This is a genomic window from Janthinobacterium sp. BJB446 (assembly GCF_002735655.1).
In the GTDB taxonomy this organism is placed as follows: domain Bacteria; phylum Pseudomonadota; class Gammaproteobacteria; order Burkholderiales; family Burkholderiaceae_D; genus Janthinobacterium; species Janthinobacterium lividum.
In genome coordinates this window covers 2,565,760-3,476,321 of the sequence record NZ_PDZK01000001.1, presented here as the reverse complement: position 1 = coordinate 3,476,321, position 910,562 = coordinate 2,565,760, and the positions used below count along the sequence as shown (strand labels likewise).

Below are 910,562 nucleotides of genomic sequence, written 5' to 3'. Positions count from 1 at the left end.
ACCAAGAGTATGTCCTCGCCCAAGCCGGCGGACTGGCGTCCTGCGCGCCATTGCGCCATGGCCACGCAGAACAGCGCTGTCCTGATGATGCTGTACCAGAATGGGCAGGGCGTGCAGAAAGACCCGTTGCTGGCGCTGAAGTACGCGTGCAGCATCGATGCGGCGCCGGCCGAGATGCAAGGGCGCATCGAACACTTGCAGAAGATCAATGCCAGCGGACGCGGCATGATCGATTTGTGCGACGACATCACCAGCGGCTACATGATGGGCGTGTGCAGCGCCATCGATGCGCGCCAGAAACAACGCGTGCGCACGCAGGCGACAGGTAAAGTCAGCGCAAGCATGCCTGCCGCGGCGCAAGCGTCGCTGCAAAAACTGCAGGCGGCAGCAAGCAAGTTTGCCGATGCGCGCGCGGCCAATGAAACGGACTTGAGCGGCACGGCCCGCGCCGCCCTGAGCATCGCCGCCCGCACGGCCGAGCTTGATCTGCTGGCGCACGATTTGCGCGAGTACGAAGCGGGCAAGCTGCCAACCAGCATGTCCAAGGAACAGGCGGCGGCGCTCGACAAGGAACTCAACGCCATCTACGGCAAGCTCATGAAGAAGCCGGCGCAAACCCATGCGGGCGCCGTGGGCAAGGATGGCATCCGCGCCACCCAGCGCCTGTGGCTGGCATACCGCGATGCGTGGATGAACTTTGGCGCCGTGCGTTACCCGTCCGTGACGAGCGAGACCTGGGCCGCCCTGCTGACGTCACGGCGCAATGTGCAACTGCACGACTTGCTGGAGAATTGAAGCATGCGTGAAGCCTATTATCACGAAGATGATTTTTGCATGATCGAACTGCTGCCGCTGGATAATTTGCAGCACTGCCTGACGCAGATGGGCGAGCAGCAGGCATTTGCCGACGCGCACCGCAGCGGCGCCGGCTGGACGCAGATGTACGTGCCCGAGGCGCCGCCATCGCCGCTGCGCGTGCTGGGCCTCACGGCGGACCAGTTGCGCCTGGCGCTGGCCGATGCCTTGCCGCCCTACGACGCCGTGTATACGGGCTACAGCAGCTACCGGGTGGAATGCAAGAATGTGCTGGCCTTTGGCGGCGAGACGACGGAGACCCTGTTTGCGGGCCTGGACGACGACGGCATCGTGTGCGACCTGTGGTGCAGCGACGCCATGCCTGAACTCATGCTGCTGCCCTTGAAAGAGCAGTTGCTGCTGGCCGACTGGGGCGCAGGGTTGGCGTGTCCGCTGTCCGATGGGGAATTGTTTGCCCGGTATCTGCAGGAATACGAACTGGGCTGATTACTCGCAGGCGATGGCGTTTGGCTGAGCCACCTTCACCACCGACGCCAGGCGCGCCATGTCGTTGCCATCGCCTTGCTCCACATACGGTTGATAGTTGTCGATGACGATGCGCGCACGCGCTTGCCAGCCGCAATTGTCGGCCTGGCGCGCAGGCACGCGCAGCAGCCGGCGCGCCTCGCCATCGTTGGAAAAGCAGAACCACGCATCGTGCGTGGCGGCAGGGCGGGGCAGGCGGCCCCACTGCGCCTTGTCGGGCGCGAAGCAGACGCGGTTGCCGATGATCTGCAGGCTCATCTCGTCCGTGCGCGCGCTGTACTGGCCGTCGAGCACGATGGGCGTTTGCGCCTGCGCAAGCAGCGGCAGTGCGCACAGCAGGAGATGGGTGGACAGCAGGGCGGCAAGTTTCACGGTGTATCTTTCCGGATCGGCATGGGATGCACCAGTATAACTGCCATGCGCGGCTATGCTTCAGCAAAAGAGCATGGCCTGACACAGCAAGCACAAGTGCAATAAACTGTGTATTTTCAAATAATAAATATCTGTATATTGAAGTGCATCAATGGCGCGCTGCGCGCCATCCTGCATAGTTTTTCCAGCAAGTGGCGTGTCGCCATGTTTGCCGGACACTAGAGGAGAGCATGCGATGCATTCCAGACGAGAGTTTGTTGGCGCGGCGGTCGCGCTGGGAGCCTTGGGCCTGCTCGCTGGCGGCAAGGTGCTGGCGCAGTCGGATGCATTCGATACCTTGCTGCGGCAGGCCATCAACGATCCGTCGCTGCTTGAAGCGACGCGCACTAGTCGCGAGGGCTTCGGCGAGCAGTACGAATCGCGGGCCATTGCGCCGCGTACTCCCTTGTCTTCGCGGGCAATCTCGGAAGCCGCCATCACGCTCATTACCACCTTCGAAGTGACCGACCGCGCGCGCTACGAGGCGAAGTTCCAGCAGCCGATCTGGCCTGCCGGCGAGTCGGGCGTCACGATAGGCATTGGCTATGATTTGGGATACGTCACGGCCGACTGGCTCAACGAAGACTGGGAAGCCCGGCTCGCTGACGGCGAACTGGCAACATTACGCAAGGTCTGTGGTTTGACGGGGGGAGAGGCCCGTGATGCCTTGGCGCAGGTACGCGACGTAGCGGTTCCCTGGGACATCGCCGATCAGCAGTTTCGTACGCGCCTGTTGCCGCGCTACGTGGCGCTGACGCTGGCGCGCCTTCCCAACACGGACAAGCTGTCCAATGACAGCCTGGGCGCGCTTGTGTCGCTGGTCTACAACCGCGGCGCCAGCTTCCGCAAGGATGGCCCGCGCTATCGCGAGATGCGCATGATCCGCCAGCACATGGTCAACGAAGCCTACGATGCCATCCCCGCCGAGTTGCGGTCCATGGCGCGGCTGTGGACCGACGTGCCGAATATGCGCGGCCTCGTGCTGCGGCGCGAGCTTGAGGCCGCGCTGTTCGAGCGCGGCCTGAAAAGCGCTTAGACCCGCCCCGGCATCCACCCTGGCCAACCGAGGAGTGATATCGTGCATCCGCTCAAACGCATCCTAGCCCTGCTCTGTATCCCCGTGTCCATGCTGCTGGCCTTTCCCTGCCAGGCACAATCCGGCCCGCCCAAGCGTGTCGCCTTATTGATCGGCAACTGGGATTACGACCAGAACGGGAAATTCGATCCCACGCCATCGGGCGATTACATTGCCGACCTCAAGAATCCCTGCAGCGATTCGGATCTGGTCAAGAGCCAGCTGGCCAAATTCGGGTTCGAGATCCATGACTATTGCAATGTGGACCAGGCGACCTTCAACGCCCGTGTCGCCGACTTTGCCAGCAGCCTGTCGGACTTGCCCAAGGGATCGATCGTCTTCCTCTTTTATTCCGGCCATGGCATGCAGTATCACGGCCACGCGTTCACGGTGCCGGTGCTGTTCCGGATGGATCATGCCGCATTCAGGAAGGACGATGACCTGGAGCAGTTCAAACTGCTGCAAAAGAATGCCAACAACGTCGCCGAGATGCTGCAGAAATTGCCGGATGATAAGAATGTGGCACTCGTCGTGGCATTGGACAAATGCCGCGACGTGCCGGTCGACGAAAAGGTCACCTACAGCGAGGCCGTGTCGATCCGCACCGGGCCGAACACGCTGATCCAGTACGCCACCACCGCCGGCGACCGCACGCCCGACAACGACGGCAAGGGCCATAGCGCCTATGCGCTGGTGTTGGCCGACGAACTGTCGAAAGGCGGCGACATAGGCGATATCATGGCCGCCGTAGGCATCCGCGTCTGGCGCCTGTACGACAGCGGCAAGCGCGACACTTATGCCGAAACCAACGTTGGCCCTGCCTTCTCCGCCCTGAAGTTCAATCCGCTCAAGGCCGGCATGTCAGCCGCGCCGCGCAACGTGGCGGCGACCGTCAGCCGCAAGCGCCTGATGGTGCGCGATCGCTACGATGGCGTCACGCTTGACATCTTCTGGTGTGAAGGCGATGGCGAGCAGGCGCGCTATGCCTTTGCCACGTCGCTGGCGCGCGACATTGCCATGCGGGCCAGAGAGTTGGGCGTGGGACGCGTGATGGTCAAGCCCCTGTCGCAAGACATGAACAATAACAATGGCTACAACGTGCATCGCAACATCATGCGCTACGACCAGGCCTATCCGCTTGAGCGGGAAATGCTCTTCAAGATCGCCAGTGCCTATCCGGTCGGTAACTTCCTTCCGCAGCGCGGCGTCGGCGTCAATGGACAGGCGACCCAAAACTATGTGTCGGCATTCGTGTGCGGGCGGCTGGCCGACGGGAGGGCTGATGTGGCTGCATTGGAGCATGCCAGCGGCAAGCGCTAAGCTGGGCAGGCGGCAAGCGCAAAAAAGGGCTACGCGCCGAAGCGGGTAGCCCTGATCTGTACTGCTGTATTCGTGGTAGGCCGTGCGGGATTCGAACCTGCGACCAACGGATTAAAAGTCCGCTGCTCTACCAGCTGAGCTAACGACCCGAAAGAGGCCGCATTATATATCAGTTGAAAAAGAATGCAAAGCATTCCTGTGAGAAAGTGCTGGCCAGCTAATGCAGGGCTGCCGTGAGCTTCAGCACTTCGTCGATGCTGGTCGTGCCATCGATGATCTTGCGGGCGCCGGCGATGCGCAGCGGCGTCATGCCGTCGAGGATGCTCTGGCGGCGCAGGGCATGCAGGTCGGCGCCTGCCTTGACCAGCTGGCCGAACGTTTCCGTCACGCCCAGCAGTTCATAGATGCCGGCGCGTCCCAGATAGCCGCTGTGCCGGCACAGGGCGCAGCCGACGGGGCGGTACGTGGCGGCCGGCCGCTCCAGCTGGCCGCCCGTCAGGCGCTGCCACGCCGCGGCACCGGGAGCCGTGTCCAGCTGCTTGCAGCCCGGACACAGGCAGCGCAGCAGGCGCTGCGCCAGCACGCCGGCCAGGCATGCTTCCAGCAGATACGCGGGCAAGCCCAGTTCCAGCAGGCGCATGACGGCCGAGGGCGCGTCGTTGGTGTGCAGGGTCGACAGCACCAGGTGCCCCGTCAGCGCCGCCTGGATGGCCATCTCGGCCGTGGCCAGGTCGCGGATTTCTCCCACCATGATGATGTCGGGGTCTTGCCGCATCAGCGCCCGCACGCCATCGGCAAACGACAGTTCGATGCCGGCCTGGGTTTGCACCTGCATCTGGTTGAATGCCGGTTCGACCATTTCGATGGGGTCTTCCACCGTGCACACATTGACTTCGCTGCCGGCCAGCGCCTTCAAGGTGCTGTACAGCGTGCTGGTCTTGCCCGAGCCGGTGGGACCCGTCACCAGCACGATGCCGTGCGTGCGCGCCGTCAGCTGGCGCCAGCGTTCGGCGTCCGCCGGCGGAAAGCCCAGCTCGGCCAGGCTCTTGACGGCCACTTCCGGGTCGAAGATGCGCATGACGAGCTTTTCGCCGAAGGCCGTGGGCAAGGTCGACAGGCGCAGCTCGATTTCCTGGCCCTGCGCATTGCGCGTCTTGATGCGCCCATCCTGGGGGCGGCGCTTCTCTACCACGTCCATACGCCCCAGCAACTTGATGCGCGCCGTCATGGCCAGCAATACCACGGGCGGCAACTGGTAGGCCTGGTGCAGGCGGCCGTCGATGCGCAGGCGCACGAGGCCCGCGTCGCGCTTCGGTTCCAGATGGATGTCGGAAGCGCGCTGGGCAAACGCGTATTGCCACAGCCAGTCAACGATGCGCACTACGTGCTGGTCGTTGGCGTCGAGGCTGCTCTTGTTGCGTCCCAGCTCCACCAGTTGTTCGAAATTGTGGCGCAGCGCCAGGTCTTGCGTGGAGGCTTGCCGGGCCACCTTGACGGAACTGGCCAGGCTGAAAAATTGCGCGATGGCGTCGGCGATGTGCAGCGGGTTGGCGATGACCAGGCTCAGCTTGCGCGGCGCCAGGTTTCCCAGCTGTGTCTGCCAAGCGAGCGCATATGGCTGGGCCGTGGCAATGACGATGCGCTCTGGCGTGCTTTCCACGGGCAGGATGTTGAAGCGGGCCGCATAGCCGGCCGTCATGACGTCGGCCACCTGGCTGAAATCGATGTGCAGGGGATCGATGCGCACATACGGCAGGCTGGAGCGTTGCGCCAGCCAGGCGCACAGGGCATCGAGCGTGAGTGCGCCGTGGGCGATGCTGCACAGCGGATGCAGGGCGGGTGCCGGCAGCAGGGCGGCCTGGGCGTCGATGGCGGCCGCTTGTGCCGCATCGAGCAAGCCGTCTTCCTGCAGCCAGGCCAGCAACTGCGGCAGTTGCAGCGGCGTGTTGGGCGACGGGGAAGGGGAAGCGGGCATGGCCGGCGCCTTTCCGGGCTGCCGGCCTTGCCTGGACTTGCCGGCGGTTACAGGGTGCTGACGATGCCCTTGACCCAGGACTTGGCGGGCAGCTTGGTCTCGGCGACGATCTGCTTGGCGCGTTCGAGCAGGGCGGCTTGCGCTTCCGTATCGAGTGCCACTTTCGTCTTGAAAGCGATCGCCACCACGTTCCCATCATGGACTTCCGGCAGGCAGATCACCTGTTCAAACGCAAACTTCATCGCCTTGATGTTCTTTGCGTAGCTGGGATGGTCGCCGAACAGGTTGACCGTGATGATGCCGTGCGGCGCAAGGCAGGCGCAGCAGGCTGAATAGAACTCGGCGCTGTCGAGCACGGGGCCGCGCGCCGTGGCGTCGTACAGGTCCACCTGCAGGGCGTCCAGGGTGCCGTGGTTGGCATCGTCGTTGACGTAGTCGAGCGCATCCATCTCGCGCACGTGCAGGCGCTCGTCGTTGGGCGGCAGCTTGAACATCGAGGCGCAGATGGTGATGACGGACGGGTTCAGTTCGATGGCCTCGACCTGCGCCTGCGGGAACTGGCGGTAGCAGAACTTGGTCAGCGCGGCCGTGCCCAGGCCCAGCTGGGCGAGGCGCTGCGGCTGTTCGATCCACAGCATCCACGCCATCATCTGCTGCGCATACTCGAGCTCCGGCCAGTCCGGCTTGCGGATGCGCATGGCGCCCTGCACCCATTCCGTGCCGAAATGCAGATAGCGTACGCCATCCATTTCCGACAGGGTGACAGGGGCATAGCGGGGCTTGCGCGCCGGGCGCGAGGATTCGACTTGTTCGATGGATTTTCGTTTGATAAGCATAAGGCGGCCTGAAAGTGTGCCGCATTATAGCCCGCGCCGGGGTGCCATAAAAAATGCCGGCCCCATGAGAACGACTGGGACCGGCATTTTAAATTGCTGTGCAACGACGCGCAGCAGCTTATGTCAGGCGTTACTGTTGAGCAGGCTCGATCGAGACGCGCAGGCGGATGCGTTCGCCCGGATCGTAGGACATGATGCTCGTGTAGTTGCGGCCGCGGTAGTCGTAGGTGACCTGGTAGCCATTGTTGCGCGACTCCCAGTGGTCGACCTGACGGCACTGCTTGACGGCTTGTTCCTGCATGCCGCCCTGGTAATTGTTCTGGTTGTCGACACGGTCGCCGACGACGGCGCCGGCAATCGCGCCAGCGGCTGCCGCAGCCGTGCGGCCATTGCCGCCACCGACCTGGCTGCCGAGCAGGGCGCCGGCGATACCGCCGACGATGGAGCCGCCAGCGCTGCGCTGTTGCGGCGGGGCCTGGACTTGCACGTATTCCGTGCGGCATTCCTGGCGTGGACGGTTGATCTGTTCCACTTGCGGCACGACGCGCACGACCTTGCCGAAATCTTCAAAGTCGGCGGCCTGGGCGAGTGGCAATGCACCGATACAAAGGGCTGACATCATCAATTTGGCTTGCAAGTTCATTTGTAACCTCGTTATGTAGAGAATCTTTCAGGGTATTTTTTACAACTTGGGACTATAGTAATCCCGCCAGACGGGGACAAGTGTTTCGCATGGCAACAAAATGTAACAGCCCAAGCCCCTTGCCCCACAGTCTGTAACATGCACTTTCAATCGATACAAGATGTTGAAATGACTTGAAACCAGCGGTTTGTAACAAATCTTGCGTTTGACATCATATTCGGGTTGATTCATGCAGGACAACACGTTACCCTAATACGCGTATGGCTTATATAAAATCGCACTGAATCGCATAAAAGTTGATACAGATCGAATCACCGCGTGCGCATTGACCCGCGTGCGGGGATGCAATAAGAAGAGCAGCTAGAAGAGATCCATACATAACAGGTCGATTTGAGGGAAAAATGAGTTTGTTACTAACCGTGCCGCCCAACCTTGTCCAGTCCATCCGTGCCTTTCGCGTGACCGAATTACAAGACGAGGCGATCCGTCTCGGGCAGCACTTTTTATATGCGCATTGCAACGCTGGACAGACCAAACAACAAGTCATCGGCATTATTGCAGAAGCATTCCTGTTTCCGAAAAACCTGGCGAAGAATTTCGATGCCCTGCGCCTGTGCCTGACGGACACCATGTCCAAGGCCGGCACGCAGACGGGTTTCCTGGTGGTGCTCGAGCAATTGCCAAATACGCAAAAATTCGACAAGGAAGCGCGCGAGATTCTGCTCGACGTATTCCGCGACGCGGCCGACTACTGGGCCGAGAAGAAAGTCCCGTTCCGCGTCTTCTATTCGTTCGAGTAAATACTTACTCTTGCCGCGGCGCCGTCACACCGGCTTCCCGCGCAGGTGAGAATCGGCCTCTTCGGGCGGCTGCGGCGCGCCGGCGCCCATGTTGCGCCGCAACAATAATGCCGGCCTTTCTAGATTCGCATCGCCATAGCGGGTACAATGCGCGCTATGAAAAATATCGTTATCCTCATTTCCGGACGCGGCAGCAACATGGAAGCGGTCGTGCGCGCGGCGCAAGCCGAGCAATGGCCAGCCCGTATTGCCGCCGTCATCAGTAACCGGGCCGATGCCCAGGGACTGGTTTTTGCCGCGGAACACGGGATAGCGACGGCAGTCGTTGCCAACAAGGATTATGCCAGCCGCGAACAGTTCGATGCGGCGCTGCAAGCCGTGATCGATGGCTTTGCCCCCGACCTGGTCGTGCTGGCCGGTTTCATGCGCATCCTGACGCCGCCCTTCGTCGAGCATTACGCGGGGCGCATGCTCAATATCCACCCGTCGCTGTTGCCGCTGTTCCCGGGCATGGCGACGCACCGCCAGGCGCTCGAGGCGGGCGTAACGGAACACGGCGCGACCGTGCATTTCGTGACTGCCGAGCTCGATCATGGCCCGGCCGTGGCGAGCGCGAAAGTCCCCGTCTTGCCAGGCGACACAGAAGAGAGCTTATCGGCGCGCGTGCTGGTAGAGGAACATCTGCTTTACCCGCGCGCCATCCGCCTGTTCATTGACGATAAACTGTCAGTCGAGCATGGCCAGGTCCGCGTGGACCCTCAATAAAATATTACAGGAAGAATAACAATGAGATTGCCACCAGCGATACTTGCCAATGCTGAAGAAGTATTGCGCGAAATTTTACGTTTCACGGCCCCGGCCGACACCACCCTGTCGCGCTATTTCCGCGACCATCCGCGCCTCGGTTCGCGCGAACGCGGCGCCATCGCCGAAGGCATTTATGCCGTGCTGCGCAACAAATCGTTCTTCACGGACTTCGCCGAAGCGGGCAGTGGCCCGACCATGCGCCGTTTGACCATCCTCGGCCTGGCCGAAGCCGTCGGCGCCGACTCCTTGGGCGGCCTGACGGAGGAAGAAGTGGAATGGCTGGAACGCATCACGCAGATCGACCGCAGCCTGATGCCGTCGAATATGCGCGCCAACATGCCGACCTGGCTGTTCGATAAATTGATCGCCCAGTTCGGCGAAGCGGAAACCATGAAGCTGGCCGATGCGCTGAACGCGCCGGCGCCGCTGGACTTGCGCGTGAACTCGCTCAAGGCCACGCGTGAGGACGTGATGCTGGCCCTGGCCGAAGCGCCTATCCTCAGCACGCCGACGCCGTATGCCCCGCTGGGCTTGCGCGTGATCAAGAAGCCATCATTGCAAAACCTGCCATTGTTCCAGAGCGGCGCCATCGAAGTGCAGGATGAAGGCAGCCAGATCCTGTCGCAAATCGTCGGCGCCAAGCGCGGCGAGATGGTCGTCGATTTCTGTGCCGGCGCGGGCGGCAAGACCCTCGCATTGGGCGCGCTGATGCGCAACACGGGCCGTTTGTACGCATTCGACGTGTCGGAAAAGCGTTTGGCCAAGCTGAAGCCGCGCATGGCCCGCAGCGGCCTGTCGAACGTGCATCCGGTGCAGATCGCGCATGAGCGCGATGCCAAGATCAAGCGTCTGGCCGGCAAGATCGACCGCGTGCTGGTCGATGCGCCATGCAGCGGCCTGGGCACCCTGCGCCGCAATCCGGACGTGAAATGGCGTCAGCAGCCGAACTCGATCGTGGAATTGCAAGCCAAGCAGGCAGCCATCCTGGCCGGCGCGGCGCGCCTGGTCAAGGGCGGCGGCCGCCTGGTGTATGCCACCTGCAGCTTCCTGAACGAAGAAAACGATTTTATCGTCGAGCAATTCCTGGCGGCCCATCCGGACTTCACCCTGGTGCCGATGAGCAAGGTGCTGGCCGAACAGAAGATCGAGCTGGAAATGGGCGACTACCTGAAATTGTTGCCGCATCTGCACCAGACCGACGGCTTCTTCGCCGCCGTCTTCGAACGCAAGGTCATGCCGAAAAAAGTCTACGCCGATGAAAAGCCGGCCGACGACGTTGACGCTGAACCAGCCGAATAAGGCTGTCACGGGCCGCCGCTGCAGCATCGCAGCGGTGGCCATGCACTTGCGCCGGCCTGTCTGGCGCAAGCTGTGGGCACCCCGCCCGGTTATTCCCCCGCACCATCTTCCAGACTCCATCCGCCATGAACGAAACCCCGCTGCTCAACCTGATCACTGACTTTGTCGACGATTTCCGTCAACCGGCCATCCTGTGGCAGGCGCTGGTCATCGTCGCCTGCCTGGCGCTGAGCTGGCTGCTGGTGCGGCAGTTGCGCGTGTTCCTGCACCAGCGGGCGGAAGCGGCCGCCACGCCGGCCACGCCGGAAACCTTGCAGCGCACCGATAGTTTTATCCGCATCCTGACGCCCGTGCTGGCGGCCATGCTGCTGGGTATTGCGCAGCATTTCCTCGCCAAGTTCCAGTCGGTCAATCTGCTCAGCATTGCCATCCCCCTATGCACCTCGATGGCGCTGGTGCGCTTCGGGTTTTATGTGCTGCGGCGCATTTTTGCCCGCCATGGCGACATCAGTCCCACCATGCTGCTGCTGGAAAAGATATTTACAGTCGTGGTGTGGGCCGGCATGGCCCTGTACATCACGGGCCTGTGGCCGGAATTGCATACCTTCCTGGAAAGCATCGTCGTGCCGCTGGGACGCAACAAGGTGTCCGTGGCTGCCATCTTGCAAGCCGCTATTTCCGTGGCCGTGCTGCTGGTGCTGGCCATGTGGGCCGGCACCTCGCTCGACGAGCGCCTGATGAAAATGCAGGGCCTGCACACTTCCTTGCGCGTGGTGATGTCGCGCATGGGCCGCGCCGTGCTGATCCTCGTTTCCGTGCTGGTCAGCCTGTCGCTGGTGGGCATCGACCTGACGGTGCTGTCCGTGTTTGGCGGCGCCTTCGGCGTGGCGCTGGGCTTTGGCTTGCAAAAGATCGCCGCGAACTTCGTGTCCGGCTTCATCATCCTGCTGGACCGCAGCCTCACCATCGGCGACATGATCACGGTAGGCCAGTTCACGGGCAAGGTCACGCAAATCAATACGCGCTATACTGTGTTATTGGGGGGCGATGGCGTTGAATCCATCGTGCCGAATGAAATGCTGATTTCCGGCGGCGTGCAGAACATGTCGCTGAGCAACCGCATGGTCTGGCTGTCGACGGCCGTGTCGGTGGGCTATGAAACGGATCTCGATATCATCTTCCCCTTGCTGGAAGCGGCGACGGCCAAGGTGCCGCGTGTGTCGCAAAGCAATCCGCCATCGGCCACCCTCGTGCGTTTCGGCGCCGACGGCCTCGATGTGCAGATCGGCTTCTGGATCGCGGACCCGGAAAACGGCACCGGCGGCGTGAAGTCGAATGTGAACCGCGCCATCTGGCGCACCTTGCAGGAACATAAGGTCACTGTACCGTTTCCGCAACGCGAATTGCGTATTGTTGGTACGCCTCCTGCCCCGCTCGCCAGCGCGGCAGAGGGTGAGTCCGCCCCATCCGGCACCCAGCCTTAACCTCGCTGCCTGCCTCCGATTTTGCCTGACCGCACCCATTAGGGCGTACAATCACGCCTAAAATTAACTCTGCCGGACCTCCAGAATCACTGGAGCGACCGTGCGCACGCCCTGTCCACTTGGAGTAGCAGTAATGACATTGAGTTCCGTTTTACACGACGTTTTGCAGTTCATGGCAACTGGCATTACCGATCTGTCCGCATGGCAAGTTTTCCTGTACACCATGGTGGTCACGCATATCACGATCGCCAGCGTCACGATTTACCTGCACCGCCATCAGGCCCACCGCGCGCTGGAATTGCACGCCATCCCCAGCCATTTCTTCCGTTTCTGGCTGTGGCTGACGACGGGCCAGGTGACCAAGGAATGGGCGGCCATCCACCGCAAGCACCACGCCAAATGCGATACGGAAGAAGATCCGCACAGCCCCGTGACGCGCGGCATCAAGAAAGTCTTCTGGGAAGGCGCCGAGCTGTACCGCGCTGAATCGAAGAACATGGAAACCATGGCCAAATACGGCCACGGCACGCCGACGGACTGGATCGAGCGCAACCTGTACACCAAATACAGCTGGCTGGGCGTGGTGTCCCTGTTCGTCATCAATTTCATCCTGTTCGGCGTGATCGGCATTTCCGTGTGGGCCGTGCAAATGATGTGGATCCCGATCACGGCAGCCGGCATCATCAACGGCATCGGCCACTACTGGGGCTACCGCAACTACGACTGCGCGGACGCGGCCACCAACATCATTCCGTTCGGTATCCTGATCGGCGGCGAAGAGTTGCACAACAATCACCATACCTATGCGACGTCGGCCAAGCTGTCGTCGAAATGGTATGAAATCGATATTGGCTGGGCGTATATCCGCGCGCTGGAAATGCTGGGTCTGGCCAAGGTGAAAAAGCTGGCGCCGGAGCCGAAGTTCTCGCACGGCAAGCTGGAAGCGGACTTCGAGACCTTGCAGTCCGTCATCGCCAACCGCTACGACGTGATGGCCAAGTATGCGAAATCGATCAAGCATGCCTGGAAGGAAGAGCTGGAACACCTGAAGCACAAGGCCGAGCTGGAAAAGCGCTTCCTGAAATCGTCGCGCAAGCTGATGCAGCGCGAGCCGGGCAAGCTGGCCGATGCGCATCACGAACAGTTGTCGGAATTGTTCCAGCACAGCAAGGCGCTGGAAACCATGCACCACATGCGCGTGGAGCTGGGCGCCATCTGGGAGCGTTCGCACTTTACGCGCGAGCAATTGCTGCAAAAGCTGCAAGACTGGTGCACGCGTGCCGAAGCGTCGGGCATCAAGTCGCTGCAAGATTTCTCCCTGCGCCTGCGCAGCTATGCCTGAGTAAGCCGTCGCGTCATATCAAGGCCCTGGTTTCCAGGGCCTTTTTTTCGTCCACGTAGAAGGGGAGAACGGCGAGATGAAAATCAGGGCGAAAAAAAACCGCTCATCGGAGCGGCTCTTTTTACAGAACACAATATCAATTACTTGATTTTGGTTTCTTTGTACGTTACGTGCTTGCGTGCTTTAGGATCAAATTTCATGATCTCCATTTTCGCAGGCGTCGTACGCTTGTTTTTGGTGGTCGTGTAGAAGTGACCCGTACCGGCGGTCGATTCTAACTTGATTTTGTCGCGGCCTGATTTTGCCATGATAGCTCCCTTATTCTGCTAATTAGACTTTTTCGCCACGAGCGCGCATATCGACCAATACGGCGTCGATGCCGACTTTATCGATGACGCGCAGACCGGCGTTGGACAAACGCAGGGAGACCCAGCGGTTTTCAGATTCAACAAAAATACGACGATTCTGCAAGTTAGGCAAAAAACGACGTTTGGTTTTGTTGTTTGCATGGGAAACATTGTTGCCGACCATCGGCTTCTTCCCAGTGACTTGGCAAACACGTGCCATGGCGCACTCCTTAAAGATATTCCAAATTGGAAAAACGAGAGTATATCCAAAATAAGCCGATTTATCAATGACTTGCGAAAAACAATTGTGTCATGTTGTATTGAAATAATTTAACAATTTGACTTTTCCCCTTCGTCATAGGGGGAAGCACTGGTAAACAGTGCTGTTTACTGTTAGATAAGCGTCTTGCTGCTGTCACGTATGTCCTTGTTTACACATGGTTAACTGCTGCCTGGCCAGCCCCGGCCTAGATCTGGCCGTGTTCCGAGAAGGAATGTACTTGCCGCCCGGCCACGACGAAATGGTCGAGGATGCGCACGTCCACCAGCGACAACGCTTGCACCAGCGCGCGCGTCAGCAACAGATCCGATTCGCTGGGCTCCGGCGTGCCGGACGGGTGGTTGTGCGCCAGCATGACGCTGGCCGCGTTGTGCAGCAGGGCCTGCTTGACCACTTCGCGCGGATACACGCTGGTGTGGGTGAGGGTGCCGCGAAACATTTCCTGGGTGGTGATCAGGCGGTTCTTGACGTCCAAAAACAACACGTGGAACGCTTCATGCGCCAGGTGGCCCAGGGTCAGGCGCAGGTAATCCTTGACGGCGTGCGGCGAATTGAGGGCTTGCCCCGCCTGCAAGTCCTCGATGATGGCGCGCCGCGCCAGTTCGAGCACGGCTTGCAACTGGGCAAACTTGGCGCTGCCCATGCCGTGCACTGCGGAAAAACTCACGAGGCTGGCGCCAAACAGGCCACGCAGCGAGCCGAAGTGCTCGACCGTGTCGCGCGCCAGTTCCACGGCGCTCTTGCCGCGCACGCCCGTGCGCAGGAAGACGGCCAGCAATTCCGCGTCCGACAGCGACTGCGCGCCATCCTCGATCAGGCGTTCGCGCGGCCGTTCGCCGGCCGGCCAATCCTTGATGCCCATCTTGCCTCCCGTTCGCGCCCGGCTCGTCGTGGCGCCTGCCAACGATTGTCGCGCCTTCCCCGGGCGGCCATGCTGCGCTAGCTCGTCTTCATGGCGAATCATATGAAAAAAACAAAAACCAAGATGCCCGGCCTGGCCATTTTCAAGCGCTATGATTTGCCTGTCGTTGCATTCCATGCAAGTTTCAACTGCGGGGAGTCAGGGCCCTGAACTCAATGTCTTCCACTTGTTTTACAGGAGTCGTCATACCGTACATCAAAGTTGTCAATGGATTCATGCAAGAGTTCAACGCCGCCGGCGTCAACACGGGCAAGGTCAGCGGCATCGGCCTCAATGCGCACGCGTATCTGGAGCGCCGTCAATGGAGCGCTACCGCACCGCTGGCGCCGGAAGTGGAACATCCTGATTACAGTACCGATTTGCCTTATCTTGCGGCCAACGGCTTCAAGTACATCCAAGTGATGGTGGCGCCATTCAACGGCAGACAGGCTGCCGGTACGAGCTATCAGGTATGGGACTACGTTGTCGGCGAGCCGAGGTTTGCCACCGACAACACGGTCGTGGACCTGAGAATTCAGGATAAATATTGGGAGGCAAGACAACCTGCATGCCTTGCTGAGCGCCATACGCCGTACGGGCGTGCAACTGGCATGCTATTGGGCCTGGAATGCGGGGAAAACCATGGAGCGCGCCGGTTTGAACCTGGTGGAGACGCCGGGGTACAGTAACAAACGCAAGGCTGTCTGGGACGCCTTGCGCGGCCAAGATGCCATGCGTCCAGCACCGCCCAAGCCTTGTTTCGGCGTGACGAAGACCTTGCAATTCAAGCCTGGCCTGCTGCTCACCGTGCCGTCGTCCGTGCGCTACGAGAGCGCGGATTTTTCGCTGTCGTATTGCATCCGGCAACAGGACTTCTCCTCGACCGTTGCTCTGGCGCAGGCTTTTATCGCGCATCAGGCGAACAAGAAAGGATGGGGGCTGCTGACGCAGGATATCAAGACGTTCCTGTATTTATTCAATGGCGTTGGCGACAATGGCCTGGGCGCCAACAGCAATGGGCATGGCTTGAAGGTGGACATTCCCAACCGCTGGTTCCGCTGTACTTATACTGTGAAGCATGATGGACGCATCAGCCTGTATGTGGATGATTTCCTCATGTATCAGAGTTTGCAAAACATGGCGCCGCCATTCTTGAATGCCGCTGGCGCCCCGCTGGTGATCGGCCGCGCCGTGCATGCGCAGGAGCAGGGCACGCCAGCCTGGCAGTTGTCGGACGTCATCCTGTACGACCGCGTGCTGACACCGAAGGAAGTGTATGACTATGGCCAGTATGGCATCGTGCACCGGCCCGTGGGACGCTGGAAGCTCGACGGCAACCTGGAGGACAGCTCCGGCTTCGGCAATCACGCCAGCACGGCGGGCGGGTTGACGTACTTCAACGTCTGATTCGCCGATCCGGCGTCGGATGTGTTGCGCGGCCATGTTTTTTGACAAAAGCATGGCCGCGCCAAGATGGCATGGGGCGCGCAGGCTCAGGGTGGCTTACAATATCGTTTTGCACCAGTTACTTGAAAACTACTATGTCCAACGAGCAACCAGCAGTCGTCACCGAAGCGGCTTACCTCACCCTGCATTATCGTCTTGCCACTGTTGACGGTACTGACATTGTCACGACCTTCAGCGGCAATCCCGCGACCTTGATGCTGGGACAGGGCCAGCTGGCGCCGTTCCTCGAGCAGCGCTTGCTGGGCTTGCCTGAAGGCACGCACCAGACGTTCGAGCTGGCGGCCGGCGAAGGCTTTGGCGAGCGTAATCCCGAGCTGGTGCAGTCCGTCTCGCGCGCTACCCTGGACGAGAACTCCGTGCCCGGTGCCGACTACAAGATCGGCGACCTGGTCGACTTCGCCGCCCCGGGCGGCGGCCGCTTTGCCGGCGTGCTGCGCGAAATGCGCGAGGACTCGGCCCTGTTCGACTTCAACCATCCGCTGGCTGGCCAGCCGCTGCGCTTTGAAGTCAAGCTCATTTCGGTCCTGTAAGGAGTAGCGATGGATAAAGAACTGTTACTGGCCCAGCCCCGCGGTTTCTGCGCTGGCGTCGACCGGGCGATCGAAATCGTCGAACGCGCCTTGCAGCAATTTGGCGCACCGATCTATGTGCGCCATGAAATCGTCCACAACGCCTATGTGGTGGCCGACTTGCGCAACAAGGGCGCCATCTTCATCGACGACCTCGACGACGTGCCTGCTGGCAATACGCTCGTGTTTTCCGCCCATGGCGTGTCGAAAGCCGTGCGCGCCGAGGCGGAATCGCGTGGCCTGAGCATTTTTGATGCGACTTGCCCGCTGGTCACCAAGGTGCACATGGAAGTGGGCAAGATGCGCCGTGAAGGCCGCGAGATCATCATGATCGGCCACGATGGCCATCCCGAGGTCGAAGGCACCATGGGCCAGGCCGATATGGGCATGCATTTGGTGGAAACGCTCGAAGATGTGGCGAAACTGCAGGTCGCCAATCCGGAGAGCCTGGCCTATGTTTCGCAAACAACGTTGTCAGTTGACGACACTAGCGACATTATTGCGGCCTTGAAAGCGAAATATCCGAATATCGCCGAGCCGAAAAAAGGCGACATTTGCTACGCCACCACGAACCGCCAGGAAGCCGTGAAATTCATGGCCCCGCAAGTGGAAGTGGTGATCGTCGTCGGCAGCCCGAACAGCTCGAATTCGAACCGCTTGCGCGAAGTGGCCGAGAAGATGGGTACGCCAGCCTATATGGTCGACAATGCCTCGCAAATCGACCCCGCCTGGCTGGAAGGCAAGCTGCGCGTGGGTGTGACGGCTGGCGCCTCGGCGCCCGAGGTACTGGTGCAGGCCGTCATCGACCGCTTGAAAGAGTGCGGCGTGCGTAGCGTGCGTCCGCTCGACGGCGTGCAGGAAGCCGTCACGTTCCCGATGCCGAAAGGCCTCGATGGCATCAAGCGCGACGTCGCCTGAGTCCGTATGGCTGTTGAGTATCGATGAAATAGTTACCTCAAAACCGAATTTAATTCGGAAATGATCGATTTATTCCAAGCTTAGTTTTTGCAAAAGATCGTTATGATTGCCTCAAGCTTGAATATGTTGTCGTTATGACTAAGCAAGGTCACGCCCGTTTTCAGTGCGTGCACCATGCTGGTGAGAACGGTCCAGGGATGGCACTGCAGGAATTCTTCCTCCGGTGCCGTTTTTGTATCAGCGACCCATGTTCTGGCGGAAGTTGTTCCCGAAAAATGCATATTTGATAGGGCAATCATGGATACATTCATCCAGCAGATCATTAACGGCTTGGTGTTGGGCAGCATGTATGCCTTAGTCGCCCTCGGTTACACAATGGTGTACGGCGTTCTGAACCTGATCAACTTCGCCCACGGCGACGTGCTCATGATCGGCGCCATGGTGGGCCTGACCATCCTCAAGCTGCTGGGCATCTATGTGCCCGACTGGCCCGGTTACCTGAAACTGGCCACCGCCATCCTCGGCGCCATTCCCATCTGTATTCTGGTCAATATCATCATCGAGCGGGTCGCCTACCGCCGCCTGCGCAACGCCCCCCGCCTCGCCCCCCTGATTACCGCCATCGGCGTCTCCATCCTGCTGCAAACCTTCGCCATGATGATCTGGACGCGCAATCCCTTGCCCTTTCCGCAATTGCTGTCGACCGATCCCATCAACATAGGCGGTGCCGTGATTTCGCAAACGCAAGTACTGCTGCTGGCCCTGGCCGCGCTGTCGATGGGAGGATTGGTGTTGCTGGTGGAAAAAACGAAAATGGGCCGCGCCATGCGCGCCACGGCGGAAAATCCCCGCGTGGCTGGACTCATGGGTGTCGATTCCGACAAGGTCATCGTTGCCACCTTCGCCATCGGCGCCGCGCTGGCGGCCGTGGCGGGCGTGATGTGGGGCGCCAACTATGCGTCCATCCAGTTCTCCATGGGCGCCATCCCCGGCTTGAAGGCCTTTTGTGCGGCCGTGCTGGGCGGCATCGGCAATATCTATGGCGCCATGCTGGGCGGTATCTTGCTGGGCATTATCGAGAGTCTGGGCGCCGGCTATATCGGCGACATCACGGGCGGTTTCCTGGGCAGCCACTACCAGGATATCTTTGCCTTCGTCGTGCTGATCATCGTGCTGACCCTGCGCCCGTCCGGCATCATGGGCGAACGCGTGGCCGACCGTGCCTGATGTGAAACTGGGAGAATAAATCATGGCACTACTCGATTTTGACGCTAAGAAAAATCCGACCAAAGCCTACGCCGGCATGCTGGGCCTGGCCGCGCTGCTGATGGTGTTCCCGTTTTTTGCCGCCCAGTTCGGCAACTCGTGGGTGCGCATCATCGACATGGCCTTGCTGTACATCATGCTGGCCCTGGGCCTGAACATCGTCGTCGGCTTTGCCGGCCTGCTTGACCTCGGCTACATCGCTTTCTATGCCGTGGGCGCCTACCTGACGGCCTTGCTGGCCTCGCCCCAGTTCGCCATCCTGCTCGAATCGGTGGTGAACCAGTATCCGGTGCTGGGCGAAACCCTGGTGCAGCTGATGGGTCCGGAAATCCGCGAAAACGGCATCCACCTGTCGATCTGGATCATCGTGCCGCTGGCCGCCTTTGTTGCCGGCCTGTTCGGCGCCCTGCTGGGTGCGCCCACATTAAAACTGCGCGGCGACTACCTGGCCATCGTGACCCTGGGCTTTGGCGAGATCATCCGCATCTTCATGAACAATTTGAACGACCCGATCAATTTCACGAATGGGCCGCAAGGCATCAATCTGATCGACCCCATCCGCATCTTCGGCGTCAACCTGGCGGGCGAGGCGGGCACCAACAGCACCGTCATGGTGGCGGGCTTTTCCATGCCGTCCGTGAATGCGTATTACTTTTTGTTCCTCTTCCTGTGCTTCGCCGTCGTGTTCGTCACCAAGCGCCTGCAGCATTCGCGCCTGGGCCGCGCCTGGGTAGCCATCCGCGAAGACGAGATCGCCGCCAAGGCCATGGGCATCAATACGCGCAACGTGAAATTGCTGGCCTTTTCCATGGGCGCTTCGTTCGGCGGCGTGGCGGGCGCCATGTTTGCCTCGTTCCAGGGTTTTGTTTCGCCGGAATCGTTCTCGCTGACGGAGTCGATCGCCGTGCTGGCCATGGTGGTGCTGGGTGGCATCGGCCACATCCCCGGCGTGATCCTCGGTGGCGTGATCCTCGCCTCGATACCGGAAGTACTGCGCCACGTGGTGGAACCGGCCCAGCAGGCGCTGTTCGGCCACGTGGTGATCGAGGCGGAAGTGCTGCGCCAGCTGCTGTATGGCCTGGCCATGGTGTTGATCATGCTCAACCGTCCTGCCGGCCTGTGGCCATCGCCGAAGCACGAAGACCGGCCCGACCACGATGTGGACCAGCCGAACAAATCCACCGGCGTCGTGTCCGCTTAAGGGAGGGATAGCATGAGCGAACAGATCATTCTCAATATTGCCGGCGTGAATAAACGTTTCGGCGGCTTGCAGGCGCTGACCGACGTGGGCATCACCATCCGGCAAGGCCAGATATACGGCTTGATCGGCCCGAACGGCGCCGGCAAGACGACGTTCTTCAACGTGATTACCGGCCTGTACCAGCCCGATACGGGCACCTTCGAACTGGCCGGCAAGCCGTATTCGCCGTCCGCGCCGCACAAGGTGGCCAAGGCGGGCATCGCGCGCACCTTCCAGAACATCCGCCTGTTTGGCGACATGACGGCGCTGGAAAACGTCATGGTGGGGCGCCATGTGCGCTCGCACCAGGGCGTGTTCGGCGCTATCTTCCGCCACAAGGCGGCGCGCGAGGAAGAGGCGTCCATCCGCAAGCGGGCCATGGAGCTGCTCGATTTCGTCGGCATCGCCCAGTTCGCCAACCGCACGGCCCGCTTCCTGTCGTATGGCGACCAGCGGCGCCTGGAAATCGCCCGCGCGCTGGCCACCGATCCGACCCTGCTGGCCCTCGACGAGCCGGCGGCGGGCATGAATGCGACGGAAAAGCTGGCCTTGCGCGAGTTGCTGGTGAAAATCAAGGCGGAAGGCAAGACCGTGCTGTTGATCGAGCACGACGTGAAACTGATGATGGGACTGTGCGACCGCATCACGGTGCTCGAGTATGGCAAGCGCATCGCCGAAGGCTTGCCGGCCGAAATACAACAAAACCAGGCCGTCATCGAGGCTTACCTGGGGGGATCGCACGCATGAGTAATATATTGAAGGTGGCGGGCCTGCACGTGGCCTACGGCGGCATCAAGGCGGTGAAAGGCATCGACCTGGAAGTGAACGAGGGCGAGCTGATCGCCCTGATCGGCGCGAACGGCGCCGGCAAGACGACGACCTTGAAAGCCATCACGGGTACTTTGCCTGCCTGCAAGATCGAGGGCACGATCAGCTACCTGGGCGAATCGCTGAAGGGCACGAAATCGTTTCATCTGGTGGAAAGGAAACTGGCCATGGTGCCGGAAGGGCGGGGCGTGTTTACCCGCATGTCGATCCGCGAAAACCTCATGATGGGCGCCTACACGCGCACGGACAAGGCGGGCGTCGAGGACGATATCGCCCGCTGGTTCGACGTGTTTCCCCGCCTGAAGGAACGGGCGGCGCAGATGGCCGGCACCCTGTCGGGCGGCGAGCAGCAGATGCTGGCCATGGCGCGTGCCCTGATGAGTCATCCGAAGCTGCTGCTGCTCGATGAGCCATCGATGGGCCTGTCGCCCATCATGGTCGAGAAAATTTTCGAGGTGATCCGCAAGGTGTCGTCCGAAGGCATCACGATTCTGCTGGTCGAACAAAATGCCCGCCTGGCCCTGCAGGCGGCGCACCGCGGCTATGTGATGGATTCCGGCCTGGTCACCATGGGCGGCAACGCGGCCGCCATGCTCGACGACCCGCGCGTGAAGGCGGCGTATCTGGGGGAGTAAGAGGGATTAGGCATAAAAAATGCCCCAGCTGGGCTGGGGCATAATGGCATCCGTCGGGGAAGTACGGGATGGATGCCTGGAGGAGCCGATAACAGCGGACCGCCGTAGCGGTCGCGCAGGAATTACTTGGCAGCGCGCGGCACGACTTTTTCAGCCGCTTGCGTGAACTGGTTCACGGCCGAGGTCAGGTTAGCTTCGATGGCTTCGACGGCTTGCTTGCTGGTTTTCGAGAATTGCTCGTAGCCTGCATTGGCGTTGCCGATGGCGCTTTTCAGGATGGCGACGGCGTTTTCCGAACCGGCTGGCGCGTTCTTGGTGACTTCTTCCACCAGCGACAGGACTTTGCGGTTGGTTTCAGCGATTTGCGATTCAGCAGCTTTGCTGAATTCGGCTTGCGTGCCGGACGTGATGGCAGCCAGGTGACGGCCGTAAGCGATGGCTTTTTCAGCGCCAGGCTGGGCTTGGGCAGCGGTCAGCGAGAAGAATTCTTGTGGATCTTTTGCCGACAGCAATTGCTTGGCGGCGGCGGTCGATTCTTCCAGCGTTGCCTTGGCAGCGGTCAGGTTCAGTTCGACGATCTTTTCGATGCCTTCGAAGGCTTTGCCCGTCAACGACGAGAACAGGGCGAATTGGGCTTCCAGGTTGGCTTTGGTAGCGGACGAAAATTGCTCAGGAATTGAAAACATATAAATCTCCAAAAAATCGAAATCTGGTTAATTTGATGCTGCGTGTACCGTTTGGGAAAGCAGGTGAATCTAAATTTTTCAAGCTGAACAAGAATTGTGCAACGCAACAAACCCTATTCTACGGCGAAAAAAAACGAAGTCAAGCGATTCTTGTGCGATGCAACAATTGAATAGATTTGCGTCAAAAGCCATTGTTTCTAAAGAGAAATATTTGATTTCTGTGTGTTAATGGTTTAGCCCTAAACCATTATTTCCCCACCTTTCAGGACGGGTGCGGCGCAGCATGCTAGACTTTGCCTCCCGCACTGGCGCAGCGCCCCGGTGCCGATCCTGTTTCCCGAGTTGATACCATGTCCAATCTTCCCGCCGCGGCTGGCGCCAGCGGCAAAGCCTCTTTCCTGACGACCCTGGCGCCGATGGCCTTGCCCGGCTTCTTCGTGTTGTTATGGAGCACAGGTTTTATCGTGGCCAAGTTCGGCTTGCCGTATGCGCCGCCGCTGACCTTTTTGCTGCTGCGCTTCCTGGGCGTGCTGGTGATCCTGCTGCCGCTGGTGCTGCTCTTGCGCGCGCCGTGGCCCGTGGGCCAGTTCCGCCAGATCGCCGTGGCCGGCATATTGATGCAGGCCGGCTACCTGGCCGGCGTCTGGTGCGCCATCAAGCTGGGCATGCCGGCCGGCCTCTCTGCGCTGATCGTCGGCATGCAGCCCGTGCTGACGGCCTGCGCCGCGCCCCTGATCGGCGAATCCGTGCGCCCGCGCCAGTGGCTGGGCCTGTTCTTTGGCTTGCTGGGCGTGGCCCTCGTCGTATATGCGAAGATCAACCTCGTGGGCCTGACGGTGGAAAGCGTGCTGCTGTGCGTGTTCGCCCTGCTGTCGATGACGGCCGGCACCATGTACCAAAAACGCCACTGCCCGCAATTCGACTTGCGCACCGGCACGGTGGTGCAGTTTGCCGCCTCCATCGTGGTGGTCTTGCCATTCGCCCTGTATTACGAAGGACTGGACTTGCATTTCAGCAATGTGCAATGGACGACGAATTTTATCGGCGCCTTGCTGTGGTCGGTGCTCGTGCTGTCCATCGGCGCCATCTTCCTGCTGTTCGCCCTGATCCGCCGCAGCGATGCGACAAAAGTGACGGGCCTGCTGTACCTGACGCCGCCCACGACGGCCGTGATGGCCTGGCTGATGTTTGGCGAAGCGTTCAATATGCTGGGTATCGCCGGCATGCTGGTGGCCGTGGTCGGCGTGGTGTTCGTGGTCAAGAAATAGAATAGATATAGCGGGAGAGCAGGGCAGTGAGCAAGCAAGCATCTGAAACACAGTCGGCGCAGCAAGCCGTGGACGCCGTCATCGCGTCGCGCCGTTCGATCCGCGCCTTTTTGCCCACGCCGGTGGCGCAGGACGATATTGCGCGCATCCTGGAAGTGGCGGCGCGCGCGCCATCGGGCGCCAACATGCAGCCGTGGAAAGTGTATGTGCTGTCGGGCGAAGCGCGCCTGCGCCTGTCGCGCCGCATCCTGGCCGCCTACGACGCGCCCAAGGCAGCCGATGCGCCCGCGCGCACGGCGTCGTACACCTATTACCCGCGCCAGTGGACGGCGCCCTTCATCGAGCGTCGCCGCAAGATCGGCCTGGACCTGTACCAGCTGCTGGGCCTGGAGCGTGGCGACACGGCAGGCATGGCGGCCCAGCATGGACGCAATTTCCAGTTTTTCGATGCGCCCGTGGGCCTGATCTTTACCATCGAACGGGTGCTGGAACAGGGTTCCTGGCTCGACTACGGCATGTTCTTGCAAAACATCATGCTGGCAGCGCGCGCGCGGGGACTCGACACGTGTCCGCAAGCGGCCTTCATCCATTACCATGACATCATCCGCGACGAGCTGGGCGTGCCGGCCAGCGAAATGGTGGTGTGCGGCATGGCCCTCGGTCATGCCGACCCGGACAAGGTCGAGAACCGGCTGAACACGGAACGCGAGCCGCTGGCCGGCTTTGTTAAATTCATGGACAAATAGACATTACTGGCGACGGACACGGTCAAACAAGCGGTTAAGGATGAGTTTGTTTGCTGATCGCCAACGATTTGTATTTCATTGCTGCAATAAATACTGTCCTAACTGTTAAATAGACTTGCGATTACTCTGCATTTCGCTACACTGCAATAAGGCAACAGCTTCACGGGGAATTATCGAATGGCTAAGTTTAAACTTGCGCTGGGTATCCTGGCTTCCCTGCTGTTTGCGCTGGCGCCGGCTGCTGCCGTGCACGCCAAGGAAGCGAACGGCAAATCCTCTGCGTCCAAGAAACAAAATACCAAGAAAGTCAAAGTCGTGCTGCGCAAGGGCGCGACGGCCGCGCCGCGCGAAAAGACCGTGCGCCGGGTCGTCATGGTGCGCGGCAAGCGCAAAGTCATCTATCAAAAAGTCAGCAGCGTGGCCGTGCCCATGGCTGCACCGATGCCGACCATGGGCGATCTGGCCGGCCTGAACCTGACGCGCGATCCGCTCGACCTCAAGTCCAGCGTGGCGCTGGTGCTGGACCAGGCCAATGCGGAGGTGCTGTTTGAAAAGAATTCCAATGTGGCCTTACCCATCGCCTCCATCACCAAGATGATGACGGGCCTGGTGGTGGTCGAAGCGCGCCAGGACATGGATGAATTGCTGACGATCACGGACGAGGACGTTGACCGCGCCAAGTTCAGCAGTTCGCGCCTGAAAGTGGGTTCGCAATTGACGCGCGCGAATATGCTGCACATCGCCTTGATGAGCTCGGAAAACCGCGCCGCCTCGGCGCTGGGCCGCAACTATCCGGGCGGCTTGCCGGCGTTTGTCGACGCCATGAACAGCAAGGCGCGCCAGCTGGGCATGATGGATACGCATTACGTCGATTCCAGCGGCCTGTCGAAAATGAACGTGGCCAGCGCGCGCGACCTGGGCAAGCTGGCCATGGCCGCTTTCCGCCATCCGCTGCTGCGCGAGTACTCGACGGACCCGAAAGCCATCGTCGAAGCCAGTGGCCAACCCATGCAGTTTGGCAATACGAATCACCTGGTGGCCAACCCGGGCTGGGAGATCGGCTTGCAAAAGACGGGGTTCATCAATGAGGCGGGACGTTGTTTGATGATGCAGGCTGTCATCGAAGGACGGGCCGTAATCATGGTCTTCCTCGATTCCAAGGGAAAACAGTCGCGTACGGCCGATGCGGGACGCATGCGCAAGTGGCTGGAAGCACTGAAGCCTGCCAACATGAGCCTGCCCGGCGGCTAAAAATATACAGGGTAGCGTAGCTGCCCTGTATATTTAGTCTTGCGGGATATAGCCCAGCGTGACGGAAATCTGGTTCGCCGTTTCCACCAGATCCACCAGCCACTCATCCTGCAGGCGGTCGGCCGGTGCCGAGATCGACAGGCCGGCGATCAGTTTGCCGGAGTCGTCGCGGATGCCGGCGGCCATGCAGCGCACGCCCAGTTCCAGCTCTTCATTGTCGCGCGCATAGCCGCGCTCGCGCACCAGGCTCAGTTCGCGCTCGAGTTTTTGCAGATCCGTGATGGAATTCTTGTTGTGTCCGGCTAATCCCGTGCGCGTGGCATACGCGCGGATGGCTTTCGGCTCGTCCACCGACAGGAACAGCTTGCCCGTCGAGGTCAGGTGCAGCGGGCCGCGGCCGCCGATGGCGCGCACCACCTGCATGCCCGAGCGCTCGGAAAAGGCGCGATCGATGTAGACGATCTCGTCGCCCTGGCGCACGGACAGGTTGATGGTTTGCTGGGTTTTCTTGTGCAGCTGGCGCATGAAGTCCAGCGCCGCTTCGCGCACGCTGAGGCGGCTTTTCACCACATTGCCCAGTTCCAGCAGGCGCATGCCCAGCCGGTACGTGCCCGGTTCGATGCGGTCGACAAAGCGCGTCAGTACCATGTCGTTGAGAATGCGGTGCGCCGTCGAGGGGTGCAGGCCGGAAACCTTCGACAATTCCTTCAGGCTGACCGGGTCCGAATATTTTGCCAGGGCATCAAGCAGGGCGACCATGCGTTCGATCACCTGTATCGTTGTCTTGGGGGCCGCGACCGGTTCAATTTTCATGATGGATTTGGTGCAATGCAGTATTCATGCTTCTTTATACCATAATGTGAAAAAATAGTGAAATGTTCCGAGATATTCAGCGAATAAATGGTCACAGTGCTATGTCGCCCCCATAATGTGCCCACTGCACTTGATTTACATATGGAAAACTATGCAACCTGTAAATGAATTCAAAAGTAAGAGTGGCTTGAAGCGGATATTTTCCGCTTTTTTCTACTCGCTCGATGGCTTGAAAGCGGCCTGGCGCCATGAACACGCGTTCCGCCAGGAGCTGGGCCTGTTCGTCGTCGGCACGGTGATCGCCTTGCTGCTGCGCATCTCCGCCTTTGAAAAGCTGGTGCTGATCGGCGTGCTGCTGCTCGTACTGATCGTCGAGCTGATCAATTCCGCGCTGGAAGCCGTGGTCGACCGCATCTCGCTGGAGCGCCATCCGCTGTCGAAGAACGCCAAGGATTTCGGCAGCGCGGCCGTGTTGCTGACCTGCATCCTCGCCTTCGCCGCCTGGGCAGTGGTCCTGTTCAACCGTTTCTATTGAACACCTGTCAAAACCTACTGCGCGTCGGTATAGGCAGCCTGCGATGCTCACTGTACTAAAGCACAGTTGCGCTTCTCGACCGCCTCTCCCTTCCGCTCGCTACGGTTTTGTCAGGTGTCCTTGGTTTTAACTGCTTTATCCCCGTTGTGTGCCATCCATATGCGAAAAACGCATATCAAACGGCGAAACGCTTCGTTCTCTTTGCGGCCATAGCGCCGTAATCTGGTGGTTCTGAAAGTTCAACCACTCGGGGATCTTAGATGCTGTCGAAAAAAATCATCATTGCCGCCGCCATCAGCGCGTTTGCCATTCTGCAAACGGCGCAGGCTGCCGATATCACCCTGCTCAACGTGTCGTATGACCCGACGCGCGAGCTGTACCAGGATGTGAACACGGCATTTGCCAAGGAGTGGAAAGGCAAGACGGGCGACAACGTCAAGATCAAGCAATCGCACGGCGGTTCCGGCAAGCAGGCGCGCGGCGTCATCGATGGCCTGGAGGCGGACGTGGTGACCTTGGCCCTGGCCTATGACATCGATGCGCTGGCCGAGCACAAGCTGCTGGCCGCCGACTGGCAGAAGCGCTTGACGCACAACAGCTCGCCGTACACCTCGACCATCGTGTTTCTGGTGCGCAAGGGCAACCCGAAAGGCATCAAGGACTGGAATGACTTGATCAAGCCGGGCGTCTCCGTCATCACGCCGAACCCGAAAACCTCGGGCGGCGCCCGCTGGAACCACCTGGCAGCGTGGGGCTACGCGCTGCGCCAGCCGGGCGGCAACGAAGCGAAGGCCAAGGATTTCCTCGGCAAACTGTATAAAAACGTGCCCGTGCTCGACTCCGGCGCGCGCGGCGCCACCACCACGTTCGTCGAGCGCGGCATCGGCGACGTGCTGATCGCCTGGGAAAACGAAGCTTACCTGGCCGTCAAGGAACTGGGCCCGACCAAGTTTGACATCATCACGCCGTCCGTCAGCATCCTGGCCGAACCGCCTGTCGCCGTCGTCGACAAGTTTGCCGACAAGCACGGCACGCGCAAGGTGGCCGAGGCTTACCTGAACTACCTGTACACGGACGAAGCGCAAGACATCATCGCGAAGAATTACTATCGTCCGGCAACGGACAAGGCGGCGAAGAAATACGCGTCGCAATTTGCCAAGGTCAACCTGTTCACCATCGAGCAAGTGGCGGGTGGCTGGACGGCGGCACAGAAGGCGCACTTTGCCGACGGCGGCATCTTCGACCAGATCTACCAGCCTAAATAATATCGGATGGCACGATTGCCAGACCGTTACTAAAAGGATCCACCATGGCGCTGCGCAGCTTTTCCGATTACCGGGTACTGATCGTGCCGGGCTTGCATAACAGCGGTCCCGAGCACTGGCAGAGCCGCTGGCAGCGCCTGTATCCGCAATTCGAACGGGTCGAGCAGGACGACTGGAACGCTCCCGACCTGGCCACCTGGTCGGCGCGCCTGGACCAGGTGCGGCGGCAGGATGCGCGCCCGACCCTGATCGTGGCCCACAGCTTTGGCTGCCTGACGACGGCGCACAGCCTGGCCCGCGATCCGCAGGGCGTGGCTGGCGTGCTGCTGGTGGGGCCGGCCGATCCCGACAAGTTTGGCGTGGCGAAGGCCTTGCCGCAAAAGCGGCTGCCTTGCCCCGGCATATTGATCGCCAGCCAGACCGACCCATGGATGACGGCCGAACACGCGGCGCAGTGGGCACGGCGCTGGAATTGCAAGTATATTGATGGCGGTGCGCTGGGTCATATCAACGCCGAGTCGCGCCTCGGTGACTGGGTCTACGGCCAGGCGCAACTGCAAACACTGTTTGATCTGGCGCAAAGCGACAAGCGCCACCGTCAGGCAGCCTGATTCGACGAACATTACGCCATATAACCTCACAAGGAGATCACGATGACTTTACGCCTGGGCGATGTCGCCCCTGATTTTGAACAAGACAGCTCGATCGGCCCGCTCAAGTTCCACGAGTGGGCGGGCAATTCCTGGGTGGTGCTGTTTTCCCACCCGGCCGACTTTACCCCCGTGTGCACGACGGAACTGGGCCTGACGGCCAAGCTCAAACCGGAATTCGACAAGCGCAACGTGAAGGCCATCGCGCTGTCCGTGGACGCGGCCGAATCGCACAAGAGCTGGATCAAGGATATCGAAGAGACGCAAAACACGGTGGTCGGCTTCCCCATCATCGCCGACGTCGACAAGAAAGTATCGGTGCTGTACGACATGATTCACCCGGAACAGTCTGTCACGGCCACCGTGCGCTCCGTCTTCATCGTCGATCCGAACAAGAAAGTGCGCCTGATCCTCACGTATCCGCTGAGCACGGGTCGCAACTTCAATGAAATCCTGCGCGTCATCGATGCCCTGCAACTGACGGACGGCTACACGGTGGCCACGCCGGGCAACTGGAAAGATGGCGACGACGTCATCATTCCATTGACCGTGCAAGACCCGGACGTGATCAAGCAGAAATATCCGAAGGGCTTTACGGCCGAGAAACCATACTTGCGCCTCACGCCGCAGCCGAACAAGTAAGAACGGGGTCAGATCCTATGGGTCTGACCTCAGCCGTCAAGGTGTTGGGTTAAGTGTGTGCCCAACCCCACCCCAAAAGCCGGGGTCGGACCCACAGGGTCCGACCCCTTTTTTTTCGCCCAGCGTTTCCATCGGCAAGTATGCAAAATCCATCTAAGCAAATGAGAAATGGTTAGTTCTTTTTATAACGATTGCATGTGATTATTGCGGCCTATAACTCAAAAATGTAATAAGAAGGAGTTTCTATGTCTGCAGCATCAGCAGCACCGCTCAAGGCGCGCGGAGCGCCGTTTCGGGTCATGCCGGGGTTTAAGCTGTCACTGGGCTTCACGCTCTTTTACCTGGCCTTGATCGTCCTCATTCCGCTGTCGTCGGTGTTCCTGAAAACTTTCACCATGACGTGGGACGCCTTCTTCAGCGCCGTCACGTCCGACCGCGTGATGGCGTCGTACCGCCTGACGTTTGGCGCTTCGCTGATCGCCGCGCTGCTGAACGTGGTGTTTGGCGGCATCCTGGCCTGGGTGCTGGTGCGCTATAAATTCCCCGGCAAGCGCATCATCGACGCGCTGGTCGACTTGCCGTTCGCCTTGCCGACGGCCGTGGCCGGCATCACCCTGACGGCTTTATATTCGTCGAACGGCTGGTTCGGCCAGTTCATCGAAGGCGTGCTGGGCATCAAGGTGGCATTCACGCCGCTGGGCGTGGTGGTGGCGCTGACCTTCATCGGCTTGCCGTTTGTCGTGCGCACCGTGCAACCGGTGCTTGAAGACGCGGAAAAGGAACTGGAAGAAGCCGCCGCCAGCCTGGGCGCCAATTCCCTGCAAACGTTTATCCGCGTCATCTTCCCCACGATCTTGCCATCCTTGCTGACGGGCTTTGCGCTGGCCTTCGCCCGCGCCACGGGCGAATACGGTTCCGTGATCTTTATCGCCGGCAATATGCCGATGGTGTCGGAAATCACGCCGCTGTTCATCATTACCAAGCTGGAGCAATACGATTACGCGGGCGCCACGGCCATCGCCGTGGTGATGCTGGTGGTCTCCTTTTTGCTGTTGTTGACGATTAACCTGCTGCAAGCATGGATGCGCGGAAAGGCGAAGAAATCATGAGTACGAATACGACTGCCATCGCTGGCGTGGACAATGCGCGCCCGACGGCGCGCCGCTTCGAGCCGAATGTCGGCCCTGTCGTGCTGGAGCCATTGTGGGTGCGCACGGTACTGATCACCATCGCCCTGCTGTTCCTGACGACCTTTTTGATCGTGCCCCTGGTGGCCGTGTTTGCGGAAGCGTTCAAGAAGGGCTGGGAAGCGTATATCGCCGCCATCATCGATCCGGATGCGATTTCTGCCATCAAGCTGACCCTGATCACGGCGGCCATCGCCGTGCCGCTGAACCTGGTGTTCGGCGTGGCCGCTTCCTGGTGCATCGCCAAGTTCGACTTCCGCGGCAAGAGCATCTTGCTGACCCTGATCGACTTGCCGTTTTCCGTCTCGCCCGTGATTTCCGGCCTGATCTATGTACTGATGTTTGGCGCCCAGGGCTGGTTCGGCCCGTGGCTGCAGGCGCACGACATCAAGATCCTGTTTGCCGTGCCCGGCATCGTGCTGGCCACCATTTTTATTACCTTCCCGTTCGTGGCGCGTGAACTGATCCCGCTGATGCAGTCGCAGGGCAGCGAAGAGGAAGAGGCCGCCATCGTGCTGGGCGCGTCGGGCTGGAATACCTTCCGCCGAGTCACCTTGCCGAACATCAAGTGGGGTCTGCTGTATGGCGTGATCCTGTGTAACGCCCGCGCCATGGGCGAGTTCGGCGCCGTGTCCGTCGTCTCCGGCCATATCCGCGGCGAAACGAACACCATGCCGCTGCAAGTGGAGATTCTGTACAACGAGTACAACTTCGCCGCGGCGTTTGCCGTCGCCTCCTTGCTGGCCCTGCTGGCCCTGGTGACCCTGGCCCTGAAAGCTTTCATTGAGTGGCGTTTGAACGAGAGCGACGCCGACGATTCCGCCTTACGTTCCACGGAGCACTGATATGACCATCGCAGTTAAAAACATCCACAAGCGTTTCGGCGATTTCGTCGCCCTCGACAATATCTCGCTGGACTTTCCCGCCGGCGAATTGACGGCCCTGCTGGGCCCGTCCGGTTGCGGCAAGACCACCTTGCTGCGCATTATTGCGGGCCTCGAACATCCGGACAGCGGCCAGGTGCTGTTGGACGCGGAAGACGCGTCGAACCGCCACGTGCGCGAGCGGCAAGTCGGTTTCGTCTTCCAGCATTACGCACTGTTCAAGCACATGACGGTGTTCGAGAACGTGGCCTTCGGCTTGCGCGTGAAGTCGCGCAGCGAGCGCCCGTCGGAAGATCAGATCCGCCGCAAGGTGAAGGATTTGCTGGAACTGGTGCAGCTGGACTGGCTGGCCGACCGCTATCCGCCGCAGCTGTCGGGTGGGCAACGCCAGCGCATCGCCCTGGCACGCGCGCTGGCTGTCGAGCCCCGCGTGCTGCTGCTCGACGAGCCGTTCGGCGCCCTGGATGCCAAGGTGCGCAAGGAATTGCGCCGCTGGCTGCGCCGCCTGCATGACGACTTGCACGTCACCAGCATTTTTGTCACGCATGACCAGGAAGAAGCGCTGGAAGTGGCGGACCAGGTGGTGCTGATGAACAAGGGCACGGTCGAGCAGCTCGGTTCCCCGGAGCAAGTCTACAACCACCCGGCTTCGCCCTTCGTGTATGGCTTCCTCGGCAACGTCAACCTGTTCCACGGCCGCGTGCATGACGGCGTGATGGCCACCGGCGACGCCAGCTTCGAGGTGCCCGATTACGCGGGCGTGAGCGACAGCAAGGGCACGGCCTATGTGCGTCCGCACGACCTGGAAATCGACCGTTACACGCAGGGCGCGGAAGGCATCGTCGTGAAACTGAGCCGCGCCCATGCGATCGGCCCGCTGGCCCAGTTGGATTTGCAGCGCGTCGATAATAGCGAGCTGATCGAAGCTGTGATGTCGAACGAGCGTTTTACCCATCTGCAGCTGAAGGAAGGCGAGACATTGGTTGTCCGCCCGAAACGCCTCCATGTATTTGTTGAACCCACCCGAACTTGATACAGGATAGCCATGAACTTTCAACAATTGCGATCGATCCGCGAAGCGGCCCGCCGCGGCTATAACCTGACGGAAGTGGCCAACGCCCTGTTCACGTCGCAGCCGGGCGTGAGCCGGCAAATCCGCGAACTCGAGGATGAGCTGGGCGTGGTGATTTTCGAGCGCAACGGCAAGCGCTTGACGGGCTTGACGGAGCCGGGCAAGGGTATCCTGAAGATCGTCGACCGCCTCTTGATCGAGGCGGAAAACCTGCAGCAGGCCAGCCTCGAATACAGCGGCCAGACCAGCGGTACGTTATCGGTGGCGGCCACGCACACGCAGGCGCGCTATGCGCTGCCGAAAGTGGTGCAAAGCTTCCGTGCCGCTTTCCCCGACGTGCGTATCGCGCTGCAGCAAAGCGCGCCCGAACACATCGCGGAATGGGTGCTGTCCGGCAAGACCGATATCGGCATCGCCACGGAAGGCTTGAGCCAGTTCCCCGACCTCGTGTCGTTCCCGTGCTACCGCTGGAGCCACTTGATCGTCGTGCCGGACGGCCACCCGCTGCTCGAGCACTCGCCCATCCGCCTGGAAGACTTGGCGAAATATCCGCTGATTACCTACGACAAGGGTTTCACGGGACGCGGCCATATCGACGACGCCTTCGCCAAGGCGGGCGTGGCGACCGATATCATCCTGACGGCCATGGATTCCGACGTCATCAAGCAATACGTGGCGCTGGGCCTGGGCGTGGGCATCGTCGCTTCGATGGCCTTCGACCATGGCCGCGACAAGGGCTTGCGGGCCGTGGAAGCGTCGCATCTGTTCGCCACCAACACGACGCGCCTGGCCGTGCGCCGCGGCGCCTACCTGCGCGCGTACGCCTATGAGTTCATCCTGCAACTGGCCCCGGACCTGACGCGCGAAGACATCGACCGTGCCATGGCGGGCGAGGACGCCCTCTAGGCGATGGCTGCCCTTTGCGCGCGCGTCAGGCTGGCCACGACGCGCGCGTAGCTATCCTGTACCAGCTCCGCCAGGTAGTCAGCCGGGAAGCGCGCCACATCCACGATCGTCACCCAGTGAAAGCGGCCCATGTAACGGGCCGGTTTCACGCCCGGCATGTCCGTCAGTTCGATAAAGCGACCGGCGCTGACCCGCAGGCTGAAGCGCCACTGCTCCGGCATGCTGGTCTTGAAATACGCAAATTTTTTCCCCGCCACTGCATACACGAGGATATTCGACGGCGCACCGTACAGCACGGCTTGCGCGCCGGGCAGGGCCGCGCAAAATTCCTTCAATTCATCTATTGTCATTCGTCAACCGCCATGAATTGTTGCGTGTTGTGGTCGAAGGCATAGGCCGCGCCGGCCGGAGCATCCAGCAGGGCAATAAAACGGTCGTCCACGCTGAGCACGGCGCCCAGCGACACGAGGGCCACATTGGCGCTGTCGTTCATGTAGTCGTCGCTTTCGTCGTTGGCCGTGAAGCGCCAGCCGCTGTCGTCGTCGTTGTCAGGCTCCTCGCGGTACAGATAACCGACGGGTGCGCCGTCTTCCAGCACTTTTTTCGTCACGAAGCACAGGCCCGCGTAGCGGTTGACGAGGTTATCGTCATCGTCGTGCTGGGTATTGATGATGTGGCGCGCATCGAAGGCGACGGGGTCTTTGGCCTGTAAATCCTGGATGTAGCCGGGCATGTTGTCGAGCTTGCCGGTGAAGTGGCCATGCGGTTCGACCGTATCCACCAGCACCCACATGCGCTCGGCGCCCGGCGCTTGCGGATCGTCGCTGTGGAAGGCGAAGATCAGCTTGACCACCTCGCCGGGGCGCACCTGGTCGATGGCCTCGGGTGGCGATTTATAGAAAGTGTAGGGATGGCGCGCCGCCAGTTCGGCGGCGTCGGCCAGGTGCCAGCTGGGCATGGTTGCTTATCCGTGATCAAAAAGAGTAAGACCCATGTTAGCCGATTGCGTGTCAGGATGACCACGCATACCTTCCGGCTTGCCATTGGAACAGGGCGATCCTGCCGCTTTACATGTGCTGAGATACAACAATCCTGTTCCCCGGGACGGCGAGCGCTCATGGCAACGATGGCGGCAAGCCCCGTGATAGCAGGCCTCGCCAATAAATTGATAAGACCAATTGAAATTTTCAATGGCCAAAGATGTTTCTTTTATTGCATTTACATTTCCTGGATGATATCTTTTGTCCAATCGCAAAAAAATATAACAAAAATATAATCAACATTGTGGTTTTTGAAATTCATCGATAGGGGAAACTATGAACATGACTAAACATGCCGTGCTGGGTCTCTGCCTTGCTGTCTCGGCTTGCCTGGCGCCATTGGCCCAGGCTGCTAGCTGGGTGGAAATCACCGACCCTGCCATGAGCGGCTTCCTGGTGGGCGGCAATACCGTCACCTATGGCAGCGTGGCAGCGGACGCGGTCTGGGTCTATGACGGCGCCAACCCGGCCGGCGCGCAAAGCGCGGCCGCCATCAAGAGCTTGGTCAGCAGCAAGTTTGGCCTGCCCTCCAGCGGCGCAGGCTCGTTGGTCTTTGCCGCCCAGGGCGACCTGGCCAGCAGCAAGTCCGGTTCGTTTACCGTCAACTCCAGCTTTGATTACCTGGCCGTGCATTATGGCCGTGGCGAACTGTTGTTCCACTGGGATACGCCGCTTGCCGCGAATACGGTCTTCAGCATTGCCAACCTGCCGCGTGGCCTGAGCAATTTCCGCGCGTACAACTCCGTCTCTGCCGTGCCTGAGCCAGCGACCTACGGCATGCTGATGCTGGGCCTGGGCCTGGTCGGTTTTGTCGCGCGCCGCCGCCGCGCCTGAGCCTGATGCGCCTGCGGGCGCAAGACATGAAAAAGCCCGGAAACGCGATGCGTTCCGGGCTTTTTGCATGGCAGAGCGCTATTTACCAGCTATAGCCAGCCTTGGCGTAGTAGTAGCGGCCGTTGAAACCGTTCGGCGCGAAGATGCTGTACGGCTGGGTGCCGTTGACGTTCAGGTTGCCCGCGCTCGTCACTTGCGCCGGGTAGCGGTTGGTGACGTTGTCGATGCCGGCCACCAGGCGCCAGTTCTTGCCCAGTTTCACGGAACCGGACACGTCCAGCACCCATTGCGGGTCATACGTCTGGTCCAGCTTGACATCGTTCTGCGGCACGGTGAAGCTGCCGTAGCGCGTCACGACGCCGTGCGCATTCCAGATGCCGAAGCCGTAGTCGGCGGCCAGGCTGAACTTGTCCTTCGGCGAGGCCACCGTGATGCGGTCGATGCTCTGGCGGTCGATCAGTTTCAGGTTGTTGGCCGTCAGGATGGCTGGATTGTCGGCGATTTTCTGTACCGTGCTCTTGTTATGGTTGTAGGCCACGGTGAGATCGAGGCGGTCCTTGTCCTGCAGGTCGATGCGGTAGGTGCTGACGATGTCCACGCCTTCCGTGCGCGTGTCGACGGCGTTGGTGAAGTAGCGCGCCGCGCCCACGCTCGAGCCTTGCGTCGCCAGCTGGGCCTTGAGCTTGTCGTTCAGCGCCAGGTTGGCCGAGAACAGGATGCGGTTGTCGATGTCGATGCGGTAGGCGTCTACCGTCGTGGTGAAGTTGCGGTTAGGCTGGAATTGCAGGCCCAGGCTGTAGTTGCGGGCTTTTTCCGGTTTCAGATCCTGTGCGCCCAAGGCGCGCGCCTGCGGCGTGTTGACGGCAAAGGTACCCGTCTCGATGGCCGTATTGTTGCCGTTGATGACCTGGAAGTTGGTGGTGGTGATGGTGTAGTACTGCTGCGCCAGCGATGGCGCGCGGAAGCCGCTCGATACGGTGCCGCGCAGGGACAGCGCGTCCGTGAAGGAGTAGCGGGCCGAGCCCTTGGCCGAGGTGGTGCTGCCGAAATCGCTGTAGCGCTCATGGCGCAGGGCCACGCCGCCCGACAGTTTCTTCGTCGCTTCCGCTTCCAGGTTCACATAGATCGACTCGTTGTGGCGCGAGTGGCTGCCTGCGTTGACAGGGCGGAAGCCGGCAAAGCCTTGCGAGCCGCCGCCTGTGTACGACGCTGCGTCGCCGGCGCCGATGCTGTATTTCTCATGCCGCGCTTCCGCGCCGACGGCTACAGTCAGCGGACCCGTAAAGTAAGAGACGGGAAACTCGCGCGCCGCGTCCAGGTTGAATACGGTCTGTTCATTCTTCAGCGAGCCGGCATAGAAATGCGTGGGGCTGTTCGCGCCCAGCGACTGGTTGACCGTGTTGTCCAGGTCCAGTTCGAACTTGTTGCTGCCGTAATTGATGCTGGCATCCCAGCGCCAGCCGGCCGCTTCACCGCGCAAGCCCGTGACGATGGACTGGTCCGTCAAGGTGCTGTTTTGCAGCGGCAGGAAGCCTTCCGGATAGATCGGCGTGCGCTGCGAGTAGACCTTGGTGACGGGGTCCTGGATCAGGGCCGTGCGCCAGGTGGCGGCGGCCGACGTGTCGCGCTTGCCATAATTGCCGAAGGCATACCAGTCGATACTGTCGCTGATGCGGTATTCGCTGTTGAGGAAAATCGTTGCCGGCTTGCTTTCCGGATCGCCATAGCGCTGGTTGACCTTGCCATAGCGCGGTTCCAGCGGATTGCGGAAGTCGGCGCCGGCGCGGTTGGTCGGGTCGCGTTCAGCCACTTCCGCCGAGACGCGCACCCAGCCGTCGTCACCCAGGGCGAAGCCGGCCGAACCCTTGATGGATTTTTGCTTGCCGTCGCGTTCCTGCGTCTGGCCATAGCCCACTTCGATATCGCCGCCGGCCGCGCCTTTTTTCAGGATGATGTTGATCACGCCGGCGATTGCATCGGAACCGTACTGGGCCGCCGCGCCATCGCGCAGCACTTCCACGTGGTCGATGGCTGCCAGCGGGATGGCGTTCAGGTCGACGGGCGCCGAGCCGCGGCCCAGGGAACCGTTGACGTTGACGACGGCCGAGGTGTAGCGGCGCTTGCCGTTCACCAGTACCAGGGTCTGGTCGGGCGACAGGCCGCGCAGCTGGGCCGGACGCACGGCGTCGCTGGCGTCGGCGCCCGTGGCGCGGGCAAAGTTCAGCGATGGCAGCAGGCGCGCCAGCACGGTGGCCAGTTCGCCCGAACCCGTGCTTTGCAGGTCGCGCGAGGTGAGGATGTCGATAGGCGATTCGGAATCGATGGTGCGGCGGTTCTTGGCGAAGGTGCCGGTGACCACCACCGATTGCAGTTCACCTTCGGCCGGCAGCTCTTGCTGCGCTTGCGCCTGCATTGGCAGGCTGAAGCAGGCGATCAGGCTGGCGGCGATAACGGTTTTCACGGGCAGGGCGGGAAGCTGGGAGCGGGCGGTGCTTGAACTCATCGACAATATCTCTTCGGTTGGTGGATGCGCGAACCATGGCGGTCCGGTGATGACATCAGAGTAACAGTGGGCCTGTGGCGTGCTTACGAATCGTTCTGTCTATCGATATGCAATAAATGTCTGATACACGTCCAAATGGCGCGGGTAGCGCATATGGCCTCGTTTCCAGCATACGACCGGGCACGGCAAGGCCGCAATGCTGCACAGCAGTAAATTGCCAGCTGTTGTATAAATACGACTATCTGCGATGAGCGTGGGGAGTCTGGCGGCGGCATGCGCCGCCAGACGGAGCGCGTCTACTGTCCCGGATTGGGCAGGCTGGCGTGGATGGCGTCGACGGCCGCCACCAATTCCGGCGACAGGGTGACTTGATGGGCGTCGATATTTTGCTGCAACTGCGCCACGCTGGTGGCGCCGATGATGGTCGAGGCCACGAACCAGCGCGAGTAGCACCAGGCCAGCGCCAGCTGCGCCGGCGTCAAGCCGTGCGCGCGGGCCAGCGCCGCATACTGGCTGGCTGCCGCGATGGTAGCGGGGCGCACGTAGCGGGGACTCCAGCCGGCCGGGAAGCGCGTCAAACGGCCCTTGGCCTGCGGATCGTCGATGTATTTCGCCGTCAGCTGGCCGAACGCCAGCGGACTGTAGGCCAGCAAGCTGACATTTTCCCGGTGGCAGGTTTCATCGAGCAGGCTCGTCTCGAAATGGCGCGCCGTCAGGTTGTACAGGTTCTGGATGGAGGCGATGCGCGGCAAGCCTTTCAGCTCGGCCTGCTTGATGTATTCGCACACGCCCCACGACGATTCGTTCGACACGCCGATATGGCCGATCTTGCCCTCGTCGACCAGCTTGCCCAGCACGGCCAGCGTGTCTTCGATGGCGACCGAGGCGTGTTCCTTGCGCGGGTTGTACACGCTGGCGCCGAAGATGGGCAGGTTGCGGCTGGGCCAGTGCAATTGATACAGGTCAATGTGCTCCGTCTGCAGCCGGCGCAGGCTGTCCTCGACGGCGGCGCGGATGTTGACCGCGTCGTGGTCCGTCTTGCCCTTGCGTATCCAGTGCATGCGCGAATTCGGCCCGGCCACTTTGCTGGCCAGCACGATCTGGCTGCGCTTGCCGCTTTTCTTCAGCCAACTGCCGATGTAGCGCTCCGTGCTGCCCTGCGTCTGCGCGCTGGCCATCACCGGATACATCTCGGCCGTGTCGACGAAGTTGATGCCCCGCTCGAGCGCGTAATCGAGCTGACTGTGCGCTTCCGCTTCGCTGTTCTGCTCGCCGAAGGTCATCGTGCCCAGGCAGATCCGGCTCACCTCCAGGCTGCTGGAACCCAGCTTGACCTTGGCTATCATTTCGCCTGTTTGCCGCGCAGCGCGCGCGCGCAATCCTTGATCAGCGCGGGACCGGCGTAAATCAGGCCGCTGTACAGCTGCACCAGCTGCGCGCCCGCCTCGAACTTGGCCACGGCGTCGCTGCCCTGCATGATGCCGCCCACGCCGATGATGGGCAGCGCGTCGCCCAGTTCGGCCTTCAGCAGGCGGATGACATTGTTCGACAGCTCGAACACGGGCGCGCCCGACAGGCCGCCCGCTTCGGCGCCGTGCGGCATGCCTTCCACGGCGCTGCGCGACAGGGTCGTGTTGGTGGCGATGACGCCATCGATACGGTGGCGCGTGAGCGACTCGGCGATGCTTTTCACCTGTTCGCCATCCATGTCCGGCGCGATTTTCAGGGCCAGCGGCACGTAGCGTTTGTGCTTGTCCGCCAGGCGCGCCTGGGCATCTTTGAGCTGCGACAACAGGGCGTCGAGTTCCGACGCGCCCTGCAGCTGGCGCAGGTTCTTGGTGTTCGGCGACGAGATGTTCACCGTCACATAGCTGGCATACGGGTAGACTTTTTCCAGGCACAGCAGATAGTCGTCGGCCGCCCGCTCGATGGGCGTGTCGGCATTCTTGCCGATGTTCAGGCCCAGCACGCCGGCGCGGTCCTGGTAGAACTTCGACGCCTGTACGTTGGCGACAAAGGCGTCCACGCCGCCATTGTTAAAGCCCATGCGGTTGATGATGCCCTGCGCCTGCGGCAGGCGGAACATGCGCGGTTTCGGATTGCCCGCCTGCGCGCGCGGCGTGACGGTACCCACTTCGATGGAGCCAAAGCCCAGGTCGGCCAGCGCGTCGATGTAGGCGCCATCCTTGTCCAGGCCGGCGGCCAGGCCCACGGGATTGGGGAAGGTGATGCCCATCACCGTGCGCGGGTCGGCTGCCGGCTTGCCGGCCAGCTTCGTCAGGCCCAGCGCGCTGGCGCGTTTCAGGGCGGGCAGGGTGAGATGGTGGGCCGCTTCGGCATCCATCGAAAACAGCAGCGGGCGGGCGAGGGAGTACAGGAATTTTTCAGACATGGGGCGCTTTGAGTAGGTGTGCGGGCTGCCGGGAAGGGCTGGCGGCGCGCGAAATAAGTGCCGTATTTTACCGTGTTCCACGCGGCTGCCGGGTGTATAGTTCTTGTTGGCCAAATGCAATATTGATCCATTGATAATCCGCATCCGGCCTTGGACTTTCCTGTTTCTTCTCTGTTCTGTTTACTTCATAAGCGAGACATCGATTGAAAAAGACACGCATCTTGACGGCCATCGCAGCCGCCAGCGCACTGCTGCTGAGCCACCCGGCCCTGGCCCTGCCCAATACGCAAGACACCCGCATGCTGAGCGAACCAGCCGTCTCCAGCCGCCACATCGCCTTCATCTATGCGGGCGACCTGTGGCTGTCGAACCTCGATGGCGGCGGCGCGCGGCGCCTCACTTCCGATCTGGGCGACAAGTCCAATCCCGTGTTCTCGCCCGACGGCAGCCTGATCGCGTATAGCGCGAATATCGACGGCAATGTCGACGTGTATGTGGTCGCGGCGGCCGGCGGCGTGCCGCGCCGCCTGACCTTCCACCCGGGCGCGGACCTGGCGCAGTCGTTCACGCCCGATGGCCAGGCAGTGATGTTCACCTCGCCCCGCGCCGCCTTCAACAACCGCTTCCAGAAGCTGTTTACGGTACCCGTGGCGGGCGGCGTGGAAACCCAGCTGGAAATCCCCAACGCCTCGCGCGCCGCCTATTCGCCCGATGGCAAGCGCATCGCCTACAACCCGCTGGCGCCGGCCTTCAAGCAGTGGAAGCGCTACCGGGGCGGCACCAATTCCTGGCTGTGGCTATTCTCGTCGGCCGACAAATCCATCGAGAAAATCCCCCAGCCGACGACGCGCTCGAACGACGTCGACCCCATGTGGCTGGGCGACACCGTGTACTTCCGCTCCGACCGCAACGGCGAATTCAACCTGTTTGCGTATGACGTCAAGACGAAAGCCGTGCGCCAGCTGACGCGGCATGCGGATTTCCCCGTGCTGAACGCGTCGGCCGCGAACGGCACCATCGTCTACGAGCAGGCCGGCTATTTGCACTCGTTCGACATCGCCAGCGGCCAGGCGCACAAGCTGAGCATCGGCGTGGCCAGCGACCTGGGGCAGACGCGCCCGCGCTGGGTCAAGAACGCGAAATATATCCGCGACGCGTCGATTTCGCCGTCGGGCGCGCGCATCGCCTTCGAGTACCGGGGCGAGATCGTCACCATCCCCGCCGACAAGGGCGATGTGCGCAACCTGACGCAGACGGCCGGCGCCCACGAGCGCACGCCGATCTGGTCGCCCGATGGCCGCTCGGTCGCGTATTTCTCGGACGAGTCGGGCGAGTATGAACTGCATGTGCGGGCGCAGGATGGCAAGGGTGCCGTACGCAAGTTCAAGCTGAATGGCAGCGGCTTCTATGACAACGCCGTCTGGTCGCCCGACAGCAGGAAGATCGCGTTTGCCGACAATGGCTGGAGCATGTATGTGATCGACGTCGGCACGGGCAAGGTGCAGAAGGTCGCCACGGAGCCGATGTATGGCGTCGACAAGAGCATGCGCGCCTCGTGGGCGCCCGATTCGCGCTGGCTGGCCTACACGCTCAATTCGCCCACCTACACGCGCAGCGCCTACATCTATTCCGTCGAGCAGAACAAGTCGATGCCCGTGACCGATGGCTTGTCCGACGTGGCCCAGCCCGTGTTCGACAAGAGCGGCAAATACCTGTATTTCTTCGCTTCGACGAACGCTGGTCCCAGCAACAACTGGTTCTCGCAGCAGAATGAAGACAACCTGGTGACGCGCACCGTGTGGATGGCCGTGCTGCGGCGTGACTTGCCATCGCCCCTGATCAAGGAGAGCGACGAGGAAAAGGCCGCCAGCGCGGAGAGTAAAAAAGACCCGGCGAAGGCGGAGCCGGAAGCGAAAAACGAACCGAAGGTCGATCCGAAGACGGGCCGCGACGACCCGAAAGTGACCGTAGCGCCAGTGGCGCCGATCAGCATCGATTTCGACGGCATCGCCACGCGCATCGTCGACTTGCCGCTGCCGGCCGCGCAGTTCTCCAGTCTGACGGCGGGTGCCGCAGGGCAGATCTTTTTGCTGCGCGAAAGCGACGGCAAGAAGGCCGTGCAGCGTTTTGACCTGAAGGAGCGCAAGGCGGAAACCGTGGTGGCGGAAGCCGATGAATTCGAAGTGTCGGCCGATGGCAAGAAGCTGCTGTACCGCCAGAAGGACAATTGGGCCATGGGTAGCGCCACGGGCAAGCTGCTGGCGCCGGGCGAAGGCAAGATCAAGGTCGACGCCATCGAAGTGAAGGCCGATCCGCGCGCCGAGTGGACGCAGATTTTCAACGAGGTGTGGCGCATCAACCGCGATTACTTCTATGACCCGGGCATGCATGGCGTGGACTGGAAGGCCATGCGCGACAAGTACGCCGTCTTCCTGCCCGAGCTGTCCAGCCGCGCGGACCTGAACCGGTTGATCCAGTGGATGTGCAGCGAGCTGGCCGTAGGCCACCACCGCGGTGGCGGCGGCGATGATTTTATCGAGGCGAAGAAGGTGCCGGGGGGCTTGCTGGGCGCCGACTATGAAGTGCGCGATGGCCATTACCGCTTCAAGAAAGTGTATGGCGGCTTGAACTGGAATCCGGCCCTGCGCGCGCCGCTGACGGAGCCGGGCCTGAACGTCAAGGCGGGCGAGTACCTGCTGGCCGTCGACAGCCGCCCGCTGGCGCCACCCACCAACTTGTACAGCGCCTTCGAGAACACGGCCGGCAAGGCGATCGACCTGACCGTGGGACCATCGGCCGACGGCAAGGGCGCGCGCACGATCACCGTGGTGCCCGTGCCCACCGAGGATGCCTTGCGCAACCGCGACTGGATCGAAGGCAATATGCGCAAGGTGAATGCGGCGACCGGCGGCAAGGTGGCGTATGTGTATGTGCCGAATACGGCGGGCCTGGGCCATACCTACTTCAAGCGCTATTTCTTCCCGCAGGCGGACAAGCAGGCCATCATCGTCGACGAGCGTTTCAATGGCGGCGGCAGCGTGGCCGATTACTACATCGAGATCCTGCAGAAGAAGGAAATCGCCTGGTGGACCATGCGCTACGGCGCCGACATGAAGACGCCGTCCGCTTCGATCCAGGGGCCGCGCGCCATGCTGATCGACGAGACGGCCGGTTCTGGCGGCGACCTGCTGCCGTGGATGTTCCGCAAAAATAACATGGGCCCGCTGATCGGCAAGGCGACGTGGGGCGGCCTGGTGGGCGTGCTGGGCTTCCCCGTGCTGATGGATGGCGGCTTCATCACGGCGCCGAACCTGGCGTTCTGGACGCGCGAGAATGGCTGGGGCGTGGAAAACGAAGGCGTGCCGCCCGATATCGAAGTCGAGCAAACGCCGGCCGACGTCATCGCCGGACGCGATCCGCAGCTGGAAAAGGCGATCGAGGTGATCCAGGCCGAACTGGCGAAGAACCCGCCCGCGCAGCCCAAGCGTCCGGCGTTTCCGGACAAGAGCAAGTAGGTCGATTAGGCGCGAAGCGCCGTAATCCGACACCATTGTTGGCATCGCAGTGTCGGATTACGCGCTTGCGCGCTAATCCGACCTGCCAAATAATCCCAGGTTCTACAGGATCACCCACTGCCCCTTGATCCGTGCTTCCAGCGGCTTGAAGTTGATTTTATAGGCCATCTTCGGGCTTTGCGCGATCCAGTAGCCCAGGTAGATGTAGGGCAGGCCCAGTTCGCGCGCCTGGGCGATTTGCCACAGCACGTTGTAGGTGCCGTACGAGGCGCCCGGCACGTCCGGATCGAAAAAGGTGTAGACGGACGACAGGCCATCGGCCAGCACGTCGATGATGCTGACCATGCGCAGGATGCCTTCGGCATCGCGGAACTCCACCAGGCGCGTGTTGACCCGGCTTTGCAGCAGGAATTGCGCATACTGGTCGCGGCTGTCCTGGTCCATGCCGCCGCCCGCGTGGCGCGTGCTCTGGTAGCGCAGGTACAGTTCGTAGTGCTCGTCGAGGAAGGACAGGGTGGCCACGCCCGCCTGCAGGTCGGCATGCCGGCTCCAGGCGCGACGCTGGTTGCGGTTCGGGGTGAACTCGCCCGTCACGACGCGCACGGGAATGCAGGCCTGGCAGCCATCGCAATACGGGCGGTAGGTGAAAATGCCGCTGCGGCGAAAGCCGTTGCGCACCAGTTCCGAATACACGTCGCTGTTGATCAGGTGCGAAGGCGTGGCCACCTGCGAGCGGGCCTGGCGGTCGTCCAGGTAGCTGCACGGGTAGGGCGCCGTCGTGTAGAACTGCAGGGTGGCAAACGGTAGTTCGTTCAGGTGCGTCATGCTGATCCTGTCTGGTCTGTCCGCGGCAATGGAAGTCTGCGTGGAGATATCATAGCTTTTTTATGCCGGTGGTGCAGCTTGCCAATCCGTGATTTGCGCTGCTTCAATGGCGACGCGCACATGGGCGAGGAAGCGCGCGCGCGAAATGGGCGCCGCGCCCAGCGAGGCCAGGTGCTTCGTTTCTTGCTGGCAGTCAATCATGGCCACGCCGCGCGCATGCAGAAAGCGCACGAGCTGCGCCAGCGCGATCTTCGAGCCATCCGTCACGCGCGCGAACATCGATTCGCCATAGAACATGCGCCCGATCGACACGCCATACGCGCCGCCCACCAGTTCTCCATCAAGCCACAGTTCCGACGAGTGCGCGTAGCCCAGCTCGTGCAAGCCCGTGTAGCCGGCGATGATTTCGTCGGAAATCCACGTGCCCGGGCCATCCTTGCGCGGCGCCGCGCAGGCGCGCATGACGGCGTCGAAATCGCCGTCGAAGCGCAGCTGCCAGCGACCGTCCGTGGCGGCGCTGCGTTCGACCTTGCGGATCGCCTTGGCCAGGCTGTCGGAGACCTTGAAGTCCTCCGTCATCAGCACCATGCGCGGATCGGTACTCCACCACAAAATAGGCTGGCCTTCGGAAAACCAGGGGAAGATGCCGCGCCGGTAGGCGTCGAGCAGGCGCGCGGGCGACAGGTCGGCGCCGGCCGCCAGCAGGCCGGGCGCCTCGTCGGTGAGGGCGCGCGAAACGTCGGGAAACGGGGTGTGGGTATCGAGCCAGGGAATCATGCGGCGTCAAAGGTGGCAGTTGGTGGAGGCTTATTCGGGGGCTTGCTCTGCATCCGTGCGCGCCATCGGGCGCGTGATGTCGCCCGTATGGAAACCATAGCTGCCGCCTTCGCGGATTTTCACGCGGTCGGCAAAGAACAGTTCCAGGGTGGCGCGGATGGTGGGGAAGGCCAGGTCATCCCAGGGGATCTGCGCTTCCGTAAACATCTGCACGTCCAGGCTTTCGATGCCCGGCGCGAAATCGAGGTCGCGCAGGCGCGCCAGGTAAAACAGGTGCACCTGGTGCACGCGCTGCACGTTCAGCAGTGAAAACAGGGGGCCCAGTTCGATATTCGCGCCCGCTTCCTCCACCGTTTCGCGTTCGGCCGCGTCGGATGTCGTTTCATCGTTTTCCATGAAGCCGGCAGGCAGGGTCCAGTAGCCCAGGCGCGGCTCGATGGCGCGCTTGCACAGCAAGACCTGCAGCTGGCCATCCTCTTCCCACACGGGGATGGAGCCGACCACCATTTTCGGGTTCTGGTAATGGATGGCGTCGCAGTTGGCGCAGACATAGCGCGGACGGTTGTCGCCTTCCGGAATGGAGAGGCTGACAGGATGGGCGCATTCGGAGCAGAATTTCATGGGCGGGCTTGGGAAAATGGAAGTCTAGTGTAACGCTTACTGTACACCGATTGCGCGCGGCGTGGCGTGTCGGGAGGACACAATGCCAATCGGCAATTGGCCGGGGTTTTTAATTAAATAGCTCTATTGCAGCCTAAGTTGAGATAGCTATTGCCTAAGCCACCCGTTTGCCCTTATAATTCTTGTGCGGGGTGGAGCAGTCTGGCAGCTCGTCGGGCTCATAACCCGAAGGTCACAGGTTCAAATCCTGTCCCCGCAACCAATACCGGAAAGCCGCTGATTCTTGCAAAAGATCAGCGGCTTTTTCCATTGCTGGCCAACGACAATATCCGGCAGACGGGGCAGGAATGACATTGTCAATTCACGCCTTTACGCCGCGCAACAATCTGGTATATAATTCGTCTGCGGGGTGGAGCAGTCTGGCAGCTCGTCGGGCTCATAACCCGAAGGTCACAGGTTCAAATCCTGTCCCCGCAACCAATTCGAAGCCGCTGATTTCTCGCAAGAGAATCAGCGGTTTTTTCGTTGTGCGCCGCAGTTCACTCCTGCGGCTGGCGTGCATACACCACCAGCCGCAGATGGCGGTCCGCATCGATGGTGAGCGAGGTGTGTTCATATGCGACCTCCCCGCCGTCGATTGTCAGGCGGCGCACGCCGGCACATGGCGCATGCACGTCGTGGCGGCGCCACCATAACTTGAATTCGGGCGAGACTTTTTCCAGTTCCTCCACCAGCGCGTGGATATCCGCTTCCTGCGTGGCGCGCGCATAGTCGCGGCGAAAGCTCGACAGCATCAGCGGCGCCTGCTCTTCCCACGCCGCGAAGCGGGATCGCAGCAGCGGGTCGGTAAACAAGAGCCACAGCAGATTGCGGCGCGAGGCGGCATGCGCACCGAAGCCAAACAGGGTGTCGGCGCCCCCGTTGAACGCCAGCACGTCCCAGCGCAAATTGAGCACATACGCCGGATGCGCCAGCTCGTGCATCAGGCGCCGCACCAGCGGCGGCACCACGCAAAACGTCTTGCCCTCTTCGGCCGGCGGACGCGCATGCGCCAGCAGGAACAGGTGGCGGCGCTCGCCCGCGTCCAGTTTCAGCACTTCGGCCAGCTTGTCGAGAAAGGCGCTCGAGACGCCGATGTCGCGCCCCTGCTCCAGCCAGGTGTACCAGGTCAGCCCCACGCCGGCCAGCGCCGCCACTTCTTCGCGGCGCAAGCCCGGCGTACGCCGCCTTCCACCGCCGGGCAAGCCCACGTCTTCCGGCGACAGGCGTGCGCGCCGCGCCTGCAGGTAGGCGGCCAGTTCGTGGCGGGTGCGGGCCAAGGTGCGCATGGTGTTGCCTTTCCGGTAAGCCTGTTGCTATCAGTAATAGCATAAACAGTTAAATTGTAATTGTTTATATTGTATTCCAGAATGCCTGCTTTCTTTCCGAAAGCTTGCCCATGTCCGACTCTTCCTCCTCCAGTGGCCTTGCGCCTGCCACCGCCGCGCTGCCTGCCACCGTCTACCTGATCGCCATGGGCGCGTTCGCGCTGGGCATGGCGTCGTATGTGACGGCGGGCTTGATGCCGATGATTGCCAGTGCCTTTTCCATCTCCCTGGCGATGGCCGCGCAACTGGTGACGGCGTTTACGCTGGCCTATGGCCTCGGCTCGCCGCTGGTGGTGGCCTTGCTGCCGGCGCGCGCGCAGCGCTCGGGCCTTCTGACCGCCCTGGCCGTGTTCGTGCTGGCGAACGGGGCCAGCGCGCTGGCGCCCGGTTTCAGCGGTTTGCTGGCATGGCGCGCCATTGCCGGCATCGGGGCGGGCGTCTACCTGGCGCTGGGCATCGCGGCGGCGGCCGGCGTGTCGGCGCCGCAGCAGCGGGGCAAGGCCATCGGCGTGATCATGGGCGGCATGGCGGGCGGCACGGTGCTGGGCGTGCCCTTGAGTTTGCTGCTGGCACAGCAGCTGGGCTGGACCGCGGCCCTGTGGCTGGTGGCGCTTCTCGGTGCGCTGGCGCTGGCGGGCTTGCTGTGGAAGCTGCCCGCGCTGCTGGCGGTGCCGGCCACGTCGCTGCGCCGCAAGCTGGCCTTGCTGGCCGATGGGCAGGTGCTGTCCATCCTGCTGGTATCGCTGCTGGCGGCCATCGCCAGCCTGGGCATGTACACGTTTATCGCGCCGTTGCTGGCGTGGTCGGCGCAGGGGGCGGCGCTGTCCGCCACGCCCTTCCTGTGGGCCTGGGGCGTGGGGGGGATCGCGGGCAGCGTGCTGGTCGGACCGTGGGCGGACAAGGTGGCGGCGCCGAAACTGACCTGGCTCATCTTGCTGCTGCTGGCGCTGGCCTTGTGCGCGCTGCCGCTGGCGGCCGGCTGGTCGGCCTGGCTGATGCTGGCGCCGATCGTGCTGTGGGGTGCGGCTGGCTGGGCCCTGCAAGTGCCGCAGAATCAGCAACTGCTGGCCGTGCGCGCGCGCCAGGGCGATGGCAACCTGGCCATCGCCCTCAACGAATCGGCGCTGTACCTGGGCAGCGCCATTGGTGCGGCCACCGGCGGGGTGCTGCTCCTGCTCGACTGGCCCATGTGGCTGCTTGCGGCCGGTGCAGCGCTGGTCGCCGCCGCAGCGTTGCTGCTGCAGTTGCCTGCCGCGCGGCGGACCTAAGCCTTTTTCGCCAGCTGCATGCCCACGGGCAGGGCGCGGATGCGCTTGCCCGTGGCCGCGAAGATGGCGTTGCACAGGGCTGGCGCGATGGGCGGCGTGGCCGGTTCGCCCACTCCGCCCAGCTCCATGTCCAGGGTGCCCGGCACCAGGTGCGTGTGGATCACGCGCGGCGCGTCGGCGGCGCGCAGCACGGCGTAGTCGTGGAAATTGCTTTGCTCGACCCTGCCATTCTTGAAACTGATTTCGCCGCTCATGGCCAGCGACAGGCCCATGATGCAGGCGCCCTCGATCTGCGAGCGCACGCGGTCCGGGTTGATTTGCGGCCCGCAATCCATGGCGATGTCGACCCTCGGCACGATGACTTCGCCGGCCGCATTGATCTCCACTTCGATCACGGCCGCCACATAGGTGACAAAGCTGTAGGACACGGCCAGGCCCAGCCCCCGTCCCTTGGGCAGCTTGCGGCCCCAGCCCGCCTTGGCTGTCGCCAGCTCGATCACGTGGCGCATGCGGCCGATGTCGACCGGATACTTCGCCGGATCTTCGCCATAGTTCCAGCCGTCCGACAGGTCGGCCGGGTTGATCTTGCGCGCGGGGCCCAGCAGCGCGAGCAGGTAGTCGCGATGATCCTTTTTTGCCGCGTGGGCCAGTTCGGCCGTGAACGACTGGATGGCAAACGCGTGCGGGATATTCGACACGGAACGGAACCAGCCGATGCGCGTGTGGGCTGGCACTTCGGGCACTTCGACGCGGATGTTCGCAATGGCGAACGGCACGTTGATGGCCGACATGCCCAGCTCGAACGGCGCCTGCTTGTTCGCGCCGGCGGCAAAGGTCGAGGTGATGGTGGGCGCGGCCGTGCGGTGCAGCCAGGCCGTCGGCATGCCTTTCGCGTCCAGCGAAGCTTCCAGCCGTTCGACGGAGACCGTGTGCAGGTAGTCGTGCTGCAGGTCGTCGTCGCGCGTCCACGTCAGTTTGACGGGCGCGCCATCCATGGCTTTCGACAGCAGCGCCGCCTCGACGGCGAAATCGGGTTTCGATTTGCGCCCGAAGCCGCCGCCGAGCAGGGTCACGTGGACGGTCACGTCGTCATATGCCAGGCCCAGGGCCTTGGCCACATTGCTGCGCGTCGCTTGCGGCGCCTGCACGCAGGCCCACACTTCGGCCTTGCCGTTGGCGATGCGCACGGTGGCGGCGGGCGGCTCCATGGTGGCGTGGGCCAGGTGGGGCAGATAGTATTCGGCACTGAATTTCCGCGCGGCGGGAGCGGCGGCCAGCGTGGCCACCGTCTTGCCCTGGTCGCGCGCCGGGCTGGCCGGCTGTCGCACGGCCGCTTCCAGGGTCTTGCGGAAGGTCTTCGAATCGTAGCTGCCGTTCGGGCCATCCTCCCATTCCAGCACCAGCGCTTCGCGGCCCTTGATGGCGGCCCAGGTGTTGCTGGCGATGACGGCCACGCCGCCCAGCGGATTGAACATGGCTGGCGGCGGACTGCCCGCCAGTTCGACGATGCGCAGCACGCCCGGCACTTTCAGGGCCGCCGTCTTGTCCACGCTTTTCAGCTTGCCGCCAAAGACGGGAGGGCGGGCGATGACGGCGTACGCCATGCCGTCGAGGCGCGTGTCGATGCCGAAGTGGGTATTGCCCGTGACGATGTCGTGCAAGTCGATGCCGCGCGTGCTGGTTTGGCCGATGTAGCGCAGCTCACCCGCCGTTTTCAGGCTGATGCGCGCGCGTGGCGGCACCGGCAATTTGGCCGCTTCTTCGGCCAGGGCGCCAAAGGACAGCGAGCGTCCGCTGGCCGCATGAACGACCGCGTGGTTGACGGCTTTGACTTCCGTCACGGGTACGTCCCAGCGCACGGCGGCCGCCGTTTCCAGCATCAGGCGCGCCGTGGCGCCCACGTGGCGCATGGCGCGGAACGAGTGGCGCATGCTGCGCGAGCCGTCCGTATCCTGGCTGCCGTAGCGCGCTTCGTCGGCGGGCGCCTGCTGCACGCGCACCTGCGCCCAGTCGGCGCCCAGTTCGTCGGCCGCCACCATGGGCAGGCTGGTGCGGATGCCCTGGCCCATTTCGGAGCGGTGCGCCACGATGGTGACGATGCCGTCGGCACCGACCGACAGGAAGACCAGGCTGTCGTCGACCACGCCGCCAGCCATCTTGTCGCCGCCGTATTTGATGGCATCGGCTGCCATCACGAGGCCGGAAGGGCCGGCCACCAGGGTCAAACCGGCCAGCGCGCCGGCGGCCTTGAGCCAGTTGCGCCGCGCAGGCGAATGTGCGGCAGGAGTGTCATGCATGCTCATTTGGCCGCTCCTTTCGCGTTGATGCTGGTCGCGGCCTGCTTGATGGCCGCGTGGATGCGAGTATAGGTGCCGCAGCGGCAGATATTGCCGCTCATCGCTTCGCGGATTTGCTGGTCGCTCGGTTTTGGGGTCTTGTGCAGCAGGGCCGTGGCCGACATGATCTGCCCGGCCTGACAATAGCCGCATTGGGGCACGCCGTGTTCCTGCCAGGCCTGCTGCAGTGCCAGGCCGACCTTGTCTTCGCCCACGGCTTCGATGGTGGTGATCTTCTTGCCGGCGGCGGCCGACATCGGCGTCACGCAGGAGCGGATGGCTTCGCCATCGAGGTGCACGGTGCAGGCGCCGCACAGGGCCATGCCGCAGCCGAATTTGGTGCCGGTCATGCCCAGTTCGTCGCGCAGGGCCCACAGCAGGGGCGTGTCTTCAGGCAGCGCAAGCTCGTGCTGCTTGCCATTGATGGTCAGGGTCGTCATGTGTATTCCTCGGTGTGGGATGGTGCGGGAAAGCGCGACGGCCATCCACCATACGGATGAGCGCATCAGTACGGGATGGTAGCACCGCCCGCCCTGCGCTGCAGGACATGGCGCCGGTGGCATACTGCGGCTTCTGATAGCGGAGTTTTCATGACATACCTCATAACGGCGCCGGGCTTGCCCGATATCCTCGCTCCCGGCTTGCAAGTGGTTTTTTGCGGCCTCAATCCGGGCGTGGACGCGGCGGCGGCCGGTCACCATTTTCTCGGCCGCGGCAACCGTTTCTGGCCGGTGCTGCACCTGGCCGGCTTCACGCCGCATCTGGTGGCGCCGCAAGACGATGCCAGCGTGCTCGGTTTCGGGCTGGGTTTGACGGCAGCCGTCGGGCGCCCGACCAGCCGCGCTGACCAGGTGGGGGCGGACGAGTTCGCGCAAGCGGCGGCGGGCCTGCAGCATAAACTGGCATTGCTGCAGCCACAGTGGATCGCCTTCCTGGGCAAGGCTGCCTACGCGGCGATGACGGGGAAGCGCCAGTTGGCGTGGGGCGAACAGCCGGAGCGCTTCGGCGGCGCGCGCGTGTGGATATTGCCCAACCCCAGTGGGCTCAATCGCGGCTATTCGAAGGAGCGGCTGGTCGACGCGTATGCGGAACTGCGGCGTGCGCTGGGCTGATACCGGGCTGGTGTTCAGCGTACTTGCGCATGGATGGCGGGGTTTAGCGGGCTTGCTCCAGCTGCGCATAGACGGCGTCGGCGATCTTGCCCAGCTCCCGTTTGGGCAGGCTCGCCGAGAGGGCGTAACCAAGCTGGCCGTCGATCCAGTAAAACACGCTCAGCTCCTTTTCCTGCGTATAGCGGAAGGCCGTTTCCTGCCTGCCGGCCCGTTCTTTCGCCACATACAGGGTCAGGCGCTTGCCGCCGCCATCTTCATACATGAATTGCGCCACGGGGCCGTCGCCATCGCCGGGCAGCAGGCGGCCGCCGATCAGGTGATAGCCGAGCGGTGACAGCGCGGGCGGTTGCAATTTGCTGCCCAGGCGTTTCGACAGCCATTGCACCAGGTGCGCCTCCTGTTCGACACCCACTTCCACGGGATGGCGCACTTCGGGCGTGTAGACGGCATGGGCGATGGCGGCGCTGCGCGCCAGCGACATCGGGCTGGCGCTGGTGGTCCGCATGTCGCCGCCATCGCCGCGCAGCATCCAGCCGCCCATGCCGCCTGCGATGAGCAGCACGATGGCCGCTGCCGCCTGCATGGCGTGGCGCTGCCAGGCGCCGTTCGCCGCCGGTGGCGATGCCGCCTGCAGCAGGTCCGGCGGCACGGCTTCGTCCAGCACGGGGTCGAACAGGGCACGCAATTGCCGGTTCTGTTCGCGCCAGGCGTGCACCCTGGCGGCATCCTCGGGGTGTGCGCGCAGGTGGGCGTCGACAGCCGCGCGCTGCGCCTGGGGCAGGACGCCGTCGGCCAGGGCGTGCAATTGCGCTTCGCTGATGGCTTGCGTTGTCATTTCACGACTTTCAGGGTAGGGGCGCCATGGCTGCCGGCCGGGCGGCCATCGAGCAGTTCGCGCAGCCGTTCGCGCCCGCGCGACAGTCGCGACATGACGGTGCCGACAGGGATGCCCAGGGTGGACGCCACCTGCTCATACGGCATCTGTTCAAGCGCGACAAGCAGGATGACTTCGCGCTGCCCCAGCGGCAAACGGGCCAGCGCCGCATCCATTTCGCCGATGGCGATGGCTTGCCCCGGCGCGTGCTCCGGGGCGGGCAGCAGGGCGTCGTCGTCGAGCTCCTGCAGCGCCAGGCCGGGGCGGCGCAATTGATCCACGTGCAGGTTGTGCATGATGGAAAACAGCCAGGGCCGCATCTCGCCACCCCGTTGCCACTGGTCGAACTTGCGCCAGGCCCGCTCCACGGTGTCCTGCACCAGATCGTCCGCGTGCACGGCGCCCACCAGCGCGCGCGCATAGCGGCGCAGGCCGGGCAGGCAGGCTTGCAGTGTGCGGCTGTCCTCTTGCGTGGTCATCGTGGCGGCGGGATGGGGGGCTTAGGGCTTGACGACGTGCCACACGTTCTTGAAATTGTCGCCGGCCACGTCGCCCGGTTTCTTGTCTTCCTTGTACAGGTACAGCGGCTTGCCCTTGTAGGTCAGCTGCATGGCGCCATTGTCTTCGCGCTTGATGCTGCCATACGGGGCGGCGGGCGCCGCTTCGGTGGCGATGACGGCGGGCCAGGCCACCAGGCAGCCGCCGCTGCAGGCGCTCTTGCCGCTGTCGGCGACATCCTTGTCGAACACATACACGGTCATGCCGCTGGCGTTGACCAGCATGCCGTTGGCCGGCATGACGTCGGCGGCAAAGGCCAGCGGGGCGGACAAGGCGGTGAAAAGGGCGGTGGCGGCAAAAGTGGTAAAGCGCATGATGGTCTCCTTGAGGTTTTGAGGGCTTGCAAGGGATAGACGCGTGCCGCCCGCCGTTTATTCCCGCGCAGGCAAAATATTTATTTCCGGCGCATGCAGGCTGGCCCACAGGTGGGCGGCCGCCATGGTGCGGTGCGGCGCGTACTGGCGCAGCCATTGTTCCGTGCGCGCCATGTCCGGCTTGCTCTCTTCGCCGAGCAGCTTTTGCAGGGCGGCGCGGATGGCCACGTCGCCGTGCAGCGAGCAGTCGGCATAGCCGTAGCCGCGCAGTAGCGCGTAATTGACGGTCCACGGGCCGATGCCCTTCACGGCCAGCAGCGCTTGCGAAATGGCCGCCACGTCGCCGGAGGGCGGCAGCTCCAGCGACAGCTCCCCATCGTTGACGAGGTGGGCCAGGCGCAGGACGGTTTCGGCCTTGGCGCGCGAGAATTTGCGGCTGGTCAAATCCTCGATTTCCAGCCTGGCCACGTCGCGCGCCTCGGGATAGCACCACAAGCCGTCGCCGTGCTGGCGTCCCGCCTGCAAGATGAAGGTGCGGCGCAGGGCGATGGCGAACGGCAGGTTGATCTGCTGGCCGATGATGGCCCAGGTCAGCGCCTCGAAGGGACTGGCCGACTGCACGATGCGCAAGCCCGGATTGCGCCGGACCAAAGGCGCCAGCAGCGTGTCGCCGGCGGCCAGTTGCGCGAATGGCTGCGGGTCGATGCGCAGGCCGAGGATATTGAGCAGGGCGCCGTGCAGCGGCGTTTGAAGACCGGCAGCGTCATCGCTGTCGATCTCAGCGCGGCAGGCGGCGGCAGCGTCCGTGAAGGCCACGTCCAGTACCACGGGCACGCCCTGCATCAGGATGCCCTTGCGCAGGCCTGTCGGCGTGACTTGTTCGGCCACGGCTTGCGCATCGCGGCTGTGGAAGGCGATGACATCGTCGCGGCGGTAGCCGGCGGGCAGGGGGAGGGTCCAGTGCAGCAGGGTCATGGTGGGCCAAAGTCAAAGACGGTATCAGGGAGGCGATGCGGACGCACCGCGTTTCTTGCTGTTTGCCTTCAGCGCGCGCAGATGTCGGTGGTGGGCGGGCTCAGGGCCGCCGCGTGCTGGATCTGCAGGGCGTCGGGCACGCCATTTTTCACGGCCGTCAGTTCCGCCAGGATGGAAATGGCGATTTCGGCCGGCGTCTTGCTGCCGATGTACAGGCCGATGGGGCCATGCAGGCGCGCCAGCTGTTCCGCGCTGACGTCGAACTGCAGCAGCCGTTCGCGGCGCTTGGCGTTGTTGGCGCGCGAGCCGATGGCGCCCACGTAGAACGCTGGGGACTTGAGCGCTTCCATCAGGGCCAGGTCATCGAGCTTGGGGTCGTGCGTGAGGGCGACGACGGCGCTGCGGCTGTCGAGCTTTAATTCCAGCACGAGATCGTCGGGCATGGCGTGCAGCAGGGGCACGCCGGGCACGTTCCAGCCGCCCCGGTATTCCTCGCGCGGGTCGCAGACGATGACGTGGTAATCCATGGCCGTGGCGATTTGCGCCACGAAGCGCGATAGCTGGCTGGCGCCGATGATCAGCAGGCGCCAGCGCGGGCCATGCTGCGTGGTGAGTACGTCATCGTCCAGTGCCAGCACGGCGCCCGGCGTGGCGCGCTGCAGGGTGACGGCGCCGCTGCGCAAGTCGAGGCGGCGCTCGACCAGTTCATGGGCTTCCAGGCGCGCCAGCAGTTCGGCGACGCGGCTGCCCGCATGCAGCGGCTCGATGGCCAGTTCGATGGTGCCGCCGCAGGGCAGGCCGAAGCGGTGCGCCTCGTCGGCGCTGATGCCGTAGCTGACGATTTCCGGCAGCGTGCGCACGATGCCGTGCACGCGCACGGTGTCGATCAAATCATCTTCGATGCAGCCGCCGGAAACGGAGCCGACCACCGTGCCATCGTCGCAGATGGCCAGGGTGGCGCCCACGGGGCGGGGGCTGGAGCCCCAGGTCTTGATGACGGTGACGAGTTCGCAGCGGCGGCCGGCGGCGAGCCAGGCGGCGCTGGTTTTCAGAACTTCAAGGTCGATGCTGTCCATGGCGCGCAGGAGGAAAGCCGCAGGTACGCGGCAAAGTATGGAAAAGTATTCAAGATTGTGGATATACTACCTGTTCCATCACCCTGCGGAGAATTTTCATGTCAAATGAAGTCAAGACGCAAGAAGAGGGTATTCCCAAGTTCGGCAAGCTGCTCATCGTCCTGTTTTTAGCCGTGGTGTTCTGCGGTGCCCTGACCTGGATCATGGGCACCTACTTCCCCAACTTCCCGGGGGCCTGAGCAAACCCTGTTTGATCAGGATGAAGAACGTCTGACAGAACCGTAGCGAGCGGCAGCGATTTGTGGCCGAGAAGCGCAACTGTGCTTGAGCACAGTGAGCATCGCAGACCGCAAAGCGCGACGCGCAGTAGGTTATGGCAGGCGTTCTAAGGCTTCAGCGGTTTCTTCGCCGCCTGTTTGGCGCGCACGTCGGTGACGGCGCGGTTGACGGCGGCCATGCGCGAGTTGGTGCCGGGATGCAGGGCCGTGTAGCCATTGGCGACCGTGGCCGGCACTTGCGTGGCCAGGCGCTGCCAGAAGCGTGCGGCGTTATCGACGTTGTAGCCGGCGCGCGCCAGCAGGTAGATGGCCAGGGTGTCGGCTTGCACGTCGAGCTCCTGCGGCATGGCCTTGATGCCGGCGGCGCCCGTCAGCATCGACACGTCGGGCTGCACGGCGCCCAGGCTGTCGATGATGCTGCCGGCCGTGCCTGCCGTGCGCTGGCTGCGCGCGTGGTCGAGGATGTTGTGCGCCATTTCGCGGGCGATGACAAAGGCGATGCCTTCGTCGTTTTGCGCCGCATTGACCATGCCGCGCGTGAGCATGATGCGCGCGCCGTCCGAGTAGGCGTTGACATTGTCCGCATTGCCCAGGGCGACGCGGAAGGCGCAGGCGCGCGTGACGGGAATTTTCAGGTCCTGCTGCTGGCCATCGCGGGCGATGGTCATGTTCAGGCTCGCGCTTTTCGAGGCCAGCGGGCCGACGATGGCGCCGAACGGGCCTTCCGCTTTCGGGCCGGCTGGCAGCGGCTTGCCTTCGGCGGCCAGCAAGCCGTCGCCCTTGCGCAAGCCGGCGCGCGCTGCGCCGCTACCCGGCAAGACGCCGGAGACCTGCATCTGTTCGCCGTAGCCGAGCGCCGCCTGGGCCGCGTCGGCATAGATGCCAGGGTAGGAATACTTGTTCTGCGCCGTGAAGCCCAGCAGGTTGCGCGCATACGTCTTGCACAGGTCCGCATTGTTAATCAGCAGGGGCGCCGAGACTTTCGACAGGCGGTCCTGCAGCGCCACCATCTTCACCAGTTCTTCCTGCGCCGCCTTTTGCTGCGCCGTCGGGGCGGGCGCATCGGGTGCCGGCACGACGTTGAACGGACCGCTGACATGCGTCGTTGGCGTGGTGCAGGCAGAGAGAAGGGCAACGCAAGCCACCAGCAGTGGCGAGGCCAGATGGCGCAGCGAAGTCGGGGCTGGGATCAGATGGCGGAAACCTGGCATGAGAAAATCCTTAATGTTTGCCGGTGCTGCCGAAACCGCCAACACCGCGTTCGCTGTCGCCGAATTCCTCGACGACGTTAAAGCCCACTTGCAGCACCGGCACGATAATCAGTTGCGCCAGGCGTTCCATGGGATTGAGCGTGAAAGCGCTCTGGCCCCGGTTCCAGGTCGATACCATCAGCTGGCCCTGGTAATCGGAGTCGATCAAGCCTACCAGATTCCCCAATACGATGCCGTTTTTGTGGCCCATGCCGCTGCGCGGCAAAATCATGGCCGCATACGACGGGTCACCGATGTGGATGGCCAGGCCCGTGGGAATGAGCACCGTCTGGCCGGCTTCGATGGTGATGGCTTCATCGATGCAGGCGCGCAGGTCCAGGCCGGCGCTGCCCGGCGTGGCGTAGGCTGGCAGCAGTTCTTTCATGCGGGCGTCGAGGATCTTGATGTCGATATTTTTCATTGAAGCTAAGTCGTCTAAAAATGGATTATTTGAGCAGTGAATTTTTTGCCAGGCGTTTCGAGATTTCCGAAATCAGCTGGCGCGCCAGGTTCAGTTTCGAGGCGCGCGGCAGCACGGTATGGCCTTCCTCGTCGAACAGGATGATGGTGTTGTCGTCCTGGCCGAACGTGTTCTGGCCGATATTGCCGACCAGGAGGGGAATTCCCTTCTTTTCTCGCTTGGTCGAGCCGAATTCCACGAGGTTTTCCGATTCGGCGGCAAAGCCCACGCAGTACGGATAGCCGGCCAGGTTGGTGCGTGCCGCCACGGTGGCAAGGATGTCGGGATTTTGCGCGAACTGCAGTTCGGGCACGGAGCCGTCGGCCTGCTTTTTCATCTTCTGGTCGCTGGCGTTGGCGACGCGCCAGTCGGCCACGGCGGCGACAGCGACGAAGACATGCTGGCCGTCGACGTGGGCCAGCACGGCATCATGCATCTGCTGCGCGCTTTGCACGTCGATGCGGCGCACGCCGAAGGGCGCGTCCAGCGCCGTGGGGCCGGAAATGAGCAGCACCTCGGCGCCCGCTTCGCGCGCCGCGCGCGCCACCGCATAGCCCATCTTGCCCGAGGACAGATTGGTGATGCCGCGCACGGGGTCGATGGCTTCGAACGTGGGGCCGGCCGTGACCAGCACGCGCTTGCCCGCCAGGACTTTCGGCTGGAAGGCGGCGATCAGCTCCGTCAGCAGCTGTTCCGGCTCCAGCATGCGGCCCAGGCCAACTTCGCCGCACGCCTGTTCGCCGGCGGCCGGGCCGAACAGCTTGATGCCGTCATCGCGCAGCTGCTGCACATTGCGTTGCGTGGCCGGGTTTTGCCACATTTCCACGTTCATGGCCGGCGCCACCAGCAGGGGCAGGTGGGAGGGACGGGCCAGGCACAGGGTCGACAGCAGGTCGTCGCACACGCCGTGCGCGAGCTTGCGCAGAAAATCGGCCGAACACGGCGCGATCAGGATGGCGTCCGCATGGCGCGTCAAATCGATATGCGCCATGTTGTTGTCGATGCGCGCATCCCACTGGCTCGTGTGCACGGGGTGGCCGGACAGGGCCTGCATCGTGACGGCCGTGATGAAGTGGCTGGCCGCATCCGTCATCACCACTTGCACCGAGGCGCCGGCCTTTGTCAGCGCGCGGCACAGTTCCGCCGCCTTGTAGCAGGCGACGCCGCCTGAAAGTCCCAGAACGATTTTTTTGCCGGACAATTCCATGCCGTTCTCCTGCGTGTCTATTTGTTTACCCGGCGCAGTTCATCGATGATGAACAGGGCCGCGCCGATGCAGATGGCGCTGTCGGCGATATTGAAAGCGGGGAAATGGCCCCAGCTTTTCCAGTGGAAGTCGAGGAAATCGACCACGTGGCCGTACATCAGACGGTCGATGGCATTGCCCAGCGCGCCGCCGAGTATCAGCGCCAGGGCCCAGCAGAACATGCGCTGGCCGGCGTGCTTTTTCAGCAGATAGATGATGTAGATGGCGGCCGCCAGGGCGATGCCGGTGAAGAAATAGCGCTGCCAGCCGCCCTGGTCGGACAGGAAGCTGAACGCGGCGCCCTTGTTATACGCGAGCACCAGGTTGAAATACGAGGTGATGACCATCTCTTGCGCATAGCGGAAGGTCTTCAGGATCGTGATCTTGGTGATCTGGTCGAACAGGATGACGATGGCGGCAATGCCAAGCCAGGGCACGAGCGACGCCGAGGATGACGATTTCGATGAAAAACGGTTTTTAGTGGCCATATTTTTCCAGGGAAGATAAAGCCGCCGCCTGGTGGCAGGCGGCGGTTGGAAGCGGGACGCAGGCAGCGCCCCAGGGTGACAGTCTATGCGAAACGGCGCGATTCGCCCTTGCCAAACAGATTGCTGACGCAGCGGCCGCACAGGGTAGCATGCGCGGCGTCCGTGCCCACGTCGCTACGGTAGTGCCAGCAGCGCTCGCATTTCGGCGCCGTCGACGCGGTTACGACCACTTCCTCTGCCGCTTCGTCGGCCACCTCGGCCACCGTGGCTTGCGAGGTGATGAAGACGAACTTCAAGTCCTCTCCCAGGGTGGTCAACAGCTTGTATTTCATCGGCGCGGCCTTGATCGTCAGTTCCGCCTGCAGCGACGAACCGATGGCGCCCGAGGTGCGCAAGTCTTCCAGCTGTTTTGTGACGTCCGTGCGCACGGCGCGCAGGGCCGTGTATTTCTCCAGCAGGCCGGCGGCGTCCGAAACTTCCGGCAGCTGCCACCAGGTTTGCGTGAAGATGGTTTCATCGCTGGCGGCATAGGCTTCGCTTCCTGCGAAGACGGCCCATGCTTCTTCGGCCGTGAACGACAGGGCAGGGGCCATCAGGCGCAGCAGGCTTTGCGTGATGTGCCACAGTGCCGTCTGCGCGGAACGGCGCGCGTGCGACGTCAGGCCGGAGGTGTACAAACGGTCTTTCAGGATGTCCAGGTAGAAGCCGCCCAGGTCTTCCGAGCAGTACGTCTGCAGCTTCGAGACCACCGGGTGGAATTCGTAGCGCGCGTAGTTGTTCTCGATCTGCGTTTGCAGCGACGCCATGTTGGCCAGCGCATAGCGGTCGATTTCGAACATTTCCGCCACCGGCACGGCGTCCGTGGCCGGATTGAAGTCCGACGTATTGGCCAGCAGGAAGCGCAGGGTGTTGCGGATGCGGCGATACGATTCCGTCACGCGTTTCAGGATTTCGTCGGAGATCGACAGCTCGCCCGTGTAGTCGGTCGACGCGATCCACAGGCGCAGGATGTCCGCGCCCAGGGTGTCCGAGATCTTTTGCGGCGCCAGGGTATTGCCCAGCGACTTGGACATCTTCTTGCCTTCGCCATCGACCGTGAAGCCATGCGTCAGCAGGGCTTTGTACGGCGGACGGCCGTTCAGCATCGACGACACGAGCAGGGACGAGTGGAACCAGCCGCGATGCTGGTCCGAGCCTTCCAGGTACAGGTCGGCCGGGAATTGCAGCTGCGTCGAGTGCGAACCATGGCCTTGCGGGCCGCCCAGCACCGTCTGGTGCGTGGCGCCGGAATCGAACCACACGTCCAGCGTGTCCTTGTTCTTGGCGTAGATGGCCGCTTCGTCGCCGATCAGGTCTTTCAAGTCCAGTGCCTGCCATGCCTCGATGCCGTCCTTTTCGATCAGCTTGGCCACTTGCTCCAGCAGTTCCGGCGTGCGTGGATGCAGGTCGCCCGTTTCCTTGTGCACGATGAAGGCCATCGGCACGCCCCACTGGCGCTGGCGCGACAGGGTCCAGTCGGGACGGTTGGCGATCATGCCGTGCAGGCGCGCCTGGCCCCAGTCCGGGAAGAACTCGGTGTCGGCGATGCCTTGCAAGGCCGTTTCGCGCAGGGTTGCGCCGCCGTCCTTCGGCGTCACGTCCATGCCGGCGAACCACTGCGAGGTGGCGCGGTAGATGATCGGCGTCTTGTGGCGCCAGCAATGCATGTAGCTGTGGTCGAACATCTTGACTTCGAACAGCGCGCCCGCTTCGCGCAAGGCGTTGCAGATCGGCTTCGACGCTTCCCAGATGGTCATGCCGCCGAACAGGGGCAGGGTCGAGGCGAACTTGCCGTCGCCCATGACGGGCTTGATGATGTCGTCGTCCTTCATGCCGTGCGCCTTGCACGAGATGAAGTCGTCCAGGCCGTAGGCTGGCGCCGAGTGCACCACGCCCGTGCCGCTTTCCGTGGTCACGTATTCGGCCAGGTACAAAGGCGACAAGCGGTCATAGAGCGCGTCGGCCGCATGCAGCGGGTGGCGGAAGCTGATGCCGGCCAGGGCCGCGCCGTCGCACGTGGCGATGGTCGTGCCATCGAGCTTGAAGCGCGCCAGGCTGGCGACGACCAGGTCTTGCGCCAGGATCAGCAGCAGCGGCTGGCCATCGCGCTCGGCTTTCACCAGCGCATATTTGACTTCCGGGTGCACGTTCAGGGCCTGGTTCGACGGGATGGTCCACGGCGTGGTGGTCCAGATGACGATGAAACCGTTATCGGTCGGCAGGGAGCGCAAGCCAAAGGCTTGCGCGATTCGTTCAAGCTCTTCAAACTTGAACCCGACGTCGATGGCGGGATCGCGTTTTTCCGCGTATTCCACTTCCGCCTCGGCCAAGGCCGACTGGCAGTCGAAGCACCAGTTGACGGGCTTCAGGCCGCGGTAGACATAACCTTTTTCCAGCAGCTTGCCCAGCGCGCGCAATTCGTCGGCTTCATTGCCGTGCGCCATCGTCAGGTAAGGGTTGTCCCACTCGCCCAGCACGCCCAGGCGGATGAAATCCTTTTTCTGGCGCTCGACCTGCACGTTGGCGTAGGCGCGGGCCTTTTCCAGCACTTCGGCCGTCGGCAGGTTCTTGCCGTGCAGTTTTTCGATCTGGATCTCGATCGGCATGCCGTGGCAATCCCAGCCCGGCACGTACGGCGCGTCGAAGCCGGCCAGCGAGCGCGACTTGACGACCATGTCCTTCAGGATCTTGTTGACGGCGTGGCCCAGGTGGATATCGCCATTCGCGTACGGCGGGCCGTCATGCAGGATGAATTTCGGGCGGCCGGCGGCAGCCTTGCGCACGCGCTCGTAAATCTTCTTGTCTTGCCATTGCTGTACCCATTGTGGCTCGCGCTTGGCCATGTCGCCGCGCATCGGGAACGGGGTTTCCGTCATGTTGACCGGGTATTTGCTTTCAGGCTTCTTGTTCTGCTTGGGCGTGGCTGGCTTGTTTTGATCGGACATAATCTTCTTTAATGGTATGGAGTATATTTTTGCAGCGGGTTGGCGGCGGCAGGTGCCGCCAGGCGGTGGAGTTGGCCGGCGTCAAATTCGGTCGGTGGCGGTAATGGCGCCGCTGCGCTGCTCAAAATACGCGCGCGCCTGATTCGAGTCGCGCTCGATGGCGGCCGTCAGGGTGGGCAAATCGTCGTACTTCTCTTCGTCGCGCAGTTTTTCCAGGAATTCCACGCGCACCAGCTTGCCGTAGCAGGACTGGGCGAAATCAAACAGATGCACTTCCAGCAAGACGCGGCCGCTGTCATCGACGGTGGGACGCACGCCGAGGCTGGCCACGGCCGGCAGCGGCACTGGTCCCAGGCCATGTACTTGCACGATGAAGATGCCGGACAGGGCGGGGCGGTGCGCCACGCGCAGGTTCAGGGTGGGAAAGCCGAGGGTACGGCCCAGCTTCTGGCCGTGGATGACGTGGCCGGAAATGGCGTACGGATGGCCCAGCAACTGCGTCGCCAGCGGGAAATCGCCGGCCGCCAGCGCCAGGCGCACGGCCGAGGACGAGATGCGCGTGCTGCCGCTCATCACGGTAGGCAATGTTTCTACATGGAAGCCATATTGGCGGCCCGCTTCCTGCAGCATGGCCACGTCGCCGGCGCGCCGGGCGCCATAGCAGAAGTCGTCGCCGACCATCAGCCATTTCACGTGCAAGCCGTCGACGAGGACTTTTTCCGTGAATTCCTGCGGCGTCAAGGCGGCGAACTGGGCGCTGAAGTGCTCGACGACGACACGGTCGATGCCGGCGTCGTCCAGCGATTGCAGCTTGTCGCGCAAGTTGGCGATGCGCTGCGGGGCTTTGGACAGGTCGCCCGCGCGCTGCGCGAAGAATTCGCGCGGGTGCGGCTCGAACGTCATCACGGCCGCTTCAATGCCGAGTTCGGTCGCGGCGCCGCGCACGCGCGCCAGCAAGGCCTGATGGCCGATGTGGACACCGTCAAAATTGCCGATGGTCAGAGCGCAAGGCGCTCGTGCCTGGGCATTGGGAAGTCCGCGGAATACCTTCATAGGAATCTGATGAAAAACTGTGCCAAAAGGGGGATTATACGGACTGTTTCAGGGATGCACACCCGGCAGGGCGGGCACAGGGCGAATTTCACTGCTGAAATAACAAAAAGCGTTGCCGGCGGGTGTGCTGGCAACGCTTTTGGGTGGCACTCGACTAGCTGCCTGCAACTCCCGGAGGATGTTGTCTTATTTATTCATCAACGTCCAGTAGCGGGCCAGGTCAGCCGCGCCATCCGTGCCCTTGACGGCTTTGAGTGCTGTCGAGGCATTGGACTTCTTGCCGGCGTGAATGTAAGCGATGCCCAGATGCAGCTTGGCTTCTTCCGCATACTTGGCGGTGCCCATTTTCACGGCATCGTTCATCAAGCCCAGGCCCTTGTCGGCCTGGCCGTCGTAGACCAGGGCGAAGCCCAGCTTGCTCAAGCTGTCGGCATCCTTGTTCTTGACGTATTCCGCTTCCGACTTGGCGGCGTTGGCTTTCAGCTCGGCCTGGGTTTTCAGGGCCAGGTCTTTCAGGCGCTGGTGACGTGGCGCATCGGCGCCGGTACCGAGTACGCCTTTTTTGTAGCCTTGCTCGATGATGCTCAGCGCTTCGCCAGGATTGCCTGCTTGCAGGGCCAGCTGGCTGATTTCCATGTATTCGGAAGGTTTGCTGAACAGGCCGTTGGCCAGGCGCAGGCGCTGGACGTCCAGGGCCAGGCGTTGCGAGAAGCCAGGCTTGCCCGAAACGCGGTTCAGCAGGTCAGCCCAGTAGCTGGTTTTCGGATAGCTCGATGCCAGTTTTTCCAGGGTGGCGACGTAGCCGCCCTTGTCGTTTTGCTTCAACTGGATGTTGGCCAGCATTTGCAGGCTTGCTTCCGAGTTGCCGCCGCGCGATTGCAGCTCTTTTGCCGCTTCGGCGTAGTTGCCGCTGACGTAGTAGGTCTGGATCAGCAGTTCGCGCATCTGGGCATCGTCGCGGTCTTTCAGCGAGCGCTTGATCCAGGTGATGGTGTTCGGCCAGTCCTTGGCGCGGTAGTACATGCCGGCCAGGGCTTGCGTGAATTTCGGGGCTTCGGCGGCGCTCAGGCGGCCGGAATTGATGACGGCTTCAAAGGCCTTGATGGCGGTGCCGTTGTCGCCGGCGGCGGCAGCGGCCGAAGCGCGCACGCGTTCGATCTGGTAGCTTTCAAAGGCGGTCTTGCCGCCGACGCTGTCAGCTTCGCGCAGCTTGGCCAGCGCTTCCTTGTTTTTGCCGCTGCTAGCGAGTTTTTGCGCTTCTTGCAGTGGCTTGCCCACTTCGGCACGCACGGTGTCCGCGGCGTATGCCAGCGAGCCCAAGCCGATTACGGGAGTTGCTGCGGTAAAACCGATAGCGGCCATGACGAGGCCGAGATGAGCGAGACGAAACTTGGACATAAGAAAGTCTTTCAGTAAAAAGCGAATAGGCAGGAAGTCCTGCCTATTCGGATGTAAAGAGAACCTGATTGCTGCAGCTTACTGGAATTGCTCGTTGCCGACCAGACCGATTTTGGTCACGCCCAGACGCTGCGCCGACGCCATCACACCGGCGACGACTTTGTACTCCACCAGCTTGTTCGGACGCAGATGCACTTCCGGCTGGTCTGCTTGCGCAGCAACGTTGCTCAGCTTGGCTTCCAGCGAAGCGCGGTCAGGAATGACCTGATTGTCCCACAAGATCGTACCGTCAAAATCGACATCGATCGTGACGACCACTGGTTCGGTTGTCGGTGGCGGCGGGGTGCCGACCGGCATGTTCAAGTTCACCGAGTGGTTTTGCTTAGGAATCGTGATGATCAACATGATAATCAGCACCAGCATCACGTCGATGAGGGGCGTCATGTTCAGTTCCATCATTGGTTCCGGATCCGCGCCTGCTGCGCTTCCCGAACCGACATTCATACTCATAGTGTTTCCTTTAAGAAGTCCAACGAAGCACCGGGCGAAACTGCCGCCCGGTCAGCTTCTGGCGGTGGCATCCCCATGTTGCCGGGACGCCGCCGCCAGTCGCTATCAGCCCTTGTCAGGTGGTTCGGTGATGAAGCCGACCTTCTGGATCCCGGCACGTTGGGTCGTGTAAATAACCCGGCCGATCGATTCGTAGCGTGTTTCTTGGTCGCCACGAACGTGTACTTCCGGCTGCGGTACTTTCACTGCTTCAACTTTAAGATAATCGAACAATTCGTTCGTGTCTTTCAGTCTGGTCTGGCCCAGGTAAATCTCACCGTCCTTGTTAACAACGATGTTGACGTTTTCTGGCTTGCTTTGAAGGGCTTGGTTGGCCTCGATCGGCAGATCGATTTTCTGCAATTTGAGGACAACCGGACTGGTGATCAAGAAAATGATCAGCAAAACCAACATGATGTCGACGAGCGGCGTCGTGTTGATTTCTGACATTACTTGATCTTCATCTCCGCTGTCGGAGCCGACGGACATCGACATGATTCTTATCCGATCTTTTTAGCGCCGGCAGCACGGCCAGCTTCGCTGGTCGACATTACGCCGGAAACCAGAACCGAGTGAACGTCGGCGCTGAACGAGCGGATGTCTTCCATTGCGGATTTGTTACGACGAACCAGCCAGTTGTAACCCAGAACGGCAGGAACGGCGACCAGCAGACCGAAAGCGGTCATGATCAGTGCTTCACCAACTGGACCTGCAACTTTGTCGATCGATGCGTTACCGGTCATGCCGATAGCGGTCAGCGCGCCGTAAATACCCCAAACGGTACCGAACAGACCGATAAACGGTGCGGTCGAACCAACGGTTGCCAGGAACGACAGGCCATCTTGCAGACGCGATTGGACTTTGTCCGAAGCGCGCTGGATCGACATCGTCACCCAGGTCGACAGGTCGATTTGTTCCAGCAGGGCGCCGTCATGGTGTGCGGTTGCCTTGGTGCCCGATTCAGCGATGAAGCGGAATGGCGAGCCTTCGCTCAGGGTTGCCGAACCAGCAGCGATCGAAGGAGCTTTCCAGAATTTGGAAGCGGCTTCTTTGGCTTGCTTGAAGATCTTCATTTGATCCAGCAGTTTGGTGATGATGATGTACCAGCTGCCGATCGACATGATGGACAGGATGATCAGGGTAGCGCGTGGCACGAAGCCGCCGTCCCATACTGCGGACAGGCCGAACGGGTTGTGCACTTCTTCGGTTTTGGCTGGAGCTGCTGCATCAGCGGCTGGAGTTGCTGCTGCGTCTGCTGCTGGAGCGGCTGCATCTGCGGCAACTGGTGCTGGTGCAGCGTCTGCCGCAGGAGCCGAAGCGGCAGCCGATGCTGGCGCGTCAGCGAATGCCGGAGCTGCTACCAGAGCGGTAGTAGCGGTAACGGACAACAGAACCGCGGCAAAAAATGCGGACAAACGGGTATTCTTAAACATGCTTCCTCCAAAATTAAAAATAACAGATCGCTGAACGTAATGACAACGAAATCATAGTGTGAGACAGGGGATAACTGTCTCGGGTTTTAATCCAGCGACCAAACGTATTGCATTTGCTGCCAGCCTTGTTCCGGCTTGCCGTCAACTGTTGCCGGCTTAAATGTACAGCGGCTAATACCTTGCACCGCGGCTTTGTCCAGGTCTCTGAAGCCGCTGGACTTCACGATCTTCGAATCAGCGACCTTGCCGTCTACACCGATCAGGAACGACAGTGTCACCACACCGGTTTCCTCATTGCGCTGCGACGACTTTGGATAAGCCGGTTTTTCGCAGACACTGAAGTCAACCACGGCCGGCGTACGCACCGATTTGGCTGGTCCAGGAGTTGGCGCAGGCTGTGCAGGCGGTGCTGGCGGTGCCAATACATTCGTGGCTGGCTTCACAGCAGTCGTATTTGCAATCACGTTCTGTTGTGGCGGCGGCTGCTGCACGTTCACCTCGACTGGCGGAATGAATGGCGGCGGTGGCGCCTTCATTTCTGGCGGCGGTGGTGGCGGTGGAAGATCCTTCGGTGGAGGCGGTTTGACTTCCTCGATAATCTTGGTTTCAACCGGTTCCATCATTTTGGTAACTAACCGCTTGCCCAAGCCCGTCGCGATCCCGTAAGCCGCGAGAACGTGCAGCAGGACAACGACAGTTATGCCTGTGTAGTTCTTGGGACTTTTCTCGTTCGAAAAATTCATGCCTGCTTTCTCCAAATACCATCTCTTGTCTTGCAACTGAACCCCAAAATGACGACACAAAGCTCCAGCCGTATCCGGGACGTCGCCGAATTATACATACGAATTCTTTATTTTACACAGATTTTTAACGCCTAAAACCGGTTAAATTTTTGGCGCTTTTGCGCCCTGAAAACGTACTTGCTTATGTCATCTTTGCACGCTTTCGGACAGAAAAAAAGGCGGTCTTATCGGTTTTTTACAGCCGTTTTGGACGACCGCTGCTAAGTTCTCCGATGTGCCTATATGGCGGAATTATATTTCGTGATATCCAATATGGAAACTGCTAAATTTGGAGAAAAATCTTTCTTTATGGAAATGTTTTGGCTCTGAACCAGACCACTTAGCCTTCGGTGCGCACCAAACGGGTGCGGAACGCACTTCACCCAGGTCAAAAAAGGCGCTCCTGGAGGCCTATTTGAGGCCGTCAGGCCATACTGAATTCCTATACGGGCATAGGAAGCGCTTATATTCTTGCTATTGATTATTATCAACAAAGCATTTCATGGCCGGACAACCGGGTCATCGCGCCGGTTGCGCTTCTCGCGCCGGCAATTCAGGGTGCCCAGGACCACGCCCTGGGGATCGACCGTATCGAGGTGCACATCGAAGCCCCACAGCCGCGCCACATGCTTGAGCACCTCGGCTGCCTGCTGGTTCAGCGGGCGGCGCTGGAATTGCGTGTGGCGCAGGGTCAAGGCGCGGTCGTCGCGCGTATTCACGGACCACACCTGGATGTTCGGCTCGCGGTTGCCCAGGTTGTACTGCTCGGCCAGCTGCTGGCGCACGTAGCGGTAGCCGGCATCGTCATGGATGGCGGAAATGGCCAGTTTTTCATTCTTGTCGTCGTCAAGCACGGCAAAGAAGTGGAATTCGCGGATCAGTCGCGGCGACAAATACTGGGCAATGAAGCTTTCATCCTTGAAATTGCGCATGGCAAAGTCCAGGCTCTTGCGCCAGTCGCTGCCGGCCATGTCGGGAAACCAGGCGCGGTCTTCGTCCGTCGGGTGCTCGCAGATGCGGCGGATGTCGCTCATCATGGCAAATCCCAGCGCATACGGGTTGATGCCGCTGTAATACGGGCTGTCGATGGGCGGCTGGTAGACCACATTGGTATGGCTTTTCAGGAATTCCATCATGAAGCCGTCACCCACCACGCCTTCGTCATACAGCTGGTTCAATATCGTGTAATGCCAGAAGGTGGCCCAGCCCTCGTTCATGACCTGGGTTTGCCGTTGCGGGTAGAAGTACTGGGAAATCTTGCGCACGATGCGCACCATCTCGCGCTGCCATGGTTCCAGCAGCGGCGCGTACTTCTCTATAAAGTACAGCAGGTTTTCCTCGGGTTCGGGCGGAAAGCGGAGGGCGGCCTTGCGCTGGTCTTCCTCGTCCTCGTCATCCTCGCGCCGGGGCAGGGTACGCCATAGCTGGTTGATCTGCGACTGCACATAGGCTTCGCGCTCTTTCTGGCGCGCATATTCCTTCGCCATCGACAGTTTCGCCGGGCGCTTGTAGCGGTCCACGCCATAGTTCTGGATGGCGTGGCACGAGTCGAGCAGCAATTCCACGGCATCGACGCCATGGCGCTGTTCGCATTCGGCGATGTAATTCTTGGCAAACACCATATAGTCGATGATGGCGTCCGCATCCGTCCATGCGCGGAACAGGTAATTGCCCTTGAAGAAGGAATTGTGGCCGTAGGCCGCATGCGCGATCACCAGCGACTGCATGGTCAGGCTGTTTTCCTCCATGAGATAGGCGATGCAGGGGTTGGAGTTGATGACGATCTCGTAGGCCAGGCCCATCTGGCCGCGCTTGTAGCTTTTCTCGGTAGACAGAAAGTGCTTGCCGAAAGACCAGTGGTTGTAGGAGACGGGCATGCCCACGGAGGTATAGGCATCCATCATCTGTTCGGCCGTGATGATTTCCAGCTGGTTCGGATAGGTGTCGAGGCCAAACTGTTTCGCTACGCGGCGGATTTCCTCGTGGATTTGCTCGATCAGCTCGAACGTCCATTCCGACTGCTCGGGCAGGGCGTTCGGGTGGCGCAGGCGCACGAACGGTTCGCCCGGGGTGTTGCTGGCGCGGTCAAAGGCTGCACTCATCATTTCACCTGTTTCTTGAACAGTTCGCGGAAGACCGGGTAGATATCGGCCGGCGTGACGATCTTTTGCATGGCGAAATGGGCGTGATGGTCGAGCACGCCTGCGTATTGCTCCCACAGGTTTTGCTGCGGGCCATCCGTGATCTCGACATAGGTGTAGTACTGCACCTTGGGCATGATGGTGTTGATCAGCAACTGGCGGCACAGCACGGAATCGTTGTCCCAGTTGTCGCCGTCGGACGCCTGCGCCACATAGCTGTTCCATTGCCCGGCGCCATAGCGCTCGTCGATGATGGTGTTGAGCAAGTGCAGGGCGGAGGATACGACGGTGCCGCCCGACTCGCGCGAATTGAAGAATTCATGCTCGTCCACTTCGGCCGCCGCCGTATGGTGACGGATGAAGACGACTTCGATCTTGTCGTAGACGCGCTTGAGGAACAGATATAACAGGATGAAGAAGCGCTTGGCCGTGTCCTTGCGCGACTCGTCCATGGAGCCGGACACGTCCATGATGCAGAACATGACGGCTTGCGTCATCGGCTTGGGCACCTTGACGCGGTTGCTGTAGCGCAAGTCGAACGGGTCGATGAAGGGAATGGCCAGCAGGCGCGTGTGCAGGTGGTGGATCAGGCGGCGCAGTTCCGTCACCAGCGGGTCGCTGTCGGGCGCGCCTTCGTGCAGCAGTTCGGCCAGGTCTTCCTCGGCCTGCGCCAGCTGCTTGCGGGCGCCGCCGCCGACGGCGATGCGCCGCCCCAGCGCGCCGCGCAAGGAACGCAGCACATGGATGTTCGATGGCGTGCCCGACATATTGTAGCCGGCGCGCTGGTTCTTGAATTCCGTGGTGGCCGTCAGCTGGGTTTTCACCATGTGCGGCAATTCCAAGTCCTCGAAGAAATAATTCATGAATTCTTCGCGCGACAATTCAAAGATGAAATCGTCTTCCGTCGTCTCGTCGCTATTGCCCGCCTTGCCCCGCCCGCCGCCACCGCCGCCTTTCGGCCGGGCGATCTGGTCGCCTTTCAGGTATTCCTTGTTGCCGGGATTGACCACTTCCCATACGCCGCCATGCGCGTGGCCGAACGATGGTTCGCCCACGTCCTTGACGGGGATGCTGACCTTCTCGCCATTCTCGACGTCCGTGATCGAGCGTCCCTTGATGGCACGCCCCACGGCATCCTTGATCTGGCCCTTGTAACGCCGCAGGAAACGCTCGCGGTTGACGGCGGATTTATTCTTGCTTTGCAAGCGCCTGTCGATGAGATATGTCAAAGGGTGCCTCCTTGCCTCTCGTCTCGCGCGCCCCGCCATCCATCGGGCGGGAGCGCGCCTTCGCTGTCCGCGCTATGACGACTTGCGTACGCGCAAGTACCATTCGCATAACAGGCGTACCTGCTTGGCCGTATAGCCTTTTTCCACCATGCGGGCCACGAAGTCGGCGTGCTTGTTGGCATCGTCGGCGCTGGCCTTGGCATTGAAGGAAATCACGGGCAGCAATTCCTCCGTATTCGAAAACATTTTCTTTTCAATCACGGTGCGGAACTTTTCATAACTGGTCCAGGCGGGATTCTTGCCGCCGTTCGAGGCCCGCGCGCGCAAGCCGAAGTTCACGATTTCATTGCGGAAATCCTTCGGATTGGAAATGCCCGCCGGCTTCTCGATCTTTTCCAGTTCATTGTTCAGCGATTCGCGGTCGAAACTTTCGCCCGTGTCCGGATCGCGGTATTCCTGGTCCTGTATCCAGAAATCGGCAAACGTCACATAGCGGTCGAAGATGTTCTGTCCGTATTCCGAATAGCTTTCCAGGTAAGCCGTCTGGATCTCCTTGCCGATGAATTCCACATAGCGCTGCGCCAGGTGCTCCTTGATATAGGAGAAGTAGCGCTGCTCGAGTTCCGGCGCGAACTGCTCGCGCTCGACTTGCTGTTCCAGTACATATAATAGATGCACGGGATTGGCGGCCACTTCGGAATTGTCAAAGTTGAACACTTTCGACAGGATCTTGAAGGCAAAGCGCGTCGACAAGCCGTTCATGCCTTCATCCACGCCCGCGTAATCGACGTATTCATGCATGGACTTGGCTTTCGGATCCGTATCCTTGAGGTTCTCGCCATCGTAGACGAGCATCTTCGAAAAGATGCTGGAGTTTTCCGGGTCCTTCAGGCGCGACAGGATGGCGAACTGCGCCATCATGCGCAGGGTGCCGGGCGCGCATGGGGCCTTGACCAGCGAGGAATTGGCCACCAGTTTGTCGTAGATCTTGATTTCATCGGAGACGCGCAGGCAATACGGCACCTTGACTATATAGATACGGTCAAGAAACGCCTCGTTGTTGCGGTTGTTCTTGAAGGTCTTCCATTCCGACTCGTTCGAGTGGGCCAGGATGATGCCGTCGAACGGAATCGCGCCGAAGCCTTCCGTGCCCTTGTAGTTGCCTTCCTGCGTGGCCGTCAGCAGCGGATGCAAGACCTTGATGGGCGCCTTGAACATTTCCACGAATTCCATCAAGCCCTGGTTGGCCAGGCACAGGCCGCCCGAATAGCTGTAGGCGTCCGGGTCGTCCTGCGCATAGTCTTCCAGCTTGCGGATGTCGACCTTGCCCACCAGCGAAGAAATATCCTGGTTGTTTTCATCGCCCGGCTCCGTCTTCGAGATGGCGATCTGTTTCAGCACGGACGGGTAGCGCTTGACGACGCGGAACTGGTTGATATCGCCATTGTATTCATGCAGGCGCTTCACGGCCCACGGGCTGGGGATGTTGCGCAGGTAGCGGCGCGGGATGCCGTAATCCTCTTCCAGGATGGTGCCGTCTTCTTCCTCGTTGAACAGGCCCAGCGGCGATTCGTTGACGGGCGAGCCTTTCAGGCAATAGAAGGGCACATGCTCCATCAGCGACTTGAGCTTTTCCGCGATGGACGATTTGCCGCCGCCGACGGGCCCCAGCAGATACAGGATCTGCTTGCGTTCTTCCAGGCCTTGCGCCGCGTGGCGGAAATACGAGACGACTTGCTCGATGACTTCCTCGGTGCCGTAGAACTCGCGGAAGGCGGGATAGATCTTGATGATCTTGTTGGCGAAGATGCGCGACAATCGCGTGTCGTTGCGCGTGTCGACCAGTTGCGGCTCGCCGATGGCGGCCAGCATGCGTTCGGGCGCGCTGGCATAGGTCAGCTTGTCCTTCTTGCACAGGGCCAGGTATTCGGTGAGCGACATTTCCTCTTCGCGGGTGCGCTCGTAGCGTGCTGCATAGTTATCAAAAATGGTCATGTCAATGTCCTTTAATGTAAACCTGTACTGCCAGTCACCATGGCCGCCCGCCTGGCACTCGCCTGGGCTTGCCGTCTGAACTTTTCCTGTACCCCGTATCGATTTTTATTGTTGTTTCAAGCCCGGCTGTCTTTGCGAGTCCGGATTGCCCGGACCAAAAAACTGGCGCTTGATGCCGTGTGCTGACGTAGCCAGCCGGCTTTTTTTTCACTGTTGATAGCGCTTGTTGCACCTACCTTTACCCCATGAAATTTATTATTGCTCTAAAGGATCAGGAAGTCAAAAGATATGTCAGCATATCCTTAATACTTGTTTGTAAATTGTTGATTTAATTGGATAAATCATCAGATTTTCCATCAATTTCAATGAACCTTTTTGTACCTTTTAAATCATCATACGACAATTCGCCAGCGCGTGCCGGAGCCGGCCATGGCGCTGCCGCGGCCTGCGCCATGGCGGCCGGGCGCCGGTGAGGCTGGCCATCTTGCGCTAAGATGCCTGCATGTCTGATGGCCCTGCGCGCCGCGCGTGCGTCTTCCGCGCCGCGCCCGGCGCGTGCGAGCCAGCATTTTTATCGTCACCCTATAAGGAACACCCATGATGAACCCCCAATTGCGCGCGATCGTCCGCGGCATGCCGAAGGCCGAACTGCATATCCATATCGAAGGCTCGCTGGAGCCAGAACTGATTTTCGCACTGGCAGAGCGCAATGGCGTGCCGCTGGGCTATGAATCGGTGGAACACTTGCGCAGCGCCTATGCTTTTACGGATTTGCAGTCTTTTCTCGACATTTATTACGCTGGCGCAAGCGTGCTCTTGAAAGAGCAGGATTTCTATGACATGACGCAAGCCTACCTGCGCCGCGCCGAAGCCGATAACGTGCTGCACACGGAAATCTTCTTCGACCCGCAAACGCACACGGCGCGCGGCGTGGCCATGGCCGACGTGATCAACGGCATCCACCGCGCCTGCCAGGACAGTCCCGTCAGCGCGGCCCTGATCCTGTGCTTCCTGCGCCACCTGAGCGAGGAAGAAGCGTTCGAGACCCTGGAAGACGCGCTGCCGCACCGCGACAAATTCATCGGCATCGGTCTCGACTCGTCGGAAGTGGGCAACCCGCCCGAGAAATTCTCGCGCGTGTTTGCCCGTTGCCGCGAGCTGGGCCTGCACCTGGTGGCCCACGCTGGCGAGGAAGGTCCGCCAGCCTACATCCGCACGGCACTCGACGACTTGCAGGTCGAACGCATCGACCATGGCGTGCGCTGCCTGGAAGACGCGGAACTGACGGCCCGCCTGGCGCGCGAACAGGTCGCCTTGACGGTCTGCCCGCTGTCGAACACCAAGCTGCGCGTGTTCGACCAGATGCATGACCACAACCTGGTGCAACTGCTCGACGCCGGCCTGCTGGTGACGGTGAACTCGGACGATCCCGCGTATTTCGGCGGCTACATGAACGACAATTTCGACGCCATCTTCGACGCCTTGCCGCTGGGCCTGTCCCACGCGCAACGCCTGGCGCGCAACGGTTTCATCGCCGCCTTCCTGCCGCAAGCGCAGAAAGACGCCTTCCTCGCTACCGTCGATGCGTATTTCGCCCAGCACGCGGCCGCCCACGGCAGCGCGCAATAACATCTTCATAAAGACCCGCCGCCCATGTTCCGCCTCTCCCTGAAAATGACCGGCCGCGACTGGCGCGCCGGGCAACTGCGTTTCCTGCTCGTCGCGCTGATCGTCGCCGTGGCGGCCCTGTCGGCCGTGGGCTTCTTCGTCGACCGCCTGCGCGCGGGCCTGAACCGCGACGCGCACCAGTTGCTGGGGGCCGACCTGGTCATCAGCGCCGACCAGCCCGTCAATGCCGCATGGCGCGCGGAAGCGCAGAAGCGCGGCTTCCTCCTGGCCGACACGGTGACGTTTCCCAGCATGGCGCAGGCGGGCGAGGGCGAACAGTCGCTGTCGCAGCTGGCGTCCATCAAGGCCGTCTCGCCCGGCTACCCGCAGCGGGGCAAGCTGAAAATCACGACCAAACCGAGCGAGGCGCAGGATGCCGTGGGACGGCCAACCGACCAGGTGCCGGCGCCCGGCACCCTGTGGGTCGACGCGGCCATCCTGTCCAGCCTGAACGCCAGGCTGGGCGACACCCTGACCCTGGGCGACAAGGCATTTACGGTCACGCAACTGATCGCCAGCGAGCCGGACCGCGGCGCCTCCTTCCTCAATTTCGCGCCGCGCGTGATGCTGCCCCTCAGTGATCTTGCCGCCACGGCGCTGGTGCAGAACGGTTCGCGCGTGTCATACCGGCTGCTGCTGTCGGCGCCGCCCGCCAAGGCGGCCGAGCTTGCGCAATATCAAACCTGGCTGGAAAGCCAGATCAAGACGCAGGCCATCAAGGGCGTGCGCATCGAGTCGCTGGAATCGGGCAGTCCGCAGATGCAGTCGACCCTGGACCGCGCCGACCGTTTCCTGTCCCTCGTCGGCTTGCTGTCGGCCATGCTGGCGGCCGTTGCCGTGGCCATGGCGGCGCGCCGCTTCATGCTGCGCCACCTGGATGCCTGCGCCATGCTGCGCTGCCTGGGCTTGACGCAAAACCAGGTCACGGCCATGTACGTGATCGAATTCCTGCTCGTTGGCCTGGCCGGCAGCGTGGTCGGCGTGATGGTGGGCTTCGGCGGCCACCTGGTATTGCTGGAGCTGTTGGGGAAACTGGTGCAGAGCGACTTGCCGCCCGTCTCGATGCTGCCCGCGCTGCAGGGCGTGGCCACCGGCATGCTGTTGTTGCTGGGCTTTGCCCTGCCGCCGATTTTGCAGTTGCGCAATGTTCCCCATAACCGCGTGATCCGCCGCGAACAGGAGCCGCCGCAGGCGCTGGCCGTGGCCACGTACGGCCTGGGCATCGCTGCCTTCGTCGTGCTGCTGTTGTGGCAGGCGGGCGACGTGAAACTGGCGCTGCTGACGGCGGCCGGCTTCCTGGGCGGCTTCGCCCTGTTCGGCCTGGCCGGCTGGCTGGGCATCAAGTCGCTGAAAACCCTGCGCGGCGCCTTCAATCACCAGGGCTGGCGTTTTGCTGTCACGTCCCTGCAGCGCCGCCCGGGCGCCACCGTCATCCAGGTGGTGTCGCTGGCGCTGGGCCTGATGGCCTTGCTGCTGCTGACGGTGGTGCGCGGCGACTTGATGGTGGCCTGGCGCAATGCCACGCCGCCGGACGCGCCGAACCGCTTCATGATCAATATCCTGCCGGAACAGAAAGACCCGATCGCCGCGCGCCTGGCCCAGGCCGGCGTGGCCAACGCGCCCTTGTATCCGATGATACGCGGGCGCCTGGTGGCCGTGAACGGCAACGCCATCACGGAAACCACCTACGAGGACGACCGGGCCAAGGGCCTGGCCGACCGCGAATTCAACCTGTCGACGATGGCCACGATGCAGGAAGAAAACAAGCTGGTCGCCGGCAAGTGGTTCGGCAATGGGCCCGGTGCGCCGGCCGAGGCATCGGTGGAGGAGGGCATCGCCAAGACATTGAAACTGAAACTGGGCGACAAGCTGCGCTTCGACATCGCCGGCCAGCCCGTGGAAGCGGCCATTACCAGCTTGCGCAAGTTGGAATGGGGCTCGATGCGCGTCAATTTCTTTGTCATCATCAATCCGGCCGCGATGGCGGACACGCCGCAGACGTGGATCACGGCCTTTCACCTGCCGCCCGCGCAGGCGGACCTGGGCAATGCCTTGCTGCGCGATTATCCGAACCTGACGGTGGTCGACGTGGGCGGCGTGCTCAAGCAGATCCAGGGCGTGCTGGACCAGGTGGTCACGGCCGTCGAATTCCTGTTTGCCTTCACGCTGGCATCGGGCTTGCTGGTGCTGTATGCGGCCCTGATGGGTTCGCAGGACGAGCGCACGCGCGAAGCGGGACTGCTGCGCGCGCTGGGCGCCACGCGGCGCCAGCTGGCGCAGGCCCAGTTGATCGAGTTTTCGCTCGTCGGCGCCCTGGCCGGCTTGCTGGCGGCATCGGGCGCGGCCGCCATGGGCTGGGCGCTGGCCACGTATCAGTTCAAGTTCGCCTGGAGCTTCGCGCCCGGCGTGTGGGCCTTTGGTTTGCTGGCTGGCGCCCTGTGCGCGATTGCCGGCGGCTGGCTGGGCTTGCGTAACGTGCTGAAACATCCGCCCCTGCAGACCTTGCGGGAAGGCTAGTCTTAAGCGCTGACGCTATCGCCTGCGCCCGCCCGCAGAAATTGCGCGTAGGACATCACCGGCTGCCCCAGCTGGTGCGCTGGCACGTCGAACAGGGCCCAGAAATACGTCATGCGGCCCAGGCAGATGGTGGGCGCGGCGCAGTAGCGGAACCAGTTTTCGCCGATCTGCGCCGCGTACATGCCGTCGCTGTCGGCGTCGGAAAAGTAGGGAATCACGCGCATTTCCAGCAGGGCCAGCAGCAGTGACTCGGGCGCGTCGCTGTCGCGCGCCATTTCGTACTGCGTATGCAGACTGCGTTCCGTCTCGATGATCATCAGCTTGGCGTGGCCTTCGCGCGTGAAGAACAGGATGCCGCTGGGATTGGGGAAAATATAGTATTCGACAAAACCATGGCGCTGGCACAGCTCGTGCACGACGGCGGCCAGCGCTTCGTCTTGCAGGAAACTGTAGTCGTGCAGCATCAGCAAGTCGCGCACGGTTTCCGATTGCTGCAGGAAGAACTCGCGCTGCAGGGCAACGATTTCCTGTTCCAGGATGTCGAGCGCATCGTCGTCGCTCTTCTTGATGTAGCGGTCGATCAAGCCCCGGTTGAAGGCCGTCACGGCCACTTTTTCATCGGCCGCGCCCGTAAATAGAATCTTCTTGCACGGCAAGTCGCGCACGGCCTGGCAAAATTCCAGACCATTCATCTGCGGCATCGAATAATCGACCACCAGCACGGAGGGCACGGCAAAGCGCTGCGCCTGGCCGCTGATGCGCCAGATGCGTTCGATGTCGAGCGCCACGTTGCATTGGTCGGGCGGCAGGTTTTGCGTGTCGAAGTTGACGTGCAGCGGCGTTTCGCCCGGCTGCGCGCTCTGGCGCAACCAGTGCAGGGCGCTGCTGGTGTCGTGGAAGGTCTTGCGCGCCAGGCCGGGATCGAGCTGGAACGCCAGGCTTTTCAGGAAGGAATCGCTGTCGTCGATCAATACGGTCAGGGTCGGATGGGTGTAGACGGGCAGTTGCATGCGTCACCTTGCGGGGGAAGAGGGTTGGAAGCGGGCAGGCACGGGCTGGGGGAATTCCAGGATGAAAATCGCATAGGCGTGCTCGCGCGACACGCAGCGGATGCGCGCCTGCCAGGCGGTGACGATCTGCCGGCACAGGGCCAGGCCGATGCCGCTGCCGTTATGGACGGGATAGGAGTAAAAACGCTCGAAGATCAGCGGCAGGCGGTTCTTCGCGATGCCGCAGCCCGTGTCGATGAACAGCAGCCTGGGCACGGGGCGGGCGCCGTCGATGATGATGCGCACGCGTCCCTTGCCTGCTCGCTGGATGGCTTTCAGCGCGTTTCTCAGCAGGTTCAGCAGGATCACCACGCACAGTTCGTCCTGGCCGGCGAACTGGAAGTCGGCGCGCACGTCCACCTTGACGCTGCTGCGCTGGCTATTGCTGGTAAATGGGTAGCGCTTGAGCACGGCGTTCACCATCTCCAGCATCGATAGCGCCTGGCTAGGCTGGAGGTTGCGGTTCACGGCACTGGCGCTCATCAGGAACAGATCGATCATGTGATGCATGTGGCGCACTTCGAACTGGATGCGCGACAGGGCTTCCTGCAACGGAGGCATGTCCTCCGCCTGGTCGGCCAGCTGCGGCAGCAGCCGGCGCATGCCTCGCACATTGGCTTCCACGCTGGTCAGCGGCGTGCGCAGCTCGTGCGCCACGGAACCGAGCCCGGCCGCCAGGCCTGCCAGCCGTTCCAGTTCCAGCACCTTGCTGCCCACTTTCACCACGGACAGCGCGGCAATGGTGAACCAGTGCACGGGCAGTTGCTGCAGCACTTCACGTTGCAGCAGGAGGCCGCCTTCCCCCTGCAGGATGACGGCGAGGCAGGCGGCGCTGGTGCCGATCAGGTAGGCGCAGCACGCCAGTTTCGTTTCGAAATGAAACAGCACGACCAGGCCGATCAGCAGCGATTCGCTCCAGATGGACGACGCATGGTTCATCAGAAACATGAAAGTAAAGAAGAAGGGCAGGATGTAGCTGAGCGCGAACAGCAGGTAACGCGACAGCCAGCGGACCGAGAAGCGGCGGGCAAACAGGCCAGCCATGCAAATGCCCACGCCCGTCAGGCGCAGGGTCAGGTTTTCATAGGCTTGCGGAAAAAAGTAATGCCACAGCAGGTAGTACAGCGGCATCGCCACCGTGCCCACGGCGGCCAGCATGGCGACTCGGCCGGCCAGGTCCTCATGCGGCACGCGCTCATGCAGCAGCGAATGGAGCAGGCGCCTGCGCCAGTGTGTCCATCGTCCTTGCAATTGCTGCGTCATGACTCTGCCTAGATTCTCTTTAGAACATTATCATCGCGTAAATTTTCCTGGTTGAACGGTTATCTCGTCGGACATTGATATACGTCAATGGATGGGTTTGCAACACGGTCAAGGCTTTAATTTGCAGCAAACCTTTCCCTAGGAGAAAAACCATGACTATCGCTACCAGCGTGCATACCCCATCTTTCGCCCGTGCCGAACACTGCCTGCCCGACTACATCGTGCGGCGCATGGATGCGCATCACATCACGCGCATCGAAAAACTGCTGGGCGGCCAGCATCCCCATGCCTGGCAACCGACCCCCGCCCATGCTATTTTCCTGGCGGGCAATGACTACCTGTCCATCGCCGCCGAGCCGACGCTGGTGGCGGCGCAGGTGGCATCCCTGCAGGCGCATGCGGGCGGCATGCTGATGTCGGCCGTGTACTTGCAGGAAGGTAGCGAACAGCACCGGCTGGAAAGCCGGCTGGCCCGCTTCATGGGCTGCGAGGATGGCATCCTGGCGCAGTCCGGCATGGCGGCCAACGTCGGCTTGCTGCAGTGTATCGCCGGCCCCGGCATTCCCGTCTACCTGGACATGCAGGCTCACGCGTCGCTGTGGGAAGGCGTGCTGTCGGCCCAGGCCCAGGCCGTGCCCTTCCTGCACAACGACATGACGCACCTGCGGCGGCAGGTGGCAAAGCATGGCCGCGGGGTGATTGTCGTCGATGCCCTGTACAGCACCAACGGCAGCCTGGCGCCGCTGCTGGAGCTGCTCGATATCGCCGAGCGCAGCGACTGCGTGGTGGTGGTCGACGAGTCGCATTCGCTGGGCACGCACGGCCCGCAGGGCGCGGGCCTGGTGGAAGCCTGGGGACTGGGCCACCGCGTGCATTTCCGCACGGCATCGCTGGCCAAGGCCTTCGCGGGCCGGGCCGGTTTCATCAGCTGTTCCAGCCGCTTCAAGGGGTATTTCTTGTCTGAATCACGCCCCGCCATCTTCAGTTCCTGCCTGCTGGCGCATGAGCTGGCGTGGCTGGGCGCGGCGCTCGATTTCATCATGGCCGCCGACGAGCGCCGCGCCACCCTGCGGCGCCACACGCTGCAGGTGCGCGACGGTTTGCGCGCGCTGGGCTACAACGTCAGCGATGGCACGGAGCAGATCGTGGCGCTGGAGGCGGGCGGCGAACCGGCCACCCTGGCCCTGCGCCAGGCGCTGGAACGGCACGGCATTTACGGCGCCATGTTTTGTGCCCCGGCTACGGCGAAGAACCGCGCCATCGTGCGCCTGACCCTGAATGCGGGCTTGCGCGAGGATGAGTGCGCAAGAGTGCTGGCCGCCTGCGCCGCCATCCGCGACGAAACGGGCGTGGAACACTGGCAGTCGACGCGGCGCCTGCGCAAGCTGGCGCTCGTGTAAGGGGGACGCGTCAGCCGTTCGCTGGCTGGCTGCCGGCGATGCCGGCCAGCAGCATGGACAGCGGTGCCAGCTGTTCCGCGCTGGCGCTGCCCAGCAATTCCTGGCCCAGTGCCTGCGCTGTCGCATCGGCGTGGAGCAGCAGGGCTTGTCCCGTTTCCGTGATGACGGCATAGCCGACGCGGGCATCGCGCGCATCGGCCTGGCGCGCCACCAGGCCGATTTTTTCCAGCGGCATCAAGGAGCGCGTGATGCCGGACGCCGTCAGCGCCAGGCGTTCGGCCAGGTCGATGCGGCGCAGGCGGCCGCCGGGCGCGCGCTGCAAGTGGTACAGCAACTGATAATCGCTGAAGCTCAGGCCATGCAGATTGCCCAGGATGCTGTCGAAGCGGCGCACCAGCACGGCCTGGGCGCGCGCCAGGCGCAGGCAGAAGTCCAGCGCGCTGGCACCGTCCGGCGGCGGGGGAGTGTGATCGATCATGACGTCCTTTCAATTCGCTGCGAAGTGCTTGAGTGCGCAAGTGTAAAGCATGGCCGCTCAATAGCGTGCCTGTCCCTGCTCCAGCAGCTGTGCCTGGTACAGCGCCAGCAGGGCGTCCAGTTCGGCATCCGCATCGAAGGCGGGATCGTCGGGCACCTTGACGGCATCGAGCAGCTCGAAACGGAAGGCCGCCGCGCCGTCGCGTTGCCAGTCCGCCTGCAGGAGGGCGTTGCGGTGCTTGCCCAGGTTCAGTTCGAAGCGATGGCGGTTCAGCGCGCCAGGGGCATTGCGGCTGCGTTCGAGCAGGGTGCGTCCGCTGGGCAAGTGGCGCAGCGCGATGATGCCCAGCGCGGGCGCTTGTTGCCGGTAGGCCGCTTTCAGGGCCGCTTGTCGTGTTTTATCCATGCTGTGACTGCCTTAAGGTTGAACTGCATAATCGCTTGCCCCGATGCGGGGAATATCCGTCCACAGGATGGCGGCCATGGCGGCGGCCAGCAGCAGGGCGCCGCCAGCGCAGAACAGCTCGCCCACGCTCAGGTGGCGCAGCAACGCACCCGTGGCCGCCGCCGACAGGGGCGCCAGTCCCAGGAAGATGCCCATGAACAGTGCCATCGCGCGGCCCAGCATGGCGGGCGCCACGCGCCGCTGTATCCACGTAAAGATGGCTACCTGCACATAGCCGCCCAGCATTCCCGTGACGGCCAGCAAGGCCGCGCCCTGCCAGGCCGTGCCGATTTGCCCCAGCGCCATCAGCAGCAGGCCCACGACCGCATCGACCAGCAGCAGGGTGGCGCCGAAGCGGCGGCGCAGCCAGGCGCCGCCCAGGCTGGACGCCAGCATGCCGGCCAGGGTGCCGGCGCCGTGCGCGCCCATCAGCACACCCAGCGCCGCGGCGCCGTGCAGGCGCTCGCTGGCCAGCACGGGCAAGGCCACTTGCAGCGGCCCCATGACGAAGAAGGCCACCACCGCCCAGTACACATAGCAGCTGCGCAAGGGAATGTCGCGCCACACCATGGCCAGGCCCGCCGCCATGTCGCGCCACATGCCCTGCGCCGCCGCCACGGCCAGTGGCCGCAGGCTGACTTGCCGCAAGGTCCAGGCCGAGAACAGGAACGTCAGCGCATCGATGGCAAAGGCGGCGGCCAGCGCCGCCATGCCGGTGTGCCGGGCGCCATCGTGCGTGCCGAGCGCGAGCGCCGCCAGCAGGGGACCGGCCAGCAAGGACAACTGGCGCGCGCCCATCTGCAGGCTGTTGGCCGCTTGCAGTGACTGCGCCGGCACGGCTTGCGGCAGGATGGCCGTGCCGGCGGGAATGCCGAAGGCGGAAGCGATGCCCAGTGCCAGCGCGGCCGCATACGCCAGCGCCAGGCTGGCCTGGTCCAGCAGCAGCAGCCCGGCCAGCGCCAGCAGGATGGCGGCATTGGCCAGTTTGCTTGCCAGCAGTACGCGCCGGGGCGAATGCCGGTCGGCGACCGTGCCACCCAACAAGATGAGCACGGCGCGGGGCGCGCCCATCAGGGCCACGGCGATGCCCAGGCTGAGGCTATCGCCCGTCAGGCTCAGCACCAGCCACGGCAGGGCCAGCATGCTGAACTGGTCGCCCAGCATGGACACGAGGCCGCCGCCCAGCAGCCAGCGGAAGTTGGTATTGCGCATCAAGTGGGATTCTGCGGTGGTCGACATGCTGTATCTTCCCGTGTTTAAAGATTGTATAGTAGTTGATACAAGCTTGAGTTGTCAAGTATATTGCTTTTTATTGTGGCAGCGACAGCTGCCGCCGCATGAGGCGCCAGCGCTTGCGCTATCATGGCGGCCATGACTGATACCACTGCCCCCACCCTGTACGAGACCATCGGCGGCGCCCCCGTGCTGCGCGAAATGGTCGACCGTTTTTATGACTTGATGGAACTCGAAGCCGAGTTCGCCGGCATCCGCGTCATGCATCCGCCATCGACGGACGGCTCGCGCGACAAGCTGTATTTCTTCCTCACGGGCTGGATGGGCGGACCGGATTTGTATATCGAGAAATTCGGCCACCCGCGCCTGCGCGCCCGTCACTTGCCCTACGCCATCGGCACCAGCGAGCGCGACCAGTGGCTGCGCGCCATGGCCTGGGCCATGGAAGACACGGGCATCGAAGAATCCTTGCGCGTACGCCTGATGGAATCGTTCTATCAGACGGCCGACTGGATGCGCAACAAGCCTGACTGACACCCATGAGCCCAATCGAGTTTTACAGCCTGCTGGGCGCCGCCATCGTCGCCATCGTCCTGTTGCTATTGATCTTGCTGCGCCCGCGTGGCGCGGCCGGCGATGGCGCCACCACCCTGGCCCTGGTGCAACAGCACCAGCAGCAAAGCCTGGATCGCATCGACCGGGTCGAGCGCGAAGTGCGGCTGCAACTGCAGGCATCGGCGCAAGCGACGCGCCAGGATCTGGCCACCGGCCTGGCGCAATTCCAGGCGGCGACCTTGCAACAGCTCGACAGCCTGCGCACGCAGATGCAGGCGCAGGGGAAAGTCGGGCGCGAAGAGCAGGCGCAAAGCCTGGCGCGCTTTGCCGAGAGTACCAATCAAACCCTGGCCCAGCTGACGGAATCGAATGCGCAGCGCATGCTGGAAGTGCGCGCCACGCTGGAGAACAAGATCCGCGACTTGCAGGCCGACAATGGCGCACGCCTGGAAGAGATGCGCAAGACGGTCGACGAGAAACTGCACGCCACCCTGGAAACGCGCCTCAGTGCGTCGTTCCAGCAAGTGTCGGAGCGGCTGGAAAAAGTCCACCAGGGTCTCGGTGAAATGCAGCAGCTGGCGCTGGGCGTGGGCGATTTGAAGCGGGTACTCACCAATGTGAAGACGCGTGGCACCTGGGGCGAAGTGCAGCTGGAAATGCTGCTGGAGCAGGTACTCACTGTCGACCAGTATGCAAAGAACGTGGAAACCGTGGCCGGCAGCGGCGCGCGCGTGGAATTCGCCTTGAAATTGCCGGGCCTCTCCGACGGCGGCCCTCCCGTGTGGATGCCGATCGACGCGAAGTTTCCCAAGGAACAGTACGAGCGCCTGGTCGAGGCGGCCGAGCGGGCCGATGCCGACGGCGTGGCCCTGGCCGGACGCGAGCTGGAACGGGCCGTGCGCGGCGAAGCGAAAACCATCGCCGAGAAATACCTGGCGCCGCCGCACACCACCGACTTTGCCATCCTGTTCCTGCCCACGGAAGGCTTGTATGCGGAAGTGTTGCGCCGCCCGGGCCTGGCCGACGAATTGCAGCGCGTGCACCGGGTCAGCATCGCCGGACCATCCACGTTGACGGCCTTGCTCAACAGCCTGCAGATGGGTTTCCGCACCCTGGCGCTGGAAAAGCGCTCGTCGGAAGTGTGGCAAGTGCTGGGCGCCGTCAAGACGGAGTTCGGCAAGTTCGGCGACGTGCTGTCGCAAACCCGGCTGACCCTGGAAAAGGCGGCGAAGAATATTGAAAGCGCGGAAGTGCGCAGCCGGCAGATGGCGCGCAAATTGAAATCCGTGGAAGCCTTGCCGGGCGAGGCGGCCGCCTTGCTGCTGGGTAAGGCGGACGCCGGCGACGGCGAGTAGCGCGCCGCCTCAGGCTGCCCGCACAGTGCAGCGGCGCAGCGCGCTGTAGCCGACCAGCGCCAGTCCCGCCAGCAGCATGGCCCAGGTTTGCGGTTCGGGCACGGCCGGCAAGACCGTCGGCACCGTGGGTGGAAAGGTGGGGATGATCACGGTGGGCGGCACGATGATGCTGCTGCCCTGGTCCGGCGGCAGACCGCCACCACCGCCGCCGCCGCCGCCCATGCCGGCCGGCGGCGTGATGCCGCCGACGGTGCGCACATAATTGTTGAAAGGCAGGAATGGAATGCTGGCCACCTCGGGCGGCATGGCGCCGCCCGTGAAAGAACCGCCGCGCAAGGCGTCGGGATTGTCGATCAGTGGCACGCCTGCCGCTTCCGGGGCGGCGGGGGCGGCCGCAACAGGCGCTGCACCGCCGGGCGCGGCGCCTGCCGCCGGCGGCGCCGACGCGGGTGCCTGCGTGATACGGCTGACGTTACGGCAAATCGTCGGCACGAGGATGCACTGGCCCTGTACGCAATACACGAGTCCCCGTTCCTGCATCTGTTCGCTCCAGCCTGCACGTGTGACATTGCGGCAAACGCGCCCAGGGCCGAAATGCATGTCGCTGATGCGCGTGTTGTAGTTGCCCTTGCCGCGGATGGCGTCGCGGCTGATCACCACGATCTCATCGTACTGGCGCGCGCGCATGCGCTCCTTCAATTGTTCGCGCACTGGCGGCGCGATATCCGTATAGCGGTCTACCGCCGCCACCACGTCACCCATGAACGGGTCGACGCCTGGACGGTTCCAGTTACAGTTATCCAGCACACCGGCGCGCGCGATGCCTTTCGCGCTGGCGGTCAAGGGCGCCAGGGACAAGGTAGCAAGCAGGCATGCCACGCCCAGCATGCTGGCTCCCGCGATCCATGAGCTGTGTCTCATTGTTAGTTTCCTCATGAAAACAATATCAAAATTGAACTTTATACAAGTTTGAATGTTATCACCGAAGAAACTTCAATATCAACTAATAAATAAAATTATTACAATTAGTGTTGTCTTTATTGATTTATTGGTCGTGGAAATGATTAATATTTTTATCTTGATAGCCGAACAGTTGCTGTGCAGGATAAATTGATTGCGAAAGGGCAATGCGAACGGCCCGCGCAGGGCGGGCCGTTGTGAAGAGGAGGGGGAGACGCAGGTGACGCAGCGTGGAATGCGGCCCGGCCAGCGCGTCAGCCTGGCCGGTGGTAGTACATCAGGTCAATCCATGGAACAGCACGATATCGACCAGGTCGCCGGCCGCCACGTGGCCTTGCGCTTCGTGCAGCACGATCATGCAATTGGCTTGCGTCATCGAGCGCAGGATGCCGGAGCCTTGCGCTCCCGTCACGCGCACGTGCTGGCGCCCGTCCGCGCCCCGTTCGACGATGCCGCGCTGGTATTCCGTGCGGCCCCGTTTCTTGCGGATGGGCGCTTGCGCCGCCACCTGCAGCAGCGGCAGGGCGGATGTGTCCGCGTCGGCGCCCATCAGGCGCAGCAGGGTCGGGCGGGCGAGGAAATAAAACGCCGCCATCACGGCCACGGGGTTGCCGGGCAGGCCCAGCAGCAAGGCCGATTCGCCCTCGCTGGCAATCCGCCCGAAGGCCATGGGGCGGCCCGGGCGCATGTTGATTTGCCAGAAGGCCACTTCACCGAGGCGCGCCAGGATGTCGCGCGTAAAATCGGCCGCGCCGCTGGACACGCCGCCCGACGTAATGATGACGTCGGCCGAGGCGCAGGCGCCGCGCAGGGCCGCTTCCAGCGCTTGCGGATTGTCCTTGACGATACCCATGTCGAGCACTTCGCAGCCGAGGCGGGTCAGCATGCCCAGCAGGGTGTAGCGGTTGCTGTCGTAGATGCAGCCCGCGTCGAGCGGCTCGCCGATCGAGCGCAACTCGTCGCCGGTGGAAAAGAAGGCCACGCGCAGGCGCCGGCGTACGGGCACCGTGGCGATGCCCAGCGAAGCCAGCAGACCCAGCTCGGCCGGTCCGAGTATCTTGCCCTGCAGCAGGGCAGGCTGGCCCTGCATCAAGTCTTCGCCCTTGAAACGGCGGTTGTCGCCGGCGCGGATGCAGTCCGGCGCGAGGGTGATCTGCTGTGCGCTGGCGTGCTGCACCAGTTCCTGCGGCACCACGCTGTCGCAGCCGTCCGGCATGACGGCGCCCGTCATGATGCGCGCGCATTGGCCGCGTCCAATGTTGACCGTGCCGGGACGCCCGGCCAGGATGGTGTCGACCACGGCCAGGGTGACAGCAGTGTCGCCACCAAGGTCGGCGCCGTGCAGGGCGTAGCCATCCATGGCGGAATTGTCGTGCGCGGGCACGCTGATGGGCGAGATGATGTCGGCCGCCAGGATGCGCTCGAACGCTTGCGGCAGCGGCAGTTCCTCGATCTCGGCGACAGGCGCGACGGTGTCGGCCAGGATGGCTTGCGCCATCGGCACGGACAGGCCCTGCGCCTGCAGGGCCGCCAGCTCGTCCGGGGTATTGATGTTGCCGAACGCGCTATTGTTCTCGAAGAGCACCTCGGCCAGTTTCAAGGGGCCATGCCAGGTTCGCATGCGGCGCTCTCCGCCGCGCAGGTACGCATCGAGCTGGGGCAGGGCGGAAGTCTTGACGAGACAGAAGACGGGGTGCGGGCGGCGCACCGTCTGACCCGTCGCGGGATCGATGTCCTCGGTGACGGCGATGGCCAGGTCCGCATTGTGCTCGGCCAGGCCGGCGGCCAGGCGCGCCGCCAGGTCGGGCGGCAGCAATGGCGAGTCGCACGGCACGGTGAGCAGATAGGGGGCGGTGGCATGCTGCATGCCGCTGTGCAAGCCTGCCAGCGGACCGAGCTGGCCGGGTAGCGCGTCCGGCCACACGGGCAGGCCGAAGCGCGCGTAATCTCCGGCATCCGCATGGACACTGATGGCCAGCTGGCCCACTTGCGGCGCCAGGCGCTGCAGCACGTGGCTGACCAGGGGCTGGCCATGCAGGGGTAGCATGCCCTTGTCGCGCTGGCCCATGCGCGTGCCGAGGCCGCCGGCCAGGATCAGGCCGGTAATGTCGTGTTGATTGATCATGAGAGGCGAAAATGTGGATGCATACGCCATGGTAGCAGCGGCAGGCGTGCGCCGCTCCCGATTCAGCCGCCGATGTACGACATTTCCACTTTCTTTTTACCGTGCTCAAGTGCGCCGCCCGTCAAATCCGTCTGGCTGGTGCGCAATTGCGAATAGCGGTCGCCGCGGCCGCGCCATAGCTGCGCCACGGCCGAGGAAATTTCCGCATCGCTGTGGCCGCCGCGCAGCAGGCTGCGCAAGTCGTGGCCGCTGCTGGCGAACAGGCACGTGTACAGCTTGCCTTCGGTCGAGAGGCGGGCGCGGCTGCAGTCGGCGCAGAACGCTTGCGTGACGCTGGAAATGAGGCCGATCTCGCCGCTGCCATCGGCATAGCGCCAGCGCGCCGCCGTTTCGCCCGTGTAGTTCGGGTTGATGGGCAGCAAGGGCATCTGCGCGCCGATACGGCGCACGACTTCTGCCGAAGGGATGACTTCCTGCAAGTTCCAGCCGTTCGAGGCGCCCACGTCCATGTATTCGATGAAGCGCAGGATATATGGCGTACCCTTGAAGTGGCGCGCCATGGGCACGATTTCCTGCTCGTTCATGCCGGCCTTGACGACCATGTTGATCTTGATGGGGCCGAGTCCTGCCTGGTGCGCCGCATCGATGCCGTGCAGCACGTCGGCCACGGCAAAGTCCACATCGTTCATGCGCTTGAAGGTGGCGTCGTCGAGCGAATCGAGCGACACGGTGACCCGGTTCAGGCCCGCATCCTTGAGCGCCAGCGCCTTTCTTGCCAGCAAGGAACCATTGGTCGTCAGGGTCAGGTCCAGCGGCTGGCCCGACGGCGTGCGCAGTTCGGCCAGCATGGCGACGAGCTTTTCGATATTCTTGCGCAGCAGCGGTTCGCCGCCCGTCAGGCGGATCTTTTCCACGCCGTGCGCGACGAACAGGCGCGCGATGCGCGTGATTTCCTCGAACGACAGCAAATCCGTGTGCGGCAGATACACGTGGTTCTTGTCGAACACGTCCTTCGGCATGCAATACACGCAACGGAAATTGCAGCGGTCGGTAATCGAGATGCGCAAGTCGTGCAGGGGCCGGCCCAGGCTGTCGGCCACGTTGCCGCTGGGGCTTTCCAGCTGCGCAGGGATCGCCGGTGCCCCGTTGCGGGCTTCGGCGAGGTAGATAATCTTGTCAGCCATGAAAGGTGATACCACTTACGTTGAGTCGTTCAAGGCAGATACGATAGCACGAGGCCGAAGATGGCACAGGCGAGCAGCAATTTGATGGTGCCCACTTGAAACCTGATCAGCGCCACGCCGGCCGCCAGCGCGATGAACATCGCCAGCCAGTCCCAGTGCGGCAGCGGGTTTTCTTGCCAGAAGACATGGCGGCCAAAGAACAGGGCCAGGCTGGCGATGACGCCCACCACGGCTGCCGAGATGGCCGTCAGGGGCGCGCTCAGGCGCAAATTGCCGCGCGATGCTTCCACCAGCGGCGCACCGGCCAGGATGAAGATGAACGAGGGCAGGAAGGTAAACCAGCTGGCGACGAGCGCGCCGCACACGCCCGCCAGCCACAGCTGCTCCCCTGTCACGGCATGGCTCCAGCCGCCGACAAAACCGATGAAGGCGACGATCATGATCAGGGGGCCGGGCGTCGTTTCGCCCAGCGCCAGGCCATTCATCATTTGCGCGCTGGTGATCCAGTGGTAGTGGTCGGCGGCGCCCTGCACCAGATACGGCAGCACGGCATACGCGCCGCCAAACGTGAGCAGGGCCGCCTTGCTGAAAAACACGCCCATCTGCGCCAGAGGCTGGTCCACGCCGCCCGCCAGGGCCAGGCCCAGCCAGGCGAGGAAGGCCAGGGCCAGGCCCAGCGCACAGGTGGCCAGCAGGCGCGGCCAGCTGAAGCGCGCGTGCTCCGGCGTGGGCGTGTCGTCATCGATGAGGGCGGCGCCGTAGCGGCCTGCGCCGACATGTTGCGTGCCGCCCAGATGAAAGTGGCCCGGCAGCCAGCGTCCGCCCGCCATGCCCAGCAGGGCGGCGGCGAGCACGATCAGCGGAAATGGCAGCTGTAGCACGGCGATGGCGACAAATGCGCCCGCCGCGATGGCGATCAGGCCGGGGCTGCGCAAGGTGCGCCGGCCCAGACGCCAGGCGGCCGCCAGCACGATGGCGACGACGGCCGGCTTGATGCCGTACAGGACGCCGGCGATGGCGCCCACATGGCCGTACGCCATGTAGAGCCAGGACAGCACGATCAGCACCAGCAGCGAGGGCAGCAAGAACAGCAGGCCCGCCACCAGGGCGCCGCGCGTGCGGTGCATCAGCCAGCCAATGTAGATGGCCAGCTGGGTCGCTTCCGGCCCCGGCAGCAGCATGCAGTAGTTGAGGGCGTGCAGGAAGCGCTGCTCGGAAATCCAGCGCCGCTTTTCCACCAGCTCCGCATGCATCATGGCGATTTGCCCGGCCGGGCCGCCAAAACTGACGCAGCCGAGCTTGAGCCAGTAGCGGAAGGCGCTGCGCAGGCTGACGGGGGCGGGAGCTTGATTGGCGTTCTCGTGCATGGCGGGCGGATGGCTGGCAAAGAAGTGGACGTAAAAAAGGGGAAGCCTGAGCTTCCCCTTTCATCATTGGCGGCTGGGCGAACCCGGCGCGCTTATGGACGTTGCGTGTTGACCTGGATCAACGGCTCATCCGATTGCGGCGGCAATGGCTTGCGTTCGCGCGGCTTGCGCACGGGAGCAACTGCCTTGGCAGCGGCTTCCTGCGCCAGGCGCAGTTTTTCCGGATCGGTGGCAGCCAGGGTCAGGCCGGCCGAACCGAGCACTGCGCTCAAGTCCAGCGGCGCGGCGACTGGCGCAGCAGGAGCCGGTGCAGGAGCAGGAGCAGTCACAGGAGCAGGAGCAGCCACAGGAGCTGGCGCCGGAGCCGGTGCAGGAACAGGGGCGGGAGCCACTTCGGCAACCACCGGGGCCGCTTCCACCACGGCCGGTGCCGCTTCGGCGACTGGCGCCTCTTCAGCCACGGCGACGGTTTCCACGACAGCAACCGTTTCCACGACTGGCGCCGCTTCGACGATGACTTCCGCTGGAACTGGCGCTTGCGCCGGTGCAGCTTCCGCTTTCTCGGCAAAGCTGTACTCGGCAGCTGGTACTGGTTCGGCAGCGGCTGGTTCAGCTTGTGCTGCAGCCGCTTCCACAGGGGCTGGCGCTACGATCGCTTCAGCGGCTGGTGCGGCTTCTTCGACCTTGGCGATGTCCGCGACCTTGGCGATTTCGACCACTTCGACCACTTCAGCCACGACGGCAGGAGCGGTTTCGGCAGCAGCTTCCACTGGCGCAGCGACGGCGACGACAGCGGCGGCAGCCACGACGGCTACTGGAGCGGCATCGGCGGCAGCATCTGGCGCCGGAGCAACCGTGAAGCTGATTACCGGTGCATCCTGGCCTTCGTTTTCACCGTTTGCCGATTCGATCAGCTCGCCCGTTTCGCGGTCGCGGCGGTTGCGGTTGCGGCCACCACGACGGCGGCGGCGGCGCGGTTCTTCGCCTTCCACGTCGTTTTCCGTCTCTTCGCCTTCAGGACCGGCATTGGCCGGCGCTTTCAGCAGGTTCGCCGGTGCGGCGTCGGATTCCGGGCCGTTGGACGGCACGATGACATTCACTGCGCTGGCGGTAGCGCCAACCAGTGCCAGCTCTTCAGCTTTCACTTCAGCAGCAACAGCCTTGTCGGCGCGCGGTTCGCGGCCTTCGCGTGGCTGGCGTGGCGGACGTTCGGCACGTTCCGGACGTTCTGCGCGTTCCGGACGCTCGGCGCGCTCAGGACGTTCGCCGCGTTCGCGTGGCACTGCCGTTGCATCGCCGCCTTCGCGGGCTTCACGCGGTTCGCGTGGCGGACGCGGCGGGCGTGGCGGACGTGCCGCTTTTTCCAGTGCTTCCGCTGCTGCATCGTCCTGGGCTGGACGGCCCTGGCCCGGTTCGCGTTCTTCGCGGCCAGGCTTGCCGTTGCGGCCACGGCCACGCGGGCCACGGCTGTTGCGGTCGCCGCGGTCGGCGCCGGCCGGCTTGGCTGGTGCGACAGGGGCGGGTGCCGGTGCCACCGGTGCCGGGGCGCCGGTGAAGAAGCTGATGATCTTGGCGATCAGGCCCTGTGGTGCGGCAGGCGCGGCCACGGGAGCCGGTTTCGCTTCGACGGGCTTGCGCTCGACCAGCGGTGCCGGCTGGTCAGGGGTGATCGTCTTGACGACGGCTTCCTGGCGCGGCTTGGCTTCTTCCTTCTGGCGCTTGCTGTAAGCCATGTCGGTTTCAGCGCTTTCAGCCAGGTTGTAGCTGGCCTGGCTGTCTTCCAGACGCGGATCGTCGTGCTTGATGCGTTCCAGCTTGTAGTGCGGCGTTTCCAGATGCTTGTTCGGAATCAGGATCACGGCGATGCGGTGGCGGTTCTCGATTTTCAGTACTTCGCCGCGCTTTTCGTTCAGCAGGAAGGCGCCCACGTCCACGGGCACCTGCACGTGGATGGTGGCCGAGTTTTCCTTCATCGCCTCTTCCTGGATGATGCGCAGCACCTGCAGGGCGGACGACTCCGTATCGCGGATGTGGCCGGTGCCGGAGCAGCGCGGGCACGTCACGTGCGAGCCTTCGGACAGCGAAGGGCGCAGGCGCTGGCGCGACAGTTCCATCAGGCCGAAGCGGGAAATCTTGCCCATTTGTACACGGGCACGGTCATGGTGCAGCGCATCTTTCAGGCGCTGTTCCACTTCGCGCTGATTCTTTGCCACTTCCATGTCGATGAAGTCGATGACGATCAGGCCGCCCAAGTCGCGCAGACGCAGCTGGCGGGCCACTTCTTCGGCCGCTTCGCAGTTGGTGTTGAAGGCGGTCGTCTCGATGTCCGAGCCGCGCGTGGCGCGGGCCGAGTTGACGTCGACGGAGACCAGTGCTTCCGTGTGGTCGATCACGATGGCGCCGCCCGATGGCAACGGCACGGTGCGGCTGTACGCCGTTTCGATCTGGTGTTCGATCTGGAAGCGCGAGAACAGCGGCACGTCGTCGCTGTAGCGTTTTACGCGGTGCACCATGTCGGGCATCACGTGGCTCATGAACTGGTGCGCCTGGTCGTAGATCTCGTCGGTGTCGATCAGGATCTCGCCGATGTCGGGCTGGAAGTAGTCGCGGATGGCGCGGATGACGAGCGACGATTCCTGGTAGATCAGGAAAGCGCCGTTGGCCGACTTGCCGGCGCCTTCGATGGCGCGCCACAGTTGCATCAGGTAATTCAAGTCCCATTGCAGTTCATCGACGTTGCGGCCGATGCCGGCGGTGCGGGCAATGACGGACATGCCAGCAGGCAAGTCCAGTTTATCCATGGTTTCGCGCAATTCCTGGCGCTCTTCACCTTCCACGCGGCGCGATACGCCACCGCCACGCGGGTTGTTCGGCATCAGGACCAGGTAACGGCCGGCCAGCGAGACGAACGAGGTCAGGGCGGCGCCTTTGTTGCCGCGCTCTTCCTTTTCCACCTGGACCATGATTTCCTGGCCTTCGCGCAGCGCTTCCTTGACGGAAGCGTTACGCACGTCCACGCCTTCACGGAAGTACGTGCGGGCAACTTCCTTGAAAGGCAGGAAGCCGTGGCGGTCTTCGCCATAGCTGACGAAGCACGCTTCGAGCGATGGCTCGATGCGCGTGATCACGCCCTTGTAGATGTTGGATTTGCGCTGTTCGCGCCCAGCTGTCTCGATATCGATGTCGATCAGTTTTTGTCCGTCGACAATCGCTACGCGCAGTTCTTCTTGCTGCGTGGCATTAAACAACATGCGTTTCATTTTTATAACTCCGCGACCCGTAGGCCATCTCAAAGCCGCTTCCGGGGAAGCGGCGAAGTACAGGGATATATGCGAGAACGGGAGTGCTGGCGGGGGAAATGCCTAGGCGTGCGGAGCAACAACGCGTACGAGGTATACGTTACGGCCGCAACAGGCGCGGTGAGGTCGATCGTCATGCCGAGTGCACAGGACACTTGCAACTCATCTGAAGCAGCCCGGATGTCGGGGGCAGAGAATGCAAGTGGTCAGCAAATTCAGAGCCAAATCGTAAGCCGGCTCATTACAGGGATCGCGATGGCGAGGCTTGGCCTCAGCCTATTCATCGACAACCCTCAGTATTGTGGCCGCATACGGGGTTTGGCGAAAACGGCAAGCGTTATCAACTTCATCAACCCGCGAGCCCGACTCGATAAGTCGCGCTAACGGGTACTTATCCTTATAATCCAATACACTCACTTCAGCATCTCCACGCGTTATCCGATTACAACTACGGTGCAACCTTGATTCGCGCAGGGATGGTGCATATACATTTTTTTCCACCGAATTTGCAATTTGGCGAGGCCGGTGGAGACGCCCCTGTGTAAAATGTGCTTTTATTCTTACACTCGCAGCAGCCAGGGCCGCAGCAAAAACAATTATATATTCAAAATGAAGGACTTAGAGAGATTTCTGGGAAGACATAGTAAATGAAGAGTCAAAATGATGTTGTTCCCCCTTCAACACCCCCGGTTCAGCCGCAAGCCCAATTCGTAACGATCGCCGAGGAAGAGGCAGGCCAGCGCATCGACAACTACTTATTAAGAGTGTGCAAGGGAGTGCCTAAAAGCCACATCTACCGGATCTTGCGATCGGGAGAAGTGCGGGTTAATAAAGGCCGTATCGATCAGCTGTACCGTCTCGCCGCTGGCGACGTGGTGCGCATTCCCCCCGTGCGCGTGGCCGAAAAGGCGCCAACGGGCGCGCCGGCCGCCGAATTCAAGATCATCTTTGAAGATGCGCAGCTGCTCGTCATCGACAAGCCGGCCGGCGTGGCCGTGCACGGCGGCTCGGGCGTGTCGTTCGGCGTGATCGAGCAATTGCGCGCTTCGCGCCCCGACGCCAAGTTCCTGGAACTGGTGCACCGCCTGGACCGCGACACGTCCGGACTGCTGTTGCTGGCAAAGAAGCGCTCGGCGTTGACGAACTTGCACGAGCAGATGCGCGATGGCGTCACGGACAAGCGCTACCTGGTGCTGGTGGCCGGCGACTGGAAGAATGCGCGCCAGCATATCAAGTTGCCGCTGCATAAATATACGACGGCCGAAGGCGAGCGCCGGGTGGCCGTGCAGGCCGATGGCCTGGCGTCGCACACGGTGTTTTCACTGTTGCATAAATATCACAACTTCGCCTTGCTGGAAGCGGAATTGAAGACGGGACGCACGCACCAGATCCGCGTGCACCTGTCTTCGTCCGGTTTCCCCATCGCCGGCGACGATAAATATGGCGACTTTGCCCTCAACCGTGCCCTGTTGAAAGCCGACAGCACGCGCGGCGCCCTGAAACGCATGTTCCTGCACGCGCACCAGATCACGTTTACGCATCCGGAAACGGGCAAGACGATGACCCTGAACGCGCCGCTGGCTGCCGAATGCGAGCGTTTCTTGGTAAGCTTGGGCAAACCATTGGCCGTTGCCGCACGATAAATAAGCACCGTGCGCGTGACACTACTCACAAGGTAGTCAGTCGCCGTCATTCACTATCAAGGAGCCGGCGGCTATGCCGTCGGGAAACATGGCAAGAAAGCAATTTGATCTGATCGTCTTCGATTGGGACGGTACGCTGATAGACAGTACCTCGACCATCGTCAAGTGCATCCAGGCTTCGGCCAAAGACTTGGGCTTGCCAATTCCCACCGAGTTGCTCGCTTCGCATGTGATCGGCCTGGGCTTGCAGGAAGCCATGCAGCTGGTGATGCCCGACGTGGAGCCGAAATACCATGCGCGCATGGCCGAGCGCTACCGCTATCACTACCTGTCGCGCGACCATGAGCTAGCCCTGTTTCCGGGCGTCTACGAAATGCTGCAGGAACTGTCGCAGCAGGCGTATTTCCTGGCGGTGGCCACGGGCAAGAGCCGTGTCGGCCTGAACCGCTCCTTGAATGCCGTCAAGCTGCTGTCCCTGTTCGATGCGACGCGTTGCGCCGACGAAACCTTTTCCAAGCCCCATCCGGCCATGCTGCAGGAACTGACGCGCGAACTGGGGCAGGATATGCGCCGCACCGTGATGATCGGCGACACCAGTCATGATTTGTTGATGGCAAGCAATGCCGGCGCGGCCAGTATTGCCGTAGAGTATGGAGCGCATCCGGTGGAGCAGTTGCAAGCTTGCCATCCCCTGTATTCGGCCGCCACGGTGGCCGACCTGCATCAATGGCTGAGCGAGCACGCATGATGAACGATGTTGTCGATGTATTCATTTGCGCCGCCGACGCCGTGGCCGATGGCGGCAAGGGCGTGCGCTTTCCCGTCTCGGCCGGTGGCGAAGCGACCACCGGTTTTGTCGTGCGCCACGGCGGCAAGGCGTATGGCTACCTGAACCGCTGCGCCCACGTGCCGATCGAACTGGACTGGGCCGAGGGCGAGTTTTTCGAGTCCAGCGGCTTGTACCTGATGTGTTCGACGCATGGCGCCATCTATGTGCCGGAAAGCGGCCTGTGCGCGGGCGGCCCCTGCAAGGGCGGGCGCTTGCGTCCGATTGCCGTGGCCGAGCGCGATGGCCAGCTGTACTGGCAACCCGACGAATATGTCCAGCCACTGCCGGCCTGAGGCCGGGACGGGCTTTCTGTAATTTAAGCAAAGTGAACCATGAGCGATAACACGAATGACAAGCTGGCCAGCAGCGCGCCAGCCGCCGGCCACGGCGCCCCTGCGGGACATTGGGAGCGCGACGTGCTGGAAAAGCTGGTATTTGCCACTTTGCAAGAGCAACGCGCACACCGCCGCTGGAGCATCTTTTTCAAGGTCTTCAGCCTGCTGATCGTGCTGTTCGCCCTGTGGGTGTTTTATGACTACAACACGGCCGACGACAGCGAAACCCTGGGCCGCCACACGGCCCTGATCGACATCAGCGGCGCCATCGAGTCCGAAGGCAGCGGCTCGGCCGCCGTCGTCATCCCCGCGCTGGACAAGGCATTTTCCGATGCCGGTTCCGTGGCCGTGGTGCTGCATATTAATAGTCCGGGCGGCAGTCCCGTGCAGGCCGGCATGATCGTCGACGAGATGCAGCGCCTGCGCAAGGGCTATCCGGACAAGCCTTTATATGTGGTGGTCGATGAAATGTGTGCCTCGGGTGGCTATTACATCGCCGCCGCCGCCGACCGCATCTACGTCAACAAGGCCAGCGTGGTCGGTTCCATCGGCGTGCTGATGGATGGCTTCGGCTTCACTGGCGTGATGGAAAAAGTCGGCGTCGAGCGCCGCTTGCTGACGGCGGGCGAGAACAAGGGCTTCATGGACCCGTTCAGCCCACTGACGGAAAAACACAAGGCGTATGCGCAGAGCATGCTCAATGAAATCCACCAGCAATTCATCGACGTCGTGCGCACGGGACGGGGCAAGCGCCTGAAGGAAACGGCCGATACCTTCTCCGGCCTGTACTGGACGGGCGCGAAAGCCGTGGAAATGGGCCTGGCCGACGATTTCGGCACGGTCGACAGCGTGGCGCGCGATATCGTCAAGGCGGAAGACATTGTCGACTACACGCAGCATGAAGGCTTGCCGGAACGGGTGCTCAAAAAGTTTGGCGCCGCCATGGGCGCGGGCGCCATGAAGGCGGCCGTGCAGCAGTCACAACCGACGTTGCGCTGAGGACATCACTCTTGGCTAGCAGGCAAGCCAATCGAGAATGATTTTCAATAAGGTGGTAAATTGGCTTGAAAACGGGGCTGCTTGGGCTATAGTGAAAGCGTAGTTCTTTTCAAGGAGGGGCGATATATCAACTATGTTGTCAGTACTAACTTGATTGGCAGGTCTTGGAACTACTCGCCGCATCGCAGATGTGGTTTTGAGTGAATTTACATTCCTCACTAAAGTCCCGATGGGGCTTGGGAACGGCGGCGCAATGCCGCCGTTTCCTTTTGTGTGTGCTGGATGGGCCGGTGTCGGCGGATGCGTCTGGGTGCGCTGGCAAGGCAGGCATGCGAGGGCAGGGCATGGCTGGTCGGACGGGCCGCGCTCAGACGGCGCAGCCGTTGCAGTGCGCTGGCAGGGGCTGCCTGGCTGCCGCAGCGCCGGCGCTGGCGTTGGTATCGGACGGGGTGTCCGCCATGGCAGGCGCGGCCACGCTGTCGGTTTCCGCATCCGCGTGCGCAAAACCACCCAGTTCCAGCCAGCACATGAAATGGCATTGCGCCTCGGCATGCCAGTGCGTCTGGCTGGCTGGCGATGGTGGCGCGTCCGCATCCTGCGGCGCAGATGTGCTGCTCCAGCGTGCCACGCCGAGTCTGACTTTGTGCATGGCCGCCTGTTCCGCAGCGATGCGCTGGCGCATGTCGGCGATGCTGCCTTGTAAGGCGATGGTATCGGTATGCTTCATACAATGTCCTTGTGGGTCGTTGCCTGGTTATTATTCCTAAAGCTCGTTAGGCGGATTCCTACCGAAGTTTCAGTCTATCAATGCGATATTCCGAGCGCTTGATATTTCTCAAAGGAATCAACCATTTCTCGCCAAATCTCACCTTGTGCTTTTTGGTATTTCTGCGTGTGCCATGGTTTCATGCTGCCTGGACCGCCGCGCGGGTGCCAGGTGCCGCCGCTTCACGCTGCCAGCCGCTTCTGGTAAAGTCACGCCCATGAGTAAATTATCCCTAGACCGCATCCTGCAATCGCAGGGTTTTGGCACCCGTAAATATTGTCGTTCCCTCATCGAGGATGGCGATGTCGTCATCGATGGCGTCACCCAGACCAATTACCGCACCACCGTCGAGACCGAAGGCCTGGTGCTGCATGTGTTCGAAGAAGAGTGGGTGTTCCGCGCGCACCTGTACCTGGCGCTGAACAAGCCTGCCAATTTCGAATGCTCGCGCAAGCCCAGTCATCACCCTGGCGTGTTGACCTTGCTGCCGGAGCAATTCACCTGGCGCGAAGTCCAGCCCGTCGGCCGGCTCGACCACGATACGACCGGTATGCTGCTGATGTCCGACGATGGCCCGTTTATCCATGCACAATCGTCGCCGAAGCGCCACGTTCCCAAGATTTACCAGGCCACTACGCAAGAACCCGTAACGGATGAACTGGTGGCCCTGCTATTGGCTGGCGTGCAATTGCACGACGAACCGGCCCCGCTGGCGGCCCTCGTCTGCGTCAAGCGGGGCGAGCACCAGCTGGAAATCGTGCTGGAACAGGGCAAGTACCACCAGGTCAAGCGCATGCTGGCCGCCGCCGGCAACCATTGCAGCGCGCTGCACCGTTCCGCCATCGGCAGCCTGACCCTGGAATCGCTGGGCATCGCCGAAGGCGAGTGGTGCTACCTGACGCCCGAGCAGATCGCGCTCCTGGCCTAGTCCCCTCCTGACCGCCAAAGCCGGGGATATCCCGGCTTTTTGGCGTCTTTAGCCTCCATTGCCTGCATTTGACGAAGTTTCCCGCCCATGAAATTAGCAACACTGAAGGATGGCACGCGCGACGGCCAGCTGGCTGTCGTCTCGCGCGACCTGAAAACGGCCCATCTGGCCGATGGCATTGCCCCGACCCTGCAAAAGGCGCTCGACGACTGGAGTTTCATCGCGCCCCAGCTCGATTTGCTGTACCAGACCATCAATAGCGGCCGCGGCCATCGCGCCTTCGAATTCGACCCCGCCAACTGCATGGCGCCCTTGCCGCGCAGCAGCCTGCGCGTGGCCGGCGCCTCCTACCTGCCGCAGATCGAGCGGGCCTGCAAGGCCGCAGGCCGCGAGGCACCGGCCAACTTGCGCGACGCACCGCGCATGTACCAGGGTGCCAGCGACGATTTCCTCGGTGCCCACGACGAGATCATCCTGGCGCACGAGCAGTGGGGCATCGATTACGAGGCAGGCATCGCCGCCATCACGGACGACGTGGCCATGGGCTCCACGCCCGACCAGGCGCACCTGAACATCAAGCTGTTGATGCTGGTCAACGACATCACCCTGCGCAACTTGGTGCCGGACGAGCAGGCGAGTGGTTATGGTTTCCTGCAAGCGAAACCGGCCATGGCCTGCTCTCCTGTCGCCATCACGCCTGACGAGCTGGGCGATGCCTGGCGCGGCGGCAAGGTGCATCACGCCCTGCGCTGCAGCCTGAATGGCAAGTTGACGGGCCAACCCCACGCGGGCGCCGACATGGCGTTCAATTACCCGCAATTGCTCGCCCATCTGTGCCAGACGCGCAACGCGCGCGCCGGCAGCGTGGTCAGCGCGGGCGGGGTCGCCAACAAGGAAGTCAAGAAGGGGTTTTCCAGTATCGTTGAGCGACGTAACCAGGAGATGATCGCCGATGGCGTCGCCAGCACGCCATTTTTGTTGTTTGGTGATGTTGTTCGATTGGAGATGCTGGGCGATGACGGCAAGTCCTTGTTTGGCGCCATCGAGCAGACCGTCAAGCAGGCCGAGGCGAGAAAAAGCCGTTAGGAGCCCCGAGAAAATGGCCATGACTGCGTTGCAACCCCTCGCCGTACTGTTCGTACTGTCTTCGGGGCTGCGCCTTGCCCTGACCATTTTTCGGTCTCCTTTGAAGTTGGCGCCTGCGGCTGTTTCATTTAGGCAAAGGAAAAGCAGGGGATTCGCCCTCCTTTTCCCTTGATGGCGTTGCGGTAATTGAACCGATAATGCCACATGCCCAGTCCGTATTGCGCCTAGCCAGGCCGCAGGACTTCACCGGAGTTGATTGATGTCGGAAGACAGCGACGCAGAAAAGACCGAAGCCGCGTCACCGAAGCGCCTCGAGCAGGCGCGTGAGGAAGGCGACGTTCCGCGATCGCGTGAAGTGGCAACGTTCACTGTGCTGATGGCGTCCGGCTGCTGCCTGTGGTTTGCCGGCGACGCCATCGTGCGGCGGCTGACGGCCGTCATGGTGTCCGGGCTGACCCTGGACCGGGAGCAGATACTCAATCCCGATGCGATGATGCTGCGCATCGGCTACGACGTGGGCTCCGTCTTGCTGACTTGCCTGCCGTACGCGCTGGCCATCATGCTCGTCGCCCTAGCCTCGCCCGTGCTGGTGGGCGGCTGGCTGTTCAGTTCCAAGGCGTTCACCCCCAATTTTGGCAAGCTCAACCCGATTCGCGGCCTGGGCAATATGTTTTCGAAGAATGCGCTGGTGGAGTTGCTCAAGGCCATCGCCAAGACCCTCGTCGTCGGCGTCGTCGCCTGGATGGTGATGCAGCATCAAAAGGATGCCGTGCTGGGCTTGTCGGTGGAATCCTTGCGCGCCGGCTCGGCTCATCTGATCAGTTTGCTGATCACGGCCTTTTTGCTGATCGTCGGCGCGCTGGGCTTGATTGCCGCCATCGACGGTCCGTACCAGATGTGGCACTACGCTAACAAGATGAAAATGTCCTTGCAGGAAGTCAAGCAAGAGTCGAAGGAATCGGACGGCAATCCGCAGATCAAGGCGAAGATACGCCAGATGCAGCATGAAATGTCGCGCCGCCGCATGATGGCCGATGTACCGACGGCCGACGTGGTGGTGACCAATCCTACCCACTACGCGGTGGCCTTGAAGTATGGCGAGAATTCGCGCGGCGCGCCGCAGGTGGTGGCCAAGGGCATCGACGAGGTGGCGGCGAAGATCCGCGAACTGGCCGGCGAACACAAGGTTGCCATCCTGGAAGCGCCGGCCCTGGCGCGAGCGCTATATAAGCACACGGATATCGGCGACGAAATTCCCGAGGCGCTGTATGGCGCCGTGGCCGAAGTGCTGGCTTACGTGTTCCAGCTGCGCAGCTATGGCAAGGGTCAGGGCGAGCGTCCCGACAAGCCGAAGAAGCTCGATGTGCCGCCCGAGCTCGACCCGCAGAACCCCGCATCGCAGACACCGCCCGCAGCAGGCGCGGCAGACAATAATAAAGGAAGTACACCATGAACGGCCTGAGAATGCCAGCCTGGCTCAGTGGAATGGGCAACAACGCCAGCAAGGGCATCGCCGCGCCGGTCATCATCATCATGCTGCTGGCGATGATGGTGCTGCCGCTGCCGGCCTTCATCCTCGACATCTTCTTCAGTTTCAATATCGCGCTGTCGATCATCGTGCTGCTGACGGCGCTGTACACGGTCAAGCCGCTCGACTTCATGGCATTCCCGACCATCCTGCTCGTGTCGACCATGCTGCGCCTGTCGCTGAACGTGGCGTCCACGCGCGTGGTGCTGACGGAGGGCCATACGGGCGCCGACGCGGCCGGTAAAGTGATCGAGGCGTTCGGTCACTTCTTGATCGGCGGCAACTACACGGTCGGTATCGTCGTGTTTATCATTTTGACGATCATCAACTTTACCGTGGTGACCAAGGGCGCGGGGCGTATCGCCGAGGTGGGCGCCCGCTTCGCGCTGGACGCCATGCCTGGTAAACAGATGGCCATCGATGCCGACCTGAACGCGGGCCTGATCGGCGAAGACGAAGCGCGCCGCCGCCGCACGGAAGTGGCGCAGGAAGCGGAATTCTATGGCGCCATGGACGGTGCCAGCAAATACGTGCGCGGCGACGCCATCGCCGGCATCATGGTCACCGTCATCAATATCGTCGGCGGCTTGCTGGTGGGTTTGCTGCAGCACGACATGGGCTTTGCCGATGCGCTCAAGAACTACACATTGCTGGCCATCGGTGACGGCCTGGTGGCGCAGATTCCTTCGCTGATCATTTCCACGGCGGCCGGTATCGTCGTCTCGCGCGTGGCCAGCGAACAGGACATCGGCACTCAGCTGGTGGGGCAATTGTTTGCGAAACCGCAGGTGCTCTATATTACCGCCGCCATCATCGGCGGCATGGGCCTCATTCCCGGCATGCCGAACATGGTCTTCATCCTGCTGGCGTCATTGCTGGCCGGCTCCGCCTATCTGATCAGCAAGAAGCGCACGCAGGAAAAGGCGGCGGCCGAAAAGCCGGCCGAAGTGCCGCAAGCGACCGTGGCGCCCGAGCAGGAAGAAGCCAGCTGGCAAGACATCATGCCCGTCGATACCCTGGGCCTGGAAGTGGGCTACCGTTTGATTCCCCTGGTCGACAAGACGCAGGGCGGGGAATTGCTCAAACGCATCAAGGGCATCCGCAAGAAATTTGCCCAGGAAGTGGGTTTCCTGGCGCCGCCCGTGCATATCCGCGACAACCTGGAATTGAAGCCGTCCGCCTATCGCATCACCCTCAAGGGCGTGGAAGTGGGCGTGGGCGAAGCGTTCAACGGCCAGTTCCTGGCGATTAATCCCGGCATGGCCAGCGGCACCTTGCCGGGCCTGGCCACGAACGACCCCGCCTTCGGCTTGCCCGCCACCTGGATCGACGCGAGCTTGCGCGACCAGGCCCAATCGATGGGCTACACGGTGGTCGACGCAGGCACCGTGGTGGCCACGCACCTGAACCACCTGATCACCTCGCACGCTTCCGAGCTGCTGGGCCGCGCGGAAGTGCAATCGCTGCTCGACCACCTGGGCAAGGAGTCGCCGCGCCTGGTGGAAGACCTGGTGCCGAAGATGCTGTCCCTGTCGACCTTGCAGAAGGTGTTGCAGAACTTGCTGGCCGAAGGCGTGCACATCCGCGACATGCGCACCATCATCGAAACCCTGGCCGAGCATACGGTCAGCACGCAAGACCCGAACGACCTGACGGCGCTGGTGCGCGTAGCCCTGGGCCGCGCCATCGTGCAGCAACTGTTCCCCGGCGCGGCCGAACTGTCCGTGATGACCCTCGACAGCCGCCTGGAACGGCTGCTGATGCAGGCGATGGGCAATGGCGGCGACGGCGCCGGCATCGAGCCGGGCCTGGCCGACACCATCGCGCATCAGGCGGGCCTGGCCGCGCAGCAGCAGGAAGCGCTGGGCCTGACGCCGGTGCTGCTGGTGCCGGCGCCGCTGCGCGCCTTGCTGTCGCGCTTCCTGCGCCGCGCCTTGCCGCAGCTTAAAGTGCTGTCGCATGCGGAAGTGCCGGAAACCAAAACGATCCGCGTCACGGCGCTGGTGGGGGCGCAGTAGTTGGCAGCATTAGTACCGGGGTCAGACCCGCCGGGTCTGGCCCCAGCCCTTGCCTTTGGTCAAATAAACATCAATTTCCTCTCGGCAAACTGAATAACGGGTACTTTCCCGCCCTGTTCCTTCGATCGTTTCCTGCAAGCATCGCTAATAATGGAAACTGTCCGGGTGATCTGTGTCCATGTGGAAGACAGCACTCAAGCAACAGGAGTCGATGATGGTCACACAGTTCAGCCAATATTGCGCCACCCCCGCCTTGGGAGGCCGGTCATGAATGTGAAGAAATTTACGGGCGCCTCGTCGCGCGATGCGCTGCGCAAGGTGCGTGAAGCGCTGGGCCCCGATGCCGTGATCTTGTCGAACCGCCAGGCCGATGGCGTGGTGGAAATCCTCGCGCTGGCCAATGACGATGCCGCTTCGCTGGCGTCGCCGCCGGCCGCTTCCGAAATGGCCCAGCCCCGTCCCCAGTTGCAGACCCAGTTCGCCACGCCGCAGCGTCCGGCCGCCCCGGCCCAGCGCCCGGCTGCGCCGCGTCCCGCCGCGCCCCGCCAGGCTGCGTCCGAGCCAGTGGACATGGCCCGCATGCAGCAGATGATGGCCAGCGCGCTGGCGCACGTCAAAGAGAACGCCGCCGCCGAGATGAGCGGCATGATGAATGAAATCCGCGCCATGCGCGGCATGATGGAAACCCAGCTGGCGGAAATCTCGTGGGGTTCGACGCAGCAGCGCGAGCCGCAAAAAGCCGTCGTGCTGCGCGAAATGCTGGCCGCCGGCTTCTCGGCCAGCCTGGCGCGCTACCTGATCGACAAGCTGCCGGCCGGCCTCGATGGCGCGCAAAGCATGCGCTGGATCAAGACCGTCCTCAGCCGCAACCTGAATACGGTGGCCAATGAAGACGCCATGCTGGAGCAGGGCGGCGTGTTTGCCCTGGTGGGCCCGACCGGCGTCGGCAAGACCACCAGCACGGCCAAGCTGGCGGCCCGCTGCGTGATGCGCCACGGCCCGGAAAAGCTGGCCCTGATCACCACCGATGCCTACCGTATCGGCGCGCACGAACAGCTGCGCATTTACGGCAAGATCCTCGGCGTGATGGTGCATTCCGTGAAGGACGAGGCGGACTTGCGCATCGCCCTGAAGGAATTGAAGAACAAGCACACGGTGCTGATCGATACGGTGGGCGTGAGCCAGCGCGACCAGATGGTCACGGAACAGGTGGCCATGCTGTCGGGCGCCGGCGCCGATGTGAAACGCCTGCTGTGCCTGAACTCCACGGCCACGCAGGAAACGTTGAACGAAGTGGTGCGCGCCTACCAGGGCAGCGGCCTGGCCGGCTGCATCATGACCAAGCTCGATGAAGCGGCCTCGATCGGCAACGTGCTCGACGTGGTGATCCGCCAGAAGCTGAACCTGTTTTATGTGTCGAACGGCCAGCGCGTGCCGGAAGACCTGTACCTGGCCGACCGCGGCTACCTGATCGACCGCGCCTTCAAGCTCAAGCGCGATGCGGCGGCCACGCAGTTTTCCGATGCCGAACTGCCGCTCCTGATGGCGCAGGCGGCCGCCCGCAATAATGAAGCGCGCGGGGTGCACCTTGGCTAATTTCGATTTCGACCAGGCCGAAGGCTTGCGCCGCATGCTGGCCGGCCCGCAGCCGCGCGTCATGACGTTCCTCTCGGCCACGCCGCAGGACGACAAGGGCGCCATGCTGGTCAATCTGGGCGCGTCGCTCGTCTATGGCGGCAATGACGTGCTGCTGCTCGACGCCAGCGGCGGCAGCGATGGCGTGGCGGCGCGCCTGGGACTGGCGCACGGCGCCAGCCTGCGCGACGTGGCGCGCCAGCAGTGCGGCTTGAACCAAGTCATCCACCAGGTGCCGCAAGGCTTTGGCGTGGCCAGCCTGGGTGCGCGCAACCATTTGATGGACAGCATGGACTATGCGGGCGAGGACGAACTGCGCCGCCTGGGCAAGACGTTCGAGGTGCTGGCGCGCCAGAGCGGCATCGTGCTGGTCGACGGCGTCGTGGCAGACGAGGGCGATTGCTTCCCCGTGCCGCTGATGGCGTCGTCCGATATCGTCGTGCAAGTCTCGACCAGCGCCACCTCGATCAAGGCGGCGTACTGCCTGATCAAGCGCCTGAGCCAGGAGCTGGGACGCCGTCCGTTCGGCATTCTCGTCACCGGCGCTTCCGAATCCGAGGCAAAAGTGGTATACGATAATATGGCGCAGGCGGCGAGCCGCTACCTGGCAGTGAAGCTGACTTCGATGGGTTCGGTGCCTGCCGACGAGTATCTGCACCGCGCGGCGCGGCTGGGCCGCAGCGTGGTCGATGCGTTTCCGCTGGCGGGCGCGTCGGTGGCGTTTCGCGGACTGGCCGAGCGGCTGGCCCGTTCGGCGGCGCCGGTGCTTGGCGGCACCTTGTACCAGACGGGGAGCCCGCACCAGTTCAGCGCCTGAATCGAACCGTAGCACCAGATAAGATGAGAAAACAATAAGCAGCCTATGTACACGGTCAAAGGGAAATCGAACAAGGACTATTTGCTGACGGAGCACATTCCGCTGGTGAAGCGTCTGGCGCACCATATGAAGGCGAAATTGCCGCCTTCGGTCGAGGTCGATGACCTGATCCAGGCCGGGATGATCGGCCTGCTCGATGCCATTAGCCGCTATGAAGAGACGCATGGCGCGCAGTTCGAGACGTATGCCGTGCTGCGCATCCGCGGCGCCATGCTCGACGAATTGCGCACCAGCGACTGGCTGCCGCGCAGCATGCGCCAGAACATGCGCAAGATCGAAGAGGCGATGAGCACCTTGCAGCAGCGCCTCGGCCATCCGCCGACGGAGTCGGAAGTGGCAAAGCTGCTGAAAATGTCGCTGGCCGACTACCAGGAAATGCTGGGCGACGGCGGCGGCCACCAGCTCGTGTACTACGAAGACTTTCATGACCCGGACGGCAATGACAGCTTCCTCGACCGCCACTGCGTGGACGAAGACAGCGACCCCTTGCGTTCCCTGCTCGATACCGATTTCCGGCAATCCGTGATCGATGCCATCGACGCGCTGCCACCACGCGAGAAAATACTCATGGGCCTGTATTACGAAGAAGAGCTGAACCTGAAGGAGATCGGCGCGGTGATGGGCGTGTCGGAATCGCGCGTCTCGCAGCTGCATACCCAGGCCGTCGCGCGCCTGCGCGCAACCTTGAGGGAGCAGGCGTGGACTGGTCCAGCGTAATCGGGCTGGCGCTGGCGCTGGCGGGCCTTTTGGTCGGCCAGGCACTGGAAGGCGGCAAGATGGCCTCCCTGCTGCAACCGGCCGCCTTTGCCATCGTTGTCATCGGCACCTTCGGCGCCGTGCTGCTGCAAACGCGGCTGCGCACCTTCGTGCGCGGCCTGGAAATGCTGCGCTGGGTCTTCCTGCCACCGGCCGACACGCGTGCCGCGCTGGCGCGCGACATCGGGCAGTGGAGCCTGACGGCGCGGCGCGACGGCCCGCTGGCGCTCGAGCGCCTGATGGAAAACACGGCCGACCGCTTCAACGCCAAGGGCTTGAGGATGATCGTCGACGGCATCGCGCCCGACAAGCTGCGCCAGCTGCTCGACGTGGAAATCTCCGCCTACGAAATGGCCGAACGCCAGGCCGTCAAGGTGTGGGAATCGGCGGCCGGTTATTCGCCCACCATCGGCATCCTGGGCGCCGTGCTGGGCCTGATCCACGTGATGGAAAACCTCACCGATCCGAGCAAGCTGGGCGGCGGCATCGCTGTGGCGTTTGTCTCTACCATCTATGGCGTCGGCCTGGCCAACCTGCTGTTCCTGCCGGTGGCGAATAAACTCAAGGCCATCGTTTCGCGCCGCGTGCTGCAATACGAAATCACGGCCGCCGTGCTGTACGACATCGCCACGGGCGACCATACGCGCATCATCGAAGAGCGCGTTTCCAGCCTCTTGCACGAGCACTGACCATGATGCGGCGCGCGCGCAGGAAGTATGACGAGGAACCGGACAACCAGGACCGCTGGCTGATCTCGTATGCCGACTTCATCACCCTGCTGTTCGCCTTCTTCGTTGTCATGTACGCGATTTCGCAAGTCAACGAAGGCAAATACCGCGTCTTCCAGAATGCCATCGGCCAGGCCTTCAGCCTGGAAAAGGGCGCGCCGCCCATCATCATGGAAGCGCCGCAGGCAATCCCATTGCCGAACCCGGCCCTGAAACGCCGCACGGAAGCCATCCGCCGCGAGCGCGAACACATGACGCGCCTGGCGCAGGACCTGACCTCCACCCTGGCGCCGCTGGTGAAGGAAGGCAAGGTGCGGGTCACGCAGACGAGCCGCGGCGTGAGCGTGGAAATCAATGCCAGCGTGCTGTTCGACCCGGGCGCGGCGCGCCTGACGGTGGAATCGGACCAGGCCCTGCGCGCCGTCGCCGTGCTGCTCAAGGACGATACGCACGACGTGCAGGTGGAAGGGCATACGGACGTGCAGCCGATCAGTAATTCCAACTTTGCCTCGAACTGGGAATTGTCGGCCGCGCGCGCCAGCGCCGTGGTGCGCCTGTTCATCGCCAGCGGCGTCAAGGCGTCGCGCCTGACGGCCGTCGGCCACGCCGACAACATCCCCGTGGCGCCGAACGAAACGGCGGAAGGGCGCGCGCGCAACCGCCGGGTCGCCGTGACGATTTTGTCGGGCATCCCCGAAACGGTGACGGAAGTGCCGACGGCGCCGGTGGCGCCTGCGCCGGCCAACTGACGCTCGTCAACTGCGGACCGCCGCTTGGTACAATCGCGCTTTCTTCCTCTTTTATCTTTCCCTCATGAAAAGCAGCTCCCAGGGCGGTCTCGTCTATTCCACCGAAACGGGCCGCATGTGTCCCGCCTGTCGCCAGCCGCTGGCGCAATGCGCATGCAAGGCGCAAGCCAAGGCGGCGCCTGCGGGCGATGGCGTGGTGCGCGTGTCGCGCCAGACCAAGGGCCGTGGCGGCAAGAGCGTCACCGTGGTCAAGGGTTTGCCGCTGGATGCCATGGCGCTGGCCCTGCTGGGCAAGCAGTTGCGCACGCAGTGCGGCTCGGGCGGCACGGTCAAGGATGGCGTGATCGAGGTGCAGGGCGACCATGTCGATACCATCCTGGCCGCGCTGACCAAGCTGGGCCACCAGCCGAAAAAGGCCGGCGGCTGAGCGTGCGGAGGCGTGCGGCCCGCTGCCGCAGGCCTGTGGTAACGTGTATTTCCTTTTATGCGTCACCTCATCATGAATAGCAAACTGACCGGCATCGCCAGCGCCGCTGCCATCGCGGCGGTACTGGCGCTCGTGTACTGGCCCGCGCCCGACGCCGGCGCGCCGCAAGCGGATGCGGCTGCCGCCAGCGCGCCGGTGGGGCGCAGCCTGGCGTCGTATCTGAATATCGACGCCGCCCCCGTCGCCGATGCCGCGCCCGTTCCCGTGACCCTGGGGCAGCAGCTTGCGCGCCTGGCCGCCAGCGGCAGGGCGGAAGACGCGTATGCGGCGTTCAGCCTGATCGACGACTGCATCGTCTTCCAGCACGAAGGGCGCTTGCCGGGCATGGAATTCGAGCTGGGCCGCGAGATGACGGTGGAAGAAAAAGCCGCCCAGCAGCAGCTGTGCGCGGGCCTGACACAGCGCCAGCGCGAGGACCGGCTCGGCTACCTGGCCACCGCCGCCAAGGCGGGCGTGCCGGGCGCGGCCACCCTGTTCCTGTCGGAAGGCCCGTTCGGCGACCGCAGCGCGCTGCGCAACCGTCCCGACGATCCGCTGGTGCAGGCATGGAAGCGGCAAGCCATCGCCCAGCTGACGGCGCAGGCGGACGAGGCGGAACTGACCAGCGTGGCCACCCTGATGATGGCGTACTTGCGCGATGGCGAGGTGGTGCAGAAGGATGCGCCGCAAGCGTATGGCTACCTGCTGGCCCTGCGCCAGGTCTACGACGATATCCTCGCGCCCGGCGTCACCAATCCGTATCAGGATGAATACTGGCACTGGCTGCAGGCGGAGCTGACGCCGGAGCAGCAAGCCGCGGCCAGCGCCAGGGCGCAAGCCATCGTGGCGAAATATCGCCAGCATGCGGGGCGTCCCGCGCACGGTTGAGCTGGCAAGGCCGCTGCGCCTTGCCGGGTTGCTGTTAACTAAGGGGGATTAGCCGATGACGACGCGCCGGCTGGCCGTGTTCGTCGTCGGTTGGCCGCTGGGGCCGTAGAAATTGCCGCTTTGGGCCGGGGGGCGCATGGCGTTCAGGGCGCCTTGCGTATGTACCATATGCTTGTTGACGAGCAGGCTGTTCAGGCGGTTTTGTTCCTTGGCTTCGCGCGTCGTCTCGAGCAGGGCTTTCCACAGGGGCGCCGCTTCCGCTTCGCCGGCGCCCACCAGCCAGTCTTCCATGCCCGCTTCTGCCGCCATGAAACCGGCCGCCGCCAGCGCCTGGTGGCGTTGCGCCGCCAACTGGCTCAATTGTCCTACGAGTGCCGTCTTGCGCACCGTGAGCTCCGTGATTGCATCGATGTCAGCCGCAACCAGATGCCGCTGTTCTTCTTTCATCAATGCCAGCAATGTGGTCATGAGCTGTTGCTCGTCGCGCAGGCTGGAAAACGGAGTCACTGATTGCATGAGGGAACCTATCTATTTCGTGAGTGCAGCAAGTCCTTGACCGTGTCGAGGAGACCGTCCGCCACTTTTTCTGAGTTGACCTGGAACTGGCCGTCGGCGATCGCCAGCTTGATGCGTTCGACTTTTTTCGTGTCGAACACGGCGCCGCTGCCGGCAGTTGCACTGGCCGCTAATGCCTGTCCTTGCGGCGACAGGCGTACATTGTCCGACGTTGTCGGTGTTGCCTGGGCTTTCTCGGCATTCCGGGCGCCCGAGGTACTCGCGGGCGCCACCGGCAGGCCGGGATTGCTTTTAATAGTGTTGTCGGTAATTTTCACAGCGTGATCCTCGTCTGGTCGAAGTCAAAAAACTCCGGGATATGTGTCATTATCGGCACCTTCTCCCGAAACTTTAGTGCGCCAGACCACAATATCGCTGTCCATCCGTGTTTAAAAGGCGACCTCCACCAAGCCGCCTGCGCGCGCCACGCCGCTGATCTGCTGGCCGCTCTGCGTGCGTACCTGCACCGTCTGGCCATCGCCGGCGCTGCCGATGGCGCGCCCTTCAGATGCCACCTGGAAACCATTGCCACTGGAAACGACGCGTACCAGCTGGCCTTGCATCACCACTGGCTTGCGGCGCAGGGTGTCGAGGCGCATCGGCGTGCCGGGTGGCAAGGAAATATTCGTGCTGGCGCCCACCACCTGGGCCATGTCCGTGGCGATGCCTGCCGGCAATGCGGCCAGGTCGCCCTGCATCGTTACCAGCTGGCTGGCGTCGATGGCTTGCCCTTGCGCCAGCGGCACGGCGCTGGCCACGTAATCGCCGACGACGGCCACGTTCGCTTGCAGATAGATGGTCCAGTTGCTTGGCGCCGTGCAGCGCACGCCGACGGTGGTCTTGCCCCAGGCGCGCGCGCCCGGCGCCATGAATGCTTGCGGCGCGGGGCAGGCGGCCAGGTTCAGGCGCGGATCGACGGCGCCGACGGTCACCGTCACCTTGCCGGGCAAGCCGTTGCTTTGCACTTGCAGGAATTGTTCCACGCTGTTGCGCAGCGCTTCCGGCGTCTGGCGGCCGGCGTTTTGCGCCTGGGCCAGCAGTGGCAGGGAGGCAAGAGCGAAGAGGAAAGCAAGCGGTGTTTTCATGGTGATAGGCCTCTGGAATAGTGCCATGATAGTGCGCGCCGCCCCGTTCGAAGCGCCGATTAAGGGGTAAAAGTACGGTCTGATCCGGCGATGGTCTTGCTGGTGGGCGCCGTACTATGTTTCCTGTCATCACTAATCCGCCATCCTTCCGCCATCTCGGGCGCCAGTGGCAGATCTTTCCGGAGCCTGACATGATAGGGAAACTCGACGATTACATGCGCTTCAACGAGACGGCGCTGAGCCTGCGCTCGACGCGCCAGGAATTGCTCGCCTCGAATATCGCCAATGCCGACACGCCCAACTACAAGGCGCGCGATGTCGATTTCGCCGCCGCGCTGAAGGGCGCGATGGCGCGCAAGGATGGCGTGCCGCCGGCCCTGAAGGGCACGGCGCCGCAGCATATGCCGGGCAAGGGCGTGGCCGCGGCTGCGGGCGCAGCCGGCGGCGGCAAGGTCGAGACCCTGGCCGACGGCACGCCGCTGCTGTACCGCGCGCCGGCCCAGGGCGCCGTCGATGGCAATACGGTCGACATGGATCTCGAACGCAATGCCTTTGCCGACAATGCCATCCGCTACGAGGCGGCCGTGACGTTCCTCAACTCGCAGATCAAGGGCATGCTGACGGCCATCCAGGGAGGACAATAATCATGTCGCTATTTAATATCTTCAATGTTTCCGGTTCGGCCATGAGCGCCCAGGCGCAGCGCCTGAACACGGTGGCCAGCAACCTGGCCAATGCCGACAGCGCCACCAGCGCCACGGGCGAAGCCTATCGTGCCAAGCAGGTGGTGTTTGAAGCCGTGCCGATGGCCAATGGCGCCACGGCCGTCAAGGTGCAGAAGGTGATCGAAGACCCGTCGCCGATGAAGCTGGTCTACGACCCGAAGAACCCGCTGGCCGACGAAAAGGGCTACGTCACCATGCCCAACGTGAATACGGTCGACGAGATGGTCAACATGCTGTCGGCTTCGCGCTCGTACCAGACCAACGTGGAAACCATGAACGCGGCCAAGTCGCTGCTCCTGAAAACCCTCACCATCGGCCAATAAGGCTGACTGATCATTATGGCAACCATCGATACCAGCACCTCCAAAGTCACCGACCTGATGGCGACGATGAATCCGAAGAAGACGACGGCCGAGCCAGGCAGCGTCGAAGCGGAAACGAACAAATTCCTCACCCTGCTGGTTACCCAGCTGAAAAACCAGGATCCGATGAATCCGCTGGACAATGCACAGCTGACCAGCCAGCTGGCCCAGCTGTCGACAGTGACGGGCGTCAACAAGCTCAATACCACCGTGGAAAGCTTGAAAGCCAGCTATCAGCAAGCCGAATCGATGCAGGCGGCCAACATCATCGGCCACGGTGTGTTGACGGCGGGCAAGGATATCAACCTGAGCAAGAGCGCCGCGCTGCTGGGCGTGGACCTGGCCACGCCAGCCGACAAGGTCAGGGTCGTCATCTACAAGGCTGGCAAGGAAGTCCATTCCATCGACCTGGGCGCACAGGCGGCGGGCACCTTGCCGCTGGGCTGGAACGGTTCCACCGCCGATCTCGACAAGGATGGCAAGCCGGTCGTGCTGGCCGACGGCGCCTATACCTTCACGGTGGAAGCGACGCGCGGCGGTACCAAGCTCACGGATGCAACGGCGCTGATGTTCGGTTCGGTCGCCAGCGTGTCGACGGGCGCGAACGGCGTGAAATTGAATGTCCCAGGCGTGGGCAGCATCACCATGGCCGACGTGAAACAGATTCTGTAAGCCGCTTCCCCTTAGCGTGACCCTCTACCCCTAATTTCTACCAGGAGAACACAATGTCTTTCCAACAAGGCCTGAGCGGCTTGAATGGCGCCGCCAAATCGCTGGACGTCATCGGCAACAACATCGCCAACTCGTCGACCGTGGGTTTCAAGCAGTCGCAGGCCCAGTTCGCCGACATTTATGCCAACTCGCTGTATGGCGTGGGCGGCAACCAGGCGGGGATCGGCGTGTCGGTCTCGCAAATCGCCCAGCAATTCAACCAGGGTAACCTGGAATCGTCGTCGAATCCCCTCGACATCGCCATCAATGGCGCCGGCTTCTTCCGTACCAGCGTCAACGGCGCCATCCAGTACTCGCGCAATGGCCAGTTCCAGGTCGACAAAAGCGGCTTCATCGTCAATGCCCAGCTGGCGCAGCTGACCGGTTATCCGGCCGACGCCAACGGCAAGATCGTTGCCGGCGCCATCGTGCCCCTGCAGATCGACCAGTCGGACATGAAACCGCAGGCAACGACCAAGATCAGCACGGAAGTCAACCTGAATTCGAATACGGCCATGCCGACCACGGTGCCATTCAAGACAACGGAAGAGACCTCGTTCCACAAGTCGTTTCCCGTCGAAGTCTTCGATTCGCTGGGCAATTCCCACATCATGTCGAATTTCTATGTCAAGACGGGCACCAACACCTGGGATGTCTACTCGGCCATGGACGGCACGGAAGTGACCAGCATGAAGGCCGCGGCCGCCCTGCAGACGGATCCTGCCTCGCTGGCCGCGCGCGCCGCCTACCAGGCCGCCGCCACGGCCGTGCCGCTGGTGCCGGCCAATGTGACGGCCGCCGCCGTCGCCTATGGCAATGCCGTCGGTGCCGCCGTCTCGGCGGCCGCCGCTGCCGCGGGCGCCACGCCGGCGCAACTGGCCGCCATCGCCGCCACCTATGGCAGCGCCGTGCCGAATGGCATCAACTCGAGCCGCACGCCCGACCAGATCGACGCTGCCATCCGCGCCGTCACCAATGTGCCAGCCGTCAAGACCGGTTCGCTGGTCTTCAACACGGTCGGCAGTCTGGACCGGGCCGCCATGCTGGCCCTGACGCCGCCGCAAACCTTGCCCGTCACCGTCAACCTGCCGATCTTCCCGGCCACGGGCGCGAATCCGACCCTGTCGGTCCAGGTCGATTTCAGCAAGTCTTCCCAGCTGGGCACCACCACGGCGGAAAAGAAAACGGAAGCGGACGGCTACAAGGCCGGCCAGCTGAGTCAATTCATCGTGGGCGACGACGGCGTCATCCAGGGCCAGTACAACAATGGCAAGACGCGCAGCCTGGGCCAAGTGGTGTTGAGCAACTTTGTCAACCCGAACGGCCTGGAACCGCTGGGCAATAACGCCTGGGTGGAAAGCTCGGCTTCGGGCAAGCCCGTCACGGCCGAGCCCAAGACGGGCAACCTGGGCAACTTGCGCGCCTCGGCGGTGGAAGTGTCGAACGTCGACCTGACGGCGGAACTGGTCAACATGATCACGGCCCAGCGCGCCTACCAGGCGAATGCGCAGACCATCAAGACGCAGGATTCTGTTTTACAGACTCTGGTGAACTTGCGCTAACGGATTGAACCCCTAACGGTGAAAGGCTGGGGTCGGACCTTAAGGTCCGACCCCGGTTTCTGCCTTGGGTTGAAGGCAACAGGAGAAATAAAAAATGGACCGTCTCATCTACACCGCCGGCTCGGGCGCCAAGCATATCCTCGACAAGCAGGCGACCACGGCGAATAACCTGGCGAATGCCACCAGCACGGGTTTCCGCGCCCAGCTCGACTCGTTCCGCGCCGTGCCCGTGGTGGCCGACGGCATGATGCCGACGCGCGCCTTTGTCGTCGATTCGACGGTCGGTTCCGACTTCACGCAAGGTCCGATGCAGCACACGGGCCGCGCGCTCGACGTGGCCGTGGAAAACGGCGGCTGGATCGCGGTGCAGTCGGCCGACGGTTCCGAAGCCTATACGCGCAACGGCGCCTTGAAACTCAATGAAAACGGCATGCTGCAAACGCAGTCGGGGCTGATGGTGCAGGGCGATACGGGCCCCATGGCCATTCCGCCCGGCGTGACGGTGGCCATCGCCAGCGATGGCACAGTGGGCACGATTTCCACCGACGTGCCGCCAGGCCCGTCGACGGTGCTGGGACGCATCAAACTGGTCAACCCGCCCGAGCAGCAACTGGTGCGCGGCGATGACGGCCTGTTCCGCCTGAAGGATGGCACGGTGGCGCAAGCCGACCAAGCCGTCAAATTGACCACGGGCGCGCTGGAAGGCAGCAATGTCAGCCCCGTCGACTCCATGGTCAGCATGATCGCCCTGGCGCGCCAGTTCGAAACGCAAATGAGCTTGTTGAAGAATGCCGAGAATAACGCGGCGAAAGCCACCCAGATCCTCGCTTTGAATTGACGGGGGCCACCGCATAATGGTCACATAGAAATAGTCTACAGGGCTGGTTAGCGCTGTTATTGGAGAAAAATCATGATTCGTTCCCTTTGGATTGCCAAGACCGGCCTGGAAGCGCAGCAGACGCAGATGGACGTGATCGCCAATAACCTGGCCAACGTCAGCACCACGGGCTTCAAGAAGTCGCGCGCCGTGTTTGAAGACTTGCTCTACCAAAATGTGCGCCAGCCGGGTGCGCAATCGTCGCAGCAAACCCAGCTGCCATCGGGCTTGCAGATCGGCACCGGCGTGCGCACCGTGGCAACCGAACGCATCCATACGCAGGGCAATCCCCAGGCATCGGGCAATTCGCGCGATGTGATGGTCAACGGCACGGGCTTTTTCCAGGTGCTGATGCCGGACGGTGCCACCGCCTACACGCGCGACGGCTCGTTCCAGACGGATGCCAATGGCCAGCTCGTCACCTCGGAAGGCTTCGTGATCCAGCCCGCCATCACCGTGCCGACCAATGCGCTGAGCCTGACCGTGGCGCGCGACGGCACCGTGTCCGTCACCTTGCCCGACACCGTTGCGCCATCGCAAATCGGCTCCCTGCAACTGACCACCTTCGTCAATCCCGCCGGCCTGGAATCGAAGGGCGAAAACCTGTACATGGAAACGGGCGCTTCCGGCGTGGCGCAAACCAACACCCCGGGCACGAACGGCGCCGGCGTGCTGATGCAAGGCTATATCGAGACGTCGAACGTCAATGTGGCCGAAGAAATGGTCAACATGATCCAGACGCAGCGCGCCTACGAGATCAATAGCAAGGCCATCACCACATCCGATCAAATGCTGCAGAAATTGTCGCAACTTTAATTTTCATAGTCGTCATGCCATCCGCCGCCGGATGGCAGCGGAGGTTCGCCATGCAATACCCCATCATCGCTTTGTTCTCTGCAGCCCTGCTGTCCGGCTGCGCCATCACGCCTACGTCCATCGTGCAATATCCGACCAGCACGCGCGCGCCGATGCCGGAACCGGTGGTCGTCAACAACGGCTCCATCTACCAGCCGTCGACCTACCGTCCCGCCTTCGAAGACCGCCGCGCGCGCCACGTGGGCGACACCATGACGATCGCCATCACCGAGCGCACGAATGCCGTCAAGGCGGGCGCCAGTTCCGGCAACAAGTCGGGCAGCGTGGGCTTCAGCACGCCGGGCATGCTGCAGGGCCGCCTGGGCGGCACCGTGGCGGCAAATGGCGCGACGAAATTTGCCGATGGCGACAACCAGTCCGCCAGCAACACGTTTTCCGGCGTGATCGGCGTGACGGTCATTGAAGTGCTGCCGAATGGCAACCTGATCGTTGCCGGCGAAAAACAGATCGCCATGAACAAAGGTACGGAATTCATCCGCTTCTCGGGCATGGTCAATCCCGACACCATAGGCACGGGCAACGTCGTGCCATCGACCCAGGTGGCCGAAGCGCGCGTCGAATACCGCACCAACAGCCAGATCGACCGCGCCGAAATGGCCTCGATGGCGTCGCGCTTCTTCCTCAGCCTGCTGCCTTTCTGATCATGGCAACGTTGACCTTTCCCCGTTTTCTCGCCATCTGCGGCCTGGCTGCCTCGCTGCTGGCGCCCGTGGCGCAAGCCGAGCGCATCAAGGACCTGGCCAGCATCGCCGGCGTGCGGCAGAATCAGCTGATGGGCTATGGCCTCGTCGTCGGTCTCGACGGCAGCGGCGACCAGACCACGCAAACCCCATTTACCATCCAGAGCGTGGCGGCGATGCTGCAGCAGCAGGGCATCAACTTGCCACAAGGCACCAGTTTGCAGCTGAAAAACGTGGCCGCCGTGATGGTGACGACGGCCTTGCCCGCGTTTGCCCAGCCGGGCCAGTTGCTCGACGTGACGGTATCGTCGATGGGCAATGCGAAAAGCTTGCGCGGCGGCACCTTGCTGATGACGCCGCTGAAGGGCGCCGATGGCCAGGTGTACGGCATGGCGCAGGGCAACGTGCTGGTGGGCGGCGTGGGCGCGCAGGCGGCCGGCAGCTCCGTCGTCATCAATCACCTGAGCGTGGGCCGCATATCGGGCGGCGCTACGGTCGAGCGCAGCGTGCCTTCGGCCTTGGGCGCCAACAACACCATCCGCCTGGAATTGAATGCCACCGATTTCGCCACCGCCAGCCGCGTGGTCGACGCCATCAACAGCCGCTACGGCGCCGGCACGGCCGCCGCGCTCGACGGCCGCGTGATCCAGGTGCAGTCGCCCAGCGGCAGCGACCAGCGCGTGTCCTTCCTGGGCCAGCTGGAAAGCATCGAAGTCAATCCGGCCCGCCTGGCGGCCAAGGTCATCATGAATGCGCGCACCGGTTCCGTCGTGATGAACCAGTCCGTGACCCTGGAAACATGCGCCATTTCGCACGGCAACCTGTCCGTCACCATCAATGTCGAGCCGCAAGTGAGCCAGCCGGCGCCCTTGTCGGGCGGGCGCACGGTGGTCACGCAGACGGCGCAGATCGATATCAAGAAGGAACCGGGCAAAGTCATGCTGGTCAAGGGCGGCGCCTCGCTGTCCGACGTGGTCAAGGCCTTGAACGCCATCGGCGCCTCGCCGCAAGACTTGCTGGCCATCCTGCAGGCGATGAAAGCGGCCGGTTCGCTGCGCGCCGAACTCGAAATCATTTGATGGGCACGCCATGATCAGTCAAACCGACCTCAGCAATACCGCCGCCTATGACGTCAAGGGCATGGATGGCTTGCGCCAGTCCGCCAAGGCGAAGGATCCCGCCGCCCTGAAAGAGGCGGCCACGCAATTCGAAGCCATGTTCATCAACATGATGATGAAAAGCATGCGCGAAGCCACGCCGCAGGACGGCATCATGGATAGCCAGCAAAGCAAGATGTACACCTCGATGCTGGACCAGCAGACGAGCCAGAACCTGGCCAAGCGGGGCACGGGCCTGGCCGACGTGCTGATCCGCCAGCTGTCGTCGTCGAACCAGGCGCTGGCCGCCGATGGCGCCGAAGCGCCGTCGCCCCGTTCCTCGAGCATGGCGCAGGCGCTGGCCGCCTTCCGCCAGCAGCAGGGCGCCCTGACGGAAGGCGCCGGCAGCGTGGCCGCCAGCGGCAAGACCCTGAGCGACAAGGCCAACGCCACGCAGGCGCCGCACGTGCGCGCCTTCCAGGAAAAGCTGGGCGTGCATGCGGAAGAAGCCAGCCGCGCCACGGGCATCCCGGCCAAGTTCATGCTGGGCCAGGCGGCGCTGGAAACGGGCTGGGGCAAGCGCGAAATCATCGCCCGCGACGGCAGCAGCAGCCATAACCTGTTCGGCATCAAGGCATCCAGCGACTGGAAGGGCAAGGTCACGGAAGCCGTCACCACGGAATACGTGAATGGCAAGGCGCAGCGCAAGGTGGAAAAATTCCGCGCCTACGACAGCTACGCGGACAGCTTCAAGGATTATGCACAGTTGATTACCAACAACAAACGCTACGAAAAAGTGCTGGCCAGCGCGGGCGACGCCAGCACGTTCGCCCATGGCTTGCAGAAAGCCGGCTATGCGACGGACCCGAATTACGCTGCCAAACTGACAAAAATTATCAAGAATTCGCTGGTCGGCTGACGCCCCGCCTTGCCCCCGTGCAAGCCGCGCGCTTCAAGTTTTCGCCGCGGCTGCCGTAAATACATTTGACGGTAACCAATAAGACACCATGACTTCGAATCTACTCAGCATCGGTAAGAGCGGTTTGCTTGCAGCGCAGGTGGGCCTGTCGACGACCGGGCATAACATCACCAATGCCAACGTGGACGGCTACAACCGCCAGGTGGTGCTGCAGCAGACGGCGCAGTTCAATAATGCCGGTTATGGCTTTGTTGGCAATGGTACCGAGGTATCGCAAGTCAAGCGTCAGTACGACGGTTTCATGGCGGCCCAGGTGAATGGCGCGCAGTCGGCCACCAGTTCGCTCGATGCGTATTACACGCAGATCAGCCAGATCGACAATATGCTGGCCGACCCCACGGCCGGGCTGTCGCCGGCGATGGCCGATTTCTTCAAGGGCGTGCAGGATTTCAGCTCGAATCCATCTTCCGTCTCGTCGCGCCAGGCATTGTTGTCGAGCGCAAATTCGCTGACGGCCCGTTTCCAGGGCCTCAGCGCGCGCCTGACGGAAATCGGCGACGGAGTCAATTCGCAGATCACCTCGAACGTCAAGGTGATCAACTCCTACGCCAAGCAGATCGCGGAACTCAATACGGCGATTACCAACCTGACCGTGAATGAAAGCAATCAGCCCAACGATTTGCTGGACCAGCGCGACCAGCTGATCACGGAGCTGAACAAATACGTCAAGGCAACTGTTCAGCCTGGCGCAGGCAACTCGATTACCGTTTCGATCGGCTCGGGCCAGCCGCTGGTGGTGGGCGACAAGAACTTTGAACTGGCCACCACGCCGTCGCCGACGGACCCGAACCGCCTGGACGTGGGCTATGTGACGGGCACTTCCGTCACCAAGCTGTCGGAAAGTTCCCTCAGCGGCGGTGCGCTGGGCGGCTTGCTGGAATTCCGCAGCGGCAGCCTGGACCGCATCCAGAATTCGCTGGGCAAGGTCGCCATCGCGCTGGCCTCCACCTTCAATGAGCAGCACAAGCTGGGCCAGGACTTGAATGGCGACATGGGGGGCGATTTCTTCAAGTTGCCCGATCCCGTCATCGGCGCCGACTACCGCAATAACGCAACCAGCACGACCGTGCTGTCGGCCAAGGTCAGCGATCCGACCAAGCTGACGGCCAGCGATTATGCCGTCAAGTATGACGGCGCCAATTATGTGGTGACGCGCCAGAGCGACGGCGCGAAAACGACCATCAACCCCTATCCGCAAACCGTGCCGCAAACCATCGACGGCGTGGATTTCTCGATCACGGGCGCGGCTGCCGAAGGCGACAACTTCATGGTCAGGCCGACCGCGCACGGCGCTTCCGACCTGGCCGTGGCGATTACCGACCGCAACAAGCTGGCCGCCGGCGCGCCGATCGCCACGGGCGCGCCCGTCAGCAACACGGGTAGCGGCAAGCTCGGCGCAGGTAGCGTGGACAAGGCGTATCTAACGCCGGGCAACGCCTTGACGGGTACCGTCACCTTGACGTATGACAAGGCGACCACTTCGCTGTCGGGTTTCCCGGCGGGCCAGGCCGTGACGGTGAAAGGCTTGAACGGCGCCACCACCACGTATCCGGCCGGCACGGCGAACATCCCGTACACGGAAGGCGACAGCTTCAGCTTTGGCGGCATCAACGTCAACATGACGGGCGCGCCTGCGCAAGGCGATAAATTCACCATCGCGCCGAACTCGGGCGGCGTGGGCGACAACCGCAATGCCTCCTTGCTGGCGGGCTTGCAGACGAAGAACATTCTCGATGGCGGCAAGGCCACGTTCCAGGGTTCGTACGCGGAAACTGTCAGCTATGTCGGCAACAAGACGCGCGAAGTACAAGTCAGCGGCCTGGCAAGTCTTGCGTTGTTGCAACAAACCAGCACGCAGCAGCAGGCCGTTTCCGGCGTCAATCTCGATGAAGAGGCGGCCAACCTGCTGCGCTACCAGCAAGCCTACCAGGCTTGCGGCAAGGTCATGCAGATCGCCAGTACCCTGTTCGACGTGGTCATCGGCCTCGGACGTTAATTATTCAAGCGGCGGCGCCTGGCGTCCGCCGCCATCAGGAAGGGCAGCATCATGCGCATCAGTACCAAAATGATCTATGACGCGGGCAGCACGCAGCTGAACAATCTGCAGGGCGCGTTGAACCGCACCCAGATGCAGCTGTCGGCGAATCGCCGCAACCTGACGCCGGCCGACGATCCGATCGCCTCGGCGCGCGCGCTGGAAGTGACGCAGTCGCAAACGATCAACACGCAATTCGTGACGAACCGCTCGAACGCCAAGAATTTCCTGTCGCAGGAAGAGCTGGCGCTGGCCAGCACCACCTCGCTGATCGCCGATGTGCAGCAACTGGTGCTGAAAGCTGGTAATCCGGCATTGAAGGATATCGACCGCCAGAGTCTGGCCACGGAGCTGAAAGGCCGCTTGACCGACCTGATGGGCATCGCCAACACGTCCGACAACGCGGGCGGCTACCTGTTTTCCGGCTACAAGTCGACCACCCAGCCGTTCAGCCAGACGCCGGGCGGCGCCACCTATGTGGGCGACCAGGGCCAGCGCGAACTGCAAGTGGGCTCGGCGCGCTACCTGGCCACCAGCGACTCGGGTGCGACCGTATTCGAGAACAATTTGACGGGCAATGGCAAGTTCACCACGGCGGCCGATCCGGGCAACTTCACGCGCGGTGGCGCCGGCATCATTTCCGGCGGCACCGTCACCGATCCCACCAAGTTGACGGGGCACAAGTACACGATCGACTTCCAGGTGACGGGCACGGGCACGGATGCCAAGACGACCTATACCGTGACGGACGTGACCCTGGGCCAGACCATCCCGAATCCCGCCGTGCCGGTGGCCTACAAGTCGGGCGACGCCATCAACTTTGACGGCCAGCAAGTCAATATCGCGGGCAAGCCGGCCGACCTGGACAAGTTCACCCTGGAGCCCAGCAGCAAGGAATCGATCTTTACCACGATTACCAACCTGATCGGCGCACTGGGCCAGCCGGCCACGGGCGACGCGGGGCAGGCGCGCCTGACGGCCAGCCTGAACGCGGCGCACGATCTGCTCGACACGGCCTACGACAACGTGCTGTCGGTGCGCGCGGAAGTCGGTTCGCGCCTGAAGGAGCTCGATACCCTCGACAGCGCCGGCGACGACCTCGACCTGCAATATGCGAGCACCCTGTCGGGCTTGCAGGATCTGGACATGGTGAAGGCGATTTCCCTGTTCAGCCAGCAGCAGATCACCCTGCAGGCGGCGCAGAAGTCATTCACTTCCATCTCGGGCTTGTCGCTGTTCAACTACATCAGCTAAGCGGCCGGCATCGCAGGATGAGCGGCAAGCCGGGGCAGGGAGGCCATCTCCCGCCCCGGCTTTTTTGCGTCCGCAAGATGGTCGTCTTGACAAGATATGCAGTCAAACTGTGCAGTCTACCTGTCTATCTGTTATAGTAGGGGCTGTTGATCCACCACACGGCTAGTATGCGCACCCCACAAGAAGACCACGAACTAGTTCTGCAACTGGCCGGCGAATTGCGCATCCTGGTCGGCAAATTGCGCCGCCGCCTGCGCGAAGAGGCGCACCTGGGCGATGTCAGCATGTCGCAGGCATCCGTGCTCAGCCGCCTCGAACGCGACGGTCCCGCCACGGCCAGCAGCCTGGCGCGCGCCGAAGGCATGCGGCCCCAGTCGATGGCCGCCACCGTGCAAGCGTTGACGGAGGCGCAGATGGTGACGGGCTCGCCCGACCCGCTGGATGGCCGGCAAACCATCTTGACGCTGACGGACAGCTGCCGCGCCTGGATCGCGGCCAGCCGCGCCGCGCGCGAAGACTGGCTGGCGCGCACCATTGAAACCCGGCTCACGCCGGACGAAGTCACCGAACTGGACAAGGCGGTGGCATTACTCAAACGCTTGGCGGAGTGATCCGCTGAATTTTTCACCACGACCCCGGCAAGGAGCCCGCACGCCCAGATGAACAACACATTCCGTTCGCTACGCATTCCCAATTACCGTATCTGGGCCGGTGGTGCCCTCGTGTCGAATATCGGCACCTGGATGCAGCGCACGGCGCAGGATTGGCTGGTGCTGAGCGAATTGACGCAGCACAATGCCAGCGCCGTCGGCATCGTCATGGCCTTGCAATTCGGCCCGCAACTGCTGTTGCTGCCGCTCACTGGCATGGCGGCCGATTTGCTTGACCGCAGGAAATTGCTGCTGTGCACGCAGGCGGCCATGGGACTGCTGGCGCTGGGACTCGGGATATTGTGCATCAGTGGACAGGTAGCACTGTGGCACGTGTATGTGTTTGCTTTCCTGCTGGGCTGCGTGACGGCCTTCGATTCGCCCGTGCGCCAGACTTTTGTTGCTGAAATCGTCGGCGAAGAAGATTTGACGAATGCCGTGGCGCTCAATTCCACCTCGTTCAATGCGGCGCGCATGCTGGGCCCGGCGGTCGCCGGCTTGCTCATCAGCAGCGTTGGCAGCGGCTGGGTCTTCATCATCAACGCCGTCTCGTTTGCCGCCGTGATCGGTTCGCTGTTGCTGCTGCGCGTGGAATTGCTGCGCCGCGCGCCGCGCCTGAAGGCCACGCGCGCCAGCCTGGGCGAGGGTTTCCGCTATGTGCGCCAGCGGCCGGACCTGATGGCTATCTTGCTGATGCTGTTCCTGATCGGCACCTTCGGACTGAACTTCCCGATTTTCCTGTCGACCATGTCGGTGACGGCCTTCCATGCGGGCGCCGGCCAGTATGGCGTGCTCAGTTCCGTGATGGCGTGCGGCTCCGTGGCCGGCGCCTTGCTGGCGGCGGGACGCGGCCAGCCCACGCTGGCCTTGCTGCTGGGGGCGGCTGCGCTGTTCGGCCTGGCCTGCGCGCTGGCCGCCGTGATGCCCAATTACTGGCTGTTCGGCATGATGCTGGTGGTCATCGGCATCGCCGCGCAAACCTTTACCACCAGCGTCAACAGCAGCGTGCAACTGTCGACGGCGCCCGCCATGCGGGGCCGCGTGATGGCGATACTGCTGGCCATCTCGGCGGGCGGCACGCCGCTGGGCGCGCCCATCGTGGGCTGGGTGGCCGACACCTTCGGCCCGCGCTGGGCGCTGGGCATAGCCGCCCTGTCGGGCCTGGCGGCGGCCCTCGTCGGCGTGCGCTACCTGGTCAGGCATCACCAGTTGCGTTTGAATGTCGACCTGCGGCGCTGGCGCGTGGCGTTGAGCACAGACCAGGCTTGATGCCTGTTCTTATGGTGCTGGCGTTGCCGGTGCTGCGGGGCGCAAGGGATTCGGTGGCGCGGGCGGCGGTGGCCGGTCGCGCGTGGCAAAGCCGCGCGGCAGCAGGCGCGCTGTTTCTATGCCGCGCAGGAACATGTTCTGGAATGGCGTGGCCAGGTAGGGCAGGACCATGCCGATCACCAGCAAGCCCACGCCCAGGGTGACGGGGAAGCCGATACCAAAGATGTTCAGCTGCGGCGCGGCCCGTGTCAAGATGCCCAGCGCCACGTTGGTCAGCAGCAAGGCAGCGATGATGGGCAGCGAAATTTGCAGGCCGGAACGGAAGATTTCCCCGCCCCAGGCCGCCAATTGCTGGAAACCGCCGCCGCTGATGGGACTCGACGAAATCGGCAGGCTGACAAAGCTTTCCGCCAGCGCCGCCAGCAAGACCAGGTGGCCGTTGACGGTCAAAAACATCAATGTGGCCAGCATGACGAGGAACTGGCTGATAGCCGAAGACCTGCCCTTGGTTTGCGGATCGAAGAACGAGGCGAAGCCCAGGCCCATGGTGAGACTGCTGATCTCGCCGGCCATTTCGATGGCAGAAAACACGATGCGGATGGAAAAGCCCATGGCCAGGCCCACCAGCATCTCCTGTGTGAGGATCAGCAAGCCGGGCAAGGACATCGGGTTGACGGCAGGCAAGGCCGGCACGGTGGGGGCGATGATCATGGCCAGCAGCGCGCCCAGGGTCACTTTCACTGTGGCGGGCACGGCCGCGTTGCCGAACAGGGGAGCGGCCGCGATCAGGCCGAGGATGCGGCTAAGCGGCCACAGCAGTGCTGCGATCCAGGTATTGAGTTCGATGCTGGACAGGGTCAGCATAGGAGGATCAGCGATGGCTGCACTAACCCACCAGGTTCGGGATGCCCGTGAAGACCTGGCGCATGTAGTCGAGCATGACGGACAGCATCCAGGGGCCCGCCACGACGATGGCGACGAAAATGCCGACCAGCTTGGGGATGAAGGACAGGGTCGCCTCGTTGATCTGCGTGGCCGCCTGGAAGATACTCACGATCAAGCCGATGATGAGGGCGACCAGCAGCATGGGCGCCGCCACCATCAGGGTGATTTCCATCGCATGGCGGCCCAGGGTCATGACGCTTTCGGGTGTCATCGTATTTCCCCTAGTAAAAACTCTGTGACAGCGAGCCCAGCAGCAACTGCCAGCCATCGACCAGCACGAACAGCATCAGCTTGAACGGCAACGAGATCGTGGCCGGCGACATCATCATCATACCCATCGACATCAGCACGCTGGCGACCACCATGTCGATGATCAGGAACGGGATGAAGATGGCAAAGCCGATCTGGAACGCCGTCTTCAGTTCGCTGGTGACGAAGGCCGGCACGAGGATGCGCAGCGGCACGTCTTCCGGACCTTGCAGGGCCGGCGAGCGCGACATCTTGGCGAACAGGGCCAGGTCGGCCTGGCGCGTCTGCTTGAGCATGAAGGTTTTCAGGGGATCGACGCCCTTGTCCATCGCCTGCTGCATGGTGATCTTGTTTTCCTGATAGGGCTGGTACGCATCTGTATAAATCTTGTCGAACACGGGACCCATGACGAACAGGGTCAAAAACAGGGCCAGGCCCACCAGCACCTGGTTCGGCGGCGCCGATTGCGTGCCGATGGCCTGGCGCAGCAGGGACAGCACGATGATGATGCGCGTAAAGCAGGTCATCATCAGCAAGGCTGCGGGCAGGAAGGTGAGCGACGTCATCAGGATGAGCGTCTGCACCGGCAGCGAGTAATTCTGGCCGCCGCCCGGCGCCGGCGTGCTGTTGAAGGCCGGGATGCCCGGCTGGGCCATGGCCCATAGCGGCAAGGCCAGGGCGGCTGCCGCCAGCAGCCAGGTCAGGGGAGTCTTCAAGGTGGACCACGCCATCTGCTGCTTATTTCCCATTGCGTTTTTCGATGGTCTGTTTCAGCCACTCGGAAAAATTGGCGGCCGCGGGGCCGTTTTGCGCCGTGGCCAGTTGCGGCAGATCGCCTTCCTGGCGCGGCATGGTGGCCAGCGCGTTGATCCTGCCGGGCGAGGCGCCGACGACGATCCACTGGTCGGCCACTTCGACGAGGACGATGCGTTCGCGTCCGCCCAGGTTGAGCGAACTGACGACGCGCATCTTGTTGTTGCCGCCCATGACCTTGGGGCCATAGCGCTTCATGAACCAGGCCAGACCGATCAGGAGGGCCAGCACGAACATCAGCGCCAGGATGGTTTGCAGCAGGCTGCCGGCCGAGCTGGTCGGCGCCATCGTCATCGGCGCGCCGGGCGGCATGGCGGGCAGGACGGCGGCAGGCGCGGAGGCCGGCACCGCTGCGGCGGCTGGCACCGTCGCGGCTGGCGGCGTCTCGCTTGCCACCGCCACGGAAGCGCTGGCGGTGCTGGCCGCAGGTGCCGAGGCCGCTGCCGGTTCAGCTTGGGCAATGCTGCATGCCGCCAGGAGCGGCAGCACGGTGGAAATCAACAGGCCAGGCTTCATTTATTGAGTTTTCGGATACGTTCGGAAGGCGTGATGATGTCGGTCAGGCGGATGCCGAACTTGTCATTCACCACCACCACTTCGCCCTGGGCGATCAGGCAGCCGTTCACCAGCACGTCCATCGGTTCGCCGGCCAGGCCGTCGAGCTCGACCACGGAACCCTGTGCCAGCTGCAGCAGGTTCTTGATGGCGATCTTGGTACGGCCCAGTTCGACCGTCAGTTGCACGGGGATATCGAGGATGAAATCGATATCGTTGTGCGTTTCCGACTTTGATGCCTGCTTGGAAAAGTCCTTGAACACGGCGGCGCTGGCCGCGCTGGCCGTATTGGCGGCCTGGTTCTGCAGCGCTTCGGCTTCCGCCTTGGCCTGCTCGGCAATGGCCGCGCCCCAATCGTCTTCCGCGCTTTGGTCGTCTTGGTTGTCAGACATGTGTTTCTCCTGTTGTACTGATACGGACCGCAGCGGCCCGGGTATTTTATTTAGTGGTTATTCATGTTATCGGCATTGGCGAGGAGTTTCTCCACCTTCAATGCATATTGTCCGTTCAACACGCCGTAGGTGCAATCCATCACGGGCACGCCGTCGACGGTGGCGGCGATCAGTTCGGGAATATTCAGGGGGATGATGTCGCCCACCTTCATGTTCAGGATTTCATCGAACGACACGCGCGCCGTGCCCAGCGAGGCCACCAGCTCGACTTCGGCGATCTGGATCTGCTGCGTCATCAGGCGGATCCAGCGCTTGTCCACCTCCAGCGCCTCGCCCTGCAGGCTCGAGGTCAGCGAATCGCGGATCGGCTCGATCATCGAATACGGCATGCAGAAGTGGATTTGTCCGGAAACGGAGCCCAATTCCACCGTAAACGTGGACGCCACCACCACCTCGTTCGGCGTGGCGATGTTGGCGAACTGCGTGTTCATTTCTGAACGGATATATTCGAACTCGACGGGGAAGACCGGCTCCCACGACTTGGTATAGGCTTCGAAGACGATGTCGAGGATGCGCAGGATGATGCGCTGCTCCGTCTGCGTAAAGTCGCGCCCTTCGACGCGCGTATGGAAACGTCCGTCGCCGCCGAACAGGTTGTCGACCAGCAGGAAGACCAGGCCCGGATCGAAGACCATCAGGGCCGTGCCGCGCAGCGGCTTCATGTGCACCAAATTCAGATTGGTCGGCACTACCAGATTACGGATGAACTCACTGTATTTCGAGACGCGCACGGAACCGACCGACACTTCGGCGCTGCGGCGCAGGAAGTTGAACAGGCCCACGCGCAGCAGCCGGGCGAAACGCTCGTTGATAATTTCCAACGTTGGCATCCGGCCGCGCACGATGCGCTCCTGGGTTGCCAGGTTGTAGGTACGAACTCCCGTGACATCTTCCGGCGCCTGCGCGTCGTCCTGGTCTCCGTTGACGCCCTTCAGAAGGGCATCGACTTCTTCCTGGGAGAGGAAATTATCGGCCATGGCTGCTTATTGAATGATGAATGCGGTAAATAATACGTCCGTCACGTCCTGCTCCGGCCCTTTGTCCTCGAACGGCTGGTTCACCTGATTGATGATTTCGGCCGCCAACTGCTGCTTGCCTTCCACGGTATTGAGTTCGGATGCCTTCTTGCCGGACAGCAGTAGCAGCAGGCGGCTGCGCACCTTCGGCATGTTTAGCTTGATGGAATCCATCTCTTCCGGACTGCTCACCTGCAGGGTAAACGCGATCTGCAGGTATTGTTCGCCATTTTCCGGCTGCAAGTTGACGGTGAAGGCATCGACGGGCACGAAGACGGGCGGACCTGCCTTGGACGCGGCATGTTTTTTCTTGCTGGGCGCCGATTCTTCTTTATCGGCCTTGCCATGCAGGAAGTACCAGGCGGCACCGCCACCGATACCGCCAGCCACCAGCACCGAGGCCAGCACGATGATCAGAAGCTTCTTTTTCGAGGCGCCGGCGGGAGCCAGGCCTGCATCTGCTTTCGGATCTGCTTTCATTTTTGGATTTGCTTTCAATGGTACTCGAGTGCATGGAAGTGGATCACGACGCCATTATGTCATTATCGGCAAATTCTGCGCAGAAGGATGCAGTGAAAAGAGGGCGGAAGCGCCCTCAACTCGCTGTTTTTAGACGAAAAGTTACGCTGTGGGGCACGCCTGTGGCCCGAGGACGACGAATTATCCTCAGGCAAAGGTATCCACGGCACTCAGGCTGGGCCGGCTGCGTGTGCCGGTGGCCGGCGCGATGGCGATCTCGCCACCGGAGACGCCGCCACCCTGGCCATTGCCGCGGCGTCCGCCAGATGCTTCCCGGTTACCCTGGTCCTGCTGTTCCGGCGTGCCGGCCGAGACCGTGGCGCTGCCAAAGGCGATGCCCGCTTCGCTCATCATTTCGCGCAGGCGCGGCATGGCCGCTTCGAGCGCCTGGCGCACTTCCGGCTGGGCCGACATGAAGGCGGCATCGGCCTGGTCATTGGTGACCGTCAGTACCACTTGCACGGGTCCCAGGTCGGGCGGATTCAGGGTCAGCGTGGCGCTCTGGTCGCCGCCGGCCGCCATCCACACGACTTTCTGTCCCAGTTGCTGGTCCCAGGCCGGCGTGCCGACCCGGCCCGCCAGCTTGTCGCTCGGCACGGCCACAGCGGCCGCGGCCTGCTGCAGCGCGCCCGGCTGCAACTGGGCCGCCAGGCGGCTCAGGTCGGCAGGTGTTTCCTTGATGATCGGCTCGGCCATGGCGGCGCCAGCCTTGGCGGTGGCTGCCAGTTGCGCGTCGATGGCCAGCTTGCCAGGTTCGGCCTTGCCGGCCGGCACGCTGGCGCCTGGCGCGGCGGCTGTCTTGCCCTGGGCCTGGAGCAGGCTGTCGGCAAAGTCGCCGCTGTCGGCTTGCGCGATGACGGTGGCGGCGGCCTTGCCGCTGCCCTGGCCGGCTGCCAGCAAGGGCCCTGTTGCCAGGTTCTTGCCCTCGGCCTTGACGCTGGCGCGGGCCGGCAGTTCCGGCACGGCCTTGGCCGCTGGCGGCTGGATGGCCAGCTGGATGCTGCCCACCAGGGCCAGCATCTCGGCGGCCGGATCGGCTGGCGGCGTGACTGTTGCGGCGGGGGCGGCGGGCACGCTGGCCTCGGCCGTGGCGCTGTCGGGTGTCGCCGCCTCGCTCGATTGCACGGGCGGCTGTTCGCTGCTGGCCGCCTGTTCCGTGTCTGCCTGCGCCGGCTTCGCTTCGGTCGCTGGCGATTGGGCGGGTGCTGGCGTGGCAGCAGGGCGGGCCGTCGGCGCAGGTGCTTGTACTTGCGCTTGCGCCATATTGCGGCTGGCCTGGCGCTGCTCGATCTGGCGGTTCAGGGTGCGCTGGAAGTCGCCCGCCGTGCCGCTGGCGGACGGCTGGCTGCGGTTGGCGGCGCCCGGCGTGGCGTTCGGCGAGACTATCTGGGAAATCGGGGTTGGCTGGGTTTGCATGATGCTGCCTCAGTGTTGCTTAGCGTTTGTAATAGGCTTGTCGCGCCGCGTGCTCATCCATTGCTTTCTGGTCGCGCTTGTTTTCCAGCTTCAGCGCCTGTTCCTGCGCCCGGTTGTTCAGGGTGGTGTACGACATGCGCTTGCGTTCGGCCAGCTGCCAGCGCATCTTTTCATTGTCGCTGCGCGCCTGTGCATGCTCGACTACTTGCTGCTGGCCCAGGATGGCGCTGTCGAGCTTGACCATGAAGGCCTGGAAGTTACGGTAAGCCATGGGCGTGATCCCGCTGCTCATGCTGGCCTCGAAGCGCTTGGCATAGTCGTCGCGGTAGCCGGACAGCATGTCGAGCTTTTCGCGGCAATCGTCGAGCGCTTTCAGGGCCGCGCCCAGGCGCTTGGCACAGTCGTCCGTTTCGCGCTGGGCAAGGTCGATCAGGGTTGCAAGTTGGGAAGGAGAAGCCATGACTGATTATATTCCCGCTATGCAAGCCCTAATCACTCGAATAGAGCGGTAAGTTGCCCCAAGCTCTCGTCCATGCTGACCCGCTCCGTGATTTGCTGTTGTAAAAACGCTTCAATCTTTTCATGCAGGGCGATGGCCTGGTCCAGCACGGGATCGGTGCCGGCGCTGTAGGCACCCACGCTGATCAGGTCGCGGCTGCGTTCATAGCGCGAATACAGCTGTTTCAGCTTGCGCGCCTGCTGCTGGTGCTCGTGCGTGGTGATCGAATGGGCCGCACGCGAAATCGATTGCTCGATGTCGATGGCCGGATAGTGTCCCGCTTCGGCCAGGCGGCGGTTCAGCACGATGTGGCCATCGAGAATCGCGCGCGCCGAGTCGGCGATCGGGTCCTGCTGGTCGTCGCCCTCGGTCAGCACGGTGTAGAAGGCCGTGATCGAGCCGCCGCCTTCCTCGCCATTGCCGGCCCGCTCCACCAGCACGGGCAGCTTGGCGAAGACGGACGGCGGATAGCCCTTGGTGGCAGGCGGCTCGCCGATGGCCAGGGCGATTTCGCGCTGCGCCATGGCGTAGCGGGTCAGCGAATCCATGATCAGCAGCACGTTTTGCCCCTGATCGCGGAAGTGTTCGGCAATCGCCGTCGCATATGCGGCCCCTTGCAGGCGCATCAGCGGCGGCGTGTCGGCCGGCGCGGCCACGACGACGGAGCGGGCCAGGCCTTCGGCGCCGAGAATCTGCTCGATGAATTCCTTGACTTCGCGTCCCCGTTCGCCGATCAGGCCGACGACGATCACGTCCGCTTCCGTGTAGCGGGCCATCATGCCCAGCAGCACGCTTTTACCCACGCCGGAACCGGCAAACAGGCCCATGCGCTGGCCGCGGCCCACGGTCAGCATGGCATTGATCGAGCGCACGCCCACGTCGAGCGTGTCGACGATGGGCGCGCGGCCCAGGGGATTGGCGGGGCGCACGTTGATGGGGGCGCTGTCGGTCGTGTGCAGCGGGCCCAGCTGGTCGAGCGGACGGCCCGCGCCATCGAGCACGCGGCCCAGCAGTTGCGGACCCACGGGCAGGTGGCGCGCGCGGTCGCTGGGGCGGCGGCGCGGGTGCGCCACGCTGCCGGGGCGGGGAATGGCCGGTTCGACGGAAAACACGCGCGTGCCGGGCACGATGCCTTCGACGTCGCTTTGCGGCATCAAGAACAGGCGTTCGCCTTCAAACCCCACCACTTCCGCCTCGACCCGGCCGCCATTCGGCAGCGGCACGGTGCAGGCGGCGCCGACGGCCAGGCGCAGGCCCACGGCTTCCATCACCAGGCCGGCCACGCGCGTCACCCGGCCTGAAATCTGCATCGGTTCGACAAAACCGACCACGGCCGAACAGTCGCTCAGGTAGGCGCGCCAGCGCGCCGCATGGGCTGTGGGGCCTTTGACGGGCTCGCTCACGGCGCCAGCCAGTCCAGGTCTTTGCCCAGCGCATGCGTCAGGCGGTGCCAGCGGGTGGACGTCTGCGCGTCGATCTGGTTGCTGGCCGTGTCGATCTTGCAACCGCCGCGTTCCACGCTGGGGTCTTCGATGACACGCCAGCCACCCTTGTCGAGCTCGTCTCCGATGCCGTCGCGCACGACTTGCGCGTCTTCCGGGTTGAGCATCAGCAAGGCAGGTTGTTGTAGTACAGGCAAGTATTCGATGGCTTCGCGCACCACGGGCAGCATCAGTTCGGGACGCACGGGCAAGGCCGTCTTCAGCATGCCCTTGGCCAGCTGCAGGGCCAGTTCCATCACGTCATTGGCGATCAGTTCGTCGGCCTGGTGCACGGCCGTGCCGAAGTCGACGGCGATGGTTTGCAGATGCGCCAGCTCGATGGCGGAAGCCGCCTTGCCTTCCGCATACGATTGCGCGTGGCCATCGGCATGTCCGGCCGCATGGCCTTCCGCATAGCCGGCCGCGCGGCCTTCGTCGAAGGCCGTGGCGCGCGCCTCCTCGCGGATGGCGTCGAGTTCTTCCTGCGTCGGATATTCGAGCGGCGGAGCCGGTTCTTCCTCGTGCAGCTCGGCAAATGGGTCGAACTCGGGCTCGGGGTCCGGTTCGAGCAGCTTGCGCGCCGCCACCACGCTGGGACGCTCGTCGCCAAACGAGGTCATTTCCCAGCGCTGGTAGGCGGTTTGCTGCTCTTTGGGAATCAAATTAGACAAACGAATCCTCGCCTTTTCCGCCTAAGACAATCTGCCCCTCGTCCGCCAGGCGGCGCACGATCTGCAGGATCTGTTTCTGCTGCGATTCCACTTCCGACAGGCGCACGGGGCCTTTCGACTCCAGGTCTTCGCGCATCATCTCGCCGGCGCGCTGCGACATGTTCTTGAAGATCTTGTCGCGCAGCTCTTGCGAGGCGCCTTTCAGGGCGATGATCAGCATTTCCGACTGCACTTCGCGCAACAGCAGCTGGATGCCGCGGTCGTCGATATCGATCACGTTGTCGAACACGAACATTTCGTCCATGATCTTTTGCGCCATGTCGTTGTCGTAGTTCTTGATATTGTCCATGACGGAGCCTTCCTGCTCGCCGCTCATGAAGTTCAGGATCTCGGCCGCCGCGCGCACGCCGCCCAGCGACGATTTCTTGATGTTTTCGTTACCGGACAACAGTTTCGTCAGCACGTCGTTGAGTTCGCGCAAGGCGGCCGGCTGTACGCCGTCCAGGGTGGCGATGCGCAAGACCACGTCGTTGCGCAGACGGTCCGTGAAGTGGCCGAGGATTTCGCAAGCCTGGTCGCGTTCCAGGTGGACGAGAATGGTGGCGATGATCTGCGGGTGTTCGTTGCGGATCAGCTCGGACACGGATTGCGAATCCATCCACTTCAGCGATTCGATGCCGGACGCATCCTTGCCGCCCAGGATGCGCGACAGCAGCACGGACGCCTTGTCGTCGCCCAGCGCCTTGGTGAGGACTTGGCGGATGTATTCGTCCGAATCGAGGCCGACGGTGGAATTGAGTTCCGTCTGCGCGCGGAAGTCGTCGAGCACCTCGACCACCTGCTCGTGCGCGATGCCCTTCATGGTGGCCATGGCGGCGCCCAGTTTCAGCACTTCGCGCGGGCCGAGGAATTTCATGACCTCGGCCGCTTCGCTTTCGCCCAGTGCCAGCATCAGGATCGATGCTTTTTGCAGTCCCGTTGTCTCAGTCATTATTGCCTATCCATGCTTTGATTACGTTGGCCACCACGCGCGGGTCTTCCTGCGCCAGTTTCCTGGCCATCGCCAGGTTTTCGCGATAACCGCGGGCCGTATCTTCTTCCAGTTCTTCCAGCTCCGCTTCGCTGAGCAGGACTTCGTTTTCTTCGCCGTCCTTGGCCAGTTCCGGCTCGATGACGGGCGGCGGCGCGCCGAAATCGTCGATCTTGCGCATCACGGGGCGCAGCATCGGACGCACGATCTTGATGAAGATGTACAGCAGGATCAGGGCGGTGATGAGGAATTTCGCCAGTTCCTTGGCCAGCGGCAAGTTGGCCGGGTCGCGCCACCACTCCAGCTTGCCTTCCGGCGCGCGGTCGATGCCGTCGAAGGGCGAGTTGGCCACGCTGAAACTGTCGCCGCGTTCCTTGTTGTAGCCCATCGCTTCCTTCACCAGATTATTGATCTGGACCATTTCGGCAGGGGAAATCGGCTTGACCGTGACCTTGCCATCCTTGTCGAAAGTGCGGCGGTAATTGACGACGACGGCGACCGACAGGCGGCGCAGGCCGCCCATGGATTTCTGTTCGTAGCGCACGGTCTTGTCAACTTCGTAATTCGTCGTCGATTCCTTCTGTGTCGGCGCCGTCGGCGCGCCACCCGGGGCGCCAGGCGCCTCGGCCGTCAGCGGCGCCGTTGCCACGCCTGGCGGCTGGTTCGACAGCGCGCCCGGCACGCCGGACGGGTTGGCATTGCCGGCGCCCGTCGATTCGCTCGTCTGCTGGCTGCGGATGGTGGATGCTTCCGGCGGCGAATTCGGCTTGTAGGTTTCGGCCGCCTGCTCGCTTTGCGAGAAATCCACGTCGGCCGTCGCTTCGGCGCGCACATTGCCTTCGCCGACGATGGGCAGCAGGATCGATTCGACTTGCTTGATCACGCTTTGCTGCAACTGCTGCACGTACTTTAATTGGTTCGGGTCCAGGCTCTTGATGCCGTTGGCGCGGTCCTTGTCCTTTTCCTGGTTCGACAGCAGGGTGCCGGCCTGGTCGACCACGGTGACATTGATTGGCAGCAATTCCGGCACGCTGGATGCCACCAGGTGCACGATGGCGCTCACCTGCAACTGGTCGAGGCCGCGGCCCGGGTGCAGGTTCAGCAGCACGGAAGCCGTCGGTTTTTGCTGTTCGCGCACGAAGACGGACGGTTTCGGCAGGGCCAGGTGGACGCGCGCCGTATCGACGGCGGACACCGATTCGATCGATTTCGCCAGTTCGCCTTCCAGCGCGCGCTGGAAATTGACCTGTTCCAGGAACTGCGACACGCCCAGCTTCTGGTTCTCCATCAGCTCGAAGCCCACGTTGCCGCCTTTCGGCAAGCCTTGCGCGGCCAGTTTCAGGCGCGCATCGTGGACTTGTTCGGATGGCACAAGAATGGCGCCGCCGCCTTCGGAAAACTTGTGCTTGATGCCCAGCTGGTCCAGCGATGCGGTGATGGCGCCGCCGTCGCGGTCCGTGTAGTTGGAGAACAGGACTTTGTATTCGGGCGGCTGGTTCCACATGTACAGGGCCACGCCGATGGCGATCAGTGCCGCCACGCCCAGGCCGCGCAGGAAATTCTTGCCCATCGGCGTCTTGGCGAAGGCTTGCACGGATTCCACGGGCGAGCGGGCAGGCGCCGGTTCAGGCGGTATGCGGTTTACATCGATTTCTTCGGCTACAGCCATGATTGCCTTCCAGGGCGTGTGGTTTGACGGGTATTCGGTGCTGCGTGGGGCCGCTTCCTCGGGAGGAGGGGGCGATATGCAGAATTATCCGCCACTGTCACGCGCTTCAATCGTCCAAATAGAAGGCGCTTTTGCCGCCTGCTCGGCCGAGCGGCTGGCGTTGGCGCTGGTATTGTGGAACCCTGGCAACATGTGACGGAAGTTATTGTACCCGTCGTTGCCAGGCAAGCCAGGGTTTTGTTCTCTGGGTGCAACAGGCAAGGAACAGTTATGCAGCAGACCAGAATCGGGAGGCAAAGTGAAAACAGGCGGTATCGATAGCAGCAGGATCGAGGCGATGATCGCGCAACTGAAGTCGGCGGCCACGCGGCCGGAGGCGAAAATACCGGCGATCCAGACCGAGATGCCGGCAGCGAAGGTGAATTTTGCCGATGCCTTCAAGAGCGCGCTGGACTCCGTGAGCGGCGCGCAAAAGGCCTCGTCGGCGCTGGGCCAGCGCTTTACCATGGGCGATGAAAAGGTCAGCCTGTCGGACGTGATGGTGTCGATGCAAAAGTCGAGCATCGAATTCCAGGCGACGGTGCAGGTGCGCAATAAGTTAGTTTCTGCATATCATGAGATCATGAACATGCAGGTTTAACTGTTGATGACCCAAAACGAAGACTGGGGTCGGACCCTCAGGGTCCGACCCCAGCCCTTGCGTTCTGGGTCAACTGACGCTTAGCCCAGCCCAGCCATGCGCGCATTCCGTTCTCGTTCGAGACGCGTGATATAGCGCTGCACGTGCGCGAGCATGCTGCGCGGCAGGTCGACGAACTGGCAGCCGAGGCGGCGGTTCAGCTTGTTGTTCAGCAGGGTCATGTCCAGCGAATTGCGAATTTGTAAAGTCGCGGTGACGATGCCGACATCGGGCAAATCGATGCGGCAACCGGGATAGTCCCTGCCGATGGTTTCGCCCAGCATCAGTTTATTGTCGAGGATGGCGATGCCGCCGCAGCTGATGTCGGCCAGCGGGAACAGGGTGTCGGCGCCGCCCAGCGAGGGCGGCAGGGGAATTGCCACGCGCACGGGATTGCTCACGGGCGTCGTCATGCGGTAATACTCGCGCCGCTGCAAGCGGATCAGTGTTTCTGGAATAGCAATTTTCAAGGCGGGCGTGCCGCCATAATTGCACTCTTCCACCAGGGCGCTGGCAAACAGGATGCGGATCTTGTCGAGCGAGGTTTCAAACGAGATGCCTGTGGCGGCCACCATGCGCCGGTTCTGGTCGGCGTTCACGGAACGGTCGAGGATGACGGTATCGCGTTCGGCATCGACTTCCAGGATGGAGGTGACGCACACATCGGATTCACCGTGGATCAGCATGCGGATCAGCTGGTTCTTTTCGCTGATGCTGCGCAGCAAGGCGATGATTTCCCGCCGCGATTCCACTTCAAAATCATGCCAGTTTTCGAGGCCGGAATCCATAATATGTGCTTGCATTGATGCCTGTCTATGTATCGGTGAGGTTGACGCTGGTGTCGGGCGGCGGCGGGATCGGCCCGCCATTCGCAGATTCAATATGATATAACCAGGCCAGCAGTTCCGCAATCGCCCGATACAGGCCGGGCGGAATCTGGCGGTCCAGGTCGACATCCATCAACAGCGCCACCAATTCCTTCGATTCATGCACGAAGACGCCGTGTTCGCGCGCCGTGCTGATGATCTGGTCCGCGATCAGGCCGCTGCCCTTGGCCACCACCTTGGGCGCCGGCGTGCCGCTCTGGTAGGCCAGCGCGACGGCCGTCTGCGGCACCTTGCGCCTGGTGTCGTCAAGCATCATCTGCTTCCGCTGGCTCGGCAGCGTCCGGCTTGCCGGCGATCGTCAGCGACGATAGTGGCCATCCCGCCGCGTCGAGCGACGCTTCCAGCCGCGCCGCATGCTGGCGCAAGGTGTCGGCGCTGCCTTCGCTGCCCGCCTGCAGCTGGATGGCCACGCGGCCGCCCTGCAAGACCACGTGCGCGGCCAGATCGCCCAGCAGGGGAAACTGGAAGCGCACATTGCTGCGCCAGGCCGTCGCTTCCTCGTCGCCATCGCGGCCATCGTGCTGCTGTCCTTCCGGCGCATCCTTGCTGATATCCCACTGCATCTTCTGGCCGGGCCAGGCTTCGCCCTGCCACTGCACGCGCGCCTGTTCGTGCGTATGCAGCTGTAAATTGATCAGTTGCGCCGAGGCCAGGTCGGTACCCGTTCTGGCCATGTCGCCCTGTGCCGCCTTCTGCATTTGCGGCTCCAGCAGCAGCGACGCCAGCGGCCGCTTGCCTTCGGCCCATTCGGCCACATGCGATTCATAGAACAGGCCGCTGCTGCCGACCGCATCGCGCAGGTTCTGGGCTACCTGGGCCGGGGCGGCCCCCGGCGTGGCCATCAGCGGCGTCTTGCCGACCAGCGACAGGGGCGCGCCGGGCACGCTTTCGGCCTGGCTGAGCACGCTGCTGATGGCGCGCGCGGTGGTGCTCAGCTCGGGCGCAGGCGAGTCGCCTGCGAGAGCGGGCAGCAGATTGGCTGGCGTCAGGGGGGCACGGCTGAGCAGGGTGGCGGCCGTGCTGCTGGCGCGCGTGCCCGCCTGGGCGGCGCCGGCCTGGGGACCACGCGTTTCGGCCGCGTCCGGTTCTGCGTCCGCGTCCGCATACGTCAGCAGGGCGCTGGCGGGCTGGTCGCGGTTATTGCCGATCTGAAAAGAGGGGCGGGGATTGATGCCGATCAAGGTCAGGGGGATTTCCGTACCCGGCTGGGCGCCGGCGGGCAGCTGCATGCGGGCGGGGGTGCCGGCCACGCGCACGAGGAAGCTGCCGTCGCCCATGCGGGCCAGTACTTGTCCCTGCATGGATTTGCCGATGAGTCCCTGCAGCGAGCGCTGGAACTCGGCCTGGCGCGGGTCGGCGACGGCATCGGCCGCCCGCGTGGCCTTGACCGGGGTCAAGGGCGTCATGCCGATCGCATCCATCTTCGGCAACATGGCGCCCCCGTGTGCGCTTACGCGCCGTAGGCGTTGGCCAGGCGCCGTTCAGTGCCGGTGCTGTTGATCAGCTTGGACAATTGCGCCATCCATGGCATGGTCAGGTCACGGATCTTGCGGTCGTCTTCCAGGATCTGCTTGATCAGGGCAACCTTGCGCTGGCGGCCAGCACTTTCCAGCACGACTTTTTCTTCATTCGCCTTCAGCGTGGCCACATGCGCGCTGATGCGCTGTTCCAGCGCTTCGAGCTCGTCCCAGTCGGCGTTGGTGGCGGCGGTTACCATCTGGCCCGTCAGGGTCTGCATGGCTTCGTAGGTGGTCAGGACTTCTTGATTCGTCATCATGGGTCAGGCGCTCGCAAGGCTGGGCATACGTTTCAAATCGGCACCGGGAATGGCGGCGGGGGTGGCGCCGATGGCGTTCCAGGTTTCGCGCAGGTCGGTCAGCAGGCGCTGTACTTCTTCCAGCAGGGTAACATCGTTGTTCAGATTGGCCGTCAGCAGGCGCGCGCTCATGTATTCATACAGGGCGTCGAGGCCTTCGGCGATCTGGCCGCCCGCTTCCTTGTCCAGGCTGGCGCGCAAGCCATTGTCGATGATCTGGATGGCTTTCGAGATGGACTTGCCTTTTTCCGGCACATTGCCCGATTTCATGTGCATCTGCGCGCTGAGCACAGCCACCAGGGCGCCGTCGTACAGCATCACGATCAGCTTATGCGGCGAGGCCGAAACGATGCCCGTCTCCAGGCCGACCTTGGCATAGGCGTTGACGCCGCGTTGTTGGGTTCCAAACATATGTTCTCCTGATGGTTGGGCTTAGCGGTTGGCGGCGATGGAGGCCAGCTGCTGGGTCAAATAAGTTTGCGTGGACGTCAATTTGCTCAGCGTCACGTCCAGGCGCGAATACTGGGCGCGGTAGCGCGCCTCGATGGTATTGAGCTTGTCGGCAAAGCGCTGGCGCTGGTCGGCCACATCCTTGATGCTGTTATTGATGCCCGCGGTGCGGCCCGTGATGAGGCCGTCCGTGCCAAGGAAGGAGGCGGCCATGTTGTTCAGCTGGTAGGCATAGCCTTGCGAAAAGCTCACCGTGCCCCGGTCGCCCAGGCCACCGCCCGTCACTTCGACCTTCAGGCCGTCGGCCGGCGAACCGGGCGCGCCTGTCAGGGTCTGGCCCGAACCGATGACGGGCTGGCCGCCGATGGTGCCGGCCACGTCCGTGCCCTTGGTGGGGGTGATGCCGGCGCCGATCAGCGACTCGACGCCCGTACCGGTCACGCTGGCCACGGCCAGGTTGGAGACGGAACCATACCGGGCCGACGCTACCACCAGGCGGCCGCTGCCATCGATCGAAGCCGTCACCGATCCGCCGTTTTCACTGAAGGTCTTCACCCCGTTGATCGACGACTGGATCATGCCGGCCAGCTGGGCGGGCGTATAGTTACCGGCAGGAATGGTCACGGTGGCCGTATTCTTGGCCGCCGCAGGGTCCGTGTCGTTCAGGGTGACGCTCCAGGTGGTGTCGCTGGCGATCGTCGTCGATGCTGGCAAGGTCAGGGCGCCCTTCAGAGTGCCCTGGCTGGCCATGTTGGTGATGTTCAGCGCGTACGTGCCAGGCTTGGTGGCGGCCGTCGAACTGGTGAAGCTGACGTTGCTGTCCGTGGTTTTCCCCAGCGCGGAGAAGAGGCCGGCCACGTCCGAGAAGTTGGCGCTGATGGCCTTGTCCAGCACGGCCGAGTCCAGCACCAGGCTGCCGTCTTTCTGGAAGGTAATGCCGACCTGGTCCAGGGTCTTCAGGTTGCCGGCCAAGCCACTGATCGAGGTGCTCAGCTGCTTGCGCAGCTGGGACTGGATCGATTGCGTGGTCGAATCGCCCAGCATGACGCCGGCCTGCTTGGTTTCCGCATTGTAGGACGTCATCTTGGCGATCGACGCGTTCAAGTCGTTGTAAGCCTTGACAAAGGCGGTGACGCTGGTCTTCACCGTCGACGTATCCTTGGAAACGGACAAGGAGCTGCTGCCCACCTTCAGCACGTTCAAGGTGACGCCTTCGATGGCGCTGTCGATGCTGTTCGAAGTGTTCGTGATGGGAATGCCATTGACGCTGAGCATGGTGTTCTGCGCGGCGCTGTTCTGTTTCAGGTTTTGCGTGCCCGACGCGTCGTACGACAGCAAGTCGCTCAGCGCGCTGTCGGCTGGCTGGCCATCGCTGCCGCTGAGTGAAATCTTCATGCTTGAATTGGCGCCCGACTTTGCCGAGCTCAGCACCAGATGGTGGGGCTTGTCCGAACCATCGGAAACGATGCTGGCGGTCACGCCCAGACCCGCATTGTTGATGGCGTCGCGGATGCCTTGCAGCGAGTTGTTCGTGGAATCGATGACCACCGTGCCGGTCGCCTGCGTCGCATCCTGGGTAAAGCCGCTACCGATATAGGCGCCGCCCGTGCCGGCCGTCAGTCCGGCGGCGGCCGGATTGCTGCCGGCAACCGTGATGGGGCTGCCGTTGGTCGAACTGAGCGTGATGGAACTGGCGACGGTGACGTTGAAGCCCGTGTTGGTGGCCGTGGACGCATGGCCGATGCCGCCCTTGACGTCGCCCGTCACCACTTCCTCGATCTGGATGTTCGTGCCGTCGGCGCGCGTAAATTGCAAGGTGCCGTCGGCCGCCTTGCCGGTGACGGTGATATTGGCATCGGCCAGCGCATTCGAGATGGCGTTGGGGCCGGCCAGGGTGGTGTCGAGCGAGGCGCCAGTGATGCCGGCGCCCGCAGCTACGCCATTGCCTTGCGTAACGATATTGATGCCGCCGACGGACAGCGCATAGGTGCCATCGGCACCGGTGGCAACATTGCCATAGCCGGCGAACAGGGTGGCGCTGCTGGCGGCCGGCTGTGCCGTGGCCGTCACGCCCGTGGTACTGCTCTTGGCATTGATGGCTTCGGCCAGCGCGCGCGCGCTCTTGATCGTGCTATCCGTGGGAATGGCCGTGCCATTCAGTGTCAGGGAGCCGTTGCTGATGCCATTTTGTAAAGTCGCGCCGCTGAGCGCCGTGCCGTTCATGCCGAAGGTGCCGCCGGCAACTTTACCGAGCTGGAAGGAAATGGTCGTCTTGGCGCCCGAGCCGATGGTGGAAATCTTGCTGGCGTAGCCGGCCGAGGTCAAGGTTTGCGATTGCGCCAGCTGGCTGACATTGATATTGTAGTTGCCGGCCACGGCCTTGGCGCCGGCCGTGGCCGTAAATACCAGCGGGTCGCCAGGCATTGCCGAGACGGCGCGGAAATTGTTACTGTTGCTCAGGCCGGAGAGCGACGTTTGGAAGGCGCCCACGGCGCCGCTCAGGGTGCCCAGCGCACTCAGCTTGGCCTGGTAGGAAGCGGTTTTCTTGTCATAGCCTGCCAGGGGCGCCGATTCGGCGGTCATCAGCTTTTCGATGATGGAGTTCACGTCCAGGATGCTGTTGCCGATACCCGGGGAGGATAAGGTTGGTGCGATGGCCACTGTCTGCTCCTAGGAAAACACTAATATAAGCTGTTATCGGCAGAATTAATCAGGACTTGAGAGGGGCTTTTATGGCCCTGTTTCCTATTTGCGGAAAAGTCAGGCGGGAAATGCGGAGGAATGTTGCATGAGTGGCATGATAAAAGGCAGGGCCAGACCGGAGGTTATTTGGCTGGCCCTGGCTCGCGCTTCCCTTGCTATGTTGCGATACTGCATTGGTTCTGCGCTTGCTGTAGGCATGGGCCTAGACGCTCTGGCTGATCAGCTGGCCTTTTGCCGAGGCAAATGACTTGGCGATTTCCAGCGCTTCCCGGGTGGGGATCTGGCGCAGGACTTCCTGCGTTTCCTGATCAATCACTTTGACCACGGTGCGCTGGCTGTCTTCGTCGATGGAAAATTGCAAACCCTGGGTTTTGACCTGTGGCGACTGGTTCAGTTCCGAAACGGCCTGGTCCAACTCTTCGCGGCTCGGTTCCTTGGCTTTGTTGGCCGTCGCGTCGATGCCGGTGTTCGCGCTGCGTGCCGTCTGCGGGCGTGCGATAGCCGCTTCCGCGGATGGATAGTTCTTGTCGATGCGCGCTGCGGAGGCGGCAGCTATGGTGTCGATAGTCATGTTGCTCCCCTAGTGAAAATTCCCCTGCCGAAGAAATCCGGCAGGGGAACCTGAGTCCAGCGATGTAGCGTTGCTAATCGGAGATTAGCCGCGCAGCAGGCTCAGCACGCCGTTTGGCAGCGAGTTCGCTTGTGCCAGCATGGCGGTACCAGCTTGTTGCAGGATCTGGCCACGGGTCAGGCTGGCCGTTTCTGCAGCAAAGTCGGTATCGACGATACGGCTGCGCGAGGCGGACAGATTTTCCGTCGTCGATTGCAGGTTGCTGATCGCCGAGGAGAAGCGCGATTGCAAAGCACCGTACTGTGCGCGTTGGCTGTTGACCGTGGACAAGGCTGCATCCGTGATCTTCAGTGCCAGCTGAGCGCCATCAAAGGTCGTCACATCCAGGGTGGACACTGCTTTCAGGGTCGAGCCCTTGTTCACGCCTGCAGCTGCACCCGACAGGCCCAAGCCAGTTGCGGTTGTTTCGCTGACCGAGAAGCTGCTGTCGCCGTCGAAGGTGACGCGGCCGTTGGCAACTGCCGATGCAGTCGATGCTGCAACGGTTTGCGGCGAAGCCAGCTTGACACCTTTTTCATCATAGGTGCCCACGCTCAATACCGTATTGGTTTGCGTGTTGGTGATCTGGATGTCTGCGCCACTTGCGTTGCTCAGTTTGATGCCGCCTTGCGAAGCATCGTACTGGGCAGTCACGCCGGTTTTGGCCGTTTGCGCATTGATTGCGTTGATGCCAGCGGCGAAGTCGGCAGCTGTACCGGCAGTGCCAGTGACGGCGAACGATACGGTGACGGCGTCCGCTGCGGCTGAGTTATCCGAATTGATCTTGAAGGAATATGCTTCCACGCCCAACGTCAGGTTGGCGTCGGTACGCGCGTCAGCCGTTACGCCGGTATTGGCAGTCTTGGCATTCACGGCGGCAGCGATCGACTTGGCCGACGAAGTGGTTGCGGTGGCAACGGTTGCGGCGCCAAACTTGCCCGAAATTGCCAGGGCACCAGCGGCGGCTTTGCTGACCGTGCCAGCTTGGACTGCGGCATTTTCCACGCGGTTGTTACCGTAGGTGCTGGTCAGGAAGTTCGCGCCATTGGCCGAAATCAGTTGGTTGGCATCGGCGCCGACCTGGAAGTTGGCCGTACCCATCGTGCCGTCCAGCAAAGCCTGGCCGTTGAACGAGGTGGTGGTAGCGATACGGTTCAGTTCCGAATTCAGCTGGCCGACTTCAGTTTGCAGCGCTTGACGGTCGCTGGCCGAGTTGGTGGCGTTCGACGATTGCACGGCCAGTTGGCGGATGCGTTGCAGGATGTCGCCCGAGCTCGACAGTGCGCCCTCAGCCGTTTGCGCCAGCGATACGCCGTCGTTGGCGTTGCGGGTCGCTTGGGTCATGCCGTTGATTTGCGACGTCATGCGGTCGGAAATCGACAGGCCGGCGGCATCGTCTTTGGCGCTGTTAATACGCAGACCGGAGGACAGGCGTTGCAGCGAGGTGCTCAGGGCCGATTGCGAGGTCGACAGGTTGCGTTGCGAGTTCAGGGAAGCGATGTTGGTGTTAATTACTGCAGCCATTTTAATTCTCCAGACAGGTACTACATTGCGCTATGTGCTATTCACGTTGGTCTGCCTCTGTACTTTGAAGCAATCAAACCGTCGTTGTAATGTTTATCGGTGGCTGCCTGAAAAAGTTGATAGGGAAAAACATTCTTTATTTTATTTTTTTACCCTCATTTTTCCGTGCCGCGGCACGCTAGACGACAGGTGTGGGAAAAACTTGAGGGTGGAAAATTTTTTATTTTCAGTATGTGGGGCGGCTGCTTTACGTGCACAGGAGTGATGAGGGCCTTCATCATCATTCTGCAAAGCATCTATAAGCCCCCCCTTTCCCCTCATACTCCTCGTCTTGGCGCAAGGCGTAGCTGGTAATATTGTTACCAAATCGCACATTCCGCCTGCCGTGGCTGTCGTGGCAGCGCGATCTGGCCTAACTTCGAGCTTTTATGATAACGACTGATATGGACGCAAACAGCTCCGCCGCCGCGCCGCTGTCGCAAGAGGTAACACAGGCCATCAATGCGGCGCTGGACATGGCGCAGCAGCATTTGCGTGACAACGAGCTGGACCTTGCCGCACAACTGTTCCTGGCGGTCCTCGAACTGGCGCCGCAGGAGCCATTTGCTAATCGACAACTTGGCTTGTTGTGGATGCGGGTTGGCGACGCTGCCGCTGCCGTGCCTTGCTTTGCTGTCGTACTCGCGGCGCAACCTGATCAATCCACGAGCTGGCTCGACTATATTGAAGCGTTGATCCTGTCTGGCCAGCATGAAACGGCACAGCAAATGCTGGCGCTGGGGCGCAAGCACGGGCTCGATAGTCTGGACGCGGACCGCTTGCAACAGGCATTGCTTTTGGGTATGAATGGCATACCCGATGGGGCAGCCATGCAACCGACGCCGGCAAGCACCCCGTCCGAGTCCGATCAACAGCCGAATGCCCACATGAATGTGCTATTCGATCAGCAACGCTATGCTGAGCTGGAACGTGAGGCGCGCGCGCTGACGCGCCGCAAGGCGAATGACGGCGTGGCCTGGAAGATGCTGGGACTGGCCTTGTTGATGCAGGGGCAGCTCCGCTCCGCGTTGCCGTGCATACAAAAGGCTATCCGGCTATTGCCGCGCGATGTGGAAGTGCAGAACAATATGGGGCTGGTTCTGCAGGAATTGGGGCGGCTCGGCCCGGCGGAGCTCAGCTATCGCCGGGCGATCACCATGATGCCCGAGTTTTTCAGTGCCCATAGTAACTTGCTGATGTTGCAAAGTTACAGCGCCACGAGCGCCACAGGTCGCCACCTGGCCGAAGCCAGGCGGTACGGCAAAGCGGTGGCGTCCAGTGCCAGCAAGCCTTTCGAAAGCTGGTCTTGCCGGCGCGATGCCGTGCGCTTGCGCATCGGCATCGTCTCGGGCGACCTGCGCAAGCATCCGGTCGGATATTTCCTGGAAAGCATGCTGGCATCGCTGAACACGCGGCGAGTCGAACTGATTGCCTATCCGACCGTGATCAAGGTGGATGACTTGACGGACCGCATCGCTCCGCATTTTTCCGCCTGGCGTCCCATTGTCAACAAGACAGACGAGGAGGCCGCGAAAATGATCGAAGCCGATGGCGTGCATGTCTTGCTCGACCTGTCTGGCCATACGGCCGATAACCGGTTGCCGCTGTTTGCCTGGCGGCCCGCTCCCGTGCAGACCACCTGGCTCGGCTATTTCGCCACCACGGGCGTGCAGCAGATGGATTATCTGCTGGGCGACCGCTTTGTCGCGCCGCTGGAAGAGAGCGGCGCTTTCACGGAAACGCTGTGGCATATGCCGGACAGCTATTTGTGCTTCACTCCGCCAGACTTTGATATTTCCGTCAGCCCCTTGCCCGCCCTGGAAAACGGCTTTGTCACGTTTGCCTGCTTCAATAAACTGAACAAGATGAATGATGGCGTGGTGGCCGTGTGGGCCAGGATCTTGCATGCCGTGCCCGGTTCCCGACTGTTTCTGAGAGCGCTGCAAATGGGTGACGCCGCCGTACGCAGCCGTACTATTGCCCGGTTTTCCAGTTGTGGCATTGGCGCTGACCGCCTGCGCCTGGAGGGCGCCTTGCCGCGCGACGAACTGCTGGCAGCCTACCAGCAAGCCGATATCGTGCTCGATCCCTTCCCGTATCCGGGAGGCACGACCAGCATGGAAGCACTATGGATGGGCTTGCCCATCGTCACGCGCTGCGGCAAAAGTTTCCTGTCGCATTTAGGGGAATCGGTACTGCACAATGCGGGCTTGCCGGACTGGGTCGCCGCGGACGACGAGGAATATGTGGCCATCGCGGCCCGGAAAGCCGGAGACCTGGCGCAGCTGGCGGCCCTGCGCGCCGGCTTGCGTGCCCAGGTACTGGCCTCGCCCCTGTACGATGCGCCCCGTTTTGCGCGCCATTTCGAAGACGCCATGTGGGGCATGTGGCAGGCGCGGATGGCTGTGATTGATAACGCAGGAGAACAATGATGGCCCGTACCACCCTGATTACCGGCGGCGCCGGCTTCCTCGGCTCGCACCTGTGCGACCGCATGATCGCCGATGGCCACGATGTGTTGTGTGTGGATAATTTCTACACGGGCAGCAAGGACAATATCCGCCACCTGCTGGGCCACAAGCGCTTCGAGCTGCTGCGCCACGACGTCTGGCTGCCGCTGTACGTGGAGGTGGACCGCATCTATAACCTGGCGTGTCCGGCCAGCCCCGTGCATTACCAGAATGACCCCACCTCGACCACCAAGACCTCGGTGCTGGGCGCCATCAACATGCTGGGCCTGGCCAAGCGCAAGCGCGCGCGCATCCTGCAGGCGTCCACTTCGGAAGTGTATGGCGACCCGCAAGTGCATCCGCAACGCGAGGATTACTGGGGCCACGTCAATCCGATCGGCCCGCGCGCCTGCTACGATGAGGGCAAGCGCTGCGCCGAAACCCTGTTCTTCGATTATCACCGCCAGTCGGCCGTGGATATCCGCGTCGTGCGCATCTTTAATACCTATGGCCCGCGCATGCATCCGAACGATGGCCGCGTGGTCAGCAACTTCATCGTGCAGGCGCTGCGCGGCGATCCGATCACCCTGTATGGCGATGGCCAGCAGACGCGCTCGTTCTGCTATGTCGACGACTTGATCGAAGGCATGGTGCGCATGATGAACCAGACGCAGGAAATCGGTCCCATGAACCTGGGCAATCCCGCCGAATTCACCATCCGCGAACTGGCCGAGCTGGTGCTGCGCCTGACGGAGTCGAAAAGCGAACTGGTCTTCCGTCCCTTGCCGGCCGACGATCCCGTGCGCCGCCAGCCCGACATCGCCAGGGCGCGCGCCGCCCTGGAATGGGAGCCGACGGTGAGCCTGCATGATGGTTTGAAAGAAACTATTGCCTATTTCAAGAAAGTGATCTTCGCATGAAACAGCAATTGCTCCCGGCAGTGTGCCCGGTCTGTGCCCACACGGTGGCGGCGGCGTTTTTCGACGGCGGCCAGCAAGCCCTGGCTACCCTGGGCTGGCCGGCCAGTGCGGCCGAAGCGCAGGCAATGGCCGTGCAGCCGCACGATTTCGTGCAGTGCCCGCAGTGCACCCACGTATGGAACCGCGCGTTTTCCTATGACGCCATTCCCTATCAAAACAATCCTAACCGCATGTTCAACAAGGGCGGCATCTGGAAAGGCCACCTGGCCGACACGCGCGACGTGCTGCTGGCCCAGTTGCCGGCTTCGCCGACGGTGATCGACATCGGTTGCGGCGAAGGCCATTTCGTGCGCGCGCTGGCCGACGCGCGCAGCGAGCAGGGGCGGTTCATCGGCTTCGATCCGAACGCCACGCCGGAAACGGGCCGTGGCGTGGAGTTTCACGCGCGCTATTTCCAGCCGCTGCAGGACGTGCCCGAATTCGCGCCCGATGCGCTGGTGATCCGCCATGTGCTGGAACATCTGACCGATCCTGCTTCGCTGGTCGAGCAGATGGCGTGGGCCGCTTCTCGCTCCGACAAACCAATCTGGCTGTTTGCCGAAGTGCCGTGTATCGACCGGGTCTTCGCCACGGGCCGCCTGGCCGATTTCTTCTATGAGCACATGTCGCATTTCACGACGGAATCGTTCCGTACCCTGATGCAGCGCGCAGGCGAGGTGGTGCAACTGGCGCATGGCTATGACGGCGAAGTGGTGTATGCGCTGGTGCGCCTGCAGATTCCGAAGGCGCTGCGCGACCAGGCGCGCCACAGCAATGCGTTTGCCGTTGCCGCCCAGCGCAGCCGCAAGACCATTGCCGCCCAGCTTGACACCCTGGCCACGGGCGGCCAGCGCGTGGCCATCTGGGGCGGTACGGGCAAGGCCGCCGCCTTCATGCATCAGTTCGGCGCCGATGCGCAGCGCTTCCCGCTGGTGGTCGATTCCGATCCCGACAAGGCCGGCACCTTCGTGCCGGGCCTGGGCCAGGAAATCGTCTACCGCGACGTGCTGAAAACAGCGCCCGTCGACGTGGTCATCATCCCCACGCAATGGCGCGCGCGCGATATCGCCGCGGAAATGGCGCGCGAGGGCATTATCGCCAAGTCCATCCTGATCGAACACGAAGGTGGCTTGATCGATTTCTTTGCCGACGAGCATCCTTACCGCTGATGCTCCCCGTCAGGTGCCCAACTGGCGCCGGAATGCAAAAATGCCGCTCGACGAGCGGCATTTCTATTGGCGCGTACCGTTTGAAGTGGCTCAGTCCGCCACCACCACCCGGTTCTTGCCCGTCTGCTTGGCCTGGTACATGGCGCGGTCGGCGCGCTTGACCAGTTCGGCCTGGTCTTCGTTGGGCAGGCGCAGGGCCACGCCGGCGGAAAAGGTGATCAAGACCTTTTCGTTGTCGTGCAGGAAGAAATGCCGGGTCAGCTCGCGCTGCAGGCGCGTCATCGTCGACGAGGCCGCCTCGACCGTCGTTTCCGGCAGCAGGATGAGGAATTCCTCGCCGCCGAAGCGGGCGATGACGTCCATCGAGCGCAGCGTTTCCTTGACGATCTTTACCAGGTGTTTCAGCGCCGCATCGCCAGCCAGGTGGCCATAGGTGTCGTTCAGGCGCTTGAAATCGTCCAGGTCCAGCATGGCGATGCACAGGGGCGTGCCGCGGCGGTCGGAGCGGGCCGTCTCGCGCTCGAACACGTCGTCCAGGCCGCGTCGGTTCAGGCTGCCCGTCAGCTGGTCTTCCCGGACCAGTTCGCTCATATGCTGGAGCTTCGCTTCCAGGGTGTGGATGCGCTGTTCCGCATCCTGCACTTCCTGGCGCGCCAGCACCATCTTGTCGCGTGCGCGCAAGGCTTCGTTCTGCACCATGCGCGTTTCGCGCAAGACTTCGTCGAGAACGCTGTTCAGTTCGCTGATATTTTCCGCCTGGCTGATCTTTTCCGAATAGCCGCCGATCTTTTCATGGAAGTCGCCCGTGCTGGCCGCCACTTGCCCCAGGCGGTCGATGAAGGTCATCATCATGTTCTTGACCGTCAGCTTGACGTCGGACAGGCTGTGCTTGAGCTGGCCTTGCTTGTAGATGACTTCCTTCAGGCTGCGCGTGGCGTCTTCCAGCGCGCGCTGGTCGAGCGGGCCGGCGATCAGGTTTTGCACGGCATCGACCTGGCCGCGCAGCCAGCTGTCGTCGTCGAGCAACTGGCTGACGTTATCGAGCAGCAACTTGAACAGGCGCAGCAGCAATTCCTGCTGTTCGGCCGTGTCGCCGCTTTTCAATTCGATCTGGTAGCACAGCTGTTTCAGGCGCAGGGCCGCTTCGTTCAGCGCTTCTTCCGTGTGGGCCAGCTTGATGGCCGCGCCCAGCGATTCGGCCTCTTCCACCAGCGCGGGCGTTCCCGTCAGCAAGGTGGCGACGGCAAAGCCCAGGGTGCGGCTGAGCAATTCGCGCAGGGTGCGCGTCTGTTCGCCGTCCGGCAGGGGCGGCAATTCGATGCCGCCGCCTTTCTTGACCTGTTTTTCCGCCAGTTGTGCCAGGGTGCGCGCATAGCTGTCCCAGTCGCGCGCTTTCAGGGCGCGCTGGAAGCGCCGGCCAAAGTCGCCCAGTTCGCCCGCCGATTCGCTCATCTTGGCGGCAAACTGCGTCAGGACGTTTTCCGCGCCGCTTTCCACATTGGCGCTGGCGGCCAGCACGGCGGCGGGCGCGCCGGGCGTCTCCGCCGGTTCGCTGATACCGGCGATTTCATTGTAGATATCGCGGTAGGCGCTCGGCGTGGGGGCGATGCGGCGGGTGGCCAGGCGGCGAAACGCTTCGCGGGCGATATCGGCCGGGTTCATCGCCGCAGCGGCGGCAGTACTCGTGGCGCCAGCAGGAGCGCTTGCTGGTGAAGATGGCAATTTACTGGACATGTAGGCACAGCCTTTTTAGATATTTCTCATTATCCTCATGATATGCGAGTTGGCAAAGAACTTATTGTGCGAGAAGCAAGGATAAGTCCTGTCAATTCGCCCGATGCCAGCATGCATGCCGCTTTGCCGTCAATCCACCAGCTGGTTGCGGATGGCGTAATGTGTCAGTTCGGCACTGTTCTTGAGTTTCATCTTGACCAGCAGGCGGGCGCGGTATTCGCTGACGGTTTTCACGGACAATTTCAGCTCTTCGGCGATGGCGCCCACGGCCTTGCCCGAGGCGATCATGACCAGGGTCTGGTACTCGCGGTCCGACAGGGTATCGTGCAAGGCCGTTTCGTGGTCTTCGCCCACCGTGTTGGCCAGTTCCTGCGCCAGCGAGGCGCTGATGTATTTCAAGCCCTGCGCCACCTGGCGGATGGCCGTGACCAGTTCGCGCGGCGCGCTCTGTTTCGTCAGGTAGCCAGCCGCGCCCGCCTTGAGCGAACGGATGGCGTACTGGTCCTCGCGGTGCATGGAAAGCATCAGCACGGCCAGTTCCGGCTTTTCCTTCTTGATCTGCTTGAGCACCTCGATGCCGCTGCGGTCGGGCAGGGAGATGTCAAGCAGCAACACCTGGCATTTCGAGCCGCGGAACAGTTTGATGGCGTCGTGGCCATTTTCGGCCTCGCCGGCCACGATGATGTCCTTCGTATCGGCGAGGATTTGTTTCAAGCCCTCGCGCACGATCGCGTGATCGTCGGCGATGAATACCCGGATGGTGGCTTTTTCTTTCATGACTGCGTTGTTTCCTATCTAATTCACCCACTGGCCGCTTCTGGTGGCGGCCCGCTGTGCGCGGGCGCACTGGCTGCAGCCGCTATTATCGCCTCTCGCGGCGTGGTCAGCCGGATTTTTATGCTCAGGATGGTACCGCCGTCCGGCCCATCCATCAGGCTCAGGGTGCCGCCCAGCGCGCTGGCGCGTTCGGCCATGCCGCGGATGCCGAACGATTGCGGCTTGGCGCGATCGGACAGGCGCATGCCGACGCCGTTGTCGGCGATGGTCAGGCGCAGATGCTGGCGCTGCCTGGCCAGGCGCACGCTGACCTTGCTCGCCTGCGCATGCTTGGCGATATTCGTCAGCGCTTCCTGGGCGATGCGGAACAGGCTGGTCGCCTGGTCCAGTTCCAGTTCGATGTGCTGGCGGTTCGACATGAACTGGCATGCGATGCCGGCCTGGCGCGCGAATTCCTTCACTTGCCAGTCCAGCGCGGCGACCAGGCCCAGGTCCAGCATGGAGGGGCGCAAGTCCAGCGAAATGCGGTGCACGGCGTCGATGCTGCGGTCGACCAGAGCATCGACATAGTCGGCCTTTTCCTGCAGCAGCGGGTCGTCCGGCGGCAGGCGGCGCGCCAGCATGGCCAGCGCCATCTTGATCGCCGTCAGATTGCCGCCCAGGTCATCGTGCAGTTCGCGTGCCAGGCGCGTGCGTTCGTGTTCCTTGACCTTGTCGATATGCGCAGTCAGCTCGGCCAGGCGGGCGCGCGACTGGCGCACTTCGATCTGTTCCAGCCGGCTTTCCGTGATATTCGTCATGATGCCTTCCCACTGCACCGTGCCGTCGGCCAGCGCGCGCGGCGTGGAGCGCAGGTTGATCCATTTGACGTCTTTCCAGGCATCGATCCAGATGCGGCCTTCCCAGTTCCAGCTCCACAAGGCGTTTTTTGAGGCCTGCATCGATTCCAGATACGAGGCGCGGTCGTCGGCCAGTATCAATTGATAGAACAGTTCCGGACGCGCGTGCAGCTGTGCCGGCCCCAGGCCCAGCAGGGCCTGGCAACCGTCGCTCAGGTAGGCAAAGGATGCCCGTCCATCCGCATGCAGGCAGAACTGGTACACGAGGCCAGGCGTATTCGAGACGATGGCGTTGAAGCGCGACTGCACCTGCGCCAGGGCGGCCGCCGTCGCCTGCGGCGTGTGCAAGTCTTCGCCCTCGGCCAGGAGCAGGGCGCGTCCCTGGCGGCTGGCGCGCGACAGTTGCAGGCTGAGCGAATACAGGCTGCCATCGCGGCGGCGCTGCTGTACATGCAGCCGGGCTTGCGCGCCGATGCTGTCGTCCAGGGCCGCCAGCACGGCGGCCAAGTGCTGCGCGTCAAGCTGCGGCGCCAGCGTGAAGGGCGTCATCGCCAGCAATTCCTGGCGCGTGTACTGCAAGTTGTCGCAGGCGGCGTCATTGGCATCGAGCAATTGCAAGCTGGCAGAGTCGTACAGGTAGATTTCCGGCGCCGCCGCGCGCATGGCGGGGGCCAGCTGGAGAGTGTCGTGCATGGAGTCGTCTTTCTTCATCAGCGGCGGGCGCGCCAGAAGGCGGCGAAGCGGCGCAGCACCCTGGCTGGGCGGGAATTATGCCGGCCTGGCGTGCCCTTGCGCAAGCGTTGCCACCAAGCACGGCGGGCGCGGCCCAGCGCGGCCGACAGGCGGCTGATCCTGCGCCACGGACGCGTGGCGCGCAGGCGGGCGATCCAGCGGTCCTTGGTTTCCATGAACAGGCCATGCCAGCGCGCAAACCACGGCAAGGTCAGCAGAGTGGGGCGCGTCAGGCTGTACAGGCGGGCCACGGCGGCCGCGCCACCCAGCTTGGCGATGACGATCACGCCGATGCCGGAAAACGCATGGCCGCGCGCGATCGCCAGCAGGGCCAGCAGCTTGACGGGAAACAGCAGTACGGCCGGCAGCACGAAGATGGCCAGCGCCCAATACGGCGGCAGGCGCCTGATCCACGCTTCCAGTGCATGCAGGGGCGGAAATTGCGCCACCACCTGCATGATGCGCGCGCCCGTCGCCCACAGCCATTCCTCGATCAGCAGGAAGATGGCGGCCAGGTAGACCAGCGGCGCGAACAGCCAGCGCCTGACTCTGTAGAATTTTTTCATCCGTCTCCGTGTGCGGCGCAGGTTTGCCGCGATTGCCACGATGATACGTCAAAAAAGCCCGGCTGCCCCCGCATCCCGTGTGCCTGCGGGTCTCTGGCGGGGCTACAATAGGCAGATGAATAAAGCCTTTGTAAAAGAATCCGACAACGACGACGATGAAGAAGCGGCCGCGCTGGCGCTGGCCATTCCCGCCGGCGCCAAGAACTACATCACGCCGGCCGGTTACCAGCGCATCAAGGATGAGCTGCTGCAGCTGATCGACGTCGACCGTCCGGAAGTCGTGCGCATCGTCCATTGGGCGGCGTCGAATGGCGACCGTTCGGAAAATGGCGACTATATCTACGGCAAGCGGCGCCTGCGCGAAATCGACCGCCGCATCCGCTTCCTGACGAAACGCATGGACCTGGCCGCCATCGTCGACCCCAGCGTGCACCATGGCAACGACCAGGTGTTTTTCGGCGCCACGGTAACTTACCGCACCAGCGACGGCGAAACGCACACGATCACCATCGTCGGCATCGATGAATTCGACCCCCTGAACGGCAAGATCAGCTGGATCTCGCCCATGGCCCGCACCATCACCAAGGCGCGCGAAGGCGACGTGATCACCCTCACCACGCCGCTGGGCGAGCAGGAACTGGAGTTGCTGGAAGTGACGTATCCGGCGCCAGGGGAGGGGTAGGCTTGCGGTGGCGCAGGGCGGGCGCTGACAGGCATGTCAGGCTGGGGCTTTTCCCGATGGGAGTGTCTCATGGCCCGCATCCAGCGTTTGTTTATGCCGGGCATGCCCTTGCATGTGGTGCAGCGTGGGGCGGACAGGCAAGTTTGCTTCTTTGAGGCCGCCGATTTTCTCTGGTATTTGCAACAATTACAACGACACTCGCGTACGCAAGGCTGCGCGCTGCATGCTTATGTACTGATGACGAATCATGTGCATTTGCTGCTCTCTGCGGATAGTGTCCGGGCTGTCTCGCGCATGATGAAGGCGGTTGGGCAGGAGCATGCGCATTACATCAACTGGCGCCGCCGCCGTACCGGGCCGCTATGGGATGGGCGCTACAAGTCCTGTGTCGTGCAGGATACGACCTATCTGCTGGTATGCCAGCGTTATATTGAACTCAATCCCGTGCGTGCCGGCATGGTGCGCTATCCGGGGCATTACCGCTGGTCCAGCTATCGGTGCAATGCCGAGGGGAAGGACGATGCCTTGGTCCAGCCACATCCACTTTATATCAGCATGGGGAAAAACCAGGGGGAGCGGCGGTACGCCTATGCCGCTTTATTTCATGCCGATGAGGAAGCGGCGCTGCAGGCTTTACGTGCCGCCAGCCGTGGCAATGGGGCGGTGGGAAGTGACGAGTTTGTGAGGGAATTGCAAACCCGTAAAGCGTAAGGGCCGGGGTCGGACCCTGAGGGTCCGACCCCAGTCTTCGCTTTGGGTTTTAGTTACGTTCGCGCAGGATGCGGTTGACCCCGGCGACGCGGCGCACATTGCGCAGCAGGGCGGCCAGGTGGACCCTGTCCTTGACTTGCACGGTGAAGCGCAGCTGGTCGAGGACGTTGTCCTTGTCTTCGTCCATGCCGACATAGATGATGTTGGCGTCGGACTCGCCGATTTCGGCGGCCACGCGGGCGAGGATGCCCCGTTCGCTGTTGATCAGCACCTTGATGCGGCAGTCGAAGCGACGGTTCAGTTCGGTTCCCCAGCGCACGGCGATCCAGCGGTCCGGTTCCTTGGCGCGCTGGCGCTTCGCTTGCGAGCAGTCGCTCGTGTGTACCAGCAGCCCCTGGTCGCGGCGTAGCTGGCCGATGATCTGGTCGCCCGGGATCGGCAGGCAGCATGGCGCCAGCTGTACCGAAACGCCTTCGCTGCCGCAGATGGTGACGGGGTCGAGCTCGCTGCCGCTATTGTGTTCCACCGGCATGCTTGCCGCTTCGCCGCCGATCAGGCCGAAGATATGGCGCGCCACCAGGGTGGCCATGCGCTTGCCGATGCCGATGTCCGCGTACAGCTCGTCCATGGAATTGGCGCTCGATTCGTTGAGCAGGCGTTCGATCAATGGCGCCGGCAGGTCGGCGTCGATGTTCAGGGTGTGCAGCGCCTGCGACAGCAATTGCTGGCCCAGGGCGATCGATTCGGGCAGGTTGATCGTGCGTAAATGGTGGCGGATGGCCGAACGGGCCTTGCCTGTACGCACGAATGACAGCCAGGTCGGGCTGGGGCGCGACGAGGAATCGGTGATGATCTCGACAATGTCGCCATTGTGCAACTCGGTGCGCAGGGGCGAGGTTTCGTTGTTGATCTTGACGGCCACGGTCTGGTCGCCGATGCCCGTATGGATCGAGTAGGCGAAGTCGATGGCCGTAGCGCCGCGCGGCAGGGCGATGATCTTCGACTTCGGCGTAAATACGTAGACGGAATCGGGGAACAGGTCGACCTTGACGTGTTCGAGGAATTCGGCCGAGTCGCCCGTCTGCTGCTGGATGTCGAGCAAGGATTGCAGCCACGCATGGGTGCGCTGCTGCAGATCGGACGGGTTCGATTCGCCGCTCTTGTACAGCCAGTGCGCCGCTACGCCGGATTCGGCCGTGCGGTGCATTTCCTGGGTGCGGATCTGGAATTCGACGGGCGTGCCGTAGGGGCCGATGACGGTCGTGTGCAGCGACTGGTAGCCGTTCAGCTTGCGGATCGCGATGTAATCCTTGAACTTGCCCGGCATGGGCTTGTACAGGCTGTGCAGGGTGCCCAGGGTCACGTAACAGTCGGCAAAGCTGCCGACCACCACGCGGAAGCCGTACACGTCCAGCACTTGCGAGAACGACAAATGCTTGCTGCGCATCTTCTTATAGATGTCGTACAGGGTCTTTTCGCGGCCCGTGACGTCGGCCTCGAGCTCGGCCATGGACAAGGTGCTTTTCACCGCTTCCATGATCTTGTTGACCACTTCGCGCCGGTTGCCGCGCGCCGCCTTGACGGCTTTCGCCAGGGTGCGGTAGCGCATCGGGTACAGGTGGGAGAACGACAAGTCCTGCAGCTCGTGGTAAATATTGTTCAGACCGAGGCGGTGCGCGATCGGCACGTACACTTCCATGGTCTCGCTGGCGATGCGGCGTTTTTTTGCCGCCGTCATGAAATCCAGCGTGCGCATATTGTGCAGGCGGTCGGCCAGCTTGATGAGGATCACGCGCACGTCGGACGCCATGGCCAGCAGCATCTTGCGGAAGTTTTCCGCCTGCGCTTCGATCTGGCTCTGGAATTCGATCTTTTCCAGCTTCGACAGGCCGTCGACCAGGTGCGCCACGGGTGCGCCGAAGCGCTCGATCAATTCATCCTTCTTGACGTCCTGGTCTTCCATCACGTCATGCAGCAGGGCGGCCATGATGGCTTGCGCGTCGAGCTTCCAGTCGGCGCAGATTTCGGCGACGGCGATCGGATGCGAGATATACGGCTCGCCCGAGCGGCGCATCTGGCCCAGGTGCATTTCGTCGGAGAAGCGGTAGGCTTCCTTGACTTTTTTCAGGTCGGCAGGGGAAAGGTATTCGGCCAGCTTGTCGGCCAGGTGGCTGACGGAGGCCACGCCCAAGGCGGGCGCTGGCGGTGCTGCGGGGGTGTTGCTGCCGGACGTGCCGGTGCCGGGCGCGGAAGCGCCCTGCGATTTTGCCGCCTGGCGCGAGGCCAGGGACGGCAGTGCTGCGGAAGTCGTGTCGGCTGGGGTCAGACTCATAAAACGTCGCGTTGCTTCACAGTGTGAATAAAGGATACGGTAGAACCAGGGGTCAGCACTGTTCCGGCACGCGGCTTCCCACTACATCGGGACCTTTTTCAGCATTTCGATGCCGACTTTACCGGCAGCGATTTCACGCAGTGCGACAACGGTAGGCTTGTCCTTGGCTTCCACCTTTGGGGTGTGGCCTTGCAACAACTGACGTGCGCGATAAGTCGCAGCCAGGGTCAGCTGAAAACGGTTAGGGATCTGCTTCAGGCAATCTTCGATTGTGATACGGGCCATAGTAACTCCTAAATTTTATGCGTGGTGCGGGGCGCTGTGTGAACTGGCGTGCAGACTAATTACTCTGCGTGCAGGCCCAGCTGGGCGAATAGCGATGCGTTGCGGGCCGCTTGTTGCGCAAACCGGCAACGGGCCGCTCTCACGATCGCGCTCAGTTCGGACAAAGCGACCGTAAACTCTTCATTGATAATAACATACTCGAACTCGGGAGCGTGTGCGATTTCGCCGCCAGCCGCCAGCAGGCGGCGCGTGATCACGTGCGGCTCGTCCTGGCCGCGCTTGTTCAAGCGTTCTTCCAGCGCATCGATCGATGGCGGCAGGATGAAAATGCCGGCCGCGCGGGGGAATTGCTTGCGCACCTGGCGCGCGCCTTGCCAGTCGATTTCCAGCAGGATGTCGGTGCCGGCGGCCATTTGCTGTTCCACCATGATGCGCGAGGTACCGTAGTAATTGCCATGGACTTCCGCCCATTCCAGGAATTCGCCCTGGTCGGCGCGCGCGACAAAGTCTTCCGCCGTCGTGAAATAGTACTCGCGGCCGTGCTGCTCGCCCGGACGGGGGGCGCGCGTGGTGGTCGAGATCGACAATTTGATGCCGGGCTCTTGCGCCAGCAATGCATTGACCAGTGTCGATTTGCCGGCGCCCGATGGCGCGGCGACCACGAACAGGCTGCCGGAGAAGGCGGTAGGGTGGCTCATGCGGATCTTTCCATATGCGTGTGATGGCGGCGTTTGCGCTTGCACGGGCGCCGCCCAATCCGGTATTTTACCAAGAGGCAAGGCGGCGAGCCAGCCCCCGCTGGCGACATGGTAAAAAATCAAGCTGGCCGGGGCGTTTCAGCGGGGCAGCCGTCCCAGCGTGATTTCGCCCGTGTTCAGGATGATGGCCCGGCCATTCACATCTGTACAGTCGCGGTTGCTGATGCGCACGACCGTGCTGTCGACCGACACTTCCGCGCCCAGGCTGCTGCGCGAGCAGATGCGGTAGGAGGCGGCATCGGCGCCCGTGTAGATGGATGCACCGCGCTCCTTGAGGACAACACAGCCGGCCGTGCAGCTTTCGATCGCATATGGCGACGGCAACTGCGCCGTTTGCGCCTGCGCTCCGGCTGCCAGCAGCGCCAGGGCGCTGGCGCCGAGTATCCAGATGCGGTGTGCGCGCATAGCTTACTCCAGGTTCTGCACTTGTTCGCGCATCTGCTCGATCAGCAGCTTCAAGTCCATCGAGGCGTCGGCCAGTTCCTTGACGGACGCCTTGGCGCCCAGCGTATTGGCTTCGCGATTCAGTTCCTGCATCATGAAGTCGAGGCGCTTGCCCACTTGCCCGCCCTTGGTGAGGATGTGGCGCGTTTCGCCCAGGTGGGCCGACAGGCGTGCCAGTTCTTCCGACACGTCGATGCGGATGCCGTACAGGATGACTTCCTGGCGGATGCGTTCCATGGCGTCCTGGCGCGACAGGGCCGAATTCGAGCCCTGGCTGGCCAGGCCCAGCGCATCCTGCATGCGTTCGATGGCTTTTTGCTGGAAGGCCGCCACCACTTGCGGTATCAATGGCGTGATGCGCTTGACGATGGCTTCCATCGCTTCGATGCGCGACACCAGCACCGCTTCGAGCGCCGCGCCTTCGCGCTTGCGGCTGTCGACGAAGGCCGCCACGGTGCGCTTGGTCAGCGCGCCCACGTCCGCCTGCAGGGATTCCTGCCCCACTTGCGCTTCTTCGATGATGCCAGGCCAGCGCAACAGTTCGGCCACCGTCATGACGGGGGCGGAGACAAAATGCTGGCCTACTTCGTTTTGCAGGCGCGCCAGTTCGGCCAGCAGGGGCAGGTTCAGGGCCTGCGTGCCTGCCGTCGCGGCCTTGCGGCCAAAGCTCAGGCGTACCTCGACTTTGCCGCGCGTGATGGCGGACATGACAGCGGCGCGCAAGTCTGGCTCCAGGGCCCGCAGATCGTCGTTGATCCGGAATTGCAGGTCGAGAAAGCGCGAGTTGACGCTCTTGATTTCAATTGTCAGTGTGCCTGCAGCACCTTCGCTGGTGGCAACCGCGTAGCCTGTCATGCTTGAAATGCTCAAAGGATTCCCCGATTTGATCTTGTATACAGTCACTTATACACTTAATCAGCCAGCGCAGGCAATACCGCCCGCGCCGCAAAACAGGACCGAAGAGCACGATGGCCTGAAAATTGCTGAATAGTGTGCGTTTTACGGCATTGTAAAGAAAATTGTGTTTGGCGGGGCAGGATTGTAGGGATCATGTGTGCGCCGCCTGCCATTGCGTCTTGTGCTGTTGCATGACTGCAAATAGACGGGCGCGCGGTGGTAAAATCGCTGCCGCAACCCCAATCACACAGGACATCCCATGACATTTGAATCCCGCCCGAGCGGCCGCGCCGTCGACGCGCTGCGCGCCATCCGCATCACCCGCCAGTACACCAAGCATGCCGAAGGCTCGGTGCTGATCGAGTGCGGCGACACCAAGGTCATCTGCACCGCCAGCATCGAAGACAAGGTGCCGGGTTTCCTGAAAGGCAAGGGCCAGGGCTGGTTGACGGCCGAGTACGGCATGCTGCCACGCTCGACGCACACGCGCATGGACCGCGAAGCGGCGCGCGGCAAGCAGTCCGGCCGCACGCAGGAAATCCAGCGCCTGATCGGCCGCTCGCTGCGCGCCGCCTTCGATTTGCAGGCGTTCGGCGAGCGCACCCTGCACCTCGATTGCGACGTCATCCAGGCCGATGGCGGCACCCGCACGGCCTCGATCACGGGCGCCATGGTGGCCGCGTATGACGCGTTTTCCCAGTTGCAGGCACGCGGCGCGATTGCCGCCATTCCCGTGAAAAGCTTTGTGGCCGCCATCTCGGTCGGCGTCTACCAGGGCATGCCGGTGCTGGACCTGGACTACGTGGAAGACTCGGGCTGCGACACGGACATGAACGTGGTCATGACGGAAGCGGGCCACTTCATCGAAGTGCAGGGCACGGCCGAAGGCGCCGCGTTCGACCGCGCCGGCATGAACCGCTTGCTGGACCTGGCGCAGGGCGGCATCGCCGACCTGATCGCCCTGCAGAAGCAGGCATTGGGGATCTGATCTTTACATAGATTTACATCCTCTGGCCCGCCGCGCCGGGCAAAAAGCCCACAGCTGCCGCTTTTTGCGGCAGCGGCAGGCCAGGGTGAGGGGCGCGCAAAAGGTTTACAATGTCGGCACTTCAACCGGACTACTGACATGACCCAACGCCTCATCCTCGCCTCCAACAACGCCGGCAAGCTCAAGGAATTCAACGAGCTGCTCTCGACCATCGGTTTTTCCGTCCACGCCCAGGGCGAGTACGCCGTGCCGGAAAGCGACGAACCATTCCACACCTTCGTTGAAAACGCTCTGCAAAAGGCGCGCCACGCGTCGCGCCTGACGGGCTTGCCGGCGCTGGCCGACGATTCGGGCGTGTGCGTCAATGCGCTCGGTGGCGCGCCGGGCGTGTATTCGGCCCGCTATGCGGGCGAGCCGAAATCGGATGCGGCCAACAGCGCGAAGCTGATCGCCGACCTGGAATCGCATGCCGACAAGTCCGCGTACTACTACTGCGTGCTGGTGTATGTGCGCCATGCGGACGACCCGCAGCCGGTGATCGCCGACGGCCGCTGGAATGGCGAGATGATTGCTACGCCGCGCGGCAACGGCGGCTTCGGCTACGATCCGCATTTCTTCCTCCCCGCGCTGGGCAAGTGCGCGGCCGAATTGACATCCGATGAAAAGAACGCGCTGTCGCACCGTGGCCAGGCCCTGCGCGCGCTGGTGGAAAAGCTGCGATGATCCCGATCAAACTGGTGGGCGCCGTTGCCAAATCCGCAGCGAAACCCGGAGCCTCGCCCGCGCCGCAGGAAGGCATTTCCGGCGCGGCCGGGGCGGCCCTGAAATACCTGCAGCCGGGCGCGCTGAACCTGACGGCACTGCCGCCGCTGTCGCTGTACATCCATTTCCCGTGGTGCGTGAAAAAATGCCCGTACTGCGATTTCAATTCGCACGAGGTGCGCGGCGACTTGCCGGAAGGGGAATACCTGGCGGCCCTGCGGCTGGACCTGGAAATGGCGCTGCCGCTGATCTGGGGCCGCAAGATCCACACCATCTTCATCGGCGGCGGCACGCCCAGCCTGATGTCGGCGGCGGGCCTGGACCGGCTGATGTCGGACGTGCGCACCTTGCTGCCATTGGAGCCCGACTGCGAAATCACCATGGAAGCCAATCCGGGTACCTTTGAAGCGGAAAAATTCAAGTCCTACCGGGCCAGCGGCATCAACCGCCTGTCGATCGGCATCCAGAGCTTCAATGGCCGCCACCTGCAGGCGCTGGGGCGTATCCACGACGACAACGAGGCGCGCCGCGCGGTGGAGATCGCGCACGCCAATTTCGACAATTTCAACCTCGACCTGATGTACGCGCTGCCCACGCAAACCCTGGCCGAGGCGCAGCAGGACCTGGAAACGGCGCTGTCGTTCGCGCCGCCGCACCTGTCGCTGTACCACCTGACGCTCGAACCCAATACGCTGTTCGCCAAGTATCCGCCCGTGCTGCCGGACGACGACGAGAGCGCCGACATCGCCGACATGGTGGCCGCGCGCGCCGCGCAGGCCGGTTACGGCCGCTATGAAGTGTCGGCCTATGCGCAGCCGGGCCGCCAGGCTAAGCACAACCGCAATTACTGGGAATTCGGCGACTACCTGGGCATCGGCGCGGGCGCCCACTCGAAGATCTCGTTCCCGCACCGCGTGCTGCGCCAGGCCCGCTACAAGCAGCCGCGCGCCTACATGGACGCGGTACTGGCCGGTAAGCCGGTGCAGGAAGAGCGCGAACTGGCGCGCGAGGAGATGGGTTTCGAGTTCATGCTCAATACCCTGCGCCTGACGCAGGGCTTTACACCGAACCTGTTCGCCGAGCGCACGGGCCTGGCCATCAACGCCATCGAGCAGCCGCTGAACGCGGCCGAAGCGAAAGGCTTGCTGTACCGCGACCACCAGGTCATCCGCCCGACGGAACTGGGGTTGTGCTTCCTGAACGATCTGCAGCAGATGTTCCTGGAAGACTGACGCGGCCTAATGCGCGGTGGCGGCGCGCAGGCGCTGCAGCTTCGCCGCGTACAGCCCGTGCTCGCTGCGCGTGGTGCTGTTGTCCATCGCCAGTTCCAGCTGCCGGCCCGCCTGCGAGAGTTGTCCCATGCGCGCATATGCCTGCGCCAGCCAGAAGTGGAATTCATGGTAGTAGGGATCGCGCGCGATCTCGCGCTTGAACAGACGCGCCGCTTCCTGGTAGTCGGCGGCCTCCATGGCGCGCTGGCCCAGGTTGAAGAAGTGGAACGGAGGTTCCGGCTGCAGGGCCAGCAATTTTCTCCGTAGCAGCTGCGCTTCGTTCGTTCGTCCCAGGCCGTCGAGTGCCTGCGCCAGGTTCGACAGCAGCACGGTATTCGATGGCGAGCGTTCCAGTGCGTAAGCGAGCGTGCGCCGCGCCGGTTCTGTGTCGCCGTGGCGCAGCTGGATGATGCCCAGCGTATTGAAAGCGCCCGCAAACGTGGGGTCTTGCAGGATGGCGGCGCGCGCATACCAGTAGGCTTGATCGAGCTCGCCGCTGGCCATGGTTTCGGCGGCGCGATTGTTGAGGTACATGGCCAGGATGGTCGCCTCGCTGATTTGCAGCGTGCGCTGGCCGGCAAGGTCTTCGCCAGGCAGGAAGTCGATGAGCATGATGGCGTCGGCCTCGTAGCCGACGGTATTGCCGGCGGCACGGCGTTCCAGCGCGAGGTTGACGTGGCCGGCGACGAAATACATGCCGCCGCTGCGGCTCCAGCTCTCTTCTCCCAGAACCAGCTGGTAGTGCACATTGAGTCCCATTTCCTTGGCCAGCGCGGCCGTCATCAGCACCAGCGACAGGCAATTGCCGCTGCGCGCATCGAACGCCTGTGCCGCCGTGCGCGTCATGGCGGCATCATATTCAAGCTGCAGCCCGGCCCTGTTGCGCAAGGCATCGGCCAGCGCGCGGCGGGGATTCTTGCTGCGCCCCTCGCGCGCGATATCGACGCGCACATACTGCCGCATGGCGTCGCTCATGGCAAACGCCTGCCGCGGGTCGACCGGCACGGCCGGCGCGGCAAAGCTGGCATCGTTGAAAAGGTTGGGCGGAGGCGGGGTGGCGGGTGCCGTGGCGCAGCCGGCAAGGGCTGCACACAGCAGCAAGGGGGACAGGAGGCCCAGGCGCAGTTGTGCGCTGACGCGGCGGATACATTTCATGTTCGTGCTCCCGCAGAACGATGTCAGGCGCAACACGTATTGCTGCCGGTGGTGCGCCCTGCCACCTGAAACAAGTATCCTCGCGCGCCACGGCGCTGTCAAACCCTTTTGACTGGCCCTGTTGCCAGTCTTAAAACTCTTCCCAATCCTGCTCGCCAGCCACCTGCGCCTGGGGCTTGCGCGCAGCAGGCGCGCTCCTGGCCGCGATGGCTGGCTGCCTGGCGGCGGCGCTCCTGGCCGCCGGCTTGGCCAGCTGGGTGGGCGCCGGCCGCGCGCTGCGTACCGGCGCCTTTGTCGCCATGTGTTCGAGCTGGAAGCCGGCCGCCACCTGCGCCAGGCGCGCGGCCTGGTCCTGCATGCTTTCGGCCGCTGCCGCCGCTTCCTCCACCAGGGCCGCATTTTGCTGCGTCACCTGGTCCATCTGCGCGATGGCCTGGTTGACCTGGTCGATGCCCATGCTCTGCTCGGCGCTGGCGGCAGTGATCTCGGCCATGATGTCGGTGACGCGGCGTACGCTGTCGACCACTTCGTTCATGGTGCTGCCGGCCTGATGTACCAGCCGCGTGCCATTGTTGACCTGTTCCACCGAGTCGCCGATCAGGGTCTTGATTTCGCGCGCCGCCGCGGCCGAGCGTTGCGCCAGGCTGCGCACTTCCGTGGCGACGACGGCAAAGCCGCGCCCCTGCTCGCCGGCGCGCGCCGCTTCGACGGCTGCGTTCAAGGCCAGGATATTCGTCTGGAAGGCGATGCCGTCGATGACGCCGATGATGTCGACGATTTTCGTCGATGCCGTATCGATGGCGCCCATGGTGTCGACCACCTGGCTGACGATGCTGCCGCCCCGTTCGGCCACGCCGGAAGCGGCCACCGCCATCTGGTTGGCCTGGCGAGCATTGTCCGCATTCTGCTTGACGGTGCTGGTCAGTTCTTCCATCGACGACGCCGTCTCTTCCAGCGAACTGGCTTGCTGCTCCGTGCGCGCAGACAGATCCTGGTTGCCGGCGGCGATTTCGCCGGAGGCCGTGGCAATTGCATTGGTGCCCGTCTGCACTTCCGACACCACCTTGCGCAGCGCTTCGTTCATGCCGTGCAGCGCGCGCATCAGGTCGCCGATTTCATCGCTGGCGGGCGTGCCGAAATGCGTGCGCAAGTCGCCGTCGGCCACCGTTTCAGCCACCTTCACGGCGGCCTTCAATGGCTGCGTGATCGAGCGCGTGATCAGCCAGGCACAGACGCTGCCCAGCGCCACCACCAGTGCGCACAAGGTCAGCAGCAGGGTGAAGCTGCGCCCGTTGGCTTCCTCGATCGCTTGCGCCGTGGCGTCGATGGCCTGGCGCTGCTGCGACAGCAGGGCCTTGACGTTGTTCTGGTACTTGGCTGCGGCCGGCGCGAAGCTGTCGCGGTAGGCGCTTTCCGCCTGCGCCGCGTTGCCGGCCTTGCGCGCATTCATTACCAGGGTCTTGGCATCCTGGTACTTGACGCGTTCGGCGATGGACGACTTGAAGATGGCTTTTTCTTCATCGCTGTCGAGCAGCGTCTCGATCTTCTTCAGCAGTTCGCTGCCCTGTTTCGTGCTGTCGGCGATGGTGTCGGCAAACACGCTCGACAAGGTTTCATCCGTGCTTTTGGCGATCATCGAGGTACGCGCGATGGCCGAGTAGATCAGCACGTACCAGTCCGATACCAGGCGTTCCTTGGCCAGCGGTTTTTCCATCATTTGCCGCGTCGCTTCGGCATTCACATGGGCGCTGTACAGCGCGTACGAGGTGGAGATCACGGACAGCAGCAGCACCAGCGCGAAGCCTGCAGCCAGGCGCGTGCCGATACGAAGGTGGGAGAGGGCGTGCATGGTTGAAACTCCTGTCGCAGAGGGATTGAAGGTTGCCTGTGCGACATAGTATGCACTGATAAGTGACCAATAGGCGAGGGAAAAGCGCGCTTGTCTTTGCGCGTGTTGCAGTCTCGCCCTTGCTATAGGTCGAGCGCCTGGCGCAGGTCCGGCTGCTCGGCCCAGCGGGCGAAGGCGGCCGCCATGCGCTCGCTTTCCGCGATGGCGCGGCGCCAGTCGCGCATGCGCGCCGCGTGGTCCTGCCCGTAATGGGGGAAGTCGCGCCGGTCCGGCAGTTTGCCATTCGGCAAGCTGGCCACGAAGGCGGGCGAGGGCGAGACGAGGATCATGTTGTCGAGTGCGCTATCGCCGCTGCGCGCGCGGCGCCAGGGCATGGCCTTGTCCAGCCAGCCCGGCACGATATGGTCGGCAAAATGCGGGTACAGCACCAGGTCCGGTTCGCGCTGGTAGGGCAGGTGCAGATGGTAGTCGACCAGGCCGCCGTCCCAGTAGCGCCCGGGCGGCGCGCCGGCGATGTCCGTCACGGCGTCGAGCACCAGCGGGATGGAGCCGGAGGCCAGCAGTGCGTCGCGCAGGTTCTCTTGCGCCAGGGGCACGAAATGCGAATGAAAGGCGTCGAAGCGCGAGCGCAGCCAGCTGGCGCCGTCCGGCCCCGCATGGAACACCGCGCGTTCCAGCGAGGCGGCCAGGTGCGCCCGCGCCACGGCATTGCCGGCGGCGGCCAGCAGGAAGCCGCGCCGGTCGCGCCATTTGCCCGGCTGCGCCAGCGCGCCGATGCCGCGCACGGCCAGCACCGACAGGCTATGGCGCTCGTGCCGCAGCAGCTGCGCATCCTGGCCATCGAGGACCGCGTCGAGCAGGGCGCGGCAGGTGCGGCTGACGTGCGCCGCATCGGGCTTGTCGGGATAGCGCTGGCCCACGTATTCGCGCACCAGGCGGCGCTGCGCGGCCACCGGGTCGGGGAACACGGCGGCGGCCATGCGCCAGGCGCCGATCGAGGCGCCGACGAAATGGCGCGGGCGCGGCGCCTGGGCCAGGAAGTCGCCGAACAGCCAGCAATCGAGCTGGTGCAGGATCAAGCCTTTTGGCCCGCCTGCGGCAGCAGGGACGATGGCGACGTCAAGCGCGCGCAAGCCGTTGTCGGCGATGCGCGCCCGGGCGCGGCGGCCCAGGCGGATGGTGATGGCGGACGAAGCAGGCAGGGGGAAGGACATGCGCGTGGCGGCTGGTGGCGATTGCCTATTGTAGCGTCATGCCGCGCCAAAGGAGGGTGGCAGGCGTGCGACAGTTGAGAGGAAAAAGCAATATTATTTGAAAACTAAAGATGCTTTGCAAGCGTGCCGTCCTTGCCTTTTTTTGACTGATAAGAGATACATGAAAAAACCAATCTGCGCTTCCTTCCTTGTTCTGCCAGTCTTGCTGGCTGCCACCCTCAGTGCCTGCGGCGGCGGCTCTTCCTCCTCCGATGCCCAGGTTGCCGTGAATCCGGCCCAGCCAGTCAATCCAGCCGCCCCGGTGACGCCGGTCACCCCGCTGCCCGCCGGCAGCGACACGGGCAGCGTCAGCGCGCCGTTTGCGAAGGGACTGAGCCCGCGCTACCTGCTGCTGGCCGTTGCCAATCAGGCCTACGGTACCTTGGGCAGCGTGGCGCAAGACAGTTCCGGCGCCCTGAGCGAGATATCGGGCGCCAGCTTCAGCGGCACACCCGCCATCACGCGCGACATCAGCGGCGACGCGGCATTTGCGCAGGGGCGCTGGTTCACCGGCACCATCACGCGCAGCAGCGGCAGCACTGTCATGAGCGGCAACAATGCCAGCGCCCATTACAGCGTCTACAACACGGTGGCGGCCTTGCCCTTCACCGGCGCCTTCCAATGCGATGCGGGCAAGTTCACGGCACCCAGCTATACGGGCGGCAGCAGCGTGCAGCAGGATGGCTATTTCGGCACGGCCAGCGGCAGCGCCACCTTGTCCTTCGGCGCGGCGGGCGCCGCACTGGCCATGACGGTCGATGCCACGGCTGGCGGCAGCACCGGCAAGGCCAGCGGCACCGGCACGATCAATACGCCGGACATGACGGTCATCAGCGGTGGCTTCCTGGGCGGCAGCTCGGGCATGCTGCTGGCGCTGGGTGACGGCGGCACGGGAACCTATCTCGTCACGGGAGGCTACAAGGTGGTCATGGCGAATGGCGCCAATTACCAGGGCGTGGCCACCTTCCGCTGTTCCTGATCACGCGGGCATGAAAAAAGCGGCGCCGTGCATTGCACGGGCGCCGCTTTTTTTTATGCACGTCGTGCCTAGAGCCTATCCCGGTAGATGAATACATCCCCCGCTGGCGCGCCTCAGAAGCGGGGACTGCGTTGATCGTCGTCGCGTGGCTCGCCACGCGTCCTCCTCACGCCTTGTCCGCGCTCCTGATGTGCTGCCAGCAGAAGACGCTCCCTACCGGGATAGGCTCTTAGCGCAGTGCCGAGATCATCTGTTTCAGCTTGCCGGAATCGACGCAGAAGGCGCGGATGCCTTCTGCCAGTTTTTCCGTCGCCATCGCGTCTTCATTCATCATGAAGCGGAAGGCTTCCTCGTTCAGCGACATTTGCACGATGTTGGTCGATGGCGCCGCTTCGGCGCTCAGCTTGCGCTCCACCGGCGCATCGCTGTCGGCCAGCTTTTGCAGCAGGTCGGGGCTGATGGTGAGCAGGTCGCAGCCGGCCAGTTCGAGGATTTGCGACGTGTTGCGGAAGCTCGCGCCCATCACCTCCGTCTTGTAGCCGAACTTGCGGTAGTAGTTGTAGATGCGGCGGACCGATTGCACGCCCGGATCTTCCGCGCCCATGTAGTCGATACCCGTCGATTTCTTGTACCAGTCGTAGATGCGGCCGACGAACGGAGAAATGAGCTGCGCGCCCGCTTCGGCGCAGGCGATGGCCTGGGCCAGCGAGAACAGCAGGGTCATGTTGCAGCGGATGCCTTCCTTTTCCAGGATGGCGGCGGCGCGGATGCCTTCCCAGGTGGAAGCGATCTTGATCAGCACGCGCTCGCGTGGAATGCCGGCGTTCGAATACAGGGCGATCAGGTCGCGGCCCTTGGCGACGGTACCTTCCGTGTCGAACGACAGGCGCGCATCGACTTCGGTGGAGACGCGGCCGGGGATGGTTTGCAGGATTTCCACGCCAAACGCGATCAGCAGGCGGTCGATGATTTCGGCTGTGGAGGCGTTCGGATGGTCGCGCACGGCCTTTTCCAGCAGCGGCTTGTATTCATCCTTTTGCACGGCCTTCAGGATCAGCGACGGATTCGTCGTCGCATCGCGCGGCGTGTAAGCCTGGATCGATTGGAAGTCGCCGGTGTCGGCCACCACGGTAGTAAATTGCTTCAGTTGTTCGAGTTGGTTCATGGCTGCACGGGAAAGAGTGAATGGGCTTGCCGGAGTATTGTACCGAATCCGTTGCATCAAGCATCGACTATTGTCCTCCCCGTGCGCTACTTGCTCAATTGAATCTTGCTTTTTTGAGAACTCGCGCATAATTGCCTGGACTTGTTTATTTTGCACACTGTTCTGATAAGCAATGTGCGATGCCACACTCCAGATGAAGAGCATCTTTTGACACAAGATATCGTTAGCGCAGTGGCCGCCTTCAACGGCGCGGCCCGCCTGTATGCATTGGCTATCGGTGACGATGGCCAGGACAGCAGCTTGCTGGTCGAAGCCTTTGCCGCCGACGAAGGGCTGCAGGAGGTCGGCGCGCGCGACATCATTGCCTTGTCCACCAGCGCCCATGTTGCGCTGGCGTCCCTGCTGGGCCAGCCGGCCAGCCTGCATATCAGCCTGGCGGACGGCACGCGCACGCAGTTTTCCGGCTACATCAGCGAAGCGGCCATGCTGGGCAGCAATGGCGGCCTGGCGCGCTACCGGCTGCGCATCACGCCTTGGTTGTTTCTGCTGACGCAGGTGCGTAACAGCCGCGTCTGGCAAGATCGGAGCGTGACGGCCATCGTCGACGAGGTATTGCAGGCGTATGCGCCATATGCGCTGTGGCGCTGGAGCGACGAGGTCGCATCTTTCATGCAGGATGCAGGCGAACGCAACTATTGCTGCCAGTACCGCGAATCCGATTTCGATTTCGTGCGCCGCCTGCTGACGGAAGAGGGCATCGCCTGGCGCTTCGAGGCGCACACACTGGTCCTGTTTGCCGATAGTAGCCAGCCCTGCGCCACGCCCGAGGACGCCAGCAGCGCGCAGGCGGGCGGGCTGCGCTTTCATGGCGCGCGCGTCGGCGAGCCGGGAGACAGCGTGCAAGCCTTGAGCGCGCGGCGCAGCCTGCAGGTGGGCCTGAGCAGCGTGCTCAGCTATGACTACAAGGCGAAAAAGGCCGTGACCGCCAGCGTGCCGGCCAACATCGCGCTTGGCGGCAAGAACGCGCCGGTGCTGGAAAGCTACGACACACCGGGCCAGTACTGGTATGCCAGCGCCGCCCAGGCGCAGCGCTACGCGCAGTTGCAGATGCAAGCCCATGAAGCGCGCGCCCAGCTGTGGCAGGCGCGTTCGACCGTGCGCACCCTGCGCGCCGGCACGCGTTTTACCCTGACGCAGGGACCGTTGCAGCCAGCCGATGGGGCGGCGCCCGAGTATGTCGTGCTGCGCGTGGCCAGCATCGGCGTCAACAACCTGCCGGCGCCGGCCCTGGAGGGATTGGCGGAACTGTTCGGCCCGATACCGGAATTGCTGGAAGAAACCGTGGCGGAGTGGGGCGCAGGATTTTCCGATGTCGCTGCCGCGATCGCCCAGGCGCAAACCAGCGGTTACGCCAACTGCATCGAGATGATCACCGCAAGCACGCCGTGGCGTCCGGTGCATGACAGTAACGATGCGCGCCAGCACGCCACGCCGACCGCCCTGGGCAGCCAGAGCGCCATCGTCGTCGGCGCCGATGGCAATGACGCGGCCAGCGGCGCCGATGAAATTTACTGCGACAGGCTGGGCCGGGTGCGTATCCGCTTCCACTGGCAACAGGAAACGGGCGCGACTTGCTGGGTGCGCGTGGCGCAGCGCGCGGCCGGCGGCGGCATGGGCAGCCAGTTCCTGCCGCGCATCGGCCAGGAAGTGCTGGTGCAATTCCTGGAAAACGATATCGACCGGCCCGTCATCATCGGCGCGCTGTACAACGGGCAGGGCGAGGGCGGCACCGCAGCCACGCCGGGCGGTATTGCGCGCGATCAAAACGACGCTGGCGTTTTCCAGCCGGCACACGATCACGCGGTAGCCGGCCAGGGCAATCTGGCGGGCGGCAACAGTCCCTTGTGGCATGGCGCCGCAGGCGCCAGCGCGGCGCATCGGAATGCCAGCGCGCAATGGGGCATCCGCAGCAAGGAGTTCGGCAAGGCGGGCGGCATGGCCGGTTACAACCAGTTGCTGTTCGACGACAGCGACCAGCAGGGACGCATCCAGCTGAAAAGCAGCCATGCGGCCAGCGAACTGAGCCTGGGGCATCTGATCCACGGTGCCGACAATTACCGTGGCAGCCTGCGCGGCGCCGGCGCCGAATTGCGCACCGATGCATATGGCGCAGTGCGCGCCAGGGCGGGCTTGCTGATCACCAGTTATGTGCTCAAGCACGAGGCTGCGCAACGCGATCCGGCCGGCGACAATGCCGGCGGCATCGCGCTATTGAAGCAGGCAGTGATGCTGGGCGATACCTTCAGCGCTGCCGCCAAGACGCATGAAACGGTCGCCTACGCCAGCCATGTGGGCGTCACCGCACCGAATGCCAGCGAACTCGACGAGCAGGCGGCGCCCCTGAAAGCCATGCAGGCCAGCGTGGCGGGCATGCACGAACAATTGCCGCACACCAAGGACTCGCTGATCGCGATTGCCGCCAAGGCTGACCTGGGCCTGATCGCCGGGCAGGACTTGCAACTGGCCAATGGCGAGAGCGTCGTCCTGATGAGCGGGCAAGACACGCAATGGAGCAGCGGCGGCCAGTGGCGCCTGCACACGGGCCAGGCCATCGGCATGTTGGGCGGCGCCGTCAAGGCCGGGGAGGGGGATGCCGGGGTGCAGCTGATCGCCGCCCAGGGCATCATCGACGCACAGGCGCAAGGCGATACCTTGCGGCTCCAGGCGCGCGACGAGGTCAATGTCATCAGCGCCAACGCGCATGTCGACTGGGCGGCGGCGAAAAGCATCCGCCTGTCGACGGCGGGCGGGGCCAACATCACCATCGAGGGCGGGAATATCACCATCCAGTGTCCTGGCAAGATCACCGTGTTTGCAGGCAAGAAGAGTTTTGTCGGGCCGACACGGCTGGCTTATCCATTGCCCAGATTTTCTCGTTCCATATGCAAACGATGCAGGCTTAACGCCGCCGAATCAGGTTCTCCTTTTTCCATGGTGGAAGAGTGAATAGCCAAAACAACGTTAGAGGAGCATGACTAAGTGGGTATCAATATGTTTCCCTCTGACTGGAAGGTGTCATTGCACACGCGATTGCAGGCGTTTCGACGTCAGTTTCCCGAGGCGTATATTTATGCGCTGATCGATGGCGTTTTTGACGAGTCGTGTTATCCATTGCTTAAGCGTGCCCGGCACCTGCGATATGAGGCGTTGTTTGCAGGTACGCCATGTGCTGATGAAGAAACGTTGACAGTTTCTCCGCTGCTGGTTGAGTTTTACGATGCAGGTCGCTTTACTTGGGAACGGCTGCTTGAGAAAGCCAATGGTCATCCGGCGCTCAGCCTGATTGTCACGCCGGAGCCGTTGCAACAACTGGCAGCCCGTTTGGCGCCATGGTGCATCGTCGATGCGGCAGACTATACGGTGGCATTGTCGTTTGCCGATACCCGCATTTTGCCGCAACTTTTCAAGACCTTGACGGCGCAGCAGCTGGGCCAGTTTTGCGGGCCGGCACACCATTGGCAGTATGTCACGCGCAAAGGTGACTGGGATGATTTGATCTTGCCTGCAGAAGCGCTTCCGGCGGCAGTTGACATATCGTTAAGCGAGCAGCAATGCGCTCAACTGATGCGCGCAGCGGAAGGCGACGGTATCCTGTTCCAGGTGCGCGCGACCAGCCCTCGCTTGTTAGAGCCCCATGCTGCAGAACAGGCCCATGCCCTGGTCGAATATTGGCTGGGTTGTGCCGATCATGCGCGGCTCGAAACACCGCCAGATCGATTGGACGTATGCATATTTGGCCTCGAAAACCCAGGTCTGCAAGCGCGGCCGCAACTTGCGTCCTGGCTCGCAGAACCTGCCCGGGCACAAACGCCAGATTCATTGTTTGAACGATGGATGGCAGAGCAATCCTCTGTCGATGTGCCGACCTTATCAGTGGAGACAAAGTCATGATTATCTTGTTCAGGCAGTGGCTGTGGCGAGGTGTCTTGCTGGCCGCATGTTTACCCGGCGTCGCCATGGCCGCGAGTATTCAGGCGTTGAATTATTCTTCGCGCGAGGTCAATTATATTGCGGTTGAAAATCCGGGCAATACCAACAGCGGCGGCGGTGGCGATTCGATCCGTCCATATGGGCAGGGCGGATCGATATGCTGTTTCAGCGTGCCTGAAAAGTGGCATGCGGATTTGAAGGTGGTGGTGGTCTATCAGTTGTCCCCGGACCCGACCTTTCATCGCGAGACGGTCAGCATTCCGCCTTATCAGGATGGGAAGGGCGGTGATATCTGGCTGATCGTCTATGAAGATGGCAGCGTGGGAGCTGTGGCGTCGCATTACGGACCGAGCCGGCCGGAGTGGCCGGGGAAAATCAAGGGGTATCCGGTGCCAACGAAGGAGTATCGGGACGAGCGTCGTAAGGCAAAAATAGAATTGGAAAAAAAATGGTTAGATACAATGGAAAAAGGATTGGAGCGTAATAGTCATAAGATGACGGCTGCTGAAGTTGATGAATTAAAGGATGTAATTGAGTATAAGAAGAAACTCATCCAGAGCCTTGAGGGAATGCATCCATGACTGCATTTTTGGCCACTATTTATTCTGCTGAGAAAAATGAACCAGCAGATTCAGCTAAATTTTTTGATGATGAGACAGAACTAAAAATATTAGGTGATTTAGTCAGGAAAAGGGAATGCCCCACCCCGGGATTCCCCCCATCATGCGATGCGAATCTATTTTTCGGTTTCTTCTTCGATGGCACCAATAACAATATGAAACGGGATCTGGCTTTTCATTCGCATAGTAATGTGGCGCGCCTGTATCATGCTTTTCCAGGTGATAAAGATACGCATGGCAGCGAGGCGTGGCCGGACTTGGATGCAAAATACCACAAGAGTTACTTTCGTACCTACGTTCCCGGAGTGGGAACACGTTTCGACGAGGTTGGTGATACGGGAGAGGGATTTAGCGCTCTCACCAGCGACCGTGCGCGTGGCCTGGCCTTTGCCTACAAGGGAGAAAATCGCATCATCTGGGCATTGGTGGAAGCACTCAATAATGTGCACAGATATTATACCGATGCTCCTCTGGTGGACGATAAGTCCTTTAAAAAGGACTTCAATACGCTCAGTTTGCCCAGCAAAGTGCAGCCTTCAGAGGCGCTGGTGAACGCTTTCACGCAGGCTCTGCAAAAGTTGCACAGCAATTTGCGGCCATTTGTGCCAACCGATGCGCCGGCGAAAAGCGTCAATAAAGGCAAGGTGCTCAATATCTTCGTGTCGATGTTCGGTTTCTCGCGTGGCGCGGCCGAAGCGCGCTCGTTTGCCAACTGGTTCATCTGGTTATGCAAGCTCGATGCGCAACTGACCGCTAGCAAGGGCGTCAAGGCTCGCCAGTTAAGTATTGGCACTATCGAGGTGATCTTCGACTTTATGGGCCTGTTCGATACCGTCGCTTCGGTTGGCTTGGCGGCTTCAGTGCCCCTCCCGAACAGGATGGTGGATGGACATGGCGGCTGGGCCGACGCCGAAGTGTCGCTCAGAATACCCACATCACCGGGGCCAAGCAAGTGCCTGCATCTGGTGTCGGCGCATGAAGTACGCCGGTCTTTTCCCTTGGACTCCGTTGCTCACCTGGGCAATATTCCCCCTAATTGCACGGAAATTGTTTTTCCTGGCGTTCATTCGGATATCGGGGGCGGCTATTTGCCGCGAGAACAAGGGCGCGGCACAGATCCCAGCGGAGGCGACTTGATGTCGCGCATTACGTTGGCCACGATGTATCGGGCTGCCCGCCTGGCCGGGGTGCCGCTGAAGCTGGAAGAGGCCAGTGAAGCGACGAAGCGGGCCTTTCGCATCGATCCGCGCACAATAGCCACTTTCAATGCGTATATCGGCTTTTGCCATGCGCAGCAAGGCGCCGAGCCATCATTGCGGCTACATAGGGTCATGGAATTCCAGCACATGCTGTACATACAGTGGCGCAAGAAAATGCTAGGCAAGATGGGAGATTTACCGAATGTCAAGAATCTGGCAACAAGCTATAAAAGCGGGAAATTCGATTTTACTGATCTCACTATGGCGGACAAGGAGCTTGAAGAAGAGGTTGCGAGCTTTGAAAAATGGCGCGCCAATCAGCGCACGACCAGCAGTAGAGGGCGGCCCCGTAATCCTGAATGGGAAGCTATCGCCGAATTTTGGGACAAGCCAGTACCACCCGCGGAAGTAAACAATTTTTTTGAACAATTCGTGCATGACTCGCGCGCGTGGTTCAAGCCGTTGGGGAAAGACATTCCCGACTTGTGGTACGCGCTGGAATTGCTTGTGGCTCAGGAAGAGCGAGCCCGTGACTGGGAGAACGGACCGAATGCCGACCCTGGGAAACCCAATCCCTATAGCTTGAGCAATAAGGAAAAGGAGCAATTGCTGCGATACAAAGCTGTCAAAGGCACTGAAAATGAAATGGATGCGATCGAGCCGGACAAGGGCGGACGCGAGAACAGACTCCTGGGAGGTGGCTACTTGCGTTTCCGGTCAATTTACATGGGATCGGATACCTTCAAGCCGTCGGGCGCTCAGTATGCGGGCATGCTACCTGTTTTGCACAAGGAACAGCGCGGTATCGCGGTGGCCCATCACAGATCTGCCGATGCAGTGGAGCAAGCGAAGACGGCGTAAGTCAGGCTAAGTCATTGAGCTACCCGTGCGGCCCGGCGGAGTTTGACAAATTTCCCTAAGTGACACCGCCTTCGCCGGGGGCAGTTTTGCAGGCAAGAAATTGAAAATCCCTTCTATGGCATTCCCCGCAAGCGTCACAGGGAATGACGGATGGGCAACCGGCTGGCGCCGGCATGGAATCAGCCGATGAAGGAATCGAACTGCATGTCGAATTCCTGCAGCGCCTTCTGTGCATTCTGCATCTTCTTGCGGAACTCCGGGCCCCGTTGCAGGGCCAGGCCCACGGCCAGCACGTCGATCACCACTAGGTAGGCCAGGCGGGCGGAAATCGGTGTGTAGGGGTCGGTATTGAAGACCAGGTCGATCGGGATCAGCACGGTCGCCAGGTCGGCCAGCGGCGTGCCCGATGGGGCCAGCACGACGACGTCGGCGCCGCCGCGGCGCGCCAGTTTCACGGAGCGGACCAGGGCGGGGCTGTTGCCGCGCTGCGAGATGGCCACCAGGCAGTCGCCGCCGCGCAGCAGGGCCGCCGCGATGCTGTGGATGTTCGGGTCGCTGTAGGCCACCGTCGGCACGCCCGAGCGGAAGAACTTGTGCTGCGCGTCGGCCGCCACGATGCCCGACGTGCCCTGGCCATAGAATTCGATCTTGCTGGCGCGCGACAGGATGTCGAGCGCGCGCTGGATCGCTTCCGGGTTCAGGTTGTTGCGCAGGTCGAGCAGGGTGTTGATCGAACGGCTGCAGATTTTATTTACCAGGTCGGCCGCCAGGTCGTCCTGCGCCGGCTGTTCGTTTGCGCCCGGCATGGCCAGGGCCAGGCCCTGCGCCAGCTTCAGCTTGAATTCATGCCAGCCGTCATAGCCCAGGGTGCGGCAAAAGCGCACCACGGTCGGTTCCGACACCTGCGCGCTTTTCGCCAGCGCCGTGATGTTCTGGCTGACCGTCTGGTTGGGCTGGTCAAGCACGGCCAGCGCGACCTTTTTCTCCGACTTGGAGAGCGAATCGAGCTGGGTGCGGATGGAGTCAAGCAGCATTAAATTAGTCTTCTATCTTCTGGCAGGGGTGGAGCAGGGGTTTCGTGGAGCACTGCTCCACGCCTGCGTAACGGTCTGGCCTTGCAAGGCCAGACTCCTTGCGCTTCCAAACTAGTCTTCAGGCAGGGGTGAAGCAGGAGTTTCGTGGAGCACCGCTCCACGCCTGCGTAACGGTCTGGCCTTGCAAGGCCAGACTCCTTGCGCTTCCAAACTAGTCTTCAGGAAGCGCCTCTTCACGCCACTGCAAGCCATCGCGGCCGATCAGGGCGCTGGCGGCTGCGGGGCCCCAAGTGCCGGCCGTGTACGGAATCGGCGCGCTGTCGTTCTGTTCCCAGTTGTCGAGAATCGGCTCGACCCATTCCCAGGCCGCTTCCAGTTCGTCGCCGCGCATGAACAGGGTCAGCTGGCCGCGCAGGACGTCGAGCAGCAAACGCTCGTAGGCGTCCATGCGCGGGGTCTTGAACGATTCGCGGAAATCGAGTTCCAGTTCCGCCGGTTTCAAGCGCATGCCGTCGCCCGGGGTTTTCGCCATCAGGTTCATGCGCAAGCCTTCGTCCGGCTGCAAACGGATCACCAGGCAGTTCGGCTGGAAGCTCGACGTGGGCTGGTTGAAGATCGAGTGCGGGATCTGCTTGAAGCGCACGACGATCTCGGCCAGGCTGTCGGCCATGCGCTTGCCCGTGCGCAGGTAGAACGGCACGCCGGCCCAGCGCCAGGTATCGATTTCCGCCTTCAGCGCAACGAATGTTTCGGTGCGCGAATGTTCCGGCGCATCCGGCTCGTCGCGGTAGCTCGGCACGGTGGCGCCGTCGACGTGGCCGGCGCGGTACTGGCCGCGCACGATGTTCTGCGCCAGGGTGGTGGGCGTGAATTTTTTCAGCGAGCGCAGCACTTGCAGCTTTTCATCGCGCACGGCGTCCGGCGCGATCGAGGTCGGCGGTTCCATGGCGACGATGCACAGCAGTTGCAGCAAGTGGTTTTGCAGCATGTCGCGCAGCGCGCCCGAGGTGTCGTAGTAACCCATGCGGTTGCCCACGCCCAGTTTCTCGGCGATGGTGATCTGCACGTCGGAAATCCATTCGCGGCGCCACAGCGGTTCGAACAGGATATTGCCGAAGCGCAGGGCCAGCAAGTTCTGCACGGTTTCCTTGCCCAGGTAATGGTCGATACGGTAGATCTGCGATTCCTGGAAAACCTTGCCCACTTCGGCATTGATCTGCTTGGCGCTGGCCAGGTCGCGGCCCAGCGGCTTTTCCAGCACCACGCGCGAATTCGGCGTCACCAGGCCGTTGTCTTCCAGGTTGTCGCAGATGAGAGCGAACAGATGCGGCGGCGTCGCCAGGTAATACACGCGCGTCAGGTCGGCATCGCCGCGCAGCGCTTCGACCAGCGGCGCGTACGTGGCCGCATCGCTGGCGTTGAGCGACACATACACGATGCGCGCGCAGAATTTGCTCCAGGTGGCGGCATTCAGGGTGCTGGCCTTGATGTGGGGACGCGAGTTGCTTTCCACCATTTTCAGGAAGGCATCCTGGCCGCTATCCTGGCGGCCCACGCAGATGATGCGCGCCGTCGGCGGCAAATCGTTCGCGACGTCGCGCGCATACATTGCAGGCAACAATTTGCGCATTGCTAAATCGCCGCTGCCGCCAAACAGGACCAGGTCAAAATCGGTAAGTGCCATAAGTGAGTGTCGTCGCAAAAGTAAAAGGGCCGGAGCGGGGAGGAAGCCGACCGGAAGTGCCAGTCTGTCGCTACTATAATCGGTGGTGTAAATTTACTACGTAGAACAGGCAATTGCAAGAAATTTTACTACATTCCAGCCCCTGCCGTCGCCATTTTGCCCCGTATGCCCGCCAGCGGCGCCGGCATGGCCATTATATGCCGTTCGCCGGCGCCGGCGCGGTGTCCTGCTTTTCATAGCCTTTTCAAAGCAACCATGGTTGCCAGGGAAATTTCTAGTTCTCTCCGTCATCATTTGCGCTGTAGCAACAAGCAAATCAAGAAATGCTGTCAGGATCGCTGTTGCCAGCGTAAAGTAGCTTTGAAGAAAGTAAAAAACCGTATAATTCAAGCTCGAATCGATAGCAACTATTGGTTGTAAGAAATTGTACGATATACACTGCACCGCTAGCGCCGGCCATGCCCCGAACCCGCCATCCGACGTCCATGCGACGTGCAGTCCGCACTGTCCGCAGCATCAAAGGCAGGCGACTTAACTTTACAAGACGGCTCAAGGGGACACAATGAATTCAATGCAGCAAGATGTCGATGAACGCACGAGCCTGACAGGCAATAACAAATTCGAACTGTTCCTGTTCAAGCTGGGCACCAGTGATCACTCGACCAGCCGCGAACTATTCGGCATCAATGTGTTCAAAGTCCGTGAAATCATGGAAATGCCGGCCATTACGGCAGTGGCCGGTTCGCATCCGCACATGCTGGGCGTGGTCAATATCCGTGGCCAGATCGTGCCCGTGATCGACTTGCCGATGGCGGTCGGCTGCAAGAGCAATGGCTTGAAGATCCTGATGGTGACCGAATTTGCCCGCTCGACACAGGCGTTTGCCGTGGAAGAGGTCGATGAAATCGTGCGCCTGGAATGGAACCAGGTGCTGTCGGCCGAATCGAGTGTCGGTGGCGGCCTCGTCACCAGTATCGCGCGCCTCGATGGCGACACGGACAAGACGCGCCTGGCGCAAGTGCTGGACGTGGAGCAAATCCTGCGCAACGTGCTGCCGTCGGGCGACCCCGACGTGGACGAGAACAGCATCGGCCCGCAAGTGCGCTTGCCGGCCGGCGCCGTGATCCTCGCGGCCGACGATTCCTCGCTGGCCCGTTCGCTGATCGAAAAGGGCCTTGAAGCGATGGGCGTGCCTTTCATCATGACCAAGACGGGCAAGGAAGCATGGGAACGCCTGCAGGCCATCTCGGCCCAGGCGGCCACGGAAGGCAAGACGGCGAAAGACAAGGTGGCGCTGGTGCTGACCGACCTGGAAATGCCGGAAATGGATGGCTTTACCCTGACGCGCAACATCAAGAACGATGGCCGTTTCGCCAACATCCCCGTGGTGATCCACTCGTCGCTGACGGGCTCGACCAACGAAGACCACGTCAAGGGCGTGGGCGCCGATGGTTATGTGGCGAAATTCGTGGCGGCCGAATTGGCTGAAACCATCCGCAAGGTGCTGGCGCGGTAAGCTGAAGCAACCGTAGGTCGGATTAGCGGTGTATGCCGCGTCATCCGACGCCACCATGGCCAACACTGTTGTCGGATTACGCGGGACCTTGCCCCGCTAATCCGACCTACGTGAGCGTAAAAAAAGCGCCGGACCCTCGCAGGTGCCGGCGCTTTTTCATGTCTGGAACGATTACGCCTGGTAAGCCGTCTCCGGCTGGCCCGCCACGTCCACGCGCACGGACAGCACGTGGCCGGTCAAAGGGGAGTTGGCAATTTCCTCGGCCGAGCGGTTATGGCTGGCGCTGGTGATGTACAGGGTGCGCAGGTCGGGGCCGCCAAACGTCACCATGGTGGGGCAGCGCACGGGCACGGTAATTTCGCCCAGCAGTTGGCCATCGGGGGCGAAGCGCAAGATCTTGCCGCCTTCAAACATGGCCGACCAGTAATTGCCTTCGCTGTCGACGGCCGCGCCATCGGGGCGCCCGCCGTAGTCCGCAGCTTTCTTGTCCATGGAAAAACGCTGGAACGGCTGCGGCGCGGAAATGGCTCCGCTGGCCGCATCGAAATCGAAGCGGTCGATGCGGTGCGTGGTGGTATCCGAGTGATACATGGTGCGCTTGTCGGGGGAAAAGCCCAGGCCGTTCGAGACGGTCATGCCGCCCGACCAGGCTTTGCGCACTTGTCCCTTTTCCAGCACGAACATTTCCGCCGCATCGGCGTTGCGCGGCTCGAAAATCGTGCCGACCCAGAAACGGCCTGCCGGGTCGACCTTGCCATCGTTGAAGCGCGTGGTGGCCATGTCGAACGGCGCCGGGGCGATTTCCGCCAGGCTGCCTGTCTTCGTGTCGAGGTGGGCAAAACCGCTGCGCAAGGCCACGATCAGGCCGCCGCCCGCGTTGATCGCCAGCGCCGATGGTTCCGTCGGCATGCTCCACTGGTCATGCTTGCCGCTGGCCGGGTGCAAGCGGTGCACGGCGCGGCCATCGATGTCGACCCAGTACAGGGCCGCTTCCTTGCCATGCCATAGCGGGCATTCGCCCACTTGCATGGGTTTGTCGCTGACTACTTTAATTTCGTAAATATTCATCTATCTCTTTTAGTATGCGGCTTTTGCAGCTTTAGCCAGCGCAATCAAGCCATTGGTCGAGCTGTCGTGGTGGTCGGGACGGGCTTCGCCCGTCAGTTCGGCCTGGATTTTCTTGGCCAGTACCTTGCCCAGTTCCACGCCCCACTGGTCGAAACTGTTGACGTTCCACAAGACGCCCTGCACGAAGGTCTTGTGTTCGTACAGCGCGATCAGGGCGCCCAGGGTGGTCGGGGTCAGCTGGTCCATCAAAATGGTGTTGCTGGGGCGGTTGCCGGGGAAGGTCTTGTGTGGTACCAGCGCCTCGATCTCGCTGTCCGGCAAGCCTTGCGCCTGCAGATCAAGACGCACTTCATCGCCCGTCTTGCCCGTCATGAAGGCTTCCGACTGGGCAAAGCAGTTCGCCAGCAGGGCGTCGTGGTGGCCCGGTAAATCGTGCGTGGCGCGCAGGGCGGCGATGAAATCGATGGGCGTGATGTCCGTGCCCTGGTGCAGCAGCTGGAAGTACGCATGCTGCGCATTCGTGCCGCAGTCGCCCCAGATGACGGGGCCGGTCGGCACGTCGACGGGCACGCCATCCTTGGTGACGCGCTTGCCGTTGCTTTCCATGTCCAACTGTTGCAAGTAGGCGGCAAAGCGGCTCAAGTCCTGGTGGTAGGGCGCGATGGAAACGGAGCCGCAATCGAGGAACTGGCGGTTCCAGAAGCCCACCATGGCCAGCACCACGGGCATGTTCTGTTCCAGCGGCGCCTGGCGGAAGTGCTGGTCCATCGCATGCGCGCCGGCGAGGAAATCGCTGAAGTATTCAAAGCCGATGGACAGCGCCACGGCCAGGCCGATCGACGACCAGACGGAGTAACGGCCGCCGACCCAGTCCCAGAACGGGAACATGTTGTCCGGCGAAATGCCGAAGTCGACGATGGCTTGCGTGTTGGTCGAGACGGCCACAAAATGCTTGGCCAAGTCGGTTTCTTCGCCTTCGAGCAGGAACCAGGCGCGCGCCGTGTTGGCGTTGAGCATGGTTTCGGCCGTAACGAAGGTTTTCGAGGCGACGATGAACAGGGTCGTTTCCGGATCGACTTTCGACAGGGTCGCTTCCATGTCGTGGCCGTCGACGTTGGAAACAAAGTGCATTTCCAGGCCCGGGTTGGCATACGAGCGCAGGGCCAGGCAAGCCATTTTCGGGCCCAGGTCCGAGCCGCCGATGCCGATGTTGACGATGTCGCAAATCGGCTTGCCCGTGTAGCCGAGCCAGCTGCCATTGCGCACCTTGTCCGTAAACGCCTTGACGCGTTGCAGCACATCTTGCACGTCGGTATCGATATCCTGGCCGTCGACCACCAGCTTGGTGCCGCGTGGCGCGCGCAAGGCGGTATGCAGAACGGCCCGATGTTCGGTAAGATTGATTTTCTCGCCAGTGAACATGGCTTCGCGCTGCGCTTCCACGCCGCGCTCGCGGGCCAGGTCCATCAGCAGACGCATGGCGGTGGCGTCGACACGGTTCTTCGAGTAATCGAGCAGCAGGCCGGCCGCATCGACCGTCATCGTCGAGAAACGCGCGGGGTCGGCCGCGAACAGCTGGCGCAGATGCACGTCGCGCAGGCTGGCGCCATGCGCTTGCAGGGACTGGAAACTGGCGGTGGCGGTGATGGCAGGAGTAGGTGCTGGCTGGCGCATGGCGGTCGGCTTGGGTGCTTGTCTCGGTTGAAAGGAGCGCGGCGCGTTCGTGATGGCGAACAGCGGATCCGGCATTGGTATGAGAATAATACATCAGAAAAACGTAATTTCACTACAGTTTGTGCAGGTGCCTGGCATTTTCAGCGTTTTTTCAGCGTTTTATCCGTGCTGCAATAGATAGGCAAGCAAGACAAGTGGGCGTGGCACGCTGTTGTTTTGCCTTGAAAGGTCGTGGAAAAATGGATTATTTCTGCCACTAGCCACTGCAAGAGTGCTTCTGCACGACCATTTTGTAGTAAAATTTCACGAAATACTCATTTTTAAGGAAATCCATATGGCGCTGCATCCAGTAGTCGAATCCGTAACAGCGCGCATCATCGCGCGCAGCCGGCCATCGCGCGGCGCCTACCTGGCGCATCTGGATGCTGCCCGCATCCAGGGCGTGCAGCGCGGCGCCCTGTCGTGCACCAACCTGGCGCACGGCTTTGCCGCCTTTCCCGCCAACGACAAGCTGTCGCTGAAGGAATACAAGAAGCCTTCCGTGGCCATCGTTTCCTCGTACAACGACATGCTGTCGGCGCACCAGCCGTTTGAAGGCTTCCCGCAGATCATCAAGCAAGCCGTGCGCGAAGTAGGCGCCGTGGCCCAGTTCGCCGGCGGCGTGCCCGCCATGTGCGATGGCGTGACGCAAGGCCAGCCGGGCATGGAACTGTCGCTGTTCTCGCGCGACACCATCGCCATGTCGACGGCCGTGGCGCTGTCGCACAATATGTTCGACTCGGCCCTGTACCTGGGCGTGTGCGACAAGATCGTGCCGGGCCTGTTGATCGGCGCGCTGCACTTCGGCCATTTGCCGGCCGTTTTCGTGCCGGCCGGTCCGATGACGTCGGGCCTGTCGAACCAGGAAAAAGCCAAGGTGCGCCAGCTGTATGCGCAAGGCAAGGCCACGCGCGAAGACTTGCTCGAAGGCGAATCGAAAGCCTACCACGGCGCCGGCACCTGTACCTTCTACGGTACCGCGAACAGCAACCAGATGCTGATGGAAGTGATGGGCCTGCACTTGCCGGGTGCCGCCTTCATCACGCCGAATACCCCGCTGCGCGATGCGCTCACAAGAGCGGCCGCCCAGCGCGCCGCCGTCATCACGGCGCAAAGCGCCAGCTACTTGCCGGTCGGCCATATCGTTGACGAGAAATGTATCGTCAACGCCGTCGTGGGCTTGCTGGCCACGGGCGGTTCGACCAACCACACCTTGCACCTGGTGGCCATCGCCAAGGCGGCCGGCATCGTCATCGACTGGAACGATTTCAATGAACTGTCGGCCATCGTGCCGATGCTCACGCGCATCTACCCGAATGGCGATGCCGATGTGAACCATTTCCACGCGGCCGGCGGCACGGGCTATCTGATCCGCGAATTGCTGGACGCGGGCTTGCTGCACGACGACGTCAACACCATCCTGGGCCACGGCTTGCGCGCCCACTGCATGGAGCCGTTCCTCGGCGAAGACGGCAAGGTCTTCTGGAAAGATGCACCGGCCACCAGCGCCGACGAAAACGTGCTGCGTCCCGCCTCGAACCCGTTCGCGCCGGACGGCGGCATGGTATTGGTCGCAGGTAACCTGGGCCGCGCCGTGATGAAGGTCTCGGCCGTCAAGCCGCAGCACCGCACGGTGGAAGCGCCGGCGCTGGTGTTCAATTCGCAGGAAGATTTCATGGCCGCCTACAAGGCGGGAACGCTGGACCGCGATTTCGTTGCCGTGCTGCGCTTCCAGGGCCCGCGCGCCAACGGCATGCCGGAACTGCATGCGCTGACCCCGGCGCTGGCCAACCTGCAGGATGCGGGCCGCCACGTGGCGCTGGTCACCGATGGCCGCATGTCGGGCGCGTCGGGCAAGGTGCCGGCCGCCATCCACGTCTCGCCGGAGATTCTCGCCGGCGGCCCGCTGGGCCTGGTGCGTGACGGCGACATCATCCGTCTCGACGCCTTTACCGGCGTATTGGAAGCGCTGGTGCCGGCCGACGTCTGGCACGCCCGTTCGCTGGTCACGGCCGATTTGTCGCCGAACCACGTCGGCATGGGCCGCGAGCTGTTTTCCATGTTCCGTTCCACCGTCAGCGCGGCGGAAGAGGGTGCCACCACCTTCGGCCTGCCGTCGCCGATTCCCACCACCGTCGCCTTGCACGACGCCGACAATGTCGGTGATACCGTACCGGGTTCCGATGAAGACTTTTTGGCTAGGAAATAAGAGATGACCATGACACTACTGGAAATTATGCGCACTTCGAGCGTGATCCCCGTGATTGCGATCGACGATCCTGAACACGCCGTACCGCTGGCGCGCGCGCTGGTGGCGGGCGGCATCCGCGTGCTGGAAGTGACCCTGCGCACCAAGCACGGCCTCGAAGCGATCCGCGCCATGTCGGCAGTGCCGGGCGCCATCGTCGGCGTCGGTACCTTGACCCGTCCCGAGGAATTCGCGCAGGCGCGCGATGCGGGCGCCGTGTTCGGCGTCTCGCCGGGCCTGACTTCCGCCCTGGTGGCGGCGGCGAAAAGCAGCGGCCTGCCGTTGCTGCCAGGCGTGATGACGCCAGGCGAAGTGATGGCGGCGCGTGAAAACGGCTTCCAGCAGCTGAAACTGTTCCCGGCCGTGCCGGCGGGCGGCATCGGCATGCTCAACGCGATTTACGGCCCGCTGCCGGACATCACGTTCTGCCCGACGGGCGGCATCTCGCAAGAGACGGCGTCGCAGTTCCTGGCGTGCAAGAACGTCGCCTGCGTGGGCGGTTCGTGGCTGACGCCGAAAGACGCGATCGCGGCCGGCAACTGGGACCGCATCACGGAAATCGCGAAAGCGGCCAGCGGCCTGCGTTCAGCGTAAGCGGCTCCGGCGCGGCAGGCTTCCCGCTTGCCGCGCTTTATTTCTTTCTCTCATGCGAGTTTTGCGCCGTCCCCTCACCATCGGCGAAACCGCCATGGCCCGCAGCGTCTTCCAGGGCGCCATCGACTACGCGCGCGTGCGCGTCGTGCGCGGCTCCTTTCTTCCGTTTGGCTTGCAGGACCAGAACACGGCCATGACACCGCGCGGCAGCCTGCACTTCATGCCGGCCCAGTACCGCGACGATTTTTCCCGCGAAGGCAACAGCGGCAAGCTGTTCTTCATCCACGAGATGGTGCACGTGTGGCAGTACCAGCTCGGCTACGGTGTGCTGCTGCATGGCGTGCTGCTGGCGATGCGCGGCGGCTACATCGGGCAGCGCGCCTACCGCTACGATGCGCAGGCTGGCGGCGTCCTGTCCGACTTCAACATGGAGCAGCAGGGCGACATCATCGCCCACTACTTCGGCGCGCGCCAGCTGGGCATTCCCGCCTACGTGGCGAAACTGCCGCAGCTGCAGGATATCCTGCAAGGCTTCCTGATCAACCCTGCCGACCGCCGCCTGCTGCCACGCTGACGCCGCCGCTGATGCCACTGCTACGGCGCCGTGTTCGATGCCAGGCGCATGTCCGGCGCGCGCAGGCTGGCCGCCGCATCCTTGCCCAGCAATAAACGCAGGTCGGCGCCCGCGCCGATGCCGCTGTCGCCGGCCGCCTGCAGTTGCGGCATGCCGCCCAATGCCAGGGCCAGGGCGGCCGCTGCCTCGGCGTGGCCGGGACGGTAGACGATGCTGCTGGCCTGGATGCCGTACGGCCGCTGGTTGCCCAGCCGCAGCACGCTGATGCCCATGCCGCCCAGCATGCCGCGCATGCGCGCCGCCATTCCCGTTTCGCCATTGCCGTTGATGACTTCCAGCCGTGGCAGCGGCATCGCCGGCTTGGCCAAGGCGGCTATCGCCGCTGGCGCGGCTTGCGCCGCCACGGGCGCGTCGCGCCAGCTCAGCGCAAAGATATTCGGCTGCAATTGCGTCAGCTGCAAGCGGCTGGCCGGCGCCGCTGGCATGGGCGCCGGCGCCAGGTCGGGCGCGATGGCCTCCGCGGTGGCATCGACTGTGCCGATGCTGCGCGCCAGCGCCGCGATGGCCAGGTCCAGGTTGGCGCGCGCCGGCTGCTGGCCGTTGTCGAGCTGCAGCGACTGGCGCAGCGCGTCGGCCGCCTGGGCATACTCACCCTGCAGGTACAGCACGTAGCCGAGATTGTTGTAGGTCCTGGCCGTCGGCGCTTGCAGCGCCAGCGCCTGCAGCATGCTGCGGGCCGTTTCCAGCTGGCCCAGCTGCGCGTGCAGCACGGCGGCGCCATTGCGCGCATCGGCCGAGTCGGGCTCAAGCAGCAGGGCTTCGCGGTAGGCGGCCAGCGCCGCGCGCGGGTCGCCCAGTTCCAGCATGCGCTTGCCCAGCTTGCAGAACGCGGCGGTGCGGGTGGCGGGGCTGTCATCGATGCGCGCCTGGGGTGGCGCAACATGATTGCCCTGGCTGGCCGGGCCGGGCAGGTGGCCGCAGGCGGGCAGCAGGCCGGCGCAGGCGAGCATGAGCATCAGGGTGGTGTGCTGTGACATGGCGGTTCTCCGGTCAGCTGCCGCTGCCCATGCTGGGCAGGAGCACGCGGTAGATTTGCAGGAAGGCTGGTCCCATCAAAACGACCAGCAGCGAAGGGAAGATGAAAAAGATCAGCGGGAACAGCAGCTTGAGGGCGATCTTCGCCGCTTCTTCCTCGGCCATCTGGCGGCGCTTGGTGCGCAGCTGGTCCGACTGCACGCGCAGCGAGGCGGCGATGCTGGTGCCGAAGCGTTCGGCCTGGATCAGCATGGCCACCAGCGCGTCGACATCCTCGACGCCCGTGCGCAGGGCCAGGTTGCGCAGGGCCCGCTCCTTGGTGTTGCCGGCACGCAGTTCCAGCATCACCAGGTGCAATTCCTCGGCCAGCACGCTGCTTTTCAGGGCGATCTCCGCGGCCACCCGGGCCAGCGCGGCATCCATGGCCAGGCCCGCTTCCACGCACACCGTCATCAAGTCCAGCGCATCGGGAAAGCTTTCAAAGATATCGCGCTGGCGCCGCTTGATCATTTGTGCCAGGACAATATTGGGCAGGTAGTAGCCGATGGCGGCCACGATCAGCAGCCAGAACAGCAGTGCCTTGCCCGCCATCTGGCTGCCCGACGCGCTCAGGCCCAGGAACAGCAGCAGGGGCAGGCCGATGGCCAGCATGGTCTTGGCGGAAAAGAACAGGATGGGCGCCGATGCCTGGCGCAGGCCGGCATTCATGAAGCGTCGGCGCATCACGGAACCTTCCCAGCCCTGGTCGGGCAGCGACAGTTTGGCCAGCGGACCGCTCAGGCGCACCATGCGCGCCAGCCATGGGCTGGGCGCCGATGCTCCAGGCGCCGCCGCGCTCTTGCCGGTGGCGTTGTCCATGCGTTGGCGCAAGGGATCGGGGGCAAAGCTGCGCATGGCCACCAGCACGGTGCCGAAGACGGCAATGAAGAGCAGGGCGAGAAAGGCAAAATGGACGGGGTTCATGAGGGTTCTCCTTGCGGGCTCAGACACGGATGCGGATGATATTGCGCATGACAAGGACGCCGCACACCATCAGCAGCAGGGCGCCGACGAGCATCTTGCGTCCGCCCGGGTCGACAAACAGCATTTCCAGGAATTGCGGATTGGTCAGGTGGATCATGGCCGCCGCGCCGAAGGGCAGCAGCGACAGGATCCAGGCCGACAGCCTGCCTTCGGCCGACAGCACGCGCACCTGCCCCAGCAGCTTGATGCGCTCGCGGATGATGCGGCTGATGCTGTCGAGCAGCTCGGCCAGGTTGCCGCCCGTTTCGCGCTGGATCAGCACGGCGATGACGAAGTAGCGCAGGTCCGTGCTGGGCACGCGCGTGGCCAGGTTCATCAGGGCGTCCTGCATGGCGATGCCGAAATTGACTTCGTCGAAGGTGGCGCGAAATTCCACGGCCAGCGGCGCGTTCATCTCATCGCCGACCATTTTCAGGGCGGTGGGGAAGGCGTGGCCGGCGCGCAGGGCGCGCGCCATCAGGTCGAGCGCATCGGGCAATTGCTGTTCGATGCGCTGCAGGCGCTTGGCCTTGGCGCGCAAGACCACCAGCAGCGGCAGCAGGGCCGCGCCAGCCACCAGCGGCAGGCGCAGCATCCACGGCACGCCGAAGTAGCTGAGCAGCAAAAACGCGGCGCCGGCCGTGGCCAGCATCACGCCGGCGAAGCTGGCCACGCTCCAGGTCAGCCCCGATTGCTCCAGCAGGCGGTCTAGCGCATGCACGCGGGGCACGCTGAGCAGCAGGCGCTGCAGGGCCGGGGTGTCGCTCAGCAGGCGCTTCTTGATCATCGAGCTGCCCGTGTCGCCATGCGCGCCGGCCGACATGATGCGCAGGCGGCGCGCCACCCTTTCCGCTTCCGGGCCGCGCGAGGTGTTCCACGCCAGGTACACCCCCTCGATCAGCAGCACCACGGCGATGAAGGTGAGGATGGCGAATACGTAATAGAGATAGTCCATGATGCTCCCCTTAATGGTACTGGCGGGCGGGATCGAACAGGGTTTCCGGCAGGCTGATGCCGAAGGCGCGCAGGCGTTCCAGGAAGTGCGGCCGCACGCCGCTGGCATGGAAATGTCCCTGCACCGTGCCGTCCTCGCCGATGCCCGTCTGGCGGAAGGTGAAGATTTCCTGCATGGTGATCATCTCGCCCTCCATGCCCGTGATTTCCTGGATCGAAATGATCTTGCGCTTGCCATCCGTCAGGCGCGCCACCTGCACCACCACGCTGACGGCGGAACTGATCTGCTGGCGCATGGCCTTCACGGGCAGGCCCGCCGAGGCCATGCTGATCATGTTTTCCAGCCGCGTCAGCGCGTCGCGCGGGGTGTTCGCATGGATGGTGGCCATCGAACCTTCGTGGCCCGTGTTCATGGCGCCCAGCATGTCGAGCGCCTCGGCGCCGCGCACCTCGCCCAGGATGATGCGGTCGGGGCGCATGCGCAGCGCGTTGCGCACCAGCGCCCGCTGCGTCACTTCGCCCTTGCCCTCGATGTTCGCGGGCCGCGTTTCCAGGCGCACCACGTGCGGCTGCTGCATCTGCAGTTCGGCCGCGTCCTCGATGGTGACGATGCGTTCGGCCGTGCTGATGAAGCCGGAAATCGCATTGAGCATGGTGGTCTTGCCGCTGCCCGTGCCGCCCGAGATCAGGATGTTGACCTTGGCCTTGCCCAGCGCCTGCAGGGTGGTGCTCATTTCCTCCGTCAGGCTGTGCTTGAGCATCAGGTCGGCCAGGCGCAGCGGCTGGGCCGAGAAGCGACGGATCGACATCACGGGTCCGTCGATGGCCAGCGGCGGGATGATGGCGTTGACGCGCGAACCGTCGGGCAGGCGCGCATCGACCATGGGGCTCGATTCATCGATGCGCCGGCCCACGCGCGAGACGATCTTGTCGATGATCTTCATCAGGTGGGCGTCGTCGGTAAAGCAGATGTCGCTCAGCTCCAGGCGACCGTGGCGCTCGACATACACCTGGCGGTAGGTGTTGACGAGGATGTCGGACACGCCGGGATCGGCGAGCAGCGGTTCGAGCGGGCCGAAGCCCAGCACCTCGTCCTGGATGTCACGGATCAGCGAGCGCCGTTCCAGCTCGTTGATCACCACATTGTCTTCCGTGAGCACGTCGCTGACGAGGATTTTCAGCTCTTCGCGGATCTGCTCGCGCGACAGGCGCTGCATGCCTTCCAGGTCGACGCGGTCGAGCAGCGCCTGGTGGGTACGGTGCTTGAGTTGCTGGTAGCTCTGGCTCGATGCGCCCTGGTGCGCGGCATCGTCATTCAGGCTGGCGTCATCCTGGGCATAGCCCAGGCGGTCCCGCAGGGTGAGTTTTTCGGCAGTCATGGTCGGTCTCCGGTGAATGGGGTATCAGGCGCGCTGTAGGGGATCAAGCGCGCGCCAGCAGCCGCGAAACCCAGCCTTGCGCGGCGGGCGGGGTTTCGCCGGCCAGGCTGGCGGCCAGTTCCTGCAGGGCGCGCGAGACGGAATTGTGCGACGCCAGCTTGAGGATGGGCACGCCCTGGCTGACGGAGGCCGCCACCGCCTCGTAGTGGTTGGGGATGGATTTGTAGACGTGCTTGCCATACGCCGCTTCCAGGTCGGCCACGCGGATGCTGTCGCTGCTGGCATAGCGGTTCAGGATCAGGCGGATCTTGTCTTCGCGGTAGCCGAGGCCGCGGAATACGTCGAGCAGGCGCTTGCCGTCGCGCACATACGGCAAGGTGGCCTGCAGCACGGGGAAGATCAGGTCGGCCCGGTCCAGCGCGCGCACGCTGACGGGGTCGAGGCCGCGTCCCACGTCGAGCAGGATGTAGTCGTACTGGCTGCGCGCCAGGGTCAGCAAGCGGTCGATATGGTCCGCCTCGACGTCGGCCGCATGGGCGGGATCGTCGGCGGCGGCCAGCACGCTGTAGGCGGGCGTGATCTGGATCATGCTGGCGGTCAGCAGCGAGGCGTCGAGGCGCACGATCTGCTGCGACAGCTGCGATAGCGTGGTGGCCGGCTTGTGGTCCGAGACGAACAGGGCGGCGTCGCCGAACTGCAGGTTCAGGTCGAACAGCGCCACCTTGCGCTGTTCGCCGGCGGCCAGCGCGTAGCCGAGGTTGGCGGCGATGAAGGTGGCGCCGCTGCCGCCCTTGCACGAGACGAAGGCCAGCACCTGGCCCTTGCGCGTGACCTGCTTTTGCAGCTTGTCCTCGATGCGGCGCAGCGCGGCGCACAGGGACGCGTCGTCGTCCGGCAGCAGCACTTCGCGCACGCCGGCGCGCATCGCGCGCAGCAGGAATTGCGGACTTTGCTGCGGACATTGCACGATGATGGCCAGGTTCGGATGGCGCCCGCCCAGCAGTTCGAGCCGTTCCAGTTCCGTCTCGCCCGCCTGCTCCTGCTCCAGCAGCAGCAAGTCCGGCGTGGCGCCGTTGTCGAATACATCCGGTATGCTCGCCAGCAGCGCGACGCGGTCGGCCGCGCTGCGTTCGCGCAGCAAGCGGGTGAGCCGCTTGAGCTGGGCTTCATTCTTCGAGACGATGACGATATTCACTTGATACTCCCGGTAATGGCGTTCAGTTGATCTGGAAGCCCAGGCTTTCGGCGTGCATGACCACGACCGAGGCTGGCACGGCGATATTGAGAAAACCGAACAGGCTGACCATCGGCGTATAGCTGACGTTGTCGATCGACACGCGCACGCTGTCGATGCAGCTGGCCGTGCGCGTGATGTCGCCGCAGGCCGACAGGTTGTCGCCCGGATCGAGCGGCGGCAAGGTCACTTCGGCGCCGCTCTTGTTCAGGTAGCGGATGGTGATGTTGGCGGCCGTCAGTTCCGGCGCGGCAGGCAGGGCTGTGCCGCCGAACAGGGCCAGCGTCTTGACGGTGTCCGTCTGGTCGATCCAGCGCACTACCGCCTCGCGCGCGGCGCGGCGGCTCACTTCCTGCACCGTGTTGTACAGGTACAGCATGCGGCCAAATTCGAGGATGCCGAACAGCAGGGTGAAAAACAGCAGTGCCACCAGGGCGAATTCGACGGCGGCGGCGCCGCGCTGGCGGCCGGCTGGAGGAGACGATGAAAGGCGGTGGCGCATGGCGTTCTCCTTACAGCATGTAGCGCATGGTGGTGCGCGGCGAGAGCGGCGTGGCATAGCTGCTGGCCGCGCCGATCACGAAGGGCAGGTACTGGCCCACCGACAGCGTGTAGTTGACGACTTCGACGCGGATGCCGCCCGGCGCCGTGCCATCGGTGCAGCTGCTGTCGTTGAACGTCGCATCCAGGCAGGTGACCGTCACGTTGGCCGTGGTGAAGCCGCTGATGCCGGCGCTGGTGGCCGCATCGACGACCGTCTGCTTGGCGGCAGGCACGCCCTGCGAGGCGATGCCGGCCTTGGCCTTGACGGACATGTTGCGCGCCGCATCGCGCGTGGCCTTGGTCAGCGCGTCGTAGTACCAGAAGGCGCGGCCGAAGCCGAAGATGCCCGCCAGCAGGGTGATCAGCAGAGCCAGCACGATGCCGAATTCGACGGCGGCGCCGCCGCGCTGCCTGAGGGGGGAAAGGTGGATGCGCATGGCCGCCTCACTTGTAGAGTTTGATTTCGGAATTCGGCACGGGCTCGATCAGGCCCGCGAACTCGACGTCGAGGCGCTTGGTGCCGCCGCTGAAATCGGCCTTCATCGTCATGAAGAATTTGCCGATGCCCACCGCATTCATGACGCCGCACGAAGCCGGCCCCACGGGCGCCGTGCGGCAGTCGACCAGCACCACGTTGAGGATGCGCCGGTTGCGCTGGCCCGGATGGGCGGCCGAGGGCGCCTGGAACGTGGGGCCGCTGGTCTGGTTGTACGGCGAAGGCGGCGTACTGGCAGGAAAGCCTGCGCCTGGGCTGACGGGGTAGCTGGCCGTGTCGAAGTAATTCGCCTTGGCCGTGCTGTACATGGGGTTGGCGTTGGCGTCCGCGACGCTGTACGCCGTGCCGGCCTTGGCCGGAGTGGCGCCATTGCTTTGGTAGGCCGGGCCGTAGGACCACAGCACGCCGTAGCCGGCGAACTGGGCGAACGTGGCCGAGGGCGCGGGGACGGCGCCGGCCGACGGCAGCTGGTAATTCGGCTTGTTGCCGGACAGGCTGACGGGCTGCTGGCTTGGCAGGGTGCTGGCGCCCGGCTGCATCCAGCCGGTGGGCGGCGAGTTGGCGGCGGTGGCGGCGCAGGGCGACGCGCCGCCCACGCAGGGAAATTCCTTGATGTTGGTGTCGGGCGGCGCCGTCGCGGGGTCGCACACGGAGGGGCCGCCGTAATCGTCGAAGCGCGAATTGAGCGAGGCGGCCAGCGAGGCCGACATGCCCGTGTTCGTGTAGACCTGGCCCGTGCCGCTGGTGATGACGGCGCTGCTGCCCGTGCACATGAACGGCGCGGTGGAGGCGGCGCTCGAATGCGAGGCGCTGCAGCTGCCGGGCGGGGCGTCGACGGGATTGATCAGGTAGGGATCGGACGGGCCGCCCAGCGGATTGAGGCCGAACAGGTTGTAGGTGACGCCGCGGCGGAAACCGAATTCCAGCAGTTCCGTCAGGCCCGTGCCGGCCGGCGCGGCCGGATACGTGTATTGCGCCGTCTTGTTGGCCGGATCGACGGCGCACACGCCGATCGGCGTGACGTCGTTGACGAAGCGGCCCGCCACTGCCACGCCCGAGGTACTGGTGCTGGCGATGCCGGCGATGCCCATCAGGTAGGTGGCGAAGGTCTTGCTGCCCGTGTCGACGCGGATGAAGGTCTGGCCCTGGGGGCTGGTGCGGGCGCTGGCGCCGGAAGACCACGGCCCATCGGGGCTGGGGCCGAAACTGATGTTGGCGGCCGTCAGGGTCAGCGTGGTGGAAAAGTCGTAGCGGTTCTTTTGCGCGATGGCGATGGCCTTGGCCTGCGCGTTGTCGATGCCGGTGGCGCTTTGGTTGAGTTCCACGGCGCCGGCCAGGGCGGCGCTGTCGGCGCCGTTCTGCAGCTCCGTCTTGGCGATGTACAGGTGGCCCAGGTCCAGCACCAGGCCGCCCATGGCAAACAGCACCACCAGGGTCAGCCCCAGCACGATGGCGATCGCGCCCTGCTGCTTGTCGTGCCTGCGAAATGCGGTGTTCATGGCTGTCTCCTGGTGGCCTGGGAAAAGTGCATCGCGGGACTGGCGCCTACTGGCGTCCGCCCACGCCGATGGTGAAGACATTCGGTTGCGGTTCCGGCGCCGCAAACGATTTCTGGTAGCGCTGGTAGGCGCTGACGCCGGCCTTGCCGTCGATGCCGCTGACCGGGTTGGCATTGCGGTAGGCGTCCGGATACATGATCTGCTGCGCCTTGAGCAGGGCCACCGATTCGCCAAAGTGCGAATCGAGCACGGGCGTGGTGGTGGCGGCGCAGCCGGCCAGCAGGCAGAACAGGGCGGCGCAAGGCAGGCGATGTGCGGTTTTCATGGTGTTCTCCTATTTGAGGTCGAAGCCGGCGGCAGGCTGGGGTGCAGCCGCTTGCGGCTGCATGGGGGCCGGTGCCTGTGCCGCTGCGGGGGCGGGCGCCGGTGCGCTGCCTTCCATTTTTCCCTGCATGAACATGTCGCCGCGCGTCGGCTGGATGTAGCCGTCGGTGGGCAGCTTGTAGTCGGGCGGCAGCGGCTTGACCAGGTGCGGCGTGATGATGAAGACCAGTTCCGAACGGTCCGTCTGGAAGTCCGTGCTGCGGAACAGGGCGCCCAGCACGGGCACTTCGCCCAGGCCTGGCAGGGCCTTGATATTGCTGGTCACGTTGTTCTTGATCAGGCCGCCGATGGCGAAGCTCTGGCCGTCGAACAGCTGCACCGTGGTGGTGGCGCGCCGCGTGGTAAACGATGGCAGGATGGCCGTGGCCGAGATGCCGGTGGCGGTGATGCCGATGCCGTCCTTGTTCAGGTCCGACACTTCCGGCGCCACCCTCAGGTTGATGCGTCCCCCTTCGAGCACGGTGGGCGTGAATTTCACGGCCACGCCGAATTCCTTCTCTTCCAGGGTGATGGTCGGCACGCCGTTATTGTTGGTCTGGCTGACGGGGATGAAGATTTTGCCGCCGGCCAGGAAGCTGGCCTCCTGGCCGCTGATGGCCATGATGTTCGGTTCGGCCAGCACCTTGATCAGGCCATCGCGTTTTTGCGCGTCGAGGTTGAAGAAGTTGTTCTTGCTGGCGCCGCTCAAGCCGCTGGGATTGTTGCTGAGCAGGCTGGACAGCAGCGAGTACGACCAGCTGCCGATGGTCTTGTTGATGCCCAGGCTGGCGCCCAGCTGGTCGACCAGCACTTTCGACACTTCGGCCACCTTCACTTCCAGCATCACCTGCTGCGGCGCGGCGATCGACAGCAGGTTGATCACGCGCGGCATGCCCGCATCGGGCGCAGCGGCGGGAGCGGGCGCGGCGGCGCCTGCGGCTGGCGCGGCGCCGGAGGCTGCGTTGCCGCTGCGGGCGCTGCGCTGCACATAGGCGTTGGCCAGCGACAGGGCCTGGTCGGCCTTGACGACATCGCTGACCATGCCCGACAGGATCAGGGTGTCGCCCGCCACCGTGACGTTGATCTTTTCGTTCGGCAGCAGCTCGGCCATGCGTGCCTGCAGGCTGCTGCTGTCGATGCCGACGGCCAGGTCGATGATGGTGGCGTCATTGCTCTTGTTCCACAGGATCAGGTTGGTGGTGCCGACGGAGCGGCCCAGCAGGTACACCTCATTGGGATTGAGCAGGATGACGTCGGCGATGCGCGGGTCGCCGACGGACATGCGGCTGGCGGCGAACGGCAGGCGCATCAGGGTCGACTTGCCTTCGGCCAGACTCATTTGCGGCGCCATCTCGGTGCGACCGGCGCGCGATTCGCTTTGCGGCGGCGTGGCCTTGGGGCGGGCGGCGGCCCGGCTGGTCCGGGCGGCGCCGGTGTCGGCGGCAACGGCGGTGGCGGCAACGGGTTCGCTGCGTGCCTGGGGCGCCAGGGCGCCGATCATGGCGAGGGCAAGCGCCAGGCTGAGTACCCGGCTTCCGCTTGCTGTGCAATATGTGCTCATGGCGTGACTCCTCTGGTGCAGGTTAGAATTGTTGGGAGCTGCGTTCCAGCCCCTTGATGACATCGACGCGTGGACCGGCCTGTGGCGCGGCTGTGGTTGCAGGACGGCGGCGCGGGAGCGGCTTGGCTTGCACCATGGCGGCGGGGGCTGCCATGGCGACCTTTTCATCGAGCAAACTGGACTTGGTGGCGCCCTCCGTGTTGACGGGCTTGTCCTCGACCTGGTTGCGCAGCACCAGCGACAGGGTGCCCACGCTGCGTGCCAGGTCGAGTTTTTCCGCCTGCTCCGGCGTCAGCTCCAGGGTCACGGCGTTGACCACCTTGGGCTTGGTGTCGTCGCGGCTCGATTCCTGGGCAATGGCCAGCACGAGGATGCGTTCGAGCACGATCTTGGAAATGTTCGGGTCGCGGTCCGGCGTCTTGCGGGCACCTTCTCCCTGGGTATTGACGAGGATGTCGACGAAATTGCCGGGCAGGGCGAAGCCGGCCACGCCCACCACATCGTTGACGCGCACGGTCATGGCGCGCTTGCCCTCGGCGACGACGGCCGACAGGCCGCCTTGCGTGCCGGGAGGCGCCAGCTTGCCTTCCATGATCGGTTCGCCGTGCTGGATGCTGGTGCGCGTGACGCGCGTTTCTAGCAGTTTCGGATCGTTGACGGCGCCCGGCGGCAGCGCATTCGATGGCCAGTCCACCATGCGCACCATGTCGGGCGTGAGGCGCGCCCCCAGGCTGATGTCGACCTGGGCCACGGCCACCTTGTTGATGTTGCCCGAGGCTTGGGCATTGATCCAGCGCGCGGCCACGATGACCGCGGCGAACGCCAGGATGACCGCAATGGCCATCATCGTCAGAGCGCGTGCGTTTCTCATTTTGCTTCCCCTTTGTGCTGGACCGCTTCCGGTCCGGTGTGTGTGCTTGCAAGGTCGTCATCGCTGCCGAAATAGTTTTGCCATGCCCAGAACAGGACTTCCGGAGACAGTTGCGCCGGGTGGTCTTCATAACGTGCCTGGTCGCAGATCTGCGCGAGGATGTCGCGCGGATAGCAGGCCAGCAAGGGCCGCTTGTAGAGGCTATGCAGGTGCAGCAGGTAGGTGTAGGAGGCTTCGTCGAAATTGATGCCCAGCTGGGCGCAGGTGCTGCGGAACACGGCCAGGTAGTGGTAGGCGCTCAGGGGGCCGACATGGATCTTGTAGCCGATGCGGCGCAGGAAGGAGTCGTCGGCCAGGTGCTGCGGCGCCAGGTTCGACGAGAACACGACGATGACGTCGAAGGGCACGGGGAACTTGTAGCCCGTGTGCAGCGACATGTAATCGATGTGGCGCGCCATCGGCACGATCCAGCGGTTCATCAGTTCCACGGGCGAGCAGCGCTGGCGGCCCAGGTCGTCGATGACGAAGATGCCGTTGTTGGCCTTCAGGTGCGGCGGCGCCTGGTACAAGCGGTTGCCATGGTCGAATTGCAGGTCCAGCATGTCGAGCGTCAGCTCGCCGCCCGTCAGCACGGCGGGGCGTTCGGCACGCACCCAGCGCGGGTCGGATGGCACGAGGCCGCCGCGCGACAGGGTGTGCAGCATGGGGTCGAGGAAGGGCAGCACTTCGCCATCGACCATCACGGCATGGGGCAGGGCGATGGCGCCGCTGAGCAGGCCGTTCAGCCGCTCGGCCAGGTAGCTCTTGCCGCTGCCGGCGGGGCCGTGGAAGAACAGGGCGCGTCCGGAATTCATGGCCGCGCCCAGCTGGTCGAGCACGGCCGAACTGGCCACCACGTCGCGGAACTCGCGCTGCACGTCATCGCGGGTGACCTGCATGTCCGCCACGCTTTGCGCCAGTACCTGGTTGCTGTAGTCGGCCAGGGTGACCGGGGCGGGGCCGCTGTAGGCGTTGCGGCGCATGTACTCGGCGGCGCGCAGACGGCCCTGGTCGCCCAGCAGGTAACACAGGTCGGCGTCGGTGCCGCTGCCGCCGTTGCGGCGCGCTTCGCACAGCTTTTCGGCGCGCATGAAGGTGAGCAGCGGTTCGAGCACGCCGGCGCCCAGTTTTACGTGTGTCGACAGGGCGGGCAGGCCGATCTGGCCGCGCAGGAAGAGTATCTTGACCAGCAGTTCGACCAGGAACAGGAAGGGTAATCCCGTTTCCTCGACCGTGCGTGGCGCGCGCTTGGCCGCCGGTTCGACGCCGCCGCCGTCGCTGCGTTCTGGATAGGTGTCAGGCATGATGGGTACTCCTCGTTCGGGTGGCCGGATATCAAAAGATGAAAGGCAGCAGGCGGTACTTCACCTGGCGCATGTAGACGCGATAGCGCACGTCGGTGGACAGGAAACGCTCCTCGCGCAGCAGGCGCATCACCATCATGCTCATCGTCGCGACATAGATGACGGTATTGGCGGGCGAGGTGTTGGCCAGCAGGTAGCCGCTCAGGGAAATCAGGTAGCTGGCATACAGCGGATGGCGTATCACGCGGTAGACGCCGCCCGTCTTGATTTCGCGCTGCGCCGCCACCAGGCCGAAGCTGCGGTTCAGCGACAGCAGGCCGGCGATCTGCAGCAGGCTGCCGACGGCCAGCAGGTAGCGCGCGCCGGGCCAGATGGCCATGTCGGCGGGAGACAAAAGGAAGGGCGCGAAGGTGGCGCCGATGGCCAGCAGCCAGTCGCCCGCATCGGTGGAAACGCTGACGGGGGCCGTGCGCACGATGAAGAACAGGGCGGCCAGGGTTTCGGCGGCGCAGAACAGCAGATAGCTCCAGTCGCCGCTGTGCAGGAATCCCATCACGTGGGCACTGGCGAAGAACGTCCACAGGCAAGCCATGGCGATGCTGGTGAACAGGCTGGCGTGGCGCGAGTGGCAGAGGGTGGTGAGGGTGTGCATGGTCAGGTCCTAGGGGGCTGGTCGTCGGAGCGGCGCGTTTCAGCGCAGGCTCCACAGGTGGGTGTAGTGCAGGAAGACCTGCAGCAGGGTGCCGCTGGCAATGGCGAAGGCGTAGGCCAGCTTGCCGGTGGCAGGCGGCGGTTCGGCGATCGTGGCGGCGCCGCCGGCAAGGCTGTGCAGCAGCGCGCCCAGCATCATGTGATAGGTGTTTTTCAGTACCTGGCGCAGGCGCTGACCGGCCAGCGCGGCGGCCAAGGCCAGCACGCCGCCGCACAGGAAGGTCAGCAGGGCCGCTTCGAGCACGGCGTCGGGACCGAGGAAGGCGCCGCACATGGCCATCAGCTTGACGTCGCCGGCGCCCAGGGCGCGCAGCAGATACATGGGCAGCAGCAGGGCCAGTCCGGCGGCGGCGCCGGCCAGCGCCTGCAATAGGCCCAGGCCGCCGAAGGAGGCGTCGAACAGTCCGGCGCCGGACGGCACGAAGCTGTTGATGATCAGTCCCGCCAGGGTGCCCCACAGCACCAGCCGGTTCGGGATGCGGCGCGTGCGCAGGTCGTGCCACAGGGCGGCGGCGAGCAGGGTGGCGAGTACGGCCAGGCACAGCAGCATGGGCAGGTGGGCGTTCATGATGTCAGTCCTTCCTTGCTCATGCAGGGAGCCGTGGCCATGTGCATGGCCGGCGCCGCGGCCTGGCTGCCCAGCAGCCGTCCCACCAGGCGCCACACCAGCGCCGCGCCGGCCGCACCCACATAGCCGTCGAGCGCATAGTGCCAGCCCAGGTGGATGGAGCCGAGCAGGATCAGTACGGCAAAGGCGGTCAGCGAGATCCCGGCGGCGCGGTTGACGCGCCAGCCCATCATGGCCAGCAGCACGGCCGTGGCCACATGCATGCTGGGCATGGCGGAGATGCCCAGTTCACCGTTCGCGCCCTTGCTTTGATAGCCTTGCCACAGCATCTCCTGCACTTGCAGGGCCCAGACGGGGACGTGCTGGTTGGCGTCATGCAGGTAGACCATCAGCGGCGCATACGGGTCGCTGGCATGCAGGTGGCCGTAGTAGCAGGGGCCGACCGAGGCAAACAGCACGGCCAGGATGCTGCCCAGGGCGATCCAGGTCAGCGCAAAGCTGAGCAGGAACTGCATGCGCAGCAGGGGGCGGCGCGTGTCGAGGATGAGCCAGTACAGGATGGCGTAGAACAGGAAGAACCAGAAGTGGTAGCTGAAGTTGAGCAAGCCCGTGACGAGCGGGTGGCCCAGCAGTGGCTGCAGCCTTTCCCATGGGGCCTTGCCGCCATGCAGCGCGATGTCCCAGGCGGACAGGGTGGCATCCCAGGTGTAGGGATGCAGACGGGGGATGGCGCCCTTGATGACGGTGAAGCTGGACGCGAAGACGGGGATCAGCAGCATGGCCGGCAGCGCGTGCAGCAGGCGCTCGTTGCTCAGGTAGCTGCGCAGATCGTGGTACAGATAGTGGCACAGGCGGTGCGGGCGTTTCATCACCATGACATGGATGGTGTAGCCGCACAGGATGAAGACGGGGCCGATCAGGATGGCCATGAAGAAGCCGGCCAGCACGTTGAGGGTGTCCGATGCGCTGGGCAGGCCGCCGGCCAGCAGCATCGCCACGGCGGCGTACGGCAGCACGATCAGCAGCAGGGCGCGGTGGGTGCGCAGCGAGGCGCGCAGGGTGTTCATGACAGGGCCAGGACCACTTGGTCCTTGACGTAGACAAACAGCAGCTTGACCTGGTCGCCAAGCAGGGTGATCGTGACCACCAGCACTGCCGCGATCAGGCCGGCCAGCAGCGCGTATTCGATCGCTGTGACGGCGGACTCGTCGGATAAACGGCTGAAGAAAGATTTCACGATGGGCCTCGCTATGCGTTCGTCAAGGTGGGCGTGCCGGGAATATTGGGCGGCGTAGTCCGGGCTGGCGCTGGGCCGGCCCGGACAGCAGCGCGTCAGGCATTGGCGGTGGTCAGCTTGGTGCCGATGGTGCTGAAGGTTTTTTTCAGCTGCGTGCCGACGATGGTGACGGCGGCGATGATCACCACGGCGATCAGGGCAGCGATCAGGCCGTATTCGATTGCGGTGACGCCATCTTCTTCGCGGATAAAGTTTTTGATGAGGTTCATGACAACTCCTGGTGGTGGTTAAGGTACGACGGTGGATGAAACGGTTTTGCAGCGTTGCTTCCTGGTGCTACGACCTGGCGCGCTCATGGACTTTCGCCCAGTGCCAGCAATCCGATGATGCAGACCACCGCCATGAGGGCCGCCACTAGGGCATAGCGGTAGAACGCAGCCTTTTCCTTGCCCTGTAAATAGGTGATCAGGGCCGTCGGAAGAAACTTGTCAAGGCGCATGCTGTGCTCCGTGTCGTGGTGGGCCGCGCGGTGATTTGCACTCCGGTAAATCCACTATAGAAGTCGGCACCTTGATCTACATCAGAAGAACATCCTTTTATTGCAAGGAGGAACTGCTCGTTTTTTTCGTGACAATTGTCATGGTCGAGTCTGGCGCGCGCAGGAACGCAGGGGCGCATGCCGCGCCGCTGGTTTGCGATGGGAGGGAATGCGCGGCCGTGCAGTGGCCGTGCAGGAGGATAGTGGTATCAGGCGCCGGGCGGCAATTGGCCCAGCTGGTGCTTGGTGGCGTAGGCGTACAATTCCAGGCGGTTGTACACGCCCAGCTTGCGGTAGATCGATGTCAGGTGATTGCGCAAGGTGTGTTCGGAGATGAACAGCTGGTCCGCCAGCAGCTTGGCCGGCGTGCCGCTGCCGTGCACCAGCGCGGCGATGATCTTTCTTTCCTTGAGGGTCAGGCTGGCGATGGCGATGGCGTGCGCCGAGCCGCCGCCGGGCTGGGTCAACTGCGTCAGCATGCGTCCCAGCATCGCGTGTTCCAGCCACAGCTCGCCCTGGTACACCTTTTCGATGGCCTTCAACACCATCTCCGCCGGCGCATCCTTGCTGACGATGCCGCGCGCGCCTTTCAGTACCGTCTGGTCCAGGATGGCCTGGTCGTGGCTGGCCGTCAGCACCAGCACGCGCGTGCCGCCGCATTGGGCCAGCGCGGGCAGGATGGCCAGCGAGCTGATGCCGCCCAGGTCCAGGTCCAGCACGATCACGTCCGGTTGCAGCGCCTTCGCCTGCTCCAGCGCCTCGGTGCCGTCGGACGCCGTGGCGACCACGCGCATGCCGGAGTGCTCGCCGCCGATCAGGCGCTCCAGACCCCACAGCATGGTCTTGTGATCATCGACCAGCATGACGCTGATGACATGGCTGGCCGGTGGCATGTGGCGTACGTCATTCATATGGGGATCTCGATCTGGACGGAGGTGTTGCCCAGCATGCCATGCGTGACGCGGGCCGTGCCGCCGAGGGCGGCGGCGCGCTCGGCCAGCGAGTCGGGCAGGAAATCGGGGACGTGCGCGGCGGCGCATTCGTTGTCGATGCTGATGTGCAGCGCGCCCTGCACGCAGGTCAGCTTGACGGCGCCGTGGCGCGCCGACGTATGCTTGCGGATATTGCTCATGCCTTCATTGACGATCTGGAACACCTCGGCCGCCAGGCGGTCGTTGATGTGCAGGTCGCCTTCGATATGCAGGGCGATGTCGATGCCATAGAATTCGCGGATCTGCGTGGCCTGGCGGCGCAGCGCGACCAGCAGTTCCGGCTCGCTTTGCACCTGGCCATTCTTGAACGTGCGCGCGTAGCTGCGCAGGTCGGTGATCACCTGGCCCGACATGATGATCAGCTTTTCCAGTTCCGGCAGCAGCGGGTTGCCCGGCGTGGCTTCGTTGCGCAGGGCGGCCAGGCCGTGGCGCAAGCCGATATACGGCTGCACGGCCGTATCATGCAAGTCGCGCGCGATCTTTTCGCGCTCGCGCGAGGCCGCCTGCGACGCCAGGCGGTCGAGCAGGTTGATGTTTTCAATGACGGGAAACGCCTGCGCGCCGATATGGCTGAGAAACAGGGCGTCCGTCTTGCTCATGCTGGTGGCGGACACGATAAAGATCCGGCCTTTGCCATTGCGCAGGGGCAGCGGTGCGCTGATGAAGGCGTGCGCTTCGAGCAGTTCGGCCAGGCGGGCGCCCGCCGCGTCGTCATGCCGCAGCCAGCGTCCGCTGTTTGGCTCGAGCATGCGCGCGCCGCCTATCCATGGCAGCCAGGGGCCAGCGGGCTGGTTGTACAGCGCGATTTTATCGTGCGGGAAAGCGAGCAGGGGGCTGGCCGCGTCGTCGCTGAGGAGCGAGCTGGTATGCACGACGCCCGTGCCCGTGTGAATCACGCTGCGCAAGGACCAGACCCGCGTGCCCTTGTCCTGCATGATCAGCAGGCAACTGCGGCCGTTGAAATAACTGCGGGTTTTTTCCAGCACCGAGGTGATGGTCTGGTCGACGCCGAAGCGGGGATTGGACAGCTGGCTGACATCGCGCAGCAGCGCCAGGTGGCTGCGCTGGGTGATGGCCGAACCACCCCAGTAGGCGATCATGTAGCCGAGCGCCAGCAGGAAGGTGGTGCGCAGCAGCAGGCGCGACAGTTCCGCATCCGTTTCGCCGAACAGGGCGGTGGCGGCGAACAGGCCGGCAGAGGCCAGGGTGACGCGCGCGCCTTCCTCGAAGCCCCGCTGGAACGACGATGTCAGGATGGCAAAGAAAAAAAACAGGAAAAATAAATTGTTGTGGCTGCTGGTGGAAAATACGATCAGCGCATACCAGGCCACGTCGAGCCAGTACAGCAAGATGTCCTGGGGCAGGCTGAGGCCCAGCAGGGCCAGCACGTAGAGCAGCAGGCTGTGCATGGTGTACGCGGAAAAGATCAGCCAGGTGATCTTGGTCAGCTTGCCGGCGCTTTCGGGGTCGATGAACAGGGTCAGCAGGGTGGCGCTCGACAGCAGCAGGCGCATGCCGTTCACCATGGTCGTATCCATGCCGGCACCCGGCAAGCCTGATCTGAGGGGAGGATCGAGATTCACAAGCGCTCCTGGCCATGTCCCGCATGGTGGGGCCATGCGCAGGGATAGATACCACAGATAAATTCTTGTTATTGTTGCTGCAAGCAATGACGAGTCTACGCACACGCCGTAAAGATGTCTACTGGAATCCTTTCTCCGATGTTGCTTTTTTTACAGCGACTGCACCATCACGCGGTTGCGTCCGGCGCGCTTGGCCAGGTACAGGGCGCGGTCGGCCGCGCCGATCAGGGCGGAAATGGCCAGCGGCTGCTGCGGCTGCTGCGTGGCGATGCCTATGCTCACTGTGATGTGCTTGACGTCATTGCCTGTCTTGGCATGCGGAATGCGCAGCTCGGCCGCGTGCTGGCGGATCGCCTCGGCCATGCGCAGCGCCTGCGCCGCGTCCGTGTCGGGCAGGATGGCGGCAAACTCTTCGCCGCCATAGCGGGCCAGCAGGTCGGTGGGGCGCTGCAGCATGGCGGCCAGTTCGGCTGCCACGCGGATCAGGCAATCGTCGCCCTGCTGGTGGCCGTAATGGTCGTTGTAATCCTTGAAATGGTCGATATCGATCATCAGCAGCGACAGCGGGCTGCTGGTGCGCATGGCGCGCCGCATTTCCTTCTCGATCGCCACGTCGAAATGGCGGCGGTTGGCGATGCCCGTCAAGCCGTCGGAAAAGGTTTGCGAGCGCAAGACCATGGTCTGTTCGCGCAGCAGCTTTTCGCGCCCCACGGCGATGGTGACATCATTGATCTGGATCAGGCAATGGCGTGGCGAGCCGGGCAGGTTGATCGGCGTGACGGCGATGGCTTGCTGCATGCGTTCCTCGCCGTCGCTGCCGCCCGTGGCCGCGCCATGCGTGTACAGCGCAAACGGCGCCTTGTGCAGGGTTTGCGACAGCAGCGACTGGAAATTGTCGCGCAGTGCCTGGGTGATGGCCGAATCCATGCGCTTGTGCCGCAGTTCCGGAAAGACGGCGAAGAAATCCTGGCCCAGCACGGCGTCGGCCTGGCAGGCCGAGTGGCGCGCCATCCACTTATTCCACAGCACGATGCGGTGCTGCTCATCGAGTACGATGGCGCCCAGGTTGACGGCGCCGAGTATGCTCTCGAGCAGGGCGAGTCGATGCAAGACATCCGGCATGATCGTCACGCCTGTCCCAGCACCTTGGCCAGGTAGCGGCTGACTTGCTGTTTCAGGTCGTGCAAGGCGGACAGGTCGAGCACGAATGCCACATAACCGTGGATCTGGTGCTTGGACAGCACGAAGTCGATATGCAGCATCAGCACGACGGCTTCGTCATCCTGGCCGCCGAACGAGGAGAGGATTTCCGCGCTGGTGCCCACGTGGTACAGGGGCAGCGAGCCATGCAGTTCGCTGTCGAACAGGTTGGCCAGGGTTCCGACGCAGGAGTTGAGGATGATGTTGCCGATCTCGCTCATCGCTTCCTGTTCCATCTCCGTCAGTTCCTGCAGCGGCATGGCGTCGCCCACCATCAGGCGCACGATTTCCAGGCTCTTGTCTTCCGGGAACATCAGAATGGCTTCGGTGGCGAAAGCGCCATCGTAATGCTGGCTGACGCCGCAGATGCGTTCGCCATCCTTCTTGCTGCCGAGCAAGGCTGCCGCGTCGGCACGGTTCAGGAAGGTGATCGACGGCACCGACATGGTGACTTCTTCATTCACGATCTCGCTCATGGCCGCCGCCGCATGGCCCACCCCGATGTTGAATATCTCTACCAGGGCGTCGTTCTCGAGTTCGGAAAGATTGACCATGCTCACAGTCCCAGTGATTCGATCAACTGGTGGATGCGCGTTTCCGTGATCGGTTTTTCCATGAAGCCCACGCCCAGTTCGCTGGCGCGGTTGCGGGTGGCGTTTTGCACATTGGCCGTGACGAGAATGATGTGCGTCTGCGGGCACAGCACGCGCAATTGTTCTGCCGCCGCCATGCCGCCCATGCCGGGCATGTTGACATCCAGTAGTATCAGCACAGGGTTGACGGTCTTGACTTTTTCCAGGGCTTCCTCACCCGTCGCCGCATCAATCACTTGCCAGTCGGCATGTTTGCTGAGGATGAATTGATGCGACATCAAACGTGAAACCCGGCTGTCATCGACAACAAGTACCTGTTTACTGTGATTCATGTGCTATTCCTGAAACGTCATATCGGACTATCGTGCCATTTTCGCATATTTTAGAGGGCATAGAGTGTATTTGGGTGCGCGATTGCCCTAGGGCAAAGTTTTCCCGCTTGCCTGTTGTATTGAGTCGCATCGCCGGGCATGCTGGCCGGCTGGCCAGGCTGGCAATCCGTTAAAATAGCGCCATTCCTCACTTTAGCCTGAATGCCATGACCCAAGACGAATTGAAGCAAGCCGTAGCCCGCGCCGCCATCGACTACGTAGTAAAAGGTGAAATCATCGGCGTCGGCACCGGTTCCACCGCCAATTTTTTCATCGATGAACTGGCCAAGATCAAGGACAACATCAAGGGTACGGTCGCCTCGTCCGAAGCGACGGCCGCGCGCCTGGCTGGCCATGGCATTCCCGTCTTCGACCTGAACGATGTCGAGTCGATCGCCGTCTACATCGACGGCGCCGATGAAATCACGGCCAGCGGCGCCATGATCAAGGGTGGCGGCGCGGCATTGACGCGTGAAAAGATCGTTGCTTCCGTCGCGAAACAGTTCGTCTGCATCGCCGACGGCTCCAAGCTGGTGGAAACCCTGGGCGCCTTCCCGCTGCCGGTGGAAGTGGTGCCGATGGCGCGCGCTGCCGTATCGCGCCAGCTGGCTGCGCTGGGCGGCACGCCCCGCCTGCGCCTGAAGGCCGGCAGCACGGAAGCGTTCATTACCGACAATGGCGGCGAAATCATCGACGTGCTGGGCTTGAAAATTGCCGACCCGGTGGCGCTGGAACAGCAGATCAACCAGATCGTCGGCGTCATCGCCGTCGGCCTGTTCGCCGTGCGCGGCGCCAATGTCTGCCTGCTGGGCATGCCGGAAGGCGTGCGTACCCTGGCGTACTAAGATGATAGCCGGCGTTCGCCGGCGTGTGCATCTGTGTTACACGGCGGCCCCTTGCGGGCCGCTTGTCATTTGCGCCTGGCGGTACACGGCCACGGTGCGCAGCAAGCCGCCGAGGAAGATGCCGCTGAAGCAGCCATAGGCGAGGCAGATGGGCACCATGAAGCCGGTCGCATGGGCATAGGCCGGGGCGATGGCCAGGGTCACGGCGACCGCATATTTCATGCAGAAAATGCTCATCATCAAGATCATGGGCACCCAGCTGCCGGGACGCTGCACGCTGGCCCGTTCGGGAATGGCGGCTATCTTGCGCGCATCGGCCAGCCTCCACGCCAGCGCCGCGCCGGCCAGCGCGCCGGCGCCCCAGGCGAACGGCGCCACGCCAGCCAAGCCGAAACTGCCGTACACGCCGCTCAGGGAGAGGACCAGCATGACCAGGGGAATGATGCACAGCTTGCGCAAGCTCACTTCGCGCGCCCGGCTGGCCAGCACGCCGCGGTAGACGAGAAAGCCCAGGATGGCCCAGACGTAGAGGGGAGTGTGGCTGAAGATTTGCTGCAACATGGTGTCCGCCTTGGAATGAGGTTGTCGATGGACGTACTGTGCCAGCCGGCGGCATGGGCGGCGAGCCGTGTGCGACGAAACGGGGAAGGGCAGCCGTGAAACAGCGTCAGGCGGCGTGAAAGGGGGAGGGGAGAATCAAGGGGAAACTACCCGCGGCGCGGTGGCCACGGGCGGGAATACGGAAAAACTTACTCGGTCGGCGGAACGTAGCCCATGGCCGCATCGGCGCCATCGCCGAAGAAATGTTTTTCCATCTGCGTGGCCAGGTATTTGCGGGCGCGCGCGTCGGCCAGGTTCAGCCGGTTTTCATTGACCAGCATGGTCTGGTGCTTGAGCCAGGCAGCCCAGGCTTCTTTCGACACGGATTCGTAAATCTTCTTGCCCAGTTCGCCCGGGTACGGCGGGAAATCCAGTCCTTCGGCTTCCTTGTTGAGTTTGATGCAGTGGATCGTGCGGGCCATCTGTGCTCCTGAATCAGTGTAGAGATAAAGCGTGATTATAAGGCACTTTGCGCCAGCCCTCGCGGGGCCGTCGCGGCCTGGCGACACGCCGTTTGCCGCGCCCTTGCGCTGGATCAAATTTGATCTGCGCCGCCCTAGCTAGTAAGATGCCTTATCGCGCCAGCCGCTGGCTGCGCCCCTTCCAACCAAGTAGTAGTAATTAACCAAGATGGAATCCCTATGACCTCAGTGAAAGTCCATGGCATCGATGTCAGCAATACCGGCAGCTTCGCGCTGTTTGGCGGCATCAACGTGCTCGAATCGCGCGATCTCGCCATGCGCGCCTGCGAAGAATATGTGCGCGTGACGCAAAAACTGGGTATTCCATATGTGTTCAAGGCCAGCTTCGACAAGGCCAACCGCTCGTCGATCCATTCCTACCGCGGCCCGGGCCTGGAAGAGGGCATGCGCATCTTCCAGGACGTCAAGGCGGCGTTCGGCGTGCCCGTGATTACCGACGTGCATGAGCCATGGCAGGCGCAGCAGGTGGCCGAAGTGGTCGACGTGCTGCAATTGCCTGCTTTCCTCGCGCGCCAGACGGATCTCGTCGTGGCCCTGGCGAAAACGGGTAAAGTCATCAACATCAAGAAGCCGCAATTCCTCAGCCCTGGCCAGATGGCCAATATCGTCGAGAAATTCAAGGAAGCGGGCAACGATCAACTGATCCTGTGCGACCGCGGCACCTGCCTCGGCTACGACAACCTGGTGGTCGACATGCTGGGCTTTGGCGTGATGAAGAAAACCTGCGACGACTTGCCGATCATCTTCGACGTCACGCATGCGCTGCAGCAGCGCGATCCCGGTGGCGCCGCTTCGGGCGGCCGCCGTCAGCAAGTGGCGGACCTGGCCCGCGCCGGCCTGGCCGTCGGCATCGCCGGCCTGTTCCTGGAAGCCCACCCGGACCCCGACAATGCCCGCTGCGACGGCCCCAGCGCCTTGCCGCTGGACCAGCTGGAACCGTTCCTGGCGCAATTGAAGGCGCTGGACGACCTGGTCAAGTCGTTTGCCCCATTGAATATCAAATAACGATCTGAATGTAAAAAAAGCCCGGCATGCCGGGCTTTTTCAGTTTTACAGTGTCTTGATGAGCACTTGGGATTTACGTTGCCAGTTATACATATGCTGGCGATCCTTCGGCAAATCGTCGACGGTGGCCGGCACGAAGCCGCGTTTCTTGAACCAGTGCGAGGTGCGCGTGGTCAGCACGAACAGCTTGTTCAGGCCGGCGGCGCGCGCGCGGTTTTCCATGTGTTTCAGGATGCGCTCGCCGTCGCCCTGGGCTTGCACTTCCGGGTTGACCGTCAAACATGCCATTTCCGCCATTTTCTGCGCGGGGAACGGGTACAGGGCGGCGCAGCCGAAGATCACGCCATCATGCTCGATGACGGAGAAATAATCGATTTCGCGTTCGATCAGCTCGCGGCCCCGCTTCACTAACGTGCCGTCCGCTTCCAGCGGTTCGATCAGTTTGATGATGCCGCCCACGTCTTCGATGGTGGCCTGGCGCAGGCTTTCCAGGTTTTCATGGCTGATCATGGTGCCCACGCCATCATGGGTAAACAATTCCAGCAGGGCAGAACCATCCATCGAGAACGGCACGATGTGCGAGCGCTCGACGCCGTTATGGCATGCCTTGACACAATGTTTCAGGTAAAACGCCGTCGCGTCCGGCAGGAAGCCCGCCATCAGCACGGCTTCGGCCTGGTGCGACGACAGTTCGCGGATTTCCACGCCCGTGGCGTCTTCCATCATCGGTGTTTCCGTGATGAAAATCAGCTTGTCCGCGTGCAGGGCGATGGCGGCGCTGCACGCTACGTCTTCCATGGTGAGATTGAATGCTTCGCCCGTCGGCGAAAAGCCCAACGGCGACAGCAGCACCAGGCCGTCCGAACCGAGGATGGAATGGATGGTTTCGGCGTCGACCTTGCGCGTGATGCCCGTCAGTTCCAGGTCCACGCCATCGATCACGCCCAGCGGGCGCGCCGTGATGAAGTTGCCGGAAATGATACGGATGGCCGCATGCGACATGGGCGTGTTCGGCAAGCCCTGGCTGAACGCGGCCTCGATATCGAGGCGCAGCTCGCCGGCGGCTTCCTTCGCGCATTCCAGCGCGGCGATATCCGTGATGCGCACGCCGTTGTGGAAGCGGCCTTCGACGTTACGCAGGGCCAGTTGTTCCGCCACCTGCGGCCGCGAGCCGTAGACGACGGTGACATTGATGTCCAGCGCATGCAGCAGGGACAAATCATGGGCCAGCACCTGCAGCGCCCCGGCGCTGACGAGTTCACCGGGGAAGGCGACCACGAAGGTCTTGCCGCGAAAGGCGTGGATGTAGGGCGCGACTGAGCGCAGCCATTGGACGAATTGGGTAGGGTTTTCCATTAAGCGCATTATAATTCGCTGCGCGATGTGCGCGCTTAAAATACCTGTAAAAAACAATGTCTTCAGCCAGCAATAAGTCTTCCCCTCCTTCCAACGTTGCAAATGTGCCCGCCAGCGGGGATGTTTCCGCGCCTGCCGCCACGCCTGCGCAGGGCCGCCAGCGCCCGCCCGTGAGCCAGCAAAGGCAGCAGCCGCCGCGCGCGGAGCAGCAGAAACAGCAACAGCAGCAGCGATCGGGAGACGGCAAGCCCCAGGCCGCGCGCGCGCCGCGCGAGGGGCAGGAAAGCCGCGAAGCCCGCGATGCGGCCCGCGCAGCGCGCGAGGCGGAAAAGGCTTTCCGCAATCCGCTGCCGCCGATTACGTATCCGGAAGACTTGCCCGTCTCGGGCCGGCGCGCGGAAATCGCCAAGGCCTTGATGGAAAACCAGGTGATCATCGTCTCGGGCGAGACGGGTTCAGGCAAGACGACCCAGTTGCCGAAGATTTGCCTGGAACTGGGACGCGGCCAGAAGGGCATGATCGGCCACACGCAGCCGCGGCGTATCGCCGCTTCCTCGACGGCCAAGCGCATCGCGCAGGAGCTCGGTACGCCGCTGGGCGAAACGGTGGGTTTCAAGGTCCGCTTTACCGATACCCTGAGCCGTGGCGCGTCCGTCAAGCTGATGACGGACGGTATCTTGCTGGCCGAGACGCAGACCGATCCGTTGTTGAAAAATTACGACACCATCATCATCGATGAAGCGCACGAACGCAGCCTGAACATCGATTTCCTGCTCGGTTATCTGAAACAGCTGCTGCCGCGCAGGCCGGACCTGAAAATCATCATCACCTCGGCCACCATCGATGCGGAACGCTTCTCGCGCCATTTCGGCACGCCGGAAAAACCGGCGCCCGTGATCGAAGTGTCGGGCCGTCTGTACCAGGTCGAAGTGCGCTACCGTCCCGTGGAGCGCGAGCAGGTAGCCATGCCTGGTTCGGGCGCGAACGCCGACAAGCCGGGCCAGCGCACGGCCGCCGCGCGCGAAAAGCGCGACTTGATGGATGCCGTCGTCGATGGCGTGGAAGAACTGTGCCGCATCGGCTCGGGCGACGTGCTGGTGTTCTTGCCTGGCGAGCGCGAAATCCGCGACTGCGCCGAGGCGCTGCGCAAGCACCATCCGCCGCACGTGGAGATTTTGCCCCTGTTCGCCCGTTTGTCGGCCGAAGAGCAGGAGCGCGTCTTTAAAACCAGCAATGCGCGCCGTATCGTGCTGGCCACCAACGTGGCGGAAACCTCGCTGACGGTGCCCGGCATCCGCTATGTGGTCGATGCGGGCCTGGCGCGCGTGAAACGCTACAGCTATCGCAACAAGGTCGAGCAGCTGCAGGTCGAGCCGATCGCCCAGTCGGCCGCCAACCAGCGCGCCGGGCGTTGCGGCCGCGTGGCCGACGGCGTCTGCATCCGCCTGTACGAAGAGCAGGATTATTTGCTGCGGCCCAAATTCACGGAGCCGGAAATCCTGCGCTCCTCCTTGGCGGCCGTTATCCTGCGCATGAAATCGTTGCACCTGACGGACGTGGAAACCTTCCCCTTCATCGAGCCGCCGCTGGCGCGCGCGGTGGCTGATGGCTACCAGTTGCTGCAGGAACTCGGCGCCGTCGATGAAGTCAACAAGCTCACGCCGCTGGGCAACAAGCTGGCCAAGCTGCCGCTGGACCCGCGCGTGGGCCGCATGATCCTGGCCGCGCTCGATAACGCGTGTTTGACGGAAGTGCTGATCGTCGCCTCGGCCCTGTCCGTGCAAGACCCGCGCGACCGTCCGATGGAACACCAGCAGGCGGCCGACGAGGCGCACAAGAAATTCGCCGATGAAAAGTCGGAATTCCTCAGCTACCTGAAAATCTGGCGCTGGTTCGAGTCCGCCATCGAGCACAAGAAAACCAACCGCCAGTTGCAGGATAATTGCCGCACGAATTTCCTGTCGCAGATGCGCTTGCGCGAATGGCGCGACGTGCATTCGCAGCTGCTGACCATCGTCAAGGAGCAGGGCTGGCGATTGAATGAGGCGCCGGCCACCTATGACAACCTGCATATGGCCTTGCTGACCGGTTTGCTGGGCAATATCGGCTTCAAGGGCGAAGACGAACCGGGCGCCGGCTACCTGGGCGCGCGCGGCATCAAGTTCCATATCTGGCCCGGTTCCTCGCTGTTGAAAAAGCCGGGCAAGTGGATCATGGCGGCCGAACTGGTCGACACGACGCGTTTGTACGCGCGCTGCGTGGCGCAGATCCAGCCCGAATGGCTGGAAAAAGTCGGCGTACACTTGCTGAAGAAATCCTGGGGCGAACCGCGCTGGGAAAAACGCTCGGCGCAGGTGACGGCGTCCGAACGGGCTACTCTTTATGGCCTGGTGGTGTACAGCCAGCGGCGCATCAATTACGGCAATTTCAACTTGCCGGAAGCGCGCGAAATCTTCATCCGCGACGCCCTCGTGGGCGGCGACTTCGACACGCGCGCGCCGTTCTTTGCGCACAACCACAAGCTGATCAAGGATATCGAAAACCTGGAACACAAATCGCGCCGCCTGGACGTGCTGGTCGACGATGAACTGATCGCCGCCTTCTACGACAAGCTGCTGCCGGCGGACGTGTGCAATGGCGCCGGTTTCGAGAAATGGCACAAGGAAGCTACGCGCGAAAACCCGAAGCTGCTGTATTTGAACCGCGAAGAGCTGATGCGCCACGAGGCGGCCGGCGTGACGACGGACCTGTTCCCGAAGACCATGTCCGTGACGGGCCTGGAAATGGGCCTGACGTACCACTTCGAGCCGGGCAGCGTGCGCGATGGCGTGACCTTGAGCGTGCCGCTGTATGCCTTGAACCAGTTGCCGCGCGAGCGCTGCGAATGGCTGGTGCCGGGCATGCTGAAGGAAAAAGTGCATCTGCTGCTCAAATCCCTGCCGCAAAAGCTGCGCCGCCACTGCGTGCCGCTGCCCGATTACGCGGCCAAGTTCTGCGAGCGCGTGCATGAGGCGGGCGTGTTTGGCCGCGGCGACCTGATCGACGCCATCATCGCCGACATCCGCACGCAGATCACGATCAATGTGCTGACGACGGACTTCAAGCCGGAAACCCTGCCTGCCCATCACTTCATGAATTTCAAGGTGATTGACGAGCATGGCCGCCAGCTTGACATGGGCCGCAACCTGGCCACTTTGCAGGCGGAATTCGGCGGCCAGGCGCGCCAGAGTTTCCAGAAGCTGGCCGAAGTGTCGGGCGTATCCGGCACCGGCACGCCCGGTGCCAAGGTGGCGGGCGCGCAAGTGGCATCGCGGCTGCAGGCGCAAGCCCAAGGCGCCGCCGCCAACGCGGCGGCAGGCAAGGGCGGCGCGCCGGCCAAGGGAGTGGCTGCCGCTGCAGCGCCGGCGTCCCCGAATGCCACCGTCTCGCAGCACATGGGCTTGACGGGCTGGACCTTTGGCGAGTTGCCGGAGTTGCTCGAAATCGTGCAAGGCAAGCTGACCCTGATCGGTTTCCCCGCCCTGGTCGACAAGGGCACGCATTGCGACCTGGAAGTGTTCGATGATCCGACCGTAGCCGCCCGCACGCACAAGGTGGGTTTGCGCCGATTGTTCGCGCTGCAAATGAAGGAACAGATCAAGTACGTCGAGAAAAGCATCCCCGGTCTTCAGCAGATGGGCATGCAATTCATGGCCCTCGGTTCGCAGGAAGAGTTGCGCGAGCAAATCATCAACAAGGCGCTCGACATCGCTTGCTTGCAAGATCCGCTGCCGCTGGACGCCGCCTCGTTTGCCAAGCGCCAGGCGGAGGGCAAGTCGCGCCTCGTTTTGCTGGTCAATGAAATCGCCCGTTTGCTGTCGCAAGTGCTGACGGAGTTCCACGGCTTGCCCAAGCGCCTGCAGAATATTCCCGCAGCGGCAGCTGCCGATATCCAGTCGCAGCTGCAAGGCCTCGTGCATAAGCGCTTCCTGACGGAAAACGAGTACACGCAGCTGGCGCATTTCCCCCGCTATCTGAAGGCGATCAACGTGCGTCTGGAAAAGCTGCGCGCCGACCCCGCGCGCGACACCAAGTTGATGGCCGAGTGGCAATCGGCCGCCGCGCCGTACTTGCGTCAGGCCAAGGACCGCCAGGCTGGCAAGAATACGGACCCGAAACTGGTCGACTTCCGCTGGATGCTGGAAGAGCTGCGCGTGTCGCTGTTTGCGCAGGAGTTGCGCACGCCGATGCCTGTTTCTGCCAAGCGTTTGCAGAAAGTGTGGGAGTCGATGCAGCGGTAGGTCGGATTAGCGGGGCAAAGCCACGCGTAATCCGACAACATCGTTGGCGCTACCGGTGGTGCCGTGTCAACGGTGTTATCGGTGTCGCTGGTGGTGTCGGATTACGCGGCTAGCCGCTAATCCGACCTACCCGACCCATGTTTATCGAACTCATCGTCGCCGAGCGCCGAACGCGAGCCCAGGTCGCCCTGGCTGCTGCCCGTGCCAGCGCGGCTGCCGCTCATGGAGGTGCCGGTCAGGCTGCCTTCGCTGCCCGATTGCAGGCTGGCGCCGCTGCGCAGGCCGCTGCCGGATGGCATGCGGCTGCCTGCCATGGCGCCGCTGCCGTAGCGTATGCCGCTGCCATAGAACGCTTCCATCTGCTGGTTCCAGGCATCGCTGCCCATGTCGGGCCAGTTGTTCTTGTCGAAACCGGGAGCCTCTTTCAGCAAGTCTTTGTCCACGTTGAGCAGGAAGCGCTTGTTGACGGTGTCCAGGGTCAGGCGTTCCCAGGGCACGGCAAACAGCTTGTCGCCCATGCCCAGCATGCCGCCGAAGGACAGCACGGCATAGGCGATCTGGCCGGTGCGCATGTCGAGCATGATTTCCTTGATGTCGCCCAGTTCCTCGCCGCTGTGATTGTAGACATCGTCGCCGAGCAGGGTGTCAGCCCCCATCAGGGCCGGCCCCGGGCCGTCGTGGTTGCGGTACATGCCCAGGATGTCGCGGTCCAGATAGCTCATGGTGTTCTCTCCTCGTGAAGTGCTGATCGAACACCCAGATTACGCATGCGCACCAAGTCGCGCTTGATCTGCCTCAATGGTGCCAGCGGCACTTTTATCGGTGTGCAAGCGTACGGTGTGGTCAGCCAATTGCGGTACTCTATGCGTTCTAAAGAGGAGGCCGCACATGCTGACGATGCAACGATGCAGTGGGATGAACTTGCGGTACGCTCCACCACGACATGGGCGCCGCTTGCCATGGTAAAGCCCGCCACCAAATGGCTGCGCGGGTTATTGCGCGCCGGTAAGGCGCAGCAGCGCACGGCAACCAAGCTGGCCAAGGTGCTGTTCGGGCCCGTGCCGGCCAAGCCCACGCCTAAATCTAAACCTAAGCCCCGCAGCAAGCCCGTGGCCAAGACCAGGCCGACGCCGCGCGTCAGGCCCGCCAGCGACGCCGTGCCCTCGCTGGCGCCCTTTGCCACGCCCCTGTCGCCCCCGCGCGTGCGCAAGCGAACGCCGCCCCCGCCAGGCAAGTGGCTGGCCGCCCACTATGCGCCATTGCCGGAACTGGGACAGTTGCCGGGCCGGCGCCTGCCCTATTTCCTGTACCTGCCCGAGAAGGCGCCCAGCGCCGCCATGCGCAGCCGTGGCCGGCCGCTGCTGGTGATGCTGCACGGCTGCGAGCAGAGCGCCACGCAGTTTGCCGAAGGCACGCGCATGAACCGCCTGGCCGAGCGCAAGGGTTATGCCGTGCTGTATCCGCAGCAATCGCTGCGCTCGCATGCGCGCCGCTGCTGGAAGTGGTACGACAAGCTGACGCAGGAGGGCGGCGGCGACGTGCGCCTGATCGTCGGCGCCATCGAGCAGGTGGCGGCCCGCTATGTGATCGACCGCGCGCGCATCTATATCTGCGGCATTTCCGCCGGCGCCGGCATGGCGCATATCGTGGCCTTGAACCATCCCCATCTGTTCGCCGCGCTGGGCCTGCATTCCGGGCCCGTGTTTGGCGCCGGGCATAACCTGATCGGCGCGCTGGGCGTGATGCAGCATGGCGCTGCCGCCCGTGCCGACGCGGCCATCGATGAAGTGCTGGCGCGCCAGCCCGCGTTTCCCCGCTTGCCCACCATCCTGCTGCAAGGGCTGGCCGACAAGGTGGTGCGGCCCATCAACCAGACGCAGCTGGTCCGCCAGAGCGTGCGCGTGAACCGCTTGCCGTTTGATACCGTGGTGACGGCGCAGCGTCTGCCTGGCGGCGCGGCGGGCGGACGCAATCCGGCCCATGCGTATGCGCTGCACGACTATCAGGTGGACAAGGATGTGCTGCTGCGCGTGGCGCAGGTCGAGCACCTCGAGCACGCGTGGAGCGGCGGCGATGCCAGCCTGCCGTTCAACGACAAGGCCAAGCCCGACGCCAGCAGGATGCTGCTCGATTTCTTCGCCAGCCACCGCCGCCGGTAAGCCAGCGTGCCTGCGCGCCGCAACGGCGCGCAGGCACTGGTACGCATCGTTCTTGAATTTCCCCTCAGGGCCGCTGCCGCGCGCCGGGGCGCTGGCCGCGCCCATTTCAGCACAGATTCCACATGCCGCAGCACCATCGAGTTTATTTAATTGGTATTGCTGCGGTATTTAAAAATCACAAAAACAAGCGCTAAAAATACGAACTGGTATACAATTGGTACACGTTTTCAGTGTGAAGCGTGTCTGCCGTCCCATGCCCCGACGGCAGATATGCACTGACGGCAGCCACCCACGTTACGGAACGCGCCATGTCCATCAAGTCCAAGCAGTTGCTGTGGTTTTTTGCGTTTTTCCTCGTCTTTGAACTGAATATCTATCTGTCGAACGACATGATCATGCCAGCCATGCTGGGCATCGTCGGCGAGTTCCAGGCGGAGGAAAAATTCGTCCCCCTGTCTCTGAGCCTGTATCTGCTGGGCGGCAGTTCCCTGCAGATTTTTCTGGGGCCTTTGGCCGACATCATCGGCAAGCGCAAGCTGGTGCTGACTGGTAATACCTTATTCCTGCTGGCCACGCTGGCCGTGCCATTTGCCGCGTCGATCGAGCAATTTCTCGCCGCGCGTTTCATCCAGGGCATGGGCTGCTGCTTCATCTTCGTCGGCTATGCCATGATCCATGAACTGTTCGATGACATGGCTGCCGTCAAGCTGAGCAGCATCCTGTCGAGCACCACCATCCTCGCGCCCCTTGCCGGCCCCATCCTCGGCAGCGCCATCATCAGCCGGCTGGACTGGCGCTACGTCTTTTTCCTCTCCGGCCTGCTGGCGCTGCTGTCCTTGCTGGGCCTGTTCAAGACCATGCCGCGCGCGGCCCCCAGGGTCACGCGCCTGGACCTTGCCGCCATCGTGCGCAGCTACGCGGCTATTTTCAGCAACAAGCGCTTCATGTTCGGCATGTTCACGGCCGGGCTGGCCACCGTGCCCCTGACGGCCTGGATCGGCTTTTCGCCCATCTTCGTGCTGCAGGAAATGGGCGCCTCCTACGCCACGTATATCGCCCTGCAATGCGTGATTTTGTCGGGCTTTGTCCTCAGCAGCATCGCCATCCAGCGCCTGCGCCAGGATTTCCCCCTCGTGCATCTGCTGCGCCTGGGCGGGCTGGTCGCGGCCGCCGGCATGCTGGGCGCCGGCGCGGGCCGCCATCACGTCGACGTGTTCGCCGCTTGCATGTTTGTCTATTCCATCGGCTTCGGCCTGTTCAATGGCGCTCTGATACGCAGCGCGATCACTGCCAGCAAGGAATCGGTGACCTTGACGACGGCTGCCATGAGCTTGTTGTACTGCATTTATCTGTCCGCCTGGCTGCAGCTCTATAACGTGCTGTGCCAGCGTTTCGGCTATGCGCTGGAAACGTATGCGCTGCTGAATATCCCCGTCATCGTGGTCATCGCCGCCTGCCTGCTGCTGTTTACGCGGGGCATGGCGGGGCGCCGGGAAAGCGAGGTGCTGCTCGCCCGGCACTGATGGCGCAGCGATGCGCATGTTGTCGACCTTGTTTTACCTCCTGCGAAGTTTATTGACACTCTCCTGCGGAAAATGGTGCGCCCATGAAAATAGATGACCTGGCCTCGAAACACGATCAAGCAAAGATTTTCAACCTGGAATACGAGTTCCGCATCAACCGGCTGAAACTCGATTACATCACCCTGGCCGATGTCCGGCCGGCCGGCAGCGACCTGGAACAGCTGGCCGTGGAGCACGAGGTGGGCATCGCGGCCCTGCGCAGCTTCGTCGCCCTGAACTTCAACCATTTCAATGCAGCAAGCTGCTCGTCGCTGAGCTGCATTCCCACGCGCGCGCTCGGCGACGACGAGCGCTACCTGCACCGCATCTGGATGGGCGGACCGTTGCCGGCCATCGCAGCCGAAGCGATCCAGCAGTGGGGTGCGGCGCTGGAAGCGGTGCGGCACAACGGCGGCGCGCCGTACGTCTCCATCCTGTGGGTGTGGGATGCGCAGCAGCTGCGCAATGACGAGCGTTTCAGCCCCACGGGCGGCGCCGGGCGCTACACGATAGGCCGCTACGCCATCGGCGGCACGACCCTGCATATCAATTCGCTGCGCGCGCTGGCGCTGGATTTCGCGCCGGCCCGCTTCGGCGTACTCGATACCCTGCATATGCAGCGCTACTTCGCCACCTTGTCCGATTATTTCCGCATCCTTATCATGTGCGAATACGGCGGCATGTATATGGATGTCGATACGATCCCGCACAATCCGGCGACGATTTTCCTGATGAAGCCGGAAGTGCCCGATTATTTCCAGCGCAAGGATGGCGACAGCGAAGAGCGCCAGCATGTCAGCTGGATGAATCTGTTTCTCGATGAAACGGGCATGCTGATCGCCAAGAAGAACGATGCCGCGCTGCGTGTGATCCAGCGCAATGTGAACATCGCCTATGCGGGTATCGATGCGCGGATTCCCCGTTCCTGCCCGCAATTCGAGGCGCAGCTGTTTGGCCAGTTCTATGCCGAATGGAAGAAAAACCTGGGCGTGACCCTGCTCAGCCATGCCGAGTTCTACCAGCGCTATTGCGTGCTGTATGACGGTGCGCGGGAAGCGGTGGCGGGTGGCATCCGGGGCATGCGCTTGCTGGACGATATCATTACCGACGTGCACATTCCCCTCAGTGACGAGGAACGGCGCGCGTATGCGCGCTGCGTCGCCAGGCTCGACGAAATCGGCTGGCAGCTTGACGATCCTTTGAGCCTGCCCGACATCGTCGATGTGTTCGATATCGAGGAAGTGCCGCGCATGGCGTATGCGGCCCAGCTGCGGGCGGACATCGAGCATTTTCACTATTACTCGGTGCTGTCGGACGACCCGCAGCTCGATCGCGTGAATGGCGTCTTTTGCCGCTACCTGCTGGCCCACCGTTCGCGGCATATTGCCGCTGGCGATTTCTGGCGCCCGACCGTGGGCCGCCACGGCAGCCGCATGCCGGCCGCCAGCGATGCCGTCCCGTCCGGCGACGAGACGCAGGCGGGCCTGCTGTCGCATGCGCCGCTCAAGCTGGTGCCGGGTGAACTGCTGGGCGATGAGACGAGGAACCGCATGGCGAAACTGCTGTTTGCCACCAGCTATCTCGAATACTGCTCGTTCGGCAATAAACTCAATCTGCAGTTCGTCGAATTGCAGCGGCGGCAGAATATCGACCCGTATCTGCAGCACATCCACGGCCTGCACGACGAAGACGGGCGTTTCATCGGCTTCTTCACGGCCGCCACGATGGCAGAGTTCCAGGCCTGCGGCGCCGTCTCGTATTACCGGGACGACATGAAGGCGCTCGACGATGCGTATGACACATTCGTGCTCGCGCATGCGCGCACCGACGACTGTTTCGTCAGCAGCCTGGCCATCGACGAAAAATACCGGGGGCAGGGCCTGTTCCGGCAAATGTTCCATGAAATCCGCGACCTGGCCAGCCGCAAGGGCTGTGCGCGCATCACCTTGACGGTATGGGAAAAAAGCGAAGCGCTGCAAGTGTATCTGCACAAGGGTTTTCGCAGCGTGGGCACGTTCGACTATGCCTACAGCCTGTTCTATGACCGGCTGCATTTCCTCGTGTATGAGGGAAACTGAAGAGGGAAATTGAAGGCAGCAGGGGCGGCCGGCAGCCGCCCCGTGATGAGGCTTACAGGGCCAGGAAGGCCAGGCCCGCCACGGCCGTCGGCAGCAGGGCGCCGGCCAGCAAACCGACGGCGCCGATCGATTCATCCTTGAAGCCGCGGCGCAGCAGGGCTACGCCGGCCGGGTTCGGCGCATTGGCGATGACGGTCAGGCCGCCGCCGGCCACGGCGCCGGCCATCAGCATGTATTTCGCTTCGTCCGTCATGCCGACGATCAGCGAACCGAGGTAGGTGAGGGCCGCATTGTCGGTAATGGCCGTCAAGCCCAGCGCGCCGAAGAACAGGGCCAGCGGCTTCAGGCTCGAAACGATGGGCTGCAGCCACCATTGCTGCATGCCGCCCAGTACCACCAGGCCGCCCAGGAAGAAGCCGACCAATAAACCCTCTTTCAGGATCAGCGGGCTTTGATAGCGCTCATACGCCTGCACGAAGCCGAGGAAGAACAGGAACAGGCCGATGAATAGCACGGGATGGTGCGCCAGGGCGACGACGCCGGCCAGCACGATCATGTGCACCAGGCTGACGGCCAGCGGCACTTTCGGCGCTTCCACTTCACCGGCCTTCGGCTTGATGTCGGAGGTGTTGCTGTGCAGGTATTTGCGCAGCAAAATGCTCACGCCCGTCGCGTTGACGAGGACGGCGATGGCGGCCTTCCAGCCGAAATGGCTGGCCATGTAGGCGCTATCCCAGTTCCACGTGGTGGCCACCATCAGCACGGGCGGCGCCGCGTACGAGGTGAGCGTGCCGCCGATGGAAACGTTGACGAAGAGCACGCCCAGCGCGCCGTATTTCAGCCATTCAGGAATGCCCGGGCGGAAGATTTGCGGTGCCAGCATCAACGCAGCCAGGGTCATGGCGGCCGGTTCCGTGATCAACGAACCCGTCAGGGGCACAAGCGCCAGGCCCAGCCAGACGAGGGCCAGTTCCGTGCGCAGCGGCATCACGCGCGCCACGCCTTTCAACAGGCGCTGCACGGCGTCGAGCACGGGGCGCGAGGCAGCCACGACCATGACGACAAAGACGAACAGCGGCTCCGTGTAATGGCGCGACTCGGCATACTCGATGGCCGCATCGCCGCCCGAGACAAAGGCCATGATGATGATCAGGATGAAGGCCCAGAAGCCGAACACGACTTCCACTTCGCCCAGCAAATGCAGCAGGCCCGCATGGCGGGGGTGGCGGCGCGACAAGGTTTCAAACGACTTGGCGGCGAAGGTGTGGATGAGCGCAAGCCCGAAGACGATGGCGCTGATGATTTGGATGGTGGTCAAATGCGTTTCCTTTGGACGGAGGAAGCCGCCCGATGCATTGCCGAGCGGTAAGGAGAGTGCTTATGGTACAGCAATCGATGTGAAAAACGGTGTTTTTCGGACGTGGCGGGACGGCCCCGGGGAGCTGCGGCGCAGATAAGTCTTGCCAAAAGCGGGACTGGATAGTACTGTATATGCATACAGTATTTATCTTCATATTCAATTATGCAACATTCCGAATTGATGGCCTCGCCGGAAGCCTTGCACCCGTCCCTGTGGCGCGCATCGCAGCTGGGGCAGGGCGCCACGCGCTGCCTGGATACGGGCTTTGCCGCCCTGTCCGCGCAGTTGCCCGGCGGCGGCTGGCCCAGCGGCAGCCTCATCGATCTGCTGGTGCAGCAGCCGGGCAGCGGCGAATTGCGGCTGCTGGCGCCCGCGCTGGCGCAGCTGCCGGGCTTGCCCATCGTGCTGCTGCAACCACCCCATCCGCCGCAGGCGCTGGCCTTGGCCGCGCAGGGGCTGGCGCCGTCGCAATTGCTGTGGTTAAAGAGCGCCAGCAGCAAGGATGCCTTGTGGGCGGCGGAAAATATCTTGCGCAGCGGTAGTTGCGGCGCCTTGCTGTTCTGGCAGCCGCATGTGCGCGCCGACAGCCTGCGCCGGCTGCACCTGGCCGCGCAGTCCGGAAACACCCTGTTCTGCATGCTGCGCCCGCTGCACGGCGCGCAGGATGCGTCGCCGGCGCCGCTGCGCCTGTCCGTGCGTCCGGCCGCCGGCGGCATCGAGATCGGCTTCATCAAGCGCCGGGGACCGCAGCGCGACGCGCCCCTGTTCCTGCCCCTGCAACCTCCTTCATTACTGCTACGCCATGCGACTCTGGATCGGCCTGTGCCTGCCCCGGCTCCCGCTCGAAGTGTTTTGCCCGCGCTGGTCGGTTGACAGCCTCGGCGTGGTGCTGGAGCAGGAGCAAGTGATGGCCGTGTCGTCGCTGGCGCGGGCAGCCGGCATCCGGCCGGGCATGCGCCGCGCCGGCGCGCTGATGCTGGCACCACAGGCGCGCCTGCACGAACGCTCTCCCGAACTGGAAGCGCAAGCCTTGCAAGCGGTGGCGCTGGCGCTGCTGCAATATTCGCCGCTGGTGGCGCAGGGCGAGGAAGCGACCCTGCTCGTCGATGCGGGCGCCAGCCTGCGCCTGTTCGGCGGCGTGCGCGCCCTGTGCCGGCAAATCGCGGCCAGCTTGCGCGCGCTCGGCTACACGGCCCAGCTATCCTGCGCGCCCACGGCGCGCGGCGCCTGGCTGCTGGCGCGCGCCGCTACGCACCGGGGCCGGACATTGAGCATGGCCAGCCTGGTGCGCCGCCTCGACCGCCTGCCGTGCGCCTTGCTGCCGCCGGCGCGCCCCTACCTGGAATGGCTGGACGGCATCGGCTGCCGCACCCTGGGGCAGCTGCGCCACTTGCCCCGGCCCGGCTTGCAGCGCCGCTGCGGCGGGGCCTTGCTCGACATGCTCGACGATGCGCATGGCCACGGCACGGAACTGTACCTGTGGCTCGAAGCGCCACCCACGTTCCGCGCCAGCCTGGAATTGTTCGACCGCGTGGAGCACGCCGACGCGCTGCTGTTCGGCGCGCGCCGGCTGCTGCAGCAAATGACGGGCTGGCTGTGCGCGCGGCAATTTGCCGTCGAGCGCATTCAATTGTTGCTGGCGCACGAGCGGGGCCGGGTGGCGCGTGCGCCCACCGTCATCGACCTGGCGCTGGGCGAGGCCGTCTGGCGCGACGAGCACCTGGTGCGCCTGCTCAAGGAACGCCTGGCGCAGCTGGCGCTGGACGCACCCGTGATCGGCCTCACCCTGGAAGCGCTGCAGGTGCAGCCGATGGCGCCGCCCAGCGACACCCTGTTTCCAGAGCCGGGCGGCACGCCGCAAGAGCGCCAGCGCTTGATGGAATTGCTGGTGGCGCGCCTGGGCACGGAGAATGTCTTGCAGGCCGCGCCGCGCGCCGATTACCGTCCCGAGGCGGCCAACCAGTGGCTGCCGCTGCCTGCCAAGGCCGGCGGCAGAAACGCGGTGCCGGACTTGCCGCCCGGCTTGCCCGGCATGCCCCGTCCCGGCTGGCTGCTGGCCCAGCCCATCGCCCTCCTGATGCGCGAGCACCGGCCATTCTATGGCTCGCCCCTGAAAATGGTCTCTGTCGCCGAGCGCATCGAAGCGGGCTGGTGGGGCCAGTCGCAGGCGCGCGATTACTTCATCGCCGAAGGCCTCGACCATGCCCACTACTGGGTCTATCGTGAACGCATCGCCGGCAGCGGAGAAGATGCCGCGCCGCGCTGGTTTTTGCATGGCTTGTTTGGCTGAATGCGTTGTCCTGCTGAAACTGCCATGCTTGGCTATACTGGCTTCCCGGCGCCGCATCTTTAATTGAAATGAAGGATATCCATGACACAGCTTTCCGACTTCCCCATCACCCAAAAATGGCCTGCCCGGCATCCCGAGCGCCTGCAACTGTACTCGCTGCCGACGCCGAACGGCATCAAGGTCTCGATCCTGCTGGAAGAGCTGGGCCTGGCGTACGAGCCGCACCTGGTCAGCTTCGAGCAGAATGACCAGCTGTCGCCCGCCTTCCTGTCCCTCAATCCGAACAACAAGATTCCCGCTATCCTTGACCCGGACGGTCCCGATGGCAAGCCGCTGGCCCTGTTCGAGTCGGGCGCCATCCTGCTGTACCTGGCCGAAAAGACGGGCAAGTTCATCCCCCAGGACGCAGGCCTGCGCTATGAAACGATACAGTGGCTGATGTTCCAGATGGGCGGTATCGGCCCCATGTTTGGCCAGGTGGGCTTCTTCCATAAATTCGCCGGCAAGGATTACGAGGACAAGCGTCCGCTGGAACGCTATATCGGCGAGGCCAAGCGCCTGCTGGGCGTGCTCGAGCAGCGCCTGCAGGGCCGCGACTGGATCATGGGTAGCCAGTACACGATTGCCGACATCGCCATCTTCCCGTGGGTGCGCTGCCTGGTGGGTTTCTATGGGGCGGGCGACCTCGTCGGCTTTGGCAATTTCCCGCATGTGCAGCGCGCGCTGGACGCGTTTCTGGCCAGGCCAGCCGTTGCCAAAGGAGTCAATATTCCCAAGCGGGATTAAAGCAGGAAGTGGCCGGGCGGCGCTACAATGCGCCATCGGCCGCCCTGCGCGGCAGCTTTGATCTGAGACAATGAAATCCACCCGGCAAGATTTTCCCGGCGCGCACGGCCATGTGCTGGCGGCGCGCCTCGATGCGCCCGACGGCGCCATCCGCGCGTATGCGCTGTTCGCCCACTGTTTTACCTGCGGCAAGGATGTGCTGGCCGCGCGGCGCATCGCGCAAGGTCTCACGGAACACGGCATCGCCGTGCTGCGCTTCGACTTCACGGGACTGGGCGCCAGCGAGGGCGAGTTTGCCGCCACCAATTTCTCGTCGAACGTCGACGACCTGGTCGCCGCCGCGGATTTTCTGCGGGCAAAACATGCCGCGCCGCAATTGCTGATCGGCCATAGCCTGGGCGGCGCGGCCGTGCTGGCCGCTGCCGCGCAGGTACCGGAAGCGACCGCCATCGCCACCCTGGCCGCGCCCAGCACGCCCGCCTACGTGACGCGCATGTTCAGCGAGCACCTGGAGCAAATCGCCGCCGAAGGCGAAGCGCTGGTGCAGCTGGAAGGGCGGCCCTTCCGCATCCGCCAGCAATTCGTCGACGACGCGGGCAGCCACAGCCTCAAGACCCACATCACAGGCCTGCGCCGCGCCTTGCTGGTGATGCACGCGCCGAACGACACGACGGTGAGCCTGTCTAACGCGATGGATATCTTCACGGCCGCCAAGCACCCGAAAAGCTTCGTTTCGCTCGACGATGCCGACCACTTGCTGACGGGGCGCGATGACGCGGCCTACGTTGCCAACGTCATCGCTGCCTGGAGCGCGCGCTATATCAGCTAAGTAAGCAAGCGGTCGCCCATGAAAAACGCCGCGGCAGCAGAAGCTGGCGCGGCGCGGATACTATTGGTACTTTACAACACCTGACAAAATCGTAGCGAGCGGCAGTGATTTGTGGCCGAGAAGCGCAGCCGTGCTAAAGCACGGTGAGCATCGCCGGCCGCAAAGCGCGACGCGCAGTAGATTTGGTCAGGTGTTCTCAGTCTTCGTCAAATTCGGCGGATAGATCCTTCCAGCCCTTGCTTACGGCAAAGGCTGAAAATTCCTCGGGCGCTTCCAGAACGATCAGTTTCTTGTCTTGCAAGCCAAGGTCGCCGTGGCCGAAATCGGGGCCTACGTAGCCGAGGCTGCGAAGGCGCGCCAGGATGTGGCCGACCAGGGTCTTGTCCTTATAGGCGCCCGCTTCGAGCGGGGCGGCGAAATCGACGTAGACGTCGATGATGCCGTAGCCTTCGTCGAAGATGCGGATGGCCTTGATGTCGTGGGCACGGCCGGAGCCGTCGGTGGCCTTGAAGGGGCCGCTGAGCTGGATGTCGGTGTCATTGTTCATGCCGCCAGCATACACCAAAAGCCGGTGCCGCATGGGGGACGCCATGCAAAATCCTCTTGGGCTGGGCATGTAAAAATTTCTTACAAATTTGGCGGCGTCTGGGGCGTTTTTCGCCAATTTCAAGGCCTTGAAAGGGGCTGGAGAGGCCGTATATCGGTAACAAGCGGATGCTCATGGTGAGGTCCGCCCCTCTTATCGCTTCATTTGAAAAGGATATTTATCATGCGTACTTTTGACCTTGCTCCCCTGTACCGTTCCGCCATTGGCTTTGACCGCCTGGCACAGCTGCTCAACGAACAGCGCGCCGATGCGCAACCGAGCTATCCGCCGTACAACATCGAACTGGTGTCGGAAGATAAATACCGCATCGTGATGGCATTGGCCGGCTTCTCGCGTGAAGAGATCGACATCATCACCGAACGCGATTCCCTGCACGTCACGGGCCGCAAGCAGAAAGATGGCGTTGAGCGCACCTTCTTGCATCGCGGTATCGCTGCCCGCGATTTCGAACAGCGTTTCCAGCTGGCCAACCACGTGAAGGTCACGGGCGCCACGTTTGAAAACGGCATGCTGACCATCGACCTGGTGCGCGAAGTGCCAGAAGCGCTGAAACCGCGCAAGATCGAGATCGGCTCCGGCAGCGGCGCCACCGTCAGCGCGCTGGAACAGCGTCAGGCGGCCTGATCTGATCGTGGCGCCCTCCGGGCGCCCGGGCAGGTTCCTTTCATGCAGTAAAATACTGGCCGGTTGATCCGGCCAGTGTCACGTCCGGAGCCCGTTCGGACCCTTCATCGCCCGCCATGCGCGGTGCGCGCGGCACGCAAGATTAAACCCTGCTTAAAGGCGCAAATGCCTGTTTCCAAATAGAAAAATGTTAAGCACCGCCTAAGACTCGTGGCCCAATATTGCATACATCAAAATCTCATTGAATGAGGAGCAATTCATGGAACAGCAAACGAATACCGCATCCCTGAAAATCAAACGCACCGTAGCCGCGCTGGCCGCGATCGGTGTGCTGGGCGCCGGTGGCGCCATGGTGGTGCATCAGAACAATGCTGGCGCGAATGCCGCAGCGGCTGCGGCCGCCCCCGTGGCAGCGGCAGTCGCGCCCGCCACCGCCGCCGCGCCGCTGGTGGCCTTGCCCGACTTTAGCCAGATCGCCGCGCGCAACAGCCCGGCCGTCGTCAATATCAGCGTCACGGGCAGCACCAAGGTGGCGTATGACCCGTCGGCCCAGGCCGGCAACGACGATTTCGGCAACGACCCCTTCTTCGAGTTCTTCCGCCGTTTCCAGGGTCCGCAAGGCGGGCAGCGCGGTGGCCGCGACGTGCCCACGCATGGCCTCGGTTCCGGCTTCATCGTCAGTCCGGACGGCATCATCATGACGAATGCCCACGTGGTGCGCGATGCGCGCGAAGTGACCGTCAAGCTGAACGACCGCCGCGAATTCCGCGCCAAGGTGCTCGGTACGGATCCGAAGACCGATATCGCCGTGCTGAAGATCGACGCCAATAACCTGCCCATCGTGCCGCTCGGCCATTCCAGCGACCTGAAGGTGGGCGAGTGGGTGCTGGCCATCGGTTCGCCATACGGCTTCGACAGCACGGTGACGGCTGGCGTCGTCAGCGCCAAGGGCCGTTCCTTGCCGGACGACAGCAATGTGCCGTTCATCCAGACGGACGTGGCAGTGAATCCAGGCAACTCGGGCGGCCCGCTGTTCAATACGCGCGGCGAAGTGGTCGGCATCAATTCGCAGATCTACAGCCAGACGGGCGGTTTCCAGGGCCTGTCGTTCGCCATCCCCATCGACCTGGCTAGCCGCATCAAGGACCAGATCGTTGCAACGGGCAAGGCCAGCCATGCCAAGCTGGGCGTGACGGTGCAGGAAGTCAACCAGGGCTTTGCCGACTCGTTCAAGCTGGCCACGCCGGAAGGCGCGCTGGTCGCCAACGTGGAGCGGGGCAGCCCGGCCGACAAGGCGGGCCTGAAATCGGGCGACGTGGTGCGCAAGGTGAATGGACAGCGCATCATCGGTTCGGCCGACCTGCCGGCGCTGGTGGGCACCTCTTTGCCAGGCGACAAGATCAGCATGGATGTCTGGCGTGACGGCAAGATCGTCAGCCTGACGGCGACCTTGGGCAATGCGGCCGACAAGGTGGCCGAAGTGGCGAAGAGCGACAGCGCCGCCGGCAAGGTAAAGCTGGGCCTGGCCCTGCGTCCGTTACAATCGGATGAAAAACGCGAGGCGGGCATCAGTGCCGGCCTGCTGGTGGAAGACGCGGGCGGCGCCGCCGCGAATGCCGGAGTGCAGCCGGGCGACGTGCTATTGTCGGTGAATGGCCGTCCCGTCAACACGGTCGAGCAGGTGCGCGACGTGGTGGAAAAATCCGCCAAGTCGGTGGCCTTGCTGATACAGCGCGGCCCCGATAAGATCTTCATTCCCGTGCGTTTGGGCTGAAAACAAGAGTAACTAGAGAGAGGCAAGCCATGCGCTTATTGCTGGTAGAAGACGATACGATGATCGGCGAGGTGGTGCTCGATCTGCTGCGCGCCGAGCATTACGCGGTGGACTGGGTCAAGGATGGCGACATGGCCGATACGGCCCTGCAGACGCAGACCTATGACCTGGTGCTGCTGGACCTGGGCCTGCCCCGCAAGGATGGCCTCGACGTGCTGCGCTCGATGCGTTTGCGCAAGCTCGACACGCCGGTGCTGGTCGCCACGGCGCGCGACGCCATCGAGCAGCGCATCGCCGGCCTCGACGCGGGCGCCGACGATTACGTGCTCAAGCCGTATGACCTCGACGAATTGCTGGCGCGCATACGCGCCCTGCTGCGGCGCGCCTCGGGGCGGCCGGAACCGATCTTCGAGCACCAGGGCGTGAGTATCAATCCGCTGACGCGCGAAGTGATCGCCGAGGGCCATCCCGTCAACCTGTCGGCGCGCGAATGGGCCGTGCTGGAAGCGCTGATCGCGCGTCCCGGCATCGTGCTGTCGCGCGCGCAACTGGAAGAAAAGCTGTACAGCTGGAAGGATGAAGTCAACAGCAATGCCGTGGAAGTGTATATCCACGGCTTGCGCAAGAAGCTGGGCAGCGACTTGATCCAGAACGTGCGCGGCCTCGGTTACATGGTGCCCAAGGCATGAGGATGAAGGTCACGGTGACGCACTCGCTGCGCGGCCGCCTGCTGTGGTTTTTGCTGGCGGCCATCATCATGGCGGCCCTGGCGCAGGCGTCGATCGCCTACCGCAGCGCCCTGTACGACGCCGACCAGATTTTTGACTATCACATGCAGCAGATGGCCCTGTCGCTGCGCTCCGGCGCGCCGCTGGCCAACCATGCGCAAGCCTTGCCGGCCGACCCCGTCAACAACGACATGGTGGTGCAGGTATGGACGCCGGACGGCGTGCAGGTGTTCCGCTCGATCACGCGCGCGGAACTGCCGCAGCGCGCCGTGCTGGGCTTTTCCAACGTGAAAGCCAACGGCACGACCTATCGCATCTTCTCCGTGCAAACCAGTTCCCAGACCGTGCAGATCGCCCAGGACATGGCCGTGCGCAAGCGCATGGCCGGCAGCCTGGCCTTGCGCACGGTGGGCCCGATCGCGCTGATGGCGCCGATTCTGATGCTGGTCGTCTGGTGGGTCGTCAGCGGCTCGCTGGCACCCGTTTCGCGCGTGCGCAAGCAGGTGGCGGCGCGCCAGGCGGACGATCTGTCGCCCGTCTCGGAAGCGGGCTTGCCCGACGAAGTACGGCCCCTGGTGCATGAACTGAATTTGCTGTTCGGTCGCGTGAAGACGGCGTTCGACGCGCAGCAGCATTTCGTCGCCGACGCCGCGCATGAATTGCGCACGCCGCTGGCGGCCCTGAAGCTGCAGGTATTGAGCCTGGAGCGGGCCGAATCGGAAGAAAAGCGCAGTCTGGCCATTTCCCGCGTGAGCGCCGGCATCGAGCGGGCCACGCGCCTGGTCGAGCAGCTGCTGGTGCTGGCGCGTCAGGAGGCGAGCGCCGCCAGCGGCGACCAGCTGCAGGCGGTGGACTTGAACGATGTCGTCAAGCGCGCGCTGGGCGACATGGCCGGCATCGCGCAGGCGCGAAAGATCGACCTGGGCCTGCATCACATGGACCCGGCCAAGGTGGCGGGGCAGGCCGATGCCCTCAACATCATGCTGCGCAATCTGGTCGACAACGCCATCAAGTACACGCCGCAGGGCGGCACGGTCGACATCGACCTGCGCGCCAGCCCCGTCGGCGTGACCTTGTCGGTGGAAGACAGCGGCCCGGGCATCCCGCCCGAAGAGCGCGAGCGCGTCTTCAGCCGCTTCTACCGCGTGCCCGGCACGGATGCCAACGGCAGCGGCCTGGGGCTGGCCATCATCAAGGCCATCGCCGAGCGCCACGGCGCGCGCCTGGTGCTGGACAAGTCCGAGCGCCTGGGCGGCCTGTGCGTGCGCGTGGAATTCCCGCAAGCCGTGAAAAAATAACGTTTTGATCATGATCTTTGGCATGTTGCATTGACGCGCGCGCCGCTGGCATATATTGTCTGCGCAATAAGCATTCAAGCAAATGGAGCGCAGCATGCAGAAGATCGGCTTTTCAGGAACCCTCGACCCTATCACCAACGGCCACATGTGGGTGATCGGCGAAGCGCGCTCGCTCGCCGACGAGGTGATCGTGTTCCTGTCGCAAAACCCCGCCAAGAAGCCGCAATTTCCCGCCGAAGACCGCAAGCGCATCATCGAGCAGAGCGCGCGCGAGTGCGGCTGGGACAATGTGCAGGTCGTCATCGTCAAGGGCGACTACACGGCGCGCGCGGCGAAAAAGCATGGCTGCGACTACCTGATCCGCGGCATCCGCACGACGGCCGATTTCGACTATGAAAATCTGATCCAGCAAACCAATGTGGACGTGCTGCAGGGCGCCAAGACGATTTTCGTCATGCCGCCGCGCGACCTCGGTTCCGTCAGTTCCAGCTTCGTCAAGGCGCTGGAAGGCCCCGTCGGCTGGAACTGGACCATGAAGAAATTCGTCCCCGGCCCGGCGTACCAGGCGTGGATCCTCGATTGCCTGCGCAAGGAGTGGGAAGCGCTGTGGAATTACGCGACAGCCTCGCAAGCGGACATCGCGCTGGCGGACCACTGGTTCGCGTACCTGACGGGGCCGCAGGCGTATGGCGGCGCGGACCGCCACTATCACAACCTCGACCACCTGGTGCACGGCCTGTCCGAGATCCGCGTGTGGGCCGACAATACCTTTGCGCCCAAGCGCGACAGCGCGCTGGTCAAGAAGGCGTTCTGGTTCCACGACGCCGTTTACAGCCACGACGACGATGCCCTGTATTCGAGCGAAGAGGCGAGCGCCCAGCTGTGGCTGGCGAGCGGCCTCGATGCGGGCGACAACCTCGATGTGGCGCAATTGATACGCGTTACCGACCATTTCCAGGGCCCCGGCATCAGCCATCCGCTGAAGGACGCCATGCTCAGCGCCGACCTGGCCATCCTCGGGCAAGATGAAGAGGTGTATCAAGCCTACACGCAAGCCATCGTCCGCGAATACGCGCACGTGGACCCAGTGCGCTTCAACGAGCAGCGGGGCCTGGCCCTGCAGCACCTGTGCGGCAAGGCGCAGGCGGGCCAGCTGTTTGGCGATGCGTATTTTGCCGACCAGTACAACGAGCGGGCCATTGAAAACATGCAGAAGGAAATCGCGGCGCTGGCGGGGAGTGGGGTTTAACGGCGGCTGGCTACCGCATGCAGCAGTGCATCCTCGAGCCGATCATTGCCCCAGAATAATTCCCCAGCGCTGACGAAGCTGGGGGCGCCGAACAGGTTCAGCGCTTGTGCCTGCTCGGTCTGGCGGCGCAGCCGCAGCTTGTTGTCCGGTGTCACAGCCAGCGCCAGAACGGCGCGTGCGTCGAGGCCCAGCCCCTCCAGGGCCTCGCTGACGGCTTCGATGTGGTCGATGTCGCGGTCTTCGGCAAAATTCATCGTCATCATGCGGCGCGCAAAGGGCGCAATCCAGCCCTGGTCCGCGCCGATCAGCGCCACGCGCATGGGCAGCAGGGCTGTGCGGGGGAAGGAACTCGGTTGCTGCCATGGCAATGCGTACTTTTCGCACTGGCGCGCCATGTCGCGCCACGTGTAGTCGCCCTTGAGTTTTTGCAAAATGAAGGGCGATGTCTCCCAGCCCAGCGCCTTGAAGACGACGCCCAGCAGGAAGGGTTTCCAGATCACATGCACCTTCTTTTCACGCGCCAGCGCGTCGATGCGCATGGCGCTCAGGTAGCTGTAGTTGCTGCCGAAATCGAACCAGAATTCCAGTGTGGCCATGGTCTCTTTTCTATGCGGTCGCGCAGGGTTGATTCCTGCGCCGGGGCGCGAAGGCGCGACTGCCGCGCCGGCCCCCGCTTGTCGTCCTAGCGGGCCGCCGCCTTGGCGCGCGCCGCGTGCAATTTCTTGAAGCTGTCGATCAGGCGCTGGTGCCGGTCGAGGCCTTCCAGTTGCATGCTGGTCGGGGTCAGGCCGAAGAAGCGCACGCTGCCGTCCACCGAGCCCAGCACCGCATCCATGCGGGTGTCGCCAAACATGCGGCGGAAATTGACGACGTAATCGTCCAGCTCCAGTTCGTCATCCAGTTCCACTTCCAGCACCACGTTCAAGGCTTGATAGAACAGTTTGCGCTCGAGCGTGTTGTCGTTGTACTGCAAGAAGGTTTCCACCAGCTCCTTCGCTTCCTCGAACTGCTGCAGGGCCAGATGAATCAGCAGCTTCAATTCCAGGGTCGTCAGCTGGCCCCACACCGTGTTTTCGTCGAACTCGATGCCGATGAGGGTGGCGATGTCGCCGTACTCGTCGAGCTCGCTGTTTTCCAGGTGGTCAAGCAAGTCTTCCAGGCTGGCATCGTCCAGGCCATGCAGGTTCAGGATGTCGGCGCGGAACAGCAGCGCCTTGTTGGTGTTGTCCCAGATCAAATCCTCGACCGGATATACCTCGGAATAACCGGGCACGAGGATACGGCAGGCCTTGGCGCCCAGCTGGTCATACTCGGCCGTGTACACTTCCTTGCCCATCCCGGCGAGGATGCCGAACAGGGTCGCCGCTTCCTCTGCATTCGAGTTCTCGCCGTGGCCGGAAAAATCCCACTCGACAAAATCGTAATCGGCCTTGGCGCTGAAGAAGCGCCACGAGACGATGCCGCTGGAATCGATGAAGTGTTCGACGAAGTTATTCGGCTCGGTGACGGCTTCGCTGGCAAACGTCGGTTGCGGCAAGTCGTTCAAGCCTTCAAAACTGCGGCCCTGCAGCAATTCCGTCAGGCTGCGCTCGAGCGCCACTTCCAGGCTCGGGTGCGCGCCGAACGAGGCAAACACGCCGCCCGTGCGCGGGTTCATCAGGGTGACGCACATCACCGGGTACACGCCGCCCAGCGACGCATCTTTGACCAGCACGGGGAAACCCTGTTCTTCCAGGCCGACGATGCCGGCCAGGATGCCCGGGTATTTCGCCAGCACTTCCTGCGGCACGTCGGGCAGGGCGATTTCGCCTTCGAGGATTTCGCGCTTGACGGCCCGCTCAAAAATTTCCGACAGACATTGCACCTGTGCTTCGACGAGGGTATTGCCGGCGCTCATGCCATTGCTGACGTACAGGTTTTCGATCAGGTTGGACGGGAAATACACGACCTCGCCATCGGACTGCCGCACATACGGCAGCGAGCAGATGCCGCGCTCGGCATTGCCGGAGTTGGTGTCGATCAGGTGCGAGCCGCGCAGCTCGCCATCGGCATCATAGATGTCGCGGCAGTAGGCATCGAGAATCTCCTTCGGCAGCGCATCCTTGCGGCCCGGCTTGAACCAGCGCTCGTTCGGGTAATGGACAAACTCCGCGTTGGCGATGTCGTTACCCCAGAACGATCCCGCGTAGAAATGGTTGTTGCTGAGGCGCTCGATATACTCGCCCAGGGCCGACGCCAGCGCGCTTTCCTTGGTCGCGCCCTTGCCATTGGTGAAACACATGGGCGAATGCGCATCGCGGATATGCAGCGACCATACATTCGGAATGATGTTGCGCCACGAGGCGATTTCAATCTTGATGCCCAGGCCCGCCAGCAGGCCCGACATATTGGCGATGGTCTGTTCCAGCGGCAAATCCTTGCCGACGATATAGGTATTCGCGCCTGGGGCGGGATTCAGGGCCAGCAAGGCCTGGGCGTCGGCGTCCAGGTTCTCTACCTCTTCAATCACGAATTCGGGACCCGTTTGCACCACTTTTTTTACCGTGCAACGGTCGATCGAGCGCAGGATGCCCTGGCGGTCCTTGGCCGAGATGTCGGCGGGCAACTCAACCTGGATCTTGAAAATCTGCTGGTAACGGTTTTCTGGATCGACAATATTGTTTTGCGACAAACGGATATTTTCCGTGGAAATATTGCGCGTATCGCAATACAACTTCACGAAGTAGGCCGCGCAGAGTGCCGATGATGCCAAAAAGTAATCGAACGGGCCTGGCGCCGAGCCATCGCCCTTGTAGCGGATGGGCTGGTCGGCGATGACCGTAAAATCGTCGAACTTGGCTTCGAGACGCAGCTTGTCGAGAAAGTTGACTTTAATTTCCATGAGGTAATCCAATACTGTGCTTATGAGTTAGCCGCTATTATCCGTGCTTTCCGCCGCAGGGCAAAGATTGTTCGCGGCGGCCGGGCTGGCGGGGAGCCGCCGGGGGCCGGAAAAGCGAACGTGTGCGAAAAACATGGGGCTGATGCCTTCTCCGTGCATGCGGGCGATCGTCCATCGGCGGTCACCGGTGCTTCCGTGATAATGCAGGAGTTTTTCGGATTGATAATTGGCTATCCTCCATGGGGGCTGTCAGCAGCCACTACTGGACGGTTGACAGCATCTGAATCTCCTGCCCGTTACCACTCCGTCACTTTCGCTTTGCCTAACTTGATGCAAGGATGAGCTGATGCAATTATCCAATCAAGCTCCTGCCATCTGACCATGCATTGATGCCGATATAAAAAAACAGCGGCTGCCCAAGCTGGCGCAGCCGCTGTTTTTATGCGGACACGGTGATCAGAACTTCACCCACAGCCGGCCGAAGTACGAAGCGCCGTTCAGGCCGAACTGCACGCTGTCGTATTTGAAGCCGTTATCCGTTTCGTCCGCGTTCTGCGTGGTGGGCTTGACGTTGAAGATGTTGTTGCCGCCAAAGGTCAGCTTGGTGTTCTTGCTGATGCTGTAGGTAAAGCTCAGGTCGGCGGACGTCTTGGCCTTGTAGCGGGCGTTCGGTACGCCTTCGGCCGTGCCGCTGAAGGTGCCCAGGGTTTGCGGGCCAAAGTAGATGATGCGCAAGTCCGATTCCAGCTTGCCCGTGATGTAGTCGAAGCCCAGGGTGGCTTTCGCGCGCGGGCCGCCCTGTTCGATGAACAGGCGTTCGCGTTCGGACAGCAGGACATCCTCGAAGCCCGTCAGCGAGGCGGGCGTCTTGACTTTCGTCACTTCCGTTTTGCTCAAATTCAAGGCCAGGAAGGTGTTCAGACGGTTGCCGGCCAGCTCGCCCTTGTGCGAGGCCGTCAAGTCGAGTCCGCGCGTGCGCGTGTCGACGGAGTTGACAAAAAATTGCGCTTCCGTCACGCCCAGGAGGGCCAGGCGCGCGGCCAGGTCCGGGTAGTTGTCGGCATTGAAGCGGCCCGACAGCACGATGCGGTCCTTGATCTTGATGTTGTACAAGTCGGCCGTCACGGAAATGGCTTGCGTCGGCGTCCAGGTGGTGCCCAGCGTAAAGCTGGTGGATTTTTCCTCTTTCAACTTGGGAATGCCGGCCGCGTTGGCGACGGCGCCGCCATTCGGCGCCAGCACCACGTCGGTGGCCACGCCGCTGACGAAGTCGGTAAAGGTGGACGAGAAATACACTTGCTGCAGCGATGGCGCGCGGAAACCCGTGCTGGCCGAGCCGCGCAGCAGCACATCCGGTGCCACTTTGTAACTGGCGGCCAGCTTGCCCGTCACGGTGGAACCGAAGTCGCTGAATTTTTCATAGCGCAAAGCCGCCTGGGTTTTCAGGCGTTCCGTCCAGTCCAGTTCCACGTCGCCATACGCGGCGATACTGTGGCGTTTGGCTTTCGTCACGTCGCTGGGCTGGAAGCCGGGAAAGCCCTGGCTGCGTCCATTGCCGCCCGTGCCCACGCCGTCGGCATCGATGTAGGAGCCCGGTTCGCCGGCCATGATCTTGTATTCCTCGCTGCGGTATTCGGCGCCGAAGGCCACGTTCATGCCGCGCATCACCGTATCGTAATAGCGGCTGAAATCGGCATTGCTGGTCAGTTGCTGGAACGAGAAGCCGCCCGCATCAAAGCTGCTGGGGCTGACGCCCTTGCCGCCGTTCATCAGGTCGAGGTTGGCGATCGATGCGTTCAGCGTGTTGCTGATGTCGTAGCGCATCTTGTTGTAGCCATAGGTCTGCGAAAAGTCAGCATGCCATTCGCCGATCTGGCTGCGGTGGCCGATGGTGGCGTACTGGTCGTCGATCTTGCCATTGATGAAAGGCACGAACCCGTCCGGGTACATGGCGGCCGAATTGCGCGCAGGGATGTCGTCGCTGCCGATGCCGCCCCGGCCGAACGCGGCGCTGGACGCGTCGCGCGTCTGCGCGCCGGCAGTGAAGTACAGCTTGCCCGCGCCGCTGGTGGCGTAGTCGCCATTGATATACAGGGTTTTGTTCTTGGACTTGGTGTCGCCGATGATGCGCATGCTGTCGGAATCGGCGCGGTTCGAGCGGCCCCGGTCCAGGTATTCGCCCGTGATGGCCAGGGTGCCCTTGTCGCCCAGCGCGATGCCGCAGTAGGCCGAGGTCATGTAATTTTTGCCGTCGCCTTCGGAATACTGGCTGTAGCCCGCCACGGCTTCGCAGCCCAGGCTTTTCTTGAGTTCGATGTCGATCACGCCGGCAATGGCGTCCGAACCGTACTGGGCGGCGGCGCCGTCGCGCAGCACTTGCACGTTTTTGATCGCCAGCAAAGGAATCGCATTCATGTCCGTACCCGTGTTGCCGCGGTTGCGCGCACCGAACAGGTTGACGAGGGCCGTCGTGTGGCGCCGCTTGCCGTTCACCAGCACGAGGGTCTGGTCCGAGCCGAGGCCGCGCAGGGCGGCCGAATCGATCAGGTCGGCCCCGTCGGCGCCCGTCTGGCGCGTGGAGTTGAACGAGGGCGAGATGTATTGCAGCGATTGCGCCAGATCAAACTGGCCGCCTTGCTCGGCCACCTTGGAAATGGGAATGATATCGACCGGCACCATGGTATCGGTAGCGGAACTGGCGACCCGGCGCGAACCGACCACGCTGACCGTTTGCACGGGACCGTCCGTGGCGGCCGCTTCCGTGCTCTGGGCCATGGCGGCGGGACTGAAGGCGGCCAGGGCGGCGCTGCCGTACAGGCTGATGAGGACTGCTTTACGCAAGGTGGTGAGGGTCGGCACGCAGTATCTCCAAGTGGCTGATGAGCAAGATTCGTGACTTGATTCTAGTGCCATCATTTCAGCATTCACCAGCGATACTTTGTTTTGTTATTACAAATTTGCTGTAACTGTTGTTTCCTGGTTGATTATCTTTTGGCCGCTGCCTGGCTTGCCTTGTGCTGGTGCGGCGCGCCCCATTCAGGTGCTGCGTTGCACCATGCCGCCCACCCAGATGGCCTGCGCGCTGTATTGCACCTCGATCAAACACGGCTGCTGCGTCACGTGGCCCTGGTGCAGACGCAGCGACTGTTGCAAATGCACCGCCAGCGCCCCCGCCGCCACGCCCGTGGCGCTGTCTTCCAGCGCCGGATCGAGGTGGTTGAAGTTGCGCCCCTCATACTCGTGCTCGCCCGTGCGGCAATACGCATAGCAGCCGCTGACCTGATGCAAGGCGCTCCAGTCGGCGATCAGTTCCAGGTTCGGCCGCAGCGCGCGCAGGGTGGTGCGGTCGGCCACTTCCAGCAGCAGCTTCGGACTGCCGACGGAGGCGACCACGGGCGGCGACAGCAAGTGCATATGCTGGCCCATCAGCTCGGATGGCACATACTTTTCCACCGTGACGGCAGGCGCCGGCTGCGGCGCCAGGCCGATGAATAATCCCTCCGCGCGGCGCACCAGCTGCAAGGCTTGCCCGCGCATGGCGGTGCGTACCGTCAGGGTTGCCGGCGCGCCAGGCGCCGTCAGCAGCACATGCGCGGCCGCCAGGGTGGCATGCAGGCACAGGGGGCTGCGCGTGTGCGGATAAAAATAGTCGAGAACGAGGCATCCCTCCGCGCCGTCCGCCTGCCGGTCGAGGAAGACGCAGGCGCTCACTTGCCGCTCCTGGGCGAATTGCTGGCGAGCCGTTTCGCTGCCGTGGTCGTTTTCCACGACCAGTGCCGCATTGCCGCCACCTGGTGCGGCGCCGAAACATTTCAAGAGATGGACGATCATGGCGGTCGATGTGGAGGTAAAACACCAGCATAAACGATAAGCCCGATTCCAGATAAGTATAATATACTGTGTTTATATACAGTATTGAGGTGGATCATGTGGGGCGCAGTCTTACCCGAGTATGCTGAGTTGTACTGCCTGAGCAATTTCAGCTTCCTGCATGGGGCCTCGCATGCGGAAGAGCTGGTGGCGCGCGCCGTCCAGCTCGGTTACAAGGGGCTGGCCATTACCGACGAGTGTTCGTTGGCGGGTGTCGTACGCGCCCATGCGGTGGCCAAGCGGGCCGATTTTCCCCTGATTATCGGGGCACATTTTCACTTGACGCAGTCCGACGGCAGTCCGGCCCTGTCCTTGCTGGCGCTGGTGCAAGACATCGACGGTTACGGCAACTTGTCTGAACTGATCACCATGGCGCGCACGCGGGCGGCCAAGGGGCGCTATTTGCTGACGCCCGATGATTTCGCCGCGCCATCGCCAGAGTTTGCCCATTTGCGGGGGCTGCCCGGCTGTCTGATGATCTTGCTGCCCAGCTATCCGGCCCAGCCCGAGGCGCTGTGCGCGCAGGGGGCGTGGATGGCGGCTACCTTTGGCAGCGAGCGCAGCTGGATAGGCTTGAACCTGCTGCAGCGGGCGCAGGATGACGCGCACCGCAGCGCCGTGCAGGAGGCGGCGCAAGCGCTGGGCTTGTCCGTGGTGGCCGTCGGCCACGTGTGCATGCACGTGCGTTCGCGCAAGCCCTTGCTCGACACGCTGTGCGCGATCCGCGTGGGCAAGCCCGTGGGCGAGTGCGGCTATGCGCTGGCGCAAAACGCGGAGCAGCATCTGCGCGCGCGCTTGCGCCTGGCCAATGTGTATCCGCCGCAGGCGCTGGCGCAAACCCTGCGCATCGCGGAGCTGTGCACATTCTCGCTCGACAGCCTGTGCTATGACTATCCAATCGAGCTGGTGCCGCACGGCCACACGCCGGCGACGTATCTGCGCGAAGAAACGTATGCGGGCGCGCGTATCCGCTTTCCGCTGGGCATTCCGGCGAACGTGCAGGAGCAGGTCGAGCAGGAGCTGGAACTGATCGCGGAGCTGTCGTATGAAGCCTACTTTTTGACCGTGTACGACATCGTGCGCTTTGCCCGCTCGCAAAACATCCTGTGCCAGGGCAGGGGCTCGGCCGCCAATTCGGCCGTCTGCTATTGCTTGCACATCACGGAAGTGGACCCGGCGCGCGGCAACTCGCTGGTCGGGCGTTTCATGTCGCGCGAGCGCAACGAGCCGCCCGATATCGACGTCGATTTCGAGCACCAGCGGCGCGAAGAAGTGATTCAATATATCTATGGCAAATATGGCCGCGAGCGGGCCGCGCTGGCGGCCGTGGTGATCAGCTACCGGCCCAGGAGCGCCTTGCGCGACACCGGCCGGGCGCTGGGGATCGACCTGGCCATCGTGGAAAAAGTGGCCAAGGCGCATCGCTGGTTCGATGGCAAGCGCGATCTGCTCGAGCGCCTGGCCGAATGCGGACTCGACCCGGAAGCGGCATTGTCGCAGCAGTGGGCTGGCCTGGCGCAGCAGTTGCTGGGCTTTCCTCGTCATTTGTCGCAGCATCCGGGCGGCTTTGTCATTGCTCAGGGCAAGTTGTCGCGTCTGGTGCCGATTGAAAACGCGGCCATGGCCGAACGCAGCGTCATCGAGTGGGACAAGAATGACCTCGAGGAGCTGGGCTTGATGAAGGTCGACGTGCTGGCGCTGGGCATGCTGTCGGCCCTGCGCCGTGCGCTGGAACTGGTGGGGGCGCGGCGCGGCGAGGAATTCCGCCTGCAGGATATTCCCGCAGAAGACCCCGTCACCTATGACATGATGTGCGAGGCGGACACCATCGGCGTGTTCCAGATCGAGTCGCGCGCCCAGATGAGCATGCTGCCGCGCCTGCGTCCCCGGGAATTCTACGACCTCGTCATCGAGGTGGCGCTGGTGCGCCCCGGCCCCATCCAGGGCGGCATGGTGCATCCGTATCTGCAGCGGCGCCAGAAAAAGGAGCCAATCGATTATCCGAAGGGCCTGGAAAAGGCGCTGGGACGCACCCTGGGCATCCCGATCTTCCAGGAGCAGGTAATGCAGGTGGCCATCATCGCGGCCGATTTCACACCCGGCGAAGCGGACCAGTTGCGGCGCGCCATGGCGGCCTGGAAACGCAAGGGCGGCATGAACAATTACAAGAAACGCATCGTCGAAACGATGGTCAAAAATGATTACGATCGGACGTTTGCGGAAGCCATCTTCAGCCAGATCGAGGGCTTTGGCGAATACGGTTTTCCCGAATCGCACGCTGCCAGTTTCGCGCTGCTGACGTACGCCAGTTCCTGGCTGAAATGCCACGAACCGGCCGCCTTTCTGTGCGCCTTGCTCAACAGCCAGCCCATGGGCTTTTACAGTCCCTCGCAACTGGTGCAGGATGCGCGTCGGCATGGTGTGCAAGTGCTGCCCGTCGATGTGGCCATCAGCGGCTGGGAGGCGGAGCTGGAAGAGCAGGGGGGGCGGGGTGTCGCACCCGCCGTGCGCCTGGGCTTGAACAGCCTGTTCGGCATGCGCGCGGAAGCGGCCTGGCGCATCGAGGATGCGCGCGCCATCGCTGCCTTTCTTGATGTGGCCGACCTGGCCCTCCGTGGCGGCCTGGACCGTCATGATTTGCAGGTGCTCGCTGCCGGCAACGCGCTGCACGCGCTGGCCGGGCACCGGCGCGCGGCGCTGTGGCAGGCGGCCGGCGCCGTGCCCGACAGGGATTTGCTGCGCGCCACCTCACAAGAGGAAGACTTGCCCGTGCTGGCCGCGCCGACGGAAGGCGAGAGCATCGTCAGCGATTACCGCGCGCAAGGCCTGACCCTGGGCCGCCACCCGCTGGCGCTGCTGCGCAGGCAATTGCTGGAACAGCGTTTCCTGCCCGCGTCCACCTTGATGACTTACACGAGCGGACAGCTGGCGCGCGCCTGCGGCATCGTCACCGTGCGCCAGCGGCCGGGCACGGCCAAGGGCGTCATCTTCATGACCCTGGAAGACGAGACGGGCACGGTCAACGTCATCGTCTGGCCCGACCTGGTGGAAAGCCAGCGGCGCGAAGTGCTGAGTGCGCCGCTGCTGGGCGTGTACGGCGTGTGGCAGCGCGAAGGCATCGTGCGCAACCTGGTGGCCAAGCGCCTGGTCGACATGTCGCATTTGCTGGGACGCTTGCGGACCAGCAGCCGCGATTTCTGTTGAGAGTTGCCGGCGGGGAGGAGGCCATGGCATTATTTGAAGATGACAACCTTGCCCGAACCGACACTGCGTCCCGCCCTGGTCGCCGACGCGCCCGCCATCGTCGCCCTGATCGACGACCTGATGCCCTTTTTGACCCTGCACCCGGATGGCGCGGGGGCGGAAAAATTCATCGAACATTGCCGCCAGCCGGCCATCGAAGGCTATCTGTCGCAGACTCGCTATGCCTACCAGCTCGCGCATATCGACGGTGCACTGGCCGGTGTGGTGGCCATGCGCGACAACACGCATCTGTTCCACATGTTCGTGCCGCGCGCCTGGCACCGGCGCGGCATGGCGCGCCGCCTGTGGCAGGCAGCCCGCGATGCGTCGCTGGCCAAAGGCGATGTGACGGCGTTTACCGTCAATTCCTCCCTGTACGCCTTGCCCCTGTACACAAGCCTGGGCTTTGTCGCCACGGGGCCGAAGGTGGAGGAGGGCGGTATCGCTTTCGTGCCGATGCGCATGGCAGTATAGTTACCAGCGCACGATCTTCCCCGGATTCATGATGTTCTTCGGATCCAGCGCGTGCTTGAGGGCGCGCATGGTGTCGATCGCGCCTGCACCATGTTCTTCCACGAGGAAGGCCATCTTGTGCATGCCCACGCCGTGCTCGCCCGTGCAGGTGCCGTCCATGCCGATGGCGCGCGTGACCATGTCGCTGTTGACCTTTTCCGCGCGCGCGATGTCGGCCGGGTCATCGGGATTGACCAGCATCTGCACGTGGAAGTTGCCGTCGCCCACGTGGCCGATGATGGCGTAGACCAGGCCCTGCGCTTCGCAATCGGCCTTGGTAGCCAGGATGCATTCGGCCAGGCGCGAAATCGGCACGCAGCAATCGGTGGAAATGGCGCGGCTGCCGGGGCGCAGTTGCAGCAGGGCGAAATACGCATTGTGACGCGCGGCCCACAGGCGCGAGCGGTCTTCGGGACGGCTGGCCCACTCGAAATCGCTGGCGCCATGCTCCGCCGTAATGGCTTGCACCAGCTGCGCCTGCTCGGCCACGCTGGCTGGCGTGCCGTGAAATTCAAACAGTAATAATGGCTTTTCCGGCAGCGCCATCTTGTCGTAGGCATTGATGGCTTTCACGCCATTTTCATCGAGAAACTCGACCCGCGCCACGGGAATACCCATCTGGATGGTCTGGATCACGGCGCTGACGGCTTCGCCCGTGCCGGGGAACGAGCACACGGCGGCCGAGATGGCTTCCGGCAGCGGATACAGTTTCACGGTCACTTCCGTGATGATGCCCAGGGTGCCCTCGCTGCCGACGAACAGGCGCGTCAGGTCGTAGCCGGCCGACGATTTTTTCGCCCTGGTCCCCGTCTTGATGATGCGGCCATCGGCCGTCACCACCGTCAGGGCCAGCACGTTTTCGCGCATGGTGCCGTAGCGCACGGCGTTCGTGCCCGAGGCGCGCGTGGCGGCCATGCCGCCCAGCGACGCATTGGCGCCCGGGTCGATGGGGAAGAACAGGCCCGTGTCGCGGATTTCCTCGTTCAGCTGTTTGCGCGTCACGCCCGCCTGCACGGTGGCCGTCAAGTCTTCGCCATGCACCGCCACCATCTGGTGCATTTGCGACAGATCAATCGTCACGCCGCCATGCAGGGCCAGCACGTGGCCTTCGAGCGAAGTGCCGCTGCCGTAGGCGATGATGGGCACGTCGTGCGCGCTGCACAGCTTGACGGCAGCCGCCACTTCCTCGGTGGAATGGGCGAAGATGACGGCGTCCGGCAGCATGGGAGGATAGCTCGACTCGTCGCGGCCATGGTGTTCGCGCATGGCTTGCGTCATGGAAAAGCGGTCGGCAAAGATCAGGGAAAGTACGGCAGCAAGGGATACGGGCAGCGGTTTTTTCAGTACCGCCAACTGGTCAGTTTGATTCACGCGAGTCCTCCGTTTTTTTTATTCTACTCCGCGCCCGGGGATTTCACCGAAGCAGCATATTGGTTTTTGCCAGTAGTAAAAAAATCTGTATGGTTCGCCATGCATTGGTTGTAAATGAGAATCATTTCTATTAAAATGCCCGCCAGTAGTTATTTTGCAATGCGTGCTTAGACCCGAAAGGCCATGCCCATGAAATTCTCCCTGTCCATCGCTGCCGTCCTGCCCGCCTGCGTGCTGGCCCTGAGCGCCTGCAGCAGTGTCGCCCCCGTAACTGGTGCGGCCACCGGCGGCGCCGCGACGTCCGCCGCGCAGGATGTGCGCCAGTTGGGCGAGATCGTCGACTTGCGCAGCGGCCAGCGCGTCACTGCCGAGCAACTGCTGGCCCAGCTGGCCGCCGCGCCGAGGATCATCGTGGGCGAACAGCATGACCAGCTCAGCCATCATCAGATCGAGCAATGGCTGTTGCAGCAGTTGCAGGGCCGGCGCCCGCAAGGCAGCGTGCTGCTGGAAATGCTGAACCCGGACCAGCAAGCCAAGGTGGACAAGGTCAAGCCGTGGCTGCAGACGGATCCCGTCGTGCGCCCCGAGCACGTGGCCGAGCTGCTGGCCTGGCAGCCTAGCTGGAAGTGGGAACAGTATGGCGACCTGGTCATGACCGTGATGCGCGCGCCGTATCCCGTCTGGTCGGCCAACCTGGACCGCAGCGAGATCAAGCAAATGTTTGTCGACAAGCCGGCCGTGCAGGGCAAGCACTCGAACCTGGCCAACGATGGCAAGGTGCATGCCAAGCTGAAAGATATCATCCGCGTCATGCATGACAACCAGATCGACGAACCGCGCCTGGCCGCCATGCTGTCGGTGCAGCAGCAGCGCGACCGCCGCATGGCCGAGCGCCTGTTGGCCGCGCCCGCGCCGGCCGTGCTGATCGCCGGCGCCTACCATGCGCACAAGGACCTGGGCGTGCCGCTGCACGTGCAGGACTTGACGGGCGGACCTGCGCCGCTGGTGCTGGTCCTGGCGCAGAAGGGCGCCACGGTGCTGGCGCCGCAGGCGGATTTCGTCTGGTTCACGCCGGTTGCCGCATCCGCCATCGCCAGCGCCAAGTAAGCCGTTTCACCTCCGCCGGGCGGTCAGCCCGGCATTCTCCCCCAGCAAGCTTCCCCGCAGCAGCCAGGTAGTCCGTCCGATTTTGTTGCATGCGCGTGCGCGCCGTTGGCGCAGCCATGCCTGTTACCTGTTGAAGCTCCCATGCGTATCCCCTTGTTCCGTATCAAAGCCGCCGCTGGCGGCATGTTTCTTTCCCTGTTCCATGCCACCGCGCAAGCGTCCGCCTTGCCGCACGATATGTCGCCGTTGGGCATGTTTTTCGCCGCCGACCAGGTTGTCAAAAGCGTGCTCATCGGCTTGCTGATTGCCGCGCTGGCCACCTGGGTGGTCTTGCTGGTGAAGGGCGCCAGTTTGCTGCAAGCCCGGCGCGCGGCGGCGCAAGCCGTCGCCATGCTGAAGACGGCCACCTCGCTGCCTGACGCGGCCGCCAAAGTGGAGGGGGCAGGCAGCACTTCGCTGGCGCAGCAGTTGCTCGACGATGTGCAGCAGGAACTGAATCTGTCGCACGCCAGCGCGCCGGCGGCGGCCCTGAAAGAGCGGGCCGGCTTTCGCCAGGAACAGTTCATTGCGCAGCAGGTGCGCGCCATGACGCAAGGCATCGGCCTGCTCGCCAGCATCGGCGCCGTGGCGCCGTTTGTCGGCCTGTTCGGCACCGTGTGGGGCATCATGAACAGCTTCATCGGCATCGCCGTCAGCCAGAGCACGAATCTGGCCACCGTCGCGCCCGGCATCGCGGAAGCCTTGCTGGCGACGGCGCTGGGCCTGGTGGCGGCGATTCCCGCCGTCGTCATCTATAACGTGCTCAGCCGTGGCATCAACCAGTACAAGGCGCAGTTGCGGGCCGCTTCCGCGCAAGTGCTGCTGATGCTGAGCCGCGACCTCGACACGCGCAAGCAGGCCTGAGCCATGGCCAGCCTCTTTCCTTCCCAGGACGACGACACGGCCGACATGCCTGAGTTGAGCGAGATCAATGTCACGCCCTTCATCGATGTGATGCTGGTGCTGTTGATCATCTTCATGGTGGTCTCGCCGCTGGCCACGGTCGACCTGAAAATCGACTTGCCGGCCGCCACGGCCAAGCCGGAACCGCGCCCCGAAAAGCCCCTGTTCGTGTCCCTGAAAGCGGACCACAGCCTGTATCTGGGCGAGTCGCCCGTGGCGCGCGAGCAGCTGGGCGGTTTGCTTGACGCCCAGACGGGCGGCGACCGCCAGCGCACCCTGTTTTTCCAGGCTGACAAGCAAGCGGCGTATGAGGATGTGCTGGGCGTGATGGATGCCCTGCGCCAGGCCGGTTATCTGAAAGTGGGCCTGGTCGGCCGGGAGGGTGGGTGAATCCGCGCCCTGTATTGAACTGGGGCATCGCCACGGCGCTGGTGGTAGCGGGCATGCTGGCGTTGCTGCTGTGGGCCGGCTGGCAGCCCGTCGCCGTGGCGCCCGCCAACCCGGCGGCCAGCGTGATGGTGGTATTTGCCGCACAGGCGATGTCGCCGGAAACACAGGTCGCGCATGCCGTGGGCGCGCGCCAGTCGGCTGCCTCCAGCTCGGCCCGGCCGCCAAGGAGCGCCATCCGGCAAGAGGCGCTGCCCGTGCTGGCGCGCGCCGCCGCGCCGGAGATCGTCGCGGCGGAAAAAGAGGAAAAGGCGGCTGCCAGCCCATCGACGGAGCCGGGCAAGGATGCCGCCAAGGAAGCTGCCGTGCCCGCGCAGGCCAGCAGCAGCGCCACGCCGGCACCGGCTGCCGTGCGCGGTCCGCAGGCGGCGCCGTTCAATAGCGACACGCCGTCAAGCAGCGCGGCGCCGGCCAGCTGGCAAAGCCGTGTGCTCGGCCATCTGGCCCACTTCAAGCGCTATCCGGGCGATGCGCGTCAGCGCAAGCGGGCTGGCGCCGCCTGGGTGCGCTTCCAGGTGGACCGCGAGGGCAAGCTGCTGGCCAGCGAACTGGTCACTTCATCGGGCACGGTGCTGCTCGACCGCGAAGCGCTGCAAGTGCTTGAGCGCGCGCAACCGTTGCCGGCGCCGCCCGACAACGTCCTGCACCAGGGCACGGTGACCGTCACCTTGCCCGTCTCGTTCAAGCTGGAGCCAGGACAGGACAAGGCATGAGGATGCCATCGCTTTTCATTCAAAAATCTATCCATAACAAATCGAGGGTGTATGCATATCAAGACAATGACGCAGGCCGTGGGCATCTGCATGGCTTTGCTCGCGCAGCAGGCATGGGCACAACAACTCCAAGACAGTGGCAAGGTGGAATTTCCACCATTGAATGTATCGGGTGAAACGGTGCCGGCGGAACAGCAGGCGCTGGAAAAACCGGGCGCCGTCAGTGCGCGCGGGCCGGACACGCGCTTGCAGCCCGTGGACCAGATCGTGCGCAGCATGCCGGGCACGTTTACCCAGATCGATCCGGCGCAGGGCGCCGTCAGCGTCAACATCCGCGGCTTGTCGGGCCTGGGGCGCGTCAACATGATGGTCGATGGCGTGAGTCAGAATTACTATGGCAGCGCACCCTCGTCCGTGTCGCACGGCGGCGTGCCCAGCAGTCAGTTCGGCGCCCTGATCGATCCGAATTTCATCATTGGCGTGGACGTGTCGCGCGGCAATGTCGTCGGCGGCGACGGCGTCAATGCGCTGGCCGGCAGCGCCAATTTCCGCACCATCGGTGTCGATGACGTCGTCTTTGCCGGGGAAAAAACGGGGGCGCGTACGAAGATGTGGACCGGCAATAACGGCGTGGGGCGCAGCGCCATGCTGGCCGTGGGCATGAAAAATCCGGCCTTCGACGGCGGCAGCGTGGGTTTCATGGCAGCCACCAGCGCGAGCGTGATCGGCAACAACTACAAGAATGCGAAGGGCGTCAACAGCGAGGAATTTGGTTTTGGCTACAACCGCTATTACAAGCAAAAACCCAAGTCGCAACTACTCAAGCTGGACCTCAAGTTGAGCGACTTCCATGCGCTGGAACTGTCGGCGCGCGATTACCGCAGCACGTTTACGCGCCGCGACATCCAGAGCGATGACTACTACGTAAAATATCACTACACGCCGTTTTCCGAGTTGATCGATCTCAATGTGGTGGCCAGCAGCAGTCGCGGCAAGCAGAAATACATGCCCGAGGCGCTGACCAATTTCATCAACACGAATGCGGCCAACCGCGCCGACGCCTTCGACATCAACAACACCAGCAGCTTCAGACTGGCCGGCGGCGATGCGCTGGTGACCATTGGCGGCAAGCTGATGCGTAATAAATACAGCAAGCACGTGGAAAGCCTCGTCGACGATCCGGACAACCCGGATGCGAACAAGCAATCGATTGAAAACAATACGTTCGGCCCCGAGGGCGTGCAAAAGATCAACAGCCTGTATGCGGGCCTGCAATACAACCGCGGCATTGTTCAAGTCAATGCGGGCCTCAACTACACGCACTTTGATTTGACGGGCCACAAGCCCGCCTGCGATTTGCGCGTGCAGTGCTTCCCGCAAGGGGCAAGCAATATTGCGCTCAAGGAGCATGGCATCAATCCCTCGCTGCTCGTTTCCGCGCAGGTGACGCCGTGGTTCCAGCCGTTTGCCAGCGCCGAGCGCACCATGCGCGGCCCGAATCCGCAGGAAGTGTTTTTCTCGAATGACGGCGGGGCGTCGATGAACCCCTTTCTGAAGGGAGAGAAAGCGACGACCTATCAGCTGGGCTTTAATTCCAGCCTGCATGGTTTGCTGAGCGCCAACGATGCGCTGAACTTCAAGGCCCTGTATTTCAAGAGCAAGATCGATGGCTATATCACCAGCCAATCCTTCCTCGTGTGCGATAACGGGCGCAAGTGCAATATATCGGAAGTGATCGCCACGGATTGGGAGACCGTCGATGCGTACATGACGAATATGTATATCTACATTAACTCGGCCACACCCGTGCATACGCGCGGCTGGGAACTGGAAGCGCAGTACCAGCTGGGTCCTGCCTATGCGCGCCTGTCGTACACGCGTGAAAAGACCAGCCAGCCCACCTCGATCGCCAGCGCGTGGTTTGGCGCGGCCGACATCAGCGAGCTGCCCAGCACGTATTACAACCTCGACGTGGGCACGCGCTTGCTGGACAACAAGCTGGAAGTGGGCGCCATCATCAAGCACACGGGATCGAACCGCCGCCTGTCGCCGGATAATGAAGCCGATGAAGCGACGGGCGAAGTGCTCAAGGCCGACAATCCTAAGATACCGGCCGTGATCGACCTGTATGCGAGTTACCAGGTCAGCAAGAACCTGTTCCTGCGCCTGTCCGTGCAGAACGCCATGAACAAGAATTACTCGGAAGCGCTGAACCGCTTGAACTCGATGCCGTCGCAGTCGAACGACAATACGCCGATGAGTACGGCGCGGGGCAGGACGTATGTGGCAGGGCTGGAATACCGTTTTTAACCAAACCCAAGTGCAAATACTGGGGTCGTACCCTCAGGGTACGACCCCGGCCCTCCGCTTCGGGTTAATTAATACTCGCGCGGCGTGGTGCCGTAGTAGCTGTGAATCGAGTTCACCCATGTGGTATCGGCCATGTTCGGCCAGTTATCCGTATCGAAGCCGGGCGCGTTTTCGATGCGCTCCTTGTCGACGTTGAGGGTGAAGCGCTTGTTGACGGTGTCGAGCAGCAGCGCTTCCCACGGCACGGCGAACAGCTTTTCGCCGATGGTGAAGACGCCGCCGTGCGACATGACGGCGTAGGCGATTTTGCCGCTGCGCATGTCGATCATGATTTCCTTGATTTCGCCCAGATGTTCATCCTTGGCGTTGTGTACATGGTCGCCGATCAGGGTGTCTGCACCCATCAGTTCAGGGCCGGGGCCTTTGTGGCCGCGGTTGACATACATGCCGTAGGCGTCGCGTTCTTCGTAGCTCATGATGTACCTCCGTTGAAAAATTCCAGTCTGGACGTATGCCGTGGCAGGGTCTGTTCGGTCTCCCACACAAAATATGGAATTGGAAATATTTCAATTATTGTTATTGGGTAATTTTGTTGCGCGTAGACAGCAGGAGGGGGAGGGATAGTCGTCATTTGGCGCAAATTTCCGCGCGCGGGGAGCGACGCAGGCGGGCTTTAGTGTATAATTTCAATTTCCCGCACGTGCCGTTCGGCACCATCTGCAATGACCAAATTTGTCTTCGTCACTGGTGGCGTTGTGTCTTCCCTTGGAAAAGGGATTGCCGCCGCCTCCCTCGCCGCGATCCTCGAATCGCGCGGCCTTAAAGTCACCATGCTCAAGCTCGACCCGTATATCAACGTCGATCCTGGCACGATGAGCCCTATGCAGCACGGTGAAGTATTCGTCACCGATGACGGGGCCGAAACCGACCTCGACCTCGGTCACTACGAGCGCTTCATCTCCACCCGCATGAAAAAGGTGAATAACTTCACCACTGGCCAGATCTATGAATCGGTGATCCGCAAGGAACGCCGGGGCGAATATCTGGGCAAGACCGTGCAGGTGATTCCGCATATCACCAATGAAATCCAGGATTACATCCGCCGTGGCGCCGAAGGCTACGACGTGGCCCTGTGCGAAATCGGCGGCACCGTCGGCGATATCGAATCGCTGCCATTCCTGGAAGCGGCGCGTCAGCTGAGCCTGCGCGCCGGCCGCAAGAACACGGCTTTCGTCCACCTGACCCTGGTGCCTTACATCGCCTCGGCCGGTGAACTGAAAACCAAGCCGACCCAGCACTCGGTGCAAAAGCTGCGCGAAATCGGCATCTTGCCAAACGCGCTGCTGTGCCGCGCCGACCGCGCCATCCCGGAAGACGAGCGCGCGAAAATCTCGCTGTTCTCGAACATCGAGGAAGACGCCGTCATTTCCGTGTGGGACGTCGACACCATCTACAAAGTGCCGCAAATGCTGCACGACCAGGGCCTCGACAAGATCATCTGCGACGCGCTGGACCTCGATCCGGCACCGGCCGACCTGTCGATCTGGAGCAAGCTGATCTACACGATGGAGCACCCGAAGGCGGAAATCACCGTCGGCATGGTCGGCAAGTATGTGGAACTGACCGAGTCGTACAAGTCGCTGATCGAAGCGCTGCGCCACGCCGGCATCCACACGGAAAGCCGCGTCAACATCGAGTACATCGATTCGGAAGAAATCGAAACGACCGGTTGCGACAACCTGGGCAAGTACGATGCCATCCTGGTACCGGGCGGCTTCGGCAAGCGCGGCGTGGAAGGCAAGATCAAGGCGGCCCAGTTCGCCCGTGAAAACAAGATCCCTTACCTGGGCATCTGCCTGGGCATGCAAGTGGCCTTGATCGAATACGCGCGCAACAAGGCAGGCATGCCAAACGCGAATTCGACCGAGTTCGACCTTGATACGGATCAACCTGTCGTTGCACTGATCAATGAGTGGCAAAACCACGATGGTAAAGTCGAGTTGCGCGATGAAAACTCGGACCTGGGCGGTACCATGCGCCTGGGCGCGCAGACCTGCGCCGTCAATCCGGGCACCCTCGCCGCCGAGATCTACGGCAGCGTGGTGACCGAGCGTCACCGCCATCGCTACGAAGCCAATAATCACTACCTGGCCCGTGTCGAAGCGGCTGGCCTGATCGTGTCGGCCCGTACGCCGAGCGAAGATTTGTGCGAAATCATGGAATTGCCACGCACGGGTGAGAATGCCCACCCATGGTATATGGGCGTGCAATACCATCCTGAGTTCAAGTCGACGCCACGCACCGGCCATCCGTTGTTTACCTCGTTCATCAAGGCAGCGCTGGCGCACAAGGAAGCCAACGCCGTCGCTGAATAACGCCGGTCGATAGCGACAGTATTACCTGTAAGACAGCTCCCGGCCTGATAGTCTCCGCCGGGAGTTTCTTTGCCCACTTTGTGCAATTGCGCATCAGAACGCAGTGTGCAGCCCCTGTTACGCTTAACTTTGGAGAATGACATGAGTGCTATTGTTGATATTATCGGTCGCGAAATCCTGGACTCGCGCGGTAACCCGACCGTCGAATGCGATGTGTTGCTGGAATCGGGCGTGATGGGCCGTGCGGCCGTGCCGTCGGGTGCCTCGACCGGTTCGCGCGAAGCCGTGGAATTGCGCGATGGCGACGCCAAGCGCTACTTCGGCAAGGGCGTCCTGCAAGCATGCGAAAACATCAATACCGAAATCTCCGAAGCCATCATGGGCCTGGACGCCAATGAACAGGCTTTCCTGGACCGTACCCTGATCGACCTGGACGGCACGGAAAACAAATCGCGCCTGGGCGCCAACGCCATCCTGGCCGTCTCGATGGCTGTCGCCAAGGCTGCCGCTGAAGAAGCGGGCTTGCCGCTGTACCGCTATTTCGGCGGTTCGGGCGCCATGCAGATGCCAGTGCCGATGATGAACGTCATCAACGGCGGCGCACACGCCGACAACAACCTGGACATCCAGGAATTCATGATCATTCCCGTGGGCGCACCGTCGTTCAAGGAAGCCGTCCGCTACGGCGCGGAAGTATTCCACACGCTGAAAAAGATCCTGCACAAGAAGGGCCTGAACACCAACGTGGGCGACGAAGGCGGTTTCGCGCCATCGCTGGCCAACCATGAAGAAGCCATCAAGCTGATCATCCAGGCCATCGAAGAAGCGGGCTACGAGCCAGGCACGCAGATCGCCATCGGCCTCGATTGCGCCGCGTCCGAGTTCTACAAGAACGGCAAATATGAAATGGAAGGCGAAGGCCTGAGCCTGACGGCCACCGAATTCACCAACCTGCTGGCGACCTGGTGCGACAAGTACCCGATCATCTCGATCGAAGACGCGATGCATGAAGGCGACTGGGACGGCTGGGCGATCCTGACGGCGGAACTGGGCAAGAAAGTGCAACTGGTCGGCGACGACCTGTATGTCACCAACACCAAGATCCTGAAAGAAGGCATCTCGAAAGGTATCGCCAACTCGATCCTGATCAAGATCAACCAGATCGGCACCCTGACGGAAACCTTTGCCGCCATCGAAATGGCCAAGCGCGCCGGTTACACGGCCGTCATTTCGCACCGCTCGGGCGAAACGGAAGACTCGACCATCGCCGATATCGCCGTGGCCACCAACGCCCTGCAGATCAAGACCGGCTCGATGTCGCGTTCGGACCGCATGGCCAAGTACAACCAGCTGCTGCGTATCGAGGAAGACCTGGGCGACATCGCCAGCTACCCTGGCCGCGATGCGTTCTATAATCTGAAGTAAGCTGATGTAAAACCCACTGGCCGGCCGGAGATGTTCCGGCCGGTTTTTTAACTGAATGCCCCATGCGCCTGATTACGCTCGCCCTGGCAGCCCTGCTGCTGTTGATACAATTTCCCCTCTGGCTGGGTAAAGGCGGCTGGCTGCGTGTTGCCGACATGGAAGCCCAAGTGGCGGTGGCCAACAAGAAGAACGTGGAATTGAAGGCGCGAAACGCCAAGCTCGAATCCGAAGTGCGCGACCTGAAAGATGGCACGGGCGCCGTCGAGGAGCGTGCCCGCTATGAGCTGGGCATGGTCAAACAGAATGAGATTTTCGTGCAGATCGTGCGCAAGGGCCAGACCCCGCCACTGCTGGAAACGCCGGTGGACGCGGCTGCGCCACATTAAGACAGTACTAACTTCCCACTTGCCAGCCTGGACCGATTGCCAGGCTGACATATCACATGATTACCTTGTACTTATTACCTTGTACTGCTGCACATGCATGGCGCGGCGTGCTGCCGACTGATTAGAAACGGGCCTTGCCGGTCGTGATCAGGTAAAAATGGATGCCGGTGACCACGACGGCCACGGCGATCAATGCGGTTTCGAGAAACATCATAAAAATTCCTTGTTAATATTTAGTTAGCTTAAAAAACGTCCAGGGCCAGGCGTCAAGCCGAAGACAGTACGTCAGTACGGCGAGGCGCAGGCAACGCCGCCCTGGGAGTTTTTAGCCGCGCGACGCCAGGAAGCGCAGTTCTGCGGCCAGATTCGGCATCAGCTTTTCGTAGCGGTTCGCTTCCGAGTTCAGCAGGGCGAAATCGCGCTTGCTTGGGCGCACATAGCGCTGTTCTTCATCGGTGACGCTGCTGGCGATGACTTCCTTCTGCGCCAGTTCGCTGTATGGCTTGGAAGCGAGCAGGGCGCCCAGGAAGGCGCGCGTGGCGCGGCCCAGGTTGCTGAAGTAGTTATTGTTGTCGTTGCTGTAGGTGTTGGTAAAAGTGGACATATGCCCTCCATGAATGGTCTGTTGTTGCATTGCACAATAATGGAGTTTGCGATATGCGTCCAATTTCAAATTCCAATTTCAGAAATTCAAGAAACGCATAATAAGGGCGTAGCCATCGGCCACGCCCTGAAAATGAATTTGTTACGAAATGTTTATCCGACGGCGATGCGTCCCAGACCCGGATCGTCGCTGAAAAAGCCGTCCAGTCCCGTCTCGATATAGCGCCGCATTTCCGCCACGGAACCGGCCTCGTTGCGCGCATTCTCGCCATTGCCGTCGCGGAAGTCGGCCGCCAGGAAACGGTTTTCCGGACGGAAGGTCCACGTGTGCAGCAGCAAGCCCGCCTGGTGCGCATCGTCGACGATGGAAGAGGGCTTGGCCAGGCGCTGGTCGGCGCCCAATGGGATGACGCCCCGCGTGGGCGGCGCCACCACGTCCGCGTAGGCGGCGATGTCGCGCAGGCCGGACGGCGTGATCATTTGCCCGAAGGTCAGCTTGCCGTCCGCCTTGGCCACATCCATCGGGCGCACATCGCCGCCCACCACCAGTTGCATCAGGCGCACGTTGGCGCGCCGTCCCAGCTTTTCGCGCAGGTATTTCAGATTCGCCACTTCGAAGGACTGGATCTCGATCGGCGCGCGGCGCGTGTACTCGTGCGCCAGCATGGTCGACAGGAAACGGTCTTCCAGCGCCAGGCCCGCATCGCGGAAGTAGGTCGAGCTTTTCAGTTCCGGCACGAGGCCGATGATGCGCCCGCTGGCGGCCGATTGCGCTGCAACAAAATCGATGATTTCTTCCCACGTCGGGATCTGGAATTGTCCATCATATAAGGTGTTGCCGGTGCGTACTTTCGGCAGCCGTTCGATGGCGCGCAGGGTTTTCAGTTCGGCCAGGGTGAAGTCGTCGACGAACCAGCCTTCGTGCCATTCGCCATCGACCAGCTTCTTGCCGCGCCGGCTGGCGAACTCGGGACGGCGCGCCACATCGGTGGTGTCGACTAGGTTGCTTTCATGGCGCGCCACGAGGATGCCATCGCGCGTGGCGACCAGGTCCGGCTCCACGTAGTCGGCGCCGTCGAGGATCGCCTTGGCGTAGGACGCCAAGGTATGCTCGGGACGCAGGGCGCTGGCGCCGCGGTGGGCGAAGACCAGCGGACGGCTTGGTTTTGTTTCCAGCAGGCCGGCCGCAAAGCCGGGCGCGGCGGCCAGGGCCAGGCCGCCGACGGCCGCCTGGACGAAGCTGCGGCGCGAAAAGTGACGCCGGGGCAGAGCGGGCGGGCGCATCAGAAATCCGCCGTCAAGGTGAGGAAGCCCTGGCGCGGGGCGATCGGGAAGGTGTTGTACGTCTTGTCGGCCGCGCCGACCACCACGTTCAGCGAGCCTTCGCGGTTGGCCAGGTTGCTGACATTCACTCTCCAGCGCGGATTTTTCAGCCAGCTGGCCATGACCGGCAGCTTGCCCGACACGCCCAGGCCCATCAGGAAATAGCTGGGCACGGACAGATCGTTGGTGTACGTCGCGTAGCGCTTGCCCACATAGTCTCCCGTCAGTTGCACTTCGATATCGCCAACCGTGGCGGAAGCGACGAACTTGTTCAGCCATTCCGGCGAGCCTGGCACGTTCTTGCCCGCCGTCAGCACCAGCGCGGCGCCATTGTTGTAATTGTCCGCGTACTGCGAGCGGTTGTACGACAGGGCATTGTAGAACGAGAAATTGTTGCCAAAGTGAACGGTGCCCGCGATATCGATGCCGTCCGTGCGCACGCTGCCCACGTTGGCCAACACGGGGTTGCCACCGATGATGGAGGAAATCACGGGCGTCGGGCTGATCTGCAGCAAGCGGTTGCTGAAATCGACGTGGTAGACGTTGACCTGGCCATCGATGGCCGTGATGGCGCCCAGGTTCAAGGCGTGGCTGCCGCGCACGCCCACTTCATAGGTGAGGGCCGTTTCCGGCTTGGCATCGCGCTTGAACAAATCAAACGCGGCCTGGCTCGACAAGCTCCACGGCGAGGCGCCGCCGCCGCCGTAGGTGACGAACTGGCGCATGTTTTTCTGGATATTGAAGTACAGCTGGTCTTGCGGCGTGAAGTCCCAGCGCGCCCCCACTTGCGGCAAGAACCATTTTTTCGTGTTGATGGTGCCGACCGGCAAGGCCGTCGAGCCGCCGGAAATGGCGCCCTTGGCCGGTTGCACGGGGAACTTGCCGTCGGCAAACTGCAGGCTGGATTTGAAGCCGGCCTGCAGGGCGATATCGGGGCGGATGCGCCATTCATCCTGCAAGTGCAGCTGCACCACCTTGTTGTCGATCTCGCTGCCGTATTGCGTGATCAAGGGATTGCTTGGGCGGTCGTACGGCGAAGTCGGGTTGTTGACGTCCAGCGCATACCAGCGGCGGTAGGCGGATGAACGGTTCTGTTCCAGCCACAAGCCCGCTTCCAGCTGATGCTCGCCGATTTCCTTGCGCAGCGTGGAAAGGAAGCCGCCGCGCTTGATGTCGTATTCCGTCGTGCGCACGGCGTAGCCCGAGTTGCCGAACACCTGTTTCAGGTTCTGTTTCGGGTAATACACGCTGAACAGGCCGGGCAAGCCGGCCACGCCGATGGGGCCGGCCACCACGCCAGCGCCGTCATCCTTGTGGTAATACACCTGGTTCGACCACGTCATGCCCTCGGACAAATTGGCGTCGAACTTGGCGTAGGCCAGGTAATCGGTGCGCTGCGCATCGCTGTAGTAATTGCGGTAATTGTTGCCGTCCGCGGCAGGCGTCGCGCCCGTCGGCGACAGGTAATTGAGGGCCGCCTTGAAATCCGGATACAGGAAGGGACGCGTGTATGGCGAGCTCGTTTCGCCGGCCACGTGCACGGTGCTGTCCTCGTTCGGTTCGATCTTGTCCGAGTAATTGAAGAACAGGGTCAGCTTGCCCGCCTCGCTGCGGTTGACGTACTTGGCGTTGAACTGGTCGCCGCCCTGGCGCGCATCGAAGTCCCAGGCGCGCGCTTCATGGTGCAGGATGGAAAAATAGGCGCTGCTGCCGTCGCCAAAGGCGCCCGTGTCATAGCGGGCAAACGTGCGCGAGGTACGGTGGCTGCCCACGGTTTGCTGCACGCTGGCGCCCTGCGTGGCCAGCGGGTCGCTGGAATAGGTTTCGATGGTGCCGCCCAGGTTGCTGGTCGAGGCCGTGGCCAGGTCGCCCGCGCCCGAGGACAGCACGACGCTGCGCACGTTTTCGCTGATTACGGCGCGCTGCGGCGACAGGCCGTTGTAGTTGCCGTACTGCTGGTCGCCCAGCGGCACGCCATCCATGGTGTAGCCCAGTTGTTGGCCGGAAAAGCCATGCACGAACAGCGACAGGTTCTGCTCGTTGTTGCCCCATGGATCGGCCGTCTGGAAGCTGACGCCGGGCAAGGTTTGCAAGGCTTTCAGCGGATTCGTGCCAGGCAGGATTTTCTGGATTTCACTCTTGCTCAGGGCGACGGAAGAACGCGTCTTGCGCGAGGAAATCTCCACGGTGGTGATCGGGGCATTCTCGTCGGCAGCCGGGGCAGCAGCAGCGGCCATGTCGGTGGCGGCGGACGCCACGGCGGCGGCGACGGCCGTTTGCGCCAGTGCCGGCAGGCTCAAGCCCGCGGCGCAAGCGCCCAGCAACACGTGAAAGGAATGGCGGCGCAGGGCCAGCGTCAAGTGGGTGGTCATCATCAGCCTGTGGAAAGTGGGAAGTAATACAAGCTGCGCAGCGTAACGGCGGCGCGTGACGGGCTGATGACGAACTGATGACGGGAAGATGACAGTAGAAACAATTGCGCCGCCTGAGGGGCGGCGCGGAGATTATTACAATTAGTTAATGCTGGCGGCTGGCGGGATGAGCACTTCGGCCGGCGCATCCGTGATGAACAGTTGCGCGCAATCGACCTTGTCGAACTCGTAGTGCTGGCCGCAGAAATCGCAGTTCACGCCCACCTGGCCCACTTCTTCCAGGGTGCTGTTGACTTCTTCCTCGCCCAGCATCTTGAGCATATTGCCCACTTTTTCGCGCGTGCAAGTGCAATGGAAGCTCGGGTGCAGCGGGTCGAAGACGCGGATCGTTTCTTCCCAGAACAAGCGCTGCATCAGGGTATCGATGTCCGTCGACAGGATTTCCGCCTCTTTCAGGGTCGACGCCAGCATCACGGCGCGGTTCCACGTGTCCAGCGCATCTTCTTCCGAGACGGGCGTCGCTTCGGCCTTGCCGCCATGGTGCGGCAGCTTTTGCAGCAGCAGGCCGCGCGAGACGGTGTCGTCCGTGGCCAGCCACAGGCGCGTATCGAGCTGTTCCGAGCGCAACATGTAGTTTTCGATCACGGTGGCCATGTCGTCGCCGTCCAGCGGCACGATGCCCTGGTACGGTTGCTGGCCGGGCACCTTGTCGGCTGGGTCCAGGGTGATGATGAAGCGGCCCTTGCCCGTGGCGTTGAGCAGCTGCGGCACGGTGGCCACGTCGGGAATCGTGGCGTCCGGGTCCAGCTTGGCCGTGGCGCGCAGGCGCAGGTCGGAATCGCACTCGACCACCATCAGGCGCACGGGACCGTCACCGTGGATCTGCATGATGATGGAGCCGTTGAATTTCAGGTTGGCCGACAGCAGGGCGGCGGCGGCCACCATTTCGCCCAGCACTTTTTTCACGGCCGTCGGGTAGGCGTGGCGCGACACCACTTCCTGCCAGGTGCCGGAAACGTCGATGAACTGGCCGCGCACGGCGGCGTTGTCGAAAATAAATTTTTGCAGGGTATCCTGGCCGGTAAGGGCTGCGCTGACTGCGCCCGTGGTTTCAGTCGTCATTCTTTTATCCAATCTTCTTGAGTTGCGTATTAAATAGCTGGCCGCGTTGCACATAGTTCACGGCGTTGCCTTGTAGCCTGGTGATATCGTCTGCCGTCAGGGCCCGCACGGCTTTCGCCGGTGAGCCGAGGATCAGCATATTGTCGGGAAATTCCTTGCCTTCCGTGACCAGCGCGCCCGCGCCGACCAGGCAGTTCTTGCCAATCTTCGCGCCGTTCAGGATCACGGCCTGGATGCCGACCAGGGCGCCATCGCCGATCGTGCAGCCATGCAACATTGCCTGGTGGCCGATGGTGACGTTCCGGCCGATGTCGAGCGGGTAGCCCGGATCCGTATGCAGCACGGCGCCTTCCTGCACATTGCTGTTGGCGCCCACGGTGATGCGTTCGTTGTCGCCGCGAATCGTGGCGCCGAACCATACGGACGTATTCGCTTCCAGGGTCACCTTGCCGATCACATTGGCCGTGTCGGCAACAAAAGCGGAAGCATCAATCAGCGGCGCATCGGCGCCCAATTGGTAGAGTGTCATCGTTAGCCTGTGGCGGTGGTGGAAGCGCCGGGCACGGCCGGACGCGGAAGTTTTGCGCTATTTTACGCTGTTGCAGGGCAAGTCCGAGCGCCGGGCGTTAATCCGGTATAATTATCGAACGGTCGTACTTTTATGCGCGCCCTATCTACAGACACAGCATGTGGCGCCATCTGCGCCACTTTCAAGGCAGGCATCCGATGAAACCCATGAAACTTTCCCGTTCCGAATTCATCAACATCCGCGGCGCCCGCACGCATGTGCGCCACTGGGGCCGCGAAGGCGCGCCCATCCTGTTCATGGTGCATGGCTGGATGGACGTGGCCGCCTCGTTCCAGTTCGTCGTCGACGAGTTGCAAGGCGACTGGCATGTGATCGCGCCCGACTGGCGCGGCTTTGGCCTCAGCGACTACACGCAATCGGATACCTACTGGTTCCCCGACTATCTGGCCGACCTGGACGCCATGCTGCTGCACTATTCGCCGGACGCACCCGTCAACCTGCTGGGCCACAGCATGGGCGCCAACGTGGCCGGCCTGTACGCGGGCGTGCGGCCCGAGCGCATCAGCCGCTTCATCAACCTGGAAGGCTTCGGCATGATGGCCACCAAGCCGGAGCAGGCGCCGGGCCGCTACGCCAAGTGGCTCGACGAATTGCGCGAGCCGCCCGCCATGCGCAGCTATCCCACGCAAAAAGCGGTGGCCGAGCGCCTGCAAAAGACCAATCCGCGCCTGCCGGACGAGCGCGCGGCTTTTCTCGCCGAACACTGGTCGGCGCAGAACGAGGCGGGCGAGTGGGACATCATGGGCGACCCGCAGCACAAGCGCGTCAATCCCATCCTGTACCAGGTGGAAGAGGTGATGGCCTGCTGGCGCCGCATCACGGCGCCTGTGCTGTGGGTGGAGGCCGATGACACGAATATGTGGCAATGGATGGGGCCAAAGGAGCAGGCGCGCGTTGAGATCGACCGGCGTTTGGCCTGTATCAAGGATGTGCGCTGCGAGATGATGCTCGATGCGGGCCACATGCTGCATCATGACCAGCCGCAAGCACTGGCACGGCTGGTGGAAGCCTTTTTGGCCTGATGTGTGTCGGGAACGCTGCAGCGCTATTTGACAAGCAGCGTACAATGAAAACTTCTTCCATGCTGAGCCCGTGCAGGGTATTGTTTTCACATGCTTAAAGTCGACCTGCATTGTCATTCGAATATCTCCGACGGCGTGCTGTCCCCCGCCGCCGTGGCTGCGCACGCACGCAAGGCGGGCGTCGACGTGTGGGCGCTGACGGACCACGATGAAGTGTCCGGCATCGCCGCCGCGCGCACGGCCGCGCTGGATCTGGGCATGCGCTTCGTGGCCGGCGTGGAAATTTCCATTACGTGGGCCGGCGAAACCGTGCACATCGTCGGCTTGCAAGTCGATGAAAACAATCCGGGTCTGGTGCAGGGCTTGCACCAGACGCGTTCCGGGCGCGACGCGCGCGGCCGCGAAATCGCCCGCCAGCTGGACCTGGCCGGCATCCCCGACGCCTATGAAGGGGCCTTGAAATTCGTTGGCAACCCAGACCTGATGTCGCGCACGCACTTTGCCCGCTACATCGTGGAAATGGGCAAATGCGCGAACATTCCCGACGTGTTCAAGAAATACCTGTCGGAAGGCAAGCCGGGCTACGTCGAGCACCGCTGGGCTACCCTGGCCGAAGCGGTGGGCTGGATACGCGGCGCGGGTGGCGTGGCCGTCATCGCCCATCCGGGCCGCTACCGCTTCAGCGACATGGCGCAAGGCGTGCTGTTCGATGAATTCAAACAACTCGGCGGCGTGGCCATCGAAGTCGTCACGGGCAGCCACAGTCCGGACCAGTATCCGGAATACGCGCAACTGGCCAACGCTTACGGCTTCCTCGCCTCGCGCGGCACGGATTTCCATGCACCGGGCGAGTCGCGCGTGGATTTTGCCATGCTGCCGCCACTGCCAGCCAACGTCACCCCGATCTGGCACGACTGGTTTTAGCTGACAGCCAGGCAAATCTGCTGCGCGGCGCGCTTTGCGGCCGGCGATGCTCACCGTACTCCAGTACGGTTGCGCTTCTCGGCCACAAATCACTGCCGCTCGCGACGATTTTCCTGGCTGCCGATGCGCCGTCGTGTCGCTGCTTGAAATCTGCGGTAGCGTGCATATCTTTTTGTTATTCTTGTTATACATAGTCATCCGGAGCCATCGCCCATGAAACGTATCGTCCTGTTTATCGCAACCAACCTGGCCGTGATGCTGGTGCTGTCGCTCGTGCTCAGCTTGCTGGGCGTGGGCAATCCGGCGCGCGGCAGCACCCTGAACCTGGGCAGCCTGCTGGTGTTTTCGCTGGTGGTGGGCTTCACGGGTTCGATCTTTTCATTGTTGATCAGCAAGCCGATGGCCAAGTGGAGCACGGGCGCGCGCGTCATCGACAACCCGACTTCGTCGACGGAATTGTGGCTGGTCAATACCGTGCGCGCCTTGTCCGAGCGGGCCGGCATCCGCATGCCGGAAGTGGCCGTGTACGAGGGCGACGCGAATGCGTTCGCCACGGGCGCCTTCAAAAATTCCGCGCTGGTGGCCGTCTCCACCGGTTTGCTGCAAAGCATGAACCGCGATGAAGTCGAAGCCGTGCTGGGCCACGAGATCGCCCACGTGGCGAATGGCGACATGGTGACCCTGACCCTGATCCAGGGCGTGGTGAATACCTTCGTCGTCTTCATGGCCCGCGTGGTGGGTTTCTTTGTCGATAACGTGCTGTTGAAAAATAACAACCGCGAAGGCGGCGGACGCGGCATCGGTTACTTTGTGACCGTCATGGTGTGCGAAGTGATCTTCGGCTTGCTCGCTTCCATCATCGTGGCCTGGTTCTCGCGCCAGCGTGAATTTCGCGCCGACGCCGGTTCCGCCAAGCTGCTGGGCAGCCCCACGCCGATGATGCACGCGCTGGCCCGCCTGGGCGGCGTGCCGCCGGGCGAGCTGCCGCAATCGATGCAGGCGCTGGGCATCAGCGGCGGCAATGGCGGCTGGGGCGCGCTGTTCGCCACCCATCCGCCCCTCGAACAACGCATCGCCGCGCTGCGCGGCGTACAATAATGCTAACTTAACAAGCTGGTTCGCCAGAACGCTTACACATGAGTCAATTTTTCCAGATTCACCCTGACAATCCGCAAATGCGCCTGATCAAGCAGGCGGCGCAGATCATCCAGTCCGGCGGCGTCGTGGCCTTGCCCACGGATTCCTGCTACGCGCTGGTGTGCCAGCTCGACGACAAGGGCGCCGTCGAGCGCCTGCGCCGCATCCGTGGCGTGGATGAAAAGCATCATTTAACCTTGCTGTGCCGCGACTTGAGCGAGCTGGGCGTGTATGCCCGCGTGGACAACCGCCAGTTCCGCCTGCTCAAGGCGGCCACGCCGGGTGCTTATACTTTCATCCTGGAAGCGACGAAGGAAGTGCCGCGCCGCCTCAGCCATCCTTCGCGCAAGACCATCGGCCTGCGCGTGCCGCAGCACCGCATCGTGCAATGCCTGCTGGAGGAGCTGGGCCAGCCGCTGCTGGGCGCGACATTGACCCTGCCCGGCGATGAAGACAGCCTGACGGACGCCGACACGATCCGCGAGCGACTGGAAAAACTGGTCGACCTGATCATCGATGGCGGCGTCTGCGCGCATGGCCCCAGCACCGTGATCGACCTGACGGGAGCGGAGCCGGAAGTGGTGCGCGTGGGACGCGGCGACCCGGCCGTGCTGGGTTTGTAGGCGGCATCGCAGGCCTGTTCTGGCGCCGTTCTTCATCTGTTCTTAATGGCAACGTAAGAAAGAGCCTAGTTCGCCTCTGGTAGAATCGCGGTCATGAGCGATTTCAATACGATAGTCCAGACCGTTGCGGTGTACCTGGTGCCGGTGCTGTTTGCCATTTCCCTGCATGAGGCGGCGCATGGCTATGCCGCCCGTTATTTCGGTGATCCCACGGCCTCGAACGAGGGCCGGCTGAGCCTCAATCCCATCCGGCATATCGACCCTTTCGGCACGATCTTGCTGCCCCTGATGCTGTATTTCACGATCCAGGTGCCGTTCGGCTATGCCAAGCCGGTGCCCGTCGATTTCAGCCGCCTGCGCAATCCGAAGAAGCAGATGGCCTGGGTGGCGTTTGCCGGTCCTGGCGCCAATTTCGTCATGGGCCTGGGCTGGATGATCGCCTTTGTCGTGCTCAGCGTGATGCCGCCGACGGAAATGGGCATGTTTTTCCGCAAGATGGCGGGCGCCGGCGTCAGCGTGAATGCGGCCATGTTTGTCTTTAACCTGATTCCCGTGCCGCCCCTCGATGGCGGACGCATCATGACGGGCTTGCTGCCGATGCAGCTGGCGCGTCCTTACGCCAGCATCGAGCGCTACAGCCTGTATGTCTTCGGCGCCCTGGTGCTGCTGATGTACACGGGCGTATTGAACCGCGCCTTGCTGGCGGCGATCGAATTTGTCATTGGCATTTTTGTCACCCTGGTCACGCCCCTGACGGCCCTGTTGACTTGATGCAAGCAACTGGATGGACGCACATAATTGATGGAAGTACCGATGCAAGTAACTGAACCAATTTTAGAAACCGAAGCGATTTCCGGCTGGCTGCGCCGCTGGGCGCCCTTGATCCCCGGCGGCGAAGTGCTGGACCTGGCGTGCGGCGCGGGCCGCCACGCGCGCCACCTGGTAAGCCTGGGCCACCCCGTGATCGCGCTCGACCATGATCCGGAAATGCTGGAAAAGGCGGCCGGCGCGGGCATCACCACGTCGCTGGTGGACCTGGAAGCGCAGGGCGCCGTGTGGCCTTTCGCTCCCGGCCGTTTTGCCGGCATCGTCGTCACCAATTACCTGCACCGGCCCCTGCTGGAAGCCATGATTGCCAGCCTGGCGCCCGATGGCGTGCTGCTGTATGAAACGTTTGCTGAAGGCAATGAGCAGTTCGGCAAGCCGTCGAATCCGAAGTTCCTGTTGAAGGAAGGCGAAATGCTGACCTGGGCGGTCCAGCACGGCTTGCGTGTGGTAGCGTATGAGGATGGGCGCGTGGAACAGCCAAAAGCTGCTCTGGTGCAACGAATTTGTGCCGTCCGGCCGGATTTTCCACGGTTGGCAGCCCTGCTGCCGACGTTTTGAGCGGCCATACTATGTCAGAATGCACCACAGGCGCGGGCTATCCGCTACAATCGTTGTTTTATTTATCGGCGCTATAAACTTACTATGATCAAGGGCAGCATTGTAGCAATCGTCACCCCGATGCACGCAGACGGCAGTCTGGACTTTCCAGGTCTGCGCAAGCTGATCGACTGGCATATCGCCGAGGGTACGGACGGCATCGTCATCGTTGGCACGACGGGCGAATCGGCAACAGTCAGCGTGGAAGAACACTGCGAACTGATCCAGTTGACCGTCGAACATGCCAAGGGACGCATTCCTATCATCGCCGGCGCCGGAGGCAACTCCACGGCCGAGGCCATCAAACTGACGCGCTACGCGAAAGAAGCAGGCGCCGATGCTGTCTTGCAAGTGGTGCCGTACTACAACCGTCCTACCCAGGAAGGCATGTACCAGCACTTCAAGGCCATCGCCGAAGCCGTCGACATCCCCGTCATCCTGTACAACGTACCTGGCCGCACGGTTGCCGACATGAGCAACGAAACCATCGTGCGCCTGTCCGCCATCCCGAATATCGTTGGTGTGAAAGATGCGACCGGCAATATCGGCCGCGGCATCGACCTGCTGCGTCTCGTGCCGGCCGACTTCGCCGTGTACTCGGGCGATGATCCGACCGCCATGGCGCTGATGTTCTGCGGCGGCCACGGCAATATCTCCGTGACGGCCAACGTCGCGCCGCGCGCCATGCACGACATGTGCGTCGCGGCCATGGCGGGCGAGCGCGCCACGGCGATTGCCATCAATAACAAAGTTTTTCCTTTGCACCAGAAATTGTTTGTCGAGCCCAACCCGGTGCCCGTCAAATGGGCGCTGGCCGAAATGGGCCTGATGCCAGCTGGCATACGCTTGCCACTGGTGCCGCTGGCTGAGAATTGCCATGCCACCGTGCGCGATGCCTTGCGCGACGCTGGCATCCTGTCTTAAGCCGAACTTCAAGCCCGGACTCGACCAGTCCGGACCTTCCCTGATTCCAGCTGCTACTTAGCTTCTTATCCAGTTACGACATGACTAATTGCAAGAAAACCAAATCGGCGCCTGCCACCATCGCCGTCCGCGGCATCGTCATCGGCGCCGTCGCAGCCAGCCTCGCGGGCTGTGGCATGATCAGTTCGGTAGTCGGTGGCGACAAGGTCGACTACAAGTCGGTCAAGAAAGCCGGCACCCTGGACGTGCCGCCTGACCTGACGCAATTGCAGCAGGACAACCGTTATTCCTTGCCGGATTCGAAAAATGGCGTGGCCACGGCTTCCGGCTACAACGCGCAGCGCAACGCCACGGCCGGTACGCCCGTCGTCGTGGGCGCCGACGGCGTGGTGGGCGTCGTGCCGGTCACGGCAGGCGGCGTGAAGGTCGAGCGCGCGGGCAACCAGCGCTGGCTGGTCGTCAAGCAGTCGCCTGAAGTGCTGTGGCCGCAGCTCAAGCAATTCTGGGAAGATTCAGGCTTTACCATCGCCATCGACCAGCCGACGGCTGGCATCATGGAAACAGAGTGGAACGAAAACCGCGCCAAGATCCCGCAGGACTTTATCCGCAGCACCATCGGCAAGGCTTTCGACGGCCTGTATTCGAGCGGTGAAAAAGATAAATACCGTACCCGCGTGGAGCGCCTGGCCGATGGTTCGACCGAGATCTACATCAGCCACCGTGGCGTGGAAGAGGTTGTCACGGGCCGCGACAAGGAAACCACCACCTGGACCGCGCGTCCGAACGATCCGGGCCTGGAAGCGCAATTCCTCGCCAAGCTGATGACGCGTCTGGGCGCGGCCAGCGACGATGCGCAGGCGAAGATGGCTGTCGATGCCGCCATCGTGCAGCCGCAACACGCCAAGCTGGTGGGCGACGCCGCCACGCCGGCGCGCGCCATCGAAGTCGATGAAAGTTTCGACCGCGCCTGGCGCCGCGTCGGCCTGGCACTGGACCGCGTTGGCTTCACCGTGGAAGACCGCGACCGCACGCAAGGCACGTATTTCGTGCGTTACGTCGATCCGGATGCCGTCAAGAAAGATGGCTTCTTCTCGAAACTGTTCAGCTGGGGCTCGTCGTCCGACAAGGACAAGGGCGCGCAGCGCTATCGCGTTCTGGTCAAGGCCGGCAATGGCTCGACCAGCCTGGTCAGCATCCTCAGCAACGAAGGCCAGCCGGACGTCTCGCCAGTGGCAGAGAAGATCCTGGGTCTGCTGAACGACCAGTTGAAATAAGGTTCGCTGAGTGGCGGCTATCAAAAGCTGTCACACATCATAAAAAAGGCTGGCCCGGTAAAAACCGGGTCAGCCTTTTTATTTTGGGTGTGCAATAGGTGTTTGCGACGTCCAGCAAAACCGTGGCGAGCGACAGTGATTGGTGGCCAAGAAGCGTAACCGTACTTGAGTACGGTGAACATCGCAGGCCGCAAAGCGCGGCGCGGTAGGTTTGCTTGGGCGTTTGCCCAATAAAAAAGCCGGCCCGAAGGCCGGCTTTCTTTAGTGCAGGGTGCTAAATTACTTAGCAGCCGATGCAGCAGCCGAAGCAGCCGAAGCAGCGTCGGTAGCGGCCGAAGCGGCAGCCGAAGCAGCAGCAGCAGCGTCGGTAGCGGCCGAAGCAGCAGCGTCAGCAGCAGCAGCTGGAGCAGCTTCAACTGCTGGTGCTGGTGCTGGGGTTTCAACTACTGGTGCTGGTGCAGGAGCTTCTTCTTTTTTGCTGCAAGCAGCCAGAGCAACAACCATCAGGGAGGCGATCAGCAGGGATTTTTTCATTTGTTTTCCTTAATTATTTCAAAAAATAAATCAATATTGTTGCGATGAATAATTACCGGTAATTATCGCTCGTTAGGTCGTCTTCGAAGGCTTTTCGTACCAGGTGGTGCCTGCCAGACAACGGAAACTTCCTAACCGAATATTATAGCGATTTTTGGTGCGTCGCAATAGGAGCAAGAGGCAAATTCGCAACTATTTTGTGATATCGCAATATTTGCCGAAGCAAATTGCAAGCAAGTGTAAGCGATTTGCGAAAGCGCGACAAAACGATATAAAAATAATATGTTTTATTGCGCTAGCGCAGATGCCGATATTCCCCCTGCTGTAATACCACTTTTACTACGCTGCACCCATTCAAGCCAGTTCGATCCAGCCATCCTGATACCACGTATATAAGGCATCCATCACGTCATCGGAAGCCTGGGCTACGGCTGTGCCATCGAGGGCGCGTTCGTTGGCCAGGGTTTCCAAGGCCGTTTTATCGGCCTTGCCAATGGCAAACGATTCGCCATTGATGAAGACATTCTTGCCACGATACAGCATCAGCGTCTTGCGCGACAACACGACACCCTTTTTCTGTGCGGCGTCCGCGAAGCGGCCCACCGTCAGCGGCTTGGACAGCGGCGTGAAAAACACATTGTGCTTCGGTTCCGACAGGTGTTCACCGAGAAAAATGGTCACATCTTCTTCCGTGAAGCGCACCTTGTTCATTTCTTCCGTGATGGTGCTGAGCATTTCACGGGGGATTTCCGCCGGCTTGCCCGACGCCTTCAGGTCCGGATCGCTATAGATGCCCGGCAAGTCGATCGAGTCGGCCATGAATTGCAGGAAAGCTTCGCCCAGTTCCTGGAACGATGGCGAGCGGAATCCGATCGAATACGTCTGGCAGTCGCCGATGGCCACGCCGTCGTGCGCGTAGTGGGGCGGCAGGTACAGCATGTCGCCCGGTTCCAGCGTGAATTCCTCGTCGGGCGTGAAGTTGCTGAGGATTTTCAGCGGCAAGCCGTCGATCAGGCTCAGGTCTTTCTGCGCGCCGATGCGCCAATGGCGCTTGCCCTGGCCTTGCAGCAGGAACACGTCATACGAATCGAAATGCGGGCCCACACCGCCGCCATCGGTGGCGAAGCTGACCATCAGGTCGTCCAGGCGCGCGTCCGGCAGGAAACGGAACTGGCGCAGCAGGGCGTCGGCCTTGGCGCTGTGCAAGTTGGCGCCCTGTACCAGCAAGGTCCATTCCTTCTGTTTCAGCGAGGGCAGGCTGGTCAATGGGCCTTGCTGCATGTTCCAGTGGCCATCCGCATGGCTGACCAGGCGCGATTCGACGTGGTCCAGGGTAGCCAGCTCGGCCAGGGCCTTGAAATCGAACAGCGCCTTGAAACCAGGCACAGCTTGACGGATCAACAAGGGTTTTTTATGCCAGTAGTCGCGCAGGAATTGCGCCGGCGTGATATCGCCGAGGAGAGTTAATTTTTTCATGCACCCATTATAACAACCGGAAATGCAGGAATGCGCCTGCCGTTGGCGGCGTGAAGGTATAATTTGCCAGCTTATACAATGAAAGGAAGCATAATGAAGATTGCCAAAAATACGGTCGTGACTGTCAACTACAAACTGTCAGACGCGCAAGACAATCTGATCGAAGACGGCCGTCAGCCTATGGTCTACCTGCACGGTGATTATGAAAACACCCTGCCGAAGATCGAAGAAGAGCTCGACGGCAAGGAAGTTGGCTATTCCAACACGATCCAGATCGAACCGGATGATGCTTTCGGTGAATACGATCCAGCCCTGGTGAAGGTCGAGCCGCGCAATCGCCTGCCTGAGCCGCTGGAAGTGGGCATGCAGTTCGAAGGCATGCCGGAAAGCGACTCGCCGGACGAAGAAGCGATGATCTTCACGGTCACCGATATCGCCGACGACAAGGTCGTGCTGGACGGTAACCATCCTCTGGCCGGCATCGCGCTGCGCTTCTCGCTGACCGTCGCTGACGTGCGCGCAGCCACCGACGAAGAAATCGCCCATGGCCACGTGCATGGCGCACACGGCCATGACCATGGCGATGAAGATGATGAAGGCGAAGAGGGCGATCACTTCCGCACCCACCCTATTCATTAACACCTGACCAAACCTGCTGCGCGCAGCGGGGCGCGGCCGGCGATGCTCACCGTACTCTGGTACGGTTGCGCTTCTCGGCCACGCCGCGCAGCTGCTCGCTACGGTTTTGTCAGGCGTCGTGACGTCTGTTGGGCGTGACGCTGCTTGAATGAAAACAGGCCGGCTACATGCCGGCCTGTTGCTTATGCGCTAACGGCGCACGGTCGACGCCCTGGCCCTGGCTTGCGCCGATGGCCTGACGGCGCGTTGACGCACCTCAAAGAAGGGCGTCTTGCCGGGCCGTACGGCGATGGCGGCCCAGTCATTGTTGATGCTGACGTGGCCCAGGTTGCCTTTCCAGCTGATCTTCGGCCCGCCTGTTTTGGCTGCGGCTTTTTTGGTTTTCCCCTCCTTGCCATCCGTGTCGCCATCGCGCTGCGTATCGACCAATAACACCTTGCCGTTGAACTTTTTCGCCAAGGTGCGGATCTGCTTGCGCGGTCCGGCAAAGCCGTCCTGTTTCGAACTGAAGCTGGGCAGCAGCGAATTGTCGTCTTCATCGAGCACGCCCGCGTCGCCATCGGAAAACAGCACGATGCCGTCGAGCTGCTTGCGCTGCGCCATGGCGAACAGGCGCTGCAGCCAGGAGCGGTTGGCCACCAGACGGTCTTCGAATTCGCTGTTGCGTCCCGCTTCTGGCAAGAAATGGTTGTTGTTCGCGGGCAGGTTGACGGTAGCAAACAGCACGCCGCCGTATTCCCAGTGGGCGTTTTCCGCATAGCTGCGGAACTTCGCCGTCGATGACAGCCGCGACAGGGTCAGCTTGCGCTGGCCCAGGCTCTGGTCATCGGCAAAATACACGTCGCGCAGGCGGTTCAGGCGTTCGATGGCGTTGACCCTGCCGCGCGAATTGCGGCAGTTGGCCCAGTCGCTGGCCGACAGCGAGACGATCAGCGGCGGGCCGCTGGCGTCGAGCAAGTCCTTGCGCTGGCCATACAGCTTGTCGCTGCATGATTCGCTGGCGGCCTTGATGCCGGTGGCCACGACGAAGGAGGCATTGAAGGCGCTCGTGTCGGCGATGGCTTTTTTCAGGGGGCCATCGTCCGGCCCCGCGTTGAAGGAGTGGCCCAGTACGGCAAACTCGAAGCCGGCCTGGTCGCCTGGGGCGGCCAGCGCTTGCCATGGCAGGCTGGCAGCGAGCAAGCCGGCGGCCAGCAGGCGTATCGAGCTGCGCCGGAAGGTCATGCGGCGGCCAGCCTTTTCAATTGATACAGCTGTTCCAGCGCATCGCGCGGGGTGAGCGCATCGGGATCGAGGTCGGCGATGGCGTCGAGCAAGGCTTGCTGCGCCGCGTTCAGCGCAGCCAGCGGCGCCGCCGCTTCCTCTTCTTCCTCTTGCGCATACGGATCGGCGGAGGGCAGCGCGAACAGGTCGCGTTGCGGCGTGGCGTCGAGCGCCTGCGCTTCCAGGCGCGCCAGGTGCTTGCGCGCCGCCTTGATCACGGGCTGCGGCACGCCGGCCAGTTGCGCCACCTGCAAGCCATAGCTTTGCGAGGCGGGACCGGCTTGCACGGCGTGCAGGAAGACGATGCTGTCCTTGTGCTCGACGGCGGACAGATGCACGTTGGCGGCGCTCGGGTGGCTGTCCGGCAGTTGCGTCAGCTCAAAGTAATGCGTCGCGAACAGGGTGAAGCTGCGGCTCGTATCGATCAGATGGCGCGCGATGGCCCAGGCCAGGGCCAGGCCGTCGAAGGTCGAGGTGCCGCGGCCCACTTCATCCATCAGCACCAGCGAGTGCTCGGTGGCGCCGTTCAAAATCGCCGCCGATTCCGTCATTTCGACCATGAAGGTCGAGCGTCCGCCCGCCAGGTCGTCGGTGGCGCCGATACGCGTGAAGATGCGGTCGATAGGGCCGATGGTGGCGGAAGCGGCCGGCACGTAGCTGCCCACGTAAGCCAGCAGGGTGATCAGGGCCACCTGGCGCATGAAGGTCGATTTACCGCCCATGTTCGGGCCGGTAATCAGCAGCAAACGGCGCTCGTTGACGAAGCGGCAATCGTTGGCGATGAAGCGTTCGATCTGTTTTTCCACCACGGGGTGGCGGCCTTCGACGATGTTGATGCACGGTTCCTCGACCAGCTGCGGCGCGGCCCAGTTGTGCTGCTGCGCATGTTCCGTCAGCGCATTCAGGGTGTCGAGCTGGGCCAGGCCTTGCGAGATGGTCTGCAGGGTGCCGATGTGCGGCGCCAAGTCGGCCAGCAGCAGGTCGTACAGCAGCTTTTCGCGCACCAGTGCCTTGTCTTGCGCCGACAGGGCCTTGTCTTCGAACACCTTGAGTTCCGGCGTGATGTAGCGCTCGGCGTTTTTCAAGGTCTGGCGGCGACGGTAATCATCCGGCACCTTGTCCGTCTGGCCGTGGGTGACTTCGATATAGAAGCCGTGCACCTTGTTGTATTCGACGCGCAGGTTGGCGATGCCCGTGCGCGCCCGTTCGCGCGTTTCCAGGTCGAGCAGGAACTGGCCTGCATTTTCCGACAGCGCGCGCAATTCGTCGAGTTCCGCGTCGAAACCGGTGGCAAACACGCCGCCGTCGCGCACCATCGCGGCCGGTTCCTGCGCCACGGCGCGCACCAGCAAGTCCAGGCACGCGGTTGGTGTGGCCAGGGCCGTATGGATGGCGGCCAGCAAGCCGGTTTCGCCGCCCTGGCCAGGACCGTAGCAACGGACCACGTCGCCGCGCAGGGCCGGCAGTTGCAGCAAGCCGTCGCGCAGGGCGGCCAAGTCGCGCGGACGCGCCGACAGTAGCGCGATGCGCGTGGTGATGCGTTCGATATCGGGTACTTGCGCCAGGGTGGCGGCGAGCGGACCGGCCGCTTCGCTTTGCGCCAGCGCGGCGATGGCTTCATGGCGCGCGCGCGCCACGTTCTGGTCGCGCCGCGCATGGTGCAGCCAGTGGCGCAGCATGCGCGAACCCATGGCCGTGCGGCAATGATCCAGCAAGGAGAACAAGGTCGGCGATTCCTGGCCGCGGATCGTTTCCGTCAGTTCCAGGTTGCGGCGCGTGGCCGCGTCCAGTCCGATGAATTCGCTTTCCGTTTCCGTCGTCAGGGAGCGCACGTGCTGCAAGCCGCGTCCCTGCGTCGATTGCGCATAGCGCAGCAGCGCGCCGGCCGCGCCGAACGCGGCGCCGAGGCCGTCGGCGCCAAAGCCCGTCAGGGTCGCCACGCCCAATTGGTCGAGCAGGGCCTTGTGGCCGCCGACCACGTCGAAATGCCAGTCCGGCACGCGGTTGATGTGCGTGCCCGCGTAGTCGTCGAACAGGTTGCCATTGTCGCCGCTGAGGATTTCGGCCGGCACGATGCGTTCCAGTTCCTGCTGCAATCGCACGGCCACGGTGCCGCTGTCGCCGGAAAATTCCATCAGCTTCAAAGCGCCGCTGGCCAGCGACAGCCAGGCCAGGCCAGTGGTGACCGTCTTGCGTTGCGTGATGCTGCACATGGCCAGCAGCGGGCGCTCGGCCTTCTCTGGCAGCAAGTCCGCATCCGTCAGGGTACCGGGCGTGACGACGCGCATGACCTTGCGCTCGACGGGACCCTTGCTGGTGGCCGGATCGCCGATCTGCTCGCAAATGGCCACCGACTCGCCCAGCTTGACCAGCTTGGCCAGGTAGCCGTCCAGCGAATGAAACGGCACGCCGCACATTTTAATCGGGTTGCCACTGGCCACGCCGCGCGCCGTCAGGGTAATGCCCAGCAGGCGCGACGCTTTCTCCGCATCCTCGAAAAACAGCTCGTAGAAATCGCCCATGCGGTAGAAGACCAGCATCGTCGGGTGGTTTTCCTTGATGCCTAAATATTGTTGCATCATTGGCGTAAGCTTTTCAGCCGAATTTTTCTTTGCCGCGGCGGCGTTGATTTCTTTTGGGACGGTGGTCATGTGTTCTTTGTCGTTGGTCCGGCGGCCGGAAAATGCGTGCCTGCCGGGCTGTGGGTGGTGCTGTGTGCGTGCCAGGCCGCGCCAGGGGGCGGAGCTAGGGTTCAAGGCCGTCATTTTACCGCTTTCGGCGGGCGGGGCGGCGTATTGCGTGCGGATGTGAAAAAGCCGCGCCGGTGTGGGGGGCCTGGGAGTTGACTATGCTGTGCTCAACGGAGAGCGTGACGACACGGATCGTGTCCGGATAGCAGAACTGACCCTGGCCCCGGTGAGTGCCTGTAGGTAGCCTGTGTTTACCGATGCGTTTTTGGCTGGTGGGTCCCGCCATGCTGGCATATGGCGGGACAAGGAGTTTTACCAGTCGGTATTGCCGCCAACTGAGCTTTCCGGGTCGAAGGAAAAAACGCGTAGCTCTGGTTGAACGCCTTCGCCGCGCATGATGCGCACTGTCATGACGAAAGACAATTCCCAGCGGCCGCTTGCATATCCCACATCCAGATTGTGCTTCCATTCCTGGCGGATGCGGTGCAGGGCCGGCAGTTCCGGTTCGCCCAGTATTTGCTGGATTTCGAAGTCCAGCGGCAAGCTATAAGTGGCGCCTACGGCTTGCAGGAAGGGCGAAGGCGGCGAGTAGATGGTTGCTACTTTCGGGCCGATCTGTGTCAGTTGCGGCACGCTGATGATGCAGCAGTCGACGATCTGGAACGAGGTGAAGCCGCTTTCCTTGGAGCCGCAGCAGGTGACGTCGAGATAGACATGCTGGCCTTTCTGGAAGTGCACGCCGCCCATGTAGGGGCCGTGACGTGGATCGGCCGTACCATCGCACGAGGTGAAGCTGTAGTCGAGTTGATTGGTGATCTGATCTGCGTCAAAATGCACGGACAATTTCATCCAAGGGCTTACATAGGTCATTTTTTATCGTTTCTTTCTATATCAAGTAATTGCTGGTAGCGAGTATCTCGCCGAAGATTCAACAGATCGGGTGTGGATTCGATCAGATTGATAGGGTAGCCACGCTTGATCGCATGCGTCAGGGCGGTGAATGCTTCAGCTCGATTTCCTATGAGTTCATAGGTCAAGGCGGCGCGAAAATGGATATCGGGCGCCTCGGGCGCCAGCGTGACAGCCTGTTTCACATGAACTAGGGCTGACTGTTTGATATTTGCGTAAGCGCAATACAATGCCATCCTGGAGTTGAATGTGGGATCATGGGGCAGGCGTTTCAGCAGCGGCGTCAATAGTTCGATGGCCCGTTCGTAGGAGCGCTGCGATGCTTTCGCCTGGGCCGGCACCCAGCGCTGGGCATCGGCCAGATTTGCCCACAGCCAATAGTTACCGGGATTTCCCTTATTGTCGGAAACGGCATTCTCGAATGCCTGGACGGCACCCGAATAGTCGCCCTTGGCAAATAGCGATGTCCCCAAATTAGTGTATAGCTCCCAGTCAGGACGTACCTGCAATCCCTGTTGCAATACTTGCAATGCTTCATCGGGACGATTCTGGCGTAGCAGGACGGCGTTCAGCTGGGCATAGGAGCCGGGCGTTTGCGGATCCATTTTGATGCTTTTGCGAAAAGCCTGCTCGGCAGCCATATAGTTAGCCTGCTTGTAGTACATGGCGCCAAGCTGAGATATGAAGAGACGCTCCTGTGGATAGGTCGCAATGGCATGTTCCAACAAAGCCTGTGCTTGCTCAAATCTTTGTGCATGGATCAACAGGCGCACTTTCCCATACAGCGCCATGACATTGTTGGGTTCCAGGTTCAGGGCCGCGTTGGCCAGTTGCATGGCTTCGGCGCGTTTTCCTTGAAATTCCAGGACCCAGGCTTGCGCCACATGGGCGAGTGCAAGTTGATTGTCCGCTGCTAATGCCAATTTGGCACTGATATCTGCACGCTGCAGCCAGGTGGGATCGCGGCCATTGCCGATGTAGCGCAGGCCGGATGCCAGCGACAAACCGGCGGCCGCCGCTGAATGGTTTGGAGTATGTGTCAGAACCTTGGTAAATTCCTGGATGGCTAGTTGCTGGTTGGTGTCTCGATCAAACACCCGCAACGCCTCCATCCCCGCCGCCATGCTGGCCATTTCCGAATACGGCGCAGGCGCCTTTTCGCCTGTGACGAACGATTTGACGGCAGGAACGATATTGGGCAACTGCCATCCTGCCAGCACGGCCAGCAGTGCCACGCCCGCGCCCCATTTCAGGGTGCGCTTGCGGGGCAGGGGCAGGCGGATGGAGACGCTGGCGGGCGGCTCTTCCTTCGCCGGCGGCTCGTCGGCCAGGGGCGCAGCCAAGGTGAGCGGTTCGCCGCGCTGCGCGCCTAGCGCCTCGCGCACGGCGCGCATGGTGCGTGGCCGTTCCGCCGGGTCGTGCGCCGTCATCGCGCGCACGAGGGCGTTGATGGCGGGTGGGACGGAGTCGGGCAGGTCGGGCCACGGCTGCGTCGCCTGCATGTGGGCGGCGGCCAGGGCCAGGCCGTTCAGGTGGGCGAAGTGGCGCTGGCCGGCCAGCATTTCGTACAGCATGGCGCCCAGGGCATACACGTCGCCGCGCGTGTCGGGCAGGCGGCCCATCAGGCGCTCGGGCGCCATGTAGGCAATCGTGCCCTGCAAGTCGCACAGGGTGGTAGTTTGCGTTGCTTGCGGGTCGATGTGGCGGGCCAGGCCGAAGTCGAGGATGCGCACCTTGCCGTTTGCCTCCAGCATCAGGTTCGAGGGTTTCAGATCGCCGTGCACGAGGTCCATGGCGTGCGCCTCGTCCATGGCATCGGCGATCTGGTAAGCGATGTCGAGCGCGGCTTGCAGGTCAGCCTTGCCGCTGTGCATGAACTGGCCCAAGGTCTGGCCTTCGACCAGTTCCATGACGATGGACTGGCTCGTGCCCTGGCCTTCGATGGCGAAAATGCGCACGAAGGCGGCATGCTTGAGCGAGGCGGCCAGGCGTGCTTCATTGATGAGTTTTTCCGGATGCAGCACGTCGGCTTGCGGTTTCAGGCGTTTCAGCGCCACGCTGCGGCACAGCTTGGCATCCCAGGCTTCGAATACATGGCCGAAACCGCCTTCGCCCAGCAAGCGGCGCACTTCATAGTGCCCGCTGATCGTGTCGTCTTGCAGTGGGGGCTGACGCAGGGAGTCGAGCAGTTCCATATACCTTGGCTTCAGAGTGCATCAACGTGGGCGTCCAGCATCGAAAAGGGCAATGCGATGTTTGAATGCTCAAGATGATTGATTTTGAGTAACTTCCTGATTTAAAACGATTGTTTAAAATAAGTCAATTAATATTGGCAAGGAGTGAACAAAAGTTGCTGGTCGAGGCCCTTGCGCATTTCTGCCGCGGCTTGCGCGGCTACGCCACGCACGCATCGATGGCCGTGCCCAGCTTGTCGACGATTTCATCGACGTGGCTGGCGTCGATGATGTAGGGCGGCGCCACCAGGATGTGGTCGCCATGCAGGCCATCGATGGTGCCGCCCATGGGGTAGCACATCAGCCCGTTCTGCATGGCTTGCGCCTTGATGCGCGCATGCAGGCGGCGGGCAGGGTCGAAAGGCTGTTTGCTGGCGCGGTCCTGCACCAGTTCCAGTCCCAGGAACAGGCCGCGGCCGCGGATGTCGCCCACGTGCGCATGGCCATCGAAACGCGCAAGCAGCCGCTCTTGCAGCAAGCCGCCCATGGCGCGCACGTTGAGCAGCAAATCGCGTTCCTCGATCTGCCGCTGCACGGCAAGGGCGGCGGCGCAGGCCGTGGCGTGGCCGATATACGTGTGGCCATGCTGGAAGAATCCCGTGCCGGCGCGGATGGTGTCGCGGATGTCCTTGGAGACCATCACGGCGCCGATGGGCTGGTAGCCGGCGCCCAGGCCCTTGGCGATGCAGATCAGGTCTGCCGTGATGCCTTCCTGCTCGCAGGCGAACAGGCTGCCCGTGCGGCCCATGCCGCACATGACTTCGTCGAGGATCAGCAGGATGCCATGGCGCTGGCAAATGTCGCGCATGCGCTGGAAGTAGCCGGCGACGGCGGGCAGGGCGCCGGCCGTGGCGCCGACGACGGGTTCGGCGATGAAGGCCATGACCTTGTCCGCGCCCAGCTCGGCGATAGTGTCTTCCAGTTCCTGACCCAGGCGCGCCACGTAGTCGCCGTCCGTTTCATGGGCTGGCTGGTCGCGCCAGGCGTAGCAGGGCGACACGTGCGTCACGTCGATCAGCAGCGGTTCGAATTGCTGGCGGCGCCAGGCGTTGCCGCCCGTGGCCAGTGCGCCCAGTGTGTTGCCGTGGTAACTCTGGCGGCGCGCGATGACGTGGCGGCGCTGCGGCTGGCCCCGTTCCACGAAATACTGGCGCGCCATCTTGAGCGCGCTTTCCACCGCTTCCGAACCGCCCGAGACGAAATACACGCTGTCGATGCCGTCCGGCGCACGGGCGACGAGGAAATCGGCCAGCTGCTCCATCGGCTCGGTGGTGAAAAACGAGCTGTGCGCGTACGCCATCCTGGCAACCTGCTGCTGCACTGCCGCGATCACGGCCGCATCCGCATGGCCGAGGCAGGAGACGGCCGCGCCGCCGCAGGCGTCCAGGTAGCGCTTGCCGTCGGCATCGATCAGGTAAGGGCCATCGCCGCCCGTGGCGACGGGATAGCTGGCGGTCAAGCTGCGGTGGAAGACATGGCTCATGGCATCGCTTTCTTATCGGCAAGGGGAAGACCGATTATAGAAGGCGTTGCGCCATTTAACAACGTTTGATGTATTTGTTTTTAATTTACATCATTTGGTGTTTTTGCGTAGGCGCCCAGCGCCCGCAGCTGGCTTTCCGCCGCGCCGATGGCGGTGACGGCATCGGGCCCCGCGCGCGCCACCAGCAGTTCCACCAGGCTTTCGACGGCCGCGACGCCGGCCACGATGGAGGGGAAGAACGAGGGGCTGTCGACGGCGATGACGATGCTGGCATCGGCTTGCAGGGCCAGCGGCGACAGGGGGCTGTCGCTGATGGCGACCACCTGGCAACCAGCCCGGCGCGCCGTCTGCGCCACCAGCAGCGCTTCGCTGGAATAGGGCGCGAAGCTGACGACGACGACGGCTTCGTCTGCCTGCAGGGCGCGCAAGTCCATTTCCAGGGTGCCGCCCTGGCCGCTCAGCAGCTGCACGCTGGGGCGCAGCAATCGGTACAGGTAGTGCAGGGTGTAGGCGATGGGGTGGGCGGCGCGAAAGCCGGCCACATGCACGCGGGGTGCCACCTGCAGCAGGTTGGCGGCCGCGTCCAGGGCGGCGTGGTTGGCACTTTCCGTGGCGGCCAGGTTGCGCTGCTGCACCGTGAACACTTCGGTGACCAGGTTCCCGTCCTTGCCGGCCAGCGCATCTGCCTTTGCCGCATAGCCGGCCGGTGCGGTGCGCAGGCGCTCGACGAAGATGGCTTTCAGTTCCGGCCAGCCGGCAAAGCCCAGCTGTTGCGCCAGGCGCACGAGGGCGGCCGACTGCACCTGCGCGCGCGCGGCGATGCTGCGCATCGATGAGACGGCCACTTCGTCCGGATGGTCGGCCAGGTAGCGGGCGCCGGCCTGGAATTGCGGGCTCAGTTCCGCATGGCGGGCCTTGATCAGGTCCATCAGTGCCGCATAGGAGTCGTGGGGTGTCGCTGCCTGCATCGCCGTGCCTCATGTGATCGGTTGCGGCGATGGTACAGGATTCGTCAGCGCGCCGGTAGCGGCAAGCCTTGCGCCAGTGCGGCCGTGCGCGGGCGCAGGCGTGCAAACAGGTGCGGCCCGGCCGGTTTGCGGCGCGGTCCCGTCGTCAGCACGCGCAGGGCGGTGGGCAGCGGCACGTCGTGGCAGTGCAAAAACAGGGCGGCGGCGCCCGTGCCGGCCATTTCCTGCAAGGCCAGCGCATGCTCGACCAGCGCCGCCGTGCGCATGTCGAGCCGCACCGGGATGTCGGGTTGAAATAACTGTGTGTCGACGTGCCGTGCATTGCGCATGCTGTCCCCGCCGGGTTCGCTAGTCAAGCTGCCAGCATAAAAGCCCCCGGCGGCGCCATTTTGCGTTAAATCAATTCCACTGTCGGATAGATTCCGCAAAGCAAAAAAACGCCAACCGTTGCCGGCTGGCGCTGAAAACCCTCAAGGAAGAAAGAATATGTATTTCAATGACGTTTCGACGCCTGACAAAACCATCGCCGGCCGCAAAGCGCGCCGCGCGGCCGGTTTGGTCAGGTGTTATTGCCGGTGCTAAAAACGTCCAGGGCGAGGCGCGGCAACAACGCCCTGGGCGTTTTTAGTAGCTCCAGCGTACCGACAGGCCGACAACCTTGTCATAGCGCCGCACATCGCGCACATACTCGGGCGTGTCGTGGTAGTCGCGGTAGGTCGAGTCGAGCAGGTTGTTCGCGTCCAAAGTCACCGTGGTGTTCGGGTTGAGCTTGTACGAGACCGAAGCGTCCAGGGTCTTGGTTGGCGCGACGGTCAGGTGGATGCCCTTGCCGCGGTAGTTGTAGTCGTCGACGTACTTGTCGCGCCAGCTGTAGGCCAGGCGCGCCGACCACGGTCCCTGTTCGTACAGGCCGACGATATTGGCCGACCATTTCGACATGCCCGTGAACGGATGCGCGCTGCCATTCAATTCTTCCAGCTCGCCCGTCATGTAGGTGGCGTTCGCCTGCAGGCCGAGGCCGCTCATCCAGCCTGGCAGCTTGTCGTAGAACTGCTGGTAAGCCATTTCCACGCCTTGCAGATGGCCCTTCGAGGTGTTGCGCGGACGCGTGATGTCGTACTCGATGCCGCCATACGTTTCCTTGGCCGAACCGGACAGGATGTAATTCTTGAAGTTGTGGCGGAACACGGTGGCCGTGACGGAACCCGTTTGCGCGAAATACCATTCCAGCGCCACGTCGAGGTTCTTGCCTTCCACGGGTTTGAGGTCGGGATTGCCGCCGTTGCCCGTCGGGCGCACCATCTCCAGGCTCTGGCCCAGAGTCACGCCGGGGTTGAAGTCGGCGAAGTTCGGGCGCTGCACGGCCTTGCCTGCCGTCATGCGGGCGATCAGGTCCTGGCGCAGCATGGCTTTCAGGGTCATGCTGGGCAGCACGTCCGTATCCGAAGTCTTCACGCGTACGGGCGTGATGATGCCGTTTTGCGAGGAATTGCCTTGCAAGTCCTGCTTGGTCTGCACCACGCGCACGCCCAGGGTGCCATCGACCGGTACTTGCGCCAGGTCAAAGCCGATGCGCGCCTTGCCGTAGACGGCATTGGTTTTTTCCACATCCTTGAAGTGGGTCATCGGATCGTCCGGGCTGCGCTCGCTGCTGCCCGTAAACAGCTGGCGCAAGGTATCCGTGTTGTTGAGCATGAAGTCGCGGCATGGCGTGAGCCAGCTTTGCAGGCCGAAATTGCCCGTGTTCTTGTGCGAAGTGCAGGCCAGGCCGGGCAGGGCGTCGGCAGTCATGATCGACGTCAGTCCGCCTTGCACGTTCTTTTCGCGTATGGATTCCGCCTTGCGCTTGGCCAGGCGCACGCCGCCCGAGAATTCGCGGAAGAAGCCCGTGCTGTCCATGTCGTAGGTCACGTCGCCGCGCCAGTCGGTCGAGCTGCCTTCGTCGTGGCTGTGATTGTCGTAGAAGCCGAGCAGGGTGTAGTTCTTCGGATCCGTCATGTTGTAGCCGGGGTAGCTGATCTGCGCGCCGCCGTTGACGTTGGTGCTGCCGATCACGCTGGTCGGATGGGCGAGGAAGTCGAGGATGGGAAATTCGCGCTCGAAGTTGCTGACCGTGCGCGCCAGTTCCGTGGTGGCGCGCAGCTGCGGCGTGATGTCCCAGCGCGCGCCGATGGCGCCTTGCGAACCGATCGAGCGGTCGCGCCGCGCCTGGGTCGAGCCCAGCGTGAACGGCGACCATGGGCCGTCGATCTTGCCCACCGTGGACGCCTGATTGGTGCCGGGGATCAGGGTGATGTCCGGGTTCTGGCCCCACGGCAGTGAACCGACGAAGAACTGGCTGTCGAACGCATGCTTGATCAGGGTCGACATGCCTTCCGCATACACTTCCACCTGCGAGTTCGGGCGCCACTGGAAGGCGGCATTCGCCGCATAGCGCTTGCGGTCGCCCACGGTCGGGATCATGCCGACGGAATCGGGACCCGTGATATTGCCCGCTTCGGGGCGCTTGACGGGTTCGGCATTCCAGATCGTCTCGTCATAGTATTTGCCGCGCTGGTAGGACAGGCCGAGCAGTGCGCCGAACTCGCCGTATGGGGTCTTCCAGCGGTTCGAGACCATGCCGCTGACGTTCGGGTCCGTCGAGCCGGATTTGTCGCGGTGCTCGGCGCGCACGTTGCCCGATGCCGTAAAGCCCTTGAAGTCGAAGGGGCGGTTGGTGCGCACGTCGATCACGCCGGCCGTGCCGCCTTCGACCATGTCGGCGCCCTGCGATTTGTACACGTCCACGCGCTGCAGCATGGCCGTCGGGATGTCGGCCAGGTACAGGCTGCGGCCCACTGAGGTGAACATTTCGCGGCCATTGAGCAAGGTCACCACGCCGGGCAAGCCGCGGATGATGACGGTACCCGCTTCGCCGCCTTCGCGGCGGATCTGCACGCCCGTCACGCGGCCGAGGATTTCGGCCACGTTCTTGTCGGGGAATTTGCCGATTTCATCGGCGACGATGGAATCGACCACCTGGTCGTTGTTTTTCTTGATCGTCTGTGCGCTTTGCGCCGCGCGACGCACGCCGGTGACGGCGACGACGGCGATGCCGGCATTGTCGGCCGCCGGTGCTGCTGCCGGTGCCGTTTCCTCCACTGGCGTGTCCACGGCGGGCGCCTGTTGCGCCCAGACGGAAGCGCTGCTCAGCAGGCCGGCGCCGGCCAGGGCGGCCACCGTGGCCTTCAAGGTCAACCGTGTGTTTTGTCGGGACGTGCGGGTGCCCGTTGCCATCAATTGCTTCATCTTGTCTCCACCTGTATTTTAGTTATGTTGAGAACGCTGCGGCAGTCGCCGCCAGAGCTGGAACTTGCTCAGAAACATGGTAGGTGGGAATGACTTTGCCCCACAAATGACTTCTTTTGCGATGTCAATACCAATTCCGGTATCCCTGCTGCATTCATGCGCCCTGGCGGCCGCCGCGCGTTGTCGAAGCTGGCGCCTGCGCGTTGCGGGCGCTCCACAGGAAGTGTCAGGCGGCGCAGGGCGCGGTGGTTTGCGCCAGCCAGGCCATGAAGTGCGCCTGCGGCATGGGGCGGGCAAAGTAATACCCTTGCAATTCATCGCAGCCGGCATGACGCAGCACGTCGGCATCGGCCGCGCTTTCCACGCCTTCGGCGGTGACCGTCAGACCCAGGGTATGGCCAAGGCCGATGATGGTTTTCGTCACCGCCAGATTCTGCGGCGAACCGTGGATGTCCTGCACGAAGCTCATGTCGATTTTCAGCTTGTCGAGCGGGAAGCGGCACAGATAGTTCAGGCTCGAATAGCCGGTGCCAAAATCGTCGATCGACAGCGCAAACCCCAGTGCCTTGATGGCGTGCAGGGTGGCGATGGTGTCGTCGACGTTGTCCATCAGGATGGACTCGGTCAGCTCGAATTCGATCTGTCCCGGCGTGACGGGAAATTCGCGCAGCACTTCGCGCAAGGTGGCCACCAGGCCGCCGCTTTTCAACTGGATGGCCGACAGGTTGATCGACACGGCGATGTCGCCCGCGCCCGCTTCGCGCCAGGCCACTTGCTGGCGGCACGCCTCGCGGATGACCCACGCGCCGATGGAGACGATCAGGCCCGATTCCTCGGCGGCGGGGATGAAGCTGTCGGGCGCGATCAGGCCGTGCTGCGGATGCTGCCAGCGGATCAGGCTTTCCACGCCATTCAGGCGGCTGCTTTTCGCATCGATGCGCGGCTGGTAGTACAGCACCAGTTCCTGCCGTTCGATGGCGTGACGCAGATCGCTTTCCAGGTGCAGCTGCTGCAACTGCTGCTCCTGCATCTGCGGCGTGAACATGCGCGCGTGATCGCGTCCGCCGCTCTTGGCCTGATACATGGCCGCATCGGCGTGGCGCATCAGGGTATCCATGTCGCCGCCGTGGTCCGGATAGATGGCCACGCCCACGCTGCACGAGACATACAGCTCGTTGCCTTCCACCTGGTGCGGCTGGCGCATGGCCGGTATCAGCCGCGTGTCAAGCAGGGCGGCGATGGATGCGGCGTCGCCGATGCCATTGAGGATGACGACGAATTCATCGCCGCCCAGGCGGCTGACGGTATCGCCTTCGCGCACCAGCTGCAGCAGGCGCGCCGACACCGATTGCAGCAGCGCGTCGCCCACGTGGTGGCCCAGCGCATCGTTGACGTGCTTGAAGCGGTCCAGGTCGACGAACAGCACGCCCACCTTTTCGCCGCTGCGGCGCGCCTGCGCGATGGCTGCCGCCAGGCGCAGGTTCGACACGTGGCGGTTCGCCAGTCCCGTCAGCGCGTCGTGGTGGGCCATGTGCTCGATCTGCCGCTCGCTGGCCTTGCGTTCGCTGATATCGAGCGAACTGGCGATGAAATGCGTGGTGACGCCATCGAGGTCGCGCACGGCGTTCATCACCAGCCAGGCGGGATAGCTTTCCAGCGACTTGCGCTGCACCCGGATCTCGCCCTGCCAGTAGCCGCGCCGCGCCAGGGTCCGGCGCAGGCTGTCGAGCTGCTCGGGACTGTTGTCGGGGGCGAGCAAAAAGGCCGGGCGCTTGCCGATCAGCTCCACCATGTCGTACAGCGAATGGCGGCGGAAGGCCTGGTTGACGGTGATGATGCGCATGCCGGCGTCCATCACGATCAGGCTTTCGGCGGACGCCTCGAAGACCTTGGCCCACAGTTCCAGGCGCGACTCCATCAGCTTCATCTTGTTGATCGGCGTGAAGGTCGACAGCACGGCGCGCTGGCCCTGGTAGTCGATCAGGCGCGCGGAAATCAGGGCCCACGTTGGCGTGCCGCTGCCGCTCCAGCACACCTCGAATTCATCGACGGCGCCCAGGTCGCTCAAGCGCTGGAAGAAGCGCGAACGGGCTTGCGGACTCATGCCGCCCACCCACGGGTCCAGTTCCAGGCCGCCCTGCCACGCGTGCGCGGCCTGGTTCGCGTGCAGCACCTGGTGATGGGGGATCGAGGTGACCATCAGCGGGATGGGAATGGCGTCGACCAGCTGGCGCTGCGCATCGGCCGCGCTGGCGCTGGCCACCAGTTCCTGCTGCGCCATGCGCTGGAAATCGAGCTGCTGCAGCATGGTATTGAAGGCGCTGACCAGGCGCCCCGTTTCGTCTTCGCTGTCCCAGATGGCGCGCAGGCTATGGTCGCCCGTTTCGCGCACTTCCTGCGCCACGCGCGCCAGGCGGCGGATGGGCAGGGCGATCTGGCGCGCGACGAAAAACACCAGGCCCAATATCATTACCAGCAGCAGCACGGCCGTGCCCAGGTGCAGCCACATGCGCGTAAAGAAGCCGTCCACGCGCAGCTGGATCAGGCGGTGCAATTCGCCTTCCGCTTCGCGCCAGGCATGCAGCAGGGCCGCAGAGGCGGATGCATCGTGGCGCAGCAGCGCGGCGCTGCCAGCGGCAAGGGACGGCGCGCCGGCCAGCGCCTGGGTGCTGGCGCGAAACTGCGCCACGGCTTGCTGCATGGCCGCGCGCGAGCCGTCCAGGTGCTGGCGCAGCAGCGGCGTGCTGGCCGCGAACGCCTCCGTGTAGTCGCTGCCGATGCCGCCCATGGTGGCGTCCATGCGCCCTTCCAGGATCAGGAACTGGGTTTGCAGGCGCTGGCGCTGCGCGCCTTCGGCCGTCGCCAGTTGCAGGGCCAGGGCGCGCGTGCTGTTGATCACTTCCAGCAGTTCCGGAAAGCGCAGGATCACCAGCGACATGGTGTAGTAGCTGTCCAGGTCCGGGTCGAGGATCAGGTTCGACTGGTTGCCCACGCGCGTGAGCAGTGCGCGTCCTGCAACGAAGGCGGGCGAGGGCGCGATGCCGTCGTCCGGCGCAAAGGTCGTACTGCCGGACTGGCGCAGCAGGGCGGAAAATTCCCTGCTCAATTCCGCGCTGCGCATATCGCTGCCGAACTGGCGCTCGGCCAGTTCGATGGCAGCTGCCGATCCGGCTGCATCGGCTTGCGCGCGTGCCAGGGGCAGCAGCGCATCGCGGATCGCGGCGATGTAGTCGTTGCCCGCCATCTCCTTGCGCGAGAAATCGATGGCGATGTATTTTTCGTTGATGAGGATGCCGGAAATGAAGATGACGGCGGACAGGTCGAGCAAATAGATCAGCGCCAGTTTGCGCCCCACCGTCAATTTCCCGATCATGCGCGAGATTCTGCCCACCATGCGTGCCCCACCTTCTTGTCAGCCCATTTATGTTTTCTTATGAGCAATTTCCATGCCTGAATTTACAAGCTTGCAAGGAGGCTTTTGCACCATGCGGGTGCGCGCAGGGAGGCGGCGCGCGCGCATAAAAAAGGGCGGCCCGCAGGCCGCCCTTGTGCGCGATGATACTGCGCTTATGCTTCGGCGACGCGCTTGGCGATGTGCGCCAGCGCTTCTTCCACCTGGTCGATCAGGATCAGGCACAGATCGCCTTCGTTCAAGCGCGCCAGGGCCTTGTCGATGGCGACGAATTCGCCGTTGATTTCATCGATATGGCTGGTGCGCTTGGCGCCGTTCAAACCCTGGCGCAGCAGCGCCACGACTTCGCCGTCTGCGCGGCCGCGCTGGCATTGATCCTGGTACAGCAGCACATCGTCGAAGGCGGCGCCGAGGATTTCCGTCTGCTGGCGGATGTCTTCGTCGCGGCGGTCGCCGGCGCCGCTGATGACCACCGAGCGGCGCTTGGCCGGCATGCTTTCCACGGCTTGCACCAGCGCCAGGATGGCGTCCGGATTGTGGCCGTAGTCGGCGATCAGCGTGGCTCCACGATAATCGAAGACGTTGAAGCGGCCCGGCGCATTGTCGGCTTCATTGGCAAAGGTTTTCAGGCCCAGCGCGATGGTTTTCCAGTCCAGGCCCACGGCCCAGGCGGCGGCCAGCGACGCCATGACGTTGTCGACCTGGAACCCGATGGCGCCGTTGCGCGTGATCGGCACCTGCGACAGGGCGATTTCGTGGCGTTCCTTGCCCTGCGCCGCGACCAGCTTGCCGTCTTCCACGTACACCACGCGGTTGCCCTGTGCGCGGTGCGTGGCCATCACTGGATGCGTCTTGTCGGCGGCGAAGAAGGTCACCGTGCCGCTGCAATTCTTGGCCATGCGCGCCACGGCGGGGTCGGTGGCGTTCAAGACTGCCACGCCGCTGTCGGCCACGTTCTGCACGATCACGCGCTTCAGGACCGCCAGGTCTTCCACGGTGGTGATGTAGTTCAGGCCCAGGTGGTCGCCGGCGCCGATGTTGGTCACCACGGCGACCTGGCAACGGTCGAAGGCCAGGCCTTCGCGCAGCATGCCGCCGCGCGCCGTTTCGAACACGGCCGCGTCCACGTCCGGGTGCAGCAGCACGTTGCGCGCGCTGCGCGGGCCGCTGCAGTCGCCGCTGTCGATCTGGCGCCCTTCGATGTACACGCCATCCGTATTCGTCATGCCCGTGCGCAGGCCCGAAGCCGTCAGCAGGTGGGCGATCAGGCGCACGGTGGTGGTCTTGCCGTTGGTGCCCGTGACGGCGACCACGGGAATGCGGCCATCGTCGCCTTCGGCGAACATGGCGGCGATGATGGCTTCGCCCACGGGACGCGGCTTGCCGAACGACGGCGCCAGGTGCATGCGCAGGCCCGGTGCGGCGTTCACTTCCACGATGCCGGCGTTCTGCTCTTCCAGCGGTTTCAGAATACTTTCGGAGACGACGTCCACGCCGCAGATGTCCAGGCCCACCATGTGCGCGGCCGCGACGGCGCGCGCCGCCACTTCCGGATGCACGTCGACGGTGACGTCGGTGGCCGAGCCGCCCGTCGACAGGTTGGCGTTATTGCGCAAGATCACGCGCTGGCCTACGGGCGGCACGGATTCGGCCACATAGCCCTGCTTGGCCAGGCTGGCCAGGGCGATGTCGTCGAAGCGGATTTTCGTCAGCGAGGTGGCGTGGCCGCTGCCGCGGCGCGGATCCAGGTTGACCTGGTCGACCAGTTCGCGCACCGTGTGCTGGCCGTCGCCCACCACTTGCGGCGGGTCGCGGCGGGCGGCGGCCACCATCTTGTTGCCGATGACGAGCAAACGGAAATCATGGCCCGGCAGATAGCGCTCGACGAGGATATCGTCGCGGAATTCCTGCGCCGCGAGGAAGCCGGCCGTCAGTTGTTCGCGCGTAGTGACATTGACGGTCACGCCCTTGCCCTGGTTGCCATCCTTCGGCTTGACGACGACGGGCAGGCCGATCTCGCAGGCGGCGGCCCAGGCATCGTCCGCGTCGACGGCGACACGCCCGTGCGGCACCGGCACGCCGGCCGAGTCCAGCAGCTTCTTGGTCAGTTCCTTGTCTTGCGCGATGGCTTCGGCAATCGCGCTGGTGCCGTCCATTTCGGCGGCCTGGATCTTGCGCTGCTTGCTGCCCCAGCCGAACGTCACCAGGCTGCCTTCGGTCAGGCGGCGGAACGGGATGTTGCGGGCCACGGCGGCGTTGACGATGGCGCCTGTCGATGGGCCCAGGCGCACGTCTTCATCGAGTTCCTGCAACTGGTGCAGCGCGCCGGCCAGGTCGAACGGCGCATCGTCGAGCGCGGCCTGGCACAGCTGCTGCGCCAGTTCCAGCGCCAGGCGGCCGACGGCTTCTTCCGAGTATTCGACGACGACCTGGAAGATGCCCGTTTCCAGGGTCGGCGTAGTGCGGCTGAAGGTGACGGGGCAGCCGGCTTGCGCCTGCAGGCCCAGCGCCGCCAGTTCCAGCACCTGCGCCATCGGCGCCGCGTTGTAATTGCCCAGCGGTTGCAGCGGGCTCAGTTGCGGAAAGCGCGCGCGCAGGCGGGCTTCGAAGCCGGGCAGCTGGGCGATGTCGAGTTCCTGCGTGGTGCAGGAAACAATGGCTTCCACGGCGGTGTCGTGGCTCCAGAGGTTAGGGCCTCGCAAGGCCCGTACGCGAGATACTTCCATAATTAAACCGTAATCCTGTTGTGTTCTTGTGGGCCCGGCCGTCATGGCCGGGCTTGAGTGCTGCTTTGCCTGTGCTGTCAGTTGCCGATGCAGCCGGGGGCCGCGTCGAAGGTGCGCAGTCCGGCGCAAATCAGATCGACGGGCAGGTTCAGGGCCCAGGCGGCCGCCGCGACGGCCAGCACGCTGTCGACATTGCCGGCTGTGGCCGGTTTCAGCAGGTCCAGGCACAGCAAGACCGTTTCGATGCCGCCTTCGGCCAGCACGATGTGGTTGCCGCGCACGAATACGGCGCGCTGGCCGGCGGCCAGTTGCGCCGCGATGGCGGCCAGGCTGCCATCCTGCGCATACAGGGTCACCGTGCCGTCGCACAGCTCGGCCAGTTCCAGCACATGCGCGTTGGCGGCATTGAGCACGGCCACGCCCGTCGGCACCACCACGTCGACCTGGCTGCGCACGGCCTTGTACAGGCCCGCTTCGTCCAGCACGTCGAAATCCTTGACGCTATCGAGGCTGCCCATGTCCGTGACGACGCCGATCTGGCACTTGTCGTAAGCCAGGCCTTCGGCCAGGATCATGCGCGGATTGCTCTCGAACAGGGCCGTCTGCACGGTGCGGTTGAGCAGCAGGCGCTGGCCTGCGTCCCAGTTCACGCAATCGCTGCTGACGACTCTGCGCTGGTCCAGATACATGCCTTCGCTGCAGACGGCGCCCGTGTGCAGGCCCGACAGGTTGAGCAGCTTGCACAGCATGCGCACGATCAGGCTGGCGCCGCGCGTACCCGTCACGCCGATCAGCGGAATGCGGCCCGTTTCCTCGGGCGCGAACAGGTGGTCGACGATGGCCGCGCCGACAGGGCGGGGCTGGCCCACGCCCGGCTTGATGTGCGCCAGCAGGCCAGGGCTGGCATTGACTTCGATGATGGCGCCGCGCTGCTCTTCCAGCGGACGCGTGATGTCGGTGGTGACCAGGTCGATGCCGGCGATATCCAGGCCAACCACGCGTGCGGCCAGCAGGGCCGCATGCACGACGGACGGATGCACGTCGTCCGTGACGTCGATGGCCACGTTGCCGTTCGGCTGGATCAGCACTTTCTGGCCCGCCTGCGGCACGGACAGGGCGGTCATGCCCTGGCGCTGCAGTTCCAGCACGATTTCGCCCGATTCATGCGGCTTGACGGTACCCAGCGGGAAATCCTCGCCTTCGCCGCGGCGCGGATCGGTATTGATCTGCGTGTTGACCAGTTCCAGCACGGTGGAGACGCCGTCGCCGTCAACCCACAGGGATTCGCCCTTGGCGGCCGCGATCAGCTTGTTGCCGACCACGAGCAGACGGTGTTCATCGCCGGTGATGAAGCTTTCCACCAGCACGGCCGAGCTGTCGCCCTTGCGCGCGGCCAGGTCGTAGGCTGCCTTCACGTCCGCTTCCGTCATCAGGTTCAGGGACACGCCGCGGCCATGGTTGCCGTCATAGGGTTTGACGACGACGGGCACGCCGATGTCTTGCGCCTCTTCCCAGGCCGCTTCGGCGCTGCGTACCAGGCTGCCTTCGGGGACGCGCACGCCGCACGATTTGAGCAGGAATTTGGTGAGATCCTTGTCGCTGGCGATGCCTTCGGCGATCGCGCTGGTGCGGTCCGTTTCGGCCGTCCAGATGCGGCGCTGCGCGGCGCCGTGGCCCAGTTGCACCAGGTTGCCGTCGTTCAGGCGCAGCGAAGGGATGCCGCGTTCGGTGGCCGCATCGACGATGCTGGCCGTGCTCGGGCCCAGGCAGCGCGCGTCGACCATGTCGCGCAGGGGCGCCAGGGCCGCTTCCAGGTCGTAGGCTTCATCGTTGATGGCAGCCATCAGCAGTTCGCGCGCGGCGGCCAGGGCGGCGCGGCCCACGTGCTCTTCGCGCGTGCGGAAGGCCATCTTGTAGACGCCGCGCTGGCTGGTCGAGCGCGTCTGGCCGAAGCCCGTGCGCATGCCTGCCAGGTTTTGCAGTTCCAATACGACGTGTTCGAGGATGTGGGCCGACCACGTGCCTTCGCGCAGGCGCTCGAAAAAGCCGCCCCGTTCGCCCACGCCGCAGCGGTGCTCGATCATGCCGGGCAGCCACGCCACCAGGCGCTCGTACAGGCCGGGCAAGGTATTGGATGGGTAGTCTTCCAGTTCGCCGATGTCGACCCAGGCTTCAATCACCGGGCGGTAAGTCCAGATGTTGGGGCCGCGCAAGTGGGTGACGCGGGCAAATTCGATGTTCTTCTTCTTGATCATGTAAGTGGTTTCTTGATAACAAGCCAGGCGTCTGGGCGCCAGATACTTTATGTTGGCTCTACAGAGTCTTTTCAGGCTCGTGCTTGGTTCTTTATCCCGGGTATGCGCAGTGTGCCACTTTTAGCGGCCTCTTGTCGCGTTTGCTTCTCGTATTCTGCTGGTGTTGTCATTCTAATTGTTACTAATTGTTGCCATACTTGTTATAAAGATACCGACTCTGGGCTAAGCTGGAGCATTTGCGCAACAGCGGGCTGTTGTATACTTGCCGCTGGTCGATGGCCGCTCATTTTTTTGCTCCGTTTTGCCATCATTCCTTACCGGCAGGCATCCATTCGATACAATACAGGAAATTGCCACTGGTGCATCTGCCTCGCCATCGCGCAGTACACAAACATTGATCGGGCGTCTGCCCCATCCCCCAAATCCCGCCCTGAAGGGCTTGGCCTCGAGCCGGAGTATGCTTTACGATGACAACTGAACTGAGTGTTCCTGCAACAACTATTCCCCTCACTTCGCTGCCGGAACACTGGCTGGCGGAAGTGGAAAGCAACCTTTCTCCAGGGGAGAACGTTTTAAGTAGCGTTGAGGTTGACCTCGATGCGCGATTACGTTTCACAAAAGGCATAATTGTTGTCACAGAGAAGCGTTTACTGGCCCGTTCCCCGGGCGATACCGTCTGGAAAAGCTGGTCTTTCCGCCCCGGACTGCGCCTGACGCACCATGACCACGCCGGTGTCGGCCACCTGGAACTGTTCGACGACCACGGCCGCCTGGCGTCGTGGCGCTTCACTTTGGGCCAGAACCTGCATGCGATCCGCGTGCTGGAACAGTTCGTCGAGCGCCTCGACAGCCACCTGACGGGCCAGCCCGTGCTGGAAGCGGAGCAGGAAGTGTGCCCCAGCTGCAAGGCGCCCCTGGAACCGGAGCAGGAAGAATGCCCGATCTGCGCCAAGGTACTGCACACGCCGCCATCGACCTGGACCCTGTTCCGCCTGTGGCGTTTCGCCCACCCCTACCGTGGCCAGCTGGCCCTGGGCTTCATGCTGATGCTGCTGAGTACGGCCGCGCACATGATTCCGCCCTACCTGACGGCGCCGCTGATGGACAATGTGCTGATCCCGTATCAGAACGGCAAGCATATCGACCCCTGGCTGGTGGTGTACTACATGAGCGGCTTGCTCGGTTCGGCCCTGCTGGCCTGGCTGCTGGGCTGGGGCAAGACCTATGTGCTGGCCCTGGTATCCGAACGCATGGGCGCCGACTTGCGCTCGGCCACCTATGAACACCTGATGAAGCTGTCGCTGGAATTTTTCGGCGGCAAGCGCACGGGCGACCTGATGGCGCGCATCGGCAGCGGCAGCGACCGCATCTGCGTCTTCCTGTCGCTGCATTTGCTCGATTTCGCGTCCGACGTGCTGATGATCATCATGACAGGCGTGATCCTGTGGTCGATGAATCCGTGGCTGGCCATCATGACCCTGGCGCCGCTGCCGTTCATCGCCTGGATGATCCACCTGGTGCGGGACCGTTTGCGCACGGGCTTTGAAAAGATCGACCGCGTGTGGAGCGAAGTGACCAACGTGCTGGCCGATACCATCCCCGGCATCCGCGTCGTGAAGGCGTTTGCGCAGGAAAAACGCGAAGCGGCCCGCTTCCGCGACGCCAACGCGCACAACCTTGCCGTCAACGACAAGCTGAACAAGGTTTGGTCGCTGTTCTCGCCTACGGTTTCCTTCCTGACGGAGATGGGCTTGCTGGTCATCTGGTGCTTCGGCATCTGGCAATTGTCGCGCGGCGAAATCACCGTCGGCGTGCTGACCGCCTTCATCGCCTACAGCACGCGTTTCTATGGCCGCCTCGATTCCATGAGCCGCATCGTCTCCGTGACGCAGAAATCGGCGTCCGCCGCCAAGCGCATCTTCGACATCCTCGACCACGTGTCGAGCGTGCCGGAACCGGCGCAGCCCGTCAAACTGGACAAAATCGAAGGACGCATCGACTTGCGCGAAGTCGGTTTCCGTTATGGCAACCGCGCCGTCAACCGCGGCATCACCCTGAACATCAAGGCGGGCGAGATGATCGGCCTGGTGGGCCACAGCGGTTCGGGCAAGAGCACGCTGGTCAATCTGATTTGCCGTTTCTATGACGTGTCGGAAGGCGCGATCCTGCTCGATGGCGTCGACATCCGCTCGTTCGCCGTGTCCGACTACCGCCGCAACATCGGCCTGGTGCTGCAGGAGCCGTTCCTGTTCTTCGGCACCATTGCGGAAAATATCGCCTACGGCAAGCCGCATGCGACGCGCCAGGAGATCATCGCCGCCGCGCGCGCCGCGCATGCGCACGAATTCATCCTGCGCTTGCCGCAAGGCTACGATTCGATGGTGGGCGAGCGTGGCCAGGGCTTGTCCGGCGGCGAACGCCAGCGTATCTCGATCGCCCGCGCCCTGCTGATCGACCCGCGCATCCTGATCATGGATGAAGCAACATCGTCGGTCGACTCGGAAACGGAAAAAGAGATCCAGAAGGCGCTGGATAACCTGGTGCAGGGCCGCACGACGATCGCCATCGCGCATAGGCTGTCGACCCTGCACCGGGCCGACCGCCTGGTGGTGCTGGATCGCGGCCAGGTCGTCGAAGTGGGCAGTCACGATGAACTGATGGCGAAAGAGGGCGCCTATTTCCGCCTCTACGAAGCACAGGCGCGCAACAACGAACTCGCCCTGGATGACAAGGAATAAGCATGGCCAGTACAACTTTTACATTAAGCCGCGACACCTTCGGCAAGCTGGTGATGACGGACGCGGACGGCCAGGTCTTTGAGGGCGTGGCGCCCGTGCGCGCCTTCCCCATCCAGTCGCCCGACGAAGGCATTTCGCTGGTGCTGGGCAATGGCAAGGAAGTGGCGTGGATCGACCGCATCGACGCCTTGCCGGAGCCAGCGCGCAGCCTGCTGCAGGAAGAGCTGGAAGGGCGCGAATTCATGCCCGAGATCGCGCGCGTGAAAAGCGTCTCCAGTTTCGCCACGCCGTGCACCTGGCATGTCGATACGGACCGGGGCGAGACGCAATTCGTGCTGAAAGGCGAGGAAGACATCCGCCGCATCGGTGCCACTTCGCTGCTGATCGCCGATAACCACGGCATTCACTTTTTGATCCGTGACATGTTCAATATCGACAAGACGACACGGAAGATACTCGACCGCTTCCTGTAAGCGATTGCCTGTCTTGAAAACCGCTGCCTGCAGCGGTTTTTTTTCGTCTGCAGGGAATGAAAAAAGCCGCATGAATATGCGGCTTTTGGGAGAGTATCGGCAGCCATTTCAGGCCACCGGGGGATTGCGCTACATTACATGAACTTGTAGCCTGCGCCGATGTAGAAGTAACGGCCACGCACGTTATACAACTGGGCAAAGCCCAGGGTGCCGTACTGGTTGCCTGCGCCCATGATGCTAAACGGCGGCATCTTGTCGAACAGGTTCTTGACGCCGGCCGTGAAGGTCAGGTTTTTCATCGCCACGTACTGGCCCGTCAGATCCACTTCGGTGTGCGAAGGAATCGTGCGGGTGCCAGGCTTGATTTCGTCGCGGCGCAAGTCCGAGTCGATCATGTCGCCTGTCGTGCGGATGACCAGGGAGCCGGACATATTGTCCTTTTCCAGACTGGCCGTGAACGTGTTGCGGTACTTCGGATTCATGAACGTCTTGAGCGTGCTTTGCACCGGATCGGTTTCTGTATCCTGCGTTTCCATGCGGGTGTAGATGGTGGACGCATTGCGGATCGTGAATTTGCCGAACATCGTTTGCGGCGAGGTGTAGCGCAGGTCCGTATCGAAACCGCGCACTTCGGTGGTGGCCAGGTTCTGGTTGTTCAGCAGGATGCGGGCGTCGCCATTCTTGATTTCGACGTTGCCGCGCTCGATGGCCTTCAGTTCCGACAGGGTGCCGATTTCGTTCTTCTTGTCGATCTTGAAGTAATCGATGCTGACCGTCAGCGAGTTCACTGGCGAGAACACCATGCCCAGGTTGTAGGTCTTGCCCGTTTCCGGTTTCAAGTCCTTGTTGGAGCCGGAGACCTGGTAGTAGGAGAAGTTGGTACAGTTACCCGAGATCGAAGGGAAGGCATTGCAGACTTCCTTGTCGTTCGTCGTGTAGGCGCCGGCATCGACGCCGCCGAACATCTGTTTCAGCGATGGCGCCAGGTAGCTGCCCGCATACGAGCCGCGGAACATCAGGTTGTTCAGCGGCTGATAGCGCAAAGCCAGTTTAGGGCTGGTCTTGCTGCCGACATTCGAGATGTCGTCATAGCGCACGGCGACCTGTGCTTCGACGTTTTTCAGGAATGGAATCGACAGCTCGCCGAAGATGCCCTTGGAATTGCGGTCCGCCTTGACGGCAGCCTGCTGGATGCTGCCGAAGACCACGCCATCGATCTGGTTCTGGTCGGGCTGGTCGCTCAGCGTTTCCTTGTTGTACGACACGCCGACGGCGTAAGCCATCGCGCCGCCTGCCAGGTCCATGATCGGCGCGGAAGCCTTGGCATTGAAGAAGGTCAGTTCCGACTTGCCGGCGCGCGTAGGCGTCAGGCGGATCTTGTCGACGGCTGCCTGCGCGTTGTCGGTACGGGTCGGGTCGATCGAGCCATTCTTGATCGCTTCGTTGAACAGATCATAGTGCGCGTAGTTCGAATCGCGGTTGGTAGCCTTGCTCACGCCCTTGCCGATGGCTACATCCCAGTCGATGCCGCGCGTCGTGCCTTCCAGGCCCGTCGAGAACTGGGTCATTGTGCCCTTGCGGTTGGTCTTGCGCGGACCCATTTGCATGAAGCGGCCGGCAACAGTCTTGCCGTTGACCTGGAAATTGCCAGGTGCGGCCTGGGATTCGAAGTCATCCTTGCTTTCGGAATACGTAAATTCCGCAAACGCGCGGATGCTGTCGCTGATTTTCAGGCTGCCGATCAGCATGCCGCTGGCGCGGTCGGCGCCATTGGTCGAGGTCAGCAAGGTCTTGTTGACGTCGAAACGGCAGGAGCCGGCGCTCAGATCACCCGGTGGGCATGGCACCAGGGTGCCGCCGCCGGCGATATTGCCGCTAGGATGGAAGCCGCTGCGGCCATCGGGGCCGCCAAAACGGCGGAAGTCGGCCGAACGGGTCAGGTCGCGGTCCTTGCGGTAGATCGGATCGCGCTTGAACACGTCGACCGTGGCCAGCACGTTGAAGCCCTGGGTGTCATAGTCGCCAAAACCGTAAACGAGGTTAGCTGTCTTTTCCTTGGCGTCCGAACGCGAGCTTTGACCGTAGCTGGTTTTCGCTTCCAGGCCCTGGTAGTTCTTTTTGGTGATGAAGTTCATCACGCCGGCCACCGCATCGGCGCCATAAATGGCCGAACCGCCGTCTTTCAGGATTTCAATGCGTTCCAGCGCGCTCAGCGGGATGGCGTTGACGTCGACTGCGGCGCCCGCGCCCGAACCGTCAGCCAGCGCATTGGTCGGCAGGCGGCGGCCGTTCAACAGGATCAGCACGTTGCGCTCGCTCAAGCCGCGCATCTTGATGTTGGTAGTACCGGAGCCGGAAGGCGAGCTGGCGCTCAGTTCGCCCTGGTCATTGATGTCGATGGAGGCCAGGTTGCGTACCAGCTCGGCGACGCTGGTGGCGCCCGTGCGCTCGATATCTTTCTTGCTGTAAATTTCCACTGGCGCGGCGGTTTCCGCGTCCACGCGCTTGATGGCGGAACCGGTGACGACTACGCGTTGCAGTTTTTCCTCGCCAGCCTTGGCATCCTGCGCTTGGGCGGCCTGGTGCATGAAACCTGCGCTCATGACCAAGGTGCCGGCAAACATCATGCGCAAGGATTTGCTTAATTTCTTTTCAATCATTGTCTGTCCTCCAACTAGGAAACTTTAGTTTCCTTAGGGTTTTATTTAGCTATTTGAAATTATTTTCAAAGTTACCATGTTTACAAATTTAGTATTTTAAATTTGCAATTCATCAGACCATTTTTTGATCTTGACTGTCAAGAACTGCCGGGCATTTGTGCATGCGCATGGCACACGCCAGAATGACGAGACATGAATTGAATTTGTGATGAGCAGGAAAGTATTAAATTCCAATTGTTAAATAAATTAAATTTGCCATTAGGGTAAATGATCGTTGAAAGTTCGGTGTTTGCCTGTTGCCTGTCTAGACAGCTGTTGTTTTTTTGTGACGATATTTTCGTCGTATAAGGCAGGGGGCCGGCATTGCCGTGACTGGGGGCGTGGCAAAAAAAAAGCCGCCCGGCGAGGGCGGCTGACGTGGCGCATGGCGGGTGTTACTGGAACGCGACCTCGGCAAAACTGCGCAATTTCCGGCTGTGCAACCGGTCCACGCCCTGGCGGCGCAGCAGTTCCACGGCGCGGATGCCGATGCGCAGATGCTGGTCGACCCGCTCGCGGTAGAAGTGATTGGCCATGCCGGGCAGCTTGATTTCGCCGTGCAGCGGCTTGTCGCTCACGCATAGCAGGGTGCCGTAGGGGACGCGGAAGCGGAAGCCGTTGGCGGCGATCGTCGCGCTTTCCATGTCCAGCGCGATGGCGCGGCTCTGGCTGAAACGGCGCTCCGGCGTGCGCTGCGGCAGCAGTTCCCAGTTGCGGTTGTCCGTGCTGGCCACGGTCCCCGTGCGCATGATGTGTTTCAGATCGTGCCCCGTCAGCTGGGTGATTTCCGCCACGGCCGTTTGCAGCGCCTGCTGGATTTCCGCCAGCGGCGGGATCGGCACCCACAGCGGCAAGTCTTCGTCGAGCACATGGTCTTCGCGCACATACGCATGCGCCAGCACGTAGTCGCCCAGGCTTTGCGTGGTGCGCAAGCCCGCGCAATGACCGAGCATCAGCCAGGCGTGCGGGCGCAGCACGGCGATATGGTCGGTGATGGTCTTGGCATTGGCGGGACCGACACCGATATTGACCATGGTGATGCCGCTGCCGTCCGCGCGCAGCAGGTGGTAGGCGGGCATCTGCGGCAGGCGCGGCGGCGCGGCGCCCAGCGCATCCTCGCTTTCGACCGTCTGGCCGACCCGGCGCGTGACGACGTTGCCCGGTTCGACAAAGGCGATATAGCCATCGTCGTCCGATGGCGCGGCCGCATCGGGTGCACGGTCCATCATGGCGTGGCCCAGGCGGATGAATTCATCGATGTAGAACTGGTAATTGGTAAACAGGACGAAGTTCTGGAAATGCTGCGGCGACGTGCCGCTGTAGTGGCGCAGGCGCTGCAGCGAGTAATCCACGCGCGGCCCCGTGAACAGCGACAGCGGCTGCGCTTCGCCATGCGCCGGTTCGTGCGTGCCGTTGGCGATGCCGTCGTCCATGGCCGACAGGTCGGGCAGGTCGAACAGGTCGCGCATGGCCAGGCGGCGGCCCGCGTCCATATTGCCTTCGATATGGTCATGCTCGGCGAACGAGAAGTGCACGGGAATGGGCTGGGCGCTCACGCCCACTTCCAGGTGCACCTTCTGGCCGCTGTTATGGTTTTTCAGCAGCAGGGTGAACTGGTCGAGGTAATAATCGCCGAACAGGTCGGGGCGCGTCAGGGTGGTTTCAAATACGCCGGGGCCGGCGACAAAACCGTAGGCCAGCGGCGAGTCGGCGCGCGCCACGGTGTCCGTCTGGATGCGCACGAAGGGGTAGCAGGCGCGCACTCTTTCGTGCATGTCTTCGCCGGCGACAAAACGCTGCAGCGCATCGCGCAAGTGTTCGATGCTGCTGCGGTAGATGGCTTGCACTTGTTCCAGCGCCAGGCGTGGATCGTCGAAGCGGGAGGAGGCGATGAAGGGGGGCGTAAGCAAGCGGATTCTCCTTGTGGCGGTTCGTGCATACCATTGTAAGGCAGCGAGGCAACTCTTGTTTGTCCCGTCTTCGCCGATCGGGAGCGCTTGACGGATTCAAATAGAATCTGTATTCTATTTGAATGGTCAGACTAGCCAAATTCAACGAAAACAACTTCATCGACAGCGCGATTGCCGTCGCCGCCCAGTGCGGCGTGGGTGCCGTCTCGATGGCCGCCATCGCCGTCAAGGCCGGTGCGCCCATCGGCTCCGTGTATCACCGCTTCGATTCGCGCAACGCCATCCTGGCGCGCGCCTGGCTGCGCGTGAAGAGCGACTTCCGCGAGGAAGTAGCCAGCCGCTGGCTCGGCGGCGACACCTGGGCCGGCGTGCACGGCTTGCTGGACTGGTGCCGGCGCAAGCCCGTGTATGCGCGCTTCCTGCTGCAATGCGCGGACAGCCCCGATTTCAGCAGTGGCCTCAGCGAGGAGTTGCTGGCCGCCGTCGAAGAAGAGCAGGCCGCGCTCGACGCCTGCTTTGTCCGCTGCGCCGAAGCCATGCCCGCCACCACGGAACTGGACCTCGATCACATGCTGCTCAAATTTGTCCTGATCGACGCGCCCGTGGCCGTCGTCAAGCCTTACCTGACCCAGGAGCGGCCGATACCTGCCAGCGTCGACGCCATGCTGCGCGCCTCGCACGATGCCGTGCGCGGCTGGGCCGCCCACACCACACACTAACCAAGAAGAAAACCATGCGCTATTCCACCCAGCTTGAACACGGCAAGAAAATCCCCCTGCACGACGAAGAAGGTTTCATCGGCATGCGCGCGGCCGGCCGCATCGCCGCCGACACGCTCGACTACATCGCGCCTTTCGTCAAGCCTGGCGTGTCGACGGCCAAACTCGACGCCCTGTGCGAAGAGTTCATGCGCGCCGCCGGCGCCATCCCCGGCACCATCGACTACCACGGCTACAAGCACGCCAGCTGCATCTCCGTCAATCACGTGGTCACGCACGGCATCCCGTCCGAAACGAAGATACTCAAAGTGGGCGACATCCTCAACATCGACGTGACGCCGAAGTTCAACGGCTGGTTTGGCGACACCAGCCGCACCTTCAAGGTGGGCGCCGTCTCCATCCTGGCCAACCGCCTCGTCAACACGGCGTATGAAGCCATGATGGCCGGCATCCACACCGTGCGTCCCGGGGCTACCTTGGGCGACGTGGGCGCCGCCATTGAAGCGGTGGCCAAGGCGCAGGGATTTTCTTCCGTGCGCGATTTCTGCGGCCATGGCGTGGGCCAGGTCTTCCACGACACGCCGCAAGTGCTGCATTATGGCCGCGCCGGCACGGGCATCGTGCTGGAGCCGGGCATGATCTTTACCATTGAACCGATGCTCAACGTGGGCAGCTACCAGGTCAAGGTCTTGCCGGACAAATGGACGACGGTGACGAAAGACCGTTCGCTGTCGGCGCAGTTCGAACACTCGCTGGCCGTGACGGAAACGGGTTTCGAGATTTTCACCCTGACCGGCTCGACCGCGCCGCTGGTGTAAGCATGGATGACGCGCGCCGGCAGCAGCTCACCGATATCGTCGCCGCGAAAGCCGGCGTGGATGTCGCTTGCGCGGCGCGCCACCTGGCGCTGCATGATGGTGACGTGGCGGCCGCCCTGCGCGGCATCGACGTGGAACGCTACACGCTGACGCAGCGTCTGTTGAACAAGTACCGGCGCGATCCGGACGACGCGCTGCAGCACGTGGCGCTGGCCGTGCTGCAGCACGAAGGCATCCGCAGCGACAGCGTGCTGCGTGCCGAACGTATCGCGGCCCTGGCGCCGGAAGTGGCATGCGTTCTCACGCTGGCCGAGTGGCTGGCTTATGTGGACTGGGAAGGCTTCGACAGCGCCCTGTACGCGAATATCGACGCGGTGGCGGCGATCATCGCCGGTGCATTGGGCCTGCCCGAGGTGGCCGCCAACCTGCTGCAAACGCGCGATGCAGCCGTGTTTGAAACGCAGCGCCCCGCGCTGGCTGCCGCGGCCCTGCTGTTTATCGAGCGCCACACTACGCAGTTTCCCTGACGGCTGGCGCTTTGCCGCCGGGCGGCGCGCATCTTACAATGGCGGCAAGCACTGTTGCCCCATTTTGAAGATTTCCGCATGAGCGATTTTCCCGAAGATATCTATACCGAGCCGTCCGCCGACGTGCACACCCTGAACAACCTGGGCCCATTGACCGGCATGGCCGGCATCTGGACAGGCACGCGCGGCCTGGACGTCAAGCCGAAGGCCGATGGCCCGCGCAAGCAGGCTTTCGTCGAGCGCATCGAACTGCAACCGATCGACCCCGTCACCAACGGCCCGCAACTGTTCTACGGCTTGCGCTACTACATCCACATCACCAAGCCGGACCAGGTCAAAACGTATCATGAACAGGTCGGCTACTGGCTGTGGGAGCCGGCCACGGGCGCCGTGATCCAGACCCTGGCCATCCCGCGCGGCCAGATCGCCATGGCGTCCGGCACGACGACGGCGGACGCCACCAGTTTCGAACTGGTGGCCAAGCGCGATTCGACGGCGTACGGCATCTGCTCGAACCCTTTCCTCGAACATGCGTTCACCACCGTCGAATACCGCATCAAGGTCGATATCCACGCCGATGGCACCTGGGGCTACGACGAAGACACGGTCATGCTGATCCGTGGCAAAGATGAACCGTTCCACCATACGGACCGCAACCTGCTGACCAAAGTCGGCGAGCCGACGCCGAACCCGATGGCCCTGCAGGCGCTGGCGGCGGTGTAAAAATCAAAAAGCGGCGACTTTTTCCGCCGCTCTGCTGGAGCGCCTGAAAAATGTTCAGGGCTAGGCGCGTTGCCGCAGGCAGTACGAACGTACGGCCAGGCAACGCAACAACGCCATGGGCTTTTTCTCAGGTGCTCCTTAAGGCTGTCCCTGGGCCACGGCCTTGATCGCGCGCTCCTCGCCCATGGCGGCGGCGATCTTCCAGCGCTGCATGGCGCTGGCGCGGTCGGGGCGTTTCAAGCCCGCGCCTTCCCAGTCCATCAGCCCCAGGTTGTAGATGTCGCCCGCGCTGCCCTTGTCGGCGGCCAGGGTGAACCATTTGCGCGCTTCCTTGTGGTTGACGCGGATCTGGTAGCCGCGCACATGGTACAGCCCCAATAAGTGCATGGCTTGCGCATTGCCCTTGTTCGCGGCCTGTTTCAGCAGGTCGAGTCCGCGCGCCATGTTGCGCGGTTCCTGCCAGCCTTCGGCCAGCATCACGCCTTTCGCCGTCAGCGCATAGCTGTCGTTCTTCACGAGGCCCTTGCCGATCAGGGGCTTGGCGGCCAGCTGGCGCGCTTCGCGCTGCTGCGCCGTGGGCGCCGTGACGGGGCCGGGCTTGCCTTCGCCCATCAGCAGCATCCAGCCATACAGGCCATACGCGCCGGCGTCGCCCTTGCCGACCAGGCTTTCCAGCATGGCCAGCGCCTGCGCCTTGTCGCCATTTTCGTACAGCTTGACGGCTTTGGCGCTACTGGCGTCCGGCGGCACGGCGGCCGGCGCATGGGGCGCGACAGGCACGGACGCCATGGCCGCCTGCGGCGGCGCAGAAACCGGGCGCACGCGCACGGGCAAGCCATAGCTGGCGGCCAGCACGGCCAGGCTGGCGGGAACGAGGATCAGCACTTGCGCCAGTTGGTTGCGGCGGCCCTTGCCGGCGATGCCCATGGCGCGTTCGGCTTGCTGCTCGCCGCCCAGCGCCTCGCTGAGCACGGCCTTCACCTTGCGGTTGAACAGCCAGTAGCCGGCGCCAGTGACGAGTAAACCTGCGACGGCGGCCGCACCGCGACCGGCGAAGAACCAGGTGGCGATGGCGGCGGCCAGGGCGGCCAGCGCGCTTTTCCACCAGAATTGCTTGGCCAGCCGCGTGTAGACCTGGCGCAGGGCGCCGAGCACGCAGGTGCGCACATTCTGCGCATAGTCGGCGGAGACGACATCGACGTGCGCGTGGTCCGCGTCGCCGCTGAGGACCGATTCGATCACGTCCGCATTCAGTTCCGAGGCGGCCACGTCGCGCAGCGGCGTCAATAAACCCTGCACGTGGGCCGAGAACAGGCCGTCGTCGGCGCTGCCGGCCAGCGCATCGCTGAGCGCCTTGAGGTCGCCGCGCAGCAGCTTTTCCACGATGTCGTCCAGGGTCAGCCAGCGCAAGTCCGTGCCGTACGCCACCAGGTGGTGCTTTTCTGCGTTGCAAGATGCGTCCAGGCGCACGATGCGCAGCTTGGCCGCATACAGGGCGTCGACTTCCTGCGGCTGGTCTTCATTGTAAATGCTCACTTTTGCCAGGGCCAGGCTGCTGGCGATGGCGGCCAGTGAGTGCACGCTTTCCTTGTCTCGGATGCGGCGCGCGTCGTCGGGCGCCTGCTTGGGCAGGCTGACGCTGTAGCCGGGCGCCACGTGCACGTCGACCCAGGCCGCCTTGCCCACCTTGCCGGAGCCGTCGCAGGGGTTGCAGCGCAGGTCGCCCACGCCGCTGCAGGTGCGGCAGGTGACGCTGCCGCTGGCGCGGCAGGTGCCGCAATTGATGTTGCCGGACCCATGGCAGGTGCTGCAACTGACCTTGCCGTAGCTGCAATGGTAGCAAGAGCGGTATTCGGTGCGGTACTGGGGCCGCGTTTCGCTGTGGTAGCTGGTGTGCGAGCTGCCGTTGCTGTAGGTGGTAGTGGGCACTTGCACCGTGATGTAGTCGGTGACCTGCTCGGACACCGTGCCGCTGCCGCTGCAATACGAGCACGATACCTTGCCGCTGCCGTAGCAGCCATAGGCGTCGCAGCTGACGGTGCGCCCGCCGTGGCAGCTCCAGCAGGTTTCCGTCGTCGCGCCGTGGCAGGTGTGGCAGCTGATGCGGCCTTTGCCGATGCAGTTGCTGCAAGTGTCCAGGTGCCAGTACTTGACGGCATGCGGCAGGTAGACGCCCGCTTCGACGCCGTTGTAGGCCTGGCTCGCCTGACGCAAGGCATTGTCGAGCTTGCCCGCCGCGCGGCGCAGCCGTTCCTTTTCCTGCGCGTGAGCGAGTGCTCCCACCTCGTGCGAGCCACAGTGGCAGTCATTGCCCGCTGGCGCGAAATAGCCATTGATGACGCGCTGCTCGAAGCGCGCTTCCAGTGCGTAATTGGCTTGCAGGGAAAAATCCTGCAGCACGTCTTCTTCGCCCAGCGGCGTGATGTCGTGCGGCTCGAAACGCGTCTTGTCCTGCACCAGGCTGCGCAGCTTGCCCAGGACGGTGGGTATCTCTTCCTTGTCGAGCTTGATGGGCGCTGGCGCCGTTACGGCCGTTGCTGATGCCTGGGGCATGTCCTCGCTGCCTTGGGTATCGGTGGCCGTGTCGGTGCTGGGGTTCATGCGCGTCCTTTTGCTCTCTGGAAAGATGTTTGAATTTTAGCATCCCCATATGACAAAGCCGACAGCCCTGGTCCGCTTTTTCAGCGCAGGCCGCGGCGGAACTGGTCGGGCGTGCCGCCGCTCTGGCGCCGGAACATGGCGATGAAAGCGGAAGCCGTGCTGTAGCCCAGTTCCAGCGCGATCGCTTGCACGGTGTCTCCCTGTTCCAGCAGGGGCAGGGCGGCCAGGAAGCGCTGGCGCTGGCGCCATTCGCCGAACGGCATGCCCAGTTCGCGCTGGCAGCGCCGGGCCAGCGTGCGCTCGGTGACATGCAGTTGCGCGGCCCACTCTGCCAGTGAGCGGTTACTGCCCGGCTCCGCCTGCAGGGCCGCCAGCAGCGCCGCGATGACGGGCTCGTCACTGCCCGGCAGGTAGTTGCGGCTGCACGGCGCCAGCTGCAACTGGTCGACCAGCACTTGCGCCAGGCGCTGGTCGGCCAGGGTGGCGGGCGTGGTGACGCCGCGTTCGGCAAAGTCGCCGAGTATGGCTTTGAGCAAGGGACTCAATACCAGCGCGCACGGCTGCGCCGGCAGCTGCGCGCACAGGCTGGCATCGATATAGGCCGAGTGAAACACGACATCCTGGCGGATATAACCGTCGTGCAAGGTCTCGGGCGGTATCCACACGGCGTACTGGGGCGGCGACAGGTAGCGCTGGCCCGCCACCATGATTTCCATCACGCCCGTGGAGCAATACGTGAGTTGGCCCCACGGATGGCTCTGGTAATCGAATTGCTGGTGCGCGTGGTAATCGTCGAGGCGGAAATACACGGGATAGGGCAGGGCGTCGGAAACGGCGGGGAAATGCTGGTTGCTGGCCATGGTGTCTTTGTCCTGTTCTTCGCATCATTTGTCCGGTATTCATTATATCCATGGAATCAGACCATGCGAAAATGACGGTCTTGAATATTGGAGTTCTTTGCATGCAAACCAGGCATTACCTGTTTCCCGTGATCGCCGTGCTGATCTGGGCCATCAATACCATCGTCAGCAAGATGGCCGTGGGCGTGATCGATCCGGCCGCCATCTCGTTCTACCGCTGGCTGCTGGCCGGCGTGCTGCTGGCGCTCGTGTTTGCACGCGGCGTGTGGAAGCAGCGGACCATCGTAAAACCGTATCTGGGAAAACTGTTTGTGCTGGGCATGCTGGGCATGGTCATGTACCAGTGCCTCGCCTACATTGCCGCGCAAACGACGACGGCGACGAATATGGGCATCCTCGCCTCCCTGATGCCGCTGCTGGCCGTGGGCCTGTCCGTGCTGTTATTGAAAGAAGCGCCCACCGTGGGCGGCGTGTTTGGCGGCCTCGTGTCGCTGCTGGGACTCGGCTATCTGCTCAGCCATGGCGATCCGGCCGCCCTGATTTCCCATGGCGCGGCCGTGGGCGACGCCCTGATGCTGCTGGCGTGCCTGTCGTATGCGGGCTATGGCGTGTTGCTCAAGCGCTGGAAGATTCCCCTGAATAACTGGCACTCGCTGCTGATCCAGGTGTGGTGCGCCGTGCCCGTGCTGTTCGTGTATTACCTGAGCCAGTCCGCGCCGCCCGTGACCGGCGCCGGCTTGCCGCTGGTGCTGTTTGCCGGCATCCCCGCGTCCATCATCGCGCCGTTCTTGTGGATGCACGGCCTGGCCAAGCTGGGACCGAGCCGCGCCACGACGCTGATGAATCTGCTGCCCGTGTTTACGGTCATTATCGCCATGCTGTTCCTCGGTGAAACCTTGCACAGCTACGATGTGATCGGCGGCGGCGTGACCCTGCTGGGCGTGGTGATGGTGCAATATCTGAAGCGCCCCCTGCGCCGTGCCAAAGCCTAGTTTTCTTGCTATGCTGATGTTTTGCACAAGGAGGCGGCATGCACAGCATCGATACTCTCGATACCCTGTTAAGCGAACTGGAAGCATTCGGCAACGCCAATGACGCGGCGCATGTGGAGCGGGCCAGCCGCATGCTCAACATCACGCGCGACACGGGCGAATTGCTGGCCGTGATGGTGCACGCGCGCGGTGCGCGGCGGGTGCTGGAAATCGGCACCTCGAACGGTTATTCCACCCTGTGGCTGGCGCGCGCGGTACAGGCGCTGGGCGGTAGCGTGGTGACGGTGGAAAAGGCGCAGGACAAGTTCGACATGGCGCATGCCAACTTTGTGCGCGCACAATTGCAGGGCGTGATCGGGCAATTGCTGGCGGACGCGGGCGACGTGCTGCGCGATGCGGTGGACGGCGCCTACGATTTCATCTTCCTCGATTCCGCGCGCCAGCAATATGAGTCCTGGTGGCCGCAGCTGGATCGCGTGCTGGCTGCCGGCGGCGTGCTGGTGGTCGACAACGCCAGTTCGCACTACGCGGACATGGCCGGTTTTATCGAGGCCATCCGCGCCGACAGCCGCTACACGACGTGCCTGGCGACGGTCGGCAAGGGCGAATTCATCGCCGTCAAGGCGGGCAATTAGTTAATTATTCGGCGACGATAGCCGCTTCCAGCACGCGCACCAGCGATTCGACGCCCTGCGCGTCGACATCGTCGAAGCGGCCGGGCAAGGGGCTGTCGAGGTCGAACACGCCGATGATTTGACCCTGCGCAAACACGGGCACCACCAGTTCAGAACGGGAATTGACGTCGCAGGCGATGTGGCCGGGAAACGCGTGCACATCCTGCACGACGATGGACTTGCCTTCGACCACAGTGGTGCCGCACACGCCGCGGCCCTTCTTGATGCGAATGCAGGCCGGCTTGCCCTGGAACGGTCCCAGCACCAGTTCCTCGCCTTTCAGGAAGTAAAAGCCGGCCCAGTTGAGGCCCGGCATCGTATTGAAGACCAGCGAACTGAAGTTGGCCGTATTGGCGATGAAATCGCTCTCGCCCGACAGCAAGCCTTGCAGCTGGGAGCTCAGGTCCGCATACATGGCTTGCTTGGCTGCGGGAGTATCGGTGCCGTAGGCGGCGTCGCTGATGGTAAACGTCATGGTCGTGGTGGCGCTCGAAAATGGGGAAGGCGCCATGGTAGCGCGTCTGGCGCATCCGCGCGCGGCCTTCACTTTTTCAGATGTTCTTGCGCCAGCCGGCGCAGCAGGGGCATGGCCGCATGGCCGTGGTCTTCCGGCCAGGCCAGGCCGATGCCGGCTGCCAATTCCTCGCCCTCCACCAATGGCCGGTAGGCCACGCCAGCCAGGCGCAGCGCGCGGAACGAGTCGGCCAGCAGGGCCATGCCCTTGCCGGCCGCCACATCGCCGAGCAGCACATGGTGGTCGGGCGCTTCGCGCAGGAATATCGGCGAGAAACCATGCCGGCGGAAAACTACCTGGCAATGGTCGAAGAAGGCGGGCTGGCGCGCCCGTTCGAACCAGTAAATCGATTCTGCCGCGATGTCGGCCAGGCTGAGCTTGCGCTTTTTCGCCAGCCGGTGCCCGGCGGGCAGGGCCAGCATCATGGGCTGGCGCGCCAGCGGCTGCACGGTCAGCTCGAACGTGGCGCTGGGCAAGGCAAGCAGGGCCGCGTCCAGCTGGCCCTTGCGCACGGCCGCGACCAGGCGCGGCGACGGTGCGGCCGTCAGTTCCAGGCGAATATTGCCCAGTTGCCCCTCCAGCGCCGCCAGCAGCGGGCGGAACAGGCCGGCCGCCACGGCACTCGTCAGACCCAGGCGCAGGCGCGCTGGCGCGCTGTCACGCTGCAGCGATGCTTGCGCCATCTCCAGCAAATCGAGAATGTGCAGCGCCTGCGGCAGCAGGGTGCGGCCCGCTTGCGTCAAGGCCACGCCCTGCGTGTCGCGCTCGAACAGACGCGCGCCCAGCCGCTCTTCCAGCCCCTTGATGGCGCGCGACAATGGCGGCTGGGTCATGTGTAACTGTTCCGCCGCCTGGCGGAAGTTCAGGCAGCGGGCGACGGCGCAAAACAGGGTCAAGGCATGGGTATCGAGGGCTCTCATACCAGAAAGGTATCACGAAATCGCGCATTCCCCCGCCAGCCGGTGCGGCCTAGACTGGCTGCATTGAGTCAACGTGAGGGAGATCTACATGCAACTGCAACAACGACGGATCGGCCATAGCGGCTTGACCAGCTCGGCATTGGGCCTGGGCTGCATGGGCATGTCGGAATTCTATGGCGCGACGGACGAGGCGCAATCGCTGGCCACCCTGGAAGCGGCGCTGGCGGCGGGCGTGACCCTGTTCGACACGGCCGACGCCTACGGTTTCGGCCACAACGAGCAATTGCTGGGGCGCTTCCTGGCAGCCCATCGCGGACAGGCCCTGGTCGCGACCAAGTGCGGCCTGGCGCGCGAGGCGGGCAGTTATGCGCGCCGCGTCGACAATTCCCCCGCCTACATCCGCCAGGCATGTGTAGCGTCGCTGGCGCGCCTGGGCGTGGAGAGCATCGACCTGTTCTACCTGCACCGCCTGAACCTGGATACGCCGCTGGAAGACTCGATGGGCGCGCTGGCGCAGCTGCTGCAAGAGGGCAAGATCCGCGCCGTGGGCCTGTGCGAAGTAAGTGCCGCCACCCTGTTGCGCGCGGCGGCGCTCTGCCCGGTGGCCGCAGTGCAGAGCGAATATTCGCTTTGGACGCGCGAACCGGAGCAGGGCGTGCTGGCCGCCTGCCGCGAAGTGGGCGCCAGTTTCTTCGCCTACAGCCCGCTGGGGCGCGGTTTCCTGACGGGTGCCATTGCCGATGCGGCCAGTCTCGACGCGGGCGACTTTCGCCAGTTCAATCCCCGCTTCGCGGCCGGGAACCTGGCGCGCAACCAGGCCATCGTCGCGCAAGTCAAGGGCATCGCGCGCGCAAAAGGCTGCACGCCGGCCCAGCTGGCGCTGGCCTGGCTGCTGGCGCAAGGCGACGACATCATTCCCATTCCCGGCACCAAGCGCATCGCCTACCTGCACGACAACCTCGGCGCGCTGGCCGTGCATCTGGACGGGGCCGAACTGGCGGCGATGAACGCCGCCTTTCCCTTGGGCATGGCAGCGGGCGCGCGCTACACGGAGGAAGGGATGAAGGGCGTGGATGCCTGAAAAAGATGGCGCAGTGTACGCCAGCGTACCTAACTGATACTTTCCCTGCGGGATAGTCGCCAGTGATCTGCTAGCATTTGGCAGTGCTGCATGGTGTGCGTTGCACTGTGTTCAACGGTCTGGTATCCGATGAGGTGGATGTTGTTAGATGACGATATTTTCGATATAGAACTGAAGTTATTGCTTGAGGGAATACTGCTGCGGTATCAGCACGATTTCCGCGACTATTCCGTCGCGTCGCTGCGCCGGCGCATGCGCCAGGCCATGGAGCGCTTCGGCTGCGCCAGCCTGTCGCAATTGCAGGACCGCATCTTGCACGAGCCGGCCATGTTCGCGCAGATGCTGCAGTTTTTCACCGTGCAAGTGAGCGAGATGTTCCGCGATCCCGCGTATTTCCGCGCCTTGCGCGAAAAAGTCGTGCCCATCCTGCACACCTATCCCTCCATCAAGATCTGGGTGGCCGGCTGCAGCAGCGGGGAAGAGGTGTGGTCGCTGGCCATCTTGCTGGAAGAAGAGGGCTTGCTTGAGCGCAGCATGATTTACGCGACCGATATCAATGTGGAAGCGCTGGCTGCGGCCGAAGCGGGCATCTATCCGATCGAGCGCATCGCCCAGTTCAGCGAGAATTACCAGCTGGCGGGCGGCAAGCGCTCGCTGTCCGACTATTACACGGCCGCCTACAAGGGCGCCATCTTTGAGCGGCGCTTGCGGCGCCAGTTCGTCTTCGCCGACCACAGCTTGGCGACGGACAGCGTGTTTTCGGAGGTGCACATGGTTTCCTGCCGTAACGTCATGATTTACTTCAATAAAGACTTGCAAGACCGCAGCCTGGGCCTGTTCCACGAAGCGCTGGTGAACCGGGGCTTCCTGGGCCTGGGCATGAAGGAAAGCCTGCACTTCAGCCGCCATGCGGCCAGCTTCAACGAGCTGAGCCCGGCTGAACGCATCTTCCAGCGTGCCTGACATGCTGCCGACCAGCGACGTCGCGCCACCGCCCGCCGGCCTGCGCCTGATCGCCATCGGCGCCTCGGCCGGCGGCGTGGAAGCGCTGGGCATCGTGCTGCGCGCCTTGCCCGCCACCTGCCGCGCAAGCGTGGTGGTGGTGCTGCACCTGGCGCCGGGCCGCTCGAGCCAGTTGCCGCATCTGTATGCGGAACGTTGCCACTTGCCCTTGCGCGAGGCGCAGGACAAGGAACCTCTGGAGACGGGGGTCGTGTATTTCGCCCCACCCGATTACCACCTGCAAGTCGAACCCGATGGCAGCTTTTCCCTGTCGCAGGAAGCGCCCGTGTATTTTTCGCGCCCGTCCATCGATGTTCTGCTGGAAACAGCCGCGTACGCCTACCGGCGCGCCATGCTGGCCATCATCCTGACGGGTGCCTCGGCCGATGGCGCGGCGGGCCTGGCGCGCGTGCGGCAGCTGGGCGGCAGTGCCTGGGTGCAAGACCCGCAGCGGGCCAGCTATGGCATCATGCCGGCCGCCGCGCTCAAGCGGGCCGGCGCCGACCGCGTGCTCGATTTGCCGCAGATGGCCGCAAGCCTGGCTCTGCTGGATAAAGGGGAGGACAAGTGAATGGCGGCATGACAGTGCGTGTAATATATATGCAAAGACTGAAACAATATTAATTTCCATATCAAAACATTATGGCATTTTGCCGTGACGATGCCTGAAGACCGATCCGTGACCGCTCCTATCCATATCCTCGTCGTTGATGACATCGCGCAAAACCTGGTCGCCGCCGAAGCCGTGCTGGCACGGCCCGGTATTATCATCCTGAAGGCAAGCTCGGGCGCGCAAGCGCTGGAATTGCTGTTGACGCATGAAGTGGCGCTGGCCCTGATCGACGTGCAAATGCCGCAGATGGATGGTTTCGAGCTGGCCGAGCTGATACGCGGCAGCGAGCGCACGCGCAGCATTCCCCTGATTTTCCTCACGGCCGCGTCGCGCGAACCGAGCTACAGCTTCCGCGGCTACGAGGCGGGCGCCGTCGATTTCCTGTACAAGCCCATCGACGTGAAAGCCTTGCAAAGCAAGGTGGCCGTGCTGGTCCAGTTGTACCAGCAGAAACGCGAATTGTCGGCCCAGCTCGATGAGCTCAAGCATGCCTTGCACCTCAATGAACTGTTCACGGCCGTGCTGGGCCACGACTTGCGCACGCCCTTGTCGGTGGTGATGAACGGCGCCATGCTGTTGCCGATGATGAGCGACCATCCGAAGGTGGTCGTCACGGCGCAGCGCATCGAAAGCAGCGCCAAGCGCATGGGCCGCATGGTCGACCAGTTGCTGGACCTGGCGCGCATCCGCTCGGGCACGATGGAGTTGCGCAGCAGCACGCACGACTACCTGGCGCTGGCGCGCGCCATCGTCGACGAGTTCGAGACGGCGGGCCAGGCCCCGCAGGTCGAGATCAGCAGCGTGGGCGAGCTGCACGGGCAATGTGATGCGGGCTTGTTGTCGCAAGTCATCTCGAATCTGTTATGCAATGCCATCACGCATGGCGAGGCGGGCACGCCGGTGCAACTGGCCCTGGACGGACGCGATGCCGACAGCATTGAATTGCGCATCGCCAATCGTGGTGTTATCCCGGCCGCCTTGCTGCCAACCCTGTTCGAACCGTTCCAGCAGGCGGGCGAGAAACGCAGGACGGGGCAGGGCCTGGGGCTGGGCCTGTACACGGTGAATATGTTCGTCAAGGCCCACGGTGGCACGGTCGAGCTCAGTTCGACGGCGACGCAGGGCACGGTGGCGACGGTGCGCATCCCGCGCCAGTGCCAGGTGCGCGTGCAAGCGGGACTGTCCACATGAGCGCGCCAGCCTGGCCGCGCGGCGGCGGCAGCATGGGCGAGCTGCTGCGCCAGCGCGACTGGTCCGCCACCAGCCTGGGCGCCCTCGATGGCTGGCCCGCGAATTTGCGCACCAGCGTCGACATCGTGCTCCATTCGCCGATGGCGATGGTGCTGATGTGGGGGCCGCAACACGTGATGATTTACAACGACGACTACATCCAGATCGCCGGGGAGCGCCATCCGGCTGCGCTGGGCGGCACGGTGCCGGCCGTCTGGCCCGAGATATGGGACTGGAACGCGCGCATCCTCGAAGCGGGGCTGCGCGGCGAGACGCAGGTGCACCGCGAGTGCTGCCTGCCGCTGTTGCGTGACGGACAGCGCACGGACGTCTGTTTCGACCTGTATTACACGCCCGTGCATGGCGCCGACGGCCAGGTGGATGGCGTACTGTGCACGGCGCTGGAATTGACGGCGCGCATGGAGGAGGGGCGCCAGCTGAAGCTGGCCACGGCCGAGCTGGGCGAACTCAACACCACCTTGCAGGCCGAGGGCGAGGCCGTGCGCGAGGCCAACCGCCGCCTGGGCGAGGAGCGCGCGCTGCTGCGCGCCCTGTTCCAGCAGGCGCCCAGCTTCATGGCCATGCTGCGCGGGCCGCAGCATGTGTTCGAGCTGGCGAACGAACATTATCTGCGCCTGGTGGGGCACCGCGATTTGCTCGGCAAGACAGTCGAAATGGCCTTGCCCGAAGTCAAGGCGCAAGGTTTCATCGAGCTGCTCGACCAGGTCTACCGCACGGGCGTGCCATTCGAAGGGCGCCAGGTGAAGGTGGATTTGCAGACGGCGGACGGGCTGACGGGCCAGCGCCATATCGACTTCGTCTACCAGCCCATCAAGGATGACGAGGGCGTGGTCACGGGCATCCTCGTCGAAGGCATCGACGTCACCGAGCGCATGGAAGGCGAGGAGCGGCTGCGCCTGGCCCAGCAGGCGGGCGGCATCGGCACCTTCGAATGGTTTCCCGATACGGGCGCGATGGTGGTGTCGCCTACCTTCCGCCGCCTGTGGGGCATTGCCGACGAGGAAGTGGTGACGGAACGCCTGCTGGTGAGCCTGGTCGATGCGCGCGACCAGCAAAAGGTCGGACCCAGCAAGCTGGATCTGGCGCCCAATCCCCTCGAATACGTGGAGTACCGGATCCGCCGTCCCGCCGATGGCGCGCTGCGCTGGATCGCGCGTCAGGGCGAGGTGGTGGCCGGCCGCGTGCCGGGCCAGCGCCGCTACGTGGGCGTGTCGTTCGACGTGACGGAGCGGCGCCACATCGAAGATGAACTGAACGCCAGCCAGGAGCGCATGGCGGCCATTTTCGGCCAGGCCTCGGTGGGCTTGTCGGAGCTGGGCCTCGATGGCCGCTTCCAGCGCGTCAACGGCGCCCTGTGCCGCATGCTGGGCCGTTCCGCCGAAGAACTGCTGAGCTTGAACATGAACGACATCATGCATCCGGCAGACGTGCCTGGCAACGGCGTGCTGTTCCAGCGCCTGGTGGAAACGGGCGAGTCGTTCTCGCTGGAAAAGCGCTACCTGAAGCCCGATGGCTCGCAAGTGTGGGTGTCGAGCAATGTCAGCCGCCTGGTCGATGAGCAGGGTCATACGCGTTCCCTGATCGCCGTCAAGACGGATATCACGGACCGGCGCCGCGTGGAAAAAGCGCTGCATGAATTGAACGAAACGCTGGAACACCGGGTCGAACAGGAAGTGGGTGAGCGCACCAAGGCCGAAGACGCCTTGCGCCAGGCACAAAAGATGGAAGCCGTGGGCCAGCTGACGGGGGGGATCGCGCACGATTTCAACAATGTGCTGCAAATCATTTCCGGCAATTTGCATTTGCTGCATCACCTGGCGGGCACGGATGGCTTGATGCGCCAGCGCCTGGACACGGCGATTGCCGCCGTCGAGCGGGGCGCCAAGCTGTCGTCGCATTTGCTGGCATTTGCGCGGCGCCAGCCCTTGCAACCCGTGGTGGCCGATCTGGCGCGCGTGGTGCGCAACATGGATGCGCTGTTGCGGCGCGCCCTGGGCGAAGCGATCGACATCGTGCTCGTGGGCGGCGGCGGACTGTGGAATACCCTGATCGACCGCAGCCAGATCGAGAACGTCATCCTCAACCTGGCCATCAATGCGCGCGACGCCATGGATGGCGTGGGCAAGCTGACCATCGAGCTGGGCAACGTCGTGCTCGACGAACAGTATGTGCACAACCTGGTCGACGTGCCGGCAGGCCAGTACGTGATGCTGTCGGTGACCGATACGGGCCGCGGCATGAGCGGCCCCGTGCTGCAGCGCGCGTTCGAGCCGTTCTTCACGACCAAGCCGGAAGGCGCGGGCACGGGCCTGGGCCTGTCGATGGCGTATGGCTTTGTGACGCAAAGCCGCGGCCATATCCGCATCTACAGTGAACCTGGCGTGGGCACGGGGGTCAAAATCTATTTGCCCCGCTCGCTGATGGCGGAAGCGGACGAGGAACTGGAGCTGAGCGGCGTCGTCACGGGCGGCACGGAAACGGTGCTGGTGGTGGAAGACGACGTGGGCGTGCGCACCACCGTGGTCGACATGCTCGGGGCGCTCGGCTACAAGGTGCTCAAGGCCGAGGATGGCGAAAGCGCGCTGGCCGTGCTGCACAGCGGCGCGCAGATCGACTTGCTGTTTACGGACGTGATCATGCCCGGTCCCGTCAGCAGCACGGAGATGGCGCGCCAGGCGCGCGAGTTGCAGCCCGATATCGCCGTGCTGTTTACCTCGGGCTACGCGCAGGATGTCATCGTGCACGAAGGGCGTCTCGACGCGGGGGTGGAATTGCTCAGCAAACCGTACCGGCGCGAAGAGCTGGCGCGCAAGCTGCGCCATGTGCTGGCCAACCGCCAGCAGCAAATGCGCGCGCGCCAGTTTGAACGGTCCGGCGCGCCGGTGGCCGGCGGCACCTCGGCCAGCGTGCGGGGAGGCGGCACGCCGGGGCTGGACTTGACGGGCCATGCGCCAACACCGCAGGGTGACATGCCGACATCGATGAAAATACTCGTGGTGGAAGACAATCTCGATTCGCAGCTGATGGTGTGCGAACTGGTGGGCATGCTGGGCCACACGGTCAGCGGCGTGTCCGATGGCGAGGCGGCGTGGGATCTGCTCAACGAGCAAGACTTCGATATCCTGTTTACGGATGTCAGCCTGCCCGGCATGTCCGGCATCGCGTTGGCACGCATGGTGCTGCGCGATAAACCGGACATGCGCATCATCTTTTCCACGGGCTATGGCAAGGAATCGATGGATGAGCTGGGCTTTTCCGCCAGCGTCCTGCGCAAGCCTTATGATTTGATGGAGTTGCAAGCGGCACTCGACCAACCCTGACAGGCATGCGCCGGCACGGCTTGCCCGTCTCACCCGCAGAGGTAAAGGATGACCCCTGAATTGACGATGCTGGCCTGTACTTTGGTGCTGGCGCTGCTGCAAATCCTGCTGCCCGCGCTGTTTCGCACGCGCGAAACAGGCACGGCCTATAACGTGAGCGCGCGCGATGGCGACGGGCCGCCCGTGGGCAAGATCACGGGCCGCTTGCGGCGGGCCCAGGCGAACCTGTTCGAAACCCTGCCCCTGTTCGCCGCCGCCGTGCTGATCGCCCACGTGACGGCGCAGGAAAGCGCGCTGACCCTGTACGGCGCCGCCCTGTACCTGGCCGCGCGCGTGCTGTACTTGCCCCTGTACGCGTTTGGCGTGCCTGTCGTGCGCACGCTCGTCTGGTGCGTGTCGATTGCCGGTCTGCTGATGCTGTTCTGGGCCATCCTGTTTGCTTCCTGAATTCCTACGCCGGCTGTGGCGCCCGTCCTATGGCGGTGCGCCAGGCCCGGCCGTAAAGTAGCTGCACCTGGGCGCTGGGGCGCCGGCATCGCAGTGTTACTTTCGGGACGACAATGATGAGCAGTGCAGCGAACCAATCCGGCAAGCCAGGCAAGCCTGGCAAGCCAGGCAAGTACATCCAGCGCCTGCTGCGCTCGGTCTTTGGCGTGGCGCGGCTGCGCACGGGCCAGCAGGAAGTCATCGACAGCGTGCTGGCCGGGCGCGACACCCTGGCCATCATGCCCACCGGCAGCGGCAAGTCCCTGTGCTACCAGTTGCCCGCCGCCCTGTTGCCCGGCGCGACTTTGGTCGTGTCGCCGCTGATTTCGCTGATGAAAGACCAGCTGGAAAAGCTGCAAGAACTGGGCATCACGGCCGTGCAGCTCAACAGCAGCCTGTCGCGCGCGGAAGAGGACGAGGCCATCGCCCGCATCGGCCAGGGCGGCAGGATCATCATCTTTTGCACACCGGAACGCCTGACCAGTGCCGCCTTCCTGTCCCTGCTGGGAGCCTCGCCGCCCAGCCTGGTCGTCATCGATGAAGCCCATTGCATTTCCCAGTGGGGCCATGACTTCCGTCCCGCCTACCTGGAAATCGCGGCCGCCCTGCGCGCGCTGGGCCGTCCGCCCGTGCTGGCGCTGACGGCCACGGCCACCGGCGAAGTGGTAGACGATATCGACGCGCAACTGGAAGCGCGCAAGCTGCAGGTCATCAATACCGGCATCTACCGCGCCAATTTGCGCTACCGCGTGATCCAGGTCACGAATGCGGGAGAGAAACAGGACGAAGTCTTGCGCCTGCTGCGCGAGACGGCGGGCGTGGGCATCGTGTATGCGGCCACCGTCAAGGCCGTCGAGGACCTGGCGGCGCGGCTGGCGGAACTGGGCGAGAGCGTTACGTGCTACCACGGCAAGCTGGCGGCGCGCGAGCGCAAGCACAACCAGGATTTGTTCATGAATGGCGAACGCCGCATCATGGTGGCCACCAACGCCTTTGGCATGGGTATCGACAAACCCGACACGCGCTTCGTCATCCACTTGCAGGTGCCGGCCAACCTGGAAGCGTACTACCAGGAGTCGGGCCGGGCTGGGCGCGACGGCTTGCCCGCCGACTGCACCTTGTTGTATTTCCAGGAAGACAAGCGGGTGCAGCAGTTCTTTCTGGCGAAGCATTACCCAACGGAAGGGGAATTGGCGGCCATCGTGGCGGTGGCGCAAGAACTGCCAGCCACGTTTGCTTTCGCTGCGCTGGCGTCCAGCCTGCCCGAGTTTTCCGACGGCCACTTGAAGGTGTGCCTGAAACTGTTGAAAGACGGCAAGCTGCTGCGCCAGGACCGCAAGCTGGGCTACAGCTTGAAAGCCCCCTCGGCCGCCACGCCCTCGTTTGCGCAGCTGGCGCAAGTCTATGTCGACAAGCAGGAGCGCGACAAACAGGCGCTCGAGCAGATGGTGGCGTATGCGCAAAGTGGCCTGTGCCGCTGGAAACTGCTGCTCGATTACTTTGGCGATGCCGGCGATTTCGAGCGCTGCTGCACTTGCGATAATTGCCAGTCGCCGCCCGCACTGGCCGCGCCCATCACCCTGGACGAGTTGCCGCCGGCGCCTGCGGCTGTCCCGGCGCCGGCACCGGCGCCCCAGATCGCCGTCGGCAGCCGCGTGCGCGTGCCCCGCTACCAGATCGGCACCGTGCTGTCCGTGGCGGGCGACCAGGTCACCATTGCCTTTCCAGAAAACACCACGCGTACCTTCATGGCGGAATTCGTTGTCCCCGCATGAAGCCATGGTGCGCTGCCGAACAGTGATCTGCCGCAAGCGCGCTAGAATCAGCCCATTCCAACGCGCTTTTTTAACGCAGGGAGCAGGGCATGACAGACATGGTGGTGGTGCGCAAGGAAGGCTTGTATTGTGTGCCGGGTCAGTTCTACATCGACCCGTGGCGCCCCGTCGAGCGCGCCATCATCACGCACGCGCACGCCGACCATGCGAGAGTCGGACACCGGCATTACCTGTGCGCCGCTCCCGGCGAGCAGGTGCTGCGCGCGCGCATGGGCGCCGTTTCCATCCAGGCACTCGCGTATGGCGACACGATCGAACACCACGGCGTGCAAGTGTCGCTGCATCCTGCCGGCCACGTGCTGGGCTCGGCCCAGGTGCGCATGCAGTACGGCGGTGAAGTGTGGGTGGCGTCCGGCGACTACAAGCTGCAGCCCGACCCCACCTGCGCACCGTTCGAACCCGTGCGCTGCGACACCTTCATCACGGAATCGACCTTCGGCCTGCCCATCTACCGCTGGCAGGCGCCGCAAGAGATTTATGACGATATCAACCAGTGGTGGCGCAGGAATGCGGCCGAGGGACGCACCAGCGTGCTGTTCTGCTATGCCTTCGGCAAGGCGCAGCGCATCCTGGCGGGACTGGACGCGACCATCGGTCCCATCATCTGCCATGGCGCGGCGCAGGCATTGACGCAGGTCTACCGCGAGTGCGGCGTGGCCTTGCCCTCCACTGTCATGGTCGATGAGGTCACGGACAAGGCGGTCCTGAAGACGGCGCTGGTGATCGCGCCGCCGTCGGCCGCCGGCTCGCCGTGGATGAAGCGTTTCGGCGACTACAGCGATGCGTTTGCCAGCGGCTGGATGCTGCTGCGCGGCGCGCGCCGGCGGCGTGGCGTGGACCGGGGTTTTGTCCTGTCCGACCATGCCGACTGGCCCGGCCTGATGCAAGCCATCCAGGCTACGCAGGCTGAACGCATCATCGTCACGCATGGCTCGATTCCCGTGATGGTGCGCTGGCTGCAGCAGAACGGCTGGCAGGCGGGCGGCTTCGAGACGGAATATGGCGACGACGAGGCCGATGACAATGCGCCCGGTGCGTCCACGGCAGCGGAGGACGTCACCCATGCGTGACTTTGCCCGGCTGTACGCGGAACTCGACGAAACCACCTCCACCAGCCGCAAGCTGGCGGCGCTGCAAGCCTATTTTCGCGGCGCCTCGCCGGAAAACGCGGCCTGGGCCGTGTATTTCCTGGCCGGCGGCAAGCCGCGCCAGGCCGTGCCCACGAGGTTGTTGCGCGAGTACGCGACCGAGCGGGCGGGCCTCGATGCCTGGCTGTTCGACGAGGCCTACCACGCCGTGGGCGACCTGGCCGAAACCATCGCCCTGATCCTGCCCGCACCCGCCAGGTGCAGCGACATCGGCCTGGCCGAGTGGGTCGAGCAGCGCATCGCGCCGTTGCGCGGCGCGGCGCCCGACACCATCCGCGCCGACTTGCTGGCCTACTGGGACGAGCTGGAAACGCGCGAACGGTTTTTGTTGCTCAAACTGATAGGCGGCGGCTTTCGCGTGGGCGTGTCAAAATTGCTGGTGACGCGCGCGCTGGCATCCATCGCGGCCGTCGACAGCAAGCTGATCGCCCAGCGCCTGATGGGCTGGACCGATGGCAAGGTCAGCCCCACGGGCGCGGGCTTTCTCAAACTGATCGCCGCGCAGTCGGAGGGCGAGCATGCGCTGCGCGGCGGCCAGCCTTACCCGTTCTTCCTCGCGCACCCCTTGCAGGCGGGGCCGGAGACGCTGGGCGGCATCGGCGACTGGCTGGCCGAATGGAAATACGACGGCATGCGCGCCCAGCTGCTGCGCCGCGAGGGCGTGAACTGGCTATGGTCGCGCGGCGAGGAATTGATCACGGAGCGCTTTCCCGAACTGGCGCAGCTGGCCTTGCCCGAGGGGACCGTGCTCGATGGCGAAATCCTCATCTGGCAGCCGGGTGACGTGCCTGCGCCATTTGCCGACTTGCAACAACGCATGGGCCGCAAGACTGTGTCGCCCAAGCTGCTGGCCGAGCTGCCCGCCGTGCTGGTGGCCTACGATGTGCTGGAAATCGATGGCGTCGACGTCCGCCAGCTGCCCCAGCTGGAGCGCCGCGCGCTGCTGGAAACCGTGGTGGCCGGCGTGAATTCTCCCGCGCTGCGTCTGTCGCCGCGCATCGAGGCGGCAAGCTGGGAGGCGCTGGCGGCCATCCGCAGCGAATCGCGGGCGCGCGGCGTGGAAGGCTTGATGCTCAAGGCTGTGTCGGCTGCGTATGGCGTGGGCCGCACGAAAGATGTGGGCACCTGGTGGAAATGGAAGATCGACCCGTATGCCATCGACGCCGTGCTGATCTACGCCCAGGCGGGCCATGGCCGGCGCGCGTCGCTGTACACGGACTACACCTTTGCCGTGTGGGACAGTGACACGGATGAGGAGGGCGGTGAAGAACGCAAGCTGGTGCCGTTCGCCAAGGCGTATTCCGGCCTCACGGATGCGGAGATCGGCCAGGTCGATGCCGCCATCCGCAAGACGACGATAGAAAAATTCGGTCCCGTGCGCAGCGTGCGGCCGACGATGGTGTTCGAGATCGGTTTTGAAGGTATCGCTGCGTCGAGCCGCCACAAGGCGGGCATCGCCGTGCGCTTTCCCCGCATCCTGCGCCGGCGCGAAGACAAGGCCATCGCCGACGCGGACACGCTGGCCACCCTGAAGGCCATGCTGGCCCAGACCACATGAGCAAGCGATGAGCACGCCGGCGCAGCGCATCGATGCGTGGTTTGTCACGCGCGGCTGGACGGTGTTTCCGTTCCAGCGCGCCGTCTGGCGTGCTGGCGCGCAGGGGCGCTCCGGCCTGCTGCATGCGAGCACGGGTTCCGGCAAGACGTATGCCGTGTGGTTCGGCGCCTTGCTGCGCGCCGAGCGGCTGGCGCGCAAGGGGAGAAAGCAGGGCTTGCGCGTGCTGTGGATCACGCCCATGCGGGCACTGGCCGCCGACACCGTGCGCGCGCTGCAAGCCTCGGGTGCGGAGCTCGCTCCCGGCTGGTGCATCGAGGCGCGCACGGGCGACACGAGCGCCGCGCAGCGGGCGCGGCAGGCGAAGGCCTGGCCCGAGGTGCTCGTCACGACGCCGGAAAGCCTGTCCCTGATGCTGAGCCAGGCGGACGCCCGGGAACGTTTCAGCCTGCTGGAAACCGTGATCGTCGACGAGTGGCACGAATTGATGGGTAGCAAGCGCGGCGTGCAGGTGCAACTGGCCCTGGCCCGTTTGCGCCGCTGGCAGGAAAACCTGATGACGTGGGGTTTGTCGGCTACCCTGGGCAACTTGCAGCAGGCGCAGGACGTCTTGCTGGGCGAGGAAAACGCCGGCGTGCTGGTGGAAGGTAAAATTAGAAAGCGCATCCTTGTCGACAGCCTGATCCCCGTCAACCCCACGCGCTTTCCCTGGGGCGGCCACCTGGGCATCCAGATGCTGCAGCCCCTGATCGCCGAGATCGAGGGCAGCGCCACCACCCTGGTATTCACCAACACGCGTTCGCAGGCCGAGCTGTGGTACCAGCATTTGCTCGATGCGCGGCCCGACTGGGCGGGACTGATCGCCCTGCACCACGGTTCGCTGGACCGTGAAGTGCGCGAGTGGGTCGAACAGCACCTGAAAACGGGCGAACTGAAAGCCGTCGTGTGCACGTCCAGCCTGGACCTGGGCGTCGACTTCCTGCCCGTCGAGCGGGTCTTGCAGGTGGGCAGCGCGAAGGGCATCGCGCGCCTGGTACAGCGGGCCGGGCGCAGCGGCCACGCGCCGGGGCGCATCTCGCGCGTCACCCTGGTGCCCACCAACAGCCTGGAATTGCTGGAAGCGGCCGCTGCCCGCGCTGCCCTGGCGCAGGGCCACCTGGAAGCGCGGCCCGTGCCGGACAAGCCGCTCGACGTGCTGGTGCAGCACCTGGTGACGATCGCGCTGGGTGGCGGCTTCCAGTCGGCCCAATTGTATGAGGAAGTACGCGCCGCCTGGTCGTATCGCCACCTGACAGCGGACGAGTGGCAATGGGCGCTCGACTTCGTTGCGCGCGGCGGGCAAAGCCTGACCGTGTATCCGGAATACCGGCGAGTGCTGCCGGACGATGAGGGCGTGTACCGCGTGCCGGACGTGGCCCTGGCGCGGCGCCACCGCATGAGCATCGGCACCATCGTGTCGGAGGCGGCGATCCAGGTCAAGTTTCTCGGTGGCGCGCGCATCGGCAGCATCGAGGAATCGTTCATCGCGCGCCTGAAGCAGGGCGACCATTTTTTGTTTGGCGGGCGCATCCTTGAATTCGTGCGCGTGCACGAGATGACGGCCTACGTGCGGCGCGCAACAGGCAGCCGCGGCGCCGTGCCGCGCTGGCAGGGCGGCAAGATGCCGCTGTCGTCGGAACTCGCGCATGCCGTGCTGGACCAGTTGCAGCTGGCGCAAGAAGGGAAGGCCAGCGGGCCGGAAATGCGCGCGCTGGCGCCGCTGCTGGCCATTCAGCAGGCATGGTCGAGCCTGCCCACGCGCGCCAGCCTCTTGCTTGAAACCTTGTCCAGCCGCGAAGGCCATCACCTGTTCGTGTATCCGTTTGCCGGGCGCTCGGTGCACCTGGGCCTGGCGTCGCTGCTGGCGTACCGCATCGCGCGCGTGCAGCCGGCGACCTTGTCGATTGCCGTCAACGACTACGGCTTTGAATTGCTGGGCGCGGACGACATCGATTATGCGCCGCTGTTGACGGCCGCCAGCGGCGCCGATATTGCCCTGTTCAGCACGGACAATCTGCTGGAAGACGTGCTGGCCAGCCTGAACGCGACTGAATTGTCGCAGCGGCGCTTCCGCGAAATCGCCCGCATCGCCGGCCTCGTGTTCCAGGGCTATCCTGGCCAGCCGAAAAGCGCGCGCCAGCTGCAGGCGTCTTCCTCGCTCTTCTTTGAAGTGTTCCGCAAGCACGACGCGGCCAATTTGCTGCTCACGCAGGCGCAGCGCGAAGTGCTGGAACAGGAACTGGAATTGACGCGCTTGCGCGCCACCTTGCGCGAGCTGCACGGCCGGCAGATTTCCCTGCAAGCGCTGGAGCGGGCATCGCCGTTTGCCTTCGGCCTGATGGTCGAGCGCTTCCGCGAACAGCTGACGACGGAAAAGCTGTCGGACCGGGTGGCGCGCCTGGTCAGCGCGCTGGAAAAGGCGGCCGCATGAGCGGCCCGCAGCAAGCGCACTGCGTGGTGGAACTGGCCGGCGAGATCCTGTGGCTGCTGGCGCACAAGGCCGTGTATTGGCCCGCGCGCAGTATGCTGGTCATCGCCGACATCCATTTCGGCAAGGCAGCCGCGTTTCGCGCGCTGGGCGTGCCCGTGCCGCGCGGCACCACCACGCAAAACCTGCTGGCGCTCGACGCCTTGCTGGCCAGTTACGCTTGCGAGGAAATCGTCTTTCTCGGCGATTTTTTGCACGCGCGCGCCGCGCATGGGGCCGCCACCGTGGCCGCCATGCTGGCCTGGCGCGCGCGCCATCCGGACGTGCGATTGACGGTGGTGCGCGGCAACCACGATGCGCATGCGGGCGACCCGGCCGCCGCGCTGGGGATCAGCATGGTCGATGAGCCGCATCAGGTGGGCAATCTGTCGTTCTGCCATCACCCGGACACCGCCGCGCCCGGTTATGTGCTGGCCGGCCACGTGCATCCCGTGTTTCACTTGCGCGCTGAAAGGGGCGGCTTGCGCCTGCCATGTTTCCTGCTGGGCCAGCATCGCGCCATCCTGCCCTCGTTTGGCGCATTCACGGGCGGCCATGCGGTGCGGCCAGCCGCTGGCGAGCGCGTCTACGTGACGGCCGACGCGGCGATTTTCGCACTACACGCTAACTGCTGAGTGTCTGGTACTTTTGGTGGAAAACTGAAAGTAACTGCGTTACCGTAGGCGGGACACATCCTACATACGCTCTTGCCATCCTCCTATTTCTTGTGCCCCATGTGCGCACTAAGATGACTGTTCCCTTGCCATGCGAGGGGGAAGAATTGCATGGTTTGCACTGTTTCTGATTCCATCGATCAAGGAGATCATCATGGCCACATCGAGCGACAATAAACAGCAAGGTAGTAAAACCAGTAGCAGCGGCGGCAACAAGCAAAGCGATACCAGCAAACGTGGCTTCGCTTCCATGGACCCCGCCCAGCAGCGCGAAATCGCCAGCGAAGGGGGGCGTGCCGCGCATGAAAAAGGCACGGCGCATGAATTCACCTCGGAAGAGGCCCGCCGCGCAGGCAGCCAAAGTCACAAGAACGATGCCAGCCGGCAAAGCGCAACCAGCTCCAGCGGCTCGCGCGACAATGCCAGCATGAACCAGGAAGGCAACCGCGACAGTGGCAACAAGCAAAGCGGCGGTTCGGGATCGAGTTCAGGGTCGCGCAACAAGTAGTCGCCAGCAGTATTGAGCAGTAGCAAGGAGCAGTAGCAAGTGAGCATGGCCAGCGGCAGGCAGGCACGCCGCTGGCCATGGCCGCATCTGTCCGGCAGCCGCAAAATTTTGATGCAATGCAGCAGGCATGGACTATGATGAATGAGCTGCGCCGGCAATGTGCGATCACCTGGCAATCACCTCGCAGTCAACCGCATCGATGATCAGGGAGAAGATAATGGGCAACTCGAATACGCCGCAACCGGGCAATAGCCAGGGCGGCACGCCATCCACGGCGGGCAGCAAGCAAAGCACGGCCGACTCGGCTGAAAACTTTGTGCTGGTCGATAGCGAGCAAGGCCTCGATATCGGCGACGATCTGTTTTCCATCGGCGAAGTGCGGCGCGCCGACCGCTTGCCCCATCACCAGTCCGGTTCCGCCGGGCAGAGCAGGCAGAGTGCCGACGATGGGCCGGACACCACGGGCAGTACCGGCGTCTGAGCTTCCCTTCTTGACTGTCTGGTAATCCCCGCAGGGCCAGCCGTTGGACGTGTTCGCGCACGCCGGCTGGCCATTCCTCCGTACGGGGAGTAACGCCGGCTGCTTGCCGGCGCGGGTAACACTGGCGAGTCGGCTACAGATCGACCCTGCCGTGTTCGCCCAAGTCCTTCGGCGGCTCGCCCGTAATGGCGGCCTTGGCCATTTCATAGAATTGCATCATCTTGCTGGCGCTGCTATCCCAGTATTCGGCCGACTGGATCGTCACCTTGATCAGCGACAGCTTCGGATCGTCGAGTCCGCCCGGGAACCAGGCTTTGACCAGCGGGTTCCACAATTCCTCCGCCTTGGCGCGGTCCTTCAGCAGCTGCGCGTGGCCGCAGACGGATACATACAGGCTGTCGCCCGTGTCGACAAAGCTGACATTGACTTGTGGATTGTTCAGCAAGTCGCGCGTGTAGGCGGCCTCGTCCGAGACAAAGAACCAGATGTGCCCTTCCTTGTCGACCTGCTGCTGCGTCAGCGGCCGGCTGGTGAGGGTGCGCATGTCGTCGCTGGTGGTCAGCATGCCGAATTTGACATCCTTGATCTTGGCCGCGATGCTGGCCAGTTGTTCGCTGGAATACGCTTGCATATTGTGCTCCTGTTTGATTGTCCTGAACAACAGCATAGGCGGGCATGGCTCGCGGCTCTGTACGGCAGCTTACGTAGCGGCGCGCATCGCCCTGTCACGCCATGCATGTTTCAAAGCTGTTACAAAACGCTGGCCCGGCGGGGCGCCCCATGTATTGACTTAATAAATGATAATCATTATCATTTGTTTGAAAATGTCGGCATGAACTTTGATTGAAGGATGGGAATGAAGCACACTGACTTGTCGCGCCACCTGGCCCGCTCCTTGCCGGGAGCGCTTGATGGGTAATGCGGGCGCCGCAGACAAGGCCAAGAACAACGCCAGCCGCGCCGTCTGGCTGAAGAACTTGCATCAATGGCACTGGATCAGCTCAGCGCTTTGCCTGCTGGGCATGTTTTTGTTCGCCATCACCGGCATCACCCTGAACCACGCAGGCCAGATCGAATCCAAGCCGGCGATCACGCGCCAGAAGGCGGCGTTGCCGGCACCCCTCGTCACGGAACTGGCCGCGTATGCCGCCAAGCACGATGGTGCCAATGCGCCCATGCCGGCCGCCGCCGAAGCCTGGCTCAAGCAGCAATGGTCGCTCAATGCGGGCGGCCGTCCCGCCGAATGGTCGATCGACGAAGTGTATTTGCCGCTGCCCAAGGCGGGCGGCGATGCCTGGGTGCGCATCGGACTGGAAGACGGGGCCGCCGAATATGAATTGACGGACCGGGGCTGGGTATCCTGGCTCAACGATGTCCACAAGGGCCGCAACACGGGCGTGGCCTGGAGCTGGTTCATCGACATCTTTGCCGGCGCCTGCATCGTGTTTTGCCTGACGGGGCTATTGATTTTGAAGTTCCACGCGGCCAACCGGCCATTTACCTGGCCGATGGTTGGTCTCGGTATCTTGATACCTTGCGCGATCGCCTTGCTGTTTATTCACTGATCGTTTTTATTTTTCCTTTTTACAGGCACACCATGAAATTACGCTACTCCCTGGCGCTTGGCCTTCCCCTGATCGGCACTTCGGCGATGGCGGCCGACCTGGCCCTCAAGATTGAAATCCCGCAACTGAACGTGGCGGAGTACCACCGTCCCTACGTGGCGGCATGGCTGGAAACGGCCGATCAAAAGGTCGTCGGCAATCTGACGGTGCTGTATGACGTGAAAAAGAAGGACAAGGCCGGCGAAAAATGGCTGAAGGACATGCGTCAATGGTGGCGCAAGAGCGGCCGCGACCTGGCCATGCCCGTTGACGGCGTCAGCGGCGCCACGCGTGCGCCGGGCGAACATACCCTGACTTTCCCCGGTGCCAAGGCCTTGCTCGACAAGCTGCCGGCCGGCGAATACCAGGTGGTGGTGGAAGCGGCGCGCGAAGCGGGTGGACGCGAGCTGGTGCGCGTGCCGTTCCAGTGGCCGCTGAAGTCGGCCCAGTCCGTGCCTGCCAAAGGCAAGGAAGAACTCGGCAATGTCGTCGTCCAACTCAAACCATAAGGCGCACATCATGTTCAATCGACTCAATCAATCCCTGATGGCTCTGGCCCTGGCCGGCCTGGCCATGAACGCCCACGCCCACCGCGGCTGGATGGTGCCATCGAGCACGATGGTGGAAAGCAAGGACGCCTGGGTGACGGTGGACGCAGCCGTCTCCGACGGCCTGTTCGAGATCGACCACCAGCCGCTGCGCCTGGACGCGCTGCAAGTCACCGGTCCGGACGGCGCCAAAGTCACGCCGGCGAACACGGTCACGGGCCGTTTGCGCAGCGTCTTCGATGTGAAAATGGAAAAGCCTGGCACGTATAAAGCGGCCATCGTGTCGCAAAACGTGATGGGCAGCTACAAGCTCAATGGCGAGCAGAAGCGTTTCCGTGGCAACGAGGAAACGTTCAAGAAGGAAGTGCCGGCTGACGCGCAAGAACTGAAAATCACGCGCACGGCAGCGCGCCTGGAAACCTTCTTCAGCAATGGCGAAACCAGCACGGAAGTGTTCAAGCCGACAGGCGTGGGCCTGGAATTCGTGCCGGTGACGCACCCGAACGACTTGCGCGCCGGCGAGAAAGCCACGTGGCGCTTCCTGGTCGATGGCAAGCCGGCGGCGAACCAGGCCTTCAGCCTCGTGCCAGGCGGCGTGCGCTACCGTGGCGTGCTCGGTGAAATCCGCCAGCGCACGGATGCCAAGGGCGAGATCACGTTTACGGTCCCGGCGGCCGGCATGTACTACCTGAGCAGCACCTGGCCAGCGGCCGCACCGGCCGTGGCCGGCCAGCCGCCAGCCATGCCCGAGCGCCGCATGACGTACGCGGCCACCGTGGAAGTGTTGCCGCAGTAAGCGGCGGCATCTTCGCGAGCGAGAGCGCCGATGCGCCGGGTCCTGCTGCCGCAGCATATTTCCGATCAGGTCGCGCCGCCCGGTGCCGCGATCCGGGACTTGCGCGGCCTGTCGATGGGCACCAGCTGGTCGGTACGCTTGCTCGAGCCCGCCATGCCGGGACGCGCGGGCAGCGCCGACTTGCAGCAGGGCTTGCAGCAGCAGCTGGACCTGGTGGTGGCGCAAATGAGCCACTGGAGCGACGAGTCCGACCTGGGCCGCTTCAACCGGGCCGAGCCTGGCAGCTGGCACAGCCTGCCCGCCGCGTTTTGCGAGGTGCTGGGCTTTGCCATGCACGTGTCGCAAGCGTCCGGCGGCGCGTACGACCCGTGTGCGGGCGCGCTCGTCAACCTGTGGGGCTTCGGCCCCCGCAACCGTTATGACGAGCCTGGCTTCCTGCCGCCGAAAGACGATACCGTGGCGCTGCTGCTGGCGCAGCGCCAGCGCCGCCGCCTGGAACTCGACTTGCCGGCCCGTCGCGCGCGCCAGCCGGGCGGCTTGCAGCTCGATTTGTCCGCCGTGGCCAAGGGCTATGGCGTGGACCGCCTGGCCCGCTACCTGGACAGCCAGGGCATCCACCATTACCTGGTGGAAGTGGGCGGCGAGCTGCGCGGCGCCGGCAGCAAGCCCGATGGCCAGCCGTGGTGGGTCATGCTGGAACAGGCCGATGGCGCCGCCGATAGTGCCGATAATGCACAGCATCCGGCGGAAATGCTGCTGGCGCTGCACGGCTTGTCCGTGGCGACCTCGGGCGACTACCGGCGTTTCTTCCAGGACGGCACAGTTCGCTTCTCACACACCATCGATCCGCGCAGCGGCATGCCGATCGCCAACCAACTCGCTTCCGTCACCGTCGTGCATGCCGAATGCATGGCGGCCGATGCCTGGTCGACGGCCCTGACCGTGCTGGGGCCGGAAGCCGGCATGGCGCTGGCCGAAGAGCAGGGCCTGGCTGCGCGCTTCCTGCAGCGCGACGGCGAGGGCTACCACGAAACGCTGAGCAGCCACATGCTGGCCATGCTCGACGAATGAACGATTGATTCCATGATTTTTACGCACGATACGACGCGGCTGGCCTTGCTGGCGGCCCTGTCCCTCAGTTATGCGGGCGTGTGCCTGGCGCCCTGGCTGCGCGCGCGCGCCAAGCGCCGCGCGTCCGACGCCGCCAGGGCGGCGCTGGCCAACAGTCCCGCCTGGCTGGTGGCGTATGCGAGCCAGACGGGCAATGCCGAGGAACTGGCCACGCAAACGGCGCAGAGCCTGCAACTGGCCGGCATCCCCGTGCGCCTGTGTGCGCTGGCCGACCTCACGGCCATTGATCTGCAACAAGCCGAGCGGGCCTTGTTCCTGGTCAGCACGTATGGCGAAGGCGACGCACCCGACAATGCGGCCGCCTTCATGGGACGCTTGATGACGGGCGAGCTGGCGCTGCCGCAATTGCATTACGCCGTGCTGGCCCTGGGCGACCGCAGCTATGGCCATTATTGCGGCTTCGGCCGCGCGCTCGATGCCTGGCTGGCGGCGCAGGGCGGGTCGCGCCTGTTCGAGCGCATCGAAGTTGACCGCAGCGCCAGCGCCGCCATCGAGCAATGGTTCCAGCACCTGAGCCACCTGGCCGGCACCAGCGACGCGCCCGACTGGAGCGCCCCCGCCTTCGGCGACTGGCGTTTGACGCAGCGGCGCCACCTCAACCCTGGCAGCGCCGGCGGCGCCATCTACCACGTGGAACTGGCGCCGGTGACGGGCAGCTTGCCGGAATGGCAGTCGGGCGACCTGGTGCAGGTGGCCGCGCCCGCCGATCCGGCGCAGCCGCGCGAATATTCGATCGCCTCGATTCCGCATGATGGCAGCGTGCATTTGCTGGTGCGCCAGCATGCGCATCCCGATGGCAGCCTGGGCCTGGCCTCGGGCTGGCTCACGGCGCAAGCCAAGGTCGGCGACGTGGTGCAGTTGCGCCTGCGCCAGCACAAACGCTTCCGCCTGGAAGACAATGCCCGGCGGCCATTAATTCTGATCGGCAACGGCAGCGGCATCGCCGGCTTGCGCGGCCACCTGAAGAGCCGCGTGCTGGCGGGGCAGCGGCGCAACTGGCTGATCTTTGGCGAGCGCAACCTGGCCCACGATTTCCATTATCGCGAGGAAATTGAGCGCTGGCACGCCAGTGGCGACTTGCCGCGCCTGGACCTGGCGTTTTCGCGCGACCAGGCGGAGCGGACCTACGTGCAGGACCGCCTGCGCGGCAATGCCGACGAGGTCAAGCTGTGGCTGGAACAGGGCGCCGCCATCTACATTTGCGGCAGCCTGGCCGGCATGGCGGGCGGCGTCGACCAGGCCCTGCAAGAGATGCTGGGCCGGCCCGCGCTCGACGCGCTGGCGGCCGAAGGGCGCTACCGGCGCGACGTGTATTGAGTTTTTGACGCCGCCAGCGCGTTCGCGCACACACGGCTATCATGATTGTTTCATCCGAGGAGACACATCATGAGCGACAGCATTTACGACATTCCCTTGCGCCGCATCAATGGCGAACCCACCAGCCTGGACGCTTATCGCGGCAAGGTCGTGCTGGTGGTCAATGTGGCCTCCGCCTGCGGCTTGACGCCGCAGTACGAAGGACTGGAAAAACTCTACGCCGACAAGCAGGCCGAGGGCCTGGTGGTGGCCGGTTTTCCCGCCAATGAATTCGGTGCGCAGGAGCCGGGCACCAATGCCGAGATCGCGGACTTTTGTCGTGGCACGTTTGGCGTGCAATTTCCCATGTTTGAGAAAATCGTCGTCAAGGGCCCGGGCCAGCATCCGCTGTACCAGCGCCTGGTGCAAGAGCAGCCGCGGGCGCAGGAAAAGCCGGGCAGCGATTTCCGCGCCAAGCTGGCCGGCTACGGCATCACGCAGGAGCAGCCGAGCGACGTGCTGTGGAATTTCGAGAAGTTTTTGATCAGCAAGGACGGCAAGGTGGTGGGGCGTTTCGCGCCCGACACCACGGTCGACGATGCGCTCTTGCGCGAAGCCATCGCGCGCGAGTTGCAGGCCTAGGTTTTAGTCGGAGGCGTCCAGCGCGGCTGGCTCCATCTCGCCACTGACTTCTTGCAAGCCCCGTGCCAGGCTGGAAATGCTGGGGTTGTCGATGAAGACGCAGCGCTTGCCCGTGCGCTTGCAATAATCCTTGACGCGCCAGTAGGCGCTGTGGCTGATGCAGCCCGTCTGGCAAATCACCAGGTCGGCCGCCGCCAGACTCGAATCGAGCAGGTTGGCATTGTCTTCCAGGCCGCCGTCGTGGTGGGCGAATTGCGCGCCGACCCGCTCGATCAGGGCGCGGTAGGTGGCGACATTGCCGCTGCGCCCGCCCACGCACAGCACGCTTTGGTCGACCAGGCGGATCGGCATTTTCAGCTTGCCGCCGGTCGGCACTTCCAGCTTCGGCGCCGGTGGCGGCGCGGCAGCGGCCGGGCGTGGCTGGGCCTGTTTCAATTCCGCGATTTGCTGGCGCAATTCCTTTTCGCGCTCATCCATTTGCGCCAGGCGTTCGACCAGGCGCGTGCGCGATTCCAGCGCCGGGATTGCGGCCTGCAATTGCGCCAGTTCCGCGCGCAAGCCATCGATCACGCTATCCTTGCCGATGGCCTCGGCACGCGTGCGCAGCAGCACGGCTTCCTGGCGCTCCAGCTCGCCCGTTTTTTCCATCAGTGCGGCCTGGCTGCGCTGTTGCAGCTTGGCCAGTTCATGCGCCAGGCGCGCGTTTTCTTCCTGCAAGGCCGTAAATTTGCCCATGTCGGCGCGCACGCAGGCGCCGGCCTGGTGCTGGATCATGTGCAAGTCTCTGCACATCTGCTCTTCCAGCTCGGCATCGCAGCGCGGGTGCGTCAGGCCAGCCCAGAAGGCGCCCGACACGTCGCCGTTGGCGACGGCCGTGCGCCACAGTTGCGCTACCTGCTCCGTGGTCTTGGCGCCGCGAAAGCGCAGGATCACGGGAGCGTAGCGGCGTTCGAGTTCCTTTTGCAGCGCTTCGGACAGGCGGTTGCGCGCGCCGCATTCCGTCACGGCGCCCACGTGCACTTCATAGTCGTCTGCCAGCACGCGCCCGCCCGTCATCTTGCCCACCAGCTTGCGCAGGTAGCCCAATGGCAAGCCCACGCCGACCAGCGGACAATGGCAGGTATGCGACAGTTCCCACAGCCGGCGGCGGCGCGAAGCGAGCGCGGCCGTTTCGGCTCCGTCGCTGGAACAATTGCTGATGACGGGCAAGGACTGGTCTTTGTCACACATGGCGGTATCCTGTTGGGCGGTGGCAGTGTTGAAGAGAAATTATTGAGGCAGGGGCGAGGCAGGGCGCTTGGCGCTCAGCATGCGTGCCAGGCGCTCGAGCAATGTGGTCTTCGGCGGCGCGGGCCGGTGCAGCGCCACCAGGGCGGCCCACTGCTGCGACAGCTGCTGGCACGTCGCTTGCAGCACGGGGCCCAGGCCGGGCGAATTCGACAGCACTTGCAGATGGCGTTCGATGACACCGGCCAGTTTCTCGCAGGGACTGCCCGCATGGTAGTGCGACATCAGATGCAGCACGGCCGACAGCAGCAATTCAGGCTGTTGGCCTTGCGGGGAAGGAAACATCGTGGAAGGTCGGTCGTTCGCCATCAAACACTCCTGTGCGGTGGTTTGGCTGGCTGCGCGCACGGAGCGCGACTGGCTGGCGAGTGTGGTGACTGGCTGCCGTGCTGCTTCAGGCAGTCAGGATCAGCTTGTTCAACTGGGTGACGCGCAGGCGATAGATCTTGCCGCTGTGCTCAATCTCCACTTCGCGGCCCTGCTGCAGCAGCGCTTCGCTGGTGATGCGGCGCGCCGGCTGGGCCATGCTGACGGGAGGACGGACGTGGGCGGTAGCGGCATCCTGGATCAAGGCTGGTTTTGAGCTTTGCATGTTGGGCTTTCTTTATCTCAGTTGAGAATGATTCGTATTTGCATTATTGTTGAATGTGGCCCGAAAAGCAAGGCTTATTTGTGTGGAATCCGCGCTTTTTTGCGGCGAGATGGCAGCGTGGAAGATGCTGCTGCGCAAAGGTGGCCGCTGGCGCGGCGCGGAAGGGGAGTGGCCGCAAAAAAGACCCGGCAAGGCGTTGCGCGCCTTGGCCGGGCCAAGCCTGTGCCAAGCTTGAAGAAATCGGGATGGCGCTAAATGGTGGCCAGCAATTGCGCCGAGGCGGTGGCGGCTGCGGTGGTATCGGCCTTGAGTTTGGCGGCGGCCAGCTGCTTGGCGCGCGAGCGCGACGGCGGCAGGCGGCGCAGGGTTTTCAGGGCGTCCGGATCCTTGATGCCGATGGTGCGCTGGTCAACCGTGATGAGGCCAATTTCATTGAATGCGGACAAGGTGCGGCTGACCGTTTCCAGGGTCAGGCCCAGGTAGCTGCCGATTTCATGGCGCGTCATGCGCAGGTTGAACAGCTTGCTCGAATAGCCCATCTGCGCGAAGCGGTCGGCCAGCGAGACGAGGAAGCGCGCCACGCGGGCTTCGGCGCTGAGGGCGCCCAGCATGCCGATCATGGCTTGCTCCCGCACGAGTTCGCGGCTCATCACGCCATACATGACGTTTTCCAGTTCCAGGTGCACCCTGCCCAGCGCCGTCAGCTTCTTGAACGGCAGCAGGATCAGGTCGCAGTCGGACAGGGCCACCGCTTCCGAGGAGTAATGGCGCGAGTGGATGCCGTCGACGCCCAGCATGTCGCCCTTCATGGGGAAGCTGAGTACCTGCTCATTGCCGAATTCATCGATGAGCACGGTTTTCAGGAAGCCCGAATTGACGATGTACAGGGTGTCGAACGGTTGGCCGATGGTATGCACGCGCTGGCCCGTCTTGAATTGCACGTGCTGGAACAGCAGTTCGTCAGCGGCGATGGTGCAGGCGCTGGAGATATGCAGCAGGTCGCACACCTCCTTCAGGTTCGACCAGAGCCGGCCCTGGCGCTGGCGTCCCGCTTCCATCGGGGAGGAGGGGGCCAGCGACGGTGAGGCAGCGCGGGTGTCGGGCGTTTGCGTGGACAGCATGTTCATCTCCTGGTGACAGGTAGTTCAGAGTTGAATGACGGGGTGCTCGGGGCGGCGGGCGGGCAAGGGTCGGCGGCGCGCGTCCAGGCAGGTAATGCTCAATTCGCTGAAGACTTGCTGTGTGATGAAATAACTTTCCAGCAACTTGATGACTGGTTTCAGTATGCCAACAACCGTATGCAATTAATATCAGCAGTGGCTGAATATGGCAGTAGGAGCTGCGGTAGGTGAGGTAGGATTGTTCCTACAGTTGGCGCGCGGACGCGCGCCAGGAGGATCACGTCTTGAAGGGCGATAGCAGGCGGTGCGCGACGGCATACTGGACCATTTCCGATAGGGAACTCATGCCCATCTTTTGCATGATGCGCGTCTTGTGCGTACTCACCGTCTTCACGCTCAGATGCAGGTTGTTGGCAATTTCCGTGATCGACTTGCCGGCCACCAGCAGGGAAAAGACTTCGAATTCGCGGTCCGACAACTGTTTATGCAGCAAGCTTTCATTCGGCATCATGATGTTGAGCACGAGCTGCTCCGCCACCTCGGCGCTGATGTAGGGGCGTCCCGACGCCACCTTGTGGATGGCGCCCACGAGCTGGGTGCCCGCGCTTTCCTTGGTCAGATAGCCTTGCGCGCCGGCGCGGATGGCGCGCACCGCATATTGCTCTTCCTCATGCATGGTGAGGATCAGGATGGACAGCTTGGGCGCCTCGCTGCGGATTTGCCGGATCAGGTCGACGCCGCTGCGGCCCGGCATCGACAGGTCGAGCAGCAGCAGGTCGAAGCCGCCCTGGCGCACGTGGTTGAGGACTTCAAACCCGTCGATGGCCTCACCCACGATGTCGATATCCGGCGCGCCGTCAAGGATGCGCTTTAATCCTTCACGCATGATGGTGTGGTCGTCGGCAATCACAATACGTATCATAGGCGGGCAATCTGGTGGCGTGTAATCTGCTGTGTCCGTTACCGGACAATCAAATGTTAAGAAACGAGAAATGTTGTCATTTTAACTGAAGTGGCCGCACGTTTGCCTTTTTCTTGCTGTGCCGGCAACGGCGGCCTCCGTGGCCATGTGACCCCTTATTTTGCCGGGGGTTCCTTGATCAGCCTATGCACGAGCACGGGCAATTTCGAGTGCGACAGCACCTTGTTGGTGACGCTGCCCAGCAGCAACTGGCCCCAACCGCTGCGGCCATGCGAGCCCATGAAGATCAGGTCGCATTGCTGCAATTGCGCCACTTCCACGATTTTCAGGGCCGGGCTGTCGGAAAAGGCCGTCAAGCCCGTCGCCTGCAGGCCCCGCTTGGCAGCCGCGTCGAGGATGGGCTGCCAGTGGTCGGCGCCCGCCTTGCGCATGGCGATGCGGTATTCCTCTTCGCTGGGATAGCTTGGCGGAATGATTTCGATATACACCGGGTACTGGTACTCGGGTGCCACGTACACGGCAAGGATGTCGGCGTGCATCTGTTCGGCAAAGGCAACGCCGGCGCAGGCCGTCAAGTTGGAGACGGTGGAGCCGTCCGTGGCGATCAGAATTTTCTTATACATGGCAGGTCCTTTGGCGATGACTCAGCGCGCGCAACGCCTCTTATTGTAGACGTGGCGGCAGCATTGTATTCATGTAAAGACTTGATAATTGTCAATACTACTGCACCTTCAGTATAGACAACATTGGCAGAAAGATCGTGTTTAAGGTGCAACGATGTCCCAGCGATATCCATATGGCGCTGTTGCGCAGGCGCCCGCGGGCAGGATTTCTTGTGCGGCGCGTGGTCTTGCACGCACGCCAATGGTAGTATTTCAAAATACAACAGCAGGAACACTTATTTCCTGGCGGAAAAGCTCTTGTGGGCCAGCTTTGCACCGGGAAGCGCGTTTTGAGATTTACCAACAGGGCGGCGCCCTGCTACACTCGCACCATCGCAGCGGTATTGCCTCAAATCATCTTAATCGAGAAATTGTGGGTATCAGTCTGTAAAACGCACAGTTCAGGCGGAATTTTGACAAATTATGGAGAAGCAGGGATATGACCAACGCCGCTGATGATTTCGATGCATTATTCGATGAAGTATCCGCGCAAAGCGCGGCCGCAGCCACGCCGGCGCCTGCCGCCGCGCCCGCTCCCGCCGTGATCGCGGATGACGATTTTGACGCGCTGTTCGACTCCGTGTCGGCCAGCGCCGCCGCACCGGCAGCTGCAGCCGCAGCGGCGCCGGTGGCTGCCGCGCCAGCCGCAGCGGAAGCGACCCCCGTGGCCAGCGCCGGTGCGCCTGGCGAAGCGGCCGACCCGGTCGACCAGTCCGACAAGCCGATGTTCGAGCGCCTGGGCGGCATCGTGCGCCTGCTGCACGATTCGCTGCGCGAACTGGGCTACGACAAGGCATTGACGGAAGCGTCGTCGCAGATCGTCGACGCCCAGGACCGCCTGGAATATGTCGCCACCCTGACGGAGCAGGCCGCCAACAAGGTCCTGAATACGCTCGACGAAGGCATGCCGGCGCAAGACGTGCTGTCGAAGAAAGCCAAGGACATGGACAGCCGCTGGACAGCCTTGTTCGATGGCAAGCTGAGCCTGGAAGAATTCAAGGCCCTGGCCGGCGATTCACGCCAGTTCGCGCAAGCCGTTGCCGAAGCAACGGAAGCGGAAAAAGCACGCTTGCTGGAAATCATGATGGCCCAGGACTTCCAGGACATCACGGGCCAGCTGATCAAAAAAGTGGTCAACATCACCAAGACGGTGGAGCACGAGCTGGCTCAGCTGCTGCGCGACAACGCGCCGGCCGAGGTGCGCGAAAAGCTGGCGCAAAAGCCGGTGCCGCTGATGCAGGGCCCGTCCGTGCCGTCGGTGGCGCTGGACCAGGATAATGTAGACGACCTTCTTGCGGATTTGGGATTCTAATGGACGATATGCTCAAGGATTTCGTCGTTGAGGCGATGGATCTTGCGGTTAATGTTGAAGAGCACTTATTGCGCCTCGAGCGTGATCCTGACAACAAGGAAACACTGAATGCCGTGTTTCGTTCTTTCCACACCATCAAGGGCGGCGCCGGCTTCATGGGCTTGCCCGCGCTGGTGGCGGCCTGCCATCTGACGGAAAACCTGTTTGACGCCTTGCGCACGGGCGCAGCGCCGGTAACCCCCATCGCCATCGAGGCGGCGCTGCAAGCGTCCGGTTTCGTGGCCGACCAGCTGACGGAACTGGCGAATGGCGCCGCGCCGGAAAGCTTGCCGGCCATGCCGGAAGAGCTGGAACATATCCTGACGAACGCCATCGAAGGCAAGGGCATGGACGCGCCTGCGCCGGCCGCCGTGGTGGCGGAAGCGGCCGTGGTCGTTGCCGAGGTCGCAGAAGTTGCCGTGGCCGCGCCCGCCGCCGCCGTTTCCACCGCCGGCGCCGATGGCCTGGACTGGGAAGGCATGTATAACGCCGTCGTGCCCGAGGGCAGCCGGGTCGCTGCCGCGCCGGTGTCCGCCGTCGCCGCTGCGCCTGCCGTCGTGGCCGCCGCGCCGGCCGCTGCCGCTGCCGCCAAGCCGGCCGCCAAGAATTGGGATGGCGCCGAACGACGCGAAGAGCGTCCGGAAGTGCGCCATGCCGCGCCCGTCAAGGAAGACAGCATCCGCGTCGACGCCGTCAAGCTCGACGCCCTGCTGGAAGTGGCCGGCGAATCCGTGCAGGCCGCCAACCAGGCTGCCGTGCTGCTTGAGCGCTTGCTGCAATTCAAATTCGAAGGCCAGGCTGCCACCCTGATGGCGACTCTGGCGGAAACCCTGGAACGCGCTTCGCGCTACTCGACGGAATTGCAGCGGGCCACCCTGGCCACGCGCATGCAACCCGTGGGCCGTCTGTTCCAGAAATTCCCGCGCCTGGTGCGCGAGCTGGCGAAGGACCTGGGCAAGGATGTCGAGCTGACCATCGAGGGCGCGGAGACGGAAGTCGACCGCGTGGTGGTCGACAGCTTGTACGATCCGCTCGTGCACATGCTGCGCAACTCGCTCGACCATGGCGTCGAATCACCGGAAGCGCGCCTGGCTGCCGGCAAGCCCGCCAAGTCGTATATTTCACTGAAAGCATGGCAGGAAGCCAACAGTGTCATGATCGTGCTGCAGGATGACGGCAAGGGCATGGATCCGGCCTTCCTGCGCAGCAAGGCCCAGCAAAAGGGCTTGATCAGCGAAAACGCGCAATTGAGCAACGACGAATGCTTCCAGCTGGTGTTCCTGCCGGGCTTCTCGACCAAGGAAGTCGCGTCCAGCGTCTCCGGCCGTGGCGTGGGCATGGACGTGGTGAAAACGGCCGTGGAGAAAAACCGCGGCGCCATCCATATCGAGTCGGCGCTGGGCAAGGGCACGAAATTTGCCATCCGCCTGCCGATCGAACTGTCGATCGTGCCGACCATGCTGGTGTCGACGTCGGGTGCCGCGCTGGCGCTGCCGATGGCGGTGGTGCAACGCGTCGTCGAATTGCCGGAAACCTTCATGGAAGTGGGCGGCGCGCCCGTGCTGAAAGACCAGGGCCGTCCATTGCCCGTGCGGTCGCTGGCCGGCTCCCTGGGCTATGAATCGTGCAGCGAGCGTGTCGGCATCGTGGTCGCTGCGCCACAGCCTTACATCCTGGCCGTGGAAGCCGTCGATGGCACGGCCGACCTGGTGATCAAGCCGATGACGGCCATCACCGTGGAAGGCATCACGGGCACGGCCCGCTCGGCCGAGGGCGAGCTGGTGCTGGTTGTCGGCCTGTCGTTCCTGATGGATGGGTGCCGGGGGAGCGTGCGTTTGGCTGCATGAGAGCACCTGACCAAACCTACTGCGCGTCGGTATAGGCGGCCTGCGATGCTCACCGTACTAGAGTACGGTTGCGCTTCTTAGCCACCTCTCCCTTCCGCTCGCTACGGTTTTGTCAGGCTCCGTAAGTAAGTATTTGCTTTATTCATTGAAAGCCCACTATGCGTAGTGGGCTTTTTCATTGGGTAATCAAACGCCGCCGGGGCGTAAAGTTCCCCCTTCAAGCCAGCGCTGCACGCGCAGCACTTCCTGAGCGCGCTCCGCCTCGTCCTTCGGTGGCGGCAGGTAGATATCGGGCATGATGCCACCGAGATCCACCTGCAGCTGCGGCAAGCGGGCCGAGCGCGAGGTGGCGTATTGCAGGTGGCGCTGTCCCGATGGCAGGGCGTGCAGGCGCAGGTTGGAATAGTCGAGTGCACCGTAACTGTTGCGGCCGATCAATTCCACATGAAAACTTTGCCGCGCCGCCAGCAGGAATTCTTCGCAGGAGCTGGCGCAGTCGCGGTCGACCAGCACGGCCACGCGCGCCGGCCGGCGCGGTTCCGGCGTGTCCGCGCGCATATAGCTGATGGTGCCGCTACCGTGCTGCGGCGCGTATTGGCCCGGCTTGACGCTGCGCATCTGCGTCACGGCCTGGGCCGCAAAGGCGGCGCATGCCTGGTCGCCGGGCGCCAGCAGCGCGCAGACGTTTTCCTGGCCTTCGATATTGGCCGGCGTGGACAGCCATTCGGCGCCCATGCGGACGATCTCTCCCGAACTGATCCAGGACAGCAGCGGCGCATACGTGCTGTCGCTGCCGCCGCCGTTGCGGCGCACGTCGAGGATCCAGTTGGGGCGCGCCGCCAGTGCCGCGCGATGCGTATCGAGCAGGGCGGCCACGGCGGCGCAGTAGCTGCCGTGAAAGCTGGGCAAGGTCAGCAGTACAGTCGAGTCCGACAATATCCGCAGCGCCGGTTCCTTCGATGCTGCCGCCTGTCCCGGCGCGGCGGGCCGTGCCGGCGCCGGTTTGGCGATATCGAGCGCGCTGCCCGGCTTCACATGCAGATGGCCCTTGCGCCACATGCGCGCATAGTTTTCCAGCACCGCATCGCAGGCCTGGCCATCGGCCGCGCCGGCCGCCGCCGTGGTGGCCGTGGCCAGCGCCAGGTCGAAATACGCCTGTCCCTTTTGTTCCAGGTGCTGGCGCGCGCCCGTGTCATTTTCCAGCAGGAAGGGCGCAATGGCGCGCAAGTCCTGTACGCATGTTTCTCCCGGCGTGGCGGCCGCCGCATGGGCGCCGGCCAGGGTCAGGGCGGCCAGCGCCAACAAGTTCAGTTTCATCGAAGTCCCAGTGTGGTGGCGCGCGTGCGCCGGTCATTATTGTCGAAACACAATACACGAAAGATTGAGGAAAAAACATGCCTTTCTGCCGCCGCCGTCAGTCCTTCGGCAAGCCGCGTGCGGATGGGCTTGTGATGGCGCTGATAAGCCGATATCGGCAATTTCCAGCTCATATCGAACAATGAGGCCAAACTTTGTATCGCCAATCCCACGCTTTTGCCTGTTTCGGTTCTGTATTCCCCAATATATGGCATAATCCTTGTGGATCACCGTATGACCTGGTATCACTTGATCACTTAAACAGGCTGTGGCAACGCTGCATAAATCATGATGAAGACGCTTTACGACAAACTTTGGGAATCCCACGTTGTTCGGGCCGAAGATGATGGCACGACAATTCTGTACATCGACCGGCACCTGCTGCACGAAGTCACCAGCCCGCAAGCCTTCGATGGCCTCAGCGTGGCGGGCCGCCAGCCGTGGCGCACTTCCGCCAACCTGGCCGTGGCCGACCATAACGTGCCCACCACCAGCCGCGTCGACGGCATTGCCGACCCGGTCTCGCGCCTGCAGGTGGAAACGCTGGACAAGAACGCCAAGCACTATGGCTTGACCTACTTCAACATGAACGACAAGCGCCAGGGTATCGTGCACGTGATCGGCCCCGAGCAGGGCGCGACCCTGCCCGGCATGACGGTCGTCTGCGGCGACTCGCACACGTCCACGCACGGCGCGTTTGGCGCGCTGGCGCACGGCATCGGCACGTCCGAAGTGGAACACGTGCTGGCCACGCAAACCTTGCTGCAAAAGAAATCCAAATCCATGCTGGTGCAAGTCGACGGCGCCTTGCCGGCCGGCGTGACGGCCAAGGATATCGTGCTGGCCATCATCGGCAAGATCGGCACGGCCGGTGGCACGGGCTACTGTATCGAGTTCGGCGGCTCGGCCATCCGCGCGCTGTCGATGGAAGGTCGCATGACGGTGTGCAACATGGCCATCGAGGCGGGCGCGCGCGCCGGCATCATCGGCGTGGACGACACCACCATCAATTACGTCAAGGGCCGTCCGTTTTCCCCGGCAGGTCCGCACTGGGAGCGCGCCGTGGCCTATTGGCGCACCCTGCATTCGGACCCTGGCGCCCGCTTCGACCTCGTCGTCACGCTCAACGCGGCAGACATCGTGCCGCAAGTGACCTGGGGCACCTCGCCCGAGATGGTGATCGGCGTCGATGGCCGCGTGCCGGACCCCGACCTGGAAAAAGACAGCGTCAAGCGCGATGCGATGGAAAAGGCGCTGGTTTACATGAACCTCAAGCCCAACACGGCCATCGAAGACATCCGCATCGACAAGGTATTCATCGGTTCCTGCACCAATTCGCGCATCGAGGATTTGCGCGCGGCGGCCGCCGTGGTGCGCGGCAAGTACCGCGCCTCGAACGTCACCCTGGCGCTGGTGGTGCCCGGTTCCGGCCTCGTCAAGGATCTGGCCGAGCGCGAGGGACTGGACCGCATCTTCAAGGATGCCGGTTTCGAATGGCGCGAGCCGGGCTGCTCCATGTGCCTGGCCATGAATGCGGACCGCCTGGAGCCGGGCGAACGCTGCGCTTCCACGTCGAACCGCAACTTCGAAGGCCGGCAAGGGCAGGGCGGCCGTACCCACCTGGTGTCGCCCGCGATGGCGGCGGCGGCAGGCATCGCCGGCCACTTTGTCGACGTGCGGGGATTGCGATGACGGCAGGGACCGGCGCCGCTGGTTTACACTAGCGTTCCCGGTCCCTTACTTACTATCAAGAAATCATCATGAAAAAACTCTTCGCCCTCCTCATCGCCACCGTCATCCTGTCTGGCTGCAACACCGTCTCCGGCATCGGCCGCGATGTGCAGAAAGTCGGCCAGGTCGTCACTGGCGCCGGCGGAAAATAAACCGCGACGTGCCGGCGCCCCGTGCCGCGCGTCCTACCGAGTAGAAACAGCATGGATAAATTTACGATTTACGAAGGCCTGGTCGCCCCGCTGGACCGCGCCAACGTCGACACCGACGCGATTATCCCGAAGCAATTCCTGAAATCGATCCACCGCAGCGGCTTCGGCCCCAACCTGTTCGATGAATGGCGCTACCTCGACCATGGCGAGCCTGGCCAGGACAACAGCCGCCGTCCGCTGAATCCGGAGTTCGTGCTCAACGAGCCACGCTACCAGGGCGCTTCGATCTTGCTTACGCGCAAGAACTTCGGTTGCGGCTCCTCGCGCGAACACGCGCCGTGGGCGCTGGATCAATATGGCTTCCGCGCCATCATCGCGCCATCGTTTGCCGATATCTTCTTCAATAACTGCTACAAGAACGGCTTGCTGCCCATCGTGCTGTCGGAAAGCCAGGTCGAGCACCTGTTCAATGAAGTCAAGGCTTTCCCCGGCTTCAAGCTGGTGGTGGACCTGGAGCAGCAATGCGTGCGCACCAGCAACGGTTCCGTCTCGTATCCGTTCGAGATCGACGCCTTCCGCAAATATTGCCTGATGAATGGCCTCGACGATATCGGCCTGACCCTGCGCCACGCCGACGATATCCGCGCCTTCGAAGAACGCCATCTTTCTGCTCAGCCCTGGCTGGCCAACGTCATTTAAACGATTAAAATATGAAAATTGCAATCTTACCCGGCGACGGCATCGGTCCTGAAATCGTCGCGCAAGCTGTCAAGGTCTTGAATGTGCTGGGCGAATCGTTCGAGCTGGAAACGGCACCCGTGGGCGGCGCCGGCTATGCGGCCCATGGCCACCCTTTGCCGGAAGGCACCCTGGCCCTGGCCAAGGCGGCTGATGCCGTGCTGTTCGGCGCTGTGGGCGACTACCAGTACGACAACCTGGAGCGCCAGTTCCGTCCCGAGCAGGCGATTTTGGGCTTGCGCAAGAACCTGGGCCTGTTCGCCAACCTGCGTCCGGCCATTCTGTATCCGGAGCTGGCGGGCGCTTCGACCCTGAAGCCGGAAGTGGTGTCCGGCCTGGACATTTTGATCATCCGTGAACTGACGGGCGACATCTATTTCGGCCAGCCCCGCGGCGTGCGCGAGTGCCCGGATGGTCCGTTCAAGGGCCAGCGCGAAGGTTTTGACACCATGCGTTATGCGGAAGGGGAAATCCGCCGCATCGCCCACGTGGCTTTCCAGGCCGCGCAAAAGCGCGACAAGCGCCTCACCAGCGTGGACAAGGCGAACGTGCTGGAAACCTTCCAGTTCTGGAAAGACATCGTTACCGACGTGCACAAGGAATACCCGGATGTGGCGCTCGATCACATGTATGTCGACAACGCGGCCATGCAGCTGGTGCGGGCGCCGAAGAAATTCGACGTCATGGTGACCGGCAACATGTTCGGCGACATTCTGTCGGATGCGGCCGCCATGCTGACGGGCTCGATCGGCATGCTGCCGTCGGCTTCGCTCGACGCCAACAACAAGGGCCTGTACGAACCGTCGCACGGCTCGGCGCCCGATATCGCGGGCAAGGGCATCGCCAATCCGCTGGCGACGATCTTGTCGGCGGCCATGATGCTGCGCTATTCGCTCAACCGCGAAGAGCAGGCAAGCCGCATCGAGGCTGCTGTCAAGCAAGTGCTGGCGCAGGGCCTGCGCACGGCCGACATCCATGAAGCGGGCACGATTTTGGTCGGTACCGAGGCGATGGGTGATGCAGTTGTAAAAGCGCTGGGATAAAATAGTCTAATGACGGCAGTCGCCGTCTCATCTTGAGGAATGGTAATGAAATTAGTTGGCTTGGTAGGTTGGCGCGGTATGGTCGGTTCGGTCCTGATGCAGCGCATGCAGGAAGAGGGCGATTTCGCCCATATCGAACCGGTGTTTTTCACCACTTCGAACACGGGCGGCGCGGCGCCGGCCATGGCGAAGAATGAAACCATCCTCAAGGATGCCAACAACATCGCCGAACTGTCCAAGTGCGACATCATCATTTCCTGCCAGGGCGGCGACTACACGAGCGCTGTCTTCCCGCAGCTGCGCGCAGCGGGCTGGAATGGCTACTGGATCGATGCGGCATCGACCCTGCGCATGGAAAAAGACGCCGTCATCGTGCTCGACCCCGTCAACCTGCACGTCATCAAGGATGCGCTGGGCAAGGGCGTCAAGAATTACATCGGCGGCAACTGCACGGTATCGTGCATGATGATGGGCTTGGGCGGCCTGTTCCAGCACGATTTGATCGACTGGATGACGTCGATGACCTACCAGGCGGCATCGGGCGGCGGCGCGCAGCACATGCGCGAACTGCTGACGCAATTTGGCACCATCAACGGTTCCGTCAAGGCGCTGCTGGACAACCCGGCTTCCGCCATCCTGGAAATCGACCGCCAGGTGCTGGCCACCCAGCACGGCTATTCCCCGGATGAAATCAAGCAATTCGGTGCGCCGCTGGCCGGCAACCTGATCCCGTGGATCGACAAGGACCTGGGTAACGGCCAGTCGAAGGAAGAGTGGAAGGCGGGCGCGGAAACGAACAAGATCCTGGGCCGCGGCATCGACTTTGGCACCAAGGAAATCCCGGTGGACGGCCTGTGCGTGCGCATCGGCGCCATGCGCTGCCATTCGCAAGCCTTGACCATCAAGCTGAAAAAAGACGTGCCGCTCGATGAAATCAACGACATCATCGCCAGCAACAATGAGTGGGTGAAATTCGTGCCGAACACGCGCGAAGCGTCCGTGCGCGACCTGTCGCCGGCGGCCGTCACGGGCAGCCTGACGATTCCTGTCGGCCGCGTGCGCAAGATGAGCATGGGCGGCGAATACCTGTCCGCGTTCACCGTGGGCGACCAGTTGCTGTGGGGCGCGGCCGAGCCGCTGCGCCGCATGCTGCGCATCCTGCTGGACGCGTAATGGCAATAAATCAGTAATAAATTGCTGATCAAGATCAAGCCGGGGCTGTTTTCCCGGCTTTTTTTTCGTCCTGAGCCCCTCAAGGCTCAACCATGCGGAGCTTGCATAGCTCTGGGCATGATGATATGTTGATACCTCTGGAAAAGTAACAGTTTTCCCATGTCAACTAAGATGCCGCCAACTATGCCTGTACACACTCGTCCCCGGGTCGCCTCCCTTGCCATTAAAACACTCAGCAGCGCTGTCGCCTGTGCGGTGTTATTGTCACCGGCGGCATCCGCAGCCGAGCTGGGCAAGATCACGGTGCTGTCCGCCGCCGGCCAGCCGCTGCGCGCCGAGGTCGAATTATCGGCCGTCAAGCCAGGCGAGGCCGCGAACCTGCTGGCCAAGCTGGCGCCGCCGGACGCCTACCGCCAGGCCAACGTGGAATTCAATCCCGCCCTGAACGCGCTGACGTTTGCCGTGGAAAACCGCAATGGCAAGCCCTTCATCCGCATCAGCTCGGCGCAACCGGTGGCCGAACCCATGGTGGATCTTTTGCTGGAGCTGAGCAGCAAGAGCGGTCGCCAGGTGCGCGAATATGCGTTTGTGCTCGACACGCCCGAAGCGCGCCAGACGCGCGGCGCGCAAGTGACGGCGCCAGTCGAGCCAGGCAAGGCCAAACCGGCTGCCGCCGCGGCCGATGCTGCGCCACCGGCCGCGAAAAAGGCGGCAGGCGAATACAAGGTCAAGGCGGGCGATACCCTGAGCCGCATCGCCAGCGAGCTGAAGCCTTCGGGCGTCTCGCTCGACATGATGCTCGTCGCCCTGTACCGGGCCAATCCCGATGCCTTCAAGGGCGAGAACATGAACCGCATGCAGGCCGGACGCATCCTGGCCGTGCCGGGCGCGGACACCGTGCGCGCCACGGGCGCGGCTGAAGCGAAGGGCATCGTGACGGCGCACGCCATCGATTTCGAAGCCTACCGCAACAAGCTGGCTGGCCAGGTGTCGCAAAGCAAGCCGGCCAAGGCGGCGCAAGCGACGCAAAGCACGGCTGGCAAGATCGGCGCGACGAAGGTGCAGGAAAAGCCGACGGCCGTGAGCGAGTCGCAAGACAAGCTGAAACTGTCGAAGGCGGAGCCGGCGGCCAAGTCGGCCGGCAAGAGCGCCGTCGCCAGCGAGGAAGACAAGATCGCCAAGGCGAAGCAGGTCGATGAAGCTGCCGCGCGCGTCAAAGAGCTGGAAAAGAACGTCAGCGACCTGGAAAAGTTGATGGCGGTCAAGAGCAAGGCCATGGTGGACAAGAGCGCCCCGGCGCCCGCCAAGCCGGCCGAGACCGCTGCCAGCGCACCGGCCAGCGTTCCTGCCCCGGCCGCCGAGGCGCAGCCGCCCGTGCCGAAGGCGAAACCGGTGCCGCTGGTGAGAAAGCCGTCGCCGCTGGAACCGACCTTCGCCGACAAGATCAATGACCATATGGGTGCCATCGGCATCGGCCTGGCCGCGCTGCTGGCGGCCGTGGCCGCGCTGGTGATCGCGCGCCGCCGCAAGGAGACGCCGCCGCCCGCCGACAATGTCGCCCCCGTGTTCGAGCCGGAAGCGCCGGTGACGCCGCCGGCCGGCCTGGCGCCGGAAGACCAGCAGTCCGAAGCGAGCAACCACCTGTTCGGCACGGGTGCCGCCGCTGCCGGCGTGGCCGCCGTAGCGGGTGCCAGCATGCTCGATGCGAATGAAACGGACCCGGTCGCCGAAGCGGACGTGTATATCGCCTACGGCCGCGATGGCCAGGCGGAAGATATCCTCAAGGAAGCCTTGCGCATCCACCCGGAGCGCCATGCAGCCCGCCTGAAGCTGCTGGAAATCTATTCGGCCCGCAACGACGTGCGCGCATTTGAAGACCAGGCCAGCGAGCTGTACAGCCTGACGCGGGGCCAGGGCGAGGAGTGGCCGCAGGCGGCCGCGCTGGGCCTGGCGCTCGATCCCACCAATCCCCTGTATGGCGATACGGAAGACGACGCCGTTGTCAGCCTGAGCAAGGCTGCGGGCGACGACTTGCATGGCCAGAGCATGGACTTGTCCGACGATCTGTCTGCTCCTGAATCAGCGCCGGCAGCTGACCTGGCGCCCGCCGAGCCCGTGTCCTCCGTGATGGCCCGCGACGATACGCGCGCGCCCCTCGACTTCGACCTCGACAGCCTCGATTTCGAGCCCGTTTCTACCAGCGACCCGATCGTCATGCCGGGACCGGACAGCAAGCCGGTCTCCACCGCGCAGGATGCGCAGTATGACGCCAGCATGGATTTCGGCCTGGACCTGGAGCCGCCAGCCGGCCCCGTGAATGGCGTGGGCGCCGGCTTGACGCCATTGCCTGATCCGTTGAAGGATGTCGACCTGGCCCATTTCGACCTCGACGAACCCGTGGCGCCCGCTGCCGCGCCGGTCGCGGCGGCCGAGCCTTCCCTCGAGAGCCTGTTCGACGACGCGCAAACGCCCGCCACCTTGCCGGAAGCCATACCGCCGGCACAGGAATTCGACCTGTCCGGCATCGACCTGGACCTCAACGATGGCAAGACGGCCAGCGCTGGCGTGGACGACCCGCTGTCGGCCATCCACATGGAAATGGATACCAAGCTGGACCTGGCGATCGCTTACCAGGAAATCGGCGACAAGGAAGGCGCGCGCGAGCTGATCGATGAGGTCATCAAGGGCGGCAGCGCCGAACAGGTCGCGAAAGCGAATACGATGAGGGCTTTGCTGAGCTAGCAATACCCGCCGGTGCGGCAGGCTGCCGCGCCGGTATAATGCTTCGATGCAAAATATTACGACAGCAACGCCATTGAAGCGTATCGTCCTCGGCCTGCAGTACGACGGCACGGCCTGGCATGGATACCAGAAACAGGAAGACGGGCAAACGGTGCAGGATCAGCTGGAAAACGCGCTGGAACAGTTTGCCCGCGTGCGCCTGGCCACCACCTGCGCCGGCCGCACGGACACGGGCGTGCATGCGCTCGAGCAAGTCGTGCATTTCGATACGGAATTGAACCGCGACGTGCACTCGTGGGTGCGCGGCGTCAACGCCTTCCTGCCGAAATCCATCGCCGTGCGCTGGGCCAAGGAACTTGAAGGCGATCCGACGGTCAATGACTTCTTCCACGCCCGCTTCAGCGCCCGCGCGCGTACCTACCATTATGTGTTGTACAACAACGCCACCCGTTCGCCGCTCGTGGAAGGGCGCGCCGGCTTCTTTTTCCGTCCGCTGGACGTGGAACTGATGCGGCAAGCCGTGCAACCGCTGCTGGGCTGGCACGATTTCACGGCTTTCCGCGCCGCGCAATGCCAGGCCAAGTCGCCCGTCAAGCTGATGCATGACATCCGCATCGAGCGGCGCGGCGATTGCGTGATTTTCACCATTACGGCCAATGCCTTCCTGCACCACATGGTGCGCAACCTGGTCGGTTCGCTCGTCTACATCGGCACGGGGCGCGAAAAGCCGGACTGGCTTGGGCATTTGCTTGAAAGTAAAGACCGCCACGCGGCGGCGCCGACCTTCATGCCGGACGGCCTGTACCTGGCACAGATCGATTACGATCCGAAATGGGCATTGCCGCAAGACAGTAGTAGCGCTTTGCCCTGGTTTTGATCTGCATCAAATCAAGTAAAGGATTGCCATGCCTCGCACACGCATCAAGATCTGCGGCCTGACCCGCGCCGAAGACATCCAGGCCGTCGTGGCCGCGGGCGCCGACGCCATCGGTTTCGTGTTTTATCCGAAAAGCCCCCGTTACGTCACGCCGCAGCAGGCCGCCAGCCTGATCGCCGCCATGCCGCCCTACGTGACGACGGTGGGCCTGTTCGTCAATGCCACGCTGGACGAGGTGCGGGCCACGAGGGCCGTGGCGCCCTTGTCCCTGCTGCAATTTCATGGCGACGAGACGCCCGAACACAGCGCCGCGCTGGCTGGCGCCGTGAATACGCCCTTTACGCAAGTGTTCCGCGTCAAACCCGACACCTCCTTTGAAGATTTGCTAGAATACGAACAGCGCTATCGCGCCGCCAGTCCCTTGTTCTCCAGCCTCTTGCTCGATACCTATGTGGATGCCTACGGCGGTGCAGGAAAGGTATTTGATTGGTCCCTCATTCCAAAAGAACTCGCGCCTCGGGTCGTTTTAAGTGGTGGCTTGAGCGTACAAAACGCGACTGACGCAGTGGTGCGCGTGCGCCCTTACGCCGTCGACATCAGCAGTGGTGTCGAAGCGTCCAAGGGCATCAAGGACGCATCCCGAGTCCGCGCGTTTATCGCCGCGGTGCAGGATGCCGATGCCATCATTGCCAGAGGAAACCACCATGAATGACCACACCACCGCGCCCGGCGCAGCCGCCGCATTGTTCCACGCCACCGATTACCCTTTTCCTGACGTACGCGGCCACTTCGGCCCCTATGGCGGCTCGTTTGTTGCTGAAACGCTGACCCACGCGCTGGCCGAGCTGAAGGACGCTTACGCGCGCTACAGCGCGGACCCGGAATTCCTCGAAGAGTTCCGCTACGAGCTCAAGCACTTTGTTGGCCGTCCGTCGCCCATCTACCACGCCAAGCGCTGGTCCGAGATGGCTGGCGGCGCGCAAATCTATTTCAAGCGCGAAGACTTGAACCACACGGGCGCGCACAAGATCAATAACGTGATCGGCCAGGCCCTGCTGGCCAAGCGCATGGGCAAGCCGCGCATCATCGCCGAGACGGGCGCTGGCCAGCATGGCGTGGCCACGGCCACCATCTGCGCCCGCTTCGGCCTCGAATGCGTGGTCTACATGGGCAGCGAAGACGTCAAGCGCCAGGCGCAGAACGTGTACCGCATGAAATTGCTGGGCGCGACCGTCGTGCCCGTCGAATCCGGCTCCAAGACCCTCAAGGATGCGCTGAACGAAGCCATGCGCGACTGGGTCACGAATATCGAAAACACCTTTTATATCATCGGCACCGTGGCCGGCCCCCATCCGTATCCGATGATGGTGCGCGACTTCCAGTCCGTGATCGGCGAGGAATGCCTGGTGCAGATGCCGGAAATGACGGGCCGCCAGCCCGACTACGTGCTGGCCTGCATCGGCGGCGGCTCGAACGCCATGGGTATCTTTTACCCGTACATCGACCAGAAGGACGTGAAACTGATCGGCGTGGAAGCGGCCGGCGAAGGGCTGGACACGGGCAAGCACTCGGCTTCGCTGACGGCGGGCTTTCCGGGCGTGCTGCACGGCAACCGCACCTACCTGCTGCAGGATGAAAATGGCCAGATCATCGAGACGCACTCCGTCTCGGCCGGCCTCGACTATCCGGGCGTGGGCCCGGAACACGCGTGGCTGAAAGATTCGGGCCGCGCGCAATACGTGTCGATCACGGACGACGAGGCGCTGCAAGCGTTTCACGACTGCTGCCATATCGAAGGCATCATCCCGGCCCTGGAATCGTCGCACGCGCTGGCCTACGCGGCCAAGCTGGCGGCTACCTTGCCGAAAGATAAAATTGTATTGGCCAACCTGTCGGGCCGTGGCGACAAGGACATGCATACCGTGGCGGAGCGCATGGGACTCAATTTCAACTAGCAGCGTGTCAACGGGGTCAGACCCGCCGGGGGAGTGCGCGCCAGGGGTGCGCATTCCGATCCCGCAGGGACTGACCCCAGCCTTTGCTTTGGGTTGAAATCATTCCATCTATCCATCATTAAGAAAGCTCATCATGTCCCGTATCTCCGCCACTTTTGCCAATTTAAAATCCAACAACAAGACCGCCCTGGTCACTTTCATCACCGCCGGCGACCCCGGCCCTGACGCCACCGTGCCCCTGATGCACGCACTCGTCGAGGGCGGCGCCGACGTGCTGGAGCTGGGCGTGCCGTTTTCCGACCCCATGGCCGAAGGCCCCGTCATCCAGCGTGCCTGCGAACGGGCTTTGAAATTCAATGTGGGCATCCACGATGTGTTCGGCTATGTGCGCCAGTTCCGCGCAACGAACCAGACGACGCCCGTCGTGCTGATGGGCTATGCCAACCCCATCGAGCGCATCGGCAGCGCCGCGTTTATTGATGCAGCGCAAGCGGCCGGCGCCGATGGCGCCATCGTCGTCGACTATCCGCCGGAAGAGTGCGAGGAATTCGCCGCCGCCATGCGCGAGGCTGGGCTCGACCTGATCTTCCTGCTGGCGCCCACCTCGACTGAAGAGCGCATTGCGCAAGTGGCCAAGGTTGGCGGCGGCTTCAGCTATTATGTGTCGCTGAAAGGCGTCACGGGCGCCGGCAACATTGATACGGAACAGGTGGCAGAGCGCCTCGCGGCCATCCGCCAGCATGTAAAATTACCTGTCGGCGTGGGCTTCGGCATCCGCGATGGCGCCACGGCCAAGGCCGTTGCCAAGGTGGCCGATGCCGTCGTGATCGGCAGCCGCATCATCCAGGAGATTGAAAATGCCCCGGAAGGTGGCGCCGTCGACGCCGTGCGCAGCTTTACGGCAAGCATCCGCGCCGCACTGGACGCCTGAGCAAGCTTGTTGTTTACGCAAGCTCGGGTGGCGGCAAAGTTCGACAGCCCGGCGATAAACGGCTACACTTCGGCCACTGATTTGCCTGTTATTGTGCAATAGATAAAATTTTTGGTGGCGCCCTGCGGGGCGTCGCCGTTTACCGTCTGCCGGGGGCGTCCACCGACGCTACCCCTACAAGGGCCCAAGGAGAAAATATGAGTTGGTTGGAAAAACTGCTGCCACCGCGCATCCAGCGTTCTGATGCCGCCGCGCGCAAGACCATGCCGGAAGGCCTGTGGGTCAAGTGCCCGTCGTGCGAAGCCGTGCTGTACCGTACGGACCTGGAGTCGAATTTGCACGTGTGCCCGAAATGCGACCACCACATGCGCATCCGCGCGCGTGAACGCCTCGACAGCCTGCTCGACGCGGGCGGCCGCTATGAAATCGGCCAGGAAATCCTGCCCGTCGATACCTTGAAATTCAAGGACAGCAAGAAATACCCGGACCGCCTGAAGTCCGCCATGGAAGCGACGGGCGAGACGGATGCGATGGTCGTCATGGGCGGCGCCATCATGAGCCTGCCGGTTGTCGTGGCGTGCTTCGAATTCGAATTCATGGGCGGCTCCATGGGCTCCGTCGTGGGCGAGCGCTTCGTGCGCGGCGCGCAGATCGCGCTGGAACAGAAAGTGCCGTTCATTTGCATCACCGCCACCGGTGGCGCGCGCATGCAGGAAGGCTTGCTGTCCCTGATGCAGATGGCGAAAACCACGGCCATGCTGACCAAGCTGTCGGAAAAGAAATTGCCATTCATCAGCGTGCTGACCGACCCGACCATGGGTGGCGTGTCCGCTTCGTTCGCCTTCATGGGCGACGTGGTCATCGCTGAACCGAAAGCGCTGATCGGCTTTGCCGGTCCGCGCGTGATTGAAAACACCGTGCGTGAAAAACTGCCGGAAGGCTTCCAGCGCGCCGAGTTCCTCGTCACCAAGGGCGCCGTCGACATGATCGTCGACCGCCGCAAGATGCGCGAAGAAATCGCCCGCCTGCTGGCCTTGTTGCAAAACCAGGCTGTCGAAGTACTTGCGTAATTTGATTTACCCCAAAACCTGAACTGCCGGGGTCGGACCCTCAGGGTCCGACCCCAGTCTTCGGTTTGGGTCTCATGTCTTTTCCGCCTCGCGCACTCTTTTCAAGAAGTCTCCCATGCAAAACCTCCCCACCACCTTGCCGGACTGGCTAGCCCTGCTGGAAACCCGCCATTCGGAAACCCAGATCAACATGGGCCTGGACCGCGTGCAAGCCGTCAAGGCGCGCATGCAGCTGGCGTTTACTTGCCCCGTGATCATGGTGGCAGGCACGAATGGCAAGGGGTCCACCTGCGCCATGCTGGAATCCGTGTTGTTGCGTGCCGGCTACAAAGTGGGGCTCTACATCAAGCCGCACTTTCTTGATTTTAACGAGCGCGCCCGCGTGCTGGGCGAGATGGCCAGCGATGAACAGCTTGTCGCCAGCTTCAATGCCGTCGAAGCCGTGCGTGGCGACACGCCGCTGACGTATTTCGAATTCACCACCCTGGCGATCCTGCACCTGCTGTCGCAGGCCAAGCTGGACGTGGCCATCCTCGAAGTGGGCCTGGGCGGGCGCCTCGACGCCGTCAACGTGATCGACGCCGACGTGGCTATCGTCACCAGCGTCGATATCGACCACACGGATTACCTGGGCGACACGCGCGAAGCGATCGGCTTTGAAAAGGCGGGTATCTTCCGTCCGGGCAAGGCGGCCATTTGCAGCGACCCCGTGCCGCCGCAGTCGCTGATCGACCACGCGGAAGCCATCGGCGCGGACCTGTGGCTGATGGGCCGCGATTTCAATTATTCGGGCGACAAGCAGCAGTGGAACTATGGCGGGCGCGAGCAGCGCCGCAATTCGCTCGCTTACCCGAGCTTGCGCGGCGCCAACCAGATCCTCAATGCGACGGCCGTGCTGGCCGCGCTGGAAGTGCTGAAGCTGAAACTGCCCGTGGGCGCGCAGGAAGTGCGCACCGGCCTCGTGACGGTGGAACTGCCGGGCCGCTTCCAGGTCTTGCCTGGCCGCCCCAGCGTGATCCTCGACGTGGCGCACAACCCCCATGCAGCCTCGGCGCTGAACCAGAACCTGGGCAATATGGGTTTCCACCCGTACACGTATGCCGTGTTCGGCTCCATGCTGGACAAGGATATCGATGGCGTACTGGCCGCGATGAGCGAGCACGTCGACCACTGGTGCCTGACGGGCCTGCCTTCACCGCGCGCGGCCACGGCCTCCGAACTGGCCGCCAAGGTGCAGATCATGCTCGAAGACAAGCCCGACAGCAGCGAACATACTGTGTCTATTTTCGATGATCCGGCACAAGCTTTTGCAAATGCAATGAGCCGGGCCGGTGAGAATGATAGAATTGTGGTCTTTGGTTCTTTCCTCACCGTTGCCGGCGTGATGAAGGCCCGAAAATCCTCACTTCACTGAAACGCACTCGACTGAAAATCACGCATGGGCTTGTTCTCGAAACTGTTTAAAAACAAGCAAGAATCCTCTGGCGAAGACAGCGGCTTTTATGTCCCTGGCGAAGCACAGTCGCCGACCCGCAAGCGCGCAGCCAACACCTCCGGTGGCGGCGGATCGCGCCGTGGCGGCAAGGAAGCGCCGGATCCGGTCTTGCCTGAAAAGAAGCGCGCACGCCGCCGCCTGGTCGGGGCGATTGCCCTGGCCCTGGGCGTAGCTGTCGGCTTGCCAATGCTGCTCGATTCCGAGCCGAAGGCGCCCTTCAACGATATCGCCATCGACATTCCGTCGAAGGAAAAGGCCGCCGCACCTGCACCGGCGCCCGTGCCGGCCGTTCCGGCCCAGGCCGCAGCGAATGGCCTGGACCAGTCCGAGGAAATCGTCGATGCGCCGCTGCCGCCTGCAGCCAAGCCTACGCCCACACCGGCGCCCGTGCTGGCCGCCGTGCAGCCTGCAACGGTCAAGCCGACCTATGTGGAACCGAAACCTGAGCCCAAGCCTGAGCCCAAGCCGGTCAAGGTGGAGCCGAAACCGGAAGCGAAGCACGAACCCAAGCCTGAGCCGAAACACGAGCCCAAGCCCGAGCCCAAGCATGAGGTGAAACCGGAAGCGAAGCCCGAGACTAAGCCTGCCAAGCCGGCGCAATCGGCCGACGATGCCGCGCGCGCGCTGGCTATCCTGGAAGGCAAGCCGCAAGAGAAAGTACAAGACAAGGCGCACGACGCCGGCAGCGGCAAGTTCGTGGTGCAGGTGGCGGCCTTGGCGACGCAGGACAAGGTCGACGAATTGCAGGACAAGCTGCGCGAAGCGGGCATCAAGTCGTACACGCAAAAAGTCTCCAGCCCGGCGGGCGAGCGCATCCGCGTGCGCGTGGGCCCGTTCGGCAGCCGCGAAGACGCCGAAAAGACCCGCGCCAAGCTGCAAAAGCTGGGCCTGGGCGGCAGCCTGGTACCGGCGTGATGTTGCACTGAGCGCGCGTGACGATCTTCGATTACCTGGTGCTGTTCGTGCTGGTGACGTCCGTGCTGATCAGCATGATGCGTGGCCTGGTCAAGGAAATACTGTCATTGGTCAGCTGGATCGTGGCTTTCGTCATTGCCAACGCCTATGGCGCCACGCTGGCGAAATTCCTGCCGGAAGCCGTGCCGGGCGAAGCCATCCGTTTGTTGCTGGCTTTCGTGGTGCTGTTCATCGGCGTACGCATTTTGATGGGATTGCTGTCCATGACGGTCGACGCGCTCGTCAAGGTGACGGGCCTGAGCCTGGCCGACCGCACCCTGGGCAGCCTGTTTGGCGTGGCGCGGGGCCTTGTGATCGTGCTGACCGCCGTCATCTTGTGTGGCATGACGTCCATACCGCAGCAGCCATTCTGGAAAAACGCGCAGCTCAGCCCGCTCGCGGAGCAGGGCGCGCGCGCCATCAAGCCTTATCTGCCTGCCGCTTACGCGCAGCATGTGAAATTTTGAATTTTTTTTAAAATCAGTAGCACAGTTTAGGAGCACACCATGTGTGGCATCGTCGGCGTCGTTTCCCATCAACCTGTCAATCAATTGCTCTATGATGCATTGTTGCTCCTGCAACATCGCGGTCAGGACGCGGCAGGGATTGCGACCAATCACAGCAGTATGTTTTCCATGCACAAAGCCAATGGCCTCGTGCGTGACGTCTTCCGTACGCGCAACATGCGTTCGCTGCAAGGCACGACGGGCATCGGCCATTGCCGCTACCCGACGGCCGGTTCGTCGAGCGAAGAGGAAGCACAACCGTTCTATGTGAATGCGCCGTTCGGCATCACCCTGGCGCACAATGGCAACCTGACCAACTGGGAACAGTTGAAGCTGGAAATGTTCAAGAATGACCGCCGCCACATCAATACCGATTCCGATTCGGAAGTGCTGCTCAACGTGCTGGCGCATGAAATCCAAGAAGCGACGACGGGCCTGAACCTGGACCCGGAAGCCATCTTCAAGGCCGTTACCGTGCTGAACCGCCGCGTCAAGGGTGGTTACGCCGCCGTGGCGCAAATCGCCGGCGTGGGCTTGCTGGCCTTCCGCGATCCGCACGGCATCCGCCCGCTGTGCCTGGGCATCAATGAAACGGAGCAAGGTCCGGAATACCTGATCGCTTCCGAATCCGTGGCCCTGGAAGGCATGGGCTTCCGCTTCGTGCGCGACATCGGCCCCGGCGAAGCCGTCTTCATCGATGCTGACAAGCAATTGCACAGCGCCCAATGCGCCGACAATGCCAGCCTGAACCCGTGCGTGTTCGAATTCGTCTACCTGGCCCGTCCCGACTCCGTCATCGACGGTGCCTCCGTGTACGCCACGCGCCTGAAAATGGGCGAGTACCTGGCCGAGAAGATCCGCGCCGAATTGCCAGGCGTGCATATCGACGTGGTCATGCCGATTCCCGATTCCTCGCGTCCGGCCGCCATCCAGCTGGCCATGGCGCTGAACATCGAGTACCGCGAAGGCTTCATCAAGAACCGCTATATCGGCCGTACCTTCATCATGCCGGGCCAGGCGGCGCGCAAGAAATCCGTGCGCCAGAAGCTCAACGCGATCCCGTCCGAATTCAAGGACAAGGTCGTGCTGCTGGTCGACGATTCCATCGTGCGCGGCACCACCAGCCGTGAAATCGTGCAGATGGCGCGCGAAGCGGGCGCGACGAAAGTCATCTTCGCCTCGGCTGCGCCGCCGGTGATCTACCCGAACGTGTACGGCATCGACATGCCGACGCGCGACGAACTGATCGCCTATGGCCGCACGACGGAAGAAGTGTGCCGCGAAATCACGGCCGACTACCTAGTGTACCAGGACATCGGCGCGCTCAAGCAGGCCATCGCCGACGTCAACCCGGCCCTGACCAACTTCGAAGCGTCGTGCTTCGATGGCGTGTACGTGACGGGCGACGTGTCGCAGGAATACCTGGACCGCCTGGAATATGCGCGCCATCATCCGAAGGCGGCAGCGCCCGAAGATACGCCGCGTTCCCAGCTGAACCTGAACCTGGCGACAACAGAAGCGTAATTATCTTGCCCGGCTAGCGCCGGGCTTTTTTTGCTCCGCGATCATGAACGATAAAAAAAACTACGGCTTTACCACCACCATCCTGCATAACGACCGCCGCAAGGGCATCGAGCACGGTTCCCTGCACAAGCCCGTGCATACTTCCGTTGCCTTCGGCTACGGCGATGCGCGCCAGCTCGCTTCCGTATTCCAGGGCAAGGAGCCCGGCTTCCGCTACGGCCGCCAGGGCAATCCGACCGTTTCCGCGCTGGAAGACAAGGTCAACAAGATGGAAGACGGCGTCGCCACGCTGTGCTTCGCCACCGGCATGGGCGCCATCGGCGCCGTGGTGCAGGCGCTCTTGCGCGCGGGCGATCATGTCGTGTCGTCGGCCTTTTTGTTTGGCAACACCAACAGCCTGTGGCAAACGGTGACGGGGCAGGGCATCGGCGTGTCGTTCGTCGACGCCACGGACGTGGCCAACGTGGCCGCCGCCATCACGCCGCAAACGCGCATCGTGTTTGTGGAAACCATCGCCAATCCGCGCACGCAGATCGCCGATCTGGCGAAGATCGGCGCGTTGTGCAAGGAACGCGGCATTTTGTACATCGTCGACAATACGATGACGACGCCCTACCTGTTCCGCCCGAAAGCCGTGGGCGCGGGCCTGGTGGTCAATGCGCTGACAAAATCCATCGGCGGCCACGGCAATGCCCTGGGCGGCAGCTTGACGGACACGGGCGTGTTCGACTGGACGCAGTATCCGAACATTTTCGACAATTACAAGAAGGCGGCGCCGGCGCAGTGGGGCATCGCGCAAATCCGCGCCAAGGCCTTGCGCGATTTCGGCGCATCCCTGGGGCCGGAAGCGGCGCACCATATCGCCGTCGGCGCGGAAACCATGGCCTTGCGCATGGACCGCACCTGCTCGAACGCCCTGGCGCTGGCCACCATGCTGGCTGCCGACCCGCGGGTAGCGGCCGTGCATTACCCGGGCCTGGCCGCGCATCCGCAGCACGCGCTGGCGACGGATTTGTTCCGCAGCTATGGCTCGCTGTTCAGCTTTGAGCTGAAGGATGGCATCGATTGCTTCGATTTCCTCAATCGTCTCAATCTTGCCATTCCAGCGAGCAATCTCGGCGACACGCGCACCCTGGTCATTCCCGTCGCCCACACGATCTTTTACGAGATGGGCGCCGAGCGCCGCGCCAGCATGGGCATCGCCGAATCCCTGATCCGCGTGTCCGTCGGTATCGAGGATGAGGCGGACTTGCTCGAGGATTTCCGTAGCGCCCTGGACGCATAAAACGCCTGGGCAATAAAAAAGGGCCGCAACAGTCATGCTGTTGCGGCCCTTTTTACATGCGGAGGTTCAATGCCAGCTGCGCATCAAGCCTACCGCCAAACCTTCCAGGGCGAATTCATCTTCCGGCGATACGGTAATGACCTTGAAGTCGGGGTTTTCCGGCAGCAATTCGATGACGGAACCCGTTTTCTTGTAGCGCTTGACGGTGACTTCGTCGCCGATGCGGGCGACGACGATCTGGCCATTCTTGGCGCTATCGACCTTCTTGACGGCCAGTAAATCGCCATCCATGATGCCGGCGTCGCGCATGGACCAGCCGCGCACCTTCAGCAGGAAGTCGGGCTTGGCAGAAAACAGGGCGGGGTCCACGTTGTAGCTCGCTTCCAGGTTTTCCTGTGCCAGAATGGGCGAGCCTGCCGCCACCCGGCCGATCAGGGGCAGCGACATCAGCAGCGCTGCCGGCACTTTCGATGGCAGGGCTTCAGCGGCCGCGCCGATCAGGCGGATGCCGCGCGAGGTGCCGGGAGAAATCTCGATCGCGCCCTTGCGGGCCAGGGCCTGCAAATGCTCTTCGGCCGCATTGGCCGATTTGAAACCCAGTTCATTGGCGATTTCGGCACGGGTGGGAGGAAAGCCCGTGTTTTCAATCGCGTCCTTGATCAGGTTCAGGATTTGTTCTTGTCGTGCTGTCAGCTTGATCATGAGCGGTGGGTGCATACTAAAATGCTGTCTATATGAACAGTCTGTATTTTTGTACAGTATCGCCCACTATGCAAGGGGATTTCCGTGTTTTAGGCGAATTTCGCAAGAAATACTTGTCCAGGGGCGGAAAGCACGGTGGCGCGCGGGCTTTTCGGGCGCTGGTGGAAGGAATGATTGAAACGTTTGCAAAAGGCGGTTATAATCTTCGGCTGACCTTCCCACACCCGTCTTGACGCCGGGGTGGGCGATTATCAATCCGACCTGAAGGAGTTTGCATGCGTCATTATGAAATAGTCTTTATCGTCCATCCGGACCAAAGCGAGCAAGTGCCCGCGATGATCGAACGCTACAAAGCCAGCGTAACCACCCGCGGCGGTTCGGTTCACCGCGTGGAAGATTGGGGCCGCCGTCAAATGGCTTACTCGATCCAAAAGCTGCCTAAAGCACACTACATCTGCCTGAACATCGAATGCGACAACGAGACCCTGGTCGAGTTGGAAACAGCATTCAAATTCAATGATGCCGTGTTGCGTCACCTGACCGTTAAAATGAAGAAAGCTGAAACAGCTCCTTCGCCGATGATGAAATCGGTACAACGCGAAGACGCGGCCAAAAGCCACCGCACCGAAGCACCAGCAGCCGCTCCAGCCGCAGCAGCAGCTTAATTCTTGACCAGGATCGTGCGCTGAACCAGCTACAAGTAACCGCCATCATTGCCGAGCGCGAAATATTGCGCTATACCCCGGCAGGGCTGCCGATTGTGAATGCAGTATTGCAACACAGTTCGCAGCAGATGGAAGCAGGGATTGCCCGTTTGACCGAGTTTGATGTTGCCGCGCTAGCCGCTGGCGAAATTTCAGGCAGGTTCAGTCAGGCAAGCTTGGGCGGGGTATATCAGTTCACGGGTTTCCTGGCCAGGAAGAGCCGCAACAGCAAGAGTTTGGTGTTTCACATCATTGATTTTAGTGCAGTCAATTCTGACTAGCGCATTTTAGATACAGGAGCCTGACATGGCATTCGGTAAAAAGTTCGACAAAAATAAGCTCAAGCTTAAAGAAAAACGCAAACAGCAAAACCCGTTGTTCAAACGCAAGAAGTTCTGCCGCTTCACCGCAGCTCACGTTGAGCAAGTCGACTACAAAGACGTCGACACGCTGAAAGACTTCGTCCAAGAAAACGGCAAGATCATGCCAGCACGCCTGACCGGTACCAAAGCGCACTACCAGCGCCAAGTTGACACCGCAATCAAGCGCGCTCGCTTCCTCGCGCTGCTGCCATACACCGATCTGCACCACGCTTAATCGGTCAGATATTCCTGGAGAAGAACTATGCAAATCATTCTGTTAGAAAAAGTTGTTAACGTCGGTAACCTCGGCGAAGTCGTCAAAGTCAAAGACGGTTACGCACGTAACTTCCTGATCCCGCAACGCCTGGCACGTCGTGCTACGGCAACCGCTGTGGCTGAATTCGAAGTCAAGCGCGCCGAACTGGAAAAAGCTGCTGCCGCCAAACTGGCCGCATCGCAAGCCCAGGGCGAAAAACTGAGCGGCCTGACCGTTCAAGTTGCTCAAAAAGCTGGTGTTGATGGCCGTCTGTTCGGTTCCGTCACCAACTTCGACATCGCTGAAGCGCTGACCAAGCAAGGTTTTGCTGTTGAAAAAGCACAAATCCGCATGCCTACCGGCCCGCTGAAGATCGTTGGCGAGCACAACGTTTCGGTTGCTCTGCACACCGACGTGGTCGTGGAAGTTGTTATCGCTGTCGTACCAGACGCGAACGCGTAATCGTCTGCGGGCCTGGCCCGCAAGCGTTGCCGCACTATGAAAAGCCGGGTTCGCCCGGCTTTTTTGTGGCCTTTTTTTCGCTCAATTTCAGCCCTTTATTTTTGCCAGCACGCCGAAGCGGGTATAATTCGCGCCATGAACGCCCCCTCTGATCCGCAACTGGATTCCCTCCGTATTCCGCCGCATTCGATCGAAGCAGAACAATCCGTCATTGGTGGTCTGCTGCGCGACAATGCCGCGTATGACCGCATCGCCGACTTCATGCATGCGGAGGATTTCTATCGCTATGACCATCGCATCATCTTCGAGCAAATCGTCAAGATGGTTAACGCTTCCAAGCCAGCCGATGTCATTACTGTTTTTGAAACCCTGACCCAGCTCGGCAAGGCCGATGATGTGGGCGGACTCGCTTACCTGAACGCCATGGCGCAAAACACGCCATCGGCCGCGAACATCCGGCGCTACGCCGAGATCGTGCGCGACCGCGGCGTGCTGCGCAAGCTCATCACCGTCGCCGACGATATCTCCGGCACGGCCTTCAGCCCGCAAGGCAAGGAAGTCAAGCAGATGCTTGACGAGGCCGAATCGAAGATTTTCGCCATCGCCGAAGAAGGCGCGCGCGGCGCCCAGGGCTGGACCGCCATCCAGCCCCTGCTGACGCAAGTGGTCGAGCGCATCGACGAACTGTACAGCCGCGACAACCAGAGTGAAATCACGGGCGTGCCCACCGGTTTCATCGACCTCGACCGCATGACCTCCGGTCTGCAGCCGGGCGACCTGGTGATCGTGGCGGGCCGTCCGTCGATGGGCAAGACGGCGTTTTCCGTCAACATCGGCGAAAACGTGGCCATCGACAGCGGCTTGCCCGTGGCCGTGTTCTCGATGGAGATGGGCGGCGCCCAACTGGCCATGCGTATGCTCGGCTCCGTCGGACAGCTGGACCAGCACCGCCTGCGCACGGGCCGCCTGAACGACGAGGACTGGCCGCGCCTGACGAATGCGATCCAGAAGATGAACGACGCGCAGTTGTACATCGATGAAACGCCGGCGCTCAACTCGATCGAATTGCGCGCCCGCTCGCGCCGCCTGTCGCGTCAATGCGGCAAGCTGGGCCTGATCATCGTCGATTACTTGCAGCTGATGTCGGCCAATACGCCGGGCGACAACCGCGCCACGGAGATTTCCGAGATTTCGCGGGGCTTGAAAGGCCTGGCGAAAGAACTCGGCTGCCCCGTGATCGCGCTGTCCCAGCTGAACCGCTCGCTGGAGCAACGCCCGAACAAACGTCCTGTCATGTCCGACTTGCGCGAATCGGGCGCTATTGAGCAGGATGCCGACGTGATCCTGTTCATTTACCGCGACGAGGTGTATAACCCCGACTCGCCAGACAAGGGAACGGCCGAAATCATCATCGGTAAACAACGTAACGGTCCAATCGGCAGCATCCGCCTCACCTTCATGGGGCAGTACACCAAATTTGGCAATTACAGTGGTGGCCTGGCGCTTTACCAAGGCGACTAACACAGCAGCACTGATATTCCATTGGCCGCCCCTTCATCAAAAGGGGCGGCTTTCTGTAGTAAATAACACGACTCAATGCTTAACGGAGAATGACATGTTTGGACGCTTGATGCCCACTGAGGGCAAGTTTTTTGAATTGTTTAACCAGCACGCGGAACTGTGCGTCAAGGGCGCCAAAGAGATGCTCGGCCTGATGACCAATTTCGACGACCTGGAAAACCGCGTGCATGCGATCGAAAGCATCGAGAAACAGGCGGACAAAGTCACCTACGCCACCGTGGAAATGCTGCACAAGACCTTCATCACGCCGATCGACCGCGACGACATCCATCAGCTGATCACGCGCCAGGACGACATCCTCGACCTGCTGGAAGATGCGGCGCAAACCGTTTCGCTGTACGATCTGAAAGCCGTCACGCCGGAAGCCAAGCGCCTGGCCGAACTGGTGCTGGCCTGTACCGAAAAAGTGCGCGACGCCGTCGCCATGCTGCATAACATGGACAACTCGCGCAAGATCGTCGCCATCTGCGAAGAGATCGACCGCCTGGAATCGGACGCCGACCACGTGATGCGCGCCGCCATGTCCAAGCTGTTCCGCGATGAGCCGGACGTGCGCAACCTGATCAAGCTGAAAGCGATCTACGAAATTCTGGAAACCGTGACCGACCGTTGCGAAGATGTGTCCAATATTATCGAAGGCATCATCGTCGAAAACGCGTAAGCGTTGGGCCTGTCCTGAACCAGAATCAGAAAAGAAACTACAATGACCATACAAATCAGCATCTACGTGCTAGGCCTGTTGATCGTCCTCGCGCTGCTGTTTGACTTCATGAACGGCTTCCATGATGCCGCCAACGCGATCGCCACGGTGGTCTCGACGGGCGTATTGAAACCGCAGACCGCGGTTGCCATGGCCGCCACGTTCAACTTCGTCGCCATCTTCGTGTTCCACCAGCTGACCGTGGCCGCCACGGTGGGCAAGGGCACCATCGACCCGGCGGTGATCGACCAGTACGTGATCTTCGGCGCGCTGATGGGCGCCATCTTCTGGAATTTGTTTACCTGGTACTACGGCATTCCCTCGTCGTCCTCGCACGCGCTGATCGGCGGCCTGGTGGGCGCCGCTGTCGCCAAGTCCGGCACGGGCGCGCTGGTCGCGGCCGGCCTGTGGAAAACCGTGGCTTTCATCGTCATCGCACCCGTGCTGGGCTTTGTGTTCGGTTCGATCATGATGCTGCTCGTGTCGTGGATTTTCGTGCGTTCGACGCCGCGCAAGGTCGACAAGTGGTTCCGCCGTTTGCAGCTGGTATCGGCGGCCGCCTACAGCCTGGGCCACGGCGGCAACGATGCGCAAAAAACCATCGGCATCATCTGGATGCTGCTGATCGCCGCCGGCTACTCGAGCGCGGCCGATGCCATGCCGCCGATGTGGGTCATCATCTCGTGCTACACGGCCATCAGCTTCGGTACGCTGTTCGGCGGCTGGCGCATCGTCAAGACCATGGGCCAGAAGATTACCAAGCTCAAACCGGTGGGCGGCTTCTGCGCCGAAACCGGTGGCGCGATCACCCTGTTCGTCTCGACGGCGCTGGGCATTCCCGTGTCGACCACGCACACGATCACGGGCGCCATCGTCGGCGTCGGCTCGTCGCAAAAAATGTCGGCCGTGCGCTGGGGCGTGGCGGGCAATATCGTCTGGGCCTGGATCTTCACGATTCCGGCTTCCGCCTTCGTTGCCGCAGTCGCCTGGTGGATTGGCCACCACATCATGTAAGGCGCCCCTGCAAACCTACTGCGCAACCCCCTATCGAATCTCCGTTGCTCACTGTACTAAAGTACAGCTCCGCTACTCAATCCGATATCGGGCTTGCTCGCTACGGTTTTCAGAGGGCCTTGCACCAATTGGGCACATTCAAAAAAAGGAACCGCAAGGTTCCTTTTTTTTATGCGCCGGCCAGGTCCACCGTCAGCCCCTCGTAGGCGAGGAACACCTGCAGGCCGTCCAGGCGGCTCGCATAGCGGCCCATCACGTCGGCAAACACGGCTTCGAGCTGCTCGTCGCTGCGGGTCGGTTCGTGGTGGGTGCAGTACAGGCGCCGCGCGCCGCAGCGCAGGGCCAGGTCGAAGGCGGCGTCGAAGGTGCCGTGGCCCCAGCCCTGCTTGCCCGGATATTCCTCGCGCGTGTACGAGCAATCCATGATCAGCGCGTCGACGCCGGCGACCAGTGCGTCGATGCCGGCCTGGCGCTGTGCATTGCGCGCCGCGCAGGCCGCGTGCTCGGCATGGCCGGGCGGATGCAGGTTGTAGAACGGTTCATGGTCGCCGCTGAAAAACAGCGCGGCGCCGCCGCAGTCGATGCGGTAGCCGAGGTTGACGACGGGGTGGTTCATTTCCGCGCCGCGCACCTGCGCGCCGCCTACCTCGACGGCCTCGCCGGGCGCCAGGGTGCGGTACTCGATGCAGGCCGCCATGGCCGCTTCGCTGACGGGAAAATAGCTGTTTTGCAGTTGCACCGCCATCACGTGCTCGATGCCGCGTCCGGCGACGGCATCGTGGGCGCCGTACAGGCGCATGCGGTTGCCGGCCACGAACAGGGGCGAAAACATGGGCAGGCCGTGGATGTGGTCCCAGTGGCTGTGCGTGATGAAGACGTGCGCGTCGACAGGCTCGCCTGGCGGCAGTTGCTGCGCCAGCGAGAAGATGCCGCTGCCCGCATCGAGAATGATCAGGCCATCGCTGTCGGTGCGTACTTCGATGCACGTGGTGTTGCCGCCATAGCGCGCCGTGCGCGGGCCGGGAGAGGGGATGGAGCCGCGCACGCCCCTGAACGTGAATTTCATTCAGTACCTTGTTACGGTGTAATTATTGTTGATTCTATTCTAATTAATGAGATTGGCGGCAACATTTATGCGTGTTGCGATACGGAAAGTTATTTCATTTTGTTGTAACTAAGTAATGTACAGTGCGCAGGGTGGCCGTTACACTGGCGCTTGCCGACTTCCCTTTTTTGCTTGCCCATTACCTGATTGCCGCCAACATGCCTCAGCTGCACCCTGAGAAAATCGCCCACAGACTGGAGCAATTGACCGAACTCAGTGTCGCGCTGGGCCATGGCCTGGGCGGCGAGGGGCACGATATCGGCGCGCTGTTGCAGCGCATCGTGCTGCTGGCAAAAAGCATGAGCGGTGCCGATGGCGCCACCCTGTACCGGCCCATGGCCGAGGGCCGCCAGCTGGCGTTCGACATCAGCGTCAACGACAGCCTGGGCATCGCGCAGGGGGCGGACATGGGCTTGCCTGGCGTGCCCCTGTTCGATGCTGCCGGCCAGCCGAACCTGGCATCGGTGGCCGCGTATGCGGCGAACCTGCGCCGCAGTGTGAATATCGCCGACGTCTACCGCGACGAGGGCTTCAATTTTTCCGGCATGCGCGAGTTTGACCGCCACCACGGCTACCACACGCAATCGATCCTGACGGTGCCCATGAGCGACCACGAGGGCGACTTGATCGGCGTGCTGCAGCTGGTCAATGCCAAGGATGGGGAAACGGGGCAGGTGCGCGCCTTTTCCTCCACCGACCAGCGCTTCATCGAGGCGCTGGCCGCGCAGGCGGGCGTGGCGCTGACGAATCAACTGCTCATCTCGCAGCTGGAAGAGCTGCTTGAGTCGCTGGTTACCCTGATCAATATCGGCATCGATGAAAAGTCGCCGTACACGGGGCGCCACTGCCAGTTCGTGCCCGAGCTGACGATGCTGCTGGCGGACGCCGCGCATGCGACGGACACCGGGCCGCTGGCCGATTTTAGGCTCAGTGACAACGAGCGCAAGCAGCTGTGGCTGGCCGGCCTGCTGCACGATTGCGGCAAGATCACCACGCCCGTGCACGTGGTCGACAAGGCGACCAAGCTGGAAACCATTTTTGACCGCATCGCCCTGATCGATACGCGCTACGAAGTGCTGCTGCGCGACGCCGAGATCGCGGCCCTGCGCCAGCAGGCGGCGCAGCCGCAGCAGAAAGATGCCATTGCCCGCGCGCTGGCGCAGGAGCAGGCCGCGCTGCGCGAAGAGCGCGACTTCATCCGCACGGTGAACATCGGCGGCGAAAGCATGGCGCAGGCGGACCAGGAGCGCGTGCGGCAGATCGCCAGGCGCCGCTGGCGCGCGGCCGATGGCGAACTGCGCGATTTTCTGGACGCCGACGAGACGGAAAACCTGACCATCCGCGCCGGCACCCTGACGGCGGCCGAGCGGGCCATCGTCAACAACCATATCAGCGTGTCGATCCGCATGCTCGAAGCGCTGCCGTGGCCCAAGCACCTGCAAAAGGTGCCCGAGTATGCGGGCGGCCACCACGAGCGCATGGATGGCAAGGGCTATCCGCGCGGGCTGACGAAAGAGCAGATGTCGGTGCCGGCGCGGCTGATGGCCATCGCCGATATTTTCGAGGCCCTGACGGCGCGCGACCGGCCCTACAAGAAGGGCAAGTCGCTGTCCGAATCCCTGCGCATCCTCGGCAATTTCAGCCTGAACGGGCATATCGACCCGGAGCTGTTCGACGTCTTCATCCGCAGCAAAGTCTATCTGACCTTCGCTGAAAAGCACATGCATCCGAGCCAGATCGATGCCGTCGACGAGGCGGCCATTCCAGGCTATACCCCTTGAAGTCCTCGCTGGCCTTGCGCAAGCATGGGGCGCGCTGCTTGCTGGGCATACTGCTGACGCTGGCGGCGGCCGTGCTGTGCCTGGCCGGCAACGACAACATCGCGCGCCTGGACGCCATGCTGGGCGACTGGCGCATGCGCGCGGAAAAGCCGCAGCTCGACCGCCGCATCGTCATCGTCGACATCGACGAGCAAAGCCTGGCCCGGGTGGGCCGTTTTCCCTGGAGCCGCGATATCCAGGCGCGTCTGGTACGCCAGCTCACCGGCCATTACGGCGTGTCTGCGCTGGGCTTCGATATCGCGTTTCCCGAAGCGGACACCAGTTCCGGCTACGCCGTGCTGCAAGGCCTGGCGCATGGCGAACTGGCGGGCGTGGCCGGCTTGCCGGCGCAGCTGGAAAAACTGCGCCCCGCCATGGATTACGACGGCCTGTTTGCCGAGGCCATGCGCGGCCAGCCCGTGGTGCTCGGCTACAGCGTCTCGGAGCAGCAAAGGAAGGGCGTGCTGCCCAAGCCGGCCTTCACCGTGGCCGATTTGAACGGGCGCAGCGTCACGGCCTACGTGGCGCGCGGCTACGAAGCCAATATCGCGCCCCTGCAGGCGGCCGCGCAAGGCGCCGGCATCTTCACGGCCCTGACCGATGCCGATGGCGTGGTGCGTTCCTCGACCCTGTTGCAGCGCATCGGCGACGGCTACTATCCTTCGCTGTCGCTGGCCACCGTCGCCGTCTACCTGCAGGCGCGCGCCATCGCCCCACGCTTCACGGGCACGGCCGACACCCTGTCGGCGCGCGAGCTGGCCAACGGCGGACTCGAACACCTCATGCTGTTCACCCCGCGCGGCGCGATGGCGATCCCCGTGGGCGAAGCCTTGACGACCACGGTGCAGTACCGCGGCACGGGCGGCCCCGATGGCGGCGCCTTCCGCTACGTCTCGGCGTCCGACGTGCTGGCCGGCACGGTGCCGCCCGCGCTGCTGAAGGGCGCCATAGTGCTGGTGGGCACCACGGCGCCCGGCTTGAACGATATCCGCGCCACGCCCGTGAATGCCGAGTATCCGGGGGTGGAGGTGCACGCCAACCTGATCAAGTCCATGCTCGATGGGCGCTTCAAGGCGCGGCCCGACTATGCGCTGGCATTGGAACTGGTGCAGATCGTGCTGTGTGGCCTGCTGCTGGCGGGCGCCCTGGCAGTGCTGCCGCCGGCCGGCGTGATGCTGGCCACCGTGGGCGCGCTGGCGGCGGCCATCGGCATCAACCTGTACCTGTATGCAGCGCACGACCTGGTGCTGGGCGGCGCCGTGCTGCTGCTGCTGATCCTTGCACTGTTCATCGCCAACCTGGCGTGGGGCTATTTTTTCGAGGTGCGCAAGGGACGCGCGCTGGTGGCGCGCTTCGGCGAATATGTGGCGCCCGAGCTGGTGGCCGAGATGGCCGACGATCCGCAGCGCTACACCATGGAGGGCGAGAACCGCGAACTGACTGTGCTGTTTGCCGACGTGCGCGGTTTCACGGCCATTTCCGAGCAGCTGGCGCCGGCCGCGCTGCGCGAATACATCAATGAGTACCTGACGGCCATGTCGGAAGATATCCGCGACAGCCATGGCGGCACCCTGGACAAATACATCGGCGACGCCGTGATGGCGTTCTGGGGCGCGCCCGTCGCCTTTGGCGATCATGCCAGCCGGGCCGTGGCCAGCGCCTTGCTGATGCAGGGCAGCGCGGCGCGGCTGAACCGGCAGTTTTGTGCGCGCGGCTGGCCGGCGCTGCGCATCGGCATCGGCATCAATACGGGATCCATGCATGTGGGCGACATGGGCTCGCGCATCCGCCGCGCCTATACCGTGATGGGCGACAGCGTCAACCTGGCCGCGCGCCTGGAAGGCGCCAGCAAGCTGTATGGCGTGGGCATCGTGGTGGGCGAGGTCACGCGCGCCGCCGCCCCGGATTTCCTGTACCGCGAGCTCGATCGCATACGCGTGCTGGGCAAGCAGGAAGCGGTGGCCATCTTCGAGCCGCGCGGCCTGCTGGCCGACGCCGGCAAAGCGGAGCTGGCGCAGCTGGAACGCTGGCATGCGGTGCTGGCCAGTCTGCGCGCGCGCGACTGGGAGCAGGCTGGTGCGCAGCTGGTCCGCTTGCAGGCGGACTTTCCCGATGACGGCCTGTACCGGCTGTACGCGGCGCGCCTGGAGCAGTACCGCAACGCGCCGCCGCCTGCCGACTGGGATGGCGTGACAGCATTGCACAGCAAATAGCCCGCCATCGCGCCCGAAAATGCAAGCGATGGCGGCATTTTTCACCCTCGCCGGCGCACGGTTTGTTGCGCTGCGATAAAAATCAGGGAGAAATGTTAGAAATTTCTGACTGGAAACTAAAAGCCGTCTAAAATTTGTCTTCAATCCATTGCCGGACATGCTGGCGCCTGCGGGCCGCGCGCTTGTCCTGTTACACAAGAAATCCTTCACATGACATATCGTTTGGTGCACCTGCTTGCGGGTTCCGCGCTGCTGTTTGCCGTCGGCGCCGCCGGCGCTGCCGTTCCCATGGATGAAGTTGCTCCTGCCATGCAGGAAGACGGCGTGCCGCGCTTCGAGATCCGCCGCTTCGACGTCCAGGGCAATACCCTGCTCACGTCCGCGCAGGTGCAAGCCTTGCTGGCACCTTACACGGGCGCGCAGCGCGATTTTTCCGACATCGCCCGCGCCGTCGAGGCGCTGGAAGCGGCCTACCGCGAGCGCGGTTACAGCGCCGTGCAGGTGCAATTGCCCGAGCAGGAACTGGAACGGGGCGTGGTGCGCCTGAGCGTGCTGCAAACGCCGCTGGGCAAGCTCGCCATCAGCGGCAACGCGCATGTCGACGAGGCCAACGTGCGGCGCGCCCTGCCGTCCCTGCGCGAAGGCGAGACGCCGAACGTGCCGGCCCTGTCGCAAAGCCTGAGGCTGGCCAATGAAAACCCGGCGCGCAAGATCGAAGTGCGCCTGCAAGCGGACGAGCCGGCGGGCGCCATCGACGCCATCGTCACGGTGGCCGATGAAAAGCCCTGGAAAGCCATGCTCAACGTCGACAATACGGGCAATGCGCAAACGGGCAAGACGCACGTGGGCGTGGTGCTGCAGCATGCCAACCTGTTCGGCCGCGACCATGTCGCCAGCCTGCAATACACGAGCAGCCTGGAAAAGCCGGACAAGGTGGGCGTGTATGGCGCCGGCTACCACCTGCCGCTGTATGCGCTGGGCGACTCGATGGACTTTTTTGCCAGCTATTCGAACGTCGATTCGGGCAGCGTCTCGGCCGGCATCTTCGACCTGGCCGTCAGCGGCCAGGGCAGCATGGCCGGCATCCGCTACAACCAGAACTTTGCCCGCAGCGGCGATTTCGAACCCAAGCTCGTGTACGGCGTCGATTACAAGGCTTACCGCAACAGCGTGCAGCTGTTCGGCATGGAGCTGGGCGCCGACGTCACCGTGCATCCGCTCAGCGTCAGCTACATCGGCAACTGGACCTTGCCCACGGGCGAGACCAGCGTGGCGGTCACCTTCGCGCACAATATCCCTGGTGGCAAGCATGGCGCGCAAGCCGATTTCGACCGCGTGCGCGCGCATGCCAAGGCGGCCTACAACACCCTGCGCCTGAGCGCCAGCTCGGGGCGCGTGCTGGCCGGCGACTGGCAATGGCGCGCGCTCGTCAACGCGCAAGTCACGCCCGATGCCTTGGTGCCTGGCGAGCAGTTCGGCGCCGGTGGCGCTGCGTCCGTGCGCGGCTTTGCCGAGCGCGAGGTATCGAATGATTCGGGCGTCAACCTGAACCTGGAACTGTATACGCCGAACTGGTGCGGCCAGGCACTCGGCTACCAATGCCGCGCACTGGCGTTCTATGACACGGCATGGCTGCGCCGCAACCATGGGCTGCCCGGCGAAAGCGCGTCGCAAGGCATCAGCAGCGGCGGCCTCGGCCTGCGTTTATTGCTGAGCCGCTATGCCAATCTGCAACTCGATTACGCTCATGTCGTCAATGGCGGCGACACGGGACAGCGGGGCGCCAACCGCCTGCATTTCCGCCTCGCCTTGGCCTACTAGTATCAGGATGAACACCATGCACAACCATGTCCAGCACGCTTCCGTTTTCATCCTGACGCCATCCTTTTCGTCACCCTTTGCGCTGCCCCTGCGCCGCACGGCGCTGGCGCTGCTGCTGGCCGGCTGTTTCGGCGCGGCGCAGGCCAACCCCGCCTTGCCGCAGGTAGTCAACGGACAAGCGACGTTCAACCAGCAGGGCAACATCTTCTCGATCACGAACACGCCCAACACCATCATCAACTGGCAGAGCTTTTCCATCCATGCGGGCGAAATCACGCGTTTCATCCAGCAGAACGGCAATAGCGCCGTACTCAACCGCATCACGGGACAAGACCCCAGCAAGATCCTGGGCGCGCTCGAATCGAACGGCAAGGTCTTCCTGATCAACCCGAACGGCATCGTCTTTGGCCAGGGCGCGAAAGTGGACGTGAACGGGCTGGTGGCGTCCAGCCTGGGCATGACGAACGAGGATTTCCTGGCCGGCAAGCGCCAGTTCACGGCCGGCGGCGTGGCCGGCGGTGTCAGCAATGCGGGCCTGATCCAGGCGGGCAAGGGCGGGCAAGTGCTGCTGATCGCGCCGAACGTGGAAAACACGGGCATCATCACGGCGCCAAATGGCGAAGTGACCCTGGCAGCCGGACGCAGCGTGCAGTTGGCCGACCCCGGCAATCCGCAATTGCGCGTGCTGGTCTCGGCACCAGCGGACCAGGCCCTGAACCTGGGCCAGATCATCGCCCAGGGCGGCAGCATCGGCATGGCCGGCGCGCTGGTCAGCCAGCGCGGCGTGCTCAACGCCAACAGCGCCGTCGTCGGCGAGAATGGCCGGATCGTGCTCAAGGCCAGCGGCAAGGCGTTGCTCGAGGCGGGCAGCGTCACCAGCGCCACTGGCGCGGTGGGCAAGGGGGGAGACATCCAGGTGCTGGGCGAGCAAGTGGGTTTGCTGGGCAATGCGGCAATCGACGCCAGCGGCGCCACGGGCGGCGGCACGGTCTTGCTGGGCGGCGACTACCAGGGCAAGAACGCGGCCGTGCAGAATGCGCGGCAGGTGCTCGTCGGCAAGGACGCCAGCGTCAATGCCGATGCCATCCATGGCGGCAACGGCGGCAAGGTCATCGCCTGGGGCAATGAATCGGCCCAGGTACACGGCAGCATTTCCGCGCGCGGCGGCGCGCAGGGCGGCGACGGGGGCTTCGTGGAAACATCCGGCCATTACCTGGCCGTCGATGGCATCCGCGTCAATACCAGCGCGGCGCATGGCAAGCGCGGCAACTGGCTGCTCGATCCTTACGATATCACCGTGGTCGCCGGTTCGGGCGGCCAGTTGAGTTCCTTCGATCAATTCGCCGACTCTCCGGCCACCGGCAACGCCAGCATCGGCGCCGACCTCATTTCCGGCGCCAGCAGCAACGTCACGCTGCAGGCCCTGCACCGCATCAATTTCAACAGCGCCATCAACATCGCGCAGCAAGGCGTGGGCTTGACGGCGCAGGCGGGCGAGATCATCAATGTCAATGCGCCCATCACCACCAATGGCGGCCATATCACGCTGTCGGCCAATGATGCGGCCGCTGGCATGGCCTATGGCGCCGGCTCGAATGTGAATCTGAACGCGGCGCTCGGCAGCGGCAATGGCGACGTACGGTTGTCGGGCGCCGGCGTCACTTTCGGCGTCGGCTCCGTCAATGTCGGCAACGGCAATTTGACCTTGCGCGCGAATGTCGCCGGTGGATCCATCGACCTGACGGGCAGCGGCGATCAGCTGCTGGGCAGTGGCGTCACCGGTCAGACGGTGCTGCTGGAGGCGGACAACATCAGCATCAACGGCGCCATCAATGTTGGCGGCGCCGCCGGCAATGCCGGGGTGACCCTGCAAGCGTTCAGCGCGGGACGGCAGATCGCGCTGGGTGACAAGCCCGGTAGCGGCCTGCGCCTGACAAACGCCGAACTGAACCGCATCGCCGCCGGCAGCGTGCATATCGGCAGCGCTGCAGGCGGCGACCTGACGGTGGAGCAGGCGATCGACTTGGCAACGGTCGCGGCGGACGGCGGCGTGAAAAACCTGGTGCTCGAAAGCGGCGCCAATGTGCTCGTCTCGAACACGCTGGCGCTGCGCCAGGACGGCAGCAGTCTCACCGCCACGGCCGGCGGCTTGCTGTCGCTCGCCAGTGGCGGCGGCTTGTCCGCCGGCGCGGTCAATCTGGTTGCCGACAATATGAACCTGGGCGGCGGCGCGCAATCGATAGCGGCCACGGCGGGTGGCACCGTCAGCCTGAACCGCCGTTCCAGCGTGGGCGCCATCACCCTGGGCACGGTCGCGGCGGACAATGCCGGCAGCCTGGGTTTGAGCGAAGCGGAATTGAAGACCATCAGCGCCGGCACCGTGCAGGTGGGCGGCGACAGTTTTGGCGGGGTCGTCAATCTCGTGGGCGCGATGGACCTGGCGTCGCAAGGCGAGTTGAACCAGCTTGTGCTGCGCACGGGCGGCAATATCAACCTGAACGGCCCCCTCAGCGTGGCCAAGGGCTTGACCCTGGCTTCCGGCAATAACATCAGCGCGAGCGGCGCCGTCAGCGTGGGCGGCGACTTCCTGCTCGATGGCGGCCGCTGGGTGCAGAACAGCGCCAGCCTGCCCGCGTTTTCCGCGCGCGGTTTCAGCATCGCGCAGGGGAGCTTCCTGCGCGCGGCAGGCGGCGATGGCGGTTCGTCCTCGCCCTATCTGATCGCCGATATCCATGGCTTGCAAGGCATCGGCAGCCTCGGCCTTGGCAACAGCTATCGCCTGGCGGGCAATATCGACGCCAGCGGCACCGCGAACTGGAACGATGGCCAGGGTTTTGTGCCGATCGCCGGCAGCGGCAGCGGTTTTTCCGGCGTGTTTGATGGCGCCGGATTTACTCTCAGTAACTTGAAAATCGACCGCAGCCTGGCGTCCGGTTCGGCGGCAGGCCTGTTTGGCACCGTCCAGGGCGGCACCTTGCGCAACCTGACCCTGAGCGGCGGCAGCGTCACCGGTACGGCCAACGTGGGCGCGCTGGCGGGCGAGGTCGTCAGCGGCAACATCGATGGCGTGAACAGCAGCATGGCCGTCAGCGGCCAGCGCAATGTTGGCGGCCTGGTGGGCAGCAACGGGGGCGCCATCACGTTGTCCGCCAGCAGCGGCGCCGTCACCGGCATCAATGCCGATGGCGGCGGCGCCATCGGCGGCCTGGCGGGATTGAATGCGTCCGGCGCCAGCATCACGACCTCGTATGCCACCGGCGTGGTGACGGGCGCGCGTGAAATGATCGGTGGCCTGGTTGGCAATAACCAGGGCGCGCTGAGCCAGTCTTATGCCACCGGCAATGTCACTGGCGCGCGCAGCATCGGCGGCCTGGTGGGCCTGAACGGCGGCAGCATCGATGATGCATATGCCAGCGGTGCCGTGGGCCGGGCCGGCGTTGCCGATCCCATCCTCGCCTGGGAAAACATGGGCGGGCTGGTCGGCGAAAGCACGGGCAGCGTCAGCCATGTCTTCAGCAGTGGCGCCGTGACTGGCAGCGGCTATGCGGCAGTGGGCGCGGTAGCCGGCCGCGTGTCTTCCGGTTCCCCGTTCAGCTATGGTTTTTTTAACTATGAAACATCGCTGGTGCTGATGGATGGCGGTGGTTCCAGCGGACGCAGCACGGCGCAGATGAAGCAGCAGGGCATGTTCAACGACTACAATTTCAGCAGCGTGTGGCGCATCTACGATGGCTACACGACGCCGATGCTGAAGGCTTTCCTGAAACCGCTGCAAGTGAACCTTTCTGGCAATGCTGCGGGCAAGGTCTACGATGGCCAGCTGGCTGCCTTCCTCGGTTCGATCGGCTATGTGGGATTGATCGACGGCGACACGGGCGTAAATGGCAGCCTCGGCTACGGCAGCAACGCGCGCAATGTGGGCAGCTATGCAGCGACAGGCCTGTGGTCGACCAAGTACGACATCAGCCTGGGCGGCACGACGACTTTCGCCATCACGCCGCGCGCGCTGACGGTGAGCATCGGCGGCAATGGCAAGATCTATGACGGCACCCTGGGTTACGACGGCGCCAATTTCGTGCTGGGCAATGTGGTGGCGGGCGACAACATCAGCATCAGTGGCAGCGCCGCCTTCCTCGACAAGAATGCGGGCAACGGCAAGGCCGTGCATGCCAGCGGCCTGGCCCTGGGCGGCAATGAACTGGGCAACTACAGCCTGGCCGCGACCACGGCGGACGGCACGGCGGACATCAGCGCGCGCGTGCTGAACTATGGCGTCACTGGCGCGCAAAGCCGCGTCTACGACGGTACCTTGCAGGCTGGCCTGAACGGCTACTTCGAAGGCCTGGTGACGGGCGATCAGGTCAGCATGGCCGGCTTGCAGGGCAGCTTCCGCGACAAGCATGTGGGCACTGGCAAGGTGGTCGATTATCAGGTGGCGACGGGCCAGCTGACGGGCGCCGATGCGGGCAACTACGTGCTGAATGGAAATGCGGGTAGCACGACGGCCGACATCACGGCGCGCGTGCTGAACTATGGCGTCACGGGCGCGCAAAGCCGCGTCTATGACGGCACCTTGCAAGCGGGTCTGAACGGCTACTTCGAGGGCCTGGTGACGGGCGATCAGGTCAGCATGACCGGCTTGCAGGGCAGCTTCCGCGACAAGCATGTCGGTACTGGCAAGGTGGTCGATTACCAGGTGGCGACGGGCCAGCTGACGGGCGCTGATGCGGGCAACTACGTGCTGAATGGAAATGCGGGCAGCACGACGGCCGACATCACGGCGCGCGTGCTGAACTATGGCGTCACGGGCGCGCAAAGCCGCGTCTACGACGGCACCTTGCAGGCTGGCCTGAACGGCTACTTCGAAGGCCTGGTGACGGGCGATCAGGTCAGCATGACTGGCTTGCAGGGCAGCTTCCGCGACAAGCATGTCGGTACTGGCAAGGTGGTCGATTACCAGGTGGCGACGGGCCAGCTGACGGGCGCCGATGCGGGCAACTACGTGCTGAATGGAAATGCGGGCAGCACGACGGCCGACATCACGGCGCGCGTGCTGAACTATGGCGTCACGGGCGCGCAAAGCCGCGTCTACGACGGCACTTTGCAGGCTGGCCTGAACGGCTACTTCGAAGGCCTGGTGACGGGCGATCAGGTCAGCATGGCCGGCTTGCAGGGCAGCTTCCGCGACAAGCATGTCGGTACTGGCAAGGTGGTCGATTACCAGGTGGCGACGGGCCAGCTGACGGGCGCCGATGCGGGCAACTACGTGCTGAATGGAAATGTGGGCAGCACGACGGCCGACATCGCGGCGCGCACCCTGAACGTGAGCTTCAACGGCATCAACAAGACGTATGACGGCACGACGGGCGCGCAAGTGAATTTCGGCGACGACCGCATCCAGGGCGATGCCTTGACGGTGGCTGGCAATGCCGCGTTTGGCAACAAGAACGCGGGTACCGGCAAGGCCGTCAATGTTACGGATGTGGCCTTGAGCGGCGGTGACGCGGGCAACTATGTGCTGGGCAGCAATGCGGGCAGCACGACGGCCGACATCGCGGCGCGCACCCTGAACGTGAGCTTCAACGGCGTCAACAAGACGTATGACGGCACGACGGGCGCGCAAGTACACTTTGGCGACGACCGCATCCAGGGCGATACCCTGACGGTGGCGGGCAATGCCGCGTTTGGCAACAAGGATGCGGGTGCCGGCAAGGCCGTCAATGTCACGGATGTGGCCTTGAGCGGCGGTGACGCGGGCAACTATGTGCTGGGCAGCAATGCAGGCAGCACGACGGCCGACATCGCGGCGCGCACCCTGAACGTGAGTTTTAATGGCGTCAACAAGACGTATGACGGCACGACGGGCGCGCAGGTGCACTTTGGCGATGACCGCATCCAGGGCGATGCCTTGAGCGTGAGCGGCAGCGCCGCGTTCGGCAACAGGAATGCGGGTACCGGCAAGGCCGTCAATGTCAGCAACGTGGCGCTGAGCGGCGGCGATGCTGGCAACTATGTGCTGAGCAGCAATGCGGGCAGCACCACGGCCGATATCGCGGCGCGCGCGCTGAACCTGTCCGGCGTGGTGGGCAGCAAGGTCTACGATGGCACGACGGGTGCGCAGCTGAGTTTGGGCGATGACCGTATCGCTGGCGACAGTTTGACGGCCTCGGCGGTAGCCAGCTTTGCGGACAAGAACGTGGGCGCGGCCAAGGCCGTGCAGCTCAGCGGCGCGGCGCTGACGGGCGCCGATGCGGGCAATTACTTTATCGTCTTGCCGACGGGCTTGCTGGCCAGCATTACACCGGCCAGCCTGACCCTGGCAAGCCTGAGCGCCGCCGGCAAGGTGTATGACGGAACCACTTCCGCGGCGGTCAGCGCGTCGGCGAACGGCGTGCTGGGCCAGGATGTGGTCAGCGTGGTGGGCGGCAGCGGCAGCTTTGCCGACAAGAATGCGGGTACGGGCAAGCTGGTGACGGCCAGCGGTTTCCGCCTGGCGGGCGCCGATGCGGGCAACTACACCCTGGAAACGACGGGCGGCACGGCGCAGGCATCGATTGCGCAAAAACAATTGTCGACCTGGGTCGGCAGCGGCAGCGGCTTGTGGAGCGATGCCGCCAACTGGGACGGCGGCGTGGTGCCGGAAGGCGCGAACGTGCTGGCGGTCGACTTCAGCAACAGCAAGGGCATCGTCACCTACAGCGCGGCGGCCGGCAGCACCATCCTGAAAAACCTGAACTCGGCGACGGGCTTGCTGTTGACGGGCGGCAGCCTGACCTTGGGGGAAAGCGCGCTGGACCTCTCCGTGCTGAGCGGCCTGGCCGGCCTGGAAATCAACGGCGGCAGCCTGTTGCTGAACGGCAGCCTGTCGGCGGACCGCTACGCGCAAGGCGGCGGGCTGCTGAACGGCAAGGGCAACTTGCTTGTCGCAAACAGCTTCAGCCAGGCGGCCGGCGCCATCCGGCTGGCGGGCCAGCTGGCCATTACGCAAGCGGCTGGCGACTTGCGTTTCGCCAGCCTGGCGGCGAACGAAGTGAAATTGAGCGCCCTGAACGGCGCCATCGGCCAGGACGGCGCGCTGCTCGCCAGCAGCCTGGCTGCGCAGGCGCGCGATGGCATCGTGCTGGGCAATGCGGGCAACCAGGTGGGTAGTTTTACCGCCAGTAATAGTGCAGGTGGCGGCATTGCGCTGAACAATACCTCGGCGCCGGGCACCTTGACCCTGGGAACGCTCACCACGGGCGCGGGCAATATCGCCATCGACAACACGGGCGGTGTCGCGGCAGGCAATATCAATGCGAACGGCGGCAACGTCAGCGTGACGGCGCACAGCCCCGTCACTGTCAACGGCAAGATCGAGGGCAATGATATCGCCCTTAATGCCAGCACGGACGTGCTGCTGGGCGATGGCGCGCAGTTGGCAGCGACGCGCAATGTCAGTTTGACGGCGGGTCGCGACATCCATGTCGGCGGCAATGCGCAGATTGTTAGCGGTGGCAATTTTTCCGCCACCGCGGAAGGCCATGTGCGCTTCGCGGACACGGCAAGCGTCGCTTTGCCGGCAGCGTCCAGCATGAGCGTGCTGGCGAAAACGGGCAGCATCACGGGCGACTCGGGCGTGCGCATCAACCGCCAGCGTAGCGGCGTGATTCTGCTGGCGCCGAATGGCACGGTGAGCATGGCGGACGCCATCTTCCTGCCGGCGACGACCATCGACAAGCCCGTGATCGATGCCGCCACGAGCGCGGCCATCGACGATGCCTTGCGCATCATCAAGCAGGCTGACCGTGCCAACGATACGCTCGCGTCCACGCCGCCAGCCAAGCTGGACGACAAGAAGCCGGACAGCAAGGATGTTGCCGATGCTGCAGATAAACCTACAGGATACAAATTCGATGACCCTACTAAAAAAATGTACTGCAATTAAGGCCCTGCTGTGGCTGGCCCTGATGTGCATGGGCGCGCACGCCTGGGCTGGCCAGGTGGCCGGTACCGTCATGCAATTGAGTGGTCCGCTGATGGCCAAGAAGGCGGATGGCAAGGTGAAGATCCTGGCCATCAAGTCCGAAGTCGAGCAGGGGGACACCTTGCTGACGGAAAAGGAGACCTATGCCTTGATCAAGCTGATCGACAATAGCGAAATCACCCTGAAGCCGAATACCAGTTTCGTGATCGAGCAATTCAGCTACACGGCCGAGCAGCCTGACGGCGACCATGCCATCTTCAGTTTGCTCAAGGGCGGCTTGCGTTCCGTCACGGGATTGCTGGGCAAGCGCAACAAGGAGCGCTTCGAGATGAAGACGCCGGCCGCCACCATCGGCATCCGCGGCACGACGTTTGTTGCCAGTTACGTAGCGCCGTCGGCACCGGCGCTGCCAACGGTATCGCCGCCAGTCGGGGCGGCGAGGGCGCCGGGCTTGTATGTGCAGGTGCTCGATGGCTTGATTCATGTCACCAATCCTGCCGGGACGCAAAATTTTGCTGCCGGCCAGTTCGGTTTTACGCCCAGCTTCAAGCAGCCGCCCGTGATGCTGCCCGTCAATCCCGGCATCCCGTTTACGCCGCCGCCGGCGTTTTCGACGCCACTGTCCAGCACGGGCGCCGGCGCCAACAGCGGCAAGCCCGCCGCCATCGACTGCGTGGTGCGTTAAGCATCCGCAAACAAGCCCGCACACTTTGCAAATAGGGCTTGACCTTCCCATCGTTGGATAGCAGATCCTGACCCTATTCGTTAATCTTTCGTACAGGATCTGCCATGAACCAGAGTGCACTCGTCCCCGCCGCTTTCCCTCCCGACGCCGCGCATGCGCAGGCGCTGGCCATTGAAGGGATGAGCTGCGCCTCGTGCGTGGGCCGCGTGGAAAAGGCTCTGGCCGCCGTGCCTGGCGTGAGCCAGGCCAGTGTCAACCTGGCCACCGAAGTGGCCAAAGTCACGTCCAGCACGCCGATTCCCCTGGCCACCTTGCAGGCGGCAGTGGAAAAGGCCGGCTACACGGTGGCGCAGCGCGAGATCGACCTGAGTATCGCCGGCATGACGTGCGCCTCTTGCGTGGGCAGGGTGGAAAAAGCCTTGCTGAAAGTGCCAGGCGTGCTGGCCGCCAGCGTCAACCTGGCCACGGAAAGCGCGCGCATCAAGGTGACGGGCGGCCTGGAAGCTGGCACCCTGATCGCCGCCATCGACAAGGCCGGCTATGCCGCCAAGGCGCCCGCCGCCAGCCAGGCCAGCGCGCCCGCTGCCGCACCGAACCGCGACGGCATGAAAGTGGCGTTCGCGGCCGTGCTGGCTTTCCCCTTGATGCTGCCCATGCTGCTCGAGTGGGCCGGCATCCATTTGATGTTGCCAGGCTGGCTGCAGTTCGCGCTGGCCACGCCCGTGCAGTTTTACTTTGGCGCGCGCTTCTACAAGGCGGGCTGGAAGGCGGCCCGCGCCGGTAGCGGCAACATGGACTTGCTGGTGGCGCTGGGTACGAGCGCCGCGTATGGCTTGTCCGTCTACCAATGGCTGACGGCGGGCGAGATGCTGCCGCACCTGTATTTCGAAGCGTCGGCCGTCGTCATCACCCTGGTGCTGTTGGGCAAATGGCTGGAAAGCCGCGCCAAGCGCCAGACGGCCTCCGCCATCCGCGCGCTGCAAGTCTTGCGTCCGGAATCGGCGCGCGTGCGCCGCGACGGTGTGGAGCTGGACTTGCCCGTGGAGCAGGTGAAAGTGGGCGACCTGGTGGTCATCCGTCCCGGCGAGCGGGTAGCCGTCGATGGCGTGGTGGTGGAAGGCGCCAGCCAGATCAACGAATCGCTGATCACGGGCGAAAGCTTGCCGGTCGATAAGCATGTGGGCGACAAGGTCACGGGCGGCGCCATCAATGCGGACGGCTTGCTGCTGGTGCGCACGCAAGCCGTGGGCGGCGAGACGACCCTCTCGCGCATCATCCGCCTGGTGGAAGATGCGCAGGCGGCCAAGGCGCCGATCCAGCATCTGGTCGACAAGGTCAGCGCCATCTTCGTTCCCGTGGTGCTGCTGCTGGCGCTGCTGACCATGCTGGGCTGGTGGCTCGCTACCGGCGAGCTGGAGAACGCCATCATCAATGCCGTGGCCGTGCTGGTCATCGCCTGCCCCTGTGCGCTGGGCCTGGCCACGCCGACGGCCATCATGGCCGGCACGGGCGTGGCTGCCCGTTACGGCATCCTGATCAAGGATGCGGAAGCGCTGGAAGTGGCGCATGCCGTCAATACTGTCGTGTTCGACAAGACGGGCACCCTGACGGTGGGAAAACCTGCGCTGGCGGCCTTGCATGCGCATGGCATCGAGGATGCGCGGCTGCTGCAGCTGGCGGCCAGCATTCAGCGCGGTAGCGAGCACAGCCTGGCGACGGCCGTGCTGGATGCGGCTGCCGCGCGCCACATCGACCCCTTGCTAGCTACGGCCCTGTCGGCCTTGCCGGGCCGCGGCCTGGCGGCCCACGTCGATGGCCTGGAACTGAAGCTGGGCAGCACGCGGCTGATGCAGGAGTTGCACGTGGACATGACGCCGCTGGCCGCGCAAGCGCAGGAACTGGAAGCCACGGGCAACACGATTTCGTGGCTGGCGTCGGGATCGGAACTGCTGGGCCTGTTTGCCTTCAGCGACCAGGTCAAGCCAAACGCGCAGGCGGCCATTGCCCATCTGCACAGCCTGGGCATCCGCACGGTGATGTTGACGGGAGATAACCAGGGTAGCGCCGACGCCGTCGGCAAGCTGCTGGGCATCGACACGGTGGCGGCGAAAATGCTGCCGGCCGATAAAACCGCTAAAATTGTCGCGCTGAAAGGCGAGGGCGCGAAGGTGGCCATGGTGGGCGACGGCATCAACGATGCGCCGGCGCTGGCGGCCGCCGACGTGGGCATCGCCATGTCGACGGGGACCGATGTGGCCATGCATGCGGCCGGCATCACGCTGATGCGCGGCGATCCGGCCCTGGTGGCGGACGCCATCGATATCTCGCGCCGCACCTACAGCAAGATACGGCAGAATCTGTTCTGGGCATTCATTTATAACCTGATCGGCATTCCGCTGGCCGCCTTCGGCTTGCTCAACCCCATGGTGGCGGGCGCGGCGATGGCCTTCAGTTCGGTCAGCGTGATCAGCAATGCCCTGTTGCTGCGGCGCTGGAAAGCCCGCAGTCATGCAGCTAGCGCGCATACCAAGGAGTCATAGGATGAATATCGGCCAAGCGGCAAGCGAAACGGGCGTATCGGCAAAAATGATACGCTACTACGAGAGTATTGCATTGTTAAAACCCAGCGCGCGCAGCGACGCCGGTTACCGCATCTACACGCCGAACGACTTGCACGCCTTGCGCTTCATCAAGCGCGGGCGGGGTCTTGGCTTTTCGCTGGAACAGATCCGCGAGCTGCTGTCGCTGTGGCAAAACGACCAGCGCGCCAGCGCGGACGTGAAAGGCATCGCCCTGGCCCACGTGGCCGAGCTCAACAAGCGCATCGCCGAACTGACGGAAATGCGCGATACCCTGGCCCACCTGGCGCAATCGTGCCACGGCGACGACAAGCCCGATTGCCCTATCCTGCAAAGCCTGGGGTTGGCTGGTGACACGGACGCGAAAGCATGTTGCCATTGATGTGAATCAACGGAGGGGCTATGGCGTATGAACTGTATTACTGGCCCACGATACAGGGGCGCGGCGAATTCATCCGGCTGGCCCTGGAAGAGGCGGGCGCCGACTACCGCGATATCGCCCGTTTGCCTGAACGCAAGGGGCAAGGCGTTCCCGCCATGCTGGCCTGCCTCGATGGCGACAGCATGCCGCAGGCGGCCTACGCACCGCCCGTGCTGCGCGATGGCGACGTGCTGATCGGCCAGACCACGAATATCCTCTTGTACCTGGGCCGGCGTCTGGGGCTGGCGCCGCGTACGGAAAGCGGCCGTTTGTGGCTGAACCAGCTGCAACTGACGATGGCCGACTGGCTGGCGGAAGTGCACGACACGCATCATCCGCTGTCGATGAATCAATATTACGAAGAGCAACAGCAGGCGGCCATGCTGCGCAGCGCGGATTTTCGCACAACACGTTTGCCCAAGTTTCTTTCCTATTTCACGCAAGTGTTGTTGAATAATCGCAGCCGTGGCCAGTACCTGGTGGGTGCCAGACTCACGTATGGCGACCTGTCGCTGTTCCAGATGCTGGCCGGCCTGCGCTATGCGTTTCCGCAAGCCATGGCGCGCCTGGCGCCGCAGTATCCAGCCCTGTTTGCGCTGCACGATGCGGTGGCGGCGCGGCCGAATATCGCCCGCTACCTGAAGTCGAAGCGCAGAATCGCCTTCAATGAAGAAGGCATCTTCCGCCATTACCCCGAACTGGACGGATAAAAAAACAGCCGGCGCAAGGGCCGGCTGTCCTGGTGCTGCTCTGCTTTTATTGTGCGCTGGTGACGGGGTAGCCCGCCTCCACGATGGCGGCGCTGATGGCGCCCAGTTCGCTTGATGACTCCACCGTGACGCGCTTGCTGGCCAGGTCGATCTGCACCTGTGCCGCAGGATCGATCGCCTGCACCGCTTTCGTGACCGAGCCGACGCAATGGCCGCAACTCATGTTTTCAACTTGTAACTGATACATGACAAGCACTCCTTGAATGATTAAGTGCTTCCACTGTAATCCTTGCCCCGGTGGGAAGGTCAAGCGGAAGCGTTGTGGCGTTTTAATGGAGCAGGAAGTCGACGGCTTGCATGGGCGGCGGCACGTTTTCGTCCTGCACGGATTCGCGCAAGCTGATGTCGATGGCGCGGCACATGGCCGATAGCGGCAGATCGTTGGCATCTTCGCCGAACGGCTCCTCGATCTCGTCGCCCAGCGCATCGAGGCCAAAGAAGGTGTAGGCGACGATGGCGACGACGAAGGGCGTCATGAAACCGAGCGAATCGACCAGGCCGAAGGGCAGCAGGAAACAGTACAGATAGGCCGTGCGGTGCAGCAGCAGCGAGTACGAGAAGGGAATCGGCGTGCTGCGGATGCGTTCGCACGAGGCGCCTGCCGCTACCATGGCCGAGACCGTGTTATCGATCTGCGTGGCAAGGATGCTGTCGATGCGGCCTTGCCGGACGCAGTCGGCCAGGTCGTGGCCCATCTGCAGCATCAGGTAGTCGGACGGGTTCGCCGCCTTGCAGGCCGCTTCCCATTCGGCCGGGCGCAGCAGCGGCTGCAAGTCGGCCGGTCCGCGCGTGTCGCGCAGCTGGTGGCGCAAGGCGTGGCAAAAGGCGATGGTGCGGTAAATCATGCGCACACGCACATCGTTGAGGCCCAGCCTCGCGTGGGCCGGCGTGTCGCTGCGTATCATCGTCTGGCACTGGCGCGAGAAATTACGGCTGCGCAAGACCAGTTCGCCCCACAGCTTGCGCGCTTCCCAGTAGCGGTCATAGGCGGCCGTGTTGCGAAAACCCAGGAAGATGGCCAGTGGCAAGCCGATCAGGGTAAATGGGATGGTGGTGAGGATGACCTTGTGGTCGAACAGGGTGCCGTGGCACCAGGTGACGAGGGTGGCGATCAGGGTATTGACGATGAGCGTGGTGCGGATGCGCGGCAGGACGGAGCCGCGCACCACGAGGAACAGCCGTAGCGCCGAAGGACGCTCGCGCACGATCATGCTGTACTCCCGGTTTGGGGCTGGGCTGGCGGGGAAACGCGCACCTGGTGATCGGTAAGAGGGGAAAGAAAGAGTGGCAATTGCCGGGAACAAAAAGCCCGCGATATATGCGGGCTGAGCAGGGTGTGCATGGGAAGCAAAGTAGGGGAGACGGCATGAGTATAGGCCGCAGGCCCGCTTCCAGCCAATTCACAGTGATAATGGGTATTATTCATTTCATGAATGAATATTTCATTTGTAAGTATTCGTGTGAATTTCAGTTGTCCGGGTTCTGCCCTTGCCTGATCTTCTTGCGATGTGCCGCCTGCTGCTGTTTCAATGCCTTGCTTGTCATATAGCCATTGCGAAACCAGCATGTCTGCTTATGCTGACCCGGCCAACTGCAGTTCAGTACATTTGCCACGTCGGCGCAGTCGCAGGCGCAGTCGACCAGGGGCACATCGCAGTCGCAATACCCCGCCTGTGCCTGCCTGCGCGCACTGTGCCGTGCCGGTGGCTGCAGCGCGCCGTGCTGGCGATGGCGTTCGCCGCAGGCGCGCAGGCGGCGTTGCAACAGCGCCAGTCCCGGACGCAAGCCGTGGCGCGCGATGACCTTGTAGCCATAGGCGGAACAGCTGTCGCGGCCTGTCAGCACGCGGTGGGCGCAGGAATAGCCTTTATAGGGCGACAGGTAGCGCTGGTAAGCGCGAATGGCCAACAGGGCCAGGCGTTTGCCGCAAGTGTCGAATGAGAAAATGCCAGCTCCTTTTTCCTATGCCATCAAGTCACTGGTGCGAGCATACGATAGGTATCCCGAAAATAATAGCGTCAGCAGGCACAAACTATCATGGTGATAAATGGAGAGAATTATGCGTGACGCGTCTGCTAGGCTGGGTGGGCAAATTTGAAATATTGTCTAAAAAAATTATCCCATCCCGATAGCCGCCGCCAGGGGCATGGCCAAGCTTGTTTATCCTTCCAATGAAAGTGATCTGCATGTTTACAGTTTCCAGCATCTGCCTCGCCACGTTGATCCTGTTGCAAGCGCCAGCCGGCTGGGCTGGCCAGCCGGCTCCCCTGAGCCAGCAGCAGCAAGCGCTGGCCGCGCAAATCGACGCCAGTATCGCTCCCTATTACAAGGCCACGGAACCTGGCGCCGTCGTCATCGTCGTCAAGGATGGCCAGCCCCTGTTGCGCAAGGCGTATGGCCTGGCCAGCGTGAAGGATGGCCAGCCGCTGACGCCTGACATGTCGCTGCGCCTGGGTTCCATTTCCAAGCAATTCACGGCCGTCGCCATCCTGCTGCTGGCCGACCAGGGCAAGCTGGCCATCACCGATGACATCACGAAGTTCCTGCCCGACTATCCGACGCATGGCAAGACAATCACGATCGAACAGCTGCTCGCGCATACGTCCGGCATCCACGACTACACAAGGAAGCCGGAATTTGTGCCCAACAGCACGAAAGACTTGAGCGTGGCGCAGATGATCGATTTCTTCAAGAACGATGCGCCCGACTTTGAACCGGGCACGCAGTGGAGTTACAGCAGTTCCGGCTATTTCCTGCTGGGCGCCATCATCGAAAAGGCATCGGGCCAGCCGTATGCCACGTTTGTGGAACAGCAGATATTCGTTCCGCTGGGCATGAACGACACGGCATATGAAGGCCACGAGCGCCGGCCCGCCAAGCGCGCGGCCGGGCATATCCGCTCGGGCGAGACCTATGTGCCGAACTTGCCCCTGAGCATGACGCAGCCGTATGCGGCCGGCGCGCTCGTGTCCACCGTGGACGACCTGGCGCGCTGGGACGCGGCCATCTCCGACGGCAAGCTGCTCAAGGCTTCCACCTGGCAGCAGGCGTTCACGCAGGCCAAGCTGAACGATGGCAAGGCGACCCGTTCCGGCTTGGGCTGGAAGGTGGGCACCTGGCAAAACACGCCCGTCATCCACCATAGCGGCGGCATCAATGGTTTTGCCACGTATGCGATGCGTTTGCCGAAGGAAAAAGTCTATGTGGCCGTGCTGGAAAATTCGGACACGGGCCTGGTCAATCCCGACGTGGTGGCACGCAAGGCGGCTGCTGTCGCCGTGGGCCGGCCATATCCCGAGATCAAGGTCATCACGCTCAAGCCCGCCATCCTCGATGCGTACGCGGGCGTGTACGCCATCAACGACAAGGCTGGCTATACGATCCGCAACTTCGAGGGCAACTTGCTGCTGCAGCGCACGGGGCGTCCCGCCCAGCGCATGCTGGCGTACTCGCCAAATGGCTTTCTGATTGAAAATACGCTCACCACTGCCGAATTCGAGCGGGGACCGAAGGGCGAGGCGCAGCTGATCCTCAATGACGGCGGCGAATCGAAGACGGTGCACGAACGCGCCAGCGCCGCCAAGCCGGCGCGTACGGTGGTCGCCATGACGACGGCGCAATTCGATGCCTACGTGGGCAGGTATGCGCTGGCGCCCGAGGTCTACCTGGAAGTGACGCGCGAAGGCGATAAATTCTTCGCCCAGGTGACGGGTTTCCGCAAGCTGGCCATGCTGCCGATGAGCGAGACGGCTTTCTTCTCGAATGAAGTCGATGCGGAAGTGCGTTTCAGCAAGGATGCCGATGGCAAGACGCAACAACTGGTGCTGCGCCAGGAGGGGCAGGATATGCCGGCCAAACGCGTGAACTGATCGCCGCAATACAGCGCATGCCTGCCGGCCAGTCGATACTGCCGGCAGGCATTATTTTTTCGTGTCCAGCCTGACCGATTCGCATTCTCAAGGCACCTGCTAAGTAAGGGAATCATTTCAGCAGTCCATTTGAGAGGCTTTACACCATGTCCGTTCGTCGCAAGCAGCGCTACTATATTTCTACACCGCAAATCCTTCCCATCGCCCGTGCCGTGTCGCTGGCCGTGTGCAGCCTGGCGCTGTACGCCGCCACGCCAGCCCTGGCGCAGGCGCAAGCGGCCAATGCCCAGCAGGCTGGCGCCATGCGCCTGGCCTACGACATTCCTGCCGGTCCGCTGGCCCCCGCGCTGCGCAGCCTGGCCAGCGCGGCGAATGTCTTGCTCAGCTACACGCCAGACCAGGCCAGCGGCAAGAGCACGGCCGGCCTGCAAGGCCAGTACACGCCGCAGGCTGCCCTGGCCGTCTTGCTGGCGGGTACGGGCTTGCAGGCGGTCGAACTGGAGGCGGGCAGCTACGTGCTGCGCGCCGCGCCTGCCGTGGCCAGCACGGCGCCCGACGCCGTCATGCCATTGATTTCCGTCATGGCAGCGGCTGACGCGGGCGAGGGCACGGTGTCGCGCGGCTATGTGCCCATCAGCGTGGCCGCCACCAAGATGGGCACGCCATTGCTCGAGACGCCGCGCGCCATTTCCGTTGTCACGCGTGAACAGATCAAGACGCAGGCCCCGAAAAGCATCGAACAGGCGCTGGCCTATACGGCGGGCGTGCTGACGGACGTGACGGGTGCCGACGTGCGCATGTCGGGCGCCACCATCCGTGGCTTCAGCGATGGCAGCTCGTACTACCAGGATGGCTTGAAGCTGCTGTCGGCGGGCAGTTATGGTTCGTGGAATAGCGAAATGGCAGATCTCGACAGCGTCGAAGTCATCAAGGGGCCCGCGTCCGTCTTCTACGGCCAGGGCCGCCCGGGCGGCATGATCAATGTCACTTCCAAGCTGCCGGATGCAGACCACGTCAATAGCGTGGGGTTTTCCGCGGGACGCTATCACCGCTATCAGATCAATGCCGACCTGGGCGGCGCTGTCGCGGGCTACGATGGCTTGCTGTACCGCGTCACGCTGACGGGCCGCGATGCCGACGATCGTCCCATCGAATCGAAGAACAACCGCGTTTCCATCTCGCCCTCGCTGCGCTGGGACATCTCGGCGCGCACCAGCCTGACCGTACTGGGCACATATTCGCAAGAGCGGGGCACGCCGAAGCCATGGTGGCCCAGCCTGTTTGTGCATCCGCAGATCAAGGACTTGCCCGTCAGCCGCACGGCGGGCGACCCGTCCTTCGACTATTTCGACCGCGATACGCGCGCCCTTGGCTATATGTTCGAGCATGCAACAGGGAATGGATGGAAGCTGACGCAAAACTTGCGCTATGCCACCATCAAGGTTGATTACCAGCATATCTACGCCATGGATTTGCTGCCTGACGGGCGCACGGCCACGCGCGGCAGCCTGGCGGAAAAAGTGGACGGCAAGACCTGGACGGTCGACAGCCGCGCGCAGAAGGACTTTCGCTGGGGCGAGATCGAACACCGCTTCGTGGCGGGCATCGATTACCTGAAATACAAGGAAAACGATGGCCTGGGCTTTGGCTGGGACGTGCCGAACCTCGATATCCATGCGCCGGTCTACCATCAATCGATCGCCGCGCCCGGACTCGACTACACCGACACTGAACTCAAGCAGACGGGCATCTACACGTTGAACCAGTTCAAGCTGGGCGCATGGGTGGCGAATGCCAGCCTGCGCCACGACCGCGCGCGCAGCACGCAGCTCAATTCTGCGAGCACGCGCATCGACGACAATGCCACCACGGGCAGTGCCGGCCTGCTGTACCTGTTCGACAATGGCGTGGCGCCGTATGCCAGCTATGCCACCTCGTTCGACCCGGCCACGGGCCGCGACTTTGACGGCAAGGCTTTTCAGCCACGCAAGGGCAAGCAGGTGGAGCTGGGTATCAAGTACCAGCCTGCCGGCACATCGACCATGTTGACGGCATCGCTGTTTGATCTGACGCAAACGAATGTCACCACGCCGGATCCCCTCCACCCGCGTTCGTCACTACAGACGGGCGAGGTACGTTCGACGGGCGTGGAACTGGAAGGTACGTTCAAACCCTTGCCCGAGTTGAGCGTGCTGGCAGGCTATACCTATCTGGACCCGCGCACGACGAAGAGCAACCGCGACTACGAAATCGGCCGCCAGACCCTGCAGACGACGCGCCATGCGGCCAGTGTCTGGCTCGACTACCGGCCCATGGCCGTGCCCGGCCTGATGCTCGCTGGCGGCCTGCGCTACCGTGGCAGTTCGCCCTACAATGGCGCGGCCAATGCGCTGTACATGAATGATCCGTACACCCTGGCCGATATCGCCGTGGCCTACGAAACGGCGCGTTACCGCCTGGCTCTGAATATCGGCAATGTATTTGACAAGAAATACTTTGGCGGCATCTTCCGTGGCGCCGAACGCGAAGCCCTGCTGAGCCTGAAGATGAATTTCTAGCTGTAGCAGGGTGTAAGCAGCTGGGGCTGTGCGATTACAGCCCCAGCGCGCGCCAGCAATACACGGCCAGTACTGCCGCCCACGCCAGCAGGATCGCCAGCCCCGGCAGCAACAGCCATTTTGCTGCCGTCTCTTCCCACGTCACATACGGCTTGCCGCCGCGCGCGATGGCCAGCAGCGCCTGTCCCCCGTTCAAGCCGGCAAACGGCAACAGGTTCAAGGCGCACAGTTTCAACGAGAACAGGGCGAACGCCAGCGCAAAGCCGTGTGTGCGGGCAAACGCCTCTCCATTGCCCAGCAATTCCTGCGCCGTCGACAACGGTGCCAGCGCGCCGTGGATGATTTGCCCGAAGGCCGCGACAAAGCTGTCCCAGCCCGAGGCTCCCATGATGCCCAGCGACAATGCCAGCAGCATCCCCACGCCGCTCAATGGCAGCAGCACCTGCTTCCACAGCGGCTGGAAGTTGTAGGCATCGAGGCAGGGATCATCGTCATACAGTTCTTCTTCACGCGTATCTTTCAGCACCAAGCTGCCGGCCAGCGGCAGCAGCTTGACGTGGACTTTTCCCCAGGTCAGCACGGTCGGTCCCACGCCATAGCTGACGCTGCACACCGTGATGCCGGACAGCCTGGCGCAGGCCGCCATGACGGAAATGTGGATGAACATGAAGAGGATGAAGCAGAGCAACAACTGAAAGGCGGGATGCATCGGGCTATGTGTCCAGAAGGAAAGGAGCGGTATTAGAACATGCCGCCATGAAAAGTCGCGCACATGAAAAAAGCCCCGCCTGCATCGCTGCAGCCGGGGCTTCGAATGACTGGGCAGCTCGCGCCGCCCGCTATCACTTACAGTACTTCGCTGGCGTGGTCGGCCAGGCGCGAGCGCTCGCCGCGGGCCAGGGTGACGTGGCCGCTGTGGGTCCAGCCCTTGAAGCGGTCGACCACGTAAGTCAGGCCGCTCGAGCCTTCCGTCAGGTATGGCGTGTCGATCTGCGCGATGTTGCCCAGGCACAGGATCTTCGTGCCGGGTCCGGCGCGCGTGACGAGGGTCTTGACTTGTTTCGGCGTCAAGTTTTGCGCTTCATCGATGATGAGGAACTTGTTTACGAACGTGCGGCCGCGCATGAAGTTGAGCGACTTGATCTTGATGCGCGAGCGGATCAGGTCTTGCGTTGCCGCACGGCCCCATTCGCCGCCATCGGAGTCGGACTTGTTCAGCACTTCCAGGTTGTCGTCGAAGGCGCCCATCCATGGCGACATCTTTTCTTCTTCCGTGCCCGGCAGGAAACCGATGTCTTCGCCCACCGGTACCGTGACGCGGGTAACGATGATTTCATTGTAGAGCTTGGTTTCCAGCACTTGCGCCAGGCCGGCGGCCAGGGCCAGCAGGGTCTTGCCGGTACCGGCCTGGCCCAGCAGGGTGACGAAGTCGCATTCCGGATTCATCAGCAAGTTCAGCGCGAAATTCTGCTCGCGGTTGCGCGCCGTCACGCCCCACACATTGTTCTTCGTATGGCTGAAGTCGCGCAGGGTTTGCAGCACGGCTGTCTTGCCGTTGATCTGTTTCACCTGGCCGTAGAACGGCGTTTCGCCGTTTTTCGGTTCCAGGTAGATGAACTGGTTGACCAGCAGCGACGGGATGAACGGGCCCGTCACGCGGTAGAACGTCGAGCTGTAGCCGTTCTTGCTTTCCTGCCACGATTCCATGTCCTTGCCGTGCTTGTTCCAGAAGTCGTCCGGCAATTGCACGATGCCCGAGTACAGCAAGTCCGTGTCTTCCAGCACATGGTCGTTGAAGTAATCTTCGGCCGGCAGGCCCAGGGCGCGCGCCTTGATGCGCATGTTGATGTCTTTCGACACCAGCACGACAGGGCGGCCTTCCTGTTCCGATTCCAGCGAGCGCACGACGGCGAGGATCTGGTTGTCGGCCTTGCCCACTGGCAAGCCAGCCGGCAAGTCGGCGCTTTGCAGGCGCGTCTGGAAGAACAGGCGGCCCTTGGCATCCTTGTTGCCCAGCTTGGACAGCAGGATGCCGTGTTCGATGGCGTCGTCATCCGTGTTGCTGATCAGGGCGTCGAGCGTGCGCGAGACCTGGCGTGCATTGCGCGCCACTTCCGTCATGCCCTTTTTATGGTTGTCCAGCTCTTCCAGGGTCATCATCGGCAGGTACACATCGTGTTCCTCGAAGCGGAACAGCGAGGATGGATCGTGCATCAGCACGTTCGTGTCGAGCACGAACAGCTTGCTGATGCCGCGCTGGTCGGCGGCGCGGCTGGCGGACGACTTGAGCTGCACTTCGACAGCCTTGTGCTTGGCAGGATGTGGCTGCTCGGCTTGCTTGACGGGCTTGATCGGCGTGACCTTGCCTTTTGCCGCCGGCTTGGCTTTCGCTGCAGGCGCAGCAACAGCGGCAGGCGCGGCCGCGACCGGCGCCGGTGCAGCAACGGCTGGCGCCGGCTTGGCGACCATCAGGGCCGCCACTTGCTTGATCTTCGTGGCCGCATTGCGGACCGGCTTGGCAACTTCGGCGATCGCCGCTTCAATAATCGGTGCAGCCACTTTCTTGGCTGCCGGGGTTTTGGTGGCCGGGCGCGCTGCGCCTGCGGTTGGGTAATCTTGGGTGGCCAGGATGGTGGCTGGCTTGCTCGGTAATTTTGGCAGTGGCATCAGGATCTCAATCAAAAAATTTCTGGAATGAATCGCCCATGGGCAGCCAGCTTCTGGCGGCACTTCTCATGGGGTGGATGCGGGGGAACAACAATGCTACAGGACGAGTAACTGCCGGAAGGCCGGCAGCATGGCCGGTCATGGACGCCATCGACGGGCTGCATGCCCGCCTGGCGGAGTGGATGGAGGCGCTTCGTTGACTCAAAATGGCGATAGGTACCGTGAACTGAACTGCGGTTGAACCAGGCTCGCTGGAAGCCGACAACGCGCATTGGATCAAAAATGGACGATCAATTCAGATGCGCTACGAATTCCAGCACTTCTTCCACGTGAGTTGCGACCTTCACGCCTCTCCATTCTTTCACCAATCGGCCCTGGGCGTCAATCACAAACGTACTGCGCTCGACGCCACGGACCGTCTTGCCGTACATCTGTTTCATCTTCATGACGTTAAACAGCAGACAAACGGCTTCGTCGGGGTCGGAAATGAGCTCGAACGGCAGTTCCAGCTTGGCTTTGAAACTTTCGTGCGAGCGCAGGGAATCGCGGCTGATGCCGTAGATTTCCACGCCTGCAGCGACGAATTGCGAATACGCATCGCGGAAGGCGATGTTTTCCGTGGTGCAGCCAGGGGTGTTGTCCTTCGGATAGAAAAACAGCACCGTGGCCTTGGCCGGACGGCCCAGCAACTGAAAGGTCTTGCCGCTGGTCATGGCGGCGCTAAAGTCGGGTATGCTAACGAGGGATTGGCTATCAGCCACAGGTTCTCTCCTGAACGGTGATCATCAGCGCTGTTTTTAATCTGGCAACGCATCCAGGTGCAACAATACAGCATTCAGGCCGCTTTGCCCTGCACAATCAGGCGTCCCGAACGGCCTGGCAACTCATCCCAGGTGACGGGACAAACGGGCAAGTCCGTATTTTTTATCTTTTCATAATAATCGCCCATCGCTGCAAACTGGTAGCCCTGGGCTTTCCAGCCAGCCAGCAGTTGTTCGAAAATGGGGGCGAGTTTCTGTCCTTCAAGTTCCGCATGCAAGGTATATACGTGATCGCGGGGATTGTCCGCCGTCAGCGACAATATATGCGCGGCAACATTGCTCGTTGTGATCAGTTTGCCGTCGATTTCGCAGCCCAGCAATTCATCCAGGGTGGGCAGGGTGGTAGGCAATTGCACGCATTGCAGGATGGTGTTGCCGTTGCGCACGCGGTGTGGGCCATTACCAGGATGCACCATGGCGCCGCGTGCGTCGAGCATGGCGCGGCCATCGGAGGCAAAGCGGTAGCCGGCCGTGTCGTGTTCGACAAAGGCGCTGACATTCATTTGCCAGCCGGCCGCGCCGTGCGTGTGCGGCTTGGTGCCAAATACCTGTTCGTAGCGGTTGGCGGCCTTGCGCATCATGTTGATGGTCCAGGCGGCGTTGCGCTTGGCCACGTTGTCTTGCCACAGGGTGTGATCCCAGGTGTGGATGCCGCACTCGAAACCGGCATCGCGCACGGCGCGCAATTGCGCCGCGCACAGCTTGCCGATATCGGGTCCCGGCAGCAAGGTGCCGTACATCAATGTTTTCAAGCCGTAGTGTTCGACCACCGAGGTGCGCGACACCTTGCTGAAAAAGCCGGGCCGCAAGGCGCGCCGCAGGGCCCAACCCGTGTGGTCGGGGCCCAGCGAGAACAGAAAGGTGGCCTTGGCCTGGTGCGCGGCCAGCATGCGCACCAGATTGCCCATGCCTTCACGGGTGCCGCGATAGGTATCGACGTCGATTTTCAGGGTCAGGAACGGCTTGCTCAACATTAATCCATCAGGGCTTTGGCTTGGGCTACCTGGCTGCGGTAGGCGTCGAAAATATTGCGCAGGGAATCGGCCATGGTGGTGGTCGGCACCCAGCCCAGCTCTTCGCAGGTATTCGTGATTTTCGGCACGCGGTTTTGCACGTCCTGGTAGCCGGCGCCGTAGTAGGCGCCCGAGGTCGTTTCCACGATTTTCACGTGTTTCGCGCCTTCGGCGTATTCCGGGTATTCGGCGGCCAGGGTCAGCATCATGCCGGCCAGGTCGCGGATCGAATAGTTATTGATCGGATTGCCAATGTTGTAAATCTTGCCGCTGGCGATGCCGTTCTTGTTGGCGATGATGCGCATCAGCGCATCGATGCCGTCGTCGATGTAGGTGAACGCGCGTTTTTGCGCGCCGCCGTCGACCAGCGAGATGTTCTCGCCGCGCACGATATGGCCGAAGAATTGCGTCACCACGCGCGAAGAACCTTCTTTTGGCGTGTGGATCGAGTCCAGGCCGGCGCCGATCCAGTTGAATGGACGGAACAGGGTGAAGTTCAAGCCTTCCATGCCGTAGCCCCAGATCACGCGGTCCATCAGCTGCTTGGCGTTCGAATAGATCCAGCGCGGCTTGTTGATCGGGCCGCAGATCAGTTCCGAGTTTTCCGGATCGAATTCCTCGTCATGGCACATGCCATACACTTCCGAGGTCGACGGGAAGACCAGGTGCTTGCCGTACTTGGCGGCCGAGCGGACGATGGGCAGGTTGGCTTCGAAGTCCAGTTCGAAGACGCGCAGCGGCTGCTTGACGTAGGTCGATGGCGTGGCGATGGCCACCAGCGGCAGGATCACGTCGCACTTCTTGACGTGGTACTCGACCCATTCCTTGTTGATCGTGATGTCGCCTTCGAAGAAGTGCATGCGCGACTTGTAGTTGTCATCTTCCAGCAATTCGGTGATGCGGTCCGTGTTCATGTCCATGCCGTAGACATGCCAGTCGGTGGTTTCCAGGATGCGCTTGGACAGGTGGTGGCCGATGAAGCCGTTGACGCCTAAGATGAGGACTTTTTTCATGTGAGATTCTCTTGAGTGATATCAGTGTGTGCTGACGCGGGTGGTCAGACTTGCTTGCAATTGCTGAGCCGAAATCGGCTCCCCGGCAGCCCTCAGCGCGGAAATGGCCAGCATGCGGCCGTCTCCGCAGACGCCAAAGATGCAATTATCCACTACCGCCAAGCCCGGTGGCAAACTTCCTGCGGAATGCTTGCTCAAGCGGGCTTTTTCGATGGTGTAAATGACATCGTTGACTTCGGTGAAGGCGCCGGGATAGGGCGGCGCGACGGCCCGGTGCAGGTTGTACACCTGCTGCGCGGGTAACTTCCAGTCGATGCGCCCGTCTTCCGGCTTGCGCCCGCCAAAGTAGCCGCCCTGGCGCAAATCGTTGAGCTGGCGTGGCGCCGTGCCGTCCAGCAAGGCCGGCAGCACGTTCCACAGGGTTTGTTCCGCCGCCACGGTGACCTTGCCGAAGACTTCGAAGGCCGTGTCATCGGGCAGGATGGGCACGGCCGTTTGCGCGACGATGGCGCCGGCATCGGGCTTGACCGTCATTTCATGCAGGGTGGCGCCCGTTTGCGGGGCGCCATGCAGCACGGCCCAGTTGACGGGCGCGCGGCCGCGAAACTGCGGCAGCAGCGAGCCGTGCATATTGTAGGCGGGCGCGACTTCCAGGATGCTGGCGGGCAGCATGTGGCGGTAGTAAAAGCTGAACAGCATGTCCGGCGCTGCCGCCTGCACCTGCGCCAGCAGCTCGGGCGCGCGCGGATCGCCGGGCGTGATGTACGGGATGCCTTCGGCCTGGCACAGGCTGGCGACGGACTCGAACCACAGGTTTTCCGTGGGGCTGTCTTCGTGCGTGACGACCAGGGCGATATCGACGCCTCCGGCCAGCAGCACCTTGATGCAGCGCACGCCCACATTGTGGTAGCCGAAGACGACGGCGCGCGGGGCGCCCATCAGCGGCCCACCTGGCGCTTTTCCAGGCGCACGTACGATGGCGCCTCGGCTTCCGCCTGGGCCATGCCGTCCTGCAAGATGGTTTGCACCACGTAGCGGGGACGGGCGCGCACTTGCTGGAAGATGCGTCCCACGTATTCGCCCACGAGGCCGATGCCGAACAGGATCACGCCCATCAGGAAGAAGGCGATGGCGAACAGGGTGAACACGCCCTGCGCCTCGGCGCCGAACAGGAAGCGGCGCGCCAGCAGATAGATCACCAGCAGGGCCGAACTGAGTGACAGCAGCATGCCCAGCATCGAAAAGATTTGCAGGGGAATCAGCGAAAAGCCCGTGACCAGGTCGAAATTGAGGCGGATCAGGCTGTACAGCGAGTATTTCGACTCGCCGGCCGAGCGTTCCTCGTGCTCGACGGTAATTTCCGTGGGCTTGCGGGCAAACGTGTAGGCCAGGGCGGGAACAAAGGTGTTGACTTCGGCGCACTGGTTGACCAGGTCGATCACGTTGCGGCCATACGCGCGCAGCATGTTGCCCTGGTCCGTGATCTTGATGTTGGTGATGCGCTCGCGCAGCCGGTTCATCATCTTCGACGCCAGGGTGCGCCAGGCGGAATCTTGCCGCTTGCGCCGGATCGAGCCCACGTAATCGTAGCCTTCGCGCATCTTTGCCACCAGGTTGCCGATTTCTTCGGGCGGATTCTGCAGGTCGGCATCGAGCGTGACCATGATTTGCCCGCGCGAAGCTTCAAAGCCGGCCAGGATGGCCATGTGCTGGCCATAATTACCGTTGAACAAGACTACGCGCGTGACGTCGGGGCGCTGGCGGAACTGTTCCGCCAGGATGGCCACCGAATTGTCGCGGCTGCCATCATTGACAAAGATGATCTCGTAGCTCGTCTGCAGGGCATCGAGGGCCGGATACAGGCGGGCGAACAGGCTGGCCAGGCCATCCTGCTCGTTGTAGATTGGAATGATAATGGACAGTTCAGGTTTCATCGGCGCGCTGCTCATTTGATGAGAATGGATTTGACGGTGGCGACGGCGCGTTCCACGTCCTGTGTCGTCATGGCGTAGAACATCGGCAAGGTCACGGTCAGGCGGCCGATCTTTTCCGAAACGGGGAACATGCCTTCGGTAAAGCCGCGTTCGCGGTACATGGTAAACAGGTGGATCGGTGCGTAATGATAGCCCGTTCCCACGTTCTGCTGCGCCATTTGCTGCATGAAGGCGGCACGCGTGCCGGGGCCATTGTCGGGCAGGATGATCTGGAACAAATGCCAGTTGCTGTTTTCAAAGTCCTGCACGGGCAGCTGGGCGCCGCTCTGCGCTTCGAAATCGCTGCCGAATTGCGCGAAATAGTGGCGTGCCAGCGCGCGGCGGTGGGCCGTGATCGCGTCGATATTGGCGAACTGGCCCAGGCCGATGGCGGCCATGATGTCGCTCATGTTGTATTTGCCGCCCAGTACATCGACGTCGATGCCGTCGACGCCGCTGCGCGTGACGCCCTGCAGCCGGTATTTCTCGGCCAGCTTCGCTTCTTCCAGATTGTTGAGGACGAGGCAGCCGCCTTCACCCGTGGTGATGTTCTTGTTGGCCTGGAAGCTGAACGAGACGAAGTCGCCAAACGCGCCGATGCGCTTGCCCTTCCAGCTGGAGCCGAATGCTTGCGCCGCGTCTTCCACGACCCTTAAATTGTACTTTTCAGCAATCGCATACAGGCGGTCCATGTCGACCGGCAAGCCGGACAGGTAGACGGGGATGATGGCCTTCGTACGCGGGGTGATGGCCGCTTCCAGCTTGTCGAGGTCGATATTCCGCGTGACGGGGTCGATGTCGGCAAACACGGGCGTGGCGCCCACTTCGATGATGACGTTGGCTGTCGCTACCCACGACACGGGCGTGGTGATGACTTCGTCGCCGGGGCCGATGCCGGCGATGCGCAGCGCGATTTCCATGGTGCACGTGCCCGAATTGAAGGTGCGCACGGGACGCCCGCCGAAATACTCGGACAGCTGGGCTTCGAATGCCTGCACTTTCGGGCCGCTGGTGATCCAGCCCGAGCGCAGCACTTCGCCGACGGCGGCGATGGTCGCTTCATCGATGGTGGGTTTGGAAAATGGCAAAAAGGGCAGGGTAGAGGTCATGGGGCGCAGTTCTTGGATCTGTATTGTGTCAGGGTATCGGCGTCGCCGAGGCTGCCAGTGCGGTGAATGGCCGCTGGCAGGCATGGCTATTTTATATCGTCAGTACGGCGGCGCAGCCGGTTCAGCGGTGAAAAATCCTGCTGATGCGGGGGCGGGGCAAGCTGGCCGGGGGCGCGATCCATACTGCCTCGCGCCCCTTTAAACATTTATTTGTTGGCAATGACCATGCGGCGCGCATCCTTGGCAATGACACGCATGGGCACGCCACGCTCCTGCAATTCCTTGTAACGGTTCAGGCTGATAATGGCCATGTCGCGCACGCCGGCGTTGGCATCGTTCGTCCATTGCGTGATGAAAGTCTCGATGCTCGGGATGGACAGCTCGGGCTGCTGTTTCAGGCCAAACGTGAACTCATCCCAGTAATCGACGAGGATCACGGGCCGCTGCAGGTAGTACGTCAGCGACTGTTCATAGATGCCGACGGAGTAGAGCTTGGTATCGGCCGTCAGTTCGGCCTGGATCTGCGGCAGCATGTCGGTGCCCGCGCGGTTCTGGCCATACAGTTCGGAGCCGGCCAGGATGCAGTGCGTGGCCAGGAAGCCGGCGCCGGCGATGGTCAGCACCGTCATGTCGCGGCGCAGCTGGCGCGCATGCAGCAAGGCCAGGGCGCCACCGGCCAGGGCGAAGAAGCCGGCCGCCATCAGCCATGGCTGGTATCCCTTGAGCGCGATCAAGGCTTCCGCGTCGCGCGCGCTGGCCTTGCCAAAGGCGATCGGTCCGCCGATCAGGACGGCCGCGCCCAGCACGCACAGCAGGCCGGCGGCCAGCATGCGCTGGCGGCGCGAGGCCGATTCCAGGTACAGCGCCACCAGCAGGGCCAGCGCCGGGAAGATGGGCACGATGTAGCCAGGCAGCTTCGAGGTCGAATAGCTGAAGAAGAAGAAGATGAAGACGGCCCAGACCAGCAGCATCAAGCGGGGCTGGAAGGCGCCTTCCTGGCGCTGGAAGGCGGCGGCCAGGCTTTGCGGCAGCACGCCTATCCACGGCAGGATGCCGGGAATGAGCAGCACCAGGAAGTAATACCAGGCCCCTTCGCGTTTGTGGCCCTTCATCAGGAAGCGCTGGAAATGCTCATGGATGAAGAAGAAGTGCGGCTGTTCCGGATTGCGCAGGGCGACCAGCACGAACCACGGCGTGGCGATGGCAAAGAACACCAGCAAGCCCTTGACCAGATGCAAACGCGTCCAGATGCGCCAGTCGCGCGCGCACAGCGAATACAGCACCAGCACGGCGCCCGGCAGCACGATGCCGATCAGGCCCTTGGCCAGCACGGCCAGCGCCATGGCGGCCCAGCAGGCCAGCATCCAGTTGCGCCGTTCAAGTGCCGTGGCGTCGTCGCGCTGGGCGATCAGCAGGCTGCCCATGGTGAGGGTCATCATGCCCGACAGGCCCATGTCCAGCGAATTGATCTGGCCGGAAGCGAGCCAGAACAGGCTCGACGCCAGCACCAGGCCGGCATACAGCCCCACGCGCGGGCCGAACACTTTCTTGCCCGCGTAGGCCGTCATGCACACGCCGATGATGCCGCACAGGCCGGTCCACAAACGGGCCTGCCATTCGCCCAGGCCGAAGGCGGCGAAGGTCAGCGCATTCATCCACGTTTGCAGCGGCGGTTTTTCAAAGTACTTGATGCCGTTCAGGCGCGTGGTGATCCAGTCGCCCGTGACGAACATTTCGCGCGCCATCTCCGCGTAGCGGCCTTCGTCGGGCGGCACCAGGGTGCGCACGCCCAGCGCATACAGGGTGACGACGATGAAGATGCCCAGCAGCGACCACATCAGCACCCGCGACGAGTGCAGCTCGTTGACGTTGATTTTCATGCGGCCTTGCCTGCAGCCGGGGCCAGGATCAGTGCCAGGGTGACCTTGCGGCCTTCGCCCATGAGGATATTGTAGGTGCGGCAGGCAGCCTGGCTATCCATGCATTCGACGCCGATGCGGCGCATGGTCAGCGCGGCCGTCAGCTTCGGGTGCACGAAGCGCTGGCGCTCGCCCGTACCGAGGATGACCACGTCGGGCGCATCGGCCAGGATTTGCGCGAAATGCGCCTCGTTCAGCTGTTCGAAACTGTCCACCTCCCACGCCCGCGGGGGCATTTCCGGCATGACGATCAGACTGTAGTTATACGGCTGGGCATTGATCTCGACGCCGTTTTCGTCATAGCCGGTGACAGTCTGGTATTGTTGGGTGCTGCTGGCATGGAGTTTCATGGCGATATCGGGGGCTGGTCGTGTCGGTTGATCGGTGCGCGCGCGGCCAAATTGCGTGCCGCGGCCAAGGGCGTAAGCATGCCATAAATGACAGAAAAGAGCGACTGAAAAGCAACATCCTTTCCAAATTGCAATGTTCGGCGCCACAGTGGCGATGCCTGCTTTCGCCATGGTAATGCTGCAAGATTAAGGGAAGATGAAGATGGCGCCCGCCCGATTGTCGTCGGGAGGCGCCGGCGTGGCAGAATCGGCGTCAAATGCTGGGGTTGGCCATGTTTAATTTGATAAAATGGCCTGTTTTCGGCGAGAATGGTTGTTTTCGCCTTGCAGTCTTTCGCATTGCAGTTTCACGGGTTCATAGTTCTGGCGCGGCTATCATGCTGCAAGTTCTGGTCACCGCGCCGCATCACGACAGGGATTTATTTTGCGACCGATTCAGAAATCGAATAAATTGGCGGACGTCTGCTACGACATCCGCGGCCCGGTCCTGGAAAAATCCAGGCAAATGGAAGAAGAAGGCCACAAGATCACCAAGCTCAATATCGGCAACCTGGCCGTATTCGGCTTCGATCCGCCCGACGAGATCGTGCGCGACATGATGCTCAATCTGCAGAACGCGGCCGGCTATACGGATTCGAAAGGCATGTTCGCGCCGCGCAAGGCCGTCATGCACTACACCCAGGGCAAGAATATCGCCGGCGTGACCATCGATGACATTTATCTGGGCAATGGCGCTTCCGAACTGATCGTCATGTCGATGAACGCGCTGCTCAACAGTGGCGACGAAGTGCTGGTGCCGGCGCCCGACTACCCGCTGTGGACGGCCGCCGTCAGCCTGTCGGGCGGCAATCCCGTGCACTATGTGTGCGACGAGCAGAACGAGTGGTATCCCGACATCGAGGACATGCGCCGCAAGATCACGCCGCAAACGAAAGCCATCGTCGTCATCAACCCGAACAATCCCACGGGCGCGCTGTACCCGGTTTCCGTGCTGCTGCAGATCGTCGAACTGGCGCGCCAGCACCAGCTGATCATTTTCGCCGACGAGATCTACGACAAGGTGCTGTACGACGAAGCCGAGCACGTGTCGATCGCCTCGCTGGCAGACGACGTGCTGTTCATCACCATGAACGGCCTGTCGAAGAATTACCGCTCCTGCGGCTACCGTTCCGGCTGGATGGTGGTCTCGGGCGAAAAGCGCCACGCAAAGGATTACATCGAAGGCCTCAACATGCTGGCCTCGATGCGGCTATGCGCCAACGCGCCGGGGCAATTTGCCATCCAGACGGCGCTTGGCGGCTACCAGAGCATACAAGACCTGGTGGGGCCCGGCGGGCGCCTGTTGAAACAGCGCGATCTGGCGCACAAGCTGCTGACCGATATTCCGGGCGTCACCTGTGTCAAGCCGAAGGCCGCGCTGTACATGTTCCCGCGCCTGGACCCGGAGATCTACCCGATCGCCGACGACCAGCAGTTTGCCTATGAATTACTGGCCGAAGCCAAGGTCCTGATCGTGCAGGGCACGGGGTTCAACTGGATCGCGCCCGACCATTTTCGTGTCGTCTTCCTGCCCAACTCCGATGACCTGACCGAGGCCATGGGGCGCATTGCGCGCTTCCTCGAAGGTTACCGCAAGCGTCACGGCCGGGGCTGAATCAGCCAGCAGCAATCTCGATCAACCTGGCGCCGCCCAAGGGGGCGCCACTTATGAGCAGTCAAGCACAACTATGAAATCCATCAAGATCGGCCTGCTGGGCCTGGGCAATGTCGGTTACGGCACGTTCAGCGTCCTGAAACGCAACCAGGAAGAAATCAAGCGCCGCGCGGGCCGCGGCATTGAAGTCGTCGCCGTCGCCGTGCGCGACGTGGCGCGCGCCGAAGCGCTGGTCGCCGGCGGCTGCAAGGTCGTCAATGACCCGATGCTGATCGTCAACGATCCCGAGATCGACATCGTCGTCGAACTGATCGGCGGCTACGACCTGTCGAAAACCCTGGTCATGCAGGCGATTGCCAACGGCAAGCATGTGGTCACTGCCAACAAGGCCCTGCTGGCCGTGCACGGCAACGAAATCTTCGCCGCCGCCCAGGACAAGGGCGTGATGGTGGCCTTCGAAGCGGCCGTCGCCGGCGGCATCCCCATCATCAAGGCGTTGCGCGAAGGCTTGACGGCCAACCGCATCGAATGGATCGCCGGCATCATCAACGGCACCACCAATTTCATCCTGTCCGAGATGCGCGACAAGGGCCTCGATTTCGCCACCGTGCTGAAACAGGCGCAGGAACTGGGCTATGCGGAAGCTGATCCCACCTTCGACATCGAAGGCGTGGACGCCGCGCACAAGGCCACCATCATGTCGGCCATCGCCTTCGGCATCCCGGTGCAGTTCGACAAGGCTTACGTGGAAGGCATCAGCAACCTCAATGCCGTCGATATCCGCTACGCCGAGCAACTGGGCTACCGCATCAAGCTGCTGGGCATCACCAAGCGCGCCACCGTCAACGGCGTGGAAGGCATCGAGCTGCGCGTGCATCCGACCCTGATCCCGGCCAAGCGCCTGATCGCCAACGTGGAAGGCGCCATGAATGCGGTGCTGGTGCATGGCGACGCCGTCGGCGCCAGCCTGTACTCGGGCCGCGGCGCGGGCGCCGAGCCGACCGCCTCGTCGGTGATCGCCGACCTGGTCGACATCACCCGCCTGGCCACGGCTGACCCGGAACACCGCGTGCCGCACTTGGCGTTCCAGCCGAACGCGATGACCGATATCGCGATCTTGCCGATGTCGGAAATCACCACCAGCTACTACCTGCGCATGCACGTGGCCGACCAGCCGGGCGTGCTGGCCGACCTGACGCGCATCCTGGCCGAACGCGGCATCTCGATCGACGCCATGCTGCAAAAAGAGCCGGCCGAGGGCGAGACGCACACGGACATCATCATGCTGACGCACCAGACGCAGGAAAAGAACGTCACGGCCGCCATCGAGAAGATGGAAGCGTTGAACAGCGTGGTGGGCACGGTCACCAAGATCCGCCTGGAAAACCTGAGCTGAGCGTTTTCAGCGATCCATGCAAAACGGCGCCCGCGGGCGCCGTTTTTTCATCCGATGGCGGTCTTAATGCTGCGGCACGTCGGGCGCGCCGACGGGGCCTACATCCATGCCGTCATAGCTGGCCAGCTGGTTGTCCTGCGCAAACGCCATCAGTTCGCCATTGCGCGCGTGCAGACTGTCGACGCCATGCACTTCGGCCTTTTCCACGTGCAGCACCCACACGGGCGGTGCTGCCGGATCGTCGAGTTCCGGCTGGTACAGTTCCACCGGGCGGTAGCCCTGCAGCGCCAGCAGGGTGGCGGCCTGCTCCAGCGGTTCGGACGTCGGGTTGGTGAAGTAATAGCCCCACAGCAGCGGCTGGGACAGGTCCCATGGCGCGTTCTCGGCGATATTGGCAAACAGTTCGCTTACATCTTCTTTGGTCATCATGGCGGTGCCTTCCTTAAAATCTCAGGGCGCGATCTTAGCATCCATGCCGCCTGCTTACCATTCACCCATAAAAAAACCGGCTGCATGGCCGGTTTTTTTATCAGCCGCTAACAACGGCTTGATTCTGATTCGCGCGAGCGTGAATTAGAACTTGTAACGCAGGCCGATCGACAGCAGGTCGGCTTTCAGTTTCATGCCATCCTGGCTCATCGTTTTGCCGAAGTTTTCATATTCAGCAACGGCCGACAGGTTTTTATTGAAGTTATAAGCAGCACCGATGCCAAACAGGGCAGCGGTTTTGTTTTTCGATTCGCTGGCGCTGAAACCGATCAGGTTCAATTTGGCTTTGGTGTGGTTTTGAGTAACGCCAACTTTTGCAAACAGCGAGAATTCAGCGTTCAGTGGCAAGGTGCCGGTCGCGGCTGCGTAGATTGCGCTGGTTTCCATGCTCAGCGATTCCTTGCCTTCGCTTTCTTTCAGTTTGCCGAAATTGACGTAGCCGGCTTCTGCGCCGAAGTTAGGCGTGAAGTCGTAACCGGCATAAACTTTAAAACCGGTTTTGTTTTCTTTGCCCGAAGCGACATCGCCCGACAATTTCAATTCCGAACGGCCGGCATTCGCGCCGACATAAATGTTTTCAGCTTGTGCAAACAAAGGGAATGCCAGAGCGGCGCCGACGACTACTGCAAACAATTGCTTTTTCATATTAATCCTAGATAATTAATGCGGAGAGACTGTCTCGCCGCTTAATGGGAGCCGAATTGTATAGGGATGAATATATTTATGTAAGGCAATTATTTTAAAAATATTAGAAATAAATCATTTGTTGTTTTTAAGCAACGTAACATGTGAACTGCCTGTCTGCGCAATCCGTCATGCGGCACCGCTGAAATGCACGCTGACTTTCAGTCCATGTCCATTCGCCGCCGTCGCCAGTTCCAGCCGGGCGCCGTGCAGGGCCGCGATGTCGCGCACGATGGCCAGGCCCAGCCCGGCGCCGCCAGGATTGCTCTCGAGCGCCGCGCCGACCCGGTAGAACGGCGTCAACACGCGCTCGCGCTCGGCCGGCGGGATGCCTTTGCCGCTGTCTTCCACTTCCAGCACGGCGCCGTGTTCGTGGCCGTTCCCCGCCTGCGCCGCGCGCACGCGCAGGATCACGCTGCCGCCCTGCGGCGTGTAGCGCAGGGCGTTGTCGACCAGGTTGGCCAGCAGTTCATGCAGCAGCAGGGCCTGGCCATGCACGGGTGCCTCGTCGGGCGCTTCCAGCGACAGGTCGATATGTTTGGCGACCGCGGTCATGGCCATTTCCAGTCCCACCTGCTGCGCCACGTCGCGCAGCGCGACGGTATCCATCGCCAGATTCTCGCCGCCATGCTCGATGCGCGCCAGGGTCAGGAGGCGGTTGGCCAGCAACACGGTCGAATCGGTGGTGGCGGCGATCGAACGCACGATGTCGCGCAGGGCGGCGATGTCCGGCGGCGCGCCCGCCTGGCGGTCGCACTCGCGCATGGCCAGTTCGGCCTGGGTTTTCAGCACAGTCAACGGCGTGCGCAACTGGTGCGAGGCGTCGGCGATGAAGCGACGCTGGCTGGCGATCAGCTGCTGCAGGCGCGACATGGAGCCGTTCATGGCACTGACCAGCGGGCGCATTTCCTTGTGCACCAGCGTGGGATCGACGTCGGACAAATCGGACAGGGTGCGCGTCTCGACTTCCGTTTTCAGGCGCATCAGCGGGCGCAGCACCAGGCGCACGGCAAACCACACGAGGGCGCCCATCACCAGTATCATTGCCGCCTGCCAGATCAGGGTGTCGAACAGGATCTGGTTCGACAGGCCGCGCCGCGCGTCCAGCGTCTCGGCCACCTGGATCAGGGCGATGCCGCGCATCGAGTCGTCATACACGGGTTGCAGCAGGGCGGCGATGCGGATCGGCTTGCCGTGGTAGTCGGCGTGGTAGAAGCGCACCAGGGCCGGATAGTTCTGCGAGCGTGGCACATTTTTCGGCACGGGCGGCAAGTCGCCATAGCCTGACACCAGCTCGCCATTGATGCCCGTCACCTTGTAGTAGATGCGGCCCAGAGTGTCGGTCTCGAAGCTGTCGAGCGCCACGTAAGGCACTTCGGCGACGACCTTGCCGCCGACGATGGAGACGCGCTCGGCCAGCGCCCGCGTCGATGCCAGCAAGGAGCGGTCGTAGGCCATGTCGGCCGCGTCGAGCGCGTTGCGGTAGACAAAAACGGCATCGAGCAGCACCAGCATCACCAGCGGAATGAGCAGCCAGCGCAGCAGCTGGCTGCGCAGGCTGCCCAGCGGCCGGCTCTGCGCCCAGCGCCGGCGCAGGCGTTCGAGCAGAGGCAGGCGTGGGGCGCGCACGGTCATTTTGGCGCGGCCGGCGCCATCGCGCTGCGCGGCTGCAGCAGGTAGCCGATGCCGCGCAGGGTGGTGATGACGGCGCCGTCGGGCGAGCCGCTTTCCACGCCGTTCTCGAGTTTTTTGCGCACGCGGTGGATATACAGCTCGATGGCGTCCAGGTTGGCGTCGTCGGCCAGCGCAAAGACTTCGTCAAACAGCTTTTCCTTCGACACGGCCCGCCCCGAGCGCGTGATCAGCGCTTCGAGCACCGCGTGTTCGCGCGGCGTCAGGGCCAGCGCCGCGCCGCCATAGCTGAACATGCGCGTGACGGTGTCGAAACTGAGGGCGCCGCAGGTGTGCACGAGTGCCTCGTTGCCCTGGCTGCGGCGCAGCAGGGCTTTCACGCGCGCTTCCAGTTCGGCCAGCTCGAACGGCTTGGCCATGTAGTCGTCCGCGCCCAGGTTCAGGCCCTGCACTTTTTCATCGAGGCCGCCGCGCGCAGTGAGTATCATGACGGGAGTCTTGCCGCGCGTGCCGCCGCGCGCGCGCAGGCGGCGCAGCACGTCCAGGCCATCCATCTTCGGCAGGGTCAGGTCGAGCAGCACCAGGGAGTATTCCTGCGTATGCAGCAGGGCGTCGGCATCGGCGCCGTTGTGGGCGGTCTCCACCGTCAGGTGCGCGTCGCGCAGGGCCTTTGCCAGCCAGTGCGACAGCTCCAGATGGTCTTCCACTAATAATATGCGCATGGTCTCCGCCATTCGTTTGAATTGGTGCAGTGTAAGCCTGCCGGCGCCGCGCCGACAGGGGCGGCGATGAATATGTTTGCCCTCCTTGTGGCTGGCGGACGACACCTGTCAGTCTGAAAGCGAATTGAAAGGATCGCGCTCATATAGTGTGATCCTGATTCATGAAAATGATCAGGCATATCACTAATAACTATATCTAAGGGAGACACTCTACATGAAGAAAACTGCATTCTCGCTGGCCGCCATGGCGCTACTCGCCGCAGCCGGCAGCGCCCACGCCCAGTCGAACGTCACCCTGTACGGTCGCCTGGACGCCGGCATCAGCAACACCAGCAATGCCGGTCCGAACAAAAGCTCGATGACGCAGGTGAGCTCCGGCGGCATGAACACCTCGCGCTGGGGCATCCTGGGCAGCGAAGACCTGGGCGGCGGCCTGAAGGCCGTCTTCAATCTGGAAGGCGGCATCCTGGTCGACACGGGCGCGGCCGACGGCGCCCTGTTCAAGCGCCAGGCCAACGTGGGCCTGGAAGGCGCGTTTGGCCGCGTCGTGCTGGGACGCTCGTTCACCACCGTGTATGACTTCGTGCTGCCATTCGATCCGATGGCCTATGCGCCGTTCTACTCGTGGGCCACTTCGGCACACGCGACGGGTCCGAGCAAATACGGCATGACGACGGCCTTCGACAATATGGTCAAGTACTCTGGCAAGACGGGCGACTTCAGCTACGGCGCATCGTATGGCTTCGGCGAACAGTCGACGGGCAATTCGGACAGCGCCAAGCTGTCCACGGCCGTCACCTACAAGACGGGTCCCGTCAGTTTGCTGGCTACATATGAACAGGTGAACGGCAATGCCATCGCCGGCGGCGCGCGCGACAAGACCACCGTCTACCACCTGGGCGCCATGTATGACGACGGCCCGTGGAAAGTGCAGGCGGCGGCGCGCGACTACAAGCTCGATCCGGCTGCCGCCGGCAAGGCCGATGTGCGCGGCACCCTGTACTGGGGCGGCGTCAGCTACAAGACCACGCCGGTCGTCACCCTGACGGGCGTGATCTACTACCAGGACGTGAAGAACGTGGCCGCCAACCTCGATGCCGATCCGATCATGTACGTGGCGCGCGTGCGCTATGCCCTGTCCAAGCGCACCGACCTGTACGTGGCCGGCGCCTACGCCAAGGCCAAGCACAAGCAGCTGGTCAGCCTGTCGCGTGACGATGCCGGTTTTGGCGACACGCAGCGCGGCCTGATTGCCGGCATCCAGCACCGCTTCTAAGGGATGACCATGCTGCGCACCGCGTTCCTGTCGCTGCTGCTGTTGTCCGCGCTGCTGCCCGCGCTGGCAAATGCTGCCGCGCCTGAAGTCGACTGCGTGGTGCCGTCCAAACCTGGCGGCGCCATGGACCTGACCTGCAAGCTGGCGCAGAAAGGCTTGCTGCAGCCCGATCCCGCGGCGGCGGCACCGTTCGCGTCCTCGGTGCGCATCAGCTATCTGCCAGGCGGCATCGGCGCGGTGGCGTGGCGCTCGATGGGCTCGCAGCGCCGGCGTGCCGAAGCAAACACCCTGGTGGTGTTTTCGGGCGGCTCGCTGCTGAACCTGGCGCAAGGCAAGTTCGGCAACGCCAAGACGGGCGACGTGCGCTGGGTGGCGGCGCTGGGCGCCGACTACGGCATGATCGCCGTGCGCAGCGACTCGCCCTACAAGACCCTGGCCGACCTGATCGCCGCGCTCAAGCGCCACCCCGACAAGGTGCTGATCGGCGTGTCCGGCACCATCGGCAGCCAGGACTGGGTGAAGATGGCGCTGGTGGCGCGCCGGGCCGGCATCGACCCGAAAGTGCTGCGCTTCGTCGCGCTGGAAGGCGGCGGCGAGATCTTCACGGCGATGCAGGCCAATTACGTGCAGGTGATGTCGGGCGACACGTCGGAAGCGACCCTGAACGCGGGCGACAGCCATGCGCGCGTGCTGGCGGTGCTGTCGGAAAAGCGCCTGCCCGGCGTGCTGGCCAGCGTGCCGACGGCGCGCGAGCAGGGCATCGACGTGGTGTGGCCCATCATCCGCGGCTTGTGGATGGGGCCGCAGGTGCCGGAACAGGATTACCAGCGCTGGGTGGCCACGTTCGACCGTGCCATGGCCACGCCGCAGTTTGCCCAGTGGCGCACGCAGGCGGGCATGTATCCGTTCGCGCTGACGGGCGACAAATTGACGCAGTACGTGAACCAGGCGGTCGAACGCTACTCCAGGCAGGCGGCCGAATTGGGCCTGATGCGCTGAATCCAATAGCAAACCATACAACAATCACAGACGGAGACAAACCATGCAAACCAAGACCATTCTCGCCATCGCCCTGGCCGCCGCTTTCGCCGGTACCACCGGCGCCGCTTTCGCCCAGGTACCGGCAGGTTATCCGGCCGACTACCAGAAGATCATCGACGCGGCCAAGAAGGAAGGCAAGGTGGTGATCTACAGCGCCACCGACAGCAAGGCCGCCGCGCCGCTGATCAAGGATTTCAGCGCCCTGTATCCCGGCATCTCGGTCGAATACAACGACATGAATTCCACCGAAGTGTACAACCGCTTCATTTCCGAAGTGGCCGCCGGCGGCAACACGGCCGACGTGATGTGGTCGTCGGCGATGGACTTGCAGATGCGCCTGGCCTCGGACGGCTATGCGCTCAAGTACAAATCCGTGGAAGCGTCCAAGATCCCCGGCTGGGCCATGTGGGACGACCAGGCTTACGGCACCACGTTCGAGCCGGCCGCCATCGTCTACAACAAGCGTTTGCTCGATCCGAAGGAAGTGCCGAAGAACCACGACGACTTCGCCAAGCTGATCGCCACGCCGAAATTCAAGGACAAGGTCACCACGTACGACATTGAAAAGTCGGGCGTGGGTTTCATGTTCATGTCGCAGGACGCCAAGGAGTATCCGAAATTCCTGGCGCTGCAAAACGCGTTTGGCGTGGCCAAGGTGCGCGTGCAGTCGTCGACGGGCACCATGATGGAGCGCATTTCGTCGGGTGAAAACCTGATCGGCTATAACGTGCTGGGTTCCTACGCCCTGGTGCGCGCCAAGACCGACCCGTCGATCGGCGTGGTGCTGCCCAAGGACTACACCCTGATCCTGTCGCGCGTGCAGTTCATCAACAAGAACGCGAAGAACGTCAACGCCAGCAAGCTGTGGCTCGACTACATCCTGTCGCACCGCGGCCAGACCATCATCGCCAACGGCGCCAAGCTGTACGCGATTCGCGCCGACGTCACGGGCGAGACCACCTCGGCGGACCTGATCAAGGAAATCGGCGCGGCCAACGTCAAGCCGATTCCCGTGCATCCGATCATCCTGCAATTTTTGGGACCTGCCAAGCGCATGGCCTTCTTAAAGCAGTGGAAAGAAACAGCCGGCAAAAAATAGGAACATCCGAAAAACCTACTGCGCGTCGCGATTTGCGGCCTCCGATGCTCACTGTGCATTCGCACAGCTCCGCTTCTCAGCCACAACTCACTGCCGCTCGCTACGGTTTTATCGGAGTTCCTTGGCCAGCCGCGGGCGTTCGCCGGCGGCTGGATGCCGCACCCTTCATTCATTGGATTCATCATGCAAACTGCTATCTTGCCGCTGCCTGCACGGTCGCGCTCTCCCTTGTCGCGCCTGAACTGGTCGCGCGGCGTGGTCGTGACGATTACCCTGATCGCCATCTTCCTGCCGCTGTTCCTGATTTTTTACCAGAGCTTTTTGAACGCGCCCTTCTTCATGCCCGTGCGCGAATTCGGCTTTGACTCCTACCGTTTCATCTTCGATGATCCCGATTTCTCGATGGCCTTCAAGAATGGCCTGATGCTGGCCTGCGGCCTGACCGTGATCGCCGTGCCGCTGGGCGGCATGCTGGCCTTCCTGATGGTGCGCACGGATTTGCCGGGCCGCGGCTGGGTGGCGCCCATGCTGCTGGTGCCGATCTTTGTGTCGCCGATGGTGATGGGCTTTGGCTACGTCGTGTCGATGGGGCCCGTGGGCTTCTATTCGATCTGGGCCAAGGAGCTGTTCGGCTTCGTGCCCTGGAATATCTATTCCTTCACCAGCATCGTCATCATCGCCGGCCTGACGCACGTGCCGCACGTCTACCTGTATGCCTCGTCGGCCCTGAAAAGCCTGGGCTCGGACGTGGAAGAAGCGGCCCGCGTGGCCGGCGCTTCCCCGATCCAGGTGATGCTGAACGTGTCGCTGCCGATGATCATGCCGGCGCTGGCATATGCGGGCGTGCTGGTGTTCTTCCTCGGCTTCGAAGTGTTCGGCCTGGTGCTGGTGCTCGGCGATCCGGAAGGCCACCTGGTGCTGCCAACCTATCTGTACAAGCTGACGAACAAATTGGGCACGCCGTCGTACCACCTGATGGCCGCCGTCGCCGTCTGCCTGGTGATGGTGACCATGCCGCTGGTGATGATACAGCGCTGGCTGCTGAAATCGGCGAACAAGTATGTGTCGATCAAGGGCAAGGGCGCGCGCAGCAAGGCCATGCCGCTGGGCCGCTGGAAGTGGCTGGCGTTTGCCTTGCTGGCCGGCTGGCTGATCTTCACCATCATCCTGCCGTTGACAGGCATCGTGCTGCGCTCCTTCGTGCAGTACTGGGGCGAAGGCGTGCACCTGGCCGACGTGCTGACCCTGCAGCATTTCCGCGACATTTTTGACCAGCCATCGCTGGTGCGCGGCATCGTCAACACCATCCTGATCGGCGTCGTCGGCGGCGCGCTGGCCGTGGGCTGCTACAGCTTCATCGCGCTGGCCATGCACCGCAAGCAGGACGGCATCACGCGCCTGCTCGATTACAGCGTGCTGGTGCCGCGCGCCGTGCCGGGTCTGCTGGCCGGCCTGTCGTTCCTGTGGGTGTTCCTGTTCGTGCCGGCCTGGCTCGACGGCATATTGAAAGGCATGGACAACGGCGTGGCCTTGTGGCTGAGCGGCCATGTGATTCCCGTGCTGCGTGAAGTGCGCTCGACGATCTTCGCCCTGTGGCTCGCGTATTCGGTGGTGTGGATGGCCTACGGCATGCGCCTCATTTCCACGGCGCTGCTGCAGGTGGGACCGGAGCTGGAAGAGGCGGCGCGCGCCGTTGGCGCCAGCCGCGGCCAGGTGACGCGCGATGTGACCCTGCCGCTGATCAAATACGGCTTGCTGGGCGCCTGGCTGATGGTGTTCCTGATCTTCGAGCGCGAATATTCGACGGGCGTGTACCTGCTCTCGCCGGGCACGGAAGTGATCGGCGCCATGCTGGTATCGCTGTGGGCAGGCGGCTCGACCGACCTGGTGGCGGCGCTGTCCTTCATCAATATCACCCTGGTGGCCATCGGCCTGGGCATCGCGCTGCGCTTCGGCGTGAAGTTACACAACTGAGTTGCATAACTAAATACAAGAACTGAGACCACATCATGAATGAATTGACCGTCAATGAGCTGTACCTGGACTACGGCACCGGCGCCGCCGCCAACCAGATCCTGAAGGGTGTCTCGATGCACCTGAAAAAAGGCGAAGTGGTCGCCTTGCTGGGGCCTTCGGGCAGCGGCAAGACCACCTTGCTGCGCGCCGTCGCCGGCCTGGAAAGCCCGAAGGCGGGCACCATCCAGATCGGCGAGCGCAATGTCTTCGACGGCGCGCAGCATTTCGAAATGCCGGCCGAGCATCGCAACCTGGGACTGGTGTTCCAGTCGTATGCGCTGTGGCCGCACAAGACTGTGTTCGACAACGTCGCCTACGGCCTCAAATTGCGCAAGATGGGCAGCACGGAGATCGCCGCGCGCATCAAGGAAGTGCTGACGCAGCTGGGCCTGGGCCACCTGGGCGAGCGCTATCCGCATCAGCTGTCCGGCGGCCAGCAGCAGCGCGTGGCGATCGCCCGTGCGCTGGTGTACAACCCGCCCGTGATCCTGCTCGATGAACCGCTGTCGAACCTGGACGCCAAGCTGCGCGAGGAAGCGCGCGCCTTCCTGCGCGAACTGATCGTGCGCCTGGGCCTGTCGGCCCTGATGGTGACGCATGACCAGGGCGAGGCGATGGCCATTTCCGACCGCATCCTGCTGCTCAATAACGGCAAGATCGAGCAGCAGGGCACGCCGCAAAGCATGTATGAAACGCCGGACACCCTGTTCACGGCCGAATTCATGGGTAGTAACAACCGCCTGCCCGGCAAGGTGGTGCAGCGCGAAGGCAATCAGGTGCGCCTGCTGGTCGATGGCGCGTCCATGCAGGGCGTGGCGCGCGGCGCCAACGTGGGCACGGAAGTGACCACCATGATCCGCGTCGAGGAAGTGAAGATCAGCGCCACGCAGGTCGACAACGCCATCGAGCTGCCGCTGCTGACGTGCATGTACCTGGGCGACCGCTGGGAATGCCTGTTCGAGCGCGGTGGCGCCGAGAACATCAGCCTGCGCGCGTACTCGCGCCACAAGCTCGAGGCGGGCAAGTACTGGCTGCACATGCCGGCCGATAAGCTCTGGGTGTTTTAACGATGACGAGGTGGCCATGCTGGCCACCTCGTCCGTGCTGCCGCGTCCTTAATTCCCCCGCACGACGATTTCCTGCACCTTCGGTTCGCGCTGGCGCATGAAGCGCACGATGGAGTCGACGGTGACGACATCGATCTGGCGCGTCATGCGGCGTTCGAACGGGTGATCGTCAAAAGCGATATTGGCGCGGAACATGCGCGCGCCCAGGCGCGTGGCGGCGGGTATGCTGAGCGTTTGCGGCGCGTAGCTGGCGCTGCGCAGCCAACCTTGCGCTTCGGCGCGCGTTTCGATCTTGCCCGGCTCGTTGCTGGCGGCGGCCAGGGTTTCCAGTACCCACTGATTCGAATTCTGGTACTTGGTGGAAAACGGGTAGGCCAGCATATTGTAATGCGGCTCATGCAGACGCTTGGGCGTGTTCGACGTCAGCAGGCGCACCAGTTGCTGCTGCGTATCCTGGCCGGGAATCAGGATCAGGGTTTCATACATGAACACATCATCCATGAAGAAATTGCCCAAGCCTTCGTTGTACAGCGACGATTGCGCCGTGCCGCATTCATTGAGTTCATGCACCACCAGCCAGCGGCCCTTCGGGTGGTCGCGCCAGGCCAGCGCCATGTGCGAATAGCGCAAATTGTACTTCGACAGGTCTTGCCCGGCGCGCGCCACCAGCGCCACCTGCGCGCCCGAGCCATCGAGCGCCTGCAGGGTCTTTTGCGCCAGGTCCATCGATTTGACGAGGGTGCTCGCATCCGTTTGCTTTTCCTCGCACGAGCGTCCCGCATGGGCGGCGCCGGCCAGGGCCAGGCTGATGACAATCACTGTCAGGCGTTTCATGGGATTCACGCTTTCGAATGGTAGAGGATGGCCTGAGCGGCCGCGTTCGGCACATAGGCGATGGCCTTGCCCGACAGCACCAGCATGTGGCCCGTCGACACGGCCACCACGTTGACGACCGTGCCGGCCGCCAGCGACAGGCCTTGCGTGGCCTTCTGGCTCAGTTTGACGGAAGCCGTGGCTGCCTGCGAGGCGCCCCGGGCCGTGCTTTTCAGTACGAGGACGCTGCCGTCGGCCACGTCTTCCACCTTGTCGATGACAATTTCACCGGCGGCGGCCAGCACCGACATGGAGCCGACCAGCACGATGGCCGAGGCCATGCTGGCGTTGTCGGACGCGTTGGTGGTGTCGGAATTGGCGGCCTGGGCCAGCGGCGCCATGGCGGCGCACAGCAGGGCAGTGGCGAGCAGATGTTTCATTGGATGTCCGTTCTTCATTGGTGGTTACACTTTGGAGTGGTGCAGCAGCGCCTTGCCCAGTTCGTTCGGGATGAAGGCGATGGCCTTGCCGGAAAGAACGAGCATGTGTCCGGTGGACAGCGCCACCACGTTGACCACGGTGCCGGCGGCCAGCGACAGGCCCTTGGCCGCTTGCGTGCTCATCTGGATGGATGCGCCGCCAGCCTCAGAGGCGCCTTTCAGCACGATGACGATGCCTTCGCCCACCGTTTCCACGCTGGCGACGACCACCTGGCCGGAGGCGACCAGCATCGACATGGAACCCGCGACGACCACGGCGGAGCCCTGGCTGAGGTTTTGCGAGCCTTTCGACAGGTTCTCGGAGGCGGCGGCGTGGACCAGGCCGGGAGCGGCCACGGAGAGCGTCAACAGCGACAGGGACAGGCAGAGGGGCAGCAGGCGTTTCATGTGTTTCTCCTTCAAGTGTGCCAAGTGGCAACGCCATCATTGTAGACTGTGGGCAATTGGTCAATGAAAACGCTACTCGTAGCGGGCAGGCATACCGCAGGTAGCGTATTGCGCTACTTTTTGCCGCTGGAACCGATGCTATTTATATAAAGGAAGTGCATGCCGCAAACCCACGCCTTGATCGAAGCCCTGAAACGCCTGTTGAAAGCGCGTTCCGTCACGTATGCCGAGCTGGCCCAGCGCATCGGCGTATCCGAAGCCAGCGTCAAGCGGATGTTTTCGCAGAAGCAATTTACCCTGCAGCGGCTGGATCAGATCCTGGTGGCCATCGGCAGCGATTTCCAGCAGCTGGCGCTGGCCGTGCAGTCAGCCCAGGCCGCGCCCACCCTGATTACGGGGCTGACGTATGCGCAGGAAAAGGAAATCATCGAGGACACCCGGCTGTTCGTGGTGGCCGTGTCCGCCCTGAACCTGTTACCGCTGGAACAGATCGTTGCCATCTACGACATCAGCGAAGCGCAAGCCGTGAAATACCTGCTGCGTCTCGACAAGATCGGTTTTCTGGAACTGCTGCCGAATAACCGGGTCAAACTGCTGGTGGCGCGCACGTTTGCGTGGATACCGAACGGTCCCATCCATACGTATTTCAAAAAGGAAGCCTATGGCGACTATTTGAATTCGCAATTCGATGGCGAAACGGAATTGCTGCGCCTGGTCAACGTGATGCTGTCGAAAAAGTCCACAGCGGCCTTGCTGGAGCGCCTGAAGCAAGTCGCGGTGGAATTCTCGCAGCAGCACCAGGAAGACGCGCGCCTGCCTGGTGAGGAGCGCCTGGCCATCAGCTTCATGCTGGCGGCGCGGCCGTGGATGCCGCAGACGTTCAAGGCGCTGCTGCGGCAGTAAGGCAGCGAAATCGCGGCCAACCGGCTAATGTTGCTGCTTGTCGGTACTGCCTTGTTCCTCTTTCATCTGCGTCAGCAAACGCCAGGCAAAAAAGCCCAGCACGCCTACGCCCAGCAGCAGGGCCGCCCATAGCGCGGCCAGGCGCCATGGCGCACTGGTGCCAGCCGGTGCCGGCGCGGCATCGCTTGCGCCAGCGCGCGCCGTCAACGCACCCAATGTGGCAATCGGCAGCGCCTGCAGTTCGCCGTCGCGATAGCCTGGTGCCACCTGCGACAGCGGCTGCGCCACCGGTTGCGCGTCGGCTTTGCCGAATACCAGATGATATGGTCCCTTGCCGCCGGCCAGGAACACCAGCGTTTCCGGCGTCCAGCCAAGGCGCAACAGCGGCGCGCTGGTCGGCATCGCCGTACTTTGCGACTCGGGGCGCAGCACCCATTGCGTGGTCTGCACCACGGGCATGGCCAAGTCGCCGGAGACGCGTTCCTTGCCAGCCTCGCTGATGCGGTAAAAGCTGGTGGTCAGCAGCGGCTCAAAATATTCGCCATTTGCCGGTCGTGTTTGCCGGTGCAGGGACAGGCGGCGCTGCGGCACATAGTTATTTTGGCGATACACGCCCAGGGTGACGGGCAGCACCACGTTGCGCTCCTTGAATTGCAGCGCAATGCTGTCGGCGGGAATGGCGATCGGCGTGGCATACGCCCAATCGCCAGCCAGTTTGCCTGGCGCACCGCGCAGCACGATGCTCGCGCGTGGCGGCGCCGCCTCGGTTTCGCTGACGGCTTGCGCCGCAATCGATGCAAACACCAGCGGCTGGCCTTCCTGCCAGCTCAGGCGCGCGTAGCGGAAAGCACGCGGCGCAAAAGCGATGCTGTCGTTGGCCAGCGTTTGCGTGTCACTGTTGCTGAGCCAATTCAAGGTGGTGGTGCCGATGGCATCCCAGTGCTTCAGGTCGTCGCTCACTTCCAGCAGCACTTGCGCACTGTAATTTTGCGTGCGCTCCGGTGGCGTGAAGCGCAAGGCGGCGATGCGCCTGTCTTGCGTCTGCTTGCCCAGGTCGAGTATCAGCGCTTGCAGCGCCGCCGTGGCCGCTGCCGTGCCGGCTCGGGTGCTGACCGACAGCAAGCGGCCATCGTCCGCCGTGCGGATGTCGATGCCTTGCAAGCCATCGCCAGTTGCCGGCGCGCCCGTCACGGGGAAAATGCGGACGGGAATGGCTGTCCGCTGCGTCGCCGATTGGGCGGGCGGCGCGCCGATGGCATAGGCCAGGCGCTTGCCGTCGGCATCGAACAGACGCACGTCGGCCAGGCTGGCCGAACTGGCGTGCAGGTAGACTTCCCTGGGCAATGCCAGCTTGACGATGCCCGCGCCGAGCGGCACGGTCACCGGCATGCTCCAGCCGTAGTCCTGTGGCCTGTCCTGGCCAGGAGCGGCCAGCGCGGCGCCTGCCAGCAGCAGGCTGCAGCAGATCAATGAGTGTTTCATGCTGCTCCTTGTTGCGGTTCGGCTAGCGCTGGCGCGGCAGCCTTGGGGAAGGGCGCCAGGTAGCCGATCAAGACCATCAGCAAGCCGACACCGACAAAGGAGATGATGCGTTCGATGCCGCCCACATTCGACAGGTCGATCAGGAACAGTTTCAAGACAACCAGCCCCAACAGCACAGCGCCCATGCTCCATTGCTGGCGCCGTTGATGGCGCGCCGCGTGGCGCATCAGCAGCAGGGCCGTGATGCTCCATACCAGCGACAGCATCGCTTGCACGAATTGCGAGGCCAGCATGGCGTCAAAGGTATACGGCACGCCGACATAGTGCGATACCGTGCGCAGCAGCATCAGGTTGAACCACAGATACACGCAGCAGGCGGCCACTGCAGGCAGACGTGCTTGCCACAAGGCAGGCAGGGGCAACTGCTTCGCCGGCAGCAGGCGGTAGCTGGCAATGGCCAGCAGGATGGCAAAGCCCGTGCTCAAGTCCAGCGGATTGAGCAGCGGCAAGTAGGGCAGCGGTGCCATGGCGCCATCGTCGAAGATATTCCAGGCGGCAATCAGCAGCAACGACCAGAGTGCGCCCAGCGGTATCAAGGTGCGCTGGTACCACTCTGCAATCGGCGCCACCGGCCAGGCGCCCGCGCGGCAGCGGCGGATCAGCAAGGCCAGCACCAGCATCATGGCCCAGGCCGGCAAGTAGCGGGCCCAGGCCGGGCTGACGCGGTCTTCATGCTGTGCCAGCCAGGCGTTGACATGCATGGCGCCGACCGGCCACAGCATCAGCCATGGCGCGGCAGTGCGCAGCGTATGCAGCAGGCGCTGCGCGCGCAGGCCGAGTTGCCAGCCCGCTTGCGGCCAGGCCAGCAGCAGGTATTCGCCGGCCGCCAGGGCGCTGGCCAGCGCCAGCCAGCTCAAGCCGGTCGGCAGGTAATCGCGCAGGTACAGCGCCAGCAGCATGTTGGCGCTCCACAAGCCCAGACCGAGCCAGGTGGCGATGGTGAACCAGCGCAGCTGCGGCCAATCGAGGCGCCGCGCCAGGATGGCGAACGCGGGCGTCGTGACGCACACGGCGATCAGGTACAGCGCCAGCCAGTGCTCGCCCGCGTGCGGCTGCAGCTCCAGGTCGCCGTCGATCAGGCGCAGCAGCCAGCTGACGAGCGGCACGAGGATGGCGGCAAACCACAGCAAGCCGCTCCAGACCAGCAGGGGGCGTGCTGCCAGAGCCAGCAGTTCGTCGCCGCCGCGCGCGCGCAGCGCAAGGAAACGGGCGCTGGCGAAGGCGGCGGCGCCCAGCAGCAGCGCGCTGAGGAAGGAACCGTCGAACAGGCTGGCCGGGTGCTGGTCCCAGGCCCAGCTGGCGCGGCTGAGCATGACCATGCCGGCCAGCACCTGCACGGCCAGCAGCAGCGCGCGCGGCGCATGCCATTGTTCGCGCCGCGCCAGCACCGCCAGCAAGGCGGCCACAGCCAGCGCGCTGACGGTCAGCAGGTTCAGTTGCGTGGTGGCATCCGTGCGCAGCAGGATTTCGCTCCAGATGCCGCCCAGCAGCCAGGCTGCGGCGGCCGTCAGGAAGAGCACGGACAGGCTGCTCATGAACTCCGGATGCAAATGGCTGGCGTGGCGGCGGAAATTGTAGGCCATCACCAGCGCGGCGGCGGCCAGCAGCGCGCAGCCGAGCCAAATGTTGGCGTGCAGGGCCGCGGCCGTATCGAGTTCCTGCATGGCGATCAGGAAGGCAATCCAGGCGGCCCCCTGCACCAGCAGGCCGAAGGCCCAGGCCAGTGTCTGGCGCTGGCGCAAGCCGACCCAGACGATGCCCGCGCCTTCCAGCGCCCAGGCGGCGGAGGTCCAGCGGCCATCGAGGGCGAACGGAATGGCCAGGGTGCCGAAGACGATGCCCAGCGCGAGGAAGGCTTCGGCCAGCAGTTTGAAACCTGCGCGGCGCCACAGTGCCACGGCCAGTCCCGTGTAGCCCAGGCCGGCAATCAGCGCGGAAAAGGCCAGGCCGAAGTGAAAGTGCTGGACCAGGCCGTATTGCAAGCCCATGGCCGCCAGCGGCGTGCCAAAGACGAGGGTGCCATCCACGTAATGCTTGAGGCGCGGCGCCTGGCGCGCGCAATAGGCGATGGCGATGCCAATATAGAACAGCACGAAGAGGATCAAGAACAGCTGCGTCGACAGGTAGTGCTCGGGCGTGTAGCGCAGCAGGCCCCAGGTGGTGGCGACGACGAAGGTAAAGCCAAAGCTCAGCACATTCAGGACGCGCCAGGCGCGTTTCAGGGCGATGGCGAAGACGCCCGCATTGAGCAGCGCGTAATAGCTGAACAGGCCGATATGGTTGCCGCTGCCCGTCGACACGAGCAGGGGCACGGCAAAGCCGCCGACGATGCCGAAGACGGCCAGCCAGACGGCGTTTTGCAGCACGGCCAGCAAACACGTGAACGCCGTCAGCACGAACAGCACGGCAAACGCCAGGCCGGCCGGGATCAATTCATACAGGCGGAAGGCGCCAAACGTCACCAGCATCAATATCGCCAGCGCCGTGCCCTGCAGCGGCAGGCTGATGCCGGGACGGCTGAGGCGGATGCGCCAGGCCCAGGCCAGCAGGGCGATATCGGCCAGCGCGATGCCGGCCAGGCGCAGTTCGATGGGCAGCGTGACCTGCGCCGACACGTACTTGAGCAGGAAGCTGACGCCGAGAAAGAGGATCAGCAAGCCCAGCTTGGCAACCAGGTTGCCCGTGAATAGCCAGTTCTTTGCCTTGGCAACGAGGCCGTCCGGGTGCGCGATCCAGGAAGGGGTGTTGGGGACGGCAGGAGCGGGCCTGGCTGGAATCGGCGGGGCTGGTTTTGGCGGCACGGGCGCGGCGGGTGCGGGCTCTGCTGCCGGCGCGGCCTGCGCCACTTCGGCCACCTTGATCGCGGCCGCCTGCGGCACGGGGGCGGGCGTGGGCGGTGGCATGGGTGCCGGCACGGCCACCGGCGCCACGCTAGCGGGCTCGGCGGGTGCTACGGCAACGACGGACGTAGCCGCAGGCGCTTCGGCCTGGCCTTCCAGCGCCCGCAGGCGCTGCTGGATACTGTCGACTTCCTTGCGCAAGCGCGCCGTCAGCAACTCCAGATCCGCTACTTTCCTGCGGTGCTGCAGCACCAGCACGAAGGCGGTGACCAGCAAGGCCAGGATGGTCAATGATGTGAATCCAGACATGGAGGCAGCTTTCCGGAAGGGGCGGGCAGGGGCGCCAGCGGTATGCGCACATTACCTTATTATCAAGAAACAAGCGATTTCTGTTGTGTCAGGGTAAGTGCCAGCCAGCGCATGGAGCGGCAAGGCGAGCATGACGCGGCATGCCGTTTTCCATATTGACGCCAAGCAAGATGTCGACATTCAGATTGTCGTGCGCAAGATAGTGCTGTATTTTAGCAATTCCTTAATTGCCAGTTCCCCATGCCATGAGTCAAAGCAGCCAGTTTTCCTTATTGTCGCAGCGCCGTTTCGGGCCCTTCTTCTGGACCCAGTTCTTTGGTGCCTTCAACGACAATCTGTTCAAGACGGCCTTGATGGTGATCCTCGCCTACGATGCGCTGAGCTGGACCACGCTCGATCCGTCCACCATCACCAACCTGATTCCCGGCCTGTTCATCCTGCCCTACGTCGTGTTTTCAGCCACGGCGGGCCAGCTGGCCGACAAGTTTGAAAAGGCGGGCCTGGCCCGTTTCGTGAAATGGATGGAACTGGCCATCATGGCCGTGGCCGCCGCCGGCTGGATGACGCATACGCTGTGGCTGCTGGTGGCGGCCGTCGTGGGCATGGGCGTGCATTCGACCCTGTTCGGCCCCGTCAAGTATGCGTACCTGCCGCAGCAGCTCAAGCCTGAAGAATTGGTTGGCGGCAATGGCCTGATCGAGATGGGCACCTTTGTCGGCATTTTGCTGGGTGAAATCCTCGGTGCCGTCCTGATCGTGCACAAGCCGCTGGGCGTGGAACTGGTGGCTGGCGCCACCATCGCTGTGGCTGTGTTCGGCCTGGTCGCCAGCTACCGCGTGCCGCGCACGCCGGCACCGGCGCCGGACTTGAAGGTGAGCCTGAATTTTGTTGCCGAATCATTCCGCAACCTGAATTTTTCGCGCAAGAACCGTCCCGTCTTCCTGGCCATGCTGGGCAATTCCTGGTTCTGGTTCTATGGCGCCCTGATCCTGGCGCAGTTCCCCGTGTACTCGAAAGATTTCCTGCATGGCGACCACAGCGTGTTCGTGCTGCTGCTGACCGTGTTTTCCGTCGGCATCGGCACGGGTTCCTTGCTGTGCGAACGCCTGTCCGGCCACAAGATCGAGATCGGCCTGGTGCCGTTCGGCTCCATCGGCCTGTCGCTGTTCGGCATCGACCTGTATTTCGCCAGCAATGCGTATGCGAATACGCAAGTGGTCGACGCGCTGGCGTTCGTCAGCCAGGCGGGCGTGCCGCGCATTTTGATCGACATCGTCATGATCGGCGTCTTCGGCGGCTTCTTCATCGTGCCCTTGTTCGCCCTGATCCAGACGCGCTGCGACCCGAAACACATTTCGCGCACGATCGCCGGCATGAATATCCTCAACGCGCTGTTCATGGTGGCGGCGGCCGGCGTGGCCATCGTGCTGCTGGGACAAGGATTTACGATTCCGCAGCTGTTCCTCGTCACGGCCATCCTGAACGCGCTGGTGGCCGCCTACATCTTTTCGCTGGTGCCGGAATTCCTCATGCGTTTCCTCGCGTGGATACTCATCCAGACCGTGCACCGCGTCAAAGTGGTCGATGGCGAACGCATCCCTACGGAAGGGGCGGCCGTGCTGGTATGCAACCACGTCAGCTATGTGGACGCCATCGTCATCATGGCGGCCAGTCCGCGCCCCATCCGTTTCGTCATGGACCACCGCATCTTCAAGATGCCGCTGATGGGCTGGATCTTCCGCACGGCCAAGGCCATCCCCATCGCGCCGGCCAAGGAAGACCCGTTCCTCATGGAAAAGGCTTTCATCGATATCGCGCAAGCGCTGCACGAAGGCGAGCTGGTGTGCATCTTCCCGGAAGGCAAGCTGACGCGCACGGGCCAGATCAGCGAATTCAAGGGCGGCATCGCCAAGATCGTCGAGCGCAGCAAGGTACCCGTGATTCCGCTGGCGCTGCGCGGCTTGTGGGGGCATCTGCTGAGCCATCGCAATGGCCATTTGTTCGAGCGCGCTTTCAAGGCGGGCTTGCGCTCGCGTTTGTCGCTGGCCGTGGGCATGCCCGTGGCGCCCGAGGCTGCCACGCCGGAACTGTTGCAGCAAAGGGTGCAGGAATTGCGCGGCAAGTGGAAATAAACGCTATTTTGTCCGCGTAGCTGTCCGCTTCCGCCGCGCCAGGTGCTGTTCCAGCAGGGCGGCGATGGCGGCGAAGTCCACCGGTTTCGTCAGATGATGGTCGAAACCGGCTTGTTCCGTGCGTGAGCGCGCCTCGCCCTGGCCCCAGCCCGTCAGGGCGATCAGCAGCACTTCGCGCCCCTGCGCACGCTGGCGTATCTGGCGCGCCGCTTCATAGCCATCCATGTCCGGCATGCCCAGGTCCATCACGACCAGGTGCGGCCACGCCATATCGACGGCCTCCAGCGCCTGCGCGCCGCCGTACGCGACCTTGGCGGCATAACCTTCGAGCTGGAACAGGCTTTGCAAGGAATCGGCCGCATCGAGGTTGTCATCCACCACCAGCACTTGCACGGGCGGGTCCGCGCCGATGGGCGCCTCGCCGCTGGCCGCCGCCGGGGTGGCTGTCAGGGCGTCGCCGGCGCTGGCCGGCAAGGTGACGATGAAGCGGCTGCCGCGGCCGGGGCCGTCGCTGTACGCGTCGATGCTGCCGCCATGCATCTCGGCAAATTGGCGCGCCAGGCTCAAGCCGATGCCCAGGCCGCTGGCCATCTGGCCTTCCACCGTGCGCCCCTGTTCGAACATGGAAAAGATGCGCGGGATGGCGTCCGGCTCGATGCCGATGCCATTGTCTTCGACCGTCACCTGCAGCTGCCCCTGCGCCAGGCGCACCGTGATGTGGATACGGCCGCCCTCCGGCGTGAACTTCACGGCATTCAAAACGATATTGGCAAAGATCTGCACCACCCTGGCATAGTCGGCGTGCAGCGTGATGGCAAGCGTCGGCAACGCCTGCGTGATGCTGATGTGCCGGCTGTCGGCAGCGGGCTGGCACAGTTCGATTACATGGTCGAGTACTTGCTGTAATTCAATATTTTCGCGCTGCAACAGTACCTTGCCGCTGGTGATGCGCGCCACGTTGAGCAAGTCATCCACCAGCCGCGTCAGATGCGTCACCTGGCGCTCGATCACGCCGCTGACCTTGCTGACCTGCTCCGAGGCCGGATACAGGTGCTTGAGCAGGGCCACCGAAGTCTTGATGGGCGCCAGCGGATTGCGCAGTTCGTGCCCGAGGCTGGCAAGGAATTCGTCCTTGCGCCGCTGCGTCTCGCGCACCTGGTACTGGCGCTGGCGCGCGCGCAGCATGGCGTGGGCCGAGGTGATCAGGGTCAAGATGTGCACGGGGCGTTCCAGCAGGGTCAGGTTGCCCAGGGTGGCGACGGCTTGCCGCAAGGGCAAGGAGTCGAGTCCCGCATGCGTCAGCAGGATGATCGGCAAATCGGACCAGTCCGGCTGCTGGCGGGTGTAGGTGTCGAGCACGGCGTAGACGCCTGCATGCAAGGCCTCGTCCACCGTCAGCACGCCGCTGGCGCCCAGCGCCAGCTGCTCGGCCAGCTCGTCGGCGGAGCGGCAGGCGTGGCTGGCGATGGCTACGCTGGCGAGTACCCTGGCGGTCAGGGAGGCGTCCTGGCCGCCAGGCGCGTAGATCAGGATACGCTGCTCCATGGCATTCCTAGGGGAAGGGCGTGCCGCCGACGGTGGGCAAACCGGACAGGATGCCGTGAAAGCCGGCCAGGGCCGGGCCGATGCGGATGCCCTGCGGACTGATCTCGAAGCGGCGGATGCTGCGCTCGTGCGCGCTGCCGCGTTTCTTGAAGACGGAAATGGCCTGCCGCACCTCGCCCTCCGTTTCGTAATAGCGCAGCATGATGACGCCGTCGGCCAGGTAGCTGGCGTCGGCCGAGGTCGTCATCGCGGTGCCCAGCATGTTTTGCTGCACGCCGACGAGCAGGGTGGCCACGCCGCGCTGGCCCAGGTAATTGAGCAGTTCATGCAGGTAGGTGCTTTGGAAGCGCTCGTCGGGCACCGCGTGCATGTAGCCGTTCAGGCTATCGATGACGATGACCCGGGCGCCACGTTCTGCCGCGTCGACCACGGCCTGGGCGAATTCTCCCGGGGTCAGCTCGGCCGGATCGATCTGCTGTGCGCTCAGCAGGCCGGAGTCGAGCGCCGCCTGCAGGCGCATGCCCACGTTGTCGGCCCGGTTCAGCAGCTTGCTGCGCGCTTCCTCGAACAGGAACATGGCGCACGATTCGCCGCGCGCCGTGGCCGCGTGCACGAATTGCGCCGCCAGGGTGGACTTGCCGCTGCCGGCCGGGCCGGAAATGAGCGTGCTCATGCCTTCTTCCAGGCCGCCCCCTATCATGGTGTCGAGTTCCGGCACGCCGCTCGACAGGCGCCGATGGTCGCCATCGCGGCGCGTGTCGGCCGCCACCAGGCGGGGAAAGACGAGCAGGCCGTCATGGGCGATCTTGTAGTCGTGCGTGCCGCTGCGAAACGGCACGCCCCGGTATTTCACCACCCGCACGCGGCGCCGGTCATTGCCGTAGGCCTGGTTTTGCAGCTCCAGGGAAATGACGCAGTGGGCCACGCTACGCACTTGCAAGCCGTCGTCCAGCGCGGAACGGTCATCGATCAGCAGGGTGGTGCAGTGCCGGCTGGCCAGGTATTGTTTCAACGCGACGACCTGGCGCCGGTAGCGCAGGGGGTTTTCCGCCAGCAACTGCAGTTCGGACAGCGAATCGAGCACGAGGCGGGCAGGGCGGTGCTTTTCGATGGCGGCGAGGATGCGCTGGTTGGTCGAGGCCAGTTCGATTTCCGACGGGTGGAAGATGGTGTACTGGCGCTCGGGGTCGAGGATATCGTCGCCGGGCGCCACTTCTTCGATGGCGATGCCGGCCAGATCCCAGCCATGCGACAGGGCCGCGCCGCGCAGTTCGATCTCGGATTCCGCCAGGGCGATATACAGCACGGGCACGCCGCTGCGCGCGCCTTCGGCCAGAAATTGCAGCGCCAGGGTGGTCTTGCCCGTGCCGGGGACGCCTTCGACCAGGTACAGGCGCTCGGCCAGCAAGCCGCCCGAGAGGATGGCATCGAGGCCTTCGACGCCGGTCGACAGCAGTGGCGGCGTGTCCGGGCCGCTGGCGCCATCGTGCCGCCGTGTTTTTCGCGCCTGTGCTGTCATCGTTGCGCCCCCGCTTTGCCACGCTGTGGAGACTATACTAGCGCGTTCGCCGCGGCATGTCTTTTCGATACCATTGGTAAATATTCATGGCGGCCGGCGGCCGCGCGTGGGGCAGTGTTGCGCGCGCGATCAAGGCTTCAGCAAAAAACGCATTACCCTGCTACAGTATTCATTCAATCCAACTTTCCCGCATTGCCGTTTTGCCGCCGTCCGCCAGCTCCCTGTTCGAATTGGCTGACGTGCAGACGCTGTCGCTGTCCTCATTTTATTGCTTCATTGATAATTTAATTCGCTTGATAGTTACTATGTTTCAATTGTAACGATGCTTGACGATTTTAGAATGATCGTTCATTCTTTGATCTGCGTTAATAAATTTAGTCATTTCTAACGACACTAGCCAGCTTCTTTTTCAGAAAGTCCAAGATGCAACCAACTTTTTCCCTGACGTCGCCGCGTACGAGCGGCGCTATTGCCGTTCTGTGCGCCACTGTAATCATGGCCGGCTGCAGTAAAAAACAGGAAGCACCTCACGCGCAGCAAGCGCCACAGGTGGTCGTGTTTACTGTTAATCCGGCCGCGTTGCCGATGAGCGCCGAACTGCCCGGCCGCACGAATGCCTACCAGGTCGCCGATGTGCGCCCGCAAGTCGGTGGTTTGATCCAGAAGCGCCTGTTCGTCGAAGGCAGCGATGTGAAAGCAGGCACGGCCCTGTACCAGATCGATTCGGCCACCTACCAGGCGGCCTACAATTCGGCCAAGGCCGCCTTGTCGAAAGCCAAGGCCAACCTGCTGACGGCTGGTCCGAAAGCGTCGCGCTACAAGGAACTGGTCTCCATCGAAGGCGTGAGCCGCCAGGAATACGATGACGCCGTCGCGGCGTTCGAGCAAGCCAAGGCAGACGTCGAGTCCGCCACAGCGGCGCTGGAATCGGCGAATATCAACCTGAAATACAGCACCGTGACGGCGCCGATCAGCGGCCGCACCAGCCGCTCGACCGTGACGGCCGGCGCGCTGGTCACGGCGGGCCAGGCGGAAGCACTGACCACCGTGCAGCAACTCGATCCGATCTATGTCGACGTGACACAGTCGAGCACGGATTTGCTGCGCCTGAAGCGCCAGATGGCCGACGGTTCGCTGAAAAAAGTGGGCGAAGGCCAGGCCAAGGTCGATCTGATCTTGCCGGATGGCAGCAAGTACAGCGAACCGGGCAAGCTGCAGTTCGCTGGCGTGACGGTCGATCCGACCACCGGCAACGTGGTCTTGCGCGCGCTGTTCCCGAACCCGAAAGGCGAATTGCTGCCAGGCATGTACGTACGTGCCCAGCTGGAAACGGGCGTCGATGAAAAAGCCATCACCGTGCCGCAAGTGGGTGTGACGCGCAACCAGAAGGGCCAGGCAACGGCCCTGATCCTGAACAAGGAAAACAAGGTCGAGCAACGCGTGCTGACCACCAGCGGTACGGTCGGCAACGACTGGCTGGTGACGTCCGGCCTGGCCGCAGGCGATCGCGTGATCGTGGAAGGCTTGCAAAAAGTCAAGCCAGGCGCACCAGCCGTTGCCGTGCCGGCCAAGGCGCCTGACGCGCCTGCCGCTGCCGCCTCTGCCGCAGCATCGGCTGCCAGCGCCCACTAATTCAGGAGAATATTAATGGCCCGTTTTTTCATTGACCGCCCGATTTTTGCCTGGGTGGTCGCGATCGTCATCATGCTTGCCGGCGTGATTTCGATCCTCAGCCTGCCGATCGCGCAGTACCCGAGTATTGCTCCGCCGTCGATTTCGATCAGCGGCTCCTATCCTGGCGCCTCCGCCAAGACCGTGGAAGACGCCGTCACCCAGGTCATCGAACAAAAGATGAAGGGTATCGACGGCTTGCGCTACATGGCTTCGTCGAGCGACGCCACTGGCGGCATCAGCATTACGCTGACGTTTACCAGCGGCACCAATCCCGACATCGCCCAGGTGCAGGTACAGAACAAGCTGCAGCTGGCCACGCCACTGCTGCCGACGGCTGTCACGCAACAGGGTCTCGTCGTGTCGAAGGCCACCAAGAACTTCCTGATGGTGTTCGGCTTCATTTCCGAAAACGGCAAGATGGACCAGACCGACTTGAGCGACTATGTGGCCGCCAACGTCGTCGACCCATTGAGCCGTGTTGCCGGCGTGGGCGATGTGACGCTGTTCGGTTCGCAGTACGCCATGCGTATCTGGCTCAATCCGGCCAAGCTGCAAAGTTTTAACCTGGCCCCGGCGGACGTGATCACGGCCGTGCAGGCACAGAATGCGGAAGTGTCGGCCGGTGAACTGGGCGGCACGCCGTCCATCAAGGGCCAGCAGCTGAACGCTACCGTGTCGGCGCAAAGCCGTTTGCAAACGGTGGAGCAGTTCGGTGCTATCTTGCTGAAAACCACGACCGACGGCGCCATGGTGCACCTGAAGGACGTGGCCACCATGGAGCTGGGCCGCGAGAACTACAACACCGTGGCCCGCTATAACGGCCATGCGGCAACCGGCGTGGCGATCAAGCTGGCGACGGGCGCCAACGCGCTCGATACGGCCAATGCGGCGAAAGCCATGCTGGGCAACCTGAGCAAGCAATTCCCTGAAGGCATGAGCTACCAGGTGGCGTTCGACACGACCCCGTTCGTGAAACTGTCCATCGAAGAAGTGGTCAAAACCCTGGTCGAAGCGGTGATCCTGGTCTTCCTGGTGATGTATCTGTTCCTGCAGAACTTCCGCGCTACCCTGATCCCGACCATGGCCGTGCCGGTCGTGCTGCTGGGTACCTTCGGCATCCTGAATGCATTCGGTTACTCGATCAATACCCTCACCATGTTCGCCATGGTGCTGGCCATCGGCTTGCTGGTCGACGATGCGATCGTGGTGGTGGAAAACGTCGAGCGCGTGATGAGCGAAGAGGGCTTGTCGCCGCTGGAAGCGACGCGCAAGTCCATGACGCAAATCACGGGCGCGCTGGTCGGTATCGCCATGGTGCTGTCGGCCGTGTTCGTGCCAATGGCCTTCTTTGGCGGTTCGACGGGCGTGATTTACCGCCAGTTCTCGATCACGATCGTCTCGTCGATGGTGCTGTCCGTCGTCGTCGCGCTGGTGTTTACGCCAGCCTTGTGCGCCACCTTGCTGAAACCGGTCGAAAAGGGCCATCACGCGACCAACAAGGGTTTCTTCGGCTGGTTCAACCGCAGCTTCGATAGCAGCAGCAACAAGTACCAGGGCATGGTTGGCAGCATGATCCGCCACCGCGCCCGCTCGATGCTGCTGTATGTGCTGTTGCTGGCCGGCCTGGTATTCATCTTCATGCGCTTGCCAACGTCGTTCCTGCCGGAAGAAGACCAGGGCATCCTGTTTACGCAGATTCAATTGCCGACGGGCGCCACGCAAGAGCGCACCCTGAAAGTGATCGAGCAGGTCGAAGACCACTTCATGAACAGCGAGAAAGATAACGTCGCTTCCGTGTTTGCCGTGGCCGGTTTCAGCTTCGGCGGTAATGGCCAGAATACGGGTATCGCCTTCGTGCGCCTGAAAGACTGGTCGCTGCGCAAGGACGTGGCGCAAAAAGCGCCGGCAGTAGCGGGCCGCGCCATGGGCAAGTTGTTGCAGATCAAGGATGCGATGGTGTTTACGTTTGCACCGCCTGCCGTGCTGGAACTGGGTAATGCCACCGGTTTCGACATGCAGCTGCAGGATATCGGCGGTGTCGGCCATGACGCCCTGATGGCGGCGCGTAACCAGTTGCTGGGCATGGCGTCGCAGAATCCGGCCATGGTCGGCGTGCGCCCGAACGGCCAGGAAGATACGCCGCAGTACAAGATCGACATCGACCAGCAGAAGGCAACGGCGCTGGGCTTGCAGATCTCGGAAATCAACCGCGTGCTGAGCGTCGGCTGGGGTAGTTCGTATGTGAACGACTTCCTCGACCGTGGCCGCGTGAAGAAAGTGTTCATCCAGGGTGACGCCAGTTCGCGCATGCTGCCGGAAGACTTGAACAAGTGGTTCGTGCGCAATACCGCTGGCCAGATGGTGCCGTTCTCGGCCTTCGCTACCGGCAAGTGGATTTACGCGTCGCCACGCCTGGAACGCTACAACGGCTTGCCGTCGGTAGAGATCCTGGGTACGCCGGCGCCGGGCCAAAGCACGGGCGCCGCCATGAACGCGATGGAAGAAATGGTGGCCAAGCTGCCGCCTGGCATCGGCTTCAGCTGGACCGGCGTGTCGCTGGAAGAGCGCGAATCCGGTTCGCAGACGCCGCAGCTGTACGCGCTGTCCCTGCTGATCGTCTTCCTGTGCCTGGCCGCGCTGTATGAAAGCTGGTCGATTCCATTCTCCGTGCTGCTGGTGGTACCGCTGGGCGTTATCGGCGCCGTGCTCGGTACGTGGATGTTCGGCCTGTCGAACGACGTGTACTTCCAGGTGGGCTTGCTCACGGTGGTGGGGCTGTCGGCGAAGAATGCGATTCTGATCGTCGAATTCGCCAAGGAAATGCAGGAATCGGGCATGTCGCTGCTGGACGCGACCTTGCATGCGGTGCGTCTGCGTCTGCGTCCGATCCTGATGACCTCGATTGCCTTCGGCCTGGGCGTGTTGCCACTGGCCATTTCCAGCGGCGCCGGTTCCGGCAGCCAGAACGCCATCGGTATCGGCGTGCTGGGCGGTATGTTGACGGCCACGTTCCTCGGTATCTTCTTCGTGCCGGTGTTCTTCGTGCTGGTGCGCGGCTTCTTCTCGAAGCCGGACGCGCCAACCACGCCGGCGACGCCTGGTTCGCCAGCCGTCACGCTTTCCAAGGATGCACATTAATATGAAAAAATCGCTACTCTCCATGGCGGCACTGGCCTTGCTGGCCGGTTGCAGCCTGGCCCCTACGTATGAGCGTCCGGCAGCGCCGGCGCCCACAAGCTGGCCGACCGGTCCTTCCTACAAGGCCGACACGGCCGCCGCCGACGCCAAGCCGGTGGCGGACGTCGCCTGGCGCGAGTTCTTTGCCGATGCGCGCCTGCGCCAGGTACTGGAACTGGCGCTGGCCAACAACCGCGACCTGCGCGTCTCGATCCTCAACATCGAGAAGGCGCGCGCCACCTACGGCATCGAACGCGCCGCGCTGATCCCGACCCTGTCGGCGTCCGGCGGCCAGTCGGCCAGCCGCGTGCCGAAGAACGCCAGCGCCAACGGCGAAGCGTCCATCAACCGCCAGTACACGGCGAACCTGGGCGTGTCGGCGTACGAGCTGGACTTCTTCGGCCGCGTGCGCAGCCTGTCCGACAGCGCGCTGGAACAATACCTGGGCACGGAAGAAGCACGCCGTGCACAGCAGATCAGCCTGGTGGCCGAAGTGGCCAGCACCTATCTGAACCTGGTGGCCGACCAGCAGCGCCTGCGCGTGGCGCAAGATACCTTGAAGAGCCAGCAGTCGTCGTATGACCTGGCCGTGCGCCGCTTCAGTGCCGGTGCTACCTCCGGCCTGGACAAGTACGATGCCCAGACCAGCGTCGAGTCGGCCCGTTCCGACGTGGCTGTCTACACGAGCCAGGTAGCGCTGGATCAGAATGCGCTGGTCCTGCTGGTGGGCGGCCCCGTGCCGGCCGACCTGCTGCCGCAAGGCGAGTTCGGCGCCGTCACTGCCCTGGCGGACATTCCGTCCGGCTTGCCGTCGGACGTGCTGCAACGCCGTCCCGACGTGCTGGCGGCCGAGCGCACCTTGCGCGCTGCCAATGCCAACATCGGCGCGGCGCGCGCGGCCTTCTTCCCGCGCATTTCGCTGACGGCCACGGCCGGTTCGCTGAGCGACAACCTGTCGGGCCTGTTCAAGGCGGGCAGCGGCACGTGGAGCTTCATTCCGCAGATCAGCTTGCCGATCTTCGATGGCGGCGTGAACCGCGCCAACCTCGATATCGCCAAGGTGCAGCGTGAAATCTCCGTGGCGCAATACGAAAAGGCGATCCAGGTCGCCTTCCGTGAAGTGTCCGATGCGCTGGCCCAGCGCGGCACCATCGACGAGCGCCTGCAATCGCAGGTCTCGCTGGTCGAGGCGTCGACGAAGAGCTACACCATCCACGACGCGCGCTACAAGCAGGGCGCCGAGTCCTACCTGAACGCCCTGGTGGCCCAGCGCGCGCTGTACACGGCGCAGCAGAGCCTGATCACGGCGCGCCTGGCCAAATCGACCAACCTGGTGACCTTGTACAAGGTGCTGGGCGGCGGTTGGCAGCCTGAGCAGACAGCCGTCGCGGCGGCTGGCGGCGCCCAATAATCACGGGGACGCCGACGCCGGCCTTGCCCGCAAGGGCAGGGCCGGCGCGCTACTGGAAAATCATGAACCAAGTTGAAAAGAAGCATCCGGACCCCGAGCGCGCCAACACGCGGCGCAAGCAGGTGCTCGATGCGGCCGAAAGCTGTTTCAGCCGCCGCGGGTTCCACGGCGCCAGCATGGCCGAGATCTCGAAAGCGGCCGGCATGAGCGCGGGCCACATCTATAACTATTTTGACAGCAAGGATGCGATCATCGCCGCCTTCGTCATGCAGAATACGGAGCGGGTGTCGAACCTGATGCAGGACCTGGCGCAGCGCGAAGACCCGCTGCAGGCCGTGATCGACAATGCGGGCGAGCATGTGCTTGAAGCGCTGGACCCGAAAACGTGGATGATGCCGCTGGAAATTTTTGCGGAAGCCTCGCGCAATCCGGTGATCGCGGAAATGCTGCAATGCTCGGACCAGCGTTCGCGCCAGTTGTTTCTCTCCATCATCCGCGATGCGCGCATCAAGCGCGGCTTGCCGGCCGATGAAGAGATGCTGGAAGGCCGCCTGAATGCCCTCGTCGCCATTTACCAGGGCTTGCCCGTGCGCCTCATTCACAATCCGGACGTGAAAGTCGAGCCGTTGATCGCGGGCTTCCGCATCGTCCTGACGGCGCTGCTGCTGAACGAATAGGCCGCTTGCCAGGGCCATGCAAAAAAGTTTGCGCAGTTCGATATGAATCACGCGCAAAGCATGGCAAAAACCTAAAAGGCTCTGCTATAATTCCCACCTCGTCGGGGCGTAGCGCAGCCTGGTAGCGTACATGCATGGGGTGCATGGGGTCGGAAGTTCGAATCTTCTCGCCCCGACCATTAGATTCAAGGAGTTACAGCGCAAGCTGTATAGAAACCCAGTACTGTATATTATACGTTTGTATAATATCGGTGCTGGGTTTTTCCGTTTACGCGACGTATGGCGTATCGAATGAAGCAGTTCGGAAGGAGACACGGCATCGTGTTGCGACACATCTCTTCCCTGCCTTAGGCGCACAGCATGCATACGTGCGCGCGGTAGAGATGAGCGGCGGTTTTCACGATGCGCACAATGACGGTCCGGGGGATAGGACAAACTTCATGTGCCTTGGAATTCACGACCTGGATGCAGTCCATCTGGGAAGCGGCACATTAACCGAAGAGTTAGCAAATCTCTATGGCGTTGATGTCGGTATGGTGGATTTTGATGTCGGCGTGCCGAAAATAATACCGCGCGAGTGACTATTCCTGTTTCGTGAATTTACGCCCTAATTCGGGTGGCTGAATGAGGCGACGCAGTCATATGCAGGCTGATAGCGGCAACCGGCCAGAGGCAGACATTTGATCAACAAACGAGAGTGCGCCATGGAAGACAAAAAGATCGTGGAACAAATCACCGAGGCTCTTTTGAGTCTCGAAGAGCGAGGTGAGCTGGTTCTTACGACGACGTTTCCGGAAAGGGCGGCGGAGCTCCTCTTTAATACTGCGATAAAAGCGTGGCTAGAAGAAGCCTTGAAAGCTGATGAGCCTATTGAATGCACGATCCCCCACCTTTTAAAACTAACTGCAGGCGAGATAGCAGCGAGATTTGGCGTCGAACAGCATCATGCACGTGAGATTGCATATAGCTACTACAAGGAATGGTTGAAAACTCGCACCATGGCAGAAGTAGCGGAAATCTACTGGCATGAAACACCTTTCGAAATCGCCGGTCGCGCCTATTATCATATTGAATTAGGTAACCCCGACAATCGCGACCTCGACTATCTGGAATGGCGCAAACGTCGTCATGCTGCATAGGAGTATCCGATACAGGTGGTACGACGTCTGCTTTGGGCGAAAGCAGCCATAATGTCGACGGCCTTGCCGCTGGTTTTTTGTGTCTTGCTTGGCTTGATCCTGATCCACCCATCTTCGATCTGTGATTCTTTCAGCATGCGGATATCGATGCCGCGTGCCCACAGCAGGTAGGACATGTCGATGATGCAGGCGAACATGGGGCCGCTGGCAGTTGGCCACCGCGCACAGGTCGCCGGCCTTGTCGAAGATGCCGATTTCGCGTATCCACCCGCCGCCCACGTGGCGACAGCTGGCCCTGCGTATACACGGCGGCCCGGGCCTTGCGCCTTTCCCTTTTCTCTTGACCATCCCAGCGTTGAAGCCAAACACTCCCTATAAGAGCATGAATGTCGTGGCATGCATTGACTACCTTGATGGGGTGCATGGAGAAGAAGGTGCGCATCTTTTCGCCGCGCGCATTGGATTCAAGGGCGCAGGCCGCTCTCCGGAGTGGCCTGTTTCTTTTCTTGCGGCGAAACAAAGATGTCGGCATAGAACTCGTCTTCCGGCAGCTGGCACAACCGCACGCAATCGCGGCGCGCGCTTTCCACCATGGCGGGCGCGCCGCAGGCGTACACCTGGTGAGCGGACAGGTCGGGAAAGTCGGCGATCGCGGCACGGTCCGCATGGCCGACGCGGCCTTGCCAGCCATCCTCGGCGAGAGGCGCGGAGAGCACCGGCACATAGCGGAAATGCGGCAGCCGCGCAGCCCATTCGCGGCACAAGCCATCCATATACAAGTCATGCGGCCGCCGTCCACCCCAGTACAGCACCATCGGACGAGGCAATTCGAGCGCGATCAGCTGTTCGACCATGGCCTTGAGCGGGGCAAAGCCGGTGCCCGTCGCCAGCAGCAGCATCGGTTTGTCCGAATCCTCGTGCAGGAAAAAGCTGCCATGCGGACCTTCAAGGCGCAGGATGTCGCGTTCCTGCATTGCACGAAACACCTGTTCACTGAAGCGGCCGCCGGAGATGTGGCGGATATGCAGGGTCAGCGCGCCTGTCTGGTCGGGCGCATTGGCCACGCTGTAACTGCGCCGCGTCCCATCGCGCAACATGAAATCGACATACTGGCCCGCGCGGTATTGCAGGCCGGCCGCCAGCTGCAGCGTGAGCTGCATGACGTCCGGCGCGAGCTTTTGCATCGCGCTGACGCGGCAAGGCATTTTGCGTACCGGAAAGTCGCCATTGCCGGCCACCTCGCTGGCCTCAAGCAGCACATCGGTGCAGGCAATGGCGCAGCAGGGCAGGCAGACGCCGCGCGTGGCCTGCTCCGGCGTCAGCGCGCGTGGCGCCGCGCCCGGGTACGCTACGGTTCCGCCCGCGATAGTTGCCGCGCAGGCGCCGCAGCTGCCATTTCTGCAGCTGTAAGGCAGGCCGACCCCGGCACGCAGTGCCGCCTCCAGAATGGTTTCCTCTGCTTCGCAAGGAAAGTGCTGGCCGCTGGGCTGGAGATGTACTTGAAAATTCATACGCGCCTTGAAGTGAAAGTGTAGGGGAGCTCTTGTTAACCGTGGACCTGCCGTTCCGCTCACCGCATGGCGAGGGGGATCACGTTGCCGGCGCGCTGCGCCATGCCGGCCCGTGAGCGATGGCTCAGATCAGTCCCAGCGCCATGCCTTTGGCGATCGCCTGTTGCCGATTGACGACATTCAATTTGGCCATCACATTGCAGATGTGGAAGTAGATGGTGCGTTCCGACGTCTTCAGGATGCATGAGATTTCCCACGTCGATTTGCCAGCTGCGGCCCAGCGTATGCATTCATGCTCGCGCGGCGTGAGGGTGGGGGAGAGGACGTTGAGCTGTTTTGCGGCAATTTTTTGTACGGCTTCGTACAGGAAGCTGGCCAGCAGCTGGCTTTGGCCCAGGATCTGTTCCGTGTAGCCATCGATGCAGGCATCGTCGGAAGCCAGGCTGAGCAGGCCGAATTCGCGGCGCACGCTGCCGTGCAAAGGCACGCTGACGCCGCTGCGGATGCCAAACATGGCGGCTTCTTCAAACATGGCCGCCGCATACGCATTCGAATACTGTTCGCGTTCCCACAGTAACGGGCGGTGGCTGGTCTTACAGTGCGCGACGATGGGATCGATGCGGTCGAAATCATGCTCCTGGTAGGCTTCCCACCACCGCTCGGGGTAGCCGCTCAGCACGAAGTCTTCCGTTGGCTGTCCGACTATTTCCATGCGCAAGCCAAACAGAAAATGCTCAAATCCCAGTTCTTGCACGATACCCGAGGTTTTCTTGTGTAAATCGGCAAAGCTTTTGCATTGCAACAAATTTTCAAATTTACTCAGAGGCTGAAGCATATAGAAACTCTTTCTCAATAAATATAATATTTAATTATTAACTATCTTGACATCCATTTGCTGTATTTGATACGCAACGATATTGTTCAAAAGCGTGGCGCCGCTGTGCTTCTGATTTATCTTGCTGTAATTTATCAAATTTTAGATGTTGTTCTTTTCAAAATTCAATATTTTGTATCGGAATTTATGTTATTAAATAAAACACTGTATTTATTTCAGTTTCCACCGGAGTGGCGCATGTGGCTGTGCGCGAATATCTTTCCCTGCGGGGCTGGCAATATAATGGGCGGCATCGGCTAATACCAATTTGCGCAGCGACTGGCCGTGGCGTATATAGGGATAATATTTCCTTATTGTGATATTTCGTGTAAATTGCAATGCATGCAATGGCGGCGCATTTCCGATGGTGCGCATTCCCGCCGGGGAAATCGCCCGCATATTTCATCAGGGAGGCACGTGCATTCCGATCTGTCCTGGCTGTTATCGCAGCCCCTCGATCCCCTGGCGGCGCGTTTTGACGGCGCTGCCAGTGCTACGGTCACCATCGTGGCGGCGCATGCCTACCGCCTGCAGGCCGTGGCGTGCGACATGCCGTTGCTGCTGGTGCCGCTGCAAGGCAAAAAAGGCCTGCGCTGCGGCGATGTGCAGTTCGACTGCGGCGCCGGCGATTTCCTGCTGGTCCACCGCGCCTTGCAATTTGACGTGGAAAACACGCCGGATCGCGATGGCCCCTACCGCGCCCTGGCATTGGCGTTTCCCTGGCATGTGGTGGAACTGGCGCGCAGCCTGCTCGGTCCGCACGCCGGCGCCGGTAGCGGGCCCGCGCACGCCGCCAGCATCTCGGTCGGCGCGCTCGAAGCCATCGTGATGCCCCTGCGCGCCTATCTGGAAGCGGATGCGCAAGACCCGCTGATGACCGATTACCTGGCGCTGGGCCTGCTGGTGGCGCTGGCGCGCCTGGGCCACAGGGCTTTTCTCATGGCCCACGATCCGTCCACCGCCGCGCGCGTGCGCCTGATGATCGCCGCGGCGCCCGCGCAGGACTGGAAGTCGGCACACGTGGAACAGCAGCTGCAGATGAGCAGTGCCACCTTGCGGCGCCATTTGCACGAGGAAGGCACCTCGTTCCGCGCGCTGCTGCTCGATGTGCGCCTGCATGCGGGCCTGGCGCTGCTGCAGACCACGCGCCGGCCCGTCAAGGCAGTGGCGGGCGCCTGCGGCTATCGTTCCGTGCCCAGCTTTTCGCGCGCCTTCGCCAGGCGTTTCGGCGTCGACCCTTCCGCCGTGGCGGGCGCCTGAGCGATTGGCGATGCATATCGAGCGTTTCGGCTTGCTGGCCTGGCCTACACTTCCTGCGTTGTTTAACATAACCGGAGGTAAGATGCGCAAGCTGCTATTCATGATGTTGTTCTCCGCAGGTGTGTGTTCGGGCACGCAGGCATTCGAGTTGAAAAGCCGGGACTTGCAGGCCGGCGCACCGCTCGGCAATGCCCAGGTCTACGCCGGTTTCGGCTGCAGCGGCGGCAACCGCTCGCCGGAACTGTCCTGGGCCGACGCGCCCGCAGGCACCAAGAGCTTTGCCGTCACCGTTTTTGATCCCGATGCGCCGACCGGCAGCGGCTGGTGGCACTGGGTCATCTACGACATTCCGGCTGGCGCGACAGGCTTGCCGGCTGGCATCGGCAAGCAGGCGAGCCTGGCCGACGGCAGCAAGCAGGCCCGCAACGATTTCGGCAGCAACGATTTCGGCGGCGCCTGCCCGCCACCAGGCGACAAGCCGCACCAGTACATCTTCACGCTGCATGCCTTGAAGACGGACAAACTGGGCGTGCCCGTCGATGCGTCGCCGGCCATGATCGGTTTCATGCTTGGCGCCAATCGTCTTGGCACGGCTGTCTTACGCACCAGCTATAGCCGTTAAGGCCGCACATGGCGGTGCGCCGCACCGCCATGTCGCCGCGGCTGCCTCAGTCCAGCTGCGCCGGTGCGGCCGGACGTCCGCCAATGTAGACGGCTTTGGGCCGGATCAGGCGGTTGTCCTGCGCCTGTTCCAGCACATGCGCGCACCAGCCGGCGATGCGGGTACAGCAAAAGGTCGGCGTGTACAGGGTCTTCGGCACGCCGACGGCGCGCAGCACGGCGGCGGCCCAGAACTCCACGTTCGGGTACAGGTTGCGCCCCGGCTTGTGTTGTTCCAGCAGGGCCACGGCGGTCTTTTCCACTGCCAGGCTCAGGTCGAGCAGGGGGTCTTTGCCGTGCAGGCTGGTGGCCACTTTCTTCAGCACCGCCGCGCGCGGATCCCAGGTCTTGTAGACGCGGTGTCCGAAACCCATCAGGCGTTCGCCTCTTTCCAGCTTGCCGCTGATGACCCGCTGCGCCTGGTCCGCGCTGCCGATCTCGTCGAGCAGGTCGTCGACCTTGGACGGCGCGCCGCCATGTAGCGGGCCAATCAGCGCACCGATCGCGGCGCAGACCGCCGAGACGATATCGGCCTGGGTCGAGGCCACCACCCGCGCCGCGAACGTGGACGCGTTGGTGTCGTGGTCGATGCACAGGATCAGATAGGCGGACAGCGCGCGCGCGAAGTCCGGATCCGGTACTTTGCCGCTCAGCATGTACAAATAGTTTTCAATGTGCGACAGGCCGGCGCGCGGGGCCACCGGCGCCAGCTTCTGGCTCAGGCGGTAGCGGTGCGCGATCACCGTCGGCGCGATGGCAAAGATGGCCAGCGCCTGGTCCAGCGTCGGCGGCCAGTCGGCGCCGGCAATGGGCTGGCAGGACAGCACGGCGCGCAGGGCGGCCATGTCGCTGGCCTGCGCCGGCAGGGCCGCGATCATCGCAGACGTAGCACTGTCGAGCACGCGCAGCGCTTCGAGCCTGGCGCGCAGCTGCGCCAGCTCGGCGGCATCCGGCAGGGTACCGAACAGTATCAGGTGCAGCACTTCTTCATACGATTTATCCAGTGCCAGTTCGCCGGCCCAGTAGCCGCGGTAGATCAATTCACCCTTTTCACCGTTCGCATAGCTGATTGCGCTGTTGGCAATCGCGATGTTTTCCAATCCTATGTGCAGCTCCATATCGCTCCCTTGTTAAGAATTACCGGTCTCGCCGGCCTCGTGCGAAAGCGCTTCCTGCCGCCCGCGTTGCGCTGTTGACCTCAGTCAGCCATGCCACCTTAGCAAGCGGCAGGCGCCGACACTAGCTGTTCCTCTCAACAGCTGCGGGCGCCCACAGGTGAGGAGGCGGACAGGTTTCGCGCCTGCATGATTCCGGTAGTCTTTATCGCAAGGAAACGTTTGTGCCAGGTCAAATCCAGGCGTCGCGCTTCCCGCAGAACGGTCTTGCAAGCTCGCTGGTGTGCCGTGGCCGACAGCCAAGGCGGCGGTCCCCGAGTGGCAGCGCCACCCTTAGTGTTTTTTCATAGGACAGACGATGGACATGAATCTATTAAGGCATGTGAACATTTTCGACACCACGCTGCGCGACGGTGAACAGGCGCCGGGCTACGCCCTGGCGATCGACCAGAAGATCAAGATCGCCGAAGCGAGCGAGCACCTGGGCGTCAACACCATCGAGACGGGCTTCCCGGCCTCGTCGCCGGTCGATTTCGAAGCGACCCGCGAGATCTGCCGCATCCTGTCGCGGGCCACGCCGTGCGGCTTTGCGCGGGCCGTCAAGGAAGACATCGATGCCTGCGCCAAGTCGATGAGCGATGCCAGTCATCCGCAGATCGAGCTGGCCTCGGTCGGTTCGGATATTCATATCAAGTACAAGCGCGGCGTCACCCGCGAACAGATCATCCGTGAAGCGATCGAGGCCATCGAACATGCGAAGGCCGTCGGTTTCCGCGACATCTCGCTGGCGCTGGAAGACGCCACCCGCGGCGACATGGCCTTCATGAAGCAGCTGATCAGCGAAGGCATTGCGCACGGCATCACGGCCATCGCCGTGCCCGACACCGTCGGCTGCTGCCTGCCGGCGGAATACTATGCGCTGGTGCGCCAGCTGCGCGAATTTGTCGGTCCGGACCTGCGCATTTCATCGCATTGCCACAACGATCTGGGCCTGGCCGTCGCCAACTCCCTGGCCGGCATCGAAGCGGGCGCCGACGAGGTACAAACGACCATGTGCGGCATCGGCGAACGCGCCGGCAATGCCAGCATGGAAGAACTGGTCGCCGCGCTGACCTACAAGAGCGACCAGCTGCACTGTACCCACGATATCGTCACCCACCGCCTGCTCGACAGCTGCCTGCTGGTGGCCGACTACCTGCAGTTGAGCGTGCCGCTGCACAAGCCCATCATCGGCCGCAACGCCTTCGCCACGGAGGCCGGCATGCACCAGCAAGGCGTGATGAAGTACCGCTTCACGTATGAATTCATGCGCGCGGAGAACTTCGGCGCCGAGTCGAAGACCGTGATCGGCCGCCACAGCGGCCGCAATATCCTGCGCCAGCGCCTGATGCGCGCCGGTGTCAAGCAGGTCAGTTCGGCGGTGCTCGACGCGGTGTACACGGCCATCATGAGCGAAGACGACGTGGCCAGCTACAACGACGCCCAGCTGCTGGTGGAGAAATACCGGCTGCTGTCCGAAGTGTCCACCCGCCCGGCCACCCGTGGCGGCGAGCGCAGCGACGCCGAATCCCCGCTGGCGGTGCTGTAAGCCGGCAGTCTCCTAGCGAAATCCTCCACACCATGAATGCACATTCCATGCACTATGAAGACAGCGGCACGGCCCACACCGAGCACGACGTGCGGGCCAGCTGCGATGCCTTTGCCGCCGGCAGCCTGGTCTTGCTCAAGGGCGACATCGGCTACGGCCTGCTGGGCCACTCGGAGCGCGCCATCCGCAAGATGTACGAAGCCAAGGGCAGGGTCCACACCAATCCCTGCATCGTCATCGGCAACCTCGACATCCTGCGCGAAGTCGCCCTGGTACCCAACGATGTCATCGGCGACTGGATCGCCGCCACCGCCGCCGAGACGACGCTGGCGGTGGTGTTGCCCGTCAATCCGCACAGCAAGCTGCTGGGCAAGCTGTCGCCGTGGGTCTATGGCCAGACTGTTACCAACGGCACCATTGCCGTGTTCCTCAACGTCGGGCCCTTCCTGGAAGACGTGATTGCCCGCCTGCGCACGGCCGGCTTGCTGGTGGTGGGATCGTCGGCCAATCCCTCGTCGCAAGGCAATATCTACCAGTTCGAGGACATTCCCGCCACATTGCGCGAGGCGGCCGACTTCGCCATCGACCATGGCCGTTCCAAGTACGCCAATCCGGAGCGCAACGCCACCACCATCGTCAACTTCACCAACTGGTCGCTCAAGCGGCGCGGTGTGAACTGGGAAGCTATCGAACCCGGTTTCCTGGCCCTGCAAGCACAGTCTTAACTCCCACTCAACCCTTTGGAGCCGTACATGAGCACGATACTGAACAGTCCACATCCGCTTCCCTCCGCCGCCGCGCCAGCGCAGCAGCAATGGAAGAAATACACCTCGCCCTTCGATTTCAAGCAATTCGATTCCGATTCCCACGTGCAGGAAGTGGGTGACAGCTGGGAACTCTACCTGCCAGAGGAGTTTGCGCATCGGCGCCCGCATGTGATCGACAATCCCCATGTGTCGCTGCGCCCGAGCCGCAACAAGACCTGGTATATCGACGGGCGCCTGGTGCCGAAGAACCAGGGCAATGGCGGCGTCGTCATGAGCACACCGGCCGAGATGGACTTTGCCAAGCGCAAGCCGGTGCCCGTGCCGATCCAGGCTTGCACCGACCCGGTGGCGCGCGCGCAGCTGATGCGCGACCAGGGCCTGGACCGCACCGTGCTGTTTTCCACGCTGTTCCTGGAAACCTTGACCGACGACCTGGTCTACGAGGCGGCGCTGATGCGTGCCTGGAATGACTGGATGGCGGAAATGCGCTCGAAGGCGCCGGACATGATCGAATTCGCCGCCCTGGTGCCGATCCGCTCGCCCGAGCTGGCGGTGCAGGAAATGCGCCATGCCAAGGAGAAGGGCGCCACGGCGGTGATGATCTTGCCGACGGCCGGCGAACGCATGCTGCACGATCCGCTGTTCGACCCGTTCTGGAGCGAAGCGCAAAACATGAACATGCCGGTCTGCGTGCATATCGGCTGGCCCAATCCGCGCCAGACCTTCGAGTGCACGACGCCGTCCAGCATTTTCCTCGGCGCCTTCGACCTGTCCGTCTGGTGGGCGTATATCAGTATCTTTACGGGCGGCATCTATGACCGCTTCCCGCGCCTGAAAGTATCGTTCGTCGAACACGATGCCCGCTTTTTCAGCCTGTTTCTGGAGCGGGCGATGCACTGGTGGCCGACGGCCGCATGCAAGCCATGGCCCGGCAAGAAGTCGCCCGAGGCGGTGCTGCGCGAACATGCCGTGTATTTCGGCTTCGAGGGCGATTACGACTACATGCCGGAATTTATGAAGCTCGTCGGCGATGACCGCGTGCTCGGCGCCTTCGACTTCCCCCACACGCATTACGGCGAAGCGAGCCTGAGCCAGTCATTCGATTTCATGCGTGACCACGTGGGCCTGAGCTTGCTTCAAAAGCGCCAGGTATTGCACGACAACGCCGCCGCCTTCTATGGCCTCAAGGATTGATATGGACTTGCACGCAAACGCCGGCCACAGCGGGGTGCGCCCCCCGCTGCCGGTCGAAGATGTCATCGCGCAATGCAATCAGATCGTGCATGAAAAACGCTACAGCCGCCACCAGTTCGTCGGCAGCGTGCAGCGCGGCTTGCCGGACAGGGCGGCGCTGGCCGCCTGGGCGCTGCAGAAATACCACCAGGTCTACACGCAGAACTTGATCTTCAGCATTATTCATTCGAAGACCCAGTTCGAGGATGTGCGCCATTTCATGATCGAACAGCTGGTGGCCGAGGAAACGGGCATTAATTGCGGCAGCGACAGCCATTACAACCTGATGCGCCGCTTTGCCGAGGCTTCCGGCGTCGGCGCCGACCAGTTCGGCCCGGGCACGCAGGCCGAACCCGTGCGGCGCTACGTCGACACACTGCTCGGCATCATGCGCGACGAGCATTTCGCCGTCGGCCTGCTGGCGATCTACGCCATTGAGTCGCAGTCGGGCGAGAGCGTGGGCAAGATGCTGGCCGCGCTGCGCGAAGCATATGGCTACAGCGAAGCCGAGCTCGAATGGTTCACCGTGCACAGCGATGCCGATGACGACCATGCCGAGGAAGGCGTGCGGCTGGTGCGCAAGTATGCGCCGCAGGTAGCCGGTTTTGACCAGCGCGCGCTGGCCGTGACCGAGCGTATCTGCGATGCATGGCTGCAGCTGCATGACTACTATGCCTCGCTGCTCAACCGCAGCGCGGTCCGCTAAGCCCGTCACTGGAGACTGCCATGATCGCTCCCATCGTCAAGTCGGACGAAGACTTCCTGCCGCGCGCCATCGAAGTGCTCAAGCGCGGCGGGCTGGTGATTTCGCCAACGACGACCAACTATAACCTGATCTGCGACGCCACCAACGCCGCTGCCGTCAGTCGTATCTTCGCCGTCAAGCAGCGTGTCAAGTTCGGCCCGCTGCCGGTGAGCCTGCCGCATCCTGCCGTGGCGGGCCGCTATGTCGAATTGCCCGAGTGGTTCAACCACGCCGTGCTCGACGATTTGCTGCCGGGGGAGATCTCATTCGTCTTCAAGCAGAAGTATCCGTTTCCGGACCAGCTTACCTGTGGCTTGCACAGTGTGGCCATCAGCTGCACCACGCATCCGATCTTCCGCATGCTGACGCAGGGGATCGACGGGCCCATCGCGGCCACCTCGGCCAATCTGTCCGGGCAGGGCAATATCTTCGTGCCCCTGGCCAAGGCCATCGAGGACATCGGCCATCTGGTCGACCTGATCATCGATGCCGGGCCGACGGCCGCGGAGCTGGCCGGCAGCGGGGACCGCGTCAACACCATCATCGACCTCACGTTCGACCGCCCCTACCTGGTGCGGGCCGGCTGGGTGGGGCTCGACAAGGTGAAGCCGTACTTCCCCGACCTGGTGACGGATACCGCGCGCTACCAGCAGGTGCTGGCGCAGCGCGTGGCCGAGCGCGGGGAACGCGCCGCATGAACCGGCACAAGGAGGCATGGCGCTTTCCCGCGCTGCTGCTGCTGACGGTACTGGCCAACATCGGCATGGGCATCGTCATGCCGGTGCTGCCCATCTACTTCAAGCAGTACGACGTCAGCGTCGCCGCCCTCAGCGTGCCGTACGCCACGCTGGTGCTGGGGCGGCTGTGCTCGCGCGCCTTCAGCCCGTCGGCGATCATGCGCTGGGGGCACCGGCGCGCGGTGATGGCCGCCTTTCTGCTGTACGCGCTGGTGTTCGCCGCCTACCTGGGGGCTGGCTCGCTGGCGCAGTTCGGCGTGCTGCGCTTCATCGAGGGCCTGGTCGAGGGCGTGCTGGCGATCGCCCTGAACGACCTGGCGATAGGTTATGCGCGGGGCGTCGATTCGCAGCAGCGGGTGCGGCTGATGGGCCGCTTCGGTTCGGCCTTCGGCCTGGGTTTTCTGCTTGGGCCGCTGGCCGGCGCCGCCATCGCGCACTGGCTGGGCTTGCAGGCGATCTTCGTCGCCGGTGCGCTGGTCGGGCTGCTTGCCATGCTGCTGGCCGGCGTGGCGCTGGCGCCGGTGGCGGCACGTGCGGGCCATGCCGGGCCACGTCCGGCGCTGGGTATGCTGCTGGCCCTGTACAGCCCGCAAAGCCTGCGGCGCGTGCTGTTTTTCTCGCTGATGATTCTGCTGCCTTTGCATGTGACGGGTGCGCTGGGGATGGAAGCGTCGCGGGTCGGCATGTTTTTCGCGGTATCGGCGGTACTGACCACGCTGCTGATGCCGCTGGCCGGCCATGTCAGCCAGCGCGTCGGCCAGGCCGCGCTGATCGACGGCGGCCTGTGGTTCATGGGCGCTGCGCTTCTGCTGATGGGCCTGGTGCAAGCGCCGCTCGGCTTTGCCGCGCTGTTCGTGCTTGAAACGGTGGCTTTCGCGCTGATGCTGCCGCCAGCCATGGCCTTGTTCAGCACCGCCGTCGAGGACCATCCCGAGCGCGCCAGGGTCATGGGATCGATGGCCTTTGCCACCGAGCTGCTGTCCCTGCCGCCGGCCTTCCTGCTGCCCGCGCTGTATGCGTACCTGCCGGCACTGGGCTGGGCCGCCGTGGCCGTACTTTGCCTGGCGACGCTGTGGGCCAGCCGGCGCGCCCGCCACCACCTGGCGCCGGCCTTCAGCGCCGCCCGCCTCACCAAGGAAGAACGCATATGAGCCTGACTTTGTTCGACAAGATATGGGCGCGCCACGTGATCACCCATTTCGACGATGGCAACGACCTGCTGTTCATCGACCGCCACCTGCTGCACGAGGTGACCAGCCCGCAGGCCTTCAGCAGCCTGCTGGAGCAGCAGCGCGACATGCCGTTTCCCCAGCTGACCGTGTCGACCGAGGACCACGTGGTCTCGACGGCGCCGGAGCGCAGCGGCGCCAGCTTTGCGCAGGGCCAGCAGCTGCTCGAGCATGCGCGGACCAATACCCGCCACTTCGGCGTGCGCCATTTCCCCGTCGACCATGCGCGCCAGGGCATCGTGCATGTGATGGCGCCGGAACAGGGGCTGGTGCTGCCCGGCATGACGGCCGTGTGCGGTGATTCGCATACCTGTACCCTGGGCGCGCTCGGATGCGTCGCCTTTGGCATCGGCACGAGCGAAGTCGAGCACGTGATGGCGACACAGAGCCTGGTGCAGAAAAAGCCTGCCAATCTGCGCGTGGTGCTCGAAGGCGCGCTGGCGCCGGGGGTGTATGCGAAGGATGTGATCCTCAAGCTGTGCCAGCTGCTGACGGTCAGCGGCGCCACCGGCCACGCGATCGAATTTGCCGGCGGCTTCGTGCGGCAATTGCCGATGGATGGCCGCTTCACCCTGTGCAATATGGCCATCGAGATGGGCGCGCGCATCGGCCTGATCGCACCGGACGGCATCACCTTCGAGTATGTGCGCACGGCGCTGGGCCGGCCCGCTGGCGATGCCGCCTTGGCGGCGGCGCTGGCGCAATGGTCGGCGCTGTCCAGCGATGCGGGGGCGCATTTCGAGCGCGAGCTGCTGCTCGACGTGTCGGACCTGCAGCCGCAGATCACCTGGGGCACCAATCCGGATCAGGTGATCGACATCGGCGCGGTGATCGGCGCCGACGATTCGGCGCGCGCCGGCGTAGCCTTCGACTACATGGGCTTGCAGGCGGGCGAACGCCTGCTGGCGCGTCCGGTCGATGTGGTGTTCATCGGCTCCTGCACGAATGGCCGCCTGTCGGACCTGCGCGTGGTGGCCGAGCTGGCCAGGGGACGCCAGGTGGCAGCCGGCGTGCGCGCCTTTGTGGTGCCCGGTTCTCAGCAGGTGCGCCGTGACGCCGAGCGCGAGGGACTCGATGCGATCCTGAGCGCGGCCGGTTTTCGCTGGGGCCAGCCCGGCTGCTCGATGTGCGCCAGCGTGAACCAGGAATTCGTCGGCGCCGGACAGCGCTGCCTGTCGACCTCCAACCGCAATTTCATCGGCCGCCAGGGCGCCGGCGCACGCACGCACCTCGTGAGCCCGGCGGTTGCCGCCGCTTCGGCGCTGACGGGCAAGGTGACGGATCCGCGCCAGCTGGGGCCACTTGGCCGTGTGGCCGCCTGGGCCGTGCTGCTGCTGGCGCTGGGCGGCAACGCGCCCGATGCCACTGCCGCCGATGCCACGCCGCCATCCGTGGGACGGGTGCAGCTGGCCTACCTTGACGGCGGTGTCGCGCGCGCTTCGCAATCGCATTTCGTCGCCTGGCCGTCGCAGCTGTTCCTGCTCGAAGCGTTCGACTACAACTACAAGCTGGGCCGGCATGCGCTGGAAACGGCGCGGCTGCAGGTCTTCGTCGGCGGGCCGGTACCGCTGCGCGAGGCGCCTCAGCTGCTGGGCTGGGTGGCGCGCCTCGACTACCTGAAACTGGGCGCGCCCGCAGGCGGGGCGCATGACCACTTGGCTGACGCGCGCCTGGGCGCACAACTGACGCTGCACCGCATCGCGCCGTGGAATGCCTGGTTCAAGCGCCATCAGGCGGAATTGTTCGTGCAGGTGTTTCCCGTGCATGGCAACGAGGATTTTGGCAGCTACGACACGTTCACGCGTTTTTCCAAGCGTTTCACGCCGCAGCTGGTGGCGCGTGGCGTCGTGCGCAGCTACCACTTTTCCGGGCTGGCCGTCGTCACGGCCGAGATGGACATGATTTATGAGCTGAGCCGCCGTCAGGACATGTATGTGCGTCTGGGAAAGTCCAGCCGCGATTACGCCGGCCTGGCCGACAAGAGCGCGTTGCTGGGCATCGGCAGCCGCATCAATTTCTGAGAAAAGGAGCATCGATGAACCGCAGCTTTCTGATCGAATCCGGACATGCCGCCCTGCTGGCGGTGCCGAATATCGACACCGACATCATCATTCCGCAAACCGAACTGGTGACCACTTCCCGGCGCGGCCTGGGCCAGGGCCTGTTCGCCCGCTGGCGCTACCTGGAGGGGCGCGTGCCCGACCCTGCCTTCGTGCTGAACCAGCCGCAGCACCGCCACGCCACGTTCCTGATCGCCGCCGATAATTTCGGCTGCGGCAGCTCGCGCGAGCATGCGGCCTGGGCCCTGGCCGACTTCGGCATCCGCGCCGTCGTGGCGCCCGGGTTCGGCGAAATATTCCAGCGCAACTGCGTGCGCAACGGCATCTTGCCGGCGCGTGTCAGCGCGGACGGCTATGCGCGCCTGGCAGAGGCGGCACGGCTGGCAGGCGGCGGCTTGCGCCTGAGCATAGACCTGCACCATCAGCGCATCAACTGCGCGCAATTTTCGCTGACCTTCGACATCGAGCCGGACGATGCGGCGCGCCTGCTGCGCGGAACCGATGAAATCGCCGAAACGCTGGTGCATGCGGGCGCCATCGCCCGTTTCGCCGCCGCCGACCGGACGCGCCGGCCATGGGTGTACGAGCCGGGCTGGGAGCAGGGTGAGGCGTGCGTGGCCGACGCGCTGGCGCAGGAGGCGACATGAGCCACTTTCGCCACCACGTCTTTTTCTGCTGCAACCAGCGCGACGGCGGGCGCGATTGCTGCGCCAACCACGGTGCCGACCAACTGCGCCAGCATGCCAAGGAGCGCCTGGCCGCGCTGGGCATGCTGGGCCAGGAGCAGGTGCGCATCAACCAGGCCGGTTGCCTGGACCGCTGCGAGCTGGGCCCGGTGCTGGTGATCTATCCGGAAGCGACCTGGTACACCTATCTCGATGCCAGCGACATCGACGAGATCATCGATGAACACCTGATCCATCACCGCGTCGTCGAGCGCCTGCTGGTGTGACGCGCCGCGTCGCGCATGCATTTCCATTCACCTATCTTAGCGAGGCAATTGCAATGATATTTCCGAACTTGGCAGTAAGCCGGGCGGCGCGCCTGCGCCGCGTACTGGGCGCGGCGGCAGTGGCGCTGGCGGCATGCATGGCGTGGGCGCTGCCGGCGGTCGCGCAGGCGGCAGGGCAGCTGAACTTGTATTGCGCCTACCCGGACGCGGCCATGTGCCAGGCGCTGGCGAATGGTTTCAGCGCGCGCCACGGCGTCAAGGTGAGCGTGGTGCAAAAGCCCACCGGCGAGCTGTATGCGCAGATTAAGGGCGAGGCCGGCAATCCGAAGGGCGACCTGTGGTGGGGCGGCTCAGGCGATTCCTTCCTGCAGGCGGCGCAGGACGGCTTGCTGGAAACCTACCGCTCGCCGCAGCTCGCGCAGCTGGCCGCCTGGTCCCTGATCCAGGCGGAGCAGTCGGCCTACCGCAGCGTCGGCGTGTACCGCGCCGTGATGGTGCTGGCGTATAACACCGAATTGCTGAAGAAGAAAAAACTCGCGCCGCCGCAGTGCTGGCGGAACCTGGTCGACCCCATCTACAAGGGGGAGATCGAACTTTCCAATCCCGCCTCGTCCGGCACGGCCTACATGATGCTGGCCACGATGGCCCAACTGTTCGGCGAAGACGGCGCCTTTCGCTACCTGCAGCAGCTGCATCCTTCGGTCACCAGCTATTCGCGCAGCGGTGCCGGTCCGCTGAAGGCTGTCGCGCGCGGCGAGGCCAGCATCGGCGTGGCGATGCTGCACGGCGTCATGACGGAACGCGAAAACGGCTTTCCCGTCGCCTATACGCTGCCCTGCGAGGGCACGGGGGCCGAGGCGGGCTCTATGGCGATCCTGCGCAATGCGCGCAACCTGGCAAATGCCAGGCTGTTCTATGACTGGGCCCTGGGGGCGGAGGCGCAGGCCCTGCCATATTCGCTCAGGCAGTATCCACTGCCAGCCAACCGTGGCATCAAGCTGCCACCCGGGATGCCGGACCTGGCCAAGGCGAAGTTCCTCGACTACGACTACGCCAAATTCGGCTCCCGCGAACAGCATGCCTTGCTGCTGGGACGCTGGAATAAAGATGTTGCCAGTGCCCAATGACAGGATATCGCGCCATGGCTGTTTCTGATGTGAACACGGCGAGCGCCACGGCCGGCGGCGCCGGCCGGCACCGCATTGCGTCCTGCTGGTACTGGGTTCTGCTCGGTCTGCTCGGTGCCTGTCTGTTGCCCTGGCATGCGCAGTCCGATGGACGCTGGCTGCTACCCCCGGCCTTGCTGTTGGGCGAGCCGGTCAGCATGGCCGGCGCGGTGCTGCTGTTGCAGTCGCGTGATGGCGGCGCGCTGCCGTCGCTGCTGCTGCCATTGCTGCTGGGCTGGGCCGCGTGGCGCCGTCGTCCGACCGCCGTGGCACTGCTGTTGGCGGGCGCTGCCGGCTTGCTGTGGCTTGGCCTGTGCGCTTTTGCCGCCAGCGGGGCCAGCATGGGGCCTGGCCAGCTGGCGTGCGCGGCCAGTCTGCTGTCCTGCCTGGCGCTGGGCCTGAGCCAGCGCGGCTATTTCGGCGGCGACGCGTTCGTGGCCGGCACGGTATTGTCGATCAGCCTGCTCGTAGGGGTGTTTACGCTGGTGCCGACCGCCGCCATGCTCTCGCATGCATTCGATGATGGCCGTGGCGGGCATGCCTGGACCGCGCCGCTGCGACTGCTCTACAGCGGCTATCTGTGGAGCGGCGCCTGCCTGACCGGCGCGGGACGCTGCGGCACGGTCTGGACCACGCTGTTCATCGCCGCCGTGTCTGCACTGCTGTGTACGCTTGTCGGCTTCGCGCTGGCGCTGCAGATGGCCCGCGTGCGCGGACCGCTGGCGCGCGTGGTGCAATGGCTGTCGGTCCTGCCGCTGATCGCCCCGCCTTTCGTGGTCGGCCTGGCATTCATCCTGCTGTTTGGCCGTTCCGGGCTGTTCAACACCCTGCTGGAAAGCTGGTTCGGCATCGTGCCCGGGCGCTGGATCTATGGCGTACAGGGCATCTTGCTGGCGCAGTTGTTCACGTTCACGCCGGTTGCCTGCCTGGTCCTGCGCGGCGTGGTCGAGGGTATTTCGCCGGCGCTCGACGAGGCGGCGCAGACCTTGCGGGCGGGGCCGTATCAGCGCTTCTTCAGCATTACCTTGCCGCTGGCCAAGCCGGGTCTGACCAGCGCCTTCCTGATTTGCTTCGTCGAATCGCTGACCGATTTCGGCAATCCCATCCTGCTTGGCGGCAATACTGAAGTGTTGGCCACCGATATCTTTTTTGCCATCGTTGGCGCGCAGCAGGATGTCGGCCGCGCGGCCAGCCTGTCGGCATTGCTCCTGGGGTTGACGCTGGTGGCGCTGTGGCTGCAGCGGCGCGTGCTGGGCAAGGCTTCCTACGCCACCATCGGCGGCAAGGGCGCCGCCACGCGCCATGCGCCGCTACCGGTGAGCCTGCAACGGGCCTGCGGGAGCGCGGCCATCCTGTGGAGCGCGCTGACGCTGCTGGTTTTCATGCTGGTGCTGGTGGGCGGTTTTGTCGTCAACTGGGGGCGCGACTACCGGCCCAGCATGGTGCATTACCTGAACGCGTTCGGTGTGACCCCTGGCGCGGCCGATCCCCTGACGGGCGTGGCCTGGGAAAGCCTGCTCGGCACGCTGGGCATGGCGTTGCTGGTGGCACCGCTGGGCGCGGTGCTTGGCCTGCTGGCCGGCTGGGTCATCAGCCGCCAGCAGTTTCCCGGCAAGCGCCTGTTCGAGGCATTCAGTTTCCTGCCGCTGGCGGTGCCGGGCACGGTGATCGGCGTGGCGTATGTGCTGAGCTTTAACGGTCCGCCCCTGGAGCTGACGGGCGGCGCGGCCATCATCGTCATCTGCCTGCTGTGCCGCAACCTGCCCGTGCTGGTGCAGACCACGGTGGCGGCACTGGCGCAGGTCGAACGCAGCCTGGGCGAGGCGTCGCTGACCCTCGGCGCCAGCAATTGGCAGACCCTGCTGCGCATCGAGCTGCCCTTGCTGCGCCAGGCGCTCACCGGCAGCCTGATCTATGGCTTCGTGCGCGCCATGACCACCATCACGGCCGTCATTTTCCTGGTCTCTGCCGGCCACGAGCTGGCGACCACGTTCATCATCAATCGCGTCATCAATGGCGATTACGGACTGGCGGTGGCCTACAGCACGCTGCTGATCGGACTCAGCCTGGTGGTCGTGGCCGTGGTGCAGCGCCTGGCCGGCCGCCGCCGCGCGGGGCCGGCTGCCGGCCCCGGTGGTATCCCTATCCATGTTTCCTGAGGAGCAGCACGATGGCAGCAGCACAGATTCAATTGCAGGGCGTCTCGAAGCGCTACGGCACGGTCACCGCCGTGGATGACGTGTCGTTGACGATCGAGGCCGGATCGCTGACGACCTTGCTGGGGCCATCGGGCTGCGGCAAGACCACGATGCTGCGCATGCTGGCGGGGCTGGAACTCGCCTCGGCAGGCCGGATTCTCATCGGTGGCCGCGATGTCACGCATGTCGGCGCGGCCGGGCGCAACGTCACCATGGTGTTCCAGAGCTACGCCCTGTTCCCGCACATGAGCGTGTTCGACAACGTCGCCTACGGCTTGCGCCTGGCGGGGCGTCCCAAGGCCGAGGTGCAGGAGCGCGCCATGGCCGGCCTGGCGCTGACGGGACTCGATGCGTATGCGCGGCGCTGGCCGTCCGAGCTGTCCGGCGGCCAGCAGCAGCGCGTGGCCATCGCCCGCGCGCTGGTGCTCGAGCCGGAGGTGCTGCTGTTCGACGAACCGCTGTCGAATCTGGATACGCAGCTGCGCCGCATGTTGCGCAAGGAAATCCGCGAATTGCAGCAGCGCTTGCAGCTGACCGTGGTGTACGTCACCCACGACCAGGCCGAGGCGCTGGCCATTTCGGACCAGGTGGTGCTCATGCATCGCGGCAAGGTGGCGCAGGCCAGCACGCCGCAGGGCATCTACCGCGCGCCGCGCGACGCTTTCGTCGCCACCTTCCTGGGCGACTGCAACCTTGCGCCGGGTCGCCTGATGGCCATCGAAGGTGCGCTGGGAAGAGTCTGCATGGGCGGCCTGGAGCTGCGCCTGCCCCATTGCGGCCAGGCGCCGGGGCCGGTGCAACTGGCCATGCGGCCGCAGGCGCTGCGTCTTGCGGGCGCGGGCCAGGCGGGCGGCGTGGCTGCCGAGATCACCAGCGTCACCTTTCTCGGTGGCTTGCTGGAGATCGAATTGCGCACCGCGTTCGGCCCGTGGCTGGTGCATGCGGCGCCGCAAGCCGGCCTGGCGCCGGGCATGCCGGTCACGGTCATGCTCGACACGAGTTCCATGGCGCTGCTGGCCGCGTAGGCGGCGTCCCCCCCCAATTTCAGAGAAGGACTTTCGCATGATGAACCGACGAACTATGCTTGCCCGGCTGGGCCTGTTGGCAGGCGGTGCCGCCGCCTGGCCGGCGCGCACGGCCGCGGCGGCGCCGCTGGCCCCCGTGCTGGCCGGGCACCCCGCCTACATCGTGAACTACCTGCCGCACATGGTCGCCTTGACCCAGCAGTACATGCGCGAGGAGGGCCTCGATTTCCGCCTCATGTCGTCCGATGGCGGGACCAAGCTGCGCGACATCGTCGCCGGTGGCCAGGTCAGCTTCGGCCTGGGCGACAGCACGCATCCGATCCAGCTGGCCAACCGGGGCCGCCCGGCCAAGATACTGCTGGCGATCGACCGCCGCTGTCCGTATACCAACGTGGTGGTGCGCAGCGACCTGTACGAGAAAGGCATCACCACCTTGCAGGCGCTGGCCGACTACCGCCGGCCGGACCGCGCACGTCCCATCGTGGCCGTGGCGACCCTGGGTGGCGGCCAGTATGTGTATGCCAGCTACCTGTTCGAGCAGATCGGCGCCGCCAACAAGCTGAATCTGGTGTCCGGCGGCGTCACGCTGACCATGCTCGGCGGCCTGCGCAGCGGCCAGTTCGACGCCATCGTCGCGCCGGCCGCCTGGCAGATCGAGGCCGAGCGCGGCGGTTTTGGCAAGACCATCTTTGACGTGTCCGACGACGCCAGCTGGAACCGCTATTTCGGCGGCCCCCTGCCGGTGACATGCGCCTATGCGCTGCAATCGACGATCGACCGGTATCCGCAACTGGTGCAGGCATATGTCAATGGCATGGTGCGCGCGCTGCACTGGATACGCCGCAGCAGCAGCGCGCAGATATGGCAGGAAGTCGGCGTCAGGCAGCTGCGTGAAACGCGCGCCGATACGGCCGTGCTGGAACTCGATGCCTTCAAGCGCACGGCCAGCTACGACGGTGAAACCGATGCCGCCGCCTTTGCCAACGGCGCGCCCATCTGGTTCCGTCCAGGCACTGGCATCAAGCCGATCCGCTACGCGGACGTCACCGACCTGTCTTTCCTTCACCTGAGTAGGCGCAAATATGGCTAGCACATTACAACCCCTGCATGAAGCGCTGCCCGGACCGCAGTTGCGGCTGGTGCCCGAAACGGCGCAGCCGCGCCTGGAATTGCGCGGACTGACGCGCGACTTCACCCTCAACGCGCGGCCCGTGCGCGTCGTCGACAACCTCTCGCTATCGATCGCCAAGGGCGAGTTCGTCTCGCTGATCGGCCCGTCCGGCTCGGGCAAAAGCACCATCCTGAACATGCTGTCGGGCGTGCTCGAGCGGACGGCAGGCGACGTGCTGGTCGACGGTGTCAGCCTGTCGTCGAGCGACATGATGCGCGAGCTGGGCTATGTCTTCCAGAGCGACAACTGCTACCCCTGGCGCAGCGTCGCCGACAATATCGGCCTGGGTCTGGAGCTGGCCGGCATTCCCAAGCCGGAACGGCGCAGGCGGGTGGCCGAGGCCATCGAACGCATCGGCCTGCAGGGATTTGAACGCGCCTTTCCCAAGATGCTGTCGGGCGGCATGCGCCAGCGCGTGTCCCTGATGCGTACGCTGATCATGCGCCCCAGCATCCTCCTCATGGACGAGCCATTTGGCGCGCTCGATACGCATACCAAGTTCGAGATGCACAAGCTGCTGCTCGAACTTTGGCAAGCCGAGCAGCAGACGGTGGTTTTCATCACGCATGATCTGGGCGAGGCCATTACGCTGTCGGACCGTATCGTCGTGCTGTCGGCGCGGCCCGGCCGCATCAAGGAAATCTTCGACGTCAGGCTGCCACGCCCGCGCGACGCGCTATCGGTGCGCGAATTGCCGGAATACAGCGCCCTGTTCGCACGCATCTGGCATTCGCTGGGCGAGGAATTCAACAAGGGAGAGGCGACATGACACTGAGCCGCTATACCTGGCATTCCGTCTGGTTCTGGCGCATCGCCGTGCTGCTGATCCTGCTGACAGTGTGGCAGTGGGGCTTCAGCCTGCAGCCGAAGCTGCCGTGGCTGGTGCCCAGCTTCATCGATCCCTACTTCATTTCCACGCCCACGGGAGTGCTGGACAAGCTGAGCCACATGGCGTGCATGACGGACGAGGAAGGCCAGCTGCTGCTGGGGCGTGCCGGGGCGGTGGCGGCCTGCTTCAGCGCTACCGACAATAATCTGCTGGCCGCCATTTCCGCCACGCTGCGCAATACCTTCTGGGGCTTTGCGCTGGGCGTGAGCACGGGATTCGTCGTCGGCCTGCTGCTGGGCCGCTCGCCTTTCTGGGCCAGCGTCTTCGACCCTTACATCGTCGGCTTCAACTCGGTGCCGCGCATCGCGCTGGTGCCGCTGATCGTGCTCATTTTTGGCCTGGGCGATGCATCCAAGATCCTCACGGCCTGGCTGATCGTCTTCTTCGTGGTGTTCTTTAACACCTTCGGCGGCGCGCGGCAGGTGCAGCGCGACCTGGTCCATGTGGCGCGCGTGCTGGGCGCGACGAACTGGCAGGTGATGACCCGCACTGTCATTCCGTCCACGCTGGAATGGGTCTTCGCCTCGCTGGTGCCCAGCGTGTCGTTTGCGCTGATCGGCGTCATCGTGGGCGAATTCATCGGTTCCGAACGGGGACTGGGACGCCTGATCATCGAGGCGCAGGGACGGGGCGACGCGGCCGCCATGATGGCGACGCTGAGCGTGCTGGTACTGATCGGCGTCATGTTGTCGGGGCTGATCCACCAGGTGCAGGAGTATTTGCTGCGCTGGCGCTGAAGAGCTGCACAGGCGGTGATCTGATCGATTCATTACATAGGACTGGTAACGATTTCATGAAAAAAAAGACAGGCATCCTGCTGGCGCTGGTGGCGGCGCTGGGCTGGCACAGCGCCGCCACCAGCGGCGAACTGAAACTCTACGGCCTCATGGACATGGGCCTGAATCTGGAAAATGATGGCAGCGGGGGAGGAACCGTCACGCGCCTGAGCAGCGGCGGCCAGAGCAGCAGCCGCATCGGCATCAAGGGCAGCGAAGCGCTCGGCGGCGGCCTGGTCGCCAGCTTTGTGCTTGAGAACGGTATTCTGGCCGATACCGGCGGCATCGACCAGGGGGGGGTACTCTTCGGGCGCCAGTCCTGGGTCGCCCTGGGGAGCGATTTCGGCATGCTCAAGCTGGGCCGGAAATACACGGTCAGCGCCGAGGTGCTCGACAGTTTTGATCCCTTCCACATCAATATGGCGGGCGATGCCAGCCGTCTGTTCAATGTGAGTGGCAAGCGCGTCAACAACAATCTCAGCTACACGACGCCGGAGCTGGGTGGCATGAGCGCGCAGCTGTCGTGGGGATTCGGCGAACAGCCCGGCAGCCTGGCGGCCGGCCGCCAGCTTGGCGCCAGCGCCAGCTACGCGCGTGGCCCGTTGGCGCTGGCGCTGGCCTATGTCGACCAGGACAGCGCCAGCACGCGCGCCAGTGCCAGCACCATCATGCTGGGCGGCGTGTACGACGCGGGCGCGCTGAAGCTGCACGCGGGCGCGGCGCGCAACACCGACAGCGCCGGCCTGGACACGCGCGACCTGCTGCTCGGCGTGAGCGTGCCGTTCGGCGCCTCGCTGCTGCTGGCCGATTACATCCGCAAATGGGATAGCGGCAAGGCTGGCGGCAATGCCGGCCAGTTCGCCCTTGGCTACAGCTATGCGCTGTCGCGGCGGACCAATCTGTATACCTCGTACTCGCAGACGCACAATGGCCGCGCCGCCAAATACAACGCCGCGCGCAACGGCGACACCGACCGCCTGTTCAATGCGGGAATCCGCCACTTCTTTTGAGGCGGCGCCTGTCTACCTGACCCTTAACGCGGCCTTGCCGCCCTGGACACGATGAAAACGCTCTACGATAAATTATGGGAATCCCACGCGGTGCAAGTAGACGAGGATGGCACCGCCATGCTGTATATCGACCGGCACCTGCTGCATGAAGTCACCAGTCCGCAAGCCTTCGAGGGCTTGCGCGCGGCCGGACGCAAGCCGTGGCGCGTTGGCGCCAACCTGGCGGTGGCCGATCACAACGTGCCGACGGGTGACCGCGCCGGCGGCATCGCCGACCCGGTCGCGCGGCGCCAGGTCCAGACCCTCGATACCAACGCCCGCTTCTACGGCCTGACCTATTTCGACATGCACGACAGGCGCCAAGGCATAGCGCACGTGGTCGGGCCGGAGCAGGGGGCGACCCTGCCGGGCATGACGGTCGTCTGCGGCGATTCGCACACCTCGACGCATGGCGCCTTTGGCTGCCTGGCCTTCGGCATCGGCACTTCCGAAGTCGAGCATGTGCTGGCTACCCAGACCCTGCTGGACCGCAAATCGAAGGCCATGCTGGTGCATATCGACGGCGTGCTCGCATCCGGCGTCACGGCCAAGGATATCGCCCTGGAAGTGATCGGGCGGATCGGCACGGCCGGCGGCACTGGCTACGCCATCGAGTTTGCCGGTCCGGCCATCCGCGCGCTGTCGATGGAAGGGCGCATGACGCTCTGTAACATGGCGATCGAGGCGGGCGCGCGCGCCGGCATGATCGCGGTGGACGAGACGACGATCGCCTATGTCAAGGGGCGGCCGTATGCGCCGGCGGGCGCGCAGTGGAAAAAAGCCGTCGCGTATTGGAAGACGCTGCACACGGATGCGGGCGCCAGTTTCGACCGCGTGGTACTGCTCGATGCCGCTGGCATCAGCCCGCAAGTGACCTGGGGCACCTCGCCGGAAATGGTCGTGGCCGTCGACGGCCGCGTGCCGGATCCCGGCGCGGAGCGGGATGCGGCGCGCCGCGAGGCCATGAGCAAGGCGCTGGCCTATATGGATCTGGCGCCCGATACCCTGATCGCCGACATCCGCATCGACAAGGTGTTCATCGGCTCCTGCACCAATGCGCGCATCGAGGATCTGCGTTCAGCGGCCGAGGTCGTGCGCGGCAAGCGGCGCGCCGCCAGCGTCAAGCTGGCCATGGTGGTGCCCGGCTCTGGCCTGGTGAAGGCGCAGGCCGAGCGGGAGGGGCTGGATCGCGTCTTCAGGGAGGCCGGCTTCGAATGGCGCGAGCCTGGCTGCTCGATGTGCCTGGCCATGAATGCCGACCGCCTGGAACCGGGCGAACGCTGCGCCTCGACCTCGAACCGCAACTTCGAGGGGCGCCAGGGCGCGGGCGGACGCACGCATCTCGTCTCACCGGCGATGGCCGCCGCGGCAGCCATTGCCGGTTGCTTCGTCGATGTGCGCAAGATGAGTTAAGGCCGGCATACGCCGCTTGCATATCAACGCGGCGCCGGCTGGACATCCGGCCGGCGCGCTCTTCAGGGGAGGCTCAAAGCATGGAAAAATTCACACAGCATACCGGCCTGGTCGTACCGCTCGACCGCGCCAACGTCGACACCGACGCGATCTTGCCCAAGCAGTTTCTGACGGCGATCCACCGCACCGGTTTCGGTCCCAATCTGTTCGACCAGTGGCGCTATCTGGACACCGGCGTGCCGGGCCAGGATAACAGCCGTCGTCCGCTGAATCCCGACTTCGTGCTCAACGAGGCGCGCTACCAGGGCGCCTCGATACTGCTGGCGCGCGCCAATTTTGGCTGCGGCTCGTCGCGCGAGCATGCGCCCTGGGCGCTGGGCCAATACGGCTTTCGCGTCATCATCGCTCCATCGTTTGCCGACATTTTCTTCAATAACTGCTGCAAGAACGGCTTGCTGCCCATCGTGCTGGGTGAAGCGCAAGTCCATTATCTGTTCAAGGCGGTCGGCGCCGAACCGGGCTTCCGGCTGGAAGTCGACCTGGCGCGCCAGCGCGTTGCCGCCACCGATGGCAGCTTCGCCTGTTCCTTCTTCATCTCCGCGTTCACGAAGTATTGCCTGCTGAATGGCTTCGACGATATCAGCCTGACCTTGCGCCGTGCCGATGCCATCCGCCGCTTTGAAGAACGCCATTTGACGAAAAATCCCTGGTTGGCCAACGTAATGTAAAGATCATTCCATGAAAATTGCAATCCTGCCCGGCGACGGCATCGGTCCTGAAATCATCGCGCAAGCCGTCAAGGTCTTGAATGTGCTGGGCGAATCGTTCGAGCTGGAAACGGCGCCCGTGGGCGGCGCCGGCTATGCAGCCCATGGCCATCCCTTGCCGGAAGGCACCCTGGCCCTGGCGAAAGCGGCCGATGCCGTGCTGTTCGGCGCTGTCGGCGACTACCAGTACGACAATCTGGAGCGCCAGTTCCGTCCGGAGCAGGCGATTTTGGGCTTGCGCAAGAACCTGGGCCTGTTCGCCAACCTGCGTCCGGCCATTCTGTATCCGGAGCTGGCGGGCGCCTCGACCCTGAAGCCGGAAGTGGTGTCCGGCCTGGACATTTTGATCATCCGTGAACTGACGGGTGACATCTATTTCGGCCAGCCCCGCGGCGTGCGCGAGTGCCCGGATGGTCCGTTCAAGGGCCAGCGCGAAGGTTTTGACACCATGCGCTATGCGGAAGGGGAAATCCGCCGCATCGCCCACGTGGCTTTCCAGGCCGCGCAAAAGCGCGACAAGCGCCTCACCAGCGTGGACAAGGCGAACGTGCTGGAAACCTTCCAGTTCTGGAAAGACATCGTCACCGACGTGCACAAGGAATACCCGGATGTGGCGCTCGATCACATGTATGTCGACAACGCGGCCATGCAGCTGGTGCGGGCGCCGAAGAAATTCGACGTCATGGTGACCGGCAACATGTTCGGCGACATTCTGTCGGATGCGGCCGCCATGCTGACGGGCTCGATCGGCATGCTGCCGTCGGCTTCGCTCGACGCCAACAACAAGGGCCTGTACGAACCGTCGCACGGCTCGGCGCCCGATATCGCGGGCAAGGGCATCGCCAATCCGCTGGCGACGATCTTGTCGGCCGCCATGATGCTGCGCTATTCGCTCAACCGCGAAGAGCAGGCAAGCCGCATCGAGGCTGCTGTCAAGCAAGTGCTGGCGCAGGGCCTGCGCACGGCCGACATCCATGAAGCGGGCACGACTTTGGTCGGTACCGAGGCGATGGGTGATGCCGTGGCGCGTGCCTGCGCCGCTGCCTGAGATGGCGCCGCGTCTATTGCACTACCCGCGCCGCCTGGCTGGCGCGTGCCGGCGGTGCCACATGCTGGGCGGCAAGCAACAGGCTCGAACGTGCCGCCGCCAGTTGCGCCGTCGTGACGTCGATCGAGAACGCCACCGAGCGCTCGTGCCCGACCATCATCGGCGGGCCGAAGCGCTTGACATGCAAGCCGATCTTGCGCAGCAGTTTTTCAAAGGCGACGGTCGTGACGCCGACGTAGCACGTGATGTTGTTGTCCAGGGCGAATTCCAGTGCCTCGACCACCATGTGCGAACTGGCCAGCGAGAAGCGGTGTTCGCCGCCTTTCGACTGCTCGAAGGCGAACCGGCTGAGCTCCCAGGTATCTTCGGCGTTCGGAATGGGATTGCCTTGCAGCAATTGCGGGAAAACGGACTTGAGCATGTAGTCGCCGGTTGTCGGCAGCAGGCGCGCGCAGCCGAACAGTTTGCCGCTGATATCGCGCGCCAGCATGTACACGGGGAACAAATCATCGTATTCGTCCGATTCCATGCCGTCCGCCGTATGCACGTCCCAGTGCAGCCGTTCGCAGAACACCATGTGGCGCAGCCGGTACATGGCATGGGTGTCTTCGGGTTTCATGTTGTCGCGTGTACAGGCGCTGACAGTGATGACCATGGTTCGCTCTCCATTCAAATTTGATAATGCTTCCATATAAACATTGACTGTAGTTAACTGATACTGTAGGTTCCAACAGGTGTCTGTCCGACAATAGACGTGTCATGACACTGGCCCAGGAAGCAACGGCTGGCATCTGCGAGTAGCAACAAGGTGTTGTGGCGCCACGCCTGCTGGCGCCGTGATCAGAAAAGAGTAATGCCGATGAAATTTCCAGAAGCGATGACGGATAGAATTTCCGTTTTGAAGTCGAACGGTGTGCGTGTCGATGGCTTGCGTGCACTGGTCAAGAAAAACAGTATCTTGACCCAGCAGGATCTGGTGGTGATCGAGGCAGGCGACTTAATCGTGCGGCAACTTTGCACGGGGCGCGAAGAGACGTATGAAGTGCTAGATCCGGGATTCCACGAGAAATTTTATGATATCCGGGCGGCCTACCATATGGAGGTGCGGCGCTGCGACCGCGCCAGACGCGGCAAGCTGGCCGCGGACTGACGCGGGAAGGCTGGCGGCCGGGGGCGTGCTGCCGCCCGTGCCTGCGCTCGTCAATCTTCGTTGGGAATCAGCATCAGCAGGTCGGTGACGCCGATGTCGATGCTGCTTTGCGACAGCAGGGTGGTGGCCTGGCCCCGGTGATGCGTCTGGTGATTGAAAAAATGCATGATCAGGCTCGAATAGCGCTTGCGCGACACCATGCCTTTCATGTTGGCGTAGCCGAGCGGCTGTTCCAGGTCGTTTGGCGTCAGGTCGGCGGCCCAGCGCTGTATGGTCTGGTCCAGCGTATGGCGCAGCCTGAGCAGGCCCGTCAGGTCTTCGGCCTGCGGCTGGTTCAGTGCCGCCGGGGCGGCCGCCGCGCGGATGGCGTCGAGCGCCGGCTGGCGTGCCGGATGTCCGCAGAAACGCTTGAGCCAGATCGTATCGGCGACGACAAGGTGGTTCATCGTGCCGAAGAGGGAGCCAAAAAATGCCTTGCGGTCGGCAAAGAGCTCCTCCTGAGATAGTTGCCCAGCTGCACTATACAGTTTCTCGTTCATTACTTCATTGTAGGCGGCCATTCGGACGATATGGTCACATGTGCTCATGAGTGCTCTCTCCATGTCAGGGCTGAATTACTGCACGCAGATAGTGTATGGTTTTGCAAGAATTGGCAAGCGTGCTACGTGCGCTCGGGTCGCGCCATCGGGCCATCGCGCCAGCGTCTTGCGCTTGCTCAATTCTTGCCTCCTGCATTTCATTCCCCGCTACAGGCATTCTGTTCCCCCGTTTCCTGATTTGGTCATTGTGATCAGCCTGGCAACAGCCGTTTGGCCTATGATGGCCTGGCACATGCACGTGTGAAGTTTCCCTTCATTCATCAACCATGAGGTGTCCATGATCCGCTATGCCCTGCCTGCCCTGTTGTTTGCCGCCGTCTTGCCGGCGCACGCCCAAGCCCCTGCCAATGACACGCCGCTGATCGAGCGGGCGAAGATTTTTGGCAATCCCAGCAAGTCCGGCGGGCGCATCAGCCCGGATGGCAAGTGGCTGTCGTGGATCGCGCCGCGCGACGGCGTGCTCAATGTGTGGGTGGCGCCGGCCAGCGATCCGGCGCAAGCTCGCCCGCTGACGGAAGAAAAGGTGCGGCCCATCCGCAGCAGCTTCTGGTCGCCCGATTCGAAAACCCTGCTGTTCATCCAGGACAAGGGCGGCGATGAAAACTTCCTGCTGTACGGCGTGAACGTGGCGAGCGGCAAGCAGGTCAACTACACGCCGTTCGAGAAGACCCGCGTGCGGATAGTCCAGATCAGCAGCAAGGTGAAGGACCGCATCCTCGTCGGCATCAATAACCGCGATGCGCGCTGGCACGACGTGTACAGCCTGGACCTGGCCAGCGGCAAGCTGACCCTGGTGCAGCAGAATGATGGCTATGGCGGCTATGTCGCCGATGAACTGCTCAACTTGCGCATCGCCAGCAAGGCGCGCGCCGATGGCGGCATGACGTATTTCCGCCTGGCCGATGGCAAGGTCGAGAGCACGCCGCTGGCCGAAGTGGGCCTGGAAGATGCGCAGACCACGTCGCCGCTGGCGTTCACGGTCGATGGCAAGACCCTGTACTGGAACGATTCGCGCGGCCGCAATACTTCGGCGCTGCTGGCGCAGGACGTGGCCAGCGGCAAGAGCACGGTGGTGGCGCAAGACCCGCGCACGGATATCGCCGATGCGCTGTACGACACGCGCACGGGCCGCGTGCAGGCCTACACGGTCAATTTTCTGCAGCAGGAATATCTGCCGCTGACGAACGACCTGAAAGCCGACCTGGCCTTCCTGAAAAAAAATACCCAGGGCCAGTTCACGGTAACGTCGCGCACGGATGCCGACGATAAATGGCTGGTGGCCGTCGATGCCGTCACGGCGCCGCCATCGAGCTGGCTGTACGAACGCAAGACCAGGAAGCTCACGCGGCTGTACGTGACGCGTCCGGAACTGGAAGGCGCACCGCTGGTGCCCATGTATCCGCAGCAAATCAAGGCGCGCGACGGCCTGAACCTGGTGTCGTATCTGACCCTGCCGCAAGCATCGAAGGCGAACGCCGGCGGCACGCCATCGCAGGCGGTGCCGATGGTGTTGCTGGTGCACGGCGGCCCGTGGGCCCGCGATACGTATGGCTACAATGGCTATCACCAGTGGCTGGCCAACCGCGGCTACGCCGTGCTGTCGGTGAACTTCCGCGGCTCGACGGGCTTCGGCAAGCAATTCATCTCGGCCGGGGACCTGCAGTGGGGCCGCAAGATGCATGACGACTTGCTCGACGCGGTGCAATGGGCGGTGAAAAGCGGCGTGACCACGGCCGACAAGGTGGCCATCATGGGCGGCTCGTATGGTGGTTATGCCACCCTGGCCGGCATGGCGTTCACGCCGACGACGTTTGCCTGCGGCGTCGACATCGTCGGCCCGTCGAACCTGTTTACCTTGCTGCAAACCATACCGCCGTATTGGGAAGCGGGCAAGCAGCAGTTCTACAAGCGCATGGGCGACCCGACCACGGAAGAGGGCAAGGCGCTGCTGAAGGAACGTTCGCCGCTGAACTTTGCGCAGAATATCCAGCGCCCGCTGCTGATCGGCCAGGGCGCGAACGACCCGCGCGTCAACGTGGCTGAATCGGACCAGATCGTGGCGGCCATGGCGGCCAAGAACATCCCCGTCACGTATGTGCTGTTCCCCGACGAGGGCCATGGCTTTGCCCGGCCCGTGAACAACATCGCCTTCAATGCGGTGACGGAAAACTTCCTGGGGCAATGCCTGGCTGGCCGCGCCGAGCCCATCGGCGCCACCCTGAAGGCGTCCACCGCGCAGGTCAAGCATGGCGCGGAGTTTGCGCAGGGTTTGAAGCAAGCACTGCAGTAAAGCTGACGACAGGTGGCATGGCCTGCCGGGCAACATGCCGGCAGACCATGCTGCCCGCTGGCAAGATTTCTGCGCGGGTGGCTTGCAAGGTGACAGCCTCCGGCGTGGCGTGCGTACAACTGATGGCAGGGTACGCGAGGCCGCATTCGATGCGGTCGCTGCTGCTGCAGCGGCAGGCATGCGCCGCCAGAATTTTCCCATCCAAAGCCGTCTTTCTGTTGGCGCACCGAGCGTACTCGACAGGGAAAATGGGCGGCAAGCCCTTGCTGTTGCCTATGCAGCCTAGCCTGATGCCGCGTCCGCATGGCTTACGGCGAGCAGGTCAATAGAGCCTGCCACGCGGGTTTCTTTTCCATAATTGTTGTTGAATAAATACACTATTTTAATAACAATTGATTTTTATTAAAAAACTTCCCTATTTGATAATATTTTATAGTTGCTTTCTTTGTAAGCCGTAGTAGCATAGATTGACTTAAAGCAAGGTTTAATCATGCTGGGAAGCCACCTTGAGTCCTGTTGACGGTAGTTGTCATCGGCGTGCAGGTTTGCCTTGACCGTTATCTGCAATAGCTCCAGCGCCAAGATAAATGTATTGAGGGAAGACAAATGTTTCTAAATTTCACGAAATTTGGATGGCTATCCACGCCTGTCCGGAGTGTTGATGGCTTCATTGCCAGGGCCCATGGCGCGCCGCCTGTCCAAGGCTTGCTGCCATCGTGGCTGATGCGTTTGGCGGGAACCCTGCTGTTTGTCTTGCTATCCCTCTTTTCCAGCCAGGCTTCCGCCGCCAGTGCCTGCCCGAGTCCGCGCAACATCAGCGTGGTGGCGGGGCAAGAGTATTACGAGGATTATTCCAATTCGGCTTGTTCCCCCTTCGGCCTGACGGGCACCCTGGTGCCGCCGCAACACGGCACGCTGGAGGATTCGAACCAGACGAATGCCGTGCGCTACAGGAATACGAATCTCAGCGCGACCTCCGATACCTTCACCGTCAAGGACGATGTGGCGCAGCCCATCGTGTACAACGTCACGATCACTTCCGCCATCGTGCTGTCGCCTGCCACCGTGCCGACTGCGACGGTGGCCCAGGCTTATCCTGTGACGGCCTTGAGCGCGACGGGCGGCGCGGCGCCCTACACCTACGCGGTGACGGCTGGCAGCCTGCCTGCAGGCATGAGCCTGTCCGGCGCCGGTAGTCTGTCTGGCACGCCGACGGCGGGAGGCACGTTCAATTTCACCGTGCGGGCCACGGACTCGCTGGCTGCCAATGGCACGCGCGCTTATGCGCTGACGGTCAATGCGCCAACCATCACCGTCGCGCCGACGGTCATGCCGGCAATGACAGTCGGTCTTGCCTATAGCCAGGGCATCACTGCGGCGAACGGCACGGCCACCTATACCTATGCCATCACCGGCGGCAGCCTGCCCACGGGCTTGAGCCTGGCCGCGAACGGCACCCTGTCCGGCACGCCGACGGCGGCGGGACCGTATAACTTTACCGTCAGCGCGACCGACAGCAGCGGCGGCAGCGGCCCCTATACGGGGTCGCGCGCGTATTCCGTCACCGTGGCGGCCGGCGCGCCCGTGGCCGGCGCCGCCAGCGCCACCGTGGCCTACGGCAGCAGCACCAACCCGATCACCCTGAACCTGAGCGGCGGTGCGGCGACATCGGTGGCCGTGGCCTCCGCCGCCGGCCACGGCACGGCGACGGCCAGCGGCACCAGCATCACCTACACGCCGACGGCCGGCTACGGCGGGCCGGACAGCTTCACCTACACGGCCAGCAACGGCATCGGCACCTCGGCACCCGCCACCGTGACGATCACGGTTGGCGGCCCCACCATCACGATTGCGCCAAGCACCGTGCCCGCGGCAGCCGTGGGTAGCGCATACAGCCAGAGCGTGACGGCCGCGAACGGCACCGGGCCGTACACCTACGCCATCAGCGCCGGCGCTTTGCCGGCCGGCCTGACCTTGAATGCCTCCACCGGCACGCTGTCGGGCACCCCGACGGCGGGCGGCAGCTTCAACTTCACCGTGCGCGCCACGGACAGTTCGACTGGCAGCGGCCCATATTCTGGCGCGCGCGCCTACTCGATGACGGTGGCAGCACCAACGATCAGCATCACGCCGACGGTCATGCCGGCCATGACGGCCGGCGTCGCCTACAGCCAGTCCATCAGCGCCGCCGGCGGCACGGCCACGTATAGCTATGCCATCACCGGCGGCAGCGTCCCGACGGGCCTGAGTCTGGCGGCGGACGGCACCTTGTCCGGCACGCCGACGGCGGCGGGGCCATTCAACTTCACCGTCACCGCGACCGACAGCAGCACCGGCAGCGGCCCCTACACGGGATCGCGCGCGTATTCCGTCACCGTCGCGGCCGGCGCGCCCGTGGCCGGCAATGTCAGCACCAGCGTGGCCTATGGCAGCAGCGCCAACCCGATCACGCTGAACCTGAGCGGCGGCGTGGCGACGTCGGTGGCCGTGGCCTCCGCTGCTTCGCACGGCACGGCGACGGCCAGCGGCACCAGCATCACCTACACGCCGACGGCCGGTTACGGCGGGCCGGACAGCTTCACCTACACGGCATCCAACGGCGTGGGCACCTCGGCGCCCGCCACCGTGACGATCACGGTCGGCGGCCCTACCATCACGATTGCGCCAAGCACCGTGCCAGCAGCAAGCGTTGGGGCGGCCTACAGCCAGAACGTGACGGCCGCGAACGGTGGCGCGCCATACACCTACGCCATCAGCGCCGGCGCCTTGCCGGCCGGCCTGACCTTGAATGCCTCCACCGGCGTGCTGTCGGGTACGCCGACGGCGGGCGGCGTCTTCAACTTCACCGTGCGCGCCACGGACAGTTCGACGGGCAGCGGCCCATACTCTGGCGCGCGCGCCTACTCGATGACGGTGGCAGCACCAACGATCAGCATCACGCCGACGGTCATGCCGGCGATGACGGCCGGCGTCGCCTACAGCCAGTCCATCAGCGCCGCCGGCGGCACGGCCACGTATAGCTATGCCATCACCGGCGGCAGCGTGCCGACGGGCCTGAGCCTGGCGGCGGACGGCACCTTGTCCGGCACGCCGACGGCAGCGGGGCCATACAACTTCACCGTCACCGCGACCGACAGCAGCACCGGCAGCGGCCCCTACACGGGATCGCGCGCGTATTCCGTCACCGTAGCGGCCGGCGCGCCCGTGGCCGGCGCCGTCAGCGCCAGCCTGGCCTATGGCAGCAGCGCCACCCCGATCACGCTGAACCTGAGCGGCGGCGCGGCGACGTCGGTGGCCGTGGCCTCCGCTGCTTCGCACGGCACGGCGACGGCCAGCGGCACCAGCATCACCTACACGCCGACGGCCGGTTACGGCGGGCCGGACAGCTTCACCTACACGGCATCCAACGGCGTGGGCACCTCGGCGCCGGCCACCGTGACGATCACTGTCGGCGGTCCCACCATCACGATTGCGCCAAGCACCGTGCCTGCGGCAGCCGTGGGTAGCGCATACAGCCAGAGCGTGACGGCCGCGAACGGTGGCGCGCCATACACCTACGCCATCAGTGCCGGCACCTTGCCGGCCGGCCTGACCTTGAATGCTGCCACCGGCGTGCTGTCGGGCACGCCGACGGCGGGCGGCGTCTTCAACTTTACCGTGCGGGCCACGGACAGTTCGACGGGCAGCGGCCCGTATTCCGGCGCGCGCGCCTACTCGATGACTGTCACTGCGCCGACGATCACGGTGGCACCAACGGTGATGCCGGCGATGACAGCCGGCGTCGCCTACAGCCAGGGCATTGCCGCCGGCGGCGGCACGGCCCCGTATAGCTATGCCATCACCGGCGGCGGCGTGCCGACGGGCCTGAGCCTGGCGGCGGACGGCACCTTGTCCGGCACGCCGACGGCAGCGGGGCCATATAACTTCACCGTCACCGCCACCGACAGCAGCAGTGGCAGCGGACCTTACACGGGGTCGCGCGCCTATTCCGTCACGGTGGTGGTGGCGCCCCCGGTGGCCGGCGCCGTCAGTGCGACGGTGGCGTATGGCAGCAGCGCCAATCCGATCACCCTGAACCTGAGCGGCGGCGCGGCGACGTCGGTGGCGGTGGCTTCCGCTGCCGGCCACGGCACGGCGACGGTCAGCGGCACCAGCATTACTTACACGCCGGCGGCAGGTTATTCCGGGCCGGACAGCTTCTCCTACACGGCCAGCAATGGTGGCGGCACGTCGGCGGAAGCCATCGTGACGATCACGGTAACGCCCAGCGTGCCCGTTGCCGGCGCCGTCAGCGCGACGGTGGCGTATGGCAGCAGTGCCAATCCGATCACCCTGAACCTGAGCGGCGGCGCGGCGACGTCGGTGGCGGTAGCCTCCGCCGCGAGCCACGGCACGGCGACGGTCAGCGGCACCAGCATCACTTACACGCCGGCGGCAGGTTATTCCGGGCCGGACAGCTTCTCTTACACGGCCAGCAATGGTGGCGGCACGTCGGCGGCTGCCGTCGTGACGATCACGGTGACGCCAAGCGTGCCCATTGCCGGCGCCGTCAGCGCCAGCGTGGCATATGGCAGCAGCGCCAATCCGATCACCCTGAACCTGAGCGGCGGCGCGGCGACGTCGGTGGCGGTGGCCTCCGCCGCCGGCCACGGCACGGCGACGGTCAGCGGCACCAGCATCACCTACACGCCGACGGCAGGCTATGCCGGGCCAGACAGTTTTACCTATACGGCCAGCAATGCCGGCGGCACGTCTGCGTCAGCCACAGTGACGGTCACAGTAGGCAATCCTAGCGTCAGCCTGACACCGGCCACCTTGCCCAATCCGACGGCGGAGGCAGCCTACACTGCGACCCTGGCGGCGGCGGGCGGCACGGCGCCGTATACCTACAGCGTGACCAGCGGCACCTTGCCCGTCGGCCTGAGCCTGAATGCGGCCACCGGCGTGTTGTCCGGTACGACCAATGTGGCCGGCAGCTTCCCTGTCAGCATCAAGGTCGCGGACAGCAGCACCGGCGCGGGGGCACCGTTCAGCGCCAGCAACAGCTATACCTTGATAGTCGTTGCCCCCGTAATCTCGGTGACGCCAGGTTCGCTGGCGGCGCCGAAAGTGGCCACGGCGTATAGCCAGCAATTGTCGGCCAGCGGCGGCGTCGCTCCCTATGCCTACACGGTGTCGGCCGGCAGCCTGCCTGCGGGCCTGACGCTGAGCAGCAGTGGTCTGCTCAGCGGTACCCCAACGGCGGGCGGCAATTTCACCGTGACCGTGCAGGCGGCCGATGCGCACCAGTTCACCGGCACGCAAAGCTATACCCTGGTGGTGTCCTCGGCCACGGTCAGCCTGACGCCGGCTACCTTGCCGAATCCAATGGCGGAAGCGGTCTACACTACGACGCTGACGGCAGCGGGCGGCACGGCGCCGTACACCTTCAGCGTCAGCAGCGGTACCTTGCCCGCTGGCCTGAGCCTGAATGCGGCAACGGGCGTACTGTCCGGCACGACGAATGTGGCGGGCAGTTTCCCGTTCAGTATCAAGGTCACGGACAGCAGCACGGGCACGGGTGCGCCGTTCAGCGCCACCAACAGTTATACCGTGACCGTCGGCGCGCCGACGATCACGGTCACGCCAGCCACCTTGCCGGCGGCGACAGTGGCCACGGCGTACAGCCAGCCACTGTCGGCCAGCGGCGGCGTCGCTCCCTATGCCTACACGGTGTCGGGCGGCAGCCTGCCAGCTGGCCTCACCTTGAGCAGCAGCGGCTTGCTGAGCGGCACGCCAACGGCAGCCGGCAGTTTTACCTTGACCGTGCAGGCGGCCGATGCGCACCAGTTCACCGGCACGCAAAGCTATACCCTGGTGGTGTCTTCGGCCACGGTCAGCCTGACGCCAGCCACCTTGTCCAATCCGACGGCGGAAGCGGCCTACAGCGCGACCCTCTCGGCAGCGGGCGGCACGGCGCCGTACACCTTCAGCGTCAGCAGCGGTACCTTGCCTGCTGGCCTGAGCCTGAACGGGGCCACGGGCGTAGTGTCCGGCACGACGAATGTGGCGGGCAGCTTCCCGTTCAGCATCAAGGTCACCGATAGCAGCACGGGCGTGGGCGCGCCATTCAGCGCGACCAACAGCTATACCCTGGCAGTGGCGGCACCGGTCCTGACGCTGACGCCGGCCAGCCTGGCGCCAATCCGTGCCGGCGACGCGTACAGCCAGACATTCACGGCGGCTGGCGGCATCGCGCCGTATGCGTACTCCGTGAGCAGCGGCTCCTTGCCAACGGGCCTGGTACTCAATGCGGCGACCGGCATCGTCAGCGGCACGCCAACGGTGGCGGGCAGCTACAACTTCACCTTGCAAGCGAAGGACGCGCACCAGTTCACGGTGCAGCAAGCGTTGACCCTGCAGGTGAACCAGGCGCCGCCGCCGGTGCCGAATGAAACGGCGACCACCTCGGCCAACCAGGAAGTGAGCCTGACCATCGCTTCCACGGATGGCAGCCCGATCACCGATGTGACCATCGTCACGCCGCCGCAGCATGGGCGCGTCACGGTGGTGGCGAGCGGTGCGGCGGGGGGCGGCAGCGGCCGCTCCTTCAAGGTGACGTATGTGCCGAATGCGAACTACTTCGGTCCTGACGCCTTCAGCTACACGGCGACTGGGCCGGGCGGCACGTCCGCGCCCGCCACGATTAGTGTGACGGTGGCGCCGCAGCCGGTGCCGGTACCTGTCGCCAAGACGGTCACGGTATTGGCGGGCACGCCGGTGACCCTGCCCGTGACGCAAGGCGCCACGGGCGGGCCATTCACGGCAGTGGCCATCACGACGCAGCCGGCCAGCGGCACGGCAGTGGTGAATGGCATGGACATCGTCTACACGCCAGGCATCAATACCAGCGGCCAGATCAGCATCGGCTACACCGTGTCGAACGTGTTCGGCACCTCGGCGCCGGTGACGTCGACGATTTCCGTCAATCCGATGCCGCAGGTTGCCAGCCAGAGCGCCACGGTGGTGGCCGGCCTGACGGTCAATGTGGATCTGACGGCGGGCGCCACGGGCGGTCCGTTCACGGCGGCGAATGTACTGAGCGTGGCGCCGGCGGAGGCGGGCAAGGCGGTGGTGCGCGACGTGGGCACGGCGGGCAAGCCGTCGTACCAGCTGAGCTTTGCGGCGTCGGGCAAGTTTGCCGGCGCAGCGGTGGTCAGCTACACCCTGAGCAATGCCTTTGCCACCTCGAAGCCGGGCGTGGTCAACGTCACCGTGACGGCGCGCCGCGATCCGTCGGTCGATCCGGAAGTGATCGGCTTGCAGGCGGCGCAAGCCGATGCGGCGCGGCGTTTCGCCAGCGCGCAGCTGTCGAACTTTACGCAGCGCCTGGAAAGCCTGCATGGCGACGGCTGGGGACGTTCCAGCTTTGGCCTGAGCCTGACGCCGCCGAACGACAGCGGCAACCCGACGGCGGCGCTGGCGCGCTGGCAGGCGGACGAAGCGGACCGCGTGTTCGGCACGGCCGTGAAACCGTTCATGCGCAAGGCTTCCCTGCGCCAGCCCGATGCCGGTTTCAGCAGCGAGCGGCAACAGGTGGATGTCAGCGGTGCCACGAACGGCTTGCCGGAAATGCCGCAGCGTCCGGACACGCAGAAGCAGGCCTTGGCGCTGTGGCTCGGTGGTGCCGTGGACTTCGGCCAGCACTATGTGAATGGCCGTGACACGGGCTTCCGTTTCCGCACCAACGGCGTGAGCGTGGGTGGCGATTACCGCATCAGCGACCTGGCGACCCTGGGCGTGGGCGCCGGCTTCAGCCATGACCGCAGCGACGTGGGCCAGAACGGCAGCCGCAGCACGGCCGACAGCGCCGTGGCGGCCGTGTATGGCAGTCTGCGTCCGAGCAAGGGCGTCTTCCTTGACGGCGTGCTCGGCTACGGTACCTTGCAATACGATGCGTCGCGCTACCTTACCGATGGCAGCGGTTTCGCCACGGGTGAGCGCGACGGCAAGCAAGTGTTCGGCGCGCTGGTGGGCGGCATCGAGATGCGCCAGGAAACGTGGATGTGGTCGCCGTATGGCCGGGTGGAACTGATGTCGGCCAAGCTCGATCCGTACACGGAGAAGGCGGCGGGCATCAACGCGCTGAGCTACTTCAAGCAGACGGTGCGTTCGCGCATCGGCGCGCTGGGCGTGCGGGCCGAGGGCATCTATGTGGGTGGCCTGGGCACGTGGTTCCCGCGGGCGCGGCTCGAGTACCGGCACCAGTTCCAGGGCGCCGACGATGCGCGCCTGGCCTATGCCGACCTGGCGGCCGACGGCCCCGTGTACGTGATCCGCACGGTGCCGCAGCAGACGGGCAACTGGACGGCGGGGCTGGGCGTGAAGCTGCTGCTGTCGAACGGCATGACCATTACCCTGGACTACAACAGCAATCTGAACATGGATAGCGGGCGTAGCCAGTCGGTGATGTTCGGCATTGCCATGCCGCTCAAGTAGCGCTACGGCTCAAGGAGGTGACGCCGCGGGGCGGGAGCAGCTTGCTCCCGCCCCGCGGTGCATATGACGCCTGGTTTTTCATGTCAATGCCGTGCCAGGGCGGCAATGATTCCATTAGAATCAGGCATCGTCTTTACCACACTGCTTACGGAATGGAATACCTGGAATGATGAATGTCCTGACCCTCGAACATTTTGCCGCGCGCGTCAACGAGACGTTTATCGCGGCCGGTGACGGGAATGCCGCCTTTGTCCTGAAGGAAGTGCGCCCGTTGCCGTCAGCAACCCTGGAGGGCTTGATGCGCAAGCCGTTCAGCCTGCTGTTTCACAATAGCTCTCCCATCCTGTTCAGCCAGAAAATTTTCCAGATGCAGCATGATGCGTTTGGCGAAGTGGGTATCTTTTTGGTGCCGGTGGCGCGTGACAGCCATGGCTTTCTGTACCAGGCGGTGTTTAACTGAGGCCGGTACGGGGAGAAGGGCAGGGCGGGCGCCGCGATGGCGCCGCCTGCCTGGATGCATCAAACTTAATCAAACGACGGGAATTCCCCTTGCAGGGCGATGCAGAAATTCACCGCCAGCATCGGCTGGCGGTTTTCGTGCGGCTGGCCGCCACCGGCAGCACCGATCGCGGTCGGGGACAGCGTGACATTGGGTGGCGTCGTTGGCACGAATGCGGACGTGCCGCCAAGCGCAATCAAGGCATCGCCAGCGAGCGGCGTGTTGTGCTGCAGGGCGGCCGTGGGCTGGCGATATACATTGAGTTGATGGGTGTGGTTCGGGATCTCCGTCACGTTCAACGTGACACTGTTGCTGCCGAACGTCTCGCCCATCACGCGCGGCGTCAGGCCCGGGCCTTGGCCCTGGCTGCAGGGCGCGCGTCCCGTGAAGTTGGGCAGCTGGAAGGTGTTAACCCCATCGCCTCCATACTGCGTGCCGATCAAGGAAAACAGGGCGGTATATTGCCGGATTTGCAGGGTGGCGCCATTGCAGCTGGCCCATCCGTAGGGTGTGAAATTGAAGCCGAAGACTTGTATCTCGCCAAGGTATGGTGATGTCACGGTAGGTTCTCCTGATCGATTTTAGGGGCTGCGCTTGCGTGCCGGCTGTTATTGCTGTGATGGGAAAATGCCTGCCCATGCGATGCAAAATGAGGCGGTCAGGGTTGGCATGGTGTTCTCGTGCGGCAGGTTGCCGCCTGTTGTGCCCGTGGCGGTCGTTGCCAGTGCATAGGCGGTCAGACCGGTCAGATTGCTGGTGTACATCTTGTCGTTATTCGACGGGGCCGTCAGCAGCAGATTGTTTGCTGGCACATTCGCCGTCGCCAGGGTGCTGTTCACATTGAACGGGTGCGTATGCGAAGGAAGCTGGGTTGCCAGCAAGGTCACCGATTCGCTGCCGCTTCGTTGCCCGATGGGCCGGTTGGTCAGGCCGGGACCGGTGCCCATATGCAGGGGAACCTGGCCGCGCAGGTCGGGCACGGCGAAAGTGTTGACGCCGTCGCCGCCGTAGGTGGTGCCCAGCAGGGTGAACAGTACTTCATTATTGGCGATCGGTTTCAGGCTGCCGTCGCAGGCGAACCATCCAGTGGGAATGCGGGGAAAGGCAAACAGGCGAATTTCGCCGACATAGGGTGTGGTCATGACTATGCTCCGTAAGAAATGGCTGATTCGTTAGTTGCGCGACGGGAAGATACCGCTCAAGGCGATATTGAAGTTGATGACCGAGAACGGCTGCATATTGTTATGCGACTGGTTGCCGCCGGTCAACGCCAGGGTTTGGTTGGAGAGGGTAACTTGCGGTCCGGCCGAACCATAGATGGATTCCGCGCCGCTGCCGCCAAACAGGGTATTGGTGGGATTTTTCGACGTGCCGGGCGTCGTTACCGTATTGGCCGCATGCGTGTGCGGCGGCATCTGTGTCGATATCAAGGTGACAGCCTCGGTCCCCGCCCGCGTACCGATCGGGTAGGGGGAAGGTTGCCAGGCGCCATCGACAGAACTACCGGCACCGACAGGGGTACTGCCTTGCAAGTTAGGCAAGGCAAAGGTGGTGGTGCCATTGCCGCCGTAGTAGGTACCCAGCAGTGCAAACAGCGCCTGATTTTGCGCAACGGGCAGCAATTGGCCGTTACATGCCGCAAATCCACGCGGCGCAAAATTGAAGCCGCCCATCATGATTTGTCCTAGATACACATCAGCCATCATCGTTCTCCCACGGTTGAATGCAATTAAATTTCAAATGGGAAATATTTTCCATTTGCAACCAATATTGCGTTTTAAAAAACCCTTTTTGTTATAGTTACTTTATTGAAATCTCGGGTTAGCATACGTTGTCATATGGCAAGCGTCAACATCTGTTGGCACTGTAGAAGAGCCTGGATAGGCATCGCTTGCAGCCTGAATTCATGTGCATTTTTTGTTTAAAAAACACTGTATTGGAGAAATTATGTTGCGCACTTGCAACGATATCGGCGCCCGTCCGGCACTTTCTTTTCTGCTTTCCTTTTTTGCCGGAAACAAGGGGCGAATGCCAAACAGTGCCGCTGAAAGGTCGCCAGTATCCGGCCGTTTCGTGCAGTGGCTTGCCTCGCTGTGCCTGCTGATGCTGGCGTTCGGCATCACGCCCGCGCAGGCGGCGGGCCCGAGCCTTATCTGCCCTCCGAATCAGAGTTTTACAGTTGCCTCGGGTGCCTCGTACATCATCGACCTGTCGAGCTGCAATACTTTTGGCCTGAACGATAATGCCGCCACGGCATTGCACGGCACGATTACCGGCCTCACCAACAATCAGGACAACAAGGCGACCTATACCAATAATGGAGATGGCGCGCTGTCCGATACGTTTGTGCTGCTCGATGAGTCGCAAGGAGAGATCACTTTTATGGTGACCGTCTTGCCCGCGGCGGCTGCCTTCACCGTGGCGCCCGGCAGTTTGACGGCACCCGTGATTGGCGTGCCCTACAGCCAGGGCATGTCGGCGAGCGGCGGCGTGGCCCCCTATACCTACGCGTTTGATTCAGGCACCTTGCCACCTGGCATCACCGTGTCGTCGAGCGGCGTGATTTCCGGCACCGTGACGGCTACCGGCTCCTTTGCGTTTGGCGTCAAGGTCACCGATTCGACGGCAGGCACGCCGCAGGTGGTCATCAAGAATTATTCCGTGACGGTCGCCATCCCTACCTTGTCCATCACGCCCACCACCCTGGCGGCAGGCGGGCTGTCGGCGCCCTACAGCCAGCAGATGTCCACTTTGAATGGCACTGCGCCCTTTACCTATGTGGTGGAGTCGGGCAGTTTGCCGCCTGGCCTGAGCCTGTCCTCCAGCGGCTTGTTATCGGGTACGCCGAGCGCCCTGGGCACCTATAACTTTGTGATCAAGTCGACGGATGTCACGGGCGGCAATGGACCGTACAACACGTCCAGAAGCTATTCCCTGGTGATCAACGCCCAGCCGCCGCCGACCATCACCGGCGTGTCGCCTGCATCCGGCCCTGCGACCGGCGGCACGGCCGTCACCATTACTGGTACCGGCTTTACGGGCGTTACGGCGCTGAAGTTTGGCGCCAATAATGGCGTCTCCGTCACCGTCGTCAATGCCACGACCATAACCGCCACGTCGCCTTCCGGTAGCGCTGGCACCGTGAACGTGACCGTCACCGCGACTGGCGGCACCAGCGCCACCGGCGCTGCCAACCAGTTCACGTATATTCCTGCGCCAACGGTCACCAGCATTTCGCCCACGGCAGGTCCTGCCGCTGGTGGCACGAGCGTCACCATTACGGGCACGGGGTTTACCGGCGCTACAGCGGTGACCTTCGGCGCCACGGCAGCCACCGGCTTCACGGTCAACAGCGCCACGCAGATCACGGCCACGGCGCCTGCCGGTACCGGTACGGTGGACGTGCGCGTCACCACGACGGGCGGTACCAGCGCCACCAGCGGGGCGGACCAGTACACCTTTGTGGCGGTACCGACGGTGACGAGCATTTCGCCCACGGCCGGCCCGGCCACCGGCGGCACCACCGTCACCATCACCGGCACGGGTTTTGGCAGCACCACGGCGGTGACCTTCGGCGCCACGGCGGCCACCGGCTACACGGTCAACAGCGCCACGCAGATCACGGCCACGGCGCCAGCGGGCACGGGTACGGTCGACGTGCGCGTCACTACGGCGGGCGGCACCAGCGCCACCAGCGCCGCCGATCAATTTACCTATGTGGCACGGCCGGTGGTGAGCAGCATTTCGCCCACTTCAGGACCTACTACCGGCGGCGCCACGGTCATCATCACCGGCTCGAATTTTAGCGGCACGACAGCCGTGACGTTCGGCGCCACGGCGGCCACCGGCTACACCGTCAACAGCGCCACGCAGATCACGGCCACGGCGCCGGCCGGCAGCGCTGGCACGGTGGACGTGCGCGTCACTTCGGTGGGCGGCACCAGCGCCACCAGTGCCAACGATCAGTTTACCTACGTGACGCTGCCTGCGGTCAGCAGCATTTCGCCGACAGCGGGCCCGGCCACCGGCGGCACGAGCGTCATCATCACGGGTACGGGCTTCAGCGGCACCACGGCGGTGACGTTTGGCGCCACGGCGGCGAGCGGCTTTACGGTCAACAGCACCACGCAGATCACGGCGACGGCGCCAAGCGGCACGGGCACGGTGGACGTGCGCGTCACCACGACGGGCGGCACCAGCGCCACCAGCGCGGCCGATCAATATACCTATGTGGCGGCACCGGTGGTCAGCAGCATTTCGCCGACGGCCGGTCCGGCTACCGGCGGCACCACGGTCACCATCAGCGGTTCGAATTTCAGCGGCGCGACAGCCGTGACCTTCGGCGCCACGGCGGCCACGGGCTTTACCGTCAACAGCGCCACGCAGATCACGGCGACGGCGCCCGCAGGCACGGGTACCGTGGACGTGCGCATCACCACTGCTGGCGGCACCAGCGCCACCAGTGCAGCGGACCAGTTTACGTATGTGGCCGCACCGGCGGTGAGCAGCATTTCGCCTGCCACGGGTCCTGCTACCGGCGGCACCACGGTCACCATCACGGGCTCGAATTTGGGCGGTGCGACTGCCGTGACGTTCGGCGCCACGGCGGCCACTGGCTTCACCGTCAACAGCGCCACGCAGATCACGGCGACGGCGCCAAGCGGCACGGGCACGGTGGATGTGCGCGTGACCACGGCGGGTGGTACCAGCGCCACCGGCGCGGCGGACCAGTTCACCTATTTCGGTGCGCCAGTTGCGGGTGGTTCCAGCGCCACGGTGGCGTACGGCAGCAGCGCCACCCCGATCCCTTTGTCACTTGGCGGCGGCACGGCGACCTCGGTGGCCATCGCCTCCAGCGCTTCGCACGGCACGGCGACGGCCAGCGGCACCAGCATCACCTACACGCCGACGGCCGGCTATGGCGGCCCTGACAGCTTCACCTACACGGCCACCAATATCGTCGGTACTTCGGCGCCGGCCACCGTGACCATTACGGTGGGCGTGGCAACGGTAACTGTCGTGGAAACCAGCGTATCGGGTGCAACAGTCGGCACGGCATACAGCCAGACTCTGACGGCCGCAGGTGGCACGTCGCCTTACACCTACACGATCAGCGCAGGCGCCTTGCCGGCAGGCCTCAGCCTGTCCAGCGGCGGGATACTTTCAGGCACGCCGACGGCTGCCGGTACTTTCAATTTCACCGTGCGCGCCCAGGATAGTTCGACGGGCAGCGGCCCGTATGCCGGCACGCAGGCCTACTCGCTGACGGTGGCGGCGCCAACGATCTCGGTAGCGCCGCCTGCCTTGCCTGCAATGACGGCCGGCGTCGCTTTCAGCCAGGCCATTACCTCCACCGGCGGGACGGCAGCATATAACTATGCCGTCACTGCGGGCAGTTTGCCGACGGGTCTGAGTCTGGCGGCGGACGGCACCTTGTCCGGCACGCCGGCAGCAGCGGGCGCGTACAGCTTTACCGTCACCGCCACCGACAGCAGCACCGGCGCAGGCGCTCCCTTCTCGGGCTCACGCGCCTATTCCGGCAGCGTGGCACCGGGTGCGCCCATTGCCGGCAATGTCAGCGCCACGGTGGCCTACGGCAGCAGCGCCACCCCGATCGCCTTGAGCCTGAGCGGCGGTGTGGCGACCTCGGTAAGCGTGTCCTCCGGCGCCTCGCATGGCACGGCGACGGCCAGCGGCACCAGCATTACATATACGCCGACGGCCGGTTATGGCGGGCCAGACAGCTTTACCTACACGGCCACCAACGGCATCGGCACCTCGGCGGTGGCCACCGTGAGCATCACGGTGGCCACGCCGACCGTGACGATTGTGCAAACCAGCGTAGCTGGTGCAACAGTCGGCACGGCCTACAGCCAGACCCTGACGGCCGCGAACGGCCTGGCACCGTACGCCTACGCGATCAGCGCCGGTGTATTGCCGGCCGGCGTGAGCCTGTCGAATGCCGGTCTGCTGGCTGGCACGCCGACGGCGGGCGGCACCTTCAACTTCACCGTGCGGGCCACGGACAGTTCGACGGGCAGCGGTCCATATGCGGGCGCGCGCGCCTATTCGCTGACGGTGGCGGTACCGGCGATCAGCATCGCGCCGGCGGCCTTGCCGGCCATGACGGCCGGCGTCGCCTTCAGCCAGGGCGTCACCGCCACGGGCGGCACGGCGCCGTATGGCTATGCCGTGACAGCTGGCAGTCTGCCGACGGGCCTGAGCCTGGCGGCGGACGGTACCGTGTCCGGCACGCCGACGGTGGCGGGCGCCTACAGCTTCAGCATCACCGCCACAGACAGCAGCACCGGCAGCGGACCGTATACAGGCGTGCATGCCTATTCCGGCACGGTGGCGATCGCCGTGCCCGTGGCCAGCGCCGTCACCACGACGGTGGCCTACGGCAGCAGCGCCAACCCGGTTCCATTGAACCTGGGCGGCGGCGCGGCGGCCTCCGTGGCAGTGGCGTCGCTACCCGCTCACGGCACGGCGACGGCCAGCGGTACCGGCATCACGTATACGCCGACGACCGGCTACGGCGGCAGCGACAGCTTTACCTATACGGCCACGAATGCCAGCGGTACCTCGGCGCCGGCCACCGTGACAGTCACCGTGGGCGCGCCGACGGTCAGCTTGACGCCGGCCACCTTGCCCAATCCCGTGGCGGAAACCCCCTACAGCGTCAGCGTCATGGCGACGGGCGGGATGGCGCCGTACACCTACAGCGTGACCAGCGGCAGCCTGCCTGCCGGCTTGAGCCTGAACACTGCCACGGGTGTGCTGTCCGGCACGACGAATGTGGCCGGCAGCTTTACCTTCAGCCTGCGCGCCAGCGACAGCAGCACGGGCACGGGTGCGCCGTTCAGCGCTACCAACAGTTATACCGTGGCCGTCGGCGCGCCGACGATCACGCTCACGCCGGCCACCTTGCCGGCGGCGACAGTGGCCACGGCGTACAGCCAGCCACTGTCGGCCAGCGGCGGTGTCGCTCCCTATGCCTACACGGTGTCGGGCGGCAGCCTGCCAGCTGGCCTCACCTTGAGCAGCAGCGGTTTGCTGAGCGGCACGCCAACGGCCGCCGGCAGTTTTACCGTGACCGTGCAGGCGGCCGATGCGCACCAGTTCACCGGCACGCAAAGCTATACGCTGGTGGTGTCTTCGGCGACGGTCAGCCTGACGCCAGCGGCCTTGTCCAATCCGACGGCGGAAGCGGCCTACACTACGACGCTGACGGCAGCGGGCGGCACGGCGCCGTACACCTTCAGCGTCAGCAGCGGTACCTTGCCTGCTGGCCTGAGCCTGAACGGGGCCACGGGCGTACTGTCCGGCACGACGAATGTGGCGGGCAGCTTCCCGTTCAGCATCAAGGTCACGGACAGCAGCACGGGCGTGGGCGCGCCATTCAGCGCGACCAACAGCTATACCCTGGCAGTGGCGGCACCGGTCCTGACACTGACGCCGGCCAGCCTGGCGGCAATCCGTGCCGGCGACGCGTATAGCCAGACATTCACGGCGGCCGGCGGCATCGCGCCGTATGCGTACTCCGTGAGCAGCGGCGCCTTGCCAACGGGCCTGGTGCTCAATGCGGCGACCGGCATCGTCAGCGGCACGCCAACGGTGGCGGGCAGCTACAACTTCACCTTGCAAGCGAAGGACGCGCACCAGTTCACGGTGCAGCAAGCGTTGACCCTGCAGGTAAACCAGGCGCCGCCGCCGGTGCCGAATGAAGCGGCGACGACGTCAGCCAACCAGGAAGTGAGCCTGACCATCGCTTCCACGGATGGCAGCCCGATCACGGATGTGACCATCGTCACGCCGCCGCAGCATGGGCGCGTCACGGTGGTGGCGAGCGGCGCGGCGGGGGGCGGCAGCGGCCGCTCCTTCAAGGTGACGTATGTGCCGAATGCGAACTACTTCGGTCCTGACGCCTTCAGCTACACGGCGACCGGGCCGGGCGGCACGTCCGCGCCCGCGACGGTCAGTGTGACGGTGGCGCCGCAGCCGGTGCCGGTACCTGTCGCCAAGACGGTCACGGTATTGGCGGGCACGCCGGTGACCCTGCCCGTGACGCAAGGCGCCACGGGTGGCCCGTTCACGGCAGTGGCCATCACGACGCAGCCGGCCAGCGGCACGGCAGTGGTGAATGGCATGGACATCGTCTACACGCCAGGCATCAATACCAGCGGCCAGATCAGCATCGGCTACACCGTGTCGAACGTGTTCGGCACTTCGGCGCCGGTGACGTCGACGGTTTCCGTCAATCCGATGCCGCAGGTGGCCAGCCAGAGCGCCACGGTGGTGGCCGGCCTGACGGTCACGGTCGACCTGACGGCGGGCGCCACGGGCGGTCCGTTCACGGCGGCGAATGTGCTGAGCGTGGCGCCGGCGGAGGCGGGCAAGGCGGTGGTGCGCGACGTGGGCACGGCGGGCAAGCCGTCGTACCAGCTGAGCTTTGCGGCGTCGGGCAAGTTTGCCGGCGCCGCCGTGGTCAGCTACACCCTGAGCAATGCCTTTGCCACCTCGAAGCCGGGCGTGGTCAACGTGACGGTGACGGCGCGCCGCGATCCGTCGGTCGATCCGGAAGTGATCGGCTTGCAGGCGGCGCAAGCCGATGCGGCGCGGCGTTTCGCCAGTGCGCAGCTGTCGAACTTCACGCAGCGCCTGGAAAGCCTGCATGGCGACGGCTGGGGACGTTCCAGCTTCGGCCTGAGCCTGACGCCGCCGAACGACAGCGGCAACCCGACGGCGGCGCTGGCGCGCTGGCAGGAGCAGGAAGCGGATCGCGTGTTCGGCACGGCCGTGAAACCGTTCATGCGCAAAGCGTCCCTGCGCCAGCCCGATGCCGGTTTCAGCAGCGAGCGGCAACAGGTGGATGTCAGCGGCGCCACGAACGGCTTGCCGGACATGCCGCAGCGTCCGGACACGCAGAAGCAGGCCCTGGCGCTGTGGCTGGGCGGTGCCGTGGACTTCGGCCAGCACTATGTGAATGGCCGCGACACGGGCTTCCGTTTCCGCACCAACGGCGTGAGCGTGGGTGGCGATTACCGCCTCAGCGACCTGGCGACCCTGGGCGTGGGCGCCGGTTTCAGCCATGACCGCAGCGACGTGGGCCAGAACGGCAGCCGCAGCACGGCCGACAGCGCCGTGGCGGCCGTGTATGGCAGCCTGCGTCCGAGCAAGGGCGTCTTCCTTGACGGCGTGCTCGGCTACGGTACCCTGCAATACGATGCGTCGCGCTACCTTACCGATGGCAGCGGTTTCGCCACGGGTGAACGCGACGGCAAGCAAGTGTTCGGCGCCGTCGTCGGCGGTATCGAGATGCGCCACGACACCTGGATGTGGTCGCCATATGGCCGCGTGGAACTGATGTCGGCCAAGCTCGATCCGTACACGGAGAAGGCGACGGGCATCAACGCGCTGAGCTACTTCAAGCAGACGGTGCGTTCGCGCATCGGCGCGCTGGGCGTGCGGGCCGAGGGCATCTATGTGGGTGGCCTGGGCACGTGGTTCCCGCGTGCGCGGCTCGAGTACCGGCACCAGTTCCAGGGCGCCGACGATGCGCGCCTGGCCTATGCCGACCTGGCGGCCGACGGTCCCGTGTACGTGATCCGCACGGTGCCGCAGCAGACGGGCAACTGGACGGCGGGGCTGGGCGTCAAACTGCTGCTGTCGAACGGCATGACCATTACCCTGGACTACAACAGCAATCTGAACATGGATAGCGGGCGTAGCCAGTCGGTGATGTTCGGCATTGCCATGCCGCTCAAGTAATCAGTTAGCTTTCAGGCCAGCCCTGATCGCCGGCCCGGAGTCCATCCGGTCCGGCGATTTTTTTTTGGCTATGTCAGCGTGAGGAGCGGGGACTGTTCCATCGCCGCCACCACCTGCAGCAAGGTGTCGCCAAAGCCGCCGCGTGCCCTGGCATGGCGGCGGGCACTGGTCGTGACGCGCGGCGCGGCGCTCCAGGCGATGTGCGCACCGGATTCTTGCAGGGCTGCCACCATGGCCACGTCTTCGCTGCATGCCAATGGCGCGAAGCCGCCGGCGCGCAGGTAGGCACTGGCGCGTACGCCGAAGTTGGCACCATGGATGTGGCGGTGGCCGTCGGCGTCGGTGTAGGTGCGGGCGTAGTGTTCACGCAGCGCATCGGCGTTGGCCCCGTGCGGCGACCAGTCGTCCACGGCCACCGTGCCGCAGACGGCATCGGCGTTCAAGCCCAGCTGGGTGCTCAGCCAGGAGGGCGAGACGCGCGTGTCCGCATCCGTAAATGCCAGCCAGCGTGCGCCTTGCTGCAGCAGCAGCTGCGCGCCGGCGGCGCGTGCGGCGCCCACGTTATGGGCATTGACGGCGATGCAGTCGAGGCGCCAGCGCAGGTCTGCCTGCATGGCGTGCGCCAGCACGATGCGCTGCGACTGGTCGCTGCAGGCGTCGAGCACGATGACGATGCTGACGGCTTCGCCAGACAGCAGCGGGCAGGTGGCGGCAAAGCGCAGCGCCGCCAGGCAGTCGCCCAGGCACGCTTCCTCGTCATGTACGGGAACGACCACGCCTATCATGCGAAGCCCTCGCGTTGCGCCACCGAGCGCGCATCGTTCGACCAGATCTCCAGCAGGAAGTCGGTTTCTTCGTGGCGCAGCACCCGGTGCAGACCGTGCGCGTCCTGGAAGACAGCATGCACGCGCACGGTCGAGATGATGCGCTGCGCAAACGGCGCGCGCCAGTGGCAGGCGACGATGCTGCCGCCCGGCGCCAGGCTGGCGATGCTGTGTTCGACCACGCGCGCCAGTTCTTCCGGCGACAGGTAATAGGCGATCTCGCTGAAGACGATCAGGTCGAATTTCCCGGCGCCGGGCGGGATGCGCGGCCAGTCCTGCGGCAGCCGGTGCTGTGCCAGGGTGACATGCGCATCCTGTTCCGCGTCCTGCAGGCGCTGGCGGGCCAGGCGCAACGCTTCGGCCGAGAGATCGGCCGACAGCAGGCGCTCGCAGCGCCGTGCCAGTTCGACCGTCAATTCGCCGTTGCCGCAGCCCGGTTCATACGCGTGGCGGTAGCGCTGCTGCGGCAGGCTGGCCAGCAGCAGGGCCCGCTTGCGTTCCTCGTACCAGCGCTGGCGCACCAGCCACGGATCGGCATCCTGGCGGTACAGCTGTTCGAAATAGCTGCCGCGCTGGTCGTCTGGCATGGACGAGGCGCTCATAGAAAATACACTTCGCAGGCGTGCAGCAGGCGCTGCAAGGCATCGCCAGCCACGATGGCGGGACGGCCGGTAGACGGATCGGCATCCATCTGGCTGGCGAAGCAGCGCAGGGCGGCGCGCTTGCGCTGCAGGATCGGGTCCGGCAATGGCAGGCGATGCGCGCGGTGCCATGGTACGCGCGCATCGCCGGGCGCGGCCCAGTGCCAGCCCCAGACGGGCATTTCCACCAGGGTGGCGCCGCTGGCCGAGCATGCCGCAGCGCAGGACCAGCCACAGGCTTCATGGTCCGGGTGGCCATCCAGGCGCCAGGTGGTAAACACCGTGTCGCCGGGACGCAACTGCGCTGCCAGGGTCGTGCTCAGCTGCGGCGTCATGGTTTCTCCACTGCCGTCGGGCAGGTGCAGGCGCAGCCACGCGGGCGACGCCAGCCCCAGTACCTGCAGCGCCTGCGCGGATTCCTGCGGACGCACGCGGCGCAGGCGTTCCTGCGGCCAGAGTGGGGAGCCCGGGTGGCTGGCGTCGCCATCGGTGACAGCGACGAACAGCAGTTCGCTGCCCTGCGCCGCCAGCAGCTGCAGCAAGCCGCCGCAGGCGAGGATTTCATCGTCGGGATGGGGCGCGACGATGACGGCGCGCGATCCCGGCGGCACCAGTGTGTGGGCGCCGATGGCGGGGATGTCGTTCAGCCCCGGCCAGGATAGCCAGACGTCGTCCGGCGTGCCGCGGCCTTCGATGCGGCGCGCATGCGTATCGGGATGGGCGGGCATGTCAGAGCGCCCAGGGATGGTCTTCGGCACCGGCGACGATGCCGCCCAGCACGGCCTGATCGCGTTCCGCATGGCTTTGGCGCAGGAAGACGGGCAAGTCGGCCACCAGGCGGGCGAAGCGGGCATCGCGGCACAGGGGGCCGGCGCCGAGGGCGCGCGTGGCCAGGTGCAGGACCAGGGTGGCGGCATCTTCCACCGCCAGGCGCAGGCGCAGCGCCAGGCCCATGACGTCGCGCTGCGGCTGTGCGTCGATTTCGGCGGCGCCTTCGCGCAGCAGGGCGCCGGCGGCGCGCAGCGCGCAATCGATTTTCCCCAGTTGCGCCAGGCGGACGGGATCGGGGGCGGCGTGCTGCGCGCGCGCATGCAGGTGGCTGGCGACGGCGCAGGCCGCGCCATACCAGGCGGCCGCGATGCCGGCGCCGCCATGCCAGAAACCGGGGCGCTGCAGATACGCGCCCGGCGCACCCACGGGAAAGGCGCGCGCGGCGGAAAAGGTCACGTCGACGCTGGCGCAGGCGAGCATGCCGACGGCTTGCCAGCCTTCGTCCGTGACGTGCACACCCGGCTGCGACAGGGCCACGGAGGCCAGGCAAGCCTGGCCGTCCTCATTCCAGCAGCTGATCAAGGCGTGGCTGAGGCCATTCGCGCCGGAACACCATGCCTTGCGTCCATCGAGCACATAGCGGCCATCGGCTGCCTGCTGCAAGCGGACGCGCGCGCCCGGCATTTCCGCACACCAGACACCCCAGCTGCTGCCGGCCGGCACGCCGGGGCCATCGATTTCCGCCAGGATGGCGAGCGCATCGGTATGGCCTTCATACAGCTTGAGCAGGGAGAGGTCGATGGCGGCGATGGCGGCCAGCATTTGCCAGCGCTGCAGAGTGGCGCCGTGGCCGGGCAGGGGCAGCTGGTCCAGTCCCGCCTCGCGCAAGCGGCGCAAGCCTTCGACGGGGGAGAAAGTGCTGTCGTGTGGCCGCAGCAAGGCGGTCAGCTCGGCGTGGGATGGCAGCGTAAAGGCGGTGGGCGACATGGCAAGCTCCTGTTTTTCAACAGAATAGCTTTCTATTTTCGCAATGTATGTTCGGTTCTACACATATGTTCGCTAACGGACCCGAGGCGCTGAAGCTGCGGGGCCACGGGCTCCGCAGCAAGTTACGCGCTTATTTTTTTACATACAGCATGTCTGGTTCATAAGCGGTGCCGTTATGCGAGAAGGTGTAGAGGTTGTTGTCGCGCAAGACGATGCCACCTTTGATGGTTTGCGCCGGGCGCATGCCTTCGTCGAGCAGGCAGGTGGAGCCGCCTTCATATTCGATGCACCATTGCTGTTTGCCATCTTTCTTCACGTATTGCACGCCAGGGCCCGTGACGTTGAATGCATAGGCGGGAATGGACAGGTTCAGCTTGTCGATGCGCACGTTGCTCGCGGCACCATTTTCCGTCAGTTTGACCAAAACGTCGACCACGCCATCCGGTGTCGCGCTGATCTTTGCCGTCATGGTTTCCGTCCCCAGCAAGGTGCCGCCGCAGCCGGTCTTGAGATAGATTTCGGTGGTGGAGCTGAGTTCCATGGCGCCGCTGCCATCGGCTTTGGCTGCGACGACCATGATCTCGCGCTCGTGTCCATCGCATGGCGCTTGCCAGGTACCGACATAGGGAGCCAGCGCCGATCCCGCATTGGAATTGCCTGCATCGCCGCTGCCGCCGCCACCGCCGCAACCTGCCAGCAGTGCGGTGCTTGATGCCAATAAGACTGCCACTATTTTTTTCATGCCCCATCCTTTTATTCCGGCAAGCATGCGTGCCGTGAGCGCGGCAACAGTATAAAAGGATGGATGAGGGGCAATTCTCACCGAATGTATTCGTGACTTGATTTAAGTCAAGAGTAACTCGCTGCCGGCAGGAAAGGCCGGCTTAAAACTCTTCCCAGTCATCGCCTGCCGGCGTCTTGGCTTGCGTTCTTTCCGCTGGCGCCGGCTTGATCGAGGCGAGGCGCTTGCCTGGCGGCGGCGCCTTGACGGCTGGCGGCGTGCGCGGCGCAGCCACTGTCTTCACTGCCGGCACCGCCGCCTGTTGCTGCGCGCCCAGCTTGAACACGCTGACCACCTCGGCCAAATGGCTGGCCTGGTCTTGCAGGCTTTCGGCGGCCGCTGCCGCTTCCTCGACGAGGGCCGCGTTTTGCTGCGTCACGCCATCCATTTGCGCCAGCGCCTGGTTGACCTGCGCGATGCCGTCGCTTTGCTCGGTGGTGGCGACGCTGATGTCGGCCATGATGGCGGTCACCTTGCGTACGCTGTCGACCACCTGTTCCATGGTGGCGCCCGCCTCATCGACAAGCTTGCTGCCGACGGCCACCTTGCCCACGGAATCGTCGATCAGCAGCTTGATTTCCTTCGCTGCCGCCGCGGAGCGCTGCGCCAGGTTGCGCACTTCCGTGGCGACGACGGCGAAACCGCGCCCCTGTTCACCCGCGCGCGCCGCTTCCACTGCCGCGTTCAGGGCCAGGATATTCGTCTGGAAGGCGATGCCGTCGATGACGCTGATGATGTCGACGATCTTGTTCGACGAATCATTGATCGAGGTCATCGTTTCGATCACCTTGCCGACCACTTCGCCGCTCTTTTGCGCCACGTCCGACGCCGAGGCGGCCAGCTGATTCGCCTGGCGCGCATGGTCGGCGTTTTCCTTGACGGTGCCCGTCAGCTCTTCCACCGAGGCGGCCGTCTCTTCCAGCGAACTGGCTTGCTGTTCCGTGCGGGCCGACAGGTCGTTATTGCCTTGCGCAATTTCCGCGCTGGCACGGGCCACGTTGTCGGCGCTGGCTTGCACTTGCAGCAGCACGGCATGGATCTTTTCCACGAAGGCGTTGAAACCCTTGCCGATGACGGCCAGCTCGTCGGTGCCCTTGACTTCCAGCTTGACGCGCAGGTCGGCGTCACCGCTCGACAAATCCGTCATGGTGCGGCCCAGGGTGCGCAATGGACGCGTCAGCTGGTTGACGACGAGGATCAAAATGCCGGCCGTGGCCGCCGCGCACAGCAGGGCGACGATCAGGGTGTAGATCATCAGGTCGCGCGCCGAGGCCGTGGCCACGCTTTTCGGGAAGTTCAGTTCCACGCTCCACGGGGCGATATCGGGGTGGATCTGCAGCGGCTGCAGCAAGTGGATGTAGCCCTTGTCGTCCTCGTATTCATATGGCTGGCCCTGGCGCACCTTTTCCAGGCCGGCGGCCGGCACGTCGTCCGCCTTCTTGCCCAGGCGCTCAGGCACCGGGTGGCTCGCGTACAGGCCGCCATTCGAGATCAGGGCCAGCTTGCCGCCCTCGATCACTTTCAGGTCGGCAAGGATTTTCGCCAGGCGCGTGAGCATGAAGTCGGCACTGGCCACGCCCTTGAAGCTGCCGTCGATCATGATGGGCGCCACCAGCGAAGCCATCAGCACATTCTTGCCATCGACGGGGTAGATATACGGTTCCGTGAAAAACGTCTTGCCGGTGCGCTTGGGCACGTCGTACCAGTCGTTGGCGCCCGGTTTCGGGTCGAAGACGATGGGTTCGACTTGCAGTTTTCCGCCGGCACCGCGCGTCCAGTAGGGCATGAAGCGGCCGCTGGCGTCGTAGTACGGCTTCTGGTTGGCAAATTCCGCATCCTTGCCGTCGAGCGCGTTCGGCTCCCACGTCACGGCCGAACCGAGCAAGTCTTCCGAACTGGTCAGGGTCGCCTTGGTCAGCTCATTGATCTGTTCGCGCTGCAGGGGCAAATTTGCGCTTTTGGTGCCGCGCATGGCGCCGGCCAGGCTGGACACGCTGGACAGGTTGCTGGCGATGCGCGCCTGCAGCGCGCCGGCCACTTCGCGCGCCGAGGTGCGCGCCAGGTCCAGCGCGGCCGCTTCGGCGCTGGCGCTGCTCTTGTAGCCGATCACGGCCGCCGTGACGCCCAGGCTGAGGATGGCGAGCGCGGTGGCGGCGACGCAGATTTTACTGTTCAGTGAGAGTTGCATGAGGCTGTTCCTTGATGGGGATGGATATCGGTGTCATGGGCGTCGCGGGTAGCGCGCCTAGAAGGTCTTGCTGACGGCCAGCACGACGGTGGCCGCGGCGGGATTCGATGTGTCGAACTGGCCGGCCGCATTCGGGATGCCCAGGGTGTAATGGTCGTAGGCATCGGTGGCGCCCCAGGCGCGCGTGATGGCGGCGCTGGCGTTCCAGCCGCCGTCGAAGGCCCTGGTGACGCCGATCTTGGCGTCGCGCCAGTTCCAGATGGCATTGCCCGTGCCCGCCACCCGGCCATTGCCGGCGTGCAGGTTCAAGGTCCAGGCATTGCCCAGGTCGACATTCGCGCCCACGTCGAGGTAACCCGTGCCGCGCGCATTGCTGATGCCGAAAAAGTCGCGCGTGACCGTATGGTTGTATTTGGCGTACAGCATCTTGTAGCTGAGGCCCAGCGACAGTTCGCCATAGTCGTACTTGACACCCGTGGCGCGGTACACGGCGCCCGGATACTTGTAGTAATACGCGAGCAGGCTGTAGCCCAGTTCTCCCACCGTGCCGCTGTAGCCGCCGTACAGGTCCCATTCGATGGTCGCATCCTCGATATAGCGGTCGCTGACGGTGGAAGCCCAGGTGCCCAGCGACCAGCCGCTCGGGTGCGCGTAGTCGGCACCCGCCTGCAGGGCGGGCTTGCCCCAGGTCTGGCGAAAGCCGCGCGAAATGTATTGCGAAGTGAGGCTGGCGTTGGCGCTGAAGGTGGCGGCAGGGCTGTCCGTCGTCTGCGCCTGCACGGGCAGGGTGGCTGCCAGCAGGAGAAGGCAGCCGAGCAAGGGTGTTGCAGGAAAATGGTGGTGCGATGGCATGGCAGTCAGCTCCGTATTTGCTGGCAGCGGCCGTCCAGGCGCGTTGCCCTGATGGTTGCAATAAAAATGCGGAATGGACTTTTGTGGGGGCAAGGCGGCTTGCGGGCATGTTCGCATGAACATGCACACATTCTCACCAAACGTAACTGAAAGGATAGGGGCTGGGGCTAGTGGAAGTCAACAAAGTTGCGCTACGGAAATCGTAAGTTGTTGTTTCCTGGCACTTTTTCACGCGCTTGTCACACTCGGCCCGCCACGGCTGGCTGCCTGTCGCAGGCTGGCCAGCAGGCCGGGCAGGGCCGCATGCAAGGCTGGCATGTCGCCGGCCTGCAGTTCGGCCTGCATTTCCACCAGGCCCGATGGCTGGCCCCAGACAACCTGTGCGCCCAGCCGGGCGCCGGCGCCGAGGCCCGTGACGCTGACCAGCAGGGCGACTTCCTCGGGGGCATCGTCGGGCATGTCCTCGAGCAGGCAGGAAATGCCGAAGTGATAATCCTGGAAGGCGCTGGCCGTACCGCTGGAAAAGGCGAAGACGGAGGCGAGCGCCCGGGGCACGGCGGCCGCGAGTGGCGGCAGGGCGGCGCGGAACAGGGGCAGCAAGTCGTTTTCCAGCTGGAGCACCAGCGGGTGGGTGTGGACGAGGACGGTCATGGCAGGATGGATCAGGTGGCGGCGCGCGATAGTAGCAGTTTTTGCGGCCACTGTACTCATCTACTGGTCCTACCAGTGGCCTCAATCGTCGTCGCTGGTGACGCGCGTGCGCACGAAATCGATGTGGCTTTGCATGGCCGTGCGCGCTTCCTCGGGCTGGCTGGCGCAGATGGCCTCGCACAGGGTGCGGTGCTGCGACAGCAGGTGCAGCGACGTGGCGTCATCCTGCTGGCGCAAGCCCGTGCCATTGATGGTGATGTGTTCGCGCAGCATGCCGATGATGCTGGTGTGCAGGTGTAAAAACATGGTGTTGTGCGACGCTTGCGCGATGACTTCATGCAGCCGTGCATCGGCCTGCGCCTCGCCGTGCTTGTCGTCGCTGGCGCGCGCCTGTTCCAGCTCGGCCAGCAGCGCCATGATTTGCGCGCGCTCGTTCACGCTGGCCCGCTGCGCCGCAAAGTAGGCCGTCGCCCCTTCCAGCACGCGGCGAAATTCCAGGATGTCGTCGCGCAGGGCGGGGTGGTCGGCCACCAGCTGGCTCCACGGCGAAGCCATGCCCGTGCGCAGCTGATCCGTCACGAACACGCCCGCGCCGCGCCGGCTGCGCACCAGTCCCCGCGCCGCCAGCCGCTGCACCGCTTCGCGCACGGTATTGCGCGAGACCCCATATTGCAGCGCCAGCAGGCGTTCTGCCGGCAGCTGCGCGCCCGCCGGCAAGCTGCCGTCCAGCAGGGACGTTTCCAGCCTGCGCATCACCATCTCGACCCTGCCCCGCGTTTGCATGCCTGTCGCCATCGCTGTCTTCCGGTGTTGTTTTAAAGTGGTCCGAGCAATTTGAAGTGGCTTGCGGAAGCTGGAATTATGCGTGAACCGGTCATTCTTAACAACACACAGCGGCGCCGCAGCAACACACAGAGCGCCGGGGAGACACACTCATGCAGCCAGACCCGCGCCAGCCGCGCCACGCTCCACGCCACTACCCACATGCGCCGCTCCAGGTGTACCTGTTCGCCACCTGCCTGGTCGACCTGTTCGTGCCGCAGGCGGGGCTCGACGCGGTGCGCCTGCTGGAGCGGGAGGGCTTGCTGGTGCATTATCCGCGTGGCCAGAGCTGCTGTGGCCAGCCCGCCTACAGCAGCGGCAATCCGGAGCAGGCGCGCGCCGTGGCCCGCGCCCAGCTGGACCTGTTTGCGCAGCCGTGGCCCGTGATCGTGCCATCCGGTTCCTGCGCCGGCATGATGCGCCACCACTGGCCGCAGCTGTTCCAGGACGACCCGGTGGCCGGTCCCAAGGCTGCCGAACTGGCCGAGCGCGTGTATGAACTGAGCGAATTTCTCGTCTGCGTGCTGCAGCTCGACCTGGCCGGCTTGGCCCTGGCCGCCCCCGGGCAAGCGGAGGAAAACGTGGTGCTGCATACCTCGTGCGGGGCGCGCCGCGAAATGGGCACGCGGGTGCACGGCGTGGCCCTGCTTGACGCCTTGCCCGGCGTGACGCGCATCGAACACCAGCGTGAATCGGAATGCTGCGGCTTTGGCGGCACGTTTTCATTGAAACACCCGGATATTTCCGGCGCCATGGTCAGCGACAAGATCGCCTCGGCCTGCGCCACGGGCTGCGACCGGCTCGTCTCGGCCGATTGCGGCTGCCTGCTCAATATCGGCCACGCCGCGCAGCACCAGGGCGCGCCGCTGCCCGTCGAACATCTGGCCAGCTTCTTGTGGCGCCGCACGGGAGGCGCGGCATGAGCGCGATCTTGACGGCCCGCGAACGCATGCTGGGACGCCTGCGCGCCGCCGCGCCTTCCGCGCCCGAATCGGTGGAGACCATCGATGCCGCCATCGACAAGCACTACGCGGCGCGCCGCGCGCAAGCGCCGCTGTCGCCACGGGGCCGGATCGCCGCCCTGCAGGCAGCCTTGCGCGCCGCGCATGCGGAAGTCGACTGCGTGCGCGGCGATGCCTGGCCAGCCTTGCTGGCGCAGCGCCTCTGTGCGCACGGCGTACACCGGTTGCTGCTCGATGCCGGCAGCGCCGAAGGGCGGGCCTTGCGCGCCGCCTTGCCAACTGGCGTGGAAGCGCTGTCTTTCGAGCGTCCGCTGGCGCAGTGGAAGGGCGAATTGTTCGACACCGTCGATGCCGGTTTTACCGTCGCCCGTTCCGGCATTGCCGCCACGGGTACCCTGGTCATCGCGCCCGACGCGGCCACGCCGCGCACGGTATCGCTGGCGCCGCCCCTGCATGTCTGCCTCGTGTATGCCAGCACCCTGCACGTGGACTTGCATGCGGCGGCGCGCGCCGAGCGCTGGGCCGACGGCATGCCGGCCAACCTGGTGCTCGTGTCGGGTCCTTCGAAAACGTCCGACATCCAGCAAACCCTCGCCTATGGCGCGCACGGTCCGCGCTGGCTGTGGGTGCTGATCATCGATGACTTGCCCGCCCAGGAAGGAGGCCAGCCATGAACGCCAAGCCACTGCAATTCGTCAAGCCGGCCGACTTCCATGCGCGCGCCCGCGCCGCGCTGGACGACCCGAAGCTGCGCCAGAGCTTTCGCGGCGCCATGGATTTTTTACAGGACAAGCGCAGCGCCCAGTTCCCGGATGGCGACGAACTGGAACGCCTGCGCGACATCGGCGAAGCCGTGCGCCAGCACGCGCTGGCGCGCCTGCCCGACTTGCTGGTGCAGCTGGAAGACAAGCTGACGGCGGCCGGCGTGCAGGTGCACTGGGCCGAGGATGGCGAACAGGCCAATGCCATCATCCACGCCATCGCGGAAAGGAACCGGGCGACGCGCTTCATCAAGGGCAAGTCGATGGCCAGCGAGGAGATCGAGCTCAATCACTACCTGGAAGCGCGCGGCATGACGTGCCTGGAGTCGGACATGGGCGAGTACATCGTGCAGCTGGCCGGCGAAAAGCCGTCGCACATCGTCATGCCGGCGATTCACAAGACGAAAGCCGATATCGCCGGCCTGTTCGCCGAGCATATTCCCGACGCGCCCTACACGGAAGATGTCGACAGCCTGATCCAGACGGGGCGGCGCGCCCTGCGCCAGGCGTTTGTCGAGGCGGACATCGGCCTGTCCGGCGTGAACTTCGCGGCAGCCGACACGGGCACCCTGTGGCTGGTGGAAAACGAGGGCAATGGCCGGCTGACGACGTCCGTGCCGGAGATTCACATCGCCATCATGGGCATGGAAAAAGTGGTGGCCAAGCTGGAACATATCGTGCCGCTGGCCAGCTTGCTGACACGCTCGGCCACGGGCCAGGCCGTCACCACGTATTTCAACCTGATTTCCGGCCCGCGCCGCGCCGGTGAACAGGATGGGCCGCGCGAAGTGCACCTGGTCTTGCTCGACAACGGCCGCAGCCAGGCTTACGCGGACGAGCAGCTGCGCGCCACCCTGCAATGCATCCGCTGCGGCGCCTGCATGAACCACTGCCCCGTCTACACGCGCATCGGCGGCCACGCCTACGGCACCACGTATCCGGGGCCGATCGGCAAGATCATCTCGCCCCACTTGCTGGGACTAGCTGCGACGGCGGACCTGGCCACCGCATCGAGCCTGTGCGGCGCCTGCGGCGAAGTGTGCCCCGTGCGCATCCCGATTCCGCAGCTGCTGGTGCGCCTGCGCACGGAGGCCAATCGCAATCCCGGCGAGCAGGTGGCGCATCCGCTGCGCGGGCAGGGCGCCAAGTTCAGCCGTGGCGAAAGCCTGATCTGGCGCTTCTGGAGCGGCGCCTTTGCGCGCCCAATCAGTTATCGCCTGTTCCGCTGGGCCGCCACGCGCCTGCGCGCACTGACGCCGCGCGCGCAACTGGGCTGGACGCAGCATCGCAAGCCCTTGACGCCGGCGCCGCGCAGCCTGGCCGACCTGCTCAATGCGCGGGGCCAGGAAGAGTAGCGCCGGCTTCCACAGAAAAATACGCCGCAAAAAAATACAGCAAAGCCGTTTTTTCACTTAACCCGCATCCACCGGAGGAGACCCGACATGCAAACCTGGACCCAACTTTATACACCGCTCGGCAGCTTGTGGCTGTCGTCGCTGGCGGCAGCCGTTCCCATCATTTTCTTCTTCATCGCCCTGGCCGCGCTGCGCATCAAGGGACACGTGGCGGCCGCCGTCACCCTGGCGCTGGCGCTGGCCGTCGCCATCTTCGCGTATGGCATGCCCGTGCCGCAGGCGCTGGCGGCGGCCGGCTACGGCTTTGCGTATGGCTTGTGGCCCATCGCCTGGATCATCGTCACGGCCGTCTTCCTGTACAAGATCGTCGTCAAGACGGGACAGATCGAGATCATCCGCGCCTCCGTGCTGTCGGTGACGGACGACCAGCGCCTGCAGGTGCTGCTGATCGGCTTTGCCTTCGGCGCCTTCCTGGAAGGGGCGGCCGGTTTCGGCGCGCCCGTGGCCATCACCTCGGCGTTGCTGGTGGGCCTGGGCTTCAACCCGCTGTATGCGGCGGGCCTGTGCCTGATCGCCAATACGGCGCCCGTGGCCTTTGGCGCCATGGGCATCCCCATCATCGTGGCGGGCCAGGTGACGGGCATCGACCCCTTCCTGATCGGCGCCATGGCGGGCCGCCAGTTGCCGCTGCTGTCGCTGGCCGTGCCATTCTGGCTGGTGTTCATGATGGATGGCGCGCGCGGCGTGCGCGAGGTGTGGCCGGCCGCCCTGGTGACGGGCGCCAGCTTTGCCGTTACCCAGTACTTCACGTCCAACCATATCGGGCCGGAGCTGCCGGACATCACCTCGGCCCTCGTCAGCCTGGTGTCGCTGACCCTGTTCCTGAAAGTGTGGCAGCCGAAGAATGCCAAGGTGGTCAACGCCGTCGGCGGCGGCGCCGCTGCGCTGTCCGGTTTTGGCGGCGCAGGCAGTGCGGACTTGCGCGGCAGCGGCAGCCGCGCCGCCTCGCCCTATACCTTGGCGCAAACGGCGCGCGCCTGGGCGCCGTTCGGCCTGCTGACGGCCATCGTCACCGTCTGGAGCCTGCCCGGCTTCAAGTCCCTGTTCGCCGCCGGCGGCGCGTTATCCAGCCTGGTCGTCAAGATCCACGTGCCTTACCTGGACCAGCTGGTGATCAAGACGATGCCCATCGTGGCGGAGCCGAAAGCGTATGACGCCGTCTTCAAGCTCGACCTGTTGTCGGCCGTGGGCACGGCGATCTTGCTGACGGCCGTGCTGTCGATGTGGATGCTGCGCATGAAGCCGCGCGATGGCATCAAGGCCTTCGTGGAAACGCTCGTGGAATTGCGCCGTCCCGTGCTGTCGATCGGCCTGGTGCTGGCGTTTGCCTTCGTGGCCAACTATTCGGGCATGTCGTCCACCCTGGCCCTGCTGCTGGCTGGCAGCGGCGCCGCCTTCCCGTTCTTCTCGCCGTTCCTGGGCTGGCTGGGCGTGTTCCTGACGGGGTCCGATACGTCGTCGAATGCCTTGTTCTGCTCCCTGCAAAACACCACGGCGCACCAGATCGGCGTGTCCGATACCTTGCTGGTGGCGGCCAATACGACGGGTGGCGTGACGGGCAAGATGATTTCGCCCCAGTCGATCGCCGTCGCCTGCGCCGCCACTGGCCTGGTGGGCAAGGAATCGGACCTGTTCCGCTTTACCTTGAAGCACAGCCTGCTGTTTGCTGTGATCATCGGCATCATCACCATGCTGCAGGCGTACGTGTTCACCGGCATGATCCCGCACTGAGCGATCCGTAGAAGTACGTAGTAAAACTAGATGAAATGATAGTAAAACGTGCAGAAGGTCATGAAAATGACCTGATGCACTGCAACATATCGAGGATGGCCCGGCGCAATGCCGGGTCCGCGGCGATACCCTCCGCATCGAGACCCGACCCCAGCAGGGGCAGGCTGATACAGGCTTCGTCGATCAGCCGCGCCGACATGGTGCGTACCGTTTCGCGCAAGGCCGCCTGCGCATGCGTGGCGCGCGGCGAGGCGTTCAGCAGCACCAGCGGCTTGTCGATGAACGATTCATTTCCCACCATCCAGTCCAGCCCATTTTTCATGGGGCCGCTCACGCCGTGCGCGTACTCGGGGCTGGCCAGCATCAGCACATCGGCCGCCAGGATGGCGTCGCGCAGGGCCGTCACGGCCGGCAGGCTGTCGGCGTCGAGGTCGGGATTGAACAGGGGTAATTCACCGAGTCCGGGATAGATGCGGATCTCGAATAGCGCTGGGGCAAGCCCTGCGATGGCGTGCAGCAGGGCGGTGTTCAGCGAGGCGGCGCGCAGGCTGCCAGCGATGGCGAGGATGGTAATGGGCGTTTGCATCCCGCCTGTATAGCCCATCCTGTGCTCAAGCGCAAGGCGAGCAGGATGGCGCTATCGTTGTTGCTACAGCCGATGATGGGCTGCGTGCTGCAGTACTGATTAACGGCTCAGGCCGCTCATCCAGCTTGGCTGCGGGTTGGCGCGGGCCAGTTCGCGCATGCGGTATTCCAGGTCGTAACGGTCGGTCGATTCGGCCAGGTAGGCTTCTTCGTAAGCGCGCTCGCGGCGGTCGCTGCTTTGGTTCAGCCAGGCGCCCACGCGCTTGGCGGCGTGAACGAGGGTGGCGACGATATTGCTGTTTTGCGTGGTGTGGTAAGTAAATGCGGTAGACATGGCAGACTCCTTGTGTGGCGTGCCGCGTTGTGCTGCACTGCAATATAATTATAGCGATTCCAAGTTATAAGGCTACTTTTGATTTCAAATGTCAGCTATTCATTTTTTAAATAACAGGCGGGAAAGCTGCGCAATACGGGGCTTTAAGGCATAATGCCGGCGCAGTATCGTAGTTTTACTACAAGACGTTTTTGTCCTGGATGTTGTTTTCAGACGCAGCCCGCAGGCGTGCCGCGCCCACAAGACATCGTTCTGACGAGAAACGGTCGGCCGTGCGCCTGCCGCGCGCGAGACGTGCCATGCCTGCCCCTCTATCGTTGATGGCAGTCATGGCCCACGCTGATATCTGCGTGACGCTCGCGCGTCCTGGCGCTGCCCGGGTGGAAACGCTTCCATGCCTGGCGCGATCAACTTGGAATTGAAAAATGGAGAAGGTATGGAATACGTAAAGCAAGGCCAGGGCGTACCGTCCGCACGGGCCGGCACGCAAAACAATACAGGCGCCCTGATCATTGTCACGGTGCTGTTTTTCATGTGGGGATTGCTGACATCGCTCAATGATGTGCTGATTCCCCATCTGCGCTCGATCTACACCTTGACCTATGTCCAGGCGATGCTGGTGCAGTTCTGCTTCTTTGGCGCCTACGCCGTCGTCTCGCTGCCGGCCGGCATGCTGATCAAGAAGATCGGCTACCAGCGCGGCGTCGTCGCGGGCTTGCTGATCGCGGCCGCCGGCTGCGCCATGTTCTACCCGGCGTCCACCGGCAGCTATGCGCTGTTCCTCTTGTCCTTCTTTATCCTGGCGGCCGGCATCACCGTGCTGCAGGTGGCGGCCAATCCGTATGTGACGGAACTGGGCGACCCGCAGACGGCGTCGAGCCGCCTGACTCTGACGCAGGCGTTCAACGCGCTGGGCACCACCGTGGCGCCGGCCCTGGGCGGCATGCTGATTTTGTCGGGCACCGTGCTGACGGTGCAGCAGTTCGACCTGCTGCCGGCAGCCGAGCAACTGGCTTACCGCGCCAAGGAAGCGGCCTCCGTGCAAGGCCCGTACCTGGTGCTGGCCGCCACCCTGGTGATACTGGCCGTGCTGTTCGCGCTGGCCAAACTGCCGAAGATTTCACACGCCGATGATGCGGCTGCCGTGGCGCAGGATGGCCACAAGGTTTCGATCTGGTCGCACCGCCACCTGGTGCTGGGCGCGCTGGCCATCTTCCTGTATGTGGGCGGTGAGGTCAGCATCGGCAGCTTCCTGATCAACTTCCTCGGCGAGAGCCATATCGCTGGCCTCAGCCACGCCGATGCCGCCTATTTCGTCAGCTATTACTGGGGTGGCGCCATGCTGGGCCGTTTCGTCGGCTTTGCCGTGATGCGCTATGTCAGCCCGGGCAAGACCCTGGCCTTCAACGCCGCTGTCGTCATCGCGCTGATCCTCGTCGCCGTGTTCTCCAGCGGTCACACGGCCATGTGGGCACTGATCGCCGTCGGCCTGTTCAACTCCATCATGTTCCCGACCATCTTCAGCATGGCCCTGAACAAGCTGGGCGCGCAAACGGGTCAAGGTTCGGGCATCCTGTGCATGGCCATCGTCGGCGGCGCCATCGTGCCGTTCATCCAGGGCTTCCTGGCCGACCACATCAACCTGCAGCTGTCCTTCCTCGTGCCGGCCCTGTGCTACACCTTCATTCTGTACTTCGGCTGGAAATACGCCAGCATGTACAAGGACGACGCCGCCAAATAAGCAAGGTGGCGCGATCAATCAAAAGGGTGGCCTCGGCCACCCTTTTTTTACGTCAGTGCGCGAACGGCGTGCCCAGCACGTCCTGGCATACCTCGAGCCAGGCGCGCGCCGCGTGCGACAGATAACGTCCGCTCCAGACATGCGCCACCTGCCATGCCACTTCCGGTTCGACGATGCGCACCGCTTCCAGCCGTTCGCCGGCCAGGCGGTGGATGAACGGCTCGGGCAGCAGAGCCACCCCCAGGCCCGCCGAGGCCATCGCCACCAGCCAGTCCCACTGGCCGCTCTGCGCGGCGATGGTCGGCGTGAATCCCGCTTGCGCGAAATGCTGGCGCAGGCTGCGCGTGAGGGCGAAATCATCCTTCAATAACACCAGCGGCAGCTCGGCCAGCGCCTTGAAGGGCAGTGTCGTGCGGTTTTTCTGGAACGTGCCCGGCTCGGCCAGGGCCCAGATCGGGTAGTTGGCCACTTCCACTGCCACGAGATCGAGTTCCGGGTCGGCCGGCAGCACCGTCATGCCGATTTCCAGCTCGCCCCCCGCCACCTTGCGCTCGATCTGCTGGCCCGTGTCTTCCTGCAGGGTCAGGCTGATGTTCGGATGGCGCGCCCGAAAGGCTTTTAATACGGGCGTAAACAGCACGTTGATCATGGGCGGGATGCCGACCGCCAGGCTGCCGCGCTGCAAGGCCTGGGTGTCGCGCACTTCCAAGGTCAGCTGGCGCATATTGGCCAGCATCTCCTGGCCGTGCTGGTAGACGATGCGGCCCGTGTCCGTCAGGGTCAGCTTGCGTCCGTCGCGCACCAGCAGCTGGGCGCCCACCTCGTCTTCCAGCTGGCGCACCATCTTGCTGATGGTCGACTGAGTCAGGTGCAGCGATTCGGCCGCCTGCGTAAAGCTCGACAGGCGCACGGTTTCGACGAAATAGCGCAGGGAACGGATATCCAAGGGAGTGCTCAGCGTTGGCAGGGCATGAAAATATCGACTGGATGTGACGAAATTAATTCATGCCATGCATGTGGACGGGATTTTATACTGAAACCACTTATGGGGCTGGTGTATGACAGCCATCCAGTTTGAGAATATTAAGAATATCAGGAGCATCACGATGTACGAGGACCGTATCCGCCACCCAGGCTTGCTCAGTAAAATCATGAGCGCCGATGAGGCAGCCAAATTGTTCCACAACGGCATGCGTGTCGGCATGAGCGGCTTCACCCGTGCCGGCGATGCCAAGGCCTTGCCTCGCGCGCTGGCCGAACGCGCCCTGCAAGATCCATTGAGCCTGACCCTGATCACGGGCGCTTCGCTGGGCAATGGCAGCGATGGCCTGATGGCCGAGGCGGGCGTGCTGGCGCGCCGCATGCCGTTCCAGGTCGACCCCGTCTTGCGCGGCAAGATCAACAACGGTGAAGTCATGTTCATCGACCAGCACCTGTCGGAAACGGCCGAGCAGCTGCGTTCGGGCAACCTGGCCGCCGTCGACATCGCCGTCATCGAAGCGACGGCCATCACGGCCGCCGGCGCCATCATCCCGACCATGTCGGTGGGCAACTCCGCCGCCTTTGCCCAGCAGGCCACGCAAGTCATCATCGAAATCAACCTGTCCACGCCGCTGGCGCTGGAAGGCTTGCATGACATTTATATCCCGCAAACCTTGCCGGGCCGCGAGCCGATACCGCTCACGCGCGTCGACCAGCGCCTGGGCAGCACGGCCATCGCCATCGACCCGGCCCGCATCGCCGCCATCGTCATCACGGACAGCCCCGACAGCCCGTCGAACGCCTTGCCGCCCGACGCGGAAACGCAGGCCATCGCCGGCCACGTGATCGCTTTTCTCGAAGGCGAAGTGGCGGCCGGGCGCATGGGCCCGGAACTGCTGCCCCTGCAAGCGGGTATCGGCACCATCGCCAACGCCGTGCTGCATGGCCTGATCGGCTCGCCCTTCCAGAACATGACGATGTATTCGGAAGTGCTGCAGGACAGCGCCATCGAGCTGCTCGATTCCGGCCAGCTGGCGTTTGCCTCGGCCTCGTCGATCACCCTGTCGGCCGCCGTGCACCAGAAGCTGATGGACAATATCGACCATTACCGCTCGAAGATCGTGCTGCGCCCGCAAGAGATCAGCAACCATCCCGAGATCGTGCGCCGCCTGGGCATCATCGCCCTGAACACGGCGCTCGAGTTCGATATCTACGGCAACGTCAATTCCACGCACGTGTGCGGCACGCACATGATGAACGGCATCGGCGGCTCGGGTGACTTTGCGCGCAATGGGCAAGTGTCGATGTTCGTGTCGAAATCGGCGGCCAAGGGCGGGCGCATTTCCAGCGTCGTGCCGATGGTCTCGCATGTCGACCATACGGAGCATGACGTCGACGTGCTGGTGACGGAGTGGGGGTTTGCGGACTTGCGCGGACTGGCGCCGCGCGAACGGGCGCCGCTGATCATCGAGCGCTGCACGCATCCCGATTACCGCGCGCAACTGCGTGCTTATTATGACGCGGCATGCCAGCGCGGCGGCCATACGCCGCACATCCTGGAGCAGGCGCTGTCGTGGCATGTGCGCTACCAGGAAACGCAGAGCATGCTGGCAGCGTAGCAGGCTTCGCTAACCTCAGGACAGGCAGGGCAGGGCGGTGCTGCACCGCGCCTGCCTTTTTGTTTTTCCTCAGTAGATATGCAGCGCCTTGGCGCCCAAGCCCAGCAGGGCAAACGTGGTGGTGGCCTGTATCCCCATGAACCACAGGAAGTGGGTGTGCATGTGCTTGCGGATGTCGCCCAGTTCCGTGCGCAAGGCGTGGCAGTCGCCGCGCAAGTCGCCGCGAAACTGCGTCAGGTCGGCGCGCAGCAACTGCGATTCGTCGCGCAACGCCGTACGTACATTGTCGAGGCCGTCGCCAAGACGCTGTTCCAGGGTCTTGAACCATAGCCGGTCATGTTCCCGGTCCGTTTCCAGTTTTGTCAGGCGCGCTTCCATGCGTACAGCATTGTGCGCGCCTTGCTGTTTGTCAAGCTGGTCCGTGGCATAGGCTTCGTTCATCTCGCCCTCCTTCGCGCGAGCCGCGCTGCACCAGCGCAGGCGGCTTCACTCCACTGTCCGCCTTTTCTGTCGGGACGGTTTGCGCTGGATCAAACGTCAGGAAGCCGGTGCAAAGCGTAAACGGATGCCTGCCGTGACGACGGCCAGCAAGTCGTCGATATGCGCGTTCATTTCCGGGTGCGGCGTCCATGGGTCGCCCGCATCCATGACGATGCGCAGCGAGACGAGGCCGTGCAGCGATTGCCAGAAGATCTGCGTCATCGTGTGCAGCGCCGGCTCGCCCTGGCGCACATGGCCCGCCTGCGCCAGTTCGCCGAACAGGTGCAGCGCATAGGCGTACGGATCCTGCTCGATATTGCCGTGTTCGACTTCGACGGCGTCGAGCTCCGCATGCGGACGCAGCTCCATGAAGATCAGCGAATATTCGTCGGGATGCTGGAAGCCGTACTCGATGTAGGCGCGGCCGACCAGGCGGATGCGTTCCCACGGCTCAGTGCTGGCGGCGCAGGCCGTGCGCATGGCGCGCACCAGTTCCAGCAAGTCCTTGTCCATGGCCTGGGCGATCAGGGTGGCCTTGTCGCGGAACAGGGCGTACACGACGGTGGTGGAAAAGCCGGCCGCCTCGGCTACCTTGCGGATGGAGACGGCGCGCGCGCCTCCTTTCTTGATGAGATCTTTGACGACGTCGATGATGTGCTCGCGCCGCGCCTGAGCCTCGCGTAACTTTCTTTCCTGGATATTAGTTAACTTCTTGTCCACGACTCTTTCCTGGCGACTCTATGAAAGCAAGAATTATAGGGGGGCGATTGAGCGCCAATGTGTCAGCGGCTGTTACAAATCAGTTTTTTGTCCGGTAGATGCAACAGCTGACCGATTTTTCGCGCTTTTGCCCGTCACTTTTCCATCGATGCCCCGGATTGGTGCATAAATCGCCTGGCCAGGCTTTGCGAACGGGCCCAAAGGGCGGAAAATAGCGGGATAGCTTACACTGCGTTTTTAAGTAATCCCCGGGAAATTATTGTGAATTTATAGCGAACAGAAGCGGATGCGATGCAAGGCGCTCGCCGCGACGCAGTGCGAGCACTGCTAGCGGTGGGCAACACAGCAGCGCGCCGATTGTGGAGACTAGAAATCAGAAGAATTTATTGGGGGTTACTTAGCGCGCCGGCGCCAGCCCACGAGGCAACGCCGGAACACTTACATTCGGACGGGATCATTACATGACCATTAAAATCAGCCAGAACTTCGACTCGGGCGCCATCGACGTGGTGAGCGCCACCAGTGCCGGCGCCATCGACCTGAACTTGCGCAAGGATAGCCACGCCGACATCCACCAGTGGTTCCACTTCCGCCTGCAGGGCGCGCGTGGCCAGGCATGCACGATGCGTTTCCTGAACGCGGGCCAGGCCACCTATCCGGCCGGCTACGAAGACTACCAGGCCGTGGCCAGCTACGACAGCGAAAACTGGTTCCGCGTGCCGACCTCGTTCGACGGCCAGGTCATGACGATCTCTCACACGCCGGAACTCGACAGCGTGTATTACGCTTATTTCGAGCCGTATTCGTGGGAGCGCCATCTGCGCCTGCTGGGCGAAGTGGCCGAGCATCCGCTGGCGCGCGTGTCCGACCTGGGCAGCACGGTCGATGGCCGCGACATGAACATGGTGACCATTGGCAATCCGCAGGCGGAAAAGAAAATCTGGGTCATCGCGCGCCAGCATCCGGGCGAATCGATGGCGGAATGGTTCGTCGAAGGCTTGATCGACTCGCTGCTGGACGACGCCAACCCGATCGCGCGCAAACTGCTGCAGCGCGCCGTGTTCCACATCGTGCCGAACATGAACCCGGACGGTTCCATCCGCGGCAACCTGCGCACGAATGCGGCAGGCGCCAACCTGAACCGCGAATGGATGACGCCTTCGCTGGAATCGAGCCCGGAAGTGCTGTGCGTGAAAAACAAGATCCATGAAACGGGCGTCGACATGTTCTTCGACATCCATGGCGATGAAGCGCTGCCGTACAACTTTGTGGCCGGCAATGAAATGCTGGAAAACTTCACGCCGGCGCAAGCGGCGCACCAGAAAGCCTTCATCGAGCGCTACAAGCAGGCCAGCCCCGATTTCCAGGACAAGTTCGGCTATGCGGCCAGCAAGTACAAATCGGACATGCTGACCCTGGCGTCGAAATACATCGGCCACCACTTCGGCTGCCTGGCGCTGACGCTGGAAATGCCATTCAAGGAAAACGCCGACTTGCCGGATCCGGCCGTCGGCTGGAACGGCGCGCGCAGCGCGGCCCTGGGCGCGGCCATGCTGCAGCCTATCCTGCTGTCGCTGGATTGAACGGCGTTGTTCATGGGTATCGAGATCGAGCGTAAATTTTTGCTTGCCGGCGACGCCTGGCGCGGCCTGGGCCAGGCGGTCCTGCTGCGCCAGGGCTATCTGTCGTCCGCGCGCGAGCGCGTGGTGCGCGTGCGCATCGAAGGCGAGCAGGCGATGCTGACCATCAAGGGCGCGAACGTGGGCGCGACGCGCGGCGAGTGGGAGTATCCGATTCCGCTGGCCGATGCCGCCGAGCTGCTCGACGGCCTGTGCGAACAGCCGCTGATCGAAAAGGTCCGCCACCGCATCGAACATGCGGGCATGGTGTGGGAAGTCGACGAGTTCCTGGGCGCCAATGCGGGCCTGGTGGTGGCCGAGATCGAACTGGCCTCGGAAGACCAGCCGTTCGAGAAGCCGGAATGGATCGGCGCGGAAGTGTCCGGCGACGCGCGCTACTACAACGCGAACCTGATCCGCCACCCGTTTTCGCAGTGGTGACGAGGCGTCAAAAAGCTTGTTGAAATGAAAAAGGCGGAACCTCGGTTCCGCCTTTTTTTGCATCAGGGGTATGGTCGGATTACGCCGTACCGGCTAATCCGACCTACGGCCTATGCCAGCAGCGTAGGTCGGATTAGCGCGCAGCGCGTAATCCGACAACACCGTTACAGCATCAATGGAAGTGTTCCGTGCCTTGCGGCGTATCTTCCGGCATTTCCGCATGCGCCAGTTCGCCCACGGGATCGGCAAACAGGGGCGCGCCGCAATCGTCGCAGTATTCACCGACAAAACGTTCCGCGTGGCGCTTGATCTGCGTCACGCCGGCGGCGTTCAGGTGCTCGATGATTTCATCGACGGGCGTCTTTTGCTTGTCCAGCGCGGCGATGCCGACCTGGATCAGGCCTTCGATCGGCGTGCCATCCTCATCTTCCTGGCCATATAAAGGCCAGACGATGCCGTAGATCACGTCCGGCGCCTGGCGCAGGGTGAAGGCGATGCGGTACTCGTCCACCTGGCCATCGGCCGCTTCCTCGCCGAAACCGGCGATCACGGCGCGCAGTTCCGACGGCTCGATGGCCAGCGTGTGCGTCAGGTAGTGCACGGCGGCGCGCACGGAGACGGGACGGATCAGCTTGTCCGCTTCGCGGCAGGCCACGTAATACGCTTCCGGCAGCAGCAATTCCAGGCCGCAGCCGGGCAGCAGGCGGGCAATCGTCGGCGTGGCCTGCGTGCGCCATTGTTCCAGGGCGGCGCTGCGCTCGGCGATGAAGTCGAGCTGGCTCGACGGCGTCTGCCAGCGGAACAGCGGTGCGCCAGCAGGGGCCACCACGGCCACCAGCAGGTAGCGCGTGTCGGCCAGGAAGGGCGCCGTTTCCGCCTCTTTGGCCGACGGCTTGACAGCCGTGCCCTTCAGGGCGGCCAGTGCCAGCTTCTGCGTCTTGGCATAGGTCTCGACGTGGCTGCGCGGCAGCTGGTCGATCGAATACAGGGTGGGCGCCATGGCCATCTTCGTGCCATCGGCCAGCAGGTGGGCGGCGAAATGCGCCGACAGCACGCCGTGCGCGTCGCCGGCCATGGGGCCGGAGGCGATGGAAAAGCGCGTCCACGCGAGGATGGGCACGGCGACCAGCAGGGCGTCGTAGCGCACGTCTTCGTGCGTGATGACGGTCGATTCGCTGACGGCTTCAACGCAGTCCATCAGCACGTCGTAGGCGTTCAAGTCTTCCTTGAACAGGCTGCCCAGGGTGTTGTCGATGGTGTCCTGGTGGCCGGTTTTGAGTAATTTCTGGAGCTGCGTATCCAGGCTGTGTTCCCAGGACCGCTCTTCGAGACGGCTGGCTGCCTGTACGATCGCCTGGGCAAAGGTGACCAGGCGCTGGCTGTCGGCAGTCAGTTTATGGGATGAATCTTTGGAAGGACGACGCATGGCGGGATAAGAGTCTCGGAAAGTGAAAAAAATGGATCAGTCAAACAATGATAAACCCTTATAACCGTATTGTAGAGGATTCAGCCGCACGCAATACGTAAGCTATCCTCAGATCATGCCAATAGTCGGAATTTCAAGTCGGAACGGGGCGCAGGGACGAAAAAAAGCGCCGGTCGGAACCGGCGCTTTTATCTTACCTCACAGCTGGGCTGATTACTCGGCCAGCAGTTGACGCAACACGAATGGCAGGATACCGCCATGCTTGTAGTAATCGACTTCGATCGGCGTATCGATGCGCAGCAGCACTTTCACGTCGACGCTGGTGCCGTCGGCGCGGTGGATCACCAGGGTGGCCAGTTGCTGTGGCTTGATTTCGCCTTCGAGGCCTTTCAGGTCGAAGGTTTCATTGCCGGTGATGCCCAGGGTTTGCACGCTGTCGTCGCCGATGAATTGCAGCGGCAACACGCCCATGCCCACCAGGTTCGAGCGGTGAATACGCTCGAACGAACGGGTGATCACGGCTTTCACGCCCAGCAGTTGCGTACCTTTTGCCGCCCAGTCGCGCGACGAGCCCGTACCGTACTCTTCGCCGCCGAAGACCATGGTTGGCGTGCCTTCAGCAACATATTTCATCGCTGCGTCGTAGATCGACATCTGTTCGCCGGAAGGCTGGTGAATCGTGATGCCGCCTTCGACCGCCGAACCGTCCGCCTTGGCAGGGATCATGCGGTTTTTGATACGCACGTTGGCGAACGTGCCGCGCATCATGATTTCATGGTTGCCGCGACGCGAGCCGTAGGAGTTGAAGTCCGCTTTCAGGACGCCGTTTTCCTTCAGCCACTTGCCTGCAGGACCGTTTTCCTGGATCGAGCCGGCTGGCGAGATGTGGTCGGTGGTGATGGAATCGCCGAACACGCCCAGTGCGCGCGCGCCTTCGATGCCGGTGGCCACTGCCGCTGGCGTCATCGAGAAGTTGTCGAAGAACGGTGGTTCCGCGATGTAGGTCGATTTCGGCCAGTTGTAGACTTGACCGGACACGGTCGTGACTTTTTCCCACAGCTTGCCTGGTGCGCCCTTGACGTCGGCGTAGTTGTCCTTGAACACCTTGGCGTTCATGGCGAATTTCATCATGGCCGAGACTTCAGCCGAGGTCGGCCAGATGTCGCCCAGGTAGATATCCTTGCCGCCCTTGCCCTTGCCGACAGGTTCCGTCATCAGGTCGCGCGTCATGTTGCCGGCGATGGCGTAAGCGACGACCAGCGGTGGCGAAGCCAGGAAGTTCGAGCGGATGTTCGGGTGAATACGCGCTTCGAAGTTGCGGTTGCCCGACAGTACGGCCGACGCGACGATGTCGTGCGTGGCAATGGCGGCGTTCAGCTCAGGCGTCAGGTCGCCCGCATTGCCGATACAGGTGGTGCAGCCGTAGGCGGTCACGCCGAAGCCCAGTTTTTCCAGGTATGGCAGCAGGCCGGCAGCCGTCAGGTACTCGGTCACGACGCGCGAGCCGGGGGCCAGCGAGGTCTTGATGTGCGGAGCGACTTTCAGGCCGGCTTCCACGGCTTTCTTGGCCAGCAGGCCGGCAGCCAGCATCACGCTCGGGTTCGAGGTGTTGGTGCACGAGGTGATCGCGGCGATCAGCACGTCGCCGTTCGACACTTTCACGCCGTTCGTCGTTTCGTACACGGCAGCCAGGTCGGCCGGGTTCTTGTTGAAGCCGTTTTCCGTGGTTGGCTTGGCGAACAGCTCGGCGAAGTTCGCTTTCACGTTGCCGATTTCGATACGGTCTTGCGGGCGCTTCGGGCCGGCCAGCGACGGAGCGACCGTGGCCAGGTTCAGTTCCACCACGCGGGTGTAGTCGATCTCGCCGGCTTTTGGCACGCCGAACAGGTTTTGCGCCTTGAAGTAGCCTTCGAACGCGGCGATTTCAGCCTTGCTGCGGCCGGTGCCCTTGAAGTAATCGATGGTGGCTTCGTCGACCGGGAAGAAGCCCATGGTCGCGCCGTATTCCGGTGCCATGTTGGCGATCGTCGCGCGGTCGGTCAGGGTCAGCGATTCGGTGCCTTCGCCGAAGAATTCGACGAACTTGCCGACGACTTTTTCTTTGCGCAGCAATTCGGTGATGGTCAGTACCAGGTCGGTGGCGGTGCAGCCTTCGCGCAGCGCGCCCGACAGGTTCACGCCGATGACGTCAGGCGTCAGGAAGTAGACCGGTTGGCCCAGCATGCCGGCTTCCGCCTCGATGCCGCCCACGCCCCAGCCGACCACGCCGATGCCGTTGATCATGGTGGTGTGCGAGTCGGTGCCGACCAGGGTGTCAGGGTAGTACACGTCGCCGGCTTTCTTGCCTGCGTGGTGCACGCCGCGCGCCAGGTATTCCAGGTTGACCTGGTGGACGATGCCGAAGCCTGGTGGCACGACGCCGAAGGTGTCGAATGCCTGCATGCCCCATTTCATGAACTGGTAACGCTCGTTGTTACGCGAGAATTCCAGTTTCATGTTCAGGTCCAGCGCTTTCTTTTCGCGGTAGTGATCGATGGTCACCGAGTGGTCGACCACCAGGTCGACCGGTACCAGCGGTTCGATCTTCTTGGCGTTGATGCCCATCTTGGCGGCCACGTTGCGCATGGCTGCCAGGTCGGCCAGCAGCGGTACGCCGGTGAAGTCTTGCAGCACGACGCGCGCCACTACGAACGGGATCTCGTCGGTGCGCTCGGCGGTCGGGCCCCAGCTCGCCAATTGCTTGACGTGTTCTTCGGTGACTTTTTTGCCGTCGCAGTTGCGCAATACCGATTCAAGCACGATGCGAATCGACACTGGCAGGCGGGAGACATTGATGCCCAGGCTTTTTTCCAGTGCAGGCAGGGAGTACAGCTTGCCCTTCTTGCTATCCGAAATATTAAAGTCCTTGAGCGTGTTCAGAGTGTTGCGGGACATGACCTCTCCTTGTTGGGTATCGTCTATTTATTGATTATTCAAATTACAAAACATGACTGAGCCCCCGAAGAGGCCCTTGCTACGCACATCAGCCGCCGGTGGCCGGCAGCACGCCCAGCGATGGCGCGGCTTCCACCACTGCCGCCGGCTTGGCTTGCTCCGCATCCTTGCATTCATTGGCCAGCTGGCGGCCCTGCTTGGAATCGAGCAGCATGCCTTTGGCCGGGATGCCGATCCAGACGAGACCGTATAAACGGTTCTCGAAGCGGTTGGCGCCGGTGGTGGTGCCAACGCGGCTCAGGCGGTGCAGGCGCTTCTTCCAGCGCAGGGCGATGTGTTTGTCGTCAGTAGCATTGGTGTAGATGGTAATTTTATTACCAAGTTCACAATTGAAATCGGTGGAGGCCGAACCCGCGGTGTCCGGCTCGTCGGACTCTTCCTTGTCGACCATGGACATGGCCAGCGGATGCGCTTCCTTGGCGGCAGCCTTTGCCTTGGTGGCCTTGGCTTTCGGCTTGGCCTTGGCTTTGACCGCCTTGGCGTTTGCCGCTTCCTTGGTATCCGTGGCGGCGAAGCTGGCTGGCGCCAGCGTGAGGGTCATGGCGCCCAGCGCGACGCTGCAGGCAATTGCTAATTTGGAGAGGGACATCGTGTAATTCCTGTCAGTTTTCAGTGGTGCTGGAAGAGGGGGCGTTGAGTAATGCAGCGGCCGCCTCGGGCAGGCCGAGGCCTGCCAGTTTGGCGCGTTGCAAAACGGTCCAATAATATCGGTAGCTGGCGCGGTCGTGCAAGCGGCCATTTTGCGCAATCGGTCCCCAGTTGGCGCGCAGCGCTTCATTCAGGATGTTGCTGGCCTCGTTGACTTCGGACAGGCGCGGCGTGAAGGCCTTGATGATGGGCTTGATCTGGTCCGGGTGGATGCTCCACATGCGTGTGTAGCCGAACTCGGCTGTTGCGCGCTGGGCATCGTTGGCCACCACGGCCGAATCGCGCACGTCCGTCGTCACGTTGTGCGACGGCACCTTGCCGTGCGCATGGCAGGCGGCCGCCACTTCCAGCTTGGCGCGCACCACCAGCGGGTGCGTGAACTGGCCCGGCGTGCGCATGGCGGCGGCGGGAATGGCGCCGTAATGGGCCGAAACGAAATCCATGATGCCGAAGGACAGGCATTCGACCTGGGGCAGGGCGGCGATCGCATAGGCGTCGCGCAGCGCGCCATGCGTCTCGATCAGGATGTGCACGGGCAGGTTGTCGCGGCCGGCGCGGCGCGCGTGCAGGTTGATCAGGTCGATGGCCAGCATGGCATCCTGCACGCCGCCCACCTTGGGCACGGCGATGTAGGCCAGACGGGAGGCGGCGGTGCAGATGATTTCCACGTCGCGCGCGAAAAACGGGCTGTCGACGTCGTGCACGCGCACGCCGATGCGGTTGAACTGGTTCTCGTCGCTGGCCAGCAGGCCCGCGATCATCAGAGCGTGGGATTCTTCATTGCCGGCGCTGGCGCCGTCTTCGCAGTCGAACGTGATGTCGAACAGGGGGCCAAGCTCTTGTTGCAAAGCAATCGATTTACGCATCAGCTTTTCAGAGCCGGCGTAGTGGTCGCAAGCGGCGAGCAACAGCGGCTGGCGTTTGCCTTGGAATAAAACCTCGGAAGGGTGCATGCTTAAGGCATTTCTGCAGGTAAAAACTACTTGATAAAACAGCCGCGCCGCGAATCTCGCAGGGCGGCCTTCTTTGGCGGGCGGCGCATTGCCGCGCCGCCAAAACTGGACTTAGGCCAGCAGGTGTTTCACGCCTTCGCGCTCTTCGGTCAGTTCTTTCAGGGTCAGGTTGATGCGCTCTTGCGAGAATGCATCGATTTCCAGACCTTGAACGATGGTGTACTCACCGTTGTCGGTGGTGACCGGGAAGCCGAACACGGTGCCTTCAGGGATGCCATACGAGCCATCCGAAGGAACGCCCATGGTGGTCCACTTGCCGGCGGTGCCCAGCATCCAGTCATGGATGTGGTCGATGGCGGCGTTCGCTGCCGACGCTGCCGACGACAGGCCGCGCGCTTCGATGATGGCGGCGCCGCGCTTGCCGACGGTTGGCAGGAAGGTGTTGGCGTTCCATTCCTGGTCGTTGATCAGGTCTTTCACAGCCTTGCCGTTCACGGTGGCGAAGCGGTAGTCGGCGTACATCGTTGGCGAGTGGTTGCCCCACACGGTCAGCTTCTCGATGTCTTTCACGGCGGTGCCGGTCTTGGCAGCGACTTGCGACAGCGCGCGGTTGTGGTCCAGGCGCAGCATGGCGGTGAAGTTTTTCGCTGGCAGCGATGGCGCCGATTTCATGGCGATGTAGGCGTTGGTGTTGGCGGGGTTGCCGACCACCAGCACTTTGACATTGCGCGAAGCGACGGCGTCGAGCGCCTTGCCTTGCACCGTGAAGATCTGGGCGTTCGCTTCCAGCAGGTCCTTGCGTTCCATGCCTGGGCCGCGCGGACGCGCGCCAACCAGTACGGCCACGTCGACATCCTTGAATGCGGTCAGCGGATCGGAGTGGGCGGTCATTTCCGTCAGCAGCGGGAATGCGCAGTCGTCGATTTCCATCATCACGCCCTTGAGCGCCTTCTGGGCTTTTTCGTCCGGGATTTCAAGCAGTTGCAAGATGACAGGCTGGTCTTTGCCGAGCATGTCGCCATTGGCGATGCGGAACAACAGGGCGTAGCCGATCTGGCCGGCGGCGCCGGTCACTGCAACACGCATTGGGGTTTTAGCCATGATGAATCTCCAAAAATGGGAAAGAAAACGGGCTTGAAGCTGGGCTTACGCTTATCCGGAAAAACTATAATGATACCAAAACCGGCCCGCGCCACCGAATTGCTGGTGTACGCTGCCGTCACGCTTGTGCTGCACGAGGCCAGAGTGGCTGGCCGACAACATAAAACGCTGGCTCACAAGTTTTATCGAGGGCAGTTTAGGCCCCTGATCTGCATCTGTCAATCATATCTTATGTCTTATATAAGACAGATAACTACGAGTCTTTTACTGGACGCGGGCAGTGATTTGTGTTGAAATGTCGGACTATGAATTCCGCCTCGTCCAATCTGACCAACAATGCCACTGCTGCAAGCGGGGCGGTCAGTCCGACCGCGGGCACCCCGGCCACGCCCGTTGCCGCAACGGCCGGCACTGCCGCCACCCCTGTTGCCAGCGTGAATACCACTGCTGCCGTGGCCGCGCCTGCCGCGCCTGCCGCGACTGCATCGCCCACCTTCAGTCCCCTGTACCAGCAGATCAAGGCGCTCATCACGCAAAGCCTGCAATCGGGCGAATGGAAGCCGGGCGAGCTCATTCCCAGCGAAGTCGAGCTGGCAGGGCGCTTCAAGGTCAGCCAGGGCACGGTGCGCAAGGCCATCGATGAACTGGCCGCCGAAAACCTCGTCATGCGGCGCCAGGGCAAGGGCACCTTCGTTTCCACCCACCATGAGGCGCGCGCGCATTTCCGCTTCCTGCGCCTGGTGCCGGACGAAGGCGTACCGCATTATCCTGAAAGCAAGTTTATCGAAGTCAAGCGCGTGCGCGCGCCAGCCGACGTGGCGCGCCTGATGGACCTGAAGTCCGGCGACGCCGTCATCTTCATCAAGCGCGTGCAGTATTTCGACGGCGTGCCGACCATCGTTGAAGAGCTGTGGCTGCCCGGCCTGATCTTCAAGGGTCTGACGGCCGAACGCCTGGTGGAATACAAGGGCCCCATGTACGGTCTGTTTGAGACGGAATTTGGCACGCGCATGATACGCGCGTCGGAACAGATCCGCGCCGTGTGCGCCGACGCGGGCGCCGCGCAATTGTTAAATATCGATCTCGGCACGCCCCTGCTCAGTTCCGAGCGCGTGTCGTTTACCTACGGCGACAAGCCGGTCGAACTGCGCCGGGGCCTGTACCTGACCAGTCGCCATCATTATCAGAATGAACTCAGCTGAAGCGGCGGGGCGCCCGTGGGCGTCCAAACAAGCAGCAAGGCTGAAGTGCATCGCTTGCAAGATGCCTGCCGCAAGGCGGGCAACGGAGACAACGGAAAGCGCAGCGACAGCATGGCCCGCCCCGGCGGGCCGTGTTTTGCCGGCGATTCTGTAATTAAATTACGTGAACTACGGAAAGTAGCGCGGTATTTTGTAGTAAAAAACCATTTTGGTTATATGTAACAATAGATATTGGTATCGGTTGCGAAAATCGGCGAAAATCGCGGCTTCAATATTTAGTTGAAATTCAAAGGGGAGGTTTTTGTTATGTCTGAAGCCGTAAGAGAAGTACCAAAAAAAGAACGGCCGCAATTCCGTAACATCCATGTTACCGAATTGTCGAACTACCGCATGGCGATCGGCGCCATCGTCTCGATCCTGCATCGTATCAGCGGCATCATCATTTTCGCCCTGCTGCCGTGCATCCTGTACATGCTGGAACTGAGCCTGCGTTCCGAAATGTCCTACGCCTACTTCCAGGGCATCGCCTCGCACTGGTTCGTCAAGCTGATCACGCTGGGTCTGGTCTGGGCCTTCCTGCATCACTTCTGCGCCGGCATCCGCCACTTGCTCATGGACGTGCACGTCGCCGCCGAGAAAGAGCCCGCGCGCAATACCGCCAAGTTCGTTCTGGTGATCAGCCTGGTACTGACCGCTCTGGTCGCTTTGAAACTGTTTGGAGTATTTTAATGGCAAACAATAACATCGGACCGAAACGCCTCGTCGTCGGCGCCCATTACGGCTTGCGCGACTGGCTGGCGCAACGCGTCACCGCCCTCGTCATGGTGGCCTACGTCGCCATCCTGCTGATCGCCTTCCTGACCGGTAGCAACTTCAGCTATGAAGGCTGGGCAGGATTGTTTGCACAGCAATGGTTCAAATTATTCAGCCTGGTGACGTTTGTCGCCCTGTTCTACCACGCATGGGTCGGCGTACGCAATATCTGGATGGACTACGTGAAAAGCGTTGGCCTCCGCATGACCCTGCAAATTGCCACCATGCTGTGGTTGATCGCTTGTGCCGGCTGGACGGTACAGATACTCTGGAGTGTGTAATCGTGGCAGCATATAAATCTGCAATCCCTACCCGCCGCTTTGATGCGGTAATCGTTGGCGCCGGCGGTTCCGGCATGCGCGCGTCGTTGCAGCTGGCTGAAGCCGGTCTGAACGTCGCTGTCCTGTCGAAAGTTTTCCCGACCCGCTCGCACACCGTTGCGGCGCAGGGCGGTATCGGCGCGTCGCTCGGCAACATGGCCGAAGACAACTGGTTCTGGCATATGTTCGACACCGTCAAGGGTGGCGACTATCTGGGCGACCAGGATGCCATCGAATTCATGTGCCGCGAAGCACCGAAGGTCGTGTACGAGCTGGAACACTTCGGCATGCCATTCGACCGCAACCCTGACGGCACCATCTATCAGCGTCCTTTCGGCGGCCACACGGCCCACTTCGGTGAAAAGCCGGTGCAGCGCGCTTGCGCGGCAGCCGACCGTACCGGTCACGCCCTGTTGCACACCCTGTACCAGCGCAATGTGCGTGCGCGTACGCACTTCTTCGTCGAATGGATGGCACTCGACCTGATCCGTGACGCCGACGGCGACGTGATTGGTGTTGTTGCGCTGGAAATGGAAACCGGCGAATGCATGATCCTGGAAGCAAAAACGACGGTCATGGCAACGGGCGGCGCAGGCCGTATCTTTGCCGCGTCGACGAATGCCTTCATCAACACCGGCGACGGCATGGGCATGGCGGCACGCGCCGGCCTGCCGCTGCAGGACATGGAATTCTGGCAGTTCCACCCGACCGGCGTGGCCGGCGCGGGCGTATTGATCACCGAAGGCGTGCGCGGCGAAGGCGGCATCCTGATCAATAGCGAAGGCGAACGCTTCATGGAGCGCTATGCGCCAACCTTGAAGGATCTGGCGCCGCGCGACTTCGTTTCGCGTTCGATGGACCAGGAAATCAAGGAAGGCCGCGGCTGCGGTCCGAACAAGGACCACGTGATGCTGGACCTGCGCCATATCGGCGCCGACACCATCGCCAAGCGCCTGCCGTCGATCTTGGAAATCGGCCACAAGTTCGCCAACGTCGACGCCACCAAGGAACCGATTCCTGTCGTGCCGACGATTCACTACCAGATGGGCGGCATTCCGACGAACATCCACGGCCAGGTCGTCACCCCGACCGGTCCGGACAATTCGGCCAAGGTTGTCAACGGCCTGTACGCGATCGGCGAATGCGCCTGCGTCTCCGTGCACGGCGCCAACCGCCTGGGCACGAACTCGCTGCTCGACCTGGTGGTCTTCGGCCGCGCGGCCGGTAACCACATCGTCAACAGCGGCCTGAAAGCCAAGGAAAACAAGCCTTTGCCAGCCGACGCTGCCGATTTCGCCATGGGCCGCCTGGCGCGCCTGGAAAACTCGACCGGCACGGAAACCGTGCAGGGCGTGGCGAACGAGATTCGCGCCACCATGCAGAAGTACTGTGGCGTGTTCCGTACCGACGCGATGCTGGACCAGGGTGTGATCGAAATCATGAAGCTTGACGAGCGCCGCAAGCACGTCTCGTTCAAGGATAAATCGATGGTGTTCAACACGGCCCGCGTGGAAGCGCTGGAGCTGGACAACCTGATCGAAACGGCGAAAGCGACCATCGTCTCGGCAGCAGCCCGCAAGGAATCGCGCGGCGCCCACGCTCAGGATGATCACCCGACCCGCGACGACGACAACTGGATGAAGCACACGCTGTGGTACTCGGAAGGCAACCGCCTGGAATACAAGCCAGTCGTGACCAAACCGCTGACGGTCGATACCTTCAAGCCAAAACCACGTACTTTCTAAAGGTCAGAACATGGCACGCACTCTCAAATTCAAAATCTACCGCTACGATCCTGACCAGGATGCCAAGCCTTACATGCAAGACCTGACGGTCGAACTGAAAGACACCGACAAGATGCTGCTCGACGCACTGCAGCGCATCAAGTCGGACGTCGATGACTCGCTGGCCCTGCGCCGCTCGTGCCGCGAAGGCGTGTGCGGTTCGGACGCGATGAACATCAACGGCAAGAACGGCCTGGCATGCACCACCAACCTGAACGAACTGTCGGAGCCTATCGTGCTGCGTCCGTTGCCAGGTTTGCCAGTCATCCGCGACCTGATCGTCGACATGACGCAATTTTTCAAGCAGTACGATTCGATCAAGCCTTTCCTGATCAACGACTCGATCCCGCCTGAAAAGGAACGCCTGCAGTCGCCGGAACAGCGCGAAGAACTCGATGGCCTGTACGAGTGCATCCTGTGCGCATGCTGCTCCACGTCGTGCCCGTCGTTCTGGTGGAATCCGGACAAGTTCGTCGGCCCGGCCGGCCTGCTGCAAGCCTACCGCTTCATCGCCGATTCGCGCGACGAAGCCACCGGTGCGCGTCTGGACAACCTGGAAGACCCGTACCGCCTGTTCCGCTGCCATTCGATCATGAACTGCGTCGACGTCTGCCCGAAAGGGTTGAACCCGAACAAGGCGATTGGCAAGATCAAGGAGTTGATGGTCCGCCGCGCGATCTGATCCCCTGATCGCGTCCGCCGGGCGCCGTTTGCGGGAAGAGGGTATCCTCTCTTGCCTGCAGGCGGCGCCTGCAAAGCAGCACCGTGCCGCAAGGCACACGTAAAGTGGTAAACCAAATGACAGAATCAATTTTGTCCTCGCATCAGGCCGACCCGGCCAACCGCGCCCGCCTGCGCTGGCGTTCACGCCGTGGCCTGCTGGAAAACGACATTATCCTGACCCGTTTTCTCGATGCGTATGAAACCGAATTGACCGATGAAGAAGTTGACGCGCTGACGCGTTTGCTGGATTTATCGGACAATGCGTTAATGGATCTGGTACTGGCCCGTAAAGAGCCGGAAGGCGAAGTCGATCTGCCGCATGTGCGCGCACTGCTGCAACGACTGCGCATTGCCTAGACGCCTGGGCGATATATTGCAAACGGTGCGAGTGGCGCGCTGTAGCACTGCCGAATTGCGGTGCGAATTGCAGCCAGAATTTTTGATTTTAATTTCGACTCACTCCCGAGAAGGAAGAGCCCATGAATATCTCTGACACAAAAGCTACCCTGTCGTTCTCCGATGGCAGCCCATCGCTTGAATTTCCAATCTACAAAGGCACGGTTGGCCCGGACGTCATCGACATCCGCAAACTGTACGCCGGTAGCGGCAAGTTCACCTACGACCCAGGCTTTATGTCGACGGCCGCCTGCAACTCGTCGATCACCTACATCGACGGCGACAAGGGCGAGCTGCTGTACCGCGGTTACCCGATCGAACAGTTGGCCGTCAACGCCGACTTCATGGAATCGTGCTACCTGCTGCTGAACGGCGAACTGCCGAACGCGGCGCAAAAAGCCAAGTTTGTCGACACCGTCACCAAGCACACGATGGTGCACGAACAGATGCAATTCTTCTTCCGTGGCTTCCGCCGCGACGCGCATCCGATGTCGGTCCTGGTGGGCACCGTCGGCGCGCTGGCATCGTTCTACCATGACTCGCTGGACATCAACGACCCGCGTCACCGCGAAGTGTCGGCCATCCGCCTGATCGCCAAGATGCCAACCCTGGTCGCCATGACCTACAAGTACTCGGTCGGCCAGCCGTTCGTGTACCCACGCAACGACCTGTCGTACAGCGCCAACTTCATGCACATGATGTTCGCCAACCCGTGCGAAGAGTACAAGGTCAATGACGTGCTGGTGCGCGCCCTGGACCGCATCCTGATCCTGCACGCGGACCACGAGCAAAACGCATCGACATCGACCGTCCGTCTGGCCGGTTCGTCGGGCGCCAATCCGTTCGCCTGTATCGCTGCCGGTATCGCCTGCCTGTGGGGCCCTGCCCACGGCGGCGCCAACGAAGCGGCACTCAACATGCTGAAGGAAATCGGCACCGTCGAGAACATCCCTGCCTTCATCGAGCAAGTCAAGGACAAGAACTCCGGCGTCAAGCTGATGGGCTTTGGCCACCGCGTGTACAAGAACTTCGATCCACGCGCCAAACTGATGCGTGAAACCTGCTACGAAGTGCTGCAAGAACTGGGTCTGCAAGACGATCCGCTGTTCAAGCTGGCGATGGAACTGGAAAAGATTGCACTGAACGACGAATACTTCGTTTCGCGCAAACTGTACCCGAACGTCGACTTCTACTCGGGCATCGTGCAATCGGCGCTGGGCATCCCTGTGTCGCTGTTCACCGGTATCTTCGCTATGGCCCGTACGATCGGCTGGATCGCCCAGTGGAACGAAATGATCGCCGACCCAGAGCAAAAAATCGGCCGTCCGCGCCAGCTGTTCGTCGGTTCGACCACGCGCGAAGTACCGCCACTGGACAAGCGTTAATCCAGAGCGGTATCAAGCAAACAAAAAACGGGCTTCGGCCCGTTTTTTTATGTGCGTGTTCGATGCAAGCCAGGGCCGCCGGGCTGTTATGCTCGGGCCCTGGTTCAACAGGAAGTACAACGCGATGAATGAAGAAATCTGCGCGCCCAGCGGCGTGGCCCTGGGCGATACGGCATTTGGTTATACCTTGTCGCTGATCGGTGGCAAATACAAGATGCTGATCCTGTATGCGCTGGCGGAAAATACCGTGCTGCGGCATAACGAACTCAAGCGCCATCTCGGTGGCATCGCCTTCAAGACCCTCAGCGTCGTGCTGAAGGAGCTGGAAGCCGATGGGCTGATCGTCCGCAAGGAATATCCGCAAGTGCCGCCGAAGGTGGAATATTCGCTTTCCAGCAAGGGCGCCTCGCTGATCCCCGTGCTGCATACCTTGTGCGCGTGGGGCGAACTGCACCAGCCAGCCTGAGGCGGATACGCATGGCCAAACGTCTTTCCACGGCTTTGTAGCTTACTTTTCTTACTGTATGAGTGGTAAATGTGCGTACTTGTGAAAAGTACTCGGCATGGTTATGCTGTTTTTGCCCCTGCAGGCGCGCGGCCACATGCCGCGTGCCACGGGGCAGGGTACCGGCTTGCCTGCTTTCCTGTGCAGGCGGGCCGGTGCATCCATCCATTTTCAGGAAAGCAGCATGATGAAAACCCTCGTTATCGTCTTCCATCCCGCCATCGACACGTCGGTCGCCAACAAGCGCTGGCTTCAGGAACTGGCGCAGTATCCGGACCGCTACACCATCCACGACGTACAGCAGGCTTATCCGGATGGAAACATCGACGTGGCGCGCGAGCAGGCGCTGGTGGAGGCGCACGCCAATGTGGTCCTGCAATTCCCCATGTACTGGTTCAACTGCCCGCCCTTGCTGAAGCGGTGGCTCGACGAGGTGCTGGCATATGGCTGGGCTTACGGCACGGGCGGCGATGCCTTCCGGGGGAGAAAGGTGGCGCTGGCCGTCACGGCCGGCATCCGCGAGGAGGATTTCACGCCGGAAGGCAAGTGGAACGTCACCCTGGCGCAGCTGCTGGCGCCGTTCGATGTCACCCTCGCGTACATCGGCGCCGACAACCGCCGCTTCTTTGCCTTCTATGGCGCGGAAGACGGGCCGAAGGAAACGGGCTATGCCGAGCGGCTGGCGCGCAGCGCGCAAGAATACGAGCGCTTCCTGGGTGCGTTGTAGGGCAGGCCTGCGTCGTGTCAGTTGAAGGCCGCTTCCAGCTGGCGCAGGGCGACGTGCCGGCCTTCCAGTTGCAGGCTGTCGCCCTCATAGGGCTGGGGCATGACGATGCGGTGCGGCGCATTGTGCTTGAGGATGCCGCCCCAGTGGGCGACTCTGGCGCCGGCCTGGCGGCGGATCGCCTCGACCGTGGCGCCGCTGGCGAGGATGCGCGCTTGCGGAAAGGCTTGCTGCAGCACGCCCAGGCCGAAATAGGCTTGCGGTTCGGCCGCGCTGATATAGATGGTGGTCAGGCGCTTGCCGCTGGCGGCGATGGTGTGCGCTAACTGCGCTGCATCGCCGCGCAGGAACTGGGTGTTGACGAGGATGGCGTCCGCCATGCCGCTCAGCAGCAGCGAAGTGGACGGTGCGCGGCCCAGCACATCCAGGCGGAAGGTCTCCAGCGTGCGGGAGGGGCGGGCGGCGCGTGCAAACATATTATTCTTTCTGCATTGGATGCTCTTGTCGCATATTATCCTTTCGACCAGGCGCGAGAAATAGGGTAGATTGCAATACTTAGTTGCATGGATCGGACGAATCAAGGGAGCACCGCATGGACCGCATCACCGCCGCACAAGTATTCGTCGCTATCGCCGAGCGTGGCAGCATGGTGGCCGCCAGCGAAGCGCTCGACATGTCGCGCGCCATGGTGACGCGCTACCTGGCCGAAATGGAGCAGTGGGCGGGCGCGCGGCTGTTGCATCGCACCACGCGCCGGCTGAGCCTGACGGATGCGGGCGATGCCACCCTGGCGCGCTGCCGGCAGATGCTGGAAGTGGCTGGCGCCATGGCCGTCACTTCGCCCGAGGGCCTCGATACGCCGCACGGCTTGTTGCGCATCACCTGTTCGCAATCCCTGGCGCAGACGGCGCTGGCTGGCGCAGTAACCGCTTACCTGCGGCGCTACCCGCGCGCCGCCGTCGACCTGCAGATGGAGAACCGCGCCGTCAACCTGGTGGAGCAGCGCATCGACCTGGCGATCCGCATCACCAACGCGCTCGAGCCTAACCTGATCGCGCGCCAGCTGGCCAGCTGCGCCTCGGTGGTGTGCGCCGCACCATCGTACCTGGCGGCGCACGGCACGCCGCGCCGGGCGCAAGACCTGGCCCTGCACAACTGCCTGACGTACACGTATTTCGGCAAGAGCCTGTGGCAGTTTACGCATGACGGGGAAGCGCTCACTGTCCCCGTCAGCGGCCGCCTGTCGGCGAATGAATCGCTGGTCCTGCTGGTGGCCACGGTGGCGGGGGCGGGCATCGCCATGCAGCCGCGCTTTTCGGCCACGCCGCTGATCGCCAGCGGGCAGCTGGTGGAGCTCTTGCCCGCGTACCAGCCGCAGGACATGGGCATCTACGGCGTCTACACCTCGCGCCAGCACATGTCGCCCCTGCTGCGCACCATGCTCGACTTCCTGGTGGAGTGGTTTGCCGGCGATCCCGATTGGCTGGCGGCCATCGCGGCGGCGCCGTTGCCGGGCAGACCAGTTGGGCGCAAGCGGCACGCCGGCAGGGCCGCCGATGTGTTGTAAGCATAACAGTGACAGGCTTGCAAGCCCGGGAAAATCAACAACACAGCTTACATTTGCTTGCCAAATAAAATTCAACTAGGCGTTGTTGCGTTACAATACCGCGTGCTATTCTAAATGACGGTATGCAGAATGCTGGTGCAATAAAAAAGCCCTTCCCCACAACTTGATGTGCAATCCGCTAACCGGTCAGGCCGTGTCGCGGAAGGTTAGATTAACCCGCTAATTCCTCGCGAAGCGCGAAGAAAGGTGAGCAATATATGCAGCAATTAACGACCAACTCCTACCTGTTCGGTGGGAATGCTCCGTACGTGGAAGACCTGTACGAGGCGTATCTGAACAATCCAGGCTCGGTACCCGATAACTGGCGTTCCTACTTCGACGCAATGCAGCACGTGCCTGCCGTCGATGGCACCAACAAGCCTGACGTGGCGCATGCCTCCGTCGTCGCCTCGTTCGCCGAGCGCGCAAAAGCAGGTCCTATCCGCACAGTGACCGCTTCCTTCGATGCTGAAATGGGCCGAAAGCGCGTCGCCGCCACGCAGCTGATCGCCGCTTACCGCTACCTCGGTTCGCACTGGGCCAACCTGGATCCGCTGCAACGCCAGGAACGTCCGATGATCCCGGAACTGGAGCCGAGCTTCTACGGCTTCACCGACGCGGACATGGACACCGTGTTCAACATCAGCAATACCTATTTTGGCCCCGAGACCGCCACCCTGCGCGATCTGCTGAACTATCTGCGCGATACCTACACGCGTTCGATCGGCGCCGAATTCATGTACATCTCCGACCCGGCCGAAAAGCGCTGGCTGCAAGAGAAACTGGAAGCGATCCGCTCCACCCCGAATTTCACCCCAGAGAAAAAAATCCACATCCTCGACCGCCTGACCGCGGCTGAAGGCCTGGAACGCTATCTGCACACCCGTTACGTGGGCCAGAAGCGCTTCTCCCTGGAAGGCGGCGAAACCTTCATCGCCTCGATGGATGAAACCATCCAGCGCGCCGGCGAAAAAGGCGTGCAGGAAATCGTTATCGGCATGGCCCACCGCGGCCGCCTGAACGTGCTGGTGAACACCCTGGGCAAGGCGCCGCAGGAACTGTTCGAAGAATTCGAAGGCAAGCATGGCGACGACCTGCCTGCCGGCGACGTGAAGTACCATCAAGGCTTCTCGTCGGACATCTCCACCGCGGGCGGCCCGGTCCATCTGTCGCTGGCGTTCAATCCGTCGCACCTGGAAATCGTCAACCCTGTGGTCGAAGGTTCCGTCAAGGCCCGCATGGATCGCCGCGGCGACGCGCAGGGCGCGCAAGTGCTGCCTATCCTGGTGCACGGCGATGCCGCTTTCGCCGGCCAGGGCGTGGTCATGGAAACGCTGAATCTGGCGCAAACCCGTGGCTACCACACGGGCGGCACGGTGCATATCGTGATCAACAACCAGATCGGTTTCACCACCTCGGATCCGCGCGATGCCCGCTCGACCCTGTACTGCTCGGACGTCGTCAAGATGATCGAAGCACCGGTCCTGCACATCAACGCCGATGATCCGGAAGCCGTGGTGCTGGCGACGCAGATCGCGCTCGACTACCGCATGGAATTCAAGAAGGACATCGTCCTCGACATCATCTGCTACCGCAAGCTTGGCCACAACGAGCAGGATACTCCGGCACTGACGCAGCCACTGATGTACAAGAAGATCGGCCAGCATCCAGGCACCCGCAAGCTGTACGCGGACAAGCTGGTAGCGCAAGGCGTGATCCCTGCCGATGGCGGCGACAAGATGGTGGCCGCATTCCGCGACGCCATGGACGCCGGCAAGCATACCGTCGATCCGGTCATCTCGAACTTCAAGAACAAGTACGCCGTCGACTGGCTGCCGTTCCTGAACAAGAAATGGACCGATTCGGCCGATACCGCCGTGCCGATGACGGAACTGAAACGCCTGGCCACCCGCATCACCACCGTGCCGGAAGACTTCAAGGTCCACTCGCTGGTGGAAAAAGTACTGGGCGACCGTGGCACCATGGGCCGTGGCGAAATGAACCTGGACTGGGGCATGGGCGAACACCTGGCCTACGCATCGCTGGTATCGTCCGGCTACGCCATCCGCCTGACAGGCCAGGATGCCGGCCGCGGCACCTTCGTGCACCGCCACGCCGTCTTGCATGACCAGAACCGCGAGCGTTGGGATGCAGGTACCTACATTCCGCTGCAAAACGTGTCGGACAACCAGGCGCCGTTCACCGTCATCGACTCGGTGCTGTCCGAAGAAGCCGTACTGGCCTTCGAATACGGCTACTCGACCGCTGAACCGAACACGCTGACGATCTGGGAAGCCCAGTTCGGCGACTTCGCCAACGGCGCGCAAGTGGTGATCGACCAATTCATCAGCTCCGGCGAAGTGAAGTGGGGCCGCGCTTCGGGCCTGGTCATGATGCTGCCGCACGGTTACGAAGGCCAGGGTCCTGAGCACTCGTCCGCGCGTCCGGAACGTTTCCTGCAGCTGTGCGCAGACAACAACATGCAAGTGGTGCAGCCGACGACGGCTTCGCAGATCTTCCATTTGCTGCGCCGCCAGATGGTGCGCCAGTTCCGCAAGCCGCTGGTCATCCTGACGCCGAAGTCGCTGTTGCGCAACAAGGATGCCGGTTCGCCGCTGACCGACCTGGCCAAGGGTGGTTTCCAGACCGTCATCGGCGAAGTCGACGACAAAATCGACGCCAAGAAAGTCAAGCGCGTGGTCGCCTGCTCGGGCAAGGTCTACTACGACCTGGTCAACGCACGCAAGACACGCGGCCAGACCGACACGGCCATCGTGCGCCTGGAACAGCTGTATCCGTTCCCGCACAAGTCGTTCGCTGCCGAACTGAAGAAGTTCCCGAACCTGGTCGAAGTCGTCTGGGCGCAGGACGAGCCGCAAAACCAGGGCGCCTGGTTCCAGATCCAGCACAACATCTTCGAAGGCCTGGAATCGGGTCAGCGTCTGGCCTACGCCGGCCGTCCTGCTTCGGCGTCGCCTGCTGTCGGTTACTATGACAAGCACTACGCCCAGCAAAAAGATCTGCTGGAAACGGCATTCTCGAAGCTGAAGGGTTTTATCCTGACCAAGTAAGTGGCAGGATAGCGGGTGCCATGCGCATGCATGGCGCCTGTTCGCATACATCGTGACGGAGCGCCGCCCTTGCTACGCAGGGGCGGCGCCGCAATAACAAAATAAACGGAGTTTTACATGGCACAAATCGAAGTCAAAGTTCCCCAGTTGTCGGAATCGGTTGCAGAAGCGACCCTGCTGGCATGGCACAAGAAAGTCGGCGAACCAGTTGCGCGCGACGAAAACATGATCGATATCGAAACCGATAAAGTGGTGCTGGAACTGCCGGCGCCTGCCGCTGGCGTGATCGTGCAGATCATCAAGGATAACGGCGCCACCGTCGTCGCCGGCGAAGTCATCGCCATCATCGACACCGACGGCTCGGCCAAGGTCAGCCCGATGGAAGTGTCGGCCGTTGCCGCGCCAGCCCTGGCTGCCGCAGCGCAAGACACCGCTAACGCTACGGCGCCAGCCGCCGCGACCAAAGGCGATGTCGCCATGCCTGCCGCTGCCAAGATCCTGTCCGAAAAAGGCCTGTCCGCTGGCGACGTCGCCGGTTCCGGCAAAGACGGCCGCGTGACCAAGGGCGACGCCCTGGCCGCTTCCGCCAAGCCTGCTGTCGCGCCACTGGCGCCAGCCGCTGCCAAGCCAGCGCTGCAACAAGTTGCCACGCCGTCGGCCGCCAGCCTGGGCGACCGCCCTGAAGAGCGCGTGCCGATGAGCCGCCTGCGCGCACGTATCGCCGAGCGCCTGCTGCAATCGCAATCGACGAACGCCATCCTGACCACGTTCAATGAAGTGAACATGCAGCCGGTCATCGACCTGCGCAACAAGTACAAGGACAAGTTCGAGAAAGAGCACGGCGTCAAGCTGGGCTTCATGTCCTTCTTCGTCAAGGCCGCCGTCGCCGCCCTGAAAAAGTACCCGATCATCAATGCCTCCGTTGACGGCAACGACATCGTCTACCACGGCTACTTCGACATCGGTATCGCTGTCGGTTCGCCACGCGGCCTGGTCGTGCCTATCATCCGCAACGCGGACCAGCTGTCGATCGCCGACATCGAGAAAAAAATCGGTGAATTCGGCGCGAAAGCCAAGGAAGGCAAGCTGACCCTGGACGACCTGACGGGCGGCACGTTCTCGATCTCGAACGGCGGCACCTTCGGCTCCATGCTGTCGACCCCGATCATCAACCCGCCACAATCGGCCATCCTGGGCGTGCATGCGACCAAGGACCGCGCTGTCGTGGAAAACGGCCAGATCGTGGTACGTCCGATGAACTACCTGGCCATGTCCTACGACCACCGCATCATCGACGGCCGCGAAGCCGTCCTGGGCCTGGTGGCGATGAAAGAAGCGCTGGAAGATCCTGCACGCCTGCTGCTGGACCTGTAAGCACCGTAGTCCCCCGGCGTCGCCGCCGGGGCAATGTAGCTGATACCCCTTGCCAGAAGACGCAGCTGGCTGATCTCAATGAAAGAGGATTCCCATGAACGTCTCTGAAGAAATCAAGCGTCTGCACGAGTTGCACCTGGCGGGCGCCCTGAGCGACGCGGAATTCGCGCAAGCGAAAGCCAAGCTCCTGAGCAATATCAACCTGGACAAGCCGGACAGCAGGTCCGGCGCCGGCGCCGATGCGGCGGCCGGCCCGGCGAACGACCTGGTGCAGGAATTCAACCGCCTGCGCCGTTCGCGCAACGACCGCTGGCTTGGCGGCGTCTGCGGCGGCCTGGGCCGCGCTTCCGGCATGGAAGCGTGGATCTGGCGCCTCGTCTTCGTCCTGTTTACATTGACCTTCGGCTTCGGCGTGGTGATTTACCTTCTATTGTGGATTTTCGTACCAGACGAAGAGATTGGAATAACAAAACATGAGTACTAAACAATTTGACGTAGTTGTCATCGGTGCGGGCCCTGGCGGCTACATCGCCGCCATCCGCGCAGCGCAGCTGGGCTTTTCCGTCGCCTGCGTCGACGAGTGGTCGAACGCCAAGGGCGGCGCCGCTCCTGGCGGTACCTGCACCAACGTCGGCTGCATCCCGTCGAAAGCGCTGCTGCAATCGTCCGAGCATTTCGAACACGCGGGCCACAGCTTCGCCGAGCACGGCATCGATGTCGCCGGCCTGAAGCTGAACCTGGGCCAGATGCTCAAGCGCAAGGACACCGTCGTCAAGCAAAACAACGACGGCATCCTTTACTTGTTCAAGAAGAACAAGATCGCCTTCTTCCACGGTCGCGCCGCTTTCGCCGCCGCCGCCGCTGGCGCGTACGAGATCAGCGTGACGGGCGAAGCCAACGAAACCCTGACGGCCAAGCACGTGGTCATCGCCACGGGTTCGAATGCGCGCGAACTGCCGGGCGCACCATTCGACGAGAAACTGATCCTGTCGAACACGGGCGCACTGGCCATCGACGCCGTACCAGCCAAGCTGGGCGTCATCGGCGCCGGCGTGATCGGCCTGGAAATGGGCAGCGTCTGGCGCCGCCTGGGTTCCGACGTCACCGTGCTGGAAGGCCTGCCGGTCTTCCTGGGCGCCGTTGACGAGCAGATCGCCAAGGAAGCGTCGAAGCTGTTCACCAAGCAAGGCTTGAAGATCAACCTCGGTTGCAAGATCGGTGCTATCACGCCGGGCAAGAAAGACGTCACCGTGGAATTCGTGGACGCCAAGGGCGAAGCGCAAAAAGCCGTGTTCGACAAACTGATCATCTCGATCGGCCGCACGCCGAACACGAATGGCCTGGGTGCCGACAAGGTCGGCCTGCAGCTGGACGAGCGCGGCTTCATCGCCGTCGACGGCGACTGCAAGACCAACCTGCCGAACGTATGGGCAGTGGGCGACGTCGTGCGCGGTCCGATGCTGGCGCACAAGGCGGAAGAAGAAGGCGTTGCCGTGGCCGAGCGTATCGCCGGCCAGCATGGCCACACCAACTTCAACACGATTCCCTGGGTGATCTACACCTCGCCGGAAATCGCGTGGGTCGGCAAGACCGAGCAAACCCTGAAGGCCGAAGGCATTGCCTACAAGGCCGGCACCTTCCCGTTCATGGCCAACGGCCGTGCGCGCGCGCTGGGCGACACCTCGGGCATGGTGAAATTCCTGGCCGATGCGACCACCGATGAAATCCTCGGCGTGCACATCGTCGGCCCGATGGCGTCCGAACTGATTTCCGAAGCCGTCGTGGCGATGGAATTCAAGGCCTCGGCCGAAGACATCGCGCGCATCTGCCACGCTCACCCATCCCTGTCGGAAGCGACCAAGGAAGCGGCACTGGCGGTTGACAAGCGCACGTTGAACTTTTAATTGTAGTTAGTCCTACAGGGGCGCTCGCGGATTTTTTCCGCCGGCGCCCTTGTGCGTTAAAGCGAATCCCATGAACGTAGAAGAGTTTTACCAGCACGCGCTGCAGAAGCGTGATTTCAAGGCCGATGCCGCCCAGCGGCGCGCGGTCGACCGCCTGCAGCTGTGCTATGACGAGTGGGTGGCCTACAAGGGCCAGCGCTCGAGCACCTTCAAGCGCCTGCTGAACCGTCCTGCCGTGCCGAAAGGCGTGTACATGTGGGGTGGGGTGGGGCGCGGCAAATCGTTCCTGATGGACAGTTTTTACTCGGTCGTGCCCCTGGTGCGCAAGACGCGCCTGCACTTCCACGAATTCATGCGCGGCGTGCACCAGCAGCTCGATGAATTGAAAGGCGTGGCCGACCCGCTCGACGAGGTGGCCAAGCGCATCGCCAAGAAATACCGTTTGATCTGTTTCGATGAATTCCACGTCTCCGACATCGCCGACGCGATGATCCTGTACAACCTGCTGTCGGCCCTGTTCGCCAACGGCGTGTCCTTCATCATGACTTCGAATTACGATCCGGACCTGCTGTATCCGGACGGCCTGCACCGCGACCGCATGCTGCCGACCATCGCGCTGCTCAAGGACAAGCTCGACGTGATGAACGTGGACGCCGGCGTCGATTACCGCGGCCGCGCGCTGGAACAGGTGGAAAGCTACTACACGCCGCTCGGCGCGGACACCGACAAGGCCCTGCGCGACGCTTACACGCGCATCGCCGAGACGGCCGACGAAGACGCGCGCATCCGCATCGAGAGCCGCGAAATCCATTGCCTGCGCCGCGCCGGCGGCATCATCTGGTTCGATTTCGCCACCCTGTGCGGCGGTCCCCGCTCGCAAAATGATTACCTGGAAATCGCCAGCCGCTTCCATACGGTGATATTGTCCGGCATACCGGCCATGTCGGCGGCGCAGTCGTCCGAAGCGCGCCGCTTTACGTGGCTGATCGACGTGTTTTATGACCAGAAGGTGAAGCTGATCATGTCAGCCGAAGTGCCGCCGGATGAGCTGTACACGAACGGCATGCTGGCCAATGAGTTTCACCGCACCGTTTCGCGTATCATCGAGATGCAATCGCGCGAATACATGGAAAAAGAACAGCGCGGCGCGGCCGACGCGATCGTTTGAGGCAGGGATAAGGAACATGATGGCAAATACACTATACAAGCTGGGCGCGGCGCTGGGCCTTGCCCTGGCGTTGTCCGCCTGCGCGCATCAGGGTAGCGCAGCATTGGATGAGGTCGGCGCGCCGCAGGTGCCCGCCACCTTGTCGGTGGAAGAAGCGGACGCCAAGCTGAAGCAGTCGGCCAGCGAGCGCGAGGCGGCGGAAAATGAGTTTGCCGCGCGCGAACTCGAGTGCTACAACAAGTTTTTCGTGAATAACTGCCTGGACCAGGCCAAGGAAAAGCGCCGCCTGATCCTCGTGCGCCTGCGTGCCGTCGACGCGGAAGCGAATTACTTCAAGCGGGCCGAATCCGTGCGCCTGCGCGATATCGACCTGGCCCGGACGCAGGAAAGTGCGCGCCTGGATGCCGAGCAGCGCGCCGCGGCCGTGCCCAAGCCCGTGAAAGTGGTCGCGCCCGAGCCGGCGCCACCGAAGGCGCAAGGCAAGAGCGTGGCCGAGCGCGAAGCCGAGCACGCGGCGAAGATGGCGAAACAGGCCGCCGCCGATGCCGCCGAAGCGCCGCGCCGCGCGGCCCGTGAAGCGCAGTATGCGAAAAAACAGGCGGATGCCGTGGCGCGTCAGAAACGCGTGGCGCAACGCCTGGCCGAGCGCCAGGCCGAAGCGCAGGCCAAGGCTGCCAAGGCGGCTGCAGCCGCTGCCGGCACGCCGGCCGTGGCTGTGCCTGTGCCGCCTGCCAAATAAGACCTGCCGCGCAGGGGGCATGCCGGAAATGGCGTGCCCTAACGCGCGCGGCAGGTTAAACTACGCACTATGGCTGCCTGTGTACGCTGCGCGCGCCGGTTTCCCATTACTGTTACCAACACTGCCTGGAACGCAACACATGAGCGATGCACAGCAAATAGAGCGGCGCCTGATTGAACTCAACGTGGAACACCGCGACCTCGATGCCGTCATCGAGTTGCTGATACTCGATGGCCACCATGACGAGCTGCAGCTGCGCCGCCTGAAAAAGCGCAAATTGCAATTGAAGGATCACATCACCTTGCTGAAAATGCAGTTGGTGCCCGACGTTCCCGCCTGAGGGGCGCCAGTAGCGTCCAGTCCAGCCTTCACCTAAGTATATTTTGACCGATCACAATTTATTGCCCGCAAGTCCAGATGGCCAGCCTGCCGATCTGCCAGCCGAACCCCAGGCGGCGCCTGGCAAGCATGATGCCGACATCGAGCGCCTGTTTGGCGCCGGCGGCCCGCTCGGTCCGGCGGTGGGCAGCTACAAGCCGCGCCGTTCGCAAACGGAGATGGCGAAAGCCATCGCCAGCGCCATCGACAGCCAGACGACCCTGATCGCCGAGGCCGGCACGGGCACCGGCAAGACCTTCGCCTACCTGGTGCCGGCCCTGATGTGGGGCGGCAAGACCATTGTTTCCACCGGTACCAAGAACTTGCAGGATCAATTGTTCCTGCGCGATATACCCACCGTGCGCGCCGCGCTGCAGGCGCCCGTTTCCGTCGCCTTGCTGAAAGGCCGCTCGAACTACGTCTGCCATTACCACCTGGAACGCACCCTGCAGAACGGCCGCATGACGTCGCGCGACGACGTGGGCCATCTGCGCGAAATCTCGCGCTTCATCAAGATGACCAGCTCGGGCGACAAGGCGGAACTGACCAAGGTGCCGGAAAACGCCATGATCTGGAACCTGGTGACGTCCACGCGCGACACCTGCATGGGCGCCGAGTGCCAGTATTACCAGGATTGTTTCGTCATGAAGGCCCGCAAGGAAGCCCAGCAGGCCGACGTGGTGGTGGTCAACCACCATCTGTTCTTTGCCGACGTGGCCCTGAAGGACACGGGCGTGGCGGAATTGCTGCCATCGGCCAACACCATCATCTTCGATGAGGCGCACCAGCTGCCCGATACGGCCACTTTATTCTTTGGTAACACGGTGTCGACTTCGCAAATCCTGGAACTGTGCCGCGACGTGCTGGCCGAAGGGTTGGCGCATGCGCGCGGCATCGACTGGGCCAAGACGGTCACGGTGGTGGAAAAGGCGGCGCGCGACCTGCGTTTGACCTTCCCGCAGGATATCGTGCGCCTGTCCCTGCCGCAGATCGCCCCGTCGAGCGATTTCTTCCCCGCGCTCGACACCCTCAAGGATGAGCTTGACGGCATGGTGGCCGTGCTGGAAACCCAGGCGGAACGGGCGGAAACCCTGGAGCAGTGCAGGGTGCGCGGCGTCGAACTGGCGCAGCAGCTGAGCGGCTGGAAGTTCGATCCGAAGGCCAAGGTAGCGGCTGGCGAAGAAGCCGTGTTCTGGGTGGAAGCGTTTTCCAGTTCCTTGCAGTTGCATAAAACGCCATTGTCGATCGCGCCGATCTTCAACAACCAGCGCGAAGGCACGCCGCGCAGCTGGATTTTCACGTCCGCCACTCTGGCCGTGAAAAACGATTTCAAGCATTTTTCCGAGCAGATGGGTTTGACGGGCGAACCGTCGCATACGTGGCCGAGTCCGTTCGACTATGGTCAGCAAGGCTTGCTGTTCGTGCCGCAAAACCTGCCGCAACCGAATTCGCTGGGCTACACGGATGCCGTCATCGACTGCGCCCTGCCCATCATCGAGGCGGCGGGCGGGCGCACCTTCTTCCTGTGCACCACCTTGCGCGCCGTCAAGCGGGCCGCCGAGCGCCTGGCCGACGAATTCAAGCAGCGGGGTCTGAACTTCCCCCTGTTCGTACAGGGAGAGAAGGGCCGCACGGAATTGCTGGACCAGTTCCGCGCGGCCGGCAATGGCGTGCTGATCGGTAGCCAGAGCTTCTGGGAAGGCGTCGACGTGCGCGGCGATGCCTTATCCCTGGTGATCATCGACAAGCTGCCGTTCGCGCCGCCCGACGATCCCGTGCTGGCCGCGCGCATCGAAGTGATGGAAAAGCAGGGCAAGAATGGTTTCATGCACCACTCGCTGCCGGAGGCCATCATCAACCTGAAGCAGGGCGCGGGCCGTCTGATCCGCGACGAGGGCGACCGTGGCGTGCTGATGATCTGCGATCCGCGCCTCATTTCCAAGCCGTACGGCAAGCGCATCTGGCAAAGCCTGCCGCCGTTCAAGCGCACGCGCGACACCGCCGAAGTGGTGGAGTTCTTCCGCAGCCTGCCCGCCAAGGGCGCTTAAGCCCGGCTTGCCGGCGCCGTCCGCGCGCCGGCGTATTTCCCTTTGTTATCAAGCGAGTAGCGTTTTATGCGCGGCGCCGCCTTGGGCGCCTGGCATGCCAGAAATCGGCGCGATCACGCCAGTTCCTGGCTTTTTTCTGCATGTCCAGGACGCCAGACACATCTTTGTGCCAGCGCAAACAGGCTTGTTGCCGAGCGGTCTACAGTGAGCTCATGCCTTGCAGGATCAAGGCGCGGCGATGGCAGGCCGCACGGGGAACAGGGGGATGCCATGGAGATCCGCTACGGCTGTTTCTTGAGCTACGCGCACGGCCAGTATGCGTTCATGAACAAGTTCAAGAATGACCTCATCGAGGCGCTGGCGTGCTATCTGGAGCCGCACCTGGACCGCGAGGAAGTCCTGTTCATCGACAGCGAGCAGCTGGGTGGCGGCGACGATATCGACCTGCGCGTGGCGCGCGCCATGTGCCAGAGCGTCTGCATGATCGTGCTGTACACGCCCAAATATGAAGCGCACGGCTATACGCGGCGCGAATTTGCCGCCATGCAGCTGATCGAACAGGAGCGGCGCGCCTGGTATGAACTGCCCAGCCACTTGATCATCCCCATCATCATGACGCGCCATCCGGACGGTTTGCCGCCGCAAATCACGGAGTCGGGCCTGTACGTCGATTTTTCCGGCTACACCCTGGCCAGCGGCGACCTGAAATCGAATCCGCAATACCTGCCCGACATCGAACGCATCGTGCAGCGCATCGCCACGCATTACCACTTGCTCAAGCGGTCAACACCGCCCGGCCACGATTGCAGCCGTTTCGTGTTGCCCGATATTCCACCGGAATGGCGCGCCATTCCGCCTCCCCACTTTCCGCGTTAATCACGTAAAAGGTCCTGTCATGGAATGCCAACGCCTCTCCCTGCCGCCTTTGAGCGCCCCTGGCGAAGTCGTCACCTTCTATTCCTACAAGGGCGGTACCGGCCGCACCATGGCCCTGTCGAACATCGCCGTCCTGCTGGCGCGCCGTGAGAACGCCAGCGTGCCCGTGCTGATGCTGGACTGGGACATGGAAGCGCCGGGCCTGCACCATTATTTCGAGCAGCACGAGGAGCGGCCTGGCGTGCTCGAGTTCTTCGAGGCGTGCCGCCAGCAGCTCGAGCGCATCAGCCTGGAAACGGCGGGCGGTCGCGCCGGCGGGCAGGCCAGGGGGCGCGAAGATGGGGGGCGCGAGGACGCGGCGCTGGCCCAGCGCGTGCTCGACGCCATCGACTGGCAGCAGTACGTGGTGCGCGTCGACCAGGGCAGCCCCCTGTACCTGATGCGCGCGGGACGCTTCGACGCCAGCTACAGCGAGCGCCTGGCGCAGATGCGCTGGGATCAGCTGTTCGACACGTGCCCGGCCCTGTTCCGCTGCTTCGCCGATACCCTGGCCCAGCATTTCCGCTATGTGCTGGTCGATTCGCGCACGGGACGCACGGACAGCGCCGGCATCTGCACCACCTTGCTGCCGAAAAAGCTCGTGGTGGTCTTCACGCCGAACCGGCAAAGCCTGGAAGGCGTCGATGCGCTCGTCACGCGGGCCATCGAGTACCGCCGCAGCCATGAAGACGAACAGCGTCCGCTGCTCGTGTACCCCTTGCCCTCGCGCATAGAAATGGGCGATGGCGCGCAGCGCGCCGAGTGGCGCCGCGGCGACGCGCACAAGGGCATCGCCGGCTTCCAGCCCATGTTCGAGCGCCTGCTGCGCGCTTCCTACGGCTTGCCGCAGATCGCTCTCGACAGCTATTTCGACGAAGTCCAGCTGCAGCAGACGAAAACCTTTGCCTACGGCGAGCAGCTGGCCGTGCGCATCGACCAGGGCGGCGACCGCTTTTCCCTCACGCGCACCTTCGAAGCGTTTTTGCACTGGCTGACGGGCGGCTACTTCCCCTGGCAATCGAGCCGTGAAATCGCCTTGCTGGGCGCCATCAGCGAAGCGCGCCAGGCCTTGCTGGCCGAACCGGGCCGCGCCGTGGCCCTGCCGCTGGCGCGCGACCTGGCCCGTCTGGGCGAGCTGTACCGCAAGGATGGACGCAGCGGGCAGGCGCTCGACGCCTTCCGCCAGAGCGTCGAGATCCGCGTGCGCCTGCTGGGCGAGGAGCATCCCGACAGCCTGGCGTGCAAGAGCGGCATGGCGCGCCTGCTGCGCCAGCTGGGCAAGCTCGATGAAGCCCGCTTCCTGGAAGAGGACGTGCTCGATGTGCGCGAGCGCGTGCTGGGCAGCGAGCATCCCGACACCTTGGCTGCCCGCGCCTGCCTGGCGAAAACCCTGTTGCTGCAGGGGGAGCTGGCGGCGGCGCTGCTGCTGCAGGATGCCGTGCTGGCAAGCCATGCGCGCCAGCTGGGCGGCGAGCATCCGCTGACCCTGGAAGCGATGGATGGCCGCGCCGCCACCTTGCTGCGCATGGGCCGGCTGGCGCAGGCGCAGCAAGTGCTGTCCACGGTGGTGGCGGCGCGCGAGCGCCTGTTTGGCGCCGAGCATGGCGATACCTTGCGCAGCAAGCTGGCCCTGGCGCAGGCCTTGGGGCGCGAAGGCGACCTGGAAGGGGCGCGGCGCCTGTTCGCTGCCGTGCTGCAGGCGCAGGAGCGGCGCCTGGGCAGCGACCATGCGGCCACCCTGGCCACGCGCGATTTGCTGGCCGATATCGTGGCCGGGCAGGGTGACTGGGCCGGCGCGCGCCAGTTGCATGAAGACCAGGTGGCGGCGCGCGAGCGCACGCGCGGGCTCGACCATCCGGAAACCCTGATGAGCCAGCGCAAGCTGGCCGAGGCGCTGCTGCGGCGCGGTGAACTCGATGCGGCGCGCAGCGTGCAGGAGCAGGTGCTGGAAGTGCATGCGCGCCTGCTGGGCGAAGACCACCTCGATACCTTGCACAGCAAGACACAATTGGCCGGCACCCTGCAGCAGCAGGGTGACAGCGCGGCCGCGCGCCTGCTGGAAGACGCCGTGCTCAGCGGCAGCGACCGGCTCTTGAACGCGCCCGTCACGGGGCATGCGGACAGCGTGCTGGACGGCGCGCGGCATTTGCAGGAAACCATCCTGGCCGGCCGCGCCAACGGGCACGAAGGAGCCGAGCCGGATATCCTGGCCAGCATGATCTCGATGTTGCAAGGCATGATAGAACGCGAACAGTATGCGCAGGCGGGCGAACTGGCCGAGCATCTGAAGTCCTGCCTGCTGCGCCCGGGCGTACCGGGCAAGCTGCGCAGGCGCGGCATGGCGCAGCTGAAAAGAATGTACAAATTGCAAGGCGACCTGAATGCCTTGCTGGCCTTGCAGGAAGATGAAGTGCAGGCGCTGGAAGGGGCGTTGTCGGAAGCGCGCATCGAGCAGCGCTGATGCGGCGCGCCATGTCCGCGCGGCAGCACAAATAATGCTGTCTATCGGCGTGCGGCATGCGCAGTGTTGGCATCGCTTCGGGTAAAATCCCGTTATGAGAATTCTTATCAGTAACGACGACGGTTACCTGGCGCCAGGCCTGGCGGCCCTGGCCGACGCGCTCGCACCCATTGCCGACATCGTCGTGGTGGCGCCCGACAGCAACCGTTCGGGCGCATCCAATTCGCTGTCCCTGGACCGGCCCCTGTCCGTGCACAAGGCCGCCAACGGCTTTTACTTCGTCAACGGCACGCCCACCGATTGCGTGCACGTGGCGCTGACGGGCATGCTCATCGAGCGCCCCGACCTGGTGGTCTCCGGCATCAACAACGGCCCCAACATGGGCGACGACACCCTGTATTCGGGTACCGTGGCGGCTGCCACGGAAGGCTATCTGTTCGGTATTCCCGCCATCGCCTTTTCCCAGTCGCAGTTCGGCTGGGCCAACCTGGACGCTGCCGCCCGCGTGGCCAGGGAAATCGTCGAGCGCCAGTTTGACGCCCTGCAGAAACCGTACCTGCTGAACGTGAATATCCCCGCCATCCCTTACGAGCAAATGCAAGGCGTGGTGGCCACGCGCCTGGGCAAGCGCCATTCGGCCGAGCCCGTGATCCGCGCGCTCGACCCCCGTGGCCGTGAAATCTTCTGGATCGGTCCTGCCGGCGCGGCCAAGGAAGGCGGTCCTGGCACGGACTTCCATGCCGTTGAGCATGGACAAGTATCGATCACGCCGCTGCAGATCGACCTGACCCATACCACCCAACTCGATGCACTGGCAAAAGGCCTGGCATGACCGCTCACTATGACCGATAAGCCGCGTACCTTCCCCCTTACCCTCGATTCGCTGGCCGGCAAGCCCGCCAGGCAGGGCGGGGGACAGTCGCTGGCCCAGTCCAGGATCGCCACGCCGCAGACGGCCACGCAGAATGCGGCGCAAAACGCGGCGCGGGGCGTGGCGCAGCCGTACGGCACGCACGCGGCCATCGCGCCGTCGCGCGCCCAGGCCATCGCCAATGAGCGGGCGCAGCCTGCGGTGGTATCGCCGCCGCGACAAAACCCGCTCGTCTCGGAGGCCGTGCGCCGGGCCATGGTAGCCCGCGTGGCGAAGCAGGGCGTCAAGGACCAGGTGGTGCTCGACGCCCTGCAAGCCGTGCCGCGCCACATGTTCATGGACGAGGCGCTGGCGTCGCAGGCGTATATCGACGCCTCCTTGCCCATCGGCCACCACCAGACCATTTCGCAGCCGTACATCGTCGCGCGCATGATCGAAGTGATGCGCCAGGGCGGCAGCCTGCAGCGCGTGCTGGAAATCGGCACGGGCTGCGGCTACCAGGCGGCAGTGCTGTCGCTGGTGGCGAAAGAGGTGTATTCGATCGAGCGCATCCGGCCCCTGCACGAGCTGGCGAAGGCCAATCTGCGTCCGCTGCGCGTGTCAAATCTGCGCTTGCAGTACGGAGATGGTATGCTTGGCCTGCCGCAGGCGGCGCCCTTCGACGGGATCATCCTTGCCGCAGCCGGCCTGGAAGTCCCGCAAGCCCTGCTGGAACAGCTGGCGCCCGGCGGGCGTCTGGTTGCGCCGGTGGGGGCTAAATTGCAACACTTACAACTCATTACCCGGGTGGGGAAAATGGAATGGACTAGCCAAACCCTGGAAGATTGCCATTTCGTACCTTTGCGCCCGGGCACCATATGATCCCCGGATCAGCTAGCAAGCAGGACATACAATTACATGCGAATGATTAAGAAAAGTAACATACTTCTATGTAGCATCACCTTGGCCGCGCTGTTGAGCGGTTGCGGCACGACGGGCGTCCAGGCGCCCGTCGTGGAGCGCCAGCCATCGAGCAGCAGCGCCGCAGCCAGCGATCCGCGCGACCGTGACCCGGCTTATTACACGGTCAAGCGTGGCGACACCCTGTTGCGCATCGCCCTCGAGCACGGGCAGAATTACCGCGACCTGGTGGCCTGGAATGACTTGAGCAACCCGAACGACATCAAGGTCGACCAGGTGCTGCGCGTGTTGCCGCCAAATGGCGACACGGGCGGCGCGCAAACGTCGGCCATCGTCATGCCGCCGGTGACGGAAGTCAAGCCGGCCGCGCCTGTCGTGCCGAAGAAAACGGGCCCGCGCGGCGAGAAGCGCGCGTATTCCGACGCCACCCTGGCCGAATTGCGCGCCGATGGCGGCAGCAGCGACGTCAAGCCTGCGCCGGCCCCGGCGGCAGCCGTCGCCACCGCACCGGCCGCCGCCGCGGCAGCCCCTGCGGCATCGGCGCCCGGCGACGAGAAAATCAGCTGGATGTGGCCTTCCGAAGGCAAGGTCATCGGCACTTTCGACGAAGGCAAGAACAAGGGCGTGGATATCGCCGGCAAGGCGGGCCAGCAGGTGGTGGCCGCCGGCGCGGGAAAAGTCATGTATGCCGGGAGCGGAATCCGTGGTTATGGTAATCTTGTCATCGTGAAGCACAGTAATAGTTTATTGTCGGCGTATGCGCATAACCGCAGCATCCTGGTGAAGGAAGGGCAGAACGTCAACAAAGGCCAGGCCATCGCCGAAATGGGCGATTCCGATGCCGACCGCGTGAAGCTGCACTTTGAAATCCGCCAGCAGGGCAAGCCTGTCGACCCTTCGAAATTCCTGCCTAACCGTTAGGTAAAGCAATGACACACGCGCCGCACGATCAGCTGGACGATGACCCGGAACCCCCGGAAGACGGGGCAGACGAAGTCGTGACGGACGATGCCGGCGAACTCGACGGCATTGACGCCGTCGACGCGGGCGAGGGCGGCGAGGTGGCCAGCGTCAGCGTGCTGGTTGAAAGTGTCGATGAACTGAAAAAAGTGCTGGCGGCCGAGCTGTCGACCGATACCACGCAGCACTATCTGAACCAGATCGGCACGCGGCCCCTGCTGACGGCGGCGCAAGAAGTGCATTACGCCACCCTCGCCAAGCAGGGCAATTTCGAAGCCCGGCAAACCATGATCGAGCACAACCTGCGCCTGGTCGTGTCGATCGCCAAGCATTACATCAACCGCGGCGTGGTGTTGCTCGACATGATCGAGGAGGGCAACATCGGCCTGATGCGGGCCATCGACAAGTTCGAGCCCGAGCGCGGTTTCCGTTTTTCCACCTACGCCACCTGGTGGATACGCCAGAGCATCGAGCGCGCCATCATGAACCAGGCGCGCACGGTGCGCCTGCCAGTGCACATGGTGCGCGAACTGAATCAAATTCTGCGCGGCAAGTACCACCTGGAAGCCCAGCACCACGATGGCAAGGATGCCACCGCGGAAGACATCGCCCACCTGGTGGGCCGACCCGTGGAAGAGGTGCAGGATATCCTGGCCCTGTCCGAGCACGCCACTTCGCTTGATGCGCCGCTCGACAACGACCCGCAATCGTCGCTGATGGACATGTTGCCCGGCGCCAGCGAAGACGGTCCTGACGCGCGCGCGGAGCACCATGAAATGACGGTGCTGGTGCGCGACTGGCTGACCAAGCTGCCCGACAAGCAGCGCGTGGTCATCATGCGCCGTTTCGGCCTCGACAACGACGATCCGGCCACCCTGGAAACCCTGGCCGAGGAAATGGGCGTGACGCGCGAGCGCGTGCGCCAGATCCAGCAAGAGGCCTTGATCAAGCTCAAACGGGCTATGGCCGCACGCGGCGTCGTGCGCGACTCCCTGCTCTAAGGCGTCCGGTCCCGGTATTTCCGGGGCCGCATCTGCTATCATACGCCCCGCTCGCGGCGCCTGACCTTTCCCCATTCTTTCAAGTTCCAGCGCGGCCCTGCGTCCTGGCCCACTCTTACCTATTGATCGCTATGCAAGAAAATATCATCGAAATCAAATCGCTCGACATGGACGCCCGTGGCGTTGGCCATATTGAGAACGAAGACGGCTCGCCGGGCAAGGTCGTGTTTGTCGAAGGCGCATTGCCGGGCGAGCGCGTCAGCTTTGTGACGTTCAAGAAAAAGAAGAACTGGGAAATGGCCCGGATGACGGCGCTGCACCGCGAATCGTCGATGCGCGTGACGCCCAAGTGCAAGCATTTCGACAATTGCGGCGGTTGCTCGATGCAGCATCTGGAGCCGTCGGCGCAGGTGGCGATCAAGCAGCGCGTGCTGGAAGATAATCTGTGGCATATCGGCAAGGTGCGTCCGCAAAGCATCATGCGCCCCATGTATGGCCCGACCTGGGGCTACCGCTACCGCGCGCGCCTGTCCGTGCGCCACGTCAAGAAGAAGGACGCCGTGCTGGTGGGCTTCCATGAAAAGAAATCGGCGTTCGTCGCCGACATGGATAGCTGCGAGATCTTGCCGCCACACATCTCGGCCATGCTGCTGCCGCTGCGTGGATTGATTGCTTCGCTGTCGATCTTCGACCAGATGCCGCAGATCGAACTGGCCGTGGGCGAAGACGTGACCGCCATGGTCTTGCGCATCATGGCGCCGTTGACGGCGGACGATGAAACGAAACTGAAGGCCTTTGCCGACGAGTACGGCGTGCAATGGTGGCTGCAAGTCAAGGGCCCGGAAACGGCCGTGCCGTTCTATCCACTGGACAAGCAATTGCATTACCTGCTGCCGGAATTCGGCGTCAAGATGCCGTTCAAGCCCGTCGATTTTACGCAGGTGAACCACCACATCAACCGCGTGCTGGTATCGAAAGCCCTGCGTTTGCTGGAAGTGCAGCCGACAGACCGCGTGGCCGACCTGTTCTGCGGCCTGGGCAATTTCACCTTGCCGCTGGCCACGCAGGGCAGCGAAGTGGTCGGTATCGAAGGCAGCACCACCCTGACGGAGCGGGCGCTGGAAAACGCGCTGGCCAATGGCCTGGCGGAAAAAACCTCGTTCTCGACGCGCAACCTGTTCGAAGTGACGACGGATGACCTGATCGCGCTGGGCAAGTTCGACCGCATCCTCGTCGACCCGCCGCGCGATGGTGCCATGGCCCTGTGCCAGGCGCTGGTCGGCCTGTCGCAAGTGCGTCCGGACCTGCTGCCGAAACGCATCGTGTATGTGTCGTGCAGCCCGTCCACCCTGGCGCGCGACGCCGGCATCCTGGCGCTGGAAGCCGGCTATGTGCTGAGCAAGGCGGGCGTGGTGAACATGTTCCCGCATACTTCCCACGTGGAATCGATGGCGGTCTTTGATTTGCCTCAATAAGTAGTGCCGCGCGGCGGGTGGCCAGGCAGGCACCCGCCGCTGCCGCGTTCAGCGGCGCCGCGAGCTCCCCCAATACCACTTACAGCGTGTTATAAAACTGGTCTGTATTTTCCCGATCCAGCGTCTTTTTACATCCTTCCTCTGCCGTTTTTCCATTGTCCAGTAGGACAACACGCCATTTGCCTCCGCCGCTGCGCTTCTTGCGCAAAGTGGTATTGCCCACTTTGAGGCCACTTCAAAACCACTTGACCGCCTATTTTTTCAGCAGCATGCTGTTCTTGCAACTGCAAAAAACAAAATCACAGGGTAGCTCTTCATTGAAGCAAAGTGGTATTTCCGCAAACCTGAACAGGAGACAACGTGGAAAATTTAATACTCAAAAAAACGATCAGGAACATGATGGTATGTCTGGCCAGCGGTGGCGTGCTGGCGGCATGCGGCGGTGGCGGCGGTGACGCCGGCGCGCCGGCTGGGTCGCAATTGCTGGCGGCCAGTACGGTGGTCGCTTGCGTGCCGTGGCAAGAGGGCGGCACGTATAACGCGGGCACGGTGGTCACCTACCTGGGCGCCAACTATACGGCTCTGGTGACGCAGACGGATCACGTGGGCTCGGGTTGGAATCCCGTTTCCACGCCGAGCCTGTGGAGCGCCGGCGGCACCTGCGACGGCGGCACCACGCCGACGCCGACTCCCACCCCAACGCCGACTCCAACTCCCACGCCAACCCCGACCCCGGCGCCTACGCCGAACCCGACGCCCACTCCGACGCCAACGCCAACCGGCGGCACCTGCGCGCTGGCGTGGGTGGCCGGCACGGCTTACAGCGCGGGCGCCACCGTCAGTTATGCGGGCACGAATTACCGCGCCAACTACTGGACGCAGGGCGACAATCCGTCGACCAGCAGCGGCGCCGCCGGCACGGGCAAGCCGTGGACCAGCCTGGAAATCTGCAGTACCACGCCGACCCCGACACCTACTCCAACGCCGACGCCGACGCCGACGCCGACTCCAACACCGACGCCGACACCGACGCCAACGCCAACTCCAACTCCAACGCCAACGGGCCGCGAAGTCGGCTCCTATTTTGCGCAGTGGGGCGTGTATGGCCGCGACTATGAAGTGGCAAACGTGCACACGAGCGGCGTGGCCGACAAGCTGACTTTCATCAACTATGCCTTCGGCAACATCTATCCGAAAAACGGCGGCTATGAATGCGCCATGATCACCAAGACGGAGCCGGGTGCGACGAATCCGAATTCGCCGGACGCGGGCACGGGCGGCGATGCCGAGGCCGACTACATCCGCACGCCGAAGCGCACCGTCGATGGCCAGGCGATTCCTTGGGATGCACCGTTGTCGGGCAACTTCCTGCAGCTGAGAAAACTCAAGGCGGCGCACCCGAACCTGAAATTGTTCATCTCGCTGGGCGGCTGGAGCTGGTCGAAGAACTTCTCCGTCGGTTCGGCCACGGATGCGCTGCGCAAACAGATGGTACGTTCCTGCATCGATATCTACATCAAGGGCAACCTGCCGGTGCAGGGCGGTCGCGGTGGCGTGGGCGCGGCGGCCAACATCTTTGACGGCATCGACATCGACTGGGAATATCCGGTCGGCGGCGGCCAGCCGTACAACACGGTCAGCCCCAACGACAAGCGCAACTTCACCTTGCTGATGGCGGAATTCCGCAGCCAGCTCGATGCGCTCGGTGCAGCCAACGGCAAGCGCTACCTGTTGACGGCCGCTGTCGGTGCCGGCAAGGACAAGATCGACAACACGGAACCGGCCCTGTACTCGCAGTACATGGATTGGATCAACCTGATGACCTACGACTTCCACGGCGGCTGGGAAACGAGCACTAACTTCAACGCCCAGCTGTTTGCCGACCCTGCCGATCCGTCGACAGGCATGGCACGTGAATACGTGGGTGACAAGGCGGTGCAGTACATGATTGCCGCCGGCGTGCCGCGCGACAAGCTGCTGCTGGGCATACCGTTCTATGGCCGCGGCTGGACGGGCGTGGCGCCGGGGCCGAATGGCGATGGCCTGTACCAGGCGGCCACGGGCACGGCGCCGGGCACGTACGAGTCGGGTATCGAGGACTATAAAATCCTCGTGGCCAAGGCTGGCACGCGCTACTACCATCCCGTGACCAAGCAGCTGTACCTGTACACAGGTGCAGGTGGTCAGTGGTGGAGCTATGATGACCCGACCGTCATCGGCACCAAGGTGAAATATGTGAAGGACCAGGGCTTGCGCGGCGCGTTCTCGTGGGAACTCGATGGCGACGCGAATGGCGTGCTGGCAACCGAGGTGTGGAAGGTGCGGTAATACTGCGCTAGAGTAGGAGGCGGCCGGGCGGCATACGCTGCCCGGCCGCTTGTTCACATAAAAAACAGGAGACGGGCGATGGCGGCGGTATCGACATTCGGAGTCAAGCAGAAAGAACAGCAGCCGGAACAGGAGCTGAGCCGCGAATGGCGCAGCTGGATCGCGGAAAACCTCATGCTGGGGAGCCACCCGTCGGCGCTGATGCCGGTGCTGCAAAAGGCAGGCATTACGGAGCCCCTGGCGCGCCGCGAAGTGGAGCTGGCGCTGCAGAGTCCCTACCTGGCCGGCGCCGTGCGCCTGTCGAACCGGCTGGCCAAGCGCGACTGGGTGATCGACATCCAGCGCAAGCTGAACCAGTTGCGTCCACCCGAGATTCCCCGCCGCGAGAAACTGACGGCGCACGAGTTCCTGACGGAGTTCTATTCCACCAACCAGCCCGTGATCATCACGGGCATGATGGACGACTGGCCCGCCATGGCCAAGTGGAGCCCGGCCTATTTCCGCGAGCATTACGCGCAGCGTGAAGTGGAAGTGCAGTTCGGCCGCGAGGCGGATGCGCAGTACGAAATGAACAGCGTGGCCCACAAGCGCAAGATGGCGTTTGGCGAGTACGCCAGCCTGGTCGAGGGCAGCGGCGCGACCAACGATTTCTACATGACGGCGAATAACAATTCGCAGAACCGGCAGGCGCTGCGCGAGCTGTGGGACGATATCGGCCAGCTGCCCGAATACCTGGAGCAGAGTGGCGGCCCCACGGGGTTTTTATGGTTTGGCCCGGCCGGCACGGTGACGCCATTCCACCACGACCTGACGAACAACTTCATGGCGCAGGTGCAAGGGCGCAAGCGGCTGCGCATCATGGCCGCCTGCGAGGTGGCGCGGGTGTACAACCAGCGCCACTGTTTTACGCCCGTCGACGGGCGCGATATCGACCTGCAGCGCTATCCGCTGATGGCGGACGTGCAGGTGCGCGAATGCGTGCTGGCGCCGGGCGAGATCCTGTTCCTGCCCGTCGGTTGCTGGCATTTCGTCGAAGCGCTCGACATATCGATGACGGTGGCGTTTACCAATTTCAAATGGGATAACGATTTTTACAGCAAGTATCCGCCGAATCACGACTTTTGATCGTGGGCTAAGCTGCCGCGAACAGCCGCCGTACAGGCGGCTTTTTTCATGCTTCAGAGCGTTTCGTGCAAAAAATATTTCCATGAAAAAATTGATTCAAATCATTTCACAGCAAATATTTTGATATGAATGGCCATGATGTTTCATTATCCAGATGGCGATGGCGGGCGGATAATTTTATGGCTGGCGCGGCGCCGGGCCGCGGAGTGGACTTGCCGGCGCGCCAGCACCGACAACCATCTGGAGGCGGCAGGGCATGAACACGCAGCACACGACACAAGCATCTATGCAGTTGCAGCACACATCGAAAGTCACGCTGGACACGCGGCTGACGCGCGAAGCGGCCGAATTGCTGGCGAAGGCCGACATCCATTTGAATGGCCGCGCCGCCTGGGACATGCAGCTGCGCAAACCGGGCGTACCGGAGCGCGCCTTCGCCAGCGGCAACCTGGGCCTTGGTGAAGCGTACATGGATGGCGACTGGGATGCGAACCAGCTTGACGAATTCTTTTGCCATTTGCTGCGCGCCAGGGTGGCCGACGACGTGCGCCCCATGCGTCTGGCCTTCCATGCGCTGGCTGCGCGCCTATTCAACCTGCAGACGGAGCGCCGCGCCTGGATGGTGGGCAAGGAGCACTACGACCTGGGCAATGCCTTCTATGCGGCCATGCTCGATCCGCGCATGACATATACCTGCGGCTACTGGAAGGATGCCGGCAACCTGGCCGAGGCGCAGGAAGCCAAGCTCGATCTGATCTGCCGCAAGCTGCGCCTGGAACCGGGCATGCGCGTGCTCGATATCGGCTGCGGCTGGGGCAGCTTCATGCGCTATGCAGCGGAGAAATACCAGGTGCGGTGCGTGGGCGTGACGATCTCGAAGGAGCAGGCAGAATATGCGCGCGGCATGCCGGGCGGCGAGCACCTGGACTTCCGCCTGCAGGACTACCGCGACACGGATGAAAAATTCGACCGCATCGTCAGCATCGGCATGTTCGAGCACGTGGGGCACAAGAACCACCGCACCTTCATGGAAGTGGCGCACCGCTGCCTGGAAGACGACGGTCTGTTCCTGCTGCACACGATCGGCAAGAACAAGCGCCATTCCACGTGCGATCCGTGGATCGACAAATACATCTTCCCGAATGGCGACTTGCCGTCGCTCGGCCAGATCGGCGACGCCATCGATGATCTGTTCGTGGCCGAGGACCTGCATAACTTCGGCGCCGACTACGACAAGACCCTGATGGCCTGGCATGCGAATTTCGAACAGGCGTGGCCGCGCTTTGCCGCCCAGCTGGGCGAGCGCTTCCACCGCATGTGGTCCTACTATCTGCTGTCCTGCGCCGGCGCCTTCCGCGCGCGCGACCTGCAGCTGTGGCAATGGGTGCTGGCCAAGCAGGGCGTGCTGGGCGGCTACGAGCGTGTCAGTTGAGATGTGCGGCAACTGATATGATGGATTGATGGATATCAATCAAGCGCGTACCTTCCTGGAAGTGGCGTCCTGCGGCAGTTTCATCATGGCCGCTGAACGCATGCACGTGACGCAGACGGCCGTCAGCGCCCGCATCCGCTCGCTGGAGCAGCAACTGGGGCGCCAGCTGTTCGTGCGCAACAAGGCGGGCGCGCGCCTGACGTCGGCCGGCGAGCGCTTCATGCGCCATGCGGCCACCATGGTGCAGGTGTGGGAGCGGGCGCGCCACCAGGTGGCCTTGCCGCCGGGGCGCGACGACGCCGTCAGCATCGGCTGCGAGCTGAGCCTGTGGCAGCCGCTGCTCGGCGACTGGCTGATACGCATGAGCCGCGACTGTCCCCAGATCGCCTTGCGCGCGGAAGTCGACAGCCCCGCACGCCTGCTCGACGCCGTGCATGACGGCTCGCTGGACCTGGCCGTGCTGTACAACCCGCCGCAGCGCCCGGGCCTGGCCAGCGAATTGCTGGCCGAGGAAAAGCTGGTGATGGTGACCACGCGCGCTGATGGGCAGATGCATGCCGACACGTATGTGTATGTGGACTGGGGCCCCAGTTTCGCCGCCAATCACCAGGCGGCCTACCCGGAGCTGAGCAGCCCGCCTGTCTCGATTTCGCTGGGGCCGCTGGCCCTCGTGTATCTGCTCGACGTGGGCGGTACCAGTTACTTTCGCATCGGCAGCGCGCAACCCTATCTCGATGCGGGGCTCTTGCACCGCGTGCGCGACGCGCCCGAATTCTCGCATTCGGCCTACGCCGTCTACGCGGCCCAGCGCGACAACCCGACCCTGGACCGCGCCCGCGCCTGCCTGCTGGAGGTGGCGGAAAAGGTGAAGTGAAGCTGCAGACGTAAAAAAGCCGACCCGTGGGTCGGCTTTCATTTTTAATGCGTATAAGCGCAGCGCATAAAACGTTCAGGGCAAAGCGCGGTGCCGAAGACAGTACGACTAGTACGGCGAGGCACTGCAACGCCGCCCTGGGCGTTTTTGCGTTAGCGCTTAGTCGCGGCTGCCGCCGGCGAAGCCCAGCAGGGACAGCAGGCTGGTGAAGATGTTGTACACGTCCAGGTAGATGCGCAGGGTGGCCGAGATGTAGTTGGTCTCGCCGCCGTTGATGATTTGCTGCACGTCATACAGGATGTAGGCCGAGAAGATGGCGATGGCGACCATGGAGATCACGATCGACAGTGCCGACAGGCCCAGGAAAATGTTCGCTACCGATGCCAGGATCAGCACGATCACGCCGGCGAACAGCCATTTGCCCATGGCCGAGAAGTCGCGCTTCGAGACCGTGGCGATCGTCGCCATCACGGCCAGGATGGTGGCCGTGCCGCCGAATGCCGTCATGATCAGCATGCCGCCATTCGAGTAGCCGAGCGTGCGCGTCAGGATAGGCGTGAGCATCAGGCCCATGAAGAAGGTAAAGCCGAGCAGGACGGCGACGCCGAGGCCCGAGTTCTTGGTCTTCTCAATCGCGTACATGAAGCCGAAAGCGACGGCCATGAAGATGATGAAACCCATGCCGCCGGTCAGCATTGGCAAATGCATTTGCACGCCGATGAAGGCGCCCAGCACGGTCGGGATCATGGACAGCGCCAGCAGCCAGTAAGTGTTGCGCAAGACCTGATGGCGGACTTGCTGCATGCCCCCCGACAGGTCAAAGGTGCGTTGCATGTTCTGATTCATAGTGCCTCCGTGTTGTCAATTCAAATTACTGCTTTACCCAAGGATAGCATGAGGGCCGGAATTTGCCAAAAAAGCAGCTTAAGATTTCATTAAACGGGGGCAGGGCGGCAAGATGCCCCCTGCCTGTCTGGGTGATATGGGGTGGAGTATGGTAAAATCAAAGGTTGATTGAGTTATCAATTTACCGTTTTAAACCTTACTTTTTATTGGAGTTTTCACACATGGCAATCGAACGCACCCTGTCGATCATCAAACCAGACGCAGTTGCAAAAAACGTAATCGGTCAAATCTACTCCCGTTTTGAAAACGCTGGCCTGAAAATCGTTGCAGCACGCATGACCCAACTGTCGCGCGAACAAGCCGAAGGCTTCTACGCAGCGCACAAAGAACGCGGCTTCTTCAAGGATCTGGTCGACTTCATGGTTTCCGGTCCAGTCATGATCCAAGCCCTGGAAGGCGAAAACGCCGTTCTGGCCCACCGTGACCTGATGGGCGCGACCGATCCGAAGAAAGCAGAAAAAGGCACGATCCGCGCCGATTTCGCCGATTCGATCGACGCTAACGCCGTACACGGTTCCGACGCTGTCGAAGCTGCTAAAGTGGAAATCGCTTACTTCTTCCCAGAACTGAAGGCTTAATTGCCTTAGATAACGTTATTTCCTGGCGTTATCTGTGAAATAACTTATCACCCCCTGTTCCCGCTGCGTTGTGGAGTTTTCGCTCCGGATGCGCGCGGGGACGGATTTTTAGAATAGACAAGATCATGAATACGACGACCCTCACCAACTTGCTGGACCTCGATCCCGCGCAACTCATCGCCTACTGCGCCGAGTTGGGAGAGAAACCGTTTCGTGCGAAACAATTGCAACGTTGGATACATCAGTTCGGCGCTTCCGATTTCGACGCCATGACGGACCTGGCCAAGTCGCTGCGCGACAAGCTGGCCACGCGCGCCGAAGTGCGCGCCCCGGCCATCATCAGCGACCACACGTCGACGGATGGCACGCGCAAGTGGCTGGTCGACGTGGGCAATGGCAATGCCGTGGAAACCGTGTTCATTCCGGAAGAAAACCGCGGCACCCTGTGCATCTCGACCCAGGCCGGCTGCGCCGTGAACTGCCGTTTCTGCTCGACGGGCAAGCAAGGCTTCAACCGCAACCTGTCCGTGGGCGAAATCATCGGCCAGTTGTGGATGGCGGAATTCGAATTGCGCCGCACCAAGGGTATCGAACCGGGCCCGAAAGGCGAGCGCCAGATCACCAACGTGGTGATGATGGGCATGGGCGAGCCCCTGCTGAACTTTGAGCCGACCGTCACGGCCCTGAAATTGATGCTCGACGACAACGCCTACGGCCTGTCGCGCCGCCGCGTGACCCTGTCGACGTCGGGCGTGGTGCCGATGATGGACAAGCTGTCGCAGGAAGTGCCAGTGGCCCTGGCCGTCTCGCTGCACGCCTCGAACGACGCCTTGCGCGACGGGCTGATTCCACTGAACAAGAAATACCCGCTGAAGGAATTGATGGCGGCCTGCAAGCGCTACCTGGAATTTGCTCCGCGCGACTTCATCACCTTCGAGTATTGCATGCTGGACGGCGTCAACGACAGCGACGAGCATGCGCGCGAACTGCTGGCGCTGGTGCAAGACCGCGAGTTCGGCGTGAACTGCAAGTTCAACCTGATCCCGTTCAATCCTTTCCCCGAGTCGGGCCTGTTCCGCTCGAAAAACCCGCGCATCAAGGCGTTTGCCCAGGTGCTCATGGATGGCGGCATCATCACCACCGTGCGCAAGACGCGCGGCGACGATATCGATGCGGCTTGCGGCCAGCTGGCCGGCGAAGTCAAGGACCGCACCCGGGTGCAGGAGCGCATGGAAAAGATGACTGAGTATCAACAGAAATTTGGCGCCAATTTCGGCAAGATCGTGGAGATCCGCTCCTGATGCGGGGAAGCATGGCTTATCCTGGCGTACTTGCCGTGGCTGTTGTCAGCCTGGGCGTGCTGCTGGCCGGCTGTGCTTCTACCGCAGACAAGGAGCAGGCTGCATCTGTCGAGCAGCGCGCCGCCTTGCGCTTGCAGTTGGCCAGCGCCTATTATATGCAAGACCAGTTTGTGGTGGCGTTGGCGGAAGCGGAGCAGGCGGTGCAGCTGGTACCGGGCAACGCCCAGGTGCGCGGCATGCGCGCCCTGATTTTTGCTGCTATGCGCCAACCCGTGGCTGCTGAAAAAGATTTTCTTTACGCATTGCGCCTTGCGCCCCACAATCCCGAGTTGAGCAATAATTATGGCCTGTTTCTGTGCCAGACCGGGCGCGCGGCGCAGTCGTTGGCGTATTTTGATGCCGCATTGCAAGATGTCGCCTATGGCACGCCTGAACTGGCGCTGCATAATGCGGCGGCGTGCAGCCTAGTCATGAAAGATTACCCGCGCGCCGCCGGCTACTGGCTCAAGGCGGAGCGCATCGCACCTGGCGCGGCAATTACCTATGCCGGCCTGGTGCGCGTGTATTACCAACAGCAAGACTACCGGCAAGCGGCTCATTACCTTGAGCGGCTCGGTAAAGTAGCGACAATGGAGGGCCAGACGGCCGATGTGCTGTGGCTCGGGATCAAGGTGCAGCATAAGCTCGGGGATGCGGGTGCGGAAGCTGGCCTGGGGGCGCTGTTGCGCAACCACCATTCCGGCTCCCCCGAATATGCTGCTTATCAAAATGGGGCGTTTGATGAGTGAGACAGGGATACCAATGAATTCAGAGTGGGCAGAAACGCCTCAGCAGCAGCCCCAGGGCAATCTTGCGTTGGCAGGCGCACAGTTGAAAGCGCAGCGCGAAGCGCTGGGCTGGCCGGTGGAGCAGGTGGCCGACCAGCTCAAGCTGGCGCCGCGCCAGGTGATCGCGCTGGAAGAGGGCGACATGGCGGCTTTGCCGAATCTGGCCGTGGTGCGCGGTTTCGTGCGCGCCTACGCCAAGGTGGTGCGTCTCGACGCGGCACCGCTGGTGGCCATGATCGAAGTCCATCCGGCGCCGGCGCAGCAGGACCCGGCCGCGCCCGTGCGGCGTGAAATTTCCGCCACGTTTTCCGAATCGCGCTTCCCGTCGATGACGCAGCGCTCGTCGAACCAGACTCCCCTCTGGATCGCCGGCGCCGTGGCTGTCGTCGTGGCGGCCGCTTTTGGCGCGTATAAACTCGGTTATGTGCCGGCCGGCCTGCTGTCCTCGCAGGCCGGGAAAGAAACGGCGCATGCGGAAGTGGGCCCCGTGGAAACGACCCTGATCAAGCCGGGCCAGGACTTGACGCCCGTGCAGTCGCCGTCCGTGCCCCTGATTTCCGTGCCGCCGCCGCCAGGCAACGATACGCAGACGGGCGCACCGGCCGCCGTCGCTTCGGCGCAGGCCGCTGCCGTGGTGCCGCCAGCCGCCGTGCCCGCGCCCGCTCCAGCGGCGACGGCTGCCGTCACGCCGCCCGCGGCTGCAGCTGCCGTGGGCGCGAATGCGCTGGTGCTGAAGGTCGAGCAGGATTCCTGGGTGGAAATCCGCCGTCCTGGCAGCACGCCGCTGATTTCGCGCATGGTCAAGGCGGGCAGCACGGAAACGTTCGATATCACGGGCCCGGCCACCCTGGTGGTAGGTAAGCCTGGTGTTGTGCAGGCAACTTTGCGCGGCGCCAAGCTGGATCTGCCGACCGTTGCCGGCGGCACGATTTCCCGTGTCAGCATCAAATAATTGCAGTAATCGTTCAAGCAAACTCAGAAGATAATATTATGGCTACCTCGAAAACAGCGATCGGCTCCGGTCCATCCGGCCGTCGCGACAGCCGCAAGGTGCTGATCGCGCACGGCCAGCGCCAGATCTGGGTGGGCGGCGACGCCCCCGTGGTGGTGCAGTCGATGACGAACACGGATACGGCCGACGCCATCGGCACGGCGATCCAGATCAAGGAACTGGCGCGTGCCGGTTCGGAGCTGGTGCGCCTGACGGTGGACCGTCCTGAAGCGGCCGCGGCCGTGCCCTACATCCGCGAGCAGCTCGACAAGATGGACATCGACGTGCCGCTGGTGGGCGATTTTCACTATAACGGCCATACCCTGCTCAACGATTACCCCGATTGCGCGCGCGCGCTGTCGAAGTACCGCATCAACCCGGGCAACGTGGGCAAGGGCGCCAAGCGCGATACGCAATTCGCGCAAATGATCGAGGCGGCTTGCCGCTACGACAAGCCGGTGCGCATCGGCGTGAACTGGGGCAGCCTGGACCAGGCCTTGCTGGCGCGCATCATGGATGAAAACGCGGGCCGCGCCGAACCGTGGCCGGCGCAAGCCGTCATGTATGAAGCGCTGGTGACGTCGGCGATTGAAAACGCCGTGCGCGCCGAAGAACTGGGTCTGGCGCGCGACAAGATCATCCTGTCGTGCAAGGTTTCGGGCGTGCAGGACCTGATCGCCGTGTACCGCGAACTGGCGCAGCGCTGCGACTATCCGCTGCACCTGGGCTTGACGGAAGCGGGCATGGGCAGCAAGGGCATCGTGGCGTCCACCGCGGCCCTGGCCGTGCTGCTGCAGGAAGGCATCGGCGACACCATCCGCATTTCGCTCACGCCCGAACCGGGCGGCGACCGCACGCGCGAAGTCATCGTCGGCCAGGAAATCCTGCAAACCATGGGCTTGCGCAAGTTCGCTCCCATGGTCATCGCTTGCCCAGGCTGCGGCCGCACGACGTCGACCACCTTCCAGGAGCTGGCTGACAACATCCAGACGTATCTGCGCGAGCAGATGCCGGAGTGGAAGAAATCGTATCCGGGCGTGGAAGCGATGAACGTGGCCGTCATGGGCTGCATCGTCAACGGCCCCGGCGAATCGAAGCATGCGAATATCGGCATCAGCCTGCCCGGCACGGGCGAGTCGCCTGCCGCGCCCGTGTTTGTCGACGGCGAAAAAGTCGTCACCCTGCGCGGCGAACGCATCGTCGAGGAATTCCAGGACATCGTCTTGAATTATGTTAAAAGCCATTATGGCAAGACCGCGCCGGTTGCCGCGTAATCGGGCGGGTAGGTCGGATTAGCGGGGCCGCCGAGGCGCGAAGCGCGTCATCCGACAATCAAGTTAAAGCAAAGAAGAACACTATGTCCGAAAATAAAAAAGCAGAAAAAATTACAGGCGTGAAGGGCATGAACGATGTCCTGCCAGCCGATGCCCCGCTGTGGGAATTGTTTGAAAACACGGCGCAATCCGTGCTGCAAAGCTATGGTTTCCAGCAAATCCGCACGCCGATCGTGGAAGAAACGAAATTGTTCGCGCGCGCCATCGGCGCCGTGACCGATATCGTGGAAAAGGAAATGTATTCGTTCACCGATTCGATGAACGGCGACAACCTGACCCTGCGTCCTGAAGGCACGGCCGGCGTGGTGCGCGCCGTGGTCGAGCACAACCTCGTCTACGAAGGCCCGAAACGCCTGTGGTACAAGGGCCAGATGTTCCGCCACGAGCGTCCGCAAAAGGGCCGCTATCGCCAGTTCCACCAGTTTGGCGTGGAAGCCATCGGTTTCACGGGCCCGGATATCGACGCCGAGATCATCATGCTGTCGCGCCGCCTGTGGGATGACCTGGGCCTGGAAGGCATCCGCCTGGAACTGAACTCGATCGGCGACGCGGCCGAGCGCCTGCGCCATCGCGCCGACCTGATCGCCTACCTGGAAAGCCACAGCGAGCTGCTCGACGAAGAAGCCAAGCGCCGCCTGCACAGCAATCCGCTGCGCATCCTCGACACCAAGAACCCTGCGATGCAGGACCTGGTCAATGGCGCGCCGAAGCTGCTGGACTACCTGGGCGAGGAATCGCTGGCCCACTTCCACGGCGTGCAGAAGATATTGAACCACAACAATATCCCGTTCACCATCAATCCACGCCTGGTGCGCGGCCTCGATTACTACAACCGCACGGTGTTCGAGTGGGTCAGCGACAAGCTGGGCGCGCAAGGCACGGTCTGCGCCGGTGGCCGCTATGACGGCATGGTGGAAATGTTCGGCGGCAAATCGACGCCCGCCGTCGGTTTCGGCATGGGCGTCGAACGCCTGGTATTGCTGATGAAAGATGCGGCCGAGCCCGAGCAGCCGGCCCAGTGCGACGTCTACCTGGTGCACCAGGGCGAGCAGGCAGGCTTGCAAGCCTTCGTGCTGGCCGAGCGGATTCGCGATGCGGGCCTGGACGTTGTGCTACATTGCGCAGCGAGCAACGGCGGCGGCAGCTTCAAGACGCAGATGAAAAAGGCCGACGCCAGCGGCGCGGCGTTTGCCGTGATCATGGGCGACGATGAAATCGCCAATAACGTCGCTACGGTGAAAGCCATGCGCGAAGCCGATGCAGGCGCGCAGCAGAACACGGTGCCGTTCGACGATGTCGTCGACTACGTGGTGGACCAGATCATCGGTGACCACGATTGCGGCCATGACCACGGCCCTGGCGGCCACGTGCATCACCACCATTGATTTCAGCAAGACCGTACTACCCTCGATCAACTACTCATTAAAACTGACGACCCATGGCATACGATCACGAAGAACAAGAACAACTGGCAACCCTCAAGGCCTGGTGGCAGCGCAATGGCAATCTGACCTCCTGGGTCCTGATCGTGGCGCTGGCAGGCTACAGCGGCTGGGCTGGCTGGCAATACTACCAGCGCACGCAGGCTGCGCAAGCGGGCCAGCTGTACGACGAACTGCAAAACGCCATCGCCGCCAAGGACACCGCCAAGGTGATGCGCGCGGCTGGCGACATGCAATCGCGTTTCAGCGGCACGGCGTATGCGCAGATGAGCGCCCTGGCCGCGGCCAAGGTGGCGTTTGACGCGAATGACCTGAAAACGGCCAAGACCCAGCTGCAATGGGTTGCCGAGCACGGCACGGAAGAGTACAAGGCCATCGCCAAGCTGCGCCTGGCCGGCGTCCTGCTGGATGAAAAAGCCTACGATGAAGCGCTGAAAGTGCTGGCAACGGCTTCCGTGGCGCAATTTGCCGGCGCCGTGGCTGACCGCAAGGGCGACATCCTGGTGGCGCAAAACAAGCTGGCCGATGCGCGCACGGCTTACCAGGCCGCACTGGCCGCGACGGACAAGAACAATCCAGGCCGTCAATTGATCCAGGTCAAGCTGGAAGCGATTGGCGGTACGGTACCGGAAGACAAGGCCAAGGCTGACAAGGCTGCCGCCTGACAGGAACACTGATGGCGTGGCCGGGCGGCGTTGTGCGCCGCCTGCCTCGCCCTTACAAGTACAAGAAAAAGGTTGGATAACACTTATGCGTGTCACTGAAAAGCTGGTAGCTGCAAGTCTGTTGGCCCTGATGGCCGGTTGCTCGTCCTGGAATCCGTTCGCCTCGAAAGATCCGAAAGTCGAACCGGCCAAGCTGGTCGAGTTAAAATCGAGCATCGCCGTGCGCGACGCCTGGAAGTATTCGATCGGCAAGGCCGGCGTCTACGCCTTCACGCCTGCGCTGGCCGGCAACAGCCTGTACGTGGTCAGCGCCGATGGCGCGCTGGCGCGCCTGGACGCGGCCAGCGGCCGTGAGACGTGGCGCGTCAAGGCCGGCAGCGACATCACGTCCAGCGCCGGCAGCGATGGCACGCTGGTGGCCGTGGGCGCCGCCAAGGGCGCCGTGCTGGCGTTCGATGCCGACGGCAAGCAGCTGTGGAAGGCGCAGGCGTCCAGCGAAGTATTGACGGCGCCCGTCGTAGGGCAGGGCGTGGTGGCGGTGCGCAGCGTGGACAACCGCATCGTCGGCTTCGACGCCAAGACGGGCGAACGCAAGTGGACGGTGCAGCGCGCCACGCCGGCCTTGACCTTGCGCAATGCGCCGGGCATGGTGCTGGGCGGCGCGAACATCTACGTGGCCCAGCCAGGCGGCAAGCTGCTGGCTCTGACGGCGGCCACCGGTGTGGTACGCTGGGAGATCGTCGTCAGCGAACCGCGCGGCGCCACCGAACTGGAACGCGTTTCCGATATCGCCGGCGCACCGGTGGTATTCGAAGGCGAAGTGTGCGCCGTCACGTACCAGGGCAAGGCGGGCTGCTTCGATGCCGCCACGGGCGTGCCGCGCTGGACCAAGCCGATCTCGTCCGATGTGGGCGTGGCCGTCGACCAGCGTTTCGTGTTTGTTGCCGACGCCCAGGGCGCCGTCGTGGCGTTCAGCCGCGAAGGCGGCCAGAGCGCCTGGAAGAATGAGACGCTGGCGCGCCGCCGCCTGTCGACGCCGGCCTCCTACGGCCGCAGCGTTGCCGTCGGTGACTATCAAGGTTACATCCACTTCCTGTCACGGGAAGATGGCGCATTAATAGGTCGTGTCAGCACCGACGGTAGCCCGATTGTTTCGGCTCCCGTTGTTGCCGGTTCGAATTTGATTTTTCAAACCCAATCAGGGACAGTGACCGCTCTCGCGGTCGAGTAATACAATGAAGCCGGTAATTGCACTAGTAGGTCGACCCAATGTTGGGAAATCGACTTTATTCAATCGTCTGACCCGCTCGCGCGATGCGCTGGTGGCGGATTTGCCTGGGTTGACGCGCGATCGTCACTATGGCGAAGGCCGTGTCGGCGAACGTCCCTTCCTGGTCATCGATACGGGTGGTTTCGAACCCGTCGCCAAGGAAGGCATCATGCACCAGATGGCACTGCAGACCAAGCAGGCCGTGGCCGAGGCCGACGTGGTGGTGTTCATCGTGGACGGCCGTCAGGGCCTGACCCCGCATGACAAGACCATCGTTGACTTCCTGCGCAAGAGCGGCCGCCCGGTCTTGCTGGTGGTTAACAAAAGCGAAGGCATGCGCTACACGGCCGTCGTGTCCGAATTCTATGAATTGGGCATGGGCGATCCGTATGCGATCTCGTCGGCGCACGGCGATGGCGTCAACGACCTCGTCGAAGTGATGCTGGACCTGGCGTTCGCTCAGCGTCCGGATGAGCCTGAAGAGCTGGAAAAGACCGACCGCGGCATCAAGATCGCCCTCGTCGGCCGTCCGAACGTGGGCAAGTCGACCTTGATCAACACGCTGCTGGGCGAAGAGCGCGTGATCGCCTTCGACATGCCGGGCACGACGCGCGATTCGATCGAAATCCCGTTCGAGCGCGATGGCCAGCAATACACCTTGATCGACACGGCCGGTATCCGCCGCCGAGGCAAGGTGTTTGAAGCGATCGAGAAATTCTCGGTGGTGAAAACGCTGCAGTCGATTTCCGAAGCCAACGTGGTCGTGCTGATGCTCGACGCGCAGCAGGATATCTCGGAACAGGACGCGCATATCGCCGGCTTTATCCTGGAATCGGGCCGCGCGCTGGTGGTGGCCGTGAATAAATGGGATGGCTTGCAATCGCACGAGCGCGATGAAATCAAGATCGATATCGACCGCAAGCTCGATTTCCTGTCGTTCGCGCAGATGCATTTCATTTCGGCGCTGAAGGGCACCAATATCGGTCCGCTGATGAAGTCGCTCAACGCCGCGTATGCGGCCGCCATGTGCGACCTGTCGACACCGAAGCTGACGCGTGCCCTGATCGAGGCCGTGGAGAAGCAGGAGCCGCGCCGGAAGGGGTCGATTCGTCCGAAGTTGCGCTACGCTCACCAGGGCGGCATGAACCCGCCTGTGATCGTTATTCACGGCAATGCGCTCGACGCCGTTGGCGATCCTTACAAACGCTATCTGGAAAAACATTTCCGCGATACGTTTGCGTTGGTCGGCACGCCGCTGCGCATCGAACTGCGCACGGGTAAAAACCCGTTTGCACGCACGCCAAGCAAGTAATGATTTAAATGCTGAATTAAGTGCATATTAAGGCGCCGCAGAGATAATGCGGCGCCGACAGCCAATTCAATGGCTTTTGCACGAGAATAATAAAGTGTTAATGCGCCATGCGCGACAGCGATCGCGAAAACAGGTTACAGTAGCTATGACGCATCTTTCTTTCTTTGGAAGGTGTGAGAGCACTTGAAATCAAGCGAGTCGCCTCCAATTCTTACACAACAACATAAACAACGGAGCTGTTATGAGCAACAAAGGGCAACTGTTACAAGACCCATTCCTCAATGCATTACGCAAAGAGCATGTTCCTGTCTCGATTTACCTGGTCAATGGCATTAAATTGCAGGGCCATATCGAATCGTTCGATCAATATGTCGTATTGCTGCGCAATACGGTGACACAGATGGTGTACAAGCATGCCATCTCGACAGTGGTGCCGGCCCGTGCTGTCAATCTCAATATTGAATCTGAAGCGGAGTAAAGCGTTGAGCTTGACGGCCCAGCGCCTTTCACCCTCTATCGCCCCCGTCCGCGCCAGCGGCGCTGATGCGTTTGCATCGGCGTCGGCGTCCGCCGCAACTCATCAGATGCCATCATGCGCGCGGCACTAGTCGGGGTTGACTTCGGTCACAGCGACTTCGCCGCCAGCATGGAGGAACTCATGCTGTTGTCGCGTTCGGCTGGCGCGGACCCGATTTCCACCATCACGGCCAAGCGATCCAGTCCCGATTCCGCGTATTTCGTCGGCAGCGGCAAGGCCGATGAAATTGGCGACGTCGTCGTCAACGATGGCCTGGAAATCGTCATTTTCAACCATGCCCTCTCACCTGCCCAGCAGCGCAATCTGGAAAAGCGCCTGAATGTGCGCGTGCTCGACCGTACCAGCCTGATCCTCGACATCTTCGCGCAACGCGCCAAGAGCCACGAGGGCAAGCTGCAAGTCGAGCTGGCCCAGCTGCAGCATCTGGCCACGCGCCTGATCCGCGGCTGGACCCACCTTGAGCGGCAAAAGGGCGGTATCGGCTTGCGCGGTCCCGGCGAGACGCAGCTCGAGACCGACCGCCGGCTGATCGGCGACCGCGTCAAGGCCTTGCGCGCCCGTCTGGAAAAGCTGCACAAGCAGCGCGAAACGCAGCGCCGCGCGCGCGGCCGCAATCACACATTCTCGGTGTCCCTGGTCGGCTATACCAATGCCGGCAAGTCGACCCTGTTCAATGCCGTGACCAAGGCCGGCGTGTATGTCGCCGACCAGTTGTTCGCCACCCTCGACACCACCTCGCGCCGGGTTTACCTGGGCCAGGAAGTGGGTAACGTGGTGATCTCCGACACGGTCGGCTTCGTGCGCGAACTGCCGCACCAGCTGGTGGCGGCATTCCGCGCCACGCTTGAAGAAACCATCCATGCCGATTTGCTGCTGCATGTCGTCGACGCCGCGTCGCCGGTGCGCATGGAACAGATCGAGCAGGTCAACCTGGTCTTGAAAGAGATCGGCGCCGATCATATTCCGCAAATCCTCGTGTGGAACAAGATCGATGCGGCCGGGCTGGAGCCTTCGGTGGAGCGCGACGAATATGCTACGATCAGTCGCGTGTTCGTCAGTGCGCAGAAGGGCAGCGGGCTCGACCTGCTGCGCGATGCGATAGTCGAGATGGCCAGGAAGGCGCCCGGTTCGGCCCACCTGTACCAGAACGATGAAGCACCGCAGGAAGATCAGTTTGACGGTCAGTACGACCAGCACGATGGCGCCGCCCCGGACCAGGACGAAGAGCCTGGCGAGGACGATAGGATTTCCACCCACTCCCAAGTCGGAACACGATAGTTATGCTTGTCTCCCTACTCAAAAAAACAGGCTTGAAGTTGTCCCTGAACGATCCCCGCTGGGGCAATCGCAAGGACGACGGCAAGAAAGCCCAAGAAGGCAAAAAGCCCGGCGAAGGTCCGCCGGACCTCGATCAGTTGTGGCGCGATTTCAATCAGCGCCTGAACGCCTTTTTCGGACAGAAGAACCGTCCCGACAACGGCGGCAATAACAACGGTGGCGGCGGTGGCCCGCGTCCCGACATGAAGGGCGCCGGCATCACCGCCGGCGTGGTCGGCGTGATCGCCGTCTTCATCTGGCTCGCCAGCGGCGCCTTCATCGTGCAAGAGGGCCAGAACGGCGTCGTGCTCACGTTCGGCAAGTACAGCCACACCACGCCGGCCGGTTTCAACTGGCGCTGGCCGTACCCGTTCCAGACCGACGAAACCGTCAACGTGTCGCAGGTGCGCACGGTGGAAGTGGGTTACCGCCAGTCGCTGCGCAACAAGCAGGCCAGCGAGTCGCTGATGCTGACGGACGATGAAAACATCATCGATATCCAGTTCGCGGTGCAATACACCCTGAAAGATCCCGTGGCGTGGCTGTTCAACACGCGCGACCAGGAAGACACCCTGCGCCAGGTCGCCGAAACGGCGATCCGCGAAGTCGTCGGCCGCAGCAAGATGGACTTCGTGCTGTACGAGGGCCGCGAAAAGGTGGCGTACGATACGCAGCAGCTGATGCAGCAGATTCTCGACCGCTACAAGGTCGGCGCCGTCATCACCAACGTGACGATGCAGGCCGTGCAGCCGCCGGAGCAGGTGCAAGCCGCCTTTGACGATGCCGTCAAGGCAGGCCAGGACCGCGAGCGCCAGAAGAATGAAGGCCAGGCTTACGCCAACGACGTCATTCCAAAAGCCCGCGGCGCCGCATTCCGCCTGATGGAGGAAGCGGCCGCGTACAGCGCGATGGTGACCGAGAACGCCGCCGGTAATGCTTCGCGCTTCAAGCAGGTGCTGGTCGAGTACCAGAAGGCGCCGGTTGTCACGCGCGACCGCATGTACCTCGAAACGATGCAGCAAGTGTTCAGCAGTGCCAGCAAGGTCATGGTTGACGCGAAGACGGGCAGCAATCTGCTGTACCTGCCGCTCGACAAGCTGATCGCCCAGACGGCTGCCACCGATGCCGCCGCTGCCGCCGCCCGTGCTGCCGCGACACCCGCAGCCAACACCGTTTTGCCACAGGAAGCCATGCCGACAGTAGAAGTCAATACGCGCCGCGACAGCCGCTCTTCGCGTGAACGGGAGAGCCGCTAATGAACCGTATCGTAGCCGCCCTGATCGCGGGCTTTATCGCGATCATGCTCTTGTCCTCGACCGTGTTCGTGGTCGACCAGCGTAAGTATGCGGTCGTCTTCGCCCTCGGTGAAGTCAAGGAAGTCATCAGCACGCCGGGCCTGTATTTCAAGCTGCCGCCGCCGTTCCAGAACGTGCTGTACCTGGACAAGCGCATCCTGACCCTGGATACGCCGGAACCGGAACGCTTCATCACGGCCGAAAAGAAGAACATCCTCGTCGACGCGTATGTGAAGTGGCGCATCGCCGACCCGCGGCTGTATTTCCGCAGCTTTGGCGGCGATGAAAAGCCGGCCCGCAACCGCATGTCGCAAATCGTCAAGGCAGCGCTGAACGATGAAATCACCAAGCGCACCGTGCGCGAAGTGATCTCGGGCCAGCGCGGCAAGGTGATGGAAGCGATCCTGGCGAAGGTCTCGGCGGAAGCCAAGGCCATCGGCGTGGAAATCGTCGACGTGCGCCTGAAACGCGTCGACTACGTCGAGCAGATCAACAACTCCGTGTACGAGCGCATGAAGTCCGAGCGCGTGCGCGTGGCCAATGAGCTGCGTTCGACCGGTTCGGCCGACTCCGAGAAAATCCGCGCCGACGCCGACAAGCAGCGCACGGTGATCCTGGCCGAAGCGTATCGCGAAGCCGAGAAGATCCGCGGCGAGGGCGATGCCAAGGCATCGCAGATCTATGCGGAAGCGTTTGGCAGGAATCCGGAGTTCTACAAGTTTTACCGTAGCCTGGAAGCCTACCGCGCCACGTTCAAGGACAAGGGCGACGTGATGGTGGTCGATCCGAGTTCGGAATTCTTCAAGTACTTCAAGGGCGGCGGCGCAGCCGGTTCGGCCAAGAAGTAAGGCAGTATCCAGACTGCGCCCGGCCGCAAGGACGGGTGCGGCAGCAGCGGGGCCGGCATCAATGCCGGCCCCGTTTTTTTGTGCCCGGCACGCTGTTGCGGGAAGGCGTAAAATGCGGTGTTTTTAGGGCTGTGCGGCAGCGTTTCGGACAACTTATCCCTAAAGGCCCGTGTTTTCGCGTAAAATATCAGGTTCGGCCTCTTGCCTGGCGCGCCTGCCGCTGCCTCGCATGATGCATTTTTTCAACTTTCTTCCGTATCTCGCTCCCTCATGCCGAATTGGCTTTTGCCCGAAAATATTGCCGATGTTCTGCCGTCGGAAGCGCGCAAGATCGAAGAGCTGCGCCGCCTCATGCTGGATAATTTCCGTCTGTACGGATATGAACTGGTGATGCCGCCGCTGCTCGAGTATCTGGAATCGCTGATGACTGGCGCTGGCAAGGATACCGACCTGCGCACGTTCAAACTGGTCGACCAGCTGTCGGGCCGCATGCTCGGCCTGCGCGCCGACATGACGACGCAAGTGGCGCGCATCGACGCGCACCTGCTCAACCGTGCCACCGTCACCCGCCTGTGCTACGCCGGCAGCGTGCTGCATACCCGTCCGTCGGGCCTGCACGCCACCCGCGAGCCGCTGCAGATCGGCGCCGAAATCTATGGCCACGCCGGCCTGGAAGCGGATGCCGAGATCCAGGAACTGGCGCTCGCTTCGCTGGCACTGGCCGGATTCGACGCGGTACGCCTGGATTTGTCGCACGTCGGCCTGTTGCGCGCTATCATTGCGCAAGACGCCAATGCCGAGCGCGACGAAGCTGCGCTGTACGCCCTGCTGCGCGCGAAAGATGCGCCGGGCCTGCGCGCTCTCACGGCCGGCTATGACGCCGTGACGCGCGATGCGCTGCTGGCCTTGCCGAACCTGTACGGCGACATCGACGTGCTGGCGCGTGCGCGCGAAGTGCTGCCGCCGCTGCCGGGCGTGCTCAAGGCGCTGGCCGAACTGGCCGCGCTGGCAGGATCCGCGCTGGGCCGCGCCGAAGTGGCGATCGACCTGGCCGACCTGCGCGGCTACCAATATGAAAGTGGCGCGATGTTTGCGCTGTATGTACCTGGCTTGCCGAACGCGGTTGCGCGCGGCGGCCGTTATGACCACGTCGGCGAAGCGTTCGGCCGGGCTCGTCCCGCGACCGGCTTCTCGCTCGATTTGCGCGAACTGGCGCGCCTGTTGCCGACCGCGGAACGGAAGCATTCGATCCGCGCGCCGTGGGGCAGCGCGCCAGAATTGAAGGAAAAAATCGCCGAGTTGCGCAAGGCGGGCGAGGTCGTGATCCAGAGTATGCCGGGTCACAGTAATGAACAAGACGAGTTCGAGTGCGATCGCGTGCTGGTACTTGCCGATAATGGTAGTAGCTGGATTCTTAAAAACTTAGGTTGAGTGATGTCAAAGAAAATTATGGCAAAGAACGTTGTTGTCATCGGCACCCAATGGGGCGATGAAGGTAAAGGCAAGATCGTCGATTGGTTGACCGATCACGCCCAAGGTGTGGTGCGCTTCCAGGGCGGCCACAATGCAGGCCACACGCTGGTCATCGGTGGCGTGAAAACCGCGCTGCAGCTGATCCCGTCGGGCATCATGCGTCCAGGCGTCGCCTGCTACATCGGTAACGGCGTGGTCGTTTCCGTGCCGGACGTGCTGCGCGAAATCGACAAGCTGGAAGCCGTCGGCGTCGAAGTCGCCTCGCGCCTGAAAGTGTCGGACGCCGCACCGGTGATCCTGCCTTACCACTCAGCACTCGACCTGGCGCGTGAAGCTGCGCGCGGCGCGGCCAAGATCGGCACCACCGGCAAGGGCATCGGCCCGGCCTACGAAGACAAGGTGGCGCGCCGCGCCATCCGCGTCGCCGACCTGCTGAACGAGAGCCGTTTCGCTGAAAAACTGGCGGAAAACCTCGATTACCACAACTTCGTGCTGGAGCACTACCTGAAAGCTCCGCGCATCGATTACCAGAAGACCCTCGACGACGCGTTGGCCTATGTGCCGCGCCTGCGCCCAATGGTCACCGACGTGTCGAGCGCGCTGTACAAGGCGCACAAGGCTGGCGCGAACCTGCTGTTCGAAGGCGCACAGGGTTCCCTGCTCGACGTCGACCACGGCACCTATCCGTTCGTCACCTCGTCGAACTGCGTGGCCGGCAATGCCGCCGCCGGTTCGGGCGTCGGTCCTGGCATGCTGCACTACATCCTGGGCATCACCAAGGCGTACACGACGCGCGTCGGCTCCGGCCCGTTCCCGTCGGAACTGCCAACGGATGCGGGCGTCGGCCACCACCTGGCGCAAGTCGGCCATGAATTCGGCACCGTGACGGGCCGCGCCCGCCGCTGCGGCTGGTTCGACGCTGCCTTGCTGCGCCGCTCCGTACAGATCAACGGCGTGACGGGCATGTGCCTGACCAAGCTGGACGTACTGGATGGTATCGAAACGCTGAAACTGTGCACCGGCTACACCATCGACGGCGTGGCCACGGACATCTTCCCATCGGGCGCCGAAGAAGCCGCCCGTTGCGTACCGGTGTACGAAGAGATGCCAGGCTGGACGGAAAGCACGGTCGGCGCGAAATCGCTGGCGGCCCTGCCGGCAACGGCGCGCGCTTACATCAAGCGCATCGAAGAACTGGTCGGCGTGCCGGTGGACATGGTTTCGACCGGTCCGGATCGTGAAGAAACGATCGTGCTGCGCCACCCATTCGAGTAAGCTGCTGGACACAATCCGCCGCAAGGCGGATTTTTTTAATCACGCTAATAATAAGATTCCACTATCATGACTACCCCACAATCGAACGATCAACATCTCTGGGTCAACTGGGAAGAATACCACCGCCTGATCGAGCGCCTGGCGCTCAAGGTCTACGAATCGGGCTGGAAATTCGACCAGGTATTGTGCCTGGCGCGCGGCGGAGTGCGTCCTGGCGACGTGTTCTCGCGCATTTTTGATTTGCCGTTGGCCATCCTGTCGACCAGCTCCTACCGCGAAGACGCGGGCACGGTGCGCGGCGACCTCGATATCGCCAAGTACATGACCATGACCAAGGGCCCGCTGGCTGGCCGCATCCTGCTGGTCGACGACCTGGCCGATTCCGGCGTCACCCTGGACAAGGTCACGCGTCACCTGAAGGAAAACTTCCCTGACGTGACCGAAGTCAAATCGGCCGTGATCTGGCTGAAAGGCTGCTCCGTCGTGCGTCCTGACTACTTCCTGGACGAACTGCCGCACAATCCGTGGATCCACCAGCCGTTCGAAGACTACGACGGCCTGCGTCCGCACCAGCTGGCGGCGTGGATCAAGAAGGGCGAAGCAGGCAAGTAATCGCGTGTGCGCTTGCAAAAAAAAGACGATCGTGTATCGTCTTTTTTTTCGTCCAAGGAAATGCCATGACCATACTGACGACGGCGCGCCTGCGCCTTGAACCGATCACCGAGCAGCACTACGAGCGCATGCGCACCCTCAACACGGATCCCGAGGTGATGACCTATCTGAATGCGGGCCAGCCCGAGACGGAAGAAAATACGCGCGCGGCCGTCACGCGCATCACGGGCCGCTGGGCCGAGTGGGGCTATTCGTGGTGGGCGCTGATACGCCTCGATGATGGCGAGATGGTGGGCATGGCCTGCCTGCAGCATCTCGATGGCGACAAGACTAAACCGCATGAAATCGGCTGGCGCCTGGCGCGTACAGGCTGGGGCCAGGGCTATGCCAGCGAGGCGGCTGCCGCCATCGTCGCGCACGCGTTTGACGTCGTCGGCGCGCCCGCAGTGGTGGCCGTGGCCCACCCGGACAATGCCGCCTCGATCAAGGTCATGACGCGCCTGGGCATGCAATACGTGGGCATGGGGCGCCATTACGACCTCGATTGCGTCGTGTACCGGCTGGCGCGCCCGTGACGGCGACGCGCAAGCCCATGAAGCTGGGCTGCAGCTACGGCGTGCAGTTTTCACCCGATGGCACGCGCCTGGCCGTGCTGGGGCGCGACCTGGTGCTGTGGGACGTACCGGCACGACAGAAACTGTGGCGCGGCAAATTCATCGCGCACATGTCGGGCATGGCCTTCTCGCCCGACGGCAGCCGGCTCGCCATCAAGAGCACGACGGGCCAGCTGGCCGTGGTGGATGCCAATGCGGGACAATTGCTGTTCAATTTCCAGAACAGGAAGGATGGCGAAGGCTGCGGCCCCGCGTGGTCGCCGTGCGGCCGGTATCTGGTCGATGGCGGCTGGGATGGCCGCCTGCGGGTGCGCGACGCGCAGACGGGCGAGGCGCTTTTCACGCAAGCGCACCCGGGCGAGATGCTGCGCGGCATGTGGGCTATCGATGGCGGCCGGCGTTTGCTGCTCCTGCATGGCGTCAAATCGGTGGAAGAGGGGCAAGTGCAGCCGCCCGACTATTGCAGCGTGTGGGACTGGCCGCTGCAGGCGGGCGCCGGCCGCGTGGTGCTGTCGCTGCCGAAGCTGGCGTCGTGCGCGCCGTCGCCCGATGGCATGCTCCTGGCAGTGCTGCATTACGCTGACGGCCAAGAGTCACTGTCCGTGCATGCGCTGGACGATGGCCGCCGGCTGGCCACGGTGGCCGTGGAGGCGGGCGGCGGCACGGGCGACGCCTTGCGCTGGCTGCCCGACGGCAGTGCGCTGGGGCGCATCGGCAAGGGCAAGCTGCTGTTTTACGCCTGGCCGGGACTCGGCGTGCTTGCCGAACACGCCGTTGCCTATCCTTGCGCGCTGGACTTCTTGCCTGGCACGCCACTGGCCGCCATCGGCTCCTGGGAAGCGGGCATGCTGATGGAACTGAAGTTACAAAAGGAAGACTCATGATCACCTGCTACCTGCGCTACATCATCGATCCGTACAAACTGAAGGAATTCGAAACCTACGGCAAGCTGTGGATACCGCTGGTCGAACGTTTCGGCGGCCAGCACCACGGCTACTTTTTACCCTCCGAAGGCGCCAGCAACGTGGCGCTGGCCATGTTCTCGTTCCCCAGCCTGGCCCTGTACGAGCAGTACCGCAGCGACTCGATACAGGACGCCGAATGCCAGGCCGCCTTCCGCTACGCCGAGGAGACGCGCTGCATCGTCAGCTACGAGCGCAGTTTTTTCCGCCCCGTGTTTGCCTGAACAGGTTTACTGAACAAGCTCAGTCGCGCTGCGGTGCGCCCAGGGGGAAGAGGTGGCGGTATGGGCGCGCTTCTTCCACCGCGCGGGAGAACGATGGGCGGGCCAGCAGGCGCGCGCGGTAGGCGCGCAGCAGGGGCAGCGTTGCGGGAATCGGCTGGGTCCAATCCGCATAGAACAGCGCGGGGGCGGCGGCGCAGTCGGCCAGGCTGAAGTGGTCGCCGGCGGCCCACGTCTTGCCGGCCAGGCGCTCTTCCAGCCAGGCGTAGGCGAGGTCCAGCTTTTCGCCGGCAAACGCGCGGCCTTCCCTTGTCTTCACCGGGTCGCCGGTCAGGGCGGCGCCGACGGCATGCTGCACGGGTGTCATGACATGCAGGTCGAAATAGCGGTCGAGAAAACGCACGTCCAGCGCCTGCATCGGATCGTCCGGCAGCAGGCGCAGCGGGCCGGGATGGGCCAGTTGCAGGTATTCGATGATGATGCTGGTCTCGGCGACGTTGCGCTCGCCGTCCACCAGCAGCGGAAACTTGCGCAGCGGCCAGCGTTCCAGCCATTGCTGCAGGTGCTGCGGCATGTCCGGCGCCAGGCAGCGGAAGGAGAACGGGATGGCGTTCTCGTACAGCGCGATGAGCACCTTCTGCGTGTACGAGGAAAAGGGATGGCCGTAGAGTATCAGCGACACGGTGGGAACTCCTGTCATTGTGAAAGGTTGGCAACACGCGCGTGTGCCAACGATAGTGCAATGACAGGATCAATGCAAGCGGTCCGCGCCGTTCCCGCTTGCCTTCGTGGCGCGCCCGCCTAGCCGAGGTTCGCCAGGTAGCGCAATCCCGTGATGCTGGGGAAGAAGCAATACACGCCGCCACGCGTGATGACACTGCGCGAGAAATGCTGCAGTTCGGTATTGCCGCTTCCCTTGGCGCCCACGCCGGGCAAGGTGAAGGAACTGACGGCGGGGTCGTTGATGCCCAGGAATACGTCCTGGCCGCTGATGTTGAACGTGGCATCGCCCGCCTTGGGACCGGCCGGGCCGACGGCCGATTTGACGAAGGCATCGTCATTGTTCCATTGCTTCATCAGGAATTCGAACTGATTGCGCAAGCTGGCATTGATGAAATAGCCGACCAGGCCGCGCCGCTCTGCGATGGGCGCTGCCGGATCATATTCGCTGCCGTAGGGCATGGCGCGCCGCACGATGCGGTGGTGGCGGGCGGAGGCGCCCACGACGGCTTCGTCGCGCGGATTATTGCGCCGGATGTGCGCGCCGATCGGGCATTTCAGGCCCAGCGTGTCATCGAGGTCCGGCTGTCCATCGACATAGTGAAAGCGGTTCAGGCTGGCGTCTGGCAGCACGGGCCCGGCCTCGTCCGGCCTGAGCACGAGCGGATTGCCGTTGCGCCAGCGCCCGCACATCTTGGCGGCCACCATTTCGGTCGTGAGTCCTGAACTGGCCGCGCCCTGGCTCAGGATGCTGTCGAACAGGGGCAAGTCCTGCTCCAGGATGCGGAAGGCGGCATAACTGCCATTGGTGGATAGCTGCGGCGGCTGCACCTGGTAGGTGCCGCCGTTTTCATTCGGATAGCCGAGCAGGAATTCCCCCGTCTTCACGCTGTTGAGCGGGTCAGGGTCGTGTTCGCGCTTGCGCTGCGGGGCGCCATCGACGTCGGGCTGGGCGATGCTGTCGCGGTAGCCGAAATGCACGCGGTTGTCTGGCAGGGCCACGCCGTCATGCGCATACAGTTCGCGCCAGCCCGCGGCAAAGGCGCGGCGTAGTGTGGCCGAGGTCGCCTGTAGCACTTCCGTCGATTCGCTGACCCACAGGCTCAGCAGCGCATGCACCTGGCCATGCTGGGTAGCCGGCCCCAGGTTGCCGAGCCAGTGCTCGGGGGCGCTGTCGCCTACGTCGCCCACGGCAGTGACGCTGGCCGGATCGGCCGCGCCCCGTTGAAATGCCTGGTCAAAGGTGGTCAGGTCGGTCGCGGCAACGCCCAGCGCCGACAGGCCGGGAGCGGTAAAGCTGAGATTCAGGAAGCAGGGCGGCTTGGGGTGGATGTGCCGCGCGGTGGTAATGGACGGCAAGCCGTCGCTGCCGTCGAGCAGAGCCGCGATGGTGCGCCGTGCCTGCGCCGCATCCGTGATGCTGAAGATGAAATGGCGCGCCAGGTTGACGCGGTAGCCGCGCAGGATCGTGCCTTGCACGTCGTCGTAATCGATGGTGGAATCGGCCATGCTGTCTCCGGGGGCTGGGGTGGTGGCTGGCAGGGTGGTGGGGCCGCTTGCGCAGCCCCGGCGTGGCTTTCGGCTCAGGTTCGGAATGCGGCGATGATTTTCTGGACGGTCTGTGGATAGGCGCTATACAGGCCGTTATTGGGCACGTGCTGCGCGGCGTCGTTGGCCGTGATGAAGGCTTCAAATGCGGCCACATGGTTGGCAACAGGAATCAGCGCCTTGCCGCCCACGACAAATTGCAGCAGCGCGTCGAACACCTCGCCCAGTTTGCCCACGAAATCTTCGATGTAGTCGTTGAAGTTGCCGTCATACTCGGTGATCACGCCGATGATCAGGCTATCGGAAGTGCCTGCCGATTGAATGTTGGGCAGCAGATTGGGCTGGGAGCGGTCCAGCAGGGTGAAGCGGGCAAAGTGCACGGTACCGATCTCGGTGAGGGCGGCATTGATCTTTGCCTGGAATTCCACCAATGTTGCGGCGATGGCGGTCGGATTGGTGCCGGGTAGCGCCGGCATCATTAAGCACAGTGGATTTGCCATGGGAGGCTCCTCATTACGTGGTTGTCGGGAGGACCGACACTACGCCGCGGCGCCCACTGCGTCAAAAGCTATATTTTCGCATTTGTTGCTAAATGCGCACTATTGCAACATGATAGTCGATATGAAATCCGGTCTCATGTGGATAGTTGCCGAGGCTGGCCAGCGCAGGCGGACACTCTGCCGCCGTGCTGTTCCAGCCTGTTTCGGGAAGCGCAAGGGGCGCCGCCGGCAAGCCGGGTTCCGTCGCCATTATTTTTGCAGGATGGGACGCTGACGCTCCCGATTGCCACGCCTCAATCCTCGGCCTGGAATTCGCTGGCCGAGACGAACAGATCCCACGAGGCGATGAACAGGGCCGCCACCACGGGGCCGATGACGAAGCCGTTCAGGCCAAACAGGGCCATGCCGCCCACGGTCGACAGCAGCACCACGTAGTCGGGCATCTTGGTGTCCTTGCCGACCAGGATGGGGCGCAGCACGTTGTCGACTAGGCCGATGACGAAGACGCCGAAGGCGGCCAGGCCTGCGCCTTGCCAGATGGCGCCCGTGGCCAGGAAGTAGACGGCCACGGGCGCCCAGACGAGGGCGGCGCCGACGGCCGGCAGCAGCGACAGGAAGGCCATCAGCACGGCCCACAGCAGGGGTGCGGGCACGTCCAGGAACCAGAACGCCAGGCCGCCGAGGGCGCCCTGGGCGATCGCCACGAGGATGTTGCCTTTCACCGTGGCGCGGATCACCGTGGTGAAATTGGTGAACAGGCGCTGCTTGTATTTGCGGCTCAGCGGCACGGCGCCCTTGATACGGGCTGACAGGGCGGAGCCATCGCGCATGAGGAAAAACAGCAGGTACAGCATGATGCACAGGCTGGTGAGGAATTCAAACGTGTACAGGCCCACATTGATGGCTTTCACGGCCACCACCTGGCTCACCTGCGTGGCGCCCTCGGCCAGCTTGTCCTGCAGGCTGGCCAGGCTGGACAGGTGGAAGCGCTCGAGCAAGTTGATCAGCCATTGCGGCAGCACTGCCATGATTTTATCGAAGAACATGGCGACCGTGATTTCGCCCGAACGCACCATTTCCACGACGCTGGCCGCCTGGTTCACCAGCGACACGGAAATGAGCGACAGCGGCAGGATCACGATGACGACGATGAGCAGCAAGGTCAGCAGCGACGCCAGGCCGGCACGGCCCCTGGTTTTCCGCAGCAGCCAGCGGTACACGGGCGCGAACAGGATCGCCAGGATGACGCCCCAGAAGATGGCGCCCGCATACGGCGCCAGTATCCAGCCGAAGCCGATGGTGACGATGCTCAGGAGGAGCAAGAACACTTTCTGGTGCAGCGTGAGTGTATGCATGGGCGGTAGCGGAATGATAATGGTTGAGTTGTGCCATCATAAGCGAGGCCAAGGGCCGTGTGCTACACAATTGTGGTGCTGCGTGCGCGAGCGCACCTGGCGGCGGGCTGGCAACACGGTAGCGGCAAATCCAGTAAGCTGTCGCTCCAGGCGTTCCATCCCGGGCGCCTTTGACTTGGACTTCAGGAACGCGCGTGGCCGACAACATTCACTTTTATGAACCTGCACAGGGCCACGGCCTGCCGCATGATCCCTTCAACGCCATCGTGGGGCCGCGGCCCATCGGCTGGATCGCTTCGCGCAGCGGCGAGGGCGTGCTCAACCTGGCGCCGTACAGCTTTTTCAATGCCTTCAATTACCACCCGCCGCTGATCGGTTTTTCCAGCATCGGCCGCAAGGATACCTTGCGCAATATCGAGCAGACGGGTGAATTCGTGTGGAACCTGGCAACCCGGCCGCTGGCCGAGGCGATGAATGCCAGCTGCGCGCCGGCGCCGCCCGAGGTCGATGAATTCGCGCTGGCCGGCCTGACGCCGGCCGCCTCGCGCATCGTGAATGTGCCGCGCGTGGCCGAAAGCCCCGTGTCCTTCGAATGCCGGCGCACGCAGATCATCGAGCTGCAGGGCGTCAATGGCGCTGGTGTCGGCAGCTGGCTGGTGCTGGGGGAAGTGGTGGGCGTACATATCGCGCGCCACCTGCTGACCGATGGCGTGTACGACACGGCGGCAGCGGCGCCGATATTGCGCGGCGGCGGTCCGGCCGATTATTTCGAGATCGGACCGGACAGCCTGTTCCACATGCGCCGGCCCAGCTATCCCTGAGCCAGGATTTATTTCTGCATGATGGGATCGCGTCCCAGGGTGCGGGCCAGCGCGCCGCCGTCGCCGCGCCAGAATTCACGGTCGGCCAGGCGCACGCGTTCGGCCGCATGCTGCATGTGTTCCATGGCCGCCTGGCGCGCCCGCTGCGGGTCGCCGTCGGCAATCGCCTGCACGATCTTTTCATGTTCGCGCCGCACTTCGATGGAAAAGTCCGTGCGCCGCGCTTCATTCGCGCGCGTCACCTTGACGGCCGAGCGGATCGGGTCGGCGAACATGGCAACAAACTTCGGCCAGTAAGGGTTGCCCGTCGCCTCGGCGATGCACAGGTGCAGGCGCACGTCTTCTTCCACGCCATCGACGCCGGCCGCCACGGCTTCCTCGATGCGCCGCAGCGCGTGCTCGATGTCGGCCAGCTGGCCCGGCGTGCGCCGCACGGCTGCCAGCGCGGCGATTTCCGCTTCCAGTCCCTGGCGCACTTCGATCAGGTTCAGCAGCGATTGCACCGATTGCTCCGTCAGCGCATCGCCCCGTTCCCCGGCCTTCGCGCCATCCTGCGCGCAGACGAACGTGCCGCTGCCCTTGCGTGTGACGAGGATGCCGTCCGCCTGCAGCAGGGCGATGGCTTCGCGCAGCACCGTGCGGCTGACGCCAAAGTGGCTGGCCATGGCTTGCTCCGACGGCAAACGCGTGCCGCCGGCCAGGCCATCGTGGTGGAGCTGCTGGCGCAGCCGTGCCGCCACGCGCGCACCCAGGGTGCCGGTCGTGAAGCTGCCCGCGGCGGGCTCCGGCGGGGGAAGGGTGAAGCTGAACGTGCGGTCCATCGGGTGCATCCTTGCGCTAACGGTTTTCAAATGGGGATTGCCTGCTTGCCATTATATGGAATATACAGCTTGACACACATAAAACACACACATAATATACATCCATACAAATTTTAGACAAGTTGCCAGCCACCACCGGTGGACCATAAAAACCCGGCACGGTCGATCCCCCAGTGATCAGGAGACAAGCATGGAAGTGTCACAGACAATGCCGGGCCAGCCGGCCGGCGCGGCCGCAAGCCAGAAAACCATCGATGACGCCGTCTACCGCAAGGTGACCTGGCGCATCATTCCCTTCCTCATGCTGTGCTACATCGTCGCTTACCTCGACCGTGTGAACGTGGGCTTCGCCAAGCTGCAAATGCTGGCCGACCTGCAGTTTTCCGAAACCGTGTATGGCCTGGGTGCGGGCGTGTTCTTCCTTGGCTACTTCCTGTTCGAGGTGCCCAGCAATGTGATGCTGCACAAGATCGGCGCGCGCGTGTGGATCGCCCGCATCATGATCACCTGGGCCATCATCTCGGGCGCCTTCATGTTCGTCACCACGCCAACCCAGTTCTACGTCATGCGCTTCCTGCTCGGCATCGCCGAAGCGGGCTTTTCCCCCGGCATCATCCTGTATCTGACCTACTGGTATCCGTCCGAGCGCCGCGCGCGCATGGTGTGCACCTTCATGGCCGCCATTCCCGTGGCGGGCCTGATCGGCGGCCCCCTGTCGGGCTGGATCATGGAAACCTTCGCCGGCTGGCACGGTTATGCGGGCTGGCAGTGGATGTTCGTGCTCGAAGCGATTCCCGCCGCGCTGATGGGCGTGGCCGTGCTGCTGTACCTCGATAACAGCATCCGCGCCGCGAAGTGGCTTACGGAAGATGAAAAAGTCATCCTCGAACAGCGCATCGCCACGGAAGCGCAGGGCAAGGTCTCGCACCCGTCGATCCGCGCCATGTTTGCCGACCCGCGCATCTGGGTCATGGCCTTGATCTATTTCTGCTGCGTGATGGGCCAGTATTCGCTGACCTTCTGGCTGCCCAGCCTGATCAAGGCGGCCGGCGTGACGGGCGTGCTCAATATCGGTCTCTTTACGGCGATCCCCTACTCGGTAGCCGTGGCCTCGATGATACTGCTGGGCCGCAGTTCGGACAAATACCGCGAACGCCGCTGGCACATGGCCATCCCGCTCGTGGTGGGCGCCGCCGCCATCGTCTGCAGCGCGCTGGCCGGCGCCCACAACACGGGCTGGGCCATCTTCTTCCTGACGATCGCCGCCGGCGGCATCCTCGCCGCCTCGCCCATGTTCTGGAGCTTGCCGACGGCCTTCCTCGGTGGCGTCTCGGCCGCTGCCGGCATCGCCGCCATCAACTCGGTGGGCAACCTGGCAGGCTTCGCGGCGCCGTACATGATCGGTTCGATCAAGGACCTGACACAGTCGACCGACATCGCCATCTACCTGCTGGCCGGCATCCTGGTGATTGGCGCCATCATCATCATGCGCGTGCCGGCCAAGCTGGTGAACAAATAAAACTGGAGTAGAAGATGAACGTAGCAATCAAAAAAGTGGGCGTGATCGGCCTGGGCGCCATGGGCATGGGCATCGCGCAATCGTTGCTGCGCGCGGGCTTCGACGTGCATGCCTGCGACGTGCGTCCGGAAACCGTGCAGACGCTGGCCGGCCAGGGCGCCCATGCGGCGCAGTCTCCCGCCGCGCTGGCGGCGCAGGTGCAAGCTTTGCTGATCGTTGTCGTCAATGCGCAGCAGACGGAGGCCGTGCTGTTTGGCGAACACGGCGCGGCGGCCAGCCTGGCGCCGGGCAGCGTGGTGATCGCCTGCGCCACCGTGGCGCCCGAGTTTGCCGAGGCGCTGGGCGCGCGTCTGGCGGCCATGGGGCTGCGCTTCATCGACGCGCCCATTTCCGGCGGCGCGGCCAAGGCGGCTGCCGGCGAGATGTCGGTGATGGCGGCCGGCGCGCCCGATGCGTTCGACGCTTGCGCCGGGATTTTCGACGCCATCTGTGCAAAGCTGTACCGTCTGGGCGAACAGCCGGGGCAGGGTTCGAAAGTCAAGATGATCAACCAGTTGCTGGCCGGCGTGCACATTGCCGCCGCCGCCGAAGCGATGGCGCTGGGCCTGCGCGCGGGCTGCGATCCGGACGCCCTGTACGAAGTCATTTCGAACAGCGCCGGCAGTTCCTGGATGTTCCAGAACCGGGTGCCGCATATTTTGAAAGGCGATTACGCGCCGCTGTCGGCCGTGAATATCTTCGTCAAGGATTTGGGCATCGTGCTCGATTACGCGAAAAAAAGCGTGTTCCCGCTGCCCCTGTCGGCCACGGCGCACCAGATGTTCATGCAGGCGTCGGCGGCAGGCTTTGGCGGCGAGGACGACTCGGCCGTCATCAAGACTTTCCCGGGCATCGATCTGCCGGCGAAAGCGTAACTGAATAAAAAGGAACAATCATGACCGTACTACTGGGATGTATCGCCGACGATTTCACGGGTGGCACCGACCTGGCCGGCATGCTGGTCAAGGCCGGCATGCGCACGGTGCAGCTGATCGGCGTGCCGCAAGGTCCGCCGCCAGCCGATGTCGACGCCGTCGTCATCGCCCTCAAGTCGCGCACGAATGCGCCCGAGGAGGCGGTGGCTGAATCGCTGGCCGCGCTGGCCTGGCTGCAGCAAGCCGGATGCAGGCAGTTTTACTTCAAGTACTGCTCCACGTTCGACTCCACGCCGCGCGGCAATATCGGCCCCGTGGCCGAGGCACTGATGCGGGCGCTCGACACGGATTTTACGATTGCCTGCCCGGCGTTCCCCGCCAACGGCCGCACCATCTACAAGGGCAACCTGTTCGTCGGCGACGTGCCGCTGGCCGAATCTGGCATGCGCGACCATCCATTGACGCCGATGACGGATTCTAACCTGGTACGCGTGCTGCAGCAGCAGGTGCAAGCCAAGGTAGGCCTGGCCGATTTCTCCGTGGTGGAGAAGGGCGCCGCCGCCATCGCCCAGCGATTTACGGACTTGCGCGGCCAGGGCTGCCATTTCGCCGTCGTCGATGCCGTCTCGAACCGCGACCTGGAAGCCATCGGCGCCGCCTGCGCGGACCTGAAACTGATCACGGGCGGCTCCGGCATCGCCCTGGGACTGCCACAGAATTTCCGCCAGCGGGGCCAGTTGGCGCCATCGCCTGCGGGCCAGGCGGGACGTTTGCCGCCACCGACGGGCTTGCGTGCCGTGATCTCGGGCAGCTGCTCCGTGGCCACGCAGCAGCAGGTGGCGCACTTGCGCGAACTGGCGCCATCGTTCCACGTCGACCCTTTGCAGCTGGCGGCCGGTGGCGAGGTGGTCGACGCCGTCGTGGAGCAAGCCCTGGCCTGGGCCGGCGCGCACCTGGCGCAAGGCCCGGTGCTGATCTACGCCACGGCCACGCCGGACGCCGTGCGCGCCGTGCAGGCGCAACTGGGCGTGGAGCGGGCCGGCGCCCTCGTCGAGGAAACCCTGGCCGCCATCGCGCAGGGGCTGGTGCGCCTCGGCGTGGGCCAGCTGATCGTCGCTGGCGGCGAAACGTCGGGCGCGGTAGTAAAAGCGCTGGGCGTGGCGGGTTTGCGCATCGGGCCCGAGATCGATCCCGGCGTGCCGTGGACGCAAGCCTTGCCGGCGCTGGGCGAAGATGGCGCGGCGCCGTTGGCGCTGGCCCTCAAGTCCGGCAATTTCGGCACGGTGGATTTCTTCAGCAAGGCCTGGCAGGTGCTGGCATGAGCACCACGGAATCGCGCCAGCGCGAGCTGATCGTCGACTTCGGCAAGTCGCTGTTCGAGCGGGGCTTGACGGCCGGCAGCAGCGGCAACCTGAGCGTGCGCCTGTCCGACGGCTGGCTGCTTACGCCAACGAATGCCAGCCTGGGGCGGCTCGATCCGGCGCAATTGTCAAAGCTGGACTGGGACGGCAACTTGATCAGCGGCGCACCGCCGTCAAAAGAGGCATTCCTGCACCGCGCCATGTATGCGGAGCGGGGCAGTGCCGGTGCCATCGTGCATTTGCACTCGACGCATTCGGCGGCCGTGTCGTGCATGTGCGGCTTGAACCATGACGACTGCATTCCACCCCTGACGCCATATTTTGTGATGAAGGTGGGGCGCTTGCCCCTGGTGCCGTATCACCGGCCGGGCGACCCGGCGCTGGCGGGCGCGATTGGCGCCATGGCGCGCAAGCATTCGGCCGTGCTGCTGGCCAATCACGGTCCCGTCGTCTCTGGCACGAGCCTGGAAGCGGCCGTGTATGCGGCCGAGGAACTGGAAGAGACGGCCAAGCTGTTCCTGCTGCTGCGCGACGTGCCCACGCGCCCGCTCGACGCGGCGCAGATCGCCGACCTGAAGCACACGTTCAAACTCGAACTATAAGATTCCCAAGGAGATACCGCATGCCTCGCTTTGCCGCCAACCTGACCATGATGTTCAATGAAGTACCCTTCCCGCAGCGCTTTGCCGCCGCCGCGCAAGCGGGTTTCCAGGGCGTCGAATTTCTGTTCCCTTACGATTACGCGCCGCAGGAAGTCGCGGGATGGCTGCGCGAGCACGGCTTGCAGAACGTGCTGTTCAACCTGCCGCCGGGCGACTGGGCGGCCGGTGAGCGGGGCATCGCTTCGCTGCCGGGCCGCGAAGCGGAATTCCGCGCTGGCGTGGCGCGCGCCATCGAATACGCGCTGGCGCTGGGCACCCCGCGCGTGCACATGATGGCGGGCTTGCTGCCCGTAGGCGACGACCTTGCCCTGCACCGCGCCACCTACCTGGCCAATCTGCAGTACGCGGCCAGGGCCGTGGGCGAGCATGGCATCGAGCTCTTGATCGAACCGATCAACGGACGCGACATGCCCGGCTACTTCCTCGTCACGCAGGCGCAGGGCCATGCGCTGCGCCTGGAGTCGGGTGCGGCCAACGTCAAGGTACAGATGGATTTTTATCACACGCAGATCGTCGAAGGCGATATCGCCATGACGTTCAGGAACAACTTCGATGGCATCGGCCATGTGCAGATCGCCAGCGTCCCGGCCCGCAATGAACCGGACGATGGCGAAGTCAATTACCCGTATTTATTCACGCTGCTGGATGACCTGGGCTACGAGGGCTGGATCGGCTGCGAATACCGTCCGCGCGGGCGCACCGAAGATGGCCTGGGCTGGCTCGCCGCTTACAACAACAAACAAGGAGCATGAAGATGAAAGTACTCATTACCGGCGGCGCCGGTTTCCTGGGGCAGCGCCTGGCGCGCCAGTTGCTGGCGCAAGGCCAGCTGACGGACAGCCAGGGCCAGTTGCAAACGATCAGCGAGCTGGTATTGGTCGACGTGGTGGCTGCGCATGACTTCAACGATGCGCGCGTAACAGTGGTCACGGGCGACATCGCCGACGGTGCCCTGATGCGCGCCACCATCGATGCGCAGACAAGCTCGATCTTCCACATGGCCGCCATCGTCAGCGGCCAGGCGGAAGCCGATTTCGAGCTGGGCATGCGCATCAACCTCGATGCGTCGCGTTTGCTGCTCGATATCTGCCGCGAACTGGGACACAAGCCGAAAGTGGTGTTTACCAGTTCCGTGGCCGTCTACGGCGGCAAGCTGCCGGACGTGGTGCAGGATACGACGGCGTTGAACCCGCAGTCGTCATACGGCGCGCAAAAGGCCATCGGCGAACTGCTGCTCAACGATTACAGCCGCCGCGGCTTTGTCGATGGCCGCGTGCTGCGCTTGCCCACCATCAGCGTGCGTCCCGGCAAACCGAACAAGGCGGCGTCGTCGTTCGCCAGCGGCATCATCCGCGAACCCTTGAATGGCGAGGCGGCCGTCTGCCCCGTGCCCACCGACCTGCGTCTGTGGCTGCTGTCGCCGCGCGGCGCCATCGCTTCCCTGATCGCCGGCCATGAATTGGCGGGCGAGGCGTTTGGCGCCAGCCGCACGGTGAACTTGCCGGGCTTGAGCGTGAGCGTGGGCGAAATGATCGCCGCACTCGAAGCCGTGGCCGGCAGCGAAGTGGCGGCCCGCATCAGCTACGCGCCCGATCCCGCCGTCGAGCGCATCGTCAAGAGCTGGCCCGGCGCCTGGGATACGGCACGGGCCGAAGCGCTGGGTTTGACGGCCGATGCGGATTTCGCCGCCATCATCCGTGCGTATGTCGACGACATGAAAGCGGCCGGCTAGGCGACTGTCGCCAGCTGCGAGCGGCGATAGTCGAGCGGCGTACTGCCCACCAGTTCCGCAAAACTGCGGCTGAAATGGGCCTGGTCAAAAAAGCCCAGTTCATGCGCCAGGCTGGCCAGGTCGGGCGCATGGGGCTGCGCCAGGCGCCAGATCGCTTCCTGCAGGCGGTAGCGCTGGATCACCCATTTCGGCGGCACGCCCACGTAGTTGGCGAACAGGCGCTGCAGCCGGCGTTCGCCGATGGCCATCTTTTCGCACAACCGCGCCACGCTCGCCGGGCCGTTGCGGGCCGCCGCCGCGGCAGTCAGCCTGGCGGCCAGCAGGGCGGCGTCATCGACTTGCGGCAGCCTTGCCTGCAGCAGCGCCTGTGCCTGCGCCACCATGGCCGTATCGCCGGCTTGCCGCAGTACCAGCGCCTCGGCTTGCGCAGCCGGCATGTCCAGCAGGGCATCGGCGGCGATGGTCGTATCGGTGAACGACGATAAGGGCTGAGTGATGAACGGGCGCAGGCCGCCCGGCGCAAAACGCACGCCCAGCACCTTGCCTGCACCAATCAAGGGCCTGTCAAAGGCGCCGCGCACCACGCCATGGATGGCGGTGCGCCCAAGCTCGAAAACCAGGTGGGCGTTCGGGTAGGGCAGCACGCGCTGCGTCTGCGGCGCGCAGCCCCGCCTGTCCCATTCCACGACCCAGAAGTACTCGACGAACGGCGCCAGCGCGCCAGCCGGCGGATAGGTCGCCAGCCGTATGCGGCGCGCCGCTGCCTTCGGGTCGACGATGCCTTTCGGCGCCTGGCCGCGCGCGGCGAGCACATTGCGCGTGCTGTCGGTTTTATCCAATATTTGTCTCCTGCGCTGCCTTAAGCTGGTTCTCTCGCATCGATTGAAAGGGACTCATGAAATCACACAGCTTGCCGGGCCTGGTGCTGGCCGCATGTTGTCTATCGGTGGCGCCAGCCGGCGCCGCCTCGTTTGCAGAAGGGGATCATCGCATGCATGTGCACGCCACAGGAAGTTTCAGCATCACCATGACGCCATCCGCGGCGCCGCAGCGCTCCGGGCGCACGACCTTGGGCAAGGTACTGCTCGACAAAGTCTATGCCGGCGACCTGGTCGCCACTGCCACGGGCGAGATGCTCAATGCCGTCACCGAGACCAAGGGCGCGGCCGCTTATGTCGCCATGGAAGCCATCACGGGCGTCCTGCAGGGCAGGGAAGGCAGCTTCGTGGCGCAGCATGCGGGCACGATGGCCGATGGCAAGCAGCAGCTGTCCATCGTGATCGTGCCGCATTCCGGCACGGGGCAGCTGACGGGCATCAGCGGCACGCTGGCCATCCGCATCGTCAACGGCCAGCATTTCTACGACATCGATTATTCGCTGCCGGAGTAGGGCAAACCCATGGGCAGCAATCCTGTACTCGCTGGTACGGTCAAGCCACAGCCCAGGACTTCGTGCCGAGCGGCTTTTCAAGTAGGTAGGATTAGCGGCAAGGCCGCGTAATCCGACACCACCACCAGCGCCAACAATGTTGTCGGATTACGGCCCGCAGGGCCTAATCCGACCTACGCATGGCGTGGTATTCATTTGCCCAGGATCGACGCCACATTGTCGGTGCCGGGCGCGCCGAACAGCTGCTGCTTGAGGACGTGCAGCTGGTCGCGCACCTGCGCCGCCTTTTCGAACTCCAGGTTCTTGGCGTGGTCGACCATCAGTTTTTCCAGGCGCTTGATTTCCTTGCTGACCTGTTTCTCGCTCATGGCTTCGAACTTGGCCGCTTCCTGCGCCACTTGCAGGGTTTCGCGCGCTTCCTGCGGGCTGTAGACGCCGTCGATCATTTCGCGGATCGATTTCTTCACGCCGATCGGGATGATGTTGTTGGCCGTATTGAAGGCGATCTGCTTGGCGCGGCGGCGTTCCGTCTCGTCGATGGCGCGGCGCATGGAGTCCGTGATGCGGTCGCCGTACAGGATCGCCGTGCCGTTCAGGTTGCGCGCGGCGCGGCCGATGGTCTGGATCAGGCTGCGCTCGGAGCGCAAGAAGCCTTCCTTATCCGCGTCGAGGATGGCGACCAGCGACACTTCCGGCAAGTCGAGGCCTTCGCGCAGCAGATTGATCCCCACCAGCACGTCGAAGGTGCCCAGGCGCAGGTCGCGCAGGATTTCCACGCGCTCCACCGTCTCGATATCGCTGTGCAGGTAGCGCACCTTGATGCCATGGTCGCCCAGGTATTCCGTCAATTGTTCCGACATGCGCTTGGTCAGGGTCGTCACCAGCACGCGCTCGTCCTTCTTGATGCGCTCGACGATTTCCGACATCAGGTCGTCCACCTGGCTGCTGGCGGGGCGCACGATGATCTGCGGGTCGACCAGACCGGTCGGGCGCACGACCTGCTCGACCACCTGGTCGGAATGGCTCTTTTCGTATTCGGCGGGCGTGGCCGAGACGAATACGGTCTGGCGCATCTTCTGTTCGAATTCCTCGAATTTCAAGGGCCGGTTGTCGAGTGCCGACGGCAGGCGGAAGCCGTAGTCGACCAGATTCGTCTTGCGCGAACGGTCGCCGTTGTACATGGCGCTCAGCTGGCCCGTCAGCACGTGCGACTCGTCGAGGAACATCAGGGCGTCGGGCGGCAGGTAGTCGACCAGGGTCGGCGGCGGCTCGCCCGGCAGCGCGCCGGACAGGTGGCGCGAGTAGTTCTCGATACCCTTCGTGAAACCGATTTCCGCCATCATTTCCAGGTCGAAGCGCGTGCGCTGCTCCAGCCGCTGCTCTTCGATCAGTTTATTTTCCTTGCGGAAGAACTCGAGGCGCTCGCGCAGCTCGTCCTTGATGGTCTCGACGGCGCGCAGCACGGTGGAGCGGGGCGTCACGTAGTGCGAGCCCGGGTACACGGTGAAGCGGGGGATTTTCTGGCGCACTCTGCCCGTCAGCGGGTCGAACAGCTGGATCGATTCGATCTCGTCGTCGAACATTTCCAGGCGCACGGCCAGCTCCGCATGCTCGGCGGGGAAGATGTCGATGGTATCGCCGCGCACGCGGAAGGTGCCGCGGCCGAAGTCGACTTCATTGCGCGTGTACTGCATCTGGATCAGGCGCGCGATGACGTCGCGCTGCGCGACCCTGTCCTTGACGCGCAAGGTCAGGATCATCTGGTGGTACTCGTTCGGATTGCCGATACCGTAGATGGCCGAGACGGTGGCGACGATGATGACGTCGCGCCGCTCCATCAGCGACTTGGTGCACGACAGGCGCATCTGCTCGATATGTTCGTTGATCGACGAGTCCTTTTCGATGAACAGGTCGCGCTGCGGCACGTAGGCTTCCGGCTGGTAGTAGTCGTAGTAGCTGACGAAGTACTCGACGGAGTTTTGCGGGAAAAAGTCGCGGAATTCGCTGTACAGCTGCGCCGCCAGGGTCTTGTTCGGCGCGAAGACGATGGCCGGCCGGCCCATGCGCGCGATGACGTTGGCCATGGTGTAGGTCTTGCCCGAACCGGTCACGCCCAGCAGGGTCTGGAAGGCCAGTCCGTCGGCAATCCCCTCTGACAGCTGGTCGATTGCCGTGGGCTGGTCACCGGCCGGAGGGAAGGGCTGGTGCAGCTTGAAGGGGGAGTCCGGGAAAGAGATAATTGCGCTTTCCGCCTCGCTGGCGGTAGATAATTCGGGCATGTGAATCAGACCTTTGTTAGAATAGTGCTCTGCTGGCGGCCCTGGCGTTGTATTTTGGGGCGCTGTCTACAACTCCGCTGTGAACCTGCTTCCAATCGAATCCAATCTTATCATGACGAACCCAACTGTTTCTGCCAGTCTGTTTAGCGCCATCGAGATGGCCCCACGCGACCCGATCCTGGGCATCACCGAAGCATTTAACGCGGACCAGAATCCCGCCAAAATCAATCTGGGCGTTGGCGTCTATTATGACGACAACGGCAAGGTGCCTCTGTTAGCTTGCGTACGCAAGGCAGAAGCCATCCTGATCGAACAGGCGGCGCCACGCACCTATCTGCCGATCGAAGGCCTCGCTGCCTACGACAAGGCGGTGCAAGAACTCGTATTTGGCGCCGATAGCGCCGTAATTCAAGAGCGCCGCGCCGTGACCGTGCAAGCCATCGGCGGCACGGGCGCATTGAAGATCGGTGCCGACTTCCTGCAGCGCTTCGCGCCGGGTGCCCAGGTCTACATCAGCGACCCAAGCTGGGAAAACCACCGCGCGCTGTTTGAAAACGCCGGTTTCGTCGTGAATAACTACACCTATTACGATGCCACCACCCATGGCGTGAACTTCGACGGCATGCTGGCCAGCCTGAACGCCATGCCAGCCGGCTCCATCGTCGTGCTGCACGCCTGCTGCCACAACCCGACCGGCGCCGACCTGAGCGTAGCCCAGTGGGATCAGATCATCAGCGTGGTGACCTCGCGCGGCCTGGTGCCGTTCCTGGACATGGCGTATCAAGGCTTCGCCAACGGCATCGCCGAAGATGGCGCCGTGGTGCGCCGCTTCGCCGACGCGGGCGGCCCGCTGCTGGTATCGAACTCGTTCTCGAAATCGTTCTCGCTGTACGGCGAGCGCGTGGGCGCCCTCAGCGTCGTCGCCGCCAGCGCCGATGAAGCGGCCCGCCTGCTGTCGCAGCTGAAGCGCGTCGTGCGCACCAACTACTCGAACCCGCCAGTACACGGCGGCAAGGTGGTCGCCACCGTCCTGGCCACGCCGGAACTGCGCCAGTTGTGGGAAGAGGAACTGGCCGGCATGCGCGTGCGCATCCGCGAAATGCGCAATGCCTTCGTGGAAAAGCTGAAAGCCAAGGCGCCAGGCCACGACTTCGAATTCGTGCGTCAGCAAATCGGCATGTTCTCGTACTCCGGTCTCACCAAGGAGCAGGTGGCGTCGCTGCGCGAGCAGTCGATCTACGCCGTCGACACGGGCCGTATTTGCGTAGCAGCATTGAATTCGCGCAATATCGACATCGTTATTGACGCGATCGCCAAAGTGCTTTAAGATCTTGCTTCTTCGGCGCTGCATGCAAGTGCGGCGCTGATGGCGGTAGAAAGTCGGCGATAGCCGTGTTTGTGTAGATGCAGTATCAGTCTTGCAAATATGGAACAAGCGACATATAATATTGCCTCTTTTCCCTGATAGCTCAGTTGGTAGAGCGACGGACTGTTAATCCGCAGGTCCCTGGTTCGAGTCCAGGTCGGGGAGCCAGAATTCGGAAGGCCACGTTGAAAAACGTGGCCTTTTTTGTTATTGCGCCGCCGGCATGGGTGCCAGGGCAAGAAAGATTTTCCCTGGGGAAATCTGGACAGCGCCAAGTTTGGCCTATATAATACGGCCTCTTTTCCCTGATAGCTCAGTTGGTAGAGCGACGGACTGTTAATCCGCAGGTCCCTGGTTCGAGTCCAGGTCGGGGAGCCAGAATTCGGAAGGCCATGTTGAAAAACATGGCCTTTTTTGTTTTCTGCCGCAGCCCGCAGGGCCGGCCGGTGCGTTATCGCGTTTTGCGCTATCCTGAATGCATCACTTCAGGAGCACCTTCCCATGACTTGTACCTCCGCCTTGCGCCATATCGTCCTGTGCGACTTCCTCGATGGCATCACGTCTGCCAAGCACGCCGAGCTCGTCTACGAGTTTTCCCAGCTGAAACACCGCATTCCCGGCGTGCGGCAATTTGAATGGGGGCCGAACGTCAGCCCGGAAGGCCTCGACGATGGCTTTACCGATTGCTTTACCCTGACCTTCGATGACGCCGGCGCGCGCGACGTGTATCTGAGCCATGCGGCCCACCTGGCCTTTGTCGAGCAGCTCAAGCCATGGCTGGGTCGCGTGCTGGTCTTTGACTACTATCCGCAAGAGCATCCCGGCTGACCGCTGCCAGGCAGGGTAGCGCCGGGAAAATACACATTTTTCTGGGGGAAATCTGGACATCGTAAAATTTACCCTATAGAATGCGGCCTCTTTTCCCTGATAGCTCAGTTGGTAGAGCGACGGACTGTTAATCCGCAGGTCCCTGGTTCGAGTCCAGGTCGGGGAGCCAGAACATCAGCAGTATCGAAAAGCCCAGCCTTCACGGTTGGGCTTTTTGCATTTCAGGGGCCCGTTTATTTGCACATAGTGGCTCGGGGTGAGGCCGTTGGGCTGTTGGGATCGCCTACCCCTAGGGCTGGCTTCCGTTGGCGTAGGGAGGCAGCCTGTGGGGGGCTCTTGATGTTGGCCGGGGCACAGGGCAGCGCTACTGAACCGACGCAACAGGCTGGAGTGGGCGAGGCCTCAGGGAGGGGAGCGGGTCTATTTGCGCATAGTGGCCCGAGATGAAGCCGTTGGAGTAGCGGGATGGCCTACCCGTTGGGCTGGCTCTCGAGGCGCCGGGAGGCAGTTTGCACACGCGTTGAGCAGTGCTTCGCTTGAAAAGCGTGATAACGTTGCTCCAAGGCTTCTTTGTTTGGCATTTCTGATAAAGGATGTCGAAGTTCCTCTCCCTCTAGATTTTTATACTCCGAAGAAAGAAGGGTAGATGCAAGTCGAATCCGTAGTAGGGCATCGACCGCGAGCAAGCCCAAATCAAATAAAGTATGAAGGTCTACACGTATCCATGAGTAAACCAATATTCATTCTGACCCATAGGTCGGGCTACAAATGAGGAACGTGCTTGCGGGAAACGTCGGATAATCCGCTTCCAACCACAAACAGAGATCATCACCTTACGCCTATGGAAGTATCAGACCTGTTTCCGCCTGAGGGCAAAGTACAAAGACTCTACTGCGACCACTGCGAAAGCCACCTTGACCTTTCGTTCGACGAATTCGACGAGGACGTGTCAGGCATACGTATCCATCTCACTGGGATCCCGATTCTCCTGTGCCCGCAGTGCGGCATAAAGCACTATCCTGACAGGTCGCGGATATCCCTTATCGAACTGCATAAGCGGGGGTTCACAAACGGAGAGTCCCATGTCCGCGTCGTTCGAAACAAGACGGCCAGTGATTTCGGACTCACTAAGATTCCGTTCGAGTACGATTCTGACGATTATCATTACATCCCAGGTCTGACACGGCCATTCGACCAAGGCTTCTTGACTCCGGTTTTCTTCAGCAAGGAGGTATTGATAAAGTATGACGTGCACCCGTCGTACCGAGTTAAGTTCGCGTCCCGAACATACGGCGAGATTTGGCAGGCTGACTTCAGCATCCCCTTCGGAATCAACCGCCACGGCAAGCTGGTAATGTGGCTCGGGGATATAGCAAAGCTGCCCGAGAAAGAGCAGTACTACCTCCGTTCCGAGAACCTGCCGTCCGACCACTCGATAGGTTCCGAATTCTACGAGGGGCAGATCGAGTGTGTGTTCACGGACCGGGCACCGGAAGACGACCTCTTTAGGCAGCGGTCGAGCTTCATCGAGGCCAGCCATTCTCGGTTCGGCGAAAGGATCTCGCACCTGGACAAGGAGGTCCTCGACCTAGCAATCGGCGTACGGCGGCCAGTCGTCGATACTCCAGCCGAGAGGCGCAACATTGCCGACAGCCTCAATAAGATCTACCTAGAGTCGATGGACAACGCCGCGCTCGGCAGAATTTTGGAGGGGCAAGGGCACAGTGCGAAAGACTTGGGAAGCCTCAAGCGTCTGCAAAAAATACTGGAGTCCGCGACTGCGAGTGCGGATATCGCTGGTGCTATGAGCCCGCTATACGTCCTGTACGACCTGCGCGTCGCATACTCTCACCTGGGTTCCGACGACGGGCAGGAAAAGCGCCTCAATACCGTGCGAGGACGCCTTGGCCTAGAAGCAAACTCCGACCTGTTCGCGATCTACGACGCCTTGGTCCAAGCCCTGCGGGATAGTTTCAGGAAGCTAAGCGAAAGCATTGGGATGTAGAATGCGTAAGGCGCGGTTCCTTGAAAGAAGCCGTTCGTCAATCCTCGCCCCGCAAAGGTGGGACAACCTTAACACCAAAAATATGCAAAAATTCGACGAAAAGGCATTCAGAGTGATTGCCCGCGCACCGGATACCGGAAAGGCCGAATGGTTTCTTCAGGCGGAGGACTCTATTGCCTTTCTAAAGGACAACGTGCAGCGGGACGAGGTTGTGATCTATGCGGTATCAGATGCCGTCCTTATACGCGGCGTGCTGGCTCCGACAGCGCAGGTCACTCCGGTCGATCAGGACGAGCTTCTGAACGCCAACATCATGTCAGGCGAAAGTTGGTGCATCCAGCGGTCGTGGGGCGGGGGTGAAGGACATCGTATCTATCTTGAACCACCGTTCAGCGATTCGAGATGCGGGTCGCTTCACGGAGGCGAGAGCCTGACCTTCCGCCGTTCATTCACAGGCGTCGCCGAAGGACCAGCCCCGGTCGAGCTCAGCCAAAAGCTAATCCATTGCCTAGACCTCCACTGGGTTGATGAACGCAGCGCCTACTGCCGCCTCGACAAGCGCGGCGACATTGAGGATGTGATCCGCGTGATCTGGCTAAGTCTGCCGGGGGCGGATGAGAAAGCAGTCGTCGTGACCATCCTCATCAAAGATCTCGCGACCTACATGGCCGTTGCCGGGATGTCGCTGATCCTGAAATTCGATTTCACTCGGTTCGAACTGAAAGCATTTGGAGGGTGGGATCAAGACCGCCAAACGCGGAAAATCCCCGCTGTGGACCTTTTCTACACTCTCGGGGTTTCGAGCAATGCAAGCTATGCCAACGGTTGTATGGTTCTCAGACCGGCTGTAACGGTTGACGACCTGATTCAGGAATGGATGGACGAGGACGATCCGGAAAAAAAGCAGTACGTGACCTTCAAGATACAAGATTGGAAAAACAATCGCCTCTTGGAAACTTCGTGCGCGCCTGATTTCTTGTCCAACTACTTCCAGCAGTCCGAAAAGCCTTTCGAGATATCTCCTGTTTTCTTCCGTCCCGAAGTCCTGATGCGCTTCAAGAACGACCCGGAAAAGTACGATTTGCAGGATCGGTCGATTAGCTGTCGGAATGCTTGGTATATAAAGACCTACGACATCAACGAAGCAGGTCAGGTTCATACCTATATCGGGTACCTCGCCAACTTACCCTTTGAGGAACAACTATACTGGCAGGCGTTCAACGAGTGGCCGAAGGGACCAATTTCGAATCGCGCCTATGAAAATGACTACCTCGGTGCATTCAGCAGCGAATACGATCCACTGCATGCGTTGAAACGCAAGATTCGCAAACTGGACGAAGCGCCGCCCGCTTGGTGGAAGCGTCGTGGCGAGGAACTTTCCGATGCGGCCCGGTATCCGGCGACCGATTCCGTCTCGGAGTGGGCAGATGAAATTCTTGCCCTCGACCAGTTGCTGAACGAAGGTTTCCTTTCGAAGCCGCTGCAAAAAATGGCAGACGACGCTGGTAGAACCGTAGACAAGCAATGGAAATCGCTGCGCCTCCTGCAGGACTATCTGGAATCCCGAGGCATGGGCGCCGATGAGGCAAGGGCATCATTGGAGCCTCTTGCAAGGCTGCATAGCTTGCGCAACCCCCTAAAGGGGCACGGTTCAATCACCGAGCGTAAGGTAGCGCAGAAACGAGCGAGGTCCGAGCATGGAACTTTGCGAGCGCATTTTACGGCGCTTGTCTCCGAGTGCGACACGGCTCTCGCGACTATTTTGCAAGCGTTTGGTCTCGCTGCCGATCCTGGCAATTGAGTGGTTGACGCGACCTAACCATCTAAGTCATGGAAAACTCTAGCCCAAGGCCTGCCCCAATACCCGCACCACACCGGCATGGCACTTTCGACCCAGAGCCGTTCGTCGAGTATATGCGCCGCTGGCCTGCGCAGGTCGCGCACGTACCAGAAGTCGTCATAGAGACGTGGATATACCGGCATTGGAATGACTTCCAGGCATGGCTACCCTTAGAGCCGTTATCTTGGGAATACGAGGTCGCGACCCTATCCAGCGAAGAGATCCTGCGGATCGGACACGTCAAAGATTGGCCTAAGATATTGGAGGGCTGGGGCGACCAGTTGTTCAACGATAAGCACCGTATGAATACCTGGCTTGGTCGACATATGCTGGATTCGGGAACCACGCCCGCGCCGATTATCATTGCGCTGAACGCAGGCGCTCACATGCATCCTCGGGAGCGCAGAAATATGTGCACTCCGTATCAACTCATCGAAGGGCATTTGCGACTCGCCTACCTCCAGGCGATGATTCGCAGGCCACACGAAAAATTGCAACTTTCGCACACTGTAATAATTGCAACACTTCCAGCCACATAGGTACGGTATCAGCAGGGAATATTGCGCTAATGAAATCTTGGTTGCGAGGTATGATCCATGAGAGAGTAGCAGAAAGTATTCCCAACTGTTCTGGCTAAGAATTAGTGTACATGCGGGTTTTCAGCCGAACGCGGGACGGACTGTTAATCTGCCGGCCCCTGGTTCGAGTCCAGGTTGGGGAGCCAGAATTTTTGTAAGGCCTAGAGCCCAGCCCTTATCCGATTGGGCTTTTTGCATTCCAGAGGCCTGTTTATTTGCGCATAGTGGACCGTGATGGGACTGCTGCGTGAGTGGCATGGGGGTAGGCCTAAGGCTGGGCTCACGTGGCACAAGGCGCTAGCAGGGCCAGCAGCGCTAAGCTTTGGGGCAGTGGGGGATGACTCAATCCGGCAAAATTCCCTTGATAAATGCATCCTTAAACTCCTGCGTCTTCATAGCTGATGCTAATTTCGCTCGTGCAAGTTCAGATGCTTTTACGAAGTTGAGCAGCTTCATGTAATGGACATCAATGACTTTCCCGGATTCATCCAAGTGGAGATTTGCAGCGGCACAGCCTTCCGGCCTTCGTATATCGAATCGCTCTAGAAAGTGATGCACCAACTCGTTGCGAAGATTGACTAATTCCTTGAATGAACAACACACAGCATCGTATTGTTCAGCGGTCAGTTCAATTTGATATTTGATTCTTATAAAAGCCTGCTGATCATTGGGAGGTGAAGGTGGGGCAGCGTCGACTCCGGTAGATGTGAAGACTGTTTTAGTCAGCATTCCTATTAAATTGCCCATCATCTCCTTTTGAAGGGATTTCGCCCTTGCATCTTTTATATCTTGTAGTTGATCTGGCGGTCCTGCGATGTCTGCATGTATTACCAATGACTTAAGCAATGATTCGCATTCTTGCAAGTGCAGCAGACAGCGTCCGAGTTTACGCTGTACGATCTCTAATGCAGTTGCTGAGTCTGTCATATTGAGTTCGAGTTGGTTTGGTTTTCCAGTAGCGTTCTGGCTACTTCATCAGAAAGCACCTCGTATTTCCATCGAAATGAGGAATAGAGAAATTGTGTGCCGCCTTCTCTGTCTGTTAATTTTGCATGAATTAGAAACTTTGTGCCGACCGGATGAGCATTGCGCATTTTGGATGAGCACTCTACGTTCAGGTTGGTCGAGAATCCTTGGCCTGACAATGGGCGTGCCCGTAAAGATGCGCCAGACGGCTCACCAGAATTTTGGTAAGTTTCTACAATGACCTTGCGGTAATCTCCAGGCATGCCTCTACTCCCTATCGATACGACATTGCAGTCACTCAATTGGTTCGTGAGATGTTTGCGTTGTCGAGCTTTCTATGAACATACGAAAGAATCCCAAGCACATCAATGGCATCTTGTTCTGGCATAGCCCATATGACTTTAGGTGTATGGGCGGTAGGGTTTCGTATTGCACCAAACACGCCGATAAGTAAGTTGGCAATACCCCTTTGTTCGCTTACTTCGGTCTCAGACTTAAGGGAGTTCAATGCTACTACTGGTGTCTTCGTTGATAACGCCTGGTTGACCAGCTCTGCACCGTCGCTTCCTAGGCCGGACATTTGGCGAAGTCGTTCTGCAATTCCTTTGACGGCCTCAAGGACTGCGTGAAAGTAATTCTCCTCAAGCAGTTCCGCCCTGCAGTACTTCAATACCTCGTCATGGGTAGCGCGACCTTTGAGCAGTGATTGCAAACGCCCAGCGCGAGTGCGAGCACCTTGTACAGTTGTCTCTCGTGTTGTGTGTATGACCTTGCCATCATCGCGAACCGCGTAGCCAGCAAAGGCAAGAGCCACGTTGAGGCCATCTTGACGCCAACAGAATAGCTCAGGGGTAGATGTGTATTTTGCCGGAGCCATAGCCTTGTTGACGAGCATAATGAGATGATTGCCGACAGCGTGCTTATTCTGTGCTTCCGCTAGTGCATTGAATATGCGTTTCCATTTCGTCATTGACGGCGTTGGGTCGGGCACTTCAATCTCTTGTAAGATGTATCCGATCTCGCTCCCAGACAGGCCGTTGGCCGTATCACCTAAGACCTTGCAAGCAGCCTCTAGCTGTGCGGATTCAAAGCATGGTAAACGATTCATAGGGCAATGGACGATGAAAATATTGAGAGTTCGCTCTATAAGATAGCCCTAGATGGTTAACTAGGACTACTTGTCCAGCGATGTTAATTTGAAAGATTTATTTGCTTGAGTCTAGTCCTCTTTTGGAATTCTCATGATCCCATAAACATCTTGATAGTCGGGAACTTTGGATGTTAGCCTAGTATACTGATAGATCGGGGGGCAACTAGTACTGTGGCGTTGGGACGCCGCTCCTGATAGAGGACACAAAAGATCAACACTCGTTGTGACATTTTAACGGCATGCCAATCGCTGGACTCAGCAAACCATCATGTATCTTCGCAGTTTAAGATAGGAACTCACGTACGGCCAGTGTGACCCGTTCGCGGTCACTAGCCGACATCCGATGAAACACTACCTGTAGCCAAGCGGATTCATCGTCTTTCGCGTAGAAATATGACTCAGGCACATTGAGAACCTTGGCGATTCGTTCGACCATCGAGAAGTCTGGTTCGTGCTTGCCTCGTTCGTATTGATTCATCCTAGCGCTCGACGACATCTCGTCAACTCCTGCCAGCACGCCTAGTCGTTCTTGTGATAGGCCGGCATGCTTACGTGCTTCCTTCATCCTTTTCCCAAACACTCGCATTCTCAGCCCCTAAAGGCTAAGATAATCTTAGTATTTTGTTGACCTCACACTAAGGAATCCTTAGTATTTGAGATCGTCATTTTACTTCTCTGTAACCGTAACAACCACAAGGACCCGTTCGAAAATGAAATTATCTCGAAGAAGCAGTATGAAATTGAAGTGTGCAATCTTAGTGGCAGTCATCACGGCATTGGGAGGATGTGCCGCCATGTTGCCCCCACCAAAAACGATAAGATTCTCGGGAGAGGGCGCGAAGTTCAGCTTTGTGAAAACAGGCTGCGTGCTGGATAGCGGCACGTATACGGACTTGTCAGGAAAGGGGAAATCTCGTCCAATGCTTAAATTTATCGCCGTCACTAGCGCTGGGAAAACGGTTGGTCAATGGACGGCAATTTGTGAGGCGGTCGTACCCAATGGCACGTCGAGCTGCAGTATTTTAGGTCCCAAGAAAGCCTATTATCAGTGTGATAATTATGATGAGTTCATGGTTACTAATTGAACGATAGTTGTTGTAGATGCATGCCTTAGTTTTAAATTGGCCTTCTCACCCTACGGTGGGCGGGCCATTTTTTCGTCCATCAATTTTAAGAAAGGAAGGAGCGTTATGAGCATATCCACCACCAAGCACGTAAACTTTACGATCATCGTCAACTGGAAGGAGAGGGGATTCGGATGTTCCAAGGCCTGCGCATACTGCAACTGGCGCGGCTCACCACTACTGCCGCAAGGAGCCCAGTCCTCAGAAGATGTGACAGCATTTGTACGGCAGTGCAAGAAGTCGTTTATTACGATCAGTGGCGGCGGTGACCCCCTGTACCGTTTCGATGAAAACTTTCCGGCATTGCTGTTGATGTCGGACACCATTAAGGCCGAGGGCTATAAGGTCCGCGTCATTACCAGGGAGGTGCCGCATGTGGCGAAGTTGACGGGCATTGCTGACTACGTATCGATCTCCCTGGACGATGACGTTCTTCAGATGCTGGATAGCTATCAGCACCTATGGCATAGCTCAAGCCAACACCCTGATATCGAGTTCTCCTTGGTGCTTCCGCCTTTGCCAATGGCTGACCTATTGGAGTTGAAGCCTCAGTACGCGGCATTGCATAAGCGGCTTAGAAGGCGACTGGTGCTGCGTGAGAACTTCAACAGCATCTTTCCTGTTGATGCGGCAGGAATGTCCTTCGGCCACAGCGGGATCGCCTTTGTGTCCAAGTCATTGTGTCTCAGTAGTCGGTATCTCTCGACCATTGATTGCTCGGGGCATGAGATCGTTCAAGACAATGAGGCACTCGCTGTTTTCCTGATGGCGCATCCTGATGCTTACCTGTTCGGCGGCTTTGTCCGGCACCTAATAGACCCAGCAGTGCATCTTGAATATAACGACATCGATGTAATCTCGCTCAGTACCGGCGTGATGGATACCTTGGCCTGTCAGTTCGGCTTTGCGTTCAAGGAGGTGTCGCCAGAAGGTGCCTATCCTCGCTATTTCATGGGCAAGTCAGTACGGGCAGGGAAGTCGATCCAGCTGATACTGATGGATTCGGCGGCCGATGCCAAACGCTTCATCTTTAATGCACAGTATGCCGTCGATCGCGTTGGGTTCAACAAGGGCTTCTTTTTCGACCCTCTGATTGGTGAGGATGCGATACACGAAGCGATTCACAACAAGGTAGCACAGGCAGTCCCTGGCGGCAGGAGCATGGACCTATTTCAGCCTGACCGGTCGCTGGTTGAGCAGCGGCACAAATCCAAGCTCATCAAGAAAGGATTCCTGATCGCCAGCCATCAGTAGCAGCATGTCGCAGTAGCACCACCTCACATCATCATCCCTCGCGTCACCCCTTCCTAGTTTCAAATCCCCTTCGTCAGTAGTTCAGCAGTCTTTCAGAATTTCAGAATCCACCGCAGCATCAGCATTTCTCGCAGCACTCATCACACCAACTCATCCCACTAACCAATCATTTAATTATGAGGAGTACCTATGCAAGCAACTATTTACGTCACGAACGAGGCCTATGAAACAGCACAAGCGATCAAGGACCTGGACTACTACGACCGGCTTAATTTGAGCGACGAGACGCCTGATTTCGACAAGCGGCCTGGCTACCATTTGAAGAACGCAAACGTTCTCAAGCTGGCCGTGCTGCCTGTTGATGCAATGGTCATTGACCCAGTTGCAATAGGTCGTCCAATTGCATTGTCGGCTCCGGCCAACCTGCGCGGCTGCATCTTTGATGGCGCTCCTGATCTTCCAGAAAAGTATGCAGACATCATCGCCTACTGGTCCGGTGCGAGCATCAACCTGAGTTCTTCCGGGGCCGCATATTTCCAATGCCCGCTCAATGAGTACATGGTCAACCTCGGGCCTGACCCACTGGGGGATCCGGTCGTCAATGATCGGTTGCTTTCAGAAGGTATTGTCATTCTGATCTCTGGCATATCGAAGCATTTGGATGGCCTGCCGCCCGACGCTTATATCGAAGTGAAGTTCCCCATTGATCCCACGATGCTCGGTGTGGAGATTGATGACTTCCGTTCGATGAAGGACTACGTGATGGAGAACGCACAAGGGCCTCATGTTGACAAAGTGTTCTTGAAGGCCTCAGATATTTTGCAGTCACCTGACCCGGACCGAATTTATGTTGAGTTGCTGCGGAATGAGCTTATCGACTACGGCTACTGGTACTGACAGCCAGCAGCAGTAAATGTGTTGCGAATTTATAGCCATCTTATATGAAGGTGTTGATCACCTTCTAAATTTTAACTACAGGAGAATTCGTATGGAAAGTTTGATCAATAACGACACAGAAGTGAGGGTGCTGAAGATTGGAGTGTGCCCATCGCTGTCAGGTCGATCCAGCCTGACTTACCACATCGGATGCAGAAGTGATCTGCTTGACAAGGCCGGTACGGAGTTCAATGACGGTGTCAGCTTTCGTATTCATGGCAACTCTGGGAGTGGCCTCTTCAGCGATCAATGGGTGCCCTCCACATCTCTGAAAACCATTTTTGATAAGGAGAAGTCGAAAGACGCAGTCACATCGTCGTCGCTCAATAGTGTGTTCGCTGGCAGGTCAGTCAATACCGCTGGCTTCATCCTGGCAGTGTTGAAGGCCGAAGGACTGGTGATCCACATGGAAGATATGCGGCGCTATTACCAATGCGCCAATGCAGATCAGTTCTTTGTGGAGATGAAGATACTGGCCGACACCATTAATGTCGGTGAGTCGGGTATGGCCATCGAGAGTGATGAAGTATCGACGGCCAAGCCTATGCCGATAGCGAAGTCGAAGAAGCGATAGATGACACTAACGTAGTTGTAGTCCGGCGGTCTCTTGGAATGGTGAAAACTAAGTTGTTGAGTTTAAAGAAGAAATTCCTTTTTTGCCGCGACTTTAAGATAACACCGAGCTATAACCGAACTACAACTAAAAATTGGCTTGGATAATAAGTGGCACTCTATAAGAGAGGAGAACTTTTGCTCGCATCCGCTACATCCATAGTGTTAATTTGCATTGTCTGTTTAACTTTTCCAAGCATGCAGCAGGGAGCCATAGCCGGCTTGCTAACTATAGTGATTCTTTGCCCTAAGGCTATCCTGGCAGCATTTTTTGTACTGATAATTTTATTCGTCGCAGGATCGAAAATTAAATGAGGAGTGATATGGTTATTGTTGAAGTGCCTAATGAAGTTGTTACTTCAGTAAGTATTTTAGATTGCGAACCCCGCACAGTGCATAGTTGCCAAGTCGAATTCATGATGAGGGTTGCTCAGGAGGGAAATTATACGAACGCCCTTAAGCAAATAGAGTAGCACTCTCTGAGAATTTTTTTGTCAGGTTGTGGTGTTGGATGATGTATGGGAGGGTTGGGGTTCTCATGAGCGCTCGGCCCTCCATATCCTCTTTACAGTATTTTAGTGTGCAAATTTGATGAGGATCAATGACTTGGAGATGTGATTTAATGCCGACGAAATCATACCGGGAGGGGCCAATTTGAGATCTGAAAATGTGAGGCCGGTACGTGTAGGCGCTTCAGCAGTTTCTGTTTCGGTGGGGCACACGGACCCACGTGTAGGGGGGAGGGCCTGAAAAGCTGCGAATCTGAAAACCTGAAAAGCTGCGGGCCTCGCTGCCGCCACATAGGGCTAGTGTGTATGGCCCTGCACCGACATCACTAATTTCCCCAGTCCATCTTAGGCAATTTTGCTCGGCGCGAAATTTTTATCTAACCTAGAGTTTTTCGGTTGACGGCGAATCCCTCGATGATCTATAGTCCTACCCCACCTTGCAAAAAGGCCAGCTTCGACAAGTATCCATCCAGAAGCTGGAACACCCTGATGGACGCATCACCAGTGCAGCGAAGGCAGCCTCGCCTTCTAAGCCACATAACATTATCTATGACGGCGAAATGTACTGCTCCATGCGGTCATCCAATGTCATATAGAACAGAAGCCCAGGCAATTAGCCTATGTAGTGCAAGGAACATGGACGTGAAACGGCTGAAGTGCGTCCGCTGGCCGATCTTCACGTACCCTCATGCGGGCGCTCTAACCATGAGCGTCAATGAAAAACCAATTAGAAAATTTTGATCTGGATCAGTGGGATGAAGCCCCTGTGCTGGATTCCGTAGTACCTTCGTATTCCGACCTGCACGTTGCAAAGATGTTGGATTGTGACTCTGTATCGTCAGAGCTTTCGCAAGTTTCCAATGCTGATTTTGTTGCGGCCATATTTCGTATTTTGCCGGAACGAGCCTCTGCGCTAGTGTGCTCAAAAAATGGTGATCCAAGTCAAGGCGGCTGGCCAGCAGTCTCCATCAATCGTTTGCACGGCGCGCTCCCGATCAATGCCAACAATTACCTGAACTGTGCGAGCTTTATACCTAGCCAAGACGGCCTCATCAAGGCACGTAAGGACAACTTCGCCGCAGCCCATTTCCTCATGCTCGATGATGTTGGGAGCAAGGTGCCTCTCTCTCGCCTAGCCGAGTTCAAACCTTCCTGGTTAATCGAGACGAGTGCGGGCAATTATCAGGCTGGGATTATTCTTGACTCTCCAATGACGGATCATGGGCAACTAACGCAGTTATTTACTGCCATCATCAACGCAGGCCTATGTGATCCGGGTGCGACCGGCCCTGCTACTCGTTGGGCTCGACTGCCACAGGGAATAAATGGTAAACCGAAGTATATGCCACCCTCTGGTGATGCATTTCGCTGCCGCCTCGTGCATTGGGCATCTGACCGCCGCTACACCGTTTCTCAGGTTGTCGAGGGCTTGGGTCTACCACCGCTTACTGCCCGGAACTGTGCAATGTTAAATGCGAGCTCAAGTATGAATCTTCCCTCATGTGTCCCGGCAGACGCTGAAGGTCAGCTGCGTATTTTGGCTGAATTGAAGGCGTTGCTAGATGTACTGAACTCAGAGTGTAACTATAGTGATTGGTTCAGTGTTTTGGTAGCGATTCATCACTCGACCAATGGCAGCGATGACGGACTGGAGCTCGCCCATCAGTGGAGTCGCACTAGCAAAAAATATGAAGGGTTCAAGGCACTTGAAAACAAGTGGCACTCCTTCAAGAGCGGCGTACAACATCCCAAGACTATACGTACTTTGAGGGCGATGGCAGCATCTTCCAAAAAAGGTGTTGCCGTCTCCGGACGCGCGGAAACTGCGCAGGGTGACAATGATAATTTTGAGCAGTGCCAGACGGTGGTGGTCTCGGAGGATCAACCCCAGCAGAGACAGGGAAAAGTCGCGGCTCACCCTTTGGGCAAGTACTCCATCAGCGACGATATTGAAACCCTTGAGCGTCAAATGGTTGAGCAGGTACCTTTGCTTGGGAATATCGCGCTTATGGGGCAGGCGACGGCGATCTTTGCTTCACCTAATACGGGCAAGACCTTGCTAACCTTGCGTTTGCTTACTGATGCGATTGACAGAAAGGTAGTAGATCCGAAAAAAGTGTTCTATCTCAATATGGATGATAACAGTACTGGTTTGGTTGAAAAGGTCAAAATCGCATCTGAATACGGTTTCGAAATGCTGGCTGATGGCTACAAAGGGTTTCAGTCGTCTGACTTCCGAAAGGCGATGGAGACCATGATTGAGACCAGCACTGCTCGCGGTGTCGTTATTGTGATCGACACTCTGAAAAAGTTCGTGGACACGATGGACAAAGCTCGTAGCACTGATTTCTCGAAAGTAATCCGCCGGTTTTGCTTACAAGGAGGAAGTGTGATTGTACTGGGCCATACGAACAAAAATCCCGGTGCCAATGGAAAGAAAACGTACGCCGGAACGACTGATATCGTAGATGACTTTGACTGCGCTTACATACTCGATACGCTGAAGGTACAACCGGAACCCGGTTGGAAAGTAGTCGAGTTTGAGAACCTCAAGCGCCGTGGCAACGTCGAAGTATCGGTCGCATACCGATACAGAAATGAGCCGGGTACGCCCTATGATGCGATGCTGCTCTCTGTCAAAGAGGAAGACTACTCGATGCTCCTTCAATTGAAAGAGGTTGTTGAGATCCAAAACGAAATGCCGGTCGTTGACGCACTAAGGAATGCCATCTCCGAGGGTACCAATACAAAAATGAAGCTCATCAAGGGCGTGGCCAAAACTGTTGGTATTAGTGAGCGCATCGTAGGGGGCATCCTTGAAAAATACACAGGTACTGACCCAGTTACAAACTACTGGCAATTTGTAAGAGGAGCACGCGGGGCAAACACCTACACACTACTAGGTCAAGGTGGCGGAGAGGCTGTCTGATATAGAGCGGCCATCGGTAGGCTGAGCTTGGGCTAACTTCGGCCCTTTTCATGCCTACCCCAGCGCCGCAGCTTTTCAGGATTTCAGCTTTTCAGGATTTCAGGGCCGCAGTTCGTGAGCCCTGTCCCCATTTTCACCAACCCATTGTGTTCACATCAATACTAAAGGAGCGTGCATGCCAGTAGTAAAACTTACCGATGCATTTATCACGAAGGAACTAACGTGCCCAGAAGGGATGGCCCGTATCGAATACTGCGATGCCGACCGCACCGGCCTATATGTCGAGGTCCGCGCTACAAGTCCAGGGCAGGGCACCTACTATCTGCGCTATAAAAATGCCCTGAACAAGACCGCCCATCAGAAGCTTGGTCGAACTACAGAAATCAGCTTAGGTGAGGCGAGGAGGAAAACCAAGCTGCAAAAGGCGGAGATTGCATTGGGGGCTGACCCTCGTGCTGAGGAACGGGCTCGGAAGGCCGTCATAACCTACTCGGAGTTCTTTGACGAGAAGTATCTGCCGCATGCCAAGGCCCACAAGCGTTCGTGGGATCGAGACGTGCAACTTTTTCGGCGGATTCGTGACGTTTTCGGCGGCAAGCGCTTGAATGAGATCACTCGGCACCAGATTCAAGACTTCCATTCGTCGGTCAAGGTCGAAGGTCTGTCACCAGCAAGTGCGGACCATCACCTTAAACTGATCCGCCATTCGCTGAATTTAGCAGTGGAGTGGGAGATGTTGGACAAGAACCCGGCCTTAGGCATCAAGCAGTTCAACGAGGATAACAAAGTCGAGCATTACCTTGATGATGACGAACTAGATCGACTGGTGTCTGTGCTGCGTGCAAACGATCCGCCGATGGTTTGCCAGGTGGCGCTGTTCCTGCTATCTACTGGCGCCAGGTTGTCGGAAGCTTTGAACGCTGATTGGGCTCACATCGATAGGCGTTCTGGGGTGTGGCGTATCCCGGCGACTAACTCCAAGTCAAAGCGTGTGCGTTCGATCCCGTTGAACAGCAGCGCTATCGAAGTTCTCGACCAACTCGGTACTGAGGGTAAGTCGGACCACCTGTTCATCAACTTGCAGACCAAGGAGCGGCTGACTGCTATCAATAAGGTCTGGGGGCGGTTGCGGGTGAAGGCCAAACTACCGCACCTGCGCTTACATGATCTTCGGCATCAGTTCGCTTCGTTCTTGGTCAATGCCGGCCACACTATCTACGAGGTCCAGAAGATCCTTGGGCACTCGGACACGAAGGTAACTGAACGGTACGCGCACTTGTCGCTGAGGACGCTTGAGAAGGCCTCTAATAGCGCGTCTGATGCTTTAATGGGGGCTGGGCGGTGCGTTGTTGTGGGGGAGATGTTGGAAGCGGCTTAGGAAGGCGGGGCGGTGCATGTATTGGCCGCTTTTTTGCTTGCAATAATTAGGCATTCGCACTGGGAAAATGTTATTCTTGCATGATTAAGAGTTTTTTGACAGAAGCTCGCACTGATTCACTCAAGCTGGCAGGCTCTTTAAGAGTTTTTCCAATGAGTGAAATTTATTTTGGTGGCTTCTACCCATTCAAGTTCAATCGATTTTGTTTTGAGTACGATAAATATGCCTGTGCTGAATATATCTTGGTGGAATGCCGGGAACTTTTATCATTTTTTACCTGAAAAATCAGACTTGCCGAGAACTCGTTGGCCTAAGTCAAAGGAGGTTTACGAAGAGCAACTACAATTTGTAGATGCGGCGTTCTCCGAGCTAACCACTGCCGTTGGGAAGCCTGATATTGCCTTTTTTTGTGAAATGACTTCAGAATCTTTGACTCATCTACGTGACAAATCCTTTCCTAATTACCGAATAATTTCATTGGATGTGTTGAAAGGTGCTCCAACATTGCAAATAGGAATTCTATTTGATGAAAGTAAAGGTAATGTGAAATTCGTAGAAGGAGAACCCATTGTTGTCAGTGGCACACCAAAAGGTACAAGGGCTATGGCGGTGGTGGACGCGATTTGCGAAAATTTTACGATAAGATTCATTGCATGTCATTGGACGTCGCGATTCGATGAAGCTGCGTCTCACCGAACTCGTTTCCGTATTGCGGATCACCTATCAAAATATATTTATCAATTCCTAAATGACGATAGGGAATCTAGGCATTGTGTAGTTCTCGGTGACTTAAATGAAGAACCTTTCGATGAAAATATGGCTGTGTTATATGCTCATAGGCATCGGGCCAGATCCAAATCTAAGGTTCACAGGGCCGACGATAGTGTCGAACGTGCTCATATGTATAATACGTCCTGGCGACTCATGGGCGAAAAAATCCCCCACTCAGCAACCAAATCCGATGCTAAATTTTATGATTGCGCTGGGACGTTTTACTGGGAGAGTGAGCGGACGTGGCATAACTTCGATCAAATTATAGTTAGCGGGGGGCTATTGCAGGATAGTGTTCCTTTTTTGGATGAGAATGATGTGCATGTAATATCGACCGCCAAGTTTTTAGCGGATGGTATTCCTTTAAAGTTTAAATCTGATAAAGGAATTTGTTCTGGTTTGTCAGACCATCTTCCCCTTGTTGCAAAAATTCATATTTGAGGATAAATGAAATGGATTTTGATTCTATTTTAAGGAAATCATTAACTGTTGTTAATGATGGATTTCAGGATGCATTGACGGATTTGAAGGGTGTGGTGGAAGCTGTATCTGAATCTGTAAAAAATAATGCTGGTCAAAAATTTGCACTGGCATTGGGTGAGGTTTCAAATGACTTAAGAGGTAGTACTTTTCGGGTATTTTTCGATACCGATGTTAATAATGTTCGAGCTCGGATTATAGATGTGCTCTACTTTAGAATCCCCGCAAGTGGTTATCCAATATTCGAGGGGCAATACGATAAAGGGTCAAAGAATTTTTCTGCTGGAAAGGAGTTAAAGGATAAGGATTCTATCGCTCAAGAATTCGGAAGTCTTCTCCGAAACCCCGATTCTTCACTAATTCAAGCTATTGGTTACGCTATGCGCACTAAGGATGATGACGATATACCTTTCTAACGTATTCTTCTTGAAATCGACTCAGCAGTAGATATGTAATTAGCTCCGGGAAGGGGGCGAACTAACTACCCGCTACTGATGGCGACTTACTCTCGGTGCCTGTTCGGCGTTCGGCAGCGCCAAGCCCTTGATCTACATCAGCTTTTTGCCGCCGCCGACACAGCAGCAGCCATACTGTCTCGGTATTAGGTCGGTCCTTGAGGGCCACGGCGGTAGGGGCTGGAAAACTCGTTGCGTTTCTTCAACTTGGTGCCCATAGCCTTGCGGGAGCCCCGTTCTGTTAATCCGCAGGTCCCTGGTTCGAGTCCAGGTCGGGGAGCCAGAACACGCAGTAGCAAAAAGCCCAGCCTTCACCGGTTGGGCTTTTTGCGTTGCAGGACCCGCGTGCGACGCCCGTGTCGCTCGGCGGTGGTCGAAGTTGCCGGGAGTCATGCCATTTACACTTCGCAAGCCCGCGCGGTGGCGTCGCTGATCCGCAAGGCCGCGGCGAGCATTGCCGGCGACTAGGCCGGCAGTACGCCGGCCAGTGCGCCGGCCCTCGGAAAGGGCCCCATGTCATGGGGCGTCGTATCAGAACTTGGCAGTCGCATCCAATGTCTTGATGATGGCTTCTTGAAATTGCACCGGTTCATCCTGGTGTATCTGATGCCCGGAATGCTCGAAGAAAAACAAGCCCTTCCTTGGCGCCTTCAAGGTCTCGAAATACGCTTGCGTGATCCTGGTCGAGGTCTGGATATCGTTTTTGCCGACGAAGAAATACACGGGGCAGTCAACGCTCTTCAAGGTCTTGGGCAAATCAATGTTCATGACCTCGTTCCAGACGGGCGACCAAGTTTTTGACCATTGCAGAAAACCCGTCTTGAAACCTTCGCTCGTCGCAAATGCCTTGCCATCCTTGTAAAAAAGCCATTTCCTTAAATAAAACATGCTTTCGTCACTTGCAAACGGAAAATTGATGCTGTTCAGCTCCTGGCTGGCGACGGCATTGTCCTTGAAATGCACTTTCAAGGCTTGCAGCAATTCCTTCTCGCTTTCCAGCTGGCTCACGACAGGATTCGACGCGAAATAGGCATGCAGCAATTCCGGGTGACGCTTGACGATATCAAAGCCCAGGACGTTGCCCCAGGAACTGCCCAGCAAGTATATTTTGTCCTGCTTTAACTCTTTGCGCAGAAACTGGATGACTTGATACGTGTCCTGCTCCATCTGCCCGACGGATGGCTGCGTGGGGGAGGGATTCAGTTTCAAGGTTTTTCCGGCATCCCGCTGGTCCCATTGCACAATCGTAAATCTGCTTTTCAGGAGATTCGTAAAGGCATCCGCCCCTTTGATCATGGAGCTTCCCGGGCCGCCGGATAAAAACAGCAGCACGGGCTTGTTCGCGTCGTCCGTCCTGATTTCCACCACTTGCTTGATTCCGCCAATATCGGGTGTCAGGGTGGTGGTGACTTCCGCGGAAGCCGGTTTCGCTTCCGCCGTGGTTTGCGCCTGGCATGCATAGAAGGGAATCAGGGCGGTCAAGAGCACTGCCAATGTCATTTTTTTTATCATGGTGTGAGGGTCAGTTTCAGGTTGCTTGTAAGGGCGGCGCATTGCACGCGGGGATTGCGCCGTAGTTGAACAGCTATCTATCGCATGGTCTTCAGCGGGTACGTCGACATGCCTCCTTGTCAGAGTTGGGTTTCATGGAAGTCATTGGCTTTGCCCGGCATGCAGCCGCAACGCTTCCAGCGCCAGATAGCCCGGTTGCAATTGCGCGGCGATGGCGGCCAGGCCGTCTGCTGCTGGTACTGGCGGATCGCCGCGGTAGACGGTGCCGTATTTCGCATGCACGCCGCCGCGCGCGCGCATCGCTTGCAGCTGCGTCGCTGTAGTGGCGATGCCGAAGCGGGCCAATAAATCGCTGAAGAGGATGCCTGGCAATTGCTTGTAGTTAATTAACTGCAACTGGCCGGCGGCCGCATGCGGCAGGGCGGCGTTGAGCAGGCTGGCCAGCACCAGGCCCGTATAACCGTCGATATCGCCCGGCGCCAGCTGGTGCGCGGGCAGCGGCAGCTGTGCCGGGTGCAGCATGCCGGGCACCATTTGCGGACCGCGCTGGCGCTGGTGCGAGGCGAGCACGGCCAGCGGTTCGCGGTAGACGAACAGGCAGGGCGTGCCGGGAAATGCTTGCCGCAGCAAGTCCAGGCTGTGGATGTGCCAGCAGTCGAACTTGATGATGAAGTGTGATTCTTCGCCGGAGCGGCGCTGGCCCAGTGCCAGGATGGCCTGGCGCAGCAGGGTGATGCTGGCCGCCGGGTCGCCGCTGTCGTGATGCAGGCGCAGCAGCGAGTCGATAACGGGCGGCTCGGACATGACTATGCATTGCGGCAACGACGCCAGCAGTTGGCTCAGCAGGGTTGAGCCGCAGCGCGAGACGTGGAAGATGAAGGCGTCGGGCGCCAGGCAATCGCCGGGCGTCGCCAGCGCGGCCAGCGGCGTGCGGCAGACGCGGCGCTCCTCGTGCGGCTGGCGCGTCAGCGTATTGACAAAGAAGGCGTCGCTGAAAGCCGTTTCTCCCAGCTCGCGCCAGCATATGGCAGCGTCCGCCAGCGCATCGCCGCGCTCCACGTACAGCGGATACCAGCCGCGCAGATCCATGCCCTCGTGCCATGCCACCGTCTCGCCCCTGGCCAGCAGGCGTTCTTGCTGGGCCAAGCCCGGCGCGGCGCTCACGGCGCGCTCCCGTCGGCCAGGGCGGCCAATTCCCTGGCCAGTGCCAGGCTGGCAGGCGAGGGCGACAATCGCAGCTGGGCGATGACGGCCCGCACATTGCCATCGTGGATGCCGGGGTCGCCATACTTGTGGGCCGCTTTCGGCACGAATCCCGCCGAGGCGAACAGCGCTTCGAGCCAGGCATTGGTGACGCAGTCGAGCACGAGGTGGATGCGCGGCGTCGTGCCCCGGTTGTGCACCGCGTGCAGGCAGCTGGCGTCCATGTACCAGGCGTGGCCAGCCGTGAAGTGGACAGTTTCACCATCGATGGTAAACAGCACCTGCGGCGAAGTGTGGATTGGGATGTGGATGCGGATCAGGCCATCGGCCAGCGACGTGCCGGCGTCGCGGTGCGCGCGGATGATGGCGCCCGGCGCCAGCGCCATCAGGCGCGCGGCGCGGATCTCGCATGCGAAGCTGTCGAGCACTTCGCGCAGGCAGGGGCAGCGCGCCAGTTGCGGCGTGCCTGCGTAGGCGGCGCCGTCGACGGGCATGATGTTGTCGGCTGCACCGCCGGGCGAGCGCAGCGGCACGCAGCTCCAGCCCTGGTCGTAGGCGCCCGTATTGAAATGGCTGATCCACTCGTCCGTGGCGAACTGGTCGCTGTCGTCCTGCATGCGCGCCACGTCGAAGTGCAGCGACAGCTGCAGCCAGCTGCTGGGGATATGCTGCGCCGGCACTATGGCGCGCTCCATTCCAATTGCTCCTGCACCTCGTTTTCTCCGCGCAGGCGAAAGCCCAGCCGCTGGTACAGGGTGCGCGCGGCGGCGTTGCTTTTGTTGACGGCAAGGTGGATCTGGCATTGCTCCGCGCCCGCTTGCGCCTGCAGGCCGCGCAGCACGGCGCTGCCGGCGCCCTGGCCTTGCGCGGCGGGCAGGATGGCGATGTCGACCAGGTGCAGCACCTGATCCTGGCGGTCCAGGATCAGGCGGCCGATGGGGGTATCGCCGTGCTGCAGCACCAGGTACACGGCGTGCGGATAGGCCTGGCGGTAGCCGTGGCTTTGCATGCGCTGCTGCATGGCGATCAGCTGTTCGATGACGGCGGGCTCGGCCGGCATCTGGCGCAAGTCGCCGCGTGTGGAACTGTACAGCGCGGCGGCAAAGCCATCGTCGCCGTCGCGCTGGGCGCGCAACTGGTAGGGGGCGGGCAGGCTGGCGAGGACGAGGGTGAGGTCGGAAAGCGGCAAGGCGTGCATCGATGCTCCGGTAGGTGTTTGCGGCTGGAGATAAATTAACAGGCGTACAGTTATTTGCTATGCTGCCAATTTTTCCGCGTACTTGCAATCATTTCAAGGAAGCCGCCATGCATTCTGTCTTTATCCCGCCTTCCCAGTGGAGTCTCGCATGAATCCGGCACGCGCGGAACTGGCCGCCATCGCGGCTGCGCTGTGCGATCCGCAGCGTTCGCTGGCAAGCCTGGTCGGCGAAACGGTGCAGCTGCGCCAGCTCGTCGAACGCCATTCGCGCCTGCCCATGGACCGGCAGGACGGTTTGCGCGACGGCGAAAGCTTTCTTCCCAGCGGCTGGGCCATCTCGCCCGTGCAGGCGGGCCTGTGCGCGCGCGAGCCGTACCGCAGCGCCGCCTTCATCCAGGGCCTGGCCCTGGCCGTGCGCGAGCGCCTGGAGGTGAGCGGTGGCCGGCCGGTGCGCGTGCTGTATGCGGGCTGCGGACCGTTCGCCTTGCTGGCCCTGCCTGTGATGGCCGTGCTGGATGCGGATTTGGTGCAGTTTGTCATCCTCGACGTGCATGCCGAGACCCTGGCCTATGCGCGCGAACTGATTGCAAGCCTGGGCCTGGATAGCCATGTCACGGCATACATTTGCGCCGACGCGGCCGCCTACCGCATTGCTGGCGGCGCCATGCCGGACGTGATCGTCAGTGAAACCATGAATACGGCGCTGGGCAAGGAGCCGCAGGTGGCCATCCTGCGCAATCTGCACGCGCAAGCGCCTGCGGCGGCGCTGCTGCCGGCATCCGTCACCGTGCACCTGGGCCTGGACCGGCGCGCGCCGGATGCACCGTGCACCGACTGGGGCCGCGTGTTTGCCCTCGATGGTGACGCCTTGCGCACCTGGCAGGGCAGGCAGGACGAGCAGGGCGACAGCTTGCCGGCCGCCAGCATCCGCCTGCCTGACGTGCTGGAGCAGGCGCCGCGCCTGCTGACGCGCATCCGCGTGCATGGCGACATCGTCCTGGGCGACCATGACTGCAGCCTGAACCTGCCCCTGGCCCTGCCGGGCAAGCCGGCCCTGGCTGGCGGCAGCGTGCTCGACTTCCATTACCGCCTGGGCGGCCAGCCGGGACTGGCGTTCAGCGTGCGCGACACGCCTGAATCCATCCAGGAATTGCACCAGCCAGTATCTCGGTCGTAATACTACATTGGCAGACAATTTACTTCTGTAGGATAATATGGAACCGGTTCCATGTATGCGCAAATGCAATGTGGCGCAATCATCGAAGTCAATAAAACAACAAGTCTTGCGGGAGTCTCATGAACCATCCAGGCAGCGAACCATCTGCAACATCCGTTTCATCCCTTCCCCGCATCAGCCGCCGCCACGCCCTGATCGGCCTGGCCGCCTTGCTGGCGCAGGCAGGTTTCTGGAGCAATCCCCTGTCCGCCGCCATGCAGGCGCCGGCCAGCGCTCCGGCACCCGGCCTGGCGCCCGTCACGATGCTGTTCTATACCTTGTCGCAAACGATCACGGGCCACCGCGATTTGTCCGCCGACACGGCGGCGCGCATCGAGCAAGCCATGCGCACGAACGTGCCCGGCTTCGCCGGCCGCTTGCCGCAGCTGGGCGCGCTGCTCGTCACGGGCCAGGAAGCGAAAGCCCTGCTGGCGGCCGCCAGCGCTGCGGACACCGGCCTGCGCGAGCTGGCGCTGGCCATCGTTGCCGCCTGGTACACGGGCACTGTCGTCGGCAACGCGGCGCAGGGCACGAAGTCCATCGTTGTCGCGTATGCGGAAGCGTTGATGTACCGCACGGTGGCCGATGGCCAGGTCGTGCCGACCTATTGCAATTACGGCCCCCTGTGGTGGCTGAAGGCGCCGCCGGCCGTGCGCGTCTCCGCGCCCGTGGCGCCAAAACCCGTACCGGCCCCGGCCACCACCGGCACTCCCGAACCGAAAGGCAAGCAAGCAAAATGAAATCACCCCAATTCAAGAGTAATGGCGACGTCGTCGCCGATGTCGTCATCGTCGGTACTGGCGTCGTCGGCGCCATGATGGCCGACCAGCTGGCCGCGCAGGGCCATTCCGTGATCATGCTGGAAGCGGGCCTGCGCATCGAGCGTGGCCAAGCCGTGGAAAACTGGCGCAACATGCCGTTCGAGAACCGCGTCGGCTCCGACTTCCAGGGGCTGTATCCGCAGGCGGACAACGCGCCCGCGCCGCTGTATTTCCCGAAGAATAACTACGTGGAATTGTCCGGCCCCAGCGGCAGCAGTTTCCAGCAGGGCTATCTGCGCACGGTGGGCGGCACGACCTGGCACTGGGCCGCGTCGTGCTGGCGCCATTTGCCGTCCGACATGCGCATGAAAAGCGATTATGGAGTGGGGCGCGACTGGGCCATTTCCTACGATGAGCTGGAACCGTACTATTGCCGCGCCGAACAGGAAATGGGCGTGGCCGGCCCCAACGATCCCGCCTTGCAGTCGCCCAGCGAACGCAGCGCGCCGTACCCGATGGACATGGTGCCCTGGGGCTATGGCGACAAGCGCTTCGCCGAAGTGGTCAACCCGCACGGCTACCGCTCCGTGCCGATCCCGCAAGGCCGCTCGACGCGCCCATGGCAGGGCCGCCCGACGTGCTGCGGCAATAACAATTGCCAGCCGATCTGCCCCATCGGCGCCATGTACAACGGCATCCACCACGTGGAGCGGGCCGAGTTGAAGGGCGCGGGCGTGCTGGCCGAGGCCGTCGTCTACCGCATCGACACGGACCAGAACAACCGCGTGACGGCCGTGCACTGGTATGACGCGAAGAAACAGTCGCATATGGCGACGGGCAAGGCTTTCGTGATTGCCTGCAACGGCATTGAAACACCGCGTTTGCTGCTGCTGGCGGCCAACCAGAACAATCCGAACGGCATCGCCAACAGTTCCGATCAAGTCGGCCGCAACATGATGGACCACTCGGGTTTCCACTGTACTTTCCTCGCCAATGAACCGATCTGGACGGGCCGTGGTCCTGCGCAGAGCAGCTGCCTGGTGGGCCCGCGCGACGGTGCCTTCCGCGCGCAGTATTCGGCCAACAAGATGATCCTGAACAATATCACCCGCGTCGGACCCGCTACGCAGCAGTCCTTGAAGCTGGGACTGGTGGGCAAGGACCTCGACGATGAAATCCGCCGCCGCGCCGCGTTCGGCGTGGACTTGTCGATCAGCCTGGAACCGCTGCCGGAAGCGCACAACCGTTTGACCTTGAGCAAGACGCGCAAGGACCCGCTGGGCCTGGCCTGCCCGGACATCTACTATGACGTGGGCGACTACGTGCGCGATGGCGCGAAGGCCGCGCATGCGCAGCTCGAGCACATCGGCAAGCTGTTCGGCGCCGTGGAATTCCATATCACCGACAGCCTGAACGCGAACAACCACATCATGGGCGGCGTCATCATGGGCAGCAACCGTCTTGACTCCGTGGTCGACGGCAATTGCCGCGCGCACGACCACGCCAATTTGTGGCTGCCGGGCGGCGGCGCCATGCCGTCGGCCAGCGTGGTCAACACCACCCTCAGCATGGCCGCGCTCGGCTTGCGCGCGGCCGACGACATCGCCCGCACCCTGGCAAGGGAGGCAGCATGATGCGCCGTTTATTACTGAGCCTGGCGCTGGCAGCCGGCTTGCCGCTGGCCGCCCACGCCGTGCCACCGGCACCGCCTGTCACCCTGACGCCGGACCGCCCGGCCGCGCCTGCCGCCGCCAGTCCCGATGCGCGCCTGGAGCGGGGCCGCTACCTGGCCATCGCGGCCGATTGCATGGCTTGCCATACGGCAGCGGGCGGCAAGCCGTATGCGGGTGGCTACGCCATCGATTCACCGCTGGGCACGATCTACGCGACGAACATCACGCCGTCGAAACAAGGCGGCATCGGCCACTACACGGAAGCCGACTTTGCGCGCGCGCTGCGGGAAGGCGTGCGCGCCGACGGCAGCCATCTGTATCCGGCCATGCCCTACACCAGCTATGCGCAGCTGACGGATGCGGACGTGGGCGACCTGTATTACTACTTCATGCAGGCCGTCAAGCCTGTCGACGAGCCGGCGCGCCAGACGGCCCTGCCATTCCCGTTCAATGTGCGCCTGTCGATGCTGGGCTGGAATACCTTGTTCCTCGACAATAAACGCTTCGTGCCGGACCCGGCGAAGAGCGCGCAGATCAACCGCGGCGCCTACCTGGCCGAAGGCCTGGCGCACTGCAGCGCCTGCCACACGCCGCGCAACGCGCTGATGGCGGAAATCGGCAGCCAGACCCTGGCCGGCGCGTCGCTCGGTTCCTGGCATGCGCCGAACATCACGTCCGACAAGGTCAGCGGCATCGGCGCGTGGACGGATGCGGAAATCACGGCCTACCTGAAGACGGGCCACGTGGAAGGCAGGGGGCAGGCGGCGGGCGGCATGGCCGAAGCCATCCAGAACAGCCTGCAATTTTTGCGCGACGACGACGTGGCCGCCATCGTGGCCTGGCTGCGCACGGTACCGCCCGTGCGCGCGCCGGGCCAGACGAAAGCTGCCTTCAGCCATGGCAGCGCCGCCAGCGAAGAGCCGCTGCTGCGCGGCATGGCCGGTTCCACCGAGCACCATTCGCTCAACAGTGGCGCCGTGCTGTTTTCCGGCTACTGCGCCAGCTGCCATTCGGCCAGCGGCGCCGGCAGCACGGGCCAGGCGTATCCCGCCCTGTTCCACAACACGGCGACGGGCGGCAATACGCCGGCCAATCTGGTCTCGGCCATGCTGTTTGGCGTCGAGCGCAAGATCGAAGGGGAAGAACACGAAGCGTTCATGCCCCGTTTCGACCAGCGCTCCTACGTGCAGCCATTGACGGATGAGCAGATCGCCTCGATCGCCAATTACGTATTGAAACAGTACGGTAACCCGGATGTGTCCGTCACGCCCGCGTATGTGGCGCAGGCGCGCAGCGGCGGCGAGAAGCCCGTGCTGGCGCGTGCACAGCCCTTCATGCTACCGGGCGGCATCGTGGGAATCTTGCTGCTGATCGCGCTGTTCGTGTGGCTGCGCCGGCGCCGCCAGCGCAAGGGACAAGGGTAGAAGCGACGCCGCAGCGGCGGCGAATATGAACGTTGGGCGCAACTTGCAGTAAAATGCAGGCTGAAAAATGGTTACGAGCAATCGTAGCCATTTTTTATTCTGGCCTGATCCTGGCGATTGTTTTCGTCTTATTTGAAAATTGACAATGTCCCATTCCCTGCATCACCAATTTTTACGTTTCGCCGCCGTCGGCGCTTCCGGCACGGCCGTGCAATACAGCGTGCTGTGGGGCGGCGTGGAATGGGCCGGCATCAGCGCCGCCGCCGCGTCCGGCATCGGCTACATCCTCGGTTCCGTCGTCAACTACCTCCTCAATTACTTTTTCACGTTTAAAAGCGACAAGGGCCATGGCGAGGCGGCTTCCAAGTATTTCACCTTGCTGGGCATCGGCTGGTGCATCAATACGGGCCTAATGTGGCTGCTGGTACACCAGCTGGGCTGGTATTACTGGCTGGCGCAGGTGCTGGCGACGGGCATCGGGCTGGTCTGGAATTTTGCGGGTAGCCGCTGGTGGGCCTTCAAGCCGGCCGGCGCAGCGGGGAAGTAGTCATTTCGTCATAAAAAGAGGCGCACTGGCCACACGCAGGCGCCCGGTTTTACCAAAACAAGGGGTTAATCATGCAGTTCCTGGAACGCTATTTCAAACTGAAGGACAATGGGACCAATGTGCGCACGGAGCTGCTGGCCGGCCTGACCACGTTCCTGACGATGGCCTACATCATCTTCGTCAACCCGTCCATCCTCGGCGACGCGGGCATGCCGAAAGACTCCGTTTTCGTCGCCACCTGCCTGGCGGCCGCCATCGGCACCCTGATCATGGGCCTGTATGCGAACTACCCGATCGCGCTGGCGCCGGGCATGGGCCTGAATGCGTACTTCTCGTACACGGTGGTCAAGGGCATGGGCATGAGCTGGGAAGTGGCGCTGGGCGCCGTCTTCATTTCCGGCTGCCTGTTCATCCTCGTCAGCCTGTTCAAGGTGCGCGAGATGATCATCAACAGCATCCCGCCTGCGTTGCGCACGGCCATCACTGTCGGTATCGGCCTGTTCCTGGCCATCATTTCCCTGAAAAGCGCGGGCGTGGTGGTGTCGAACCCGGCCACCATCATCGCCCTGGGCGACTTGCACCAGGCGGCGCCCATCCTGGCCATCCTCGGTTTCTTCATCATCGTCGCGCTGGACCGCCTGAAAGTGCCGGGCGCCATCCTGATCGGCATTCTCACCATCACCGTCGCCAGCTTCTTCTTTGGCGGCAACCAGTTCAACGGCATCGTTTCGGCGCCGCCCGCCATCGAGCCGACCCTGTTCAAGCTCGACATCATGGGCGCGCTGTCGATCGGCATCGTCAACGTGGTGCTGGTGTTTTTCCTGGTGGAATTGTTTGATGCGACGGGCACCCTGATGGGTGTGGCCAACCGCGCCGGCTTGTTGAAAGACGGCAAGATGGAACGCATGAACAAGGCCTTGCTGGCCGATAGCACGGCGATTGCCGCCGGCGCCTGCCTGGGTACGTCGAGCACGACGGCCTTCGTGGAAAGCGCGGCCGGCGTGCAGGCGGGCGGACGCACGGGCTTGACGGCCGTCGCCGTCGCGCTGCTGTTCCTGGGCAGCCTGTTCTTCGCTCCGCTGGCGCACACGGTGCCGCCGTACGCGACGGCGCCCGCGCTGCTGTACGTGGCCTGCCTGATGCTGCGCGAACTGACCTTCATCGACTGGGATGACAGCACGGAAAGCATTCCTGCCGCCATTACGGCGCTGATGATGCCGTTTACCTATTCCGTGGCCAGCGGCGTCGCGTTCGGCTTCATCACCTATGCCGTCTTGAAACTGTTGACGGGCAAGGGCAAGCAGGTATCGGTGGTGGCTTACATCATCGCCGCCATCTTCCTGTTCAAGTTTATCTACCTGGGCGAATAGCAAGTTTGCCGGCAAGCAGTTGCCGTCGCTTGTGACAAGGCCGCCCGTGCATCCGCATCGGCGGCCTTTTTTGATGGGCGGCTGAGAACCTATCCCAGTAGATGAATACATCCGCTGCTGGCGCCCCTCAAAAGCGGGGACTGCGTTGTTCGTCGTTGCGTGGCTCGCCACGCGTCCTCCTCACGCCTTCTCCGCGCTCCTGATCCGCTGCCAGCAGAAGACGCTCCCTACTGGGATAGGCTCTTACATCAGCAGCGCGGCCACCAGGTCTTTCTTGTGGTCGCCGGCGCTGCCGTCGAAGCGCAACGCCGCTTCCACATGCGCCAGGTGCTCGACCATCAGGCGCGCCGCCAGGTCGGCGTCGCCGCTGCGCGCCGCGTCGAGAAAGCGGCCGTGTTCGTCGCACGAGCAGGCCGCGTCGTGGCCGGACTGGTACAGCATGGTGATGAGCGAGCTGCGGCCCACGAGTTCGCGCACGATGTCGCGCAGCACGGCGTTGCCGGCGATATCGGCCAGCAATACGTGGAAGTCGCCCAGCAGTTGTGAGCGCAGCGGCGTGTCCCGTGCCAGCGCCTGGCGTTCCGCTTTCAGGTGCCGCTCCAGCATCCGGTAGTCGGCAGCTTTGGCCCGCGCGACGAATTCGCGCGCCAGGGCCGCCTCGATGATGCGCCGCGCGGCAAAGATGTCGCGGGCCTCCGCCTCCGTTGGCTGGCTGACGAAGGCGCCCTTGTCGGGCACCATGCGTATGAGTTTGTCTTTCGAGAGTATCAGCAGGGCGGCGCGGATCTTGGTGCGGCTGACGCCATACAGCCGGCACAGCGCCTCTTCGCGCAGGCGCGTGCCGGGCGGCAATTGGCGCGCCACGATGGCGGCCGCCATATGCTCGGCAATTTCCGCCGAGCTGTCGCCGCTGCCGGGTTGGTCCACCAGGGTTGCGCTTGATTCTGTCATGTCGGATGAGAGCAGTAAGCCAGGGGCAAGGCGAACCTTGCAAGCGCATGTCCGCGTGGCGGCGTGGTTGACGCCCCGCTGTCGGCATGCGGTTGTGCGCCTTGCGTGTCGCTAAGGCCTGGCTATTCTACTATCTTGCGTGGCGCAGCGCAGACGGACCCTGCCATCTGGCGAGGCTCGCTCGCTGGCGGTCTGTTTTGCTGGCCATGCAGATTGAAACTGGACATGGGAAATTTTGACGTATATAATTCGGCCTCCTTTCCCTGATAGCTCAGTTGGTAGAGCGACGGACTGTTAATCCGCAGGTCCCTGGTTCGAGTCCAGGTCGGGGAGCCAGAACAAGCAGCAGCAAAGGGCCACGTGGCAACACGTGGCCCTTTTGTCATGCGCGCACGGTTTCCCGTTCGCGCTGGCCATTGCTTCAGTGCCTTGGCGACGTGCGCGATGCCGGCCCGCTGGTGGCGGGGGCGCGCGCAGTGTTTCCCGGATCAGGGATCCACAAACACGTCGAAACGCACCTTCAGCGGGCTGCCCCACGAGATATCCACCCAGGCCCGGAAACCGCCGTTATACGGTGCGATGTTGTACACGGCCATGCGGGCTGAGCCGATAAAACGGTCCTGGGGCGTCGCGGCATACTCGCTGATGTTGAGCAATACGCGCGAATTGGCCTTCACGTTGGCATTGGCGAAGTTGACCGAAGGATGCACGCCATTGGCCGTCCACGTGTAATAGGTGGTGAAGGCGGCGGGGCTCAGGTTCAAGTCTTGTGCTGCCGCGCCTTTTGCACTCTTGCCTTCCTGTTCCATCGGCGCATCGGTTTCTTCCAGTGCCAGGTTGCTGCCGGTGCGGTGTTCTACTTTCATTTCCATGATGTACTCCTGATCGATAGTTTGGACGCCGCGCCTGTCGTCGTGCGGCAAGACGCCTTATCTGTTGCCGTGACGGCCAGTGTCACGTCCTGGCTGATAAGGTAGCCGTCTGCTCCATGCTGTTGGAGTAAGCCATTCTAGGCAAACGCGCGGGCAAAAAGCGCGCGGCGCCGCCGGAAAAACGGCGCTCACTTGTGCTGGCGCAAACACCTTGCAGGCAGGCGGGAATATCTTTTCCAGTAGGCTATTTTTACGGGGCGCCACGCATGCCGTGCAGGACAATGGCACAATAGGCCCAGCCGACCTGCCGATGCGAGCCTAGCCCATGCCGATACTGAACCTGAGCGCCGAAACCGATATCTATTACGAATTGATCGAAGGCGACCCCGCCAAGCCTTGCCTGGTATTCCTGCACGAGGGACTCGGTTGCTGTGCGATGTGGAAAGATTTCCCCGCGCAGCTATGCCAGGCGACGGGGTGCCGCGGCTTGCTGTATGACCGCCATGGCTATGGGCAGTCGTCGCCGCTGGCGGCGCGCCGCCAACTCCATTATTTGCACGACTATGCGCTGTGCGAGCTGCCGCAGGTGCTCGCGGCACTGCTGCCGGGACAGGACCATTTTCTCGTCGGCCACTCCGATGGCGGCAGCATTGCCCTGATCTATGCGGCACAGCAGCCGCCGCGCTTGCGCGGCATCATCACCGAAGCGGCGCACGTGTTTGTCGAGGGCATCACGCTCGATGGCATACGCGTGGCGGATGCGGCGTTTGGCGCGGGCAAGCTGCGCGCGCTGGCGAAATACCATGGCGACAAGACGGAGACCATCTTCAAGGCCTGGTCGGATACCTGGCTCAGTTATGGTTTCCAGTTCTGGAACATCGAATACCTGCTGCCCTCCGTCGAATGTCCGGCGCTGGTGGTGCAGGGCAGCGAGGACCAGTACGGCAGCGCGGCCCAGGTCGACACGATCGTGGCGCAGGCGCTCAACGCCGTGCCCGCCATTGTCGAGCAGTGCGGCCATACGCCGCACCAGGAGCAGCCGCAGGCACTGCTGGCGCTGATGGAAGGTTTTTTGCAAGGCCGCATGGACGCGGCCACTCACCCGAGAACTGTATGATAGACCACCTGGATCACCTGGTATTGACCACCCGCGACAAGCCCGCCTGCATCGATTTCTATACGCGCGTGCTGGGCATGCAGCTGGAAACGTTTGGCGCCGGCCGCCATGCGTTCAAGTTTGGCGCGCAAAAAATCAATCTGCATGAGGCTGGCAAGGAATTCCTGCCCAAGGCGGACTTGCCCACGCCCGGCTCGCTGGACCTGTGCTTCATCGCCGCCGTGCCGCTCGACGCGTTCATCGCCCACCTGGCGGCGCTGGGGATTGCCATCGAGGAGGGACCGGTGGCCCGCACGGGCGCCAATTGGCCCATCCGCTCCGTGTATCTGCGCGACCCGGACCGCAACCTGATCGAAGTGTCCGAACGCGCCTGAGGTTCGTCAACCGCCAGCAATACCCATCAATGGCAGGCGGGATCGCTGTCCCAGCGGCCCGAGCAGATGCGCGAGCGGCACAGCATGCCTTCGATCAGGCCCAGCTGCTGACAGCGCCGCAACAGTTCCGCCGTTTCCTGTTCCCCCTCCCGCTGGCGCAGCACCACGTCGCGCAAGGGCGCCGCCGTGCTTTCTTGCCGGTGCGCATGGGCCACCATCGCCGTCAGCAAGGTCACGTCGCTGTCGCCGGGCGCGGCAACCGGCCTCGGCCCCTGAGGGCGCGCGGCGGCCTGGCGCACGGGCGGTAGCGTCTTGTGCGGTGCGCTTGCTGTCGTGGCGGCCATCGCAGGCAAGGGCGGTCCCGCCGTATTGACGATGGTGGCCGCCTGCGCCGCGTGCGGCGGCACCGTTGGCGCCGGCATTGCGGGCGGAGCCTCAGTCACGGCCGTGACGGGCGCCGGCGGCAGGGGCAGGTCGTCCGTGTCATAAGCGAGCACGGCCGTGATCAGCACCGCCAGGCACAGCGCGCCAGCAGCCCCGTGCCGCCAGCCGGGGCGCCAGCGCAGTGCAGGTCTGGCCACAGGCGCGGCGATGCCGTGTTCGAGCTGCGACAGGATGCCCTTGCCTTCGATGCGCGCGCCAGCCGCGCCGGTCTTGCTCAACAGGTCAGGGCTGCGCGCCTGGCCATCCCCGTTTTTCAGTAAAGACAAAATATCACCTCCGCAGTGGAACAAACTCGACTGACCTTGATGTAAACCGCGCTCATGCGGACCGCGGACGCCTACGATCTAGCGATGCCGCCGAGCATGCTGCCCGGCGCCCGCTATTCCCGTCACGGAGCGCCCATGTTCGTCGCCCTGGTCTTGATGTATTTCCTGCTCGCCTGTCTTGCCTGCTGGCTGCTGCTGTTTCCCGGCGGCCGCGCCATCGTGCTGCACACGCTCGTCAACCTGGGCTGGCGCATGCAGCGGCGCGCGCAGTACCTGAAGGGCGGCAGCGGCGCGCAGTGGCGGCGCGTGCAGCGGCAAACGGGCTCGGGCATGGCGCGCGCCTGGCAGCTGCTGTGGCTGCATCGCTGGCTGAGTCTGGCGGGCAGCGTGCTGGTCATCGTGCCGCCGCTGCTGGCCTGGCTGTCCAGCGACCGCATCGTCTTGCGCGGCTATGCCGACCAGCAACACGCGATCAATGACCAGGTCAGCGATTTGCTGAAGGGCGAGCAGCTGGTGCCGCCGCCGGCCTTGCCGCCGCTGCTGTTTTCCACGGCGGAAGTAACGCAGCTGCGCCCGCTGCTGGGCGGCGCCAGCCGCAACTGGCAATTGCTCGACCACGATTTCGCGCAGCGCCTGCTGCTGGTCTTCAAGATCATGAAGGACGTGTATGGCTACGACATGGTCTTGCTGGAAGGCTATCGCAGCCCTGCGCGCCAGGATCAATTGGCAGCGGCCGGCCCGAACGTGACGAACGCGAGGGCATTTCAAAGCTATCACCAGTATGGCCTGGCGGCCGATTGCGCATTCATGCATGAAGGAAAGCTCATCATTTCTGAAAAAAATGCCTGGGCCATGCGCGGCTACCGTTTATATGGCGTGACGGCCGAATCGGTGGGCCTGCGCTGGGGCGGGCGTTGGACCATGATGGATTTTGGCCACACGGAATTGCCGCAACCGCGCGTGCTTGGCAAGTAAGCCGCGCCAGTCATTCTAGCGCCGGGTTTCGGCCTGATTTTCACCGCTGCAAGCTTGCTTGCGCGGCGTCAATGGCAGGCCAGCGCCTGCCGCGCGCTGGCACCTGGTACTTGTCATATGTCAACAAAGGTGCGCCGCATTGCTGTCAGCATGGGCCGAATCCGCCTCGCTGCGCGGCGGCGTTCCTCCTGCTTTGCGACCTCACCCTGGGCTCATCATGCTGCGACGAATCTGGCATTTCCTCACCGACAGCCGCAATCTGACCATCTTCGGCTTCATGGCGCTGGCCGTGTTCCTGTACCTGGGCGCCGAGGTGCTGGAAGTGGCGCTGGTATGGGCCCTGGCCTTGCTGCTGCTGGCCTTTGTCACGTGGCTGGGCCTGTGGCTGTGGCGCCGGCGCCGCGCGCGGCGCGATGCGCAGGCGCTGGGGCAGGCCATCCTCAACGAAGCCGAGATCGCCGCCGCGCAAGCCGCTTCGGCATCCACGGCCGGCAGTACGCAGCGGGGGGAACTCGATGCCGTGCGCACGGGCATGCTGGCCGCCATCGAGACCATCAAGACGTCCAAGCTGGGCATCAAATCGGGTGCCGCCGCCTTGTACGAACTGCCGTGGTACATGATCATCGGCAATCCGGCCGCCGGCAAGAGCAGCGCCATCCTGCATTCGGGCCTGCAGTTTCCCTTTGCCGACGGCAAGATCATGCAAGGCGTGGGCGGCACGCGCAACTGCGACTGGTTTTTCACCACGGACGGCATCGTGCTCGACACGGCGGGACGTTATTCCGTCGTCGACGAGCATCGCGGCGAGTGGTTCGGCTTTCTCGACCTGCTGAAAAAATACCGGCGCAAGGCGCCCATCAACGGCATCCTCATCGCCGTCAGCATCGCCGAATTGAAAGGCGACCCTGATGTCGGCATGCAACTGGCGCGCAGCCTGCGCAAGCGGGTGCAGGACGTCATCGAACGCCTGGAAGTATTCGCGCCCCTGTACATCGTGTTTACCAAGGCGGACCTGATCGCCGGCTTCACGGAGTTTTTCGCGGATGCCGAGCGCAGCGAGCGCGAGCGTGTATGGGGCGCCACCATGCCCTACCAGCGCAAGTTGCACACGGCGGATTTGCTGGCGTTTTTCGACCAGAGTTTCGATGAATTGCACGATGGCTTGACGGAACTGAGCCTGGCCAACATGGCGCACCGGCAACGCAAGACGATGGCGCCCGGCGTCTTTACCTTTCCGCTGGAGTTTGCCGCCATCAAGCCGGCCTTGCGCGCCTTCATCGCCACCCTGTTCGAGGAGAACCCGTTCCAGTTCCAGCCCGTGTTCCGCGGCTTTTACTTTACCAGCGCGCTGCAGGAAGGCGAGCCCGTCAGTGCCTCCTCGCAGCAGGTGGCGCGCCGCTTCGACCTGGCCTTCGCGCCGGCCCCGGCCGCGGCGCCGTCCTGCGCGCGCCAGCATGGCTATTTCCTGCTGGAGCTGTTCCGCAAGGTGATTTTTGCCGACAAGCACCTGGTGGCCAACTATGCCAACCGTGCCAAGCTGCGCTTCAAATATGCCGTGTTCTTTGCCGCCACGGTGTCGCTGGGCGCCTGCCTGGGCGGCTGGAGCTGGTCCTATCTGGGCAATCGGCAACTGGTGGCCAACGTCGAGGCCGATTTGAATAAAGTGGTGAAGCTGCAGGAGCGGCGCCTGGACTTGCAGTCGCGCCTGGAAGCGCTCGAGATCTTGCAGGACCGCATAGAGCAGCTGGAAGCGTACCGCACGCAACGGCCGTGGTCCCTGCGCCTGGGCCTGTACCAGGGCGAATTGCTCGAACGCAAGCTGCGCGAGGAGTATTTTGCCGGTGCGCGCCAGGTCATGCTCGGCCCCGTGGCGGGCGCGCTGGAAGCCTTGCTGTTTGAAATGAACGCCAGCGCGGACCAGCTGCAGCCCACGGTGCGCACGCCGCAGACGCCGGCCGCCGCGCCGGCAGCGCCCACGGCACCGCGCAGCGTCCAGTACCAGGCGGCCAGCGCGACGAATGTGGAAGATGCCTACAACGCGCTGAAAACTTATCTGATGCTGGCCGATAAGATGCATGCGGAAAGCAGCCACCTGAATGACCAGCTGACGCGTTTCTGGCGCGCCTGGCTGGAGGGCAACCGGGGCGCCATGCCGCGCGAGCAGATGATACGCAGCGCCGAACGGCTGCTGACGTTCTACCTGGCGCAGATCGGCGATCCGTCCTGGCCGCGCATCGAGCAGAAGCTGGCGCTGGTCGAGCAGGCGCGCGAAAACCTGCGCCGCGTGGTGCGCGGCATGCCGGCGCGCGAGCGCGTGTATGCCGACGTCAAGGCGCGCGCCTCGACGCGCTTTCCCGGCATGACGGTGGCGCGCATCGTCGGTGAACAGGATCAGGCGCTGCTGGCGGGCAGTTACGCCGTCTCCGGCGCCTTTACGCGCCAGGCCTGGGAAAAGTTCGTCGAGGGCGCGTTTCGCGATGCCGCCAACCGCGAGCTGCAAAGCGCCGACTGGGTGCTGAAAAGCGTCTCCACCGACGACCTGACCCTGGAAGGCAGTCCCGAGCAGATCGAGAAAAACCTGGTGGCCATGTACAAGGCCGACTATGCGCGCGAGTGGCAAAAATTCGTGCAGGGCGTGGCCGTCGCCGACCTGCAAGGTTTTGACGGCGCCGTGCAGGCGATGAACCGCCTGGGCGACCCGCAGTCGTCGCCGATCGCCAGGCTGCTGACGACCATCTATCAGGAAACTTCGTGGGACAACCCGGCGCTGCAGAATGCCCAATTGCGCCAGGCCGAGCGGGGCATCGTCGGCTGGTTCAAGGAAACCGTGCTGCGCCGCGCGCCGTCGCCGCTGACGGCCAGTCCCGCCGCTCTCAATGCGCAGCTCGACCCGGCCCGGCTGGACAAGCCCATGGGGCCTGTCGGGCGCGAATTTGCCGGCGTGGGCAAGCTGGTGGCGGCCAGGGACAATAATGCATCCCTGATGCGCGCCTACCTGGAAGCGCTGTCGAAACTGCGCAGCCGCCTGAACCAGCTGAAGAACCAGGGCGACGCGGGGCCGGGCGCGCGCCAGTTCATGCAGCAGACCCTGGAGGGCAGCGGTTCCGAACTGGCCGACGCCCTGAAACTGGTCGACGAGCAGGTGCTCACGGGGATGAGCGACGCGCAAAAGCAGGCGATTCGTCCCCTTCTCGTGCGCCCGCTGATGCAGACCTTTGCCGTCATCGTCGCGCCGGCCGAACTCGATATCAACAAGACCTGGGCGGCGCAGGTGTATGAACCGTTCCAGAAATCGCTGGCCAACAAATATCCATTCGCGCCCACGGCGCGCATCGAGGCGAGCAACCTCGAGATCGGCCAGTTCTTCGGCCCGGAAGGCCTGGTGGCGAAATTCGTCACCACGTCCATGGGCCCGCTGGTGGTGCGGCGCGGCGACGTGCTGGCCCCGCGCACCTGGGCCGACATGGGCATCAGCCTGTCGCCGCAGGTGGTGGCGCGTTTCCCCGGCTGGATCGCGCCGCTGGGCGCGGGCGGCGTGGCGGCCACCTCGACGGCGGCGCAAACCGTCTTCCAGATCCAGCCGTCGCCCGCGCCGGGCACCCTGGAATACACGGTGGAGATCGACGGCCAGCAGCTGCGCTACCGCAACACCCCGGCGCAGTGGACGAACATGGTCCATCCGGGCCCGCAAGGCGCGGCGGGCCAGCAGGGCGCGCGCATCACGGCCGTCACCTTCGACGGGCGCACGGTGGAACTGTTCAACGAGCCGGGCCAGTTCGGCTTGAAGCGCATGATCGACGCGGCGGCCAAGAAGCGCAAGGAGGGTGGCGTGTTCGAACTGCGCTGGGCGCGCGGCGAGGTGGCCGTGGCGATCGACCTGAAAATCACCAGCAGCGCCGAGACGACGGGCGCGGGATCCGCCACGGCGGTGCAGGAGCAGGGCTTTCGCGGCATGCAGCTGCCCGAGACGATCGTCGGCGCGCCCGGTGCTTCTGCCGCGCCTCCCGCGCAGGCCATCGCCGCCGCAGTCATGCCCGGAGTTTCGCCATGATGCGCGCGGCGCAGCAGGTGCGCCTCGGCTACTTTGGCAAGATTCACGCGCGGGGCGACTTCATCAAGGCTTGCGACAATCACGCGCTGGTGCAGCTGCTCGACGACTGGCTGGCGCAGGTCATGACTGCCCTGACGGTGGAACCGCGCTGGAAGCTCAATTACGACGCCTTGCCGCCGCTGCGCTTTGCCTTCGTCGGCACGCGCAGCCGGCGCGCCATCGCCGGGCGCCTGGAAGCGAGCAATGACCAGTCGTTGCGGCGCTTTCCCTTCATGGCCATGGGCGCGCTGGAAGTCGATGACGCCGAGACCTTTGTCGCTTGCAGCCCGCTGGCGCTGGCGCCACTGTGGCAGCGGGTGGAGCAGCTGTCGCAAGGCATCGTGGCCAGCGCCGAACCGGGGCCGGCCCTGCTGGCGCTGGCCGGCAACGTGGTCGAAGTCGAACCGGCGGCACCTGATCACGCGGCGCGGCTGGCTGCCTTCTTGCAGGCGCAGACGGTGCACGGCTTGCAGACGCTGCTGGCATCGCCCGCGTTTCCCGTGACGGTGCGCGAACTGCTGCTGGGCCTGGGCATGCTGCTGCAGCCGGTGCGCCAGAGCGGCTTGCCGCGCCTGGAAAAAAGCCTGGTGCTGCCGCTGCCGCAGGACGCGCAGCTGCGCGAGCTGGTGGCCAGCTTGTGGCTGCACCTGATCGCACCTTTTCTGAGCCTGGCCGATTTCGAACTGGCGCTGTTCTTTTCCCACCTCGACGAGGCGCCCGTGCTGGTGATCGGCTTTTGCGGCGCCGACCCGCATGGCTTGCGCGCGCTGATCGATCCGCAGGCCGGCTGCGAACGGCTGATCGTGTTCGACCAGCTCGACTGGGTCGAGGAGCAGTTGGGACGCGATGCCGCCCTGCGCCAGTTTTCCGCCTGCCTGCAGCAGGAACAGCTGTCGCTGCGCTCGGCCTGCGCCATGTTTGCCGATACCTTTGTCTGAAGGATTGCGATGAAACCGCTTGCCACTTTCCTGCTGCTTGCCGCCACCGCGCCCTGCCACGCGCAGGCGCAAGCGCCCCAGACACCGATGCCGGGGCAGATCCTTGTCACGGGCACCCTGGCCGACGAGGCGGGCAAGGCGGCCGTGCTGGCCCGCCTGCGCGAACTGTATGGCGCCGAGCGCGTGGTTGACCAGATCGCCATCGGCAGCGTGGCCGTGCCGGCCAACTGGAACGCCTACGTGCACAAGCTGATCGCGCCGAACCTGAAGCTCATTTCACGGGGGCAGATCAGTATCGACGGCAATAACGTCAGCGTGCGCGGCGAAGTGGCGAACGAGGCGCAGCGCCAGCAGATCGCCAGCGACATCGCCACCAGCCTCAATCCCACCTACGTCGTCAACAACGGCTTGCGGGTCAAGGCGGCGGAGGCGGAACAGGGCTTGCTCGATGCGGCGCTGGATAAACGCATCATCGAATTCGACAGCGGCAAGGCGTCCATCACGCCGGCGGGCCTGGCCATCCTCGACGAGATGGCGGCAGCCATGCTCAGGCTGCGGGGCCGCAAGGTGGAGGTGATCGGCCACACGGACGACACGGGCCTGCGCGCCAGCAATGTGGCCCTGAGCCAGGCGCGCGCCGAAGCCGTGCGCGCTTACCTGGCCACCAAGGGCGTCGCGGCCGATTCGCTGCTGGTGTCGGGCCAGGGACCGGACCGTCCCGTGGCCAGCAACGGCACGGCCGATGGCCGGGCGAGGAACCGGCGCATCGAGTTCCGTATTGAGCAATAGATTGGCTTGACACCTCACAGAACCGTAGCGAGCGGATGAGAGTTGTGGCCGAGAAGCGCAGGTGTGCGAATGCACGGGGACGCCGAGTCATTGAGCATCGCAGGCCGCAAATCTCGACGCGCAGTAGGTTCTGTGAGGTGTTCAGGGCAGGGTGATGGTCAGGTGCGCGGGACGCGGCGCCAGTTTGACCAGGTCCGCATACGCGGCCAGGGTCGTTTGCGTGCCGCGCGTCAGATGGGTTTTCAGGCCCAGGTAGGCGCAGATGGCCAGCAGGGCGAAAAAGCTCGACAGCGCCCACAGCGGCACGTCGCTGCCGCGCTTGTTGACCACCTGGTCGGGGCGTTCCGCGCGCGGCGCGAAGCCGCGGCTCTTGCCCTTGATGTGGGCGATCTCGTCGCCCAGGCGCGCCGTCAGGTAGCTGAGTTTTTCGCCGCCGTCGATCGCATACTTGCCCTGGAATCCCAGCAATAAACACATGTGGAAGACCTGCAGCGCCTGCACGCGCATGGCGCCCTTGCCGCGCAAGGCGTCGAGGCGGTCGAAAAAGTGTTCGCCGGCCAGCTGGTCGCCAAAGATCAGCAGCTGCAGCGGGCGCCGCTCCCACTGCTTGCGCAGGGCGAAAGGCGAAGCCAGGATGATTTCATCGACGGCCGCGCAAAACGCATACTTGGCTGCCTCGATATCGTCGCCATCGGCGCGGATCTTTTTTGCTTCGCGCTCGAAGTCGTCGAGGAAGGCCGTGATGCGGTCCATGAAGCTTTGCTCGTCGCCGGGCGCCGAACCGTGCTTCAGCATGAACAGCATGTAAAAGCCTTCGTGCATCAGGTCCAGCAGGGCGCTGCCGGCATGCCGGCTGCCGCCGGTTGGGGCGGAACCGCGTTGTCCCAGCAGGGAGGGCGCTGCGCGCCGTTCGATGAGCTGGCTCATGCCGTCACCGCGATCAGTTCCAGCTGCAGGTCGCGTATGCCGGCCGGCACGTACACGGAGATCGACTGCGCCTTGAGCATCTGTTCATATAGCACGCCACGGTTTTCAATCGCAAAATAATAGGTGTCGGGGCGCACGGGAATGGCGGCCGGCACTTGCGGCGCATGCGACGGTTTCAGGCCGGGCATGGCCGTGAGCACGCATTTTTCCACGTCGTCGGGCGCGCCCACTTTCACGCGCAGCGGCACCACGTCCACCAGTTCGATGGCGGGCATGGCGGCGCGGATCGCCAGGTACAAGGTGGTGTGCTGGTCGATCTTGCCCGAATCGAGCTTGCCCAGGTAGTACGACGGCTGGTCCTCGAGCAGGGCGATGGAAAAATACTTCGACGAGATGACGGTGTCGAGCAGTTCGCGGATGATGCCGTCGATGGCGTCGAAGCAGGCGCCCGGTTGCGCGTGGTCGTAGGCGGGCAGGCTGGCCAGCGTGTAATGCTTGGAGTAGCTGAGCAGGCCGCCCGCCAGTCCCAGCAGCGCTTCGTACAGGCGCTCCGGATGCAGGGCCGGATGGCGCACATAGTGCATCAGCGCGGCGGCGGCCGTGCTGACCGTATGCAGCAGCCAGAACGAGGACACGTCGCCGGAGCGGAACTCGATCACATTGCGGCTCGGTTCGCGGTGGTGGCCGTGCAGCGCGCTCACCTTCGCCTGCAAGGCGTCGAGCAGGTGTTCCAGCACGCCCTGCAGGCGCGGCGCGCCGGCGATGGCCAGGCTGGGGGCCATGAACGAGGGCACGGGTTCGAAGCCGCCAGATACCGTGCGCCGCAGGGCGATCAGCGGCAGGCAATCGTAGGAACCGCGCGCCTCGCTGTCGGGAATCAGCCGCACGGTTTTCTTCAGGTAGGCCACGTCGGCCACGGCGGACTCCGTAAACAGGTCGGGCGTGGCGCGCATGGCGTGCGCAAAGCGCGTGGCCGCCGGCATGCCTGCCGTCGATGCCTGCGCCGTGTAATTCATGCCTTCGCGGTTGAGGATGGGCAGCGCCGCGTAATACGTCACTTCCTGCACCGCCGGCGGCAGCGCTTCCAGGTCCACGGGCGGGGGCAGGGTATCGCTGCCGGGCGCGCCGTCGCCCAGCGACTCGAACACTTCGCCGTCGCGGAAGATCGCCGACAGGGCATGCAGGCGCAAGGTGCCCGTCTTCAGCGCCGCCAGGTCCCACGCCATGTGCGCCACGCCCCACAGGTAGGGATGCAGCGCGCTGGCCGTGTGATGCAGGCGCGCTTCGTGATACTGGTCCTGGCGCTGGAAATGCTGCGGCCGCAGGAACAGGCCCTCTCCCCACAAGATTTTCGCTGCCATGCCCATCTCGTTTCTCCTTGAATGTGTGGCGTGCCGGTGTGCCTTGCTGCCCTGCGCTACTGGCAGCGCAGGGCAGCCAGCGGCGCCATGCCGCTATCCATGCTGGCGACGCTGAGCGCGCAGGCGTGCAGGCCGACGGTGATGCCTCCGCGTTCCGCGTCGGCGGCGACAAAGGTGGCGCGCCAGCGCTGTACCGCAGGCGCGCGGAACAGGGCCACCACGCCGATGAAATATGCTTCCTTGCTGACTTTTTCCTGCACTTCGTAGCGCTGGCCCGGCACCAGAAGCACTTCCTTCACTTCCATCAGGTCGGCGCCCAGCGCGGTCTTTTCACGCTGCGCGTCGAGGAAGCTGTCGTAGGGCGCCTGCTCGAAGGCGGCGCGCTGGCGCAGCTTGTAGACGCGCGCCACCAGCGCCAGCGGCCGTCCGTCGGCATCAGTGTTGAGGCGCTGCGCCGCATGCAGGCGGATGCTGACATTGCGCGGCGGCTTTTGCGCGTCGGGCAGTTCCGCTGGCGGCCTGGCCACGCCGGCCACTTGCAGCGCCGCGTTGACCAGGGTGCCGATGGCGCCGCCCGCACAGCCGGCCAGCAGAAGGGCCGGCAGCAGTGGCGCGGTGGCGCGGGCCAGGCGGCGGAGCGGGGCGTCAAATGGCATGGGTGATCTTTGCAAGGTGAACGGTGGAAATAAAAGTGTTGCAGTCATTTAAGCGCATGCAGGGGCGACCCGCTTGCGTTGGCACAAAGTCCGCCTGCGATCAAGATAATTACTGCGCCAGATCAGGATTCATGTCGCTGCGCGCGGCTGTGATGTGGAACTTCTTCTTTGCTGATTAATCTCAATTTGGCAAAAAAATTGGCGATCAATAATGGCCTCCACCAAGGCGCCGCCCATCTTTCCCAGCGGTAGCGTCCTCCACGTGAAGGAATGCCCCGATGAAGCCAGCCACCATGTTGCCCCGTATTGCCTGCCTCGCCAGCGCCCTGCTGCTGGTCGCCTGCGCCACGCCAGAACAGCCGGCGCCCCAAAAACCTGCCGCGCCGACCCTGGCGCAAGTGATGAGCGATGCCGATGCGGCTGCGCGTGCCGGCCAGTACGAGCGCGCCATGACCCTGCTCAAGGCCGGCGGCAGCAGTTACCCGGCCGACAAGGCGCCATGGCTGCAAATGGCGCAGATGAAGTTCGACCGCGGCCAGTACGGCGACGCCATCGGCCATGCGCTCGAAGCGCTGGAGCGCGACCCGGACGACAAGGTCGCCAACAGCATCGTCGCCGTCAGCGGCTTGCGTTTGTCCGGCAAGGCGCTGTCCGACCTGTCGCGGCAAAACAATCTGAATGGCTCGCTGCGCTCGGAAGCGCAGGACCTGGCCAAGCTGCTGCGCGCGAGCATCGGCGAAGACGTGCTGGTGCCGCCGGCCAAGCGCCCGCCGGCGGCCGCCAAGCGCGCTGCGATGTCCGGCTCCGGCACGCCGGCGGCGAAGGGCGCGGCAGCGCCGGCAAGCGTGGCCGATCCGTTCAGCGGCTTGAAATAAGCGAGCATCCCCACCATCCCCTTGCAAAGGAAGCGACATGCCCAAGTCCGACAGCGTGCAGAAACGCCTGCAGAAGATACGCGCGCCGCGCGTGCAAATGACCTATGACGTCGAGATCGGCGACGCGATTGAAAACAAGGAGCTGCCCTTCGTGGTCGGCGTGCTGGGCGATTTTGGCGGCAATCCGGACAGCGAGAAAAAGCGCCTGAAGGACCGCAAGTTCGTCGCCCTCGACCGCGACAACTTCGACGAAGTGCTGGCCGGCGTGGCGCCGGTGGCGCGTTTCGCCGTGCCGAACCGCCTCAGCGAGGCGGGCGGCACGTTCGCCGTCGATCTGCATTTCCGTTCGATGGACGACTTCCGTCCCGAATCAGTGGTGCGCCAGGTGGCGCCCCTGCGCAAGCTGCTCGAGGCGCGCACCAAGCTGGCCGACCTGCGCAACAAGCTGGCCGGCAACGACAAGCTGGAAGACTTGCTGACGGAAGTGCTGAACAACACGGACAGCCTGGCCACTCTGAAGCCGCAGTTCCCGGCGCAGGAGGATTGAGATGAGCGCCCAGGCAGAAGCCCCAGAATCCCTCGCTGTATCCGCATCCGATGCGCCGGCCGCCACCGATTTGCTGGACCAGATCGTCGAGCAAAGCCGCGTCGCCAAGTCCGGCGCCGAACATGCGCGCGCGCGCGATCTGATCTCGGAGCTGGTGGCACAGGTGCTCGATGGCACGGTGCTGATGTCCAGCAGCCTGTCGGCCACCCTGGACGGGCGCGTGGCGGAAATCGACCGCCTGATCTCCGCCCAGCTCAGCGAAATCATGCATGCGGCGCCGTTCCAGCAGCTTGAGCAAAGCTGGACGGGACTGCGCTACCTGGTCGGAAATTCCGATACGGGCACGCGCCTGCAGATCCGCATGTTCAACGCCACCAAGCGCGAACTGGTGAAGGATTTCCAGGCCGCGCTGGAGTTCGACCAGAGCAGCATGTTCAAGAAGGTGTATGAAGAAGAATTCGGTACCTTCGGCGGCGCGCCGTTTGCCGCGCTGCTGGGCGACTTCGCCATCTCGCGCCAACCGGAAGACATGTATTTCGTCGAGCAGATGTCGCACATCGCCGCCGCCGCGCATGCGCCTTTCATCGCCTCGGCCGCGCCGGAACTGTTTGGCCTGGAAAGCTATGGCGACCTGGGCAAGCCGCGCGACCTGGCCAAGGTGTTCGACACCATCGAGTACGCGAAATGGAAAGCCTTCCGCGAATCCGAGGATGCGCGCTATGTCGGCCTGACTTTGCCCCGCTTCCTGGGCCGCCTGCCGTTCAATCCCGTCGATGGCACCACGGTCGAAGGTTTTAACTTTGTCGAGGAAGTCGATGGCAGCGACCATCACAAATACCTGTGGTGTAACGCCGCGTATGCGTTCGGCTGCAAGCTGACGAGCGCCTTTGCCGACTACGGCTGGTGCGCCGCCATCCGCGGCGTGGAGGGCGGCGGCCTGGTGGACGACCTGCCGACCCACACCTTCAAGACGGACGAGGGCGACGTGGCCCTGAAATGCCCGGCCGAAGTGGCGATCACCGACCGCCGCGAAAAGGAATTGTCGGACCTGGGCTTCATCTCGCTGGTGCACTGTAAGAACACGGCGTATGCGGCGTTTTTTGGCGCGCAGTCGGCGCAGAAAAGCCGCAAGTACAACAGCGATGCGGCCAACGCGAACGCGGTGCTGTCATCCCAATTGCAGTACATCTTTGCCGTTTCGCGCATCGCCCACTACATGAAGGCGATGATGCGCGACAAGATCGGCAGCTTTGCCGCCGCCTCCAACGTGGAGGATTTTCTGAACCGCTGGCTGATGCAGTACGTGCTGCTCGACGATAACGCCAGCCAGGAACAGAAGGCGCAGTTCCCGCTGCGCGAGGCATCGGTGCAGGTGCATGAAGTGCCGGGCCGGCCCGGCGTGTACCGCGCCGTGTCGTTCCTGCGGCCGCACTTCCAGCTCGATGAGTTATCCGTTTCGCTCCGACTGGTCGCGGAGTTGCCGAAGTCGACCAATTCCTGATTCACCCATCTTTCAACCAGAGGAGCACACCATGGCAATCGATGTATATCTGCAGATAGACGGCATCAAGGGCGAGTCCACCGATGACAAGCACAAGGACTGGATCGAATGCAAATCGGTCAGCTGGAGCGTCGCGCAGCCGAAGTCCGCCACCGCATCGACGGGCGGCGGCCACACGGCCGAACGCTGCGAGCACAAGGACATCGTCATCTCCAAGCTGGCCGACCTGGCCTCGCCGGTGCTGCTGCAGACCTGCTCGGCCGGCAAGACCATCCCCAAGGCGCGCTTCGAATTCATGCGCGCCGACGGCCAGGGCGAGCGCGTCAAGTACTTTGAAATCGAAATCGAGAATGTGCTGATCGGCGCCGTGACGCCGAACGTGGAAGAGGGCGATATCCTCGGTGAACACGTCGGCTTCAAGTTCTCGAAAGTGAAGTGGAAATACACGCAGCAAAAAGTGACTGGCGGCGCCGGCGGCAATACCTCGGGCGGCTGGGACCTGGCCGCGAACCGCGTGGCTTGATCCATGGCGCGCGGCGCGCGGCGGCCACCTTCGCCCGCGCGCCGCGCCGACTTTTCAGGAGAGCGCATGGACAGTTATGTACCTGGCCTGTTCGACCGCCTGATGGGCGACGGCGGTGCGGCGGGCGGCGTGGCGGTGCGCCTGTCGCTGGAACAATTGAAGGATGCGGTGGCGCGCGACCTGGAAGAGCTGCTCAACACGCGCGTGGCCCTGCCGCCCGGCGCGCTCGACGCCTATCCGGAATGCGCGGCATCCATCGTCAACTATGGCCTGATCGATTTCGCCGGCATGTGCTTGTCCAGCAGCGATGACCGCGCCCGCATCTGCGCCGCGCTGAAGGCGGCCATCGAACGCCACGAGCCGCGCCTGCGCAATGTGCGCGCCCGCCTGGAGCGCGAAGCGGGCGCCATCAACCGGGTCGGCTTTATGATCAGCGGCACCCTGGCCGTGAGGTCCTGCGGCGAGACGGTCAATTTCGACGCCGTGCTGCAGCCGTCGTCGCTGCGCTATTCGATCAACCGCAAGGGAGCCGCCGCATGAGCAACAACCTGAAAATCCTGATCGCCAAGTTCAATGACACGGCGCGCACGGCCGCCACCCGCGCCGCCGCCATCTGCGTGGGCCTGGGCCAGTACGAAGTCGATATCGAACACCTGTTTTTGGCCTTGCTGGAACAGGAGCGCAGCGATTTCGTCACCATCGCGCGGCGCAGCGAAATCAGCCTGACGGCGCTGGAGGCGGACCTGCGCCGCGAGATCGGCAGCTTCAGGACGGGCAGCGCGCGCACACCCGTGTTCTCTCCCCATTTGCCGCTGCTGTTCGAGCACGCCTGGCTGATTGCCTCGCTGGACACGGCGCAGCCGGGGCCTATCCGCAGCCGCCACCTGTTGCTGGCGCTGCTGACGGAGCCGGAACTGTCGCAGCTCGCGTACCGCGGCTCGAAGCTGTTCGCCCGTTTCAGCGTGGAGCAACTGAAGCACCATCCGGACAAGCTGACGGCCGGCTCCGGCGAGCAGGAAAGCGCGGCAGTGCCGCAGCCTTCCGAAACACCTTGCGACCCGCTGACTGCCCTGGCCAGCAAAACCCCGGCGCTGGACCAGTTCACCACCGACCTGACGCAGCTGGCGCGCGACGGCAAGCTCGATCCCGTGATCGGCCGCGAGGCGGAGATACGCCAGGCCGTCGATATCCTGCTGCGCCGGCGCCAGAACAATCCGATTCTCACGGGCGAGGCGGGGGTGGGCAAGACGGCCGTGGTGGAAGGCCTGGCCTTGCGCATCGCCGCCGGCGACGTGCCCGAGGTGCTGCAGGGCGCGCACATCCACGCGCTCGACATGGGCTTGCTGCAGGCCGGCGCCAGCGTGAAGGGAGAATTCGAAAGCCGTCTGAAGAATGTCATCGACGAGGTGGCGAAAAGCCCGCATCCGGTCATCCTCTTCATCGACGAGGCGCACACCATGATCGGCGCCGGTGGCCAGGCGGGGCAGAACGATGCGGCCAATCTGCTGAAACCGGCGCTGGCGCGCGGCGCCCTGCGCACGATTGCCGCCACCACCTGGAGCGAGTACAACAAGTATTTTGAAAAGGATGCGGCGCTGGCCCGGCGTTTCCAGGTGGTGAAGGTGGAAGAGCCGAGCGAAGACATCGCCTGCGCCATGCTGCGCGCCATGGCGCCGCTGATGGAGCGCCATTTCGGCATCCGTGTGCGCGACGCCGCCCTCGTCGAGGCGGTGCGCCTGTCGCACCGCTACATCAGCGGGCGCCAGCTGCCCGACAAGGCCGTCAGCGTGCTCGATACGGCGTGCGCCAAGGTGGCGCTGGGCCAGCGCGCCACGCCGGCGCAGCTGGAAAACGCGCACCGACGCCAGGAACGCGTCGGCGCGGAAATCGCCGCCCTGGCCCGCGAGGCGGCCGATGGCGAAGTGTCCGATAAAGCCGGCATCACGCGCCTGGCGCAACTGCGGCGCGAACATGACGAGGGGCAGGCGGCGGTCGCGGCGCTGGCGCAGCGCTGGGAGCGCGAAAAGGCGCTGGTGGCGCAGATCGGCGAGCTGCGCGCGCAGCTGCGCGGCGAGCGGCCGGGCGAGATCGGCGCGGCGCGCCTGCTGGCGCTGAAGGAAGAACTGGCGGCCCTGCAGGGAGAGGCGCCGCTGTCGCCGCTGGAAGTCGATGCGCAGGTGGTGGCCGGCATCGTCGCCGGCTGGACCGGCATCCCGCTGGGAAAAATGCTCAAGGACGAAATCCGCACGGTGCTGACCCTGGACGGCGCGCTGCGCGAACGGGTGCTGGGACAGGAGCACGTCATCGAGGCGGTGGCGCAGCGCGTGCGCACGGCGCGCGCCAGCCTGGACGACCCGAACAAGCCGCAAGCCGTGTTTTTGTTCACGGGGCCGTCCGGCACGGGCAAGACGGAAACGGCGCTGGCGCTGGCCGACCTGCTGTATGGGGGCGAGCGCAAGCTCATTACCATCAACATGAGCGAATACCAGGAAGCGCACAGCGTGGCCGGCCTGAAAGGCTCGCCGCCCGGCTATGTCGGTCACGGAGAAGGCGGCGTGCTGACGGAAGCCGTGCGGCGCCAGCCCTACAGCGTGGTGCTGCTCGATGAAGCGGAAAAGGCCCATCCCGACGTGCTGGAACTGTTCTTCCAGGTGTTCGACAAGGGCGTGCTCGATGATGCGGAAGGGCGCGAAGTCGACTTTCGCAACACCATCATCATCGCCACCTCGAACCTCGGTTCGGGCGCCATGATGGCCGCCTGCCTGAACCGGGCAGCGCAGGACTTGCCCACGCCGGCTGCGCTGGAAGAACTGGTGCGCCCGCAACTGGTGGCGCACTTCAAGCCGGCCTTGCTGGGGCGCCTGAAGGTGCTGCCGTTCTATCCCCTGAACGACGCGGTGCTGGCCGAGATCATCGTGCTGAAGCTGGCGCGGATAGGCGCGCGCATCGCGCGCAACCACCAGGCGCAGTTCAGCCATGACGCGGGCCTGGTCGACGCCGTGCTGGCGCGCTGCACCGAGGTCGATTCGGGCGCGCGCAATGTCGACCAGATCCTCAATGGCAGCTTGCTGCCGGCGATCGCCGAAGCGGTGCTGGCGCGCATGGCAGGAGGCGAGCCGGTGGCGTCGATACGCGTCAGCGCGAACAAGCAGGGACAGTTCAAGTACACGATCCGATAATCCATCTTCCGGAGAGCGCCATGTTCAATCTGGAGCAGTTGCTGCACCCCGTCAGCGCCGTCAGCCCATGCGGCGAAGACCTCACCTTCAGCCAGGAGCTCGACGCCATCGCGCGCGCGCGCCAGCACGATGATCCCACCCTGGACCAGGGCGAGTGGGTGACGGCGCTGAAGGAAGCCGACTGGCCTTTCGTGGCGACGCGCTGCGAACAGCTGATCGCGGTGCGCAGCAAGGATTTGCGCGTCGCCGTGTGGCTGGCCGAGGCGCATGCGAAGACGCGCCACTTCCGTGGCCTGGGCGATGGCTATGCGCTGCTGGCCGGCCTGTGCGAGCGATACTGGGATGGCCTGTACCCGCTGGCGGAAGAGGGCGACCAGGAACAGCGCATCGGCAATGTCTTCTGGCTGCTGTCACGCACGCCGCAGCTGCTGCGCGAGATCCCGCTGACCGAAGGCGCAGATGGCCTGTTTTCATCGCAGGATTTCGATGCGGCGCGCCAGCGCGCGGCCGCCAGCCTGGCGCAAGGCGCAGCGGATCAGGGCTGGGGCGATACGCGGCACGACGAAGGGGCGACCCTGGCGCAGATGGAGGCGGCGCGGCAAAGGAGCACGCGCGCCTTTTCCGACGGCTTGCTGGCCGATGCGCAGTACTGCATGCAGTCGCTGCTGGCGTTCGAGCGCAGCGTCGATGCGCGTTTCGGCGCTGATGGCCCGAGTTTTCGCGCCGCGCGCGAAGCGCTGGAAAACGTCATTCACTTCATCGCGCCGCTGTCGCCTGGCGCGGATTTTATCGGTGCGCCGCCCGCCGCTGGCCAGGGCGCTGGTGGCAGCGGGGGCGTCATCGTGCAGCGCCAGCAGGCGCTGGCCCAGCTGCGTCAGGTCGCCGATTTCTTCCGCCGCACGGAGCCGCACAGCCCCGTCGCCTACCTGGCCGAGAAGGCCGCCAGCTGGGGCGAGCTGCCGTTGCACCTGTGGCTGCGCGCCGTCGTGAAGGACTCCGCCACCCTGGCGCAGCTCGACGACATGCTGGGCACGAACAGCGCAAACGGATGATGGCGTTTGCCCCTTCCATGCTACTCTTCGGGCATGTTCAGAATGCTCTTTTTTCCTGCCGCGCTATGCCTGTTCATCGCTGCCAGCGCGCGGGCCGGAGCTGCGGTGCCGCTGGTGATTTATGGCGACGATGATTATCCGCCGTACTCCTATGTTGAACATGGCCAGATGAAAGGCATCTACACGGAGATCGTGCGCGAAGCCGTGCAATCGATGCCGCAGTATGCGGTGCAGCTGCGCCCCGTGCCCTGGAAACGGGGCGTGCTGATGCTGCAGACGGGCGAGGCGTTTGCCCTGTATCCACCGTATTCGTGGCGCAGCGAGCGGCCGTATGTGCGCTATTCCGTGCCGCTGCTGATGGAACAGCTGGTGGTGCTGTGCAACCAGGACGTGCTGGCCAAACGTACGCTGCGGCAGTGGCCCGCCGATTACGGCGGCCTGCACATCGGCGTGAACGCGGGTTTTTTGCTGGGCGATGCGAAGCTGACGGCTGCCGTGCAAGCGGCCAACATCGTGTTCGATACGGCCAAGGGCACGCGCACGAATCTGCTCAAGCTGATGCGCGGGCGCATCGATTGCTATGTCAGCGACCGCCTGTCGGCGCAGTGGGAATTGCAGCGCATCCGGCGCGAGGGTCCGCCGGGCACGCCGATGCAGGCGATACACGAAACCGCGCAGCTGGCCAGCCAGCAGGGCCACCTGGGTTTTACGGAACGCCGGCCTGCCGCCTACCCGTATCGCGATGATTTTATCGAACAATTCAATGCCGCCATCGTGCGCATGCAGAACAATGGCGCGATCCGCCGCATCGTCGACCACGCATTGCAACCTTGACGTTGCAACCTTGATTTCCCCCGATGGAGAAGACCATGAAAAAATTGCTGTTCCTGTGTGTGCTCGTGCTGGCCGGCTGTGTGGGCCGGCCAGAGAATATTCATCCCGTCAATAACTTCGACACGGCCCGCTATCTGGGCAAATGGTATGAGATCGCGCGCCTCGATCATTCCTTCGAGCGGGGCCTGAGCCACGTGACGGCCGACTACAGCCTGCGCCAGGATGGCGGCCTGAAAGTGCTCAACCGCGGCTACAAGGATGCGGACGCTGTCTGGAAGGACGCGGAAGGCAAGGCGTATTTCGTCGACAAGAAAGACGTGGGCTACCTGAAGGTGTCGTTTTTTGGTCCCTTCTATGGTTCCTACATCGTCTTTGACCTCGACCAGCAAAATTACAGCTATTCCATGATCAGCGGCCCCGACAAGTCTTACTTCTGGTTGCTGTCGCGCACGCCAACCATGGACCCGGCCTTGCAGCAGCGCCTGGTAGAGAAAGCCGCTGGCCTGGGTTTCGATACGTCAAAATTGATCTATGTAAAGCAAAACTGACCTTGCTTGCCTGCCGCCCGTTCGTGGCGGCATACCGCCTTCTGGCTGTTGCTTTTCTGCATGTTATTTCTTGCAATACCACTCTGATTCACTCACAATCTGCTCCAAAGTAGTGCGCTGCGGCGCGCTGCCATTCCGGTGGCGAGTGTCCGTTGCGCCACCGCTCGTGATTGCCGCACGGCAGATGCCTGCTATATGATACGTAGCAGTAGGTCGGTTTCGTGGCGTCTGTGCATCGTTTTTCTTCAGATAGGAATCACGCAATGAAAAACCTCAAAATCGGCGTACGTCTCGGTGGCGGTTTTGCCGCCGTCCTGCTCCTGTTGACCAGCCTGACTGTGGTGGGCATCGTGCAGATGCAAAGCGCCAGCAAGGAAACCGATGCGCTCGTCAACGTCAAGGTGCGCAACGAGCGCCTGATCGGTGAATGGACCAAGGTCATCGAGGTCAATGCGGCGCGCACGGCGGCCGCCTGGAAAGTCAGCGATCCCGAACACCAGAAGCAGTTTGAACAGGAAATGGCGGTCTCGTCTGCACGCGCCACGGAAATCCAGAACGATATCGGCAAGAGCGAACTGAGCCCGGACGAGCAGGCGCTGTACCAGGAAGTGCTGAGCACGCGCAAGGCCTACACGGAAGTGCGCAAGAATGTGTTCAAGGCCAAGAATGCGGGCGACCTGGAACTGGGCAAGCGCCTGTACGAAGGCGACATGGCCGTCAAGCGCGACATCTACCTGGCGTCGCTGAAGAAGCTGGAATTGCTGGAAGCCAAATTGCTCGATGAAACGGCCGCGCAAATCCGTTCGCGCTACGAGAATGGCCGCATGCTGTTGATCTCGCTGGGCGTGGTGGCCATCTTGCTGGGCATCGCCTGCGCCTACTGGATCACGCGCTCGATCACGCGCCCCATCACGCGTGCCGTCGAAGTGGCGGAAGCCGTTTCCGCCGGCGACCTGACCAGCCATATCGTCGTGGAAAGCCGCGATGAGACAGGGCAATTGATGCATGCGCTGAAAAACATGAACGATAAACTGGTCAGTATCGTGGGCCAGGTGCGCGCGGGCACGGAATCGATCAGCACGGCGTCGAGCGAAATTGCCGCCGGCAACCTGGACTTGTCGTCACGCACGGAAGAGCAGGCCAGTTCGCTGGAAGAGACGGCGTCTTCCATGGAAGAGCTGACGTCCACCGTGAAACTCAATGCGGACAATGCGCGCAGCGCCAACCAGTTGGCCATCGACGCGTCGCAGATCGCCAGCAAGGGCGGCGTGGTGGTGTCGGAAGTGGTCAGCACCATGGGCTCGATCAACGATTCCTCGCGCAAGATTGTCGACATCATCAGCGTCATCGACGCTATCGCCTTCCAGACGAATATCCTGGCCCTGAATGCGGCCGTGGAAGCGGCCAGGGCTGGCGAGCAGGGCCGTGGGTTTGCCGTCGTGGCGTCCGAGGTGCGCAACCTGGCGCAACGCTCCAGCGCGGCGGCCAAGGAAATCAAGGGCTTGATCGACGATTCCGTGCAAAAGGTCGAGGCCGGTTCGCAGCTGGTGGACAAGGCGGGCCGTACCATGGACGAGATCGTGCAAAGCATCAGCCATGTGACGCAGATCATGAACCAGATCACCGACGCCAGCGATGAGCAGCGCGCCGGCATCGAGCAGGTCAACCAGGCCATCGGCCAGATGGACCAGGTGACGCAGCAAAACGCGGCCTTGGTGGAAGAAGCGGCCGCGGCGGCCGAATCCATGCAGGAACAGGCGGCCAAGCTGGCTGACGTGGTGGGCCTGTTCAAGCTCGATGCAACGCAGCACTATGTTTCGGCCAGTGCTGGTCTGTCCGTGACAGCGTCTGCGCCAGGAAAATCTGCGATGCGACCCGCCATCCAGCCTGCCAGGCACCGCGCGCCGGCGGCAACCGTAGCCGCGCCCGCGCCGGGCAAGGCGGCGCAAGCGGAAGCTGCGCGCGCACGCGTGCCGAAGGCGCCGGTGGCGTCGGGCGCCGACGAATGGGAAGAGTTTTAAGCGCAGATTCCCCGTAGCATGGCGTGGGCGCTACAATCGCGGCTTGAAGACAGCCGCGAACCCGCTCCGCCATGACTACCCGCCGTACCTCCAGCCCGATTTCCAGCGCTATCTCCAGCCCTGCCGCTGCCTCGTCCTCCCTGGCGGAACCGGCCAAACGGGCGCGCTGCCCAGCCTGCCTGCGCGCCGCATCCAGCTGCATCTGCCGCTGGATCTCCCCCGTTTCCCACGCGGTGGAAGTGCTGATCCTGCAGCATCCGCTGGAAATCCACAATGCCAAGGGCAGTGCCCGATTGCTGCACCTGAGCCTGCCCAACTGCCGCATGTTGACGGGCGAGCAGTTTGCCCCGGATACGCTCGCCGAATTGCTGGCAGACAAGCACAATGTGCTGCTGTATCCGGAGACGCCCGGCGACCGTTCGCTGGGCATCGCGCCGCCGCCAGCGCTCGACCCCGCCATCTTGCTTGATCCGGCCCGATTCTCGGCCCGGTTGCGGCTGGTGGTGCTGGACGCTACCTGGCGCAAGAGCCGCAAGATGCTGTATCTGAATCCCCCGTTGCAACAATTGCCGCGCCTGCCCCTGCGCGATACGCCCGCTTCCCATTACCTGATCCGCAAGGCGCACGCGCCAGACCAGCTATCGACCCTGGAAGCGACGTGCTATGCGCTGATGCAGTTGGAGCAGGACGCGGACCGCTTCGTTCCCTTGATCGCGGCATTTGACGGCTTTGTCGCGCAGCAGTTGAGTTATGTCATGCCGCATGGCGAAAAAGCGTGAAACGGCATTACGCCAGCCCTTGATCTTGTCCGCACAGCGGCATAGTATACTGTACGTATATACAGTTGATGGGGCCGTTCATGAAAGCAATCATTCCAGAGCACGATGACAGCTTCGCCGGGCAAGCCATATTGCCGCCGCAATCGCTGAAAGCCCGCAAGGGGCGCGGTGCCGTCTCGAACCTGCAAGGGCGCTACGAGGCGCACGCGCGCGCCGGTTTCGACGATGGCTGGAGCGTAGGCGGCCTGGATGCGGCTGGGGACGAGGCGGCGCCGGGCTGGAAGACGCAGGTCAGCGAGGAACAGGCGCGCACCATCCTCACGCGCAACGCTTCGCCCGATTTGCCGTTCAATGTGTCGCTGAACCCGTACCGGGGCTGCGAACATGGCTGTATTTATTGCTTTGCCCGCCCCACGCACAGCTATCTGGGCCTGTCGCCGGGCCTGGACTTCGAAAGCCGCATCTACGCCAAGGTGAACGCCCCCGAACTCTTGCGGCGCGAACTGGCCAAGCCATCCTATGTGCCCGAACCGATCGCCCTGGGCGTTAATACCGATGCGTATCAGCCGTGCGAACGCGAACGGCAGCTGACGCGGCGCGTGCTGGAAGTGCTGCACGAATGCGACCACCCCGTGGCGCTGATCACGAAATCGTCGCTGATCGAGCGCGATATCGACATTCTGGCGCCGATGGCGGCCCGGCGCCTGGCGGCCGTGGCCGTCACTGTCACCACGCTCGACCCGGCCATCGCGCGTACCCTGGAGCCGCGCGCTGCCGCCCCGGCGCGGCGCTTGCGCACGATCCGCACCCTGACGGAGGCGGGCATCCCCGTAGGCGTGAGCATCGCGCCCATCATTCCGTTCGTGACGGAACCGGAAATCGAGCAGTTGCTCGAAGCCGTGCGCGACGCGGGCGCCATCCACGCCCATTATGTGGTGCTGCGTCTGCCGTGGGAAGTGAGCCCCCTGTTCCAGCAATGGCTGGAAGCACACTTCCCCGAACGGGCCCAGCGCGTGATGAACCGGGTGCGCGAAATGCGTGGCGGCAAGGATTACGACAGCGCATTCGGCGCGCGCATGCGGGGTGAGGGCGTATGGGCCGACCTCATCCGCCAGCGCTTTGAAAAGGCGGTGCACCGGCTGGGCTTGCATGGCAAGGGCGGCCGCTTCAAGCAGCTCGATTGCACGCAGTTTCGCCGCCCGCTGGTGGTGCCGCCGCTGGGCGCGAAAGTAAAAAATGGCAATGCGGGGCAGCTGGATTTGTTTTAAGTTAAGTCATTGTCACGGCCGAGAATGCTGGGGCGCGCTCACAAGCTGAAAGGCGGGCGACGCTGACCTGCGGCCGGGGGATTGCCGCAGGTCACCGGGAGCGGCGCGCCATCGTCCGGGAATCTTGATGCAGGGTCTTGCCCGGGCACGGCAGGGTGCCACGGTGCTGCCGTGCGGTGCTATCTTGGGGCGTTATCCTGCCGCGTTATTCTGTGTCTGTGCCTGCATCTGCGCCAGATGTTGTTCGATGGCAAAGACATGGGGATCGCTCTTGCCCAGCTCGCGCAGGGCGCTGGCCAGGTGCAGCAGGTATTCGCTGTTCGGGCCGCTGGGGCCGTTTGAACGGGCGATCTGGCGCGCGATGTCCAGTTCCGGAGCGGCACCGAGGAAGGCGGCGTTTTCCTCGTTGGCGATGTACACCAGGCCTTCGACCTTGCTGCCATCGTCGAAGGTGATGTCGGTGGCTAAACGCAGGTAGCCGTTCTTTTCGCGGTGGTCGAGGTGGGCGAAGACTTCGGGCGTGATCAGGTAGGCCATGCCGTCGCACACGGCGCCCGCCTGCGGCACGATGGTGGCGACCCGGCCCGGCGCCATCGGCGTGCCGCGGTGGTCGTGCGAACCTTGCCAGAAGCGCCGCGTCCAGCCGGCGATGCTGGCCGGGCGGCGCTCGATGTAGGGGAAATCGGCCTTGTAGATCAGCGAGCCATAGCCGAACAGCCAGACCTGTGCATGGCCGTCGAATTTGTTCATGCGCTGGTTGATGGCGATGGTGGCGGCGTCGATGGATGACAGCTCGTTCAGGGCAGCTTGGGTCATGGTGCGGGCGGTATGGAGTGATGCGCCATTATAAAGGGGCGGCGGCCGAACCGTCCGCAGGCAAGGCCACACGTGCTGCGCCGCCGTTCGCCCCCACGTTCCATTCGTGCGTCTCGACGAACTGGAACAGGAAGGCCATGAAGCTTTCGGCCGCCGGCGACAGCGATCGTCCCGTCTTCGTGTAGACGAAAAAGCGCCGCGTCAGTTCCGGCTCGTGCAGGGCGCGCATGTGCAAATTATATAGTTTGACCATCGGTTCCGCGTACGGCAGGCAGACCGTGATGCCCAGGTTGGCGCTGACCATGGCCAGCGCCGTCGTCATGAACGTCACTTCGTTATAGGGATTGAGCGACAGCTCGCGAAACGCGCCGTGCATGTCGCGCAGCAGGCGTTCCGTAAATTGTCCCTGCAGCGAAATGAACGGGTGGTCGCCCACGTCGGCCCAGGTGACCCTTTCCTTTTGCCGCAGCGGGTGCTGTTCGGGAAAGACCAGCACGAAGGGCATTTCGAACAGCACTTGCGCGGCGATTTCCGCCGTCGGATCGCGTTCGGGGCCGATGCCGAAATCGACTTCGCCGCTGAACACGCGCGCCGACACGTTTTCCACGGGGCAGTCGACGAGGCGCAGCTGCACGTCCGGGTGCGCCTGCCGGTAGGCGGCGATCACTTCCGGCAGCAGGGTGCACGCCATCATCTGCGGCGCGGCAATGCGCACCAGGCCTGTCTTCAGGGCCTTGCGCTGGGCGATGCCAGCCATGGCGCCATCGAGGTCTTCGATCATCTTTTCAAACAGCGGATACAGTTCGCGGCCGATTTCGGACAGCTGCGTCTTGCGCGTGCTGCGCTCGACCACGCGCACGCCCAGCACGCTTTCCAGTTCCTTGATCAAGCCGCTCAAGGCGGACTGCGTCACGTGCAGGTATTCGGCGGCCAGGGTAAAACTGCCGGTCTTGGCCAGTGCCACGAAGGCGCGCATCTGCCGCAGGCTGGGACTCATAAGATAATCCGATAAATCAATGGTTAAAAATTGTTTGTATGATAGCTGGAACTCGATTCTAATGGTGAAAAGCTGAAAAACAGGCCAGCCATTGCGCCCAGGGCGCCATCCATTGGAGACAAGCACATGAAGATCAAGCAAATCCACCACGTCGCCTACCGCTGCATCGACGCGAAGAAGACCGTCGAGTGGTACGTCAAGCATTTGAACATGAATTTTGTCCTCGCCATCGCGGAAGACCTGGTGCCGTCGACCAAGGCGCCGGACCCGTACATGCACGTCTTCCTCGACGCGGGCCAGGGCAATGTGTTGGCCTTCTTCGAGCTGCCGACGCAGCCGCCGATGGACCGCGACCGCAATACCCCGGCCTGGGTGCAGCACCTGGCGCTGGAAGTGGGCAGCATGGACGAACTGCTGGCCGCCAAGGAGCGGCTGGTGGCCGGCGGCATCGAGGTGCTCGGTCCCGTGAATCACGCCATCTTCCAGTCGATCTATTTCTTCGACCCCAACGGCCACCGCCTGGAACTGGCGGCCAACGTGGGCACGCCTGAAATGATGGCCAAACTGGACGCCGTCAAATGGGAAATGCTGGAAGAATGGTCGCAGACGCGCCGCGCGCCCAAGCACGCCGCCTGGATGCACGCGCCGGCGGAAGCCTGAGCGCAGCAGATTGAATGCTGCAAACCGACACTCTCTGAAATACACAGAACAAGGAACACCATGAAACTCGCAACCCTGAAAAACGGCAGCCGCGACGGCGCCCTGATCCTCGTCAGCCGCGACCTGCGCCAGTACCAGCGCGTGGCCGCCATCGCGCCCACCCTGCAGGCGGCGTTCGACAACTGGGACGCCGTCGCGCCCAAGCTCGAACTTGCCTACGCCGACCTGAATGCAGGCCAGGCGCCGGACGCCCAGCCCTTTGACGCGGCGCTGTGCCACTCGCCGCTGCCGCGCGCCTACCAGTGGGCCGACGGTTCCGCCTATATCAACCACGTGGAACTGGTGCGCAAGGCGCGCAACGCGGAAGTGCCGGCTTCGTTCTACACGGACCCGCTGATGTACCAGGGCGGCTCCGACAGCTTTATCGGTCCGCGCGACCCGATCTTCGCGCTGTCGGAAGAATGGGGCATCGACCTGGAAGCGGAAGTGGCGGTGATTACGGGCGACGTGGCCATGGGCGCCAGCGTGGACGACGCGGCGCAGGCGATCCGCCTGGTCATGCTGGTCAACGACGTCTCGCTGCGCAACCTGATCCCGGGCGAACTGGCCAAGGGTTTCGGTTTCTTCCAGTCGAAGGCGGCCAGCGCGTTTTCGCCCGTCGCCGTCACGCCCGATGAGCTGGGGGCCGACTGGGCGGACAGCAAGCTGCACCTGCCGCTGCTGGTGGACCTGAACGACAAACCGTTCGGCAAGCCGAATGCAGGCGAAGACATGACCTTCAACTTTGCCCAGCTGGTGGCGCATGCGGCGAAGACGCGCGAACTGGGCGCCGGCAGCATCGTCGGTTCGGGCACCGTGTCGAACAAGCAGGGCAACCTGTTTGGCTCCAGCATCGGGAACGGCGGCGTCGGTTACTGCTGCCTGGCCGAGGTGCGCATGTATGAAACCATCGAACACGGCGCGCCGAAGACGGCCTACCTGAAGTTCGGCGACACGGTGCGCATCGAGATGCGCGACGCGGCCGGTGCCAGCATCTTCGGCAGCATCGAGCAGACCGTGGCCCCGTACGCTGGCCGCGCCTGAGGGGAGGGCGCCTCATGAAGCTGTACACCTATTTCCGCAGTTCGGCCGCCTATCGCGTGCGGATCGCCCTCAATTTGAAGGGTATCGCCTACGACAGCATCCCCGTGCATCTGCTGCAGGACGGCGGCCAGCAACTGCTGCCCGCCTACCGCGCCGTCAACCCGTCGGCGCTGGTGCCGGCCCTCGACGACGACGGCGCCATCCTGACGCAGTCGCTGGCGATGCTGGAATATCTGGACGAGACGCGGCCAGCCGTGCCGCTGCTGCCGGCCGACGCGCTGGGACGCGCCAGGGTGCGCGCGCTGGCGCTGGCGATCGCCTGCGACGCCCATCCGCTGACGAATCTGCGCGTTTTGAAATACCTGAAAAACACCCTGGGCCTGTCGGACGAGGCCAAGCAGGAGTGGTACCGTCACTGGATGGCCGAGGGCCTGGCGGCCGTGGAAGCGCTGCTGGCGCAAGGCGACCCGGCCGGCACGGGCCTGTTCTGCCATGGCGGCAGCCCGACGATGGCCGACTGCTGCCTGGTGCCGCAGGTATTCAATGCACAGCGTTTCGCCATCGACCTGGCGCCGTACCCGCGCGTGGCGCGCATTCACGCGCATTGCACCGGCTTGCCTGCGTTTGCCGCCGCGCATCCGTCGCAGCAGCCTGACGCAGAATAAGTTTGATCCGCGTCAAGCCGCGAACCGCCCCGGCCAGCATGCAGGCCGGGGCTTTTTTATGCGTGCTTGATTTTGGGCAGTCAATGTCAGCTTGCCGGTAGGCTACAATTTGCGTTTGCCCAAATACTTCACGCCCCATGACCGCAACAATCGTTCCTGCCAGCATCACCGATGCACTGTCCCTGGCGCACGCTTCCTGGCGTCCCATCCTGCTGCGTGGCTTGCAGGCCGTGATGGCGGCCGATCCCGCCTACCTGCCGGCGCTGGCCATCGACGACTACCTGCCTACGCAGGGCCGGCTGTTTGCCGCCTTTGCCTTGCCGCTGACACAGGTGCGCTACGTGCTGGTGGGCGAGGGGCCGTATCCGCGCGCCGACAGCGCCACGGGCGTGTGCTTCATGGATGGTGCCGTCGGCAGCCTGTGGTCGGCGACGGGCCTGTCGAAGCCAGTCAACCGCGCCACGTCCCTGCGCAACTTCATGAAGATGCTGCTGGTGGCCGATGGCCAGTTGCAGGGTGGCGACACGTCCGGCGTGGCCATGGCGCCCGTGGCGGCCGCCGCGCAGCTGCCGGGCAGCGGCATGATCCAGACCCTGCCCGACTTGCAGCGCAAAATGACGGAGCAGGGCTTCTTGCTGCTCAACGCGGCGCTGGTGTTCCGTTCCCACGTGCCGCCCGTGCAGGATGCGCGCGGCTGGCTGCCCTTCCTGCAGGTGGTGCTGGAAGCGCTGGCGCAGCCGGGCGGGGCGGTGCAGCCGCAACTGGTGCTGTGGGGCAAGATCGCCGAGCTCATCAAACGCCTGCCGGTGGCCGCATCCTTGCCGCAGGTGACGGCGGAACATCCGTATAATCTGTCCTTTATCGGCAATCGTGACATGCAGGCCTTGTTTGGCCCGATGCAACTATTGCGTGCTTGAGCTTGAATCATCGCCTGTCTGGCGGAAGTGCGGGGAATATGCAAATCAGTAACGTGGAAGAATTGAAGGCGTGGATCGCGGCGGGCGGCGTGCCTGACTATCTGTATTTCTGGGGCCACACGCCGGCGCAGCCGCAGGTGGCCGACAAAAGCTGCTTCAGCCAGTGGTTTCCGTCACCCTTCAGCCTGGCCGGCGTGACGTATGCGACGGCCGAGCACTACATGATGGCGCAAAAGGCGGCCCTGTTTGGCGACACGGCCGTCCAGGCGCGCATCGTGGCGGCCGAGCGGCCGTCGGAAGTGAAGAAGCTGGGACGCGAAGTGGCGAACTTTGACGCCAAAGTATGGGAAGCGGCACGTGCCGGCATCGTCTTCGATGGCAATTTTGCCAAGTTCTCGCAAAAGGCCGCTCTGCGCAAGTTTCTGCTGGGCACGGGCGAGCGCGTCATCGTCGAAGCCAGTCCCGTCGACCGCATCTGGGGCGTGGGCCTGGCGTCGGACAATCCGCGCATCCTGGACCCCGCCAGCTGGGACGGCTTGAACTTGCTGGGGTTTGAACTGATGAAGGTGCGTGCCGCCTTACGGGGCTGAGAACTGACGCCAAGCACGTCCGCGATTTCCCGACTGTTGTTTTCCTGAAGCCGCCGCGCCTGGCGCGGCCGGCCATGCCCCTTCCAGCCCTGTGGTCATCGAGGGGCGCTCTGACAAACCCCGCCGAATTTGTTATACTTGACTAAATCATTCAACTACTCGGGGTTTGAGGAGTTGAAAAACCGCAATATTTTAAACCAGTTGACCAGAGGATGTATGCGTCTGACTACAAAAGGCCGTTTTGCCGTGACAGCGATGATCGATCTTGCCCTGCGCCAGGGCAAGGGACCGGTCACCTTGTCCGGTATCAGCCAGCGCCAGTCGATTTCCCTGTCCTACCTGGAACAGCTGTTCGGCAAGCTGCGCCGGCATGAGATCGTCGAGTCGATCCGCGGCCCAGGCGGCGGCTACAGTCTGGCGCGCCGTGCAGACAAGGTGACGGTGGCCGACATCATCATCGCCGTCGACGAACCGCTGGACGCCACGCAGTGCGGCGGCAAGGAACATTGCCACGGCGCCGATGCGGCCACGGGTGCGCGCTGCATGACGCATGAATTGTGGTCCACACTCAACGAAAAAATGGTCGATTATCTGGATTCTGTGTCCTTGCAGGACCTGGTCGACCAGCAGAGACAAAAGATTGCCGAGCAAAGCGTGATGGTGATGCACCGTAACCACGCCGCCCTCGGTTGATAATGACAAAAATACCAGTTGCTGATTGCAGGAGTTATTGATGAACGCCCCAGAAAAAAACGTAGGCCAAGTGCACTTTGAAACCGCACCGCATTTCCCGATCTACATGGATTACTCGGCCACCACGCCGATCGATCCACGCGTCGCCGACAAGATGATTCCGTACCTGCGCGAGCAGTTCGGCAATCCGGCATCGCGCAGCCACATGTATGGCTGGACGGCGGAAAAAGCCGTGGAAGAGGCGCGCGGCTACGTGGCGGCCCTGGTGAACGCCGATCCGCGCGAAATCATCTGGACGTCCGGCGCGACGGAAAGCAACAACCTGGCCATCAAGGGCGCGGCACAGTTCTACAAGACCAAGGGCAAGCACATCATCACCGTCAAGACCGAGCACAAATCGGTGCTGGACACGGTGCGCGAACTGGAACGCATCGGCTTTGAAGCGACTTACCTGGAACCTCAGGACAACGGCTTGATCACCGTCGAGCAGCTGGCCGCGGCCGTGCGCCCGGACACCATCCTCGTGTCGGTCATGCTGGTAAATAACGAAATCGGCGTGATCCAGCCGATCGACGAAATCGGCGTGTTCTGCCGCTCGAAAGGCATCATCTTCCATTGCGACGCCGCGCAAGCGACGGGCAAGGTCGTCATCGACCTGCAAAAGACCAAGGTCGACCTGATGACCTTCACGGCACATAAAACCTACGGCCCGAAAGGCGTGGGCGCCCTGTACGTCTGCCGCAAGCCGCGCGTGCGCCTGGAAGCGCAGATGCACGGTGGCGGCCATGAGCGCGGCCTGCGTTCGGGCACCCTGCCGACGCACCAGATCGTCGGCATGGGCGAAGCGTTCCGCATCGCCAAGGAAGAAATGGACAGCGAAATCGGCCGCATCAAGGCCTTGCGCGACCGCCTGGCCAAGGGCTTGCAAGAGATCGAAGAAGTCTACATCAACGGCGACATGGATCACCGCGTGCCGCACAACCTGAACGTGAGCTTCAACTACGTTGAAGGCGAGTCGCTGATCATGGCGATCAAGGATATTGCCGTGTCGTCCGGTTCGGCCTGCACCTCGGCCAGCCTGGAACCATCGTACGTGCTGCGCGCCCTGGGCCGCAGCGACGAACTGGCGCACAGCTCGATCCGCTTCACCATCGGCCGCTTCTCGACCGAGGAAGACATCGACTTCGCCGTGAACCTGCTGAAATCGAAAGTACACAAGCTGCGCGACCTGTCGCCGCTGTGGGACATGTTCAAGGATGGCATCGACATTAATTCCATTCAATGGGCAGCCCACTAACCAACACCGTGGCCCCTGTTGACGGGGCCGGCAAGAATATTAAAGGAGCATCAAAATGGCTTACTCGGACAAAGTACTCGATCACTACGAAAACCCGCGCAACGTGGGCGCTTTCGACAAGGGTGATGAAACCATCGGCACCGGCATGGTAGGCGCGCCTGCCTGCGGCGACGTGATGAAACTGCAGATCAAGGTCGGCGCCGATGGCCTGATCGAAGACGCGAAATTCAAGACCTACGGCTGCGGTTCGGCCATCGCGTCGAGCTCGCTGGTGACCGAATGGGTCAAGGGCAAGACCCTGGACCAGGCACTGGCCATCAAGAACACGCAGATCGCCGAAGAACTGGCCTTGCCGCCAGTGAAGATCCACTGCTCGATCCTGGCGGAAGACGCCATCAAGGCGGCAGTATTGGACTACCAGACCCGCCATCCGGCAGCGTAGAGCGCCTGAGAAAACGCCCATGGCTGCGTTGCATTGCCTTGTCGTACTAGTCGTACTGCCTTCGGCAATGCGCCTTGCCCTGAACGTTTTTCAGGCACTCTAGAATTTGTTGGATTTTGATACCTGTTCCCATGTGGGAACAGGAGCGGAGAAATACATGATCACACTGACCGAAAAAGCGGCGAAACACATCAACCGTTATATCGAACGGCGCGGCAAGGGCATGGGCCTGCGCTTTGGCGTGCGGACCACGGGCTGCTCGGGCCTGGCTTACAAGCTTGAGTATGTCGATGAAGTGGCGGCCGAAGACAGCGTCTTCGAGTCGCACGGCGTGAAAGTCTTCGTCGACCCGAAAAGCCTGCCTTACATCGACGGCACGGAACTCGATTTCGCGCGCGAAGGCTTGAACGAAGGCTTCAAGTTCCACAATCCGAACGAAAAAGACGCCTGCGGCTGCGGCGAGTCCTTCAGGATTTAAACAGCTGGCAAGACCCCGGTCGGTGCGCTGTACCCATCGATTGCGGTACAGCGACCACTGACCATTATGCAAAACCACTTCGAATTATTCCAGTTGCCGGCGCAGTTCTCGCTCGACATGAGCGCGCTCGACTCTGCCTACCGCGACGTGCAGGGCAAGGTCCACCCGGACCGTTTCATTAACGCCAGCAGCGCTGAAAAGCGCGTGGCGATGCAATGGGCCACGCGCGCCAATGAAGCCTATCAAACCCTGAAAAGCCCGCAAAAGCGCGCGCAATACCTGTGCGAACTCAATGGCGTCGACCTGCAGACGGAGTCGAACACGGCCATGCCCGTCAGCTTCCTGATGCAGCAGATGGAATGGCGCGAAGAGCTGGGCGACGCCCGTGCCGGCAAGGATGCCGATGCGCTCGACGCCCTGGACCGCCAGCTGCGCGGCGAACGCAAGGCCTTGCTGGCCCAGGTGGCGGCCCAGCTGGACGCGGCCGACTACGCGAATGCCGCGCAAAGCGTGCGCGCCCTGATGTTCCTCGACAAATTCGGCGAGGAAGTGCGTTTTGCCTATGAGGCCATCGAGGCTTGACCAGGCGATCGCTTGACCGGCGTGCCAAGCGCCAGTCTGGCCCGCGACTTATAATGCGCGTCAGGCATCAACTGCATCACGCAAAAAATTAATCGAGGCACGAATACAATGGCACTTCTGCAAATTTCCGAACCAGGCATGTCGACCGCGCCGCACCAGCACCGCCTGGCCGTCGGCATCGACCTTGGCACCACCAATTCCCTGGTCGCCACCGTCCGCAACAGCATCCCCGAGGTGCTCAACGACGAAGACGGGCGCTCCTTGCTGCCCTCCGTCGTGCGCTACCTGCCGAACGGCCACGCCAACATCGGCTACAAGGCCCTGGCCGCGCAAACCACCGACCCGAAGAACACCATCGTTTCCGTGAAACGCTTCATGGGCCGCGGCCTGGCTGACATCGCCTACGCGGAAAACCTGCCGTACGACTTCCAGGATACGCCTGGCATGGTGCAGCTGAAAACCGTGGCCGGCGTGAAAAGCCCCGTCGAAGTGTCGGCGCAAATCCTCGCCACCCTGCGCCAGCGCGCGGAAGATTCGCTCGGCGACGACCTGGTGGGCGCCGTGATCACCGTGCCAGCCTACTTTGACGACGCGCAGCGCCAGGCAACCAAGGATGCGGCGCAGCTGGCCGGCATCAACGTGCTGCGCCTGCTGAGCGAGCCGACGGCCGCCGCCATCGCGTATGGCCTCGACAACGCTTCCGAAGGCGTGTACGCCGTATATGACCTGGGCGGCGGTACCTTCGACATCTCGATCCTGAAACTGAGCAAGGGCGTCTTCGAAGTGCTGTCCACGGGCGGCGACTCGGCCCTGGGCGGCGACGATTTCGACCGCCGCCTGTTCTGCTGGATCAGCGAGCATGCCAAGCTGGCGCCGCTGTCGGACGAAGACACGGCCATCCTGATGGTCAAGGCGCGCGAAATCAAGGAATTGCTGTCGACCAAGTCGGAAACGACGATCGACGCCAAGCTGAACTCGGGCGAAGAAATCCATCTGCGCATCACGGCAGAAGAATTCGCCGCCATGACTTCGCACCTGGTCGTGAAAACCATGAACGCCATCAAGAAGGCCTTGCGCGACGCGAACGTGGATGCGGACGACGTCGACGGCGTGGTGATGGTGGGCGGCGCCACGCGCATGCCGCACGTGCAGCGCGCCGTCAGCGAGTTCTTCCACACGACGCCGCACGCGAACATCGACCCGGACAAAGTGGTGGCGCTGGGCGCGGCCATCCAGGCGAACTTGCTGGCAGGCAACCGCGCCGCCGGCGACGACTGGCTGCTGCTGGACGTGATCCCGCTGTCGCTGGGCATCGAGACCATGGGCGGGCTGGTGGAAAAAATCATCCCGCGCAATTCGACCATCCCGTGCGCCAGAGCCCAGGAATTCACGACATTCAAGGATGGCCAGACGGCCCTGGCCGTGCACGTGCTGCAGGGCGAGCGCGAACTTGTTAGCGATTGCCGTTCGCTGGCGCGCTTCGAGCTGCGCGGCATTCCGCCGATGGTGGCGGGCGCCGCGCGCATCCGCATCACCTATCAGGTCGATGCAGACGGCTTGCTGTCCGTCTCGGCGCGCGAACTGCGCTCGGGCGTGGAAGCGTCGATCAGCGTCAAGCCGGCCTATGGCCTGGGCGACGACGACATCGCCCGCATGCTGCAGGATTCGTACACGTCGGCCGACGTCGACATGGTGGCGCGCGCTTTGCGCGAAGAGCAGGTGGAAGCGGAACGTATCCTGCTGGCCACGCAGTCGGCGCTCGATGAAGACGGCGGCTTGCTCGATGACGCCGAACGCGTCACCGTGGATGGCTTGATGAACAAGGTGCGTGACGCCATCGTGCAGTCGCAAAGCGGCGCCATCGACCACCAGGCCCTGAAGCTGGCGATCGAGGCGCTCGCCGACGGCACCGAGGATTTCGCCTCGCGCCGCATGGACCGCAGCGTGCGCACGGCTCTCACCGGCAAGTCCCTGGACCAGGTCGTTTAACAAAAATTGAACAGCGCGCCGCTGATGCCGCGGCCGCGCCCCGAATGACAGACTGAAAGAAGACACCATGCCACAAATCGTTATCCTGCCGCACGCCAAGCTTTGCCCGGACGGCGCCGTCATCGAAGCACCTGCCGGCAAGTCCATCTGCGACATCCTGCTGGAAAACGACATCGACATCGAGCACGCCTGCGAAAAATCGTGTGCCTGCACCACCTGCCACGTGCTGGTGCGCGAAGGCATCGAATCGCTGAATGAAGCGACGGAACTGGAAGAGGACATGCTGGACAAGGCCTGGGGCCTGGAAGCCGTGTCGCGCCTGTCGTGCCAATCCATCGTGGCCGAGGCCGACCTCGTCGTCGAAATCCCGAAATACACGATCAATCAGGTCAGCGAAGGCAGCCACTAACATGAAATGGTCCGACATTCACGTGATCGCCGAGGCGTTGTTCGACGCGCATCCGGACATCGATCCCCTGACCGTGCGTTTCACCGACCTGCACAACTGGGTGGTGGAACTGGACGGCTTCGACGATGACCACACGCGCGGCGGCGAAAAAGTGCTCGAAGCGATACAGATGGCGTGGATCGATGAAGCGCGTTAAGGGCGCGGCAACCGCCGCCACCGTCGCCGCTGCGCCGAAAGACGTCATCACGGCCGCCAGCAACATGCCTGAGATCAAGGATGGCCAGTCGGTCGCCTTGCTGCAGGAATTGCACATCCTGACGCGCGACGGCAAGATGAACCAGGACAGCCGCCGCAAGCTGAAACAGGTATATCACCTGACGCAATTCATCGAGCCGCTGCTGCGCGAAGTGCAGCTCGATCACCCTGGCGTCTCGCTGGTCGACCACGGCGCCGGCAAGTCGTATCTGGGCTTCATCCTGTACGACCTGTTCTTCAAGAATGGCAACGACGGTTCGCACATCTACGGCATCGAGACGCGCGAAGAACTGGTGCAGCGTTCGCAGGAGCTGGCCAAGAAATTCAAGTTCCCCGGCATGTCGTTCTTGCCGCTGTCCGTGGCCGAATCGACGGAATCGACCTTGCTGCCGCAGCAGATCGACATCGTCACGGCCTTGCACGCATGCAACACTGCCACCGATGACGCCATCCACTTTGCCTTGAAGAAAAAGGCGAAATTCATGGTGCTGGTGCCATGTTGCCAGGCGGAAGTTGCTTCCGTGTTGAAGAAGAACAAGGGCAAGAGCCTGGGCAAGAGTGTCTTGACGGAATTGTGGCGCCACCCGCTGCACACACGCGAGTTCGGCAGCCAGATCACCAACGTGCTGCGCTGCCTGCAGCTGGAAGCCCATGGCTACCAGGTCAGCGTGACGGAACTGGTGGGCTGGGAGCATTCGATGAAGAATGAGCTGATCATCGCCAGCTACAAGAACTTGCCGCGCCAGCGGCCGACGGAGCGCCTGCAGGAAGTGCTGCAAACGCTGGGCCTGGAAGAGATGGGGCACCGCTTCTTTGCCGAGGAATTGGCCAAGGCCACGGCCTGATTGTTGGATTACGCGGCAAGCCGCTAATCCAACCTGCCTGATGCGCCACGTAGGTCGGATTAGTGCAGCGTAATCCGACAACCACCTGCGCAATCAACAAGAGGGGAGGAGCGGGTCGGTTACAATACCGGCTTTCTCCTCCTCTTGCTTTTTGCGCCTCCCCATGACCACACCTATTGAAATGCCCACCGTCCGCCTGGCCAAGCGCCTGTCTGAAGACGTGCCCTGTTCGCGCCGCGAGGCCGAGCTGTATATCGAGGGCGGCTGGGTGACGGTCGATGGCGTGCTGGTGGAAGAGTCGGGCGCGCGCGTGGCCGATAATCAAACGGTGGTGCTGCTGCCGAATGCGACCCTGGAAGAAATGCCGCCTGTGACGATCCTCCTGCACAAGCCGGCTGGCATCAACGGCGGCGTGGGCGCGGAAGGCAAGCCAGCCTTGAGCGGTTTGCGTCCCGAAGAAATTTTCACACCGGAAAATGTGGCGCCCAGCTCCGTCACGCGCTTCCTCAAGCGCCACCTGATCGGCCTGACCATCACCAATCCGCTCGAGACCATGGCTTCCGGCTTGCTGGTATTCACGCAGGATTTCCGCGTCGCCCGCAAGCTGGTCGACGAAGCGAGAACGGTGGAACAGGAATTCATCGTGGAAGTGTCGGGCGCCATCGCCGAGAATGGCCTGGCGCTGCTCAATCACGGCTTGCCCTTCAATGGCAAGCCTTTGCCGCCGATCAAGGTCAGCTGGCAAAATGAAACGCGTTTGCGCTTTGCCCTGAAAAACGTGCAGCCGGGCCAGATCGCCCATATGTGCAAGATGGTGGGGCTGGAAGTGGTCGCCATAAAACGGCTGCGCATTGGCCGCATTTCGATGGGCGCCATGCCGTCAGGTCAGTGGCGCTACCTGCAGGGTTACGAGAGGTTCTAAAGCTGCGGCGCCGTGATGGCGTGGTTTTCCGCAAAGCTTTTCCATAGCCGTTCGGCAATATTCAAGGCGATGGTATCGGCCTTCTCTTGCAGGGCCGCATTGCCCATGCTCTCGGTCGTGGCGAAGAACAGGGTCAGCCAGCGGCGGAACATGCAGGGCGTCAAATTTTCCATTTGCGCGTGCTGGGCCAGCGGCTTGCCGTGGTAGCGCATGGTGCCACGCAGCAAGCCTGACCAGAAATCGATCAATGTTGCCAGATGGGCATCCCAATCCTTGACCTCGGCGGCAAAGATGGGACCCAGCATGGCGTCGTCGCGCGCGGCCGCATAAAAGGTGTGGACGAGATGCTTGACTTCGTCTTCGCTGCAGACTTCCTCGCGGTAGGGGGCGAAGCGTGTGTGGGGGAGGGGGGCGGTATTATTCATGGCATGCCATGATCGCAGAGCCCCCGTGGCGCTTCAATGACCCAGGTCAAGCCGCGCAAAAACTCAGGCGGCGACTTTCTTCGACTTCTTTGCGGGGGCCGGCAATTGGACGATCTGCGTGCCGACCAGCTTGTCGTGCAGGAATTGCCCATTGCCCGTGAACAGGGCCGTGCTTGACCAGGCCAGGATGCCGATGCCGATGGCACCCAGGGCAGTCCAGTGCTGCAGGTCGAAGGCATACGCCGCCACGAGCGCTGGCAGCAGCCATATCCATGACAGGACGTAACGGTACGCGGCTACGCGCAGCGGCACGTGAGCATGGCCCGGCAGTACCAGTTGCAAACGCCACGTCTTCATGGCCAGGGTTTGCCCTTCGCGGCTCCATTGATGGATGAAATACGCCCCCATGACGAGGAAGGCCAGGCATTGGCGCATGTGTTCCGTCAACGGCGTATGCGCGCCTTGCACGGCCAGTTCAAACAGCAGGAAGGGCAGGAACAGCACGGCCAGGGCCAGCAGCGACTCGTACACCATGGAAATCAGGCGACGCTTGATCGTGGGATGGGAAGTGATGCTGGCGGCAGGCGTGCTATTTGACATTGGTTGGCAGTGGGGCAGGCGTGGTAGGTGGCGTGACTGGCACGGCGGCAGGATCGCTTGCCGGCACTGCCGGCGCTGCGGGAGCGGGCGGCAGGACGGGCACGGCGGCGACAGGCGCTGCTGGCGTGGCGGGCGCCATGAGCACGGGCGGCTTGCTCGTGTTGGAATTGATCGCGGGCACTTTGCCCAGCGGTTTCTTCGGCACGAGTTCCGTCGCCAGCTTTTTCTTTTGATCTTCCGGCAATTGCTGGTATTGCTCCCATTGCGCGGTTTTTTGACCCGGATCAATCTTCTTCGTGCGCGTATAGTTTTCGCGCACGAGGCGGCGCTGTTCCGGCGTCAGCTTGACCCATTCGCGCATGCGTTCATGCACGCGGGTTTGCTCGTCCGGCGTCATGGAGGCAAAACGGCTGGCGATATCGAGCCATTTCTGCTTGCGCAAGGCTTCCAGCTTGTTCCATTCGCCCGCCAGCGGCTGCAGGGCTTCCTGCTGCGCGCGCGACAGCTTGTTCCACGATGGATTCTCGCCGGCCTTCGGCGTGCCGCCTTTGCCTGCCGTGCGGGGGGAGCCGGGCTTGGCGGCCGGGGCGGGGGGCGGCGCCACCACGGGCGCGGCCGCCACGGGAGGGGCGACGGGAGCGGCATGTTGCTGCGCGCCTACCCAGGCGGCGCCAGCGAGGGCGCAGGCACCCAAGCCGATGCCGCCAGCCAGCCAGCCTTTGCGTACGCTCGAGCGTGCCATGTTTATTGCTCGCGTTTCGTCAGGTAGGCGTTGAAGCCATGGTCCATGTAGGCGGAGAGCGGCAGTTCGTCCGACAGCACGGCGGCGTCGATTTCGGCCAGTTCGGCAATATGTTGTTCCTGCTCAAACTGATAGATGCCCACCATGCCGCCGACCAGCAGCAGCAGGGGGATGATGACGCTCATGCGGCCCAGCCACGACAGCGGTTCGACAAACAGGCTGCTGGCCGCGCCGGCGAACACATTCTGGCGCACGGTGACGGCGGCGGGCGCGTCCGCCTTCTTGCGCGACAGGGCCAGTTTGCGTGCCGCTGCCAGGCGATCGGTGGCCGATGCGGGCAGGTCGTCGAGTTTTTCGTTCAGTGCATGGCGCACTTTGTAAGCGAAATTGAGATCGTCGGTGTTCATAATTTAATTCCCTTGGCTTTCAGCGATTCGGCGAGCGTGTGGGTAGCTCTAGAGCAATGTGTTTTCACGCTACCTTCGGAGCAACCCATCGCTTCCGCTGTTTCAGCCACATCCATGTCCTGCCAATAACGCATGAGGAAGGCTTCGCGTTGACGTGAGGGCAGTTTTTGTACCTCTGCATCAATCAAATCAAGGATTTGCGCGCGTTCGACCTGGTCGGCCGAGGATTCGGCGGCGCTGGAGCCCTGTTCCGATTCATAAGTATCAAGTATATCAAAATCCTCATGCTCGTCGCCCGAGGGCTTCATGCCGGAGAAGAGGCTGACCCAGGTGTTGCGCACTTTTTCGCGACGGAAATAGTCGAGTATGGTGTTTTGCAAGATGCGCTGGAACAACATCGGCAGCTCGGCGGCCGGCTTGTCGCCGTACTTTTCGGCCAGCTTGATCATGGCGTCCTGCACGATGTCGAGTGCCGATTCTTCCTTGCGGACCGCGTAGGCGGCCTGCTTGAAAGCGCGCCGCTCGACATTTTCTAGAAAGTCGGATAATTCTTTGTCTGTTGCCATGCGGTATGGGGCGAGCTAACGGCTGCGTGTGCTGTGGGCGGAGAGGAGGCGGGACTGCTTTTCGTAAACTGAGCGCATGCTAGCAAAAAATGTGCGTTTCCGCATGGTTTTTGCATATCGGGTGAGCAAAAAGGCAGCAGCGCTGACATTTTCCTTGACCATAATGGTGCAACGCGATAACGTATGGGACGCTTTGAACACCCCAAAGCCCTATGGTCAGGTCGCGACCGGCACACAAGGCCATCCGCGGCAAGACGCGCTTTCATTTGTAGGCAGTTTGTTCTAACCCGCGCCACAAGCGCGAGCGGTTCGTACAGGCGCCACAGAAACTCCGGCCAAACGAGTTGCGTTAAGCGTTGTTTTGTAAGGTATCTATGGGTGCCCAAAGAAATGTCGTGACCGCATGAAAAGGGAAGCAGGAGCACTGTCGCGCACGGCGAACTTCGTCAGGAAAGAACATCCGATCAATCTCCAATGGACCTTGAAAGGAATGTTTCATGAATACCGAAGCAGCAGCAGGACCAATTACGGGCGCAGAAATTGTCGTGCGCTGTCTGGCTGAAGAGGGCGTCGAGCACGTCTTTGGATACCCGGGCGGAGCCGTACTCTACATCTACGACGCCATCTTCCAGCAAAACAAATTCCAGCATATCCTGGTACGCCACGAGCAGGCCGCGATCCACGCCGCCGATGCCTATTCGCGCAGCTCGAACAAGGTCGGTGTCGCCATCGTCACGTCCGGTCCGGGCGTCACGAATGCCGTCACGGGCCTGTCCACCGCGTACATGGACTCGATTCCCATGGTCGTGATCTCCGGCCAGGTGCCGAGCCACGCCATCGGGCAGGATGCGTTCCAGGAATGCGACACGGTCGGCATCACCCGCCCCGTGGTCAAGCACAACTTCCTCGTCAAGGACGTCAAGGACCTGGCAGCGACGATCAAGAAGGCTTTCTTCATCGCCCGTACCGGCCGTCCGGGACCCGTGCTGGTCGATATCCCCAAGGATATCAGCATGCACAAATGCCATTTCGACTATCCGAAGGAAGTCGAGATGCGTTCCTACCGTCCCGTCGACAAGGGCCATTCGGGCCAGATCCGCAAGGCCGTCCAATTGCTGCTGCAAGCGGAACGTCCGATGATCTACACGGGCGGCGGCGTGATCCTGGCAAATGCCTCGGCCGAGCTGAACAAGCTGGTCGACCGCCTGGGTTTCCCATGCACCAACACCTTGATGGGCCTGGGCGGCTACCGCGCCTCGAGCGAGCAGTATGTCGGCATGCCCGGCATGCACGGCACCTATGAAGCGAACATGGCGATGCAGAACTGCGACGTCCTGATCGCCATCGGCGCCCGTTTCGATGACCGCGTGATCGGCAACCCGAAACATTTCGCTTCGCATCCGCGCAAGATCATCCACGTGGACATCGATCCATCGTCGATTTCCAAGCGCGTGAAGGTCGATATTCCCATCGTCGGCAACGTCAAGGATGTGCTGATCGAATTCCTGGCGCAACTGGACGCGGCCGAAGCCAAGCCGAACGTCAATGCATTGAGTAACTGGTGGAAGCAGATCGCCGAATGGCGTGGCCGCGAATGCCTGAAATACCCGACCTCCGACCTGGTCATCAAGCCGCAAGCGGTGGTGGAAAAGGTATTCCAGATCACCAAGGGCGACGCCTTCATCACGTCCGACGTGGGCCAGCACCAGATGTGGGCTGCGCAATATTACGGCTTCGACAAGCCGCGCCGCTGGATCAATTCCGGCGGCCTGGGCACCATGGGTGTCGGCTTGCCGTATGCCATGGGCGTGCAGATGGCCAATCCGGACGCCACTGTTGCCTGCATCACGGGCGAAGGTTCGATCCAGATGTGCATCCAGGAATTGGCGACGTGCAAGCAGTATCATTTGACGCCGAAGATCATCATGCTCAACAACCGTTTCCTCGGCATGGTGCGTCAGTGGCAGGAAATCGATTACGGTTCGCGCTATTCCGAGTCGTACATGGATTCGCTGCCCGACTTCGAGAAGCTGGCTGAAGCCTACGGACACGTGGGCATGAGAATTGAAAAACCGGGCGACGTCGACGGCGCCCTGAAAGAGGCGTTTGGCATGAAAGACAGGCTGGTATTCATGAACTTCATTACCGACCAGTCCGAAAACGTGTGGCCCATGGTGAAAGCCGGCAAAGGCCTGTCCGAAATGATGCTCGGCTCGGAGGACCTCTAATCATGCGCCATATTATTTCTGTCTTGCTGGAAAACGAAGCGGGCGCTCTGTCGCGCGTGGTGGGCCTGTTCTCGGCACGCGGCTATAACATCGAAACATTGACGGTGGCGCCGACGGAAGACTCGACCCTGTCGCGCATGACCATCGTCACCAGCGGCTCGGACGACATCATCGAGCAGATCACCAAGCACCTGAACCGCCTGATCGAAGTGGTGAAGGTGGTGGACCTGACCGAAGGCCAGCATATCGAACGCGAGTTGATGCTGATCAAGGTTCGTGCCGTGGGCAAGGAGCGCGAGGAAATGAAGCGCACCGCCGATATCTTCCGTGGCCGCATCATCGATGTCACCGAAAAGACGTACACGATCGAACTGACCGGCAACAAGGTCAAGCTCGACGCGTTCATCGATTCGATCGACCGCGCCGCCATCCTGGAAACCGTCCGCACGGGTGGTTCCGGCATCGGCCGCGGCGAACGCATCCTCAAAGTATAAAAAGACAAGCAGCACTACGCGGCCCTGGCGCCGCATTTAAAACAACAACGCATCATCAAATTATAGGAAATACCATGAAAGTTTTTTACGACAAAGACGCTGACCTCTCCTTGATCAAAGGCAAAAACGTTGCCATCATCGGCTACGGTTCGCAAGGCCATGCACACGCACAAAACCTGAACGATTCGGGCGTCAACGTCACCGTCGGCCTGCGCAAGGGCGGCGCTTCGTGGACCAAGGTCGAGCAAGCGGGCCTGAAAGTAGCGGAAGTCAACGACGCCGTGAAAGCAGCCGATGTCATCATGATCTTGCTGCCGGATGAAAACATCGCCCAGGTCTACAACGAAAACATCGCCCCGTTCGCCAAGCAAGGCGCCGTACTGGCCTTCGCTCACGGCTTCAACGTGCATTACGGCCAAGTCGTGCCACGCGCCGACCTGGACGTGATCATGGTCGCGCCGAAAGCCCCGGGGCACACCGTGCGCGCCACCTACACCCAGGGTGGCGGCGTGCCCCACCTGATCGCCGTGTACCAGGACAAATCGGGCATCGCCCGCGATATCGCCCTGTCGTACGCCTCGGCCAACGGCGGCGGCCGTGCCGGCATCATCGAAACGAACTTCCGCGAAGAAACTGAAACGGACTTGTTCGGCGAACAAGCCGTGCTGTGCGGCGGTGCCGTGGAACTGATCAAGGCCGGTTTCGAAACCCTGACGGAAGCCGGTTACGCGCCTGAAATGGCCTACTTCGAGTGCTTGCACGAACTGAAGCTGATCGTCGACCTGATCTATGAAGGCGGCATCGCCAACATGAATTACTCGATCTCGAACAACGCCGAATACGGCGAATACGTGACCGGTCCTAAAGTCGTGACCTCGGCCACCAAGGATGCGATGCGTCAATGCCTGAAAGACATTCAAACGGGCGAATACGCGAAGAGCTTCATCCTGGAAAACAAGGCTGGCGCACCGACCCTGATCTCGCGCCGCCGCCTGACGTCCGAGCACCAGATCGAAGAAGTGGGTGCGAAACTGCGCGCCATGATGCCTTGGATCGCCAAGAACAAGATGGTCGACCAGTCGAAAAACTAAGCAGTTCCAGGTCTTCAGGCAAAGCCGGCGTAAGCCGGCTTTTTTGTGCGCAGGCGCCTGGCAGGCAACATCCGTTACAATCAGGCCCATTCAACAATACCGTCAGCCTCATGCTTGTTTTTTCTAAAGTTTTTGTCGGGAATCTTCATGTGGTCAAGCGCCCCGTCGCGGTTGCCGTCAGCTGCTGGTTTCTGGTCATCGGCTCGCTGTCAGCGCTGGCGTCGGCTTTCCTCGGCCGCCACGATCCCGCCATGCTGGCCGCAATGGGGGGCGGCGTGATTCCCGCCGGGGTGCAATACGCGATTTTGCTCTTCAGCCAGGGCATTACCCTGGTGGCAGCGCTGGCCATGCTGCAAAGGCAGCGTGGCGCGCGCACGGTGTATCTGGTGTGGGGCGTGATCGACATTGCATTCTGCCTGGCGACCTTGCCGGTCAAGATGAACGTCTTGCCTGGCGCGCTGACGTTCGCCGTCATCTGCGCCTTCCTGTACAGTCCGAAATCGAATGCCTGGTTTTCGCCGCGCAAGGCGGCCAATGATGCCTGCATGACACCAGCTTGAGCACTGCCGGTTCAAGCACGGCTGTCTTGGCGCGCACGCTTTTCGCCCGCCTCCTATATAATTCCGCCCTTCCTTTGCAGTTTCCTATGGACTGCATCTGTTTCGGTATCTGCCGACCGCAACGCGCATCACCGCTTTTGTAGCACGCCAGGCGCTAATTGATCAGCCGCTTGCGCAACCTGAAGGACCCCTATGACCGACCGCATTACCGCCACAGTACCCATGCCGGGCACTGCAGAATCCTCCGTTTCCGAACGGCTTCCCGTCCTGGCCTTGCTGGCCCTGGCCATGACGGCGTTTCTCGCCCTCCTGTCGGAAACCTTGCCGGCCGGCTTGCTGCCGCAGATTGCCCGGGACCTGAATATTTCCGAAGTCATGACGGGCCAGCTGGTGACCGTCTACGCCATCGGCTCGATCCTGACGGCGATTCCCCTGACGGCCCTGACGAGCGGCTGGCGCCGGCGCAATGTCTTGCTGCTGGCCATCATTGGCTTTTTGATCTTCAATACGGCGACGGCCCTGTCGCCCAACTATATGGTCGCCCTGGCCTCGCGCTTCGTCACCGGCATGGCCGCTGGCCTGGCCTGGGGCTTGATGGCCGGCTACGCGCGCCGCATGGTCAGCGTCGAACAGCAGGGCAGGGCGATGGCCATTGCCATGATCGGCACGCCGCTGGCCCTGTCGCTGGGCGTGCCGCTGGGCACCCTGATGGGTGGCGTGCTGGGCTGGCGCAGCATCTTCGGCATCATGTCCGGCATGGCCGTGGTGCTGGTCGCGTGGGTGTTGCTGGCCGTGCCCGATTATCCGGGGCAAAAGAATGGCGAACGCCTGTCGATCCGCCAGGTGTTCATGACGCCGGGCGTGCGGCCGATCTTGGCCGTCATCGTCGCCTGGATGCTGGCGCATAACATTCTATATACCTACATCGCGCCGTTCCTGGCGCCGTCCGGCTTGCGCCCCCGCGTCGACCTGGTGCTGCTTGTGTATGGCGTGGGCTCGCTGGCCGGCATCTGGCTGGTCAGCCAGCTGATCGACCGCTGGCTGCGCCCGCTCGTGCTTGGCTGCATCGCCGCGTTTGCCCTCGTGATGGTGGCGCTGGGCCTGGCGATGGACTCCCCGATCGTCATCTATGTCAGCATGGCCATCTGGGGCATCACCTTTGGCGGCGCCGGCACCTTGCTGCAGACGGCGTCGGCGGACGCGGCTGGCGACGGCATGGATGTGGCGCAGGCCATGGTGGCGACCATCTGGAACGTGGCCATCGCGGGCGGCGGCCTGGCGGGCGGCATGCTGCTCGACGGTTATGGCGCGGCGTCGTTCCCGTGGGCCATGCTGGCCTTGCTGCTGGTGGCACTGACCATCGCCTGGCGCGCGCACCGGCACAGTTTCAAGCCAGGCCGGCGCAGCGGCGGTGCAGTGCACGGTCACTAAGAACACTGTTATTTTGAATGTCGCTGTGTTGAAATGTGAGCAGATGTGACTGGCAAGCACATTTTGTGACGATTTGTTAATTTGCGCCACAGGAATGAATGAGGCGTTAGAATCTACACAGTTTGACAAGTTTCTCAGGCGAAAGGGATGGCAAAAGCGTCCCCTTCGCTGGCTGTCAGCCATATTAACTACCTAGGAGTACCCCCATGACCGTGATGAAATCCGTCCTTGTTGCCGCCGCCGCCACCGTTGCCCTGAGCGCACAAGCCCAATCCCTGCCGACCAACGGCACCCTGGTGGTCGTACCTGCGTTTGGCGAAGTCAAGCATGTCAATGACCAGGTGGTCGCTACCCTGGCCGTCGAAGAACAGGACAAGGACAAGGCTGCGGCCGCGTCGAGAGTCAACCAGAAGATGAACAAGGGTATCGCCATCGTCAAGCAGGCCGATCCATCGGCAGCATTGAAATCGTACGGCTACTACACCTATCCCGTGTATCCGGAAGAGCGTCCATTGCCGGCTGGCGCCGTTGCCAAGCCGCGCCTGCCAACGGCCTGGCGCGTGGGCCAGTACCTGGAAGTGACGACGGCCAACCTGGCGTCCCTGCCAAAAACCGTGTCGGCGGCGCAAGGCGTGCTGACCTTGAACGGCTTGAATTTCGGCCTGAAGCCGGAAACCATCCGCCTGCTGGATGACCAGCGCATCGCCGCCACGTATAAAAACCTGAACGAGCGCGTGGCCGCCATCGCCAAGGCCATGGGCCGCAACGTTTCCGACGCCGTGCTCGATACGGTGGACTTCGAAGGTTCGGGTAACTATGTCACCGAAAACCGTGCCGCCGCCGCGCCGATGATGATGCGCAGCGCCAAGATGGCTGAAGACAGCACCGTTGCCGAACCGAGCTTCGAGCCGGGCGAAACGACGCTCGACATGCGCGTCGTCGGCAAGGTCAAGTTCAAGTAAGCTCAAGTAAGCTGAGTCGCGCGGAAATGCTTCCGCATTAGCATGTTGTAAAGATCATGGGGCTGCTGGCCCCATGGTCGTTTTTGCCCCATTATTCCAGGAGAACACTATGACCGTCATGAAAGCTATGCTGGCAGCCGCCGCCGCTACCGTTGCCCTGAGCGCACAAGCCCAGGCCCTGCCCACCTCCGGCACACTCGTGGTGGTGCCCGCCAACGGCGAAGTGGTGCATGCGAACGACCAGGTGACCGTCACCCTGGCCATCGAAGAGCAGGACAAGGACAAGGCCGCCGCCGCCTCGCGCGTGAACCAGAAGATGAACCAGGGCGCGGCCATCGTCAAGAAAGCCGATCCGCAAGCCGTGCTGAAGACCCAGGGCTACTACACGTATGCCGTGTATCCGGAAACGGCGCCCCTGCCGCCAGGCGTCGCCGCCAAGCCGCGCGTGCCGACCGGCTGGCGAGTGGGCCAGTATCTGCAGGTCACGACGACCAACCTGGCCGCCTTGCCGAAAACCGTGTCCGCGGCGCAAGGCGTGCTGACCCTGAACCGCCTGAATTTCGGCCTGGCGCCCGCCACCATCCGCAAGCTCGATGACCAGCGCATCGCGGCCGCGTACAAGAACTTGAACGAGCGCGTGGCCGCCATCGCCGGCGCCATGGGCCGCAATGTCAACGATGCCGTGATCGACACCATCGATTTCGAAGGTTCGGGCAATTACGCGCAGCGCGTCAGCGTCGCCGGTGCGCGCAACATGAGCGCCGATGCCATGGGCTATGGCGGCAACCAGGTGGCCGAACCGAGCTTCGAAGCGGGCGAAACGACCCTGAACATGGGCCTGGTGGCGAAGATCAAGTTCAAATAGGATAGTATCGGCGTCAATATTGCCAGCTTGACGCCGCCGCGCTTTTCTTTGGCGGTGGCTCCTCTATAATGGCAACATCGGCAGGCGCATGCCGCAAGACGAATGCGCCTGCCATCTGGCACCGAATCCCCGCAGTACACAAGATATGGAACAACATGGCAAACTTCCCCCGTCGTAGAGGCAAGAACGGCACCCCCGCAGTATCCAAAGCGTCCCGCTTCAGCAAATTCGTGCGCCAGCCGGTGAGCGATGGCACTGGCAAGAAAACCTTGCGCCGCCGCGGCATCTATCTGTTGCCGAATGCCTTCACGACGGCAGCCCTGTTTTGCGGCTTCTACGCCATCGTCATGGCCATGAACCAGAAATTCGAACACGCAGCCTGGGCCATCTTCATCGCCATGATCCTCGACGGCCTCGACGGCCGCATCGCCCGCTTGACGAATACGCAGAGCGAATTCGGCGCCCAGTACGACAGCCTGTCCGACATGGTGTCGTTCGGCGCCGCGCCGGCGCTGGTGATCTATGAATGGTCGCTGCGCGGCATGGGCAAGCTGGGCTGGCTGGCCGCCTTCGTGTATTGCGCCGGCGCCGCCTTGCGCCTGGCCCGCTTCAACACCAATATCGCCGTGGTCGACAAGCGCTTCTTCCAGGGCTTGCCCAGCCCGGCGGCGGCAGCCATGGTGGCCGGTTTCATCCTGCTCATGAACGACCTGGAATTTGCCGGCAACCAGCTGGCGTGGGTCTCGTGGACGATCGCCCTGTTCTCCGGCCTGACCATGGTCACCAACGTGCCGTTCTACAGTTTCAAGGATGTGAATTTCCGCAAGTCCGTGCCCTTTATCGTGGTATTCCTGCTGGCATTGTTCTTTGCGCTCATTTCCATCGATCCGCCGAAAGTGCTGTTCCCGATCTTCGTCGCCTATGGCCTGTCCGGCTACGCCGTGTTTTTCTGGCGCATGGCGAAGGGCAAGCCCGTCAGCATCATCCAGACCGACCCCGAGCATTGATGCGCTGAGTCGGTAGCGTCGCCAGTCTTCAGCCAGCCAGGAGCAGCCATGAACACCAGCAACCGACTCATCATTTTTGACACCACCTTGCGCGACGGCGAGCAATCGCCGGGCGCTTCCATGACGCGCGAGGAAAAGCTGCGCATCGCCAAGCAGCTCGAACGCATGAAAGTCGACGTGATCGAAGCGGGCTTCGCCGCTGCCTCGCAGGGCGATTTCGAGTCGATACGGGCGATAGCCGGCGCCGTGCGCGAGTCCACCATCTGCTCGCTGTCGCGCGCCAACGACCGCGACATCGCCCGCGCCGCCGAAGCCCTGCAACCGGCCGAGCGCAAGCGCATCCACACCTTCATCGCCACGTCGCCGCTGCACATGCAGATGAAGCTGCGCATGACGCCCGAGGAAGTCTTGCTGCAGGCACAGAACGCCGTGCGCTTTGCCCGCCAGTTCACGGACGACATCGAATTCAGCCCCGAAGACGGCAGCCGCTCCGACGAGGATTTCCTTTGCCGTGTGCTGGAAGCCGTGATCGCCGAGGGCGCCACCACCATCAATTTCCCCGACACGGTCGGTTACGCCGTGCCGGAGATCTTCGGCAATACCATCAAGCGCTTGCGCGAACGCATCCCGAACTCCGATAAAGCCATCTGGTCCGTGCATTGCCATAACGACCTGGGCCTGGCTGTGGCCAATTCGCTGGCCGGCGTCATGATCGGCGGCGCGCGGCAGATCGAGTGTACCGTCAATGGCCTCGGCGAGCGGGCCGGCAATACGGCGCTGGAAGAAGTGGTGATGGCGCTGCGCACGCGCGCCGCCTATTACAACTTGACGGTGGGCATCGATACGACGCAAATCGTGGCGGCATCCAAGATGGTGTCGCAAATCACGGGCTTTGCCGTGCAGCCGAACAAGGCCGTCGTCGGCGCGAACGCATTTGCGCACGCCTCCGGCATCCACCAGGACGGCATCTTGAAGGCGCGCGAAACGTATGAAATCATGCGCGCCGAAGACGTGGGCTGGACGGCCAACAAGATCGTCCTCGGCAAGCTGTCGGGCCGCAATGCCTTCAAGCAGCGGCTGCACGAACTGGGCATCGCGCTGGAATCGGAAGCGGACATCAACGCCGCCTTCATCCGCTTCAAGGAGCTGGCGGACCGGAAATCCGAGATTTTCGACGAAGACATCATGGCTCTCGTCAGCGAGGAACAGCAGGCGCAGGAAAGTGAGCACTACCGTTTCATTTCACTGACGCAGCAGTCGACGACGGGCGCCGTGCCGCATGCGCGCGTGGAATTTCTCGTCGGCGGCAAGCAACTGAGCTGCGAAGGGCGGGGCGACGGCCCCGTCGACGCCACCGTCAACGCCATCGAAAGCGCGGCCGCCAGCGGCGCGGAACTGGTCTTGTTTTCCGTCAATGCCATCAGCACGGGCACGCAGTCGCAGGGTGAAGTCACCATGCGCCTGTCGCGCGACGGGCGCATCGTCAACGGCGTGGGAGCCGACCCGGACATCATCGTCGCGTCGGCCAAGGCGTATCTGTCGGCGTTAAATAAACTGCACGCCAAGGATGAGCGTATCGATCCACAGCCTTGAAAACGCTAGTCCGCGACCGGTGGGCTCTTAACGCAAGGGCAAGTCGCTGCCGTACCGGATCGACATTTGCGTGCGCGTGCCGGCGCACATGTCGTCGATATCGAGCGCGACCCGCGATGGCTGGCCGGTGGCGTCACGCGCAAATTCGAGCACAGTGAAGCTGCCTGCAGCAGACGTGCATTGCGGTAAATTGTAGCGTCCGAGCAAACCGCCCTCGACGCCGTCAGTGTTGCCCGGCCCATAGGAAAAGGTGGTGCCGGCCTGCCAGGCCTGGTTGGCCGGCAAGCCTGTCAGGAAGCGCAGATGGCTCCGGGTGGACATGATATCGAGCACGTTCTTGTCCAAAAAGTAGCGCACATAGCTGGCTTCCGCAGTGGCGGCGTTGCTGTCGATCACCGGGGCGCCCGTACCGATCCGATAGCTGAAGACCAGCGCCTGTGTGGTATCGGTCAGTACATCAATGCTGATGCGCTGCTTGTCGGATTCGCCTATGGCGTTGCTTGCTTCCAATTCAATGACGGCCACGCCCTTGGCTGGCGTCGGGCTCGACAGCGTGACGCGTTGTGCATTCGGCTGATCCATGACGAGCGCGGGGCCGGAAAGCTGCCGCCAGCGCGTGCCGCTGGCCGGCGCACCATGGGCCGACGAGCCGCCGGCATCAAGTGTCAGCGTGGCGCCGGCGCCCAGCATCAAGGCCGGCGTTCCATTGGTGCCGATGACTGCGCTGATGCTTTGTGTCACATTCACGATGCCGGCCGGCGCACTCAGGGCATTGCCGGCCATATCGCGTATGGGATCGCTTTGCAGGTTATCGAATGTCAGTTGATAAGTGGCACCGGCCCGCAGTTGTGTGGCCGGCTGGACTGTCAGTATGGCGCCATTGGTGCTGATGGTTGCCGGAATATCCACCGAATCGTTGCCCTGCTGCCGGAATAGCGCGTTGTGCAGCCGTGGCGTGTCCAGCGTGCGCGTATATACCCAGGTCAGTGTGCCGGCCGGAGCCAGTTTGGCCGTGTCCGGCGCGATCAGCAGCTGGAAGCCGCTGGGCAGGTCGGACTTTGTGTCGTAGCGGTCCAGGCTGGCATTTTGTGGCCGCCAGGCGCCACTACTCCATAAAAAGCCTGTGCCTTGGGCCGGGGCGGTAGCCAGTACGGTGTCGCCGAGCAAGATGTTGAGCTGGTCCGGCGCCGGGCGTGGATTGACGCGCAGGCTGGCCTTGCTGTTGTTCGCACCGGTCAGCAGCAGTTCCCCGGCGTCGGGGTAGGTGTCGAACCAGGCGCGCCATGGCGTTGCCGTGCTGACCTCAAGGCTGCCGCCGAGCAAATCGCTGGCCAGGTGGTAGCGCATGCTGGTGGTGGCGCGTGCCGTATCGATGCGCAACTCGTGCTGTAACTCCAGCGCGGTAATGGTTTCCTTTTTAGTCTGGTTGGCGTCGGAATACACCATGATGAATGGTTGCGTGTCGGAATGAATGCGCAGCATCCGCGAGAGTGGCCCGATGCTATGGTCAAAGCGCAGGCTGCCCGCCAGATCTTCGCGCGGTGTGCTGGTGTGGTCGCCAAAGCCGGGAGCAAAGCTGATCGCTCCCGCCAGATGCTGGTCGTTGACAGGCGCCGCAAACGTGACATTCATGGTGCCGTCGACAACGCCTTCCAGTTCCTTTGAATAGCAAGCGACATATGTCACGCTGAGCTTGTCGCCCGCGTCGACCTTGCCGTTGGCGTTGGCGTCGCTAAACGTGGCGCTTTGCGTGCCGCCACCGCGGCAGGGCTTCGTTTGCGTGGTACTCGTGCTGAACTGGCCAGCCCAGTCGACGACCATTTGTGCTGCGCCCAGCGCCACGGCGCCATTGCCGAAGGCCAGAACGGGGGCTGCCGAGGCATTGCCTGCCGTGAGTAGCAGTGGCGTATCGCTGCTGCTGGCGGGTGGCGTCACCGGTGGCGTGACGGGCGACGATACGCCGCCACCGCCCCCACCACCGCCGCCGCAGGCGGACAGCAGAAGGGCGAGTGCGAGGAACAGGGGAGGGGCGAAACGATGATATGGACGGCTGACTTCCTGCTGATGCGGCATCTGATTCCTTGCAGTCGATTGAATGTGTGGCCAGCACGGCACGGGCCATTTTATCCGCAGGACTTTACACAATGTTCACAGGTGAAAAGTCACACATTGTCACAACACGCAGGAGCACGGCTGCTTGCCATGCCAGCTACCAGAAAAAGCGCCGCTCTTCCTTGGCCGGATCGGGCCCGTTCATCATCATGCGCACGATGCCGTCGTGGTCGAAGTGCACGTGCATCATGGAATCCCAGACGCCCGATTCCTTGTAGCGGTAGGACCAGACGTGCAGTTTCGGCAGCGACAGATACGATGTTTCCGTCGGGCGGCCCAGGGTGTGCAGCACGTCTTGTTGCGTCGACACGCCCACCTTGATGCGGGCAAAGCCAGGCGTATCGAGCACTTGCTCGTAGGAAATTAGCTTGTCATCGGGGCCGAAGCGGGCCATGTACGTGTACTGGCCGTAGGGGCCCGTCGCGTATTCCAGTTCAGGCCCGGTGGGCAATTGATAGATATTCGTCGGCCGGCCCAGGCGCGCTTCCACGGCGGCGCGCGGCTCGCCCGGCTGGGGCGGCGGGACGTTCCAGCTGGCGCAGCCGGCCAGTGCGGCAAACAGCAGCGGTGTTGCTAATTTGAGCAGATTTTTCATGTTTGACCTCCTGAAATGCAGGAAAACCCTATCATGCACCGAGAAAAGCGCGCACGGCAGGATACAGGCGGGCATTTTTCCGATATACTTGCGCGTCTGGTTGGCAGCATAGGCCAGTATTTTAATAATCGTAGTTCACGGTGGATAGGGTTCAGACTCTGTGCACCGCATGTGAAAGGTTTATCATGACAGTAGAAAACATCAACAAAGCCGCTATCATCGCGGACAACGCACGTGGTCAAAACGACACTGGCTCCCCTGAAGTGCAAGTTGCACTGCTGACAGCTCGTATCAACGAACTGAACGGCCACTTCAAAGCCCACTCGAAAGATCACCACTCCCGCCGCGGCCTGATCATGATGGTCAACCGTCGTAAGAGCCTGTTGTCCTACCTGAAGGCTAAAGACGCTACCCGTTATCGCGACCTGATCGCTAAACTTGGTCTGCGCAAGTAATTTTTGCCGTACAAGGTTTATACAGAAATGCCTGCGCCAGTTCGCTGACGCGGGCATTTTGTCATTTGAATTCCGGATTTATATCGAGAAGTACAGTATTCTCTCCCGATATCATGTTTTAAAAGTAAAGTAGCAAAGGTGGCAACAAGTAAAGGCAGCATTTTTACGCCGCCTGTGGTGAGGTGAACGACAGCCCCTGAAAATCTGTCGGCAATTAGAAAAGGGATACCCCATGTTTAACAAAGTTACGAAAACCTTCCAGTACGGTCAACATCAAGTGACCCTGGAAACCGGCGAAATCGCACGTCAGGCATCCGGCGCAGTGCTGGTGTCGATCGAAGATACCGTCGTTCTGGCAACGGTAGTGGCACGCAAAGATGCCAAGCCAGGCCAGGATTTCTTCCCTTTGACGGTTGATTATGTCGAGAAAACCTATGCTGCCGGTAAAATCCCGGGCGGTTTTTTCAAGCGCGAAGGCCGTCCTTCCGAAAAAGAAACACTGACATCCCGTTTGATCGACCGTCCTATCCGTCCGCTGTTCCCGGAAGGCTACCTGAATGAAGTGCAAGTCATCATTCACGTGCTGTCGGTCAACCCTGAAATCGATCCAGACATCGCCGCCATGATCGGCGCCTCGGCTGCCCTGTGCGTATCGGGCGTGCCTTTCAACGGTCCTATCGGCGCCGCGCGCGTCGGTTACGCCAACGGCCAGTACATCCTGAACCCGACCGTCCAGCAACTGAAAACGTCGGAAATGGACCTGGTTGTCGCCGGTACCGAAACGGCCGTGCTGATGGTCGAATCGGAAGCGAAACAGCTGTCCGAAGAAATCATGCTGGGCGCCGTGGTCTTCGGCCACGACCAGATGAAAGTCGTCATCGACGCGATTCACGACCTGGTGCGTGACGGCGGCAAGCCGGAAGTGGAATGGGCGCCTGCGCCGAAAAACGAAGCACTGATCGCCCGCGTCGCGCATTTCGCCAACGCCAAGATCAATGACGCGTATCAAACCAAGGACAAGCAAGAGCGTACGGCCAAGCTGAAAGCGGCGACGTCGGAAGTGATCGCCGACCTGTCGGCCGAAGCGGCTGCCGCCGGCGGCGCGTCCATCGACAGCGCCGAAGTCAACAACATCCTGTTCGACATCGAAGCGAAAATCGTGCGTACGCAAATCCTGGACGGCGAGCCACGCATCGACGGCCGCGACACGCGCACCGTGCGTCCGATCTCGATCCGCACCAGCGTGCTGCCACGCACCCACGGTTCGGCCCTGTTCACGCGCGGCGAAACGCAAGCGCTGGTCGTGGCGACGTTGGGCACCGCCCGCGACAGCCAGAAGATCGATGCGTTGATGGGCGAGTTCACCGATTCGTTCATGCTGCATTACAACATGCCTCCGTTCGCCACCGGCGAAACGGGCCGTGTCGGTACGCCAAAACGCCGTGAAATCGGCCACGGCCGCCTGGCAAAGCGCGCGCTGATCGCCGCCCTGCCAGCAGCTGAAGAGTTCAGCTACTCGGTGCGCCTGGTGTCGGAAATCACGGAATCGAACGGTTCCTCGTCGATGGCATCGGTGTGCGGCGGCTGCCTGGCACTGATGGACGCTGGCGTGCCGATGAAAGAACACGTGGCCGGTATCGCCATGGGCCTGATCAAGGAAGGCGGCAAGTTTGCCGTGCTGTCCGACATCCTGGGCGACGAAGATCACCTGGGCGACATGGACTTCAAGGTAGCCGGTACCCGCAACGGTATCACGGCGCTGCAGATGGACATCAAGATCATGGGCATCACCAAGGAAATCATGCAAGTGGCACTGGCGCAAGCCAAGGAAGGCCGCGAGCACATCCTGGGCGAAATGCAAAAAGCCATGCCGCACGTCAAAACCGAACTGTCCGATTTCGCACCGCGTCTGATCACCATCAAGATCAACCCGGAAAAAATCCGTGACGTGATCGGCAAGGGCGGCGCCGTGATCCGCGCGCTGACCGAAGAGACGGGCACTCAGATCGACATCAGCGACGAAGGCGTGGTCACCATCGCTTCCGTCGACGCCGCTGCCGGCCAGGAAGCCAAGCGCCGCATCGAAGAACTGACCGCTTCCGTCGAAGTGGGCAAGACCTACGAAGGCACCGTGCTGAAACTGCTGGACTTCGGCGCCATCGTGCAAGTCATGCCAGGCAAGGACGGCTTGCTGCACATTTCGCAGATCGCCAACGAGCGCGTCAACGCCGTGGCCGACTACCTGAAAGAAGGCCAGCTGGTGCGTGTAAAAGTTCTGGAAACAGACGACCGCGGCCGCCTGAAACTGTCGATGAAAGCTGCCGAAGGCAACGAAGCGCCAGCCGCTTAATGTCCTTCAGGTACGCCTGAGTGCGGCTTCGGCCGCATGCTTAAAAACCGCCGGCGCGCAAGCCCTGGCGGTTTTTTTATGCGCCGCGTTTGCGCTGTATCGAAGGCGTGTGCCGGCTTGCCCGCCTGTCTGCACCGGCCTTGATCCAGCGCGTATCGGCCGCTGCCGCGCCTTGTAGATTCGGAGTGGGATCTTCCCCTGAACGAGTCTTCCAAGGAGATGCAGCATGCGCACATTCTGCGGGCTGGCCGCCGCCTTTCTGCTTGCCGTCGCGCCCGGTGTCCGGGCACAGCTGGACAATGCACCCACGCCGGTGCCGCTGCCGATTCCCATCGCCGCCGCGTCCGCGGCCATGCCGGCGCAAGACCTTGACGCCTTGCGCGCCGTGCATGCGCGCGAAATCAATGACCTCAGCACCTTCAAGACGGCGGGATTGCAGCGCGAAGCGATCGATCCCTACCTGGACAGCGCACCGGGCCGGCAATTCCTGCGCGAACTGCGCGCCGCCGATCCCGCCGCCCCGGCCGAGACGATTTACGCGCGCGCGGTCGAGCAGCTCGCTTCCGGCAGCACCTTGCCCGATTTGCAAGCCATGTCGGCCGCGCTGGTAAAAATCGTGCCGCATGGCCAGAATGTGTCGCCGTACTCGCCATACTTCACTACCAGCGCGCAATTGCAGCTGGCGTCGGGCCGTTGCGCCAGCCTGGCAGACTGTTTCGGCTTGCCCTTGAAGAGCGAGGCGCCGCTGTATGATGTGTATCAGATCATGCCCAAGGGCACTGTCAACGTGTTCGTCAGCCAGGTGGCACCGACGCAAGAGCTGGGTGGGCTGGTACGGCGCAAGGGCGGGGCGCAGCAGTATCTATTGCCCAACCGCAGCCTGTGGTCGGCCCCCGTGCTGATCGGCACGATCAAGAATTAAGGAGAGATGATGGATCAACAGCGTTTGCAAGCCCATGCCGCCGAACTGGAACAATTGCTGGCCCGGCTGGCGCCTAACGATGGGGAGGTGGCCGACCTGCGCAGCGCGCTGGAACCGCTGCTGGCCCTGGCGGGCAGCGGGGCCTTGAGCGCGCCGCTGCCGTGGGGCGACATCCCCGGCGGGCGTTACTTTACGGAAGGCGGCTTGCGCCAGTACCCTGAACTGGAGCAGGCATTTGCCCGGTTCCGCATCGAAGCGACGGGTGGTGAATCGCCGGCCCTGCGCAAGCTGCGCGGCGAGCTGTAATTAATATATGGTATCAATTGTTGTTTATGGGTAATTGACTGTCAGTATTGCTTGACGACAAAATCTTATTCATCGACCATGGCGCATCCCTCCCGATTTTCTCTTTTTTATTGGATGCACCATGTTGTCCTCCCTTAAGGCGCGGCTGATCGCCATCGCCGTTTCCATCGTCGTGCTGGCCATGCTGGCCGTTGCCATCGCCAATTTCTTCACTACGCGCTCAAGCACCTTGGCTGCGCTCGACACGCAGATGCTGCAGTTGTCGCACAGCCATGCCGCGGCCATCGCCGAATGGCTGCGCTCCAAGCAAGCCGTCGTGGGCTCGCTCAAGCAGGGCGCCACGGCGGCCGATCCGCTGCCGGCCCTGAAGGCGGCCGAACAGGCGGGCACGTTTGACATGGCGTATATCGGCTTTACCGACAAGCACGCCGTCTTTTCGCAAGAGCGCAAGCGCGCCGCAGACTATGATCCCACGGCGCGGCCCTGGTACAAGCTGGCGTCCGAAGCGGGCGGCCCCGTCATTACGGCGCCGTATATCGGCGCCAGCACGGGCAAGCTGGTGGTGACGTTTGCCGAGCCGCTGGGCGGCAAGGGCAGCGTGACGGGCGTGCTGGCGGCCGACGTGATGATGGATGCCGTGGTGCAAAACGTCGCATCGATCAAGCCGACGGCGTCCAGCTATGCCTTCCTCGTCGATGGCGGCGGCAAGATCATCGCCCACCCGGACGGCAAGCTGACCTTGAAGCCTCTGGCCGAACTCGATCCGGGCCTGAGCGCGCAGGCGCTGGCCGATATTGAAAAGAGCGGCGATGGCGCCGCCATTCGCCTGGGCGAGCGTGACGGCATCTTGCATGTAAGTAAGGTGCCGGGCAGCGACTGGTTGCTGGCCACCGTGCTCGACCGGGCAGAGGCAACGCAAGCATTGACTTCCATGCTGCGCGCCTCGGCCTTGACGGCCTTGCTGGTGCTGGCCCTGGCCGCCACGGTATTGAGCGCGCTGGTGGCGCGCGCCTTGCGCCGCCTGGGCCTGGTGCGCGATGCGATGGAAGCGATCGCCACGGGCGACGGCGACCTGACCAGCCGCCTCGACGCGGAAGGCTCGGACGAGCTGGCGCAGATCGCCAAGGCGTTTAACTTGTTTGTCGAAAAAATCGCCACCGTGCTGGTGCAGATCCGCAGCATCAGCACCCTGGTGCGCAGCGAGTCGGCCGATATTGCCGCCGGCAATGCCGACCTGTCCTCGCGCACGGAAGCGCAGGCGGGCGCGCTGGAAGAAACGGCCAGTTCGATGGATGAGCTGACCTCGACCGTCAAGCAGAATGCGGAAAACGCGCATGCGGCCAATGAGCTGGCCGTATCCGCCTCGGAGGTGGCGGCCAAGGGCGGCCGCGTGGTGCAGCAAGTGGTCGGCACCATGGCCGGCATCCAGGAAAGCTCGCGCAAGATCGTCGACATCATCGGCGTGATCGACGGCATCGCCTTCCAGACGAATATCCTGGCCCTGAATGCGGCCGTCGAGGCGGCGCGCGCGGGCGAGCAGGGCAGGGGCTTTGCCGTGGTGGCGTCCGAAGTGCGCAACCTGGCGCAACGCTCCGCTGGCGCGGCCAAGGAAATCAAGGAATTGATCGGCGACTCGGTGGAAAAAGTGGATGCCGGCGGGCGCCTCGTCGATGAAGCAGGCCAGACCATGGACCAGGTGGTGGCGTCGGTGCAGCAATTGACCACCATCATGAGCGAGATCACGGTGGCCAGCCGCGAACAGAGCGCCGGCATCGGTGAAATCAATACGGCCGTCACGCACATGGATACCATGACGCAGCAAAACGCGGCCCTTGTCGAGCAGGCGGCCGCCGCCGCGGAAAGCCTGCAGGAGCAGGCCGTGGACCTGGCGCAAGCCGTCGGCATGTTCCGCCTGGGCGATGCGCCTGCTGCGGCACCGGCGCCTGTGACGCGCCTCAAGGCCAAGCCTGTTGCTCCTGCGCCGCGCGCGCCGGCCCGCGCGCTGTCGCCGGCCAGGCCCGTCAAGGCGGCCAAGGCGGGCGCCGACGAGTGGGAAGAGTTTTAAGCGCGCAGCAGTAAATCGACGTTTATCCGCGTTTTTGTCAGGCCAGCCTGCCAAAAACGCAGTTCGTCGCAATCGGCGTGTCTGCCGGGAGCGGTATGGCTATAGTGATCACATACCGCAAGCCCACTGCCAGACACCCGAGGAGAACAACATGAACGTCGCTAAAAACATGGAAGTCATTGCCGTTGCCGCCGCCATCCTGATCAGCGCCAGCTGCTACGCCATCGCCCCGGCCCTGCAAGTGGCCAGCTCCACCGCCACCCTGGCCGTGCCAGCGGGCAAGACTGCCATGCACGTGGTGGTCGTCAAGGCCAAGCGCCTGAACGCCGCCGAAAAAGCCCGTTTCGCATAATTGATTGTCAGCAATTTTTGCTGCTGCTACAGTGGCAGCCAGTGGCAATGCGCGGGAGCTCCACGAGGGCGCCGCGGCACATAAAAACAAGATACCGAGGATGCATTACATGAAAAAGACACTGCAACTGGCGCTGCTGTTCCTGGCGACTCTGGGCCTGGTGCGCGGCGCGGCCGCCGAGACCCGCTTGCTGGAAATGCGCAACGTCGACGCCCGCGTGGTGCGCGTCAAGCTCGATGGCGTGATGGAAGTGCGCATTCGCCAGGGCAACGTGCCTTCGCTGAGCATCACGGCCGACAAGCGCTATATCGCCGATGTCAGCACGGCGCAAAGCGGCGATACCCTGCACATTGAAACGGAAGTGCGCGGCTTCAAGATCGGCCCTTCCTCGATCCGCGCCGACCTGGTCTTGCCGAACTTGCGCGAACTGAGCTCGGAAGGTTTTGGCAGCACGGACATCACGGGGTTCAAGGGCGAGGAACTGACCCTGTCGCTGGAAGGGGCGGGCAGCATCAAGCTGGTGGGCGATTACCGCAAGCTCAATGCCAGCCTGGGCGGCGTGGGCAGCATGCAGATATGGATAGGTAACAATGAGCGGGCCGAGCTGGACTTGCAGGGCGCCGGCTCGGTGATGCTGGGCGGACGCGGACGGCTCCTGAAAGCCAGCCTGGGCGGCCTGGGCAGCCTGAATGCACAGCAGTTTGAAGCGGACGCCGTCAACCTGGAATTGAGCGGCCTCGGCAACGCCACGGTGAATGCCCATACGAATGCCAAGCTGAATTTGAGCGGGCTCGGTTCGGTGGTGGTGTACGGCAAGCCGGTCAACCGCGATGTTAGCGTCGAGGGCCTGGGCAAAGTTAGCTGGAAGTAAAAGCATCCTGCCGCAGGCCTTATTGGCAGGACAAGAATAAGTAGTCAGACCACATCCCATTCCGATGAAAAAACTGATCATTACATTACTCATGCTGTTGACGATACAGCTACCCGCGCGGGCTGGCTTCGCCGAAGGCGCCAGCGCCTACAACAACAAGAATTACGCGCTGGCCTACAAGGAAATATTGCCACTGGCCAAGACCGGCAGCGCCGATGCCCAGCACTTGCTGGGCTTGATGTATTACATGGGACGGGGCTTGCCGCAGGATTACAAGCAAGCCATGTTCTGGCACCGCAAGGCGGCCGAGCAGGGCAAGGCCGACGCCCAGTATGTGGTGGGCGCCATGTATTACACGGGCAACGCCGTGCTGCAAGACCATAAGCAGGCCGTCGGCTGGTTCCGCAAGGCGGCCGAGCAGAACCATGCCGAGGCGCAGCAGGTGCTGGGCCTGATGTACCGCTACCACATGGGCGGCGTGCAGCAGGATAACGTCATCGCCTACATGCTGTGGAACCTGGCGGCCGCGAATGGCAACGCGAATGCGGCCGACCAGCGCGCCGCCGTGGTGCGCAAGATGACGCATGAGCAAGTCGAGGAAGGGCAAGCCCTGTCGGCGAAATGGAAGCCGGGTACGCCATTGCCGCGGCAGTCGAAGACGGGCGGCGCCTAAGGGGAAGCGGTGCCCTGCAAGGGCTGGCGGCTTGGCGTACAATCGCCGTTTTCCCTTGAGAAAGTCCCGCCATGCGTGCAGTTGCCATCAGCCAGCCAGGTCCCGCCGACGTTTTGCAGATCGCCGAACGTCCCATGCCGCAATATAAGGCGGGCGAACTGCTGATCAAGGTGCACGCGGCCGGCATCAACCGTCCCGACGTGTTGCAGCGCCTGGGCAAATACGCGCCGCCAGCCGGCGCGTCGGACTTGCCGGGCCTGGAAGTGGCGGGCGAAGTCGTCGATGGCGACTTCACTAATACCGCATTCAGGAAAGGCGACCTGGTCTGCGCACTGGTGCAGGGCGGTGGCTATGCCGAATACTGTGCCGCGCCCGCCGGCCAGTGCCTGCCCTTGCCGAAAGGCTTGACGGCGCTGGAAGGCGCGTCCCTGCCCGAGAATTTCTTTACCGTCTGGAGCAATGTCTTCGACCGCTGCGCGCTGGCCGATGGCGAAACGTTATTGGTGCAGGGCGGCACGTCCGGCATCGGCGTGACGGCCATCCAGCTGGCTGCCGCGCTCGGTCACCGCGTGTTTGCCACGGCGGGTAGCGACGAGAAGGCGCGCGCCTGCGAGGCCTTGGGTGCCGAACGGGGCATCAATTACCGCACGGAAGATTTCGTTGCCGTCGTCAAGGAATTGACTGAGGGCAAGGGCGTCGACGTCATCCTCGACATGGTGGGCGGCGACTACCTGCCGCGCGAAATCGATTGCCTGGCCGACGATGGCCGCATCGGCCTGATCGCCGTGCAGGGCGGCACCAAGGCGGAACTGGACCTGGGTAGCTTGCTGCGCCGTCGCCTGACGGTGACGGGTTCCACCCTGCGTCCCCGTTCGGTCGCCTTCAAGGCGGCCATCGCCAACCACCTGCGCGCGACCGTCTGGCCGCTGATCGAAGCGGGCAAGATCAAGCCCGTGATCTATCAAACTTTCCCGTTGGAAAAAGCCAACGAGGCGCATGCCTTGATGGAGGCGAGCACGCACGTGGGCAAGATCATGTTGCAAGTTGCCTGAAACGGGGCACTGCCTGTTTGACCGGCATCGGTGCCGGAGTTAGAATGACGGGTTATTAGAATTTAGGCTACTATGCGTCGCAAACTCGTCGTCGGAAATTGGAAAATGAACGGCAGTCGCACCTCGAACGCGGTGTTATTGTCTGAAATAGTTGCTGGCCTGGCTGCCTCTGGCGCCGCCAGCGCCGTCTGTGTGCCTGCGCCGTATCTGGCGCAGTGCCAGGCGCAATTGGCAGGCACGGCTCTTGGCTGGGGTGCGCAGGATGTGTCCGCGCATGCCGGCGGCGCCTACACGGGGGAAATCTCGACCGCCATGCTGCAGGATTTTGGCTGCGGCTACGTGGTGATCGGGCATTCCGAGCGCCGCGCCTACCATGGCGAGAGCGATGCGCAAGTGGCGGCCAAGACGGTTGCCGCGCTGGCGGCAGGCATCACGCCTATCGTCTGCATCGGCGAAACGCTGGCGCAGCGCGAAGCGGGCCAGACCAATGCCGTGGTGGCGCAGCAGCTGGGCGCCGTGCTGGCGGCGATTTCCGCCGACGACGTGGCGAAACTGGTGCTGGCCTATGAGCCAGTCTGGGCCATCGGCACGGGCAAGACCGCCACGCCGCAAATGGCGCAGGACGTGCATCAGGTATTGCGCGCCCAGCTGGTGGCAAAGAATGCGGTAGCGGCCGCCGGCGTGCAAATCCTGTACGGCGGCAGCATGAAGCCGGAGAACGCAAAAGAATTGATGGCGATGCCGGATATCGATGGCGGTCTGATCGGTGGAGCAGCATTGAAGGCGGCGGATTTCTTGGCAATTATTCACGCCGCTGATTGAATTAATTTAAACTAAGAATGGAATTGCAATGAACATGATGTTCAATCTGGTAGTGGTAGTACAGGTTATTTCGGCATTGTCGATTATCGCGCTGGTGTTGCTGCAGCACGGCAAGGGCGCCGACATGGGCGCCGCCTTCGGTTCGGGCGCCTCGGGCAGCCTGTTCGGTGCGACGGGTTCGTCGAACTTCATGTCGAAATCGACGGGCGTTGCCGCCGCGATCTTCTTCGGCGCCACCCTGGCTCTGTCGCTGATGGCCAATCAGCGCGCCACCACGGTGGGCGGCGGCGTGATGGATAAAGTCGTCAAGCCAGTGCCGGTCACCGGCGCGGGCGCGATCCCGACGACGGTGCCAGCAGCCCCTGCGGCACCAGCGGCCAGCGCTCCAGCGGCGGCGGCACCTGTTGCCAGCACCCCGGCCGGCGCGATTCCGAAGTAATTCGGTATTAACTCGATGCCTCATCGAGAGTAATTCTCATTACGGGCAGATTATTGCTCAATGTTTTGGCAGTGCGGCAGGAAAAAATCGTGACGCGCTGGAAGATGTAAAAATTTATCGTTTTTATCTGTGTTTTGATGCATTTGTGCATTAACTTTAGCGGCAAAGCAGAGTAGAATACGGGCCTTACCGCCGACGTGGTGAAATTGGTAGACACGCTATCTTGAGGGGGTAGTGGCGAAAGCTGTACGAGTTCGAGTCTCGTCGTCGGCACCAGAAATCAGAAGCCAGCAACGGCGCACGAGCCATGGCTCGTACAAAGTTGCTGGCTTTTTTTACGAGGATGTGTCGTTCGATCCTGGTCTTAGCTTTGATTGGGGTCGTGCGTTAGATACGCTGCAAATGATCGCAGCGTCCTCATTTAACCGATCGTTCAATATAAGCTCATCAATCGTGAACCTCGAAAATTACTTCCCCGTCCTGCTGTTCATTATTATCGGCCTTGGTGTCGGTATCGCTCCCCAGCTCCTGGGGCGCCTGTTAGGTCCTAACAAGCCTGACGCAGCAAAACTCTCCCCGTACGAATGTGGCTTTGAAGCATTCGAAGACGCGCGCATGAAATTTGATGTGCGCTACTATCTGGTCGCAATCCTGTTTATTTTGTTCGATCTGGAAACGGCATTCTTTTTCCCATGGGGCGTTGCAATGCGCGACCTGGGCTGGGCCGGTTTCGTCACGATGATGGTGTTCATCGCTGAATTCGTGGTCGGATTTTGGTACATTTGGAAGAAAGGTGCCCTTGACTGGGAATAAGCCATGGCTATTGAAGGCGTATTAAGCGAAGGTTTCATCACCACCTCGGCCGACAAGCTGATCAACTGGGCGCGCACCGGGTCTATGTTCCCGATGACGTTCGGTCTGGCCTGCTGTGCGGTCGAAATGATGCATGTGGGCGCAGCCCGCTACGATATGGACCGTTTCGGCGTCGTGTTTCGTCCGTCGCCGCGTCAGTCCGACGTCATGATCGTTGCCGGCACCCTGTGCAACAAGATGGCGCCGGCCCTGCGCAAGGTCTACGACCAGATGGCAGAGCCACGCTGGGTCATCTCGATGGGTTCCTGCGCCAATGGCGGCGGGTACTACCATTACTCCTATTCCGTGGTGCGCGGTTGCGACCGCATCGTGCCCGTCGACGTGTATGTGCCTGGCTGTCCTCCGACCGCTGAAGCCTTGCTGTACGGCATCATGCAGTTGCAGAACAAGATCAAGCGTACCAGCACGATCGCACGCTAACGGGGCCGCTTCAGATTATGACAACACATTTAGAAGTATTGCAAAACGCCCTCGGCACTGCCCTGGGCGATCGCGTTAGCACGACGGTTGCGCTGGGCGAAGTCACCCTGGTCGTCAAGGCCGAGGACTACCTGGCCGTGATGCAGACCTTGCGCGACGATCCGACCCTGCATTTCGAGCAGTTGCTCGACCTGTGCGGCGTCGACTATTCGACCTATGGCGACGGTAGCTGGGATGGCCTGCGTTTCGCGGCCGTGTCGCACTTGCTGTCGGTCAAGCACAACTGGCGCGTGCGCGTGCGCGTGTTCGCACCGGACGACGACATGCCGCTGCTGCCTTCCGTGGTGGGCATCTGGCGCGCCGTCAACTGGTACGAGCGCGAAGCATTCGACCTGCTGGGCATCCTCTTCGAAGGCCACAACGACTTGCGCCGCCTGCTGACCGACTACGGTTTCATCGGCCATCCGTTCCGCAAGGATTTCCCCGTCTCCGGCTATGTCGAGATGCGTTACGATCCGGAACAAAAGCGCGTGATTTACCAGCCCGTGACGATCGAGCCGCGGGAAAACGTGCCGCGCGTGATCCGCGAAGAACATTACGGGATGAAATAATGGCTGAGATTAAGAACTACACCCTGAACTTTGGGCCGCAGCATCCGGCCGCGCACGGTGTGCTGCGCCTGGTGCTGGAGATGGATGGCGAAGTCATCCAGCGCGCCGACCCGCATATCGGCCTGCTGCACCGCGCCACCGAAAAGCTGGCCGAACAGAAGACCTACCTGCAATCCGTGCCGTACATGGACCGTCTCGACTATGTGTCGATGATGTGCAATGAACATGCGTACGTGATGGCCATCGAAAAGATGCTGGGCCTGGAAGTGCCGCTGCGCGCGCAATACATCCGCGTCATGTTCGACGAGATGACGCGCATCCTGAATCACCTGATGTGGCTCGGCACCCACGCGCTGGACGTTGGCGCCATGGGCCCGTTCCTGTATTGCTTCCGCGACCGCGAAGACTTGTTCGACGCCTACGAGGCAGTGTCGGGCGCGCGCATGCACGCGGCCTACTACCGCCCGGGCGGCGTGTACCGCGACCTGCCGGACGCGATGCCGCAGCACAAGGCATCGATCATCCGCAACGCCAAGGCCATCGGCAAGCTGAATGAAAACCGCCAGGGTTCGCTGCTGGACTTCATCGAAGACTTCGCGCGCCGTTTCCCGAACTCCGTGGACGAGTACGAAACCCTGCTGACCGACAACCGTATCTGGAAACAGCGTACCGTCGGCATCGGCGTGGTCTCGCCGGAAGATGCGCTGGCCATGGGCTTTACGGGCGCCATGCTGCGCGGCTCGGGCGTGCAGTGGGACTTGCGCAAGAAACAGCCGTACGAAGTGTACGACTTGATGGATTTCGACATTCCTATCGGCACCAACGGCGATTGCTACGACCGCTACCTGGTCCGCGTGGAAGAGCTGCGCCAGTCGAACCGCATCATCAAGCAATGCGTGGAGTGGCTGCGCAACAATGAAGGTCCTGTCATGACCAGCAACCGCAAGGTGGCGCCTCCGGGCCGCGTCGACATGAAGACCAACATGGAATCGCTGATTCACCACTTCAAGCTGTTTACGGAAGGTTTCCACGTGCCGCCAGGCGAGGCCTACAGCGCCGTGGAGCATCCGAAGGGCGAGTTCGGCGTGTACCTGGTGTCCGATGGCGCCAACAAGCCGTACCGCATGAAACTGCGCGCGCCAGACTACGCCCACTTGCAGTCGCTCGACGAGATGGCGCGTGGGCACATGCTTGCCGACGCCGTGACCATCATCGGGACGCAAGATATCGTGTTCGGCAGTATTGACCGCTAAGAGGCAAAAAGTATGTTGTTATCAGAGCAATGTTATAAGAAAATTGACCGTGAGTTGGCCAAGTACCCGGCCGACCAGCGTCAATCCGCCGTCATGGCCGCGCTGGCCCATGCCCAGGATGAACTGGGCTGGCTGGCACCGGAAACCATGAAGGAACTGGCCGATTACATCGGCATGCCGGCGATTGCCGTGCAGGAAGTGGCCACGTTCTACAATATGTACAACGTGAAACCCGTGGGCAAGCACAAGATCACCGTGTGCACCAACCTGCCATGCGCCCTGTCGGGCGGCGTGCGCGCTGCAGACTACCTGAAGCAGAAGCTGGGCATCGATTTCCGCGAAACCACCCCTGACGGCCAGTTCACCCTGGTTGAAGGCGAGTGCATGGGTGCGTGCGGCGATGCGCCTGTCTTGCTGGTCAGCAATAAAACCATGTGCAGCTGGATGTCGAACGAGAAGATCGACGCCATGCTGGAGGAACTCAAGAAATGACGTCACTCCACAACCGCCATATCGATCCATTGATCCTGAAGGATCTGGATGGCAAGAACTGGCATTTGCAAGATTATGTGAACCGCGGCGGCTACAGTGCCCTGCGGCGTATCCTGGAAGAGAAAATCACGCCGGAACAGATCATCGCCGACCTCAAGGCTTCGTCCTTGCGCGGCCGTGGCGGCGCGGGTTTCCCTACCGGCTTGAAGTGGAGCTTCATGCCGCGCCAGTTCCCGGGTCAAAAATACCTCGTCTGCAATACAGATGAAGGCGAACCGGGCACTTTCAAGGACCGCGACATCATTCGTTACAATCCCCATGCCCTGATCGAAGGCATGGCCATTGGCGCTTACGCGATGGGCATCACCGTGGGTTACAACTATATCCACGGTGAAATCTTCCAGGAATACCTGCGTTTCGAAGAAGCGCTGGAAGAGGCGCGCGCCGCCGGTTTCCTGGGCGACAAGATCATGGGCAGCGAGTTCTCGTTCCAGTTGCATGCGCACCATGGTTATGGCGCCTACATCTGCGGCGAAGAAACGGCCCTGCTCGAATCGCTGGAAGGCAAGAAAGGCCAGCCGCGCTTCAAGCCGCCTTTCCCTGCCTCGTTTGGCCTGTACGGCAAGCCGACGACGATCAACAACACGGAAACCTTCGCGGCCGTGCCATTCGTGCTGAACATCGGTCCAGAGAAATACCTGGCGATGGGCAAGCCGAACAACGGCGGTTCGAAGATCTTCTCGATCTCGGGCGATGTGGAAAAACCGGGCAACTACGAAGTGCCGCTCGGCACCCCGTTTGCGACCCTGCTGGAACTGGCAGGCGGCATGCGCGGTGGCAAAAAGATCAAGGCCGTGATCCCTGGCGGCTCGTCCGCTCCGGTGATCCGCGGCGACATCATGATGCAGACCGACCTGGACTACGACTCGATCGCGAAAGCCGGTTCGATGTTGGGTTCGGGCGCCGTCATCGTGATGGACGAAACACGCTGCATGGTAAAGGCGCTGGAACGCCTGTCCTACTTCTACTTTGAAGAATCGTGCGGCCAGTGTACGCCTTGCCGTGAAGGCACAGGCTGGATGTACCGCATGGTGCACCGCATCGAGCAGGGGCAGGGTCGTCCAGACGACCTGGACATGCTCAACTCGATCGCCGACAACATCCAGGGCCGCACCATTTGCGCGCTGGGCGATGCGGCTGCCATGCCGGTACGGGCCTTCATTAAGAATTTCCGTGAAGAATTTGAATATCATATCGAGCACAAGCATTGCTTAGTGCCCGCATATATCTAAGCTGCGTCAGGTAACGATCACCATGGTTGAAATCGAAATAGACGGCAAAAAAGTCGAAGTCCCTGCTGGTAGCATGGTGATGGACGCCGCCAACAAATTGGGAACCTACATTCCGCACTTCTGCTATCACAAGAAATTGTCGATCGCAGCGAACTGCCGCATGTGCCTGGTCGAAGTGGAAAAGGCGCCCAAGCCTTTGCCCGCTTGTGCGACCCCGGTCAGTGCCGGCATGATCGTGCGCTCCGCCAGCGATAAAGCTGTGCAGGCGCAAAAGTCGGTCATGGAATTCTTGCTGATTAACCACCCGCTCGATTGCCCTATCTGCGATCAGGGCGGCGAATGCCAGTTGCAAGACTTGGCAGTGGGTTACGGCAAAAGCGAATCGCGCTACAAGGAAGACAAGCGCGTCGTGCAGCCTAAGGAAGCCGGTCCGCTGGTGTCCATGCAAGAAATGTCGCGCTGCATCCAGTGCACCCGCTGCGTACGCTTTGGCCAGGAAGTGGCTGGCGTGATGGAGCTGGGCATGATCGGCCGCGGCGAACACTCGGAAATCGTGTCCTTCGTCGGCCAGACGGTCGACTCCGAACTGTCGGGCAACATGATCGACCTGTGCCCGGTCGGCGCACTGACCTCGAAGCCGTTCCGCTACAGCGCCCGTACGTGGGAACTGTCGCGCCGCAAATCGGTCAGCCCGCATGATGGCCTGGGCGCGAACCTGATCGTGCAAGTGAAAGCTGGCAAGGTCAAGCGCGTATTGCCGCTGGAAAACGAAGCCGTCAACGAGTGCTGGATCTCGGACAAGGACCGTTTCTCGTACGAAGCGCTGGACAGCGCCGAACGCCTGACGTCCCCGATGCTGAAACAAGGCAACGAGTGGAAAGAAGTCGATTGGCAAACGGCGCTGGAATACGTGGCGCACGGCCTGAAAAACATCAAGCACGAGCATGGCGCTGACGCCATCGCCGCGCTGGCAACGCCGCATTCGACCGTCGAAGAGCTGGTACTGCTGCAAAAAGTGGCCAACGGTCTCGGTTCCGAGAACGTCGACTTCCGCCTGCGCCAGACCGACTTCGCGCTGGACGCCGGCGTCAAGCCATGGCTGGGCATGCCGATCAACGAATTTGGCCAGATCAAGCGCGCCTTCGTCATCGGCTCGTTCCTGCGCAAGGATCACCCATTGCTGGCCACGCGTTTGCGCGCGTCCGTCAAGGGCGGCGCCAAGCTGTCGATCCTGCACGCCTCCGACGATGACCAGCTGATCACCATCGCCAACAAGATGATCGTCGCACCTGGCGATTGGCTGGCGGCCTTGTCGGAAGTGGTCGTCGCCGTTGCCAAAGCCAAAGAAATCGCCGCGCCAGCCGGTTTTGAAGCGATCGCCGCTTCGGACGTGGCTGTCGCCATCGCCGCCAGCCTGATGGCTGGCGACCACGGCGCCGTACTGCTGGGTAACGCGGCAACGCAACACCCGCAAGCGTCGCAATTGCATGCTGCCGCGCAATGGATCGCCGAACAGACGGGCGCCAAGCTCGGCTACCTGACGGAAGCGGCCAACACGGTTGGCGCGCACCTGGTCGCCAAGCCGCGCGCCAATGTGCAAGCTGCCTTTGCCGCGCCGAAGAAAGCCTACGTGCTGCTGCACGCCGAGCCGGAACTCGACGCTGCCAATCCACAAGCGGCCCGCGCCGCCCTGGATGGCGCGGACATGGTCGTGGCGATGTCGGCCTTCAAGCACGGCATGGATTACGCCGATGTCTTGCTGCCGATCGCTCCGTTCGCTGAAACCTCGGGCACCTTCGTCAACTGCGAAGGCCGCGCGCAAAGCTTCAACGGCACCGTGAAACCGCTGGCGGAAACCCGTCCAGCCTGGAAAGTGCTGCGCGTCCTGGGCAACATCCTGGGCCTGGCCGGTTTCGACTACGACACTTCCGAAGCGATTCGCGACGAAGCGTTTGGCGCCGGCGTGACCGATCTGTCGGCACAGCTGAACAACATCGCCAAGAACGCACCGGAAGCGGCAAGCTACGCACCGGCTTCGCCTGCGCTGCAACGCATCGCCGACGTGCCGATCTACTTCGCCGACGCGCTCGTGCGCCGCTCCGAACCGCTGCTGCGCACGGTCGATGGCGCCGCGCCGCAAGCCCATCTGTCGCCAGTATTGGCCGAGAAGCTGGGCATCAAGGCGGGCGACAAGGTCAAAGTGGCGCAAGGCTCCGGCAGCGCCATCCTGGTGGCGGCAATCCATGCCGGCCTGCCAGCCAATGTGGTGAAAGTGTCGGCGGCGCATGCCTCGACGGCTAGCCTGGGCGGCATGTTCGGTGACATCACAGTTGAAACAGCAGAGGGGAAAATCTGATGGCTCTGCCTGAATTTGTAAACGTCATCAACAGCAGCGGCCAGGATTTGCTGGGCGGCTCGTGGCCGTTCTTCTGGACCCTGATCAAGATCCTGTGCGTGCTGCTGCCGCTGATGGGCCTGGTTGCCTACCTGACCTTGTGGGAACGCAAGCTGATCGGCTGGATCCAGATCCGCGTCGGCCCGAACCGCGTGGGTCCGCTGGGCTTGCTGCAGCCGATCGCCGATGCGCTGAAACTCTTGTTCAAAGAGATCATCATCCCGTCCAAGGCCGCCAAGGGCCTGTTCGTGATCGGCCCGATCATGACCATCATGCCGGCCCTGGCCGCCTGGTCGGTCGTGCCGTTCGGCCCGCAAGCCGTGCTGGCCAACGTCAACGCAGGCTTGCTGATGCTGCTGGCGATTACCTCGATGGAAGTCTACGGCATCATCATCGCCGGCTGGGCCTCGAACTCGAAGTACTCGTTCATGGGCGCCATGCGCGCTTCGGCACAGATGATTTCGTATGAAATCCCGATGGGCTTCGTGATGGTCATCGTGCTGATGGTGTCGGGCAGCCTGAACTTCATCGACATCGTCAGCGGCCAGCAAATCGGCTTCTTCGCCGACAAAGGCGTGAACTTCCTGTCGTGGAACTGGCTGCCGCTGCTGCCGATGTTCGTCATCTACCTGGTGTCGGGCCTGGCTGAAGCCAACCGTCACCCGTTCGACGTCGTCGAAGGCGAGTCGGAAATCGTCGCCGGCCACATGGTCGAGTACTCGGGCATGGCCTACGCCATGTTCATGCTGGCCGAATACGCCAACATGATACTGATCGGTGCACTGGCTTCGATCATGTTCCTCGGTGGCTGGTCCGCACCATTTGCTTTCCTTGAGTTCTGGGGTGGTTTCGGCGGCTTCTTCTGGCTGTTCGCCAAGACCTTCTTCATCGTGTCGGTGTTTATCTGGGTGCGCGGTACTTTCCCACGCTACCGTTATGACCAGATCATGCGCCTCGGCTGGAAAGTGTTTATCCCGTTGACGCTGGTCTACCTGGTCTTCGTCGCTGCCTGGATGCAGACATCCTGGAATATTTGGAAGTAAGAGAGTGCATACGAATGGATAAGGTAAAAGATTTCTTCAGCAGCCTCTTGTTAGGCGAGCTGATCAAGGGCATGGCGTTGACAGGCAAGTACATGTTTTCGCGCAAGATCACGGTGCAATTCCCGGAAGAGAAGACACCGATCTCGCCGCGTTTCCGTGGCTTGCACGCGCTGCGCCGCTACCCGAACGGCGAGGAACGTTGCATCGCCTGCAAACTGTGCGAAGCGGTTTGCCCGGCGATGGCCATCACGATCGAATCGGAACAGCGTGACGACGGCTCGCGCCGCACCACGCGTTACGATATTGACTTGACCAAGTGCATCTTCTGCGGTTTCTGCGAAGAGTCCTGCCCGGTCGATTCGATCGTCGAGACGCAAATCCTGGAATACCACGGCGAGAAACGCGGGGATTTGTATTACACGAAAGAGATGTTGCTGGCCGTGGGTGATCGTTATGAAAATGACATCGCCGCTGCGCGCGCCGCCGACGCACCTTATCGCTGATGGATGCGCCGCAGCTGACCAGCTGCGGCGCGCCCCTCGTTCATCTGTACGTCTATTGGGTTTTTTATGGACTTTAAAACAATTTTGTTTTACGCCTTCGCGCTGATCTTGATTCTGGCAGCGACGCGCGTCATCACGGCCCGTAATCCGGTCCACGCAGTACTGTTCCTGGTACTGTCCTTCTTTTCCGCAGCGGGCATCTGGATGCTGCTGCAAGCTGAATTCCTGGCCATCGTGCTGGTATTGGTGTATGTCGGCGCCGTGATGGTGCTGTTCCTCTTCGTGGTCATGATGCTCGATATCAATATCGACCGCATGCGCGAAGGTTTCTGGGGCTATCTGCCACTGTCCGTGACGGTGGGCGTGATCATCGTGCTGGAAATGGCCGCTGTCCTGTGGCACGGTTTCCGCAACTTTGCGCCTAGTATCGCTCCGGTCAACGTCAACCTGGGCGGCACCAAGGAACTGGGCCTGCTGATCTACACGAAATATGTGTTCGCCTTCGAAATCGCTGCCGTCGTGCTGCTGGTGGCCATCGTTGCCGCGGTTGCACTGACCCTGCGCAAACGCAAGGACACCAAGCACTTTGCTCCAGGCGATGCCGTGCGCGTCAAGCGCAACGACCGCCTGAAGATCATCAAGATGGACGCGGTCGTCGAGCGTCCTGCGGCTGAGCCGGAAGTTAAGGAGGCACCATGACATTATCGCTCACACATTTTCTGGTCCTGGGCGCGATCCTGTTCGCAATCTCGATCGTCGGTATTTTCCTGAACCGCAAGAACATCATCGTATTGCTGATGGCAATCGAATTGATGCTGCTGGCGGTGAATATGAATTTCATCGCGTTCTCCCATTTCATGGGCGACGCGGCCGGTCAGATCTTCGTTTTCTTCATCCTGACGGTTGCCGCCGCTGAGTCGGCTATCGGTCTGGCTATTCTGGTGGTGATGTTCCGTAATCTGGATACCATCAACGTCGAAGACCTGGACAGCCTCAAAGGCTGATGTTTTTCAGACTCGATCTCTCGAATAATAACGATTAAGGTTCATCATGGCGGGGCAACTCCTCAACCCTAACCTCCTTCTTGCCGTACCGCTGGCGCCGCTGGCCGGTGCCGCGATTGCAGGTTTGCTTGGCACCCAGTTCCTGGGTAATTTGGTCGGACGCAAGACGTCGCATACCGCGACGATCCTGGGCGTACTGATTGCGTTCATCCTGTCCGTGCAGACACTGCTGGCAGTGATGGATGGCGCGACATTCAATGGCACGATCTATAACTGGATGACGATCGGCACCCTGAAGATGGAAGTGGGCTTCCAGATCGATTCGCTGTCGGCGATGATGATGTGCGTGGTCACCTTCGTCTCCCTGATGGTGCACATCTACACGATCGGCTACATGAAGGACGACGAAGGCTACAACCGCTTCTTCGCCTACATCTCGCTGTTCACCTTCTCGATGCTGATGCTGGTCATGGCCAACAACTTCCTGCAACTGTTCTTCGGTTGGGAAGCCGTGGGCCTGGTCTCTTACCTCCTGATCGGTTTCTGGTACCAGCGTCCGACGGCCATCGTGGCCAACATGAAGGCTTTCCTCGTCAACCGCGTGGGCGACTTCGGCTTCATCCTCGGCATCGGCCTGCTGCTGGCCTACGCCGGCACCATGAACTACCAGGAAGTGTTCGCCAAGAAAGACGAACTGGCGCTGCTGAGCTTGCCAGGTACCGACTGGGCCCTGCTGACCGTTGCCTGCATCTGCCTGTTCATCGGCGCGATGGGCAAATCCGCGCAGTTCCCGCTGCACGTGTGGCTGCCTGACTCGATGGAAGGTCCTACCCCGATCTCGGCACTGATCCACGCCGCGACGATGGTGACGGCCGGTATCTTCATGGTCTCGCGCATGTCGCCGCTGTTCGAACTGTCCGACACGGCACTGTCCTTCATCCTGGTGATCGGCTCCATCACGGCGCTGTTCATGGGCTTCCTGGGCATCATCCAGAACGACATCAAGCGCGTCGTCGCTTACTCGACCCTGTCGCAGCTCGGTTACATGACCGTGGCGCTGGGTTCGTCCGCGTACTCCGTGGCCGTGTTCCACCTGATGACGCACGCATTCTTCAAGGCACTGCTGTTCCTGGGCGCCGGTTCCGTCATCATCGGCATGCACCACGACCAAGATATCCGCAACATGGGCGGCCTACGCAAGTACATGCCAATCACCTGGATCACTTCCCTGATCGGTTCGCTGGCCCTGATCGGCACGCCGCTGTTCTCCGGTTTCTACTCGAAAGACAGCATCATCGAAGCCGTCGAAGCGACGCACATCTGGGGCGCGGGCTTTGCCCAGTTCGCCGTGCTGGCTGGCGTGTTCGTCACCGCCTTCTACTCGTTCCGCATGTATTTCCTCGTCTTCCACGGCAAGGAACGTTTCGGCCAGGCGCATGCGCATGGCCATGACGACCATCACGCACCGAAAGCGGCCCATGGCGCGCACGGCGATGCACATGACGACCATGGTCATGAAGAAGAGGAAGACGACCACGCGCACCACGGTCTGGAACCTGGCCAGAAGCCGCACGAGTCCCCATTCGTCGTATGGTTCCCGCTGGTGATGCTGGCGATTCCATCGCTGATCATCGGCTACCTGACGATCGGCCCGATGCTGCATGGCGATTTCTTCAAGGGCGTGATTTTTGTGGGCGAAAACCATCCAGCAATGGAAGAGTTGTCGCATGAATTCCACGGCGCAATGGCGATGGCGATCCACGGCCTGTCGACGGCACCGTTCTGGCTGGCATTGTCCGGCGTGGTGGCAGCCTACTACTGCTACATGGTCAACCCGCGTGTACCGGCCTGGTTCTTTGCCAAGTTCCACGCGATCCACACCCTGCTGGACAACAAGTACTACATGGACAAGTTCAATGAAGTCGTGTTCGCCGGCGGTGCCCGCTTGCTGGGTAATGGCCTGTGGAACTTCGGTGACAAGAAGCTGATCGATGGCCTGCTGGTCAACGGTAGCGCCAAGGTCGTCGCCTGGCTGTCCTCGCTGTCGCGAGTGCTGCAGACCGGCTACATCTATCACTATGCATTCGTGATGATCCTGGGCGTGCTGGGCTTCCTGATCTATTTCCTGCCATTCTGGCCCGCTAAGTAAGCTGACCTGATAAAAGAATACTGAGAACCATGATGCAGTCTACGATTTCTACACTACCTCCTTACCTGAGTCTGTCGATCTGGGTGCCGATCATTTGCGGCGTCCTGATCCTGGCTCTCGGCCGTGACAGCAAAGCGGGCTTTACCCGCTGGCTGTCGCTGGCTGGCGCCGTGCTCAGCATGCTGTGCACCTTGCCGCTGATCCAGCATTTCGACAACGCCGCGCACGGCATGCAATTCGTCGAAAAAGCACCGTGGATTGAGACCTTCAATATCTGGTACTCGCTGGGTATCGACGGCCTGTCGCTGTGGTTCGTGCCACTGACGGCGTTCATCACCGTCATCGTCGTCATTTCCGCTTGGCAAGTGATCGAGAAGCGCATCGCCCAGTACATGGGCTCGTTCCTGATCCTGTCGGGCCTGATGATTGGCGTGTTCTGCGCGCTGGACGGCTTGCTGTTCTACTTCTTCTTTGAAGCAACCCTGATCCCGATGTTCATCATCATCGGTATCTGGGGCGGTTCGAACCGCGTGTACGCGTCGTTCAAGTTCTTCCTGTACACCTTCTTCGGTTCGCTGCTGACCCTGGTTGCCATCATCTACCTGCGTAATGTGTCGGGCACCTTCGACATCCTGGCCTGGCATGCGTTCAAGCTGACGATGAACGAGCAGATCTTCATCTTCCTGGCCTTCCTGATGGCGTTTGCCGTCAAGGTGCCGATGTTCCCCGTCCACACGTGGTTGCCGGACGTCCACGTGGAAGCGCCAACGGGCGGTTCCGCCGTGCTGGCCGCCATCATGCTGAAACTGGGCGCTTACGGCTTCCTGCGTTTCTCGCTGCCGATCACGCCGGACGCCAGCCACTACCTGTCGGGTTTCATGATCGCCTTGTCGCTGATCGCCGTGATCTACATCGGTCTGGTTGCCCTGGTGCAAACGGACATGAAAAAACTGGTCGCCTATTCGTCGATCGCGCACATGGGCTTTGTCACCCTGGGCTTCTTCATGTTCAACGACATCTCGGTGCAGGGCGGTATCGTGCAGATGGTCTCGCACGGCTTCATCTCCGGCGCGATGTTCCTGTGCATCGGCGTGCTGTATGACCGCATGCATACCCGCAACATCGCCGACTACGGCGGCGTCGTGAACCGCATGCCGAAATTTGCCGCCTTCTTCGTGCTGTTCTCGATGGCCAACTGCGGTCTGCCTGCGACGTCCGGCTTCGTCGGCGAGTTCATGGTGATCCTGGGCGCGGTGAAATACAACTTCTGGATCGGTCTGCTGGCTGCAACGGCACTGATCTGGGGCGCGGCGTACTCGCTGTGGATGGCCAAGCGCGTGGTGTTCGGCAAGATCAAGAACAAGCATGTGGCCGAACTGACCGACATCAACAAACGTGAATTCTTCATGCTTGCTGTGCTGGCCATCGCCGTGCTCGTGATGGGTCTGTACCCAGCCCCGTTCACCGACACGATGCAAACTTCGGTTGCTGACCTGCTGCAGCATGTCGCCACCAGCAAGTTGCCTTAAATAGAAGACCGATAACATGACTAATGCACCTAATCTGGTACCGCTGTACGCGGAAATCTTTCTGCTGATCGCCACGTCGGCGCTCTTGCTGATCGATATGTTCTTGCCTGCGGCGAAGCGTTCGATTACCTATGCGCTGTCGCTGCTGACCCTGGCCGGCTGCGCCTTGCTGACCGTGGGCGACTTCAATGCGGGCACCACCGTCTACACGTTCCACAACATGTTCGTGTCGGACCCGATGTCGCAGCTGCTGAAACTGTTCTCGTACGGCGCCGTGGCGCTGACCCTGATCTACTCGCGCGCCTATGCCACCGACCGCAGCATGCTGTCGGGTAACCTGGGCGGCGAGTTCTACGTGCTGGCCCTGTTTGCACTGCTGGGCCAGATGATCATGATCTCGGCCAACAACTTCCTGATCATCTACCTGGGTCTGGAACTGATGTCGCTGTCGCTGTACGCACTGATCGCCTTGCGCCGTGACAATGCCAAGGCCACGGAAGCGGCCATGAAATACTTCATCCTGGGCGCGCTGGCCTCCGGTTTCATGTTGTACGGTATCTCGATGCTGTACGGCGCCTCCGGCACGCTGGACCTGGGCGAACTGCGCGTGGCGCTGGAAAACGGCAAGACCAACGGCACCATCATGGTCTTCGGCCTGGTGTTCCTCGTTGCCGGCCTGGCCTTCAAACTGGGCGTCGTGCCATTCCACATGTGGGTGCCTGACGTGTATCAAGGTTCGCCGACGGCCGTGACCCTGCTGCTGGGCGCGGCGCCGAAACTGGCCGCCTTCGCCATCACCCTGCGCTTGCTGGCCGAAGGCTTGCTGCCGATGGCACATGACTGGCAGCAAATGCTGCTGGTGCTGGCCGTGATGTCGCTGGCGATCGGTAACTTCACCGCCATCGCACAAACCAACCTGAAGCGTATGTTGGCGTACTCGACCATCGCACAAATGGGCTTCGTTCTGCTGGGCCTGCTGTCCGGTACCGTGGATGCACCGAACAACACCCTGAACGCGGCTGGCGCAGCCACCGCCTACGGCGCCTCGATGTACTACGTCATCACCTACGTGTTCACCACCCTGGGTACCTTCGGCGTGATCATGTTGTTGGCACGTAATGGTTTCGAAGCAGACGAACTGGCCGACTTCAAGGGCCTGGGCAAACGCAGCCCGATCTTCGCGCTGGTGATGACCCTGTTCATGTTCTCGCTGGCCGGCGTGCCGCCGCTGATGGGCTTCATGGCCAAGTACTCGGTGCTCGCTTCCGTGCTGGCGACGGGCCAGCTGTGGCTGACCATCGCTGCCGTGCTGTTCTCGCTGATCGGCGCCTTCTACTACCTGCGCGTCGTGAAAATGATGTGGTTCGACGAGCCGACGGACGGCAATGTGCTGGTCGTGCATGGCGATATGCGCGTCGTGCTGGCCCTGAACGGCGTGTTCGTCCTGGCGCTGGGTGTGATGCCTAACAGCATCCTGGCTGCCTGCGCGACCGCCATCACCAAGACGCTGGCGTCCTGACCGATGGATGTCACCGCCTCGAGCTGGCTGGTGATCGCCCTGGGCATCCTGGGCGCCAACCTGCCTTTCCTGAACGAGAAACTGTTTGCCGCCGTGCCCCTGAAAAGGGCGGCGCAAGCAGAGCAGGGCTGGCGCAAGCCGCTGGCGCTGCGCCTGCTGGAGATGGTGATTCTGTACTTCATCGTCGGCGCCGTGGCGTTCGCGCTCGAAGCACGCATCGGCAACGGTTTCCCGCAGACGTGGGAGTTCTATGCCATCACGGGATGCCTGTTCCTGGTGCTGGCTTTCCCCGGCTTTGTCACACGCTACCTGCGCAAGCGGCGCTAGCCCATCGACCGAAAGCGGCGCCTCTGGCGCCGTTTTTTTTTATTGAGCATAATCAAGGTATGGATACTGAACGCATGGATATGAATTTAACTGAGACCAAGGTGGACGGCGAGCTCGTCTACCAAGGCGGCTTCCTGCGCGTGCAGCGCGACCGGGTTGCGCTGCCGGACGGCAAGATCACGGCGCGCGAATTCGTCCTGCATCCGGGCGCCGTCGTCATTCTGCCGCTGCTCGACGATGGCACGGTGCTGATGGAACGCCAGTACCGCTATCCGCTGGACCGCGTCTTCATTGAATTCCCCGCTGGCAAGATCGACGCAGGCGAGTCCCATCTGGCGTGCGCCCAGCGCGAGTTGCTGGAAGAGACGGGCTACACGGCCAGCGACTGGCAATTCGTCTCCACCATTCACAACGCCATCGCGTATTCCGATGAACACCTGGAGCTGTTCCTGGCGCGCGGCCTGGTGGCCGGCGAACGCCAGCTCGATGAAGGCGAATTCCTGGAAACCTTTACGGCCACCGTGCCGCAGCTGCTCGACTGGGTCAAGGATGGCACGATCACGGACGTGAAAACCGTCATCGGCATCTTCTGGCTCGACAAGATCACCAGCGGCGCCTGGCAGCCGGCCTGATTCCGCACATGCGCACGGCGATCTTCCTGCTGCTGGCGTCTGCCAGCCTGGGCGCACACGGGGCCGCGCGCACGCCGTTCCAGGTGCGCTGCGAAGACACGATCAGCAAGACGGTGTCCGTGCTGACGGCGCAGCAGAATGGCTACAGCATCGACACGCATCTGCCGTACAAGGCCCTGACCGTGATGAAGGGCACGGCGCGCGCCAATACCTGGGTACTGGGATTGACGAAGACGGATTCGCGCGTGGCCATCGCCTTGGCCGGTCCCATGCTGCAAGACCCGGCCAGCGGCTATGAATGCGTGGCGCCGCAGATTACCGTGTCCCTCACGTATGCGCCCGTGGTGATCTATATCGGCCGCGAGTTTGCCCCCGGCACTTGCGCGTATGATGAGATACTCGCGCACGAGCTGCGGCACATGAAAACCTATATGGAACACTTGCCGCGCGTGGAAAAGACCGTGCGCGCGGCGCTGGCCAAACGCTTCGAGGCGCGGCCCCTGTATGCGCCCAGCGGCACGGCCAAGGCGGCGCTGGCGCGCGAGATCGACACGGGCTGGTTGCCGTATATCAAGGCTGAAATGCGCAAGGTGGAAACCTTGCAGGCGGCCATCGATTCTCCGCAAGAATATGCACGCCTGGGCAAGGCGTGCAAGGGCGAAATCCAGAACATCCTGGCGGGCAAGGCAGCGCCCGCCAACTAGACAAGGAATGGCATGACAGCAGCACCGAACACCGTCCGTTACTTTGCGCTGATCCCTGCCGCCGGCGTGGGCGCGCGCATGGAAGCGGGCAGTCCCAAGCAATACTTACCTATCGCTGGCAAACCCATGCTGCGCCACGCGCTCGACGCCTTTCTCGCCAGCCCCCTGATCGCGCACACGTATGTCGTCGTCAGCGCGGAGGATAGCGTGATTGACACGGTCGTGCCGGAGCAGGGCGTCACTGTGCTGCGCTGCGGCGGCGCCACGCGCATGGAGACGATCCTGAATGGCTTGCAGGCCGTGCACGGCAGCATCGGTGCCCACGACCAGGTGCTGGTGCACGACGCGGCGCGTCCCGGCCTGACGCCGGCCCTGATCGAAAAGCTCATCGGCGAGGTGGGCGACCACCCGGCCGGCGGCCTGTTGGCCTTGCCCGTGGTCGATACCGTCAAGCGGGCGGGGCCGGACGGCCTGTCGGCGCAGACGGTGCCGCGCGATCATCTATGGCTGGCGCAGACGCCGCAAATGTTCAGCTATGCGCTGCTGTACCAGGCCTTATCCGAAGCGCTCGACCCGCAAGCGATTACGGACGACGCCAGCGCCGTCGAAGCGCTGGGCCTGGCGCCCATGCTGGTCGAAGGCCACCCGCGCAACCTGAAGGTGACCTTGCCGCGCGACATATACACGGCCGAACTGTATTTGGCCAACCCTTGAATTCCAGAGAGACCCGCATGAACACAACGACTCCCGTACTGCCTTTCCGCATCGGCCAGGGCTATGACTGCCACGCGCTGGTGGAAAACCGCGACCTGATCATTGGCGGCGTGAAAATCCCCCATCACCTGGGCTTGCTCGGCCATTCCGATGCGGACGTATTGTTGCACGCGATCACGGACGCCATCTTCGGCGCCGCCGCGCTGGGCGACATCGGCCGCCATTTTCCCGACACGGACGCGCAGTTCAAGGGCGCCGATTCGCGCACCCTGCTGCGCGAAGCCGTGCGCCGAGTGCAAGCGACCGGTTATATCATCGGCAATATCGACGCCACCATCATTGCCCAGCGCCCGAAGATGGCGCCGCACATCGCCGCCATGTGCGCCAACGTGGCCGAAGACCTGGGCGTGAGTGTGGGCCAGGTCAACATCAAGGCCAAGACGAATGAAAAACTGGGCTACCTGGGCCGTGAAGAAGGCATCGCGGCCGAAGCCGTGGCCTTGCTGCTGCGCGCCTGAGCGTACCCGGCAGCTCCTTTTTAAGGATTCCTGAAAATTAATATTTCCAAATTGAAATTTGGTGAAAATTTAACGTTATTGTCATGATAATATTTGTCCGCTTTTTCGGACGCGACAAGACGTCACTTTATAACCACGGGAAATATTGAAAGAACGGAATCATATGCGTAGTCGTATGCAGGGACCAGCCGCGCGCTGGTTGGGAGCGGGTATGTTGGCCATGGCCATGCTGGCCGGGTGTGGCGGTGGAGGTGGTGGCAGTGAAACTGCGGCGCCGCCGCCCGTGGCGGCCGTGCCGCAGCCTGCCATCCTGTTTGCCGGTGCCGTGTCGGCGGCGGCAGAAGGTGCCGATGCCATCGGCAGCATGGGTGGACAGATTGAACTCGATGCCGGTGGCAGCAAGGATAGCGACGGCGGGACGCTGAGCTTTGCCTGGAGCATGGTCTCGAAACCTGCCGGCAGCGGCTTGAACATGGGCGCCGTCTCGACCCCGAAACTGAACTTCCAGCCCGACGCGCTGGGCACCTATGTCTTCAAGCTGCGCGTGACGAATGGCAAGGGCGGTTTTGCGGAAAAGAACGCCACCGTGCTGGTGAATAACCGGGTGCCGAATGCGGTGCTGGTGGTTAATGCGACGTTTACGGCGCAGCCGCTCGTCAAGGATGCCGTGAGTGTCTCGGCAGGCTCCGGCATCGTGCTTGATGCCACGGGCAGCGTCGATATCGACGGCGACAAGGTGACCACGACGTGGGAACTGATCCAGAAGCCGGCCGGCAGTACGTCCCTGCTGTTTGTCAGCGGTCAAACGGCGCGTTTCTCGCCCGATGTGCTGGGCCTGTACAAAGTGCGTGCCCGCGGTGCGGACGGCAAGGGCGCGTATGCCGAAACGGTGTACCTGTTCGATGCCAACAACAGCATGCCGATGGGCGTTATCCAGGGCACGGTCGCGGTGGTCAGCCGCAACAACCAGACCGTTCCCGTCGGCCAGCCGCTGGTCACCAGCGGCATCCTCAGTTATGACGAGGGTGGCGCTCCCCTGAGCTATGCCTGGGCGGTCGATACCCGTCCCGCCGGTTCTGTCGCGGCGGTAGGCGCAGCGACGGCGGCGATTCCTGCATTTACACCGGACGTGGCTGGCGCTTACGTGCTGTCGCTGACAGTGAGCAATGGCCGCCAGACGGCGATCGCTTACCTGAAATTCAATGCGGTCACGTCGACTTCGAGTGTGGTCGCATTGCCGTTCAAGCCGGTTGAGATGCGTTATAGCCTGGCTACCGACCGCCTTGTCGTCGTCACTGCGGAGCCGTACACCGTCAAAGTCATCAATCCGGTTAACGGGGCGACCAGCAGCGTTGATCTGCCGACAGCGGTCAAGGCCCTCAATCTGAGTCCGGATGGCAAGCTGGCCGCTGTGTTGCATGATGGCGTGGTCAGTCTGGTGGATCTGGTGTCGGGGAGCCTGTTGAAATCGACCGGCACCGGTGGCACGCAGACGGAGGTATTCGTTACCAATGCTGGCGTGGTATTTCTCTCGGGCCAATCGATTGGTTCATCCGCGCGGCCCGCTGTTGCTGTTATTAACGCACGTACGGGACAGGCATTGCCTTCGCTTGATTTTGCCAGTGGCGGTTTCTATGGCGCTCTGCGCGGCGTATTTGCAGCATCGAAGGACAAGGTCTTTCTCTCGCAGGGCAATTACTCAACGCTCTCGTATTTCACCTTTGACCCGCAAACGCATGCCATCCTCACTAACGGCGCTGTCTATGGCGACTATTACATTTCGTCACCGTTCTTCCTGTCGCCGAAGGAAGATATTTTGTTTACCGGAAACGGTACCTACTTTAATGCCGACACGCTGCAATACATGGGGCGCTTTACCTTCGGCTCAAGCAGCAGCGGCACCAGCAGCATGCAATCGATGACTTATTCGCCCACCAAAGCGGAAGTGCTGCTGATGGAAAGTTCGTTTGAGTACGCTTATCCAGGCTACGATACGGTATATCAGGGCAGTTACAAGAAATATAGCGGTGAATTGCTCTTCCCAGCAGGCAGCGTCAGCCTGCCGGTGATTGGCGGCGAGCAAAGTTATGGCATCGGCATCTTCCACACGGCCGCCGGCGATCCGGTGGCGCTGGTGCAGACGGGTGGCGCGCAGAAAACCACCGCGCGCCCGAAATACTATCTGGTGTATCGCTGATGGCATGAGAACGGCGGCGCGTCCGCCGTGCAATCTGTGCTATTTTTAAAGGCGGCGCGATGGCAAAGACCATCGCGGCCGCCTTTTTTATTGACGACACAGGAGAATTCCCGATGCCAACCATCAAGCGCACACGCCTTGCCACCGCCCTGCTGCTGGGAGCCTTCGCGGCCTTGGCCATGCCTGCCCACGCCGAACTGCAAGCTACGGGCGAGCCGCCTGCCGCGAAACAGGGTTGGAAGGCCGAGACCGTCGCGCAGGGCGTGCGCCAGCCGTGGGGCATCGCCTGGCTGGGCGAGGGGCGCGCGCTCGTCACCAGCAAGCAGGGAACATTGCATCTGCTGAATGGAAAGACTTTTACCGACGTGGCGCTGGAAGGCATGCCCAAGGTGTTTACGGGCGGGCAGGGCGGCTTGCTCGATATCGTGATTCATCCGCAGGATGCGGCCAAGCCGAATCCGCGCGTCTACATGACGGTGTCGACCGGCACGAATGACGCCAACCGCACGACCCTGGTGCGCGGCGTGTTCGACGGCAGGAAGGTGACGGGCATCCAGACCCTGTTCAAGGTCGCCACCGACAAGAGCGGCGGCCAGCATTTCGGTTCGCGCCTGCTGTGGCTGCCGGACGGCACTTTGCTGATGAGCGTGGCCGATGGCGGTAACCCGCCGTTGCGCATCGGCGACCGCCTGGCGCGCGAGCAGGCACAGAATCTGGCCACGCACCAGGGTTCCATCCTGCGCCTGACGGAGGAGGGCAAACCGGCGCCCGGCAACCCGCTGGCCGCCAAGGGTGCCTTGCCGGAAATCTGGTCGTATGGCCATCGCAACGTGCAGGGCCTGGCGCTCGATCCTGTTTCCGGCCGCGTGTGGGCCACGGAACATGGTCCGTATGGCGGCGATGAGCTGAACCTGGTGGCGGCGGGCGGCAACTACGGCTGGCCCCTGCAAAGCTATGGCGCCGACTACACGACGCACGAACCGGTCGGCAAGCACGAAGTGGCCGGCATGCTCAACCCGAGCGTGGCCTGGGTGCCGTCGCCGGCGCCGTCGGGCCTGGCCGTCTACACGGGCGACAAGATTGCCGCCTGGCGCGGCAGCATCTTCAGCGGCGGCCTGGCGGCCAAGGATATCCGCCGCATCGCCGTCGATGCCAGCGGCAAGGTGACGGGTCAGGACCGCCTGGCCATCGGCGCGCGCGTGCGCGACGTGCGCCAGGGGCCGGACGGCTATCTGTATGCGCTGACGGATGAAGACAATGGCCGCTTGCTGCGCATCGTGGCGCAGTAGCACGGCAGGCGCCATCTTCGCTTAAGATGGCGCCTTTACTTCATTCAAGGTGGCGGCATGGCCCGTGATACTTATGCATACCGGCACGTCGCCGTCGAATCGCGCGCCATTGATGGCCGCGTGGAAATCCGCCCCGTGCCGGGCCAGGCTTTTTCGCCCGAGCTGGCCGTGCAGTGCTCGCGCCGCCTCGTCGACGTGCAGCGCTACCCGCTGGGCAGCCGCTTTCTGCTCTTTGCCAAGCTGACGGATCGCCTGGGCGGCACGCCCTTCCTGTATGCGTATCACGGCGATGCGGACGTCGTGATGACGCCGGCCGAAGTGACGAAATTCCTTGGCGAATTCCGCCGCGGCCGCATTTGATTCCTACGATGTGACGCAGGCCGCGCCAGCCTTGGGGTTGGCCTGTGGCTTGCCAAAGATGGCGATCGTCAAGGCGCAGCCTAGGGCGAACAGGCCGCCGACCACCATCGCGCTCGCTACGCCCAGCCGGTCGACGGCCAGGCCACCGAGCAAGGCGCCCGATGCCAGCGACACTTGCACGATGGCGACAAACAGCGCGCTGCTGCCTTCCATCAGGTGTGGCGCCGCCTTGAACATCCACGTCTGCACGGCGATCGGCATGGCGCCGAAACCGAAACCCCACACGGCCACCAGCAGCATGGCGGTAAGCGAATGGCTGCCGAACGCGGCCAGGGCCAGGGTGGACAAGCCCAGCACGGCACCCGTCACCATCAGCGCGGCCCGTTCGTAGCGGCCGGCGGCCCAGCCGCCCGCGAGGTTGCCGATGAAGCCGGAAGCGCCATACACGAGCAGCATGGCGCTGACCGTGCCGGCCGCCAGGTGCGAGATTTGCGTGAGGAACGGCGCGATATACGTGTAGGCAGCGAACTGGCCCGTGAAGATCATAGCTGTGGCGATCAGGCCCAGCCTGGCCTTGCGGATGCCGAAAATCATCGGCAACTGGCGCAGGCGGATGGCTTGCGTCGGCGGCAGCTTGGGCAGCAGCAACAGCTGGCCGAGGAAGACCAGCACGGCAATGGCGCTGGCCGCGCCGAAAGCGACCCGCCAGCCCACCAGCTCGCCTACCAGCGCGCCGGCCGGCACGCCCGCCACCGTGCCCAGCGAGACGCCGGCGAAGATGATGGACATGGCGCGCGACGCATGCTGCGGCGCCACCAGGCGCGGGCCGATGGCGCTGCCGATGGCCCAGAAGCCGCCCACGCCCACGCCCAGCATGGCGCGGCCCAGCAGTATCCACGCATACGACGGCGCCAGCGCCACCAGCAGGTTCGACGCCACCAGCAGGGCCGTGAGGGCCAGCAGCACGATGCGGCGGTCCAGACGGCCCGAGCCGACGGTGACGAAGATGGCGGCAAACGCGGCAACGATGCCGGGCGTGGTGATCATCAGCCCCGCCTGGCCCTTGCTGATGGCCAGTTCGGCCGCCATGGCGGGCAGCAGGCCGACGGGCAGGAATTCGGAGGTGACGAGGGCGAAGGCGCCGATGCCGACCGATAAGACGGCCAGCCATGGCGCCACGGTGGTATCGTCGCCGGAAGCGTTGGAAGGTGTGTGCATAGGGGTTCCTGAAAAGCCGGGAGGTTTTTAACCGGTCGGTATATAATCAGGGAAGGCAGACAGTGTTGTCAATAATTTTTTACCGAACGGTATGAAACAAGATAAAAATGAGGAAGCGGTCAAGGCGAAAACGGGGCGGCCACGCACGTTTGACGCGGATCAGGCGCTCGATTGCGCCATGAAAGTATTCTGGGAAAAGGGTTATGAAGGCAGCTCCCTGCCGGAATTGACGAAAGCCATGGGCATGAACCGGCCCAGCCTGTATGCCGTCTTCGGCAACAAGGAGCAATTGTTCCACAAGGCGCTCGAGCGCTACAGCGACACGCGCATGCGGTTCTTCGACGCGGCGCTGGAACAGCCGACGGCGCGCCAGGTGGTGGAAGCCTTGCTGACGCAATATGTCGACGCGCAAACCATGCCGGACGGTCCGCACGGCTGCATGGGCGTCAATGCGGCGCTTGCCTGCAGCGACGATGCCTTGCCGATCCGCGATGAATTGTTTGCGCGCCGGCTGCGCGGTGAAATCAAGCTGCGCGACCGCTTGCGGCGCGCCAGGGAAGAGGGGGATTTGCCGCCCGATTCCTGCCCGGAGCAGCAGGCGCGTTTTGTCGTGACCCTGTCGCAGGGCATGGCCATCCAGGCGGCGGCCGGCGTATCGCGCGAGCAGTTGCAGCAAATGGTGGGATTGCTGCTGCGCAATTGGCCGTTGTAACTATCCTGTCGGGGCGATGGTCTTGGCCAAGTCGCTGGGCGCCTTGCGCCGCCAGGCGGCCGTCAGGGCGGCGGCCAGCATGTCCAGCTCGGCGTCCGCCAGGCGCACCGTGATGCCGGCCAGGCGTTCTCCCCACCAGAGTTTCTCGCAGCCCGATGGCGTGATGACGGTGGCGATGTGCGCCGCTTCCGCATCGAGCAGCACGTTGATGTGCTCGTCATCGGGCAGGGTGGCAAAGATCTTCCCGCCCACGCGGAACGCCGGACGGTCGTGGTGTTCTTCCTCGGTGGTGTCGGGAAACGACAGTGCCAGATAGCGTAGTTCTTCCAGGTCGACCATTCCTCTTTCCCCCTCATCGGACAGATAGCAGCGTGACTGCATTTTGCCATGCTGTTTCACCCCGTGGTGCAGAGGCATGCGAAAAGAAATGCGCAAGATGCGACACTGACGGACTGGTCTGTGGTGCAGCCGCGACACGTCACGTGCCGCGCATGGTCGCCGCTCCAGAGTGAGGGATGGGGTTTTTCTGCCGCTGGACAGGTGCTTGCCATAAAAATATCTTTCATGGTTAAAAGAAAAATACTTTTCTTCCAGGGAATTTGAGCTAGAATAGCTTCATCGCCTTACCTGACCCGTCAATTGTCTGGCCTTGTCCCGGGAACCCGAACCCTTTCCAGGACGCTTGCAGTGCCGCCATGGCACGCCGCAAGTCCGCGCTGTTTCGCGGAAGCCATGCCCCCGACCGCTCATTCCTGCAATCCCTAGCGCTACGCCGACACGCCTCAATGCAGCGTGTATTCAGCTCCAGCGCCCCTTGCTGCGCCCACTGAATACTTACTTACTGGATACCATCATGAAAAACTTGCCTAAAATCGCTTTGTCCCTGATCGCTGTCGGTGTGTTTGCCCACGCGAACGCCAGTACCATCACCCTGTCCACCGGCTATTCGGGCGCCGGCGCGCAAAGCTCCGCCGCCGACTACCAGTCCGTTGTGAATGCCGCCGTGGCCACGCCTGGCGCCGGTTATGGCTCGACGACGATTGCCAGCTATGACAACGTCAACAACAGCGGCCTGTTTGGCAGCGGCTCGAACATCGCCTTCAAATCCGTCATCAACTTTGGCGTCGGCGCGGCCGATGCGGGCACCTGGAGCTTCCGCAGCGGCGTCGATTTCGGCAAGGGCGGCGCCCTGTTCCTCGACGGCGTGGCGCTGGATTTCAAGAGCAATGACATGTGGTGGGCAGGCAACTACAACAATGGCAGCCAGTTCCTCAGCGGTTCGAGCACCCTGGCGGCCGGCAACCATACCCTGAGCATCTACGGCCTGGAAGGCTGCTGCGATGGCGGCCAGCAAGCGCAGTTCAAGGCGGGCAACAACAATTTCGTCAGCTTCGGCGCCAATGATGGCTTGATCTCGGCTGTCCCAGAGCCAACCACCTACGCCATGCTGCTGATCGGCCTGGGCTTGCTGGGCTTTACGGCACGCCGCAAGCAGGAATCCAAGTTCTAAGTTTGTATCGCCGACATCGCCGCGCCTGATGGCGCGCGATAAAAAGCCCGCCGGTCTGTCAGGACACGGCGGGCTTTTTGCATGGCGGCGGCTTAATCGCCGCTGTCTTCGTCTTCGTCGGCACCCTTGGCCGCCTTGCCGCGCTCGGCATCGACGGCGCGCTGCAGGCTGGCCGCATCGCGGAAGAAGGCGTCCGTCGTGTGATCCGGGCTCAGGCGCAAGGCCGGCGGGTAGATCACGGACATGTACGGCTCGTCGGCCAGGCGGCCGCTGCTCTGCAAATTGCTCAGCAGGATCAGGGTCGAGCCAAGGATGGCCAGCACGACGGCAACGAGGCCGAAGCGGCGCGGGTGCTGCGGCTTGATCGTGCACAAATGGTAGTAGATCATGGCGCAGACGATGACGATGAACATGTGCCGTCCGTAGCGCGTCAGCACTTCCAGCGACAGCGCATACGCCGCCATGTTGCTGCCCAGTTCCCACGCCTCCATGGCCAGCAAGCCGCAGCCGATGATGAACAGGTGGCGGCCGAAGCGCGCCACATGGCCGAACAGGCGGTTTGCCACGGCCCAGATCGACGCCCACACGAGGCCGCCGGCCAGCGCGTAGGCGATGATCATCAGGTAGGAAATCGGGTCGAAGGCGTCCGCATCGCTGAGCCAGTTGCTGAAGGCGGCCGAGGCGCCGATCATGGCCAGGCCGGCGACGGCGGGGCGCAAGCCTTCCCAGTCATGCCGGGTGGTGTCGCCCAGTTCGGGCGCCACGGGATGGTCGCTGGCGCGCACGCGCAGGCGCGTGTGGCCCAGGCGCACGATGCTGTTGCCGGTCATGGCCACTTGCAGTTGCCGCTGGCCCCGATGGATCACGCCATTCTGGCTGCCCAGGTCGCGCAGCAGCAGGCCGCCTGCGCCGTCGTCCTCGACAATGGCGTGCGCGGCGGCCGTATGCGCATCATCGAGGATGAAGTCGTTGTCGTAGCCGCGGCCGATGCGGATCGGCAGGGATGCCATGCGCTGGCGCTGCCGCACTTCGCCATTCTCGGCGAGGATTTCGATGAAGTATGGTGCTTTCATGGCTTGCGTCCGCTTTCCCGCGACAGCGCTTCGAGGAAGGTGCGCGTGACGCGCATGCCGTTGGCGTAGGACACGCCGCGCGCGTCGATGCGGCTTTGCAGGCTCATCAATGGCTCATCGGTGCTGGCGGCCAGCAGGGCGAAGTCGTACAGTCCCGTAAACTTGCGGTAGGCGCGCACGCACAGGACGGCGCGCAAGGGCAAGGTCTTGTTCTTGACGAACTGTTCGGTGCAATGGGGGCCCGTCAGGTGCGCGCTCTTGTAGCTGCCGAAACTTTCATTCTTGAACGAGGCACTGGCCAGCTCGGAAAAGCGCAGCGGACCCAGTTCGCTGCTGCGCAAAAATTCGTGGCGCATCGACACCTGCCCCGTCTGCAGGGCGCCGGAGATGAAGATGGCCGATTCCATGGCACAGCTGGTATTGTCGAGCATATAGGGCTTGTCGGACTTGACGTTGGAGCGGCCCCAGCAGCGCATCTGGTTGGATTCGCGCACGGGCACGCGGTACGGGCCCATGGCTTTCAGGCTCAATGGCGTGTCGAGCAGGCGCGCCAGCATGACTTCCTGGTGCGCCAGCAGCTGCGCCGTCACCAGGGGCTTGAAGTCCTTCGGCGGTTTGCCTTGCTGCGCCACCTTGGCCAGCAATTGCTGGGCATAGCGGGCGGGCACGAGAAAACTGACGAGTTCGCCATCGAGGCGTTTCGACACGTTCACGCCGGCCACGTCGCCATTTGCCGTCACGCTGGGGCCGCCGCTCATGCCGGAATTGATCGGTCCCGTAAACATCAGCTGGTCGTAGAAGCTGCGCGTGACGACGCCATTATAGGAACCTTCCGAAATGGCGAAACCCAGGTCCAGTGGATTGCCCATCGAATACAGGTACTGGCCTTGCGTCAGCGGCGCCAGCCCTTCCGGCATCTTGAAGAAGCCCGTGCCATGGCGGTTCACGCGCAATACCGCCAGGTCGTGCAGTACGTCGACGGCCAGCAATTCCACATTGCCCCGCTGGCCGCTCGTGTCGACCCATTCGCCCACATAGGTGTCCGGGTCGAGGGCGAACTGGGAGACCACGTGATAGTTGCTCACCACCAGGTCGCCCGTGCCGATCAAAAAGCCCGAGCCGACGGACGACTGCGTGCGGCCGTTTTTCAGCAACACGCGCACTTGCAGGATGTCGGCGCGCGCGGCCGTGTACAGCTTTTGTGCGGCCGAGGAGGGCGGCGGCAGGGCTGCGTGTTCGGTGGCGGCTGGCGCGGCGGTTGCCGGCGGCGGCTTGAGGGGGGGAGTCGAAGCGGTGGGGGCCGCGGCTGGCGCGGCAGGTACAGGCGCTGGGGCCGCGTGGGCGCCTGCGGCAGCGCACAGGCTGGCCAGCAAGAAGGCGAGGTTAGATAATTTCATGCATCCTTTGTGCGTGAGCAGGAGCGAAGCGGGCGCGGGCCGGCGCGGCAAGGGCGCATACGCTGCGCCGGCCCGGCAAGCCGGAGCGGCAATTACAGGGCGCCGTCTTCCAGCGCCGGTGCTGTTTCCGGCGTCATCATGTGACCGAGCTTGCTTTGCTTGGTATTCAGGTAATGCTGGTTGAAGGCGTTGCGGTTGACCAGCAGCGGCACCCGTTCGGCCACCGTGATGCCCAGCGCTTCCATGGCGGCGATCTTGCGCGGGTTGTTCGTCATCAGGCGCAGGCTGTGGATGCCGAACTGCGCAAACATGGGTTTGCACAAGGTGTAGTTGCGCGCGTCGGCCTTGAAGCCCAGCTGTTCATTCGCCTGCACCGTGTCGGCGCCCGCCTCTTGCAGGCGGTAGGCGCGGATCTTGTTGATCAGGCCGATGCCGCGCCCTTCCTGGCGCAGGTACAGCAAGATGCCGCGGCCTTCCTCGGCGATGCGTTTCAGGGCGCCTTCGAGCTGGGCGCCGCAGTCGCAGCGCTGGGAAAACAGCACGTCGCCCGTCAGGCACTCGGAATGCACGCGCGCCAGCACCGGTTCGCCGTTGCCGATATCGCCCAGCACCATGGCCAGGTGTTCCTTGCCCGTGGCGTGCTCGACAAAGGCGTGCAGGGTGAACTGGGCCCACGGCGTCGGCAGTGCGCAGGAAGTCGTGTAATCCAATTCGCCTGTCGCCAGGATGTCTGCGCCGCTTTGCATGGTTGTGCTCATATAAGTAATTATCAAAAATAAAAGGCGCGCGACACCACTCCGGTGCCGGCGCGCCTTGCCATCATACCAAAAAGCAGGGAAACGTTTTCCCTGGCTGCCATTCGGTCGTTGCAATGTCTGGTGATAAGCCTTACTTAGGGACACTTCCTCCTTTTACAAGGTGAACTGCTGGCTTTGCCTGGCGGATGCCGCCGCCAGGCACGGGACATCAACTGCCGATGCGTCCGCCGTCGTTCTTGGTGATCACGATGGTGGCCGAGCGGGGACGCTTGCCGGCGCCATAGCCGGCGTTGGCCGGCCACTGGCTCGTGTATTTGGACGGATCGCCGATATTCGCCAGCGAGGTGTTTTCGCCCGGGTGCTGGATGTTGATGAACATGGTCTTGCCATCGGGCGTTTCGCTGATGCCCGTGATTTCCGAGCCGACCGGTCCCACCAGGAAGCGCTTGAGCGTGTCGGCAGTGGGTTTCTTGCCGATGAAGGTGTCGACCGCCAGGTTGCCGCCGGCCGCCGTCGCGTAGTTCAGGGTGGACTTGGCGCCATCGCCGACCTTGCCGGGAATGGCCGCCAGCATCATGCAGTTGGTCACATCCGTGTAGGCGCCATCATCGGTCTGGATCCAGCAGATGCCCGTGTACGGGCTGAAGGCCAGGCCGTCCGGGCTCGAGAAATCCTGATCGGCCGTCAGGTTCGACAGGTTGATCTTGCTGGCGTCGGCGCCGCTTTCGGCGCCAAACAGGTAGACATCCCAGGTAAAGCTGGTGGCCGCGGCCGCGCCCGTGCCTTCCTTGAAGCGGATGATGTGGCCGTTCGGATTGCCGTTCTGCGCGCTGCTGCCCTTCATGTCCGTGTAGGCGCGCGGGTTGGCGCTGTCCGGCGCCAGCTGCGACGAGCCGCTCGGATTGACGGTGCGGTTCGAGTTGTTGGTCAGCGTGTAATAGATCTCGCCATTCGCAGGATTGACCGAGCACCATTCCGGCCGGTCCATCTTCGTCGCGCCCACGGCGTCGGCCGCCAGGCGGGCATTGACCAGCACGTCGGCCAGGTCGGCGAACTTGTAGGCGCTGTACGCCTGGATCAGCGCGTTCGACATGGCCAGCTCGATCCACTGGCCCGTGCCGTCGGCGGCCAGCTTGGCAACGTACAGCTTGCCCGAATCGAGGTATTTGTCGCCGGTGGCCATGCGGTCGGCCGGGTTGGCGTCCGCGGCGGCCCAGACGGCGGTCGTGACGAACTTGTAGATGTATTCGTTGCGCGAATCGTCGCCCATGTAGACGGCCAGCTGCTGGCCCACGGCCGGCACGCTGAAGGCGGCGCTTTCATGCGCGTAGCGGCCCAGGGCCGTGCGCTTGCGGATAGCCTTGGTCTTGTCGTACGGGTCCATTTCGACGATGTAGCCCATGCCGTTCAATTCATTGCGGTAGTCGTCGCTGCCGTTGCTTGATGCGCCGATCTTGCTCAGGTTCCAGCGCGCGTACTTGTCGTCGCTGCCGCCCGTTTCCCAGCCGTGGCGCGAGGCGCCGCCCTGGCTGCGGCCATAGCGGTTCAGCGAAGCGACGGACTTGTCGCCGCGCGCCGCATTGTCGGTGGCCGAGCGGGTGAAATAGCCGGCCCAGTTTTCTTCGCCGGAAAGGTAGCTGCCCCATGGCGACTTGCCCGTGCCGCAGTTGTTGATGGTGCCGCGCGTCTTGGTGCCGGTCGGCGAATACTTGGTCACCACGAGGGCGTTGCCGCGCACGGGGCCGGCAATCTCGATGTCCGTCAGCGGCGTGACGCGGCGGTTGAAAGCGGAATCGTTGACGGTGGCCCAGGCGCTGCCCGTCTTCCTGACTTCCACCACGCTCAGGCCGTGGACGGCCACTTCCTTGTCGACTTCGGCGGCGGGACGCGGCAGCGTGGTGGTGCCGCCATTGACGTGCAGGAAGTGCGAGGACAGTTTTTCGTCCGTGGTCGCTTCGTGGTTCATGGCCAGCAAGCCCCGTTCCGCGCCGGACGCCAGCGGCGCGCCAGCGGCGGAGAGGCCGTAGTATTCCATGCCGTCGTGGTGGTCGCCGGCGCGGTTGTCGAAATCGGTATCGCTGCCGTCGTTCTTGTAGGCAGGCGTCGCCGCGCGCAGCGAGTCGCCCAGCGCATACAGGGCGGTGGCCGTGTAGCCGGCTGGCACCGACACGACGTCGGCCAGGCTTTTCGGCACGGCCGTGAAGGCCAGCAGTTTTTCAGGCGTTGGCGTTGGCGTCGGCGTGATGGCGACCGCATCGCTGCCGCCGCAAGCGGACAGGCCCATCGAACCCATGACGGCGGTAGCGGCCGTGACGGCGCTGCCGCGCAGCCAGTTGCGGCGGCTCAGGCGGGCGTTCAGGATGCTGTTGAAGTGGTTGTCGTGGGACGCGTTGCTGTCAATGTCGTTCAGATCGGTGGCGCTGATGGCCAGATCGTTGGGCTTGTTCATGGGCTGCGATGTCCTGTGGTTGCGTGATTTAAAGGCAACCGCATGATAGTTGTCGAATGTGACAGCGCCATGTCAGCTTGATGACAAAACGGTGACAGGCTGCCGGCCCGGCGGGGCGCGTCCATGACGGGCCCGTCCGGTCAGGCAGCCTTGGCCTTATTTGGCCTGGCGAAAACCGCGCTCCACCAGCAACAGCATGCCGCCGAAGATGGACAGGTTCTTCAGGAAATTCGTCAACTGGTCCTGGAAGTGGGCCGCGTCGGCGCTCCAGAAGGCGTGGAAGATCACTGTGGTGGGGATCAGGAACAGCGCCAGGGCCAGCGCCGCCCAGCGCGCCTGCCAGCCCGTGATCAGCAGCAGGCCGCCGCCCACTTCCAGCACGATCACGCCCACCAGCAAAATATTGGCGATCGGCAAGCCCTGGCTGGCCATGTAGCCGGCCACGCCCGCAAAGCCGCCGATTTTCAGCAAGCCCGAGACAAAGAACAGCACGCCAAGGGCGGCACGGCCGAGGGGCAGCAAGACGTTGGTTTTGTTTTCCATGATTTTTCTCTTTTTCTATATTGATCAATTATTTGGGTAAGTCGAAGACGAGGAATTCCGCGTCTTCCGGCTGCGTGATGATGACGCTGGCTTCCTGCGTCAGTTTCAGCGCATCGCCCGCTTTCAATGGCGTGCCGTTGACCACCAGGCTGCCGCGGATCAGGTGCACATAGGCGAGGCGGCCGTCGTCGAGCGCATGTTCGGCCTGTTCGCCTTCCTGCAGGATGCTGGCGTAGATGGCCGCATTCTGGTGGATCAGCACGGAACCCTGGCGGCCGTCGCTCGAGGCGATCAGGCGCAGCTTGCCCCGTTTGCTTTCCGGCGTGAAGTGTTTCTCTTCATAGCTGGGCGGAATGCCCGTCACGTTCGGCTGGATCCAGATCTGCAGGAAGTGCAAGCCATCCGTTGCCGAGTGGTTGAACTCGCTGTGGCGCACGCCGCTGCCGGCGCTCATGCGCTGCACATCGCCGTAGTGCAGGACGGAGCCCGTGCCCATGCTGTCCTTGTGTTCCAGCGCGCCGTCGAGCACATACGAAATGATTTCCATGTCGCGGTGGCCGTGCGTGCCGAAACCCTGGCCTGGCGTGACCCGGTCTTCATTGATCACCAGCAAGGGGCCAAAGCCCATATGCAGCGGATCGTGGTAGCTGCCGAAGGAAAAGCTGTGGTGGGAATTGAGCCAGCCGTGGTTGGCGGCGCCGCGTTCTTCGCTATGACGAATCTGTAACATGGTGGACTCCGTTTCTATAAGTTAATGTGCGATAATTTCGAAGGACCGTTGCCTGGCGCTGTGCCGTGGCGTCTTTTCTGCCCCTCGCTGTACGATGAACAAAGTATAGGCCCCTCTGCAGAGAAAGAAAAACGGAAAATCTTGCGACCTATGATCGAAAAAATCGAATGTTAAGACTGAGCCTGGAAGCCCTGCAAATCGTTGACGCCATCGACCGCCGCGGATCGTTCTCGTCGGCCGGCAAGGAGTTGCATAAAGTCCCGTCCACCATTTCCTATACCGTGGCCAAGCTGGAAGACGACCTGGGCGTGCAAGTGTTCCAGCGCAATGGCCCGAAAGTCATGCTGACGGCGGCCGGCCAGGAATTGCTGAAGGAGGGCCGTTATCTGTTGAAGGCGGCGCAGGACCTCGAGCACCGCGTGCGCAGGGTGGCATCCGGCTGGGAAACGGAATTGTCCATCGGCATCGACTCCATGTTTTCCGCCGTGGCCCTGGCCGACGACGTGCGCGCCTTCTACGACGTGGCGCAGCAGACGCGTTTGCGCCTGTCGCAGGACACCCTGTCGGGCACGTGGGAAGCGCTGCTGGACCGGCGCGCCGACTTGCTGGTGGGCGCGCCCGGCGACGGGCCGGCCGGCGGCGGCTATATCGCGCAGCCGATCGGCATGCTCGACTTCGTCTTTGCCGTGGCGCCCACGCATCCTCTGGCCCAGGTGCGGGAACCTTTGTCGCGCGGCCACCTGCAGCAGCACCGGGCCGTGGTGGTGGCCGATTCGGCGCGCCAGATGGCGCCGCGCACGGTGGGGCTGCTGCTGGGGCAAGATGCCTTGAGCGTGCCGAACATGCAGGTCAAGTTCGACTACCAGGTGCTGGGGCTGGGTTTTGGCTTCCTGCCGGGGCCGTGCGCCCGCGCCGCCATCGCGCGCGGCTTGCTGGTGGAAAAGGCCGTGGAAGAACCGAAACCGTCGGAAACGTTTTACCTGGCCTGGCGAGTGGGCGAGGATGGCGCGGCGCTGCGCTGGTGGATGGCGCGCATGCGCGAACCGGATGTGTTTGCCCGCCTGGCGCAGCATCTGCCGGGCCATTCGGCGTAGGCCTTAAAATGTTGACATACGCCAACACTTTTAAGTTACCATATTCACAGTATTTCCCGCCCGACCTCCACGCCCCATAGTGGGATTTTGATGATTACACACACCGCAGCGCCCCTGATATGTTCCCCTGACCTGGCTCTAGAGTGGGGTTGCCATGCTTGAGGCGAAGGTTGCGCTGTGCCTGCGCCTGGCCCAGGATGCCCGTGAACAGGCGGGGCCGCAGCAGGCCGCCACCATGGCGCGGCTGGAGGAAGAACTGGAGCGGCTGCGCGGCGCCAGCCGCCCCGTGGTGCGCGTGGCGCCGGCCGACGCCTTGCTGGAAATCGATCCCGATGGCTTTTTGATCGGCTGGAACCATGGGGCCGAACAGATGTTCGGCTATTCCGAACTGGAAGCGCTGGGCCAGCACATCCTGTTTTTGTATCCGGAAGACGACGCGGAAGCGAGCGTGCTGGAGCTGCATTTCACCCAGGGCGACGTGGCCACCGATGTGCGCCGGCGCAAGAAGTCGGGCATGGTGACGTGGTTGCGCATGCACCGCCACGTGATCCACGACCAGGCCGGCAAGGCGTGCGGCATGGCCGTGCGCCTGTCGGCCATGAGCGAGCCCCTGTCCGACGTGGACAAGGTCAGGTTGCACGCGCGCATCATCGAAGACAGCGAGCAAGCCGTGCTGATCACGGATGCGGAAGAGCGCATCGTCTCGATCAACAGTTCCTTCAGCCGCATCACCGGCTATTCGCCGGCAGAAGCCATCGGCCGCACGCCGGACTTGCTGCGTTCTGGCGTGCACGACCCCGATTTCCGCGCCAAGGTGCGCGCCGCCATGCGGGGACACGGCTCCTGGCGCGGCGAAATCATCGGCAAGCGCAAGAATGGCGAACTGTTCCCGCAAGACGTCACCATCAGCGTCGTGCGCGATGAATTTGGCGAAATCAGCCACGTGTTTTCCCTGTTTTCCGATATCTCGGTGCACAAGGATGCCGAAGCGCGCATGCAGCGCATGGCCAACTACGACAGCCTGACGGGCTTGCCCAACCGCTGCCTGCTGAACCAATTGGTCGACCAGGGCCTGGCCGAAGCGAAACGCCAGGGCACGCATGGCGCGCTGATGGTCATCGACATCAGCCGCATCGGTTCCATCAGTGACACGCTGGGCCATGAAGTGGGCGACCAGCTGGTGATCGCCATCGGCCAGCTGTTCCGTGGCGCCCTGCGCGACGCGGACATCCTGGCGCGGGTCGACAACAGCAAGTTCGTCGTGGCCCTGCTGCATATCGAAAAGCGCGAACACGCGGCGAATGTGGCGCAAAAGCTGCTCAATTTGCTCGAAGCGCCGATCAATATCGATACGCACGCCCTGCACGTGGGCGCCAGCATCGGCATCACCGTGTATCCGGAAGACGGCCTGGAAGCGCCGGCCCTGTTCCGCTTTGCCGACGTGGCCGTCTCCAAGGCAAGCCAGACCATCGAATCGACCTTCCTGTTTTACCGCGAAGACATGAACCGCCGGGCCAAGGAACATTTGCGGCTGGAAAGCGAAATGCGTTTGGCCTTGGGCGACAAGGAGCTGGAATTGCACTACCAGCCGAAAGTGAGCCTGGCCAGCGGGCGCATCGTCGGCGCGGAAGCCTTGCTGCGCTGGAAGCATCCGATGCGCGGCATGGTCTCGCCCGGCGTCTTCATCCCCGTCGCCGAGGAAACCAGTTTGATCCTGGAGCTGGGCACCTGGGTGCTGGACGAGGCGTGCCGCCAGATCCGCAGCTGGGAAGACCGGGGCCTGCACATGCCGGCCATCGCCGTCAACCTGTCGGCGCGCCAGTTCGATGAACAATTGCCCGCGCGCATAGCGGCCGTGCTGGAACGCTATGGCGTGCGGCCCGACCAGATCATGCTGGAAATCACGGAAAGCCTGCTGATGCGCGGCGCTGACAAGGTGATCGACATCATGAACCAGCTGGTGGCCATGGGCCTGGCGCTGGCGCTGGACGACTTCGGCACCGGCTATTCCAGCCTCGCCTACCTGAAGAAATTCCCCATCAGTACCTTGAAAATCGACCGCTCCTTCGTCATCGGCTTGCCCTTCGAGGAAAACGATTGCGCCATCGCCCGCGCCATCGTCACCATGGCGCAGCAGTTGCGCCAGGAAATCGTCGCCGAAGGGGTGGAAACGGCCGAACAGATGCGCTTCCTGCGCGAACTCGGTTGCGACCAGTTGCAGGGCTATCTGTTTAGCCCGGCCGTGCCGGCGGCCGAGTTCGAGCTGATGTTCGATGAAGGCCGGCAGTTGCGGCTGGAAGAGCTGGCCTGAGCCAGCGGCTGTCAGACCTTGAGTCGTCCACGGAAACCCCGGCTCGCATAATACGATTCGGCGCCATTGTGGTAGACGAAGACCTGTTCATAGCGGCGGTCGCAAAACAGGGCGCCGCCCAGCGCCCGGATGCTGTCGGGCGTCGCGATCCAGCTCGAGGTCTTGCGGTCGAACGGTTCCAGTTCCTGCAACTGGCGGTATTGCGCCTGCGTCAGCAATGCGATACCCATCGCTTGCGCCATGGCAACCGCGTTGCCGGCCGGCTTGTTGGCCTTGCGCGCGGCCAGGGCCGCGGCATCGAAACACAGGCTGCGCCGGCCGATGGGGCTTTCTGCGGAACAATCGCAAAACGTGACGGCGCCCGTGTCGCCGGCATGTCCGATGACGTCCGGTTCGCCGCCCGTGTCTTCCATTTGCTGCAAGGCGGCCAGGCTGGCGGGAGCGGCCTTCAAGCGCGCCAGCACGCTGTCCCACGTCAAGTCCGGATGGCGGTGCATGTGCTGGCTGAAGCGGGTTTGCAAGGTGTGGATCAAGTCATCGTGCATGACGCGGCTCCCTGAAGTTTCAACGATATCAACGATAGGGCCGATTATAGGACGCGCTGCTTGTCGGCGGCGCTCACCCCAGTTTTACTTTTTCCAGCAGATAATCAAGCATCACGCGCACCCTGGCCGGCACTTGCAGGCCCGGCCCCACGAAGACGGCGTGCACGAGTTCCTTGTCGCCCGGATTGTAGTCCTGCAGCACGGGTATCAAATCGCCTTGCTCGATATCGCGCAGCACGTGCTGGCGCGAAAAGCGTCCCAGTCCCATGCCTGCCAGCACCAGCTGGCGCATGCTTTCGCCATCGCTGACGCAGGTATTGCCCTGCGGCGCCACCTGCACTGTGTTGCCAGCCTCATCGAGGAAGGGCCAGGTTTCGTTCTGGCAGCGGAAATTGAAGGCCAGCAGATTGTGCGTGGATAAGTCTTGCGGTGTGCGCGGCAGGCCGTGGCGCGCCACATACGCGGGCGAGGCCACCACGACCATCGCGTCTTCGCCCAGCTTGCGCGCCACCAGGTTCGATTCCTTCAGCTTGCCCGTGCGGATGGCGATGTCCGTGCGGTCTTCCAGCAAGTCGACGATGGCATCGCTGACCACCACGTCAAGCACGATGTCGGGATAGCGCTGCGCGAATTCGGGCAGGATGGGCAGCAGATGGCGAACGCCGAACGGCACGAAGCAGTTGATGCGCAGGCGCCCGCGCGGCGCCGCGCCCTGGGCCGCTTCGCGCTCGGCGCCATCGATATCGTCGAGGATGCGCTTGCACTGCACGAAGAAGGCGTCGCCCTCGGGCGTCGTGTGCAGCTGGCGCGTGCTGCGCTGGAGCAAACGGGCGCCGAGCCGCGCTTCCAGGCGATTGACGAGTTTGCTGACGGCCGACGGCGTCAAGGCCAGGCGGCGCGCGGCGGCGGAAAAGGCGCCCGTTTCCACCACGGCCACGAACACGGCCATCTCGAACGCGCGGTTGATGTCTTGCCTGGCCATTATTGAATCCATTTCACAGGTGTTTCCATTATTGGAGTCTATATCAAAAGCGTTTCCATCGATACACTGGCTGGCTTGAACTCTGCCGGAGAAATACCATGACCACCGCAAGCCCTGTTTCCCCTTCAGCCAGCAAGATGCCGCCCGGCGTGCTGGCGCTGGCCGTCGGCGCCTTTGCCATCGGCGTCACCGAATTCATCGTCGTCGGCATCCTGCCGACCATTGCCAAGGATTTGCACATTTCCATCGAATCGGCCGGCTCGCTGGTCAGCCTGTATGCGCTGGCGCTGGCCATCGGCACGCCGCTGCTGGTGCTGCTGATGTCGCGCCTGCCGCGCAAGGCGGCATTGCTGGGCCTGATGAGCGTGTTCCTTGCCGGTAACCTGCTGGCCGCCTTTTCGCACACGTTTGAACTGTTGCTGCTGGGACGGGTCATCACGGCCGTGGCGCACGGCACCTACTTTGCCATTGGCGCCACCGTGGCCGCCAGCCTGGTGGACAAGGCGCAGGCGGGCAGGGCGATTTCCGTGATGTTTGCGGGCCTGACGTTGGCCATGGTGATCGGCGTGCCGTTCGGCAGCTTCCTCGGCAACCTGATGGGCTGGCGCTTGCCCTTTTTTGCCGTCGCCGTGCTGGCTGCGCTGGGTCTGGCGGCAATGGCGCGCTGGCTGCCGGCCGGCTTACAGCAGGGCAAGGGCGGCAAGGCCATGACGCAGCTGGCGGCCCTCGGCAGCGGCCCCATCCTCACCATGATGGCGGTGACGACGTTCGGCTTTGGCAGCAGCTTTGCCGCGTTCACGTTCATTACGCCCATCCTGACGGATGTGACGGGTTTCTCCGCCACCATGGCCAGCGCCTTGCTGATCGTGTTCGGTGTCGCCACCTTTGCCGGCAACCTGGCGGGCGGCTACCTGACCAGCCACCTGGGCTGGCAAAAGGCCTTGCGTGCGATGCTGCTATTGCTGGCCGTCACGCAAGCTGGCGTTGCCTTGAGTATCAGCTCGCCATGGATGATGACGGCGATGCTGTTCGTCTGGGGCGTGTTCGCCTTCGGCCTGTCGCCCGCCCTGCAGGCCGGCATGCTGGCCACGGCCGAGCGCTATACGCCGCAAGCCGTCGATTTTGCTTCGGGCCTGAACATTTCCGCGTTCAACCTGGGCATTTCCTTCGGCTCCATGCTGGGGGCGCTGATGGTCTCGCGCCAGTTGATGGCCTCGTCGCCGTGGGCAGGCGTGGCTGCCGCATTGCTCGCCTTGCTGCCGCTGGCGTGGCTGGCGCGCAAGAACCTGGCCGCCCATGTGGCGGGTGCGGCCGCGCACTGAGGTTCAGGTATGCACGGCGGCGGCCGGCGCCGCTTTCTTCATGCGCTGCGCCATGTAGGAGCTGCCCATCGATGCCGCCATGATCATGGCGATGGCCAGCCATTGCGGGGCACCGAGGCGCTCGTCGAGCAGGATGTACGCCAGCATGGCAGCCACGGCCGGTTCCATGCTGCTCATGATGCCGAACGCTTGCGGCGTCAGCCGCTTCAGGGCCACCATTTCCAGCGAGATCGGAATGGCGCTGGAAATGAGGGCCACGCCCAGCCCCACGGCCAGCACGACAGGCGAGAGCAGGGCGGCGCCACTGTGCATCACGCCGACGGGCACGACCACCAGGGCTGCCATGGCCAGGCCCAGCGACACGGAGTGGCCCGCATGCAAATGGCTGGCGCGCTTGCCGAAGACGATATACGAGGCCCAGCAGACTGCGGCGCCCAGGGCGAACAGCACGCCAGTAGGATCGAGGTTGCTGACGTCGTGGCCGAGCGGCAGCAGCAGCGCCAGTCCCGCCACGGCCAGGGCCACCCAGACGAAGTCGATGGGGCGGCGCGAGGCGAGCAGGGCCACGGCCAGCGGGCCGGAAAACTCGATCGCCACGGCGATGCCGAACGGAATCGTGCGCAAGGCCATGTAGAAGCACAGGTTCGTCAAGCCCAGCGCCGCGCCGTACAGGGCCACGGTGCGCAGGTCGGCGCGGCTCAGCTGCCAGCGCCACGGGCGCCAGAACAGCAACAGCAGCAAGGCGGAAAAGCCCACGCGCACGGCCGTCGTGCCCTGTGCGCCCACCAGCGGGAACAGGCTGTGCTTGGCCCATGACGTGCCCAGTCCCAGGCAGGTGACTGAGCCGAGGATGGCCAGCAGGGGAATCAACGAGGAATAGCGGCGTAATGGCATGGTGATAAAAGGCTTGATATCGGAATAGCGAAAGTTTATTGTGTCTGCTCCGATATTTGCACTGCATTTTGACCTTCATGACGCAACTTTCGCTCACGCCTTCCCTTGCCCTCGATACCTTCGACCTGGCGATCCTCGACATCTTGCAGCGCGATAACACGACCTCGCAGCGCGAAATCGCCCAGGCCGTGCACCTGTCCGCACCGGCCGTGCAGCGGCGCATCCGCCGCCTGCGCGAGAGCGGCGTGATCCGTCATGAAGTGGCCGTGCTCGACGCGAGCCGCCTGGGCCGCCCCCTGATCCTGACGGTGGAAGTGCATTTGCACGACGAGCACCCGCAGCGCACGGCCGGCATGCGCGCGCGCATCATGGCCGAGCCTGCCATACAGCAGTGCTACGGGATCACCGGCGAGGCGGACTACCTGCTGATCATTACAGCCAGCAGCATGGCCGAATACGAAGCGCTGACGGAACGCCTGTTCGGCGGCGACGACAATATCCGGCGCTACCGCACCTCGGTGGCCTTGACCTGTCTCAAGATGGGCTTGTACGTGCCGCTGGGATAGAGAAAAGGCCAGGCAGATGAAGCTATCCAAAAGCAAGCAAGCCGCCGTGACGGCAGCCATGCCCGCCAGCCTGTCCGCCGCCGTGGCTGCTTATCAATGGGCGCGCGACAGTGGCGGCGAGTCGGACGCTGCCGTCTACCGCCTGCATGGCAGGGACGGTGCGCCGGACCTTTACCTGAAGCACGGCAGGGGTTGTGCCGCCGCCGACATCGCCGATGAACTGGCGCGCCTGCGCTGGCTGGCGCAATACCTGCCCGTGCCTGCCGTGGTCGAGTTCGCCCGCGTGGCAGACCCGGACCAGGCATGGCTGCTGATGACGGCCATCCCAGGCACAACGGCGTCAGCGCTGCTGGAAGCGAACCCTGCGCTGGGCTTCGCCGTGGCCGACGCGCTGGCGGCCTTCCTGCGCCGCCTGCACGCGCTGCCCGTGAGCGACTGCCCGTTCGACGCCGGCCATGCTGTCCGGCTGCCCCAGGCGCGCCAGCGCATCGATGCGGGCCTGGTCGATGCGGGCGATTTCGATGCCGGCCGGGCAGGCTGGACAACGGAGCAAGTGTGGCTGGCGCTGCAGGAGCGCCTACCCCTCGCACCCGACCTCGTCGTCACGCATGGCGATTTCTCGCTGGATAATATCCTCCTGCACGAAGGCGCCGTCGTCGGCTGCATCGATGTAGGGCGGGCAGGCGTCGCCGACCGCTATCAGGACCTGGCCATCGCCTGGCGTGGTCTCGGTGAGTTGGACGCCTCGCTACAGCAAAGGTTGTTGCGGCAATATGGGATCCTTGATGCCGATCAAGGCAAGCTGCAATATCACTTGCTGCTCGACGAGCTGTTTTGAATGCGATCCGCGGGTAGCCGCCGCCTGCGTTCCGGGATAATCAGCAGGATGAATGTGGGAGCCGAATGATGGGTGAGCAAGAAAATTCGCGTCTGCTTGAGTCTGGCCTTCTTGCTGCCTGGCTGGCTGCACGTTCGATTGCCCGTGGCTTGGCGTTGCCCGTGCCGGATCACGGCGGGTGGCGCGTCGATACGGGCTTGCCAGGTGAAATCCGGCGCCATGTTTTTTCGGGACCTGTGCCAGGCATCAGCGTGCTGGCGGCCTCGATTGACCATCCGCATATTTTCATCAAGATGTGTGGCTCTGGAGAACAATTGCTCCGCCTCTTGCCGGATCGATGGCAATTACTACCCGGAGGGTTCTTCATGACGCATGAAGGCAGGCTGCAGGCGCCAGCTCTGCCGGCCGGGTACCTGCTTGACGTCACGGCGTCGCAGGCCATCACGACGGCGCGCATTCTGACCGGCGATGGCGCTGTTGTTGCCAGTGGCCATGCCGTGGAATATGCGGGCGTCTTTGTGTTTGACCGCATCGTCACCGAAGCCGGCCACCGGCGTCGGGGGCTGGGGCGGGCGCTGATGGCCACGCTGGCGGCCAGGCAAAGGTCGGGCGGCGCGCGCCGGGTGCTGGTGGCAACGGAAGATGGGTCGAAATTGTATGCGAGCCTGGGCTGGCATACTCAGTCGCCGTATTCGACGGCAACCATCATGTAAGGCCAGGATATTGCCCTTCCGCACGTGGATGCTGACAGGCCAGGGCACAGCTCACGGCACGTCGCGCTCGGCATCGCGTTCCCGGCAGCTCAATGACGCGTAATGGCCTTTCGGCAGCCGGGTCTTGATGGCGACGTCGTTCAGCGCATGTTGCACATCGACAGGGTCGGTCAAGGTGCAGCGCTGGGCGCGGGCGAACGCTTGCAGCTTCTGCGTGTTGCCGCGCACCTTCACCGTTACGCCGGCGCCGGGGCTGACACAGCAGCCGATGTATTGCGTGATGTATTCTTCCTCGATGAGCACCAATTCATGCCCCATGAAGCTGGCGGGCTTTTTCAGCAGGTAGTAATCGGTGTAGTCGGCGCGCTGGTCGGGGTGCTTGCCGATGTAGCCTTCGCGCATGTAGGCGGCGATGGCCTTGCCCGAGGTGCCGACTCTTTCCGTGGTGCCCTTTTTCAGCTGCAGCGCATGGAGCAAGCCGCTTTCGAGGCCAGGATCGGCCGCGGCGTGGGCGCTGGCGCAGCTGGCCGCCAGCAGAAACGAGCCGATCAGGCGGCGGGTGCGGCGCCATTCAAGCATGGGGTGGATTGCTGGCATACATTTCACGTGAAGAAGAGAAGAGGCGCAGTGTAGCGCACGCCACGCAGTGCGCATGGCACAATGCGTGATCCGCACGCCACGTGCCACTCATCCCAGGACTTTCATGACCCGTGCCATCCTTGACGAAGCCCAGATCCATTCCGCCGCCCGCCCCTTGATCGGCAGCAAACACAAGGACATCGTGCACGAGGTGCAGGCGGCCATCGCCGCGCACCAGGTGGTGGTGGTCGGCATGGCGCTCAATCCGTTTCCGCGCAAGGCGCGCAAGATCCTCGATGTGCTGGGCACGCCCTACCAGTACCTGCAATACGGCAGCTATTTGAACCAGTGGCATCGCCGCAATGCCCTCAAGATGTGGACGGGCTGGCCCACGTTTCCCATGGTCTTTGTCAACGGTGTGCTCATCGGTGGCGCCAGCGAGCTGCAAAAGCTGGTGGAAAATGGCGAGTTCAGCGCCATGCTGGCAAAGAAGGTGCGCCAGTTTTAAGGCCTGCCTTATTCCCCGGGCCGCCACGGCGACTTGCGCGTGCGCAAGGGGTCGAGCAAGCTGCGCAGATCGTTGTGGTCGAGCTCGTACATCAGCGCAATCAGACTGCCCAGTTCGCCCGAGGGGAAGCCCTCGCGCGCGAACCAGCCCAGGTAGTGTCCCGGCAAGTCGGCCAGCAAGCGTCCCTGATATTTCCCATATGGCATTTCGCGCGTGACCAGCAGCGCCAGTTTTTCTGAATTCATGGTGGTGATCCCGTGTGGATGCGGCCAGTGTAGCAGATCGCTCTATTGTTGATCTGTACGCAATTATCTTCTGTCTGATGAGGTATTTTTCGAAACAAAGAAAACCCCGATACTGCATGCCAACATCATTTATCGGAGTTTGCCATGCCCATTGCCTTGCTCGCGCTGACCCTCAGCGCATTTGCCATCGGAACCACCGAGTTTGTCATCGTCGGGCTGTTGCCCACCATCGCCGCGGACCTGGGCGTCAACCTGCCATCGGCCGGCATGCTGGTCAGCCTGTATGCGCTGGGCGTCGCCGTCGGCGCGCCCGTGCTGACGGCCCTGACGGGCAAGATCCCGCGCAAAACATTGTTATTGTCCCTGATGGTCTTGTTTACTTTGGGTAATTTGCTGGCGTGGAAATCGCCCGGCTACGAAACCCTCGTCATCGCCCGCATCCTGACGGGGCTGGCGCATGGCGTGTTCTTCTCCATCGGCTCGACCATCGCCACGTCCCTGGTGCCGAAGGACAAGGCGGCCAGCGCGATTGCCATCATGTTTACGGGCCTGACCGTGGCCCTGGTGACGGGCGTGCCGCTGGGCACCTTCATTGGCCAGCATTTCGGCTGGCGCGAAACCTTCCTCGCCGTCTCGGCCCTGGGCCTCGTGGCGTTCATCGGCAGCCTGCTGTACGTGCCATCGAATATCGCCCACAGCAAACCGGCGTCCTTGCTGCAGCAAGTGCAGGTATTGGGCCAGCCGCGCCTGCTGTTGGTGTATGCCATGACGGCCGTCGGTTATGGCGGCTCCTTCATCGCCTTTACCTACTTGGCGCCGATTTTGCAGCAAGTATCGGGTTTCAGCGCGGGCGCCGTGGGCGTGGTGATGCTCGTGTATGGCGTGTCCGTGGCGTTCGGCAATATCTGGGGCGGCAAGCTGGCCGACAAGAAAGGCCCTGTCAGTGCCCTGAAACTGATCTTTTTACTGCTGGCGGCCGTCTTGCTGCTGTTGACCTTCACGGCGCCGCATCCCGTGCTCGTCGTCATCACCGTGCTGCTATGGGGCGCCGTGGCCTTCGGTAACGTGGCTGGCCTGCAAGTGTATGTCGTGCAGCAAGCCGAGCACTTCACGCCCCGCGCCGTCGACGTGGCTTCGGGCTTGAATATTGCCGCCTTCAACCTGGGCATCGCCGGCGGCGCCTGGGGCGGCGGCTTGATCGTCGAACACCTGGGTCTCGTGCACACGGGCTGGATCGGTGCCCTCGTCGTGCTGGGCGCGTTCGGCTTGACGGCCTTGAGCGGCCGGATGGATCGGCGCTATCCCATCCCCGTGCGTGCTGGCGGTGAAAAGTCGATCCATGCGGTGGGGCATTAAATTTCTGGCGGCCCGGCCTGTACAGTAAGTTTCTGGCAGAAAACATCAAAACGGGCGAGAATAGGGCTTACCTTCCTCTGGCCCATTCTCCCCATGTCCGATACAGCAACGTCACCCCTGCGCTTGCGCGCCGCCATCAATCCGAAACCGCTGGGCGTTGCGCTTGTGCTCATCCTGCTCGGCGCGTGGTACCTGGCGCACACGGTCGGCATCAACCAGGCCGCGCTGTATGTGGTGGGCGCCTTGCTCGGCATCACCCTGTATCACGCGGCCTTCGGTTTTACGTCCGCCTGGCGCGTCTTCATCGCCGATGGCCGCGGCGACGGCTTGCGCGCGCAAATGCTGATGCTGGCCGTGGGCGTGGCGCTGTTCTTCCCCGCGCTGTCGGCCGGGACCCTGTTCGGCACGCCCGTCGCGGGCCTCGTTTCTCCCGCCGGCACTTCCGTCATCTTCGGCGCCTTCATCTTCGGCATCGGCATGCAGCTGGGCGGCGGTTGCGCGTCCGGCACCCTGTACACGGTGGGGGGCGGCAGCACGCGCATGCTCATCACCCTGGCCGCCTTCATTGTCGGCTCCGTGATCGGCACGGCGCACATGCCGTTCTGGACGGCGCTGCCGCAGCTCCAGCCGATTTCCCTCGTCACGACCCTGGGCCTGGCGCCCGCGCTGGCGCTGAACTGGATCGTCTTCGCGCTGATCGCCGGCATCACGGTGCTGGTGGAAAAGCGCCGCCATGGCAAGCTTGTCGCCACGCCCCTGCGCCCGGCACAGGCATCACCTTGGCTGCATGGCCCCTGGCCGCTGGTGGCGGGCGCCGTTGCGCTCGTCGTGCTGAACTTCGCCACCCTGGCGCTGTCGGGCAAGCCGTGGGGCGTGACGTCCGCGTTCGCCCTGTGGGGTGCCAAGGCCGCATCCGTGGTCGGCATCGACACGGCCAGCTGGGCCTACTGGTCGACCAAGGCGAATGCCGCCGCCCTGGCCGCTCCGTTGACGCAAGACAAGACTTCCGTGATGGACATCGGTATCGTGCTGGGCGCCATGCTGGCGGCGGCGCTGGCCGGCCGCTATGCGCCCGTATGGCGCATCCCGCGCCGCTCGATCATCGCCGCCATCGTCGGCGGCTTGCTGCTCGGCTACGGCGCGCGCCTGGCCTACGGCTGCAATATCGGCGCGTATTTCAGCGGCATCGTCTCGGGCAGCCTGCACGGCTGGCTGTGGCTGGTCTGCGCCTTTCTCGGCAACGTCATCGGCACGCGCTTGCGTCCGTGGTTCGGCCTGGAAGTGGAGAAAGTGAAACCGACCGGCTGCTGACGCCGGCGTAATCAGGGGCTTTGCTGTATATTTCTGCCCCTGTTCCCCTTTGTCGCCAGCGCATCGCCCATGTCCCCCCTCATCCTGTTTGCCGTCGTCCTCGCGTATTTCCTGATCCTGCTGGGCGTGGCATGGCGCACGTCGCGCCATGCCACCAACGACAGTTTTTTCATCGGCAACAAGGACAGCAACTGGATGCTGGTGGCCTTCGGCATGGTGGGGACGACGCTTACGGGCGTGACCTTCATCAGCGTGCCCGGCGCCGTGGGGAGCAACGGTTTCGGCTATATCCAGCTGATGATCGGCTATGTGCTGGGCTATCTGGCCATCACCTTCATCTTGCTGCCGCTGTACTACCGGCTGCAGCTCACGTCGATTTACCGCTACCTGGAACTGCGCCTGGGGCGGCGTTCCTACCAGAGCGGGGCGGCGTTTTTCATCCTGTCGCGGCTGCTGGGCGCCACGGCGCGGTTGTATCTGGTGGTCAATATCCTGCAAGCGACCATTCTCGATAGCCTTGGCGTGCCATTCTGGCTGACGTCGTGCGTCGTGCTGCTGCTGATCCTGTTGTACACGTATGAAGGGGGCGTCAAGACCATCGTCTGGACCGATACCCTGCAAACGGCGTGCATGCTGGCGGGCCTCGTGATTTGTAGCGTGTTTTTGCTGCGCGAGATGGACCTGTCCCTCATCGACAGCCTCGAGCGCATGCGCGCGCAAGGCCTCACGCGCATCTTCACCACCGACCCGGACAGTCCCGCCTATGTCTGGAAGCATATCCTTGCCGGCATGTTCATCACGGTCGCCATGACGGGCATGGACCAGGAAATGATGCAAAAGAACATTTCCGTGCGGACCTTGCGCGATTCGCAAAAGAACATGCTCAGCCTGACCGTGGTGCTGACCGGCGTGCTGCTGCTGTTCCTGTTCCTCGGCGGCTTGCTGCACCTGTATGCGCCGCTGGCGGGTGTCACCGCGACAGGGGATAAACTGTTTCCCGCCGTGGTGCTCGGGCATTTCCCCGCCGTGGTGCAACTGATCTTCTTCATCGCCCTCATTTCCGCCCTGTTTCCCAGCGTGGATGGGGCGCTCACCGCCTTGACGTCCACCTTCTGCATCGATATCCTCGGCGTGCAACGCAGGCAGGATTTGAGCCCGGCGGCGCAGATGCGCTGGCGCCGCCGCGTGCACTTGGGGTTTGCCGCACTGTTTTTGATCCTGATCATGGCCTTCAAATGGCTCGATGATCCCAGCATGATAGTCGTGATCCTGAAGCTGGCCAGCTATACCTATGGTCCGCTGCTGGGCTTGTTCGCTTTTGGCCTGCTCAGCCGGCGCGGCGTGCGCGACCGCTGGGTGCCTTTGGTGGCCGTGGCCGGGCCGCTGCTGTGCGCGCTGATCGAAGGGGAACAGGCGCTGCTGTTCGAGCATTACCGCATCGGACTGGAATTGCTGATACTGAATGGTTCCCTCGTGCTGGGCGGCCTGTTCCTCATTTCCACGCCGCCAGGGCAGGGCGCCCAAAGCGCGGCACACTTGTCAAAATAAGACGAATCCCAAGACGATCGCAGCCATTTTCAGCTATATTGATTTCCTTTAGGTACATAACCTCACGGAGCATCAATGTCACTCAACCCCTTCCCGCCGCTGCGCCGCGGCTTTGGCGCATTCTGGCGCGCGCTGGACGCCACCCGCCGCGCGGTCATCAACCTGATTTTCCTGCTGATCGTCATCGCCATCCTGATCGCCATCTTTGGCGGCGGCGCCAAGCCCCTGGCGGAAAAGACCACCCTGGTGCTGGACTTGCAAGGCCCGCTGGTCGAGGAAACCCCGGGCGGCGTGCGCGAGGCGGTGCTGGCCAATGTCAGCGGCGAAGTCAAGAAAAACGTGCAGCTGCGCGATGTGCTGGCCGTGCTCGACACGGCATCGAAGGACAAGAACATCGGCTCCATGGTGATCCTGCTCGACGAGTTGCAGGGCGGCGGCCTCGCTTCGCTGCGCGAAGTGGCGGCCGGCGTGGAACGCTTCCGCGCCACGGGCAAGAAAGTCACGGCCTGGGGTTCGAGCTACAACCAGCGCCAGTACCTGGTGGCGGCCAAGGCCGACGAGGTATTCTTGCACCCGATGGGCGGCGTCATGCTGGAAGGCTTTGGCCGCTACCGCAATTACTACCGCGACGCGCTCGACAAAGTGGGCGTGACGGTGAACCTGCTGAAAGTGGGCACGTATAAAAGCGCGGCCGAGCCTTTCATCGCCAACGGCCCGTCCGAAGCGGCGGCCGAAGCGGACCGTTACCTGAACAATGGCCTGTGGACCACCTATACGACGGACGTGGAAAAGGCGCGCAAGCTGCCGGCCGGCGCCATCATGCAATCGATCGATGCGTTGCCAGCGCTGATGACGGCGGCCGGTGGCGACCTGGGCAAGCTGTCGCTGGACGCCAAGCTGGTCGACGGCCTGAAAACGCGCGATGAACTGCGCCAGTTCATGATGGCGCGCGGCGCCAAGAACACGGAAGGCACGAATTTCCGCCAGGTGAACTATGCCGATTACCTGGCGCGCCTGCGCCCCGTGCACATCGGCGACGCCGTCGGCGTGGTCATCGCTTCCGGTGAAATCGGCGATGGCATCGCGGCACCGGGTTCCATCGGCGGCCTGTCCACCTCACGCCTGATCCGCCAGGCACGCGAAGACAAATCGATCAAGGCCGTCGTGCTGCGCGTCGATTCGCCGGGCGGCAGCGCCTTCGGCTCGGAATTGATCCGCCGCGAACTGGAGCTGACGCGTGCCGCCGGTAAACCGGTGGTCGTCTCGATGGGCAACGTGGCCGCTTCGGGCGGCTACTGGATCAGCACCTCGTCCGATGAAGTGATCGCCGACGCGGCCACCATCACGGGTTCCATCGGCGTGTTCGCGATTCTGCCGACGGCCGACAAGGTGGTGGAAAAGCTGGGCATCCACACGGCCGGCTCGCCGACCACCTGGCTGGCCGACGCGGGCAACCCGTTGCGTCCGCTCGACCCCCGCTTTGCGCAAGTGATCCAGGGTTCGATCAACCACGTGTATGGCGACTTCCTGAACCTGGCCGCCAAGGCGCGCAAGACGACGCCGGAAAAGATCGATGAAGTGGCGCAGGGCCGCGTCTGGACGGGCTTGCAGGCCAAGGAGCGCAACCTGGTCGACCGCATCGGCAGCTATGGCGATGCGCTGGCCTCGGCGGCCAAGCGCGCCAACCTGGGCACCGACTACCGCGTGACGTACCTGGAGCAGGAAACGTCGAACGTGGACCGCCTGATCGGCATGTTCGGCTCCAGGGCCATGGCCACACTGGGGCTGGGCGAACACGTGAAGCTGGGCCTGGCCACGACCGGCTTGCCGGCCGACGCGGCGCTGGGCATGGCGCAGGAGCTGAGCTGGCTGTCGGGCATCACGCGCGAGCACAAACCGTTCATGGCCCTCACGCACTGCCTGTGCGAAGTGCCCCTGGGCGGCAAGTAACACCAGCATAGACAAGCTACCCAAGCCGGCTTCGCCCGGCTTGTTTCATATGCAGGACAGCGATGAGGAGCAAGGCATGGCAAGCGACATGAGCGGAGAAATTGACACGGCGATCACCATCCGGCCGTGCGCCAAGGGTGATGAACAGGCGCTGGCGCTGGTGGGGCAGGCCACCTTCCTGGAAGCCTTCGCGGGCATCCTCGATGGCGCCGACGTCATCGCCCATTGCCAGCGCCAGCACGACGCGCAGCTGTACCGCGACTGGCTGGCGCTGCCGGCCATGCGCTTGTGGCTGGCCGAGGCCACGCCCGGTGGCGCGCCCGTCGGTTACCTGGTGCTCAGCCCCGCCGGCTTGCCGGTGGCCGACCCGCGGCCGGACGACCTGGAAATCAAGCGCATCTACCTGCTGCACCGCTTCCAGGGCCAGCGCGTGGGCCAGCGCCTGATGCAGGCGGCGCTGAGCCAAGCGCGCGCCAGCGGGGCAGGGCGCGTGCTGCTGGGCGTGTACGCGGAAAACCACGATGCGCTGGCGTTCTATATGCGCTGCGGCTTTGCGCAGGTGGGCCGGCGTACCTTCCGCGTGGGCCGCACCGACTATCAGGATGTCATCCTCGGCATGACGTTGTAAGCGCAAACGTCCCCGCGCGGCGCCAGGTCAAGCCGGCTGGCGGGAGATTTGTAGCGAGTTTGTATCTGCATGCGAGTCGCCCTCGCCACGCGGTTGCCCGCCTGCGGCGCCCCGCAAGCCTGATTTTTCCACCGTTCCCCCACAGTGGCGGCCTGCCTGCCGGCCCGCCTGATCCTCCCATGCCTGCCTGGCTGTGTGTAATTGTTTCAAGTAGAAATGAAACAGTTACATGACTATGCTAGAGTCGTTTCACGCTAGGGAGCGATGTTTTTTCAGCTGACTTTCAGCTCTTGACTCCCCCGGCTTTGTACCGAAACAACCCCGAAAAACGGTCGTCCGGCCTGAGTGTGTCCCACCTCGGCCGGCGCCACAGACTCGCCGTGCCAGCGGCCACTACAAGGATAAGCGATGGATTCGCAGACAACACCCAACACCCCGCGGCGCAGCCGCCGTTCGAAAATCGTCGGCACGGTCATCGCGCTGGCCGTGATGGCTGCGCTGGGGGGCGGTGCCTGGTACCTGACCCACTCCGGCACCAGCGCCCAGGGCGGCCCCGGCATGGGCGGTCCTGGCGGTGCCGGCGGCCCCGGTGGCCCCGGCGGGCGCCGCGGCGGCCCCTCTACCACCGTGGGCGTAGCCACGGCCGTGAAGTCCGACTTGCCCGTGGTGCTCGATGCGCTGGGCACGGTGACGGCCGCGTCCACCGTGACGGTGCGCCCGCAAGTGTCGGGCATTTTGAAAGAGCTGAAATTCAAGGAAGGCGGCATGGTCAAGGCGGGCCAGGTGGTGGCGCAGATCGACCCGGCCCAGTTCGAGATGGCGCTGATGCAGGCCACGGGCCAGCGCCAGCGCGATGAAGCGCAATTGGAAAACGCGCGCCTGACCCTGAAGCGCTATCAAACCCTGCTGGGCCAGGATTCCATCGCGCGCCAGGACGTCGACACGCAGGCCGCCCTGGTGAAACAGCTGGAAGGCACCGTCATGACGGACCGCGCGGCCGAAGGCACGGCGCGGCTGAACCTGGGCTATACCAAGGTGGTGTCGCCGATCAGCGGGCGCGCCGGCCTGAAGGTGGTCGACATCGGCAACCTGGTGAGCACCAGCGATACGGGCGGCGTGGTGGTGGTGACGCAGCTCTCGCCCATCGACGTGGAATTCTCCGTGCCGCAGGATAAGGTGCAGACCATCCAGGAGCGCCTGAATTCGGGTTCGGCCCTGGCGGCGCTGGCGCTGGACCGCACGCGCACGCATACCCTGGACAAGGGCAGCTTGAGCGCGCTGGACAACCAGGTCGACGTACAGACGGGCACCGTGCGCGCCAAGGCCCGCTACACGAATGACAAGATGGCCCTGTTCCCCAGCCAGTTCGTCAACGTGCGCCTGGAGCTGGGCAATATCACGGGCGCCGTGCTGGTACCCGTGACGGCCCTGCGTCACAGCAATAACGGCGACTTCGTCTACGTGCTGAAAGCGGATAAAACCGTCACCGTGCGCATGGTCACGCGCGGCCAGGCCACCACCGACATGGTGGAAATCCGCGCCGGCCTGGAAGCGGGAGAACAAGTCATCACGGAAGGCGCCGACCGCCTGAAGGAAGGCGCGAAAGTCACCCTGGCGGGCGACAAGCCTGCCATGGGCGGCGCCAGTGGCGCGGGAGCAGCCAACGGCGAACGCCGCCACCGCCGCCAGCACGCTGACGGCACGGCCAGCGCATCGGCCTCGGCATCCGCGCCGGCCAGTGCACCGGCTGCAACCCCCGCGAAGGGCGCAGCGCAATGAGTCCATCGACGCCATTCATCCAGCGCCCCGTCGCCACGGCGCTGCTGATGCTGGCCATCGTGCTGGCGGGGCTGGTCGGCTTCAAGTTCCTGCCGCTGGCCGCCTTGCCGCAGGTGGACTTCCCCACCATCCAGGTGCAGACCCTGTACCCGGGCGCCAGTCCCGAAGTCATGGGGCAGACGGTGACGGCGCCGCTGGAGCGCCAGTTCGGGCAGATGTCGGGTTTGCAGCGCATGAGTTCCACCAGCGCGGCCGGCGTTTCCATCATCACCCTGCAATTCACCCTGGGCCAGACCCTGGACGTGGCCGAGCAGGAAGTGCAGGCGGCCATCAACGCGGGCGGCTCGCTGCTGCCGACGGACTTGCCGGCGCCGCCCGTGTACGCGAAGATCAACCCGGCCGACGCGCCTGTGCTGACCCTGGCCATCACGTCCGACACGATGCCGCTGACGCAGGTACAGAACATCGTCAACACGCGCCTGGCGCTGAAGATCAGCCAGGTCAACGGCGTGGGCCTCGTCTCGCTGTCGGGTGGCCAGCGTCCCGCCGTGCGCATCCAGGGCGACACCAAATTGCTGGCCTCGTACGGCCTGGGCCTCGACAGCCTGCGCACGGCCATCGCGGCGGCCAACGTCAACAGCGCCAAGGGCAGTTTCGACGGCCCCACGCGCTCGTTTACCATCAACGCCAATGACCAGCTGGTCACGGCTGAAGACTACAAGCGCCTGATCATCACGTATAAAAATGGCGCGCCCGTGCGCCTGTCCGACGTGGCGAATGTCGTCGACAGTGCGGAAAACACGCGCCTGGGCGCCTGGTCCGGCAAGCAGCCGGCCATCATCCTGAACGTGCAGCGCCAGCCCGGCGCCAACGTCATCAAGACGGTCGACGCCATCAAGGCCCTGCTGCCGGACTTGCAGGCCAGCCTGCCGGCGGCCATGAAGCTCGACGTGCTGAGCGACCGCACGACGGGCATCCGCGCTTCCGTCGAACACGTGGAAATGGAACTGCTGCTGTCCGTGCTGCTGGTGGTGCTGGTGATCTTCGCCTTCCTGCACAGCATGCGCGCCACGGTGATCGCCAGCCTGTCCGTGCCGATCTCGCTGATCGGCGCCTGCGGCGTCATGTATCTGCTCGGCTACAGCCTGAACAACCTGTCGCTGATGGCGCTGACCATCGCCACGGGCTTTGTCGTCGATGACGCCATCGTCATGATCGAAAACATCGCCCGCTACATCGAAGAGGGCGAGACGCCGATGGCCGCCGCCCTGAAGGGCGCGTCGCAGATCGGCTTTACCATCATTTCGCTGACGGTCTCGCTGATCGCCGTGCTGATTCCCCTGCTGTTCATGGGCGACGTGGTGGGCCGGCTGTTCCGCGAATTTGCCATGACCCTGGCCATCACGATCCTGATTTCCGCCGTGGTCTCGCTCACGCTGGTGCCGATGATGTCGGCGCGCTGGCTGAAAAGCCGCGCCGATGAAAAGGTCAGCGCCACGGGCCAGCGCATCCAGGCCTTCCTCGACCGCGTCATCGTGCAGTACGACCATGCGCTCGTGTGGGTGCTGAAACGCCAGGGCTTGACCCTGCTGGTGGCCCTGGCCACCTTGCTGCTGACCGTCGTCCTGTATATCACCATTCCGAAGGGACTGTTCCCCACGCAGGACACGGGGCAGCTGAAGGCGCGCATCGAAACTTCGCAAGCCGTCTCGTACGAGCGCATGGCTGCCTTGCAGCAGGCTGCCGCCAGCGCGCTGCTGGAAGATCCCGCTGTCGATACCCTGAGTTCCCTGGTGGGCGTGGATGCGGCCAACAACACCATGCTGCATACGGGCAGCATGCTGATCAACCTGAAGCGTCCGCGCAGCGGCAACCAGGATGACATCATGGAGCGCCTGCGCAACCGCGTGGCCAAGGTGGCCGGCGTGACCCTGTATCTGCAGCCGACGCAGGATCTCACCATCGATGCGGAATCGGGGCCGACGCAGTACCGCGTGTCACTCGAAGGGGCTGACACGGCCACCGTCACCGAGTGGGCCGGCAAGCTGGCCGCGCGCATGCGCGAAAAATCGCAGCTGCGCAATGTCGTCACGGATGCGGGCGCCACGGGCGCCGCCGTCACCGTGGGGATTGACCGCGACAGCGCCGCGCGCATGTCCGTCACCACGGCTACCGTCGACGACGCGCTGTACAACGCCTTCGGCCAGCGCATCATCTCGACGATTTTCACGGAAACCAACCAGTACCGCGTGATCCTCGAAGCGCAGCCTGGCATCGTCACCACGCCGTCCGACCTGTCGGATCTGCAGGTGCGCACGGGTTCCGGCAAGTCGACGCCGCTGTCCGCCTTTGCCAGCGTCAGCGAAAAACAGGCGCCGCTGCAGATTACGCACGTGGCGCAATATCCGGCCACGACACTCGGCTTCGATACGACGCAGGGCGTGGCGCTGGGCAGTGCCGTCGACGCCATCCGCCAGGCCGCAAAGGATATCGCCTTGCCGCCATCGGTGACCCTGACCTTCCTCGGCGCGGCCGGCGCGTATGAAAACTCGCTGTCGAACCAGCTGTGGCTGATTCTGGCCGCCGTCGTCTGCGTGTATATCGTGCTGGGCGTGCTGTACGAAAGCTACATCCACCCGCTGACGATCCTGTCGACCTTGCCGTCGGCTGGCGTGGGCGCCTTGCTGGCGCTGATGCTCTCCGGGCAGGACCTGGGCGTGATCGGCATCATCGGCATCATCCTCCTGATCGGCATCGTCAAGAAGAACGCCATCATGATGATCGACTTCGCCATCGAGGCCGAGCGCGACGAGGGCAAGAGCCCGCAGGAAGCCATCCACCAGGCGGCGCTGCTGCGCTTCCGCCCCATCCTGATGACGACCCTGGCGGCGCTGTTCGCGGCCGTGCCGCTGATGCTGGGCTGGGGCGAGGGCGCCGAGTTGCGCCGTCCGCTGGGCCTGGCCATCTTCGGCGGCCTGATCGTCAGCCAGGTGCTGACCCTGTTTACCACGCCCGTCATCTACCTGGGCTTTGACCGCCTGGGCCAGCGCTTCGCTTCAAAGACACGTGGCGTGAGCCTGGACAAGCCGGCCGATAATGCGGGGAGCGCCGCGTGAACCTGTCCGAACCGTTCGTCAAGCGCCCCATCGCCACCGTGCTGCTGACCATCGGCATCGCGCTGGCGGGTATCGGCGCCTTTTTCGTGCTGCCCGTCTCGCCGCTGCCGCAGGTCGATTATCCGACCATTTCCGTCAGCGCCAGCCTGCCCGGCGCCAGTCCCGCGACCATGGCCACGTCGGTGGCCACGCCGCTGGAACGGCGCCTGGGCGTGATCTCCGGCGTGAACGAGATGACGTCGTCGTCGGGCACGGGCTCGGCGCGCATCAACCTGCAGTTTGACTTGAACCGCAAGATCGATTCGGCCGCGCGCGAAGTGCAGGCCGCGATTGCCGCCTCGCGCGTGGACTTGCCAGCAACCTTGCGCAGCAACCCGACCTACCGCAAGGCCAATCCGTCCGACGCGCCCGTGATCATCCTGGCGCTGACGTCGAAAACGCGCACGCCGGGCCAGATCTACGATGCCGTGTCGAACCTGGTGCAGCAGAAGGTGGCGCAAGTCAAAGGCGTGGGCGACGTGGAGCTGGGCGGCGGCTCGCTGCCGGCCGTGCGCGTGGAACTGCTGCCGTACCAGCTCAATCACTATGCCGTGTCGATGGAGGACGTGCGCGCGGCCATCCAGGCCAGCAACGCCAACCGCCCGAAAGGGGCGATTTCCGGCGACGAGCGCAGCCTGCAGATCTATTCGGGCGCGACGACGGCTTCGGGCGGGCGCAGCGCCGCCGATTACCGCAGCCTGGTGGTGGCCTGGCGCGACGGCGCCGCCATCCGCCTCGACGACGTGGCCGAAGTGGTCGACGGCGTGGAGAACAACAATACCCTGGGCCTGTTCAATGGCGATCCGGCCGTCATCGTGCTGATCACGCGCCAGCCGGGCGCCAACGTCATCGCCACGGTGGACGGCGTGCGCGCGCTGCTGCCGCAACTGCAGGCGCAGCTGCCGGGCGACATCAAGCTGCAGGTGGCGTCCGACAGCACCAACTCCATCCGCTCCTCGCTGCACGAGATCGAGTTCACCCTGATCCTCTCCATCGTGCTGGTCGTGCTGGTGGTCAGCGCCTTTTTGCGCAGCGTGCGCGCCACCATCATCCCGGCCGTGGCCACCATCGTCTCCCTGCTGGGCACCTTCGGCGTGATGTACATACTGGGTTTTTCCCTGAACAACCTGTCCCTGATGGCGCTCACGGTGGCCACGGGCTTTGTTGTCGACGATGCCATCGTGGTGCTGGAAAACACGCAGCGCCACATCGAGGCGGGTATGGACCGCTTCAAGGCGGCCCTGCTGGGCGCGCGCGAAGTGGGCTTTACCGTGCTGTCGATCAGCCTGTCGCTGGTGGCCGTCTTCATCCCGCTGCTGTTCATGGGCGGGCAGGTGGGGCGCCTGTTCCGCGAATTTGCCGTGACCCTGTCGGCCGCCGTGATGATTTCGCTGGTCATTTCGCTGACGACCACGCCGATGATGTGCGCCTGGCTGCTGAAAAGCGGCGAGCAGCACAAGCCACCGGGCCTTGTCGCGCGCTGGTTCGAACGCGGTTTCGAGCGCATGCTGAAAGTGTACGAGCATTGCCTGGACTGGGCCCTGTCCAGCGCCGCGCTCGTGATGACGATCCTCGTGTTCGTCGTCGGCTTGAACGTGTACCTGTTCGCGGCCGCGCCCAAGGGCTTCTTCCCGCAGCAGGATACGGGCCAGATCAACGGCGGCATGCGCGCCGACCAGAGCATCTCGTTCCAGGCCATGCAGAGTAAATTGCGCCAGCTGGTCGACATCATCAAGGACGATCCGGCCGTCGCCACCGTCGTCGGGTTTACGGGTGGCGGCAGGGCAGGGGGCGGCTTCATGTTCATCGACCTGAAACCCGCGTCGCAGCGCACGGACAAGGGCCAGGCCGTGATCGCGCGCCTGCGTCCGCAGCTGGCCAAGGTGACGGGCATCTCGCTGTTCCTCAACCCCGTGCAGGATTTGCGCATGGGCGGGCGTTCCAGCAATTCGACCTACCAGTACACCCTGATCAGCGACAACCAGGCGGACTTGAAGAAATGGGCGGCCAAGCTGGCCGACCAGATGAAGATGCAGCCGGCCCTGATCGACGTGGACACGGACCAGGCGGAAAACGGCGTGGAAACCTTTGTCAGCATCGACAAGGACCGCGCCACGCAGCTGGGCGTGCAAGTCAAGGATATCGACAATGCGCTGTACAACAGCTTCGGCCAGCGCCAGGTGGCGACCATCTACGATGAGCTGAACCAGTACCACGTGATCATGGAAGTGGCGCCCCGCTATGCGCAAAGCCCGGAAGCGCTGCGCTCCGTGTACGTGCCGGCGTCGAATGCGGCCGCCGTCGCCGCCACCGGCACGACGGCCACCGGTGCCGCCACGGCCACCACCAGCGTTGCCGCGACGGCATCCAACACGACGGCGGCGCGCGACCCGTCCAGCGGCTCGGCCTTGTCCACGACCCTGGCGCGCATGGTGCCGCTGTCGTCGTTCAGCAGCTTTGCTGAAAGCTCGACGGCGACGTCCATCAACCACCAGGGAGGGGAGCTGGCCACCACCGTGTCGTTCAACCTGGCCGACGGCTATCCGCTCAGCGACGGGCAGGCTGCCGTGGCCCAGGCGGAGTCGGAAATCGGCATGCCGGTGAATGTGCGCGGCAGCTTCCAGGGCTCGGCGAAGAGCGCGCAGGACAGCAACAAGGAGCAGCCGCTGCTGATCCTGGCCGCCATCGTGGTGATCTATATCGTGCTGGGCATCCTGTACGAAAGCCTGATCCACCCGATCACCGTGCTGTCTACCTTGCCGTCGGCAGGGGTGGGCGCCGTGCTGGCATTGCTGATGTTCCGCATGGAGTTTTCCATCATCGCCCTGATCGGCGTGTTCCTGTTGATCGGTATCGTCAAGAAAAATGCTATATTGATCATCGACTTCGCGCTGGAGGCCGAGCGTTCGCGCGGACTGACAGCTGTGGAGGCGGTGCGCGAGGCATGTTTGCTGCGTTTCCGCCCCATTCTGATGACCACCCTGGCGGCGGCGCTTGGCGCCTTGCCGCTGGCGATCGGTTTCGGCGAGGGGTCAGAGCTACGCCAGCCCTTGGGGGTCGCCATCATCGGTGGCCTGATTGCCAGCCAGTTACTCACATTGCTGACCACCCCGGTGGTCTACATCCTGCTCGACAAGCTGCGCACGCGCAGCGCCGACGAGCAGCAATTGAGCCGCATTCCTGGGCCAGATAACCCGAGCACACAATCATGAAGCAAGTAAAACCTATCGTATCGACCGTTCCCGCGCGCCACCTGCTGGCGCTGGCCGCTGCTGTCCTGCTGGCCGGCTGCGCCGTCAGTCCCACGTATGAAACGCCGACGGCCGCCGCGCCGCAAACGTTCAAGGAGGCGGCCGGCTGGCAGCCGGCCGTGCCGGCCGACACGCTGGAACGGGGTCCGTGGTGGACCCTGTTCGGCGATGCGCAGCTGAACCAGCTGGCCGACAGCATTGAAGTATCGAACCAGAACGTGGCGGCCGCCATCGCCTCCTACGAGCAGGCGCGCGCGCTGGTGCGCGAACAGCGCGCCTCGCTGTTCCCCACCGTGAACCTGACGGGCAGCGGCGCCCGTTCCGGCGGCGGGGGCGAGCAGCAGACGAACAACAACTTCAAGGCCGCCATCGGCGCCTCGTGGGAACCGGATATCTGGGGCCGCCTGCGCGCGGGCGTATCGGGGGCGGACGCCAGTGCCGCGGCCAGCGCGGCGGACCTGGCCGCCGCCCGCCTGTCGGCGCAGGGCGAGCTGGCCACCAATTATTTTTCGCTGCGCCAGAGCGATGCGCAGATCGCGCTGCTCAATTCCACGATCGACGGCTACAAGCGCGTGCTCGAGATTACCGGCAACCGCTTCAATTCCGGCATCGCCGCCAAGTCCGACTTGCTGCAGGCGCAGACGCAGCTGGCCAATGCGCAGATCGATTTGTCCAGCCAGACGCGCGCGCGCGCCCAGCTCGAACACGCGATTGCCATCCTGCTGGGCAAGGCACCATCCGACTTCAGCCTGGCCGTGGCGCCGTGGACCCTGACCGTGCCGGACGTGCCGCTGGGCGTGCCATCGACCCTGCTGCAGCGCCGTCCCGACATCGCCGCCGCCGAGCGCAGGGTGGCCGTGGCCAACGAGCAGATCGGCATCGCCCGTTCCGCGTATTACCCGAGCCTGAACCTGACGGGTTCCTACGGTTCCGGCGCCAGCAAGGTGGGCGACCTGTTCAATGCATCGTCGAGCCTGTGGTCGCTGGGCGTGTCGGCCGCGCAAACCCTGTTCAACGCGGGCGCCACGACGGCCAGCGTGGATGCGGCCAAGGCGGGGCATGAGGCGGCTGTGGCGCGCTACCGCCAGACGGTGCTGTCCGCCTTTGGCGCCGTGGAAGACCAGTTGTCGGCCACGCGCGCGCTGGCCGAGCAGCTGGCCTTGCGCCAGCAGGCGTCATCGGCGGCCGACCAGGTCGAGCAGCAGATGCTGAACCGCTACAACGCGGGCCAGGTCGGCTATACGGACGTGGTGACGGCGCAGGTGACGGCCCTGTCGGCGCGCCGTTCGCTGGTGCAGGCGCAGGCGGACCGCCAGACGACGGCCGTGGCCCTGATCCAGTCGCTGGGCGGCGGCTGGCATGTGCCGCAGACGCAGTAGAGGGCGGGAGTAAAGGGCAGGCTGGCGCAGGGCAAATCCCTGCGCCAAATTTGCGTTTTGCGGCGCATCTTGAGTGCTAGAATGCAAGATTATCAATTGCTGGCTATGGCAAGGTTTGCCGAGGCTGGTTTCTAGCAGACGATGATAACCCGCAAACGCAGCAAAACCAGTCTGGTCAGCCTGCCTACTGTTCCTGAAGCGCCCACCATCGGTTTTCCGGTGGTGGCCATTGGCGCTTCCGCTGGCGGACTCGACCCTATTGTCGCTTTCCTGACCCATGTGCCGCTGGAAAGCGGCATCGCCTATGTGGTGATCCAGCACCTTGATCCCACGCAAAAAGCCCTGTTGCCGGAACTGCTGCAGCGGGCCACCAGCATACCCGTCACGGAAATCACGCACCAGGCGTCATTGCGGCCCAACCATATCTATGTGATTCCGTCGAATGCCGACCTCGGCCTGTCGAAGGGCCGTTTCCTGCTCAGCGAACCGCTGCAGTTGCGCGGACACCGCTTGCCCATCAATGCCTTCTTTGAGAGTCTGGCGGTCGAGCTGGGCGAACTGGCCGTGGGCGTGATCCTGTCGGGCATGGGCAGCGACGGCACGCGCGGCTTGCAGGCCATCAAGCAGGCCGGTGGCCTGACCCTGGCCCAGCATCCCGATACGGCCAAGTTCGACATGATGCCGCAAAGCGCCATTGCCGCCGACGCCGTGGACCTCGTCGATTTTCCCGACAAGATGCCGGAAAAGATCATCAGTTACCTGTTTCGCAGCAGTTTCCTGGAATTGCCGGGCAAGGAGCCGAGCGGACGCAATTCTTTGCAGGAAATTGTCGCCTTGCTGGCCGAACATACGGGCAACAGCTTCTCGGACTACAAGGTCAATACGGTCCTGCGCCGCATCGAGCGCCGCATGAGCTTGTACCAGATGACATCGATGGAAGAGTACATTCCCTATCTGCGCAACAATCGCGTGGAAATCGACCTGCTGTTCAAGGAATTGCTGATCGGCGTGACGAATTTTTTCCGCGATCCGAAAGTGTGGGAATACCTGAAAATGGTGGTCTTGCCGCAAATGCTGGCGGCCCACCCGGAAGGGCGCGCCTTCAAGGCCTGGATTCCTGCCTGTTCCACGGGAGAGGAAGCGTATTCGCTGGCCATGGTCTTCCATGAAGTGGTGGCCGGCAGCAACCCGCCATCGAAGTACAGCCTGCAGATTTTTGCCACCGACCTGTCGGCCGACGCCATCGACCGCGCGCGCCAGGGCCGGTTTCCGCCAACGATCAGCAGCGATGTGTCGGCCGAGCGCCTGGAACGGTTTTTCTTGCAGGACAAGACCGATTACCTGGTCAGGAAAGAGATCCGCAACATGATCATCTTTGCCCAGCAAAACATCATTTCCGATCCGCCGTTTACCAAGCTCGATATCCTGTGCTGCCGCAACCTGTTGATCTACCTCAATGCCAAGTTGCAGCAGCGTTTGATTCCCCTGTTTCATTACGCCTTGAACCGCGACGGCGTTTTGCTGTTGGGCAGCGCCGACACGCCCGGACATTTTTCCGAGCTGTTCGCGCCGCTGACGACGTCGACCCGGCTGTACCGCCGGCTCGACAACCTGGCGCGCCAGCGCTTGCTGACGTACTTCCCCACGAAGGTATCGTCGGCCACTCCTCCTACCCCCAGCGACACGAGAGAAGTCAGCATGACTGGAAAAATCCAATCCCATGTCGAGCAATTATTGCTCCAGAAATATTCGCCTGCGGCCGTGCTGCTGAACCAGGATGGGGACATCCTGTATATCAACGGGCGCACGGGCGCCTTCCTGGAGCCGGCGGCAGGCAAGGCCAACTGGAATATCCACGCCATGGCGCGCGATGGCCTGCGTTACGAGCTGGCGGGCCTGATCAAGCAGGCGCTGCAAAGCGACAGCCTGGTACGCCTGAAAGGCTTGCTGCTCAAGGATCACGCAGGGCAGGCGCAGGGCGTGGATTTGACGGCGGAAGCCTTGCGCCAGCCCGAAGCGCTGCGCGGCATGCTCTTCGTGACGTTTGCCAGCGTGCCGCTGGCCGCCACCCCGCGCCGGGGCCGCTCGCTGAATCCCAAGGTGCTGGAACTGGAACAGCAGCTGATCCAGGCACGCAATGAAATCCAGGCCGTGCGCGATGAAATGCAGACCTCGCGCGAAGAACTCAAATCGGCCAACGAGGAATTGCAATCGACCAATGAAGAGCTGCAATCGGCGAACGAAGAGCTGACCACGTCGAAGGAAGAAATGCAGTCGTTGAACGAAGAACTGTACACGGTTAATGCGGAGCTGCAATCGAAGGTCGACGATTTGTCGCTGGTCAACAGCGACATGAAAAATCTGCTCAATAGTACCGATATCGCCACCATTTTCCTCGACAGCGAGCTGCGCATCCGCCGCTTCACGGCGCCGGCCACGCAAATCTACAAGCTGATCCAGACGGACTTGCGCCGTCCGCTCAGCGACATCGTCAACGACCTCGCCTACCCGAACCTGGAAGTGGACGCGCTGGAGGTCATCCGCAGCCTGGTGTTTTGCGAGCGGCAGGTGCAGACCAAGAACGGGCGCTGGTACAACGTGCGCATCATGCCGTACCGCACGGTGGAAAATGTCATTGATGGCGTGGTCGTGACCTTTATTAACATTACCGAGTCAAAGGTACTGGAAGCCCAGCTGCGCCAGATCCAGGCCGGCGCCGTAGCAGACGGGAAAGCAGGAGAGAGCGCGTCATGAGCGAACCATTCGACGAGGAGAGCGGGCCGGCCAGATTGCGAGAGCAGGCCGGGCAATTGGCAGCGCAGCAGCGCCAGCCCGTAGCGCCGCCGCAGTCGAATGAAGACGTGATGCGCCAGCTGCATGAGCTGCAGGTCAGCCAGATCGAGCTGGAAATGCAGAGCGCGGCCCTGGCCGAACTGGAGCAGCTGAAGAATGAATTTGAAAGCAGCCGCGACCGTTATGCGCAGCTGTATGAGCAGGCGCCCGTCAGCTATTTCTCGCTGGCGCGCGGGGGTGTCATCACACGCGTCAACGTAGCGGCCTGCGGCTTGCTGCAGCGCGACAAGAACCGGCTGTTGGGACGGCGTTTCGAGCAATTCGTTGCGCCGCAGGCGCAAGGGGACTTCCGCCGCTTCCTCGATGCGGTCTTTACCAACGGTGCGCGCCAGGTGCTTGAAGCGCAATTGTTCGAAGGCGAAGCGGGTGGCATGAGCGGCATGGTGCGCATCGAAGCCAATTACGATGCGGACAGCGCCACGGCGCGCATGGTGGTGACGGACCTGGGCGACGAGCACGCGCGCGAATCGGCCTTGCGGCGCGCTTTTGTGATACTCGACAGTATCCGCGAAGGCGTGCTGGTGACGGACAGCGCCAACCGCATCATTTCCGTCAATCCCGCTTTCACCACCATTACCGGCTACCAGGCGGAGGAAGCCATCGGCCGCGATCCGTCCTTCCTCGGCGGCGGCACGCATTTGCCGCATTTCTATGAAGCCATGTGGCGCAGCCTGCACCAGGATGGCAGCTGGTATGGCGAACTGGTGAACCGTCGCAAGAATGGCGAGCGCTTCGTCGAGTCGCTGTCGATCACGCCCATGCGCAGCCCGGATGGCGCGATCAGCCATTTTGTCGGCGTGTTTTCCGACATCACCGAGCGCAAGCTGGCCGAGGCGGACTTGCGCGAGCTGCACCGCGAGCTGGACCAGCGGGTGGTCGACCGCACGGCCGAATTGCTGCGGGCCAACCAGCATCTGCAGCTGGAAGTGCACCAGCGCGAGCGGGCGCAGGAAGCCTTGCGCGATGCCGAGCGCTTCTTTCACGCCACCATCGATTCATTGACGGACCGCGTGCTGGTGCTGGACCGGGCGGGCCGCGTCGCGCATGCCAACCAGGCGTGCCTGGATTTTGTCGGGCAGATGCAAAAACCGCAGAATTACCTGGAGTTTTGCGAGCTGGACCCGCGCTGGCAGCGCAGCGCCGGGCGCGAGCTGGCCGCCGGCATCCGCGCCGTCATTGCCGGCAATGCGGACACGTTTGCGCTCGAGTATGAGTTTGCCACGCGCGCCGGCCCCCGCTGGTCGCAGGCCAGGATCAGCCGCTTTCTCGGCGAAGGGCCGCTGCGCGTGGTGGTGGCGCATACGGATATCACCGAACGCAAGCTGATGGATGGCGCCCTGCGCCAGTCGCATGCGCAGCTGCGCCAGTTGGCGCTGCACCTGGAAACGGCCAAGGAGGACGAGCGCAAGCGTATCTCGCGCGATATCCACGATGAGCTGGGGCAAAACCTGCTGGCGCTGCGCATCGATATTTCCATGCTCAGCGCGCGCACGGAAGGTTCCCATCCACGTCTGCACCGCCGCGTCGGCGCCGTGCTCAGCAACGTCGACACCACCATCAAGAGCGTGCGCGGCATCATGAACGAGCTGCGCCCGATGGCGCTGGACCTTGGCCTGCAAGCGGCCATCGAGTGGCAGGTGGGCGACTTCCGCAAGCGTAGCGGCATCGCTTGCCAGCTGCTGATACGCGACGAGGCATTGTTTTCCTCCATCGGCAGCCAGGTCGAGATCGTGCTGTTCCGCATCGTGCAGGAAGCGCTCAGCAACGTCATGCGCCATGCCCAGGCCAGCCAGGTGGAGATCGAACTCAGCTCGGATGCCTGCGCCGTGTATATGGCCATCAGCGACAACGGCATCGGCATCACGCCGCAGCAGCAGCGCAAGAAGCAGTGCTTCGGCCTGATCGGCATCGCCGAGCGGGTGACGGCGCTGGGCGGGCAATTCGAGGTCGGCATGCCGGCATCGGGCGCCGGTTGCCGCCTGGCCCTGCAGATTCCCCTGCAGGGGACGGGGCGGCCGGCCGCCTGATACAGAAATTGCAATGGGTTAATTTTTGCCGACTCATGCCGCCTGGACAGGCTATACTTTCGCCTGCTATTTATGGAGGGGCATATCTTGTTCAAAACAATCGTTTTACCAGTCGCCTTGTTGGGCGCGTTCGCCGGCGCACACGCCGACGAAGGGCAGTGGCAACCACACCAGCTGCCACAGCTGAAAGCCGAACTGAAACGGGTCGGTATCGAAATTCCTGCAGAAAAACTGGCAGACCTGAGCAAGCACCCGATGAGCGCCATTGTGTCGCTGGGCGGCTGCTCGGCCGCTTTCGTTTCCGACGCCGGCCTGGTGGTGACGAACCACCATTGCGCGTATGGCGCCGTGCAGCGCAATTCCACGCCGGAACACAATTACATCACCAACGGCTTCCTGGCCAAGACGCGCGCCGCAGAGCTGCCGGGCGGTCCGAACAGCCTCGTGTATGTGACGGACAAGGTGGAGAACGTCAGCGACCGCGTCTTGAAAGGCTTGACGGCCGACATGAGCGGCCGCGCGCGCCACGAAGCCGTGGAAAAGCGCATCAAGGACCTGATCGCCGAATGCGAAACGGACAAGATGTACCGCTGCTCCGTGCCCGCCTTCCACCGCGGCCTCGAGTACTACCGCATCCGCCAGATGATGATACGCGACGTGCGCCTCGTGTACGCACCATCGGACAAGATCGGCAACTTCGGCGGCGATATCGACAACTACGAATGGCCGCGCCACACGGGCGATTATTCGTTTCTGCGCGCCTACGTGGGCAAGGATGGCCGTCCGGCCGACCCGTCGCCCGACAACGTGCCGTACAAATCGAAGGATTTCCTGGTGGTCTCGGCCGAAGGCTTGAAAGCCGGTGACGGCATCTTGCTGGCGGGCTACCCCGGCCGCACCAGCCGCTACAAGCTGCCGGCGGAAATCCGCTTCGCACGCGATACGGCCTTCCCCCTGAAAGTGTCGGAACTGCAAGCCGACCTGGCCGTGATGGCTGACACCACGAATGGCGACGCGGCCGCTGCCGTGCGCTATGCGAGCGTGGTGAAAAGCATCAACAACGTGCTGAAGAAAACCCAGGGCTTGCTCGATGGTTTCGCGCGCAAGGACATCGCCGCCATCAAGGACGTGCAGGATGCCGAGTTCCGCGCCTGGTATGCGAAACAGCCGAACGTGTCGCCGACCCTGCTGGCCGAACTGGACGCGGCGATCGCCAGCGACATGGCCTTGAGCGAAGAAGAGTTCGCCTGGAGCGTGGCCACCAACAGCGACTTGCTGAAAAGCGCGCGCACCCTCTACCGTTTGTCGCTGGAGCGCCAGAAGGCGGATGCCGAGCGCGAATCGGGCTTCCAGCAGCGCGACCTGGCTTTCATCAAGGCCCGTCTGGCCCGCCTGGAACAGTCGTATGTCAACAAGGTCGACCAGGCGCGTTTTGAAGCCGGTCTGAAGCGCTACGCGCAACTGGCGGCGAAGAGCCATCCGCAAGGCCTGGACGCGCTGCTGCCGGCGCCAGCTGCCGTGGCGGCCCTGTACCAGCAGACGCAACTGGCTGACACGGCCAAGCGCCTGGCCTGGCTGGAGAAGGACCAGGCCGCTGTTGCCCAGTCCGACGACGCCTTCATGGCGCTGGCCATCAAGCTGCAGCCCGTCGAAGCGGCACTGGAAGAGCGCCGCAAGGAAATCGACGGCAACCTGGAACGCGTGATTCCGCAATATATGCAAGCCGTGATTGCCTGGAAAAAGTCGCAAGGCAAACCGGTCTATCCTGACGCCAACTCGACCCTGCGCGTCACGTATGGCACGGTATCGCCGTACTCGCCGCGCGATGGCATCACCAAGGGACCGTTCACGACCGTGGAAGGCATCGTCGAGAAAGTCACGGGCAAGGCCCCGTTCGAAGCGCCGCAAGGCCTGATTGACGCCGTCAAGCAAAAACGCTACGGCCAGTTCCGCGATCCGGTGCTGGGCACGGTGCCCGTCAACTTCCTCACCAGCGCCGACACCACGGGCGGCAATTCCGGCTCGGCCGTGATGAACAAGCGCGGTGAATTGATCGGCCTGAACTTCGATTCGACGTATGAATCGATCACCAAGGACTGGTACTTCGACACGGCCATCACGCGCGCCATTCACCTCGACATCCGCTACATGCTGTGGGTGATGAAGGAAGTGGACCATGCGGATAACTTGCTGCAGGAAATGACCATCAAGTATCCGAAGCCAGTGAAAGCCGCCAAGAAATAAGCTTTAGCTTGCGCTAGCGCAAAGCCGCATCCGCCTGTTTTGGGGATGCGGTTTTTTTATGGGCTGCAACGTGGGGCAAGCTGCGAAAGTGAAAAGGTGTAGCTGAATTCCTGCGTAGTATCGGATGATGGCTAATTGGTTACGGAGAAAGCGAGCTTACGCGTTCGATCCCATTGCGAGCCTCCAGCTTCTTTGTAGTTAGGTTGAATTTCGCAGTCTTTGTTCTTCTATCCAAGTCTGAATTTTTTCCGCCTCTGTTTTCCTATCCTGAGAATCATAGACGTCAATGCCCAGACGGTTATTTGAATTGCTGATTTTTTCAAATATTTTTCGAAATTTCTGAATTTCCTTTGAGATTTCTTCGATTGGACTATTTCCCAGCTTGCTCATGCCTTTGAATTGGATGAAATCAACGGTGAAGGTATTTGTATAATAATGTTCTTCCACATCTTCATAGCTGATTACTACGTTCAAGTAGGGGGAGAAAATTTCTTGGCCTATTTCCGACTGTAGATCCAAAAAACTAAATACAAAGCTCGACAATTCTTGCCCTGAACCTAATGACTCGATGCCATGTGCAAACATTGCAAGCTTCTTGAAGGGTTTGATAATCGGTTCAGTTGCATCTGTAGCTGATGAGCCGTTTCTATCTTTGAACGAAAATTTTATGTTTTTTGCGATCCCCTTGCCCATGTTCACAACCTTCGCGTCCATGAAATGGATTCCAGCAGGGTTCTCACTGAGAGAAAGCGAAACGCTTGGCTGAATACTTTCGCGATGCAAATTTGCAATCTGAGCGGATTGTGCAGAACGCAGTCGCCACGTCTCAACCGCAAGGATGAAGGTCAGTACAGTTATCATAACTGTGGCGGCAGCAGTCACCCATGAAGACAAAGTGTCTTGTGAAAACATGTTTGGTCCGGGTAGAGTATTACCTACGAAAACACCAAAGACAAAAGCCACGGCAGCACTAGAGATCGCGCCTACCACAAGAAAAATACTGCTTCTTTTTTGTCCAATCGTAAAAATCATATTTCCTCAAATTTAGAATTTTTCGTTGTACATTGGATTGTGAGTTGGCAACTCTGGGCTGCAGATAAGTATTTTTATGCTGCGAACACAGACTTCTATCTCTCCAAAATATTTTTTCAATGAGCTGCAGCTTCTGTGAAAACGGAAATGGCATTCACCGCGCATTAGATCACTAATTTTGTCTGATTTAATTATTCTTGTCTCGCTTTATTTTTCGCCTGCGGTAACGCCTCCACCGGTAGCTGAAAAAAGCACGGCACCATCGCTGGCGACAAATCCTCGCCGCTCTCTGCTATGACCAGGCGGCCGCTCAGTAGCATCACGTAGACGTGGCCCAGCGACCAGTCGGCGCTGGCGGCGGCCTTGTCCCAGCGCGCATTGAGGTCTGCTTCGCGCGCGGCCGCGCCGGCTATCTGCCGCACGTACTGGAAGTACGCTTGCGCCGTTTCCTGCAGGGTGGGGAATTGGCGACTCGCCGGTTTATGGTCTCCGCATCGGCCGCACCGTAAGCACGGCCAGCGCCTGCTGTCTCGGCTGTGCCACGTATAATTCCTCTCACTTTCCACCCGTATTTTTTCGACAGGCCCGCCATGCCCACGACTCCCGCTTTGCCCCTTGATTGGCAGACATTTGAAACTGCCTACGACGTGGAAGAAACCTGCTTCAAGCTGGCCAGCGCGTCGCTGGCCTTGCTGGGCGCGTCCCCATTCAAGGATCAGGCATTTTCCGCCTTTGCCTTCAACGCCGTATCGTTCCCATCCCTTTCGCTGAGCCTTAACACTGATCCCGGGAGCAGGGAGCGCGATTACTATCCGCCGGACTGGTCGAACGAGTGCATCGAAGTCGACGTGCCGGAAATCGGCCAGCTGTGGGAGGAGGGGTATGCCAGGATCGAAGGCGCGCTGCTCGAGCTGATCGACGCTGCCGATGACGAACTGCTCGATGCCATCGAGGAGGGCTATCTGCACAGCCTGAGGAAAACCATGGTGCGGCTTGAAACGAGCCAGGCTTTCGAGCAGATCAGGACCTGCCCGCAATTCTGGACCGTGGTCACGCAGATCGATGCGGATACGGAGGAAGAGGAGCGGCTGCTCGACCAGGTGCGCCAGGGCCTGCCGGCGTGAGCCTCCGCCGCCATTGCAGGCCACGCGCTATAGCAGGGCCTGCCAGCGCCTGACTTCCGCGTCCGTCAGCATCGGCCCCCAGCCGCCGCGCAGCGCCGCATCGTGCTGCACATAGTGCGCAAGCGGTGGCGCCGCCACGCCGTGCCTGGCGCAGATATCAAGGACGGCTTCCAGCTGCCGCCGGCTTGCCGGAAGGTCATCGCCATACCAGGTGCAGGCGCTCGTTTCCAGCACATGCCCGACAAGCTGCTCCAGCGTGCCGAGCAGGTGCCCGGGCATGGCCAGGCGGATGTCATCCGGCCAGGGGTCGCCCATGCCGGTCACCGCCAGGGAAGCAAAACCATGCTCCCATGCCGAAAAATCCCCAGGCGCGATCTGCGCCACTTTCCACACGTGTTCGGCGAATGCGGACAGCGCCGGATGGTGAATGTCAAAGCGCTGGCAAAAGCGTTGCAGGCAGCTTACGGCAATGCATTGCCTGGCGGTCACCGAGAGCGTGTCTATCGATATGTTGTGCATGAAAGTTCCTGACGTTGGCACTCGCCGATCACTGGGTCAATCTGACTTGATTGCGGTTGTCCCGCCTGGCAAGGCAGCCTGCCGCAACGCCTCCACCGGCAACTGGAAAAAGCGCGGCACCATCGCCGGCGACAAATCGTTGCCGCCGTCCGCCATGGCCAGGCGGCCACTCAGCAGCAGCATCACGTAGCCATGGCCCAGCGACCAGCCGGCGCTGGCGGCGGCCTTGTCCCAGCGCGGGTCGAGGCCCGCTTCGCGCACGGCCGCGCCGGCCGTCTGCAGCACGTACTGGAAGCACGCTTGCGCCGCTTCCAGCAGGGCGGGGAACTGGCGCACGTTCTGGTGTTCGAACATCAGCCGGTAGTGGGCCGGAGCGGCCAGGGCAAATTCGATGTATTGCTGGCCCAGCAGCTGAAAACGCTGTTCGGATGGCAGGCTGCCCTGCGGCGGCAGTTCTGCCTCCCATTTGGCGATCAGGCTGGCGAAACCGGCTGCCGCCACGTCGGCCAGCAAGGCTTCCTTGCTGGGGAAGTGGCGGTACACGGCGGCGATCGACACGCCCACCGTGCGCGCCAGTTCGCGCAGGGAAATGGTGGCGTCGCTTTGCTGCGCCAGTTGGGCGATGGTGGCGGCGACCAGGGTGTCGCGCAGGTTGCCGTGATGGTAAGTACTTGTGCTTGTCATTCGATGTTATCGCTGTTCACATTGTCGTGTATGATGGCCATGTTATCACTGAACACATGGAGAGCACATGCAAGAGATAAGCAACGTGGTACGCGCCGTGGCCTTGCCGCCAGGCGCCAGCATCGCCCTATTGTATCCGGGCAGCAACCTGGCCGACGCGTATGCCGTCGGCCTGCCCAGCGCTGGTGTACGGCAGATGGATATGCAGGCCCTGGCGCGTGTGGTGCTGTGCAGCCAACCGCGCTGGGCGCAGTGGCTGCTGGCGGTGCGCGACACGATAGTCTCGCCCTTCGGCATCAAGACGGCAAGACAGCTGGCGGCCAAGCCTGATGGACGCATCGGCATCTTCCGCATCTTTGCCGTCAGCGATGATGAAATCATCGTGGGCGAGGACGATAGCCACCTGGACTTCCGTTTGTCCGTGCTGCGCAACCGGGACGCGGGGCTGCATGGCAGCGTCACCTTTTCCACCGTCGTGCATTGCCATAACTGGATAGGGCGTACTTACATCCTGGTGATCCGGCCATTTCACAAGCTGATCGTGCGGCGTACGCTGGCGCGCGCCGTCAAGGGAGGCTTTGCCTGAGTAGGGAAGGGCTGCGGCGGTGCGGGCAATCTTGCTTATTCATGGCTGGTATTGCATACTGCACCACCAGCCTCATCACGATTCCCATGAACGATACGCTTCTCCTGCTGGGTTTTGCCACCACGCCGCTTGAACTGATTTCCTTTGTCCTGGCATTGACAACCGTTGCGCTGAACATCCGCCAGAATCACTGGGCGTGGCTGTTCGCCATCATTTCCTCGGCCGCCTACGGTTTCGTGTTTTTCGAATCGCGCCTGTATGGCGACATGGCCTTGCAACTGCTGTTTATCAGCGTCTCGTTCTGGGGCTGGTACCAGTGGCTGCACCCGGCCAGCGGCGGCAAGACCTTGCCTGTCACGCGCCTCGATGGACGCGGCTGGATGGCGTGCGCCGCAGGCTGGCTGGTTGGCTTCCTGCTGATAGCCTGGCTGCTGACGACGACGGATACGGACGTGCCCCACGCGGACGGCTTCCTCACGGCAGGCAGCCTGGTGGGGCAATTCCTGCTGTCGCGCAAGAAACTGGAAAACTGGATCGCCTGGATCATCGTCGACGTGCTGTATGTCTGGCTATACCTGCACAAGGGACTGACCCTGACGGCCGTGCTGTATGCCTTCTTCGTCGTGATGGCCATCATCGGCTTGCTGGCGTGGAGAAAGTCGGCCCCGGCCGCGCCGAGCGCGATGGTCCTCAAGTGATGGAGCGTTGCGTGCGCGTGGCCATCCTGGGCGCGGAATCGTCGGGCAAGTCGACCCTGGCAGCCGCCCTGGCCGAACGCTACGGCACCGTCTGGGTGCCGGAATACTTGCGCGAATTTGTCGAAAAGCAGGGCCGGGTGCCTATCGCGGCCGACCAGTTTGGCATTGCGCGAACGCAAGTCGAACGCGAAGCGGCTGCCACAGCGCGGGCGCGCCATTTCCTGTTTTGCGATACAACGCCGTTGATGACGGTGGTCTACAGCCGCCATTATTTCAATGGCGCCGATGCGCCGCTGGCGGCGCTGGCCGATGCCACGCAGTACGATCTGACGTTGGTGACGGCGCCCGACAGCCCGTGGGTAGCCGACGGCTTGCAGCGCGAGTCGGAAGCCGTGCGCCAGCTGATTCATCGCCGGCTGCTCGATGAACTGGCTGAGCGCCAGATTTCCTACCTGCTCGTCAGCGGTAGCCTGGCGGTGCGGCTGGCGCAGGCGGATGACTGGTTGAGCGCCAGCACCCCAGGCAGGGTGGGGTAAGCCGGCCTTATTTTCCGATGTGTTCGGCCAGGAAGCTTTCCAGTTGTTGATAGAATGCAGTGGCGTTTTTGGTCATGTAGAAGCCATGTCCTTCGTTTTGCGCCATCATCCATTGCGGTGTATTGCCGGCCCTGACCAAGGCCTTGCGCATCAACTCGGCGTGTTCCGGCGGTGCCGTCTTGTCCTTGTCGCCGTGCACCAGCAATACCGGCACCTTGATCCGGTCAGCCAGGCGTGAAGGCGAGATGGCGTCGAGTTCCTTGTTGTTTTCACCGATATAGTCCTGGTAGGCATGCCGGATATATTTGTGGCGGCGCGCATCATCCTCTTCTTTGAACAACCTAAGCTCATATACGCCGGCATAGCCGATAGCGCATTTGAAGGTGCCAGGTGCACGTATGGTCAGCATCATTGCCGAGTAGGCGCCGAAGCTTGCGCCGTATGAGCAGACGCGCCCGGCATCGACTTCGCCTTCGGCAATTACAGCGGCGAGGCCGTCCAGGATGTCGTCCTGGATTTTTTCGCCCCATTGACGGTAGCCTGCCCGGATGAAAGTCTCGCCACGGCCCCCGGAACCACGGAAATTAACCTGGAGTACCGCGTAGCCGCGGCTGGCGAGGAACTGCGCATCGCTGTCGAACGACCAGGTATCGTAGACGCCGTGCGGTCCGCCGTGGGGCATGACAACCAGCGGCAATTTAACGCCTGGCGCATGCTTCGGCATGGTCAGATAGCCATGCAGTTGCAATCCGTCGCGTGCCTTGAAGGCAATGGGGCGGCGCTCGGCCATGCGATCCGGGTCGATGCCAGGCATGGTCGAGTACAGCAGTTCCGCCTTGTTGCTGGCCTTGTCGTACAGGTAATAGCTGCCCGGGTCGCGATCGCTGTAGACGGAAAACAGCAAGGTGGTGCCGTCATCTGTGAAGTTGATGAAGCGTACATGTTCGTCCGGAAAAGATGCGCTCAATTGCTTGTGCAGCCGGGCGTCCGCACTATTGGCGTCCAGGTAGATGGCACGGGTACGGCCCAGCTGGTGAGATACTGCGAAAGGCATCTCGTTGGCGTCATACATTACGCTGCTCAGGTCGGCAACAGGATCTTGCGCTAGAACCACTCGTTTTCCGCTAGCCAGCTCTTCCCGCACCAGGGCCTCAGGGCCACCGTTGACGGCATGGGTAGCAAAAAAAGCGCTGTCATCCATTGTGAAGTGGAACGGGATTGTGGTTTGTTTTGGGATGGGAGGGGTGAGACGCCACTGGCCGCTGACGTCATCAAGACGGTACAACACCGGCTCGTTCTTGTCGTCCCAGCCGTAGGCGAAGCGCGGTACGCTATTGCGCTGCTGCACAAACTGCAGGCGTGGTGCAGCGATGTCGGCCAGGGTCTTGCGATGGGCCTTCTTGCTGTCGACGTCGTATAACTTTGACCGGTCACGATCCCATTCCTGGGCTGACAGAAAGACGTGACTATTGCGCGGCAAGGGAACGCCGTTGATGCGGGCATAGCCATGATCATCGTCGAGGCGGTCGCCTCGACTCGACGAGCGGAACATATCGTAGCCGAACAGGTATTCCTGGTTGGTGCCGTCGAGGTCAAAAGCGATGATTTCACCAGTTGATACCGGTTGTTCCAGCTCCCCCAGTTCCAGACCCTTGCGCAATACCAAACGCGTGTTCGTCAACCAAAGGTAGTTAAGCGGCACTTCAAATATGTGCAGGCGCAGCATGCCTACCGCTTTCATGTCCGGCAATGCATAGATGGTGATGATGGGGATGCTGCGCCCGCCCTGCTGCATCTGAGTCGTGACCGCTATGTGTTTGCCATCTGGCGAGAGGCGTGGTGTACTGAACCGATCCTTGCTGGTGAATTGCTCTATGGGAATCGCTGCCTCGGTGGCGTGGACGCTGCCTCCGGTGATCAGGATCAGGCTGGCAAATATCAGTGACGCCACATGCTGTTTCATGGAGATGCCTTGCGCGGATAATAAAATAAGGGTGGTAATTATAGCAATTTAATAATTACCACAGTGTAATATTTTAATTATTTGATATTTTCGTCCACGAATAGGGGCATGTCCGGCGCATGCCCCATGTGGTTGTCAGAAGTCGAATTGCGCCGACACCTTCAAGGTGCGGCTTGCACCCGGGAACAGGTAGCCGCCTGCTTCCGGAGTCACATCGCGCCAGTAGAACTTGTCCGTCACGTTGTTGACGGTGGCGCGCAGCACGGCTGGCGTGCCGGCCAGGCGCGTGGCCCAGGCGGCGCCCAGGTTGAACACGCTGTACGAAGGCACGAAGGTGGTGTTGTTGTTTTCAAACGCCTTTTTGCCCGCATATTCCCAGCTGCCATTCACGCTCAAGCCCGCCACTTGCGGCACGGCGTAGTCCGCGTGCACGGCCGCCTTGAAGGCCGGCACGTTGGGCACGCGCTTGCCATCGTAGTCCGCACTGCCCGTGCCTGATTGCTGGCTGTTCAGGGCCGTGATGGACGCGCCCAGGTTCAGGTTGGCCGATGCCTTGCCTTGGGCAGACAATTCCAGGCCACGGTGCTGGGCCTGGCCCGCGCGCACGAAGTTGTAGGTGCTCATGCTGCTGTCGAGGTACTGGTTGAATTCCAGGCCCTTGCGGATCTGAAACAGGGTGGCGGCCACCATGAAGTCCGGCGTCAGGTCCGCCTTTACGCCCAATTCGATCTGCTTCGAGCGGCTCGGTGTCAGTTCCACATTGGCGTTTTCCGCGTAGCGGTCGGCCGTGCCGCCGTGCTCCATGCCCTGCGAATACGATGCATACACGGCGATATTGTCTTGCGGGTTGTACACCAGCGCCACGTTCGGCAACAGGAAGTCGTGCTTGGCGCGGATTTCCTTGTCGGCCTTCAGCACATACTGGTAGCCATCCACATTGATGTGGCGCAGGCCGCCATGCAGCTTCCAGTTGGGCGCCAGGCTGACGATGTCCTGCACGAAGACGGATTTTTCCTTGTCGTTGCGTACCAGGCGCACGGGGCCCGTGACGCCGTCGGATGGCGCGACGATGACGGGGCGATAAATGTTGCTGATGCCCACTTCGTCGTACACGTACTTGCCGGCCCGGTCCTTGCGGTTGAAGTACGACACGCCGGCAGTGAATTCGTGGCGCAGGCTGCCCGTGGCGAACTTGCCCTGGATCATGGCTTGCGCGCTCAGCGGCTTTTTCGTCTCGCCCAGGCTGCGGAAGTCCCATACGGAGAAATCGCCATTGCTGCAGAAGACGGGCGCCCAGCCTTCCGGGCTGCAGCCATACGGATACGCCGTGTAGTCGTCGCGCTTGAACGAGTGCTGGTTGGCGGAGAGGGTGGCGTGCCAGTCGTCATTGAAGGCGTACTGGAAGCGCAGGCCGAGGTTGCTGGTGACGGTTTCCACCGGATGCGTCCACGGCTGCTTGTTGAGCATGGTGTCGGCGCTGACGTTGGCCGGCAGGCTGCCGTTGCTCAGCAGCTGGAAGCCGGGCGCCGTGACCTGCGCCTTGTCCTGGTAGTCGGCGTCGAGCTGCAGCAGGGCTTGCGGGGAAATCTGCCAGTCGAAGGCGCCGGAAATGAACCGACGGTTGCCGTCCGCGCCCTTGATGTAGGAACGCAGGCGCTCGGCCGCCACGTTGACGCGGTAACCGAAGCGCGTGTCTTCCAGGCGTCCGCCCAGGTCGACGGCGCCATACACGGTGCCCCGTTCGCGCGCTTCCACGGTGACGCTGCGCAGCGGTGCGGCGGTGGGGCGCTTGACGATGAAGTCGATCACGCCGCCAGGCGCGGCCACGCCTGCCTGCAAGCCGGCCAGGCCTTTTAATACTTCGATGCGTTCCTTGTTTTCCAGCGGAATTTGCGTGTCGCCAGGAATGGCCACGCCATCCTTGCGGTAGCTGGAGTTCGTGTCGAGCTTGAAGCCGCGGATGGTGAACTGTTCTGCGTAGCCGACGGCGTTGTACGATTCGTTGATGCTGGCGTCGAGCTTGACGGCATCGCTGAGATTGCGGATCTGCAAGTCCTGCATGTCTTTTTGCGAAATGACGGTGACGGACGCCGGTGTCTGCAGCAGCGGCGCGTCGGTAAAGCCGCCCACGGAGGCGCGCTTGGCGGCCGGCGCCTTGCTGGCCGTGACGACGACTTCGGCCATGTTTTGGGCCTGCGGATCGGTGGCTTCGGCGGTGTCGTTCGCAGCAAAGGCAGGCGCGGCAAACGCGTGCAGGATGGCCAGGGTCAGTACAGGACGGGAAAAATGCGCAGATAAATTCGGTGTGGACATAGATTGCTCGTGGTTCAAGCCGTCTCTGTAAAGAGCACGGCAGGCTGCTTGTTCGGCTGGCGCCAACGCAGGAGCTATCAAAGGAGGGAGGTACTTTGCGCTTTCCTTCGCTGGCATTATCCAGATCAGGTACGAAGGGTATCTCTCACCCGGATAACGACTCCAGGACCCCTAGCGGTTGACAGCTTAGCATGAACCACGGCCAGCTGTCCCCCTGGCTGACCGTTTTACAACAGTGTGGCTGGAATTTGCAAACTGCGCTACAGACTCAGTTCCAGCACCTTGCGGCTGACGGCGGGCGTCACTTCGCGCTGCTCGCCCAGCGCCGTCATGCCGTGCGCTTCCAGGGCGGACACGACGGCATCCACGCTGGCGTGGTTCAGGCCGTAGTCGGCCAGGCGCGTCTTGACGCCCATGTGGCGGAAGAAGAATTCCGTGCGCGCGATGGCGGCCTCGATGCGGCCATCCTCGTCGCCGCCGTCGAGTCCCCACACGCGGGCCGCGTATTGCAGCAGCTTGGCGCGCTTGGCCTGCTTGCGCACGCGCAGCATGCTGGGCAGGATGATGGCCAGGGTTTGCGCATGGTCGAGCTCGTACAATGCCGTCAATTCGTGGCCGATGGCGTGCGTGGACCAGTCCTGCGGCACGCCCACGCCGATCAGGCCGTTCAAGGCCAGGGTGGCGCTCCACATCACGTTGGCGCGCACGTCGTAGTCGTCCGGGTGCGACAGGGCTTTCGGGCCTTCCTCGATCAAGGTCAATAAAATGCCTTCGGCGAAGCGGTCTTGCACGGACGCGTTCACAGGGTAGGTCAAATACTGTTCCATGACATGCGCAAACGCATCGACGACGCCATTGCCCACCTGGCGTAGCGGCAAGGTGAACGTTTTCGACGGGTCCAGCACGGAGAATTTCGGATACACCTTGCGGCTCATGAACGAGCGCTTTTCCTGCGTGGCCTTGCGCGTGATCACGGCCGAGCCATTCATTTCGGAACCCGTGGCCGGTAACGTCAATACCGTGCCGAAGGGCAGGGCGGCCTCGACGATCTTGCCGCCTTTCGCCAGGATGTCCCACGCCTCGCCTTCATGCAGGGCGGCCGCGGCGATGAATTTGGTGCCATCGACCACGGAACCGCCGCCGACGGCCAGCAGGAAATCGATGCGCTCGCTTTTCACCATGGCCACGGCCTGCATCAGGGTTTCATAGCTGGGATTGGGTTCGATGCCGGCAAATTCCAGCAAGGTATGGCCGGCCAGCGCCGCCTTGACTTCATCGTAGACGCCGTTCTGCTTGATGCTGCCGCCGCCATACGTCATGAGCACTCTGGCATGCGGCGGGATCAGCGCCGTGATGGCGGCGATCTGGCCCTGGCCGAAGAGGATTTGCGTCGGATTGTAAAAGTCGAAATTGAACATGGGGCTCCTGCCGCTGGGGTTTAGGCTGTTGCTGAGCCATGATTATGGCCGAACGGGTGGAAACGTGTCGTGGACGCTTGAGCTTTTCGCCCGCGCGGTGGAGAATGCAGCCGATGTCACCACCACGCGAAAAGGAATGCGCATGACCAACGTCCCACTGGAAGAATCCGGCTTGCCGGCCACCGCGCTCGACATGCACCGCGCCATCGGCGCCACCATCGCCGCGCTGCAGGCACTGGACTTGAACAGCCAGCGTTTCGAGGCGTGCACGGACCCGGAACTGCGCCGCGTGCTCGCGCATGCGGGCGACACCAGCCGCAAGGAAGCGGCCATGCTGCTCGAATGGATGCGCCGCCGCGATGCGCGCCTGGACGCGGCCATGAAGGAAGCGCTGTTCAAGGCGGGACCGATTGTTGCCCAGTATCACTATGACGAGAAAATATTGTAACTATTGGTTTGTTGCTGTGGCGTACCATGCGCCACTTTTGCATCGTTTCGCGTAGACTGTGCCCCTAATTAAATTTAACGTCGGATAGCAGCGGCTGTCCGGTGTATTCCAGGGGGCTTCAAGAAATGAGATCATTACCATACCGAGAAGGCAGCTGGTTTGCCGTGCCCTTGCCGGGCGGCGGCTATGCCGTCGGCGTGGTGGCGCGCAGGGCGCCTGCCGGGCGCATCATGCTGGCGTATATGTTCGGGCCGAAGCGCGACAGCTTGCCGACGCTCGATGAGCTGGAAGGCTTGCGGCCGGAACAGGCCGTACGCCGCCTGCGCACGGGCGACATGGCCCTGCTCAACGAGCGCTGGCCCCTGCTGGGTGACAGCCTCCATTGGGAGCGCGACGCCTGGCCCATGCCGGCCTTTATCCGCCGCAATGAATCCTTGCAGCGCGCCTGGCGCGCCAGCTATGCGGACGCCGACCCTGCCAAGCTGAACCGCGAGGAATCGATCCCCTTCGATACGCCGGGCATGGAGAGCGATTCCCTGTACGGCTACGGGGCGACGGAACTGCTGATGAATAAATTGCTGGCGCAAGAGCAGGCGTCCGCTTGACCGTTGTCGGGCGGCGGAAACGCCGGAGCCGGTGGCGTAGGTCGGATTAGCGCCTGGCGCGTAATCCGACAGGAATAGCCAACAATGTTGTCGGATTAGGCGAGGCAAGGCCTCGCTGATCCGACCTACGCCGCTGGCAAGCTGATCTGAAACGCCAGGCCGCCGCCTTCGCGGTTGCGCACTTGCAATTCGGCGCCATGGCGCAGCAGCACGCGGTCGACGATGGCCAGGCCCAGGCCGGCGCCGTTTGCCTGCCCGCGCGCCGTGTCGAGGCGGGTGAACGGTTTCATCAGTTGCTCGATCTTTTCTGCTGGCACGCCCGTGCCGTGGTCTTGCACCTCGATGATGACCTTTTTCGCGCCGTGGCTGGTGCGCACCTGGCAGGCGATGTCGATTTCCGTCACGTCGCTGCCCGGCGTCTTGCCATAGCGGCGCGCATTCTCGATCAGGTTGTTCAGCACGCGGCGCAGGTCGGTGGGGTTGCCCATCGCATGCGCGCCATCGGCGATGCTGGCGTTGATCTTCACATCCGGCAGGCGCATGGCTTCGCGCGTCATGTCGCTGAGCAGGCCGCTGAGGTCGACATCCGTAAAGCTCGACGCTTCCGTCGGCTTGGCATAGTCGAGGAACTGGCCGATGATGGCGTCCATCTGCCCGATATCGGACTGGATGCCTTCGCGCGCCTCGTCCGACAGGTTTGCCATTTCCACTTCCAACTGCATGCGCGCCAGCGGCGTGCGCAAGTCGTGCGAAATGCCTGCCAAAATCACGGCGCGGTCCGATTCCACCTGTTTCAGATCATCGACCATCTGGTTGAAGCTGCGGTTCGCCTCGATGATTTCGATCGGGCCCTTTTCCGGCAGCGGCGCCGGCTGCTTGCCCTTGGCGATGTCGCGCGCGGCCGCCGTCAAACGCGACAGCGGCAGATTGATCAGGCTGGAAATGATGGCTGCGCCCAGCAGGGACAGCAGCGACACCAGGCTGGCCCAGCCCAGCCACTGGAAGCCCGTCAGGCCGCGCAGGCGCTCCCGGTCCAGCATCAGCCAGTACTCGTCGTCGTCGATCTTGAAGCTGACCCAGAAGCCGGCCACGCCGTTGACGCGCGCGGAAAAGCGCGTGTCCTTGCCCAGCTTGGCCTTCACCAGCGCCTCGATGTCGGGCATCAGGTAATTGTCGGGCGGCGGCTCGATGCGGTCGTCCTCTTCCAGCGAGAAGATGCGGATGCCTTCATTGCTGACGAGGTCGAACAGCAGCTCGCGCCGCAGCTCGGGAGCCGAGTGCGTCAGTGCCGCATGCGTGATGGTAACGACGGAAATGATCTGGGCGGAAATCTGCTGCGCCTGCGGCTCGCGCTGGATGAAGGAAATCATGCTGAACCAGGCGATCATGCTGACCGTGGTCAAGGTGCCGAGCAGCAAAAAGGTGCGCCAGAACAAGCCGCTTTTCAGCCGCGCCAGGCTGATATCGGGAAAAAGCTTCATCATGCCTCGCCTGCGATCAGCGCGGCTGTCCGTCCGGGATGAAGACGTAACCTAAGCCCCACACGGTCTGGATGAACAGCGGGCTCGACGGATCAGGTTCGATGAGTTTGCGCAGGCGCGAGATTTGCACGTCCAGGCTGCGGTCGAACACTTCGTATTCGCGGCCGCGCGCCAGTTCCATGAGTTTCTCGCGCGACAGCGGCTGGCGCGCATGGCGGGCAAACACTTTCAGCACCGAAAATTCACCGGTCGTCAGCGGCACTGTTTCGCCATTCTTTTTCAGGGTACGCGTGCCCAGGTCCAGCACGAAGTCGCCGAATTCGAAGGTTTGCGGCGTTTCCGACGGTGCGCCCGGGATTTCATCGGGACCCTTGCGGCGCAGCACGGCGCCGATGCGGGCCACCAGTTCACGGGGATTGAATGGTTTCGGCAGATAATCGTCGGCACCCATTTCCAGGCCCACGATGCGGTCCACGTCCTCGCCCTTGGCCGTCAGCATGATGATCGGCGTCTGGTCGCCCGCGCCGCGCAGGCGGCGGCAGATCGACAGGCCGTCTTCGCCCGGAAGCATCAGGTCGAGTACCAGCAGGTCGTAGCGTTCGCGCAGCCACAGTTTGTTCATGGCCGTCGCGCTCTCTGCCGTAAAGACATTGAAGCCCTGTTCGGTCAGGTAGCGCCGCAGCAGGTCGCGCAGGCGCACATCGTCATCGACTACCATGATTTTTGCCTGGTGGCCGTGGATCGATTGCGTTGTTGTATTGCTGCCGGAAGTGGAGGTTGTGGTCATTTAGGGTGTCGTGTTATCTTATATTAGTTGCTATAGTAACGCCTCGCGCGGCGTCGGCAAGGGGCTGTGGCGACCCATTACAAAGTGTTACAAACTTTACCCAATTACTCTTACTGCACCGTGTAAAGCATCATACACTGGGGCCACAGTGGAAATCAGCTTTAGTTTATACGGCATCGCGGAAGAGGAACTCAATGAATATCTTTACTAAAAAAATTCACGCCGCTCCCAGCGCAGCTATTGCTGCACGTACGACCGTGCTGTCCGCATTTGCCGTTTGTTCCGTGTTTGCCGCCAGTCTGGCGGCAGCGCAAAACCAGCCGCCGCCACGCCGTGACGACCAGCAGCAAATGCAGGCCCAGCGGTATGAACAGGTACAGCGCAGCAACAGCAATGATACGCGACTGCGCGAACAGCGTGACGCACGCAGTTTCGACACGCGCGCAGAAGAGCAGCGCCGCGCCAACGAAGGCGCCGACGCCTCGCGCCGCACGGGCCGCATGACGCCCGACGAACGGCGCGACCTGCGCCGCCAGATCAACGAAGTGGGGCAGGACATTTACTCGAATCCCCCGCGCCGCTAGGCAGCCATCCCCCTCCGACAGGGCCATCTCGCAAGACATGGCCCTGTTTGCATCTGGCCGCATGCATTGTTGCTCAGTCAGGCACACGGCCCCGCCCCGTGATATTGTTCTAGTGCACGGAGGCAATTCTTTGAAATGGCTGCTGGGGGAGGCAAGGCGTGAGCGACGACGACACACCCGTTCCGGATGCGGTCCCCGCAGGCGGCTTGCCGCACGGCCTGGTCCAGCGCGACGAGGGCGTGTTCCTTGACCTGTCGCTGGCGCCGGCGCAGCTGCGCACCGCCGTCGAGCAGCTGTTCCAGTCGGGCCAGCTGCTGGCCGGCCTCGATTACGGTTTGTTCCTGCTGACCCTGTTTCATGCCCCTACTCCCCGCGCCGCGCCCAAGGGCGATGCCCTGCTGCGCATCGCCGTGCGCGTGGCGCCATTCCCGCCCGCGCGCCGTGCGCTGTACAAACAAATCAAGATCCGTGGCGACAGCGCCGAATTTTACTTTGAAGCCTTGCCTGCGGACGCGGACGGCCAGGTGCCGGCGCGCCGCGAATTCGACGAGCTGGTGGCCGACCTGTGGTGCAAGGGCGTGCACTACGGCATCGATAGCGCGGCCGTGCGCGCCATTCTCGCCAGCGGCAAGGCCGAGCGCATCACGGTGGCGAGGGTGCTGCCACCACAGCCGGGGCGCGACGCCCAGCTGGTCGAAGTGTCGCAAGGCATCCACCGCGACGATGCGCCGCGCGAACGCTCCGATGGCCGCCTGGATTTGCTCAGCTTCAAGAACCGCTTTCCGCAAGTAAAAAAACACGCGCGCCTGCTGCGTCTGCTGCCGGGGACTCCCGGCTTGCCCGGCTACGACCTGGCCGGCAAGGCGCTGCCGCCGCCCGCGCCGCTGGAACTGGACCTGGCCACCGTGGCGGGGCCAGGCACGGCGGTCGAGCATTTCAGCGATGGGGATTTCGTCGTGGCCACGCAAGATGGCTATGTGAATGTCGATGAGCAAGGCAAGATGTCCATCGAAAACAAGATCGTCAGCCGCGAAGGCGTCAGCAGCCGTACGACGGGCAATTTGAAGCTGAGCGCCGCCTACGAGGAGTACGGCGAAGTGCAGGAGCAGCGCCAGCTCGACGGCAGCGACATCACCATCCATGGCGACGTCTACGGCCACTTGCACTCGCATGGCGGATTAATATGGCTACAGCGCAACCTGGTGGGCGGCACGGCCTTCAACGAGCATGGCGACGTGCGCGTCGAGGGCGTCGCTTCCGGCTCCGTGCTGCAGGCGCTGAGCGGCGAAGTGCATGTGAAGCGCGCGGAAAGCTGTGTCATCGCCGGCACGCGCGTGGTGATCGACAGCGCCAGCAATTGCGAGATCATCGCCGACGAGGTCGTCATCGAACTGGCCGAAGGCTGCGCCGTGGCGGCGCGCACCATCCGCATCGGCAGCGCCGGTCCCCGCAAGCAGGTGGAGATGCTGCTGTTCCCGCTGGTGCCCGATTTGAGTGCGCTGGAACAAAAGATCGCCGAGAGCCTGGCGAAGGCGGCGCAATTCCTGCAGGTGCAGCACAAGCGCCAGCAGGAAATCGATGCCATCGCGCAATTGCCCGAGGTACGCAATTACCTGACCCTGGCGGGCCAGCTGCGGCGTGGCGAATTGCAACTGCAATCAACGCAGCAGATACAGTACGACAAGCTGGCCGCGCGCATCGCTCCCGTCCTGAAAGAGGTGGCGCGGCTGCGCGTGGAGGTAAAACAGTCGGAAATCCTGCACGCGCAGATGCTGGCGCTGGTGGAACAATTGCGTCAGGAGCGGCAGGCAACGGCGGGCCAGTCGCGCTGCACCCTGAGCCTGATTGATGGCGAGACGACGGTGCGCGCCCTCGTCGTGCCGCCCGGCCCGGCCAAGGTCTACGACCGGCCGCCGAAGGAAATCAAGGCCTTGCTGCGCAGCGCCACGCCGGCCACGCAGCCCGTGTTCGCAGATAGCACAGGCAGCCTGGACTGGACCTACCAGCCGCCACTCTGATCAGTCGATAACCTTGCCGCGAGATTGTTTGAGGACGCTGTGCGTGCTCTTGCTGTCGAGACGGCGCCGCTGCGAGCTGCGCGTGGGCTTGGTGGCGCGGCGCACGGCGGGCAGGAAGGTCACGCTGTCGATGATTTCCTGCAAGCGCCGCAACGCTTCTTCCTTGTTCTGTTCCTGGCTGCGCGACTGCTGCGCCTTGAGCACCAGCACGCCATCCTTGCTGATGCGGCTGTCGCGCAGGGCCAGCAGCCGTTCCTTGTACGCTTCCGGCAGCGACGAGGCGGCGATGGGGAAGCGCAGATGGATGGCGCTGGACACCTTGTTGACGTTCTGCCCGCCCGGGCCCTGGGCGCGGATGGCGGAAAATTCAACTTCAGCGGGGTTGACGAGGTGTTGCATGGCCTGCCTGTTGGGGAATGATGTGGGTATTGTAAGGGAAGATGGCTGCGCCGGCGCAAGGCCGGGCGCTGAGGCCAGGCTGCCTTCCGGGAAAGTTGATGTTTCTCAACGCCGCCTGCGGTGATGCTGGTTAGCATGGGGCCAACGTTGCGCCACTGCGCATCCTGGCAGCGCCTACCGGATGAAAGGAACACCATGCAGCCCACGACCACGCCTGGCGCCGCAACGACCCAATACCTGACGCAGTACTTGAGCTTCCGGCTGGGCGGCCTGGAATACGGCCTCGATTACCGTTGCGTGCGGGAATTGCGTCCTCTGAAGGAACTCGACCGTTTTTCCTCGGAAGGGGAAGTGCTGCACAGCGTGGCCGTTTCGCGCGGCGTAATCATCCCCATCGTCGACATGCGCGCCGCGTTTGGCAGCGCCCACGGCGCGCCCGACCCGGCCACCGACGTGATCATTTTGCAGCTGAGCAATGGCGTGATGGGCATGGTGGTCGATGGCGTCACTGATATCGTCAGCCTGGCCGCCAGCGACATCGCCGCCGTGCCCGGCCTGGGCGAGGCGGAAGCCGATTACCTGCTGGGCCTGGGCACGGTGGCGGGGCGCCGATTGATCCTCGTCGACATCGACCGCCTGATGGCGATCCGCAGCCCCAGTCCCATGCAGGCGGCATAAAAAAAGACGACCCGGGAGTCGTCTTTGTGTCTTGCGTTAGCCCAGTTTCTCTAACTGATCCTGCAAGTCCAGCCATTCCGCTTCCAGCTGCGCCAGGTCCTTGGTGAAGAAGGTCTGGTCGGCCAGCAATTGCTTGAGCTTGGCCTTGTTGGCCGCGTCATAGATGGTCGGCTCGCCCAGCTTGGCGTCGGTTTCCGCCTTTTGCGCATTGCGCTTGGCGATCTGCTCTTCCTGGCGCTTGATCTTGTTTTCGATCGGTTTGCGCAGGGCGGCGGCCTTCTGGCGGTCTTCCGCTTCCTTGCGCTTGTCGCGCACGGGCGCGGCCGGGGCGGCGGCTACCGGCGCAGGGACGGAAGACGTCACGGGGAAGTCGGTCTTGTTGGCCTTGCCGGCGGCCGGCAGCACGTCCGTGCCCTTGCCCAGCTTGGTCTTGAACAGCCAATCCTTGTAGTCGTCCAGGTCGCCGTCGAACGGTTGCAGCTTGCCGTCGGCAACGATGATGAATTCGTCCGTGGTGGCGCGCAGCAAGTGGCGATCATGGGACACGACGACCAGGGTGCCTTCGAACTGGGCCAGCGCTTCCGTCAGCGCTTCGCGCGTTTCCAGATCCAGGTGGTTGGTCGGTTCATCGAGCAGCAGCAGGTTAGGACGCTGCCAGACGATCAGGGCCAGCGCCAGGCGGGCTTTTTCGCCGCCCGAGAACGGTGCGATGGACGCCGTGACCATGTTGCCGGGGAAGTTGAAGCCGCCCAGGAAGTTGCGCAGTTCCTGCTCGCGCACGGTCGGGGCGATCTTGGCCAGATGCCACAGCGGCGATTCGTCGTGGCGCAGCATTTCCACCTGGTGCTGGGCGAAGTAGCCGATGTTGAGGCCCTTGCCCATGGTGGCGTCGCCCGTCAGCGGCATCAGTTCGCCGGCGATGGTCTTGATCAGGGTCGACTTGCCGGCGCCGTTCTGGCCCAGCAGGCCGATGCGCTGGCCGATCTGCAGCGAAAACTTGATGCCGTTGACGATGGTTTTATGCGTGATTTCGCCCGTCGCTTCGTTCTCGATCTTGTAGCCCGCATCGACGTCTTCCATCACCAGCAGCGGATTTGGTGCCGACAGCGGCTCGCGGAATTCGAACGAGAATTCGGCGGCGGCGCGCAATGGCGCCAGCTCTTCCATCTTCGCCAGCGCCTTCATGCGGCTTTGCGCCTGGCGGGCCTTCGAGGCTTGCGCCTTGAAGCGGTTCACGAACGATTCCAGATGGGCACGTTTGCGCTGCTGCTTTTCCAGCGCGCCGGCGGCCAGGATCATCTGCGCCGCGCGTTGGCGCTCGAAGCTCGAGTAGTTGCCCGAGTAGCGTTTCAGCTTGCGTTCGTCGATATGCACGACCACGTTGACGACTTCATCGAGGAAGTCGCGGTCATGGGAAATGATCAGCAGGGTGCCGGCGTAGCGCTTGAGCCAGTCTTCCAGCCAGATGATGGCGTCCAGATCCAAGTGGTTGGTCGGTTCATCGAGCAGCAGCAGGTCGGACGGGCACATCAGCGCCTGCGCCAGGTTCAAACGCATGCGCCAGCCGCCGGAGAAACTGGCCACCGGTTGCTGCATCTGGTCCAGGGTGAAGCCCAGGCCCAGCAGCAATTGCTCGCCGCGCGATTGCACGGTATACGCGTCGGCATCGGCCATGGCGCTGTAGATTTCGCCGATGGCGATACCGTTTTCCGACGTGGCAGGCTCTGATTCCAGGCGCGCCAGTTCCGCTTCCAGTTTGCGCAGGGTGACGTCGCCGTCAATCGCATAATCGAGCGCGGCACGGTCCAGCGGCGGCGTTTCCTGCGCCACGTAAGCCACGCGCCATTTGGCCGGGAAATCGATCTCGCCCTGGTCAGGGTGCAATTCGCCACGCATCATGGCGAACAGGCTCGATTTGCCCGCGCCATTGGCTCCGATCAGGCCGATCTTGTCGCCCGGATTGAGGGTGACATCGACTTGTTCGAGCAACGGTTTGATGCCGCGCATCAGGCTTACTTGTAGGAAACGTATCATTTTTTTCTTTGTAAAGGCTAGGCTTTGACCCCCGCCGTAAAAACATCGTGTAGGTCGGATTAGTCCGAAGGACGTAATCCGACGGGTGCCGCACAGGCATGTCGGATTACGCTACGCTAATCCGACCTACCAATTCCATTAAACCAGCTTCAACTGCTCGGCCGTCAGCAGGAAGACCATGTCGTCGCCGGCGCTCGTCGTCAGCCAGGTCAGGCCCAGCTCGCCGAAGGCCGCTTCGGCGTATGCGCGTTCGTTGCCGATTTCAATCATCAGGATGCCGTCGTCCGTCAGGCGTTCGGCCGCGCCGGCGATGATCTTGCGCACCAGGTCCATGCCGTCGCTGCCGCCGTCGAGGGCGATTTGCGGTTCAGCCAGGTATTCCTGGGGCAGGGCGCCCATCGAGGCGGAATTCACGTATGGCGGATTGCTGATGATCAAATCATATTTCTTGGCCGGCACGTTGGCGTACAGGTCCGATTCGATCAGGGTGACGCGGTCCTGCAATTTGTAGGTGTCGACGTTGCGCTTGGCCACGGCCAGCGCGTCGGCGGAAATGTCCACGGCGTCGACTGCGGCGTTCGGGAAGGCATCGGCCATCATGATAGCCAGGCAGCCCGAGCCGGTGCACAGTTCCAGGATATTTTCCACGGCTTCCGGTTCCGCCACCCATGGCGAGAAGTATTCAGGGATCAGTTCGGCGATGAAGGAACGGGGCACGATCACGCGCTCGTCGACGTAGAAGTTATACGTGCCCAGCCAGCCTTCCTTGGTGATGTAGGCGGCCGGCACGCGGTCGATGCTGCGGCGGTCGATGACGCTCATCACGCTGGCCACTTCCGACGGCAGCAGCTTGGCGTCGAGGAAGGGTTCGAGCTTGTCGAGCGGCAACTTCAAGGTGTGCAGGATCAGATAGGCCGCTTCGTCGAACGCTTCGGCGCTGCCGTGGCCGAAAAACAGCTTGGCGGTATTGAAACGGGTAACGGCGTAGCGCAGCAGGTCGCGTGGCGTGGAAAACGGGTTCGGGGTCATGGCATTCTCGAAAAGACGGTGTTCTGGCCCGCCGTGACGGGCCTCGGTATTCTGGTTCAGACGGGCAGCAAATGCTCCAGCGTGCGCCGGTAAATATTCTTCAGAGGATCGATGTGGCGCAGTTCGATGTGCTCGTCGATCTTGTGAATACTGGCATTGGGCGGCCCGAATTCTATCACTTGGGGGCAGATTTGCGCGATAAACCGGCCATCCGAGGTGCCGCCCGTGGTCGACAGCTCCGTCGTGATGCCCGTTTCCGCGTGGATCGCGGACGACAGCGCATCGGAGAGGGTGCCGCGCGGCGTGAGGAAGGGCAGGCCGCTCAGGGTCCACTGCAAATCGTATTGCAAATCATGCTTGTCGAGGATGGCGTGGACCCGTTCCTGCAGGTTTTCCGCCGTGCTGGCCGTGGAAAAACGGAAATTGAAATCGATCACCATGTCGCCGGGAATCACGTTGTTCGCGCCTGTGCCCGCGTTGATGTTGGACATTTGCCACGAGGTCGGCAAATAGTACTCGTTGCCGGCATCCCATTTTTCCTCGACCAGGTCGGCCAGCGCCTGCGCCGCTTCGTGAATCGGGTTTTTTGCCAGGTGCGGGTAGGCGATATGGCCTTGCACGCCCTTGATAGTCAGCCGGCCCGACAGCGAACCGCGGCGGCCGTTCTTGATCATGTCGCCCAGCTGCGCGCTCGAGGTCGGCTCGCCCACCAGGCAATAGTCGATCTGCTCGCCGCGCGCCTTCAATTGCTCGCAGACGATGACGGTGCCGTCCGTGGCCGGGCCTTCCTCGTCGCTAGTAATCAGAAAGGCGATCGAGCCCGTGTGCCCGGGCGTGGCGGCGATGAATTCCTCGCAAGCAACCACCATGGCGGCGATCGAGGTCTTCATGTCGGCCGCGCCACGGCCGTACAGCTTGCCGTCGCGGTGCGTGGGAATGAAGGGCAGCGAACGCCATTGCTCGACGGGACCGGTCGGCACCACGTCCGTATGCCCGGCAAAGACGAAGACGGGCGATGTCGTGCCACGGCGCGCCCACAGATTGGTGACGTCGTTCGACTGTATCGTTTCGCAGACAAAGCCCAGCGGCGTGAGGAGGTCGATCAGGTGCTGCTGGCAGCCCTTGTCGTCGGGCGTGACCGAGGACAGGGCGATCAGTTTTTCGGTCAGGGCAAGGGTTTTGGAGGTGGTCATGGGTAAGGTCGTGCCGGCAACATCGTTCCGGTGGTCAACTAAGTATGGTTACAGCGAGAAAAGGGTCTTGTACTGCACATCGGAAAACGCCACGCTGAACTGGCCATCCTTGTCCAGCACGGGGCGCTTGATGATGGACGGGTTTTCCAGCATCAAGTCCAGGGCACTTGCCGCATCGACGGTGGACGCCTTGCGCTCGTCGGACAGGGCGCGCCAGGTCGTGCCTTTCTTGTTGACCAGCACATCCCACGGCAATTGCTGCAGCCACGCCTCGACGGTGGCGCGTTCCAGGCCCTGCTTCTTGAAGTCGTGGAAGGTGAAATCGAGTTGTTGCGCGGCCAGCCAGGTGCGGGCCTTTTTGACGGTATCGCAGTTGGGGATACCGTAGAGTGTAATGGTCGTCATGGGTAGGGCTAAGGGGAATGAATGCGGTTCGCTTGACCGTGGCGCTTGCGCCAGGGAAAAAAGCGATGATAGCCGCCATTATACAGTCGATGCGCAGTCGATGCGGCAGTGCAACACGCCCCAGTGATTTGCCCTACACGGGCCGTGGCGCCGCCTTGCCCGATTCGGCCGGACCGAAATGCAGGCCAAGTCGCAAGGCCAGGGCGCGCAGGGCGCCGCTTTCCTGCAGGTGCAGGGCCAGCGCGATGTGGCCGTCGGGGCGCACGAGATAGGCCGCGTCGCGGCCCAGGCCGGCCAGTTTGGCGGCCACGTTATACGTGTAGCAATGCACGGGCAGTTTCAGCACGCGCGCTTCGTCGAGCAGCTCGGGCGCTGCTTCGCCATAGATGTGCAATTGCCAATCCATGCTGCGCAAGGCCGTGAAATTGTCTTGCGTGCCGTCCGAGAACCACGGCAGGCGGTCGCCGCCGCGCAGGTATTCCGCATGGCCCGCGGAAAGGGCGCTGTCTTCATAGCTGATCTGGATTTGCGACACGGTCCGGAACAGCAGCCGGCGCGCGCGCGCGAAGCCGGAGAGGAAGGGCAGCGCGTGCGGCACCAGCCAGCGGCGCAGGAATTGCCCGGCCATGCCTTGCGCGACGATGGCCTGGAAGGCCCGGTCGGTGGTGGCGACGAGCTTGCGGGCAAACACGATGCGCTCGCTTTCATAGGTGTCGAGCAGGGCGTCGTTGCTTTGTCCCCGCAGTTTTTGCGCCAGTTTCCAGGCCAGGTTGACGGCGTCGCCCAGGCCCGTGTTCATGCCCTGGCCGCCCACGGGGCTGTGCAGGTGGGCCGCGTCGCCGAGGATGAAGCAGCGCCGTTCGCGGAATTGTCCGGCCACCCGGTGGTGCACCTTATACGTGGAAAACCAGTTTACGTGTTCGACCTCGATGCCCAGCAAGGCTTGCACCTGCTCCCGCACGTCGTCGAAGACGGGCGCGGGCGCACCATCGGGGCGGTCGGGCAGGATGCCGATCAGGCGCTGCATGCCGCTGGTGCGCACGGGCAGCATCAGCGCAAACGAGTTCGCGCCCAGGTGGGCGTGCAAGTCCGTATTCTTGCCGGCCACTTGCGCGTCGGCCACGTAATACAGGTGGTCGTAGGTGCCGCCGGAGAACGCAAAGCCGGCGATCTCGCGCACCTTGCTGCGGGCGCCGTCGCAGCCGCAAATATAGTTAAACGTGCAATATTGGCGTTCGCCATTGTTGAGCAGGATGGCTTGCACTTCGCTATCGTCCTGCGTCCACAGGTCCAGCGCCACGTTCCATTCCACGTGCACGCCGGCCGCCGCCAGTTTGCTGATCAGGAAGCGTTCATGCTCGTCCTGGGGCAGGCTCAGCACGAAAGGATAGGGGCTCAGCCCTTCGCCGATCTCGCCCAGCGCCAGTTTCACCAGCTCCTCGCCGCCTTCGTGGATATGCATGGCATTGATCTTGATGCCCAGGTGCACCAGCTCGTCGGCAAAGCCCAGCTGCTGGTAAAACTCCAGCGTGCGCGCATGCACGGCCATGGCCCGCGACGCCTGGCCCGGACCGCTATTCCTGTCGATGATGCGGCAATCGACGCCATGGCGCGCCAGGCGCAAGGCAAGCATGAGGCCGGTAGGACCGGCGCCGACGATCAAGACGGGAGGAGTATTCATGCCATCCAGTATAGGACAGGATGGGGCATGGCTGCGCGACGATTGAAGTTGCTGGCCGGAAATGAAAATGTCCCGCCAAATGGCAGGACAGGATTTTTTACGTGCGTCACGACGCCTCTGCAAACCGTAGCGAGCACGCTCAATATCGGGTCGAGTAGCGGAACTGTACAGTTAGTACAGTGAGCAACGGAAACCCGATAGTGGGCAGCGCAGTAGGTTTACAGAGGTGTCATCAGATACCGCGCAAGAGTTCGTTGATGCCGGTTTTCGCGCGCGTCTTCGCATCCACGCGCTTGACGATCACGGCGCAGTACAGCGAGTACTTGCCGTCTTCCGAAGGCAGGTTGCCCGAGACCACGACGGAACCGGCTGGCACGCGGCCGTAGGTCACTTCGCCCGTGGCGCGGTCGTAGATCTTGGTCGACTGGCCGATGTACACGCCCATCGAGATGACCGAGTTTTCCTCGACGATCACGCCTTCGACGATTTCCGAGCGGGCGCCGATGAAGCAGTTGTCTTCGATGATGGTCGGGTTCGCTTGCATCGGTTCCAGCACGCCGCCGATGCCGACGCCGCCGGACAGGTGGACGTTCTTGCCGATTTGCGCGCAGGAACCGACGGTGGCCCAGGTGTCGACCATGGCGCCTTCATCGACGTAGGCGCCGATGTTGACGTAGGACGGCATCAGCACGACGTTCTTGGCGATGAAGCTGCCGCGGCGGGCGACGGCGGGTGGCACGACGCGGAAACCGCCCTTGGCGAAGTCTTCCTTCGTGTAGTTGGCGAACTTGGTCGGGACCTTGTCGTAGAACTGCATCGTGCCATCGGATGGCAGGACGACGTTGTCTTCCAGGCGGAACGACAGCAGCACGGCTTTCTTGACCCACTGGTTGACGACCCAGTCGCCCGAGGTTTTTTCCGCCACGCGGATGCTGCCGTTGTCCAGGCCATTGATGACGTGGGAGACGGCGTCGCGCAATTCGGCCGTGCCGTTGCCCGGATTGATCTCGGCGCGGTTTTCCCAGGCCAGGTCGATGATGGTTTGCAGTTGTTGGCTCATGATGATGTCTTGTTTATGTAGGGGTTGATGCGGATGCGGAAAGCTGCTGGCAGAATTTTACTATGCGCAACGCTGCTTCCAGCCCTTCGGCCGTTTCGGCCACGAGGGCCATGCGGATGCGGTTGCGGCCCGGATTGATGCCGTGCGCGTCGCGCGCCAGGTAGCTGCCAGGCAATACCGTGACATTATATTCGGCGTACAGGCGTTGCGCGAATTGCGTGTCGGACAGTCCCGTGCGGCTGACGTCGGCCCACAGGTAGAAGCCGGCGTCCGGCAATTGCACGTCCATCACCGATTGCAGCAGCGGCGTGATGGCGTCGAACTTGGCGCGGTACTTGGCGCGATTTTCCTCGACATGGGTTTCGTCGTTCCAGGCCGCGACGGAGGCCGCCTGCACGGCAGGGCTCATGGCGCCGCCGTGGTAGGTTCGGTAAAGCAGGAATTTTTTCAGGACTTCCGCGTCGCCGGCAACAAAGCCCGAGCGCATGCCCGGCACGTTCGAACGCTTCGACAGGCTGGAAAACACCACCAGGCGCGCATACGGGCGCTCGATGGTGGACAGGCCCAGCATGTGCGCCGCCTGCAGCGCGCCCAGCGGGGGCGTGTCGCCGTGATAGATCTCGGAATAGCACTCGTCGGCGGCGATGACGAAGTCGTAGCGCTCGGACAGGGCGAACAGGTGTTCCCAGTCCGTCAGGGTCAAGACGGCGCCCGTCGGGTTGCCGGGCGAACACAGGAACAGCAGTTTGACCTTTTCCCATATGCTGGCCGGTACGCTGTCGTAGTCGCAGCCGAAATTGCGCGCCGGGTCGGAATTGACGAAATACGGTTCGGCGCCGGCCAGGTAGGCCGCGCCTTCATAGATCTGGTAAAACGGATTCGGGCTGATCACCAGCGAGCCGGCCGACGGATCGATCACCGTTTGCGCCAGCGCAAACAGCGCTTCGCGCGAACCGTTCACGGGCAGGATTTGCGTGGCAGGATTGAGCTTGGGGATGCCGTAGCGGCGCTCGAGCCAACCAGCGATGGCCGTGCGCAAGGCTTCCGAGCCGATGGTGGTCGGATAGCTGGCCAGGCCATGGATATTGTCGGTCAGCGCCTGTTCGATGAACGCCGGCGTCGGGTGCTTGGGTTCGCCCATGCCCAGGCTGATGGGCGCATACTCGGGGTTGACCGTCACGCCGGCAAACAGCTGGCGCAGCTTTTCAAATGGATATGGTTGCAGTTTAGCAAGAAGTGGATTCACGGAACGGACCAGGGCAAGAGTGGAAAGACGATGTTGCTAAGCGACTAACTGGCGCGGCAGACTGGATGCCGGTCAAATAATAAGCTGCGTCTTTCATTATAGCCGTCCTCGCGGGCCCGCTGTGCAAGCCGCATCGGGCCGCGCCGGCCTGATCGTTGCCCGGCTTGCCACGGCATGCCGCAGCGGGGAGTGCCGCGCCATGGCGCGGCAAGGTAAAATACGCTATGTCTACCTTACTTCCCACCCTGCTTGCTATTGAAACTTCGTCCGAACTCGCCTCCTGCGCCTTGCTGCGCGGCGATGTCGTCCTGTCCCGCGCGTCGTCGGGCGTGCGCACCCATTCCCAGTCCACCTTGCCGATGGTGCAGGAATTGCTGGCTGAAGCGGGCGTGACCCTGGCCGACGTCGATGCCATCGCCTACGGCTCCGGTCCCGGTTCGTTTACGGGCGTGCGCACGGCCTGCGGCATCGCGCAAGGCCTGGCCTATGGCGCCAGCCTGCCCGTCGTGCCCGTTGTCACGCTCGACGCCATGGCGCTGGCATGCCACCAGCAGCATGGCGAGCAACGCATCGTGACCGTGCTTGACGCCCGCATGGGCGAAGTGTACTGGGCGCAATATGATTGCCAGGATGGCTTGCAGCTCGTTTCGCCACCGGCACTGAGCGCGCCGGCTGGCGTGGCGCCGCAAGGCGATGTTGCCGGCTGTGGCAACGGCTTTAGTGCCTATGCCGAAGCACTGGCCGTGCTGCCATGCGCTGCGACTGCTGACGCGGCCATCATGCCGCATGCCGTGCAAGTGGCGCAACTAGCGCGCATCGCCTTTGCCGCCGGACATTTCGTGACGGCGGCCGAGGCGCAGCCTTTGTACTTGCGCAACAAGATCGCCTACACGAGCGCGGAACGGCACGAGATGCAACAGGCCAAGGCCGCCGCGGAGCCGGCACAATGATGGAGGCGGGCAAGGACGCAGTGACGCAGGATGGCAGCGCGGCAGGCTGGGACTTGCTGCGCCTCGACTATCAGCCCATGGTCGAAGCGGACCTGCTTGAGGTGCTGGCGCTGGAGCAGCGCGTGTATCCGCATCCCTGGACGCATGGCAATTTCGTCGATTCCCTCAAGAGCGGCTACCCTGCCTGGGTGCTGCGTGACGTGGACGGCACCTTGCTCGGCTACTTTTTGCTGATGCTGGTTGTCGATGAAGCGCACTTGCTCAACGTGGCCGTCGAGGGCGCCATCCAGGGCCAGGGGCTGGGCCGCTTCCTGTTGAATCAGTCCTGCGCCTGCGCCCGCCAGCTGGGCATGGAATCGATGCTGCTGGAAGTGCGCCCGTCGAACGTGCGCGCGCTCGATATTTACCAGCGCTATGGATTTGAACAGATCGGCCGGCGCAAGGGATACTATCCGGCCAGCAACTCGCAACGTGAGGACGCCATCGTGATGCGTTATACCTTATGAGCCGCAGCGCTGTTTTCCTCGATGAAATGGGCGTCGGTCCCCTGTGGCACTTGCGCCAGGGCGCCGCAGCCGAAGCCGTTGATGTCGTCGAAGCTCCCATGGAGATGGAAGTCGCCGTGGCGGCTCCCATGGCCGAAGCCGCTCAAGCCGTGACTGAGGTGGTTGCCGAGGTGGCCGCTGCGGTCGTTGCCGAAGTGGTCGCCGAGGTGAAGGCTGAGGTACCCGTCGCCGTTGCCGCCACGCCAGTGCCCGCCGCCGCGCCCGACGACACGGCCTGGTTCGACGATGCGCCGCCACCGCCGCCTGCCAAACAGTTGAGCGATACGGATATCGCCGCCCTCGACTGGGAAGGCTTGACGGCCGCCGTCGCCAAGTGCGCGCGCTGCGACTTGTGCAAGACGCGCAAGGGCGTCGTCATGGGCCGTGGCGATCGCCAGGGCGATTGGCTGATGCTGGCCAGCAGTCCCTCGCGCACGGAAGAACGCGAAGGGCGCGCCTTGCCGGGCGAGCAGGGCAAGTTGCTCGACAATATGCTGAAAGCCATCGAAGTCGATGCGGGGCGCGACGTGTACATCACGCATTTGCTGAAATGCCGTCCGCTCGATGAGGCGGGCCAGGAGCGCTTGCCCACCGAAGCGGAATCGGCCGCTTGCCGCCCGTACTTTGACCGCGAACTGGCCCTGCTGCAGCCGCGCACCATCGTCACCCTGGGTTCGATGGCCGCCGCCGGCATCAATCCCGGCGAGAAACCCGTGCGCGGCACCGTACGCCAGCTGGGCAATGCCTCGGTCGTGGCCACCTTCCATCCGGAAATGTTGCTGCAGGACGAGACGGGCAAGGCCAAGGCGCGCGCCTGGGCCGACCTGTGCCTGGCGAAAAGCGCCCACGGCGATTCGCACGGTGAGTGATGCGGCCGGCGGCACGTTTCAGGTCCGCTTCGAGCAGCGCTGGGGGCATCTGACGCACCCCCGCGTGCGTGCGCTGGCCTGGCTGCTGGACTCGCCCGACTTGCTGGACCCGGCCAGCCCCCACTGGGGCGGGCGCATCGCCAGCCTCGCGCCCGTCACGCCCTTTGTCGCGGCATGGCTGGGGGCGCTGCAGGATGATCCGTCGCCGCTCGATGCGGCGCTGGGGCCGAAATTCTATTCCCGCCTGGGCCTGTATGCTGAAAAGCTGCTGGCCTTTTATTTTGAGCAGCATGGACTATTGCAAGCGCATGGCTTGCAAGTGCAGGTCAATCGCAACGACACGGTGGGCGAGTTCGATTTTTTGCTGCGTGATGGGGTGCAGGGTGACGCGTTGCTGCACTGGGAATTCGCCACCAAGTTCTACCTGCTGGAAGGCGCGCCCGATCCCGGTATTTTCAACCACTTGATCGGCCCCAACCTGGCCGATACTTTGGGCTTGAAGATGCGCAAGATTCTCGACAAGCAGCTGGCCTTGTCTCGTCATCCGGCCGCGCAAAGCCTGCTGGCGCAACCTGTGCGCGCGGCGCAGGCACTGGTCAAGGGCTGGCTGTTCTATCCATCAGGCGCCACGCCCGCCATGGACGGCATTTCCCAGGAACATGGACACGGCTTCTGGTGCACGCCGGCGCAATTGCCGGCGCGGCGCTATGTCGTGCTGCCGCGCCTGCAATGGCTGGCGCCATTCAAGGGGCGCGACGTGGAAGTGCTGGACGTGGATGCCTTGCGCGCACAGTTGTTTGATCTGGCGCAACCCGTAATGGTGGCAACGGTGGATACTATCGAAGGCTGGGAAGTGGAGTGCACGCGCGGTTTTGTCGTGCCGCATGACTGGGTGGAGCAGGCTGCCGCGCGGCGGCTGACAGGCACGCTACCTGCGTAACCATGTACCGTGAGCCTAATGCCGAAGTCATGTAGGTCGGATTAGCGCGTAGCGCGTAATCCGACGCCACATTGCTTAATGTTTCTGCTCGCCAATCAAGGACAGATTGTCATGCTCTGCCTGGTTCAGCTTGTGCTTGCGCATGATCATGTACATGGTGCCGGCGACGAACAGGCCGAACAGGGTGATGATGATGTTCAGCGGCAGGTGCAGGCGGATCATGATCGAGTACACGGCCAGCATGGTCAGAATCGACAGGTTCTCATTGAAGTTCTGCACGGCGATGGAATGGCCCGCGCTCATCAGCACGTGGCCGCGGTGTTGTAGCAGGGCGTTCATGGGCACGACGAAGAAGCCGGACAGGGCGCCGATCAGTATCAGCAGCGGGTAGGCGATCCACACGGAGTGCACTTGCGTCATCATCATGACGATCACGCCCATGGCGATGCCCAGCGGAATGACGGTCAGCGATTTGCGCAGTGGAATGAAACGTGCCGACAGCACGGCGCCGGCGGCCACGCCGATGGCCACCACGCCCACCAGGCTGGTCGCCTTGTCGAAGGGCATGTTCAGCGATTGCTTGGCCCATTCCAGCACGATCAGTTGCAAGGTGGCGCCAGCGCCCCAGAACAGGGTCGTCACGGCCAGGGTGATCTGGCCCAGCTTGTCTTTCCACAGGATGGAATAGCAATTGGCAAAATCGGTAATGAGTTTGATAGGATTGCGTTCCTGGTGCGGATACACGCAGCCCGTGTCGGGAATCTTCAGGTTGGCCAGGGTTGCCAGCACATAGATGCCGACCACCACGCACAGGGCCGCTTCCGTCTTGTTGGTGATGCCCGTGTCGATCAGGGGGAAGTCGAAGGAGAGCAGCATGTCGGACACGTGGCCGCTGACGAGCGCGCCGCCCATGACGGTGCCGAGGATGATGGAGGTGACGGTCAAGCCTTCGATCCAGCCATTCGCCGCCACCAGCTTTTCCGGCGGCAGCAGTTCCGTCAGGATGCCGTACTTGGCGGGCGAGTACACGGCCGCGCCAAAACCGACGACGGCGTAGGCCAGCAGCGGGTGTACGTGGAAGAAGACGAGGGCGCAGCCGAAGATCTTGACCATGTTGGCAATGAACATGACCTTGCCTTTCGGCAGAGCATCCGCGAAGGCGCCGACAAAAGCGGCCAACAGCACGTAAAACAGGACGAATGACAGTTTGAGCAGCGGCGTGATCCACGCCGGTGATTTCATGGACACCAATAAATCGACGGCGACAAAAAAGAGGGCGTTATCTGCCAGCGAGGAAAAGAACTGCGCCGCCATGATGGTATAAAAACCACGATTCATTCTGGAATGCCTGAAATCATATCTGGCTTGCTTTATACCACGAAAAAACGGCAAACCCCAAGTTTGGAAGGGGCTGCTTTGCATAGTCTTGTCTAAGCGAAGCTTAATTTTTCTGCCGTAGAAAAATACACATACATGTGAGCATTTTGTACATGCTGTCCTGGGCGACCATCGCAGGCATTCCCTTGCCGGCTTGCCGACCCGCATCCAGCCCATCCGGTAAAATACGGCTTTCCCACCCGCCGTGAACGACGCATATGCCCAGGCCCCTTATCGCCACCATCCATCTCGATGCCATGCAACACAATCTGGCGCGCGCCCGTGCCGGCGCCCGCGGCGCCAAGGTGTGGGCCGTCGTCAAGGCGAACGCCTATGGCCACGGCCTGGAACGGGCCATGCGGGGCTTTTCTGACGCTGACGGACTCGCGCTGGTCGAGGTCGATTATGCCGTGCGCTTGCGCGAACTGGGGTGGACCAAGCCCATCTTGCTGCTGGAAGGGTTTTTTGATGCCAGCGATTTGCCGGTCATGGCGCAGCACAAGCTGAACGGCAGCGTGCATTGCGAAGAGCAGATCGCCATGCTGGCAGCGGCGCACTTGCCGCACAGTATTGATGTGCACTTGAAAATGAATACGGGCATGAACCGCCTGGGTTTCACACCGCAGGCCGTGGCGGGTGCGTATGCGCGCCTGCGCGCCATCCCGCATATCGGTACGATCACCTTGATGACGCACTTCGCCAATGCGGACGAGGCGGCGCCCACGCGCTTGCCTTTGGCCCAGCAGATGCTGCGTTTTGAAGCGGGCGCGGCCAGCATAGGCACGCCGCTGCCGCGCAGCCTGTGCAATTCGGCCGGCGTGCTGCTGCACCACCTGGACAGCGATTGGGTGCGCCCCGGCATCATGCTGTACGGCGGCACGCCTAGCGGCGCTCCCGGCGGCACATCGGCGCAAGCATTCGGCTTGCTGCCCACCATGACCTTGCGCAGTCGCATTATCGGCATCCAGGATATCGCCGCCGGCGAAGTGGTGGGCTATGGCAGCCGCTACGAAGCGGTAGGCAATATCAAGGTGGGCGTGGTGGCCTGCGGCTATGCGGATGGCTACCCGCGCCACGCGCCCGAAGGCACGCCCGTGCTCGTCGACGGCGTGCGCACGGGCCTCATCGGCAGGGTGTCGATGGACATGCTGATGGTCGATCTGACGCACGTGCCGGGTGCAAAAGTTGGCAGTGCCGTGACCTTGTGGGGCCAGGGCATGCCGATCGACGAGGTGGCCCTGGCTGCCGGCACCATCGGCTACGAGCTGATGTGCGCACTGGCGCCGCGCGTGCCCGTGGTCGAAGCGACACAGTGACGGCGGCCCGCTGTTTGTATATACTGTATATATAGACAGCAGTTTCACCTTACCCAGGCAAAGTACACCATGGCAAAAGTCAAGACCATCTACACCTGCAGCGACTGCGGCGCCATCAGCAACAAATGGATGGGGCAATGCACCTCGTGCAACCAGTGGAACACCATGGTGGAAACCCTGCCCGAGACGGGCGGCAACAACCGCTATTCGAATCCGCAGCACATGTCGCTGGCGCAGACGGCGCCCGTGCTGTCGCTCGACGATATCGACGCCATCGACGTGCCCCGCTTCGGCACGGGCATCGAGGAATTCGACCGCGTGCTGGGCGGCGGCATGGTGGCGGGCGGCGTCGTGCTGATCGGCGGCGACCCCGGCATCGGCAAGTCGACCCTCCTGCTGCAGGCGCTGGCCAATATGTCGCACCACAAGCGCGTGCTGTACGTCAGCGGCGAGGAATCGGGCGCGCAGATCGCCCTGCGCGCCAAGCGCCTCGTCATCGACGCCAAGGAACTCAAACTGCAGGCCGAGATTCAACTGGAAAAGATCCTGTCCACCTTGAACGACCTGAAGCCGGAAGTGGTGGTGATCGACTCGATCCAGACCGTGTATTCGGACGCGCTCAGCTCGGCGCCCGGTTCCGTGGCGCAAGTGCGCGAATGCGCGGCCCAGCTCACGCGCGCGGCCAAGCAGACGGGCGTGACCATCATTCTGGTGGGCCACGTGACGAAAGAGGGCGCGCTGGCCGGCCCCCGCGTGCTCGAACACATCGTCGACACGGTGCTGTACTTCGAGGGCGACGCCCATTCCAGCTTCCGCCTGGTGCGCGCCATCAAGAACCGTTTCGGCGCCGTCAATGAACTGGGCGTGTTCGCCATGACGGAAAAGGGCTTGAAGGGTGTGTCAAACCCATCCGCCCTGTTCCTGTCGCAGCATGACAATCAGGTGCCCGGTTCCTGTGTGATGGTGACGCAGGAGGGCACGCGTCCGCTGCTGGTGGAAATCCAGGCCCTCGTCGACACGAGCCACTTGCCCAACGCGCGCCGCCTGTCCGTCGGCCTGGAGCAGAACCGCCTGGCCATGCTGCTGGCCGTGGCGCACCGCCATGCGGGCATCGCCGCGTTCGACCAGGATGTGTTCATCAACGCCGTCGGCGGTGTCAAGATTACGGAACCGGCGGCCGACCTGGCCGTGTTGCTGGCGATTAACTCGTCAATGCGCAACAAGCCCTTGCCGCGGGGACTCGTGGTGTTTGGCGAGGTGGGGCTGGCCGGTGAGATCCGCCCCGCGCCACGGGGCCAGGAGCGCTTGCGCGAAGCGGCCAAGCTTGGCTTTACCCTGGCCGTCGTGCCCAAGTCGAACTTGCCCAAGCAAGTCATCGAAGGCCTCAAGGTCATCGGCGTCGAGCGTATCGATGAAGCATTCAACAAGTTGCGCGACCTGGAGTAAAAGTTGGTATGGTTTAAATGCCAAGCTTGAGACAAGTCAAACAGAATTTCCGTTTAGAACTATAATATTTGTCCGATGGATTCTCCCCATGAATCCGCATCGACAATGAATTGATAGAGAAGCGGAATACAGTGTCAGTTGAGCAAAGGCAGGGCGCACGCAAGATATTGCGTGCCAAGGCAATGTTGGTAATGGATGGCGCGGGCCCCGTGGCGGCGCGCACCCTCGATGTGGGGCCGGGCGGGATGGCGGCCGTCATCGCGGAACCGGTGCCGACAGGCAAGAAGGGCAAGGTGCTGTTCGAATTGTTTTACGATGGCGCAGCGCACATCATCGAGGCGCGCGTGTCCGTCTCGCACTGCATTTTCAGCAGCGCAGGTTTCAAGGTGGGACTCACTTTCCTGCAGTTGGACATGGCCGTCAGCAGCGCCATCTCGAAATTCATGCGCTGAGGCAAGCCGGGAGAGTGCTGCAGGTGAACTGCGCTAAAATGGTGCATATGGGTTTGCAGTCAGGAAAAACCTGTTCTGTTCGCTGTTTTGATATTCCAGTAATACTGCATAATTATCAACCAGAAGAGGGGCCTTGCCGCGTCACGCGCGCCTGCCGTCCGTCTCTCGCGCAGCACGGTCACGATCTGAACCGTGCGACATGACCTTACATCCGACGGGAACGCCTACCATGTTTAATTCGACCATCAACAGCAGGGCCTACACCAACAATACGCAGCAGACGACGCAGGGCAATATCTCGGCCGATGTGTATGCGAAGGTGGAGCGCCAGATGCAGTCGCAAAACACGGGCGTCGTCAAGCTCAACGCCAGCCTGGCGCGCGACCAGGCCAAGTTCTCGGGCCTGGGCCAGCTGCAATCGGCGCTGGCGAAATTCCAGACCGTGGCCAAGAACATGGCCGGCAGCGGCCTGGCCACGTCGGCCACGTCCAGCAGCAAGGATGTGCTGAGCGCCACTACCACCGACAAGGCCGCCAGCGGCAGCCATGAACTGAATGTCAAGCAACTGGCGCAGGGACAGACTTTGCTCAGCGGTGCGCAGAAATCCTCGAGCGCGGCGATCGGCACGGGCGCGCCCGCGCTGGTGAAGATCGAAGTGGGCTCGGCCGACGGCAAGCAATTTACGCCAGGCAGCGGCAAGATCATTTCGCTGACGATTGACAGTAGCAACAATAGTCTCGACGGCATCGCCGCCGCGCTCAAGCAGCAGGGTATCGACGCCAGCGTGGTCAAGGGCCCCGATGGCTACTCGCTGGCCTTGAACGGCAAGAGCGGCGCCGACAGCAGCATGCGCATCAGCGTGGCTGGCGACGCGGCCGTCAGTAATTTGCTCAGCTATGCGCCCGGCGCCGGCAAGGGCATGCAGCAGACGGCCGCCGCGCAGGATGCGCTGCTGACCGTTGACGGCAAGGAAATCAAGAGCGCCACGAATACCCTGACGACGGCCGTCGAGGGCGCCACCATCGAATTGAAGAAAAAAGGCACGACGGACCTCGTCATCGCCAAGGACAGCAGCCAGATCGCCAGCAACGTGGCCAGCTTCGTCACGGCCTACAATGAACTCAACAGCAAGCTGCAGAGCTTGCAGCAGGGCGATTTGAAGTCCGACACGGCCCTGGGCCAGGTGCGTTCGCAGATGGAGCAGGTGCTGCGCACGGCCAGCACGGGCGTGCCATCGTCGGTGCTGGGCAGTGCCGGCGTGACCCTGGGCAAGAGCGGCGAGCTGGTGCTCGACGATAAAAAGCTCAAGGCCGCCATCGCGGCCGATCCGGACGCCGTCAGCAAGATGTTCACCAATAACGGCAAGGGCGTGGCGGACCAGTTCGTCAGCAAGATCGGCGAGCTGACGGGCGAAACGAGCATCATCCGCAAGGAAGTGCAGACGGTCGGCAAGGACATCACGACGCTCACCAACAAGAAAGCCGTGCTGGCCAAGGCGCTGACGGCCCAGGCGCAGGCGCTGGTGAGAGCATATTCGGCCCAGGAACAGATGGGAACGAACTCGGCCTTGCCTGGTTATACCGGCAAGAATTCCCTCTTCGACTTCATGGCCTAAGAGCGTTCACCCTGGGCAAAGAAGGCCGACGGTGAGCTGCCGAAAGTCTTCTTGAACATGGCGGAAAAGGCCGACTGGCTGGCATAGCCCAGTTCTTCGGCCACTTGCGACAGCGGCACGCCGCGCGCGATCAGGGGCGCCGCGTGCGCCAGGCGCACTTGCTGGCGCCACTGGCCAAAACTCATGCCCAATTCCCGTTCGAACAGCCGCGCCAGGGTGCGCTCCGAGGCGCCGACTTGCTGCGCCCAGTGTTCCAGGGTCTGGTGCGAACCCGGTTTCTCGATCAGGCTGTCGCACAGGGTTTTCAGGCGCTTGTCGCTGGGCAAGGGCACGCGGATGGGGCGCGTGGCCGAGCGTTTCAACTCATCAAGGATCAGCTCGGCCAGCAGCGCCTCGCGCGCCGGTTCCTGGCCCGGATCCAGCTGTTCCAGCGCCATGATCAGCTGGCGCAGCAGGTTCGACACTTCCAGCACCTTGCAGTCGCGGCCCGCGAATGGCGCGCGCGCGGCATGGATGCACAGGGGGCGCAAGCGGGTTTTTTCCAGTATCGTGACGGCATGCTCCACGTTGGGCGCGATCCAGATGGCGCGCATGGGCGGCAGCACCCAGCTGCTGTTGTTGGCGGTGATGCGCAGCACGCCTTCGAGCGCCATGGTCACCTGACCCCATGGATGGCTGTGCGGCAAGAGAAATTCATCGGTTTGCAGGTCGCGCGCGACCATCGTCACGGGGATGGTCGCGCTGGGCGCTTCCCGTGGCGGACACATGCGGGTATGGTGGAGGATAGGTACACCCATCAGCTTGGCCTTAATTCGATAAATTATGTCGTTCTGTCGGAAAACAGACGATGGTATTTTGCATACACTTGAGCTTCACCAGTATAAGACAGGGTATGACATGATAACAACTAACTCGGCAATGGACTTGCCACCTCACTCACCGCCAACTCTGCGCAACGATGCGCGCGTCATCGCCCTGGTGGGGCTGGCGCATGGCGTGTCGCACTTCTACCATCTGATCCTCGCGGCCCTGTTCGTCTGGCTGAAACCGGCCTTCGACCTGTCGTATGCGGAGCTGGGCCTGCTGATGACGGTATTCTTCATCATCTCGGGCGTGGGGCAGGCGCTGGCCGGCTTTGTCGTCGACCGTTTTGGCGCCCGCGCCGTGTTGTTTTCTGGCATCTTCTTGCTGGGCGTGTCGGCGCTGGCCCTGTCCACCGCGCACAGCTATGCGGCGCTGATGCTGGGCGCCATGCTGGCCGGTATGGGCAACAGCGTGTTTCATCCAGCCGACTACACGATCCTCAACCAGCGCGTTTCGGCGGCCCGCGTGGCCTACGGCTTTTCCGTGCATGGCATCAGCGGCAACATCGGCTGGGCCCTGGCGCCCCTGTTCATGACGTATGTGGCCACCCAGTATGACTGGCGAGTGGCGCTGCAATGCGCGGCCGTGCTGCCGTTTGGCGTGCTGCTGATCCTGTTCCTGAACCGCCACGCCATCCGCCCCGAGCCCGTGAAAATGGTTGCGCCAGGCCAGGCGGCCGGCGGCGAAGGCACGCTGGACTTTCTGCGTTTGCCAGCCGTGTGGATGTGCTTTGCCTTCTTCTTCATTACGGCCATCGCCCTGGGCGGCATCCAGAGCTTTGCCAGCGTGGCCCTCGTCAAGCTGTATGGCATGAGCCTGGCGCTGGCCACCAGCGCCTACACGGCCTATATGCTGGCCTCGGCCGTGGGCATGCTGGCCGGCGGCGTGGTGGGCGCGCGCAGCAAGCAGCCGGACCGTAACGTCGCCATCGCCTTTTCCGCCGCCGCGCTGCTGGCCGTGCTGCTGGCCATGGCCGTCGTGCCGGCCTGGGGCGCGGTGGTGCTGATGGGCGCCATCGGCTTGATGTCGGGCGTGGCGGGGCCATCGCGCGACCTGATGATACGCGCGGCAGCGCCGAAGAATGCCACCGGGCGCGTGTATGGCGTCGTGTATTCGGGCCTCGACAGCGGCCTGGCCGTCGGTCCCCTGTTCTTTGGCGCGCTGATGGATGGCAACCATCCGGCCCTGCTGTTTGTCTTCATCGGCGTGTTCCAGGCGCTGGCGATTGCCACGGCCGTGGGCGTGGGCGGCAAAACCCGCGCGGCGGCGCTGCAAAAGGCTTAGAATCGTTGCCATCTGCCACTCAAGGAACTCCCATGACCTTTGCCACCACCGACCTGTGCGACGACTATGCAGCCATGCTGGATGATGGCACCCTGGCCGTGCTGCCGCCCGTGTACCGCGCCTTTGGCCAGCGCGTGCGTTTCAGCGGCCCCGCCACCACCTTGCACGTGTTCGAAGACAACGCGCTCGTGCGCAGCACCCTGGAAACGCCGGGCCACGGCCATGTGCTGGTGATCGATGGCGGCGGCAGCCTGCGCCGCGCGCTGGTGGGCGGCCAACTGGGCGTGCTGGCCGAAAGCAACGGCTGGGCTGGCATCGTCGTCGATGGCTGCATCCGCGACAGCGAGGAAATCAATGTCTGCCAGATCGGCGTGCGCGCCCTGGCCACGCATCCGCGCAAGAGCAACAAGACGGGCGCCGGCCAGCGCGACGTGCGCGTGCAGATCAGCGGCGTGGCCGTGCATCCGGGCGACTGGATCTACGCCGATGCGGACGGTATCCTGGTGGCGCGCCAGGAACTTGATTGAGGCATTCCTCTCCGGAAGATGCGTTGCAAATTGTCTACATTAAATATATTTTTGCAAAGTTCTTTGATTTTCATCATGGCTGGGATATGATTTCACTTAAGGTAACTTTAATGTCAATAAAGTAAGGAAATCAGATCATGAAAATCGCCACCATCGCCGCAGTTGTCGCCCTGTTCGTCGCCGGCAGCGCCAGCGCCAGCCCCGTCAACCTGATCGCGAATGGCAATTTTGAAACGGTCGCTTCCGGTTACGCCTTCGATAGCGGCTTTAAAGTCGTCAACAGCGGTTCGTCGGGCATCACGGGCTGGACCGTGGGTGCCAGTTCCGTCGACTTGATCCGCAATGCGTATAACGCCATCGATGGCTACAGCATCGATTTGCTGGGCACGCCAGGTCCGGGTTTCCTGTCGCAAAATTTCAGTGTCGTTGCCGGCCAGACATATAACCTGAGCTTTGACATGGCGCGCAATTCCGGTGGCCCGGCAGGCCAGGGTGTGAGCGTCAATTTCGGCGGCGTGGCCGGGGATTTCTACTCGACGGCTGCCGCCTCGAACACCTTGTACAGCAACACGCTGAGCTTCACGGCCGCTGCCACCGGCCTGGCGACCCTGTCGTTTGCCAGCGCCGCCAAGGCCGGCACGCCGTTCGACAATTACTCGGGCGCCGTGATCGACAATGTTTCCGTGATGGCCGCCGTGCCGGAACCGGAAACCTATGCCATGCTGCTGGCTGGCCTGGGCCTGATGGGTTTCCTGCGCCGCCGCAAGGCCGCCAGGTAATTCCAGCTTTGCGCCACGTCAAAACCGCCTGCGGCCATGCCCAGGCGGTTTTTTGTTTTTCAGGGGGCTGTTGCTGCATCGACATCTCCCCGCAACGGACAGGCGGCCGCCTGTGGCTCCATCCGCCGCGCCAGTTCGCCGCGCAGCTGCGTCAAGCCGGTTATGCGCGCATCGATGTCGGCCAGCTTGCGCGCCAGCGCCGCGCGCAGCAGGTCCGCCATGGCCGGATCGCCTGCACCGGCCAGCAGCGGCATGTCGGCCTCGATTTCTGCCAGGGTAAAACCCAGCTGCTGCGCCGTGCGCAGGTAGCGCAGCCAGTCCGCCGCCTCGGGCGGATAGTCGCGGTAGCCATTCGCGCCGCGCCGCGCGCGCAGCAAGCCCCGCTTTTCATAGAAGCGCAGGGTATCGCGGCTCAAGCCCGTCGCCTGCGCCATCTCGCCGATCTGCATGGAAATATTCCTTCATAAAATGCTTGACCATGGAGTGTACTCCAGCCTTGAGAATGGGCGCTTTCCATACACAGGAGTTCCCATGTTATCTGTTGTTGCTTTCCGCCGCCTGGTGCGCGCCAGCGCCATTTACGATGTCCTCATGACGGCCGCGTTTGTCACGCCGTGGACGTTCCTGCTCATGCGCGAGCACTTGAACGCCCTCAACCTGGCCCTGGGCGGCGCGCCACTGCCAGTGTTCGAACCCTTGCATTTGCTCATCAGCAGCATGATGGGCAGCGTGGTGATGGTCTGGTCGGTGCTGCGCATGCTGGATCCGCAGCCGCGCTTCGGCCGCTACGACGCGGTGGCCCGCTACCTGTTTTCCACCTGGATGGCGTGGGCCTTGCTGGTGACGGGCCAGCCCCTGCTGTGGCTGTTCCTCGTGCCGGAACTGGCCTGGGGCCTCGCGCAAAGCTTGCCATTGCGCCGCAGCGAAGGTGGGCGGGAAGGGCATCCACGCGAATCGCTGTTGAGATGACGATAACGAAATGCAATAATGGCCGTGCTCGCAGTGCAACAATGACTGCAATGAACGACTCTAAGGGAATGAATATGCAGCAGGATGCGGCTGGAAAAAACATGGCGTTGCTCGATCCGGTGGTGGCGCCGCGCATCGCGGTGACGCGCCTGGTGACGGGCCTGCTGCAAGGCTTGCTGCTGTACTGGCTGTACAGCACTGCCCAGGACAAGGTGTGGCCCGCCACGGAAGCCTATCTGCTGGGTCCGTTGATGCTGATCAGCTTGCTGCTACCGATCCTGCTGGTATCCAGCCTGGGCCATATGTCGGCGAAGCGCATCGTGCTGTGGATGGCGGGCGCCGCCGTCGTGCTGGCCGTGCTGGCCTGGCATGACGTGGCGCGCGGCGCCGAGCACGTAATCTGGGGCAACTACAAGCCGGGCGCGCCCCTGCGCGTCATTTCCGCCCAGCTGTTCGGTTTTTGCGTGGTGGGCTTCTATATCGCCCACGCGCTGGTGCTGGCCAGCGCCCAGGATGGCCAGCGCATCGCCCGCTATCCCACCTACTTTGAAATCGCCTGGAAGCTCGGCATCCAGCTGCTGTTTTCCCTGCTGTTCGTGCTGGGCCTGTGGCTGGTGCTGTGGCTGGGCGGGCAGCTGTTCCTGCTCATCAAGCTGAGTTTCCTGAAAAAACTGCTGGGCCAGGCCTGGTTCGTGATTCCCGTCATCTGCTTCGCGTTTTCGTTTGCCATCCACATCACGGACGTGCGCCCATCCATCGTGCGCGGCATCCGTACCTTGCTGCTGGTGCTGCTGTCGTGGCTGATGCCGATCGCCGCCGTGCTGGTCTCCGGCTTCCTGCTGACCTTGCCATTCATCGGCTTCGAGCGCCTGTGGGCCACGCGCCATGCGGCTTCCGTACTGCTGGGCATGGCCGGCGTGCTGGTGGTGCTGATCAATGCCGCCTTCCAGAATGGCGAAGTGGGCCATGGCGTGGCACGCGGCATCCGCCTGGGCACGCGCCTGGCTTGCCTGCTGCTGCCGTGGGTGGTGGGCATCGCCATCTATGCGCTGACCCTGCGCGTGATGTCGCACGGCTGGACGTCCGACCGCCTGATCGCCGCCGCCTGCCTGCTGGTCGCCACCTGCTACGCCGCCGGCTATGCCTGGGCGGCCAGCAAGTATGGCGACTGGCTGCACCTGATCGCCAACGTCAACGTGGCCACCGCCGGCGTCACCCTGCTGGTGCTGTTTGCCCTGTTCTCGCCGCTGGCGGACCCGGCGCGCATTTCCGTGGCCAGCCAGATGGCGCGCCTGAACAGCGGCAAGGTTGGCGTGGACAAGTTCGATTTCGAATACCTGCGCTTCCAGGGCGCCCGCTATGGCCAGGCGGCCTTGCAGGAATTGAGCAAACGCACGACGGGGCCTGACGCGGCCATCGTGCGGGCCCGCGCCGACGCCATGCTCAAGCGCCAGAACCGCCTCGACGAAACGGGCGCGCTGAGCGACGTGTCGATCAACCTGACCCTGCGCCCGGCCACGGCGAAGTTGCCGGAGAGTTTCCTGCGCCAGGATTGGACGCAAGTGAGCCCGGCCTGGCGCCTGCCCGCCTGCTTGAAGCGGGCAGGGCCGCAGTGCGACGCGTATCTGCTCGATTTCGATGGCGATGGCAAGCAGGACGTACTGCTGATCAGCAATGACCCGCGCGCCTCGTCGGTGTTGCTCGCGGAAAAGGAAGACGGCAGCTGGTCGGCGCGCGGGCAAATCCCCACGGATGCCCTGCGCTGCAAGCCCCTGCGCGAGAAGCTGCAGGCGGGCGAATTCCAGCTGGTGCCGCCGAAAGTGCGCGAACTGGAAGTCGACGGCCAGCGCGTGCCGATGACTTTATATACGCCAGAGGACGAGGTCAGCTGCCCCGATGAGACGGCGCCGGCTCCGTAAATGGCAGTGAGAGGACTTGGCGCACGGGACCAAGCCTCTTGCTGGTTCCGAAGGCAGCAACTTCGTGCACTGAATCTGCAGACTGCCCGGTATCGGCTGCGGATTCAATCGCTCAACGCAACACACTGTTCAAATCGTTGAGCCGGTGTCTGGTAGTGTCGCGTCTTCCTGTGGCAGTTCGACTTGAACTCTGAAAGCGATGACGAGAGAAGCGAACAGCATCACAACGCCAGCAATAATGAAAACGCCTGTGACGCCACCAAACCCGAACATCATGCCACCCAATGCCGCGCCGGCAGCTATTGAAGATTGCACCGCAGCGACGACCATGCCTCCAGCCGTCTCCGCTTGATCTGGAACGGCACGAGCTACCCAGTTGGACCAGGCGACAGGTACGCCGCCGAACGCCAAGCCCCAGAGGGCCACCAAAAGCATCAGGCCGGTTCCCTGGACTGGCAGTAAAATCATGCCGAATGCCGCCAAGCCCACCAGCGCAGGCATGCTCACTAAAGTAGCATGCAGGCTACGCTCCATTAGCCAGCCGGCCAGCAGCGTGCCAATGAAGTTGGCGACACCAAAACCCAGGAGCATCAGAGACAAACTGTTTACATCAATATGGGCAACGCTTTCAAGCGCGGGGCGAATATAGGTGAACAATGCGTATTGCCCCGTATGGGCAAGTACACAGCCCAGCATCCCGATCCCGATCCCCGGGCGACGCAGCAGTGCCAGTACAGACGGGGTACGCATCATCGTGCGCGGTGCCATACGGGGCAGTGTGAACAATTGAAACAACAGTGTTAGCCCTCCGACAGCTGCGGCTGCTATAAATGCACTGCGCCAGCCATATATCCCCCCCAAGTAGCTGCCCAACGGTACGGAAACAACCGTCCCGATGGCGATACCGCTGAAGATTATGGATAGCGCTCGCGGCACTGACTTTGCTGGCACCAGTCGCATAGCCACGGCTGCGGCCATACTCCAAAAGCCTCCCAAGGCGACACCCAGCAGAATGCGCATCACCAACAAAACTGTCAGGCTTGACGATAACGCCACCAGCAAGTTCGAAGCGATCATCAGCACTGTGAAAGCTAACAAGACGACACGTCGGTCAAAACTGCGCGTCAGGCGCGGCACTGAAAGCCCGGCGACCATGGCCACGACGGCCGTCACCGTCACTGCCTGACCAGCCAGCGCCTCCGACACACCAAGATCGAAGGCCATCGGGGTCAATAGGCTGGCTGGCAGGTACTCCGCCGTCAGGAGGCCGAAAACGCCCATTGCCAGTGAAAACACTGCCATCCATGCTGCTGCCGCTGGCTCTGCAACAGACGCATCGCTCGCGTTGGGCGTTTGCCCGTTACCCAAAACATCATTGTTCATCTCTAACATTCCTAAAACGATCAGAGTCGAAAGTCTAGAGCGAAAGCCCAGGATGATCTATGATGACAAGTCTTGATGTTTTGATCGAAACTCCTGAAATGCCCAAGAAGAATCAAGTTTTCCTGTCCTCAAGTCTCGTCAGTGAACTGTTGATGGGGATGCGCCTGCGTGGCGTCCAGTACCGCCGCATTCAGACCGGTCCAGCTTTCGGCATAGGCTTTGAAGACAAGCCAGGCCACGCCTACTTCCACTTCGTGGCTGTTGGCACTGCCTACCTATGTACGGATGATGGCGAGTTGCATGAGCTGTCCGCCGGTAGCGCGGTGTTCATGCCGCACGGCAGGAGGCACCAGCTGCTATCGGATGCGGGCGTTGCATTTCAGGACATCGACAAGTTCGATGTCGCGCCCCTTGGTGATGCCGTTAGCGGAGTCGACACATGTCCCAGTACGGCCTCCGTGCCCAGTGCAATTATTTTTTACGGCTGCATGGAATTCGATCTCGGCGGGATGCAGGGGCTCGGTAAGTTGATGCCAACCGTCATGGTGGCCGACACGCAAGCGCAAGGTTATCCCGGCTTGCTGCCGGTGCTGGATTCAATGAAGCGTGAAATCTGCGCCGGTCGTATTGGCTTTGCAGGCATTCTGGCTCGACTGGCAGAGGTTGCGGCATCAATGATCGTGCGCGGCTGGATTGAATGCGGTTGTGAAAGCGCCTCCGGTCTCCTCGCCGCATTGCGTGATCCGCGCCTCGCTCTTGCCATATTGGCGCTGCACCGCCAGCCAGGACGGGAATGGACAGTTGCACAGTTGGCTGCGGAGTCTCATGTCTCTCGCTCTGTCTTCGCACGACGCTTTCAAACCACCATCGGGGTGCCACCCCTGCGGTATGCCACGGAACTGCGGATGCGTCTTGCTAAACAATTGCTCACTCACGAAAGAGTGTCCATCGACGCCGTTGCCCAACGCCTTGGCTATACATCTCAAGCCGCGTTCAGTCGTGCTTTTAAGCGCGTCATCGGCAGGCCGCCGGGTCGCGATCGGGACGTGCGGTGAGGAGAATAGCTTTCGGGGAGCAAATATTGATTAGTCGCGCCACTTTTCAAACCTCGCCACTAGAAGGTTTATTTTTGATATGTTATTGAAAAGACCGTTTGTAACGTTTACACCGACGCAGGAAGACGACGCGGATGAACTTGTCGCACTGCGCATTGAGGCGATGCGCGATAGCCTGATGCAGGTGGGGAGATTCGATCCGGTTCGAGCGAGAGAGAGGTTTCTGTCAGGCTTCTTGCCGGAGCACACACGCCATATTGAAACAGAAGGCAAACGGGTCGGCTTTGTTGTTCTCAAACAGCAACCAAAGGCCATGCTGCTCGACCACCTCTATATTCATCCAGACAACCAGGGCAATGGTATCGGGGCCGTTGTTCTCGCTCGTATTATCGAAGAGGCAAACGCTCTTGGTTTGCCGGTTCGAGTGGGAGCCCTGCGCGGTAGCGACTCAAACCGTTTCTATGTGCGTCACGGATTTACATTGATCGAGGAAGGAGACTTTGACAATTATTACATTCGTCCATGCGAAATGGACACCAGGCGCCCGGATCAAATGTAGAGCGCCATTTATAATAAAGATGAGCCTCCGTTTTGTGGCGGAAACTGCCAATGAGCCCAATTGACAATCCTCCAGTTGCGTTGCGCGCCTGCGGTGGAGTTTGTCCGGGCAGGGCCGCCTGTATCGCCGCTGTAGCAGTCGTCCGACTGATACAGCATGTGCTTGTACGCGTCGCCTTGTGCCTTGTCCCTGCCGTGCCGCGCTTCTAGACTGGGGCCTTCTCCACGCTGCGACTGCCTGCCATGACCGAACTCCTGCCCCTGATGAGCTATTGCTTTGTGATGTCCGCCACGCCGGGGCCGAACAACGTCATGCTGGCCACCACCGGCGCCAATTTCGGCTATCGCGGTGCGCTGCCGGTGATCCTCGGCATCCAGGCCGGCATCTTCGTGCAGACCGTGCTCATGTGCGTGGGGCTGGGCAGCGTGTTTGTCGCGTATCCGATGGCGCAGCAGGTGCTGCGGATCGCGGGCGCGCTGTACCTGATATTCCTGGCCTGGAAGCTGGCTGGCGCCTCGGTGGCCGGAAGCAGCGCGCCGAAGGCCGTGTCGTTTGCGCAGGCGGCCCTGTTTCAGGCGCTGAATCCCAAGAGCTGGCTCAAGGCGGTTACCATGGCGTCGGTCTTCATGCCTGCGCAGGGCAATATGCTGGCCAGCGCGCTGCTGGTGTCCGTGACCGGCACCGTGGTGGGCACGCCGTGCAACGCCATGTGGGCGCTGTTCGGCGTCTCGATCCGCAGCGTGCTGAAAGCGCCCCGCAACCAGCGCCTATTCAATCTGGCGATGGGGGCCGTCCTGCTGCTCCTCGCCCTGATGTTTTTACGCTAGACTGCCACCCATGTTCGCCATCGACCGCTCCTCCCCCATCGCCCTGTTCAAGCAGATCGAGGCCGCATTGCGCCTGCAGATCGCGCAACGCGTCCTGCCTGGCGGGACCAGGCTGCCGTCGATCCGCCAGCTTGCCACGCAGCTCGCGGTCAGCACCAACACCGTGGTGGTGGCGTATGACAGGCTGGTGGCCGCAGGCGTCATCGATACGCACGGCACGACAGGCTTCTTCGTCTGCGCACCAAGCGATGCCAGCCGCGCCATTCCCGACGAGGTGGCGCTGGAAGCGGGCCAGGAGCAGGAGCCGGTTTGGCTGAGCCAGCAAGTGAACGACCAGCGGCCGGGCGTGCTGCTGGCCAGCAGCGGCGCCTTGCCGCCCACCTGGCTGCAGGACGCGCTGCCGGCGGCTGCCGTGCAACGCGGTCTGGCGCGCAGCACGGCCGGCATGGCCTCGCGCTGTCCGCCGCAAGGGCTGGCCGAACTGCGCGAGCAGATCGCGCTGCTGTTGCGCGGCATCGGCATCGCTGCGGATGCCAGCCACATCCTCACCACTTTCGGCGGCACCCATGCAATCGACCTGATCTGCCGCACGTTTCTGCAGCCCGGCGATACGGTGCTGGTGGAAGACCCCGGATACTTCCTGATGTTCGGCAGGCTGCGCCAGGACGGCGTGCGCCTGGTACCCATCAAGCGCCGTCCCGATGGCCTCGACCTGGACGAACTGGAAGCGGCCTGCCGCGCGCACCGTCCGCGCCTGCTGTTCGTGCAGACGGCTTTGCACAATCCCACCGGGTGGAGCAGCAGCGCCGCCAACCTGCACAAGGTGCTGATCATGGCGCAGCAGCATGGCTTCCTGATCGCCGAAGACGACGTGCACGGCCATTTCCAGCAGGGCCACAGCACGCGGCTGGCATCGTTGTCCGGACTGGACGGCGTGATCTATTACTCGAGCCTGTGCAAGGCGCTGAGCCCGGCCCTGCGCATGGGCTACCTGGCCGCGGCGCCCGCTTTGCTCAAGCTGCTGATGCGCACCAAGATCCACGCCATCATGACGCTGCCTGCGCTGAACGAATACGTTTTGCTGGAAGTGCTCAAGGCCGGCAACCTGCGCAAGCACCTGGAGCGGCTGCAACGCAAGATCATGGTGGCGCGCAACGCCAGCACGCGGCAACTGAGCGCGGCCGGCGTGCTGTTCGAGCAGCCCGGCGACGCCGGCATTTTCCTGTGGGGCAGCATGCCCGAAGGGCTGGACGTGGACTTGCTGGTGCAGGACGCCTACCGCAACAAGATCCTGCTGATGCGCGGCGCCGCGTTCTCGGCCAACGACACGCCCGACCAGCACATCCGCTTCAACGTCGCCTTCAGCCAGCATCCCCGCGTGAGCGCCTACCTGGAAGAACGCCTGCGCGCGGTGGCTGGCGCGTGCTCAAGCCTGGCCCGCGCCAGCCGCGCCGCCAGCATCGGCGGCAAGTCCAGCGCATAGGCTGCGCCTTTCTGTATTATTTATTGATATTCTAGAGGGGCTCTTTTTTCGCCAGCGTGTCAATTTGGTGTGCCGCCACCCTTCACCGGGACGGCGCACCGCTTGCCCATTCCACTTTTATCAGGGAAGCGCCATGAACAAACAGATCATCCTGAACCTGCCCGTGAAGGACCTGGAGAAATCCAAGGCCTTCTTTTCCGCCCTGGGCTTTGCCTTCGATCCCCGCTTCAGCGGCGAGAACGCGGCGTTCATGAATATCGTCGACGGCAGCATCCAGGCCATGCTGACGACCGAAGCCTTTTTCCAGTCACTGATCGGCAAGCCGGTGGCGAAGGCAAAAGAGGCCAATGAAGTGGTCATTTGCCTCAGTTGCGAAAGCCGGGAAGAGGTGGACAGCCTGATCGCCAAGGCCAAGGCCGCAGGTGGCCGCATACCGCATCCGCCCGAGGACCATGGCTTCATGTATGACCAGGGCTTCGAGGATATCGATGGCCACCTGTGGAACCTGGTCTGGACGGCGCCGGAAACCTGAGGCGCCGGGCAAGTGAGCCCGGCGGGATCAGTTCTTCGTGCGCACCTGGCGCACGTGGTTTTCCAGTTCGCTGAACGAGGGGCGTTCCGTGGCGGAAATGACCTTGCGGCCGAATTCCACGGCCAGCGCCGGGGCATAGCCGTTCAGGCTGGCCAATAAGGTGACTTTCACGCACTGGTACATCTTTGCCGTTTCATGGTGCTTGCGGCGCAGCAAGCTGGCCAGCGGCGCGATGAAGCCGTAGGCCAGCAAGATGCCGATAAAGGTACCCACCAGCGCCTGCGCGATCAGCACGCCCAGCTCGGCCGGCGGCAAGCCGACGGACGCCATTGTGTGCACCACGCCCATCACGGCGGCGACGATGCCGAAGGCGGGCATGGCGTCGGCCAGCTGCGAAATCGTCTGGATCGGCATTTCCGCATCTTCATGGTGCGTTTCGATCTCGTTATCCATCAGGTTTTCGATCTGGTAAGCATCCATATTGCCCGACACCATCAGACGCAGGTAGTCGGTGATGAATTCCAGGATGTGCTCGTCACCGAGTGTGTACGGGTATTTCACGAAGATGGGGCTGCGGTAAGGGTCGTCGATATCGTCTTCGACCGACATCAAGCCTTCCTTGCGGATCTTGCTGAGGATTTCATACATCAACCCCATCAGTTCCATATAGCGCGCCTTCGTGTATTGCGAACCGTGGAACAGGGTGGGCAGGGCGGCGAACGTGGCGCGGATGGCCTTGGCGTCGTTGCCGACAAAGAAGGTGCCCAGCGCGGCGCCGCCGATCATCAGCAGTTCCAGCGGCTGGAACAGGGCGCCCAGGTGGCCCCCCTGCATGGCGAAGCCGCCAAAGACGGAAAACAGCACGACGAGAAATCCGAGTATGACTAGCAAAACCTACTCCTTCATAATATTGCCATATCGCAATATTGTAGTTTAACCTGATTTGGCCGCCGTGGCCGCTTCCGGCTGCAACTGCTGGATGAGAAAATTGATAAAAGCGCGCACTTTGGCGGGCAACTGGTGGCGGCTCGGATAATAGGCGTACAGGTCGGCCGGCGCCAGCGCGTAGTCGGCCAGCACCACGCGCAGGCGGCCGCTGTCGAGGTAGCGGGCCAGGTCCCATTCCGAGCGCAGCAGGATGCCGTGCCCGTCCAGCGCCCAGCCCAGCACCACGTCGCCATCATTGCTGGCCACCGTGCCGCGCACTTTCACCGTGTGCGTGGCGCGGCCTTTACTCAGGCGCCAGATGCCGTAGGCGTCGTCGTTTTGCCGGTGCACGATGCAGCGGTGCTGCGCCAGCTCGTCCGGGGTGCGCGGCGTGCCATGCGCCTGCAGGTAGGCGGGCGAGGCGCACAGGAAGCGCCGGTTCGACATGATCTTGCGCGCCGACAAACGCGTGTCGGGCAAGTCGCCGAAGCGGATGCCCAGGTCGTACGCCTGCTCGACCAGGTTGATGGGGCTGTCCGTCAGTTGCAGCTGCACTTCCAGCTGCGGGTGGCGCAGGGCGAATTGCGACAGCAGGGGGGCGATCACCGTGCGCCCGAAGCCCAGGGTGGCATTCACGCGCAGCAAGCCTTTCGGCTCCGCGCTGCCGCTGGCCAAGGACTCTTCCATGGCGCGGATATCGTCGAGGATTTGCCGCGCCTGCTGCAGATAGCTTTCGCCGTCGCCCGTCAGGCTGATGCGCCGCGTGCTGCGGTTCAGCAAACGCACGCCCAGGCGCTGCTCCATCAGCACCAATCGCTTGCTGACGGCGGGCGGCGTGATGCCCAGCTCGCGCGCCGTGGCCGACAGGCTGCCCAGCTTGGCCAGCAGCACAAAGAAGGCCATTTCCGTCGTGGCGTCGCTTTTCATTATTAACTTCAAGTGAAGAATGGTTTAAATTACTATCGATTATACGGTTTCATATCGCGGTTAAGCTGGCGTCATTGTTTTCACTACAGGAGACCCGCATGAAAATCGTTGAAATCCGCGAAAAGACCATCCCCATCTCTTCCCCCATCCGCAACGCCTACATCGATTTCAGCAAGATGACGTTAAGCCTGGTGGCCGTCGTCACGGATGTGATGCGTGACGGCAAGCCTGTCGTCGGCTACGGCTTCAATTCGAATGGCCGCTACGGCCAGGGCATGCTGATGCGCGAGCGCTTCATCCCGCGCATCCTCGACGCCGATCCCGCTTCGCTCGTCACGGCGGATGGCAGCAATTTCGACGCGCACAAGGTGTGGGACTGCATGTACACGAATGAAAAGCCGGGCGGCCACGGCGAACGTTCGGTGGCCATCGGTACCATCGACATGGCCATCTGGGACGCTGTGGCGAAGATCGACAACAAGCCGCTGTTCCAGCTGCTGGCCGAGCGCCACGGCACGGGGGCGCCGGACAAAAAAGTCTTCGTGTATGCGGCCGGCGGCTATTACTATCCGGGCCAGAGCCTGTCTGCCTTGCAGGATGAGATGCGCAGCTATATCGACCGTGGCTACACGGTGGTCAAGAAAAAGATCGGCGGCGCCTCGCTGGACGAGGATCTGCGCCGCATCGACGCCATCATGGAGGTGCTGCAGGATGGGCAAAAGCTGTGCGTGGATGCCAACGGCCGTTTCGACCTCGACACCTCGATCGCCTACGCCAAGGCGCTGCGCCAGTACGACCTGTTCTGGTATGAAGAGGCGGGCGACCCGCTCGACTTCGAGCTGCAATCGACCTTGCGCAGCTATTACGACAAGCCGATGGCGACGGGCGAAAACCTGTTTTCCATGCAGGATGCGCGCAATCTGATCCGCTACGGCGGCATGCGCGCCGACCGCGACTGGCTGCAGTTCGATTGCGCCCTCAGCTACGGCCTGGTGGAATATTTACGCACGCTGGATATGCTGCACCAGCATGGCTGGTCGCGCAGCCGCTGCATTCCGCACGGCGGCCACCAGATGTCCTTGAATATCGCGGCCGGCCTGGGCCTGGGCGGCAATGAATCGTATCCCGATCTGTTCCAGCCGTTCGGCGGTTTTCCCGATGGCGTGCGCGTGGAAAACGGCCATATCACCATGCCGGACCTGGTCGGCATCGGCTTCGAGGGCAAGGCCAACCTGTATGCGGAAATGCGCGCCCTGAGCGGACAGTGAGCCTTATGGCGTTCTTTGCCAGAAGCGCAGCCGGTTGCCGAACGGGTCCGCCACTTCCAGGATGCGGCCCCAGTCCTCGTCGCGGATGCCGGGCCGGGCATACGGGTAATCCTTCGCCTGCAGCTCCGCGTGCAGGGCGGCGATGTCGTCGACGGGGATCAAGAGCGCAGCACCTGGCGTGGCGTCGCCGTAGTGCTCGGACAGATGCAGCACGAGATCACCGCGCGTCACCTGCAGGTACAGCGGCGCCGTGGGCGCGAAGCGGTGTTCCCAGTCCAGGGTAAAACCGAGAAAACCGAGGTAGAACTCGCGCGTTTTTTCTTCGGAAAAGCTGCGCAGGATGGGGATGGCGGGGGACAGCTGCATGGCGGCCCTTTCAACAAAAGTGGCAAGATCCCTATTCTAGCGTCAGGCCAGCGCCTGCCGTTTCATGCGCGCGGCGGGGCTGGCCTTCTCCCAGCGGAACAGCCACATGATGATCAATTTGGTCGTGGCGCTGACGCAGGCCAGCAGCAGCAAGGGCCAGCCTGTCGCCAGCCCCATGGCGCAGGCAAAGAAGATGGTGCTGACATCCATCGCCAGGATGAACTGGCTCATTTTCAGGGACACGGCACCCGTCTTGCCCGAGCGCCAGATCAAGCGGATCTGGTGCGCGTAGCCCTGCGCCAGCAGCACGGTGACGGCAACGATCAGGCTTTGCGACATCACGCGCTTTTCATCCGTGAAGGTGGGGCCGAACTTCAATCCCGCCACGCCCGCACCCAGCAGCAGCGCGCACGCCAGCAGCGCGTTGCGCGATGCCCGGCTGCGGCGGTCGCGGTTGATTTCATACAGGATGCCCAGCGCGATCAGCGAGGCGATCAGGCGCGGCCAGACGATGTAGTGGTTGAAGGGCGTGATCGAATAGCCGTACACGAAGAAGGCGCAGTAGGCGAGGAAGCTGACGGTGAACTGGTTGAGCGACAGGATGTCCGTCGCCTGGCCTGCGCCCAGGCTGGCGTCGTGCTTGCGCCGCCAGATTTTTTGCAGCTGCGACCATAAACCAAGCAGGCTGACGACGATGAAGAGGGAGTTGAGGCTGCCGGCGAGGGCGTACAGTGAACTGGATTGCAAGGTGTCTCCCTGGAGGACAAGGCAGCCCTGCGAGATGGGACGCCTTGTCTATACATTTTGCAACATATTCTCACGAGGTAAATTGCCATGCAAGCAATATTTCATGTCTGGCAGACTTTGCCAATACTTGCCCGAACTCACCTCTCGCCGTACTTGCCCCTATAATCATGGCATGACTTTCTTATCACTGCGTGCCCGCTCCGTGCTGGGCAGTATCGGCAAAATGGCCGTTTCCCTGATTCTCCTGCTGACCGCACTGTGGGGCGCACTGGCGCTGTGGTACCAGCTGTCCGGCGGCACGGCGGCGCAAGCCATCGGCGCGCTGCTGTGGGGCGCGCTGGGCGTGGCCAGCATCGCGCTGTGGTGGACGCGCGGCGATGCGCGCGTGCTGCTGCCGTATGCGGCCGGTTTTATCCTGCTGCTCCTGTGGTGGAGCCTGATCACGCCGAAACAGCAGCGCGTGTGGGCCGACGACGTGGCGCGCAATGTGACGGGCACGCTGAAGGGCAATCTCGTGACCCTGGACAATGTGCGCAATTTCGACTGGCGCAGCGATGACGACTACACGGTCAAGTGGGAGCAGCGCAGCTACGACCTCGACGAACTGCGCACGGTGGACACGGCGCTGTCGTACTGGACGGGGCCCTATATCGCGCATACCCTGATCTCGTTCGGCTTTGCCGACGGGCGCTTTTTGACGTTTTCCATCGAGATCCGCAAGGAGAAGGGCGAGAGCTTTTCCGCCATCGGCGGCTTCTTCAAGCATTTCGAGATGAGCCTGATCGCCGCCGACGAGCGCGACATCCTGCGCGTGCGCACGAATGCGCGGGGCGAGGACATGCATCTGTACCGCGTGATGATGCCGAAAGCGGCCATGCGCTCGCTGTTCCTCGCCTACCTGGACGAGGCGCAGGCGCTGAAGAACAAGCCGCAGTTCTACAACACCCTGACGGCCAACTGCACCACCATCGTCTTCGAGATGGTGCGCCGCATCGTGCCGGGCCTGCCGCTCGACTACCGGTTGATGGCTTCGGGCTACCTGGACCGCTACCTGTTCGACGTCAAGGGCCTGGTGCCCGGCTTGACCTTCCAGCAGTTGCGTACAGGGGGCCACATCACGGCGCGCGCGCGTGCCGCCAACGACGATGCGGATTTTTCGCACGCGATCCGGCGCGGCATGCCGGGCTATGACGAAGCGGGCTTCCCGAAGCTGCAAATGCCCAGGCAGTAAGCGCCTGCTTTATACTGTCGCTATTCCGACCGGCCGCACATTGCGGCCGGTCTCACTTCATGACTAAATAATAAGAAGGCCCGCTATGCCATTTTCCTCACTGGGTCTGATTCCCTCCCTGGTCCGCGCCGTCGACAAGGCCGGCTATGCCGCGCCGACGGCCATCCAGGCGGCCGCCATTCCCGTCATCCTGCGCGGCAGCGACGTACTGGGCGCGGCGCAGACGGGTTCCGGCAAGACGGCCGCCTACGCGCTGCCGCTGCTGCAGGCGCTGATGGCGCCGGCCTCCGGTCCGCGCCAGGTGCGCGCGCTGATCCTCGTGCCTACGCGCGAGCTGGCGGCGCAGGTGGGGCAGACGGTGCACGCGCTGGCCAAGCCGCTGCCGATCAAACTGAAGATTTCCGTGCTGTTCGGCGGCGTGTCGATCAATCCGCAGATGATGGACTTGCGTGGCGGCGCCGATATCGTCGTCGCCACGCCGGGCCGCCTGCTGGACCTGGTGCGCCAGAATGCCGTCAAATTGGGCGGCGTGTCGCTGTTCGTCCTGGATGAAGCCGACCGTTTGCTCGACATGGGTTTCAGCGAGGAAATCAACGCCATCCTGGCGCTGCTGCCCAAGCAGCGGCAAAACCTGTTCTTCTCCGCCACCTTCCCCGACAGCGTGCAGGCACTGGCCGACAGGCTGCTCAAGGAGCCCGTGCGCATCGAAGTGGCGTCCGAACCGCAGGACAAGCCCGACATCGTGCAGCGGGCCATCACGGTCGACGTGCCGCGCCGCACGCAGCTGCTGCGCTACCTGATCCTGCAGCAGCAGTGGGAGCGTGTGCTGGTATTTGTCGCCACCAAGTACGCGGCCGAACACGTGGCCGACAAGCTGCAGCGCGCGGGCTTGCACGTGGGCGCCTTTCACGGTGAATTCAGCCAGGGCACGCGCAGCCAGCTGCTGGCCGACTTCAAGGCGTGCCGCTTGCAGGTGCTGGTGGCCACCGACGTGGCCGCGCGCGGCATCGACATCGCCGGCCTGCCTGCCGTCGTCAATTACGACTTGCCCCGCTCGGCCGTCGACTACACGCACCGCATCGGCCGCACGGGCCGCGCCGGCGAAAGCGGCACGGCCATCAGCTTCGTGACGGCCGATACGGAAGCGCATTTCCGCCTGATCGAAAATCGCAACGACTTGCGCATCGTGCGCGAAGTGGTGGCCGGTTTCGAGCCGACGGAACTGCCCGCGCCCGTGAGCACCGTGACGGACACGGTGAACGGCGGCGTGAAGGGGGCGCGCAAGAGCAAGAAGGATAAATTGCGCGAAGCGGCAGCCCTGGCGGCGAAGGCGGCCGAGGGCAATTAAATCGCCCTTATGTGCGCTAGCCGCTTGAACGGCTGGCCGTCCCGCTTTAAGATGATGTTTCTATAAAGCAAGGGGACTGTTGATGCACATGACATTCATCACGCGCGCGGGCGCTCTGGCTTGCGCGCTGGCGCTGGCAGGCTGTGCCGGCATGGGCGGAAAAAGTGATGGCAGCGGCATGCAGATGCCGGGCAAGACGCCTGCCGATGCCGCCGTGGCCGCCACATGGTACAACCCGCCCAGCGAATTTCCCGGCATTTGCCTGACCCAGTTCAAGGATGGCAGCCTGCGTTTCGATGGCGGCTTCGCCTTCTATAATCCGGGCCGCTGGGCGTATGACAGCGCCACGTCCGAGCTGCGTTTGCAACTGGCGCCGACGCCATCGCTGGAACTGTCGCACGCGCAAATCGTGCAGCACATGAACCTGCTGCGCATCGAGGCGGACAAGAGCACGCTGGTGTATGGGGTGAAAGCCGATACCAAGGCCATCGGCCTGGGCGGTTTTGTGTTTTACCGCGATACGCCTTGCCCGGCACGGCGCGGATAGGTAGCGGATAAATGCCATACAGGAATATTTAGTCGTATAATTTCAACGCAAGCTGGCTGCCGCGCAAGACTCGCAAGACTGTCCCGCGTAGCAGATTCCCCTTCCAGGCAAGCTCCGATATCGCCGCGGCGATGAGAGGATGGTCCGATGGATGTGCACGACGAACAGGGTATGCCAGGGATTGTGGCGGCGGACGCCGTGGCGCCACCGCGCACCTTGCTGCTGGTCGATGACGAGCCGAATATCCTCGCTTCTCTCAAGCGCCTGCTGCGGCGCGATGGCTACCATATCCTGACGGCGGGCAGCGGCCAGGAAGGGCTGGAGGTGCTGGCCAGCCATGCCGTCGACGTGATCGTGTCGGACCAGCGCATGCCCGGCATGCTGGGCGCCGACTTCCTGCGCAAGGCCAAGCTGCTGTGTCCGCAAACCATCCGCATCATGCTGTCGGGCTATACCGAGTTGCAGGCCGTCACGGATGCCGTTAACGAGGGCGCCATCTTCAAGTTCCTTACCAAACCATGGGAAGACCATCAGCTGCGCGAGCATATCGCCGAAGCCTTTCGCCTGAAGGGCATCGATGACGACAATGTGCGGCTCAATGCGCAGTTGCGCGAGGTCAACCTGGCGCTGGCGGCAGCCAATGCCGCCATGCAGGCGCTGGTGAGCCAGCAGCAGCATCAGATCAGCCGCGACGAAGTCAGCCTGGGCATCGCGCGCGAGTTGCTGCAATTTCTGCCGCTGCCCGTGATCGGGCTCGATGAGGACGGCATGATCGCCTTCATCAACGCGGCGGCGGCCAATCTGTTCGAACGGGGTGCGGCCCTGCTGGGCAACGAGGCGGCGATCGTCTTGCCGCAGCTGTTCGGCGGGCAGGGCGCACCTTGCCTGGCCGCCATCGATGGCCAGCCGTATGCCGTGGCGATCCATCCGATGGGCATGCATTCGCGTTCGCGCGGCAGCCTGGTCACCCTGAGCCGTCATGGAGCGGGTACATGAGTATAAGCGTGAGTACAAGCGTGAGTGACAGCGGCCGCGAGATTTCCATGGAGCAGGCGCAGGAAGGCATGGTGCTGGCGCAGGCGCTGAGCGACGCCAGCGGCGCCGTGCTGCTGGCCCAGGGCGCCATTCTGACGGCGGCGAACCTGACGGCCTTGCGCAGGCGCAATGTGGAGCGCTGCCACGTCGTCATGGACGAGGCGATTGACCCCGCCGCGCAGGCGCATGCCGAGCAGGAACGGGCGCGCCGCCTGGAACGGCTGGCCGTGCTGTTCCGCGCCACGCCGCCCGATTCCGCAGGGGCGGAACTGCTGGCGCTGCTGCAGCGCTACCGGCAAGGGGGCGCGGCATGACAAGGCTCAGTTTTGAACACATCATCCGCCAGATACAGGAACTGCCTTCGCTGCCGGTGGTGGTGCTGGAGCTGCTGTCGAGCATGGACCAGGACGACACGGACGTGCATGTGCTGGCGCAAAAGATCGAGCTGGACCAGGCCCTGGCGGCCAAGACCCTGCGCATCGCCAACTCCTCGTTCTACGGCATGCAATCGAAGGTCACCAGCATTCCGCAAGCCGTTTCCGTACTGGGTTTTCACAGCATCCGCACCGTCGTCACGGCCTGCGCGCTGACGGGCAGTTTCGCGCCCGTCAGCGGCGGCTTCGATTTCCAGGCGTTCTGGCGCCATTCGCTGGCCACGGCCATCGCCGCGCGCCTGCTGGCGCCGCACTTGCGCGTCAATCCCGAAACGGCGTTCACGGCGGGACTGCTGCACGACCTGGGCACCCTGGTGCTGGTGACGCGCTTCCCGGCGGAGCACGCGCTCGTGCGCAGCCACCGCCAGGCGCATGACTGCCAGATGGCCGACGCGGAACTGGCCGTCATCGGCATCGACCACGCGCAGGTGGGCAGCGCCCTGGCCGCCTACTGGAAGTTTCCCGAGGCGATACAGCAGGCGGTGGCCGACCACCACGCCATCGACCGGCTGGAGGCGGGCGGCTTGCCGCTGGCCGTGCATCTGGCCAATGCCGTCGCCTTGGCGCTCGACCTGGCCGGCGTCGATGATGCGCTGGTGCCGCCCCTGTCGCCCGCGGGCTGGCGCAGCGTCGCGCTGGAGGAGCAGGCCTGGCTGGCGCTGCTGCGGCAAACGGAACACACCTTCGATGAAATGTCGCGGATCATGCTGGCATGAACAGGATACAGGCCATGGAAACAGACGCAGGGCAGGCACTGTCCGCCACGCCGGAACGCCGCCAGGGCGATTCCATCGCGCTGTCGGCGTTTTTCGATGGCCATCCCGTGGCCACTTTCGCCATCGACACGGACCACGTGATCACGCACTGGAACAGCGCCTGCGAACAGTTGACGGGCTTTACGGCCGCCGAGATGGTCGGCACGCGCGACCACTGGAAGGCGTTTTATCCGCAGCCGCGCGCCTGCCTGGCCGACCTGCTGGTGGCCGACGATATCGCGCTCGGCGAAAATGACCTCTACCTCGGCAAGCTGAAGCGCTCTCCCGTGATCCCGGGCGCCTTTGAGGCCGAGGATTTCTTTGCCGATATCGGCCCCGAAGGCCACTGGCTGCATTTCACGGCGGCGCCCCTGCGCGACCGCCAGGGACGCCTGGTGGGCGCCATCGAAACCCTGCGCGACGTGAGCGAGCGGCGCCTTGCGGAACTGGCGCTGCGCAAGGCGCACGACAACCTGGAACACCTGGTGGCCAAGCGCACGGCCCAGCTGGCCGACATGAACGAGCGCCTGGCCGACGATATCCGCCAGCGCCAGATCGCCGATCTCGAATTGCGCGAGCGTAACCTGGCCCTGACGGAATTGAACAGCAAGCTGTCGCTGGCCCAGCAAAAACTGCTGCAGTCGGAAAAACTGGCCTCGATCGGCCAGCTGGCCGCCGGCGTGGCGCACGAGATCAACAATCCCATCGGCTATGTGTTTTCCAATGTCGGCACGCTGGAAGGGTATCTGGACGACCTGTTCAGCATGCTCGACGCCTATGAGGAAGCGGAACCGGCCGTCGCCGACCCCGTGGTGGCGGCGCGCCTGCGGGCGCTGCGCGAACAGGTCGACCTGGACTTCCTGCGCACCGACATTCCGCTGCTGATGGGCGAGTCGAAGGAAGGCATTGCGCGCGTGCGCCGCATCGTGCAGGACCTGAAGGATTTTTCGCGCACGGATGCGCACCAGGAGTGGGTCTGGGCCGACCTGCGCCAGGGCATCGACACCACGCTCAATATCGTGAATAACGAGGTCAAGTACAAGGCCGACGTGGTGCGCGAGTACGCCGACATTCCCGATATCGAATGCCAGCCTTCCGAACTGAACCAGGTGATCATGAACCTGGTCGTCAACGCGGCCCACGCCATGGGCGAGGCGCGCGGATGCATCACCCTGCGCACGGGCAGCGACAACGCGACGGAAGTGTGGATCGAGGTCGAGGACACGGGCGGCGGCATCGCGCCCGAACACCTGTCGCGCATCTTCGACCCGTTCTTCACCACCAAGGCCGTCGGCAAGGGCACGGGGCTGGGCCTGTCGCTGGCCTACACCACGGTGCAGAAACATCACGGCCGCATCGACGTGCGCAGCATCATCGGCCGCGGCACCACCTTCCGCATCACCTTGCCCGTGCGCCAGGCGCAGGCCGTCGCACCATGACCGAACAGGACAGCATGAGCACCAGTACCAGCGCCAGCACCGCGGCCGCGCCGCCCACCATCCTGTGCGTCGATGACGAACCGAATATCCTCTCGTCGCTGCGCCGGCTGTTCCGCCCGCACGGCTACCGCGTACTGACGGCCGACGGCGGCGCGGCCGGCCTGGCCCTGCTCGAGAGCGAGACGGTGGACCTGGTCATTTCCGACATGCGCATGCCGCACATGGATGGCGCGCAGTTCCTGGCCCAGGTGCGCCAGCGCTGGCCCGGCGCCATGCGCTTGCTGCTGACCGGCTATGCCGACATCCAGTCCATCCTCGATGCTATCAACCAGGGCGAGATCTACCGCTACGTGACCAAGCCGTGGGACGAGAACGATATCGTGCTGGTGGTGCGCCACGCGCTGGAACGGCGCGCGCTGGAGCAGGAAAAACTGCGCCTGGAAGCGCTGACGGCCAGCCAGAACGTGGAGCTGCAGGCGCTCAACGCCAGCCTGGAAGCGAAGGTGGCCACGCGCACGCAGCAGCTGAAGCAGTCGCACGACGAAGTGCAGGCGGCCAACGAGCGCCTGAAGGCCACGTTCGTGACGACGATCAAGGTGTTTTCCAACCTGATCGAGATGCGCGGTGGCAAGCTGGCCGGCCATGCGCGGCGGGTGGCCGAGCTGTCGCGCAAGCTGGCGCAGGCGCTGGGCCTGGAAGGGCAGGAGGCGCGCGACGTGTTCATCGCGGCCCTGCTCAAGGATATCGGCAAGCTCAGCTTGAGCGACGATGTGCTGGAGTTGCCGGCCAGCGCCTGGACGGGCGAGCAGCTGGCGGCGTTCCGCAAGCATCCGCTGCGCGCCGAACAATTATTGATGGCGCTCGAGGAGCTGCGCGCCGTTTCCGTGATCCTGCGCTCGCAGCTCGAGCGCTTCGACGGCGGCGGCTTTCCCGATGGCCTGGTGGGCCTGGCCATTCCGATGGGGGCGCGCATCCTCGCGCTGGCGTCGGACTACGACGGCTTGCAGATCGGCGCCATGGTGCAGCGCAGCCTGCGCGCCGAAGAGGCCCGCAGCCTGATCTACGACAGCGTCGGCAAGCGCTACGACCCGGCCGTGGTGGCCGCTTTCCGCAGCATCATGGAAGAGACGGAACCGCCGGCGCGCGACTTGACCGTGCTGTCGGGCCAGCTGGAACCGGGGATGGTGCTGTCGCGCGACCTGATCAGCCGCGATGGCTTGATGCTGCTGGCGGCCGAGCATGTGCTGACGGCCCGCGTGATCGCCCAGCTGCTCGACTTCGAAAGCAAGAATGGCGGCCGCCTCAGCATCCGCGTGTATGTGCCCGTCAAGCAGGGCTAGGACGCGGCCCTGGCCGCTGGCGGCGATACGGGCAGGTGCACGGTAAAGCGCGTGCCGCGGCCCACTTCCGAGGCCACGTCGATGCGTCCGCCGTGCTTGTTGACGATGCCGTATGAGAGCGACAGGCCCAGGCCCGTGCCGCTGCCGACGGCCTTGGTGGTGAAGAACGGTTCGAAGATGCGGTTCAGGTGCTCGGGCGCGATGCCGGCGCCCGTGTCGCCGATCTCCACCCAGACCCAGTCGTCCGCATGGCCGGTGCGGATGCTGATCACGCCGTCGCTGCTGATGGCCTGGCCCGCGTTGACGAGCAGGTTCATGAAGACCTGGTTCAGCTGCGAGGCAAGGCACAGTATCGGCGGCAGTTCGCCATATTGCTTCTCGATGCGCGCCTTGTATTTCAATTCATTGGCGACGATATTCAGGGTGCTGTCCAGGCCCGCATGCAGGCTGGCCACTTGCCAGTCCGTCTCGCCCACGTGGGAAAAATCCTTCAGCGCCTGCACGATGTCGCGCACGCGTTTGAGGCCATCCATCGATTCGCGCACCAGGTCGCCGATGTCGTCCTGCAGGAAGGCCAGGTCGGCCTGCGCGCGCACCTGGACCACGTGCGCGGCCAGGGCCGGGCCGTCGAGCGGCTCGCGCATCGCCGCCTCATACTGGGCGATGACGTCGAACAGGGTGCCGACATAGGCTTGTAGCGAACTCATGTTCGAATTGACGAAGCCGATCGGGTTATTGATTTCATGCGCGATGCCGGCCGCCAGCTGGCCGATGGACGCCATCTTTTCCGATTGCAGCAACTGGTCGTGCGCTTCCTGCAGCTTGCTGATCAGTAGTTGCTGCTCTTCGCCGCGCGCCTGCAGCATCGCTTCCATGCGCTTGCGTTCCGTGATGTCCGTCAGCGAGCCGATCACTTCGAACGGCACGCCATGCTCGTCGCGCACGAGGCGCAGGCTGTCGTGCATCCACAGATAGCTGCCGTCGCGCACGCGGAAACGGTATTCGTAGGCGCGCGCGCCTTCGACGAATATCTGCGCCAGGCTGGAAAAAATCCCGGGCGCATCGTCGGGGTGGATATGGTCGAACCAGAAATTGGGGTCGGCCACCATCTCCTCGGGCTGGTAGCCCAGCACATTCAGGGCATTGTTGCTGACAAACGTCATCTTGAAGTCGCCGCTGGGCACTGTGCAATAGATGATGGAGGGAGTATTGTCGAGCAGGTATTGCAGGCGCACGGCCGTGGCGGCCGGTGCATCATCGCCAGGCGCCGCCCCGGCATGCCGGCCGGTATCGGGAGTGGAAAGGTCGAAATCCTCGAACTGCATCGTCACACCTCGCTGCCTGCACGGCATAGCTGTCATCCTGCTTCGATTATGCCTGATTCCGCCTGCCTTGGGCCGGCATCGGCGCGATCAGGGGGCCAGCGGCTGCTCGACGATTGCCATGCGCCGCGCGATGCGCTGCGCCGCCTGCGTGTCGCCCGCCTGTTCGGCACGCAGGCGCTGCACGCCCAGCCACGCCAGCAGCGGCCGGCGCCAGCCCTGGTCCGAGGCGGTGGCCACGGCCGTATCGAGCAGTTCCGGCGTGGCGCGGCTGGCACGCAGCAGCACGCCGGCCGCCACCAGTTGCGACAGCGGGTCCTTGATGGCCGCCACGGCGCTGGCGGCGGCCGTGTCGGAGCTGGCGCTGGCGGCCGCCCGCTGCGCTTCCGGCAGCAGGGCGACGTCGGCCGCCTGCGCCTTGCCGGCCAGCCAGGCCGCATACGCGCGGTCGGCGGCTGTCGCATCGGCTTGCAGGGCGTCAAAGCCGCTGCAGTCCTCGAACGCCAGGCTGGCCACGCGCGTGGCGCAGCGCAGCAGTTCGATGCGCGCCACGAGTTCAAGCTTGCCCGTGCCGGCCACCTGGCTGCGGGCACGCCGGAATTCCGTCTGCTCGACAAGGGCGTTGCCGCCCAGGTAGGCCGCCTGGAAGCGCTCGACGGAACTTTGCGCATTCATTTTCCAGTCCGGCACGGGCGGGCCGCTGGAGCAGGCGGCAAGCAAGGTGCACAGCAGGGCGGCGATGGCGGGGCGGGATATTTTCATGGCAGTTTGATCTCCGGATTGCGCTTGAACGGCCATTTGCGGTTGATTTCATTGACCAGCTGCTCGACCTTGCGCAGATTGCTTTCCACGTCGGCGCGCAGCGGACCCAGGTCGGCTGTCGCCGCCTTGGCATTGGCGCCCACGGCCTGCGCCTCGACCAGCACGGCGTCGACTTTTTTCAGGCTGTTGCGGGTGTCGGCCAGCAGGGCGTTCAGCTGCACGATGGTCGCCTGCGCATCCGTCATCACGCCCTTGTCGCCGAAGACGCGCGTATCGGCATTCGCCACCAGGCCATCCGTGCGGCGGGCCAGCTGGTCCGCCGTGATCAGCAGGGCGTTGGCCCGCTCGACCAGCAGGCGCGACTGCTTGTCGTCGCCCGTCAGCAAGCCCATGGCGCCGCCCGGGCCGCTCAGCTTGCCGGTGACGGCCTGCACATTGCGCAAGGTGCCGTCGAGCGCGGAATCGGTGCCCGTCAGGCTGGCCACGTTGTTCAGCAAGTCCTTGGCGGCGGCCAGCAGGCGGGGGATTTCCGCAGCCATGTCGCCCACCAGCAAGTCGCGCGTGGCGTCGTCGGGTAGCGGCGGGTCCGTCAGGATACCGCTGTAGGCGCGCAGCTTGGCGCCGCCCACGATGCCACGTTCCAGGGTGAAGATGGAGCTGGTGCGCAGCCAGTGCGCGTCTTTTCTCGGCACGTCGATGATGACGCGCGCGCGGCCGTCCGGCGCCAGCTCGATGCGTTGCACGCGGCCGATGGGAAAGCCGGAAAAGGTCAGGTCGGCGCCCACGCCGACGCCGTCGGAATCGTCGGCCGTCAGCACCAGCGTCTGCGTGGCTTCGAAGGCGCCGCGCGCATACATAAGGTAGACGACGGAGCCGACCACCAGCACGAACATGAAGACGAGCAGGATGGCCGCCTTCAGTTCGGCGTGGCGCACGGGCGGCGGGGCGGGCAGCACGGAATCTTGCGTGAGACCGGCGGGCGCCGTGACGTCGACCTGGTCGGGATTCGGGGGGTGGCTCTGGCTCATGGCTTCTGGCTCTCGTATGGGTGGTTCGGGATCGCTGGCGGTGGCGTGCGGGGCATCAGTAGTAATTGCCCATCAGCGAAGCCACTTCGACCAGCAGGATGACGGAAAACAGGCGCAGCATTTCGGACAGGCCGTGCGCGGCCCACAGGCGGTTGCGCCGGCCGTGCGGCTCCTCCGGATAATAGGAAGAGGCCAGCGGGATCAGGGCCACGGCAAAGCTGAAGAAGATGACCTTGAGCATCAGGATCAGGGCCACGGCCGGATTGAATATTTGCCCCACGACGCGCGTGTAGCCCTGCAGCGCCCACGGCGTAAAACCGTAGATGGTGACATAGGCGAGGATGAGCGATGTGACGCAGCTGACGATGGCCAGCATCCACACGGCGAAGATGCCCGACATGACGCGCGGAAAGTATTCGCGGCGCAGCAGGTCGACGCCCTGGCGCTGCATTTTCTCGAGCATGCCGGACGAGCGCATTTGCGCGAACGCAATGCCGTCGGGCAAGGTCAGGCGCAGCGCCACGAACAGGGCGGCCGTCAGCGGTATCAGTTCCAGCACCAGCACGCGCACCACCATTTCCAGCGCATAGCGCGACAGGCCGTAGCTTTGCGCGCTGACGACGACGATGCGTATCAGCACCAGGCTGACCAGCGCGCAGGCGACGCTGAACCAGACGAGGTTCGGCGCCGTATTCGTCACCAGGCGGTGCGCGAGGATGGGGCGGTTGTCGCGGTTATAGCTCGATGGCGACAGGGCCAGCGAAAACACGAGGATGGCGAAATGCAACATGCGCCACCAGCTGACCAGCCAGGCCATGGTGGCCCGGTGCAGGCGGCGCAGGCTGATGATGAGGGAGACGGATAGGGTCATCATGGCATCTTAACATTGGATGCGTTCGATACAAGCGATTGTCCAGCAGTGCACGGCAGGCCCGCTATTGGCCGGCCACGCTGGCGACGCTGTGGATAATCGCGTCGGCCGCCGCCCGTACCCGGGCAGAGCGGTTCAGGTCGGCATGCATGACCAGCCACACGTCGTAGCTTTCCGCCCGCTCGGGCCAGATGCGCACGAGCTGCGGGTCGATGTCGCCCAGGTGCGTGGCCAGTTCGGCCACGCCCAGGCCCGCGCGCGTGGCTTCCTGCAGCATCGCCGCCGAGTTCACTTCCATGGCGACCCGGGCGTTGGCGACGGGTTCGCCGGCGATTTTCTCCGCATGGCGGGGCGTCACGGAATGGTGGTAGATGACGATGTCGTGGCCGGCCAGCGCCGTGCCGCGCACGGGTTCGCCCCGTTCGGCCAGGTAGCTTTTCGACGCATACAGGCCCAGGCTGCGCTTGACGAGGTGGCGCGAGATCAGGTCCGGGTCGGTGGGACGCACGCCGCGCACGGCCAGGTCCGCTTCGCGCCGCGTCAGGCTGGCCAGCGCGGGCGCCACGTTGAGCACGATGCGGATGTCCGGATGGGCCGCATGCAGCTGCTGCATGGCGCGGATGACGAAATGGCTGGCCATGGTGTCGGTGGTGGCCACGCGCACCAGGCCGCTTAAACGATTGTCGATGCCCTGCATCTCGCGCTGCAGCTTGTCGGCCGCCCGTTCCATGGCTTCGGCCGCCGTGAGCGCCAGTTCGCCGGCCGGCGTGGGCACGTAGCCTGACGGCGTGCGCAGGAACAGGGTGGCGCCCAGCGAGCTTTCCAGCGCGGCCAGGCGGCGCCCGCACGTGGCCTGGTCGATGTGCAGCAGGGCCGCCGCGCCGCGCAGGGTGCCGGCCCGGCCGATGGCCAGAAAGATGCGCGCGTTATCCCAGTCCATAAGCCCAGTCCATGACTTGTTTTCCTGTCGTTATCTTGATGCATTTTTGCATCATAGTGTTGATTTTATGCCTGTTTACTGCATCATGCAACGCTCGCATAATGGCTGCCCCGCTGTCCCTGCAAGGAAATACCATGTCCGCCCCCACACCGCGCCGCGCCAGCGGCTTCATCCTGCTGACCCTGGCGTTCGGCTTCGTCATGGCGATGATCGACGTCACGGCCGTCAACGTGGCCCTGTCCGATATCGCGCTGGACCTGGCCATACCGCTGACGGGCCTGGTCTGGGTGGTCGACGGCTACACCCTGACGTTTGCCGCGCTGCTGCTGGCCGGCGGCGCGCTGGCCGACCGCTACGGCCCGAAAGCCGTGTATCAGGGCGGCCTGGGCGTCTTCCTCCTCGGCTCGATCCTGTGCGGCGCCGCGCCCGACGGGCATTTCCTCACCGCCGCGCGCTTGCTGCAGGGGGCGGGCGCGGCCCTGTTCATGCCCAGTTCCCTGAGCTTGCTCACGCACAGCTTTGACGACGAGCGCGAGCGCACGCGCATGCTGGGCGCCTGGTCGGCACTGGTGGGCGTGGCCGGCGCGTCCGGCCCCTTGATCGGCGGCATACTTGTGCACCAGTTCGGCTGGCGCAGCGTGTTCTGGGTGAATGTGCCGCTGGGCGTGCTGGCCATCGTCATGGCGCAAGTGCTGCTGGCCGCGCCGGCGCGCCAGCCGCGCGATCTGTCGCTGCTCAGCCATGCCCTGGGCGTGGCGGCGCTGGCGGGCCTCAGTTTCGTGCTGATCGAAGGTCCCGTGCTGGGCTGGCTGTCGCCGGGCGTGCTGGCGGCGGGGGCCTTGACGGTGCTATCCGCCGGGCAATTGCTGCAGCGCGAGCGCAGCGGCAGCCATCCGCTGTTGCCGCGCGCACTGTTCCACAGCAGCAGCTTTGGCGCGGCCAATGGCGTGGGTTTCCTGATCAATTTCTGCGTGTTCGGCCAGCTGTTCTTATTGAGCCTGTTCCTGCAGCAGTCGGGCGGCGCCGATGCCTTGCAGTCGGGCTTGCGCCTGCTGCCCATGATGGCGGCCTATACGGTGGGAAACTTTATGGCGGGAAGTATTGCGGCGCGTTATGGCACGCGCTTGCCCATGCTGCTAGGCTTGCTGGTGGGCGCTGGCATGGCCTTGCTGCTGATGGCCTTGCGTCCGGGCATGCCATATTTCCTGCTGGCGCTGGGCACGGCCGTCATGAACGTGGCCATCGGCATCGCCATTCCCGCCATGACGGCCACCGTGATGCGGGTGGCCGGCAAGCAGCATGCGAACAGCGCGGCGGCAGCCCTGAATGCGAACCGCCAGATCGGCGCGCTGGTGGGAGTGGCCCTGATCGGCAGCATCCTGCACATGGTGCCGGACTGGTCGCTGCGCTTGCCGCTGGCCTACGCGACGATTGCCGCCGCGTATGGCCTGGCGGCGGGCCTCGTGTACAAGCATGTACATTTGCCCAAGGCCGTGGCCGCCTTAAGCTAGCTTACTGTTCGCGCGTGCTGCGCCACTCCACCAGTTCCTCGATGGTGAGGATCGGCATGCCGTGCAATTCGGCGAAGCGTTCGATATCGTCGCCGCGCATCATGGTGCCGTCCGGGTTCATCAGCTCGCACAGCACGGCGGCCGGGTTCAGGCCCGCCATGCGCGACAGGTCGACGGAGCCTTCCGTGTGGCCACGGCGCTCGAGCACGCCACCGGGCGCGGCGCGCAGGGGAAACACGTGGCCAGGGCGCACCAGGTCGGATGGCTTGGCATCCTTGGCGATGGCGGCGCGGATGGTGGTCACGCGGTCGGCGGCCGACACGCCCGTCGTGACGCCGTCGCGCGCCTCGATGGAGACCGTGAACGGCGTGCCGTAGCGGCTGCCATTGTCGGACGACATGGGCGGCAATTCCAGCGCGCTGACGACGTCCGTCGGCAGGCACAGGCAGACGATGCCGCTGCATTCGCGGATCAGCAGGGCCATGGTTTCGTTCGTCAATTTTTCGGCCGACAGGATCAAATCGGCTTCGTTTTCACGGTCGAAATCGTCGAGCAGGATGACAGGAATGCCGGCGCGCATGGCGGCCAGGGCGGATTGGATGCGACCTTCCAGGTCGTTGGAAAGCAGGGTGTAGCTGTTGACTAACATGGTGAAACGCTCCTCGCATAGGCGAAAAACGCTGCAGGGCAAGCGAATAGACGCAGCCGGCCGCATCGACAGGTCGATCGGACATCGCGTTTACTGCACATCTTCTTTCATCCGGACTATACCGTCGGCTCTGGAGTCACACCAGATCTGCTGACCTTATCAGGCGAAACCTGACAAGCGCTCGCGGGCTTGACCGTTGCCGGTCTTACCGCCGGTGGGGAATCGCACCCCGCCCCGAAGACGTATTGTTGTGCCGGTCCACATGACCGGCGGCAATACTTTAGCACAATTGAAAGAAGCTGGCAGGGCACTGTTGAGTTTCTCATTCGGCAAAGTTGCCTGGGGAAAGCAGTTCTTCCTAAGCTGTTTTTAATGGCGGAAAGACGATTTCAGTGTAAGGTACGCTTACTGAATCTTACCGTTGAGAATACATGAAGCTGAGTAAATTACGCCTGATCTCGGGCGCCGTCTTGCTGGCGTGCGCCTGCATGGCCCAGGCAGAAATCCGTTTGAGCGATCCCCTGCCGCTGGCACCAGAAGTTACGGTCGGAAAACTGCCGAACGGCTTGACCTATTACATCAAGAAAAATGCCCGTCCCGCGCAAAAAGTGGAATTGCGCCTGGTGGTGAAAGCCGGTTCCATCCTGGAAGATGACGACCAGCAAGGCCTGGCCCATTTCACGGAACACATGGCCTTCAATGGCTCCACGCATTTCAAGCGCAATGAACTGATTTCCTATCTGCAATCGATCGGCGTGAAGTTCGGCGCCGACCTGAATGCCTACACGAGCTTTGATGAAACCGTGTACGTGCTGCCGATTCCGACGAACAAGAAGGAAAACCTGGAAAAGGGTTTTCTCGTGCTGGAAGACTGGGCGCATGGCTTGAAATTCAATCCGGCCGACATCAACAGCGAGCGCGGCATCGTGTTGGAAGAGGCGCGCCTGGGCAAGGGCGCCAGCGACCGCATGAACAAGATCCTGTATCCGAAGCTACTGAACGGTTCGCGCTATGCGGAACGCATGCCGATCGGCAAGGAATCCGTCTTGAAGACGTTCAAGCCGGAAGCCATCAAGCGTTTCTACAAGGATTGGTACCGTCCCGACCTGATGGCCGTGATGGTGGTCGGTGATGTGGAACCGAAACAGGCTGAAAAACTGATCCAGCAGCATTTCGGCAAACTGAAAAATCCCGTGAAACCGCGTCCGCGCCTGTATGCGGAAGTGCCGCAGCGCTCGCAAACGGAAGCGCTGGTGATCACGGACAAGGAAGCGCCGGACGACACCGTCTTCATCCGCTACCCGATCCGCGCCGCGCAGGAGCCCGTCACCATTGCCGACTACCGCCGCCAGATGATCGAAAACCTGTATGGGCAAATGCTCAGCGCGCGCATGCAGGAATTGACGCAGCAAGCCAATCCCCCGTTCATCCAGGGTGGCAGCAGCATGGGCAAGCTGGTGCGCGGCTATGAATCGTTCAGCGCGTATGCCTTGTTGGGCAAGGGCGGCGTGCAGCCGGCCGTCGATGCGCTGGTGCAGGAAGATGAGCGGGCGCGCCGCTTCGGTTTCAGCCAGGATGAGCTGGACCGCGCGCGCAAGAACATGCTGCGCAATTACGAGCGCGCGTACAGCGAGCGCGACAAGTCCGATTCGGCCGGTTTCGTGGCCGAGTATTCGCGTAACTTCCTGGAGCAGGAAGCCATCCCCGGCATCGCCAATGAATTGCTGTACGCGCAGGAACTCTTGCCGCAGGTAACTCTGCAGGAAATCAACGAGACGGTGGCCAAGGTGATTCCCGACCAGCAGAAGAAACTGGTGGTCTTCATGGGCGCCGAGCCGAAAGCGGGCGCCAGCGTGCCGACGCAGCAGCAATTGCTCGACGCGGTGGCGAAGGCCGAGCAGCAAACCATCGAGCCGCGCACGGAAAAAGTCCTGGCCAGCAAGCTGATGGACGGCCCGCCGGCCGGCGGCAGCATCGCCTCGGAAAAGTTGAATAGCGCCATCGGCGTGACGGAACTGACCCTGGGCAATGGCGTGCGCGTGCTGCTCAAACCCACGGACTTCAAGAATGACCAGGTGCTGATGGGCTCGACGCGTTTCGGCGGCCAGTCGCTGTTTGGCGATGCCGACATCTACAACGCCCGCTACGCGAGCGCCGTGGTCGGCAGCATGGGCCTGAAAGACCTGGCGCCGCTGGACTTGCAGAAAGTGCTGGCCGGCAAGACGGTCAACGTGGGCGCTTCGCTGGGCGAACTGAGCGAAGGCTTTGGCGGCTCGGCCAGCAGTGCCGACGTGGAGGCCATGCTGCAGCTGGTGTACCTGTATTTCAACGACGTGCGCAAGGATGCGGGCCTGTATCAGTCCTTCATCGGCAAGCAGCAGGACCTGGCGAAAAACAGCATGGCGCAGCCGGAGGCCGTGTTTTACGATGCCATCCAGCACGCCATGTTTGGCGACAACCCGCGCATCGATGGCGTGCCGCGCGTGGCCGACTTCGACAAGGTGGGCCTGGACCGTTCGCTGGAAATCTTCCGCCAGCGTTTTTCCAGCGCGCGCGGCATGACCTTTATCTTCACGGGCAGCTTCGAGCTCGACAAGATCAAGCCCCTGATCGCCAGCTACCTGGGCACCTTGCCCGTGGCCGACGTGCCGCACGCCTACCGCGACGTGGGCATGCGCCCGGTGACCGGGATCGTCAAGAAGGATATCTACATGGGCAGCGAGCCCAAAAGCACGATTTCCATCACCTTCAATGGCGACGTGGCGTATTCGGACGAGCAAAAGCTGACCCTGCAGGCGCTGGGCGAGGTGCTGAACCTGAAAGTCATCGAAGTGCTGCGCGAAAAGATGAGCATGATCTATGGCGGCGGCTTTGAAACCTCGATGGGCCAGCATCCGTACGGCCATTACTCGGTGGCCTTGAACTTGCCCACCGGACCGGAAAACGTGGACAAGGTGATCGCCGCGGCGTTTGCCGAAATCAACAAGATGAAGACGGACGGGCCATCCGCGGCGGACCTGGAAAAGGTCAAGCTGAACTGGATCACGCGCCAGCAGAAATCCTTGCGGGAAAACAATTACTGGATGAACCAATTGATGGGTTCGGTAACGCAGGGGCGCGACCCCGCGCACATCCTGCGCTACGAGCAGCGCGTGCGCGCCATCACGCCGCAAGCCGTGAAACTGGCGGCGCAGCGCTACCTGGACATGCACAATTATGTGCAGGTAGTGCTGTATCCGGAACGTAAAAACGTTGCAGCCAAGTAAGCTTCATTGTTGAACTGCAGGGGCGGCAGTGTAGCGAAGCTGTTAAACTGCTGCTTATTGATGTGATCGCAATTTAACAAGCAAGGAAATACGATGGCTAAGAAAGAAGAACTCGATCCGGAAACCCTGGAGTTGATCAACTGGTGTATCGAGGTCGAAGGCTTCCTCGTGGCGGGCGGCGCCACCGTGGCGCAGGCGCAGGACCACATCGAAGAGCAGGTCGAGTGGTTTACCGACCAGTTCTACGACGGCTTGACGCCGGAAGAGGCAGCCAAGGAAGCCTTGGCCTGACCTTTCAGTCAGACTTCAGCAAGACATATGCGGGCGGTGCCTGCCGGGCATCAGCCTGGTAGCGCCGCCCGCTTTGCTTTTCTGAAAAGATTTCCATATGGAAATTGTTTATAATTCCACATTTTATTCTTTACCCAGGCACCCATGACACTCCGTTCGCGCATTCTCCTCCTGTGTTTCAGCACCTTGCTGGGCATCGTCCTCATCGCCTCGTTTTCCCTGTATTCCTTGCGCCAGACCATGATGGCGGAAAGGGTGGAGCAGCTGACGGTGCTGGTGGAATTGGCGAATGCCTCGGTGGAAAAGGCGTATGCGCTGGAACAGTCGGGCAAGCTCACGCGTGAACAGGCGCAGCAGCAGGCCAAGCTGGCCATCGGCAGCTTCGTCAAGGACGAGATGTATTATTTCGTGCGCGATTTCAGCACGGACTTGCTGTACGTGCACCCGAATGCGTCGCGCATCGGTACGCCGCAAAAGAACATGAAGCAGTCGGGCGACCGCTACCGCGCGGCCCTGGCCACCAGCCGCATCGGCCTGGTGCAGGCGGACGGCACACGTCCGGGCGTGAAGGACCCGGTGGCGAAGATGTATGCCGTGGTGAAATTTGCGCCGTGGGATTGGCTGATCGGCACAGGCACGTATATCGATGACATCAACCACAAATTCTGGGCCCAGGCGGGCGTGCTGCTGGCCATCGGCGGCGCGCTGATGCTGGTGGTGGGCGCCCTGGCGGCCTTGATGCTGCGCCGCATCCTGGGCCAGCTCGGTGGCGAACCCGACTATGCAGCGGCCATCGTGGCGCAAATCGCCAAGGGCGACCTGACGACGCAGATCGATACGCGCCCCGGCGATACGTCCAGTTTGCTGATGGCGATCAAGGCCATGCGCGACAACCTGGCGCATCTGGTGAGCCAGGTGCGCACCGATGCGGAATCCATTTCCACGGCGTCGGGTGAGATCGCTTCCGGCAACCACGACCTGTCGGCGCGCACGGAACAGCAGGCGGGATCGCTGGAAGAGACGGCCTCGACCATGGAAGAAATGACCTCGACCGTGCGTCAGAATGCGGACAATGCGCGCCAGGCGAACCAGCTGGCTATTTCTGCCTCGCAAGTGGCGAGCCAGGCGGGCGGTGTCGTGAGCCAGGTGGTCGACACCATGGGCGCCATCAATGCCTCGTCGAAGAAGATCGGCGACATCATCGCCGTCATCGACGGCATCGCCTTCCAGACGAATATCCTGGCCCTGAATGCGGCCGTGGAAGCGGCGCGCGCGGGCGAGCAGGGCCGTGGCTTCGCCGTCGTCGCCAGCGAGGTGCGCAACCTGGCGCAGCGTTCGGCTGCGGCCGCCAAGGAGATCAAGCAATTGATCGACAGTTCCGCCGAGCAAGTGGGCGCCGGTGAAAAACTGGTGGCGCTGGCGGGCGAGACGATGGAAAAAGTCGTCTCCAGCGTGCAGCATGTGACCGATATCGTGGCCGAGATTTCCTCGGCCAGCGCCGAGCAAAGCGCTGGCATCGAGCAGATCAACCAGGCCATCGTCGAGATGGACAACATGACGCAGCAAAACTCGGCCCTCGTCGAGCAGGCGTCGGCGGCGGCGCAAGCGATGAACGAGCAGGCGGCGGGGCTGGCGCAGATCGTCAGCGTGTTCAAGGTGGGTGCAGTGGCGCCGGCCGCGGCAGCACTACAGCGCAGCGTGCCTGCGGCGCGGCGCCTGACGCGCTAAGCGCTTTTTTCTGTCACTGGGGAACTTAACCCCGGCTCACCTGTCCAAACTTTTTCGTCCGCACTGGACGCACAGAAGAGGTGAGCATGACAGACGGTTTTTCCTATCACGCGGCGTTCGCCCGCAACCTGGGCTGGGTCACGCAGGCGGAGCAGGATAGCTTGCGCGGCAAGCGCGTGGCCATCGCCGGCATGGGCGGCGTCGGTGGCGTGCATTTGCTGACCCTGGCGCGGCTCGGTATCGGCGCCTTCCACATCGCCGATTTCGACACCTTCGATATCGCCAACTTCAACCGCCAGGCCGGCGCCATGGTCTCCACCCTGGGGCAGCCCAAGGTGGCCGTGCTGGCGCAGATGGCACGTGACATCAATCCCGAACTTGAGATTAAACAATTTCCAGACGGTATACACGACAGCAACCTGGCCGAGTTTTTTGCCGGTGTCGACCTGTATGTGGATGGCCTGGATTTCTTCGCCTTTCCCGCGCGCCAGGCTACCTTCGCCACCTGCGCCCGCCTGGACATCCCCGCCATCACGGCCGCACCGCTGGGCATGGGCACGGCCGTGCTCAGCTTCATGCCGGGCGGCATGACGTTCGAAGAGTATTTTGGCTGGGGCGACTTGCCCGAGGAAGAGAAAGCCTTGCGTTTCCTGGTCGGATTGGCGCCGGCCGGCTTGCACGGCCCCTATCTGGTCGACCCGTCCGCCATCAACCTGAAGGAGCGGCGCGGGCCGTCGACCATCATGGGCTGCCAGCTGTGCGCGGGCGCGGCCGCCACGGAAGCCTTGAAGATATTGTTAAAGCGGGGCAAGGTGATGGCGGCGCCGCACGGCATGCATTTCGACGCCTACCGCAACAAGCTCGTGCATACCTGGCGTCCGGGCGGCAACCGTCATCCGCTGCAGCGCCTGACGATGGCCATCATCAAGCGGCGCCGCGCGGCGCAGGGGGCATAAATGGCGCAAGCACCGCAGATCGATCCCGTACTGGAAAACATCCTCGACCAGGCGCGCTGGGCGCCCAGCGGCGACAACACGCAGCCGTGGCGCTTTGAAGTCGTGGACCCGCGGCACGTGGTCGTGCATGGCTTCGATACGCGCAGCCATTGCGTGTATGACCTCGACGGCCATCCCAGCCAGCTATCGCTCGGTGCCTTGCTCGAAAGCATGGCACTGGCGGCCAGCAGCCATGGCTTGCGCATGGAAGCGCGCCGGCGTCTGTCCATGCCCGACACGCTACCCACCTTCGATGTGCGCCTGGTCGACAGTCCCGGCATGCAGCCCGACCCGCTGGCGGCCTTCTTGCCGCAGCGCAGTGTGCAGCGGCGCCGGCTCAGCACGCGCAGCTTGCGCGCCAGCGAAAAGGCGGTGCTGGCGGCCAGCTTGCCGCCCGGGTACGGCGTGCAGTGGTTCGAAGGCGGGCGCGCGCGCCTGGCCTGCGCCCGCCTGATGTTCGACAATGCGAAGCTGCGCCTGACCATGCCCGAGGCGCACAAGGTGCACCGCGACGTCATCGAATGGGGCGCGCGCTTCAGCAGCGACCGCATCCCGGAGCAGGCGCTCGGCGTCGACCCGATGACGGCGCGCCTGATGCGCTGGGTCATGCACAGCTGGCGCCGCGTGGATTTTTTCAATACCTGGCTGGCTGGCACCGTCGCGCCGCGCCTGCAGATGGATTTGCTGCCGGGCCTGTATTGCGCCGCGCATTTCATGCTGCTGGCCGATGCGCCGCCGCGCCACATCGACGATTACGTGGCGGCCGGCCGCGCCATGCAGCGCTTCTGGCTGACGGCCACGCAGCTGGGCCTGCAATTGCAGCCGGAATTGACGCCGCTGATCTTTACCCGCTATGTGCGCGAACGGCGCACTTTTTCGCGCACCGATGGCATGCAGGAGCTGGCGCAGGAGCTGGCCGCGCAATGCCAGGCCGTACTGGGCGCCACGGCGGTTGAGCGGGCCGTGTTTCTCGGGCGCATAGGCGCCGGGCCGGCGGCCAGTGCGCGCTCGCTGCGCCGTCCGCTGCAAGACTTGCTGGTGGCGCCAACGGTGGGGCAGTAAGGCGCGCGTGACGCCATGCGCGCGCCTCAGCCTTGTCGGCGCCGTGGCGCCAGGCTGGCCAGCGCTGCCAGGCCAGCCGCCAATAGCGGCAAGGTTCCCGGCAGCGCCACTGGCGTGACGCCTGGCACGTAGACCAGTTCGGAACTGTTCAGCATGTTCAACACCAGCGTGTAGTTGCCCGCCACCAGGTGATCCGTGACGGCGCTGTATTGCCCGCCGCACGTCGTGCCGATGCCGGTGCCTGTGGGGGCGCCGCAGCCGCTGGGGTCGTAGGTGAACATGCTGCCGCTGGTGAGCGGCGTTTGCGCGTAGCCCGTATTGAGGTTGGTGGCATCGGCCAGTTCGGTGCCGCCCAGGATGTCGGAACCGAGGTTGCCGTCGGGCGCCCAGCTGAAGACGATCTGGCCATGTTCATCGATGATGCTAAACGTCATCGCCATATTCGTGGTGGCCGCCGAGCCTGTGCCGGCCAAGGCGTCCAGGTACAGCTGCATGAAGGGCTGGGCCTGGAAGTCGAAGGCCATAGTTGCGCCCGGTTGGCCGACGACAAAATTGACGGTCATCGCGGTGCTGGAACCATTGCGTCCCGAGGCGTCGGCGCTGCCGCCGCCCTCCAGGAAGGTTTCTGCCGCGTTTACGGTATGTGTGCTGGTCGAGCCCGGTGGAAAGGGGGGGATTTGCGAGGTGACGATTTGCGCCTCGCCGCGCGCATACGAGGCATTGCCCATGCCTTGCCGGGTAAAGTCGTTTTCTCCCTTGGTGACGGCGCCGCGTGTCGCTTGCGGCGCGTCGATCTCATTGCTGCCGCCCTTGATGATGCTGCTGCCGTTGAGCGTGGCGGTGGTGCGCGACAGGTCGATGTTGCTGAGCAGGGAGACGGAGCCGGAGGGATTGCTGATGACCAGGCCAAAGACACTGGTGTACGAATAGCCGTAGGCGGCGGCGCTGGCGGTGCCGCTGCTGGCCAGCAGCACAAAGGCGAACAAGACCATTGGCAGTCGGGTGCAAGAAAATGTCGTCATGAAAAATCCTCATCTCCTGATCGGCCGCGTTGTAAGGAAAACCGACAGGCTTGCCACATAAAAAAGGCGAGGAGAGCCTCCTCGCCTGTGAATCCCCCTGTTGCCTGGTTCAGGCGGCAACCTTGCGGCGACGGGCATAGCCCAGGCCAGCCAGGCCCAGGCCCAGCAGAGCCAGGGTACCGGGCTCAGGCGCGGCCTGTTTCACCAGATCCACGCTTTCCACCGCATTCAGTGTCAAGGTGTAGTTGCCGGCTGTTAAAGCATTGCTGACGGAGCTGAAGTTGCTGCCGCACGCGGTGCCGACACCGGTGCCCGTGGGCGTGCCGCAGCCGGATGGGTCGTAGGTGAACAGATTGCCGCGCGTGAGGAAATTGGTCGCCAGGCTGGTGTTCAGGTTGGCGCCATCGGCGTTTTCCGTGCCGCCCGAGATGCCCGAGCCGATCACGCCATCGGGCGTCCAGTTGAACACGGTTGCGCCGGTCGCATCCGTGATGGTGAAGGTGACGACCAGGTTGGCCGTGGCGGTGGACAGCTGCCCGACCGTGCTTTGCAGGAAGACCTGCATGAAGGGCGAGGCCAGGAAGTCAAAGCTCAGCGTCGCCGTGGGCGAACCGACGATGAAATCGACGGAGAAGCCCGTGGTCGAGCCATTGCGCCCGGACGCATCGGCCGTGCCGGCGGGGCCGTCCAGGTGGGCTTCGGCCACGTTCACCACCTGGGTGGAGGTGGAGCCGGGCGGGAACGAAGGGAACTGCGTGCTGACGATCTGCGCATCGCCGCGCGAATAGGTGTTGGTGGGGCCTTGCTGTGTGAAGTCGTTCTCGCCTTTGGTGACGGCGCCGACGTTGGCGCGGAGGGCATCGAGCGAGCCGGCGCCGCCATTGATGACGCTTACGCCATTCAGGGTGGCCGTGCTGCGCGAGATGGTGGTGCTGTTGGCCACCGTGATCTGGCCCGTTGGCACGCCGATCACGAGGCCGAAGATGTTGTTGTAGGAATAGCCGTAGGCGCCCGCCTGTGCGCTACCTGCGGCGCACAGCATGGCCAGTGCCGCAGCGGCCGGGAGCAGTTTCAGTTTCGAGAGTTTCATTGTATTCACCTCGTGGTTGAGTGAGTCTGGAAGTCTTGCTGAGTCCTGTCGGCAGGTGCTCATGGCCAGTACCTAGCGACTTCCATGCCAACGCATGAGGCCCTTTTGAAATCAATGACTTGGCGTGTTTTTGTTGATGCGGTGCAGGCTTTGCCGGACTCGCTGTAAGAAAAACCGACGCTGCCCGTCAAGGCTGGCTGCCTTGCGGCAACGAGCCCAGCAGGGCGTGCACATGGGGTAGCAAGCGTTGCCCTGGCACATAGTCGCGCATGGCCGTGGCCAGCTGGCGCGCCGCCAGCTTGGCCCGGCCATCGTCGAGCATGCGCGTGGCGGCATGGCGCAGGGCGGTTTCCTGGAAGCGGTCGGCGCGCAGCAGCAGGCCGGCCCCGGCCTCCGTGATGCCGTGCATGTTGAGGAATTGATCGAGGTTGCCGGCGATACCGATGACGGGTACGCCCGCCGTCAGCGCCTGCTGGCTGGTGGGGCTGCCACCGTTGCAGATCACCAGGCTGGCGCGCCGTGCGGCCACATCGCCCGGCAGAAAGGGCGCGACATAGGCGTTCGGCGGCACGGCGTCGACGCGGATGGTGCCGGCCGTGGCTGCCAATACGGTGACAGGCAGGGGGGCCAGCGCGCGCAGCACGCGCGGCAGCAACTGCCCCTGGCCGGAACTGCCCAGGGTGACATAGATGATGGGTCGTCCGCTGCTCAGTTCCGGACGCTGCCACCAGTCCGGCAAGTCGAGCGGCGGCGCCCAGATGATGGCGCCCAGATAGTCGTGCGCGGACGGCATGGCGTGCGGCGGGAACAGTTGCGGAATATCCGCATACAAGGTGCGGTCGGCATCCGTATAGATGCGCCGCAAGTCGCTGCCCAAGGATGGCAGGCCATGGCGGCGGCGCACGCGGTTCAGGGGCACGGCATGCGAGGCGAAGGCCAGCGGGCGGATCAGGCGGAACAGGGGGGCGGCCAGCCAGATCGGCAGCAGGCTTGTCAGGGGCAGGCTGGGCACCGTGTAGTGCTGGCGCACGTACGGACTCCAATAGGCATTGCTGAGCGTAATGTAGGGAATGCGCTGCAGGCGCGCGCTGACCGACAGCGACAGGCGGAAGTCGCCGATCACGAGGTCAGGCCGGACGGCATTGAGCAGGCGCAAGTCGTCTTCCACGTACGCGTGCAGGGTGCTTTCCGTGTAGACAGGCTTGCCGTCGGCCAGCGCCTGCAGGAATTGCAGCGATGAAATGCTATCGATGCGCCAGCGCCGGAAGGAGGCTTGCTTGAAACAAAAGTCATAGCCATCGGCGCAGGCAAAATGCACCTCATATTCGTCCTCGTCGAGTCCCTGGGCCAGGCTCAGGGGGCGGCCGACGTGGGCCAGGGTCACTGCCTCGGCCATAAAGAGGATTTTCTTGCGCACCATGGGGATCGCTTGCACTCGCAGGAGAGAGACCTGCCAGGTTGGAGTGGCGCCACGCCGTTTAGTTCCCCCGTCGTCTGCCACTGGCGGGCGCCAGGATTTGGCCGCATCGGCTAGAGTGGGGCAAAGGAGGTCACATGCAAACCCAATTCCGTCCTGCCCCGTTGCGTGCGCACAGCACGCCCGAACCCGATATGCCGCCACCGCCGGAAGGCGATCCCGTCACGCCGCCGCCGGAAACGCCGCCCCACATCGAGCCCGTGCCCGTCGAGGAGCCGACGCCGCCGCCACCGCCCGTGAAAATGCAGTGACGGGGAGATGTGCGTCGCGTTTATTTCCGATCGGAAATGGACTGCGCGGTGGCCGCCGGCGCCACGCCATTTAAACAACAAAAACGTCAATAAATGTTGCCGAGTGGATACAAATTAAACTCTAACTGTCGAGTGTCATGCGGCCGTCACGATTCTGTTCTTATAATGAGACATCATAAAAATTCTTGTACAGGAGACCATCATGGGCAATTCCTTGCATAACAAAATCTACCTGGGCCGGCGGCCTGTGATGACCAGCAAAAACCTCGTGGCGCTGGCCCTGGCGGGCGCCGTGGCGGGTTGCGGCCTGGCCTGGCTGCTGCTGCGCAACTATAAATAAGGGCTGTCCTGCCCGTCTTCCAGTCAGCCGTCCGCCGCGCGGGCGGTGACTGATTCACGTTGCCTGTTGCCGATGCGCAGCGGGGCGCGTACCATGGGGGCCGAACACCTGGCCTTTTATGGAAAAGTAATGAAGAACGAGAAATTAACAACCGATGAATATGACGCGCTGGAGCAAGTTGCACGCGGCATCAAGACCGAGCGCCCCAGCGCTTGCGTTGCCCGCAATGCCAAGCGCCTGTCCGGCCTGAAGCTGCTCAGCTATGCACGCGATGGCCGTCTGTCCATCACCGAGAAAGCACAGCAACTGCTGTTCCTGCGCCGCTGCATCATGGGGCTGCGCGCCGTCGCCACCGATCCACTGACCAAGCTGGAATCGGATGTGGCTTACTTCCTGGGCAAGAAAGCCCACATCGTGGCGCGCGCCGAAGGCGAAGGCTACGACATTTCCGACAAGGGCCGCGAGTCGCTGGCCGATATCGACACCCTGGGCCTGTAAGGCTCACAACCGGCCCTCGTGGCCGGTTTTCACATCTCCCCTCACTTTTAATTTCCCCCTTTGGAGAATACTTTGGACAGCGCGATGAACTGGTCGGCCCACGAACTGACGATGACGGTCTTGATGACGCCCGATATGGCCAATTTTTCCGGCAATGTGCACGGCGGCACCATCCTGAAATACCTCGACAGCGTCGCCTATGCCTGCGCCAGCCGCTATTCGGGCAGCTATGTGGTGACCCTGTCGGTGGACCAGGTGATGTTCCTGCAGCCTATCCACGTGGGCGAACTGGTGACGTTCCTCGCGTCGATCAATTACACGGGCACGACGTCGATGGAAGTGGGTATTCGCGTGGTGACGGAAAACATCCAGCAGCGCCTGGTGCGCCACGCCAACAGTTGCTATTTCACGATGGTGGCCGTGGATGCCAACCGCAAACCGGTGGCCGTGCCGCCGCTGGTACTGGAAACGCCGGAACAGCACGCGCGCTTCGAGCAGGCCAAGCTGCGCAAGCTTTCGCGCCAGAAAGTGTCGAAGAAATAAGTCGTTGCGGACATAAAAAAACGGCCACCAGAGTGATCTGGTGGCCGTTTTTTATTGCTTGCCGCCCGTGGGCGGCATGGCGCCGTGATTAACGGTCGCCGTAGCTGCGGCGTGCGCCGTCGGTGCTGCGCGGGTTGGAACCCTTGTAGCCGCCGCCGGTGCTCGGTGCGCCGTCTTTGCGTGGTGCGCCTGGCTTGCTGAACGTGCGTTGACCTGGCTTCGCGCCGCCACGGTTGTCGCCTGGTTTCCAGCCGCCTGGACGGGCGCTCGAACGTGGTGCCGATGCCGTTTTCTTAGGCTCGAAACCTTCGATGACATTGACCGGGATCAATTGCTTGGTGAAGCGTTCGATACGCTTGACGTTCATGCCTTCAGCGTGGTTCACCAGCGAGATGGCCAGGCCATTGCGGCCAGCGCGGCCGGTACGGCCGATGCGGTGGACGTAGTCTTCCGGGAACTTCGGCAGATCGTAGTTGAACACGTGGGTGATCGTTGGCACGTCGATACCGCGGGCGGCAACGTCGGTGGCAACCAGCACTTTGACCTGGCCGCGGCGCATGCCGTCCAGGGTGCGGTTACGCGCGCCCTGATGCATGTCGCCGTGCAAGGCGGCAGCCGAGAAGCCGGCGATGTTCAGACGGTCGGCGATGGTGTCGGCGTCACGCTTGGTGGCGGTAAACACAACAGCCTGGTCCAGCGATTCGTCGCGCAGCAGGTGGTCCAGCAGGCGATTCTTGTGCGACAGGTCGTCGACGAAGTGAACGCGCTGGGTGATGTTTTCATGCTTGTTGCTCGAGCTTGCCACCTGGATGACCAGCGGGTTCTTCGTGATGCGGCGAGCCATGTTGCCGACGACGCCGTCCAGCGTTGCCGAGAACAGCATGGTTTGACGGCCTTCCGGCGTCGCTTCCACGATCTTTTCGATGTCGTCGATGAAACCCATGTCCAGCATGCGGTCGGCTTCGTCCAGCACCAGGATTTCCAGTTGCGAGAAGTCGATCTTGCCCGAGTCCATGTGGTCGATCAGACGGCCGGGGGTAGCGACCAGGATCTCAGGATTCTTGGCCAGCAATTGCATCTGTTTAGGGTAAGGCATGCCGCCCAGGATCGACACAGCCTTGATGCGGCGGATGCCGGTGCTGTACTTGTCGGTATTGGTGGTCACTTGCAGGGCCAGTTCGCGCGTTGGCGTCAGCACCAGCATTTTTGGCTGGGCAGCCTTGAAACGTGGACGCTCGCCGCGGGCGCGCGATGCTTGCATTTCCTGGTTCGGCGTCTTGCCGGCGGCGCTTTGTTCGGCGCTGGCCAGTTTGTGCAGCGATGGCAGCATGAAAGCTGCCGTCTTGCCCGAACCGGTCTGCGACGAGACCAGCAGGTCACGGCCTTCGATCGCGGCTGGAATCGCTTGCGACTGTACCGCGGTTGGCGCGGTGTAGCCCGATTCGGTCAGAGCGGCGATGATGGACGGATGCAGGCCTAAGGATTCAAATGTCATTCTTTTTCTTTCGTAAAAATCAGCGTTCTTGCAAAAAGCAGAACGCAAAATAGCAACGCCAACCAAAACGAAATGACTCAACTAGAAAGAAATTTCGGCACAAAAGCTTTGCGCCGGGACGGTGTCAGGTGCGACACACAAGGCGGGAGGGCTTTATAAGCGGCATCCTGTGGATGCGCTAAGGCTTGCGAAGCTGCTAAGTTTGTAGTGCATGTAACTGCGGTGTTGCCATCGCTTCAAGGAAACATATTGCAGCGCACAACGACACTATACCGTATTTGCAGCCGTTTTGCACGGCTTAAATGGGAAGAAACGACAGTCCTACCACGTTTTGATCATGTTTCCTATGTGAAATCAGTAAGAATACGTAGTTTTCTTCCGTTTAATGGAGCATGGCCACGATGTCGGCGGGCAGCGGCGGCGCCTGTCGCGTTTCCCTGGCCAGGTTGATTTGCCGGGCCGCTTGCGCCACGTCGACCAGGCTGCGTTCCAGCTGGTAAGTCCCCTTGGCCTGCAGCCAAGCCAGCACGTCGGCCAGGTGCCAGATGGTGGCGCTGCCCTCATGTACGGGCGCGGGGAAGTTGTGGCGGTGTTTGTTCATCAGCTTGTGCAGGTTTTGGCGAGACAAGCCCAGCACTTGCGCCACGTCCGTCAGTCCCACGAAGTCGGGGGCGGCCTCGACCAGCACGGCCCCGGGCACGATGGCTTTCACATCGGCCATGGCGCTCAGCAGTGCTTCGCTGGCATTGCTGGCCTCGCGCGTGAATTCCAGCGCCAGGCGTCCCGCCTGCCCGATGCCGGCCAGGGCATCGTCGCAACCGCCGCCGCCCAGGCGCTCGGCCAGCGCATCGAGGTCGGTTTCGTTATCGGGCAGGCGGTATTTGAGAGTAAAGATGTAATCCATGATGGCTACCCCCCTGGATTTGCGTTGCATGCAGTCGTGCATCAGCTTATTGAAAGTGCAGTTGTCGACCACCCGCCGTATCGCCCGTGCATGGTTGCCGGGATTTGTCGGCGTGCTCCAGATGCAGGCGATGCAGAATTCGCCGCAACGGCAGCCGGCATCGTTGTACGGGCAGCAGATCTTGCCCCAGGCATGGCTGCCACCCGTTTCTACGCGCCAGCCCTGGCTTTCCGCGTGGCGCAGCGCCGCTCCGATGTCCTTCTTCGGGTGCGGGGAGCGCGCCATGCGATGCCTCCAATGTAGGTCGATATTGGTCGGTTGTCAAGTGACAACCGCAAAACATCGGCCATCACCGCCTCACTCTACTTCGGGATTCACGGCCATCACTTGCGAAAAACCGCCATCGACGTAGGTAATCTCGCCCGTGATGCCGGAGGCCAGGTCGGATAGCAGGAAGGCGGCCGTGTTGCCGACCTCTTCGATGGTGACGTTGCGGCGCAGCGGGGCGTGCTCGGCCACAAAGCCCAGGAGTTTGCTGAAATCCTTGATGCCGGACGCGGCCAGTGTCTTGATGGGGCCGGCCGAGATGCCGTTGGCGCGGATGCCGCGCGGACCCAGCGATTCGGCCAGGTAGCGCACGGATGCTTCCAGCGAGGCCTTGGCCAGGCCCATGGTGTTGTAGTAGGGCACGGCGCGCACGGCGCCCAGGTAGGTCAGGGTCAGCACCGAAGCGCCCGGATGCAGCAGGGGCAGGGCGGCCTTGGCCATGGCGGGAAAGCTGTAGGCGGAAATGTCATGCGCGATACGGAAGCTGTCGCGCGACAGGCCATCGAGGAAGTCGCCGGCGATCGCTTCGCGCGGCGCAAAACCGATGGCGTGCACCAGGCCATCGAGATGTTCCCAGTGGCGCGCCAGGTCGCTGAAGACGGCGCTGATCTGTTCATCGCTGGAAACGTCGCAGTCGAATACCAGTTCGCTGCCGAATTCCGCCGCAAATTCCGTGATGCGCTCCTTGAAGCGTTCGCCCACATACGTGAAGGCGAGGGTGGCGCCTTCGCGGTGGCAAGCCTTGGCGATGCCATAGGCGATGGAACGGTTCGACAGCAAGCCCGTGATGAGGATTTTTTTGCCTTGCAAGAAAGCCATGACGACTCCTGTCTGGGTAGGTGGGCGGGGTGGGCGGATGTACAACCGGCCGCGACAGCAAAGCTGTGGCGGCCGGTGAGGTAGGTCAATACAGCTCAGGCGATCAGTGACGGGCCTTGGCGCGACTGTTGCCACCGCCGCGCTGGATGCGCGGTTTCACCAGGGAAATTGGCGCGGCTTGCACCTTGCCACCCTTGGCGGCGCGGCGCAGTGCCTTGGCGGCCCGTTCCGGACGGTCCGCTTCCAGCAGCATGGTGGCGCTGTCGGCGATTTCCTGGGTGATGTCCTTGTTCATCGTGGCCGAAGTTTTCGGCACGAGGATGGTGGAGCCGGCACGCAGGCTGGTGCGCTGGGGAATATTGTTGGCCTGGCGCAGCACGTCGGCCGTGGTGCCGAATTTCGACGCCAGGGTTTCGATGCGTTCGCGCGCATTGGTGATCTTGTGCGTCGTCCAGCTGGACAAGGCATGGCCCCATTGCGCCAGGTTGGTGGTGAACTTGGCGGCGTTTTCCTGCGGCAACAGAATCTTGGTCTTTTCACCGCCGATGATGACGGGGCGGTTAAATTGCGGATTCAAGGCCTTGAATTCATCCATTGACAGCTCGGCCAGCTGGGCGGCAACGGTGATGTCGATGTCGCTGGTCTTGTCGATGGCCGTGAAATACGGCTGGTTGTCGACCACGGGCAGGGTCAGGCCGAACTGGGCCGGATTGGCGATGATGTTTTTCACCGCTTGCAGTTTCGGCACGTAGTTGCGCGTTTCGGCCGGCATCAGGTCGGCCAGGCTTTCGAAGTCGGTCGGCTTGCCCAGCGCCTGGTTTTTCTTGATGGCGCGCTGCACGGAGCCTTCGCCCCAGTTGTAGGCGGCCAGAGCCAGTTGCCAGTCGCCAAACATGTCATACAGGCGCTGCAGGTAGGTCAGGGCCGCATCGGTCGAGGCCAGCACGCCGCGGCGCTCGTCCTTGAACATGTTTTGCTTGAGGTTGAAATCACGCCCGGTGGCGGGCACGAATTGCCACATGCCGGCCGCATTGGCGCTGGAGAATGCTTGCGGGTTGAAGGCGGACTCGATGAACGGCAGCAAGGCCAGTTCCGTCGGCATGCCGCGCTTTTCCAGTTCCTGCACCACGTGGAAGATGTAGCGCGACGCGCGTGCCGTGGTGCGGGCGATGTAGTCGGGGCGGGTGGCGTACCAGTTGACGTGGTTCGCCACCAGCTGGTTGTTGATGTCGGGAATCGCATAGCCGCTGCGGATGCGGCCCCAGACGTCGGCTTCGCGCAGCGGATCGGAATTGTCGCTGAGGTTTTTCAGCAGACGGTCGGTCTTTTGCAGGCGGTTGTCGAGGGTGGGGAGTTTCGCCGTGACCTGGGCGGTCATCGGGATCAGGGCGGGTGCGGCGGCGGCGACTGGCGCGTTATCGCTCTCAACACCGGCTTCGTACGCCTGGCTGAGGGCGGGCGCAAGCGCCAGGGCCAACGCCGCCAGGACGGTAGATTTAAAGGAGTTTTCGTGCATAGTGTTCCATTGTTGTCGTCGGAGAAACATCGGACAGACCCATGATCAAGCAGCGAGTGTACGTATATCCACATGCCGGAGTCAAGAATTATGTCAGCATGATGACAGGAAATAAGCGGCAATAAGTGGGTAACGGCTGAGTTTCCATTCGCAAATGCTGTCATTATTGCAAATTTAATTTGCCCGATGCGTGATTCGGCCGCTGTTATAGCATACATGGCGAGGAGGCTGGCGCAAGCCTGGATGGCGCCCGGTATGAGGCTGCGCAAAAGTGCGTACAATTTGGCTTTGGCCGGCCATTCAGCCGCCGGCCGCCTTATTAATAGAGAGTCAAGTATATGAACACCCCGCCGCGCCACGACGACGACAACGCCGTCATCATCGCCAATACCGTTGCCTGGCTGGAAAAGGCCGTGATCGGCCTGAACCTGTGCCCGTTCGCCAAGGCCGTGCACGTCAAGAAGCAGATCCGTTACGTGGTGTGCGAATCGGGCAATCCGGAAGATCTGCTGGCGATGCTGATGGACGAGCTGCAAACCCTGGCCGACACGGATCCCGAACAGATCGACACGACCCTGCTGATCCATCCGTACACCTTGAACGATTTCCTCGACTACAACGAGTTTCTCGACGTGGCCGACGCGGCCGTGGAAGACATGCACCTGGCCGGCGAACTGCAAGTGGCCAGTTTCCATCCGAATTACCAGTTTGCCGAAACGTTTGAGGACGACATCAGCAACTACACCAACCGCTCGCCGTACCCGACCCTGCACCTGCTGCGCGAAGACAGCATCGAGCGCGCCGTCGAGGCGTTCCCGGAAGCGTCGGAGATCTTTGACAAGAATATTGCCACGCTGGAAGCGTTGGGCACCGAAGGCTGGGAAAAGCTCGGCTTGCCGAAGGTGTCCTGATGGCGGACAAGGAATTGCCGCCGCGTCCAGACACGCCCTGCGTGGCCGTGTGCTCGACAACCTTTGATGAAATCTGCCGCGGCTGCGGCCGCAGCGTAGTGGAAGTGGCCCACTGGGTGTCGATGACGGATGAAGAGAAGGAAGTGGTGTGGGTGAGGATTCTGGCGCAGGGGTATCCGCGCCGGAATACCTGATTTAACCCAACTGCAACTGTCGGGGTCAGACCAGACGGGGGAATGCTTCCCAATGGGAAGCATTCCGATTCCGAAGGAACTGACCCCGGTACTTTTGGCGCTAACGATCAGTAGCTACCAATAAAATCTTTCTTGCCCACTTCAATGCCATTGTGGCGCAGGATGTCGTACGCCGTCGTCGCGTGGAAGAAGAAGTGCGGCAGCGCGTAGTGGAACAGATAGGTCTGGCCCGTGAAGTGCTTGGTCTTTTCGCCGCTGCCGGTGGTGATGGCGCGCGTTTCGCTGCCGTCGATGTCCGCTTGCGGCAGGCTTTCCAGGAAGGCGATGGTTTTCACGATGCGCGCTTTCAGTTCCGCAAAGCTCTGTTCGCTGTCTTCATACGGTGGCACGGCCACGCCGGCCAGGCGCGCGCCGCAGCCCTTGGCGAAGTCGGTGGCGATCTGGATCTGGCGCACGAACGGCAGCATGTCCGGGAACAGGCGGAATTGCAGCAGGGCGTTTGGGTCGATTTTCTTGTCTTGCGCGTGCGTTTCCGCCTTGTCCAGGATGGCGGCCAGGCTGCCCAGGATCTGTTTGAAGACGGGGATCGAAGCGGAGTAGATGGAGAAGGTCATGGTGGTTCCTCTAGGTAAAGTGGCGCGATGATAGCAAGCTGCGCGCTTTTCTGCTGGCGCCGGCCGGGCGCGCCGGGCGGCGTGTGGTTTTTCAACCCTGTTTATATGACATGAGGTAGCCGTTGGCGTGTGTTTATTGGTGACTTCCCCCGCTTTTTCCATGCATAATTGCTCCTGATAAAGTTTCTTCCCGCCTCACCACCCGATTCCCCTGTAAAGTCAATGATCGCCCGCCTGATCCCTGTTGCCCTGTTGCCGCATGTTTAATTCACCTTACCAGCGCCTGCGCGCCAGCCTGCGTGTGCTGTACGGCTCGTCTATCTATGGCGCCTTGCTGCTGGTGGTATTTGGCGGCCTCGTCGTTCCGGCCATCTTCGGCAGCTATGTGCTGGTCGGCGTGCATGAGCGCCAGTCGGCGCGCACCAGCCTGAACGAAGCCTTGCAGCGCAATGCCGATATCCTGGCGCTGGGCATGCAGGAGTCGCTGTGGAACATGAACGCGGAATCGGCCCACTCGCTGGTCGAGTCGGTGATGCGCGACCGTTCCGTGCTGCTGGTGAAGGTGCTGGGGCAGGGCGACACGGAATTCATCCGCCTGCAGGCGCCGCAGCGGCCCGTGGGCAATCTGTACCGCGCCGAGCGCGACATCCTCGTGCGCGGCGAACGCATCGGCCACGTCGTCGTCGAGATGGACGATGCGCGCAGCCAGCAGGAGCTGCGCGAAAAGCAGATCTCCTATATTTTCGTGCTGGGTGCGCAACTGGCCGTGTCGATGGCGCTGATCGTGCTGTTCCTGAACCGCCGCCTGTTGAAACCCCTGCGCCGCCTGACGCGCTTTTCCGACCGCCTGTCGCACGGCGACTTCGACACGCCCCTGACCTCGCACAGCACTGACGAGCTGGGTCGCCTGACGGCCCAGCTTGAGCAAATGCGCGCGGCCATCGGCCAGCTGTTCGAGGATGTGGGCCAGCGGGAAGAGCGTTTCCGCACCATCGTCACGCAGGTGCCGGGCGCCGTCTTCCGCTACCGGCCGGACGGCCCCATCGATTTTGTCAGCGATGCCATCGAAGAGATTTCCGGCTATTCGGCGCGCCAGTTCATGCGCGGCACCACGCATGCCTGGGCCGACCTGATCTGCCCGGAAGACCGCCGCGAGCACCGCCGCGCCGTCCGCCAGGCGGTGGCCGAGGTACGTCCATATGCGCTCGAATACCGCATCATCGACGCTTTCGGCATCGAGCGCTGGGTGGCCGAGAATGGCCAGCCGCAGGCGGGCGAGCAGGGCGTCATCTGGGTCGACGGCATCATCGCCGACATCAGCCAGCGCAAGCACCACGAGATGCGCATCGAAGCGCTGCTGACGGAGCAGAGCGCGATTCTCGACAACGTGATGTTCGGCGTGATGTTCGTGCGCCACCGCCGCATCATTTCCGTCAACCGCCGCTGCGAGGAACTGTTCGGCTACAAGCATGCCGAGATGACGGGTAATTCGACGGCCATGGTGTTTATGAGTTCGTATGACTTCGAAGAGGCGGGCGAGCGCCAGTATCCGGCGCTGGCCATGGGCGGCGATTTCAGCGAGGAGCGCCAGTACAAGCGCCGCGACGGCAGCCTGTTCTGGGCGTTGGTCAGCGGCTGCGCGCTCGATCCGCTGCGCCCCAATGAAGGCAGCATCTGGGTGTATGCCGACATCACGGCGCGCAAGGAAGCCGAGGAAAAACTGCGCCTGTCGGCCACCGTGCTCGAACATATCGCCGACGGCGTGATGGTGGTCGATGCCAGCGGCATCATCGTCACCGTCAATCCCGCCTTCACGCAGATCACCGGCTATGCCGAAGCCGAGGCGGTGGGCCAGCACTCTTCGCTGACCCGCTCGGCGCGCCACGACCCTGCGTTCTACGAAGCCATGTGGAACGAGCTGAAGGCCAGCGGTTTCTGGCGCGGCGAAATCTGGCATCAGCGCAAGAATGGCGAGCTGTATCTGGAGTGGCTGACCATCAGCGCCGTGCGCGACGCGCGCGCCGGCACCACGCATTACGTGGGCGTGTTCAGCGATATCACCCTGATCAAGGAGTCGCAGGAAAAGCTCGACCACATGGCCCACCACGATCCGCTGACGGCCCTGCCGAACCGTTTGCTGTTCCACGACCGCCTGCAGCACGCCTTGCTGCGCGCCGCGCGCGACCAGGAGCAGCTGGCCGTGCTGTTCATCGACCTGGACCGCTTCAAGAACGTCAACGACACCCTGGGCCACCATGTGGGCGACGAATTGCTGCAAAAGGTGGCCGGCCAGCTGGCGGCCCGCCTGCGCGAAGGCGACACCCTGGCGCGCCTGGGCGGCGACGAGTTCATCGTGCTGCTCGAACGCGTCGACGGCGAGTACGGTGCGACGCAAGTGGCGGAAAAGCTGATGACCATGTTCGACCAGCCGTTCACGGTGGCCGACCATGAACTGTTCGTCACCTGCAGCGTGGGCATCAGCCTGTATCCGGACGATGCGCTGGACTTGAACATGTTGATCCGCAATGCCGACGTGGCCATGTACCAGGCCAAGGCGCGCGGGCGCAATGGCTACCGCTTCTATGCGCCGTCGATGACGGGCGAAGGCGTCGAGCGGCTGCGCCTGGAAACCTTTTTGCGCCGTTCGCTGGAAAAGAACGAGATGTTCCTCAATTACCAGCCGCAGGTGGAAATCGACACGGGCCGCCTGGTTGGCGTCGAGGCGCTGGTGCGCTGGAACCACCCGGAACTGGGCCTGGTGCCGCCTGCGCGCTTCATCCCGCTGGCCGAGGATAGCGGCTTCATCAACCAGCTGGGCAAATGGGTGCTCGACGAAGCATGCCGCCAGATGATGCGCTGGCAGGCGCAGGGCTTGCACGTGCCGAAGATGGCCGTGAATCTGTCGGTCAAGCAGTTCGAGCGGGGCAGCATCGCCGGCATGGTGGCCGACATTCTGAAGGAAACGGGTCTCGAGCCGCAGCGCCTGCAGCTGGAAGTGACGGAGTCCGTCATCATGAACACGGGCGACGCGCTCGGTTTCATCAACGACTTGCACGCCATCGGCGTGGGCCTGGCCATCGACGATTTCGGCACCGGCTATTCCTCGCTCGCGTATCTGAAGCAGCTGCCCGTGCAAACCCTGAAGATCGACCGCTCCTTTATCAAGGATATCTCGACGGACGTCAATGACGAAGCGATTGCGATTGCCATCATCCAGCTGGGCAAGAGCATGCAATTGTCCGTGATCGCCGAAGGCGTGGAGACGGAAGAGCAGGCGGCTTTCCTGCTGCGCCATGGCTGCAAGCTGGCGCAAGGTTATTTTTATAGCCGCCCGGTGCTGGCACAGGATATGCTGGAGCGCTGGATCGACCCGCTGGATCAACCACTAACTAATTAAAGGGTATCCCATGGCCGGAGAAAAAAATACGTCGCGCCGCCGTTTCCTGCTCCGCGGCCTGGGTCTCGGCGTGGCCGGCGTGGGTGCCCTGGTACTGGGCTGGGGCGTGCTGCCGCCGCGCCAGCGCCTGCATGGCAGCGTGCCGCTGCCGCTGCAGGATGGCGCCGTGGCGCTGAACGGCTGGCTGGCCATCGGCACCGATGGCGCGGTGACCCTGGCCATGCCGCGCAGCGAGATGGGGCAGGGCGTGCATACGGCCTTGCCGATGCTGGTCGCAGAGGAGCTCGACGTGCCGCTGTCCAGCGTGAAACTGATCCAGGCGCCCATGGACAAGATCTTCGGCAATGTCGCCATGCTCCAGGACGGCTTGCCTTTCCACCCGGACGACCAGGGCCGCGTAAAAGCGCTGGCCCAGTGGACGGTGGCCAAGGCGGCGCGCGAGCTGGGCGTGATCGTCACGGGCGGCTCGTCGAGCGTGAAGGATGGTTGGGGTCCCATGCGCGAAGCGGGCGCGTCGGCGCGCGCCATGCTGGTGGGGGCCGCCGCCGCGTTGTGGCAGGTGCCGGCTGCGCAGTGCCGCACGGAAAATGGCGCAGTGCTGCACCCGGATGGCCGGCGCGCCAGCTACGCCAGTCTGGCGCAGCGCGCCGCCGCAATCGACCCGGGCACCCCCGTGCTGAAGCTGCCCAAGGATTTCAAATTGATCGGCCAGCCGGCGCCGCGCCGCGACACGCCATCCAAAGTCAATGGCAGCGCGCGTTTCGGCATCGATGCGCGCCCGCCCGGCATGCTGTATGCGGCCCTGCATCTGCCGCCGCGCCTGGGCGATATCCTGTCCGCGTTCGACGCGGCGCCCGTGCTGGCCATGCCCGGGGTGAAAAAGGTGCTGGACCTGACGCCGCACCTGGCTCAGCGCAGCGTCTCGTGTGCCGCCGTGGTGGCCGACACCTGGTGGCGCGCCAGGCAGGCGGCCGCCGCGTTGCCGACGCAGTGGAAGGCTGGCCCGCAGGCGAATTTGTCCAGCGCCGGCGTGTATGCGGAGTTTGCCCGCCTGCTCGATAGCGAAGCGGGCTATGCCTATCACGCCAGCGGCCAGGTGGAAAGCAAGGCCGTGCAGGGCATGCGGCAGGTTACTGCCGAGTACCGCGCGCCATTCCTCGCGCACGCCGCCATGGAACCCGTCAACTGCACCGCGCAGGTCAAGGATGGCAAGGTGATGCTGTGGGTCTCGACGCAGGCGCCCGGCATCGCCGTCGACGTGGCGGCGAAAGTGGCCGGCGTCGCTGCGAAGGACGTCGTCATCGAGGTGCTGCTGCTCGGTGGCGGTTTCGGCCGCCGCCTGGAAGTGGACATGATCGCCCAGGCCGTGGCCATCGCACTGCAGTGCGGCGGCGCGCCCGTGCAGCTGGTGTGGACGCGCGAACAGGATACGCAGCACGATATGTACCGTCCCGCCGCGCTGGCCCGCTTTGCGGCCCGCCTCGATGAACACGGCCGCATCGCTTCCTGGGACAACAAATCCGTCAGCGGCTCCATCACGCACCAGTTTTTGCAGCGTAATTTCGGCTTGCCCGGTGCGGGGCCGGACAAGACCACGGCCGAAGGCGAATTCGACATGCCGTATGAAATTGCCAGCCAGCGCATCGTCCACGTGATCGCCGACAGTCCTGTGTCCATCGGTTACTGGCGCTCGGTGGGGCACTCGCACAACGCTTTTTTCAAGGAAAGCTTTATCGACGAACTGGCCCACGCGGCGGGGCAGGATGGCATCGCTTTCCGCCGTGCCATGCTGGTGCGGCACCCGCGCCACCTGGCCGTGCTCGATGCGGCAGTTGCCAAGGCGGGAACGCCTCCGCCCGGCCATGCGCATGGCGTGGCCTTGCATCAGTCGTTCGGCAGCATCGTGGCGCAAGTGGCGCAAGTGTCCGTGGAAAACGGAGAAATCCGCGTGCAGCGCGTGGTGTGCGCCATCGATTGCGGCATCGCCGTCAATCCGAACATCATCGCCCAGCAGATGGAGTCGGCCGTGCTGTTTGGCCTGTCGGCGGCGCTGGGCGGCGAGATCACCTTCAAGGAGGGGAAAGTCGAGCAGGCTAACTTCCACGACTATGCCGTGCTGCGCATGGGGCAAACGCCCGAGGTGGAAACCGTCATCATCGCCAGCGCGGAACACCCCGAAGGCGTGGGCGAGCCCGGCACGCCGCCGATTGCGCCGGCCGTGGCCAACGCCGTGTTCGGTTTGACGGGGAAAAGGCTGCGCAGCCTGCCGCTGCGCCTGGGTTAATTTACATCAAGCCAGGGTGGCGGCGAGGAGGTTGCGCAGATTGCAGTCGCGCTGCCAGTCGCGCCGCTCCTGCGTGCTGGCGGCCAGCGCCGCCAGTTCCGCCCCGCTGAGCGCCTGCTGCGCCTGCACCATGCGGTGCGCCAGGCCGCCGTCGGGCAGCACGGTGCCGAAGAAGGCCACGTTGTCCTCGTGCTGGATCAGCAGGGTGGGGAAGTTGTCGATGTCGAGGTCGCCCACTACGTCGGCCTGGTCTTCGATGTCGACCCAGACGAAGACGGTGTCAGGATGGCGCGCGGCCAGTTCCTCGAATGTGGTGCGGTAGCTGCCGCAAGTGCCGCACCACAGCGCGCACAGGCAGGCCACCGTCCAGCGCGGGCCGGCCAGGGCTGCCGCGACGTCGGCGCGGTTATCGGTCGTGAGGGTCAGGCTGTGCATGGTCGTATCTAGTTAGTAGGGCGATGGGCGCCGGGCGCCCGATGCGCGTATTCTACCGCGCCCGGCCACCGCAGTCCCGGGAATGCATGGGCTTGTTTATCCGTGTTTTTTGATGCAATACACCTTTCTGGTGGATAATGCTGGTTATTGCGCGCTGATTACGCTGGTCCATGCTGTTTCCTGGCCCCGCAGCCTGACCCCTCCAGTCTGTTTTCATGCCCTGCCCGGTGTCAGCGCTCCCGCCTTTATTTATTTTTATTATGGAATTAGCCAGCTTATGTTGAGTTACCGCCACGCCTTTCACGCGGGTAATCACGCCGATGTGTTGAAACATTATGTGCAGATTCAGTTGTTGCAATATCTGAATCAAAAAGATACCGCCTATAGTTATATCGATACCCACTCCGGCGCGGGTGTGTATGCGCTCGACGGTGGCTATGCGTCGAAAAATGCCGAGTACGAAACGGGCATCGCGCCCCTGTGGGACCGCACGGACTTGCCGGCCTCGTTGGCCGAGTACATGAAGCTGATCAAGGAAATGAATCCGAGCGGCAAGATGCGCTACTACCCGGGGTCGCCGTACTGCGCGGACAAGGTCAGCCGCGAGCAAGACCGTCTGCGCCTGTTCGAGCTGCATCCGGCGGACGCAAAGATTCTGGCCGACAACTTCCGCAAGGTCGAGGCGCATGCGCTGGCCCAGGGCGAGCGTCCTACCGTGCGCGGCAAGCGCGTGCTGATCACCAAGGCAGACGGTTTCCAGAGCCTGAAAGCCCTGCTGCCGCCGCCATCGCGCCGCGCGCTGGTGCTGATCGACCCGCCATATGAAGACAAGATGGATTACCGCAAGGTCAAGGACACCCTGGCCGACGCCCTCGTGCGCTTCCCTTCGGGCATGTATGCCGTCTGGTACCCGGTGCTGCAGCGCATGGAATCGCGCCAGTTTGCCGACAAGCTCAAGCAATTGCCCAGCTCGGACTGGCTGCACGTGACCCTGACGGTCAACACTCCGTCGCCGGACGGTTTTGGCTTGCACAGCAGCGGCATGTTCATTTTGAACCCGCCGTACACGCTGGAGCCGATGTTGCGCGAAGTCATGCCTTACCTGGTGAAGGTGCTGGGCCGCGACGATGGCGCGAAGTTCGTATTGGAAACGGGCAAGGGCGGACAGAAAAATACCGGTACAAGAAGAGTGTAATCATACTTCTCTTGGTAGTGCTGTAATAAAAAACGCCACGGGCAATGTACCCGTGGCGTTTTTTTATGGGCGGGGGGTTACTGTCCCAGCAGCAGGAACACGGTCGGTTTCTTGTGGAAGTCAGGTGCCTTGCCGGCGGCCAATTGTTTCTTCCACTGGCCGCCATTCCACGTTTGCACGCTTTCCGTGTCCAGGCTCAGGTCGGTGGCAACGCAGATCAGGGTCGACGGCGCGCATTGCGCCACCAGCGCTTCGAGCATGGCCGCATTGCGGTACGGCGTTTCGATGAACAGCTGAGTCTGCTTTTCCGTGCGCGAACGCACTTCCAGTTCCTTGATGCGCTTGGCGCGCAGGGCCGCGTCCGTGGGCAGGTAGCCGTTGAAGGCGAAGCTCTGGCCGTTCAAGCCGCTGGCCATCACGGCCAGCAGGATCGACGACGGCCCCACCAGCGGGCGCACCTTGATGCCGTGCTGATGCGCCAGGCGCACCAGGTCTGCACCGGGGTCGGCCACGGCGGGCACGCCCGCTTCCGAGACGAGGCCCGCATCGCGCCCCGCCAGCAGGGGGGCCAGCAAGCCGGCCAGCGCTTGCGCCGGGGTATTTACGTTAAGTTCGGAAATCGTGATTTCCTGCAGTGGCTTGGCCAGCGGATGCTGGTTGCCGATCAGTTTCAAAAAGGCGCGCGCCGTCTTGGCGTTTTCTGCCACGAAATAATCGAGCTGCGACGTGATCTGCCGTACTTGCTCTGGAATAATGTGGGCCAGCGGGTCGGCCGGGCTGTCGGACAGGCCGAGGTGGTTGGGAATCAGGTACAGGATGCCGGTCATATTGTTATTGTCGGTATATTCAATGAATTAAAGGGTGAAGAACGCGACACTCGCCTTGCGCAGCATGCCGGTGAGGGCGATCAGGGGCAAACCGGTGAGGGCGGTCGGGTCGGTGCTGTCGATGCGCTCGAGCAGGGCGATGCCCAGGCCCTCGTTCTTGGCGCTGCCGGCGCAATCGTACGGCTGCTCGATGCGCAGGTAGGCGTCCAGCTCGGCATCGGGCAAGTCGCGCACGGTGACGAGGGTCCGGATATCTTCCACTTGCGCCACAGGCGGACTCTGGCGACCGTCGAGCAGGCACAGGGCCGTGTGGAACACGGTCTGGCGCCCGCGCATGGTTTGCAGCTGCAGCAGGGCGTTCGCATGGTTGCCCGGCTTGCCGATCTGCGCACCGTCCAGGGTGGCGACCTGGTCGGAGCCGATGACGAGGCTGCCAGGGTAGCGGTCGAGTACGGCCTGCGCCTTTGCCTGGGCCAGGCGCAGGGCCGTGGCGCTGGGGCTTTCGCCTGGCAGCGGGCTTTCGTCGAGATCGGGAACGGCGACCTCGAAAGGCAGGCGCAGGCGTTCCAGCAATTCCTTGCGGTAGGTCGAACTCGATGCAAGAATCAAGCGCAATGGGACGGAAGTTGGTATCATTCGGTAGTGGATGGCGGCCGGCATGGCCGCGCTGGTCGATGTCAGTGGAATTTCACGCAAATTCCAGGGCGCAGAGCCCACAACTGAGGCTCCATGCGGCATGACGGTGTTGATGAAGTTGTCATGTTTATGGCAATGATTGCGTCAAAAAAGATGCTTAGCCTTTGACTCCGTGCTAAAAACCCTGTTATTATCGCAGGTTTTCCGGGGAAATTTTCTACCAATGAATGCTTTTGTGATCGACGCCTTTGATTTTTGTCGTATCAGCGGGAGCCGCGAGGGTGTAACTCCTGTCGCTGAAATGACCCGGTTGACCAAGGATTGTGCAGATAGTTCCGGCGAGATCGCCTGGAAGATCGTCGGCGGCACCAGCAAGCTGGGCTACCCACAACTGACCTTGTCGGTCAACGGCACCGTTCAGCTGGTTTGCCAGCGCTGCCTGACTCCGTATGCTTACGCAATTGATTCGACGACCACTCTGATGCTGGGCAAGGATGACGAGCACGCGGACGAGATCGAAGAAATCATCAACGATGAATCGATCGACGTGATCGTCGGCAGTCGCAGCATGGATGCCGCGGCCCTGATCGAAGATGAAGCCTTGCTGGCCCTGCCGCAGGTACCCAAACACGACGTCTGCCCCGATACGGCGCAGCTCGATGCTCTCAAGACTGAAAAGAAGTCGCCGTTTGCGGCCCTGAAAGATTTGAAGCCAGAATAAGTTAAGAGAATAAGTAGTAGTGGTAGTTTGTAGGGGGTCTCAAAAACCGTAGCGAGCGGTCAGCGCAGCAGGTTTGTGAGGTTCCGAGTAAAGAACGTGTCAAACGCGTGTAGTAATCGAGTATGGCAAGTGTAGTGAAATGTAATTGTAATAAACGATGTCGGTCCGGGCTATTTTCGGGTAGTCTTTGCCGCTGGGATACTCGATTCGCATGTATTTGCTAATCGATTGTGCTAAAATTTTAGAACTTATGTATTAGGAGTCATCATGGCAGTTCAACAGAACAAGAAAACCCCTTCCAAGCGCGGCATGCACCGTTCGCACGACTTCCTGGTCGCGCCGCAATTGAGCGTCGAGCCAGTTACCGGCGAAACACACATGCGTCACCATATCAGCCCTAACGGCTTCTATCGTGGCCGTAAAGTGTTGAAGACCAAAAACGACGAGTAATCGACGTTTTTGTTGGGTAAGATGAAAGCGGTGTTGCGTGGTTATTCGGCGTGGCGCCGCTTCTTCTTTTTTATCGGCTGCAATTCATCTTGCGCACCCGTCATTTTGAATCAAGCTTGCTCAGGCGGTGCATGACATGCTGCGCCCTGCATATGCTCCAGTCCGATTCACATCTTGCCGCACGCCCGCAGCGGTATTGAATCAACACAAATGACAATCAAAATTTCTATCGACTGCATGGGCGGAGATCACGGTCCCTCAGTCACTATCCCCGCAGCAATTTCCTTCGTAAAACATGAGCCTGAAGCTGAACTGATCCTTGTTGGATTGGAAGACGTGATCCGTGCCGAACTGAAAAAACATAAAGCCGACACGCATCCGCGCCTGTCGGTATTGCATGCCTCCGAACAAGTTACCATGGACGATCCCCTGGAAGTGGCCCTGCGCCGCAAGAAGGATTCCTCCATGCGCGTGGCCATCGAACAGGTCAAGAACGGCGTGGCGCAAGCCTCCGTTTCCGCCGGTAATACGGCAGCCCTGATGGCCGTGTCGCGCTATGTATTGAAAACCATGGCCGGCGTCGACCGCCCGGCCATCTGCAGCATCTTGCCGAATCAAAAGAACGGCCCCACCTACATGCTGGACCTGGGCGCCAACGTCGATTGCGAACCGCATCACTTGCACCAGTTCGCCATCATGGGTTCCGTGCTGGTGTCCGCCATGGAAGGCATCGCACGCCCGACGATCGGCTTGCTGAACGTGGGCACGGAAGATATCAAGGGCAATGAAGTGGTGAAACTCACCTCGAAGCTGCTGCAGGCCGACCACGAGCGTGGCGCGCTGAACTTCTACGGCAACGTGGAAGGCAACGATATCTTCAAGGGTACGACCGATATCGTCGTCTGCGACGGTTTTGTCGGCAATGTCACCCTGAAAGCCATTGAAGGTCTGGCGCGCTTCATGAAAGACGTGCTCACTTCCGAATTCAAGCGCAATCCGATTACCATGCTGGGCGCGCTGATCGCCCGCGGGGCCCTGAAAGCCATCGGCAACCGTTTGAATCCATCGCGTTACAACGGCGCCAGCCTGCTGGGCTTGCGTGGCCTCGTCTTCAAGAGCCATGGCAGCGCCGATGCCTATTCGTTCGAATGGGCCTTGCGCCGCGCCTTTGATGCGGCAAAAAATGACGTGCAAGCGCACCTGGCCAGCCTGATCGCCGAGCTGATGCCGCGCACGCCAGTACCGGACGAACCTACATCAACAAGCTCTACCATTTAGTGGACGGGTATTTGCATGACTGTTTTTAGCAAAACTTACAGCAAAATTATCGGTACCGGCAGCTACTTGCCGGAGAAGCGCGTCACCAACCAGGATTTGACCGAACAGCTCGCCGCCAAGGGCATCGAGACGTCGGATGAATGGATCGTGTCGCGCAGTGGCATTTCGGCGCGCCATTACGCGGCGCCGTCGCAAAACTCCTCGGACCTGGGCGTGGAAGCGGCCAAAAAAGCCCTGGAAATGGCTGGCCTGAACGGCAATGACCTGGACTTGATCATCGTTGCCAGCTCGACTCCCGATTTCTTCGGCAGCTTCCCCAGCACGGCCTGCATCGTGCAAAACAAGCTGGGCATCACGAACAACTGCGCTGCCGTCGACGTGCAAGCCGTCTGCAGCGGTTTCGTGTATGCGGTCGCCACGGCCGACAGCTTCATCCAGTCGGGCATGCACAAGAATGTGCTGGTGATCGGCGCCGAAGTGTTTTCGCGCATCCTCAATTTCGACGACCGCGGCACCTGCGTGCTGTTCGGCGACGGCGCCGGCGCCATCGTCATGACGGCCTCCAAGGAGCCGGGCATCCTGGCCACCAAGCTGCACGCGGACGGCCGCCACTCGAACATCCTTAGCGTGCCGGGCAGCCTGGCTGGCGGCGCGCTGGACGGCAGCGCCTTCCTCTACATGGATGGCCCGGCCGTATTCAAGCTGGCCGTGTCCGTGCTGGAAAAGGTCGCGCACGAAGCGCTGGAACACGCCAACATGACGTCGGACCAGATCGACTGGCTGATCCCGCACCAGGCGAATATCCGCATCATGAACAGCACCGCCAAGAAACTTGGCTTGCCGCTGGAGAAGATGGTTGTCACCGTCGACCAGCATGGCAACACCTCGGCCGCCTCGATCCCGCTGGCGCTCGACATCGCCGTGCGCGATGGCCGCGTCAAGAAGGGCGACAACGTCATGATGGAAGGCGTGGGCGGCGGCTTTACCTGGGGCGCCGTGCTGGCGCGCATGTAATCCCGCAACACTATTAAAAAAACGGAGTCGACATGACACAATTTGCATTTGTTTTCCCAGGTCAAGGCTCGCAAGCGATTGCGATGCTCGACGGTTTCGCCGGCAACCCCGTGGTTGCGCAGACCGTTGCCGAGGCGTCGGACGCCCTGCAATTCGACCTGGGCAAGCTGATCGCCGAAGGTCCGAAGGAAGAGCTCGATCTCACCACCAATACGCAGCCGGTGATGCTGACGGCGGCCGTGGCTTTCTACCGCGCCTGGCTGGCGGCCGGCGGCCCCGTGCCGACGGTCGTGGCCGGTCACAGCCTCGGTGAATACTCGGCGCTGGTCGCCGCCGGCGTCATCCCGTTCAAGGATGCCGTGCCGCTCGTGCGTTTCCGCGCGCAAGCCATGCAGGAAGCCGTGCCCGTCGGGCAGGGCACGATGGCTGTCGTGCTGGGCTTGTCGGATGACGACGTGCGCGCCGCCTGTGCGGAAGCGGCGGCGGAAAACCCGGCCCTGGTGGTCGAGCCCGTCAATTTCAATGCGCCTGCACAAGTCGTCATCGCCGGCCATACGGCGGCCGTCGAGCGCGCCTGCGAACTGGCCAAGGCCAAGGGCGCCAAGCGCGCCATGAAGCTGCCCGTCTCCGCGCCATTCCACTCGTCGCTGCTGAAGCCCGCATCGGACCGTTTGCGCGAATACATGGCCGGCTTGACGTTCTCGGCGCCGCAGATCGCCCTGATCAACAACGTCGACGTGGCCATCGTCAACGATGTGGCCGGCATCAAGGATGCACTGGTGCGCCAGGCAGCCAGCCCCGTGCGCTGGGTGGAAACCATGCAAAAAGTGGCGGCCGACGGCATCACGCAAGTGATCGAGTGCGGTCCGGGCAAGGTCCTGATGGGCCTGGCCAAGCGCATCGATCCGGTGCTGGTGGGCGACGCCATCGTCGATCAGGTATCGCTGGAACGCATTTTGACGCAGCTCAAATAAACATCAGACCGCGGCAGCCTGCCTGCCGCGGTTGCTCTTAAGGATACTCATGAATTTAGCAAATCAAGTCGTGCTGGTCACGGGCGCCTCGCGCGGCATCGGCCGCGCCATCGCCACCGAACTGGGCAAGCAGGGTGCCACCGTGGTCGGCACCGCCACCTCGGAAAGCGGCGCGCAAGCCATCACCGATTACCTGGCCGCCGAAGGCGTGACGGGCAAGGGCCTGGTCCTGAACGTGACCGATGCGGCGCGCTGCGCTGCCGTCGTCGATGAGGTGCAGAAAACCTACGGCAGTCTGTCGATCCTCGTCAACAATGCAGGCATCACGCAAGACCAGCTGGCCATGCGCATGAAGGACGAAGAGTGGGACAGCGTCATTTCCACCAACCTGTCGGCCGTCGGCCGCCTGTCGCGTGCCGTGCTGCGCGGCATGATGAAAGCCAAAACTGGGCGTATCATCAACATCACGTCGGTGGTGGCTTCGTCGGGTAATCCTGGGCAAATGAATTACGCGGCGGCCAAGGCCGGCGTGGAAGGCATGAGCCGCGCCCTGGCGCGCGAAATCGGCAGCCGCAACATTACCGTGAACTGCATCGCCCCGGGCTTCATCGATACCGACATGACCAAGGCGCTGAGCGAAGAGCAGCACGCGGCCCTGTTGACGCAAATTCCCCTGTCCCGCCTGGGCAAGCCGGAAGACGTGGCAGCTGCGGTGGCCTTTTTGGCTTCGCCGCAAGCGGCGTATATCACGGGCACGACCCTGCACGTGAACGGTGGAATGTACATGAATTGATGTGAAAGCTAGACGGGGCGGGCGTTTGTGGCATGATTCAACGGCCGTTTTTGTCTATAATCGCATCTTTTAGCAGCAGCTTCGGTCGAATTAGCAGCAGACACCGAAATTAGTATTCGGACGCGCAAACCTGATAAAATGCGCGCACTTTCCGTAACACACACTTTGGAGCCATAACATGTCGGATATCGAACAACGCGTTAAGAAAATCGTCGCTGAGCAACTGGGCGTTGCAGAAGCAGACATCAAAATCGAATCCTCCTTCGTCGACGATCTCGGCGCCGATTCCCTGGACACCGTGGAACTGGTCATGGCCCTGGAAGACGAATTCGAAATGGAAATCCCTGACGAACAAGCTGAAAAAATCACCACCGTGCAACAGGCGATCGACTACGCCACTGCACACGTCAAGGCCTAAGCCTGTCTGACCGACTTCAGGAGAATCGCTTGAGCCGTTCTAAAAACCGTCGTGTTGTTGTCACCGGCCTGGGCTGCGTTTCACCTGTCGGCAATACTATTGCCGAGGCGTGGGGCGCAATCATTGAAGGTAAATCCGGCATTGCCACGATTACCAAGTTCGATGCACTGCCATTCACCACGCATTTTGCTGGTGAAGTCAAAGGCTTCAATATCGAAGAGTACATCTCCGGTAAGGAAGCCCGCCACATGGATACCTTTATCCATTACGGCATGGCTGCAGGCATCCAGGCGATGCAGGATTCCGGTCTGGAAGTCACTGAAGAGAACGCCGAGCGTATCGGCGTGATCATCGGTTCCGGTATCGGTGGCTTGCCGCTGATCGAAGAGACCAAGTCCGAGTACGAAAAGCGCGGTCCGCGCCGTATCTCGCCATTTTTCGTGCCTGCCTCGATCATTAACATGATCTCTGGCAACCTTTCGATCAAATATGGTCTGAAGGGCCCGAACCTGGCGATCGTTACAGCGTGTACCACCGGTTTGCACAGCATCGGTGCCGCAGCGCGCATGATCGAGTACGGCGATGCCGACGTCATGATCGCCGGCGGTGCTGAATCGACCGTGTCGCCACTGGGCCTGGGCGGTTTCGCTTCGGCGCGTGCCTTGTCGACCCGCAACGACGATCCGGCAACGGCATCGCGTCCGTGGGATACCGACCGCGACGGCTTCGTGCTGGGCGAGGGCGCTGGCGTCATGGTGCTGGAAGAGTACGAGCACGCGGTGGCCCGTGGTGCCAAGATCTATGCCGAAGTGCATGGTTTCGGGATGAGCGCAGATGCTTATCACATGACCTCGCCGCTGGAAGATGGTAGCGGCGGCAGCAAATCGGTGATCGCGGCCCTCAACAACGCTGGCTTGAACGCGGATCAGATTCAGTACCTGAACGCGCACGGCACGTCGACCCCGCAAGGCGACGTGGCGGAAGTGATGGGTATCAAGCGCACCTTCGGCGAGCACGCCAAGAATCTGGTCGTCAACTCGACCAAGTCGATGACGGGCCATTTGCTGGGCGGCGCGGGCGGTCTGGAAGCGGTGTTTACGGTCCTGGCATTGCACCATCAGGTGTCGCCACCGACCATCAACATCTTCAACCAGGATCCGGCTTGCGATCTCGATTTCTGTGCCAACACGGCGCGTGATATGAAGATCGATTATGCAGTGAAGAATTCGTTCGGCTTCGGCGGAACGAATGGCACGCTGATTTTCGGTAAAGCGAAATAAGCAGGAACTTTCAAGCGCTCGCTACGGTCAAACTGTAGTGAGCGCTGATTCGGCGCCAACGCTCGTTGGCGCCTGAATTTGCCCGGCATGGTGCCGGCGCGCCTTTTTTTTCCCATGAAGTATGTCGATCGCGGTAGCGGCTGTCATTCGCACGCCTGTCTGTTTGCGCCTGTTGCAAGCGGTGCTGGGGTTGTGCGCGGTGCTGGCCGCCTGGCCCTTGAGCGGTGCGTGGCGCGTTGCTGCCGTGTCCGGGACTGCTTCCGGCCCTGGTCAGCTGGTGGGCGGCTACGCGCTGGGCTGGGGTTCTGCGCTGCTGAGCGCGGCTGGCGGCGTGTTTTTGCTGGCTTTGCTGCGCCGGCGCAGAAAGCCGCAGGCGCTTGATATTTCGCCGGTTGGCCAGTTGCGCCTGGCGGTATATCTGGAGCATGGCGAGGTGCCAGGGGCTATTGCTGACGGGGGAGCGGAGCCGGCCGGGCCGGGGCTTGCGGGGGTGCAGGGGCTGCGCCTGTTGCCGGGCTCGACCTTGTGGCCGTCGCTGCTCGTGCTGTGCCTGGCCGATGCGGCCGGGCGGCGCACGGATGTGCTGGTGCAGCGCGGCGGCGGCTGCGCCGCCTTCCGTCCGCTGGCCGTGGCTTGCCGGGCGATCGCGGCGCGGAACAGGGAAGAATAAAAGTGCGGCGAACACTGAACTTCTTGCAGCGGGCCAACTCTATATCCATACAGGCGCCCACGCTGCATGACTACAGGGACATCGGGCGTGAGGACAGAGCGCGAGTATGATCAGTTGCTGGTCGAGCGGGTACAGGCTGGCGACAAACGGGCATTTGATGTGCTGGTATCGAAATATCAGCGCCGCTTGATGCGCCTGGTGTCGCGCCTCGTGCATGACCCGGCGGAGGCCGAAGATGTGGTGCAGGAAACCTTTATCAAGGCCTACCGGGCGCTGCGCCATTTCCGCGGCGAGGCTGCCTTTTATACGTGGTTGTACCGCATCGGCATCAATACTGCCAAGAATTATCTCGTCACGCAGGGGCGGCGCGCCGCCACGTCCAGCGATACCGACGCCGAGCAGGCGGAGTCTTTCGATGACGGTAATAAATTGCGCGATAACAATACACCCGAATCGGTGCTGGCCAGCAAGCAGATTGCCGCCACCGTCAATGCGGCCATGGATGTGCTGCCCATCGAGTTGCGCACGGCCATCGTGCTGCGCGAGATCGAGGGCCTGAGCTATGAAGAAATATCGGAGATCATGGCGTGCCCCATCGGCACCGTGCGCAGCCGGATTTTTCGCGCGCGCGAAGTGATTGCGGAGAAATTGAAGCCATTGCTGGACATGCCGATTGACAAGCGCTGGTAATCTGGGGAGTATGAGGTTGGCATGGCTGCGTCCGTTTTCCGCACCGACCCTCTTGAAATGGCAGGATCCATCATGGATACGCACACACGATTGCACGAGACTATTTCCGCGCTGGCCGACGGCGAGCTGGCGGCGAACGAACTCGAACTGGCTTTTGCCGCCCTCGATACGCCATCGGGACGGCAAGCCTGGGATGCCTATCGCCATATCGGTGACGTGCTGCGCTCGGAGCAGTACGGCCATGCCTTGAGCGCCCAGTTCGATGCGCGCCTGGCCAGCCGCCTGGCCGCCGAGCCGGCGCCCGATGAGCCGGCTGCCCATGCGGAGCCGCTGCCACCCCTTGCCGCCGGCATCTTGCCGCCGGGCACGGCCGAACCGCTGGAGGCGGGGCCGCTGGCGCAGCGCTAGCTGTCGCGTTTTCCATCTTATGCCAGGCTTAACGTTCCTGTCGCCCTCTTGACACTGGCCTTCGGTACGATTGACACTGTGCACAGGCAATATCTTGCTTTTGCGATATATTGTTGCATTGTTTGCCATGCGCGCTGTCAGGTGGGTTTGCCCCTGGTTTTCCGTCATGACGGCCAATCATGCGCGCAGGCAATTGCCTGATCCGCGTTTTGATCCGTTTACCGTTTATATATACTCGAAAAGATCCTTTCCATGAAAAAAAACATGTGTGCCGCCAGCAAGTCGTTTTCAGTGAAGACGCTTTCCGCCTTATTGTTCGGTACGGCTGGCGTCTTCCTTGCTCCCACCATGCTGGGCCTGGCGCCGCAGGCGCAGGCCGCCGTGCCTTCCGTGAAACTGCCTGATTTTTCGGACCTGGTCGATGCCGTCGGCCCGGCCGTGGTGAATATCCGCACCACCGAGCGCCTGAAAATGGGCGCCGCCGGGGCTGGCGTGGGCGGCCAGGATGAGCAGGAAATGCAGGAATTCCTGCGCCGCTTCTTTGGCGGCGCCATGCCCACGCCGCGCCAGCAGGCGCCACGCGGAGGCCGCCGCGCCGTGCCGCAGGAGCAGGAAGTGCAGCGCGGCGTCGGTTCCGGCTTCATCATCTCGGCCGATGGCTATGTGCTGAGCAATGCCCACGTGGTCGATGGCGCCGACGAGGTGTACGTGACCTTGACGGACAAGCGCGAATTCAAGGCCAAGGTGATTGGTGCGGATGCGCGTACCGACGTTGCTCTGCTGAAAATCGAGGGCGGCAACCTGCCGCGCCTGACCATCGGCGACTCGGACAAGATCCGCGTGGGCGAGTGGGTCATCGCCATCGGCTCGCCGTTCAACCTGGAAAATACGGTGACGGCCGGCATCATTTCCGCCAAGTCGCGCGACACGGGCGACTACTTGCCGCTGATCCAGAGCGACGTGGCAGTCAACCCTGGCAACTCGGGCGGTCCGCTGATCAATATGCGCGGCGAAGTGATCGGCATCAATTCACAGATCGCCACCTTGTCCGGCGCCTACAATGGCATTTCGTTTGCCGTGCCCATCGATGAAGCCATGCGCGTGGGCGAGCAGCTGAAAAAGACGGGCAAGGTTGTGCGCGGGCGCATCGGCGTGCAGATCGGCGAAGTGAGCAAGGACGTGGCGGAATCGCTGGGCTTGCCGAACGCCAAGGGCGCGCAAGTATCGATGGTGGAGCCGGGCGGTCCGGCCGACAAGGCGGGCATCAAGCCAGGCGACATCATCCTGAAATTCAACGGTGCTCAGATCGAGCGTTCGTCCGATCTGCCGCGCCTGGTAGGCGGTGCCGCCGTCAACGGCAAATCCACGATAACGGTCTGGCGCAAGGGCGCGCAGCAGGACATTCCCGTCACCGTCGTCGAGCTGGAAAGCGAGAAGACGGCGAAGAAGGGCGCCAAGGAGCCGGAAGCGCAAGCCGTCAACGCACTGGGACTGAAGGTCAGCGACGTGCCGGCCGCGAAAAAGCTGGAATTGAAGATCGACGCGGGCGTGCTGGTCGACGAGGCGGATGGTGTGGCGGCCCTGGCTGGCCTGCAGCCTGGCGACGTGATCTTGCAATTGAATAATGTTGCCGTGAAAGACGCCAAGCAATTCAACGCCCTGGTCGCCAAGCTCGATCCGAAGAAGACATCGGCCGTGCTGGTGCGCCGTGGCGACGTGGCGCAATTCGTTTCGCTGCGTCCATCGGCGAAGTAACTATGTGATCATCCCGCATTCCGGCCGCAGCCGGGATGCGGTATTCTTCCCGCTATGCACTTCACCCTCTATTCCCGCAGTTATTGCCATTTATGCCAGGACATGCTCGATGCCTTGCTCCTGCTGCAGCCGCCTGAAACACCGTTTACCGTGGACGTGATCGATATCGATGCCTCGCCCGATGCCTCGCTGCTGGCCCGTTTCGATGAACTGGTGCCGGTGCTGTTTGGCGACCTGGCGCAGCCCGAGCTATGTCATTATTTTCTTGACGAAGAGGCTGTGCGGCGCTGCTTGGTGTAGCTTAACTGTCAATATTGACACTGCATTGCACCATTCTGGTGCCGAAAACAGCCGAAAATGTCGGCTTGCCCCGGTGCCGGCCTCATAAGACGGGCTTTCTACTCTGAAATCCGGTAAAATGGGGAGGTCGAAAAAGCTACTGTCCGAGGCAGCAGCTTCTGTCGCTTCAAAAGCGCTCGCCTGGGCATGCAGATGTCCTGCTCGGAGCGCTTTTTTTCATCATGAGTGGGGCGCCCGGTTTTGGCCCTGTTTGGCCCGAGCATGATCCCCATGATTCCTGTTAAAGCAGTGTCGTCAACTTCGCACTTATATTAGTTAATGAACAACATACGCAATTTCTCCATCATCGCCCATATTGACCACGGTAAATCGACCCTGGCTGACCGCATCATTCAATTGTGCGGCGGCTTGTCCGACCGCGAGATGGAGGCGCAGGTGCTCGATTCGATGGATCTGGAGCGCGAGCGCGGCATTACCATCAAGGCGCAAACGGCGGCCTTGCACTACAAGGCGCGCGATGGCCAGATCTACAATCTGAACCTGATCGATACGCCAGGCCACGTCGACTTCAGCTATGAAGTGTCGCGCTCGCTGTCGGCGTGCGAAGGCGCGCTGCTGGTTGTTGACGCGTCGCAAGGCGTGGAAGCGCAAACGGTCGCCAACTGCTACACGGCGCTGGACCTGGGCGTGGAAGTTGTGCCCGTCCTGAACAAGATCGACTTGCCGAACGCGGATCCTCCGAGCGCCATTGCCGAGATCGAAGACGTGATCGGCATCGACGCGGGCGACGCCGTGCATTGCTCGGCCAAGACGGGCTTCGGCGTGCTGGACGTGCTCGAGCAGCTGATCGTCAAGGTGCCGCCACCGAAGGGCGACCCAGATGCGCCGCTGCAGGCGCTGATCGTCGACTCCTGGTATGACGCCTATGTGGGCGTGGTCATGCTGGTGCGCGTCATCAACGGCACCCTGAAACCAAAAGACAAGATCCGCCTGATGGCCACCGATTCGGTGCAGCTGGTGGAAGACATCGGCGTGTTCTCGCCCCGGTCGCAATCCTTGCCGCAATTGTCGGCAGGCCAGGTGGGCTTCATCATCGCCGGCATCAAGGAATTGAAGGCGGCGAAAGTGGGCGATACCGTCACCCTGGCCAACCGTCCTGCCGCCGCGCCATTGCCCGGCTTCAAGGAAGTACAGCCGCAAGTGTTCGCCGGCCTGTTCCCTGTGGAAGCGAACCAGTATGACGCGCTGCGCGACTCGCTGGAAAAGCTGAAACTGAATGACGCGGCCCTGATGTACGAGCCGGAAGTGTCGCAGGCGCTGGGCTTCGGCTTCCGCTGCGGTTTCCTGGGCTTGCTGCACATGGAAATCGTGCAGGAACGCCTAGAGCGCGAATTCGACATGGATCTGATCACGACGGCGCCAACCGTGGTGTACGAAGTGATCCAGCGCGACGGCACCATGATCAACGTCGACAATCCATCGAAGATGCCCGATCCGTCGCGCATCGAGGAAGTGCGCGAGCCTATCGTCACGGTCAATCTGTACATGCCGCAGGAATACGTGGGCTCCGTGATCACCCTGTGTATCGGCAAGCGCGGCATCCAGATGGACATGAGCTACCACGGCCGCCAGGTCAAGCTCGTGTATGAAATGCCGATGGCCGAAATCGTGCTGGACTTCTTCGACCGCCTGAAATCGACGTCGCGCGGCTATGCCTCGATGGATTACGAGTTCAAGGAATACCGCGCGGCCGACGTGGTCAAGGTCGACATGCTGATCAACAGCGAAAAAGTCGATGCGCTGGCGATTATCGTCCACCGTTCGAACAGCCAGTACCGTGGCCGCCAGGTGGCTGCCAAGATGCGTGAACTGATCCCGCGCCAGATGTTCGACGTGGCCATCCAAGCGACTATCGGCGCCAACATCATTTCGCGCGAGAACGTGAAGGCCTTGCGCAAGAACGTGCTGGCCAAGTGCTATGGCGGCGATATCAGCCGCAAGAAAAAATTGCTGGAAAAACAAAAGGCGGGTAAGAAACGCATGAAGCAAGTGGGTTCCGTGGAGATCCCGCAAGAGGCATTCCTGGCAATTTTACAAGTGGATGGTTAATCAATGAACCTGCAAGTGATTTTAGGAAATTTCGCTTTAATCCTGTTCGTGCTGATGGTGTTGACGGGCCTGGTCTGGTGCCTGGATGTGTTTTATCTGTCCAAGCAGCGCCGCAAGGCGGCCGACCGCGCCCTGGCCGAGTTCGACGCACGCCAGTCCAAGCTGGCTGCCGAGGGCATCAAGTCCGATGCGGGCGGCAGCCGCGCCAGCATCGAGGCGGCCCTGTTGCGCCAGCCGACCTGGGTCGAGTATTCGGGCAGCTTCTTCCCCGTCATCGCGCTCGTGTTCTGCCTGCGCTCGTTCCTGTACGAGCCATTCAAGATCCCGTCGAGCTCGATGGTGCCGACCTTGCTGGTGGGCGATCTGATCCTGGTGAACAAGTTCACCTATGGTATCCGTTTGCCGATCGTCAACAAGCGCATCATTGAAGTCAACGATCCGCAGCGCGGCGACGTGATGGTGTTCAAGTATCCGAAAGATATGTCGCAAGACTATATCAAGCGCGTGATCGGTGTGCCCGGTGATAAAATCACCTATGAAAACAAGCGCTTGACGGTGAACGGCAAGGAAGTCGCCTACACGCCGCTGGACGACTACCTCGATGACGAAAGCACGGTCTACCACAAGCAGCTGGAAGAAAACCTGACGGGCGTGAGCCACCGCATCCTCAACGACGAGCCTGCTCCAACGTTGAACTTGCGCGAAGTGAAGGATTTCCCGCACAAGGATGCGTGCAACTACAACGAAGACGGTTTTACGTGTGTAGTGCCACAAGGCAATTACTTCATGATGGGCGACAACCGCGACAATAGTGCGGACAGCCGCTACTGGGGCTTCGTGCCGAACGAGAACATCGTCGGCAAGGCTTTCCTGGTGTGGATGAACTTCAGCAATCCGAAACGCGTGGGCGGCATACACTAAGCCGGTCTGGTCTGTAAAGGACCAGCCATGGCTGCCGCGCCGATTCCCCGCGTGGCGGCCAGCCGAATTACTCAGATGACACAGAAACAACAATGAATCTTCAGCTATTGCAAACCCGTTTAGGCTATACGTTCCAGGATGCTGGCCTGTTGCAGCAAGCCTTGACGCATCGTAGCCACAGCAGTTTGCATAACGAGCGGCTGGAATTCCTCGGCGACTCCATCCTCAACTGCGTGGTCGCTTCCATCCTGTACGAACGCTTCAAGTCCATCGACGAGGGCGACCTGTCGCGCCTGCGCGCCAATCTGGTGAAGCAGCAGTCGCTGTATGAAATCGCGCAAAAGCTGGAGCTGTCGCAATTCCTGCGCCTGGGCGAAGGCGAACTCAAATCGGGCGGCTTCCGCCGTCCATCGATCCTCGCCGACACCCTGGAAGCCTTGCTGGGCGCGATTTTCCTCGACACGGGCTTCGATGCCGCCAGCACGGTGATCCGCGCCTTCTACATTCCCATCCTCGATTCGGTCGATCCGCAAACCCTGGGCAAGGATGCCAAGACCCTGCTGCAGGAGTTTTTGCAAAGCAAGAAAATTTCGCTGCCACAGTACAACGTGGTGGCCACCCACGGCGCCGCCCACAGCCAGGAATTCGAGATCGAATGCCTGGTGCCGAAATTGAACATCCAGGTCTACGGCCGTGGCGGAAGCCGCCGCGCCGGTGAGCAAGCCGCCGCCAAACTGGCGCTGGACGTGGCAGAGCAGGCGCTGTTGAAGTCGCCTGCCGCCAGCCGCAAGCCCAAACCGCGCGCCGCCCAGCTCAAGCTGGCCGGCATTGCCACCATCCAGAGCGACGACGCGCAAGCTCCTGCAGCCCCGGCGATCGCCGCTCACACTAAACAGAATCGACACTAGCATGACAGCCACCAAAATGCCCGACAACTTCCGCTGTGGCTATATCGCCATCGTGGGCCGCCCCAACGTGGGCAAATCGACCCTGATGAACGTGCTGATCGGCGCGAAGGTCAGCATCACTTCGCGCAAGGCGCAAACCACGCGCCACCGCATCACGGGTATCCAGACGGTGCCGGATGCGCAGTTCATCTACGTCGACACGCCAGGCTTCCAGACGCGCCACTCGAACGCGCTGAACAAGACGCTGAACAAGACCGTGACGAACACCCTGATTTCCTCGGACGTCATCCTGTACGTGATCGAAGCGGGCACGTTCGGCCCGGCCGACCAGCAAGTGATGGATCTGTTGCCGAAGGAAGTGCCTTGCATCCTCGTCATCAATAAATCGGACCGCGTGAAGGACAAGGCCGTGCTGCTGCCGTTCGCGCAAAAGATCGCCGCCATGCGCGACTTCGCCGCCATCGTGCCTGTTTCCGCCAAGCTGCACTTCCAGCTGGAAGGCTTGCAGAATGAAATCAAGCGCTTCTTGCCGGAAAACCAGCCGATCTTTGGACCGGACGACATCACGGACCGCAGCGAGAAATTCCTCGCCTCGGAAATCGTGCGTGAAAAACTCTTCCGTTTCGTGGGCGACGAACTGCCGTACACGAGCACCGTGCTGATCGAGAAATTCGAGCAGGAAGGCGATCTGCGCCGCGTGTTTGCCGCCATCCTGGTCGAGCGCGATACGCACAAGTCCATGATTATCGGCAACAAGGGCGCGCGCCTGAAGGAAGTCTCCACCCAGGCCCGCCTGGATATGGAAAAGCTGTTCGGCGGCCCCGTGTACCTGGAAATCTGGGTCAAGGTCAAGTCGGGCTGGGCCGACAACGAGGCGGGCTTGCGCGCCTACGGCTACGAGTAATCCGCAACCCGGGGGCGACGCCACACGCATGAGCACCACCACGCCAGCGCTGCAGCATCCTGCGCCAGCTTCACCTGCTGTTTCCGCACCTGGCCCCGCGTCGGTGGCCATCGCGCCGCCGGCCGTACCTCCCACAGCACCCCGGCGCAGCCGTCCGCCCACGCGCGACGGCCGCATCACGGGCCAGCCAGCCTTCGTGCTGCACAGCTACCCGCATAAAGAAACCAGCCTCATCGTCGACGTGTTTACGCGCGAGTACGGCCGCATCGCGCTCGTTGCCAAGGGCGCCAAGCGGCCCCATTCGCAGTTGCGCGGCGTGCTGCAGACGTTCCAGCCGCTGCAAGCGGGCTGGACGGGCAAGTCCGAGCTGCGCATCCTCACCGGTGCGGAATGGGTGGGTGGCATGTTGCCGCTGGAAAAGACCGCCTTGCTGTGCGGCTTTTATTTGAACGAATTGCTGGTCAAATTGCTCGCGCGCGACGACCCGCATCCCGTCCTGTTCGACCACTACGTTGCCACCTTGAATCAACTGGCGCACAATGAGCCGCCGCCCATCGTGCTGCGCAAGTTCGAGCGCGCCCTGCTCAAGGAAACGGGCGTGGCGGCCGACCTGACGCGCTGCACGGGCACGCGCCAGGCCGTCGAGGCGGGGCAGGTGTACGTGGTCGACCCGGAACGGGGGCCGCGCCCGGCGCGCGCCGCCGACGCCTGGCCCAGGATCACGGGCAAGACCTTGCTCGACATGGAGCGCGAAGATTATCTTGACGTGGCCACGCAGGCGCAAAGCAAGCTGCTGATGCGCTTTTTGCTGGCCCATCAACTGGGCGGCGCCACCTTGAATACGCGCCAGATACTGATTGATTTAATGCAGCTGTAGCTGAGGTTTGCAGCAGGACAGCACTTTACGGATACCATTTATATGAGCTTTTTGCAGCCTTCCGGCCCCGTCATCGACCTGGGCGTCAACATCGACCACGTGGCCACCTTGCGCAATGCGCGCGGCACCGCGTATCCGGACCCGATCCGCGCGGCACTGCTGGCCGAACAGGCCGGCGCCGACGCCATCACCCTGCATTTGCGCGAAGACCGCCGCCACATCAAGGATGCGGACGTGATCGCCATCGCGCCGCAATTATTGACGCGCATGAACCTGGAAGCGGCCGTCACGGCCGAGATGATCGATTTCGCCTGCCGCATCAAGCCGGCGGACGTCTGCCTGGTGCCGGAAAAGCGCACGGAAGTGACGACCGAAGGGGGCCTGGACGTGGTGCGCTACTTCAAGGAAGTGCAGGCGGCGGTGCAACAATTGCAAGGCGAGGGCATCCGCGTGAGCCTGTTCATCGATGCGGACGAGCAGCAGATCGCTGCCGCCGCCGAGCTCGGCGCGCCCGTGATCGAGCTGCACACGGGCCGTTATGCCGATACGCAAGGCGTCGAGCAGCTGGCGGAGCTGGAGCGCATCAAGGCGGGCGTGCTGTTTGGCGTGGGCCGCGGCTTGAAAGTCAACGCGGGTCACGGCTTGCATTACACCAATGTGCAGGCCATCGCCGCCATTCCCGATATTGCTGAGCTGAACATCGGCCACGCCATCGTCGCGCACGCCGTGTTTGTCGGCTGGGAAAATGCCGTGCGCGAAATGAAGGCCATCATGGTGGCCACGCGCCTGGGTCACAGGGCTTGACAGGGGAGTAGGGCATGATCTACGGCATCGGTACCGATATCTGCAAGATACCCCGCATCGAGGCGGCCCTGGCGCGGCACGGCGAGCGTTTCGCGAAAAAGATACTGGGACCGCAGGAACTGGAGAAATTCCGCGCCCGCAGCGCCAAGAATGCCGCGCGCGGCGTGCGCTTCCTGGCCACGCGCTTCGCGGCAAAGGAAGCGTTTTCCAAGGCCATCGGCCTGGGCTTGCGCATGCCGATGACCTGGCCCGCCGCGCAGATGCTGAACCACCCCAGCGGCAAGCCGATGATCATCTGCAGCGGCGTGCTGGCGCAGTTCATGGAGAAAAATTGCCTGAGCGCGCAAGTGACCATCAGCGACGAGGAAGAATATGCGGTCGCGTTCGTGATCGTGGAACAGGCAGTGTAACTATAAGTGCGCAATGAGCCAGCAATGACCGAAGCAAGCCCAGAACCTTCCTTGGCGGAAACGCCACCCGATCCCCGCGCGCAAGTGCTGGCGACCGTCGCCAAGCTGCCGAATTTGCCCGGCGTGTACCGCTATTTCGACGCCGCCGACAAGGTGCTGTATGTCGGCAAGGCGCGCGACCTGAAAAAACGCGTCTCCAGCTACTTCCAGAAGAACCTGGCCAGTCCCCGCATCGCCATGATGGTCGAGCGCATCGCACGCCTGGAAACGACGGTCACGCACAGCGAAGCGGAAGCATTGATCCTGGAAAACAACCTGATCAAGGCGCTGCAGCCGCGCTACAACATCCTGTTCCGCGACGACAAGTCGTATCCCTATTTGAAAATCACCAATGGCGATGCGCCGCGCATGGTGTATTACCGGGGCGCGGTGGATAAGAAAAACCAGTATTTCGGGCCGTTCCCCAGCTCCTGGGCCGTCAAGGAATCGATGCAGATCCTGCAAAAGGTGTTTCTGATCCGTACCTGCGAGGACAGCGTGTATGCGAACCGCACCCGTCCCTGCCTGCTGCACCAGATCGGCCGCTGCAGTGCGCCCTGTGTGGACCTGATCAGCAAGGAAGACTACAAGAACGACGTGGAAAACGCGGCGCGCTTCCTGCGCGGGCGCCAGAGCGAAGTGCTGGCCGACCTGGAAAAGAAGATGCACGCGTTTGCCGCTGAATTAAAATTCGAACAGGCCGTGGTGGTGCGCAACCAGATTGCCTCGCTGTCGCGCGTGCTGCACCAGCAAAGCATGGAGACGACGGGTGACGCCGATGTGGACATCCTCGCCGTGCTGGTGCAGGGCGGGCGCGCCTGCGTCAACTTGGCCATGGTGCGCGGCGGACGCCATCTGGGCGACCGCGCGTATTTCCCCAGCCAGCTCAGCGATGCGGCGGCGATTGCCGAGGAGCCGATCGAGGTGGAAGTGCTGGCCGCCTTCCTGGCCCAGCACTACACGGAAAAATTCATTCCCGGCACCCTGATCCTGAATATCGAATTCGACCAGCCAGCCCTGATGGTGGCGCTGATGGAGCAGTGTGGCCACCGCATCAACCTGATCTTCCAGCCGCAGGGGCAGCGCCGCCAGTGGCTGGAAATGGCGCAGAAGGGCGCCGAGATTTCGCTGGCGCGCTTGTTGTCCGAACAGGGGTCGCAGCAGTCGCGCACGCGCGCGCTGGCCGAAGCGCTGCGCCTGGAAACGGAAGACCTCGACAGCCTGCGCGTGGAGTGTTTCGACATCAGCCACACGCAGGGCGAGGCGACGCAGGCGTCGTGCGTCGTGTTCCACCATCACGCCATGCAGAATGGCGAATACCGGCGCTACAACATCAACGACATCACGCCCGGCGACGATTACGCGGCCATGCGCCAGGTCCTCATGCGCCGTTACGAGAAAGTGGCGAATGGCGATGGCGTGATGCCGGACGTGGTCTTGATCGACGGCGGCAAGGGACAGATCGAAATGGCGCGCCAGGTGTTCGCCGAGCTGGGACTCGATATCAGCCTGATCGTCGGCGTGGCCAAGGGGGAGGGGCGCAAGGTGGGCCTGGAAACCCTGCTGTTCGTCGATGGCCGCGCGGCGCAGGAACTGGGCAAGGAATCGGCGGCCCTGATGCTGATCGCGCAGATCCGCGACGAGGCGCACCGCTTCGCCATCACCGGCATGCGCGCCAAGCGGGCCAAGACGCGCCAGACGTCGCGCCTGGAAGAGATCGAGGGCATCGGCGCCAAGCGCCGCCAGAAATTGCTGTCGCGCTTTGGTGGCTTGCGCGGCGTGGTCGACGCCAGCATCGAGGATCTGATGTCGGTGGAGGGGATTTCCACGCAGCTGGCAGAAGAGATTTACAAGCAGCTGCATTAGAACTCCTAACCAAACCTACTGCGCTTCTCGGTCGCAACTCACCGCCGCTCGCTACGGTTTTGTGAGGGTTCTATGACGGCCTGGTCCGGTGCCGCGGCAACCGGACTAGGCTAATACCCTGGGGCCATGTAGACTAGTGGCGCTTTCTTCACGCTTTCCTCATGTTCAATTTACCCGTCGGCCGATTGCTCTCTTATGCCTTTTAATATTCCCATCCTTTTGACCTGGCTGCGCGTGGCCCTGATACCGCTCGTCGTCGGCGTGTTTTATCTGCCGCCGTCGATGCTGCTGCATGGCGACCAGAACCTGGTTGCCACCCTGGTCTTCATTGTTGCGGCCGTCACCGACTGGTTTGACGGCTTCCTCGCGCGACGCTGGAACCAGACCTCGGCCTTTGGCGCCTTCCTCGACCCGGTCGCCGACAAGCTGATGGTGGCGGGCGCCTTGCTGGTGCTGGTGCAGCTGGACCGTGTGAATGCCGTGCTGGCCTTCATCATCATCGGCCGCGAAATCACGATTTCCGCGTTGCGCGAATGGATGGCGCAGATCGGTGCATCGAAATCGGTGGCAGTCAGCTCGATCGGCAAGATCAAGACGGCCGCGCAAATGACGGCCATTCCCCTGCTGCTGTACCACGAAGTGATCTTTGGCGCGATCGACACGCACGTGTGGGGCGAGAAGCTGCTGTGGATCGCCTGCGTGCTGACGGTGTGGTCGATGTTCTATTATTTGCGCCTGGCATGGCCGCTGATTAAAGAAAAAGCGGGAAATTTGCACTAAGAATAGGCAGGCGGCTGCTTTGTGCGGAATATTTTGCAAAACACCAGATATTGCCCGTTGACAGCCCCTGTAATCCCTCTATAATGCTGGCCTGTTGTTGATGACGCGGGAGTAGCTCAGTTGGTAGAGCGCAACCTTGCCAAGGTTGAGGTCGAGAGTTCGAGACTCTTCTCCCGCTCCAGTTTTCTGGATCGTGTCATAGGTAAAAACAGCGAATGCAGTAAAAAGTAGTACTGGCGATGTAGTAGAGCTTCTGATACAATGTTGTCCACTGCGGGAGTAGCTCAGTTGGTAGAGCGCAACCTTGCCAAGGTTGAGGTCGAGAGTTCGAGACTCTTCTCCCGCTCCAGTGAATGCTGGATCAGCAAAGCAGCACTGGTAAACGGTAGCAAAAAGCAGTAAAATAGCGGTTCGTATGCGGGAGTAGCTCAGTTGGTAGAGCGCAACCTTGCCAAGGTTGAGGTCGAGAGTTCGAGACTCTTCTCCCGCTCCAGCGAAAGCTGAAGCAGTACAGCAAGAATGGCAGTAGCAGAAAATAGAAGCTCCAATGCGGGAGTAGCTCAGTTGGTAGAGCGCAACCTTGCCAAGGTTGAGGTCGAGAGTTCGAGACTCTTCTCCCGCTCCAGAATTCTAAAGGGAAGCTAAGCTGGCTTCCTTTTTTTATCCGCCGCGGTACGCAGCGAGATTAAGCAGTAACCAAGCTCCAATGCGGGAGTAGCTCAGTTGGTAGAGCGCAACCTTGCCAAGGTTGAGGTCGAGAGTTCGAGACTCTTCTCCCGCTCCAGTTTTCAAGGTGTGCCGCAAGGCCCATCCAAGCAGTTCCTCTGGCGAGGTAGCAAAGAGGTTATGCAGCGGCCTGCAAAGCCGTTTAGACGGGTTCGATTCCCGTCCTCGCCTCCAGATGAAAAAAATAGCCCACTTTCGAGTGGGCTATTTTTTTGTCCGCGCATTTGCCTGACTTTTGTCGGCTGCGCATCTTGTATAATGCCGCCAAGCTCAGCCGCGCCGCCTGGCGCCTTGATGAAACTTCCCCTTTCCGCCATACCGATGTAGTCACTGACGACTTTCCTGCTCCGATAGACCTCAGCGCAGCTTTTTTGTGACGCCCGCTGGTATGGCTGTGCCTGATGATTGTCCATCAGGCCGGCATTTTCCTGTTCCGACTTTGGATACGCATCAATGATCAACACAACTTTTCGGGATGAGTGGTTCTCGAACCTGCAAAAGAACGTCCTGGCGGGCTTGACCACTTCCTTTGCCCTGGTGCCTGAATGCATCGCCTTTGCCCTGGTGGTGCAATTGAATCCCCTGATGGGCCTGTATGGCGCCTTCATCATTTGCGCATTCACGGCCATTTTTGGCGGACGCCCCGGCATGATTTCCGGCGCCGCCGGTTCCATGGCCGTCGTCATCGTGGCGCTGGTGGCGCAACATGGCGTGCAATACCTGCTGGCCACCGTGGTGCTGAGCGGCATCCTGATGGCCTTGTTCGGCATCTTGCGGCTGGGTAAGCTGATCCGCATGGTGCCCTATCCGGTGATGCTGGGCTTTGTGAATGGCCTGGCCATCGTCATCGCCATGGCCCAGCTGGAACACTTTCGCCAGGCCACGCCGCAGGGCGAAGCGTGGCTGCAAGGCATGCCCTTGTATGTGATGGGCGCGCTGGTGGCGCTGACCATGGCCATTGTCTACGTGCTGCCGCGCATCACGAAGGCCGTGCCTCCCGCGCTGGTGGCCATCCTCGGCGTGGGCGTGCTCAGCCATTTCTTGCACCTGCCCACGCGCACCCTGGGCGACCTCGCGCATATCGCCGGCGGCCTGCCGGCCCTGCATTGGCCCACCGTGCCGCTGGACATGGCGACCTTGCATATCATTTTCCCATATGCAGCCCTGATGGCCATGGTGGGCTTGCTGGAAACTTTGCTCACTTTTAATCTTACCGATGAGATGACTGAAACGCGGGGCCATCCGAACCGCGAATGCATCGCCCTCGGCGCATCGAATGTCGTTTCCGGCCTGTTTGGCGGCATGGGCGGTTGCGCCATGATCGGGCAGACCATGATCAACCTGAGCTCGGGCGGCCGTTCGCGCCTGTCGGGCGTGACGGCCGGCGTGATGATTTTGCTGTTCATCCTGTTCCTGTCGCCGCTGATCGAGCGCATCCCGCTGGCCGCCCTGGTGGGCGTGATGTTCGTCGTGGCGCAGCAGACGTTTGCCTGGGGTTCCTTGCGCGTACTGGGCAAGGTGCCTTTGCAGGATGCGCTGGTGATCGTTGCCGTGACGGTCATTACCGTATTCACGGACCTGGCGATGGCCGTGCTGTGCGGCATCGTCATCGCCGCCTTGAATTTTGCCTGGCAGCATGCGCGTGAAATGCGTGCCGATATCGATGACAGCAGCGCCGGCGTGCGCGTGTACCTGCCGCATGGCACGCTGTTTTTTGCTTCCACCACGCATTTCCAGGAACTGTTCCAGCCAGCGTCGGACCCGGCCCGCGTCATTCTCGATTGCCGGCACCTGCACATGGCCGACCACTCGGCCATTGCCGCCATCGAATCCTTGTATGAACGCTATGACAAGGCGGGCAAGCATCTGCAGGTGACGCATCTGTCCACCCGCAACCAGGCCTTGCTGCAGCGGGCCGGGGTGGATGTCGGCGTGGCGTAAAATAGGGGATTGTTGAATGTCTGTGGAGTGTGAATGCTGTCGAACGAACAAGAGCAATTATTGCAACAAAGCCAGGCGGGATTCGACGCCTACTATGACGCGCTGGGCGCCTCGCTGGTGAATTTCGTCGAGCGCCTGGGCATCCAGCCGGCGCACGAAGTGCTGACCAACGCGGCCGAATACCTGCCGTATATCGACGCGGGCATGCGCACCATCGTCATCCGCGACGAGAGCTGGCAGTGGGTAAAAACCATGCTCGGCTATTTTATCGGCGAATACTTCGTGCAAGGCCATGCGGGCTGCTGGTATGTGGAAACGCGGGCGGAATCGCCGCATTTTTGCCGCACTATGGTGGGCGGCTTCGAGCATGGCTTGCCAGCGGACGCCGCCATCGATCCGGAGGCGCTGGCGCTGGAATTTCTGGGGCAATCCGTGCCGCGCGAGCTGGCGGTACTGATCGCCAAAGCGCAAGCCCGTGCGGCTTGATGCCGCACGGCTTGCTTAAGCAGACTTAAAACTCTTCCCACTCGCCTTCGGCCGGCGCAGTTGCCTTGCTGCTGGCGCGCGTCGCGGGCAGGCGCAGGGCAGGGGCCGAAGCCTTGCGGGCTGGTGCGGCAGCAGTTGGCGTTGCGCTGCGCTGTGCCGCTTTTACGCTGAAACGGTCGGTCGCTACTGCATTGGCATCGAGGCGGAAGACGCTGACCACCTGCGCCAGTTCGCTCGCCTGTTCCTGCATCGCTTCGGCCGCTGCCGAGGCTTCTTCCACCAGGGCCGCATTTTGCTGGGTCACCTGGTCCATTTCGGAAATGGCCTGGTTGACTTGCTCGATGCCCGCGCTCTGCTCTTCGCTGGCGTTGCTGATCTCGCTCATGATGGACGTGACAAAGCCGATGCTTTGCACGATTTCTTCCATCGTCTTGCCTGCCTTGTCGACCAGGTCCGTGCCCACGTCGACCTTTTGCACGGAGTCGTCGATCAAGCCCTTGATCTCTTTTGCCGCCGCTGCCGAGCGCTGCGCCAGGTTGCGCACTTCCGTGGCCACCACGGCGAAGCCGCGGCCCTGTTCGCCGGCGCGCGCCGCTTCCACGGCCGCGTTCAATGCCAGGATGTTGGTCTGGAAGGCGATGCCGTCGATGACGGAAATGATGTCGACGATTTTCTTCGACGAGGTATTGATTTCGCCCATGGTGGCGACCACTTCGGCCACCACGGCGCCGCCGCGGCTGGCGATGCCGGCCGCGTCGCCGGCCAGTTTATTCGCCTGGCGCGCGTTGTCGGCGTTCTGTTTGACGGTCGAGGTCAGTTCTTCCATCGACGAGGCCGTTTCTTCCAGCGAACTGGCTTGCTGTTCCGTGCGCGACGACAGGTCCTGGTTGCCGGCGGCGATTTCCGCGGAGGCCGTGGCGATGGTGTCGGTGCCGCTGCGCACCTGGCCCACGATGCCCACCAGGCTGTCGTTCATGGTTTTCAGGGCATGCATCAGCTGGCCCGTTTCATCGCGGCCCTGTGCCGTGATGGTGCTGGTGAGGTCGCCAGCTGCCACGGTTTCCGCCACTTTCACGGCGGCGCGGATGGGGCCGGTGATCGAGCGCGTGATCCACCACGCGAAACCGATGCCCATCAGCACGGCCAGCACGCCCATGGTGATCAGGAAGATGCGGGTGCCGCTGTAGGCTTCGATGATGCTGGCGCCGACGCCGTCGGCGGCCTTGATCTGCATGTTGGCAAAGCGTTTGACTTCGGCCAGGTAGGCCACGGTGATCGGCGCGACTTCCTTGTCGAACACGACCTTGGCACCTGCCACGTCGCCGTCGGCCTTCATCTTGAAGGCGCGCGCGCGCGTCGTCACGTAGTCGGTGCGGACCTTGCGCACGACCTTGAATTGCTCGATCACGGCAGGATTGAGCAAGGACGCGATGATGTCATCCTGCAGCTTGCTGGAACGCTCCGCATCGACTTTCAAGTCTTCCTCGATCTTGGCGCGCACGACAGGATCGGTGATCTCGAACGAGGCGACGCCGCGCACGCTGTTGAGTTCAATGATCTTCGACCATTCGGCCACCATGCGCTGGTTCTTGATGCTGGTATTGATGAGACGATAAGTCAGGTCGCTGGCCGTTTGCATGCGCACGAGGGCGGTGATGGTCAATGCGGCAAGCAACAGCAATACGACAGCAAAGCCGACGCCAAGGCGGCTGCCGATGTTCAGGTTTTTCATGTAATTCCTAACAGTTTAATAGTCATGATCGCCGCCGCCAGCAGGGGCGGACAGGCGCCGCAAGGCGCATGGGATCGGGGTCTTCGGGTGCCGCGTGATGGCTGTGCGGCGCGCCACGCTGAGCGTGGCGATGGAGGTGAAGCAAGGGGCATGTCGGTCAGGCTGACCGCTGCCCAGCAAGCCGCAAGTATAGCATTGACGCAGAGAAATAGTTTTTCAAAGCAATTTTAATTGTTTTTTGATATTGATTTCCTGTTGTGTTTTTACATCAAGTACCTGCGCTATAAGTACTATCACTTACATAAGTGCTGACTTATCGCATGGCCGCCTGATAAAATACTAATGATAATCATTCGTATTAAAACATCGACCAGGGAATTGTATGCAGCGCAAGCCAGGATTCAAACCGATCACCATCGCCGTACTGGGCGCCTTGACCTTTGGCGCCACGCCATTGGCTACTTGGGCACAGGAAAGCTTGCCCGCCGTCACCGTGACGGCGGCTAAGGACAAGGATGGCTATGTTGCCGCCACCTCCGCCAGCGGCACCAAGACGGAAATGGCTTTGCGCGACGTGCCGCAGACGATCAACGTGGTGCCGGCCGCCGTCATCCGCGACCAGAACGCCATGTCGATCCAGGACATCATGAAGAACATCCCCGGCGTGGGCTTGTCCACGGGTGATGGCCAGCGCGACCAGGTGTTCATCCGCGGCTTCACGGCCATCGGCGACCAGTTCGTCGACGGCTTCCGCGATGACGCGCTGTACTTCCGCGACCTGTCGAATGTGGAGCGCCTGGAAGTGATCAAGGGGCCGGCCGCCGTGCTGTACGGCCGCGGTTCCTCGGGTGGCCTGGTCAATCGCATCACCAAAAAACCGGGCGTGGATATCACGGACGTGGCCCTGAGCCTGACGAACACAAAAGGGCGCCGCGGCGAAGTCGACGTCGGCCGTGTCGGCGAGACGGTGGACTGGCGTGTCACGGGTGCGCGCGAATTGTCGGACAGCTACCGCGACCAGCAATTCATCAACCGCACGGCGCTGGCCCCTTCCGTGGCCATCCGCTTGTCGAGCGCGACGAAACTGCTGCTGCAGGGCGATTACCTGGAAGACCGCCGCCTGACGGACTTCGGCATCCCGTCCTACCAGGGCCGTCCCGTCGCCGTCGATGCGGGCACCTATTATGGCGCCGCCAACGCCCGCGATGCGGACTTCAGTCAGTCGCGCGTGGTGTCTACGGCCGCGACACTGACGCACAAGTTCAGCGATACGCTGTCGCTGCGCAATGCCTTCCGTTACTACGATTACCACCTGGACCGCAACAACACTAATATTTCCGGCAACGTCAACGAAGTCAAGGGCACGATGAGCCTGGGTCACGCCAAGCTCAACCGCGACGAGAGCGGCTGGTTTAACCAGACGGAACTGACGCAAAAGCTGGTCACGGGCACCTTGCGCCACGAAGTGCTGTACGGCGCCGAGTTCGGCAAGCAAAACAAGGATGCGTCGAGCTGGGCTTCGACCGTGGTGGCGACGAATGTATCGATCTTCAACCCCGTCCTGCCGCAGGTCAACCGCAGCAAGCTGGGCGCGCGCGGCGATACTTTCGGCACCTATGACACGGCCGCCGCCTACGTGCAGGACGCCATCAGTTTCAGCGACGAGTGGAAGGCGCTGGCCGGCCTGCGCTACGACCGTTACAAGCAGCAGTCGCGCCTGGCCAATGCGGCCGGCCTGACGACGGCGGACCTGTCGCGCACGGATTCGGCTTACAGCCCCCGCGCCGGCCTCGTCTGGCAACCGAGCGCGGCGCAATCGTATTACGCATCGTGGAGCCGTTCGTTCCAGCCGAGCGGTGAAAACTTCGCCCTGGCCGCCAACAATGCCGACCTGGCGCCGGAAACCACGCGCAACACGGAAGTGGGGGCCAAGTACGACCTGTGGGGTGGCCGCGCCAACGCCACCGTGTCGCTGTTCCGCCTGGAGCGCGACAATATCAAGACCAGCGACCCGATCACGAACCGCATCGTGCCCGTCGGCACGCAGCGCACGGACGGCCTGGAACTGACCTTCAACGCGGACTTGCACGATGGCTGGAAGATGATGGCCGGCTACGCTTACCTGGACGCCACCATCACCGATTCCATCGCCGTCGACCGCAGCGTGAATGCGCCGGGCACGACGACGGCCAGTTCCGTCGCCATCAAGGGCAAGCGCGCCACTTTGACGGCGCGCAACACGGCCAATCTGTGGCTGACGAAAGACCTTGGCCACGGCTTCACGGTGGGCGGCGGCGCGAATGCCGTGGGCAGCCGCTTCGCCAACCCGGGCAACACCGTCGTGCTGCCAGGTTACGTGACGGCCGACGCCATGGCCGCTTACCGCACGGGCCGCTATGAAGTGCAACTGAACGTCAACAATATCGGCGACACGCGCTACATCGTCTCGGGCCACGGTTCCAGCCCGAATCTGAGCTTGCCGGGCGCGCCGCGTAACGTGGCGCTGACCTTGCGCTACAGCTTGTAATCTGTCATTTTTCTGACGCATCCCAAACCCGCTCGCGAGCGGGTTTTTTCATGGTGGGTAGCGATGTGCAAGCGTGCCGGGCAGGCTGGCATTGTTTAGAGGGAATATTCGGTATCGTCAAATTAATGTTGACTAAAGGCAATTTTTTCCAGCGGACTAAGCCTTGTCGGAGTTTGAGGGGTAAAATACTGTCATACGGCACAGGCATGGTGCTTATATCTTGGTGATATGACACGACCACGACGCCGTATGACTTTTTATTTACTTACATCATAGAGGCCTGAATATGGTTCAGATGTCCAGGCGCCAGTTCCTTCGGGTAACTGGCGCGACCATTGCTGGTTCCAGCCTCGCCCTGCTCGGTTTCGCACCGGGCCAGGCGATGGCGGAAGTGCGGCAATACAAGCTGTCTCGCACGACCGAGACACGCAATACCTGTCCCTACTGTTCGGTAGGATGCGGCGTCCTGCTGTATGGGCTGGGCGACGGCGCGAAAAATGCCGTGTCCAGCATCATCCACGTGGAAGGCGATGCCGATCACCCGGTGAACCGCGGCACCTTGTGCCCGAAAGGCGCCAGCCTGGTCGACTTCATCCACAGCCCGAACCGCCTGAAAGTGCCCGAATACCGCGCACCGGGCGGCACGGAGTGGCAACCGATCTCCTGGGATGTGGCGCTCGACAAGATCGCGCGCCTGATGAAGGATGACCGCGATGCCAACCTGATCGAAAAGAATGCCGACGGCAAGACCGTCAACCGCTGGCTCTCCACCGGCATGCTTGCCGCGTCCGCCGGCAGCAACGAGGTGGGGTATCTGACCCACAAGACAGTGCGCAGCATGGGGATGCTGACCTTTGATAATCAGGCGCGTGTATGACACGGACCGACGGTGGCAGGTCTTGCCCCGACGTTTGGCCGTGGCGCGATGACGAATCATTGGGTCGATATCAAGAATGCCGACGTGATCCTGGTCATGGGCGGCAATGCAGCAGAAGCACATCCTTGCGGATTCAAATGGGTAACGGAAGCGAAGGCGCATAACAAGGCCAAGCTGATCGTTGTCGATCCGCGCTTTACCCGTACCGCATCCGTGGCAGATTACTACTGCGCCACGCGTACCGGCACGGACATCGTCTTCCTCGGCGCGATCATCAATTACCTGCTGACGAACGACAAGATCCAGCATGAGTACGTGCGCAACTACACGGACATGCCTTTCATCGTGCGCGAAGACTATGCGTTCGAGGATGGCCTGTTCTCGGGTTTCGACAAGGAAAAAGGCAAGTACACGGACAAGGCCACCTGGGATTACGAGATCGGCGACGACGGCTATGCCAAGGTCGACCCGACCCTGGAACACCCGCGCTGCGTCTACCAGATGATGAAGAAGCACTATGCGCGCTACACGACCGAGATGGTCGAACGCACGTGCGGTGTGTCGGCCGACAAGTTCCACAAGGTGGCTGAGGCGTTGGCTTCGACCGCCGTGCCGGGACGCGCCGGTACCATCCTGTACGCGCTGGGCTGGACGCACCACTCGACGGGCGCGCAAACCATCCGCACGGGCGCCATGGTGCAGCTGTTGCTGGGTAATATGGGGATCGCCGGCGGCGGCATGAACGCCTTGCGCGGCCACTCGAACATCCAGGGCTTGACCGATCTGGGTCTGATGTCGAACCTGTTGCCAGGTTACATGACCCTGCCCAACGAGGGCGAGCAGGATTTCGACGCCTACATCGCCGCGCGCGCCACCAAGCCGCTGCGGCCGAACCAGCTCAGCTACTGGAGCAATTACCGCAAATTCCACGTCAGCTTCATGAAGACGTGGTGGGGCGACTTTGCCACGGCGGAAAATAACTACGCCTTCGACTACCTGCCGAAACTCGACAAGCCTTATGACTTGATGCAAGCCATCGAGAACATGCACCAAGGCAAGATGACGGGCTATATCTGCCAGGGCTTCAATGTGCTGGCGTCCGCGCCGAACAAGCAGAAGGTCACGGAAGCGCTGTCGAAGCTGAAGTTCCTCGTCATCATGGATCCGCTGGCCGTGGAAACGGGCGAATTCTGGAAGGCGCACGGGCAGTATCACGAAGTCGATCCCACCAAGATCATGACGGAAGTGTTCCGCCTGCCGACCAGCTGCTTCGCCGAAGAACGCGGTTCGCTGGTGAGCTCTTCGCGCGTGCTGCAGTGGCACTGGCAGGCGGCTGAACCGCCGGGCCAGGCGCGCAGCGACCTGGAGATCATGTCCGGCCTGTTCCTGCGCATGCGCAGCATGTACAAGAAAGAGGGTGGCAAGTTCCCCGATCCTATCGTCAACCTGACGTGGAATTATGCGCAGCCGCATAATCCGCAGCCGGAAGAAATCGCCCGCGAATTCAACGGCCGTGCGCTGGCCGACCTGTACGATCCGAAGGACGCGACCAAGCTGCTGGTGAAAAAGGGCGAGCAGCTGGCCTCGTTTGCGCAATTGCGCGACGACGGCACGACCACCAGCGGTTGCTGGATCTTCGCTGGCAGCTGGACGCAGGCGGGCAACCAGATGGGACGGCGCGACAATAGCGACCCGACCGGCATCGGCCAGACGTTGGGCTGGGCCTGGGCGTGGCCGGCCAACCGCCGCGTGCTGTACAACCGCGCCTCGTGCGACTTGAAGGGCAAGCCTTTCGATCCGACCCGCAAGCTCATCGAGTGGAATGGCACGAACTGGAGCGGGGCCGATATTCCCGACTTCAAGGTCGACGAACCGCCGGAAAACGGCATGGGTCCGTTCATCATGCTGGGCGAGGGCGTGGCGCGCTTCTTTGCGCGTGGCGCCATGGCCGAAGGGCCGTTCCCCGAGCATTACGAGCCGTTCGAAAATCCGCTGGGCTACAACCCCATGCATCCGAAAAACCCGCAAGCGACCAGCAATCCGGCCGCGCGCGTGTTCGCCGATGACCGGAAAATGTTCGGCACGCATGAGGAATATCCGCATGTGGCCACCAGCTACCGCCTGACCGAGCATTTCCATTACTGGACCAAGCATGCACGCCTGAATGCCATCATCCAGCCGCAGCAATTCGTTGAAATCGGCGAAGAGCTGGCCAAGAGCATCGGCGTCGTCGCCGGTGGGGAAGTGCGCGTCAGTTCCAAGCGGGGACACATCATCGCCAAGGCCGTGGTCACCAAGCGCATCAAGGCTTTGATGATCGAGGGCAAGCCGGTGCATACCGTGGGCCTGCCGCTGCACTGGGGCTTCACGGGCGTGGCCAAGCCGGGGTATCTGATCAATACCCTGACACCGGGCGTGGGGGATGCGAATTCGCAAACGCCGGAATTCAAGTCCTTCCTCGTGAAGGTGGAAAAAGCATGATGGGAGCTCAATAATGGCACTGCAATCCTTAGATATCCGGCGCCTGTCGGCTACCACGGTGACCCCGCCGCAAGCGCGCAGCCCGGTGACGGGCACCGTGGCCAAGCTGATCGATGTGTCGAAATGCATCGGCTGCAAGGCTTGCCAGACGGCGTGCATGGAATGGAACGACTTGCGCGATGAAGTCGGCGAAAACCATGGCACCTATGACAATCCGACGGACCTGACGCCGCAATCGTGGACGGTGATGCGTTTTGCCGAACACGAAAACAACGACGGCAACCTCGAGTGGCTGATCCGCAAGGATGGCTGCATGCACTGCGAGGACCCGGGCTGTCTGAAAGCCTGTCCGGCGCCGGGCGCCATCGTGCAATACACGAACGGCATTGTGGACTTCCATCAGGAAAACTGCATCGGCTGCGGCTACTGCGTGGCCGGCTGTCCTTTCGATGTGCCCCGCATTTCGAAAAAGGACGACCGCGCCTACAAGTGCACGCTCTGCTCGGACCGCGTGGCCGTGGGCCAGGAACCGGCTTGCGTGAAAACCTGCCCGACGGGCGCCATCGTTTTCGGTACCAAGGAAGACATGAAGGTGCATGCGGAAGAGCGCATCGTCGACCTGAAGTCGCGCGGTTTCGAGAACGCGGGCCTGTACGACCCGTTGGGCGTGGGCGGCACGCACGTGATGTACGTGCTGCACCATGCCGACAAGCCGAAGCTGTATTCGAACTTGCCGGAGCGCCCGCGCATCAGTCCGATGGTGGGCTTCTGGAAGGGCTGGTCCAAGCCGCTGGCGGTGGCCGGCATGGCCGCCACGGCCCTGGCAGGCTTCTTCCATTACACGCGAGTCGGTCCGAACGAAGTGAGCAAGGACGAAGAGCACGAAGCGCTGGAAGAGGCCAAGCGCATCCGGGAGGAAGACCATGAGCCACAGTGATCTGCATGATGGAAAGCTGCGCGACAAGGACGGCAACCCGCTGATCCAGCGCTACGACCCGAACGAGCGCACGAATCACTGGGTGACCGCCATCACCTTCGTCATGCTGGCGCTGTCCGGCCTGGCCATGTTCCATCCCTCGATGGCGTGGCTGGCGAACCTGTTCGGCGGCGGGCAATGGACGCGCATCCTGCATCCGTTTGCCGGCCTGGTGATGTTTGTCTCGTTCGCGATCCTCGTGGTGCGCTTCTGGCACCACAACAAGTTCGAGGACGGCGACAAGCAGTGGCTGAAACAGATGGACGACGTGCTCAACAACCGCGAAGAGAAGCTTCCGAAGATCGGCAAATACAATGCCGGCCAGAAGATCCTGTTCTTCGTGCTGCTCGCTTGCATGGTGGGCTTGCTGCTGTCGGGCATCGTGATCTGGCGCGCGTACTTTGCGTTCTATTTCCCGATTCCCGTCATCCGCGCGGCCGCCTTGCTGCACGCCGTGTGCGCGTTCGGCATCATCTGCTCCATCATCGTGCACATCTATGCGGCCCTGTGGGTCAAGGGTTCGATCGGCGCCATGGTGCGCGGCACCGTCACCTACGGCTGGGCGCGCAAGCACCATCCGAAGTGGTTTGAGGCTGTCATTCGCAATACAAAAGACTAAGTTCTTGATATTGATGACACCGGCATTACCCGGGGTCAGTCCCAGGACTGACCCCTTTCTTTTTATCGATTAGAATACTTTACAGCCCCTTTTTTGATGGGAAACTCCATTGGTACAACGCATTCTTCAGCCAGGCGAAATCGAAGGCCTGGACCACAACGCGATTCCGCGCCTGCTGCTGCCGCAGCCTGACAGCCTGTTCAAGGCGCGCGCCTTGCGCTTGCGCGAACTGGCGCAAGGAAACATCAAGGGCATTCCCGTCGACGCGGGCATGCAGGGCTACCTGGTGCTGATGGCCGTGCTGGCCGATGCGCAGGCCGCCGTGGTGGGAAAACTGGCGCCCGGCGCCGTGCCTGCCGCCGACCCGGACGCGCTGCGCCGCGCCATCCAGCACCGCATGCCCGTGCTGCCCGTCAGCGGCGCCCGTCCGCCCGTCTGGCGCGACATCTTTGCCAGCCTGCTCGATGAACTGGCCGCCACGGCGACAAGCCAGCCGGCATTGTCCGGCGGCCTGACGCAGGTGCTGGCCCAGCTGCGCGCGCTCGATGCGCCAGCGCTGGACGCCTGCGCCGATGCCGTGCTCGATGAAAACGGCGACAACCTCAATCCCATGCATGCGCCGTTCGTCGCGGCCGCCTTGCAAATTTTATGGTCGGTGTCGGCCAGCGAATTGCGCGCCGCGCGCGTGCCGGACCTGGAAACGGGCACCCTGTGCCCCGTCTGCGGTTCGCATCCCGTCGCCAGCGTGATCCGCATCGGCGGCGGGTCGCAGGGCTACCGCTATCTGCACTGCGGCATTTGCGAAAGCGAATGGCATATGGTGCGCGTGAAGTGCTCGACCTGCGAACAGAATGGCAAGATCGCCTACCAGGGCCTGGACGCTGCCGACGCGGCGCCGTTCGACCCCGTGACGGCAAAGGACGACAAATTGCCCAACAAGGCGAACGATCCGAAGAAGGTGGCGCGCGCGGAAACCTGCGACGACTGCCACACCTACCGCAAGGTCTTCAACCAGGAACACGATTACAACGTCGAACCGCTGGCCGACGACCTGGCCAGCCTGATGCTCGACCTGCTGGTGGGCGAAGCTGGCTACCAGCGCGCCAGCGGCAATCCGCTGCTGTGGCTGGGAAAGAGCGACAGCAGCGAGGGCCAGCAGTCATGACGACGGGGCAAACCGTGCGCCTGCCATCGGTAGACCGCATCCTGGGCGACACGGCTTGCCTGGCCCTGATTGCGCACCATGGCCGCGTGCAAACGCTGGCCTGTGCGCGCGCCGTGCTGGCCGAATTGCGTACGGCCATGTTGGCCGGTGCAGTGAGCGAAGAGGGCGCGTCGATTGCCGTCATCGCCGCGCACATGGAAGAACGGCTGCAATCGCAATCGCGCTCGCAACTGCGCGCCGTGTTCAACCTGACGGGCACCGTGCTGCACACGAACCTGGGCCGCGCGCTGCTGCCCGACGCCGCCGTGCAAGCCGTGGTGGAAGCGCTGCAGTGGCCGATGAACCTGGAATTCGACCTGGAAACGGGCAAGCGCGGCGACCGCGACGACCTCGTCGAGGAACTGTTGCGCGAACTGACGGGGGCCGAAGCGGCCACCGTCGTCAACAACAATGCGGCCGCGGTGCTGCTGATGCTGAACACCCTGGCGCAGAACAGGGAAGTCATCGTCTCGCGCGGCGAACTCGTGGAAATCGGCGGCGCCTTCCGCATCCCCGACGTCATGACGCGCGCCGGCGCCGTGCTGCGCGAAGTGGGCAGCACCAACCGCACGCACCTGGCCGACTATGCGAATGGCGTGAATGAAGACACGGCCCTGTTGATGAAGGTCCATTGCAGCAATTACGCGATCACCGGCTTTACCAAGAGCGTGGAGCTCGACGAACTGGTGCCGCTGGCGGCAAAACACCATGTGCCGACCGCCGTGGACCTGGGCAGCGGGACCCTGGTCGACCTGGCGCAATACGGCCTGCCGCATGAAACGACGGTGCGCGAAACCATAGCAGCGGGGGCCGACCTGGTCACCTTCAGCGGCGACAAGCTGCTCGGTGGCCCGCAATGCGGCGTCATCGTCGGTCGCGCCGACCTGATCGCAAAGATCAAGCGGAACCCCTTGAAACGCGCGCTGCGGGTCGGCAAGCTGACGCTGGCCGCCTTGGAACCCGTGCTGCAGCTGTATCGCGCGCCGGACTTGCTGGCCGAACGCCTGACCACCTTGCGCCTCTTGACGCGTCCCGCCGCCGCCATGCGCGCGCAGGCGCAAACTCTGCTGCCGCTGTTGCAAAGCGTACTCGGCGCCACCTATATGGTTACCGCCGAAGCCATGAAAAGCCAGATCGGCAGCGGCGCCTTGCCCGTCGACCAGTTGCCCAGCTTTGGCCTGGCCATTCGCAGCGCGCCCGGTTCGCGCCTGAGCAATCCATTGGGCGTGCTGGAGCAGCGTTTGCGCGCCTTGCCGTGCCCCGTGATCGGGCGCATCGGGCAAGATACGCTATGGCTCGACTTGCGCTGCCTGGAAGCGGCGCACGAGACGACCTTCATCGCGCAGCTTGCCGGGTTGTCCGCATGATCGTCGGCACCGCAGGCCATATCGACCATGGCAAGACGACGCTGACGCGCGCGCTGACGGGCGTGCACACGGACCGCCTGAAGGAAGAGCAGGCGCGCGGCATTTCGATAGAACTTGGTTACGCCTATCTGCCGCTGGCGGACGGCACGGTGCTGGGCGTGATCGACGTGCCCGGCCACGAAAAATTCATCCGCACCATGGCCTCGGGCGTGACGGGCATCGACTTCGCCCTGCTGGTGGTGGCGGCCGACGACGGCATCATGCCGCAGACGCACGAGCATCTGGCCATCTTGCAGCTGCTGGGCGTGACGCAGGGCGCCGTGGCGCTGACGAAGATCGACCGCGCCGATGGCGCCCGCGTGGCGCAGGTGGAAGCGGATATCGAAGTGCTGCTGGCCGGCACGCCGCTGGCGGGCAGCCCGATTTTCCCCACGGCCGCCAATCGCGACAACGATGCCGGCGTGGCCGCTTTGCTGGCGCACCTGACGCAAGCGGCGCGCAGCCTGCCGCAGCGTGACGAGCGGCGTTTGTTCCGCCTCGGCGTGGACCGGGTGTTCACCTTGTCGGGGCAGGGCACCATCGTCACCGGCACGGCGCTGGCGGGAAGGGTGCAAGTGGGCGACATGTTGCAACTGGCGCCCGGTGGCGCGCAAGCGCGGGTGCGCAGCATCCATGCGCAGAACCGCGCAGCCGGGACGGGCATGGCGGGCCAGAGATTGGCGCTGAACCTGTCCGGCATCGACCGCGAGCGCATCGAGCGGGGCAACTGGATCGTCGCGCCCGAGCTGGCGCAGTGTGCCGAACGCATCGACGTGGAACTGACCCTGCTGCCCGACGCGGGAGTACACCTGAAAGCCTGGTCGCCGCTGCACGTGCACCTGGGCGCGGCGCACCAGCTGGCGCGTGCCGTCATGCTCGATGGCGAAACCCTGTCGCCAGGACAGACGGGCAGGGTACAACTGGTATTCGAGGCTCCCATGCACGGCGTGCCGGGCGACCGTTTCGTCGTGCGCAACGCGCAGGCGACGCAAACGGTGGGCGGCGGCATGGTGCTCGATCCGTTCGGTCCCGCGCGCAAGCGGCGCAGCCCGGCCAGGCTGGCCTGGCTCGATGCGCTGGCCGCGTTTGTCGCGCACGGCGACTATGCGGCCCTGCTGGCGCAAGGCCCGCTGGGCTTGCGCGAGTCCTTGCTGGTGCGCCTGTCCCTGCTGCCGGCGCACGCCCTGGCGCTGCCGCCCGACACGCGGCGTATCGCCCTGCGCGGTAGCGACGCCCTGCTGGTGGCGCCGCCGGCGTTGCTGGCGCTGGAAGAGCGGGTGCTGGCAGCATTGGAAACCTTCCACGCGCGCGCGCCCGACGAGGCGGGGCCGGAACTGTGGCGTTTGAAACGCATCGTCGACGCGGAGATGGAAGACGCCTTGTGGAGCCACCTGGTCGAAGCCTTGCTGGCGCGCGGCGAGGTGCTGGCGCGCGGCGCCAGCCTGCACTTGCCGGCGCACAGCGTGGAACTGACGCCGCAGGAGCAGGCGGTGGCCGAGCCCTTGCTGGCCGCCCTGGAGCAGGGACGATCCGATCCCCCATGGACGCGCGACCTGGCGCGCGGCTTCGGCTTAGCCGAGGATGAAACGCGCCGGCTGTTGCGCAAACTGGCCAAGGCAGGGCAGATCAGCCAGGTCGTGCACGACCTGTTTTATCACCAGGCGGCGCTGGCCGAGCTGGCGCAGCTGGTGCGGGAACTGGCGCACAAGGCGGAAGGGGATGCAGGCTTGCCGGCCGGTAATGGCGCCGTGGGCGCGGCCACCTTCCGCGACGCCAGCGGCCTGGGCCGCAAGCGGGCGATCCAGGTTTTGGAATTTTTTGACCGCGTCGGTTATACTCGCCGTGTTGGCAATGGGCATCTATTACGCCCGCAAGCGTTGTGGTCCTACACCACAGCCTTGCCCAAGAGCTAGCTCAGGTACCGCGGAAAGCACACTCATCCGGTGATGTGGCCGGGCTTCAAACCCGGTGGAGGGCGTCAGACGTTCTCCCGTAGGTTCGACTCCTACTGTTTTCCGCCAATCATTTCTCTCTCCTCCTCCCTTGCATCATCATCCGCTGGCGTTGGCCTGTTGCCACGTTGTGGAAAGTATGTCCCGAAATTGACAATATCCGGCAATGCCAGGGTGAGCCGATGGTAACATCGGCTTGTATCCCCTGTGGCAGATGAAAGCAAGCATGAAACAAGCAAGCATGGCACGGCTGCTGGCATTGGCGCTGCTGATGCCGGCGCTGGCCGCGGCGGCGGACGTGCGCATCGTCGGCGAGCATTTGCCGCCGTCGAGCATGATGGAAGGCAATGTCGTCGTGGGACGTGAAACGCTCAAGGTGCGCGACATCATGGCGCGCGCCGGCCTTTCCTACAGCATCGAGCTGCTGCCTTGGAAGCGCGCGTATGCGCAGGCGCTGCGCGAGCGTGATACCTGCATCTTTTCCACCAGCCGCACGCAGGAGCGCGAAGCGCAATTTCGCTGGATCGGTCCCCTCAACGAAGCCGAATGGATACTCTACGGCCTGGCCGAACGGCACCTGGCGTTGCGCACGCTGGCCGATGCGCGCGGCCTGGTGATCGGCACGGTGCTCGGCGACGCGCGCGACGATTACCTGCGCCAGCGCGGCCTGAACGTGGCGCCCGTGACGCAGGAGTGGCTCAATCCGCAAAAGCTGCTGCTCGGACGCATCGACTTGTGGGCCGTCGGCATGGCGGTGGGCAGCAAGCCGTTTGCCGGCAAGGAGTGGGAGGGCAAGGTGGTGCCGCTGCTGACCTTCAACCGGGTGCAGACTTACCTCGCCTGCAACAAGCAATTACCCGAGACGCAGGCCTTGGCCATGCAGCGGGCGGCGGCGGCCATGCGCCGCGACGGCAGCATGGCGCGCGAACATATCCGCTAAGGGCCGCTTCAGCTTTCCAGCCACTGGCGCACGCAATTGCGTCCTTCGCGCTTGGCCTGGTACAGGGCCTGGTCCGCGTGGCTGTAGGCCGTTTCAAATGCCGTGCCGGCGCGGTTCCAGCTCAGGCCCACGCTGACGGTGATGGCGCGCGTGATGGGCGCCGCATGGCGCTGGCGGCCGACAGTCTCGCAGATGCGCTGCGCCACCTGCGCCGCGTCGTCGCGCGAGGAGGTGGGCCAGACCACGGAAAACTCTTCGCCGCCGACCCGGCCGATGGCCGTCTCCTGTCCCAGCAATCCTTTCAGGCAGTCGACCACGGCCTGGATCACGCCGTCGCCGGCAGGGTGGCCGAAATCGTCGTTGACCTGCTTGAACAGGTCGATGTCGAGCACGATCAGCGCCATGTCGCCCTGCTCCAGGCAGCGCGAGGCGTGGTCGATCACGGCGCCGCGATTCAGGGCGCCCGTCAGCGGGTCGTGCGTGGCGCGGTATTCGAGCTGGCCGGCCAGGGTTTGCAATTGCCGGTTCAGCAGATGCATGTCGCGCTCGGCGCGGTCGCTGCGGCCGATCAGGCGCCGCGTCTCGCGCATCAGCCGCTCGTAGTGATTGATCAGTTCACCGAGCACGCGCCGCTGTTCCGCGCTCGACGCGCTGGCGTCGGCATGCATGCGGCGCGCGGCAGCCAGCGCCGCCGCTTCCACGGTGAACAGGTCGGGCTCCAGTCCGGACTCGGAGATGGCGGCGCGCATGTCCTAGCTGCCCTGCACGGGATGGTCGCGGAAGTCCAGCGCAGTGAAGTCCTGCTGCAGCTCCTGGCCGAATTCCAGGATGGTGTCGTCGTCCTCGTCGTGATACCAGTTCAGGCGCACCTGGTTGCCGTCCACGGCCGCCTGGTTCAGGGTGTCGAACAGGGTAAACAGCATCTTCGTGCTGGAGCTGTTGAAGTAGGCCAGCGAGACGTTGACGGTGATGGCCGCTTCGCGGCAGCCTTCCAGGTAGGCGCGCACGGCGGCGATCAGCGGGCCATAGAAGGCGGCCGCGTTTTCCGGATACGACTCGCCCTTGATCGACAGGGTGTGCTGCTCGAAACGGAAGTCGATTTCGGGCGAACTCGGGGTCGCGGCGATGAACAGTGGTGACGGTAATTGCATATGCTTTCCTGAGTCGGCTCTTTCAAATGATGGCTTTGATGCAGAAGATGGTGTGGCCCGGTTCCTGGGGATCCTGGACGAATTCGAATTCCAGCGGCTCGCTGGCGTCGCGCGCCATGGTGAGGAAACCCAGGCCCGCGCCCTTGCTGTCGGCGGGCGCTTCCTCGCGCAGGGCCTTTTTATACGCGAGGCGGATTTCCTCCATCGTCATGGTGTGCAGCGGTTCCAGACGGGCGCGGATCTGCGCCACGTTGTCCGTCGAGACGGGGTTGGCGCACAGCAGGAAAAAGCTGTCGCCGCGCGTGCCGATGCAGAACGAGCCGCGCCGCATCTGCTGGTCCAGCTGCGCATCGGGCGTCAGGCTGTCGGCGGAATAATGCATGATGTTTTGCGACATCTCGATGAACGAGGAAAAGATGCGCCGCCGCGTGGGCCCGGCCGCGCCGGCCGTATCGAGGCGCGCCTTGATGGTTTCGGAAATGGCATTCACCACGTGCTGCGAGAAATAGCCCACGTAAAAAAAGATGATGTTGCGCTTGCGCGCCACATCCCAAAACTCGTTGAATTCTTCGTACAGCACGTCCGTGCTCCTGGCTAGCCGGTGACCCGGTTTCTTGTTGATAAGGTGGCTCGATGGCGCCAAAACTACAGGCGGAAACAGAAAAAGGTCAGGTCGTCGCGGCGCGGCTGCTTGCCTTGCCATGCGGCGCTGTCCTGCAGCAGCGCCGCCGCCACGTCGCCGGCGGAAGCGTCGCGCCGCGCCAGCAATTGCTCGCGCATGCGCCGCTTGCCGTAGGCGATGTCGCGCGCGCCGCCGATCTGGTCGAGCAAGCCGTCGGTGGTGAGGAACAGCAGGCTGCCGGCGGGAATGGCGAGCGTCTCGTTGTGCCAGCAGTAGCCGGCTGGCGTGTCGACATAGCCCACGCCCATGCGCGCGCCGTCGATGGCGCGCACGCTCTCTTCGCCCGGCGCGACCACATGCAGCGCCAGTTTCGCGCCTGCGAAACGCAGGCTGGCGCTGGCCGTGTCGTAGCACAGGAAGGCGCAATCCATGCCGTCGTTCGAGCCGGCGTGGCCGGTGGCTTCGCCGCTGCCGGCGCCGTCCTGGCCCAGCAGGGTCTTGATGGCGCGGCTGACGGCGCCGATCAGGGCGGCCGGATCGTGCGGCCCCATCTCGCGCAAGGCCTGGCTCAGGGCCGACGAGGCGATCAGGGTCATGAAGGCGCCCGGCACGCCGTGGCCGGTGCAGTCGGCGATGGCGGCGAACCAGCCGCCCGCGTGGCGCTCGAAAAAGTAAAAATCGCCGCCGACGACGTCGCGCGGCTGCCATTCCAGGTGGGCGTCGGGCAGGGTGGCGCGCAATTCCGCATCGGAGGTGCGCAGCAGGGCGCGCTGGATCACGCTGGCGTAATCGATGCTGTGCATGATTTGCCGGTTCTTTTCCGCCTGCATGGTGGCCACCACGTTCATCAGCTGCAAGCCGAAGCCCACCCCGGCCAGCGCGCCATCGGCAGTGATGATGAAGCCGTCGGCCAGCGCCTTTTCGCCCGCTTCCACGGCGCGGAAGGTGAGGTCTTCGATGCTCATGGCGCCATCGACGATCAGCGGTTCTTTGTCCATGAAGGCGATGCAGCTCTTCTTGCCGTACACCTCGTGATAGAAGGGCTTGGACATCTGCGACATGAAGATGTTGCGGCTGATCAGGCCGATGGGCTTCTGCTGCTCCGTGACGGGCAGGCTCATCATGTCGCGCCGTTCCGTGAACAATTCCAGCACGGCGAAGTTGCTGGCGTCGGCCTGCACGGATTCCGTGGGGATGCACAGGTCGGACGCCACGGACGTGCGATAACGGGGAAGATGCAATCGAGAAGCGTTGAACTCCACAGCGGCTACCTTTACATGACGATCGGACCCTTGTTGTCGCGACGGCAAGGCGACTGACAAACAGGCAATATCATCATGGTAGCCGTTGAATATGACGGCTTGATTACCAGCTTGTCAAAACCGTATGCAAGATGGCTGCATGGCAAGCAACTTACAGGTGCCGGGCCAGCACCTGTGCCTGCGCCAGCCAGCGCGCGCGCTGCGGCTCGGTGGAGTGCAGGATGGGGCCGAAGCTGGCCACCCTGACGGGCTGGATGCCGCAAAATTCGAGGGTCGTCTTGCGCAACTGGTGGATGCCGGGCATGCGGTAGACCCAGCGGAAATACCAGGGCGGCGTATCCATCGTCACCAGCAGCTGGGCCGTGCGGCCTTTCAGCAGTTGCGCCGGGAAAGCCTTGCCGGGCCGGTACTTGAAAGCGTAGCCGGGCAGGAAGACGCGGTCGACAAAGCCCTTCAGCAGGGCCGGTGCGCCGCCCCACCAGATCGGGTAGGCGAACACCAGGTGTTCGGCCCAGCTGATGGTTTCCTGCGCCGCCAGCAAGTCCGCTTCCAGCGGCTGCACCTGGCGGTAGCCTTCGTGCAGGATGGGATCGAAGTCCAGCTGGCCCAGGCGCAGTTCGCGCACGATGTGGCCTGCGCTGCTGGCCGTGGCGGCATAGGCTTCAGCCAGGGCGGCGCAAAAGCTGTCGCCCGACGGGTGGCCGAGGAGTATCAAAATGCGCTTGGGTGTCGTCTTGGTCATGATGCAGGCTGTCCGTTAAAGAAGAGCTTGCATGCTAAAGCCTGCCCCTGGGGGCAGAGTCAAGCGGCCTCTTGCAGACGCTGCTGCGCCAGGCAGTCGCGGATTTCCGTGTCGATGTCGGCCAATTGCGCATCGAGCTGGCGCAGGCGGGCGATATCCTGCCGCACCTGTGCGCGCTTGGCGGCGATGTGCTGCGACAGGACGGCCCAGTCGGTATCGTCGCCGGCCAGGATGGGCAGCAGTTCGGCCAGGCGGAAGCCCAGGGCCTGCGCCTGGCGTATCAGCCTCACTTGCGCCAGGTCTTGCTGCGTGTAGACGCGGTAGGCGCCCGAGCGGCGCACGTCGCCCAGCAAGCCCAGCGCTTCATAGTGGCGCAAGGCCTTGGGCGAGGTGCCCGCCAGGCGGGCGATTTCTCCGATGTACATGCTGGTCCTTTGTTGAGCTGAGCTGCGGCGCACGCAGTGTAGCGCAGGTGGCTTGCCAGGCGCTACGCTGCGCGCTGCCTCAGGACGCTTTGCGCGGCGGGACTTTCTTCGCCGTGCACTCGGCGCAGGTGCCGTACAGCGACAGAGCGTGCTCGTGCAGCACGAAGCCCCGCTCGGCGGCGATCTCGTTCTGGCGCAGTTCAATGCCTTCGTCGACGAATTCATCGACCTTGCCGCAGCCTGTGCAGACCAGGTGGTCGTGGTGCTGGCCTTCGTTCAGTTCGAACACGGCGTGGCCGGATTCGAAGTGCCGGCGAAACAAAATGCCCGCTTCGGCAAACTGCATCAGCACGCGGTAGATGGTGGCCAGGCCCACGTCGATTTTTTCGGCCAGCAAGAGTTTGTAGACATCGTCCGCACTCAGGTGCTTGATCGTGCCTTCTTGAAACAGCTGCAGAATCCGCAAGCGGGGGATGGTTACTTTCAAGCCCGATTCACGCAGTTCCCTCAATATATCCATGTCTCCCATTCCTTTTTGTAGTCGCTTGAGCGAGGTAGTGCATTATATCGCAAATGATAATCATTACTATTCTCATTTGTATTGTGCGGAGTGGAAATATTATGCTGGCTCGCCAGCCGGCAGACCAGTGACATCGGCGCAAGCGTCGATTGCGTTGCACGCATCTTGCGTTGCAATTGCAAAACCAACGTTGATATCGCTACACTGTGCAGCAAGGAGTAACAATGGGGCAGGAAGATGGACCGATTTGATGCGATGCGCATTTTTACCCGCATCGTCGAACTGCGCAGTTTCACCCAGGCGGCGCACGACCTCGGCTACCCGAAGGCGACCGTCACGCATGCGATCAAGCAGCTTGAAGCGCGGCTGCGCGTGCGCCTGCTGCAGCGGACCACGCGGCAAGTGACGCCCACGCCCGATGGCGAGGCATATTACCAGCGCTGCGCGCGCCTGCTGGCGGACCTGGAAGAAACGGAAGCCGTGTTCAGTTCGGCGGCCCAGCAGCCGGCCGGCAAGCTGCGCATCGACCTGCACGCGACCCTGGCCATGCATTTCGTCATGCCCGTGCTGGACCAGTTCTGCGCCCGCTATCCGCTGATCGAACTGGAAATCGGCATGGGCGACCGCCTCGTCGACCTGGTGCGCGAAGGCGTCGATTGCGTGCTGCGCGTGGGCGAGCTGGGCGATTCGTCCATGGTGGCGCGCCGCGTGGCGCTGCTGGAGCAGGTGACGTGCGCCAGCCCCGCCTACCTGGCCGCGCACGGCACGCCGGAGACTCTGGCGCAACTGGCGGGCCACCGCGCCGTCAATTTCTTTTCCACCCAGACGGGCAAGGTCTGGCCCTTCGATTTCAAGGTGGCAGGACAGCGGCACAGCGTGGCCTTGCCGGGCACCGTGTCCGTCAACAGTGCGGACGCATACCACGCCTGTTGCCGCGCGGGCATGGGCTTGATCCAGGCGCCCCGCTACCATCTGGAGCGGGCGCTGGCGGACGGCGACCTGGTGGAAGTGCTGCGGGACTTGCGGCCCGACCCGCTCCCCGTGTCCGTGCTGTATCCCCACCACCGGCAATTGTCGCCCCGTGTGCGCGTGTTTGCCGACTGGGTCGCCAGCCTGTTTGACGGCGTGCATTGATACGTATGCGTGCGCTGCGCTGCCGCATTTTCTTGACCTGGGCAAAGGAAAAAATCCCTCTGATGATGCCATCTAGCACTATTTGATGTGGATCAAAGTTTTTGTTGCACTGCACTCTTAGACTTCGCAGCGTTACTTAACGACATTAACGACAGAGGGAAATAAAATGAAAAAGTCCGCAACTGCAGCAGCAATCGTCCTGGCCGCCATCGGCGCATTCGCCGGCAACGCAATGGCACAGGAAAGCCCATGGCTGGTCCGTGCGCGCGCCGTGCATATCGATCCGGCCAACAAATCTGCTCCCGTTGGTGGCGTCGGCGCATCCGACCTGATTCACGTCAGCAGCAAGACGATTCCTGAAATCGATATTTCCTACTTCTTTACGCCAAATATCGCTGCCGAGCTGATCCTGACGTATCCGCAAAAGCATGACGTCACCTTGTCCGGCACGAAGATCGGCAGCTTCAAGCATTTGCCGCCGACCCTGTCGCTGCAATACCACTTCATGCCTGAAAAACAGTTCAGCCCATACGTGGGTGCGGGCGTGAACTACACGAATATCTCGGACGTGAAATTGCTGAACGGTGCCGGCCGCCTGGAACATGACAGCTGGGGCTTCTCGCTGCAAGCCGGTGTCGATTACAAACTGGACAAAAACTGGTCCTTGAACTTCGACATCAAGAAAGTGCAGATCCGCAGCGACGTATTGGCCGGTGGCGCCAAGATCAGCGAAGTCAAGGTGGATCCACTCCTGATCGGCGTCGGTGTGGGTTACCGTTTCTAAGCATGGCATGACGGCGTCCACGCGGCGCGGGCAATAAAAAAACGGCCAGGTGTGAACCTGGCCGTTTTTTTGCGTGCAGCGCTTTGCTTTATTTTTTCAGCGTCTTTTCCAGCGCCAGCTGGTAGTCCGTTTTTTCGTAGCCGGCCAGGTATTTGTTGGTCGCGTCGAGGAAGGCGCGCGAGCGGTAGGCCGCTTCCAGGTCCTTGACCCATGGCTTGGCCTTGTCGGCCGTGCGGATGGCGACCAGGTTGATGTAGCTGTCCGAGATCTTTTCCACGGCGAGGGCCGACGTCAGCTTCATGCCGGCGGCCAGGGCGAAGTTACCGTTGACAAAAGCGTAGTCGGCGTCGGCCAGCGAACGTGGCAGCTGCGCCGCTTCCAGCGGCACCAGTTTCAGCTTCTTCGGGTTTTCCAGCACGTCGCGCTCGGAAGCGCGCAGCGGATCGACGTTCGGTTTGAGCTTGATCCAGCCCATCTTGGCCAGCATCACCAGCGCGCGCGCCTGGTTGGTCGGATCGTTCGGCATGGTGATGGTGGCGCCGTTCTTCACGTCGGCCAAGGACTTTTGCTTGCCGCCGTACAGGCCGATCGGCATGGTCGGCACGGTGATCAATGAGCTCAGTGGCAGCTTGTTATCGGTGGCGAACTTGGTCAGATAGACGATGTGCTGGAATACGTTGGCGTCCAGCGAACCTTCGGCCAGCGCGTAGTTCGGCTGCACGTAGTCGTTGAATTCCACGATCTTGACCTTGTAGCCCTGTTTTTCCAGGATGGGCTTGATGCCCAGCTTCAGCTGGTCGGAATACGGGCCGGAGCTGGTGCCGATGACGAGTTCTTTCGGGTCCTTGGCGTGGGCGGCGGTGGCGAAGGCCAGGCTGGCGGCGGCCAGGAGCAGGTTGCGGCGAATGTGGTTCATGCTTTTCCTTGTACTGAAATACTGAATATGAATTAACGTTTGTCGAGGCGCTTGGCGATGCGCGTGCCGGCGAACTGGATGGTTTGCACCAGCACGATCAGGATGGCCACGGTGGCGACCATGATGTCCGTCTCGAAGCGGTAGTAGCCGTAGCGGATGGCCAGGTCGCCGATACCGCCGCCGCCCACCACGCCGGCCACGGCCGAATACGACAGGAAGCTGATCGACAGCACGGTCAGGGCCAGCACAAGGCCGGAGCGCGCTTCCACCAGCAGCACGCGGAAGATGATCTGCATTTCCGACGCGCCCATGGCATGCGCCGCTTCGATCACGCCGCGCGGCACTTCGCGCAGGTTCTGTTCCACCAGGCGCGCCAGGTAGGGAATGGCGGCAAACGACAGCGGTACGCTGGCTGCCAGCGGGCCGATCGAGGTGCCGGCGATGATGCGCGTAAACGGCGTCAGGGCGACCAGCAGGATGATGAACGGGAAGCTGCGCACGGTATTCACCAGCCAGCCCAGGATCGTCGACAGCGGACGGTTTTCCAGCGACTGGCCTTCCGAGACGAGGAACAGCAGGATGCCCAGCGGGCCGCCGATCAGGATGGCGGCGGTCAGGCCGATGCCCAGCATGGTCATGGTCTGGCCCAGCGCCACCCAGATTTCCGGCAGCAGGTTGATGACGTTATTGATCGATTCTTCAAACATGTGTTGCATCCTTCCATGCGGTGGCTTCAAACGCCTCGGTGCCGTAGTAAGCCAGCTCGCGTCCCAGCGCCGTCTTGCGCGGGGTGGCCGTGTCGCTCAAATCGAATTGTTCGGCGATGGCGCCGTTTTCCACGACAGCCACGCGGTTGCAGATGGCGCCCAGCACCGACAGCTCATGGCTGACGATGACGATCGTCACCCCCAGGCGTGCATTGATGTCGCGCAGGGTGTCGAGCAGGGCGCGCGTGGTTTCCGCGTCCAGCGCGGACGTCGGCTCGTCGCACAGCAGCACGTCCGGGTGGCTGGCCAGGGCGCGGGCAATGGCCACGCGCTGTTTCTGCCCGCCGGACAATTGCGCCGGATAGCTGTGCAGCTTGTCGGACAGGCCCACCAGCGCCAGACATTCCTCGACGCGGGCGGCGATCTGCTCGCCCTTGGTCGTGCCATGGATTTTCAGGGGGAAGGCGACGTTGTCGAACACGCTGGCGTTTTGCAGCAGGTTGAATTGCTGGAAAATCATGCCGATGTTCTGGCGCGCGTCGCGCAATTCGCTCTTGCCCAGGCGTGTCAATTCGCGCCCGGCCACGGTAATGGTGCCGCTGTCGGGGCGCTCGAGCAGGTTAATCAGGCGCAGCAAGGTCGATTTGCCGGCGCCGCTCTTGCCGATCAGGCCGAAAATATCACCGGGATAGACTTCCAGCGTGACCGATTTGACCGCGTGGAATTGTTCGCCTTTGGGCAGCGCGAAGGTCTTGTTTGCGCCATCGATGCGAATCACCGGCGTACGGTGTGGTGTGGTCATGCAGTGTTTCCTTTTTTATTGGACCGTGACAGGCTTGCTTGCAGGGGCCAAATCGCCCAGCCTGCCACGTCGGTTGCGTAGTATACCTCCGATCGTGTTATTACTCCTACGACAGAATCTTGCTTTGAATATGCAAATAATGTCTATATGGGTGTTTGGCGAGAGTAAAAGCGGTTTTTGTGCGATCAGCCAATGGAAAATTCGACGGGAATCGATAATTCCAGCGGGTCCGGCCGTTCCTTGGGGATGCGCGGCAGTGGCGCGGCCCGTTGCAAAGTATCGAGCGCGGCCTGATCCAGCGCCGCGGAACCGGAGCTGCGCTCGATGGCGGCGGCCAGCACCTGGCCATCGCGGTCGATGCGGCAGCGCAGGTACACCACGCCCTGTTCCTGCTTGGCGCGCGACGCCGTCGGGTAGCGGCGGAAGCGCTCCATGCGCGCCAAAACCTTGCCTTCCCAGCTCGATACGCCGCTGCGCAGCTCCTGCGGCGCGGGCGGCAGGGCGGGCGAGGGCGGCGCCGCCGCGATGGACGCCGTGGCCGCCGGTGCCGGGGTCACGGGCGCATGCCGCACTTCGGCGACGGCCGCGATGCTCTCGGCTTGCGGCGGCATGGGTGCGGCATCCGGCTGCGGCAGTACCAATTGTTGGATTGCCGGCGCTGCCTTTTTGGCAATGGCGGCGGATGGCGCGGCGGCGGCGCTGACCCGTTCAGCAAGATTCTGCTCCAAAGGGCGGGGCGGGGCGGCGGCCGGCAGGAACAGCAGCATGGCCGGTTGCGCGGCGTCGGGCGCGATGGCCAGCACGGGCGCTGCCGGCGCGCGGTGGTACAGCGCCCATCCCAGCAGGGCGCCATGCATGGCGAAGACGGCGGCTATCGTCAGCGGACGGCGCCAGTCGGTCGGCGGCGTCTTGTCGGCGGCCGCCGTCGGCGCCGGCCCTTCCGGGCGGCGCAGCAGATAGATGAGGACGGCGATTTCCATCGCGCCCACCATGGCGATCACCCACCAGGGCGGATGGCCGAGGCACATGGCGACAAAGCCGATGGCCATGCCCAGGCAGGCCATGGCCTTGCCGCGCCGCGACACGGCGCGGTGTTCGCGCCACTGCCGCAGGGGCGCGCCAAAGCGGGGGTGATGCAGCAGCCAGTGCTCCAGGCGCGGCGAGGCGCGGCTGAAGCAGGCCAGCGCCAGGATCAGGAAGATCGTCGTCGGCATGACGGGCAGCATGGCGCCGATCACGCCCAGCGCCACCATCAGCATGCCGGCGGCCGTCCACGCCCAGCGGCGCAGGCGTGCCGTGTGCGCTTCCGCGCCGGCCTGGATGACTGGCTCTTCCATCAGGCGCAGGCCTCCACGTGGCCGTGCATGCGCAGGAAAGCGGCGCGCGCGCCGTCGATCATGCGCGCTTCACCCGCCTCATCGAGGATGGCCGTATCGAGCACGGAGGTAAATTCGCGCCAGTGCCGCGCGCGTCCGTCAGGGTGGCCAGCCAGGTGGCGCGCGCCGTGATGCTCGTCCAGGCCTATCTTGCCGGCCAGTTTATACAGGATGGCCGCGCCCAGCTTCGAGCCTTCGCTCACATACAGCCAGCCCAGCGCCGTGGCCAGGTCCAGCTGCGCGTCGAACGGCGGCGTGGCCGCATCGGACGGCAGCGCGGTGTCCAGGTCGCGCAGGTCGGCGGCGATGCTGGCGTAGCGGCGGCGCTGTTCCAGGTCCGGCAGCAGGGCCGCCAGTTGCGCGTTGTCGTACAGCGCGTCGACGTCGCGCAGGAACGCGTACTGCGCCTGCAAAAAGCGCGCATAGTTCTCGCGGCTGGAAAACGGTGCGCTGGCCATGATGCGCTGGTCCAGCAATTCGTGGGTGGCCATGGTGTCGGCTTTCAGGCGCTGGCTGCGGGTTGGGGCCGCGTTAATCGGAACGGCGTTCAAGGTGCTGCTGGTGTCGCTTGCTGCATGCATGGAATATCTGCTCTCTATTATAAGGATGAATCAAATCAGAAACGAAGGCCAAGCGTGACGCGCGCCGTGCGGCCCGGTCCCGGCATCAGGCTCAGGGTCAGCGGATCGAGGTAGTAGCGGTCCGTCAGGTTGTCCACCGCCACGTCCAGGGTGGCGTTGGGCGTGATCTTGTAGCTGGCGAACAGGTCGGCCAGGGTGTAGGCCTGCGTCAGCACTTGCGGCGAGGTGCCTGTCCACGACTGCCAGACGGCCTTGTCGTCCTGTCGCGCGAGCGGATGGCCCACGTGCGTCAGGCGCGTACCCACGGTGAGTTTTTCCTGCAGCCAGCGCGTACCCAGGGTCAGGTTGGCGCTCAGCTTGGGCTGGATATGGTTGCTGACATACGAGCTGGAAAAACCGATGGGCGAGCAGTCTGGCGTGTTCCAGATATCCGATTGCCACTTGCTGGCCTGGCGCAAATACGCTGCCGTGGCCGCGTCGCAGATCAGGGTCTTGCGGTTCCAGGTGCCGGAAAAATCGGCAAACACGCTACCCCGGTCATATGAGGATTGCAGTTCGATCCCCGAGACGCTGTATTTGTCCGTGTTCGCCATCGAGAAATTCTGCGCGTAGGCCGGCAGGTCGGGTATCGGGCGGCGCGTGATGTAGCCATGCGTGACGTTGTCGAAGTAGGACACGCGCAGACGCAGCTTGTCGCTGGCGCTCCACACGCCGTCCTTGACCAGGCTGAAGCCGATTTCGCGGTTGTGGCTGCGCTCGGGCCTGAGCGGCGACGAATAGGTGGCCGAAAAGCCCATCGTCGATTCGTACAGGCTGGGCATGCGCAGGCCGCGCGCGTCGCGCAGGAACAGGCTGACGCTGTCGGACAGGCGCGCCGTCAGGGCGAAGGTGGGCGAGAAACCGTGGTCCTTGCGGCGGATCGGCGTGCTGTACTTGAACAGGCCGGGGATGGCGTCGCGGTAGACATAGCCATTGCCGCTCCACTGGTCCACCTGCGACAGGTCCAGCGGCGCCGGTTCCTCGCCATAGCGTTCCACCATGCCGCCCACCAGCGCGGGATTGGTGGCCGCCGTGAACTGGCCCTGCGCATCCTGGTACCATTTCGCGGCGCCGAGCTGGTCGCCGTCCTTGTCCCACATGGTGACCCATTGCCAGCCCTGCGGCTGGTACTGCTGTTCCGCGCGGCGGTTGCGGTCGCGGGAATCGAAGCGCTGGAAGCGTCCGCCCGCGTCAACGGTCAGCCAGTCGCGCGCCTGCCACTGCAGCGACGCAAATACGCTTTGCTCGTGGCGCTTGCCGTTGCGCAGGGTGTGATTGGCGTTCAAGTCTTCATCGAGGATGCGCACGCTATCGGCCGGACCGATATCCTCGTTCTGCAGGGACAAGCCGTAATCGAGCTTGAGCGCGCCCATGCCGGTGGCGAAGCGCGAGGTGTTCGTCAGGTCGGCGCCAACGCGGCGCGCCTGGTTCTTCGCCAGGTACAGCACCTCCACGCACTCCTTGCATTCATGGTCGCCCGGATTGGGCTTGCCTTCCAGCGGATTGCTGAAGATGTCGCCGTTGCGCGACTTGCTCTGCATGTCCGTCAGCCACAGGTTGGCCTTCAGGTCGATGAGGTTCTGGCCTTCCGGTTTCCACTCGTAGCGCGCCGTCAGCGCATTGGTGCGCACCTGGCTGGGGTCCCACTGCGGGATGCTGCCGGTGCTGTTGCGGTAGATTTGCGAGGGCATGATTTCGCCATAGCTGCTGTCGAAATAGCGGTAGCCCAGCTCCAGCTTCTGCTCGTGCGGCAGGCGCAGGTTGGCCTTCAGCAGGGCCGAGGTGGTGCGGTTGGCCGTGTTCAGCACCTCATCGCCGCGCTTGAAGAACTGCGTCACGCCATTGTCGTCGCCCCATTCGTTGAGCAGCTGATAGCGTTCGAAACCGCGCGTGCCGGAAAAATAATTGCCGATGCTGCGGTGGCTGATGGCCGCCACCAGGTCGTAGTCGTCCTGGCGCGTCGCCACGGCGATGCTGCCAAAGCCGCTGCGCGGGTTGCCCAGCTTGTTGCGGTGCGTGCGCGGCGCGCTGCCGAAATCGCCGGGTGCCGTGACGCTGTTGTCCTGGATGCCGCCGCGCAGGCGCACGCCCGTGCGCTGGCCTGCCAGCAGAATGTCTTCCGGGCGCAGGGTCTGCATGCTGACCATGCCGCCGATGGCGCCGGCGCCCTGCGCCGACAGGTTCGGGCCCTTGTCGATGCGGATGGCGCTGATCAGGTCCGGGTCGATGTAGCTGCGGTCGGCGATACCCGCGTAGCCGCGGTAGACGGTCGACGATTGCAGGCTGCCGTCGATCAGTACGGGTACGCGGCCCTGGCCCTGCATGCCGCGCACATTGACGTCGACGGCGCCACTGTTGCGGCTGTCGCCCACCTGCACGCCGGCCACGCCCTTGAAGATATCGGCCGGCGAGGTGCCGCGGAAGCGCTCGATCTGTTCGCGCCCGATGTACACGGAGGCGGCCGGCGTCAGGTAGGGCAGGTCGGACGGATCCGTGTCGTCCGCCTCGAACGTGCCGCTGCCGCCCTGGCCATTCACGCGCAGGGTGCCGATCTGCACCGCGCCGGCGGCGACAGGCGCGGGTGCGCTGATGATGATGGTCGTGCCGCCCTGCAGCTGTGCTTGCAGGCCGCTGCCGGCCAGCAGCTGGCGCAGCGCCTCGGGCAACGAATGCCGGCCTTGCAGCGGGGCGCTGTGCCGGCCTTCGGTCAGGCGCGCATCGGCCAGCAGCACCATGCCTGCCTGGCGCGCCAGTTCGTTCAGCGCGCGGCTCAACGGTTGCACGGGGATCTGCCATTCCACCTGCGCCACCGGCGCGGTGGCGGCATGCGTGGCGGGTGTGGCGAAGGCCAGGCCGATGGCCAGGAACAGGGGAGACAGGCGGGCGTGCAAGGGATGGCGCGGTGGAGTCATGTGCATGTTTTTCCTATGGTGATGTGGTGATCATTCATAGTTAAAACGAATGAGTATCATTTACCCTGACGTGCGGATTGATTTTATTTCGCTGCATGCTCCGGCAATCAGCGGGCGACGATATGCAGCTTGCCGTCCTGGCGCAGCAGGCGCACGGGCAAGGCCAGCGGCAGGGCGGCGGCAAATTGCGCCGGCAGCTTCGCGTCGAAGCTGCCGTTCAGGCGCAGGCCGGCCAGGGCCGGATCGCCGAGCACGAGGTTTGTGTCGCCATAGCGCTCGAATTCGGCCAGCGCTTCGGCCAGGGTCGCGTCCTCGAAATCGAGGCGCCCGGCACGCCAGTTTCCCACCGCTTGCGCGCTGACCCTGGCCAGCGTTTTCACGCCCTGCGGCGTGACGGTGACAGCGTCGCCCGCCTGCAGCACTTGAGCGCGCGCGTCGCCTTCCCCTTCCACGCGCACCGTGCCTTGCGCCACCCTGACTTGCGTAGCGGCCCCTACATGGCGCACTGAAAAATGCGTGCCCAGTACCGTGGCCGTGGCCGGCCCCGCCAGCACCTGGAATGGACGCGCCGGGTCGGCCTGCACATGGAACATGGCCTGGCCGCGCAGCAGGCGCACGGTGCGCCTGTCGCGGTACAGGGCCACGTCGACGGCGCTGCCGCTATCGAGTTCGATGCGGCTGCCGTCGGGCAGGACTTGCGTGGCAAACTGGCCGCGCAGCGTGCTGTAATCGTGCTGGAAGCCGGGCTGCTGCAGATGGCTGGCCAGCGGCCAGGCCAGCAGGCCGCACAGCAGCAGGCAGCCGCCGGCCAGCGCGCCGCGCGGCAGCCGGCTCGCCGCCAGCGGTAAATGCGCCAATCGCTGTAGCAGCGAAACAGGGGCCGCAGCGGATGAGGGCAGGGCGGGCTGGCTGAAGGCGGCCACGCGCTGGGCGGGCAGGCTGGCCAGCAGCGCGTCGGTGCGCGCCAGCGCATCCCAGGCATGCTGGTGGCGCGCGTCCGCTTCCAGCCATTGCCGCAGCGCCGTCAGTTCAGGCGCGGCCAGGCCGGCGTCGTGGCGCAGCAGCCACTGCGCGGCCTGGAAATCGATGTCGTCTGCCGGAGTCGGGTTGGGTGTCATGCGCGGTCTTTTCCAGTATCGCGTTCGGGCATGCCTTTTTTACAGGCGAGCATGCCATTGATGATATGTTTTTCCACCATGTTGACGGAGATATCCATCTGGGCGGCGATCTCGATCTGGCTCATACCTTCGAATTTGTACAGCGCGAAAGCCTGTCGGCAGCGCGGCGGCAAGGCTTCGATGATGGCCAGCAGGCGTTCCATGGTTTGCCGGTCGTGCAGCCGTTGTTCGGGTTCGTCGGCGCGTGGCGCGCGCAGCTGGAAATGCGGTGTGTCGATGTCGTCGTGGGGGCGGCGCTGGCGCAAGCGCTGTTCGTCGATGGCGATGTTCTTTGCCGTCACGTACAGCAGTGCGCGCTGGCCGCTATCGGGCGCCATGCTCCCTTGCAGGGGAGCTGCGCCGCCGAGCGGCTTGCGCGCCAGGATGCGGGCGTAGGCTTCCTGCACCACGTCCTGCGCCTTGTCGCGGCAGCCGGTGGAGCGCGAAATCAAGCGCAGCAATTCCTGGTAATAGCGTTCAAGCACCGCGCGTTTCCTCGTTATCAAAGCCGGCAATGATAGCAAGCCCATCAAATAATAACAAGAATCATTCTCATCTGTATTGCTGGATAACGCTGGATATTTTTGGCAATGCAGACAATAATCGGCAACAGAAGGCGCTGTGGCGGACCTTATTGGCGGGTATTATCGATTTTATCGATGCTAACTAGGTATATTTTCCGTTTTACATCGATCTTCATGCCATGCATAATCTGTTGCAACTGAAGCCAGACAATCAGCCGCATGCGCCATTCGCCTGCAGCTGCTTGCGGTTTTGACATCCTCCACTTTCTATCAGGAACCTACAATGAAAAAACTGCTCGCTTTTATCGCCGCCGCCGGCTTCTCGCTGTCCGCGTTTGCCGCTCCTGAAGTCTATGTCATCGATGGCAGCCACACCTTCCCCCGTTTCGAGTACACCCACATGGGCTTCTCGACGCAGCAAAGCCGTTTCAATAACACCACCGGCAAGGTCACCCTGGACCGCGCCGCCAAGACGGGCGCCGTCGAAGTGCTGATCGACACCAAGTCCGTCGATACGGGTTCGACCCTGTTCAACTCGCACATCCAGGGCGAAGATTTCCTCGACACGGCCAAGTTCCCGGTCGCCACCTACAAATCGACCAAGTTCAATTTTGACGGCGACAAGCTGGCTTCCGTCGACGGCAACCTGACCCTGAAAGGCGTGACCAAGCCAGTTACCCTGACCGTCACCTCGTTCACCTGCGCCCCGCACCCGATGCTGAAAAAAGACGCTTGCGGCGCCAATGCCACGGCCAAGATCAAGCGCTCGGAATTCAACGCCGGCAAATATGCGCCAGCCGTCAGCGATGATGTCACCCTGACGTTTGCCATCGAAGCGATCAAGCAGTAATTGTTGGCTGCATGATGCAAAATGGCGGCGGACTTCGGTCCGTCGCCATTTTTTTGTCATTGGTAGGTCGGATTGCTGGTTAGGATCACGCCAGGTGATGCACCTCCTGCTGCCCATACACGGGGGTAGTTAATCCCTCCATGCGCGCCTTCAGCTGCAGCGACAGGTATTGCGAATAGTGGCGCGACTGGTGCAGGTTACCGCCGTGGAACCACAGGGCTTGCTGCTGCGTGGGTTTCCACATATTGCGCTGCTCGCCTTCCCACGGCCCCGGATCCTTCGTCGTGGCGGAACCGAGGCCCCACACCTTGCCCACTTTATTCGCCACCTCGGGCGAGATCAGATCGGCCGCCCAGCCATTCATGGAACCGTAGCCGGTGGCGTATACCACCAGGTCGGCCGGCAGTTCCGTGCCGTCGGACAGCACGATGGAACGGGCTTTCAATTCCTGCACGCCGACGCCGCTTTTCAGCTTGATCTTGCCCTCGGCGACAAGCTCGGAGGCGCCCACGTCGATATAGTAGCCGGAGCCGCGGCGCAGGTATTTCATGAACAGGCCGGAATCGTCGTCGCCGAAATCGAGCATGAAGCCCCGTTCTTCCAGGCGCGCATAAAAGTCCGCGTCGCGTTCGCGGATGGCCTTGAAGATGGGTTTCTGGAAGTCGGCCAGTATCTTGTACGGGATCGAGGCGAACGTCAGGTCGGCCTTGGCCGTCGTCATGCCGGCGGCCAGCGCCCGTTCCGAGTACAGGTCGCCCAGCGCCAGGTCCATCAGCGAGTCCGACTTGACGATGTGCGTCGACGAGCGCTGCACCATGGTCACGTCCACGCCAGCTTCCCACAGGGCGGCGCAGATATCGTGCGCGGAATTGTTCGCGCCGATGACCACCACCTTCTTGCCGGCATACGCATCCGGCCCCGGATGCTGCGACGAGTGCTGCTGCTCGCCCTGGAATATGTCCATGCCCTTGAACTTCGGCATGTTCGCCTTGCCCGACATGCCGGTGGCCAGCACCAGCTGTTTTGGCTTGAGGGTGACGGGCTGGCCGTCGCGCAGGACCTGCACCGTCCACTCGCCGCTGGCCTCGTCGAAGCTGGCCGATTCGCATGAAGTCGAACCCCAGTAATTGAGCTCCATTACCTTGGTGTACATCTCCAGCCAGTCGCCGACCTTGTCCTTGGGCGTGAAGACGGGCCAGTTGTCGGGGAAGGGGATGTACGGCATGTGGTCGTACCAGACGGGGTCGTGCAGGCACAAGGACTTGTAGCGCTTGCGCCAGCTGTCGCCCGGGCGCGCATTTTTCTCGATGATGATGGTGGGGACGTTCAACTGGCGCAGCCGCGCGCCGAGCGCGATGCCCCCCTGGCCGCCTCCGATGATGACGCAGTAGGGCTGGCGCGCGTAGCCCAGTTCCGCCGCTTCCTGCTCGCGGTGCTCCAGCCAGCTGCTGCGGTTCGTGCGCGCGCCGTGTTCCGCGCCCATGGGCCGCCGGCCGCCCTTGGCTTCCTCAAAACCCTTCAATTCGCTCATGGTGGTAAGCAGGGTCCAGATCTTGCCGTCGCGGATGCGGATGAAGCCTACGCCGCGCGCCACGTTCGTTTCCACCGTGATCCAGCTTTGCAGCACGCCACCGGCTTCCACCGCATGTTCGCCATCGGCGATGCGGATGGAAACGGGCTGCACGGCGCCCAGCTGGGCGGCCAGCATGGCGGCGATCTGCTCGCGGCCCTCCAGGGTTTTCAGGTTCCAGGTAAACAGCACCAGGTCGCGCCAGTAGCCGTCCTGTTCGAACAGTTGCGCGGCGCCCGTGCCGTCGCTGGCGCGAAGAAAGCCTTCGAGCTGCTCCAGGATGCCGGCCACGGCCAGGTCGTGCGGGTTGATTTCGGTTTGCATCGTGTCTCCTCCAAGTCTGCTGACTTTATGATGGTATGCGGCTGTCTTGCCGCTGACGATGTTGTAACACTGGCGTTCTGGCGCCGCATCCCGCAGCGCAGCATGGCGGCGATTGAGACGGAAATCTCAGCTTTTCGATCGGTTACTGGCGGTGCGGCGGCACGATTTTCAAGTGCTTGAGGCGGCGGTACAGGGTGGCGCGCGAGATGCCCAGCATGGCGGCAGCCTGCAGCGGACGCCATTTGGCGGCGTTCATGGCGTGGGCGATGCGCGTGCGCTCGGCCAGCTCCGGCGGGGTGTAGGCCAGCACGCCCTCCGTCACAGGGGCCGTGTTCTTGTCGCGTGTTCGCGCGCTGGCCTGGCGCAGCGGCGCGCGCACGCGGGCGTGCAGCCAGGTGCTGCCGCCGGCCAGGCGCAGGGACAGCAGATTGTGTCCCGCGCGCGCATCGACCAGCCGCTCGGCGCGCACTTCCAGCACCTCGTTGACGGGACGCGGCAGGACGTCCAGGCTCCCGATGACATCGCGCGCGCAGCGGTTGGCGGCGACGATGTCGCCATGCTCGTCGATGGCGAGCAGCATCTCCGGCTGCACTTCCACGAAGTGGCGGTTGCGGTGCGCCAGCAGGATGCAGCAATGGCCGTAGGACTTGAGAAAAAATCCGTCCTCGATCAGCGTCGCGCCTTGCCGCACCAGTTGTTTTACCAGGCGCTGGCTGTCGCGCGCGTCGGGCGAACTCAGGGCCGACGCATCGAGCACGCCGATCAAGTCGCCGTGCGGCGAAAAAATCGGCGCGGCGCTGCAGGTCAGGCCGGTGAACGCGGCGCGGAAATGGTCGGTCTTGTGCACGGTGATGGCTTCGTGGTCGAGCAGCACGGAGGCGATGCCGCACGTGCCTTCCTCTTCTTCCGACCAGCACGAACCGGGATACAGGCCCGCCTTCTTGAAATCCTTGCGCTGGTCCGTGTCGACCGCGTAGTCGATGGTCACGCCGCGCGCATTGGCGAGGATGACGCAGTAGCCCGCTTCGCGCACCATGGCGTGCAGGCGCGGCAGGCACTGGCCCGTGGAGCGCAGAAAATTTTCCTCGGATTGCTGGATGGCGCGCAGTTCGGCGCTTGTCAGGATGCGCGGCCCTGTCGTCGAGGCGGGGTCGAGCCGGTAGTCGTCCAGCGAGCGCCGGTACGACGACGCCAGCCTGGCCGTGTCGGCTCCCGGATTGACGATACGGCCGGCGATCAGGTCGCGCACGCGGTCGATATGGCTGGTCTGGCGGACGTAGGGCATGGCACTCTCCAGTGTCTCGGTATCTGGTGTTTTGATGGTCTTTCCGTTTGTAGCACGAAGCGCCGGCACATGCATGCCGCATTGCAGCATGGGACTGCCGTGAGACGTTTGTCTCACCTCGGCCGCACCGCACGATAGGATGCCTTACAACAAGAGCATCTCTGATAACATTCGCTCAAATATACAGTCAGCCAGCGCAAGGGATATCTATGGCAATGCAAACGATGTTCCTGGTACGCAGAACGATGGTGCTGGCGATGCTGGGCTGGAGCGCCGCCTGCGGCGCCGCCGGCCAGCTCGATCCCGATGGCCAGAGCAGCATGGAGAAGGAAGTGGCCCGGCGCGCCGCCGTCGAGCCGGCCATCGGCGCCGACTGGCAAGTGACGCGTTCCGTCGAAGCGGGCGTGCAGGTGGCAGGCGAGAGCAATCTGTTCTGGAAGCTGTCGAATACGCCAGCGCGCAATCCCGACTTCGATTTTCATCCCTACTGGTACGAGTTCTATGTCAAGCCGGCGCTCGGCTTCAAGCGCAATCTGGGCGACGGCAAGCAGCTGTATGCGCGCGTTTCCGCCGTCGGCTCGGGCACCTTGCGCCACGACCCTTTTGGCGCGGGCGATACGGGCCGCATCTCGATCGAGGAATTCGTCGCCGGCATCCGCATGCCGCTCGGCGGCACGCGCGCCACCCTCGACCTGTCGGCCGGCGCGCAGAGTTTCACGCTGGGCACGGGCATGCTGGTCGCCAATGGCGGCTCGAACGGCTTTGACCGTGGCGCGCTGAAACTGGGGCCGCGCAAGGCCTTCCAGAATTCCGTGGTGGCCAAAATAAGCCAGGATGCGCTCAGCGCCCAGGCGTTCTATCTCGACCCGAATGAAAACCCCGACAACGATTCGGGCACGCGCGTCGTGGGCGTTGACGTCAGCTACGCGCCCGCGAACGACCGCAAGGCGGGCATCGCGTATGGCAAGGCGCCCCGTTCGCATGCCGCGTATCCGCAGGCGGCGCCGGGCGGCATCGGCGCGCCGCTGGCCGTGCCTGACGGCCGCAAGGACCTGCAGTTCGTGTATGGCTATGCGCGCGTGCCCTTACTGCCCACCGTGCTGCCGAAAGGCTGGTTCGGCGTGGACGCGGCGCGCGAATGGAATACGCGCGAGCCGATGCGGGCCTGGGGCTGGCGCACGGAAGGGGGCTTTTCCCTGCCCGACGTGGCGTGGACGCCGAAGTTCACCCTCGGCTACCAGAGCTTTTCCGGCGACGATCCGCGCACGGTGCGCAACGAGCGCTTCGATCCGCTGTTTTTCGAAGGCACGCCGGGCGCCTGGGCTTCGGGCAGCAAGGCGACCTGGGTCTTTGTCAATGCCAACGTGAATGCGCTGCAGGCCACCATCGAGCTTCACCCGACGCCGAAAGACACCGTGACCGCTTACCTGGCCCAGGTACGCGCCAACCGGATGGGCAGCCCGCTGCAGTTCGGCCAGGCGACGCGCCTCGATGTGCCGGGCGACGCGCCCGTGGTGATCTCCGGCGTGCTGCGTCCGATGCTGGCGAACGATGTCTTCGTCAAGTATGTGCGCGTGGTCAACCCGAATACCTACCTGACCCTGGGCTTCAGCGCCTCGTTCGCGCAGTCCGGCGTGAACCAGCTGGTGAACGGGCAGGCCCGGACCTGGACGGGCTGGCTGGCCAACGTCGTATGGGTGTATTAAGTATTTTGTTTATCAAGGAGAGCATCACATGAACGATTTCCCCAGCATGAAACGCATGGCCCTGGCCGCAGCCTGCCTTACGCTGGCTGCCAGCGCCCATGCGGCAGCGCCGCTGTCGGCCGCCGCCAGCGACCCGGCTACACTGCAATGGATGGTGGGCGCGCCGCCGCCGGCCGATAAGATCATCCGCTTCGACGATGGCAGCTATTTCAATTTCCCCCAGCTGCGCTGGAGCGTGTCGCACTTCCGCCAGCTGATGCCGACGGTGGAAGTGGCGCGCGGCCTGAAAGCGCCCGTGCCTTTGCCGCGCGCGCTACGCAAGGATATCGACAGCCTGCGCTTCACGCCCCTGGGCGCGCAGGACGCGATGACCTGGGAGCAGTCGCTGGCTGCCAACTACACGGATGGCATCGTCGTGCTGCACCGGGGCCGCATCGTGTATGAACGCTATTTCGGCGTATTGAAGGAAAGCGGCCAGCACGGCGCCATGTCCGTGACGAAGTCCGTCATGGGCACCATCGGCGCGGCCCTTGTGGCCGAAGGCAAGCTCGATCCAGGCAGGAAAGTGGCCGAGTATGTGCCGGAACTGGCGAAGTCCGCGTTTGGCGACGCCACCGTGCGCCAGGTGCTTGACATGACCACGGGCCTGAAATTCAGCGAAGATTACGCGGACCCGAAAGCGGAAGTCTGGCAGCACGCGGCGGCCGGCAGCCCGCTGCCCAAGCCGAAGGATTACACGGGGCCGCGCAGTTATTTCGAGTACCTGCAGACGGTGCGGCACGAGGGCAGGCATGGCGAGGGCTTCGGCTACCGCACGGTCAACTCCGACGTGCTGGGCTGGATCATCGCCCGCGTCACGGGGCAGAACGTCAACGAATACCTGTCCGAGCATATCTGGCAAAAGCTGGGGGCCGAGCAGGATGCCTACATGACGGTCGATTCGACGGGCACGCCGTTTGCCGGCGGCGGCTTGAATGCGGGCTTGCGCGACCTGGCCCGCTTCGGCGAGATGCTGCGCAACGATGGCCGCTACAACGGCCAGCAGATTTTGCCCAAGGCGGCCGTCGACGATATCCGCCGCGGCGGCGACAAACAGCTGTTCGCCAAGGGTGGCTATGATTTGCTCAAGGGCTGGAGCTACCGCGACATGTGGTGGGTCACGCATAACGACCATGGCGCCTACATGGCGCGCGGCGTGTACGGCCAGCGCATCTACATCGACCCGAAGGCGGAAATGGTGATCGTGCGTTTCGCCTCCACGCCGACGGCGGCCAACGCGGCCAACGACCCGACCACCACGCCGGCGTTCGAGGCGCTGGGCAAGCTGCTGCTGGCCAAGCCGCAGTAGCCGGCCAGTTGTGCCCGTGCCAGCCGTGCGGCGGAACGGGCGCAACTGCAATACACTATCCTTTCGTCATCATTCGTTGCTTGAATGGTAATTCATGCGCCGTACGCAAGGGGAACGCACCGTGGAAACCAGCCAGCAGGATCAACCGCGCCCGCCGCTCTGGCGGCGTCTGCTGTGGCCGGTCGCCCAGCTGGGCTCGGCCTTCAAGCTGACGGGCACGCACCTGCTGCACCACGTGATCGGCGCCAGCCTGATCGCCGCGCTGATGCTGGCGCTGGAAGGTTTTCACGTGCTCGAATGGCTCGATGCGGCCATGCTGCGCGCCAGCGCGGAACAGGGGCAACTGCTAAACCGGGGCAAGGACCCGGGCGCCGCCTACCGGCCCGGCATCATCGAAATCGACCAGCCCGCGTTCGAGCAGGTCTTCGACGAGCGTGAACCGCTGGAGCGTTCACGTCTGGAGCAATTGATCGCCAGCGCCGCAGCGCGCGGCAGCAAGGTACTGGCCATCGACCTGGACCTGGCGCCGGCCGTGTATGAACAGCACAAGGTGGGCGAGCGGCCGCTGGACCGCCTGCTCGACCGGCTGGCCGCCGATGGCCGGCAACTGGTGCTGATCCTGCCCGAGCAATCGGACCGCAATGCGAACCTGCCGTGGATACGTGCGCGCTGCGCCGCCGGCATCCACTTTGCCAGCCCGCGGATCCGCGAACGCATGGGCGCCGTCACGCGCATCGAGCTGAAAAGCCCCGTGCTGGCGGCCGTGGCCTTCGAGCTGGCGCATGGCGCCGACGAGCAGGAGCAGAAGCAACCCATGCCGGCCGCCCTGTCCGAGCAAAAGGAAGTGGTGGCGCTGGCTGGCCGCGTGTGCCAACTGGCGCGGCGTACGGGCAGCGAAAAGGAGTTGGCGCGCTGGGCGTTCGAGCCCGTCATCCGCGGCGACGCCAAGGCGGCGGCCGAACAGAACGCCGTCACCGCACCGTTTCACCCGGCCGCCGTGGCGCCGGCATTCCTGAATCCCACGCGCACGCGCGTGAAACTGATCGATGGCCAGGCCGGAGTGGAGGCCGCGGCATTGCGCAAGAACGTCGTGTATATCGGCAGCACGTATGACGTGCGCGACCGCTACACGACGGCCGAAGGCGAGCAGGCCAGCCTGCACCTGCATGCGGCCGCCCACACGTCGCTGGGCATCGGCACGGCCGACGTCAACAAATATGCTGTGTTCGTGGCCGACATCGTCATCGGCGTGCTGCTGGGCTGCCTGTTCGGCGGCCTGTGGACCCTGTACGGCCGCGCCGAGCTGGCCATCGACCGGCGCATGGAAGACCACGATTTCAGCCGACTGCACCGCATGGGCACGCTGGCGGAATTCTATGGCATCCGCCTGATGCTGGTGCTGGTGTGGGCCTCGCCGTTTGCCATCGGCGCGCTGGCCATCTACCTGTCGCGCGGCTTGCTCGAACAGGGCTGGTGGGTCAACCCCGGCCCGCTGATCGCCGGCATGTTCCTGCACGCGATGTCGCTGCGCGACGAAGCCCACCATCCGCACGAGGAAGTGCCGGGCCTGTCCGTGTGGGCCCAGCTGCGCCGCACGCATCCGGGTATCGTGCTGGTGCAGGCGCCGCTGGCGGTGGTGCTGTTGGTGGTGGCGCTGGTGTAAAGCTAATTACTGAATTCACGCAGGTCGCCAGGTACAGTCGCTACGCAGTTTAGGGTGCTTGATTTATCTATCTTATTCCGTTTTTTTGACGTCGAATTGGAGAAATCGATGAATTCCAATGGCTCATTGCAGATCAGTTTTGTTCCTGCAAAGCTGTAGCGAATGTAAGCTGAAATCGTGCTCAATTCGCCATCCGACTTTGTTTCTATATTCGTGTGTTTTATTATTTCCTTAAGCTCTGGTTTTAGTATTTGGAATTTCTTTTTATTGTTGTTGTATATTTCGGTGCTTTCTAAAAGTATTTTTGATGCGGGAGTAAAAATTAATACAAGGAAAAATGTTGAATAGATGAAAATAACTGAAGTATTTGCTAGTACTTTAGGTATGTTATGTGCTCCAGTATTTTCTTTTCGTAACATTAGGTAAATCAGGCCTGGAGAAAGCGCTGCAAGCGGGATAAGAAATAATGTTATTAATTTATTCATTATTTCATTGCCTGAATTTGCTGCATAATGCGACATGATTCCATCAAAGAAAAATATCGGGAAGATTATTCCGAATATTGCAAAATTCGACATGGCAATCACTGCAAGCGTATTGGCGATTTTCCATTTTCTGGTATGTGTTGTCGGGTTTGAATTTCCCAACTTATCTGATTTTACGTATCCATAAAGGGATGTTGTTATTATTGGAAGAATAAATATCCAGGTATAAGTTTCGTCCATATATGGACTCGCATTTATCACGAGCAACCAGGAACTAAGTGCTATCCAATAAATGGTAGAGACTTCTTTTTTTATTTTTTGATTTTTATCAAAATAAGATAGGGTAATTCCCATCAGTATCGATGGCGTTGAAAGAATGAATAAACTAATTGCGCTCAACGCTACTGCTGCCAGAACCAGAAAGGTGAGTCCCGTTACTGTCATGGCTGATTCATAAAATAAGCCACTCCATTGGATATGTTTTAAATACATCCAGAGGAATAATCCGGCGCATGCCAGCGATAGGGGTGGCGCTACTCGCCATGCGATGTCAAGCATGTCTTTTGTTATGGATAACCAATCTTTGATGGTTTCCTTTTTTGTGGACGGGACTTTGTTTTTCGATTTGAAGTTAAGTATTTTATTTTGCGAAGTCATTTTTTATTGGAAATGTATGAGGTGTCAAATAGTGCAATAAATATCATGATGTGGCATTTAAAATATTTCAGTATTGATGCATGTCATGATTATGGTGGTTGAATTGAATGAGGTTGTGATTTTTAGGTATTTGGATGTGATTATTTAATGGCATAACCGAGTTGCCATTTTTAGTGGTTTCGGAAAACCATAGACACCTAAAGATGCCTGCAGCAATTTCGGATGATTTTCCGGTGATGTCGGCTTCCGGTGCAGACAAAAGCTTATCCTGGTGTTGCATTTGGCCGGTTGAGACGTTCGGCTGGAAAATGCAGACACACCCTTAAACAGCACACAGTCGCGGCAGTGAAGAGGGAGCTGCGCGGGCTTTTAATATTGATGCGATGGAAGCACAGTCATCATGGGATAAGGAGGGTTGCCCGCTTGTCAGTGCTGCTGGCGCGTGCCAGGTAGTATATATACGCGCCTGGACTGCCTGATGGGCGACGTGGGGATATGTGCGCCGCACCTATCCCGGAATCATGCTGCTGTTGGCGCTGGCGTAGGCAGGCTGCGCTTGAATCCGATCAGCCGATCAGCTTCAACCCCGGTGGCAGCGCCTCGCCCAGCATGCGTTTCGTGCTCGCTTCGTCCAGCTGCGTCACTTCGCTGACCATGGCCTGCCACAGGGGTGGGGCGCCCACGGCTTTCAGGCGGGCCAGGATGGTGGTCCGCAGCTCGTCGCCGATGTCGCGCGAGCGGTCGCCCGTCATGCGTGCCAGGTGGGTGGCGGCGAAGGCGGCCGGTTCCACTTTTTTCCAGTCCAGCGCCAGCAGCACGTGCAGCCAGTCGGCCACGCTGGCGCTGTCGACCACTTCGTGCGCGCTGCCGTGGAAGGGCTGGCGCGCGCCGACCCTGGCCAGCGCCCACAGGGTATTCGTATCGGCCGCTTCCCCCTTCTTGCTGGCTTTCTCCAGCCGCTTGATCAGCCAGGCGCCCACTTCGGCCTTGTAGGCGCCGGGGATGCGCTCGAGCGACGCGCCCAGGCGCAGCATGTCGTCGTCGCTGCCGTTGACCAGGGTGACGGGGCGGCTGCCGCGCTGGGCCGCATCGGCTTGCAGGTTGAAGGCGAAGTCGTCCAGCAGGCGCAGTTGCTGCTCGGGGTTCAAGCCGCCAGCCACCCGGCGCCACAGGGTCCACCATTCGGCGCACACCTGGTTGTCCTTGTGATGCTGCACGCCCGCGTCGAACATGGCCCACAGCTGCTCGATGCGCCACGGGTCCAGCGCGTCGCCATAGCCGGGCCGCAAACAGTAGCCGGCCAGGTTCAGCCAGACCCGCTCATGCTCGGCGGAGCGGCGCCGGCCACGGGCGCGCAGCAGCAGGGCGTCGAACAGCTGGCGCAGCAGGGGAGTCTCCCAGCTTTCGCGTCCGCCCAGCCCCCGTTCCAGGTGCTGGCGCAGCTGCCGCACTTCCTTGGCTTCGACCTTTTGCGCCTTGCCACCAAAGATGCGCTCGATCTTCTCGACCGCTTCTTTCACGCGCGGCGAAACGGCTTGAGCCTCGCCATCTCCTTGCTCTTCCTGCCCAGCGCGCAACTGGAATTCCAGCAGCCAGCGCTGGCCGGCATCCGCTGCGGCCACGCAATGCACTTCCAAAGTCCCTACCTCGGTCATGACTGTCGCCAGCTGCACGGTGATTTCGCGCTTGTCACTGGCATCCTGTTTGTCGTGCAGCACGCTGGCCAGCGGCGGCAGGCGCAAGTATTCTCCGGCGTCCAGGTCGACGATTTCGCCCAGTTGCGGCGGCGTGCCCGCCTCAAAGAGGGACGTGGCCAGGTGGAAGCGCACGGGCCTGCCCAGGCGCAGCGCGAACAGCCGTTCGGTCAGGCGGATTTCCTCGCCGCTTGCGCTGCCACGGGGCAGGATGCAGACGGCGCGCTTGTCCTTGCCCGCTTCGCCCAGTACGAGGAAATAGCTGCGCGGCGAGCCGCCGCCGATGCGCGGCGCCTGGCCGCGCCGGGCCAGCGCGTAGGCGACGGCGCCACGGGCCACGGCCACGTCTGGATTGTCATTGTGCAGGATGGTCAAGGGCTGACCACGCCAGTGCGCCAGGGTCTCGGCCAGGCGGCGCGCCAGCGCGTCGGCGCGGAACACGCCGCCATTGAGCAGCAGGGTATCGGGCAGTGCGCCCTGATGTTGTTGTAAAAAGCCGGCCAGGTGACGCGTGATGGCCGCGTCCTGCGCATACGGCAGGCCGAATTCCACGATGCCGGCGCGGCCCTTTCTGGCCACCTCGCTCAGTTCCACCTTCGGGAAGAAGCCATCGACCACCATGGCCGCCACTTCCTCGCGCGTGACGTCGACGGAACGGCTGCCGCCGATCAGGCGCGAACCGGCGCCCAGCAGGGTGACGGTGGCGCTCTCCGGCGCATCGTTCGACAGCAGCAATTCCTTGGCGGCGCGGCAGCGTTCCATCAGCTGCGACAAGCGCGCGGCCGATAGCTTCATGCCGCCTTCGCTGCCCGCCGCCATGCGCGTTTCCACCAGGTGGGCCAGCGCCAGGTCCATATTGTCGCCGCCGAGGATCAAATGGTTGCCCACGCTGCTGCGCGTGAGCTGCGGTTCGCCGTCGTCATCGAAGTCCACGTCGATGAGGCTGAAATCCGTGGTGCCGCCGCCCACGTCGCACACTAGAATGCGGCGCGTATCGGCCAGGTCCTCGCGCAGGGTGGCGCGCTGGCGCTGCAGGAAGTCATAAAAGGCCGCCTGCGGTTCTTCTACCAATCGTAGCGCAGGCAAGCCCGCCATGCGGGCCGCTTCCAGGGTGAGTGCGCGCGCACCCTCGTCGAACGAGGCGGGGATGGTCAGCACCAGTTCCTGTTCTTCCAGCGGAGAATCCGGGAAGCGGTGATTCCACGCGGCGCGTACATACGCGAGATAGCTGGCGCTGGCCACGACGGGCGACACCTTGGCCACGTCGGCCTCGGCGCCCCACGGCAAAATGGGCGCCTGGCGGTCCACGTTCGCGTGCGACAGCCAGCTCTTCGCGCTGGAAACGAGGCGGCCCGGCACCTGGGCGCCGAGCTGGCGCGCCAGAGCGCCCAGCACGGCATGCTCCAGGTCCTGCTGCGGCCAGGGCAGCTGCAAGTCGCCCGCCGCCAGTTCGCCGGCGGCAGGGTGGTAGCGCAGGGACGGCAGCAGGGGGCGTGCGCCCACTTCGCCGGGAGCGACCAGCTGCTCGATGGCGAACAGCTGGATGCCCGCCTGCGCATCGTCGGCATTGGCATAGGCGACCACCGTGTTGGTGGTGCCCAGGTCGATGCCGACCAGGAAGGCCGGCTTGCCCACAGCGCTGCGCATGCCTATTGCTGCGGCGTGCCGCGCACGTCGAATTCCACTTTCCAGCGCTCGGCGCCATCAGGGGAGACGGCCAGCAGCTCCAGCGTGCCCGCTTCCGTCACGCGCGCGTGCAGCTTGACTTGCACCACGTCGCCGGCCTGACGGCCTTCGGCGGACAAGGTCGCCTGGATTTCGCTCAGCTCCTGCAATTCATCGGGGCCCCAGAAATCGAGCAAGTCGCCGATCTGGTCGTTGCGCCGCGTGGACGAGGCGAAGAAGCGGAAGTGCACGGGTTCGCCCACGACCAGGCCGAATTGCTGGCCTGGCAGTTCCAGTTCGCTGCCTTCTTCCATGCCGAACGGCGCCACGCACAGGGCCTGGATAGGCGGTTCCATGCCGGGGATGGCCGGCATGGCCGATTCGATGGCGACATAAAAGGCGCTGGCTGTGCCGCCGCGGATGCGCACGCCATGGCCGCGCCGCACGTAGCTGTAGTAGGCGGCGCCGCGCGCCACGGCCAGGTCCAGGTCGGCCCCGGCCAGCATGCGCGCCGGTTCCGCGCCTTCCATGTACAGCCAGTCGTTGACGGTGGCCATGATGCGCTGCACCAGCAGGTCCGACTTGAAGACGCCGCCGTTGAACAGCACGGCCGTCGGGTGCAGGAAGCTGGCGCCGTCCGCCTGGCGGCCGGCAAAGCCTTCCAGTTCGGCCGTTGCCGCCACCTGGCGGCCCAGGAACGCGGCCAGGTGGCGCGTGATGGCCGCATCCTGCGCATACGGCAAGCCCAGTTGCGTCAGGCCGGCGCGCGTGCGCACGGCAGGACGGCTCGATGCTTCCACTTGCGGGAAGAAGCCGTCGAGGATGAAGGTGGACACTTCCGCGCGCGTCAGTTCCGTGCGGATGGAGCCGCCGATCAGTTTCGAACCGCGGCTCGGCACGACGATGGGCGCCACATCGAGGCCGCTGTCGGCCAGCAAGCTTTCCTTGGCGCTGCGGCAGCCGTAGGTCAGCGCGCGCATCTGCCAGGCGTCGAGCTGGGTGCCGTTGGCGGCCAGCTTGCGGGCCACCAGGTGGGCCAGCGCCAGGTCCATATTGTCGCCGCCCAGCAGGATATGTTCACCGACTGCCACGCGGTGCGGTTCCAGCACGCCGTCGCGCTCGAGCACGGCGATCAGCGAAAAGTCGCTGGTACCGCCGCCCACGTCGACCACCAGGATGATGTCGCCCGGCTTGACTTCCTTGCGCCAGCGGCCTTCGCTGGTCTGGATCCAGCTGTACAGGGCCGCTTGCGGCTCTTCCAGCAAGGTCAATGAGGAATAACCGGCCGCCTGCGCCGCTTCCATCGTCAACTCGCGCGCTGCCGGGTCGAACGAGGCGGGAATGGTGACGGTGATTTCCTGCTCGGCGAACGGCGCTTGCGGGTGGGCGTTGTCCCAGGCCTGGCGCAAGTGCGTCAGGTAGCGCGTGGCGGCCGTGATGGGCGAAATGCGCGCGACTTCGGCCGGCGCGTCGTTCGGCAAGATCGCCGCGCGACGGTCCACGCCCGGGTGGCACAGCCAGCTTTTCGCGCTCGACACCAAACGGATCGGCGTGGTGGCGCCGCGGCTGCGGGCCATTTCGCCAACGACGAACGGCGCTTCGGCTTCCTCGGTGACCCAGGGCAGGGCCAGATCGCCCGCCGCCACTTCATCGGCGTGCGGCAGGTAGACGAACGATGGCAGCAGCGACAGCTCTTCGACGGTGCCCGGCGCCGACAGTTGCGGCACTTTCAGCACGCCATGGCTGGACTTTTCGCCGTCGCTCTCGACCAGGTTGACATATGACAGGGCGCTGTGGGTGGTGCCCAGGTCGATGCCGATGGCGTAGCGCGGGGTAGGGTTGATCGTGTCGCTCACAGTTCCACCTCGGCCGGTGCCAGTATGGCAGCGTCGTGCTGCTCGCT

Annotated in this window: 810 protein-coding genes, 16 tRNA genes, 1 pseudogene and 2 riboswitches (2 of these 829 only partly in view); of the genes and pseudogenes, 504 read left to right on the top strand and 323 right to left on the bottom strand. The window is 62.8% G+C overall.

The window, feature by feature from the left end:
- Positions 1–795, top strand: the 3' portion of a protein-coding gene (locus CSQ92_RS29215) for a lysozyme inhibitor LprI family protein (RefSeq protein ID WP_218964048.1). 252 nt of this gene lie to the left of the window's left edge; 795 of the gene's 1,047 nt are visible here — the last part of the coding sequence; its start codon lies beyond the left edge, outside the window; its stop codon occupies positions 793–795.
- Positions 796–798: 3 nt separating this feature from the next.
- Positions 799–1,302 carry a hypothetical protein gene (locus CSQ92_RS15400; RefSeq protein ID WP_070281352.1) on the top strand — a complete coding sequence of 168 codons (504 nt, stop codon included), beginning with the start codon at positions 799–801 and terminating at the stop codon, positions 1,300–1,302.
- On the opposite strand, the gene CSQ92_RS15395 is transcribed toward CSQ92_RS15400, so the two are convergent.
- Complete coding sequence (locus tag CSQ92_RS15395) at positions 1,303–1,713, bottom strand: hypothetical protein (RefSeq protein ID WP_099394491.1); 411 nt, start codon at positions 1,711–1,713, stop codon at positions 1,303–1,305. It abuts the gene before it with no gap.
- A 235-nt stretch (positions 1,714–1,948) separates the two neighbouring features.
- Between CSQ92_RS15395 and CSQ92_RS15390 the strand changes: the two genes are divergently transcribed.
- Both CSQ92_RS15390 and CSQ92_RS15385 read left to right on the top strand, forming a co-directional pair.
- Positions 1,949–2,788, top strand: coding sequence for a hypothetical protein (locus CSQ92_RS15390; protein WP_143450370.1), 840 nt, complete (start codon positions 1,949–1,951; stop codon positions 2,786–2,788).
- 42 nt (positions 2,789–2,830) lie between these two features.
- Positions 2,831–4,147, top strand: a complete 1,317-nt coding sequence (locus tag CSQ92_RS15385; protein WP_143450369.1) for a caspase family protein — start codon at positions 2,831–2,833, stop codon at positions 4,145–4,147.
- 73 nt (positions 4,148–4,220) lie between these two features.
- Here CSQ92_RS15385 and CSQ92_RS15380 read toward each other — a convergent pair.
- The 4 genes from CSQ92_RS15380 to CSQ92_RS15365 form a co-directional block, all read right to left on the bottom strand.
- A tRNA-Lys gene (locus tag CSQ92_RS15380) sits at positions 4,221–4,296 on the bottom strand.
- A gap of 68 nt (positions 4,297–4,364) precedes the next feature.
- On the bottom strand, positions 4,365–6,122 hold the full coding sequence (locus tag CSQ92_RS15375; RefSeq protein WP_180277014.1) for a GspE/PulE family protein: 1,758 nt from the start codon (positions 6,120–6,122) through the stop codon (positions 4,365–4,367).
- Between the two features lie 47 nt (positions 6,123–6,169).
- A complete protein-coding gene (locus tag CSQ92_RS15370; protein WP_099394487.1) occupies positions 6,170–6,958 on the bottom strand; it encodes a spermidine synthase in 789 nt (262 codons plus the stop codon).
- 130 nt (positions 6,959–7,088) lie between these two features.
- Complete coding sequence (locus CSQ92_RS15365) at positions 7,089–7,601, bottom strand: glycine zipper 2TM domain-containing protein (protein ID WP_034785134.1); 513 nt, start codon at positions 7,599–7,601, stop codon at positions 7,089–7,091.
- Between the two features lie 401 nt (positions 7,602–8,002).
- Here CSQ92_RS15365 and CSQ92_RS15360 point away from each other — a divergent pair, with 401 nt between their 5' ends.
- The 5 genes from CSQ92_RS15360 (at position 8,003) to CSQ92_RS15340 (ending at position 13,333) form a co-directional block, all read left to right on the top strand.
- Complete coding sequence (locus CSQ92_RS15360) at positions 8,003–8,401, top strand: barstar family protein (protein WP_034785135.1); 399 nt, start codon at positions 8,003–8,005, stop codon at positions 8,399–8,401.
- Between the two features lie 156 nt (positions 8,402–8,557).
- Complete coding sequence (gene purN / locus CSQ92_RS15355; RefSeq protein WP_034785137.1) at positions 8,558–9,166, top strand: phosphoribosylglycinamide formyltransferase; 609 nt, start codon at positions 8,558–8,560, stop codon at positions 9,164–9,166.
- Positions 9,167–9,187: 21 nt separating this feature from the next.
- Positions 9,188–10,507 (top strand): RsmB/NOP family class I SAM-dependent RNA methyltransferase, encoded by a 1,320-nt coding sequence (locus CSQ92_RS15350; protein ID WP_099394486.1) that lies wholly within the window; start codon positions 9,188–9,190, stop codon positions 10,505–10,507.
- 125 nt (positions 10,508–10,632) lie between these two features.
- Entirely contained in the window at positions 10,633–11,991 is a 1,359-nt protein-coding gene (locus CSQ92_RS15345) for a mechanosensitive ion channel family protein (protein ID WP_099394485.1), read from the top strand.
- Positions 11,992–12,124: 133 nt separating this feature from the next.
- On the top strand, positions 12,125–13,333 hold the full coding sequence (locus CSQ92_RS15340) for a DesA family fatty acid desaturase (protein WP_034785142.1): 1,209 nt from the start codon (positions 12,125–12,127) through the stop codon (positions 13,331–13,333).
- A 140-nt stretch (positions 13,334–13,473) separates the two neighbouring features.
- On the opposite strand, the gene rpmG is transcribed toward CSQ92_RS15340, so the two are convergent.
- From rpmG to radC, 3 genes are all read right to left on the bottom strand, one after another.
- Positions 13,474–13,641: a 50S ribosomal protein L33 gene (gene rpmG, locus CSQ92_RS15335; RefSeq protein ID WP_010400929.1), complete on the bottom strand. Its 168-nt coding sequence runs from the start codon at positions 13,639–13,641 to the stop codon at positions 13,474–13,476.
- Between the two features lie 22 nt (positions 13,642–13,663).
- On the bottom strand, positions 13,664–13,900 hold the full coding sequence (gene rpmB / locus CSQ92_RS15330) for a 50S ribosomal protein L28 (protein WP_010400928.1): 237 nt from the start codon (positions 13,898–13,900) through the stop codon (positions 13,664–13,666).
- A 247-nt stretch (positions 13,901–14,147) separates the two neighbouring features.
- Complete coding sequence (radC, locus tag CSQ92_RS15325) at positions 14,148–14,822, bottom strand: RadC family protein (RefSeq protein WP_070256677.1); 675 nt, start codon at positions 14,820–14,822, stop codon at positions 14,148–14,150.
- A gap of 275 nt (positions 14,823–15,097) precedes the next feature.
- Here radC and CSQ92_RS15320 point away from each other — a divergent pair, with 275 nt between their 5' ends.
- The 8 genes from CSQ92_RS15320 to CSQ92_RS15280 all read left to right on the top strand — a co-directional run bounded on the left by CSQ92_RS15320 (position 15,098) and on the right by CSQ92_RS15280 (position 21,784).
- Positions 15,098–15,550, top strand: coding sequence for a hypothetical protein (locus tag CSQ92_RS15320; protein ID WP_143450368.1), 453 nt, complete (start codon positions 15,098–15,100; stop codon positions 15,548–15,550).
- A complete protein-coding gene (locus CSQ92_RS15315) occupies positions 15,504–16,268 on the top strand; it encodes a LamG-like jellyroll fold domain-containing protein (RefSeq protein WP_099394483.1) in 765 nt (254 codons plus the stop codon). The genes CSQ92_RS15320 and CSQ92_RS15315 overlap by 47 nt, the downstream gene beginning before the upstream one ends.
- Positions 16,269–16,402: 134 nt before the next feature.
- Complete coding sequence (locus tag CSQ92_RS15310) at positions 16,403–16,858, top strand: FKBP-type peptidyl-prolyl cis-trans isomerase (protein WP_070224501.1); 456 nt, start codon at positions 16,403–16,405, stop codon at positions 16,856–16,858.
- A gap of 9 nt (positions 16,859–16,867) precedes the next feature.
- Positions 16,868–17,815, top strand: coding sequence for a 4-hydroxy-3-methylbut-2-enyl diphosphate reductase (gene ispH, locus CSQ92_RS15305; protein WP_034785166.1), 948 nt, complete (start codon positions 16,868–16,870; stop codon positions 17,813–17,815).
- A 297-nt stretch (positions 17,816–18,112) separates the two neighbouring features.
- Positions 18,113–19,042, top strand: a complete 930-nt coding sequence (locus CSQ92_RS15295; RefSeq protein WP_034785168.1) for a branched-chain amino acid ABC transporter permease — start codon at positions 18,113–18,115, stop codon at positions 19,040–19,042.
- Positions 19,043–19,064: 22 nt separating this feature from the next.
- Positions 19,065–20,282 carry an ABC transporter permease subunit gene (locus CSQ92_RS15290; RefSeq protein ID WP_099394482.1) on the top strand — a complete coding sequence of 406 codons (1,218 nt, stop codon included), beginning with the start codon at positions 19,065–19,067 and terminating at the stop codon, positions 20,280–20,282.
- 12 nt (positions 20,283–20,294) lie between these two features.
- Positions 20,295–21,068, top strand: a complete 774-nt coding sequence (locus CSQ92_RS15285; RefSeq protein ID WP_099394481.1) for an ABC transporter ATP-binding protein — start codon at positions 20,295–20,297, stop codon at positions 21,066–21,068.
- Complete coding sequence (locus CSQ92_RS15280) at positions 21,065–21,784, top strand: ABC transporter ATP-binding protein (protein ID WP_070256673.1); 720 nt, start codon at positions 21,065–21,067, stop codon at positions 21,782–21,784. The genes CSQ92_RS15285 and CSQ92_RS15280 overlap by 4 nt, the downstream gene beginning before the upstream one ends.
- 122 nt (positions 21,785–21,906) lie before the next feature.
- Here CSQ92_RS15280 and CSQ92_RS15275 read toward each other — a convergent pair whose 3' ends face one another.
- A complete protein-coding gene (locus CSQ92_RS15275; protein WP_070256671.1) occupies positions 21,907–22,470 on the bottom strand; it encodes a phasin family protein in 564 nt (187 codons plus the stop codon).
- Between the two features lie 350 nt (positions 22,471–22,820).
- On the opposite strand from CSQ92_RS15275, the gene CSQ92_RS15270 reads away from it, so the two are divergent.
- The 3 genes from CSQ92_RS15270 (at position 22,821) to pbpG (ending at position 25,735) form a co-directional block, all read left to right on the top strand.
- Positions 22,821–23,738, top strand: a complete 918-nt coding sequence (locus CSQ92_RS15270; protein ID WP_099394480.1) for a DMT family transporter — start codon at positions 22,821–22,823, stop codon at positions 23,736–23,738.
- Between the two features lie 26 nt (positions 23,739–23,764).
- On the top strand, positions 23,765–24,484 hold the full coding sequence (locus tag CSQ92_RS15265) for a nitroreductase (RefSeq protein ID WP_099394479.1): 720 nt from the start codon (positions 23,765–23,767) through the stop codon (positions 24,482–24,484).
- A gap of 177 nt (positions 24,485–24,661) precedes the next feature.
- On the top strand, positions 24,662–25,735 hold the full coding sequence (gene pbpG, locus CSQ92_RS15260; RefSeq protein WP_034785177.1) for a D-alanyl-D-alanine endopeptidase: 1,074 nt from the start codon (positions 24,662–24,664) through the stop codon (positions 25,733–25,735).
- 33 nt (positions 25,736–25,768) lie between these two features.
- Here the strand turns inward: pbpG and CSQ92_RS15255 are convergent, their stop codons facing one another.
- Positions 25,769–26,548, bottom strand: coding sequence for an IclR family transcriptional regulator (locus CSQ92_RS15255; RefSeq protein ID WP_034785179.1), 780 nt, complete (start codon positions 26,546–26,548; stop codon positions 25,769–25,771).
- Between the two features lie 151 nt (positions 26,549–26,699).
- On the opposite strand from CSQ92_RS15255, the gene CSQ92_RS15250 reads away from it, so the two are divergent.
- From CSQ92_RS15250 to CSQ92_RS15215, 8 genes are all read left to right on the top strand, one after another.
- Entirely contained in the window at positions 26,700–27,083 is a 384-nt protein-coding gene (locus CSQ92_RS15250; protein ID WP_034785181.1) for a diacylglycerol kinase, read from the top strand.
- Positions 27,084–27,343: 260 nt separating this feature from the next.
- Positions 27,344–28,348, top strand: coding sequence for a sulfate ABC transporter substrate-binding protein (locus CSQ92_RS15245; RefSeq protein ID WP_034785183.1), 1,005 nt, complete (start codon positions 27,344–27,346; stop codon positions 28,346–28,348).
- Between the two features lie 44 nt (positions 28,349–28,392).
- Positions 28,393–28,959: an RBBP9/YdeN family alpha/beta hydrolase gene (locus tag CSQ92_RS15240; protein WP_034747509.1), complete on the top strand. Its 567-nt coding sequence runs from the start codon at positions 28,393–28,395 to the stop codon at positions 28,957–28,959.
- Positions 28,960–29,001: 42 nt separating this feature from the next.
- Positions 29,002–29,640, top strand: a complete 639-nt coding sequence (locus CSQ92_RS15235) for a peroxiredoxin (protein WP_099394478.1) — start codon at positions 29,002–29,004, stop codon at positions 29,638–29,640.
- A 299-nt stretch (positions 29,641–29,939) separates the two neighbouring features.
- Positions 29,940–30,749, top strand: a complete 810-nt coding sequence (gene cysT, locus CSQ92_RS15230; RefSeq protein ID WP_257219222.1) for a sulfate ABC transporter permease subunit CysT — start codon at positions 29,940–29,942, stop codon at positions 30,747–30,749.
- Positions 30,746–31,672: a sulfate ABC transporter permease subunit CysW gene (cysW, locus tag CSQ92_RS15225; protein WP_034785420.1), complete on the top strand. Its 927-nt coding sequence runs from the start codon at positions 30,746–30,748 to the stop codon at positions 31,670–31,672. Before cysT ends, cysW begins: the two co-directional genes overlap by 4 nt.
- A 1-nt stretch (position 31,673) precedes the next feature.
- A complete protein-coding gene (locus tag CSQ92_RS15220) occupies positions 31,674–32,744 on the top strand; it encodes a sulfate/molybdate ABC transporter ATP-binding protein (RefSeq protein WP_034747519.1) in 1,071 nt (356 codons plus the stop codon).
- A gap of 12 nt (positions 32,745–32,756) precedes the next feature.
- Positions 32,757–33,689: a CysB family HTH-type transcriptional regulator gene (locus CSQ92_RS15215; protein ID WP_070256667.1), complete on the top strand. Its 933-nt coding sequence runs from the start codon at positions 32,757–32,759 to the stop codon at positions 33,687–33,689.
- On the opposite strand, the gene CSQ92_RS15210 is transcribed toward CSQ92_RS15215, so the two are convergent.
- Both CSQ92_RS15210 and CSQ92_RS29415 read right to left on the bottom strand, forming a co-directional pair.
- Entirely contained in the window at positions 33,686–34,039 is a 354-nt protein-coding gene (locus CSQ92_RS15210; RefSeq protein WP_099394476.1) for an MmcQ/YjbR family DNA-binding protein, read from the bottom strand. The genes CSQ92_RS15215 and CSQ92_RS15210 overlap by 4 nt on opposite strands.
- Entirely contained in the window at positions 34,036–34,647 is a 612-nt protein-coding gene (locus tag CSQ92_RS29415; RefSeq protein ID WP_099394475.1) for an immunity protein Imm33 domain-containing protein, read from the bottom strand. The genes CSQ92_RS15210 and CSQ92_RS29415 overlap by 4 nt, the downstream gene beginning before the upstream one ends.
- A 358-nt stretch (positions 34,648–35,005) precedes the next feature.
- Here CSQ92_RS29415 and CSQ92_RS29410 point away from each other — a divergent pair, with 358 nt between their 5' ends.
- Positions 35,006–35,563, top strand: coding sequence for a PEP-CTERM sorting domain-containing protein (locus tag CSQ92_RS29410; RefSeq protein ID WP_092608397.1), 558 nt, complete (start codon positions 35,006–35,008; stop codon positions 35,561–35,563).
- A gap of 82 nt (positions 35,564–35,645) precedes the next feature.
- Here CSQ92_RS29410 and CSQ92_RS15195 read toward each other — a convergent pair whose 3' ends face one another.
- The 3 genes from CSQ92_RS15195 to CSQ92_RS15185 form a co-directional block, all read right to left on the bottom strand.
- On the bottom strand, positions 35,646–38,066 hold the full coding sequence (locus CSQ92_RS15195; RefSeq protein WP_099388851.1) for a TonB-dependent receptor plug domain-containing protein: 2,421 nt from the start codon (positions 38,064–38,066) through the stop codon (positions 35,646–35,648).
- A gap of 296 nt (positions 38,067–38,362) precedes the next feature.
- Positions 38,363–39,409, bottom strand: coding sequence for an aldo/keto reductase (locus tag CSQ92_RS15190; RefSeq protein ID WP_099394728.1), 1,047 nt, complete (start codon positions 39,407–39,409; stop codon positions 38,363–38,365).
- Positions 39,409–40,458 carry a quinone-dependent dihydroorotate dehydrogenase gene (locus CSQ92_RS15185; RefSeq protein ID WP_034785196.1) on the bottom strand — a complete coding sequence of 350 codons (1,050 nt, stop codon included), beginning with the start codon at positions 40,456–40,458 and terminating at the stop codon, positions 39,409–39,411. The genes CSQ92_RS15190 and CSQ92_RS15185 overlap by 1 nt, the downstream gene beginning before the upstream one ends.
- A 221-nt stretch (positions 40,459–40,679) precedes the next feature.
- Here CSQ92_RS15185 and CSQ92_RS15180 point away from each other — a divergent pair, with 221 nt between their 5' ends.
- Entirely contained in the window at positions 40,680–43,973 is a 3,294-nt protein-coding gene (locus CSQ92_RS15180; RefSeq protein ID WP_257219221.1) for a S41 family peptidase, read from the top strand.
- Between the two features lie 102 nt (positions 43,974–44,075).
- Here the strand turns inward: CSQ92_RS15180 and CSQ92_RS15175 are convergent, their stop codons facing one another.
- The 3 genes from CSQ92_RS15175 to CSQ92_RS15165 are packed head-to-tail and all read right to left on the bottom strand — an operon-like array spanning position 44,076 to position 46,196.
- The gene (locus tag CSQ92_RS15175; RefSeq protein ID WP_034785198.1) at positions 44,076–44,798 is read right to left on the bottom strand and encodes an arginyltransferase; all 723 of its coding nucleotides are present in this window, start codon (positions 44,796–44,798) and stop codon (positions 44,076–44,078) included.
- Between the two features lie 60 nt (positions 44,799–44,858).
- Positions 44,859–45,575 (bottom strand): leucyl/phenylalanyl-tRNA--protein transferase, encoded by a 717-nt coding sequence (aat, locus tag CSQ92_RS15170; protein ID WP_099394473.1) that lies wholly within the window; start codon positions 45,573–45,575, stop codon positions 44,859–44,861.
- A 30-nt stretch (positions 45,576–45,605) separates the two neighbouring features.
- Positions 45,606–46,196, bottom strand: coding sequence for an NUDIX hydrolase (locus tag CSQ92_RS15165; protein WP_034785201.1), 591 nt, complete (start codon positions 46,194–46,196; stop codon positions 45,606–45,608).
- Between the two features lie 185 nt (positions 46,197–46,381).
- Between CSQ92_RS15165 and CSQ92_RS15160 the strand changes: the two genes are divergently transcribed.
- Positions 46,382–46,458, top strand: a tRNA-Met gene (locus CSQ92_RS15160).
- 141 nt (positions 46,459–46,599) lie between these two features.
- Positions 46,600–46,676, top strand: a tRNA-Met gene (locus CSQ92_RS15155).
- Positions 46,677–46,735: 59 nt separating this feature from the next.
- Here CSQ92_RS15155 and CSQ92_RS15150 read toward each other — a convergent pair.
- Positions 46,736–47,524 (bottom strand): helix-turn-helix transcriptional regulator, encoded by a 789-nt coding sequence (locus tag CSQ92_RS15150; RefSeq protein WP_099394472.1) that lies wholly within the window; start codon positions 47,522–47,524, stop codon positions 46,736–46,738.
- A 110-nt stretch (positions 47,525–47,634) separates the two neighbouring features.
- Between CSQ92_RS15150 and CSQ92_RS15145 the strand changes: the two genes are divergently transcribed.
- On the top strand, positions 47,635–48,831 hold the full coding sequence (locus CSQ92_RS15145; protein WP_099394471.1) for an MFS transporter: 1,197 nt from the start codon (positions 47,635–47,637) through the stop codon (positions 48,829–48,831).
- Here CSQ92_RS15145 and CSQ92_RS15140 read toward each other — a convergent pair.
- Together CSQ92_RS15140 and CSQ92_RS15135 are read right to left on the bottom strand one after the other, a co-directional pair.
- Positions 48,828–51,134, bottom strand: a complete 2,307-nt coding sequence (locus tag CSQ92_RS15140) for a xanthine dehydrogenase family protein molybdopterin-binding subunit (protein WP_099394470.1) — start codon at positions 51,132–51,134, stop codon at positions 48,828–48,830. The two genes, CSQ92_RS15145 and CSQ92_RS15140, sit on opposite strands and share 4 nt — an antisense overlap.
- Positions 51,131–51,607 (bottom strand): (2Fe-2S)-binding protein, encoded by a 477-nt coding sequence (locus CSQ92_RS15135; RefSeq protein ID WP_099394469.1) that lies wholly within the window; start codon positions 51,605–51,607, stop codon positions 51,131–51,133. Before CSQ92_RS15135 ends, CSQ92_RS15140 begins: the two co-directional genes overlap by 4 nt.
- Before the next feature lie 150 nt (positions 51,608–51,757).
- On the opposite strand from CSQ92_RS15135, the gene mug reads away from it, so the two are divergent.
- Positions 51,758–52,279 carry a G/U mismatch-specific DNA glycosylase gene (gene mug / locus CSQ92_RS15130; protein ID WP_099394468.1) on the top strand — a complete coding sequence of 174 codons (522 nt, stop codon included), beginning with the start codon at positions 51,758–51,760 and terminating at the stop codon, positions 52,277–52,279.
- 43 nt (positions 52,280–52,322) lie between these two features.
- Here mug and CSQ92_RS15125 read toward each other — a convergent pair whose 3' ends face one another.
- From CSQ92_RS15125 to CSQ92_RS15105, 5 genes are all read right to left on the bottom strand, one after another.
- On the bottom strand, positions 52,323–53,114 hold the full coding sequence (locus CSQ92_RS15125) for an anti-sigma factor family protein (RefSeq protein ID WP_099394467.1): 792 nt from the start codon (positions 53,112–53,114) through the stop codon (positions 52,323–52,325).
- Positions 53,111–53,632 carry an RNA polymerase sigma factor gene (locus tag CSQ92_RS15120; RefSeq protein ID WP_070253694.1) on the bottom strand — a complete coding sequence of 174 codons (522 nt, stop codon included), beginning with the start codon at positions 53,630–53,632 and terminating at the stop codon, positions 53,111–53,113. Before CSQ92_RS15120 ends, CSQ92_RS15125 begins: the two co-directional genes overlap by 4 nt.
- A gap of 21 nt (positions 53,633–53,653) precedes the next feature.
- Complete coding sequence (locus tag CSQ92_RS15115) at positions 53,654–54,025, bottom strand: COG4315 family predicted lipoprotein (RefSeq protein ID WP_058050557.1); 372 nt, start codon at positions 54,023–54,025, stop codon at positions 53,654–53,656.
- 57 nt (positions 54,026–54,082) lie between these two features.
- Positions 54,083–55,000 (bottom strand): DNA-3-methyladenine glycosylase family protein, encoded by a 918-nt coding sequence (locus CSQ92_RS15110; protein ID WP_099394466.1) that lies wholly within the window; start codon positions 54,998–55,000, stop codon positions 54,083–54,085.
- A 68-nt stretch (positions 55,001–55,068) separates the two neighbouring features.
- Positions 55,069–56,076: an XdhC family protein gene (locus CSQ92_RS15105; RefSeq protein WP_099394465.1), complete on the bottom strand. Its 1,008-nt coding sequence runs from the start codon at positions 56,074–56,076 to the stop codon at positions 55,069–55,071.
- Between the two features lie 98 nt (positions 56,077–56,174).
- Between CSQ92_RS15105 and CSQ92_RS29070 the strand changes: the two genes are divergently transcribed.
- Positions 56,175–56,315 carry a hypothetical protein gene (locus CSQ92_RS29070; RefSeq protein ID WP_162835767.1) on the top strand — a complete coding sequence of 47 codons (141 nt, stop codon included), beginning with the start codon at positions 56,175–56,177 and terminating at the stop codon, positions 56,313–56,315.
- Positions 56,316–56,461: 146 nt separating this feature from the next.
- On the opposite strand, the gene CSQ92_RS15100 is transcribed toward CSQ92_RS29070, so the two are convergent.
- The 14 genes from CSQ92_RS15100 to CSQ92_RS15035 form a co-directional block, all read right to left on the bottom strand.
- Positions 56,462–57,565, bottom strand: a complete 1,104-nt coding sequence (locus CSQ92_RS15100; RefSeq protein ID WP_099388841.1) for a M48 family metallopeptidase — start codon at positions 57,563–57,565, stop codon at positions 56,462–56,464.
- Between the two features lie 10 nt (positions 57,566–57,575).
- Positions 57,576–58,025 carry a dUTP diphosphatase gene (gene dut / locus CSQ92_RS15095; protein WP_034785229.1) on the bottom strand — a complete coding sequence of 150 codons (450 nt, stop codon included), beginning with the start codon at positions 58,023–58,025 and terminating at the stop codon, positions 57,576–57,578.
- Between the two features lie 25 nt (positions 58,026–58,050).
- Positions 58,051–59,271, bottom strand: coding sequence for a bifunctional phosphopantothenoylcysteine decarboxylase/phosphopantothenate--cysteine ligase CoaBC (gene coaBC, locus CSQ92_RS15090; RefSeq protein ID WP_034785232.1), 1,221 nt, complete (start codon positions 59,269–59,271; stop codon positions 58,051–58,053).
- 17 nt (positions 59,272–59,288) lie between these two features.
- Positions 59,289–59,798, bottom strand: a complete 510-nt coding sequence (gene lspA, locus CSQ92_RS15085) for a signal peptidase II (RefSeq protein WP_034754175.1) — start codon at positions 59,796–59,798, stop codon at positions 59,289–59,291.
- Between the two features lie 83 nt (positions 59,799–59,881).
- Positions 59,882–62,782 (bottom strand): isoleucine--tRNA ligase, encoded by a 2,901-nt coding sequence (gene ileS / locus CSQ92_RS15080; protein ID WP_099394464.1) that lies wholly within the window; start codon positions 62,780–62,782, stop codon positions 59,882–59,884.
- A gap of 81 nt (positions 62,783–62,863) precedes the next feature.
- The gene (locus tag CSQ92_RS15075; RefSeq protein ID WP_034785236.1) at positions 62,864–63,835 is read right to left on the bottom strand and encodes a bifunctional riboflavin kinase/FAD synthetase; all 972 of its coding nucleotides are present in this window, start codon (positions 63,833–63,835) and stop codon (positions 62,864–62,866) included.
- 186 nt (positions 63,836–64,021) lie between these two features.
- Positions 64,022–65,233: a hypothetical protein gene (locus CSQ92_RS15070; RefSeq protein WP_034785237.1), complete on the bottom strand. Its 1,212-nt coding sequence runs from the start codon at positions 65,231–65,233 to the stop codon at positions 64,022–64,024.
- A gap of 78 nt (positions 65,234–65,311) precedes the next feature.
- Positions 65,312–65,743: an ExbD/TolR family protein gene (locus CSQ92_RS15065; protein ID WP_177886013.1), complete on the bottom strand. Its 432-nt coding sequence runs from the start codon at positions 65,741–65,743 to the stop codon at positions 65,312–65,314.
- 105 nt (positions 65,744–65,848) lie between these two features.
- On the bottom strand, positions 65,849–66,277 hold the full coding sequence (locus tag CSQ92_RS15060) for an ExbD/TolR family protein (protein WP_034785240.1): 429 nt from the start codon (positions 66,275–66,277) through the stop codon (positions 65,849–65,851).
- A 5-nt stretch (positions 66,278–66,282) separates the two neighbouring features.
- The gene (locus tag CSQ92_RS15055) at positions 66,283–67,215 is read right to left on the bottom strand and encodes a MotA/TolQ/ExbB proton channel family protein (RefSeq protein ID WP_162835768.1); all 933 of its coding nucleotides are present in this window, start codon (positions 67,213–67,215) and stop codon (positions 66,283–66,285) included.
- An 86-nt stretch (positions 67,216–67,301) separates the two neighbouring features.
- Entirely contained in the window at positions 67,302–67,958 is a 657-nt protein-coding gene (locus CSQ92_RS15050) for an energy transducer TonB (protein ID WP_034785244.1), read from the bottom strand.
- 539 nt (positions 67,959–68,497) lie between these two features.
- Entirely contained in the window at positions 68,498–70,099 is a 1,602-nt protein-coding gene (locus CSQ92_RS15045; protein ID WP_099394727.1) for a SpoVR family protein, read from the bottom strand.
- Positions 70,099–71,367, bottom strand: coding sequence for a YeaH/YhbH family protein (locus CSQ92_RS15040; protein ID WP_034785247.1), 1,269 nt, complete (start codon positions 71,365–71,367; stop codon positions 70,099–70,101). Before CSQ92_RS15040 ends, CSQ92_RS15045 begins: the two co-directional genes overlap by 1 nt.
- A gap of 72 nt (positions 71,368–71,439) precedes the next feature.
- Complete coding sequence (locus CSQ92_RS15035) at positions 71,440–73,362, bottom strand: PrkA family serine protein kinase (RefSeq protein WP_034785249.1); 1,923 nt, start codon at positions 73,360–73,362, stop codon at positions 71,440–71,442.
- A 597-nt stretch (positions 73,363–73,959) separates the two neighbouring features.
- On the opposite strand from CSQ92_RS15035, the gene CSQ92_RS15030 reads away from it, so the two are divergent.
- Positions 73,960–74,991, top strand: coding sequence for an adenosine deaminase (locus tag CSQ92_RS15030; protein ID WP_070281320.1), 1,032 nt, complete (start codon positions 73,960–73,962; stop codon positions 74,989–74,991).
- Positions 74,992–75,015: 24 nt separating this feature from the next.
- Entirely contained in the window at positions 75,016–77,547 is a 2,532-nt protein-coding gene (locus tag CSQ92_RS15025; protein WP_099394463.1) for an ABC transporter permease, read from the top strand.
- Between the two features lie 2 nt (positions 77,548–77,549).
- On the opposite strand, the gene CSQ92_RS15020 is transcribed toward CSQ92_RS15025, so the two are convergent.
- Together CSQ92_RS15020 and CSQ92_RS15015 are read right to left on the bottom strand one after the other, a co-directional pair.
- Positions 77,550–78,557, bottom strand: coding sequence for a response regulator (locus CSQ92_RS15020; RefSeq protein ID WP_070253702.1), 1,008 nt, complete (start codon positions 78,555–78,557; stop codon positions 77,550–77,552).
- Between the two features lie 3 nt (positions 78,558–78,560).
- Complete coding sequence (locus CSQ92_RS15015) at positions 78,561–79,859, bottom strand: sensor histidine kinase (RefSeq protein ID WP_099394462.1); 1,299 nt, start codon at positions 79,857–79,859, stop codon at positions 78,561–78,563.
- 152 nt (positions 79,860–80,011) lie between these two features.
- Between CSQ92_RS15015 and cqsA the strand changes: the two genes are divergently transcribed.
- Entirely contained in the window at positions 80,012–81,259 is a 1,248-nt protein-coding gene (gene cqsA, locus CSQ92_RS15010) for an alpha-hydroxyketone-type quorum-sensing autoinducer synthase (RefSeq protein ID WP_099394461.1), read from the top strand.
- Between the two features lie 10 nt (positions 81,260–81,269).
- On the opposite strand, the gene CSQ92_RS15005 is transcribed toward cqsA, so the two are convergent.
- The 3 genes from CSQ92_RS15005 to CSQ92_RS14995 are packed head-to-tail and all read right to left on the bottom strand — an operon-like array spanning position 81,270 to position 83,420.
- Positions 81,270–81,737, bottom strand: a complete 468-nt coding sequence (locus CSQ92_RS15005; RefSeq protein ID WP_099394460.1) for a MarR family winged helix-turn-helix transcriptional regulator — start codon at positions 81,735–81,737, stop codon at positions 81,270–81,272.
- Positions 81,738–81,794: 57 nt separating this feature from the next.
- The gene (locus CSQ92_RS15000) at positions 81,795–82,142 is read right to left on the bottom strand and encodes a GIY-YIG nuclease family protein (RefSeq protein WP_070253706.1); all 348 of its coding nucleotides are present in this window, start codon (positions 82,140–82,142) and stop codon (positions 81,795–81,797) included.
- Positions 82,143–82,154: 12 nt separating this feature from the next.
- Positions 82,155–83,420 (bottom strand): MFS transporter, encoded by a 1,266-nt coding sequence (locus CSQ92_RS14995; RefSeq protein WP_099394459.1) that lies wholly within the window; start codon positions 83,418–83,420, stop codon positions 82,155–82,157.
- Between the two features lie 132 nt (positions 83,421–83,552).
- Here CSQ92_RS14995 and CSQ92_RS14990 point away from each other — a divergent pair, with 132 nt between their 5' ends.
- Together CSQ92_RS14990 and rmuC are read left to right on the top strand one after the other, a co-directional pair.
- Entirely contained in the window at positions 83,553–83,948 is a 396-nt protein-coding gene (locus tag CSQ92_RS14990; protein ID WP_034785429.1) for a group II truncated hemoglobin, read from the top strand.
- 5 nt (positions 83,949–83,953) lie between these two features.
- Complete coding sequence (gene rmuC, locus CSQ92_RS14985) at positions 83,954–85,324, top strand: DNA recombination protein RmuC (RefSeq protein ID WP_034785265.1); 1,371 nt, start codon at positions 83,954–83,956, stop codon at positions 85,322–85,324.
- 9 nt (positions 85,325–85,333) lie between these two features.
- Here rmuC and CSQ92_RS14980 read toward each other — a convergent pair whose 3' ends face one another.
- The 5 genes from CSQ92_RS14980 to CSQ92_RS14960 all read right to left on the bottom strand — a co-directional run bounded on the left by CSQ92_RS14980 (position 85,334) and on the right by CSQ92_RS14960 (position 94,220).
- Complete coding sequence (locus tag CSQ92_RS14980) at positions 85,334–86,245, bottom strand: MHFG family PEP-CTERM protein (protein ID WP_143450367.1); 912 nt, start codon at positions 86,243–86,245, stop codon at positions 85,334–85,336.
- 316 nt (positions 86,246–86,561) lie between these two features.
- Positions 86,562–88,409 (bottom strand): molybdopterin molybdotransferase MoeA, encoded by a 1,848-nt coding sequence (gene moeA, locus CSQ92_RS14975; RefSeq protein WP_257219220.1) that lies wholly within the window; start codon positions 88,407–88,409, stop codon positions 86,562–86,564.
- A 62-nt stretch (positions 88,410–88,471) separates the two neighbouring features.
- Complete coding sequence (gene moaA, locus CSQ92_RS14970; RefSeq protein ID WP_099394456.1) at positions 88,472–89,593, bottom strand: GTP 3',8-cyclase MoaA; 1,122 nt, start codon at positions 89,591–89,593, stop codon at positions 88,472–88,474.
- Between the two features lie 29 nt (positions 89,594–89,622).
- A complete protein-coding gene (gene chrA / locus CSQ92_RS14965) occupies positions 89,623–90,960 on the bottom strand; it encodes a chromate efflux transporter (protein ID WP_099394455.1) in 1,338 nt (445 codons plus the stop codon).
- 92 nt (positions 90,961–91,052) lie between these two features.
- On the bottom strand, positions 91,053–94,220 hold the full coding sequence (locus tag CSQ92_RS14960) for an Rne/Rng family ribonuclease (RefSeq protein WP_099394454.1): 3,168 nt from the start codon (positions 94,218–94,220) through the stop codon (positions 91,053–91,055).
- 686 nt (positions 94,221–94,906) lie between these two features.
- Here CSQ92_RS14960 and CSQ92_RS14950 point away from each other — a divergent pair.
- The 4 genes from CSQ92_RS14950 to CSQ92_RS14935 all read left to right on the top strand — a co-directional run bounded on the left by CSQ92_RS14950 (position 94,907) and on the right by CSQ92_RS14935 (position 98,065).
- Positions 94,907–95,902 (top strand): RluA family pseudouridine synthase, encoded by a 996-nt coding sequence (locus CSQ92_RS14950; RefSeq protein WP_034785281.1) that lies wholly within the window; start codon positions 94,907–94,909, stop codon positions 95,900–95,902.
- 88 nt (positions 95,903–95,990) lie between these two features.
- On the top strand, positions 95,991–96,650 hold the full coding sequence (locus CSQ92_RS14945) for an HAD-IIIA family hydrolase (RefSeq protein WP_034785432.1): 660 nt from the start codon (positions 95,991–95,993) through the stop codon (positions 96,648–96,650).
- Entirely contained in the window at positions 96,647–97,024 is a 378-nt protein-coding gene (locus CSQ92_RS14940) for a Rieske (2Fe-2S) protein (RefSeq protein ID WP_092608465.1), read from the top strand. Before CSQ92_RS14945 ends, CSQ92_RS14940 begins: the two co-directional genes overlap by 4 nt.
- Before the next feature lie 39 nt (positions 97,025–97,063).
- Entirely contained in the window at positions 97,064–98,065 is a 1,002-nt protein-coding gene (locus tag CSQ92_RS14935; RefSeq protein ID WP_092608468.1) for a S49 family peptidase, read from the top strand.
- A 367-nt stretch (positions 98,066–98,432) separates the two neighbouring features.
- Here the strand turns inward: CSQ92_RS14935 and CSQ92_RS14930 are convergent, their stop codons facing one another.
- Complete coding sequence (locus CSQ92_RS14930; RefSeq protein ID WP_099394453.1) at positions 98,433–98,792, bottom strand: hypothetical protein; 360 nt, start codon at positions 98,790–98,792, stop codon at positions 98,433–98,435.
- A gap of 256 nt (positions 98,793–99,048) precedes the next feature.
- Here CSQ92_RS14930 and CSQ92_RS14925 point away from each other — a divergent pair, with 256 nt between their 5' ends.
- The 11 genes from CSQ92_RS14925 (at position 99,049) to CSQ92_RS14875 (ending at position 110,490) form a co-directional block, all read left to right on the top strand.
- Entirely contained in the window at positions 99,049–99,759 is a 711-nt protein-coding gene (locus tag CSQ92_RS14925) for a pseudouridine synthase (RefSeq protein ID WP_099394452.1), read from the top strand.
- 87 nt (positions 99,760–99,846) lie between these two features.
- Complete coding sequence (locus CSQ92_RS14920) at positions 99,847–100,845, top strand: fumarylacetoacetate hydrolase family protein (RefSeq protein WP_070281305.1); 999 nt, start codon at positions 99,847–99,849, stop codon at positions 100,843–100,845.
- A gap of 259 nt (positions 100,846–101,104) precedes the next feature.
- On the top strand, positions 101,105–102,298 hold the full coding sequence (gene flhB / locus CSQ92_RS14915) for a flagellar biosynthesis protein FlhB (RefSeq protein ID WP_070253718.1): 1,194 nt from the start codon (positions 101,105–101,107) through the stop codon (positions 102,296–102,298).
- Positions 102,295–104,391, top strand: coding sequence for a flagellar biosynthesis protein FlhA (gene flhA, locus CSQ92_RS14910; RefSeq protein ID WP_099394451.1), 2,097 nt, complete (start codon positions 102,295–102,297; stop codon positions 104,389–104,391). The genes flhB and flhA overlap by 4 nt, the downstream gene beginning before the upstream one ends.
- Before the next feature lie 267 nt (positions 104,392–104,658).
- Complete coding sequence (gene flhF / locus CSQ92_RS14905) at positions 104,659–105,987, top strand: flagellar biosynthesis protein FlhF (RefSeq protein WP_034785293.1); 1,329 nt, start codon at positions 104,659–104,661, stop codon at positions 105,985–105,987.
- Complete coding sequence (locus CSQ92_RS14900; RefSeq protein ID WP_034785294.1) at positions 105,980–106,843, top strand: MinD/ParA family ATP-binding protein; 864 nt, start codon at positions 105,980–105,982, stop codon at positions 106,841–106,843. The genes flhF and CSQ92_RS14900 overlap by 8 nt, the downstream gene beginning before the upstream one ends.
- A gap of 45 nt (positions 106,844–106,888) precedes the next feature.
- Positions 106,889–107,620: an RNA polymerase sigma factor FliA gene (locus CSQ92_RS14895; protein WP_010400804.1), complete on the top strand. Its 732-nt coding sequence runs from the start codon at positions 106,889–106,891 to the stop codon at positions 107,618–107,620.
- A complete protein-coding gene (locus CSQ92_RS14890) occupies positions 107,602–108,348 on the top strand; it encodes a flagellar motor protein (RefSeq protein WP_034785295.1) in 747 nt (248 codons plus the stop codon). Before CSQ92_RS14895 ends, CSQ92_RS14890 begins: the two co-directional genes overlap by 19 nt.
- A 5-nt stretch (positions 108,349–108,353) precedes the next feature.
- Positions 108,354–109,136 carry a flagellar motor protein MotD gene (gene motD / locus CSQ92_RS14885; RefSeq protein ID WP_099394726.1) on the top strand — a complete coding sequence of 261 codons (783 nt, stop codon included), beginning with the start codon at positions 108,354–108,356 and terminating at the stop codon, positions 109,134–109,136.
- A gap of 64 nt (positions 109,137–109,200) precedes the next feature.
- Positions 109,201–109,563, top strand: coding sequence for a translation initiation factor Sui1 (locus CSQ92_RS14880; RefSeq protein WP_034787171.1), 363 nt, complete (start codon positions 109,201–109,203; stop codon positions 109,561–109,563).
- Positions 109,564–109,635: 72 nt separating this feature from the next.
- Complete coding sequence (locus tag CSQ92_RS14875) at positions 109,636–110,490, top strand: hypothetical protein (protein ID WP_099394450.1); 855 nt, start codon at positions 109,636–109,638, stop codon at positions 110,488–110,490.
- A gap of 48 nt (positions 110,491–110,538) precedes the next feature.
- Here the strand turns inward: CSQ92_RS14875 and CSQ92_RS14870 are convergent, their stop codons facing one another.
- The 3 genes from CSQ92_RS14870 to flgA form a co-directional block, all read right to left on the bottom strand.
- Positions 110,539–111,006, bottom strand: a complete 468-nt coding sequence (locus CSQ92_RS14870) for a flagella synthesis protein FlgN (protein WP_034787165.1) — start codon at positions 111,004–111,006, stop codon at positions 110,539–110,541.
- A gap of 8 nt (positions 111,007–111,014) precedes the next feature.
- Positions 111,015–111,323, bottom strand: a complete 309-nt coding sequence (gene flgM, locus CSQ92_RS14865; protein ID WP_034787161.1) for a flagellar biosynthesis anti-sigma factor FlgM — start codon at positions 111,321–111,323, stop codon at positions 111,015–111,017.
- Positions 111,324–111,434: 111 nt separating this feature from the next.
- Positions 111,435–112,130 (bottom strand): flagellar basal body P-ring formation chaperone FlgA, encoded by a 696-nt coding sequence (gene flgA, locus CSQ92_RS14860; RefSeq protein WP_034787159.1) that lies wholly within the window; start codon positions 112,128–112,130, stop codon positions 111,435–111,437.
- Positions 112,131–112,321: 191 nt separating this feature from the next.
- On the opposite strand from flgA, the gene flgB reads away from it, so the two are divergent.
- From flgB to CSQ92_RS14795, 13 genes are all read left to right on the top strand, one after another.
- Positions 112,322–112,774 (top strand): flagellar basal body rod protein FlgB, encoded by a 453-nt coding sequence (gene flgB, locus CSQ92_RS14855; RefSeq protein WP_034754084.1) that lies wholly within the window; start codon positions 112,322–112,324, stop codon positions 112,772–112,774.
- Positions 112,775–112,776: 2 nt separating this feature from the next.
- Positions 112,777–113,178: a flagellar basal body rod protein FlgC gene (flgC, locus tag CSQ92_RS14850; protein ID WP_034754081.1), complete on the top strand. Its 402-nt coding sequence runs from the start codon at positions 112,777–112,779 to the stop codon at positions 113,176–113,178.
- A gap of 15 nt (positions 113,179–113,193) precedes the next feature.
- Positions 113,194–113,889, top strand: coding sequence for a flagellar hook assembly protein FlgD (locus CSQ92_RS14845; protein ID WP_099394449.1), 696 nt, complete (start codon positions 113,194–113,196; stop codon positions 113,887–113,889).
- Positions 113,890–113,942: 53 nt separating this feature from the next.
- Positions 113,943–115,490, top strand: a complete 1,548-nt coding sequence (locus CSQ92_RS14840; protein WP_099394448.1) for a flagellar hook protein FlgE — start codon at positions 113,943–113,945, stop codon at positions 115,488–115,490.
- Positions 115,491–115,584: 94 nt separating this feature from the next.
- Positions 115,585–116,328 (top strand): flagellar basal body rod protein FlgF, encoded by a 744-nt coding sequence (locus CSQ92_RS14835; RefSeq protein WP_034787153.1) that lies wholly within the window; start codon positions 115,585–115,587, stop codon positions 116,326–116,328.
- Between the two features lie 72 nt (positions 116,329–116,400).
- Positions 116,401–117,183, top strand: coding sequence for a flagellar basal-body rod protein FlgG (flgG, locus tag CSQ92_RS14830; RefSeq protein WP_034754070.1), 783 nt, complete (start codon positions 116,401–116,403; stop codon positions 117,181–117,183).
- Between the two features lie 50 nt (positions 117,184–117,233).
- Positions 117,234–117,884, top strand: coding sequence for a flagellar basal body L-ring protein FlgH (locus CSQ92_RS14825; RefSeq protein WP_070281299.1), 651 nt, complete (start codon positions 117,234–117,236; stop codon positions 117,882–117,884).
- Positions 117,885–117,886: 2 nt separating this feature from the next.
- On the top strand, positions 117,887–119,002 hold the full coding sequence (locus tag CSQ92_RS14820; RefSeq protein WP_034787148.1) for a flagellar basal body P-ring protein FlgI: 1,116 nt from the start codon (positions 117,887–117,889) through the stop codon (positions 119,000–119,002).
- Between the two features lie 10 nt (positions 119,003–119,012).
- The gene (gene flgJ, locus CSQ92_RS14815) at positions 119,013–119,939 is read left to right on the top strand and encodes a flagellar assembly peptidoglycan hydrolase FlgJ (RefSeq protein WP_099394447.1); all 927 of its coding nucleotides are present in this window, start codon (positions 119,013–119,015) and stop codon (positions 119,937–119,939) included.
- An 88-nt stretch (positions 119,940–120,027) separates the two neighbouring features.
- On the top strand, positions 120,028–121,995 hold the full coding sequence (flgK, locus tag CSQ92_RS14810; protein WP_070253730.1) for a flagellar hook-associated protein FlgK: 1,968 nt from the start codon (positions 120,028–120,030) through the stop codon (positions 121,993–121,995).
- A 51-nt stretch (positions 121,996–122,046) separates the two neighbouring features.
- Positions 122,047–123,288 (top strand): flagellar hook-associated protein FlgL, encoded by a 1,242-nt coding sequence (gene flgL, locus CSQ92_RS14805; RefSeq protein WP_170846374.1) that lies wholly within the window; start codon positions 122,047–122,049, stop codon positions 123,286–123,288.
- A 167-nt stretch (positions 123,289–123,455) separates the two neighbouring features.
- Positions 123,456–123,899, top strand: coding sequence for a MarR family winged helix-turn-helix transcriptional regulator (locus CSQ92_RS14800; RefSeq protein ID WP_099394446.1), 444 nt, complete (start codon positions 123,456–123,458; stop codon positions 123,897–123,899).
- A 48-nt stretch (positions 123,900–123,947) separates the two neighbouring features.
- Entirely contained in the window at positions 123,948–125,207 is a 1,260-nt protein-coding gene (locus CSQ92_RS14795; protein ID WP_099394445.1) for an MFS transporter, read from the top strand.
- A gap of 9 nt (positions 125,208–125,216) precedes the next feature.
- Here CSQ92_RS14795 and fliR read toward each other — a convergent pair whose 3' ends face one another.
- The 13 genes from fliR to fliF all read right to left on the bottom strand — a co-directional run bounded on the left by fliR (position 125,217) and on the right by fliF (position 136,522).
- Entirely contained in the window at positions 125,217–126,071 is an 855-nt protein-coding gene (fliR, locus tag CSQ92_RS14790; protein ID WP_099394444.1) for a flagellar biosynthetic protein FliR, read from the bottom strand.
- Positions 126,072–126,093: 22 nt separating this feature from the next.
- Complete coding sequence (gene fliQ / locus CSQ92_RS14785) at positions 126,094–126,363, bottom strand: flagellar biosynthesis protein FliQ (RefSeq protein WP_034754044.1); 270 nt, start codon at positions 126,361–126,363, stop codon at positions 126,094–126,096.
- Positions 126,364–126,373: 10 nt separating this feature from the next.
- On the bottom strand, positions 126,374–127,132 hold the full coding sequence (fliP, locus tag CSQ92_RS14780; protein WP_370385431.1) for a flagellar type III secretion system pore protein FliP: 759 nt from the start codon (positions 127,130–127,132) through the stop codon (positions 126,374–126,376).
- A 7-nt stretch (positions 127,133–127,139) separates the two neighbouring features.
- On the bottom strand, positions 127,140–127,730 hold the full coding sequence (gene fliO / locus CSQ92_RS14775) for a flagellar biosynthetic protein FliO (protein WP_034787132.1): 591 nt from the start codon (positions 127,728–127,730) through the stop codon (positions 127,140–127,142).
- Positions 127,727–128,161, bottom strand: coding sequence for a flagellar motor switch protein FliN (gene fliN, locus CSQ92_RS14770; RefSeq protein WP_034754038.1), 435 nt, complete (start codon positions 128,159–128,161; stop codon positions 127,727–127,729). The genes fliO and fliN overlap by 4 nt, the downstream gene beginning before the upstream one ends.
- Before the next feature lie 50 nt (positions 128,162–128,211).
- Entirely contained in the window at positions 128,212–129,198 is a 987-nt protein-coding gene (gene fliM, locus CSQ92_RS14765; RefSeq protein WP_034754035.1) for a flagellar motor switch protein FliM, read from the bottom strand.
- Between the two features lie 6 nt (positions 129,199–129,204).
- Positions 129,205–129,717, bottom strand: coding sequence for a flagellar basal body-associated protein FliL (gene fliL, locus CSQ92_RS14760; RefSeq protein WP_070259366.1), 513 nt, complete (start codon positions 129,715–129,717; stop codon positions 129,205–129,207).
- Between the two features lie 186 nt (positions 129,718–129,903).
- Positions 129,904–131,172, bottom strand: a complete 1,269-nt coding sequence (locus CSQ92_RS14755; RefSeq protein ID WP_257219219.1) for a flagellar hook-length control protein FliK — start codon at positions 131,170–131,172, stop codon at positions 129,904–129,906.
- A gap of 19 nt (positions 131,173–131,191) precedes the next feature.
- A complete protein-coding gene (fliJ, locus tag CSQ92_RS14750; protein ID WP_070259362.1) occupies positions 131,192–131,632 on the bottom strand; it encodes a flagellar export protein FliJ in 441 nt (146 codons plus the stop codon).
- Positions 131,633–131,664: 32 nt separating this feature from the next.
- Complete coding sequence (gene fliI, locus CSQ92_RS14745; protein WP_240317724.1) at positions 131,665–132,981, bottom strand: flagellar protein export ATPase FliI; 1,317 nt, start codon at positions 132,979–132,981, stop codon at positions 131,665–131,667.
- An 89-nt stretch (positions 132,982–133,070) separates the two neighbouring features.
- On the bottom strand, positions 133,071–133,772 hold the full coding sequence (locus CSQ92_RS14740; protein ID WP_052140559.1) for a flagellar assembly protein FliH: 702 nt from the start codon (positions 133,770–133,772) through the stop codon (positions 133,071–133,073).
- Between the two features lie 43 nt (positions 133,773–133,815).
- Positions 133,816–134,814 (bottom strand): flagellar motor switch protein FliG, encoded by a 999-nt coding sequence (fliG, locus tag CSQ92_RS14735; protein ID WP_034787109.1) that lies wholly within the window; start codon positions 134,812–134,814, stop codon positions 133,816–133,818.
- Positions 134,807–136,522, bottom strand: a complete 1,716-nt coding sequence (gene fliF, locus CSQ92_RS14730; RefSeq protein ID WP_070281292.1) for a flagellar basal-body MS-ring/collar protein FliF — start codon at positions 136,520–136,522, stop codon at positions 134,807–134,809. The genes fliG and fliF overlap by 8 nt, the downstream gene beginning before the upstream one ends.
- Between fliF and CSQ92_RS14725 the strand changes: the two genes are divergently transcribed.
- Positions 136,521–136,718, top strand: coding sequence for a hypothetical protein (locus tag CSQ92_RS14725; protein ID WP_099394443.1), 198 nt, complete (start codon positions 136,521–136,523; stop codon positions 136,716–136,718). The two genes, fliF and CSQ92_RS14725, sit on opposite strands and share 2 nt — an antisense overlap.
- 141 nt (positions 136,719–136,859) lie before the next feature.
- On the top strand, positions 136,860–137,162 hold the full coding sequence (gene fliE, locus CSQ92_RS14720; protein WP_230539976.1) for a flagellar hook-basal body complex protein FliE: 303 nt from the start codon (positions 136,860–136,862) through the stop codon (positions 137,160–137,162).
- 80 nt (positions 137,163–137,242) lie between these two features.
- Here the strand turns inward: fliE and CSQ92_RS14715 are convergent, their stop codons facing one another.
- From CSQ92_RS14715 to CSQ92_RS14680, 8 genes are all read right to left on the bottom strand, one after another.
- Positions 137,243–137,989 carry a flagellar brake protein gene (locus tag CSQ92_RS14715; protein WP_080753686.1) on the bottom strand — a complete coding sequence of 249 codons (747 nt, stop codon included), beginning with the start codon at positions 137,987–137,989 and terminating at the stop codon, positions 137,243–137,245.
- Between the two features lie 25 nt (positions 137,990–138,014).
- On the bottom strand, positions 138,015–138,341 hold the full coding sequence (locus tag CSQ92_RS14710; RefSeq protein ID WP_034787205.1) for an EscU/YscU/HrcU family type III secretion system export apparatus switch protein: 327 nt from the start codon (positions 138,339–138,341) through the stop codon (positions 138,015–138,017).
- The gene (gene fliK / locus CSQ92_RS14705; RefSeq protein WP_099394442.1) at positions 138,334–139,521 is read right to left on the bottom strand and encodes a flagellar hook-length control protein FliK; all 1,188 of its coding nucleotides are present in this window, start codon (positions 139,519–139,521) and stop codon (positions 138,334–138,336) included. Before fliK ends, CSQ92_RS14710 begins: the two co-directional genes overlap by 8 nt.
- 17 nt (positions 139,522–139,538) lie before the next feature.
- Positions 139,539–139,865 (bottom strand): flagellar protein FliT, encoded by a 327-nt coding sequence (locus tag CSQ92_RS14700; protein ID WP_070259351.1) that lies wholly within the window; start codon positions 139,863–139,865, stop codon positions 139,539–139,541.
- Positions 139,866–139,868: 3 nt separating this feature from the next.
- A complete protein-coding gene (gene fliS, locus CSQ92_RS14695) occupies positions 139,869–140,315 on the bottom strand; it encodes a flagellar export chaperone FliS (RefSeq protein WP_092608516.1) in 447 nt (148 codons plus the stop codon).
- 21 nt (positions 140,316–140,336) lie between these two features.
- Positions 140,337–143,015: a flagellar filament capping protein FliD gene (gene fliD, locus CSQ92_RS14690; protein ID WP_257219218.1), complete on the bottom strand. Its 2,679-nt coding sequence runs from the start codon at positions 143,013–143,015 to the stop codon at positions 140,337–140,339.
- A gap of 244 nt (positions 143,016–143,259) precedes the next feature.
- Positions 143,260–143,628, bottom strand: a complete 369-nt coding sequence (locus CSQ92_RS14685) for a flagellar protein FlaG (RefSeq protein WP_070281290.1) — start codon at positions 143,626–143,628, stop codon at positions 143,260–143,262.
- Between the two features lie 84 nt (positions 143,629–143,712).
- Positions 143,713–145,191, bottom strand: a complete 1,479-nt coding sequence (locus CSQ92_RS14680) for a flagellin N-terminal helical domain-containing protein (protein WP_092608519.1) — start codon at positions 145,189–145,191, stop codon at positions 143,713–143,715.
- A gap of 443 nt (positions 145,192–145,634) precedes the next feature.
- Between CSQ92_RS14680 and CSQ92_RS14675 the strand changes: the two genes are divergently transcribed.
- The 3 genes from CSQ92_RS14675 to CSQ92_RS14665 are packed head-to-tail and all read left to right on the top strand — an operon-like array spanning position 145,635 to position 149,808.
- Complete coding sequence (locus CSQ92_RS14675; protein WP_180277013.1) at positions 145,635–147,662, top strand: tetratricopeptide repeat protein; 2,028 nt, start codon at positions 145,635–145,637, stop codon at positions 147,660–147,662.
- Positions 147,659–148,600 carry a UDP-glucuronic acid decarboxylase family protein gene (locus CSQ92_RS14670; RefSeq protein WP_070281287.1) on the top strand — a complete coding sequence of 314 codons (942 nt, stop codon included), beginning with the start codon at positions 147,659–147,661 and terminating at the stop codon, positions 148,598–148,600. Before CSQ92_RS14675 ends, CSQ92_RS14670 begins: the two co-directional genes overlap by 4 nt.
- Positions 148,597–149,808 (top strand): class I SAM-dependent methyltransferase, encoded by a 1,212-nt coding sequence (locus tag CSQ92_RS14665; protein WP_099388814.1) that lies wholly within the window; start codon positions 148,597–148,599, stop codon positions 149,806–149,808. Before CSQ92_RS14670 ends, CSQ92_RS14665 begins: the two co-directional genes overlap by 4 nt.
- A gap of 90 nt (positions 149,809–149,898) precedes the next feature.
- On the opposite strand, the gene CSQ92_RS14660 is transcribed toward CSQ92_RS14665, so the two are convergent.
- The 4 genes from CSQ92_RS14660 to CSQ92_RS14645 form a co-directional block, all read right to left on the bottom strand.
- On the bottom strand, positions 149,899–151,470 hold the full coding sequence (locus tag CSQ92_RS14660) for a GGDEF domain-containing protein (protein ID WP_034787085.1): 1,572 nt from the start codon (positions 151,468–151,470) through the stop codon (positions 149,899–149,901).
- 201 nt (positions 151,471–151,671) lie between these two features.
- On the bottom strand, positions 151,672–152,319 hold the full coding sequence (locus CSQ92_RS14655; protein ID WP_034753998.1) for a response regulator: 648 nt from the start codon (positions 152,317–152,319) through the stop codon (positions 151,672–151,674).
- 23 nt (positions 152,320–152,342) lie between these two features.
- Positions 152,343–153,851 (bottom strand): sensor histidine kinase, encoded by a 1,509-nt coding sequence (locus tag CSQ92_RS14650; RefSeq protein WP_257219217.1) that lies wholly within the window; start codon positions 153,849–153,851, stop codon positions 152,343–152,345.
- 17 nt (positions 153,852–153,868) lie between these two features.
- A complete protein-coding gene (locus CSQ92_RS14645) occupies positions 153,869–154,456 on the bottom strand; it encodes a membrane protein (protein WP_034787082.1) in 588 nt (195 codons plus the stop codon).
- Between the two features lie 115 nt (positions 154,457–154,571).
- Between CSQ92_RS14645 and greB the strand changes: the two genes are divergently transcribed.
- The gene (gene greB / locus CSQ92_RS14640; protein ID WP_070259337.1) at positions 154,572–155,138 is read left to right on the top strand and encodes a transcription elongation factor GreB; all 567 of its coding nucleotides are present in this window, start codon (positions 154,572–154,574) and stop codon (positions 155,136–155,138) included.
- Between the two features lie 69 nt (positions 155,139–155,207).
- Positions 155,208–155,849, top strand: a complete 642-nt coding sequence (locus tag CSQ92_RS14635; protein ID WP_099394440.1) for a transposase — start codon at positions 155,208–155,210, stop codon at positions 155,847–155,849.
- A gap of 49 nt (positions 155,850–155,898) precedes the next feature.
- On the opposite strand, the gene CSQ92_RS14630 is transcribed toward CSQ92_RS14635, so the two are convergent.
- The 5 genes from CSQ92_RS14630 to CSQ92_RS14610 form a co-directional block, all read right to left on the bottom strand.
- Positions 155,899–158,181 (bottom strand): RelA/SpoT family protein, encoded by a 2,283-nt coding sequence (locus tag CSQ92_RS14630; protein ID WP_034787076.1) that lies wholly within the window; start codon positions 158,179–158,181, stop codon positions 155,899–155,901.
- A gap of 81 nt (positions 158,182–158,262) precedes the next feature.
- On the bottom strand, positions 158,263–158,466 hold the full coding sequence (gene rpoZ / locus CSQ92_RS14625) for a DNA-directed RNA polymerase subunit omega (RefSeq protein WP_010400723.1): 204 nt from the start codon (positions 158,464–158,466) through the stop codon (positions 158,263–158,265).
- A 59-nt stretch (positions 158,467–158,525) separates the two neighbouring features.
- Positions 158,526–159,164, bottom strand: a complete 639-nt coding sequence (gene gmk / locus CSQ92_RS14620; protein ID WP_080753685.1) for a guanylate kinase — start codon at positions 159,162–159,164, stop codon at positions 158,526–158,528.
- 138 nt (positions 159,165–159,302) lie between these two features.
- Positions 159,303–159,629 (bottom strand): hypothetical protein, encoded by a 327-nt coding sequence (locus tag CSQ92_RS14615; RefSeq protein WP_099394439.1) that lies wholly within the window; start codon positions 159,627–159,629, stop codon positions 159,303–159,305.
- A 3-nt stretch (positions 159,630–159,632) separates the two neighbouring features.
- A complete protein-coding gene (locus tag CSQ92_RS14610; protein ID WP_034787070.1) occupies positions 159,633–160,523 on the bottom strand; it encodes a YicC/YloC family endoribonuclease in 891 nt (296 codons plus the stop codon).
- 301 nt (positions 160,524–160,824) lie between these two features.
- Between CSQ92_RS14610 and rph the strand changes: the two genes are divergently transcribed.
- The 3 genes from rph to hemW all read left to right on the top strand — a co-directional run bounded on the left by rph (position 160,825) and on the right by hemW (position 163,547).
- A complete protein-coding gene (gene rph, locus CSQ92_RS14605) occupies positions 160,825–161,553 on the top strand; it encodes a ribonuclease PH (RefSeq protein WP_034787067.1) in 729 nt (242 codons plus the stop codon).
- A gap of 138 nt (positions 161,554–161,691) precedes the next feature.
- Positions 161,692–162,276 (top strand): RdgB/HAM1 family non-canonical purine NTP pyrophosphatase, encoded by a 585-nt coding sequence (gene rdgB / locus CSQ92_RS14600; protein ID WP_099394438.1) that lies wholly within the window; start codon positions 161,692–161,694, stop codon positions 162,274–162,276.
- Positions 162,273–163,547 (top strand): radical SAM family heme chaperone HemW, encoded by a 1,275-nt coding sequence (gene hemW / locus CSQ92_RS14595; protein ID WP_099394437.1) that lies wholly within the window; start codon positions 162,273–162,275, stop codon positions 163,545–163,547. Before rdgB ends, hemW begins: the two co-directional genes overlap by 4 nt.
- A 6-nt stretch (positions 163,548–163,553) precedes the next feature.
- On the opposite strand, the gene CSQ92_RS14590 is transcribed toward hemW, so the two are convergent.
- From CSQ92_RS14590 to CSQ92_RS14580, 3 genes are all read right to left on the bottom strand, one after another.
- Positions 163,554–164,741, bottom strand: a complete 1,188-nt coding sequence (locus CSQ92_RS14590; RefSeq protein WP_099394436.1) for a tetratricopeptide repeat protein — start codon at positions 164,739–164,741, stop codon at positions 163,554–163,556.
- A 130-nt stretch (positions 164,742–164,871) separates the two neighbouring features.
- The gene (locus CSQ92_RS14585) at positions 164,872–166,590 is read right to left on the bottom strand and encodes a methyl-accepting chemotaxis protein (protein ID WP_099394435.1); all 1,719 of its coding nucleotides are present in this window, start codon (positions 166,588–166,590) and stop codon (positions 164,872–164,874) included.
- 122 nt (positions 166,591–166,712) lie between these two features.
- Complete coding sequence (locus tag CSQ92_RS14580) at positions 166,713–167,804, bottom strand: patatin-like phospholipase family protein (protein WP_099394434.1); 1,092 nt, start codon at positions 167,802–167,804, stop codon at positions 166,713–166,715.
- A gap of 160 nt (positions 167,805–167,964) precedes the next feature.
- On the opposite strand from CSQ92_RS14580, the gene CSQ92_RS14575 reads away from it, so the two are divergent.
- Entirely contained in the window at positions 167,965–168,822 is an 858-nt protein-coding gene (locus tag CSQ92_RS14575) for a hypothetical protein (protein WP_143450366.1), read from the top strand.
- 229 nt (positions 168,823–169,051) lie between these two features.
- Here CSQ92_RS14575 and tal read toward each other — a convergent pair whose 3' ends face one another.
- A complete protein-coding gene (gene tal, locus CSQ92_RS14570) occupies positions 169,052–169,987 on the bottom strand; it encodes a transaldolase (protein WP_034787048.1) in 936 nt (311 codons plus the stop codon).
- A gap of 207 nt (positions 169,988–170,194) precedes the next feature.
- On the opposite strand from tal, the gene CSQ92_RS14565 reads away from it, so the two are divergent.
- From CSQ92_RS14565 to CSQ92_RS14550, 4 genes are read left to right on the top strand one after another with little or no spacing between them, the layout of a single operon-like run.
- Positions 170,195–172,993, top strand: a complete 2,799-nt coding sequence (locus tag CSQ92_RS14565; RefSeq protein ID WP_257219216.1) for a type VI secretion system Vgr family protein — start codon at positions 170,195–170,197, stop codon at positions 172,991–172,993.
- A gap of 33 nt (positions 172,994–173,026) precedes the next feature.
- On the top strand, positions 173,027–173,938 hold the full coding sequence (locus tag CSQ92_RS14560; RefSeq protein ID WP_143450365.1) for a DUF4123 domain-containing protein: 912 nt from the start codon (positions 173,027–173,029) through the stop codon (positions 173,936–173,938).
- On the top strand, positions 173,935–174,558 hold the full coding sequence (locus CSQ92_RS14555) for a DUF3304 domain-containing protein (protein WP_180277012.1): 624 nt from the start codon (positions 173,935–173,937) through the stop codon (positions 174,556–174,558). The genes CSQ92_RS14560 and CSQ92_RS14555 overlap by 4 nt, the downstream gene beginning before the upstream one ends.
- Positions 174,555–176,657 carry a T6SS phospholipase effector Tle1-like catalytic domain-containing protein gene (locus tag CSQ92_RS14550; protein WP_099394429.1) on the top strand — a complete coding sequence of 701 codons (2,103 nt, stop codon included), beginning with the start codon at positions 174,555–174,557 and terminating at the stop codon, positions 176,655–176,657. The genes CSQ92_RS14555 and CSQ92_RS14550 overlap by 4 nt, the downstream gene beginning before the upstream one ends.
- 179 nt (positions 176,658–176,836) lie before the next feature.
- Here the strand turns inward: CSQ92_RS14550 and CSQ92_RS14545 are convergent, their stop codons facing one another.
- The gene (locus CSQ92_RS14545; RefSeq protein WP_034750862.1) at positions 176,837–177,691 is read right to left on the bottom strand and encodes an SIS domain-containing protein; all 855 of its coding nucleotides are present in this window, start codon (positions 177,689–177,691) and stop codon (positions 176,837–176,839) included.
- A gap of 211 nt (positions 177,692–177,902) precedes the next feature.
- Positions 177,903–179,375, bottom strand: coding sequence for a glucose-6-phosphate dehydrogenase (zwf, locus tag CSQ92_RS14540; protein ID WP_070260463.1), 1,473 nt, complete (start codon positions 179,373–179,375; stop codon positions 177,903–177,905).
- Between the two features lie 562 nt (positions 179,376–179,937).
- On the opposite strand from zwf, the gene CSQ92_RS14535 reads away from it, so the two are divergent.
- Positions 179,938–180,891 (top strand): chemotaxis protein, encoded by a 954-nt coding sequence (locus CSQ92_RS14535; protein ID WP_070281275.1) that lies wholly within the window; start codon positions 179,938–179,940, stop codon positions 180,889–180,891.
- A gap of 171 nt (positions 180,892–181,062) precedes the next feature.
- On the opposite strand, the gene CSQ92_RS14530 is transcribed toward CSQ92_RS14535, so the two are convergent.
- Both CSQ92_RS14530 and pgi read right to left on the bottom strand, forming a co-directional pair.
- Entirely contained in the window at positions 181,063–181,959 is an 897-nt protein-coding gene (locus CSQ92_RS14530; protein WP_099394428.1) for an SMP-30/gluconolactonase/LRE family protein, read from the bottom strand.
- A 9-nt stretch (positions 181,960–181,968) separates the two neighbouring features.
- Complete coding sequence (pgi, locus tag CSQ92_RS14525) at positions 181,969–183,633, bottom strand: glucose-6-phosphate isomerase (protein ID WP_099394722.1); 1,665 nt, start codon at positions 183,631–183,633, stop codon at positions 181,969–181,971.
- A 334-nt stretch (positions 183,634–183,967) separates the two neighbouring features.
- Here pgi and edd point away from each other — a divergent pair, with 334 nt between their 5' ends.
- From edd to CSQ92_RS14510, 3 genes are all read left to right on the top strand, one after another.
- A complete protein-coding gene (gene edd / locus CSQ92_RS14520) occupies positions 183,968–185,881 on the top strand; it encodes a phosphogluconate dehydratase (protein WP_070281272.1) in 1,914 nt (637 codons plus the stop codon).
- 3 nt (positions 185,882–185,884) lie between these two features.
- Positions 185,885–186,514, top strand: a complete 630-nt coding sequence (eda, locus tag CSQ92_RS14515) for a bifunctional 4-hydroxy-2-oxoglutarate aldolase/2-dehydro-3-deoxy-phosphogluconate aldolase (protein WP_070260457.1) — start codon at positions 185,885–185,887, stop codon at positions 186,512–186,514.
- Between the two features lie 61 nt (positions 186,515–186,575).
- Positions 186,576–187,088 (top strand): hypothetical protein, encoded by a 513-nt coding sequence (locus CSQ92_RS14510; RefSeq protein WP_099394427.1) that lies wholly within the window; start codon positions 186,576–186,578, stop codon positions 187,086–187,088.
- A gap of 20 nt (positions 187,089–187,108) precedes the next feature.
- Here CSQ92_RS14510 and CSQ92_RS14505 read toward each other — a convergent pair whose 3' ends face one another.
- From CSQ92_RS14505 to CSQ92_RS14400, 23 genes are all read right to left on the bottom strand, one after another.
- Entirely contained in the window at positions 187,109–188,125 is a 1,017-nt protein-coding gene (locus CSQ92_RS14505) for a LytR C-terminal domain-containing protein (RefSeq protein ID WP_099394426.1), read from the bottom strand.
- A 13-nt stretch (positions 188,126–188,138) separates the two neighbouring features.
- Positions 188,139–189,086 carry a type II secretion system F family protein gene (locus CSQ92_RS14500; RefSeq protein ID WP_034787026.1) on the bottom strand — a complete coding sequence of 316 codons (948 nt, stop codon included), beginning with the start codon at positions 189,084–189,086 and terminating at the stop codon, positions 188,139–188,141.
- Between the two features lie 19 nt (positions 189,087–189,105).
- Positions 189,106–190,080 (bottom strand): type II secretion system F family protein, encoded by a 975-nt coding sequence (locus tag CSQ92_RS14495; RefSeq protein ID WP_092606643.1) that lies wholly within the window; start codon positions 190,078–190,080, stop codon positions 189,106–189,108.
- 10 nt (positions 190,081–190,090) lie between these two features.
- Complete coding sequence (locus CSQ92_RS14490) at positions 190,091–191,458, bottom strand: CpaF family protein (RefSeq protein ID WP_034787023.1); 1,368 nt, start codon at positions 191,456–191,458, stop codon at positions 190,091–190,093.
- 43 nt (positions 191,459–191,501) lie between these two features.
- Positions 191,502–192,653 carry an AAA family ATPase gene (locus CSQ92_RS14485; protein WP_092606640.1) on the bottom strand — a complete coding sequence of 384 codons (1,152 nt, stop codon included), beginning with the start codon at positions 192,651–192,653 and terminating at the stop codon, positions 191,502–191,504.
- A gap of 22 nt (positions 192,654–192,675) precedes the next feature.
- Positions 192,676–193,194, bottom strand: a complete 519-nt coding sequence (locus CSQ92_RS14480; protein ID WP_099388799.1) for a TadE/TadG family type IV pilus assembly protein — start codon at positions 193,192–193,194, stop codon at positions 192,676–192,678.
- Positions 193,195–193,204: 10 nt separating this feature from the next.
- Positions 193,205–193,672, bottom strand: coding sequence for a TadE/TadG family type IV pilus assembly protein (locus CSQ92_RS14475; protein ID WP_099394425.1), 468 nt, complete (start codon positions 193,670–193,672; stop codon positions 193,205–193,207).
- 7 nt (positions 193,673–193,679) lie between these two features.
- Positions 193,680–195,230: a Tad domain-containing protein gene (locus CSQ92_RS14470; RefSeq protein ID WP_099394424.1), complete on the bottom strand. Its 1,551-nt coding sequence runs from the start codon at positions 195,228–195,230 to the stop codon at positions 193,680–193,682.
- 46 nt (positions 195,231–195,276) lie between these two features.
- Positions 195,277–195,555 carry a hypothetical protein gene (locus tag CSQ92_RS14465; protein ID WP_034787014.1) on the bottom strand — a complete coding sequence of 93 codons (279 nt, stop codon included), beginning with the start codon at positions 195,553–195,555 and terminating at the stop codon, positions 195,277–195,279.
- Positions 195,556–195,564: 9 nt separating this feature from the next.
- Positions 195,565–197,154, bottom strand: a complete 1,590-nt coding sequence (locus CSQ92_RS14460) for a type II and III secretion system protein family protein (protein ID WP_092606634.1) — start codon at positions 197,152–197,154, stop codon at positions 195,565–195,567.
- Positions 197,155–197,176: 22 nt separating this feature from the next.
- Complete coding sequence (gene cpaB, locus CSQ92_RS14455; RefSeq protein ID WP_034787009.1) at positions 197,177–198,025, bottom strand: Flp pilus assembly protein CpaB; 849 nt, start codon at positions 198,023–198,025, stop codon at positions 197,177–197,179.
- Complete coding sequence (locus CSQ92_RS14450; protein WP_218964047.1) at positions 198,022–199,368, bottom strand: ATP-binding protein; 1,347 nt, start codon at positions 199,366–199,368, stop codon at positions 198,022–198,024. Before CSQ92_RS14450 ends, cpaB begins: the two co-directional genes overlap by 4 nt.
- Before the next feature lie 31 nt (positions 199,369–199,399).
- Positions 199,400–200,020, bottom strand: a complete 621-nt coding sequence (locus CSQ92_RS14445; RefSeq protein WP_034787006.1) for a methyltransferase family protein — start codon at positions 200,018–200,020, stop codon at positions 199,400–199,402.
- A 39-nt stretch (positions 200,021–200,059) separates the two neighbouring features.
- A complete protein-coding gene (locus CSQ92_RS14440) occupies positions 200,060–200,647 on the bottom strand; it encodes an A24 family peptidase (protein ID WP_052140553.1) in 588 nt (195 codons plus the stop codon).
- A complete protein-coding gene (locus tag CSQ92_RS14435) occupies positions 200,644–201,714 on the bottom strand; it encodes a phosphatase PAP2 family protein (RefSeq protein ID WP_099394423.1) in 1,071 nt (356 codons plus the stop codon). The genes CSQ92_RS14440 and CSQ92_RS14435 overlap by 4 nt, the downstream gene beginning before the upstream one ends.
- Positions 201,711–201,884: a Flp family type IVb pilin gene (locus tag CSQ92_RS14430; protein WP_071653370.1), complete on the bottom strand. Its 174-nt coding sequence runs from the start codon at positions 201,882–201,884 to the stop codon at positions 201,711–201,713. The genes CSQ92_RS14435 and CSQ92_RS14430 overlap by 4 nt, the downstream gene beginning before the upstream one ends.
- A 95-nt stretch (positions 201,885–201,979) precedes the next feature.
- Positions 201,980–202,153 (bottom strand): Flp family type IVb pilin, encoded by a 174-nt coding sequence (locus tag CSQ92_RS14425; protein WP_070281259.1) that lies wholly within the window; start codon positions 202,151–202,153, stop codon positions 201,980–201,982.
- 83 nt (positions 202,154–202,236) lie between these two features.
- Positions 202,237–202,383 carry a hypothetical protein gene (locus CSQ92_RS29065; RefSeq protein ID WP_157814672.1) on the bottom strand — a complete coding sequence of 49 codons (147 nt, stop codon included), beginning with the start codon at positions 202,381–202,383 and terminating at the stop codon, positions 202,237–202,239.
- A 248-nt stretch (positions 202,384–202,631) separates the two neighbouring features.
- The gene (locus tag CSQ92_RS14420; protein ID WP_240317720.1) at positions 202,632–203,333 is read right to left on the bottom strand and encodes a response regulator; all 702 of its coding nucleotides are present in this window, start codon (positions 203,331–203,333) and stop codon (positions 202,632–202,634) included.
- Positions 203,330–204,997, bottom strand: coding sequence for a sensor histidine kinase (locus tag CSQ92_RS14415; protein ID WP_170846325.1), 1,668 nt, complete (start codon positions 204,995–204,997; stop codon positions 203,330–203,332). The genes CSQ92_RS14420 and CSQ92_RS14415 overlap by 4 nt, the downstream gene beginning before the upstream one ends.
- Positions 204,998–205,147: 150 nt before the next feature.
- Positions 205,148–206,119 carry a sensor domain-containing diguanylate cyclase gene (locus CSQ92_RS14410; protein ID WP_099394721.1) on the bottom strand — a complete coding sequence of 324 codons (972 nt, stop codon included), beginning with the start codon at positions 206,117–206,119 and terminating at the stop codon, positions 205,148–205,150.
- A 5-nt stretch (positions 206,120–206,124) separates the two neighbouring features.
- Entirely contained in the window at positions 206,125–206,751 is a 627-nt protein-coding gene (locus CSQ92_RS14405) for a chemotaxis protein CheC (RefSeq protein WP_034786994.1), read from the bottom strand.
- Between the two features lie 2 nt (positions 206,752–206,753).
- Complete coding sequence (locus tag CSQ92_RS14400; protein ID WP_099394422.1) at positions 206,754–207,122, bottom strand: response regulator; 369 nt, start codon at positions 207,120–207,122, stop codon at positions 206,754–206,756.
- Between the two features lie 206 nt (positions 207,123–207,328).
- On the opposite strand from CSQ92_RS14400, the gene rpiA reads away from it, so the two are divergent.
- On the top strand, positions 207,329–208,006 hold the full coding sequence (gene rpiA, locus CSQ92_RS14395; protein WP_099394421.1) for a ribose-5-phosphate isomerase RpiA: 678 nt from the start codon (positions 207,329–207,331) through the stop codon (positions 208,004–208,006).
- A gap of 36 nt (positions 208,007–208,042) precedes the next feature.
- On the opposite strand, the gene CSQ92_RS14390 is transcribed toward rpiA, so the two are convergent.
- Positions 208,043–208,567 (bottom strand): DUF6622 family protein, encoded by a 525-nt coding sequence (locus CSQ92_RS14390; protein ID WP_099394420.1) that lies wholly within the window; start codon positions 208,565–208,567, stop codon positions 208,043–208,045.
- Between the two features lie 188 nt (positions 208,568–208,755).
- Complete coding sequence (locus tag CSQ92_RS14385) at positions 208,756–209,028, bottom strand: oxidative damage protection protein (protein WP_034750797.1); 273 nt, start codon at positions 209,026–209,028, stop codon at positions 208,756–208,758.
- Positions 209,029–209,247: 219 nt separating this feature from the next.
- Between CSQ92_RS14385 and kdsA the strand changes: the two genes are divergently transcribed.
- Positions 209,248–210,093 carry a 3-deoxy-8-phosphooctulonate synthase gene (gene kdsA / locus CSQ92_RS14380; protein ID WP_034750794.1) on the top strand — a complete coding sequence of 282 codons (846 nt, stop codon included), beginning with the start codon at positions 209,248–209,250 and terminating at the stop codon, positions 210,091–210,093.
- 45 nt (positions 210,094–210,138) lie between these two features.
- Here the strand turns inward: kdsA and argA are convergent, their stop codons facing one another.
- On the bottom strand, positions 210,139–211,449 hold the full coding sequence (argA, locus tag CSQ92_RS14375; RefSeq protein WP_046685875.1) for an amino-acid N-acetyltransferase: 1,311 nt from the start codon (positions 211,447–211,449) through the stop codon (positions 210,139–210,141).
- A gap of 56 nt (positions 211,450–211,505) precedes the next feature.
- On the opposite strand from argA, the gene hrpA reads away from it, so the two are divergent.
- A complete protein-coding gene (gene hrpA / locus CSQ92_RS14370; RefSeq protein ID WP_257219215.1) occupies positions 211,506–215,729 on the top strand; it encodes an ATP-dependent RNA helicase HrpA in 4,224 nt (1,407 codons plus the stop codon).
- Between the two features lie 116 nt (positions 215,730–215,845).
- On the opposite strand, the gene CSQ92_RS14365 is transcribed toward hrpA, so the two are convergent.
- Positions 215,846–216,451: a PRC-barrel domain-containing protein gene (locus tag CSQ92_RS14365; RefSeq protein WP_099394419.1), complete on the bottom strand. Its 606-nt coding sequence runs from the start codon at positions 216,449–216,451 to the stop codon at positions 215,846–215,848.
- Positions 216,452–216,688: 237 nt separating this feature from the next.
- On the opposite strand from CSQ92_RS14365, the gene CSQ92_RS14360 reads away from it, so the two are divergent.
- The 3 genes from CSQ92_RS14360 (at position 216,689) to CSQ92_RS14350 (ending at position 221,528) form a co-directional block, all read left to right on the top strand.
- Complete coding sequence (locus tag CSQ92_RS14360; RefSeq protein ID WP_099394719.1) at positions 216,689–217,888, top strand: extracellular catalytic domain type 1 short-chain-length polyhydroxyalkanoate depolymerase; 1,200 nt, start codon at positions 216,689–216,691, stop codon at positions 217,886–217,888.
- A gap of 308 nt (positions 217,889–218,196) precedes the next feature.
- Positions 218,197–219,411, top strand: a complete 1,215-nt coding sequence (locus CSQ92_RS14355; protein WP_099394418.1) for an MFS transporter — start codon at positions 218,197–218,199, stop codon at positions 219,409–219,411.
- An 83-nt stretch (positions 219,412–219,494) separates the two neighbouring features.
- Positions 219,495–221,528, top strand: a complete 2,034-nt coding sequence (locus CSQ92_RS14350) for a GNAT family N-acetyltransferase (RefSeq protein ID WP_099394417.1) — start codon at positions 219,495–219,497, stop codon at positions 221,526–221,528.
- Positions 221,529–221,580: 52 nt separating this feature from the next.
- Here the strand turns inward: CSQ92_RS14350 and CSQ92_RS14345 are convergent, their stop codons facing one another.
- Positions 221,581–222,846 carry a putative Na+/H+ antiporter gene (locus CSQ92_RS14345; RefSeq protein ID WP_070260408.1) on the bottom strand — a complete coding sequence of 422 codons (1,266 nt, stop codon included), beginning with the start codon at positions 222,844–222,846 and terminating at the stop codon, positions 221,581–221,583.
- A 204-nt stretch (positions 222,847–223,050) separates the two neighbouring features.
- On the opposite strand from CSQ92_RS14345, the gene imuA reads away from it, so the two are divergent.
- The 4 genes from imuA (at position 223,051) to CSQ92_RS14325 (ending at position 226,793) form a co-directional block, all read left to right on the top strand.
- Positions 223,051–223,761, top strand: coding sequence for a translesion DNA synthesis-associated protein ImuA (gene imuA, locus CSQ92_RS14340; protein ID WP_070281243.1), 711 nt, complete (start codon positions 223,051–223,053; stop codon positions 223,759–223,761).
- Positions 223,691–225,178 carry a Y-family DNA polymerase gene (locus tag CSQ92_RS14335; RefSeq protein ID WP_099394416.1) on the top strand — a complete coding sequence of 496 codons (1,488 nt, stop codon included), beginning with the start codon at positions 223,691–223,693 and terminating at the stop codon, positions 225,176–225,178. The genes imuA and CSQ92_RS14335 overlap by 71 nt, the downstream gene beginning before the upstream one ends.
- Before the next feature lie 81 nt (positions 225,179–225,259).
- Positions 225,260–225,964, top strand: a complete 705-nt coding sequence (locus CSQ92_RS14330) for a glutathione S-transferase N-terminal domain-containing protein (protein ID WP_070260403.1) — start codon at positions 225,260–225,262, stop codon at positions 225,962–225,964.
- Between the two features lie 70 nt (positions 225,965–226,034).
- Positions 226,035–226,793 (top strand): alpha/beta hydrolase family protein, encoded by a 759-nt coding sequence (locus CSQ92_RS14325; RefSeq protein ID WP_099394415.1) that lies wholly within the window; start codon positions 226,035–226,037, stop codon positions 226,791–226,793.
- Between the two features lie 196 nt (positions 226,794–226,989).
- Here CSQ92_RS14325 and CSQ92_RS14320 read toward each other — a convergent pair whose 3' ends face one another.
- A complete protein-coding gene (locus CSQ92_RS14320; protein ID WP_034783462.1) occupies positions 226,990–227,340 on the bottom strand; it encodes a hypothetical protein in 351 nt (116 codons plus the stop codon).
- A 222-nt stretch (positions 227,341–227,562) separates the two neighbouring features.
- Here CSQ92_RS14320 and CSQ92_RS14315 point away from each other — a divergent pair, with 222 nt between their 5' ends.
- From CSQ92_RS14315 to coaD, 5 genes are all read left to right on the top strand, one after another.
- Entirely contained in the window at positions 227,563–228,024 is a 462-nt protein-coding gene (locus CSQ92_RS14315) for an Hsp20 family protein (protein WP_092606594.1), read from the top strand.
- 259 nt (positions 228,025–228,283) lie between these two features.
- Positions 228,284–229,798, top strand: coding sequence for a Do family serine endopeptidase (locus tag CSQ92_RS14310; RefSeq protein ID WP_099394718.1), 1,515 nt, complete (start codon positions 228,284–228,286; stop codon positions 229,796–229,798).
- A 29-nt stretch (positions 229,799–229,827) separates the two neighbouring features.
- Positions 229,828–230,487 carry a response regulator gene (locus tag CSQ92_RS14305; protein WP_034783312.1) on the top strand — a complete coding sequence of 220 codons (660 nt, stop codon included), beginning with the start codon at positions 229,828–229,830 and terminating at the stop codon, positions 230,485–230,487.
- A 2-nt stretch (positions 230,488–230,489) separates the two neighbouring features.
- Positions 230,490–231,824 (top strand): ATP-binding protein, encoded by a 1,335-nt coding sequence (locus CSQ92_RS14300; RefSeq protein ID WP_099379071.1) that lies wholly within the window; start codon positions 230,490–230,492, stop codon positions 231,822–231,824.
- Positions 231,825–231,918: 94 nt separating this feature from the next.
- Positions 231,919–233,073, top strand: coding sequence for a pantetheine-phosphate adenylyltransferase (coaD, locus tag CSQ92_RS14295; RefSeq protein ID WP_099394717.1), 1,155 nt, complete (start codon positions 231,919–231,921; stop codon positions 233,071–233,073).
- Here the strand turns inward: coaD and CSQ92_RS14290 are convergent.
- From CSQ92_RS14290 to CSQ92_RS14275, 4 genes are all read right to left on the bottom strand, one after another.
- Positions 233,070–233,669 (bottom strand): 2-hydroxychromene-2-carboxylate isomerase, encoded by a 600-nt coding sequence (locus tag CSQ92_RS14290; RefSeq protein ID WP_099394414.1) that lies wholly within the window; start codon positions 233,667–233,669, stop codon positions 233,070–233,072. The genes coaD and CSQ92_RS14290 overlap by 4 nt on opposite strands.
- An 86-nt stretch (positions 233,670–233,755) precedes the next feature.
- A complete protein-coding gene (locus CSQ92_RS14285; RefSeq protein ID WP_099394413.1) occupies positions 233,756–235,954 on the bottom strand; it encodes an OsmC domain/YcaO domain-containing protein in 2,199 nt (732 codons plus the stop codon).
- Between the two features lie 456 nt (positions 235,955–236,410).
- Positions 236,411–238,813, bottom strand: a complete 2,403-nt coding sequence (locus tag CSQ92_RS14280; RefSeq protein ID WP_099394412.1) for a TonB-dependent receptor plug domain-containing protein — start codon at positions 238,811–238,813, stop codon at positions 236,411–236,413.
- 177 nt (positions 238,814–238,990) lie between these two features.
- Positions 238,991–239,785 (bottom strand): PhzF family phenazine biosynthesis protein, encoded by a 795-nt coding sequence (locus tag CSQ92_RS14275; protein ID WP_099394411.1) that lies wholly within the window; start codon positions 239,783–239,785, stop codon positions 238,991–238,993.
- A 96-nt stretch (positions 239,786–239,881) separates the two neighbouring features.
- Between CSQ92_RS14275 and CSQ92_RS14270 the strand changes: the two genes are divergently transcribed.
- Together CSQ92_RS14270 and CSQ92_RS14265 are read left to right on the top strand one after the other, a co-directional pair.
- Positions 239,882–243,028, top strand: a complete 3,147-nt coding sequence (locus tag CSQ92_RS14270; protein WP_099394410.1) for an error-prone DNA polymerase — start codon at positions 239,882–239,884, stop codon at positions 243,026–243,028.
- 39 nt (positions 243,029–243,067) lie between these two features.
- Positions 243,068–243,541 carry a GNAT family N-acetyltransferase gene (locus CSQ92_RS14265; RefSeq protein WP_071653369.1) on the top strand — a complete coding sequence of 158 codons (474 nt, stop codon included), beginning with the start codon at positions 243,068–243,070 and terminating at the stop codon, positions 243,539–243,541.
- Here CSQ92_RS14265 and CSQ92_RS14260 read toward each other — a convergent pair whose 3' ends face one another.
- Positions 243,542–244,951, bottom strand: a complete 1,410-nt coding sequence (locus CSQ92_RS14260) for an FAD-binding oxidoreductase (protein ID WP_373606036.1) — start codon at positions 244,949–244,951, stop codon at positions 243,542–243,544. It lies immediately after the preceding gene.
- A 189-nt stretch (positions 244,952–245,140) separates the two neighbouring features.
- On the opposite strand from CSQ92_RS14260, the gene CSQ92_RS14255 reads away from it, so the two are divergent.
- The 5 genes from CSQ92_RS14255 to CSQ92_RS14235 all read left to right on the top strand — a co-directional run bounded on the left by CSQ92_RS14255 (position 245,141) and on the right by CSQ92_RS14235 (position 250,470).
- Entirely contained in the window at positions 245,141–246,058 is a 918-nt protein-coding gene (locus tag CSQ92_RS14255) for a ChaN family lipoprotein (RefSeq protein ID WP_099394409.1), read from the top strand.
- A 141-nt stretch (positions 246,059–246,199) separates the two neighbouring features.
- On the top strand, positions 246,200–246,961 hold the full coding sequence (gene exbB, locus CSQ92_RS14250) for a tonB-system energizer ExbB (RefSeq protein ID WP_099394408.1): 762 nt from the start codon (positions 246,200–246,202) through the stop codon (positions 246,959–246,961).
- Positions 246,962–246,964: 3 nt separating this feature from the next.
- The gene (gene exbD / locus CSQ92_RS14245) at positions 246,965–247,390 is read left to right on the top strand and encodes a TonB system transport protein ExbD (protein ID WP_099394407.1); all 426 of its coding nucleotides are present in this window, start codon (positions 246,965–246,967) and stop codon (positions 247,388–247,390) included.
- The gene (locus CSQ92_RS14240; RefSeq protein WP_099394406.1) at positions 247,387–248,160 is read left to right on the top strand and encodes an energy transducer TonB family protein; all 774 of its coding nucleotides are present in this window, start codon (positions 247,387–247,389) and stop codon (positions 248,158–248,160) included. Before exbD ends, CSQ92_RS14240 begins: the two co-directional genes overlap by 4 nt.
- Before the next feature lie 51 nt (positions 248,161–248,211).
- Positions 248,212–250,470, top strand: a complete 2,259-nt coding sequence (locus CSQ92_RS14235; RefSeq protein ID WP_099394405.1) for a TonB-dependent receptor domain-containing protein — start codon at positions 248,212–248,214, stop codon at positions 250,468–250,470.
- 68 nt (positions 250,471–250,538) lie between these two features.
- On the opposite strand, the gene CSQ92_RS14230 is transcribed toward CSQ92_RS14235, so the two are convergent.
- Complete coding sequence (locus CSQ92_RS14230) at positions 250,539–250,946, bottom strand: PRC-barrel domain-containing protein (protein ID WP_035821190.1); 408 nt, start codon at positions 250,944–250,946, stop codon at positions 250,539–250,541.
- A 246-nt stretch (positions 250,947–251,192) separates the two neighbouring features.
- On the opposite strand from CSQ92_RS14230, the gene CSQ92_RS14225 reads away from it, so the two are divergent.
- The 3 genes from CSQ92_RS14225 to ftsB all read left to right on the top strand — a co-directional run bounded on the left by CSQ92_RS14225 (position 251,193) and on the right by ftsB (position 254,656).
- Entirely contained in the window at positions 251,193–252,845 is a 1,653-nt protein-coding gene (locus CSQ92_RS14225; protein WP_034783327.1) for a CTP synthase, read from the top strand.
- A 141-nt stretch (positions 252,846–252,986) separates the two neighbouring features.
- Entirely contained in the window at positions 252,987–254,270 is a 1,284-nt protein-coding gene (eno, locus tag CSQ92_RS14220) for a phosphopyruvate hydratase (RefSeq protein ID WP_034750709.1), read from the top strand.
- A gap of 62 nt (positions 254,271–254,332) precedes the next feature.
- Positions 254,333–254,656 carry a cell division protein FtsB gene (gene ftsB / locus CSQ92_RS14215; protein ID WP_010400534.1) on the top strand — a complete coding sequence of 108 codons (324 nt, stop codon included), beginning with the start codon at positions 254,333–254,335 and terminating at the stop codon, positions 254,654–254,656.
- Between the two features lie 325 nt (positions 254,657–254,981).
- Here the strand turns inward: ftsB and CSQ92_RS14210 are convergent, their stop codons facing one another.
- The 5 genes from CSQ92_RS14210 to CSQ92_RS14190 form a co-directional block, all read right to left on the bottom strand.
- Positions 254,982–255,260 (bottom strand): hypothetical protein, encoded by a 279-nt coding sequence (locus CSQ92_RS14210; protein ID WP_099394404.1) that lies wholly within the window; start codon positions 255,258–255,260, stop codon positions 254,982–254,984.
- A 152-nt stretch (positions 255,261–255,412) separates the two neighbouring features.
- Positions 255,413–256,543, bottom strand: a complete 1,131-nt coding sequence (locus tag CSQ92_RS14205; protein ID WP_099394403.1) for a glycerophosphodiester phosphodiesterase — start codon at positions 256,541–256,543, stop codon at positions 255,413–255,415.
- The gene (locus tag CSQ92_RS14200) at positions 256,543–258,957 is read right to left on the bottom strand and encodes a TonB-dependent receptor (protein ID WP_257219214.1); all 2,415 of its coding nucleotides are present in this window, start codon (positions 258,955–258,957) and stop codon (positions 256,543–256,545) included. Before CSQ92_RS14200 ends, CSQ92_RS14205 begins: the two co-directional genes overlap by 1 nt.
- A 138-nt stretch (positions 258,958–259,095) precedes the next feature.
- The gene (hslO, locus tag CSQ92_RS14195) at positions 259,096–260,076 is read right to left on the bottom strand and encodes an Hsp33 family molecular chaperone HslO (protein WP_070281206.1); all 981 of its coding nucleotides are present in this window, start codon (positions 260,074–260,076) and stop codon (positions 259,096–259,098) included.
- A gap of 4 nt (positions 260,077–260,080) precedes the next feature.
- Positions 260,081–260,605 (bottom strand): gamma carbonic anhydrase family protein, encoded by a 525-nt coding sequence (locus tag CSQ92_RS14190; protein WP_099394402.1) that lies wholly within the window; start codon positions 260,603–260,605, stop codon positions 260,081–260,083.
- Between the two features lie 206 nt (positions 260,606–260,811).
- On the opposite strand from CSQ92_RS14190, the gene CSQ92_RS14185 reads away from it, so the two are divergent.
- From CSQ92_RS14185 to bamC, 8 genes are all read left to right on the top strand, one after another.
- Positions 260,812–261,687 carry an alpha/beta fold hydrolase gene (locus CSQ92_RS14185; RefSeq protein ID WP_099394401.1) on the top strand — a complete coding sequence of 292 codons (876 nt, stop codon included), beginning with the start codon at positions 260,812–260,814 and terminating at the stop codon, positions 261,685–261,687.
- 90 nt (positions 261,688–261,777) lie between these two features.
- Positions 261,778–262,611 carry a 3',5'-nucleoside bisphosphate phosphatase gene (locus tag CSQ92_RS14180; protein ID WP_099394400.1) on the top strand — a complete coding sequence of 278 codons (834 nt, stop codon included), beginning with the start codon at positions 261,778–261,780 and terminating at the stop codon, positions 262,609–262,611.
- Positions 262,612–262,824: 213 nt separating this feature from the next.
- A complete protein-coding gene (gene htpX / locus CSQ92_RS14175; RefSeq protein WP_099394399.1) occupies positions 262,825–263,709 on the top strand; it encodes a protease HtpX in 885 nt (294 codons plus the stop codon).
- Positions 263,710–263,747: 38 nt separating this feature from the next.
- On the top strand, positions 263,748–264,371 hold the full coding sequence (locus CSQ92_RS14170) for an L-threonylcarbamoyladenylate synthase (RefSeq protein ID WP_034783341.1): 624 nt from the start codon (positions 263,748–263,750) through the stop codon (positions 264,369–264,371).
- 93 nt (positions 264,372–264,464) lie between these two features.
- On the top strand, positions 264,465–265,142 hold the full coding sequence (locus tag CSQ92_RS14165) for a site-2 protease family protein (protein ID WP_034783349.1): 678 nt from the start codon (positions 264,465–264,467) through the stop codon (positions 265,140–265,142).
- A 42-nt stretch (positions 265,143–265,184) separates the two neighbouring features.
- Entirely contained in the window at positions 265,185–265,757 is a 573-nt protein-coding gene (locus CSQ92_RS14160; protein ID WP_092607097.1) for a class I SAM-dependent methyltransferase, read from the top strand.
- Between the two features lie 84 nt (positions 265,758–265,841).
- On the top strand, positions 265,842–266,720 hold the full coding sequence (dapA, locus tag CSQ92_RS14155; RefSeq protein ID WP_034783351.1) for a 4-hydroxy-tetrahydrodipicolinate synthase: 879 nt from the start codon (positions 265,842–265,844) through the stop codon (positions 266,718–266,720).
- 80 nt (positions 266,721–266,800) lie between these two features.
- Entirely contained in the window at positions 266,801–267,994 is a 1,194-nt protein-coding gene (gene bamC, locus CSQ92_RS14150; protein WP_099394398.1) for an outer membrane protein assembly factor BamC, read from the top strand.
- A 279-nt stretch (positions 267,995–268,273) separates the two neighbouring features.
- Here bamC and CSQ92_RS14145 read toward each other — a convergent pair whose 3' ends face one another.
- Both CSQ92_RS14145 and CSQ92_RS14140 read right to left on the bottom strand, forming a co-directional pair.
- Positions 268,274–268,528 carry a hypothetical protein gene (locus CSQ92_RS14145; protein ID WP_034783358.1) on the bottom strand — a complete coding sequence of 85 codons (255 nt, stop codon included), beginning with the start codon at positions 268,526–268,528 and terminating at the stop codon, positions 268,274–268,276.
- A gap of 354 nt (positions 268,529–268,882) precedes the next feature.
- The gene (locus CSQ92_RS14140; protein WP_034783359.1) at positions 268,883–270,004 is read right to left on the bottom strand and encodes a cupin domain-containing protein; all 1,122 of its coding nucleotides are present in this window, start codon (positions 270,002–270,004) and stop codon (positions 268,883–268,885) included.
- Between the two features lie 93 nt (positions 270,005–270,097).
- On the opposite strand from CSQ92_RS14140, the gene CSQ92_RS14135 reads away from it, so the two are divergent.
- Positions 270,098–270,643, top strand: coding sequence for an FKBP-type peptidyl-prolyl cis-trans isomerase (locus CSQ92_RS14135; RefSeq protein WP_034783360.1), 546 nt, complete (start codon positions 270,098–270,100; stop codon positions 270,641–270,643).
- 189 nt (positions 270,644–270,832) lie between these two features.
- Here CSQ92_RS14135 and CSQ92_RS14130 read toward each other — a convergent pair whose 3' ends face one another.
- From CSQ92_RS14130 to CSQ92_RS14080, 11 genes are all read right to left on the bottom strand, one after another.
- Positions 270,833–271,867, bottom strand: a complete 1,035-nt coding sequence (locus CSQ92_RS14130) for a hypothetical protein (protein WP_099394397.1) — start codon at positions 271,865–271,867, stop codon at positions 270,833–270,835.
- Positions 271,864–274,557, bottom strand: a complete 2,694-nt coding sequence (mutS, locus tag CSQ92_RS14125; RefSeq protein ID WP_099394396.1) for a DNA mismatch repair protein MutS — start codon at positions 274,555–274,557, stop codon at positions 271,864–271,866. The genes CSQ92_RS14130 and mutS overlap by 4 nt, the downstream gene beginning before the upstream one ends.
- Positions 274,558–274,908: 351 nt before the next feature.
- Positions 274,909–275,433, bottom strand: coding sequence for a hypothetical protein (locus tag CSQ92_RS14120; RefSeq protein WP_143450364.1), 525 nt, complete (start codon positions 275,431–275,433; stop codon positions 274,909–274,911).
- A 29-nt stretch (positions 275,434–275,462) separates the two neighbouring features.
- The gene (locus CSQ92_RS14115; protein WP_099394395.1) at positions 275,463–277,700 is read right to left on the bottom strand and encodes a serine/threonine-protein kinase; all 2,238 of its coding nucleotides are present in this window, start codon (positions 277,698–277,700) and stop codon (positions 275,463–275,465) included.
- Positions 277,701–277,899: 199 nt separating this feature from the next.
- Positions 277,900–279,222, bottom strand: a complete 1,323-nt coding sequence (locus tag CSQ92_RS14110; protein ID WP_099394394.1) for an aspartate aminotransferase family protein — start codon at positions 279,220–279,222, stop codon at positions 277,900–277,902.
- 80 nt (positions 279,223–279,302) lie between these two features.
- Positions 279,303–280,190: a MurR/RpiR family transcriptional regulator gene (locus CSQ92_RS14105; RefSeq protein WP_099394393.1), complete on the bottom strand. Its 888-nt coding sequence runs from the start codon at positions 280,188–280,190 to the stop codon at positions 279,303–279,305.
- Positions 280,191–280,234: 44 nt separating this feature from the next.
- A complete protein-coding gene (locus CSQ92_RS14100) occupies positions 280,235–280,519 on the bottom strand; it encodes a hypothetical protein (RefSeq protein WP_070281185.1) in 285 nt (94 codons plus the stop codon).
- 295 nt (positions 280,520–280,814) lie between these two features.
- The gene (locus CSQ92_RS14095) at positions 280,815–283,478 is read right to left on the bottom strand and encodes a TonB-dependent receptor (RefSeq protein WP_257219213.1); all 2,664 of its coding nucleotides are present in this window, start codon (positions 283,476–283,478) and stop codon (positions 280,815–280,817) included.
- A 226-nt stretch (positions 283,479–283,704) separates the two neighbouring features.
- Positions 283,705–286,851: an EAL domain-containing protein gene (locus CSQ92_RS14090; RefSeq protein WP_257219212.1), complete on the bottom strand. Its 3,147-nt coding sequence runs from the start codon at positions 286,849–286,851 to the stop codon at positions 283,705–283,707.
- Between the two features lie 194 nt (positions 286,852–287,045).
- Positions 287,046–289,616 (bottom strand): cyanophycin synthetase, encoded by a 2,571-nt coding sequence (cphA, locus tag CSQ92_RS14085; RefSeq protein ID WP_070260335.1) that lies wholly within the window; start codon positions 289,614–289,616, stop codon positions 287,046–287,048.
- A 77-nt stretch (positions 289,617–289,693) separates the two neighbouring features.
- Entirely contained in the window at positions 289,694–291,871 is a 2,178-nt protein-coding gene (locus tag CSQ92_RS14080) for a cyanophycin synthetase (protein ID WP_099394391.1), read from the bottom strand.
- 467 nt (positions 291,872–292,338) lie between these two features.
- On the opposite strand from CSQ92_RS14080, the gene CSQ92_RS14075 reads away from it, so the two are divergent.
- Positions 292,339–294,609 carry a cyanophycin metabolism-associated ABC transporter gene (locus CSQ92_RS14075; RefSeq protein WP_081345909.1) on the top strand — a complete coding sequence of 757 codons (2,271 nt, stop codon included), beginning with the start codon at positions 292,339–292,341 and terminating at the stop codon, positions 294,607–294,609.
- Between the two features lie 2 nt (positions 294,610–294,611).
- Entirely contained in the window at positions 294,612–295,082 is a 471-nt protein-coding gene (locus tag CSQ92_RS14070) for a cyanophycin metabolism-associated DUF1854 family protein (protein WP_070260331.1), read from the top strand.
- 134 nt (positions 295,083–295,216) lie between these two features.
- Here the strand turns inward: CSQ92_RS14070 and CSQ92_RS14065 are convergent, their stop codons facing one another.
- Positions 295,217–297,742 carry a TonB-dependent receptor gene (locus CSQ92_RS14065; protein ID WP_099394390.1) on the bottom strand — a complete coding sequence of 842 codons (2,526 nt, stop codon included), beginning with the start codon at positions 297,740–297,742 and terminating at the stop codon, positions 295,217–295,219.
- Between the two features lie 434 nt (positions 297,743–298,176).
- Positions 298,177–299,691, bottom strand: a complete 1,515-nt coding sequence (locus CSQ92_RS14060) for an AMP nucleosidase (protein ID WP_034750639.1) — start codon at positions 299,689–299,691, stop codon at positions 298,177–298,179.
- Positions 299,692–299,813: 122 nt separating this feature from the next.
- On the opposite strand from CSQ92_RS14060, the gene CSQ92_RS14055 reads away from it, so the two are divergent.
- From CSQ92_RS14055 to CSQ92_RS14040, 4 genes are all read left to right on the top strand, one after another.
- Positions 299,814–300,410, top strand: coding sequence for a TetR/AcrR family transcriptional regulator (locus tag CSQ92_RS14055; RefSeq protein ID WP_034783384.1), 597 nt, complete (start codon positions 299,814–299,816; stop codon positions 300,408–300,410).
- 14 nt (positions 300,411–300,424) lie between these two features.
- Positions 300,425–301,228, top strand: coding sequence for a type I methionyl aminopeptidase (gene map, locus CSQ92_RS14050; RefSeq protein WP_052140206.1), 804 nt, complete (start codon positions 300,425–300,427; stop codon positions 301,226–301,228).
- 2 nt (positions 301,229–301,230) lie between these two features.
- Positions 301,231–301,755 carry a hypothetical protein gene (locus CSQ92_RS14045; RefSeq protein ID WP_099394389.1) on the top strand — a complete coding sequence of 175 codons (525 nt, stop codon included), beginning with the start codon at positions 301,231–301,233 and terminating at the stop codon, positions 301,753–301,755.
- Between the two features lie 78 nt (positions 301,756–301,833).
- The gene (locus CSQ92_RS14040; protein ID WP_070260323.1) at positions 301,834–302,478 is read left to right on the top strand and encodes an FABP family protein; all 645 of its coding nucleotides are present in this window, start codon (positions 301,834–301,836) and stop codon (positions 302,476–302,478) included.
- A 138-nt stretch (positions 302,479–302,616) separates the two neighbouring features.
- On the opposite strand, the gene CSQ92_RS14035 is transcribed toward CSQ92_RS14040, so the two are convergent.
- On the bottom strand, positions 302,617–305,079 hold the full coding sequence (locus CSQ92_RS14035) for a tetratricopeptide repeat protein (protein ID WP_099394388.1): 2,463 nt from the start codon (positions 305,077–305,079) through the stop codon (positions 302,617–302,619).
- 80 nt (positions 305,080–305,159) lie between these two features.
- Positions 305,160–305,939, bottom strand: coding sequence for an AraC family transcriptional regulator (locus tag CSQ92_RS14030; protein ID WP_034783391.1), 780 nt, complete (start codon positions 305,937–305,939; stop codon positions 305,160–305,162).
- A gap of 101 nt (positions 305,940–306,040) precedes the next feature.
- Here CSQ92_RS14030 and CSQ92_RS14025 point away from each other — a divergent pair, with 101 nt between their 5' ends.
- A complete protein-coding gene (locus CSQ92_RS14025; protein ID WP_099394387.1) occupies positions 306,041–306,931 on the top strand; it encodes a DMT family transporter in 891 nt (296 codons plus the stop codon).
- A gap of 38 nt (positions 306,932–306,969) precedes the next feature.
- Positions 306,970–307,566: an O-methyltransferase gene (locus tag CSQ92_RS14020; protein WP_070281164.1), complete on the top strand. Its 597-nt coding sequence runs from the start codon at positions 306,970–306,972 to the stop codon at positions 307,564–307,566.
- Between the two features lie 4 nt (positions 307,567–307,570).
- Here CSQ92_RS14020 and CSQ92_RS14015 read toward each other — a convergent pair whose 3' ends face one another.
- Together CSQ92_RS14015 and CSQ92_RS14010 are read right to left on the bottom strand one after the other, a co-directional pair.
- Positions 307,571–308,080: a GAF domain-containing protein gene (locus tag CSQ92_RS14015; protein ID WP_099394713.1), complete on the bottom strand. Its 510-nt coding sequence runs from the start codon at positions 308,078–308,080 to the stop codon at positions 307,571–307,573.
- 68 nt (positions 308,081–308,148) lie between these two features.
- Positions 308,149–309,039 carry a LysR family transcriptional regulator gene (locus CSQ92_RS14010; protein WP_099394386.1) on the bottom strand — a complete coding sequence of 297 codons (891 nt, stop codon included), beginning with the start codon at positions 309,037–309,039 and terminating at the stop codon, positions 308,149–308,151.
- An 88-nt stretch (positions 309,040–309,127) separates the two neighbouring features.
- Here CSQ92_RS14010 and CSQ92_RS14005 point away from each other — a divergent pair, with 88 nt between their 5' ends.
- The 13 genes from CSQ92_RS14005 (at position 309,128) to CSQ92_RS13945 (ending at position 325,499) form a co-directional block, all read left to right on the top strand.
- Positions 309,128–310,120, top strand: a complete 993-nt coding sequence (locus CSQ92_RS14005) for an aldo/keto reductase (RefSeq protein ID WP_143450363.1) — start codon at positions 309,128–309,130, stop codon at positions 310,118–310,120.
- A gap of 138 nt (positions 310,121–310,258) precedes the next feature.
- The gene (locus tag CSQ92_RS14000) at positions 310,259–311,083 is read left to right on the top strand and encodes a CheR family methyltransferase (RefSeq protein ID WP_200880276.1); all 825 of its coding nucleotides are present in this window, start codon (positions 310,259–310,261) and stop codon (positions 311,081–311,083) included.
- A gap of 1 nt (position 311,084) precedes the next feature.
- The gene (locus CSQ92_RS13995; protein WP_099394385.1) at positions 311,085–311,693 is read left to right on the top strand and encodes a chemotaxis protein CheB; all 609 of its coding nucleotides are present in this window, start codon (positions 311,085–311,087) and stop codon (positions 311,691–311,693) included.
- A 108-nt stretch (positions 311,694–311,801) separates the two neighbouring features.
- Positions 311,802–312,926 carry a hybrid sensor histidine kinase/response regulator gene (locus CSQ92_RS13990; RefSeq protein WP_052140209.1) on the top strand — a complete coding sequence of 375 codons (1,125 nt, stop codon included), beginning with the start codon at positions 311,802–311,804 and terminating at the stop codon, positions 312,924–312,926.
- Complete coding sequence (locus CSQ92_RS13985; RefSeq protein WP_099394384.1) at positions 312,923–316,306, top strand: hybrid sensor histidine kinase/response regulator; 3,384 nt, start codon at positions 312,923–312,925, stop codon at positions 316,304–316,306. The genes CSQ92_RS13990 and CSQ92_RS13985 overlap by 4 nt, the downstream gene beginning before the upstream one ends.
- Before the next feature lie 48 nt (positions 316,307–316,354).
- Positions 316,355–316,753, top strand: a complete 399-nt coding sequence (locus CSQ92_RS13980; RefSeq protein WP_034783403.1) for an MAPEG family protein — start codon at positions 316,355–316,357, stop codon at positions 316,751–316,753.
- A gap of 116 nt (positions 316,754–316,869) precedes the next feature.
- Positions 316,870–318,567, top strand: a complete 1,698-nt coding sequence (locus CSQ92_RS13975; protein WP_099394383.1) for a RecQ family ATP-dependent DNA helicase — start codon at positions 316,870–316,872, stop codon at positions 318,565–318,567.
- Positions 318,568–318,656: 89 nt separating this feature from the next.
- Positions 318,657–319,697, top strand: a complete 1,041-nt coding sequence (locus CSQ92_RS13970) for a ligase-associated DNA damage response exonuclease (RefSeq protein ID WP_099394382.1) — start codon at positions 318,657–318,659, stop codon at positions 319,695–319,697.
- Entirely contained in the window at positions 319,690–321,333 is a 1,644-nt protein-coding gene (locus CSQ92_RS13965; protein ID WP_099394381.1) for an ATP-dependent DNA ligase, read from the top strand. Before CSQ92_RS13970 ends, CSQ92_RS13965 begins: the two co-directional genes overlap by 8 nt.
- A gap of 7 nt (positions 321,334–321,340) precedes the next feature.
- A complete protein-coding gene (locus CSQ92_RS13960) occupies positions 321,341–323,800 on the top strand; it encodes a ligase-associated DNA damage response DEXH box helicase (RefSeq protein WP_099394380.1) in 2,460 nt (819 codons plus the stop codon).
- A complete protein-coding gene (gene pdeM / locus CSQ92_RS13955; protein ID WP_099394379.1) occupies positions 323,797–324,471 on the top strand; it encodes a ligase-associated DNA damage response endonuclease PdeM in 675 nt (224 codons plus the stop codon). The genes CSQ92_RS13960 and pdeM overlap by 4 nt, the downstream gene beginning before the upstream one ends.
- A 193-nt stretch (positions 324,472–324,664) precedes the next feature.
- Positions 324,665–325,018, top strand: coding sequence for a KGG domain-containing protein (locus CSQ92_RS13950; protein ID WP_099394378.1), 354 nt, complete (start codon positions 324,665–324,667; stop codon positions 325,016–325,018).
- 217 nt (positions 325,019–325,235) lie between these two features.
- Complete coding sequence (locus CSQ92_RS13945; protein ID WP_034783412.1) at positions 325,236–325,499, top strand: hypothetical protein; 264 nt, start codon at positions 325,236–325,238, stop codon at positions 325,497–325,499.
- 133 nt (positions 325,500–325,632) lie between these two features.
- On the opposite strand, the gene CSQ92_RS13940 is transcribed toward CSQ92_RS13945, so the two are convergent.
- The gene (locus tag CSQ92_RS13940; protein ID WP_092607082.1) at positions 325,633–326,130 is read right to left on the bottom strand and encodes a pyridoxamine 5'-phosphate oxidase family protein; all 498 of its coding nucleotides are present in this window, start codon (positions 326,128–326,130) and stop codon (positions 325,633–325,635) included.
- A 280-nt stretch (positions 326,131–326,410) separates the two neighbouring features.
- Between CSQ92_RS13940 and CSQ92_RS13935 the strand changes: the two genes are divergently transcribed.
- The 6 genes from CSQ92_RS13935 to CSQ92_RS13910 all read left to right on the top strand — a co-directional run bounded on the left by CSQ92_RS13935 (position 326,411) and on the right by CSQ92_RS13910 (position 331,516).
- The gene (locus tag CSQ92_RS13935; protein WP_099394377.1) at positions 326,411–327,064 is read left to right on the top strand and encodes a PepSY-associated TM helix domain-containing protein; all 654 of its coding nucleotides are present in this window, start codon (positions 326,411–326,413) and stop codon (positions 327,062–327,064) included.
- 32 nt (positions 327,065–327,096) lie between these two features.
- Positions 327,097–327,612: a DUF2271 domain-containing protein gene (locus CSQ92_RS13930; RefSeq protein ID WP_034783417.1), complete on the top strand. Its 516-nt coding sequence runs from the start codon at positions 327,097–327,099 to the stop codon at positions 327,610–327,612.
- A 10-nt stretch (positions 327,613–327,622) separates the two neighbouring features.
- Entirely contained in the window at positions 327,623–328,447 is an 825-nt protein-coding gene (locus tag CSQ92_RS13925) for a DUF4198 domain-containing protein (protein ID WP_099394376.1), read from the top strand.
- A gap of 30 nt (positions 328,448–328,477) precedes the next feature.
- Positions 328,478–329,518, top strand: a complete 1,041-nt coding sequence (locus tag CSQ92_RS13920; protein WP_099394375.1) for an FAD:protein FMN transferase — start codon at positions 328,478–328,480, stop codon at positions 329,516–329,518.
- Between the two features lie 12 nt (positions 329,519–329,530).
- Positions 329,531–330,895 carry a sulfite reductase subunit alpha gene (locus CSQ92_RS13915; RefSeq protein WP_099394374.1) on the top strand — a complete coding sequence of 455 codons (1,365 nt, stop codon included), beginning with the start codon at positions 329,531–329,533 and terminating at the stop codon, positions 330,893–330,895.
- A 69-nt stretch (positions 330,896–330,964) separates the two neighbouring features.
- Positions 330,965–331,516 (top strand): glutathione peroxidase, encoded by a 552-nt coding sequence (locus CSQ92_RS13910; protein WP_099388752.1) that lies wholly within the window; start codon positions 330,965–330,967, stop codon positions 331,514–331,516.
- Positions 331,517–331,519: 3 nt separating this feature from the next.
- Here the strand turns inward: CSQ92_RS13910 and CSQ92_RS13905 are convergent, their stop codons facing one another.
- From CSQ92_RS13905 to CSQ92_RS13880, 6 genes are all read right to left on the bottom strand, one after another.
- Complete coding sequence (locus CSQ92_RS13905) at positions 331,520–332,746, bottom strand: DUF2325 domain-containing protein (RefSeq protein WP_099394373.1); 1,227 nt, start codon at positions 332,744–332,746, stop codon at positions 331,520–331,522.
- Positions 332,747–332,785: 39 nt separating this feature from the next.
- Positions 332,786–333,112 (bottom strand): hypothetical protein, encoded by a 327-nt coding sequence (locus tag CSQ92_RS13900; protein ID WP_070260285.1) that lies wholly within the window; start codon positions 333,110–333,112, stop codon positions 332,786–332,788.
- Between the two features lie 85 nt (positions 333,113–333,197).
- Positions 333,198–333,395 carry a hemin uptake protein HemP gene (gene hemP / locus CSQ92_RS13895; RefSeq protein WP_034750559.1) on the bottom strand — a complete coding sequence of 66 codons (198 nt, stop codon included), beginning with the start codon at positions 333,393–333,395 and terminating at the stop codon, positions 333,198–333,200.
- A 251-nt stretch (positions 333,396–333,646) separates the two neighbouring features.
- A complete protein-coding gene (locus CSQ92_RS13890; protein WP_034783488.1) occupies positions 333,647–334,453 on the bottom strand; it encodes a Crp/Fnr family transcriptional regulator in 807 nt (268 codons plus the stop codon).
- Positions 334,454–334,793: 340 nt separating this feature from the next.
- The gene (locus CSQ92_RS13885) at positions 334,794–335,438 is read right to left on the bottom strand and encodes a response regulator (RefSeq protein ID WP_034783426.1); all 645 of its coding nucleotides are present in this window, start codon (positions 335,436–335,438) and stop codon (positions 334,794–334,796) included.
- Positions 335,439–335,593: 155 nt separating this feature from the next.
- A complete protein-coding gene (locus tag CSQ92_RS13880) occupies positions 335,594–336,061 on the bottom strand; it encodes a universal stress protein (protein ID WP_070260284.1) in 468 nt (155 codons plus the stop codon).
- Positions 336,062–336,539: 478 nt separating this feature from the next.
- Here CSQ92_RS13880 and CSQ92_RS13875 point away from each other — a divergent pair, with 478 nt between their 5' ends.
- Positions 336,540–337,412: a protein phosphatase CheZ gene (locus CSQ92_RS13875; protein WP_099394372.1), complete on the top strand. Its 873-nt coding sequence runs from the start codon at positions 336,540–336,542 to the stop codon at positions 337,410–337,412.
- Entirely contained in the window at positions 337,412–339,298 is a 1,887-nt protein-coding gene (locus CSQ92_RS13870) for a chemotaxis protein CheA (protein ID WP_099394371.1), read from the top strand. Before CSQ92_RS13875 ends, CSQ92_RS13870 begins: the two co-directional genes overlap by 1 nt.
- Positions 339,299–339,484: 186 nt before the next feature.
- Here the strand turns inward: CSQ92_RS13870 and CSQ92_RS13865 are convergent, their stop codons facing one another.
- Entirely contained in the window at positions 339,485–340,615 is a 1,131-nt protein-coding gene (locus tag CSQ92_RS13865) for a S41 family peptidase (RefSeq protein ID WP_099394370.1), read from the bottom strand.
- A 327-nt stretch (positions 340,616–340,942) separates the two neighbouring features.
- Here CSQ92_RS13865 and leuC (CSQ92_RS13860) point away from each other — a divergent pair, with 327 nt between their 5' ends.
- The 16 genes from leuC (CSQ92_RS13860) to CSQ92_RS13785 all read left to right on the top strand — a co-directional run bounded on the left by leuC (CSQ92_RS13860) (position 340,943) and on the right by CSQ92_RS13785 (position 358,830).
- Entirely contained in the window at positions 340,943–342,346 is a 1,404-nt protein-coding gene (gene leuC / locus CSQ92_RS13860; protein WP_099394369.1) for a 3-isopropylmalate dehydratase large subunit, read from the top strand.
- Positions 342,347–342,414: 68 nt separating this feature from the next.
- A complete protein-coding gene (locus tag CSQ92_RS13855) occupies positions 342,415–342,537 on the top strand; it encodes a lipoprotein (protein WP_010400408.1) in 123 nt (40 codons plus the stop codon).
- Between the two features lie 51 nt (positions 342,538–342,588).
- Entirely contained in the window at positions 342,589–343,236 is a 648-nt protein-coding gene (gene leuD, locus CSQ92_RS13850; protein WP_034783435.1) for a 3-isopropylmalate dehydratase small subunit, read from the top strand.
- A gap of 11 nt (positions 343,237–343,247) precedes the next feature.
- On the top strand, positions 343,248–344,318 hold the full coding sequence (gene leuB / locus CSQ92_RS13845) for a 3-isopropylmalate dehydrogenase (protein WP_099394368.1): 1,071 nt from the start codon (positions 343,248–343,250) through the stop codon (positions 344,316–344,318).
- Positions 344,319–344,363: 45 nt separating this feature from the next.
- Positions 344,364–345,491, top strand: coding sequence for an aspartate-semialdehyde dehydrogenase (gene asd / locus CSQ92_RS13840; protein ID WP_071653368.1), 1,128 nt, complete (start codon positions 344,364–344,366; stop codon positions 345,489–345,491).
- A 255-nt stretch (positions 345,492–345,746) separates the two neighbouring features.
- Positions 345,747–348,233 (top strand): FimV/HubP family polar landmark protein, encoded by a 2,487-nt coding sequence (locus CSQ92_RS13835; protein WP_257219211.1) that lies wholly within the window; start codon positions 345,747–345,749, stop codon positions 348,231–348,233.
- A 46-nt stretch (positions 348,234–348,279) separates the two neighbouring features.
- Positions 348,280–349,110 carry a tRNA pseudouridine(38-40) synthase TruA gene (gene truA, locus CSQ92_RS13830; RefSeq protein WP_174718108.1) on the top strand — a complete coding sequence of 277 codons (831 nt, stop codon included), beginning with the start codon at positions 348,280–348,282 and terminating at the stop codon, positions 349,108–349,110.
- A 28-nt stretch (positions 349,111–349,138) separates the two neighbouring features.
- Positions 349,139–349,822, top strand: coding sequence for a phosphoribosylanthranilate isomerase (locus CSQ92_RS13825; RefSeq protein WP_070281123.1), 684 nt, complete (start codon positions 349,139–349,141; stop codon positions 349,820–349,822).
- Positions 349,815–351,065 carry a tryptophan synthase subunit beta gene (trpB, locus tag CSQ92_RS13820; RefSeq protein ID WP_099388741.1) on the top strand — a complete coding sequence of 417 codons (1,251 nt, stop codon included), beginning with the start codon at positions 349,815–349,817 and terminating at the stop codon, positions 351,063–351,065. Before CSQ92_RS13825 ends, trpB begins: the two co-directional genes overlap by 8 nt.
- Before the next feature lie 133 nt (positions 351,066–351,198).
- Positions 351,199–351,996 carry a tryptophan synthase subunit alpha gene (gene trpA, locus CSQ92_RS13815; protein WP_099394366.1) on the top strand — a complete coding sequence of 266 codons (798 nt, stop codon included), beginning with the start codon at positions 351,199–351,201 and terminating at the stop codon, positions 351,994–351,996.
- A gap of 197 nt (positions 351,997–352,193) precedes the next feature.
- The gene (gene accD, locus CSQ92_RS13810) at positions 352,194–353,066 is read left to right on the top strand and encodes an acetyl-CoA carboxylase, carboxyltransferase subunit beta (protein WP_010400390.1); all 873 of its coding nucleotides are present in this window, start codon (positions 352,194–352,196) and stop codon (positions 353,064–353,066) included.
- Between the two features lie 115 nt (positions 353,067–353,181).
- The gene (folC, locus tag CSQ92_RS13805; protein WP_099394365.1) at positions 353,182–354,480 is read left to right on the top strand and encodes a bifunctional tetrahydrofolate synthase/dihydrofolate synthase; all 1,299 of its coding nucleotides are present in this window, start codon (positions 353,182–353,184) and stop codon (positions 354,478–354,480) included.
- A 24-nt stretch (positions 354,481–354,504) separates the two neighbouring features.
- Positions 354,505–355,476 (top strand): SPOR domain-containing protein, encoded by a 972-nt coding sequence (locus CSQ92_RS13800; protein ID WP_070260521.1) that lies wholly within the window; start codon positions 354,505–354,507, stop codon positions 355,474–355,476.
- Positions 355,477–355,493: 17 nt separating this feature from the next.
- Positions 355,494–355,982 carry a CvpA family protein gene (locus CSQ92_RS13795; RefSeq protein ID WP_077407525.1) on the top strand — a complete coding sequence of 163 codons (489 nt, stop codon included), beginning with the start codon at positions 355,494–355,496 and terminating at the stop codon, positions 355,980–355,982.
- Between the two features lie 39 nt (positions 355,983–356,021).
- Positions 356,022–357,545: an amidophosphoribosyltransferase gene (gene purF, locus CSQ92_RS13790; RefSeq protein ID WP_034783451.1), complete on the top strand. Its 1,524-nt coding sequence runs from the start codon at positions 356,022–356,024 to the stop codon at positions 357,543–357,545.
- A gap of 43 nt (positions 357,546–357,588) precedes the next feature.
- A complete protein-coding gene (locus CSQ92_RS13785) occupies positions 357,589–358,830 on the top strand; it encodes a cystathionine gamma-synthase family protein (protein ID WP_099388738.1) in 1,242 nt (413 codons plus the stop codon).
- A gap of 66 nt (positions 358,831–358,896) precedes the next feature.
- Here the strand turns inward: CSQ92_RS13785 and lexA are convergent, their stop codons facing one another.
- Positions 358,897–359,532: a transcriptional repressor LexA gene (lexA, locus tag CSQ92_RS13780; RefSeq protein WP_034783454.1), complete on the bottom strand. Its 636-nt coding sequence runs from the start codon at positions 359,530–359,532 to the stop codon at positions 358,897–358,899.
- Between the two features lie 275 nt (positions 359,533–359,807).
- Here lexA and rpsF point away from each other — a divergent pair, with 275 nt between their 5' ends.
- From rpsF to CSQ92_RS13745, 7 genes are all read left to right on the top strand, one after another.
- On the top strand, positions 359,808–360,197 hold the full coding sequence (gene rpsF, locus CSQ92_RS13775; RefSeq protein WP_034750499.1) for a 30S ribosomal protein S6: 390 nt from the start codon (positions 359,808–359,810) through the stop codon (positions 360,195–360,197).
- Positions 360,198–360,217: 20 nt separating this feature from the next.
- The gene (priB, locus tag CSQ92_RS13770) at positions 360,218–360,517 is read left to right on the top strand and encodes a primosomal replication protein N (RefSeq protein WP_034783455.1); all 300 of its coding nucleotides are present in this window, start codon (positions 360,218–360,220) and stop codon (positions 360,515–360,517) included.
- Positions 360,518–360,542: 25 nt separating this feature from the next.
- Entirely contained in the window at positions 360,543–360,833 is a 291-nt protein-coding gene (gene rpsR / locus CSQ92_RS13765; RefSeq protein WP_010400024.1) for a 30S ribosomal protein S18, read from the top strand.
- A gap of 27 nt (positions 360,834–360,860) precedes the next feature.
- Positions 360,861–361,316 carry a 50S ribosomal protein L9 gene (gene rplI / locus CSQ92_RS13760; RefSeq protein WP_034783456.1) on the top strand — a complete coding sequence of 152 codons (456 nt, stop codon included), beginning with the start codon at positions 360,861–360,863 and terminating at the stop codon, positions 361,314–361,316.
- A gap of 135 nt (positions 361,317–361,451) precedes the next feature.
- Positions 361,452–362,837, top strand: coding sequence for a replicative DNA helicase (locus tag CSQ92_RS13755; protein WP_034750488.1), 1,386 nt, complete (start codon positions 361,452–361,454; stop codon positions 362,835–362,837).
- A 94-nt stretch (positions 362,838–362,931) separates the two neighbouring features.
- Positions 362,932–363,558, top strand: a complete 627-nt coding sequence (locus tag CSQ92_RS13750) for a DUF47 domain-containing protein (protein ID WP_010400015.1) — start codon at positions 362,932–362,934, stop codon at positions 363,556–363,558.
- Positions 363,559–363,600: 42 nt separating this feature from the next.
- Positions 363,601–364,611, top strand: a complete 1,011-nt coding sequence (locus CSQ92_RS13745) for an inorganic phosphate transporter (RefSeq protein WP_034783457.1) — start codon at positions 363,601–363,603, stop codon at positions 364,609–364,611.
- A gap of 169 nt (positions 364,612–364,780) precedes the next feature.
- Here the strand turns inward: CSQ92_RS13745 and CSQ92_RS13740 are convergent, their stop codons facing one another.
- Complete coding sequence (locus CSQ92_RS13740; protein WP_099394364.1) at positions 364,781–365,677, bottom strand: MBL fold metallo-hydrolase; 897 nt, start codon at positions 365,675–365,677, stop codon at positions 364,781–364,783.
- Between the two features lie 197 nt (positions 365,678–365,874).
- Here CSQ92_RS13740 and CSQ92_RS13735 point away from each other — a divergent pair, with 197 nt between their 5' ends.
- From CSQ92_RS13735 to CSQ92_RS13700, 8 genes are all read left to right on the top strand, one after another.
- Positions 365,875–367,497 carry a GAF and HD-GYP domain-containing protein gene (locus tag CSQ92_RS13735; protein WP_099394710.1) on the top strand — a complete coding sequence of 541 codons (1,623 nt, stop codon included), beginning with the start codon at positions 365,875–365,877 and terminating at the stop codon, positions 367,495–367,497.
- Entirely contained in the window at positions 367,494–369,749 is a 2,256-nt protein-coding gene (locus tag CSQ92_RS13730; RefSeq protein ID WP_257219210.1) for a CHASE2 domain-containing protein, read from the top strand. Before CSQ92_RS13735 ends, CSQ92_RS13730 begins: the two co-directional genes overlap by 4 nt.
- 210 nt (positions 369,750–369,959) lie before the next feature.
- On the top strand, positions 369,960–371,570 hold the full coding sequence (locus tag CSQ92_RS13725) for a ShlB/FhaC/HecB family hemolysin secretion/activation protein (RefSeq protein WP_099394363.1): 1,611 nt from the start codon (positions 369,960–369,962) through the stop codon (positions 371,568–371,570).
- A gap of 16 nt (positions 371,571–371,586) precedes the next feature.
- Complete coding sequence (locus CSQ92_RS13720; RefSeq protein ID WP_099394362.1) at positions 371,587–379,494, top strand: YDG domain-containing protein; 7,908 nt, start codon at positions 371,587–371,589, stop codon at positions 379,492–379,494.
- Complete coding sequence (locus CSQ92_RS13715) at positions 379,463–380,218, top strand: FecR family protein (protein ID WP_225317390.1); 756 nt, start codon at positions 379,463–379,465, stop codon at positions 380,216–380,218. The genes CSQ92_RS13720 and CSQ92_RS13715 overlap by 32 nt, the downstream gene beginning before the upstream one ends.
- Positions 380,219–380,322: 104 nt before the next feature.
- The gene (locus tag CSQ92_RS13710) at positions 380,323–382,758 is read left to right on the top strand and encodes a heavy metal translocating P-type ATPase (protein ID WP_099394360.1); all 2,436 of its coding nucleotides are present in this window, start codon (positions 380,323–380,325) and stop codon (positions 382,756–382,758) included.
- 1 nt (position 382,759) lies between these two features.
- Positions 382,760–383,179: a Cu(I)-responsive transcriptional regulator gene (gene cueR, locus CSQ92_RS13705; protein ID WP_034788623.1), complete on the top strand. Its 420-nt coding sequence runs from the start codon at positions 382,760–382,762 to the stop codon at positions 383,177–383,179.
- A gap of 20 nt (positions 383,180–383,199) precedes the next feature.
- Positions 383,200–383,928, top strand: coding sequence for a glutathione S-transferase (locus CSQ92_RS13700; RefSeq protein ID WP_099394359.1), 729 nt, complete (start codon positions 383,200–383,202; stop codon positions 383,926–383,928).
- A 46-nt stretch (positions 383,929–383,974) separates the two neighbouring features.
- Here CSQ92_RS13700 and CSQ92_RS13695 read toward each other — a convergent pair whose 3' ends face one another.
- The 3 genes from CSQ92_RS13695 to yidD form a co-directional block, all read right to left on the bottom strand.
- Entirely contained in the window at positions 383,975–384,175 is a 201-nt protein-coding gene (locus CSQ92_RS13695; protein WP_099394358.1) for a heavy-metal-associated domain-containing protein, read from the bottom strand.
- Between the two features lie 82 nt (positions 384,176–384,257).
- Positions 384,258–385,199, bottom strand: a complete 942-nt coding sequence (locus tag CSQ92_RS13690; protein WP_099394357.1) for a bestrophin family protein — start codon at positions 385,197–385,199, stop codon at positions 384,258–384,260.
- Between the two features lie 256 nt (positions 385,200–385,455).
- The gene (gene yidD / locus CSQ92_RS13685; protein WP_099394356.1) at positions 385,456–385,935 is read right to left on the bottom strand and encodes a membrane protein insertion efficiency factor YidD; all 480 of its coding nucleotides are present in this window, start codon (positions 385,933–385,935) and stop codon (positions 385,456–385,458) included.
- A 239-nt stretch (positions 385,936–386,174) separates the two neighbouring features.
- On the opposite strand from yidD, the gene CSQ92_RS13680 reads away from it, so the two are divergent.
- Positions 386,175–387,857 carry a serine hydrolase gene (locus CSQ92_RS13680; RefSeq protein WP_099394355.1) on the top strand — a complete coding sequence of 561 codons (1,683 nt, stop codon included), beginning with the start codon at positions 386,175–386,177 and terminating at the stop codon, positions 387,855–387,857.
- A 146-nt stretch (positions 387,858–388,003) separates the two neighbouring features.
- Complete coding sequence (locus CSQ92_RS13675) at positions 388,004–390,415, top strand: TonB-dependent siderophore receptor (RefSeq protein WP_257219209.1); 2,412 nt, start codon at positions 388,004–388,006, stop codon at positions 390,413–390,415.
- 34 nt (positions 390,416–390,449) lie between these two features.
- Here CSQ92_RS13675 and CSQ92_RS13670 read toward each other — a convergent pair whose 3' ends face one another.
- The 10 genes from CSQ92_RS13670 to CSQ92_RS13625 form a co-directional block, all read right to left on the bottom strand.
- Complete coding sequence (locus CSQ92_RS13670; RefSeq protein WP_099394354.1) at positions 390,450–391,124, bottom strand: site-2 protease family protein; 675 nt, start codon at positions 391,122–391,124, stop codon at positions 390,450–390,452.
- 137 nt (positions 391,125–391,261) lie between these two features.
- Positions 391,262–393,082, bottom strand: a complete 1,821-nt coding sequence (locus CSQ92_RS13665; RefSeq protein WP_034785467.1) for a PhoH family protein — start codon at positions 393,080–393,082, stop codon at positions 391,262–391,264.
- 290 nt (positions 393,083–393,372) lie between these two features.
- Positions 393,373–393,843 (bottom strand): peroxiredoxin, encoded by a 471-nt coding sequence (locus CSQ92_RS13660; RefSeq protein ID WP_034785468.1) that lies wholly within the window; start codon positions 393,841–393,843, stop codon positions 393,373–393,375.
- 74 nt (positions 393,844–393,917) lie between these two features.
- Positions 393,918–394,877 (bottom strand): polysaccharide deacetylase family protein, encoded by a 960-nt coding sequence (locus CSQ92_RS13655; RefSeq protein WP_070260550.1) that lies wholly within the window; start codon positions 394,875–394,877, stop codon positions 393,918–393,920.
- Entirely contained in the window at positions 394,877–395,929 is a 1,053-nt protein-coding gene (locus tag CSQ92_RS13650; protein WP_070282370.1) for a bifunctional UDP-4-keto-pentose/UDP-xylose synthase, read from the bottom strand. The genes CSQ92_RS13655 and CSQ92_RS13650 overlap by 1 nt, the downstream gene beginning before the upstream one ends.
- 21 nt (positions 395,930–395,950) lie before the next feature.
- Complete coding sequence (locus CSQ92_RS13645; protein ID WP_034785471.1) at positions 395,951–396,868, bottom strand: formyltransferase; 918 nt, start codon at positions 396,866–396,868, stop codon at positions 395,951–395,953.
- A complete protein-coding gene (locus CSQ92_RS13640) occupies positions 396,868–397,863 on the bottom strand; it encodes a glycosyltransferase (RefSeq protein WP_034785511.1) in 996 nt (331 codons plus the stop codon). The genes CSQ92_RS13645 and CSQ92_RS13640 overlap by 1 nt, the downstream gene beginning before the upstream one ends.
- Positions 397,864–397,874: 11 nt before the next feature.
- Entirely contained in the window at positions 397,875–399,011 is a 1,137-nt protein-coding gene (locus CSQ92_RS13635) for a DegT/DnrJ/EryC1/StrS family aminotransferase (protein WP_034785472.1), read from the bottom strand.
- Positions 399,012–399,217: 206 nt separating this feature from the next.
- Positions 399,218–400,891 carry a glycosyltransferase family 39 protein gene (locus CSQ92_RS13630; protein ID WP_099394353.1) on the bottom strand — a complete coding sequence of 558 codons (1,674 nt, stop codon included), beginning with the start codon at positions 400,889–400,891 and terminating at the stop codon, positions 399,218–399,220.
- Positions 400,888–401,280, bottom strand: a complete 393-nt coding sequence (locus CSQ92_RS13625) for an Mth938-like domain-containing protein (RefSeq protein WP_070260554.1) — start codon at positions 401,278–401,280, stop codon at positions 400,888–400,890. Before CSQ92_RS13625 ends, CSQ92_RS13630 begins: the two co-directional genes overlap by 4 nt.
- Positions 401,281–401,704: 424 nt before the next feature.
- Here CSQ92_RS13625 and CSQ92_RS13620 point away from each other — a divergent pair, with 424 nt between their 5' ends.
- Together CSQ92_RS13620 and CSQ92_RS13615 are read left to right on the top strand one after the other, a co-directional pair.
- Complete coding sequence (locus CSQ92_RS13620) at positions 401,705–402,934, top strand: pyridoxal phosphate-dependent aminotransferase (RefSeq protein WP_034750427.1); 1,230 nt, start codon at positions 401,705–401,707, stop codon at positions 402,932–402,934.
- Between the two features lie 73 nt (positions 402,935–403,007).
- Positions 403,008–404,330, top strand: a complete 1,323-nt coding sequence (locus tag CSQ92_RS13615; RefSeq protein WP_034785478.1) for a homoserine dehydrogenase — start codon at positions 403,008–403,010, stop codon at positions 404,328–404,330.
- 63 nt (positions 404,331–404,393) lie between these two features.
- Here CSQ92_RS13615 and CSQ92_RS13610 read toward each other — a convergent pair whose 3' ends face one another.
- From CSQ92_RS13610 to CSQ92_RS13595, 4 genes are all read right to left on the bottom strand, one after another.
- Positions 404,394–404,759, bottom strand: a complete 366-nt coding sequence (locus CSQ92_RS13610; RefSeq protein ID WP_099388724.1) for a ribonuclease E inhibitor RraB — start codon at positions 404,757–404,759, stop codon at positions 404,394–404,396.
- A 144-nt stretch (positions 404,760–404,903) separates the two neighbouring features.
- Positions 404,904–405,464: an outer membrane beta-barrel protein gene (locus CSQ92_RS13605; RefSeq protein WP_034785479.1), complete on the bottom strand. Its 561-nt coding sequence runs from the start codon at positions 405,462–405,464 to the stop codon at positions 404,904–404,906.
- Positions 405,465–405,632: 168 nt separating this feature from the next.
- Complete coding sequence (locus CSQ92_RS13600; protein ID WP_099394352.1) at positions 405,633–407,138, bottom strand: sensor histidine kinase; 1,506 nt, start codon at positions 407,136–407,138, stop codon at positions 405,633–405,635.
- Positions 407,135–407,857, bottom strand: coding sequence for a response regulator (locus tag CSQ92_RS13595; protein WP_035827948.1), 723 nt, complete (start codon positions 407,855–407,857; stop codon positions 407,135–407,137). The genes CSQ92_RS13600 and CSQ92_RS13595 overlap by 4 nt, the downstream gene beginning before the upstream one ends.
- Before the next feature lie 214 nt (positions 407,858–408,071).
- On the opposite strand from CSQ92_RS13595, the gene CSQ92_RS13590 reads away from it, so the two are divergent.
- From CSQ92_RS13590 to CSQ92_RS13570, 5 genes are all read left to right on the top strand, one after another.
- Entirely contained in the window at positions 408,072–409,133 is a 1,062-nt protein-coding gene (locus CSQ92_RS13590) for a porin (protein WP_092606404.1), read from the top strand.
- Positions 409,134–409,136: 3 nt separating this feature from the next.
- Positions 409,137–410,132, top strand: a complete 996-nt coding sequence (locus CSQ92_RS13585) for a tripartite tricarboxylate transporter substrate binding protein (protein ID WP_070282362.1) — start codon at positions 409,137–409,139, stop codon at positions 410,130–410,132.
- Positions 410,133–410,175: 43 nt separating this feature from the next.
- Positions 410,176–411,273, top strand: coding sequence for an ABC transporter substrate-binding protein (locus CSQ92_RS13580; RefSeq protein ID WP_099388722.1), 1,098 nt, complete (start codon positions 410,176–410,178; stop codon positions 411,271–411,273).
- A gap of 183 nt (positions 411,274–411,456) precedes the next feature.
- On the top strand, positions 411,457–413,247 hold the full coding sequence (locus tag CSQ92_RS13575; RefSeq protein ID WP_099394351.1) for an ABC transporter permease: 1,791 nt from the start codon (positions 411,457–411,459) through the stop codon (positions 413,245–413,247).
- 35 nt (positions 413,248–413,282) lie between these two features.
- Positions 413,283–414,356 (top strand): ABC transporter ATP-binding protein, encoded by a 1,074-nt coding sequence (locus CSQ92_RS13570; RefSeq protein WP_034785487.1) that lies wholly within the window; start codon positions 413,283–413,285, stop codon positions 414,354–414,356.
- Between the two features lie 48 nt (positions 414,357–414,404).
- Here the strand turns inward: CSQ92_RS13570 and CSQ92_RS13565 are convergent, their stop codons facing one another.
- Genes CSQ92_RS13565 through CSQ92_RS13555 form a run of 3 tightly spaced genes read right to left on the bottom strand, consistent with a single transcriptional unit; the run spans position 414,405 to position 416,056 of the window.
- Entirely contained in the window at positions 414,405–415,190 is a 786-nt protein-coding gene (locus tag CSQ92_RS13565; RefSeq protein WP_034785488.1) for a DUF2145 domain-containing protein, read from the bottom strand.
- A gap of 5 nt (positions 415,191–415,195) precedes the next feature.
- Positions 415,196–415,609, bottom strand: a complete 414-nt coding sequence (locus CSQ92_RS13560) for a hypothetical protein (protein ID WP_099394350.1) — start codon at positions 415,607–415,609, stop codon at positions 415,196–415,198.
- Between the two features lie 24 nt (positions 415,610–415,633).
- Positions 415,634–416,056, bottom strand: coding sequence for a hypothetical protein (locus tag CSQ92_RS13555; protein ID WP_099394349.1), 423 nt, complete (start codon positions 416,054–416,056; stop codon positions 415,634–415,636).
- Positions 416,057–416,215: 159 nt separating this feature from the next.
- On the opposite strand from CSQ92_RS13555, the gene CSQ92_RS13550 reads away from it, so the two are divergent.
- Positions 416,216–416,959: a helix-turn-helix domain-containing protein gene (locus CSQ92_RS13550; RefSeq protein WP_034785491.1), complete on the top strand. Its 744-nt coding sequence runs from the start codon at positions 416,216–416,218 to the stop codon at positions 416,957–416,959.
- Between the two features lie 24 nt (positions 416,960–416,983).
- Here CSQ92_RS13550 and CSQ92_RS13545 read toward each other — a convergent pair whose 3' ends face one another.
- A complete protein-coding gene (locus tag CSQ92_RS13545) occupies positions 416,984–418,441 on the bottom strand; it encodes a DUF3999 family protein (protein WP_099394348.1) in 1,458 nt (485 codons plus the stop codon).
- The gene (locus CSQ92_RS13540; RefSeq protein ID WP_099394347.1) at positions 418,438–421,650 is read right to left on the bottom strand and encodes a DUF2339 domain-containing protein; all 3,213 of its coding nucleotides are present in this window, start codon (positions 421,648–421,650) and stop codon (positions 418,438–418,440) included. Before CSQ92_RS13540 ends, CSQ92_RS13545 begins: the two co-directional genes overlap by 4 nt.
- A 245-nt stretch (positions 421,651–421,895) precedes the next feature.
- Between CSQ92_RS13540 and CSQ92_RS13535 the strand changes: the two genes are divergently transcribed.
- A complete protein-coding gene (locus CSQ92_RS13535) occupies positions 421,896–423,782 on the top strand; it encodes an MFS transporter (protein ID WP_099394346.1) in 1,887 nt (628 codons plus the stop codon).
- Positions 423,783–423,785: 3 nt separating this feature from the next.
- Here CSQ92_RS13535 and CSQ92_RS13530 read toward each other — a convergent pair whose 3' ends face one another.
- Positions 423,786–425,327, bottom strand: coding sequence for a hybrid sensor histidine kinase/response regulator (locus CSQ92_RS13530; protein ID WP_099394345.1), 1,542 nt, complete (start codon positions 425,325–425,327; stop codon positions 423,786–423,788).
- 7 nt (positions 425,328–425,334) lie between these two features.
- Positions 425,335–426,846 (bottom strand): ATPase domain-containing protein, encoded by a 1,512-nt coding sequence (locus tag CSQ92_RS13525; RefSeq protein WP_099394344.1) that lies wholly within the window; start codon positions 426,844–426,846, stop codon positions 425,335–425,337.
- An 86-nt stretch (positions 426,847–426,932) separates the two neighbouring features.
- Here CSQ92_RS13525 and CSQ92_RS28760 point away from each other — a divergent pair, with 86 nt between their 5' ends.
- The 8 genes from CSQ92_RS28760 (at position 426,933) to CSQ92_RS13495 (ending at position 434,924) form a co-directional block, all read left to right on the top strand.
- Positions 426,933–427,166, top strand: a complete 234-nt coding sequence (locus CSQ92_RS28760; RefSeq protein WP_143450362.1) for a hypothetical protein — start codon at positions 426,933–426,935, stop codon at positions 427,164–427,166.
- Between the two features lie 103 nt (positions 427,167–427,269).
- On the top strand, positions 427,270–428,478 hold the full coding sequence (locus CSQ92_RS13520) for an efflux RND transporter periplasmic adaptor subunit (RefSeq protein WP_099394343.1): 1,209 nt from the start codon (positions 427,270–427,272) through the stop codon (positions 428,476–428,478).
- A 15-nt stretch (positions 428,479–428,493) separates the two neighbouring features.
- Positions 428,494–431,658, top strand: coding sequence for an efflux RND transporter permease subunit (locus tag CSQ92_RS13515; RefSeq protein ID WP_099394342.1), 3,165 nt, complete (start codon positions 428,494–428,496; stop codon positions 431,656–431,658).
- Between the two features lies 1 nt (position 431,659).
- Complete coding sequence (gene adeC / locus CSQ92_RS13510; protein WP_099394341.1) at positions 431,660–433,108, top strand: AdeC/AdeK/OprM family multidrug efflux complex outer membrane factor; 1,449 nt, start codon at positions 431,660–431,662, stop codon at positions 433,106–433,108.
- A gap of 62 nt (positions 433,109–433,170) precedes the next feature.
- Positions 433,171–433,785 carry a TetR/AcrR family transcriptional regulator gene (locus tag CSQ92_RS13505; RefSeq protein WP_070282345.1) on the top strand — a complete coding sequence of 205 codons (615 nt, stop codon included), beginning with the start codon at positions 433,171–433,173 and terminating at the stop codon, positions 433,783–433,785.
- A gap of 102 nt (positions 433,786–433,887) precedes the next feature.
- A tRNA-Pro gene (locus tag CSQ92_RS13500) sits at positions 433,888–433,964 on the top strand.
- A 72-nt stretch (positions 433,965–434,036) separates the two neighbouring features.
- Positions 434,037–434,366 (top strand): hypothetical protein, encoded by a 330-nt coding sequence (locus CSQ92_RS28755; RefSeq protein ID WP_143450361.1) that lies wholly within the window; start codon positions 434,037–434,039, stop codon positions 434,364–434,366.
- Between the two features lie 123 nt (positions 434,367–434,489).
- A complete protein-coding gene (locus CSQ92_RS13495; RefSeq protein WP_139179163.1) occupies positions 434,490–434,924 on the top strand; it encodes a hypothetical protein in 435 nt (144 codons plus the stop codon).
- On the opposite strand, the gene CSQ92_RS13490 is transcribed toward CSQ92_RS13495, so the two are convergent.
- From CSQ92_RS13490 to CSQ92_RS13480, 3 genes are all read right to left on the bottom strand, one after another.
- Positions 434,912–435,121, bottom strand: a complete 210-nt coding sequence (locus tag CSQ92_RS13490) for a hypothetical protein (RefSeq protein ID WP_099394340.1) — start codon at positions 435,119–435,121, stop codon at positions 434,912–434,914. The two genes, CSQ92_RS13495 and CSQ92_RS13490, sit on opposite strands and share 13 nt — an antisense overlap.
- Positions 435,122–435,388: 267 nt before the next feature.
- Positions 435,389–436,435 carry a CDP-6-deoxy-delta-3,4-glucoseen reductase gene (locus CSQ92_RS13485; protein WP_099394339.1) on the bottom strand — a complete coding sequence of 349 codons (1,047 nt, stop codon included), beginning with the start codon at positions 436,433–436,435 and terminating at the stop codon, positions 435,389–435,391.
- 124 nt (positions 436,436–436,559) lie between these two features.
- Positions 436,560–437,270 (bottom strand): LuxR family transcriptional regulator, encoded by a 711-nt coding sequence (locus CSQ92_RS13480; protein WP_070260582.1) that lies wholly within the window; start codon positions 437,268–437,270, stop codon positions 436,560–436,562.
- Positions 437,271–437,726: 456 nt separating this feature from the next.
- Between CSQ92_RS13480 and CSQ92_RS13470 the strand changes: the two genes are divergently transcribed.
- Together CSQ92_RS13470 and CSQ92_RS13465 are read left to right on the top strand one after the other, a co-directional pair.
- Positions 437,727–438,569 carry a helix-turn-helix transcriptional regulator gene (locus CSQ92_RS13470; RefSeq protein ID WP_180277011.1) on the top strand — a complete coding sequence of 281 codons (843 nt, stop codon included), beginning with the start codon at positions 437,727–437,729 and terminating at the stop codon, positions 438,567–438,569.
- 82 nt (positions 438,570–438,651) lie between these two features.
- Positions 438,652–439,191 (top strand): YbhB/YbcL family Raf kinase inhibitor-like protein, encoded by a 540-nt coding sequence (locus CSQ92_RS13465; RefSeq protein ID WP_099394336.1) that lies wholly within the window; start codon positions 438,652–438,654, stop codon positions 439,189–439,191.
- Between the two features lie 46 nt (positions 439,192–439,237).
- On the opposite strand, the gene CSQ92_RS13460 is transcribed toward CSQ92_RS13465, so the two are convergent.
- Positions 439,238–440,347, bottom strand: coding sequence for a citrate/2-methylcitrate synthase (locus tag CSQ92_RS13460; protein WP_099394335.1), 1,110 nt, complete (start codon positions 440,345–440,347; stop codon positions 439,238–439,240).
- Between the two features lie 361 nt (positions 440,348–440,708).
- On the opposite strand from CSQ92_RS13460, the gene CSQ92_RS13455 reads away from it, so the two are divergent.
- The 19 genes from CSQ92_RS13455 to leuB (CSQ92_RS13365) all read left to right on the top strand — a co-directional run bounded on the left by CSQ92_RS13455 (position 440,709) and on the right by leuB (CSQ92_RS13365) (position 461,157).
- On the top strand, positions 440,709–441,932 hold the full coding sequence (locus tag CSQ92_RS13455) for a homocitrate synthase/isopropylmalate synthase family protein (RefSeq protein ID WP_180277010.1): 1,224 nt from the start codon (positions 440,709–440,711) through the stop codon (positions 441,930–441,932).
- A gap of 32 nt (positions 441,933–441,964) precedes the next feature.
- On the top strand, positions 441,965–442,657 hold the full coding sequence (locus CSQ92_RS13450) for a Sua5/YciO/YrdC/YwlC family protein (RefSeq protein ID WP_092606365.1): 693 nt from the start codon (positions 441,965–441,967) through the stop codon (positions 442,655–442,657).
- Between the two features lie 27 nt (positions 442,658–442,684).
- Positions 442,685–443,893, top strand: coding sequence for an amidohydrolase family protein (locus CSQ92_RS13445; RefSeq protein WP_070260595.1), 1,209 nt, complete (start codon positions 442,685–442,687; stop codon positions 443,891–443,893).
- A gap of 1 nt (position 443,894) precedes the next feature.
- Positions 443,895–444,638 carry a TenA family transcriptional regulator gene (locus CSQ92_RS13440; protein WP_180277009.1) on the top strand — a complete coding sequence of 248 codons (744 nt, stop codon included), beginning with the start codon at positions 443,895–443,897 and terminating at the stop codon, positions 444,636–444,638.
- A 20-nt stretch (positions 444,639–444,658) separates the two neighbouring features.
- On the top strand, positions 444,659–445,375 hold the full coding sequence (locus tag CSQ92_RS13435) for an L-threonylcarbamoyladenylate synthase (protein ID WP_070260599.1): 717 nt from the start codon (positions 444,659–444,661) through the stop codon (positions 445,373–445,375).
- Complete coding sequence (locus tag CSQ92_RS13430; protein WP_099394332.1) at positions 445,372–446,565, top strand: MFS transporter; 1,194 nt, start codon at positions 445,372–445,374, stop codon at positions 446,563–446,565. Before CSQ92_RS13435 ends, CSQ92_RS13430 begins: the two co-directional genes overlap by 4 nt.
- Entirely contained in the window at positions 446,562–448,664 is a 2,103-nt protein-coding gene (locus CSQ92_RS13425) for a 3-isopropylmalate dehydratase large subunit (protein ID WP_099394331.1), read from the top strand. Before CSQ92_RS13430 ends, CSQ92_RS13425 begins: the two co-directional genes overlap by 4 nt.
- 14 nt (positions 448,665–448,678) lie before the next feature.
- Positions 448,679–449,350: a 3-isopropylmalate dehydratase small subunit gene (gene leuD, locus CSQ92_RS13420; RefSeq protein ID WP_092606357.1), complete on the top strand. Its 672-nt coding sequence runs from the start codon at positions 448,679–448,681 to the stop codon at positions 449,348–449,350.
- The gene (locus CSQ92_RS13415; RefSeq protein ID WP_070260607.1) at positions 449,347–449,655 is read left to right on the top strand and encodes a (2Fe-2S) ferredoxin domain-containing protein; all 309 of its coding nucleotides are present in this window, start codon (positions 449,347–449,349) and stop codon (positions 449,653–449,655) included. Before leuD (CSQ92_RS13420) ends, CSQ92_RS13415 begins: the two co-directional genes overlap by 4 nt.
- Before the next feature lie 53 nt (positions 449,656–449,708).
- Positions 449,709–450,782, top strand: a complete 1,074-nt coding sequence (locus tag CSQ92_RS13410) for an ABC transporter substrate-binding protein (protein WP_099394330.1) — start codon at positions 449,709–449,711, stop codon at positions 450,780–450,782.
- 14 nt (positions 450,783–450,796) lie between these two features.
- Positions 450,797–452,980, top strand: a complete 2,184-nt coding sequence (locus CSQ92_RS13405; RefSeq protein ID WP_180277008.1) for an ABC transporter permease — start codon at positions 450,797–450,799, stop codon at positions 452,978–452,980.
- Positions 452,981–452,991: 11 nt separating this feature from the next.
- Positions 452,992–454,044, top strand: a complete 1,053-nt coding sequence (locus tag CSQ92_RS13400) for an ABC transporter ATP-binding protein (protein WP_070260613.1) — start codon at positions 452,992–452,994, stop codon at positions 454,042–454,044.
- Between the two features lie 37 nt (positions 454,045–454,081).
- Positions 454,082–455,134 carry an ABC transporter substrate-binding protein gene (locus tag CSQ92_RS13395; protein ID WP_081345932.1) on the top strand — a complete coding sequence of 351 codons (1,053 nt, stop codon included), beginning with the start codon at positions 454,082–454,084 and terminating at the stop codon, positions 455,132–455,134.
- Positions 455,127–455,984 carry an ABC transporter ATP-binding protein gene (locus tag CSQ92_RS13390; RefSeq protein ID WP_092606353.1) on the top strand — a complete coding sequence of 286 codons (858 nt, stop codon included), beginning with the start codon at positions 455,127–455,129 and terminating at the stop codon, positions 455,982–455,984. The genes CSQ92_RS13395 and CSQ92_RS13390 overlap by 8 nt, the downstream gene beginning before the upstream one ends.
- Positions 455,981–456,841: an ABC transporter permease gene (locus tag CSQ92_RS13385; protein ID WP_070260619.1), complete on the top strand. Its 861-nt coding sequence runs from the start codon at positions 455,981–455,983 to the stop codon at positions 456,839–456,841. Before CSQ92_RS13390 ends, CSQ92_RS13385 begins: the two co-directional genes overlap by 4 nt.
- A 56-nt stretch (positions 456,842–456,897) precedes the next feature.
- On the top strand, positions 456,898–457,890 hold the full coding sequence (locus CSQ92_RS13380; RefSeq protein ID WP_099394327.1) for a porin: 993 nt from the start codon (positions 456,898–456,900) through the stop codon (positions 457,888–457,890).
- Between the two features lie 51 nt (positions 457,891–457,941).
- On the top strand, positions 457,942–459,342 hold the full coding sequence (leuC, locus tag CSQ92_RS13375) for a 3-isopropylmalate dehydratase large subunit (protein WP_099394326.1): 1,401 nt from the start codon (positions 457,942–457,944) through the stop codon (positions 459,340–459,342).
- An 80-nt stretch (positions 459,343–459,422) separates the two neighbouring features.
- Positions 459,423–460,070: a 3-isopropylmalate dehydratase small subunit gene (gene leuD, locus CSQ92_RS13370; protein WP_070260626.1), complete on the top strand. Its 648-nt coding sequence runs from the start codon at positions 459,423–459,425 to the stop codon at positions 460,068–460,070.
- A gap of 10 nt (positions 460,071–460,080) precedes the next feature.
- On the top strand, positions 460,081–461,157 hold the full coding sequence (gene leuB / locus CSQ92_RS13365) for a 3-isopropylmalate dehydrogenase (protein ID WP_099394325.1): 1,077 nt from the start codon (positions 460,081–460,083) through the stop codon (positions 461,155–461,157).
- Between the two features lie 13 nt (positions 461,158–461,170).
- Here leuB (CSQ92_RS13365) and CSQ92_RS13360 read toward each other — a convergent pair whose 3' ends face one another.
- Positions 461,171–461,812: an acyl-homoserine-lactone synthase gene (locus CSQ92_RS13360; protein WP_070260280.1), complete on the bottom strand. Its 642-nt coding sequence runs from the start codon at positions 461,810–461,812 to the stop codon at positions 461,171–461,173.
- Between the two features lie 198 nt (positions 461,813–462,010).
- Between CSQ92_RS13360 and CSQ92_RS13355 the strand changes: the two genes are divergently transcribed.
- The gene (locus CSQ92_RS13355) at positions 462,011–462,307 is read left to right on the top strand and encodes a hypothetical protein (RefSeq protein WP_070260281.1); all 297 of its coding nucleotides are present in this window, start codon (positions 462,011–462,013) and stop codon (positions 462,305–462,307) included.
- A gap of 50 nt (positions 462,308–462,357) precedes the next feature.
- Here CSQ92_RS13355 and CSQ92_RS13350 read toward each other — a convergent pair whose 3' ends face one another.
- A complete protein-coding gene (locus CSQ92_RS13350) occupies positions 462,358–462,867 on the bottom strand; it encodes a DinB family protein (RefSeq protein ID WP_306532428.1) in 510 nt (169 codons plus the stop codon).
- A 316-nt stretch (positions 462,868–463,183) separates the two neighbouring features.
- Here CSQ92_RS13350 and CSQ92_RS13345 point away from each other — a divergent pair, with 316 nt between their 5' ends.
- The 3 genes from CSQ92_RS13345 to CSQ92_RS13335 all read left to right on the top strand — a co-directional run bounded on the left by CSQ92_RS13345 (position 463,184) and on the right by CSQ92_RS13335 (position 474,134).
- Positions 463,184–465,196: a S9 family peptidase gene (locus CSQ92_RS13345; RefSeq protein WP_099394323.1), complete on the top strand. Its 2,013-nt coding sequence runs from the start codon at positions 463,184–463,186 to the stop codon at positions 465,194–465,196.
- 723 nt (positions 465,197–465,919) lie between these two features.
- On the top strand, positions 465,920–473,674 hold the full coding sequence (locus tag CSQ92_RS13340; protein WP_180277007.1) for a putative Ig domain-containing protein: 7,755 nt from the start codon (positions 465,920–465,922) through the stop codon (positions 473,672–473,674).
- A gap of 166 nt (positions 473,675–473,840) precedes the next feature.
- Positions 473,841–474,134 carry a DUF6916 family protein gene (locus tag CSQ92_RS13335; RefSeq protein WP_240317700.1) on the top strand — a complete coding sequence of 98 codons (294 nt, stop codon included), beginning with the start codon at positions 473,841–473,843 and terminating at the stop codon, positions 474,132–474,134.
- Between the two features lie 65 nt (positions 474,135–474,199).
- Here CSQ92_RS13335 and CSQ92_RS13330 read toward each other — a convergent pair whose 3' ends face one another.
- Genes CSQ92_RS13330 through CSQ92_RS13320 form a run of 3 tightly spaced genes read right to left on the bottom strand, consistent with a single transcriptional unit; the run spans position 474,200 to position 475,849 of the window.
- Positions 474,200–474,733, bottom strand: a complete 534-nt coding sequence (locus CSQ92_RS13330; protein WP_034785964.1) for a phage tail protein — start codon at positions 474,731–474,733, stop codon at positions 474,200–474,202.
- Positions 474,734–474,781: 48 nt separating this feature from the next.
- Positions 474,782–475,315: a phage tail protein gene (locus tag CSQ92_RS13325; protein WP_092606337.1), complete on the bottom strand. Its 534-nt coding sequence runs from the start codon at positions 475,313–475,315 to the stop codon at positions 474,782–474,784.
- Between the two features lie 30 nt (positions 475,316–475,345).
- Positions 475,346–475,849, bottom strand: coding sequence for a phage tail protein (locus CSQ92_RS13320; protein WP_240317701.1), 504 nt, complete (start codon positions 475,847–475,849; stop codon positions 475,346–475,348).
- A gap of 397 nt (positions 475,850–476,246) precedes the next feature.
- Here CSQ92_RS13320 and CSQ92_RS13315 point away from each other — a divergent pair, with 397 nt between their 5' ends.
- A complete protein-coding gene (locus CSQ92_RS13315; RefSeq protein WP_180277006.1) occupies positions 476,247–483,944 on the top strand; it encodes a putative Ig domain-containing protein in 7,698 nt (2,565 codons plus the stop codon).
- Positions 483,945–484,012: 68 nt separating this feature from the next.
- On the opposite strand, the gene CSQ92_RS13310 is transcribed toward CSQ92_RS13315, so the two are convergent.
- The 9 genes from CSQ92_RS13310 to CSQ92_RS13270 all read right to left on the bottom strand — a co-directional run bounded on the left by CSQ92_RS13310 (position 484,013) and on the right by CSQ92_RS13270 (position 492,422).
- The gene (locus tag CSQ92_RS13310) at positions 484,013–484,729 is read right to left on the bottom strand and encodes a glycosyltransferase (RefSeq protein ID WP_034789143.1); all 717 of its coding nucleotides are present in this window, start codon (positions 484,727–484,729) and stop codon (positions 484,013–484,015) included.
- Positions 484,726–485,370, bottom strand: a complete 645-nt coding sequence (locus CSQ92_RS13305; protein WP_257219208.1) for a class I SAM-dependent DNA methyltransferase — start codon at positions 485,368–485,370, stop codon at positions 484,726–484,728. The genes CSQ92_RS13310 and CSQ92_RS13305 overlap by 4 nt, the downstream gene beginning before the upstream one ends.
- Positions 485,367–486,137, bottom strand: a complete 771-nt coding sequence (locus tag CSQ92_RS13300; RefSeq protein ID WP_099394320.1) for a PIG-L deacetylase family protein — start codon at positions 486,135–486,137, stop codon at positions 485,367–485,369. The genes CSQ92_RS13305 and CSQ92_RS13300 overlap by 4 nt, the downstream gene beginning before the upstream one ends.
- Position 486,138: 1 nt before the next feature.
- The gene (locus CSQ92_RS13295) at positions 486,139–487,167 is read right to left on the bottom strand and encodes an acyl-CoA dehydrogenase (RefSeq protein WP_099388501.1); all 1,029 of its coding nucleotides are present in this window, start codon (positions 487,165–487,167) and stop codon (positions 486,139–486,141) included.
- 130 nt (positions 487,168–487,297) lie between these two features.
- On the bottom strand, positions 487,298–487,909 hold the full coding sequence (locus CSQ92_RS13290; protein WP_143450360.1) for a hypothetical protein: 612 nt from the start codon (positions 487,907–487,909) through the stop codon (positions 487,298–487,300).
- Between the two features lie 142 nt (positions 487,910–488,051).
- A complete protein-coding gene (locus CSQ92_RS13285; protein ID WP_099394318.1) occupies positions 488,052–490,136 on the bottom strand; it encodes a methyl-accepting chemotaxis protein in 2,085 nt (694 codons plus the stop codon).
- Between the two features lie 57 nt (positions 490,137–490,193).
- Positions 490,194–490,988 carry a TorF family putative porin gene (locus tag CSQ92_RS13280; protein WP_257219207.1) on the bottom strand — a complete coding sequence of 265 codons (795 nt, stop codon included), beginning with the start codon at positions 490,986–490,988 and terminating at the stop codon, positions 490,194–490,196.
- 228 nt (positions 490,989–491,216) lie between these two features.
- On the bottom strand, positions 491,217–491,699 hold the full coding sequence (locus tag CSQ92_RS13275) for a hypothetical protein (protein ID WP_070254098.1): 483 nt from the start codon (positions 491,697–491,699) through the stop codon (positions 491,217–491,219).
- Positions 491,700–491,720: 21 nt separating this feature from the next.
- On the bottom strand, positions 491,721–492,422 hold the full coding sequence (locus tag CSQ92_RS13270) for a FadR/GntR family transcriptional regulator (protein WP_257219206.1): 702 nt from the start codon (positions 492,420–492,422) through the stop codon (positions 491,721–491,723).
- A gap of 152 nt (positions 492,423–492,574) precedes the next feature.
- On the opposite strand from CSQ92_RS13270, the gene CSQ92_RS13265 reads away from it, so the two are divergent.
- The 4 genes from CSQ92_RS13265 (at position 492,575) to CSQ92_RS13250 (ending at position 497,330) form a co-directional block, all read left to right on the top strand.
- Entirely contained in the window at positions 492,575–493,384 is an 810-nt protein-coding gene (locus CSQ92_RS13265) for a (Fe-S)-binding protein (RefSeq protein WP_034789131.1), read from the top strand.
- The gene (locus tag CSQ92_RS13260) at positions 493,381–494,097 is read left to right on the top strand and encodes a LutC/YkgG family protein (RefSeq protein ID WP_099394315.1); all 717 of its coding nucleotides are present in this window, start codon (positions 493,381–493,383) and stop codon (positions 494,095–494,097) included. Before CSQ92_RS13265 ends, CSQ92_RS13260 begins: the two co-directional genes overlap by 4 nt.
- Positions 494,094–495,539, top strand: coding sequence for a LutB/LldF family L-lactate oxidation iron-sulfur protein (locus CSQ92_RS13255; protein ID WP_070254096.1), 1,446 nt, complete (start codon positions 494,094–494,096; stop codon positions 495,537–495,539). Before CSQ92_RS13260 ends, CSQ92_RS13255 begins: the two co-directional genes overlap by 4 nt.
- 87 nt (positions 495,540–495,626) lie before the next feature.
- Complete coding sequence (locus tag CSQ92_RS13250; RefSeq protein ID WP_099394314.1) at positions 495,627–497,330, top strand: lactate permease LctP family transporter; 1,704 nt, start codon at positions 495,627–495,629, stop codon at positions 497,328–497,330.
- A 58-nt stretch (positions 497,331–497,388) separates the two neighbouring features.
- On the opposite strand, the gene CSQ92_RS13245 is transcribed toward CSQ92_RS13250, so the two are convergent.
- A complete protein-coding gene (locus CSQ92_RS13245) occupies positions 497,389–497,916 on the bottom strand; it encodes an NADPH-dependent FMN reductase (RefSeq protein WP_070282238.1) in 528 nt (175 codons plus the stop codon).
- Between the two features lie 99 nt (positions 497,917–498,015).
- A complete protein-coding gene (locus CSQ92_RS13240) occupies positions 498,016–498,249 on the bottom strand; it encodes a DUF3563 family protein (RefSeq protein WP_080698581.1) in 234 nt (77 codons plus the stop codon).
- Between the two features lie 436 nt (positions 498,250–498,685).
- Here CSQ92_RS13240 and fucP point away from each other — a divergent pair, with 436 nt between their 5' ends.
- Positions 498,686–499,990 carry an L-fucose:H+ symporter permease gene (fucP, locus tag CSQ92_RS13235; RefSeq protein WP_099394706.1) on the top strand — a complete coding sequence of 435 codons (1,305 nt, stop codon included), beginning with the start codon at positions 498,686–498,688 and terminating at the stop codon, positions 499,988–499,990.
- A gap of 52 nt (positions 499,991–500,042) precedes the next feature.
- On the opposite strand, the gene CSQ92_RS13230 is transcribed toward fucP, so the two are convergent.
- The gene (locus CSQ92_RS13230; RefSeq protein ID WP_099388491.1) at positions 500,043–500,936 is read right to left on the bottom strand and encodes a LysR substrate-binding domain-containing protein; all 894 of its coding nucleotides are present in this window, start codon (positions 500,934–500,936) and stop codon (positions 500,043–500,045) included.
- Between the two features lie 160 nt (positions 500,937–501,096).
- Here CSQ92_RS13230 and CSQ92_RS13225 point away from each other — a divergent pair, with 160 nt between their 5' ends.
- Positions 501,097–502,590 (top strand): acetyl-CoA hydrolase/transferase family protein, encoded by a 1,494-nt coding sequence (locus CSQ92_RS13225; protein WP_099394705.1) that lies wholly within the window; start codon positions 501,097–501,099, stop codon positions 502,588–502,590.
- A 69-nt stretch (positions 502,591–502,659) separates the two neighbouring features.
- Here the strand turns inward: CSQ92_RS13225 and CSQ92_RS13220 are convergent, their stop codons facing one another.
- The gene (locus CSQ92_RS13220; RefSeq protein WP_099394313.1) at positions 502,660–503,031 is read right to left on the bottom strand and encodes a hypothetical protein; all 372 of its coding nucleotides are present in this window, start codon (positions 503,029–503,031) and stop codon (positions 502,660–502,662) included.
- Positions 503,032–503,127: 96 nt separating this feature from the next.
- On the bottom strand, positions 503,128–503,790 hold the full coding sequence (locus CSQ92_RS13215) for a TetR/AcrR family transcriptional regulator (RefSeq protein WP_099394312.1): 663 nt from the start codon (positions 503,788–503,790) through the stop codon (positions 503,128–503,130).
- Between the two features lie 461 nt (positions 503,791–504,251).
- On the opposite strand from CSQ92_RS13215, the gene CSQ92_RS13210 reads away from it, so the two are divergent.
- Together CSQ92_RS13210 and CSQ92_RS13205 are read left to right on the top strand one after the other, a co-directional pair.
- Positions 504,252–505,373 (top strand): M14 family metallopeptidase, encoded by a 1,122-nt coding sequence (locus CSQ92_RS13210; protein WP_034789119.1) that lies wholly within the window; start codon positions 504,252–504,254, stop codon positions 505,371–505,373.
- A 12-nt stretch (positions 505,374–505,385) separates the two neighbouring features.
- Positions 505,386–505,850 carry a CYTH domain-containing protein gene (locus tag CSQ92_RS13205; protein ID WP_099394704.1) on the top strand — a complete coding sequence of 155 codons (465 nt, stop codon included), beginning with the start codon at positions 505,386–505,388 and terminating at the stop codon, positions 505,848–505,850.
- 172 nt (positions 505,851–506,022) lie between these two features.
- Here CSQ92_RS13205 and CSQ92_RS13200 read toward each other — a convergent pair whose 3' ends face one another.
- The 5 genes from CSQ92_RS13200 to CSQ92_RS13180 form a co-directional block, all read right to left on the bottom strand.
- Positions 506,023–507,276: a DUF2863 family protein gene (locus CSQ92_RS13200; protein ID WP_092606302.1), complete on the bottom strand. Its 1,254-nt coding sequence runs from the start codon at positions 507,274–507,276 to the stop codon at positions 506,023–506,025.
- A 213-nt stretch (positions 507,277–507,489) separates the two neighbouring features.
- Complete coding sequence (acnA, locus tag CSQ92_RS13195; protein WP_070254090.1) at positions 507,490–510,210, bottom strand: aconitate hydratase AcnA; 2,721 nt, start codon at positions 510,208–510,210, stop codon at positions 507,490–507,492.
- Between the two features lie 88 nt (positions 510,211–510,298).
- Positions 510,299–510,859: a hypothetical protein gene (locus CSQ92_RS13190; protein ID WP_034789113.1), complete on the bottom strand. Its 561-nt coding sequence runs from the start codon at positions 510,857–510,859 to the stop codon at positions 510,299–510,301.
- Between the two features lie 13 nt (positions 510,860–510,872).
- Positions 510,873–511,871: an HpcH/HpaI aldolase/citrate lyase family protein gene (locus tag CSQ92_RS13185; protein WP_034789112.1), complete on the bottom strand. Its 999-nt coding sequence runs from the start codon at positions 511,869–511,871 to the stop codon at positions 510,873–510,875.
- A 111-nt stretch (positions 511,872–511,982) separates the two neighbouring features.
- Entirely contained in the window at positions 511,983–512,972 is a 990-nt protein-coding gene (locus CSQ92_RS13180; RefSeq protein ID WP_034789110.1) for a malate dehydrogenase, read from the bottom strand.
- Between the two features lie 305 nt (positions 512,973–513,277).
- Between CSQ92_RS13180 and CSQ92_RS13175 the strand changes: the two genes are divergently transcribed.
- From CSQ92_RS13175 to CSQ92_RS13135, 9 genes are all read left to right on the top strand, one after another.
- Positions 513,278–514,174, top strand: coding sequence for a GntR family transcriptional regulator (locus CSQ92_RS13175; RefSeq protein WP_099394311.1), 897 nt, complete (start codon positions 513,278–513,280; stop codon positions 514,172–514,174).
- A gap of 306 nt (positions 514,175–514,480) precedes the next feature.
- On the top strand, positions 514,481–514,903 hold the full coding sequence (gene sdhC / locus CSQ92_RS13170; RefSeq protein WP_034789105.1) for a succinate dehydrogenase, cytochrome b556 subunit: 423 nt from the start codon (positions 514,481–514,483) through the stop codon (positions 514,901–514,903).
- Complete coding sequence (sdhD, locus tag CSQ92_RS13165; RefSeq protein WP_034789102.1) at positions 514,903–515,268, top strand: succinate dehydrogenase, hydrophobic membrane anchor protein; 366 nt, start codon at positions 514,903–514,905, stop codon at positions 515,266–515,268. The genes sdhC and sdhD overlap by 1 nt, the downstream gene beginning before the upstream one ends.
- Before the next feature lie 2 nt (positions 515,269–515,270).
- Positions 515,271–517,052, top strand: a complete 1,782-nt coding sequence (gene sdhA / locus CSQ92_RS13160; RefSeq protein WP_034789101.1) for a succinate dehydrogenase flavoprotein subunit — start codon at positions 515,271–515,273, stop codon at positions 517,050–517,052.
- Between the two features lie 10 nt (positions 517,053–517,062).
- Positions 517,063–517,773: a succinate dehydrogenase iron-sulfur subunit gene (locus CSQ92_RS13155; RefSeq protein ID WP_034789099.1), complete on the top strand. Its 711-nt coding sequence runs from the start codon at positions 517,063–517,065 to the stop codon at positions 517,771–517,773.
- Between the two features lie 116 nt (positions 517,774–517,889).
- Entirely contained in the window at positions 517,890–518,171 is a 282-nt protein-coding gene (locus CSQ92_RS13150; RefSeq protein WP_034752073.1) for an FAD assembly factor SdhE, read from the top strand.
- 122 nt (positions 518,172–518,293) lie between these two features.
- Entirely contained in the window at positions 518,294–519,595 is a 1,302-nt protein-coding gene (gene gltA, locus CSQ92_RS13145) for a citrate synthase (RefSeq protein ID WP_034789096.1), read from the top strand.
- 124 nt (positions 519,596–519,719) lie between these two features.
- Positions 519,720–520,061, top strand: coding sequence for a winged helix-turn-helix transcriptional regulator (locus tag CSQ92_RS13140; protein ID WP_099394310.1), 342 nt, complete (start codon positions 519,720–519,722; stop codon positions 520,059–520,061).
- 223 nt (positions 520,062–520,284) lie between these two features.
- Entirely contained in the window at positions 520,285–520,827 is a 543-nt protein-coding gene (locus CSQ92_RS13135; RefSeq protein WP_099394703.1) for an NAD(P)H-dependent oxidoreductase, read from the top strand.
- Between the two features lie 17 nt (positions 520,828–520,844).
- Here the strand turns inward: CSQ92_RS13135 and CSQ92_RS13130 are convergent, their stop codons facing one another.
- The gene (locus CSQ92_RS13130) at positions 520,845–521,300 is read right to left on the bottom strand and encodes a hypothetical protein (protein ID WP_052140697.1); all 456 of its coding nucleotides are present in this window, start codon (positions 521,298–521,300) and stop codon (positions 520,845–520,847) included.
- A 116-nt stretch (positions 521,301–521,416) separates the two neighbouring features.
- Between CSQ92_RS13130 and CSQ92_RS13125 the strand changes: the two genes are divergently transcribed.
- From CSQ92_RS13125 to CSQ92_RS13030, 20 genes are all read left to right on the top strand, one after another.
- Complete coding sequence (locus CSQ92_RS13125) at positions 521,417–522,391, top strand: LysR family transcriptional regulator (protein WP_034789090.1); 975 nt, start codon at positions 521,417–521,419, stop codon at positions 522,389–522,391.
- Between the two features lie 257 nt (positions 522,392–522,648).
- Positions 522,649–525,501 carry a 2-oxoglutarate dehydrogenase E1 component gene (locus CSQ92_RS13120; RefSeq protein ID WP_034789088.1) on the top strand — a complete coding sequence of 951 codons (2,853 nt, stop codon included), beginning with the start codon at positions 522,649–522,651 and terminating at the stop codon, positions 525,499–525,501.
- Between the two features lie 117 nt (positions 525,502–525,618).
- The gene (odhB, locus tag CSQ92_RS13115) at positions 525,619–526,875 is read left to right on the top strand and encodes a 2-oxoglutarate dehydrogenase complex dihydrolipoyllysine-residue succinyltransferase (protein WP_034789085.1); all 1,257 of its coding nucleotides are present in this window, start codon (positions 525,619–525,621) and stop codon (positions 526,873–526,875) included.
- A 94-nt stretch (positions 526,876–526,969) separates the two neighbouring features.
- Positions 526,970–527,359 carry a PspC domain-containing protein gene (locus CSQ92_RS13110; RefSeq protein WP_099394309.1) on the top strand — a complete coding sequence of 130 codons (390 nt, stop codon included), beginning with the start codon at positions 526,970–526,972 and terminating at the stop codon, positions 527,357–527,359.
- Positions 527,349–528,779 (top strand): dihydrolipoyl dehydrogenase, encoded by a 1,431-nt coding sequence (lpdA, locus tag CSQ92_RS13105; protein WP_070282088.1) that lies wholly within the window; start codon positions 527,349–527,351, stop codon positions 528,777–528,779. The genes CSQ92_RS13110 and lpdA overlap by 11 nt, the downstream gene beginning before the upstream one ends.
- Positions 528,780–528,849: 70 nt before the next feature.
- A complete protein-coding gene (zapE, locus tag CSQ92_RS13100; protein WP_034789077.1) occupies positions 528,850–529,947 on the top strand; it encodes a cell division protein ZapE in 1,098 nt (365 codons plus the stop codon).
- Between the two features lie 19 nt (positions 529,948–529,966).
- Entirely contained in the window at positions 529,967–530,686 is a 720-nt protein-coding gene (locus CSQ92_RS13095) for a hypothetical protein (RefSeq protein WP_257219205.1), read from the top strand.
- A 139-nt stretch (positions 530,687–530,825) separates the two neighbouring features.
- On the top strand, positions 530,826–531,026 hold the full coding sequence (locus CSQ92_RS13090; protein WP_034752051.1) for a YdcH family protein: 201 nt from the start codon (positions 530,826–530,828) through the stop codon (positions 531,024–531,026).
- 43 nt (positions 531,027–531,069) lie between these two features.
- Positions 531,070–533,112 (top strand): ATP-dependent DNA helicase, encoded by a 2,043-nt coding sequence (locus CSQ92_RS13085; RefSeq protein WP_034789073.1) that lies wholly within the window; start codon positions 531,070–531,072, stop codon positions 533,110–533,112.
- A gap of 270 nt (positions 533,113–533,382) precedes the next feature.
- A complete protein-coding gene (locus CSQ92_RS13080) occupies positions 533,383–533,988 on the top strand; it encodes a toll/interleukin-1 receptor domain-containing protein (RefSeq protein ID WP_034752049.1) in 606 nt (201 codons plus the stop codon).
- Between the two features lie 19 nt (positions 533,989–534,007).
- Positions 534,008–536,488 (top strand): tetratricopeptide repeat protein, encoded by a 2,481-nt coding sequence (locus CSQ92_RS13075; RefSeq protein WP_099394307.1) that lies wholly within the window; start codon positions 534,008–534,010, stop codon positions 536,486–536,488.
- A 94-nt stretch (positions 536,489–536,582) separates the two neighbouring features.
- Positions 536,583–537,320, top strand: coding sequence for a 5'/3'-nucleotidase SurE (gene surE / locus CSQ92_RS13070; protein WP_034789072.1), 738 nt, complete (start codon positions 536,583–536,585; stop codon positions 537,318–537,320).
- Positions 537,321–537,329: 9 nt separating this feature from the next.
- On the top strand, positions 537,330–538,220 hold the full coding sequence (locus CSQ92_RS13065) for a protein-L-isoaspartate(D-aspartate) O-methyltransferase (protein ID WP_034789070.1): 891 nt from the start codon (positions 537,330–537,332) through the stop codon (positions 538,218–538,220).
- Positions 538,221–538,262: 42 nt separating this feature from the next.
- Positions 538,263–539,180: a peptidoglycan DD-metalloendopeptidase family protein gene (locus CSQ92_RS13060; RefSeq protein ID WP_034789067.1), complete on the top strand. Its 918-nt coding sequence runs from the start codon at positions 538,263–538,265 to the stop codon at positions 539,178–539,180.
- Between the two features lie 8 nt (positions 539,181–539,188).
- Entirely contained in the window at positions 539,189–540,220 is a 1,032-nt protein-coding gene (rpoS, locus tag CSQ92_RS13055; protein ID WP_034789065.1) for an RNA polymerase sigma factor RpoS, read from the top strand.
- Between the two features lie 131 nt (positions 540,221–540,351).
- Positions 540,352–541,695 carry a 23S rRNA (uracil(1939)-C(5))-methyltransferase RlmD gene (gene rlmD / locus CSQ92_RS13050; RefSeq protein ID WP_070282092.1) on the top strand — a complete coding sequence of 448 codons (1,344 nt, stop codon included), beginning with the start codon at positions 540,352–540,354 and terminating at the stop codon, positions 541,693–541,695.
- 396 nt (positions 541,696–542,091) lie between these two features.
- A complete protein-coding gene (locus CSQ92_RS13045) occupies positions 542,092–544,023 on the top strand; it encodes a glycosyl hydrolase family 18 protein (RefSeq protein WP_283957983.1) in 1,932 nt (643 codons plus the stop codon).
- Positions 544,024–544,101: 78 nt separating this feature from the next.
- Entirely contained in the window at positions 544,102–545,148 is a 1,047-nt protein-coding gene (locus CSQ92_RS13040) for a cupin-like domain-containing protein (protein ID WP_099388483.1), read from the top strand.
- A gap of 286 nt (positions 545,149–545,434) precedes the next feature.
- Positions 545,435–546,580 carry a cyclopropane fatty acyl phospholipid synthase gene (gene cfa, locus CSQ92_RS13035; RefSeq protein WP_099394306.1) on the top strand — a complete coding sequence of 382 codons (1,146 nt, stop codon included), beginning with the start codon at positions 545,435–545,437 and terminating at the stop codon, positions 546,578–546,580.
- A gap of 28 nt (positions 546,581–546,608) precedes the next feature.
- Positions 546,609–547,454: a LysR family transcriptional regulator gene (locus CSQ92_RS13030; RefSeq protein ID WP_099394305.1), complete on the top strand. Its 846-nt coding sequence runs from the start codon at positions 546,609–546,611 to the stop codon at positions 547,452–547,454.
- A gap of 159 nt (positions 547,455–547,613) precedes the next feature.
- Here CSQ92_RS13030 and CSQ92_RS13025 read toward each other — a convergent pair whose 3' ends face one another.
- Positions 547,614–548,300, bottom strand: a complete 687-nt coding sequence (locus tag CSQ92_RS13025) for a Bax inhibitor-1/YccA family protein (protein WP_034752039.1) — start codon at positions 548,298–548,300, stop codon at positions 547,614–547,616.
- Positions 548,301–548,521: 221 nt separating this feature from the next.
- On the opposite strand from CSQ92_RS13025, the gene ndk reads away from it, so the two are divergent.
- From ndk to CSQ92_RS12930, 19 genes are all read left to right on the top strand, one after another.
- Positions 548,522–548,938 carry a nucleoside-diphosphate kinase gene (gene ndk, locus CSQ92_RS13020; protein ID WP_034752036.1) on the top strand — a complete coding sequence of 139 codons (417 nt, stop codon included), beginning with the start codon at positions 548,522–548,524 and terminating at the stop codon, positions 548,936–548,938.
- A gap of 125 nt (positions 548,939–549,063) precedes the next feature.
- A complete protein-coding gene (gene rlmN, locus CSQ92_RS13015) occupies positions 549,064–550,239 on the top strand; it encodes a 23S rRNA (adenine(2503)-C(2))-methyltransferase RlmN (RefSeq protein ID WP_034752035.1) in 1,176 nt (391 codons plus the stop codon).
- 11 nt (positions 550,240–550,250) lie between these two features.
- Positions 550,251–551,027, top strand: a complete 777-nt coding sequence (gene pilW / locus CSQ92_RS13010; RefSeq protein WP_231958013.1) for a type IV pilus biogenesis/stability protein PilW — start codon at positions 550,251–550,253, stop codon at positions 551,025–551,027.
- Positions 551,028–551,109: 82 nt separating this feature from the next.
- Positions 551,110–552,018: a helix-turn-helix domain-containing protein gene (locus CSQ92_RS13005; protein WP_306532425.1), complete on the top strand. Its 909-nt coding sequence runs from the start codon at positions 551,110–551,112 to the stop codon at positions 552,016–552,018.
- Between the two features lie 38 nt (positions 552,019–552,056).
- On the top strand, positions 552,057–553,331 hold the full coding sequence (gene ispG / locus CSQ92_RS13000; RefSeq protein WP_034789045.1) for a flavodoxin-dependent (E)-4-hydroxy-3-methylbut-2-enyl-diphosphate synthase: 1,275 nt from the start codon (positions 552,057–552,059) through the stop codon (positions 553,329–553,331).
- 83 nt (positions 553,332–553,414) lie between these two features.
- Positions 553,415–554,776 carry a histidine--tRNA ligase gene (gene hisS / locus CSQ92_RS12995; RefSeq protein WP_034789042.1) on the top strand — a complete coding sequence of 454 codons (1,362 nt, stop codon included), beginning with the start codon at positions 553,415–553,417 and terminating at the stop codon, positions 554,774–554,776.
- A gap of 53 nt (positions 554,777–554,829) precedes the next feature.
- Positions 554,830–555,498 (top strand): tetratricopeptide repeat protein, encoded by a 669-nt coding sequence (locus CSQ92_RS12990; RefSeq protein WP_099394303.1) that lies wholly within the window; start codon positions 554,830–554,832, stop codon positions 555,496–555,498.
- A gap of 85 nt (positions 555,499–555,583) precedes the next feature.
- On the top strand, positions 555,584–556,729 hold the full coding sequence (gene bamB / locus CSQ92_RS12985) for an outer membrane protein assembly factor BamB (protein ID WP_099394302.1): 1,146 nt from the start codon (positions 555,584–555,586) through the stop codon (positions 556,727–556,729).
- Between the two features lie 4 nt (positions 556,730–556,733).
- Positions 556,734–558,080 (top strand): ribosome biogenesis GTPase Der, encoded by a 1,347-nt coding sequence (der, locus tag CSQ92_RS12980; RefSeq protein WP_034752028.1) that lies wholly within the window; start codon positions 556,734–556,736, stop codon positions 558,078–558,080.
- A gap of 241 nt (positions 558,081–558,321) precedes the next feature.
- Positions 558,322–558,558, top strand: coding sequence for an RNA chaperone Hfq (gene hfq, locus CSQ92_RS12975; protein WP_008450615.1), 237 nt, complete (start codon positions 558,322–558,324; stop codon positions 558,556–558,558).
- Between the two features lie 114 nt (positions 558,559–558,672).
- On the top strand, positions 558,673–559,896 hold the full coding sequence (hflX, locus tag CSQ92_RS12970) for a GTPase HflX (RefSeq protein ID WP_034752026.1): 1,224 nt from the start codon (positions 558,673–558,675) through the stop codon (positions 559,894–559,896).
- Between the two features lie 2 nt (positions 559,897–559,898).
- On the top strand, positions 559,899–561,191 hold the full coding sequence (gene hflK, locus CSQ92_RS12965; protein WP_070254060.1) for an FtsH protease activity modulator HflK: 1,293 nt from the start codon (positions 559,899–559,901) through the stop codon (positions 561,189–561,191).
- A complete protein-coding gene (hflC, locus tag CSQ92_RS12960; protein WP_034789029.1) occupies positions 561,191–562,078 on the top strand; it encodes a protease modulator HflC in 888 nt (295 codons plus the stop codon). Before hflK ends, hflC begins: the two co-directional genes overlap by 1 nt.
- A gap of 270 nt (positions 562,079–562,348) precedes the next feature.
- Entirely contained in the window at positions 562,349–563,509 is a 1,161-nt protein-coding gene (locus CSQ92_RS12955) for an ATP phosphoribosyltransferase regulatory subunit (RefSeq protein ID WP_099394301.1), read from the top strand.
- Between the two features lie 3 nt (positions 563,510–563,512).
- Entirely contained in the window at positions 563,513–564,826 is a 1,314-nt protein-coding gene (locus CSQ92_RS12950) for an adenylosuccinate synthase (protein ID WP_034789024.1), read from the top strand.
- Between the two features lie 66 nt (positions 564,827–564,892).
- Positions 564,893–565,438: a phosphoribosyltransferase gene (locus tag CSQ92_RS12945; RefSeq protein ID WP_034752020.1), complete on the top strand. Its 546-nt coding sequence runs from the start codon at positions 564,893–564,895 to the stop codon at positions 565,436–565,438.
- A 65-nt stretch (positions 565,439–565,503) separates the two neighbouring features.
- Positions 565,504–566,013 (top strand): GNAT family N-acetyltransferase, encoded by a 510-nt coding sequence (locus tag CSQ92_RS12940; protein WP_034789022.1) that lies wholly within the window; start codon positions 565,504–565,506, stop codon positions 566,011–566,013.
- Positions 565,983–566,936, top strand: coding sequence for a WD40 repeat domain-containing protein (locus tag CSQ92_RS12935; protein ID WP_180277005.1), 954 nt, complete (start codon positions 565,983–565,985; stop codon positions 566,934–566,936). Before CSQ92_RS12940 ends, CSQ92_RS12935 begins: the two co-directional genes overlap by 31 nt.
- Positions 566,933–567,238, top strand: coding sequence for an NIPSNAP family protein (locus CSQ92_RS12930; protein WP_099394299.1), 306 nt, complete (start codon positions 566,933–566,935; stop codon positions 567,236–567,238). Before CSQ92_RS12935 ends, CSQ92_RS12930 begins: the two co-directional genes overlap by 4 nt.
- A gap of 19 nt (positions 567,239–567,257) precedes the next feature.
- Here CSQ92_RS12930 and CSQ92_RS12925 read toward each other — a convergent pair whose 3' ends face one another.
- The 4 genes from CSQ92_RS12925 to CSQ92_RS12910 form a co-directional block, all read right to left on the bottom strand.
- Positions 567,258–567,917, bottom strand: a complete 660-nt coding sequence (locus CSQ92_RS12925; protein WP_099394298.1) for a glutathione S-transferase family protein — start codon at positions 567,915–567,917, stop codon at positions 567,258–567,260.
- Positions 567,918–568,036: 119 nt separating this feature from the next.
- The gene (locus CSQ92_RS12920) at positions 568,037–569,464 is read right to left on the bottom strand and encodes a Dyp-type peroxidase (RefSeq protein WP_099394297.1); all 1,428 of its coding nucleotides are present in this window, start codon (positions 569,462–569,464) and stop codon (positions 568,037–568,039) included.
- Between the two features lie 74 nt (positions 569,465–569,538).
- Entirely contained in the window at positions 569,539–570,003 is a 465-nt protein-coding gene (locus CSQ92_RS12915) for a hypothetical protein (protein ID WP_139179151.1), read from the bottom strand.
- A 293-nt stretch (positions 570,004–570,296) separates the two neighbouring features.
- Positions 570,297–571,358, bottom strand: a complete 1,062-nt coding sequence (locus tag CSQ92_RS12910; RefSeq protein WP_099394296.1) for an AI-2E family transporter — start codon at positions 571,356–571,358, stop codon at positions 570,297–570,299.
- A gap of 194 nt (positions 571,359–571,552) precedes the next feature.
- Between CSQ92_RS12910 and CSQ92_RS12905 the strand changes: the two genes are divergently transcribed.
- Entirely contained in the window at positions 571,553–572,179 is a 627-nt protein-coding gene (locus CSQ92_RS12905; protein ID WP_070282101.1) for a flavin reductase family protein, read from the top strand.
- A gap of 8 nt (positions 572,180–572,187) precedes the next feature.
- On the opposite strand, the gene CSQ92_RS12900 is transcribed toward CSQ92_RS12905, so the two are convergent.
- Entirely contained in the window at positions 572,188–573,000 is an 813-nt protein-coding gene (locus tag CSQ92_RS12900; protein ID WP_092606265.1) for a FadR/GntR family transcriptional regulator, read from the bottom strand.
- A gap of 190 nt (positions 573,001–573,190) precedes the next feature.
- Here CSQ92_RS12900 and CSQ92_RS12895 point away from each other — a divergent pair, with 190 nt between their 5' ends.
- The 6 genes from CSQ92_RS12895 to denD are packed head-to-tail and all read left to right on the top strand — an operon-like array spanning position 573,191 to position 579,188.
- Positions 573,191–574,519 carry an MFS transporter gene (locus tag CSQ92_RS12895; protein ID WP_099394295.1) on the top strand — a complete coding sequence of 443 codons (1,329 nt, stop codon included), beginning with the start codon at positions 573,191–573,193 and terminating at the stop codon, positions 574,517–574,519.
- A 14-nt stretch (positions 574,520–574,533) separates the two neighbouring features.
- Positions 574,534–575,433, top strand: coding sequence for an L-threonate dehydrogenase (gene ltnD / locus CSQ92_RS12890; RefSeq protein WP_070282102.1), 900 nt, complete (start codon positions 574,534–574,536; stop codon positions 575,431–575,433).
- Positions 575,434–575,453: 20 nt separating this feature from the next.
- Positions 575,454–576,755: a 3-oxo-tetronate kinase gene (gene otnK / locus CSQ92_RS12885; protein WP_083299943.1), complete on the top strand. Its 1,302-nt coding sequence runs from the start codon at positions 575,454–575,456 to the stop codon at positions 576,753–576,755.
- Positions 576,752–577,396, top strand: a complete 645-nt coding sequence (gene otnC / locus CSQ92_RS12880; protein WP_099394294.1) for a 3-oxo-tetronate 4-phosphate decarboxylase — start codon at positions 576,752–576,754, stop codon at positions 577,394–577,396. Before otnK ends, otnC begins: the two co-directional genes overlap by 4 nt.
- A gap of 20 nt (positions 577,397–577,416) precedes the next feature.
- Positions 577,417–578,208 (top strand): 2-oxo-tetronate isomerase, encoded by a 792-nt coding sequence (gene otnI / locus CSQ92_RS12875; RefSeq protein WP_099394293.1) that lies wholly within the window; start codon positions 577,417–577,419, stop codon positions 578,206–578,208.
- 2 nt (positions 578,209–578,210) lie between these two features.
- A complete protein-coding gene (gene denD / locus CSQ92_RS12870; protein ID WP_099394292.1) occupies positions 578,211–579,188 on the top strand; it encodes a D-erythronate dehydrogenase in 978 nt (325 codons plus the stop codon).
- Here the strand turns inward: denD and CSQ92_RS12865 are convergent.
- Positions 579,185–580,027: an AraC family transcriptional regulator gene (locus CSQ92_RS12865; RefSeq protein WP_257219204.1), complete on the bottom strand. Its 843-nt coding sequence runs from the start codon at positions 580,025–580,027 to the stop codon at positions 579,185–579,187. The genes denD and CSQ92_RS12865 overlap by 4 nt on opposite strands.
- A 56-nt stretch (positions 580,028–580,083) precedes the next feature.
- On the opposite strand from CSQ92_RS12865, the gene CSQ92_RS12860 reads away from it, so the two are divergent.
- On the top strand, positions 580,084–580,578 hold the full coding sequence (locus CSQ92_RS12860) for a DUF3224 domain-containing protein (protein WP_257219203.1): 495 nt from the start codon (positions 580,084–580,086) through the stop codon (positions 580,576–580,578).
- A gap of 191 nt (positions 580,579–580,769) precedes the next feature.
- On the opposite strand, the gene uvrB is transcribed toward CSQ92_RS12860, so the two are convergent.
- Positions 580,770–582,857, bottom strand: a complete 2,088-nt coding sequence (gene uvrB, locus CSQ92_RS12855) for an excinuclease ABC subunit UvrB (RefSeq protein ID WP_099394291.1) — start codon at positions 582,855–582,857, stop codon at positions 580,770–580,772.
- Between the two features lie 112 nt (positions 582,858–582,969).
- Here uvrB and CSQ92_RS12850 point away from each other — a divergent pair, with 112 nt between their 5' ends.
- From CSQ92_RS12850 to CSQ92_RS12820, 7 genes are all read left to right on the top strand, one after another.
- Positions 582,970–584,184, top strand: a complete 1,215-nt coding sequence (locus CSQ92_RS12850) for an amino acid aminotransferase (RefSeq protein ID WP_180277004.1) — start codon at positions 582,970–582,972, stop codon at positions 584,182–584,184.
- Between the two features lie 131 nt (positions 584,185–584,315).
- Positions 584,316–584,391, top strand: a tRNA-Asn gene (locus CSQ92_RS12845).
- Positions 584,392–584,525: 134 nt separating this feature from the next.
- Positions 584,526–584,601, top strand: a tRNA-Asn gene (locus CSQ92_RS12840).
- 123 nt (positions 584,602–584,724) lie between these two features.
- Positions 584,725–585,051 carry a Dabb family protein gene (locus CSQ92_RS12835; RefSeq protein ID WP_083299945.1) on the top strand — a complete coding sequence of 109 codons (327 nt, stop codon included), beginning with the start codon at positions 584,725–584,727 and terminating at the stop codon, positions 585,049–585,051.
- Positions 585,052–585,144: 93 nt separating this feature from the next.
- Positions 585,145–585,220, top strand: a tRNA-Asn gene (locus tag CSQ92_RS12830).
- Between the two features lie 672 nt (positions 585,221–585,892).
- Positions 585,893–587,056, top strand: a complete 1,164-nt coding sequence (locus tag CSQ92_RS12825; protein ID WP_099394290.1) for a hypothetical protein — start codon at positions 585,893–585,895, stop codon at positions 587,054–587,056.
- An 82-nt stretch (positions 587,057–587,138) separates the two neighbouring features.
- Positions 587,139–588,857, top strand: a complete 1,719-nt coding sequence (locus tag CSQ92_RS12820; protein ID WP_099394697.1) for a hypothetical protein — start codon at positions 587,139–587,141, stop codon at positions 588,855–588,857.
- Between the two features lie 959 nt (positions 588,858–589,816).
- Here CSQ92_RS12820 and CSQ92_RS12810 read toward each other — a convergent pair.
- The 4 genes from CSQ92_RS12810 to CSQ92_RS12800 form a co-directional block, all read right to left on the bottom strand.
- Entirely contained in the window at positions 589,817–590,401 is a 585-nt protein-coding gene (locus CSQ92_RS12810; protein ID WP_143450359.1) for a hypothetical protein, read from the bottom strand.
- On the bottom strand, positions 590,398–590,703 hold the full coding sequence (locus CSQ92_RS28750) for a hypothetical protein (protein ID WP_143450358.1): 306 nt from the start codon (positions 590,701–590,703) through the stop codon (positions 590,398–590,400). Before CSQ92_RS28750 ends, CSQ92_RS12810 begins: the two co-directional genes overlap by 4 nt.
- A 35-nt stretch (positions 590,704–590,738) precedes the next feature.
- Positions 590,739–591,548, bottom strand: a complete 810-nt coding sequence (locus tag CSQ92_RS12805; protein WP_099394287.1) for a TIGR02391 family protein — start codon at positions 591,546–591,548, stop codon at positions 590,739–590,741.
- 325 nt (positions 591,549–591,873) lie between these two features.
- Entirely contained in the window at positions 591,874–592,155 is a 282-nt protein-coding gene (locus CSQ92_RS12800; protein WP_257219202.1) for a helix-turn-helix domain-containing protein, read from the bottom strand.
- 625 nt (positions 592,156–592,780) lie between these two features.
- Here CSQ92_RS12800 and CSQ92_RS12795 point away from each other — a divergent pair.
- The 7 genes from CSQ92_RS12795 (at position 592,781) to CSQ92_RS28740 (ending at position 601,999) form a co-directional block, all read left to right on the top strand.
- Positions 592,781–593,968 (top strand): radical SAM protein, encoded by a 1,188-nt coding sequence (locus CSQ92_RS12795; RefSeq protein ID WP_143450357.1) that lies wholly within the window; start codon positions 592,781–592,783, stop codon positions 593,966–593,968.
- Between the two features lie 189 nt (positions 593,969–594,157).
- Complete coding sequence (locus CSQ92_RS12790) at positions 594,158–594,865, top strand: hypothetical protein (protein WP_099394284.1); 708 nt, start codon at positions 594,158–594,160, stop codon at positions 594,863–594,865.
- A gap of 91 nt (positions 594,866–594,956) precedes the next feature.
- Positions 594,957–595,478 (top strand): hypothetical protein, encoded by a 522-nt coding sequence (locus tag CSQ92_RS12785; protein ID WP_099394283.1) that lies wholly within the window; start codon positions 594,957–594,959, stop codon positions 595,476–595,478.
- Positions 595,479–596,740: 1,262 nt separating this feature from the next.
- On the top strand, positions 596,741–598,954 hold the full coding sequence (locus tag CSQ92_RS12780) for a PriCT-2 domain-containing protein (RefSeq protein ID WP_099394282.1): 2,214 nt from the start codon (positions 596,741–596,743) through the stop codon (positions 598,952–598,954).
- A gap of 175 nt (positions 598,955–599,129) precedes the next feature.
- Positions 599,130–600,332 (top strand): site-specific integrase, encoded by a 1,203-nt coding sequence (locus CSQ92_RS12775; RefSeq protein WP_099394281.1) that lies wholly within the window; start codon positions 599,130–599,132, stop codon positions 600,330–600,332.
- A gap of 156 nt (positions 600,333–600,488) precedes the next feature.
- Complete coding sequence (locus CSQ92_RS28745; RefSeq protein ID WP_180277003.1) at positions 600,489–601,544, top strand: endonuclease/exonuclease/phosphatase family protein; 1,056 nt, start codon at positions 600,489–600,491, stop codon at positions 601,542–601,544.
- Positions 601,545–601,555: 11 nt separating this feature from the next.
- On the top strand, positions 601,556–601,999 hold the full coding sequence (locus tag CSQ92_RS28740) for a hypothetical protein (RefSeq protein ID WP_143450355.1): 444 nt from the start codon (positions 601,556–601,558) through the stop codon (positions 601,997–601,999).
- A gap of 570 nt (positions 602,000–602,569) precedes the next feature.
- Here the strand turns inward: CSQ92_RS28740 and CSQ92_RS12765 are convergent.
- The 4 genes from CSQ92_RS12765 to CSQ92_RS12750 form a co-directional block, all read right to left on the bottom strand.
- On the bottom strand, positions 602,570–603,592 hold the full coding sequence (locus tag CSQ92_RS12765; protein WP_230520921.1) for an alpha/beta fold hydrolase: 1,023 nt from the start codon (positions 603,590–603,592) through the stop codon (positions 602,570–602,572).
- A gap of 99 nt (positions 603,593–603,691) precedes the next feature.
- The gene (locus tag CSQ92_RS12760) at positions 603,692–604,714 is read right to left on the bottom strand and encodes a sulfotransferase (protein WP_099394280.1); all 1,023 of its coding nucleotides are present in this window, start codon (positions 604,712–604,714) and stop codon (positions 603,692–603,694) included.
- Positions 604,711–605,448: an aspartyl/asparaginyl beta-hydroxylase domain-containing protein gene (locus CSQ92_RS12755; RefSeq protein ID WP_099394279.1), complete on the bottom strand. Its 738-nt coding sequence runs from the start codon at positions 605,446–605,448 to the stop codon at positions 604,711–604,713. The genes CSQ92_RS12760 and CSQ92_RS12755 overlap by 4 nt, the downstream gene beginning before the upstream one ends.
- On the bottom strand, positions 605,433–605,951 hold the full coding sequence (locus CSQ92_RS12750) for a GNAT family N-acetyltransferase (protein ID WP_099394278.1): 519 nt from the start codon (positions 605,949–605,951) through the stop codon (positions 605,433–605,435). Before CSQ92_RS12750 ends, CSQ92_RS12755 begins: the two co-directional genes overlap by 16 nt.
- A gap of 148 nt (positions 605,952–606,099) precedes the next feature.
- Here CSQ92_RS12750 and CSQ92_RS12745 point away from each other — a divergent pair, with 148 nt between their 5' ends.
- The 6 genes from CSQ92_RS12745 to CSQ92_RS12720 all read left to right on the top strand — a co-directional run bounded on the left by CSQ92_RS12745 (position 606,100) and on the right by CSQ92_RS12720 (position 612,942).
- Complete coding sequence (locus tag CSQ92_RS12745; protein ID WP_099394277.1) at positions 606,100–607,128, top strand: hypothetical protein; 1,029 nt, start codon at positions 606,100–606,102, stop codon at positions 607,126–607,128.
- A gap of 119 nt (positions 607,129–607,247) precedes the next feature.
- Positions 607,248–607,907, top strand: coding sequence for a sugar dehydrogenase complex small subunit (locus CSQ92_RS12740; protein ID WP_099394276.1), 660 nt, complete (start codon positions 607,248–607,250; stop codon positions 607,905–607,907).
- Complete coding sequence (locus tag CSQ92_RS12735; RefSeq protein WP_092606243.1) at positions 607,904–609,562, top strand: GMC family oxidoreductase; 1,659 nt, start codon at positions 607,904–607,906, stop codon at positions 609,560–609,562. The genes CSQ92_RS12740 and CSQ92_RS12735 overlap by 4 nt, the downstream gene beginning before the upstream one ends.
- A complete protein-coding gene (locus CSQ92_RS12730) occupies positions 609,559–611,025 on the top strand; it encodes a c-type cytochrome (RefSeq protein WP_257219201.1) in 1,467 nt (488 codons plus the stop codon). The genes CSQ92_RS12735 and CSQ92_RS12730 overlap by 4 nt, the downstream gene beginning before the upstream one ends.
- 145 nt (positions 611,026–611,170) lie before the next feature.
- Entirely contained in the window at positions 611,171–611,572 is a 402-nt protein-coding gene (locus CSQ92_RS12725) for a GtrA family protein (protein ID WP_034788967.1), read from the top strand.
- Between the two features lie 71 nt (positions 611,573–611,643).
- Positions 611,644–612,942 carry an NCS2 family permease gene (locus CSQ92_RS12720; protein WP_070282116.1) on the top strand — a complete coding sequence of 433 codons (1,299 nt, stop codon included), beginning with the start codon at positions 611,644–611,646 and terminating at the stop codon, positions 612,940–612,942.
- A 243-nt stretch (positions 612,943–613,185) separates the two neighbouring features.
- Here CSQ92_RS12720 and CSQ92_RS12715 read toward each other — a convergent pair whose 3' ends face one another.
- Positions 613,186–613,893, bottom strand: coding sequence for a GntR family transcriptional regulator (locus tag CSQ92_RS12715; RefSeq protein WP_052140687.1), 708 nt, complete (start codon positions 613,891–613,893; stop codon positions 613,186–613,188).
- A gap of 260 nt (positions 613,894–614,153) precedes the next feature.
- Here CSQ92_RS12715 and CSQ92_RS12710 point away from each other — a divergent pair.
- Positions 614,154–614,229 (top strand) — tRNA-Asn (locus tag CSQ92_RS12710).
- 152 nt (positions 614,230–614,381) lie between these two features.
- Here CSQ92_RS12710 and CSQ92_RS12705 read toward each other — a convergent pair.
- Positions 614,382–614,765 (bottom strand): hypothetical protein, encoded by a 384-nt coding sequence (locus tag CSQ92_RS12705; RefSeq protein ID WP_257219200.1) that lies wholly within the window; start codon positions 614,763–614,765, stop codon positions 614,382–614,384.
- Between the two features lie 325 nt (positions 614,766–615,090).
- On the opposite strand from CSQ92_RS12705, the gene CSQ92_RS12700 reads away from it, so the two are divergent.
- Positions 615,091–615,882 carry an alpha/beta fold hydrolase gene (locus tag CSQ92_RS12700; protein WP_070255744.1) on the top strand — a complete coding sequence of 264 codons (792 nt, stop codon included), beginning with the start codon at positions 615,091–615,093 and terminating at the stop codon, positions 615,880–615,882.
- Positions 615,879–616,256 carry a VOC family protein gene (locus tag CSQ92_RS12695; RefSeq protein WP_092606235.1) on the top strand — a complete coding sequence of 126 codons (378 nt, stop codon included), beginning with the start codon at positions 615,879–615,881 and terminating at the stop codon, positions 616,254–616,256. The genes CSQ92_RS12700 and CSQ92_RS12695 overlap by 4 nt, the downstream gene beginning before the upstream one ends.
- 26 nt (positions 616,257–616,282) lie before the next feature.
- Here the strand turns inward: CSQ92_RS12695 and CSQ92_RS12690 are convergent, their stop codons facing one another.
- Positions 616,283–616,966 carry a hypothetical protein gene (locus CSQ92_RS12690; RefSeq protein ID WP_143450354.1) on the bottom strand — a complete coding sequence of 228 codons (684 nt, stop codon included), beginning with the start codon at positions 616,964–616,966 and terminating at the stop codon, positions 616,283–616,285.
- 135 nt (positions 616,967–617,101) lie between these two features.
- Here CSQ92_RS12690 and CSQ92_RS12685 point away from each other — a divergent pair, with 135 nt between their 5' ends.
- From CSQ92_RS12685 to CSQ92_RS12670, 4 genes are all read left to right on the top strand, one after another.
- A complete protein-coding gene (locus CSQ92_RS12685) occupies positions 617,102–617,941 on the top strand; it encodes a M15 family metallopeptidase (RefSeq protein WP_099394695.1) in 840 nt (279 codons plus the stop codon).
- A gap of 217 nt (positions 617,942–618,158) precedes the next feature.
- On the top strand, positions 618,159–621,992 hold the full coding sequence (tssM, locus tag CSQ92_RS12680) for a type VI secretion system membrane subunit TssM (protein WP_099394273.1): 3,834 nt from the start codon (positions 618,159–618,161) through the stop codon (positions 621,990–621,992).
- Positions 621,989–622,969 (top strand): type VI secretion system-associated protein TagF, encoded by a 981-nt coding sequence (tagF, locus tag CSQ92_RS12675; protein ID WP_099394272.1) that lies wholly within the window; start codon positions 621,989–621,991, stop codon positions 622,967–622,969. The genes tssM and tagF overlap by 4 nt, the downstream gene beginning before the upstream one ends.
- Before the next feature lie 9 nt (positions 622,970–622,978).
- Positions 622,979–623,758 (top strand): OmpA family protein, encoded by a 780-nt coding sequence (locus CSQ92_RS12670; RefSeq protein ID WP_099394271.1) that lies wholly within the window; start codon positions 622,979–622,981, stop codon positions 623,756–623,758.
- A 141-nt stretch (positions 623,759–623,899) separates the two neighbouring features.
- Here the strand turns inward: CSQ92_RS12670 and icmH are convergent, their stop codons facing one another.
- The 3 genes from icmH to tssJ are packed head-to-tail and all read right to left on the bottom strand — an operon-like array spanning position 623,900 to position 626,702.
- Positions 623,900–624,685 (bottom strand): type IVB secretion system protein IcmH/DotU, encoded by a 786-nt coding sequence (gene icmH / locus CSQ92_RS12665; RefSeq protein WP_099394270.1) that lies wholly within the window; start codon positions 624,683–624,685, stop codon positions 623,900–623,902.
- The gene (gene tssK, locus CSQ92_RS12660; protein WP_099394269.1) at positions 624,682–626,052 is read right to left on the bottom strand and encodes a type VI secretion system baseplate subunit TssK; all 1,371 of its coding nucleotides are present in this window, start codon (positions 626,050–626,052) and stop codon (positions 624,682–624,684) included. Before tssK ends, icmH begins: the two co-directional genes overlap by 4 nt.
- A gap of 50 nt (positions 626,053–626,102) precedes the next feature.
- Positions 626,103–626,702, bottom strand: coding sequence for a type VI secretion system lipoprotein TssJ (gene tssJ, locus CSQ92_RS12655; RefSeq protein WP_099394268.1), 600 nt, complete (start codon positions 626,700–626,702; stop codon positions 626,103–626,105).
- Positions 626,703–626,980: 278 nt separating this feature from the next.
- Here tssJ and CSQ92_RS12650 point away from each other — a divergent pair, with 278 nt between their 5' ends.
- The 12 genes from CSQ92_RS12650 (at position 626,981) to CSQ92_RS12595 (ending at position 639,829) form a co-directional block, all read left to right on the top strand.
- Positions 626,981–627,577 (top strand): tetratricopeptide repeat protein, encoded by a 597-nt coding sequence (locus tag CSQ92_RS12650; RefSeq protein WP_099394267.1) that lies wholly within the window; start codon positions 626,981–626,983, stop codon positions 627,575–627,577.
- Positions 627,578–627,614: 37 nt separating this feature from the next.
- A complete protein-coding gene (tssB, locus tag CSQ92_RS12645; RefSeq protein WP_070255715.1) occupies positions 627,615–628,124 on the top strand; it encodes a type VI secretion system contractile sheath small subunit in 510 nt (169 codons plus the stop codon).
- Position 628,125: 1 nt separating this feature from the next.
- Positions 628,126–629,625, top strand: coding sequence for a type VI secretion system contractile sheath large subunit (gene tssC, locus CSQ92_RS12640; protein ID WP_070255712.1), 1,500 nt, complete (start codon positions 628,126–628,128; stop codon positions 629,623–629,625).
- Positions 629,626–629,656: 31 nt separating this feature from the next.
- Entirely contained in the window at positions 629,657–630,148 is a 492-nt protein-coding gene (locus CSQ92_RS12635; RefSeq protein WP_034779593.1) for an Hcp family type VI secretion system effector, read from the top strand.
- Between the two features lie 66 nt (positions 630,149–630,214).
- Complete coding sequence (gene tssE, locus CSQ92_RS12630) at positions 630,215–630,688, top strand: type VI secretion system baseplate subunit TssE (protein ID WP_099394266.1); 474 nt, start codon at positions 630,215–630,217, stop codon at positions 630,686–630,688.
- Positions 630,685–633,327: a type VI secretion system ATPase TssH gene (tssH, locus tag CSQ92_RS12625; protein WP_099394265.1), complete on the top strand. Its 2,643-nt coding sequence runs from the start codon at positions 630,685–630,687 to the stop codon at positions 633,325–633,327. The genes tssE and tssH overlap by 4 nt, the downstream gene beginning before the upstream one ends.
- Positions 633,328–633,347: 20 nt before the next feature.
- Positions 633,348–634,379 carry a type VI secretion system protein TssA gene (tssA, locus tag CSQ92_RS12620; protein ID WP_099394264.1) on the top strand — a complete coding sequence of 344 codons (1,032 nt, stop codon included), beginning with the start codon at positions 633,348–633,350 and terminating at the stop codon, positions 634,377–634,379.
- A 42-nt stretch (positions 634,380–634,421) separates the two neighbouring features.
- A complete protein-coding gene (locus tag CSQ92_RS12615) occupies positions 634,422–635,213 on the top strand; it encodes a substrate-binding periplasmic protein (protein WP_257217302.1) in 792 nt (263 codons plus the stop codon).
- Positions 635,214–635,248: 35 nt separating this feature from the next.
- Positions 635,249–635,761: a lipocalin family protein gene (locus CSQ92_RS12610; protein ID WP_099394694.1), complete on the top strand. Its 513-nt coding sequence runs from the start codon at positions 635,249–635,251 to the stop codon at positions 635,759–635,761.
- A 263-nt stretch (positions 635,762–636,024) separates the two neighbouring features.
- Positions 636,025–637,782, top strand: coding sequence for a methyl-accepting chemotaxis protein (locus tag CSQ92_RS12605; protein WP_099394263.1), 1,758 nt, complete (start codon positions 636,025–636,027; stop codon positions 637,780–637,782).
- A gap of 71 nt (positions 637,783–637,853) precedes the next feature.
- Entirely contained in the window at positions 637,854–638,561 is a 708-nt protein-coding gene (locus CSQ92_RS12600; RefSeq protein WP_092606202.1) for a tRNA-uridine aminocarboxypropyltransferase, read from the top strand.
- A gap of 80 nt (positions 638,562–638,641) precedes the next feature.
- Positions 638,642–639,829 (top strand): PA0069 family radical SAM protein, encoded by a 1,188-nt coding sequence (locus CSQ92_RS12595; RefSeq protein WP_099394262.1) that lies wholly within the window; start codon positions 638,642–638,644, stop codon positions 639,827–639,829.
- Positions 639,830–640,021: 192 nt separating this feature from the next.
- Here CSQ92_RS12595 and CSQ92_RS12590 read toward each other — a convergent pair whose 3' ends face one another.
- Positions 640,022–640,645: a gamma-glutamylcyclotransferase gene (locus CSQ92_RS12590; RefSeq protein WP_373606035.1), complete on the bottom strand. Its 624-nt coding sequence runs from the start codon at positions 640,643–640,645 to the stop codon at positions 640,022–640,024.
- A 28-nt stretch (positions 640,646–640,673) separates the two neighbouring features.
- The gene (locus CSQ92_RS12585; RefSeq protein WP_092606172.1) at positions 640,674–641,642 is read right to left on the bottom strand and encodes a LysR family transcriptional regulator; all 969 of its coding nucleotides are present in this window, start codon (positions 641,640–641,642) and stop codon (positions 640,674–640,676) included.
- 126 nt (positions 641,643–641,768) lie between these two features.
- Here CSQ92_RS12585 and CSQ92_RS12580 point away from each other — a divergent pair, with 126 nt between their 5' ends.
- From CSQ92_RS12580 to CSQ92_RS12510, 15 genes are all read left to right on the top strand, one after another.
- Positions 641,769–642,302: a VOC family protein gene (locus tag CSQ92_RS12580; RefSeq protein ID WP_092606169.1), complete on the top strand. Its 534-nt coding sequence runs from the start codon at positions 641,769–641,771 to the stop codon at positions 642,300–642,302.
- Positions 642,303–642,362: 60 nt separating this feature from the next.
- Positions 642,363–643,385 (top strand): fumarylacetoacetate hydrolase family protein, encoded by a 1,023-nt coding sequence (locus CSQ92_RS12575; RefSeq protein WP_099394261.1) that lies wholly within the window; start codon positions 642,363–642,365, stop codon positions 643,383–643,385.
- Between the two features lie 14 nt (positions 643,386–643,399).
- Positions 643,400–644,050, top strand: coding sequence for a maleylacetoacetate isomerase (maiA, locus tag CSQ92_RS12570; RefSeq protein ID WP_092606164.1), 651 nt, complete (start codon positions 643,400–643,402; stop codon positions 644,048–644,050).
- A gap of 137 nt (positions 644,051–644,187) precedes the next feature.
- Positions 644,188–644,967 carry a uracil-DNA glycosylase gene (locus CSQ92_RS12565; RefSeq protein ID WP_099394260.1) on the top strand — a complete coding sequence of 260 codons (780 nt, stop codon included), beginning with the start codon at positions 644,188–644,190 and terminating at the stop codon, positions 644,965–644,967.
- Between the two features lie 38 nt (positions 644,968–645,005).
- Entirely contained in the window at positions 645,006–645,557 is a 552-nt protein-coding gene (locus CSQ92_RS12560) for an NADAR family protein (protein ID WP_070255680.1), read from the top strand.
- A gap of 216 nt (positions 645,558–645,773) precedes the next feature.
- On the top strand, positions 645,774–646,250 hold the full coding sequence (gene iscR, locus CSQ92_RS12555; protein WP_034779566.1) for a Fe-S cluster assembly transcriptional regulator IscR: 477 nt from the start codon (positions 645,774–645,776) through the stop codon (positions 646,248–646,250).
- A 40-nt stretch (positions 646,251–646,290) separates the two neighbouring features.
- Positions 646,291–647,547: an IscS subfamily cysteine desulfurase gene (locus tag CSQ92_RS12550; RefSeq protein WP_034779564.1), complete on the top strand. Its 1,257-nt coding sequence runs from the start codon at positions 646,291–646,293 to the stop codon at positions 647,545–647,547.
- A gap of 55 nt (positions 647,548–647,602) precedes the next feature.
- Complete coding sequence (gene iscU, locus CSQ92_RS12545; protein WP_034750082.1) at positions 647,603–647,989, top strand: Fe-S cluster assembly scaffold IscU; 387 nt, start codon at positions 647,603–647,605, stop codon at positions 647,987–647,989.
- Between the two features lie 157 nt (positions 647,990–648,146).
- Positions 648,147–648,467, top strand: a complete 321-nt coding sequence (iscA, locus tag CSQ92_RS12540; protein WP_010399774.1) for an iron-sulfur cluster assembly protein IscA — start codon at positions 648,147–648,149, stop codon at positions 648,465–648,467.
- 66 nt (positions 648,468–648,533) lie between these two features.
- Positions 648,534–649,049 carry a Fe-S protein assembly co-chaperone HscB gene (hscB, locus tag CSQ92_RS12535; protein ID WP_070255677.1) on the top strand — a complete coding sequence of 172 codons (516 nt, stop codon included), beginning with the start codon at positions 648,534–648,536 and terminating at the stop codon, positions 649,047–649,049.
- A gap of 108 nt (positions 649,050–649,157) precedes the next feature.
- Entirely contained in the window at positions 649,158–651,038 is a 1,881-nt protein-coding gene (gene hscA, locus CSQ92_RS12530) for a Fe-S protein assembly chaperone HscA (protein WP_099394259.1), read from the top strand.
- Positions 651,039–651,105: 67 nt separating this feature from the next.
- Positions 651,106–651,447 (top strand): ISC system 2Fe-2S type ferredoxin, encoded by a 342-nt coding sequence (fdx, locus tag CSQ92_RS12525; protein ID WP_034750070.1) that lies wholly within the window; start codon positions 651,106–651,108, stop codon positions 651,445–651,447.
- Between the two features lies 1 nt (position 651,448).
- Positions 651,449–651,643 (top strand): Fe-S cluster assembly protein IscX, encoded by a 195-nt coding sequence (gene iscX / locus CSQ92_RS12520; RefSeq protein WP_070255671.1) that lies wholly within the window; start codon positions 651,449–651,451, stop codon positions 651,641–651,643.
- Positions 651,630–652,547 (top strand): class I SAM-dependent methyltransferase, encoded by a 918-nt coding sequence (locus tag CSQ92_RS12515; protein ID WP_099394258.1) that lies wholly within the window; start codon positions 651,630–651,632, stop codon positions 652,545–652,547. The genes iscX and CSQ92_RS12515 overlap by 14 nt, the downstream gene beginning before the upstream one ends.
- A 163-nt stretch (positions 652,548–652,710) precedes the next feature.
- A complete protein-coding gene (locus CSQ92_RS12510; RefSeq protein WP_099394257.1) occupies positions 652,711–653,469 on the top strand; it encodes an rRNA pseudouridine synthase in 759 nt (252 codons plus the stop codon).
- Here CSQ92_RS12510 and CSQ92_RS12505 read toward each other — a convergent pair.
- The 5 genes from CSQ92_RS12505 to CSQ92_RS12485 form a co-directional block, all read right to left on the bottom strand.
- Complete coding sequence (locus CSQ92_RS12505; RefSeq protein ID WP_052139970.1) at positions 653,466–653,894, bottom strand: group III truncated hemoglobin; 429 nt, start codon at positions 653,892–653,894, stop codon at positions 653,466–653,468. The two genes, CSQ92_RS12510 and CSQ92_RS12505, sit on opposite strands and share 4 nt — an antisense overlap.
- 63 nt (positions 653,895–653,957) lie before the next feature.
- Positions 653,958–654,494 carry an RDD family protein gene (locus CSQ92_RS12500; RefSeq protein WP_070282153.1) on the bottom strand — a complete coding sequence of 179 codons (537 nt, stop codon included), beginning with the start codon at positions 654,492–654,494 and terminating at the stop codon, positions 653,958–653,960.
- Positions 654,484–655,236, bottom strand: a complete 753-nt coding sequence (locus CSQ92_RS12495; protein ID WP_070282154.1) for a DUF3106 domain-containing protein — start codon at positions 655,234–655,236, stop codon at positions 654,484–654,486. Before CSQ92_RS12495 ends, CSQ92_RS12500 begins: the two co-directional genes overlap by 11 nt.
- 2 nt (positions 655,237–655,238) lie before the next feature.
- Complete coding sequence (locus CSQ92_RS12490; protein WP_070282155.1) at positions 655,239–655,643, bottom strand: DUF3619 family protein; 405 nt, start codon at positions 655,641–655,643, stop codon at positions 655,239–655,241.
- Positions 655,640–656,209, bottom strand: a complete 570-nt coding sequence (locus CSQ92_RS12485) for an RNA polymerase sigma factor (RefSeq protein ID WP_034779551.1) — start codon at positions 656,207–656,209, stop codon at positions 655,640–655,642. The genes CSQ92_RS12490 and CSQ92_RS12485 overlap by 4 nt, the downstream gene beginning before the upstream one ends.
- 497 nt (positions 656,210–656,706) lie before the next feature.
- Here CSQ92_RS12485 and CSQ92_RS12480 point away from each other — a divergent pair, with 497 nt between their 5' ends.
- From CSQ92_RS12480 to CSQ92_RS12440, 9 genes are all read left to right on the top strand, one after another.
- Positions 656,707–658,437: an acetolactate synthase 3 catalytic subunit gene (locus CSQ92_RS12480; protein WP_052139969.1), complete on the top strand. Its 1,731-nt coding sequence runs from the start codon at positions 656,707–656,709 to the stop codon at positions 658,435–658,437.
- 2 nt (positions 658,438–658,439) lie between these two features.
- Entirely contained in the window at positions 658,440–658,931 is a 492-nt protein-coding gene (gene ilvN / locus CSQ92_RS12475) for an acetolactate synthase small subunit (RefSeq protein ID WP_010399754.1), read from the top strand.
- Between the two features lie 74 nt (positions 658,932–659,005).
- Positions 659,006–660,022 carry a ketol-acid reductoisomerase gene (ilvC, locus tag CSQ92_RS12470; RefSeq protein ID WP_034750044.1) on the top strand — a complete coding sequence of 339 codons (1,017 nt, stop codon included), beginning with the start codon at positions 659,006–659,008 and terminating at the stop codon, positions 660,020–660,022.
- Between the two features lie 149 nt (positions 660,023–660,171).
- A complete protein-coding gene (locus CSQ92_RS12465) occupies positions 660,172–660,582 on the top strand; it encodes a hypothetical protein (protein WP_099394256.1) in 411 nt (136 codons plus the stop codon).
- Positions 660,583–660,774: 192 nt separating this feature from the next.
- Positions 660,775–662,013: an MFS transporter gene (locus tag CSQ92_RS12460; RefSeq protein WP_099394255.1), complete on the top strand. Its 1,239-nt coding sequence runs from the start codon at positions 660,775–660,777 to the stop codon at positions 662,011–662,013.
- A 206-nt stretch (positions 662,014–662,219) separates the two neighbouring features.
- Positions 662,220–662,975: an SIMPL domain-containing protein gene (locus tag CSQ92_RS12455; protein ID WP_034779548.1), complete on the top strand. Its 756-nt coding sequence runs from the start codon at positions 662,220–662,222 to the stop codon at positions 662,973–662,975.
- A 109-nt stretch (positions 662,976–663,084) separates the two neighbouring features.
- The gene (locus tag CSQ92_RS12450; protein WP_099394254.1) at positions 663,085–663,840 is read left to right on the top strand and encodes an SIMPL domain-containing protein; all 756 of its coding nucleotides are present in this window, start codon (positions 663,085–663,087) and stop codon (positions 663,838–663,840) included.
- 155 nt (positions 663,841–663,995) lie between these two features.
- A complete protein-coding gene (gene pssA / locus CSQ92_RS12445; RefSeq protein WP_070255639.1) occupies positions 663,996–664,847 on the top strand; it encodes a CDP-diacylglycerol--serine O-phosphatidyltransferase in 852 nt (283 codons plus the stop codon).
- Positions 664,848–664,895: 48 nt separating this feature from the next.
- Positions 664,896–666,440 (top strand): 2-isopropylmalate synthase, encoded by a 1,545-nt coding sequence (locus CSQ92_RS12440; protein ID WP_099394253.1) that lies wholly within the window; start codon positions 664,896–664,898, stop codon positions 666,438–666,440.
- A 27-nt stretch (positions 666,441–666,467) separates the two neighbouring features.
- Here the strand turns inward: CSQ92_RS12440 and CSQ92_RS12435 are convergent, their stop codons facing one another.
- Positions 666,468–668,513, bottom strand: a complete 2,046-nt coding sequence (locus CSQ92_RS12435; protein WP_099394252.1) for an Ig-like domain-containing protein — start codon at positions 668,511–668,513, stop codon at positions 666,468–666,470.
- Between the two features lie 136 nt (positions 668,514–668,649).
- Positions 668,650–669,147, bottom strand: coding sequence for an outer membrane protein assembly factor BamE domain-containing protein (bamE, locus tag CSQ92_RS12430; RefSeq protein WP_099394251.1), 498 nt, complete (start codon positions 669,145–669,147; stop codon positions 668,650–668,652).
- A gap of 185 nt (positions 669,148–669,332) precedes the next feature.
- Between bamE and rpsO the strand changes: the two genes are divergently transcribed.
- From rpsO to CSQ92_RS12260, 34 genes are all read left to right on the top strand, one after another.
- Positions 669,333–669,602 carry a 30S ribosomal protein S15 gene (gene rpsO / locus CSQ92_RS12425; RefSeq protein WP_010399743.1) on the top strand — a complete coding sequence of 90 codons (270 nt, stop codon included), beginning with the start codon at positions 669,333–669,335 and terminating at the stop codon, positions 669,600–669,602.
- Between the two features lie 232 nt (positions 669,603–669,834).
- Positions 669,835–671,952, top strand: coding sequence for a polyribonucleotide nucleotidyltransferase (gene pnp, locus CSQ92_RS12420; protein WP_010399742.1), 2,118 nt, complete (start codon positions 669,835–669,837; stop codon positions 671,950–671,952).
- Positions 671,953–672,178: 226 nt separating this feature from the next.
- Complete coding sequence (locus tag CSQ92_RS12415) at positions 672,179–672,874, top strand: hypothetical protein (protein WP_092606132.1); 696 nt, start codon at positions 672,179–672,181, stop codon at positions 672,872–672,874.
- A 9-nt stretch (positions 672,875–672,883) separates the two neighbouring features.
- Positions 672,884–673,180, top strand: a complete 297-nt coding sequence (locus tag CSQ92_RS12410) for a hypothetical protein (protein ID WP_034779541.1) — start codon at positions 672,884–672,886, stop codon at positions 673,178–673,180.
- Between the two features lie 121 nt (positions 673,181–673,301).
- Positions 673,302–675,245, top strand: coding sequence for a methyl-accepting chemotaxis protein (locus CSQ92_RS12405; protein WP_034779540.1), 1,944 nt, complete (start codon positions 673,302–673,304; stop codon positions 675,243–675,245).
- A 151-nt stretch (positions 675,246–675,396) separates the two neighbouring features.
- Entirely contained in the window at positions 675,397–675,597 is a 201-nt protein-coding gene (locus CSQ92_RS12400; protein WP_099394250.1) for a hypothetical protein, read from the top strand.
- A gap of 109 nt (positions 675,598–675,706) precedes the next feature.
- Positions 675,707–676,468, top strand: coding sequence for a GIN domain-containing protein (locus CSQ92_RS12395; RefSeq protein ID WP_070282256.1), 762 nt, complete (start codon positions 675,707–675,709; stop codon positions 676,466–676,468).
- A gap of 64 nt (positions 676,469–676,532) precedes the next feature.
- The gene (locus CSQ92_RS12390; protein WP_070255624.1) at positions 676,533–677,141 is read left to right on the top strand and encodes a tetratricopeptide repeat protein; all 609 of its coding nucleotides are present in this window, start codon (positions 676,533–676,535) and stop codon (positions 677,139–677,141) included.
- A 71-nt stretch (positions 677,142–677,212) separates the two neighbouring features.
- Positions 677,213–678,193 carry an NAD(P)H-quinone oxidoreductase gene (locus CSQ92_RS12385; RefSeq protein WP_099394249.1) on the top strand — a complete coding sequence of 327 codons (981 nt, stop codon included), beginning with the start codon at positions 677,213–677,215 and terminating at the stop codon, positions 678,191–678,193.
- Positions 678,194–678,265: 72 nt separating this feature from the next.
- Positions 678,266–679,015, top strand: a complete 750-nt coding sequence (gene tpiA / locus CSQ92_RS12380; RefSeq protein ID WP_071653416.1) for a triose-phosphate isomerase — start codon at positions 678,266–678,268, stop codon at positions 679,013–679,015.
- Positions 679,016–679,043: 28 nt separating this feature from the next.
- Entirely contained in the window at positions 679,044–679,454 is a 411-nt protein-coding gene (gene secG / locus CSQ92_RS12375; RefSeq protein ID WP_070255615.1) for a preprotein translocase subunit SecG, read from the top strand.
- Positions 679,455–679,645: 191 nt separating this feature from the next.
- Positions 679,646–679,730: transfer RNA gene (locus CSQ92_RS12370), tRNA-Leu, on the top strand.
- 177 nt (positions 679,731–679,907) lie between these two features.
- The gene (locus tag CSQ92_RS12365; RefSeq protein WP_010399734.1) at positions 679,908–680,267 is read left to right on the top strand and encodes an NADH-quinone oxidoreductase subunit A; all 360 of its coding nucleotides are present in this window, start codon (positions 679,908–679,910) and stop codon (positions 680,265–680,267) included.
- 3 nt (positions 680,268–680,270) lie between these two features.
- Positions 680,271–680,747, top strand: coding sequence for a NuoB/complex I 20 kDa subunit family protein (locus tag CSQ92_RS12360; RefSeq protein WP_010399733.1), 477 nt, complete (start codon positions 680,271–680,273; stop codon positions 680,745–680,747).
- 17 nt (positions 680,748–680,764) lie between these two features.
- Positions 680,765–681,358, top strand: coding sequence for an NADH-quinone oxidoreductase subunit C (locus CSQ92_RS12355; RefSeq protein ID WP_034779526.1), 594 nt, complete (start codon positions 680,765–680,767; stop codon positions 681,356–681,358).
- A complete protein-coding gene (locus tag CSQ92_RS12350) occupies positions 681,358–682,611 on the top strand; it encodes an NADH-quinone oxidoreductase subunit D (RefSeq protein ID WP_034749992.1) in 1,254 nt (417 codons plus the stop codon). The genes CSQ92_RS12355 and CSQ92_RS12350 overlap by 1 nt, the downstream gene beginning before the upstream one ends.
- Before the next feature lie 12 nt (positions 682,612–682,623).
- Positions 682,624–683,103: an NADH-quinone oxidoreductase subunit NuoE gene (gene nuoE, locus CSQ92_RS12345; RefSeq protein WP_034779513.1), complete on the top strand. Its 480-nt coding sequence runs from the start codon at positions 682,624–682,626 to the stop codon at positions 683,101–683,103.
- Positions 683,100–684,395 (top strand): NADH-quinone oxidoreductase subunit NuoF, encoded by a 1,296-nt coding sequence (nuoF, locus tag CSQ92_RS12340; RefSeq protein ID WP_010399729.1) that lies wholly within the window; start codon positions 683,100–683,102, stop codon positions 684,393–684,395. The genes nuoE and nuoF overlap by 4 nt, the downstream gene beginning before the upstream one ends.
- A 22-nt stretch (positions 684,396–684,417) precedes the next feature.
- Positions 684,418–686,751 carry an NADH-quinone oxidoreductase subunit NuoG gene (nuoG, locus tag CSQ92_RS12335; protein ID WP_099394248.1) on the top strand — a complete coding sequence of 778 codons (2,334 nt, stop codon included), beginning with the start codon at positions 684,418–684,420 and terminating at the stop codon, positions 686,749–686,751.
- Entirely contained in the window at positions 686,751–687,833 is a 1,083-nt protein-coding gene (gene nuoH / locus CSQ92_RS12330) for an NADH-quinone oxidoreductase subunit NuoH (RefSeq protein ID WP_070255609.1), read from the top strand. Before nuoG ends, nuoH begins: the two co-directional genes overlap by 1 nt.
- 14 nt (positions 687,834–687,847) lie before the next feature.
- Positions 687,848–688,336, top strand: coding sequence for an NADH-quinone oxidoreductase subunit NuoI (gene nuoI, locus CSQ92_RS12325; protein WP_010399726.1), 489 nt, complete (start codon positions 687,848–687,850; stop codon positions 688,334–688,336).
- A gap of 66 nt (positions 688,337–688,402) precedes the next feature.
- The gene (locus CSQ92_RS12320) at positions 688,403–689,035 is read left to right on the top strand and encodes an NADH-quinone oxidoreductase subunit J (protein ID WP_034779507.1); all 633 of its coding nucleotides are present in this window, start codon (positions 688,403–688,405) and stop codon (positions 689,033–689,035) included.
- Positions 689,032–689,340, top strand: coding sequence for an NADH-quinone oxidoreductase subunit NuoK (nuoK, locus tag CSQ92_RS12315; RefSeq protein ID WP_010399724.1), 309 nt, complete (start codon positions 689,032–689,034; stop codon positions 689,338–689,340). Before CSQ92_RS12320 ends, nuoK begins: the two co-directional genes overlap by 4 nt.
- A gap of 46 nt (positions 689,341–689,386) precedes the next feature.
- Positions 689,387–691,489 carry an NADH-quinone oxidoreductase subunit L gene (gene nuoL, locus CSQ92_RS12310; RefSeq protein WP_070255607.1) on the top strand — a complete coding sequence of 701 codons (2,103 nt, stop codon included), beginning with the start codon at positions 689,387–689,389 and terminating at the stop codon, positions 691,487–691,489.
- A gap of 29 nt (positions 691,490–691,518) precedes the next feature.
- Positions 691,519–693,018, top strand: coding sequence for an NADH-quinone oxidoreductase subunit M (locus tag CSQ92_RS12305; RefSeq protein ID WP_034749975.1), 1,500 nt, complete (start codon positions 691,519–691,521; stop codon positions 693,016–693,018).
- 16 nt (positions 693,019–693,034) lie between these two features.
- Entirely contained in the window at positions 693,035–694,537 is a 1,503-nt protein-coding gene (gene nuoN, locus CSQ92_RS12300; RefSeq protein WP_034779502.1) for an NADH-quinone oxidoreductase subunit NuoN, read from the top strand.
- Between the two features lie 3 nt (positions 694,538–694,540).
- A complete protein-coding gene (locus CSQ92_RS12295; protein ID WP_099394247.1) occupies positions 694,541–694,864 on the top strand; it encodes a DUF2818 family protein in 324 nt (107 codons plus the stop codon).
- A 74-nt stretch (positions 694,865–694,938) separates the two neighbouring features.
- The gene (locus tag CSQ92_RS12290) at positions 694,939–695,496 is read left to right on the top strand and encodes an NUDIX domain-containing protein (protein WP_070255807.1); all 558 of its coding nucleotides are present in this window, start codon (positions 694,939–694,941) and stop codon (positions 695,494–695,496) included.
- Between the two features lie 8 nt (positions 695,497–695,504).
- A complete protein-coding gene (locus CSQ92_RS12285; RefSeq protein ID WP_099394246.1) occupies positions 695,505–696,200 on the top strand; it encodes a hypothetical protein in 696 nt (231 codons plus the stop codon).
- 12 nt (positions 696,201–696,212) lie between these two features.
- Positions 696,213–696,914: a 2-C-methyl-D-erythritol 4-phosphate cytidylyltransferase gene (ispD, locus tag CSQ92_RS12280; protein WP_099388381.1), complete on the top strand. Its 702-nt coding sequence runs from the start codon at positions 696,213–696,215 to the stop codon at positions 696,912–696,914.
- A 17-nt stretch (positions 696,915–696,931) separates the two neighbouring features.
- Positions 696,932–697,432 (top strand): 2-C-methyl-D-erythritol 2,4-cyclodiphosphate synthase, encoded by a 501-nt coding sequence (ispF, locus tag CSQ92_RS12275; RefSeq protein ID WP_099388380.1) that lies wholly within the window; start codon positions 696,932–696,934, stop codon positions 697,430–697,432.
- 211 nt (positions 697,433–697,643) lie between these two features.
- Positions 697,644–699,629 carry a PKD domain-containing protein gene (locus tag CSQ92_RS12270; RefSeq protein WP_099394245.1) on the top strand — a complete coding sequence of 662 codons (1,986 nt, stop codon included), beginning with the start codon at positions 697,644–697,646 and terminating at the stop codon, positions 699,627–699,629.
- A gap of 59 nt (positions 699,630–699,688) precedes the next feature.
- Complete coding sequence (locus tag CSQ92_RS12265; protein WP_257219199.1) at positions 699,689–700,918, top strand: PQQ-dependent sugar dehydrogenase; 1,230 nt, start codon at positions 699,689–699,691, stop codon at positions 700,916–700,918.
- A gap of 57 nt (positions 700,919–700,975) precedes the next feature.
- The gene (locus tag CSQ92_RS12260) at positions 700,976–701,278 is read left to right on the top strand and encodes a hypothetical protein (RefSeq protein ID WP_176376167.1); all 303 of its coding nucleotides are present in this window, start codon (positions 700,976–700,978) and stop codon (positions 701,276–701,278) included.
- 3 nt (positions 701,279–701,281) lie between these two features.
- Here CSQ92_RS12260 and CSQ92_RS12255 read toward each other — a convergent pair whose 3' ends face one another.
- Entirely contained in the window at positions 701,282–702,496 is a 1,215-nt protein-coding gene (locus tag CSQ92_RS12255) for an MFS transporter (RefSeq protein ID WP_099394244.1), read from the bottom strand.
- 91 nt (positions 702,497–702,587) lie between these two features.
- Here CSQ92_RS12255 and CSQ92_RS12250 point away from each other — a divergent pair, with 91 nt between their 5' ends.
- The gene (locus tag CSQ92_RS12250; RefSeq protein WP_034779484.1) at positions 702,588–703,208 is read left to right on the top strand and encodes a TetR/AcrR family transcriptional regulator; all 621 of its coding nucleotides are present in this window, start codon (positions 702,588–702,590) and stop codon (positions 703,206–703,208) included.
- On the opposite strand, the gene CSQ92_RS12245 is transcribed toward CSQ92_RS12250, so the two are convergent.
- The gene (locus tag CSQ92_RS12245; protein WP_225317377.1) at positions 703,209–703,589 is read right to left on the bottom strand and encodes an MmcQ/YjbR family DNA-binding protein; all 381 of its coding nucleotides are present in this window, start codon (positions 703,587–703,589) and stop codon (positions 703,209–703,211) included. It lies immediately after the preceding gene.
- Positions 703,590–704,061: 472 nt separating this feature from the next.
- Here CSQ92_RS12245 and CSQ92_RS12240 point away from each other — a divergent pair, with 472 nt between their 5' ends.
- The gene (locus tag CSQ92_RS12240; RefSeq protein ID WP_034779740.1) at positions 704,062–704,718 is read left to right on the top strand and encodes a CCXG family PEP-CTERM protein; all 657 of its coding nucleotides are present in this window, start codon (positions 704,062–704,064) and stop codon (positions 704,716–704,718) included.
- Between the two features lie 92 nt (positions 704,719–704,810).
- Here the strand turns inward: CSQ92_RS12240 and CSQ92_RS12235 are convergent, their stop codons facing one another.
- The 6 genes from CSQ92_RS12235 to CSQ92_RS12210 all read right to left on the bottom strand — a co-directional run bounded on the left by CSQ92_RS12235 (position 704,811) and on the right by CSQ92_RS12210 (position 711,668).
- Entirely contained in the window at positions 704,811–705,791 is a 981-nt protein-coding gene (locus tag CSQ92_RS12235) for an FHA domain-containing protein (RefSeq protein ID WP_070255585.1), read from the bottom strand.
- On the bottom strand, positions 705,788–707,188 hold the full coding sequence (locus tag CSQ92_RS12230; RefSeq protein ID WP_099394243.1) for a S1 family peptidase: 1,401 nt from the start codon (positions 707,186–707,188) through the stop codon (positions 705,788–705,790). The genes CSQ92_RS12235 and CSQ92_RS12230 overlap by 4 nt, the downstream gene beginning before the upstream one ends.
- A 92-nt stretch (positions 707,189–707,280) precedes the next feature.
- Positions 707,281–707,934 (bottom strand): GTP cyclohydrolase II, encoded by a 654-nt coding sequence (gene ribA, locus CSQ92_RS12225; RefSeq protein ID WP_034749940.1) that lies wholly within the window; start codon positions 707,932–707,934, stop codon positions 707,281–707,283.
- Positions 707,935–708,154: 220 nt separating this feature from the next.
- Positions 708,155–710,395, bottom strand: coding sequence for a PhoX family protein (locus CSQ92_RS12220; RefSeq protein ID WP_034779476.1), 2,241 nt, complete (start codon positions 710,393–710,395; stop codon positions 708,155–708,157).
- Between the two features lie 156 nt (positions 710,396–710,551).
- Complete coding sequence (locus tag CSQ92_RS12215; RefSeq protein ID WP_099394242.1) at positions 710,552–710,938, bottom strand: DoxX family protein; 387 nt, start codon at positions 710,936–710,938, stop codon at positions 710,552–710,554.
- 28 nt (positions 710,939–710,966) lie between these two features.
- On the bottom strand, positions 710,967–711,668 hold the full coding sequence (locus CSQ92_RS12210; protein ID WP_099394241.1) for a pirin family protein: 702 nt from the start codon (positions 711,666–711,668) through the stop codon (positions 710,967–710,969).
- Between the two features lie 167 nt (positions 711,669–711,835).
- Here CSQ92_RS12210 and CSQ92_RS12205 point away from each other — a divergent pair, with 167 nt between their 5' ends.
- Together CSQ92_RS12205 and CSQ92_RS12200 are read left to right on the top strand one after the other, a co-directional pair.
- A complete protein-coding gene (locus CSQ92_RS12205; RefSeq protein WP_099388372.1) occupies positions 711,836–712,762 on the top strand; it encodes a LysR family transcriptional regulator in 927 nt (308 codons plus the stop codon).
- Between the two features lie 154 nt (positions 712,763–712,916).
- A complete protein-coding gene (locus CSQ92_RS12200; RefSeq protein ID WP_070255576.1) occupies positions 712,917–715,073 on the top strand; it encodes a putative bifunctional diguanylate cyclase/phosphodiesterase in 2,157 nt (718 codons plus the stop codon).
- Between the two features lie 11 nt (positions 715,074–715,084).
- On the opposite strand, the gene CSQ92_RS12195 is transcribed toward CSQ92_RS12200, so the two are convergent.
- Positions 715,085–715,618 carry a DUF4256 domain-containing protein gene (locus CSQ92_RS12195; protein WP_099394240.1) on the bottom strand — a complete coding sequence of 178 codons (534 nt, stop codon included), beginning with the start codon at positions 715,616–715,618 and terminating at the stop codon, positions 715,085–715,087.
- Positions 715,619–715,691: 73 nt separating this feature from the next.
- Complete coding sequence (locus CSQ92_RS12190; protein WP_099394239.1) at positions 715,692–716,600, bottom strand: LysR family transcriptional regulator; 909 nt, start codon at positions 716,598–716,600, stop codon at positions 715,692–715,694.
- Positions 716,601–716,698: 98 nt separating this feature from the next.
- On the opposite strand from CSQ92_RS12190, the gene CSQ92_RS12185 reads away from it, so the two are divergent.
- The gene (locus CSQ92_RS12185) at positions 716,699–717,922 is read left to right on the top strand and encodes an MFS transporter (RefSeq protein WP_180277002.1); all 1,224 of its coding nucleotides are present in this window, start codon (positions 716,699–716,701) and stop codon (positions 717,920–717,922) included.
- Between the two features lie 3 nt (positions 717,923–717,925).
- Here the strand turns inward: CSQ92_RS12185 and CSQ92_RS12180 are convergent, their stop codons facing one another.
- A complete protein-coding gene (locus CSQ92_RS12180; RefSeq protein WP_099394238.1) occupies positions 717,926–718,816 on the bottom strand; it encodes an EamA family transporter in 891 nt (296 codons plus the stop codon).
- A gap of 77 nt (positions 718,817–718,893) precedes the next feature.
- On the opposite strand from CSQ92_RS12180, the gene CSQ92_RS12175 reads away from it, so the two are divergent.
- From CSQ92_RS12175 to CSQ92_RS12165, 3 genes are all read left to right on the top strand, one after another.
- On the top strand, positions 718,894–719,382 hold the full coding sequence (locus tag CSQ92_RS12175) for an Lrp/AsnC family transcriptional regulator (RefSeq protein ID WP_070255798.1): 489 nt from the start codon (positions 718,894–718,896) through the stop codon (positions 719,380–719,382).
- A gap of 16 nt (positions 719,383–719,398) precedes the next feature.
- A complete protein-coding gene (locus tag CSQ92_RS12170; RefSeq protein ID WP_099394237.1) occupies positions 719,399–720,220 on the top strand; it encodes an APH(3')-I family aminoglycoside O-phosphotransferase in 822 nt (273 codons plus the stop codon).
- A 68-nt stretch (positions 720,221–720,288) separates the two neighbouring features.
- Positions 720,289–720,933: a GNAT family N-acetyltransferase gene (locus CSQ92_RS12165; protein WP_180277001.1), complete on the top strand. Its 645-nt coding sequence runs from the start codon at positions 720,289–720,291 to the stop codon at positions 720,931–720,933.
- A 51-nt stretch (positions 720,934–720,984) separates the two neighbouring features.
- Here CSQ92_RS12165 and CSQ92_RS12160 read toward each other — a convergent pair whose 3' ends face one another.
- Positions 720,985–721,512, bottom strand: a complete 528-nt coding sequence (locus CSQ92_RS12160; RefSeq protein WP_099394235.1) for a hypothetical protein — start codon at positions 721,510–721,512, stop codon at positions 720,985–720,987.
- A gap of 124 nt (positions 721,513–721,636) precedes the next feature.
- On the opposite strand from CSQ92_RS12160, the gene CSQ92_RS12155 reads away from it, so the two are divergent.
- Positions 721,637–722,020, top strand: a complete 384-nt coding sequence (locus CSQ92_RS12155) for a glutaredoxin domain-containing protein (RefSeq protein WP_099394234.1) — start codon at positions 721,637–721,639, stop codon at positions 722,018–722,020.
- Positions 722,021–722,028: 8 nt separating this feature from the next.
- On the opposite strand, the gene CSQ92_RS12150 is transcribed toward CSQ92_RS12155, so the two are convergent.
- Complete coding sequence (locus CSQ92_RS12150) at positions 722,029–722,265, bottom strand: DUF3820 family protein (RefSeq protein WP_034749909.1); 237 nt, start codon at positions 722,263–722,265, stop codon at positions 722,029–722,031.
- Positions 722,266–722,409: 144 nt separating this feature from the next.
- Between CSQ92_RS12150 and CSQ92_RS12145 the strand changes: the two genes are divergently transcribed.
- The 12 genes from CSQ92_RS12145 (at position 722,410) to CSQ92_RS12090 (ending at position 745,746) form a co-directional block, all read left to right on the top strand.
- Positions 722,410–723,621: an MFS transporter gene (locus tag CSQ92_RS12145; RefSeq protein WP_099394233.1), complete on the top strand. Its 1,212-nt coding sequence runs from the start codon at positions 722,410–722,412 to the stop codon at positions 723,619–723,621.
- A gap of 93 nt (positions 723,622–723,714) precedes the next feature.
- Positions 723,715–724,932, top strand: coding sequence for a YeeE/YedE family protein (locus CSQ92_RS12140; RefSeq protein WP_099394232.1), 1,218 nt, complete (start codon positions 723,715–723,717; stop codon positions 724,930–724,932).
- Positions 724,933–725,001: 69 nt separating this feature from the next.
- Positions 725,002–726,480 (top strand): sodium:solute symporter, encoded by a 1,479-nt coding sequence (locus CSQ92_RS12135; RefSeq protein WP_099394231.1) that lies wholly within the window; start codon positions 725,002–725,004, stop codon positions 726,478–726,480.
- A 75-nt stretch (positions 726,481–726,555) separates the two neighbouring features.
- Entirely contained in the window at positions 726,556–728,430 is a 1,875-nt protein-coding gene (gene sppA / locus CSQ92_RS12130; RefSeq protein ID WP_099394230.1) for a signal peptide peptidase SppA, read from the top strand.
- An 88-nt stretch (positions 728,431–728,518) separates the two neighbouring features.
- Positions 728,519–729,058 carry a GNAT family N-acetyltransferase gene (locus tag CSQ92_RS12125; RefSeq protein WP_092607015.1) on the top strand — a complete coding sequence of 180 codons (540 nt, stop codon included), beginning with the start codon at positions 728,519–728,521 and terminating at the stop codon, positions 729,056–729,058.
- Positions 729,059–729,466: 408 nt separating this feature from the next.
- The gene (locus tag CSQ92_RS12120; RefSeq protein ID WP_099394229.1) at positions 729,467–730,837 is read left to right on the top strand and encodes an efflux RND transporter periplasmic adaptor subunit; all 1,371 of its coding nucleotides are present in this window, start codon (positions 729,467–729,469) and stop codon (positions 730,835–730,837) included.
- Entirely contained in the window at positions 730,834–733,953 is a 3,120-nt protein-coding gene (locus tag CSQ92_RS12115) for an efflux RND transporter permease subunit (RefSeq protein ID WP_099388358.1), read from the top strand. Before CSQ92_RS12120 ends, CSQ92_RS12115 begins: the two co-directional genes overlap by 4 nt.
- Positions 733,950–737,204, top strand: coding sequence for an efflux RND transporter permease subunit (locus tag CSQ92_RS12110; RefSeq protein WP_099394228.1), 3,255 nt, complete (start codon positions 733,950–733,952; stop codon positions 737,202–737,204). The genes CSQ92_RS12115 and CSQ92_RS12110 overlap by 4 nt, the downstream gene beginning before the upstream one ends.
- Complete coding sequence (locus CSQ92_RS12105; protein WP_180277000.1) at positions 737,201–738,622, top strand: efflux transporter outer membrane subunit; 1,422 nt, start codon at positions 737,201–737,203, stop codon at positions 738,620–738,622. Before CSQ92_RS12110 ends, CSQ92_RS12105 begins: the two co-directional genes overlap by 4 nt.
- Before the next feature lie 141 nt (positions 738,623–738,763).
- Positions 738,764–741,376: a chemotaxis protein CheB gene (locus CSQ92_RS12100; protein ID WP_099388356.1), complete on the top strand. Its 2,613-nt coding sequence runs from the start codon at positions 738,764–738,766 to the stop codon at positions 741,374–741,376.
- The gene (locus CSQ92_RS12095; RefSeq protein WP_257219198.1) at positions 741,373–743,502 is read left to right on the top strand and encodes a PAS domain-containing sensor histidine kinase; all 2,130 of its coding nucleotides are present in this window, start codon (positions 741,373–741,375) and stop codon (positions 743,500–743,502) included. The genes CSQ92_RS12100 and CSQ92_RS12095 overlap by 4 nt, the downstream gene beginning before the upstream one ends.
- 87 nt (positions 743,503–743,589) lie before the next feature.
- The gene (locus CSQ92_RS12090; RefSeq protein ID WP_373606033.1) at positions 743,590–745,746 is read left to right on the top strand and encodes a S46 family peptidase; all 2,157 of its coding nucleotides are present in this window, start codon (positions 743,590–743,592) and stop codon (positions 745,744–745,746) included.
- A 198-nt stretch (positions 745,747–745,944) separates the two neighbouring features.
- On the opposite strand, the gene CSQ92_RS28735 is transcribed toward CSQ92_RS12090, so the two are convergent.
- Both CSQ92_RS28735 and CSQ92_RS12080 read right to left on the bottom strand, forming a co-directional pair.
- Positions 745,945–746,778, bottom strand: a complete 834-nt coding sequence (locus CSQ92_RS28735; protein WP_143450353.1) for a hypothetical protein — start codon at positions 746,776–746,778, stop codon at positions 745,945–745,947.
- Between the two features lie 191 nt (positions 746,779–746,969).
- Positions 746,970–747,200: a hypothetical protein gene (locus tag CSQ92_RS12080; RefSeq protein WP_099394225.1), complete on the bottom strand. Its 231-nt coding sequence runs from the start codon at positions 747,198–747,200 to the stop codon at positions 746,970–746,972.
- Between the two features lie 168 nt (positions 747,201–747,368).
- On the opposite strand from CSQ92_RS12080, the gene CSQ92_RS12075 reads away from it, so the two are divergent.
- Entirely contained in the window at positions 747,369–747,902 is a 534-nt protein-coding gene (locus CSQ92_RS12075) for a DUF4303 domain-containing protein (RefSeq protein ID WP_143450352.1), read from the top strand.
- A gap of 27 nt (positions 747,903–747,929) precedes the next feature.
- Here CSQ92_RS12075 and CSQ92_RS12070 read toward each other — a convergent pair whose 3' ends face one another.
- Together CSQ92_RS12070 and CSQ92_RS12065 are read right to left on the bottom strand one after the other, a co-directional pair.
- The gene (locus CSQ92_RS12070; RefSeq protein ID WP_099394223.1) at positions 747,930–748,421 is read right to left on the bottom strand and encodes a hypothetical protein; all 492 of its coding nucleotides are present in this window, start codon (positions 748,419–748,421) and stop codon (positions 747,930–747,932) included.
- Positions 748,422–748,457: 36 nt separating this feature from the next.
- A complete protein-coding gene (locus CSQ92_RS12065) occupies positions 748,458–749,105 on the bottom strand; it encodes a TetR/AcrR family transcriptional regulator (RefSeq protein WP_099394222.1) in 648 nt (215 codons plus the stop codon).
- Between the two features lie 67 nt (positions 749,106–749,172).
- On the opposite strand from CSQ92_RS12065, the gene CSQ92_RS12060 reads away from it, so the two are divergent.
- The 3 genes from CSQ92_RS12060 to CSQ92_RS12050 all read left to right on the top strand — a co-directional run bounded on the left by CSQ92_RS12060 (position 749,173) and on the right by CSQ92_RS12050 (position 750,925).
- On the top strand, positions 749,173–749,691 hold the full coding sequence (locus tag CSQ92_RS12060; RefSeq protein WP_099394221.1) for a DUF2867 domain-containing protein: 519 nt from the start codon (positions 749,173–749,175) through the stop codon (positions 749,689–749,691).
- A gap of 86 nt (positions 749,692–749,777) precedes the next feature.
- Entirely contained in the window at positions 749,778–750,389 is a 612-nt protein-coding gene (pnuC, locus tag CSQ92_RS12055) for a nicotinamide riboside transporter PnuC (protein ID WP_070282197.1), read from the top strand.
- Positions 750,389–750,925: an AAA family ATPase gene (locus tag CSQ92_RS12050; RefSeq protein WP_099394220.1), complete on the top strand. Its 537-nt coding sequence runs from the start codon at positions 750,389–750,391 to the stop codon at positions 750,923–750,925. Before pnuC ends, CSQ92_RS12050 begins: the two co-directional genes overlap by 1 nt.
- Before the next feature lie 7 nt (positions 750,926–750,932).
- On the opposite strand, the gene CSQ92_RS12045 is transcribed toward CSQ92_RS12050, so the two are convergent.
- The 3 genes from CSQ92_RS12045 to CSQ92_RS12035 all read right to left on the bottom strand — a co-directional run bounded on the left by CSQ92_RS12045 (position 750,933) and on the right by CSQ92_RS12035 (position 756,619).
- Positions 750,933–752,888, bottom strand: a complete 1,956-nt coding sequence (locus CSQ92_RS12045) for an alpha/beta hydrolase family protein (RefSeq protein ID WP_099394219.1) — start codon at positions 752,886–752,888, stop codon at positions 750,933–750,935.
- Between the two features lie 135 nt (positions 752,889–753,023).
- Entirely contained in the window at positions 753,024–755,201 is a 2,178-nt protein-coding gene (locus CSQ92_RS12040) for a TonB-dependent siderophore receptor (protein WP_099394218.1), read from the bottom strand.
- A gap of 85 nt (positions 755,202–755,286) precedes the next feature.
- A riboswitch (TPP riboswitch) is annotated at positions 755,287–755,384 on the bottom strand.
- A gap of 77 nt (positions 755,385–755,461) precedes the next feature.
- A complete protein-coding gene (locus CSQ92_RS12035) occupies positions 755,462–756,619 on the bottom strand; it encodes an iron-containing alcohol dehydrogenase (RefSeq protein ID WP_034779411.1) in 1,158 nt (385 codons plus the stop codon).
- Between the two features lie 142 nt (positions 756,620–756,761).
- On the opposite strand from CSQ92_RS12035, the gene CSQ92_RS12030 reads away from it, so the two are divergent.
- Both CSQ92_RS12030 and CSQ92_RS12025 read left to right on the top strand, forming a co-directional pair.
- Positions 756,762–757,067 carry a ferritin family protein gene (locus CSQ92_RS12030; RefSeq protein WP_070282200.1) on the top strand — a complete coding sequence of 102 codons (306 nt, stop codon included), beginning with the start codon at positions 756,762–756,764 and terminating at the stop codon, positions 757,065–757,067.
- A 125-nt stretch (positions 757,068–757,192) separates the two neighbouring features.
- Entirely contained in the window at positions 757,193–757,672 is a 480-nt protein-coding gene (locus CSQ92_RS12025) for an Imm26 family immunity protein (protein ID WP_034779408.1), read from the top strand.
- Between the two features lie 125 nt (positions 757,673–757,797).
- Here the strand turns inward: CSQ92_RS12025 and CSQ92_RS12020 are convergent, their stop codons facing one another.
- Positions 757,798–759,156 carry a sensor histidine kinase gene (locus CSQ92_RS12020; RefSeq protein WP_034779404.1) on the bottom strand — a complete coding sequence of 453 codons (1,359 nt, stop codon included), beginning with the start codon at positions 759,154–759,156 and terminating at the stop codon, positions 757,798–757,800.
- Between the two features lie 13 nt (positions 759,157–759,169).
- Entirely contained in the window at positions 759,170–759,871 is a 702-nt protein-coding gene (ompR, locus tag CSQ92_RS12015) for an osmolarity response regulator transcription factor OmpR (protein ID WP_223278807.1), read from the bottom strand.
- 263 nt (positions 759,872–760,134) lie between these two features.
- Here ompR and CSQ92_RS12010 point away from each other — a divergent pair, with 263 nt between their 5' ends.
- The gene (locus tag CSQ92_RS12010; protein ID WP_070255514.1) at positions 760,135–760,524 is read left to right on the top strand and encodes a hypothetical protein; all 390 of its coding nucleotides are present in this window, start codon (positions 760,135–760,137) and stop codon (positions 760,522–760,524) included.
- Positions 760,525–760,682: 158 nt separating this feature from the next.
- Complete coding sequence (locus CSQ92_RS12005; RefSeq protein ID WP_083299964.1) at positions 760,683–762,542, top strand: flagellar assembly protein A; 1,860 nt, start codon at positions 760,683–760,685, stop codon at positions 762,540–762,542.
- Here the strand turns inward: CSQ92_RS12005 and arfB are convergent, their stop codons facing one another.
- Positions 762,543–762,941, bottom strand: a complete 399-nt coding sequence (gene arfB / locus CSQ92_RS12000; protein ID WP_034779396.1) for an alternative ribosome rescue aminoacyl-tRNA hydrolase ArfB — start codon at positions 762,939–762,941, stop codon at positions 762,543–762,545.
- Positions 762,942–763,136: 195 nt separating this feature from the next.
- Between arfB and CSQ92_RS11995 the strand changes: the two genes are divergently transcribed.
- Entirely contained in the window at positions 763,137–763,619 is a 483-nt protein-coding gene (locus CSQ92_RS11995) for a chemotaxis protein CheW (RefSeq protein WP_034779394.1), read from the top strand.
- Positions 763,620–763,655: 36 nt separating this feature from the next.
- Here CSQ92_RS11995 and CSQ92_RS11990 read toward each other — a convergent pair whose 3' ends face one another.
- The 7 genes from CSQ92_RS11990 to dapC all read right to left on the bottom strand — a co-directional run bounded on the left by CSQ92_RS11990 (position 763,656) and on the right by dapC (position 772,267).
- A complete protein-coding gene (locus CSQ92_RS11990; RefSeq protein WP_070255513.1) occupies positions 763,656–765,653 on the bottom strand; it encodes an ATP-binding cassette domain-containing protein in 1,998 nt (665 codons plus the stop codon).
- A gap of 138 nt (positions 765,654–765,791) precedes the next feature.
- On the bottom strand, positions 765,792–766,682 hold the full coding sequence (gene prmB / locus CSQ92_RS11985; protein ID WP_070282203.1) for a 50S ribosomal protein L3 N(5)-glutamine methyltransferase: 891 nt from the start codon (positions 766,680–766,682) through the stop codon (positions 765,792–765,794).
- Between the two features lie 56 nt (positions 766,683–766,738).
- Positions 766,739–767,875: a succinyl-diaminopimelate desuccinylase gene (gene dapE, locus CSQ92_RS11980; protein WP_092606046.1), complete on the bottom strand. Its 1,137-nt coding sequence runs from the start codon at positions 767,873–767,875 to the stop codon at positions 766,739–766,741.
- A gap of 48 nt (positions 767,876–767,923) precedes the next feature.
- Positions 767,924–768,280 (bottom strand): ArsC family reductase, encoded by a 357-nt coding sequence (locus CSQ92_RS11975; RefSeq protein ID WP_099394217.1) that lies wholly within the window; start codon positions 768,278–768,280, stop codon positions 767,924–767,926.
- A 133-nt stretch (positions 768,281–768,413) separates the two neighbouring features.
- Positions 768,414–769,961: an FAD-dependent oxidoreductase gene (locus tag CSQ92_RS11970; protein ID WP_099388342.1), complete on the bottom strand. Its 1,548-nt coding sequence runs from the start codon at positions 769,959–769,961 to the stop codon at positions 768,414–768,416.
- Positions 769,962–770,193: 232 nt separating this feature from the next.
- Complete coding sequence (gene dapD, locus CSQ92_RS11965; RefSeq protein WP_099388341.1) at positions 770,194–771,021, bottom strand: 2,3,4,5-tetrahydropyridine-2,6-dicarboxylate N-succinyltransferase; 828 nt, start codon at positions 771,019–771,021, stop codon at positions 770,194–770,196.
- Positions 771,022–771,034: 13 nt separating this feature from the next.
- On the bottom strand, positions 771,035–772,267 hold the full coding sequence (dapC, locus tag CSQ92_RS11960; protein WP_099394216.1) for a succinyldiaminopimelate transaminase: 1,233 nt from the start codon (positions 772,265–772,267) through the stop codon (positions 771,035–771,037).
- Positions 772,268–772,491: 224 nt separating this feature from the next.
- Between dapC and tsaB the strand changes: the two genes are divergently transcribed.
- The 4 genes from tsaB to CSQ92_RS11940 are packed head-to-tail and all read left to right on the top strand — an operon-like array spanning position 772,492 to position 775,571.
- A complete protein-coding gene (gene tsaB / locus CSQ92_RS11955; RefSeq protein WP_180276999.1) occupies positions 772,492–773,217 on the top strand; it encodes a tRNA (adenosine(37)-N6)-threonylcarbamoyltransferase complex dimerization subunit type 1 TsaB in 726 nt (241 codons plus the stop codon).
- Positions 773,214–773,723: a ribosomal protein S18-alanine N-acetyltransferase gene (rimI, locus tag CSQ92_RS11950; protein WP_070255497.1), complete on the top strand. Its 510-nt coding sequence runs from the start codon at positions 773,214–773,216 to the stop codon at positions 773,721–773,723. The genes tsaB and rimI overlap by 4 nt, the downstream gene beginning before the upstream one ends.
- The gene (locus tag CSQ92_RS11945; RefSeq protein ID WP_099388340.1) at positions 773,720–774,631 is read left to right on the top strand and encodes a uracil-DNA glycosylase; all 912 of its coding nucleotides are present in this window, start codon (positions 773,720–773,722) and stop codon (positions 774,629–774,631) included. Before rimI ends, CSQ92_RS11945 begins: the two co-directional genes overlap by 4 nt.
- Positions 774,624–775,571, top strand: a complete 948-nt coding sequence (locus CSQ92_RS11940) for a DUF1853 family protein (protein ID WP_180276899.1) — start codon at positions 774,624–774,626, stop codon at positions 775,569–775,571. Before CSQ92_RS11945 ends, CSQ92_RS11940 begins: the two co-directional genes overlap by 8 nt.
- A 75-nt stretch (positions 775,572–775,646) precedes the next feature.
- Here the strand turns inward: CSQ92_RS11940 and lplT are convergent, their stop codons facing one another.
- Positions 775,647–776,909 (bottom strand): lysophospholipid transporter LplT, encoded by a 1,263-nt coding sequence (lplT, locus tag CSQ92_RS11935; RefSeq protein ID WP_034779369.1) that lies wholly within the window; start codon positions 776,907–776,909, stop codon positions 775,647–775,649.
- A gap of 257 nt (positions 776,910–777,166) precedes the next feature.
- Here lplT and alr point away from each other — a divergent pair, with 257 nt between their 5' ends.
- The 4 genes from alr to fliD (CSQ92_RS11910) all read left to right on the top strand — a co-directional run bounded on the left by alr (position 777,167) and on the right by fliD (CSQ92_RS11910) (position 781,777).
- The gene (gene alr / locus CSQ92_RS11925) at positions 777,167–778,264 is read left to right on the top strand and encodes an alanine racemase (protein WP_099394215.1); all 1,098 of its coding nucleotides are present in this window, start codon (positions 777,167–777,169) and stop codon (positions 778,262–778,264) included.
- 69 nt (positions 778,265–778,333) lie between these two features.
- Entirely contained in the window at positions 778,334–779,710 is a 1,377-nt protein-coding gene (gene radA, locus CSQ92_RS11920; RefSeq protein ID WP_046683923.1) for a DNA repair protein RadA, read from the top strand.
- A gap of 131 nt (positions 779,711–779,841) precedes the next feature.
- The gene (locus CSQ92_RS11915) at positions 779,842–780,162 is read left to right on the top strand and encodes a PilZ domain-containing protein (RefSeq protein WP_071653418.1); all 321 of its coding nucleotides are present in this window, start codon (positions 779,842–779,844) and stop codon (positions 780,160–780,162) included.
- Positions 780,163–780,391: 229 nt separating this feature from the next.
- Positions 780,392–781,777 (top strand): flagellar filament capping protein FliD, encoded by a 1,386-nt coding sequence (fliD, locus tag CSQ92_RS11910; RefSeq protein ID WP_099394214.1) that lies wholly within the window; start codon positions 780,392–780,394, stop codon positions 781,775–781,777.
- On the opposite strand, the gene CSQ92_RS11905 is transcribed toward fliD (CSQ92_RS11910), so the two are convergent.
- A complete protein-coding gene (locus CSQ92_RS11905; RefSeq protein WP_180276998.1) occupies positions 781,774–782,574 on the bottom strand; it encodes an AraC family transcriptional regulator in 801 nt (266 codons plus the stop codon). The genes fliD (CSQ92_RS11910) and CSQ92_RS11905 overlap by 4 nt on opposite strands.
- Positions 782,575–782,674: 100 nt before the next feature.
- On the opposite strand from CSQ92_RS11905, the gene CSQ92_RS11900 reads away from it, so the two are divergent.
- The 3 genes from CSQ92_RS11900 (at position 782,675) to CSQ92_RS11890 (ending at position 785,231) form a co-directional block, all read left to right on the top strand.
- A complete protein-coding gene (locus CSQ92_RS11900; RefSeq protein ID WP_257219197.1) occupies positions 782,675–783,925 on the top strand; it encodes an MFS transporter in 1,251 nt (416 codons plus the stop codon).
- 32 nt (positions 783,926–783,957) lie between these two features.
- On the top strand, positions 783,958–784,452 hold the full coding sequence (gene rraA / locus CSQ92_RS11895) for a ribonuclease E activity regulator RraA (RefSeq protein WP_034779352.1): 495 nt from the start codon (positions 783,958–783,960) through the stop codon (positions 784,450–784,452).
- A gap of 137 nt (positions 784,453–784,589) precedes the next feature.
- Positions 784,590–785,231: a choice-of-anchor C family PEP-CTERM protein gene (locus tag CSQ92_RS11890; RefSeq protein WP_099394211.1), complete on the top strand. Its 642-nt coding sequence runs from the start codon at positions 784,590–784,592 to the stop codon at positions 785,229–785,231.
- A gap of 59 nt (positions 785,232–785,290) precedes the next feature.
- Here CSQ92_RS11890 and CSQ92_RS11885 read toward each other — a convergent pair whose 3' ends face one another.
- Positions 785,291–785,680, bottom strand: a complete 390-nt coding sequence (locus tag CSQ92_RS11885; RefSeq protein WP_099394210.1) for a MerR family transcriptional regulator — start codon at positions 785,678–785,680, stop codon at positions 785,291–785,293.
- 82 nt (positions 785,681–785,762) lie between these two features.
- On the opposite strand from CSQ92_RS11885, the gene CSQ92_RS11880 reads away from it, so the two are divergent.
- Entirely contained in the window at positions 785,763–786,200 is a 438-nt protein-coding gene (locus CSQ92_RS11880) for a hypothetical protein (RefSeq protein ID WP_099388335.1), read from the top strand.
- A gap of 101 nt (positions 786,201–786,301) precedes the next feature.
- Positions 786,302–788,119, top strand: coding sequence for a DUF4153 domain-containing protein (locus tag CSQ92_RS11875; protein WP_099394689.1), 1,818 nt, complete (start codon positions 786,302–786,304; stop codon positions 788,117–788,119).
- Between the two features lie 129 nt (positions 788,120–788,248).
- Here CSQ92_RS11875 and CSQ92_RS11870 read toward each other — a convergent pair whose 3' ends face one another.
- Positions 788,249–789,502 (bottom strand): MFS transporter, encoded by a 1,254-nt coding sequence (locus CSQ92_RS11870; RefSeq protein WP_070282216.1) that lies wholly within the window; start codon positions 789,500–789,502, stop codon positions 788,249–788,251.
- 62 nt (positions 789,503–789,564) lie between these two features.
- On the opposite strand from CSQ92_RS11870, the gene CSQ92_RS11865 reads away from it, so the two are divergent.
- From CSQ92_RS11865 to CSQ92_RS11845, 5 genes are all read left to right on the top strand, one after another.
- Positions 789,565–790,557 carry an AraC family transcriptional regulator gene (locus CSQ92_RS11865; protein ID WP_218964070.1) on the top strand — a complete coding sequence of 331 codons (993 nt, stop codon included), beginning with the start codon at positions 789,565–789,567 and terminating at the stop codon, positions 790,555–790,557.
- 79 nt (positions 790,558–790,636) lie between these two features.
- Complete coding sequence (locus tag CSQ92_RS11860) at positions 790,637–791,116, top strand: GNAT family N-acetyltransferase (RefSeq protein ID WP_099394208.1); 480 nt, start codon at positions 790,637–790,639, stop codon at positions 791,114–791,116.
- Between the two features lie 242 nt (positions 791,117–791,358).
- Positions 791,359–791,943, top strand: coding sequence for a LysE family translocator (locus CSQ92_RS11855; protein WP_099394207.1), 585 nt, complete (start codon positions 791,359–791,361; stop codon positions 791,941–791,943).
- A gap of 10 nt (positions 791,944–791,953) precedes the next feature.
- Positions 791,954–793,426, top strand: coding sequence for an aminotransferase-like domain-containing protein (locus CSQ92_RS11850; RefSeq protein WP_099394206.1), 1,473 nt, complete (start codon positions 791,954–791,956; stop codon positions 793,424–793,426).
- Between the two features lie 133 nt (positions 793,427–793,559).
- Positions 793,560–793,958, top strand: a complete 399-nt coding sequence (locus CSQ92_RS11845) for a VOC family protein (RefSeq protein ID WP_099394205.1) — start codon at positions 793,560–793,562, stop codon at positions 793,956–793,958.
- Between the two features lie 27 nt (positions 793,959–793,985).
- Here CSQ92_RS11845 and motA read toward each other — a convergent pair whose 3' ends face one another.
- Both motA and CSQ92_RS11835 read right to left on the bottom strand, forming a co-directional pair.
- Entirely contained in the window at positions 793,986–794,849 is an 864-nt protein-coding gene (motA, locus tag CSQ92_RS11840; protein ID WP_034779327.1) for a flagellar motor stator protein MotA, read from the bottom strand.
- Positions 794,850–794,891: 42 nt separating this feature from the next.
- Positions 794,892–795,812 carry a LysR family transcriptional regulator gene (locus tag CSQ92_RS11835; RefSeq protein WP_099394204.1) on the bottom strand — a complete coding sequence of 307 codons (921 nt, stop codon included), beginning with the start codon at positions 795,810–795,812 and terminating at the stop codon, positions 794,892–794,894.
- A gap of 98 nt (positions 795,813–795,910) precedes the next feature.
- Between CSQ92_RS11835 and CSQ92_RS11830 the strand changes: the two genes are divergently transcribed.
- On the top strand, positions 795,911–797,080 hold the full coding sequence (locus CSQ92_RS11830) for a mandelate racemase/muconate lactonizing enzyme family protein (RefSeq protein ID WP_099394203.1): 1,170 nt from the start codon (positions 795,911–795,913) through the stop codon (positions 797,078–797,080).
- A gap of 3 nt (positions 797,081–797,083) precedes the next feature.
- Here CSQ92_RS11830 and CSQ92_RS11825 read toward each other — a convergent pair whose 3' ends face one another.
- A complete protein-coding gene (locus CSQ92_RS11825) occupies positions 797,084–797,446 on the bottom strand; it encodes a glyoxalase superfamily protein (protein WP_099394202.1) in 363 nt (120 codons plus the stop codon).
- Positions 797,447–797,488: 42 nt separating this feature from the next.
- Complete coding sequence (locus CSQ92_RS11820; protein WP_180276997.1) at positions 797,489–798,193, bottom strand: hypothetical protein; 705 nt, start codon at positions 798,191–798,193, stop codon at positions 797,489–797,491.
- Between the two features lie 172 nt (positions 798,194–798,365).
- On the opposite strand from CSQ92_RS11820, the gene CSQ92_RS11815 reads away from it, so the two are divergent.
- The 8 genes from CSQ92_RS11815 (at position 798,366) to CSQ92_RS11780 (ending at position 806,322) form a co-directional block, all read left to right on the top strand.
- On the top strand, positions 798,366–799,424 hold the full coding sequence (locus tag CSQ92_RS11815; protein ID WP_180276996.1) for an Lnb N-terminal periplasmic domain-containing protein: 1,059 nt from the start codon (positions 798,366–798,368) through the stop codon (positions 799,422–799,424).
- Positions 799,425–799,509: 85 nt separating this feature from the next.
- Positions 799,510–800,772, top strand: coding sequence for a DEAD/DEAH box helicase (locus CSQ92_RS11810; protein ID WP_099394200.1), 1,263 nt, complete (start codon positions 799,510–799,512; stop codon positions 800,770–800,772).
- An 82-nt stretch (positions 800,773–800,854) separates the two neighbouring features.
- Entirely contained in the window at positions 800,855–801,319 is a 465-nt protein-coding gene (locus tag CSQ92_RS11805) for a hypothetical protein (protein ID WP_092606000.1), read from the top strand.
- Between the two features lie 147 nt (positions 801,320–801,466).
- On the top strand, positions 801,467–802,315 hold the full coding sequence (locus CSQ92_RS11800; protein WP_052139955.1) for a response regulator: 849 nt from the start codon (positions 801,467–801,469) through the stop codon (positions 802,313–802,315).
- A 20-nt stretch (positions 802,316–802,335) separates the two neighbouring features.
- Positions 802,336–802,668 carry a hypothetical protein gene (locus tag CSQ92_RS11795; RefSeq protein WP_099394199.1) on the top strand — a complete coding sequence of 111 codons (333 nt, stop codon included), beginning with the start codon at positions 802,336–802,338 and terminating at the stop codon, positions 802,666–802,668.
- Entirely contained in the window at positions 802,665–803,504 is an 840-nt protein-coding gene (locus CSQ92_RS11790; protein ID WP_099394198.1) for an HDOD domain-containing protein, read from the top strand. Before CSQ92_RS11795 ends, CSQ92_RS11790 begins: the two co-directional genes overlap by 4 nt.
- Positions 803,505–803,518: 14 nt before the next feature.
- Entirely contained in the window at positions 803,519–804,982 is a 1,464-nt protein-coding gene (locus CSQ92_RS11785) for an ATP-binding protein (protein WP_099394687.1), read from the top strand.
- Between the two features lie 14 nt (positions 804,983–804,996).
- The gene (locus CSQ92_RS11780; RefSeq protein WP_099394686.1) at positions 804,997–806,322 is read left to right on the top strand and encodes an HD domain-containing phosphohydrolase; all 1,326 of its coding nucleotides are present in this window, start codon (positions 804,997–804,999) and stop codon (positions 806,320–806,322) included.
- Here the strand turns inward: CSQ92_RS11780 and CSQ92_RS11775 are convergent.
- The 5 genes from CSQ92_RS11775 to CSQ92_RS11755 all read right to left on the bottom strand — a co-directional run bounded on the left by CSQ92_RS11775 (position 806,319) and on the right by CSQ92_RS11755 (position 811,245).
- Positions 806,319–807,647: an ATP-binding protein gene (locus CSQ92_RS11775; protein ID WP_099394197.1), complete on the bottom strand. Its 1,329-nt coding sequence runs from the start codon at positions 807,645–807,647 to the stop codon at positions 806,319–806,321. The genes CSQ92_RS11780 and CSQ92_RS11775 overlap by 4 nt on opposite strands.
- Before the next feature lie 87 nt (positions 807,648–807,734).
- Positions 807,735–808,406: a hypothetical protein gene (locus CSQ92_RS11770; protein ID WP_099394196.1), complete on the bottom strand. Its 672-nt coding sequence runs from the start codon at positions 808,404–808,406 to the stop codon at positions 807,735–807,737.
- Positions 808,403–809,434, bottom strand: coding sequence for an MlaD family protein (locus CSQ92_RS11765; protein ID WP_099394195.1), 1,032 nt, complete (start codon positions 809,432–809,434; stop codon positions 808,403–808,405). The genes CSQ92_RS11770 and CSQ92_RS11765 overlap by 4 nt, the downstream gene beginning before the upstream one ends.
- Positions 809,435–809,489: 55 nt before the next feature.
- A complete protein-coding gene (locus CSQ92_RS11760; RefSeq protein ID WP_092605990.1) occupies positions 809,490–810,308 on the bottom strand; it encodes an MlaE family ABC transporter permease in 819 nt (272 codons plus the stop codon).
- Positions 810,309–810,369: 61 nt separating this feature from the next.
- A complete protein-coding gene (locus CSQ92_RS11755) occupies positions 810,370–811,245 on the bottom strand; it encodes a LysR family transcriptional regulator (protein WP_099394194.1) in 876 nt (291 codons plus the stop codon).
- A 134-nt stretch (positions 811,246–811,379) separates the two neighbouring features.
- Between CSQ92_RS11755 and CSQ92_RS11750 the strand changes: the two genes are divergently transcribed.
- The gene (locus CSQ92_RS11750) at positions 811,380–812,756 is read left to right on the top strand and encodes an MFS transporter (RefSeq protein WP_099394685.1); all 1,377 of its coding nucleotides are present in this window, start codon (positions 811,380–811,382) and stop codon (positions 812,754–812,756) included.
- Between the two features lies 1 nt (position 812,757).
- Here CSQ92_RS11750 and ribB read toward each other — a convergent pair whose 3' ends face one another.
- Positions 812,758–813,405: a 3,4-dihydroxy-2-butanone-4-phosphate synthase gene (ribB, locus tag CSQ92_RS11745; protein WP_034779300.1), complete on the bottom strand. Its 648-nt coding sequence runs from the start codon at positions 813,403–813,405 to the stop codon at positions 812,758–812,760.
- 95 nt (positions 813,406–813,500) lie between these two features.
- A riboswitch (FMN riboswitch) is annotated at positions 813,501–813,651 on the bottom strand.
- Between the two features lie 185 nt (positions 813,652–813,836).
- Between ribB and CSQ92_RS11740 the strand changes: the two genes are divergently transcribed.
- From CSQ92_RS11740 to CSQ92_RS11720, 5 genes are all read left to right on the top strand, one after another.
- Entirely contained in the window at positions 813,837–816,671 is a 2,835-nt protein-coding gene (locus CSQ92_RS11740; RefSeq protein ID WP_099394193.1) for a M16 family metallopeptidase, read from the top strand.
- A gap of 93 nt (positions 816,672–816,764) precedes the next feature.
- A complete protein-coding gene (locus tag CSQ92_RS11735) occupies positions 816,765–816,962 on the top strand; it encodes a hypothetical protein (RefSeq protein ID WP_010399555.1) in 198 nt (65 codons plus the stop codon).
- Between the two features lie 144 nt (positions 816,963–817,106).
- Complete coding sequence (locus CSQ92_RS11730; RefSeq protein WP_099394192.1) at positions 817,107–818,690, top strand: methyl-accepting chemotaxis protein; 1,584 nt, start codon at positions 817,107–817,109, stop codon at positions 818,688–818,690.
- A gap of 86 nt (positions 818,691–818,776) precedes the next feature.
- Positions 818,777–819,646, top strand: a complete 870-nt coding sequence (locus CSQ92_RS11725; RefSeq protein WP_099394191.1) for a ThiF family adenylyltransferase — start codon at positions 818,777–818,779, stop codon at positions 819,644–819,646.
- The gene (locus CSQ92_RS11720) at positions 819,647–820,747 is read left to right on the top strand and encodes a nitroreductase family protein (RefSeq protein WP_099394190.1); all 1,101 of its coding nucleotides are present in this window, start codon (positions 819,647–819,649) and stop codon (positions 820,745–820,747) included.
- Positions 820,748–820,773: 26 nt separating this feature from the next.
- On the opposite strand, the gene CSQ92_RS11715 is transcribed toward CSQ92_RS11720, so the two are convergent.
- From CSQ92_RS11715 to CSQ92_RS11705, 3 genes are all read right to left on the bottom strand, one after another.
- Positions 820,774–821,769, bottom strand: a complete 996-nt coding sequence (locus tag CSQ92_RS11715; RefSeq protein WP_099394189.1) for an EDSAP-1 family PEP-CTERM protein — start codon at positions 821,767–821,769, stop codon at positions 820,774–820,776.
- Between the two features lie 109 nt (positions 821,770–821,878).
- Entirely contained in the window at positions 821,879–822,859 is a 981-nt protein-coding gene (locus CSQ92_RS11710; RefSeq protein ID WP_070280200.1) for an EDSAP-1 family PEP-CTERM protein, read from the bottom strand.
- 187 nt (positions 822,860–823,046) lie between these two features.
- Complete coding sequence (locus tag CSQ92_RS11705; protein ID WP_143450351.1) at positions 823,047–824,279, bottom strand: glycosyltransferase; 1,233 nt, start codon at positions 824,277–824,279, stop codon at positions 823,047–823,049.
- Between the two features lie 134 nt (positions 824,280–824,413).
- Here CSQ92_RS11705 and CSQ92_RS29060 point away from each other — a divergent pair, with 134 nt between their 5' ends.
- The 4 genes from CSQ92_RS29060 to CSQ92_RS11695 all read left to right on the top strand — a co-directional run bounded on the left by CSQ92_RS29060 (position 824,414) and on the right by CSQ92_RS11695 (position 825,968).
- The gene (locus CSQ92_RS29060; RefSeq protein ID WP_176384904.1) at positions 824,414–824,587 is read left to right on the top strand and encodes a hypothetical protein; all 174 of its coding nucleotides are present in this window, start codon (positions 824,414–824,416) and stop codon (positions 824,585–824,587) included.
- Positions 824,588–824,789: 202 nt separating this feature from the next.
- On the top strand, positions 824,790–824,927 hold the full coding sequence (locus CSQ92_RS29055) for a hypothetical protein (protein WP_162483240.1): 138 nt from the start codon (positions 824,790–824,792) through the stop codon (positions 824,925–824,927).
- A gap of 129 nt (positions 824,928–825,056) precedes the next feature.
- The gene (locus CSQ92_RS11700; RefSeq protein WP_034779283.1) at positions 825,057–825,425 is read left to right on the top strand and encodes a hypothetical protein; all 369 of its coding nucleotides are present in this window, start codon (positions 825,057–825,059) and stop codon (positions 825,423–825,425) included.
- An 84-nt stretch (positions 825,426–825,509) separates the two neighbouring features.
- Positions 825,510–825,968, top strand: a complete 459-nt coding sequence (locus CSQ92_RS11695; protein WP_034750191.1) for an acyl-CoA thioesterase — start codon at positions 825,510–825,512, stop codon at positions 825,966–825,968.
- Between the two features lie 88 nt (positions 825,969–826,056).
- On the opposite strand, the gene CSQ92_RS11690 is transcribed toward CSQ92_RS11695, so the two are convergent.
- From CSQ92_RS11690 to CSQ92_RS11675, 5 genes and pseudogenes are all read right to left on the bottom strand, one after another.
- The gene (locus CSQ92_RS11690) at positions 826,057–827,463 is read right to left on the bottom strand and encodes a DEAD/DEAH box helicase (RefSeq protein WP_035820280.1); all 1,407 of its coding nucleotides are present in this window, start codon (positions 827,461–827,463) and stop codon (positions 826,057–826,059) included.
- Positions 827,464–827,845: 382 nt separating this feature from the next.
- Entirely contained in the window at positions 827,846–828,367 is a 522-nt protein-coding gene (locus tag CSQ92_RS11685; protein WP_099394683.1) for a helix-turn-helix transcriptional regulator, read from the bottom strand.
- A 33-nt stretch (positions 828,368–828,400) separates the two neighbouring features.
- Positions 828,401–828,652, bottom strand: a pseudogene (locus tag CSQ92_RS29205) (hypothetical protein); the annotation flags it as partial.
- 72 nt (positions 828,653–828,724) lie between these two features.
- A complete protein-coding gene (gene fabI / locus CSQ92_RS11680; RefSeq protein WP_092605975.1) occupies positions 828,725–829,513 on the bottom strand; it encodes an enoyl-ACP reductase FabI in 789 nt (262 codons plus the stop codon).
- 103 nt (positions 829,514–829,616) lie between these two features.
- Positions 829,617–831,029 (bottom strand): transglycosylase SLT domain-containing protein, encoded by a 1,413-nt coding sequence (locus CSQ92_RS11675; RefSeq protein ID WP_034779271.1) that lies wholly within the window; start codon positions 831,027–831,029, stop codon positions 829,617–829,619.
- Positions 831,030–831,367: 338 nt separating this feature from the next.
- Between CSQ92_RS11675 and CSQ92_RS11670 the strand changes: the two genes are divergently transcribed.
- The gene (locus CSQ92_RS11670) at positions 831,368–831,940 is read left to right on the top strand and encodes a DUF1415 domain-containing protein (RefSeq protein ID WP_034779269.1); all 573 of its coding nucleotides are present in this window, start codon (positions 831,368–831,370) and stop codon (positions 831,938–831,940) included.
- The gene (locus tag CSQ92_RS11665; protein WP_034779267.1) at positions 831,940–832,134 is read left to right on the top strand and encodes a DUF1289 domain-containing protein; all 195 of its coding nucleotides are present in this window, start codon (positions 831,940–831,942) and stop codon (positions 832,132–832,134) included. The genes CSQ92_RS11670 and CSQ92_RS11665 overlap by 1 nt, the downstream gene beginning before the upstream one ends.
- 107 nt (positions 832,135–832,241) lie before the next feature.
- On the opposite strand, the gene CSQ92_RS11660 is transcribed toward CSQ92_RS11665, so the two are convergent.
- Positions 832,242–832,748 (bottom strand): DUF1993 domain-containing protein, encoded by a 507-nt coding sequence (locus tag CSQ92_RS11660; RefSeq protein WP_034779265.1) that lies wholly within the window; start codon positions 832,746–832,748, stop codon positions 832,242–832,244.
- A gap of 259 nt (positions 832,749–833,007) precedes the next feature.
- Between CSQ92_RS11660 and CSQ92_RS11655 the strand changes: the two genes are divergently transcribed.
- Both CSQ92_RS11655 and CSQ92_RS11650 read left to right on the top strand, forming a co-directional pair.
- On the top strand, positions 833,008–836,145 hold the full coding sequence (locus tag CSQ92_RS11655; RefSeq protein WP_099394188.1) for an EAL domain-containing protein: 3,138 nt from the start codon (positions 833,008–833,010) through the stop codon (positions 836,143–836,145).
- A gap of 10 nt (positions 836,146–836,155) precedes the next feature.
- On the top strand, positions 836,156–838,429 hold the full coding sequence (locus tag CSQ92_RS11650; RefSeq protein ID WP_099394187.1) for a xanthine dehydrogenase family protein molybdopterin-binding subunit: 2,274 nt from the start codon (positions 836,156–836,158) through the stop codon (positions 838,427–838,429).
- Positions 838,430–838,435: 6 nt separating this feature from the next.
- Here CSQ92_RS11650 and CSQ92_RS11645 read toward each other — a convergent pair whose 3' ends face one another.
- A complete protein-coding gene (locus CSQ92_RS11645) occupies positions 838,436–838,864 on the bottom strand; it encodes a thioredoxin family protein (protein ID WP_099394186.1) in 429 nt (142 codons plus the stop codon).
- Between the two features lie 277 nt (positions 838,865–839,141).
- On the opposite strand from CSQ92_RS11645, the gene CSQ92_RS11640 reads away from it, so the two are divergent.
- A complete protein-coding gene (locus CSQ92_RS11640) occupies positions 839,142–840,059 on the top strand; it encodes a 23S rRNA (adenine(2030)-N(6))-methyltransferase RlmJ (RefSeq protein ID WP_034749665.1) in 918 nt (305 codons plus the stop codon).
- Between the two features lie 77 nt (positions 840,060–840,136).
- Here CSQ92_RS11640 and CSQ92_RS11635 read toward each other — a convergent pair whose 3' ends face one another.
- Positions 840,137–840,886, bottom strand: a complete 750-nt coding sequence (locus tag CSQ92_RS11635) for an SAM-dependent methyltransferase (protein WP_070280210.1) — start codon at positions 840,884–840,886, stop codon at positions 840,137–840,139.
- Between the two features lie 27 nt (positions 840,887–840,913).
- Entirely contained in the window at positions 840,914–841,522 is a 609-nt protein-coding gene (locus CSQ92_RS11630; RefSeq protein ID WP_099394682.1) for a Maf-like protein, read from the bottom strand.
- Positions 841,523–841,745: 223 nt separating this feature from the next.
- On the opposite strand from CSQ92_RS11630, the gene CSQ92_RS11625 reads away from it, so the two are divergent.
- The 30 genes from CSQ92_RS11625 (at position 841,746) to CSQ92_RS11480 (ending at position 865,044) form a co-directional block, all read left to right on the top strand.
- Positions 841,746–842,243, top strand: a complete 498-nt coding sequence (locus CSQ92_RS11625) for a YceD family protein (protein WP_034779242.1) — start codon at positions 841,746–841,748, stop codon at positions 842,241–842,243.
- A gap of 267 nt (positions 842,244–842,510) precedes the next feature.
- Positions 842,511–842,693 (top strand): 50S ribosomal protein L32, encoded by a 183-nt coding sequence (rpmF, locus tag CSQ92_RS11620; RefSeq protein ID WP_034749653.1) that lies wholly within the window; start codon positions 842,511–842,513, stop codon positions 842,691–842,693.
- A 210-nt stretch (positions 842,694–842,903) separates the two neighbouring features.
- Positions 842,904–843,971 (top strand): phosphate acyltransferase PlsX, encoded by a 1,068-nt coding sequence (gene plsX / locus CSQ92_RS11615; RefSeq protein ID WP_099394185.1) that lies wholly within the window; start codon positions 842,904–842,906, stop codon positions 843,969–843,971.
- A gap of 15 nt (positions 843,972–843,986) precedes the next feature.
- Entirely contained in the window at positions 843,987–844,985 is a 999-nt protein-coding gene (locus CSQ92_RS11610; RefSeq protein ID WP_034779239.1) for a beta-ketoacyl-ACP synthase III, read from the top strand.
- Between the two features lie 32 nt (positions 844,986–845,017).
- On the top strand, positions 845,018–845,959 hold the full coding sequence (gene fabD / locus CSQ92_RS11605) for an ACP S-malonyltransferase (protein ID WP_099394184.1): 942 nt from the start codon (positions 845,018–845,020) through the stop codon (positions 845,957–845,959).
- A 49-nt stretch (positions 845,960–846,008) separates the two neighbouring features.
- Positions 846,009–846,752 carry a 3-oxoacyl-ACP reductase FabG gene (gene fabG / locus CSQ92_RS11600; RefSeq protein WP_034749638.1) on the top strand — a complete coding sequence of 248 codons (744 nt, stop codon included), beginning with the start codon at positions 846,009–846,011 and terminating at the stop codon, positions 846,750–846,752.
- A 178-nt stretch (positions 846,753–846,930) separates the two neighbouring features.
- On the top strand, positions 846,931–847,170 hold the full coding sequence (gene acpP, locus CSQ92_RS11595) for an acyl carrier protein (RefSeq protein ID WP_008449912.1): 240 nt from the start codon (positions 846,931–846,933) through the stop codon (positions 847,168–847,170).
- A 29-nt stretch (positions 847,171–847,199) separates the two neighbouring features.
- A complete protein-coding gene (gene fabF, locus CSQ92_RS11590) occupies positions 847,200–848,450 on the top strand; it encodes a beta-ketoacyl-ACP synthase II (RefSeq protein ID WP_070280213.1) in 1,251 nt (416 codons plus the stop codon).
- Positions 848,451–848,571: 121 nt separating this feature from the next.
- Positions 848,572–849,120, top strand: coding sequence for a hypothetical protein (locus CSQ92_RS11585; RefSeq protein WP_099394183.1), 549 nt, complete (start codon positions 848,572–848,574; stop codon positions 849,118–849,120).
- A gap of 66 nt (positions 849,121–849,186) precedes the next feature.
- Complete coding sequence (rpoE, locus tag CSQ92_RS11580) at positions 849,187–849,810, top strand: RNA polymerase sigma factor RpoE (protein WP_070280215.1); 624 nt, start codon at positions 849,187–849,189, stop codon at positions 849,808–849,810.
- A gap of 72 nt (positions 849,811–849,882) precedes the next feature.
- Positions 849,883–850,218, top strand: a complete 336-nt coding sequence (locus CSQ92_RS11575) for a sigma-E factor negative regulatory protein (protein WP_099394182.1) — start codon at positions 849,883–849,885, stop codon at positions 850,216–850,218.
- Between the two features lie 252 nt (positions 850,219–850,470).
- Positions 850,471–851,973: a DegQ family serine endoprotease gene (locus CSQ92_RS11570; RefSeq protein WP_070255333.1), complete on the top strand. Its 1,503-nt coding sequence runs from the start codon at positions 850,471–850,473 to the stop codon at positions 851,971–851,973.
- A gap of 54 nt (positions 851,974–852,027) precedes the next feature.
- Positions 852,028–852,273 (top strand): glutaredoxin family protein, encoded by a 246-nt coding sequence (locus CSQ92_RS11565; RefSeq protein WP_099394181.1) that lies wholly within the window; start codon positions 852,028–852,030, stop codon positions 852,271–852,273.
- 318 nt (positions 852,274–852,591) lie between these two features.
- The gene (lepA, locus tag CSQ92_RS11560; RefSeq protein WP_034749621.1) at positions 852,592–854,382 is read left to right on the top strand and encodes a translation elongation factor 4; all 1,791 of its coding nucleotides are present in this window, start codon (positions 852,592–852,594) and stop codon (positions 854,380–854,382) included.
- Between the two features lie 3 nt (positions 854,383–854,385).
- Complete coding sequence (gene lepB, locus CSQ92_RS11555) at positions 854,386–855,303, top strand: signal peptidase I (protein ID WP_034749618.1); 918 nt, start codon at positions 854,386–854,388, stop codon at positions 855,301–855,303.
- 92 nt (positions 855,304–855,395) lie between these two features.
- Positions 855,396–856,211 carry a ribonuclease III gene (gene rnc, locus CSQ92_RS11550; protein WP_034749615.1) on the top strand — a complete coding sequence of 272 codons (816 nt, stop codon included), beginning with the start codon at positions 855,396–855,398 and terminating at the stop codon, positions 856,209–856,211.
- Between the two features lies 1 nt (position 856,212).
- Complete coding sequence (era, locus tag CSQ92_RS11545) at positions 856,213–857,115, top strand: GTPase Era (RefSeq protein WP_034749612.1); 903 nt, start codon at positions 856,213–856,215, stop codon at positions 857,113–857,115.
- Positions 857,116–857,143: 28 nt separating this feature from the next.
- On the top strand, positions 857,144–857,992 hold the full coding sequence (gene recO / locus CSQ92_RS11540) for a DNA repair protein RecO (protein WP_099394180.1): 849 nt from the start codon (positions 857,144–857,146) through the stop codon (positions 857,990–857,992).
- Positions 857,993–858,034: 42 nt separating this feature from the next.
- Positions 858,035–858,796, top strand: a complete 762-nt coding sequence (gene pdxJ / locus CSQ92_RS11535; protein WP_099394179.1) for a pyridoxine 5'-phosphate synthase — start codon at positions 858,035–858,037, stop codon at positions 858,794–858,796.
- Between the two features lie 14 nt (positions 858,797–858,810).
- Entirely contained in the window at positions 858,811–859,206 is a 396-nt protein-coding gene (gene acpS, locus CSQ92_RS11530) for a holo-ACP synthase (protein WP_099394178.1), read from the top strand.
- 24 nt (positions 859,207–859,230) lie between these two features.
- Positions 859,231–861,111 (top strand): excinuclease ABC subunit UvrC, encoded by a 1,881-nt coding sequence (gene uvrC, locus CSQ92_RS11525; protein ID WP_034779218.1) that lies wholly within the window; start codon positions 859,231–859,233, stop codon positions 861,109–861,111.
- Positions 861,112–861,306: 195 nt separating this feature from the next.
- On the top strand, positions 861,307–861,891 hold the full coding sequence (pgsA, locus tag CSQ92_RS11520) for a CDP-diacylglycerol--glycerol-3-phosphate 3-phosphatidyltransferase (protein WP_034749601.1): 585 nt from the start codon (positions 861,307–861,309) through the stop codon (positions 861,889–861,891).
- A 105-nt stretch (positions 861,892–861,996) separates the two neighbouring features.
- Positions 861,997–862,072, top strand: a tRNA-Gly gene (locus tag CSQ92_RS11515).
- A 92-nt stretch (positions 862,073–862,164) separates the two neighbouring features.
- A tRNA-Gly gene (locus CSQ92_RS11510) sits at positions 862,165–862,240 on the top strand.
- Positions 862,241–862,308: 68 nt separating this feature from the next.
- Positions 862,309–862,384 (top strand) — tRNA-Gly (locus CSQ92_RS11505).
- A 56-nt stretch (positions 862,385–862,440) separates the two neighbouring features.
- A tRNA-Gly gene (locus tag CSQ92_RS11500) sits at positions 862,441–862,516 on the top strand.
- An 83-nt stretch (positions 862,517–862,599) separates the two neighbouring features.
- Positions 862,600–862,675, top strand: a tRNA-Gly gene (locus CSQ92_RS11495).
- 42 nt (positions 862,676–862,717) lie between these two features.
- Positions 862,718–862,791: transfer RNA gene (locus CSQ92_RS11490), tRNA-Cys, on the top strand.
- 279 nt (positions 862,792–863,070) lie between these two features.
- Positions 863,071–864,558, top strand: coding sequence for a SulP family inorganic anion transporter (locus CSQ92_RS11485; RefSeq protein WP_099394177.1), 1,488 nt, complete (start codon positions 863,071–863,073; stop codon positions 864,556–864,558).
- Positions 864,559–864,591: 33 nt separating this feature from the next.
- Positions 864,592–865,044 (top strand): hypothetical protein, encoded by a 453-nt coding sequence (locus CSQ92_RS11480; RefSeq protein WP_099394176.1) that lies wholly within the window; start codon positions 864,592–864,594, stop codon positions 865,042–865,044.
- A 25-nt stretch (positions 865,045–865,069) separates the two neighbouring features.
- Here CSQ92_RS11480 and CSQ92_RS11475 read toward each other — a convergent pair whose 3' ends face one another.
- On the bottom strand, positions 865,070–866,776 hold the full coding sequence (locus CSQ92_RS11475) for a methyl-accepting chemotaxis protein (RefSeq protein WP_070254521.1): 1,707 nt from the start codon (positions 866,774–866,776) through the stop codon (positions 865,070–865,072).
- Between the two features lie 382 nt (positions 866,777–867,158).
- On the opposite strand from CSQ92_RS11475, the gene CSQ92_RS11470 reads away from it, so the two are divergent.
- The 9 genes from CSQ92_RS11470 (at position 867,159) to CSQ92_RS11430 (ending at position 879,758) form a co-directional block, all read left to right on the top strand.
- A complete protein-coding gene (locus tag CSQ92_RS11470; RefSeq protein ID WP_099394175.1) occupies positions 867,159–869,303 on the top strand; it encodes a TonB-dependent receptor in 2,145 nt (714 codons plus the stop codon).
- A gap of 286 nt (positions 869,304–869,589) precedes the next feature.
- Positions 869,590–872,661, top strand: a complete 3,072-nt coding sequence (gene fdnG, locus CSQ92_RS11465) for a formate dehydrogenase-N subunit alpha (protein WP_099394174.1) — start codon at positions 869,590–869,592, stop codon at positions 872,659–872,661.
- Positions 872,662–872,674: 13 nt separating this feature from the next.
- Positions 872,675–873,598, top strand: a complete 924-nt coding sequence (fdxH, locus tag CSQ92_RS11460) for a formate dehydrogenase subunit beta (protein WP_034779207.1) — start codon at positions 872,675–872,677, stop codon at positions 873,596–873,598.
- Entirely contained in the window at positions 873,585–874,256 is a 672-nt protein-coding gene (locus CSQ92_RS11455; RefSeq protein ID WP_034779204.1) for a formate dehydrogenase subunit gamma, read from the top strand. Before fdxH ends, CSQ92_RS11455 begins: the two co-directional genes overlap by 14 nt.
- A 109-nt stretch (positions 874,257–874,365) precedes the next feature.
- Positions 874,366–875,421 (top strand): formate dehydrogenase accessory protein FdhE, encoded by a 1,056-nt coding sequence (gene fdhE, locus CSQ92_RS11450; protein WP_099394173.1) that lies wholly within the window; start codon positions 874,366–874,368, stop codon positions 875,419–875,421.
- A complete protein-coding gene (gene selA, locus CSQ92_RS11445) occupies positions 875,418–876,827 on the top strand; it encodes an L-seryl-tRNA(Sec) selenium transferase (RefSeq protein WP_099394172.1) in 1,410 nt (469 codons plus the stop codon). The genes fdhE and selA overlap by 4 nt, the downstream gene beginning before the upstream one ends.
- The gene (selB, locus tag CSQ92_RS11440) at positions 876,824–878,779 is read left to right on the top strand and encodes a selenocysteine-specific translation elongation factor (protein ID WP_099394171.1); all 1,956 of its coding nucleotides are present in this window, start codon (positions 876,824–876,826) and stop codon (positions 878,777–878,779) included. The genes selA and selB overlap by 4 nt, the downstream gene beginning before the upstream one ends.
- Before the next feature lie 12 nt (positions 878,780–878,791).
- Positions 878,792–878,887 (top strand) — tRNA-Sec (locus tag CSQ92_RS11435).
- 157 nt (positions 878,888–879,044) lie between these two features.
- Complete coding sequence (locus tag CSQ92_RS11430; RefSeq protein WP_257219196.1) at positions 879,045–879,758, top strand: substrate-binding periplasmic protein; 714 nt, start codon at positions 879,045–879,047, stop codon at positions 879,756–879,758.
- 8 nt (positions 879,759–879,766) lie between these two features.
- On the opposite strand, the gene CSQ92_RS11425 is transcribed toward CSQ92_RS11430, so the two are convergent.
- From CSQ92_RS11425 to fur, 7 genes are all read right to left on the bottom strand, one after another.
- The gene (locus CSQ92_RS11425) at positions 879,767–880,507 is read right to left on the bottom strand and encodes a GGDEF domain-containing protein (RefSeq protein WP_099394170.1); all 741 of its coding nucleotides are present in this window, start codon (positions 880,505–880,507) and stop codon (positions 879,767–879,769) included.
- 3 nt (positions 880,508–880,510) lie between these two features.
- Positions 880,511–880,909: a DUF1987 domain-containing protein gene (locus tag CSQ92_RS11420; protein ID WP_034779193.1), complete on the bottom strand. Its 399-nt coding sequence runs from the start codon at positions 880,907–880,909 to the stop codon at positions 880,511–880,513.
- A gap of 22 nt (positions 880,910–880,931) precedes the next feature.
- The gene (locus CSQ92_RS11415; protein ID WP_034756676.1) at positions 880,932–881,489 is read right to left on the bottom strand and encodes a SiaB family protein kinase; all 558 of its coding nucleotides are present in this window, start codon (positions 881,487–881,489) and stop codon (positions 880,932–880,934) included.
- A gap of 65 nt (positions 881,490–881,554) precedes the next feature.
- The gene (locus tag CSQ92_RS11410) at positions 881,555–882,772 is read right to left on the bottom strand and encodes a SpoIIE family protein phosphatase (RefSeq protein WP_180276995.1); all 1,218 of its coding nucleotides are present in this window, start codon (positions 882,770–882,772) and stop codon (positions 881,555–881,557) included.
- A 172-nt stretch (positions 882,773–882,944) separates the two neighbouring features.
- The gene (locus tag CSQ92_RS11405) at positions 882,945–883,535 is read right to left on the bottom strand and encodes an NAD(P)H-dependent oxidoreductase (RefSeq protein WP_099394168.1); all 591 of its coding nucleotides are present in this window, start codon (positions 883,533–883,535) and stop codon (positions 882,945–882,947) included.
- A 59-nt stretch (positions 883,536–883,594) separates the two neighbouring features.
- A complete protein-coding gene (locus CSQ92_RS11400; protein ID WP_092605938.1) occupies positions 883,595–883,960 on the bottom strand; it encodes a MerR family transcriptional regulator in 366 nt (121 codons plus the stop codon).
- Between the two features lie 79 nt (positions 883,961–884,039).
- Positions 884,040–884,480, bottom strand: a complete 441-nt coding sequence (fur, locus tag CSQ92_RS11395; RefSeq protein WP_034756687.1) for a ferric iron uptake transcriptional regulator — start codon at positions 884,478–884,480, stop codon at positions 884,040–884,042.
- 237 nt (positions 884,481–884,717) lie between these two features.
- Between fur and CSQ92_RS11390 the strand changes: the two genes are divergently transcribed.
- Together CSQ92_RS11390 and CSQ92_RS11385 are read left to right on the top strand one after the other, a co-directional pair.
- Positions 884,718–885,614, top strand: coding sequence for a LysR family transcriptional regulator (locus CSQ92_RS11390; RefSeq protein WP_099394167.1), 897 nt, complete (start codon positions 884,718–884,720; stop codon positions 885,612–885,614).
- Between the two features lie 166 nt (positions 885,615–885,780).
- Positions 885,781–886,398 carry an OmpW/AlkL family protein gene (locus CSQ92_RS11385; protein WP_034779183.1) on the top strand — a complete coding sequence of 206 codons (618 nt, stop codon included), beginning with the start codon at positions 885,781–885,783 and terminating at the stop codon, positions 886,396–886,398.
- 88 nt (positions 886,399–886,486) lie between these two features.
- Here CSQ92_RS11385 and CSQ92_RS11380 read toward each other — a convergent pair whose 3' ends face one another.
- From CSQ92_RS11380 to CSQ92_RS11345, 8 genes are all read right to left on the bottom strand, one after another.
- Positions 886,487–887,314: a MetQ/NlpA family ABC transporter substrate-binding protein gene (locus CSQ92_RS11380; protein ID WP_034779181.1), complete on the bottom strand. Its 828-nt coding sequence runs from the start codon at positions 887,312–887,314 to the stop codon at positions 886,487–886,489.
- Positions 887,315–887,346: 32 nt separating this feature from the next.
- Positions 887,347–888,021, bottom strand: a complete 675-nt coding sequence (locus CSQ92_RS11375; protein WP_046683994.1) for a methionine ABC transporter permease — start codon at positions 888,019–888,021, stop codon at positions 887,347–887,349.
- The gene (locus tag CSQ92_RS11370; protein WP_070222288.1) at positions 888,014–888,823 is read right to left on the bottom strand and encodes a methionine ABC transporter ATP-binding protein; all 810 of its coding nucleotides are present in this window, start codon (positions 888,821–888,823) and stop codon (positions 888,014–888,016) included. The genes CSQ92_RS11375 and CSQ92_RS11370 overlap by 8 nt, the downstream gene beginning before the upstream one ends.
- Before the next feature lie 185 nt (positions 888,824–889,008).
- Positions 889,009–890,160, bottom strand: coding sequence for a TonB family protein (locus tag CSQ92_RS29615; protein ID WP_180276994.1), 1,152 nt, complete (start codon positions 890,158–890,160; stop codon positions 889,009–889,011).
- Positions 890,160–890,780 (bottom strand): biliverdin-producing heme oxygenase, encoded by a 621-nt coding sequence (locus CSQ92_RS11360; protein WP_099394166.1) that lies wholly within the window; start codon positions 890,778–890,780, stop codon positions 890,160–890,162. The genes CSQ92_RS29615 and CSQ92_RS11360 overlap by 1 nt, the downstream gene beginning before the upstream one ends.
- 35 nt (positions 890,781–890,815) lie before the next feature.
- The gene (locus CSQ92_RS11355; RefSeq protein ID WP_099394165.1) at positions 890,816–893,737 is read right to left on the bottom strand and encodes a TonB-dependent receptor; all 2,922 of its coding nucleotides are present in this window, start codon (positions 893,735–893,737) and stop codon (positions 890,816–890,818) included.
- 101 nt (positions 893,738–893,838) lie between these two features.
- The gene (locus CSQ92_RS11350; RefSeq protein ID WP_099394164.1) at positions 893,839–894,849 is read right to left on the bottom strand and encodes a FecR family protein; all 1,011 of its coding nucleotides are present in this window, start codon (positions 894,847–894,849) and stop codon (positions 893,839–893,841) included.
- On the bottom strand, positions 894,846–895,373 hold the full coding sequence (locus tag CSQ92_RS11345) for an RNA polymerase sigma factor (protein WP_099394163.1): 528 nt from the start codon (positions 895,371–895,373) through the stop codon (positions 894,846–894,848). Before CSQ92_RS11345 ends, CSQ92_RS11350 begins: the two co-directional genes overlap by 4 nt.
- 322 nt (positions 895,374–895,695) lie before the next feature.
- Between CSQ92_RS11345 and CSQ92_RS11340 the strand changes: the two genes are divergently transcribed.
- Positions 895,696–896,262, top strand: a complete 567-nt coding sequence (locus CSQ92_RS11340) for a YceI family protein (protein WP_034779171.1) — start codon at positions 895,696–895,698, stop codon at positions 896,260–896,262.
- 85 nt (positions 896,263–896,347) lie between these two features.
- On the opposite strand, the gene CSQ92_RS11335 is transcribed toward CSQ92_RS11340, so the two are convergent.
- Positions 896,348–898,156, bottom strand: a complete 1,809-nt coding sequence (locus CSQ92_RS11335; RefSeq protein ID WP_099394162.1) for an NAD(P)/FAD-dependent oxidoreductase — start codon at positions 898,154–898,156, stop codon at positions 896,348–896,350.
- 142 nt (positions 898,157–898,298) lie between these two features.
- Positions 898,299–899,441: a helix-turn-helix domain-containing protein gene (locus CSQ92_RS11330; protein WP_099394161.1), complete on the bottom strand. Its 1,143-nt coding sequence runs from the start codon at positions 899,439–899,441 to the stop codon at positions 898,299–898,301.
- Positions 899,442–899,650: 209 nt separating this feature from the next.
- Between CSQ92_RS11330 and CSQ92_RS11325 the strand changes: the two genes are divergently transcribed.
- From CSQ92_RS11325 to CSQ92_RS11315, 3 genes are all read left to right on the top strand, one after another.
- Entirely contained in the window at positions 899,651–901,147 is a 1,497-nt protein-coding gene (locus CSQ92_RS11325; protein WP_099394160.1) for an alginate export family protein, read from the top strand.
- 28 nt (positions 901,148–901,175) lie between these two features.
- Positions 901,176–902,495, top strand: coding sequence for a serine hydrolase domain-containing protein (locus tag CSQ92_RS11320; protein WP_373606032.1), 1,320 nt, complete (start codon positions 901,176–901,178; stop codon positions 902,493–902,495).
- Positions 902,496–902,589: 94 nt separating this feature from the next.
- Complete coding sequence (locus CSQ92_RS11315; RefSeq protein ID WP_099394159.1) at positions 902,590–904,158, top strand: CHASE2 domain-containing protein; 1,569 nt, start codon at positions 902,590–902,592, stop codon at positions 904,156–904,158.
- 2 nt (positions 904,159–904,160) lie between these two features.
- Here CSQ92_RS11315 and CSQ92_RS28730 read toward each other — a convergent pair whose 3' ends face one another.
- From CSQ92_RS28730 to CSQ92_RS11300, 4 genes are all read right to left on the bottom strand, one after another.
- Positions 904,161–905,300 (bottom strand): hypothetical protein, encoded by a 1,140-nt coding sequence (locus tag CSQ92_RS28730; protein WP_143450350.1) that lies wholly within the window; start codon positions 905,298–905,300, stop codon positions 904,161–904,163.
- A gap of 566 nt (positions 905,301–905,866) precedes the next feature.
- Positions 905,867–908,641: an Hsp70 family protein gene (locus CSQ92_RS11310; protein ID WP_099394158.1), complete on the bottom strand. Its 2,775-nt coding sequence runs from the start codon at positions 908,639–908,641 to the stop codon at positions 905,867–905,869.
- Positions 908,642–908,643: 2 nt separating this feature from the next.
- Positions 908,644–910,515 carry an Hsp70 family protein gene (locus tag CSQ92_RS11305; RefSeq protein WP_230521055.1) on the bottom strand — a complete coding sequence of 624 codons (1,872 nt, stop codon included), beginning with the start codon at positions 910,513–910,515 and terminating at the stop codon, positions 908,644–908,646.
- Positions 910,512–910,562: the end of a DUF2760 domain-containing protein gene (locus CSQ92_RS11300; protein WP_099394157.1), read on the bottom strand. It continues 519 nt past the right edge of the window; only the last 51 of its 570 coding nucleotides appear in the window; its start codon lies beyond the right edge, outside the window; its stop codon occupies positions 910,512–910,514. The genes CSQ92_RS11305 and CSQ92_RS11300 overlap by 4 nt, the downstream gene beginning before the upstream one ends.

What these genes read in the sequence shown, in the direction of transcription:
- CSQ92_RS15400 (WP_070281352.1), top strand. Translation starts at nt 799, where the DNA reads ATGCGTGAAGCCTATTATCACGAAGATGATTTTTGCATGATCGAACTG.
- CSQ92_RS15390 (WP_143450370.1), top strand. Translation starts at nt 1,949, where the DNA reads ATGCATTCCAGACGAGAGTTTGTTGGCGCGGCGGTCGCGCTGGGAGCC.
- CSQ92_RS15375 (WP_180277014.1), bottom strand. Translation starts at nt 6,122, where the DNA reads ATGCCCGCTTCCCCTTCCCCGTCGCCCAACACGCCGCTGCAACTGCCG.
- CSQ92_RS15370 (WP_099394487.1), bottom strand. Translation starts at nt 6,958, where the DNA reads ATGCTTATCAAACGAAAATCCATCGAACAAGTCGAATCCTCGCGCCCG.
- CSQ92_RS15365 (WP_034785134.1), bottom strand. Translation starts at nt 7,601, where the DNA reads ATGAACTTGCAAGCCAAATTGATGATGTCAGCCCTTTGTATCGGTGCA.
- CSQ92_RS15360 (WP_034785135.1), top strand. Translation starts at nt 8,003, where the DNA reads ATGAGTTTGTTACTAACCGTGCCGCCCAACCTTGTCCAGTCCATCCGT.
- purN (WP_034785137.1), top strand. Translation starts at nt 8,558, where the DNA reads ATGAAAAATATCGTTATCCTCATTTCCGGACGCGGCAGCAACATGGAA.
- CSQ92_RS15350 (WP_099394486.1), top strand. Translation starts at nt 9,188, where the DNA reads ATGAGATTGCCACCAGCGATACTTGCCAATGCTGAAGAAGTATTGCGC.
- CSQ92_RS15345 (WP_099394485.1), top strand. Translation starts at nt 10,633, where the DNA reads ATGAACGAAACCCCGCTGCTCAACCTGATCACTGACTTTGTCGACGAT.
- CSQ92_RS15340 (WP_034785142.1), top strand. Translation starts at nt 12,125, where the DNA reads ATGACATTGAGTTCCGTTTTACACGACGTTTTGCAGTTCATGGCAACT.
- rpmG (WP_010400929.1), bottom strand. Translation starts at nt 13,641, where the DNA reads ATGGCAAAATCAGGCCGCGACAAAATCAAGTTAGAATCGACCGCCGGT.
- rpmB (WP_010400928.1), bottom strand. Translation starts at nt 13,900, where the DNA reads ATGGCACGTGTTTGCCAAGTCACTGGGAAGAAGCCGATGGTCGGCAAC.
- radC (WP_070256677.1), bottom strand. Translation starts at nt 14,822, where the DNA reads ATGGGCATCAAGGATTGGCCGGCCGGCGAACGGCCGCGCGAACGCCTG.
- CSQ92_RS15320 (WP_143450368.1), top strand. Translation starts at nt 15,098, where the DNA reads ATGCAAGAGTTCAACGCCGCCGGCGTCAACACGGGCAAGGTCAGCGGC.
- CSQ92_RS15315 (WP_099394483.1), top strand. Translation starts at nt 15,504, where the DNA reads ATGGAGCGCGCCGGTTTGAACCTGGTGGAGACGCCGGGGTACAGTAAC.
- CSQ92_RS15310 (WP_070224501.1), top strand. Translation starts at nt 16,403, where the DNA reads ATGTCCAACGAGCAACCAGCAGTCGTCACCGAAGCGGCTTACCTCACC.
- ispH (WP_034785166.1), top strand. Translation starts at nt 16,868, where the DNA reads ATGGATAAAGAACTGTTACTGGCCCAGCCCCGCGGTTTCTGCGCTGGC.
- CSQ92_RS15295 (WP_034785168.1), top strand. Translation starts at nt 18,113, where the DNA reads ATGGATACATTCATCCAGCAGATCATTAACGGCTTGGTGTTGGGCAGC.
- CSQ92_RS15290 (WP_099394482.1), top strand. Translation starts at nt 19,065, where the DNA reads ATGGCACTACTCGATTTTGACGCTAAGAAAAATCCGACCAAAGCCTAC.
- CSQ92_RS15285 (WP_099394481.1), top strand. Translation starts at nt 20,295, where the DNA reads ATGAGCGAACAGATCATTCTCAATATTGCCGGCGTGAATAAACGTTTC.
- CSQ92_RS15280 (WP_070256673.1), top strand. Translation starts at nt 21,065, where the DNA reads ATGAGTAATATATTGAAGGTGGCGGGCCTGCACGTGGCCTACGGCGGC.
- CSQ92_RS15275 (WP_070256671.1), bottom strand. Translation starts at nt 22,470, where the DNA reads ATGTTTTCAATTCCTGAGCAATTTTCGTCCGCTACCAAAGCCAACCTG.
- CSQ92_RS15270 (WP_099394480.1), top strand. Translation starts at nt 22,821, where the DNA reads ATGTCCAATCTTCCCGCCGCGGCTGGCGCCAGCGGCAAAGCCTCTTTC.
- pbpG (WP_034785177.1), top strand. Translation starts at nt 24,662, where the DNA reads ATGGCTAAGTTTAAACTTGCGCTGGGTATCCTGGCTTCCCTGCTGTTT.
- CSQ92_RS15255 (WP_034785179.1), bottom strand. Translation starts at nt 26,548, where the DNA reads ATGAAAATTGAACCGGTCGCGGCCCCCAAGACAACGATACAGGTGATC.
- CSQ92_RS15250 (WP_034785181.1), top strand. Translation starts at nt 26,700, where the DNA reads ATGCAACCTGTAAATGAATTCAAAAGTAAGAGTGGCTTGAAGCGGATA.
- CSQ92_RS15245 (WP_034785183.1), top strand. Translation starts at nt 27,344, where the DNA reads ATGCTGTCGAAAAAAATCATCATTGCCGCCGCCATCAGCGCGTTTGCC.
- CSQ92_RS15240 (WP_034747509.1), top strand. Translation starts at nt 28,393, where the DNA reads ATGGCGCTGCGCAGCTTTTCCGATTACCGGGTACTGATCGTGCCGGGC.
- CSQ92_RS15235 (WP_099394478.1), top strand. Translation starts at nt 29,002, where the DNA reads ATGACTTTACGCCTGGGCGATGTCGCCCCTGATTTTGAACAAGACAGC.
- cysT (WP_257219222.1), top strand. Translation starts at nt 29,940, where the DNA reads ATGCCGGGGTTTAAGCTGTCACTGGGCTTCACGCTCTTTTACCTGGCC.
- cysW (WP_034785420.1), top strand. Translation starts at nt 30,746, where the DNA reads ATGAGTACGAATACGACTGCCATCGCTGGCGTGGACAATGCGCGCCCG.
- CSQ92_RS15220 (WP_034747519.1), top strand. Translation starts at nt 31,674, where the DNA reads ATGACCATCGCAGTTAAAAACATCCACAAGCGTTTCGGCGATTTCGTC.
- CSQ92_RS15215 (WP_070256667.1), top strand. Translation starts at nt 32,757, where the DNA reads ATGAACTTTCAACAATTGCGATCGATCCGCGAAGCGGCCCGCCGCGGC.
- CSQ92_RS15210 (WP_099394476.1), bottom strand. Translation starts at nt 34,039, where the DNA reads ATGACAATAGATGAATTGAAGGAATTTTGCGCGGCCCTGCCCGGCGCG.
- CSQ92_RS29415 (WP_099394475.1), bottom strand. Translation starts at nt 34,647, where the DNA reads ATGCCCAGCTGGCACCTGGCCGACGCCGCCGAACTGGCGGCGCGCCAT.
- CSQ92_RS29410 (WP_092608397.1), top strand. Translation starts at nt 35,006, where the DNA reads ATGAACATGACTAAACATGCCGTGCTGGGTCTCTGCCTTGCTGTCTCG.
- CSQ92_RS15195 (WP_099388851.1), bottom strand. Translation starts at nt 38,066, where the DNA reads ATGAGTTCAAGCACCGCCCGCTCCCAGCTTCCCGCCCTGCCCGTGAAA.
- CSQ92_RS15185 (WP_034785196.1), bottom strand. Translation starts at nt 40,458, where the DNA reads ATGTCTGAAAAATTCCTGTACTCCCTCGCCCGCCCGCTGCTGTTTTCG.
- CSQ92_RS15175 (WP_034785198.1), bottom strand. Translation starts at nt 44,798, where the DNA reads ATGACGCACCTGAACGAACTACCGTTTGCCACCCTGCAGTTCTACACG.
- aat (WP_099394473.1), bottom strand. Translation starts at nt 45,575, where the DNA reads ATGATTCCCTGGCTCGATACCCACACCCCGTTTCCCGACGTTTCGCGC.
- CSQ92_RS15165 (WP_034785201.1), bottom strand. Translation starts at nt 46,196, where the DNA reads ATGAAATTCTGCTCCGAATGCGCCCATCCTGTCAGCCTCTCCATTCCG.
- CSQ92_RS15150 (WP_099394472.1), bottom strand. Translation starts at nt 47,524, where the DNA reads ATGCGCACCTTGGCCCGCACCCGCCACGAACTGGCCGCCTACCTGCAG.
- CSQ92_RS15145 (WP_099394471.1), top strand. Translation starts at nt 47,635, where the DNA reads ATGTCCGACTCTTCCTCCTCCAGTGGCCTTGCGCCTGCCACCGCCGCG.
- CSQ92_RS15140 (WP_099394470.1), bottom strand. Translation starts at nt 51,134, where the DNA reads ATGAGCATGCATGACACTCCTGCCGCACATTCGCCTGCGCGGCGCAAC.
- CSQ92_RS15135 (WP_099394469.1), bottom strand. Translation starts at nt 51,607, where the DNA reads ATGACGACCCTGACCATCAATGGCAAGCAGCACGAGCTTGCGCTGCCT.
- mug (WP_099394468.1), top strand. Translation starts at nt 51,758, where the DNA reads ATGACATACCTCATAACGGCGCCGGGCTTGCCCGATATCCTCGCTCCC.
- CSQ92_RS15125 (WP_099394467.1), bottom strand. Translation starts at nt 53,114, where the DNA reads ATGACAACGCAAGCCATCAGCGAAGCGCAATTGCACGCCCTGGCCGAC.
- CSQ92_RS15120 (WP_070253694.1), bottom strand. Translation starts at nt 53,632, where the DNA reads ATGACCACGCAAGAGGACAGCCGCACACTGCAAGCCTGCCTGCCCGGC.
- CSQ92_RS15115 (WP_058050557.1), bottom strand. Translation starts at nt 54,025, where the DNA reads ATGCGCTTTACCACTTTTGCCGCCACCGCCCTTTTCACCGCCTTGTCC.
- CSQ92_RS15110 (WP_099394466.1), bottom strand. Translation starts at nt 55,000, where the DNA reads ATGACCCTGCTGCACTGGACCCTCCCCCTGCCCGCCGGCTACCGCCGC.
- CSQ92_RS15105 (WP_099394465.1), bottom strand. Translation starts at nt 56,076, where the DNA reads ATGGACAGCATCGACCTTGAAGTTCTGAAAACCAGCGCCGCCTGGCTC.
- CSQ92_RS29070 (WP_162835767.1), top strand. Translation starts at nt 56,175, where the DNA reads ATGTCAAATGAAGTCAAGACGCAAGAAGAGGGTATTCCCAAGTTCGGC.
- CSQ92_RS15100 (WP_099388841.1), bottom strand. Translation starts at nt 57,565, where the DNA reads ATGCCAGGTTTCCGCCATCTGATCCCAGCCCCGACTTCGCTGCGCCAT.
- dut (WP_034785229.1), bottom strand. Translation starts at nt 58,025, where the DNA reads ATGAAAAATATCGACATCAAGATCCTCGACGCCCGCATGAAAGAACTG.
- coaBC (WP_034785232.1), bottom strand. Translation starts at nt 59,271, where the DNA reads ATGGAATTGTCCGGCAAAAAAATCGTTCTGGGACTTTCAGGCGGCGTC.
- lspA (WP_034754175.1), bottom strand. Translation starts at nt 59,798, where the DNA reads ATGGCCACTAAAAACCGTTTTTCATCGAAATCGTCATCCTCGGCGTCG.
- ileS (WP_099394464.1), bottom strand. Translation starts at nt 62,782, where the DNA reads ATGTCCGATCAAAACAAGCCAGCCACGCCCAAGCAGAACAAGAAGCCT.
- CSQ92_RS15075 (WP_034785236.1), bottom strand. Translation starts at nt 63,835, where the DNA reads ATGAAGGTATTCCGCGGACTTCCCAATGCCCAGGCACGAGCGCCTTGC.
- CSQ92_RS15070 (WP_034785237.1), bottom strand. Translation starts at nt 65,233, where the DNA reads ATGTCCAAGTTTCGTCTCGCTCATCTCGGCCTCGTCATGGCCGCTATC.
- CSQ92_RS15065 (WP_177886013.1), bottom strand. Translation starts at nt 65,743, where the DNA reads ATGAGTATGAATGTCGGTTCGGGAAGCGCAGCAGGCGCGGATCCGGAA.
- CSQ92_RS15060 (WP_034785240.1), bottom strand. Translation starts at nt 66,277, where the DNA reads ATGTCGATGTCCGTCGGCTCCGACAGCGGAGATGAAGATCAAGTAATG.
- CSQ92_RS15055 (WP_162835768.1), bottom strand. Translation starts at nt 67,215, where the DNA reads ATGTTTAAGAATACCCGTTTGTCCGCATTTTTTGCCGCGGTTCTGTTG.
- CSQ92_RS15050 (WP_034785244.1), bottom strand. Translation starts at nt 67,958, where the DNA reads ATGAATTTTTCGAACGAGAAAAGTCCCAAGAACTACACAGGCATAACT.
- CSQ92_RS15045 (WP_099394727.1), bottom strand. Translation starts at nt 70,099, where the DNA reads ATGAGTGCAGCCTTTGACCGCGCCAGCAACACCCCGGGCGAACCGTTC.
- CSQ92_RS15035 (WP_034785249.1), bottom strand. Translation starts at nt 73,362, where the DNA reads ATGACCATTTTTGATAACTATGCAGCACGCTACGAGCGCACCCGCGAA.
- CSQ92_RS15030 (WP_070281320.1), top strand. Translation starts at nt 73,960, where the DNA reads ATGATGAACCCCCAATTGCGCGCGATCGTCCGCGGCATGCCGAAGGCC.
- CSQ92_RS15025 (WP_099394463.1), top strand. Translation starts at nt 75,016, where the DNA reads ATGTTCCGCCTCTCCCTGAAAATGACCGGCCGCGACTGGCGCGCCGGG.
- CSQ92_RS15020 (WP_070253702.1), bottom strand. Translation starts at nt 78,557, where the DNA reads ATGCAACTGCCCGTCTACACCCATCCGACCCTGACCGTATTGATCGAC.
- CSQ92_RS15015 (WP_099394462.1), bottom strand. Translation starts at nt 79,859, where the DNA reads ATGACGCAGCAATTGCAAGGACGATGGACACACTGGCGCAGGCGCCTG.
- cqsA (WP_099394461.1), top strand. Translation starts at nt 80,012, where the DNA reads ATGACTATCGCTACCAGCGTGCATACCCCATCTTTCGCCCGTGCCGAA.
- CSQ92_RS15005 (WP_099394460.1), bottom strand. Translation starts at nt 81,737, where the DNA reads ATGATCGATCACACTCCCCCGCCGCCGGACGGTGCCAGCGCGCTGGAC.
- CSQ92_RS15000 (WP_070253706.1), bottom strand. Translation starts at nt 82,142, where the DNA reads ATGGATAAAACACGACAAGCGGCCCTGAAAGCGGCCTACCGGCAACAA.
- CSQ92_RS14995 (WP_099394459.1), bottom strand. Translation starts at nt 83,420, where the DNA reads ATGTCGACCACCGCAGAATCCCACTTGATGCGCAATACCAACTTCCGC.
- CSQ92_RS14990 (WP_034785429.1), top strand. Translation starts at nt 83,553, where the DNA reads ATGACTGATACCACTGCCCCCACCCTGTACGAGACCATCGGCGGCGCC.
- rmuC (WP_034785265.1), top strand. Translation starts at nt 83,954, where the DNA reads ATGAGCCCAATCGAGTTTTACAGCCTGCTGGGCGCCGCCATCGTCGCC.
- CSQ92_RS14980 (WP_143450367.1), bottom strand. Translation starts at nt 86,245, where the DNA reads ATGAGACACAGCTCATGGATCGCGGGAGCCAGCATGCTGGGCGTGGCA.
- moeA (WP_257219220.1), bottom strand. Translation starts at nt 88,409, where the DNA reads ATGATCAATCAACACGACATTACCGGCCTGATCCTGGCCGGCGGCCTC.
- moaA (WP_099394456.1), bottom strand. Translation starts at nt 89,593, where the DNA reads ATGGCTGACAAGATTATCTACCTCGCCGAAGCCCGCAACGGGGCACCG.
- chrA (WP_099394455.1), bottom strand. Translation starts at nt 90,960, where the DNA reads ATGCACGAGAACGCCAATCAAGCTCCCGCCCCCGTCAGCCTGCGCAGC.
- CSQ92_RS14960 (WP_099394454.1), bottom strand. Translation starts at nt 94,220, where the DNA reads ATGAAACGCATGTTGTTTAATGCCACGCAGCAAGAAGAACTGCGCGTA.
- CSQ92_RS14950 (WP_034785281.1), top strand. Translation starts at nt 94,907, where the DNA reads ATGAAGAGTCAAAATGATGTTGTTCCCCCTTCAACACCCCCGGTTCAG.
- CSQ92_RS14945 (WP_034785432.1), top strand. Translation starts at nt 95,991, where the DNA reads ATGGCAAGAAAGCAATTTGATCTGATCGTCTTCGATTGGGACGGTACG.
- CSQ92_RS14940 (WP_092608465.1), top strand. Translation starts at nt 96,647, where the DNA reads ATGATGAACGATGTTGTCGATGTATTCATTTGCGCCGCCGACGCCGTG.
- CSQ92_RS14935 (WP_092608468.1), top strand. Translation starts at nt 97,064, where the DNA reads ATGAGCGATAACACGAATGACAAGCTGGCCAGCAGCGCGCCAGCCGCC.
- CSQ92_RS14930 (WP_099394453.1), bottom strand. Translation starts at nt 98,792, where the DNA reads ATGAAGCATACCGATACCATCGCCTTACAAGGCAGCATCGCCGACATG.
- CSQ92_RS14925 (WP_099394452.1), top strand. Translation starts at nt 99,049, where the DNA reads ATGAGTAAATTATCCCTAGACCGCATCCTGCAATCGCAGGGTTTTGGC.
- CSQ92_RS14920 (WP_070281305.1), top strand. Translation starts at nt 99,847, where the DNA reads ATGAAATTAGCAACACTGAAGGATGGCACGCGCGACGGCCAGCTGGCT.
- flhB (WP_070253718.1), top strand. Translation starts at nt 101,105, where the DNA reads ATGTCGGAAGACAGCGACGCAGAAAAGACCGAAGCCGCGTCACCGAAG.
- flhA (WP_099394451.1), top strand. Translation starts at nt 102,295, where the DNA reads ATGAACGGCCTGAGAATGCCAGCCTGGCTCAGTGGAATGGGCAACAAC.
- flhF (WP_034785293.1), top strand. Translation starts at nt 104,659, where the DNA reads ATGAATGTGAAGAAATTTACGGGCGCCTCGTCGCGCGATGCGCTGCGC.
- CSQ92_RS14895 (WP_010400804.1), top strand. Translation starts at nt 106,889, where the DNA reads ATGTACACGGTCAAAGGGAAATCGAACAAGGACTATTTGCTGACGGAG.
- motD (WP_099394726.1), top strand. Translation starts at nt 108,354, where the DNA reads ATGCGGCGCGCGCGCAGGAAGTATGACGAGGAACCGGACAACCAGGAC.
- CSQ92_RS14880 (WP_034787171.1), top strand. Translation starts at nt 109,201, where the DNA reads ATGAAAAGCAGCTCCCAGGGCGGTCTCGTCTATTCCACCGAAACGGGC.
- CSQ92_RS14875 (WP_099394450.1), top strand. Translation starts at nt 109,636, where the DNA reads ATGAATAGCAAACTGACCGGCATCGCCAGCGCCGCTGCCATCGCGGCG.
- CSQ92_RS14870 (WP_034787165.1), bottom strand. Translation starts at nt 111,006, where the DNA reads ATGCAATCAGTGACTCCGTTTTCCAGCCTGCGCGACGAGCAACAGCTC.
- flgA (WP_034787159.1), bottom strand. Translation starts at nt 112,130, where the DNA reads ATGAAAACACCGCTTGCTTTCCTCTTCGCTCTTGCCTCCCTGCCACTG.
- flgB (WP_034754084.1), top strand. Translation starts at nt 112,322, where the DNA reads ATGATAGGGAAACTCGACGATTACATGCGCTTCAACGAGACGGCGCTG.
- flgC (WP_034754081.1), top strand. Translation starts at nt 112,777, where the DNA reads ATGTCGCTATTTAATATCTTCAATGTTTCCGGTTCGGCCATGAGCGCC.
- CSQ92_RS14845 (WP_099394449.1), top strand. Translation starts at nt 113,194, where the DNA reads ATGGCAACCATCGATACCAGCACCTCCAAAGTCACCGACCTGATGGCG.
- CSQ92_RS14840 (WP_099394448.1), top strand. Translation starts at nt 113,943, where the DNA reads ATGTCTTTCCAACAAGGCCTGAGCGGCTTGAATGGCGCCGCCAAATCG.
- CSQ92_RS14835 (WP_034787153.1), top strand. Translation starts at nt 115,585, where the DNA reads ATGGACCGTCTCATCTACACCGCCGGCTCGGGCGCCAAGCATATCCTC.
- flgG (WP_034754070.1), top strand. Translation starts at nt 116,401, where the DNA reads ATGATTCGTTCCCTTTGGATTGCCAAGACCGGCCTGGAAGCGCAGCAG.
- CSQ92_RS14825 (WP_070281299.1), top strand. Translation starts at nt 117,234, where the DNA reads ATGCAATACCCCATCATCGCTTTGTTCTCTGCAGCCCTGCTGTCCGGC.
- CSQ92_RS14820 (WP_034787148.1), top strand. Translation starts at nt 117,887, where the DNA reads ATGGCAACGTTGACCTTTCCCCGTTTTCTCGCCATCTGCGGCCTGGCT.
- flgJ (WP_099394447.1), top strand. Translation starts at nt 119,013, where the DNA reads ATGATCAGTCAAACCGACCTCAGCAATACCGCCGCCTATGACGTCAAG.
- flgK (WP_070253730.1), top strand. Translation starts at nt 120,028, where the DNA reads ATGACTTCGAATCTACTCAGCATCGGTAAGAGCGGTTTGCTTGCAGCG.
- flgL (WP_170846374.1), top strand. Translation starts at nt 122,047, where the DNA reads ATGCGCATCAGTACCAAAATGATCTATGACGCGGGCAGCACGCAGCTG.
- CSQ92_RS14800 (WP_099394446.1), top strand. Translation starts at nt 123,456, where the DNA reads ATGCGCACCCCACAAGAAGACCACGAACTAGTTCTGCAACTGGCCGGC.
- CSQ92_RS14795 (WP_099394445.1), top strand. Translation starts at nt 123,948, where the DNA reads ATGAACAACACATTCCGTTCGCTACGCATTCCCAATTACCGTATCTGG.
- fliR (WP_099394444.1), bottom strand. Translation starts at nt 126,071, where the DNA reads ATGCTGACCCTGTCCAGCATCGAACTCAATACCTGGATCGCAGCACTG.
- fliQ (WP_034754044.1), bottom strand. Translation starts at nt 126,363, where the DNA reads ATGACACCCGAAAGCGTCATGACCCTGGGCCGCCATGCGATGGAAATC.
- fliP (WP_370385431.1), bottom strand. Translation starts at nt 127,132, where the DNA reads ATGGCGTGGTCCACCTTGAAGACTCCCCTGACCTGGCTGCTGGCGGCA.
- fliO (WP_034787132.1), bottom strand. Translation starts at nt 127,730, where the DNA reads ATGAAGCCTGGCCTGTTGATTTCCACCGTGCTGCCGCTCCTGGCGGCA.
- fliN (WP_034754038.1), bottom strand. Translation starts at nt 128,161, where the DNA reads ATGTCTGACAACCAAGACGACCAAAGCGCGGAAGACGATTGGGGCGCG.
- fliM (WP_034754035.1), bottom strand. Translation starts at nt 129,198, where the DNA reads ATGGCCGATAATTTCCTCTCCCAGGAAGAAGTCGATGCCCTTCTGAAG.
- fliL (WP_070259366.1), bottom strand. Translation starts at nt 129,717, where the DNA reads ATGAAAGCAGATCCGAAAGCAGATGCAGGCCTGGCTCCCGCCGGCGCC.
- CSQ92_RS14755 (WP_257219219.1), bottom strand. Translation starts at nt 131,172, where the DNA reads ATGCAAACCCAGCCAACCCCGATTTCCCAGATAGTCTCGCCGAACGCC.
- fliJ (WP_070259362.1), bottom strand. Translation starts at nt 131,632, where the DNA reads ATGGCTTCTCCTTCCCAACTTGCAACCCTGATCGACCTTGCCCAGCGC.
- fliI (WP_240317724.1), bottom strand. Translation starts at nt 132,981, where the DNA reads ATGCAGATTTCAGGCCGGGTGACGCGCGTGGCCGGCCTGGTGATGGAA.
- CSQ92_RS14740 (WP_052140559.1), bottom strand. Translation starts at nt 133,772, where the DNA reads ATGACCTCGTTTGGCGACGAGCGTCCCAGCGTGGTGGCGGCGCGCAAG.
- fliG (WP_034787109.1), bottom strand. Translation starts at nt 134,814, where the DNA reads ATGACTGAGACAACGGGACTGCAAAAAGCATCGATCCTGATGCTGGCA.
- CSQ92_RS14725 (WP_099394443.1), top strand. Translation starts at nt 136,521, where the DNA reads ATGATTGCCTTCCAGGGCGTGTGGTTTGACGGGTATTCGGTGCTGCGT.
- fliF (WP_070281292.1), bottom strand. Translation starts at nt 136,522, where the DNA reads ATGGCTGTAGCCGAAGAAATCGATGTAAACCGCATACCGCCTGAACCG.
- fliE (WP_230539976.1), top strand. Translation starts at nt 136,860, where the DNA reads ATGATCGCGCAACTGAAGTCGGCGGCCACGCGGCCGGAGGCGAAAATA.
- CSQ92_RS14715 (WP_080753686.1), bottom strand. Translation starts at nt 137,989, where the DNA reads ATGGATTCCGGCCTCGAAAACTGGCATGATTTTGAAGTGGAATCGCGG.
- CSQ92_RS14710 (WP_034787205.1), bottom strand. Translation starts at nt 138,341, where the DNA reads ATGCTTGACGACACCAGGCGCAAGGTGCCGCAGACGGCCGTCGCGCTG.
- fliK (WP_099394442.1), bottom strand. Translation starts at nt 139,521, where the DNA reads ATGTTGCCGAAGATGGATGCGATCGGCATGACGCCCTTGACCCCGGTC.
- CSQ92_RS14700 (WP_070259351.1), bottom strand. Translation starts at nt 139,865, where the DNA reads ATGATGACGAATCAAGAAGTCCTGACCACCTACGAAGCCATGCAGACC.
- fliS (WP_092608516.1), bottom strand. Translation starts at nt 140,315, where the DNA reads ATGTTTGGAACCCAACAACGCGGCGTCAACGCCTATGCCAAGGTCGGC.
- CSQ92_RS14685 (WP_070281290.1), bottom strand. Translation starts at nt 143,628, where the DNA reads ATGACTATCGACACCATAGCTGCCGCCTCCGCAGCGCGCATCGACAAG.
- CSQ92_RS14680 (WP_092608519.1), bottom strand. Translation starts at nt 145,191, where the DNA reads ATGGCTGCAGTAATTAACACCAACATCGCTTCCCTGAACTCGCAACGC.
- CSQ92_RS14675 (WP_180277013.1), top strand. Translation starts at nt 145,635, where the DNA reads ATGGACGCAAACAGCTCCGCCGCCGCGCCGCTGTCGCAAGAGGTAACA.
- CSQ92_RS14670 (WP_070281287.1), top strand. Translation starts at nt 147,659, where the DNA reads ATGATGGCCCGTACCACCCTGATTACCGGCGGCGCCGGCTTCCTCGGC.
- CSQ92_RS14665 (WP_099388814.1), top strand. Translation starts at nt 148,597, where the DNA reads ATGAAACAGCAATTGCTCCCGGCAGTGTGCCCGGTCTGTGCCCACACG.
- CSQ92_RS14660 (WP_034787085.1), bottom strand. Translation starts at nt 151,470, where the DNA reads ATGAACCCGGCCGATATCGCCCGCGAAGCGTTTCGCCGCCTGGCCACC.
- CSQ92_RS14655 (WP_034753998.1), bottom strand. Translation starts at nt 152,319, where the DNA reads ATGAAAGAAAAAGCCACCATCCGGGTATTCATCGCCGACGATCACGCG.
- CSQ92_RS14650 (WP_257219217.1), bottom strand. Translation starts at nt 153,851, where the DNA reads ATGCACGACACTCTCCAGCTGGCCCCCGCCATGCGCGCGGCGGCGCCG.
- CSQ92_RS14645 (WP_034787082.1), bottom strand. Translation starts at nt 154,456, where the DNA reads ATGAAAAAATTCTACAGAGTCAGGCGCTGGCTGTTCGCGCCGCTGGTC.
- greB (WP_070259337.1), top strand. Translation starts at nt 154,572, where the DNA reads ATGAATAAAGCCTTTGTAAAAGAATCCGACAACGACGACGATGAAGAA.
- CSQ92_RS14635 (WP_099394440.1), top strand. Translation starts at nt 155,208, where the DNA reads ATGGCCCGCATCCAGCGTTTGTTTATGCCGGGCATGCCCTTGCATGTG.
- CSQ92_RS14630 (WP_034787076.1), bottom strand. Translation starts at nt 158,181, where the DNA reads ATGAGTCTGACCCCAGCCGACACGACTTCCGCAGCACTGCCGTCCCTG.
- rpoZ (WP_010400723.1), bottom strand. Translation starts at nt 158,466, where the DNA reads ATGGCCCGTATCACAATCGAAGATTGCCTGAAGCAGATCCCTAACCGT.
- gmk (WP_080753685.1), bottom strand. Translation starts at nt 159,164, where the DNA reads ATGAGCCACCCTACCGCCTTCTCCGGCAGCCTGTTCGTGGTCGCCGCG.
- CSQ92_RS14615 (WP_099394439.1), bottom strand. Translation starts at nt 159,629, where the DNA reads ATGCGCGCACACCGCATCTGGATACTCGGCGCCAGCGCCCTGGCGCTG.
- CSQ92_RS14610 (WP_034787070.1), bottom strand. Translation starts at nt 160,523, where the DNA reads ATGACAGGCTACGCGGTTGCCACCAGCGAAGGTGCTGCAGGCACACTG.
- rph (WP_034787067.1), top strand. Translation starts at nt 160,825, where the DNA reads ATGACATTTGAATCCCGCCCGAGCGGCCGCGCCGTCGACGCGCTGCGC.
- rdgB (WP_099394438.1), top strand. Translation starts at nt 161,692, where the DNA reads ATGACCCAACGCCTCATCCTCGCCTCCAACAACGCCGGCAAGCTCAAG.
- hemW (WP_099394437.1), top strand. Translation starts at nt 162,273, where the DNA reads ATGATCCCGATCAAACTGGTGGGCGCCGTTGCCAAATCCGCAGCGAAA.
- CSQ92_RS14590 (WP_099394436.1), bottom strand. Translation starts at nt 164,741, where the DNA reads ATGAAATGTATCCGCCGCGTCAGCGCACAACTGCGCCTGGGCCTCCTG.
- CSQ92_RS14585 (WP_099394435.1), bottom strand. Translation starts at nt 166,590, where the DNA reads ATGCACGCCCTCTCCCACCTTCGTATCGGCACGCGCCTGGCTGCAGGC.
- CSQ92_RS14580 (WP_099394434.1), bottom strand. Translation starts at nt 167,804, where the DNA reads ATGTCCTTCCCCCTGCCTGCTTCGTCCGCCATCACCATCCGCCTGGGC.
- CSQ92_RS14575 (WP_143450366.1), top strand. Translation starts at nt 167,965, where the DNA reads ATGAAAAAACCAATCTGCGCTTCCTTCCTTGTTCTGCCAGTCTTGCTG.
- tal (WP_034787048.1), bottom strand. Translation starts at nt 169,987, where the DNA reads ATGAACCAACTCGAACAACTGAAGCAATTTACTACCGTGGTGGCCGAC.
- CSQ92_RS14555 (WP_180277012.1), top strand. Translation starts at nt 173,935, where the DNA reads ATGATTATCTTGTTCAGGCAGTGGCTGTGGCGAGGTGTCTTGCTGGCC.
- CSQ92_RS14550 (WP_099394429.1), top strand. Translation starts at nt 174,555, where the DNA reads ATGACTGCATTTTTGGCCACTATTTATTCTGCTGAGAAAAATGAACCA.
- CSQ92_RS14545 (WP_034750862.1), bottom strand. Translation starts at nt 177,691, where the DNA reads ATGCTGCTTGACTCCATCCGCACCCAGCTCGATTCGCTCTCCAAGTCG.
- zwf (WP_070260463.1), bottom strand. Translation starts at nt 179,375, where the DNA reads ATGGCACTTACCGATTTTGACCTGGTCCTGTTTGGCGGCAGCGGCGAT.
- CSQ92_RS14535 (WP_070281275.1), top strand. Translation starts at nt 179,938, where the DNA reads ATGAATTCAATGCAGCAAGATGTCGATGAACGCACGAGCCTGACAGGC.
- CSQ92_RS14530 (WP_099394428.1), bottom strand. Translation starts at nt 181,959, where the DNA reads ATGAATATTTACGAAATTAAAGTAGTCAGCGACAAACCCATGCAAGTG.
- pgi (WP_099394722.1), bottom strand. Translation starts at nt 183,633, where the DNA reads ATGCGCCAGCCAGCACCTACTCCTGCCATCACCGCCACCGCCAGTTTC.
- edd (WP_070281272.1), top strand. Translation starts at nt 183,968, where the DNA reads ATGGCGCTGCATCCAGTAGTCGAATCCGTAACAGCGCGCATCATCGCG.
- eda (WP_070260457.1), top strand. Translation starts at nt 185,885, where the DNA reads ATGACCATGACACTACTGGAAATTATGCGCACTTCGAGCGTGATCCCC.
- CSQ92_RS14505 (WP_099394426.1), bottom strand. Translation starts at nt 188,125, where the DNA reads ATGTCACAGCACACCACCCTGATGCTCATGCTCGCCTGCGCCGGCCTG.
- CSQ92_RS14500 (WP_034787026.1), bottom strand. Translation starts at nt 189,086, where the DNA reads ATGAACCCCGTCCATTTTGCCTTTCTCGCCCTGCTCTTCATTGCCGTC.
- CSQ92_RS14495 (WP_092606643.1), bottom strand. Translation starts at nt 190,080, where the DNA reads ATGGACTATCTCTATTACGTATTCGCCATCCTCACCTTCATCGCCGTG.
- CSQ92_RS14490 (WP_034787023.1), bottom strand. Translation starts at nt 191,458, where the DNA reads ATGACTGCCGAAAAACTCACCCTGCGGGACCGCCTGGGCTATGCCCAG.
- CSQ92_RS14480 (WP_099388799.1), bottom strand. Translation starts at nt 193,194, where the DNA reads ATGCGCCACCGCCTTTCATCGTCTCCTCCAGCCGGCCGCCAGCGCGGC.
- CSQ92_RS14475 (WP_099394425.1), bottom strand. Translation starts at nt 193,672, where the DNA reads ATGCGCATCCACCTTTCCCCCCTCAGGCAGCGCGGCGGCGCCGCCGTC.
- CSQ92_RS14470 (WP_099394424.1), bottom strand. Translation starts at nt 195,230, where the DNA reads ATGAACACCGCATTTCGCAGGCACGACAAGCAGCAGGGCGCGATCGCC.
- CSQ92_RS14465 (WP_034787014.1), bottom strand. Translation starts at nt 195,555, where the DNA reads ATGAAAACCGCACATCGCCTGCCTTGCGCCGCCCTGTTCTGCCTGCTG.
- CSQ92_RS14460 (WP_092606634.1), bottom strand. Translation starts at nt 197,154, where the DNA reads ATGAGCACATATTGCACAGCAAGCGGAAGCCGGGTACTCAGCCTGGCG.
- cpaB (WP_034787009.1), bottom strand. Translation starts at nt 198,025, where the DNA reads ATGAGAAACGCACGCGCTCTGACGATGATGGCCATTGCGGTCATCCTG.
- CSQ92_RS14450 (WP_218964047.1), bottom strand. Translation starts at nt 199,368, where the DNA reads ATGCCTGACACCTATCCAGAACGCAGCGACGGCGGCGGCGTCGAACCG.
- CSQ92_RS14445 (WP_034787006.1), bottom strand. Translation starts at nt 200,020, where the DNA reads ATGCACACCCTCACCACCCTCTGCCACTCGCGCCACGCCAGCCTGTTC.
- CSQ92_RS14440 (WP_052140553.1), bottom strand. Translation starts at nt 200,647, where the DNA reads ATGAACGCCCACCTGCCCATGCTGCTGTGCCTGGCCGTACTCGCCACC.
- CSQ92_RS14435 (WP_099394423.1), bottom strand. Translation starts at nt 201,714, where the DNA reads ATGAACACCCTGCGCGCCTCGCTGCGCACCCACCGCGCCCTGCTGCTG.
- CSQ92_RS14425 (WP_070281259.1), bottom strand. Translation starts at nt 202,153, where the DNA reads ATGAACCTCATCAAAAACTTTATCCGCGAAGAAGATGGCGTCACCGCA.
- CSQ92_RS29065 (WP_157814672.1), bottom strand. Translation starts at nt 202,383, where the DNA reads ATGCGCCTTGACAAGTTTCTTCCGACGGCCCTGATCACCTATTTACAG.
- CSQ92_RS14420 (WP_240317720.1), bottom strand. Translation starts at nt 203,333, where the DNA reads ATGAATGACGTACGCCACATGCCACCGGCCAGCCATGTCATCAGCGTC.
- CSQ92_RS14410 (WP_099394721.1), bottom strand. Translation starts at nt 206,119, where the DNA reads ATGCCGGATGTCTTGCATCGACTCGCCCTGCTCGAGAGCATACTCGGC.
- CSQ92_RS14405 (WP_034786994.1), bottom strand. Translation starts at nt 206,751, where the DNA reads ATGGTCAATCTTTCCGAACTCGAGAACGACGCCCTGGTAGAGATATTC.
- CSQ92_RS14400 (WP_099394422.1), bottom strand. Translation starts at nt 207,122, where the DNA reads ATGAATCACAGTAAACAGGTACTTGTTGTCGATGACAGCCGGGTTTCA.
- rpiA (WP_099394421.1), top strand. Translation starts at nt 207,329, where the DNA reads ATGACCCAAGACGAATTGAAGCAAGCCGTAGCCCGCGCCGCCATCGAC.
- CSQ92_RS14390 (WP_099394420.1), bottom strand. Translation starts at nt 208,567, where the DNA reads ATGTTGCAGCAAATCTTCAGCCACACTCCCCTCTACGTCTGGGCCATC.
- CSQ92_RS14385 (WP_034750797.1), bottom strand. Translation starts at nt 209,028, where the DNA reads ATGGCCCGCACGATCCACTGCATCAAACTCAACAAGGAAGCCGAAGGA.
- kdsA (WP_034750794.1), top strand. Translation starts at nt 209,248, where the DNA reads ATGACCTCAGTGAAAGTCCATGGCATCGATGTCAGCAATACCGGCAGC.
- argA (WP_046685875.1), bottom strand. Translation starts at nt 211,449, where the DNA reads ATGGAAAACCCTACCCAATTCGTCCAATGGCTGCGCTCAGTCGCGCCC.
- hrpA (WP_257219215.1), top strand. Translation starts at nt 211,506, where the DNA reads ATGTCTTCAGCCAGCAATAAGTCTTCCCCTCCTTCCAACGTTGCAAAT.
- CSQ92_RS14365 (WP_099394419.1), bottom strand. Translation starts at nt 216,451, where the DNA reads ATGAGCTATCTGGACCGCGACATCCTGGGCATGTACCGCAACCACGAC.
- CSQ92_RS14360 (WP_099394719.1), top strand. Translation starts at nt 216,689, where the DNA reads ATGGTAAAGCCCGCCACCAAATGGCTGCGCGGGTTATTGCGCGCCGGT.
- CSQ92_RS14355 (WP_099394418.1), top strand. Translation starts at nt 218,197, where the DNA reads ATGTCCATCAAGTCCAAGCAGTTGCTGTGGTTTTTTGCGTTTTTCCTC.
- CSQ92_RS14350 (WP_099394417.1), top strand. Translation starts at nt 219,495, where the DNA reads ATGAAAATAGATGACCTGGCCTCGAAACACGATCAAGCAAAGATTTTC.
- imuA (WP_070281243.1), top strand. Translation starts at nt 223,051, where the DNA reads ATGCAACATTCCGAATTGATGGCCTCGCCGGAAGCCTTGCACCCGTCC.
- CSQ92_RS14335 (WP_099394416.1), top strand. Translation starts at nt 223,691, where the DNA reads ATGCGACTCTGGATCGGCCTGTGCCTGCCCCGGCTCCCGCTCGAAGTG.
- CSQ92_RS14330 (WP_070260403.1), top strand. Translation starts at nt 225,260, where the DNA reads ATGACACAGCTTTCCGACTTCCCCATCACCCAAAAATGGCCTGCCCGG.
- CSQ92_RS14325 (WP_099394415.1), top strand. Translation starts at nt 226,035, where the DNA reads ATGAAATCCACCCGGCAAGATTTTCCCGGCGCGCACGGCCATGTGCTG.
- CSQ92_RS14320 (WP_034783462.1), bottom strand. Translation starts at nt 227,340, where the DNA reads ATGAACAATGACACCGACATCCAGCTCAGCGGCCCCTTCAAGGCCACC.
- CSQ92_RS14315 (WP_092606594.1), top strand. Translation starts at nt 227,563, where the DNA reads ATGCGTACTTTTGACCTTGCTCCCCTGTACCGTTCCGCCATTGGCTTT.
- CSQ92_RS14310 (WP_099394718.1), top strand. Translation starts at nt 228,284, where the DNA reads ATGGAACAGCAAACGAATACCGCATCCCTGAAAATCAAACGCACCGTA.
- CSQ92_RS14305 (WP_034783312.1), top strand. Translation starts at nt 229,828, where the DNA reads ATGCGCTTATTGCTGGTAGAAGACGATACGATGATCGGCGAGGTGGTG.
- CSQ92_RS14300 (WP_099379071.1), top strand. Translation starts at nt 230,490, where the DNA reads ATGAAGGTCACGGTGACGCACTCGCTGCGCGGCCGCCTGCTGTGGTTT.
- coaD (WP_099394717.1), top strand. Translation starts at nt 231,919, where the DNA reads ATGCAGAAGATCGGCTTTTCAGGAACCCTCGACCCTATCACCAACGGC.
- CSQ92_RS14290 (WP_099394414.1), bottom strand. Translation starts at nt 233,669, where the DNA reads ATGGCCACACTGGAATTCTGGTTCGATTTCGGCAGCAACTACAGCTAC.
- CSQ92_RS14285 (WP_099394413.1), bottom strand. Translation starts at nt 235,954, where the DNA reads ATGGAAATTAAAGTCAACTTTCTCGACAAGCTGCGTCTCGAAGCCAAG.
- CSQ92_RS14275 (WP_099394411.1), bottom strand. Translation starts at nt 239,785, where the DNA reads ATGATCGTCCATCTCTTGAAATGTTTCGGCGCCGCACCAGGTGGCGGC.
- CSQ92_RS14270 (WP_099394410.1), top strand. Translation starts at nt 239,882, where the DNA reads ATGTGGGGCGCAGTCTTACCCGAGTATGCTGAGTTGTACTGCCTGAGC.
- CSQ92_RS14265 (WP_071653369.1), top strand. Translation starts at nt 243,068, where the DNA reads ATGACAACCTTGCCCGAACCGACACTGCGTCCCGCCCTGGTCGCCGAC.
- CSQ92_RS14255 (WP_099394409.1), top strand. Translation starts at nt 245,141, where the DNA reads ATGAAATTCTCCCTGTCCATCGCTGCCGTCCTGCCCGCCTGCGTGCTG.
- exbB (WP_099394408.1), top strand. Translation starts at nt 246,200, where the DNA reads ATGCGTATCCCCTTGTTCCGTATCAAAGCCGCCGCTGGCGGCATGTTT.
- exbD (WP_099394407.1), top strand. Translation starts at nt 246,965, where the DNA reads ATGGCCAGCCTCTTTCCTTCCCAGGACGACGACACGGCCGACATGCCT.
- CSQ92_RS14235 (WP_099394405.1), top strand. Translation starts at nt 248,212, where the DNA reads ATGCATATCAAGACAATGACGCAGGCCGTGGGCATCTGCATGGCTTTG.
- CSQ92_RS14230 (WP_035821190.1), bottom strand. Translation starts at nt 250,946, where the DNA reads ATGAGCTACGAAGAACGCGACGCCTACGGCATGTATGTCAACCGCGGC.
- CSQ92_RS14225 (WP_034783327.1), top strand. Translation starts at nt 251,193, where the DNA reads ATGACCAAATTTGTCTTCGTCACTGGTGGCGTTGTGTCTTCCCTTGGA.
- eno (WP_034750709.1), top strand. Translation starts at nt 252,987, where the DNA reads ATGAGTGCTATTGTTGATATTATCGGTCGCGAAATCCTGGACTCGCGC.
- ftsB (WP_010400534.1), top strand. Translation starts at nt 254,333, where the DNA reads ATGCGCCTGATTACGCTCGCCCTGGCAGCCCTGCTGCTGTTGATACAA.
- CSQ92_RS14210 (WP_099394404.1), bottom strand. Translation starts at nt 255,260, where the DNA reads ATGTCCACTTTTACCAACACCTACAGCAACGACAACAATAACTACTTC.
- CSQ92_RS14205 (WP_099394403.1), bottom strand. Translation starts at nt 256,543, where the DNA reads ATGCGCCCGCCCGCTCTGCCCCGGCGTCACTTTTCGCGCCGCAGCTTC.
- CSQ92_RS14200 (WP_257219214.1), bottom strand. Translation starts at nt 258,957, where the DNA reads ATGATGACCACCCACTTGACGCTGGCCCTGCGCCGCCATTCCTTTCAC.
- hslO (WP_070281206.1), bottom strand. Translation starts at nt 260,076, where the DNA reads ATGACGACTGAAACCACGGGCGCAGTCAGCGCAGCCCTTACCGGCCAG.
- CSQ92_RS14190 (WP_099394402.1), bottom strand. Translation starts at nt 260,605, where the DNA reads ATGACACTCTACCAATTGGGCGCCGATGCGCCGCTGATTGATGCTTCC.
- CSQ92_RS14185 (WP_099394401.1), top strand. Translation starts at nt 260,812, where the DNA reads ATGAAACTTTCCCGTTCCGAATTCATCAACATCCGCGGCGCCCGCACG.
- CSQ92_RS14180 (WP_099394400.1), top strand. Translation starts at nt 261,778, where the DNA reads ATGCTTAAAGTCGACCTGCATTGTCATTCGAATATCTCCGACGGCGTG.
- htpX (WP_099394399.1), top strand. Translation starts at nt 262,825, where the DNA reads ATGAAACGTATCGTCCTGTTTATCGCAACCAACCTGGCCGTGATGCTG.
- CSQ92_RS14170 (WP_034783341.1), top strand. Translation starts at nt 263,748, where the DNA reads ATGAGTCAATTTTTCCAGATTCACCCTGACAATCCGCAAATGCGCCTG.
- CSQ92_RS14165 (WP_034783349.1), top strand. Translation starts at nt 264,465, where the DNA reads ATGAGCGATTTCAATACGATAGTCCAGACCGTTGCGGTGTACCTGGTG.
- CSQ92_RS14160 (WP_092607097.1), top strand. Translation starts at nt 265,185, where the DNA reads ATGCAAGTAACTGAACCAATTTTAGAAACCGAAGCGATTTCCGGCTGG.
- dapA (WP_034783351.1), top strand. Translation starts at nt 265,842, where the DNA reads ATGATCAAGGGCAGCATTGTAGCAATCGTCACCCCGATGCACGCAGAC.
- bamC (WP_099394398.1), top strand. Translation starts at nt 266,801, where the DNA reads ATGACTAATTGCAAGAAAACCAAATCGGCGCCTGCCACCATCGCCGTC.
- CSQ92_RS14145 (WP_034783358.1), bottom strand. Translation starts at nt 268,528, where the DNA reads ATGAAAAAATCCCTGCTGATCGCCTCCCTGATGGTTGTTGCTCTGGCT.
- CSQ92_RS14140 (WP_034783359.1), bottom strand. Translation starts at nt 270,004, where the DNA reads ATGAAAAAATTAACTCTCCTCGGCGATATCACGCCGGCGCAATTCCTG.
- CSQ92_RS14135 (WP_034783360.1), top strand. Translation starts at nt 270,098, where the DNA reads ATGAAGATTGCCAAAAATACGGTCGTGACTGTCAACTACAAACTGTCA.
- CSQ92_RS14130 (WP_099394397.1), bottom strand. Translation starts at nt 271,867, where the DNA reads ATGACCTTCCGGCGCAGCTCGATACGCCTGCTGGCCGCCGGCTTGCTC.
- mutS (WP_099394396.1), bottom strand. Translation starts at nt 274,557, where the DNA reads ATGACCACCGTCCCAAAAGAAATCAACGCCGCCGCGGCAAAGAAAAAT.
- CSQ92_RS14115 (WP_099394395.1), bottom strand. Translation starts at nt 277,700, where the DNA reads ATGGAACTGCTCGACTCCCTGCGTCAGCCCCCACTGCAAGACGACACG.
- CSQ92_RS14110 (WP_099394394.1), bottom strand. Translation starts at nt 279,222, where the DNA reads ATGAGCCATGTCTTCCACCGCAGCTTGACCGCCAGCTATCCCGTCGCC.
- CSQ92_RS14105 (WP_099394393.1), bottom strand. Translation starts at nt 280,190, where the DNA reads ATGCAGGCAGCGACACCCCACGACTCCTATGCGGCACTGATGGACCTG.
- CSQ92_RS14100 (WP_070281185.1), bottom strand. Translation starts at nt 280,519, where the DNA reads ATGCGCAATGCACGGCACGTCGACACACAGTTATTTCAACCCGACATC.
- CSQ92_RS14095 (WP_257219213.1), bottom strand. Translation starts at nt 283,478, where the DNA reads ATGAAGCAATTGATGGCAACGGGCACCCGCACGTCCCGACAAAACACA.
- CSQ92_RS14090 (WP_257219212.1), bottom strand. Translation starts at nt 286,851, where the DNA reads ATGATCGGGAAATTGACGGTGGGGCGCAAACTGGCGCTGATCTATTTG.
- cphA (WP_070260335.1), bottom strand. Translation starts at nt 289,616, where the DNA reads ATGGAAGTATCTCGCGTACGGGCCTTGCGAGGCCCTAACCTCTGGAGC.
- CSQ92_RS14080 (WP_099394391.1), bottom strand. Translation starts at nt 291,871, where the DNA reads ATGATCAAGAAGAAGAACATCGAATTTGCCCGCGTCACCCACTTGCGC.
- CSQ92_RS14075 (WP_081345909.1), top strand. Translation starts at nt 292,339, where the DNA reads ATGACAACTGAACTGAGTGTTCCTGCAACAACTATTCCCCTCACTTCG.
- CSQ92_RS14070 (WP_070260331.1), top strand. Translation starts at nt 294,612, where the DNA reads ATGGCCAGTACAACTTTTACATTAAGCCGCGACACCTTCGGCAAGCTG.
- CSQ92_RS14065 (WP_099394390.1), bottom strand. Translation starts at nt 297,742, where the DNA reads ATGATTGAAAAGAAATTAAGCAAATCCTTGCGCATGATGTTTGCCGGC.
- CSQ92_RS14055 (WP_034783384.1), top strand. Translation starts at nt 299,814, where the DNA reads ATGGTCAGACTAGCCAAATTCAACGAAAACAACTTCATCGACAGCGCG.
- map (WP_052140206.1), top strand. Translation starts at nt 300,425, where the DNA reads ATGCGCTATTCCACCCAGCTTGAACACGGCAAGAAAATCCCCCTGCAC.
- CSQ92_RS14045 (WP_099394389.1), top strand. Translation starts at nt 301,231, where the DNA reads ATGGATGACGCGCGCCGGCAGCAGCTCACCGATATCGTCGCCGCGAAA.
- CSQ92_RS14040 (WP_070260323.1), top strand. Translation starts at nt 301,834, where the DNA reads ATGAGCGATTTTCCCGAAGATATCTATACCGAGCCGTCCGCCGACGTG.
- CSQ92_RS14035 (WP_099394388.1), bottom strand. Translation starts at nt 305,079, where the DNA reads ATGAACCCCAGCACCGACACGGCCACCGATACCCAAGGCAGCGAGGAC.
- CSQ92_RS14030 (WP_034783391.1), bottom strand. Translation starts at nt 305,939, where the DNA reads ATGGCCAGCAACCAGCATTTCCCCGCCGTTTCCGACGCCCTGCCCTAT.
- CSQ92_RS14025 (WP_099394387.1), top strand. Translation starts at nt 306,041, where the DNA reads ATGCAAACCAGGCATTACCTGTTTCCCGTGATCGCCGTGCTGATCTGG.
- CSQ92_RS14020 (WP_070281164.1), top strand. Translation starts at nt 306,970, where the DNA reads ATGCACAGCATCGATACTCTCGATACCCTGTTAAGCGAACTGGAAGCA.
- CSQ92_RS14015 (WP_099394713.1), bottom strand. Translation starts at nt 308,080, where the DNA reads ATGACGTTTACCATCAGCGACGCCGCCTACGGCACCGATACTCCCGCA.
- CSQ92_RS14010 (WP_099394386.1), bottom strand. Translation starts at nt 309,039, where the DNA reads ATGAGAGCCCTCGATACCCATGCCTTGACCCTGTTTTGCGCCGTCGCC.
- CSQ92_RS14005 (WP_143450363.1), top strand. Translation starts at nt 309,128, where the DNA reads ATGCAACTGCAACAACGACGGATCGGCCATAGCGGCTTGACCAGCTCG.
- CSQ92_RS14000 (WP_200880276.1), top strand. Translation starts at nt 310,259, where the DNA reads ATGTTGTTAGATGACGATATTTTCGATATAGAACTGAAGTTATTGCTT.
- CSQ92_RS13995 (WP_099394385.1), top strand. Translation starts at nt 311,085, where the DNA reads ATGCTGCCGACCAGCGACGTCGCGCCACCGCCCGCCGGCCTGCGCCTG.
- CSQ92_RS13985 (WP_099394384.1), top strand. Translation starts at nt 312,923, where the DNA reads ATGAGCGCGCCAGCCTGGCCGCGCGGCGGCGGCAGCATGGGCGAGCTG.
- CSQ92_RS13980 (WP_034783403.1), top strand. Translation starts at nt 316,355, where the DNA reads ATGACCCCTGAATTGACGATGCTGGCCTGTACTTTGGTGCTGGCGCTG.
- CSQ92_RS13975 (WP_099394383.1), top strand. Translation starts at nt 316,870, where the DNA reads ATGAGCAGTGCAGCGAACCAATCCGGCAAGCCAGGCAAGCCTGGCAAG.
- CSQ92_RS13970 (WP_099394382.1), top strand. Translation starts at nt 318,657, where the DNA reads ATGACAGACATGGTGGTGGTGCGCAAGGAAGGCTTGTATTGTGTGCCG.
- CSQ92_RS13965 (WP_099394381.1), top strand. Translation starts at nt 319,690, where the DNA reads ATGCGTGACTTTGCCCGGCTGTACGCGGAACTCGACGAAACCACCTCC.
- CSQ92_RS13960 (WP_099394380.1), top strand. Translation starts at nt 321,341, where the DNA reads ATGAGCACGCCGGCGCAGCGCATCGATGCGTGGTTTGTCACGCGCGGC.
- pdeM (WP_099394379.1), top strand. Translation starts at nt 323,797, where the DNA reads ATGAGCGGCCCGCAGCAAGCGCACTGCGTGGTGGAACTGGCCGGCGAG.
- CSQ92_RS13950 (WP_099394378.1), top strand. Translation starts at nt 324,665, where the DNA reads ATGGCCACATCGAGCGACAATAAACAGCAAGGTAGTAAAACCAGTAGC.
- CSQ92_RS13945 (WP_034783412.1), top strand. Translation starts at nt 325,236, where the DNA reads ATGGGCAACTCGAATACGCCGCAACCGGGCAATAGCCAGGGCGGCACG.
- CSQ92_RS13940 (WP_092607082.1), bottom strand. Translation starts at nt 326,130, where the DNA reads ATGCAAGCGTATTCCAGCGAACAACTGGCCAGCATCGCGGCCAAGATC.
- CSQ92_RS13935 (WP_099394377.1), top strand. Translation starts at nt 326,411, where the DNA reads ATGGGTAATGCGGGCGCCGCAGACAAGGCCAAGAACAACGCCAGCCGC.
- CSQ92_RS13930 (WP_034783417.1), top strand. Translation starts at nt 327,097, where the DNA reads ATGAAATTACGCTACTCCCTGGCGCTTGGCCTTCCCCTGATCGGCACT.
- CSQ92_RS13925 (WP_099394376.1), top strand. Translation starts at nt 327,623, where the DNA reads ATGTTCAATCGACTCAATCAATCCCTGATGGCTCTGGCCCTGGCCGGC.
- CSQ92_RS13920 (WP_099394375.1), top strand. Translation starts at nt 328,478, where the DNA reads ATGCGCCGGGTCCTGCTGCCGCAGCATATTTCCGATCAGGTCGCGCCG.
- CSQ92_RS13915 (WP_099394374.1), top strand. Translation starts at nt 329,531, where the DNA reads ATGATTTTTACGCACGATACGACGCGGCTGGCCTTGCTGGCGGCCCTG.
- CSQ92_RS13910 (WP_099388752.1), top strand. Translation starts at nt 330,965, where the DNA reads ATGAGCGACAGCATTTACGACATTCCCTTGCGCCGCATCAATGGCGAA.
- CSQ92_RS13905 (WP_099394373.1), bottom strand. Translation starts at nt 332,746, where the DNA reads ATGTGTGACAAAGACCAGTCCTTGCCCGTCATCAGCAATTGTTCCAGC.
- CSQ92_RS13900 (WP_070260285.1), bottom strand. Translation starts at nt 333,112, where the DNA reads ATGGCGAACGACCGACCTTCCACGATGTTTCCTTCCCCGCAAGGCCAA.
- hemP (WP_034750559.1), bottom strand. Translation starts at nt 333,395, where the DNA reads ATGCAAAGCTCAAAACCAGCCTTGATCCAGGATGCCGCTACCGCCCAC.
- CSQ92_RS13890 (WP_034783488.1), bottom strand. Translation starts at nt 334,453, where the DNA reads ATGGAAGCGGGACGCCAGCGCCAGGGCCGGCTCTGGTCGAACCTGAAG.
- CSQ92_RS13885 (WP_034783426.1), bottom strand. Translation starts at nt 335,438, where the DNA reads ATGATACGTATTGTGATTGCCGACGACCACACCATCATGCGTGAAGGA.
- CSQ92_RS13880 (WP_070260284.1), bottom strand. Translation starts at nt 336,061, where the DNA reads ATGTATAAGAAAATTCTGATCGCCACGGACGGCTCCACCGTCTCCAAC.
- CSQ92_RS13875 (WP_099394372.1), top strand. Translation starts at nt 336,540, where the DNA reads ATGACCAACGCCGCTGATGATTTCGATGCATTATTCGATGAAGTATCC.
- CSQ92_RS13870 (WP_099394371.1), top strand. Translation starts at nt 337,412, where the DNA reads ATGGACGATATGCTCAAGGATTTCGTCGTTGAGGCGATGGATCTTGCG.
- CSQ92_RS13865 (WP_099394370.1), bottom strand. Translation starts at nt 340,615, where the DNA reads ATGAAACTGAACTTGTTGGCGCTGGCCGCCCTGACCCTGGCCGGCGCC.
- leuC (WP_099394369.1), top strand. Translation starts at nt 340,943, where the DNA reads ATGATGAAGACGCTTTACGACAAACTTTGGGAATCCCACGTTGTTCGG.
- CSQ92_RS13855 (WP_010400408.1), top strand. Translation starts at nt 342,415, where the DNA reads ATGAAAAAACTCTTCGCCCTCCTCATCGCCACCGTCATCCTGTCTGGC.
- leuD (WP_034783435.1), top strand. Translation starts at nt 342,589, where the DNA reads ATGGATAAATTTACGATTTACGAAGGCCTGGTCGCCCCGCTGGACCGC.
- leuB (WP_099394368.1), top strand. Translation starts at nt 343,248, where the DNA reads ATGAAAATTGCAATCTTACCCGGCGACGGCATCGGTCCTGAAATCGTC.
- asd (WP_071653368.1), top strand. Translation starts at nt 344,364, where the DNA reads ATGAAATTAGTTGGCTTGGTAGGTTGGCGCGGTATGGTCGGTTCGGTC.
- truA (WP_174718108.1), top strand. Translation starts at nt 348,280, where the DNA reads ATGCAAAATATTACGACAGCAACGCCATTGAAGCGTATCGTCCTCGGC.
- CSQ92_RS13825 (WP_070281123.1), top strand. Translation starts at nt 349,139, where the DNA reads ATGCCTCGCACACGCATCAAGATCTGCGGCCTGACCCGCGCCGAAGAC.
- trpB (WP_099388741.1), top strand. Translation starts at nt 349,815, where the DNA reads ATGAATGACCACACCACCGCGCCCGGCGCAGCCGCCGCATTGTTCCAC.
- trpA (WP_099394366.1), top strand. Translation starts at nt 351,199, where the DNA reads ATGTCCCGTATCTCCGCCACTTTTGCCAATTTAAAATCCAACAACAAG.
- accD (WP_010400390.1), top strand. Translation starts at nt 352,194, where the DNA reads ATGAGTTGGTTGGAAAAACTGCTGCCACCGCGCATCCAGCGTTCTGAT.
- folC (WP_099394365.1), top strand. Translation starts at nt 353,182, where the DNA reads ATGCAAAACCTCCCCACCACCTTGCCGGACTGGCTAGCCCTGCTGGAA.
- CSQ92_RS13800 (WP_070260521.1), top strand. Translation starts at nt 354,505, where the DNA reads ATGGGCTTGTTCTCGAAACTGTTTAAAAACAAGCAAGAATCCTCTGGC.
- purF (WP_034783451.1), top strand. Translation starts at nt 356,022, where the DNA reads ATGTGTGGCATCGTCGGCGTCGTTTCCCATCAACCTGTCAATCAATTG.
- CSQ92_RS13785 (WP_099388738.1), top strand. Translation starts at nt 357,589, where the DNA reads ATGAACGATAAAAAAAACTACGGCTTTACCACCACCATCCTGCATAAC.
- lexA (WP_034783454.1), bottom strand. Translation starts at nt 359,532, where the DNA reads ATGATCAAGCTGACAGCACGACAAGAACAAATCCTGAACCTGATCAAG.
- rpsF (WP_034750499.1), top strand. Translation starts at nt 359,808, where the DNA reads ATGCGTCATTATGAAATAGTCTTTATCGTCCATCCGGACCAAAGCGAG.
- rpsR (WP_010400024.1), top strand. Translation starts at nt 360,543, where the DNA reads ATGGCATTCGGTAAAAAGTTCGACAAAAATAAGCTCAAGCTTAAAGAA.
- rplI (WP_034783456.1), top strand. Translation starts at nt 360,861, where the DNA reads ATGCAAATCATTCTGTTAGAAAAAGTTGTTAACGTCGGTAACCTCGGC.
- CSQ92_RS13755 (WP_034750488.1), top strand. Translation starts at nt 361,452, where the DNA reads ATGAACGCCCCCTCTGATCCGCAACTGGATTCCCTCCGTATTCCGCCG.
- CSQ92_RS13750 (WP_010400015.1), top strand. Translation starts at nt 362,932, where the DNA reads ATGTTTGGACGCTTGATGCCCACTGAGGGCAAGTTTTTTGAATTGTTT.
- CSQ92_RS13745 (WP_034783457.1), top strand. Translation starts at nt 363,601, where the DNA reads ATGACCATACAAATCAGCATCTACGTGCTAGGCCTGTTGATCGTCCTC.
- CSQ92_RS13740 (WP_099394364.1), bottom strand. Translation starts at nt 365,677, where the DNA reads ATGAAATTCACGTTCAGGGGCGTGCGCGGCTCCATCCCCTCTCCCGGC.
- CSQ92_RS13735 (WP_099394710.1), top strand. Translation starts at nt 365,875, where the DNA reads ATGCCTCAGCTGCACCCTGAGAAAATCGCCCACAGACTGGAGCAATTG.
- CSQ92_RS13725 (WP_099394363.1), top strand. Translation starts at nt 369,960, where the DNA reads ATGACATATCGTTTGGTGCACCTGCTTGCGGGTTCCGCGCTGCTGTTT.
- CSQ92_RS13720 (WP_099394362.1), top strand. Translation starts at nt 371,587, where the DNA reads ATGCACAACCATGTCCAGCACGCTTCCGTTTTCATCCTGACGCCATCC.
- CSQ92_RS13715 (WP_225317390.1), top strand. Translation starts at nt 379,463, where the DNA reads ATGACCCTACTAAAAAAATGTACTGCAATTAAGGCCCTGCTGTGGCTG.
- CSQ92_RS13710 (WP_099394360.1), top strand. Translation starts at nt 380,323, where the DNA reads ATGAACCAGAGTGCACTCGTCCCCGCCGCTTTCCCTCCCGACGCCGCG.
- cueR (WP_034788623.1), top strand. Translation starts at nt 382,760, where the DNA reads ATGAATATCGGCCAAGCGGCAAGCGAAACGGGCGTATCGGCAAAAATG.
- CSQ92_RS13700 (WP_099394359.1), top strand. Translation starts at nt 383,200, where the DNA reads ATGGCGTATGAACTGTATTACTGGCCCACGATACAGGGGCGCGGCGAA.
- CSQ92_RS13695 (WP_099394358.1), bottom strand. Translation starts at nt 384,175, where the DNA reads ATGTATCAGTTACAAGTTGAAAACATGAGTTGCGGCCATTGCGTCGGC.
- CSQ92_RS13690 (WP_099394357.1), bottom strand. Translation starts at nt 385,199, where the DNA reads ATGATCGTGCGCGAGCGTCCTTCGGCGCTACGGCTGTTCCTCGTGGTG.
- CSQ92_RS13680 (WP_099394355.1), top strand. Translation starts at nt 386,175, where the DNA reads ATGTTTACAGTTTCCAGCATCTGCCTCGCCACGTTGATCCTGTTGCAA.
- CSQ92_RS13675 (WP_257219209.1), top strand. Translation starts at nt 388,004, where the DNA reads ATGTCCGTTCGTCGCAAGCAGCGCTACTATATTTCTACACCGCAAATC.
- CSQ92_RS13670 (WP_099394354.1), bottom strand. Translation starts at nt 391,124, where the DNA reads ATGCATCCCGCCTTTCAGTTGTTGCTCTGCTTCATCCTCTTCATGTTC.
- CSQ92_RS13665 (WP_034785467.1), bottom strand. Translation starts at nt 393,082, where the DNA reads ATGCCACTGCCAAAATTACCGAGCAAGCCAGCCACCATCCTGGCCACC.
- CSQ92_RS13655 (WP_070260550.1), bottom strand. Translation starts at nt 394,877, where the DNA reads ATGTTGAGCAAGCCGTTCCTGACCCTGAAAATCGACGTCGATACCTAT.
- CSQ92_RS13650 (WP_070282370.1), bottom strand. Translation starts at nt 395,929, where the DNA reads ATGAAAAAAGTCCTCATCTTAGGCGTCAACGGCTTCATCGGCCACCAC.
- CSQ92_RS13645 (WP_034785471.1), bottom strand. Translation starts at nt 396,868, where the DNA reads ATGGGCGCCCCGCGCGCCGTCGTCTTCGGCTACCACAATGTGGGCGTG.
- CSQ92_RS13640 (WP_034785511.1), bottom strand. Translation starts at nt 397,863, where the DNA reads ATGAAACCTGAACTGTCCATTATCATTCCAATCTACAACGAGCAGGAT.
- CSQ92_RS13635 (WP_034785472.1), bottom strand. Translation starts at nt 399,011, where the DNA reads ATGACCTCTACCCTGCCCTTTTTGCCATTTTCCAAACCCACCATCGAT.
- CSQ92_RS13630 (WP_099394353.1), bottom strand. Translation starts at nt 400,891, where the DNA reads ATGAAAATCAACGTCAACGAGCTGCACTCGTCGCGGGTGCTGATGTGG.
- CSQ92_RS13625 (WP_070260554.1), bottom strand. Translation starts at nt 401,280, where the DNA reads ATGAAACTCCATGCCAGCAGCACCCAACAATACCAGACTGTCACCGGC.
- CSQ92_RS13615 (WP_034785478.1), top strand. Translation starts at nt 403,008, where the DNA reads ATGAAATCCATCAAGATCGGCCTGCTGGGCCTGGGCAATGTCGGTTAC.
- CSQ92_RS13610 (WP_099388724.1), bottom strand. Translation starts at nt 404,759, where the DNA reads ATGATGACCAAAGAAGATGTAAGCGAACTGTTTGCCAATATCGCCGAG.
- CSQ92_RS13605 (WP_034785479.1), bottom strand. Translation starts at nt 405,464, where the DNA reads ATGAAAAAGCAATTGTTTGCAGTAGTCGTCGGCGCCGCTCTGGCATTC.
- CSQ92_RS13600 (WP_099394352.1), bottom strand. Translation starts at nt 407,138, where the DNA reads ATGACCGTGCGCGCCCCACGCCTGCCTCTGCTCGAACGCCTGCGCCGG.
- CSQ92_RS13595 (WP_035827948.1), bottom strand. Translation starts at nt 407,857, where the DNA reads ATGCGCATATTATTAGTGGAAGACCATCTGGAGCTGTCGCACTGGCTG.
- CSQ92_RS13590 (WP_092606404.1), top strand. Translation starts at nt 408,072, where the DNA reads ATGAAGAAAACTGCATTCTCGCTGGCCGCCATGGCGCTACTCGCCGCA.
- CSQ92_RS13585 (WP_070282362.1), top strand. Translation starts at nt 409,137, where the DNA reads ATGACCATGCTGCGCACCGCGTTCCTGTCGCTGCTGCTGTTGTCCGCG.
- CSQ92_RS13580 (WP_099388722.1), top strand. Translation starts at nt 410,176, where the DNA reads ATGCAAACCAAGACCATTCTCGCCATCGCCCTGGCCGCCGCTTTCGCC.
- CSQ92_RS13575 (WP_099394351.1), top strand. Translation starts at nt 411,457, where the DNA reads ATGCAAACTGCTATCTTGCCGCTGCCTGCACGGTCGCGCTCTCCCTTG.
- CSQ92_RS13570 (WP_034785487.1), top strand. Translation starts at nt 413,283, where the DNA reads ATGAATGAATTGACCGTCAATGAGCTGTACCTGGACTACGGCACCGGC.
- CSQ92_RS13565 (WP_034785488.1), bottom strand. Translation starts at nt 415,190, where the DNA reads ATGAAACGCCTGACAGTGATTGTCATCAGCCTGGCCCTGGCCGGCGCC.
- CSQ92_RS13560 (WP_099394350.1), bottom strand. Translation starts at nt 415,609, where the DNA reads ATGAAACATCTGCTCGCCACTGCCCTGCTGTGCGCCGCCATGGCGCCG.
- CSQ92_RS13555 (WP_099394349.1), bottom strand. Translation starts at nt 416,056, where the DNA reads ATGAAACGCCTGCTGCCCCTCTGCCTGTCCCTGTCGCTGTTGACGCTC.
- CSQ92_RS13550 (WP_034785491.1), top strand. Translation starts at nt 416,216, where the DNA reads ATGCCGCAAACCCACGCCTTGATCGAAGCCCTGAAACGCCTGTTGAAA.
- CSQ92_RS13545 (WP_099394348.1), bottom strand. Translation starts at nt 418,441, where the DNA reads ATGAAACACTCATTGATCTGCTGCAGCCTGCTGCTGGCAGGCGCCGCG.
- CSQ92_RS13540 (WP_099394347.1), bottom strand. Translation starts at nt 421,650, where the DNA reads ATGTCTGGATTCACATCATTGACCATCCTGGCCTTGCTGGTCACCGCC.
- CSQ92_RS13535 (WP_099394346.1), top strand. Translation starts at nt 421,896, where the DNA reads ATGAGTCAAAGCAGCCAGTTTTCCTTATTGTCGCAGCGCCGTTTCGGG.
- CSQ92_RS13530 (WP_099394345.1), bottom strand. Translation starts at nt 425,327, where the DNA reads ATGGAGCAGCGTATCCTGATCTACGCGCCTGGCGGCCAGGACGCCTCC.
- CSQ92_RS13525 (WP_099394344.1), bottom strand. Translation starts at nt 426,846, where the DNA reads ATGACAGCACAGGCGCGAAAAACACGGCGGCACGATGGCGCCAGCGGC.
- CSQ92_RS28760 (WP_143450362.1), top strand. Translation starts at nt 426,933, where the DNA reads ATGGCGGCCGGCGGCCGCGCGTGGGGCAGTGTTGCGCGCGCGATCAAG.
- CSQ92_RS13520 (WP_099394343.1), top strand. Translation starts at nt 427,270, where the DNA reads ATGCAACCAACTTTTTCCCTGACGTCGCCGCGTACGAGCGGCGCTATT.
- CSQ92_RS13515 (WP_099394342.1), top strand. Translation starts at nt 428,494, where the DNA reads ATGGCCCGTTTTTTCATTGACCGCCCGATTTTTGCCTGGGTGGTCGCG.
- adeC (WP_099394341.1), top strand. Translation starts at nt 431,660, where the DNA reads ATGAAAAAATCGCTACTCTCCATGGCGGCACTGGCCTTGCTGGCCGGT.
- CSQ92_RS13505 (WP_070282345.1), top strand. Translation starts at nt 433,171, where the DNA reads ATGAACCAAGTTGAAAAGAAGCATCCGGACCCCGAGCGCGCCAACACG.
- CSQ92_RS13495 (WP_139179163.1), top strand. Translation starts at nt 434,490, where the DNA reads ATGGAAGACAAAAAGATCGTGGAACAAATCACCGAGGCTCTTTTGAGT.
- CSQ92_RS13490 (WP_099394340.1), bottom strand. Translation starts at nt 435,121, where the DNA reads ATGTTCGCCTGCATCATCGACATGTCCTACCTGCTGTGGGCACGCGGC.
- CSQ92_RS13485 (WP_099394339.1), bottom strand. Translation starts at nt 436,435, where the DNA reads ATGAATTTTCAAGTACATCTCCAGCCCAGCGGCCAGCACTTTCCTTGC.
- CSQ92_RS13480 (WP_070260582.1), bottom strand. Translation starts at nt 437,270, where the DNA reads ATGCTTCAGCCTCTGAGTAAATTTGAAAATTTGTTGCAATGCAAAAGC.
- CSQ92_RS13465 (WP_099394336.1), top strand. Translation starts at nt 438,652, where the DNA reads ATGCGCAAGCTGCTATTCATGATGTTGTTCTCCGCAGGTGTGTGTTCG.
- CSQ92_RS13460 (WP_099394335.1), bottom strand. Translation starts at nt 440,347, where the DNA reads ATGGAGCTGCACATAGGATTGGAAAACATCGCGATTGCCAACAGCGCA.
- CSQ92_RS13455 (WP_180277010.1), top strand. Translation starts at nt 440,709, where the DNA reads ATGAATCTATTAAGGCATGTGAACATTTTCGACACCACGCTGCGCGAC.
- CSQ92_RS13450 (WP_092606365.1), top strand. Translation starts at nt 441,965, where the DNA reads ATGAATGCACATTCCATGCACTATGAAGACAGCGGCACGGCCCACACC.
- CSQ92_RS13445 (WP_070260595.1), top strand. Translation starts at nt 442,685, where the DNA reads ATGAGCACGATACTGAACAGTCCACATCCGCTTCCCTCCGCCGCCGCG.
- CSQ92_RS13440 (WP_180277009.1), top strand. Translation starts at nt 443,895, where the DNA reads ATGGACTTGCACGCAAACGCCGGCCACAGCGGGGTGCGCCCCCCGCTG.
- CSQ92_RS13435 (WP_070260599.1), top strand. Translation starts at nt 444,659, where the DNA reads ATGATCGCTCCCATCGTCAAGTCGGACGAAGACTTCCTGCCGCGCGCC.
- CSQ92_RS13430 (WP_099394332.1), top strand. Translation starts at nt 445,372, where the DNA reads ATGAACCGGCACAAGGAGGCATGGCGCTTTCCCGCGCTGCTGCTGCTG.
- CSQ92_RS13425 (WP_099394331.1), top strand. Translation starts at nt 446,562, where the DNA reads ATGAGCCTGACTTTGTTCGACAAGATATGGGCGCGCCACGTGATCACC.
- leuD (WP_092606357.1), top strand. Translation starts at nt 448,679, where the DNA reads ATGAACCGCAGCTTTCTGATCGAATCCGGACATGCCGCCCTGCTGGCG.
- CSQ92_RS13415 (WP_070260607.1), top strand. Translation starts at nt 449,347, where the DNA reads ATGAGCCACTTTCGCCACCACGTCTTTTTCTGCTGCAACCAGCGCGAC.
- CSQ92_RS13410 (WP_099394330.1), top strand. Translation starts at nt 449,709, where the DNA reads ATGATATTTCCGAACTTGGCAGTAAGCCGGGCGGCGCGCCTGCGCCGC.
- CSQ92_RS13405 (WP_180277008.1), top strand. Translation starts at nt 450,797, where the DNA reads ATGGCTGTTTCTGATGTGAACACGGCGAGCGCCACGGCCGGCGGCGCC.
- CSQ92_RS13400 (WP_070260613.1), top strand. Translation starts at nt 452,992, where the DNA reads ATGGCAGCAGCACAGATTCAATTGCAGGGCGTCTCGAAGCGCTACGGC.
- CSQ92_RS13395 (WP_081345932.1), top strand. Translation starts at nt 454,082, where the DNA reads ATGATGAACCGACGAACTATGCTTGCCCGGCTGGGCCTGTTGGCAGGC.
- CSQ92_RS13390 (WP_092606353.1), top strand. Translation starts at nt 455,127, where the DNA reads ATGGCTAGCACATTACAACCCCTGCATGAAGCGCTGCCCGGACCGCAG.
- CSQ92_RS13385 (WP_070260619.1), top strand. Translation starts at nt 455,981, where the DNA reads ATGACACTGAGCCGCTATACCTGGCATTCCGTCTGGTTCTGGCGCATC.
- CSQ92_RS13380 (WP_099394327.1), top strand. Translation starts at nt 456,898, where the DNA reads ATGAAAAAAAAGACAGGCATCCTGCTGGCGCTGGTGGCGGCGCTGGGC.
- leuC (WP_099394326.1), top strand. Translation starts at nt 457,942, where the DNA reads ATGAAAACGCTCTACGATAAATTATGGGAATCCCACGCGGTGCAAGTA.
- leuD (WP_070260626.1), top strand. Translation starts at nt 459,423, where the DNA reads ATGGAAAAATTCACACAGCATACCGGCCTGGTCGTACCGCTCGACCGC.
- leuB (WP_099394325.1), top strand. Translation starts at nt 460,081, where the DNA reads ATGAAAATTGCAATCCTGCCCGGCGACGGCATCGGTCCTGAAATCATC.
- CSQ92_RS13360 (WP_070260280.1), bottom strand. Translation starts at nt 461,812, where the DNA reads ATGGTCATCACTGTCAGCGCCTGTACACGCGACAACATGAAACCCGAA.
- CSQ92_RS13355 (WP_070260281.1), top strand. Translation starts at nt 462,011, where the DNA reads ATGCCGATGAAATTTCCAGAAGCGATGACGGATAGAATTTCCGTTTTG.
- CSQ92_RS13350 (WP_306532428.1), bottom strand. Translation starts at nt 462,867, where the DNA reads ATGGCCGCCTACAATGAAGTAATGAACGAGAAACTGTATAGTGCAGCT.
- CSQ92_RS13345 (WP_099394323.1), top strand. Translation starts at nt 463,184, where the DNA reads ATGATCCGCTATGCCCTGCCTGCCCTGTTGTTTGCCGCCGTCTTGCCG.
- CSQ92_RS13340 (WP_180277007.1), top strand. Translation starts at nt 465,920, where the DNA reads ATGCGTTTGGCGGGAACCCTGCTGTTTGTCTTGCTATCCCTCTTTTCC.
- CSQ92_RS13335 (WP_240317700.1), top strand. Translation starts at nt 473,841, where the DNA reads ATGATGAATGTCCTGACCCTCGAACATTTTGCCGCGCGCGTCAACGAG.
- CSQ92_RS13325 (WP_092606337.1), bottom strand. Translation starts at nt 475,315, where the DNA reads ATGACCACACCCTATGTCGGCGAAATTCGCCTGTTTGCCTTTCCCCGC.
- CSQ92_RS13320 (WP_240317701.1), bottom strand. Translation starts at nt 475,849, where the DNA reads ATGATGGGCGGCTTCAATTTTGCGCCGCGTGGATTTGCGGCATGTAAC.
- CSQ92_RS13310 (WP_034789143.1), bottom strand. Translation starts at nt 484,729, where the DNA reads ATGATAGGCGTGGTCGTTCCCGTACATGACGAGGAAGCGTGCCTGGGC.
- CSQ92_RS13305 (WP_257219208.1), bottom strand. Translation starts at nt 485,370, where the DNA reads ATGAGCGCCTCGTCCATGCCAGACGACCAGCGCGGCAGCTATTTCGAA.
- CSQ92_RS13300 (WP_099394320.1), bottom strand. Translation starts at nt 486,137, where the DNA reads ATGCCCGCCCATCCCGATACGCATGCGCGCCGCATCGAAGGCCGCGGC.
- CSQ92_RS13295 (WP_099388501.1), bottom strand. Translation starts at nt 487,167, where the DNA reads ATGTCGCCCACCGCCTTTACGCTGCCATCCCACGCCGAGCTGACCGCC.
- CSQ92_RS13290 (WP_143450360.1), bottom strand. Translation starts at nt 487,909, where the DNA reads ATGAAAAAAATAGTGGCAGTCTTATTGGCATCAAGCACCGCACTGCTG.
- CSQ92_RS13285 (WP_099394318.1), bottom strand. Translation starts at nt 490,136, where the DNA reads ATGCAACTCTCACTGAACAGTAAAATCTGCGTCGCCGCCACCGCGCTC.
- CSQ92_RS13280 (WP_257219207.1), bottom strand. Translation starts at nt 490,988, where the DNA reads ATGCCATCGCACCACCATTTTCCTGCAACACCCTTGCTCGGCTGCCTT.
- CSQ92_RS13275 (WP_070254098.1), bottom strand. Translation starts at nt 491,699, where the DNA reads ATGAGTACAGTGGCCGCAAAAACTGCTACTATCGCGCGCCGCCACCTG.
- CSQ92_RS13270 (WP_257219206.1), bottom strand. Translation starts at nt 492,422, where the DNA reads ATGCAAACGCGGGGCAGGGTCGAGATGGTGATGCGCAGGCTGGAAACG.
- CSQ92_RS13265 (WP_034789131.1), top strand. Translation starts at nt 492,575, where the DNA reads ATGCAGCCAGACCCGCGCCAGCCGCGCCACGCTCCACGCCACTACCCA.
- CSQ92_RS13260 (WP_099394315.1), top strand. Translation starts at nt 493,381, where the DNA reads ATGAGCGCGATCTTGACGGCCCGCGAACGCATGCTGGGACGCCTGCGC.
- CSQ92_RS13255 (WP_070254096.1), top strand. Translation starts at nt 494,094, where the DNA reads ATGAACGCCAAGCCACTGCAATTCGTCAAGCCGGCCGACTTCCATGCG.
- CSQ92_RS13250 (WP_099394314.1), top strand. Translation starts at nt 495,627, where the DNA reads ATGCAAACCTGGACCCAACTTTATACACCGCTCGGCAGCTTGTGGCTG.
- CSQ92_RS13245 (WP_070282238.1), bottom strand. Translation starts at nt 497,916, where the DNA reads ATGCAAACGCCCATTACCATCCTCGCCATCGCTGGCAGCCTGCGCGCC.
- CSQ92_RS13240 (WP_080698581.1), bottom strand. Translation starts at nt 498,249, where the DNA reads ATGTCTACCGCATTTACTTACCACACCACGCAAAACAGCAATATCGTC.
- fucP (WP_099394706.1), top strand. Translation starts at nt 498,686, where the DNA reads ATGGAATACGTAAAGCAAGGCCAGGGCGTACCGTCCGCACGGGCCGGC.
- CSQ92_RS13225 (WP_099394705.1), top strand. Translation starts at nt 501,097, where the DNA reads ATGTACGAGGACCGTATCCGCCACCCAGGCTTGCTCAGTAAAATCATG.
- CSQ92_RS13220 (WP_099394313.1), bottom strand. Translation starts at nt 503,031, where the DNA reads ATGAACGAAGCCTATGCCACGGACCAGCTTGACAAACAGCAAGGCGCG.
- CSQ92_RS13210 (WP_034789119.1), top strand. Translation starts at nt 504,252, where the DNA reads ATGACCATTAAAATCAGCCAGAACTTCGACTCGGGCGCCATCGACGTG.
- CSQ92_RS13205 (WP_099394704.1), top strand. Translation starts at nt 505,386, where the DNA reads ATGGGTATCGAGATCGAGCGTAAATTTTTGCTTGCCGGCGACGCCTGG.
- CSQ92_RS13200 (WP_092606302.1), bottom strand. Translation starts at nt 507,276, where the DNA reads ATGCGTCGTCCTTCCAAAGATTCATCCCATAAACTGACTGCCGACAGC.
- acnA (WP_070254090.1), bottom strand. Translation starts at nt 510,210, where the DNA reads ATGTCCCGCAACACTCTGAACACGCTCAAGGACTTTAATATTTCGGAT.
- CSQ92_RS13190 (WP_034789113.1), bottom strand. Translation starts at nt 510,859, where the DNA reads ATGTCCCTCTCCAAATTAGCAATTGCCTGCAGCGTCGCGCTGGGCGCC.
- CSQ92_RS13185 (WP_034789112.1), bottom strand. Translation starts at nt 511,871, where the DNA reads ATGCACCCTTCCGAGGTTTTATTCCAAGGCAAACGCCAGCCGCTGTTG.
- CSQ92_RS13180 (WP_034789110.1), bottom strand. Translation starts at nt 512,972, where the DNA reads ATGGCTAAAACCCCAATGCGTGTTGCAGTGACCGGCGCCGCCGGCCAG.
- CSQ92_RS13175 (WP_099394311.1), top strand. Translation starts at nt 513,278, where the DNA reads ATGAATTCCGCCTCGTCCAATCTGACCAACAATGCCACTGCTGCAAGC.
- sdhC (WP_034789105.1), top strand. Translation starts at nt 514,481, where the DNA reads ATGTCTGAAGCCGTAAGAGAAGTACCAAAAAAAGAACGGCCGCAATTC.
- sdhD (WP_034789102.1), top strand. Translation starts at nt 514,903, where the DNA reads ATGGCAAACAATAACATCGGACCGAAACGCCTCGTCGTCGGCGCCCAT.
- CSQ92_RS13155 (WP_034789099.1), top strand. Translation starts at nt 517,063, where the DNA reads ATGGCACGCACTCTCAAATTCAAAATCTACCGCTACGATCCTGACCAG.
- CSQ92_RS13150 (WP_034752073.1), top strand. Translation starts at nt 517,890, where the DNA reads ATGACAGAATCAATTTTGTCCTCGCATCAGGCCGACCCGGCCAACCGC.
- gltA (WP_034789096.1), top strand. Translation starts at nt 518,294, where the DNA reads ATGAATATCTCTGACACAAAAGCTACCCTGTCGTTCTCCGATGGCAGC.
- CSQ92_RS13140 (WP_099394310.1), top strand. Translation starts at nt 519,720, where the DNA reads ATGAATGAAGAAATCTGCGCGCCCAGCGGCGTGGCCCTGGGCGATACG.
- CSQ92_RS13135 (WP_099394703.1), top strand. Translation starts at nt 520,285, where the DNA reads ATGATGAAAACCCTCGTTATCGTCTTCCATCCCGCCATCGACACGTCG.
- CSQ92_RS13130 (WP_052140697.1), bottom strand. Translation starts at nt 521,300, where the DNA reads ATGTTTGCACGCGCCGCCCGCCCCTCCCGCACGCTGGAGACCTTCCGC.
- CSQ92_RS13125 (WP_034789090.1), top strand. Translation starts at nt 521,417, where the DNA reads ATGGACCGCATCACCGCCGCACAAGTATTCGTCGCTATCGCCGAGCGT.
- CSQ92_RS13120 (WP_034789088.1), top strand. Translation starts at nt 522,649, where the DNA reads ATGCAGCAATTAACGACCAACTCCTACCTGTTCGGTGGGAATGCTCCG.
- odhB (WP_034789085.1), top strand. Translation starts at nt 525,619, where the DNA reads ATGGCACAAATCGAAGTCAAAGTTCCCCAGTTGTCGGAATCGGTTGCA.
- CSQ92_RS13110 (WP_099394309.1), top strand. Translation starts at nt 526,970, where the DNA reads ATGAACGTCTCTGAAGAAATCAAGCGTCTGCACGAGTTGCACCTGGCG.
- lpdA (WP_070282088.1), top strand. Translation starts at nt 527,349, where the DNA reads ATGAGTACTAAACAATTTGACGTAGTTGTCATCGGTGCGGGCCCTGGC.
- zapE (WP_034789077.1), top strand. Translation starts at nt 528,850, where the DNA reads ATGAACGTAGAAGAGTTTTACCAGCACGCGCTGCAGAAGCGTGATTTC.
- CSQ92_RS13095 (WP_257219205.1), top strand. Translation starts at nt 529,967, where the DNA reads ATGGCAAATACACTATACAAGCTGGGCGCGGCGCTGGGCCTTGCCCTG.
- CSQ92_RS13090 (WP_034752051.1), top strand. Translation starts at nt 530,826, where the DNA reads ATGAGCGATGCACAGCAAATAGAGCGGCGCCTGATTGAACTCAACGTG.
- CSQ92_RS13080 (WP_034752049.1), top strand. Translation starts at nt 533,383, where the DNA reads ATGGAGATCCGCTACGGCTGTTTCTTGAGCTACGCGCACGGCCAGTAT.
- CSQ92_RS13075 (WP_099394307.1), top strand. Translation starts at nt 534,008, where the DNA reads ATGGAATGCCAACGCCTCTCCCTGCCGCCTTTGAGCGCCCCTGGCGAA.
- surE (WP_034789072.1), top strand. Translation starts at nt 536,583, where the DNA reads ATGAGAATTCTTATCAGTAACGACGACGGTTACCTGGCGCCAGGCCTG.
- CSQ92_RS13065 (WP_034789070.1), top strand. Translation starts at nt 537,330, where the DNA reads ATGACCGATAAGCCGCGTACCTTCCCCCTTACCCTCGATTCGCTGGCC.
- CSQ92_RS13060 (WP_034789067.1), top strand. Translation starts at nt 538,263, where the DNA reads ATGATTAAGAAAAGTAACATACTTCTATGTAGCATCACCTTGGCCGCG.
- rpoS (WP_034789065.1), top strand. Translation starts at nt 539,189, where the DNA reads ATGACACACGCGCCGCACGATCAGCTGGACGATGACCCGGAACCCCCG.
- rlmD (WP_070282092.1), top strand. Translation starts at nt 540,352, where the DNA reads ATGCAAGAAAATATCATCGAAATCAAATCGCTCGACATGGACGCCCGT.
- CSQ92_RS13045 (WP_283957983.1), top strand. Translation starts at nt 542,092, where the DNA reads ATGATGGTATGTCTGGCCAGCGGTGGCGTGCTGGCGGCATGCGGCGGT.
- CSQ92_RS13040 (WP_099388483.1), top strand. Translation starts at nt 544,102, where the DNA reads ATGGCGGCGGTATCGACATTCGGAGTCAAGCAGAAAGAACAGCAGCCG.
- cfa (WP_099394306.1), top strand. Translation starts at nt 545,435, where the DNA reads ATGCAGTTGCAGCACACATCGAAAGTCACGCTGGACACGCGGCTGACG.
- CSQ92_RS13030 (WP_099394305.1), top strand. Translation starts at nt 546,609, where the DNA reads ATGGATATCAATCAAGCGCGTACCTTCCTGGAAGTGGCGTCCTGCGGC.
- CSQ92_RS13025 (WP_034752039.1), bottom strand. Translation starts at nt 548,300, where the DNA reads ATGAATCAGAACATGCAACGCACCTTTGACCTGTCGGGGGGCATGCAG.
- ndk (WP_034752036.1), top strand. Translation starts at nt 548,522, where the DNA reads ATGGCAATCGAACGCACCCTGTCGATCATCAAACCAGACGCAGTTGCA.
- rlmN (WP_034752035.1), top strand. Translation starts at nt 549,064, where the DNA reads ATGAATACGACGACCCTCACCAACTTGCTGGACCTCGATCCCGCGCAA.
- pilW (WP_231958013.1), top strand. Translation starts at nt 550,251, where the DNA reads ATGGCTTATCCTGGCGTACTTGCCGTGGCTGTTGTCAGCCTGGGCGTG.
- ispG (WP_034789045.1), top strand. Translation starts at nt 552,057, where the DNA reads ATGGCTACCTCGAAAACAGCGATCGGCTCCGGTCCATCCGGCCGTCGC.
- hisS (WP_034789042.1), top strand. Translation starts at nt 553,415, where the DNA reads ATGTCCGAAAATAAAAAAGCAGAAAAAATTACAGGCGTGAAGGGCATG.
- CSQ92_RS12990 (WP_099394303.1), top strand. Translation starts at nt 554,830, where the DNA reads ATGGCATACGATCACGAAGAACAAGAACAACTGGCAACCCTCAAGGCC.
- bamB (WP_099394302.1), top strand. Translation starts at nt 555,584, where the DNA reads ATGCGTGTCACTGAAAAGCTGGTAGCTGCAAGTCTGTTGGCCCTGATG.
- der (WP_034752028.1), top strand. Translation starts at nt 556,734, where the DNA reads ATGAAGCCGGTAATTGCACTAGTAGGTCGACCCAATGTTGGGAAATCG.
- hfq (WP_008450615.1), top strand. Translation starts at nt 558,322, where the DNA reads ATGAGCAACAAAGGGCAACTGTTACAAGACCCATTCCTCAATGCATTA.
- hflX (WP_034752026.1), top strand. Translation starts at nt 558,673, where the DNA reads ATGCGCGCGGCACTAGTCGGGGTTGACTTCGGTCACAGCGACTTCGCC.
- hflK (WP_070254060.1), top strand. Translation starts at nt 559,899, where the DNA reads ATGCTTGTCTCCCTACTCAAAAAAACAGGCTTGAAGTTGTCCCTGAAC.
- hflC (WP_034789029.1), top strand. Translation starts at nt 561,191, where the DNA reads ATGAACCGTATCGTAGCCGCCCTGATCGCGGGCTTTATCGCGATCATG.
- CSQ92_RS12955 (WP_099394301.1), top strand. Translation starts at nt 562,349, where the DNA reads ATGCCGAATTGGCTTTTGCCCGAAAATATTGCCGATGTTCTGCCGTCG.
- CSQ92_RS12950 (WP_034789024.1), top strand. Translation starts at nt 563,513, where the DNA reads ATGTCAAAGAAAATTATGGCAAAGAACGTTGTTGTCATCGGCACCCAA.
- CSQ92_RS12945 (WP_034752020.1), top strand. Translation starts at nt 564,893, where the DNA reads ATGACTACCCCACAATCGAACGATCAACATCTCTGGGTCAACTGGGAA.
- CSQ92_RS12940 (WP_034789022.1), top strand. Translation starts at nt 565,504, where the DNA reads ATGACCATACTGACGACGGCGCGCCTGCGCCTTGAACCGATCACCGAG.
- CSQ92_RS12930 (WP_099394299.1), top strand. Translation starts at nt 566,933, where the DNA reads ATGATCACCTGCTACCTGCGCTACATCATCGATCCGTACAAACTGAAG.
- CSQ92_RS12920 (WP_099394297.1), bottom strand. Translation starts at nt 569,464, where the DNA reads ATGGCCGATTCCACCATCGATTACGACGACGTGCAAGGCACGATCCTG.
- CSQ92_RS12915 (WP_139179151.1), bottom strand. Translation starts at nt 570,003, where the DNA reads ATGGCAAATCCACTGTGCTTAATGATGCCGGCGCTACCCGGCACCAAT.
- CSQ92_RS12910 (WP_099394296.1), bottom strand. Translation starts at nt 571,358, where the DNA reads ATGCATACACTCACGCTGCACCAGAAAGTGTTCTTGCTCCTCCTGAGC.
- CSQ92_RS12900 (WP_092606265.1), bottom strand. Translation starts at nt 573,000, where the DNA reads ATGGACCGCACGTTCAGCTTCACCCTTCCCCCGCCGGAGCCCGCCGCG.
- CSQ92_RS12895 (WP_099394295.1), top strand. Translation starts at nt 573,191, where the DNA reads ATGGAAGTGTCACAGACAATGCCGGGCCAGCCGGCCGGCGCGGCCGCA.
- ltnD (WP_070282102.1), top strand. Translation starts at nt 574,534, where the DNA reads ATGAACGTAGCAATCAAAAAAGTGGGCGTGATCGGCCTGGGCGCCATG.
- otnK (WP_083299943.1), top strand. Translation starts at nt 575,454, where the DNA reads ATGACCGTACTACTGGGATGTATCGCCGACGATTTCACGGGTGGCACC.
- otnC (WP_099394294.1), top strand. Translation starts at nt 576,752, where the DNA reads ATGAGCACCACGGAATCGCGCCAGCGCGAGCTGATCGTCGACTTCGGC.
- otnI (WP_099394293.1), top strand. Translation starts at nt 577,417, where the DNA reads ATGCCTCGCTTTGCCGCCAACCTGACCATGATGTTCAATGAAGTACCC.
- denD (WP_099394292.1), top strand. Translation starts at nt 578,211, where the DNA reads ATGAAAGTACTCATTACCGGCGGCGCCGGTTTCCTGGGGCAGCGCCTG.
- CSQ92_RS12860 (WP_257219203.1), top strand. Translation starts at nt 580,084, where the DNA reads ATGAAATCACACAGCTTGCCGGGCCTGGTGCTGGCCGCATGTTGTCTA.
- uvrB (WP_099394291.1), bottom strand. Translation starts at nt 582,857, where the DNA reads ATGCCCGAATTATCTACCGCCAGCGAGGCGGAAAGCGCAATTATCTCT.
- CSQ92_RS12850 (WP_180277004.1), top strand. Translation starts at nt 582,970, where the DNA reads ATGACGAACCCAACTGTTTCTGCCAGTCTGTTTAGCGCCATCGAGATG.
- CSQ92_RS12835 (WP_083299945.1), top strand. Translation starts at nt 584,725, where the DNA reads ATGACTTGTACCTCCGCCTTGCGCCATATCGTCCTGTGCGACTTCCTC.
- CSQ92_RS12825 (WP_099394290.1), top strand. Translation starts at nt 585,893, where the DNA reads ATGGAAGTATCAGACCTGTTTCCGCCTGAGGGCAAAGTACAAAGACTC.
- CSQ92_RS12820 (WP_099394697.1), top strand. Translation starts at nt 587,139, where the DNA reads ATGCAAAAATTCGACGAAAAGGCATTCAGAGTGATTGCCCGCGCACCG.
- CSQ92_RS12810 (WP_143450359.1), bottom strand. Translation starts at nt 590,401, where the DNA reads ATGACAGACTCAGCAACTGCATTAGAGATCGTACAGCGTAAACTCGGA.
- CSQ92_RS28750 (WP_143450358.1), bottom strand. Translation starts at nt 590,703, where the DNA reads ATGCCTGGAGATTACCGCAAGGTCATTGTAGAAACTTACCAAAATTCT.
- CSQ92_RS12805 (WP_099394287.1), bottom strand. Translation starts at nt 591,548, where the DNA reads ATGAATCGTTTACCATGCTTTGAATCCGCACAGCTAGAGGCTGCTTGC.
- CSQ92_RS12800 (WP_257219202.1), bottom strand. Translation starts at nt 592,155, where the DNA reads ATGAAGGAAGCACGTAAGCATGCCGGCCTATCACAAGAACGACTAGGC.
- CSQ92_RS12795 (WP_143450357.1), top strand. Translation starts at nt 592,781, where the DNA reads ATGAGCATATCCACCACCAAGCACGTAAACTTTACGATCATCGTCAAC.
- CSQ92_RS12790 (WP_099394284.1), top strand. Translation starts at nt 594,158, where the DNA reads ATGCAAGCAACTATTTACGTCACGAACGAGGCCTATGAAACAGCACAA.
- CSQ92_RS12785 (WP_099394283.1), top strand. Translation starts at nt 594,957, where the DNA reads ATGGAAAGTTTGATCAATAACGACACAGAAGTGAGGGTGCTGAAGATT.
- CSQ92_RS12780 (WP_099394282.1), top strand. Translation starts at nt 596,741, where the DNA reads ATGAAAAACCAATTAGAAAATTTTGATCTGGATCAGTGGGATGAAGCC.
- CSQ92_RS12775 (WP_099394281.1), top strand. Translation starts at nt 599,130, where the DNA reads ATGCCAGTAGTAAAACTTACCGATGCATTTATCACGAAGGAACTAACG.
- CSQ92_RS28740 (WP_143450355.1), top strand. Translation starts at nt 601,556, where the DNA reads ATGGATTTTGATTCTATTTTAAGGAAATCATTAACTGTTGTTAATGAT.
- CSQ92_RS12765 (WP_230520921.1), bottom strand. Translation starts at nt 603,592, where the DNA reads ATGCGCCGCCCTTACAAGCAACCTGAAACTGACCCTCACACCATGATA.
- CSQ92_RS12755 (WP_099394279.1), bottom strand. Translation starts at nt 605,448, where the DNA reads ATGGAGCGCGCCATAGTGCCGGCGCAGCATATCCCCAGCAGCTGGCTG.
- CSQ92_RS12750 (WP_099394278.1), bottom strand. Translation starts at nt 605,951, where the DNA reads ATGCACGCCTTGCCGCTTTCCGACCTCACCCTCGTCCTCGCCAGCCTG.
- CSQ92_RS12745 (WP_099394277.1), top strand. Translation starts at nt 606,100, where the DNA reads ATGAATCCGGCACGCGCGGAACTGGCCGCCATCGCGGCTGCGCTGTGC.
- CSQ92_RS12740 (WP_099394276.1), top strand. Translation starts at nt 607,248, where the DNA reads ATGAACCATCCAGGCAGCGAACCATCTGCAACATCCGTTTCATCCCTT.
- CSQ92_RS12735 (WP_092606243.1), top strand. Translation starts at nt 607,904, where the DNA reads ATGAAATCACCCCAATTCAAGAGTAATGGCGACGTCGTCGCCGATGTC.
- CSQ92_RS12730 (WP_257219201.1), top strand. Translation starts at nt 609,559, where the DNA reads ATGATGCGCCGTTTATTACTGAGCCTGGCGCTGGCAGCCGGCTTGCCG.
- CSQ92_RS12725 (WP_034788967.1), top strand. Translation starts at nt 611,171, where the DNA reads ATGTCCCATTCCCTGCATCACCAATTTTTACGTTTCGCCGCCGTCGGC.
- CSQ92_RS12720 (WP_070282116.1), top strand. Translation starts at nt 611,644, where the DNA reads ATGCAGTTCCTGGAACGCTATTTCAAACTGAAGGACAATGGGACCAAT.
- CSQ92_RS12715 (WP_052140687.1), bottom strand. Translation starts at nt 613,893, where the DNA reads ATGACAGAATCAAGCGCAACCCTGGTGGACCAACCCGGCAGCGGCGAC.
- CSQ92_RS12705 (WP_257219200.1), bottom strand. Translation starts at nt 614,765, where the DNA reads ATGGAAATGAAAGTAGAACACCGCACCGGCAGCAACCTGGCACTGGAA.
- CSQ92_RS12700 (WP_070255744.1), top strand. Translation starts at nt 615,091, where the DNA reads ATGCCGATACTGAACCTGAGCGCCGAAACCGATATCTATTACGAATTG.
- CSQ92_RS12695 (WP_092606235.1), top strand. Translation starts at nt 615,879, where the DNA reads ATGATAGACCACCTGGATCACCTGGTATTGACCACCCGCGACAAGCCC.
- CSQ92_RS12685 (WP_099394695.1), top strand. Translation starts at nt 617,102, where the DNA reads ATGTTCGTCGCCCTGGTCTTGATGTATTTCCTGCTCGCCTGTCTTGCC.
- tssM (WP_099394273.1), top strand. Translation starts at nt 618,159, where the DNA reads ATGCTGCGACGAATCTGGCATTTCCTCACCGACAGCCGCAATCTGACC.
- tagF (WP_099394272.1), top strand. Translation starts at nt 621,989, where the DNA reads ATGATGCGCGCGGCGCAGCAGGTGCGCCTCGGCTACTTTGGCAAGATT.
- CSQ92_RS12670 (WP_099394271.1), top strand. Translation starts at nt 622,979, where the DNA reads ATGAAACCGCTTGCCACTTTCCTGCTGCTTGCCGCCACCGCGCCCTGC.
- icmH (WP_099394270.1), bottom strand. Translation starts at nt 624,685, where the DNA reads ATGAGCCAGCTCATCGAACGGCGCGCAGCGCCCTCCCTGCTGGGACAA.
- tssK (WP_099394269.1), bottom strand. Translation starts at nt 626,052, where the DNA reads ATGGGCATGGCAGCGAAAATCTTGTGGGGAGAGGGCCTGTTCCTGCGG.
- tssJ (WP_099394268.1), bottom strand. Translation starts at nt 626,702, where the DNA reads ATGCCATTTGACGCCCCGCTCCGCCGCCTGGCCCGCGCCACCGCGCCA.
- CSQ92_RS12650 (WP_099394267.1), top strand. Translation starts at nt 626,981, where the DNA reads ATGAAGCCAGCCACCATGTTGCCCCGTATTGCCTGCCTCGCCAGCGCC.
- tssB (WP_070255715.1), top strand. Translation starts at nt 627,615, where the DNA reads ATGCCCAAGTCCGACAGCGTGCAGAAACGCCTGCAGAAGATACGCGCG.
- tssC (WP_070255712.1), top strand. Translation starts at nt 628,126, where the DNA reads ATGAGCGCCCAGGCAGAAGCCCCAGAATCCCTCGCTGTATCCGCATCC.
- CSQ92_RS12635 (WP_034779593.1), top strand. Translation starts at nt 629,657, where the DNA reads ATGGCAATCGATGTATATCTGCAGATAGACGGCATCAAGGGCGAGTCC.
- tssE (WP_099394266.1), top strand. Translation starts at nt 630,215, where the DNA reads ATGGACAGTTATGTACCTGGCCTGTTCGACCGCCTGATGGGCGACGGC.
- tssH (WP_099394265.1), top strand. Translation starts at nt 630,685, where the DNA reads ATGAGCAACAACCTGAAAATCCTGATCGCCAAGTTCAATGACACGGCG.
- tssA (WP_099394264.1), top strand. Translation starts at nt 633,348, where the DNA reads ATGTTCAATCTGGAGCAGTTGCTGCACCCCGTCAGCGCCGTCAGCCCA.
- CSQ92_RS12615 (WP_257217302.1), top strand. Translation starts at nt 634,422, where the DNA reads ATGCTCTTTTTTCCTGCCGCGCTATGCCTGTTCATCGCTGCCAGCGCG.
- CSQ92_RS12610 (WP_099394694.1), top strand. Translation starts at nt 635,249, where the DNA reads ATGAAAAAATTGCTGTTCCTGTGTGTGCTCGTGCTGGCCGGCTGTGTG.
- CSQ92_RS12605 (WP_099394263.1), top strand. Translation starts at nt 636,025, where the DNA reads ATGAAAAACCTCAAAATCGGCGTACGTCTCGGTGGCGGTTTTGCCGCC.
- CSQ92_RS12600 (WP_092606202.1), top strand. Translation starts at nt 637,854, where the DNA reads ATGACTACCCGCCGTACCTCCAGCCCGATTTCCAGCGCTATCTCCAGC.
- CSQ92_RS12595 (WP_099394262.1), top strand. Translation starts at nt 638,642, where the DNA reads ATGAAAGCAATCATTCCAGAGCACGATGACAGCTTCGCCGGGCAAGCC.
- CSQ92_RS12590 (WP_373606035.1), bottom strand. Translation starts at nt 640,645, where the DNA reads ATGACCCAAGCTGCCCTGAACGAGCTGTCATCCATCGACGCCGCCACC.
- CSQ92_RS12585 (WP_092606172.1), bottom strand. Translation starts at nt 641,642, where the DNA reads ATGAGTCCCAGCCTGCGGCAGATGCGCGCCTTCGTGGCACTGGCCAAG.
- CSQ92_RS12580 (WP_092606169.1), top strand. Translation starts at nt 641,769, where the DNA reads ATGAAGATCAAGCAAATCCACCACGTCGCCTACCGCTGCATCGACGCG.
- CSQ92_RS12575 (WP_099394261.1), top strand. Translation starts at nt 642,363, where the DNA reads ATGAAACTCGCAACCCTGAAAAACGGCAGCCGCGACGGCGCCCTGATC.
- maiA (WP_092606164.1), top strand. Translation starts at nt 643,400, where the DNA reads ATGAAGCTGTACACCTATTTCCGCAGTTCGGCCGCCTATCGCGTGCGG.
- CSQ92_RS12565 (WP_099394260.1), top strand. Translation starts at nt 644,188, where the DNA reads ATGACCGCAACAATCGTTCCTGCCAGCATCACCGATGCACTGTCCCTG.
- CSQ92_RS12560 (WP_070255680.1), top strand. Translation starts at nt 645,006, where the DNA reads ATGCAAATCAGTAACGTGGAAGAATTGAAGGCGTGGATCGCGGCGGGC.
- iscR (WP_034779566.1), top strand. Translation starts at nt 645,774, where the DNA reads ATGCGTCTGACTACAAAAGGCCGTTTTGCCGTGACAGCGATGATCGAT.
- CSQ92_RS12550 (WP_034779564.1), top strand. Translation starts at nt 646,291, where the DNA reads ATGAACGCCCCAGAAAAAAACGTAGGCCAAGTGCACTTTGAAACCGCA.
- iscU (WP_034750082.1), top strand. Translation starts at nt 647,603, where the DNA reads ATGGCTTACTCGGACAAAGTACTCGATCACTACGAAAACCCGCGCAAC.
- iscA (WP_010399774.1), top strand. Translation starts at nt 648,147, where the DNA reads ATGATCACACTGACCGAAAAAGCGGCGAAACACATCAACCGTTATATC.
- hscB (WP_070255677.1), top strand. Translation starts at nt 648,534, where the DNA reads ATGCAAAACCACTTCGAATTATTCCAGTTGCCGGCGCAGTTCTCGCTC.
- hscA (WP_099394259.1), top strand. Translation starts at nt 649,158, where the DNA reads ATGGCACTTCTGCAAATTTCCGAACCAGGCATGTCGACCGCGCCGCAC.
- fdx (WP_034750070.1), top strand. Translation starts at nt 651,106, where the DNA reads ATGCCACAAATCGTTATCCTGCCGCACGCCAAGCTTTGCCCGGACGGC.
- iscX (WP_070255671.1), top strand. Translation starts at nt 651,449, where the DNA reads ATGAAATGGTCCGACATTCACGTGATCGCCGAGGCGTTGTTCGACGCG.
- CSQ92_RS12515 (WP_099394258.1), top strand. Translation starts at nt 651,630, where the DNA reads ATGAAGCGCGTTAAGGGCGCGGCAACCGCCGCCACCGTCGCCGCTGCG.
- CSQ92_RS12510 (WP_099394257.1), top strand. Translation starts at nt 652,711, where the DNA reads ATGACCACACCTATTGAAATGCCCACCGTCCGCCTGGCCAAGCGCCTG.
- CSQ92_RS12505 (WP_052139970.1), bottom strand. Translation starts at nt 653,894, where the DNA reads ATGAATAATACCGCCCCCCTCCCCCACACACGCTTCGCCCCCTACCGC.
- CSQ92_RS12500 (WP_070282153.1), bottom strand. Translation starts at nt 654,494, where the DNA reads ATGTCAAATAGCACGCCTGCCGCCAGCATCACTTCCCATCCCACGATC.
- CSQ92_RS12495 (WP_070282154.1), bottom strand. Translation starts at nt 655,236, where the DNA reads ATGGCACGCTCGAGCGTACGCAAAGGCTGGCTGGCTGGCGGCATCGGC.
- CSQ92_RS12490 (WP_070282155.1), bottom strand. Translation starts at nt 655,643, where the DNA reads ATGAACACCGACGATCTCAATTTCGCTTACAAAGTGCGCCATGCACTG.
- CSQ92_RS12485 (WP_034779551.1), bottom strand. Translation starts at nt 656,209, where the DNA reads ATGGCAACAGACAAAGAATTATCCGACTTTCTAGAAAATGTCGAGCGG.
- CSQ92_RS12480 (WP_052139969.1), top strand. Translation starts at nt 656,707, where the DNA reads ATGAATACCGAAGCAGCAGCAGGACCAATTACGGGCGCAGAAATTGTC.
- ilvN (WP_010399754.1), top strand. Translation starts at nt 658,440, where the DNA reads ATGCGCCATATTATTTCTGTCTTGCTGGAAAACGAAGCGGGCGCTCTG.
- ilvC (WP_034750044.1), top strand. Translation starts at nt 659,006, where the DNA reads ATGAAAGTTTTTTACGACAAAGACGCTGACCTCTCCTTGATCAAAGGC.
- CSQ92_RS12460 (WP_099394255.1), top strand. Translation starts at nt 660,775, where the DNA reads ATGACCGACCGCATTACCGCCACAGTACCCATGCCGGGCACTGCAGAA.
- CSQ92_RS12455 (WP_034779548.1), top strand. Translation starts at nt 662,220, where the DNA reads ATGACCGTGATGAAATCCGTCCTTGTTGCCGCCGCCGCCACCGTTGCC.
- CSQ92_RS12450 (WP_099394254.1), top strand. Translation starts at nt 663,085, where the DNA reads ATGACCGTCATGAAAGCTATGCTGGCAGCCGCCGCCGCTACCGTTGCC.
- pssA (WP_070255639.1), top strand. Translation starts at nt 663,996, where the DNA reads ATGGCAAACTTCCCCCGTCGTAGAGGCAAGAACGGCACCCCCGCAGTA.
- CSQ92_RS12440 (WP_099394253.1), top strand. Translation starts at nt 664,896, where the DNA reads ATGAACACCAGCAACCGACTCATCATTTTTGACACCACCTTGCGCGAC.
- CSQ92_RS12435 (WP_099394252.1), bottom strand. Translation starts at nt 668,513, where the DNA reads ATGCCGCATCAGCAGGAAGTCAGCCGTCCATATCATCGTTTCGCCCCT.
- bamE (WP_099394251.1), bottom strand. Translation starts at nt 669,147, where the DNA reads ATGAAAAATCTGCTCAAATTAGCAACACCGCTGCTGTTTGCCGCACTG.
- rpsO (WP_010399743.1), top strand. Translation starts at nt 669,333, where the DNA reads ATGACAGTAGAAAACATCAACAAAGCCGCTATCATCGCGGACAACGCA.
- pnp (WP_010399742.1), top strand. Translation starts at nt 669,835, where the DNA reads ATGTTTAACAAAGTTACGAAAACCTTCCAGTACGGTCAACATCAAGTG.
- CSQ92_RS12415 (WP_092606132.1), top strand. Translation starts at nt 672,179, where the DNA reads ATGCGCACATTCTGCGGGCTGGCCGCCGCCTTTCTGCTTGCCGTCGCG.
- CSQ92_RS12410 (WP_034779541.1), top strand. Translation starts at nt 672,884, where the DNA reads ATGGATCAACAGCGTTTGCAAGCCCATGCCGCCGAACTGGAACAATTG.
- CSQ92_RS12405 (WP_034779540.1), top strand. Translation starts at nt 673,302, where the DNA reads ATGTTGTCCTCCCTTAAGGCGCGGCTGATCGCCATCGCCGTTTCCATC.
- CSQ92_RS12400 (WP_099394250.1), top strand. Translation starts at nt 675,397, where the DNA reads ATGAACGTCGCTAAAAACATGGAAGTCATTGCCGTTGCCGCCGCCATC.
- CSQ92_RS12395 (WP_070282256.1), top strand. Translation starts at nt 675,707, where the DNA reads ATGAAAAAGACACTGCAACTGGCGCTGCTGTTCCTGGCGACTCTGGGC.
- CSQ92_RS12390 (WP_070255624.1), top strand. Translation starts at nt 676,533, where the DNA reads ATGAAAAAACTGATCATTACATTACTCATGCTGTTGACGATACAGCTA.
- CSQ92_RS12385 (WP_099394249.1), top strand. Translation starts at nt 677,213, where the DNA reads ATGCGTGCAGTTGCCATCAGCCAGCCAGGTCCCGCCGACGTTTTGCAG.
- tpiA (WP_071653416.1), top strand. Translation starts at nt 678,266, where the DNA reads ATGCGTCGCAAACTCGTCGTCGGAAATTGGAAAATGAACGGCAGTCGC.
- secG (WP_070255615.1), top strand. Translation starts at nt 679,044, where the DNA reads ATGAACATGATGTTCAATCTGGTAGTGGTAGTACAGGTTATTTCGGCA.
- CSQ92_RS12360 (WP_010399733.1), top strand. Translation starts at nt 680,271, where the DNA reads ATGGCTATTGAAGGCGTATTAAGCGAAGGTTTCATCACCACCTCGGCC.
- CSQ92_RS12355 (WP_034779526.1), top strand. Translation starts at nt 680,765, where the DNA reads ATGACAACACATTTAGAAGTATTGCAAAACGCCCTCGGCACTGCCCTG.
- CSQ92_RS12350 (WP_034749992.1), top strand. Translation starts at nt 681,358, where the DNA reads ATGGCTGAGATTAAGAACTACACCCTGAACTTTGGGCCGCAGCATCCG.
- nuoE (WP_034779513.1), top strand. Translation starts at nt 682,624, where the DNA reads ATGTTGTTATCAGAGCAATGTTATAAGAAAATTGACCGTGAGTTGGCC.
- nuoF (WP_010399729.1), top strand. Translation starts at nt 683,100, where the DNA reads ATGACGTCACTCCACAACCGCCATATCGATCCATTGATCCTGAAGGAT.
- nuoG (WP_099394248.1), top strand. Translation starts at nt 684,418, where the DNA reads ATGGTTGAAATCGAAATAGACGGCAAAAAAGTCGAAGTCCCTGCTGGT.
- nuoH (WP_070255609.1), top strand. Translation starts at nt 686,751, where the DNA reads ATGGCTCTGCCTGAATTTGTAAACGTCATCAACAGCAGCGGCCAGGAT.
- nuoI (WP_010399726.1), top strand. Translation starts at nt 687,848, where the DNA reads ATGGATAAGGTAAAAGATTTCTTCAGCAGCCTCTTGTTAGGCGAGCTG.
- CSQ92_RS12320 (WP_034779507.1), top strand. Translation starts at nt 688,403, where the DNA reads ATGGACTTTAAAACAATTTTGTTTTACGCCTTCGCGCTGATCTTGATT.
- nuoK (WP_010399724.1), top strand. Translation starts at nt 689,032, where the DNA reads ATGACATTATCGCTCACACATTTTCTGGTCCTGGGCGCGATCCTGTTC.
- nuoL (WP_070255607.1), top strand. Translation starts at nt 689,387, where the DNA reads ATGGCGGGGCAACTCCTCAACCCTAACCTCCTTCTTGCCGTACCGCTG.
- CSQ92_RS12305 (WP_034749975.1), top strand. Translation starts at nt 691,519, where the DNA reads ATGATGCAGTCTACGATTTCTACACTACCTCCTTACCTGAGTCTGTCG.
- nuoN (WP_034779502.1), top strand. Translation starts at nt 693,035, where the DNA reads ATGACTAATGCACCTAATCTGGTACCGCTGTACGCGGAAATCTTTCTG.
- CSQ92_RS12295 (WP_099394247.1), top strand. Translation starts at nt 694,541, where the DNA reads ATGGATGTCACCGCCTCGAGCTGGCTGGTGATCGCCCTGGGCATCCTG.
- CSQ92_RS12290 (WP_070255807.1), top strand. Translation starts at nt 694,939, where the DNA reads ATGGATATGAATTTAACTGAGACCAAGGTGGACGGCGAGCTCGTCTAC.
- CSQ92_RS12285 (WP_099394246.1), top strand. Translation starts at nt 695,505, where the DNA reads ATGCGCACGGCGATCTTCCTGCTGCTGGCGTCTGCCAGCCTGGGCGCA.
- ispD (WP_099388381.1), top strand. Translation starts at nt 696,213, where the DNA reads ATGACAGCAGCACCGAACACCGTCCGTTACTTTGCGCTGATCCCTGCC.
- ispF (WP_099388380.1), top strand. Translation starts at nt 696,932, where the DNA reads ATGAACACAACGACTCCCGTACTGCCTTTCCGCATCGGCCAGGGCTAT.
- CSQ92_RS12270 (WP_099394245.1), top strand. Translation starts at nt 697,644, where the DNA reads ATGTTGGCCATGGCCATGCTGGCCGGGTGTGGCGGTGGAGGTGGTGGC.
- CSQ92_RS12265 (WP_257219199.1), top strand. Translation starts at nt 699,689, where the DNA reads ATGGCAAAGACCATCGCGGCCGCCTTTTTTATTGACGACACAGGAGAA.
- CSQ92_RS12260 (WP_176376167.1), top strand. Translation starts at nt 700,976, where the DNA reads ATGGCCCGTGATACTTATGCATACCGGCACGTCGCCGTCGAATCGCGC.
- CSQ92_RS12255 (WP_099394244.1), bottom strand. Translation starts at nt 702,496, where the DNA reads ATGCACACACCTTCCAACGCTTCCGGCGACGATACCACCGTGGCGCCA.
- CSQ92_RS12250 (WP_034779484.1), top strand. Translation starts at nt 702,588, where the DNA reads ATGAAACAAGATAAAAATGAGGAAGCGGTCAAGGCGAAAACGGGGCGG.
- CSQ92_RS12245 (WP_225317377.1), bottom strand. Translation starts at nt 703,589, where the DNA reads ATGCAGTCACGCTGCTATCTGTCCGATGAGGGGGAAAGAGGAATGGTC.
- CSQ92_RS12240 (WP_034779740.1), top strand. Translation starts at nt 704,062, where the DNA reads ATGAAAAACTTGCCTAAAATCGCTTTGTCCCTGATCGCTGTCGGTGTG.
- CSQ92_RS12235 (WP_070255585.1), bottom strand. Translation starts at nt 705,791, where the DNA reads ATGAAAGCACCATACTTCATCGAAATCCTCGCCGAGAATGGCGAAGTG.
- CSQ92_RS12230 (WP_099394243.1), bottom strand. Translation starts at nt 707,188, where the DNA reads ATGAAATTATCTAACCTCGCCTTCTTGCTGGCCAGCCTGTGCGCTGCC.
- ribA (WP_034749940.1), bottom strand. Translation starts at nt 707,934, where the DNA reads ATGCAAAGCGGCGCAGACATCCTGGCGACAGGCGAATTGGATTACACG.
- CSQ92_RS12220 (WP_034779476.1), bottom strand. Translation starts at nt 710,395, where the DNA reads ATGAACAAGCCCAACGATCTGGCCATCAGCGCCACCGATCTGAACGAC.
- CSQ92_RS12215 (WP_099394242.1), bottom strand. Translation starts at nt 710,938, where the DNA reads ATGGAAAACAAAACCAACGTCTTGCTGCCCCTCGGCCGTGCCGCCCTT.
- CSQ92_RS12210 (WP_099394241.1), bottom strand. Translation starts at nt 711,668, where the DNA reads ATGTTACAGATTCGTCATAGCGAAGAACGCGGCGCCGCCAACCACGGC.
- CSQ92_RS12205 (WP_099388372.1), top strand. Translation starts at nt 711,836, where the DNA reads ATGTTAAGACTGAGCCTGGAAGCCCTGCAAATCGTTGACGCCATCGAC.
- CSQ92_RS12200 (WP_070255576.1), top strand. Translation starts at nt 712,917, where the DNA reads ATGCTTGAGGCGAAGGTTGCGCTGTGCCTGCGCCTGGCCCAGGATGCC.
- CSQ92_RS12195 (WP_099394240.1), bottom strand. Translation starts at nt 715,618, where the DNA reads ATGCACGATGACTTGATCCACACCTTGCAAACCCGCTTCAGCCAGCAC.
- CSQ92_RS12190 (WP_099394239.1), bottom strand. Translation starts at nt 716,600, where the DNA reads ATGGCCAGGCAAGACATCAACCGCGCGTTCGAGATGGCCGTGTTCGTG.
- CSQ92_RS12185 (WP_180277002.1), top strand. Translation starts at nt 716,699, where the DNA reads ATGACCACCGCAAGCCCTGTTTCCCCTTCAGCCAGCAAGATGCCGCCC.
- CSQ92_RS12180 (WP_099394238.1), bottom strand. Translation starts at nt 718,816, where the DNA reads ATGCCATTACGCCGCTATTCCTCGTTGATTCCCCTGCTGGCCATCCTC.
- CSQ92_RS12175 (WP_070255798.1), top strand. Translation starts at nt 718,894, where the DNA reads ATGACGCAACTTTCGCTCACGCCTTCCCTTGCCCTCGATACCTTCGAC.
- CSQ92_RS12170 (WP_099394237.1), top strand. Translation starts at nt 719,399, where the DNA reads ATGAAGCTATCCAAAAGCAAGCAAGCCGCCGTGACGGCAGCCATGCCC.
- CSQ92_RS12165 (WP_180277001.1), top strand. Translation starts at nt 720,289, where the DNA reads ATGGGTGAGCAAGAAAATTCGCGTCTGCTTGAGTCTGGCCTTCTTGCT.
- CSQ92_RS12160 (WP_099394235.1), bottom strand. Translation starts at nt 721,512, where the DNA reads ATGCTTGAATGGCGCCGCACCCGCCGCCTGATCGGCTCGTTTCTGCTG.
- CSQ92_RS12155 (WP_099394234.1), top strand. Translation starts at nt 721,637, where the DNA reads ATGACCCGTGCCATCCTTGACGAAGCCCAGATCCATTCCGCCGCCCGC.
- CSQ92_RS12150 (WP_034749909.1), bottom strand. Translation starts at nt 722,265, where the DNA reads ATGAATTCAGAAAAACTGGCGCTGCTGGTCACGCGCGAAATGCCATAT.
- CSQ92_RS12145 (WP_099394233.1), top strand. Translation starts at nt 722,410, where the DNA reads ATGCCCATTGCCTTGCTCGCGCTGACCCTCAGCGCATTTGCCATCGGA.
- CSQ92_RS12140 (WP_099394232.1), top strand. Translation starts at nt 723,715, where the DNA reads ATGTCCGATACAGCAACGTCACCCCTGCGCTTGCGCGCCGCCATCAAT.
- CSQ92_RS12135 (WP_099394231.1), top strand. Translation starts at nt 725,002, where the DNA reads ATGTCCCCCCTCATCCTGTTTGCCGTCGTCCTCGCGTATTTCCTGATC.
- sppA (WP_099394230.1), top strand. Translation starts at nt 726,556, where the DNA reads ATGTCACTCAACCCCTTCCCGCCGCTGCGCCGCGGCTTTGGCGCATTC.
- CSQ92_RS12125 (WP_092607015.1), top strand. Translation starts at nt 728,519, where the DNA reads ATGAGCGGAGAAATTGACACGGCGATCACCATCCGGCCGTGCGCCAAG.
- CSQ92_RS12120 (WP_099394229.1), top strand. Translation starts at nt 729,467, where the DNA reads ATGGATTCGCAGACAACACCCAACACCCCGCGGCGCAGCCGCCGTTCG.
- CSQ92_RS12115 (WP_099388358.1), top strand. Translation starts at nt 730,834, where the DNA reads ATGAGTCCATCGACGCCATTCATCCAGCGCCCCGTCGCCACGGCGCTG.
- CSQ92_RS12105 (WP_180277000.1), top strand. Translation starts at nt 737,201, where the DNA reads ATGAAGCAAGTAAAACCTATCGTATCGACCGTTCCCGCGCGCCACCTG.
- CSQ92_RS12100 (WP_099388356.1), top strand. Translation starts at nt 738,764, where the DNA reads ATGATAACCCGCAAACGCAGCAAAACCAGTCTGGTCAGCCTGCCTACT.
- CSQ92_RS12095 (WP_257219198.1), top strand. Translation starts at nt 741,373, where the DNA reads ATGAGCGAACCATTCGACGAGGAGAGCGGGCCGGCCAGATTGCGAGAG.
- CSQ92_RS28735 (WP_143450353.1), bottom strand. Translation starts at nt 746,778, where the DNA reads ATGATTTTTACGATTGGACAAAAAAGAAGCAGTATTTTTCTTGTGGTA.
- CSQ92_RS12075 (WP_143450352.1), top strand. Translation starts at nt 747,369, where the DNA reads ATGCCCACGACTCCCGCTTTGCCCCTTGATTGGCAGACATTTGAAACT.
- CSQ92_RS12070 (WP_099394223.1), bottom strand. Translation starts at nt 748,421, where the DNA reads ATGCACAACATATCGATAGACACGCTCTCGGTGACCGCCAGGCAATGC.
- CSQ92_RS12065 (WP_099394222.1), bottom strand. Translation starts at nt 749,105, where the DNA reads ATGACAAGCACAAGTACTTACCATCACGGCAACCTGCGCGACACCCTG.
- CSQ92_RS12060 (WP_099394221.1), top strand. Translation starts at nt 749,173, where the DNA reads ATGCAAGAGATAAGCAACGTGGTACGCGCCGTGGCCTTGCCGCCAGGC.
- pnuC (WP_070282197.1), top strand. Translation starts at nt 749,778, where the DNA reads ATGAACGATACGCTTCTCCTGCTGGGTTTTGCCACCACGCCGCTTGAA.
- CSQ92_RS12050 (WP_099394220.1), top strand. Translation starts at nt 750,389, where the DNA reads ATGGAGCGTTGCGTGCGCGTGGCCATCCTGGGCGCGGAATCGTCGGGC.
- CSQ92_RS12045 (WP_099394219.1), bottom strand. Translation starts at nt 752,888, where the DNA reads ATGAAACAGCATGTGGCGTCACTGATATTTGCCAGCCTGATCCTGATC.
- CSQ92_RS12040 (WP_099394218.1), bottom strand. Translation starts at nt 755,201, where the DNA reads ATGTCCACACCGAATTTATCTGCGCATTTTTCCCGTCCTGTACTGACC.
- CSQ92_RS12035 (WP_034779411.1), bottom strand. Translation starts at nt 756,619, where the DNA reads ATGTTCAATTTCGACTTTTACAATCCGACGCAAATCCTCTTCGGCCAG.
- CSQ92_RS12030 (WP_070282200.1), top strand. Translation starts at nt 756,762, where the DNA reads ATGACCAACGTCCCACTGGAAGAATCCGGCTTGCCGGCCACCGCGCTC.
- CSQ92_RS12025 (WP_034779408.1), top strand. Translation starts at nt 757,193, where the DNA reads ATGAGATCATTACCATACCGAGAAGGCAGCTGGTTTGCCGTGCCCTTG.
- CSQ92_RS12020 (WP_034779404.1), bottom strand. Translation starts at nt 759,156, where the DNA reads ATGATGAAGCTTTTTCCCGATATCAGCCTGGCGCGGCTGAAAAGCGGC.
- ompR (WP_223278807.1), bottom strand. Translation starts at nt 759,871, where the DNA reads ATGGTAGTCGATGACGATGTGCGCCTGCGCGACCTGCTGCGGCGCTAC.
- CSQ92_RS12010 (WP_070255514.1), top strand. Translation starts at nt 760,135, where the DNA reads ATGAATATCTTTACTAAAAAAATTCACGCCGCTCCCAGCGCAGCTATT.
- arfB (WP_034779396.1), bottom strand. Translation starts at nt 762,941, where the DNA reads ATGCAACACCTCGTCAACCCCGCTGAAGTTGAATTTTCCGCCATCCGC.
- CSQ92_RS11995 (WP_034779394.1), top strand. Translation starts at nt 763,137, where the DNA reads ATGCAGCCCACGACCACGCCTGGCGCCGCAACGACCCAATACCTGACG.
- CSQ92_RS11990 (WP_070255513.1), bottom strand. Translation starts at nt 765,653, where the DNA reads ATGATACGTTTCCTACAAGTAAGCCTGATGCGCGGCATCAAACCGTTG.
- prmB (WP_070282203.1), bottom strand. Translation starts at nt 766,682, where the DNA reads ATGACCCCGAACCCGTTTTCCACGCCACGCGACCTGCTGCGCTACGCC.
- dapE (WP_092606046.1), bottom strand. Translation starts at nt 767,875, where the DNA reads ATGACCACCTCCAAAACCCTTGCCCTGACCGAAAAACTGATCGCCCTG.
- CSQ92_RS11975 (WP_099394217.1), bottom strand. Translation starts at nt 768,280, where the DNA reads ATGACGACCATTACACTCTACGGTATCCCCAACTGCGATACCGTCAAA.
- CSQ92_RS11970 (WP_099388342.1), bottom strand. Translation starts at nt 769,961, where the DNA reads ATGAATACTCCTCCCGTCTTGATCGTCGGCGCCGGTCCTACCGGCCTC.
- dapD (WP_099388341.1), bottom strand. Translation starts at nt 771,021, where the DNA reads ATGAGCCAACAACTGCAAACCATCATCGACCTGGCCTGGGAAAACCGC.
- tsaB (WP_180276999.1), top strand. Translation starts at nt 772,492, where the DNA reads ATGTCTACCTTACTTCCCACCCTGCTTGCTATTGAAACTTCGTCCGAA.
- rimI (WP_070255497.1), top strand. Translation starts at nt 773,214, where the DNA reads ATGATGGAGGCGGGCAAGGACGCAGTGACGCAGGATGGCAGCGCGGCA.
- CSQ92_RS11945 (WP_099388340.1), top strand. Translation starts at nt 773,720, where the DNA reads ATGAGCCGCAGCGCTGTTTTCCTCGATGAAATGGGCGTCGGTCCCCTG.
- lplT (WP_034779369.1), bottom strand. Translation starts at nt 776,909, where the DNA reads ATGAATCGTGGTTTTTATACCATCATGGCGGCGCAGTTCTTTTCCTCG.
- alr (WP_099394215.1), top strand. Translation starts at nt 777,167, where the DNA reads ATGCCCAGGCCCCTTATCGCCACCATCCATCTCGATGCCATGCAACAC.
- radA (WP_046683923.1), top strand. Translation starts at nt 778,334, where the DNA reads ATGGCAAAAGTCAAGACCATCTACACCTGCAGCGACTGCGGCGCCATC.
- fliD (WP_099394214.1), top strand. Translation starts at nt 780,392, where the DNA reads ATGTTTAATTCGACCATCAACAGCAGGGCCTACACCAACAATACGCAG.
- CSQ92_RS11905 (WP_180276998.1), bottom strand. Translation starts at nt 782,574, where the DNA reads ATGGGTGTACCTATCCTCCACCATACCCGCATGTGTCCGCCACGGGAA.
- CSQ92_RS11900 (WP_257219197.1), top strand. Translation starts at nt 782,675, where the DNA reads ATGATAACAACTAACTCGGCAATGGACTTGCCACCTCACTCACCGCCA.
- rraA (WP_034779352.1), top strand. Translation starts at nt 783,958, where the DNA reads ATGACCTTTGCCACCACCGACCTGTGCGACGACTATGCAGCCATGCTG.
- CSQ92_RS11890 (WP_099394211.1), top strand. Translation starts at nt 784,590, where the DNA reads ATGAAAATCGCCACCATCGCCGCAGTTGTCGCCCTGTTCGTCGCCGGC.
- CSQ92_RS11885 (WP_099394210.1), bottom strand. Translation starts at nt 785,680, where the DNA reads ATGCAGATCGGCGAGATGGCGCAGGCGACGGGCTTGAGCCGCGATACC.
- CSQ92_RS11880 (WP_099388335.1), top strand. Translation starts at nt 785,763, where the DNA reads ATGTTATCTGTTGTTGCTTTCCGCCGCCTGGTGCGCGCCAGCGCCATT.
- CSQ92_RS11875 (WP_099394689.1), top strand. Translation starts at nt 786,302, where the DNA reads ATGGCGTTGCTCGATCCGGTGGTGGCGCCGCGCATCGCGGTGACGCGC.
- CSQ92_RS11870 (WP_070282216.1), bottom strand. Translation starts at nt 789,502, where the DNA reads ATGAACAATGATGTTTTGGGTAACGGGCAAACGCCCAACGCGAGCGAT.
- CSQ92_RS11865 (WP_218964070.1), top strand. Translation starts at nt 789,565, where the DNA reads ATGACAAGTCTTGATGTTTTGATCGAAACTCCTGAAATGCCCAAGAAG.
- CSQ92_RS11860 (WP_099394208.1), top strand. Translation starts at nt 790,637, where the DNA reads ATGTTATTGAAAAGACCGTTTGTAACGTTTACACCGACGCAGGAAGAC.
- CSQ92_RS11855 (WP_099394207.1), top strand. Translation starts at nt 791,359, where the DNA reads ATGACCGAACTCCTGCCCCTGATGAGCTATTGCTTTGTGATGTCCGCC.
- CSQ92_RS11850 (WP_099394206.1), top strand. Translation starts at nt 791,954, where the DNA reads ATGTTCGCCATCGACCGCTCCTCCCCCATCGCCCTGTTCAAGCAGATC.
- CSQ92_RS11845 (WP_099394205.1), top strand. Translation starts at nt 793,560, where the DNA reads ATGAACAAACAGATCATCCTGAACCTGCCCGTGAAGGACCTGGAGAAA.
- CSQ92_RS11835 (WP_099394204.1), bottom strand. Translation starts at nt 795,812, where the DNA reads ATGAAAAGCGACGCCACGACGGAAATGGCCTTCTTTGTGCTGCTGGCC.
- CSQ92_RS11830 (WP_099394203.1), top strand. Translation starts at nt 795,911, where the DNA reads ATGAAAATCGTTGAAATCCGCGAAAAGACCATCCCCATCTCTTCCCCC.
- CSQ92_RS11825 (WP_099394202.1), bottom strand. Translation starts at nt 797,446, where the DNA reads ATGCAGCTGTCCCCCGCCATCCCCATCCTGCGCAGCTTTTCCGAAGAA.
- CSQ92_RS11815 (WP_180276996.1), top strand. Translation starts at nt 798,366, where the DNA reads ATGACTTTCTTATCACTGCGTGCCCGCTCCGTGCTGGGCAGTATCGGC.
- CSQ92_RS11810 (WP_099394200.1), top strand. Translation starts at nt 799,510, where the DNA reads ATGCCATTTTCCTCACTGGGTCTGATTCCCTCCCTGGTCCGCGCCGTC.
- CSQ92_RS11805 (WP_092606000.1), top strand. Translation starts at nt 800,855, where the DNA reads ATGCACATGACATTCATCACGCGCGCGGGCGCTCTGGCTTGCGCGCTG.
- CSQ92_RS11800 (WP_052139955.1), top strand. Translation starts at nt 801,467, where the DNA reads ATGGATGTGCACGACGAACAGGGTATGCCAGGGATTGTGGCGGCGGAC.
- CSQ92_RS11790 (WP_099394198.1), top strand. Translation starts at nt 802,665, where the DNA reads ATGACAAGGCTCAGTTTTGAACACATCATCCGCCAGATACAGGAACTG.
- CSQ92_RS11785 (WP_099394687.1), top strand. Translation starts at nt 803,519, where the DNA reads ATGGAAACAGACGCAGGGCAGGCACTGTCCGCCACGCCGGAACGCCGC.
- CSQ92_RS11780 (WP_099394686.1), top strand. Translation starts at nt 804,997, where the DNA reads ATGAGCACCAGTACCAGCGCCAGCACCGCGGCCGCGCCGCCCACCATC.
- CSQ92_RS11775 (WP_099394197.1), bottom strand. Translation starts at nt 807,647, where the DNA reads ATGCAGTTCGAGGATTTCGACCTTTCCACTCCCGATACCGGCCGGCAT.
- CSQ92_RS11770 (WP_099394196.1), bottom strand. Translation starts at nt 808,406, where the DNA reads ATGAAAATATCCCGCCCCGCCATCGCCGCCCTGCTGTGCACCTTGCTT.
- CSQ92_RS11765 (WP_099394195.1), bottom strand. Translation starts at nt 809,434, where the DNA reads ATGAGCCAGAGCCACCCCCCGAATCCCGACCAGGTCGACGTCACGGCG.
- CSQ92_RS11760 (WP_092605990.1), bottom strand. Translation starts at nt 810,308, where the DNA reads ATGATGACCCTATCCGTCTCCCTCATCATCAGCCTGCGCCGCCTGCAC.
- CSQ92_RS11755 (WP_099394194.1), bottom strand. Translation starts at nt 811,245, where the DNA reads ATGGACTGGGATAACGCGCGCATCTTTCTGGCCATCGGCCGGGCCGGC.
- CSQ92_RS11750 (WP_099394685.1), top strand. Translation starts at nt 811,380, where the DNA reads ATGTCCGCCCCCACACCGCGCCGCGCCAGCGGCTTCATCCTGCTGACC.
- ribB (WP_034779300.1), bottom strand. Translation starts at nt 813,405, where the DNA reads ATGTTAGTCAACAGCTACACCCTGCTTTCCAACGACCTGGAAGGTCGC.
- CSQ92_RS11740 (WP_099394193.1), top strand. Translation starts at nt 813,837, where the DNA reads ATGAAGCTGAGTAAATTACGCCTGATCTCGGGCGCCGTCTTGCTGGCG.
- CSQ92_RS11735 (WP_010399555.1), top strand. Translation starts at nt 816,765, where the DNA reads ATGGCTAAGAAAGAAGAACTCGATCCGGAAACCCTGGAGTTGATCAAC.
- CSQ92_RS11730 (WP_099394192.1), top strand. Translation starts at nt 817,107, where the DNA reads ATGACACTCCGTTCGCGCATTCTCCTCCTGTGTTTCAGCACCTTGCTG.
- CSQ92_RS11725 (WP_099394191.1), top strand. Translation starts at nt 818,777, where the DNA reads ATGACAGACGGTTTTTCCTATCACGCGGCGTTCGCCCGCAACCTGGGC.
- CSQ92_RS11720 (WP_099394190.1), top strand. Translation starts at nt 819,647, where the DNA reads ATGGCGCAAGCACCGCAGATCGATCCCGTACTGGAAAACATCCTCGAC.
- CSQ92_RS11715 (WP_099394189.1), bottom strand. Translation starts at nt 821,769, where the DNA reads ATGACGACATTTTCTTGCACCCGACTGCCAATGGTCTTGTTCGCCTTT.
- CSQ92_RS11710 (WP_070280200.1), bottom strand. Translation starts at nt 822,859, where the DNA reads ATGAAACTCTCGAAACTGAAACTGCTCCCGGCCGCTGCGGCACTGGCC.
- CSQ92_RS11705 (WP_143450351.1), bottom strand. Translation starts at nt 824,279, where the DNA reads ATGGTGCGCAAGAAAATCCTCTTTATGGCCGAGGCAGTGACCCTGGCC.
- CSQ92_RS29060 (WP_176384904.1), top strand. Translation starts at nt 824,414, where the DNA reads ATGCAAACCCAATTCCGTCCTGCCCCGTTGCGTGCGCACAGCACGCCC.
- CSQ92_RS29055 (WP_162483240.1), top strand. Translation starts at nt 824,790, where the DNA reads ATGGGCAATTCCTTGCATAACAAAATCTACCTGGGCCGGCGGCCTGTG.
- CSQ92_RS11700 (WP_034779283.1), top strand. Translation starts at nt 825,057, where the DNA reads ATGAAGAACGAGAAATTAACAACCGATGAATATGACGCGCTGGAGCAA.
- CSQ92_RS11695 (WP_034750191.1), top strand. Translation starts at nt 825,510, where the DNA reads ATGAACTGGTCGGCCCACGAACTGACGATGACGGTCTTGATGACGCCC.
- CSQ92_RS11690 (WP_035820280.1), bottom strand. Translation starts at nt 827,463, where the DNA reads ATGACATTTGAATCCTTAGGCCTGCATCCGTCCATCATCGCCGCTCTG.
- CSQ92_RS11685 (WP_099394683.1), bottom strand. Translation starts at nt 828,367, where the DNA reads ATGGATTACATCTTTACTCTCAAATACCGCCTGCCCGATAACGAAACC.
- fabI (WP_092605975.1), bottom strand. Translation starts at nt 829,513, where the DNA reads ATGGCTTTCTTGCAAGGCAAAAAAATCCTCATCACGGGCTTGCTGTCG.
- CSQ92_RS11675 (WP_034779271.1), bottom strand. Translation starts at nt 831,029, where the DNA reads ATGCACGAAAACTCCTTTAAATCTACCGTCCTGGCGGCGTTGGCCCTG.
- CSQ92_RS11670 (WP_034779269.1), top strand. Translation starts at nt 831,368, where the DNA reads ATGAACACCCCGCCGCGCCACGACGACGACAACGCCGTCATCATCGCC.
- CSQ92_RS11665 (WP_034779267.1), top strand. Translation starts at nt 831,940, where the DNA reads ATGGCGGACAAGGAATTGCCGCCGCGTCCAGACACGCCCTGCGTGGCC.
- CSQ92_RS11660 (WP_034779265.1), bottom strand. Translation starts at nt 832,748, where the DNA reads ATGACCTTCTCCATCTACTCCGCTTCGATCCCCGTCTTCAAACAGATC.
- CSQ92_RS11655 (WP_099394188.1), top strand. Translation starts at nt 833,008, where the DNA reads ATGTTTAATTCACCTTACCAGCGCCTGCGCGCCAGCCTGCGTGTGCTG.
- CSQ92_RS11650 (WP_099394187.1), top strand. Translation starts at nt 836,156, where the DNA reads ATGGCCGGAGAAAAAAATACGTCGCGCCGCCGTTTCCTGCTCCGCGGC.
- CSQ92_RS11645 (WP_099394186.1), bottom strand. Translation starts at nt 838,864, where the DNA reads ATGCACAGCCTGACCCTCACGACCGATAACCGCGCCGACGTCGCGGCA.
- CSQ92_RS11640 (WP_034749665.1), top strand. Translation starts at nt 839,142, where the DNA reads ATGTTGAGTTACCGCCACGCCTTTCACGCGGGTAATCACGCCGATGTG.
- CSQ92_RS11635 (WP_070280210.1), bottom strand. Translation starts at nt 840,886, where the DNA reads ATGACCGGCATCCTGTACCTGATTCCCAACCACCTCGGCCTGTCCGAC.
- CSQ92_RS11630 (WP_099394682.1), bottom strand. Translation starts at nt 841,522, where the DNA reads ATGATACCAACTTCCGTCCCATTGCGCTTGATTCTTGCATCGAGTTCG.
- CSQ92_RS11625 (WP_034779242.1), top strand. Translation starts at nt 841,746, where the DNA reads ATGAATGCTTTTGTGATCGACGCCTTTGATTTTTGTCGTATCAGCGGG.
- rpmF (WP_034749653.1), top strand. Translation starts at nt 842,511, where the DNA reads ATGGCAGTTCAACAGAACAAGAAAACCCCTTCCAAGCGCGGCATGCAC.
- plsX (WP_099394185.1), top strand. Translation starts at nt 842,904, where the DNA reads ATGACAATCAAAATTTCTATCGACTGCATGGGCGGAGATCACGGTCCC.
- CSQ92_RS11610 (WP_034779239.1), top strand. Translation starts at nt 843,987, where the DNA reads ATGACTGTTTTTAGCAAAACTTACAGCAAAATTATCGGTACCGGCAGC.
- fabD (WP_099394184.1), top strand. Translation starts at nt 845,018, where the DNA reads ATGACACAATTTGCATTTGTTTTCCCAGGTCAAGGCTCGCAAGCGATT.
- fabG (WP_034749638.1), top strand. Translation starts at nt 846,009, where the DNA reads ATGAATTTAGCAAATCAAGTCGTGCTGGTCACGGGCGCCTCGCGCGGC.
- acpP (WP_008449912.1), top strand. Translation starts at nt 846,931, where the DNA reads ATGTCGGATATCGAACAACGCGTTAAGAAAATCGTCGCTGAGCAACTG.
- CSQ92_RS11585 (WP_099394183.1), top strand. Translation starts at nt 848,572, where the DNA reads ATGTCGATCGCGGTAGCGGCTGTCATTCGCACGCCTGTCTGTTTGCGC.
- rpoE (WP_070280215.1), top strand. Translation starts at nt 849,187, where the DNA reads ATGACTACAGGGACATCGGGCGTGAGGACAGAGCGCGAGTATGATCAG.
- CSQ92_RS11575 (WP_099394182.1), top strand. Translation starts at nt 849,883, where the DNA reads ATGGATACGCACACACGATTGCACGAGACTATTTCCGCGCTGGCCGAC.
- CSQ92_RS11570 (WP_070255333.1), top strand. Translation starts at nt 850,471, where the DNA reads ATGAAAAAAAACATGTGTGCCGCCAGCAAGTCGTTTTCAGTGAAGACG.
- CSQ92_RS11565 (WP_099394181.1), top strand. Translation starts at nt 852,028, where the DNA reads ATGCACTTCACCCTCTATTCCCGCAGTTATTGCCATTTATGCCAGGAC.
- lepA (WP_034749621.1), top strand. Translation starts at nt 852,592, where the DNA reads ATGAACAACATACGCAATTTCTCCATCATCGCCCATATTGACCACGGT.
- lepB (WP_034749618.1), top strand. Translation starts at nt 854,386, where the DNA reads ATGAACCTGCAAGTGATTTTAGGAAATTTCGCTTTAATCCTGTTCGTG.
- rnc (WP_034749615.1), top strand. Translation starts at nt 855,396, where the DNA reads ATGAATCTTCAGCTATTGCAAACCCGTTTAGGCTATACGTTCCAGGAT.
- era (WP_034749612.1), top strand. Translation starts at nt 856,213, where the DNA reads ATGACAGCCACCAAAATGCCCGACAACTTCCGCTGTGGCTATATCGCC.
- recO (WP_099394180.1), top strand. Translation starts at nt 857,144, where the DNA reads ATGAGCACCACCACGCCAGCGCTGCAGCATCCTGCGCCAGCTTCACCT.
- pdxJ (WP_099394179.1), top strand. Translation starts at nt 858,035, where the DNA reads ATGAGCTTTTTGCAGCCTTCCGGCCCCGTCATCGACCTGGGCGTCAAC.
- acpS (WP_099394178.1), top strand. Translation starts at nt 858,811, where the DNA reads ATGATCTACGGCATCGGTACCGATATCTGCAAGATACCCCGCATCGAG.
- uvrC (WP_034779218.1), top strand. Translation starts at nt 859,231, where the DNA reads ATGACCGAAGCAAGCCCAGAACCTTCCTTGGCGGAAACGCCACCCGAT.
- pgsA (WP_034749601.1), top strand. Translation starts at nt 861,307, where the DNA reads ATGCCTTTTAATATTCCCATCCTTTTGACCTGGCTGCGCGTGGCCCTG.
- CSQ92_RS11485 (WP_099394177.1), top strand. Translation starts at nt 863,071, where the DNA reads ATGATCAACACAACTTTTCGGGATGAGTGGTTCTCGAACCTGCAAAAG.
- CSQ92_RS11480 (WP_099394176.1), top strand. Translation starts at nt 864,592, where the DNA reads ATGCTGTCGAACGAACAAGAGCAATTATTGCAACAAAGCCAGGCGGGA.
- CSQ92_RS11475 (WP_070254521.1), bottom strand. Translation starts at nt 866,776, where the DNA reads ATGAAAAACCTGAACATCGGCAGCCGCCTTGGCGTCGGCTTTGCTGTC.
- CSQ92_RS11470 (WP_099394175.1), top strand. Translation starts at nt 867,159, where the DNA reads ATGCAGCGCAAGCCAGGATTCAAACCGATCACCATCGCCGTACTGGGC.
- fdxH (WP_034779207.1), top strand. Translation starts at nt 872,675, where the DNA reads ATGGCACTGCAATCCTTAGATATCCGGCGCCTGTCGGCTACCACGGTG.
- CSQ92_RS11455 (WP_034779204.1), top strand. Translation starts at nt 873,585, where the DNA reads ATGAGCCACAGTGATCTGCATGATGGAAAGCTGCGCGACAAGGACGGC.
- selA (WP_099394172.1), top strand. Translation starts at nt 875,418, where the DNA reads ATGACGACGGGGCAAACCGTGCGCCTGCCATCGGTAGACCGCATCCTG.
- selB (WP_099394171.1), top strand. Translation starts at nt 876,824, where the DNA reads ATGATCGTCGGCACCGCAGGCCATATCGACCATGGCAAGACGACGCTG.
- CSQ92_RS11430 (WP_257219196.1), top strand. Translation starts at nt 879,045, where the DNA reads ATGAAACAAGCAAGCATGGCACGGCTGCTGGCATTGGCGCTGCTGATG.
- CSQ92_RS11425 (WP_099394170.1), bottom strand. Translation starts at nt 880,507, where the DNA reads ATGCGCGCCGCCATCTCCGAGTCCGGACTGGAGCCCGACCTGTTCACC.
- CSQ92_RS11420 (WP_034779193.1), bottom strand. Translation starts at nt 880,909, where the DNA reads ATGCAATTACCGTCACCACTGTTCATCGCCGCGACCCCGAGTTCGCCC.
- CSQ92_RS11405 (WP_099394168.1), bottom strand. Translation starts at nt 883,535, where the DNA reads ATGACCAAGACGACACCCAAGCGCATTTTGATACTCCTCGGCCACCCG.
- CSQ92_RS11400 (WP_092605938.1), bottom strand. Translation starts at nt 883,960, where the DNA reads ATGTACATCGGAGAAATCGCCCGCCTGGCGGGCACCTCGCCCAAGGCC.
- fur (WP_034756687.1), bottom strand. Translation starts at nt 884,480, where the DNA reads ATGGATATATTGAGGGAACTGCGTGAATCGGGCTTGAAAGTAACCATC.
- CSQ92_RS11390 (WP_099394167.1), top strand. Translation starts at nt 884,718, where the DNA reads ATGGACCGATTTGATGCGATGCGCATTTTTACCCGCATCGTCGAACTG.
- CSQ92_RS11385 (WP_034779183.1), top strand. Translation starts at nt 885,781, where the DNA reads ATGAAAAAGTCCGCAACTGCAGCAGCAATCGTCCTGGCCGCCATCGGC.
- CSQ92_RS11380 (WP_034779181.1), bottom strand. Translation starts at nt 887,314, where the DNA reads ATGAACCACATTCGCCGCAACCTGCTCCTGGCCGCCGCCAGCCTGGCC.
- CSQ92_RS11375 (WP_046683994.1), bottom strand. Translation starts at nt 888,021, where the DNA reads ATGTTTGAAGAATCGATCAATAACGTCATCAACCTGCTGCCGGAAATC.
- CSQ92_RS11370 (WP_070222288.1), bottom strand. Translation starts at nt 888,823, where the DNA reads ATGACCACACCACACCGTACGCCGGTGATTCGCATCGATGGCGCAAAC.
- CSQ92_RS29615 (WP_180276994.1), bottom strand. Translation starts at nt 890,160, where the DNA reads ATGGAAGAGCCAGTCATCCAGGCCGGCGCGGAAGCGCACACGGCACGC.
- CSQ92_RS11360 (WP_099394166.1), bottom strand. Translation starts at nt 890,780, where the DNA reads ATGCATGCAGCAAGCGACACCAGCAGCACCTTGAACGCCGTTCCGATT.
- CSQ92_RS11355 (WP_099394165.1), bottom strand. Translation starts at nt 893,737, where the DNA reads ATGCACATGACTCCACCGCGCCATCCCTTGCACGCCCGCCTGTCTCCC.
- CSQ92_RS11350 (WP_099394164.1), bottom strand. Translation starts at nt 894,849, where the DNA reads ATGACACCCAACCCGACTCCGGCAGACGACATCGATTTCCAGGCCGCG.
- CSQ92_RS11340 (WP_034779171.1), top strand. Translation starts at nt 895,696, where the DNA reads ATGAAAAAACTGCTCGCTTTTATCGCCGCCGCCGGCTTCTCGCTGTCC.
- CSQ92_RS11335 (WP_099394162.1), bottom strand. Translation starts at nt 898,156, where the DNA reads ATGCAAACCGAAATCAACCCGCACGACCTGGCCGTGGCCGGCATCCTG.
- CSQ92_RS11330 (WP_099394161.1), bottom strand. Translation starts at nt 899,441, where the DNA reads ATGCCCTACGTCCGCCAGACCAGCCATATCGACCGCGTGCGCGACCTG.
- CSQ92_RS11325 (WP_099394160.1), top strand. Translation starts at nt 899,651, where the DNA reads ATGGCAATGCAAACGATGTTCCTGGTACGCAGAACGATGGTGCTGGCG.
- CSQ92_RS11320 (WP_373606032.1), top strand. Translation starts at nt 901,176, where the DNA reads ATGAACGATTTCCCCAGCATGAAACGCATGGCCCTGGCCGCAGCCTGC.
- CSQ92_RS11315 (WP_099394159.1), top strand. Translation starts at nt 902,590, where the DNA reads ATGCGCCGTACGCAAGGGGAACGCACCGTGGAAACCAGCCAGCAGGAT.
- CSQ92_RS28730 (WP_143450350.1), bottom strand. Translation starts at nt 905,300, where the DNA reads ATGACTTCGCAAAATAAAATACTTAACTTCAAATCGAAAAACAAAGTC.
- CSQ92_RS11310 (WP_099394158.1), bottom strand. Translation starts at nt 908,641, where the DNA reads ATGCGCAGCGCTGTGGGCAAGCCGGCCTTCCTGGTCGGCATCGACCTG.